This window comes from Alkalihalobacillus sp. FSL W8-0930 (assembly GCA_037965595.1).
GTDB lineage: Bacteria > Bacillota > Bacilli > Bacillales > Bacillaceae_D > Alkalicoccobacillus.
In genome coordinates, this window is record CP150183.1 from 1153432 (window position 1) to 2076177 (window position 922746).

Sequence of the window (922746 nt, forward strand, 5' to 3'; positions counted from 1 at the left end):
CAGGTTGCCAGTCAACAAGAGAGCTCATACAAGGAAGGTTCCTTATATGTCTCGATTCTTACGTACTGGAACGACGGTGATTTCTCAAACGCAGTAGCAGATCATAACTCCATATGGAAGCTGCAAAATGGAACAATCGGAAAGGCAACACGTTTATTAACGGCTGACGAAATAAATGAGTACAATGAAAAGCATTTTGAATAATGAAACGGAAGAGCTCACTTCATTAAGTGGCTCTTCTTTTTTAGTTAACGTTGTTCATTAAGTTAAAGGTTTAATAATACGGTCACAATACTGGTTGCCGCTGCAGCAACGGCAATGATAAAGGGGGCGGGGATTTCGATCATTGTTTCTTTTTTACGATTTGAACTACCATCCTCCTTTTTAATGTAAAACTTCATAAGAGTTCCTCCCTTCTTATGAAATACCTGCGTAGTTGTAGCTTTTCCAAAAGTGGGGTTGTCCTATGACGGAAAAGTAAAAATATTTATTTTCCCAACATAGATAACATCTCTTCCTTTTTCGTTATAATAAAAGGAGGAGATGTTAGGAAAGTGCGGTGACTTATGGAATCAAAAAAACCCTTAATTGTCTTTATCCATGGAGCTGGGGTAGGGGGTTGGATGTGGGAGAAGCAGGTGGAGTACTTCAAGGAGTCTTTTGACTGTTTTGTGCCTACCTATGCGTTTTCAAAACATCAGCTAGTGAATGAGTGGGCGGATCAATTTCTCGATGAATTACAGGAGCGTGTGCACCAAGATCAACGATTAATTCTTGTTGGGTTCTCGATGGGGGCACAAATTGCGCTTGAGATGTGTGCTCGTAAGCCAGAATGGTTTAACCTTGTCATGTTTAATAGTGGATATATGGAACCGAGACCTTTTCTTAGAAAAATGGTTGTACCGCTTATGCCATTATTTAATATCCTCCCTAAAAGTAGAGCGTTCTCGCAAAAGCAGGCGAAAGAGTTATATATTCCTGATGAACACTTTGAAGCGTATGTTGCCGGGGCTAAAAACGTAACAAATGCTGAGCTACAACTGATTATGAATGAAAATCTAAGCTATGATCTTCCGGGTGGATTAGATCGGTATAAGGGGAAATTCTTGATTACGATAGGAGAGAAGGAGAAGAAGCTTCTCGCAAGCTCTGTTCAAAAACTTCAGCACACAATATCTCAGTCTGAGCTTATGACAATTCCTAAAATCAGACACGGTTTTCCACTAGCAGAGCCAGATGCATTTAATACCCTTCTTGAGAAATGGATCCATAAATAAAAGCCAGCACATTTCACTCGTGTGCTGGCTTTTTGTTTTATTGCTTAATCTTTTTCCACACATCCCAGTTTCCTGAGTTATTGTGCGGACTTTGGTTCTGAGTCCACCATTTGGCTTCATACAGCTTTCCTTTATGTGTTACGCGGTCACCTTCTGTGTACACGGCTTCAGCATTCCACTCTTGCGGGCCTTCTGGCTCTGAATCGTTAATCTTCTTCCAAACATCCCACTGACCAGAGTGATCAACTGGATTTTGTCCTTGCGTCCACCATTTCGCTTCATACACTTGGCCATCTACAATCACTTGATCGCCAGTGTCGTAAATTGTTTTCGCATTCCATTCCTGTGGACCTTCTGGAATCTCGTAGCAGTCCACTACCTTCTGCCATACTTCCCAGTTTCCTGAGTTGTCTGCAGGGTTCTGGTTTTGAGTCCACCATTGTGCCACGTAGAAATCACCATTATGTTCTACTTTATCACCAGCTACATACGTTTTCGCTGCATCCCAAGCTGCGAACTCACACGCTGGAGCTTCAGGCTCTTCAGGAACCTCAGGCTCTTCTGGTACTTCCGGTTCTTCAGGAATTTCAGGTTCTGCCTCTTCTTCAAATGTAAATGTTGTTGGAGCTCTCATTCCTGGTGTTGCAAAGTATGCTTCTAGTGAACCTGTTACTGTAATGAGCTTTCCAAGGTTCTCTGGATGTGAAGGTAGATTTAATCCGTTTCGGACAGCCGTTCCATTCACAAGCTGTACAGGAAGCATTTTCGTACGATCTGTTTCGTCAGGTGAATCAGCTAATAGAAGGTTTGAAGGTGCGTGTGTACCTTCTCCAATAACAGGAGTAGAGTTCACAATTGATCCAACAATATAGCCTTTTACTTTTGCTGTTCCACTATTGTTTGCAATGGCTTGTGCCACGGTGCGTAATCCTGAAGGATCATCCTCGGAACCTTCGCCATCAATCGTTACACGACTGCCTTCTTCGTGGTTAATTGGTGCTTCTTGCGCTGCTACATAATCTACTACAGATGTCCATACAGGACCTAAATCCGATTCAATCGTTTCTGAATTCAGATTATAGAATGCAGCACCATGCATGTAATCGTTATAAGCTACTGTATAGGTAGCATTTACATCAAATGCATCGCCATTTTCAAGGGTAATCTCAACGTCTGTGATCGCTCCACTCTCATTGGTGATTAAGTTATAAGCGAGTCCAGAGACCTGAACATCTACACCACGACGGTATTTTGCTTGCTCTAAGATAACATCCTTAATTTTAGAACCAGTTGCTTCAACGGATACAATTACGTTACCAAATCCATCTAGGGATTCGATTTGTTGGTCAGTAATCGGACCTGGCTGAATTTCACCAGTAACAGACGAACCATTAAGTAGACCAATGTCTGTGCCTGCTTTTTCGCGAATAGAGTCAGTGTATAGATTTCCTAATCCTACGTCACTTCTATTTTTATTCGCAGAGTAGAGTCCAGTTTCCGTTGATCCAATGATCTCACCTGGTACAGGTGCAGTAGGGTCTACGGAAATCTTAATGCGACCTTCTCTAGAATAATCAAGCGTCTTTCCTTCTGCAGTAAGTTTGTAAGCAAAGTTTTTCATTGCTTCTGTCATTAGTCCAACTGTTTCAGAAAGAACAGTTCCTTCAAAGTTATATCCAGAACCACCCGTACCGATGTAATCGGCAACGGCTACTTTATACGTATCATCAAGGTTAAGTGGTTGATTATCTTTCGTAAGGGTAACATCTGCAAAGCTGCCTGTTGGACCAGTTAGAATGTTGTATTCTAAACCTGATACTTGCAGGTCAATGGCATTGCGGTTGTCTCGTGAATAAGAGAAATCAAGAACATTCTTAATCGCATGACCAGTCATTTCAATAACCATGATCTCATTTGCAAAAGGTTCAATTTGATAAATATCACCTAGTGTTACGTCACCAGCCTCAATACTTGCACGGATTCCACCGTTATTTGTAAAGGCAAAATCACTATCGGCCATATCACGCATGGCATCTGTCCAGAAGTTACCTAGTGGAGCATCTCCATTCGCTCGACCATCACGTGTTAGACCATTATTAGACGTACCAACTACTTCTCCAAGTAAGTCTTCCATCTCTGCATTATATCCATCAATGACAGCTTGTACTTCCGCGTCAATAGCTGCTAATGAGGAGACTGAGATAAGGCCACCTGTTGTATTTACAACGGAATCTGTTGCCTCGTCGTACGTTAATGTTACTTTACCGATATTGTTCAGGTTAGAGCCTGTTTGAACGATCGGTGTGCCATTCACAACATTTGGAGCATTTAATGAAGTATGTGAATGCCCTCCAACGATTAAATCGAAGTAATCGACTTGCTCGGCAAGACGTTTGTCATTGTCAAAGCCAATGTGAGTCATTGCAATGATAACATCCGCTTGCTCTTCAAGCTCATCTTGATAGCTTTTAGCGACCTCAGCATAGTTTCCATCAAACGACATTCCAACCGTGTTTGCTGGAGCAGTCGCAGGTGGTGCTTGTGTAACTGTAAAGACAGCCACAGAAAGTCCATCAACATCAAAAATTTCGTATGGTTTTGTTTGTTCAACCCCCGTATCACCAACATCAAGGTTAGCTGCTAACCAAGGGAACTCGGAAATTTCCATATTTTCAATTAATGCTTCTTGTCCAAAATCAAATTCGTGGTTTCCAATGGCTAGAGCGTCAACTCCGGCTAGATTAAATACTTCATAAATTGGTTTTCCTAGGTTCAAGTCAACAACAGGATTTCCACTAACGGCATCCCCGGCATCTAAAAATAGCAGATGATCAGATGCTGCACGTTGCTCCTTCACATAGGCTGAAACCTTTGCATATTCATCAAACGTTGCATGAATATCGTTGGTATGTAGAATGGTTAAATCAATTTCTTCGTTTGCCTGCGCTTGATTCAAAAAAGAAAAAAGAAGAAACAACACAGCAACTAGTGAAAAGACTCTTGGAACTCGCCAAGAAAATGCGCTATCCATAAACTACCTCCATTGGGTTTTATTATAGTAGACAAGTAGAAATTCTAATTGTCTCTCGTTTTATGGTATCAAAATTTGAAGTGATATCTACTAAAATTCTATAAAAATTATGTAAAGATTTCTGACTGGCTATATAAGCTTTGTTTTATCAATTAGTTTCTTTTTGATACCATGTTACATAAAGGTGCGTACTTTAAATGTTCGCCGAAGTATAGCAAACTAGCAGATATTATTGCTAGAAAGGAATGTGGAGGATGAAAACAGAAATAGGACTACTGATTTTGCGAGTGGTAGTAGGTATTACATTTTTAATTCATGGATTGGATAAGTTTAATGGTGGCATAGATGGAACAGTTGCTATGTTTGAAGGTATGGGATTTCCAGGATTCTTAGCGTACCTTGTAACATTTGCTGAAATTCTCGGAGGGCTTGCGTTAATCGTTGGTCTACTTACGCGTATTGTTAGCATCGTCTTTGCAGCTATTATGGTGACTGCCATTTTTCAAGTGAAAGCGGATGGAGGATTTTTAGGAGGATTTGAATTAGATCTTGTTTTACTTGCATGTTCAATTCTTCTCGCTTTATCAAGCAGCCGACTAGTTGCGTTAAACAGAGTATTACCAGGAGCACTAAAAAATATGTAATGAAGCTAAGACCAGTGGCTAATGCTGCTGGTTTTCTTTTTAATCCGAACTATTACACAATTTGGACAAATGAGCGATTTACCCCTATACTTGATAGATACATAATGTTAGAAACAATTAATCAATTGGAGTGAAGAACGTGACAGATTTAGCTTATCCTTACGCATCAAAACGAAATGTTGTATACGGAAAAAAAGAAATGGTAGCAACATCTCAGCCTTTAGCGGCTCAAGCAGGCCTAGATATCATTAAAGCAGGAGGAAATGCAATTGATGCAGCGATTGCGACTGCTGCATGTTTAACAGTGGTAGAGCCAACGTCAAATGGAATTGGCTCCGATGCGTTTGCACTTGTTTGGACAGACGGGAAGCTTCACGGGCTAAATGCCAGTGGACAAGCACCGATGGGGTTAACACCAGAGGCGGTGAAGGAAGCGGGTTATACGGAAGAGCTTCCAACCTACGGAGTATTACCTGTAACTGTTCCTGGAACGCCACGTGGCTGGGCAGAGCTTTCGAAGAAATTCGGTAAGCTATCTCTCAAAGAAGTGCTAAAGCCTGCGATTGATTACGCGGAAAATGGCTATCCTGTTTCACCAACACTTGCTAAGTATTGGGAAAAGGCGGCGAAAAGCTTCCGCACGAAACTAACAGGTGATGAATTTAAGCATTGGTTTGAAACCTTTACACCAGAAGGCCGCGCGCCTCGAGAAGGAGAGATTTGGAAGTCTCCAGGTCATGCCGAAACACTTCGTCAAATTGCGGAAACAGATGCGGAGTCGTTTTACACTGGGGAGATTGCCGATAAGATTGATGCGTTTTTCGCTAAGCATAACGGACACTTAACAAAAGAGGATCTCAAAGCCTACCAGCCGGAATGGGTTGAGCCGATCAAGTCAGAGTATAGAGGCTATGATGTGTGGGAGATTCCACCTAATGGGCAAGGTCTGATTGCGCTAGAAGCTCTCAACATTTTAAAAGGGTTTGATTTTGCAGTAAAAGACTCGGTCGATACGTATCATAAGCAAATTGAAGCAATGAAGCTTGCTTTTGTTGATGGAATGGCCTTTATTACTGATTCAAGAGAGATGAAGGTGTCGAAGGAAGAGCTTTTATCTGATGAATATGCGGCACAGAGAAGAGCGTTAATTGGTGAGGAAGCAATCATGCCTGAGCCAGGAACACCGCCTTCTGGAGGAACGGTTTATCTAGCTGCAGCTGATGGAGATGGCAATATGGTTTCATTTATCCAAAGTAACTATATGGGCTTTGGATCAGGGATTGTCATTCCTGGAACAGGAATTGCTATGCAAAATAGAGGACATAACTTCTCACTAGATGAGAAGCATCATAATTACTTAAAGCCAGGTCGGAGAACGTATCATACGATTATTCCTGGATTTTTAACGAAGGGCGATGAAGCGGTTGGTCCATTTGGTGTAATGGGTGGTTTCATGCAGCCTCAAGGACATGTTCAGGTCGTGATGAACACCATTGATTTTGGACTAAATCCTCAAGCGGCACTCGATGCTCCAAGATGGCTTTGGACGAAGGAGAAAACAGTACAAGTGGAGGCAAGCTTCCCTATTGAGATGACTAGAGCGCTTGCTGCCAAAGGACACCAAGTCGAGATTGCCATTGACGAAGGTGGCTTCGGACGTGGTCAAATCATCTGGCGTGACCCAGAAACGGGTGTGTTATCGGGAGGAACCGAGCATCGATCGGATGGAGAAGTTGCAGCCTGGTAAAGAATTAGAGTTTAAGACCCCTTACGTGGCGATTTAGCCTCATAAGGGGTTTTGTTTTATTTAACGATGTTTTAGGTTCCTCGTGAATGGTAATAGAAGACTAGTCAAACAAAAGGAGACCTGAATATGTCTATTCACGCACTATTTTTAAATTGCTCTTTAAAGAAGAGTAGCGAGGACGAGTCAAATACCGAAGCCCTAATCAAAGAAGTAACAAGTCGTCTTGAGGATAAGGACGTTTCAACTGAGGTGGTTCGTATAGCGGATTATCAGGTGGGCTATGGAATCGTTGATGATGCTGGAGATGGCGATCAGTGGCCAACGATTATTGAAAAAATTAAAGCTGCTGACATTCTAGTCATCGGGACACCGCTTTGGCTTGGGGAGAAATCGAGCATGGCAACAAAAGTCATGGAACGCCTATACGGAAGCACAGGTATTACAAATGAAAAAGGGCAACCCTTTTTATATAACAAGGTGGGAGGTGTCGTTGTGACTGGGAATGAAGATGGCGCCAAAAACGCCATTTCATCCATTGTCTTTGGTCTATCCCACATTGGTTTAACGATTCCACCGGCCACAGCCGCATACTGGCTAGGCGAAGCTGGTCCGGGTCCATCATTTATTGAAGCAGAAGGACACAAGCATGAATTCACGATGAATCAAGTTCAAACGATGGTGCACCACCTACACTATTTTGCAAGTCTGCACCAGCAGCATGAAATTCCAGTGCAAGAATAAAATGAAATGGCGAACGCTACCTGTTTGAAGGAGCGTTCGCCATTTTTTATTATAGTCCAAAAACAATTGGCATCCAGAAGTAAACGGCAAGTGTAATGACAATAATTGAAAAGAGATTCAGCCATACACCCGCTTTTGCCATGTCTGCTACATCTAATACACCTGCACTAAATACGGCTGTATTAGGTGGTGTCGCAACAGGCAACATATAACATGAGCCTGCAGAGAGCGCAGCTGCAGCCATCAACAGAAGTGGGTCCATGCCAACAGCGATTCCTAGTCCAACACAGAGTGGAAGGACAAGGTTAGCAACGGCCGTATTCGATAGAATTTCAGTAATAGATAGAACGATAACAACTAGAAGCAAGATAATAATGAATGGAGTAAAGGCCTCTAACAATTGTAACGTCTCACCAATCCAGTCATTTAAACCAGATGCTCCAAAGCTTGAGGCGAGGGCTAGGCCTCCACCAAACAAAATTAAGACGTTCCAAGGTAATTCTTTCAGATCACGCCATTCTAAGATTCGTTCTCCCTTTTTACTACTAGGAATAAAGAAGAGTGATACGGCTCCGAAAACAGAGATAGCCCCATCGTGCATATTTGCTGCAATATTTTCAGGGAACACGAGTGACTTAAAGACCCAGAGGAAGACAGTAATTCCGAATATAATCGCAACCCAAATCTCATCACGAGACATCTTCCCTAACTTTTTCTTATCTTCCTTGATGAAATTAATCGTTTGATCCTGATTTTCTGTCTCTACTTTAAATTTCATTTTTGTTAGATAGAAATATAGAAAAACTAGAATAAGAAGAGCTACAGGACCTGCAAATAATAGCCATTCGTAAAAGGCAACCGTTCGATCAAGCTGTGTTCTGGCAATTTCGGCAAAAACAGCATTTGGCACAGCAGCGACAAGCGTTGCGAGACCACCGATCGTCGCGGCATAGGCAACGGCTAGAAGGATACTTTTTGAAAAGTGACTTAAGCTTTTTCCCTTCAGGATTTCTTTTTCCTTTACTTCTGAAATTAAAGCAAGGGCCACTGGTAGCATCATTAAAGCGGTTGCAGCATTAGATACAAAGAGCGATAGAAATGCTGTTGATATAATAATTCCGAGTACAATCCGCTGACTTTCTGTTCCGATCATATCAATAATATTAAGTGCAATTCTTCTATGTAGGTTCCATTTCTGTAAGGCTATCGCAATGACAAATCCTCCACCATACATAAAAATAGTTGGACTACTGTATGATGCAGCGATCGTATCAATGTCAGCCGCCCCCACCAGTGGAATAACAACTAATGGAATAAGTGAAGTGACAGCCATGGGGATGGCTTCTGTTACCCAGAAGGTTGCAATTAAGAGGGTGATAGCAAGTACGAATCTTGGTGCATGGTCCAATTGGCTTGAAGGAATTAAAAAATAAGCCAATAAAAAAAGCAACGGACCTAATATAATCCCGACTACAGCTCTCTTAGGATAAGTAGGTTCAACCGTTTGTTCCTCAGTCATACGTTCACACCTTTCAAAGATTAATAGACAATCAAGACAATTTTCCCACACATCATTCATCAAATGCAAATATTGACGAATAATCGCAAACTTTCAAAATTGTTTTGACAGTTTACTTTTCTCGTGCTAAAGTAAATTCAATTCAACATAACATAATGAAATGCTCTTATAACGAGAAGCGGAGGGACTGGCCCGACGAAGCTTCAGCAACCATTCTGAATAGAAAAGGTGCTAAATCCAGCAAGGTGGAAACACTTTGAAAGATAAGGGGAACGTTTATTGAGATATTCAATGCCTCTTTCTTTTACTAGAAGGAGGCATTTTTTATTCCCTTGGAGTGATCTGCTTAGATGGTTTGTGATTAGAGTGTGTTAGGTTGAGAGACAAATAAGAGGAGTGAGCGAAGATGCCAAAGGTTAGAAGTTCAAACATTGGATATCCGAGAATTGGGGAAAAGAGAGAATGGAAAAAAAGTCTCGAAAGCTATTGGGCAAATAATTCTTCCCAAGAAGAACTATTAGCGTCTCTAAAAGACATTCGTCTGACAAATATTCAAAAGCAGAAGGACGCGGGAATTGATTTGGTTCCTGTGGGAGATTTCAGTTTATATGATCACGTTCTTGACACTGCAGTTTCATTTGGCTTGGTACCTGATCGTTTTGAGTATAATGGTGGTAAGGTAGATCTCGACACATACTTTGCAGTAGCTCGTGGAACGGATTCGGCTGTTGCCTCTGAAATGACAAAGTGGTACAACACCAATTATCATTACATCGTTCCCGAGATTACAAAAGCACCGACAACACTTGTACATAACCGCGTTTTAGAACTATATAACGAAGCGAAAGCAGAGCTTGATATTGAAACAAAACCAGTGATCTTAGGTCCTGTTAGCTTCGTAAAACTATCAAAAAATCAAACGGGACTATCTGAAAAAGATTTAATTCGTTCATTTGTTCCTTTGTATGCAGAATTACTGAAAGAATTAGAGGCAAGTCACGTTGCTTGGGTTCAAGTGGATGAGCCTTTCTTAAATGGTCAGGTGACAGAAGCTGACTTAGATCTTTTACAAGAGGTTTACGCTCAGCTTGATGTAGCGGCGCCTAAGGTAAACCTATTGCTGCAAACGTATTTTGAGGCAGTTGACGATTACGAAGCCATCGTTAACCTGCCAGTACAAGGAATTGGTTTAGACTTTGTACATGACGAAGGAAAATCTCTGCAGCAAGTCGCAAAGTACGGCTTACCATCTGGTAAAATTCTAGCTGCTGGTATTATTGATGGACGTAACATCTGGAAGGCGGATCTTAAAGAAGTGAAGCACGTTGTAGATCAGCTAAGTGTATTAGTTGGCGAAGGACAGCTTATTCTTCAGCCTTCATGTAGCTTACTTCATGTACCGGTAACTGTGAAGCTAGAAGAGGAGCTTCCAGAGTTCTTAAAAGCAGGGATTTCCTTTGCGGATGAAAAGCTTGAGGAGCTTGTTGCGCTTGCTGATGTAGCAAATGATGTACGAGATGAAAAGATTCTTGAGGCTAGTTCTGAAGCTGTAAGAACACTAAATGAGTCTTCAAGCCGTAACAATGAAGAAGTGCGCGCATTACTTAAAGAAATAGGGGAATCTGTTCCAACACGTGAAGTTGAAGCAACGGAACGTTTGCGCTTGCAGCAGGAGAAATATCAATTCCCGCTTCTACCAACAACAACGATTGGAAGCTTTCCACAAACAAAAGAAGTGCGTCAAAAGCGCTTGAAGTGGAGAAAAGGAGAGCTGGAATCAGCTGAGTACGAACAGTTCATTCGCGATGAAATTGATAAGTGGATTAAGATTCAAGAGGATATTGATATCGATGTTTTAGTTCATGGTGAATTTGAGCGAACAGATATGGTTGAGTTCTTTGGTGAGAAGCTAGCTGGTTTCCAATTTACGAAATTTGGTTGGGTTCAATCATACGGTTCTCGTTGCGTAAAGCCACCTGTTATTTTCGGGGATGTTGCATTTATTGAACCAATGACTGTTAAGGAAACAGCCTATGCACAAAGACAGACAGACCGTCCTGTTAAAGGAATGCTTACGGGTCCTGTAACCATCTTTAACTGGTCCTTCGCACGTACAGATATTTCTGAAGGTCAGGTTGTCAATCAGATTGCTTTGGCTCTTCGCAAAGAAGTAGAAGAGCTTGAGAAGGAAGGCATTAACTTAATTCAAGTGGATGAGCCAGCGATTCGTGAAGGACTTCCTTTGAAACAGGAGAAAACAGAAGCGTATCTTAAGCAATCAGTAGAGGCGTTTCGTTTGTCTACGATTACGGTTCAACCTGAAACGCAAATTCACACGCATATGTGCTACTCGGATTTCCAAGCTATCATTGAATCCATTGATGCATTGGATGCAGATGTTATCTCAATTGAAACATCAAGAAGTCATGGAGAGCTTATCTCTGCGTTTGAAGACTTTACGTATAATAAAGGAATTGGCCTAGGGGTCTATGATATTCATAGCCCACGTGTTCCGGCTCAGGAAGAAATCGACCGCAACATTAGTCGCGCCCTTTCTGTCCTTGATCCAACATTATTCTGGATTAATCCAGACTGCGGACTCAAAACACGTAAAGAAAAGGAAACAGTTGAAGCACTAAAAGTCATGGTAGCCGCTGCAAAACAAGCACGTAAGCAACTTGTAACATCACCAGAATAAGAAGGTTTTAGAATAGTCTAGGACAAAATGACAAATCAATTAAACAGGCAAATGATTCTTACGATGAATCATTTGCCTGTTTTTGTTATAAAACAAGCGGAAGGAGAACCCGAGACTCCTGTGGATAAGTGCGCGGTGAAGACACTGTAGCGGCGTCTTTTCCGCGTAAGGGGCTGAGGCCGTACCCCATAGCCGTCAAGTTAAGTAAAATCGGTTTAACTATAGACGATTCTTCGTTAGGATGGGGGTTTAACCAGTCCTAGGGAGGGATCGTTTGTGTCTTTAAAAGAGGAGTTCAGTACGTTTGCGAAAACCGTGTTGGACGTTTTATCTGTACCGAACCTTCGCCAATCTGCCCGAGATGTTGGGTTTGTACAGCGTCTAAAGAAATTAAAACCTGAGGATTTCCTAAGTATTTGTTCCTTTCTTCCTCAACCCGTCGGTGCGACAGAGTTAACACAGCTTTGCGGGGCTCTTTCACGTGAATCCAATACCCACCTTTCCAAACAAGCCTTACATCAACGCTTCGATGAAAAAGGAGCGGCTTTTTTGAAGCATGTGTTTTTTCAATTGGCGGCCAAACAAGAGTTGATGGCCATGCCACCTCTTCCTGAGACCCCGTTTTCTCGGATCCGCATCTTAGATGCGACTTCATTTGAACGACCAAAGAAAGATGGTACTTCTTCAGATGGAGCGAAAATTCATTTAGAGTATGAGCTATATGAGGGGAAATTTTTGCATACCTTACTTTCCGGTTCAAGAGAAAGTGACCATCACGCCGCCTATGCATTAGCCGATACGATTCAACCAGGTGATTTGATCATCCGTGATCTCGGCTACTTTTCTGGCGACCATTTGAAACAAATCGATCGTGCAGGCGCTTCTTATATCACGCGGACGCCGGCCAATATGACCTATTGGACTAGAGATGATCAAGGGGAACGAATCCAAATCAAACCAGAAGAAGATGCGAAGCAGCTAGAACCGGGAGCGATCAAAGATTATGGGGTCATCCAATTAGGGGTCAAAGGAAAGAACACCCTTCAAACCCGTGTCATCGTGCAACGATTGACAGAGGATCAACAAAACAAGAGGAAAGCCGGTTTACGAAAAAGAAGACGGAAAGGGGGTCATACCCAATCCGCCGACAAAAAGGATCATACCCAAATCCTTGCCACTAACCTAACACAGGAAGAAATGGATGTGCAAGCATTGTATCCGATGTATTCCTTACGCTGGCAAGTCGAGATTCTTTTCAAAACGTGGAAATCCCTTTTCGCCATTGATCACGTGCGCGCGATGAATCCAGATCGGTTTCTCTGCCACATGTATGGGAAACTTATACACATTCTGCTTTCCTCGATGGTGGCGTTTCAATGCCGGTTCTATCTTCATCAAAAGCACCACCTCGAAGGCAGTGAATACAAGTGTATCCATCATGCCAAAAGGGCTATAGAAGAGTCAAAAGGATACGCTCTCTATCATCGTTCTTCATTAGAAGACGTTCTAGAAAATATCTACGAGAGCATTTACCGACATGGACGAAAAGACCATCGCCACCGCCATCAAAGTCCCTATGACATCTTACAGATCGCCTATGAAACACATGCGCGTGTGGAGTAAAACGGTAGAATCCGGTGCAAAAAAAAATAGAAAAAGAGCCAATCTACCCATACGTACCCTGATGGAAAATACTAGATCCACTACAAGAGAAAGGATGAGCTCTTTCTTTTTCCTTTCTTAACTTGACGGCTATGGGCCGTACCCACGGAAAGCGAGGGATTCTCCTGTAGCGGAGGGATTGCTATCTTCGAGTTTTTAGAAGCGACTCGTCCTTTTTACCGAATTGATCCTATTCTATTTTAAAGTAATGCCCTTACCTCTTACCCGCATACACTTTTAAAAACACAAAAGTGTATGCATGAATACATCTGTTCTCCCTGCCCAAATCGTTACGCGTCACATGCTATCTAGTAGGCTGGATATCTATTATCCTGAAATTGTTCGATTACCATCACCGCTTGTGCAGCATGAGCTGAACCAAGCCGTTAATCAACAAGTGCATCAAATGATCCATGATTCAGGATATAACGATCCTCCACAAGATACGACACTGACAGGAGGATATGAAATCAAAAACAATCAACGCAACATTTTAAGCTTGATGAACCGGTTGTATTATTATAGCGGCGGGGCACATGGTATGACCGTGCAAGAAACGTTAACAATGAATACAACAACAGGACAGATTTATACCCTGAGTGACTTGTTTAAGCCGGGTTCTTCTTATGAGGCGACGTTAAACCGCATCATTGAAGCGCAGATTAAAGCAAGAGATCTTGATCTCCTAAATCCATTTACAGGAGTGACCCCGACTCAAAAGTGGTATCTCGCAGACAAATCACTTGTTCTGTATTTTGACTTATATGAGTTACAGGCCTATGTGTATGGATTCACTTATTTTCCAATATCTATTTATGACTTACAGTCCATCATTCAAGACGATGGACCACTTGGCGAAATGATCTATTAAACTTTGTTTAACTTCTCACTGAAACAGGAATAGTGAGGTAGTGCAGAACAAAGGAGGCAACATCAAATGAACTTTTATATAAACGGTGAATGGATCGGAGAAGAACTTGAAAAGACAGATGTCTATAACCCTGCTACAGGCGAGGTAGTAGATCAGGTGCCAAAGGGCGGAGAGCGTGAAGCAAAGGCAGCCGTTGATGCGGCGCATGGAGCGTTTCCGGAATGGGCTGCCAAAACAGCCTATGAACGAAGTGAGCTTTTAGAAAAATGGCATGCATTAATTGAGGAGCACCAGGATGAGCTTGCTCGTACGATGACTGAGGAGCAAGGAAAACCTTTAAAAGAAGCGACTGGAGAGATTGCGTACTCAAATTCCTTTATTAAATGGTATGCCGAGGAAGGCAAACGCGTATATGGAGAAACGATTCCTGCATCAGCAACAGACAAGCGCTTATTTGTGATCAAGCAGCCAGTTGGAGTGGTCGCAGCAATTACGCCATGGAACTTCCCGGCAGCAATGATCACTCGTAAGTTAGCTCCGGCTCTTGCAGTAGGGTGTACAACAGTCCTAAAGCCATCAAGTCAAACGCCACTTACTGCTTTAAAGCTTGTTGAATTAGCTGAGAAAGCAGGTATTCCTAAGGGTGTCATTAATGTTGTGACAGGTAGCTCCAGTGAAATTTCTGAAGCATGGCAGTCAGATAGCCGCGTTCGCAAGCTAACATTTACCGGTTCCACTGAGATTGGGAAGCAGCTGATGAGCGGTGCATCTGAAACGATGAAGAAGCTGTCACTTGAACTGGGTGGACATGCACCGTTAATCGTGACAAGTGATGCAGACTTGGACCTTGCTGCAGACCAGGCTGTTGCGTCTAAATTTAGAAATGGTGGACAAACATGCGTATGTGCCAATCGAATCTTTGTAGCCGAAGAAATTGAAGAAGCCTTTACGGAGAAATTTGCAGAAGCTGTTTCTAAGCTTGTTGTAGGTGAAGGATTAAACGAAGAGACAGATATCGGTCCTTTAATCGACGAAGACGCGGTCGAGAAGGTAATGGAGCATATTAAAGATGCAACTGAAAAAGGAGCAAAAGTTGTAGTTGGCGGAAATCGCAAAGATGGACAATTCATCGAGCCAACAGTGATTTCTGGTGTAACAGACAATATGGTTTGTATGAAGGAAGAAACGTTTGGACCACTTGCTCCAATTTCTACTTTCAAAACAGAAGAGGAAGCCGTTGAACGTGCCAATGCGACGCCATACGGACTTGCGGCTTACTTGTTTACTCAGAATCTAACACGTGCAATCAAGCTAGCTGAGAAGCTAGACTACGGAATTGTAGGCGTAAATGATGGCGGACCATCCGCAGCTCAAGCCCCATTTGGTGGCTGGAAAGAAAGTGGACTTGGACGCGAAGGCGGCCATCAAGGAATTGAAGAATACCTTGAAACAAAATATGTGTCTGTGAAATTATCGTAAGAAAGTGTGAGCCTGGGACATAATTAAATGTCAATACGAAAATGGCGAATGATTCGTACAATCGAATCATTCGCCATTTGTGATTTTAGTAAGACGAGCGGAGGGATTCTCCTGTAGTGGTTATTGTGCTATGTTCTTTTTTAGCTATCCACATCAATATTATGTCTTTGCCTTATTTTTTATCATAGTTGAAACTTCTTTTTTAAAGCGGTATCGTATACGTATGTAGACACAGGGGGTATGAAGATGACAGACGATCGCGTAACAGAAACAGTTGAGTTAATAAAAGAGCTTGTGCAGATTCCAAGCCCAACAGGGAATACATATGAAGTCATTCAATTTGTAAAATCATATCTAGATGAATTAGGGATTGAAAACAAACTCAATCGTAAGGGTGGACTGTTAGCTACGATTCCTGGAGAGGATACAAGCCAGCATCGAATGCTAACAGCGCATGTTGATACATTAGGGGCAATTGTAAAAGAGATTAAGCCTAGCGGGCGCCTACGCATGGATTTGATCGGTGGCTTTCGCTATAACGCCATTGAAGGGGAATACTGTCAAATTGAGACTTCATCAGGGGCAAAGTTTACTGGAACCATTCTTATGCACCAGACTTCTGTTCACGTGTATAAGGAGGCTGGCACAGCCGAACGTAATCAAAAGAATATGGAAATCCGTTTAGATGAGCGCGTTCACTCTACTGATGATGTTCGGAAACTGGGTATTGAAGTGGGAGACTTTATTTCATTTGATCCTCGAGTTGAGGAAACAGAAAGTGGCTATGTGAAATCAAGACATCTTGATGACAAAGCAAGTGTTGCATTGTTGCTTCAGTTAATGAAACGAGTGAAAGAGGAAGGTCTTACTCTTCCTTACACAACTCATTTCTTAATCTCGAACAATGAGGAGATCGGCTACGGAGGGAATGCGAGCATTTCGCCGGAAACAGTTGAATATCTTGCGGTGGATATGGGAGCAATGGGAGATGGCCAATCAACCGATGAGTACTCTGCTTCGATCTGTGTAAAGGATGCAAGTGGACCGTACCATTACTTGCTTCGTAAGCATCTCGTTAGCTTGGCTGAAACGCACGGAGTTGACTATAAGCTGGACATTTATCCGTACTACGGTTCAGATGCATCAGCGGCTATTCGTTCTGGTCATGATATCGTACATGGACTTGTGGGACCAGGTATTGATTCCTCGCATGCGTATGAGCGTACGCATCGTGATTCCCTAGATCACACAGGTACGTTGCTTTATCATTATGTTCAATCTAAATTAGTGATCTAAAAAAAGCTGACCCGCATAGGTGGGTCAGCTTTTGTATCGTTATTAACGTAGGAATGAACGAAGCATCCAGTTGTGCTTTTCAAGTGATTGGTGAATCGCAAGCAGCATATCAGCTGTTGTTTGGTCACCAAGGTTCTCAGCCGCTTCCATGCCTTCCTTCAGCTCATCAATTAAGATCGTAAAGTCATGGACGATATCCTCTACCATTGATTCTGCAGACAAATTATTTTCAGCTTCCTTCACGGTTGCTGTTTCTAGATGCTCTTTCATTGTTGCAAGTGGTTTACCCTTTAAAGCAAGTAAACGCTCAGCTAATTCATCAATATAGCCAGATGCTTCATTATATAATTCCTCAAATTTTTCATGGAGAGTAAAGAATTGAGGTCCTTTTACATACCAGTGATAGTTGTGAAGTTTGGTGAAAAGAACGCTCCAATTCGATACCTGATTGTTTAGAATGTGTCCGATTTTTTCTTGTGACATGGTTATGGCCTCCTATTATGATTTCTCTATAATATTTTCCCCAAAACCACTTTTTTAAACGTTTTGCTTACCGCTTTGAACAAGAGTCCACTCAGCTTCTCCTCCGTGAACCTGAGTAAACATCTGAGCGGCGCGGCTTAAAAGCTGACCCGCTTCATCCGAGGATAGAGCAGGATTTAAGTAGAAAATTTGGATAGCCTCAGTAGTGGTTGTTTGAACAGAAGAGCGAACAGAATCGACAATGGGACTTCCAAAAGGACCGTGCTGGTCGGCACTAATCAACTTTCCTTCAGCTTGGAACACTCGACCATTTAATCCTTCATAGGTTTCTCCTGCTTTCCCTATACGAAAGCTTATCGGTCCAGACAGCTTAGTCGTATCGTAGATGCCAACTGGAATTTGATATTCTAATGAAAAAAAGTTATTGAGGTCGATGGCGGAATGAGGTGCTTCAAGGAATTCTCCTTTTTTCACACGACGATAAAGAGCTTCATGTGAAGGACGATAACGCGAAGCTGGTATGCCAAATGTTTTAAATATTTCACGCCAAGCAGCAATGCCTTCTATGGTCGTTAGGTCCTTATCTTCTAAAGAAACAGAAAGTACCTCTTGAAAATACCTGATACGACCTTGTATCATTTGAGGGGAAGTACTTATGGCAATTGGTTTGTACGATATGAGTCCAAATGTTAAGGTTGGATAAGTAGTTGTTATAGATGAATCAATTGTAGCTTCTAGCACGGGACAAGCCCTCCTTTAAGGTCAAGCATAGCACGATTATAGGGTAAATATTAACTGAAATGCACTGTGAAAAAAGTGTAGGAAAAGGTGAGCAGGGCATGACGTACGCCCAGTTAAAAGAAGAACTGATCGCATACAGTAAAACAATCGGGATCGATAAAATTGGGTTCGCGTCAGCGGATGCATTTTTAACATTAAAGGATCGACTATTAGTTCAACAGGAGCTTGGGTACCAATCAGGCTTTGAAGAACCAGATATAGAAAAACGAGTGAACCCAAATCTTAGCTTACCCAAGGCACGATCAATTATCTCTATTGCTCTTGCCTACCCCTCGCGTATGAAGGATCCACCAAAAAGTACAAAAGGTGATCGAAGAGGCGTTTTCTGTCGGGCTTCATGGGGTAAAGATTATCACCACATTTTGCGAGATCGCTTAAAGAAGCTAGAGGACTTTTTAAATGAAAAAGTTCCTGAAGCAAAGACACTCTCAATGGTTGATACGGGCGCTCTATCAGACAGGGCTGTTGCCGAAAGAGCCGGCATTGGCTGGAGTGCAAAAAACTGTGCCATTATCACACCAGAATTCGGCAGTTATGTGTACTTGGGCGATTTGCTTACAACGCTGCCTTTTGAACCCGATACACCTATTACAGATCAATGCGGCACATGTAATAAATGCGTGGATGCCTGTCCAACTGGTGCCTTAATTCAAGGTGGTCAGCTTGATTCGAATAAGTGTATTGCTTTTTTGACGCAAACAAAAGGGTTTTTGCCTGAACAATATCGCAAGAAGCTTGGGAACCGTATATATGGCTGTGATACGTGCCAGCAGGTTTGTCCGAAGAATAAAGGGATCGATGTGCACAACCATCCTGAGATGGAGCCGGACCCGGATATTGCTAAACCACAGCTGATTCCTTTGCTAACAATGAGTAATCGTGAATTTAAAGAGCGATTCGGCGACATTTCTGGCTCTTGGCGTGGAAAGAAACCAATCCAACGAAATGCCATCATTGCACTGGCTCATTTTAAAGAAGAAAGTGCATTACCTGTTTTAAAAACACTGCTTACGTCTGATCCTCGTCCAGTCATTAGAGGAACAGCAGCATGGGCGATCGGCAAAATCGGTCGGACGGATGAAGAAGAAGTGACCCTCAAACATGCAGAAATGATCGAAAAAGATGAAGATGTGTTGAACGAGATCAAGAAAGGTCTGGATTTGTTGGAAACAAACGTAACAAGGAACTAGCTTGTCTAGTGAACCTGGGTTAGAATAATAGGGACCTAAGGAAAGTGAGAGGAGGAATCGGAAATGAACCAACGCTCAGCTTGTTTTGTAGATGAAATGACAAGTCCCATTGGCCCATTAACCATTGTTGCATCGGAGCAAGGAGTATGTCATCTCCACTTTGGAACCATTGAAAGTATCCACTCAACACTAAGAGCAAAGCTCTTGAAACTCGGAATGAGCGGAGAATGGCAGCAGTGTTCAGATACACTAGCATCCGCGATTGAACAATTGTCCGAGTATTTTTCCGGTAAACGTCAAACATTCGATCTGCCTCTTGACTTATGTGGCACACAATTCCAAAAGCGTGTGTGGAAAGAATTAAGTGTTATTGAATTTGGTCAAACTAAGTCCTATAAGGAGATTGCTGAAGCCATTGGAGCACCTAAAGCCGTACGGGCAATAGGAGGCGCAAATAACCGCAATCCAGTTCCTATTATTGTACCGTGTCATCGTGTGATCGGTAGTAACGGTTCAATGGTCGGTTATGGTGGAGGACTTGATAAAAAGGAAATGTTATTAATTCATGAAGGCTCAAGAGAAGAAGTTTTAGCTCTTTAAGTAGATTAGACAGCATCACCTCAGACAAAAGAGGCAATGCTCGTCTTTTTTTTGTCTACTTTTACAAGCTTTTTTTCTAGAAGAAAGACTGGCGTGGAATGTTGCTGTTCAGGGACAAACTGTTGATCAATCTGATACCCGTTTTTTTGATAAAAAGAAATGTTTTGATGGAGATTCTTTCTAACCTTACACGTTGTATGCGTGAAGCCTCTCTCAGTTGCGTAAGCTTCAAGCCTCTGAAGGAACACACTGCCAAGACCTGAGCCCTGCCTATCTGATTTCACCGCAAATCGAAAAAAGTATAGGTTGCCTTCACTTTCAATAAAACGGCACATGGCAAGTATCTGGTGATCCTGATCAAACAGCAAAGCCGCTTGTTCCCCTGACTGCAGTGCCTGTATTAAGGTATCTTCTGTTTCAAGCAAAGCGCTTGACGGTGGGTCGGTATAAATAGAGAACGCTTCATGCATGAGCTGGCACATTGCTTCTGTATTCTCGGTGGTTGCTAATTGAAAAGAAAAAGTCATCAAACGCACCTCTTTGTATATTTATAATATTGTATGTATAAATATATAGGATCTCTACTGAATGAGTCAAGCCTTTCTCGAATAGCCTGTATAAGACATAGGAGGAGGGTGCGAATGGACCAATCTATTGTTAACGTCATTCATCAGCTGGCAAAAAATCGAAATCAATCATTTGTTGATCTTGGCCAACACCAGCCCAAAGACCTAATGAGAGGTAAACACGCTCTCAACCGGCGTCAAGTCAACCTAGTTCATTCAAGGGCAGCGGGAGATATTGTAAAGGTACAACAAATAGCTGATTTGACCGTCGTTGATTATGTTGTACAGTACGAATGGTTAATAAAGCAGAAGGATCAGCTCTACGTAGAGGAAAGGCAGGAGCGAAGAAGAACTCAATTACGCGCAAACGACGTGGAATCAGACGAAGAGATGATGCTTGATGAACATGAGCTTGATCCAACAAGTCCACTCCTACCGAACGTCGTAGAGGAGATGGATGAGTCCAGACAAAAGAGTCGATATAACCGCCGCGGAGCCGTTCGTTATGCCGAGCGTTGGTGGAATGATTATAACCCTGAATACAACCGGTTCACAGATAATTGTACAAACTTCATTTCACAGTGCCTTTATGAAGGAGGAGCTCCTATGAACCGAACAGGCCAGAAGAGTAAGGGCTGGTGGACGGACGGGGCGAGCTGGAGTTTAAGCTGGACGGTCGCTCATTCTTTACGTTGGTATTTAAGTGGATCTACAAAAGGTCTAAAAGGGGAAGAGAAGCAGACCGCTTCAGAGCTTGAGCCCGGTGATGTGATTTGTTATGACTTCACGGGAGACGGCAGGTGGCAGCACACAACGATTGTTGTCGCTAAAGACGAAAACAACGAACCGCTGGTAAATGCGCAAACGGTTAATAGTCGGATGCGCTACTGGAGCTATGAGGACTCAACGGCTTGGACACCGGAGATTAAATATAAGTTTTTTAAGATTGTCGTTATTTAGGAAAACCGATGATTCGTGGTATACTACAATCTGAACTTATCAGAACGAGGTGTACCAATTGGGCTTAAATATTGTTTTATATCAACCGGAAATTCCTGCGAATACAGGGAATATTGCTAGAACATGTGCTGGTACGAATACATCCCTGCATTTAATTCGTCCGTTAGGCTTTTCAACCGATGATCGTATGTTAAAACGAGCAGGCTGTGACTACTGGCCAAATGTAAAGATTCATTATTATGACTCATTTCAAGAACTAACTGATCGCTTCCCAGAAGCATCTATGTACTTAATTGAAACAGTTGGCACAAAAAACTATTGCGATTATGACTACTCAAATATGGATGAAGAAATCTTCTTTGTATTTGGACGTGAAACAACAGGATTACCAGATGATATTATTGAAACGTACAAAGATACATGCTTGCGGATTCCGCAAACGGATAAAGTGAGATCATTAAACTTATCAAATACAGCAGCCATTGTTATCTATGAAGCGATTAGACAGCAAGGGTTTAAAGGGATTTAAATGCAGTAAAGTAAAAAGGCAGCGGACTCCTATGAGTCGTCGCTGCCTTTTTACAAATTATTTAGATCATTTAAACCAGGACTATGCTCGTTTGGCATGGTTCGAAGCTCAGGAACAGGGAATCCTTCTGGAGGTGGAGTGATAGATAAATCACCACCATTACGACTAGGTGTTTGACCTTTTACGACTTCAGCTATTTTAGTTGGATCGAGTCTAAAATTGAATTGGGTATTATGATATCCCATGTCCACAAACTTACGGCATTCTGGATATTTGTTGATATCATAATTAGGGACTGGAAACAGTTTGCCCCAATCAACACCTAACGTCTCGAGAGCTTTTGCAAAAACATTTTGGTGGGCATTGTCACGCACGATTAGAAAGGCCAATGTTTCACGGAACGTTGGATTACTACTCATTTCATAAATTCTTGTTTTTTGTAGCACACCTGTTGATTCTAACACTACATTATCTAAAAGATCTGCAACAAGATTGCCATGACTGTAGACCCAAGAACCGTTCCAAGGATTACCCGCAGCATCAACCGGTAGGGAAGCTTGAGCACCAATGATATAATGATGTGGATTTGCCTCTTGTTTAATTGCATCATCAAGTGGTGCCTGGTCACTCGCTTGTGCGCCTGCACCAGGAGCGCCAGATTCGTCTAATAGTGCATTTATTGTATTTTGAACTAGCTCTACATGAGCAATTTCCTCAAGGAATACGCCTCGTAACACATCTCGAAACTGCTTTTCTTTTCCTCTGAAATTAGAGCTTTGAAAGAAATATTGCATCATGGTTCGCATCTCACCATAATGACCACCTAAAATCTCTTGTAGTACCTTGGCAGCGGCCGGATCAGGTTCAGCGGGCTTGATAATGTTAATAAGCTCTTCTTTGTAATAATACATGGAATGCCTCATTTCTGTAGGAGATACAGATAGTATGGCTTTTTTTATTTAATGTATTCCTTTATTTGGATCTGTCTCTAAACGTAAAAAAGATGAATGACCGTTTAGTACGGATTCACCCATCTTTCTGAAGATATGTACTTGTATACGAATTAAAACAAGTGCTTCTACCGCCTAGAACGGTATACTTTGAATAAAACTATTGTATAGGCGTAAGCTTGTATAGCCTACTAGTAAAATAAAGGCCCCCCAGAATACAACGTGGAAAAAGATAAACCCGATTAAGCTTAATACGCTAAGAGAATCATAAATTTTGTAGATAAAGAACATAAAGTAAACGAGGCATGCTGCAATAAAGAGAACAGCTATAAAGAAGATCTCCTGCATCAGTAAAAGGGATAGTAAACTGGCCACAAGAAAAATCCATGATCCGGCCCGGACTTTATTTAATTCAGATCCATCTTCGTCCTTCGAGAAAAACAGCATAGAAAGCTGAACGGTAGTATCAGAAATAAGTTTAAGAGCAGAAAAAACCATAAAGAAAATCAGTAAAAAGACAAATAAAATAGCGAGTTTAATTCCACCTTCAGTAAAAAACTCAAGCATTCCTTCATACACACCTAAGTCCTCTAATTGATCTAAAACAAAGGATTGTGCATAAAAAGACAAAGATAAACTAAACAAAATGATAGAGATTAGTGCAAAGTGCCCTGTTAAATATCGGTTTGACATTAGTAAAAAACTCCTGTTCTATACGCTGTAAATCGAATCTTATCTAGTTTAGATTGTACAGAGATTGGTAGTATTAGGCAAGTTAATCTTTCCTTTGGCTGATGAGGAAGGAAGAGATTCATAGAGTAAGCCTTTTCAATCCGCGCGGAATTCAGTATAATAAATTGTAAGCAATGGGTTTTCCGTTAAGGAGGCAGAAAAACATGGGAACAGCATTAATTTTAGGTGTATGTGCCGTTTTTTTAGTGGCGATCTTCACAGCGGGCTACGATGGTAACCCTCACAAAAAGTAAAAGCATGAAAGCAAGTGGCGAGCGTTCCAATTGATTGGAGCGCTCGCCATTTTTTAATTCATAATATCATTAAAGATTCGTTGATGAGGATTCGACTGTGCAAAGCTTTCAATACTTTTTGGTCCTGCTTGACCCTGATCGCGGCCAATTAAGATACCAGCTGTGTATTGATCTGTAAGTCCTACAAACCAAATTTCATGGTAGCTGTTTGAAGTCCCTGTTTTTCCTCCGACATACGGGGCATCCACATTGATGGTACGTCCTGTTCCGCTTTTTACTACATTCGCAAGCATCTGTCTCATCTTATCATTTGTAGCTTGACTCCATACTTGAGTTTCTGACTCGTCCCAGCTGTATAACACGTTTCCACCACCATCTACGACTTCGGTGATACCATGTGCCGGAGAGTACGCTCCGTTATGTGCAAAAGTCGAGTAGGCGCGGGTTAACTCTAGAGGGGAGACACCCTTACTAAACCCTCCTAGAGCTGTAGGTAAGTAATTCCTATCTGATTCTTCAACTTTTTCAAACTGAAATGCATCTAAATACGAGTAAGCTTTTTCAAGTCCAACACTATTCAGTAATGCGACTGCGGTCGTATTATACGAGCTTGCCAGTGCTTGATTTAATGTGACAGACCCAACTTCTTTATCGTTATAATTTTTAGGGCAATATCCTTCACTCGTCCCATCAGGGTAACACTTATTCTTTGAATCAATTTTAGCAGATGGTCCAACACCAGTTGTATCAATATAAGGGGCGAAGGAGAGCAACGGCTTAATTGATGATCCTGGCTGTCTAAAATCTTGGTAGCCACGGTTAAAGTTGAATTTCTCATAGCCTTTTCCACCTGTTATGGCAATAAGCTTGTTAGACTCATTGTCAATGACTGCAAGCGAGCCTTGAATGTCTTCATTAGGAATTCGGCTAACTACAGATTGAACAGCTTTCTTTTGCATTAACGGCTTTAGGGCCGTATGAATGGCTATACCTTCTTCGTAAAGTCGTTGAATGCGAGCATCCAGCTCTTGATTAATATCTTCCTTTTGTTCAGGAGTTGTGGCGTTCTTCAGTTGATCAGCAAAGCCCTCTTTCTCGGCTACAAGATCTCTAAATTCATCTCGAACATACGTCACATAGTCCGGGAACATGTCAGTCCGGGTTTGGATGGCAAGCTCGATCGTCTCTTCTGTCGCTTCAATGTATTCTTCTTCTGTAATCGTTTCTTCTTCGAGCATCTTTTTTAATACCCATTGTTTTCGCTCTTCTGTCCGATCCTGATGATTAACTGGATCGTAGAAGCTTGGGTTGTTAGGAATGGCTGTGATAAAAGCAACCTGTGCAAGGGAGAGGTCATTGCTGCTTTTACTAAAATAATATTGGCTTGCTGCTTCAATGCCATAGGCCTGATGACCAAAAAAAATGGAATTTAAGTAGAGTTCAAGAATATCATCTTTCGTATAACGTTTTTCAAGCTCGCGCGAGTACAAGATCTCGCTTAATTTCCGTTGATACGTTTGTTCATGACTTAAGTAAATGTTACGAACCAGCTGCTGTGTAATCGTACTTCCACCTTGCTCTGTTTCGCTACTAGATGTGTTCGCTACAAATGCACGAGCGATCCCAGCCGTATCATACCCTTCGTGTTCATAAAAACGACGATCCTCGGTTGATACAAATGAATCAATAAATAACGGATTAATTTGGTCAAATGGTTTATAAACGCGGTTGGTATCCTTATAGATCTCAGACACTAAGCGACCCTCTGAATCAAGGATGTAGCTATTAGATGAAAGAAACAACTCACCTAATTCGATATTCGTATCAAACGCCTCTGATAATGTTTCTACTTCATTTACTTCTGCGCCAACACGTGTTAACAGCAGGACAAATGAAGCACACAGTACGACGATGATAATCCAGCCTGTACTTTGTCTCATACTAATCTCACTTTCTTTAAGTCTACTTTTGCTAAAGTATACCATTGATTTGATGGAATTTACAGTTCACTAGGCGAATTAACTGCGACTTTATATGGGTTCATTTCATATGTTGGATTATGAAAAAGGGGCATGTTCAACTGGGCTAATGCATAGAATACATTAATCTCGGATTCACGAGGATGGAGGGGTATTATGAGTATATTAAAGAAGATTGAGCGCTTTCGTGAAGAAGAAGAACGGTTGAAGTGGGAAGGAACATTTGAAGATTATTTAGAACTGATTAAAGAAAAACCTTATGTGACGCAGACCGCTCATTCCAGAGTGTTTAATATGATTGAAGATGCTGGGGTGGAGGAGAAAGACGGCAAAAAGACATTTTCCTTTTTTAAAGAGCAGATCTATGGATTAGAAGAGTCAATTGAACAGTTAGTAGAGGAATACTTCCACTCGGCAGCCAAACGATTGGACGTTCGTAAGCGAATTTTGTTACTTATGGGACCAGTAAGTGGAGGGAAATCAACTCTTGTTACGATGCTAAAACGAGGACTTGAGCAATACTCTCGCACAGATCGTGGTGCCGTGTACGCTATTAAGGGCTGCCCAATGCATGAAGATCCACTCCATTTGATTCCTCAACACCTTCGAGCCGAATTTCAAGAAGAGTACGGTGTAAAGGTTGAAGGTCACTTATCTCCATTGAATATGATGCGCCTTCAAGAGGAGTATGGAGGTAGAATTGAAGATGTACTCATTGAGCGTATTTTCTTCTCAGAGGATAAACGTACTGGAATTGGGACATTTAGTCCATCTGATCCGAAGTCACAGGATATCGCTGATTTGACTGGAAGCATCGACTTTTCAACGATTGCTGAATACGGCTCTGAATCGGATCCTCGTGCCTATCGATTTGATGGAGAACTAAACAAAGCAAACCGAGGGATGATGGAGTTCCAGGAGATGCTGAAGTGTGATGAGAAATTCTTGTGGCACCTTCTGTCTCTAACGCAGGAAGGAAACTTCAAAGCAGGACGATTCGCCCTGATTTCGGCGGATGAGCTGATCGTGGCCCATACCAACGAATCCGAGTACAAAACCTTTATATCCAATAAGAAAAATGAGGCGCTCCACTCACGAATTATCGTAATGAAGATACCGTATAATTTAAAGGTGAGTGAAGAAGAGCGCATTTATAAAAAGATGATCGATGACAGTGATCTCTCCCATGTCCATATCGCACCTCATGCTCTTAAAGTTGCAGCAATCTTTACGATCCTTACGAGATTAAAGGATACTACAAAGTCTGGTGTCGACTTAATTAAGAAGCTTCGCTTGTATGATGGAGAAAGTGTAGAGGGCTTTAACTCACAGGATTTGGCTGAACTGAAAAACGAGCACACGGATGAGGGAATGAGCGGGATTGATCCACGTTATGTCATTAACCGTATTTCTTCGGCCATTATTCGTAAGCAGTTAACGTCTATTAATGCATTAGATGTCCTGCGTTCTATTAAAGAAGGCTTGGATGCGCATGCATCGATCTCGAAGGAAGAACGAGAGCGCTATATGGACTTTATCTCAACTGCTCGTAAAGAATACGACACGATTGCGAAAAAAGAAGTACAAAAAGCATTTGTGTATTCATATGATGAGTCTGCCAAAACGCTTATGGATAATTATTTAGATAATGTGGAAGCATATTGCAACAAGAATAAGCTACGCGATCCATTGACTGGTGAAGAAATGACACCAGATGAGAAGCTTATGCGTTCGATTGAAGAACAGATCGGAATCTCGGAAAATGCAAAAAAAGCATTCAGGGAAGAGATCTTAATTCGCATCTCGGCATACGCAAGAAAAGGCAAAAAGTTTGATTACAACTCGCACGAACGCCTGCGTGAAGCGATCCAGAAAAAGCTATTTGCCGACCTAAAAGATATTGTTAAAATCACAACATCTGTAAAAACGCCGGATGAATCCCAGCTTAAGAAAGTAAACGAGGTCATCGCCCGTTTAATTGATGAGCATGGATACAATTCAACCTCGGCCAACGAACTTCTACGTTATGTAGGTAGCTTGTTGAATCGTTAAACGCTTGGAACCGATGAAGCCTGGCTCATCGGTTCTTTTTGGTGCAGAAAGTACGATAAAAAACGTTAATTTTACAAATGCACGAGTGAAGCCTGAATTAAGAAGGCTGATCACACTTTACCGTATAGATAATCATGAGTAAAGCAACGCGGCAAGGTTGTCGTCTTTGTTTAAAAGTGGTAAATTGAAAAGAAAAGAATGGCGGAGGAACAGTGTGAGTACAACGAAAAGTGAGATCTTTGGTTGGGTAAAGGCAATCATTATTGCAATTCTACTAGCAGTGATCATACGAGCCTTCTTATTCACGAGTTATGAAGTAAGAGGTGAGTCCATGCTTCCAACAGCTCATGAAGGAGAGCTGTTTATTGTGAATAAGCTAAATTATAAATTTGGTGAACCAAAGCATGATGATTTAATTGTCTTTCACGCGACAGAAGAGGAAGATTACATTAAGCGTGTGATTGGCTTGCCAGGTGATACGATTCAGGTGGACAATGACATTCTTTATATTAATGGCGAAGAAGTAGCGGAGCCTTATTTAGATGAAGTCAAACCAGGACCTGGAAAGTATACGGAAGACTTTGACGAGATTGTTGTACCTGAGGGACATGTTTTTGTAATGGGAGACAACCGCCCAAGCAGTCTTGATAGTCGCCGTATTGGGCCAGTAAGTGAAGACCAAATTGTAGGAAAAGTTGATTTGCGTTTTTGGCCGTTACCTGAGTTTTCATTTATGGGAAATAAATAAGCAAAAGCCGGAATCCACGTGTGATTCCGGCTTTTTTAATGGTGATGCTGGCAATGGGGAGAAGTAGATTCCTCTTCCTCGCCCGGAGGCATGTCAATTCCACCTGGATGAAAGGGATGACATTTAGCTAAACGTTTCAGTAGAAGCCAGGATCCTTTGGCTGCACCAAATCTTGTAACAACCGTTGCTCCGTATTGCGAGCAAGTTGGATAGAATCTGCATGTTGGAGGCGTGTAACGAGAGATAAACCGCCGATAAAACCGAATGATGGCTAAGATGAGCTGTTTCAAATGACCATCTCCTCCTAATAAGTAGAGGCCCGCATTAAGCGAGCCACACACATTATATTTCTTTCACCAAATCAAAGAATTCTTCAAGAGCTAGTTGATTCTCGTAAATCTCAATTGCTGCTTCCCCTACATAACGAAGATGCCATGGCTCATACCCGTATCCGGTGATATCTTCTTTATCCCTTTGGTATCGAATAATAAAGCCAAAATGATGCGCATTCTCCGAAAGCCATTGACCTTCTTTTGTATCCTCATATTCCTGTACAAGACTATAGTTCACACTTGCACTTGAAACATCCATCGCAAGCCCCGATTGATGTTCACTACTTCCAGGGTTTGCAACAAATTCTTGATCAGGGCCAGACTTCGATACTGCCTGATCATACAGCTCCTGCTGACGATCATATGAACGGTACCCTGAAACGGCAGCTAGTTCAATATCTTCCTCATTAGCCGCTGCAAATAATGCTTCTAGCGCTCCAGCCGCTTCTTCACGCATGTAACTTTTAGGAATATCCTGATGACCATAAGAGAATTTCACATCTGGAATCACAAGATCCTCTGGCTCATAGTCACTAGGTAATAAAAAGTCATGGTTCACAAAGGTTAAGATATTATCAGGATTTTGAATGATGGCTTGTCCATCAACTTCTTCAATGTCATTAAAATATTCAGTAGGAAGAGACATCGTTTCTTCGTCAAACACTTCTTCCTCTTCGTCAGCCGGTTCATCTTCATCCTCGGCTTGATTTGAATCATCAGGTGTTGGTTGATCTTCTGTTTGTTCTTGCTGTTCATTCGATGGATTTGAATCGTCAGGTGACGACTGCTGGTCATCCTGTTGGCACGCACTAACCATAATCGTACTGAGTGCGACAATGAATAACCATTTATTCTTCTTCATAAGTACATACCTGCCTAACGTAGTTTCTTTCATCTATATATGTGAGTATACCACACGGCTTATCTGTTCAAAAGCCAGCTACATAAGGATAGCCAGCTTTTCATTGAATTATCCGGACTTTGAGTATCGTTGTGTAACGGGAGCGTAGGAAAGAATTCGATCTAAAGAAAAACGTCTGATATGCTTCTTGTGATGGCAATACGCAGAGAGAATACCGTTCGAGATGGATTCCGGTGTGATGACTCGATGACTAATTTCATTTGACTTTGAAAGGTATATAAGCTCAATTGGTGTTCTGGATAAACAAATTTTTGTTAGCTGAGACGTATACACGTCATCACCTCCTATAAGAAAGTATATGCGAACGTAGGTTCTTATACAACAATATATATTTTCTGGTTATGTTATTTATTTCTATGGTAGGTGATGGTGGATTGGGGGTATTTACTTAATTGGTGGGAAGAAACAGCCTGTGGACTGAGTGAACGGGTTAAGGAATATGGAGGCGTAATTAATATCCTATACGTTCCTGAATAATTTTAACGAGTGAACGACTGACGAGGAGTTTAAGAGCGGAAAGAAAAGATAGACGTGAAAAAAAGCAGCTATTTGCTGCTTTAAATCTTCTTATGGTAGTTTTAATCCTTTAGGTAGCGGGGTGCATCAGGCTATGCCCTTACTTTAAGTATTTCAGTAAGGGTGAATCCATCAGTCACGCTATTTTTTCTTAGTAGTTATCATGAAATACTAACATTGAATTTTGCTTGTATAAGTTGATCTAGTTTATTTCTTCCTTCTAATGGTAAATCCTTAGGGTATTTTGGGAACATAGCTACTTTTTCATAATCATTAAAGTACATAAATACGTACAAATTGTCTGTATCCACTAAAGCACAATCAATCCATTTATATGGCTTTTCATTAATCTCGATAAATTCTTCATTTATAAGCGTATATTAACATTGAACTTTTCTTGAATAATTCGATTTAATTTATCTCTTTCTTCTAATGGGAGATCCTTGGGGAATTTCGGGAATAAAGTGACTTTATAACTATCCTTTAAGTACATAAAAACATATAAATCGTCTGTATCTACTATAGAATACTCATTCCACATATATTGCTTATCGTTGGATGTAATAAACTCATTATTGAAAGAAAAAGTAACTTTTTTTCCTAAGAATTGCTTATGTATCTCTTTTTTTATAAAGACTTTTTTAGTTTTCATTGCAAATACATTATCCATACGCCCATTTCCAAGGCTCACCATTAAAACTAATGCAATAATTACAAAAAATAGAATTAGATATGATACATCAAAATAAATATAGAAGATTAGAACACTAACTGCAATGAGAATATTTATTGCTAAACCAATGCGTTTACGTTTTTTATAAAATGGATGGTGATTTACGAAATTCTCCACATATCTTTCAAAAGCTTCGTAGTCTAATTCATAAGTAAAAATTCCTTTTCCCTCCTAATTTTCTAATGATCCCAGTGTAACATAAATCAATCATTTGAGATTGCTTAGAATGATGATTGCAAAAGACTTCTAGTCAGGTATCTGAAGCTAGGGTATATGCTTTAAGTAATACAAACCATTTAATCCTACAGAATAATTGAATATCCTTCCAATATAAGTTTTGTAAGATTATCCTGTTTATATAAACTGAGAGGAGAGAATTTTTATGGAAGGTAAGAGAGACAAGAACATCATTTTCTTCTTTAACAAACTTAACAGGATAAAAGAAGGTAGAAGAAAGGACAATAACAAATTATTATCTTATTCTTTACGACTATTAGATAATAATCAGCTAGAGTTACTTGAAATCGAGCAAATTGATGAACTTATATGTGTATCAGAATCTAGTAAATCTGATCATAGTCAACCAAGAATTAGTGTATTTTTATCTTCAATAGCCATTATTCTCGCAATATTTATCAGTATATTCAATATTCAAGAACTAGAGTCTATAGAAGAAACTTTATTTATATTAACAGGTCTTATGCTCGTTATAGTAACTTGTGTTATATTCGCAGTTAAGCTTGAGCAAAAAAGACTAAAAAGGTACAGTGATATCTGCTACTTTTCAGAAAAATTAAGACAAGCTAAAGAGAAATTAAAGACTTGATTACTTAGCGGCTTTTAACCAACCTAAAATGGGTTAATAATAGATTATCAACGTAGAGAAAACACCAATCGTAAGACTAAAAAGTTTTTTGTCTTTAAATATGTATTCCATTGTCCTTTTCAATATAGGAATTACTGTTAAATTTTAATATTATTTAATACTGAACAGTAATAATTTATATTTCTCATCATACCTGTATCGCAAACAACAAGTGCATAACCCATTCAAACCATTCCTTTGCTGAGTAAACTGATGTACTTCTAATTTTTATATTTCCCTTGTTGAACTGTTAGAAAGGATGGAATCAATGACTACTTTAATTGAAGCGTCCGATTGTTTGTTGTTATCTACAGATCAAAAGAAATCAGAAAGTGTTTGGCGAAACGATCCTTGCTATAAATTTATGTTTTCGCTAAAAGGTTCTATGACCTATCAAAGCAGACGAAACGATCTTTCAATAAATGAAAATGAGTTTATAATTTTTAATCCACATGACCAACATCGACAGATTGCCGTAGATGAACATAAATTTTTGGTTGAGCTAGAGCCGACATTTCTTAACGAAGCGGCAGCTGCCATTTCGGTCATAAGGGAAGATCTTTTCTTTGCGCAAACGACACAAAAAAATCTACTCGTTGAGCAATGGGTCCAATTTGTTCAACACTATATGCTGATGGAAGAACAAGACGGAAGTCGGTCTTCTGAAGTTTTTTTAGAGCATAGTTTTGCTCAACTTAGTTTATTGCTGGTCAAGTCAGCTATTGGGACACATAGTTCTGACCTAATTACTGAACCTTTTCGCTCGACCCACCCTGCAATTGTTTCCGTGATGGGGGCCTTAAAAGATGATTATCAGCATGACTGGAGCCTGGATGAAATGGCAGCGTTGCTGGATATCAGCAAATTTCAATTCGCTCATCTTTTTAAAGAAAGGGTCGGCGTTTCACCTTATTCTTGGCTTCAGCTTTATCGACTTATCAGAACTCAGGATTTACTAGTACATACGCGGCGAACGATTACGGACATCGCCATTAGCTGCGGGTTTTCTTCTGTTGCTGTTTACAATCAGTTATTTAAACGCCTCTATGGATTCCCGCCGAGCTTTTTCCGTCAAAGCCATTCGAATCAGGTAGAAGACTGAGCAACAGACCATCATTCCGCCGCTGAAGATAAAGAGGGAATTGATTTCGATGAACCTAGCGAGTGCGCCAAACAGCATTAAAGAAATTACATTCGAGCCATAGAGAATGACTGCATTGAAACTGAACGCCCGGCCCAATTTGTGGGTCGGAACTAATGTCTGAATCAAATAAACACGGGCAAGACTGGTGATTGGTAGTCCAACTGCAGCAATTAGGACACCAAGAAAGTATAGGGGCAGGTTGGTGGCGAATCCCAATACAAAAATTCCGATTCCCCATACGATGGAGCCATTTAGATAGATGGCGAAGGTTAGTTTCTTCCATAGAAACGGCATGACGATATTGACGACGATAACCCCTGCGCCGTACCACCCCAATAAGAGACTGTAAAATTCTTGGCCCTGACTCGGGTAGTTTTCTAGAAGTAACAAGAGCAAACCGATCTGCCACACCCATGTGTTGAAAAAGACCATTAAAAAAGTCGCCATAAATAATGTTTTAATCGTTATGTCTCCTTTTACCCACCGAAAGAAACCAAAAATCGCTTGGAAGATTCCTTGATTTTTCTGTTCTTGTGCACCCTCCTCATTGAACTGTTCAACCCAATGTATTTTTAAGATGAAAAAAGCACTCAAACCATACGTAAGCGCATCAATCGAATATAAATGAATGGTGTTTCCTGAACTCACTAAACCGATACTGCAAACAGGCGCGAGCACCTGGACGCCCCTAGTGACAGTATCCAATAGACTATTAACCGTTGTGCGGTGATTCACTGGCGTGACGAGAGGTAAAACAGCCCGATATGCTGGATTATAAAAACAGCCAAGACTCTGAATGACGAAACTTACGAATAGCAAATGCCAGAAAGCTAAAATCTCTAGTTGATAAATAACAACCAATGACAAAATGATGGGAACTCGAATGAGATCAATCCATAATAATAGCTTTTTTTTATTAACTCGATCAGCAATAGCACCGCCTATTAAACCGAACAACAGATAGGGGACGGCCTGTGACATGGCAATCACTGTGGTAAGGCTAGCAGATTGCGTTATTTCATAAGACAAAAAAAGAAAGGCTAGCCCTGCAAGAACATTTCCTAACTGTGAAATGCCGGCTCCTGCCAAATAATATAAAACGCTTTTATTCTTCAATGCAATTCGATACACACGTAACCACCTCACATACAGGATACGTGGTATATTTTTGCGCTTCTATATGAATCTTGCTGGTTTACATGACAATATTCTATAGAGGATGTGGTGAGAATGAACGGTTTTATGTATCCATCTCATTTGAAGTGCTTTTCTTTACACATTTCAACTTGGACAGCAAAAAGGTATTTGCCTTATAATGAGGGCTAAGTGAGGTGGATTGTATGGAAGCCATTGTTGTGTCTCAGAAAATCTTGTCAAAACATAAAAGCATTAAACAAGCAATCGAGCTTGTTGAAGAGGGTGGAACGATTCACCTTGATAAAGCTACCTATAAAGGAAAGTTTTTTATACATAAATCAATGACCATCTGCGGAACTCATTCGAAGGATTCTGTTGTTTTAGAAGGATCGTTTGTTATTAAAGACGGTGCTAAGGTGACGATTAAAAATATGACACTTCAGGATGATGAAGTAGGTATCTTTGTACAGGAAGGATCTCTTACTCTTGAAAACTGTGATATCAATCGGATGACGGAATCAGCGCTTATGGTGAAGAAGAGCTGCCAAGCTACATTACGTAATGTCATCATCCAAAATAATCAGCACGCTATTCTTACTCAAGGGAAGGTGCAGATGCATTTTTGTGCATTATCCAATCAACAAGCTACTCAAGTCGTTCTTTACCCAGGTGCTGTTTTAAAATCTAAGCATACGCATATTCTTCAAGGAAAAAAGGAAGCCATCCTATTAAAGGAGCAAACCAATGTAACTCTTGTAGACTGTTCGATCTTTGGGCATTCTGGGGAGGGCGCTCAAATTCGTGTACTAAAGGATGCGGAGCTCAGTGTAAAGTCCAGTCGAATCTATGAAGGGACCAATGGTGGGATTGATGTTCAAGGCGGACGGCTGCTTATAAATGATGTGGAATTGTACAGAAATGTAGGCACGCAAATTACTCTTGAAGACAGCACAGCATCGATTAGTCATTCTACAATTCATAGTTCAGATATCGGGTGTGTGATTAGAAACGGCTCATCGCTTACTCTTGAACATTCGCGACTGTCCGCTCATCTGCAAGCTCAGCTTCACGTGAGCGGTGGTGCACTTGACGCTAAACATTGCACCATTGTAAGTGGAAAAAGTAATGCTGTACTTGTGACCGAATGCGGCGAGGCACAAATTGCTGATAGTGAGATTGCGGATCATTTTTTACCACAGATCTGTGTATCCGAACAGGGACAAGCCAGGATTGAGCGCTCCTCCATCCACCATGGTGAGCATTATGGTGTTTGGTTAACCGAACAATCCTCAGCGAATATTGTTCAATCAAACATCTATGGCCACCAGCAAATTCAAGTAGTTGTAGCGGGAGAGAGCTATTTAGAGATGGATACTAGCTCAGTGTACGAAGGCTATGAGAATGGAATGCATTTTCTTGAAGAAAGCAAAGGAGTTATCTCTCATTGCGAAGTGTACCGCCATGGACCTGAATTCCCTCAAGTGATCGTCCGAGAGGGAGCAGATCCTCACTTTAAGCAGTGCACCATTTCAGAAAGTCCATCTAATGCGGTTTGGTTTTTAGAGCATGCAAAAGGACAAGTCGAACAGTGTACCATTATTGGACACGGACTGGCGCAAATTGAAATAACGGGAGAAAGCAGGCCTCATGTATCTCGTACAACGATCACAGAAGGAGGGGCGTGCGCGATTCACATTCACGAATCGGCTCCATATATTGAAGAATGCTTATTTCCAGATCATATTGAAACAATCATCTTAGAAGGAAATTGTGCAGCGGAAATTGTTGGACAAGGTGCAGAGATTTTAGCTGATTATGCAGCATTCCAGCGCCACGCAGAAGAGCGCCTTTCCAATCTCGATGAGAAGACTCTAGAACGTATTCAGAAGTCACAGGACCTCGCTGAAAAAGAAGCACGAACTGCTGAAATTGTTGGTTTAGTCGAAGAACTGGAGCGAAGACTCGGAACAAATTCATAAAACAACAAAAGGGACGATCCTCGAATAAGGGTCGTCCCTTTTGAATTTGTAGAAAGGAAGGATAAGTCTTTTTGAGTTTGATCAGAATTTTTTGGCAACTCTTTCACTTGTCTGCATAAGATAAGGTAATCACTAAAAAATGACCTACTTTTACATTTTGGACTGATTCCATCTTACTATATGCTGAAACGCCTGAATGTGTGCATAAAAAGGCAGATCTGTTTATTGATATATTTAAGGAGGGAAACATGTGAAAAAAGATGACTATCAAGGGTTCGCTGTGTCTCAGGAGAATTGGTCCCTCCACCGAAAAGGCTATCAGGATCAACGAAGACACCAGGAAAAGGTGCAGGAAGCCATTAAACGCAATCTGCCTGATCTAGTAAGTGAGGAAAGCATCGTGATGTCAAATGGCAAAGATGTGATTCGAATTCCGATTCGTTCATTAGATGAATATAAAATTCGTTATAACTATGATAAAAACAAACATGTGGGTCAAGGGCAAGGCGATTCAAAGGTTGGAGATGTTGTAGCAAGAGATCCAAATGCTCAAAAGCAACCAGGAGCCGGAAAAGGCCAAGGTGCAGGTGACAAGGCTGGTGAGGATTATTACGAGGCAGAAGTCTCCATAGCCGAGCTACAGGATCTTTTATTCTCTGAACTCGAACTACCTAACCTCCAGAAGAAGGAAGAAGACGAAATAATTATTGAAGACATTTCGTTTAATGATATCCGTAAAAAAGGACTAATGGGTAACGTCGATAAGCGCAGAACCATTTTATCAGCGATTAAACGAAATGCACTCAGTGGAAAACCAGGAATAAATCCGATCTCAAACGACGACCTCCGCTTTAAAACATGGACAGAAGTCACAAGACCAGAATCCAAAGCCGTTGTGATCGCAATGATGGATACGAGTGGGTCTATGGGGCGATTTGAAAAATACATGGCACGAAGCTTTTTCTTTTGGATGTCGAGATTTTTGCGTACTAAATACGAAACAGTAGATATTGAGTTTATTGCACATCATACCGAAGCGAAGCAAGTAACCGAAGAAGACTTTTTCTCAAAAGGAGAGAGTGGAGGAACGATTTGCTCCTCTGCCTACCGCAAAGCACTCGAAATCATTGATGCCAAATACGATCCAAGTCGTTATAACATTTACCCATTCCACTTTTCAGATGGAGACAATCTCACAAGCGACAATGCTCGATGCGTGAAGCTTGTGAATCAACTGATGGATGTATCTAGTATGTTCGGATATGGTGAGGTGAATCAATATTCTCGCCATTCGACACTCATGAGCGCCTACAAAAACATCGACGATCCACGCTTCAGACACTACATCTTAAAAGAACAAGGCGACGTGTATCATGCGATGAAAGAGTTTTTTAAGAAGGAATATGAAGAAGTGAACGTGTAGGAAAAAACCCGGCTAGGCCGGGTTTTTTGTGTTAGTTTCTTTGTCTTCTTTGCATGATCAAGTAAATATTGTAAACTACAAAACAAATGGTAAAAGTAATAGAAGAAACCCAGAGTAACATGAGCCAGAAAAGTTGATCTCCTATGAGCCAGACTAAGAACCAGACCAAATAAAGTCCAATTCCGAAAATAGACAATCTCTTAAAGAAAGACATACAGACCTCCTAGAAAATAGGTTGTGTGTAGTGTAACGTACATTTGATAAAAAAGTAGAAGGTGCAAGCATGTTCATACATAAACTAAAATCTTCCGTGGCTATAACCATCTTTTTAATGATTCTTTTATCACCACTCATCATCATAGACATGCTAGTCATTTATTTTCTCGGTGGTCCAATTATAAGCGTACCGCAGCTTTTTCTTTTGCTAATAATGTTTTATATTGTGAGTTTTGTTCTAAGTATCGTTGTTGATGGGTTTATGGGAGTGCTGGGAGATCTGTTTGATTTAAAGACTTCAAAATTAGTGTTATTTAGTTTGAATTATCTATTAAGTTTAGGGGTTTTAGCTGTTTTACAATCTTATTTTACTACGGTACATCTCTCGGTATCTCTTATGGTTTTAATTGTGAGTGTTCATGCTCTCGTAGAACATTTTGTTGAGAGATTACCTGAAAAAGAAGAGGCACAAGAAGAGATCGAACCAAGTATTGAGTATGAGATCAAGCACCTATTATATAAGACAACTATTGTAGAATGCATAGAGCAGGTAAGTGAGAATCATCCAGAGCTACCTAAGAAAACAGTCATTAAAGCAGTACGTACGATCTTTAGAGAAATGAAAAGGGGAGAGTAAAATGGATGATAACCGATTAGAACCTGATCCAATCACGAAGCAGTCTCGTTAAGAAATAAGCGATTAAAAAGATAAAAGGCAAGATAAAAAGATTTAACGGCGCTTCAAAGGTGAGTGGGATAAAAGAATTCCACAAATAATGAAAACTCGTTAGCAAAAAAAGCAAACAAAAGATATAGATTGCACTTTCAATCAGCCACTTCTTTACTTGTTTAAACAAACGGCCCACCCCTTCTCATGTCATTTCCTATTTTACTAGTTCTTTCTAAAAAAAGAATAAAGATTGTAGGGGTATGGCTTTTGTTTGTAGAAAGTATTAAGAAGGAGGTGCGTGACATGTCGAGAATTTTACCCTTTGGGCTAGGTTTAGCGGTTGTAATGCTTTCCGGTTGTGGTGGGGCAAGTCAAGGTAACGATCCATCGACTCTTGCGGCTAGTCCATCTAGAGACTCAGTAAGTGTAGATTCAGAGATTTCTTCCGCTCATTTTGCGACATCGGATGCGTTTTTTAAGGCAATCCTTCAAGAAGAGATGGATCAAAATGTGATGATCTCTCCATACAGTTTGCAGGTGCTTTTGTACATGTTAGCGAATGGACTTGGCGGGTCAGATCGAGAGGAGCTTCTTGAGGCACTACATGTTCATGAAACCGATCTAGAAACACTTAATCAATCTGTAAAACAAACCATTCAATCCTTTGATGACCTGCCTTTTTCTGATGTGAAAACCGCTAATTCAATTTGGCATAGAGATCATTTAGCCGTAGAGGATGAATTCAAAGAAATGATAGGCACCTATTATAACGGAGAAGCTCACGAACTAAAAGAAACAAACCCAGCTAAGGAATTAAACGATTGGGTTCACGAGAAAACAAATGGTTTGATTAAAAAGCTTGTAGATAAGGTACCACCTAATGTCGTTGCATACCTTGTAAATGCCGTGTACCTGGATGCAGATTGGGAGAAACCGTTTGAAAAGAATCTAACGAGTCCAGGTTCATTTTATTTGTTAGACTGCGAAGAAATCGAACATCCAATGATGAAGCAAACAGAGACTTTTGAGTACCTAGAGGGACCTTCGTTTGAAGCGGTTAAGCTGCCTTATCAAGATGAGGGCTTATCTATGGTTGTAGTGTTGCCGGATACGGACGCATATGAGGAAGTAGCATTAAATTTGGATTTTTCCATGTTTCTAGATGGAGATTGGAGCCATTCAGATACGGACCTTCAATTGCCGAATTTTACATTTAAAAGGGAGTATGATCTAGAAGATATCCTAACAGAGATGGGTATGAAAATGTTATTTAATCAAGGCTTAGACACCTCACCGCTATTTGGTGAAGGATCCTCTCACGAAATTGATGAAGTTATTCAAAAAACGTACATTAACGTAGATGAAGAAGGAACAGAAGCAGCGGCTGTTACAAGTGCTGCATTAATTGAATCAGCTACACTCGTTGAAAAGCGTTTTATTGTTGATCGGCCGTTTTTATTCTCGATTATGGACGAAGAAACAGAGACGATTCTGTTTATGGGTTCCGTGGTTCGACCTGTGATTGAGCCATGAAACTGAGAATTGCGAGGATTCTATTTGGAAGTGGTCTTCTATTATCTGCAATTGGTTTTGCGTTTTGTCATATGCTTGCGAGTCCTACACCACCTTATTCGTCTATGGGGAATGTCGCGATCTTTTTCGTTGGTATGCTTGTGCCCATTACAGGTGTGATTGTTTATGGATGGGTGAAACTTTTCGGGAGTACCTTTTTGCGTACATGGCGAAAATGGTTGCTTATTCTCTTACCACTTCATATAGTAGGGGCTATCATGTGGCAAGTTCATTTGCTAGATGACTACCGAAAAATGCTAGGTGATGATCTCGAGGATTTTTTTGGCTATAGAGATGATCAATATATCCTTGATATAACACAAGGATTTGCAGATCAGTTGAATAATCAATTCTTTAATGTAAACACATGGCTGGCGTACATCTCTATGACACTGTGGTTAGCATTGATGCTGGTTTCTTTAACCAAGAGAAAAACAACCCATGAAGTTACATAAACAATTTACATAAATGTAATGATCATTGTATATAATTTAAAATTGAGTGTTAAAGCAAGTGATAATAGGGTTGCCACTATAAATTCTTTTAGGAAGCTTTTTTTTAGAGAAAGAAAAGGAATGATTCATACATGCTTACAGAGTACATTATGGCTTTTGTCGAATTCTTAAAAGGGTTTTCCTATTTTGGTATTATGCTAGCGCTTTGTTTTGAATTTGTTCCTGCAGAAGTAGTGTTGCCTTTGGCAGGCTTCTGGGTGTATGAAGGAGATTTTAACTACTACCTTGTAGTGATAGCGGGAGCAGTAGGAGGAACGATTGGTCCGTTAACCCTTTATTATCTCGGGAAATGGGGTGGGCGCCCAATGGTTATAAAATATGGGAAGTACTTTCTCGTTTCAGAAAAACAAATAAATGCGTCTGACCGTTTTTTTGAAAAATACGGTGCAGGAGTCGCCTTTTTTGGTCGATTTTTGCCTGTTGTTCGTACAGCAATATCTGTTCCCTGTGGGATCAGTGAAATGAATGTAATAAAGTTTTGTGTGTATACATTTATCGCCATCCTACCTATCACTGCACTATATGTGTATATAGGTTTTACGTTGGGTGAGAACTGGGAACTGGCAGGTCCAATCTTCAAGCAATATACGATGCCTATTGTCTACGTGATTATATCTGGACTAGCCATCTATAGTATCTACAGAATTATAAAGAATAGAAGAATGAAAAAAGACAACATCTGAGATGAAGATGTTGTCTTTTTTTGATCTCATTTAGAAAAACCCTTGTGCGTCCTCACTATAGCTAACGAGTAGGTTCTTCGTTTGTTGATAGTGTTCAAGCATCATCTTGTGATTCTCACGGCCAATACCAGATTGCTTGTATCCGCCGAAGGCTGCATGTGCCGGATAGACATGGTAGCAGTTTGTCCAGACTCGTCCAGCTTGAATTTCTCTACCAAACTTATAGGCAGTGTTAATGTTACGAGACCAAATCCCGGCACCAAGTCCATAAAGTGTATCGTTTGCAATGGCTAGCGCTTCGTCTTCATCACTAAAGGTGGTGACGGATAAAACAGGGCCAAAGATCTCTTCTTGGAAAATTCTCATCTCATTATTGCCCTTAAAAATAGTTGGTTCAACGTAGAAGCCTTTTTCCATACCGTCAACTTGGCGTGTACCGCCCCCGATAAGACATTCGGCTCCTTCATTTTTCCCGATTTCAAGATAGGATGTTATTTTCTCGAGTTGCTCTTGAGAAGCTTGAGCCCCAATCATTGTGTTTGGGTCGAGTGGATTTCCGGAAGTGATTTCCTTCACTCGCTTAAGAGCTCTTTCTATAAATTGATCATATATGGATTCATGTATGAGTGTTCGTGATGGGCATGTACATACTTCCCCTTGATTTAGTGCAAACATAACAAATCCTTCGATTGCTTTATCAAGGTAAGCATCATCTTGATCCATGACATCTTTAAAGAAGATGTTTGGAGATTTACCACCAAGCTCTAAGGTGACTGGAATGAGGTTTTCTGATGCATATTGCATAATGAGACGTCCTGTAGTGGTTTCTCCAGTAAAAGCAATCTTAGCAATTCGCTTGTTAGAAGCGAGAGGTTTGCCTGCTTCTTCTCCAAAACCGTTTACAACGTTAACCACCCCGGCAGGAAGTAGATCTTCAATTAATTCCATTAACACTAAGATGGAAGCTGGGGTTTGTTCCGCTGGTTTTAAGACGACGCAGTTTCCAGCAGCAAGCGCCGGTGCGAGCTTCCAAACAGCCATAAGAATAGGGAAATTCCATGGAATAATTTGACCAACTACACCAAGAGGCTCATGAAAATGATAGGCGACCGTCTGCTCATCAATTTGGCTGAGAGACCCTTCTTGCGCACGAATGACCCCGGCAAAATATCGGAAATGATCAACTGCTAGAGGAATATCTGCATTTAACGTTTCTCGTACCGCTTTCCCGTTGTCCCACGTTTCAGCAACGGCCAGTTTTTCAAGATTTTCTTCAATTCGGTCGGCGATCTTATTTAAGATAATCGCACGTTCAGTTGGAGTGGTTTTCCCCCAGCTTGACTTCGCTTCATGTGCGGCATCGAGTGCGAGCTCAATGTCTTCAGAAGTAGACCTTGCGATTTTGCAGAAGACTTCACCGTTCACCGGAGAGACATTGTCAAAATAGCGACCATTCGCAGGGGCTGTCCACTTTCCGCCAATAAAATTGTCGTACTGTTCCTTAAATGTAACCACAGAGTCGGTCGTTCCAGGCTGTTTGTAAACCATAAGAAATCCCTCCAACGTCATTTATTTGAACCACCTCCATTGTATACCCTTTTAGAGAATTGTGTAAGCGCTTTATTTTGTTTAAGTAGGATTAATTTTTTGTAAAGAGATTTGGTGGGGGCGGTGGAATCGCCGTAGAGAAGACGGAATCGACGAAGATGGGACGGAATCGACGAAGAGGGGACGGAATCGACGAAGAGAGGACGGAATCGGCGAAGAGAGCGAAGAATCGACGAAGAGAGGATGGAATCGACGAAGAGAGAACGGAATCGGCGAAGAGAGCGAAGAATCGACGAAGAGAGGACGGAATCGACGAAGAGACGAAAGAATCGACGAAGAGAGCAAAGAATCGACGAAGAGAGGGCGGAATCAACAAAGAGAGCGAGAAATCAACGAAGAGAATGCGGAATCAACAAAGAGAGCGAAGAATCAACAAACAGAAGGCGGAATCAACGAAGAGCGAAGTACCAATAAAAAGAGCAGAGAATGATTTAAAGTTCACCATTTAAAAGATAGATTCAAATATAAATCGTAACAATTACGCTTTACATTCAGATAAACCGGGTGTATAATTCGTAATTGTTACGATTTGAGTTCGTGAGAGGGGGAATGCTTATGTCAACAATACCTGTTACTGTGTTGAGTGGTTATTTAGGTGCTGGGAAGACAACGTTGATGAACCATGTGTTATCGAATAGAGAGGGACTTCGGGTTGCAGTGATTGTAAATGACATGAGTGAGATCAATGTGGACGCTGATTTGATTGAACAGGGTGGCTTTAACCGTACGGAAGAGAAGCTGGTTGAGATGTCAAATGGCTGCATTTGCTGCACGTTAAGAGAGGATTTGTTAATTGAGGTTGAGCGATTAGCGAAGCAGGGAAACATTGATCATATTTTAATTGAGTCAACTGGAATTTCAGAGCCGGTGCCTGTTGCACAAACGTTCTCTTATATTGATGAGGAGACGGGCATTAACCTTGGGGAGTATTGCCATCTAGATACGATGGTGACTGTTGTGGATGCAAATCGGTTTTGGCACGATTTTCATTCGGGCGAGTCCTTGCTTGATCGCAAACAAGCGATAAGTGAAGCTGATGATCGAGATATTGTTGATTTACTTATCGATCAAATTGAGTTCTGTGATGTCCTTATTCTTAACAAAACAGACATGCTTGAGAAGAAGCAATTGAACCTCTTAAAAGGAGTACTAAAAAAGCTTCAACCCGAAGCCCGTTTGATAGAGACGAATTACGGTGTGGTTGATCCGAAACAGATTTTAAACACAGGTCTGTTTTCCTTTGAATCTGCGAGCACTGAGGTTGGTTGGATCAAGGAGCTTGAGGCAGAAGAGCATACACCTGAAACAGAGGAGTATGGAATTGGTTCGTTTGTGTATAAGCGTCGACGCCCATTTCATTCTGAACGATTTGAAGCATGGTCTGATTATTTTCCTAAAGAAGTAATTCGTGCAAAAGGAACGGTGTGGTGCGCGACTCGGAATGATCTTGCACTTATGCTTTCACAAGCTGGCCCGCAAGCAACACTTGAGCCTGTTGCCTACTGGGTGGCTTCCTTACCTAAGGCTGAACAGGTCTACTATAAACAGATGAATCCAGATACTCTTTCTGATTGGGACGACATATGGGGAGACCGGAAAACAGAGGTTGTCTTTATTGGGATTGAGCTAGATAAAGAACAGATCACTAACGAATTGGATGCTTGTCTTTTAACAGATGAAGAAATGAAGCAGGATTGGAGTCAATTTGTTGATCCCTATCCGTGGCACGTATCAAGAGCTGAACAAACCACTTAAAATTGGAGGAAATAACATGGCTAAAAAGTCTAAAATCGCAAAAGAACGGAAAAGACAGGAGCTTGTCGCAAAATATGCAGAGCTTCGTAAAGAGTTAAAGGCAAAAGGTGATTATGCGGCATTAAGAAAGCTACCACGTGATTCGGCGCCGACAAGATTAACAACTCGCTGCGAAGTAACAGGGCGCCCGCGTGGAGTGATTCGCAAGTTTAAATTATCGCGAATCAAGTTCCGTGAAATGGCTCATCAAGGTCAAATTCCTGGCGTGAAAAAAGCGAGCTGGTAGAAGAGGGTTATCCTTCTTCTATTTTTTTTATGTTTAACGTAGACTTTAATGTGGGTACCCAATAACTAGAGTTAAATTATTGGAGGCCAGTAACGATGAATATAAACGAACAATTAACAAATGGAATCCCGAAGCAGAAACAAGAGAAACAGCCAGGTAATGAGCATGAGATGAATCCACTTCCGATCTATGAATATGAAGACTATCAGGGATCAGGTAAGTTAAAGGATAAAGTCGCTCTTATTACTGGAGGGGACTCAGGTATTGGACGTGCTGTTGCGGTTGGTTATGCGAAGGAAGGTGCTCATGTAGCCATCGTATACTTAGATGAACATGAGGACGCGGAAGCAACAAAGCAACGAGTCGAGCAAGAAGGAGTTAAGTGCATTACCATTTCTGGGGATGTAGCAGACGAAACATTCTGTATTGAATCTGTACAACGTACGGTTAATGAGCTAGGTGGTTTAGATATTCTTGTAAATAACGCAGCTGAGCAACATCCTGTGAATAGCTTAAAGGAGCTTTCTGCTGAGCAGCTTCAACGCACATTTGCAACAAACTTCTATTCATATGTGTATTTTACAAAAGCAGCACTTGATTATCTAAAACCAGGAAGCTCGATTATTAATACGTCTTCTATTAACCCGTACCGTGGAAATCCACAGTTAATTGATTACACGAGTACAAAAGGGGCGATTAACGCGTTTACCCGTTCCATGTCGCAATCACTAGTAAAAGAGAACATTCGTGTAAATGGCGTAGCACCAGGTCCCATTTGGACACCGCTCATTCCAGCATCCTTTGAGGAAGATGTGGTAGCTGAATTTGGTCAAAGCAATCCAATGGGTCGTCCGGGGCAACCGGTTGAGCATGTTGGTGCGTATGTTCTTCTTGCTTCTCACGAGTCTTCGTATATGACTGGACAAACCATTCATATCAATGGTGGAGATTTTGTCAATACGTAAACTTTCTTGTATATAGAAAAACAGGATGCATCTTGCATCCTGTTTTTTTATTCTTATTTCTTAAGCTTTGGTAGCTGCAAATACGTGCCAGCACGCCAGAGCCATTCAAGTGGACCCATTCTAAAGTAAGTTAACCAAACCTTACTTAAAATAAGCTGAAGCACAAAGACGGCTATAGCAATAAGCGCACCTACAAATACACCCACAGAGTTAAATAATCCAAATCCATAATTATAGAAAATAGTCGTCATAATAAGTGATTGGAATAAATAATTGGTAAAAGCCATACGACCTGCGTAAGAGAGAGGCTGAAGTACCTTTCTTCCTCTATCGGTTGTAGCAGCTAATACAAAAGCAGAGATAAAGAACATGGTAAGGAAAGGACCACCTATAAAGGTTTGGAGAGCATCAAGTTGATTGCTATCTTTGTTAAACGCAACAGGCGTCTTTGCTAACAATCCAACCCCAAGGCCGATCCACATCATGATTTTCCATTTCCCCTTGTGATTATGTGGATCTGATATCCAGCCTTTTCTCATCACATAAGATCCGAGCAGGAATAACCCTAGCACCGCAAATATCGAATTAATAGTCATGAAAATGTTTCCGAAGACGCCAAACCCAAATGGATCTGCCGTTTGCCTGAATTCAACCGTATCGCCGTACGTACCTTCAGATAAAACAGATATTTCATCTTTATTAAACTGATATGTTGGGTCTGTTTCTTGTGACATTCCTTGTTCTGCAAATTCATAAAAAGATTCAGGTACTGCAGCACATGAGCCCATAAGTCCGACGAGGATCAAACCTGTAATGACAAGCCCTCTTGCAGGCATCATCAAAAAGAAAAATAAGAGAACAGAGGTCAAAGCATATGCAAATAGAATATCCCCATTCCAAAGATAAATTCCATGCAAATAACCGACGATTCCTAAGATAAGTGTGCGACGCCAGAAGACTGCATTAAAGCTTTGACCCCTATCAAGAAATCGTTGCTTCTGTAATGCCATACCATATCCAAATAAAAATGAGAATAATGGATAAAAGCTCGCTTGAACGAAGATTAAAATGGCGCTCTCAGCAAAACGATCTATGCCTCCATTAGAATATTGGTTAAAAAGACTAGTTTCATAAAATAACCCGTATTGAAAATGAAAACTATTAGCCAAAATAATCCCAAGTAAAGCAAACCCTCGTAGCATATCGAGCGTGATGATCCGATCCCCTTCCAAGGTCGGGTTGGAACGTTGGTTCATTTTTTCAACTCCTTTTTTCTATGTATAAATAAAGTGCTCACGGTTTCGATCTTCACTTTGGCATGATAAAGTAGAAGGTAGAAACCACCAAATACAAGTTTACACCAAAATCATCCAAATGTGTGATGATGTTCTACAAGATAAAGAGTTTGAATATTTCATGAAAGAGGATGATTAGGATGACAAACCAAGTGATTCAAACAATGGGCGCTCACCGCTCGATTCGAAAATTTACAAGTCAAGATGTAAGCACGGAACAAGTAGAGATGCTTACAGATACAGCCAGATGGGCACCAAGCTCGCACCATGTTCAAGCGTACAGTATGATTGTTATTCGCAATCAAGAGAAAAAAGACACACTAAAAACATTAACTGGAGGACAGCAATGGGTTGCAGATTGTCCTGTTTTTCTAGTGATATGTGCGGACTATCATCGTATTGGGGAAGCGACTAAGCGTCATGATCAGTCTCTAGAAATTGGAGGAGCAGAGCAATTACTTGTTGGTGCAGTCGATGCAGCGCTTGTTGCTCAAAATCTTTTAACAGCAGCAGAATCAATTGGGTTAGGTGGAGTCATGATTGGTGGCATTCGTAACAATCCAGTTGAAGTTGCCTCCTTATTAAAGCTACCAAAAGCCACGTTCCCAGTTATGGGTCTATGCTTAGGATATCCGGACCAAGAGATCGAGCAGAAACCTAGATTACCAAAACAAGCATCTGTATTTAATGAACAGTATGAAGAGGAAGTCGTTGATCAGGCTTTAACGGATTACAATGAAACGATGCATACGTACTATGGCTCAAGAGGGACAAATACCAAACAACAGACGTGGTCTGAACAAATGGCAAACTATATGGGGAAGCCGAATCGTCCTCACATGAATGGATTTTTAAAGAAACAAGGTTTTTTAACAGACTTATAAAAAAAAGCGAAATTTAAGGGGATAGGGGAATCTGTACATACGATGAAAAGTGATGCACTTAAACGTTTACCAGATCAATTTTTTGCTGAGTTAGTAAGAAAGACAATGGAAGTGAAACAAAATCATGATGATGTGATTAATCTGGGACAAGGGAATCCGGACCAACCGACGCCCACTCACATTGTTGAGAAATTGAAGGAAGCCGCATCAAATCCTCTTTATCACAAGTATGCGCCATTTTCAGGATTTCCTTTCTTGAAGGAAGCAGTCGCTAATTATTACATGCGTGAATGCAATGTTGAAATCGATCCTGAGACAGAGGTGGCGATTTTGTCCGGGACAAAAACAGGACTTGTTGAAGTGAGTCAATGCCTGTTGAATCCGGGAGATTCAGCACTTGTCCCAGATCCAGGTTACCCAGATTATTGGTCAGGCATCGCGCTCGCTGGAGCAGAAATGGTAGGAATGCCGCTCTTGCCTGAAAACAACTTTTTGCCTGACTTCACGGAAATCCCGGAGGAAGTCTTAACGAATGCAAAGCTTATGTTTTTAAACTATCCAAACAACCCGACTGGTGCTATAGCAAACGGTGAATTTTTTGAAGAAGTAGTGAAGCTTGGACGGGAATATGGCACGCACATTGTTCATGATTATGCGTATGGCGCCATTGGCTTTGATGGCGAACGTCCACTAAGCTTTCTTGAAACACCTGGAGCAAAAGATGTTGGAATTGAGATGATGACTCTCTCTAAAACGTACAATATGGCAGGTTGGAGAGTTGGATTTGCAGTCGGAAACAAAGAGATCATTAAAGCGATTAACTTAATTCAAGATCATTACTATTGCAGTTTGTTTGGAGGCATCCAGGAAGCCGCAGCTCATGCACTAACGGCGGATCAGACATGCGTCAGTGAGTTAGTCAAAACGTATGAGTCAAGGCGTAATGTGTTAGTGGAGGAAGCGTCTCGCATTGGATGGAAGGGGCAGGCACCCGCTGGTTCATTTTTTGCATGGTTTCCTGTTCCAGAGGGCTATTCGTCTGAAGCCTTCGCTGATCTTCTTTTATATGAAGCAAGGGTTGTTGTGGCACCTGGAAATGGGTTTGGTGAACATGGGGAAGGCTTTGTTAGGCTCGGCTTGTTATGTGGAGAGGATGAGCTTAGAGAAGCCATTCAACGGATTGAAAAGCTTAATGTTTTCTAAAATCGACTAAAGGGAGAGAGAATGATGACGTTACAAGATGTGCAGAATATTTTTTGTGTGGGGCGTAATTATGCAGAGCATGCCAAGGAGTTAGGGAATGAAGTACCAGATACACCACTCCTATTTACAAAACCATCCAATGCTCTTGCTACAGCAGATGGGCAGACATTAAGCTACCCAAGTGATCAAGGAGAAATTCATCACGAATTAGAAATTGTTCTAAAGATAGGGAAGACAACCGATTCATATTCAGTGAATGATCGAGTCATTGAAATGGCCTTAGGAATCGATCTGACGCTGCGCGACCTTCAATCAAAATTAAAGAAAAAGGGGCATCCGTGGGAGCGAGCAAAGGGATTCCGTAATTCGGCTATCCTGACGCCATTTTGGTCGTTTTCATCTGTTGAAGACATAGAGCACACGACCTTCACTCTTAAAAAAAATGGTGAAACGGTTCAGTACGGAAATAGCACGCAAATGCTGTTTAATTTTCAACAGCTAGTAGAAGAGTGTGAGCAGGCTTTTGGTTTATATGAGGGAGATATTATTTTCACGGGTACTCCAGAGGGCGTTGGTCCGATTTCAGAGGGCGATCATTTCACTCTATTCTGGGGCGAAGAGGAAAAAGGTAGCTTTACCGTAGCATTTAATAAGTAGGAGGTACCATATATGGTACAAACAAAGATTTTTGCCCATAGAGGGTTTTCGGGGAACTATCCTGAAAATACGATGTCTGCTTTTAAACAGGCTGTCAAAGCAGGCGCAGACGGGATTGAATTGGACATACAATTCACAAAGGATCATATTCCCGTTATTATTCATGATCGAACGGTGAATCGTATGACGAATGGAAAAGGATTTGTTTGTGAGTTTCCTCTTGCAGAGCTTCAGAAGCTTCAGATGAAAGAGGACCCATCTGAACGAATTCCTACCTTTGAAGAGTTTCTACAATGGGTCGAACCACATCCTGTTCTTTTAAATGTTGAACTGAAAACTGAACTAAAGGATCGGGGCAAAATTACAGAGCTTATGCTGCCTTTACTTACAAAATATGATGTGGAAGACAGGACCATTCTCTCTTCTTTTGATCATAAAGCACTGCAAGCGGCCAAACAAAAAAAGCCGCATATTGAGTCAGCGGCTCTGGTCCATCAAGCAATGGTGGACCCAGGTGAATATTTAGAGAAGCTTAGTGTAGAAGGGATTCATTTTAAGGCATCGACTTTGCTAATGGATGAAGCAACCGAGCTACAGGAGAAAGGCTATCGTCTCAGACCGTATACAGTTAACACAGCTGATCAGATGAACCAATTCTTTACGTGGGGCTGTGAGGGAATCTTTACTGATTACCCTGATCTTGCTTTAACTGTTCGCGGGAAGGTAGACCGTCTATAATTTCCAGATCTCTTTTGCATATTCGTAAATGGTTCGATCACTTGAAAAATAACCCGAGTGACTAATATTGATTAAGCATTTTTTCTGCCAGGTACGTGGGGTGAGGTATAGCTCCTGTACCTGGTTTTGTGCTTGAACATAGCTTCCAAAGTCTTTTAATAGGAAATACTCATCTCCATTTTCGACTAAAGAATAATAGATATCCTGAAACGCAACCTGATCCCCTTTAAGTGAACCATTTACTAATCGGTGCAGAACCTTCTGCAGCCTGCGATCCTGGTGGAATACCTCGCGAGGGTTGTATTGACCATTCTGTTCGTAAGCTAGAACCTCTTGGGCACGAAGCCCAAAATCAAAGAAATGATCTGTAGAAACTAAGTCGGTCATTTCTATATTTGCCCCGTCCATTGTGCCGATCGTTAATGCCCCGTTCATCATCATCTTCATATTTCCCGTACCAGACGCTTCTTTTGAAGCCGTTGAGATTTGTTCACTCAAATCAGCAGCAGGAATGATAAGCTCTGCCTGAGAAACGTTGTAATTCGGAAGAAACAGAACTTGAATTTTCCCTTTTGTTACAGGATCTTCGTTAATCTGACTTGCAACAGATGTAATTAAAGAGATGATTCGTTTTGCATAAAGATAACCAGGAGCTGCTTTTGCTCCAAAGATAAAGGTTCGTGGTACTTTGATGGCATCCGGCTTGTCATAACATAAATCCCAAAGGTACATGACATGTAATAAATTTAACAGCTGACGTTTATAGCCGTGAAGTCGTTTTATGTGTACATCATATAAGGAATGTTTCATAACCTGGTGTCCTGTTTTAGCAAAAATTTTGTCGGCTAGTCTTTGCTTATTGTGTTGTTTAATGGAGTGAAGTTCATCAAGAACCACATCATCATCCACATATTTGAGTAACTTCGTCAGTTCATCCGGTTTCTCTTTCCAAGAGTCTCCGATTAATTGGGTGATAAAAGCTGTTAATAAAGGGTTTGCATTTAAAAGCCATTGTCTGTGACTGATTCCGTTTGTTTTGTTTGTAAATCTCTCGGGTTGGCGAATCGAAAACGATTTTAACAGTTCATCTTTCAAAATCGTCGAATGGAGCTTTGCTACCCCATTAATGGTATGACTTCCTACAACAGCGAGTCTTGCCATATGGATAACATCATCTGTGATAATCGAAAGGTCACTGAGGCTTTCCCACTCAAAAAGCCCATGATATTCAACGTCTAAGCAATGTCTTCGATTGATTTCTTCAATAATTAAATAAATACGTGGTAGCTGCTCTTTCACTAAGAACACAGGCCATTTTTCTAATGCCTCATTCATCAGCGTATGATTCGTATAAGACACGGTTGATAACACGATGTTCCATGCTTCTTCCCATGAGAGATGGTGTTCATCCACTAGTAGTCTCATGAACTCTGGGATAATTAGTGTGGGGTGTGTATCATTTATTTGAATAGCAAGCTTTGTGGGAATCTCTTGTAAGGTGCCGCCACTTTGCAGAAAGTCCTGCAAGATGGATTGAATGCCAGCGGATACAAGAAAGTACTGCTGGCGTAATCTTAGAACTTTTCCATCGTAATGTGAGTCATCTGGATACAGAAATTCAGTAATTTCTTCAGCTTTCCGTTTAGTTAATGCGTGATCTTTAAACGATATCTCTGATGTGGCAGGGATAGATTCGGCTCGCCAAATGGTTAGATGATTGACTTGATCATTTTTGTAACCAAAAATAGGTATCTGATAAGGTACTGCTTTGATTTCTTCTGAATTGGTAAGCTGGAATGTGAGTCGGTTATTTAATTCGCTCATCTGAATGGATCCACCAAAACGAACACGTATTGTTTGATCAGCTTTCCGTTCTTCCCAGGCGTATCCAGAATCACCAACCCACTTGTCAGGTAGTTCAACTTGTTGCTGATGTTTAATTTTCTGCTTGAAAAGTCCATATTGGTATCGTAGTCCCATTCCGTGACCGGAGTAGCCGAGTGCAGCTAACGAATCTAGGAAGCATGCAGCAAGTCTTCCTAAACCACCGTTACCAAGGGCAGCATCCAACTCGCTTTGAAATACAACTATTGGATCATATTGAAATGTTTCTAAGACCTCCTTGCATGAATCAAGCAGGTCTAAGTTTAGAAGATTCGTTTCAATAAAACGACCAGGAAGAAATTCCATTGAAAAATAATATACTTGCTTCTTTTGAGGGAAATCGGATTCTCCCTCAGTTAAAGCAAATTCCTTGATCAAAGAAGCAATGGTATGAAGTACATGCTGGGACGTATGAGAATCTGCATTAACTAATTGCTTCGATAAGGCTTTCTTGAAACTGTTTTTGTTGATTGTCATCTTGATCAAACACTCCTTTTTGCTCACGAAGACCGTCATAAACACGTTGATACTCTAATGCTGATTTCCGCCATCCAAGTTCTGTTCGGGCGCATCCAGCTACTAGTTTGTTCCATTGTTGCTTATGGTGAAAGTGGGAGATAGCCCGTTGAATGGTCAAACGCAACTCACCAGGCGTCTGGTTATAGAATGTGAAGCCGTTACCCGTTCCTGTATGAGGCTGATAGGCTTGAATGGTATCTTTGAGCCCACCTGTTTCCCTGACAATCGGCACACACCCGTAACGTAAGGCGATCAGCTGACTTAATCCACATGGTTCAAATAAAGAAGGCATTAGAAGGAGATCGGAACCAGCGTAGATTCGACGTGCTTTTCCTTCGTCAAATCCTTGGAAGAAACAAAGCTTCGTTGGATAACGATGCTGCAAATCGTACAGTCCGTTTTCCAGCTCAGGTGTTCCATTTCCTAAAACAATGACTTGCATTCGTTCATGTGCAAGCATGTCATGTAAGGTTTCAATTAAAAGTTGAATACCTTTTTCAGGAACAAGTCTTGAAACAACGGCAAGCAGTGGAGTTGAAATAGAGAGTGACAGCCCAGCTTCTGCTTGTAAACTACGTTTGTTAATGTCTGATGCGCCAGACCGGTTCGTGTAAGGGGCGATTAGCTCCTTATCTGTTTGTGGATTATATTCTTCTAAATCAATTCCATTCACAATTCCGATCAGGTCATTCGCTCGTTCTTTAAGTAAACGATCCAGTTTATAGCCAAAAGCAGGTTCTTGAATTTCGAGAGAATAAGTAGGGCTCACAGTTGTAATTTTATCCGCTTCAGCGATCCCTGCTTTTAAGTAGTTGATTTGTCCATCCATTTCCAAAATCGAGAATGCCTGATCATCAAAATGAAGTAATTCTTTGAACACCGTAGCTGGGAACTGTCCTTGATAGGCAAGGTTGTGGATCGTAAATACCGTTTTTATTTGATCATTCCATTGCTTTGCTCGGATATAAGCGGGGAGTAAACCCGTTTGCCAATCATGACAATGCAGGACTTTCGGTTTTTGTTCTTGCGAGCCAATCCATTCTAAAACGGCATGGCAAAAAAACGCGTACCGTTCTCCATCATCATGACAACCGTACAAGAGTGGACGGTTAAAATAGTACTCATTTTCAAAGAATAAATAGCGGATTCCTTGATGCTCTAGCTCGAAGATGTGACACGCTTGCTCGCGCCAACGAACCCAAACAGAGAGAGTGGCGACCCAGTTTAATTTGTCCGCCCATTCACGCGCGAGCGATTGATGTTTTGGAAGAATCACAGTGACCGCTCCTCGAGGCATCAATAAGGCCTGCGGAAGTGAACCAATCACATCTGCTAACCCACCCGTTTTAAAAAAAGGTGTGCATTCTGTTGCAACGTGAACAATATCTATTTGATTTTCAGTCATACGGGAGTACTCCTTTTACTTAATATTCTTGAGCAGGTGGTTACTGATCATTGAGTCAGCTGATTTGGTTTTTGAAAGCCGATGCACAACAGAAGGCGTTATGAGCATGATCTCATTCTCTGAGACGAACGACATATGATCCGGGATATGAGTATTCTCAGCAACAATCACTCGATGCAAATAGACGTTCTTTCCAACGGATGCACCAGGTAGAATGACAGACTGATAGACTGCTACTCCTTCTGAAAGATAAGCAGTAGGAGAAATGACCGATTCAGCAATCCTGCGTTCCTTTGCTTCCTTTACTGATTGAATCGATATCGGAGCAAAGGCAGACGGAAGAGGTTTAGTAATCAATGGCCATTCTTGCTCGGTATGGAGAAATGGTGACTTTCCTTTAATTAGATCCATCTGCGTTTCCCAATAGGTTTGGATCGTACCTACGTCTCGCCAATATTGATCGTATGGAAACGCGAACAGCTTAGCCTGGTGCACAAGATTTGGGAGAATATCTTTGCCGAAATCATGACTTGACAAGGGATTCGTAGCGTCCTCTATTAGACATTCTTTTAAATAAGCCCAATTAAACAGATAAATGCCCATTGAGGCAGTCTGGCTTTTTGGATGCTCAGGCTTCTCTGCAAATTCGAGCACTCGATCAGTGTCATCTACACGCAAGATGCCAAAGCGACTTGCTTCTTCTTTTGGTACGGTTATTGTTGCAACTGTGACATCGGCATCTTTTTGTTGGTGAAATGTTAACAATTCTTCATAATTCATTTGGTAAATATGATCTCCAGAAAGAATAAGGACGTGGGTTGGAGCATGTTGTTCAAGATACTGCATATTTTTGCAGACGGCATCTGCTGTTCCCTCATATGTTGAATTGGTTGCTGGTAAACAATGAATAGAAAGTCCATGGGACTCACTATTCTCTAAGTGAGAATGGAGGGTTTCAGGCTTATACTGTGTTAACACACCTGCTTGTTTTATACCTGAATGGATGCAATTACTGATTGTGTAGTCAATAATACGATGATTGCCTCCAAAGGAGACGGCTGGTTTCGATTCATTTCTAGTTAAGGCACCTAGTCTTGTGCCTGCACCCCCTGCTAAAATCATAGCGACACAATTCACCATAGAGTTCACGTAATTCCCCCTTTTTTTCTCACGCACATTCATGTAGAAGTGATTATGTATTGATACGTATGTACATGTAAGCGTTTTCTATTCCTCGATATCTCAGCTTTCTAAAAAAACAACTTTGTTCATGCGTTAAATCCTTTAGATTTCACTTACAACAGTCGATAAATAGATAACAAAGCATTGTCAGTCTTGGATACTAAAATGTTAAAAATAAACAATGAAACACTAGGGGGAACTATGGACGCTAGATATGTAAATGCGATTGTAAGAGCAACAAAAGGAATATTAACCACACATTTAGGAGCTGAAGTAACATCCCTCACGCCGAAGGTAGGAACAGGAAGCGTCACCAGTAGTGAGATTTCTGTCATACTCGGTGTAAAGGGGCAGTTAGCAGGCCAGATCATATGCAGCTTTAAAAAAGACACAGCCTTACAGATTGTAGGTAAGATGATGGGAGGCATGTCTATTACGGAACTCGATGAAATGAGCTGGAGTGCTGTAAAGGAGTTTGGGAACTGGATTGCCGGCACAACAGCAACAGAGTTATCAAACGAAGACTGCATTATCGATGTAACGCCGCCAGTAACAAATGAAGGCTCATCAATCTTTCATTCTTCCGAAAAGTATTTAACGTTATCATTAGAAACAACAGTCGGTCCAATCGACATTCATATCTCGTTTCAAGTTGTTGAGGAACCCCTTAGCATTTGATGAGGAAAACGACATGTATAAACAAGGCAAATGATTCAGCAATGGGTCATTTGCCTTTCTTTCGTTATTTTTAGATTGATATCCCTCTTAACAATTAGGTGAAAATACTATTCAAAAGCGTCAAAAAAGGGTAAACTACCTATCGTAATCAGTGTGAGATCTGGAAGGAGTGAACGATTTGAAAGAAATTGATGTTTCAAAGTTTGAGAAGAAAATGATTATTCGAAACATCGAGGCGCGTGACTTCGATGATATTATAGCAATGTCGAAATTATGTTTTAAAAATATGGAGCCTTGGCGATATGACCAGCTTCGTAGCCATATAGAAATCTTTCCTGAAGGACAATTTTGCGTTGAATATGACGGTGAAATTATTGGGTCCTGTTCAAGCTTAATTATTAATTTTGATGAATACGACGACCAGCACACTTGGGATGAGATCACAGATGAAGGGTATATTACAAACCATGATTCGGAAGGGTACAATCTATATGGAATTGAAGTAATGGTTCATCCAAACTTCCGCAGAATGAAAATTGGTCGCAGATTATATGAAGCTCGTAAAGATTTAGCTCGTGAACTGAATCTAAAAAGCATTATTATCGGCGGACGTATTCCAAACTATTCAAAGCATGCGGCAGAATTGACGCCACGTCAGTATGTAGAAGAAGTGACCATGCACAATTTGTATGATCCGGTTCTGACCTTTCAGGTTGTAAATGGATTTACGTTAAAGCGAGTGAACTCCAATTATTTAGATGATGACAAAGCCTCCATGCGTTATGCGACGCTTATGGAGTGGAACAATATTGACTATAGACCAACGATTCCTAAACGCAAATTTAAGACATCATTCCCGGTTCGTATTACAACGATTCAGTATGAAATGAAGAAGATCGCATCCTTTGAGGATTTTGCTGTGCAATGTGAATATTATACGGATGTTGCAGCAGGATTTAATTCAGACTTTGCCATTTTCCCAGAGATCTTCACGTTGCAGCTTCTTTCCTTTTTACCAGAGAAAAGTCCGAGTCGAGCGATTCGTCGTTTAACGGAATTTACTGAGGATTATATTGAACTCTTCACAACACTTGCTGTTCGGTACAATATTAATATTGTGGGTGGCTCTCACTTTGTTGAAGAGGAAGGAAAAATATATAACATTTCGTATCTCTTTAGGCGTGATGGAACGATTGAAAAACAATACAAAATTCACGTTACACCAAATGAGCGTTTGTTCTGGGGTATTTCCGGAGGAGACGAAGTAAAGGTATTTGATACAGATTGTGGTAAAATTGCCATTCAGATCTGTTATGATATTGAATTCCCTGAGCTTGCACGAATTGCAGTGGACAAAGGGGCGAATATTATCTTCACTCCATTTTGTACAGATGATCGTCAAGGCTATCTGCGTGTGCGTTATTGTTCTCAAGCACGTGCCATTGAGAACCAGCTGTACACAGTAATCTCTGGTACAGTCGGAAATCTTCCTGATGTTGAAAACATGGACATTCAATATGCACAGTCTGGGATCTTTAGCCCGTCAGATTTCACGTTTGCACGTGATGGAATCGTCGGAGAATGTAACCCTAATATTGAAACGGTTGTTGTAGGAGATGTTGATCTTGAGATCCTACGTCGACACAGACGTTCAGGCAGTGTGAATCAGCTCCGCGACCGTCGCCATGATGTCTACCATATTTCTTATAAGCAGCCTTAATAAGGTAGAAAGAAGAACCGAAATGGTTCTTCTTTTTTTATGTTTGTGCCGGTTCATCTTAGGCGAAGCTGATAAGAAAAAGACTGGTAGGGATTTGTATGATCGAACGATTACAACCGAAAGTGTATGTATTATTAATCGGATTGGTGCTTCTTTTTGGCTCTCTCTTCTATGCGAGCATTGTGAATCCAATGTTCAAAATGGAAAAGGAAGAGCAGTGGAGCATACATGTTGTTCATGTTGCTGAAGGCTATCGACCTTTTAAAACAGAAGCCGTTCAGCTATTTCTACAAAATAGCCAAGGAGAACCTGCTGAGAGCGAACAAGTCAGAATAGAGCTTCAATCACAATCAGGTATCAATGAACGCCATTGGATGCATCACATAGAAGATGGTTTATATCAAGCAGAATGTTCTTTTAAAGAATCTGGAGAGTGGCAGGGAAGTGTAACCGTTTCAAATGGAAAAGATCAGGATGAATTCCCTTATACCATTTCTGTCCAGCCTAGAGCAGAAAAAATACAATTAGGTGAATATAGAAAATAGAATGAAAGACTTGTTTGATGTATACTACAAGAAAAGGAAACAAGGCTGAAACATCAACCTGTTGAATTCCGTATAGAACTGGCAATAGGGATGTAGGGGGGAGTGGACCCGGTGAGTAGAACGTTTTCAGGGGAGAATCGAACAAACCATATTGAAGAGCTTAAAGAAAAAGGGCTTGAAGTATTGGTGATTGGTGGGGGGATTACAGGCGCAGGGATTGCTCTTGATGCCAAAGTAAGAGGGTTCAATACAGGAATCATTGACCAACATGATTTTTCAGGGGGATCATCGAGTCGCTCAAATAAGTTAATCCAGGGTGGTTTAAGTGAGCTTAAACATCTGGATGTGAAGGCCTTTGCTGAGCTTGGAAGAGAGAGAGCGGTCATATTGGATAATGCTCCGCATCTTGTTTCTCCTATCAGTATGCTAATGCCAGTCTATAAAAAAGGAGCATTCGGTCGAATTCAAGCTTCATTAAGCTTGCGCATTTATGATCGTTGGGTTGAATTAAACAAAAAAGATAGAAGACATATGTTAAACAAGAAACAGATCCAAAAACAAGAGCCACTTTTAAGAACAGATAACTTAAAAGGAGGCGGCCTCTACACGGAGTATCAGTTAAATGATGCAAGGTTAACCATTGAAGTCTTAAAGGTTGCGACCTCAAGAGGGGTCGTTGCTGCTAATTACTTGAAGGCAGAGTCCTTCTTATATGAACAAGGCAAAGTGGTTGGGGTGATGGCAGTTGATCAGCTAACAGGTGAAGCGCACAAAATCTTTGCGAACTATATCGTGAATGCGGCTGGTTCTAATATGAATCACTTGAGAGAGCAAGATCGTTCGCTGGATGAGGAAGTTTCCAAAACAAATGATAAGCTCCATGTTGTGGTAGATCGAACATCATTACCCATTCAGCAAGGCATTTATTTTGAAAGTAAAGACGGTCAAATGCTTTATGCCATTCCATTTGGTGAAAAGATCTATGTCGGATCTGCTTATGTTGACCGTTCATCAAAAGACGGGTTACAGCAAGCCATCCAGATCCTATTGGATTCATTAAATCATACGTTTCAATCGACTCTGTTAACGCAAAAACACGTTGAGTCATTTTGGGTGGACTCAGAGCGTAGTATGACGAATCAAAAGATTAATAAAACAGAAGAGATTGTGATTTCCTCCTCAGGTCTTAGATCCGTGTATTGCCACCATGCAGCTGGTTATCGAGTGGTTGCAGAGCGAGTCATTGATTCCATAGAGAAGGAGCATAGTCGATCTTACGGAAGCCAAACAGATTCCATTACTTTATCAGGAGGACAAGTCGGTGGATTGGACCGGTTTGAGGACTTCCTGAAAACAAAGGCTGAAGAAGGTGAAGCGCTTGGGCTGACCTATGACGAAGCGTATGCACTATCGATCTTATATGGTTCTAATATTACAAATATATGGTCAAGAGTTCGGACGAGTAGAAGACGGGCGGCCGAATCTGGTTTACCTCCCATCTTATTTGCTCAATTAACGTATGCCATTGAAGAAGAAATGGTTGTATCACCATTGGACTTTTTAGTTCGTCGCACCCATGCTCTTTATTTTAATCGCCCTGTTATGGAGAAGTGGATGAATCCAATTTTCAGATATATGCAGGATCGCTTCCAATGGGATGAGCAAGAAAGTATGCATTGGCAAGACGAACTGGACAAAGAGTTAGCGAAACATAGCTTAACAGAATCAAAAAACTAACTATAGCCGTTATAGGTAAAAAGTAGTAAAATAGTAACGTTATAAACAGTGTGCAGATATACATTAGGAGGAGATTTTTTGAATTGGAACGATAGCTATACAAAATGGTCAACGTTTGCAACCCTTGAGCAGGATGTAAAATCGGAGCTGGATGCAATCAAAGAGGACGAAACCGCTCTTGAGGACTGCTTTTATAAAAATCTTGAATTTGGAACAGGTGGAATGCGTGGAGAAATCGGGCCTGGTCCAAATCGAATGAATACATATACAGTTCGTCGTGCAGCAAAAGGATTGGCTGATTATCTAGAAAGTAACGGAGAAGACGCAAAGAAGCGCGGCGTAGTTATTGCCTACGATTCTCGCCATAAGTCACCACAATTTGCAAGAGAGGCTGCCTTAACACTTGGAAAACAAGGAATTACGGCTTATGTTTTTAATGATCTTCGTCCGACACCTGAGCTATCTTTTGCAGTAAGACACTTAGGAGCCTATGCGGGAATTGTGATCACAGCAAGTCATAACCCTCCTGAATACAATGGATTTAAAGTCTATGGTCCAGACGGTGGTCAGCTTCCACCTGGTCCAGCTGACGAACTTGTAAGCTATGTTGATGCGATTGAAAACGAACTACTTATTGAAGTAGGCGAAGAAACTCAGTTGAAAAGTGAACTTCTTTATCAGATTGTTCCTCAAGATGTGGATGATGCTTACAATGAGCAGCTTAAAACGATCTTGGTTCAGCCTGAATTAGTACGTGAACAAGGTTCAACCGTTAATATTGTGTTTACACCACTACATGGTACGGCGAATGTTCCTGTTAGACGAGTACTTGCAGACGCTGGCTTTACAAATGTAACAGTAGTCCCAGAACAAGAGCTGCCAGATCCGAATTTTTCTACAGTGAAGTCTCCAAACCCTGAAGAGCATGCTGCATTTGAGTACGCGATGAAGCTTGGAGAAGAGAAAGAGGCTGATCTTCTTTTAGCTACAGACCCTGACGCTGACCGTGTTGGACTAGCTGTGAAGGATCATGAAGGAAACTATCAAGTGTTAACAGGAAATCAAACGGGTGCGTTGTTGCTTGATTACTTGTTAACGAAGCTAAAGGAAGAGGGAACGCTTCCTCAGAATGGCATTGTGTTAAAAACAATTGTTACTTCTGAGATCGGTGCAAAAATTGCAGAACAATTTGGCTTAAAATCCCTTGATACATTAACTGGATTTAAGTTCATTGGGGAAAAAATCAAGGAATACGAAGAATCTGGTGAGCATACGTTTTTATTTGGATATGAAGAAAGCTATGGCTATTTAATTGGTGACTTTGTACGAGATAAAGATGCGGTTCAGGCTTGTTTATTAGGAGCAGAACTAGCGCTATATTACAAAGAGCGTGGAATGACGATTTATGAAGGACTTCAGGAAGTGTTCTCGAAGTACGGATTCTATCGTGAGGGTCTTGAGTCACTTACGTTAAAAGGAAAAGCCGGTGCAGAGAAGATCAACAGTATCTTAGCATCATTCCGTATGGATCCACCAAAAGAAATGAATGGAATTCAGATTGATTCTGTTGAAGATTACCAATCAAGTGAACGCTCGTTGCTTGTAACAGGAGAGAGGGAAACGATTACTCTTCCAGTATCGAATGTTCTTAAGTATAAACTTACGGATGGCTCTTGGTTCTGTATTCGTCCATCTGGAACGGAGCCAAAGGTGAAATTCTACTTTGGTGTAAATGCGGCGAGTGATGAGGACAGTAAAGAAAAACTAGCGACCCTGCGTACAGCAGTTATGGATTACGTAAATCAATTTATTTAAGAAAGTGGGGAATGCATGATGACGATTTTAGTCACTGGTGGTGCTGGTTATATTGGTAGCCATACCGTTCTTTATCTGTTAGATAAGGGAGAAGACGTTGTTGTTGTTGATAATCTAACAAAAGGACATCTAGAAGCTTTGCAAGGTGCTACTTTATATGAAGGAAATCTTCTAGATGGAGAATTTCTTGATAAAGTATTCACAGAGCAGCAAATTGATGCAGTGATTCACTTTGCCGCTGATTCATTGGTAGGCGAAAGTGTTGCGGAGCCATTGAAGTATTACCATAATAACGTAATTGGTACACATTCGCTTCTTACAAAAATGGTAGAGCACAACGTGAAAAATATTGTGTTCTCCTCAACGGCAGCAACGTACGGAGAGCCTGAACAGGTTCCGATCGTTGAAACGCTGCCAACGAATCCAACCAATCCGTATGGTGAAACAAAGCTTGCTATTGAAAAGATGCTTAAGTGGTCTGATCAAGCGTATGGACTTAAATCTGTTTGTTTGCGTTACTTTAATGCAGCTGGTGCTGATCCAGAAGGACGAATTGGTGAAGATCATGATCCAGAATCTCATCTCATTCCGATTGTTCTTCAAACGGCTTTAGGTCAAAGAGAACAGGTTCAAGTGTTTGGTGATGACTATGACACAGAAGATGGATCTTGTATCCGTGACTATATCCACGTAATGGATCTTGCTGATGCTCATTTTTTAGCAGTGAAAAAGCTTATGAACGATCGAACAAGTTCCATTTATAATCTTGGAATTGGTCAAGGATTCTCTGTTAAACAAGTCATTGATGTATGTAGAGAAGTCACACAGCGTGACATACCGGCAGCTGTTGCACCTAGACGTGCGGGAGATCCTGCTGTATTAATTGCTTCTCCTGAAAAAGCAAAAACAGAGCTTTCTTGGGAACCGAAATATACAAAGTTACAAGACATTGTGAAACATGCATGGAGCTGGCATTCAGCTCACCCAAATGGATATAACGATTGATTCATCAAGAGCGAGTTTTCCTGAGTAGGAGAGCTCGCTCTTTTTTTTTGATCTTTCATGATGTGTACGAGAATTCGCTCATAATTTATAGCGAACACCTCATATAGTAAAAGAAGGAACAAGTGAGGGGGAGAACGTACGTGTCAAACGATTGGAAAGACTTAGAACGTGCCATTGCTGAGATTACGGAGATTGCAACTGGTTTTGGATTAGACTTTTACGACATGCGTTATGAGATCTGTCCTGCAGAAATTATATATACCATTGGAGCTTATGGCATGCCCACACGTTATAGTCACTGGTCCTTTGGAAAACAATTTCATAAAAGTAAGCTGCAATATGATTTAGGATTAAGTAAAATCTATGAGCTTGTTATTAACTCAGACCCTTGTTATGCATTTTTACTCGACAGTAATTCGCTGATTCAAAATAAACTCATTGTGGCGCATGTTCTAGCCCACTGTGATTTCTTCAAGAATAATGTCAGGTTTTCTAATACTAGACGAGATATGGTTGAAAGCATGAGCGCTACATCTGAACGTATTGCTCATTATGAACACTTGCATGGAAAAGAAGAGGTTGAAACCTTTCTGGATGCGGTACTAGCTATTCAAGAACATATTGATCCAAGTCTTTTGCGTCCAAAGTTATCTTGGTCTCTTAATGAAGAGGAAGAAAAGCAATTTAAAAGTAGAAGTGAGTACGATGACTTATGGGATTTAGACGGGACAAAGAAAGCAGAGCCAAATTCTCCTATAAAGAAGAAACTGCAATTCCCTCCTCAGCCAGAGAAGGATATTCTCTTATTCATTGAGGAGTACAGCCGTGAGCTTGAGGATTGGCAGCGTGATGTGCTCACGATGATGAGAGAAGAGATGCTTTATTTCTGGCCACAGCTTGAAACAAAAATTATGAATGAAGGCTGGGCTTCCTACTGGCATGCACGGATCTTAAGAGAAATGGATTTAACCACTGATGAGACCATAGAGTTTGCGAAGTTAAATGCAGGGGTGGTTCAACCTTCAAAAACCTCAATTAATCCCTATTATTTAGGATTAAAGATCTTCGAGAACATTGAACAAGAATACGATAACCCTAGTGAAGAGATGCAAAGGCGTCAAGGTGTAAAGCCGGGTAGTGGACGCGAGAAAATGTATGAAGTACGAGAAATTGAATCGGATATTTCCTTTATCCGAAATTATTTAACAAAAGATCTTGTGATGAGAGAGGATATGTATTTGTTTCAGAAGCAAGGAAGCGATTATAAAATAATTGATAAGCAGTGGGAAACGGTTCGCGATCAGCTTGCATCTTCCCGGGTAAACGGTGGGTTCCCTTATTTAAGCATTACAGACGGAGACTACTTAAAAAATGGGGAGCTGTATATTACACATAGTTTTGAAGACACAGAGCTTGATGTTTCATATTTAGAAAAAGTCATGCCTTATCTCTATCAGCTTTGGGGAAGACCTATTCATTTGCAGTCGCAAATTAACGATAAGCCGATTTGCTTCTTATTTGACGGGAAGAAAATGCAACGGAAATATATATAACTTAATCTAAACACGAAACGAAGGGCGACAAATCCTCTTTATAGGATTTTCGCCTTTTTTCATTTACATAACGTAACAACATATATGGACATACTAAGAAAAAAAGGAGATTTTCGTATGCGTACGGTTTTCACGTTTATTAGTCTGTTCATGATTGTTATGCCTCTCGTAAGCTGTCAAAAGCAAGAAAGTGAACAAACACCTCCTGCACAGGTTCAATCAGTGGGAGATTATGAAGAAGCGATCCAAGCACTCACCCTACAGGTAGTGTATGAAAATGGTGAAGAGGTACGAGTGCATTACGTGCAAAATGACAAAGAAGAGTGGGTGTATCATAATGATCTTGTAGCAGAGGTGAATGAAGAAGACTTACAAGAAAAAATCGATCAGCTGACGGTTGATCCACAAACATTCTCAGAAGTCGTGCTCCAACAAGTTCGATATGTGTTTGATTTTGGAGGCACATATGACGTGTTGGACTTAACCATTACCTTTACAGATGGAAAAGAAAAGAGATATGGGACAAACGATCAATGAGATCGTTTTTCTTTTTATACGAATAATGACGATATGACACACATAGAATGAAAGCGCTCTTTTAAAACGTCAGAAATGTAAAAATAATTAGGAAGAAACGATTGACTGTTTGGGGGGATCAAGGTAAGATTAACTTTGCTATTTTATTCTTCGTGGCTCTAAATAAATGAACAGGTTGAAATGGGGGGTTTTATGGATACGTTTAAAAGACTGTCTCGATTTTACTTACCAGATAAAAAGCTTTTTATTTGGTCATTGATCGCGTTAGCTGCTGTCTCGGGATTAACGGTGTTGTATCCAATTATTTTACAGTACACAATTGACACGGCTGTTGTTGGTGGGGAATATGGAATGATTCCATATCTTGCTTTAGGCTTTATAGGCATTATGGCTTTAAAAGGGGGAGCCGTCTATATTCATCAATATTTAGGAGATATGTTTGGCGTAAAGTCCGTCTATCGTCTCCGAAATTCGCTTTATGAGAAGCTTCAATTTTTACCTTTCCGATACTATGACAATGCAAAAACAGGAGATCTCATGTCCCGTTTAACGGCTGACGTGGAAGCGTTTCGTTTTTTCCTTTCGTTCGGCTGTGCGCAGCTTGTCAACCTCGTGCTATTGATTGGATTTAGTATGGCGGTAATGTTCTTCTATTCCGTTCCTCTAGCTTTAGCCACTATGGCGATGATGCCACTTCTTGTGTTTGTGGTCATTCGGTTTGACAAGCGTGTCCATCCAGCTTTTAGAGGGATTCGTAAATCGCTTGCTCAACTTAATACAAAGGTTCAAGAAAATGTGAGTGGAATGCAAACGGTAAAAGCGTTATCACAGGAAGACGAAGAAATTTCACGATTCTCTGGAAAGAACGAAGATTACCGCAGTAAGCATCTTCACGTCGCTAAAATTTGGGGAACCTATTTTCCGTTAATGGAGCTTGTTGGGAACCTGTCCGCTGTTATTCTGCTTGCTTTTGGTGGATATCTCACTATTACGGGATCTCTAACACCAGGTGAACTAGTCGCTTTCTTTAGTTTAGTTGCTTACATTACTGGTCCGATTATGGGACTTGGGTTTATTATCAATACATTTTCTCAATCAAAAGCTTCAGGTGAACGTTTACTTGAGGTGCTTGATGAAGCAGAAAGACCAGATGGTTCAGGAACTGAACAAACAAAACGTTTAGTTGGTGAAGTTGAATTCAAACACGTGACGGCTCAATATGATTCAAAGAATAAGCCAGCAGTCACCGACATTAATTTTAGTGCAACACAAGGAAAAACAATTGGATTGGTTGGAGCAACAGGCTCAGGGAAGTCAACAATCATTCAATTGCTGCTTCGTTTTTATGAGAAGCAATCTGGAGAGATCCTCATTGATGGACGCCCAATTGAACAATATACATTAAAAGAATTAAGACGAAATATCGGTGTGGTTCTTCAACAAACCTTCCTGTTCTCATCGACGATCCGAGATAATCTGTCTTATGGGAATCCAGATGCAACGATGGATGAAATTATTGAAGCAGCCAAACGAGCCGATGCTCATGACTTTATTGAAAACCTCCCTAATGGATATGAAACGGTGCTTGGTGAAAAAGGGCTCGGGCTATCCGGTGGACAAAAGCAACGGATTGCGATTGCACGTGCGATTATCATGAACCCAAGTATTCTCATTTTAGATGACGCAACAAGTGCGGTTGATATGCAAACGGAAGTGAAGATTCAAAAAGCCTTTAAAGAAGTAATGAAAGGTCGAACAACATTTATCATTGCGCACCGTATCTCATCCGTTAAACATGCAGATGAAATCATTGTGCTTGATAGTGGAGAAGTGAGTGAACGCGGGACGCATGAAGAACTTCTGCAAAACCGCGAAGGGATCTACCGTAGAATTTATGATATCCAAAATCAGGACCAGCAACATGTGTTGCAACGGGCGTAAGGAGGTAGGCACTTGGAACAAACAACCAAAAAATCGCGGTTTCATTATCCGGTAGAGCAAATCATTGAAAAACCATTTAACTGGATGCAGATGACAAGACTGTTCGGATATATGAAGCCTTATGCCAAAACCCTGCTCCCAAAAACGATTATTGCCATGTTCATTTCGACGCTTGTTCGACTTGCAATTCCGATTTTTATCGGCGTATATGCGCTTGATTACGGTATTTCAAGTAATGACGTTTCGTTTATGTTTGTGCTAGCAGGGATTGTTTTTGGGATGTACATTTTGTCATATGTCGCTAACTATTATCGGATTCGCTGGATGAACGAGCTTGGTCAGCATATTATCTATGACATTCGGTCAGACTTATTTAAGCATATCCAAAGGCTTTCACATCGCTTTTTTGATAAGCGTTCAGCAGGATCCATACTTGTACGTGTCATCAATGATATCAATTCGCTTCAGGATTTGTTTACAAACGGTGTAGTCAATTTATTAATGGATATTGTGATGCTGATAGGGATTGTCATTATCCTATTTACATTAAGTCCACAGCTGGCACTAGCCATCTTAATTGTGCTACCAATTATGTTCTTTATCTCAACTAAGCTTCGTCGGAAAATCCGTCGCGCCTGGCAAGTAGTGCGTATCCGTCAATCCAGGCTGAACTCTCATCTAAATGAGAGCATTCAAGGAATCCGTGTGACACAAGCGTATGCGCAAGAAAAAGAGAACATGGAATTCTTTGATACAGTTAACACAGATAACTATGAGAGCTGGAGACAGGCTTCACGAATGAATGCTATGTTTAGACCATTTGTTGAAATGGCAAGTGCACTTGGTGGCGCCATTCTTATATGGTACGGTGCTTATTTAATTCAAGGGAACGACCCTGCCATTACAATTGGTGTCTTCGTTTCATTTGCCTTCTACTTAGGAATGTTCTGGGAGCCGATCTCAAGACTTGGGCAAGTGTATAACCAGCTATTAGTTGGAATGGCTTCGTCTGAGCGAATCTTTGAATTTCTTGATGAAAAACCATCTGTACCTGAGAAGCCAGATGCAAAGCCACTTAAAGATGTAAAAGGTGAGCTTGTGTTTGAACATGTTGAATTTGCATATGATTCGAATCGAAAAGCACTAGACGACATCAATTTAACGTTTGAAGCAGGGAAAACGATTGCCTTAGTTGGGCATACGGGTTCAGGAAAATCAACGATTGTTAATTTAATGAGTCGTTTCTATGATCCAACGAAAGGAAGAATTTTCCTTGATGGAGTGGATCTTAAAGATCTAAAACTCAATGAGCTTCGTACAAACGTCAGTTATGTTCTTCAGGATACCTTTATCTTTGCAGGAACGATTATGGAGAATATCCGTTTCGGTAATGTGCGGGCGACAGATGAAGAAGTGATTGAAGCGGCAAAAGCAATTGGTGCAGACACCTTTATCTCGAAGCTTGAAAAAGGCTACCATACAGAGGTTGAGGAGCAAGGGAATGTGTTGTCAGTTGGGGAAAGACAGCTACTGTCATTTGCCAGAGCGCTTCTTGCAGACCCACGCATTTTAATTTTGGATGAAGCCACAGCGAGTATCGATACAGAAACTGAGTTAATCATTCAAAAAGGTCTGAAACGCCTGCTTCATAATCGAACAGCCATCATGATCGCCCATCGCTTATCAACCATCCGCGATTCCGATCAAATTATTGTCTTAGAGCAAGGAAATGTGATTGAACAAGGTACACACCAACAATTAATGAACCATGAAGGCAAGTACTACAACCTTGTTAAATCACAATACGCAGCATTAGAGAAGTAACTGCATAGTCGCTGAGATAATTTGATATTAATCAGAAATTGGAGTTCGGACATAACTAAAACTTAATGAGAGAAATAGCGAATGATTCTATAATCGAATCATTCGCTATTCTTGTTTTTAATAAATAAACAAGCGGAGGAGAACCCGAGACTCCTACGGAAAAGAACGCGGTGAAGACACTGTAGCGGCTAGTTTGCTAAATTCGTGTTTTGCTAACAGCATTAACGTGGTGTCTCGGTCTTCTTTATTTTTTCCTGGTTTTTTTCCCTTGCAACATTTTCTCCGCTCTCACGTATATGGTAGTAAGTAGCAATTAAAAAAGGTTGGATGTATAGTTAGTAAAAACGGGTATTCACTATATGAGAGAGGAGTGAGAGAACATGCTCACCATGACGTTTCAAATTGTAATCACATTAGTCGGAGCTGCACTTATTGTTTTGGTTGTTCAATCGTTCCTTCAAAGAAAGAAGAATCGTTACTTACAACAAGAAATCGAAGCATTATCTAGAAAGCATGATCAGCTGCTGGCCGAAGTCCTACAGCCCTATCATGATTCATCCGATAAATTAAAGCTTACACGCGGCAAAACGAAAAAGCGTTTTGAAGAACTAAGTGAAGGGTTCTTCAGCATTCTTCATGCAGTAAAGGAAGCTCAACAAAACTTAGATGGATTGCGTGTCACACGAGCTTCTTATGGAACAATTGTAGCTGTTTTGCCGAGAGCTGAATCTCAATTAGATGAAGAATTTGAGAAGCTGAATAAAATGAAAACAGAATTGGAACAGTTAGAAAAAGAAGATACAGATGTTACATTCCTGGAGAAAGAAGAAAGAGCGAAACTAGAAGAAATTGAAAAGCAGCTGCAAGCTCATGTTCGAAAAACAAGTTATTCTTTGAACAACCTCGTCCAAAAGTTAAATTATTTAAAAAGAGAGCTAAATGAAGTATCGGCTGAAGATTTAGATTCAATTACAGCTAAGCAAGATCTAGAGCATCTGCAAAATGATCGATTAGAGCTTGAGAAACGATTAACAAGACTCCAGGCACTTCTTAGAGAGCAGCGTCATTTGAGTGCTCAATTTGAAGGAACAGCCGCTGACCTGCCAGCATCGTATGAGCGATTTTTAGCCTCCTTACAAGCAGGAGAAGTGGACCGAGCAGAAACACATTTAAAAGCAGTACATGAAGACATGGTTAAGCGTGCATAAAGAAAAGCTGAGAACTCATATGAGCGCTCAGCTTTTTTAATTATTCGTTGGTTTGTTTCCCAGCCATTTTTGCTTTTAGCTGTTCTAATTCACTATCAACCTTACTTTTTGTGGTGAGAGCAGCAAGATCGTCATCCAGTGTTTTATTAATACTTCTTAGTTCTTCAGAAGACTCTGCCTCTGCTTCACTCCGCATCACTTTTTCCTCCATGCGGTCAAATCCACTTTTTGCACCAGAATTCATTCCAGAAAGAGAACGATTTACCTTAGCACGAGCTTGAGCACTTTCGTTACGTGCTTTTAAGGAGTCTTTCTTCATTGTCATTTCACGAAGCTCATCCTTCATTTCACGCAGTTTATCTTTAAGCTCTGATGACAGTTTTGTTGCTTCATTATGGGACATTTGTAGACTGTTAGCCTGTGTTTCCTGTTTTGATTTCTCCTCAAGTACTCTGCGTGCTAGATCTTCATCTCCAGATTCAAGTGCCACCATCGCTTGTTCTTCACGCTTAGTAACGGCTTCTAAGGATTCGTCTAATTGTTTTTTCAATAGCTTTTCACTTGCAATCTGTTTTGCGACCGCAGCTTCAACCTCTTGAATATCATTTTCCATGTCATAAATAAACTGATCGAGCATTTTGCCCGGGTCTTCTGCTTTATTTAATAAAGAATTTAGTTCTGATGAAACAATGGTACGAACGCGAGAAAAGAAACGAAACATACAAATCCCTCCTAATATTGTTAATAACCTAAGTTTATCACAGGCTATTTTATCTGTAATTCTTTCTTAACTGTATATACGACCCGGTGCAAAAAATGTTTCAGTTTCAATAAAAAAATCTAAAGATTGACTTTACTGATAAATCAGATAAAATAAAAACTATTACATTTGACTAAATAGAGAGAACATTCTGAGGTGTTGAGAGATGAGATACGCTTTTTCTAAACGGGTAAGACATTTACAATCGTCTGCAGTACGAGATATTTTAAAGGTCGTGGGAAATGGAGATGTGATTTCATTTGCTGGAGGTCTACCAGCTGATGATTTATTTCCAGTGGAAGCGATTGAGCAAGCATTTTCTCGTGCGTTTGCATCGGGGAGACAATCATTGCAGTATATAGAGACAGAGGGGTATCGCCCTTTACGTGAACTTGTTGTGGAACGGATGAGTCGAAAAGACATTACAGGATTCACAGCGAATGATGTGTTACTTACGACAGGATCCCAGCAGGCCATTGATTTGTTTTCAAGAGTCATGTTCAGTCCGGGAGATATCGTTTTAACAGAAGATCCAACCTATCTTGCAGCCCTTCAAGTGTTTCAGTCGTACGAAGCAGAAGCTGTTGCTGTTGAATCAGACGATGAGGGAATGATTGAGGAGGACCTAGAAGCAAAGCTCCGTAATTTAAGACCAAAGTGTATCTATGTGGTTCCTACATTTTCAAATCCTGCTGGAAAGGTTTGGTCGCTTGAACGCCGGAGAATGCTTGTTAGGCTAGCTCACAAATATAACTGTTTAATCTTAGAGGATGATCCTTATGGAGACATTCAATTTAATCAAAACGAAACGTATACTCCCATCGCCGCGTTAGACGATGGATCAAGAGTATTGTATACAAGTACCTTTTCAAAAACAGCGGTCCCTGCACTTCGAACAGGCTGGATTGTCGGTCCCTTCCAGGTCATTCGCATGATGGCACAAGCAAAGCAGGCGAATGACCTACATTCCAATTCACTGTCTCAGCAAGCGATCTATCAGCTATGTACACACTTTGACTTTGATGGTCACATTCAAGGTGTAACCAATCTCTATAGACAAAGAAGAGATGTGATGGTGGACTGTATTAGACAGTCGAACCTACCGAATGTCCATTTTGTTGAACCAAAAGGAGGCATGTTCCTTTGGATTGAGCTTGATGAACGAGTAAACACAACGTCCATGCTTACCGAAGCAGTTAAAAAAGGAGTGGCTTATGTTCCGGGAGCTCCTTTCTATGCAGGTGTCCCAAAAACAAATACAATGCGATTAAACTTTACACATGCAACAGACGAGGAAATAAAAAAAGGCATTCATCTACTATCAGATGTGTTTTCACACTCAGATGATCAAGTAAAAACGGTTATTTAATTTAGAGAGGAAATTGGAACATAAGAATTGAAGAAAAGAGCTTGAGACACAACTAAAAATTAATTGAAAAATGGCGAATGATTCTATTGCAGAATCATTCGCCATTCGTTTTTTTCTTATTTAAGTAAGACGAGTGGAAGGAGAACCCGAGACTCCTACGGAAATGAACGTGGTGAAGACACTGTAGCGGCGCTTTTCCCGCGAAAGGGGCTGAGGCCGTTCCCGGCGGGTGCGAGGGATTCTCCTGTAGCGGATTTAGTGCTATGTTCGTGCTTTGCTATCGTATGAATGTTATGTCCCAGACTCTATGCGTTTTTATGCAAATCAAGCGAAATTGAAAACGTTAGACTACATCGATTCTAATCGTTTTATTCGCGCCTCAGGCTGTGGGTGAGTAGAAAACAAACTTGCTGCTTTCTTTTTTAATGGATCCGCAAAATATAAGGAAGCAGATGTACTTGAAGCTTCTTTCACAGGAGCAGAGGAGTTTGTAATTTTTCTTAATGCATTTGCGAGTGCATGTGGGTTTCGTGTAAGCTCTGCAGCCGTTGCATCGGCCAGAAATTCACGATTCCTTGAAATGGCCAGTTGAATTAGTGTAGCCACAAGTGGCGAAATAATGATAAGGAGAAGAGATAAGATCATGATGATACCATTTTGTTTGTTGTCTCTATTTCCTCTAGCGCGCCCATAGTACATAGAACGTGCTCCGATATCGCTTAAAATAGCAATAACGGATACTAAAGCAATGGCAACAGTGGCTAACCGGATGTCATAGTTTCGTACATGAGCAATTTCATGCGCAATGACACCTTCAAGTTCTTCTCTGTTTAATTGATCGAGTAATCCTGTTGTCACAGCCACGGCTGCTTTTTTAGGGGAGGTTCCTGTCGCAAAAGCATTTGGACTTTGATCGTTAATAATGAATACTCTTGGTTTTGGAATTTGTGCAACCATAGAAAGACTGTCTACTGTATTCCACAAATACGCATGATCATCTGAATTTCGGATCTCTCTTGCATGATTCATCTTCATCACAACATTTGTACTACTAAGGAGCATGATAAGGGTGTATCCTCCGCCAAGCAGAGCAGCCAAAATGAGACCACTAATGTAATCGCCTATATAGAGGTAGGTAATGGCAGCCCCTACTGCAAGAACAAATAGCACAAATCCAGTTACGATAAAAATGGTTTTACGTTTATTATGACTGATCTGTTGATATAAATGCATTAGCGGCCCTCATCTCTTATTTAATCAAAATCAACGCGAACAGCTTGGCGTTCTTCATTTGATGCTTCTAAGTAACCATGCTTGCGGAAGTTGTGTACGGAAGCGATAAGGTTACTTGGAAATGATTCAACTTTGTTGTTATATTGCATGACGGTTTTGTTGTAAAGCTGTTTTGAATAGGCAACTTTGTTTTCAGTCGCAACCAAATCCTCATGAACTTTAGAGAATGTCTCATTCGCTTTTAAGTCAGGATAGGCTTCAGTTAAAGAGAAAAACTGTCTTAATGTTCCTGATAATTCATTATCCGCTTGAACCTGTTCTTCGCGACTTAGATCAGGAGAAACAATTTGATTTCGCATCTTTACAATTTCAGCTAATGTTTCTTTTTCATGCTTCATGTAGGTTTTGGCGGTATCAACCAAGTTAGGGATTAGATCATATCTTCTTTTTAGTTGCACATCGATTTGCGACCATGCCTCTTCTTTCCATCCTCTTAATTTGATTAATCCGTTGTAATTCATAATCCAAAACAGTCCAATGACTACAATAATAGCTCCTGCAATAATAAATCCCATCTTCTTCATCCTTTCGTATCAACGTCGGTTATTTAGTTACGTTTAAACAAGTCAGTCGGTTTCAACTTTTAGTGTAGCATGGAAAATTAAGAAGGATGAACAAAAACGATTGTCGCAAAAAAAATCTAAGTTTTACCAAATAATTTAGTACATACTTCAATCTAAAAAAACCTACACTATGATTACACAAGGAGGAGGTGAAACACACATGGCTAACAACAACAGCAATTCTAATGACCTTCTTGTACCTGGAGTACAACAGGCTCTAGATCAAATGAAATACGAAATCGCTTCTGAGTTTGGAGTAACTCTTGGAGCTGACACAACTGCTCGTGCAAACGGTTCAGTTGGTGGTGAAATCACTAAACGTTTAGTACAAGCTGCTGAACAACAACTTGGTGGATACCAACGTTAATAATGATGGATATAAGGGGATGGCCTAGCGCCATCCCTTTTTCATATGTAAAAAAGACGCTCCATATTGGAACGTCTTCCTTCACTCAACTTAACGAATACGTTGCTCGTTATCTGCATCAAAGAAATGACATTTGTTTAAGTCAAGAGCTAGATCAAGCTTTTGACCAGAAGAAATATCTGTTCTAGAATCAACTCTAGCTACAAGCTCTTGCCCGTTTACGCTTGAGTAAAGAACTGTTTCTGCACCAGTTAACTCAGCAACATCAATAACAGCATTTAGCTTTGTATCAGGTGAAGATTGTAAGAATAACAACTCATCATGTACATCCTCAGGTCTTACGCCAAGAATGATTTCTTTATCAGCATAGCCTTTTTCACGAAGTGTTTTTAGTTTGCCTTCAGGTACTTTAAGAGAGATATCTCCAACAACGAATTGATCTCCATTTAGACGACCAGTTAAGAAGTTCATAGAAGGGGAACCGATGAATCCGCCAACGAATACATTCTCAGGGTTATCGTATACTTCTTTTGGTGAACCGACCTGTTGAATCAATCCGTCCTTCATAATAACAATCCGTGTGGCCATTGTCATAGCCTCTGTTTGGTCATGCGTTACATAGATTGTTGTTGTTTGTAGGCGTTTGTGAAGCTTTGTGATCTCTGCTCTCATCTGAACACGAAGCTTTGCATCAAGGTTTGAAAGCGGCTCATCCATTAAGAATACTTGTGGATCACGTACAATGGCGCGTCCCAAGGCAACCCGCTGACGCTGACCACCTGACATAGCTTTTGGCTTACGGTCAAGCATTTCAGTTAGTCCTAGGATTTGAGCGGCATTTTTCACTCGCTTATCGATCTCATCCTTTTTAAACTTACGTAGCTTTAATCCAAAAGCCATATTATCGTATACATTCATATGTGGATATAAGGCATAGTTTTGGAATACCATCGCGATATCACGATCTTTTGGAGCGACATCATTCATACGTTTGTCTCCAATATGAAGGTCACCTTTTGAAATATCTTCAAGTCCAGCAATCATTCGAAGTGTTGTTGATTTCCCACAACCAGATGGACCAACAAATACGATAAATTCTTTATCTTCAATACTTAAGTTGAAATCCGTTACGGCTGTTACATCACCATCGTATATTTTATAGATATTTTCTAAGCTAATCTCTGCCATGCTTAACCCCTCCATATTGTAAGTATAAATGAATTGTAAGCCTTTTCATTGATTTAGAATATGGAAAAGGTGCACAAAGTTCATCCTTTTTTCTGGGCAGGGTGCACAAGCTTATTAACGGTCCTGTAACAAAAGCACAAAATGCATGTAAGCCGCATGCTGAAACTGTTTGATATCGATTCCCGTTTTCTCAATAAACTTATCAATTCGGTATTGCAAGCTATTTCGATGCATATGTAGACTCTTCGCAGCAGATGAAAGATTCATGTGGTGATGAAGATAGCTTGAGATACTTTTCATCATATCTGTATCCTGCAAAATCTCATCTGTTAGTACTTGAGCTTGGATATAGGTGTTTTCTGATTCAGGAATAAATTGAATTAAATAATAAGGAATGGCCTCATGTTCTTTAAAGATATGCTGTTTATTGACATGCGGTAGGGCCGCACGAAAACAGGCTTGTTCCCAGGTGAATGTTGACCTTGCTTGTTCAATGGTTCTGGTTGAGCCAATTAAAAGAGTGAGATCAACATAAAAATCAGTGGCAATGGCTTGGATGAAATGGGAGAATTCACTCGTTTCATCATCCACTCGATCAATCACAACGCCGTTTAAAGCATCCATCCAGATCATTGTATGTAATCCTGGTAGTTGGTTTTGCCAAGCTTCATGAAAGTCTGTATACGTATCAATACTTTCTGAGAGCGAGAAGTGTACAAAGCGAACCGATTCGTGTGTCGGCGCAGAAACAGGATGGGTTGGATCTTGAAAAAGCCATTCCTTCCATTGCTTTTCCGATACGGTCTCGGGCACCGGGTATGGTTTCCAAACAGGCAAGAGCAGCAGAAGCAACTGCTGCTCTCTTTGAGACAAATGCTCTTTATAGAAACCAATTGGCTTTGATTGTTCATCCTGTAGCCAGAGAACATCTAACCGATGGTAATCAGATGGGTTTGTTGTCATAGCTGATCCGAATTGTCTTTTTAACGATTCTGTGATCATACACAAGCGCTCCTTACTACTGTAGAATAGTTCCAGTATATCGCTTGCTCAACACTTCGGTAAAGAATTAATCCTGTACGGACGGGGGATCTTCTTTTTCAAGCTCTCGTGCTTGTTCAATTCGTCCAGCGTGATGACCAGCAACACGGCCTCCGCCGAGTCCTTCATTGATCATGCGATCGACATCCATAAAGTAATGCTCTTTTCCTTGATCAGACTCTTTTCTATGCTTAGATTCCTTCATTTTGGCATCTCCTTTCTTATGAATTGGTTCGTAGTATGCCTTCAACAAATTGGTGCTATTCCGTGCAGTTTGAACAACTGTTTTGCTCGGGGAAGAAAATCGATTATACTAGGTAGGTCAAAGTTTTTTTAGCAAGTGAAGGAGTGTACACAGTGGAACCATGGATGTTTATTAGTTTTATGGTGATTGTTGGAGCGGCATTAGGTGGAATCACCAATGCACTCGCGATACGGATGTTATTTAAACCACACCAGGCATATTACGTAGGGAAGTGGAAGGTTCCATTTACTCCTGGTCTGATTCCAAAACGACATAAAGAAATTGCTGTTCAATTAGGGGAAATGGTTGGAACCTACCTCCTTACAGCAGAAGGCCTTGAGAAGCAAATCAAACAGTCTGCCTTTAAACAGGGAGTGTCTGATTGGCTGGAAGCAGAAGTAACAAAAGCGATAAACAGCGAGCAATCGTTAGAAGCATATGTTGAACAAACCATTGGAGTTCAGAACCTAGAAGAGGTTTTATATAATCGAACAGATCGCATCATTGAAACAGGGATTAGCCGCTTCTTAGCTAATAATGAAGAGAAAATGATTGTTGAATTAATGCCCGAGGCGCTTGTTGATCGGGTGGAAGGCTATCTGCCGGAGCTTTCTCAAGCGGTGTTATCTAAGGCAAAAGATTATTTTGAAAGTGCAGAAGGAAAAGAAAAGCTAAGTGGAATGATTGAAGAGTTCCTAGATCATAAGGGTCGATTAGGTAGCATGATTTCGATGTTTATGGGGAATGAGAGACTCGTTGATAAGGTGCAGCCTGAGATTTTACGATTTTTACAAAACGAGCGAACAACCCAATTATTAAGTGAGTTGCTTGAAAAAGAATGGGGCAAATTGAAAGCACGTCCTCTGGGTGAGCTTCATGCATTTATTAATGAAGAAAAAGTCAGCCACTTTTTAAGTCAGCTTGTAAAAGATAAAACGCCAGTCCTTCGTTCCATAACTGCACCGTTAAATACTTGGATGCCAGGTTATGAGGATCGAATCACACAGACATGGATCCCTAACGTAACGGATGCGTTCATCGGTATTGCGAGCAAGCAGATTGGTCACTTCTTAAAAGCATTCCAAATTGAACAGGTGATTAGCAATCAAGTTCTTGCTTTTTCAACGAAATATCTAGAGGAACTTGTAATGTCTGTTGCTAGTAAGGAACTAAAATTAATTACGTATTTAGGCGCCCTAATTGGTGGTGTAGTAGGATTGTTCCAGGGATTATTTGTTCTACTTATCAATTCCTTATAAGTTTTTTTCAATGGATCGCATGTCTTTCCGTGAATTCTTACTCTGAACATGTTATAGTCGGGTAGACAATTAAGAGGGGGAATTAACCGTGGCACAACTTCAAGACAAAGCGCAAGAACTAAAGCAAGCACTAGCAGAGAGTGAAGAGTTCAAATCACTTCAATCCCTGCACAATCAAATCAACGAAGATGAGATTGCTAAAAAAATGTTGGACAACTTCCGTCAACTGCAGCTTGAGCTTCAACAGAAGCAAATGCAAGGTATTCAAATTTCGGAAGAAGAAGCACAACAAGCACAACAGCAGTTTGAACTTGTTCAACAGCACGAACTGATCTCTAAATTAATGGAAGCCGAGCAACAGCTTAGCGTAATCATTGGAGACATTAACAAAGTCATCACTGAGCCATTAGAAGAAATTTACGGTACACCAGAACAATAAGTTAGAAAAGATCCCTCCCGAGAAATCGGAGGGATTTTTTGTGCTTTCTAGACATTCGAGTTCTGATGGAGGACGGGACTACATATGCTAAATCAGATACGACGAGCCTCCTAAGAGACACCAATGGAGAATACAACTAGAGGGGAAGAAGGCATGTATGACGTATACTTTTTTAGCAGTAAACATTGATGGTGCTCTACTCAAATCAAACTCAAAACTAAGTAAATCCACCAGGCAGTCCATGGATTACTTAACGAAAAAAGGAGTAGACATCGCCTTAGTCACGTCTAGACCTTATCTATCTGCACAAAAAATTGCAAAGAGCTTAAAAATTGATGGCTATTTAATTGCACATGATGGAGCGTACGTGAGTGAGACGAAAAAGAAAAAGCTCATGTCTAAAGAAATCCCAGAAGCAAGTGTAATGAATATGATGGAAGCCCTTGAGCGCTTTCGCTGCCGAACTCATTTAATGTATGAGACACATGCGGTGACGAGCAAGGAAAAGCAAAAAAATCAGCTCATTGCAAAGATGACACTTGGTGCAACCGATCAATTATACTATCCGTTAACGTACGTCGATTCGTTATATAATTATGTAATGGATGAGGGGCAAGGTCCTCTAACAATGCAAATTCAATTTGAATCCTCAATCCAGCGAAAACAAGCACTCGACTTACTAACTGAACAAAACGCGGACGTTCGAGTGAAGCGCCTTGGTAAAGACCGCTTGTCCATTGTTTCTTCTGATGTGTCAAAGGCAAAAGCTCTTCAATGGCTTTGTCATCGCAAAGGTGTAAGCAACGACGAGTTAATTACAATTGGTGCCTTTGAAGAAGACATCGAAATGATGCAAATGGCAGGGCTCGGTGTGGCAATGGGAAATGCACCAAAACCACTAAAGGATAAAGCAAATTGGATCACGCGCTCTGTTGATGAGGACGGGGTTTCGTATATGATCCATGAAGTATTCAGAAAGCAGCTGCGTATCAATTTAGATCGACACAGTCTCAAATAGGAGGCTGTGTTTTTTTTCCGAGTATGTTCGAATGCACCAATTGGGCATGGGTGAATAGACTAAGAAAAAAGGAGGCGATTGCCATGGATCAGCAAGCTACTTATCAGCAGCAGATGAAGGAAATGTGTGAGCAACATATAAATCAAGCCGTGAGCATGCAAGCAAATGGAATGAATTATGAAGGTGTCGTAGAAATGGTTGATGACAACCACGTCTACATGATGATGCCAGTAGATGAACAAGGACAATTTATGAGCATGTATGAAGTAATGGCAGGAATGCAGCAAGAGCAACAGCCGCAACAACAGCAACAAATGATGAACGGTCAAGAACGGTATGGATATCCATATCAGCCGTACTATCCAGGATATTATCCATACTATCCACGCCCACGCCCATACGGCTGGAGACGCTTAGTATTCCCGCTTGCGGCATTAACGGCATTGGCTATTTTATAGAGAGAAAGGGGAAACCAGCCGGAGTGGGCTGGTTTTTTTGTGCGGTGCGGTGGGGATTGACGGAGAGTGTGGCGGAGTATCGACGGGGAGCAGGGTGGAATCGACGAAGAGAGGGCGGAATCGACGAAGAGAAGATGGAATCGACGAAGAGAAGGTGGAATCGACGAAGAGAGGATTGAATCGACGGAGAGAGAAGAGAAACAACGGAGAAAGGATGGATCCTAAAAGAGAGAAAGCCCATTAATTTTTATTACTCAATGTAAAGGGCAAAGGGATATGATACACATGTCCTCTGTTTTTACCAGTAGTATGCAGGTTAAGTTGATTAAGATGATACTTTGTAGCAGAAGGACTTTTTATGTTAAGAAAGAACCTTGCTTGCTCATTTGTAATCGTGGGGCCAAAGAGAAGGGCATAGTCCTGGAGGGTGGCAATATGTGCAGAGCTTGATTGATATGCACAATGTGCGCAGGTCCATTTACGGTAGCGAGGTTCGCGCGTCATAACGAGTTTGCTGCATTTGGGACAGTGAACGCCGGTCCGGATGGAAGGAGGGGCAACGTTATATTTTTGCAGAAGATTAAGCTGAGGTGGTTGATGAGATTGTTTGAGTACATTACCAATTTGGTTCATTTGATTAGTGGTCAAACATTCTTTCCTTGTACTTTGTACATACTGTCTGAGCTTAGAAGGCAAAGCCTCTGCATGAATCACTTTCTGAGAAGAGGTATTCAGAATGGTTTGAGGTGAGCTGTACACAACAAAGTAACTGATGGGGAGGGTCGGCCAGCCTTGCCTAATGAGAAATTGTTCTAGTTCGATCTTTTGACGCGAGGCCTGCAGGAGCGGATTGGGTATTCGCTCTTCCACTTGATGAAGAGTTCGCAACACTTGATGATTTTCATCGTTAAAAGTAATTCTTCCCTGATAATTTTTTACTTCTAATATGACTAATCCACACCTGGAAAGTAAAAGTGTATCAAGTTGAAAGTAAGTATAAGAGTCTGTAGATAACCTGAGATCATGCAGAATCAGAAAATCATCAAGCTGATTTAAATAATAATCAAGTGAGCGTTCTCCGCTATAACCACTTTTCCACTTTTTAAGGTCAGCCTCAACCATCTCATTTGAATTAACCACCCTTCGCACTAGGGCTTCAAGCCCCAATAACTGTAGGGGGATTCCTCGGGTTTTAATATTCATTTATCCAGTCATTCCTCCTTTCAACAAATTCTTCTGCAGAAACACCAGAGTTTCCTCCTAAACCACGCATGGTTCATGTAAATGTTGTGGTACAATTCGTAAAAAGTCATCGAAACTCGCGATCGGTGGGGGAATGGGTTAAAATAGGTAGATATAGCTATTATATGATTAAATGATATAAGGTTTGTTGAAAAAGGAGGACATACACATGGAACAATATTTAGTTTATCTTGTAGAAGATGAAGAAAACTTATCAGCTGTACTTCGAGCTTATTTAGAGAAAGAAAATTGGAACGTAAAGGTATTTGATAATGGAAATGATGCGCTTGAGGCGATTGAGGACAAGCCTCATTTGTGGATTTTAGATATTATGCTGCCTGGAACAGATGGGTATCAGCTACTTAAGGCCATTAAAGAAAAAGAAGATCGTCCGGTTATCTTCATTTCTGCTCGTGATCAGGATCTTGATCGTGTATTAGGACTTGAAATGGGTAGTGATGATTATCTATCTAAGCCATTCCTTCCACAGGAGTTAATTATCCGTGCGAAAAAGATTTTGAATCGCATCTATGGCACATCTACACAGGAACAGAAAAAGATTGAGCTTAATCAATATTTAATTGATCCGATTGGCCGTACGGTTACAGATACATTAGCGACTGGTGAAGAACTCGTAGATTTAACAACAAAAGAAATGGACTTAATTCTTCTTTTAACAGGGGATATTGGTAAAGCATTCTCTCGTGAGAAGATTATTGAGTTTGTTTGGGGCGAAAATTATTTCGGTTCTGAACGTGCGGTTGATGATGTTGTTCGCCGAGTTCGCAAAAAAATGAATCGAATTCATCTTGAAACACTTTATGGATATGGGTACAGGATCCTATCCTCATGATAAAGGTTAATCTGACACAGCGGATATGGCTTGCTTTCATATCGCTTATTCTGCTGGTTGGACTATCTATTGCGATTGTTTATCCGTTATCGATAAAAGGAACGTTAACGGAAGAAACCTATCGAATGATTGAGCAAATTCAGGCTCAAAACATTAATAGTCCTACGGATTTTAATCCTCCAGCGAATCAATATGAATTTATTGATGCACAGAATCAGTCAAGAGCTGTAAGTCATTTTGTTTATCCTGAGTCCATTAGTCAGCAATATGGCTCGCCACCACCAAATGAATTATACGTAGAAATGGTGACAAATGCTGTGAATCAAGAGCCGCAGCGAGGCAGGTACGAAATTCAATTTGGTGATGCTACCATTTTTTACGTGATTAGCCAGGTAAAGAACCCGGAAACAAATGAATCTGGTTATTTGATTTCCTATATGTTTGACGAATACCGTAATTCGATGGTGGATCGTTTGTGGGAACGTCTACTCTATTTGCTGATGCTTACGAGTGTGTTAGCCCTTTTACCAGCGATTTGGCTAAAGTACTATTTACAGCAGCCTTTAACGATTCTTGGAAATCACCTTGATCAAATTGCAAACAGGGACTGGCAGGAGCCTCTGCAATTGGAGGGCGATGAAGACTTTGAACGCTTGTCAACTCAGTTTGAACGAATGCGGTCAAACTTAAATAGCTACGACCGGGCACAGAAAACGTTCATCCAGCATACATCGCATGAATTAAAGACACCCATTATGGTGATCAAAAGCTATGCGCAATCTGTTAAGGATGGAATTATGCCTAAGGAAAGTCTTGAACAGACGATGGAAGTCATTACGGAAGAAGCAAATCGGATGGAGCGACGAGTCATTGAAATGCTCTACTTTACAAAGCTTGAGCAAATGAAACAGAACCAGCTCAACCGAAGCACCTTTGCGTTTGGTGGTCTCGCTTACCAGATTGAGGAGCGCTTCCGGTATCAGCGTGAGGATGTAACCATTCATGTTGTGTCTCCAGAGGTCGAAATTAATGGAGATTTAGATCAGCTTGAAGTCCTCCTTGAAAACTTAGTTGAAAATGCTTTACGTTATGCAGATAACAACATTTGGATTTCGGCAGAACCATATACAACAGGTGTGACCATTAGTGTCGAGAACGATGGTGAGCCGATCGATGACAATGAGATTAAAGAGTTGTTTAAGCCATTTTATAAAGGAAACAAAGGGAAGTTTGGTCTTGGTTTAGCGATTGTGAAGCAAATTGCAGAACTTCATCACGGATCACCTCGGGTCGAGAACACAGACAAGGGCGTACGCTTTGTGATCACCATCCCAAATGAGACCTATGAAGAGTTAGTAGATACGGCATCAAAGCCTAAAAAAAGAGATCGTAAAAAAGAGAAAAAGTCAGATCAATAAGAAGACCAGGGCATTGATGCTTTGGTCTTTTCTTGTATTTTTGGTGTAATGAGTAGTAGTTGGTATGGTATACTGACGTTGATGACAAGTTAAAGAGGTGACGGAATGAGCAAAGGAATACGAAATTATCAGGTCGGAGAAAAGGTTGAAAGTTATTTTCTAATTAAGTCTTCTACAAAAAGCATTGCAAGTAACAGCAAGCCTTTTTTGACGTTAATTCTGAGTGATAAGACCGGTGATATTGAAACAAAGCTCTGGGGTGCCTCGCCTGATGATGAAGCAGCCTACGCGAGTAAAGCTTTAATCTATGTGCAAGGAGATTTAATCGATTATCGTGGACGTAATCAGTTGAAGCTATCAAGCATTCGCCCAGTTTCAGCTCTTGATAATGTGAAAATTAGTGATTTTGTACGCTCCGCTCCTATTTCATCTGAGGAGATGCATGAAGAAATTACACAATTTATCTTTGAAATGAAAAATCCTAATATACAGCGTATTACAAGACATCTAGTTAAGAAGTACCAGCAAGAGTTCTTAGAATCACCGGCGGCTACCCGTAATCACCATGAATTTGTCTCGGGTCTCGCTTATCATGTGGTGTCTATGCTAAGACTAGCAAAAAATCTATCAGAGCTTTATCCGAGCTTAGATACAGATCTACTGTATGCGGGTGTTATTTTGCACGACTTAGGTAAGGTTCGCGAACTTTCCGGCCCGATTGATACAAGCTATACCTTAGAAGGTAAATTGCTTGGTCATATTTCTATCATTTCAAATGAGATTGATGCGGCGGCCAGAGAGCTTAAGATTGAAGGGGAAGAAGTAACTGTGCTTCAGCACCTGGTCTTAAGTCACCATGGTAAGGGCGAGTGGGGGAGTCCTAAGGTTCCAATCATTCGTGAGGCAGAAGTCTTACATCTGATTGATAATGTAGATGCGAAGATTAATATGATGGACCGGGCGCTTGATCGAGTGATGCCTGGAGCCTTCTCTGAACGTGTGATGCCACTTGAAAATCGTAGCTTTTACAAACCGAGCTTTCAAGCACCTCCACTAGACGAAAATAGCTAGTTCTATTCAATATCTCCCTCTCATAGAATCTAGTAAGTAGACAAGCGGGGGGAGAATTCGAATGAGTGAACAGTTAAAACAAAAACTAGCCATCGCTTTTTTAGTTGTTTTAATAATCGTATTTATCGCGACTCAAACAAATGTGTTGTCCGTTCTTGCACAAGAACCTTGGTGGGTATACGCTGTTATGCTTGGTGTTGTAATTAGTGGGTACTTTAGCCTTAAATATCTTCTTGAAGATAAACGACAAGAGCAAGCATGGATTGAGCAAGAGGGTCACGTGTACATGGAACGTTTAGAAGAAGCAAGACAAAAGAAAGAAAGTAAATCATAATGAAAAAAGGATGCCATCGCGGCATCCTTTTTTTCGTTATTAACCTTGTGCTTCTTCTTCCTCTTCTTCAACAGGCTCCTCATCTGTTTGCTCAAAAGGAACTAAAAGATCTTCATAACGCGAATCCTCAATTTTAATATCCGATTCTTTTACAAGATCTGAGAAGACTTCAGATGGTGATTTTGACTTTTGTTGAATTAACGTTTCTTCAATATCGTCCGCATAATCCTCATACGAATCACGGCGCTCCAACACTTGAATGATATGGTAACCAAATTCAGATTGTACAGGCTCACTGATTTCATCAATATCTAAAGAGAAGGCTACTTCGTCAAATTCAGGAACCATTTGACCTTCACCGAAAAATCCAAGGTCTCCACCATTTGCTGCAGATCCAGGGTCTGTTGAATTCTCTTCAGCCAGCTCAGCAAAGTCAGCACCATCGTCGAGTTGAGCTTTAAGATCATTTGCCTCATCCTCATCTTCTACTAAGATGTGACGCGCGTGAACTTGTGTAGGATAGCTCTCTGCTTGATCCTCGTACAATTGTTGCTTTTCTTCTTCAGTTACTTCTACACCTTCAGCCGTAAGCTTTTCAACAACAAGCTGAGGCTTAATGAACTCGTTAACGAGATCTTCTTTTGATTCAAGATTGACTTGGCCTTGGAGTTGAGCCGTAATCGCATTTAATAAATCTTCATCAGATTCTACGCCAAAGTTTTCTTTAAACTCATCGATCTCTTGGTCAATTTCCTCATCCGTTACACCAATGTCGTCTGCTTTATCATTTAATAGCTTTAGTTGAATTAGAGAAAGTAAATTTTGTTCGCCAGCTGTCTCTTTTAGTGATTCAACGAACTCTGCCTCAGTGATATCTGTACCATTCACCGTAACTACGGCATCTTCTGGGGCAGCTTCATTATTACAAGCTGAAAAAACCGCAATACTTGCTAATCCTGCAATCGCTACAATTGTTTTTTTCATTACGTACACTCCTCAAAGTTGTAATCTCATCACTATGGCTAACTTGTCCAACTTTATCAGCCATCAACACAACCCTTACTATACCATATTGAGGATATGAATAGAAAGTCATTCCAAAAAAACGATATTGGGCAAAAAAGGCTTTAGCCCAGTACCAATTATGTAGTAGTGCATAGTATACATTAACAAAGCGCATGAAGGTCATTTACTTCATGATGCTTTCTAAAGAATAAAGGAGGCGTTCATTATGTCTGGTTACAATAATGGTTTTGCGTTAATCGTGGTGCTATTTATTCTTTTAGTGATCATTGGAGCTTCATGGGTATACTAAGTTAGAAATCTAGAAAAGGTGAGGGGTTGCCCCCTCACCTTTTTAAGTGAAAAACAGTTTTACATACGTAGATGTCAAAAGAATCGTTAGACATATATTTGTTACGCGAAACACTTTCGCCTGTTTTTCGGTCGGAACTTCTCTTCTTGCACAGAACGCATCTGCCATCGTGTTAATGATGTAAAGAATAAAGACCGCAAACATAATAAGAGGGAAGAGCATAAGACTGCCTCCTGTTAACCTTGTATTATCTAAACTTTATCAAAAAAATAAAGAAAAAGATAGAAAAACGATCAAACTTCTCTAGTTTTCTATTACCCAATGCATTTGGACAAACCTTTACACGGAGTCCAAACTACCCGTATCATAAAAGGGGAAGGGTGGTTGAAGTGATGATTAGGAATAAATGGAAAGTAGCGTTTATCGTTTTAGCTGTAGTGGTTCTTCTTGCTATTATTGCATTGTTTGTTACGTTAAGAACCATTTTACCTGAGGCCGAAAACGTGCCTTATACTGAAAATGTGCTAACAAATGAGGAAGGTCTCGTGGAAATTCATTCGACGAAAGCACAACTAAATGAGTTCATATTAGAAGCAACAAGTGATCAAGACGAAACACCTTACACAGTTGAACTCTTATCAGACACCGTTGAATTCCAGTCAACATTTCGTTTTTTAGGACAATCAATCCCGATTACCATTAACTTTGATCCTGAGGTAGCAGAGAATGGTGATTTACTTCTTCAGGCAGAGTCGCTTTCATTTGGGTTCCTATCCATTCCAACAGAACAAGCCATGCAGCTGGTAAAAAATCACACAGAGTTACCTGAGTGGATTGTCGTGCATCCATCTGAGTCGTTCATTGAAGTTCAGCTAACAAATGCACGATTGGATGATCTGTATTCATTTAGAGTCATTGACTTTGATTTAGCTCGTGATGAAATTCAAGTAGAAATGTTTATAAACAGGGATTAGATAGAGGGGCTAGAAACAATCGAATCGTTTGTTTCTAGCCTATAGTTTGTTACGAAGATTTTGATATGTCCTCTTGATCATTATCTGATAATGATTTGATACAAAGATGCCCATCTTCTTCATTTAGGCAATCCTCAAACTTGAGGAGGGAACTCTCAAATCGATCAACAAAGTCACTTCCGTACACATGACGCACAATACTAAGAAGCTCAGAGAATTCAGGGAACTTCCCGTACAGCTCTTTAATGGGTAATGCGCCACCGTATACACTGTACGTATGTTCATCGTAGCTCCGAAAGGTTTCAAGCAATAATTCTTTTCCTTCATCCGTCAAATAAATATACGTATTTCTTTTATCATTTTCTTTTTTTGAAAAGGCGAGAAGACCACGAGCTTCAAGCTTTTTTGAAAAGTTAAAAGCAGTGGAGACGTGCATAACGCCGAAATTAGCTATGTCTGTAATGGAAGCCCCATCTAACTGATAAGAAATCCAAAGAATGTGGTGTTCGTTCAAGTTCAAGTTAAAAGGCTTAATCCATGCCTGCCAGTCCTTTTCAACTGACTTCCAAAGGGCTTTACTTAGTTGGGCTAGGCGATGACTAAACATAACTGATTGCTTTAAAGAGTGCGGCGTTTGGTGTTCCATGTAATCTCCTCCATCCATAATCCGTCACAATACTTCCCTGCGTATATCTCTCTATCATTATTTTTGAATACTTTTATTATGACAAGAAATGGGTAAGAAATAAAGTACTAATTTTCGGAATATACAAAAATCCTACCTAATCCTTTTTGACAAGCTTCTGTAATTCTTCTACGTTTTTCTGAACGTCTTCAACTTCCGACTTAATTCGTTCAATAGAAGGGGCTGTTTCTTCTTGCCATTGATCGATTGAATGCTTGATTTCACTACCAGCCGTTTTCAAGATGTCACCACTGATCTTGAAGGTTTCAACAGCCTGTTCTTTAATCTCGATGCCTTCTCTTGACAATTGTTTTGCGGATTGACGCAACGAATTCACTGAACTTTGACAGCTGTTTCTAAGCTCTTTACCCGAAGTAGGGGCTGTAAGTAAAACAGCCACTCCAGAAACAAGAGTTCCTGCGAGTAATCCAAATCCAATTGATTTCATGTTCATAATGGAACGCTCCTTTAAATGTAGTCTGATAATCAAGCCCTTGCATATACATCTTCAAAGGGGTGTTACGTATGATTGAAGGGATCATCATGTTGTTTATTGCCTTGGCCATCGTAGGACTTTACTGCATCCTGCAAGCGGAGCATGTAAGAAAACACCGCCCATTGCTTCTAACTTACAGTGTGGCGGTTGTTTTCTTTCTTGCTTGTGCCGTGGCCCTTATGCTCCGTTAATGTTTGCTTTTAAACTCGTTCATTAGATCTCGCAGAGCAATACAAGCTTCTATTGGAACGGCATTATAGATGGATGCTCTGCATCCTCCAATGGAGCGGTGTCCATTTAACCCGACAAATCCTCGTTCTTTTGCTAGAGATAAGAAGGACTGGCTAAGCTCTTCAGTCGGCAGGGTAAATGTTACGTTCATGGATGAGCGAGAAGATGGGTGGGCATGTCCTTTGTAGAAACCATCGCTTGAATCGATCGTGTCGTAAAGGATCTTTGCTTTTTCTTCATTCACCTGTTCAAGCTTTTCTAAACCTCCAATTGATTCAGCCCACTCTAGCACCTTGCCGAGTAAGTAAATACCAAAAGTCGGTGGAGTGTTATATAAAGAGTCATTATCTGCATACGTACGATAACGAAGCATTGTTGGAACATGATCAACTTTTGCTTGTTGAATGAGTTCTTTTCTGGCGATGACCACAGTAACTCCAGAAGGACCTAAATTCTTTTGAGCTCCGGCATAAATCACTCCAAATTGATTAATATCAATTTTTTTAGAGAGAATATCGCTGGACATATCTGCTACAAGCGGAGCATGTGAGATGTTCGGAAATTCCTTCCACTGAGTTCCGTAAATGGTGTTGTTTGATGTGATATGTACGTAAGCATCGTTCTCTGTAAACGCCGCATCACTTAAATTAGGGATTGTTGAGTACGTTGATTCTTTTGTGGAAGCAAGTACGTTGGTCTCTCCGATCAGTTTTGCTTCTTTCAGAGCTTTTTCAGACCAAGAGCCAGTGAGAACATATTGCCCCACCTTGTTTTGTGGTAACAGATTATATGGAAGCATCGCAAATTGGAGGCTTGCCCCACCCTGAAGAAACAGAATATCGTATGTGTCTGGAATTGAAAGGAGCTTCTTCAATAATAGCTTTGCTTGTTGATGAACGGCATCGTAATCCTTGCTACGGTGACTAAGCTCCATCACAGACATACCTGTGTTGTTGAAATTTAACAATTCACCCTCTGCGGCGCCAAGAGCAGCTTTTGGTAATGCTGCAGGGCCTGCATTAAAATTATAAACTGGACTCATCGTACGTACTCTCCCCTTTACCACTTTAGTGCGTGTCATTGTAACTCTATCCTACCATAGAAATGAGTTCTCGTTTCTTTTTTTTAGTTACCTAACAAAAATCCTTTAGTTTGATAACTTTTCTAATACGTTTACCCGCATTTCTTCCAACATTTCTTCGGAATACTCAGAACCGTGTTCTTCCCATTTCGCTCCAAATCCGTCTGTAACATCATATCTTGGGATCAAATGAACATGATAGTGAAATACTGTTTGACCTGCAGCTTGCCCATTGTTATTCACCAAATTTAATCCAGCAGGGGAAAACGCTTCTTTTAAGGCATAAGCAACCTTCTGTACGGATTGATAAACATTCGTTAACTCTGATTCGGGTAAGTCAAACAAATTCTCATGATGGTGTTTAGGGATCACAAGAGCATGTCCTTTTGTCACTTGACTAATATCAAAAAAAGCATATGTGTGCTCATCCTCATAGATTTTTTTAGAAGGAATATCTCCAGCTACAATGCTACAAAATATACATGATGACATGTCGGTTCATCCTTTCCGGTTTGTTAATTCGATTATTCAATTAGCTTACTCTCTAACTAGAGGATTTTCAATTAGAATTCGTTAGATTGTAAAAAGTGAGACAGTGAGCATATGATATACTTTTAACTGGATGGTTAGTTGAATGGAGTGGACATATGAAACGATTATTTTTAACTGGTTTAATGATGATTTGCGTATTGGTGGGTTGCCAGGCACAGCCTGAGCAGGTACAAGAAGAAGTGCACGAAGAAACAGCTTCTGCTGCGAATCTACCTAGTTTCTTGGAATACTATCCTGATAATATTGGAAATCTCTATAAAGGTATCCCTGACTTTCGAGAAGTATTAGAGCAACTCCCAAGCTATGGTGTGAACGGTGAGCCTAGTGATCTTGATCATTTGTATCAAGCTTTTGTTTATGAACACAAAGAGGACGGTAGTGTGACATGGAACGACCATGGAGCCAGATGTAACGCATGTATCGATTCCGCTGCCTATAGTATAGAAGCGTGGCAAAATGGAAGCTCCGTCGAGGAGATTCGTGAGATGGTTGTGAATCAATATGGCGAGGGAACCGATCCGGAGTCGGATGAGGAATAATATGACTTAGAGACTGTCTATGGGCAGTCTTTTTATCTTTTAAAAGATTACATGCGTTTGCTGGTTTTTCGTTAGGCAATTTTGGTAAGATAGATACACAAAGGAGTGTTCGCTATGGCAGAGCTTTTGAAAATCACTGGATTAACCGGTGGATATCACCCTAAAAAACCCGTACTACATGATGTCAATCTTTCTGTTAATAAACAGGAGATCGTTGGACTGATCGGCTTAAACGGTGCCGGTAAAAGTACAACGATTAAACACATATTAGGATTACTACAACCACAAAAAGGTGAAATTACAATAGATGGAGTCAGCTTTAAGCAAGATGCTGATCAATATAGAAAATCGTATGCTTACATACCAGAAACACCTGTTTTGTATGATGAATTAACGCTTTGGGAGCACCTTGAATTAACAAAGGTTGCATATGGACTTGATTCAAAGGATTTTGAGGAACGTGCAGAAAAGCTATTAAAAGAATTTAAGATGACTAAAATGAAAAAGTGGTATCCTAGTCATTTTTCTAAAGGGATGCGTCAGAAAGTCATGATCATGAGTGCCTTTTTAATTGAGCCACCCGTGTACATTGTAGATGAGCCAATTGTGGGTCTTGATCCATTAGGGATTCAATCGTTCCTAAACTTTATTTCTGACATGAAAAAAAGAGGCTCTGCCATTCTAATGTCTACACATATATTAGCTACGGCTGAGCGATATTGTGATCGGTTTATCATTTTACATCACGGACGCAAAGTATTAGAAGGAACGCTTTCGGAGATGCAGCAGCATATCGGAAAACCCAATGCGACGCTTGATGACATTTATATTGAAATGACCAAGGAAGAAGTCCTATGAATGCACAAAGCTTATGGCAAGAACGAGTGCAAACATACTGGAGGGAAGCTGGTCGTTATTTAAAATTAATAGGAAACAGCGGGTTCCTATTTACTGTTTACTTTCTATTTATTGTTGGTAGCTACTATTATCAACAAATTTTAGAGCAGCTTCCAGCAGAGTTTCCAACTGTAGAGTTATTTACGGTTGTATTCTTACTCATCCTGACGAGAAGTAGAGTACGAACCTTTGTTAAACAGGCAGACGTGGTTTTCTTATTACCATTTGAAGCAAAAATGGGCGACTATTTTCGTTCGGCCATCCGTTATTCTTTCTTTATGCAGGTAGGTATCATCTTCATTGTTCTATTGCTTTTAGGGCCATTATTTGTTCTTCGAATTGGAACAGGCATTGTTTTTTGGTCAACTCTAGTTGTACTTGTAGCGGCTAAGCTATGGAACATTCTTGCTAGCTGGGAAGAACAGCGATTGCAAAGCAAACAAGAAAGAATTTCACACATGCTCTTGCGTGGATTAATTAATGTGGTATTACTCTACTTGCTCTTTTCGCAGGCAGGAGTCACATTTGTCGGTATCCTCTTAGTGCTCATGCTAGGACTTTACATTTTCTATTGGAGAAAAATCGGTCAGGCATATTCAATTAAGTGGAATCATTTAATTGAAGTAGAGGAGAGCATGGTCATGTTCTTCTACCGCATTGCAAACGCGTTTACGGATGTACCGAAGCTTCGTAATCAAGTAAGGGAGCGTAGGTATTTAAGCTGGCTTATTCCGTTATTAGCTGGGAAAACTCAGTCTGTTTATTCGTTTTTAATGGCCAGGTCCTTTGTACGAGCTAATGATTACTTAGGTATTTATGTAAGACTCGTAGCAGTTGGAGCCTTTGTGTTAACAATCCTACCTAGTGGATGGATTCAAGTTCCTGTGTTTCTTGTGTTTATGCATATGGTTATGATGCAGCTTTCAACGATCTGGTACCACTACGATATGAATATGTGGGTTGATATTTACCCAATTGAGCCTAATGGAAGGCAAAAAGCGTTAACACACTTAAGCTTGAAGTTGTTATCGGTCATGGCTGTTGTTTTAACCATTGTACTTCTATTAACTGGAGATCCAATTGTAGCAGTGGTTGCTTTAGCGGTAGGACTTCTTTTTGCATATATCGGAAGTGCTTCGTTGATTCATCGCCGCAAAAAACAAGCTTTTTAGGAGGGGACTCTTATCGTATCTGTATATGAACAAGAGGCTAAGGAAGAGATGATCCGTTGGAAGCGAAAGCTAGGCAAAAGTCAATCAATGACTGGCCGTTTCGCAAAAAAGTGGCAGAAGAAAGCGAATGCTTTTATTCCGGAAAAGGTTCATTCTGTAGTCACAATGAGCGTTAAGCATATGGTGCAGGCGGCGCTCACTGGGTCAGAGTATGTTTCTAAAAGAGAATTAGATCTAACTACTACGTTTGAAGAACGAGAAGAAAAAGTTCTGGAGCTTTTTCGAACGTATAAGAACACCGCTGTTGCAGAAGGGATTGGAACAGGAGCTGGTGGTATTATGCTCGGCTTGGCTGATTTTCCTCTACTTCTTAGCATTAAAATGAAGTTTTTGTTTGATAATGCGATCACCTACGGCTATGATTGTAAGACGTTTAAAGAGAGACTTTTTATACTCACCATCTTTCAGTTAGCTTTTTCCGAAGGAGACGAGCGAGCTATGCTTTTGGAGAGGGTGGAGAACTGGGAAACGTATGCCGAAGACTTACCAGAAGATCCAAACGACCCGCTTGCGATGGATTGGAAGTCATTTCAGTTAAGTTATCGAGATTTTATTGACTTACCCAAAATGCTACAGCTTGTCCCGGGCTTTGGAGCCATTGTAGGTGCTGCAGCCAATTCTCACTTTCTTGAGATTCTCAAGACCACCGCAATGAATAGCTATCGTATGCGACTGCTTAACGAACCAAATGGATAAGCAAATAAATAAGCGAGTGATCCGCATAAGTGGATCACTCGCTTTTTTGGTGTTAAATAGAAAAAGGGACAAAGCGTGCAAAATACGCGGATAAGATTCGGAAATAGCCAGTAAAAAGCATGATCCCTAAGATAATCATTAACACACCACTTATTCGTTGAATCGTTGGTAACCAGCGGTTCATTACTTTTAGTTTTGAAAGAGACTTGGACCAAAAAAAGGCGACGATCAAAAACGGAACACCAAGTCCTGCAGAATAGATAAACAATAATAAGATTCCAAGCCCCATGGTTTCGCTACTTCCGGCAATGATTAAAATTGATCCAAGGACTAAGCCGATACAGGGCATCCACCCAGCACCAAATAAAAAACCAATCATTAATGAATTAGAGAAGCTCGCTGATTTCCGAGGTTTTATCGGTAGTTTTTTCTCTGTTAAAAGCGATCGTAAAGAGATAATGCCAGCCATCTGTAAACCAAACAAAACGATAAAGATTCCGCCAAGCTGCTCAATAAGTGTACGATTTGTTGAAAATAGCTGTCCTAGAAAAGACGATGATGCCCCCATTAGAACAAAGATAATCGTAAAGCCCAGGATGAATCCAACGCTTCTAGTTAAAATTAAATGTCTCTCAGCCTGTACTTGGCCATTTGATATGGAAGCTCCTGTTAACTGAGCTAGGTAAGCAGGTACCAATGGAAAAATACATGGAGACAAAAAAGAAATCATGCCAGCGAAAAACGCTAACCATATCGAGACCTCCATATGTTTCACTCCTTCTCTTCCTTGCCATTCTATCATTCTATGTAGGATACATTCCCCTTAGTATAACGAAATTCCTTGCAGATAACTATGACAAAATGAAGGCGGATACAGATAGAGGCGGATGAGAAGATCATCCTTCAGGCGGAGATAAAACCGTGCTCTAGCTCGGCGTAATGAAATCATTATTCTCCTACAATAAAGATAACAAAAAGAAAGGAGAGATTGCATGGGTAACCGTAAGAATTCAGGACTAGGCATTGTACTGATGACAATAGGAGTGATCATTCTACTTGGTTTAATAGGTGTGCATCTAGGTGGACTTGTTCCCTTAGCCTTAGGTCTAGCACTTATGTATTGGGGATTAAAAACGTATCAGCGAGTAGGAGGTTTATCCGCAGGCAGTATCGCTCTATTCATTATTGGTGGATTGTTCGCCTTAAGTGGAGTCGGTGCGCTGATCCCATTCTTCATTGCTAGCTTACTTGTGTATGTTGGTTATCGTTATATCAAATCAGATAACGATACAGACGATGACACAAGCTACTCAACTTACCAAATGAACGAAGTGAAAAGTAAGAAATCACTGGATGAAGAATTCAATAGCTTAATGAATAAACAATCATAAGGGAGGAATTAACATGAGTATTTTCACTCGAGTTGAACGACTAGTAAAGGCATCAATCCATGAAGGGTTAGAACGTATGGAAGAACCATTGGCTTTGCTTAAACAAGAAATTCGTGATACTAAACAATCCATTGCAAAGAAAAAAGAACAGGTAACGAAGCAGGAAAACATGTTCCAAACATTTGAACGTGCGATTGAAACGGCTGGAAAGTTAGCTGATAAAAGACAGCAACAAGCTGAGATTGCGATTGAAAAACAGGAGGAGGATTTTGCAAAGAGAGCGTTGATTGATAAGCGTCAGGCACTAAACGAACAACAAAAATTCCAAGCGTTGATAGAGCAGAATAAACAAAGTATTCTCGATTTAAAAGCTGAGATTCAAGAGCTTGAACATTCTCTGAAGGTTAAGGCGGAACAGAAACGCGAGCTTGAACAGCAAAAGGAAGCCGATAAGGCAGGAGCCGAACTTAAGAAAATGTTTGCTCAAACAAGTCATTTTGGTGCAAATGATTCAAAAGAATTGGATCAATGGAGCAAGGCAGCGCTTGAGATTGAAAACGACAATCTAAAAGCCGAGATTGAAGCAGAGCTAGCTCAGCTGAAAGCAGCTAAACAAGGGTAGAACACAGGCGTAAGAGCGGGGGAAACCTCGCTTTTGATCTTGTGGAAAATAAAGAAAACAGATATAGTGTCTAATAGATAAAGGCGGTGGCGGAATGAAAAAACTAATCGGTTTTGCTATGATTGTTCTTGGTTTGATATTGCTCGTTCTAACGACGTTTCCGCTATTCTTTTCGAACTTTGCAAATTCTCAAGTGGACAATGTAACGAAATCGCTTGATGGAATAAATACATTATCTTTAGAGAGTAAGGCGATTCATTGGACCATTGTTCCTGTTGAAGACGAAGAGCTTCGCATTGAATTAGCGAATGGTGAACAAGGAAAACCATTTAAAGTGGAGCAGGGCCGTAGCCAACTTAATGTTATAACGGAACATAAAAGATTTGGTTGGTTCCCTTCTTTTTCTAACTCATTTAAGAAAGGTGAAGCAACGGTATATCTTCCTAAGAGTTTCACACAGGGTCTGGATATTTCCACTGTTTCCGGCGATATTACATTTGATGGTGATATTACATTAGACGAGTTAAATGTTGAAATGGTCTCAGGTGAAGTCATGAATTCAGGGAATTTGCAAGCCGATGAAATCGATGTTGATTCCGTTTCAGGTCATGTTCATTTGGTGCAGGTAACTAGCTCTGATATCCATGCAGATACTGTTTCAGGAGATGTTTTGGTTCAGTATGATACAGAACAAGGAGACCTTTCTGTTGACACCGTTTCTGGTAAAGTTGAAGTAACGGTTCCTACTTGGGACGCAACATATGAGCTTGATACGTTGAGCGGTACAATTGTGGATCAGGGAACTCGAATAAAAGCAAGAGAGTTTAGCAGTTCATTAGGTAATGGAAACGCTGAGGTTGAAATTTCCACTCTATCTGGAGATATTACACTTAATTAAAAGTCAGTCAGCATAAAGGAGGGAAGATCTTGCGGAAAACCATTATAGGAAGTATTTTTGCAATTGTTGGTTTAATGATCTTGTTTAATATTCTTACTTTTTTTTCTAACTCCTTTATGGCGCCGTTGATCTTCCTCGCCTTAGGAGTATTTTTCGTTCGAGGTAAGAAACGAAAAATGGGCAAGTTGCTTATGATGATTGCATTAATTCTTTTTGTTAGCCAATTGCTGCATATTTCATTGGTTACCGTCGTCTTTGCACTTGTGTTTATCTATGTTGGTTTAAAGCTGGTGCGTTCTGATAAACAAGGTAAAAAAGAAAAGAAAGAAAAGAAAGAAAAGCGGAAAGTTGCACCCCCGGTTCCAGTTGATGATAATCAAAAATCGCGTAATCAAAATCTCGGTGATGAGCAAACATTTATTAAAAGAAGTCTGATTGGTGAAGTGCGCTTTACGTCAAATCCATTTGAGCTAACCGATATGCAGATCTGGAATGGAGTAGGTGATGTACGCATTGATTTAACAAATGCGATCATTCCTGAGGGAGAGACGCTCATCATTGTAGAAAATGTGATCGGCGACATTCAAATTTACATGCCGGAAGATCTTGAGTATACGATTCAATCTTATGTTTTAATTGGTGATAGTTCCATATTACAGTCGAAAAAAGGTGGATTTAATCAAACCACACTTTTACGTTCAACGGATTATCAAAGTGGTGTCCGAAAGGTGAAGTTTGTTCTCTCATGCGCAGTAGGGTCTGTGAAGGTGCGTGAGATATGAAGAAACAATTCTCAAGTTTTTTATGGCAGTTTGTTGGTCATGGTCTCGTGCATTCTTTGTTAGTAACCATTCTTGTAGTTTTACTTATCACGAATAACGAGAATCGTGGATTTCTTGTTATTTTTGATTACCAGCTACTCGGGATTCCTATTCTTGGTTGGCTCGCCCTTTTAATTATTGCTTCTGGATTTTTGAGTGGATTTCTTCAAGCTGACCCCCTAAAACGTAGGATGGAAACGGTTCTACATGGAGCTACATTATATGATCGTGGAACCTTTTCTCATCGAATTCGTATAGAAGGAGAGGACGAACTTACAGAACTCGTCACGAAAATGAATTCGATGGCTGAACATGTGGAAGAACAGGTGGCGTCCTTGCAACGTCTTTCCGCTCGGAATGCAACGATGCAGGACACGGTAAAGCGCGCTGCGATTACAGAGGAAAGACATCGTTTGGCAAGAGAGCTCCATGATGCAGTCAGTCAACAGCTTTTTGCAATTTCAATGATGACGGCAGCTGTGAAAGAAGGAGCGGAGTCAAACAAAGAAATGAATTTAACTCAGCTTCAAAGTGTAGAAAAAATGGCTAATTTGGCTCAGTCAGAAATGAGAAGCCTACTTTTACATTTAAGGCCAACTCAGTTAAAAGGAAGAAGGTTACAAGAAGGGCTTAATCAGCTTTTCCATGAGATGAAAGAAAAGCAAGGAATCCAAATCGTTCATGACATTGAACCAGATTTAGATATGCCTCAAGGGTTTGAAGATCAGCTTTTTCGAATGGTACAAGAAGCCTTTTCAAATATATTAAGACATGCTGAGGCCTCAAAAATCGAATGTAGATTAAAGGCTGGCAAAACCGAATGGAAGCTTTCTATTATTGATAATGGAAAGGGATTTGATCCATCACAAATCAATCAAGGGTCGTATGGACTTCAAACGATGAAGGAACGGATGAACGAAATTGGAGGCATCCTTCAAGTGAAATCTGCGATAGGTAAAGGCACTCAAATTGAGGCTAAAGTTCCATTCGCATGGAGGGAAGAAATCAATGATTAAGGTGCTATTAATTGATGATCATGAAATGGTGAGAATGGGTGTGAGTGCCTATCTTTCAACACAAAAAGACATTGAGGTGATTGGCGAAGCAAGCGATGGAGAAGCTGGTTCAAAACTAGCACTCGAACATGATGTTGATGTGATTCTAATGGATTTATTAATGGAAAAAATGAATGGAATTGAAGCAACTAAAAAGATTATGGCCAAAAAGCCAGAAAGTAAAATCATTGTTCTAACAAGCTTTATCGACGATGAGATGGTCATTCCGGTCATTGAAGCGGGTGCTTTTAGTTACCTATTGAAGACCACCTCTGCAGCTGATATCGCCAAAGCAATTCGTGCAGCAGCTAATGGAGAACCTGTTGTTGAATCAAAGGTCGCAACAAAGATGATGAATAAGATGAGATCTCATCAAGTGAAGCTTTTACATGAGGAATTAACGGCGAGAGAGCTCGACGTTCTTTTATTAATTGGTGATGGAAAAACAAATTCAGAGATTGCAGAGCACTTATATATTGGAATCAAGACGGTTAAAACGCATGTAAGTAATATTTTGCATAAGCTAGATCTTGACGATCGGACACAGCTTGCCATTTATGCACATCGTCACGGACTGGTAAAATAAATCATTACATGGAATAAGATCACATTGGGACATACTAATGGCATCTGCATCAGTGGGAGGGAAGAAAAGTGTTCAAGAGAATAGTAACCTATGTTGTACTGGCTATCTCTGCACTCTTAGCCGGTCTTCTTGTATATGCCTTTGTCATATTAGCAGGAAATTATGTTATTGATAACGAGAAGCTTGTGATGAATAATTCTAGCTCATTAGTTGATGAATCAGGCGAGTTGATCACTAGATTGTATGTAGAGAATCGTCAGCCTGTTTCTATTGATGAGATTCCAGATCATGTTCAAGAAGCATTTGTCGCCGTAGAGGATAATCGCTTTTATGAGCATTCTGGTATCGATTTTCGTGCGATTGGACGAGCCGTCTTCAGAAATATTGAGTCGGGCGGGAAGTCAGAAGGTGGAAGTACGATCACTCAACAATTAACAAAAAATGTATTCCTGACAAATGAAAAATCATGGCTTCGTAAAGTAAAGGAAGTCTTTATTTCTATAAATTTAGAACGACGTTACAGTAAAGATGAAATACTCGAAATGTATTTAAATCAAATCTATTTTGGACATGGTGCGTATGGTCTTCAAACAGCATCTAAGCTGTATTTTAATAAAGATGTGAGTGAGCTTACCATAGATGAAGGAGCTTTGCTCGCAGGACTACCCAAAGCACCAAATAGTTATTCGCCTATTAATGATCCAGATCGAAGCAAAGACCGTCGGGATCTTATCTTAACGTTAATGGAGAATCAAGGCTTTATTACAGCAGATGAGAGTGTGAGACTAAAAGGAAAAACGATCGCTCTAGACGTGCAAACGACTGTTGAAAACGAAGCATTGTATACGTATATCGATATGGTAATGGACGAAGCAGAAAACCGCTATCATTTATCTCAGGAAGAATTAATGACAGGTGGCTATCAAATTGTGGTGCCGATGAACAAATCGATGCAGCAGTCCACCTATGATAAACTACAAGACCCTATCTACTTTCCTGAAGAAAACGAAGATGCAGAGGCAACTGTAATGATGATGGATAGTGAGTCCGGTGGTGTGCTTGCTGTGCAAGGTGGAAGAGATTACGTCCGGCTAGGGTTAAATCGTGTAAATGTGATGCGGCAGCCCGGCTCAACTTTTAAACCGATTTCTGTATACACACCTGCGCTTGAATCCGGTGCATACAGCCCTTATTCGATGCTTCGTGATGAGAGACTTGCCTACAATGAGTTCATGCCAAAGAACTATAACGATCAATACAGTGGAGAAATGACGATGTATGATGCCTTGGTTCAATCAGCTAATGCTCCTGCTGTTTGGTTATTAAATGAAATTGGTGTAAACCGGTCTCTACAAAAGGTAGGCGAATTCGGATTTAAGATATCAGATAGAGGACTATCCATTGCCCTAGGTGGATTAAAAGAAGGTGTCACTCCATTTGAGCTTGTGAAGGCTTATCGAGCTTTTAACGAAGAGGGCCGTATTATTGAACCTTACTTTATAAAGGAATTATATGACCGAAGTGGCGAAAAAATAGGTGGCGCAAGCCCAGTCCAGACAGAGGTTATGTCAAAACAAAATGCCTGGAACATGACTCGGATGCTTCAATCGGTTGTCACTGATGGAACAGCTAGAGCAGGAACCGCACAAACGCCGATTGCTGGAAAAACAGGTACAACTACATTTCCAGGGGTACCAGGTGCGACGATGGATGCTTGGTTTGTTGGCTACACACCAACCGTAGTTGGTGCTGTATGGATGGGGTACGATTCTACAACAAAGACGCAGTACTTAAAAGAAGGAAGCTCCTACCCAACCGTGCTTTTTAAAAAGATCGTCAATGATTTGCCTGACGAGATGCGTAACGTTGCATTTGAGAAGCCGGATGATGTAGAGGATTTGGCACCGCCCATTCCACTACTCGCCATCGATGATTTAAAGGCTACGATGCGAGTAGGCGGAAAAGGGTTGCTTACCGTTGACTTGGAATGGACTCCATCTGATGATGAGCGCGTGCGCTACAACATTTATGAAGTGCACAAAGGTGAGAAAGAGCTTATTGCCTCCGATGTGCAAGGAGGTAGCTACGCTCACTCAAGATTAAATCCATTCTCTTCAAAAACATATGAGGTTGTACCATATGACGAAAACGCGGGTATCGAAGGAGATGCATCTAATATCGCTGAAGCTGATTTTGATATTGGCTTTTCATTTTAAACTGGGGAGTGCGCTCTCCAGTTTTTTTGTGGGGATTGGAGCTTCGGCCTCGCTCTACCCTATTTTCCTAAAGGAGTCGTCCTCTGGGGATAGCGCGTCATACTTTTTTACGGATGTAGAGAAAGGATTAATTATGAGCTTCGGCGGACGCTACCTGGATAGGGGCACGCTTTCCTAGGGAGGGCGTTGAACTAATCTGGCTGCGCCAGCTTATTTCAACCCTGCCCTTAAGTCCCTTAGGAGTCGGCCCCTATCCCGTCCGCTTGGGGTGGAGCGTTATACTATTTTGAAGGAGTAGAGTAGGGGACGATAGTGAAAATTCAACAATGAGAGCACGGAATCAACGGAGAGAGGACTGAATCAACAAAAAGAGCACGGAATCAACGAAGAGAGCGCGGAATCGACGAAGAGAGGACGGAATCAACAAAGAGAGCGCAGAATCGACGAAGAGAGGACGGAATCGACGAAGAGAGGGCGGAATCGACGGAGAGAGGACGGAATCAACAAAGAGAGCGCAGAATCGACGAAGAGAGGAGTCAAGTCCATATTCATGTGTAAATTCCAACCACAAGGTATTGTTTTCGTTTGGTTTTATCTTTTGTTTTTTGGAGAAGAGGGAAGGGCCCTTCCCCCTTCTCCAAAAAACGGCCGTTCTCATGATGATGGGTTTACACTATCCTTAAAGATTAACTGTCGCTTTTTCATGGAGTCGGCTTCATCCATCAAAACTGCTCCTATGAGTCGGAAAGCCGATTGGGTATTTGGAAATATGCGAATGACCCTTTCTCTTCTTCGTATTTCTTGATTCAATCTCTCGATTGAATTCGTTGTTCTTAAGAACACATGATAAGGATGAGGTTCATTCATGTATTGAATCGAATCATCAAATCCTTCTTCCAGCTTCACGATGGCCTTTTCTAATTTGGGATGATCTGCATATTTGGAAATAAATTGATCTTTAAATAGACGGGCATCTTTTGGGTTGATGGCTTGAAAAATTCGTTTAAGATCCAGCTTTACCTCATCCATATTATTCTTTGGAAGTGACTGAATGATGTTCTTCTTGAAATGAACCGTACAGCGTTGCCAGGCTGTACCGATGAACTCTTTCTGAATGGCTTTTCTTAATCCAGCGTGCGCATCTGAGATCACTAATTTTGGAGACTGTAGGCCTCTACCTTTTAACTGATCAAAGAACGCTTTCCACGCTTCAAAACTCTCTTCATGACTCACATTCAACCCTAGAATTTCCCGACTATGGTTTTCATTAATCGCTGTGGCTATGTAGACAGCTTTAGATACAACTTTATGGTGTTCACGCACCTTAATGTACATCGCATCTACAAACACATATGGATAATATTCGGTGTTAAGAGGACGTTCAGCCCACTCGCGAACGAGTGGATCTAGCTTCTTGGTCAACGAAGAAACAAAGGATTTTGAGACGGTTTCTCCACAAAGCTCCTGAACGATATGATTCACTCTGCGAGTAGAGACTCCGTTGACGAACATCTCAAGCATCGACATGATAAATGATTGATCACATCGTAAATACTTTTCAAAGATAGATGGCGAAAACTCTCCACTTCGAGTGCGAGGGACACGGAGTTTCACGCGCCCGATTTGATACATCATCTCTCTCTCATAGTAGCCATTTCGATGGTCTTTTCGAAGATCTGAACGTTCATAATGATCTACTTGGAGATAATCATCTCGTTCTTTTTCCATGTATTCATTTAAAATTAAAACAATCATAGACTTCATAACAGGTTCAATGGAAGAATTCATTACGGATTCTTTTAAGGTATCCATATTTAGGTTAAACTGAAATTGAGTCATCATCATTCTCCTTCACGTTTTGTTTTTATGGGTAAAAACATTGTGGTCGGAATGATGATGGCTTATTCTCTTTTACACAATTATATGGACTTAATCAAGAGAGGACGGAATCAACAAAGAGCTTGCACATAAACCATTCCATTAAGCACTAAATTGGGCCAACACTTTTCATCGAATTTATGACAGTTGAGTGGTGGGTGTATACATAGTATATTCAGGTTATTATAGTGAATGTTAGATAATGATTCGCGTGGAATGCTTTTCTTATTGAAATAAAGTAAACTAGAGAGTGGATAGTAGTTGGTTCGGCTTTTAGGAAGAGAGAAGGGTGGATATACACTATGGGAGAAACGCAATTTAATGATACGTTTTTAAAGGCATGTAGGGGAGAGGATCATTCGCACGTCCCGGTCTGGTACATGCGACAAGCAGGGCGGTCGCAGCCGGAATATCGTAAAATCAAAGAAAAGTATTCTTTGTTTGAGATCACGCATCAGCCTGAACTATGTGCTTATGTGACAAAGCTTCCGGTTGACCAGTACAACAATGATGCAGCTATTTTATATAAGGATATTATGACGCCGCTTCCGGCCATTGGAGTGGACGTTGAAATTAAGTCAGGAATTGGTCCTGTTATACATAACCCCATTACATCTATGCAGGACGTAGAGCGTCTAGGAATGATTGAGCCGGAGAAAGATGTAGACTACGTCTTAGATACAATTAAGCTGCTTAGAACACAACTTGATGTTCCGCTTATTAGCTTTGGTGGAGCGCCGTTCACTTTAGCTAGTTATATGATAGAGGGCGGTCCTTCTAAAAATTATCATCACACAAAGGCGTTTATGTACGCGAACCCTAAAGCTTGGTTTCTTTTAATGGACAAGCTTGGTGACGTTACCATTTCATATGTTAAGGCTCAAATTAAGGCCGGAGCCCAAGCCATTCAGCTGTTTGATTCGTGGGTTGGGGCGTTAAGTCGCGAGGATTATATAACCTATATCAAACCGGTTATGGAGCGTGTGTTCAACTCGCTTCGTTCGGAAAATGTTCCACTCATTATGCACGGAGTCGGAGCAAGTCATCTAGCAACAGAGTGGAACTCACTGCCTCTTGATGTTGTCGGGCTTGATTGGAGACTTTCCGTAAACGAGGCGAGAGCGCTAGGAGTAACAAAAACGGTTCAAGGAAACTTAGATCCTGCGATTCTTCTTGCGCCGTGGGAAGTAATTGAAGAGAAGGCAAAGGCTATCTTGGACCAAGGAATGAAGTCCAACAACTTTATCTTTAACTTAGGTCATGGAGTATTCCCTGAAGTGGATCCAGCCGTCCTGAGACGACTTACAGCTTTTGTACATGAATATTCAGCTCAATATAAGCAAACACATACATCGTAGGTAACGAGAAGGAGCGTTTTGTTATGGCTAAAAAGAAATTAGGAATTTTAATTATGGCTTACGGAACTCCACGTTCAAAAGAAGAGGTTGAGCCTTATTACACACATATTCGACGTGGGCGTAAGCCAAGTGAAGAAGCCTTACAAGATTTGATGGACCGATATGAGGCAATTGGTGGATTAAGCCCATTAGCTGTTATTACAGAAGATCAGGCCGAGGGAGTTGAACACATTTTAAATGAGACGCTTGATGAGTATGAAGTCAAAGCGTATCTCGGGTTAAAGCACATTGAACCATTTATTGAAGATGCTGTAGCAGAAATGGTACAGGACGAAGTAGAGGAAGCGGTAAGTTTAGTACTTGCGCCTCACTTCTCAACCTTTAGTGTGAAATCGTACAATCAGCGTGCGCAAACAGAGGCCGAGCGTTTGGGCGGGCTTACGATCCATAGTGTGGAAAGCTGGTATAAGGAGCCTGGATTCTTAAATTATTGGTCAAATCAAATTAAAGAAACGATGGCAAGCGTTTCAAATCCTGATGAGACTTGTGTTATCTTTTCAGCGCACAGTCTTCCAGAAAAAATTATTGCAGCTGGTGACCCTTATCCAGACCAATTAAAAGAAACAGCAGATCTTCTAGCGGAAATGACCGGGATTAAGCATTATGAGATTGGTTGGCAAAGTGAAGGAAATACACCAGATCCTTGGATTGGACCTGATGTTCAGGACTTAACACGAACGCTTTATCATGAGAAGGGGTATAAGGCATTTGTTTATTGCCCTGTTGGGTTTATAGCTGACCATTTAGAAGTTTTATTTGATAATGACTATGAATGTAAGGTCGTTACGGATGAGCTAGGTGTTGACTACTTTAGACCAAAGATGCCTAACACGGATCCTGAGTTCTTAGCTAGTTTAGCCAATGTCATTCGCAAAAAGCTGATAGAAGGAAGGGACTCTTTGTGAAAAAAAGAGTAGCAATCATAGGTGGCGGCATAACAGGTCTTGCCGCTGCCTTTGAGATTGAGAAGGCGAACCAACGTGGAGAAACCGAACTAGAATACCATGTGATTGAAGGGTCTAATCGATTAGGTGGGAAGATTCAAACACATAGACGAGACGGTTTTGTAATTGAGGCAGGCCCTGATTCTTACTTAAAGAGAAAAACAAGTATGACTACCTTAATTGAAGAAGTAGGGTTGCAGGATGACCTGACTACTAATGATACGGGACAATCCTATATCTTAAAGGGAACGAACTTATACCCAATTCCTGCAGGAGCCGTGATGGGTGTACCTACAGAAATTACACCGTTCGTCCAAACTGGTTTGTTTAGTCCACTCGGGAAGATTCGTGCGCTTGGTGACTTTGTTATTCCTAAGACTATGGGACCGAACGAAGATATCTCATTAGGTCACTTCTTTAGAAAGAGACTAGGAAATGAAGTGGTAGATCATCTCATTGAACCTCTCCTATCCGGAATTTATGGTGGAGATATGAATAAGCTTAGTTTAAAAGCTACATTTCCTCACTTTCAACAGATGGAAGAAGCGAATCGCAGCTTAATCAAAGGGATTAAGAAAAGTCGTCCTAAAACACCAAAGGTAAATGGCGCTCCAAAGAAAAAAGAAGGTATGTTCCAGACGTTAAAACATGGAATTGAATCGCTTGTTGAAGCAGTAGCTGATAAGCTTAATCCAGAAGCTATTCACTTAAATCAAAATGTGAAAAGCATCACAAAAGCAGAAGCTGGTTTTATTCTTCAATATGAAGAAGGTCAAAAAGAAGTGTTTGATTATGTAATCGTGACAACACCACCACCTGTCACTGCGAATATATTATCGAACTATCCATACTTTGATTATTTTAAGCAAATGGAAATGACCTCAATTGCCACAGTTGCCATGGTCTTTCCGGAGGATGCGGTGGTTCAAGCTGAAGAAGGAACGGGATTTGTTGTCTCTAGAAAAAGTGGATACACCATTACAGCTTGTACATGGACAAGCAAAAAATGGCGTCATACAACACCTCCAGGAAAAGTGATTCTTCGATGTTACGTCGGACGACCGGGACACAGCGAAATCGTTAGCAAGTCAGATGAGGAGATCATTCAAACGGTACTGGACGATTTATCGCGTGTCATTGAAATTAAGGAAGAGCCAGACTTCTATTATGTAAGTCGCTGGTCCAACCCACAGTATCAAGTCGGTCACACATTCAAGTTAGATAAAATGAAAGAGGACACTGAGGCATTTCTCCCGGGACTAGCTATAGCAGGAGCTGGACTCGAAGGCGTCGGCCTGCCAGATTGTATTGATCAAGGTAAGGCTTGTGCTAATGCGATTATTGATACAGAGCAATAGTAAAAGGCTAGGACGAATAGGTCCTAGCCTCTTACGTATATCGGATTTAGCGGATATACGTAAGATATTTTGTGCGTGTTGCTTCTAGTTCTTCAGAGAGTCTTTGCTGACGTTCAATTTCTTTTAATTCAGCTTCTGAAAAAACGCGCTTTTTAATCACAATTGTGAAAAAGATAAAGTGCAAATTCATGTTCATTTCCTCCTATCTAACCAAATTCCTTCAGGTTAAGCCTTTCACCTTTTTATACCAATCTAATACGAGTGAGCCTTTCATCATGGTCATCACATTTTATTCCTCCTAATCAAATTATTTCTATTAAAAAAGAGCACAAAAAATCCGCAGCATGCACCGCGGATTTTTACAAGATATAAAAAGCCGCAGGAATGATCTCATCCCTGCGACAATATCAAGATCCTAAACATTGGATTAGTGGTCTTTTAATAGCCAGTTTTCATCGAAAACAGATGGGCGTGAGTATATGAATATTCAGTTTGTGTAAGTTCGTCATCGGTGTATCAAGATGTAGGTTAAACATAGTACTCAGCTCCTTTCGATTTGTTAATACGTTTCCAAGTATAGCCAACAAATAATAAATTGTAAAGTCTTTTTGTGAAAATAAAACGACAATTAGCATAAAAGGGTTGACAAATATATGTATGAAACTATACAAGAATAGTGAAAATATGGATGAGAATTAAGTATTTCTTTCACTCCGTATGCAGAGATTCCGAACTTAGCTGTTTGTACGGGATATTCTGTGATAAAATGGTTTGTACACTTTATACACTCTGTTCATACAAGGTGAAAAACGAGGAGAGTTTGAATGACCCGACACGAGGAACTTTTATCGACACTTACACATACAAGACATGATTGGTTAAATATTCTACAATTGATAAAAGGAAATTTAGCTCTTGGGCATTATCACCGTATAGAAGAAATCATTGAGCAAACAACTCAAAAGTCAATTTCAGAAAGCAAACTTTGTAATATTGGAGTTCCTGAATTGAGCCTTTTTCTGATCGGTTATAATTGGGGTAGTCAAAAGGTTGATTTAAATTATGAGATGACTGGCGAGGAATGGTCACTTGAAAGCTGGGGAGAGCCACTTCTTTTAATGACTCGTTCAATTATGAATCAATTTGATCAATCGTCTTCTTTTACATCTGAGAACAGCGTCATGATAACGTTTGACTATTCGGAGCAAGATTGCTTACTAACATTCCGTTTTATTGGAGAAACAGAGTTAAAAGAAGCCGATTGGAAAGACTTATTAAACGTAGCGAACGATTCAAACTTAATATGTGCCCTGTTGCATCAAGATGAGTATGAATGCGTAATTACTATATTGATAAAGAAAGTGTAAGGAATAGCAAGACCGTTTGTTTGACGCGGTAAATACGTATTAGAGGTGAAAAACATGTTTGTAGATAAAGTAAAGATTTATGCCAAAGGAGGAGATGGCGGGAACGGTCAAGTCTCCTATCGTAGAGAAAAGTACGTTCCTGATGGCGGACCAGCTGGTGGAGATGGTGGCCGAGGTGCAAGTGTTGTGTTTGTAGTTGAGGAAGGCTTACGTACGTTAATGGATTTCCGTTACAACAGACATTTTAAAGCGCCTAAAGGAGAAAATGGTCGCCCTAAAAATCAGCATGGAAGAAATGCAGATGATATGATTGTTAAGGTTCCACCTGGTACAACCGTTGTGGATGAATTGACAGGTCAAATTATTGCTGACTTAACAGAAGCTGGTCAAAAGGCCGTCATTGCAAAAGGTGGACGAGGTGGACGTGGAAACACTCGTTTCGCGACACCAGCAAATCCTGCTCCTGATACTGCGGAGAACGGGGAGCCAGGACAAGAGCGAGAAGTTACGTTAGAACTTAAGTTACTCGCAGATGTAGGTTTGGTTGGATTCCCTAGTGTAGGTAAATCAACGTTATTATCCGTTGTATCAGCTGCAAAGCCTAAAATTGGAGATTATCATTTTACAACGCTTGCTCCTAACCTAGGTGTAGTTGAAACGGTAGACCACCGTAGCTTTGTTATGGCGGATTTGCCTGGACTAATTGAAGGAGCACATGAAGGAACTGGACTTGGGCATCAATTCCTTCGCCACATTGAACGTACAAGAGTGATCGTCCATGTTGTTGACATGGCGGCAATTGAGGGACGTGATCCTTATCAGGATTATCTAAGTATCCAGGATGAGTTAAAGCAGTATAACCTGCGTCTAACAGAACGTCCAAAGGTGATTGTTGCTAATAAAATGGACATGCCTGAAGCGGCTGATAACCTGGAGATGTTCCGTGAACAGCTAACAGAAGACACACCAATTTTCCCTGTATCCGCCCTGACAAAGGATGGATTAAAAGGGTTGCTATCAAAAGTTGCTGATGAACTTGAACAGGCACCAGAATTCCCTCTATATGAGGAAAGTGAAGAAGAAACACGTGTATTATACAAGCATGAAAAAAGAAAAGAACCATTTATTATTACGCGTGCTGATGACGGAGTGTATGACGTTGCCGGTGTGGAACTGGAGAGAATCTTTAAGATGACTGACTTCCAACGTGATGAATCGGTTCGTCGTTTCGCGCGTCAACTCCGTAAAATGGGTGTAGATGCTGCCTTACGTGAACGTGGAGCTCAACATGGAGAGCTAGTACGTATCTTAAATTACGAATTCGAATTTATCGAATAGCAGAAAGGGGGATGCTTGCATCTCCTTTTTTGGTTGTCAAATGAAGGTGTACCTCCTATAATAGGGGAGAGTACTTTTGTACACTCGTAGTGAACAGTGTATAAATCAGGGAGATGAAGTGGCATGTCAGCGAGACGGTTCTTCCTTATAAGAGAAGATATCTTAACAGATGCAATGATTAAAACATTAGAAGCTAAATCCATGCTACAGTCTGGAGAGGCGAAGAAAATTAACGAAGCGGCTCAGAAAGTCGGTTTAAGCCGGAGTGCATTTTACAAATATAAAGACGGAATTTTTCCCTTTCATGCAATGGCGAAGGAAAAAATCGTCACATTATCGATTAATCTATTGGACAAGTCTGGAACATTATCTGAATTGTTAATGATTGTAGCAAATACGGGTGCGAACATTTTAACGATTAATCAAACAATCCCACTGCAGGGAAGAGCTCATATTACATTATCTATTGATACGGCTCCCATTACGATGCAGCTCGATGAGTTATTCGAGCAAATGAAAAAACTGAAGGCTGTTGAGAAAGTAGAACTTGCTGGTTCAGGTTGAGAAAGGAAGAGTTTTTAAATGAAAGTCGGCTTTTTAGGACCAAAAGGAACATTTACAGAGATGGCAGCTACTGCTTTATTCCCGAATGAAGAATTAATTCCTTGTCAAACGATTCCTTTAAGTATGGACAAGGTAGCGCAGCACGACTTAGATTTAACTGTTGTTCCAATTGAGAATACGATTGAGGGATCCGTGAATATTACGCTCGATTACTTGATTCATAAGCAAAGACTGCCAATTATTGCAGGCGTGACGGTTACAATTGCCCAGCAATTTTTGATGCATCCCATCCAGCTTGAAAAAGGAAATCAACCCGAACGTGTTCTTTCACATCCTCATGCCCTTGCACAGTGTCATGATTTCTTAAAAGAAACATATCCTGCGGCAACCGTTGAATATACAAATTCTACCGGATCTGCTGCTGCGTGGCTTGCAGCAAACCCGGCTGAGCCTGTTGCTTGTATTGCCAATGAACTGGCCGCAAAAGAATACGGCTTAACGATGGTTCATCAAGACATTCAAGACTATAGTAGTAACCGGACACGCTTTCTCGTTCTTGGACGTAACAATGAGCAATATGATGTAAGTGGCCCATACAAAATAAGTGACAGAACCACTTTGATGATCACGTTACCTGAGGATTACACAGGGGCGCTTCATCAGGTATTGTCAGCTTTTGCGTGGCGCAAGCTTAACTTATCAAAGATTGAATCAAGACCAACAAAAACAGGGCTTGGGAATTATTATTTTATCATCGACATTGATCAAAAAATGGACGATGTCTTAATTCCGGGTGCGATCTCTGAGCTTGAAGTTCTTGGTTGTAAGGTAGAACTACTTGGGAGCTATACGTGTTATTCATTAAGTGATTTAAAAGAAAAATCGGCCGTAAATTAAAAAATGGAGGAGGTCCTAGATGACCTTCTCCATTTTTTAGTTGTCCTCAAGTAAGATATGATTTGCACGTAACGCTTCTTTTGCCTGCTCTATCTGCGATGCTTCTTCTGCTTCAACGGTATGTAAATGAACACCTTCTGTAAGTGTTGATAAAAGCTGCGAGCCTGATTGGCTTATCTGTTTGTAGAATAAATCCGCATCAGCACGCGTTTTAATCATGAGAGAGGCTGTTAACTCACCGTATAAAGAGTGTTCAACAATTACATCGCGTACAATAAGTCCGTGATCAACCATAATATATAATTCATCTTTTGTTTGTGTTAAATCGTGTTTGCATGCAAGCAATTGAGTTACCTTTGAGGTTTTTGGTTCTGGAAGTAACATATACCCTTGAGCTGTTGCAAAAATTTCATGATTTTTTGCTTTTAGTATAGAAATATCCTGAACGATAATTTGTCTACTCACATTTGAGCGTCTTGCAAGTTCACTACCGGTAATGGGCTTAGAATCCTCTGATAACCAATTTAAAATGGCTGTACGTCTAGTGTCGCCAACTAATTTATCACCTTTTGTCATGTTCACAACTCCCTTTAGCCTTCTTTTATTAGTATAACATGGTCTATTTTAAAAAAGGCTCACATACACTATTGGCGGTAGGAAATTAAGCGAATGTGTCAATATGCCCAAGTCCCGCATACACTAAACGGATGACTAAGAAAGGGTTGATCATGTGAAAATTCATATTGTACAAAAAGGAGATACGCTTTGGAAGCTTTCAAAAGCGTATGGTGTTGATTTCACGGAATTAAAGAAAGCTAACTCACAGCTTGCTAATCCGGATATGATCATGCCTGGAATGAAGATTAAGATTCCTTCAGGCAGTGTCGCTGTTAAGAAAGAAGCAGGGGTTGCAAAGGATTATTCCAAGGAAACAGTTAAACCTAAGGAAAGTAAAAAAGAACAAGTGAAGGTTGAGGCAACACCAAAAAAAGAAGTCAAAAAACCTTCAATGCCTAAAGCGCCACCTGTTATGATGCCGCATAAACCGGCAAAGGAAACAACTAAAAATTATCAAGCTAATATGAACATTTATATGCAGGAGAAACCGGCAAATACACCACCGCCTCCCCCTAAAAAGACAGCGGAAAAACCAACGGCTCAAAAGCCGGTACAAACAAAAGGAACATCAGAACCAAATGTAAAACCAACAGTACAAAAGGGTAGTCAACCAAATCAAAGTAAGCCTACTGCCCAACAAGGAGCAATGAAACCGAATCAAGGCATGCCTACTGCTCAAAAAGGGTCCGTGAACCCTAATCAAGCCTGGCCAACAGCCCAACAAGGAGCAATGAAACCAAACCAAGGTGCACCAGCTGCCCAACAAGGGTCCATGAACCCGAACCAAGGCATGCCAACTGCCCAGCAAGGAGCAATGAGCCCAAACCAAGGGTGGCCAACAGCCCAACAAGGAGCGATGAACCCAAACCAAGGCATGCCCATCGCTCAACAAGGGGCGATGAGTCCAAACCAAGGCTGGCCAACAGCCCAACAAGGAGCGATGAACCCGAATCAAGGATGGCCAATGGCGCAGCAAGGGTCTATGATCCCGAATCAACCAATGCCTATGGCACCACAACATATGCCTAATCAACCTTGGGGTGGCATGGAGTATGGTACAAAGCAGCATCACTCACCTTATACTCCAATTAGTCCGATGATGCCAGGCTGTGCTCCGTGCTCACCGCCTAGACCTCATCATTCAGGCCACCATCATGGTCAATGGCCAATGGGTTCTATGCCGATGTATGGCAATCAACCCAATCCTTACATGCAACCGAGTCCATATCAGCAGCCTGAGCCATATCAAAATGGATATCAACAGTCAGAAGGATTTGGTTATGCGCCTACTGAGCCAATGATGATGAATCCACAAGGTCAGATGATTCCGATGTCAAGATATCAGCAGCCTGAACAGATTAATCAATACAAGGAACAGGATGATTATGAGGATTAATTTTTAATCCTTACATTGTGCCCAAGAACTAACAGTGTAAGATAAGCCTCCTTTAGACAAAATAATGTCGAAAGGAGGCAAAAACAAATATGAAGAAACTAACGCTTACTGTAACAACAGCCGTACTTTTATCAACTGGACTTTTAGGTGCATGTGGAAATAACGACAATTCGGGTGCAAATTCTCAGGGGATGAATCACTCAAATCGTACGCATATGAATTCAGAGGGTCCAGTCACAGATATGATGACTCCAGATGATGGATACGCAGGAATGCGTGGAAATCGTTATGGGACAAACTATCAGGGTGGCACTTACGGACAAGGCAATTATAGTGGCATGAATGGTACAAATGATCAAGGTGGCATGCATGGTCAAAACGATCGTGGTGGCGCTTATGGTAAGAACCAAAATCGTGGCTTGAAAATGGACGGAACAAGCGTCAAACGCTCAAACTACGAGAACCGTAACCATATGAAGGGTCTTTCACGTGGAATTACAGGTAACGACCGTGTCGGTATGATTGACGATAACGGGATGATTTACCGTGGTGCTACACGTATGGAAACAGGTCACGGGAAAAAACTTCCTCGAGACAGTCGTTTTGGTGTAGAAAGCCGTGACAACATGCATAATCAAAACGCGCGTTCAAATGCCATGAACTATGCAGATGATTATGATGGCAAAACGGTTGAAAACGTTCGTTCACATGTTGCAAAAATGGACGGCATAAAAGATGCTCGTGTAGTATCATATGGCGACCAAGTTGTCATTGCAGTTATGGAAGATGGGAAACACAAAGAAGACGTAAGTGAGAAGATTAAAAATGAAGTAAAAGATTTAACGAACGGGAAAGATGTACGAGTTCTAACCGATTCAGAAGCCTTTAACAAAGTACAAAATGCTGACGACAAGCTACGAAATGGCGAAGCGTTTGATAATGTCCGCAACACAATGGACGATATGATGAAAGACTTGGGCGATGCTGCAAAACGTCCTTTTGAAGGAATGCGTCGTTAATAAGAAAAATCGATGAGGAAACTCATCGATTTTTTCTTTACCCTTTAATACCAGTAAAAGTAATCCCACGTATAAATGTTTTTTGCATGAAAAAGAACAAAATAATGATAGGAAGAGTCATTAACGTTGATACAGCCATCATCATATGCCATTGTGACCCTTGTTGATTTTGGAACTGTTGAAGTCCTAGTGAAAGTGTGTAAGACGTTTCATTTGTTAAATAGATGAGAGGTCCAAGAAAGTCAGTCCAGGAAGCCATAAATTGAAATAGGGCGATAGCTAACACTGCTGGCCTTGCGAGTGGGAACATGATTTGCCAATAGATTCGCCATTCACTGGCTCCATCAATCTTTGCAGCTTCGCGTAAAGTATCCGGTAGCCCCTTAAAAAATTGTCTTAATAAGAAGATCGAAAACGGAACTCCAAAGAAGGCCGGGACGATCAAAGGTAAATTTGTCCCCACCCATCCAAGCTGATTAAAAAGAAGGAAAAGGGGGATCATTGTTACTTGAGCAGGTATCATCATCACCCCAATAGTAATGACAAACAATACATTTCGTCCGCGCCATTTTAATTTTGCAAAGCTATAAGCAACGATAGGGCAACTAATCATGACACCAATCGTACTTAGAATGGTGATAACCGCCGTGTTAAACGTATATTTCCAGAATGGAATATACTTTGTCGCTTCAACATAATTCTCCCATTGAATAGGTCGCGGGATGAATTCTGGTGGGAAGCTAAACACTTGTGTGAGAGGTTTTAACGAAGTCGATACCATCCATATAAAAGGGACGAGGAATAGGACGGAAGCTAAGATCAACACGGAATGAGCATAAATTGTCTTCATTCTTTTTTGGGTGATAGCACTCATATTCTTGAACCTCCTTTAATCTCCTTGGTAATGTACCCAACGTTTTGATGTCCAGAAGACAAAAGCTGTTAATCCCATGATGATGATGAAGAGTATCCAGGCCATTGCTGAAGCATATCCCATCCGGAAATAATTAAAAGCGTTATCATATAAATACATAACGTAGAAAGTTAAAGAATCGGCGGGGCTACCCGAACCATTTGTCATTGTATAAGGCAGGGTAAACTGTTGGAATGCTCCTATGAATCCCATGACAAGATTAAAGAAAATAACTGGAGTTAAAAGTGGGAGTGTAATTTTGAAGGTTTTTTGTAGAAAGCTTGCACCATCAACATCTGCTGCTTCATAATATTCTTCAGAGATATCGCCAAGTCCGGCTAGGTAAATAATAATTGCTTGGCCCATGCCCCACAAAGACATAAGAATTAGGGAAGGTTTTGACCAGAATGTACTACCCAGCCATGCGGGTCCATCAATACCGATGAATTCAAGACCAGCATTTATGAGCCCAAACTCTGGGTTCAACAACCATATCCAGAGAATAGCTAGCGCAACATGTGGGACAAGTGTCGGTAGGAAAAAGATTGTCCGATACACCGACATTCCTTTTATTTTCATATTTAACACCATGGCTAAAGCAACGCCAAATATAATGCTTAGAGGAACAAAAAGGACTGCAAAATAAATGGTGTTACCTATAGATATCCAAAACAATTCATCAGTCATAAGCTCTTTATAGTTACTCATACCAACGAAATCTCCAGCCTGAAAAATACTATAATCCGTGAAGCTGTAGTAAATGGAGGAGATCAGCGGATATGCAAAAAACAATAAAAGCCCTATAACCCAGGGTGAGGCAAACAACCAACCTGTTAACGTCTCATTTGAACGTTTTGATTTAGGAGCACGAGCCATTTTTTTATTAACGGTAAGCTTTTGACCTGTTTTCATTTCAAATCCCTCCACTCAAAATTAGCGAGCGACGACTACTGTCTCTCGTTTACTCGTTTGTGGACCTTTTTAAGCAACTCTTCTGACTCTCCTCTGCCGTGAATTGCGTATTCTACCATTTTGTCAAGTTGGTTCCATAAAAATTGCCCGTTTGCAATAGGAGGACGCGCATTCGATTGAGGAAGGATATCAATAAATTCGCTCATAATAGGATCATCTCGATACAAATCCTCATTTACGGTATCGATCACAGACATTTGATTATCCATTTCATTAAATGTTCGTTGACCTTCCTCACTACCAAAGTACTTCATGAATTCCCAGGCCTCGTCTTGATTCTTCGCTCCTTTTGGCATAATTAATGACATACCTCCAGACCAAGTTGAGAATTGATCACCAGTTGGAGTAGGAATTGGAGTGACTCCGAAGTTTAAATCTGGATTGTATTGTTTAATGTTTGAGATAGCAAAGGGACCGTCAATTTTCATGCTGTATAATTCAAGGTTAAAAGGGTCCATTTCGTTGCTTCCTTGTGCAGTATCAAAACTAGTAATCGTAGCAGCATCATATTTTTCTGCAAAACTGACTAACCATTCAAGAGCTTCAACATTTTTAGGATCTGTAAGCGTTAATTCTCCTGTTTCTTCATCATAAAACTCGCCACCAAAGGCCCAACCCCATGTATAAAACCACCCTTGAGCAGTCCATGGAACCATGCCAATCTGTTTTATGTTACCGCTTTCAAAAGTCGTTAGACGTTCTATAGCATCTTCTAATTCATTAATTGAAGCTGGAGGATTTTCAGGATCTAGGCCAACTTCTTCAAAGCGATCCTTATTGTAGAACAACAATCGTGAATCGGTTGTTAGGGGAATGGCATAATATTCATCATCGTACATGGTTTCAAGTGAAGCATAATCGTAGTATTTCTCCATCTCAAATTGATCCCGTTCGATAAATGGTGTCAAGGATTCAAGTGAATTCTCGGAGGCATATTGTGCAACCTTAAACCGATCAAAATGAGCTAGATCAGGAGGGTTACCGCCGGCAATAGCCGTTAGTAACCGTTGATCGTCTCCTTCAGATGAAGCGCTGTATATAGCTTGGACGAAGATTTCACCCTGACTCCTATTAAAGTCCTCTACAACTTGTTCAAGAGCTTCTTGGCCTCTTCCTGTAAGGTTATGCCAGTAAGAAACCGTTGTTTTACCTTCGACAGAAATAGGTACTTCAATTTCTTCTGTAGCCTCTTGAGTTTGACAGCCGGCAGTGATTAAAATTGTACTGAATCCAATGCAATACAAGGAACGTTTATAAGCAGTTACGTTCATCATAGCCAAGCGGCATCACTCCTTAGATGGAAGTAGTGGATTCTTCTTTCTGATCAAAATAAATCGTTTTGCCCGTTTTGGATGACTCATAAATCGCCTCTAAGATTTCGCTGACAACGAGTGCCTGCTCCGGTTTTACAAATGGTTCTTTGTCTTCTAAAATGGCTTCAATCCAAAGTCTTGCCTCACGATCAGCCTGGCTTTCTGACCCACCATCGTAATAAGCTACGCCACCAGCATTCAAATCTGGTTTCGTCACATACAGTCTGCTAAGCTTTTCACCGTTAATGCGAAGACCATCGCGCATATCTGCACCTGCTTTTGTTCCGCAAAGCGTGGTTTTGGCTTCGTCCACATCCAATGTATTTAAAGCCCAACTAGCTTCAAGTGTAACAGTAGCTCCATTCTCCATTGTAATAAAGGCGAACGCAGAATCTTCTACTGTAAACTCTTTAGGGTCCCACGGCCCGAACGCATTTGCTGCATTTTCAGTTTGAGAAAGCTTGTAGTATACATTTCCAACGACACTTTTGACTTTGTAATTGTTCATCGTCCAAAGCGTCAGATCGATTGCATGAGTCCCAATATCAATAAGTGGACCGCCACCTTGTTCGTCTTCATTTAAGAACACCCCCCAGGTTGGAACGGCTCTTCGTCTAACAGCGTGAGCCTTTGCATAATACACTTCACCTAATTCATCCTGATCCACTAATTCTTTCAGGTAAAGAGAATCATTCCGGTAACGATTGTCGTAGCCAATGGTCAGTTTTTTACCCGTACGTTTTGATACTTCAACCATTTCACGAGCTTCTTCTGCTGATTTAGCCATCGGCTTCTCGCAGAGTACGTGCTTGTCAGCTTCCATCGCAGCAATACTAATGTAAGAGTGTGATTTATTTGGTGTGCAGACGTGAACAACGTCAATGGATGGATCTTTTAATAGTTCCGTATAGTCTGTGTATACCTTGGCGTCCTCTGTTCCGTATTCTTCTGCTGCTTTTTGCGCTTTATCATAAACGATGTCACAGAAAGCCACCATCTCAACTTCCTTCACCTTTGCAAGGCTTGGCATTTGTTTCCCATTTGCAATTCCACCGCAACCAATCATTCCAACACGTACAACTCTTTCCATTATGAACACTCTCCTTTTATTATAAAATTGTTTTTAAGTATGAAGCACTTTTAGTAATGGATTCTAATTGATCCATTGTAAATTCCTCTTGTTCGACGATAAACCAGTCAATATGATAGGGGCGTGCAGCGGCGACGATGGATTGAAAATCCATGATGCCCGATCCGATTTCTACATTACGTTTTTCAGTCAAATTGTTCATATCCTTTATATGCAGAGCTTGGATACGCTGCTGATAACGATTAATCCAATCCACCGTTTTTAGACCTGTGACTTCAAGCCAATACGTGTCAAGCTCCATTTGAACATGTTCCGACTCGCTATGTGAGAAGAGTAGGTCAAGGCCATAATGACCATCAAATGTTTGAAGCTCAATATCATGATTGTGATAGCCAAATGCTATGCCATGACGCTTGCATGACTCTCCGATACGCGAGAACAATTCAGCTGTTTTTTTGTAGGCATCCAAAGAATTCCGGTAATGAGCAGGTAAACCTGGACAAACGATGAAAGGGTTTTCAATTTCGAGCGAATCATGAATCACTTGATCAAGATTTGATTCAAGCTCATTAATGCCAACATGACTACCAGCTACCTGCAGCTGATTTGCATCAAGATGTTTTTTTAATTCTTTACTTGGGACACCGAAGTATCCAGCAAACTCAACACCGTCATACCCAGCCTTTGCAACATCTGCAAGCGTGCCGATAAAATTATCTGCGCAACGTTCTTTTAATGAATAAAGCTGTAATCCAATTTTACTCATTCAGACACACCTTTCTGATCTTTTCTTAAGTAAAAATGTATCATGAGGAGAACACAGGTGATATAGTGAAACTATTATAAAGTGTCAGATATTTGTCATTCTTATAAATGGAGTGGATACGTATGATTCAAAAAGAAGTGCAGCATGAGCCAGTTTTAAAGGAAAGTGCCTTAAAGCAGCCTATTCAATGTCATATGGAACATAGTTCTCCGCTACATCAAATTGCAAAACCACATTTTCATGAAGCGATTGAATTGTTGTATTCATTTTCAGGAAAGGCTCGTATCTTTGTTGGCGGTGAAACATTTTTTATGCAAGAAGGGGATTTAGTCATTATCAATTCAAACGAGGTTCATTCTATTTATGCAGATGAGGGAGAGGACACGCGATATTTAGTAATTAAACTGGAGCCAGAAGTATTGTATTCAACATCCCGCTCTATTTTTGAATCAAAATATGTGCTTCCATTCACCATGGCTAAGACGAGTCCACAAACATTACTTACTAAAAAAGAAACAATCGCGACACGCATTCCTATCATTATTGAAGAGATGATGAAAGAGTTCTACATGAAAGAATATGGCTATGATTTTGCGATACGTATTCATATTTGTTCCATTTTCTTAGAAGTTCTTCGTCACTGGAGAAATCAAGGAGTGGTCGTTCGTGAAACCGATCCTTATAGTGAGACCGAGTTTACACTGATGCGTGAAGTGTTTGATCTCATTGAAAAAAACTATGCATCTCCAATTACGGCGAGAGACGCTGCAAAGGAGTGCAAGCTAAGCTACAGTTACTTTTCCCGGAAAATAAAATCAATCACTGGACGTTCATTTACAGAGCTATTAAATTATGTGCGAATAACAGAAGCTGAGAAACTGTTATCGACAACAAGTGTAACCATCACAGAAATAGCTGTAACGGTTGGTTATTCAAGTACAAGCTATTTTATTCAACAATTTAAGCAGTTCAAAAAAAGCTCACCTTATCAATTCAGAAAAAAGCTAGAAGCAAACGATTTGAAATAAATATCAGATTTTTGTCTTGACACCAATTGTACATTCTCATTACGATAAGATTGAAAGCGATTACTTATTGGGAGTGATTCGATGGTGAAAGTAGCAATGTTGAGTAGGTGGCATGTTCACGCTAATGACTATGCAAGAGAAGCACTTGAACAGAACGATTTGGAGATCACTGCCGTTTGGGATGAAGACGCAAAAAGAGGTCAGGTTTGGGCTGATGAACTTAACGTACCTTTTTATGCTGATTTGGATAATCTCCTTGCACAAGATGAGATTGAAGGGGTCATCGTTGATACACCAACAGTCATGCATCGAGACGTTATCATGGCAGCTGTAGAGGCGAATAAACACGTATTTTCTGAGAAGGTGTTAGCTTTAACAACAGCTGAATGTGAAGAAATACTAGAAGCTGTTAATGGTCAGGGCGTGTCACTAATGCTTTCCTTACCACGATTAAACGATCCGACTTACCTTTATGCCGAAGAAGCTTTGAATCAGGGACTCTTAGGTACGTTAACATCCATCCGTTGCAGATTAGAGCATGGTGGTGCTGTATCAACGGAGGCAAATCCGAGTGGCTGGCTTCCCGAGCATTTTTTTAATAAAGAACAATGTGGTGGAGGAGCGTTAATCGACTTAGGTGCTCATCCGATTTACTTAACAAATCGCTTGGCTGGTAAGGTCGAATCGGTCATGTGTGAGATGGGGAGCTTTACGGGAAAGGAAGTTGATGACCATGCAACGGTCATTACTCGTCATAAATCAGGTGTTATTGGTGTGATCGAAGCTGGATTCGTTGCCGGTGGTAGTCCGTTTATCCTTGAACTACATGGGACGAAGGGAAGCATTCTAATTGAAGAGCAAAACCTACGAATTCGTTCGAGCGAGCTTGAACATGAAGGATGGCAGACCCCTAAGCTTCCCGAGAAAGAAAGTAGCGCAATGCAACAATGGGTCAACGAAATCCTGCACAAGCAGACTCCGCGAATCACGAGTGATGATATGATCCAATTAACGAGATTGAACGAAGCAGCAAAAAAATCGGCAGAAGAAGGCACGAGGGTTTTGCTAACTAAATAAGCTGTATAAAAAGAAAACCTGTGAACGGATCTTCACGGGTTTTTCATGATTACTATTTTGTCAGAAAATACGATAAATTTATAAAGGTGACAAACGATTGACTGTGAAACATGCTATACTCAAATTTGAAGAGTTCACTTACTGTTTATCTACTATTTTAAGCTTACTACGTGAGGAGACTACAAGTCTTGAGACACATATTACACACCTGGACAGGCATGATTGAACCTGAATTAAAGTGCTGGAGACGAGAGTTACATCAACATGCGGAAGTAGGATTTTGTGAATATGTGACAACCTACTTCATTTACAAAAAATTACTGTCACTTGATTTCACGTTACACATTGGTAAGGATGCAGTGGATACTGGATCTCGTTTTGGTGTGCCGAGAAAAGAGGAGTTAGAGGAGCATGAACAGCGCGCACTTAGGCAAGGAGTGCCTCGAGAATTTCTCAATCAAATTCAAAGTGGTCACACAGGTGTAGTAGCTACTCTTGATACCGGTCGAGCAGGAAACCATATCGTTTTACGTTTTGACATTGATGCACTTCCAATCGAGGAAGCGGAGGAACACGATCACATCCCAAGCAAAGAAGGGTTCCGTTCAAGAAACGCAGGGGTCATGCACGCATGTGGTCATGATGGTCATACAGCTATTGGCTTAGGAATTGCACGGTTCCTTCATCAACATAAGGAACAATTAAATGGGCGGTACACATTACTTTTTCAACCAGCTGAAGAAGGAAGTAGAGGCGCGAATGCAATGGTTGCTAAAGGCTGGCTAGAGGATGCCGACCTTTTTCTAAGTGGTCATTTAGGCATTCATTCATTGCCGGTAGGTACGATTGTTGCGCGGGCGACAGGGATATTGGCTACTTCAAAGCTGGATGTGAAGATAAAAGGAAAAACGGCACATGCTGGAATGAGTCCTCATGAAGGAAAAAATGCACTCTTAGCTGCTTCGTCTATGGTTTTAGCTCTTCATTCGATTGCTCCACATGGGGAAGGGGCTACTCGAATAAATGTTGGAACCTTGCAAGCAGGTACAGGCAGGAATATCGTTCCAGGAGAGGCGACGCTTCAGCTAGAAACAAGAGGAGCAACAACGCTTGAAAATCAGTATATGAAAGAAGAGGCCACACGTCGAATTCAAGGAGCAGCTTTAATGTATGGCGTCGATGCTGATATAGAGATTGTAGGAGAAGGGGTAACAGCAGAAACAGACTCGTATTGGGCCAAACAGATTCCGAGAGTTTTAGCACAGAGTACTGTGGTTACGGATATTCATCCTGAACTCGAATTAAATGGATCAGAGGATGTGACCTACATGATGAAAGCCACCCAGCAAGCAGGTGGAAAAGCAGCCTATATGATATATGGGACACCGCTCGCAGCAGGGCATCATCATCGTTTATTTGATTTTGATGAGGGAGCATTACCTGTGGCTGTAAATGCATTAGCATATTTAATTTGTGCGGAGAATGGTCAAGGAATTCTTGAAATTTAACGGAGAGGAACAAAAAAATGAAAGTACATATAACAGACCAATTGATTGTCGCACCATTCCGGGTAGGAGACGCAGACGCATTGTTTAGATTAACGGATCAGTCTCGAGAATCCTTGCGCGCATGGTTGCCATGGGTTGATCGAATCCAACGAGTGGAGGACACGAGGCAATTTATTGAGTTTGCTGAAATGGATAGAGAAGCCGAGAAGCGTTTAGTCTTAGCCATAAGGTACAATAACACGATTGTTGGAGTGGCTGGCTTTAATGAGATTGATCGAACAAATCAAATTGTTAAAATTGGCTATTGGTTAGGGGCTGAATACGAAGGTAGGGGATGGATGACAGCTGTTGTAAAAGGTCTTATTCATCATGCGTTTACCACGATGGAGCTAAACAAGGTCGAGATTCGCGTAGCAGTTCACAATGCTAAAAGCCAAAGGATACCGCAGCGCTTAGGTTTTGTGAATGAAGGGTGTATTCGCCAAGCAGAAAAACTCTACGATCGTTATGTTGATCATACAATATACGGGTTATTAAGAACTGAATGGAAACAGCCGACTGAAAAGGAATCACCTTAAGTGACAGTCGGCTCAAGAATGGTAATAAGGGAGTTTATCGCATCCATATTTACACTTGCTCCAATGGGAACACATGCTTTATAAATACCATGAGCAGTCGAGAGATTTGTGATTAGAGGCTTTCCAAGTGGGACTAGGAAGGACTGAATGAGTTCATTGTAACTAACTCCGTAAGCGTCCTGGCAATTTGTGCATTCACCCGTAATAATACCGGCTACATTATCAAAAACACCTGCCGCATTTAAATGACTCATATATCGATAAACGGTATTAATCGGTTCATGCGTTTCTTCAAGAACAAGTATTTTACCTCTTGCATCAATCTCAAATTCTGTTCCGAGTGTGTCTACAAAAGACGTTAAATTTCCACCAATTATTTCACCAGTTACATTGCCTGGCACTAGACTGACTAAAGGTATATCTGGGGGGTTCGTTAAGAGTTTTCTTGGAATGGGTGCAGAAACAGCCCCAAAAAACTGATTAAAATTATAACTAGGTGTGGTTGGGCGAAAATCAATCAGCAATAGACTCTGGAAGCTTAAGAGGTCTGCATATTGATACAGAACATTTTGTAAGACCGTAATGTCACTATATCCTGTTAAAATTTTTGGATTCTCTTTAATCACATCAAAATCAAGATAAGGCAGAATACCTGCCACCCCTACGCCACCCCGACTAGGTAAAATCATCTTAACATCTGGATTACTAAACATCTTCATAAGGTCAGAGGCTCGCTGCTCTGGTGTTCCTGCAAGGAATCCATCTTGTGCAAAAACGTAATCACCAAATATTACGTTAAATCCTAAAGTGCGCAGATAGTCGGCTCGTGTATTAATAACAGCTGGATCGAGCGGACTGCCAAGCGTCACAATGCCAATCGTATCACCAGACTGTAAGGGAGCTGGTTTATTTGCCATGGGGTACCTCCTTTTTATCTTCGTCAACATATATATGCATTGAGCTAGAAGGAAATCCTTATTTATGAAAAGAAGAGTATGATTATCCCTATGTTTATTCTAATCACTGAAAATCCTTTCTTGAGAAAAAGTGGAACCATTTGTTACTCTTATAGTAGATAAAAGGGAGGACGAAAAGTTGAAAAAACGATCGATTACTTTACTCGTCGCTGTTACTTGTCTATTAGCAGCATGTGGCGAGCAAAATGAGGAGTCTCTACCGGCTACTCATTCCGAATCAAAAACTCTTGCTCAGGATCAAAAAGAATCACTAGCTTTAGAGGAAAATGAAGAAGAACCTGAAGACAAAGAGACGAACGAAGAAAGCGAAGAAGAGTCTACAGGAGAAAGTTCATCAGAGACCGAAGAGAATGTTACTACAAAAAAGAAAGACGCGGAGGAAGAAATGGAAGTTGCTTCAACTTCAGATTCAGAGGTAACTGATGAATCAGATGAAGAAATAGAGCAAAAGGAAGAACAAGAAACAGAATCTGAGCCAGAAGCAGAACCGGAACAAGAAACAGAACCTGAGCCAGAAGCAGAACCGGAACAAGAACAGCAACCACAAAGCTATGAAGCCATTCACCATACTAGAGGTCCATTAACTGCTGATGGTTCGACTGGTGCAACTGTTCAAACAGAATCTGGAGCGTTCACAATTGAAGCATCTCTCAAAAATATTCAAACCCTTCAATCAGGCCCTGTTCAAGTTCAATTAAAGAGTGCAAGCAAAATTAGTGGAGAAATTACTGAGCCAAGTCTTGCAGGTGTAGCTGGTGAAAATGTGGAATACATTCAATTAGATGCAGTTGTGACAAACACAAGTGGCGATCCTATATTATTTTATTTAGATAATACCAGGTTAGATTCTGGAAGCCATTCTTTTTATGCGAATGAGATGTTTAGTGCATCGGGAAGAGGATATGGCGATCTTCAGCCTTATACTGAACATCATATTACGTTATTTTATATGTTAGATGGAGTAAGCATTGGAGACGTTTATTCAATTTATGGATTAACGGATGCACCAACCAATCAAGCTTCAGGAGCGGCAGTAGGAGAACCAATGAAGTTTCAATTTTCTTTTACAGGTGCTTAACTTAAAAATTTCACGTACCGAACTCGAAGCGAGGCTATCATATGCAAATCTTTGAACTAAAAACAGTAGATCAAACCATACTGAATCGAATGGTCCAAAACCATTCGATTCAGATTCAACGATTGGTACCTAATGCTGATATTCATCATGTTGGAAGTACGGCTGTATCTAATGCATTAACAAAGGGCGATCTTGATTTTCAAGTACGAGTAAAACAAGAGGATTTTCAACAAGCAAAACAATCATTATTAACCATCTACGGATTAAACACAGGTAGCTCTCAAACATCTTTTTTCAGCGCTTTTGAAATAGAAGACGAGTTACCGATTGGTATTCAATTAACAGTCATCCATTCTGAAATTGATCACTTTTGGAAAGTAACCAAATACCTCAAAGAGAACCCCACAGCACAAGAGCAGTATAATCAGCTCAAACTTACGTACAACGGTCAACCGATGGACTTATATCGCAAGAAAAAATCTACATTTATTGAGTCGTTACTTGAATCGGAAGCATATATACATTTTTCAAGAACCTTAACGTAGTAAAGTGAGATGATCATCATGTTTTTAAGGGAACCACTTTATCCAGAGATTCGCCCATTCTTTTGGGAAGTTGAAATCATGCAATCTTCCTATTTTCAAAGACTAAAACACTTAGCCCATTATGGAGGCGGATCCTTTGTTTCTCCTGTTACACATAGCCGTCTGGAGCACACGGTAGGTGTTTGGAAGCTTGCTGTACACTTTTTTCCAGAGTGGATTGAAATAAGGGCGGCCGCCTTATTACACGATATTGGACATTTACCATTTTCCCATGCGATTGAGCGTACACTGGGCTACAATCATCACCACCTCACAGAAACGTACATCCAAAGTGATGAACTAAAAACGATTTTACATAAGGCTGGTTTGACGCCAAAACACATCTGCGATTTGCTAAATCAACAGTCACCATTAACAGGAACTGATGCTATCTTAGGGTTGGATCACTTAGATAGTTTTATAAGAGATACATATATGATGGGTAGATTAAATGGAAGTACCCATGATTTGCTTTCAAGACTTTCATGTACTAATGAAGGAATCTCAACGGACGCTCAAACGGTAGATTGGCTGCTTGACCTTATCCTCAAAGATCATCAAACGATGCATGCTCCATTGTTAAAAGCGGTTGATCAGTTACTAAGCGAAACGGTTCGCTTGCATCAATTATCCGTTCAAGACGATATTTCGTTTTTAGTAGATGCTGAGTTAACTTCGCGCCTTTTGCAATCGTCGAATCTAAAAGTCCAGAATCTTATGAACACCCTGTTATTTGCGCCGCATCGCATACAAGTATCAGATAAACTCTCCACTCATGGTCTCCATGTTCCAAAAGGAAAAGTGTATCACCGTTTACCATTGCTTTTAGGTCAAGATATGTCTCACACACAACTTGCCAAAACGCATACGCAGCAATTAAATCAATTAAGAAAAGAATATGAAGTGACTTTATTATGAGGTGAAGAAATGGAGATTCGCACATTAGATGTAAATGACAAACAACTAATACTCTCCGTTATCAACGAATGGTGGGGAGGGAGAGAGATGGCACATATGCTGCCAGCGTTGTTCTTCCATCACTTTAATCAAACAAGTTTTATCATGGAAGAGAAGGGAGAAATGATAGGATTTCTAGTAGGATTTCTTTCGCAGACTCATCCACATGAAGCCTATATTCATTTTGTTGGCGTTCATCCAGACTATCGCAGGCAGAAAATAGGACAAACCTTGTATCGTCATTTTTTTCAGAAGGTTCAAAAAGAACAACGGAGCATCGTGCGTTGTATTACTTCTCCACAAAATAAAAGCTCAATCGCATACCATCAAAGGATGGGATTTGCGATTTGTTCGGGTGATACATTAGTAAATGGAATTGAAGTGCAAACGAATTATGATGGTACAGGTAATGACCGAGTTGTATTTGAGAAAAGACTATAGTCAAGGGAGAATGATCAATGGAAAATGCACAGAAGATTTTAGAAGTGAATAAAGCAGGGTGGGAACGGTCAGCTGAACGCTTTTTTGGAAGAACAGCCTTACCTGAATATGGACCTCATGCGTACCGTGAAGATCAATTACAGTTATTTGACTCAATTGAGGGTAAAAAAGTGTTGGATATCGGATGCGGAAGTGGTCACTCCTTGCATTATATGGCACAACAAGGAGCCGAGGAATTATGGGGTCTCGACCTGTCTGAAAAGCAAATTAGAACCTCTCATGAAGTGTTAAAGAATCAAAAGGTTCAACAATTATTTGTGTCTCCTATGGAAGAAAACCCGGGCTTACCAACAAATTATTTTGACATTGCCTATTCAATTTACGCATTAGGTTGGACGGTTGATTTAAAACAAACGCTTTCTAACATTTATACGTATCTAAAACCAAATGGCACATTCATCTTTAGCTGGGAACATCCCATGCACGACCGAATTACTTACAAAGAAGGCAACTACACCTTTCATAAATCATATCTCGAGGAAGGTCCTGAGTGGAACGAAGCATGGCCAGATCGTGTTATTACGCATCATATTAAACTAAGTACCTATGTAAATACTTTAGTTGAGTGCGGGTTTAGTATTGAAAAAATTCTTGATGATGTGTATATACCTGAGGAAAGTAACATGGGTGATCCAAGTAAATGGTATGCCACTCAAAAAGCAGCTCTGCTTCCTGCAACATTTATCGTGAAGGCTAGAAAAGGGTAGAAGCAATAAGGACTTAAAGGATAATGAATCCTTTAAGTCTTTAGATGATTAGGACGTTAACTCGACCTCCGAACGGGAAGAGTCGATCTTCTGTTTGTTGCCTACTCTTCTAAATTGGAAGACCGCCAGTAACGACAGGAGACCTAATCCAAAGAATATCCATCGTATATTAATGATCTCTGAGAGAAGGCCAGAGAAGAAACCAGCTAAAGGTAATGAGGCGAGTCCAATCATCATGACTAAACCATTAACTCTTCCTAACAGATTGGCAGGGACAATGTTTTGTCTAAATGTTTTATTTAGGACATTAAACATGATGACTGGTGCACTTTGTACGGAAATACAAATCATTAAACTAAACCAATTCCAACTGAAAGCTGTTAGGATAATGCCAATCGCACTTACAAAAAGAACAATCGTCATTGCATATAGCGTCTGTTTCGAAGCTTTTACTACATTTAACAATAAGATACCTATAAACTGTGCTACGCCGGCACCTGCGTAAATCCAACCCAACTCCGTAGAGGTCACACCAATTTCGTCGCGAGAATAAAAAACAAGCATACTAAGTAATGAACCATTTGCAATATTTACAATGAAAATGAGCCATGTTAACGACCTGAGAATAGGATGTGTCCATAGATAGCTTGCTCCTTCTTTAAGGGATTGCCAGCTTGTCTTTTTATGATTTGAGCTAAATGGGTGAAGCAATGTTAAGAGGAGCAACGAAACAACAATTGGGAGATAGGCTACGCCAAGCACAAAAAATAGTGAATATACACCCATGAAACTAATTAGAATACCTGCTGCCATACTACCGAATAAAACAGAACTCGTATCAATGATTTGAAAAAGAGAGTTTACACGCATCAACGATTCTTTTTTGAATAGCTGAGGGATGACGGTGCTATTAGTCACATTAAAACAAGCACCAGCGCTTGCGACTAGAAAGCCAATGAGATAAAGAAACCCGATCTGAAGTAAATTTAATTGATGCAAAACTGGAATAAGAAGGACTAAGCTCCCTTGAAGCATTGCACTAAAAATCATAAGCTTTTTTCGAGAAACCCGGTCAGCTAGAGTACCAGCAATAGGAGCAATAAAAATAAGTGGTAGTGTCTGCACAAAAAACATAAGTCCGGTGCTTATTGAAGATTGAGTAAGCTCATAAACTAACCATGGAATAGCGATAACATACATTTTGTCACTTAGTTTGAACAGAATTGTTACAAAGAAATAAAGAATATAGTTCTTATGAATCAATCAACATCTCCCCAATCAACTGTTTTTGTTTGATTTCATTATCAGTTTTTTGAAAAGAGGTAAAAAGAACAGAGATTAGTATTTGATGTCCCCTTTTAGGAAGGTGAAGAACGTGGAGGAGAAGTATTTAGAATTGAGAGCATTTTTGTATGAACGTGAGGAGCAGTTATCCGTGCCTTTTAATCACGATATGGTAGAAGGATTATGGTTTTGTACGAGGAGGAATGTCAAACGTATTCTTAAGCAAATGGAAGCTGAGGGTTACTTTCAATACGTGCCAGGAAAAGGTCGGGGACATTATTCTGTATTAACATTTCATCAACCATTTAGAGATGAAGTTGAACACTATGTTAAAAAGTACGTACAATCAAATAATCTGGATCAGCTTGCCTTCATTTTGAGATTGCCTATACCTAAGCCATGGATCATTGATGTTTCAGCAGATTTTCAAAGGTTATTAGGCTTCAAGCGAAGTGAAGAGTCCAAAGACATTCTATATACCTTCAAATCACGTGAAATAACCACTCTTGATCCAACGCTATCAGCCATTGCTCTGGAGGTACACCTAATTAGGCAGCTCGGAGACACACTCGTTCAGTTCGATACAGACCAGTCTCGGATCATCCCGCATCTAGCGCACCACTTTAAAGTAGATCAATCAGAACAAATCTATACCTTTTACCTTCGTAAAGATATTTACTTTCACAACATGGAAAAATTGAGTAGTACAGATGTTGTTTCTACCATTCATAGACTTAAAAAGAGTAAGCGGTATTCCTGGCTTGTTGACTCGATAAAAGAAGTTAAAGCGGAGTCGCCTTTTAAAGTGAGCTTTCATTTACGAAAGAAAAATGCTCTCTTTTTACATATGCTTTCTACACCCACGCTCGTTATATTACCTGAGTTTACCTCATTTAATGAGCATGAGTGGATTGGAACAGGACCATTTATGTTAAAGGAAAGAACAAGGACAAAGTTAGTATTGCAAGCATTCGAGCATTATTTTAAAGAACGAGCGTTAATAGATGAAGTGCATTTTCACACCATTTCTAAGGACGCAGAAGATAGTATGTACTTACAGCATGTGCCGGAACAGACGAGTCAGCCTGAAGAGTATTCAGTACATGATATGTGTGTGGTTAGTTTATTGTTTAATCAGCAGTCAAATCAGTTGCTTCAGAATACATATCTTAGAGAAGCCATTTTTCATTTATTAGACATTTCAAAATTAGCAGCGGACTTATCATTTGAAGTGAAAGAAGCAAGTACCTTTAGCGAAGAACGTTCGACACAGCTTTTAAAACAAAAACATCTCATACCAGATTTACTGAGTCGATCTAATTATAATGGTGAAGTACTAAAAGTAGGTTATCTTAAAAATGAATTAACTGAACGAGAAGCATTGTGGTTGATTCAGGAAGCAAGAGAATTTGGCATAAACCTGATTCTAAATCCAATTGCTCATGAGCAGTTTTATGAACCCATGATCATGAATGAGGTAGATCTCCTTTTCATGAAAGTAGTCTTTTCTCCTGATTGGCATTTATCGTTTTTAAGTATGTTTAAAAATGAGCAGCTCTATTTTCTGCCCTACTTACAAGAAACGGATAAACATAAATTATTAAATATGATTAGATCATTTGAAGAATCCACCTCTTATCAGAATAGAGAACAAATCATTAATGATGTTGAACTCTATTTAAAAGAAGGATACCACCTAGTTTTTTTATATCATCCAGTTATAAAAAGAAAATTAGATCCTATTATTCAGGATGCTAGCCATCATTCGTTTGGGCATTTGGATTTCAGTAAATTGTGGTTGTCATAAAAAGGGGAGTGAATAGTGTGGTTGAATCAGCACTTAGGGAGTACATTAGAGCAACCAATACCCATGATTTTAAAGAGGTCGCAAAATGCCTGCATCCAAGTGCGATGTATTGGTTTAGTGATGAAACATGTACTAGTTTAGAAGACATTAAAATGTACTTTGAACGTGCTTGGAAGGCCATGCCTGATGAAGTATATCGAGCAAATGAAATTGTATGGCTCTCTAAGGATATGAAGAGTGCAAGCTGTACGTACTCATACCACTACGAGGGGCACATCAATGGCATTTTAACAGTTGGTAATGGCAGAGCTACAAACGTATTCATTTTTGTTGAAGATCAATGGAAGCTCATTCACGAGCATTTAAGTCCGTCACCGAATGAGTAAGCACTTGATGGATTCTATCAACTATAGATGGCGGTAGTGGCTGCGTCAGTGCATTTTGTAAAAGGGTTGGCTTTAATACGCCATGCTTTTGAAAGTAATCTTCAATTAAAAGCGCTTTACTTTCTCTGTTCGGCATAAGCAGGTAAAGAACATACCAGTCTTCGAGCGAACTAAGTGGACATGGGAAGCGTTCTGATATTTCTACGTGTAGAGGACTGATATACATACCTATTTCATGCTTAACGCCAAAGTCAGCCATGACGTCTACGCCGATTCCATTTATACGAAACTGAGAAAAGTAAGTAGAAAAAAGGTGAGGATGACTAGACTTTGGTTGTTGCTTTTCACCTAATGTCTCTAGTACTTGAAGAAGTCTGGGTGCATCACTTTCTGTTACTAACAAATCAATATCATTTGGAGTCGTTTCAAGTCCTCGAATTGAAAGCATAAGTGATCCGCCTACTGCCCATGTTATGTTGTGGTTATTCAGTTGTTCGGTGATCTTCAGTAAAGTAGGTTCCATCATCATCCTCCTAAACAGGTAATACTCCATACTTTTGTAAAGCAAGCGTAATTCCGTCTTCAGTCGAGGACGTGGTCACAAAGTCAGCGATAGATTTTAGCTGATCGTTTCCATTCCCCATAGCAATGCCCGTTCCAACTGTTTTGATCATTTCTACATCATTTGAGCCATCTCCAAAAGCAATCGCCTCGGATGCTTTAATACCAAAGTAAGAAAGTACGTTCTTGATAGCAATTGATTTATCAACATCCTCTTGTAGAACATTACAAATAGAAGAGTGCCAGCGACTAAACATAAGCTCTGGGAATCTTTCTTCAAAATGCTTACTGCCAGCCTGATCTTCGTATAAACACATTAAGTATACATCTTTTTCGTGAATCAATGGATCATGCTCAGGATAGTCATCTAACAACAATGTTTCATACAGTGCCGTTTGAATTCTCTCATTTTTAACCCCGTTCATGCTGAGCCCTTCAGTAAAAAACAATAGCCCAGAATCATGGTGTTTTGCATAGTCATGAACATCTCTTAAGACATTTGAGTCTAATACATTTTTATGAATCACGGTTTCCTTATGTTTTACGTACGCACCATTTGCTGTAATAAAGGTTTGGATGCCCAAGTTTATCAATTGGTTACACATAGACAAAGGCCGTCCGGTAGCTGCAACAACATGAATTCCACGATTAATTAGTGCTCGCACAGTATGCTGTGTGTTTATAGGAATAGTGCCATCTCTATGGTCCGTTAACGTTCCATCTACATCAAAGAAAACAATCTTCTGCACGGCGAATCTCTCCTTTTTAGCGGTCACTCTATTTATACCACTTGTGATAAAATTAGGAAATGGAATTAAGAGAAAGGGAGAGATACAAATGAGACCTGAATTAACAAAAAATTGTCGAGTAGAAGAATTTAAACAATACTATTGGCTAAAGGAAGAGTTGCAAACGTTTTGTAGAGAGCATGGATTGAGTGCTTCTGGTTCAAAGCAAGAAATTTCAACCCGCATCCTACACTTTCTAGAGACAGGTGAAATTTTGAAGCCTCAAAGAAAGGCAAACGTTCGTAAAACGACTTTGAGTACTCATGCATTAAGCTTGGATACGGTAATTACACAGGATCATCGATGCAGTCAAGAGGTACGAGCTTTCTTTAAATCAGTGATTCCTTCTTTTCATTTTTCTACAGCTATTCAATCATACTTCAAAACAAACGTAGGAAAAACGTATCGTGATGTGGTGGAATATTGGTATGAGGAGGACAAGCGTAAGAAGGATCCATCTTATAAAAAAGAGATATCTCCGCAGTTTGAATACAACCAGTATATTCGCGATTATTTTGCTGATCCGGCAAACAAGGGGAAAAGCCGGGAAGAAGCAATCAAAGGCTGGAAGAGGATGAAGCAGACTCCAGGGAGTAATAAATATCTATTTAAAAAGTGAAACGCTCTCACTCCACAATACGTAAATACTCATAGAAGGTGATTCTTTGTAGGAATGAGACGAATGAAGGCAGAGTACTTTGGTGATACCGCAGAAAGCTTACAGAACACTACGTTCTCAAAAATGGTAGGTGGAAGGATTCATCCGAGCTATCGATTTCGGTTTAGTGGGTCAATTGAATTAAAAGAGGATCAATTATTGATTGAGAATTGGGATGACCTTAATCTAAAAGACATCAACTCAATTTCATGTACATTTGATAAGAATTTCACTAGGTTCACAACTAACTATGATATACGGTTAGGTGTCTTCACAAAGGGTGAGCCTTTAATCATCCAAACCGATCAGCAAACTTATTATCTAATGATCAATTGGAGCTTCTTTTCAGGATTTATAGATAACCAAGAATGGTTTCGTTGTCTAAATAAGAATATTGGGAAGTCATATTTATAGAAAATACTTTTCGATCAAACGGTTTCCTCTCTATCCTTCTTAAATTTATCCCTAAACAACTTAATAATCGCAAAGACTAAAAAGTATCCTGCAGCAGAAAGCAACCATTCAACAAGTTGAAAGGAAATACTTTGAAAAGTAAATAGCTCCCACCTGGCTGGCTCTTCACCTTCAAAACTATAATAATCCATAAACTGAACGGGGAATCCGTACGAAATGGTTGTCATATGTTCGGTTACATATCGACTGGGTGGAGCGATTAAGACTGAAATCAATGCTAGACCTAAACAAATTAAATAGATTCGACCTAAAGACATAGGATCACCCTTTTTGTTTTTTAACAAATTTGATCAAGGAGAGACAGAAAAATGAGTCAATGGCGTAAAAGAGATCTCATCATTCGACTAGTAATTGGCTTACCACTTATTACAATTTTACTCATCTATATGAGCATCGCCGGTGAACATTCATTTCCAGCTAGTAATTATATTGTTTCATTTGGACTTTTATTTTTATTTGTTGCATTAAGCATTAATTCATGGATGCATGAGAAATACGAACGTGCAATGTGGGGATTTATTTTAAGCGGTTTGTTTCTTATCTTCCTTCTGGTTACTATTTTTTCATTATAACAGACATTAAGGGATAATAAGCCAAAATGTGTGAATTGTAAGGGGGAGACCTGTTAAGCTAACAATAACTTATTGAAAAGAAGGGGATTACATGTCTAAACAAGATCTTGGTCATCACGTAGGCTGGAATTTCGACAATACGTATATTCAGTTGCCGCAGAATTTTTATAGCCTTTTGGAACCGAATGCTGTAAAAGAGCCTGATCTCGTTTTACTAAACGAGAGCCTTGCGAATTCGCTAGGACTTCAATTGAATCATCTCAAAGAGAAAGAGCAGGTAAACGTGTTAGCCGGAAATGAAATTCCTGAAGGAGGCCATGCATTAGCACAAGCGTATGCAGGACACCAATTCGGAAATTTCACCATGTTAGGTGATGGACGAGCTCTACTAATCGGTGAACACATCACACCTGAGGGAGAACGTTTTGATCTTCAGCTCAAAGGGTCCGGACGAACAGTTTTCTCAAGAGGCGGAGATGGACGGGCTGCCCTTGGACCCATGTTAAGAGAGTATGTGATCAGTGAAGCAATGCACTCCTTAGGCATACCTACGACCAGAAGTCTCGCTGTCGTAACAACTGGTGAACTCGTTCTTCGTGAGATTGGCTTACCAGGAGCTGTTATGACCCGAGTAGCCTCCAGTCACCTTAGAGTGGGTACCTTTCAATATGCAGCAGCTAAAGGAAACGTAGAAGAGTTAAAGAAATTAGCTGATTATGCGATCCAACGTCACAATCCAGCTCTTGCATCAGAAGACAATCCTTACCTTGCATTTTATCGGGACGTTTTGAAGCGTCAGGCAAAGCTCATTGCCAAGTGGCAGTTGGTTGGATTTATTCATGGGGTTATGAACACTGATAACATGACAATTAGTGGGGAAACAATTGATTATGGACCATGCGCGTTTATGAACACGTATAAGCCAGATACGGTCTTTAGCTCAATCGATGTTCAAGGAAGATACGCCTATGGAAATCAACCTTATATCGCAAATTGGAATTTGGCACGATTTGCAGAAACGCTACTGCCGCTTATTGAGGAAGACCAGGAAAAAGCAATTGAGCGTGTTCAGGAAGAGCTGGCTACGTTTAAAACAACGTATTTGAATTACTGGTATGAGGGGATGAGCAAGAAGCTTGGTCTATTTACCATTGAAGAGAGTGATCAAGAACGAATTGACCAGCTTCTCACCATAATGGAGTCTGTAGAGGCTGACTTTACAAATACATTCAGATCATTGACTCTAGATGATCTGAGAGAAGAATCTGCACTCTCGTGCTCAAAAGAATTCTCTGGATGGCATAAGCAGTGGAAACAAAGACTGACACGTCAACCACAATCAATAGAAGAAGTGCAACAGCTTATGAAGCAGCATAATCCGGCGGTCATTCCTAGGAATCATCGCGTGGAGGAAGCATTAGATGCTGCTGTGGAAAAAGGCGACTATTCAGTATTAAACAAGCTCTTACATGTTTTAAAGGAACCATTCGCTTATTCATCTGAACAAGAAGCGTACAAACAAGGGCCGGGAGATGAAGGAAAAGACTATCGGACGTTCTGTGGAACGTGAAGGGAAAGAGTCTGGAACAAAACTATAAATTAATTTGAAAAGGCGAATGATTCGATTGCAGAATCATTCGCCTTTCGTGATTAAATTTGAACAAGCGGAGGAAGAACCCGATACTCCTACGGAACAGAACGCGGTGAAGACACTGTAGCGGTGCCCTTTCCGCGAAAGGGGCTGAGGCCGTTCCCGTGGAAAGCGAGGGATTCTTCTGTAGCGAATTATTTGCTATATTCGTGTTTTATCCGCTACATTCAAGTTATGCCCCGACTTCTTTTTTGTTTTTCTATGCGATGGTGAATGGGTTAATATGTTAAAATGAGTGAACGATCTTGAAAAAAAGGAAGAGTGAAAATGAAGAAAAACATTTATGTTGTTGGAGCGGTCATTGTAAAAGAACAGCTTATTTTATGTGCACAGCGTGGAGACTCAAAAGCACTACCTTATATGTGGGAGTTTCCTGGAGGGAAAATAGAAGAGGGAGAAACTCCAGAAGAAGCGCTAGCGAGAGAAATTAAAGAAGAAATGAAGTGTGACATTAAAATAAACGATAAGATTGAAACGACTGTTTATGAATATGATTTTGGCGTAGTTCATTTAACGACCTTTTACTGCGAATTAGTAAAGGGAACTCCTGTGTTAACCGAACATAACGAAATCCGGTGGTTACCTGCTTCAAGACTGCATGATTTAGACTGGGCACCAGCAGACATTCCTGCAATTGATAAGATAACAAAACAAATGTCATGAACGTAAATACATAGTTAGGCAGGGTGCATATGTACAACTTCCTTGAGAACTTAGAAGCTTCTTTGCATAAAGGGTTTGTGAATCAGAATCATAAAAAAGCGACAACGTATCATCCTCAATTATTAGTTAATCATTCGAGTGTGAGCAGAAGTGTACTTGATACGTTAATCAACGAGCTCGAAACAAGTCAATCGTTTATATTTTCAGTAGCCTTTATTACCGAGAGTGGTCTTGCCACATTAAAGTCTGTTTTGTTGGACCTTAAAGAAAAAGGGGTAAAAGGCCGTATCTTAACATCAACGTATTTGACATTTAATCAGCCAAAGATTTTCAGGGAACTTATGAAAATTGAAAATGTAGAAGTGAGATTGACGAGTCTGAAAGGATTTCATGCAAAAGGATATATTTTTGAAAAAGAGTCTCACTATTCCTTAATTGTCGGGAGCTCTAACCTAACCGCCCATGCATTAAAAGTTAACTATGAATGGAATGTTAAACTTACGTCCCATGAAGATGGAGAAATTATTCATCATTTTAAAGATCAATTTGAACACGTATGGAGCGTTTCAGAGACATTAACCAAAACATGGATAGAAGCGTATGAAAAACATTATGCCCTAGAAAAACAACGTCAAGAAATTGAACAAGTAATAGAAATGCCAGTTCCCTATTTGAATACAATAGAAGAAGCTGTTCGAATTGAACCTAACAAAATGCAAGAAGCAGCCTTAGCGGAAATTCAAGCTCTTCGAGATGCAGGAAAACAGACGGGCCTTGTTATTTCCGCTACAGGAACGGGAAAAACTTTTCTCTCAGCTTTTGATGTGAGGAAATTTGCACCTAAGAGAATGCTATTTATCGTACATCGCGAACAGATCCTGCACAAAGCGAAAGAAGATTATAAACGAGTACTTGGTGGAATGGATGAAGAATTTGGTGTCTTGAGTGGAACCTCTAAAGATATAGAAAAGAAATATCTATTTGCCACAATCCAAACGATTTCAAAGCCTACTATCTTAAATCATTTTAATCCGGATACATTCGATTACGTATTAATAGATGAAGTACATAAAGCTGGAGCTTCTTCATATGCAAGGGTGATGGAGTATTTTAAGCCTTCTTTTTTAATGGGGATGACAGCTACTCCTGAGCGAAGTGATGATTATAACATCTATTCACTGTTTGATTATAATGTGGCGTACGAGATACGTCTTCAAGAGGCATTAGAAGAAGAGATGCTTTGTCCGTTTCATTACTTTGGAGTTACTGAGCTTGAGGTTAATGGTTTAGTCATTGATGACTCAACAGCGATTAATCAATTGGTAACCGAAGAGCGTGTGAAACATGTTATTGATAAAATAAATTATTATGGATATTCCGGGAAGCGCGTTCATGGTCTCATGTTCTGCAGTCGTAAAGAGGAAGCGCATTCTTTGTCCAATGCCTTAAATACATATGGGTACCGAACGGCTGCACTGACTGGTGAGCATTCTCAAAGTGAACGTGAACAAAGAGTAAAAGAACTTGAAGCAGGTGAACTGGATTACATTCTTACAGTGGATATTTTTAATGAGGGAATCGATATCCCCTGTGTCAATCAAGTCGTCATGCTGAGACAAACGGAGTCTAGCATCATTTTCATTCAACAACTGGGAAGAGGATTGAGAAAGCATCGTTCAAAAGAGTATGTGACCATAATTGATTTTATAGGTAATTACAAAACCAATTATCTTATACCCATTGCATTATCTGGAGATCAGTCCTTAAATAAAGATACAATTAGAAGAAAAACAAAAGATACAAGCTATATTAGAGGCGCATCTACAATTAATTTTGAGGCGATAGCCAAAAGCAGAATCTTTCAAGCGATTGATTCAACTAAATTATCCACTATGAAGGTGCTAAAGGAAGCATACATCGAGTTGAAGAACAGGTTAGGAAGAGTGCCATATCTTAAAGACTTTCTTGAGCATCATTCGGTAGATCCAGAGGTTTTAGTTGGTAAAGGTAACTATTATGAATTTCTTGTGAAGACGCGGGAAGAAGTACCCTTATTATCTAGTTATGAAAAGCAAGTTTTAACAATGCTTTCACAAGAAATCTTAAACGGAAAAAGGCTACACGAAGTCATTTTATTTGAGATGCTTTTAGAAAAAGAATATGTGTCTCACTCTGAACTTAAAGAAGCTCTGGCAAAAAATCAATTACGAACAGATGATAACACTTTACATTCTTTAAAAAGACATGTCGACTTGACGTTTCATGCTCAAGTGTACCGTAAAAAGTACGGGGAAGAACCGATTGTTATCTCATCAACGGAGGGCAATTCCTTTAGTAATAAGGTAAGCAATTGTTTATCGACAAATGCTTATTTTTATCGAATGGTAACCGATGTTCTGAGAAGCGCTAGAATAAAAAATCAAAGATATTCAAATCATTTACCACTAACACTATACGAGAAATATTCACGAAAGGATGCTTGTAAGCTATTAAACTGGGAAAACGATGAAAGTTCAACCATTTATGGCTATAAGACTAAACACCAGACTTGTCCGATCTTTGTGACATATCACAAACAAGAAGATCTTGATAAAAGTATTAGCTATCATGAAGAATTTTTAAATCAAGAAGTTTTAAGATGGAGTACAAGAAGTAAGCGTACAACGGCTTCAAAAGAAGTAATAGAGATTATGAATGCCGATGAAGAAAACATAGATTTGCATTTATTTGTTAAAAAAGATAACGATGAAGGAACAGACTTTTACTACTTAGGCAAGGCACGTTACGAAAAAGAAAGCGCCGTAAATACTAAAATGCCTGGCAAGGATGGTCAATTGCTTGACGTGGTTCATATGGATTTAGTCCTTGAACATAAAGTTGATGACAAACTCTATTCTTATTTAGTAGAAGGGACGTCAAACGGATGAAGCCTCTAACCTACACAAAAGGTCAATTTCTTATCACCACAGATAAAGACAAATTAGATATCAACGCTATTTATCAATTTCTATCAAATAAATCCTATTGGTGGCCAGATGATACCCCGAAGGAACTCATTACCGAGGCCATTCAGCACTCCATTCTTTGTTATGGTGTTTATGTAAAAGAGGAGGGTGAAGAGGGTCTTAAACTAGTTGGCTTCGCCCGAGTCATTTCAGATTTTGTTCGGTTTTCTTGGCTATGTGATGTCTTTATTCTTCCTGAATTTCGCGGAAATGGCTTAAGTAAGTGGTTACTTAGTGTGATTGTTGAGCACCCGAAGCTTAGTGGAACTCGCTTTAACCTAGGAACAAACGATGCTCATGGTTTGTATGAACAGTTTGGATTTCAGTCTTTACAAAAGCCTGAGAACAGAATGGAACGTGAGATGGATTGGGAGAAGATAAAGGTAGGGGACGAGAATTAGCCGTTTTATTATATAAAAATACCTAGGAGGTTAAAAAATGAAAACGTTTGAGGTAGGTATTTTACTTTTTAATGGTGTAGATGCATTGGATTTTGTTGGACCGTATGAGGTTTTTAACATGACGACATTCCATGAAAAAGACTTGAAGAAGCTCTTAACTAGTCATCTCGAACATAAACCGTTTAATGTAAGTAGTGTTTCGCTTGATGGAGAGAAAATTGTAGCGAATCATGGATTAGAAATATCTCCTCAATATAGTTTTAAAACAGCACCGACGTTCGATATTCTTATTATTCCTGGAGGGACTTTAAAGACTATACAAACGGTTGTGAATAATAACGAAATCCTAGAGTGGATCAAATCAAATCAACAAGCTTTAATTGGCTCAGTATGTACAGGAGCGATTGTATTAGCTGAGGCAGAGTTATTGAATACGAAAAAAGCAACAACAAATCGTGCCGCGTTTAAACTTATGGAGAGATCCTACCCTGAAATTTCGCTAGTGAAGGATGCTAAGTATGTAGACGCAGGCTCAATTATTACTTCCGCTGGGGTTTCTTCTGGAATAAATATGGCATTATATCTTGTTGAGAGGCTGTTTGATGTAGAAACAGCCACTAGGACAAGAGAAACTATTGAGTTTGATTAATATAGGATAAAGCACAACTTAATTGGAGGGTTCTTTGCCATGTATTATTTCTTTTGTAGGGCTGAATACACCATTAATCCAAATAGTCCAATAAGCGTTCCTCTAATAAATATACCTGTGAAATAAAGTGCGGTTCCACTCTCTTTGGGTAGATATTTTGCAGAATAATAGGAAACTGCACCTGCCAACCAAAAGAAAAAAAAGACTCCAATCCATTTTAGCCATTTGTTCCTTTTTGATTTGCTTTTAATACGATAGGTTTCTACTCTAGATAGAGTAAGAATTTCAGTATGTTGATCTTGATAACTAGTTATAGTAATGCACCTCAGTTTTTTTATGGCTTTCATTCTTAAACATTATACTAATATTAATAGATAATTAGTTAGTTTAATGTAAGTAAAAACCCGGGGACCTCAACACAATAAATCAACTCTTCTCTGAAATCTGAGTTAGTAATAACTGAAAGAGCTTCGGTGTAACTGAAAAAACGAATATCTAAGCTTTCAGAGTTTAAAGTTGGTTCTCCACTAATCACAATTCCTTTCCAAAAATAATTACAAACAGCTTTCGATTGTTCATGGGACATTCCACAGAAAGAATGAATTTCAACATTAAAGCCTGTTTCTTCTTTAACTTCCCTTATAGCAGCCCTTTTAAGGCTTTCATTATTATTAACGTGCCCACCAGGAAGTTCCCATCCTCGTTTAGGATCTTTCTTAAGTAGAATGTGTCCATCATCGTTATAAATAAATGCCGCTGAAGTGAAAATAAATAACATCGTTTATCACCTTAAGTTTAAATTAATTTTATTCCATCGGAGGTATGCATGAACAAAGTTTTAGTAATGGGTGGAACGGAATTCATAAGTAAAGCATTAGTCGTTGATTTAATAAAAAGTGGGTACAGTGTAGATTTTGTAACGAGAGGTCATAAGAAGGTAGATTTTCATGGTTTTAATAAACACCTTATTGCGGATCGAAAAGATAAACGTGCTCTAAGAAATATTTTTAAAGATAATGTATACAATTACATTTTTGATGTTTCAGGTTACACAAAAGAAGATGTAGAAAACGTAGTAGAAAGTGTTGATCAGAGTTGTCTGAAACGATACACCTTTATAAGTTCAGGAGCAGTCTATCTTTCATCAGAAACGTTACTAATAGAGACGAATGATCGAGGGTTTAATCCAAATTGGAAGGATTATGGTTACAATAAGAAAAAAGCTGAGGATTATCTATCAGAATTATACAATAAAACAGGCTTTCCTTGTGTGATCTTTAGACCTTCCTACGTATATGGAGAAGGCAATAATTTAAAAAGAGAAACTTTCTTATTTAGCAGAGCAGATCGATCAATTCCAATAGTTATCCCTTTGTCCGGAGCTGCGTTTGTACAATTTATACATATCCATGATGTAATAAAGGTTTTGTTAGCAACAATGGACGATGTGCAAGTGAACGGAGAAGCTTATAATTTAACTCATCCTGAAGAAGTTGATTGGCTAACGCTTGTGAAGACAGTTAAACAAGTAGTTAACAAGGATTTTAATGTAAAGGGAATCACAAAAGAGACAATGGATCATTTAAATATAACTTTAGGTTCGTTTTTTCCATTTAGAGACCTTACTTATTTACTTGATATTTGTAAATTGAGTGAGTCAGGCTTGCCGGTGCCATCCATTTCATTAGAAAAGGGACTTGCAAGGACCTACAAGTGGTATTTAGAGCAAAATCATTTAATTGACACTGTTTTTAAAAAGGAATACGACAAAGTAATCGCTGCTTCAAAAACAATAGATGATGAATAAAAGAGAACAATTCCTAGGGAAATCACTAGCCATGCTAACCTTACTTTTATTCTTAACTCATATCTTCATCCTATTAACCTACTGGCCTGAACTTCCGCATGAGATCCCAATTCAATCTAGTGAGACAGAAAGTAAGTGGCTGTTATGGTTATTACCTATGCTTGCAATTGGATTATGGTTGTTCATCCATATACTCACGCGACACCCTGAACGGCTCAACTATATTGGGCTTAATGAGGGGAACAGGCATATAATGTACGCAAAAGGTAGGCGTATGAGTTTGATCCTGAAGCATAGTGGGACTCTATGTCTTTTATTTGCTAATCAGGCGTTTTTACATTCTATCACAGATCAGAGTCAGCTCCTGCCGTTAACGATGACAATCGTACTCGGTATCATAACAACACTTTATCCGGTTTCTTTTCTTGTGTGGTCTGTTTCCGCACAAGCAAAGAATTAAGAGCCTGGGACAACACTAAAATCAATACGAAATTGGCGAATGATTTGATGATCTAATCATTCGCCATTCTTGTTATTGAGAAATCAAGCGAGGGATTCTCCTGTAGCGGATATTGTGCTCTGTTCGTGTTTTACTATCTACATTAAAGCTGACTCACTCTTTTTTTAATATTGAAATGTAACTGACATCACTTCGGATCGGCTGCCAATGCGAATTGCCGGTCCCCAGAAACCGAATCCAGATGTAGTAAATGAATGAAGCTGATCGCGCTGTAGGTAGCCCCAATCATTTTCATAAATCATGCTTGTAATCAGATTTGCAGGAAACACCTGGCCTCGATGCGTGTGCCCTGAAACAATCAGATCCACCCCCGATTCGTGAGCTTCACTAATCTCTTTTGGTTGATGGTCAATCATAATGACTGGCAGGGAATCATCGACTGCTTCCATTAAGGAGGAGATTGATTCTCTGTTTTCATCCGTTTCATCTTTTCGGCCAATAATCGTTAATTCATCATTAACTGTTACGGCTTCATCCATTAAAAAATGAAATCCGATGTCTTTAAACTCATCTCGTAATAAGAAGAGATCGCCACCATAGTAGTCATGATTTCCCGGAGATACATAAACCCCTAGTGGAGCTTCTAACTGTTTCATTGTTTCTGTTAAATTATTAGCCATATAAGGAGAAAAGCTATTCTCGATAATATCTCCTGCAAGGAGGATGAGATCGGGCTGTTCTTCTTGGACGAGCTGCACAAATCGTTCCAAGTGTCTCACGCCAATGACTTCACCAAGGTGGAGGTCTGCTGCGATTAAAAGCTTAACTTCTTCTCCCTGCATTGCTTTTGTAGGATTATTAAGCTCAATTGTATAGTTTCTTACGGTAGGGTTCCATGCGTTAAATGAACCGTAGATCATCACAAAAGTAAGAAACGCCAGCGTGACAACCCCACTCCATTTTTTCAAACCGGTGTTCTTTTTGCTTAAAAAATATACGAGATTAATGACTGGAAGCAGAACACACAAGTATCCAAAGATGATAAGCCAATAGCCACCTATCAATTCTAAAATTCTTGAGGTGAAAACCATTGCCAGCATATAAGCAGAAGATAAAAAGGCAAGTATCACGCAATAGGTTTTAAACCATTTAAAGCCTAGCGTTGATTTGGCCCATTTCCAACCATTGTATCCGATATAAAAGTTGATTGCTGCATACACAATTATGAAGATGATAAGTCCTAATGTAGTATTCATTCATATTCTCCTGACATGTACGATCTATGATTCTTTATTAGTATAACGAATGTTAGGTATGCAGGATAGAATGAACATGCAGTAAAAAGTGAAGATTTTCCAAAACTTAGTGATTGTCAATATGAAAATTTTACCGGTATAATAGATTTAGGGAGGTGGTTGTTTGAGAACGGCAATATCGGCGGCTATGGTTGGAGCAAAGTGCGCAGAATGGTATCGCTTCATGATTGCTAGAGAGATAGATCAATCCATTGCGATAAAAGAAGAAATTACAATGATGCTATCAGACATGGAACAAAGTGATAAAGTCTTGGCCTACTACTCATTGCTGGAATTCAGACATCAACTGCTACTTCAAGAGTCAAAGAGTGAATCACACTCACATTCTTCTGTCGGAACCCTACAACAATCCGATCCCTTCTTAGAGTTTTTGTATTATTTTATGAATGGCCAAAACGAATTCTACTGTAATCGTTTTAAATCAGCGATCCGATTGTACGTTAAGGCTGAGGCTTTGCTTGAGCACGTGACGGATGATTATGAACGAGCTGAGTTTTATCAACGGATTGGTGAAGGATATTATCGTATTAATCAATACACATTTGCGGTTTCCTATATAGAGATGGCATTGGCGATATTTATAAAAGACGAATCATATAAAGAAAAAGTTCTATACGCTGAGCTAGTATTAGCAGCGATTGATACGGAAATTGTTCGATATAATGAAGCCGAGGCAAGATATCAACGCATTGTGAAAGATTCTTTTGATTTTCCTTATGCGCATTCGCTTATTTTAAGAGGTCTTGGAATTAATCGGTTACGGCAAAACCTCCAAAACGAAGCAAAGGATTATATGGAAAGTGCGCTTGCTATTTCAGACCATGAAGATTCAATTATAGGTATAAAAACAAAGGCTGATTTGGCGTTTATTAAGTTACGTTTAAAAGAAAAAGGTGCGGAAAGATTACTTTTGGAAGCTGAGCAATTAGCATTTGAACAAGGAAACATTGAGTATCAGGCAAGGTGTTTGGTTTGTCGTCATCTTCATGTCACTCCTGATGAGGAAGCTGTAAGTAAAGGTGTTCAAATGCTAATTCATGAAGAATTATATTTTGATGCTTCAGAGGTTTGTGAAGAGATCTCCTGTTTTTATGAAAAAAGAGGAAATCTTGAATTGGCGTTGAATTATATGAAAATAGCTAGAGATATGAATGTTCTTCAATATACATTAGGGAGTGATTAACTATTAAGAAATGGACAAGCGCACTTTGTTTGACCATTTTGTTAATCGGTATTTCAACAGGATTCTCTCACCATGTGCATGCTACTGATAACAATTCGGTCCAAGAGGTAAGCATTACAGGTAAAGTAGATACCGGTAGAGAGAAGCCATAGTTGTATTTCCTTATTAACGTCCTTTCGCGAGGGCGCTTTTTATTTGCTTTTTTCTTCCTTTTCAAGTTCGAGTTGTGCTTTTGCTCTTGTGTAGTTAACAATTAAGCGCCATATAACAAATGCAATCATGATGGCAGAGACGATGATTTTCACGGGGAGGTTCCAGTTACCTCCTGGCACAATAAAGATAAGTGCAACTAGAATGAGAACAAATGGAACCAAGAGTAAAGTCCGATAAAAGCGTTCCTTAGGTTGGAGTGTCATTAAGGCGTTTTCCATATCCCTTCTAAACATGAGCAGTCTCCTTTCATTTCATCCATATGCTTCCATACCCGTTTCACTCAAGTTCACACCTGAATTCCGGTGTGACCGAACAAGGGGTATGTGCTAAAATAGAAATAAATGTTCGCATAGGAGAGGTTGTACTTTTGATTGATTACGTAAAAGGAACGCTTGAAGCAATTGACACGCAGTATGTGGTCATTGATCATCATGGGCTTGGCTATCAGTTATATTGTCCTAACCCATATATATATCAACATGAGCTACATAAGATGATTCAAATCTTTACACATCATTATGTGAGAGAAGACCAGATTCGTCTATTCGGCTTCCCTACTCGCAAGGATCGTGCGCTTTTCGAGAAGCTTCTAAACGTCTCGGGAATCGGACCAAAAGGTGCACTAGCCATTTGTGCATCAGGCCAGCCGGAACACGTTGTAGCGGCAATTGAGGAAGAGGATGAAGCATTACTCACCCGCTTCCCTGGTGTAGGTAAAAAGACGGCCAGACAAATTATATTAGACTTAAAAGGCAAGCTGATTGATTTTACCGATGACATGCCTTCCAAAGAGCCAAATTTATTCACACCATATACCGAGCCGAAAACAGATGCATTAGATGAAGCATTTGAGGCTCTTAAAGCACTCGGCTATGTAGATAGAGAATTAAAGAAAATTCGACCTAAGCTAGAAGAGGAAACGTTAGAAATTGATGAGTATATTAAAAAGGCGCTTCAACTTCTGCTTAAACGTTAATGAAAGGAGCGTGGGCACATGGAAGAACGCTTAGTTTCAGCTGAAAGCCAACCGCTGGAGGATTCAATTGAGGGCGGGATCCGGCCCCTAAGCTTTAGTCAATATATTGGCCAGGAAAAGGTCAAACGTAATCTTGAAGTCTATATTCAGGCGGCTAAGATGCGTGAAGAAAGTTTGGACCATGTATTGTTACACGGCCCACCTGGACTAGGTAAAACAACGCTGTCGGCTATTATTGCCTCGGAAATGGGCGTGCAAATGCGAACAACCTCCGGACCTGCCATAGAAAGACCTGGAGACTTAGCAGCAATTCTTACGGCTCTTGAACCGGGCGATGTGCTGTTCATTGATGAGATTCATCGATTAAATCGTTCTGTAGAAGAAGTGTTGTATCCAGCGATGGAAGATTTTTGTTTAGATATCGTGATTGGACAAGGACCAACGGCAAGGTCTGTCCGTCTGGATCTTCCTCCATTTACATTAGTTGGTGCAACCACTCGGGCAGGAATGATTTCTGCGCCGCTTCGTGATCGGTTCGGCGTTGTTGAACGATTAGAATACTATAATGAAAACGAGCTAGCAGACATCATTCGTCGTACAGCAGATATTTTTGTGACGGAGCTAGAAGAAGGTGCAGCAGAAGAACTGGCACGCCGGGCAAGAGGCACACCAAGAATCGCCAACCGTTTGCTAAAAAGAGTACGTGACTTTGCGCAGGTGGATGGCGAAGGAGTTATTACGTACGATTTGGCGACGGGTGCTCTTGAACGACTCCAAGTAGATAAGCTGGGCCTCGATCACATTGATGATAAATTGCTTCGAGGAATGATCGAAAAGTTCAGAGGCGGTCCAGTAGGGCTCGATACGATTGCTGCAACGATTGGAGAAGAGTCAGATACAATTGAAGATCTTTACGAACCGTATCTACTACAAATTGGGTTTATCCAGCGAACACCTAGAGGACGGGTTGTCACTCATTCGTGTTATGAGCATTTTAAACTTGAGGTGCCAGGTGAATGAATGAGGCTCCTAAGTTCCTGATTATAGCAGGAATCATTTTAGTTGTTGTTGGGGTGCTTTGGTATATAGGAGGTAAGTTCTTGCCTATTGGAAAGCTGCCTGGTGATATTGTGATCAAACGTGAGAATATGACATTCTATTTTCCATTAATGACCTCTATCATCGTGAGTGTTGTTCTTAGTTTACTGCTCTTTCTCTTTAGACGGTAAGAGCTTGATTTGACAAGATAAGTCCGTTATTCTAATGAAGGACTAACGAATGACTAGATAAAAAGGTGACATAGATATGAATGTAGAAGATTTTGATTTTGATTTACCAGAAGAACTCATTGCGCAGACGCCGCTTCTTGATCGAACGGCGTCTCGTTTGCTTGTGTTAAATAAGGAAACAGGACAAACAGAGGACCGATCCTTTTCTTCCATTGTTAAAGAGTTTAAGTCAGGTGACACGCTAGTTATTAATGATACCCGCGTGATGCCTGCACGACTCCGCGGCGCCAAGAAGGATACTGGTGCCGGGATTGAATTGCTTCTTCTTAAACAGGTAGAAGGTGATCGTTGGGAGACGTTAGCCAAACCTGCCAAGCGCGTGAAGGTTGGGACGGTTGTTGAGTTTGGAGATGGCTTGCTCAAAGCGACGTGTGTATCAGAGGGTGAGCAAGGCGGCAGGGATTTTGAGATGAGCTATGATGGAATCTTTCATGAAGTACTCGATCAGCTTGGTGAGATGCCACTGCCTCCTTACATTAAAGAGACTCTAGATGATCGTGAACGGTATCAAACGGTTTACTCCAAAAATATTGGCTCTGCTGCAGCACCTACGGCCGGCTTACATTTTACAGATGACTTATTGGATCAATTAAGACAAAAAGGAGTAAGTATTGCTCCGATTACATTACATGTAGGTCTGGGAACATTTCGCCCGGTGAGTGTTGATACCATTGAAACATATCAAATGCATTCTGAATTCTATCAAATGACTGCCGAAACGGCTGCGATTCTTCAAGCAACAAGGGAGCGTGGAGGCCGAATTATCGCCGTAGGAACAACATCTGCTCGTACCCTTGAAACCATTGCACAAGCTCAAACCGAGTTTAAGGAAGCGTCGGGGTGGACAGATATCTTTATTTATCCTGGGTATACCTTTAAGGCAGTTGATGCATTAATTACAAACTTCCATCTTCCAAAGTCTACACTCGTGATGCTTGTGAGTGCACTCGGAGGACGTGAAAACATATTACGTGCGTATGCTCACGCCGTACAAGAGAACTATCGCTTCTTCAGCTTTGGCGATGCCATGCTGATTAAGTAACAAGAGGGGACAAACGTATGACAGCTATTCGATATGAACACATCAAAACATGTAAACAATCGGGTGCAAGACTTGGAAGAGTCCACACCCCACACGGCACCTTTGAGACACCTATGTTTATGCCGGTTGGAACGCTTGCAACAGTAAAAACAATGAGTCCAGAGGATTTGCATCGCATGGATGCGCAAATTATTTTAAGTAACACCTATCATTTATGGCTTAGACCTGGTCATGAAATTATTCGTGAAGCAGGTGGCTTACACAAGTTTATGAACTGGGATCGTCCGATTTTAACGGATTCTGGCGGTTTTCAGGTATTTAGTTTAAGTAACTTGCGTAAGATTACTGAAGAGGGCGTTGAATTCCGTAACCACTTAAATGGTGCGAAGCTTTTCCTTAGTCCAGAAGGGGCTATGGAGATTCAGAATGCGTTAGGTTCTGATATTATGATGGCATTTGATGAATGTCCGCCATTCCCAGCTGAGCATGATTACATGAAAAAGTCTGTGGAACGGACAAGTCGTTGGGCAGAGCGTTGTTTAGAGGCGCATGCTAGACCACAGGATCAAGGACTATTCGGAATCGTTCAAGGTGGAGAATATGAGGATTTACGTAAACAAAGTGCTCGTGATCTCGTTTCTCTTGATTTTCCTGGATACGCCATAGGTGGATTATCTGTTGGGGAACCTAAAGACGTGATGAACCGTGCATTAGAATTTACAACACCATTACTTCCTTTTGATAAACCTCGTTATCTAATGGGAGTCGGTTCACCAGATTCATTAATTGACGGAGCGATCCGTGGAATTGATATGTTTGATTGCGTATTGCCGACACGTATTGCTCGTAATGGAACATGTATGACTAGTAATGGGCGTCTTGTTGTTCGTAATGCAAAGTATGCTCGTGATTTTGGGCCGCTTGATGAGAACTGTAGCTGCCATGTTTGCCAGAATTACTCAAGAGCCTACATCCGTCACCTCATTAAATGTGAAGAAACGTTCGGATTTAGACTTACTACTTATCATAACCTGCATTTCCTGTTAAACTTAATGGTGGACGTTCGCCAGGCAATTATGGAGGACAGGTTGCTCGACTTTAAGGAAGAATTTTTTGAGCAGTATGGGTTCAATAAGGCGGATGCTAAAAACTTCTAATTGAAATTTGTGAAACAGATGATAGCCTTTTCGATCTTTGTTTGGAACAGCTGACATCTTATACACCAGAAAGGGGGGAAATATAAATGGAACTAGCACCACTACTCTCCATCGTGCTGATGATTGTTGTTTTCTACTTTTTCTTAATTAGACCACAACAAAAACGTCAGAAACAAGTACGTGAAATGCACAGCGCATTGCAGCGTGGAGATAAGATTGTAACAATCGGAGGTCTTCACGGAACGATTGATGCGATTGACGAGGATACGGTTATCCTTCTAGTAAACGATAATCGTAAGCTAACGTTTGATCGCTCAGCTGTACGTGATGTAGCTAAAGATTAATAAAAAGTAAAAGCACAAGCTGAAATTAATCAGCTTGTGCTTTTTTATACTTAGGCCTTCATTAAGTTTACTCCGATCATTCCTCCTACAGCACCCGTCAATAGATATCCACCATGAAGCATAAACTGTGTACTCGTAAAGGCAACCTCGTACCCTAGAGTGGAAATGAGATAAGCAACTGCTGTAAAAAGTAGTGCGGTGAGTCCTCCAGCTAACCATCCTTTGGTTTTTGCTCTTGCACCAGATACAAATCCACCGATAAACAAACATAGAAAGGATAAAAATAGGATCAACCACTTTATGGATTGTTCGGTATAGCTTGTCAAACTCAAAAAGCTAGCAAGCAACAGACTGGCCATAATAGCGCCTGCCATAATGACAACTAATCCACTAAATACAGCTGGAAAAAATAGACGATTATTCATATAGTAGCCTCCTTCTTTTACATACCTATTGCTATGACTATATTCAGGCTTGGCTCAGCTTAGAATGATTTTGTCTAAATTAATCCGTTGGAAGATGCTACATCACATGCTTTCAAGTTTCTCAGGGGACAGTAGTGAATGTGAGGAGTGAGAAAAATGGTGCATCATCTTGCGCTAGCAGTTGCTACTTTTAGTACGCTTAGCTTATTTCAACTAATAAATCGATCAGAGCAGTTTCAACCGATGATCATTCTTAGTTTTACATTCATCTTATTGCTACTCAAACCAATTGTTAACACACCTAAAATGAGTGTGATTCTTCTTCTGTTAAGTTGTATTCCATTCATTTATTTAATCATGATGAAACACATTCACAAGCAAACCACGATGGAATTAAACGAACCAACCTTTACGAACCCCATTCCGATGCCTGTCATAATGGATGGACAAATTCAACACGCACAGCTCAAACAAATTGATCAAACCGAATTTTGGCTTCGTAGACAAGTCCGTGACCATGGATTTAAAGATATCAAACGCATCTCTTATTGCAGTGTCAGAGGGGATCAATTGTTTTATATTGATGTAAAGGATAAGAATTAGGTTAATGTCCGAGGGGATGAGCGTATACCGTTATACCCGTGCCTCCATATGCTACTCATGAACGCTGATAATGAGGAGGGAAACGTATGGGAGCTTCTTTGTATCAACAATGCTGTAGCTACAAAGGTCGTTATGTAAACATCCAACATAAGAACGGACAAAGCTACTACGGTCGCATTGTAGAAGTAGATGACAAACATGTTTATGTAGACATGGGTCGTAACGGTGGTGGACGTGGTTTCGGATATAATGGCGGATATGGCTATTATGGTGGGTACGGATCAAACGTCGTACCATTTGCATTCGGTGCCATTGCTGGATTAGCACTTGCTGGAGCCTTTTTCTTCTGGTAGACATTTGATAGTGAACCGTGAGAGTGTGATGCTCTCGCGGTTTTTTAGTGTAGTGAAGAAGGAATCGCGTATGTACGGTCTTTGTAAGTACCAGTTGAGGTAGGGCAGTGGTTTTTGAGGATGGAATAGGCAAGCTGTGGGGAAGTGAGATTAAGAAAATGGCGTAGATCGCGGTTCGTGAGAGTTGGATGGATGAGGAGGTAGTAGTCGGATAGGGCTTGGAGGGGGGCGGAGTCATTACGGGAGTTGCATTGCTTGCAAATCCAAGAACGTTTGAAGCGGACAACGGTGAATGCTTCGTACTGCGCGCAAAATATTCCTTTAATTAATTCTTGAGAAGAAAGACGATACTCTTGCATAATGGCTAGTTCACTTTCGGTGTGATGGTGATTAAAACTAGTTACGAGTTCTTGAAGCTTTGTTTGAGTCAAAACGGCTTGGGAGGACGTGGAGCTAATAAGTTTGCGAAGGATTTCAGGAAGTCTACCGGCATGAATTACTTGCGACATTAAATGCTGATTAGATGTATCAGCGATTAAGCGAGTTGTCGGATCACTTACGACAACAAAATCAAATATATGTAACAAAGGCCACTTTTGAGAAGTAATCCACTCTTTTAATTGGTGTTTTTGCATTTGAGTTTGCAGCAGTGGATAGGGAAGAACTTCTTCTGATGATTGAAAGGTCCGAATTAATTGTTGCGTGAGAGGGTTTAAGTAGAGGGAACCACTAAGATTTTTGATTTCTAAGATGATTAGAATTGATGGAGTCACGATGAGTGTATCGATTTGAAAGTAATGGCCATTATCGCCTTTTAACCTCAAGTCATGAATGACATACACATCTTTTAAAGAAGATAAGGAATCCAGATAAAAATCAATTGAGCGTTCTCCTCTATAACCAATCTGGCGCCTGTATAATTCTTGCTTAACGCTTTGGAGCTTGGGATGTTCCTTAGGTAGCCTTCTAGTTAAAGCTTCTAGGGCATTAATTTTAAGTGGTTTTTTCCGCGGTTTTAGAATGATCAAGTAAACTCCTCCTTTTAAATGATTTATTCAATATAAATTAGAAGAAATCCTCCTTTTGATTTATGCGTGTTAGGAGGCTTGAGGCAATACAACGGCTCAGTAGAAAATAAAACAAGAAAAGAGCGAATACAACGGCTCAGCAGAAAATACAACGAGAAAGGAGCGAATACAACGGCTCAGTAGAAAATACAACGAGAAAAGAGTCAATACAACGTCTCAGCGGAAAATACATCGAGCAGAAGACCAACAAATAGACCCCAGCTACATTCAAGCTAGAGTCCATCCCAAATTTATCTCTTCTGCAGCTTTCGAAACAACGGAAAATACCTGATTTCACTCGCTTTCAGTAGATTCAACATAAGCATCAAACCAAGATACAAAACGGCGGTGAGTGAGAGTTGGAGTAATAATTCAACTAAAGCACTGCTCACAACATGCACATACGTTTTAAGGAGTGTGCTGATATAAATCGTTCCTCCAATTAATACGATTAGCTTTAAGATCATACGTAGCTCGATGCTAAAGCCGGCGTTTTTCGCGATGGTTGCGAGGTGGAGCAAGGTGACTAATACGAAGCCAACAACAATCGCAAGTGCGGCACCCATAATACCGAATTCGGGCCGGGTGGCTAATGCGAAGATGGCAGCGGTTTTAACAACTGCTCCTACTAAGCTGTTATACATAGCGGGCTTGGCTAAGTCGAGTGCTTGAAGTGCTGCCTGCAGAGGGCCTTGGATATATAAAAAGAGACAGAAGGGAGCCATCACTTTTAGAAAGCCTGATGCTTCGGGAGCATGGTACATAAAGTTCATGATTTGCTCAGGATAAACGAGTAAGACGACCATGGCTAGTCCGCCGGCTACAAAGGAAAGACGCATGGCTTGCTCTAGTCTTGTGTGAATTAGATTCTGCTGGTTCTTTGCTGCGGCTTCGCTGATCGATGGCAACAAAGAGGTTGATAGTGAGAAGGTAATAAAGGTTGGTAATGTCAGTAAGGGAATAATAAACCCTGCTAGTTCCCCGTATTGTTTTGTGGCAACAACGGTCGCTACTCCCGCAATGGCTAGGCTTTGTGCGACGATAATCGGTTCAAAAAAAAGGGAGACGGTTCCTATCAGACGACTTCCAGTAGTCGGCAGAGCGATCTTAAGTAATTGCGACGATGTTTGTTTTCCTTCGCCTAAGTAAGAAAAAAACTTACGTCGTAGTTTAAAGCTTTTCTTTCGTTTGAATAAAAACAACATGTAAAGGAGAGAGGCAAATTCACCTGCAATGACTGAAAGCATGGCCCCGGCCGCAGCGTATTCGATACCGAGTGGTAAGAATGCGGTTGATAGAACCGCTACTAGTGTAATGCGCACAATTTGTTCAAGCATTTGCGAATAGGCAGTAGGCTTCATATTTTGTTTGCCTTGGAAATAACCTCGAAGTACGGCAGAAACGGCAACGATCGGAACAATGGGTGCAACGGCAATCAGTGAGTAGTAAGCTCTGGCATCTGTGAGCAGATGTGAGGCGACGTAAGGTGATAAAAGAATCATAGCTGTGGTAAAGATAGCGCCTAGACTAATTGTGATCGTTAGTGAGACAACAAGGATTTGTTTAATTTTACTTGTTTCCCCGCGCGCTTCCGCTTCTGCAACTAGTTTTGAGATGGCGACGGGTAACCCCATTTGCGTTAAAGTTAATATTAGTAGCATCGTTGGGACTGCCATCATGTAAAGTCCTACGCCTTCAGAACCCATAATGCGAGCCATCACCATGCGATTAATAAAGCCAAGGATTTTGGTGACAAACCCAGCCAAAATGAGGATAATTGTTCCCTTAAGAAATGTTTGCTTGGACATTGGTCACCCTGCTTTCAAAAAAATGATGGAAATTTGGTTTGTTTATTTATATGCTTAAGGAGTGGTCAAGCATGACAAGTCGTTTGAGATCAGATCTATTTTCCTGTCATGATAAGTAGAAAGGGCGAGATCAAATGGATGAGAAGCAGCAATTTGAGGTTTGGAAAGAGGACATGGAACCCGTTCTAACAAGTAAAGTGGAAGAGTTTCATATGCTTGGGTATAATAAAGCAACCAAAGAAGAGATTTGGCGCTGTGTAACAGAACGATTGCGTAAGAAAAAAACGTACGTCCCTTTTTATTCATTCACGGATGAACTGCTTAATTTAAAAGCGAGTGTGTACATGACTTGGTTGACTGTGAATTCGTATAAGGAGCCTGAAGATTGGTTTCGTGAGTTTGAAGAGACTGAGAAATAGCCAACTAGTTATTTTTTGATTTGCCATAAGTTGTGGTAGGATAGAAAGAGTGCTTTATACATAAGGAGGCAAAGAAAGACATGGTTAAAAAAGGCCGCATCTTTGCTTTTTTTCTCATTGTACTTGCTTTTGCTGTATTGATTTCAACAACAGTGATGAGTATAACGAAGGAAACTAAGCTAGGGCTTGATCTTCAAGGGGGCTTCGAGGTTTTATATGAAGTGACTCCGATTGACGATACTGATATTACTGAACAAACATTATCAGCAACTGTTACGGCACTAAATCAACGTGTCAACGTTCTTGGAGTATCTGAACCGGTTATTCAGATTGAAGGAGATGACCGCATCCGCGTCCAGCTTGCTGGTGTTGAGGACCAAGAAACCGCTAGACAGCTTCTTGCTACAGAGGCAGAGTTAACGTTTAGGGATGTAGACGATAACATTCTACTTGATGGAAGCGACCTTCAGCAAAATGGTGCAGCCGGTCAGTTTGATCAAACAAACCGACCAATTGTTACATTAAAGCTTAAGGATGCTGAACGCTTTGGTGAAGTAACAAGAGATCTTTCCGAGCGTCCAATTGGTGAAAATGTATTAGTCATCTGGTTGGATTTTGAAGAAGGAGATTCGTATGCGGAAGAGGCAAATAGTGCCGATCCTAAGTTTCTATCAGCTGCGAATGTGAGCGAAGTGATTAATAGTCAAGATGTACAAATTAGTGGTAATTTTACGCCAGAAGAAACAAAGCATATTTCAGAGATTTTAAATGCCGGCTCACTTCCTGTGAAGCTCGATGAGATGTTCTCCAATTCAGTTGGTGCATCACTTGGTGAAAAATCAATGGTGCAAACCGTTTATGCGGGGCTGATAGGGATTGCATTAATCTTTGTTTTCATGTTGTTTTATTATCGTTTACCAGGGTTCATTGCCGTTGTAACGCTTAGTGTGTATACGTATCTAGTTATCGTCATCTTAAATTTAATGAACGCTGTCATGACTTTACCAGGAATCGCTGCTTTGGTTCTAGGTGTTGGTATGGCTGTAGATGCGAACATTATTACGTATGAACGGATTAGAGAGGAACTGCGATCAGGTAAGTCTACAATGTCTGCGTTTAAAGCCGGAACAAGGCGTTCGTTTGCAACGATCTTGGATTCGAACTTGACGACAATACTTGCAGCAAGTGTGATGTTCTACTTTGGTACAAGCGCCGTTCGAGGCTTCTCAATCGTCTTGATTGTCAGTATTTTGACGAGCTTCTTAACAGCTGTTCTTGGCTCAAGATTGCTTCTTGGTATGTGGGTAAGCAGTAAATTCTTGAATAAAAGACCAGGCTGGTTTGGTGTGAAGGAGCGTGATATCGATGAGCTTTAATAATCGTAAATGGAATCTTGATTTTATTACGCACCGTAATAAATTTTTCGCCGCTTCTATCATTTTTGTCATTGCCGGTATTATTTCATTGTTTACACTTGGTTTAAATCTAGGTGTGGATTTTGAAAGTGGATCAAATATCACGATTGACACAAATGAAACACTTACTAACGAGCAAATCCAAGAGGACTTTGCAGCAATAAATGAAGACTATGCCCCGAATATTACGTTGGCTGGTGAAAATAATGAAATTGCTACCGCGCGTTTTATTGATGTATTAAATAATGATCAAGTCGCAGAGGTTCGAGCTTATTTCATTGAGAACTATGATGCAGAGCCTACCGTGAGTACAGTTTCCCCACAAGTAGGGAAGGAGCTAGCTCAAAATGCGATTTACGCGGTGTTAATTGCCTCGCTTGGAATTGTTATTTACTTAGCATTCCGTTACGAGTTTTTATATGGAGTGGCAGCGATTGTTGCTCTGCTCTATGATGCTTTCTTTATCATCGCATTATTTAGCTTTTTACAGGTTGAAGTGAACGTACCATTTATCGCTGCGGTGTTAACGGTTGTTGGGTATTCCATTAACGATACGATCGTTACATTTGATCGGATTAGGGAGAATGTGAAAAAAGCAAAAGTCATTGAAGGATTTGAGGACCTAGCGAAAATTGTAAACACGAGTTTAATTCAAACATTATCACGTTCGATCAATACGGTATTAACTGTCGTATTTGCGGCTCTGTCACTTTTGATTTTCGGTGGAGATGCCATCTTCTCGTTCTCACTTGCTCTTGTGATCGGGCTTGTTGCAGGAACGTATTCATCCATGTTCCTTGCCGCCCAGCTTTGGCTTGTGATGAAAGCCAGATATATTAAAAAGCAAAAATTAAAACCAGCTGATCCTAAAGAGGAAGAGCCAATCGTTTAATGATAAAAGGCTGGGATATAACTAAAAATCACTTTGAAAAGGCGAATGATTCAATTGCAGAATCATTCGCCTTTCGTGATTTTATCTGAACAAGCGGAGGGATTCTCCTGTAGCGGATTATTTGCAATATTTGTGTTTTACTCGCTACATTAATGTTATGTCCCGCCTTCTTTATTTATTTTTATGTGCGAGTTTTAAAATGATAAGATTGAGGGTATTTACTAAAGGTAGTAAGAATGTTTTTAAAAGGAGAGAATGAAATGAGAGGACAAAGTGCATTTATTATAGGTATCATTGCCGCTATTATTATTGCGATATTTGCTGTGATTAACGTAGATCCAGTTCCGGTGAACTACATGTTTGGTTCGTCTGAATGGCCGTTAATCCTTGTTATTTTAGGTTCTGTATTTTTAGGAGCTGCTGTTGCTGGTGCAATGGGGATGGTTCGCATACTCAGGTTACAATCAGAAATAAAAAAGCTTAAGACGACTCCTGTAAGTAAAAAGGAATCTCCATCAACAACAACACCGCCTTCAAACAGCCAACCTAAGGCGCCTGTAACAGATTCGACTAAGAGTTAGAATAGGTTCGCATTGTCACCCCTTGCTCCCTCTTGTATAATAGGAGGGTCGAGGGGTGAAGTTATGTTAAAGCCACGCGCAAGATGGCAGGTTCAAACTCAGGACCAAGCTGAAATTGACGCTCTGTGCGAGAGTTGTCAGCTACCGCCATTAGTAGCAAAGCTTCTGTTAAACCGTGGAATCAAAGAGCAAAAGGATGTACAACGGTTTTTAGATAAAGATGGGTTATCTTTTTATGACCCTTATTTAATGGACGGAATGAAAGAAACCGTCGATCGAATTCATCAAGCGATTAAGGAACAAGAACATATAGTAGTCTTTGGAGACTATGATGCAGACGGGGTAAGCAGCACGGCTGTGTTGATGCATGCGCTCAAAGAGCTAGGAGCGATCGTAGAATATTATGTGCCGAACCGGTTTACAGAGGGCTACGGTCCAAATGAGCCGGCAATACGCCTGGCAAAAGCAGAAGGCTGTTCACTTATGATTACAGTGGATACAGGGATTTCAGCTGTGCATGAAGCGAGTGTCGCCAAGGAAATAGGTCTTGATTTTATTATTACAGATCACCATGAGCCGCCACCAGTCTTGCCTGATGCGCTCTATATTCTTAATCCTAAGAAGCCGAACTGCACGTACCCTTTTAAGTCGCTAGCAGGAGTAGGAGTTGCCTTTAAACTGGCACATGCACTTTTGGACCGTATCCCTGTCGATTTGCTAGATATCGCTGTAATTGGTACAATAGCAGACTTGGTGCCTTTAGTGGATGAAAATCGATTAATCGCACGAATGGGGCTTTCTGCCTTACAACAAACGGAGAGAGCTGGGTTAATAGCCATTAAAAAGGTCTGTGGTCTTGGGGCTGACGTGATGGAAGCCGATCATGTTGGGTTTGCAATTGGACCAAGAATGAATGCTGCAGGCAGATTAGATTCAGCAGATCCGGCTGTTGATTTATTACTTACAGAGGACGCGGGAACGGCATCAGCTTTAGCCGAATCCATTGATCTTCTGAATAAAGAAAGGCAAGCCATTGTAAACGAGATGACCAAAGATGCAATAGACATGGTCGAAGAATCGTACCCGATTGCTGATAATAACGTTCTAATTATCGGTAAAGAGGGATGGAATGCCGGGGTCATCGGAATTGTAGCTTCAAGGCTTGTTGAACGCTATTATCGTCCGGTCATTGTCATGAGCTTTGATACAGAGCAAGGGAAAGCAAAGGGCTCAGCAAGAAGTATTGAAGGGTTCAACATGTTTATGGAGCTTTCAAAGAATCGGGACATTTTGCCACACTTTGGTGGGCATCCAATGGCAGCCGGTTTAACAATGGAGCTAGCGCTTGTAGATGAACTCAGATCACGTCTTCATAAACAAGCGGACGAGTCGTTAACGGAAGAAGATTATCAACCAATTGCAAAGGTTGATGTATTAGCCAGAGTCGACGAAGCAACATTATCTGTTGTGAAACAGGTAGAAAAATTAGCGCCGTTTGGTGTGGGGAATCCCAAACCTAAAATCATGTTTGAAAATGTCCAATTAGGACAAATTAGGCGTATCGGAAGTGATTCCTCTCATTTAAAATTAAGCATAACCGATCACGGCGCATCACTTGATGGGATCGGCTTTCGTATGGGTCACTTACATGAAGAAATTACTCGTTCTGCAGCGATAAAAGCGCTCGGTACCTTATCCGTTAATGAATGGAATGGGACTGTAAAGCCTCAGTTAATGATTGAGGACTTGGCAGTTGCCGAGTGGCAGTTGTTTGATTGGAGAAGCTTAAAACCGCCTCGTATTTCTGAGAAAGTGAGTGAGCTTTCAGCAGAGCAAACAGTATGCATTGCATTTCGTGGTGAACTAACTCAATCTTTAGTGCCTGATACTAACGTATATCACTTTGAGGATATCAAATGGGATACGGATTTCCTAACCGATAAGTACCTTGTATTACTTGATGTCCCAAGAGAAGAGAATCAATTACTGAAGCTGTTTCAATTGGCTGGACATCCGAGTCGCGTTTACTCTATTTTCTATCAAGAAGAAGACACATTTTTCTCATCGAGTCCAACTCGTAATGACTTTAAGTGGTTCTATGCATTTATTTTACAGCGTAAGCAAGTAGCCTATAAGAAACAGCAGAAACAAATTGAGCATCACAAAGGCTGGTCACAAGGGACAGTACAATTCATGGCTGAAGTATTTGAAGAGCTTGGATTTATTGAGTGTTCAGATGGTATAGCTATTCCGGTTGTACAGCCATCAAAAAAAGATTTAACTGAGTCCTTACTCTATCGTAGTAAGCTAAAGCAAGCAGACTTAGAAAATGAGTTTGTCTACTCATCGTATGATCAATTAAGAAATTGGTTTGAATCCGCATTTCTACATGCAGTCGATGCCAATCAAAATGTGAAGGAGCAAGTATAATGGATTTTAAACAATATGTTACGATTGTAGAGGATTACCCTAAAGAAGGAATTCGTTTTAAAGATATTACAACATTAATGCAGGATGGTCCTGCATATAAAGCGGCAATTAAGGCACTTGGAGACTATGCAGCAGATCTTGATGCTGATTTGATTGTTGGACCAGAAGCCAGAGGGTTTGTTGTTGGCTGTCCACTTGCTGTTGAAATGGAAAAAGGATTCATTCCTGTAAGAAAAGCTGGTAAGCTGCCACGTGAAGTCCTCTCTGTAGATTATGGATTGGAATACGGGAAGGATAGCTTAACGATTCATAAGGATTCCATTACAAAAGGACAAAAGGTTTTAATTACAGATGATTTACTTGCTACTGGTGGAACCATTGAAGCAACCATTAAAATGGTTGAAGAACTAGGTGGGATTGTCGTAGGAATTGCTTTCTTAATTGAACTATCATACCTCAACGGAAGAGATCGTTTAAAGGATTATAATACATTTAGCTTAATGACATATTAATTTATTAAAGAATGATCTGAACAGTGTGCAGGTCATTCTTTTTTACCCTTTTTTGCCTTACGAACCAAAAACAAGTGGGGATTCCAGTGGTACCTTAGGGAATCCGTCAAAATTCTTGTGTTTATGACTTTACAGGGGTGGTTAAAATCAAGGATAATAGTAGGAAATATTGTTTCGTGAATAAGGTGATGGAATGACCATAGAACAGGTGATTGAAAAGGCAAGTGAATATTTAGGTGACGAAGATATAGCCTTTTTGAAAAAGGCTTATGAATATGCTGAAAAGCACCATGGCGGGCAGTACAGAAAGTCTGGAGAGCCTTATATTCTTCATCCGATCCAAGTAGCTGGAATTATAGTCGGTTTGCAACTGGATCCGAATACCGTTGCAGCGGCTTTTTTACATGATGTTGTTGAAGATACAGACGTAACCATTGAAGACATTACTGCCGAGTTCAACGAAGAAGTGGCGATGCTTGTAGATGGTGTGACAAAACTAAAGAAATTTAAGTATAAGTCTAAGGAAGAACAGCAAGCGGAGAACCATCGAAAAATGCTTGTTGCTATGGCTAAAGATATTCGAGTGATTTTGATTAAACTAGCAGATCGCTTGCACAATATGCGTACACTGAAATTTATGCCTCCAGCTAAACAGAGGGTCACCTCAAATGAAACGCTGGAGATTTTTGCCCCCCTCGCTCATCGATTAGGAATTTCAGCGATTAAGTGGGAGCTTGAAGATATTGCCCTGCGTTATTTGGATCCACAACAATACTATCGAATTGTTAATTTGATGAAAAAGAAACGCGCAGAACGCGAGAGCTATCTTGAGGAAGTTATTGAACGAATCAACGAACAGCTTGTTGATATGGATGTAACGTGTGAGCTATCCGGACGTCCAAAGCATATCTATAGCATCTATCGAAAAATGGTTCTACAGAATAAACAATTTAATGAAATATACGATCTATTAGCCGTTCGTATTATCGTTAAGAATATTAAGGATTGTTATGCCGTTTTAGGGGTCATTCATACCTGTTGGCGGCCAATGCCTGGACGATTTAAGGATTATATTGCGATGCCTAAGGCAAACATGTATCAATCCCTACACACAACTGTTGTTGGTCCATACGGCGATCCACTAGAGGTGCAGATTCGTACAGAGGAAATGCACCGCGTAGCAGAGTTCGGGGTAGCCGCACATTGGGCTTATAAAGAAGGTAAAGTTCATTCCAACCAGCCGAATTCATTTGAGGACAAGCTTACTTGGTTCCGTGATGTCATTGAGTCTCAGGTCGATACAAACGACGCTCAAGAATTTATGGAATCCATGAAGATGGACCTCTTCTCTGATATGGTCTTTGTGTTTACTCCAAAAGGCGATGTCGTAGAATTACCTAGAGGATCAGTGCCACTTGATTTTGCCTATCGTATCCACAGTGAAATTGGTAATCGATGTATTGGAGCTAAAGTGAATAGTAAGATGGTGCCACTTGATCATCAGTTGAAAACCGGTGATATCGTTGAGGTCATGACTTCTAAGCACTCATATGGCCCAAGCCAGGATTGGTTAAAAATTACTCAATCTTCTCATGCGAAAAATAAAATCAAACAATGGTTTAAGAAAGAAAAACGAGAAGAGAACGTCCAAAAAGGTCGAGAAATGCTTGAAAAAGAAGTAAAGCTTCTTGAATTTGATCCTAAAGAAGTACTGACTGCTGAGAACATAGCAGAAGCTGCAACGAAGTTCAGTTTTGCTGGCGAAGAAGATATGTTTGCGGCAACGGGCTACGGCGGAATTAGTGCCAAACAAATTGTCAATAAACTAACTGAAAAAGCGCGTAAGAAGAAGGACCAAGAGCAAGAAGATCAGACTCTAGATAACGCGTTATCTGATATGAAGACTTTTACACCAAAGAAAAAGACGAACTCTGGCGTTCGCGTAAAAGGTGTAGAGAACTTGTTAATTCGTATTTCACGTTGCTGTACGCCTGTTCCAGGTGACGCCATTGTTGGGTTTATCACTAAGGGTAGAGGCGTTTCTATTCACCGAGCGGACTGTCCTAACATTCTCTCAGAAGATGAAAGTCGTTTCCTTGATGTGGAATGGGAAGGAACAGAACAAGAAAACAAAGCGTATCCAGTTGATATTGAGATCACCGGTTTTGATCGTAACGGTCTCTTAAATGAAGTCCTGCACACGATGACAGAATCACGGACATCGATTAATGCTGTAACAGGTCGTTCTGATCCAAAGAATAAAATGGCGACCATTCATATGAGTATCTCTATTCAAAATCTCGGTCATCTGCAAAAAGTTGTAGAGAAAATTAAGCAGTTAAAAGACATCTATTCTGTAAGACGTATGATGCATTAACGCAAGAGGTGTAAACGATGAGAGTCATTTTACAACGGTCAAAAGAAGCAAGTGTAACGATTGATAATGAAAAAGTGGGTCGTATTTCACACGGTCTAGTTCTCTTAGTTGGAGTAACACATGAGGATTCCTTAAAAGAAGTAGACTACTTGGTTGATAAAATTATAAACCTTCGTATTTTTGAAGATGATCAAGGGAAGATGAATCGCTCTCTATTAGACACAGAAGGCGCCATTCTGTCAGTTTCCCAATTTACATTGTATGGTGATACGCGTAAAGGCCGCCGTCCAAGCTTTACAGAAGCTGCAAAGCCTGATGTAGCCAGTGACCTTTACGATTCATTTAATGAACGTCTTAAAACAAAAGGTGTTCATGTGGAGACAGGCCGCTTTGGGGCAGATATGGATGTTCAATTGATTAACGATGGTCCAGTCACGTTAATCTTAGAGAAATAAAATCATGCAGTAGGCCGATGGGGGACCATCGGCCTTTTTTTCGTATATCTACCCTTTAAAAAAAGATTGATTTTTTGAAATCGACATAATAAACTGTATATGATGATAACGCTTACATATAGAGGGAGGGAGATTGCTTCGTTGTCAACAATTAAAGATGTGGCCAAGTTGTCGGGAATATCAAGATCAACGGTATCTCGTGTCATTAATAACCACCCATATGTGAATGAGGAAAAGCGAATTCGTGTAAAAGCTGCGATGAAAGAACTTGGATATGTTCCAAATTCTTCTGCGCAACGGCTAAGAGGCAGTAAAACAAAGACAATCGCTGTTTTGATTTCCCGAATTGTCAATCCGTTTTTTAGTGGGTTGGTGGATGCGATGGATTCAGTGGCTACAGAAGCTGGATTCCAGTTAATCTTATGTAATACTAGAGGTAGTAAAGAAAGAGAAATGACGTACCTAAATTTATTAAGAACAAAGCAGGTTGATGGTGTCATTTTTGCTTCAATTGAAAATAATTGGGATGATATTAAGCCTTATTTGGCATATGGCCCAATTGTTTTGTGTAATGAATATACCGATCAGACTGACATCCCTTCCTTCCGCATTAATCATTTTCAAGCAAGTTATGAAGCGACCCTTCACTTTATTAAGCAAGGTAAAAAAAGGATTGGCTTGTGTCGAGGGGATGAAACGCTTGGTTCTAATCTAGGAACCGACCGCGAAAAAGGATTTATCAAGGCGCTACAAGATCACCACCTTACGTTTAATGAACAATGGTTATTTCGAAATGCTACGAATTTTAATGATGGACGACATGTGTTTCAAAAGGTGGAACGAATGTCCGAGCGACCTGACGCTATCTTTACAGGAAGCGATGAAGTAGCCACAGGTATTATTTCTGAGTCAAGAGGCTCAAGCATTCATGTGCCGAATGATTTATCCGTTATTGGATTCGATGATCAGCAAATTGCGGATGTGATTACACCAGGATTAACAACGATTCGTCAGCCCATTCAAAAAATGGGAGAACAGACAATGCAGCACATGATTCACATTCTCACAAACCAATTATCACTTGTAGGACATACGGAACTGCTAAAAACAGAATTGATTGTGCGAGGCACATGAGGTTTTGTGCTTAGCACTATGTATGTGAGAACGATACCACAACTATAAAGGAGTCGATGATAATGAGAGTCACAGTATGGAATGAAAATCGTCACGAACAAACAAATGAGAAGGTACAAGAAGTCTATCCAAAAGGCATTCACTCAGCTATTGCAGAGTTTCTGATGAAGGCTGGAATAGATACAACCACAGCTACACTAGATGAACCAGAGCATGGTCTGACTGAAGAGGTTTTACAACAGACAGATGTATTGGTCTGGTGGGGACACGTTGCGCATGATGAGGTGTCTGATGACGTTGTTGCGCGCATTCAACAAAGGGTTTTAGGTGGTATGGGATTAATTGTTCTTCATTCAGGACACTTCTCCAAAATCTTTAAATCATTGATGGGAACGACTTGTGATTTAAAATGGAGGGAAGCAAATGAGAAAGAGAGATTATGGATCGTACAACCTAATCATCCAATTGCAGACGGTATAGGTGAATATATTGAGCTTGAAAAAGAAGAGATGTACGGAGAGCATTTTGATATTCCGACACCGGATGAGCTTGTGTTTGTAAGTTGGTTTCAAGGTGGAGAGGTCTTTAGAAGCGGTTGTACATTCCACCGTGGTATGGGGAAAATATTCTATTTCCGACCTGGACATGAAACCTATCCAACCTATTACAACAATGACATTCAACAGGTCATCATAAACGCTGTGAAGTGGGCTGCTCCATCTAATCGTTCGAAGCCTGTATATGGAAATGCTCAGCCGCTTGAAGAGGTACCTGGAGAATAAATGAATAATAATGTTTAATATGCGCTGAACCTGGTAACCCTATTATTATCATTTGTTAGGGAGCTGAGTGTATGCGCACCAACAGCAAGTTATCGCAGTTCTTTGAGGTAAGCAATCATCCTATTTTATCCATTGCAGATCTGTCTCATACCGAAGAGTCGACTTATGTTTCAGGTCGATGTCAAACCGAATTTGGATATAATCATAATGAGAAAAATCTTGCAAAGATTGATCGTATCTTAATTAAGTAGTTGACAGCATGTCTATTCATTCGTATGATAGATAGCATTAGTAATTCTATAAGAGTCCGATGAAAAGGCAGAGTAATTAAGAACAACAGATACCCAGAGAAGAGTGGCCAAGGCTGTAAGCCCTCCTGTCTGTCTTAATGAACGAACACCTTAGAGGAGCTATCTGAACGGTTTAATTGACTGAGTAGGAATAGCCGATTAGCAGACGATACCTGCTTTTAAAGCGAAGATGATGTTTTATACGTTGTCTTAACTAGGGTGGCACCACGGGAATCTAACTCTCGTCCCTGATGAATGCATGCATTCATCAGAGACGGGAGTTTTTTATTTGAAAAAAGCAGGGGGAGAAAAGGATGAACATACAAATTCCACGCGGAACCCAGGATATTTTGCCTGGAGAAAGTGAGATTTGGCAATTCATTGAAGCGAAAGCGCAGGAAGTGTGCCGTCGCTATAATTTTAGAGAGATCAGAACGCCAATCTTTGAACACACAGAAGTATTTACTCGAACCGTAGGAGATACAACAGATATCGTTCAAAAAGAAATGTACACGTTTAAGGATCGTGGCGACCGTGATTTAACACTCCGACCAGAAGGAACAGCATCTGTTGCTAGATCATACGTACAGCACAAGCTTTTTGGACAAGCTGCACAACCAACTAAATTGTTCTATCACGGACCGATGTTCAGATACGAGCGCCCGCAATCAGGGAGAATGCGTCAGTTTGTTCAATTTGGTGTAGAAGCAATGGGCAGTGCAGACCCAGCAATTGATGCTGAGGTGCTGGCACTTGTTATGGATATTTATAAAGAGGTTGGAATTACAAATACAAAGCTTGTATTAAATAGTTTAGGTGATAAAGAAAGTCGAGAGGCGCACCGCCAAGCGTTAATCAATCACTTTAAGCCAAGTATTCACGAGTTTTGTTCTGATTGCCAGATGCGATTAGAGAAGAATCCTTTGCGTATTCTTGATTGTAAAAAAGATCGCGAGCACCCTCTAATGAGTACGGCTCCTTCAATATTAGATTACTTAAACGAATATTCACGTGCGTATTTCGAACAAGTGAAGGCTCACCTTGATCGAATTGGACTTCCTTATGTCATCGATCCAACACTTGTACGTGGGCTCGATTACTACTATCATACAGCTTTTGAGGTTATGGCTGAGGGGGAAGGCTTTGGAGCAATCACAACGCTATGTGGTGGTGGTCGCTATGATGGCCTGGTTCAAGAATTAGGCGGACCAAGCACACCTGGAATTGGCTTTGCTTTTAGTATTGAACGTTTAATTATGGCACTTAAAGCGGAGAACCTAGTTAGCGTAGAAGAGCCTTCCATCGATTGTTATCTTGTTGCGTTAGGTGAGGAAGCAAAGTCTGCATCAGTTGAGCTTCTATACAAACTAAGACAAGCTGGCATTGTAGCTGATAAAGATTACCTTGATAAGAAAATGAAAGGCCAGTTTAAAGCGGCTGATCGTTTAAATGCTAAGTTTACTGCCGTGTTAGGTGAAAACGAATTAAATGAAAATCGAATTGAAGTGAAAAACATGGAGACTGGTGAACAAGTATCACAGCCATTAGCTGAATTCGTTGATTATATAAAGAAAGAACTTAAAGGAGGACAAGCAGGATGAGTGGAAGAACGCATCAATGCGGTGAATTAACTGCACAGCATGAAGGAGTACAGGTTGAACTAAAAGGGTGGGTGCAACGTCGCCGTGATCTAGGACAAGTTATTTTCCTCGATGTACGTGACCGTTCAGGTATTGTACAGGTTGTATTTAGTCCAGATATTAATCAAGAAGCTCTAGCTATCGCTGAGAAAATTAGAAATGAATACGTGGTTTCCGTAACTGGAACGGTTGTAAAACGTAATGAAAAAACGGTTAATGACAAACTAGCAACGGGTGAAATTGAAGTACATGTATCTCAAATTGAGATCTTAAATGCGTCAAAATCATTACCATTTCAAATTGAAGCTGATACGGATGCATCAGAGGATGTTCGCTTAAAGTATCGTTACTTAGACTTACGTCGTCCGGATATGCAAGATGTATTTAAATTACGTCATCAAACAACGAGATTTATTCGTAACTTCCTGGATGATCAAACATTCTATGAGATTGAAACGCCAATGCTTACAAAAAGTACTCCAGAGGGAGCGCGTGACTACTTAGTTCCAAGCCGCGTTCATCATGGTAGCTTTTACGCATTACCGCAATCTCCGCAAATCTTTAAGCAGCTTTTAATGGTTTCTGGATTTGAGCGTTATTATCAAGTTGTTCGTTGCTTCCGTGATGAAGACTTACGAGCAGATCGTCAGCCAGAGTTTACGCAAGTGGACATTGAGACTTCATTTATGAGCACGGAAGAATTAATTAAGATGATGGAAGACATGATGTCAAGCCTTCTTAAGAAGGTAAAGGGCATTGATATTCCTACACCTTTCAAACGTATTTCTTACGATGATGCAATGAATCGCTATGGTTCCGATAAACCTGACACACGTTTTGGAATGGAGTTAATCGACTTAAATGAAGTAGCAAAAACAACTGAATTTAAAGTTTTCCAAAATGCGCTTAACACTGGTGGCATGGTGAAGGGGCTTAACCTAAAAGGTGGCGCTACAAAGCTATCTCGTAAAGAAATTGACGCATTAGGAGAGTTTGTGAAGCCTTACGGTGCAAAAGGACTTGCTTGGTTAAAGGTTGAGGCTGATGGTTTAAAAGGACCAATTGCTAAGTTCTTTGACGAAGAGGGATCTGCAGCCCTTCAATCAGCTCTTGATGCAGAAGCAGGAGACTTACTATTCTTCGGAGCAGATAAAGCAACTGTTGTTCAAAATAGTCTAGGGGCTCTTCGTATGAAGTTCGGTAAAGAGTTTGATTTGATCGACAAAGATGCATTCAACTTCTTATGGGTGATGAACTTCCCGCTTCTTGAGTACGATGAAGACGCACACCGTTTTGTTGCTGCGCATCATCCATTCACTAGCCCATTAAAAGAAGATCTTCATCTTCTTGAAACAGAGCCTGAAAATGTGCGTGCTGAAGCCTATGACCTTGTTTTAAATGGATACGAGCTAGGTGGAGGATCTCAACGTATTTACAAGCGTGATGTTCAGGAGAAAATGTTTAAAGCTCTTGGTTTTACAGAGGAAGCAGCGCGTGAGGAATTTGGTTTCTTAATGGAAGCATTTGAATACGGCACGCCTCCACATGGTGGAATTGCACTTGGACTTGACCGCATGGTTATGCTGTTAGCAGGTAAGAGTAACCTACGCGATACAATCGCGTTCCCGAAAACAGCAAGCGCAAGCGACCTCTTAACAAATGCTCCATCCGAAGTAAGTGTAGAACAATTAATTGACTTGAACTTATCTGTTATTGGTAAGAAACGTACAGAAGAAGTGAAGCTGTAAGGCTAAACAAGATGCAAGGACAAAACTAAAAGGTCAACAATAAAATGGCGAATGATTCTACGATTGAATCATTCGCCATTCGTTTTTTCCGTTTTTTAGGTGAGACGAGCGGAAGGAGAACCCGAGACTCCTGTGGAAAAGTACGCGGTGAAGACACTGTAGCGGTGCTTTTTCCGCGAAAGGGGCTGAGGCCGTACCCCATAGCCGTCAAGTTAAGAAAGGAAAAAGAAAGAGCTCATCCTTTATCTTGTAGTGGATCTAGTATTTTCCATCAGGGTACGTATGGATAGATTGGCTCTTTTTATATTTTTTTGCACCGGATTCTACCGTTTTACTCCATACGCGCATGTGTTTCATAGGCGATCTGTAAGATGTCATAGGGACTTTGATGGCGGTGGCGATGGTCTTTTCGTCCATATCGGTAAATGTTCTCGTAGATATTTTCTAGAACGTCTTCTAATGAAGAACGATGATAGAGAGCGTATCCTTTTGACTCTTCTATAGCCCTTTTGGCATGATGGATACACTTGTATTCACTGCCTTCGAGGTGGTGTTTTTGATGAAGATAGAACCGGCATTGAAACGCCACCATCGAAGAAAGCAGAATGTGTATAAGTTTCCCATACATGTGGCAGAGAAACCGATCTGGATTCATCGCGCGCACGTGATCAATGGCGAAAAGGGATTTCCACGTTTTGAAAAGAATCTCGACTTGCCAGCGTAAGGAATACATCGGATACAATGCTTGCACATCCATTTCTTCCTGTGTTAGGTTAGTGGCAAGGATTTGGGTATGATCCTTTTTGTCGGCGGATTGGGTATGACCCCCTTTCCGTCTTCTTTTTCGTAAACCGGCTTTCCTCTTGTTTTGTTGATCCTCTGTCAATCGTTGCACGATGACACGGGTTTGAAGGGTGTTCTTTCCTTTGACCCCTAATTGGATGACCCCATAATCTTTGATCGCTCCCGGTTCTAGCTGCTTCGCATCTTCTTCTGGTTTGATTTGGATTCGTTCCCCTTGATCATCTCTAGTCCAATAGGTCATATTGGCCGGCGTCCGCGTGATATAAGAAGCGCCTGCACGATCAATTTGTTTCAAATGGTCGCCAGAAAAGTAGCCGAGATCACGGATGATCAAATCTCCTGGCTGGATCGTATCGGCTAATGCATAGGCGGCGTGATGGTCACTTTCTCTTGAACCGCAAAGTAAGGTATGCAAAAATTTCCCCTCATATAGCTCATACTCTAAATGAATTTTCGCTCCATCTGAAGAAGTACCTTCTTTCCTTGGTCGTTCAAATGAAGTCGCATCTAAGATGCGGATCCGAGAAAACGGGGTCTCCGGAAGAGGTGGCATGGCGATGACCTCTTGTTTGCCCGCCAATTGAAAAAACACATGCTTCAAAAAAGCGGCTCCTTTTTCATCGAAGCGTTGGTGTAAGGCTTGTTTGGAGAGCTGGGTATTCGATTCACGCGAAAGAGCTCCACAAAGCTGTGTTAACTCTGTAGAACCCACGGGTTGAGGCAGAAACGCACAAATACTCAAGAAATCCTCAGGTTTTAATTTCTTTAGACGCTGTACAAACCCAACGTCTCGGGCAGATTGGCGAAGGTTCGGTACAGATAAAACGTCCAACACGGTTTTCGCAAACGTACTGAACTCCTCTTTTAAAGACACAAACGATCCCTCCCTAGGACTGGTTAAACCCCCATCCTAACGAAGAATCGTCTATAATTAAACCGATTTTACTTAACTTGACGGCTATGGGCCGTACCCACGGAAAGGGAGGGATTCTCCTGTAGCGGGTAATGTGCTATGTTCGGGTTCGGGTTTGGCTATCCAAAACAATGTTAGTCCCGTCCTCAATCATTACATATTGTACTTAGTGGATGGCATAAGTACTTTAAATTCTTTAATTAAGTCCGTTGGTTCCTTCTTAATATAGTATGTTCGAATCCCACCCGTTGTATGAAGGTAAAGGAATCCCATTTTATTATCACGCTCATCTAAACGATACGAAATATCAAGTACTTGTTTAATAGGGTAGCTCGCATCCTTTACTTCAATTCGATCTTCATACAACAGTAAGTCAAAGGATGTTTCTACAGTGCGTTTTTCAATCCAACCAATTTCTTGTTTCACTTCAATACAGCGATGCACAGCAAGTGGTTCCATGGCGTTCCTCCATACGTTTTATAGTCTTATCTGTATCATAACGCATTTACCTATTGAACTAAACTAATCACGTTTATGTGATGCGTAATGATTGCGTGAGTAAAGCTTTCGTGATATACTCATTTCAACAAAAACATAATCCTGAGATGTTCGTATTCTCTTGTTCTTTTTTGAGCCAACACTTTTTGATAGGGAGCCTGCTCGTTATTTATAGGATTACAAGCCTTGTAAGATGAGAGGACGTAAGAGTATAAGTACATGGCACCCACCTGCTTCGCAGGTTCAAAAACCATAGACCTACGGCATATTCGGGATTTATGTTTTCTATATAATTATGTACATGGTTACGCCCTATCTAGAGGCGTTTTTTATTTGTCTATACATTCGATTTACCTAATGAAAAGCTCATGATATAGTTATTCGAGGATTATATACTTACATGTTGTGTAAGAGGAGAAGGGAGAAATACGCTTGTTACATCAATTTTCACGTAATGAATTAGCCATTGGACATGATGGACTTGATCGACTAAAGGGAAGCACTGTTGCTGTGCTCGGTATAGGAGGCGTTGGCTCGTTTTCAGCAGAAGCATTAGCACGTTCTGGAGTGGGGCGTTTAATATTAGTAGATAAGGATGATGTGGACATCACTAATGTGAATCGTCAAATTCATGCCTTACTCTCAACTGTGGGCAGACCTAAGGTAGAACTAATGGAAGAACGAATCAAAGATATTAACCCTGATTGTGAGGTTATTGCATTAAAAATGTTTTATACGGAGGAAACGTATGAACAATTTTTTGCGTATGGGCTTGATTATGTGATCGATGCCAGTGATACCATTTCGTATAAAGTTCATCTAATGAAAGAGTGTATTAGTCGTAAGATACCAATTATCTCGAGCATGGGTGTAGCAAATAAGATGGATCCGACAAAATTACGCATTACAGATATCTCTAAAACGTCCTATGATCCAATTGCTCGTGTCGTACGTCGTAAATTACGCGAGTCAAAGATCTATAAAGGTGTTGAAGTCGTTTTCTCTGATGAACAACCCATCCAAATTAGGGAAGACATTCGCAAAGAGATTGTCTCTGAACAAGCAGAGAATGGGTCGATTCGAAAAGCAAAAATGCCGCCTTCTTCAAATGCGTTTGTTCCCTCTGTCTGTGGACTAATCATGGCTGGCCATGTCATCACAAACCTTCTAGAAGGTATTGAAATGAATCGTTCATAATAAAAAGATGTTTGCTACACCTAAGGGGTATAAGCAAACATCTTTTTTTATTTCGCCACTTTTTCTAAATTTCCATTCTTGTCCATCTTGAATGCCGCACTTGAGAGGGCTTCCTCATCCTCTAAAATAGCCATACGACGTGCTCGATTCATAATTTGAATAAGAGACTGGTAATCTTCTTCAATAATGCTATTGTCTTGTTTAATCTTTTGTAGTTCCTGTTGCATTATATAATTCTGTCTTTTTAATTCTTCATTTTCAGCAAGAATCAATTGCAGTTCATTTGAACTTGATTTATGGCTGTCTTGATTTTCTGCATACTGATGAAGCGCTTGGATAATACCCTCTAAAGAATGATCCTCAACTGATGACGTTGAAGAAGTCGCGGACATCGGGCTTGGACTCGGATACATTAAGGAAGCAGGTGCCCAAACTGGTTTTTTAGAAGAGTAGTATGTGAAGCCTGCTGCTCTTTTTCGTTCCTTGCGCTCTCTCTTAGAGTCTTCAATCGCATTAAGATGTTTTTGCCTAACTACGGCATTCCATCTGAAGCCACAAGCGGCAGATGTTCGATTTAATTTATCTCCAACTTCATCAAAAGCTCTTAATTGTGTGCTCCCATCTGTAATGTGGGCCAATACGGTTTCTGCTAGTAACACATCGTCCTCGTGAGACCAAGCATCCTGTCTAATTTTCAAGTAGATCATCCTTTCATTCTACAACGGTGTAATGTGTGTGCTATAAGAATAGTGGTACTACTACTTTTTCCAAATGAAACAGATTGTATACCAGTGTGCTAGAAAAAAAGTCTGACTGATTTAATTCCTTTTAATTTGATCGGATTTGTTGGAGCCTTCCGTTTTTGTCGAAAAAAGTGTAAACTAAGACAATAGTCTTAGTCTTACAGATTTCATACATATGAGGTGCCTATGTTTAAAACATTACGATCAAAATTGATCCTGTTTTTTTCTTGTGTAACGTTTCTTCCTCTTTTACTAATAGGTGCGATTATGTTTCAATTTCAACGAGATGATCTATCATTACAGTTGGAAGATCAATTAGTGAGAGTGCTAGAAAATCGAGTCATTGCCTTGGAAGATTTTCTGACCGAGAGGCAATCTAATTTAGAACTTTTAGCGAGGAACCCGATCATACAAGATACAAGCTCTAGCATGACCGATATTCGAGATGAACTCATTTCTTACGAATCGGCTTATCCATATTTTCTTGATACGCTTTTTATAGATGACGATGAATTTATAACCGTACATAATCAAGGCGTTACTTCAAATCTAACGACTGAGGAATCTGCTTGGTATACTCAAGCTCAACAAAATGGAGTTGGCATGGAAGAGATCGATAGGGAATTTTATGAAGAGCCTTCATTTATCTTAAGTCAAGCCGTATACGATGAAGATGACAATGTGCTTGGAGTTGTTGCGTCAACCATTGATTTCACAAAGATTAAGGACAAATTGAATCAAGCGAATATTGAATACACAGAAAATAAACAAAGTGAGTACGCATTTATGTTTACTCAGGATGGAGAGTTACTTGCTCATCCAGACCACAATTTAATTATGAGTCAATTTAATTACTTTGATGCAAATCAATTTACGGAGCAGAGCTTTATTGATTTTGTGGAAAAAGGAGATCTCTATTTTAATGCTACTAATGAGATGATTCAAACCTATCAAGAGATCCAAACGCTTGGTGGAGAAGGAGATACGTGGTACGTTGCAATTTCTGTTCCTCAAAGCGATTTATACACTTCGCAGAACCATTTATTACTAAGCTACATCGGATTATTTAGCTGTATATTCATTATTACGTTGTTCGCCGTTTTAAAGCTGGCTAATTATATTGTAAAGCCTTTGGAACAATTGGTTGTAGCAACAAAAACCTTTACTTTTTATAATAAGATTGATCCAATTACTCAAGGCTTTTATCAAGAGGCTGATACATTAACTCGAGCATTCCGGTTAATGACAACGAAGCTGTTAAACCGAGAACGGAGTCATCAGAAATCAAGCTTAATTCTTGAAACAACCGAGAATGGAATACTGGCCTATAGGGTTGAGGATCAAGTCATTACAACCTTTAATGCAGCTTGTGAAGAGCTCTTTAATATCAAACGAGATCAGATAGTAGGCCTTAATTTAACGGAAGCATCCATCATCAATTCTAGGTTCAAAATCTTTTTGCATTCGGCAGAGTTGGAAGTGGATTCAGCCCCTAAAAATGATCAGAGCTACGAGTTTAATTGTCCTTTTCCAGATGATCATCATACGTTTTTCATTAGTATTTCTAAACTGGCTGAGGATAAGGAAATTATTGTAGATCAAGATGTATTAATTGTTTTTAATGATGTGACTGAAAAACGAGCTATGCAACAACAACTTGTTCGTTCTGAAAAATCTAAAGTTGTTGGGGAGCTGGCAGCTGGGTTTGCTCATGAAATACGTAATCCATTAAGTACGATAAAAGGGTTTCTACAAATTTTCCAGCGTGAGGAGCGTCAGGAAAGTAAAAAGAGTCAGTTTGAGTTAATGGTCCAAGAAATAGATCGTGTAAATAATATTATTAAGGATTTATTGAATATGGCTAGGCCGGAACCCCTACAAAAAGTAGAGACAAATGTATTGGAAATACTTAATCAAACAAGACAAATGTTCTTAGCTGAAGCAAATGAGCGTAATATCACCTTCACATTGACACATGCAGCGAATCTACCCGTTGCTTGGGTAGATGCTGATAAGGTGAAACAAGTGATGATGAATCTTGTGAAAAATGCGATGGATTCAATGATGGACCAAGGGGAGTTATCGATACAAGTAAAAGAAAGCGAATCAAATCAATTGCTCATTATTGTGCAGGATAATGGTATTGGCATGAGTGAGGAGACGCTTGCACGTATCGGTACACCGTTTTTTACAACTAAGTCAGATGGCACAGGGCTTGGGTTAATGACGTGCTTCCGAATTGCAGAGGAATTACAGGGTTCATTAACTGTTGAAAGTCAAGAAGGGGAAGGAACGTCATTCTTTTTTCAATTGCCGGTGTATCGAGAGAAATAAAAAAAGAAGAGCCTGGAACAAAACTAAAATTAATGAGAAAATGGCGAATGATTTGATTGCAGAATCATTCGCCATTCGTGTTTTTTTTATTTTTTTACTTGAACAAGCGAGGGATTCTCATGTAGCGGATTTGGTGCTATGTTTGTGTTTTGCTTGCTACATGAATATTATGTCCCGGTCTCTTGTCTAATTTATCGAGTGTTTTTCAAACGGCTATATAGTTGGGCTAAAGTTGCTTCGAATTTCCCAGTTTGTTTAGGAGAATAATACGAGCGATCCTTTAAAGGATTTGGTAAGTATTGTTGTTTGACCCACCCATTTTCGTAATCATGGGGATACTGATAGGTAACACCTCGTCCAAGATCTTTGGCCCCTTTATAATGAGCATCCTTTAAATGAGCCGGTACATCACCAACGCCACCTTTTCTTAAATCAGAAAGCGCATGGTCAATGGCTTGAATGGCACTATTTGACTTTGGTGAAAGACAAAGCTCAATGACTGCATTAGCAAGTGGAATTCGAGCTTCAGGAAAGCCTAATCGTTCTGCTGCTTCAATCGCAGATAAGGTTCGTTCGCCTGCTTGAGGACTGGCTAGACCAATGTCTTCGTAGGAAATGACAAGTAAGCGCCTAGCGATACTCACGAGATCACCCGCTTCAATTAAGCGAGCTAGATAGTGCAGGGCCGCATCAACATCACTACCACGAATGGATTTCTGAAAAGCTGAAAGAACATCGTAATAGGCATCGCCATCTTTATCATGCTGATAGCTTTTCTTTTGTATACTTTTTTCGGCTATTTGTTTAGTGATACGTTTTGGGCCGTCTTTTGGTTTTGGAGTAGAAAGAATCGCTACTTCCAGTCCGTTTAAAGCAGACCGCGCGTCACCACCACAGGCTGCTGCTAAGTGATCAAGTGCTTCGTCATCAACTTCAAGTTCTGCGTTACCATACCCATTCACTGGATCTTGAACCGCTCGAATGAGGGCTTTTTTTATCTCAACTGGTTCGAGTGGTGTTAATTCAAAGATATGACACCGGCTTCGAATGGCTGGGTTAATCGCATGGTAAGGGTTTGATGTCGTTGCACCAATCATGATAATTAATCCATTTTCTAAATGAGGTAACAAAAAATCTTGTTTTGTTTTGTCTAGTCGATGTACCTCGTCCATGATGGCGATCATTTGACCGTGCATTTTGGCCTCAGCCACAAGTGTTTCCATGTCTTTTTTGTTATGCATAACCGCATTCAGCAGCTTGAATGGAAGGTTCATTGTTCCGGCAATAGCTCTGGCGATTGATGTTTTACCAGTTCCAGGAGGACCGTATAAAATCATGGATCCTAACTGATTGGCATCTATCATTCTTCGTAAGAGCTCACCTTCTCCAAGTAATTGCTCTTGACCGATCACATCATGAATGGATTGTGGTCGTATTCGGTAAGCGAGTGGTTGCTTTTTCAACAAACTTCTCTCCTTTAAATTGTTACTCTATTAGTAGAGTAACATGTTAGACTAGGAACGAGAAACGTTTATGAATTGCCATCTTATGAGTATCATCTGTTAAGTGAATCATGATATAATAGCTAGGAATTATCGGGAAGAAGGGATTATTTGTTACATCTTCGAAACGGACTTCGGGTCCAAACATTAGGGCTCCGTTGGCTCTTTTTTCTTTTTGGCCTGATGGTGATGTCTTTTGGCATTGCATTAATGATTCGTGCAGAGCTCGGAATTGCTCCTTGGGAAGTGTTACATGTTGGACTGATGCAGCAATTTGGTTTAACTGTAGGCTCGTGGTCGATCCTAACCGGTGTTGCGATTTTAATTGGTTCGGGTTTATTGTTAAGAGAGTGGCCAAAAGTAGGAGCGGTCGTTAACATGATCTTAGTCGGTGTGTTTATCGACTTATTTTTGTTCATTCTGCCAACAGTTGATCAAACAACCATTCGCTGGATGATGTTAGTTGCAAGTATTTTCATTAACGGATATGGAATTGGATTATATATTGCACCGGGTCTTGGCGCTGGGCCTAGAGATAGTCTGATGCTTGCATTAAACAAGCGCACAGGCTGGAGTGTTCAGCGGGTCCGAATTGCACTTGAGATTACGGTGTTAACTGTAGGATGGCTTTTAGGTGGACCTGTATTCTTGGGTACACTATTATACTGTGTAGGAATTAGCTACGTGGTCGGAATTACATTACCACACGGAAAACGATTGGTTCAATCATTTTTAGAAAGAGGGATTCAATATGAAGATATCAACAAAGGGACGTTACGGGTTGACCATCATGATGGCACTGGCGAAGAAATCAGGTGATGGTCCAGTTTCATTAAAGTCCATTGCCAAGGAATACGATTTGTCTGAGCATTATCTAGAGCAGCTTATTGCTCCTCTCCGAAATGCAATGCTTGTGAAAAGCGTACGTGGAGCTTATGGCGGCTACATGCTAGCAAAAGAGGCTAAACAAATTACGGCAGGAGACATCATTCGTGTGTTAGAAGGACCAATTAGTCCTGTAGAAGTACTTGAAGACGAAGAGCCTGCAAAGCGTGATCTATGGATTAAAATTCGTGATGCTGTGAAAGACGTGCTTGATTCTACGACACTCGATGATTTAGCAACCTTTAAAACAGAGGGCGAACAAGAGTATTACATGTTCTATATTTAAATCAGTTTTTATAAAAAAGTAGGTGATTTTTTGGAACGAATTTATCTAGATCATGCTGCAACCTCGCCGATGCACCCGGATGTACTCGAGGCCATGATGCCTTATTTAACAGAGGTGTTTGGAAATGCTTCAAGCATCCACAGGACGGGAAGAAGAGCAAGGCAGGCATTAGATGAGGCACGGGCGCAAATTGCAACCGAACTACATGTGACGCCAAGCACGATTCTTTTTACAAGTGGTGGGACGGAAGCCGATAATGTTGCGTTAATTGGGTATGCAAAGGCGAATCAGCACAAAGGTCGCCATATTATTACAACGAAAATTGAACATCATGCGGTCTTGCACACATGTGCACAGCTAGAACGAGAAGGTTTTGAAGTAACCTATCTACCTGTTGATGAGACAGGGATGATTTCTATTGATGACTTTGACCAGGCGTTACGAGCTGACACAATCCTTGTTTCAATTATGTATGGAAATAATGAAGTAGGGACTATTCAGCCGATACCAGAGCTTGGTCTAAGATTAAAAGAGCATCAAGCTGTTCTTCACACGGACGCCATTCAAGCGGCAGGGAGTCTTGATCTATCTATCCACCAGCTCCATGTAGACCTTCTATCTGTCAGTGCTCATAAGCTTAACGGGCCAAAGGGAGTTGGTTTTCTTTATGTAGGAGAAGATATCACGATCGCTCCACCCTTCTATGGCGGCGAGCAAGAACGAAAGAGACGTGCAGGAACAGAGAACATTGCCGGTATCATTGGGCTTGCTGAGAGTTTCGTACGAGCTACCAAGGAACAAAAACAAAAAAACGAGCAATATCGTACCTATAAAGAGCTTTTTTCTGCTATTCTTAATCAGGAAGAAATTGATTTCTCGGTGAACGGCCATCCGAGTGATTCTCTTCCTCATATATTAAACATTAGTTTTCCCCGAGTGAACGTTGAATCAATGCTTGTAAATCTTGATTTGGCTGGGATTGAAGCTTCAAGCGGGTCTGCTTGTACAGCGGGCTCCATTGAACCATCTCATGTATTAACAGCTATGTTTGGCGAAAATAACGAACGGGCAAAAACAGCTATTCGATATAGTTTTGGGATCGGTAATTCCGAATTTGAAATAGAGACCGCTGCACGTGAAACGGCTAAAATCGTGAAACGATATCAAAAGCAGCAGCCTTTTATTGTGTAGCATAAAGAAATGGAGTGAGCAAGGTGACTAAACGCCCTGAAGATACCCGTGTGGTTGTTGGGATGTCTGGAGGAGTGGATTCGTCTGTCACAGCGCTATTGTTAAAAGAACAAGGCTATGACGTGATCGGCATGTTCATGAAAAACTGGGATGATACGGATGAGTCAGGATTCTGTACAGCGACAGAAGACTATAATGATGTAATTCGTGTATGTAACCAATTAGATATTCCGTATTATGCGGTAAATTTTGAAAAGGAATATTGGGACAAGGTATTTACCTACTTCCTTGAAGAATATAAAGCAGGTCGCACCCCTAACCCGGATGTGATGTGTAATAAAGAAATAAAGTTTAAAGCATTCCTTAATCATGCGATGACCCTTGGTGCAGATTATGTGGCGACAGGGCATTATGCGAGAGTGGAAGAAGTGGATGGTGTATTCCAATTAATCCGAGGTATGGATGATAATAAGGATCAAACTTACTTCTTAAATGCTCTAAGTCAACAACAACTGCAAAAGGTCATGTTCCCGATTGGAGATATGCCTAAATCAGAAGTGAGAGAGCGCGCGCATGCGGCCAATCTTGCAACAGCATCTAAAAAAGATAGTACAGGAATTTGTTTTATTGGAGAGCGTGACTTTAAGGAATTCTTAAGCACCTATCTTCCAGCTACACCAGGTGAAATTCGTACGCTTGAAACAGACGAAGTAAAAGGAACACATGACGGTTTAATGTATCATACATTAGGTCAACGTCAAGGCCTTGGCATTGGTGGGGCCGGTGAGCCATGGTTTGTAGTTGGCAAGGATTTGAATCGCAACGTTCTTTTAGTTGGACAAGGTTCAAACCATTACGGATTGTTCTCAACAGGTCTTGAAGCAATTGGTATGAATTGGATCATGGATACGGCACCAACCGAGCCGTTTACATGTACAGCCAAGTTCCGCTATCGTCAAGCTGACCAAGCGGTTACCGTGCATCCGCATGCCGATGGAACGGCAACGGTTACGTTTGATGAAGATCAACGAGCGGTTACGCCAGGTCAGGCTGTGGTCTTTTATCAAGGGGATCGTTGTCTAGGCGGCGGAACGATTGATGTAGTGAAAACAAATTGGGAAAATGCCTGAATGGTGTTTTCCCTTTTTTCAAGTGAGGAGAATGAATAATGAGTACATTAAATGAAAATGGTATTGAACACATGAGAAATCAGCGATATGAGGAAGCGGGCAAAGCATTTACAGAAGCGATTGAAACAGATCCTAAAGATCCTGCTGCTTATATTAACTTTGGGAACTTACTTTCATTATTAGATGATAATGAGCGTGCACTCGTTTTCTTTGACCGGGCCATAGGGCTTGATGAGAATGCGGCTACAGCTTATTACGGTGCAGGTACAATCTATTACAAGCAAGATCAATTCGAAGAGGCTGTTAAAATGTTTAAACAAGCATTAATGAAACAGCTTGATGAAGCAGACTTGTATTTTATGTTAGGAATGAGCTATTACCAGCTAGGTTCTCTCCCTCATGCATGTGCAAATTTCCAACGTGCTGTGGAATTAAATGACGCAGACGTAGATGCAAACTTCCAGCTTGGCTTAACATTTGCTCAGCTTGAGCAGCTTGATGAAGCGATGCCTTACTTACTCAAAACAGTTGAGCTTAATCCAAATCATGCGGATGCTTATTACAACTTAGGTGTTGCTTATGCTAGTAAGGATCAAGCAGAGGATGCCCTTGCTTCTTTTGATAAGGCGCTTCAAGTACAGCCAGATCATGTACTCGCGGGGAACGGGAAAAAGATTATTGAACAAGCCTTAAATTGAGGGTGAGGAACGTTGGAACAATCAGGAGAGCAAACAAATGACGTACAACGGGGATTTGTAAAAGGAGAGATTTCTCACGTTGTCTTTAGAAACGATGAAAACTTTTACACTGTGGCTGTTGTGCGTGTTCGAGAAACGAATGAAGATCTCGATGAAAAAAAACTAACCGTTGTCGGTGTACTGCCTCATGTTGAGCAGGATGAAACGTTTATCTTTTTCGGGAGCATTGCCGATCATCCGAAGTTTGGTATTCAATATAAAGTGGAACAGAGCCGAAGAGACATTCCACAAAGCAAGCAAGGAATCATTAAATATCTTGCCAGTGATCGGTTTCCGGGTATCGGTACAAAAACTGCTGAAGCGATTGTAGAAAAGCTTGGAGACAAAGCGATTTCTAGAATTGTTGAGAATCGAAAGGTCTTACTTGATATCCCCGGATTAAAAGAAGAAAAAGCGGCTCAGCTTTATGAAAATTTGTACGAACAGCAAGGCGTTGAGCAGGTCCTGATTGTCTTATCGGAACATGGATTTGGTGTAGATCTTGCCTTAAAGATTTTTCAAGTCTACAAAACACAAGCACTAGAGATTATTAAACACAATCCATACCAACTGATTCACGATGTAGATGGTATAGGCTTTAGACGAGCGGATCAATTGGGTGCTTCGATTGGTTTAACAGGTAATCATCCGGATCGCCTGCGAGCAGGGTGCTCTTTTCTAGTCCATGAGTTATGTATTCAGGAAGGTCATATGTATATCGAGTCTAATGTTTTAACAAATCAAGCTGTAGCACTTTTGTCGTCGCCAAACGACAAGATCACTCAAGAAGAAATTCAAGAACAGCTTGTCTTAATGAATGAAGAAGGCTTGCTTGTGGTTGAAGAAACAAGAGTGTATACAAAATCATTGTATGGTGCAGAAAAAGGCATTGCTTCAAACATTCGCCGATTGCTCTCAGCAGAGGTAAAAGATGAATTTCCTGAAGCGGAATTTTTAAAAACATTAGGCGAGCTTGAAGAAGAGTGGGGCATGGAATATGCTTCCTCACAAAAACAAGCCATTCAAGAAGCAATTGCTAAGCCTCTTATGCTTTTAACAGGCGGACCAGGTACAGGAAAAACGACGGTTATTCGCGGAATCGTAGAAGTCTATGCTCGTTTGCATGGGTTATCATTAGATCCCAGGGCGTACACGTCAAGTAATCCTTTTCCGATATTGCTGACCGCTCCAACAGGCCGTGCTGCTAAGCGTATGTCTGAAGCGACCGGTCTACCGTCAGCTACCATTCACAGTATGCTTGGGTGGAAAGGCGGAGCGGGAGGGTTTGATAAAGGGGAGCATGAACCACTTAATGGTGAACTACTCATCATTGATGAAATGTCGATGGTTGACAGTTGGGTAGCTAATTCGTTATTTAAAGCGATACCTAAGGGAATGCAGGTCGTTATTGTAGGAGACGAAAATCAATTACCATCTGTTGGTCCTGGTCAGGTATTAAGGGATTTAATTGATTCCAAAACGATGCCGCTTGTTGCATTAACGGATATTTACCGCCAAGCGGAGGGCTCTTCTATTATTGAGCTTGCACATGCGATGAAAGACGGCTATGCTCCACCTGATTTAACGAAAGCCCAATCGGATCGACGTTTTTTCCCTTGTAAAGTCGATCAGGTAAAAGATGTTGTTTGGCAGATCTGTGAAAATGCAGTGAAAAAAGGGTATGACGCCAGAGATATTCAAGTGCTTGCTCCAATGTACAAGGGAGGCGCAGGGATTACTGAATTAAATGCGATGCTGCAGGAACTTTTTAACCCCAAAAAAGAAAAGGTTCGTGAGCTTACATTCGGTGATCTTGTGTATCGAACGGGTGATGTTGTCCTTCAGCTTGTTAACAATCCTGAAGAACGCGTTTATAACGGAGACCGCGGTGAGATTGTAGCAATTTTTTATGCGAAAGAAAATGCAGAACGAAAAGATCAAATTGTCGTTTCGTTTGATGGAACCGAGGTTGTCTATAATAAAACAGAGTTAAATCAATTAACCCACGCGTATTGCTGTTCGATTCATAAAGCGCAAGGAAGTGAGTTCCCAATTGTAGTGCTTCCCGTTGTTCGTAGCTATAGTCGGATGCTACGTCGGAATCTTCTCTACACAGCAGTTACTCGTGCGAAGCAATTTTTGTTAATGTGTGGAGAACAGCGTACAGTTGAATATACGATTACAAGTGGAGAGGATCTTGAGCGTCACTCCCAGCTTGTAAACAGACTGCAGTTATTACTTGCAGAGCCAAAGTCGCAGAAAGCATAGTCTTTCAGCGGCTTTTTTTAATGTCATAAGGCAGCCTTTGAACTCGTCAGCATTTCTCATACAAGAACTGATTTTGGTTAAACTAAAAACGTTCGGAAGGAAGGTGACTCGTTGCGAACATTTGCATATGTTGAGGGTTTACCTGTGATTGAGATGGAGCAGGGAACGGAATGTGGGCGAATTGTCGACGTATTCATATCAAGTAACCGGATCACCGGATTGCTCGTTAATATGCGCGGATGGTTTAACCGTCATCGTCTTCTGGTACTCGATCAAGTATCAAGTATTGGGGATCAAGCCGTTATGATCCGAACAAAGGAAGTACTCACTGATTGCCATATTGGAAAAACAGACGATACGCCGCTAGCGCTTGGACGGTGTAAGTTAAAAGGGATGGAGCTCTTTTCAGATTCAGGAGAGATGCTTGGTTTAATTGAAGATGTATATTTCAGCGGAGAAATGGGCACGATTGTGGGGTATAAAGTGACGGACGGTTTGCTTGCCGATTTGACTACTGGACAAAAGATGTGCCGGGGTCAGCATTTAATTCTAGGTAAGGAGCGAGCCATCCTCTCTAATTAAAGGAGGCCCCGCAATGCGCTGCCCAAATTGTCGAAGTATAGATATCGGAAAGATTGGAACAAATCAATACTACTGCTGGAGCTGCTTTGTTGAAATGAGTATTGTCCAAGGCAGACTATCTCTTCATCAAGTGGAGGAGGATGGTTCATTAAGCTCGTTGGATGACTTATTTGAAGATGAACAGCTTCGAATGGAGAAGTAAAACGAGGAGATGAGTACATGCGTCGAACAATGAAACCATTACTATTAGTGGGGTTAGGTGCAGCAATCTATTCCATGAATCAGGCTAAGTCTACGTCAATGCGTGACGAGTGGCTTCATAAGATAGAAAAGTTCACTTCTGAACCGCTCATCTCAAAAAAACAATGGAAAAAAACGAGAAAAAAAGTCATGAAAGCATTTCGTTAAATAGACGTGCCGGAACAAGCTTTTGTTCCGGCTCTCTTTATATAAGGAGGAGAAATATGGGCGAGAAAAAACAATCTTTTTCATTCATCTTTCGCGCACTTCATTTATTTATTTGGCTCCTCATTCTTTATGCTTTCTTTTTGTTGTGGCCCTTTCTACAGCCAATCTTACATGTAATTCTGAAAATCCTAACCCCATTACTTTTAGCTGGTCTGTTTGCATATATCTTGCATCCTCTTATTGATGGACTTCATCAATGGCGCCTTCCTCGGATGGTAGCTATCTTGCTTGTGTTTGGGCTTTTTTTAACGGGATTAGTACTCGGTGTTATGTACGGAGTGCCTGTCTTTATACGGCAGGTGCAGGACGTCATGCAGGTGTTGCCGAGTCAAGTAGAGCGAGTGATGGATGTCGTACATACATGGGAAGACTCTGTTGAACGCATGCCATTCTTTTTAAGAGATCATTTGGATGATTGGTCTGATGAACTTATTATCGCTTCGGAAAAGTGGCTGGACCGACTGGAGACAGGCTTATTAGCTGCACTAAAATCAATACCATCCCTAGTAGTTATCCCGTTTTTAGTTTTTTACTTTTTAAAAGATATTTCATTGATCAAAAAAACAGTGTGGTATCTAACACCGACAAAGTGGAGAAAACCTTTAGCTTTATATGGTAAAGATGTGGACCATACGTTTGGAAGCTATATAAGAGGACAAATGCTGGTAGCAGCAGGAGTTGCAACATTATCAATCATCGGATTGTGGATAGTAGGTGTTCCTTATTCTGTATTGTTAGGCTTGTTTATTGGGGGAACCAATATCATTCCATACTTTGGTGCAATTATTGGAATGGTCCCTACCCTAATTGCTGCCCTACTTATCTCTTGGGAAAAGGCATTGTACACATTAATTATTCTTGCAGTCATTCAACAAATTGAAGGAAATGTACTTTCGCCGCTCATTGTTGGGAGAACCTTGCATCTTCATCCCTTATTTATCATTCTGGCGCTGCTCGTTGGAGTGGAGCTTGGAGGAATCATTGGACTTCTTCTTGCCGTTCCGCTTCTAGCTGTATTAAAAGTGACGCTACTCCATGTGCGTCAGCACTTTCAGAATGATTGACTTTTAGAAAAATGATTTTTATAATAACTAAGACAAGCCTATAACCAAAACAGTGATGGAACGAGTAAGCGACAGTCCGTTTTAAGAGAGAACCTCCTTTGGCTGGGAGAGGTTTAACGAAGGGTCGAAGAACGCTATTCCGGAGTGCAGTTGCTAAACAACTGCCGTTTGCCGCGTTAAGGTGCTTAAGCGATGAATCGTTTTTGATTCATAACTAGGGTGGTACCGCGTGATAATCTCGTCCCTTCTTATAGGGAGGAGTTTTTTTGTTATGTTGGAAGGTTAATTAGTAAAGGAGATGAGTAGAAGATGAAGCATTTGACCTCTGCTGAAGTAAGGCAGATGTTCTTGGATTTCTTCAAGGAAAAAGGACATGATGTGGAGCCTAGTGCACCACTTGTTCCATTTGAAGATCCTACCTTACTTTGGATTAATAGTGGAGTAGCCACACTAAAAAAATATTTTGATGGAAGTGTCATTCCAGACAATCCTCGTATCACAAATGCCCAAAAATCCATTCGTACGAATGATATTGAAAATGTAGGGAAAACAGCTAGACACCACACATTTTTTGAGATGCTAGGAAACTTTTCAATTGGTGATTATTTTAAAAAAGAAGCGATTGTGTGGGCATGGGAATTCCTAACGAGCGAAAAATGGATTGGATTTGATCCAGAGAAGCTATCTGTTACGATTCACCCTGAGGATGATGAGGCGTACGATCTATGGATAACGGAAATCGGCATTCCAAGTGAGCGAATCATCCGTCTTGAGGGAAACTTCTGGGACATTGGAGAAGGACCAAGTGGACCAAACTCTGAAATCTTCTTTGATAGAGGACCTGAGTATGGCAATGACCCTAAAGATCCTGAGCTATACCCGGGTGGTGAAAACGATCGATATCTAGAGATTTGGAACTTGGTATTTTCTCAATTTAACCATAATCCAGATGGCTCTTACACACCGCTTCCAAAGAAAAACATCGATACAGGTATGGGTCTTGAACGCATGGTATCTGTTATTCAAAATGTACCAACAAACTTCGAAACAGATCTGTTTATGCCGATCATCAAATCTGTTGAAAAGTTGACTTCGGTTAACTACTCAGATCGTGTGGAAACAGATGTTGCGTTTAAGGTCATTGCTGACCACATCCGCACGGTTGCTTTTGCGATAGGGGACGGAGCACTGCCATCAAATGAAGGGCGTGGCTATGTTCTAAGAAGACTTCTTCGTAGAGCTGTTCGTTTTGCTAAACAAATTCAGATTGAACGTCCATTTATGTATGAGCTTGTTCCGGTTGTTGGTGAAGTGATGAAGGACTTCTATCCGGATGTAAATGAAAAAGTTGACTTTATCCAACGTGTGATTCGAACGGAGGAAGAGCGTTTTCACGAAACGTTGAGTGAAGGACTTACGATTCTAGATAAGATTGTAGCTGAAACGAAAGCTGCTTCAAAAGGAATTGTAAGTGGGGAAGACGTGTTCCGTTTGTATGATACATACGGTTTCCCTGTTGACTTAACTGAGGAGTATGTAGAAGAAGCAGGACTTGCTATTGATCGTCCTGGATTTGAAGAAGAGATGAACAAACAACGTGAGCGTGCTCGTGCTGCAAGACAAGATACGGGTTCAATGAATGTTCAAAGTGACTTGTTAAGCAAAATCACGGAGCCAAGTGAGTTTGTGGGGTACGAGACACTTAAAGCAGACGCAACGATCCAAGCATTAATTGTGAATCAAGAGCTTGTGGAAGTAGCTAGCACAGGCCAAGAAGCTCAATTGATTCTTGACCGTACACCTTTCTATGCAGAAAGTGGTGGACAGGTTGCTGATGGTGGTTTGATCCGCACTGAGACGGGTGTAGCTGAAGTGATTGATGTAAAAAAAGCACCAAACGGACAGCACCTTCACACAGTTCAAGTCAAAGAAGGAACGCTGGCGAATAAAGCAAGCGCAAAAGCAAGCGTTACTCGTACAGAACGTAGTGGGACCATTAAAAACCACACAGCGACACATCTTTTGCACCAAGCTCTTAAAGATACGTTAGGAACACACGTGAATCAAGCAGGTTCTCTTGTGTCAGAGAATCGCTTACGTTTTGACTTTTCTCACTTTGGACAGGTGACTCAAGAAGAGCTTACTCAAATTGAGTCGATTGTAAACGAAAAAATTTGGTCCGCCTTATCCGTAGATATTTCTGAAAAGAAATTAGATGAAGCGAAGCAAATGGGCGCGATGGCTCTATTTGGAGAAAAATATGGTGACACTGTACGAGTTGTTCAAGTAGGAGACTACAGCTTAGAGCTATGCGGTGGGATTCATGTTCAAAATACTGCAGAAATTGGCCAGTTTAAGATTGTATCCGAAACGGGAATAGGTGCAGGAGTGAGACGGATTGAAGCTGTAACTGGAAAAGCCGCTTACTTATATGTCCAAGAGCAGTTGGATATACTGCAAGAAGCAGCGACTTTAGTAAAAGCTAAATCAGTGCGTGATGTTCCAACGCGTATTGATAGCATTCTTGGACAAATGAAAGCTGTTCAACGTGAAAATGAGTCATTGTCTGCTAAAGTTGGGAACATGGAAGCTTCAAATTTAACGGATTCTGTGGTGGAAGTGAACGGCGTATCTGTGCTTGCTAAAAAGGTGAATGCCCGTGATATGGACGCATTGCGTACGATTATGGATAAACTGAAGCAAGAAACAGAATCAGGAATTCTTGTTTTAGGAGCTGAAACAGGTGGGAAGGTATCCATTGTTGCAGCAGTTACAAAAGATTTGATTGATCAAGGTTTCCACGCTGGAAAGATCGTGAAAGAAGTAGCTACACGCTGTGGCGGAGGCGGCGGAGGCCGACCTGATATGGCACAAGCTGGCGGGAAGAATCCTGATCAACTTGATAGCGCGCTTGAATTTGTTGCTGAATATGTAAAATCAATTTCCTAATTCATTGATTTTGATGTACAATAAACGTAACAAGCTCCAATCGTGAGCTAAGTCCGGAACTTTCTAGAGAGAGGTGCATGTGATGAGCTCTATGGACAAAACAATGCAGTTTGATTTTCATGACGACTCTGTTAATGTAGATGTCCAGGAGGTGCTGCTGACGGTTTATGCTGCCCTTGAGGAAAAAGGGTACAACCCTATTAATCAGATTGTAGGCTACCTACTATCTGGTGATCCAGCGTACATTCCAAGACACCAAGAAGCCAGAACATTAATTCGGAAGTTAGAACGAGATGAATTAATTGAAGCGCTTGTGAAGTCTTATTTAACACATCACCGTAAGGAGAACGAATGAAATCATTAGGTCTTGATGTTGGTACAAAAACGATTGGTGTCGCTTTGAGCGATGCATTTGGCTGGACGGCGCAGGGTGTAGAAACGCTGCAACGAACAGAAGGACAAGCTGAGCAGGATTACGAAGCGATTGCCAAGCTTGTGAAAGAAAATGAAGTTAGTACGGTTGTCATCGGTCTTCCTAAAAATATGGATGGTTCCATCGGTGGCAACGGTGAGTATTGCCAAGCGTTTGCAAATGATTTATCATCGTACATTGACGCGAACATTGTCATGTGGGATGAAAGATTAACAACTATGGCTGCCAAGCGTGTCCTTGTTGATGCAGATGTGAGCCGGAAGAAACGTAAAAAAGTCATTGATAAAATGGCAGCAACCCTTATCCTGCAGGGTTATCTAGATCGCGCAGGAAAAACTTTGTAATAGAGAGGTGTCCAACCATGGCACAAGAAGAAAAAGAACGTATTATCATTCCAGACGAGCACGGAACAGAGCATTTATTTGATGAGCTATTCCGTTTTACAGTTGATACAACTGGAAACTCATATCTTCTCGTAGTACCTGTAGGGGAAAATGAAGAAGAAACAGATGAAGACGAAGATGAAGAGCAAGAAGTATTCGCGTTCCGTTACGAAGATCGTGAAGGCGAAGAAAATGACATCGCGCTTTTCCCTGTTGAAACAGATGAAGAGTGGGCTGTAATTGAAGAAATGCTTAATACGTTTTCTGAAGAGCAAGAGGACGAAGAAGAATAATAAAAGTAAGACGCTTGAGAGATAACTCAAGCGTCTTTTTCTTTCCGTTTTTCTGATAGATTAACAAAAATTAGATATAGCGCAATACCACCGAATGTGATCATCGTGCTCATAATGAGCTGTGTCTCATAGGCTAGTGTAGTAAATCTTATTAGATAATCAGGTAATGTTAAAAATGAAACAATGATTAGAGCAATCCATGTTTTTGCCCAGATGGAAAGCAGAAACAAAAAGAGTAAAGCAAATACACCAATTATTACTGAAGCAAACGTATTAAAGACAAAGATAGGGGATGTAATTAAATCATCAGTAAAAAGAACTGCTATAAATAGTAGAAGATGAATGATAGATAGTGTCAACAATAAAACGAGCTGTTTAAAAAAAGAAACGGTGTGTGTGGCTAAGTATCTAAAGCAATATGCCATAGCAATTAGAAAGAGTAACATTATCATTGTATTTGAAAGAATAAAGTATAAAGAATAAGATAAATTTCCTCGTAAAACATCCGGAATCACTTCCATGGATAAAACTCCAATTAAGATTATCGCAACGTATTTCATCCATCCACGCACATCAACGTTCATTTCCTTTGAAAGAGACTCCATGTACGCTTTAGGAGAGTCACCCACAATTCGTTCAATTGGTGTGCCAGATTTCTCAGCTTCAATAAGATGATCTTCTAATTCATTCACTATGTTATTGATTTCGTCCTCATGTTTCCCGCTAGAGAATAAGTAAATTCTTAAATTTTCTAAAAAGGTTTGGCTTTCTTTTGATAATGATGAATGCATCATCCTTTTATTCTCCCTCCTGTCCTTCTAATAAGTGATGAGTCAATACACGATTCACGTTGTCTTTAAGTGTGAGCCATCTTTCTTTAAATAATTGAAGTTCTGTTTCCCCTTTTGGTGTGAGAGAGTAGTACTTGCGTTTCGGCCCCGCTGTTGATTTACGCAGAGTGGAAGTAACAAGGTCCTCTTTTTGCATTCGTAAGAGTAAAGGGTAGATGGTGCCCTCGCTAAATGATTCAAAACCATACGCTTCAAGCTTTTTGGCTAGCTCATATCCATACACCTCGTTTTCATCGATGATGGATAGTAAGCATCCATCAATAATTCCTTTCATCATCTGTGTTGTAGACAAGCAAGCACCAACTTTCAGCTATCTTAATATCTTGTATTACAAGGTATAACCAAAGTATAAAATGAACTAACTTGTAATGCAAGGGTTATTTATCATGTTATGCAAGGTAGTGGTTCAGGTGTACTTTTTTCAAACGAGGAAATACTAAAAGATGTGTATGAACATTGAATTTCCGCAATTCAATACTGACATTTCTCACGTGTATTAGTATAATGGGAACGGCGGAGGGAGGAGAACGATGTCTGATTCCAAAGAAAAGCCACGAAACACGTTATACGAAGAACGCGTGTCGCAGGCAAAGGTTGTCCGTAAATGGGTATTTATCTCATTGATTGCGATTATCTTGATTGGTGCTATAATTGCTATAAGTGGATATATTTATTTAAAGGGTTCAATTGAACCGATGGACAAGGATAATGGTGAACAAATTGAAGTAAGTATTCCAATAGGCTCGACGCCAGGAGGGATAGGCGGGATCCTAGAGGATGCTGGGCTCATTTCAAATGGAACCATCTTCAAATATTATGTTCGATATTTAAACGAATCTGATTTCCAGGCTGGTGACTATGCGTTATCAACGGAGATGTCGATGGAGGAAATCATTCATGCATTAAAAGATGGTAAGGTGGAGCAGGAGTCTGTTTTTAATTTTACCATTCCTGAGGGCTTCTGGCTTGAAGATATTGTGAAACGAATAGCGGAAGCAACGCAGTACAACGAGGACGAAATTCTTGAGAAAATGCAAGATGATGAATACATAGAATCACTGGTTGATCGCTACCCGATTCTTGGAAAGCAAGTATTAGATGGTGAAATTCGTCATCCATTAGAGGGGTATTTATTCCCTGCAAGATATGACTTCGTAGATGAAAATGCATCAATTGAAACGATTATTGAAACGATGCTAGAACGTACTCAGTCTGTATTGGATCAATATTCGGATCAGATTGAAAGTAGTAATTACACTTTGCATGAAATTATGACGCTTGCTTCCATTATTGAACGCGAAGCGCAAACATCTGAAGACCGCTACCTAATCTCTGGGGTGTTATATAATCGTTTAGATGATAATATGAAGCTTCAGGTTGACCCGACGGTTGCCTATGCAGCGGGATCTCATCTTTACATGACTTCGCTCGATGATTTAGACGTTGATTCGCCTTATAACACATACATGTATGAAGGTATACCAATTGGCCCGATTGCAAGTCCTGGGGAGGATTCAATTAAAGCGGCGCTCGAACCAAGAGTGACGGATTATCTATTCTTCTATGCGCGCGTGACTGGTGAAGTTATCTATAACAGCTCGTATGAAGATCATCAACAGGTAGTAGAAGAGTATCGACAGGAATGGATCGATGCAGGAGAATAAGCAGTTGAAGAAATAGAATAGAGGATGGAAGGAATGGATTATTCATTCCTTCCTCTTTTTAATCATAAGGAGCAGAGCGTCATGTTTGATGAAGAAATACTTGATTATTTAGTTGCTCTTACACCTAAGCGATCTGACTTAATCGAGGAAATGGAACAGTATGCTAAAGAACACTCAGTTCCGATTATGGATCTGGTTGGGATAGAGAGTCTTCTCCAATTAATGCAGCTAAATCCGCCAAAGAGAATCTTAGAGATTGGTGCGGCTATTGGTTATTCAGCGATACGGATGGCTACAGCGCTTCCAAATACAGAAATAGTCACGATTGAGAGAGACCCTGAGCGTGCAGCAAAGGCGAAATCGTATATTGAGCAGGCGGGCTTGGGAAATCGCATTCACCTGATTGAAGGGGATGCGTTAGATGTAGTGGAAATACTTGAAAAAATGCCATTGTTTGATGTATTATTTATTGATGCAGCTAAGGGGCAATACAAACGCTTTTTTGAATTATATACGGAGCTAATAGCTTCTGGTGGTATTGTGTACTCAGATAATGTATTATTCAGGGGGCTAGTTGCAAAGAGTGATGTATCAAACAAGCGGCTATCTAAGCTTGCTGGTAAAATTCATTCGTATAATCAATACCTGATGGAACATCCTGCTTTCTTAACACGAGTGCTACCTATTGGGGATGGACTTGCTGTAAGTATAAAGAAATAAAGGATATTGAATGAACAATCTAGAAGAATAGATTTAATTATTGAAAAGAGGACAGTAACATGAATCATAAGCCTATTATTATCGGGGTTGCGGGCGGTACGGGCTCAGGCAAAACAACCGTAGCTAAAGAAATTTTTCGTCAGTTTAATGAACAGTCCATCGTATTAATTGAACAAGATGCATATTATAAGGATCAAAGTCATTTAAGTATGGAAGAGCGTTTACAAACAAACTACGATCATCCACTTGCTTTTGATAATGAATTGCTTCTTCATCAATTAGAACAATTGACTAGTCAACAGGCTGTGCAGAAACCTGTATATGATTATGCAAACCATACGCGTTCTGAGGAAATTATACCGATTGAGCCAAAGGATGTTATCATTCTTGAAGGCATTTTAATACTTGAAGATGAAAAGTTACGTAATATGATGGATATTAAGCTATTTGTTGATACAGACGCTGATATCCGTATTATCCGTAGATTGTCACGTGATATCAAAGATCGTGGACGATCCATTGATTCGGTGATTGACCAATATACAAATGTGGTAAGACCGATGCACCTACAATTTATTGAACCGACAAAACGGTATGCTGATTTAATTGTACCTGAGGGTGGCCAGAATAAAGTGGCAATTGACTTAATGGTTACAAAAATTCGTGCAATTATTGAAGCTAAATCATTGCTAACTTAATAAGTAAGACAATTGTCTTAGCTTATCTAGTATAGGAACTATTATAACTTGTATCTTATGAGGAGTGAGTCAAGTGGCAGAAGAGAAAAAGCACTATATGACATTGGATGGTAAGAAGAAACTTGAAGAGGAACTTGATTATCTAAAAACTGAACGACGTGCAGAAGTCGTTGAACGTATAAAGGTTGCTCGTAGTTTTGGAGATCTTTCTGAGAACTCTGAGTATGATTCTGCGAAGGAAGACCAGGCGTTTGTAGAAGGTCGTATCCTGCAAGTAGAAAAAATGATTCGTAATGCAATTATTATCGAGGAAGAAAGTTCTCCAGGAAACATTGTTTCTCTAGGTAAAACGGTACGCTTTGTTGAACTTCCTGATGGCGATGAAGAAGAGTACATCATCGTAGGAAGTGCAGAATCTAATCCATCTGAGGGTAAGATTTCTAACGATTCTCCACTCGCTCAAAGCTTGCTTGGAAAAACAATCAAAGATCGAGTGACAGTAAGTACTCCAGGTGGAGACATGGAAATCGAGATTAAAGAAATTAAGTAAGTACACACATGCGAAACCTATGAAATTGGGTTTCGCATTTTTAATTTGCAGCTAGTACTTCTTCACTAGTTTGTTTATCTAAGACCTCTTGAACTTCCAGATGAAGACGATATAATGAGAAGGAAGATTACTTTTCATTCATAGAATCCTATGTATAATAGAGAGAGAATGAGTATGAAGGGATGATTCAAGTATGGTAGGAAATCGTTACGAAACACGCAGGCGAAAGAAAATGAGTCGAATCTTAAATATAGCCATTGGTGTGGTTATTGCACTTATACTAATTGTAGGAGTCTCAATTTTCTTGAATGGGAATAACGATGAGACCGCTAATCAAGGCCAAGAAAATACTACGGGTAATGATTCAAACCAAACGGGAAGCGGCAGTGCTGGTATCAAGGATCCAGCCTCACCTGATAGCAACGACGACGCTACAGCAAGCGATGATGAAGAGGAAAACCAAGACAGCGTAGCGGATGGTCGTACAGAAGACGAAGATGATGATGCAAACGCTCAAGACGACGAGGATACAGAAGAGGCTACCGAGGATGAGGATCGTGAAGAGGACGGTCAAGAAGACGAGGAGCAAGAGCCACTTGGTACAGAACAAACAGGTGACTTTAAGCCCGACTTTACTCAAGGTAGTCAGAACTGGAACGAGATGGTAGCGGCAGTCGGATCACCACAAGGGCTATCCGGTGAAAGTGAAATGACTCTGTGGAGATTAGAAAATGGAGGTTCTCCAACCTCTGCAGTAGGGACGTTCAGTGATAAAAACGATCAGGGTAGCTACAGCAACCCTTACCGCGTTCGAATTGAATGGCAGGACGGCCAAGGCTGGCAGGTTGTTTCCACTGAGCAACTATCAAGCAATCCATACAGATAAACCAAAGCTTGTTTAAAGAGTATCACTCTTTAAGCAAGCTTTTTTAATTGTTTATTCGCTCTAGGACTTCACGAAACGGTTGGTTTACTCTTACATTATTAAATGAATGAAACGGGTCCTTCCTACGATCTAATCGTTCTAAGACCGTCCATATGGTGAATTTGGAAGGATGTAGTGAAGCGTCCTCGAGTTCTTCCCATTCCAATGGCGTAGCAACATAACCAGTATCTCCACGTGTTGAATATGGCGCAATGATTGTTTTGCCTGCGTCATGCTGCAGGTAATCAAGGTACAAGCGACCCTTTCTCTTCTTTTTTAGACGTTCCAATGTAAAAAGCTCTGAATGTTGTTCGCATAGAAAATTGCATAGAAAAAATAAAAAAGATCGTGTCTCTTCATATGTGAATTCATCAAGTGGTAAAGGGATATATAGCTGCAATCCTTTTCCACCTGATGTCTTAACATAGGCTTTCAGCTTAAAATAATCAAGTGCCTCTTTCGCCAATTTTGCCGCTGTAACAGCGAGATGAAATTCATTGATAGAGGGTGGGTCTAAGTCAATCACCATTTCACTAGGACGATCATCAGAATACGTTTGATATGGAATATGAAATTCAAGCGCTAACTGATTTCCGAGCCAAAGCAATGTATCATACCCGTTGCAGAGGATATAATCAATGTCTTCATACTTGATGGATGTAACAAAATCAGGTGCTGAGTCTGGACGATTTTTCTGATAGAATCGCTCATCGCCGCCTCCATGAGGAAACCGAATCACTGTCAGGACACGATTATGCAAAAAGGGTAGAAGGTGTGGAGCAATCTGTTGAAGATAAAAGAGATAGTCATCCTTTACGGCGTGGTCCCAAATAGGTTTATCAGGGTGCGTCATCTCCATATATTCTTTTGGTAAAGATAAATCTTTTCTCAATCGATTGTATGTACATCCATCAGGATCCATCGATAAATTAAAATCCAAGAATCTCGGTTCACGCATATTCTTATCATTCATGCTGATGCTTAAGATGTCTGCACAGATTCCAGGTGGTAAAATCCATCCGTTAGCTCCATGCTTTTTACCTTTTTGCTTAAACAATCCAATAAGCGTTTGACGTTGCTCCTCCGAAAAACCGTGTGTTACTTGTACAACAGGTGTTAGCGTTTCATTCTCATAGACCTGACCAGTAAAATATTGATTTGTTGATTGATAGTGGGTAAGAATGACTGTTCCTTGTTTAGGAAGCTTCCACTTTAACCAATCAGACGAACGCTTACCTTCAGTCCATTGACTTGTTGTTTTTTTAGCTAGAATCCCTTCTCCTGCCTCGAATGATAGCTGCCTAAGTAAGGGATCTACATGTGTAAAGCGTTGGATGGAGAGGAGACGGTTACTGGATAACTTTGAGAAAAAAGCGTCTAAATGCTTTATACGATCGCATAAAGGCAGATGAGAAAGTGATTCTTGATTTAATTGAATAAGATCAAACACGATTAGTGAGCAAGGAAATGTCTCAGCTTGGGTTTCGATGGTTCTCTTTGCGCGAAGCTTTGATCTAGTATGAACCTTTGAGAAATCACTGCATAATGGTGAGCGCAGATAAACGAGCTCAGAATCTAGAATAAAGGATGAATAAGGAAAGGAATGTTTTTTTATTTCATCTATAATTTCTGGGAACTGCGAAGTCATATCCCGACCATTTCGACTTTGCAAGCGAACAAGTGAGGGCGTCACAATAAGTAAACACCGGAACCCATCAAATTTTGGTTCATACAGCCAGTGGTTTCCATGAGGTAGCTCAATAGTACGCGTTGCAAGCATTGGTTTAATGGTCACATGATACTCCTCCGTTTCTCTTCAGTTAGTTTAAGTGTTTCACCTTAATCTATACATAAAAATAGAGCGACAATCAAACAGTAACAAAAAAGGGAGGCTACGATATGCATACGGTTTGGAAAGGAACGATCAGCTTTGGACTTGTCAGTATTCCAGTCAAGCTCCATACAGCGACAGAAAACAAAGATATTAAGCTTAGACAGCTTCATAAGAAATGTCACACACCGATCTCATATCAGAAGACATGTTCAAACTGCGAAGAGGAAGTGAAACAAGAGGATATTGTGAAGGCATATGAATACAGCAAAAACAAATTTGTCGTATTAGATGAAGAAGATTTAGAAGCACTAAGAAAAGAAAATGAAGAGAAAGCCGTAGAAATTCTTGATTTTGTAAAGCTTGAGGAAATTGACCCGATTTACTTTGAAAAGAGCTATTTTTTAGCTCCTGGTGATGGGGGATCTAAAGCGTACTCCCTTCTTCATAAAGCACTCGAGCAGTCTGGGAAAATTGGTGTGGCAAAAATCATCATTCGTTCAAAAGAACAATTAGCCATTGTACGTGTCTATCAGCAATGTTTACTAATGGAGACAATACATTTTCCTGATGAAGTAAGAAGCGTGGATGAAGTACCATCCATTACAGGAGAGAAGCAGGTTGATGAAAAGCAGTTAAAGACAGCACTACTTTTAATAGATCAATTAACAAAAACGTTTGATCCTGCTGCTTACCATGATGAGTATAGAGAAAATCTCATGAATCTCATCGAGCAAAAACAAGCTGGAGCAGAAACCGTAACACCTTCAGCCCAGAAGCAAACTGCAACAAATGTGACAGATCTAACAGAAGCACTGCAGCTATCGTTAGAACGCACGAAGCCAAAGCGCAAAGCAGCAGTGAAACGAAAGGCACCAGCGCGTAAAAAAGCCTAACCTATTTTTCGGTCATCAAAAATGGTGTATACTGGACGTATTACTCATGTTTTATGAAGGAAAGGACGTTCGGTTGTGGTTATTGGAATTATTGGTGCAATGGAAGAAGAAGTCGTATTACTAAGAAGCAAGCTTGAAAATAGAGAGGATCGCGTGATTGCGGGCTGCGAGTTCAACGCAGGAACAATTAACGATGTGAAAGTTGTATTATTAAAATCAGGCATTGGTAAAGTAAATGCAGCGATAGGGACCACTCTTTTAATTCAACTTTATTCACCTGATCGAATCATTAATACTGGTTCGGCAGGTGGATTTTATCCGTCTTTAACTGTTGGAGATATCGTTATTTCAACAGAGTTGCGCTATCACGATGTGGATGCGACTGTATTTGGCTATGAATATGGTCAGGTTCCTCAAATGCCGGCTTTTTATCAGCCGGATACACATTTAATGCAAGTAGCAGAGGAAGCAGCGCAGAAAGTAGGCATTCATTCAGAAAAAGGATTAATTGTATCAGGTGATTCATTTATGAGTGATGAAACACGTGTTGAAGAGATTAAGCAGCTCTTTAATGAACCGTATTGTGCTGAAATGGAAGCAGGAGCTATTGCACAGGTTTGTCAGCAATTTGAGGTTCCTTTTGTGATTATTCGGGCACTATCTGACATTGCTGGAAGTGATGCGAAGATGTCGTATGATCAATTTCTTGAAACAGCTTCTGTGAATTCTGCTAAACAAGTGCTTTTAATGGTTGAAGCACTAGCTAATTAATAGGTTAAACCTTCCTTTACTCCCTACTATTACATCATCTCTGGCATAAAAAGAATGATAGAATGATTGATAGATAAGAGGGAGGCGGTTTGAGTGGAAACGAAAAGAGAGAAGATTCTACTTGGCAAGCAAGAGGATTATAATCGATTTGGATATGTTCTTTGGTCACTGGCCGCTTTTTTATACGTGGGACTAGTTATCCCGGAAGACTTAGCACAAACAACAAGGCCTCCAGAACTAATGATACCTGCGATTTGCTTGTCGTTAGTAGGAGCAGTTATTTGTAATCGATTAGCTGTCCGAGCGAAGAAAAAATTACACGATGAATGAATAGAAGAAGATACAGGGACAAAACTAAAATTAATGAGAGAATGACGAATGATTCTAGATGTAATCATTCGTCATTTGTGTTTTCCGTATCTTTCAGTAAGACGAGCGGAAGGAGAACCCGACACTCCTGTGGAAAAGTACGCGGTGAAGACTCTGTAGCGGTGCTTTTTCCGCGAAAGGGGCTGAGGCCGTACCCCATAGCCGTCAAGTTAAGAAAGGAAAAAGAAAGAGCTCATCCTTTATCTTGTAGTGGATCTAGTATTTTCCATCAGGGTACGTATGGATAGATTGGCTCTTTTTATATTTTTTTGCACCGGATTCTACCGTTTTACTCCATACGCGCATGTGTTTCATAGGCGATCTGTAAGATGTCATAGGGACTTTGATGGCGGTGGCGATGGTCTTTTCGTCCATATCGGTAAATGTTCTCGTAGATATTTTCTAGAACGTCTTCTAATGAAGAACGATGATAGAGAGCGTATCCTTTTGACTCTTCTATAGCCCTTTTGGCATGATGGATACACTTGTATTCACTGCCTTCGAGGTGGTGTTTTTGATGAAGATAGAACCGGCATTGAAACGCCACCATCGAAGAAAGCAGAATGTGTATAAGTTTCCCATACATGTGGCAGAGAAACCGATCTGGATTCATCGCGCGCACGTGATCAATGGCGAAAAGGGATTTCCACGTTTTGAAAAGAATCTCGACTTGCCAGCGTAAGGAATACATCGGATACAATGCTTGCACATCCATTTCTTCCTGTGTTAGGTTAGTGGCAAGGATTTGGGTATGATCCTTTTTGTCGGCGGATTGGGTATGACCCCCTTTCCGTCTTCTTTTTCGTAAACCGGCTTTCCTCTTGTTTTGTTGATCCTCTGTCAATCGTTGCACGATGACACGGGTTTGAAGGGTGTTCTTTCCTTTGACCCCTAATTGGATGACCCCATAATCTTTGATCGCTCCCGGTTCTAGCTGCTTCGCATCTTCTTCTGGTTTGATTTGGATTCGTTCCCCTTGATCATCTCTAGTCCAATAGGTCATATTGGCCGGCGTCCGCGTGATATAAGAAGCGCCTGCACGATCAATTTGTTTCAAATGGTCGCCAGAAAAGTAGCCGAGATCACGGATGATCAAATCTCCTGGCTGGATCGTATCGGCTAATGCATAGGCGGCGTGATGGTCACTTTCTCTTGAACCGCAAAGTAAGGTATGCAAAAATTTCCCCTCATATAGCTCATACTCTAAATGAATTTTCGCTCCATCTGAAGAAGTACCTTCTTTCCTTGGTCGTTCAAATGAAGTCGCATCTAAGATGCGGATCCGAGAAAACGGGGTCTCCGGAAGAGGTGGCATGGCGATGACCTCTTGTTTGCCCGCCAATTGAAAAAACACATGCTTCAAAAAAGCGGCTCCTTTTTCATCGAAGCGTTGGTGTAAGGCTTGTTTGGAGAGCTGGGTATTCGATTCACGCGAAAGAGCTCCACAAAGCTGTGTTAACTCTGTAGAACCCACGGGTTGAGGCAGAAACGCACAAATACTCAAGAAATCCTCAGGTTTTAATTTCTTTAGACGCTGTACAAACCCAACGTCTCGGGCAGATTGGCGAAGGTTCGGTACAGATAAAACGTCCAACACGGTTTTCGCAAACGTACTGAACTCCTCTTTTAAAGACACAAACGATCCCTCCCTAGGACTGGTTAAACCCCCATCCTAACGAAGAATCGTCTATAATTAAACCGATTTTACTTAACTTGACGGCTATGGGCCGTACCCACGGAAAGGGAGGGATTCTCCTGAAGCGGATATTGTGCTAGGTTCGTGTTTTGCTATCCCCATTAATATTAACTCTCAGCTTTTTTTATATTTAATCTTGGTCTTCTTGTAAGATCGCAAGAAAAGCAACAAGTAACCTAGCTGTAAGGCCCCAGATCACATGACCATCGTATTCAAACACATACTCTGTCATTGTATGCTTTTGTCCCTTATAGGCAGATTGATTGGCGATCTTATGAAGCGGGAAATCCTCTGAGAATTCAAGGTGAAGCATGGTCTTGTGTTCATTCGGTGGATGCTCAAGTAGATAGGATAGCGGAACTCGAAACGTAGCAGATACTTCTGCTTGATTTGGGTTCACTGCACTTGGATCCTGGATATAACAAACATAAGGATAGATTTTCCCTCGTCTTGGGCTCATCACGGGTTCTAGAGCAGAAGACGTAAGAACGTCAAAATCATTGTGAGATAGTCCGAGCTCTTCACATAATTCGCGACATGCAGCAGCCAGCGGGTTCACATCATCTGGATCAATACGTCCTCCTGGAAAACAAATTTCACCTGGTTGACTTCGTAACGTCAAGGCACGAACCTCAAACAAAACTGATAAGCTTTGATCCTCCTCACGTACAAGAGGAATAACAATGGCAGCATCACGACTTTTATCAAGTTTATGGTTAGATAAAATCGACTGGATTAATTGAATATCATTCATATGAATCCTTTCTTCATTGTGAATGGGTTGTGAGGGTAGAAAATGTGTAAGGATATATGACAAAATTACTGTATCCTCATTCTAATTGCATTAAAGTAAGACGTAGGAAAGGTCATTGACCTAGCTTCCAAAATGTTCTCTCTACTCTCCCCCATTGGGCGGTTCGCTAAGCGAGCCGCCACTTTTTTAGTATAATAAGTCCAGAAATTCTTCTTTTGTGACCTTGCCAAAGAAGGAAGAAATGTCAACATCTTTGAGTGCTTTTGCTAGCTCCTCAGAATCATATCTTGTGCCTACAAGTAATTCTTCAAGCTCACTGACATCTCTTACACCAAAGAAATCCCCGTAAATCTTGCAGTCTTCAATATGACCGCGACGTACATTCAAGCGAACATCTACATTTCCACCTGTAAAGCGTTTTGTGCGCTGCATATCAAAGGCAGGAGACTTTCCGTAGTTCCAATCCCAATTTTGGTACCGTTCTTTAGAGAGCTTGTGGATGGCTTCCCAATCATCGTCAGTGAATGTGTACGTTGGAATCTCACCATCTGTATTAAAGATGTATTGAAGAAGCAGTTGTTTAAATTCATCCATTGAAATAGGGTGCTCTAGGAATTCACTCACATTGGCCACACGGCTTCGAATCGATTTAATTCCTTTTGAACGAATTTTCTCGTCCTTTACATTTAAGGCAGAAACGACGTTCTCAATTTCTGAATCAAGCATTAATGTTCCGTGACTAAACATACGTCCCTTTGTAGTAAATTGCGCATTACCAGAGATTTTCCGTTCTCCAACGTGAATATCGTTACGTCCGCTAAGCTCAGCTTGTACGCCTAATTTTGCAAGAGCCTGTACGACAGGTTCCGTAAACTTTTTGAAGTTATGAAAAGAGTGTCCATCATCTTCGGCGATAAAGCTGAAGTTTAAATTCCCTTCATCATGATATACTGCACCACCACCAGAGAGGCGTCTGACAACGTACAGATTTTTTTCCTTTACATAGTCAAGGTTGATTTCTTCGTATGTATTTTGATTTTTACCGATAATGATCGATGGGCGATTCACATAAAACAGTAAATACGTATCCTTTGGATCAAGTGTTTTTAGCGCATATTCTTCAATGGCTAGGTTAAGTTCTGGGTCTGTAATTCCCGAGTTATCAATAAATTTTAACATGTTGGATCGCTCCCTTAATTCATACATTCTTTCCTTATAGTATAGCCATAATTGCTCCTAGGGTCGAGTATACAGCTTGTTAATATGCATTTTGCATCTTTTTTAACAAAATACTGTAACTTTACCTAAAGATGTCCGTAATAGTAATAGGGGGGAGAGGCACTTGAAGGAAAACCTTGTGAGAGAAGCGGCTGTCAAGTACCAAGCACAGCTTGTAGAAAAGGCTGGTGGTGGATTTTCGGGTCAAGTGTATGTCGTTCGGCACCTAGAGAGAGAGTACATATTAAAAGTGTATCATTCAAAAGACATTTCACTTAGACAGCTTCAGTCTCAGTTAATTTGGATGAATGCGCTAAAAGAGGGTGGACTTGCAGTACCAGAAATACTAAAAACGATTGCAGGTCAGACCGTCTATAAACAAACGACAGATGGTGAAGAGACCTATTATTATGTCGTCACATCTAAAATTAATGGAAGAATTCTACCATATAAGGAGTGGAATGCGGACTTTTATCGTATCTGGGGAAGAACACTCGGACGTATGCACCGGGTAGCCTCGACATTTAATGAGCCAGATGAAGAGTTTGATCTCCCGCATTGGAGTACAACGTCTAGTTATTTAGCGATTCATGAAAGCTTTGATGATCAAATGCTTCAAAGGTTTCATGAAATGATTGACTACTCATCTGGTTTACCAACATCCAATCAAACCTTTGGAATTATTCATCATGACTTACATCATGAGAATTTATTGATTAATGATAGTCAAGGATATCCAATTGATTTTAGCGATGTTCAGTACAATTACTTCTTTTACGATATATCTATTTCGATTTATCATGCACTGCAATTTGTTCGAGAATCAGAAAGGCATGACTTTCTTAGAATCTTTATAACCGAATTGTTTAAAGGGTATGAACAAACGTTTCAACATGTCGATATGTTTGGAGACTGGATGAGCCAATTACCAATTTTTTTAGAATATCGTCGACTGTATTCGTATCGTTACTTGCAGCTTTATTTGCCAGATGAGAAAAAGAAAATAGTTCGTCATAAGCTCCAAGACATGCATAGGAGAATCCTTGATCGGACACCGGTAGTAAGCCTTTCTAAATCGTTAATTGAAGAGATTAACCAAATGCGGTAAGCATAGAAAAGCGGTCCCCATCAAGATTTGAAGGGACCGCTCTTTTAAACGTTAAGAAATGCCTAACCATACAGCAGCTAGGAGGCCAATGATGGCAATGACAATCCAAAGAACAACCAATTTCCAAATATACTTGATCCAACGAGTATATGGAATACCAGCTAAAGCAAGGCAGGCCATTAATACTCCGTTTGTCGGATTAATCATACTCATGACACCATCTCCGTACTGGTAAGCAAGCACTGCAACCTGACGTTGGATATCAAGTAAATCCGATAGAGGCGTCATAATTGGCATGGTTGTTGCTGCTTGTCCACTACCTGAAGGGATGAAGAAGTTAATAAATAACTGTACAAAGAACATACCCACTACGGCAAAGGTTCCTGGAATCTGACTGATCATTTCTGAAAGCTGATAGACAATGGTATCTAGAACTTGACCTTGCTCCATTACCACTAAAATCGCGCGAGCAAACCCAACAATTAACGCCCCATAGACAACTTCCTTCATGCCGTTTGTGAAGGCTTCGAACGTTCCGTTAATCCGTAAGCCACCAATGAGTCCAGCTACAAGGCCAATGGCTAAGAATGTACCTGTCATTTCAGTTAAGTACCAATCCCATTGGAAGATTCCAACTACATTCAGCGCAAAACCTGCGACAACCGAAATTAAAACAAAGGCATGCTTGCGTGTGAAGGCAATTTGTTCAGTATTATCAGAAGCAATGCTATCTTGCTTTGGTAGGTCAGCCAAGTAGCTTTTTGAAGGATCTTTTTTAACTTTCATCGCATAACTCATCACAAGTGTAATGGCTGTAATCAGGAAAATGAGATAGATAATAAACCGGAAGCCAATTCCACTAAATAAAGGAACCTCAGCAATCGTTTGCGCTACCCCGACTGTGAATGGATTCAGCATCCCGCCAACAAATCCACAGACAGCACCGAGACTAAGCATAGACATCCCGGTAATCGAATCATAGCCTAGTGCTCTTGCAACGGCTATACCGATTGGAACAAAGATGATAACCTCTTCAGATAAGCCAATTGTTGCACCTGGTATAGAGAAAGCAATCATAATGATGGGTAATAAAAGGACTCCATTATGCTTCAGTCGATTGACTAATGCATAAACAGCAGCATCTATAGCTCCTGTTTTAGTAATGACACCAAAAGTACCTCCGATTAAGAATATATAAAAGATAATTTGTGCCGAATCTTCCATCCCAAGTGGAATGGCTTGTAGAATTTCAAATGGTGTAATTGGACTTGATTCAACAGATTGATAGCTTCCTTCAACCAATATCGTTCGTCCATTTTCTTCTACTCTCTCAAAGGAGCCAGCCGTTAAGAAGTAAGTTGATAGAGCAGCTAATACAATCATAAAAGATAAAATTGCATAAGTATGTGGTAATTCCCATTTCCGCTTCTTGTTAGTTAGTTGTTTCTCTTGTTGTATCAATTTAAACACCTTACCAATCTAGAATAATTATACAGTGAAATGTATTTTGTCTTTTTATAGAATAAAGGATACAATAGAAAAGTCAAGTTAGTCTTTTGGAAACATGGAGGGATTTTTGTGAAAGAGAAATTAAAAGAAGTAATTGAGAGTAAGAGAGATAGCTATTTTCAGATCAGCCAATATATCGGAAACAACCCTGAGCTAGGTCATGAGGAATTCAAAGCATCGAAGGCATTAACAGATGAACTATCTAAAGAAGGATTCTCAGTAAGCCTTGGAACATGTGGATTACAAACAGCATTTGAAGCAGTATATGATAGTGGAAAGCCAGGACCAAAAATTGGGTACATGGCAGAATACGATGCTCTTCCTGATCTTGGTCACGCGTGCGGACATAATCTAATTGGGACAATGGCTGTTGCTGCAGGTATTGCATTAAGCAAGGTAATCGATGAGACAGGTGGTGCTGTTTATGTATATGGAACACCAGCTGAGGAAACAAAGGGTGGTAAAGTCAATATGTCTGATGAGGGAGTCTTATCTCATTTAGATGCTGCAATGATGGTTCACCCTTCTGCAGAGCATATGGCAAGTGGCTCGTCTCTTGCTATGGATGCGATTCAGTTTGAATTCTTTGGTCGTGCATCTCATGCTGCCAATTCACCTCATAGAGGTATTAATGCACTTGATGCTGTCATTCAAACGTTTAACAGTATTAATGCTCTACGTGAACATCTCACTTCGGATGTTCGAATTCACGGGATCATTACTGATGGCGGACAAGCGGCTAATATCGTGCCTGATTACGCAAAAGCTCAGTTTTATGTGCGTTCAGCAAAACGATCAGACCTGACACCAATACTTGAAAAGGTGAAAAATTGTGCAAAAGGAGCAGCACTTGCTACAGGCGCACGCTTAGAGTATTCGTTCTATGAATTTTCGTATGATGATATGAACACTAACGATGCGTTGTCATCACTCTATACAGCAAATGCGCTTGAGCTAGGTGTAAGCAAAGATCAAATTAAAGTAGAGGAAGATGGCGGTTCTCTAGACATGGGGAATGTCAGCCAAGTGGTTCCATCCATTCATCCATACGTAAAGATCACAGATAATGGTGCTGATTATCATACACATGAGTTTAGAGAAGCAGCATTAAGCGATGAAGGATTTGAAGGGCTGATACTCGGCGCGAAGTCTATGGCATTAACAGGCTATGACTTATTAACAAAGCCAGAACTGTTGCAAAAAGTGAAAGATGAATTTAATGAGTGGAAGAAGGATAACTAAGAGAGCCTTGGACAGAACGTTAATGTAGATATCCAAACACGAATATAGCAATATATCCGCTACAGGAGAATCCCTCGCTTTCCACGGGAACGGCCCCAGCCCCTTTCGCGGATAGGGCGCCGCGACAGTGTCTTCACCGCGTTCTGTTCCGTAGGAGTCTCGGGTTCTCCTTCCGCTTGTTCAAATAATCACGAAAGGCGAATGATTCTGCAATTGAATCATTCGCCTTTTCAAAGTGATTTTAAGTTATGTTCCGTGCTTTTTCTACCCATTTATTTTATATCGCGAGAAACGTTTCTCTACATAGTTTTGCGGAATGGCAACAATCGTGCACAGTCCCCAATAAATAAAGGCTAATAACACATACATGGTGAAATAATCAAATTCTCTTCCGCCAACGATTTTGGCCATTTGCATAAGCTCTGGGACCGTAATCATTGCGGCTAAAGAAGTGGCTTTAATTAAATCAAGAAACACATTAAAAAGGGGAGGCGTCGCAACGAGTGTCGCCTGTGGAATGATGATCCGTTTTAATGTGTGCCAGTAAGTGAAGCCAAGGGTTCGACTTGCTTCCCACTGTCCACGGTCAATGGAGGCAATGGCTGCACGGTTAATTTCAGCTGTATAACCTGCCACATTCATTGTAAAAGCAATAAGGGCAGCGGTAACCGCACTCAACTGAATGCCGATCGCTGGAAGGCCCTGATACAACAAGAACAGCATAACAAGAATAGGAACGCCTCGAATAAAGGAGATATACAGTCTGGCAGGATAACGAAGAAAAATAGACGATGAATTTCGTGCCAGTCCAATCAATAATCCGAGAATGAGTCCAATTCCCATACTTACAAATGCAATGAGCAGTGTATAGCCGAGCCCCCGTAAAACATAGGGGACTGAGCGAATAGCAAGATCTAAATCAAACATGATGTAACTCCCATACTCTATTCTTCTATGTCAATGTCAGGCTCTACTGACACATCTGCTCCACCGAAGAATTGCTGAGAAATGTCGGAAATGGTACCATCTTCAAGCATGTCCCCAATGACACCGTTAATTTGTTCTTGAAGCGCGTCTTCCCCTTTTTTCATAATGATGCCTTGACTATTTGGGAAATAGGCGAGTGTCGGGTGGACGACCACATCTATTTCAGGAAGAGCTTCAACGGCTAAGCTTTGTAGGTAATAATCATTTAAAATAACATCTAAGCGTCCGTTTTCTACATCACGTAGGTATGTATCATTTGTTACGTTATCATAAATCACTTCTTCAGCTCCGTGCTCAATTCCAATCTGTGTATAGATCGTTGTTGCAGCTCCACCAGCTTTTTTCCCATCTAAGTCATCAAGTGTTTCAATACCAGATAGATCTTCACTACGTACAATCGCAGAACCATAAGAATGTTTGTATGGATCAGAGAAATTGAATTTCTCTTTACGCTCATCTGTAATGTCAATATCATTTGCGGCAATATCTACTCGTCCATTGTCAACAGCGGTTAAGAGGTTGTCGATCCCCATTTCACTAAACTCAATGTCAAGATCTAACCGATTTGCGACCTCACGTAGGACCTCAACTTCATACCCTGTTAACTCATCACTATCCTCTGCGTGATAGGAAGTGGGATAAAGTGTACCTGAAGTGCCGACAACAATGGTCCCTTTTTCCTGAATGTCGCTCCAAAGTGAATTTCCTTCATCATCACTCGAGCAAGCTCCTAGTAATCCCAGTAGAGCTACACCGGTAAGTGCGGTTGTGCTTTTTAAAACGTGTGGCTTTTTGATTGATTCAAACATGCAATCTTCCTCCATAAACGTGTAGTTGTAGTATATGTTTAGTCTCCTTAGTGATTATGGCATGAATGATAGGGGATATCAATTGGGTGAGCTGTGTATTTAAGTGAAGTAGTGTTTTTTATTTGACTAAAAGCACGCATTACTCATAAACTAAGCAAGCGTGCATAGATTGAATTATCCCTACTTGACAGATATGAATAACGGGATTAGAATAACAAAGCTATCATCATTAGAGGAGTGAACAAAACTGGATACTTTGTATGTTGTCATTATTTTAGCTGTTCTTCTTGGATTCGTTGGGCTGCTTTTCTATATGCAGAAAAAGCACATCTCTTTCTCCAAGCGTGTATTTACAGGTCTAGGACTCGGAATTTTGTTTGGATTAGCCCTTCAATTCTTGTTTGATTCAGACTCATTTGTTATTGAAACATCAGCGGATTGGATGAGTATTATTGGAAGCGGGTATGTACGATTCTTACAAATGATTGTCATGCCACTTGTCTTTATTTCCATTCTTTCAGCTTTTACTCGCCTAACGTTCACGAGTAACTTAGGTAAAATTAGTGCACTTATCTTAGGAACGTTAATTGCGACAACTGCGATTGCAGCCACAATAGGAATTGCTTCTGCATCCCTATTTGATTTAAATGCAGATCAAATTACTCAGGGTGAAGCTGAAACAAGTCGTGGATCTTCGCTTGAGGAAACGTCTGCCGGTATACAAGCGGATACGTTGCCACAACAAATCATAGAGCTTATCCCGTCTAATCCATTCTTAGACTTCACGGGTCAGCGTGCAACATCTACGATTGCTGTCGTTATCTTTGCTGCTTTCCTTGGCTTGGCTTATCTTGGTATTAAGCGTAAGCAACCTGAGCAAGCAGAGCATTTTGCTAAGATTACAGAAACGGTCTATGCCATTGTGATGCGCGTTGTTACATTAATTCTTCGCTTAACTCCATATGGGGTACTTGCCATCATGACACGTACGGTGGCAACAAGTGATTTAAATGCTATAGTCAGTCTAGGTGAATTCGTGGCAGCTTCCTATGTTGCATTAATTGCGATGTTCTTAGTTCACCTACTGATTGTATCTGTAATTGGCTTAAGTCCAGTTACATATTTGAGAAAAGCATTTCCAGTGTTGGCCTTTGCATTCACATCAAGAACGAGTGCAGGTGCCTTGCCAATGAACATTCAAACGCAAAAACAATTAGGTGTACCTGAAGGGATTGCAAACTTTGCTGGTTCGTTTGGTCTTTCAATTGGACAGAATGGTTGTGCAGGAATCTATCCTGCAATGCTAGCTGTTATGATCGCACCAACTGTCGGTATTAATCCACTTGCACCAGACTTTTTGATTTTCTTAATCTTCGTTGTTGCGATTAGTTCATTTGGTGTAGCTGGAGTAGGGGGCGGAGCAACATTTGCAGCCATCCTTGTTCTTTCTGCACTTGACTTACCAATCGCTTTAGCAGGTGTCTTAATCTCTGTTGAACCATTAATTGATATGGGACGTACAGCACTTAATGTAAGCGGAAGTATGGTTTCTGGTTTGTTCACAAGTAAAGTAACTAAACAGATTGATCAGTCTGTCTATAATGATCCAAACAGACGTTTAGATACACAGGAACTAGAAGCTTAAATTCTATAAGACGAACACTTCATCAGTTGATGGGTGTTCGTCTTTTTTTGTGCTTGTGCATCATGAATGGTTTTTGCTGCATATACTAGGATGACAAGGGAAATGAAAGGGAGCGAATGCTGCATGCAACCTAGGACATTTTACAATCTCCATGATAAGGAGATGTTGTTTGAGGACGTATTTCGCAACATTAAATCATTCATGCAGACACAACCAATTGCAGATTATAAGCTAATGCTTGGAACCGATTCACAAGTTCATCCTAAACAAACTCGTTTTATCACTGGAATCGTCATTCAACGATTAGGTCGTGGTGTATGGGCATGTGCAACAAAAACGATTGTTGAGCGTAAAATGCTGCAGCTTCATGAACGAATCTCCTACGAAACCTCGCTAACAGAAGAAATCGCTTCACTCTTTTCTGAACGCCATAAGGATGAGTTAATTCAATTGATTCTTCCGCGTATCTATGATGGTGCAACATTCTCTATAGAAGGTCATATCGACATAGGCGCAGGCAAAAAAAATCGTACAAGGGAATTTGTACGGGAAATGACGGGACGTATTGAGTCGTCAGGCCTTGAACCAAAGATTAAACCAGATTCATTTGTTGCTAGTAGCTATGCGAACCGGTACACAAAGTAAAAAAGTCTTTGCGACTAGACAGAATGCATATCCTCACGTAGACTAACGTTTGTCTAGAAAATATATGAATGTTGTTTACAAGAGGAGAACGATGTATGACACATAACCCCACTGGGAAAGAACGATTGGCTCTTGCCCTTTTACTTAGTATGCTTGCGGTACTTGGCCCGCTGAATATTGATATGTACCTGCCAAGCTTTCCTGATATCGCAACAGATCTCAAAGCGCGAGAATCCCTTGTGCAGCTTAGCTTAACGGCTTGTTTGTTTGGACTTGCCGTTGGACAGGTTGTTGTTGGTCCCATAAGTGACTCGCAGGGTAGGCGTAAACCGCTTGTGATTTCTGTTATTCTTTTTGCGCTCGCTTCATTATTGTGCGCGCTTGCTCCAAACATTACCTGGCTCATTATTGGTCGCTTCCTTCAAGGCTTCACAGCTGCAGGTGGAGTCGTCATCTCACGAGCAGTGGTACGAGACGTCTTCAGTGGCACAGAGCTAACGAAATTCTTTGCCTTATTAATGGTGATTAATGCGGTAGCTCCACTTGTAGCACCGATTATTGGTGGAGCCATTCTGTGGTTCCCATTCTCGAACTGGAGTACAATTTTTTATTTTCTTTCTTTTGTTGGCGTACTGATTGTTGGGATGGTGTTGTGGAGGCTGAAAGAAAGTCATCCACCAGAAAGAAGGACACCAAGCTCGTTATCATTTACTTTAAAAACATTTGCCGAACTATTTAGAGACCGTTCATTTATCGGTTACGCGTTAACATTAGGTTTTGCTCATGGTGGAAGCTTTGCTTATGTATCCGGTACACCTTTTGTTTACCAAGGAATATACGGTGTCTCGCCTCAAACTTTTAGTATATTGTTTGGTATAAACGGCCTAGCTATCATTAGTGGAACGTGGATTGTCGGAAGGTTTGTAGGAAAAATCCAAGAGCGAATTCTTTTACGATCCGGTGTGATCCTAGCTACAAGTGCAACGATTTTTTTACTACTTATGACAATGATTGAAGCTCCACTCGTATGGATTGTGGTTCCGATCTTTATCTACATGATGAGTATGGGAACGATTTTAACCACTTCGTATACATTAGGCATTAAAAAACAAGCGCACCGTGCCGGAAGTGCAAGTGCCTTACTGGGCTTGTTTCCATTATTAATTGGCGCAATGGTCGCACCGCTTGTTGGACTTGCGGAAGCATCGGCGGTTCCAATGGGTTTGATTTTGTTTAGTACGTGTGTACTTGCGCTAGGCTGTTTTTTCTTTATCACAACAAAGGAAGAAGCTTAACATTGCAGCATGAAGTTTAGAGGTGTATCATTTTTACTGTAGAAAAACCACAATAGGAGGCGCTTATGACTCATATAGAGAAAGATATTAAACTGCACCTTATTCGTCACGGGCAAACCATCTTTAATTTCCAGGATAAAGTACAGGGGTGGTCAGATACGCCTTTAACTGAAACAGGACGCACGGTTGCAGCGCGCCTAGGACGGGGTTTAAAGGATCGAAGCATTGACGCAATCTATTCTAGTGACAGTGGTCGAGCCGTTGAAACAGCAACCCTGATTCGAGAGAATAGTGAAAAACATGATATCGAATTAAAAACGGTCAAGGGATTAAGAGAAATGTACTTTGGAAATTATGAGGGTGGACCGAACCCAGTGCTTTGGGACGAGGTTCGTGAAAAGCTTTCTAATGGACAAGCTGAAGATAAAGAAGAAATGTACAAAACAGCTGGCATTGATGAAATCTGCCAAGCAGTTTCACAGCTTGATCCGGAAGCAGAAGAGTGGGAAGCCTATACAACTAGACTACTTGATTCCTTACAAGTGATTGTCGACGATGCAGCGAAAAACGGGCATGAGAACATTTACATTGTCTCTCACGGACTAAGCATTCGCGTGATCCTACACATCTTAAATTATAAACAAGGTTACTTAAAAATTGAAAATACAAGTATCTCAGAGCTTATTTATAAAGCAGGTGCCTTCCATACATTTGGCTCCGTTAATAATACAGATTTACTTGTTGAAACGATTGTAGCTGAGTAATTACTTTAGAGCCTCGCCTTGATAAAAGGAAGGCTCTTTTTTTTACACAAATGTTTAATTTCTGTATATAAAAGGATTTACGTGAATGGAATCGAACTTATACATATATCTTACTTGAAAGGATGATATTGTATGAGTTTAGAGATGATTCCTGGATTTCGTCAATTTCAGCAGTTGGATACGAGTTTGGATAAGCTACCATTTTTTCGAGTGAATGAAGGAGTGGCAACAAACAAGATAAAAGTGAACGGCATAAGTAAAATAAACTATTCCACGTACAATTATCTAGGGTTAAATGGAACAAACGAAATCAACGAAGCTGTGATTCAAGCGATTCAGCAGTATGGGACGTCTGTTTCAAGTAGTCGATTATTAAGTGGTGAAATTCCGTTGCATCGATCTCTTGAGCGCAATATTGCTGACTTTTTAGGAGTTGAGGATAGTATTGTTCAAGTAGGCGGACACAGTACAAATGTAAATACAATTGCACAGTTAGTAGACTCATCAGATTTAGTAATTTGTGATGCACTTGTGCATAACAGTATTATGCAAGGGGTGCAGCTTTCAGGATCAAAAATGATCCGATTCAAGCATAACGACATGCTTCATCTCGACAAGCTGTTAAAGAGATTTAGACACAAGTATCGAAATGTTTTACTCATCGTTGAAGGCGTTTATAGCATGGATGGAGACCTCTGTAAGCTACCAGAGCTCATTTCTCTAAAACACCAATATGATTGTTTACTAATGGTGGACGAGGCTCATTCAATTGGGACAATCGGTCGGGGTGGCAGAGGCATAACGAGCTATTACGGAATTGATCCTACAAATGTTGACGTGCTTATGGGATCGATGAGTAAATCACTGAATAGTTGTGGGGGATATATTGCAGGAAACAAATCGCTCATTACCTTTTTACGCTATAACCTTCCTGGCTTTGTGTTCAGTGTAGGGATGACGCCGGCTAATGCGGCGGCGGCCCAAGCCTCACTTGATGAGATTCAGAGAAAACCAGAGCTTGTAGAGAAGCTCTTACAGAATGCCGACTATTTTTTAGGGAAACTCGTTGATTTAGGAGTAGACACAGGCCTAAGTAAGAATTCACCAGTTGTTCCTCTTATCGTTGGAGATTCAGAGAAAGCCTTATGGTTCGCAGAGAAGCTATACGAACAAGGAGTTAATGCAATGCCCATCATTTATCCCGCAGTAAAAGAAACAGAATCAAGAATTCGTTTTTTTATGAGTGCCATTCATACAAAAGAGGATCTAGATTACACTGTTGAAGTCATCAAGAACATTGTGGATGAGGAAAAGGGACTTTAAATTTAAATCGTTTATATTAGATAATCCATATTAAACATTTATGATCTTTAACGGTACAGACACGACCAAGCCCACTCCCGCATAAGCATAAGAAACAGATTTTTGGGGGTGACGTATGGGGATACTTGCAGCAATCTCCTTTTTCGTTAAAGAAGTGGTTGTGTTTGTATCATATGTAAAGAATAATGCTTTTCCTCAGCCATTAAAAAAAGAGGAGGAACGAAAATACTTAGCGTTAATGGCAGAAGGCGATCCGGAAGCCCGTAACTTACTTATTGAGCATAATTTAAGACTCGTTGCTCACATCGTCAAGAAATTTGAGAATACGCGTGAGGACACAGAGGATCTTATTTCAATTGGGACTATTGGTTTAATTAAAGCAATTGAAAGCTATTCAGAAGGAAAAGGCACAAAGCTCGCAACGTATGCGGCAAGATGTATAGAGAACGAAATACTCATGCATCTTCGTGCGCTTAAAAAGGTTCGTAAAGATGTCTCGCTGCACGATCCGATTGGGACAGATAAAGAGGGAAATGAAATCACTTTAATTGATGTACTCCAGGAGGATGCCGATGACATTGTCGATGTGATCCAAACGAAAATGGAGAAAAAGCAGATCTACGAGTTTATACATGTGTTGGATGATCGTGAAAAAGAAGTCATTGTCGGCCGGTTTGGGTTAAGTTTAGAAGAAGAACGGACTCAGCGAGAAATTGCTAAGGAATTAGGCATTTCCCGAAGTTACGTCTCACGAATTGAAAAGCGCGCTTTGATGAAGTTGTTTCATGAGTTTTATAAGCAGAGTAAAGGGAAAGGGTGAGGGCTAGGTCATAACTAGCCTTTCTTACGCAAAAGATTTTAAATACACTCTTTTGTGGGAGACTTATGTAGCGAGATGATGTATAGAGAACGAAATACTCATGCATCTGCGGCACTCAAAAAAATCCGTAAAGATGCCCCCTGTACGATCGGAGCGGTACAGATAAAGATGGAAATGAATTGAATCTTATCGATGTGCTTCAGGAAGATGCGAATGATATTGTCGAAGTGATTATAAAAAAACCCAACCATAGTAAAGAAGTGGTTGGGTTTTTTATTATTATTGCAATTCAGTTACCACGTTGACATTAAACGAGATCCAAAGAGCCTCAGCCCCTTACTCATTATGTACTTATGAATCTGTTAAAGGTGAGAAAAGCTTGGTACCTTCTTCGGGTAAATAATGATATTTCTCCTCATTGTAGTTAAAAGAAACGTCATGGTTAAGCATTTTAGGTTTCACTCTTATGTTTTGGATTTTATCCCGTTCAAATGCTTGGTGCTCCCTACCTTTTACAATGATTAAGCGATTTTCCGTAATCGCGAATATCCTATTCCCTTGAATGGATTGGGCGCCGATCGTAAGGATTGATTCATCTGGTTCTAAGAGATTTTGAAGTGTTTTTAAGTGCGTATGATATACGAGTACATAAGTCTTCCCAAGAGGAGCCACTTGCTCTTTAAATGTGGTCATATGGTCACATCCTTATAGGTAGTTAATTCCATTATACAATAAAATTTGCTTTTTTGGTTAATTGAATTAAGTTAGCTATAAAAGCTCAACGACCTTTTGTAGTTGTCTTATTTTCGTACAGATTTTCAATATCCTAACATGTACAGATGATTAGTCTTTTTGTACTACCGTGTTAGGAGGAGGGATCTATATCATTACATTTAAATCATGTCTAAATACCTATTTTTGAGTAGTTATTGCTTGATCATCTAATTATTTTTAGATAAAATACATAATATAGAAATAATATAGTGATAAGGGTGTATGTCATGAAGTATAACGTTGAAGCTTATTCATTTATTTTAATCATCCATCAGGGCATTATTAAAAAACATGCTGTACCTCCTCACATGCAGCATTCACTTAAAACCATCGTATCCCATTGTAGGGAATCAGTAGACACTACGTTGTATCGAAAGATGGTACATACTGCGGATATTCATCGTGATGTGTGTCAGTTTCGAAAAGTGACAAAACAAAATGTTGTTTTTTTAGATAAGTTTGCTCAAGAATTTAGTGTGAAAAAATAAAATGAGTTTAATGGTTGAATGGATAGGCTATAGAGAAGCAACCGACTTTTTTCATGACAAAAAGCCATAAGAATCGGGAAACCGAATGTTCTTATGGCTTTTTGTTATTTTAATTAGGAAGGGTCAGCTACTTTAACAAGCTGCTTGCCAATGTTTTGACCGCTGAATAAACCGTTAAAGGCTTCTGGAATTCGGTCAAACCCTTCAAGGATGGTTTCTTTGAAGACAATATCCTTGTTTTTAACATATTCACTCATCTCGCGGTAAGCAGTTTCGTATTGGTCTGCGTAATCGCCGTAAAGGAATCCTTGCATTCTTGCTCTTGTTTTAACTAGATACGTTTGAACTCGTGGTCCATGGTCCTGTTCACCTTTTTTCAGGTTGTAGCTTGCGATCGCTCCGCAAACAGGGATACGTGCAAGCGGATTTAGTAGCGGCCATACGTGATCAGATACCTCGCCACCGACGTTTTCAAAGTACACGTCTATGCCGTCTGGACACGCTTGTTTCAGTAGCTCAGCGTATTGATCGTCTTTGTAGTTTACAGCTGCATCGAATCCAAATTCGTTCACAAGAAGCTCTTCTTTTTCCTTGGAGCCAACGATTCCAACAACGCGGCAGCCTTTTAGGCGGGCCAATTGACCAGCAATAGAGCCAACTGCTCCAGCAGCACCAGAGATTACAACGGTTTCGCCTTCTTTAGGTTGTCCAATATCGTTTAATCCAAAATAAGCTGTTAATCCAGGCATACCTAATGCACCTAATGCAGCAGAAATGGGAGCTCCGTGCATGTCTAGAACGCGCACTTGGTCAGCTGGAACAACTGCGTATTCCTGGAAAGGAAGAAAACCTGTGACAATGGTTCCTTCTTTAATCGAATCATTTTTGGATTCGACTACTTGTGCAATGCCTCCACCTGCAATCGGTTTATCTATTTCAAAGGGGGCAATGTATGATTTAGCATCGGACATTCTTCCACGCATGTAAGGATCAACGGAAAGGTACAACGTTTTTACTAGAAGTTCATTTTCTTTAGGAGTTCCTTTATCAATTTCCTCAACTGAGAATGTGTTAGAGTCGGGTAATCCGTTTGGTCTTTCTTTAAAAAGTAGTTGTTTAGGCATAATAAATCCCTCCTGATTTGTGATTCAGTTCACTTTAACACAGGTAGGGTATAGAAAGAAAAGCGTATGCTTATGAATTAATGTAGGAGTTGGATAAGATGAAGAAATCGTATATTTTCATATTAATGTTTGTTGTCGTGGTTGTTGGTGGTGTTTGGTTTATGATGAATCTTGATGCAGATGAGGCTGGGATAAGAGAAGAGAGCAGTCCTGTAACGTCTAGTGACAATCTATTTATTCAAGCGCAATCAGAGGACTCCTTTCAAGATGAGTTAAGCGCCAGAAATGATCAGGATTCACCTGTTGAGATTGCGGTTATTGGGAGCAGTGTAGCGGAAGGGCAAGGCGCAAGCGAGTACAATCAAGCATGGCCATCACTGCTTGAAGCATCGTTAAACGACTCAGATCAAAACGTAAGAGTGACAAACTTCGCGGTGAGTGGATTTAAAGTCAGTGATTTAATTGACGAGGGAGATGTGGATGAACTCATTCAAGCGTCCCCAGATATCATTTTGTTTGAGACGAGTGTCATTAACAGCTATTATCATGATGAACCAATGGATGAAACAAAAGATTCAATCAAGTTGGCAGCTCAAAAGATTGAAGAAGAACTTCCAAATGCATACCTGGTATTCATGGCTCCGAATCCGATCAACGAATCGATGTATTCAGTTGCTACTTCTGACTTAGATTTTGAGGATTATGTTTACGAAACAGAAGAGTTCATCATTGAATCGGGATGGGACTATTTTGATAGTTATACGGCATGGAATAGACAAATGGAGGAGGAAGGGATGGACTTAGATTCTTTGTTAGATGATGGGACTCATCCAAACGATGAGGGCTATCAGATGTGGTTTGATTTATTAAATGAGTCAATGATTCAAGCATAGGCATTTTAAAAGCGAATGCTCGTTTTTCAGACGGGCATTCGCTTTATTAAATACTTCTAATTAATGGCTGACACATTAAATGTCGTTAAGTACGTCATCAGCTTATCTACATTTTGGTGTTCGTTAATAAAAGCTAAGTGCCCATCAGGTCGAACGAGATAAAGAGTATTTTCTTTGAATTTTGCTTTCTTGTATTCGGACTCCCAGTCCCAGCTCAACAAGGGAAGAGGGTAGTTCCGACAAAAACTCTCCAGTTCTTCTGTAGGTTTTCCATATACATGAATCTGCCAATCTGCGGTTTGAAGTGAATCGTAGTTATTGATGCTATTTGAATGAAGCCATGGCAGTCGATCTCCACCCTTTAATGAGCCTGCGCGTCCTTCGCTTAAAACGCTTTTTCGATAGCGTACGTGGATTTGAGAGAGGTAGCGGAATGCTAGCTTACGGCTGAATGAAAACCGACTTGCTACTGGGACCATACGCGGGAGAACAAATCTTCTAAGGAGAGATCCTCGAATGTTCCGACTAACCATCGCTTTAAATGCCTGATCCGTGGTTGCGACAAGCTGACGAGCGAATTTTCTTCTTTCCAGACCATATGTTTGTAAGATGGCAGGGTTTGCATTTTTCTTTAATACGGAAGCTAATTTCCAGGAGAGATTCACCGCATCACCTATTCCCGTATTCATCCCTTGTGCTCCTGTAGGGCTATGGATATGTGCAGCATCTCCTAACAAAAAGACGTGTCCTTTTCTAAAGGTTGCCGCAACTCGTTTGTGAACTTTAAAGGACGAAAACCAATTAACGTTTTTAACTCGAATATTCATTAACGATTGGAGGGAAGGCTCAATATCCCAAAAGCTTAAATCGGGCTTTTCTGCTATAAGACGTGGAACAATCCCTACGAGACGTTGAGTGCCTTTGCTTTTTACAGGTAAAACCATGCAAAATCCTTTTTTAGAAAGAGCTAAATTAATATCTGTAAAAGATGTCGCCTGTCCTTTAGCTTCTACATCAGCGATATAAAATAAATCTTTGTATGTACTTCCTTCAAACGAAATATCGAGCGTTTGGCGGATCATACTTCTTGCACCATCACATCCACAGAGATATGTGACATTTACGGTTTCCTCTTGATGATCACATGCAATAACGGCTTCAACTCCTTCTGACGTCTCTTTAAATGAAAGAAGCTCCGTTTGCCAATCAACCGTGATTCCAAGTCTTTTTAATTGGTGTACAAGTAATTCTTCATGTTCGTCTTGAGGGAGACTTAATACAAAAGGAAAGGGACTTATCCCCTTGCCAATGTTACCAAGATTCACGTAACCAACTTCTTTTGTATCTTTGTGTATGTGAGCGGCAGGCATCTTAATACCGAGGTTTACTGCATCATCTGCGACCTGTAATTGATCGTAGTGCTCAAGAGTTCGGGCATGAATACCGATGGCTCTAGATTTATGGTCTGGTCCAGGACGTTTATCAATAATTCGGAAGGGAATGTTGTAATGCGTCAGTCTATGCGCCAAAGCTAATCCGGTAGGACCGGCTCCAACTATTAATACGAAAGGTTGCTCCATTGTAATCACTCCAATCACTGACGGTTTATCTACTACAAATTCCCTCGATCGACTCATTTTAAACGAAAAAAGAGCCACTACTTAAGTGGCTCCGACCTACTGGGAATTAGTATACGTAGCTAGCTCCAATGATTACTAACAGAATGAATAAAACAATGATAAACGCGAAGCCGCCACCAGCGTAACCGCCGCCTTTTCCACATTCAAATTCTCCCATGTTGCCACCACCTTTCCAAGACATAACATAGACTATGCAGCAACAAGAGAAAGGGGTACTTATTTTATGTTAGAATCTGTTTGCCGATTTTACTCCCAATGTGACTGCTGATAAGACATGTCCCAAAACAAATATTCAAACCGGCTTGAAGTAAGGAAGATGTTTTCAAGTTGCTTTCGTTCAGCTTCTCCGAGAGCGTGTGCAAGTTCATCAAGCTTTGCGCATAACCAGTCAGCAATGGCCTTAAATTCATCGTCCTGATACATATGAATCCATTCTCCGTAATCAGGATGGTCAAGGGCTCCAGGCAATTTTGCTAGCCGTTTGCCAATCTCCGAATAACTCCATGCGCACGGAAGAATTGCTGCAATGACATGAGCTAAGGAGCCTTTTTGTGCTTCGCTGATCATGTAACTACTATAAGCAATCGTTGTGGGTGCGGGAATCGCATGTTCTAACTCTTCATTTGTTATGCCCAATCGCTTCGCATATGAACGGTGGAGGGACATCTCTTCATGCAGAGTAGATTGTAAGTAGTCAGCAAAGGTAGCCATTGTATCCAAATCTGGAGCCTTCACAACACCAAGTGCGAATACTCGCGCGTATTCAATGAGATACAAATAATCCTGTTTCATATAATACTTAAAGGCCTCAACATCTAACGTGCCTGATCCAATTTCTTGAACAAAGACATGCTCATGATTCGCTTTCCAGATTGAATCTGCTTTTTGTCGTAATTCCCTCGTAAAAGACATCGACTCACTCCTCACCATTGTTTTTATTCGCCAGGTAATCCTTTTAAACGGAATCCCCAATGATTTGTTGGTCCATTTCCAGATCCAAGCCCAAGAGTATAAGAAATCGCATCCGTAATGAATGCTTTTCCAATGGAGACGGCTTCCTCAATGGACTTGCCTTTTGCAAGCTCTGCAGTGATTGCCGCTGAAAAGGTACAGCCAGTGCCGTGTAGATGCTTTGTATTGGTTCTGTCTGCATGCAGATGTGTCATGGTTTGGTTTGTGAAGAGAACATCTGTAGAATGATCTGTTCGATAGCCGCCTTTAATGACAGCGGCTTTAGCACCAAGTTCATTCACAATGAGTTTAGCTGCTTTTTCCATATCAGCAACCGTTTCAATGTTCATTTCAATTAAATCACTAGCTTCTGGAATGTTCGGTGTGACAATGGTTGCTAGAGGTACTAAGGTTTCGCGTAATGATTTACGAGAATGCTCATCCATTAAGGGATCCCCGCTTTTAGCAATCATAACTGGATCGCAGATGTATGGCACTTGAATGGATTGTAAGTAACCGACAAGCGCCTCCATCATTTCTGGGGTCGCAATCATCCCTGTCTTCACCGCAGAAGGGGGAATATCCGTTAAAACCGATTCAAGCTGAGCTTGAATTAGGTCTATGGGCATATGTTTGATCATCTGAACGCCGGTTGTATTTTGAGCGAGAACAGATGTAATCACACTCATGCCAAAAACTTCTCGCTCTTGAAATGTTTTTAAATCAGCTTGTACTCCAGCACCACCAGTAGGATCTGTTCCGGCAATGGTTACTGCTGTATGGATAGCCATTTTCATTCCTCATTTCTTCGTTTAAACTTACACCGGGTATGATAGATTCAGCTCCTAAAAAAACACCGCTTCTCATAAGAAGCGGTGCACATAAACGAACAGATAAACCATACGATCTAATATGTATGGACAATTACGTGCCACTTTCCTACGCTAGTGTTAACTAGATCAGGTAATTAGGGTTAAGGCATCGCCTCTCTCAGCATCGTGCACCCCTAGTGGTTAGTCTGTCATTCAATTTTTATTAGTTTACAGCGTCTTTAAGCTGTTTACCTGGTTTGAACGCAGGGTTCTTTGTTGCTGGAATTTCAATTTCTTCACCAGTTTGAGGGTTACGGCCTTTACGAGCAGAACGCTCACGTACTTCAAAGCTACCAAAACCAACAAGTTGTACTTTTCCACCTTCTACTAGAGAAGAAGTAATGCTGTCAAATACAGCGTCTACTGCTTTAGAAGCGTCTTTCTTAGATAGATCCGCTTGTTCGGATACTGCGTTAATTAAATCAGTTTTGTTCATTGAGATAACTCCCTTTCATTCCTTTAAGATAGAAAAGATCATTACATAAAGTAGCGACATAACAATCTTTATTTACGACAAGTATTTAATAACCTGCCATTCAAATTTACTCATGAATCCTTGTTAAGTCAAGAGATATGGGGTAAATAAACGCTCAATAGAGACTTTTTTATCATTTTTAAGCAAAATATACGATATCGTAGAAAACGTGATTGCTATGCGTCCTCTCCTGGTAAACAATCAAAGATTCTGAGTTAAAATTTGCGGACACGGAATGGGCTGACCATAAGGAGAGAAAGAGCAACAATCACATACATAAATACATAATTAGGGATATAATTGACGAATAGAGTTAAAAATGTGAGAATACAACCAGCAGCCGTGATTGGTAATCCAACAAAATATTGATTAGATTCTGTGATATTGAAACGCGCCAGACGCAAAGCACCACACATAATATAAATAATCGCAAAAATAGCTCCAGGCATTCCAAACTCAACTAACGCTGCTTGGTACATAAGCATGGCAGGGGCTACACCAAAGGAAATAATATCACTCAGGGAATCAAGCTGTTTACCAAGCTCAGACGTTGCATTAAATTTGCGTGCCGCCGCTCCGTCTAAACGATCAAAGACAGCTGCAATGGCAATAAGAAGTAATCCAACTCTTAATTGATCATGGAATACATAGATAATAGCTAAAGCTCCAAAGCCTAAATTAATTAGTGTTAAGGCGTTTGCAATTTGGCCTTTAACCTTCTTTAAAGAAGAATCAAGCCTTTGTAATAAGAACACCTTCGTTCACTCTCCTTTTATAATACAGTTAATAAAACAGAACTGCTAAAAACTGTATGAATCTATAATTATATCATGAGAATAAGGCAAGAAACAGAGTAAATAAGAAAATAAGAATGAATGGAGACATGTAATGAAAGGTTTTCGCTGGTTTTTTTGTGCATGTGTGGAGCTTACAAATGGACCTTTTTTGTCCAAACGATTAAAGCAATTTTCCACTTCAAAAGTAAGTAAGCCCTTTATCCCATTATTTATACGGACGTTTAATATAAACAAAGAAGAAATTCATTTACCTATTAATGAGTTTGACAGCTTACATTCGTTTTTCATTCGCGAGCTAAAACAGAATATCAGGTCAATCGACCAAGGTTCTAACAGTATTATCAGTCCAGTTGACGGCGTGTTGGCTGAGCAGGGGAACCTTAATAGAGACGAGACATTCACTGTGAAAGGGCAAACCTATTCTCTTGCAACTATGCTTGGGTCAGAACAAGCAGCCAAAGCATATGAAAATGGTCAATATGCAGTGTTTTATCTAAGCCCTAGTCATTATCACCGGTTTCATGCACCGCTCTCTGGTTCCATTCTGAAGAGGTGGTCATTGGGATCACGCTCGTATCCTGTGAATCAATTAGGGATGACTTACGGAAAAAAGCCCCTTTCTGGTAACTTTCGTGTCATTTCAGAGCTTAAAACAGAGGATGGGCACAAAATGGCTATGGTAAAGGTAGGAGCCATGAACATCAATTCAATTGAATTAACTCATGCCTCAGAGCACGTTGAGAAGGGTGAGGAGGTTGGTTACTTTTCATTTGGGTCCACGGTTGTTTTAATATGGGATCAGCAGATGATACAGTTTACAAAATCACATCTGCCAATTGAAGTGAAAATGGGAGAAAAAGTAGCTAGTCGATAAATGAAAAAAGACGAACATCATTTAGAATGTTCGTCTTTTTTATAGGTTTCTTTAAGGTCATCTCGGCCGTTTTTGTCGCTAAATGGGACACCTACACGATGAGCAGAGCGTGCGATCATTAAGGCGGCCATCGGGGAGGTTATGAAAATAAAGAAAATCGTCAACATAATCTTTCCTACAAATTGCTGCTGTTCCAATAAGAAATACAGGAACGTTGCCAGTAAAAGAGAGGCAGTGCCAAGAGTGGAGCTTTTGCCAGCCGCATGAAGTCTTGAATAGACATCAGGAAGCCGGTTAATTCCAAACGCTGCAAGCAAGCATAAAAGGGCACCTACTAGTAGTATGATGGAGATGATCCATTCAATCGCGTTCAAACAAACCACCTCTTTCTAGAAACTTCGATAAGGCAACAGATCCAACAAAGGCTAAAATTCCAATAACGAGAAGTACTTCTGAGTAAGCAATGGTTTTCTGTTGAATCATCAAAGTACCAATTGTTCCAACTAATATTAGGCCAAACGTGTCCAGAGCAACAATCCGATCAGAAGTTGTCGGTCCAATAATGGCTCTTACAAAGCAAAGGCAAAGAGCTACAGATAAAATGCCTAAAACAATCATTAAAACCGTTGAAAACATTATCTGGTCACCTCCATAATGGCACGTTCAAATGTTTGCTGAATGTCTTTTATAAATTGCTCACGATCTGGAGCATCCAACGCATGTATATAGATGGTTTGACTATCGTCGGAGAAATCCATTGATAATGTTCCAGGTGTCAGTGTAATTAACACAGCTAGAAGTGTAATCTCTCCCTTCGTTTCAAGCTGTGTTGGAACAGCAATAATGCTGGAAGACACGTTTAACTTAGGGGAGAGAACAACTTTTAACACATCAATGTTTGCGACAACTAATTCCTTTAAGAAAAGTAAAAACAGCTTAATGGCAGCCACCACTCTACGCATGTAAAACGTATATCCTAGCAAAGGCCTAGCTAAAAACAAAGCAACAATTCCAATAATATATCCGATGACAAAATCAACAAAGGTGAAACTGTTTTGAAATAACATCCACGCTATTGCTGCGATAAGATTTAATACAATTTGTATAGCCATGGCTCACTCTCCTAAAACAGCATCGATATATGTACTAGGTGTAAGTAACTGATCTGCAACTTGAAGCGAAAACGTAAACATCGGTTCGGCTGCAAACCCTAGTACGATCGTTAATAATACAAGGGGAACAATTGGAAGTAATAAGCTGCCTACCTTAATGTTAGCTTGTACTTCAGAATGTTTTTGTTCGCCCCAGAACACATAGATAAAGATCTTTAACATGGAGAACAAGGTTAACAGTCCAACAATTAAAGCAACTGCCCCAATGATATAGTGGCCACTCGTTAAGCTGTCCAAAATCAGTGGGAATTTACTGAAGAAACCGCTAAGTGGTGGAATACCAGCAAGTGAAATGGCTGAAACAAAAAACATCCATCCAAGCAAAGGGTGTGTACCAAGAAGCCCTCCCATTTTCTTTAAGTCTGTCGTTCCCGTAATTCGTTGAGTGACACCGGCAAAAAGAAAGAGAGCTGCTTTTACGATAATGTGATGGGCGATATAATAAACAGCCCCAGCAATGGCAGTCTTTGTGAATAAGCCTAATCCCATCACCATGTAGCCAACTTGACTAATAATGTGGTAAGAAAGAATACGCTTGAAATCGAATTGTGACACAGCCCCAAGCACTCCGAAAAACATCGTTAATCCTGCCATTATTAAAATCAATGTGTGAGTGAATGCAATATCTTGATTAAAGACAAGTGTAAACATCCGAATGATTGCATAAATGCCAACTTTGGTTAAAAGTGCGCCAAATAAAGCAGCAATAGCTGAAGGTGGGCCGTAGTACGACTTAGGTAACCAGAAGTACAAAGGGAATAAGGCGCCTTTCATTGAGAAAACAATTAACAGAATAATAGCAGACACCTGGAGAGCACCAGATTGTCCAAGTTCAGCATTTCTCACTGCAAGATGAGCCATATTAACCGTTCCGGTAATTCCGTAGATATAAGCCATTGCTACAAGGAATAAAATAGAACCAAATACATTGATGACAACATATTTAAATGATTCACGAAGCTGATACTTTGTTCCACCGAACACAATTAAGATGTAAGAAGCGATGAGCATTACTTCAAAAAAGACAAATAAATTAAACAAGTCTCCAGTTAAAAACGCACCATTCACGCCTGTCATAAGGAAAAGATAGAAAGGATAATAGTAGAATTTCTCTCTTTCTTTTGAAAGGGTGAAAAAACCAAAAAATAAACAAATGGCGCCGATGAGTGATGACAGGATAACCATAAAAGCTGAGAAGAGATCAGCTACGAAGACAATACCAAACGGAGCAGGCCAGTCTCCGAATTCTAATGATACAATTCCATTTTGATAAACAAAGAGTAATAAGTACACAGAAAGAGCTAATAGCGCAAGAACAGTCAGTGAACTTAATACACGTTGTACCCTTGGCTGACGCTGAAAAAGAATCAGTAGGGCTCCCATCGCCATTGGAATTAAAATAGGTAAAATTAATAAATTATTCATCTGCAGAACCTCTTAATTCTTCTAAATCGTCTGTTTTATGAACCTTATACGTACGATACGCAAGTACTAAAAGAAAAGCAGTAATCCCAAAACTGATTACAATCGCCGTTAAAATCATGGCTTGAGGCAACGGATCTGTGAATGTATTCTCACCTAAATTAAGTAGGGGAGCCGCACCTCTCGTTAGCCCAGGCATTGTTAAGAGTAATAAGTGAGATCCATGTGATAAGAGTACAAGGGCCATAACCACACGCAACAGACTTTTAGAGAGTAGAAGGTACGTCCCTGTCATGAAGAGAACACCGGCAATGATAGACATTAAGATTTCCATTATTGATCATCCTCCGCAATCGCTAACGTGATGGTCACAGCTATTCCCACAACAATGAAATAAATTCCGAGGTCAAAAGGAAGGGCTGACGTTAGCTCAGTTTCTCCTAAAAAGGGTAAGTCAAAGTAATCAAAGTAGTGAGTGAGAAACGGATCACCATTAAAGAGCATGCTCCAAGCTCCTGTTCCAAGTGCAAGGAGCAACCCAATCGCAATAAATGAAGTAAAAGCAAAAGGTAACGCCTTTTTAATCTTCTCACGATCAAAGTTTAAAAATAATAGTAGAAACGTACAAGCCGTCATGAGGCCACCAATAAACCCGCCACCAGGCTGGTTGTGACCAGCGAAAAACAAGTAAATAGAGAAGATAAAGACGAAGAATACGGTGATACGCGTCAGGTAATGGAGTAAGATATCATTTGACTTGTTCATACATCTTCGCCTCCTTTAAACCTTAATTTAATCATGGCAATGACACTAAGTGCCGCTATAGCGAGTACCAATCCTTCAAGAATCGTATCGAGTCCACGGAAGTCAACGAGGATTACGTTTACCATGTTGTAACCGCCCCCAAGCTCCTTACTGTTTTCAATGAAATATTCGGAGATGGAAGTTAATCCACTATTTGAGCCCATGATAAATGAGCTAATTCCGATTAATGTAACCATTGCTCCAACACCTGCTGAGATCAAAATATTTCTTACTTTAACAGGTGTTTTTGCTGTTTCTTTTGGAAGCTCAGGTAAATGATAAAAAGCAAGCATGAACAATAACACCGAAACGGTTTCAACTAAAAGCTGAGTTAACGCTAAATCTGGTGCTCTAAAGACAACAAACAGAAGGGCCATTAAGAAACCAACAAAGCCAACAACAATAACAAGTGTCATGCGCTTTTTCACAAAAAGTGTACTAATCGTTGCTAGGATAAATACGATTGTCAACATCCACATGTAAAAAGGAACGGGTGCAGACTCGTTTATTGAAAACAAAAATGCATCTGAACGAAAAGCGGTGTATGCAACAATGCCTACGATAAACACACACATATAAGAGAAATAGTCTCTGAGCAATCCAGTCATTTGAGCTCTTGTAATAACCTGTGATCCTGAAATAAGGCCATCTAAACCACGATCGTACAATGTGTTAAGTGGATCCCGCTCGCGCTTGTACAAAGCAAGCTCTCCCCATTTTTTACTTAATAAAAACAAAGCGATCGCACCAATCGCAACACCGATGGTCATAAACAACTCCAAGTTCCATCCATGAAACATTGACAGCTTCACAGCAAATTCAGAGTTCGTTGCGAGTGTCGGTAATATGGCTGTAACAGCAGGTTGAATAAGTGGTTTTGCTACAAGACCAGGGAACAAGCCAATGATGATAACAAGACTAACTAGAATCAGCGGGCTGATGAGCATCCCGATAGGAGCCTCATGTGCTTTTTGTTCATGTTCATCTGGCTTGTATGTACCAAAGAATGTGCGTACAAACATAATAAGACAGTATAAAAAGGTGAAGATACTGGCAATCCAAGCGAAAATCGGAATAAGCATGCCTAAACTGCCAACCTCAGACAATTCTGTCACTCTTAAAGTACCCGTAAAGAACATTTCTTTTGATATGAAGCCATTAAACGGTGGAAGGCCAGCCATTGCAGCTAAACCAATTAAAGAAATGGTAAAGGTGACAGGCATGATACTCATTAAGCCACCTAGTTTTCTTATATCCCTTGTCCCTGTTTCGTGATCGATAATACCAGCAGCCATGAACAAGCCGCCTTTAAACGTAGCATGGTTTAAAAGGTGGAAGATCCCGGCAACTGTTGCTACTGCGAAGTAAGCCGTAGACTGATCTGAATCATAGAAATAAGAAGCTGAACCTATTCCTAAGAGGGCCATAATCATACCTAGCTGACTAATAGTAGAGAAGGCAAGAATTCCTTTTAGATCCTTTTGTCTTACGGCTGAAATGGAACCCCAGCACAACGTAATGAGTCCCACGATTGTAATAATCCAAAACCATTCCCATGAGCCACCAAATATCGGGGTCATTCTAGCGACAAGGTAGATCCCTGCCTTAACCATTGTTGCTGAGTGAAGATAAGCACTAACGGGTGTTGGAGCTTCCATCGCATCTGGAAGCCAGATATGGAAGGGGAATTGCGCTGATTTAGTAAACGCACCAAGCAAAATTAAGATCATTGCCGGTACAAACATGGTACTAGAAGAAATTAAATCTGCTTGCGCGATTAGCTCACGAATACTAAACGTATCTGCGATTCCATATAATAAACAAAAGCCCGCAAGCATTGAAAATCCACCAAACACTGTAATAAGCATTGATTTTTGAGCACCATAAATGGATTTATCTCGTTTGTACCAGTAGCTAATTAATAATGCAGAAGCTAAGCTTGTTAATTCCCAGAAAATGTACAAAACGATTAAATTATCTGATAAGACAATACCAAACATGGCTCCCATAAACATTAATAAATATACATAAAACTGGTTAAGCTGTTCCTTTGATTTATCGAGATAAAAGATGGAATAAAGAACGACTAAAGCACCGATACCAGAAATAAGTAAAGCAAACAATAAACTAAGTCCGTCAACATAAGCAGTGAATTGAACACCGAGTGAAGGTACCCAATCTACCGTTTTTGTGATGGCATTCCCATCCGATGTATCAGATAAAAACGAGATAAAGTACACAAACAAAGCAATTGGAACCAGTAAGACAAACCAGCCTGTATGAGCTTTTTTAATGTAGCGAAACAAAAACGGGATAAAAATAGCGGCTAAAAAGGGTGTAAGTATAGCCCAGTGTAAAATTGACAAGACGTTACCTCCTCGCTCGAAACATTCAACAAAACGTCTTTTCTCTATAACGACTCTAGCAAAGAATACTTTAAAAGAAAAGGAAGACATAAGGACAGAATGGCCCTTGAAATTAGACTTATAAATATGAAGAAAGGCGTATGAAACAGGATAATTTATTTGTTAAATGTATATTTTTAGTTTAATCAACCCACAATTTAGATAAGACAAACATAGGGTGTATGTGGGATGAAAACTAGAACGAAAGCAATCATTTGTGGGGGCATTTTCTTAACTCTTTTGGTAGCTGGCGGAATATCAGAATCCGTTAATCATGAGAGAAGATTAAATGAAAGAAATGGTCCTGCGATTCAAGGGGTGGATGAGGATTGGAACGAAGAGTTTGCTCCAAGAGAGTACATCAAAATCCGTCCTAAACAAACAAAAGAGGAGCTGCCTGAATAAGGCGCTCCTCTTTTGTTACTGTATATTCTTAAGATGTACGCTTGATCTTTGAATCAAGAGACCGCTTTACAATTTCAAGTTTAATGAGTTCTACAAACTCGTTGCTTAGTTCAAGTTCAATGGCTTTATAATACGTTTCAATGAGAAGATCATCCGATAAATGCTTCATCTTGTCCTGCTGCCTATGCGCTAGCAGGGTCACCTCCCTTTAAAGATGGTTTGTCCAAAATGGGTAAACGTTGAACCTCTCAACGAATCATGTTCTTGTTTTTTTTATCCTACCACGTTCTACAAAGGAGAACAATCGTTCGTTTGTCCACAAACAAGCGTGGATAACCTGTGTTCATAGTGTGTATAAAAGGGAATAGTGCTTATCTAATGAGGTTTTATATCGTGTATAAAGTTATCCACAATAAAATCGATTGACAAATATTGTCGAAAGAATTATTTGAATTCTACCTAGATCAAGTGAAGAAGTAGTGTTTTTAGTGGAAATCATTGATTTAAGGAGTGTTAGAAGGTATAGTTTTACATTGATAGAAAAGTCGATGAGAGCACATTTGAAAATAATGAGGTGTAGGGATGTTCAAAAACCTTTTACCTAATCAGTATGTTCAGAGCATTTATGAAATTAATTTAGATGAACTGCAGAAAAAAGGTATCCGAGCAATTATTACGGATTTAGATAATACATTGGTGGAGTGGGATCGACCAGAGGCTACCCCTGAAGTAAGAGAATGGGTAAAAAGGATAAAAGAACATGATATGGTTGTCACGATTGTATCAAATAATACAGAGAAGCGCGTGAAGGCATTTGCGGACCCTGAAGAAATGGTCTTCATTCATAGTGCCAGAAAACCAATGAGACGTTCTTTTATTCGGGCCTGCAAACAAATGGAGGTTACTCCTCAAGAGACAGTTGTAGTCGGTGATCAGATTTTCACTGATGTACTCGGAGGAAATCGTGCGGGTCTTCAAACCATTTTAGTGGTTCCGGTTGCGAAGTCGGATGGACTCGCTACCTTATTAAATCGACGCGCTGAGCGCTTTGTTTTAAGATGGATGAGAAAGAAAGGGTTGATCCAGTGGGAGAATCAGGATTAAACACAGAGCCGATTTATTGTACAGGCTGTGGAGTAGAAATTCAAACAGAAAAGAAAGGTGAGCTCGGTTATGCTCCACCTTCAGCATTAAAACGCGAGGTCGTTATTTGTCAGAGATGTTATCGTTTAACTCATTATAATGAAGTACAAGATGTTTCACTAACAGATGATGACTTTTATAAAATCTTAAATACAATTTCTGAGAAGAACGCTTTAATCGTAAAGGTTGTTGATGTATTTGACTTTACAGGTAGCTGGCTACCGGGTCTGCATCGATTTGCTGGTGGTAACGATGTTTTCCTTGTAGGGAATAAGGTTGATTTGCTACCAAAACTGATTAATCGTAATAAAGTAATCAATTGGATGAAATACTCTGCGAAGCAACTTGGGTTAACTCCAAAGGCTGTGTCGTTAATGAGTACAAAAACTGGCGAAGGTGTACTTGAAGTTGCAGCTCAAATCGATGAACTCCGCAAAGGAAAAGATGTATATATTGTTGGTTGTACGAATGTAGGGAAATCATCTTTTATTAATCAGTTGATTAAGCAATTTGCGGGTGATACGGACCAATTGATTACAACTTCGCACTTTCCAGGTACAACGCTGGATGTAATCGATATTCCGCTTGATGATGGACAAACAATGTTTGACACGCCAGGTATTATTAATCATCACCAAATGGCTCATTATGTCTCGGAAGCAGGTCTTAAGACGATTACACCTAAAAAAGAGTCTAAGCCAAGAGTGTATCAATTAAACAGTGAACAGACACTGTTCTTTGGTGGATTAGCAAGAATGGATTTTGTAGCAGGTGAACGATCATCATTTGTTTGTTATTTATCAAATGAATTAATGATTCATCGTACAAAGCTCGATAAGGCGGATGAACTATACAAACAGCATACAGGCACTCTCCTTGTGCCACCAGATCAAGAGGAACCTCTGGACTTAGTCAAGCATTCCTTTACGATTACTGATCAGCTAAGTGATATTGTTTTCTCCGGATTAGGTTGGGTTACGGTTAGAGGAGAAAATATAAAAATCGAAGCCTACGCTCCTAAAGGTGTTGGTGTATCCATTCGACCATCTATAACATCAGGCTGAGGAGTGGAATCATGAAAAAAGTATTTGGTCTTCTCGGGTCACCTGTTGGCCATTCAATGTCTCCCGTTATGCATAAGACGGCTTATAAAAGTATGAACCTAGAAGCTACCTATGAAGCGTTTGATGTAGTGCCAGATCAATTAGAGAATGCAGTCAATGGAATTCGAGCGCTCGGGATTAGCGGGTGTAATGTAACAATTCCTCATAAAGTGGAAGTGATGAAATACCTTGATGAAATTGACGAAGAGGCGCAACAAATTGGAGCGGTTAATACAATTGTGAACGTAGACGGATATCTTAAAGGGTTTAATACAGACGGAAGAGGATATATCCAATCTTTGCTTACGGTTGCTCAAAATCTTCTTGACCAATCTATTTTAGTTATTGGTGCCGGTGGAGCAGCCCGGGCAGTTATTGCAGCTTTAGCTGCTCATCAGCCTAGTAAGATTGTGATTGCTAATCGAACGGAAGAAAAGGCACAAACACTAGCTGATATGTTTTCCGATGCCAAAACCTCTGTTCAAGCTTCAACGATATCTAAAGTGGAAGAGCAGCTAGAAGATTTTTCAATTATTATTAACACAACGTCAGTAGGGATGAGTCCACATGTTTCGGATCAACCGATTTCGTTAGAGAATCTTGCGGCGGGGTCTATCGTTAGTGATTTAATCTATAACCCATTAGAGACCGCATTACTAAAAGAAGCCAAGGGAAAAAAAGCCCATACGCTAAACGGGGTAGGAATGTTTGTACAACAAGGTGCCCTATCCATTGAACATTGGACGGGTCATTATCCCGACGTCCTGCCAATGCAAGAAGTTGTGTTAGACCAATTAAATAAAAAGTAAATGATCTTGAAGGAGAAATTTCATGTTAACAGGTAAACAAAAACGATTTTTACGTTCGAAAGCACATCACTTAAACGCCATTTTTCAGGTTGGAAAAGGTGGAACGAATGAAAACATGATTGAGCAAATAAAAGAAGCGCTAGAAGCCCGAGAATTGATTAAGGTGAGCGTCTTACAAAATTGTGAATATGATAAAGATGAAGTGGCTGCAGAAATTACGAAAGGCACAAAAGCACACCTCGTTCAAGTGATTGGAAACACAATTGTCCTTTACAAAGAATCAAAAGAAAATGCTACCTTGGTATTACCAAGATAGCGAAAAGAGTGAATCAAATGTCAGGAAAGAAGATAGGTCTCTTTGGAGGGACCTTTGATCCCCCTCATTTCGGTCATATGCTTATTGCGCAGGAGGCGTTGCATGAATGCAAACTGGACGAGATCTGGTTCATTCCGGTATCGACACCTCCGCATAAGGAAAGAGATGTGACGCCAGGAGATGAGCGATTGGAGATGCTTGTAAGAGCGATAGAGGAAGAGCCGAAGTTCTTTGTCTCTGATGCTGAATTGAAGCGTTCTGGTCGATCCTATACGGTTGATACAGTCAAATACTTTGCCGAAACCTACCCATCTAATGAATTTTACTTTATCATTGGTGGAGATATGATTGAATCGCTTGGCGAGTGGAAGGACATTGAAACCATCCTAAACCTTGTTACGTTTATAGGGGTCGATCGAGGTGGTAAGGCGCATCCTTCTCCACGCTATAAAGATCAAATCCAACATTTAGATTTGATACAGGTCGACTTTTCGTCTACTAAGATAAGGGAAAGAGTCCAAGAGGCAAAACCCATTCGCTATATGGTGCCTGATAAAGTACATTCCTATATTCAAGAGGGAGGACTTTATGGATCAAAAACAAGCGTTAGAACTCGTTAAACCGCATTTAACGGAAAGTCGATATATACACACGATTGGTGTTATGGAGACAGCTGTTGTTCTTGCTCGACGTTTTGGTGCAGATGCTAAAAAAGCAGAAACGGCAGCGATCTTTCATGATTATGCCAAATACCGGGATAAGAAGGAAATGACAACTCTCGTCAAGGAAAAGCTTGAATGCACAGACATTCTTGACTATAGCGAAGAATTGCTTCATGCTCCATGTGGTGCTTATTTTGTAGAACATGAGATAGGGATTACAGATAAGGGGATATTAGAGGCTATTGCATCCCATACAACGGGTCATGCAAACATGAGTCTGCTTGAGAAGGTTATCTTTTTAGCAGATTATATTGAGCCAAATCGTAAGTTTCCTGGAGTTGAAGAAGTAAGGGAGCTTTCAAAAACAAGTCTTGATCTTGCGATACTGCAAATGCTTGAGAACACAATCACATTTTTAGTAAGCAAAAGACAGACACTATATCCATTAACACTTGAAACATATAATGAATTTGTTAGACATATTGAGGGGAGTTTTGATAAGTAGTGAGTAATGATCAATTGCTATCTTTAGCGATAAACACAGTGGATGATAAACGAGCGGAGCAAATTGTTGCAATGGATATGAGAGGGATTTCTCCAATTGCAGATTATGTAGTCGTTTGTCATGGTAATTCCGAAAAACAGGTTCAGGCTATTGCGTTTGAATTAAAAAAAGTAGTGCAAGAAAAAGGCATTGAAATTCAACGATTAGAAGGCTATGATCAGGCGCGTTGGGTGCTACTCGACTTAGGAGACGTAGTGGTTCATGTTTTCCATAAAGAGGATCGTTTGTATTATAACCTCGAGAAACTATGGGGAGATGCGCCAACCATTGAGATTGAGAAGGTACTTGGATAATGGAACTAAAACCAGGTCTAACAGCTACTTTAACGGTCGCCCGTAAAGCTGATTTTGGTTATTTCTTAACGGATGGCGAGACAGATGTCCTGCTTCATAAGCGTGAAGCGGGTGGAGAACATGAGATTGGATCATCTCTTGAGGTGTTCCTCTATCATGATCATCAAAATCGTCTTTCAGCAACGATGGAGAAACCTCTCGTTAAAAATGATGAGTTTGCTTGGCTTGAGTGTATCCAGGTAAAAAAAGGCCATGGTGTCTTTCTTTATAATGGTATTACACGTGATTTGTTTGTTTCGATGGATGAGCTTCCTGAGGATGATGATTATTGGCCAGCTCGTGGAGACAAAATGCCGGTATCCTTGAGCTGGGATAAGAAGGGTCGCTTAATGGGTGTTCTTGTCAGAGGACTCCCTTTAGAGAATGTATCTGTGAAAGCTGATCCGATTGTTCTCAATCAAGATGTCTCAGGTCATGTGTATCATTATGTTGATGAAGGTGCTCTCATTTTCACGGATAAAGGATATTTAGCATTTATGCATGATGATGAAATGACTGGTAAGCTTCGCATTGGAGAACGCGTGCGTGCCCGTGTTGTATATGTTAGAGAAGATGGCCGGATTAACGTAACAATGAAAGCATTAAGAAGTGAACGTCAAAAGGATGACGCTACTACCTTGCTGGATTATCTAAAAGCTCATGATGGCTCTATGCCTTTTGGGGACAAGTCTTCCCCTGAATCGATTCAGGGTGCATTTCAGATGAGTAAGGCTTCATTCAAACGAGCTCTAGGGAAACTGTTGAAAGATGGTCTAATCGAGCAACGCCATGGTTGGACTTATTTAAAGGATCAGTCATGACCTATACTGGCTTTGCCTCTCTTTACGATTATTTGATGGCAGATGCACCATACGCTGGATGGCTTGATTTTGTAAAAGAAAGCGTTCAGGATCAACCTTTACAAGGACTTAAATTCATAGACGTTGGATGTGGCACAGGGGAACTATTACTTTTAATGCTCAAACAAGGAATGAACGGGACGGGATTAGATCTTTCTCCGGAAATGCTAACAATTGCCCGCGCGAAATCGGAAGAAGAGGGATACTCTCCTCTTCTCATTGAAGCGGACATGACAACCTTACCTGAGCTTGATGAGTATGATCTTGTGACAGTTTTTTGCGATTCATTAAACTATTTACGTAGCGCAGAAGACGTTCAATTGGCGTTTGCAGGATTTGTTAAACAGTTGAAAAAGGGCGGTCTCCTTCTATTTGATGTGCATTCAGAGTATAAGGTTAATGAAGAGTTTGTTGGACAAACCTTCGCAGATGCTGATGAGGATGTGTCTTATATCTGGAACTCATTTAGTGGAGAGGAACCTAACAGTGTAGAGCACGAGTTAAGTTTTTTCGCTAAAACCGAATCTGGACTCTACGAGCGAACAGATGAGTTGCATATGCAAAAAACGTTCTCAGTTGATCAGTATTGCACATGGCTTGAACGTGCCGGTTTTAAAGTAGAATCAGTAACTGCTGATTTTACACAGAATGAGCCAAAGAGTACAAGTGAGCGAATTTTTTTTAAAGCGGTCAAATTGTAGCAGGAAGTAACTAACGTATGTTGAATAGTAAAGAGGAAGACTTCTATTTAGAAAGTCTTCCTTTTTTATAAAGTGAATCCTCTATATGGTTCTTTTCAATGTAATATTTACGATGGGTTCGCTGGAACAAATGATCAAACATCAATCCTGTTTCATTTCGCAACACGTCAATTCCTTCTCCAGTAATTCCTCCAGGAACACAAATCCTTTCTTGAAGACTTGTTAAAGTAAAACGCTTCTCCTCAAATAACTTTCCAAGACCAATTAACATGTTTGTAGCAAGTTCTGTTGCTTCACTTTCTGTAATATTCGTTTGTCTGACTGCGGCATCAATGAACCCTTGTGTTAAAAAGCTAAAGAATGCAGGACCACAGCTTGCAATGTCAGAAGAAACACGGGTGATGTCTTCACTAATTTCAAGAGGCTCTGAAATATGGCTAAGTAATTGAGTTAATATGTCTTTGTCGAGTGACGTACATCTGCTCCCAAAGCTTAATAAAGATGGTCCGGACAGTGTCTGGTTAATTAAGCTAGGTATGGCTCTTGCGACTTTAGAAGGGACATTAGCTTCAATGGCTTCCACTGTAATAGGGCTTGTTATGGAGACAAGTAGATGTGAAGGCTTTAAATGATCAGCAATATCCTCAAGTAAGGCAGGGATTTGCGGTGGCTTAACACAAACAAAAATGATTTCAGAACCATCTACAACATCTTTTGAAGAAGAAGCTACTTGTAATTGTGTATATGACTCTTTTAAACGTAACGCCTTTTGCTTACTCCGATTAAAAACGGTTATCTCGCTCTCCTGTAGGGCGTGTGATTCTAAAAATGCGTCGACAAGCATTGTCCCCATACTTCCTGTTCCAATAACTCCTATCTTGGTCATCGTATTCCCCCTTAACAAAAGATCCGTACAATGTCATTAACACAAAATATATGCATTAAAAAATAGAATATGCTGTTAATATAGCGAGAAGGTGAAGTGAATTGCATCCATTCATTAAGACTTACTGGATCCATGTCGTTGCAGGTTTCGCATCAGTGCTAACTCTTACACTTGCTTCAATTTTAGTATTTGTGAGCTTTTCACAACAAGATGATCAGCAGGACTCATTAGAGGAATGGTTAACAGGGGACATTGCGCCTGAGGATCCTGAAGAAGGAGAGGATCTACCTGAATCATCTATTATGGTGGATGTAAAGGGTGCAGTCATACAACCTGGAATCTATGAGCTGGAACCACAAAGCAGGGTGATTGATGCTATTAACGCTGCTGGGGGATTATCGGAGGATGGCGATGCAAATCAATTAAACTTTGCCATGATTCTGCAAGACGAAATGCAAATTTATGCTCCTGCTGAAGGAGAGGAGATGTCCGGGATGCTCTCTCAGAATATAGGGAGCGCTTCAACTCAACAAGATAGTCAATCAGCAGGACCGTTAGTAAATATTAACACGGCCTTGGAAGCTGAGCTTGAAACGTTAAATGGAGTTGGTCCTTCAAAATCAGCCAGTATTATCGCATATCGCGAAGAGAATGGTCCATTTACGACGATAGAAGATTTAATGAATGTAAGTGGAATTGGTGAAAAATCATTTGAAAAGCTTAAAGCAGAAATTACTGTTCAGTAACTAGGTGTTGACGGACTTGTATCACCTTCCTTACACTTATTAAGCAAGAGTTGATGGTTTAAGGAAAAAGGAGAGTCACAAAAATGGAACGTATCTCATGGGATCAATATTTCATGGCGCAAAGTCATTTATTAAGTTTACGTAGTACATGCCCAAGACTGATGGTAGGGGCAACAATTGTTCGTGATAAACGCATCATTGCAGGAGGTTATAACGGGTCTGTAAGCGGTGAGGCACACTGCTTAGATGACGGATGTATGGTTGTTGATAATCACTGCATCAGAACTGTTCACGCTGAAATTAATGCACTTCTTCAATGCTCGAAGTTTGGTGTTCCGACGGAAGGGGCAGAAATATATGTCACTCACTTTCCGTGTGTTCATTGCTCAAAATCCATTATTCAGGCTGGGATTCGCAGGGTTTACTACGCCACCGAATATAAAAATGATCCTTATGCTGAGCAGATCTTTAAGGCAGCAGGGGTTGAATGTATTGCAGTTGAGCTTGATGAAGCGATTATGGATCGCCGCTATCAAGAGAAATTAAACTTAACTGTATCCTTATTAAAAGAACTTGAAAAAGCGGATATTCCAACTGAACTTTTACAGGACTTCCTCTCTAAAAGTCGTGAGATCTATTCTAAAGTGTAATGTAGACAGGAGGGGGAACGGATAAGACTTTTGTTTATTGGGCTGATATCAGCCGTTCTAGGGTTATTAAGTGCTATTCGAGAGTTCGACTTAGCACTTGGTGGATCCATCGCACTTTTGTTTCTATATTGTTTCCTCCAAAAAGGACAAAGAGCGAAGGCATTACTGATTAGTTTGGTCATATTTTCGCTTTTCTTTTTACGGGGGGTGTTTGCTGAAGAAACAAATGTCACACTCTTTAATGAGGGACCGTTCATCACTCATGGAGTCGTTAAAGGAATTCCAAGAGTGAATGGAGATGCAATCTCTTTTCAAGTAAAACTAGAGCAAGGCGAGCGGTTTCAGGTTACGGGAATCCTGGCTCATGAGGATGAACAAAGAGCTTGGAATCAGCTCCGGCCTGGTGACCGTTGCTATTTTAAAGGAGAGCTTGAGATTCCAAACGAGCCTTCAAACTTTTTTGAATTCAATTATAAGAGATATCTCTATCAACAATCGATTCATTGGCTTTACCGAATAAGTCCTTCACAATCTACATGCGAAAGTGAACGTGGAAGCTGGTTAGATCAATTTAATGGCTGGCGGATGGACCGGATCCATTCGATTCAAGATACATATCATGAGAGTACGTCAGGATTGATTGTAGCGCTCACTTACGGGGATCGTTATTTCATTGATCAAGATGTCTTGTCAGCTTATGAAAAGCTTGGAGTCATTCATTTATTGGCTGTTTCTGGAATGCATGTGGGAATGCTTACCGCTTTTTTATTTTATTTATTTATTCGATTGGGCTTAACAAAGGAAAGAGCCATGGAGCTATTAATGATCGGATTGCCTTTTTATGCAATTCTTGCTGGAGCTGCCCCACCAGTAATTAGAGCTTCTTCCATGAGTTTTATTGTGCTTTTATGTTTGCGGTTAAAGAGAAAGGTTCACCCTTTATTTGGTATTGGTTTAGTGAGCTTTGTTTTCCTTATGGTAAATCCATATGCTTTGCTACAACTAGGTTTTCAGTTATCTTTTCTTATTTCCTTCTCTCTTCTAATCTCTGCCCCTACAATCCGTGCGTTGTATCCTTCGTATCTTAAACAAATGATGTCTGTGACGCTTATTGCGCAGCTCATTACACTTCCGCTCATTCTTTATCATTTTTATGAATGGAACGTCATAAGCCTTCCGTTAAATATGATCTATATTCCATTTATCACAATGGTTGCTCTCCCCTCGTCATTTCTAGCAAGTTTGTTTGACTTATTCCTTCCAAGTTTTTTAAATCTCCCGTACTATTTGCTTGAAACGATTGTGCCACCTGTTCATCACACCTTAATGTACATTAATCGCTTCTCACTTGGGTCATACAATCCAGGCAAGCCAAGTGATTGGCAGCTATCTTTAATGTATGTTGTCATTCTGTATGTGCTTTACATATGGGAAATTCAGCGCAAAAAGTGGATGATGCACTCTCTTTTATGGATACTTATTGTTCTGGTGAGTATGAAACTTACGCCATACCTTAAATTAGAGGCAACTGTTACGATGCTTGATGTAGGACAAGGAGATAGTTATGTCATTGAACTGCCACGACGAAAAGGAGTCGTTGTCATTGATACTGGAGGCGTCATCCGTTTTTCAAGTGAACCTTGGCAAAAACGAAAGAATCAGTTTGATACAGGAAAAGATGTTGTTGTTCCATATTTAAAAGCAAAAGGTATTTCTTCTATTGATCAACTGGTGTTAACACATGGAGATCACGATCATATAGGAGGAGCGGAAGGGATGATAAGCGAGATGGCAGTGAAAGAACTTTTATACGGTAGGGGTCCGCTTACGAAAGACGGGGAGAAACAGGTACTTCGTTCATTTGCCGATGAAGGTACAAAGATTTCACTTGTAGAGGCTGGCGATTCGTGGAGCTTTGATGACAATCATTTTGTTGTGCTTTCACCATTGCCCGACGAGAGGGAAGAAGATATTAATGAACGGTCCATTGTGATCGCAGCATCGATTGAAGGGACAAGGTGGTTGTTCACTGGAGATTTAGGAGAAAAAGGTGAGAAACGTCTTATAGAACATTATCCGAACTTACAAGTAGATATATTGAAAGCAGGGCATCATGGAAGTTTAACGTCTTCATCTGAGCAGCTACTCGATCATGTGGAGCCAAAGGTTGCACTCATTTCTGTTGGGCGAAACAATCGTCATGGTCATCCGCATCCTGAGGTTATATCGAGGTTTGAAGCGCGAAGAATGAGAATCTATCGCACGGATTTTGACGGAGCCGTGCAGATTACGTGGAAACTCGGGGATATCCGTGTAGAAACGGTACTGGAATCAGACAAAACAGGACCTTAAAATAAAGTCCTGTTCCCTGTGTTGAACGTATAGGGTCTAGTTTAGAACTGACTAAACACATCAACAAGTGACGCAATAATAAAGAGGGTGGCAAAGAAACCAAAGGATGCGACAAACCCAATACCAGAGTCAATGGCATCATTTCGTTTGCTTTGAACGTCTTCTTCAAACTTATTCATCATAATCCTCCTCTCTTAACACTTTTAAGTATAAGCGAAAGCGCTCTATTTTACTATGCTTGTTTCATCAAATGTCCTTTTCATAACAGGATTGGTTGCGCTGTTAAGAGTTGTCACCTATAAAGACAGAATGCATAGGATATCTTATAAAGAGACCGGTCTTCTACTACGTAAGGAGATAAACCACCCGGGATTTATTTCCTAGCGTTTATTATAAATGGAGGTGCCTATTTGGTTACCTCCTCTTTATCTTTGGTGCGACTTTTAGTACACTACATCTATCTAAGCTTTGGAGGGAACGGGATAGTAGATGGAGTACATAAAGCAATTAAAACACATTCGAAATGGGCAGATTAGCCCTGTTTATTTTATATACGGAACACAGGCTTTTATCATTGAGGAAATGATTCAAGAGATCCTCTCGAATGCGTTAAGTAAAGAAGACCAGGAAATGAACGTGCAACGATTTCGATTAGCAGACACCCCGTTACAATTTATTATAGAAGAGGCGGAGACATTGCCGTTTTTTGCTTCGAAAAAGGTAGTCATCGTATACGATTTCTACTTGGCGACCAGTCAAAAAAATGATTCAGCTATTGAACATCAGGTTGAAACATTAGAGCCTTATTTAAAACAACCTCTTCCAGAGACCATCTTACTTTTTATTGCTCCTTATGAGAAATTAGATGAACGTAAAAAAGTAACAAAGCAACTTAAAGCCAATGCGACGGTTGTTCAAGCGTCTGAGTTATCGGATCATGAAACGGTAAAATGGATTCAGGAGCAAGCAGACGAACTGGGCATTGATGTCCCTGACCCTGTAAAAAGACGACTTATTGATTTAGCAGGAACAAATTTATTGCAGCTTCGTTCCGAACTAGTGAAGTGTCAGCTCTATTCAGGAGTTGGAGGGGAAGTGACGATGGAAGCTGTAGATCAACTAGTGGCTAAAACGCTTGAGCAGTCGATCTTTGATTTAATTGAATGGTCAATGAAGGGTGATATCACAGCGGCAATCGGATTATATAAAGAGATGGTAAGGCGTAAAGAAGAGCCTTTAATGATTCTTGCCATGCTCGTTAGACAGCTTCGAATCTACCTGCATGTGAAAGAGTTAAAGCAGCGATCTTATTCCGAAAAACAAATGGCCGGCATGTTGAAATTACATCCGTACGTGGTTAAATTGGCTGCCAGGATGGTGGCGGGGTTTGAAGAGAAGAAATTAAAGTCGAGTATCATGGCGGCAGCTGATACAGATTACGCGATTAAAACCGGGAAACAGGATAAGGAACTTGCTGTAGAGCTGTTTATTATCAAGCTTGGTTCTCTTTCAACTAAATCATTTGCATAACAAAAAAAACGACTCATACGAGTCGTTTTTTTCTGTCTTACGCTGAAAGTCCGTTAAGCTGTTTAGCTAGACGAGACTTAGTACGTGCAGCGTTGTTTTTATGGATAAGGCCTTTACTTGAAGCTTTATCAATCTTTTTAGTCGCTTCAGCGAAAGCTACTTGAGCTCCTTCTGTTTCTCCAGCTTCAACTTTCTTCTCGAAGTTTTTGATGGCAGTACGTAGAGCTGACTTATATGCAACGTTTTGAGCACGACGCTTGTCATTTGTTTTCACACGTTTGATTGCGGATTTAATATTTGCCATTTGTTTCACCTCCTGAGCAAACAGCCCATTCTCAATTTGTAACTAGTTTGTTCAAAGAAGATTGTCCTTTTACATACCGTTAATAGCAATTGAAATGCTGTTTAGAATCACATGTATAACAACAAGCATTTTATCAAAATCGCTTAGTAAAAGCAATAGCTCGATTTGGAATAGTTGTGCATGAAAAAATAATATGAGAGGAACGATAAGAAAATCAATGGGATCAGGAGGATAACAATGGACAAACATTTGGATATGGAACCATTTGAAATTCGTACAGATTTAGCAATTGAAGCGAATGAATTATATAAGGAAAAACAACAAACATCGAAGTCATCATCTGGTGTAGAGGTTACCTCAAACGATATTGATGGCATCACCGTGACTAGAGTTACAATAGACGCGGAAGCCGCACCGAAGCTAGGGAAGAAGGCTGGTCATTACTTAACCTATGAGTCTCAAGGGATACGCGCAAAGGATACAGATCTTCAAGCTACTTTGGAAAAAGTATTTGCCACCTCGTTTAACGAATTCTTAAAAGAAACGGGAGTGGGAGATACAGATTCTTGTTTGGTGATCGGGCTTGGTAACTGGAATGTGACACCGGATGCACTTGGTCCAATTGCTGTGGAAGAAATTCTTGTCACGCGGCACTTATTTGAACTGGCCCCTGAAGAGGTACAAGATGGGTTTCGTTCAGTGAGTGCATTAACTCCAGGGGTTATGGGGTTAACTGGAATTGAAACAAGTGACATTTTATTTGGCGTGATTGATAAAGTGAAACCGGACTTTTTGATTGTGATTGATGCACTGGCTTCAAGATCAATTGAACGAGTGAATACGACCATTCAAATTACAGATACCGGGATTCATCCAGGAAGTGGTGTGGGGAACAAAAGGAAAGAAATTAGTAAAGACACGCTAGGGATACCAGTCATTGCGATTGGTATTCCAACGGTTGTCGATGCGGTAACGATTACAAGCGATACGATTGATTATGTGCTTAAACACTTTGGACGAGAAATGCGAACGGGCAAAGCACCTTCAAGATCATTAGTACCTGCGGGAATGAGCTTTGGAGAAAAACGAAAGCTGACAGAGGAGGACTTACCGGACGAGAAAAAGAGAGAAACCGTCCTCGGGATTGTCGGCAACCTGCCTGAGCATGAGAAACGCCAACTTATCTCAGAGGTTCTTTCGCCACTTGGTCATAATTTAATGGTGACCCCTAAGGAGATTGATGTCTTTATCGAAGATATGGCTCATGTTTTGGCTGGCGGATTAAATGCAGCACTCCATCATCAAGTAGATCAAGGGAATATCGGTGCGTATACGCGCTAATGGTAAAACTGTTCTTTGTCATCCGACAAGGAGCAGTTTTTTTTGGTCTAGATGCCCTTTTGTTTGAATAGGATGGCTGTAGGATGGTATTGGATGTGGGAGTGATCAAATGAAACGAGCGGGGTATCGAGGCATAACGATTAAAGTCAATCGGACAAGCATCAAGCAACTCATTATTTCGTGTGTACTTGGTGTCATTAGTTTGTTTATCCTAATTAGTCTGTTAACTTCAATTGGACAAGCGCGTGGCGTCACTTCAGATAACATACATGAATGGTCTGTAGGTTTAGTGGGCGAACAGTTATTACAAGTGATGGGGATGGAGAATAGTCACTTTACGGACATGCTGCCTGAAGGTGAGAAGCATATGCAGCTTGCTCCTTTAGCTTTTCATATTATGACCAGTTTAAATCCAGAGGACCCGCGAAGTTATTTAGGGAGAGAACTTCCTGGATTCACATTCTTTGATTCGCAAATTTATATTGCAGGTGAAGGGACGGATTATACAACGTTGTCTCATGAATCAAGTCCACCTATTGATGTACAGCTAGCTGAGCGGGATGCGAAAGAGGAGAGTTTGGAGAAAGTCATCCAGCTTGAGAAAGAAGCAGAGGATGCAAAGCGAAAGCAAGCTGAATCCGAGCAAAACACTGGAGATAAAAATGTTGTTTACTTAATTAACACACATGATACAGAGTCATTTCTTCCGGAATTAACATCGAAAGAGGCATTTAATAAAAAAGTGAATATTACACAAACAAGTGAAAAATTAAAACAGGAGCTTGAGAAACGTGGAATTGGCACGGTGAAGGAAGATCGAAGTGTGCAAGAAAGCCTTCATGAAAAAGGATGGAGCTATAATCGCTCGTATGATGCATCGAGACTTTTCATTGAAGAAGCGGTTAATGGTCCAGAGGACTTTGAATTGTTTTTTGATTTACATCGAGATTCATACGGCAGAGATCGAACAACAGCGACAATTAATGGTGTTGATTATGCAAGAGTATTCTTTGTAGTCGGTGGGAACAACCCAGGTTCAGACGTGAATGCAAAGATGGCTAAGGAGCTTAATGCACTGCTTGAAAAGAAATATCCTGGTTTAACTCGTGGGGTATTAAATAAAGAAGGTGCAAAAACAAATGGTGTGTTTAATCAGGATTTATCGCCTCAGATGATGTTAGTTGAGGTGGGAGGAGTCGAAAATACACTCGAGGAAACGTACCGTTCCGCTGAAGCGCTAGCAGATGTCATATCTGAATACTATTGGAATCAACAAGAGGAGGAGTAGCCATGATTCGAAGACTGTTTATTTATGGAGGAATTATTGGGATTGCCTTGTTACTTGGTGCGATGGGAGGCATCCAATATCTAAATGAACAGCTTGGACTTTCTTCTCCAACGCCTCTTGAGGTACAAGAAGTGAAGGAAGGGAAAACAAAGCCAGTAGAAAAACCAGTAGCTTCTGTTGATCTAGTGCACAAAGCAGAAGCGAAAAACACTGAGGCTCCCCAAAATTTCTTCTCGGAATCAGCCATGGCTGGTGCGAATAGTATCGAGAACTTAACGAGAAAAGGATTATCGAGTTTAGTAGGGGCAATTGAAGGATTAAATGGTCGGTCACATGAAAGTGAGCCTGAGTGACAAACCGTCCGGTGAAAAACATTTTAGACTCTGTATTGAACGTCTACCTACAGCTTGCTATAATAGAGGATAGTGTATTTGTACGTAAGCTGTAGGAGTGATTGTAGAATGAATAATGAAGAACGTATTGAAAGGCGAGATCGGATTCGTAACTTCTCGATTATCGCCCATATTGACCATGGAAAGTCTACGCTTGCCGACCGGATTCTTGAATTGACTGGAGCGCTAACACATCGTGAAATGAAGGAACAAACGCTTGATGCGATGGACTTAGAGCGTGAGCGAGGTATTACCATCAAGCTGAATGCGGTTCAATTAACATATAAAGCGAAGGATGGCGTAGAGTACATTTTTCACTTAATTGATACACCGGGACACGTCGACTTTACATACGAAGTTTCTCGTAGTCTTGCTGCCTGTGAGGGTGCTCTCTTAATTGTAGATGCTGCGCAAGGGATTGAAGCACAAACGCTTGCCAATGTGTATCTTGCCCTTGATAACGACCTTGAGATCCTGCCCGTTATTAATAAGATCGATTTACCGAGTGCGGAGCCAGACCGTGTGAAGCAGGAAGTTGAAGACGTGATTGGCCTTGATACGTCTGAGGCTGTCCATGCATCTGCGAAAAATGGAATAGGAATTGAGGAAATACTTGAGCAGGTTGTTGAAAAAGTGCCAGCGCCTACTGGAGATCCAAGTGCTCCATTTAAAGCATTAATCTTTGATTCCTTGTATGATGCGTACCGTGGAGTGATTGCTTACATTCGTGTGGTTGAAGGAACAATCAAACCAGGTGACCGGATTCGTATGATGGCAACTGGGAAAGAGTTCGAAGTAAGTGAAATCGGTGTATTCACTCCTAAAGCAACTAAAAAGGATGAATTAACGGTTGGTGATGTAGGATTCCTTACAGCCGCCATAAAAAATGTAGGGGATACACGAGTAGGGGATACCATTACAAGTGCTGACAACCCGACAGATGAACCACTTCCAGGATATCGTCGAATGAATCCAATGGTATACTGCGGATTGTATCCGGTTGATACGGGGGAATATAATGATTTACGTGAAGCGTTAGAGCGTCTTGAGTTAAATGATGCCTCGCTTCAATATGAGCCGGAGACTTCTCAAGCATTAGGATTTGGATTCCGTTGTGGATTCCTAGGTCTATTGCACATGGAGATCATTCAAGAGCGTATTGAACGTGAATTTGGGATTACTCTTATTACGACAGCTCCAAGTGTTATCTATACGGTTTCACTGACAAATGGTGATTCTGTACGAATTGATAACCCTTCAAACATGCCAGATGCTCAAAAAATTGAGCAAGTAGAAGAGCCATATGTACGTGCAAGTGTGATGGTTCCAAATGATTACGTAGGATCGGTAATGGAGCTTTGCCAAAAGAAACGTGGTATTTTCATTGATATGCAATATTTAGATGCAAACCGCGTTCAAATTGTGTACGAGATTCCATTGTCTGAAATTGTGTATGATTTCTTTGATCAATTAAAATCAAACACGAAGGGCTATGCGTCATTTGATTACGAGCTAATTGGATACAAAGCTTCAAAGCTTGTAAAAATGGATATTCTTCTTAACGGAGAAACAGTTGATGCATTATCGATTATTGTACACCGTGATTCTGCTTATGAGCGCGGGAAGATTATTGTTGAGAAGCTGAAGGAACTAATTCCGAGGCAGCAATTTGAAGTCCCTATCCAAGCAAGTATCGGTCAAAAAATTATTGCACGCTCAACGATCAAAGCAATGCGTAAAAACGTACTTGCAAAATGTTATGGTGGAGATATTTCACGTAAACGTAAGCTACTAGAGAAACAAAAAGAAGGTAAGAAACGAATGAAGTCTGTCGGTAACGTCGAGGTGCCTCAAGAGGCATTTATGGCTGTACTGCGGATGGATGAATAAATGAGTAGAGGCTGGCTTTTGCCGGCTTTTTACCATGTTTAAAGGGGTGTTACGAAGTTATGAGTCAACAAGCCATCTATGTCCACATTCCTTTTTGCGAGCATATTTGTCATTACTGTGATTTTAATAAAGTGTTTTTAAAGAATCAGCCTGTTCAAACGTACCTGGAGGCTCTTTTAGATGAAATGAAAAAGGCTCAACGGGAACATCAGGTAGACACTATACGAACCATTTACATCGGTGGAGGCACACCAACCGCGCTGACTGCCAAACAGCTCTCGTTCCTTGTCAAAGGGATGAAAGAGATTTTTCCTCTTGAGAATGTAGAAGAGTGGACGGTGGAAGTGAATCCAGATAGTGCGGAAAAGGAAAAGCTTCAAGCGTTGTTTAATGAAGGTGTGAACCGGTTAAGTATAGGTGTTCAAACGTTTGATCCACACTTACTCGAAGCGATTGGACGAACGCACCGAGCTGACAGTGTGTACGAAGCGGTCAAGACAGCAAGAGAGGTTGGATTTGAAAACCTATCGATTGACCTGATGTTTGGATTGCCACATCAAACCCCTGAATCATTTAGAGAAACACTGGAGCAAGCGACCACTTTAGATGTTGAACATATCTCAGCTTACTCTTTAAAGATTGAAGAAAAAACCGTGTTCTTTAATCGTCAGCGTAAAGGCTCATTGCACTTGCCGCCAGAGGAGCATGAGGTCGAAATGTATCACGACCTTCGTGCGATAACACATGCGGCGGGTTACACTCATTATGAAATTAGTAACTTCTCAAAACCAGGGCACGAAAGTAAGCACAATCTTGTTTATTGGGACAATTCGTCTTATTTTGGTTTTGGAGCAGGTGCGTCTGGTTATATAGAGGGTGTGAGATATCAAAACATTGGTCCTGTGAACCAATACATTGATGCAGTGGAAGCAGACAAGCTACCCAGGTTGAATACTCATGTGGTAACAAAGGTAGAGCAACTCGAGGAAGCAATGTTTTTAGGGTTACGCAAAAGAGATGGAGTACATCCTGATACTTTCTATGCTCAATATGGATTGCGATTTGAAGAAGTATATGAGAAGCAAATTTCAGAGAATCTTCAAAAAGGCCTTCTGGAATACAAAGAAGGAGCGCTCCGACTTACGGATGAAGGACTCCTTTTAGGCAACGAAGTTTTCGAGTCGTTTTTAGCTGTTTTGGATGAGGAAAACCTCGTTTGAAATTCAGGTTTTTTCTCGAAGCATTCATATTGACAAACTCTGACCTATTTGATAACTTATCAATAGAATTAGCACTCGTAATTAGAGAGTGCTAACAGGGGTGATTCGGGATGCTGACAGAAAGACAATTGTCCATTTTGAGTGCGATAGTTGATGAATATATTCGTTCTGCGGAGCCAGTTGGTTCTCGTAGCATCTCAAAGCGTCAAGATATTTCGTTTAGTCCTGCTACGATTAGGAATGATATGTCTGATTTAGAAGAGCTTGGTTTTCTTGAAAAGCCACATAGCTCAGCTGGGCGAATTCCTTCACAAAAGGGCTACCGCTTCTATGTTGATCACTTGTTAATGCCTCACCGGCTAACAGTGAAAGAAAAAGAAAGTATTCATACAGTCTTTTCATCTCAGGCTCAAGAGCTTGAAGAGATGTTTAGACAGTCTGCGCGTATTCTTTCAGAAATGACAAGTTATATTTCAATTGTGCTTGGTCCAGAAATGGAAGATGCAAGATTACGTAATGTGCAAATTGTGCCTTTGTCTTCTGAAAAGGCGATCTTAATTCTCGTTAGCACTACTGGTCATGTTGAGAACCAAATGCTTCATCTTTCTGAAAGAATTGATCCATCAGATTTGGAACGCTTGGTTAATATCATGAATCAACGACTTATGGGAATTCCACTTTACAAACTTCAGTCTGCTATTCAAACTGAAATGGCACAAGTCATGCGTGAACACGTAAAGGCTTATGACTCATTGCTTGAAAGTTTGCAGCTTTCCCTTTCGATGGAACGCCCACATAAGGTGTTTTATAGCGGGAAAACAAACATTTTGAACCAGCCTGAGTTTAGGGATGTAGATAAAGTTCGTTTGCTCTTTAATTTCTTAGAAGAAGATCAGAGCATGCATCAGCTCCTTCGAACACAGAATACTGGGCTACAAGTGAAAATTGGCCATGAAAATCAGCTTGAAGCATTTGATGATTGCAGTATGATTACGGCTGATTATTCAATTGGCAACCAACATGTTGGTACAATTGGGATTATTGGTCCCACTCGGATGGAATATCATCGGGCCATCAAGGTTGTTGATTACCTTTCAAAAGATTTAACAAGGTTATTGACAAAGCTGTATCAATAACACACGAATTGGTAATAGTGACTAGAGCGTACCTTTATTCGTTCTAGTCATCAATACATAGTTAATGGGTTATGGAGGTGAATGTTACGTGAGTAATGAAAACAAACAACAACATGAGCAAGAACAAGAAGAAGCTGAACAAAAAGAGCAAGATCAAGAGCAAGAAATGGCTGATGTGATGGAAGGGCAAGTCATTGAAGAGCAGGATGAAGCAGACGAAGAATCTGCGGAAGCAGCTCATCAAGCAAAAATTGCTGATCTAAACAACCGTTTATTGCGAGTACAAGCTGATTATGATAACTTCCGTAGACGTTCTCGTGAGGAGAAGGAAGCGGCTGCTAAATATAGAGCGCAGGGCTTTATTGAAGAATTGCTTCCTGCTTTAGATAATTTCGAGCGCGCCCTTTCTGTTAAGCCAGAGGGTGAGGAAGCAAAATCACTAGCTCAAGGGTTAAATATGGTTTACAACCAGCTTCAAGAAGCGCTTAAAAAAGAAGGCGTAACGGCTATCGAAACAGTTGGTCAACCGTTTGATCCTCATCTACATCAAGCAGTCATGCAAGTAGAAGAGGAAGGGTTTGAATCAAATCAAGTCGTTGAAGAGCTTCAAAAAGGCTATAAGCTAAAGGATCGTGTATTACGTCCTTCAATGGTAAAAGTAAACGCCTAACACCAAAAAAAATGAACAAATCAGGAGGAAGATCCGATATGAGTAAGATTATTGGAATTGACTTAGGAACAACGAATTCATGTGTTGCAGTAATGGAAGGTGGGGAAGCAACAGTCATCCCTAACCCAGAAGGTAACCGCACAACACCATCAGTTATCGCTTTTAAAGATGGTGAGCGTCTAGTAGGGGAAGTTGCAAAGCGTCAAGCAGTGACAAACCCTAACACAGTTATTTCGATTAAGCGTCACATGGGAACAGACTATAAAGAGACAATTGAAGGAACTGAGTTCACACCTCAAGAGCTTTCAGCTATTATTCTTCAAAAGCTTAAATCAGACGCAGAAGCGTACCTAGGTGAGACAGTTACAAACGCTGTTATCACAGTGCCTGCATACTTTAATGACTCTCAACGTCAAGCAACAAAAGATGCTGGTAAAATCGCTGGTCTTCAAGTAGATCGTATTGTCAACGAGCCAACAGCAGCTGCACTTGCTTACGGACTTGAAAAAGAAGAAGACCAAACAATCCTTGTTTATGACTTAGGTGGCGGTACGTTTGACGTATCTATTCTTGAACTAGGTGACGGATTCTTCGAAGTTAAAGCAACATCTGGTGACAACAAGCTTGGTGGAGATGACTTTGATGAAGTGATCATTAACTACCTTGTAGAACAATTCAAAAAAGACAATGGCATTGACCTTTCACAAGATAAGATGGCGATACAACGTTTGAAAGATGCTGCTGAAAAAGCGAAAAAGGATCTTTCTGGTGTAACACAAACTCAAATTTCACTTCCATTTATCACAGCTGATTCTACAGGTCCTAAGCACCTTGAAATCTCACTAAGCCGTGCTAAATTTGAAGAGATCTCTTCTGATCTTGTAGAACGTACACTTGCGCCAACACGCCGTGCGATGCAAGATGCAGGTCTTTCTGCAAGTGAAATTGATAAAATTGTTCTAGTTGGTGGATCAACTCGTATTCCTGCTGTGCAAGAAGCAATCAAACAACTTACTGGTAAAGACCCTCATAAAGGTGTAAACCCGGATGAAGTAGTAGCACTTGGAGCAGCGATTCAAGCTGGTGTCTTAACTGGAGACGTTAAAGATGTTGTTCTTCTTGACGTAACACCACTTTCACTTGGTATTGAAACAATGGGCGGAGTGTTCACGAAGTTAATCGATCGTAACACGACAATCCCTACATCAAAATCACAAGTGTTCTCTACAGCTGCTGATAATCAACCATCTGTTGATATCCATGTATTACAAGGTGAGCGCGAAATGGCTGCTCATAACAAAACGCTAGGTCGCTTCCAATTAGCGGACATCCCACCAGCACCACGTGGAGTTCCACAAATCGAAGTTGCTTTTGATATTGATGCCAATGGTATCGTAAATGTAAAAGCAAAAGATCTAGGAACAAATAAAGAGCAATCAATTACAATCACATCTTCTTCAGGTTTATCAGATGAAGAAGTAGAACAAATGGTTAAAGATGCTGAGGCAAATGCTGAAGAAGACAAAAAACGTCGTGAAGAAGTAGAACTTCGTAACGAAGCAGATCAGCTTGTATTCTCTACAGACAAAACGCTTAAAGATTTAGGCGATAATGTTGAGCAAGAAGAGAAGGAAAAAGCAGAAGCTGCAAAAGAGAAGCTTAAAGCGGCAATCGAAGCAGATAATCTTGAAGAGATCCGCACAGCGAAAGACGAGCTTCAAGAAATTGTTATGGCTCTAACAACAAAAATGTACGAGCAAGCGGCTCAAGCAGCACAAGCTAATCAAGAGGGCGGAGCAGAAAATGCCCAAGACGATTCAGTTGTAGATGCTGAGTACGAAGAAGTACAAGACGAAGATCAAGACAAAAAAGATAAGTAAGTAATGTGGAAAAGTCAAAGTCAGCATGTAGGACTTTGGCTTTTTCTTTGACTAGAGCGCATCTTGCGCCTTATTGCATAGAGATGGTATGATGAACGTTATGAGTAATTAGCGTATTTTTAATTGGTCGGGAGTGGATAACGTGAGTAAACGAGATTACTATGAAGTACTCGGAGTAGATAAAAATGCTTCTGTTGATGAGGTTAAAAAAGCCTATAGAAAGCTAGCACGTACCTATCATCCAGACGTGAATAAAGCAGATGATGCTGAAGCGAAATTTAAAGAAGTAAAAGAAGCCTATGATGTATTAAGTGATCCGCAGCAGAAATCTCAATATGATCAATTTGGACATACAGATCCGAACCAAGGTTTTGGTGGTGGAGCTGGAGGAGATTTCGGCGGTTTTAACGATATTTTTGATATGTTCTTCGGTGGTGGAGGCGGTGGCAGACGTAATCCAAACGGCCCTCGTCAAGGTGCAGACCTTCAGTACACAATGACTCTAGAGTTCAAAGAAGCTGTCTTCGGTAAAGACACGGAAATTGAAATTCCACGTGAAGAAAACTGTAATACATGTTCTGGTTCAGGGGCGAAGCCTGGAACGAAGCCTGAGACATGTTCACACTGTGGTGGATCTGGTCAATTAAATGTAGAACAGAATACACCATTCGGTCGTGTTGTGAACCGCAGAGTGTGTAACCACTGTGAAGGTACAGGTAAAACCATTAAAGATAAGTGTTCTACTTGTGGCGGTAAAGGAAAAGTGCGTAAGCGTAAGAAGATCAATGTGAAAGTCCCGGCAGGAATTGATCATGGTCAACAAATGCGTGTATCTGGACAAGGGGAACCAGGCACGAATGGTGGTCCAGCTGGAGATCTATATGTTGTATTCAACGTTAAGCCGCATGAATTTTTCGAGCGTGATGGGGAAGACATTCATTGTGAAATGCCTCTTACATTTACACAGGTAGCTTTAGGTGATGAAATTGAGGTGCCAACGTTAAATGGGAAAATCAAGCTGAAGATCCCTGCAGGTACTCAAACTGGAACAAACTTTAGACTACGTGGTAAAGGTGTGCCGAATGTACATGGTCGTGGACAAGGAGATCAGCATGTGATTGTCCGCGTAGTGACGCCGAAAAACCTAAGTGAGAAAGAGAAAGATATCATGAGAGAGTTTGCGGAAACAAACGGTAGTCATACCATTGAAGAACAGGATTCATTCTTTTCTAAAGTGAAACGAGCATTTAAAGGCGAATAACTAAGTACGAAACGAATTATGGGAGTGATTTTAGCTTGAAATGGGCAGAGTTCAGCATTCATACAACACAAGCGGCAGTAGAACCGGTATGTCATATCCTTCACCAATCAGGTGCAAGTGGAGTTGTCATTGAGGATCCAAGCGATTTAGTGAAAGATTGGGATTTAGAGTTTGGAAAGGTGTATGAGCTTTCACCAGATGATTATCCTGAAGAAGGAGTGATCGTTAAAGCTTATTTCCCTGTGAATAGCTTTCTAAATGAAACAATCGAAGAGACAAAAGGTGAGATTAACGGCCTAACTGCTCATCAGATTGACCTTGGTAAAAACAAGGTTACCGTATCTGAGGTGGATGAAGAGGATTGGGCTACTGCCTGGAAAAAGTATTATCATCCCATAAAAGTTTCTAATCAGATTACCATTATCCCGACATGGGAAGAATATACGCCAAATGAAGGTGAAATGATTATTGAGCTTGATCCGGGAATGGCGTTTGGAACAGGAACCCATCCAACAACCATTCTGTCAATTCAAGCGATCGAAAAAACAATCACTGCTGGAGACCGTGTCTTAGATGTAGGCACGGGCTCTGGTGTGCTTGCTATTGCTGCGGCAAAGCTTGCAGCTGAAAAAGTAGATGCTTACGATTTAGATGATGTAGCAGTTACAAGCGCGATTGGTAATGTAGAACTAAATCAAGCGACCTCTATCATTGATGTGAAGCAAAACGACTTAGTAAAAGGTGTGGAGCCTGAGTCATATGACTTAGTCGTCGCAAATATTTTAGCTGAAATCATTACTTCGTTTACAGATGATGTTTTTTCCATTCTACGTCCAGGTGGCACATACGTAACATCAGGTATCATTCAACGTAAAAAACAAGATGTAAAAGATGCATTAACTGCTTCTGGATTTCTGATTACTGAAATCACTGAGATGGAAGATTGGGTAGCAATGACAGCTATCAAACCAGAGGATTCTAAGTAATGCAACGGTACTTTGTAGAAAATGAGCAAATGTCGGACAAGCGTGTCACAATTGGTAGGGATGATGCAGCTCATATTACAAAAGTAATGCGTATGCAACCAGGGGATTTGATTGTTTGTATTAACCAAGATAAACGAGCTGTTTCATGTGAGCTGGAAACCGTTGCAATGACTGAAGTGACAGCTCTGATTAAAGAGGAGCTTCAAACAAATACAGAGCTTCCTATTTCGGTTACGATTGCTCAAGGCCTACCTAAAGGGGATAAGCTTGATCTCATTGTGCAAAAAGGGACGGAGCTTGGGGCAGTGGGATTTTTGCCTTTTTCTGCAGCTCGTTCGATTGTGAAATGGGACGCTAAGAAGGGTGCAAAGAAACAGGAGCGGTTGGAGAAAATTGCAAAAGAATCAGCTGAACAATCCTATCGATTAATCGTTCCAACGATACATTCTAGCTCTTCAATAAAACAACTGGCGGAATTGATTAACACATTTACAGCATGCGTTGTGTTGGCAGAAGAAGAGGCAAAGGCTAATGAAACTCAAGCTTTTGCAGCCCAGCTACAAGGACTGAATCCAGGTGATTCTTTGTTATTGATTATTGGTCCAGAAGGCGGAATAACAAAAGAAGAACAACTGGAATTTGAGCGTGCGGGTGCCAAAGCCTGTGGACTAGGACCCAGAATATTACGTACGGAAACAGCATCGCTTGCAGCGCTCGCAGCGATTTCGTACCATTATGAATTAATGAGGTGATTGTATGGCTACGGTCGCATTTCACACTTTAGGATGTAAAGTGAACCATTATGAAACAGAAGCGATTTGGCAATTATTTAAAAGTGAGAATTACGAAAAAGTAGAGTTTGAACAAGCTTCGGATGTTTATGTTATTAATACATGTACTGTAACAAATACAGGGGACAAGAAAAGTCGTCAGGTCATTCGTCGTGCCATTCGTAAGAATCCTGATGCGGTTATTTGTGTTACAGGCTGCTACGCCCAAACCTCACCAGCTGAGATTATGGCAATTCCGGGCGTTGATATTGTAGTTGGTACACAAGATCGTACGAAAATGATTAGTTACATCGAACAATTTAAGCAAGAACGTACACCAATTAATGGTGTTGGCAACATCATGAAATCTCGTGTATATGAAGAGTTAGATGTACCGGCTTTCACAGATCGTACAAGAGCTTCTTTAAAAATCCAAGAAGGCTGTAACAACTTCTGTACATTCTGCATTATTCCTTGGGCGCGAGGACTCATGAGATCAAGACAGCCAGAGGATGTCATCAAGCAAGCAACTCAGCTTGTTGAAGCTGGTTACAAAGAGATTGTCTTAACTGGTATTCATACAGGTGGCTATGGAGAGGACCTTAAAGACTACAGTTTAGCACGTCTATTAAAAGATCTTGAGAACGTACAAGGTCTGAAACGAATTCGTATTTCATCTATTGAAGCAAGTCAGCTGACAGATGAAGTAATCGCTGTTATTAATGATTCCGAGAAAGTAGTACGTCATCTGCATATTCCGCTACAATCGGGCTCTGACACTGTTCTAAAGAGAATGAGACGTAAGTACACAATGAGCTTCTTTGCAGAGCGATTGGATCGTCTAAAAGAAGCGTTGCCTGGTCTTGCGGTGACGTCTGATGTCATTGTTGGATTCCCTGGAGAAACGGAAGAAGAATTCCAGGAAACATATGACTTTATCGCAAAGCATAAATTTAGTGAGCTTCATGTCTTCCCATACTCTAAGCGTACAGGAACACCAGCTGCAAGAATGGACGAGCAAGTGGATGAGGCGATAAAGAATGAGCGTGTTCATAAGCTTATTCAATTATCTGATCAGCTTGCCAAGGAATATGCGTCTACATTCCACGATGAAGTGCTAGAAATGATTCCTGAGGAAGTAGATCAAGAACATCCTGACTTCTTAGTAGGCTACACAGATAATTATCTTCGTGTACGAGTGAAGCTAAGTGAAGATTTTATCGGGCATATTGTAAAAGTGAAGCTTACTAAGCCCGGTTACCCAGTTAATGACGCTGATTTTGTTCGTGTGATGCAAGATGAAGAAACCCAACAAAAAGTAGTGAACTATTAAATCGGAGGTCACATTATGACTAAACAAAGTTTAGCTGCATTGATTGATCATACTGCCCTAAAGCCAGATACATCAGAAGAACAAATTCGTACTCTTTGCGAGGAAGCGAGTACGTACCAATTTGCTTCTGTTTGTGTAAACCCTACATGGGTCCCACTTGCATCAGATCTTTTAAAAGGGTCTGATGAGGTAAAGGTATGTACAGTTATAGGGTTCCCACTCGGTGCAAATCAAACAGCTACAAAAGCATTTGAGACCACTCAGGCCATTAAAGACGGTGCAGATGAAGTAGACATGGTTATCAATATTGCGGCGCTTAAAGCAATGAACCATACGCTTGTCGAGGAAGACATTCGTGCGGTTGTAGATGCAGCAAAAGGTCAAGCATTAGTAAAAGTAATTATTGAGACCTGTCTGTTAACAGATGAGGAGAAAAAAGCAGCATGTGAACTTGCAGTTAAAGCAGGTGCAGATTTCGTAAAAACCTCAACTGGATTTTCAACGGGTGGTGCAACGGTAGCGGATATTGAGTTAATGCGCACAACAGTTGGACCAGAAGTAGGAGTAAAAGCCTCTGGCGGAGTAAGAAGCTTAGAGGACGCCGAACAAATGATTGAGGCAGGTGCAACCCGTATTGGAGCAAGCTCGGGTGTAGCGATCATGAAAGGGTTACAAGGCGAATCAGGATATTAAAAAAAGCAGGTATTTGAGCATTGCTCAAATACCTGTTTTTTTGTTAATGCTTGCGATGAATGAACTCAATAAATTTCGTAAATGGCTTAACAAGAGGTAAAAGTAGGATCGAACAAATGACATTAAACAACACACTCGCATGAGCAAGCTGTACACTAGGATGATCGGATAACAGCATCGAAATATTTGCTAGCCCATGAATAAATGGGAGAAAGCAAAGAGCTCCAAGCGTATTCACCCAAACGTTTGCAAAAGCAACTTTTTTAGCAGCTTGATTTGTTCCGATGCTTGCAAGAAGTGCAGTTAAGCAAGTACCAATGTTAGAACCAATCATAATCGCAATGGCTGTTGGCAGACTCATACTCATATCCTCTAAAAAGCCCATGGCAATGGCGATACATGCTGTACTGGATTGAATAATTGCAGCTAAAATGGCGCCCACAAGCATTCCGTTTACAGAGTAAGATGAGGCCCAATCAAAGAAGTTTACGGCAGCGGGGAAGGCTGCGACAGGCTCTGCTAAGGAAGAGAAACCACTCATTGATAAAAATAAGCAGGCAAGTCCAACGAATAAACTGCCTAGTGAATATGTCAGCCTATGACGAACAAGAAGAAGGATCATACCTATTGCTAGAATCCATAAGGCGTATGAATCAATCTGAAAGGTAATTAATTCAGCAGTGATTGTTGTACCGATATTCGCTCCTAAGATGACACCAATCGTATGAGTGAATGGGATCATCCTCGCTGCCACTAGCCCAACTAACATCACCATTACGGCTGTACTACTTTGGAGAATGGCCGTAATAATCATGCCAATTAGCATCCCTTTCCAAGCAGAATCAGTCAACGTGGTAAGCCATCCTTGTAATCTAGCTTGAGCTAGCTGGTAAAGGCCGTGTCTCATCACAATTAATCCAAATAAAAAAATAGCTAGATAGGCGATAAAGCGGGTACTGATTTCTGCGAACATGTCGTCACCTCTATACCATGCATATGGACAGGGTGTAGGTTTCATGTGCACTTTTTGCACGAAAAACGTAATGAAAACGCACAAATTAACAGTTTAGGGTTGCCGAAAGACGGTTGACCGATTATAATCAAATATATTATAATAGCTAAAGACGTGTATGAAGCATATCTGCGTCTTGAGCTTGGTTGTTTTCGGAGGGAGGGAAATATCATGGCAGAAACTCGCGTTCGCAAAAACGAATCGATTGATGCTGCACTTCGTCGCTTTAAGAAGTCTATCTCTAAAGAGGGAACGTTGGCTGAGGTTAAAAAACGTAAGCACTACGAAAAGCCTAGTGTGAAGCGTAAAAAGAAATCTGAAGCCGCTAGAAAACGTAAATTCTAATTTAGGCTTTCTTTGAAAGGGTGAATTCACCTGAGTCTTCTTGAACGGTTAAACCAGGATATGAAGCTAGCGATGAAGAGTAAAAATAAACTAGAACTAGCTGTAATACGGATGGTCAAAGCTTCCATTCAGAATGAGCAGATTAAACTAGGGCATGAATTATCTGAAGAAGATAGCCTAACGGTGCTGAATCGTGAGCTTAAACAGCGCAAGGATTCCCTCCACGAGTTTGAGCAGGCGGGTCGTGAAGATCTGGCGACGCGGCAACGTGAAGAAATTGCTGTCCTTCATAAGTACTTGCCCGAGCAGCTTACTGAGGATGAAGTGAGACAAATCGTAGCAGAAACGATTGCCGAAACCGGTGCCGAGAACAAATCGGACATGGGTAAGGTTATGGGTGCCATTATGCCTAAGGTTAAAGGTAAGGCAGATGGATCTGTGATTAATCGTCTCGTTCTAGAGTCGCTTTCATAAAAATGTATTCAAAGCCGGTCTCCTTGAGATCGGCTTTTTGTCATTTGAGCAAACCGTCATGAAAGCGTCACCGCCGAAAAGTGGAATGTCCTATGAACATCGTGCTACACTTAAAGTAACTGAGAAAAAAATCAAACGAGTGAAAAAAAGTGAAACCTTATTTTCGTTCATTCGTACATGATACTATACATCTCTGGAAGGGGGGAGGGTGTGAACCGAATGAGGAAAGCCATTCTCTTATTATCACTTTCAGCTCTGTTTCTTGGAATTCTATTAATACCTTTCCAATTGTACATGGTAGCAACAACGACGGAGGATAAACCGAGTGTCTATGTTATACCAATTGAGCAAACAGTTGAGCGAGGATTAGAGAAATTTCTTGAACGTGCACTTGCTGAAGCTGAAAGAGAGCAAGCGGATCACATTATCTTAGATATTGATACACCGGGTGGAGCAGTTGATGCGGCAGGAAACATTGCTCAGCTTCTTAACCAAACGGATATCACTACTACGGCCTATGTTAATCCAGATGCGATCTCAGCGGGGGCATACATTGCTTTAAATGCAGATCAAATTGTTATGCATCCACAAGGAAGCATGGGAGCGGCTGGAGTTATTGATGGAGCAGGGAATGCGGCAGAAGAAAAAGCGCAATCCTATTGGCTGAATCAAATGAAAAATGCCGCAGAGAAAAATAAAAGGGATCCTCAATTTGCATTGGCTATGGCAAGTACTAACCATGATCTCCCGCAATTTAACTCACCAGAAGGAAGCTATCTAACACTTGGTGCAGAGGATGCCATAGAGGTTAAGTATTCAGAAGGCACAGCTAGATCGATCGATGAGTTACTTGCGTTGGATATTGTGAATTTACCTGATGCAGAAGTAATTAACTCTGAAGTCAGTTTTGCTGAAAAGATTGCTCGGTTTGTGACAAACCCGATCGTCATTCCAATCCTATTATCAGTAGGTAGTTTGGGTCTGATTTTAGAGTTATATACTCCGGGATTTGGTATTCCAGGAATGATAGGGCTTGCGTCGTTAGGACTCTTCTTTTTTGGTCATTTGTTTGCGGGTTTTGCAGGATGGGAATCCATTATTCTCTTTTCTGTAGGTGTGATCCTCATTGTCATAGAGATTTTTATACCTGGCTTTGGGGTGTTTGGGGTGTTAGGTATTGCGTCCATTATCAGTGGTCTTTTCTTAGCATCCTTTTCGACCGCAACAATGCTTTTTGCAGTAGGAGTGGCTTTAATCGTATCATTATTAGCTGCGATCCTCTTATTCCGTTTCCTTGGAGGTCGCGGGCCGTGGAAGAAAATGGTCTTAAAAACATCAACAACAAGTGAAGAAGGATATCTTTCTAATGAGACGCGTGCGGAGCTTCTTTCCCAGCATGGTAAGGCTTTAACGAGACTAAGTCCTGCTGGATTTGCTCAGTTTGGTGAAGAACGCCTTGACGTGGTTTCAGAGGGTGGATATATTGAACAAGGTAGCTTATTGAAGGTCGTCTATACATCAGGGTCACGTATTGTGGTTCGAGAAGTGCAGATTGATCATAAACAAAAGGAGGAATAAGATATGCCATTTGATAATGATGGAACGATTTTCATTCTTATCGCTATAGCAGTAGTAATTATACTTCTTGCTGTACTATTTACATTTGTTCCAGTTGCACTATGGATCTCAGCCATTGCTGCAGGAGTGAAAATCAGTATTTTTGAGTTAATTGGGATGAGACTTCGTCGAGTTGTACCTGCTCGTGTTGTAAACCCGTTAATCAAAGCGGTAAAAGCAGGAATTGACTTAGATACGTCAAGACTAGAAGGACACTATTTAGCAGGTGGTAATGTGGACCGCGTAGTTAATGCTCTAATCGCAGCACAACGCGCAAACATTGAATTGCCATTTGAACGTGCGGCTGCTATCGACTTAGCAGGTCGTGACGTACTTGAAGCTGTTCAAATGAGTGTTAACCCTAAAGTAATTGAAACACCTTTCATCGCTGGTGTGGCAATGGATGGTATTGAAATCAAAGCAAAATCTAGAATTACGGTTCGTGCAAACATTGATCGCCTTGTCGGGGGTGCCGGTGAAGATACGGTTATCGCTCGTGTTGGTGAGGGGATTGTTTCTACAATTGGTTCGCAAAAAGACCATAAGAAAGTCCTTGAAAATCCTGATATGATTTCTCAAACCGTATTATCAAAAGGATTAGATTCAGGAACAGCATTCGAAATCCTTTCCATCGATATTGCCGATATTGATATTGGTAAAAACATTGGTGCAGAGCTACAAACAGATCAAGCGGAAGCTGATAAGAACATTGCACAAGCAAAAGCAGAGGAACGTCGTGCAATGGCTGTAGCACAAGAGCAGGAAATGAAAGCGCGTGTTGAAGAAATGCGTGCAAAAGTTGTGGAAGCCGAAGCAGAAGTACCACTTGCGTTATCTGAAGCACTACGCACAGGTCGCATGGGTGTAATGGATTACATGAATTATCAGAACGTAATGGCAGATACTGATATGAGAGATTCCATTAGTAAGTCAACGGATGATAATGATTCAACAAACAACGATAGTAACTAATTTGCCTTTCCTTTGAAAAGGAGGGATACACAGTGGAAGAGTTAATTTCGACTTTACTCGGAAGCCCCCTTTTAATCTTCTTTATCATAGCGATTATTAGCTTTTTAGGTCGTATGGTTAAAGGTGCGGGGCAAACGAATCAACAACAGGGTCAAAACCAACCTCAACAAAAGCAAGAGGAGTCAAAAGAAATCAATTGGCGCGATATCTTTACACAAGAAGAGGTAAAAGCAGAGCCCCAACCAAGGCAGCAACAAGAGCCGGATATGGTGACGGATCAATATGCCCCTTCTCAACATCGTGAACAAGAGACGACTCAAGCAACAAATGGTAGAAATGAATTATATGATAGGCTAGAAGAATATAAACGAAGAAAGCGTGAAACAGAGGAACAGGCTCCTAGGCAGGTTCAGCTGAGTGTCACGTCTGATAACCGTACACATTCTTCGGGTCACCTTGATATAAGTGTGAAAAACTTATCAAAACAAGAAGCGATGAAAGCTGTTGTGTGGGCAGAAGTTCTTGGCAAGCCTCGCTCAAGAAACCCACATAAAGCATTTGCACCAACGCGTCATAAGTAATTTAAACACACAGAACACAGATGGAGGTCTTTAGACTTTCATCTGTGTTCTTTTTTTGTTTTCACGTACGCTCCGATGTGGAATAAAGTGATATCCTGCTTCGTTTTAACATAAGCATACATGGAGGGGGAATGGTGCATGGGAAAACTGATGGGACCTGTACGAAAATGGATGATGCAGCATATGCAGCTTCCCGCAGATGTCATGATGGACCTGCCCAGGATTACGATGATTGGTCAGTTGCATATCTATATTGAAAATCATAAAGGAGTACTTAGGTTTTCAACTTCCGAATTACGGTTGTTATTAAAGCAAGGCCAAGTATTAATCAAAGGGGACCAATTTGTGATCAAAACCATTTATCCGGAAGAGTTATTGCTTGAAGGTAGAATTGATCAAGTAATCTACATCAATGACTCAGATGATCACTCCTAATATAGATTGTGTTGATAAAGGGGGATATTATGTTAAATCATTGGATGACACACTTAAAGGGCTACGTGTTTGTTGAATTAACAGGCGTTTACACAGAGCGTCTGTTAAACGCATGCTTGCATAATGGACTAGCCATTTGGTCGGTCCGAAAAATGGGTGAGGATCGAATTGGCTTTCATATTGCTTTAGGAGACATCGTGATGTTGAAGAGGTTACGTAAACAGTATGAATGTAAGCTGTACTTTAAGAGGCGATACGGTATCCCTTTCTTACTGATGAAGATGAAAAAACGTAGCGGATTTACTCTTGGTCTACTAAGTTTCTTTGTCTTAATGCTGGTATGTTCTCAGATGGTCTGGGGTATACAGGTAAAAGGGGGCTCACCAAAAATCGCAAATGAAGTTCAACAAGCTGCAACAGAACTTGGTATTAAAAGAGGGACGTTCCAAGCACAGCTGCCACCAGTAGAGAAAATCCAACAGGAGATTCAACAGAGAGTAACAGATGCAACCTGGATTGGGGTAAGGCAAAAAGGAACGATCTATGAGTTTGAGATTGTTGAGCATCAATTACCTGAAGAAGCCGAGTTATTGAGTCCTAGACATTTAGTTGCCTCAAAGAAGGCAGTTATTTATAAAATGTTTGTTGAACATGGTCACCCTGAAGTGAAAGTGAATGACTACGTGATGCCTGGAGATCTTTTAGTATCAGGAACAATCGGTACAAAAGAAGATCGTATGCAAACTGTGCCAGCAAAAGGACAAGTTTTAGGAGAAATATGGTACACTTCTAAAGTAAGCGTTCCATTAGAAGCTTCCTTTACAACGTTAACAGGAAAGCATTCATCAAGATATTCACTGACGTACAATGACTGGCGACTTCCAATTTGGGGATTTGGTAAACCGGATTATCCAGAAGTACAGGAGTTTGAAAAGGAGAAATCCCTTGATCTGTTCGGTTGGGAATTTCCTATCTCTCTAACCCATAAGGAAATTCATGAAACCTATTCGTTTAATCGCACGTACACTGAGGAAGAGGCCAAGCAGGTTGGTATGGAACAAGCAGAACATGAATTAAGAGAACAGCTACCAGACGATGCAGAGATTTTAAGTGGAAAACTTTTGCACGAAGCGGTTGACAATGGTAAAGTGAACCTATCGATACATTATCAGGTCATTGAAGATATTGCGAAGGAAAAACCGATAATTCAAGGAGATTGAGGCGATTTGTCAGAAACCAGAGTACTACATCTAGAACCAAAAAACACAAATGAAGTACAGCTCTTATTCGGTCCCAATGATTCACATATAAAAAGAGTGGAAGATAGCCTAAACGTACAGATTGTGACAAGAGGAGAAGAAATCTCTGTTACTGGTCCTAGCGTTGCGATCGAACATACGGCTGAGCTGTTCCAATCATTATTACACTTGTTAAGAGTAGGTATGAGTGTTAATGAGCGTGATGTTGTTTACGCTGCGGGTCTAGCGAAGAATGGACAATTAAGCGAACTATATGATTTATACGATGAAAAGATTGCGACTTCTGTTAAAGGAAAAGTGATTCGGGCAAAGACACTCGGACAAAAGCATTATGTAACCCAGATTCGCAAGAAAGATATGACGTTTGGAATTGGACCAGCGGGTACCGGAAAAACCTACTTAGCTGTTGTTATGGCTGTTAATGCACTAAAGGATGGTGCAGTGCATCGCATTGTATTAACAAGACCGGCAGTAGAAGCGGGTGAAAGTCTTGGTTTCTTGCCTGGAGACCTTAAGGAAAAGGTTGATCCATACTTACGACCACTTTACGACGCATTGCATGATGTACTTGGAGTTGAACAGACAGCACGCTTGATGGAACGCGGAACGATTGAAGTGGCTCCACTTGCTTATATGCGTGGTCGAACTTTAGATGATGCATTTGTCATCTTAGACGAAGCGCAGAACACAACAAAAGAACAAATGAAAATGTTCATCACACGATTGGGTTTCGGCTCAAAAATGGTGATTAACGGTGACTTAACTCAAATTGATTTGCCAAAAGGAAAACAATCCGGGCTTGAAACCGCTAGTGCGATCTTAAAAAATGTAGCGGGCATTGGAATGATTCATTTACAGCAATCAGATGTAGTGAGACATACGTTGGTTCAGCAAATTATCCAAGCATACGATCAAAACGATCCAGGCCAGTCTTAATCATGGCATGGATCGTTCATACATACCTTCTACAACTAGTAAGCAGACCAATTCTTTGGTCTGCTTCTCTTACAGAATAGTGTATAGTTAATTGATTTCTCGGATTAGAATTTGAGGTGAACAATATGGCTAAGAAGCCGAAATCAGTGAAAACATGGTGGAATGAGATTAAGCAGCACCGATACATAAAATCCATTCTCGTTTTTCTAACAGCTGTCTTTCTCTATTTTATGATGCTTGGGAATGTTATTCCGGAGCAATTGGATATTCATCTTTCTGATACTGCCGAAGAAGATATCAGGTCGCCCATTACGATTGAAAATAGACAAGCTACCGAACAACTACAAAGCGAGGCCGTTGAGAACGTTGAACCAAACTATGTGTTAAAGCAAAACTATGCTGAAACGCAAGGTGGACGTGTAAACGATATCTTCGAGTTAGTGATTCAGGTGAAAAAGGATCAAACTCCTGCTGAGTCAGATTCAGAGGAAACGGATGTGGAAGTGGATGAAGAAGAGGTTTTAGAGGAGCGCTTAAATAGCGTAAAGGATGCACTTTCCTCTGGGACGAGTAATCAACTTTCTGATGAAACAATTATTACATTGTTAGAAACCTCTGAATCTCAGCTTGTTCTAGCAAAAGAGGCCACATCAAACACTGTTTTCGAAGTAATGAGTGAGCAGATTGAAGCAAATGATCTACAAGAGGCAAAGGATCAGGTAGATGATTTGATTAATATCTCAACAGTTAGTAATCGCTTGCGTGATGCCATGGTTGAGGTCGGTCAATTTGCGATTATTCCAAACTATGTGTATGATCGAGACTCTACCGAACGTCTGCGGGAGGAAGCCTCCGAGAATATTGAGCCTGTAATGATTAGAGAAGGTCAATTATTAGTCCAGCAAGGAGATGTCATTAACAATGAAACCTATGCTCAACTTAGGTTAGTTGGGTTATTGGATGAATCTCTTAATGTTTATCCTTATGTTGGCCTTGGTATGTTTGTCATGATTATCATGGGCATGATGCTTTACTTTATTCAAGAATCAAATACCACTGTTAAGAATAACAATTCTCACTTTCTCATGTTCATCCTTGTTTTTGTCATTGTTACGTGTTTGATGAAGGTGACAAGTTATACTGAATTAATTAATATTGCGGGGGTCGGTTATGTAGTACCTGTTGCAGCCGGCACGATGCTCTTAACGCTATTATTGAATACACGAATTGCTCTATTTTCAAGTGTGCTTTATGCCATAGTAGGTACCGTTCTTTATAGCCAAGATGGAGCGTCTTCCTTTAATGTAACGTACGGCTTTTATCTTTTAGTTAGCTCGCTTGCAGGTGCATTATTTCTAGACACATCCAATCGAATCACAAGATTACTTAAAGCTGGATTTTTAGTGGCTTGTATTAACGTCATTGCTGTATTAACACTTCTTTTTATAAAGGGATTACAGCATAACTGGATTGAGGTGGGGTCCCATGTAGCCAGTGCTGCGTTCTCAGGGATCGCTGCGGCTATCTTAACCATTGGCTTGCTTCCTTTCTTTGAAACCGGTTTTTCAATTCTGTCTGTTTCAAGGCTCATTGAATTATCTAATCCGAATCACCCGTTGCTACGTAAGATTTTAACAGAAGCTCCTGGAACGTATCATCATAGCGTGGTTGTTGGAAATCTTGCAGAGGCTGCGTGCGAACGACTTGGAGAGAATGGGCTTCTAGCAAGAGTCGGGGCGTATTATCATGATGTAGGGAAAACCAAACGACCTCATTTCTTTATTGAAAATCAATTGAGGCAGGACAATCCTCATGATAAAATTTCACCACAGCTTAGTACGACCATTATTATCTCCCACCCTTATGATGGAGCAGACTTGCTCAGGGAATATAAGATGCCAAAAGAAATTGTAGATATAGCTGAACAGCACCATGGAACGAGCTTACTTAAATACTTTTACCATAAAGCGAATCAGGATGTTGAGCAGCCATTACCAGAATCTCAATTCCGCTACCCTGGACCAAAGCCTCAAAATAAGGTAGCATGTATTGTTGCGATTGCTGATAGTGTGGAGGCTGCTGTACGTGCAATGTCTAAGCCAACACCAGATAAGATTGAAGCAATGGTGAATAAGATTATTAAAGAAAAATTAGAAGACGGGCAGTTTGATGAATCAGAAATTACGTTAAGAGAGTTAAACGACATTGCGTTGTCCATGCTCGAGACGTTAAAAGGGACATTCCATCAACGAATTGAATACCCGGATGAAATTAAAAAAGGTGGGAAAGAACATGACGATACTCGTGGAAACCATGGATGAAACAAACACCCTAACAAATAAGCAGCTAGACCTTATACAAGACATCATTACGCATGCCTCAAAGGTTCAAGAACTTGTTGGGGATTACGAAGTGTCTGTTAGCTTTGTAGATGATGAAGAAATAAGAGAACTAAATAAAGAGCATAGAGGGAAGGATCAAGGAACCGATGTCTTATCGTTTGCATTAAATGAAGGGGAAGATGATGTGGTTGAACCGATCGATGGGATGCCAAACCTTCTTGGAGATATTATTGTATCGGTACCGAGAATTTCATCGCAGGCAGAAGATTACGGTCATTCCTTTGAACGTGAGCTCGGCTTTTTAGTGGTTCATGGTTTTCTTCATTTACTTGGCTATGACCATCTAACGGAGCAGGACGAGAAGGAGATGTTTGGCCGTCAGGAGGAGATCTTAACAAGTTATGGGCTTGTCAGATAGAAACCAAAAAGGATTCAGACGGTTACTTCGATCATTTGTGTTTGCAACCCATGGATTAAAGCATGTCGTCAAGTACGAGCAGAATATGCAAATCCATCTAGGTTGCTCTCTCTTAGTGATGGCCTTAGCGTGGTGGCTTCACTTTCCATTAATGCATTGGATGATTCTATTGCTCGTTATTGGTGGAATGTTTTCGCTTGAAATTATGAATACGGCAATTGAGCGAACAGTCGATCTTTACACAAAAGAGTTTCATCCGCTTGCAAAAAGAGCAAAAGATGTCGCGGCAGCTGCGGTGTTTGTATATGGAGTTTTTGCTGTGGTGATTGGGCTGCTTCTTTTTGGTCCACCACTATTGGAACTTTTATTTTAATACATGAGGAGCGATGTTGATGAATGAGCAGTTAATGAAAGAAGCAACAAAGGCTAGAGAAAATGCATACGTTCCTTACTCTTCATTTCCAGTGGGGGCTGCGCTTTTAATGGCTGATGGCACCATCTTTCATGGTGCCAATATTGAGAATGCCTCATTTGGGTTAACGAATTGCGCTGAGCGTACAGCACTGTATAAGGCCTATTCGGAAGGCAACCGTGAAGTGAAAGCTGTAGCTGTGATTGCCAATACTGACGAACCTGTTTCACCCTGTGGGGCTTGTCGTCAAGTCATGATGGAGTTATGTGGACCAGATGTTCATGTATACTTAGGTAGTACAAACGGAAAAATAGTAAAAACAACAGTGGCAGAATTACTGCCCGGAGCTTTTAAAGCGGGGGATATGAATGAGTAATCAACAAGAAAATGAACACAAATCAGGATTTGTCTGTTTAATCGGAAGACCAAATGTCGGAAAATCAACTTTACTAAACCGAGTGATTGGTCAGAAGGTTGCCATTATGTCAGACAAGCCTCAAACGACTCGTAACAAAATACAAGGTGTATACACGGATAATGATGCTCAAATCATTTTTATTGATACTCCAGGTATTCATAAGCCGAAGCATAAGCTTGGTGACTTTATGATGAAGGTCGCAAAAGATACCTTACGTGAAGTGGACATTATCTTATACTTAGTTGAAGCAAATGAAGGCTTTGGGCCAGGAGAGCAATATATTATTAATCGCCTAAAGGAAACAAACACACCGGCATTTCTTTTGATTAATAAAATTGACCTTGTGCATCCAGATGAACTGTTCGCTTTAATTGATACATATAGGCAAAAGCACGAGTTTAAAGAGATCATTCCAATCTCAGCATTAAGCGGGAACAATGTTCCTGTTCTGCTTGAACAAATTAAGGACAAGCTTGAAGAAGGTCCACAATATTATCCGGCAGATCAAGTCACGGATCATCCAGAACGTTTTATTGTGGCAGAGTTAGTCCGAGAGAAAGTTCTTCAACTTACACATGAGGAAGTGCCACATTCAATTGCAGTTGGAATTGAAAGTATGAAGCGTCGTGAGCATAAGGATATGATTGACATTCAAGCAACGATTGTTGTAGAACGCTCATCGCAAAAAGGAATTGTGATTGGAAAGCGTGGAGCACTGCTTAAGGAAGTTGGGCAACAAGCCAGAGCTGATATTGAAGCGTTGCTCGGTACAAAGGTCTTTCTTGAATTATGGGTAAAAGTTGAAAAGGATTGGCGGAATAAGCCTGCTCAATTAAGAGATTTTGGTTTTCGTTCTGACGAATATTAGTACATGTTTTTTTGCAATGGTTGGGTTTCTAACCATTGTTTTTTTGTTAGGAAAGCCTTATCATTAAAGAAAAGATACGGGGAAAATGGTTTGAGAACAGTCATTATCTTGTCAAGGTCATTTATTTAGTAATATTTCCTTATCATGATCTAACTTTATTAGGTGAAACTAGGAGTACAGATGGAACGAATTCTTTGACAAAGGAGTGAATTCTGACATGCTCGACTTATCTTGGAAGGTTTTTACCAACACAGGAAATCTTGATACGTATTTATTAATTAAGGAGCTTGAGCGCGACTCAGAAGCGGAGAATGGTCCTGACGATATTGGTACTAGCGATTTGACGTTTGATCCAAACCCTCAGTAACAGACAGCTAGGTGTGGTTATCATGTTAGACAAAGTAGAAGCAATTGTCATTCGAACCGTCGACTACGGTGAAACAAATAAAATTATTACTCTACTCACAAAAGAAAGAGGGAAGGTAGGCGTGATGGCTAGAGGTGCTAAAAAGCCCAGAAGCCAGCTTACCGCTATCTCACAGCCGTTTGTATACGGCTCTTTTGTGATTTATAAAGGGAGTGGTCTTGGAACATTAAACCAAGGCGACCCTATTAAATCGTTTCGAAACATTCGTGAAGATTTGACTCTGGCTTCATATGCGATGTATATGGCTGAGCTTGTTGATAAGCTAACGGAAGAAAATCAACGTTATTTATTTTTGTTTGATTGGTTGTATTTAAGCCTTCTTAAAATGGAAGAGGGGGCAGATCCAGAAGTTTTAACTCGAATCTTTGAGATGAAGATGATGGATGTGGCAGGGATCAGTCCGAATTTAACGCAATGTATCTCATGTGGATCGGTTGAGACTCCTGCTGCCTTTTCCATTCGATACGGTGGGTTTTTGTGTAGAGCTTGTTTGCATAAAGATGAGCACGCGTTCCCATGTTCAGCTCAAACAAGCCGCTTGTTACGGTTGTTTTACGAAATGGACCTTTACCGTCTTGGAGAAATCTCATTAAAGAATGAAACGAAACAAGAGCTTAAGCAGATCATTCGTGCGTATTATGATGAATATTCTGGGGTCACTTTAAAGTCTAGACGTTTTCTAGATCAGCTTGAACGAATGAATCTAGGAACAAATATTGACACGTAGTGTGAACTTATGTATGATTTTACTAATAGATTGGTGCAGTGATGAGAAGAAGTACCTGCTATCCACTGATTAAAGCGACTTGGGGACGGTGTGAGCCTGAGATTCAGTAAGCAGCGAAAGGCATTTCGGAGCACCTACAACGAAAGTGGTTCGTACAATATGTACGAATAAGTAGGGTGGAACCGCGGGAAAGCTCCCGTCCCTACGCTGATATCAGCGTAGGGACGGGAGCTTTTTGCATGGATCTCGTTCTTATGCGAATTAAAGACTGGGAGGCTGTACAATGAATGTACAACAAATGATTTTAACGTTACAAGAGTATTGGGCAAAACAAAATTGCATCATTATGCAGGCGTACGATACGGAAAAAGGTGCCGGTACAATGAGCCCTTTTACGTTACTAAAAACGATTGGTCCAGAGCCGTGGAATGTGGCTTATGTTGAGCCTTCAAGACGTCCGGCAGACGGTCGATATGGCGAAAACCCTAACCGTCTATACCAGCATCACCAATTCCAGGTGGTTATGAAGCCATCACCTTTAAATATTCAAGAGCTTTACTTAGACAGTTTAAAAGCGATTGGGATTAATCCGCTTGAGCATGATATTCGTTTTGTTGAAGACAACTGGGAAAACCCTACACTTGGTTGCGCTGGTCTAGGGTGGGAAGTTTGGTTAGATGGCATGGAAATCACTCAATTTACGTATTTCCAACAGGTTGGCGGGATGGAAGCAAGTCCTGTTTCAGCTGAAATTACGTATGGTCTGGAGCGTCTAGCTTCTTATATTCAAGACAAAGAAAATGTATTTGATCTTGAGTGGGTAGAAGGATTCACATACGGGGACATCTTTAGTCAAGCTGAGTATGAACACTCTAAATATACGTTTGAAGTGTCTGACACATCAATGCTGTTTTCTCTTTTCCAGACGTATGAAAAAGAAGCAGGGAGAGCATTAGATGAACAGCTTGTACTACCTGCTTATGATTACATTCTAAAATGTTCGCATAGCTTTAATCTTCTAGATGCGCGTGGAGCGATTTCTGTTACAGAACGTACAGGATATATCGGACGTGTACGTACATTAGCTCGTCGTGCAGCGAGACTTTATTATGAAGAACGGGAACGTCTTGGTTTCCCTCTGTTAAAAGAAAAGGAGGAGTCTAACCATGAGTAAACATGATTTTCTACTTGAAATTGGACTTGAAGAACTGCCAGCACGATTTGTCACATCTTCTATCAATCAACTCACACAATTAGTGGAAGAGTGGTTAAAAGAACAACGTTTAGCTTGTTCAGAAGTAAAAGGATTTGCGACTCCAAGACGATTGGCTATACAAATTACTGACTTAGAAGATAGCCAGCCAAACCTTGAAAGCGAGGCACGTGGTCCTGCCAAAAAAATTGCCTTAGCAGAAGATGGAAGCTGGTCAAAGGCTGCACTTGGTTTTGCTCGCGGTCAAGGGGTTACACCAGATAACTTGTTTACACAGGAAGTAAAAGGAACGGAATATGTGTTTGCAAAAACGTTCCAAGAAGGAAAGAAAACAATTGAATTACTTCCACAATTAAAAGAACTTATTACATCTCTACACTTCCCGAAAAATATGAGATGGCATCATTATACTATGCGTTTTGCTCGTCCCATTCAGTGGATCGTCGCTTTATATGACAAGCAGGTTGTTCCATTTTCGATCACTTCTATTGAAACAGGAAATACAAGCCGTGGTCATCGTTTCCTTGGAAAAGACATCACAATTTCAAACCCAAGTGATTACCAAGAGCTTCTAAGAGAGCAATTTGTATTAGTTGATGCAACTGAACGCAAGCAAGTGATTCGAGAGCAATTGAAGGAGCTAGCAGGACAAGAGGGATGGGTTATTCCAGTTAATGAAGACTTGCTAGAGGAAGTGACAAATCTCGTTGAGTGGCCAACTGCACTAAGTGGTCGATTCGAAGAAGAATTCTTGACTTTACCAAAAGAAGTTCTTTTAACAACGATGAAGGAACATCAACGTTACTTCCCAGTTGAGGATCAAGAAGGTAAACTTTTACCACATTTTATAACGGTTCGTAATGGAGACCGCAACCACTTGGAAAATGTAGCAAGAGGAAATGAAAAAGTATTACGTGCACGTTTTTCTGATTCTGCTTTCTTCTACAAAGAAGATCAAAAAATGGATATTGACGCGGCTGTAAAACAGCTTGATTCCATTGTGTATCATGAAGAGCTTGGATCTCTTGGTGACAAAGTGAAGCGTATCAAGAGTATTGCAGAGAAATTAACTGCACAACCTGGGTTCGAAAACGTATCGATTAATCTTGTTCAACGAGCAGCTGAAATTAGTAAATTCGATCTCGTTTCACAAATGGTAGGTGAATTCCCAGAGCTCCAAGGCTTAATGGGAGAAGTATATGCACAGCACCTTGGTGAAAACAAGGATGTAGCAAAAGCGATTCGTGAACATTATTACCCGCGTTTTGCCGGAGATAGCTTACCTGAATCAGACATCGGTCTTATTGTAAGTATGGCAGACAAACTAGATACCATCGTTTCGTGTTTTGCCATTGGATTAATTCCAACAGGGTCTCAAGATCCCTATGCCTTAAGACGCCAAGCGTTAGGTCTTGTACAAATGGCTCTTGAGAAGCAAATTGATCTTGGTTTTGATCAATTACTTGCACTTGCAGTTGAAACGGCTGAGGAAAAAGGATTAGACATAGCAAATAAAGAAGAAACACTAAACCAGCTTTATGAATTCTTTATGTTACGAATGAAACACGCATTGTCTGATAGAGGCATCGAGTATGATGTTATTGACGCTGTGTTAACAAGTGAGCAGGAGTCCATTCCTTGGGTATTCAAGAAAGCAGAGCTTCTGTCAAGTGTTCATAAGGAAGAGTCATTTAAAAAGGTTGTTGAAGCATTAAGTCGTGTCACAAACATTGCAAAGAAAGCAGAAGCGACTGTTACGATAGATCCTGACTTATTTGAGAAAGAGGAAGAAAACCAACTGTATGACCGATATGTTGAGCTTTCTGAACTCTTGAAGCAAGCAAAAGGTCAAGGCCAGGTAGACGCTGCCTATCAAGCACTAGAACAAACAGCTCCGGTTGTTCATGCATATTTTGAACACATTATGGTTATGTCCGACCAAAAAGAAGTAAAAGATAACAGACTTCAACTAATGAAACAACTGGCTCAAGAAATTGAAGACTTTGCGCAATTTAACAAGCTAGTTTTTTAAGGTAAAGGGCGGTGAAATCCCATCGAGCTATCTAGTAGGCAAGAACAAATCCTTAGTATCGTAAAAGAAAATGGCCCAATTACAGGTGAACATATTGCTGAAAGGCTTTCATTAACGAGAGCCACTCTTCGGCCAGATTTAGCCATTTTAACCATGTCAGGCTATTTAGATGCAAGACCACGAGTTGGATATTTTTATACTGGAAAGCAAAATGCCGAAATTCTATCTGATAAAGTAAAAACAATTACGGTAGATCATTATAAATCAAGGCCCGTGGTTGTGAATGAGTCTTCATCTGTTTACGAAGCCATTACAACGATGTTTTTAGAGGATGTTGGGACATTATTTGTAGTGGATAAGGATTCAACCCTTACAGGAGTGGTTTCAAGAAAAGACTTGCTTAGAGCAAGTCTTGGACAGAAGTCACTCGAAACCATTCCGGTGGGGATTATTATGACTAGAATGCCTAATGTAACAGTTTGTTATGAGGATGACTTTATTATAGACGTAGCAAAAAAGCTGATTTCAAAGCAAATTGATGGTTTGCCTATTGTAAGAAAAACAGATCATGGAAGTGGACTAGAAGTAACTGGTCGTATTACGAAAACCAATATAACTAGTTTGCTTGTTGACCTCGCGAATAACGAATCTATTTAAGTGCAACGTGTGCTTAAGTGAAGGAGAGTTCTGATGTGGAAATGACATACCGTCCGATTGTCTACGTAGTATCTGACTCTGTAGGGGAGACAGCAGAGCTTGTTGTGAAGGCTGCTGTCAGTCAGTTTAGTGGATCTGGAGTTGAACTAAGACGCATTCCTTACGTAGAAGACAAAGGTACAATTGAAGAGGTTATTTGTTTAGCGGCAGAAGCAAAAGCACTTATTGCTTTTACTTTGGTTGTGCCGGACATGAAGAACTATTTACTGCAAAGAGCCAAAGAAGAACAAGTCGAAACGGTGGATATCATTGGACCGATGCTACAAAAGGTTTCAGAGCTTACAAATGAGAAGCCTAGATACGAGCCTGGGGTGATTTACCGGTTAGATGAAGATTATTTCCGAAAGGTCGAAGCAATAGAATTTGCAGTTAAATATGATGATGGTCGAGATCCAAGAGGAATCATTCGTGCGGATGTTGTGTTAATTGGTGTATCTCGTACATCTAAAACACCGTTATCCCAATACTTAGCTCACAAGCGTCTAAAGGTTGCAAATGTACCACTTGTGCCTGAGGTTGAACCACCAGAGGAGCTCTTTAAAATCTCTCCAAACAAATGTATTGGACTTAAAATAAGTCCTGAGAAACTAAACAGTATTCGTACGGAACGATTAAAAGCCTTAGGTTTAAAATCAGAAGCCAACTACGCAAACATTAACCGAATTAAAGAAGAACTTGCTTATTCTGAAAAGGTTATGAGTCGCATAGGATGTCCTGTAGTCGATGTATCAAATAAGGCCGTAGAAGAAACCGCTAATTTAATCTCTAATATGTTTCAACGTAAATAATTTTAAAAAGGAAGCTCTTAATGTTTTTTTATGAACATTAAGAGCTTCCTTTATCACTCTATTTAACACAGTTAAGATAAAACTCTGTTCAAATGACTATTTATTACGTATAATAAAGAATTGTGATTTAAAGTTTATTTCATATTTAAATGGTCTATTTTTATATGAGAACAAATAAATTTGAAAAGTCAAGACTTTTTCCGGTTTTTTTGGTAATGATAGTAAGGGATACTTTAAAAAGAATACGCCAAAAAAGATGTCATTTATTCCAGGTTTCGACGAAATTCAACTTTTTCTGCTTATGTAGCAGGATTTTTTTAAGGGAGTGTGGAATGAACATACTATGGATCAAACAAAGAGGGCAATTCACCTTTATGTTGATGCAGATTCCTGTCCAGTAAAAGATGAGATCTTAACCTATCGATTCGAACCTGATATTAAGATTGTGTTTGTGATGTCTTATGCTCACATGATGATACTTCCTCCTGAAGTAGGCCAAGTCATGGTGGATTCAGACAAAGAAGCTGTAGACCTTTATATCATGAATCATGTGACGCGAGGCGATGTTTGTGTCACTCAGGATCATGCTTTAGCTTCACTTCTGCTTAAAAAAGGAGTGATCGCTTTGTCACCGCGTGGAGATAGATATCTTGAGGAAACCATTGAATTTCTTCTACAGGTTCGACATCAATCTGCAGAAAAACGTAGAAGAGGCATTCGAACGAAGGGTCCAAAACCTTTTACAGCAGAGGATCGTAACCATTTTGTAAAAGAATTAAAGATTATTTTGCAAAAATAGAAGGAAAACAGAAAAAAAACTCGAATCTTATTGTCTTGTGGTTGATTTTACTATGAACGGTGATGTATATGAGTACCCGAATACCTGAGGAAACAATTGAGCAGATTCGTAAATCAAGCGATATTGTAGATGTAATCAGTCAGTATGTACAACTAAAAAAGCAAGGAAAGCAATATACAGGATTGTGCCCGTTCCATGGCGAGAAATCACCATCTTTCTCGGTATCTCCCGAGAAGCAGGTGTATCATTGTTTTGGCTGCGGGGCAGGCGGCAATGTGTTTACCTTTCTTAGAGAGCATGAAGGATATTCATTTACTGATTCTGTGAAACATCTAGCGGACCTTGCAAGTATTTCACTTCCAGAGACTGTGTATCAAAGCAGTGGGTCAGCTTCAGAAAACCGATATACTCAGCTTTATAAAGGACACGAGGAAGCAGCCGTTTTTTATCACAGAGTCTTCACGCTTACTGATGAGGGAAAGCCAGGACGAGAGTATGCTGCAACGAGAGAATTTACGAAGAGTCAGATTGATCACTTCCAGATGGGGTTTGCACCAATAGGCTGGGAAAATCTTTCTACGTTCCTACAGAAAAAAGGGTTTAAACCGACCGACATGGTAGAAGCAGGACTGCTAGCTGAGCGAGAGCAATCCGACGGAGTATACGATCGGTTTAGAAGTAGGCTGATGTTTCCTATATGGGATGCGCAGGGTAGAGTTGTTGGATTTAGTGGAAGACAAGTAGGCGAAGGAAAGCCAAAGTACTTAAACAGTCCAGAAACACCTATCTTTCAAAAAAACAAGCTTCTGTATGGTCTGCATTTAGCAAGAGCAGAGATTCGAAAATCAAATGTAGCTGTTTTATTTGAAGGAGCAGCTGATGTGGTGGCTGCCTGGGGCGCAGGAGTAACCAACGGTGTAGCTACACTCGGTACGGCGCTTACGCCGGAACATGCTAAGCTCCTTAGGCGAAATGCTGAGACCGTATTAATTTGCTATGACTCAGACCAGGCAGGTCAAAGTGCTGCCTTCCGTTCTGCTAGCGTCTTAGAGCAGGCTGGATGTATGGTGAGTATAGCGAACATGCCAGTAGACCTTGATCCCGATGACTACATCAAAACATACGGTGCCGAACAGTTTCAAGCAGATGTAATAGGGAACGGTCAAACAGTGATGGCATTTAAGATGAAGTATCTTCGTCAGGAGAAAAATCTCCAAGATGAAGGAGAACGAATGGTCTATATCGAAGAAGTATTACAAGAGCTTGCAAAGCTTCCTCGAGCTATAGAGCGAGATCATTACTTAAGACAGATTGCTGACGAATTTTCTTTATCGCTAGATGTTCTTAAAGAAGAGCAATATCGGATGTATAAGGAATCTAAGACCACGTATACTGCTAATGAGAATCTTGAAAAACAAGTCGTTCGCAAGCCTAGACAGCTCAAACATAAGAAGTTATTACCGGCTTATCAAAATGCTGAGCGCATGTTACTTGTTCACATGATGAATGATGAGGAGCTTGCTTGGCGAATTCAAGAGCGTTTGGGTTCTGCATTTAATGTGGATGAACATCAAGCTCTTTACGCTTATTTACTTGCTTATTATGGAAAAGGAAATGAGGCAAGCCCAAGAGAGTTCTTGCAGAGTATCGAGGATCCTGGTATCGTGCGACTAGCATCGGAGCTTTCAGCTATGACTGTTAATGTTGATTGTTCTGATGAGGAATTGGAAGATTACGTCAAACAGATTGAGAACTATCCAAAAAGGGTATTAATAGAGCAGAAGGAAATTGAATCGAAGCTTGAACAAGATCCAATTTCACAAGCCAGGTTATTAATAGAAATCCAGCAGCTAAAGAGAGAGCTTTCTTAGAAAGCCAACAAATGATGTTACGTTTTGAACAATGGAAGGAGGGGATCGCATGGCAGATAAACCACTACGTCCAGTTACGGAAGGTGAATTATCCATCGATCAAGTGAAAGAACAATTAGTGGAGGTAGGCAAAAAGCGTGGAGTTTTAACGTATGCTGAAATCACAGAAAAGATGGCGAGCTTTGAGCAAGATGCTGAACAAATGGATGAGTTTTTCGAGTACCTTGGTGAGCAAGGTATTGATCTACAAAACGAGTCTGATGAAGGTCCAAGTTCTCCTGAAGCAGCCAAAGAAGAAGAGTTTGATCTAAACGATCTTAGCGTGCCTCCTGGCATTAAAATAAATGACCCTGTACGTATGTACTTGAAGGAAATTGGTCGTGTTCAACTCCTATCAGCAGCTGAAGAAATTGAACTCGCTAAACGAATCGAACAAGGTGACGAGGAAGCGAAAAGACGCCTTGCAGAAGCAAACCTTCGTTTAGTTGTTTCCATTGCCAAACGTTATGTTGGTCGAGGAATGCTGTTCTTAGATTTAATTCAAGAAGGAAATATGGGACTTATCAAGGCTGTTGAAAAGTTCGATTTCCAGAAAGGTTTTAAATTTAGTACGTATGCTACGTGGTGGATCCGTCAAGCGATCACTCGTGCAATTGCTGACCAAGCACGTACCATTCGGATTCCTGTTCACATGGTTGAAACCATCAACAAGCTAATCCGAGTTCAAAGACAGCTTTTACAGGACTTTGGTCGTGAACCAACTCCTGAAGAAGTAGCAGAAGAAATGGAGTTAACACCAGAGAAAGTACGTGAAATTCTTAAGATTGCTCAAGAGCCCGTTTCCCTTGAGACACCAATTGGTGAAGAAGATGATTCTCATTTAGGAGATTTCATCGAAGACCAAGAGGCGCTAGCTCCTTCTGATGCTGCTGCATATGAGTTATTAAAAGAGCAGTTGGAAGACGTTCTTGATACGTTAACAGATCGAGAAGAAAATGTTTTACGTCTACGTTTTGGACTTGATGACGGTCGTACAAGAACGCTTGAAGAAGTAGGAAAAGTCTTTGGTGTTACGCGTGAGCGTATCCGTCAAATTGAAGCAAAAGCCCTGCGTAAGCTTCGTCACCCAAGCAGAAGCAAACGTTTAAAGGACTTTTTAGAATAGGTTGTATCTAAAAAGGGTTTACTCCAATTGGGGTAGGCTCTTTTTTTAATGGTTGGAGGCAAAAATGGACAAACAGCGAAGAGAGATTATCATCAATGAAATTCACTATTGGCAAAAGACAAAACTTTTGCCAGAACAGCAGTGTCACTATTTGCTTGCCTTATATAGCGAAGGAGAAGATGAGCTGCCTGAACAGCATGAAACGAAACGAGCTAAGATGATCCCATTTATTTTATTTACTCAATTTTGTTTCTTAATCTCCGTCTTTATTCTATATTTTACTGATTTTGAAAGTGGTTTGCAAATAGGCCTTTTAACTTTACTAGTCCTTTTAACGTTTTTTACTTGGTTTAAAAGGCGGGACCATGCAATGGAATCGGCTATTCACTTGCTTATGCTTACAATGATTTTATTTGTTTTTTTTCTCTATTCCTCATTTACAACATGGACTGAGATTCCGACTCAAGCTGTAATTTTCTTATTTGTGGTTATCTGGCTAGGGCTTGGTCTGAAAATGAAGCAAAAAATCTTTTATTTGATCGCCGCTTTTATGACAGCAGTTGCCATACTTATTTTCTTTTTTTATCAATAACGACCAGATTTTAAAACTTGTCCTTTTCAGATATACGCTTTTCAAGTAAACTATAAGAGACGCACGTGAAAAGATTGTACATAAGGTTAACGAGAATTGTAAACGTCATCTTTTGGGAGGGTCCGCATTATGAAAGGAAGTCCACTTATACCTTTTGCACTTATTGCTTTAATCGGTATTGTTTTAATGGCAGTGATGTCGGCTTACGGAGTATTTGAACGAAACGCTCTTGAAGAGGAAGAGAACGGGACAGGTGAACAGGAAACGGTCGAAATCGATGATCCAATCGCTGCAGGGGAAGAACTTGCTCAGCAATCCTGTATCAACTGTCATGGTGGTGACTTAGCTGGTGGTTCTGTAGGACCTGCAATTAATGGTCTTGATGGTGACTATTCAGTAGAAGAAATTTCTGATATTATTCAAAACGGAATTGGCTCCATGCCACCACAAACGCAATATAGTCCAGAAGAAGCTGATGCGATTTCTGAGTACTTACTATCGATTTCTGAATAATTCTTTTGAAACTTCCTTTCGTGCGAATCATGCCACGTGAGGAAGTTTTTTCGTTAGAATGAAATATGGTATGATGAGTAACGGTAAACCAACAATGTAAAGGTGATATAAAAATGAATGAACATAACTTATCAAATCGATTAATGGCTGTTGCACGCTATGTGAACCATTTAAAAAGCTTTGCTGATATTGGATCAGATCATGCCTATCTTCCAAGTTATCTTTGTCTTACGAACCCATCTATTCGTGCTGTAGCTGGTGAGATTGTTGAGGGTCCGTTTCAAGCGGCTAGAAAACAAGTAAGAGAATCTAATCTAGAGAGCCGTATTGACGTACGCAAGGGCTCTGGACTTGAAGTGATCAATCCAAGTGAGGTAGAAGGTATAACAATTGCCGGAATGGGAGGAGCGCTAATTGCATCCATTCTTGAAGAAGGAAAAGAGAAGCTAGAGGGTGTTCATCGGCTTGTTCTTCAACCAAATAATTCAGCAAGATCCGTTCGAATTTGGTTGCTTGAGAACAACTGGAAACTAGTTGAGGAAGACATTTTAATAGAGAATGAGAAATTTTATGAAATATTAGTAGCTGAACCTGGTAATGATGAAGAGAGATATGAGGATAACCGTGAGAAGAAGCTTATGCTTGGTCCCCATCTGATTAAAGAACCTAGTAAGGTTTTTATAGAAAAGTGGGCGGGTGAACAACAAAATTGGGAACGCGTGTTAAACGCCCTAAAGCAGGGTAAAGAACAAGAGTCTCTTATTGAGAGAAAAAATCAAATTGAGATGAGAATCAAACATGTACAGGAGGTCTTAGAAAATGTCTAATGCTCCAACAGGCCATGAAGTGATACGGATTTTTGAAGAATGGTCCCCACCATCATTAGCTGTAGAAGGGGATCGCATCGGATTAATGGTAGGAAACCTTGATAATCAAGTAAACCGAATCTTAACGGCACTTGACGTAACAGAAGCTGTTCTTGACGAGGCCATCAAAGAGCGGGCTGACTTTATTCTTGCTCATCACCCGTTATTATTCCGCCCTCTAAAAACCATTGATTTGCAAACTTCTCATGGACGAATCATCCATAAAGCACTGTCACATGGGATCACTATTTACGCGGCTCACACGAATCTAGATATTGCTCGTGGGGGAGTGAATGACATGCTTAGTGATGCATTATCATTAACCAATCTAGAAGTGCTCGCAGAAACATACGCTGAGGAGCTTAAAAAGCTTGTTGTATACGTTCCGAGAACGCATGCAGATTCACTTCGGGAGGCTCTAGGAGAAGCTGGAGCTGGACATATAGGGGCGTATAGTCATTGCTCGTACAGCTCAGACGGAACCGGATCGTTTAAACCTCTTAAAGAATCGAATCCATACATAGGTCAAAGTAATGTACAAGAATATGTAGAGGAAACAAAGATTGAAACTATTGTTCGTGCGACTCAGCTTACAACCGTAGTTGATGCTATGAAAAAGGCACATCCTTATGAGGAGGTAGCCTACGATCTCTATGCACTTGAGCAAAAGGGAGAAACCTATGGTCTTGGACGTATTGGAGAGCTTTCTAAGCAAATGAAGCTAAGCGAGCTGGCTGAGGTAGTTAAAAAGGCGTTTGACGTACCGACCCTACGTTTGATAGGAGATCCTAATAAGAAAGTATCTCGTGTAGCTGTACTTGGTGGGGATGGGAATAAGTACGTCCAAACAGCAATGAGAAAGGGAGCAGATGTCTTTATCACTGGAGATATCTATTACCATACAGCGGTCGATGCAATAGAAGACGGTTTTTCACTTTTAGACCCAGGACATAATATCGAGAAGGTTATGAAAAAAGGCGTCGCACAGAAGCTCAATCAGCTTTTAGCGGAGTCGGGTTATACAATCGAATCCATGCCATCAGAAGTAAACACAGATCCATACCAATATATATAAATAAAAAACGATCGCCCCGATGTTGGAGCGATCGTTTTTTGATTCTTATTTGACTTTTACTTTAGGTAAAAGCTTCTCAAGATTCACTGTGCGTGTAAGCGGCCAAGTGGCTGGATCATTCTGATCAAATTGAGTAAGGTAATTGATGACCTCTTTTGTGATCGGTGTTGGTGTTGAAGCTCCAGATGTCACTCCAACCACTTCAACTCCTTTTAACCACTCTAGATCGAGCTCTGTAATGTCACCAATTCGATAAGCGGTTGTTCCTGCGATCTGCTCAGAAACTTGAGCCAATCGGTTAGAGTTATTACTTTTTGGATCTCCGACAACCACAACTAGGTCACATTCTTTTGCTTGTTCCGCAACGGCTTCTTGACGAACTTGAGTAGCTAGGCAAATTTCATTATGAATTTCTGCATGCGGATAAAGCTCCATTGCACGTTTCATAATATCTGAAACGTCCCACTGACTCATCGTTGTTTGATTCGTAATAATAATCTTCTCTGTTGTTAAGTTAAGGTTTTCAACGTCCTCAGTATTCTCAACAAGGTGTACAGCGTCTGGCGCTACACCAATAGCTCCCTCAGGTTCAGGGTGCCCCTTTTTACCGGCATAGATGAACTGATAGCCTTCGCTATGCTTGTCCCTAATTAAATCATGTGTTCTTGTCACGTCAGGGCATGTTGCATCAACAACGGTTAACCCTTTTTCTTTTGCAAGAGTACGAACCTCAGGTGAGACACCGTGTGCAGTAAAAATAACCGTTCCTTTATCAATATCTTTTAAGATATCAAGACGGTTAGGTCCATCTAAAGAGATAATGCCATCTGTTTCAAAGGCATCTGTAACGTGCTGATTATGAACAATTTGTCCAAGTATATAAACCGGACGTGGTAGATCTAGGTTCTGCGCTGCTTGTCTCGCTAAAACCATTGCGTCTACAACGCCATAGCAATAACCGCGTGGTGAGATCTTTTTTACATTCATGTAACTTGTCCTCCTAGAGAAATGCTTCCCAACCAAACAAAAGGTGAGAAGCAGTCTGATACCATCATTGTAATGGAGATGGAGGTCGTTGACAATCGTTGTGCTTATGACAATTCAAGCAAATTGTTATCAATAAACTCATATGCCTGTTCTTCAGACATATTATTTACGAGAACAAGTTCACTCGCAATCATCTGTTTTGCCTTTTGAAGGTGGTTTCGATCTTGTATATGAAGACCGTTTGAACGACCAGCCTGTTTCTTTGAAAGGGAAGAAATGAGATGAGCTGCATCAAAGATACTACCGCTCTTTAACAGATTTTCCGTTTCTTTCGAAAAGTGGCTAGTAGAAGGTGGAAGCTCAGGTCCGTTTTTCAATGCTTCAATTACATTGTCTAATTCATCTTGCTCAATAATCTTGCGCAAGCCTGAATTATCAATTTTACTCTCAGGGAGCATTAATTTCACATCTACTAGTGGGAAATGAAGAACAAAATAAGAGTGGGTTTCACCTAAAACGTCTTTCTCTTCAATGTCTCGTATTGTTCCAGCCCCATGATAAGGATAAACAACATGATCACCGACTTTAAACATGAGCATTCCTCCATTCGAGTTGTCAGTATTTAGTATAACACAAATGGAGCAAAATTTGAAATTATACTATTCCACTATAAAGCTTGTCAACTATTTAATTAAAAATCACGAGTATTTTCTCGTGATTTTAATCAAACATATAACTTAGGGCCTGGTGGGCCACTAATTGGTCTTGCAACAGACTGAATCGTTGCCAATTGGGGTTGGATGGGTACGCTAACCGGTGGCGCTGATGTCACAGGAGGCATCGTTTCTGGAGCGTCAAACGTCTCTTGTTCATTTTGAATGGGAATGGTTTGTGCAGTTGGTTCGCTTGTAAGCTCTTCCGCATCTGAGCTTGGTTGACTGCGCATAATCCTCCATAATGCTGGAGCATTGCGAATGATCGGTCCATATTGCTGTACCATTGGCATTACCTGTTGAGTAATTCCCATGATACGTTGTGTGTTTTGGAGGATTGAAGTGAAATTAATACCGGATAGAAAGCTCCCGCCACTGGCACCTGCTGTCGGGAATGCCGCTCCGCTCACTGCACTCGCCCCACCGCCACCACCAAATAGTCTAGCAAGTAAACCAACTCTTCCTCCTGCACCTTGCATGAAACCGGATGCTGCTTGGGCTCCTGGACCACCAAAAAAGGCAGATGGAGGAACCATCCCTGCACTAGGTCCGGGTCCTGGTCCAAACATAAAAGGACTTCTGGCTAACGGTTGAATTGGTGTTGGACCAGCTGGGGGTCCAAATATTCGTTGCATGGTCGTTCTCCCTTCAATATATGTCCATTTACTTGTTTATATGCAAAATGAATACGTGATGTGAGCCCGGTTTTCCGAAGTACGTCGTGTTTAGTGTCATTCTGTGGTAAAATAAGCTACTGTAAATACCTAAAGTTCAGAGAGTAGGAAATAAACATGATTTCAGAGAATTTCAAACGGTTTGGCCTTCAACCGTTTTTATTAGAAGCACTTGATGCACAAGGCTTAAAGAAGCCTACGGAAATACAGGAACGACTGATTCCTGCAATTATTAATGGCAAGGATGTCATTGGTCAATCGCAAACAGGAACAGGAAAAACATTGTCGTTCTTGCTTCCGATCTTACAAGTGATTAAACCAGAGCAACAGGAAGTACAAGCCATTATTACGGCACCAACTAGAGAACTTGCCACTCAATTATTTGATGAGCTTAAGTTGCTTCTTGAGCACGTCTCAGAGGAGCAGCCAATTGTAAGTCAATTACTTGTTGGTGGAACAGATAAAAGTCGTGCTGTTGATCGCTTGAAAAACCAGCCGCATATTGTTGTAGGTACAGCCGGAAGAATTGCGGATCTTATCAACGATCAAGCGTTAAAAGCATATACTGCAACCATTTTAGTTGTAGATGAAGCAGATCAAATGCTTGATATGGGCTTTATTGATGATGTGGACCGTACGGCGTCTCGAATGGCCGAGGAGCTTCAAATGCTTGTCTTTTCAGCGACCATTCCGGAGAAGCTGCAACCATTCTTAAAGAAATACATGAATGACCCAAGACATGTGAAGGTTGAGCCTGAGCAAGCAACGGCAACACTCATTGAACACAAGCTTCTTCCTCTAAAACACCGTGATCGTCTAAAGGTAGTAGTGGAAGTTGCCGAGTCCATTAATCCATTCCTTGCTGTTATTTTCACAAACACAAAAGATGAGGCAGATGAAGTTTCACAGGCCTTACTTGATGCTGGTTTAAACGCTGAGAGAATCCATGGTGGTCTTCAGCCGAGAGAACGTAAACAAATTATGAAGCAAGTGCGTGATATGAAGGTACAATATCTTGTAGCAACAGATCTTGCGGCAAGAGGAATTGACATTAAAGGAATTACTCATGTCATCAACTATAACCTGCCAAAGGACTTAGACTTCTACGTTCATCGTACAGGTCGTACAGCGCGCGCAGGGATGAGTGGTGACGCCATTACATTATATGCTCAAACGGATCAGCAAGCGATTGAGCGTTTAGTGAAAAAAGGAATTACCTTTACGTATGTTGACCTGAAAAAAGGTGAGTGGATTAAGCTTGAGAAGCCGCCACTTGGTCTTGGACGTTCACAACATCGTAAGTCAGATTCATCTGGATCAAAAAAAGCGGTAGCAAAACCGAAAAAAGTAAAGCCTGCATATAAGAAAAAAGCAAGATATCGTGCAGCAAAAGAAGAACAAAGACAACGCAGAATTAAGGGACGTTCAAAAGGATAATGATTGATTAACGAGGTGGAATGATGACATTAAAGATCGGTTCACATGTTTCAATGAGCGGAAGTAAAATGCTACTTGGAGCAAGTGAGGAAGCAGCTAGTTATGGTGCAAATACCTTTATGATCTACACAGGAGCGCCGCAGAACACAAGGCGTAAAGCGATTGAAGATCTAAATATTGAAGCGGGTCAGGAACACATGAAGGCTCACGGAATGTCTGATATTGTTGTCCATGCCCCTTATATCATTAATATTGGGAACACAGAAAAACCGGCAACATTTCAGTTAGGTGTTGATTTTCTTCAATCTGAAATTGCCCGCACGCAAGCATTAGGAGCAAAACAAATTGTTTTGCATCCTGGTGCACATGTAGGAGCAGGTGCAGAGAAGGGAATTGAGCAGATTATTAAGGGATTGAATGAAGTTCTAGAAGTTAAAAACGACGTCCAGATTGCTCTTGAGACAATGGCTGGTAAAGGGACAGAATGCGGTCGTAGCTTTGAAGAGCTTGCTGCAATCATTGATGGTGTGACGCATAATGAGCGGTTATCCGTCTGCTTTGACACGTGTCACACACATGATGCCGGTTATAATTTAATTGAGGACTTTGACGGTGTGCTTAACCAGTTTGATAAGATCGTAGGAATTGATCGTATTAAAGTCCTTCACATCAATGATAGTAAAAATGTACAAGGTGCACGGAAAGACAGACACGCTAACATTGGGTTTGGCCATATCGGTTTTGAGGCGCTTCATTACATTGTTACACATGAACAATTAACAGCTGTACCTAAAATCCTTGAAACCCCCTATGTAGGCGAGGATAAAAAAGATAAAAGACCTCCTTATAAGCATGAAATTTCTATGCTAAAAGAAGGCCAGTTTGATGAAGGATTGCTTAACAAGATCATGCAATAAATACGTTATGGAAGCAGATGGCTATATTGCTTAAGTAGTTGCTCAATGGTGTTTGCAACATGGCTGTCTGTTTCTGTTTGTAATTTATGAATGAGTCTTTCTACTTGAGCCGCATTCCCTACATCGATTTTTTCTGTTTTTAGAATGGAAATGACTTGCTCGGCTTGATGATTTGTAATGGAAATATTGTTTTTCTCAGCTTGTTTGATTAATTCCGCAACCGTTAATGAATTAATTTTTTGATTTATTAATTGTTGAATAAACACATTCATGTGTACCCCTCCCAAGACTTTTGCCTATCTATTTATAACTATGGAGAGCAGAAGATTTTGTGCAGAAAAAAAGGAAATACGTAGCAAATAACGAATACGTTTAGTATCTGTAAGTCCTGTATAAGACACATTTTAACTTTAGTTGTATGTTAGAGCACTCGTATAAATTAAAGGAGGGGCTACTATGTTTGATCATCAAGAAGGTAACAAATCAGCCTCTGAAAAAGGGAGCCGTAGTATGACGACTAATTCCAGCTCAGCACTTCATTCAGCATTCGCCCTGCCAACAGCGCATTATTCTCAGAACCTACCACATAGACCTTACATAGAAGATTTAGGATTCCCCTTCCTTAAAATGGATTCCCAGTATCATGTACTCAGTTGGAATCAAGCGTTTATCAAAACGTGTCAACTTGATGAAAGAGAACTTGAAAACGCCTCCTTTCTAGATTTAAGTGAACGCTATCATGTTTTAAAACTCGCTAAAGAAGTGATGGCTGTCACAACACTGACAATGAGGGTGGAGGAACAATTATATGAGGATGAAGATACATTAATACGGGTTTGTGTTTTTCCGTATTCGTACTTCAATTGCCAATATATTATCTTTGAAGACCTTTCATACCAAAAAAAATTCGAGCATTTGCTAACCTTTCACCACCAGATGGAGGCTGTTTCCCACATTGCGGCAGGAGTAGCGCATGAATTACGCAACCCTCTATCCGTTATTAAAGGGTTTCTTCAGCTAGCCAAGTTAACAGACGATTTTCATAAATATTACGATACGATCTTATCTGAATTAAACCGAATGAATTTAATTATTGAGGATTTTTTATCCGTATCACGCAAAAAGATGACTCGAAGCTGGCAATCCCCTAATCAAATCATTGAATCTCTCGTTCAAATTTTAAAGTCTGAGTGTTTGCTGCACGATGTAAATCTTGATCTTCAGTTAACAGCAACAAAATACAATGTAACCGTTCATGTAAATGAATCAATGATTAAGCAAGTGATTTTGAATTTGTTAAGAAATTCTGTAGAAGCATATGGCTCGTCTAATATAAATCGACGGTTTATTGTCAAAACTGAAATAGAAGATGAAAGGTTTCTTCTTACTCTAAAAGATAATGGAAAAGGGATGCCTGATGAGGTATTAAACCAATTAGGAAAACCATTTTTCACCACAAAGGAAAAAGGAAATGGTATTGGAATTCCGCTCTGTAAAAAGATTATTGAAGATCACGGTGGAAGCTTTATCATCACGAGTGAATACAACGTTGGAACCGAAGTAAGGATTTCATTACCGCTTTCATGTAGTGCGAATGGATAATATGTCCTTGGCAGGAAACAACATATAGTAGCTAGGCGAATTTGCTTCATGATACACTCATTAGCGCAAAACGCGTTTAAAAACAATAGCTTAGGGTATCCACTAGTTGGAACTATGTTATTAAAAAGGAGTGTTGACGAATGTTACAACGTTTTCTAGTTGGAAGTTTAGTCGCAATCATCATGCTTGCAGGTTATTTTGCATTTGAAGCCAACAGCTTAAGGCAAGCTGTTAAAGATACAGAGAATGAACTAACTCGTCTTGAGATTGAAAAGGATGGGTTAGAGCTTTCGAGTAATACAGAGCTCTCAGAATCAAGTGCACCTAGCTACTCACAATGGATTCAATCAAGTGAATTAGCTGAGCAATTATACAAAGAAAGTGAAGGTCGCTTTAAGCGAGAGTGGGGGTTATTTCTTGGTGAGTTAACTCAACAAAAGGGAATGGATCCTTATATCGTGTACGAGCTTCTTAAAGTTGAAACAGGAGGAAGCTTTGATCCGACCGCAGTAGGGCCTGAAACGAGATTTGGTGTGGCTTACGGCATGGGACAATTTATGACGAACACAGCGCCCTGGATTGCGGACAGAGCAAATCTTGAATATAAACAAGAGTATCTGTTTGAGCCTCTGTATTCAATCCAGTTATCTGTGGAATATTTAGACTTTCTATATGAAGAGTATGAAGATTGGGACTATGCGTTAACGGCTTATAACCGAGGAATGACAGGTTTAAAGAAATACGTTGAAAAGAATGGAAATGCTAAAAGCCAATATGCTGTGACGATTCAGCAAGGCGTTATGCAACATGATGCAATCGCATTTAACCAATAAGATGTTTGGAATGAGAAAACCGGGTGACTCTTACAAAAGTTTCATCCGGTTTTTTGTGCTTTCACACTACATAGAGTGCATGAAAGATTTTATTCCTTATGAATTAGTTTGCGTGGGTGGACAGATGAATAAAAAGCTTTATAATAGGGTAAGTCAAATAAATCGTAATCATTCTTAAAAAATGGTTGAATACACACGAAAAGGAGAGATCGTCTATGTCTAATCAGACGATTTTAGCGGAATTAAAAAACGTACATTTCTACTATGATCATCGACACGTATTAGAGAATGTGTCTCTTAAGCTTGAAAAAGGGTCTTTTCTTGGTTTGGTGGGACCAAATGGTTCTGGGAAATCCACACTCATCAGGTTACTACTCGGACTTATTAAACCTGTCCAAGGAGAGGTTGAGATCTTTGGGGAGCGTGTAAGTCAATTTCAAAGATGGGATAAAATCGGTTTTGTTTCACAGAAAGCGAGCAGCTTTAATTCGGGTTTTCCAGCAACTGTGTTTGAAGTTGTATCGATGGGCTTATGTGGAAAACTAGGTCTATTTCGCTTTATGACAAAGAAGGATAAGCAAAAGGTGCATGAAGCGATTGCACAAGTAGGTATGCAGGAATATACAAAACAAAACATAGGAGAACTGTCAGGTGGTCAGCAGCAGCGTGTGTTTATCGCTAGAGCATTAGTAAGTGAGCCTGAGCTTTTAATCCTAGATGAGCCAACTGTTGGAGTAGACGTAGCTAGTGTGCAGACATTCTATGAGCTCTTAAAGACATTGAATGAAGAAAAAGGATTAACCCTTTTATTGATCACGCACGATACAGGGGTCATGACTAAGTATGTAACAGAGGTAGCCTGCCTCAATCAGTCCATTCATTTTCACAAGCCAATCGACTTTGAAAAAAATCAAGATTTACTACACGTTTATCGAGTTAATGAGGAAGTGCACGTATGATTGAAACATTCTTAAGGTTTGATTTTCTTCAGTATGCATTATATACCGGCATGATGATTGGCTTATTAGCGCCGATACTTGGTGTGTTTCTTGTTGTGAGAAGAATGTCTTTAATTGCAGATGCTCTTTCTCATATCACATTATCCGGTATTGCTTTTAGCCTCCTGATGGGGAAGTACGTAGGTTTCTTTGCGGGATTGAACCCACTCTATATGGGAATGGTGTTCTCTGTAGGGGGATCGCTCCTTATCGAACAGCTACGCCGGGTGTACACGTTCTATAAAGAAATTGCTATCCCAATTATTCTCTCTGCCGGAATTGGTATCGGTGTAATCTTTATCTCCTTAGCCAATGGCTTTAACAATGATTTATTTAATTACTTGTTTGGTAGTGTAATTGCTGTTACACAGTCAGACTTTATTACGATAAGCATCATTACAGTTGTTATTATTGTTGTTCTTGTTCTTTTTTATAAAGAATTGTTTTTTCTTTCATTTGATGAGGAACAAGCGGTCATATCCGGTGTCAATCGAAAACTAGTGAATATGATCTTTGTTGTACTCGTAGCTCTAGTCATTGCGGCAGCCATGAGAGTAGTAGGGATTCTCCTTGTCTCAGCCTTAATGACCTTGCCAGTCGCTAGTGCGATGAGATTTGCAAAAGGATTTAAACAATTGTTTTTCTTTTCAGTTGTACTCGGAGAAATAGCAGTGGTCGGCGGTCTTATTGCCGCGTTCCAACTTGATTTAGCGCCAGGTGGAACGATTGTGATGATCTCAGTAGTGTTATTACTCCTATCCATTTTATTTGGTCGTAACCGAAAAATGAAATGGATGCGTAAGCCGAAGCCAAGTTCAGTGAGTGAACAGTAAGTGACGCAAGTGATGTGAATCGTTTATAATAAAAGGAACAATTTACTCGGGTGACGGAAGGGTGTCAGCAGATGAACGTATCTGATGCATTAGATGTATTAAAAAAAGAAGGGTACAAATATACAGGGAAACGAGAAATGATGATCCAATTGTTTGCCGATGAAGATCGCTATATCTCAGCCAAAGAAGTGCTGGAGCATATGCAAAAGGACTATCCAGGTTTAAGCTTTGATACGATCTATCGAAATCTTTCGCTCTTTCAAGAACTAACCATTCTTGAAGAAACAGAGCTTGAGGGAGAGAAGCGATACCGCATTACATGTCAAACTCACTCTCATCACCATCACCTTATTTGTTTAACGTGTGGGCGTACAGAGCATTTTCATACGTGCCCTGTGAGTGAGGAAGCGATCGCTAAGCAATTTCCAGCTTTCCAAGTAGAGGGTCATAAATTTGAAGTGTACGGAACATGTGAATCATGTTCTATGCAAAAAGCATGAGCTGCAGCTCATGCTTTTTTAACGAGGCTGGGACATAACTAAAAAACAATACAAAAATGGCGAATGATTCAATTGCAGAATCATTCGCCATTCGTGATTTTATATGAACAAGCGGAGGGATTTCCTGTAGCGGATTATTTGCTATATTCGTTTACTCGCATTATTAATCATATGTCTCTATCTCTTTTTTAATGCGCGCCTCTCAGCGTATTCAAGGCATTTCTCACAAACCTTTATGTGTTTGCCCTGATCCGAAATATATGATTGCATAAAAGAGGTTTTCTTATGACAGAAATGACAGCCTTTCTTCTTAAACCAACGGAACAACCGTGATCACCTCTTTTTATCTTGAATCCAATTCTCGACCCAGTGCTCAGCAGAAAGCCAGTCCTTTACACGAATGACGCCTTCTGGATCATGCCCTTGATTATATGGGGTATCAAGTAAAAGAACCGGTATGCCACAATGAGTGGCAATATCGACCGCGTTGTCGTGTTTATCTTCTAAAAAAAGATCAAGCTGATGCTCAGTAACCGAATCAATTTTATTATGCTGGCCTAGGAGTTCAATATGGTGATTAGGAACACTATTTGATTCAAACCACGCCCGAGTGACTTCCTCGAGATAAGAGCCCCGAGCGGTAACATAATAAAGCTCAAAAGATTGCTGCCATTTCTCTAAAACGACCTTGGCATGCTCTGCCATTTTTACGTTCGCATAGATTGTTGCTTCGTTCGTTTTCATCCATGTTGTAAACTCATCACGTGTAATTCCAAGCACTCCTGTTAAATCATAAGACGTTAAATCGTCTAGTGTTAAGTTTTTTCCGAATGATTGATTTAAAGCCGGCACAAATGCGGCTGGATCTGTAACAGTTCCATCAATATCTAATCCAATTCGAATGGTGTTCAATGTCATCATCCTCTCACCCCTATTGTAGCATCTAATGGAGATGGAGTTAAAACAAAGCCGAACTTCTAGAATGTACGGGTCAATAAAGGCTATTTGGGTACACTATTAAATGCTCTCTGCAAGAAGCGAATGGAGGAATTCAAATTGGCGATTGATAAACACCCAGAACAAGAACCCGTACGTTTAGTGGATTCTCGGGATCAAACCGTCTTAGATACAGACTTGGATCTTGCTGAACGTAAAGCTGATTATAAAGAAGAAGCAGCTGCTGAGTTTCATACAGCTGAGCCGATTTCCTTTTCAAATGACGATCGTAATACAGATGAGCCTGTTGAGCAGATCATGAATGGTCGAGCGATGGGAATTTTCTCACTCGTATTATCCATCTTATCTTTATTTATCTTACCGATCCTTTTGGGAGCGGCAGGAATCATTGTTGGCTTTGTAGCTAGAAAAGGATCTTCAAAAACGATCGGTAATTGGGCCATTGGTATTGGAGTCGTGTCCATTCTGACGTCATTGTTTTTCTCAGCGTTTATTTAACTAAATGTCATCTATCCATGCAGAGAGCATAAAAAAGGATCCCGTAGTCTATGTGACTAACGGGACCTTCTTTACATACTGCTTTCAAGCTCAGCAGCTTTTTGCTTCTTGTAGTGCTCCTCAGCAATGATATCAATTTCTTTTTTCAACTCTTCAACCATTGTTTCTTCAGGAACCTTACGAACAATTTCTCCGTGACGGAAGAGGAGACCTTCTCCACGAGCTCCGGCAATACCGATATCCGCTTCACGAGCTTCACCAGGTCCATTCACCGCACATCCAAGTACAGCGACTTTAATAGGAGCTTTTATGGAAGCGATGTATTCTTCTACTTCATTGGCAATACTAATCAAGTCAATCTCAATCCGACCGCATGTCGGACAAGAGATAAGCGTTGCAGCATTTGCTGCGAGACCAAAGGATTTAAGAAGCTCACGAGCAACCTTAACTTCCTCAACTGGATCTGCGCTTAACGAGATACGAACCGTATTTCCAATTCCCATATTAAGAATGGCACCTAGTCCTGCAGCACTTTTCACTGTTCCAGCAAAAAGAGTTCCGGACTCTGTAATGCCTAAGTGAAGAGGGTAATCAAACGCTTTAGCTGCTTTTTCATACGCTTCAATTGCTAGATTTACATCAGAAGCCTTCATCGAAACGATAATGTCATGGAAATCAAGGTCTTCTAAAATCTTAATGTGGTGAAGAGCACTTTCAACCATACCATCAGCAGTCGGGTATCCATATTTCTCTAGAATTTTACGTTCAAGTGAACCAGCATTTACACCAATACGAATAGGAATACCTTTAGCTTTAGCAGCTTTAACAACCGCCTCAACCTTTTCGCGACGCCCGATATTACCTGGGTTAATACGAATTTTGTCAGCTCCATTTTCAATGGCTTTTAGTGCCAGCTTGTAATCAAAATGAATATCAACAACTAATGGAATAGAAATTTGCGCTTTAATATCTTTAATTGCTTCTGCAGCTTTCATATCTGGACAAGCTACACGAACAATTTGACATCCTGCTTCAGCAAGTCGATTAATCTCAGCAACCGTCGCTTCGACATCGTGCGTTTTTGTTGTTGCCATACTTTGAATGACGACTTCATCATTGCCGCCAATCGTTAGATTACCGACCTTAACTGGACGGGTTTTTGTACGATGAGTAATTTCGGTCATTGACCAATCGCTCCTTTATTCAACGAGTAACGTTCACTAGTTGTCTAGTGTCTCATTTAGAGATACGACTTTATTTTATCAATGACATCGTCGATTTGGCAAGGAAATTCACTCTTTCTTATAAATCGGGAATAAATACGTCTCGCCCGTTTGGATCATATCAGGCTCAAGCGATTGGTTTAAGGATTTAAAGTCATCTATGATCTGCGCAATACTTACAGGAATAGGACCTTCGTTTAAATGTTCTACCACTGACAAAACCGTATGACCCGGTTCAACGATGACCTCTTGAGAGGCAAGTGATGGAGATGAGTCAGCAGGTACTTCTATCTTTTTAGATGGTGTGGATTGACTTTGTTGTTTAACCGATTGATCTGGCAAAGATCCTGTACGCAGATCAGAAACAATCCCCGCAATAACTAGGATAAGAGCAACACAAATAAACAAGCGCTTCATAGCTTGTCCTCCTAAGAAAAATCTAGATAGTAAAAGTGTATGCGAGACTAAACGAGTTTATGACTATTTTTTTTGAAATAAAAGGAGAGAAACGGATGAATTTGAAAAAGGGTTTAACGAAAGTAGGATTAGCAACCTTTACGATGATTATGGTCATAGGTAACGGTCTCTTTATCCCAATTATGCCTGCAATTCAAGAGGAGTTATCCTTATCAACAAATCAATCAAGTCTATTACTTAGTGTATTCTCTTATGCAGGAGCACTAATGATTCTATTGAGTGGGTGGCTCTCGGAAAAGTTTGGGCGTCGAGTCGTCCTAATTGCAAGTTTATCCGGATTGATACTTGGCTGCGTTCTTGCTTCATTAGCTGGTTTCACGACGGATGCCACTCAGGCGTATTACGTCATACTGATTGGCAGGGTCTTGCAGGGTATTGGGGCAGGGGCCACAGCTCCGATGGGAATGATTCTAGCCTCAGAGCGTTATCCAAAAGAACAACAAGCAAAGGTATTTAGCTTTTTAGAGATCATAAACGGAATAAGTAAAACGGCTGGGCCAATACTTGGCGGGTTCATTGTTGCTTACCACTGGCAAGCAGGTTTTGTTTGGTACCTGGCAATTGCGCTTGTGGCGCTTGCTGCAACATTCAGTTTGCTTGGTCAGGAAAAAATGGTTGTTTCCAATCATACAGAAGAAAAACTTCGTTGGCACATGAACGTATTTCTCCCTCTGTTATCAATTGGGTTCTTTGTGATGTTCTTTTTGTACGGTCTCTTATTTGTGATTTCGTCAATGATTGAACATTCGGTTTGGCGTTCTTTGTTCATATCATTGCCACTTGCTGTTCTTGTATTGACGTCCTACGTTTATGGCAGGTCTTCATTACAGTCTTTTAGACAAACACAGGGCTTATTAAAGGTGGGTGTACTTATTCTTTTGATAGTAGCGTTTTTTGTAAGCTTCTTTTACATACACGTTTTCTTTTTAGTCATTGCTGCTTGTGTGGTTGGGGCAGTATCAGGTGTGATGCTGCCGGCTTCAACAAGTGCTTTAGTGTTTCTTATACCAGAAGTAATAAGAGAAAAGGCGATCTCTTGGCTATCAATGATTCGCTTTATAGGTGTTGCGAGTGGTCCAATTATGTTCTCTGCTTGGATGGGAAATTGGCCAACCTATCGCTTTATATTTATCTGTGCAACATTGATCATTGGGCTTCTTGTATTTATTCTATGGAAAGAAAAGGGTGTAATGAAGACGAAAATGAGTTAAAATTAGGGCTAAAGTAACTTTTCATTTCTTTGTAAAAAAGGTTACCTAATGTGAAGGGTATTAGAAAAATAGAAGATACCTTACTTAAGCAATGTGGTTTTACAACCATAAAAGGGGTCGATAAAAATTGATAAATAAGCTTAAAAAGTCTATGTTACTTATGTTTATCCTTCTCTTGTTTGTTCCAACGATTGCAGAAGCAGATGCCGTTCCAGGTGATGTAATCGTTACACTAGGAGCTGATTTGTCTCCAGCACAAAGAGAAGATCTACTGAAGGAAATGGATGTAACAGATCAGGTTGAAACATTAGAAGTCACTAATGAAGAAGAACATGTGTATTTAGGAGATTATATAAGTAAAACGAACATAGGAAGCCGTGCGTTATCTTCTTCAAAAATCACGATGACAAAGTCCGGTGAAGGAATTAATGTTCAAACGAATAATATCACATGGGTATCAGATAAAATGTATGCCAACGCCCTTGTAACAGCTGGTGTTGAGGATGCCGACATTTATGTTACAGCTCCATTTGAAGTGTCTGGTACTGCTGGATTAACTGGATTAATCAAAGCATATGAAGTCGCCGCAGGTGTCGATATACCCGAAGAACAGAAACAAGTGGCAAACGAGGAAATGGTTCGCACAGCGGAATTGAGCGAGTCCATTGGCGTTGATGAAGCGACAGAATTAATTAACCGCATTAAAGAGGAAATTGGAGATCAACCTGTTGAATCAGAAGAAGATTTACGAGCGTTGATTCAACGAGTTGCGAATGAACTTGGCATTACCCTATCGGACGAAGAATTAAATGGTCTTGTTTCTCTGTTTATGCGCATGAAGGATCTAGACATAAACTGGGATCAAGTACAAGATCAGATTTCTAAAGTACGTGATAACTTAGGTGAATTTTTAAATAAAGAGGAAACACAATCATTTTTAAGTAGCTTTTTAGATTTTATTAACCAGATTATCGAATCGATTAAAGGCTGGTTTAAATAATCTTAAGAGAGAAGGAGTCCTATACTCCTTCTCTATCTTCGTTCATAAAATGATACCGTTTTATTTTAACAAAACTGAAACCGAATGGTATGATCATACGTATAGATTAGTGGAGAAAGGGGAGATGACGGAATGGATTGGCTTGATAGCGCAAGTATCGGCTTTATCGTGATCTTTTTAGGAACATTGTTTTTATTCGGTGAATTGCTCGTTAAAGCACGAGGACTATTCGCCTTGCTTGGAGTAGGACTAACGGCTGCCTATTTCTTATATCATTTAACTGGAGATACAGGATTCTGGGTAGTGATTCTTTATTTGATTGGGATTGCGCTCATCATTTTGGACGGGAAGCTCTTTTCTGATGGGACGGTTGGATTAATTGGTGTAATCCTTATGGTTGTGGGGCTAGCGATTCCAGCTCCGAGCTTAGTCTATGGTATTTTAGTTGGGATGGCCTTTATCCTAGGTGCACTTAGCTCATTGTTCTTCTTAAAGGTTTTTACACGCAGACAAATGTGGGCAAAGCTTACGTTTAAAGATCGATTAACCAGTGACCGCGGCTATAATTCTATTAATGAGGGCTATAAAGAGTTGGTTGGCAAAAAAGGGAAGACGTTAAGTTCACTCAGACCAACCGGTACAATTGTAATAGAAGGTCAGCCATATAGTGCAACAAGTGGAGGGCAATGGATCGAACAAGAAAAAGACATTGAAGTGTTATCAGTTGATGGAACAAGAATCTTAGTTGCAAAAATTGAAGGACTACAAGCAACGAAAGAAGAGTAGAAAAACGTTAATCCGTTTTTCTACTCTTCTTTTTTTGTGGAAGCTGAAGAATGAAATAACTGTACAAAGCAATAACAAGGCCGATCCATAAAAAGAGGGGAATAAAATCACCAATGACAATAATCCAAGCATAAAAAATAACTGGAAGTGTAATAGTATGAGCGGCGATTTTCCATAAATGTACGTATGTAATAGATGGGTTACTCCTTTGCAAGAATCGACCGACAAATGCAAGAAGTGAAATACCCATAAAGGCTACACCAATCATAACGCTTAGAATAATGATTGAAATGATTCCTAGCAGAATAGGTAGAAACGATTTAATGTCGGATAGTTGTTCCAGGATATCTGATGTTGTAAAAACGTCGTCTCCGAGTAACGTATAGGGGAGAGCTTGATTCACATTAGCCGTATGAAACACAACAGATTGTTCCTGCATGAGAATCGCTTGGGAATCCAACTGATCAACTGAAAGCTGATTATCAGGATCCATGATGAGTTGATTCGTTTGATGAAGTTCCACAACAGATGGAGTCGGTTCAATAGTAGTTTGAAGAAATCCTTCTCTAATCGTGAAATCAATATTTTGTTCGACTAATGCTTGTTCAATGTGTGTAATTCCTGACCAAATGGAGACACTTAAAACAAGACAATAGGGAATAAGAGCAATCAATATCGTGAAGCATACGTGTCCTAATATATGGATCGTCTGACGAAACCGAGAAGCAAGAATGGATTGCCTGTGATACATACTCTTTAAAAACCAAGTAAAAAAACGCATGAAGCCTCTCCTGTTTCATTTTTATTTTTTATGATAGCGGAAGCGGATTCATTCAGCAATAGCAACACACAACGTTCACAAAAAAAGGCTTGTGAAATAGATAACTTGTACTCTTTTGTAAATTGTGGTTTACAAATAATTAATATATGTTTAATAATAGACACGTATGTGCGTGATTCATGTCGAATAAACGTATGATGAAAGATGAAGGGATGAGATTGTGTGGATGTTCAATCGCTCGTATTTACGTTTCTTGGAGGCATAGGGATCTTTCTATTTGCTGTAAAGTTTATGGGAGATGGTCTTCAAAAAGCGGCAGGCGACCGTTTGCGGGATTTGTTAGATAAGTTTACGTCAAATCCATTCATGGGTGTGTTAACAGGTATTCTTGTTACAGCAGCCATTCAAAGCAGTACAGGAACAACGGTTCTAACGATTGGCCTTGTTAATGCAGGGTTCATGACACTTAGACAAGCGATTGGTGTAATAATGGGTGCCAACATTGGTACCACAACAACAGCATTTATCATTAGTATTAACTTATCCGAGTATGCATTGCCAGTCATTGCTTTGGGTGCCTTTATGCTGTTCTTCTTTAAATCACCAAAGGTTACTAATATCGGACAAGTAGTGTTTGGTATTGGAGCTTTATTCTATGGACTAAAATTAATGGGACAAGGATTAGCACCTTTAAGTGATATGCCAGCATTTGCTGAATGGACCGTAAGATTAAGTGAAAATCCATTGCTTGGGGTCCTAGTAGGAACTGTGTTAACAGTTATTATTCAAAGTTCATCTGCAGCCATTGGAATTATTCAGCAGTTATATGCTCAAGGAGCTATTGATCTGACAGCGGCTTTACCTGTTTTATTTGGAGATAATATTGGTACAACGATCACTGCAGTGATTTCAGCCATCGGTGCAACCGTAGCTGCCCGAAGAGCTGCACTGACTCATGTAATCTTTAACTTACTTGGTACGGCAATCGTTTTGATTGTATTACGATACTTCCAGCAATTTATTGAATATCTTGCTGTTACCTTTAATTTAAATCCAATGATGCAAATAGCAACCGCACATGGTGTATTCAACGTGGCCAACGTGATTATGCTATTCCCATTCATTGGAGTACTTGCTTGGATTGTAACGAAGCTTATTCCTGGTGAAGACGCGATCGTTGAATTCAAATCAAAACACCTTGATACTCGTTTCATTGGAAGCTCGCCTTCTATTGCACTAGGACAAGCACAACAGGAAGTATTGCGCATGGCGGAATACTCTTACGAAGGACTTGACCAGGCGGCACAGTATCTTGTATCAGGAGATAAAAAGCAAGCAGAGAAGACGGTTCAGTATGAAAATGCGATAAATAACTTAGACCGTGAAATTACGGATTACTTAATTCAAGTGTCATCTCAGTCCCTTTCTGACATGGATTCAAAAAAACACTCAACACTTCTAGATTCCATCCGTGATATTGAGCGAATCGGTGACCACATGGAAAACATTGTTGAATTAAAAGATTTCCAGAAATCAAATAAAGTATCGATGTCTGATACAGCAATATCTGATCTTAACGAAATGTTTGAACTTACAAAAGAAACATTAAAAGCAGCCATTGATGCACTTGAGCATCATGATGTTGAAAAAGCTAAAGGTGTACTTGATAAAGAAGAATTAATAGATAAGATGGAGAGACGTCTGAGAAAGCAACACATCGCTCGTATGAACGATGGAAGCTGTTCTGGTGGATCTGGAATCGTATTTGTTGATATCGTAAGTAACCTAGAGCGAATTGGTGATCACAGTGTGAACATCGCAGAAGCTGTAATTGGAGAATATTAATTTCACTTTGTGCTGAGTAGGGGATTCCTCATCTCAGCACTTTTTTCTAAGGATGTGCTTGTCCGTCAAATAGGCATGTGGTAAAGTATTTCTTGCAGGTTTTAACCCTCGCAAAAAAAATAAAAACTTTTTTATAAAAAGTATTGCGTGCTTTTAAATATCATGGTAAGATAGTTCTTGTCTTGAGGGACACAATGTTCCACAGTAGCTCAGTGGTAGAGCAATCGGCTGTTAACCGATCGGTCGTAGGTTCGAGTCCTACCTGTGGAGCCATAATATGGCGGTGTAGCTCAGCTGGCTAGAGCGTACGGTTCATACCCGTGAGGTCGGGGGTTCGATCCCCTCCGCCGCTACCATAATTACATAAGTTGGATTTGATGACTGACATGGCGGTTGTGGCGAAGTGGTTAACGCACCGGATTGTGATTCCGGCATTCGTGGGTTCAATTCCCATCAGCCGCCCCATCTTGGACCCTTAGCTCAGTTGGTTAGAGCACTCGGCTCATAACCGATCGGTCGTAGGTTCGAGTCCTACAGGGTCCACTCTTATCCGTACTTATCTTATATCCTGGAGGAATACCCAAGTCTGGCTGAAGGGATCGGTCTTGAAAACCGACAGGCGGGTCAAACCGCGCGGGGGTTCGAATCCCTCTTCCTCCTTCAAAAACGAAAAACTCCGAACGCATTCACGCGTTCGGAGTTTTTTTTGTGTGCAAAGGGAATTAAGAACAAAGGACGTGATATCCAGAACAATGAGATTTTTACTAAGAACAAAAGAGCTTTAACAAGAAGAGCGGACTGCGCATTCAGCTCGGGGCACATCCTACCAAGAAACAGGTGCTGATACCAAGAGAAAAGAAGCGGAAACCAAGCTTGAAGCCTTAATAGCAAGACCAAATTACCTGTTAACAAGAACATTGTGTGGAAAAGCAAGATCTCCAGCTCTGGCGAGGGATGGGTGAGGGAGACCAAGAATAAAGAGCTCCCAATCAAGAGCGATTAAATTTTTACCAAGAACCAAAGAGCCTTAACAAGAAAAACGGACTACTCATCAAGCCTGGGGCACATCCCACCAAGAAACAGGTGCTGATACCAAGGAGAAAGAAGCGGATACCAAGCACAAGGCCTCAATAGCAAGACCAAAATTCCTAATAACAAGAACCTTTAATAAGAGAACAAGAAGAACCTCAGCTCAAGCAAGAACTTCAACTTTAAAAATAGGAATTTGCGGAATATCATGAAGCCTTCTCAAAATAACGCCACACCCCTCCAATTTAATTTTCATCCCCAAACAAAGACCACTTTCACCTCCGATAAAAACAATTCAAATGAATTCCACGTTTAATCATCTAATCCAAGTGGAAACTATATGTTTAGAACCGCTTTGAGGCAGAGTCGTTTCATTTGCATATATCCATTTTATTTGATAACTTAAAATGGAAGACTTAAGAAACATTTATGTTTCAAAAGTTCTACTAATAGGTACTCATTTTAAGGAGGAGAATCAACATGGCATACGAATTACCACAATTACCTTACGCAGCAAACGCACTTGAACCTCACATCGATGAGCAAACAATGAACATTCACCATGACAAGCACCACAATACTTATGTAACAAAGCTAAACGCAGCTCTTGAAGGTCATTCTGATCTTGCAAGCAAATCAGTGGACGAGCTAATCAGCGATCTTGATGCTCTACCTGAATCTGTTCGTATAGCAGTACGTAACAACGGTGGCGGACACGCTAACCACACATTCTTCTGGGAGCTTCTAACTCCAGGTGGAAGCACTGCTCCAACTGGCGAGCTTGCTGACAAAATCACTGAAGAATTTGGCAGCTTTGACAAGTTCAAAGAAGAATTTGCTAATGCAGCAGCTAATCGTTTTGGATCTGGCTGGGCATGGCTAATCGTTGACGGTGGTAAGCTTGCTATTACAAGCACACCAAACCAAGATACACCTGTAATGGAAGGTAAGTCTCCTGTTATCGGTTTAGACGTTTGGGAGCACGCATACTACTTGAATTATCAAAACCGTCGTCCTGACTACATTAACGCTTTCTGGAATGTAGTAAACTGGGATGTTGCTGCAAAGAACTACGAAGCAGCTAAATAAGGTTAATTCGACCACCACACACTTGTTGTGTGGTGGTTTTTTTGTTGTAAGCAAAACTTCCTGCATAACCCGAACCGAGAGTGACAAACTATCTCGGAGGGGGTGACTTCATGCAGAGAAAAACCCTGAATCGTTTTATCGGTCAAATTGATCTTACACGGGACCTCGTCATGCTTCTAATTATTGGAGGATTGTATGCATTAAGCATTGCGCTCTCAAACACATTTGTGAATGTATACCTCTGGAAGCAGTCAGGTGAATTTCTCCATTTAGCTTTGTATAACTTAGCGGCTGTAATATGTCAGCCTATTGCTTTCTATTTGGCGGGTCGATTATCTAAGAAAATAGATCGAGTGTACGTGCTGCGTATTGGTGTGGCCGTCCTTTCACTATTTTATTTTTCTGTCCTCTTTATTGGAGGAGGATCCATTCCAGCCATTTTACTTCTTGGGGCTCTGGTTGGGTTTGGACTCGGCTGCTACTGGCTCGCATTTAATGTATTAACCTTTGAAGTGACCGAGCCTGAAACAAGAGATTTCTTTAATGGATTTTTAGGATTACTTACTTCTTTTGCTGGTATGGTTGGTCCGCTTTCAGCGGGTGTAATTATTACAGCGATGAACAAAACAACAGGATATCACGTGATTTTTAGCATCTCCTTATTTATTTTCATTATTGCCGTTTTCTTAAGCATGTCATTAAAAAAACGGCATGCTACGGGTCAGTTTAATGTTGGGCGCATCTTAAAAGAAAAGAAGCTTAACCATGCATGGAGCAGAATTCTTTATGCTCATTTTTTCCAAGGAATACGAGAAGGAACGTTTGTGTTTGTGATCGTAGTTTGGGTCTATACCGTAACCAGTAGTGAACTGGCATTAGGTACGTATGGTTTAGTGACATCAGCAACACAACTAGTGGTGTACTACGCTGCGGGTAGATTAATTAAAGAAAAGCTTAGAAAAAAAGCCATTCTGCTTGGAGGACTACTGTTATATGGAGCGATCTTTTTAATTCTGTTTAACGTAACGTTTCCTAAATTGATTACGTACGGAATCATCATTTCGATTGCTTATCCTATCCTGCTTGTTCCGTATGTATCTCTAACATATGATGTGATTGGGAAAGCGTGGAAGGCTGCAGAAATGCGGGTAGAATATATGGTAGTCCGTGAATTGTACTTAAACTGTGGCAGAATCGTATCGGTTCTTGCGTTTATTGCAGCCATTTCTTTTTTCCCTGAAGCTAAATCCATTCCTATCCTGTTATTAATACTCGGCGCGGGACATGCATGTATTTATTGGTTTGTTCGTACGATTTCATTCTCGAATCAGCCAACAAAACCAGCGCCAGGTCTTACCCCGCAAACAGAAGAAGAAGGGGGTACAGGAGGTTCAAACGCTTAAGAAAGAACTTTCTTTAACACCAAGACTGACTATGATATAATTATTGTATTCACCTGCCATGTCCGTGAGCTTCATTTTTGTTTTGAACCTTAATCAAGAAAAGGGAGCCTTACATCGAACTTTGGACAGTATGCCATTTATTGGACACTGAAAAAAGCTCTGCGGGCACCCACCTGCGAATAGTAGGTTCTTGAACGATGGGAGCAACGGCATCACGCGGGGAATCATCTTAATAATTGTGACTAACTTGTGAATGCAGACACCCTAACTAAGGTGTCTATTGGTGTGTATACATAGAATGTTGTTTTTAAAAAGGAGAGATACGATGGGGAAAAAGAATAAAAAGCGTAAACACGTCCCGGTTCGGTTAAATGTTTTATTTATCATTGTCTTTCTACTTTTCTCAGCCTTAATTCTTCGTCTGGGAGTTGTTCAGATAGTACAAGGGGAAGAGTATGAAAAGGAATTAACACAAACAGCGAATCAAACCGCTCGAATCGATGCACCACGTGGTGTGATGTATGACAGATTTGGCCATACTGTTGTTGATAACGAAATGGAGCTATCCGTTACGTATACAAACCCTAGTGAACAATCATCTTCAAAGAAAACAGAAGAAATGATTCGAATTGCTAATGAATTAGTAAAAATGATTGATGTCGATACAGAAAAAATTACGGAACGAGACAAAAAAGATTATTGGTACGAAACCACACCTGCGGATGAAAGACAAGAATTACTTAAAAACGTAGATGGTGAATTAAGTGGAGCGGAAGAATACCAAGCAATTATTGACCAAATTACAGATGAACAAATTAATTATAACGAAAATGAATTAAAGGTCATCGCAATTTACCGTGAAATGACCCGAGGATATGCAGGATCACCTCAACGCATTAAGCGTGCTATTACAGAAGAAGAAGCACATAAAGTGTCCGAGCATCTAGATAAGCTTCCGGGAGTGGACATTCTGCGTGACTCACGTCGTAGTTATGTGTATGGAGATACATTTAGAAACATTCTTGGGAATACAAGAACCATACCAGCTGAAAAAATTGATTCCTATTTAGCAAAGGGATACGATCGTTCAGACTTAGTTGGTAATAGTTATCTTGAAGCACAATATGAAGATGTACTACGAGGACAGAAGGCAGAAATTAATCGCAGCTCAACACGGAATGGTTCTCAAACTGAGAATACAGTAGACGAAAAACCAGGAAGTCGTGGCAATGACCTTGTGTTAACGATTGATATGGAGATGCAGCAAAAGTTAGAGGAAATTACTGAGAGTGCTGTGAAAGCTAATGCGGGTGCTTTTTTAGATAATCGTGAAGCTTATGCGGTCATGATGAACCCGAAGACTGGAGAAATCCTTTCTATGGTAGGTTTTAAAGATGATCCATCTAGACCAGATGATGTTAAAGTAAATGATTCTGGTGTGTTAAATGATCAATTTGAGATGGGATCATCTGTAAAAGCAGCATCTGTTTTGACTGGTTTCCATACAGGGGTAATGAGTCCAAGTACAGTTATTCAGGATAGAAAGTTAGAATTACCGGGTAATGTAACAAAGAGATCTGTAGGTGATTCAATGGGGCCGGTGAACTATTTGTCCGCTCTTGAAAGGTCTTCTAACGTTTACATGTTTTATATTGCAATGAGAATGGCCAACTATGAATATGCTCCTAAAAAAACGTTTACTGATTTGAATGCTGTAGACAATGCTTATGATGAAGCACGTTATTATTTTAGTCAGTTTGGTTTAGGAGCAAATCCCGGAATTGATTTACCTAGTGTAGCCACTGGATACATAGGTCCAAATGGAAATCCCGGAAACTTGCTGGATTTATTTATAGGTCAATACGATACTTATACTCCACTTCAAATGGTTCAATATATTTCCACTATTGCTAATGATGGTGCTCGTATGAGACCTCACCTTGTATCGGAAATACGTGAACCCTCTACAAATGGAGAAGAAGGCAATGTAGTTACACAAATGACGCCTGAAGTGTTGAATCAAATTGACATGAGTAAAGAGGATATACAACTTGTTAAGAATGGTTTAAAAAGAGTTGTGTATGGTTCAAGAGGTACCGCAAGTAGAATGGCACAGGGAAGAGACGGAGTTGAGAAAGTTAACTTTAATGCACAAATTCCTGATATGGCAGCTAAAACAGGTACTGCTCAGGTAAAAGTTAATGGTAGAGAAGCAAACAACCAAACTTTGGTTGGCTTTGCACCATTTGATGATCCAGAGGTTGCGTTTGCTGTTATTGTACCTGGTGTATATAAAACAACATCACCAAGTATTGCCCAAAAAATCGGTTCAAAGATGCTCAATGCTTACATCGACATCAACGAAAACCGCGAAGGACCAGAAGACGTAGAAACCGTCCTTGAAGACGTAGACACAGATCCAGAAGTAGAATAAGAATAAATCTTTTTAAAAGAAGCAGACACCCCGTCTGCTTCTTTTTTTCTGTCTGTTCTCTGGTGTTAATAACTTTTATGGTTTTTATCGGCGTAAATTGAAATGGGATTATGAAATCGGTTACAGTGATACAAAGATTAATAAAGCGCTTCCATTAAAGTGCATCTGAGAATGAGAGTAGGAGGGTTTTATATGTTAACTGTAATCGGACTTTTAATTATTATAACGATTGTTGGTTTATTGATGTGGGGAAAGATTAGCCCAATAGTAGGAATGGTGCTTGTTCCGATAGTTGGTGCGTTTGCAGCTGGGTTCAATCCATCTGAGATTATGGCGTTCACTGAATCAGGGATTGGAACGGTCATGAATGTTGTGATCATGTTTATCTTTGCTATTTTGTTTTTTGGAATCATGCAAGACACAGGCTTGTTTAATCCTCTAATTTCTGGATTAATTAAGGTGTCTAAAGGAAACGTTGTAACGGTTGCTACCTGTACAGCCATTGTTGGGGCGATTGCGCATCTAGACGGCGCTGGAGCCACAACATTCCTATTTACCATTCCAGCACTTCTACCGCTTTACAAGCAGCTGCATATGAGCCGCTACTTGCTGTTACTTATTATCGCAACAAGTGCGTCGGTTATGAATATGGTGCCTTGGGCGGGACCTACAGGACGGGTTGCCTCCATTTTGGGCGAGAGTCCAGCGGATGTATGGAGACCATTAATTCCTATTCAGATTATTGGATTGGTTATGGTTGTTATCTTAGCCTTCTTCTTAGGGATCCGTGAAAAGCGTCGAATTGCTCGGAAATTTGCGAACGGAGAAATCAAAGAGTCGGATCAAGCGTATTCAGGAAATCTAGCTCTTCAAGAGCAAGCAGCAACAATGAGTGAAGAAGACAAAAGCTTGTTGCGTCCGAAATTAATGATTGTTAACTTAATCATTATGCTGTCTACTGTAGCTGCTTTACTCGAAGCAACGTGGGAACCTGGTCTTATTTTCATGGTAGCATTAAGTGTTGCATTAGTTGTTAATTATCCTAATGTGAAATTACAGATGGAACGAATTAAAGTTCATGCACCAAGTGCTCTTTCAATGGCTTCAGTTATTTTAGCAGCAGGTGTATTTTTAGGAGTTATAAGAGAAACGGGAATGCTTGAAGCGATTGCTTTATCATTGGTTGATGTGTTACCTGCAGCCGTTGTACCTAATCTTCATATTATTATGGGCTTACTCGGTGTGCCTCTTGATCTTCTAACAAGTACAGATGCTTACTATTTTGCGCTTCTACCGATTGTTGATGGAATTACCTCTCAGTTTGGAGTAGAAACGGCATCAGCAGCATACGCGATGCTAATTGGAAATGTCATTGGAACCTTTGTCAGTCCGTTTGCACCGGCTCTATGGTTAGGAATTGGTCTGGCTGGAGCAGAAATGGGTAAACATATTCGCTACTCCTTCTTATGGATGTGGGGATTCAGTATCATTTTAGTATTAATCGCCGTTGTAATTGGTGTAGTATAATAACAAAAACCAGCGAATCTAAACATTCGCTGGTTTTTTTAAAATAATTTAAAGGGATTTTAAGAAGTTTGACGAATTATACGTAATAGAATCTAATCATGTAATTAAAGCAAAGATTTCAGCTGTAGACATACCACTTGTAATCTCATACGCACCTGGTTTTAAGAAACCTGCTAGATTTTGTTGTTCAGCTTGTCTTACAAAGTCCTGCTTGTTATCAATGATGTTTCCACGAATGAGTTCATCCGCTACTTGGAAGCTAGTCATTCCATTACGAATGATCAACAAGAATACTTCTTCAGATTCTTGTTCCTGCTCTTCTTCCTGTTCCTCTTCAGGTTCTTCTTCTGACTCCTCTTCTTCTCTAGCAGCATATTCTGCTTCAACTTCTAGTCGAGTCGTGTCAATCACCGTGTTCACTTCGTTTTCCCATTCTTCTGAGTTTCGAACCAGATAACCCTGTTCCTCTAATTGTCCGATCATTTCATCATCAGTAAGTAAGGTTTCAGCTTGTACTTCAGCATCGGTCTCATTAGAAGTGTTCGTAAAATAAACCGTTCCACACGCTACAGAGGCAACAATTAAGCCGATTGAGAAACTTCTTAATGAATTAGCCATGCGTGTACACCCTCTTGCCTTCTTCAGGGCGGTCTAAGAAGGGAGCAAGAACTTGATCGACTTCCATCGCATTTAAGCCAGTTTCAGACGCAATTCCTTCTGTTGAGTATCCTCTTTTATGCAGATCAAGAACATCCCTCATAATTTGAACCTGCGTTTCAGAGCGAGTGGCGAGAGGTGTGTGCTGTGCGACAATCTCAGCGTCTAGTTCTAATGTACGTATTTGCTTTTTTAACTGATAGATTTCCTGCATGAAGGAGATTGACATATTTTCAATCTGCTGTTCATACTTCGAATTTCTCTCTTTTCGAAAAAATGAAAGTAGTATAAGTAACACTGCTATACCAAGTAGGATCGCTAGTGTCCATTCCATTGTCATCAAACAAATGCCTCCTTAATTAACTTGATCGTTTTTTATTATACATGTGTTTTCGAGACATTTCGATCGAATCAACAATTTTTTTAAGGAAATGAGTGATATTTAGTTGAAATGTCACATATTTATAAGGCAAATTAGGTTGTTCATAAAAGTCTTTTTCTTTTTTTGTAGTCCTAGCTTTACTTACAACACGTAAGACAAATTAAGACAATTTACCCTTCTTGTACCGAATCCATGCAGGCGATATGATTTAGGAACTACCAATTAAAAAGGTTCGGTAATGAATAAGAAGGGGGATGAATCACTTGTCTGGCCAATCAAAACGCTCAATGTCTTTTTCTCTGCAATCAACTAGTAAACCCTTCCTATTTAAACGTAAAGGGACTGGCGATTCCACAAACAACAGACCGCTTATATGGATTCATTCAGACCAAGCTTTCTTATTAGTTCAAAGTCCAACAAGTATCGTAATGAATTGGGTTATTCAAAAAGAAACAAGGGATATGGTAGCCCTTCATTTTAATGAGTCCTGGAGACGCCTTCATAAAAAAATTCGTTTACATGATGTAACAAAGCTCATCTTCTCAAATGGATATTCAAATCGGTATCTTGAAGTGGAGGTGCCAGAGATGACAGATAACTGGCATTTTCACCAGTTAGATTCGGGATGCTCTTATTTAGCGGAATTTGGAGTGGGACAAGATAAGGATCAATTTCTGCCACTCTTTCGAACAAATACAATTGATACGCCAATCGTGAGCAGATTAGCCCAAAATGAGCCAAGCCAACTAGATTGGAAACAAGTGAACTTAGGGTCGTCAGGTCAATGGCAAGATCAATTTAGCGCTTATACGATTTATGATTGATATAGAGAGGAGAGCTGCAATGAAAAAAGGTTATTATTCGCTCATTCTTCATGCCCACCTACCTTATGTTAGGCATGAAGAGGATCATCGTTTAGAACAAAACTGGTTATTTGAAGCGATAACTGAATCGTATATCCCGCTCATTCATTCAATTGACCAAGCAAATCAAGCTCATGCTGTTACGCTCTCACTCTCGCCACCGCTTATGGAAATGCTTGCAGATCCACTTCTCCAAAAACGTTTTGTAAGCTACTTAAAGAATGTAGAGAGATTATTAAAGAAAGAAACTCGTTTTCAGAAACAGCATGAGGTTCCAGATGACTTATTAGCGTTTTACAAACGTAGATATTCCCTTATTCGAGACTTTATTAAGAAATGGAATGGTCAATTACTGTCAGCTTTTAAAGACCTTCACTTCAGAGGGTTGATCACTTGTATAACGTCCTCAGCGACGCATACATTCCTTCCTTATCTGTTAACAGAGGAAGGGGTTAGGCTACAGATTAAAGAAGGAATACGTTGCTTTGAAAAGCATTTTCAATTTACACCTAAAGGGTTTTGGGTTCCCGAGTGTGCCTTTAATGATCGAGTGGACAAGGTACTCGCGGAAGAGGGGATTCTGTATACGTTTGTTGATGAGCATGCATTGCTCCAATCAAATCCTCGTCCTGAGAAGGGAAGTGGTGCACCTGTTTTGAGTAAACAAGGTGTAGCGCTCTTTCCAAGGCATACAAGCTTATCTGCGCAAGTATGGAGCTCAACAGATGGCTATCCAGGGGATGAATGGTACAGAGAATTTTATCGAGACATTGCTTATGAGCGAGAGTGGTCATACATAAAGCCACATATGCACCCTGAGGGTATTCGCTTTGACACCGGTCTTAAATTTAGTCGAGTGACTGGTCAAAGTGAGACGAAGGCATTCTACTCCCCTAAGGTTGCGGACGAACGAGTAAGTGCTCATGCGAACCATTTTATTGAAAAGGTGACTGAGCAAGCTGATCGGCATAAAGCGCAGTGTTTCCCACCTTATATGATGGTCACTCCATTTGATGCCGAATTATTTGGGCATTGGTGGTTTGAGGGGCCGGCATGGATTGAGAGTTTGATTAAACAATCTTATGATCAGATCGAGTGGATTACACCAGAGCTTTATTTAGAGGCGCATAATAGAGATTTAGAGACAGTAGATGTCTCATTTACAACATGGGGAAGAGACGGCTATGGCAGTGTCTGGATCAATGAAAAGAATTCCTGGGTTTATCCCATTTTTCATAAGATGGAAAGTACATTGTGTACGTTAATCGATCAATATAACGAGGAAGCCACAGATCTTGAGAAGCGAGCTCTAAACCAGCTCATGCGTGATTGGATGTTAGCTACAAGTAGTGATTGGGCTTTCATTATGGATGGGGATACGGCTACTGAGTACGCAACCTCACGCGTAAGAGAGCACGAGAAACGCTTTAATCAATTACTTACAGCGTTAATAACAAAGACGGTTACTCCAGCTGACCTTACTCGATTTGAAAAAGCCTATCCGTTTTTGTTGAATCTAAAGGGAGATGCCTTTTTTAAAACCGAGCTTCGTGATATTCAAGACAGGATTCCAAACGCAAATCAATCAGCTGTTTTACTTTTAACGTGGGAGTATCCACCGATTACGGCTGGGGGGTTATCCATTCATGTATCAAACCTAGCTGTTGCTTTAGCAAAAAAAGACGTGATTGTACATGTCATAACTAGCTATGTAGACGGCTTACCTACTTATGAAAAGGTGGAAGGTGTACATGTACACCGAGTGCAAAGCCTGCAACCATACGCTCCGAGCTTTCATGATTGGATTGGAGGGTTGAACTTCGCCATGGTAAAGGCCGGGGAAGCGTTAGCCAAAAAGCATAAGATCGATTTGATTCACGCCCATGATTGGTTAGTCAGTGTAGCGGCTATTGGATTGAAACAAAAGCTGCAAATCCCAATGATTGCAACAATTCATGCAACGGAACAAGGAAGAATGAAAGGGAATTTGAATCAACGGCAAAGTATAATCCAAGCAAAAGAAGAGCGATTAATGTATGAAGCCAAGCGAGTAATTGTATGTAGTGAATCAATGAAACAGGAGCTGAATTCACAGTACCGAGTCGCAAAATCTAAAATATCGGTTATCCCAAACGCCTCCAGATTTACTAGAAAAATTGAGAGCAAAGCATTAAATCAAAAGGTTACTCTTTTTAGCTTCGGCAGATTTGTTCCAGAGAAAGGATTTCAGTTCTTGTTGGAAGCGATCCAATTGTTGAGACACGAAGGATTAGACTTTCATTTGCAGCTAGCAGGTGAAGGGCCTTACTATGACCGACTGCTGCAATTAACTGAGTCACTGAAGCTAAAAAAGCATGTAACTTTTACAGGATTTTTAAATGCTTCTGAGTGTCTGGCAAAGCTTGAAGAAGCAGATATAGTGGTTGTTCCAAGTCTATATGAGCCATTCGGCCTTTCGGCGCTTGAAGCAATGAGCGTAGGAAAACCCGTAGTTGCCTCAAACGTTGGTGGTCTAAAGGAACTAATTACACATGAAAAAAATGGCTTACTGTTTGAACCTGGTGATGTGAAAGAGTTAGTGAATCAGCTAGCCTTGTTGATTAAAGAACCGCTAGAAAGAGCTAGAATTGCACAACAGGCCGCACAGGTTGCAGATCAATATACGTGGCAGCGCACAGCAGATTACACGCTTGAACAAATAAAAGAAGTAATAAATGAACGAGTCATCTCAACTTACTAAAAAGGAGCGAAAGTCATGGACCCCATTCGATCTGAACAATTTTTATGGACTGAAGAAAAAAGATTGGTTTCTCGAAACTCAAGTCCTCAGTCTACATTTAGCATGGATGGCCAACTAAAGATTGGCTCGAATCGACAAGCGATGCTTACACATAAAGAGGATTTGTTAATGCCCAAAACCAGACTTGGCATTTGGACAGACAGAGGTACCTCTTGGTTTTCAACAAATGAATGGGATTTGTTCCCTGGGTATTATCAAAAGAATGAATTACTTGTTAGTCATGCTTATCATCGGGATATGCATCTTTTAATTACGGCATTTGATCGTACTAATAAGTATGATCACGGATTTGTACGAACGTTAAGTATAAAAAATCAATCAGAGCAGTCTATTGCCTTTAAGCTACTGATTCACCAACAGCCACTTATGCCTGATCATTCGGAGGCACTAACCTTTTACGTCCCTGAAGAAAGAGCGCTCATTCATCATCAAGAGCATATGAGTACTTTAGTCGCAGCGAGGTTCGATGATGACATTCAAGTCCGCTATGAAGCAGGCTCCTACAAAAAGAATTGGAATGATCAAACAGGGACGGCTTTGTTTTCGCCTCTTGCTAGTGGTTCTGCCGAGAGTTTAATCATAATGAATGCACATATGAAACCTCATCAAGAGATAAAAGGGAACATGTGGGTGCTCCATCATGAGACTTTAATGGGCCTTGAAGAAGCTCATCATAGTGTGCAAACAGATGTCTTAAGATAATCGGGATAAACTGTAAAGAAAAAACACTTGATTCCTGCGCTTTGATTTGCTATCATAATCAAGTATGAAAGAAAGTAAGGAATGTTTGGAGGGATAAATTTATGCGTGTACAAGTTACTCTTGCTTGCACGGAAACTGGTGATCGTACGTACATCACTTCTAAAAACAAGCGAACAAACCCTGAACGTATTGAGCTTAAAAAGTATAGCCCGCGCCTTAAGCGCCACACACTTCACCGCGAGACAAAATAAGCAGGCGATTTTCGCCGCTTATTTTTTTTTGACTTCATACGAAAGAGGCTTGAGGTTCATGAACCAAGATAAACGTGAGATTCGTCAGTCTGTTTTACATACCCTTTCATTGCTTACCGAATCTGTTTACAAGCTGCAGTCCAGTCAAATAGCGAATCACCTTTACAGTGCACCTTTTTGGCATGAAGCGAATTGCATCGCTCTAACGATATCTAGATTTCCTGAGGTTGATACCATACCCATCATTCAGGAGGCGTGGAAACAAGGGAAACAAGTTGTCCTGCCTCGAATTAAACAACAAACAAAGCAAATGGACTTTTATCATGTGAATCATTTTTCACAATTGGAAGAGACGATCTTTGGATTAAAAGAACCAAAGCCTTCTGAAGCAATGATGCGACCCGCAACAGACATTGATTTAATGATTGTCCCTGGTGTTGCCTATACAAGGGACGGCTACAGAATTGGATTTGGTGGAGGCTATTATGATCGGTACTTACCTCATTTCCAAGGAACAACTGTTTCTTTGCTCTTTCAAGAGCAATTGGTGTCTACTCTGCCGATCGAGAAACATGATCAAGCGATTTCTCATCTTCTTTATCCAGGAGGTGTATTAAGATGAATATAACCCTAGCAATTGTTGTTGTTTTTCTTGCTTGGTCAGCTTATAAACTGAAGAAATTAACTAAATCAGGAGCTGCTACTGCTGTTCTTGTAGGATTTTGTATTAGTTATGGACTTGGCATAAATGGATTAGTCGTGTTAGGTGCCTTTTTTATTAGTTCCTCTGCTTTAAGCTCTATTTTTAAACCGAAACGTGACGAGTTAATTGAGGAAAAGGGAAGTCAACGAGATGCCTATCAGGTTTTAGCAAATGGAGGAGTCGCAGCACTGATCTCGTTACTCTATGCGTTTTATCCTTCTGCCATTTATCAGGCAGCCTTTATAGCTAGTCTTGCTGCTGCCAACTCTGATACATGGGCTTCTGAGATTGGGAAGTTAAACAAGTCAAACCCTTTCCATGTCCTAAGCTTTAAACGTGTTCAAGCAGGCACGTCTGGTGCGGTGAGTCTATTAGGGACAATGGCTGCATTTGCTGGGAGTGCCTTTATAGCAGTTAGCGCTATGTTATTTACTTGGGATTCATTTACTTGGCAATTTCCGATCATTTGTGGGATTATTGTGGCAGGATTTGTTGGGAACCTTGCGGACACTATTTTCGGTGCAACGATACAGGTTACCTACACTTGTGAAGTTTGTGGAGAAACAACGGAACGTCTCGTTCATTGTCAGGAGGAAACAAAGCATAGAAGTGGTCTAAAGTGGGTCACAAATGATACGGTAAATGCTCTATGTACATTAATGGGGGCAGTAACTGGAGCTGGATTTGCTTATATGATTTTGTAGGAGTAGAGTGGGGTGAATGGATTGGATAAGACGTATGAACGGTATTCAAGACAAATGCTTTTTTCAGGTATAGGCGAAGAGGGCCAGAATAAGCTTTCTGAGACATCCATTCTTATTGTTGGGATGGGGGCACTTGGCACAGCCATTGCCAATCACCTTGTACGTGCGGGAATAGGACACGTACGAATGGTTGATCGTGATTACGTGGAAATGAGTAATTTGCAGAGACAAATGTTATTTGATGAACATGATGTAGAAATGCACGTACCTAAAGCGGAGGCAGCAAAACAAAAGCTTCATTCAATTAATTCATCTATTCAGCTTGAATCAATAGTAGCGGATGTAAATCCGACAAATGTAATGGAGTTTATGGATGGAATTGATATTGTTTTAGATGGTACGGATAACTTTCAAACACGTTTCCTTTTAAATGATGCTTGTTTTAAGATGGGTATTCCGTTTGCCTATGGCGGCGTTGTAGGAGCAAATGGTTTAACCAGCTTGTTTATCCCAGGTGAGACCGCTTGTTTGTCCTGCTTGATTCAATCTGACACCTCAAGTGGCGATACATGCGATACCATCGGTGTAATTAGTCCAATTGTAGATATTGTGGCTTCCATGCAATGCGTAGAAGTATTAAAGTGGGTAACGGGGGAACATGATAAACTTCGTCGTGCTTTGGTTTCAATCGATGTATGGAATAACCGTCAACATCAAATCTCGATTGCGAAGCCGAAAACCAATTGCCCGACTTGTCAGCAAAAGTCATTTGCTCATCTTGAACGTTCGTCTGATGAAGCAACAACCATGTGTGGAAGAGAAACGGTACAGATTAATCGTGGTATTCCGTTTGATTTAAAGGAATGGAGCAAACGCTTAGAACCGATTGCTAAAGACGTAAAGAAAACGCCTTTTCTCATACGAGTTTCTCTTCATGAGGGTGAACGATTTGTCATGTTTCCAGACGGTCGTGTACTTGTTCAAGGCACGGAAGAAATTAGCAGAGCAAAAAGCTTATTTAGTCGCTATATCGGCAACTAAATCATGGATTGGATTGGATAAAAAGCCTCTTTTCTTCACAACGTAAGAGAAAGGAGGAGATCCATATCCGAAATGCATTAACAGCTATAACTGTTGTGTTAGCGATCTATCTTACAGTTGCAAACCGATATCGTGTCATCAATCGCGTGTTTAAATACCCTTTCTTGCGCAGGTTGGTCATTCATTTTGCCCTTAAAATTCCGTTTGTTCGGAATAAGCTATCGGGCATTGTATTTCATCAAAATCAAATTCCATCCGTTGAATAGAAATAAAGTCCGACGCATTTGATGTCGGGCTTTTTTTAAGTGCTATGAGTGGGAGCTTATTATAAAAACTTGATATACTGAGTACATACTTAGTGTCGGAGTAGGGGGGCAGCTATGAATGTCATAAAGCAAGATGCTTATTTCTGGAAAGTGGCTTATACACTAGTAATTAAGCAACCATATCGAGTCATATCCCTGCAAACCAATGAGTTATGGCTAGCAGACGATTCAAGGAAAAAGGTCATACGTCTCGTTCGCGCTGATTTTGATTGGTCTAATCAGTTAAAAACAAATATGGAAATGGCATTTGCGAAGCTTGATGGATTAAGAACTCAGCTACGCTGGAAAACAATCGAGGCAGAGACTATCTACGTAGCGGTTTTACCACCAGTTGATGACTGGGAGTATCTCGTTAAACGTAAGATGAATCATCCAAATGGAAAAGTACAAATGAATAGTTACTTAATTGAACAAGTGTCAGAAGGATATAAGGTTACGCCTGATCAAATGCCTCTCGACTTACCTAATGAACATGAGGTAAAAGGAGAGGAAGAATATGAAAAAGATATTTCGTATTACAAACAAGCCGTTCGAGCTTCTGTTGAGAAGAAGCAGAATCAAGAGAAACAAACCTTTTCAAGAGGAAAGCCAATTGTTTCATATATCATGCTTACAGCGGTTATTCTCATGTATATCTGGCTGGAATATGCGGGTGGTAGCACAAATACCCTAAATCTCATTCAATGGGGAGCAAAATACAATCCACTCATTATAGAAGGTGAACGGTGGCGATTGTTCAGTGCAATGTTTTTACACATTGGCTTCTTTCATTTAATGATGAATGGGTTAGCTCTGTACTTCTTAGGAACGTTAGTTGAACGTATCTTTGGGTCCATACGATTTTTCTTTATTTATATGATTGCCGGTTTGATAGGTTCTCTGGCTAGCTTTGCTTTTATGGGGGCTGTATCTGCTGGGGCATCAGGGGCTATTTTTGGTTGTTTTGGTGCTTTATTATACTTTGGTTTGATTCATCGGGAACTCTTTTTTAGAACGATGGGTCAAAATGTCATTGTCATTCTCGTCATTAACCTAGTCTTTGGTTTTGTCGTACAAGGGATTGATATGGGGGCACACTTAGGTGGACTTGCAGGCGGCTTTTTAGCAGCGGCCCTTGTGAAGTTGCCATCTCAGAAGGGCTTTTGGATTCGTTATGCTGCGGGAATAGGAGTTGTTGTCGTGGCCTCAACGCTCTGGATCGCTGGAAATCAGTTCCCTTCTAATCATGCCCAAACTGATCTGCAAATTGCTGCAGAGTATATCGATCAAGGGAGCTTAGATGAGGCCGTACCTTTTCTAGAGCGCGCTCACGTTTCTGGAGAAGAGCTTCCTGAGGTACCATTTTATCTTGCGTACATTTATTTAAATCAAAATCAAAACGCGGAAGCTATTCCATTACTTGAAGAAGCAATACGTATACGGCCTGAGTTTCACGAAGCCATTTATAATTTAGCTCTTGCCTATGCTCTTGAAGGGAATACAGATGAAGCCAAAACGTTGGTTGAAGAAGCTATATCAATTGAACCTGATGAACAAATGTACCTTGATCTTCAATCTCAAATAGAAGAAAGTTCGTAAATTCTGTCCCTGCTCATACATGTTCTTTGCGACTGTTGCGAATAATGTGTAAGAACAGGGGTGAAGACATATGGAACGGAGCGGCACTACATTTTTTACAGACTATCAAGAAAATTTGACGTATTTAAAAAAAGAATTAGCGATTGATGAGAGCTTTGATTTAATTTGTCTAGAAATGAAGCATGCAAATCGGAGAATGGCTCTGATTCTTGTCGACGGATTCGGTAAGGATGCGGCCATCACAGAAATACAGAAACAGCTCCATTATTTAGATGGACACGGACAAGAGATTCATCAGTTTGAAGAAGTCCTAATGGAACAAGTAATTCCTTATGTTGAACTCTCTAAAGCAGAGGATTTAGATCAGGTTATTGAAGAAGTATTAGCGGGTCCGTGTGCATTAATTGTTGAGGGCTTCTCTTATGCCATTATTATGGATACACGCGAATATCCGGTTCGTTCACCTGAGGAACCAGATACAGAGCAGGTCATAAGAGGTTCAAAGGATGGGTTTGTTGAAACAATTGTCATGAATGCGGCGTTAATCCGCAGACGAGTTCGAGATAAAACATTCCGGGTTAAGTATGTAAAAGTCGGACGCCGCTCAAAGTCGGATCTTGCTATTTTATACATAGAAGACATCGCTGATCCTTCCTACGTTGAACACATTCACAGTGCACTGCAAGCTATAGAAACAGATGGCTTACCAATGGCAGATAAATCAATTGAAGAGTACGTTTTTGGCCAGCATTATAACCCGTATCCGCTTGTACGTTATACGGAACGGCCGGATGTTAGTGCGACGCATTTATACGAGGGGCACCTTATTGTTTTGGTAGATGGGTCACCAAGCGCCATTATTACCCCAACAAGCTTCTGGCATCATCTTCAGCATGCGGAAGAGTATAGACAAAAGCCAATTGTCGGAGCCATTCAGCGAATGGTCCGATTTACAGCTGTGTGGTCATCGTTGTTTCTCTTACCATTGTGGTATATTCTTGCAATTCAGCCCGAATTGCTTCCGCAAGCACTTAGTTTTATTGGGACGGAGTCAAATGGTCAAATTCCTTTAATTGTTCAATTCCTCATAGCAGAGGTTGGTATAGAAATGTTGCGCATGGCCTCGATACATACTCCCACGGCGCTCGCAACGGCACTTGGTTTAGTGGCTGCTCTTCTAATTGGACAAGTTGCTATAGATGTAGGCTTATTTTCTCCTGAAGTCGTCTTATATTTATCGATGGCAGCAATCGGCACATTTGCTACACCAAGCTACGAATTGAGTCTTGCAAACCGTATCATGCGTGTAGCCTTTTTGCTTTTAGCCTCTCTATTTGGAGTGAGTGGGTACATAGTGGGTATTACACTTTGGGTGATTCTTCTGTGTAATATGAAAGTCATGAATGTACCTTACATGTGGCCTTTCATTCCCTTTGATTATCGTGCGATGCGCGATGTCGTTTTGAGAGCTCCTATGCCATTAAAAAATAGACGCCCCACTGTTTTGCACCCACGTGATCCCGATCGTTAATCTTGATTAAATGGAGCCATGTCCTTTTCATATAAGGAGTCCTCAATAAAAACGGATGCCTTATGGGGGTGAATGGCTTGAGATGCATTAGCTACAACAAGGCCAATTGGAGTAGAGTCTGTTGGTGTAACGATGGTATAAGGAACATTTGCTTTTGAAGCAAGCTTTGTATAGCGTGAATAGAATTGATAAGACAGGTGTCCATTAATATACAAATGGACATCTTTTTTTGTGTTCATTGCATCAGCTACCTCGGTGTACTCGTTTCCTGATACCACCTGTTTTACAGTAAGCGCAACATGTACGCGCTCAAGAATGGTTGAAAGAAAAAGCTTTCTTTCATGGGGGCGAATTTCGGGCTTTCCGTATATGGCTTCTTCTAGAATATCATTCACTTTTTTCATGGTGATTTGCCTCCAATAAGATTGATTGTCCTCTTTTTACTTTCGTCTACATAAACATATCATATACGTTTGTACTTTGTGAAAGGAGACACATGCGATGTTAATCTTTTTTACCATTAGTTTATTTGTGTTTTCAATTGGTTTTGCGGTTGGAGGGTTGCTTGCGGGTCCGAGAGTCCTTCCGCCATTTGTACAATTGTTTCTGCTTACTGGCATTTTTCTTGTTTGTACGTATGTAGGCATGTTTGTTGGAGCAATCCTGCCCCCTGTATTTAGCTTTGGCTTTATCGATTTCTTTCTGGCTATATGCTGTATTCTTGTAGTGATTTCCATCATTACACGCTTTCATCCAATTTACGGATTTTTCCCTCCTAACGACAAAGTCATCGTGTTATTACTTGCAGCTTTATTTTGTTTAATAGGATTTCAATGGGGAGTCATTGGATACAAAACGTTCTTTACACTGGTTATGTCATTCTTTTTTCTATGCTCAATGACTATCGGTATTGTAGTTCAACAACTTATCCGTCAAAAATTATGGAGATTCGCCTATATTTCCTTTGTCCCACTAATCTGGTTACTATTCGTGACAGTCTTTAAGCTGTTATAATAAAATAGAGGTGGCTTATGAACACGTATTACGATTTATTACAGCAGATGAAAACATATGGAACCTTTATATACACAGGGGATCGGGAACTAGACCTTACCTTATTAACGGAGGAAGTTAAGTCTCTCAAGTTATCTGGATTGTTTTCAACTCAAGAATTTAGCCAGGCTATGGCCATAATTATCAAAGAAAAAAACAAGCTCAAATAAGGGGGATAAACGTGGATACTGAACAATGGTTAGCGGGGATTGATATTGGCGGAACAACGGTAAAGCTTGCTTTTATAAGTATGGAAGGAACGATTCTTGAAAAATGGGAGATTCCAACCAATACAGAGCAAGGTGGAGTGATGGTTGTACAGGATATCAGTGAATCCATTCAAGAAAAACTTCAAACACTCGGTAAAACCACCGAACAACTAGGAGCTGCTGGTGTAGGTGCACCTGGGTTTCTAGAGATGGAAACAGGTTTTGTCTATGAAGCGATTAACATTGGGTGGAAAGACTTTGCCCTAAAAGATGAATTAGAGAGCCAGCTTGGTATTCCAGTATCTGTAGATAACGATGCGAACTTGGCTGCCTTAGGTGAGATGTGGCAAGGAGCTGGAGATGGGGCTCAGGATGTGCTCTTCATTACACTCGGAACAGGTGTAGGTGGAGGTGTCATTTCAAATGGTCAAATTCTACATGGTGCCAATGGAATGGCTGGTGAATTAGGTCACATTACATCCATTCCTGAAGGGGGCAGACCGTGTAACTGCGGGAAAACAGGTTGCTTAGAGACGGTATCCTCTGCAACTGGGATTGTTCAGCTTGCCTTAGATTTTCTGCCGCATTATCCTGAAAGCGCACTCCGCTCACTTGAGCAAAAAGGGGCATTAACGGCGCGCGAAGTGATTGTTCAAGCTGAGGCAGGAGATGCTTGTGCCACGGCTGTTGTTGAAAAAAGTATGTACTATTTAGGGTTCGCGATCGCGAATTTAGCAAATACTTTAAATCCAAGTCGTATCGTGATCGGCGGCGGTGTTTCAAAAGGTGGACAAACATTACTCGAGCCGTTAAACGATACATATTCAAAGTTTGTTCTAAAACGAGTGAAGGAAGCTGCCGATATTAAGATCGCTGAACTTGGTAATGATGCTGGTATTGTTGGCGCAGCTTGGATTGCTAAAGAGGCAAAGCGGAAAGCATAGAAGCGTGTTACACATAGATTATGTTAAGAAGGTTATCGCAAATTAAAGGAGATTTATACAAATATGGAGTATCGTATTGAACGTGATTTATTAGGTGAGAAAGAAGTTCCAAAGCATGCCTACTACGGAATTCAATCAATGAGAGCAAAGGAGAATTTCCCGATTACAGGCTATCCACCACATCCGGAGCTCATTCGTGCATTTGGTTACGTGAAAAAAGCAGCGGCTATGGCCAACCGTGATGTTGGTGTCCTTCAACCGAAGATAGCAGAAGCGATCATTCAAGCGTCCGATGAGATCATTAATGGACAATGGGTTGATCAATTCATTGTTGATTCCATTCAGGGTGGGGCAGGTACTTCGTTTAACATGAATGCAAATGAAGTCATTGCAAATCGTGCGATTGAAATTATGGGTGGAGAAAAAGGCGAGTACATCAAAGTGAGTCCAAACACGCATGTGAATATGGCTCAATCAACAAATGATGCGTTTCCAACAGCCATTCATATTGCGAGCTTACACCTGGCTCATCAGCTTCAGGATTCGTTATCACGCTTAATTAGGGCCATGGAAACAAAGGAAAAGGAATTTGATTCTGTATTAAAAATGGGAAGAACTCACCTGCAGGACGCTGTACCCATTCGATTGGGACAAGAATTTGGTGCATACAAGCGTGTTCTCATGAGAGATTTGAGTCGTATTAAACGCTCTGTGGGTCATCTCTATGAAGTCAATATGGGAGCAACTGCTGTTGGAACAGGTTTAAATGCTCTACCTGAATATATTGATAAGGTCTCTAAGTATTTAGCTGATATAACAGGTCATCCATTTTGTAAGGCCGAGAATTTAGTAGATGCTACTCAAAATACAGATGCGTATACTGAAGTCTCAAGTGCACTAAAAATCCTTGCGATTAACCTTTCGAAGATGGCAAATGATATTCGTCTAATGAGCTCTGGTCCGCGAACGGGATTCAATGAAATTAATCTACCACCACGTCAGCCAGGTTCATCGATCATGCCGGGGAAAGTAAACCCTGTGATGTGTGAAGTCATCAATCAATTATCATTCCAAGTCATTGGAAATGATCATACGATTTCACTTGCTTCTGAAGCGGGACAGCTTGAGCTGAATGTAATGGAACCAGTACTAGTGTTTAACTTATTACAATCCTTCTCTATTCTTGATAATGGAATGCGTGTCTTCAGAGAATATGCCATTGAAGGAATAACGGCAAACGTTGAAAGATGCCTAGGTCTTGTGGAAGGCAGTGTCGGAATTGTAACAGCCATTAATCCGCACGTAGGGTATGAAGTAGCAACGAGAATTGCTAAAGAAGCGATTCAAACAGGACGTCCCGTTCGCGAGATTTGCCTTGAGCGAGGAATTTTATCAGAAGAAGAACTAAATGAAATTCTTAATCCAGAAGAAATGACTAATCCAGGGATTGCTGGATCTCGATTTATTTCGATGTAAGTCCGATATAAGCTGTAGAGAATACAATTTCTCTTCAGCTTTTTTTATTTGCTTATAAAAAGAAGTTGAGAGGAAGAAAGCAGACATGTCATAATAAGGATAGAGATAGATAAAAAGGTGGCACGTCATGAAAAAGGTATTTACTAGTATCGTATTACTACTGCTTGTAAGTGGCTGTCAAACAGATGAAGCCACAGTGTCTGCTAGTAAACCAGTTGCAAGCGATACAATTTATCCAATTGAGGGAGTAGGGGATCATCAATTGGAAATCATCGGCTGGTATGATGAACAATCACTGATATACCTTTTATCAGAAGAAAATTCATTTAATTTGTTTAGCCACGATGTATTGACTGGTGAAGATGAACTTTTTTATACAAGCGTTGATTCGGAGCAATACCATCGTCTAGATGTAAATAAAGACCAATCATTGTTCGCTCTGCAAACACTTAATGATCAAGGTAAAGCAGAACTCGTCATTTTAAACAAATCAGGAGACGTAGAGATTGATCCAGATCTTTCAGCTGACGACTATTCCATTTATTGGAGTCCTTATCATTCAACAGAGTTTATGGCCGTTGCCTTTCAACCAGACTGGAAGCAAGAGGTCTACCATGTTGATCTTGAAGAGATGAACGTTGAAAAAACGGGAATTCAAAGTAATTTCATACAATGGTCAACTGAAAACACGGTTACCTACTTAAATTGGAGCATGATTCCCTCTATTGAAGCGCCTCTTCAGCAGTATGATCTCACAACGAATCAAACAAAGGATGGAATAGGTTCGGCCCTTTATTTTTCAAATTTAGCTCAGGACCGTTCCTTATTAGTTAAGTACAAAGAAATTCATGCGGACGAAATCCTGTATGAATTTACTGATGGCATACATAAACTTGGTTCCGTAACCATTCCAATTTTAAATACGTTTTCGGAGCATTGGTGGATCACTTCCTATGCATTTGATGGGTTACTTGATCGCTTTTATTATTTAAGTCCAAGGTACACAGCAGATTATGTTACGTATAAGGATTCTTTTGATTTATTCATGTATGATTTAAATGAAGATTCGAATACAAAATTAGGTCAGCTTGATCAGCAAGAACCTCTTGAACTCTCATCAGATGGTAAATGGCTACTTGCAGGGAGTGTTAAAAAGAAGCTGATCTCTACAGAGGATGGTACTGTTTTTAAATTATACTAAGCGAATCCCTTTGCAAGAAGTCTTGTTTCTGTCATACTTAAATAAAATAGAACACGATAAAGACTAGGGGTGCCTTATTAGGCTGAGAATTAGGAGAAATCCTTTTACCCTTGTACCTGATCTGGGTGATGCCAGCGTAGGAAAGTCGACTAATGAGCACAAGTAACAGTTAGCCGTATTCCATCGTTGGATACGGTTTTTTATTGTGTATAGGAGGAAATGTACATGAAAGAGTTTCGTTTATATGCGATTACAGGAGAAGAATTTCACCAGGGCAGAGAGCTTGTAGATGTGATGGAACAAGCAATTCTAGGTGGAGTCGATATTATCCAACTTCGAGATAAGAAAAGCAGCAAGCTTGAGGTATTAAAAAAAGCAAAGAAGCTACGTGAGCTAACAAAAAAATACGATGTGCCATTTATCGTAAATGATCACATCGATGTTGCGTTAGCAGTAGAGGCTGATGGTATTCATGTTGGACAGGATGATTTACCTCTTGCCGATGTCAGAAAGATTGTTGGTCCTGATATGATTATCGGTATTTCCACACATCAGCTTGAAGATGCTAAGCAGGCAGAAGAAGGGGGAGCTGATTACATCGGTGTTGGCCCCATTTTCCCGACAAACAGCAAAGAAGATGTTGTTGATCCAGTAACCACCTCTTATATTCAACAAATCGAGGCAGATATAAAGATTCCTTATGTCGCGATTGGAGGAATCAAACGTCATAATCTTAAAGAGGTGATGGCTGCAGGGGCAAAGCGTGTGTGTATGATCACTGAAATAGTCGCAGCAGATGATGTGAGGGCGCGCTGTGAAGAAATTATCTCAATTATGGAGGAGCTATCATGACCATTGTTGTGAATGGACAGTCTATAAGCTTTGAGGAGCAGACACTTGAAGAACTAGTGAATCAATACAATTTAGAGCCAGAGCTTGTTGTAACAGAGGTAGATGGTGAGATCATTTCTAGAGAAGAACGAGCAAAAAAGCAGCTTCATGATGGCATGAAAATTGAGTTGGTTCACTTTGTAGGAGGCGGTTGAGTTGAAAAAAGACAAACTTGTTATAGCTGGTCGTGAATTTTCGTCCCGATTTCTACTCGGAACAGGCAGGTATCCAAATCCATTTGTTCAAAATGAAGCGATTCGAGCGGCTGAAGCGGAAATTCTGACATTTGCTATTCGTCGGGTGAATCTCGAAAATCCAGGAGAAGATGCGATCTTACAGCATTTAGATCAAACCTCCTTCACCTATCTACCGAATACATCCGGTGCGAGTAACGCAGAGGAAGCCATTCGAATTGCTAGACTTGCAAGAGCTTCAGGCATTAGTGACTGGATTAAGGTTGAGATCAGTGCAAATGAAAAAACATTGTTGCCAGATCCAATCGAAACGCTAAAAGCAACAGAAACCCTTGTAAAAGAAGGGTTCACGGTACTACCGTATACATCGGATGATCCAATACTTGCAAAGCATCTAGAAGAAGCAGGAGCGGCAGCTGTTATGCCAGGAGGCTCACCAATTGGAACAGGGCTCGGCATTCTTAATCCATATAACATTGGATTAATCGTTGAAGAATCGAGCGTTCCGATTATCGTTGATGCTGGACTTGGTTCTGCAAGTGATATTACTCAAGCGATGGAACTAGGTGTGGACGGAGTTTTAATGAACACACCGGTCGCGAAGGCCAAAGACCCTGTACGAATGGCAGAGGCGATGAAGCTTGCGATTCAGGCCGGCAGAATGTCATTTAAAGCAGGTCGCATTCCTAAAAAACCATATGCAACGGCAAGTAGTCAATTTGAGGAATATATCGTTAAATAGAGAGTGTGAAAATCCATGGCAGAACGCATCATTGTATTAGGTGGAGGCGTCATAGGGCTTGCAACAGCATTTGAGCTTCGTATGCGAGGATTAGATGTAACCGTTCTTGAAGTAAAAGGGTTTGGTGGTCAGGCTTCTGGTGCAGCTGCCGGAATGCTTGCGCCTTACTCGGAGATCGGGGAAGACCCGGATGACTTTTTTAAACTATGCCTTGCAAGCTTAAGAATGTTTCCAAAGTGGCAACAAGAGGTAAAGGACGCATCCGAATCTTCGTTTGAATATACAGAATCGGGTAGTCTGCATTGTGTGTACCATGAAGCCGACTTATTGTCATTATCAACTCGCAAAGGCTGGCAAAAAGAATTTGGAGCTGAGGCTCATATTCTAACCGGCTCTCAAACGAAAAAACTAGAGCCAGAGTTATCAGATGAAGTGATAGGAGCAATTCATTACCCAGAAGAAAGTCACGTGTATGCACCAGACTATGTGAAGGCACTAGAGAAAGCATGCGAACGAACAGGTGTGAAGCTCTACAATCACCTTATTGAGCTGACGCTTGAAGAGTGGGAAGCTGGAGTACGTGTCCGTTCTAAGGATGGTCAGGTGTTTGAGTCAGATCAACTGGTGATTTCATCAGGTGCTTGGGCTAAGGAATTTGAAGAGCTCTTGTCTTTAACGATTCCAATCTACCCAATCCGTGGTCAGATATGCGCCTACAAACTTGCACCCGAGCGTATTAGGCACATTATTTATTCAAGTCAAGGGTACTTAGTAGCCAAAGCAGATGGGACGCTTGTTAATGGTGCTTCAGAAGACATTGCAGGGTTTGTGACAAGTGTTACTGAAAAAGGGATTAATCGTTTAACAAACTGGAATCACCGTATGCTTCCATTCTTAAAAGAAGAAACACCGTTTCATAACTGGGCAGGTCTTAGACCAGCAACTCAGGATGGCTATCCATTAATAGGACGCTTGGAGCAAGCTAGCCGGATCATCTTTTCTGCTGGACATTATCGGAATGGTATCCTTCTCAGTGCGGTGACAGCCAAAGCGGTTGCAGACTTAGCTGTTAGACAGACACCGAATATCTCATTGGATCGCTTTACACCAGAACGTTTCTCATAAAGGAAGTGTTTTAATGACTTTACCAAAGGTATTAACGATTGCCGGTTCTGATAGTGGGGGTGGAGCCGGCATACAGGCGGATTTAAAAACATTTCAAGAGCTTGATACATACGGATTAAGTGTGATTACGGCAATCACGGCTCAAAACACAGAAGGCGTGCAAGCTGTGCATCCTGTCTCACTACAAGTCCTTAACGATCAATTGGAATCGGTTTTTAGTGATATCAGCGTAGATGCAGTGAAAACAGGAATGCTCGTATCCGCTGACTATATCCAATCCATCAGCAAGTATGTGAGTGACTACAATGTGAGGAATCTAGTAATTGATCCGGTGCTTGGATCAACAACTGGTTCTGAACTAACAAAAGACGAAGCAATTGAAGAGTTAAAGAATAGCTTATGGCCATTAGCAAGGGTCGTTACACCGAACTTAATTGAAGCGGCACGTATCCTTGGCTGGGCTTCCATTAACACTGTTCAGGAGATGGAGAGAGCGGTCTACGAGTTACATCATTTTGGAGCAGAAAGTATTTTATTAAAAGGTGGACATCTTCCAGGTGAACAATCCGTTGATATCTTATATGATGGTCATACACTTACCCATTTTCCAATGAAACGATTGGATCAACCTCATACTCATGGAACGGGTTGTACGCTGGCGTCGGCTATTGCAGCTGGACTTGCAAAAGGAGATTCAATTGCTGAAGCAGTAAGCACAGCAAAAGAATTTGTGACATGTGCTATTAAAGAGGGATTCTCGATTGGACGGGGTTCTGGTCCACTTAATCATTCAGCGTATCGCCGTCAGTAAGGCGGCGATTTTTTTCATCTTCTTCTTTCTCTTAACTATCCGTTCATGGTAACGTAGAAGAGATCACAACATTGGAGGAGAAAGATGAAAACGAAGAGTAATCATTTGATCGTTTTTCTATTACCTGTCGTATTAATGCTTGTTATGGCCATTGGAGGGTATGCTTTTCTTCAATCAGATGAAGCAAGTGAATGGACCAATGAAGAATTACAAGAAAATATGGAATGGACGGGTGCACAGAGTGGATCGACCGTAGAGTTATCGTGGGTATGGCCTGCTATGCCTGTGGATGGCATGTTTGGGGATGACTACTTTGGTGTAGTTGGACCTTTAGAGGGGCTTAAGGTAGAGCTTTATGCTTCTGATGGAGTGTTACTTGAGGAAGAAGGAACAGAAATAGAGAATGGTTGGATTGTCTCGTTTCCAACAGAGCTTGTTGAAAATAAAAGCTACGGAAATAGAGGGACACTATATATTGAGCTTGAATCTAATGAAGTGTCTCTTGACGAATTGAATGTACAATTACTACATACATGGACACAGCATGCGCCACTTGAGAAAGAGGATGCTACCTTCCGACATCCAACATTTGGTGAAGCAACAAATGTCCCATATTGGGTTGAATCGATCGAGGTAAATCAATATGTTCGTTAGGGGCATGTCTTTTCAATCTGGTGTGTTCTTTATGACAAGTCAGTATGTTGCCTGTGCTAGTCATCGAAAAGGAGATTTGCATAGTTGGGTTGAGCCCGTCTCTTTTCGTACAACCTTAAAGATGGCTAAAGAACTATTGATCAGCATACCTGCTCGTTTTATCGTACTGCCCATTCTACTTATGTTAGGCATCATGATTCCGCCCATTTTCTTAGATTTAAATGGGTTACCTGTCTATTCATTGTTGTACCTAGCCTTTGGCATGCATTTTTTGTTTCCTAAAAGTCTCCGTCAATACCACGGGGCGGAACATAAAGTATTTAGCTATAAAGGCCGTATTTCAAACGTTCGCATAAGAGCAATCAATCGGGCTTCAATCGTTAACAGAGGTTGCTCTACAAATGTTGTGGTTGTTTATTTTACAAGTGTTCTCCTTGGAGCACTGCTTTTTATTGCATTACAGGTGAACGGATCAACTGCCTTAATGATTTCTTCATATGTAAGTCTCATCCCTGCACTATTTACAGAGAAGTTAATGAAAGCTTGGCCTAAGAGCTATATTTCAAAGGTCTCAGCTTTCCTACAGCGAAGGATCACCACAACTGAACCAGATCGTCATCATTTGCTGGCAGCTATTGCGTCCTATAGGCAGCTAGCTGAAATAGAGTTTCCACACCGAATTAGACGAGTCCAAAAGGAGAGAACAAAAAACATGGCTATTGTTGACGTAACAATTATACCAATTGGAACAGAAGGACCAAGTGTAAGTGACTATGTAGTAAATATTCAACGGGTGCTGGAATCCTTTGGAGATCAGATTACATTTCAATTAACGCCAATGAGTACACTGATTGAAGGGGAGCTTCCTGTACTGTTTAAGGTTCTAGAAGCAATTCATGAAGTACCTTTTGAACATGGGATCAAGAGAGTTGCTACAAATATTCGAATTGATGATCGAAGAGACAAAAAGCAAACGATGGCAAGTAAGCTAGATTCCGTTCAAAGTAAATTGCAATCTTAAAGAGAAAACCCAGCTACAATTGAGCTGGGTTTTCTGTCTTAACTAGTTGTTTTTTCATCGTAACATGCGGAATGCCTGCATCCATGAATTCATCGGAACAAATTGTGTAACCAAGATGTTCGTAAAACCTGACTGCGTGTACTTGAGCATTTAGCTTTGCTGTTGGGATCTTCTGATTCATTAGTAATTCTCGCTCTATACAGTTCATTAGGGCAACACCTGCCCCTTGTCCTCTAAGATCTTTTGAGATACATACTCGTTCAACTTTAGCATACGTATCTATATGACGAGTTCTCGCAGCTCCAGCTGGTTGGCCCGATTGGTCGTACAAAACATAATGAGTAGCTGTTGCGTCCAGCGCATCCTTTTCAAGATCGTTTGAAACACCCTGCTCTTCTACAAAAACTTTTTCTCTCACAGAGAATGCATCATTAAGCTCAGATGCATTCGTAACAGTGAGAATGTTCCACGTACATTGGTTCATTTTGTTAATCTCCCTTTAAGTAAAACGTCTTCATGGTCTCCCATTTTTCGTCTTTTCCCTGTTTTATAAGATGAAACTCGTTTATCTCTTCAAGATGAGTAAAAGGATTCATTCGTAGTTGTCCTAACAAGTCATCGTGTTCAGCTTCAGGTAAATCCTGAGCAATCGTGATATGCGGAACATATGATTGAGTATCATCCTTTTTGACGTCGATAAGCTGACAGATTTTTTGGTTCAGATTATCCAATGTCTCATGCTTACGAACTTTAAAGAAAATTTTATGGGAAAGTGGTCTGAATGAATCAGCTTTGTAGATTTCAAGAACAACGGGTGATTGTTCAACTGCAAGTTGATCAAGTGACTCAATCAGTGATTGTAATTGATTGTCTTTCCAATCAAATGGACCCGTCAATTTAATATGAGGAGGAATAAGCGCATAGTGAGAGTCAAATCTTTTTCTGAACGAATTTGCTTCATCTTGAACAGATGGCGATGGAAAAAGGATCACATAATACATGGTTTCATTCCTCCTAAAGTTAGAAATTAAAAGGGTAGCATTGTCTTTAATGCAGTTGGTAAATCCTTCTGCCAATAGGTCCACGTATGATTTCCTTCGAAGATCCGAAAGCTGTAGGTCACAGGAGTTTCTTTTAGAATGTCTGATAACTCCAGATTAGGTGTAAGAAAATCAGCTTCTTCACCATTTGTCATCTGCACCACCGTTTCCTCGGAACCGATCACATGGTAAATTGATAAACTGTTCGTATACGAATGATTCCGAGCTGCTTTTATCACATGTTGATCCACATATGGTGAGTGCATCATCACTTGACCAAAAAGTGCAGGGTACTCTAAAGCAGTGAGAAATGAAATGGTTCCGGCTAGCGAATCACCAGCTAGTGTTCTGGCTGATGGTAAAGGGTGAGTAGGGTAATGCTCATCTAAGTAGGGAAGTAATTCAAAAGCCAGAAATCTTCGGTAAGCTTCTGAGCGTTTGCCTTCTGGATGGTAACGCTCTCTTCGTTCAAATACACTAGGATAAGGCACGCCGACGATAATTGTTTCTCGTACATCGTAATCTGCCATAAGCTTTTCCATTTGGCGAGGAATTCTTCCTAACTGAAAATAGTCCTTTCCATCCTGACAGATTAATACATCATATGATGAAAGAGGAGTATAGTTAGGTGGGAAATATAAAAGAAGCGGTACCTCATCGTCTAAGTAACGACTATGAATCACCGTGTCTTCTAAGGTTCCATGAAGTGTGGCCATGATGATATCACCTTTCTTTATCTAATAATAACCTTTATTCAGAATGTATTGTCATCATTAGTTTATCATAACTTCTCTAAAAAGCGATGATTCTGCCTATGTGGTAGAATAGAATATAAGGGAGGCGGTTACAATGTTAGAAAGAGTCCCGTGTCAAACGGTTGAAAAGGCTGCTAGACAAAAGCTTATAGAACGTGGTGTGACAATAGAAGCGATTGCCGAAATTGTCTTTGATCTTCAGAAGCCCTATGCTGAAAATTTAGATATGGCTTCATGTATTGAAAGTACAGATGCAGTTCTTAGAAAAAGAGAGATCCAACATGCGATATTAGTTGGAGTTGAACTAGATGTACTAGCTGAAAAAGGTCTATTGAGTGAACCGTTACTAAGCATGGTGAAGCAGGATGAAGGATTGTTTGGGGTTGATGAAACCATCGCTCTTGGATCTGTTTTTGGCTTTGGCAGTATCGCAGTAACAACGTTCGGTTATCTAGACAAACAAAAAGTAGGAATCATACAAGAATTGGACAAGAGAAAAGAGCACGTGAACACGTTTTTAGATGATCTTGTGGCAAGTATTGCTGCGAGTGCCTCCGCGAGGCTTGCACATCGCATTCGTGATTTAGAAGAAAATCGTCGATTAGTTGATATTAGAAAAAGAGAAGAAGAGGATTTAATCGGTTAAGTAGTAATAGAATGTAATGATTACTAATTGATTTAATTAAGATAAGGAGAAGTTGGGAAGATGAAATCAGAACTGCCTCGCTGGATTTATTATAAACAAGTGTTTTATTCGAAATTTCAAGCGGGTTGTCTAAAAGCAAAGATCGAGGATAATTGGCATAATGGCTATGAAGTTGGTCCGCTTGTAGAGGTAAAGAAACTGAAATCAAATAAATATGTGGTTCGCTACACATACGATGAAACGATTTAGTGTCGTTCATCTGTAAGCTGTCTGTATTTCCGGAAAACAGTTAAACTCTCTTTTAAGTATTCCATTTCTTCTAAACTGACAGCAAGCGTTTGTTCACTTTCTGTTGTAATCACCGCAATGTGATTGGGCTGACTGATATCTGTTCTTCCGAGTAGGTAGTCAACAGAGATATCAAACGTATCAGCGAATAAGTACAAAATGCTAATATCGGGTTTTCGGTTGCCATTTTCGTAACCTGATATGGTTGATGCGGCTAGATTCACTCTCACACCTAGTTGCTTCATCGTTAAACTGTGCTTTAATCGTTGTTCTCTAAGGCGAGATGAAAACATAGGCAAGGATCTCTCCATTTCATTGTTGTGTCACTTTATTATACTTTGCAAAACGCAAAGTGCCAATTATTATTAATTTACTATTCGTAATGAATTGACGATTATGCAAAATGAATTATAATCATGGAAGGTATATAACAATGATGTGAGGGTCAGGGTGTGAACGAAATGAGCTTAGTAAAAAAAGCTAGACAAAACCTTGGATATAGTTTGGAAGTTGCTGCTAGGGAAATAGGGATCTCGGCTGGATATTTGTCGCAGATTGAAAGTGGAAAACGACAAATTAGTGCTGAAAGAGCAAAACTAATTGCTAAAGTGTATAATGTACATCTGGAAGAGATCTTCACTCCAACAAGGTATGGTAGAAAAGAGTCGACGAGTCAAGAGGAAGTAGATACACAAAAGACAGGCGGGAATTAATCCTGCCTGTCTTTTTATACGTTAAAGCTTCTTATTTTGGATGGATCATGTTCTCAGGACGCACGGCCGCTTCGAATTCTTCATCTGTTAATAAACCTGAGCTGATGGCTGCTTCTTTAAGTGTTGTTCGCTCAGAGTGTGCTTTTTTAGCAATCTTAGCTGCATTTTCATACCCAATGTGAGGGTTTAAAGCCGTAACAAGCATGAGTGATTCATTTAGATATTGTGTCATCTTTTCTTCGTCCGGCTCAAGTCCAATTAAACATTTGTCATTAAAGTTTTGTAGACCGTCAGAAAGTAGACGAAGAGATTGAAGAACATTAAAGATAATAACCGGTTTGAATACATTTAATTGGAAATGACCTTGGCTTGCTGCAAACCCAACGGATGCATCATTTCCAAACACTTGAGTAGCTACCATCGTAAGTGCTTCACTTTGAGTAGGGTTCACTTTACCTGGCATAATGGAGCTTCCAGGCTCGTTAGCTGGAATAATCACTTCTCCAATACCGCAACGTGGACCACTTGCAAGCAGACGAATGTCGTTAGCAATCTTAAATGCATCTGCAGCTAGGGCTTTTAATGCACTGTGAAGGTGAACCAGCTCATCATGACTCGTTAATGCATGAAACTTGTTAGCTGCTGATTTAAACGTTGCTCCTGTTTGTTTAGAAATTTGGGCAGACACCTGCTCAGAGAATTCTGGGGGTGCGTTAAGTCCTGTTCCGACTGCAGTTCCGCCTATTGCGAGTTCTCTCACGTGGTCAGTGCTTTGCTCGATCATCACTTTACACTTCTCAAGCATACGCTTCCAGCCGCTAATTTCTTGACCGAATGTTAAAGGCGTCGCATCTTGAAGATGGGTTCGACCAATTTTAATGACGTGCTCAAATGCTTTTTCTTTTTCTGCAAGTGTTTCTGTAAATGTTTTAACTGCTGGTAGTAGATGTTGTTCTACATATAGAACGGTTGCTACGTGCATCGCCGTAGGGAATGTATCATTTGAGCTTTGTGAACGGTTTACGTCATCGTTAGGATGAACCTTTAGGTCGTGACCATTTTCCGTTAACCATTGATTTGCTATGTAGGCAATGACTTCGTTCACATTCATGTTGGACTGTGTTCCACTTCCTGTTTGCCAAACAACTAATGGGAAGTGATCATCATGTTTTCCATCAAGAATTTGGTCGGCAGCGTAAGTAATCGCGTCCACTTTTTCTTTTTCTAATCCTTTTAATGAACCGTTTACAATAGCAGCTGCTTTTTTTAGATGAACAAAGGCGTAGACTACTTCTAATGGAATTTTTTCTTCACCGATTTTAAAGTTTTCTAAACTACGTTGTGTTTGAGCTCCCCAAAAACGGTCTGCAGGTACTTGAATTTCACCAATCGTGTCTTTTTCTGTACGTGTTTGCAACATGCCTCACCCTTTTTCACTTATTTTCAACACTCATATCATACCAGAAAATTAAAATTCCTTAAATGAAAACGTTCTATTTAAACGATGTGAGGCTGATAAACTATTTGATAAAAAAAACGAATGCCTGATAAAAGGACATTCGTCATTAACAGCTATTACTTATTCATCAAAAAGCTTAAGATAAAGCTCGTACCCTTCGTTTTTTAATTCGCTTTTTGGAACAAAACGAAGAGCAGCAGAGTTAATGCAATATCTTAATCCGTTTGGTCCCGGGCCATCATTAAACACGTGGCCAAGGTGAGAATCGGCATCTTTACTACGGACTTCGGTTCGTACCATAAAATGGCTACGATCTTCTTTTTCAAGAATCTCTTCTTCTACGATTGGTTTAGTAAAGCTTGGCCAGCCACATCCAGCATCGTACTTGTCTGTTGAACTGAATAGTGGTTTTCCTGAGACAATATCAACGTAGATGCCGTCTTCCTCGTGATCGTAGTATTCATTACGGAAGGGCTGCTCTGTTCCATTATTTTGAGTGACCTCATATTGAATAGGTGTTAGCTTCGCTTTTAACTCTTCTTTTGAAGGTTTTTGTGACATTATTTATTCCCCCAGTTTGACTTAGTAAATGCTTCTCTCCCAGATCCTTTTTGGTACATTTTATATCGGATTGGGTTCTTTTTATAATAATCTTGGTGATACTCTTCAGCTGGATAAAAGGTACTCGCAGGGAGAATATCAGTCACTATCGGTTTATTAAAACGGCCACTTGCCTGAAGACGTTCTTTTGATGCGAGCGCTGCTTCCTTTTGAGCCTCTGTGTGATAAAAGATGGCTGTTTTGTATGAATGTCCTCGATCATAGAATTGACCGCCTGGATCAGTAGGATCAATTTGCTGCCAGAATACGTCTAGCAATGACTCATAAGAGAATTCATCTGGGTTAAACGTAATTTGAACAGCTTCATAGTGACCAGTTGATTCACTACAAACTTCCTCATACGTTGGATTTATCGTGGTTCCACCTGTATAGCCAGAAACGACAGACTCAATACCTTGGTACGAATCAAACGGTTTAACCATACACCAGAAGCAACCTCCGGCAAACGTAGCTTGTTGAAATGTGGATTCGGTCAATGGATACTCATCCCTTTCTTGAATCATCAAGTAGTGAAAGTCTACTATATCATATTGTGTACAAATCTCAGAAGAATACGCTTAAAACCCTCTCCCGGTTTCAGGGGAGAGGGTCAAACTCAGCTTGCGCTTACGATAGCTTTGTTGGTAAGGCTTCAACGGCTTCGGTTACTTTATCTAACTTTCTCTCTAATCGATTAAGTAGATAAAGGGTAACCATAATCGGGAATCCATATTCGCTAATGAGTGGCACCCAGAGTTCAACTCCACTCATAGTTAGCTGCCTAAAGGAATGGCCGTTACCTCATGATGAACCAATCTAGCCCCTTTAATCGTGGTAAGTTTTCCTCCAGAAGCTAGAAACACATCCTCCGTAAGAATAGTCTCCATCACTGATTGGACAAGCTGTGCATCCACTGGTTCAATTGGGTGATCAACGGATACAGTTACTTGCTTTCCCATCTGGTCTTCAAATAAAAGATCGAGTTTTTTGCTCATTGTCTTCCTCCTTATTGTTTGTTATGTCTTAGTCAAGAATGTACGTGTTCTGACGAGCGACTGTATAGATCTGGTATTGCTGCAAGCTAATCAGGGCATTGGCAGTGGTTGCAATTGCTGCATCACTGGCTTCCCCATCAATGTTTTGAAAAGACTTTGTTGCCATTAGGTCCTTTCCGTCATTCCCACGGCCAATTACAAACTGAAGAGTTAATCTTGTACGTTGATTCATCTTATCACCTCCTATATGTTATAAATCGAAGTTGATCACACATAAGGGGGAGGGGAAGGATAAATTATTTCGTAAGTAGTTTTATTCCATAGTTGAGAGGGGAAAGGAAGATAGATTAGATCTTTAAAAAAAGGAGGGGATTTGTACATATGGAAGATTCGAAACAATCCGTTGCATCTTCTAAAAGTGTGCTATACATCTCTACAAGTATTATTGCAGTATTAATATTATGGGGAGCTCTTTCCCCGGGATCACTAGGCAATGCCTCAGGTAAGGCACTTGATTGGATCATTGAAACCTTTGGATGGTTTTACATGCTCTTATTATCTGGTTTTGTTTTAGTTGGACTTGGCTTGGCTGTGTCACCTTTTGGAAGGATTCGTCTTGGAAAAGAAGGGGAAAAACCCGAGCATTCCTGGTTGTCCTGGGTTGGTATGCTATTTGCCTCCGGTCTTGGTGTTGGATTTGTGTTCTTTGGCGTGGCAGAACCACTTCTATATTATCTTGATACACCTGTTGGAATTGAGCCGGCAACAGTAGATTCAGCTGAGTCAGGTATCAGATATGGTGTATTCCACTGGGGCTTACATGCTTGGGGAGCATTTTCTATAGTTGGTTTAACCTTGGCATATGTTCAGTTTCGAAAAGGAAGACCAGCATTAATTAGTTCCGCTTTTTATCCCTTACTAGGTAATAAAGTAAATGGATGGGTAGGGAAGCTAATTGATGTGTTTGCAGTTATTGCAACGTGTGCAGGAGTAGCAACAACGTTTGGTTTAAGTGCTATGCAAATAACTGGTGGTCTTTCATATGTGACATCGTTACCTAACTCCATATACATACAACTAGCGGTCATTCTTGTGGTGACGATCTTATTTATCTTCTCAGCAGTTAAAGGAATCGATAAAGGAATAAAACGATTAAGCAACATTAATTTAGTTCTTGCTGCTTTGCTCTTATTGTTTGTTCTTTTCACAGGACCTACATTATTTGTGCTAGAGAACATGGTTAATACGTTTGGCGGTTATTTATCAAATGTGGTGTCCATGTCATTTACTATGACCCCTTACAGTGAAAGTGAGTGGTTGGGGACAAATACCATTTTCTTTTGGGCATGGCATGTCTCATGGTCTCCATTTGTTGGACTCTTTATTGCCCGTATTTCAAAGGGGAGAACAGTGCGAGAGTTTATGGCAGGAGTTTTAATTGTTCCGACGGTCTTGGCAGTGATTTGGTTTAGCGTATTTGGAGGATCTGGATTGTTCTTTGAGATGTACCAAGGAGCAGGACTCGCAGATATTGTTTCAACAGATGTAGAAAACGCGATGTTTGTTTTACTCGAACAACTTCCACTCACTACTCTTGTAAGCGGAATGGCTATTATTCTCATCCTCATCTTTTTTGTTACATCTGCTGATTCGGCTGCCTTTGTTTTAGGGTCGATGACTTCAAATGGCCGGTTGAATCCTGCGAATAAGCTAAAGGTTATGTGGGGGGTATTAATTGCCGCAACAGCTTCCGTATTATTAATAAGCGGGGACGGAGGGCTGGATGCCTTACAAACTGCTGCACTTACAGCAGCGTTACCATTTGCTTGTATCCTCATCTTGATGATTGTATCCGTGTTTATGATGATGGGACGGGATCTAGGCTATGAGAAACGAAAAAAACGTTCAGAACAGCTTGAGGTCATTAAGTCTGAGGTGAAGGAAGAGATTAAAGAGGATCTATACGAGGAATTAAAAGAGGAAGTGTACGATGAAGTAAGACAGGAATTACAAGAATCAGAACAAAAGAAGACAGATTAAATCGATCAGTCAACCATAAGCGAAGACGAACGATCCAGTAGAGGAGCGTTCGTCTTCGCTTAGTTTAAAGAACGTTGAGTAAGAGCAAAGCGTTTTACCTCACTAATTACGTCTTCCTTTTCTTTGTCTGAAGATAAAAGTTCTAATCCATACTCGTACCCAGCGGCAACGGGTTTCACCCACTGGACAGATCCCTTTAGACAAAGAGGTCGATTCTCCAAATAAAAACGAATTTCGAGCTTTATAGAATAAGTTGTTGGGTCCGGTAACTTATACTGAGTCTGAATGCGAATACCGCCTGGACTAAGGTTAAGAATAGATAGCTCGCCCTCTGCCATTTCAACCTTTTGTTCATTCAACATTAAAATGTGGAATGCTCCACTTATTGAAGGTTCAAACGCATAACGAAAGCTTTCATCACGCTTATAACGCACAGTGTGATTCCTCCTTCATCAACTATTTAGTTTTATTATCGGTAATGGGTACTAGGAAATCAAGTGATACAATTGAATCCCGAAGTGAAGTGAGAAGAAAGCTAGCATCGTTGCAGCAACAACATTTAACCCTTTTAACACCTTAGACTTCATTAGAAAAGAAGAGAAGTGTGTTAAGAAAGAAAGATTTAGATTCCACAGTAAAATTCCGATGAAAATAAGCAAACTATACCATAAAATGAACAAACCGCTTGATCTCTCTATGATCTCATTTAATACGGAGCCGTAGATACCGAACCAGAACATAATATTAATTGGATTAATAAGGGCGATTATTAAACCAGTATAAAAACATTTCCAGAAGATTGATTTTTTCGGTCGATATAGATGACGATCCTTCCATAAAGACTCAGGTGCTTTCTTAAAGGTTCGAATACTTAGATAAGCCAGAAACAAACAACCGCACAGATAAAGAATGGCTTGTGTTGTGACATGTGTAAGTAAAGATCCAAGACCAAAATAAATGGTCGTCATAAAGAGGGCGTCTGCTGTCATCCCGCCAATGCCAACAGCAATTCCTCCTAAAAACCCATTTCGAAGCGTTCGATTAATAATTTCTAAACAAATAGGGCCAACAGGAGCAGCAAGAGAAATCCCTAAGACGATAGCTGAAATCGCAGTGATCAAAGAACTCCTTCCTTTCCATCCGTTCATTTTGTCTTCTACTAATACATGTCCCAGTTTATGAAAATAGACATGTTATTTTTTGGGTACTTTGTAGAAATGTAAAGAGATCTATAAAATCGATGTGAAAGCGATTACGAATCAGTGAGGCGGGAAAGGAAGAATAAGCAACAGATCATAACAAAATCACTGAAGGAGGAAATCATAATGAGTAAAAAATTGATGTACAGTATGATGGCGGGTATCTTTTCAGTAGGGATGTTAGCGGCTTGCGGAGATGGTGAGACGGATGGTACTGATCCAATGGAACCGGCTGATCCGGGTCAAGATGAAATGCAAGATGATGGAATGAATGATGGTATGGGTGACGATTCAGATATGTAATATCAAGTCAAAACCATATCTTTTATATAAGAAGTGGGCAATCTCGTTAAGCGGGATGCCCTTTTTCTTTGTTCTAAGAAATCATAGGAATCAGTCTCGTTCTATGTTTATTTCATCTTCAGTCATGTTAAAATAAGACCGACGATAAGGAGATGAACGAACGTATGAGATTTAAAATTGGCTATCGCACGATTAAAACAGCGATTGGTGTTTTGCTTGCAACAGCCATTTCACAAGCCCTTCAGCTTGATTCATTTGGATCAGCTGCCGTTATCACGATATTATGTATTTCTGTCACAAGAAAAAATTCATTAAGAGTATCCTGGCACCGTTTTGCTGCCTGTCTCTTAGGGATGATTCTTAGTATGGCAATCTTTGAACTGATTGGTTATACACCAATTGTTCTTGGATTATTTATGTTATTATTTATTCCTTTTGTTGTGGCGCTTCGGTTAAGTTTAGGGATTGTTACAAGTTCGGTTATTGTGCTCCATATATATACTCATGCGAATGCAACCGTTGATCTGTTTGTAAATGAACTTCTTTTAGTCGTGATCGGAATCGGAACGGCCTTATTGATGAACTTATATATGCCAAGCAGTGAGCGTCAATTACGAGTATTTAAAAAACAAATTGAGCAGAACTTCAGCCTAATTCTTTATGAATTCTCTACTTATATTCGTAAGGGAGACAGTGAATGGACTGGAGCGGAAATTTCAGACACTGTGCGTTTGTTAGATGAGAGTAAGAACTTGGCGATTCGTGAGAGAAATAATCAAATTCTTAAAGAAGAAGATCAGTACTTTCACTATTTTCAGATGAGAGAAAAGCAATTTGAAATTCTTGAACGCTTAATGCCATTTATTACAACCATTCATGGGTCCGTCTCGCAAAGTGAGAACCTTGCAGACTTTCTAGAAGAGTTAAGCAAGGCAGTGAGTCCAACCAATCATGTGCCGTATTTTCTAGGACAATTAGAGAAGATGCGTGAAACCTTTAAAGAGATGGAGCTCCCTACAACAAGAGAAGAGTTTGAAGTTCGATCAGCTCTCGCATATATCATGCATGAACTTCAACAGTATTTATTAATTAAAGACTCCTTATGGAATGAAAAAAAGGATACAAACATTAAAAAAAGAGCATTCTAACACTAGAAAAGGAGGAGGTTTCTGGTGTTCAAAATGCTTGTTGCGATTCTCATGATGGTGGCTTCCCCTATTTGGCCTATTGGGGAAAATCCAATAAGTGGGGATCCTTTTTTAATTGTAAACGTTTCTACAAATCAACTCGCTTTTATCCATGACAATGAAGTAAAAGAAGTACTTCCAGTAGCAACGGGCAAAGAGAGTAGTCAAACGCCACTTGGTTTGTTTACGGTTACAGTTAAGGCGAATAATCCATATTATCGAAAGAAAAATATATCAGGTGGAGACAAAAATAATCCCTTAGGAAGTAGATGGATCGGTTTCGATGCATTAAATACAGAGGGAAGGACGTACGGGGTGCACGGGACAAATCGACCTCATTCGATCGGCTATCCTGTAACGGCTGGCTGCGTTCGTTTAACAAACGAAACGATTGAACAGCTATATGATCAGATCCCACTTGGGACGAAAATTCTCATCACGGATCAATCACATTCATTTGAGGAACTCGGATTACAGTATGGGGCGCTGACACATTAAAGATCAAAAAAAGAAACACCAGAATCGGCGTTTCTTTTTCCTTTATTTTTTATAAGCCACCTAAACCTGCAACTCCCATAAACATACCACTTAATATAATCGCAACAAGCATGATATAAATCACAACTTTTTGTAATCCTTTTCTTTGCATAGACCAACACACTCCTATAAACAAAATCTTCTACGTCCTATTTTACTTGCTCGAACGTAATTGGACAAGAGCATCAATTAAAAAAGGAGAAAGTTATGACAATCCATTGGCAAGATACTGGAGCTCATATAGCTATCGCCGTTCATTCTATACACCAGGCAAGGACGTTTTATGAACACACACTAGGCCTGAAATTCATTAAAGAAGAAACCGTTGTAGATCAACAAGTACATGTTGCATTCTACTCTACTGGGTCATTGATGATTGAATTAATTGAACCACTAACAAAAGAGAGTCCAGTTGCGGCATTTCTTAAAAAACGCGGCGAAGGCATTCATCATCTGGCGCTAGGAACAAAGCACATAGAGCAAACGATGCAAACACTTACTGGAAGAGGGATTCAATTTTTAAATGATACAAGCACTAAGGGAGCAGATGGGGCGCATATTGCCTTTATTTCTCCGTCTCAGACGCACGGTGTCTTGTTAGAAGTTTGTGAGAAGCAGTAGCTCACACGTGTAACAGAAATGATTTTCCTGTAGGATAAAAGGGAAACGGAGGCGTACATTACATATGATCAATGAAACAAGAATAAAAGAAGAATTTATTGAACTAGTAAAAATTGACTCAGAGACAGGCAATGAAGGTGAGATTGCTAAGCATTTAAAAAAATCATTCGCTGAACTTGGGCTAGAGGTATATGAGGATGATGCGGCTGCACAGACAGGACATGGTGCAGGCAATTTAATAGCTACTCTTCCTGCAACTGCGAAAGGAAGCAATCGTACACCTATTTACTTTACCTCACATATGGATACGGTGGTTCCGGGCAAACAAATTAAACCAGAAGAAAAAGATGGATATATTGTAACAGACGGAACGACCATTTTAGGAGCAGATGACAAAGCAGGACTAGCAGCGATGTTTGAAGCGATTCGTGTGTTAAAAGAAGAGAATCTGGAGCACGGAACGATTCAGTTTATCATTACGGTTGGTGAAGAATCTGGATTAGTTGGTGCAAGAGTCCTTGAGGCAGACCGAATTTCTGCTGAATTTGGATATGCACTTGATAGCGATGGACCTGTAGGCGATATTATTGTTGCTGCCCCGTCCCAAGCAAAAATACATGCCAAAATATTTGGACGTACTGCTCATGCAGGAGTAGAACCTGAAAAAGGGATTTCTGCTATTACTGTAGCAGCTAAAGCTGTATCTAAAATGCCTTTAGGAAGAATTGATCAAGAAACGACAGCTAACATCGGGCGTTTTGAAGGTGGTAGTCAAACAAATATTGTGTGTGATTACGTTGAGGTTCTAGCAGAAGCCCGTTCATTAGAAGAAAGGAAACTGCATAAGCAAGTAGAAAAAATGAAACAGGCGTTTGAAGAAGCGGCTGAAATGATGGGGACATCGGCAGAAGTGAACGTTGAAATTACGTATCCAGGCTATAAGAAATCTGATGCAGATCAAGTGGTACAAATCGCACAAGCTGCGATGCAGAAGATAGGCAGGGAATCAAGATTGCTTGAAAGTGGAGGCGGAAGTGATGCGAATATCATTGCTGGTCTAGGCATTCCTACTGTAAACCTTGCGATAGGATACGAGAATATCCACACAACCGATGAGAAAATGCCGCTCACAGAATTAGTGAAAGCAGCAGAGGCAATTATAGCCATTACTCAAGAAGTATAAGTATACAAAAAAGGACATTTGCCCAAAAAGCATGTCCTTTTTTTCGTGATATTAATGAAGGAAAGTCATAGAGAGATTGTTGGTTTGGCCAAATTCTAAACTCTCCAAAATCAATTCCTCAGAATCTCCAATTTGTTCAGATATTTCAGTAATGGTAGGCGTGAATCCTGTAGTCTGTTTGTGCAGGCGGAGATAAGTGAATACCTTTCGTAAAGTGATGTCGTACTCTGAAATCGTATGGTTCACGATAAAGGTCATGTTCTGCCGCACCTCCCTTATACATAGGGAAAATTTATTAATAACCTAGTATAATACCACCTTATACCATTCGTAATCAAGTTGCAAGTAAACTTTCTTTTAAAAACGAACATTCTTTCGTATAATAGAGAGTAGAAGGAGGGTTTTCCATGCGTATCTTATTTCATGTCGATATGAATAGCTTCTTTGCTTCGGTTGAACTATCGTTTAGACCGGAATTAAGAGGCAAACCAGTTGCAGTAGCTGGTAGTGTGGAGGATCGTCGTGGCATTATCGTGACTAGTACATATGAAGCTCGAGCAAAAGGTGTAAGAACCGCTATGCCTGTTTGGCAAGCAAAGAAAGCGTGTCCTGAGCTCATCCTACTTAAATCAAACTTTGATCGTTACCGCACGGCATCGAGAAACATGTTCGAAATCTTGCGCTCCTATACATCGTTAGTTGAACCTGTCTCAATTGATGAAGGATATATGGATGTGACGCAATATCATGGGCAGATACATCCATACGCATTGGCTGAGCAGATACAAGAACATCTACTTAGAGATATGAACCTACCATGTAGTATTGGAATTGCTCCGAATAAGTTTCTTGCTAAGATGGCAAGTGATATGAAAAAGCCAAATGGAATTACAATCTTACGCAAGAGAGAGTTGCCTCAAAAGCTTTGGCCTCTCTCCATTCATGAGATGCAAGGGATTGGGAAGAAGACGGTTAGTAAATGGGAAAAAGCAAATATTCTCACCATCGGAGATCTTGCTCAGGCAGATCCTCTTTTTATTGCCGAGAAGTTTGGGTCTACGGCGCTTAAGCTCCAAAAAAGAGCGCAGGGTAGTGATGAACGATCTGTTAATCCAGACTCGATTCACGACTTTAAAAGCATAGGTAACTCTACAACATTACCGAGAGATACATCAAACGAACAAAAGATTGATACCATCTTAAAGCAGCTATCAGATTCAGTCAGTGACCGATTAGCGAAAAAGAATGTGGTTGCGTATGGTATACAACTTACGATCAAATATCATGATTGGAAAATCACAAATAAAAGTGAGAAGGTCTCAGATGCGTTTCATACAACAGATGAGATCTACCTTCGCGCAAGAGCACTCTTTAAGAGAGCCTGGAACAATAAGCCTGTAAGGCTGCTAGGCATTAGTACGTATGATCTTGTTGATAAACAAGGTGCTTTCAAGCAATTAAACCTTTTCACCCAAGAAAAAGATCAAAAGGATTATCGAATTCAACAAACGATGCAAACCATCCAAGATAAGTTTGGTCAGCATTCCCTTATAAAAGGCGCAAACGGATACGAAGCAAGAAGAAAGTGGATTGAACAACGTTCGTTGCGCGGGACAAGTCTTGAAAAACCAGATCAGACGGAATAACCAAATACAAAATGTATTAACTAGAAGTATAAAATGACCGATATGATAGGTAACAGATTGCAGGGCGGGAGTGTATGTTATGCAGGTGAATCCACTACTTAGTGGGAATGTAGTTGCTACGGAAAAACCTTTAAAGCAGGGAGAAGTGTTGCGCGGGGCAACATTTCAACCGATATCGGATACAGAAGCAACAATAAACGTTCGTGGAAAAGAACTAACAGTCAAAGTAGACGGCAAGATGCCTACATCAAATCAGGCCAATTTTATTGTTACTTCAGTAGATGAAGACGGCATTCGTGTTCAAGAATGGAGCCCTAAAGAAGCAACCCACGCACCCAAGCTAGGAACTGGGTCACAAGCTCTTCTAGATGCTAATGATTCCTTATCAAATGAGGCTGTCCGTAATACGAGAGGCTCTCTAATGGAAGCAGCCATTAAGTCAGGCATAAGCCGACCGACTGGATTATTACTTGATGCTATGACACTTGTTCAAGAAAGTGGGAGACCTCTTTCAGAAGAAACCATACGTGAGCTTTCTAATTTCTTGAAGTCATCATCTGAAAAGCCAAAACTCCAAGCGGTTGAAGCGTTATTATCGAAAAACTTACCTATTCGCGAATCTCATCTGCAAGCCATACATGAGACCCGGACAGGCAAACCGCTAAATGACATTGTAAAAAGCCTTGAACAACAGGTCCAACCAAAGCAACAGGAAATAAATCATTTAAAACAGCAGGTATTAAAACAACTCGTTCAATCAACGTCGGGTAAACAGCTTTCAGATGTCCAACAGGCTTTAGTTAAGGAATTTCAGTCTCAACTTAGCCAAGCCATAACGGTAGACAAGATTGATCAGCTCTCTCAACTAATCTCTAAAACTCTTCAGGGGGATAAGGGAATTCAAGGTAAGGCAGAACAACCGAAGCTAGTTGAACCTCTTGACACACTTAACTTAAAGAAAGAGAGTTTAGTAGCATTACCAAAACAAAGAGAGAGTATAGAAGGTTCATCAAGACAGAAAGAGAGTGTAGAAGTTCTGCCAAAACAAAAAGAAAGTGCAGAACCTTCACTAAGTCAAAAAGAACGTGTACATACATCATTAAAACAGAAAGAGCCATCGCAGCAGGTAACTCGTTTAGTTGAGTTGGATGAACCGACTCAACTACGTGCGAAATCAAGCAAGGAAGACATATCAATGTTTGACCGCTCTAGAAATGGAATAGACAACCTCTCGAGTCCGATAAAAAAAGAAGTGGATCATCAAATTCCTAATCATCGTACTGAAGGTAACTCGTCTGAATCCGAGAAACATCCTTTACAACAAGTTGTTCGTTCATCTAATGTGGAGCTACCGTTACAAAAGGAGCTTCCTTTACAAGAACCTGAGGAAGCTAAAGTAGTTGTTCAGCGGCAAAGAGATCATTTAAACCAATTAGCTCAAACAATTGAACTGGAAGAGAATCCACATAAGGCATTGGAAGCCATTAAATCAGATTTGCAAGGACAACCAGTGTTAGAGCATGACCAAGTAAACCGACTTATGGATCAGCTTGAGGTTTCCGGCGCGCGTTTACAGGCCGGAAGAGAATTGGCTGCAAGAACGGTTCTGTCCACAGCAATTGAGGCGGAGCTTTCCATGCTGCCGAGTTCAACCGATTCACTTCCAGAAGAATTAAACAATCGATTGATGCAGAATGAATATATTGCACCAATACAAAGTAAACAAATTATTGTCACTACTGTTACGGACAAGATGGCTCAATTAACAAATGAATTTAAGGATTTCCAGCGAGAGACTGTCAGAACGCTTAGACAAATCCAAGTTGATTTAACTACGCCTCAGCGTTCAGATATGCACGTATCTAAAAATCAACTTGACTCAATTATACGTAAATTAGATCATTCCATACTGCGCGGTGAAGCAATGCAGTTTGCTGACATGAAAACAGAAAAGCATTTAATGCTTGCAAGTAGTAAGCTGGCAGAAGCAAGGCAGCATCTTGCTGCTGGAAGAAATCAGCAAGCAGCAGATATTGTTACCAAGGTACAAAAACAAGTTGAAGCCATTACATACAAGCCATCTGAGACTAAGGTGGTTGCGGAAAGCGCTCGTCAACAATTAAATCATGAACAGAAAAAGCCTCAAAGCACTCCGCTTTTCCATATGGAAGAGGCAGCTGCTAAAGCAAAATCGGGTACTGCAAGAGGTGCCTTTGAAGCATTAAAACAACTTGGTCTTAACCATGAGGCAGATTTTGCGCAGAAATTTAGTCAGAAAGAACCTCAGAAGGAAGTACCACTAGAACGAAATTTAAAACAATCGTTGATTCAGTTAGTGAATAGTCAGGATGAAGGAAGTAAAACAACACAACTGGCGAGTCAGGCTCTTCAACATGTAACGGGACAGCAGCTTTTAAGTAAACAGGATGCTCAACCCCTTCAAAGCTTATTCTTTCAGCTGCCATTAGTCCTTGAGCAAAAAGTAGAGCAGCTTCAGTGCTATATCCAATCAAAAAAAGAAGGCGAACAAGTAGATTGGCAAAATTGTAGTTTATATTTTTTAATGGAAACACCAAAGCTTGGGGAAGTTGGAATTTCGATTAAAGCAGTTCAAAGACAGTTATCCGTTACTCTCACAAACGATCAAAAGGATTTCAAATCTAAAATGGAGCCACTTGTAGAAAAGGCTATAGCCAAGGTAGAGGAAGTTGGTTATTCAATTTCTTCGGTTTCATTCTCACCTTTCACAAAGAATCAAGAGACGGAATCCATTCAAACGCCTAAAAACCAAGTTTATTCCAGTGATAAAGGATTTGATTATAAGATATGAATCAATTTCAATACGTGAACCTTAAGCAAAAAAAGCAAACAAGCGGTCCTTCAGCAGCTGTCATTCGTTACGAAGATGAAGGGTCAGCTCCAAAGGTTGTTGCACAAGGAAGAGGAAGAGTCGCCAAGCACATGATGGAGCTTGCCAAGGAACATAATATTCATTTACAAGAAGATTCATCCCTACTTACAAGCTTATTAGATATGGACCTAGGAGATAACATTCCTCCACAATTATATTCAGTTATGGCAGAGATCCTATTATTAATCGAAGAGATGGAAGAAAGCTATTAAGATTAAGTAGAGGATGCCGATATAATAGTTGAGATAAAGGAGTGATCTTGTGCCATTAATTTCTCAAGAGACCTTGCACAAAAAGACGTCTCAAGAGCTCACACTGCTTTTATATGAATCAGCTCTTAATAATCTTGAATCGGCAGTGAATCATATAGAGCGTGATAACTATGAACAAGCTAATAAAAACCTACAAAAAACAAACGATATTCTTGAACGTCTTGGTGTTGGAATTAACTACGAAGCAGGTATACTTGCTGATCAATTAGAACAGCTTTATAACTATTTAGCGGATGAAGTAATCACAGCAAACCTATTAAAAGACAGAATACGTATTCAACATGTACATGGAATTATATTGTCCTTATTTAGTGCGATGATAGAAGCAGTAAAAGATAAACGTGTGGCAAACGATCGGGTGAATCATAAGCAAACCAATGCATATGAAAAAATGGCCTCATACGAATAAGAAGAGGGAGCGAAACCAGTGAAAATTAACAATAATATTCAAGCCTTAAACGCATACCGAAACCTAAGTCAAAACCAAATTCACACATCAAAAAACCTTGAAAAGCTATCATCAGGCTTACGGATTAACCGTGCTGCAGACGATGCTGCTGGACTTGCCATCTCCGAAAAAATGCGTTCGCAAATTCGCGGACTCGATATGGCAGAACGCAATGCACTAGACGGCGTATCGCTCATGCAAACAGCAGAAGGGGCTATGCAGGAAGTACACTCTATGCTTCAGCGTATGCGAGAGCTTGCTGTGCAGGCGGCGAATGATACGAATGATTTAACTGATCGTAATCAAATACAAGATGAAATAAATGAATTAGTTAAAGAGATTGATTCTATATCAGAGAAAACTGAATTTAACTCTAAAAAGTTGTTAGACGGCTCTCTAACGGATATTAAATTTCAAATTGGACCGAGTTCAAATCAGGCAGTAACTTTCACAATTCCTGCAATAGATACTAAGGAACTTGGTATAGACGATTTGACTGTTAATAGTAACGCCAACGCTGAAGCTACAATTGATAGTCTAGATAGTGCCATTGCAAAAGTCTCTAGCAGCCGCTCCACTCTCGGCGCCATCCAAAACCGCCTTGAGCACACAATCAACAACCTTCAAGTCACTAAAGAGAACCTAACATCATCAGAATCTCGAATCCGAGATGCCGATATGGCTCTAGAAATGACTGAGTTCACCCGTAACAATATCTTAAACCAATCAGCGACAGCGATGCTGGCCCAAGCAAATCAGCTTCCACAAGGTGTCCTGCAGCTGTTACAATAATTAGTAGACGAGAAGGCGCTGTCCTTTTCGTCTTTTTCAAAATGAAATTGATTATAGAAAGGCGTGAACCGGATGGACGTAGAGCGGATCATGAGAACCGGAGTCCATAAAGTGGAACGGAAAAAGGCTGAAGTTCAACCTTCTACCACATTTTCTGAGGTGATGAACAAGCAGCGTGCTGATAAAGCAGTTGAGCAACTAACGAAGCTCATGCACAAAGTAGAAGAACAAGGTAAGGTCCTTGCTGAGACTAGAACGATTGACGAGTTACATACGTATAAAAAGCTTGTTAAGGAATTTATGGATGATGCGGTAAAGCACGGGTTAAGCTTAGAAGAACGTCGTGGCTTTAACAGACGTGGTCGCACCAAAATCTATAAGCTTGTTGAAGAGGTTGATCGTAAGTTAATCGATCTCACAAACGATGTGCTAGATAAGCAAAAAAGTAGCCTGGATATTTTAAGCAAGGTCGGAGAAATTAAGGGCCTTTTAGTTAATATCTACGCTTAATTTGTCGACTTATTGGCGCGAATGTGTGCGTCTTTTTGTTTATTTCCATGGATTCGTGATATACTTCGAAAAAAGGTCAGACAGATTAAAAGGGGCAAAGACTATGGATAGACTCATCTATACCTACAAAACAACAATCGATGCACCCATGAAACAGGTTTGGGACTTTTTTCAAGATCCGCGTAACCTCGCAAAAATTCAACGATTCCCAAAGGTTCAGATAAAAGAAGCTGAAGCAGAGTCAGTTGAAGGAAGCGAAATTAAGATGAAAATTGGCCTTTGGGGTGTTGGGGTAAGCTGGAAGGCGACGATTGAGACCGTGAAAAAGCCATATTACTTCGTAGATATTGCGGAGAAACCACCATTTCCATTCACATATTGGCGTCATACTCACCGTTTCTCGCGCGAGGATGGAAAAAGCGTCATGACCGATGAGCTTGAGTTTGCTGCTAACTTGCCGAGCGCTGTGTCCCATAAAATACTGACGTACATGTTTAAAACAAGAGAAAAACAAATACAACAAGCTTTTCAACAATTAAAAGAAGATGATCGCTAAAACGCGGTCATCTTCTTTTGTTACTTATGCAAGTATTTACTAACTAAAGCTAGGATGGAACGCCTTGTTAAGATACTAACAAACAGTCCGTTTTCGTCAACCACACACATAAATGGATGATTGATAGATAGGGTTAGAGCCCGTGCGAACGTAGCATCTTGTTGGATGGTTGGTACATCTGTTTCCATGATATCAGCTACAATTTTGTTTTGTAGTTTGTCGACCTCAATAAATTCTAGACCAAGCAGAGAATCAAGAATGATTGATTTGCTAATTAATCCATGGAGTTTATCTTTCGTATCTAAAACAGGTATTGCTGTATATCCCGACTTTACTAGTACAAGCAAAGCGTGTTCAAGTGGATTGTTTAACTGAACATGGGCGACTTTTTCTGCGGGAATTAATAATTCTTCAATCTCTTTATCCATGAGCTGTTGATTTTTTAAAATATCGAACAAGGAAATCACTTCTTTTTTAAGTATTTTTGAAAAACGGAATAATGGTTGGGGGTGGTTGAGGTTTGAGCTATGCGCATCATACCAGTTGTTTCTCTTATCGTACTAAGAGATTTAGCTTTTTGTCAAGAAAACTAAAACGCTTCCAACTTAGCCCAGTTTGCTGAATAATCCACGTGAACAACGGTCATCCTTAAAGGTGGAGGTGCGATGATGCATACAAAGCAGACCGTTAAATATATTTGTGAAATCTTTCCTTCAGGGAATTCATATTATTACAAACAAGAGATCATTACGCATGAATGTTGGGATAATCCTAAGTCACTTGCTTGGTCAACACCAAGACCTATTTCAAAACAAACATTTGAAAAACGCGTCAAAGAAAAATATCGTGTAGAATTTATTCAAAAGCAGTCAGCGGAAATTCTAGATTTTAACAACTTTCAAAGAAATCTTTAAACTGATTTTTTTGAAAGTTCATTGACAGCACTATTCTTAACCGATAGAATACTATTAAACTAATAAAACATATGAATTTACAAGGAATTATGTTTGGCTAAATGAAAAAGGAGGCCACATATGGATCCGTCAAGCAAACAAGTGTACGACAAGTTGTCAGATCTTTTAGAAAATCTTAAGTTCGGATCGGTGACTATCTTTGTTCAGGATGGCAAAGTGGTTCAAATGGAAAAGAACGAAAAAGTTAGAGTGGAAAAAGCAAAATAAAAGGAGGAGAAGATGTCTAAACTCGTACTCTATGAAAATACGGATGTAGAAGCATTTAAGCAGCTTAATCAATCATTAGCTTCTTTAGACACTTTAGACATACTACGTTGGGCATTTGATATGTACGGCGATGAGCTAGTGTATGCCTGTAGTTTCGGGGCAGAGAGTATGGTACTGATTGACCTCATAAGTAAAATACGTCCTAACGCTCACATCCTATTTTTAGACACAGATTTTCATTTCTTAGAGACTTATTCGCTTATTAAAGAAGTTCAACAGAAATACCCAGACCTGCGAATTGAATTAGAAAAACCAGGACTCACTCCTGATGAGCAAGCGGAGCTTCATGGAGAGAAGCTTTGGGAAACAAACCCTGATCTGTGCTGTAAGATCCGTAAGCTTGATCCATTAGATAGTAAACTAAGTCAAAAAGCTGCCTGGATTTCAGGTCTAAGAAGAGAACAATCACCTACAAGAGCAAACACAGAATTTGTTAACCAAGACAATCGATTTAAATCAGTCAAAGTCTGTCCTTTGATTCATTGGAAAGAAGATGAAATTTGGATGTACATCAAACTTCATAAGCTTCCTTATAATTCATTACATGATCATAATTATCCAAGTATTGGCTGTACTCATTGTACAAAGCCGGTTGCCGCGGGTGAGGACAGTCGTAGTGGAAGATGGTCAAGCACAGATAAAACAGAATGTGGATTACATCAATAAAGGAGAGAGTGTAGATGACGTCAATTTTAGCGCACGGGGGAGAACTGATTAATAGGTATCAACCAGAATACGATCTATCAAAGGCAAAAACGGAAATTGAGCTCGATTCATTTGCTTTATCTGATTTGGAATTAATTGCAATTGGCGGATTCAGTCCATTAACTGGTTTTATGAATCAAGCTGACTACGACTCAGTGGTCTCATCGATGAGGCTTGAGAGTGGAACGGTATGGAGTATTCCAATTACACTCCCCATTACAGAAGAAACGGCTGCTACGCTTACTGTTGGAGAAGAGGCAACATTAGTCTACAATGGAGATGTATATGGTGCGATTACGATTTCTGAATGGTATACACCTAATAAAGAGTTAGAAGCAGAACAGGTCTATCGTACAAGTGATCCAGCTCATCCAGGGGTGAAGAAGTTGTATGATCGTCCCTCTGTGTATGTTGCGGGATCAATCATTCTAACGAAACGATTAGATAAAGGGAGATTTGAGAGTTACCATGTAGATCCTGCAGATACGAGAGCTCATTTTCAAGAGAAAGGTTGGAGCACTATTGTTGGATTCCAAACCCGTAACCCTGTGCACCGGGCTCATGAGTATATTCAGAAATCAGCCCTAGAGATTGTCGATGGGCTGTTATTAAATCCTCTTGTTGGTGAAACGAAATCAGATGACATCCCAGCCGATGTACGGATGGAGAGCTATGAGGTTCTTTTGGATCATTATTACCCTAAAGACCGAGTATCCCTAGCTGTTTTTCCCGCTGCAATGAGGTATGCAGGACCTAGAGAAGCGATCTTCCATGCATTGGTTCGTAAAAATTACGGATGTACACATTTTATCGTAGGTAGAGACCATGCTGGTGTGGGTGATTATTATGGAACGTATGATGCGCAACGCATCTTTGATCAGTTTACAGAAGAAGATCTCGGCATTCGTCCGTTGTTCTTTGAGCATAGCTTCTATTGCAAAGCGTGTGGAAACATGGCTTCGACAAAAACATGCCCACATGGCGCAGATGACCGAGTGATTCTATCCGGTACAAAGGTTAGAGAAATGCTAACTAACGGGGAAGTTCCGCCTGTAGAGTTCAGTCGGAAAGAAGTGGTAGAAGTACTGATTCGAGGCATGCAAAAGGTGAGCGTATCATGACGAACCCCACGACAAACTTATACTGGCATCAAGCGGAAGTAACAAAAGAGAAGCGACAAGCACTTAAGGGACACAAGAGTGCAGTCATTTGGTTTACCGGTTTATCTGGAGCAGGAAAATCAACCATTGCTAATGCTTTAGAGCAGCGGTTACATCAAGAACAAAAACATTCGTACCTTCTAGATGGTGACAATATTCGTTTAGGTTTAAATAAAGGATTAGGATTCTCAGATGAGGATCGCAAAGAGAACATTCGACGGATTGGTGAGGTAGCCAAGCTATTTGTGGATGCGGGTGTGCTCGTTTCAACTGCATTCATTTCTCCATTTAAAGAAGACCGTCAAGTTGTACGATCCTTGCTTGGGGAACATGAATTCATTGAAGTGTACGTACGTTGTTCACTTGAAGAATGTGAGAAAAGAGATCCAAAGGGATTATATAAAAAAGCAAGAGAGGGCGTCATTCCTGAATTTACAGGAATCAGTTCGCCTTACGAAGAGCCAAGTCATCCAGAGCTTATTTTAGATTCAGACAAAGAACCTGTAGAAGACCTCGTTGAAAAGGTTATAGCGTATCTTAAGTCGAGTGATTTAATATAAAAAAGAGGAGAGTGTTTCTCTCCTCTTCTTTGCTATTGTTTTGCTTGCTTGATTGCGGCATTGGCGTTAATTTCACCATACCCGTAATATTGATCGACTCCAGGGGCACCTAAATCTGTTGCCGTATCCCGCACGATATCATAGACCTCATCGTTTGACAGGGAAGGGTTTACAGAGCGGATGAGTGCACATAACCCAGCAACGTGAGGACTTGCCATCGATGTACCTGACATGACCACGTATTGATCATCTAGGAACAAACTAGGGATGCTTGTACCGGGCGCTGCAATATCAACATGGTCGCCGTAGTTAGAATAAAAGGCTCGCTCTTTTGATTCATCTAAAGCAGCAACGGTAAGAACTTCAGGATAAGCAGCGGGATACATGGGATCTCCTACATTGTCATTCCCTGAAGCAGTCACAATGACCACATCATTTTCGTAAGCATAACGAATGGCATCATAAAGAACTTTGGAATCGTGATAATCACCGAGGCTCATATTCACCACGTCAGCTCCGTTATCTGTGGCCCAATAAAGCCCTTTGGCTACGGCGTAAGAAGAACCTTCGCCGTTTTCATCCAATACTTTAATTGGAAGGATTTTGCTGTTCCATGATACGCCGGCAATTCCGTCTTGATTATCTGTCACAGCTGCGGCGATTCCTGAAACATGTGTTCCATGCCCATGCTGATCGGTTGCATCTTCCGAGTCATCAATAGCGTTATAGCCAGTCTCTGATTTATTCTCCAGTTCGATATGCTCTGGATCAATGCCCGTATCAAGAATAGCGATCGTAATACCAGAACCATCTGTATCATTCCATGCTTTTTCAAGATCAAGCTGTTTTAAGTTCCATTGATACGGCTCAAAAAATTCATCATTTGGAATAGCGTCTTGTTTAGCAAAACGATAATCGGGCTCTGCGTAGCTTACATAAGGACTACCATCTAGCTGCTCTAACAATTGTTCGGAGCTTGTATCCTTTTTCTCAACCAAATAAAAGGGTTCGTTTGTTTCAATAATCGTAAGCTGATCATTTGCTGCAAAGAACTTCTTAGCATCATTCGCAGACTTTAGCTTAACAACGGCACGACTTTGATGAAAGTGTTCTGTTGTCTTTATAGGCTTTTGATCCTCTGAATGCACAACGATTTTCCAGCCAAGCTCGGAAACCGTCTCAATGTGTTGACCAGAAGGTACATCGTCCATCGTTTTCCATTCAACATCGGTGTCTTCGCTTGAAGCAAAGAAGGTTCCACCTGCATCTGCAACAGATGCGATATCTTTTATAAACGTTCGAACAAAGGTAAGATCAACTTCTCCGATGATAGTGGAGCCATCTTCAAGTGCTTTACCTAAAAGCATGTATTGGCTACCATCTCGTTCATATGGATCTGAATACTGGTGATCTCCTTTGGCATGATCCAGCTTACTTATGTTTGGTTCCTTTTGGAAACCAGCGCTCTCAAGTACCTGTTGATCTTTCATTCGTGCAAATCCTGTAATATGAGGGTGTTCTGACAGTTCGTTCTGAAAAGAAGCAGTTGACATGGACGAAGAATCGGCCCACGATTCAAGTTGTTGATTGATTTGTTGGATAAATAACGAGGTTGTTTGTTTTAAGTCACTGGCTAACAATCGATCCATTGAATGGACGTCGTATTGTTGCTTGATGGAGACCCCTTGATAATCAGCTGCATCGTCTGTAGGAAACGTATAACTTGCTGCAACAACGACTAGGGCGCATGCTGCGATCATTAGAAGAGGTTTGATAAAACGTTTAAGATTCATGTGAGTGCTTACTCCTTTGACTTGCCAAAAATGGATTAGACCTTAATACTTGGTAGTATGACTCGAAGAACCTATTCAAAACATGGAATAAAAATCCACACGAAAAAAACAGGAAGCTTTATGCTCCCTGCTTACAATGAACTCTTACTTACGGATATTAAATGCAGCATTAATTTGGCCTCGAAGCATCCGTTCTCGTACTTCTTGTTTCTTAATCGCCTTTTGTTCCATTTTTCTGATTTCGAACGTTTGCATCCCGTCTTCCATTTTGTTTGCAATATCAATTAAACGTTCAACGTCAAGAAAAGAGTATTTACGAGTACCGCCCTTTGATCGTTCAGGAAACAATAATTTTCGCTCTTCATAATAACGAATTTTACGTTCAGATAAACCAGTAAGTTCGCTTACTATCCCAATGGTGATGACTTTTTTATCTTTATAAGACAACTGTTCCACCTCACTAAAAATCACTGCAACCAGTTTCTTTGTAATAATATATCACAATCAATTTTAATTGTCTGACACTATGGAAGATAATCTTACATTTTATAATGGGAATACTTTCCCAATAGATAGAGCTGCTTAAAAAGGAGAGACTCTCATGCAAAATAAAGGTTTTGTTTCATTTGTTGGCGCAGGACCAGGAGATGCTGGTCTTTTAACAGTAAAGGCATTAAAGCGATTAAAAGAAGCTGATGTCATTTTATATGATCGGCTCGTGAATCCAATTCTGTTAGAGCATTGTCATCCCCATGCTCAATTAGTGTATTGCGGAAAGCTGCCAGATAGACATTTAATTAGACAGGAATCCATTAATGAACTACTTGTTACCTATGCAAGCGAAGGGAAACAGATTGTCAGATTAAAGGGCGGCGATCCTGGAGTGTTTGGACGAGTCGGGGAAGAGGCACAGGCACTCGAACCTCATCAAATTCCATATGAGATCATTCCGGGTATTACGTCGGGTATTGGAGCTCCATTATACGCTGGAATACCGGTTACATATCGTAATGTCAGTACATCATTTGCGGTCGTCACAGGACATAATCAAACAGGAACATTAACGATTGATTGGCAGGCTATAGCAAATGGAGTGGATACACTCGCCTTTTATATGGGAGTAAAGAAATTAGATGAAATTACAGCTAACTTAATGTTGCATGGACGAAGCCCTAATCAACCTGTAAAGGTCATTCAATGGGGGACGCTTGGGAAGCAGCGTTCAGTCACAGGTTCGCTCTCGACCATTGTACAAAAAGTAAGAGAAGCGCAGATTTCTAATCCAGCCATTACATTAGTTGGAGATGTAGCTGGGATTGGAGAAGGAACAACAAGCTGGTTTGAATCTCAACCGTTGTTTAATACACATGTCTTACTTGCTCGCAGTTCTCATCGTGAAAGCATAGGTGCCGACAAGTTACGGGCCCTTGGAGCAGATGTATTTGAATATCCGAGATGGCAGCTAAAACAAAACGAGTTTCCTGCTATAGTTAACTTTTCATCAATTGATCAAATTCAGTTTGATACTGAAGAAGCGGTGGAATGGTTTTTTAATTGGTTATTTAATCTTAGCGTTGACTTGAGAGATATTCAGGCTGACATATTCGCAAAAACGAAAGCCAGTGTAGAGGCATTAGCGAAACGAGGAGTTCAAACGAGTCATCTGGAATGGAATTCTGATCGCCCCTCTCTTATACTTGGTCAATCCAAGCCTGTTGAGGTAAAATCGAATGAACAGTTTATTTTTACACATCAATTACTGCCATACTCTCAGTCGAATCAAACGCTTCGTCGCTTATATGATGAAGAAAGAATTGAAGTGGTCGTTATACCTAACGCGAAATCGGTGGGTAGCCTCGTTCAAGGAGCCGTTGAACTTGGATTCACTCCGGAAGAGTGGAGTTCACACGTTCAAGTGATTTGCTTTGGACAAGCTTCGGAAGCAGCGGCTAAAAAGGCTGGTTTCTCGATTGCACATACATTAAACGAACCAAGCTGGGATGTGCTAACAGATTGGTTATTGGAACAAAAAAGGAGCTGGGTCATGTGAAAACGGCGATTTTATATGTAGGTCATGGAAGCAGAGTAGAAGCGGGAAATCAGGAGCTTTTATCCTTTATTGAAAAAACAAAAACTCAGTTTCCGGATGTGCCAATCCAAGAAACAGGGTTTATTGAGCTCACTTCTCCAACGATTGTTGAAGCTGCTACAGCCTGTGTGGAGCAGGGAGCCACACATATTGCTGTAGTCCCTGTTTTGTTACTTACAGCCATGCATGCGAAAGAAGACATTCCTGAAGAGATTGAAAAAGCACAAAAAAAGTTCCCGCATGTTCACTTCGCATATGGAAGACCATTTGGGATTGAACCAATTATTGTTGATTTAATTAAACAAAGAGCGGAAGAGGCTGGCTTAACATCCATTGCTCACCGTCCGAAGTTTGAAGATCGCCAACCCGTTACGCTTGTTCTTGTGGGAAGAGGAAGCAGTGACGTAGAACAAACAAGTGATCTTTTTAAAATTGCTCGTTTGGCTTGGGAACAAACACCAATCAAAGATGTAGAGGTTTGTTTCATTGCGGCTACACATCCTACTGTGGATGAAGGACTAGAAAAAGCAGCTCGTCTTGAATCCGACACGATTTACGTGATTCCTTATTTACTCTTTACAGGGGTATTAATGAAAGGTTTAGAGAAACAACTAGCGGAGTTAAACGAACGTTCCGATAAAACCTTTATTCTAGGCGATTACTTAGGATTTGATGATAAACTAATTGATGTACTTAAGAAACGTACAAATGAGGTATTGGCGAAACTGGGGTGAGCGATATGGCAGATCGAATTCCTTTAATGGTGAATGTAAATGAGAGGGCCGTTACGTGTATTGGTGGTGGGAAGGTAGCAGCCAAACGGATTCCCATCCTTATAAATGGTGGAGCGGTTGTCACGATCATTTCTCCAACTCTTGACGATGAACTACTTTGCTTCATTCCCGTCCTTAATTGGGAAAAGCGAAAAGTGAGTCGAGCGGAGACATTTACAAGCGATATTCTGTTTGTTTCAACAAATGATTCATTGTTGAATGATGAACTTATCGCTAGGGCGCCTAAAGGACAGTGGATTTACGCAGCGCATGATGCGATGAAGAGTGACTTTCACTTTCCGGCCGTGCTAGAAGAACCTCCTGTCTCACTAGCTATTCACACAGGAGGTACGTACCCGGCGTATCTTCCTAAGCTAAAGTCCATCCTCAGTCATGCGTTAAAAGAAGCAAATGTACATAATGAACTCAAGACGTTAGCTGAAGTTCGCCAAACCGTTTTAAACCATCCAACGCTCTCTAGAGAAAAACGAACAGAGCTGTTACGTGCATGTGCAACCGATACATTTTTACATCATCCAGATAAGGAAATGCTTCTAGAAAAATGGATCCATGAAAAAAGCGTTTAGGCAGGTAGCCTAAACGCTTTTTGTTATGCATCTTTATTATAGTGTAGCTTAGCCACAGCATCGTGCTGGTGGATGGACTCTTCATTTCTGCAATGAATCGTAAATTCACGCACTTCATCATGTTCATACAAATCAGCTGCTACAAGGCGCGCCAAATCTTCAACAAAACGAGGATTTTCATACGCGCGTTCGGTTACGGCCTTTTCATCTGGACGCTTTAGAACAGGGTAGAGAATCGAGCTGGCATTGGATTCAGCTGCTTCAACTAATGCCGTTTTCCAGTCTGTTTGTGAGTCTTCTGTTGTACGGATAGACATAGTCACAAAGCTGCGTTGGTTGTGAGCGCTATACTCACTAATTTCCTTAGAGCAAGGGCACAACGTTGTCACTGCTGCTTCAAGACTAATCTCCGTTTTGTAACCAGTGGCCTCATCGAATTCAACCTTATATGTCAACTCAGCATGTGCTAAGCCTTCTTTATCCGTCTCAGGAGCTTTTTTCACAAAGAACCACGGGAATGTTACTTCAATTTGCGCTCCTGTTTGATTCATTTCACGAGCCAAAATTGCTGCCAGCTCACGAAGGGTTTCAGGTGAAAGAAGATGAACCTGATAAAAAGCATGTAATTGCTCCGTTAAACGGCTCATGTTAATGCCTTTATAGTCGGCACCTAAATTCGTTGTTAAACGAAACTCAGCAGTAGCTGTTTGCGTTTCTGGAGCCCAACCCGATTCAACCATAACTGGGTATTTCACTTTCGAAATCCCTACCTGTTGAATAGGGAAAAAGTAATCGGAAGGCTTATTTTGTAAGTCAGGCATGTCTTCCTTTGTTTTTGGTTTCGTACCTTCTATTGGTTCAACTGAGCCAAACAAACGATGGCGTTCAGCTTTTGGTGGTAATACACGTGTCATCTGCGTTCACTCCGGTCTCTCTAGTATTCCAAGTGTGCTTGGTCTCTATTTAATGTACTTGTATTCTACAACATCTTAAGGAGGACTAACAACAAAATACGACTGAAAACGTTGGAATTCTAAGATTTTCCTGGGTGATAGGTGCAAACTATTCTTAGTATGGTTAAATGCTCTCAATCAATAATAACAAAACAAAAGGTAGATAATTTTCACTTACACTATTTCTCCTATTAACAACGGTAAGATATTTTTAAATAGTGTATGTTTAATGGTTTCATAATATTGTAATCAAAGTATATCCTTAGAAGAACGAGAATTACAGAAAAAACTAAACTCTATTATTAATTCATTTAAGATGAGATCAATCGTATGAATTTGTCCAAGTAGTTGGTATTTCATCATATTAAAATCATCACTGTTCAATTGATCAATTAGAATTCTTTTTTTAATTCTTAATCTATCTACATATCGATTAATTTTTTCAGCTCTATAAGTTGTAGCTATAACTATCTCCTCCTATAAAGTTCAGGCAGTGATTTGAGATTTTTAAAGTGGTTTTATAAGAAACTCTAATATTATTTACATAAAGTTATCAATTTAAACTCTCGATAGAAACTTTTACTACTATTCTTCAATTTGTGTCGAAGTTTACTTGGAAATTAGATATAATAAATTATAGGTAAAACAAACCAAATAAATAGTTCATAATGACTGATAAAAAAGAATTAATTTGAATATTTCTTAGTATTAGGGGGCTTTCAGCTTGGATATAGGTAAGGAAATAGATCAAACAATCAAGAAAAATCTAGAAAGTAAGCTAACTATATATTTAACAGAGATTGGTGAGGCAAGTACATTTTCTCAAAAAGATAAAAATGATTTCATTGAAGAAATTCTGAGTGGAAAAGTTTTAGATTTTAGTGGTGTAACGGCAATGAGGGGTTTTGTCTACCAGTATTATGTTGCAATTAACTATTTAATAGACATGATATCCAAAGAAGATGCATGGTGGGATAGAGTCATCTTAGAATTACTAGATGATGTAGCATTGTGTAGTAAAGAAAAATTAAGATTCGTTCAAGTTAAGACAAAGCGTGAGACGGATATAGAGACTAAATTAACATTAGGTGATTTACATTCAAGGGTTAAACAAAAAGGTAGCTGGCTAGATAAGCTATTTTTGTTAAATACACAAGTTCTTAAGAGTGATAATGGAGAGATAATTAAAGATGGTAGTCATTATAGCAAATATGAATTAGAGTTTGAGTTGGCTACTAATACTCCTTATCACAAAGATGTGGCTGTTTATGAAAAAGATGACAAGTATTTTTCCGAAGTTGATAAGGAATCTTATAAGAAATTAGAAGAAAAAATTAATTGTTCAAATCTTCAATGGGAAATAGAACATGGCTTAAAAACATTTAAATTCACTAATAAAAGCTATATGGAGAATTCTAGATCTATCAATTGGTATTTGGATAGTTTTAGAGTAAAGAGACATGGTAGCATGAGTGCACTTAAAACATCAGTTATTGATAAAATTACGAGTCATACTAATGGTTATAAAGATGAATATCATAAATATAAGTCTACACTTATTTTTAACATGATACTTAATGAAATAATTGAAAAGACTTGTCGTGATGACTCAGGAGTTAGTGAGGGAGACTTTGTTTTAGACAAAAGTGAATTTGAGAATCTCTTCGCAGGATTTATTGAGAGAGCAAATGCACAAGCAATTGAACAGAACAAGAGTAATAATCTACAAAACCTATTTGATGAATGTTTTAAAAAGATTCACCAAGATTTCAATTCAAACAATTGGAATAGCAGAATAGAACAAGAGCTATTAATAACCTTAGACGAGGTTGAAAAGTATTTTTTAGAAAATATCATGAACGATGATTTATTTATATATCAAAGGTTTCTAAATAGGTTCTATTATATTAAGAACTCATATAATCAAGTACCACTTAATGAATTTGATGATAAAGTAAGCATTAAGAACGCTTTAAAAGTATTTATATATATATTGACTTATTTTAAACATAAAGATTTCACTCCTAAAGCAGCTGAATTATTATTTTTTAAAGGTACAGATAAGGAAGGAAAAGATAAGGTTTTTACTGCTTACAATGTCAATAATAAAAGTGATTTAGAACTTTCTATTAAATTCGTTAGATCATCAGCTCAAAGATGTACAATATCTCAAGAATTCAATCATGATTATTATTGTTTAATGACAAATGTTAAAGAAGAAGAGTTTAAAAGGCCTCCAAAGAAAGATAGTGTCAATAAAACAATTATTGATTTAGATTCACCTGGTCATGATAATGAGATGAAAAAGCCTTTTGATCCGAAGGATATTACAGAAGTTCTTGAGAATATAAAATTTCTATCATTAGATAAAATGAATCGATATTTCGACTCGCTTAATAAAGAATTAGAAGATGAAATCTCTTTACAGTCTGATTATGAATTTTGGAGTGAAACTATATTATTCAATTTAGTTGATGAATGGTTAAAAGGAGAATGAAAAATGAATAAAAACTTAATTATTGAGAGACTTACTAAAAATTTTAATTACGAGGAATATAATATCGACGATCAAAAATTGAATGTTATGCTGAGAGATAGAGGGCTTGAAGTTTGGATAAATGATTCAAGATGTATGGTAACTAAAGAATTTAACAGTGCTATTCAATTAGAGGATTGGCACAATGACCAAATTATTATATCTTTTTTACATGATTTAATTCCCTCTAAATTTAAGAACAATTTATATTTCCTTTTGAGTATCAATCTTGATCAAACAGAATTTACCTCTTCAATGAGCACCATAAATGAAATTGAAAAAGACAGCAAGGTATGTAGAAAATATGTTCTAAAAACTTTAAGTGATCTTCAAAGAGTACCCTCTCTTAGTGAGTTTAGTAACACTGGTGAGTCATATGAATTATTCGATTTTGATAAGGCTTTTAAAGATCATTTATTTGGGGATGAAGATGACAATCCGATTTTAGAATTTAGTGATTTTATAGATCTTTATTTAAATTATTATAATGTAGAAGAAGAGACTATAGTGGAATCAAAGAACGAAATACTAAAAAAAATTATTAATGAAAGAGCTGGTTATTATGAAATTAGAAAAGTTAACAATTAATAATTTCAGAATTTTTAATGGGCAATATGAATTTGATTTTACAAATAAAAGTCTTATAGTTGTAAATGGTCCTAATGGTAACGGAAAAAGTACTATCTTCGATTCAATCCAATGGTGTTTAACAGGTAAAATACCAAGGTACGATGGTAGTACTGAAAGGCATAAATTTAATTATTTAATGAATGAACAAATATTTAGTTTAAATTATTCAGTTATGATGTTTGTAGAAATAATTTTTAGGTCTGAACAAGGTACATTATATAAAGTACGGCGTACGCAAGAGAAAAATAAAGAAGGTCGCATGCTGACACCTAAAATCACTATTAATGATGAATCATATAATGTGACAAATGGAGCTATAGAAATTAAAACTTTATTAAAAGACCCTGGATTTTTTGAAGATAACTCAGAAATTGATCAATCGGATATGATAGATTTATCATCTTTTTTTGCATCAACTCAATTGTTATCTCAAGATGCACTAGAAAATTTCATTAGATCTGACAAGCCAAACGAAAGGTATAGATTGATCGATAGTATATTAGGTATAAGAAAGTATGGAGTTGATTTTGAAGAATTTATTAGAACCATAAAAGAAACTGCAAAAAATCAATTGGATTCGTTAGAAGAAAAATTGGTGAAACCTAAAGAAGATTTAATGAAATTGAAATATGAAATTTTAGAAAAAGAGAAATTAATGATAGAGACTGGACAAATTTCTCCTAGAGAACTTTTACACTCTTTAAAAGTTTTAATATTCGAGGAAGAACTATCAAATCGTTTTGTAGGACTTGATCCTCAAGTGATTAATAATTTAGATGAAAAATTATTATTAAAACTAGTAGAAATCAGAAAAAAGTATTTGCAAGAGATAGACAAATATACTGATTTATATATAAAGCTCGAGAGGTCTAAGTCTATTTTTGAATTAGATAAAGACTATACTGAGAATGAAATCTTAATAAAAAGAGATGATATAAATAGAATAAATAAGAAATTAAGTAAGAGAGAAGAATATGAAAAAGTAGTTAAGAATAAATTATTGGATTTAAAGACTATTAAAAGTCGAAAAGCTGATTTTAATAAACTTGATGATGAGAAAAAAAACTTGTTACTTGAAAATGAAAAAATAAAATTAAGTATAAATCAAATTTCTCAAAGTGAAAAATTGATATTTGTGAAAAATAAGTATGATAATGAAGATAATTTCATTAGATATTATAATAGTATAGAATCAGAGTTATTCTTATTAAAAGTAAAGAGAAAATTTTTAAGTATAACTGATGAAATTAAAACAAAGAAGCTTAAAATTAAACATGCTGAAGAAATAGTCCTAAGTAAAACGAGAGAACAAACAAATCTTATTAATACTGAAGCACAGATAAAAGAGAAAATAGAAAAACTAAATGAGCACTTGCTAGAGAGTAAAGAGGGGACAGTTAATCAATTAGTACGTCAAGTTCAAGAGCATTTAATAGAAAGAAAAGATGATTTGAGTCACTGTTTGGTTTGTGGTGAAGATTTTGAAGTTAACTCTAGATTAAAAGAGAAAATACAATCTAAAATTGAAGAACTTAATGAAAGTCTATCGGTCACTGAACAAAAACTACTAACGTATAACACAACTCTGAATATAAATCTAACAAAGAGCAAAGAACTTTTCAATCAAATCGAAAGCACTTCAATGATGATATCTGATAATAAAAAAATATTAGAAGAATTAGAAGTAGAAAGAATAAAGATAAAAAGTAAGAATAATTTTGAAGATAGCTTAGATATATCAAAGGAAGTTATCATAGAAAATATAACAAGAGTTGAAAAGTATTTGGAGGAAAATAAATTAGCTTATAGTCTAATTAATGATTTAAACGAGCTTAAACAGGAATCATTAAACATTAATAAATCTTATAATGAAAAACTACTAAATATGGAGAAAATAGCAAACTATTCACCGGAGTATAAGAGATTTATTATATCATCAGAGTCCTTAATCAATAATAAATTAGAAAGTCTAAATAATTATCTAACAATGGTTGAAGAAGAAAAAACAATCTACAAACAAAGAATAAACAATATTCATGATGAAATTTCTAAATTTCAAATGGAGCTAAAGGAATATGAAAGCATTAATAATTATGTTAAATCAATAATAGAAGAATTTAAGACTGAAGATCATTTAAAATGGGTTACTGAAATTGAAAAAACAAAAAAGCAGTATGTTGATTTCGAATATAATTTAGGCTTAAAGATAAATCAAATAAATCAAATATTAAAAACAGATAATCTTCGAGAAAAACGTATACATTATAATAATATGAATAATCACGTTGAAGACAGCAATAAAGTAATTAGTGAATATAATAAGTTAATAGATACCGATACAGAGGTGTTAAAAAATCACCACATTAAGGTTAGTAGTACATTGGTATCTAATTATTTAAAAAATCACTCATATTATATAAACAAGTTATTTTCTCAAATCACTCCACATGCAATTTATAAATATGTAAATTTAGTCCCCAAAGGAAAAAATCTATATATTGTACTGACTAAAGAAGAAGGTGAAAATAGTAAGCTAAGAAAGATGTCAGAAGTTGAATTAAGACAACAATTTAATGCTAGTTTAAAATTCAGTTCAGGACAATCTAATGTTCTAGCTGTTTGCATTTTCTTAGCATTAAATTACTCTCAAAAGTGGACAAGTCTTAAATTTTTAGGTATAGATGATCCTTTTCAAAATTTAGATGATATTAATGTCTTCTCGTTTTTAGATGTGTTAAGTCAGATCGTACTGAACCAAAATAAACAAGTTATAATAAGCACTCATAACGATAAATTTGCTAGTCTGTTAAGAATGAAGATGGGTCTTAATAGTAGCGATATTGGTACAATAACTTTATCGGGATACAGTGAAGATGTGGTTAAAGTATCCGGGAATTGTATTAAAAGTGAAGTTGATGGCTTAAATTAGAATTACTATATACGTATTCAATAACTACAGTTAAGAATGATTAAAAACCTTCTTAAGTGTAGTTATTTATTTTTATAATTTTTCAAACTTAACTAGTATAAGGTTTGACTGTTAATCATTCTTCATTTTTTAAGAGTTGTCTAAACCCAAAATGAAGGCGATCATCTGTAAACTGTAGCAAGAACTCAGTGCCTTGCATGGTAATCGTGACAGCCCTATTGCTGACTGAACGGTGTGGAATCTCATTACCTTGGAATTCCACAGTAAGGATAGCGTCTTTTTCATAAACTTTAATCGCTAGACCCTCACTAGACTCGTATGTACCGATGATCGCCTGACGATCTGCCTCAGAGAGCACATAGTCTTCATACGTGAATGTGGCCTGATCCGGTTTAATATCCATTTCACATTGCATAGCCCCTTTTAGAAGAGCCTCAGCAGGAGCACCTGCAATATTTGTTAAACAAATAGCTGCTATATCACTATCAGGTAATACGGCAAATTGTGCTGATGCACCCTTAATACTCCCCCCATGAGTAATGAGCGTTTTACCGAAGTAATCAGGTATGATGAGTAGCCCATAACCGTAATACACACCACGCTCTACTTCAATATGTTTGGAGGTTAACATAGTAATGCTTTCTGACGTTAAAATGCCATTCCCTTCTTTTAGAAAAACATCCCCGAAACGGAGCATATCATGTACCGTTGACTTTGCGTAACCCGCTGGCCTCATAGGAGGGGCATCCCACCAAACAGGTGAGGGTTCAACCGTTGCGGTAAATGGATCCACACTGTACAAGCAAGCTGCCTGCTCATCAATACGATCAAGGTGAAAGAAACTATTTTTCATCCCTAATGGCTCAAAGATGTTTTTCTCTATATATACCTCGTATGATAACTCACTAACACGTTCGATGATCATACCCAGTAAAGCGTAGCCGTCGTTTGAATAGCTAAATGAATGTCCAGGCTGGTCAAGTGCAGAGAATTCAATTTTATTCAGATAGGCAATAAGATCCTCGTAATGATCAATGCTCTTTTGCTCACGGTCAAGGGGGACTCCCATCTTAATCTGTAACTCGAAGGAACCATCTTTCTCCATCGACTCCTTATTAGCATAAAATAGTGTATTTAAAGGTGGAATACCGGACGTATGGGTCAGTAAATGATGAAGTGTGATATCATCACTACCTTCAAAAGTGATTTCGGGTATGTATGTTTTAATGGTGTCATGCACAGAAACTTTACCAATTTCTTGTAGTTGAAGGATTGCTATACTTGTCATTGACTTTGTGATACTGCCAATACCGAAGATCGTGTCTGTTGTAACAGGCAACTGCTTTTCCTGATTACGAAAGCCAAAGCTTCCTTCGTAACGTTGGTTGTTTAAAGCAATGATTGCTGCTGGGGTTTGATGAGTGCTTATAAGTGATGTAGCAAACTCTTCGTAGAGATCTTTATTCATATTCATGCCTCTTCCTTTTATAGCTTTCATTTTGAACTGGAAACATACTGATTAGTATTTAAATACTGATTGGTATGTTAATGTAATATGATACTATTGTCAAGAGGAGGATGGACAATGAATAGAAAAAGAATGACTCATGAGGAGCGAAAAGTAGAAACGCGGAAGATGCTTCTGGAGGCAGCGGCGGAAGTTTTTGCTCAATTAGGATTTCATGGGGCATCAGTCGATAAAATTGCGGAATTTGCAGGATATAGCAAAGGAGCCGTCTACGCCAACTTTAATTCAAAAGAAGAACTGTTCCTAGCCTTATTAGAAGAGAAAATGAAAAGTGATGTAGATACGATTCATCAAGCTATGGAACAAGACCAATCCGTGGATCAATTCATTAAAAAAATAGATTATTTTTTTGACTTAGAGAGACAAACGAACAAAGTGTGGAGCATCCTTAACATGGAATTTCTTTTATATGCCATGCGTCAAGAATCTGTACGAGAAAAATGGACAGCCATGATAGTAGATTCGGTCGAACAACTTTCAGATGGAATTGAAGAAATGATGAAGACGGATGATCGTCTAAAAATACAATCTTCTGAAGAACTTGCATGGACCATTTTATCTTTAGGAAATGGAATGGCCACTCTTCATTATATTGCCGAAGATCGTGTCCCTCTTAACTTGTATGGTAAAGCATTGCAGAACATGTTTAAGCCTTTCTAGCGATTAATTACATTCCAAAAGATTGAAATAATTTATACTGGATGGTTTATAATATTAGCTTGTTTATCACTATGTATAATTACGAAAAAGCAGCTGCGGCTATAAATCCATAGCTGCTTTTTTTGTTTATCTATGAAACCTTAACTAGCTGTTCAGACTAATTCTAAAATTTTCCTAAATTAAAGCGGAAACCGCTATTTATTTTTAAAAGTCAATGTAAAATAAAGCTTAGATTGAGGAGGGATGTAAGAGTTGAAACATCAATTAATGATTGGCTGGGGCTTCTTGCTACTTGCGCTTACTGCATGCCAGGTTGGAGCCGCTGAAGTAGACCAAGATCTAATTAAACCAAAGCAACTTTCAGACAATGAGCATGAACTATTGGACGCCATTACAGACTATGGCGTATGGATCGATGTTGGTCAAATAAATCAGAGTAAACAAGTAATGATTGGCATGGACTATTATATAGATGGTGAACGTGTGGAAGAAGGATTTGAGATGAAACCAGATTTAAAAAGTGAAACCGAATCGATCCTCATTGCTCTTAACATTAATGGAGAAAATGATGACCAGTTAGATGGAATTGTTCAAGTGAATGATAAAGATGGAATGGCTCGTATTGATTTTAATCGATCATTAGAGACATTTGATTATGCTTCATCTGAAGGTACCGAGCTACAGGCAGACGGGGTATTACTTAAGGAAGAAGAAAAAAACTATATTGGTTCGTTTCAAATTGGAGATCAGATCACGCCGGTTGAACTGAAAGATATCGAATCGATGCAAAGCCCAGGACATTTACTTGCGTTTTACATTGAATATGAGTGAAGGAGTACACATTTGAAATCTATAAAAAAATTAGTTTATGTTATGAGTCTAGGTGCACTATTAGTTGGGTGTTCACAGTCAGATTTAACAATTAAAGAGGCAGAACTAACCGATAATGAAGAACTACTATTTGACTCGATCGGAAAAGAAACCTATTTATTTGATTTAGAAGGGGAACTACCAACGGGTAAGACGATGAGCATCGGTGTAGAAGAATATATCTATGGGGAATTGGAAGAGGATCGAGGCTATTTATCTGTTGGGGGATATGCAGATGAAGAGGAAGATCGTGATGAGGATTATAAAAAACTATTTATCATGATTAATGAAGATGACGAATCTGAAATGTCAGTGGATGTCCGAGTAACCTCTGAGAACGGTTTTGTCTCTTTAACTAAAGCGGAGATTGGAACAATTGACATTGAGGAAAAAGCCTATGCGTCTGATGAGATTATTGGAGAAGATGCAGTCAATCTACTGGATAGTAACGAAGAGGATAAAAGAACCTATATCGCACACCTGACCATTAGTCCTAATGGGAGCTTTAGAACCTTTGACGTTGAACATGCGACCCAACCTAATGACGATTATGAATTTCTATACCTTTTCTATATTGAAACGCATGATTTTGAAGAATAAGCGCCCTTTATGCAGGAACCCCTCATTCTCTTTAGCTAAACCCTTTTAAGGCTTCTAAATAGGCTATCTTTCCATTCTTTCTACCCTCAGCATCTTTGCGGAAAGTGCATAACTATGCTATATTTGGAATGTTAAGAATACGGAATAGAGAGATATAAGTTAGGAGCTGGAGAGGGAATATGAAGGTTGCAAAATTTGGGGGATCGTCTGTAGCGAGTGCGGTGCAAATCCGTAAAGTTGCAGCAATTATCGCAGAAGATACAGAAAGAAAAATTGTCGTCGTATCAGCTCCGGGAAAACGTGACAAACATGACTCAAAAGTAACGGATCTGTTAATTGAATTAGGTGAGCTAAGCCTTTCAACGGGTGAGGCTGAGGAGCAACTACAAGCCGTTATAGAACGCTATCGTTTGATTGCTGATGACTTAAAGGTCGATCGTGAAGTCATTAGTGTAATAGAAGCGGACTTACGCGAGCGTCTTGAAACGAACAGAGATAAGCCTGGTGTATTTATGGACGCAATCAAAGCAAGTGGAGAAGATAATAATGCGAAATTAATCGCAGCTTTCTTAAAGAGCGAAGGTATGAATGCGATTTATTTAAATCCTAAGGACGCGGGGCTGCTTGTGAGTGATGAGCCTGGAAATGCTCAAGTATTACCTGAAGCCTACGAGCATTTAATTAAATTGCGTGATCGTGAAGAAGTGATTGTGTTTCCTGGATTTTTTGGGTATTCACCAGAAGGCACTCTTGTGACATTCCCGCGCGGAGGCTCGGATATTACAGGTGCCATTTTAGCTGCTGGAACGCAAGCTGAGTTGTATGAAAACTTTACCGATGTCGATTCTGTCTACGCAGCCAATCCAACAGTTGTTGAAAATCCGGTAGAAATTAAGCGTATGACATATCGTGAAATGCGTGAGCTTTCTTATGCGGGATTCTCTGTTTTTCATGATGAAGCCTTGATTCCTGCCTTCCGAAATGGGATCCCTGTCTGTGTGAAAAACACAAACAATCCATCTTCTTCAGGAACGATGATTATTGCGGAGCGAGAATATTTCTTTAATCCAGTGATTGGTATTGCTGCAGATGACGGATTCTCTACTATTTATGTACGAAAATACTTAATGAACCGAGAAGTTGGATTCGGTCGTCGTCTTCTACAAATTCTTGAAGATGATGGCTTGTCATATGAACATATTCCTTCTGGTATTGATGATACGTCTGTTATTTTACGAGAACATCAATTAACGCCAGATATTGAAAAACGAATAATCGAACGGATTAAGAACGAGCTTCATGCTGATGATGTCTACATTGAGAAGGATTTTTCAATGGTCATGATCGTTGGAGAAGGGATGCACAACACAGTTGGTGTATCAGCGCGTGCAACCCAGGCGCTGGCTCGTGCACATGTGAATATTGAGATGATTAACCAAGGTTCATCTGAGGTTAGTTTAGTGTTAGGAGTTCATCAAGAGGACGCTGATCGTGCAGTGCAGGCACTCTACGAAGAGTTTTTCGGTGCATCAGACGGAACAATTCAATAAATAAGATGAAGTGGACCAACTAGTAAAGGCTAGTTGGTCTTTCATCAATCATAAACAAAACCCAGGTCCATAGATAGACCTGGGTTTTGTTTATGATCTTTCCTTCAACAAACGCTTAATCTCATCAAGCTCTTGCTTTAATTCAGACATTGTTGGCTGCTCTCCGTTTGCTTGCTTCTCATCATCTTCGTTAGCTTTTTCTACGTTGTTCACAATAACCCCAATGAATAAGTTAAAGATAATAAACGTACCGAGTAGCACAAATGAGATAAAGTAAATCCATGACCACTTATAAATTTCGAGAATAGATGACATAATCCCACTTGCCCAAGAATCTAATGTAACAATTTGGAACAAAGTCATTAATGAAACGGGCAGGCTTCCAAAGTAATCAGGGGCGACAGATGAGAACAGCATCGTTCCAATCACCGCGTAGATATAAAAGAAAATTGACATTAATACAAAGATGTTTCCCATCGACGGAATGGTTAAGATTAACGCGTCAACCAAGCGACGGAGGGAAGGGATTACGGATATAGCTCGAAGTATACGTAGCACTCGTAAAATCCTTAAGACCGTTACAAAATGTGCCCCCGCAAATAAATGTCCCATACCTACAATGATAAAATCAAACCAATTCCATCCTTTTGAAAAGAATGTTTTTGGAGGAACGGCTAAAAAACGCAAAATAATTTCAATAGTGAACAAATACAGCAATGTTTTATCAGCGAATGCAAAAAGTGGTTGATAGGTTTTATAAAGAGAGGGGGATGTTTCCATTCCTACAATAATGGCATTAATGATGATCAACGTGATGATTGTTCCAGTGAACCATTTGTTTTCAACGAACCGATCTAAACGAGATTGATAGAGTTTGAGTGTGGTCATATATGTAAAAGGCTCCTTCTTATCTGTTTCCCACCCTTATTTTACTAAAAGTTTGTGTATAAATATATGCTCAGTTCGTTTTTAATGAATGGAGACACAAAATATGCGAAGCTCATTTAGAGGCTTCGCATGTTTGTTAGGATGAATGGTTGGTTGGTGTGTATGCCGAACCAAGTTCTGTTGAACGCTTTACAGCTTTACCGATAGCATTCTGCAGGATTTCTTGTGTAGCGTGAGAGGATAATTCATTAATGCCTGCTTCGGTTGTGCCGCCAGGACTCATCACTTCTTTATATAATTCCTTAGGCGTTTTACTTGTTTGTTGAAGTCGCTTTCCTACTCCAACCACTGTTTGTGTAATTAACTCTCGTGCTTGTTGCTCCGAAAGCCCAGCCTCTTGGGCTGCTTTTTCCATGGCCTCAACCATGTAATAGAAGTAAGCAGGGCCACTACCAGCAACACCTGTCACGGCATCCATTTGTGCTTCATCAACAATTGAGACTGTACCGATCGCTTTAAATAACGCCTCGACGGTGAGTAAGTCAGCATCTGTTGCATACTCGCCAGGACAAATAGCAGAAGCAGATTCACCAACTTTTGCAGATGTGTTTGGCATCGTTCGAATCACTGGATTTGTTGATCCAAGCTCTTCTTCAATCAGGGTTGTAGGAATCCCTGCAATTACAGAAACAATGAGCTGTGAACTAGTCACATGCTCCCTAATGTGAGAGATCGCGTCGTGCACATTCTTCGGTTTCATCGCAAGCACGATGATGTCTGACCCTTTAATGGCCTGCAAGCGATCAGATTCTATTTCTACGGAGTATGTGTTTTTAATGTAATCAAGTCGGTCCTGGTCCTGCAAATTCGCTACAGTAATCATGCGAGGAGAGACAATTCGACGTGTAATTAAGCCGCCAATAATTGCTTCTGCCATCGAACCAGCACCTAGAAACGTAATAGACTTATTGATATTCATGAGGCAATCATTCCTTATGGTTTAATCTGACCTTCACCAAAGATCATAAATTTTGTTGATGTTAAAGCTTCCAGTCCCATTGGACCACGTGCGTGAAGCTTCTGAGTACTTATCCCGATTTCAGCACCGAACCCAAATTCAAAGCCATCAGTAAAACGAGTGGACGCGTTGTGATAGACAGCCGCTGCATCGACGCCGTTTAAGAACGTGAGCACATGCTCTTCTGTTTCACTTACAATCGCCTCGGAATGCTTTGTTCCATACGTACGAATGTGAGCCATTGCTTCTTCTGTTGAGTTAACGAGTTTAACCGCTACTTTTAAATCAAGGTATTCCTCAGCCCAATCATGTTCGCCTGCGATCGTTGCTTGAGAGTCCCATTTCAGAAGCTCTTCATCACCAAACAGTTCAACGCCATGTTCATGCAAATCAGAAAGAAGGGCAGGTAAATGGTTTTTGGCCCATGTGCGATGAATTAGCAACGTTTCGGCTGCATTACAAACGGAAGGACGTTGAGTTTTGGCGTTGATGGCGATAGAGCGAGCCATCTCTACATCGGCCGATTCATCAATAAATACGTGACAGTTTCCAACGCCTGTTTCGAGAACAGGAACAGATGCTTTTTCGACAACTGTTTTAATTAATGATGCGCCGCCCCGGGGGATTAGAACATCAAGATATTCATTTAATGTAAACAATTCAGATGCTGCTTCTCGGCTTGTATCTTCAATTAATTGAATCGCTTCCTTTGGTAGACCTGCATTAGCAAGTGCTGCTTGTAGACATTGAACAATTTGACGATTCGAATGAATTGCTGTACTGCTTCCCCGTAAAATGACCGCATTACCGGTTTTTAAGCAAAGACCTGCTGCATCAACGGTTACATTTGGGCGGGCTTCATAGATAATGCCGATTACACCAAGAGGAACTCGTTTTTTTTCAATACGTAATCCATTTGGACGATCGATTGTTTGAATGGTTTCTCCAATTGGATCTGTCAGCTCAGCGACTTGTCTTAGTCCGTCGGCCATATCTTTGATTCTGGAATCAGTTAACGTTAGTCGGTCAAGTAAGGTTTTGGTTTGACCGGCCGCCTGCCCGCTCTCTACATCAAGCGCATTCGCTGTTAGAATGGCATCGCTCTCAGCTTCAAGGGCTTGAGCCATCGTGTATAATGCTTCATTTTTTTGTGTTGTTGTTAAGCTTGCTAGGTGATACGTAATGTCCTTTGCACGTTTAGCTTTCCCTATGATTTCACTCATGATGACAGGACTCCTTCCAATTAGAAGCTACCCATTGATCTCGATGGATAATTTCTTTTCTTGTTTTTTTTGTAATTTGTTGTGCACGTGCGCTATCAAGTCCGAGTACTTGTGATAGCTCTTTTGATGATACGTTTGTTCGGCCTTTACCGACAATCGTGCCTTGCTGATTATAAACATGGATGACCTCGTCAGAAGAGAAGGTACCATGCACCGATAGGACGCCTGCTGGCAACAGACTTTTTCCTTTAATAAGAAGAGCTTGCTCGGCGCCCTGGTCAATCACAATAGAACCATTTGCATGAGAATGGAGGGAAATCCATTGCTTTGTTGTAGGCATGACGGTGTGATTGGAAAAACTCCCAAGATACGTTCCATCTCCGTTTCCATTAAGAATCGTCAACAGTTTTTCGTGACCCTCACCTTTTCCAATGAACGTGTTTACTCCTAGAGAGAGGGCGGTCTGTGCTGCTGTGATCTTAGATTTCATTCCACCAGTGCCAACCGTTGTTCCAGATTCACCCGACAAGTTCAATAATTCCTCGGTGACCTCAGGAAGATGATCAAAGCGCGTTGCATCTGGGTTCTTATTTGGATTGTCTGAATAAATGCCGTTCACATCCGTTAAAATGATCAGCATATCTGCGTGAACAAAACCAGCCACAAGGGCAGAAAGCATATCGTTGTCGCCAAAAGTCAGTTCCTCTACACTCGTTGAATCATTTTCATTAATGATCGGGATACAGCCTCTTTTTAATAATTCAGTGATGGTTCGATTGGCATTACCAAATCTGGCGTGATCTGAAAAATCATCTCGTGTGAGCAACAGCTGAGCGGGGGTCAAGCCGTATGGTGCAAATTGTTCCGTGTACCCTTGCATCAAGAGGCCTTGACCAACGGCTGCAGCTGCTTGTTTTCCTGATAGCGTCACGGGTCGGACCGGATAGCCAAGTGACGGGAACCCTGCTGCGACAGCACCTGATGAGATGAGAATCACATCATGGCCCTCACTTTTTAATGCAGCAAGTGCTCCTACATGCTCTGTCAGCTTCAGTGTACTAAGAGAGCCATTTGCTTCCGTTAATGAACTACTTCCAATCTTTACAACAATTCGTTGCCGACCCATGATTAATCCCTCTTTCTAAAAAATATAAATAAAAAACACTCCAGTCCTCATAAAAAGGACGGAGTGTTATCCGCGGTACCACCTTGTTTGACATATATCATGTCCACTTTAGCTCTTGTAACGTAAGAGTGACGTCCATCTTTTAATGGATGCTCAAAGGCAGGTTCTCCTAATGAAGCGGTGATGGGTCTTTCAGCCGGTGAACCCACTCTCTAATCACGTTCGTTAGAATACTAATCCTTCTCTATGCAATGTCATATAATGTGCTAAGTATAATTCGCCGCTTTAAAGAAGTCAAGTGGATAATGGTGTATTTTTTATTTAATTAGATTATTCAGATTAATAGATAAAAACACTTAAGATACGCCATGTATAAGGGTTCTGGGCGATTCAATCATATCTAGGTAAATTCAGATGACACTCTTGCCTAAGCCAATGAATAGCATAGGTTATGTACAAACGAAGTGCACAAGAGCGGAATGGTAATTAAAGAACCCAAAAGGGGCTGATTATGGATGTGCGGCATTACAGGGTGGATAGATTGGCGGAAAGATATGCGGAAAGAGACAGCTGCCCTTCATAAGATGGCAACAACTCTAAATCGCAGAGGTCCTGATGACTTGAATATATGGACTTCAACTCATGCTGGATTTGGTCATGCGCGGTTAGTTGTAGTTGATCCAGCAGGTGGTATTCAACCGATGACAAGAACCGTAAATAATAAAGAGTACACACTTGTTTATAATGGAGAGCTTTATAACACAGAAGAAATTCGCAGCGAGCTACTAAGACAGGGTCATACCTTTTTAGGGCATTCTGATACCGAAGTTCTCCTTAAATCGTATATTGAATGGGGAAGCGGATGTCTAGAGAAGTTTAACGGCATCTTTGCTTTTGCCATTTGGAATGAGCAAGATCAAAGCTTGTTTATGGCAAGAGATCGCTTAGGTGTGAAGCCATTATTTTATTCTGTCCTACATGGTGCGTTAATTTTTGGTTCAGAGCTAAAAGCCTTACTTGCTAATCCAAAGCTTGATGCAGTCGTTGATCGTGAGGGGCTTGCTGATGTGATGGGGCTTGCACCATCACGTACACCTGGGCAAGGCATTTACAAAAACATCTCCGAGCTCAGACCGGGTCATATGTTGATTTATGACCGGAACGGAGCAAAAGTGAGTCGTTATTGGTCTCTTAAAAGCACCGAGCACAAAGAGGATGCAGAAGAGACAGCCGCTCATATTCGTGAGCTTTTAACCGATACGGTAAAAAGACAATTGTTTGCTGATGTTCCTGTAGGGATGTTCCTTTCAGGAGGACTGGATTCAAGCGCACTAACAGCACTTGCTGCCGATATCTATAAACAAGAAGGAAGAGGATCAATCCGAAGCTATTCCATCGATTACGATGAAAATGATAAATACTTTAAGTCAAGTGCATTCCAACCGAATTCAGACGCCCCGTGGATTAAGAAAGTATCAGACGTCTTAAAAACGGATCATACAAATGCTATTATTTCCATTGATACATTAGCGGAGCAGTTAAAAGAAGCCGTAAAGGTTCGCGACCTGCCAGGAATGGCTGATGTCGATTCCTCCTTACTTTGGTTCTGTAAAGAAATTAAGAAGGATGTAACCGTTGGCCTATCAGGAGAATGTGCAGACGAAATCTTTGGCGGGTACCCGTGGTTTCATCAACCAGAAATTATGAATATCGATGGTTTCCCTTGGATGCGGTCGATTGACGAACGAGAAGATCTCCTTAATGATTCGTGGAAGTCTAAATTAAAGCTAAAAGATTATGTTCAAAGCCAATACCGCAAAACCATTAACGAAACACCACGGTTTGCTGGTGACTCAAAGGAAGAAGCAAGACGACGAGAAATCTCATACTTAAATATTATTTGGTTTATGACAAATTTATTAGATCGTAAAGATCGTATGAGCATGGGAGCAAGCCTTGAGGTACGTGTACCTTTCTCAGATCACCGACTCGTTGAATACGTCTGGAATATCCCTTGGGAAATGAAGCGTTACGGAGGCAAAGAAAAAGGAATACTCCGTAAAGCAATGGAAGGCGTTCTCCCGGATGAAGTTCTTTATCGGAAGAAAAGCCCTTACCCTAAAACACACCATCCAAAGTACGCAGAAACGGTTAAACACCTAATGGATGACGTTCTAAAGCAAAAAGACGCTCCATTGTTTGAGTTTGTAAACAAAGACAAACTCAAAGCCATTAACGAAACAGGTGGCTTTGATACAGGAACGCCATACTTCGGGCAACTCATGGCTGGACCACAGCTTCTCGCTCACTTCGTGCAGATGGATTATTGGTTGAATGAATACAATGTGAAAATAGAAGATAAGTAGGTTGGAGACCTTTCTGGTGAGTGTACTGGGAAGGTTTTTTTGTGTTTGTTGCGGGGGAAATTGATATTATTGCTAATAATGACTTTCACCAAAAGCTCCAGTTGAAAGAGTAAGAAAATAATTCAGTTAGATTCTAGAGGTATTTAGGTGATGCATAGATCTGAAAGGATTGGTTTAATAAGCAATAACTTTAAGGAGGGGTAAGTAGATGAAAAGATACTATGCTTTAATAATATGTGCATTTATCGGTTCTTTTTTAACATTTATTTCTCAAAATGACTTTTCAGCCTTAGTAATAACAAATGGTTTATTAGATGCAATTTTAGGGTGCTTGATTTATTTTTTGGATTTAAAAGAGAAAACATAGATTTCAGAAGTGGTGTGGTGCATCTTAAGCATAGTTTATGAATTGGTTATCAATTACAAAGCCATTACTAAACAAAAAAATAAGCGATTGATCTGACAGTGTAATAGGCAGCTAAGAAGATGAATAAAGGTCTTAAAAACCTCTTATTATCTTTTTTAAAAACAACGATGATAGAAATGGCATATACAAGTGGTAACCATATGAACCAAAATAGAAAATCGTCAAACAAGAATTCTAGGATTTTAATCATTCCCTTAACACATTGGATTATTTTTAGGCATCAAGTTTTTCGTCTTGTAAAAACATAAATTAGCTATGATAATAAGAATAAATGATATGGGTAATATAGTAAATTGTGATTTGTACATCAAGAATGAATCTAAGATAGTTTTATCGTATCTAGCTTGCAAAGCCATATATGCTCAAAATCATTATGTCAAACAGTACCTGAAAAGGGGCAACCCGATGGAGTATTTGTATGTATTTGTTATGATTTTTATAGTCGTTTTTATTTTGAATGGAGTACTTAACTTAATATTAAAGACAGGCACTACCATAAAGCATTGGCTCCTAATTTCTTTTATCATTTCTATTCTTTCTACGTTCTTTGCCTCGTTGATCTCGTAAGTTGCTTAAATGAAACACATTGCACTATCGAAGATGAACGCATTATCAAACAGGAGATGAATAATATGACTCATCAACAATATTTAGATCTTCAAAAACTAATAGATATTGGTGAAGAACTTAATTTTAAATATAAAGGAAATGAATATTGGATAAGTAATACTCCTGATAACAAACACCATTTAACGAGAGTAAGTGATGCTTATACTCAAACTTTTGATAATCCGAAGACTTTATTTAAAAAAGGCAAGATAGATGGTCATCATTTTGGTGATATTTATCACGATATCTCTTGGGATGATTAACATAGATTTATTTCATTTCACACCTCACCCTATCATTTACTTCTTCTTAAACAAAGTTGATAGGGTTAAAGCCAATGCTATAAAGATCAGAAAATATACCGGAGTCATCCAAATAAAATAGTAAGAGTCTGATGAGTTTTCCATAAAACCAGTATCAATTCGTATGCTATTCCAATCATGCTTTACTGGGTTTTCAGCGTGGAACGAAAATTTCTTTAAATATAGATTTTCTTGTGTCACTTTATGGATAACATAGATAAAGCTTGTGAGTAACAATATGATTGCTAGATATAATCTTTTCATTCTAATCCTCCTTTCGCTTTTTTAAAACGTTATTCCCCTTAAACATTATACCTGCTCTGAAACCGGCCTTCTCAATTCCTTCCACTCTTTATACGTTTGTACAATGGAAATGAGTAGAACGATAAGAAGCGCTGGAGATATAAATTCAGATTGAGATTGGATGCCTTGAAGAGCCATGCTTATACAGAAGATAATAATCAAAAGCAGCGCTATGATGTTGATATAAAAGTGTTCTTTGTTTGTATTTATCTTAGTCCATTTACTAATCGTTGCCTCGAGAACACCTAAAACAAGAATAGTCGTTAGAAATATAGGTGTTGTGAGTACGTTCAGTAAGGGCAGGTTTGGAAAAAAGTCTTTGATTATAAAGAGTAGAAAAGTGATATTAAAGCAGATTTGTAGTGTAATGATTAATTTTTTCATTTTAATGACTCCCGTCTGTTTTTGTTGCTAAATGCTCAATTCAACTGAATGAAATGGTATAATTCTCCTATATGATTATTAGAACCTTGAGGTGGAACATGGAGCTTAACAAATTTTTGAATACATATTACCCCGGTCTAACTCTTCGGCCGCCACTTTTCTACAATTGGTCAGTAGGCATTCGGTTTGAGGTTGGTGTAGCTATGGATGTTGATTATACCATTCCCAATAACCCTTATATACAGGGATGTTATAGACGAGCCATTACACTTTTTGAAGTGTTACATCAAGAGGATGATGATATCTTTGTTTTAATTGATGTACATACTATTTCTGGCTTTCGTCAATTAAAAAGAAGGCTAAAGAACTTTCATCCATATGTAGAAAAAAGTCTCTTGTATTCGTTAAAGCATGAGGTTCTTTCGCTTTATCCAGAAGAGGAAGAAGATTGTATAGAGACACATCGCTTTACTTTATCTTGTAAAGCTGGAGAGCTACGTCATGTTAACCTGTTAAAAGCGATTTGTAACCAAGACTTTGGGCTAACCCCAAATCAGTCTAATAGAGTATATTTTATTAACCAAAGAACTAAGACCATCTTCCACGTATATGACGATCGAGGCTGCGATCTAATTGCAGCATCTGCCCTGGATATAAAGGACATATACAAAAGATTTAATGACTGGATTTTAGATTATGACCGGGAAGAAATAGATGAAGTTTTTAATGGTGTTTAATTTTTATCTAATCTACGAATCGAGTGCCTAAAAGGGTGCTCTTTTTTGTAAATTCACTCTAACTTCACAAATAGATGGTAGAACCATTTGGTATACTACTATGTACAATGTACGTGAGTTTGGAGGTGCCATGTGAAACGTAAGTGGTTCGGTTTAACAATGATCTTTAGCGTACTTCTATTTGCAGGCTGTAACGATCAAGCCATTGACATACCTGATTCTGAGAAACCTGTTATGTATATTACACACGCGAAGGAAGCAACCCTTTCTTTTTTAAATACTGAGCAAAATATAGAGATTGGATCAACGGAACTTCCTTATGTTCTAACGGATCTAATCAAGCTTTCAGACGAATCATTTGTTGGGATTAACTCGAGTGACGCTCGAATTCAAGAGTTGGATCTGAAGTCGGGTAAGGCACGAACATTTATGGAGCTTGACGCAGGTATGAGTAAACTTGCGTATGACTCTTCATCGGACATCCTGTATATTTCAAACCTTAAGGAGAATCGCATCGATGTAGTTGATGTAAAGGCGGAAAGTAAGAAATCCACTTTTCAGCTGGATTCTGCTCCTAAAGAGCTAAAGCTAGGAGAAAACGGGCTCCTTTATGTGTTAACAACGGAAGAAGATGAGGTCATTATTTATGATCCCATTACGGATCAGATCCATTCTCATTTTTCTGTAAATGCGAGTCCGGCAGGCATGTATAAAAGCACAGAAGATGTTTGGCTGGGTGGACACGGTTCGAATGGTGAATTGAATCGAAATGTCTATGCGTATGATCCGAAGACTGGTGAACAAACAGCGGAAGTTGAGGTAGGGCTTATGCCAATAGCGATCACAGACGGCGAGCGACCAGACGAGCTTTTTGTTTTATGTCATGGCGACCATTCGCTATATAAGATCAATACAGAAACTCAAGAGGTTGTTGGTAAAGTAGAAGTGGGTCAGAACCCAAATGATGTGAAAAGGGTTGAAAACACGCTCTATGTTGCTAATTTTGATAGTGATAGCATTTCAATTATAGATGCGACTGATTTAACATTAATGAAGACTGTGCCTGTTGCCCAGGGGCCGTATTTTCTGTTATCGGAGGTAGATTCATAATGCAGCAGACACGTGTTTTGGTGGTTGATGATGAAAAGGAGCTTCTGCAGCTTGTCGCCACGTATTTAGTGAATGAATCGTACGAAGTGTTTATGGCAAGTGATGGGTATGAGGCGCTTCATCTACTTGAGACAGAACCCATCGATCTCGTTATTCTAGATATTATGATGGAGGGAATGGACGGGTTTGAATTATGTAAGCGAATCAGAGCAACATCCAGTATTCCTGTTGTGATGCTAACGGCTAAAAGTAGTGAAGAGGATCGCATTCGCGGGTTAAAGTTGGGCGCAGATGATTACGTGGTTAAGCCCTTTAGTCCGAGAGAGTTGATGGCTAGAGTAGAAGCTGTTTTAAGACGGATGAAAGTGGGGCAACCTGATGAACAGCGAATTCAAATCAGCGAACTCTTAATAGAAAAGAGCGGTCGCAAGGTCTTTGTCGAGGATGAACCAACCACGTTGACGAAAAAGGAATATGATCTTCTCGTTTTCTTATACGAATCAAGAGGCAAGGTGTTTACGCGTGATCATCTGTTAATGAGGCTTTGGGATGCGGACCATAATAAAACCGCACGAACCGTAGACACTCACATCAAAACATTGCGTTTAAAATTAAAATCAGCGGGACGCTTTATTCAGACTGTTTGGGGTGTAGGCTATAAATTTGAGGACCCATCATGAGTCGTTGGTCCATTAAGCGTAAGGTTTGGGTTACGATTTCTGCCATTATTTTAATTGTTGTGGCAGCTACAACGTCTTTAATTTACTTTTTATACAATGAACTATACGTAGATAAACAGATTGATACGTTAACCATGCAGGGTGAGAAGCTAACAACAGTCTACACGGAACATGGAAGTGATGACTACTTCTTGGAACGAGTTGACTGGGCCAATCAAAGTATGGAGGCTGATGTATTATTCACAGATGATCCGATGCTCCTAGCTAGTGGTGATCCAATTGATCCGAAATCTGAGTACAATTTGATCACATTTGAAGAGAGACAACTCTTATTAAATGGTGAGACCGTGATTATGCAACGTGCTCACCCGAGATTTAATCAAGAAATTGTAGGAGTTGTTATTCCTTTATTTGAAGGCACGAATCTAGCGGGAGCGGTCTTTCTTTCACAACCACTGGCAACGATTAATGAACCTTTTCAAGAGGTACAATGGTTATTGGTTATAGTCATTCTTTTACTTGTTGTCCTGATCTTATTTTTAGGCTCAAAAATGATTCGGGACGTAGTGAATCCATTGATTTCAATGAATGATGTGGCCACAAAGATGGAGCAGGGGGACTTTAAACAAACCATCACTCTACCAAAACGACACGATGAAATGAGTCAATTAGCAGACTCGTTTAACCGTCTGGCTAACTCACTTGATGAGGTGGAACAGAATCGCAAAGAATTTCTAGCAAACGTTGCACATGAGTTTCGCACCCCTTTAAGCTATATGAAGGGCTATGCTGAAGGGGTTGAAGAAGGCGTAATCTCAAAGGAAAAGGGTCTAGGCATTATTCAAAAGGAAGCCAACCGATTGGATCGTTTGGTAAACGACTTACTAGATCTTGCCCAGCTTGAAGGAGAGCAATATGAAATCCGTAGGGAGCCAATCGCATTTGCAGAGCTTATTGATGAAGTCATTAATCAATTTATCTTTATAGCCAATAAAAAGGACATTAAACTACTGCGTCACTTAAACGATGAATGCATTGTTTATGGTGATGCTGATCGACTTGAGCAAGTGGTAAGGAATCTTTTAGATAACGCCCTTACGTATACACCGGAAGGCAAACGAGTAGAGGTAAGGCTTGAGCAAAAAGGAGAGGACGTTACCTTACAAGTTCGTGATGAAGGCATCGGTATACCGAGTAAAGAGATTGATGCTGTGAAACAACGATTTTATCGTGTGAAAAAGGCCCGAGAGCGTAAGGATGGAGGCACGGGGCTTGGACTTTCAATCGTCTCACAGATTATTGCGAAGCATGGGGGTACTTTTTCATTGGAATCGATTGAGAATGAAGGTACGATTGCAAGCATCCATTTAAAAGGCGTTCATTAGCATTAGTGAACAATTTATGTCATATCAAAACTTCACGACAATTTCACTTTTATCTAGTACGATTCAGTTGAACAAAATAATGAACATTTAGTAGGAGAGATTCGGATGAAGAAGAAAGTTGTTAGTTTGGCATTATTAGTTAGTTTATTAGTAGGAGTTTCACCTAGTGTTACATATGCACACTCCCATTTTGAATCATCTGTTCCTGAGGAAGGACAAACGGTTGAAGAAGCAGTGGAAACAATTGAGTTGTCATTTGATGGGGGGATCGAGCAAGCGAGTACTGTTCAACTGTTTACTGCTGATGGTGAAGAAATTGACATAAGTGCTGTAAATGTGAATAGTCCAAACATTGAAGCGGAGCTAGCGGCGCCTCTTGCAAATGGAGACTACCGTGTTGCGTATAATGTGTTAAGCGCAGATACACACCCTGTTGAAGGGGAGTTCACTTTTACTGTCAATGCAGAAGAAGCTGTTGCTGAAGAAGATACGGAAGACGAAGCGAACGAAGAAGAAGTTGCTGAGACTGAAGAATCAGCTGAAGCCGAGGAACAAGAGACAAATGTAGCTGATGAGCAGCAGGAAGAAGAAACAGAAGAGAGCAGCAATACGATTATCTGGATTGTGGGAGCTGTACTTGTAGTAGGAGTCATTTTAGGAGCACTTGCAGGCTTTAGAAGAAAAAAATAAACGGTAAACTAGGCAGGCTTTCCACTTTGGATTAGCCTGCTTATTTTTTTGGAATTAATACTACCATACTTGTATGGTAGTATGGTAGTATAGAAACCATAAAGGAGGAACGCTCGTTGAACTCATCTGTGAATCGTCCATCATCTTCAACTTCATCAAGAGTGTTTGTGTATGAAACGTTACGACAAAGCATTACAACGTTAAATTTAAAGCCTGGTGTTGCGATATCAGAAAAAGAAATTGCAGCTGAATTAAATGTTAGCAGGACGCCAGTTAGAGAAGCATTCTTGCAATTAGCTCATGATCAGTTACTAGAAGTTAGACCACAGCGAGGATCATTTGTTACGTTAATTGACTTAGATCAAGTAGAAGACGCCCGGTTTATCAGGGAGCAGCTTGAAGTAGGAATTGTACGTTTAGCCTGTTCTACGTTTTCTGCAGATGATCAACAAAAGGTGGAAACCAATCTAATCCTTCAAGAGCAAATGATGAAGAATCAGAAGTATGATGAATTATTCCAACTAGATGGTGAATTTCATCGTTTGATAGCCTCAAGCTGTGGAAAAGCGAAGGTAGCTGAAATGATACAACATATGAATGTCCATTTTGATCGATTGCGGATGCTTAGCTTATCTTCCAATCTTAACTGGGAAGCCATATACAAGCATCACCAAAACATTTTAAATGCCATCGTTAATAAAGATGCGAATCAAGCTGAAAAAGTTATGAAAGAACATCTTTCACTCATCACAGTTGACCAAATCGCTTTAAAGGAGCAATTCCCGATTTACTTCAAATAGCGTGTCTATTTGAACATTAAATGTAAACGCATACGTGGCAAGGAGTGTTCGCAATGTTTAAGAAATGTATAATCTTAACGTCTTTTCTTTTATTAGCAGGATGTTCACAGCAAGCCGTTAGTGAGAATGATGTAACCCATTGGAAAATGACACATATCTCGGATGCTAGTCATTTGTGGCATAAGACGGCTTTGGAATTTTCAGACCGTGTAAAAGAGAAAACAGATGGAAAGGTTCAAATTGAAGTGTTTCCTAATAGTCAATTAGGAAATGAAGTAGATAGTATTAATAGCATAAAGTTTGGAGCAACAGACTTAACAATCACCGGAGAAACACTTGAAGTATGGACACCAAACGCAATATTGTTAGCGGTTCCATACGCATTTGAAGACGAAGAGCATATGAGAAATGTGATCGAAGGAGAAATTGGTCAAACAATTGAAAACGATATCAAAGATGATGTTGGGCTGACTCCTTTGTTCTACATGGAACGTGCTCCACGAAACCTGACATCAAATACGCCGATCTCTTCTCCAGACGATCTAAGAGGCTTTAGTATGAGGGTGCCAAATGTTCCGTTGTTTTTAGATACATGGGCTGAAGCAGGTGCAAAGCCACAGGTTATTAATTTAAATGAAGTCTTTACGGGTCTTCAACAAGGAGTCATTGCCGGTCAAGAAAATCCAAATGACTTAATTTATAGTAATGGATTTTACGAAGTGCAGGACTATTTAAATGTAACAGAGCATGTAAGGTCTTGGATCTACGTTGTCGTTGGAAATGAGCAGCTTGAGAGTTTACCAGAAGATCAACGTCTAGCTGTAGAAGAAGCCGCATTAGAAGCTCAGGAATATGCAAGAGATCTTCAAGAGGCTGAACAAGAAGCTCTTTCCGATTTACTAATTGAGCGTGGGATGACCTTTAATGAGGATGTTGATCAACAAGCGTTCCGTGAAGCGATGTTACCGGCTTTAGAAGAAAATCTTGGGGACGAGCAATACGAACTATATTTAGAAATGGTTGAACAAGGATCAGGAATAGAGGTGGATCGTTAATGAAAAAAGCAGCGAAGCTAGATCAACTATTAAACTATTTAACGATCATTTTATTCAGTAGTTTGCTCCTTGTTGTAGTTATTCAAATAATGAGTCGTTATCTTCCCTACAGTGCGATTTGGACGGAAGAGCTTTCAAGGTATTTGTTTGTTTATTCGATTACAGTTGCTGCTCCGCTTGCCATTAGAAAGAATGAGTTTATAAAAGTGGATATGCTTTTAACGATGTTACCTGCACATATAAGAAGAATTTATGAATGTGTAACATATGCAATCGTCGGCGTGTTTGGAATCATTTTATTTGTGACGGGGATTCGATTCTTTCAATTAGGAACAGAATTCTCATCGCCAACCATTGGCTTTCAGATGAGCTATGTTTATATTTCTGTTCCAATTCTTGCTTTCTTAATTGTTCTGTACTCGATCCTTTTTATCATTGATCAATTTACTTTGCAAAAGTCAGAAGGTGAACAACCATGATGTCGATTCTTTTAGTAGGTTCTTTCTTAGTTTTTATTATGATAGGTATTCCGATTGCCTTTAGTTTAGGGCTTGCTTCGCTATTATATCTATTATTAGCTGGTATTCCATTAACGATTATTCCGCAAACCATGTTCTCAGGAATTAATTCATTTGTCTTACTCGCCATTCCTGCCTTTATTCTAGCTGGTAATTTAATGAATGCAGGTGGCATTACCGAACGAATTATTAATTTCGCAAATGCAGTGGTTGGTCATATAAGAGGTGGATTAGCTCTTACGAATGTGGCGTCTTCACTTGGATTTGCAGGAATCTCGGGTACTGCCTTATCAGATACAGCGAGTATTGGGTCTGTAATGATTCCGGCTATGAAAAAGCAAGGGTATGGATCTGGGTTCTCGGCTGCGGTTACATCGATCTCATCAACTGTAGGTCCGATGCTTCCACCTTCATTACCGATGATTATTATTGGAACCCTTGCAAGCGTCTCCATCGGAGATCTCTTTTTAGCAGGTGCCATCCCAGGAATTTTGCTTGCTATTGGATTTTTAATTGTGACGTACATTATTTCTGTAAAAAGAGGTTATCCAAAAGGAGAACGTCAACCGTTATCCGTTGTAGGTAAATCATTCTTAGGTGCATTCTGGGCATTAATTATGGTTGTAATTATCCTTTGGGGAATCTTGGGAGGTTACTTCACACCTACGGAAGCTGCCGTTGTCTGTGTGATCTATGCTTTCATAATTGGTGGATTTGTCTATAGAGAGCTAAAGCTAAAAGATATTCCTGCATTGCTTACGAACACGCTTAGCTCAACAGCGTCTATCTTACTTTTAGTTGGATTTGCGAATCTATTTGGATGGATCTTGGTAAGTGAAGGTGTACCAATCTTAATTGCAGATGGAATTTTATCAATTACTGAAAATCCATTTTTCGTTATTCTACTTATCGTTATTTTGCTTCTAACGATTGGAATGTTTATGGAAACCATTGCTGCGTTAGTTATTTTGTTCCCAGTATTATTACCGGTTGCAACGAGTGTAGGGATGGATCCGGTTCACTTTGGTGTTGTTATGGTCTTAACATTAATGATCGGTTTATCCACTCCACCTGTGGGCGTCTGTCTGTTTGTTGCCTCTAGCTTTGCGAAAGTACCAATTGGCAAAACGGTAAAAGAATTAATTCCATACTTTGGAGTCGCTATCTTTATTCTTTTACTCGTGAGTTATATCCCATCATTGTCACTATTTTTACCAAGTTTATTTGAGTAAGGAGATGTTGTAAATGCAAGCAATAACCGTAAAAGAACCAGGAGATTTACTGATTGAAACAGTTAATAAACCTGAGCTTACAGAAACAACAGATGTATTAGTGAAAGTTAAAGCTGCTGGTATTTGTGGCTCAGATATGCACATCTACCATGGCAGTAATCCATTTACTGTATATCCACGAGTGATAGGTCACGAAGTAGCAGGTGTTGTTGAAGAGGTAGGCGAGAATGTTCATGATTTATCCATAGGGGACACGGTTGCGTTAGAACCCATCTCTTATTGTGGTGAATGTTATGCATGCAGAAAAGGACGTCAGAATGTTTGTGAGAAATTAGAAGTGTTTGGTGTTCATCAAGATGGAGGTATGCGAGAATGGATGGTAGCTCCAGTATCTAAATGGCACAAATTAAACAAATCGATCTCTTATGAAGCGGCTGCACTGGTTGAACCACTAACCATTGGCGCTCAGGCAACCTCTCGTGGAGGCGTTGAAGCTGGTGACACCGTCTTTATTATGGGAGCCGGACCTACAGGGTTAAGCTGTTTAATTCTGGCTAAGCAAAAAGGTGCCAAAGTCTTTATTTCAGATTTTAATCAATCGAGATTAGACTATGCAAAAGAGATTGGTGCTGATGTTCTAATCAATGCTGGAACGGCTGACGTTCATGAAATCATTACTAATGAAACGAATGGTGAATTGATTAATGTTGTCATTGATGCAGTAGGAACAGCTGAAACGTTTGCTCAGGCGGTAACCCTTGCATCGGTTGCCGGAACAGTTGTAGCTCTTGGTTTTAATGAGAAACCGTCACCAATTGCTTCATTATTTATAACGAAAAAGGAATTAACAATTGTTGGGTCTAGACTTCAAGCAAATAAGTTTAAAGACATGGTGCAATTGGTCAACGAAGGAGTATTAAAGCCGGAAGAAATGATATCTCATAGATATAAGATGGCCGATGTGCAGGTAGCCTTTGATACGCTTGAAAAAGAACCTGACCAAATCCGAAAAATCGTACTTACGTTTTAATTCTATGAAAGGGTGAAAAATCATGAGAATGACATTTAGATGGTATGGAGAAGGTAACGATTCTGTTACACTTGAGCAAATTAAGCAGATTCCTGGAGTTGAGGGGCTTGTCTGGGCATTACATGATTTGCCTGCAGGCGTTGTGTGGCCAGTAGAGAAAATCCAAGAAATTAAGGATCAAGCAGATAAATACGGCTTTCACCTCGATGTAGTAGAAAGCGTCAACGTTCACGAGGATATTAAATTAGGACTTCCTTCAAGAGATCAATATATTGAAAATTATAAAGAGACGATTAAAAATCTAGCTAAGTTTGATGTGAAGGTTATTTGCTATAACTTTATGCCGATTTTCGATTGGACAAGAACGGATCTCTTTAAAGAGATGGAGGATGGCTCAACTGCATTATTCTATGAAAAAGCCAAAGTAGATTCAATGAACCCACAAGACTTAATTAAACAAACAACAAGCTCAAACTTCACGATGCCAGGCTGGGAGCCAGAGAGATTAGCTGGAATTGAAAAGTCGTTTGAAGCGTACAAAGGGATGTCCGAGGATCAATTATGGGATAACCTGCAATACTTTCTAGAGCAGATTCTACCAATTTGTGAGCAGCATGATATTAAAATGGCGATCCATCCGGATGATCCACCATGGTCTGTATTTGGATTACCACGCATTATTACAAGTGAGGAGAACGTAGAGAGACTACTTTCTCTCTCTGATAGTCCGTCACACAACATTACATTATGTAGTGGATCACTTGGAGCCAATCCATCAAATGACATTCCTAAGATTATTCGTCGGTTCCACGACCGAATTCCATTTGCACATATTCGCAACGTGAAAATTTATGAGAACGGAGATTTTATTGAATCTTCTCATCGCTCGCAGGATGGATCGGTTGATATCGCTGATGTTGTAAAGGCTTATCATGAAAATGGTTTCACTGGATATGCACGTCCAGACCACGGAAGACACATTTGGAATGAAGAATGTCGACCTGGCTATGGCTTGTATGATCGTGCTCTTGGTATAATGCATTTGTGGGGATTATGGGACGCATATGAGAATGTAAAAAAAGGGGGCAACTCAAATGCTATCAACTCATAATTCGTTAGCTGGAAAAGTAGCAGTCATCACTGGTGGAAGCGGTGTCTTATGTAGTCAAATGGCTAATGAACTTGCTAGACAAGGGATGAAAGTCGCTATCTTAAATCGTTCAAAAGAAAAAGGGAAAGCGCTTGAAGAGGAAATCGTTCATGCTGGAGGAACAGCACTAGCTGTATCCTGCGATGTATTAAATGAAGAAAGTGTTCAACAAGCAAGTGAAGAAATCTTATCGAAGCTTGGACCATGTCATGTGTTAATAAATGGAGCAGGAGGAAATCACCCTGACGCCATTACATCGAAGGAGACATTCTCCGAATCAGACATATCGGATCCAGAGATTAAGAGCTTTTTTGACATGACGATGATGGGCTTTGATCATGTATTTAAATTAAACTTACTTGGAACCGTTTTACCGACTCAAGTTTTTGCAAAACAAATGATCAACCAAGAGGGAACGACAATTATTAATATCTCGTCAATGAGTGCGCCATCACCGATGACCAAAGTACCTGCATACAGTGCAGCTAAAGCAGGAATTGATAATTTCACCCAATGGTTAGCCGTTCATTTTGCAAGCGCAGGCATTCGTGTAAATGCGATTGCTCCTGGCTTTTTCCTAACAGATCAAAATCGTAATCTCTTAACAAATTTAGACGGAAGTTTAACAGAACGTGCTGAGAAGATCATTTCCCACACACCAGCTGGCCGTTTTGGTAAACCTGAGGATTTACTAGGTACTCTTTTATGGCTTGCCGATTCAGAGTACTCAAGATTTGTAACAGGAATCATTGTACCAGTTGATGGAGGATTTATGTCATATTCAGGTGTTTAGAAGGGAGAGAGACAAATGGGTGCAGACGTTGTAACGTTTGGAGAAACAATGGTTTTACTAGAAGCAGGCAGCAGTGGTCCTCTTCGTTACGTGGAATCATTCACAAAGCGATATGGCGGAGCAGAATCAAATGTGGCAATTGGATTGTCTAAGCTAGGACACCAGTCGCTATGGATGAGCAAGGTTGGGAAAGATGAATTTGGTGAATTCCTAATCCAAAAGATAAGAGGAGAAGGTGTTAACACCAATTTTGTAAAAACCTATCCGAGTGCACCAACTGGAATGTATTTAAAAGAGATGCGTAGACCGGGGGACCAGCGTGTGGTTTATTACCGTGCTGGTTCAGCGGCTAGTTTCTTTAATGAGAATGATTTAGACGGGGAACAGATCTCACAGGCACGCATTCTTCATTTAACAGGCATCACTGCGCTATTAAGTGAATCGTGTCGTCAGGCGATGTTCAAAGCGATTGATATTGCCAAAGAGAACAATGTATACGTTTCCTTTGATCCGAATCTTCGCTTCACGCTAATGGGTGAGCTTGGTGAAGATGGAGCTCGTCAAGTCATCCGACAAATAGCAGAGAAAGCAGACCTTGTAATGCCAGGCCTGGATGAAGCAGAATGGCTATTTGGCACATCTGACGAACAAGAAGTGGCTAATTTGTTATTTGAATCTGGTGTAAAACAAGTAGTTATCAAAAATGGAGGAGAGTATTCCTTCTATGCAGAAGCAGGCGGAGAATCGGGTCGAATTCCGAGCTTTAAAGTGAAACAAATCGTTGATGCCATTGGAGCAGGCGATGGATTTGCGGCAGGTGTCTTATCAGGACTACTTGATAAAAAAAGTCTAAGTGACGCTGTTCATTTTGCGGCAGCAGTTGGGGCGCTTGTTGTGAGCTCACCTGGTGACATCGAAGGATTACCAACACGTGATGAAGTACTTGATTACATTGAACAAAAAGAAGGAAATGCAGGGGGCGTATTACGATGAGTAGATTTGAAACATTAATTAGTTCAGGTGTAGTAGCCGTGATTCGGAAACAGCCTAGAGAGAATATTGTTCCTCTAGCAAAGGCACTTGTGAGTGGTGGAGTGTCCGGACTCGAAGTCACAATGGATTCAGAGGATGCACTAGGCGCCATTGCAGAACTTCGCACGCAGTTTGGTGATGAGGTTGTGATTGGAGCGGGAACCGTACTCGATGCAGAGCAAGCTGTAGCTGCGATTCAAGCCGGGGCTGAATTTATCTTTGCTCCGATCTTACACGAACCAACCATTCGTGCAGCTAAACGCCATGGAAAGATTATGATTCCAGGAATCTTTACACCAACAGAAGCTCAACAGGCAGTTGAATGGGGAGCAGATATGGTAAAAGCTTTCCCTGCAGACGTATTAGGGCCAGCATTCATCAAAGCAGTTAAAGGACCTCTGTCTCATATCAAAATTATGCCGACTGGTGGAGTGGACTTAGAAACGATTGATGGATTTATCAAAGCAGGTGCAACTGCTGTTGGAGCCGGTGGACCACTTCTACGTAAAGATTTAATTGAAGCCGAGGACTGGTCAGGACTAGAGCAGCATGCCGCTGCATTTGTCGGACAAGCGAAGAAAAGCTTAGCAGGAAGCTGATTACATTTGAATCTCTTATCTACTTTATGTGGGTAAGGGATTTTTTTATTGAAAAAAAGTGAACCATTTCCTGCTCCCATTTGTATATCAAGTATAAGCTGAAAAAGGAGTTGGACGAATATGCAAGTTCCATGGGGATACATTTTATCAGGAATCGTTTTAATCATTATTATGGGAATATTAATTAAAGCCAATCGAACGATCGAAAAACAGTATATTAAACGAAAATGGAATCATGAAGTTGATTTTAAGGAAACAACCATTTATCTTCGTTGGAATGTTCTAGATTCAATTAACGTAATTCTCGGAATCTATTCTTCCATTAATGTTTTTGCGCTTAGTTTTCTTATTATGGGAGGGCTCACAATTGAAAATTCTTTTGTACAGTTTTTTGCGACTCAATCAGTAGGGTTTGTTTTTGCTTCGATCTTTAATTTATCATTGCGCGTATCTAATACAATAAAATCTATACAATGTCGTTTGGAAGAGTAGGCTTATGTATGATGACAACGAATTGATGATTGCATACCAGAACGGTGACGAGCTGGCTCTTAAGCGTATCTTTGAGCGATACCGTGATTCGCTCTATCGCTTTTTGTACAGGTATTCAAGAGATGAACAGTTAAGTATTGATATAGTTCAAGGTACATTTGTCACATTACAAACGAAAAAAAGACAATTTGATCAGAGTAAAGGTCAATTAAAAGCCTACCTGTTTCAAATTGCGTATCGAGTGATGATTACGAAGGTAAATCGAAGAAAAAAATGGAGAAATATCTTGCCATTTCTTATTCCTCTAGATAAACAAGAAGTGTCTATCGCAGATCGATTAACGATCCAAGCAGCAATCGATTCATTACCAGAGTTGCAGAGAGCGGTTATTCTACTTGTCTATTATCATGTTCTAAAACAAGACGAGGTCGCTAACGTTTTAAAGATACCTGTGGGTACGGTGAAATCAAGATTACATACAGCAATAAAAGGTTTAAAAGAAAGATTGGAGGTAGATTACGATGGAGCAGGACCGTTTTAAAGAAATTAAGTCAAGGTTAGATGAATACCATGTCCAAGAACCAGACATCCATTTAAAATCAGGTAATTGGGATCGGTTTGTAAGGTATTTAGTCTCCCCGACTAAAGATCCGCAACTCTTTTTGATATCCCATTCTGGTGCAGCTGTAATAAGTGGATCCGTGATCCTTGTGCCATTTTCACTTTTTATTCTCCTACTTCTAATATAAAAAAGCTGCCCACTAAGGACAGCTTTCAATTAGCTATTTCTTTCGACACTCACATGAGTTGCCACAGAAATCGCGTTTTTCACAATGCTTAGGTTTCTCATCGTGTTTGTCACACTTTTTATGCTCATCTCTATTTCCCTTTTTATCATCGTGCTTGTCACATTTTTTATGCTCATCTTTGTGACCTTTTTTCTCATCGTGCTTGTCGCACTTCTTATGCTCGTCTTTGTGACCTTTTTTATCATCGTGTTTATCACACTTGTCATGCTTATCATGGTGCTTGCCACATGAGCATGAATCATGCTCTTTCTCTTCCTTGTCATGCTTTTTTTTCTTGTCCCACTTTTTGTTGTGGTCGTCGTGATGTTCTTTACGTTTAGGTTTACCAAACATAAAATGATCCCAGTTCATTTCTTTCACCCCTTTTAAAAAAACTATCTTGCACCATATTGTATGAAGAACTTTTCAAATGGTTTGGGGGAAGTGACTGATTGGGCTAGCGAGAGAGTTGAAATTGGTCGATTTCATTAAAATGAATGAGACCAATGCCCTCAATGGTTAGACGAACGGGGTAGAAAACAGCCTTTTTCTCTGAGAAGAACCAGACTCTATGTGTTTTCACAAGAATGAGTAACCCGTTAACGTCTCCTAGAGGGGAGAAAAACTCACTCCCTTCACGAGCATTAGGTATGTCGATTTCATTTAATCTGTTGGCAAGTGACCTAACTTGATTGGAGACGATACCAATTTCACTAATGTTGATAATACTTGTAGCATTAAAGGGTGCATTCGTTAGTTTAGTGGAGTCCTTGTTTCTAGCAATAAACTCTACAATATTGCCAGCTGGATCCGTGAAATAAAGAGCATGAGCATCCCAATTCTTAAAATAGACCTCATCACTTTCATCATGCTTATTTAAGGTAACAAGTGACTGGATCCATCGCTTAGCTTCGGGAAATTGATCTCGTGGAATATTCATTGCAAAATGGTAGAATGGCTTGCTTCTTTTAGTAGATGACTGATTAAACTCTAGGATTGTGTAGCCGATCTTTACTTGAAAGGATGAGGTATTTTCTTTAAGTAATGGGAATTGTAAAGTCTCTGAGTAGAATAATTTTAGCTGGTGCAAGTGGTCTGTTAGTAAAATTAAGTGGGTTATTTTCATATGTAAAAACTCCTTATGGTTGATAGCTCTTACTTTATACGTGAAATCGGATACAGCCATCGGTCATCCTAAGGAAAATATCTACAACTTTAGTCTTAAAAAAGGAAAGACCTTCCTCTGCATTTGTAGTAAAATGTAAGTCATACAGGCCTCTGTAGCTCTAGAAGGGAAGAGCGCCGGAAAACAATGTGCAACCGGGTCGCAAGGTAAGGGTTTCAGAAGCACCGAAAAGCAAATCAGCTGAGGCAGGTGAAATTCCTAGCCGGTGAAAGTCCGTAGGGAAGCGTGTTCCCCCTAGCCTATGCTTACGAAAGGAGTGCGGGTTCGAATCCCGCCAGAGGCATCGATATCTGTTAAGCAAAACTTTTAAAGCGCCTTTATATGTAATGATCTTTTTATTTTGAAAAACTCAAATGTATTAAATTAATGTTTTTTTCTTGTTTATATATCTGAAAAATGGAATAAAAAAAGAGCCATTAAAGGCTCTAATAAAATTAAAATTCAACTGCTACTTCAACATCTTCTACAGTTTCATATGTTTCCATATCAAATACATGTAGCAACATTTCGAAATCACTTTCAAATAATGGTAAGTCTCCACCTTCGTAATCTTGGATAGATAATTCTGCATCTGCAATTTTGCCACCAGATACGTCTTGGCTCATGGTTAACAGCGTTTCATCTACCATTTTTCCATCTACTGAAACCTCTCGAGCTTGGAAAGTAAGCGTGGAATCAGTTTTATTCTCAACTTCAAAGTTTACTGTAATAGTTTCTTCGTCCCAAAAATCATCATATGCCTTTTCAATACTAACTAAAGTAGCTTTGAAATTATCGTTATCAGTTACAGCTTCATTTAAATCTTTAACAAAACCATCTTCATTACCGTCTTCAGTTGATTCTTCATCAGTAGAAGAATCAATTGAAGTCTCAGTGGCTTCTGTTGTTTCTGTATTTTCAGTATCGTTAGTTGAATTTGAATTTGTATTTTCTGTCTCTCCACAAGCAGCTAATCCAAGCACGCTTATAATTCCAGCAGATAAAAATAATTTTTTCATAATAGTACCCCTTTTATTTATGTATTAATTACAGTAGTACATTATAACTAGGATAATACTTTAGTCATAGTCATTCGACAAAACTAGACAAAAAATATTTAGAAATTCAAAATTAATCTGAATGGGGAGAAAGTAAATAAGAAGCCACTTCTATAGTAAGCTTATTAAACTCTCACCACAAAAGTTCTCGTCAGGAGATCATAAATCGATTGCTTCTTCTTTGTGAATAGAGCGGTACCAATATAAAGAAACATTAGTGCATAGATCAGAATTCCCATTAGGGTATAAGGTACTGGTACTAAACCCTCCTCAAGATATACAAGTCGATACACAAGATAATGCGAAAGCTCCCATGGTAGGAACTTTAAGATTGTACGCATGGTTAGTCTTAAAACAGAGACGGATTTTCCGTGTTGATCCACCACACGAATGTTTGCTTTCTTTTTTCCAAATGATTGTCCAAAGAGGGTTGAATCACTTAGAATAAAGTAAAGTGAGATTGGTAGAGTCACCATTAGAAAACCAGTTACTTGCGCAACCACTAAAGAGCCTGCAAAAAAGGTTTGTAGCGAAGGGAAAACAAGTAGATTAACGAAAGCAAGTAGGGCGAGGTAGCAAATGATCAGAATATAATCGTACATAAATGCTTTAAGCCGAATGAGAAAAGAAGCATAGGTCACTCACACCACCACCATTCTATTTTCTAATTTTATCAATTAAGATTATTTGTTTATCATACCAAATGAATCCCCTAATGAATCTACTTAAAAATGCAGGAGGAACTATGTCTACACTGAAAGCTTATCTCTATACGATTTTGGGAGCTTCCTGCTGGGGGCTGATCGGACTATTTGTCGATCCGCTATACCAAGAAGGATTTACTCCTTGGGAAGTGGTAGCAATACGTGGAATCTTCACGTTTGTCATTCTGTTTCTTTTTATGAGCATATGGTTTAGAAATCAGTTAAGAACAAGAGCACGGGACCATTTAATCTTCGCTGCTTCAGGTATTTGCAGCATCGCGTTTTTTAATTACTTTTATTTTGAGGTCTTTGCACAATCAAATCTGTCACTCGCTGTAACGCTTTTATATACAGGACCTATGTTTGTAGCACTGCTATCAAGAGTTTTCTTTAAAGAGATGCTAACGCCTAACAAGGTGCTAGCTCTCATATTGTCATTAATCGGATGTGCGTTTGTTGTGCAGCTGCTGCCATTTGGTACATCAAGTATTCCTGGATCAGTCATTATCATGGGAGTCCTGTCAGGTTTTTTCTATGCGCTGTATAGTATTTTTACCAAACCGATCACGAGTAGGTACTCACCCTTAACGATTACGACGTACACTTTTTTATATACGAGTGTATTTATGCTCGTGGCCAGTCCCATTACTGAAAAGGCATCTTTGTTCACATCATCGTCTGTTTTAGTACCGGCTTTGTTATTGGCACTTGTTTCAACAGTAGGAGGCTATGTTTTCTATACTACAGGTTTAAAACATTTAGAGGCGAGTAAGGCCTCGATTCTTGCAACGATTGAACCCGTTGTTGCAGTGATATCCAGTGTATTGTTTTTAAATGATGCCTTAAATATCTGGCAGCTTATAGGTATTCTTGCTGTACTGTATTCTGCTGTGCTTGTATCAAAGCGAGGACGTATTAAAAGGCGAACAAGACATGTTGCCTAGAAAAAGGAAGGTTATTTAATATGAATGAATTGACAGATCTTCATGAACATATTTTGAGGGGGAATGTTTCGGAGGCTTTACAGTTCTATCGAAACATGGACTTTAAAACGTTTTATGATTCAATACTATTTGAAGCATTTGAACAACCGTCTCTCAGTTATTATACTTTTGTCTTGTGCTTACTTTCAGAAGACGAAACTGAATCCCTTCATTCCCTAGCTACTAAGCTTCTTATTCATCCGCTTTGTCATATAGAAGGGGCTTACTTTTCAGCTCTTTACCACGTTAGAAGAGCTCTAGAATTAACTTCTTATCAAAGTATCGAAGACTTAGAGATGTTGCTTTTCTTATCGGAAGTTCCAGATCAGGTTGTCTCTATTGAAGAAGCAACTGATGCTGCTTATAAGATCATAGCGCTCGAACCTACAAACCAAATTGCTAAAGAATTCATTAAAAAATCAAGAAGTGAATGAGGATCTCGCGTAAGGAAATGAATCTTTTGGATAAAGGAGCGATACCATGATTAAAACAGGAATGTGTTCGGTCACATTTCGAGAGGAATCAGTGGATCAGGTGATCAAATGGACAAAAGAGTCAGGTCTTAATGGAATTGAATGGGGAGCAGATATTCATGTGATTCCGAGAGACCTTGAACAGGCAGAAGACATTGCACTAAAAACTCAGAAGGCAGGTCTAGAAGTGTTGTCCTATGGATCTTATTATAGGGCAGGGGCTACGCAACATGACTATCCCTTTACTTCCATACTTCAAACTGCCAAAAAGCTCGGTGCACCTTCTATTCGAATTTGGGCTGGTGAAGCGGGGTCTGACGAAGTAACGAAGACTGAACGAAAGCAGGTAGTGGAAGACATTCAAGCCGTGGCAACACTTGCTAGTGAGGTTGGTATTGAGGTTCATCTTGAATATCATGGAGGTACGTTAACAGACACGAGCGACAGTGCAAAAAGGTTAATGGAAGAAATTAATCATTCCAATGTCGCGCTCTACTGGCAACCAGCAGTCGGTCTTACTGTAGAGGAACGTTTAGCAACCATTCAAGAAGTCAAACCTTTTATAAGACATGTGCATGTGTTCAACTGGCAGGAGTATAATCGATTGGCACTGGCTGAAGGTGTTGACGTTTGGCAACTTTATCTTGATCAGCTTTTACTAGTGGATCAACAGATTGATCAACATTTTTTACTGGAATTTGTGAAGGATGAGGATCCGGCGCAATTTAAAAAGGATGCTCAGGTTTTGATTGATCTAATTAAAGAATCAAAAAAGAAGTGAGCCTCGCTCACTTCTTTTTATTGTTCATATTGAATTTTCTCATCTATACTGCCATCCTGCTTATGAATGATAAGCTGTGTTCCTTTGTTTTTGGCGATTTCCTTTCCTCGCTTAACGGCTTCAGCTTTTGTATCCATCACATCAGAAGGTCGGTCTGCGCCCTCAGATTGAACGGCCCAACCACCATCTGGATGAGGAGTAACAAATTGTGGCTTTTCATTTAGTTCAGGTCGCGAGGAGCTCGATCGATTGTTTGAAGGTTTCACTTGTCCGTTTTCTAAAAACGATTGAATTTCTTTTTCACTTGAATTTGAATGCCATTCCTTTGCTTGTTTTGTTGCAATGGGGATGGCATCTTTTTCTTTATACCCATCATCAACCATACTGTTTGCAATCTCAATTGCTTTTTTTCTTGTCGCTTTGTTTAGATTCTTTAATGAATCCGGATAATCATTCAGTGTCCAAGGCATTGTGATCTCCTACTTTCATGTTTTAGATCTATTTCCACATTATCCATCATTCAAACCTCCTGACTCCCTTTATCCATGTAACGCACCAAAACAATACGATTATCGCAGATTTGGATAAAAACTATGTCACGTTTTATCACATAAATCACCAAGTATGAAAAAAGGCTCGTTATGATAATAGAAGATTAAATGAATTCTGAAAAATTAAGGGGTTTGTAGATGTCACAGGAGAAAAGAAGACAACGTCTCGTTTGGATAGGAAATGGTATGGCCGGGATGCGCTCAGTAGAAGATGTTCTTGCTCTTGAGCCTAATTCCTTTGAACTTACGATTATCGGGAGTGAGCCAGTTAGAAGTTATAACCGGATATTACTCTCGTCTGCTCTTCAAGGGGAGGCTACGGTCGACTCCATTTACTCACAGACCGAAACATGGTTTTCAGATCATCAGGTTACATTGTTTCTAGGTGAATCGGTTGAATGGATTGATTCAGATGAAAAAGTCATTCTAACGGATCATCATCGCACGATTCCTTATGATAAGTTAATTATCGCTACGGGCTCCAGTCCATTTGTGCTACCAATACCTGGTCATGATAAAGAAGGTGTGTATACATTTCGGACGATGGATGATTGTCACCAGTTACTTAAGGCATCAACTATGTTTAGGCGAGCAACGGTGATTGGCGGTGGTCTTCTTGGCCTTGAGGCTGCAAAAGGGTTTCTTCGTATGGGCATGAGCGTAGATGTTGTTCATCGGGCCAGTTCTTTAATGGAGCGTCAACTCGATGAGACAGCTGCAGGTCTGCTTCAGCAAGAACTTGAAGCCCAAGGAATGCGATTTCATCTTAATAAGGAAACGACAAGTATAACTGGTCGTGATCGCGTGGAAAGAGTGAACTTCTCTGATGGTGGCTTCATTGATACAGACATTGTAGTCATGTCGGCTGGTGTTAGACCAAACATCGCTCTTGCAGAAAAAAATGGGATCAAAACGAATCGTGGCATTGTTGTTGATGATCGGATGTGTACATCGACACCAGACATATACGCAGTTGGCGAATGTGTGGAACATCGAGAATTGATTTATGGCATGGTTAAACCTCTCTACGAACAAAGTAAAGTACTTGCGCAAGAGCTATGCGGGTTAGATGGTGCGCTTTTTAGGGGAACGATTCTCTCTACTCAGTTGAAGATTCCTGGTGTGGATCTTTTCTCAGTTGGTGAGGTTACATCTAGTGATACAACAAACTCGATCATGTATATGGATGAAGCCAACAACCATTATAAACGTTTATTTTTTAAGGGAGACTGCCTGTCAGGAGCCATTCTCTATGGACAGACACACGGTAGTACAGGACTTGTCGATTTGGTATCAAAACAAACAGAATTGTCTGCTACTGAAAAGAATCAGCTTTTATATACAGAAGGTGACCGTGACTCCCTTATTGCCGATATGTCTTCAAGTGAACTCGTTTGTCAATGCAATGCAGTTTCAAAAAAAGAAATTATCCAAGCGGTACAAAAAGAAGGCTTAGCGACAGTTGATGAGGTCAAATCCTGTACAAAAGCAGCAAGCTCATGTGGTGGATGTAAACCACTTGTTGGTACCCTTTTAACCTACATTCAAAGTGATCAGTTTGAAGAGATCGAGGAGAGTGTCCCTGTGTTATGTGGCTGCACAACATATACGGAATCCGAGATTGTAGAAGGAATGTATAAACACCAACTCACTTCTAAAGAAGCGATTCACACTTTTTATGCTTGGAGAAAAGCTGACGGCTGTGATACATGTGATGAAACACTCGCTTATCATTTAAGCATGTTGGAACCACTATACATTCCATCTCTTCTACAAGAAAATGTAGTGAAGCAAGCAGATGGACATTATGCGGTTTCCCTTCCTTTTAACCAAGGAACAAACGATGCAAAAAGGTTTCAGCAGGTCGCACAATTTCTTGAATTATACCCTCAAGTTCAAGCAAATCTAACTGGTTATTCTGAGTTACAGCTGACAGGTATAAAGAAGAGCGAGCTCCAAAACGTATGGAAAATCTTTTCGATTCCGAGTAAGGCTCCTTTAGAAAATCGATTGCTCATGGCTCACTCACATAATCAGTGCACATGTGATCAATCGGCTGCACGTACCATTTCAAAGCAGGTGAGTGACTCGTTTGCATGGATTCCAATGCCACGCGTAACAACATTGGCTGTGCAAAGCTGTTCACATGGAGTATTGCATGGTGATATTCAAATTTCAAAAACGGTTGTTGGCTGGGAGATTCAAGTTGGTGAAGGGGGAGAGAAGCAATTATTTTACGTTCTACAAACAGAAGCGGAAGTGATTGAATGTCTACCAGTCTTTATCCAGTATTATCGGCAAACCGCTTATTATGAGGAGTCAATTGGGAGCTGGATAAACAGAATAGGGCTGATTCATGTAAGGGAAATGCTTTATGACACAGGCTTTGCCATAGATCGAATGGATGACCTTAACAAAACACGAATGTATGTGAAAAATCATTTAAACCTCGATATGAAGGATATGAAGGAATTGGTTTAACCAAGATGGGTGGGAGTGTTTAGAGTGGCAGATATGCTATTAAGCTACTTTCGAGAGAAACAAAAGCAAACTCAAAAGGAAAAGGTGTATCCTACACAATGCCCCTTTTGTAGTGTTCAGTGCAAAATGCAATTAGTTGAACAAACAAGTGTGACGAGAAAGTCTTATCGTACGGTTGGTTTAATGAATCCCACGTCAAAAGGGAGACTTTGTATAAAAGGGTTACATGCTCATCAGCATACCTTACATGCGGATCGAATTACCCAGCCTTTACTTAAAAAAGATGGTGAGTTTGTTGAGGTAAGCTGGGATGAGGCACTTCACTATATTGCGCAAAACATCCAGGATATTCAAGACAACCATGGAAAGAACGCAATGTCTGTATATGGCAGTGCTTCAATCACAAATGAAGAAGCTTATTTAATGGGAAAGTTCGCAAGGGTGGCACTCCAGACAAAATACATTGATTACAACGGACGATTATGTATGTCTGCGGCTGCCTCAGCAGGTGCGCAAACATTTGGGATGGACCGAGGCTTAACCAATCGATTGGAAGAAATTATGTATGCAGAGTGTATCATCTTAGCTGGAACCAATATAGCTGAATGTCAGCCGACAATCATGCCGTATTTTGAGCAGGCAAAGGAAAATGGAGCCTTTATTATAGCCATTGATCCACGCGAAACAGCAACAACAAAACTCGCTGACCTACATTTAAAGCTTAAACCCGGAACAGACGCAGCTCTTGCAAATGGGTTACTAAAGATCATCGTTGAGGAGCAGATGATCGACGAGGCCTTTATTGAAAGTAGATCTAATGGATTTGCGGATGTGCAGCTACATTTAAAAAGCCTATCATTAGACGATATTTGTGAAAGGACAGGAATTGCACACAAAGATATTTATCGTGCCGCCGTAACATTTGCGCAAAAAACAACAGGTATGATTTTAACCGCAAGAGGAGTAGAGCAACAAACAGATGGATCTCTTGCAGTGCGTAATTTTCTTAACATTCTGATTGCGACAGGCAAGATTGGAAAACAAGGCTGTGGCTACGGTGCAGTAACAGGACAGAGCAATGGTCAGGGCGCAAGGGAGCATGGTCAAAAAGCTGATCAATTGCCAGGGTACCGCTCCATTGAAAATGATGAACACCGAGCCTATGTTGCGGACGTATGGGGAGTGGAAGCGCATGATCTTCCGAGAAAAGGAGTATCAGCCTTTGAGATGATTCAAAAGATGGATCAAGGCGAGATTAAAGGGTTATTTCTTTTATGCTCGAATCCAATTGTCTCCAACCCAAATGCCAGGTTCGTCAAAAAGGCATTAAAAAAACTAGACTTTCTTGTAGCGGTTGATCTGTTTATGTCGGAAACGGCTAAGCTTGCAGATGTGATCTTACCAACTACATCTTATCTTGAAGATGAAGGAACAATGACCAACCTAGAAGGAAGAGTTACGTTACGCGAAGCAGCAAAACCAGCACCTGGAGAAGCGAGGCATGATTGGCAGATCATCTGTGATGTAGCTAAAGCTTTGGGCAAGGAGCGTTTCTTCTCGTATTCCTGTGCCGAGGATATTTTTAATGAGCTAAGGCAAGCAAGCAAAGGAGGTATTGCGGATTACTTTGGAATTACGTATGACAAATTACGTGGTAACGAGGGAATTTTGTGGCCCTGCCCTTCTGAAGACCATCCTGGAACAGGTCGATTGTTTGAAGAGTCATTTGCTCACCCGGATGGAAAAGCCATGATGGTGGCTGTACCAAATGAACCGAAGATCGAGAAGGAGAAGCCTTGTAAAGAATATCCACTTTATTTAACCACGGGAAGAGTGATGGCTCATTATTTGACGGGTGTCCAGACAAGAAAAAGCTCGTCGCTTTCCGCAAGACATTTTGAATCGTTTATGGAAATTCACCCAGAAACGGCGAAGCAAATGGATATTACCGATCAGACGCTTGTACGAATCACTTCAAGGCGTGGCTCCATTGTCGTTAGAAGTAAATGGACCGCAACCATTCGTAAAGATACGGTCTTTGTTCCATTTCATTGGGATGAAAAGCAAAACGTCAATCGACTTGTAGAAGACAAGCTCGATCCTACATGCCGCATGCCAGGATTTAAAGTGAGTGCTGTTCAAGTCGAACCTCTAGATCGTTAAGGCTAACTATATTAGGAGTGGAGTGAGAGAGATGAAACTATCAGACTTAAAAAAGAGTGGCCATGCCCCATCATTGTTTTCTGCTTTTTTATACTTTGATGTCAGCTTTATGATTTGGGTTATGCTTGGCGCGTTGGGTGTGTACATTACAAATGACTTTGGGTTAAGTGCTTCTCAATTAGGATTAATCGTTGCTATTCCTATTCTTACAGGGTCTGTGTTCCGTATCGTAATGGGGGTATTAACTGACCGATTTGGTCCTAAAAAAACCAGCATCGGTGGAATGATTGTAACGATGATTCCCTTACTTTGGGGATGGCTACTTGGCACGTCCATTGCTGAGCTTTATCTCATTGGAATTCTATTAGGTGTAGCCGGTGCCAGTTTCTCAGCTTCACTACCAATGGCAAGTCGTTGGTACCCTCCAGAATTACAAGGGCTTGCCATGGGGATTGCTGGAGCAGGTAATAGTGGAACCTTACTTGCCACACTATTTGGTCCTAGACTTGCAGAGATTGTTGGATGGAATGGAGTAATGGGGCTGGCATTAATTCCACTCTCACTCGTTTTACTTTCATACACGCTTATGGCAAAGGAACCACCGAATCAACCAAAACCAAAGCCCTTAAAAGAATACTTTGTGGTCTTTAAGGAACGTGATACGTGGTTTTTCTGTTTACTCTATAGCGTCACCTTTGGTGGATTCGTTGGATTGTCGAGTTTTCTTAGCTACTTCTTTGTCAGTCAATACACTCTATCTCCTGTAAGAGCAGGTGAATTCGTGACCATTGTTGTCGCAGCAGGTAGTTTTCTAAGGCCAGTAGGAGGATTTATTGCGGACAAGATCGGCGGAGCAAAATTACTTTATTTCTTATTTGTTGGGATGACAATCTGTATGCTGACTGTCAGTACGTTGCCACCGCTTCTTTTTGTAACGATTGCTCTATTTATTGGCATGGGTTGCCTTGGTATGGGAAATGGGGCAGTGTTCCAGCTAGTCCCTCAACGCTTTCAAAAAGAGATCGGTATGGTCACGGGAATTGTTGGAGCAGCAGGAGGGATCGGTGGTTTCTTCCTTCCGAATATTCTTGGGATTTTAAGAGATTTGACGGGTACGTATGCAAGTGGATTTATCGTTTTTGCGATGGTCACTCTGCTAGCTGTAGGTATTTTAGCCTTTGCGCAGGCATCGTGGAGAAAGCAGTGGAAGGTTGCAAAGGCGAATAAGAAGGCGATTCAAGTATAACCAATAAGAGAGTCTAGAGTAAGGAATGGTGAAGAATGGTTGCCATTTAAAAGGGTTTAAGAGAGGTCTTGTAGAAGATCTTCTCTAAATCTAAGCTCTAGACTCATCTTTTAGTTATAGAAAGAAAGGTTGTTTCCTATGAAATACAAACCAAAAAAAATTTATGGTATGGTCTTATGTTATTACCGATAAGATAAAGGATATGTAAGGAGTGTCAGGATGAAGAGTTTTCTTTTAATGATTGCATTTATGTTTTTTGGCGTAGTAGGAGGATATTTAGTTCCTTTATTTTTGCATGATATTGTTGGTTTTCCTATTGAACTCCCAATATGTGTGTTACTTGGTCTAGTATTATCAATGCAAGTCTTAAATTACATGACTCAAACTGGCTTGTTAGAAAAGATAGCAAAGAGAATAACATGAACATAAAGATATTCTTATGTTATAGAAGTCGTTCATTCTTCTTTCTTTTACTCATAATAAAAAAGAAAATGCTCCAAACAAGTGTTGTTAATATAAGAGGAGAAATCAAAAAAGCAAATAGTAAAAGTGTAGAGCCATGCCCCGACATTGTATCTGGTACCTCACCATATCTTGATAACTCATCGGTATATTTAGCAAACTTGGACCTTCCATTTGCCTCCATCACAAAGTAAAGAACAAAAAGAATGACTGGAGGAGCAAAAAGATATATTTTGTCTTTAGCCATCTTATAAATAAGGTAGATTACCGGAAAAGAAATGGCTATATAAATGAAAAAATAAACTGTAATAACTCCATTAAATCCACTCTTTCCATAATGAATCATCACTTCTAGCATGAACTCATTTCTCCTCTACTAACAAAGTGTAATCCTTCAATTAATATCATCTGTGCTACTTCCCATAAGAGACTGTATAAATGGTAATATATAGATTATACATAATAGTTGTGGAGGAGATACAGATGAAGGTCATTTTTTTATTCGGCCCACAAGCTGTTGGTAAGATGACAATTGGTGAAATTCTATCAAAGGAACTGGATTTACCATTATTATTCAATCACATGACTTTAGATGCCATAGCTCCTTTTTTAGGATGGACGAAAAAAACATTTGAACTGTCCAATCAATTACGGAAAGATATCTTTCGTGAAATGGTTGCTCAGCAAGATAACAAGGGATTAATCTTCACATTTGTATGGGCGCTCGATCATAAGGAAGATTCTAAAGAAGTAGAGCGATTCAAACGTATTTTTACGGATTCTGGAGTTGACGTTTTGTTTGTAGAGCTTGAAACGACACTTGAGGAACGCTTACGACGAAACCAATCAGAGAACCGTCTGGCTAAAAAGCCTTCAAAAAGAGATCTGAAGCAAAGTGAAGAGGAGCTTTTAACAAGTAATCAAAAGCACCGGCTGAACTCATTACCGGGCGAAATAAAAGAACCCTATTATTTTCGCTTGGATGTGACAAATATTAGTGCGGAAGAGGCTGCTAGAAAGATCATTTCGGAGAATCAACTGTATTTAAAAACAGGGTGTTCCGAATGAACTGTTTAGGCTGTCGATTAGCAAATAAAAAAGAACCTATTCACTTAATTTATGAGAACGATTTAATTAGTTGTTTCTTAGATCATGACCCATTCAACGCAGGTCACACATTAATTCTTCCAAAAAATCATGTGGAAGATCTAGACGAACTAGATGAAGCGACTGCTCAATCGATTTTAAAAGCGTCTATGAACATTTCTAAGATTCTAAAATTGTTATACAAACCTGATGGAATAACTATTTGTCAAAATGGAGGCGTGTTTAGTGAATTAACACATTTTCATTTGCATGTTGTTCCGCGCTTTATAGATCAATCGTTTGCTACGTTTTATTCTGATGAGCCGTTTGATAATGAGCATCTTAAGCAGCAATTTGTAACGATTAAAAACCAATTAAAGAAAGCATTAAGTGAGATGTAAGTTTGGAGGTAAGAACATGAATATTGAAGAGCAACTTTATCATGCTGCGAATGAACTACTTAACACTCGTTATCCAACAGGTTGGGGAGGAGCTGCTGCTTTGGCACTGGAGGATGGAACGATCCTAACAAGTGTAGCCCCTGAAGTAATTAATGCAAGTACAGAATTATGTATAGAAACGGGTGCTATTCTTGAGGCTCATAAATGGAATAAGCGCGTAACACATTCTATTTGCTTAGCTCGAGAAGATGAGAGCGCGAAACCAAAGGTTCTAACTCCCTGTGGCGTCTGCCAGGAAAGACTCTTTTATTGGGGAGATGAGGTGCGAGTGGCGGTTACAAAGCCTGAGTTGGACTTAGAGTTTAAAGCTCTCTCCATCGTTCAACCTTATCACTGGAGAAAAGCTTATACAGGAGATCAGGTATGAATCTAGTAAATGGCTCAAATGACATGTTAGAAGAAATCCTATCTCGCCCTCTTTTTGCACATTTATCCACGGTAGAGAAGAACGAACCACGTGATTCACCAGTATGGTTTTTGTGGGAGAATGAAAGGATATGGATTCTGGGAAGCTACCAATCTAATTCATTTACAAGACGTATTGAAAAGGAACCTAATTGCGCAGTAGGTATTGTAGATTTTAATCGAGAGACTGGACTTGTTCATCACGTAGGGTTACGTGGAAAAGCCGAGCTCCAATCTCATCAAGAGGATAGAGCAAAGAGGTTATTTAAAAAATACATGGGACACGAAAAACACTGGGATCCTAGATTTAAAGCGGTTTTAGGTGACTCTGACTGGTTACTCATTTGTTTTACCCCAAATTCAGTTGTCGTAAGAGATCAGTCGTATCAACTTATTAAATAATTTCATGTACCGCATTTGAATCTTTCATCTGAGGAGGCCATATGAATTTAGGAAAACCGATCGCTAAAGGAAACACTGCAACCATGTATAAAGTTAATGGGCAAATGGTTAAGGTGTTTAATCAAAATCTGGATGCAAAATATGTTAAATATGAAGCGACTAAGCAAAGAATCGTTTTCCAGACAAGTCTCTATGTCCCTGAAGTAATCGAACTGAGTGAGGTAGAAGGAAAACAAGCGATAATCATGGAATACATAGAAGGGACGACACTCGGTGAGCTTTTTCAAGAGAATGATGAACAGGTAAGAAGTTATCTTGAACAATCTATAGACGTTCAAAGGGCTATTCACCAGATTACAAGCACTAAGTCGTTAGAAAAAATGAGTGATAAGTTAACAAGACAAATTTACGAGGCTCCTTTACTAAGTACAGCACAGAAAAAAGATTGTCTTTTACTCATGAACTCTGTTTTTAATGGAGATACGCTCTGTCATGGGGATTTTCATTTGTTTAATCTAATAAAAACCTCTACTAAAGAAATTGCAATTATTGATTGGATTGATGCTTCCATGGGAGATTCACGCGCCGATGTATGTCGTTCGTATCTTTTGTATACACAGCATTCAATAGAGCTAGCTGAGTTATACCTAGAGATTTATTGTGACCGAAGTGGTAAGACTAAAGAGGAAATTTTGCAATGGTTGCCAATCATTGCGGCAGCTCGCTTATCTGAACATGTTCAGACAGAGGATTCAAAGCGATTGGTGCAATATGTAGAGTCATTTCTTTCGTGAAAAGGAGAGCAAGTATATGTCAAGCGACCAACCAGGGATTTCATTCATCTATCCAAACGATTGTGGGAATTCACCTAAAACAGTAAGATTGAAGGAGATTTTTCAGTCGTTAATTGAGGGGAATCTGGAGATTTTTATTGAAAGCATCGAAGAAGAAGTACAATGGAATCTGATAGGCGATAGGCAGATAAAAGGAAAAGAAAACGTTGTACATAAGATTAAATCGTTCTCGTTAGAACAACTTAACACGCTGACTCTAAAAACAATTATTACACATGGGAAATTAGGATCTGTCAGTGGAACAGTTAAGCTGGAAGATACTAATGAAATCGATTTTTCAACAACCTTTCTCTTTAAAAGTGCTGGTTCAAAGTCAAAGATAATTGAAATCGACTCTTATATTATTGGAATAAACCGCTCTTAATCATTTGGCATGTAAAAAAAGTAGCTAGTCGATTGATTTGCTTCAATCATCCAGCTACTTTTTTGTGTGTTCTTATGTAAACAAATACGGCAAGAAGGAGTAAAAAGAAAGCCATTAGACTTGCACTAGCAAATAAGAAAGGGTAGGGGAAAAAGTGCCGATCAAATGCGTAGTGAATGTATTCCAGATGTGAAACGTCACTTGGGGCAATGATCTTGTCAAATCTTTGTAAACTAAAACGTAATTCCGTCCCTACATACCAAGTCATAATAAGCGAAAAAGTTGCGAGCATCAAACATAAGCCGATTGGTATGGAAAATTTATAAAAGATACGGTTCACCTCCATATACTATTCCATTTATTATAATGGAAGGATTGATGTAATGTTTGTCGAAAAGTGAGAAATAAGAAAAAATGCCAAAAGAGAGTAGGGTAGTGTAAATCTTTAGGAAGGATGTGGTTGAATGACACATGCTCTAAGCATTGGTGGAACTGGAATGCTAACAGTAGCAACGAGTTGGCTGGATGGGCATTTTGAACACTTGAGTGTTATTGGACGAGATAAAAGAAAGGCTCATGAATTAATTAAAAACCACAAGTCCCAATTTACTTTTCATGAAGTAGATTACCAAGACACGGAGAAACTTATAAATACCATTGAACAGATTCATACAAGAGCGCCCTTTGACTACATCATTGCCTGGGTACATAGTGGAACAGCTCCTGATGCACTTCCATCTGTTTTAACTACAATCGAACAACATCAGCATATTCCTTATCGTTTATTTCATATAAAAGGAAGCACTCATGCATTAAAAAATAACCCCTTGCCTGTGCCTGCAAATTGTTTATACCGCGAAGTCATCTTAGGTTTTCAATATAACGGGGCACACTCAAGATGGCTGACTCACTCAGAAATCTCTAAAGGAGTTATTGCAGCAATTCAAGAGGATGCAGAATCAACAATCATTGGAGTTCTATCCCCATGGGAAAAGCGTCCGCATTATAGAAAAAATCATTAAAGCAAATGCTTTAATGATTTAAAAATAGTCCGAGAACCAAGGCTCATTATTTGGAATAATCTGTTCTAAGAACTGAATGGCTTCCTCTGAAGCAGAAAGACGCCCAACCTCTTTTAAATGGGATGCTTTTTTATAGTTGAGTAGCATCGTACACAACGTTTGAATATCTGTCTTGATCACATGCTCCTGTTGCTCTTTTGATTCGGTTAGTTTGTTTTTGTTGTCCCACTCAAATGAGAACGTTCCATTGTTCCATTCAAGTATCGGATCGGTTAATTCAAGTGTGAAGCCGGATTTAGGTTGATTTGTAAACGGAAATTCCAATAAGAACTCCTTCGCATCAACGATTCTCGCCATATAGTAAGGAGAAATCTTTTCTTCTATCTCGCCATCCTCTAAAAAAAAGGACAATGGTTCATTTTGGAAGATTTTCCCTTCAACATAATAAACCATAGAGAAGTGCGCTCCAATAAAGTTCCACAATCCTCTTCTTGCATCTTCATTATTAAAGATCATTTCACGTACATAGAAGGTTTCATTCTCCACTTTGTAATACATGTATCCGGTCGGTTCATGATGTTCGTTGTAGTAGACACAAGCGGAGAGCTCCTCGCGTTCCCAACGGAAATGCTCATCCCAGGCTAAATCGTTCCGAATCATCGCTGCATTTTCTTTTCGCGAGAATTGATCATATGCTTGTTTGATATCTGGGTGATCCCACTTCACGCGTTCCATTCGCCCAGCGACTTCATAAGGCTTCGGAATTTGTGTATCTCTTACTTTATAGGTGATGACATCAGAGATAATTTCCCAGCCTTTTTTTCTGTAGTAAGGAATGGAGTAAGGGAAGAGATACGAAATGTGTTGCCCGGCATCTCTCATGTTTTTAAGACCTTGTTTCATTAAGTCATTCATGAGTCCAAGTCCTGCGTACTCAGGATACGTTCCAACTCCTGTTACGCCGCCCATCTTAAATGCTTTCCCATGAATATTCACATCGAAAGGATAAATAACTAATTGTGAGACTAGCTTCTCCCCAGCAAACCATCCAAGACCATCACACTGTTCAAGCACAGGTTTTTTCCATTGCATTGGATGTTGTCCTTGAATTTGAGCAAGATCCTGATTTGTTACTTGAAAAACATAGGTTAATAATTCGGCAGATTGGTCCACGTGTTGAACATTCAATGATCGAATATCCAACGAACGCTTTATCTCCTGCTTTGACATACATTTCACTGTCCTTTTTTATCCGTTTCATTTAATGTAACATAAAATGTAACAAAAATCCTTTTGAATGGATGGAATATAGAAACAACATTATGAGACGAGGTTCCAAGGACAAGAAGGAATAACAGAGAATTTGTCGAATGTTTAATACTGATGATCTCTCGACTAACTAGGAGATGAGAAGCCTATGATTCTTAGACCAATGGCTGTAGCCTTTCTTATAAATGAATATCAAGAGGTTTTGTTCTTAAGAAAAAAAGATAACGCCACATTTTTACCAGGCTACTTAGTACCTGTAGGAGGCCATATGGAACCGGTTGAAATAAATGAGCCTCTACGTAGCTGTTATCGTGAGATTGATGAAGAAACAGGCTTACATAAAGATCAAATTGAACATCTTCATTTGAGATATATCATTCATAGAATCAAAGGGTTACATGATGTAAGAGTTCAGTACGTCTTTTTTGGAAAAGTTTCTACCCATTCGCCTCTAGTAAGTAGCGAAGAGGGAACAGTGGAATGGGTGTCTTTTTCTAATCTCAATCTAAACGAGGTATCTGAGACTACAAGGGAGCTGATTGCTCATTACAAATCGCACCAGCAGTCAGAGTCTATTTACGTTGGATCTATGTGTAAGGAGAATGGTCAGCCTGCAATGAATTGGAGTATTCTAGAAGACTGGGAACATTAACATCATAAAAACATAACGTTAAAAGTAAGGTGATCTAATGTCAGACGTAAAGCTCTATACATTATGTATTGTTCAAAATGAAAAAAAGGAAATTCTTCTTATCAATCGCCCAGATAAGCTGGGCTTTCCGGGCTACATTGGTCCAGGTGGGAAAGTAGATTTCCCAGAAAGTTTAACCGAGGGAGCTATTCGTGAGGTTTGGGAAGAAACTGGGTTGCACGTTCGTGATTTAGAATACAAAGGTCTTGAGGAGCATTCAGATCCTGATAAAGGAACGCGGTATATGGTCTTTAATTATCTCTCCACATCCTTTGAAGGTGAGTTATTAGAAAATCCACCTGAAGGAGACTTGCACTGGGTTTCAATAGAAGAAGCCTTCAACTTACCGATGCAAGATTGGTTTAAGCGAAGGCTGGAATTGTTCTTTAAGCCCGGCACATTTGAAATCCATTCCATTTATAATGAAGAGAAGGATGAATTAATAAAAGAAACAATTAAAGCTCTATAAAAAATATACATTTAAAAACTACGAATGAGTTGATTCACCAGCATCCACATGTAGCACTTGAGCTGTCACAAGCCTTGAATCATCGGAGGCTAAGTAAACATAAGTGGGTGCAAGCTCAAACGGCTGGCCGACTCGATCAAACAGGTTTCCACCATGTAATGCGTTTTGATCTGCTGAGAAACTCGCGGGAATAAGAGGGGTCCATATTCTTCCTGGGGCTACGGCATTTACTCGAATGCGTTTATCAGCGAGATTCTTCGCAAGAGAACGAGTCCAGCCGACCATGGCTCCCTTTGTGGCAGTATAATCGATTAGCTGTGGCTGTCCCGCATACGTTACAACGGAGGCGGTACCAATAATAGAACTTCCCGCTTTCAGATGGGGGAGTGCTGCTCGTGTAGTGTAAAAATGAGAGTAGATATTTACTTTAAACGTATCATCAAACTGTTCATCCGTTATATCCATTAAGTCTAGTTGCTGAAACTGGATGCCTACATTATTCACCAGTATATCTAGCTGCCCAAACTTCGCTACGGTATCCTCAACGATTTTGGCACAGTGCGCCTTATCACGTACATCTCCAGGGAGCAAAAGACATTCTTGATTAAAGTGCTCAATTCGCTTCTTGGTTCTTTGGGCATCTTCCTCTTCATCTAAGTACGAAATGGCAACATTTGCGCCTTCCTTTGCAAAGGCAATCGCTGCTGCAGCGCCAATCCCACTGTCTCCACCAGTAATAAGCGCAACTTTTCCTTTCAACTTTCCACTTCCTACATAGTTAGGGTTTTCAATGATTGGCTTAGGAACCATTAGCCCCTCAAGCCCAGGCTGCCTGAGTTGACGCTGCTCTGGATTACTTAATGGAACCTCTTCGTAGCGCGTAATGGTTCCATACTGAGGATAGATGGGGTAAGGATCTGTTTGCTTATGCTCTTCAAACCAGTCTTGCATTCTTTTAATATAATCCAGCTCTTCTGGTGTTGGTTGTTCTGGCATTTCTCTTTTACTCATAGATAAACCTCCTACTCATTTTACTCCTTTCAGCGTATGTAAGGGCGGATGTACCCGTGCATTTTTTGTTTTGAAAAAAAGGACAGTCTCTGTTGTGACGATACATGAATAGGGTATTAAAAAGGGGGACATGTGATGAATCCAGTTGTCATCTATCCAGACATAACACTTTTACTCATTAACCAATCAGATGAGGAGGTTCAAGTACAATTTGCAGAATCGACATTCAGCTTACCGAAAATTGGCCCAAGACCTCCTTATTATGCAAATCCGCGTATTGAGCCTGAATATCCTGTTGTATGAGGGATAAGAGAAGAATGTCGAATAAGACATTCTTCTTTTTTTGTGAATTCACTGAACATTCATGTTTTAAGTGGGGAATAACGGGAAGAGGAGGAGAGATTCTATTTTATAGGAGGTTTTTATTTGTTTAAACGGATTGACAAACTTCAGATTGATTTACCGAAACTGGATCAGCCGGACCCAGAATCAGCAGGGGTTGTACAAGAACTGTTAGGTGGAAGATTTGGTGAGATGTCGACGCTGAACAATTACATGTTTCAATCGTTTAACTTTAGAAGTAAGAAGAAACTAAGACCTTTCTATGAATTAATTGCGAGTATCACGGCAGAGGAATTCGGCCATGTTGAGCTCGTATCCAATACGATCAATCTTTGTCTTGATGGGTCTGTTGGAAACGGAAGTACAAATCCTGACGATACCCCACTCGGAGCCGCACTTGGACTTGGAAACAAGTTTAACTTTGTACTCGGTGGACAGAATGCCATTCCAGCAGATTCTACTGGGAAGCCTTGGACAGGCGACAACGTTTTTTCAAGTGGAAACCTTGTAAATGATCTGTTGCACAATTTTTACTTAGAGTGTGGAGCACGAACACATAAGATGCGTGTCTATCAAATGACAGAGAATGAAACAGCAAGAGAACTAGTTGGATACTTATTGGTTCGAGGAAGTGTACATGCTGTAGCCTATGCGAGAGCCCTTGAAGAGGTCACAGGAGTCAACATGATGAAAATGCTCCCTGTCCCAAATCTGGATAATAGTAAGTTTGATCATGCAAGAAAATATGAGGCATTAGGTGAACACCGTAAGCTGTATCGCTTTAGTGACGATGATTATAAATTATTAGACCGAATTTGGACAGGTCCAACACCGATTGGTCCAGAGGGTCAATTGGAAGTTGTGGATGGAACTCCGGAAGGCGCTGAGATACCAGATCTGGATCAGGTACCCGAAGAGTTCGCACCAGGATTTGATGAAGAGCAATTCAGAGAATTATCAAAACGACTGCAATATGAAGCAGGCATCAGGTAAGGGTTTACATTGTTTTTGCTGAAAAATAAATAAAAAAAGATTCAACACACGAAACCCGTATGATTCTCACATGAGGACATCCGGGTTTCGTGTTTTTTGTGAGAGTTAGAAACGAACAATTCATGGTACGAGAGAGTTTATCGTAATTAGCTCCGTCACTCATTCATTTAAATGTTCGTGTTTAACTAGATCTAGATTTATTGTATAAAATCTTAAACTTGTTGGAAACTTTTTAAATGTAGCAATTAGTCTGAATTTCTTTTATACTGATTGGCGGACAAACTTACGAAGATTGTCGAATAGCATAAGATTAGGAGTTTTTTTGGTGTCTAATAAAGTTCCATTTTCATTTACGATTGTCATTGGTTTAATGTTATTTGCATTATTTTTCGGTGCAGGAAATTTGATTTTTCCAGCCATGCTTGGTCAGTCAGCTGGTGAGTCTTTATGGACGGCAAATGCAGGCTTTTTAGTTACAGGTGTAGGGTTGCCACTATTGGGTGTTTTAGCGTTTGGATTTTCTGGTAAGGAAGATCTTCAGGCTTTAGCAAGTCGAATTCATCCAACGTTTGCATTGATTTTTACGACCATTCTTTACTTATCCATAGGACCATTTTTTGCGATACCGAGAACCGGTGGGGTTTCATTTGAAGTGGGTGTCAAACCTTATTTGCCCGAGAGTATGGCAAGTGTTGGTTTAATCATCTTTACCCTGTTATTCTTTGCTTTAACTTGTTTGATTTCTCTGAATCCAGATAAAATTATTGATATAGTCGGAAAAATACTAACTCCTATTAAATTAGTTTTTATCGGAATCTTAGTGGTTGTTGCCATTGTTAATCCACTCGGAAGCTTTCAAGCTCCCGTAGGACCTTATATTACACAACCTTTCTTCAAAGGGTTCCAAGAAGGATATTTGACAATGGATACGCTCGCTTCATTCGTATTCGGAATTATGATTATCCAAGCGATTAAACAAAAAGGTGCAAGTACAAAGAAACAAATGATGGCTGTTTGTTTAAAAGCAGCAGGAATTGCGGCAGTGATCTTAATTGTACTCTATACTTCTTTTTCATTCCTTGGTGCTTCAAGCGTAGAGAGAATTGGATATGCGGATAATGGGGGAACTGTTTTAGCGCAGGTCTCAGCGATTTATTTTGGTGAATATGGAGCGATTCTACTTGGCTTGATGATAACTGTTGCTTGTTTGACAACAAGTGTTGGTCTGATCACGTCATGCTCCACCTATTTTAATAAGCTATTCCCATCTATTTCATATAAGAAATTTGCGGTGATTTTATCTGCTTTTAGTATGGTTGTAGCGAACGTAGGTCTAACGCAATTAATTGCGATCTCAGTACCGGTAATGACTGTGATTTATCCTGTTGCCATTGTGCTTATCTTTTTAACCTTTTTACATCCATTATTTAAAGGTAGTCGCTTGGTCTATCAAGGAACCATTCTCTTTACGTTAATTGTGAGTATATTTGACGGCTTAGAGCAGGCCGGATTATCGATCTCATTCATTCATCGATTTTTTGAGAGCTTCCTTCCATTTTATAGTCTAGGTTTAGGTTGGGTAATACCTGCTATTGTTGGAGGAATTGTTGGATACGTATTGAGCTTCCTTGCAGGTGGTAAAAGACAGTTTGTTGAAAATTAAGTTAGAGAAGAACCATTCCAGATAAGGAATGGTTCTTTTTTTATATAACTACTATACAAATAACCGAATAACCGCCATAGCTATCACACCTGTAAGTACGGTAAAAGATAAACTTTTTGTAGTAAGAGCAACAATAAGCGTAGGAACAATTGCCATAACTGCTGTTGCGTTGATATGGACAGCGCCAAATTCACTGTCTAAAAGGAGTTCATCCATAACTAATGCAGTTAAGATACATACAGGGATATAGGTAAGCCACCGTAAAAAAGGGTCAGGTAATTCAAACTGTCGCACGAAAATAAACGGAAGGATTCTAGGTAGTAGTGTGACGAGTGCACAACCGATAATGATCCAGAAAAAGTAAGCATTCATGATGGTTCAGTCACCACCCCAATTGTAGCTGCAATTACTGTCGATAAAAGCACAGCAATGTGTGAAGGAATAAACAGACTAAGCCCAATCATTAAAATCGCCACACATAGTACGATCTTTAAATAATGTGTGAACTTAGATTGTGTCACTGCGTTAAGTTGTAAAATAAGAAGCGCTACAAACATGGCAGCTAGTGCGAAATCTAATCCGAGCGCTTCGGGGTTTGTAATCCACTGGCCAAACAGCGCTCCGATAATCGTGACGAGCGTCCAGCATAAATAAGCTGTAATATTTAGTCCATTCATCCACTTATCTTGCAAAGAGTGATCTTTGGCAGCTTTTGTTGATGCAACTCCAAACGTTTCATCTGTAATTAATGCACCAATCCCAATATTTTTTAGCAATGAGTGCTTCCTGAATTGAGGAGCTAATGTTAAACATAATAGTAAGTGCCTTAAATTTACGATGAAGGTTGTAAGAATAATGGCGGAGATTGGAGCTTGCGCAACAATTAGAGCACAGATGATGAATTGGGCTGCCCCAGCATAAACAAAAATAGATAAAAGGGCGAGCTGCCAAACACTTAAGCCAGAAGCTGTGCCGACAATTCCAAAAGCCAGGCCAACACTCATGTAACCAAACAAAGTAGGAATACAGTCTTTAACACCTTGTACATACGTGTTTGACTCAAGTACATAAGGAGATGCTTTTTCAATAGCCATTTCTACTTCCTTTCCAACGATCTTAGGTGTGAAATTGAACATTCGTGTAGTATAATGATCATAAAGGGTAAGATAACGACCGTTCTATATATAATACACAATGAACGTTATATTGTATAGATTGAAAGGAGAAAAAATGGAGGAAATCCAATTCATTCTTGCTAGAAACTTAAAGACAATTAGGGAAAAAGAAAAATTAAGCCTAGAAAAACTCTCGCAGTTAAGTGGAGTTAGTAAAACAATGATTGGTCAAATTGAACGTGGAGATTCAAGTCCAACCATAACAACGATCTGGAAAATTGCGAACGGACTTAAAGTATCCTTTTCTTCATTAATTGATAATCCGCAGCCTGAAAGCAAAGTGATCCTACGAGAAGACGTAAGAGCTGCTACGGAGGATGAAGGACGATATCGTGTGTTTCCGATTTTTCCTTTTCATGAGGAAAAGCGATTTGAAGTGTATCGCCTAGAAATTGATAAAGGCGGGAAAAACGTATCCTCTGCTCACAAGGATGGAACAGAGGAATATATCACCGTTTATGAAGGCGAAACAACCATTACTGTGAATGAACAGACGTATGTTTTACGGACAGGTGATTCCATTCGTTTTAGAGCAGATCGCCCTCATACATATCTTAATACTGGTAAAGTGATGGCTAAATTAAGTGTAACGATCTATTATCCTAGTATGTAGGAAGAAAACTCTGCTCAAAGGATAAGCAGAGTTTTTTTGATTATATCTTAAAATACTACTTGCTCATCATTTCACAATGTGATAATCTATATACAGAAACACAGAGAAGAGCATAATAAAAACTCTTTTGTGAAATACTGAACAATTATATGCTCATTATTTCACATACTAATTTTATTGGAGGAATGGAACATGAGAGTACTTGTTATTGGATGCACACATGCTGGAACAGCAGCTGTTACAAATATGAAGAAGCTTCACCCGGACGCTGAGGTTATTGTATATGAACGAAATGATAATGTTTCATTTTTATCATGCGGAATTGCACTTCATGTTGGTGGTGTTGTAAAACAAGCGGACGATCTTTTCTATTCTTCACCGGAAGAGCTTGAAAAAATTGGAGTAACAATGAAAATGAAGCATGAGGTTCTCAGCATTGATACAGAGGCGAAGAAAGTAAGGGTTCGTGATATCGAATCGGATCGTATGGTAGAGGATCATTTTGATAAACTGGTCATGGCTACAGGCTCATCTCCAATTATCCCGCCTATCACTGGAGTAGGCCTACAAAATATTCAGCTTGCAAAAAATTATCATCAAGCAAAAGAAATCATAAAAAAAGCTGAAAATGCGACAAATATTGCAGTCATTGGTGCTGGATATATCGGTGTTGAATTAGTAGAAGCGTTTGAAGCATTCGGGAAACACGTAACTTTTATTGAAGGCGCAGATCGAGTACTAAATAAATATTTGGACGCCGAATTCACTGAGGTTATTGAGCAAGAACTTAGTGAACATGGAGTAAACCTAGCTCTTAATGAAACTGTAGAGCAATTTGTAGGAGACGCGGAAGGAAAAGTCCAGTCAGTCATTACCTCAGAAGGCACATACGAGGCAGATCTAGTGTTACTGTGTGTTGGATTTAAGCCGAAAACGGATCTATTAAAAGGTAAAGTAGATATGTTACCAAATGGCGCTTTAATTGTGAATGATTATATGCAAACAAGCCATCCGGATATCTATGGAGCAGGGGATAGTTGTGCCGTGTATTATAATCCTGCAAAGACACATGCTTACATTCCGCTTGCTACAAATGCCGTGCGGATGGGTACGTTAGTTGCACATAATATATCAGGTCCAACGATTAAGTATCGAGGAACGCAAGGAACTTCAGGGTTAAAGCTTTATGATTTGAATATGGCTTCAACGGGAGTGACTGAAGCTAATGCTTTCTTTTTCGGATTGAATGTGAAAACAATCACAATTGATGAAGCGTATCGCCCTGATTTTATGCCTACAGCTGAGGATGTAAAATTAAAATTAGTATATGGGGCTGAAACACTTCGTTTAGTGGGAGCGCAAATTATGTCCAAAGTGGATTTAACCCAAGCGATGAACACATTATCCGCTTGCATCCAGCAGAATATGACAATTGAAGACCTGGCCTTTGTTGATTTCTTTTTCCAGCCTCATTACAATCAGCCTTGGAATTATCTTAACAAAGCGGCTTTACAAGCACTAGATCAAGAGCGACAGGCAGCGGTTTTCGTTTAACTGCTCCATAAGAAACTGGGAGAAAGAAATAAACTAGAAATTGGCGAATGATTCGAGTGCAGAATCATTCGCCTTTCGTGATTTTAATTGAACGAGCGGAGGGATTCTCCTGTAGCGGATTATTTGCTATATTCGTGTTTTACTCGCTACATTAATAATATATCCCGCCCAATTTTTTATTTAAAGTATGTCAAAAGGAATTTAAATCATATTTATGATAGGATTAAATTTGTCTCATACTACCTAGTGTGATGATTGTTCTTAAGTGAAGGGTTGGATTGAAATGGATGTCATGTTTACGGTCTTATTGTTATTTTTTATTATTGGATTATCGAATGTTATTCAACGGTTTGTTCCGGCGGTTCCACTTCCTCTGGTTCAAATAGCAATTGGTGTCATCATATCGATTAGTCCTTCGGGATTGCATATACCGCTTGAGCCCGAATTATTTTTTGTATTATTTATTGCGCCATTATTATTTAACGATGGAAAAGTAACGCCACGAGATGAACTGTGGAAGTTAAGAAGACCCATTCTTTTGTTGGCTCTTGGACTGGTGTTTGCAACAGTTGTTGTTGGAGGAACCTTTATCCACTTTTTAATTCCTTCGATTCCGCTACCAGCTGCTTTTGCCCTTGCCGCAATTCTTTCACCAACAGATGTTGTAGCCGTTGGTTCAATTGCCAGTCGTATGCATATGCCTAAAGGAATTATGAGGCTGCTTGAAGGCGAAGGTCTTATGAATGATGCGTCTGGATTAGTTGCTTTTAAATTTGCAGTAGCAGCTACGGTGACAGGCTTCTTTTCTATTTACCAAGCTACAGGAAGCTTCCTTCTTATCTCGCTAGGAGGACTTGTCTCAGGTGCGGTTTTTGCGCTGTTTATCATTTGGATCAAAGTATTATTGCGGAGATTTGGTCTGGAGGATATTACAGTTCATATGCTCATCCAAATCATGACACCTTTTATTATTTATATTTTAGCTGAAGAGTTAGGCTTTTCAGGGATTTTAGCTGTTGTGGCAGCTGGTGTCATTCATGCCATTGAAAGAGAGAGGTCTGAATCACGTACGCTTGAACTTCAAAAGGTATCGGATAATACATGGTCCGTTATTCTGTATATTTTAAATGGGCTTGTCTTTGTTCTGCTTGGACTCCAGGTTCCTGATGCGAGCCGTGTGATAATTGAGGATCCGAATTTAGCAAATGGACAAGTTTTAGGTTACATATTCGCTATAACGGTTGTTCTGTTAGCTCTGCGATTTGTTTGGTTAACGGCTTTCTGGAAGAAGATTAAGCCACTACTCACGTTTAAAGAAAGTGATTTGCCGAAGTATCGTGCGATTGCCACACTTACCGTTTCAGGTGTTCGTGGTGCAGTTACATTAGCTGGTGCATTTTCTATACCTTTTGTGATTTCAGGTGGGGCACCTTTTCCAGAAAGAGATCTCATTATCTTTTTAGCTGCAGGAACCATTTTACTTACGCTAATCATTGCAAGTGTTTTTCTACCGATACTTTCCAAGCAAACATCAGGAAATAATGTAGATCAAAAACAATTAAGCTTCGAGGATGCTGCTAACCGTGCATGGGAAGAAGGAAAAGCATACCTTCAAAAGCTTCGTACAAGTGAAAATCGTTTAGCTGTCCGTAGATTATCTAAGGAATACTCAGTGACTTCTGGTGATATGATGTATGGCGGATTAGGGGCTAGAGAATTTAGCCGAAATAAAAAAGAGCATCAAATTCGCTTAAAAGCTTTCCAAATTGAGCGTAATTTGCTTGTAAAAGAACTTAAGAAAAATGAAGAGTTAAGCGAACCAGTAGTAGAGTACCTGCAACTGCGCCTGCAAATGGTTGAAGAACTACTTCGAAACAAGTCAGGACTCTCATTATTTGCGATTCGGTTGAAGGGCTTGGCTCAGCGAGTATTTCCTGGAACAAAACGAAATAATTTAGGTCAGAATGATACGAAACAAGTTCGAGCGATTATGAGTGAGATCTATGCGGAAATCATATTTGAATTACAAAAAGGATTAAAATCTGATGATAGTTATATCGCTTCATCAAGGTTGATCCCCCTTTACGAAAAAGTGTTAATTCGAATGAGTGAGACGGATCTTGATCCAGTCTTAGAACATCAAGTATTAGACCTTCATTATCAAGTGATGGAAGAGATGCGTCGCTTCACACAAGAGTTATTTCAAGAAAACAGCACATCTAGGGAAACCACACAACAGCTAAGAAAATACTTGAATTACGTAGAAGCTGCTGTTGCTGAAAACGCACAGACACCAGCCAATCATTAAACACATGCTTGATTTTAAATGAATCGGGAATAGTATACGTAGTTCGTTTGTTAAAGGAGTGTTTTCATTTATGAAAGCTGTTGTCATTAATGAGTATGGAAGTAAGGACAAGCTCGTTGAACAGGAAGTACAAAAGCCTATTCCTGAAGGGAATCAAGTGGTGGTCGAACTAAAAGCTACATCCATTAATCCAATTGATTGGAAGCTTAGAGAAGGTTATTTAAAAGAAATGTTTGATTGGGAGTTCCCAATCATTTTAGGCTGGGATGCAGCAGGCGTTATCACAGAGGTAGGAGAACACGTAACAAAATGGAAGGCTGGAGACAAGGTCTTTGCTAGACCGGATACAACGCGTTTTGGTACCTATGCCGAGTACACTGCTGTGGATGAACATCTACTTGCAGCCATTCCGGATTCCATCTCTTTTGAGGAGGCTGCGGCCGTCCCTTTAGCAGGATTAACCGCGTGGCAAGCGTTGTTTACGCATGGTTCGTTGTCAGAGGGTGAAACGGTCCTAATTCATGCTGGTGCCGGTGGGGTAGGGATTTACGCCATTCAACTAGCTAAACAAGCTGGAGCAAAAGTAATCACGACTGCAAGTGAGAAGAATCATGAGCTCCTTTACTCATTAGGTGCCGATCAAGTCATTGATTACAAAAAAGAAAATTTTGAAGAAGTCGTGTCAGATGTAGACCTTGTTTTTGATACAATGGGCGGAGAAGTAGCTGATAAAAGCTACAAAGTCCTTAAACCAAACACGGGGAAACTCATTACGATTGTAGGAGAACCAGATCATGACGCAGCTTCAGCTCATAACGTAACAGCAAAGGGCATTTGGCTTCAGCCGGACGGAGAGCAGCTGCAAAAAATAGCTGACTTACTAGATGAGAAAAAAGTGAAGTCTATTGTAGGATCTACATTCCTGTTTGGTAGACAAGGTATATACGATGCCCATGCATTAAGCGAAACGCACCATGCTGTCGGTAAGATTGTCATTACGTTTTAACTAAGAAAAAAGGTAGAGCGCAACGATGCGCTCTACCTTTTTTAATGTGCAAACGATTCTTCATGCTGCTTTGATCTTTTTTTATCGTAGGAGTTCCAGATACGAGAAATCGCAATGGTTAACACTAATGCTGCAGTTAATCGAATCACAAGAAGCGGCCAAACAGGGATACCTAAAATTAGAAAGACTAATGTATCCTCTACAACCGCATGACAAGCGACTAAAAAGATAAAGACAATATAAAGGTCCTTTTTCTTCACTTTATCTTCTTTCACCGCGTCAATCATCACACCAGCACCGTACGCAAGACCGATAGACAAACCGGATGCTAACGTAACAGATGTGTTCTTATCAACTCCAATTAGTTTAGTAAGAGGAGCAAGACCGTTCGCAATCAACTTCAGCCAATTTTTCTCGCGCATAATTTGAACAATAAGCATAAGTGGGATCACAATGAGCGCAAGCTGTGCAATTCCAGTTACACCAGCAAGAATACCTTCGCCCAGGATCGCAAGCCAGCCGGATGGTTCAGCTGCTACAGATGCTTCAGTTGCCCCAGTGGAACCAAATCCATAGACAGCCTGTTCACCACCACCTTGCCAGACAAGATTGATAACAAAAGCTGACACTAAGGCAAGCCCAACTCTGACGGCGAGAATGATTGGAATTCTTAACCCAACCTTTGCAGCTACTGCGGATTCCACAAATAAATTGTGAGAAAATGAAAGCATAATGGCTAAAATAAACACTTCTTTTACAGTTAAATCTAAACTAAGAATGGCACCGATCCCAGCATAGAGATTGAGGGCGTTCCCGATCACTAAAGGAATGGCAGCTTCACCAGTTAGTCCAATCAAGCTCATGAGTGGGGAGATAAGAGAAGCAAGCCAATGGAGAACTGGTGTGTAACTTAGAATTGTAATAAATAAAGTGATCGGAAAAATAACCTTACTCAATGTCCAAGTAGTCGACAGGCCAGACATAAGCCCTCTTTTTAACATAAAAATCCTATCCTTCCGTACGTTAATTTACCAAACTCATTATACATGATATAAGTTAAATAAATCACAAAATAATCACTTTTCTTTTTAGGACAAACCTGTTTATAGTTAAGGTAGTAAAAGTTGAAAGGGTGAGTCAGGATGTACGTTGTTATGAATGAGCTACATGTCCCAAGTGAACGAAAAGCGATGCTGACAGAACGATTTGGTAAGTCTGCAGAAAATATGAAGCGTGTACCAGGGTGTTTGGAATTTCTGTTCTTAGACAATGAAAAGGATGATGGAAAACAAGTAGTCTTTACAAAATGGGAATCAAAAAAAGACTACGAAAATTGGCTAGAGAGTGACGCATTTAAACGAGCCCATCAGCAAAAGGGAAGTAGCGACAAGCCTGCTGCACCTTCAAATGAACTACAAGCCTATACGGTGGCTCACTCAAGTCATTCTGAAAATGAATCATGAAATAAATCCAGAAGCTATCAAGCTTCTGGATTTTTGCTTATATGCATGCTATAATAAATGGTTGTTACGATGATATGTAGTGATCCTTTAAATAAATGTGTAAATGAGAACTGAAATGAGGGTATAAAATGAATAAACCATCCATCTATGGATTAACATTAGATCAATTAACGGCTTGGTTACTGGAACATGGTCACAAGAAATTCCGTGCGTCTCAAGTGTGGGATTGGTTATACAGAAAGCGTGTCACTCAATTTTCTGAGATGAACAATGTCAATAAAGAGTGTATTGATGTTCTTGAAGAGAACTTCTCCATCCAAACACTTACAGAACACGTGCGTCAAGAATCCAAAGACGGCACAATCAAGTTCTTATTCCGTTTACAGGACGGAAATTTAATTGAAACAGTCTTAATGAGACACAAATACGGTCTGTCTGTTTGTGTAACAACTCAAGTAGGCTGTAACATTGGATGTAGCTTCTGTGCAAGTGGACTTCTAACGAAAAACCGTGATTTAACAAGTGGGGAAATCGTAGAACAAATTATGAATGTACAGCTGCACCTTGATACGAAAGGGCAGGATGAACGTGTAAGCCATATCGTTGTAATGGGAATTGGTGAGCCATTCGATAACTTCCAAAACACGGTAGACTTCCTTGAAGTAGTAAAAGACCATAAAGGACTTGCGATCGGTGCTCGTCACATTACGGTTTCAACTAGTGGACTTGCAAACAAGATTTATGAATTTGCAGATCTTAAACTTCAAGTGAATTTAGCTGTATCACTTCATGCACCGAACAATGAACTACGTACAAAAATCATGAAGATCAATAAAGCCTTCCCAATTGAGAAGCTTATGGATTCGATTGATTACTACCTTGAAAAAACAAATCGTCGCGTCACCTATGAGTATATCTTAATTCGTGATGTGAACGACCATAAAGCAGAGGCTCTTCAATTAGCTGAGTTGATTGGTGATAAGCGTCACCTGTCCTATGTGAATTTGATTCCTTACAACCCAGTAGATGAGCATGGAGATTATCAACGCAGTACTCCAGAAGCGATCTCTGAATTCTTTGATACATTAAAGAAAAAAGGAATCAACTGTGGTGTTCGTCTTGAACAAGGGGCAGATATTGACGCTGCATGTGGTCAGTTAAGAAGTAAGCAAGAAAAGAAAAAAGAAAAAGTAAAGTAAGTATATAGAAAATGAGCCTGAAACAAAACTAATAATTAACAAAAAATGGCGAATGATTAGACGGTCTAATCATTCGCCATTCGTGTTTTTATGAAAAAATGAGCGGAAGGAGAACCCGAGACTCCTACGGAACAGAACGCGGTGAAGACACTGTAGCGGTGCCCTTTCCGCGGAAGTGGCTGAGGCCGTTCCCGCAGGTGCGAGGGATTCTCCTGTAGCGGATTTGTTGCTATGTTCTTGTTTTAATCCTCAATTTAAAGTGATGTTCCGCTCTCATTTTGTATTAATGTACACCTTGCATGAATTTACGAATAAATGGAGTAAGAAGATAAAGGATAACACCAAGCACAATGGCTAGGCCCCCAATGACCCCAAAATAAACAACCTCTGTTTCAATGCGATAGAACTGAACAATTTGTGCATTTACTGCTTGTCCTGCCGCGTTTGATAGAAACCATAGGCTCATTGTTTGAGCAGAGAATGCAGCTGGTGCAAGCTTTGTTGTGGCAGATAGTCCTACTGGAGATAAGCATAACTCACCTAAAACAACGATAAAGTAGCTGAGTACAAGCCAAAGTGGGCTTACAAGTCCTGTTCCACCGGATAGGTAGGCTGGAATGAGCATCACGAGAAAAGAGAGACCTGCAAAGAAAAGTCCAAATGAAAACTTTCTTGGAATGGATGGCTGTTTCGCTCCAAGCTTAACCCATAGCCAAGCAAATACAGGTGCCAGCAAAATAACAAAGAGTGGATTTAAAGATTGGAATAGGGCTGGCGAAAGCGATATTCCAGCAATACTTAACTCTGTTCGTTTGTCTGCATAGCTTGCAAGTATCGTTGAGCCCTGCTCCTGAATCGCCCAGAACATCACTGCCGCAAGGAATAATGGAATATATGCCAGAATTCTTGATTTCTCTTTTGATGATGTTTTATTGCTGCGATACATCACAACAAAGTAAATAGTCGGAATCATAAATCCGAGGATTCCAATAAGTCCAATGAAAACGGGTAGCGTAAGAATATTTGTATAGAGACCAAATGCTACGAATAGTGCAATAATTATAGCCGCAATAGTAAAGATGACACTAACACGTTTCTTCTCATTTGGATTTAAGGGATTAAGTGGATACGTCCCAGCGAGCCCAAGATTCTTTTTACGAGTCAGTAAAAATGTAACAAGACCAATAAACATCCCGATAGCTGCTAAAGAGAACCCAAGATGAAAGTCTACTTCAGTACCGACAGTACCAACTATTAATGGTGAAATTAGACCACCAAGGTTAATTCCCATATAGAAAATACTGAATCCAGCATCGCGACGGTTGTCTGTTTCGCTATATAGATCACCAACTACACTGGACACGTTTGGTTTAAGAAGACCCGTACCGAGGACAATCAAAACCATGGAAATAAAGAACAATGGAACATTACCTGGAATGGCAAGTACAATATGTCCCAGCATGATAAAGACCCCGCCGTAGAAAACAGCTTTTGACGTACCGAAAACCCGGTCAGCTAGCCAGCCTCCGATGATCCCTGACATATAAACAAGTGACCCATAGATAGACATTATCGCAAGCGCTAAATTTTCAGGTAAGCCTAAACCGCCTTTGGAAACCTCATAATACATATAAAATAAAAGAATAGCTCGCATTCCATAATATGAGAACCGTTCCCAAAATTCGGTGAAGAATAAGGTGAATAATCCTTTAGGATGACCAAAGAAACCTCTTTGAGGTACACTTTCGATCACTTTTTGTTTATCCAATTGTGACATGTTACACACTCCTTTAGTATTTTGAAATAATACTCCTTTTAAGAGCAGTTTGTCAAAAGTAATAATAGTCAGTAAAAAGCAAACGCAATCATTATGTAAAAGATATACCTGAATAATAAAATTTTATGAAATAAACGCTAATAAATGACTTTAAATGTAGAAAAGATAAGGTATAATAATATGAAAACGCTTTCTTATAAAAGGGGGAGCTGTCTTGCTACGAACGAGGTTTCTCAACTGGATGAATCATCTGAAGTTAAGAGAGAAACTCATGCTAACCTTTATCGTTGTTGTCTTGATCCCCATAACATTGGTTGGGGTCTTATTAACGCAAGAACTGCGCTCCATTGCCTTAGACGATATGATGGAGCAATCAAAGTCAAACTCAGAGCGTGTAAAAGAACGAACCTACGAGCTACTAAAAATCCCGACCTTTATCTCAAATAGTCTTGAGCTTGATAGGGAATTAGAAGAGCTTGTCACAACAAACTACACATCAACGTTTGATGTATTTTCTCGTTATTATCAGTATCAGAATTTTCAATCATACCTTTATACTCAACGTGAAATTAAATCAGTCCGGTTTTATTATGACAATCCAACATTAATTAATAACTGGGAGTTCATTCCTGTAGATCAGAAAATTCGTAATGAAGAGTGGTACCAGCAAGTAGAAGCGGATGTTGGATACAATCGATGGAGACTATTACCTGATGAAACAAATAACGAACAAATTTTTTTAAGTCTAGTCAAACGAATTAACTTTATAGAGGATCAAACATTTGGAGTTGTTGTCATTACCATTGAACCAAGTCAGTTGGATGCGATTTTAAAGCAGGAATCCTTGCTGACGTTTCTAACAGATGAAGAAGGTCAGGTGATCTCATCAAATCAGCCTGAATATAAGGGGGTTTCATTAACGGAGCAAGTTGATCGTGAGTTACTATGGTCGCCTGGTACCTATGAACTCTCTTTAAATGGTGAGCCTGCCCAAGTAACTGTGGACTTGCTTAATCCAATGATGAGCCAAAGTGATTTATCAATTGTAACCGTTACATTAAACAATCAAGTCATTAAACGAGCGAACCGCCTGGGGTTAACAGGTATCTTCATTACATGTATTGGTGTGACATTGGCTGTTATTCTCATTACAATCTTTTCAAAAATGTTATCAAATAGACTATCGAATTTAAGTCGAAAAATTGAAAGAGTTGCAGCAGGAGATTTAACAACAAAAGTTAATATTGATGGGACGGACGAAATTGGTCAGCTTTCCAATCAATTTAATGAAATGGTTGATAATTTAAGAGGAATGATTGATCAGGTAATTGAAACCAATCGACAAAAAAATCAAATTGAAGTCAATCAAAATGAAATGAAATTTAAAATGCTAGCTAGTCAGATCAATCCTCACTTTTTATTTAATACGCTTGAATCGATTCGGATGAAAGCACATATAGAAGGAGAGAAAGAGATTGCAAATGTAGTGAAGCAGCTTGGGCAAATTATACGTAAAAGTCTTGATACACAAGGAAAGCCTGTCCCATTGAAAGATGAAATGGAGCTTGTTCGGACGTATCTCGATATTCAGACTTTTCGTTATGGCGATCGACTTAACTACCAGTTAAATATAGCTCCTGACACAAAAGAGATGCTCATCCAGCCATTAACCATACAGCCTATCGTCGAAAATGCTGTGTATCATGGTCTAGAAGCCAAGGATACCGGAGGGGAAGTTATTATTTCATCTTATCTTGAACATAATCGAGTGATTCTTTCAGTCCTTGACAATGGAGTCGGAATAACTGATGAACGATTAAAGCAGATTGACGCAATGCTTGAAGAAAAGGAAACGAATGGACAAAACAGGATCGGATTGAGGAACGTACATCAACGTTTGAAACTTATGTATGGCGCGGATGCAGGACTCAATATTAGCAGTCAGGAAGGGAAGGGGACACATATCCAATTTAGTATACCTTGGGAGGGGAAATGATGTATCAGGTTTTAATAGCAGATGATGAGCCAATGATTCGGGAGGGGTTATGTTCATTAATACCTTGGCATCAATATGGATTTCATGTTTTGGGGACCGCGCAAAATGGGAAAGAAGCACTTCACATGTATCAGCGATTGAAACCGGATGTCATGGTTGTAGATGTTCGGATGCCGGAGATGGGCGGGTTAGAATTAATTCATACGATCAGACAAACGGACTCTACCACACGATTTATTATCTTAACGGGTCACGCTGACTTTACGTATGCAAAGGAAGCATTGACTTATAGAGTTGACGGGTACTTATTAAAACCGTTAGATGAGGAAGAGCTCATTCCGTTGCTTAAGCAAATACAAGCAGAGCTGCTTCAACAACATACGTTAAACGAGATGTTAGAAAAAGACTTTCTGAAAAAGAAAGATCATTTCCTTGCACAAACTCTCACGCGTCCCGAAGACATAAATAAGGATCAATTCCATGAGCAATGTAAGCAGTTTGGTTTGTTGGCTAAAAGCTACCGTGTTTTACTTCTTAAACTGCACCAACGGAACGAATCTACCGAAAGAGAATTAAAGCATATAGAACGAACAGTAACGAGTAATCTTGTTTTCTCAAGCCCTAAAGTAGGAGTAATACTATTAGATGAAGCAAGGGACGCGGAGAAACATCTGACCTCCTATATCCAAGTGAAATCGGGCTACGCAGCCATCGGAGAAGCTGTGACAGACCCACTTGACCTGATGCGATCATATTCAAATGCAAAGGAGTTACTTTCCTATTCATTTTTATTTAGAGAATCAACTTGTTTGACAAATGATCATTTAAATAAAACCCACTGTGCACAAACGGATAAAGATTTTAATCTAGATGATTACGTTAAAAACCTTTCCATCATGATTACACTTGGACTAGCAGCTTCATGCAGAGATCTGATCCAAGAATTAACAGATGAGTTGATAGAACGGAGATCTCAGCCAGAGAGTGTCCAAAAAACAATGATACATCTGTATTCACTGGTGGTGAACCGATTAGTGCTCCATGACTCTAAAAAGTTAACACTGATTGAATCGTTACCTTTTAACCCCTCCATCATTTATGAACAATTTAATATTTATGAGGTTGAGGATATTATGGCAAACCGATTTATCGAGATCATGAATCTAGTGTATGCGGAAAGTAAAACGAGTACAGTGGAACGAATGATGGAGTTAATTGAGAAGCAATTTGCTGATAATTTAAAACTCGAAGGAATCGCTGAATTGCTTAATTATAATGCGGCTTATTTAGGAAAGGTCTTTCGTGAACAAACAGGAGAGTACTTTAACACCTATCTTGATAAAAGTCGGATCAAGTATGGAAAAATGTATCTGGAGCAAGGATTTAAAGTCTATGAAGTATCTGAAAAAATTGGCTATAAAGATGTTGACTATTTTCACCGCAAATTCAAAAAGTATGTGGGTATTTCGCCAAGAGTGTATCAAAAACAACAGCTAACTCTCGAAAATCTAAAGCAAAGTAGGATTCAATAAAGCGATAGGTCCATTATTGACCTATCGCTTTTCTTTGTACATTTGTACCACTAATTTTTATCTGATTTTCGGTGAAATGTATCATGTATTTTCCTCTTCACATTCCGTATATGATAATTCATAGGAAGGAGAGAAAAGATGAAAACAAAAATGAAAACGCATTCAAAACCAGGCGTTTCTTTGCAGAAAAAAAGTTTCTGGACTATATTCAAGCAACAAAAAATCCTTTATTTAATGTCGCTTCCGTTTGTCGCTTGGGTGTTTGTTTTTAATTACCTACCTCTTGGAGGCTGGGTGATGGCATTCCAAAATTACCGACCGGGTCTTGGTTTTTTTGAACAAGAATGGGTAGGCTTTCAGCAATTTATCGAACTCTTTCAAGATGAACGATTTTATCTTGTGTTACGAAACACTATAGTAATGAGCGTTATGGGTTTAACTGTAGGATTTACCGTTCCCATTATGTTTGCGGTACTCCTAAATGAAATTCGGTTAAAAGCATTTAAACGTACGGTGCAAACCGTTTCTTACCTTCCCCATTTTGTGTCGTGGGTAATCGTGGCAGGTATTGTGACAAAGATGCTCTCTGTCGATGGTGGAGTTATTAATGATTTACTTGTAGCTGTTGGTCTTCTTGATCAACCCGTTCAATTTATGACGAAAGGCGAATATTTCTGGGTAATCGTTACGTTAGCTGATTTGTGGAAGGAAATGGGTTGGAACTCTATTATCTTTTTAGCAGCGATTGCCGGAATTGATCCGCAATTGTATGAAGCGGCAAAAGTAGATGGGGCCAGTCGTTTTAGACAAATTTGGCATATTACCTTAACCGGTATTCGTCCAACTATTTTAGTTGTGTTAATTCTTTCAATTGGAAACTTAATCACGATTGGGTTTGAGAAGCAATTCCTTTTGGGGAATCCAACTGTTGTTAACTTTTCTGAAGTGTTAGAGCTATATGCCTTGAATTATGGGATTGGACTTGGACGATTCTCTTATGGAACGGCCATTGGAATCTTTAATTCACTTGTAAGTATTATGCTTTTATTTATAGCCAATGGCATCTTTAAGCGTTATGCGAATCAAAGTGTCATGTAGAGGGGAGGGCAGGATGTATGAGTAAGTTAGGCCGAAACCGGTTAACAAAAGGCGATCGGATCTTTGATTTTGTAAACTATACGTTTCTTATCCTAGTATTTGTTGTCACCTTGTATCCTTTTTTAAATGTATTAGCGATTTCGTTGAATGACTCTACAGATACCGTACGTGGAGGCATTCATATTTGGCCAAGAGAATTCACATTAGAAAACTATAAGACTATTTTTGAGTATGACAATCTCGTAACGGGGTTAATTAACTCTATTCTTCGAACGGTGCTTGGCACAGTACTAGGTGTGTTCTCGTCAGCAATGGTTGCATTTACATTGAGCCGATCTGATTTTCAGGGGAGAAAATTTGTTTCCATCTTTATCGTCCTTACGTTGTACTTTTCAGGTGGTTTGATTCCTGGCTACATGCTAATGAGAGAACTTAACCTTATTAACACGTTCTGGGTCTATATCTTACCTGGAATGGTGAATGCGTTTAATATCATTATCGTTCGTTCCTTTATGGACGGTCTACCATATGCGCTTCAAGAATCTGCAAAAATGGATGGGGCGAGTGATTTTACGATATTCTGGAGAATTGTTATGCCTCTTTGTATGCCAGTACTTGCAACCATTGCCTTGTTTGTTGCTGTAGGGCAGTGGAATGCTTGGTTTGACACGTATTTATACAACAGCTCAAATCCATCACTGACGACGTTGCAATATGAGCTAATGAAAATCCTACAAAATACAAACATGGGGGCATCGGATGCAAACTCTTTTAGAGGGGTTGCTGGAGAAGAAGCTGCCAAGCAGGTATCACCAGAGTCGATTAAGATGGCGATATCAATGGTCACCATTATTCCGATCCTATTAGTTTATCCATTTCTTCAAAAATACTTTGTACAGGGAATGACGTTAGGCGCAGTGAAAAGTTAAGGGGGGATTGATCAAGAGATGCAGAACTTTTTAAAGAAAAGCCTTTTTACTCTTTCGTTGGTAAGTGTTAGTGGATTAATTGCGTGCAGTAATGATCCAGCGAGCATGGAAGACGCGGATCCTGAAGCAGAAATTACGTTAAGTCTATTTGGGGCAGATATGCATTCTCAGTGGGACAATATGCAGAGCCCTGTGAGTGAAGTAGTGAAGGAAGAAACGGGTGTAACCATTAATGCAGAATTTGATGTAAATGGAGGAGATCAGAAAATCTCATTGATGGCAGCGAGTGGCGACTACCCGGATCTCATTATGCCAAAAGGAAATGCAAGTACACTTGTTGACTCAGGTGCACTGCTTGACTTAACGGATTTAATTGAAGAGCATGCTCCCAATCTTAAGAAGATCTATGGAGATTATTTTGATCGGCTTAAGTGGAGCAATGAAGATGAAGCCATTTACATTCTCGCAACACCTCCTGTGGACCAAACATATTGGCAGCCAGCTACGGGATTTATGCTGCAGCACGATGTCGTACAGGAGCTCGGTTATCCTGATATTCGGACAGTAGACGATTTTGAAGAGGCCATTCGCTCGTATAAGGAAATGTATCCTGAGATTGATGGTCAACCGACAATTGGGTTATCGTTACTGGCAGATGATTGGAGAATTTTGATATCGACAACAGACCCTGCTGCTTTTGCTACAGGATCAACTGGGGACGGAGAGTTTTATGTAGATCCAGATACGTATGAAGCCAAGCTCCATTATCGGAGAGGTGAGGAAAAAGACTATTTCCGCTGGTTGAATCACATGAATGACGAAGGCTTACTTGATCCCGAGAGTTTTGTACAAAAATATGATCAATATTTGGCTAAGATTTCTTCTGGACGAATTTTGGGGCTGATTGATTCTGACTGGCAGGTAGGAGAAGCGCAGCGGGCGCTCCGTGAAGCCGGGATGCAAGAGCGGATGCATGGAATGTATCCTGTGACACTAAACGAAGACTTTAAACACCCCAACTTTCAGGAAACTGGTTATCTAGGTGGATGGGGAATTGGTATCTCTGTTGATTGTGAGAACCCGGTTCGAGCGATTAAATTTCTAGATTTTCTCGCATCGGATGAAGGGCAAATCCTGCAAAATTGGGGGATCGAAGGAGAGCATTTTACGATTGAAGATGGAAAACGAGTCATTAGTGAGGAAGAGATGGCGGAACGAGATAATAATGCTAATTACCAGAAGGATACGGGCATTGGTGTAATGAAGGGATTTGCGCCAGCGTATGGAGATGGCGTAGAGGATTCAACAGGACAGACTTACACGATCGCAAGTCCAGAACAAATTAAGGATTCGTATACGGATACAGAACGAGATGTTCTTGCAGCTTATGATGCAGAACTATGGAAGGACTTGTATCCACAAGAAGATGAGTTTACGCCAAAACCTTGGGGCGCTGCTTATAACATTTCAGTTCCATCTGGATCGAATCTTGAGTTGATTCTGCAACGATGCCTAGATATAACGAAACGAAAAGTACCAGAGGCTATTTTAGCGAATCCCGAAGACTTTGATCGTGTGTGGGATGAATTTATGAGTGAGCTAGAAAGTGCTGGTGTCGAAGAAGCGGAGACAGAATACACAGAGCTAATCAAAAATAGAGTAGAGCTTTGGGGCGGAAGTTAAACGCTACACATTAAAACACGTTAAGGGGGATGTTAAATGAGTAAGCATTGGAAAACAGGAATGTTTTTAACCTCAGTTGTTTTGGTAAGCGGTTTAATTGGATGTAGTAAAGATACAGCGAACTTGGAAGATGAAGATCCAGAAGGTGATATTACGCTCTCGCTATTTAGTGGAGATTTGCACTCTCAATGGGATAACATGGAAAGTCCAGTCAGTCAGGTTGTGAAAGAAAAAACTGGTGTTACGATTAATGGTGAATTTGATGTAAACGGAGGCGATCAGAAAATCGCTTTAATGGCTGCTAGCGGAGACTATCCCGACTTAATTTGGCCAAAAGGAAACGCAGGTACACTTGTTGATGCAGGAGCGTTTCTTGATCTAACTGATTTAATAGAAGAACACGCTCCAAATTTAAAAGAGATTTATGGAGATTATTTTGATCGACTCAAATGGAGTAATGAGGATGAATCCATTTATATCCTACCAACCTCAGAAGTGGATCATACGTATTGGGAGCCAGGAACTGGTTTCATGTTGCAGCATGCTGTTGTAGAGGAACTAGGTTATCCGGAAATTCGAACGGTAGATGATTTTGAGAACGCAATCAGAGAGTACAAAGAAAAGAATCCAACTATTGATGGTCAGCCTACCGTTGGGTTATCTTTACTAGCGGATGATTGGCGCATCATGATTTCAACAACAAATCCGGCCTTTTTTGCGACAGGTGCACCAGATGATGGTGAATTTTATATTGATCCAGATACGTATGAGGCGAAGTTCCATTACAGACGTGCTGAGGAAAAGGAGTATTTCCGTTGGTTGAACCACATGAATGATGAAGGGTTACTTGATCCAGAGAGCTTTGTACAGAAGTACGATCAATATCTAGCTAAGATCTCATCTGGTCGTGTGCTCGGTTTGATTGATGCAGATTGGCAAGTGGATCAGGCACAAAATGCATTAAGAGAAGCAGGGAAAACGGAACGCATGCACGGAATGTACCCAGTTACCTTAACGGACGAATTTAAGCATCCAAACTTCCAGCAAACCGGTTATTTAGGTGGATGGGGAATTGGAATCTCAGTAGATTGTGAGAATCCTGTTCGTGCCATTAAATTCCTTGATTTTCTCGCTTCAGAGGAAGGACAGATTCTTCAAAACTGGGGAATCGAGGGAGAACATTATACAATGGAAGATGGCAAGCGAGTGATCAGTGAAGAACAGATGGAAGAGCGTAATAATAACGCAAACTTCTCTAAGCAGACAGGTATTGGCGTATTAAAAGGATTTAGCCCGGTTTATGGTAATGGTGCCGAAGACTCAACAGGTCAAACATATACAATCGCAAGTCCTGAACAAATTAAGGATTCGTATACGGATAAAGAAAAAGAAGTGCTCGAAGCGTATGATGCTGAACTTTGGAAGGATCTCTATCCTCAAGAGGATGAGTTCCCGGTAAAGCCTTGGGGAGCCGCTTATAACATGGCTGTACCTGCTGGATCAAATCTAGAACTTGTCATGCAAAGATGCCTTGACATTATGAAACGTAAGATACCAGAGGCCATCCTCGCCGATCCTGAGAAATTTGATGCAGTTTGGGATGAGTTCCAAGATGAATTACTCGCAGCAGGTGCAGAAGAAGCAGAGAAGGAATATACAGAATTGATTAAAAACCGCATCGAGCTCTGGGGAGAATAAGGTTAAAGAGATGGTAGGACATCACTCAAAATAAACGAGAAAATGGCGAATGATTCAATGAGTGAATCATTCGCCATTCGTGTTTTTATGAAACGAGCGGAAGGAGAACCTGAGACTCCTACGGAACAGAACGCGGTGAAGACACTGTAGCGGCGGTTTTACCGCGGAAGGGGCTGAGGCCGTTCCCGTGGAAAGCGAGGGATTCTCCTGTAGCGGATATATTGCTAAGTTCGTGTTTTCGTGAGTCATTTACTGTTATGTCCCAGTCCCTTATTACTTTAATATTTTGGTGTAATGGTAATGAAGTTAGAACTCTTTGTTACAGTCCAACTACCTTGAATGAGTTCATGCAATAGTATCTCTTCTGATGAAGAGAGATGAATTCCAACTAATTTATGATCTTGTTGACTATAATCAACTCCATCGCTTTTGTTAAAGCGGAGCGCAAGAAGTTTCTTTAAGCCATTAAGATGTAAAAATTTAAAACTGTATCCTTCTTTGATCGCTTCTTCCCAGGGTTCGCTAAGCTCTTCTGCCGTTTGAATTCGTTCATCGAAATTCATCGTGGAATCAACAACTTGATCTACAATGAACTTGAACTCAAGGTTCTTTATGATCTGAATCAGCTTATCATCAGACACACCGCTTGTTCGAAGGTTTTCAATTAAAAAAGCAATCGGCATTGAAAGTCTCACTGGTTTTGTCATTGTTGTACCACTTCAACATCTTTTAGTAACACGATACCAGATGGTAGAGTTTTTACGCCACTAATTTGATTAGAAACACCTAGTAGATCCACAGGGTAATATAGAAAATCAAACGGGACATCATTCGCTACGATTTGTTGCGCTTCTTCAAACAAATCGTTACGCTCATCCTCATCCGTGGTCTGTATGGATTGATCAACAAGCTCATCAAATGACGGATTCGCGTACGTATATCTTAATTGATTACTGCTTTGTTTATTAGAATGAAGAATGGTAAACAGTGCATTATATCCATCGCCTGTTGGGCTTGAACGGCCAAGTAGGAACAAATCTGCTTCACCCTGTCCGGTATATTCTACGAAAGATGCAAACTCCATTTGACTGATTGTAACGTTCACGCCTATGTCTTGTAGGGCTTGTTGGATATAAGTAGCAATGTCTACACGTGTCCGATCATCATTCACGGATAATTCTAGTGATAAATCGCTTTGACCTGCTTCATTAAGTAACTCTTTTGCTTCATCTGGATCATATGGCAATGCCTCAACGTCAGCAAATCCAAAGTCATAAGGTGAAAGTGGGCTGTTTGCTATTGTACCAACGCCATTTAAAATAGAATCAACAATCACTTCCTTATCGATTGCCATGCTAATGGCCTGTCTAACACGCACATCATCAAACGGTTCTTTATTAGTGTTAAATCCAAGGAAATTCACGTAAGTTGAGTCTGTTTCTACGATCTCGGCAGCATCACTATTTTCGATTTGTTCCATGCTATTAGGATTTACTGAATCAATAATATCTGATGCCTGTGTTTCAAGATCTGCCACTCGTGTTAATTCTTCTGGAACAATTTTGTACGTAACCCCTTCGATATTAGGTGCTCCGCCCCAATAATCCTCGTTTCGAACCAATTTAATTTCTGAACCTGGATTCCATGATTCAAACTTAAAAGGACCTGTACCAATTGGTTTATTTGCGACAACACTACCAGGATCCTCTCCATTTGCTACTGCTTCGTTATCTTCTTCAATAACGGCAGGACTCAGCATAGAACCACCATATTGAGCAAGGTGTGCAGGTAAAGAGGCAAACGGTTCAGATAAATGAAACCGAACCGTATAAGGATCTACAACTTCTATATCTTCAATGCGATCGTATAAGTAAGCAGTAGGTGAGATCGTTTCCTCGGCAAGACTGCGATCTAGATTTGCTTTTACTGCTTCAGCATTAAATTTAGTACCATCGTGAAAGGTTACATCCTCTTTTAACTTAAATTCCCATGTAGTAGGATCAATTGATTCCCACTCAGTAGCAAGTCCAGGCTCCAGGTCCATCGATTCATTTTGGGTAACTAGCCGATCATATACATTAAAGCCAACTTTCCAATTAACAACTACATTTTCTGTATGTGGATCAAGCTTCTGAATATCTGTGGCTAGTGAGTAAGTTATCTCCCTTCCAACTTCATCAATCGTGGATGTATCGTTTGAAGGCTCGGTTAAATCACTTGAGCATGCTGTAAGCAAAAGTACTCCAGCAAGTAAAGAAACAGTAAATAGGTTTTTCAATATAATTCCTTCTTTCCTCTTATGTCTCATCGTTGGTGATGGAATGTTTCGAAAATTGATTAGAAATAGCTTTAGTGCTCCCTTTTATATGATTAAACATCATTTCTTTCGTAAGGTTTGAGTTTCTCTCATGAAGAGCGGCAAGCAAATGCTTGTGGTCGGTGATTGTTTTCGTTTTAACCTCATGGCTATATGGCATCAAGTCAAGGGCTGGATTAATGCGTGTGCGTATTTTACGAATGGCGCCATCAAGAAAAGGATTACCTGAAGCTCTACCTAATAAAAGGTGAAACTTTACATCAAGAGATCGAAACTCTTCACGTTCAATCAACTGATGTTGACTTTGATCCAGTATAAGTTGAAGGGAATCTAATTCTTCGTCCGTTATTCTCAAAGCAGCGAGTCTTGCTGCTTCAGGCTCAATAATGGAACGATATTCAAAAACGTCTATTAAATCTTTCCATGAAGATTCAATGTCTGAACTCGAACGATGATTTGATCGTTTTGTGGTGGGGAGGACAAATGTTCCACCTTTAGCACCTAATCTTTTTTCGATTAATCCTTGTTTTTCAAGTGCAGCCAATGCTTCTCTTAGTGCTAGGCGACTACAGTTAAATAATGTAGAAAGCTCTCTCTCAGAGGGTAGCTGCTCATTTGAAAGGAATTCTTTTAAAATAATGGCTTCTTCAAGCTGTTCATAGATGAAATCGCTCACTTTTTTTGATTGCACTTGTTTTAGAGAACGTTTGTAAATAAAGATTCCCCCTTTTTAGTGGAATAAGGTTTAAACCTTATACCATTAACAATATCATTTCAATAATTCGTACAGGAATACACGGCTTTAATAAGAAGATCCTAGCACAGAGAGATTTTGCTGTCAATTTTAAGTTTTTGTTTCTCTCCCTCAATATATTGACAAATCTATCTTAAGCAAATTCATGATTTCTTAATTAAAATTTACTATAATAGATTGAGAATGTTGGATATTCCATCCAACCACTAGTTCTTGAGCAATGGTTAGAAGGGAGTTAACCATGAAAAAATATCAAATCAAATTACAAGAGAAGATCGTAAAAACTTTAGATAATTGGGAGGCCCAACACACCGTCTCCTATGATGAGTTGTATCGATTTCTACATTCAATAGCAGGTACAGGCTCTTCCATTGGATTACCACAACATTCAGCAGAAGCGAGAGGTAAGCTTGAATTGCTTCCCTCTGATAAAGAAAGCTGGTCCTACGCTGAAATTGTCGACTATTTAAATGAGACCGTATTAATGGAACGAGAGAACAAAGAAGCTCTGAGTACGCATGTAGAACCTTCTTTAGTTCTAATTATCTCTGAAGATGGACGATATCTTGCACAACTTAAAGGAAATCTGGAAGAGCAGGGATTTATGGTGTCCGGAGCAATCAGTCTGGAAAAAGGAAATCAATTCTTAAACGACCAGAATCCTGAGTGTGTGATATTAGTTGAACCGAGAAAGTTATCCATTACATCTTCAGATTTACGTTCTCTATCTCAAAAATTATGGTCTGAGATTGTTCCCGTAATGGTTTTAAGTGATGAAAGCTCTTTAGAGGCTCAAAACCAAGCCTATCAAAATGGAGTAACTGATTATTTTGTAAGGCCAGTCCATATGTCTGAATTAACAGTTCGTATCCAAAATAGAATAAAGCTGAGAAGTAATTTTGAGCGGTCTTTGATGTATGATGACCTAACTGGTGTGTTTAACAGAAGATACTTAAGACTTGAAGGGACAAGACAGCTTGAATTGTTCCATCGATATGACACAACCTTCACCCTTGTGCTGCTTGATTTAGATTTCTTTAAGAAAATTAATGATACTTATGGACACCTAGCAGGAGACGACGTGTTAAAAGGATTTGCGGACTTCTTAACTAGCAAAAAAAGAGAAGGTGACCTCGTCATTCGTCTCGGTGGGGAAGAGTTTGTGCTCTTGCTTCCAAATACAAATAAATATCAAGCACTTCAAATGGTTGATCGTTTCAGAGTGGAATTTCAAGAATTATTATTTACAAGCAATGATAGTACATTCCATGTAACGACCTCAGCAGGGATCTCTGAAGTAGGTAAGGACATCCGTAAAATTGAAGAATTAAGCGATCAGTCCGATAAAGCCCTGTATGCAGCAAAACGCGCTGGTCGTAACAGAGCATTAATTTATAATCCAAATGAAGTATATGAAGCAGAACAAGTTGTAACAATTTGTATCGTTGATGATGATCATGTTCTTAGAGAAGTTGTAGAAGAACAGCTTCAAATGATTGTTGTTCCAGGTTCCATCTTTAGGATTTTAACATTTAAAAGCGGGGAAGATTTTATCAAATCGGACTGGTATCAGCCTAGACAGAAATTTCTTATTGTCTTAGATCGAATGATGCCTGAATTGGATGGGTTAGACGTACTTACTTACATTCGCACACATTATCCTGAGTTAGATATTCTTGTTGTTATGTTAACAGGAAAAACAAATGAAGAGGAAATTGTACAAGCATTAAACGCAGGAGCCGATGATTATATTACAAAGCCGTTTCTGGCAGATGAGCTACGTGCGCGTATTCAACGGTTGCTGCAGCGGACATTATTATAGTGAAAAGGAAAGAGGAATTCATATGAAAAAAGTGTTGGTTGCTGATGATGAAGAAGTACTAAGAATGTTAATTACCGATACACTAGAGGATTTAGAGCTTGATGTACATGAGGCGAGTGATGGTCAAGAAGCGTTAGATTTAATCTATCAACATGACTTTGACCTTCTCGTATTAGATTATATGATGCCAGAACTAACTGGACTTGAGGTTATTGAACACGTTCGATCACTGGAAGACAAAAAGGATGTATTAATTCTAATGTTGACTGCCAAAAGTCAGCAGGCCGATCAAGATACAATTATGAAAAAAGGGGCTAATTTCTTCTTAGCCAAGCCATTTAGTCCTAATGCATTAGTTGATCGTGTACAGGAGATTTTAGGATGAACGACTATTTCAAAAAGAGTTTAAATCGTCAACTTGTTTCATTTATGGCGATCATTATGCTGATTATCACCATTATTGGGTCGGCTTTTGTTTATTATGTTAGCGTGATTCAAAGTAACTATATTGCAGAAAGAGAAGTTCTTGTTCACAAGCAGGGACTCGCGTTTCAAATTGATAACAATGCAAATCAGATGTTTATTCACTTGAGAGGTTATTTTGCCTTTCAATCAACGTCAGAATATTCCTCATTACTGGCACGAATTGAATCCGTTAATGAAACAATAGATGAGTATAACCAGCTAACACTCGAACCTGATGAATCTCAATTTATAAATTCTGTTGACGAGTTAATAAGTCAGGTTGAAGCCTATATACCACAAGCAGTTGAGTTAATTGATAATGGTAATGTTGGCGAAGTTCAAGAGACAGGTGTAGCTGATGGAGGAGCGCTTGTTAATGAATTAACAAGTCTAACTGCGTCCAATCTAGAGCAGACAAATGACAAACTTGCTAACCTCAGTTCAGACTATACAGTAGCAAACAGTACGATTCTTTGGTTAATCTTTGGGTTAATCATTGCTTTTATCGCTACTTTGTTTCTGATTCTAAGACGGATTTTCACTAAGATTGGGAATCCTCTTCAGGATCTCACATTAGCGAGTGAACAATTAGCTGCCGGGAAGGAAGTCCATTTAATTGAGTCCAATCGAAACGATGAGGTTGGAATCCTTTCACGAACGTTTAATGGAATGGTCTTAACCTTACAGGAAAAAGAAGAAGAGCTTGTTGCGCAAAATGAAGAATTAATTAGTCAGCAGGAAGAACTAGAAGAGCAACAAGATAAACTGAGGTCTGCTTTTGAGGAAACACAGATGGTTCGTCTTGTACTTGAAAAATACAATCGGTTTAATCATACCATTTCCGTTACATTAAATGAGCAAGAACTTTTTGATCAAATTATTGACCATATGGGCGAACTGTACCCAGTTGAACGAATGGGATTTGTCTCCTTACAAGGCAGAAAACGATCTGCAAAACGGGGGATTAGTGACAAAGTAGTAGAGGATTTATCGGCGAATTTCCAAGATGGACTCGGAGTTTTGTTAAAAGAGAAAAAGTCTTGCCATCAGGTAAAACGGAAATCCTCAAAATATGAGCAAGGCATCGCCGAAGAACCTGTTGACGTTTTTGACTTATATGTGCCAGTTTTTTCATCCACAAAGGAGCTCATGGCTGTGTTCTGTTGTACCCGCATTGGTTCTGGTTTTTCATTGGTAGAACGCGAAGAACTTGAAGGAGTGATGGGGCATATCTCCATTGCGATTGAGCGAGTCATGTTATATGAACAAACTGAAAATGATCGACAATTGAATCAAGATATGATTGATAATGTAAATGAAGGCATTCAATTTATTGATCGAGACGGCTCTTTGTTACGATCAAATAAGTTGTTCCGTAAAATGTTTCAATTTAATCTAGATGTAGAAGCAACATGTTATAGCTATGATCTATGGAAAGAAGAATGTCTGAAAAATGTTGACCAAACAGAGGAACTGGCCTCCTTCTTTGACCAAGTATTGTGTGCAAAAACAAATGAGAGCTTAACTACTAGATACAAGTTATCAGACGGTGTCACAATGATTGAAGTCTATGCAGAACCTGTATATAAAGATGATACAAGAAAAGGAACCATCATTGTTCATCGTGACATTACAAAAGAGTATGAAGTGGATCAAATGAAGTCTGAATTGGTGAGTACAGTAAGCCACGAACTTCGTACACCACTTTCTAGTATCTTAGGCTTCACTGAACTAATGATTGATCGAGAGTTAAAACCAGCAAGACAAGAAAAATACTTACGCACGATTCATAAAGAGACCAATCGTTTAACGAATTTGATTAACGATTTCCTTGATCTGCAGCGGATGGAATCAAATGTACAATCCTATAACAAATCTTCCTTTAATGTTAAAGAATTAGTGATTGAAGTCATTGCTAAATACGAACCAATGTATAAAGAACATCAGTTTATGATTCGCGATTTAGCCAATCAAACGTTTGTATGGGCAGATCCAAATCGAATTGAGCAAGTTCTAGTTAACTTAGTAAGTAATGCAGTTAAATTTTCTCCGAATGGTGGCCATGTTGAAGTGGTCATGGTCAATAAAGGAACAGAGCTTCACATTCACATTAATGACGAAGGACTTGGCATACCTGAATCTGAGATTGATAAATTGTTTACAAAGTTTCACCGGATTGACAACAGTGATCGAAGAAAGATCGGCGGCACAGGCTTAGGTCTACCAATTGTTAAAGAAATTATGGAAGCTCATGGTGGAAGTGTGTCTGTTAAATCTACATTAGGCGCGGGGAGTACATTTATTCTGTCTTTTCCTTACGACAGTCAGGAGTCACTTTTACCTATATCCTCAATAAATGATGATCAGGAAGACCGATACAGAGTAGCTATTTTAGAGGATGATCAAAGTCTTGCTTTATTATTAGCGGAAGAACTTAAGCAAAGTGGTTTTGAAGTTCATCATTATTTGAGTCCAACCGTTGCTCTAGAGAGAATAAGAGTACAGCAAATAGATGCGGTTGTTGTTGATTTGATGCTCGGTGAAGGAATGGATGGGTGGGACTTTATTAAAGCCCTAAAGCAATTTGATGAAACCCAAAATGTGCCTGTATTTATTTCATCTGCATTGAATGAAGTAAGGGAAAAAGCAAAAGAATTTGGAGTAAGTAAATACCTCACAAAGCCTTATCCACCGCAGGAATTGTCACATATCATTAAAAAAACCTTATCAAGTGATAAAAAAATAGGCCAAATTGTTATGCCAGAGGAGTAAAAAGGTTTATTATATAGAATAAGAGGGAATTTTGAAGGCATGCTCTTGCATGTCTTTTTATATAACTAAATCTAAATCACTAATCAATGGACAGGGTGAACTCTAAATGGCAAAACATATAGCAATAGTCGGCGCAGGTCCAGGTGGATTAGCTTGTGCCATGCTTCTCTCTGGTAGAGGATACAAAGTAGATGTGTATGAGAAACATCCTTACGTGGGTGGGCGTACATCTGCATTAAAGAAAGATGGCTTTACTTTCGACCGGGGACCAACATTTTTAAGCATGCCTTACATACTTGAAGAGTTGTTTGATTTTGTCGGACGCAAGCTGGATGATTACCTTGATTTGCTAAAGGTTGAGCCGATGTATGAGTTACAATTTGAAGATTTGGTCTTCAGTCCCTCTCAAGATCCTAAGGAGACATTTAATCAAATTAAAAAACTCTTCCCAGGAGATGAAGAAGGCTATGAGCGGTTTATGACAGATACGAGAAGAAAGATGGCAGCACTTCTCCCTGTTTTACAGAACCGACACGGATCGCTCCTTGACTATGCGAGGTGGCGTACATTAAAAGCACTTCCTGAGTTATCTCTTAATCAATCATTATACGAAGTACTAGATTCATATTTTAACGATGAGCGGTTAAAGCTATCCTTTACGTTTCAGTCTAAGTATCTAGGGATGTCTCCATGGGAATGCCCAGGTGCTTTTAGTATTCTTTCGTTTATGGAGCATGAATATGGTGTTTGGCATCCACGTGGTGGTTTAAATCAAATCTCTGAAGCGATGGCGACAGTGATTAGGGAGCACGGAGGGACGATCCATTTGGATACTCCGATTCAGCAAATACTTACGAAGAATAAAAAGGTCTACGGACTTCAATTACCTAACGGAGAAGAACGTCACTATGATGAAGTTGTGATTAATGCGGATTTTGCCTATGCAATGACTGAACTATTAAATAAATCTAATCTTAAATCGTACTCAAAAGAAAAACTAGATAAAAAGAAATACTCTTGTTCATCCTTTATGATTTATGTGGGATTAGACAAACAATACGATCAGGCGCACCATACAATTGTGTTCTCAAAGGATTATAAGAAGAATGTAGAAGAAATTACAAAAACAAAGACTTTGTCGGCTGACCCTTCGATTTATATTCAGAATCCAGTTGTGACGGATTCAAGCTTAGCTCCTGAGGGGCAGTCCGGTCTCTACATCCTGGCACCCGTACCAAATAACTTTAGTTTATTAGACTGGGAAAACCACAAGATTGAATTTAGAGATTTAATCTATTCAATTATCGAAGAACGTACGGAATTTAAAAACCTTCGTGATCATATTGTGTTTGAAGAACTCTTAACTCCGGATGATTGGCAGAAAGAGCATCACATCTACCAGGGAGCTACGTTTAATTTGGCTCATAACTTAGGTCAGATGATGTACTTTAGACCACATAACAAGTTCCAGAGTTTAAAGAACTGCTGGTTAGTTGGTGGAGGTACTCACCCCGGAAGTGGGCTGCCGACTATTTTTGAGTCTGCTAGAATTACAGCCAACTCAATTATGGAACATGATAAAAAGGGGTTGGTTCAACGATGAAAACCATCATTGTTGGAGGAGGTATTGGTGGTCTAATCACAGCTCTTTACTTATCTAATCGTGGTGAAGAGGTCGTCATCCTTGAAAAGGATACGAAGCTTGGAGGACGTCTAGCGCTAATTGAACGAGATGGATTTAAAGTTGATAAGGGTCCCACCATTGTGTTATTACCAGATATTATTCGTACAATTTTAGAGGAAGTGGGAGTGGATCCTAATCAAGTTGAAATGGTCCGCGTTGATCCTCTCTACTCGTTAACTTATTCAGACAACACGACTTTCTTAAAGTGGAGTGACAAGCAAAAACAATTAGCTGAGATTAACCGCGTATTTCCAGGTGAGGAACAATCGTTTATCCATTACCTTGAAACGATGAATGATCGATTTAATTTAGGTAAATCCGTCTTTTTGGATCGACATTTTATGAATAAACGTGAATTTTTTAGTCTTACGTCCCTATCTGCTTTACTGAAATTAAAAGCGTATCAGTCAGTAGAGAAGCAAACGGCCCAGTTTTTTAAGGATAAAAGATTGCAAGAGGCATTTTCTTTACAAACCCTGTATATAGGAGGAGCACCTTCCACATCACCAGCACTGTATTCACTTGTTTCATTTAGTGAGCATTATCATGGCATCTGGTACATTAAAGGTGGATATGGCAGTCTTGTTCCGATTCTTGAACAGGAACTTCGAAAACGTGGAGTGGAAATTCATCTGAATACTGCGGTAGATCGAATAGAAGAAAGTAACAATCACGTTCAAGCAGTTTATTCAAAGGATACACGCTATAATGCTGACCGGTTTGTCTTGAACGGGGAAGTACCACTGATGCAAACATTGTTTCCTGAAAAGAAAGCAAAAAAACAGTCCTATGTATCATCTTCTTCATGCCTTTTGCTTTATTTTGGCTTAGATACGATTTATGACGATGCAAATGTACATCAGTTTTACATGTCTCGGGATTTTAATCAGAACATGAAAGAGATTTTTGTTGATAAAAAGATCCCTTCAAATCCATCTTTGTATGCCTTTCACCCATCTAAAATTGATGAGTCTCTAGCGCCTGCAGGGAAAGGTGTACTGTATGTGTTGGTACCCGTTCCATCTGGCTCATCTGTTAATTGGGAGCAGATTGATGAATTTGTGGACATGTGCGTTGATACGCTGGAATCATGGCATTTCCCGAACTTGCGAGAACATATTGAGTGGATGGACGTGCGTACACCAAAACACGCTGAAGCAGAGGGGCTTTACCTTGGTGGTAGCTTTGGCTTAGCTCCTGTTCTAAAGCAGTCTGGAGTCTTCAGGCCACAGATTAAACCTTTTGGTCGACACAATGTTTACGCCGTTGGTGCTTCCATTCATCCTGGGGGAGGAATCCCTATTGTGATGCAAGGAGCAAAACTGTTATCTGATTATCTGGAGGAAGAAACAGATTCAGTTACTAGGAAGGAGAATTCAATTTGAGAAAGCTAGAAGAAGCCTATGAGGATTGTCATCGTATCATTAATCGCCACTCTAAAACCTTTGCAAAGGCATTTAGCTTACTGCCTGCTTCTAAGAGAAAAGCGGTCTGGGCCATCTATGCTTATTGTCGCAGTGTAGATGATATTGTAGACGAGGGAGCTAATCCTCACATGGAATTAGCACAATTCGAGGACCATTTTCACTTATTCTTACGCAATGAATTACCACTTCAGGATTCAATGTGGTTAGCTCTAGATGATGTGTTTAAACGGTTTGAGATCAATCAACAAGCATTTGAAGATATGATTAAAGGTCAAAAGATGGATCTTTTTAAAAATCGTTATCAAACGATGGACGAAGTAGAAGAATACTCCTATTATGTTGCTGGAACGGTTGGTCTTATGCTGCTTCCTGTATTAGCTCCGAACAACCATACACGTCTTGTAGAAGGTGGAAAAGCTTTGGGAACGGCTATGCAAATCACGAACATTTTACGTGACATTGGAGAGGATATCGAGCGGAATCGAATCTATCTACCGAGTGATCTAATGATGCAATACGGAGTAACAGTAGAACAAATTAAAATGGGTCACGTAACGGAAGGATTTATTCAGCTATGGGAGCATATGGCGACACGCGCTGAAGAGTTATACAGTATTGCCCTTGAAAGTATTGAGCATTATCCTTTAGACTCCAGGCTACCAGTTAAAGGTGCGGCGTTTATGTACCGAGCCATCTTAAATTCAGTTAGACGCAATCATTATCAGGTTTTTACTACTCGGTCTTTTATTACTCAAGAAGAGAAAAAAGAAATATTAGCGCAATTATAAAGGAAAAACGATTGAGCGGAGGCGCTCAATCGTTTTTTAGTCGTTGGGAGATAAAGAATCGATATTCAATACAATTTGCCGGATATATCTCATTGTTGTTTCCGTCGCTTCATTCATTGTCAGTTCCTGTCTCTTATTTAAAAGGTTTGTGAGCATTCCTTGCCAGACGAGTGTTGTTAATTCATTAATCGTTTCGATTTGGTGTTCCAAGATTAATCCTTCATCTGTTGCCATTTCTAATAAGGAGACTCCTCGTTTTACCATACTTCTTTGGAATAACACCGGCTTTAAATCTTCTGGAAAATCAATGATATCGCTAGAATACATTGAATAGTATTCCTCAAAAAGAGTATCAGGCTTATTGCCAATATCCATTAAGAAAATGGCGTGAAAGAGTTGGGGTTGATTGTAAGAATGCTTGCATAAGCATTCCCAAGCTAAAATATATTTCTCAATGGATGTATCACCTTTTTCTAGATAGTTCACGACGTCATTCGTATATGGTTTGAGGAATCTCATAGATGCAAAGAAAATAACATGAGATAACTCGTTAAAATAATTATAGAGCGTTGCGCTATTATAACCTGCCTTATCCGCAATTTTACGAATTGTAATTGAATCGAATCCTTCTTCATTAATAATGTCTGCGGCCGCTTCAATAAAGTATTTCCACATTCGCTGACGTTTAATTGTACGCTTCTCCATCATTTGTCTCCTTTCCTTCAAAGAGCATGTTTATCTATTATAGTACTGATTTAGTGAAAGATAAACGCTGATCCCGTTTGTCACACTATACATAGTATGATAACATAATCACGTTCATAAAATAATCATGATTACTTTATAATCATGATCACAAGAAAGGTGATTATATGAAAAACGCAAAAGTAGACCCTTATATCTTTTGGTCTTCCATTCTTGTCATTGCTGTGTCGTCCGTTTTACTCGTTGTAAATCGCGAAATTGCAGAACCCTTTTTAGATGGAGTCATGACAGGGATTACCTTTAACCTTGATTGGTTGTTTCAAGCTTTAACATTTGGATTGTTTATCCTTTTAGCTTGGCTGGCATTCGGTCGATTCGGCAAAATTAAACTAGGTGAAGGTCGGCCGGAGTTTTCTACATTCAGTTGGGGAGCTATGTTATTTTGTGCTGGTATGGGTACTAGTATCATGTTTTGGTCAATACTCGAACCTATTTATTATTATATGGATCCGCCCTTTGGTTTAGAGTCAAGTGGAAATGATGCGGCAGATTGGGCAGTGACGTATGGGTTATTTCACTGGGGGCTCTCTGCATGGGCGTTATATGCACTTCCCACTGTAGTTATTGCCTACTCCTTTTTTATAAAGAAACAAAAATCGCTTAAAATTAGTTCAGCTTGCCGTGGAGTTCTAGGTAAGCACGCTGATGGTTTTCTTGGTAAGGCCATTGATGTGTTAGTTATTTGGAGCCTTGTTGGTGGATTAGGTACATCTCTTGGATTAGGTGTTCCAATGGTATCAGCTGTTATAAGTGAGTTATTAACAATAGAAGAGTCGATCGGTTTAAGTATTAGTATTATTTTAATTTGGACAGTGATTTATTGTACAAGTGCTTATTTTGGGTTATATAAAGGAATTAAAAAGCTTAGTGATATCAACGTATATATGGCGTTAGCACTAGCAATATTTGTTCTGGTGTGTGGTCCTACTTTATATATCCTTTCAAACTTTACAAATAGCTTTGGACTAATGATGCAAAACTTTTTACAGATGAGTTTCTATACTGATCCAAATGGGAAAAGTGGATTTCCTCAAACATGGACTGTATTTTATTGGGCATGGTTTGCAGCAACTGCTCCATTTATTGGGCTTTTTGTTGCAAGAATTTCAAAAGGACGTACGATAAGAGAATTAATATGTTCTATTTTATTATGGGGCTCCGTTGGAAGCTGGTTATATTTTGCTGTATTTGGAGGATACGCTCTTCATTTAGAGACGAACGGGCTCATCTCCTTAACGAATGTATTAACTGATAGTGATGAGACAGCTGTTATTGTAGAAGTCTTAAGATCATTACCTTTCAGTACAATTGTTCTGGTCTTTTTCTTAATTTTGGCTTTCATTTTTTTATCTACTTCTCTTGATTCAGCCACATATGTTCTCTCATCTATCGCCACAAAAGAACTAAAGGATGGGGAAGAACCAGCACGCTGGCATCGACTGGTTTGGGGCTTCACGCTTGCTGCTTTGGCCATATCCTTAATTAGTGTTGGAGGCTTAAAAGTGGTTCAGACTTCAGCTGTTATAGCAGCAGTGCCTATAGTTATTATCTATCTTCTATTAACTTTGTCTCTTGTAAAGTGGCTAAAAGAAGATTTTCCTAAACAATAAGAAACGATTACTTGGAGGGATTACATTGGTTTTTAACGTACGTGATTCGAAGTTACACATCAAAAAGGATTTTCCGAATAATGTTCATGAAATAGAGAATATATGGATTCCAATGAAAGATGGTACTAAATTATCGGCAAAGATTTGGTTACCTAAAGGAGCAGAAGAAACTCCAGTACCAGCGATTCTTGAATATTTACCCTATCGAAAAAATGATTTTACGTTCCTAAGAGATTCAATTAGACATCCCTACTTTGCAGGTCATGGGTATGCAAGTATTCGAGTTGACATGAGGGGAAGTGGAGATTCGGATGGGATTTTGTATGATGAGTACTTGCCTCAAGAACAAGAAGACGCATTAGAGATACTAGAGTGGATCGAAGCTCAACCTTGGTCAACCGGAAAAGTGGGAATGATCGGAAAATCTTGGGGAGGATTTAACGGATTACAAGTTGCTTCTCATCAACCAAAGCAATTAAAAGCAGTGATTACATTATGCTCCACCGATGATCGTTATGCTGATGATGTGCATTATATGGGCGGCAATATTCTGGCTTCCGATATGCTGTGGTGGTCATCAACTATGCTAGCATACAATGCAAGACCAGCAGACCCAGCATACGTCGGCGATGAGTGGAAGGACAAGTGGCTTGATCGACTTGAAAAAACACCTCCTTTTGTAGAAGAATGGTTAAGTCATCAACGACGAGATCATTACTGGAAACAGGGGTCTGTGTGTGAAGATTATAGCGCAATGACCGTTCCAGTGTTTGCAGTAGGTGGCTGGGCTGATGGGTATACCAACGCAATTTTTCGTTTACTAGAGAATCTTAAAGGACCTAAAAAAGGATTAATTGGTCCATGGGCACATGAATATCCTGAGGTGGCTGTGCCTGGTCCGGCCATTGGGTTTCTACAGGAGTGCTTACGCTGGTGGGATCATTGGTTAAAGGATAAAGACACTGGAATGATGGATGAACCCGTTTTGCGTGCTTGGATGCAGGATTATGCACCTCCAGAGGTGGATTATGAAGAGCGGCCTGGAAGATGGATTGAAGAACAGTCTTGGCCTGCTACATCCATTGAAACCAGAAGATACTTTCTAGATAAAGCGAATCTACTAGATCATTATAATGAAGAAACTGAAGTGAACATTTCAAGCGTACAGCAACATGGCTTATATAGTGGAGTTTGGTGTCCTTTTGGTCAACCAGGAGACCTTGCGTCAGATCAGCGAATGGAAGATGGACTAGCTGTTACTTTTACCTCAGAAGCGTTGAAAGAAGAGATGGAGATTCTAGGATTTCCAGAAATGAAGGTTACGGTTTCCTCTGATCAAAAAGAAGCGATGATAGCTGTTCGTTTATGTGATATCGCACCAGATGGGGCGTCCACGCTAATTAGCTGGGGAATGATGAATTTAAATCATCTTAAAGGACACGAGCATCCAGAAGATTTAGTTCCTGGTGAAAAGTTTGAAGTGGATGTACAGTTAAATGCAGTGGGACAAAAAATCCCGTCGGGTCATAAGCTGCAGGTATGTGTATCACCTACGTATTGGCCGCATGCGTGGCCATCCAAAAAACCAGTCACTCTTACACTCTTTACTGATGAGAATACAAAACTCGAATTACCTACCCGAACTAGAGCAGACAATGAAGAGGAGAGCTGGCCATTTCAGGCACCAGAAGCAGCTGCTGTTGCAAAAAAAGAGGTCTTACGCAAAGAGAAAAGAGAGCGTGTGATTCAGTATAACTTGCTCAGTAAAGAATGGGTACTGGATGACTTTTCTGATGAGGGCGCTAGAAAGATTATTGAAAATGGAGTTGAATATGGTAGCACGAATCGTAATGTTTATACCATAAAAGAAGGCGATCCATTATCGGCTAAGGCGACATGTGAGTGGAGTTTAACTGTAGGAAGAGGAGAGTGGCAAACAAGACTTGAGACATTCAGTCAAATGGAATCAGACCAAGAGTATTTTTATCTGAAGAATGTTGTCACAGCATTTGAATCTGATCAAGAAATTTTCACTAAAACGTGGAACAAAAAAATACGAAGAGACTATCAATAGTACATTTGTAAAAATGGCGGGGATTCTTTATCGAATCTCTCGCCATTTTTACATTACGTTTCATTAATCAAATCAGCCACATTTAACCCACTTAACACAACCATCGGCGACCCTCCACCGGGGTGAGTAGACCCACCAACAAAATACAGATTAATTACATCTTTCGCACGGTTAGCAGGGCGTAAGAATGCATTCTTTTTTGTGTTAGCAGAGACCCCATATAATGCACCTTTGTAGGCATTGTAATCCCCTTGAATGTGCTTGGGTGATATAACTTGATCCTGGGCAATATGGGGGGCAAGATCAAGACCATATACGGTTTTTAACACATGATATATATGCTGCTTGTACTCTTCTACATCTCTCGCTGTTCCATGACTTTGTAGGGCAGGTGCATTCACAAGGATAAATAAGTTATCTCCATCAGGGGAGGCACTGTGGTCCGTATAAGATGAGTTACAGATATAAATAGTAGGTTGATCACTATACATTCGTTTCTCAAACAAATCCTTAAACTCTTGTTGATAATCTTCACTAAAATATACTTGATGATGGATCAGGCTCGGTAATCGTTTGTTTAAGGCAGCTAAAATGACAAATGCAGAAATGGAAGGTTCAAGCTTGTCTCGTTTTTGATTAGAGAACGACGGGCGATCTTTTTCAGCAACTAGCTCAGGATATACTTGTAGCAAATCGCCATTCATAATCAATTGATCACATGAAACATGCGAGCCGTTTGCCAATTCTACACCCGTTGCTTTCTTGTTAGATACTTGAATGCGGACCACTTCTGTGTTGGTGTAAAGCTCTACACCTAATTCTTTTGCCCTTGTTACAAATCCCTCGGCAATACCTGGATTTCCACCTTTAACATAGTAGACCCCTTGAATCAACTCCAGATACGCAATCATTGAGAAGGTTGCTGGTGATAAGTAAGGAGAGGAACCAATATACGTTGCATAACGATTAAACATTTGCACAACCTTCTCATTTGTAAAATACCGGCGATGAAACGTATCTAATGAAGTGAATGGATGCACCTGTAATAGAGCCTTTGTTAAGGAAGGTGAAAGATAATCCTTCCAGCTTGCAAATGTACGTGGAAAGAAATGCTCTTTTGACAGTGCATAAAGGGTTGAAATGTCTTTTAAATAACGATCATACGATTCTCTAGGGATGCTGAATGAAGCTAGATTTTGTTTCATCACATCTTGATCTGCCGTCATATCAAGATATGTGCCATCAGTAAAATAATTGCGAGTATGAGTATCAAGACGCTTGAACGTGAAATAATCTTTAGGCTCAGCCCCTGATTCCCGAATGACTCGATTAAATACTTCGGGCATCGTGATCGTATTTGGTCCGAAATCAAAAGAAGCGGTTCCTAGTTGATATCTTCTCATTTTTCCACCAAAGTGCGCATTTTTCTCAAAAAGCTTCACCTGAAAGCCCTTATGAGCAAGTGAAATTGCTGAGCTTAATCCTGCCAATCCTCCGCCAATAATGACAACTGTTTTCATGAATATGTACGTCCTTTCCAAGTGAAACCTGACTTACTCCAAGCGAGTGCCATAGACCTTATAAGGATAAGAATAAAAGCGAGCGCCGAAAAAGGCATAAGCAGCCAAATCCAATTTCTTTGATTGGCTAACTGATCTATCAAAAGTCGAATGCCAAGACTAATGAGTAAAGGGAGAGCATAGTACCATGCGGAAGTAAATGCGAACCCTGCAAGAAACAATGGGAAAATAAATAGAGCACTATATAAACAAATGATACAAATAGCTAACAAGTAAGAGCGCCCGATCCCCGGAAATGCATTTTTAGAAAAGCCTTGCCATACATCGCGGTTCTGATGATACATATAACAGGTTACATGGTCTGTCACATTGGCTAAGCACGCTTTAGCTCCCGACTTTTTAATGGCTCTTGCTAGATGAACATCTTCTACTAGAGATTGTTTGACAGATGTGTGTCCGCCGATTGAGCGGTAGGTCATGGTTTCAAACAGCATAAAGCTACCATGAGCCGCGCTCGCCGCCACATAAGACGTTCGGTTTGCGAGATACAATGGCAGGTGCAAGTAGATCAGCACGTGCTGCATAGGAACAAGAAGCTTAGCGAGAAGTCCAGTAACCGGGAATTTCGGGAAGCCCGTTAATAGGCCAGATCCTTGACTTTTCATTAGCGAAACGGCTTGTTCAATGGTATTAGGCGCAAGTCTTACATCGGCATCTAAAAAGAGTAAATAAGCACCAGTAGCTTGCTGACTGAGCTGGTGACAGGCGTGTACCTTGCCAACCCAATCTGATGGAAGGTTCTTACCACTTATCAAGCTGGCATTTGCTAAACGATGTGCTTCTTGGCGGATAAGCTTGTTTGTTGAATCGGTAGACTGATCGTCTAAGAAGAGAAACTCAAGATTTGGGTATGTTAAGGCTGACAAATTCCGAATGAGCTCTACTACATTTGATTCTTCGTCTCTCATTGGGACTAAGATGCTAACCAATGGTTTCTCTTCTATCACTGATTGGTGTGAGAGCTTTGGCATAAAGAACTGGTTACAAAGAACCCAAATAAAGAGCAAGCTTAAAAGCGCGATGAAAATTAAGACAACTATAGTCATGATTTTGAACCTGACAATGTATTAAACCAATCACTAACGGAGCGATTACCTGAAAGGAGCACAGTATAATCGGACGCATCCTCACAGGAAATCTGATCTCGTTGTTGATTTAGTTGAGTAGTCATAGTTGTCTCGAGCAATGCTGTCACTTCCTGACGCGATTGATTATTGAATTGAATGGACTGGATTGGTGAACTGATCTCGATATAAAGACGTGGTTTTTGTTCATGTAACATCGTGTAATAATAGGTGACGGTATAAATCGTCACCTTTTTGTCCCCTGTAGCTAAATGCGCTGAACCTGTTTTAAACTCAAGTGGTCTTTTTTCCAAAGGTTGCTCGGCTCCTTGTGGAAACATCCAAACAGCCTTTTGATCTTGCAAAAGCCCCTTTGCGTAGGCAAGTGTTTCTACAATGGCACGGGGCTTTTCTACATCAACGGAGAACGCACCAATTCGTTTGAAGAAGGGGAATTCCTTCATCCCTTTTTCACTCATCATCGCATAGCTATGATACGGACAAACCGTTTGAGTTAAATAAAAGGTGATTAAGCCATCCCACCAGCTCGAGTGATTGGCTAAGATGAGTACACCCGTATCTTCTTTATGAAATGCTCCCTTAATTAATACGCTAGAAAAAGAGCGTTTTAGCAGCCAATATGTGTTATACAAATGCAGTGCACGACTAAACCATGCACTTTTTTGTGCTTTGATCATGAGATTATGATTCCTTCCACTTGATGTATCCAAATACTAACGGAACGCTTAGAACCATGGAAATAAGAACAGCTAACCATAGCTGATGAGTGATGGCTAAAATAACGAACATCACCACGACCATTAGATAGAGCCAAACCATTCGAGGCTCCCAATATGTATCTTTGTAACCTGTCCATTTACCGGCCAATTGGAGTGTAAGATAAACAACCGAATGTAAAATGAAGGCTAGTACAAACCAACCAAAGAAATTAGAGAAAGGAATATTGTAATAAAATCCCCCGGCTGTCCAGATCCAATACTCTTTCACCTGAAAAGCAACAGGGTCCAGCACAATATCCATAATGACAGCGGCTGTCGAGCCAAGTAATGTGTATGTCAACCATTCCAACCATTTATTCGAGATTCTCCATGTATAGGCACGAGCGATCACATGAGTTGTAGCAATAACCATTAACCATGCTGCTCCAATCGTGAAGGGCACCTCGAACAAAATCAAACCAAAATCAGGATTATAAAAATAATCTCCAAAAAGGATACCGTAGTGTACACCAACACCCTCAACAATAAAGGTGATAATGACAATTAAAATGGATAAGACCGTTCCGAGCATTCTTCCGTATTGCTTAATAAGAAAGATTGCACCGAGCACTCCGGTTAATACTAGAAATACGGTATTTGCCCATTCTAAGCTTGGTGGAAGGATATCAAACGTAAGAAGAATCACACCACATATGTACCAAAAAACAAAAAAACGAAAAATGAACCGATCAAAGTTCTCTAACATGACAACCTCCCAGAAATTCTCTAAACTATATGTAGACACTATGCTCATTGTACAATGAGCGGAGGAGGAATGGCTATGAATAAGCGTGTTGTACTCGTGACGGGTGCCGGAAATGGCATCGGTGCCGAAGTAGCTCTTGCTTTTGCAGAACAAGGTGATCAAGTCATTGTTTCAGATGTGATTGCGGAAGATGCAGATCGTACTGTAAGTAAAATTCGTGAAGCTGGTGGGGAAGCGATTGCAATTGCCTGTGATGTCTCGAATAGTGACCAAGTGAAGGCAATGATCAATCAAATTGATCACACGTATGGACGTTTAGATGTATGCATTAACAATGCAGGCATTTCAAAGTGGAAGTCACCACTTGAGTTAGAGGAAGACGAATGGGATAAAGTGATGAATACAAATGCAAAAGGAACATTCTTATGTAGTAAAGAATCCGCTAAGCTGATGGTGAAGGGCGCTCATGGTGGGTCGATTATTAATATGGCTTCAACAAGAGCAACGATGAGTGAGCCAAATTCCGAAGCATATGCTGCTTCAAAAGGAGCCATTGTCTCGCTTACGCACGCACTTGCTGCTTCCTTACAAGATCAGCATATCCAAGTGAACAGTATTAGTCCTGGTTGGATTCATACAGGTGACGTAAATGAATTAAGAGATGTAGATCATACACAGCATTTCTCAAAAAGAGTTGGTGAGCCATCAGATATTGCACGTGTATGTTTATTTTTATCAGATCCGAGAAATACATTTATAACAGGTGAAAATGTAACAATTGATGGTGGAATGACGAAAAAAATGATTTATGAGCACTAAAAAGAGGTTTCTTCTTACCTGCTAAGGGTATAGTAAAAGAGATGAGGTGTAAGGATGAGTACAGAGCAAGAAAAGCAACAAACAAAAGATCAAGTAATGGGGCAGTTAGAACAAGTCATTGATCCAGAACTCGGGATCGATATTGTGAATTTGGGGCTTGTATATGAGATTAAACTTGATGAAGATAATAATGTTACAGTTGTCATGACACTAACAGCGATGGGCTGTCCATTAGCTGGAGAAATTCATCGTTCAGTGAAGGAAGCACTAAATGAATTAACGGAAATTGGAGATATTGGAGAGGTAGAGGTGGACATCGTTTGGAATCCACCTTGGTCTAAAAGTATGATGTCACGATACGCCAAGATTGCACTAGGAGTACATGAATCATAGGATAGAGAAAACCCCTACCAGTCTCAAGGTAGGGGTTTCTTATGATCTATTCTGGTTTAGGGACGTGTTTAAAGATTTCGCCGCTTTCAAAGAAATCAATTAATTCGTCAAGCCATTGGTAATAATTCATCCACTGCTTTGTTTCGTTTAACCATAGGTTTAATTCATTTTCGGTTTCCTCGGTTAACTGATCATTTTCAAGTTCCTTGTTTAATTGATTAGCCAATCGTTTGCCAATCATTTTATTTTTTTGTATAACCTTCTGCCAATTAGAGGTGAAAAGTGAGATGAAGGTTTGATAATAATCTTCTTCGACATTATACAAATCTTTTCTTACGCCTTTTTCATATACCTTGCTGGCGATATTTAAGTCAATCATTTCGCGTACAACTTGACTCATTCTTGTTTTGCTCATTCCAGTTTCCATAGATAACTGTTCAAGCGTCATTGGTTTACGGTTTGTATAGATTACTCCAAGTACCCTGCCAACCGTAGCAGACACACCGTATGTCCGCATGTTATCAGCAATACCCTCAATATACTGTTCTTCGATTTTTTGTAAGAATTCAGAAGAAGCCCCTTTCATGTCCTGCGCACCTCATTCACTTATTATCAGAGATAATGTACCATATTTTTTTCTCTAAAAGAAGTCTCAATTTAAAATGTTGCAAATTAATCCTTTATAAACTTTTTGTAAACTTTTTATTGCATATAGTTTATAATAGAACCTGTTAATTTATTCGGAGGTGCAGAAAATGTTACGAATGGAAAATGTGACCAAAACCTATAAAGGTGGAAAAAAAGCTGTAAACAATGTATCACTCAATATTCAAAAAGGAGAGTTCATTTGTATTATTGGCCCGAGTGGCTGTGGTAAAACAACTACTATGAAAATGATTAACCGATTAATCGAACCTTCAAACGGCAAAATTTATATTAACGATGAAGATTTGTTGACACAGGATGCTGTAAAGCTTCGAAGGAAGATTGGATATGTCATTCAGCAGATTGGGTTATTCCCCCATATGACAATTGAAGAGAACATCACTTTGGTTCCTCGATTATTAAAATGGACTTCGAGTAAGAAATCAAAAAGAGCTGAGGAATTATTATCATTAGTTGATATGCCTAAAGATTATTTAAATAGATATCCGCATGAACTAAGTGGAGGTCAACAGCAACGGATTGGGGTATTACGTGCTTTGGCCGCAAATCCGCCACTTATTTTAATGGACGAGCCATTTGGAGCGCTTGATCCGATTACCAGGGATTCCTTGCAGGAAGAATTTAAGCGACTGCAGCGATCATTGGATAAAACCATCGTATTTGTCACACATGATATGGATGAAGCAATTAAGCTAGCTGACCGAATCGTTATCATGAAAGATGGAGAAATTGTTCAGGTGGATTCTCCCGAAGAAATTTTACGTAATCCAGCGAACGAATTTGTAGAAGATTTTATTGGTAGAGAACGTCTATTACAAGGACGACCAAATGTACAGACGATCGCCCAGGTCATGAGTAAAAAACCAATTTCTATTAGCGGGGAACAAACACCGGCGAATGCCTTAAAGCTAATGAAGCAGTCACGAGTAGACTCGCTCCTTGTAACGGATGAAGCTGGTATCTTAAAGGGATACATTGATCTTGAGTCTATTGACCGCAATCGATCATTGGAATCCATCGACTCCTTAGTTAAACCAAGTGTTCATAAAGTGCAAGAAGATGCCTTAATTAGAGACACGATTCACCGGTTGTTAAAACGTGGAGTGAGCTATTCTCCCGTCGTCAACAGCGAAGATAAGCTAGTTGGGATAGTGACTCGAGCTAGTTTGGTTGATATGGTGTATGACTCCATTTGGGGAGAAGATGAAAGTGTTGCAGTTGGGGGAGTAAACCATGAATGAGTTGACGGAGTTTTTACAAGCAAACGGAAGCGAACTTCTTCTTAAAACCTGGGAACATATTTATATTTCTTACTTGGCTGTTTTACTTGGGATCTTAGTCGCTATTCCTTTAGGTATTGCATTAACTCGTGTCCCAAAACTTGCGCAATGGGTGATAGGTACAGTGAGTGTTTTGCAAACCATTCCGAGTCTTGCTATTTTAGCCTTTTTTATTCCTTTTCTAGGAGTGGGAACTGTACCCGCGGTTGTTGCCTTATTCTTATATTCCGTTTTACCAATTCTACGTAATACGTACACAAGTGTAAAAGAGGTTGATTCAAACTTAATAGAGGCTGGCAAAGGAATGGGGATGACCACATGGGAGCGAATTAAGGGGATTGAATTACCTCTTGCGTCTCCGGTCATAATGTCTGGCATTCGTGTGTCCTCGGTGTATTTAATTGGTTGGGCTGCTCTTGCATCTTTTATTGGAGCTGGAGGCTTAGGTGATTTTATTTTTAGTGGGTTAAACCTTTACGATCCATCGTTTATCATAGCGGGAGCCGTGCCTGTAACAATCTTAGCTCTATTAACTGATGTGATTTTTGGAAAAATAGAAAAGACTGTTACACCTAAAGGCATTCAAACACATGAGAAAACCGTGTAACAGAAGGAGATGTTCATCATGCTAAAAATAAAATCAATGGTTGCTATATCAGTACTAGCAACTGTTTTAACTGGTTGTTCGTTACCTGGTTTAAGTGGACCGGCAAGCGGAACTGTAAAGATCGGTGCGGTTAATACATCAGAGTCAATGATCATTGGAAATATGATAAAGGAGCTGATTGAAGAGGAAACGGATTTAAAAGTTGAGATGATCAATAACTTAGGTTCTTCCATCGTCATGCATCAAGCCATGTTGAATGGGGATGTAGACATTGCAGCTACTCGTTATACGGGAACTGATATAGCAGGTGCCTTAAATTTGGAACCAGTGATGGATCCGGAAGAAGCCCTTAAGGTCGTACAAGAAGAGTTTCCGGAAAGATATGATCAAGTATGGTTTGATTCGTATGGGTTTGCGAATTCATATGCCATTACAGTAACGAATGACATGGCGGACCAGGAGAATTTAGAAAAAGTTAGTGATTTGGAGGAGCAAGCTGATAAGCTTCGTGTTGGCGTAGATGGATCATGGATCAATCGAGCCGGAGATGGATATGAAGGATTCCAAGAAACGTATTTTGGATTTGAAAATATATCTCCTATGCAAATCGGTCTTGTGTATGACGCGGTTGAAAGCGGACGTATGGATGCAGTTCTTGCTTATACCACAGACGGACGAATTGCTGCATATGATTTGAAAATCCTTGAAGACGATCGTCAGTTCTTTCCGCCATATGATGCGTCTATGGTTGTAGATAACGAACTATTAAGAGAGCACCCGGAGCTTGAAGCCATTTTAAATCGATTAGTTGGAACGATCGATACAGAGAAAATGCAGGAATTGAATTACGAAGCGGATTTCTTTATGAAAGAACCAGCCGTTGTGGCAAGAGAGTTTTTAGATGAGAATCAGTTTTTTGCTGAAGGGGTTGAGTAAATGGACATCATACAAGATTTAATTCTATATTACTCTCAGAATGGGGGGTATGTATGGACAGAATTTTATCGGCATTTTCTAATGTCGGCGTATGGAGTATTCTTTGCTGCTCTTGTTGCCATACCTCTTGGTATTCTTATTGCTCGTTATAGCAGGCTAAGTGGTGTGGTCTTAACCATTACAAATGTGATTCAAACGATCCCGGCCCTTGCGATGCTAGCTGTTTTGATGCTTGTATTAGGTTTAGGTGCTAATACGGTTGTGTTAGCGTTGTTTCTCTACTCGTTGCTACCCATTCTACGAAATACGTATATCGGTATTAAAAATGTCGATCGTTCACTCGTGGAATCGGGGAGGGCGATGGGTATGACAAGATGGCAGCTATTGTATATGCTTGAACTGCCTCTTGCGTTGTCAGTCATTACCGCGGGCTTGCGCACGGCTTTAGTATTTTCAATTGGAATTACGACGATTGGAACGTTTATAGGAGCTGGTGGACTTGGCGATATTGTAATCAGAGGAACAAACGCCACCGATGGAGCGGCCATTATTTTAGCTGGTGCGATTCCAACTGCCTTGATGGCCATCTTAGCTGACGTTGTAATGGGGTGGATCGAGCGGATACTTTCCCCATCTTCTAAACAACAAAAGCAAACGAATCCAGTTTAATAGAAAAAGACCTCAACTGACATCAACATCAATCAGTGAGGTCTTTTTAAACACAAAGATAGGTTGACTTAGTAGCTGTAAGCTGAGCCAACGATCACTAGAAGAATGAATAAAACAACGATAAACGCAAAACCATTTTCATATCCGCCCACTGTCAACACTCCTTTATTGTAGCCTACTGTATACTATGTAGCAGGATGAAAAAAGCGTGGGCACTAACGCCCATTTATCACAAACCGCGTTTTATTAGGCAAGGGCTGATTGATATAGTAAACTAAAGTAGTGAGTTATTCTATTAACAAGTCAATTGAAGGGGAGTGTTCTTAATGTTAAAAAAATTGTTTGGGTTAGACAAAAATGAAAATCAACAATCAACAACGGAAGAAACTCCAACGGAAGAAACGGTTTTTGCAGTGGCGAATGGAACGTTGGTTGCACTTGAAGATGTACCAGATCCAACATTTTCACAAAAAATGATTGGGGACGGGGCGGCAATTGAGCCAACGGATGGCAGAGTGGTCGCACCGATAGCGGGAGAAGTTATTCAAGTATTCCCAACTGGTCATGCGGTTGGCATACGTACAAAGGGTGGAGCAGAGCTTCTCATTCATATTGGTCTTGAGACTGTAAATATGGATGGGGAAGGATTCACTGCCCACGTAAAAGAAGGAGACAGTGTAGATGTTGGATCACTTCTTGTGGAATATGATCTTGAGCTTGTAAAAGAAAAGGCATCAAGCACGCTTATTCCAGTTGTTGTAACCAATCATGAGGATCTAGGCGGAATTCAGGCCGAAACGTCAGGCGCTTCAGAGGCGGGCTCCACTGCGCATTTAACTGTTAAATACAAGCGTTAAAATCGTCACGGAGAATCCATAAATACATGCTAGTTTTTCTCCATCTTTCCTGTTACACTACGATAGTTGTATGTATTAAGAAAGGGTGTTGGCATGTCAGCTTTACTCGTATTTGTTGTGCAGCTTCTATATGTTCCTATTCTAACCATTAGAACAATTATGATGGTTAAAGGAATGAAGGAACGTGCGGCAGCAATGGGCGCTTTGGAAGGTATTATTTACGTTGTGGCCTTGGGAATAGTATTCAGTGATTTAAGTAACTATTATAATATGATTGCCTATGCTTTAGGCTTCGCTGTAGGTCTTTATATCGGAGCGATCATTGAAGAAAAGCTGGCAATTGGATATCTAACATTTGAAGTAAATATTCCGACAAGAAATCAAGAGTTAATTGATAGGTTAAGAGAAGTAGGTTTTAGTGTTTCCTCTTCAGCTGTAGAAGGTATGACATCTACTCGTTATCAGCTAGACTGTACAGCGAGACGAGATCGAGAGAAGGAATTTATTCGCGTGGTGACTGAATACGAACCAGCAGCGTTTATCGTTTCCTTTGAACCGAGAAGCTTTAAAGGTGGATATATTACAAAAGCAATGAAGCGTCGTCGAGAAAAGTATTTAAAAAAGAAAAAGAATGCAGAACAATCATAAGCAAAAACCCCGTTCCATATGGAGCGGGGTTTTCTTTCACTTAAAACTGGCTAGGGTCAACATCTCCGAGATAGAAATACACAAACAATGCTAGGATAAAGCAGTAAGCTGCAAAATACACAAGCTTGCTTTTCTTTAAGAAGTTAATAAACCAAACAATTCCAAGTAAAGATGAGATAAACGTAACGATAAACGCAACAATTAATGGGAATGCCCCTGCAACAGCAAGCAGTTCACCGTTTAGTAAATCTTTAATGGCAAGTACGGTTGATCCAAGAATAACTGGAATGGATAACATGAAGGAATAACGTACAGCAGTTTCTTTAGTTAATCCAGCAAACATTCCAACAACAAGTGTTGTTCCTGACCGAGAAAGTCCAGGGATTAAAGCAATAGATTGTCCGATTCCAATAAGGACTGAATCAAACAGAGTCATATCCTTCTCAGTACGGTTCCCTGTTCGAACCACACGCTCAATGATAATGAGAAAAATCCCTGTGATGGCAAGTGAGATGGCAATCATTGTTGGACCTTTTAGTGCAGTAGAAATGTAATCTTCAAATAGAATACCTGCTACACCAGTGATCACTGTAGCTACTAGTATGTAAATTGAAAACCAGAAGCTCGTTTTATTTTCCTCTGAACGATTCTTAATGTAACCAAAAAAGCCAATAATTAATTCAATTAAATCTTTTCGGTAATAAATGATAACCGCTAAAACAGAGCCTAGATGCAGTAAGATTTCAAACCCAAAACCAGGGAAAGAAATATCAAATAGCAATTGGGTAATTACAAGGTGGGCGGAGCTTGAGATTGGAAGGAATTCAGTAAGTCCTTGTACCAATCCTAGCACAATGGCCTCAAGTATTGTCATAGTCATATTCCTTTCTTTCGCTGTTCATCTCTTTACTATGTATATGTTCTACTAGCTGCTTCATTCTAGCAAATATTTACTCGTTCGTGAAGGCTTTTTCAAATTTATACATGTTCTTACCATCTTGCCGAACGAAACAGCTGACTATATACTGAATATACTATTAATCATTTGGAGCGGACTGTCTATGAAACGTAAATTAACAATATTCATATTCATTATTGCAATTTGTATTGGAGCGGGTTTGCTCGTTAATCAACTTGTTAATGGCTCAAAACAGGTTGGTACTCAAGAAGGAATGCAAACGGAATCGATTCATTTAAAAACGGCGGATGGGCAAACAGCTGATGTGTTTGAACCGAAAAATCGTGTAACCGTATTAAATGTTTGGGCAACATGGTGTGAACCTTGTGTACGTGAGCTTCCAGCATTAATGGAGCTAGAATCAGATTACAATCAAAAAGGCGTTGACGTTGTTACGTTAAATGCTCAAAAGTTTGAACGAGTACCTGAGCATACGTTTGAATTTATGGAAGAGCAACAGCTGACATTACCTGTGTTTTTAGACTCTGAAGGTGAATTTTTTGATACATACAGCGTGCAAGGGTTACCGACAACATTTATAGTGGATGCAGACCAAACCATCGTGAAGCGTATTGAAGGAGAGGTTCATTACGAAATGATTCAAGAAATGATTGAACCGCTCCTACCTCCTAGCTAGAGAATAACAGAAGATCCTTGTATTAGGGATCTTCTTTTTTATGCGTATGATACATAAGATGAAGCGATACGTGAGGGGAGGGATAACGTGGAACAGGAATGCTGGACAGTGACTGATTCCATTCTATTTGAGGATGAAACCATTCAAATTATACGTACTGCGGATACTTCCTATCCTGCCGTCCTTTACAAGCGGTTTTTTCCCGCTGTCTCAATAGGCACGAGACTTTTAATTAATCAAACAGCTACAGCACTTAAACTCGGATCGGGGGGGTATGATTTTGTAAAGCATGTGATGGCAAGTAAAAGACAGCCCACTAAAAGCAACAACCATATTATGAAGCTGCGATATACCTCTTTGCAGCATGTCGGAAACAGTGTAGAAGAAATGAAAGAACTATCTTCCTTGTTTGAAAACCACCTTTCCTTACAAAACAAAAAAATCATTCTTGCGGAATTACACAGTATGGTTCCTCTTATCTACGATGTAGCCACTGAAATTGATGCTGCTACATCCTGCTGTTTTATTTTCGATGACAGTGCTTCATTAACGATTGAGATCAGTTCGCATATTCGTAGACTTCAATTGTTGAGCAATTTTCATTCAATTACAGTTGGTCAATGTGTAGGGGGAGAGTACGATGCGGTTAGTCTAGCTACAGCTCTTCAATTTGCTCATGGCTATCTTCAGGCAGATCTAATTATTATTTCCGTTGGACCGGGTGTGGTAGGAACTGGGACTAAATACGGTCACTCAGCAATGGATATCGCGAATTGGGCTAATACGGTTGGTTCGTTAAGTGGTTGTCCGGTATGGATACCTAGACTTTCTTTTGCAGATAAAAGAGAACGGCATTATGGACTAAGTCATCATACCATTACTCCATTACTTGATTTCACCTATTGTCCATGTGTGCTTGTCTTTCCTCCGTTACAAAGCGAACAAAAGCAGCTGATTGCATCACAATTGACTGGAGCTGGCAAGGCTAATCATCGTATGATTTATTCGTCAAAACTATCTAATGAGGAAGCTGTAAAACGTGCCTTAGCAGTGGGGAAGGTTAAAACAATGGGACGTGAATACAATGATGACCCAGTGTTTTTTGAAGCTGTATCTGAGGCCGTTTCTTTTTGCCTTGAAGGATAAACATCTTGAATCCATTCTGACACATATACTTGTTTCTTAAGTTGCTGTTTTAATCTAGCTTTAATTTCCCATGCTTTTCCGACCATTAAAATACCATCTTCATGAATGTGAATATTCATACTATCACTCCTCTTTGTTACGTATGGTACACTCTTATGAGAGAATTCATACTGATAGACCAAAGGAGTTTGAGTCATGACACACTTAACGGAAAAAACCATCTCAACAGAATCAATTTTTAAGGGAAAGGTTATCTCTCTTCAGGTTGACACGGTTACCCTTCCAAACGGAAATGAAAGCAAAAGAGAGCTCGTAAAGCACCCAGGAGCGGTGGCTGTTATTGCAGTAACAGATGAAGGGAAGATCGTGCTTGTGAATCAATACCGCAAGCCGCTTGAAAAGGCCATTCTAGAAATTCCTGCAGGCAAAATTGACCCAGGTGAAGCACCAATTAAAACAGCTGCTCGTGAACTAAAAGAAGAGACAGGGTACGAAGCAAAAGAATTAGAGCTTGTTACATCCTTTTATACATCTCCTGGATTTGCAGATGAGATTATCTATTTATATGAAGCAAAAGAATTAATTCAAGGTGTGGCGAACCCGGATGCAGATGAATTTGTAGAGGTTACAGAAGTAACGCTTGAGCAGGCTCAAGCTTTAGTTGATGATCAAACCATTCATGATGCCAAAACGGCTTATGCCATCATGTACCTTCTATTAAAACAAGCCCAAGCGAAGTAGTCATAGTCATATCTGATGGCCTGTCCTCATATCCTAAAATAGGTTAATGAGGGGGCCATTTGATGAAAAAGCGGACTATTCAGGAAGTCATCCTGACACATGTTGAAGAAAATCGTACAATCTATTTGTTTACAACCGTCTTGTTTCTAATTGGTATCGTCTTTGGTGCAATCATCGTCAATAGTTTACATCTAAATCAGAAGAATGACTTATATATGTATCTAAATCAATTTTTTGTACAAGTTCAAGATGGGAACATAGCAGGTTCAAAAGAAATCTTTAGTCAGAGTTATATTCATTATGGTAAGTATTTTGCTTTGATGTGGATTTTAGGTTTATCTCTCATTGGACTTCCAGTCATTTTAATTCTCCTATTTTTAAAAGGAGTTGTCGTTGGATTTACAGTTGGGTTTCTAGTCAATCAAATGGGATTTCAAGGCTTTCTATTAGCGGCTGTCTCAATTCTACCGCAGAATCTTTTGCTTGTTCCTGCCTTTATTATTGTTGGAACGGTGAGTGTATCTTTTTGTTTGAAGATGATCCGTCAGCAATTTGGTAAAAAAGTTCATCAGCCTGTTTTTCCTCAATTTCTCCGTTATTCATTACTACTTTTGTGTATAGGAGGGGCCTTGTCAGTTGCTGCTGCTCTTGAGGCGTACGTTTCTCCTTATCTCATGAAACTAGTTGTTGGATAAGTGATACTCATTTTCATATAATAATGATTATTAGTTAATAGATAATAATCATTATCAATTGACACTGTTTTTCAATAAGATTATAATAAACGTATTGAAATGGAAGTCGGGTTAGGAGGAGTACTGATGGAAAATCGTCTTGAGCGAATAAAAAAGCACCTTCATTCTCAAAGCTATAAGCTGACCCCTCAACGAGAAGCAACAGTGATGGTATTACTTGAACATGAAGAAGACCACTTGAGTGCTGAGGATGTATACCTCCTCGTAAAGGACAAAGCTCCGGAGATTGGTTTGGCAACAGTGTATCGGACATTAGAACTTTTAGCAGAGCTAAAAATTGTTGATAAAATTAACTTTGGTGATGGGGTATCCCGCTTTGATCTTCGAAAAGAAGGAGCGGCTCATTTTCACCATCATTTAGTATGTATTGAATGTGGAGCAGTAGATGAGATTGAAGAGGATTTACTAGGAGACGTTGAGAAAGTAGTAGAACGAGATTACAACTTTAAAATAAAGGATCATCGTTTAACGTTTCATGGAATCTGCTATCGTTGCAAGGATCAATACGCAGATGAGTCAGAAGAAGAGACAAAAGAAATGCAAAACCAAGCTTAATAAGGCTATAAGAAAGACGTTATGATTATTCATAGCGTCTTTTTTGTATGTTTTCATATAGAAGGTATATTCCTCTTAGAAAATGGCATACCTTAAACTAGAGATGCTTGTTTTAAAGAGGAGGAAGGTTAGAATGAAAGACTGGGTTATCGCTGGATTACAAACATTTAAAGTCATGCTTTTATTTATTGGATGCACGTTATTCTTTTATTATGGTATTCTATGGGTAAGTCAAGAATATGAGAGTTACTATCGCTATGATTCTCCGAGTGGAAATGCGGTGAAAGTAACAACGGAAACGGATTCAGAACCCGATCACCCGTCTCTTTTAACTAGACTTGGCTGGTTTTATCAATTGGGAGAATAAATGCTTAGAAGATGGATGTGACTCAGCGATGGTTGATGATGTAGAAGACTATATCCATTATTTGCAGGTTGAAAGAGGATATTCAGAGAATACGATTTCTTCTTATCGAAATGATTTAAAGTCCTACCTCGCTTATCTAAAAAATGTGGAGACGATCTCTCGTCTTTCAGATGTGGATCGTTCTTTCATTGTTCAATACCTTTTTTTCTTAATGGAAAAGGGACGTGCTGAAACAACGATTGCGAGAAGTATTGCTTCGATACGAGGACTTCATCAATTTCTGTTACGTGAAGGAAGGGTCGGTCATGACCCTAGCGTTCATGTTGAAATTCCAAAGGCACCTAAACGATTACCAAAGGTTCTATCCCCTGAGGAAGTTGAAGCGTTACTTGAGGCACCAGGTAAAGGAGATTCAATTGCCTTGCGTAATCAAGCGATGCTTGAAGTCATGTATGCAACGGGCATAAGGGTTAGTGAATTAATTGGGTTAACAACGTCTGATTGCCATTTAACAATGGGTTTTTTGCGTTGTATTGGAAAAGGAAACAAAGAACGCATTATTCCTCTAGGATCAAAAGCAACAGAGGCTGTACATACATACTTAGAAAAAGCACGTCCACATTTACTGAAGGGTCTGCGACACGATACATTGTTTGTTAATCACCGTGGGGGTGAATTGTCCAGACAAGGGTTTTGGAAGATCTTGAAACAGCTTGCGCTAAAGGCACATATTGATAAGCCTTTAACCCCTCATACGTTACGCCATTCATTTGCAACGCATTTATTAGAAAATGGTGCAGATTTAAGGGCGGTTCAGGAAATGCTAGGACATGTAGATATTTCAACAACTCAAATTTATACTCATGTAACGAAAAGTCGGATGAGAGATGTTTATTCTATGTATCATCCAAGAGCATAGGTCAATCTCAATGTTGTCTGACATCAGACATTGAGAAGTGAAAGGGGTCATAAGATGAACGAACAATCGTATAAACGAGTCTTTTTAATTGTTATGGATTCAGTAGGAATAGGAGAAGCACCAGATGCCGCCGCGTTTGATGATGTGGGGGCAGACACCCTTGGTCATATTGCTCAAGCAATGGGAAGCATACAGCTACCTACGCTTGAAAAGCTTGGTTTAGCTAATATTAAGGAAATAAAAGGCCTTCAGGCTGCTGACAAACCAAAAGCGCATTATGGAAAAATGCAAGAAGCTTCAAATGGAAAGGATACGATGACTGGTCATTGGGAGATTATGGGACTTAACATTACTGAACCCTTTCAAGTGTTTCCTGATGGGTTTCCTGATGCATTATTAAATGAGTTAGAAAAGCAGATTGGTCGAGGATTTCTTGGGAATAAGGTAGCCTCTGGTACAGAGATTCTTGATGAGCTTGCAGAAGAGCATGTGAAAACAGGCAAGTTGATTGTGTATACATCTGCTGACTCTGTTCTTCAAATTGCTGCTCATGAGGACATTGTTCCGATCAATGAGCTTTATGACATTTGCGAAAAGGCACGTGCACTCACATTGCAGCCTGAATACATGGTGGGCCGTGTGATTGCCAGACCATTTGTAGGCGAAAAAGGAGATTGGAAGCGAACACCTAATCGCCATGATTATGCATTAAAGCCATTCGGTCGGACAGTCATGAATGAATTAAAGGATGGTGGGTTTGATTCCATCGCCATTGGCAAGATCTCTGACATATATGATGGTGAAGGAATTACTCAAACCATTCGTACCACATCTAATGATGACGGAATGGATAAGTTTTTTGAAAGTATGGAACAGGACTTTACGGGCTTAAGCTTTTTAAACCTTGTTGATTTCGATGCGTTATTCGGTCATCGTAGAGATCCAATCGGTTATGGCAAGGCACTTGAGGAGTTTGATCTTAGATTAAAGGATGTCATTAAACAGCTTCGTAGCGGAGATCTTTTAATGATTACGGCCGACCATGGAAATGATCCTATACATAAAGGAACGGATCATACACGTGAGTACGTACCATTATTAGTATTTGATCCAGATCAAACGGATACTGTGGACTTGGGTATTCGTTCAACATTCGCGGATGTAGGTGCGACAGTTGCTGATAATTTTGGTGTAACAGCACCTGAGTATGGGACAAGCTTTTTAAATCAATTAAAAAAGTAACACAAATGGGAGAGGTTAAGCGTGAAAAAAGAATTAAATCAAACGGCAGACTATATCAAAGGTAAGCTTTCAGCCACACCTAAAATCGGATTAATTCTTGGCTCAGGACTGGGTGTCCTAGCAGATGAAATCGAAAATCCAACAAGCTTGCCTTACGAAGATATTCCGAATTTCCCTGTTTCAACAGTTGAAGGACATGCGGGACAATTGGTGGTAGGAACGATTGAAGGGAAACAAGTCATAGCGATGCAAGGCCGTTTTCACTACTATGAAGGCTATTCTATGGAAGAGGTTGTGTTCCCAGTAAGAGTCATGAAAGAGCTTGGTGTGGAACAGTTAATCGTGACAAATGCGGCAGGAGCGGTTAATGAAAGCTTTTCCGTTGGAGACCTTATGATTATTCGTGATCATATTAACAATCAAAGTGCTAACCCGTTAATTGGACCGAATGATCCTTCACTTGGATTGCGTTTTACAGATATGTCTAACGCATATTCGAAGGAACTACGCACTCTAGCTCATGAACAAGCTTCCAAGTTTGGTTTAGCTCTTCAGGAAGGAGTATATGTGGCCAATACAGGACCTTGCTATGAAACACCTGCTGAAGTTCGTATGGCACGTGCTCTCGGTGGAGATGCAGTGGGAATGTCTACAGTACCTGAAGTCATAGCTGCTAGACATGCTGGACTCGAGGTTCTAGGTATTTCTTGCTTATCTAATATGGCAGCAGGAATACTAGCGCAACCTTTAAATCACGAGGAAGTAATTGAAGTAACTGAGCGAGTTCGCTCGTCTTTCCTAGGTTTAGTAAAATCAATTTTAAAAGAAATGTAAAAAAGGGGATAGTTAAATGAGTAACTTTGTTGAGAAAATTAAAGAATCGGCATCATATTTACAATCTTTTATTGAGAATAAGCCTGAAATTGGATTAATTTTAGGATCAGGTCTCGGAGAGCTTGCTGACGAGATTGAAGGAGCGGCTAAAGTTCCTTATGCAGATATTCCGAATTTCCCTGTTTCTACAGTAGAAGGACACGCAGGCCAGCTAGTTATCGGTAAGCTTCAGGGAAAAACAGTGATCGCGATGCAAGGTCGTTTTCATTACTATGAAGGATACCCACTTGAACAAGTAACGTTTCCTGTACGAGTGATGAAAGAACTTGGTGTGAATCTATTGTTTGTGACAAATGCATGTGGAGGGATGAACAAATCTTTCCAACCTGGTGATCTAATGATTATTACAGATCATTTAAATATGACAGGAGTGAACCCGCTAATCGGTCCTAATGCACCTGAGCTTGGTCCTCGCTTCCCTGATATGAGTCAAGCATATACAAAAAAATATGTTGATCTAGCACTTCAAACAGCTAAATCATTAGATATTAAGGTTCAACAGGGTGTGTATGCTGGTGTAAGTGGTCCTACATACATGACAGGTGCAGAGTTAATTATGCTCCGTAATCTTGGTGGAGATGTTGTCGGCATGTCAACAGTTCCAGAAGTCATTGTTGCAAGCCATGCAGGGATGGACGTCCTTGGTATCTCTTGCGTAACAGATATGGCAATTGGTGAAGAGATTGCAGGAATTACGCATGAAGAAGTGATGGAAGTAGCTACACGTACAAAACCATTATTTATTAAGCTCGTTAAAGAATTAGTCGCGCAAGCAAAACCTGAATAAAAGGGGACATGTTGGCATGAGAATGGTTGATTTAATTGAAAAAAAGCGCAATGGTGAAGTCCTAACAGATCAGGAAATTCAATTTATTATTGAAGGATATACAAAAGATCAAATTCCTGATTACCAAATGTCAGCGTGGGCTATGGCTGTGTTCTTCCAAGATATGAATGACCAAGAACGTGCTGCATTAACAATGGCTATGGTTAAATCAGGTGAAGAGATTAATCTGTCAGCTGTTGAAGGAATAAAAGTAGATAAGCATTCCACCGGAGGCGTTGGTGATAAAACAACCATTGCACTAGCCCCTCTAGTTGCATCTGTAGGTGTACCTGTTGCTAAAATGTCCGGTAGAGGACTGGGGCATACTGGTGGGACCTTAGATAAGCTGGAGTCCATTCCTGGTTTTCATATTGAACTCACAACAGAAGAGTTCATTCAAAAGGTAAATGAAAACAAACTGGCGGTTATCGGACAAACAGGCAACTTAACACCTGCTGACAAAAAGCTTTATGGGCTCCGAGATGTAACGGGTACGGTCAATTCGATCCCGCTTATTGCGAGCTCTATCATGAGTAAGAAGCTAGCATCTGGTGCGGATGGTATTGTACTTGATGTGAAAACGGGAACAGGCGCTTTTATGAAAGAGCTCTCTGATTCAAAACAGTTAGCACAAGCAATGGTGAAGATTGGTACTAAGCTTGGAAAGAAAACAATGGCAGTTATCTCTGATATGAATCAGCCGTTAGGTCTTGCTGTTGGGAATGCTCTTGAAGTAAAAGAAGCCATTGCAATGCTTAAAGGCGAAGGTCCAGAGGACGTACTTGAGTTATGTTTGACGCTTGGAAGTCATATGGTCGTTATGGCTAAAAAAGCAGAATCCGTAGACGAAGCGCGTAAGGCACTTGAAGAAGCAATATCTTCTGGAAAAGCAATCGAGACGTTAAAAACATTCATCGAAGCACAAGGTGGAGATGCATCTGTTGTTGATGATGTGACTAAATTCCCTGAAGCACCTTATAAGATTGAAGTAAAGGCTCATTCAGAAGGAATGGTTAAATCAATTGAAGCAAATCGTATTGGAACAGCTGCGATGATGCTTGGAGCAGGCCGTGCAACGAAAGAGGATGATATTCTTCTCGACGTTGGCCTCGTTCTTCATAAGAAGATTGGAGATGTAGTGAGAGTGGGCGATCCGATCGTTACGTTACATAGCCGCGAAGAACAAGCAGAAGAAGTCGTATCAATTGTTCAAAAAGCCTACGATATCGCTCATGAGCACATTGAAGCTCCTACGTTGATTTACGAAGAAATCACAGCGTCACAAGGGACTGGATTTGTTTTATAATATCAATCAAGAAGCAATGAGCCTGAGACAAAAATAAAAATCAATGAGAAAATGGCGAATGATTCTATGGTTGAATCATTCGCCATTCGTATGTTCTGTATTTTTAGTAACACGAGCGGAAGGAGAACCCTACACTCCTGTGGATAAGTACGCGGTGAAGACTCTGTAGCGGTGGGTTTCCGCGCAAGAGGCTGAGGCCGTACCCACGGAAAGGGAGGGATTCTCCTGTAGCGGATATTGTGCTATGTTCGTGTTTTGCTAACCACATTAAAGTATTGTGACAGCCTCATTAATCATTCTACCAACTTTTATAAATCAAGCGACAACGGTGGCTCACCTGTTTTATTCATTAAACGGATGTTTGTTGGTGTTAGCTCTAGGAAAACTAGCTTTGGATCGTCTGGACCTTCAAAATATTTCTCTAGATGATCATTCCAAAGCTCATGCTTTGTCTCTTTATCCTCTTTGATCTTTGCTTTTCCTTCAAACTCGATAAATGTATCACCAAAGCCTTCTCCTTCGTAGCCAAGTAATACATGAACATTTGGATTCGCTTCAATTTCGTCCGTTTTGTGTGTATCAATACTTGTAGGCGTATAAAGAGTTAATCCCTCATGGAAAAACGTCATATAACGTGTTAGTGGCTGGTCACGTACAACCGTTGCCAATGTTCCTGTATAGTGCTCGTCCATAATCTTTTCAATCTTTCCTCTTAGTTCTTCTTGATTCATTTTCTTTCTACCTCCTCAAGGTTTAACTAGAAGTAGTATTCCTGAAAAGATATAAAATGAAACATGTTGATTTTGATGTTTAAAAGAAAGATGAAAGGTGAATACATATCTGTGTGAACGATTTTATTGATAAAGGGAGAGATAAAAGATGGCAGATGTTTTATACACTTCAAAAGCAACAGCAGTAGGTGGAAGAGAAGGTCACGTGAAATCGAGTGATTCCAATATTGATATGGATCTAGTGAAACCAGGAACATCTGGCGGAACAAATCCCGAACAATTATTTGCAGCAGGGTACTCTTCATGCTTTGATGGAGCCCTTAATCTAATTGCTTCAAAAGAAAACAAAGAAATTGATTCTGAAATTACAGCGGCTGTTAGTCTTGTTAAAGACACATCAGATGATGGATTCAAAATTGCTGTAGAATTAAAAGCGCTAATCGGAGGCGTTTCACAGAGTGAAGCTGAAGATTTAGTTGAAAAAGCACACGCGTTTTGCCCATATTCAAAAGCAACACGAGGAAATGTTGATGTAAAGCTAACTGTAGACACAAAATAATTTATCTAAAACTTGTCAGATCTCCACGTTGAGTCTGACAAGTTTTTTTATACATTTCCCTCATTATAAGAATTATGGGTTTAGTGAAAGCGCCAAGAAGGAATGCAAATGGTGTAAGGCAGTTTGAGATCAACAATTTAAGGAGGACTACCCATGATTGAATCAGAAGAACTCCAACAATTGAGAGACCAAAGATGCGAAAACGGTTGCTTGACGATTTACTTAAGCACAGACCAAGGTCAGATGGATCAGAAGAAAGGCGAATGGAAAATTCGTTTAAAGAATGGATTAAAGAAACTAGAAGAGTACTTAGAAAGTAGCTCGACGGATGAAATAAGTTCATATCAATCCATTCGGAAAATCGCAGAAGAAGAGATTTTAAACAACCAAACAAGCTTAACCAAGTCACTTGTATTTATTGGGTCATCCGATGGTGACTGGCAGCTTAAGAAGCTGCAAGTGCCACTTGAGAATGATTTTAGGTGGGAAAAACAGCCTGTACTTGACCAATTAGAACAAAAGCTTGAGGCGTACCCGAAAACAGGCATCCTTTTAATTCAAAAACAAGATGTTGTTGCAGTTGAAACGGTTCTCGGTGAAGTTGAAGCAGAGAATGTTTACTCGTGGGATGCCGAAAGTGAAGATTGGAAGATGTACCAAGGGTCCAGCTCCAGTAATGTAGCTGGAGCAGCCATTCATAAAGATCAATTTGATCAACGATTCGAAGCCAATCAGCAAAGGTGGTTTAAGCAATTAGCCGCAAAAATTCAGAAAAAAGCAAAGAAAAATGGCTGGAATGGCGTATATCTTGTGGGATCTCCTGATCAAACAAGTGATTTTGAAAAGCAACTGACAATGAATAACGTTGAAGTTGTAAAGAAAAATTTAACGAAACTAAAATCAAATGAAATCATCAATGAATTGTTTGCTTCTTAGATAAACAAAGAGGTTTTAACAGAACGGTCCCAAGCGATCGTTCTTTTTTTGGTTTTCAAAAACAGAAATCAAACAGATACTTTTTCATTGACTATATTTCGTGAGTCTAATATAATCTCTAAAGTGGAAACTGGATAGTTTTTTTGTGACCGATGAGTTTTAAGGGAAAGAAGGACAAGCATTCATGAAAGAAACAATCATTCGTCAAGCTCTGCAATTGTTCTCAAAAGAAGGGTATACAACAACGTCTATGCAAAGCATTGCAGAGGAGTGTGGAATTTCCAAAGCCTCTCTCTATAAATATTTTGATTCTAAAGAAGAGCTCTTAATTCAAGTTTTTGAACAAAGTCTTACTAGTATGTTTCAACAAGCGCAAGAAATTACTGTAAATGACTCTCTCTCTAGAAGAGAGCGATTTGTTCAGAAGATTATTCTTGAGCTTGAGGTCAATCAAGAACAACGAGCATTTGTGAATTTAATCATACGAGCGATGCCTGTTCATCAAAATCAAAAAGTAAGAGATCTGATGAGCCGTACCAAATCAGCATTAATGAATTGGCATAAAAGAAGTTTGCTTGAAGCTTATGGAGAAGAGATCAGCCCATTTGTTTGGGATCTTGTTGTTGTTTTTCAAGGAACCATCCGTGAATATATTGTATTGATGATGGATGATTACAAGGTATTAGATAAGAATAATATTGCAGAGCTATTAGTTTCGCACTTTGATGCCATTGTAGCGAGCTTCAACAAAAAACATACGGTCCTGTCGACCTCACTTATGAGCGAATATGAGACATTTAATCTTTTTGACAAACAGCGCTCAGAGGAAGAGATTTTTATGGATATTGTTAGTCATATCTCACATAAAGCGGAGTCACTATCACCTGAAAAAAAGAATGAAGTTCAGAATGCAATCCAACAGCTTTTGTATTACTTGAAACGCGATGAAGACAACTTTTTATTAATTGAGGCTCTTTGTCTTTATATTGATGCCAGAGTTTCAATTAAAGACGAAATCGAACGCATCACACAGCTTTTGAAAAATCGACAATGCAAAGAAGGTTATAGTACATGAGTACCGAACAAAATGATGTATTAAAAAATGTGAATAAACTACCAATCATTGCGGTTTTGTTAGTAGGGGCATTTGTAGCGATCTTGAATCAGACCCTTTTAACAACCGCTTTGCCTGTTCTTATGGCAGATTTGGATATTGACGCTAACTTAGGCCAGTGGGTTACCACGGCTTTTATGCTTGTGAATGGGGTAATGATCCCAATTACAGCCTTTTTAATTGAGAAATTTACTACACGTAAGCTGTTTCTGACAGCAATGATTCTTTTTGGTATTGGAACATTCATATGCGCCATTGCCCCAACCTTTACATTCCTTATAACTGGTAGAATGATTCAGGCAGCTGGGGCTGGAATAGCCATGCCTCTTATGCAAACCGTTTTGCTTTTAATCTTTCCAGTTGAAAAACGAGGATCGGCAATGGGTATGGTTGGTCTGGTTATTTCGTTTGCTCCGGCTATTGGACCGACATTATCAGGCTGGCTTGTTCAAAGCTATCATTGGACGGTTTTATTCTGGATCTTACTTCCGATTATTGTGATTGATATTATTGCGGCATACATCGTATTACGAAATGTAACAACGCTTCGTTCACCGAAGCTTGACACATTATCAATCATATTATCCTCACTCGGATTTGGAGGTTTGCTCTTTGGATTCAGTAATGCAGGGGCAAACGGATGGTTATCTACAAATGTACTACTTCCAACTGTAATAGGTGCAGTTACCCTTACGTGGTTCATTCTAAGACAGTTACGATTAGCTCAGCCAATTTTAGAGTTCCGAGTATTTAAATACTGGGTGTTTACATTAACAACAGCGATTGGAATGATCGTATTTATGTCGATGATTGGAGCAGCAACGATCTTTCCAATCTATATGCAAACCATGCATAATTTCACCGCTCTAGAATCAGGTTTAATGCTTTTACCTGGTGCGATTGTGATGGGGGTTATGTCGCCAATTACGGGTCGTATCTTTGATAAAGTAGGAGCTAGATATTTAGGAATTATAGGTCTTGGTATGATTTTTGTCACAACAGCGATGTTCACGAATCTGACGGATTCAACCTCTATGCTCTACGTGACGATCGTCTACTCATTCCGGATGTTAGGTGTAGCTCTTGTCATGATGCCTGTAACAACTGCAGGTATTAACGTATTGCCAAGACATTTGATCCCACATGGTACAGCAATGAATAATACGATGCGCCAAATTGCTGGTTCAATTGGTACAGCCGTGTTAGTGTCTGTCATGACAACCGCAGCACTAAACGAAGCAGAGAGTGGGAATGTAGGAATGATTGATGCTCAGATTTCTGGAGTGAACACTGCGTTTATGGTTGCAGCGGGTATTGCTCTTGTTGGATTTATTCTCGCCTTCTTCATCAAGTCCAACAACAAAAAACCAATGCAAAAACAAACGTATGGAACAAGTTCAACTCAAAAGCCTGCAACAGATCATTCATAAGAAATAGTATGTTTTAGACTCCTCGTATGCGGGAACCAATGAAGTAGACAACGTATTAAAGGGGAGTTCTAAACATGAAAGAATTTAGCGTAGTAGCAAACAAAGATGCAACAACTTGGATGGTAAAGGCGGAAGACGTTGCGCCAATTCACGAATTTGATAAGCGTGATGACGCTGTTGAGAAGGCTAAGGAATTAGCTGCCTCTGATCAACCAAGTAAAGTTGATGTATATGATGCATCCAATGAGTTAGTTGAATCTCAAGTATTTGAATAATGGTAAGAATAGGCAGGAATATAACTTAAAATCACTTTTTGAAGGCGAATGATTCGATTGCAGAATCATTCGCCTTTCGTGATTTTATTTGAACTAGCGGAGGGAGAACCTGAGACTACTACGGAACAGAACGAGGTGAAGACACTGTAGCGGCGCTTTTCCCGCGGAAGGGGCTGAGGCCGTTCTTGTGGGTGCGAGGGATTCTCCTGTAGCGGATTATTTGCGAAATTAGTGTTTTATTCGCTACATTAATGTTATGTCGCGCCCTCTTCTATACAACTATATACAGAACAAATGTTCCGTGTTATACTTGTTCCTTATCTTTAATAGAACGGAGTTTAAGGAATGAACGGAAAAACCCATTTAATGGGAGGTCTTGCGGCTTGTGCTGTCGTTGAAACAGTGATAGACGGCAATGACTTTAGTCCATTGTTTTATATTGGAGGGATGGTTGGCGCTTTTCTTCCTGATATTTGTCATGTGCATTCAACAATTGGAAGAAGACTACCGCTGATATCAAGACTCGTTTCGTTTGCGTTTGGTCATCGTACGTTTACACACAGTCTTCTCTTTCTGTTTCTCGTACATGTGTTGCTTGATGTGGTCTTACCAGACGCATCAAATGTACATGTCGGTCTTTTCGCCGGAATGATTAGCCATATCCTATTAGATATGGCCACAGTAAGAGGGGTTAAATTGTTTTTTCCTTTCTCGATGAGGGTTCGATTGCCATTATACATACGTACAGGCGGTAAGATTGAAGGCGTTGTCCAGCTGGTATTACTCGGATGGTTGATCATTTGGAGCTACCAGTTTATACAATCCTGGCTTTAAAACATAAAGAGGAACAATCCATTTGGATTGTTCCTCTTTTATTTAATGTTTAGCAGGAATCTTTGTCTTGGCTAACTGTGTAAACGTTTTTTCAAAAAGCTGATCTTCCCATGTGCTTGATGCAAATGTGTGGGATGCATGATCGATATAAATAGGGGGCTCCATAAGATGTGCAGAGTGTTCTGCATACAAATTGGCATGACTGACTGCCACGTCTTCATCTTTTTCTGCATGAACGATCAACACAGGGCTTTTTACAGATGAGATAGCAGCTAAAGGATCATGAATCTTTAAATCTTCAAAGAAAGCATGACTTAGCTCAAATCCATGATAATCATAAAAGCCATTTCTTTGGGCGGCTTTAACAGCTGACGCACCTGTAATCTGAACAATATCTTGATAAGGCTTGGCTACAGCTGACCAAAGAACAAGCTGATGAACCGGAATTTGGCTTACAGCGAGTGCAGATGTTGCTCCTCCAAGACTATGACCAACAACCGTAATCTTCTCTGAATCAATCATAGATTGGCTCTTCATGTATTGAATGATTGCAAGTAATTCTTCTATTTGTTTACTGACTGTTAGGTTACGATACTCTCCGCTACTTTCTCCACATCCGCTAAAATCAAACCGGAAGCAAGCATAGCCCTTTTCCGCAAAATAGCGTGAGGCTTTAACAAATAACCGATGCTCACCCACTTTACTTCCGATAAATCCGTGTACAAACACAATGGCAGGTAGCTGCTCTGATATCGTTTGTTGTGGGAGATGAATGGCGCCGGAAAGCGTCTCATCATGTATTTGAAGCGAAAGAAGAGAATGGTCCATTTGTAAAACCTCCTTTTGATTATTCCTATAAGTTTACTATGTATTAAGTATAGCACATGTGATTTGATCTGGCAATTCAGTGTCCCTTTTCGTATAAGAGTTTCCCTATACGTGAATAGTACGGATAGACTGAACAAATTGAGGAGGTAAAGAAGAGTTGAACCTACGAAAACCAATTTTTATGGCATGGCTTATTTTTTTGATAACAGTTAATGGCTTAAGTAGTGTTGAATCTGCAACCGTTGATAACAAGGAGCCTACACCAAATTCAATTCTTGCTAAGCGATATCCGGATACAGTGTTCTTCTCAGGACCCCAGAACGACAAACAGATTGCACTAACCTTTGACGATGGGCCAGATCCACGTGTTACGAGTGACCTTTTAGATGTCTTAAAGGAAGAGGAAGTACCTGCAACCTTCTTTTTACTTGGAGCGAGAGCTAAAGCCTATCCAGATCTGGTGCTACGCACGCATAAGGAAGGGCACCTTATAGGAAATCATGGTTACTGGCATAACCCAATCATTCAGTTATCTGATCAGCAAGCGACATTTGAAATTGAGCAAACCCAGCAAGTAATTGAACAAATTATTGGCGTGAAAACGACGTTACATAGACCTCCATTTGGCCTTTTAAACGAGCAAAAGGTAGAAGTGATTAAGGAACTGGACTATTCAATTATCTTGTGGTCAGTTGACTCAGAAGATTGGAAAGCTTCTCCGCCTGATCAAATTGTTGAAACAGTACTCGAAACCGTCAAGCCAGGATCAATTATTCTTCACCATGATGGATCAAACTGGGATACAGATCTAACAGGCACTGTAACTGCTGTGAAAAAGGAAATAAAAGAGCTGAAGAAGCAAGGGTATACTTTTGTGACAGTTAACGATCTACTCGGATTAAGTGAGTAGAATCTTTTTTTGACGTATAAGAAGAACTTGATGTGGGAAAAATGGCTGATAGTTTAAAGACTTGGATGGAGGAAAGAGATATGAGAAAAGTGATAGCTGTATTAATCAGTTTCATATTAGTCACAGGTATGATGGTGCCAACTACGTGGGCAGCGGAGAAAGAGGAACAAAAAGCAGAGGTTCAATTCGCAGAAAATGCTTCATCTGCCATCATTATGGAAAGAGATACTGGAGAAGTACTTTACGAGAAAAATAGTGAAGAGTCCTTACCTCCTGCAAGCATGACTAAAATAATGACCATGCTTTTAATTATGGAAGCCATTGATAAAAAACAACTTAAATATGAAGATATGATCCGAGCAAGTGAGAATGCAGCTTCAATGGGAGGCTCACAAATTTTCTTAGAACCTGGCGAAGAAATGTCTGTACAAGATATGTTAAAAGGTATTGCTGTTGCATCTGGAAATGATGCGTCTGTTGCAATGGCTGAGCATTTGGGCGGGACCGAAGCAGGTTTTGCAGACATGATGAATGAAAAAGCGAAGGAGCTTGGGCTAGAAAAAACGCATTTCTCAAATTCAAATGGGTTACCAATTGAAAATCATTACACCTCAGCTCATGATCTGGCCGTTATTGCAAAAGAGCTTTTAAAGTATGAAGACATCACAAAGTTTACGGGAATCTATGAAGATTATTTGCGTCAAGATACGGACAATCCGTTCTGGCTCGTTAATACGAATAAATTGGTTCGTTTTTATCCTGGAGTAGATGGATTGAAAACAGGCTTTACAAAAGAAGCAAAATACGGGTTAACCGCAACAGCAGAGAAGGATGGCATGCGTATTATTGCTGTAGTCATGGGTTCACCAACACCTAAAGAACGTAATGCGGATGTGACAACCATGCTCGACTTTGCATTTAGCCAATACAAAACACATAAGCTACACGAGCGTAATGAAGCTGTGGGTGAAGTGAAAATCAGTAAAGGCCAACAGAAAAACGTAAAGGCTGTAACGGGTGAATCTATTTCGATCTTAACGAAGAAAACGGAATCGATTGATCAAGTAGTAGAAAAGATTGAATTAAACGAGAATATGAAGGCTCCTATTTTAAAAGGCGATGAGATTGGCACGCTTATTGTCGAAAACGGCGGGAAGGTTGTTAGCGAAACCCCTCTGGTTGCTGAGGATGAGGTATTAGAGGCATCTTGGTGGACATTATTTAAACGTGTACTTGGCGGTTTCGGAGGGAATTAAGCGGATTGACACCAATTAACAAGGATGATGACTAGTTTTGTCACGGTGCAGGAGGAGAACCTGTAAAAGGCGAATGTTCTAAACTAGGAAAAACAGGATAGCCTGTTCACCATGTTAAGGAGGGGTCTTGCTTTGAGCTTACTAATCAATATGGAACGAAAAGACCGTGTGTTACTTGTACGTTTAGAAGGAGAATTAGATCATCACTCTGCTGCCAAACTACGAGCTGATATTGAGGAACAAATTGAGACAGGTAAAGTGACTCATCTTGTTCTAAATCTTGAATTCCTTTCTTTTATGGATAGCTCGGGTCTTGGAGTGATTCTAGGACGATTTAAGCAAATTAGAGCGAATGGGGGAGAAATGGTCGTTTGTGCGATTTCTCCAGCTGTTCGCAGGTTATTTGAGATGTCTGGTCTCTTTAAAATTGTACGTCTTGAAGCAAACGAACAGTTTGCTTTAGAAACATTGGGGGTGGCCTAACATGCAAAATCGGATGGATTTAAGCTTTTCTGCGATTAGTTCAAATGAATCCTTCGCGCGAGTAACGGTCGCAGCGTTTATCGCACAAATTGATCCAAGCATGGAAGAAGTTACAGAGATTAAAACGGTGGTCTCTGAAGCTGTCACGAATTCGATTATTCATGGCTATCAAAATCAGCCTGAGGGGAAAGTGTATATTTCCGCATCGATCGAAGAAGAGTGTCTTGAATTAATTATTCGTGATGAAGGCATGGGAATCGCAGACCTTGATGAAGCCCGGCAGCCGTTATTTACAACAAAACCTGAGCTTGAACGATCTGGGATGGGTTTTACGATTATGGAGAATTTTTGTGACGAGATGAAAGTAACTTCTGAGCCATTACTCGGAACAACGATTTATTTAAAGAAGCAACTATCAACTAAAAAAGCCATATACAATTAAGGAGTTTTGCCTATGGATGTGGAGGTAAAACGTAAAAAAAATCAGTCAGGTCAGCTTACAGACGCGGAAGTGAAACGATTAATTAAAGAAAGCCAAGATGGTAATGCGAGCTCTCGTGATGAGATTGTCAGCCGGAACACAAGGCTTGTCTGGTCAGTCGTGCAACGATTTATGAATCGAGGGTACGAGGCCGACGATCTCTTTCAAATTGGGTGTATTGGATTAATTAAATCTGTTGATAAGTTTGATTTAAGTTATGATGTAAAATTTTCTACGTATGCCGTACCAATGATAATAGGTGAAATTCAACGATTTTTACGCGATGATGGAACGGTGAAAGTTAGTCGGTCCATTAAGGAGCTTGGAAATCGAGTTCGTAAAATGAAAGATGAATTAACAAAAACACTCGGACGCACACCAACAGTCAATGAGATGGCTAAACAACTCGAGGTGACCCCTGAAGAAATTGTGTTTGCTGGTGAGGCAAGCAGGCCGCTCACGTCTATTCATGAAACGGTGTATGAAAATGACGGAGATCCAATTACAGTTCTTGATCAAATGGCCGATCATTCAGAGAGTCGCTGGTTTGATAAGATTGCTTTAAAAGAAGTCATCAAAGAACTTGAGGATCGGGAAAGACTTATTGTGTATTTAAGGTATTACAAGGATCAGACCCAATCTGAAGTGGCTGAACGGCTTGGTATTTCCCAAGTGCAGGTATCAAGACTTGAGAAAAAGATTTTAGAGCACATGAAAATGGAAATGGACGGGTATGAATAAGGGGATGAAGTAGTTCTAAGCTTTTAGAACTACTTTTTTTGTTGTAAGAAAAATGTTTAGAATTGATTGATTCGGTGAATTAGCTTATCATGTGATAAGTGAGGGATGCTAATCATGAAAAAGAAAAAGAAATCTGAAACGAAAACAAAACTAAATACCTCAATCAATATTATACAAACGGCGCATCAGCTGTTTATGGATAAGGGGTATGCAAACGTATCAACACGTATGATTGCCAAGGAATGCGGTCTGACTCAACCAGCGCTATATCATCATTATCCAAACAAAGTAAGCATTTATTTGGCTGTCCTGCAAACCGATCTTAAGAAAACAGAAGAAGCAATCCAGTCCATTTTTGCGCGTAATGAATCGATTCGTGACGCTCTTTTAGAAATGACCATTTATATTTTATTAAATCGTCCGAAGAATTTAGGGCAAATTAATAGTGATATGAGGTTACACATGGATAAAGAGCAGCAGTTGTTGATTCGAAAGTATTGGACAGATGCTTATCTATCACCAATTGAACAGTTGTTGAAGGAGTCATCCCTTCATACACATTTAACAGAAGATCCATATCATTTAACGAAACTCGCGCACGTATATCTTGGAATGGTGCATCAGCAATTACCTGAGATGGATCGGCTAATAAATGTGGATGAACACGTCGCTCGTGACCGGGCCGAATTTCTGGTCACTGTCTACTTAGATGGCATTTTAAATAAAAAAGACTAATTTCTTTGTTTTTCTCTCCTTATCACATGAACGATACATCTAAAGGAGGAAACTCAACATGAAACAACTTCGTACGCTCGCCATCATTAACATAGCAGCATTTATTGTGGCTTTAGGAATGAACTATCTCTTTCCTTCTTCACAAAATGTAGGAAATGTGGCAGATGCACTAGGATCCATCATACAGCCAGCAGGGTACACGTTTTCAATATGGGGATTCATTTACTTATTGATTACGATTTGGCTCATTCGTATGTTTTTCGCGAAAGGTCATGAAGCGGAAAGCTATAAAAAGATTGGTGGCTGGTTTGCTGCAAATATCTTGTTAAATAGTTTGTGGATTCTTGTTTTTGAAAGTGAACTAATTGGTCCGTCAGTCTTTGTGATTGCAGGTGTCTTTTTAACCGTATTAATCATTTATCTAAAGATCGAATCAACACCTGGAACACCTTGGTGGCATCGATTACCATTCTCAGCCTATCTGGGTTGGATTACAGTAGCGGTTATAGTGAATGTGTTTGCTTGGACAAATGCATCTGGTATTGATTCATTATTTGGTTTAGATGAACTTGCTTGGACCGTGATTTTGTTAGTCGTTGCGACAGCTATTACTTTGTTTGTCACACTTCGGCATCGTGATATCATGTATCCAGCCATCGTCATCTGGGCTTTCATTGGGATTATTGTAAAAGAACAAGACAGAACGCAGCTTGTCACTTTATTATGGATTCTTATTGCAGTTATTGCAGTAGCAATGATCTATCAAGTGGTCCGTTTCTTTAAACATAAAGCTGCATAAGGAGAACATAGAACGTATGAAAAAGATCGTAGTAAGGCTACTACTTGTAGTAGCGGCAATCATTGTGATTGCATTAGCGGGTGGCTTGATTTGGGCCTCCAATTCATTTGAAGCGATGGATGAGGCAAAGGCAATGGCAGGTGAGGAGACGGAACTTGGTCTAGTGTTTGGAGATAGTGATGCCAAACAAGGGATCATCTTCTATCAAGGAGCCAAGGTAGAACCAGATGCCTATAATTACTTAGGCGATCAACTAAGCGCGGAAGGGTATTTCGTTGTAATCCCTCAAATGCCTTTAAACTTAGCCGTATTAAGTCCTTCAAAAGCGAATGATGTCATAGAGGAATACCCTGAGATATCCGAATGGTATATTGGGGGTCATTCACTTGGAGGAGCCATGGCCTCATCTTTTGTTGCCGACCGTGCGGATACCATCTCAGGACTATTTTTACTTGGTTCGTTCTCAGCAAGTGATTTATCACAAGAAGATGTAAGAGTGTTGGATATCTCTGGTGGGTTAGATGGGTTAGCTACACCTGAGAAAAACGCTGAATACGATGAAAATCTTCCTGAGGAAACGACAAAAGTAGTGATTGAAAAAGGAAACCATGCGAATTTTGGAGATTATGGTCCGCAAAAAGGCGACCTCGTTAGCCCACTAACGCCAGAGGAGCAACATGACATTGTTGTAAACGAGCTAGAGGAATGGATTTTCGCTAGTGATGAATAAAGAGTGAAGCGTATTGCATTTTCGCAATACGCTTTTTTTGTGCGCATGAACATAGTCAATATTTAGCATACTACGAAGGAAGCTCTTAGAAGGGCGTGATAAGTTTGGAGGATACTACACTCTTTGTACGTATGAAACCAAGAATTGATGCGGCGCTGCATCAGGTTCTGACATTACATCAACTGGCTAATTTATCAGGTGACCAAGCGATCATCAAACGAATTGGTCATTTAGCTATTTATCAAATTCAGCCGACTGATGGTTCACGCGTTCAGATTGATATTATGAAGGTGATCACATCGATACATTCAATCTATCCGAATCTTGATATACAGGTTGTTGGTAGTGTGAATTCGGTCGTGTATGTAAGACAACCTCAAAAACGATTAAGACCGCTTTACATCGCTTTAGTATGGTTACTGTTGTTTGTTGGTTCGGGTCTTGCGGTCATGAACTTCCATGAAGATGTTAGTATGCGAGCCGTTCATATCAGATTGTATTACTTAGTAACAGGTGAGGAAACCTTTTACCCTTTATGGTTGCAGATTCCTTATTCACTAGGACTCGGCATCGGAATGGTGTTGTTTTTTAATCATTTCTTTAAAAAGCGATTTAATGATGAACCTAGCCCGCTGGATGTAGAAATGTTTAATTATCAGCAAAACCTAGACCAGTATGTAGTCCAAAAAGATAAACATGATCATTAGTCGCTTAACATTGGTGCTTCTTGGACTCGGTGGAGGACTTGCTGTTGGAGGAGGACTGGTCGCATTTATTACCGTCCTCGGGGTTATACCAAGGCTTGCACAGCTATCAAGGTCAGAAGCGATGATTCGTTTTTATGAGTGGGCTGGGATTATTGGGATCCAGATTGGAACGTGGGCCAGCTTCTATCATTTCCATGTGAGCTCGTTCAAGATTATTGCCGCATTCACTGGGCTGTTAGCTGGTATCTTTGTCGGTATGCTTGCCGCCGCCTTAACAGAGGTATTAAATGTATGGCCGATCCTTGTAAAACGAATGGGCATGAGTTCAAAAATTATCATCTTCCTAATGGCCATCGCACTTGGAAAAATCGCCGGCTCCCTATTTCAATGGATTTGGTTTATTAGATAGAAGGGACACTTAACGAATGCCAACAAAAAAACAAGAAAACTATGCTAAAAACAGCAAGCTCTATGAGCATAAACCATCGATTTGGATTTCAGGAGGTAAGGCCTTTATTTTAGGAGGGCTCATTTGTTTAATTGGACAGATCATTATTAATTTCTATGATAAGTTTCTTGTTCAGACACGTGAGGATGCTATTCAATGGATGCTTGTCACACTAATCTTTGTTTCTTCATTTATGACCGGTTTAGGCTGGTATCGAAAAGTGGCTCAATCATTTGGTGCAGGTATTCTAGTGCCAATTACAGGACTAACAAATCTAATGACAAGCTCTGCGATGGAGCACCGGAATGAAGGTATCATCGAAGGAGTCGCTGGACATGTATTAAAGCTAGCTGGTGCGGTTGTTGTAGTAGGAGTAGTGATGGCATACGTAGTAAGTGCAGTTCGGTTAATCATTCATGCAATCTTAAGTGGATGATCTTAAATAGAGAGGAACCGGTTTATGAACAAGCTTGGCAAACATACATGGGAGTATACAACCCCCGTTTACATTCAAGCTTCCGGTACGGCCGTTGGCCCAGATGAGAAAAAAGGGCCTCTTGGTGAATGGTTTGATTCATCATTTCAAACCTTATACTGTGGTGAATCATCATTCATACAGGCCGAACGAAAGTTAATGAAAACCGCTTTTCAAACCTGTCTTGATAAAAGTGGCGTAAGAGAAAATCAAATAGATTACTTACTTGCAGGAGACCTTGATCATCAGTTAACTGCTTCAAATTTTACGTCAAGAGACCTATCGATTCCTCTGTTTGGGATGTATAGTGCCTGCGCGACGATTGCGCAAACGTTATTAACTGCTGCATTACTGATTGATACGAGGCTGGCTAATTATGTTGTCGCTTGTGCGAGCAGCCATCACGGAATTGCTGAACGTCAGTTTCGCTATCCTACAGAGGCAGCGGTTCAGAGAAGACAAACCGCGCAATATACTGTGACCGGTGCGGGTGCGGTTCTACTAGGTAAGCAGAAAAGCCCAGTGCAAATTACATCAGCAACAGTGGGTGAAACAATAGATATGGGTTTAAAGGATCCAACAAATTTAGGGGCGGTTATGGCACCCGCTGCTGGTCATACACTTCTTACCCACTTACGCGAAACCAATCGAACGATTAGTGACTACGACTTGATCTTAACTGGTGATTTAGGGCGAGTAGGAAGTGGGATATTCAGAAAGTGGACAAGAGAGCACGGAGTTTTATTGGATGAACGACATGAGGATGGTGGAGCTCGCATTTTTCGTTCAACGAATGTGTTTCTAGCAGGAGGAAGTGGAGCTGGCTGTGCAGCAGTTGTGACCTTTAGCAATGTATTAGAACGATTAAAAAAAGGAAAGTTAAAACGAGTCTTACTTATCGCAACAGGAGCGTTGTTTAGCCGTGAAACGGTCAAACTTGGGGAGACAATTCCAGCAGTTGCTCATGCGATTGCGTTAGAAGGAGTTGAATCATAATAAATGGACTATCTATTGGCCTTTTTGATTGGCGGATGTATTTGTTTTATCGGACAGTGTTTACTTGATTTAACAAGGGCCACTCCGGTTCAATGCTTAGTGATTCTAGTTACACTTGGCGCATGCTTAGATGGCTTTCATCTTTATGACTCGCTGCTAGAGCTATCGGAAGCGGGTGCCATCATTCCTGTTACTAGTATTGGACACGCTCTTGTGCACGGTGCGATGAGTGAAGGAGGAGGACATGGATTTCTTGGAATAGGAGCCGGGTTATTTACGCTAGCTTCAACAAGTATATCCGTATCAATCGTCATGAGTTTCGGAGTTGCATTATTATGTAAACCGCGTGGGTGAAGAAAGGTGGAACGTATGAGAGACGTCATTTTTATTACAGATGGAGATGAAGCTGCGCGAAAGACCGTTGAGTTTGTAGCGCGTGAGCTTGGATGCAGGGCGATTAGTGCGTCAGCAGGCAATCCTTCTACTTTAACTGGAGAGGAATTAGCTTCTCTCGTTTTACGTACACCGCATTCTCCTGTTTTAGTCATGTTTGATGACTGTGGATACCGCGATGAGGGACCAGGTGAGCAATTAATGCGGTATCTATGGGCACGAGAGGATATTCATGTTCTTGGTGCTGTAGCAGTGGCTTCGCAAACCCATTCAAGTGAATGGTCTAACGTTCACTTTAGCATAGACAGGTATGGAGAAGTAACTCATCTTGGAGTAGACAAAGAGGGTTTGGCAGATCTGGAAGTGAATCGAATCAATGGAGATACGGTTTATATTTTAGACGAGTTAAAGCTTCCCGTCGTCATTGGTATTGGAGATATTGGAAAGATGAGAGGACAGGACCAAACAAAAAAAGGATGCCCTATTACAAAAAAAGCAGTAGAAATGATTCTAGAAAGGAGTGGATATCGTGGGACAAATGTATAAGAAGAAGGAAGAGGCATTTACAGAGTCTTATACAGAAAATGTTGAACGATTAAAAGAGCGGTTGGCGTTAGATATATCATTTGATGTCGGCGTACGAAATTTAAAGATCCTTGACCGAGAAGTAGGGATTTATTATGTCACGGGGTTAACCGATAATGAGTACATCATTGAGATCCTAAAGGAATTAATGGAACTTGATGCAAGAGGGAAAAAAACGGGTGACGTACATACAGCGATTAAAAACCATCTAACACATGTTCAAGTGGAAGAAACCGATTCAATGGATGATGCGATTACTCAGATGCTGTCTGGATTAATTTTTATTATCCACGAAGGGTCCAAACAAGCATTTGTTGTAGACGTACGTGCCTATCCAAGCCGCGGACCAGAAGAGCCAGACACTGAACGAGTCGTTCGAGGAGCTAGAGATGGCTACACAGAAAATATCATCTTAAACACCGGTTTAACCCGTAGACGTATTCGAGATGAACGGTTGCGAAATGAAATTCTACAAGTAGGAGTTCGTTCAAAAACTGATATTTGTGTGTCTTATATTGATGGTGTGGCAGACCCAGAGCTCGTAAAGATTGTGAAGAAGGAACTTAAAAACATCACAATTGATGGAATTACGATGGCTGACAAAGTGATAGAAGAATATATCGTAAAACAAGGATACAATCCCTTCCCACTTGTTCGTTATACCGAAAGACCAGACGTTGCAGCCACTCATTTGTTGGAAGGACATATTGTCATCATTGTTGACACTACACCAAGCGTAATCATTACACCAACCACACTGTTTCACCATGTCCAACACGCAGAGGAATACCGACAGTCCGCGGCGGTTGGAAGCTTCTTACGATTTATGCGTTTTACGGGCATTATGTTCTCGTTGTTTATATTGCCGTTTTGGCTTTTGCTCGCAACAAACCAGGATTTGCTTCCACAAGCGCTAGAATTTATTGGGCCAGAAGAGAACAAAAACATTCCCATTGTTCTTCAAATCGTCTTTGGAGAAATGGGGATTGAATTACTCCGAATGGCAGCCATTCATACGCCTTCACCGCTCGCAACCGCACTTGGACTAGTTGCAGCACTACTAATAGGAGATATGGCTGTTCAAGTAGGTTATTTGACACCTGAGGTCATTTTATACGTATCACTTGGAGCAATTGGGATGTTTGCCACACCTAGTTATGAATTAGGTGTTGCTCTTCGAATGGTTCGTTACCTCTTTTTATTTGCGGTAGCGCTTTTTGATTCCTCGGGTTTTGTCATTGCTTTTCTTGTCTTTGTTCTTGCTCTTACAGCTACAAAACCTTTTAATAAACCTTACTTGTGGCCGTTACTACCGTTTTCTCCTCCGGAAATGTGGCAGATTCTTATTAGAGCATCCGTTCCATCATTAAAATGGAGACCGTCCATTGTGAACCCGCAAGATAAAATCCGTCAGCAACCTTCTGATTCGTAAGAAAACTCTTAATAGCCGTAAAGAGTAAATTATGATAAAGTGATAGAAAAATGGATACTTGCACAATCGGGAATTGACTGAAGAACAGTTGGTGATTTTGCATCAACTGTTTTTCGTTTGGCAAGAGGAGAGAGGTCAGCATGTATTTACACGGAACAAGTCAGATTAACGTTCAGGGACACTTAGAAATCGGAGGAGTGGATACAGTCGCCCTAGCAAAGGAACAGGGAACCCCTTTGTTTGTATATGACGTCGCTCTTATTCGAAAGAAAGCAGCAGAATTCAAGGAAGCTTTTGAAAAAGAACAAGTCCCTTATCAAGTAGCCTATGCCAGTAAAGCATTTAGCTGTATCGCCATGTATCAACTGGCGAATGAACTTGGGTTAAGCTTCGACGTGGTATCGGGTGGAGAACTCTACACAGCGATTAAAGCAGAAGTACCGATGAACAAAATACACTTCCATGGAAATAACAAAAGTCCCGAGGAGCTTGATCTTGCGGTGAAATCAGGTATCGGATGTGTCGTTGTAGATAACTTCTATGAAATGACATTACTTGAAGAGACATGCGTTCGTTACAATACAACGATGGATGTATTGCTTAGAATCACACCTGGTGTAGAAGCACACACTCATGACTATATTTCAACAGGACAAGAAGATTCAAAATTCGGATTTGATCTTACGAATGGCCAAGTAGACCAGGCCATTAAACAAGCACTACAGAGTCCGCATATGAACCTTTTAGGCGTACATAGTCATATCGGCTCACAAATATTTGAAACAAAAGGATTTGTAATGGCTGTTGAGAAGATCTTTGAATACATTGAGCACTGGAGAACAGAGCTTAAATTCATTCCAAGTGTCTTAAACCTTGGTGGAGGATTTGGAATCCGCTATGTCGAAGGAGACGAACCGCTTCCTGGTGGAGAATATGTATATCAAATGATTAAAGTCATGAAGCAATATGCCGAGAAAGCGGAAATGGCCTTACCGGAAATTTGGATTGAACCTGGTCGCTCCCTTGTTGGAGATGCAGGAACGACGTTGTATACAGTCGGATCTCAAAAAGACATTCCGAATGTTCGTCACTACTTAGCAGTTGATGGGGGCATGAGTGATAACCTAAGACCTTCCCTTTATCAAGCAGAGTACGAGGGCATTCTTGCGAACCGAGCAAATGAAGAAGCAACAGACACCTTCTCCATTGCAGGCAAATGCTGTGAAAGTGGAGACATGTTAATCTGGGATTTACCTTTGCCAAAAGCAAACCATGAAGACATCTTAGCTGTTTTCTGTACAGGGGCCTATGGATACTCTATGGCAAACAACTACAACCGTATCCCACGTCCACCCGTTGTCTTTGTCGAAAACGGTGACGTTCAGCTCGTAGTTAAAAGAGAAGACTATGAAGACCTTGTTCGCTTAGATCTTCCTCTATCCCGATAAGTAGTAAGGGATAGTCACTATCATTTTCTATTTGAAAGAAGATGGTGTACAATAGAATCTGGCTGTCTAAACAGCAAATAAAAGATAAGACAAACCTTTAAAGAAATGAGGATGATTCATATGAAAAAAGGACACATCGCATTCGAAAACGGCGAAAAATTAGTCATTGAATTTTACCCAGAAGCAGCACCAGGACATGTTGAAAACTTCGAGAAACTAGCAAACAGCGGTTTCTACAACGGATTAACATTCCACCGTGTAATCCCGGGCTTCGTAGCACAAGGCGGAGACCCAGCTGGTAACGGTACAGGCGGCCCTGGCTACACAATCAAATGTGAAACAGAAGGCAACCCACACAAACACGTAAAAGGTGCTCTATCTATGGCGCACGCTGGTAAAGACACAGGCGGTAGCCAATTCTTCGTTGTTCACGAAGCACAACCACACCTTGATGGCGTGCACACTGTGTTCGGACAAGTTATTGAAGGTGAAGACCTAATCACTCGCATCAAGCAAGGCGATGTTATGAGTGAAGTGAAGGTTTGGGAAGAGTAATAGCATAAAATGAGAGCTGTCCATTGTGGGCAGCTTTTTTTGTTATAATTGAATTAGATTAAACGTGGACGAGAACGAATTTTAACACTAAAAAAGAAGGCTACCTACATGATAGCCTTCTTTTTTAGTGTTATGGGACTATAGCCGTTATAAGAAAAAATGCAAGTATCGTAAATACAAAGATCTTTCCGAATAATTTTTGTCTCAAACTAAACCGGACTAACATTCCTAATCCTAAAACAAATATTCCTATCAAAACTAAATTAATTATTAAGAATGGAAATAAAAGCGCAAAGTAATAATCCCAAAATGGGAAAAAGAAAGCAGATACAAAAACAACAAAGTAAACGCAAGCTAAAAACAAATCATATTTATTAGCAATGAGAGCCACACACTCTTTACTGACTTCAAGTTTTGTTTCTTCATTCAATTCTTTATCTTCGTACTTTATTAGTATTTCGGTGAGCTCTCTTTGCTTGTTGGTGTAAATCTTTTGCCCTTTTAATTTTTGGTTAACAGTAAGATGTTTTAATTCAGCTATAGATTCACTAATATTACGGAATGTTTTTTCTTTATTTACTTTTTTATGGTGCTTAAGTTCGCTGATGGAGAGCATTAATATGGACTGAAAACAAATAAATATATGTTCATAATTATTTTTCTCATGATGCGTTATACAATCCTTTCAAAAAACGAATGACAAAATTATACTATAATAACTGATTTATTCCTCTCCCATTTTAACTGGGAATGATCACTAGATGTGGAATGCTTTAAAATAGAATAATGCGCTAAATAAATATTCCTAAAAAGCCGCGGTGAATAACTCTATATTTGGTTCGATTCCGAAAAGTTGAACGATGAAATATTGAGCAAGTCCACCAATAAAAGCTATGACTACAGCAAGAAGCCATCAGGCGTTATACATGTGCATGGATTGACCCTCCATTTTATATTTTTAAGATGATAATAGGGAATCTAAAGACGCCTTCTCAATAAAAGTTTAAAAAATGTTATAAACAACACAAATCCTATGGCTATAGGGAGAGTGTCGCGAAGAATAGAGATAAAATTTCCCCCGTCAAAAAGAAGCCTCAAGAGAGCGCTTAAAAACCAAAAAACTGTAAACGAAAGTAATGCATCAATAAACATATTTTTATGTAGCATAACGACCTCCTCGTTATTGTTCTTGTACCCTGAGAGGGGCTTACAAAACATTGGATGAGAAATGCTCTGTACAGTAAGAAAAACAACGTGAGTACTAAGACCCGTCTACATAGCAAGAAAAAAGAACCGGGCATTAAGAACATTTTAGAATGTAATAAGAAAAGAGCAACGTTAGCAAGAGGAAAGGGAGGTTAATCAAGCTCAGAGGATGATCCATCAAGAACAGGGAGCCAATAGCAAGGAGAAAAAGTGAAATACCAAGATTGCATAGCTAATAGTAAGGAGTTCGGAAGCAACACTAAGAGAAGTGCACCGTTCAGCAAGAACTATGACCTGACCACCAAGAAGGAGCTGCTTAACAAGAGAAAAGCAACGGGAACCAAGGACTTTGCACATTTAAGTAAGAAGAGAGGAGCGTTAGCAAGAAGAATGGAAGTTTAATCAAGTTCAGAGAATGTTCCATCAAGAACGAGAGGCTATCAGCAAGGAAAACGGTAGATTTACCAAGAAGAGAAGACTGTTAGCAAGAACTCAGTGTAACTCACAAAGGAGGAGGCTCCGTTCAGCAAGAAGCACAATGCATTTATCAAGAACAACCGATCCTCCCCCAGAAGTCTAAGACACGCACTCTTAAATCAGTGCTCAAACCAATTCCGCCCACCGCAAACAGTCTACTGTTATGTACATCACTTCACCATTCTCAAGCTCAAGTTTTACTTGCTTCTGATCCTTACTCACCTGAGCAATAATGCCAATCGCTTCGTGATAAGCCCACTGCTCCCAATAGGTAACTTTAACCCACTTCGTGTAATGCAAGGAATCCATCACAACTTGCCCGATTCGCTCAAGCTCATCAGGATCAAGCTCATGTTTTTCCACACGGAAATCTCGTTCATTAGATAGACGGATCCGTTCCTTATGCTCAGGAAGCATCATCCGACTGCCTTCCCACGTTAAGTTTCCTCGACGTAAAAACGTCTTATATTCTTCAAGCTCTTCGAAAGATGGCATGATACACACTCCCACATTGGTTCGCTGTTTTTATTATATGCGAATATATGTTCGGTATTCAATGAAAAAGAAAAACCAATTTTATCCTCCTTTTTTCATTAAATTTCCTTTGAAGTATTTACCTTTTTAGACTATTTCGTTTATACTAGAGTTGCATTTAATACATAGGAATTCATCATTTTATCTTTTACATATCATTCATTCTTTTTATTGTTAAACTAGGAGGGTATTTTTTGTTACTTTTTTATTGATTCATCCACTGCCTATACGTCTAATAGTTCAATAAAAAACGACGAGGAGTGTTGATGAATGATTCAATTTATTTATGATACAAGTGGAATTACACCTAGCATGGTAGAAGGTTTTTTTGTTGATTGGCCAAGTCATCCAGATCCCGCTGCACACATTCAGCTTCTGCAGCAAAGCAGTTATATTGTTTTAGCAATTGACGAGGACGCGAGCCAAGTCGTGGGCTTTATTACAGCGATTAGTGATGGAGTTCTGTCTGCTTATATCCCGTTACTAGAGGTACTACCTGCTTATAAAAACAGAGGTATTGGTAACGAATTAGTCGAGCGAATGAAAAAGCAGCTCAGTCATCTTTACATGGTTGATCTTGGATGTGATGATGATCTCGTTCCTTATTATGAGAAGCATGGCATGTTTAAAACAAACGCGATGATTTTACGTAATTACGGAGCTCAAGCAGGACATTCCACATCATAAAAAAGTAAGAGCGCTCAAGTCTACTTGTGCGCTCTTACCTTTTAACAGAAATCTGGAGGGTTCAAATTGTTAGCGAAACTTGCACGATGGTGGCCGTTCTTTGCTGTCATCAGTTTACTTTTAATCATCATACATTTCACGATGGACATTCCCTATGTAAGAGGGATTTCAAGAATCTTAATCGCTTTTACGTACGGACTAATTCTTTTGAATACGTATTATACGAATGAAATTAAGTTTGCTCGCTGGCGCTACGTACTTGGCATTCTTTTCATTCTGATATTATTCGTCACTGGAGTAATTAGTCTATTCTCCAATTAAGATTCTTTCTTTAGCTCATCTTTCTCTTGTTTTCGATCTAGTACGCCTGAAATGATAAAGCATAATGCCGCGCCAAAGGTTGGAATAGAAAATAACGAATTAGAATCTGAGAAAATAGTGAGTAAACCACTAGTTATCAGTAAGGCAGAGCCAATAATATAAAAAAAATCATTATATACCTCCTTACGTCCTTACATATTTTCTCAACGCTTTAATCGCCAAAAATCCACTATAGATAAGCGCAATCAAAAAGACAAAACCGAGTATCTGGAAAAAGATTGAGCCAAATGGGATGTCGATTCTTGTATATTCCATCTTCAGTCTCCTCATCAATCATTATTAGTAAGATTATACCATATTTTTGTCTGATAAAAGGTTATTTTTACATTAAAACAAGCCCTCCGTTCAAGAAGGGCCCGCGAGTTATCATTTATGATTCGTCTTTAATCTCGTTACGCAAGCTTTCAATACTTGTTTCTCTTCGTTTGTTTTTATCAATAATGTCTTGTCTGTCATGCTCATCTAATTGATGATCATGAGCGGCCATGTAATCTTCTGTTTCATGAATTTTTTGTTCTGTATTGCTAATGATTTCACCAATTCGCTTTGCATTATCTGCTCGATTATCTGGATTTGCCATATACAATCCCTCCTTTTTGAGTGATTAGTATGTCTCAAAAACAGAAGAAGTATGAGGATGTGTGTTAGGAATTCTAACAAACCTAAACATACACTCGGGGCTTTCAGGTAACTTAGGCGATATAGATAAAAAGGATGTGAGGAGGCTTTTCATGAGTACATCGAACGCATATGTAGATCCATCTGTTTGTTTCCAACCAACTTCAACTGGTCCATTGGACTCGTTCACGTTTGCGGTGAAGGACGTCTTTGCCCTAAAGGGTGTGACTTCTAGTGCAGGTAATCCTGATTGGCTCCGAACACACGATGCAGCTACAAGTCATGCAACTTCAATTGAATTGCTTTTAAAAGCAGGTGCCACACTTAAGGGCACAACACATACAGATGAGCTGATGTATAGCTTAAATGGGGAAAATGCTCATTACGGTACGCCAGTAAATTCGAAAAAGCCAGGTCATATTCCGGGAGGCTCATCAAGTGGCTCAGCATCTGCGGCAGCTTCAGGAGATGTTGATTTTGCGATTGGAACGGATACGGGAGGCTCTGTTCGAATTCCGTCTGCGTACTGCGGACTATATGGATTCAGACCTACACATGGCGCTGTTCCAATTGATGGGGTCATTCCACTTGCTCAACGCTTTGATACGGTTGGATGGATGGCACAAGAGATACAAACCATGGTTAAAGTAGGAGAGGTTTTGCTCCAAAAGCATGATGAGAGCACAGAATCGTTTACAACTGTTCTGCTTCCGGACGAAGCCTGGGCTCTAATTGAAGAAGAAAGTACTGATGCGTTACAAGAGGCCCTGCAAACGTTAAAAAATAATACAGAGTGTTCCAAAACGCTCTCCATTACTAAAAATGGACTAAATGAATGGAAGGAAACATTCCGAATTGCACAAGCTTATGAAGCATGGCAGGCCCATGGTGAATGGATTACTAATACAAATCCAGCTTTTGGTCCGGGGATCGCTGAGCGGTTCTGCATGGCAAAATCAATTACCGAGGAAGAGTATCAAAAAGCGGTACATGAGCAGGCAAAAATAACGGAGCATCTAGTATCACTTTTACCGGCCGATACGATATTTGCCATCCCAACTGTGCCGGGTTCTGCACATTTAGTGAACCTGGCACCAGAACAGGTTGAACAACGTCGCAACAGCACGCTGCAATTAAGCTGTATTGCAGGGTTGGCAGGACTACCTCAGTTGACCATTCCTATTCAATCGCAAAGTGGTCCGATTGGATTATCATTTATTGCAGGAGCCCATCAGGATAAAAAGTTACTCACGTTTGCTCAAAAACTAATGCATACATAATTTATACTAGCCAATATAGAAGCCGTTTCGTTTCTCCTTTTTGAGCATGTACTGTTAAAAAGGAGGGTTTACGATTGGAGATTATTCTTATCTTGGCTACAATTATTAGTCCAATTGTATTGGCTTTAATCGAGCTAGTTAAACGAACCATTCAAATTCCAAAGCGTTTTATTCCACTACTTGCTGTGGTGGTTGGATTGGTTGTTGGAGCATTATCCTACCCTTTTTCTGACCTTGCTCTTTCTATGCGATTGTGGGCAGGAACACTCGCAGGCTTATCAGCGACAGGTTTATTTGAGATTAGTAAAAGTCGTGAAGGCTTGTCGTTTACAAAAAAAGATGAAAACAACGGGTAAGCAACGAGAATGTTCTCGTTGTTTACTCTTCATAAAGGAGTAAATATGATTCCCCTTGTCTATGATCAATTAAATCAAAGCACGCTTGATTCGATGTTTTTTTGTACCCTTTTAAAGAAGTCAAATGCAAAAATGATAGCAGATCTGGGCTGTGGAACAGGTCGTATCACTGAACAATTTGTTAAAGAAGGATATCATGTAACAGCGATTGATACGAACCAAGAAGCGCTCAATTTGGCGACCCAAAAAGAATTCAAAGGCAATGTTGAATGGATTCTTGGGGACAGTAAAGATCTTAAAAATAATACATATGATGCAGTCGTGATGACCGCAAATGTGGCACAGGTATTCTTAACAAGTGAGAGCTGGAAGCAAATGCTCTCAGATGTTTATAGGGCACTGAAGCCAGGAGGTCACATGATCTTTGACGTAAGAAATCCACTTGCTAAGGTATGGGAGGAGTGGGAGCAGGATTTGAGTCCTGATTATGCAAAACATCCAGAGACAGGGGAGGCTCTTGAAATTCTTACGGACTACGAAGGCTTTACAGAAGATGTGTATACATTTTTTGAGTCAGTGAGACAGGTTTCTACTGGTAAGATTTTGCAAAAGGAGCGTCTGCAACTACGGTTCCAAGCTAAAGAAGAGATTGACCTCTCCTTAAAGCAAACAGGGTTTAACGAGATCCATACATACGGTGATTGGCAGCTTAAACAAGCTTCGTCTCGGTCAAAATCGTTTATCTACATGGGTAAAAAATAGTGAAACGAAGAAGATTTTGGGACATAACTAAAACAAGCGGAGGGAGAACCCGAGAATCCTACGGAACAGGACGCGGTGAAGCTAATGTAGCGGCGCCCTTTCCGCGAAAAAGGCTGAGGCCGTCCCCCATAGCCGTCAAGTTAAGTAAAATCGGTTTAACTATAGACGATTCTTCGTTAGGATGGGGGTTTAACCAGTCCTAGGGAGGGATCGTTTGTGTCTTTAAAAGAGGAGTTCAGTACGTTTGCGAAAACCGTGTTGGACGTTTTATCTGTACCGAACCTTCGCCAATCTGCCCGAGATGTTGGGTTTGTACAGCGTCTAAAGAAATTAAAACCTGAGGATTTCCTAAGTATTTGTTCCTTTCTTCCTCAACCCGTCGGTGCGACAGAGTTAACACAGCTTTGCGGGGCTCTTTCACGTGAATCCAATACCCACCTTTCCAAACAAGCCTTACATCAACGCTTCGATGAAAAAGGAGCGGCTTTTTTGAAGCATGTGTTTTTTCAATTGGCGGCCAAACAAGAGTTGATGGCCATGCCACCTCTTCCTGAGACCCCGTTTTCTCGGATCCGCATCTTAGATGCGACTTCATTTGAACGACCAAAGAAAGATGGTACTTCTTCAGATGGAGCGAAAATTCATTTAGAGTATGAGCTATATGAGGGGAAATTTTTGCATACCTTACTTTCCGGTTCAAGAGAAAGTGACCATCACGCCGCCTATGCATTAGCCGATACGATTCAACCAGGTGATTTGATCATCCGTGATCTCGGCTACTTTTCTGGCGACCATTTGAAACAAATCGATCGTGCAGGCGCTTCTTATATCACGCGGACGCCGGCCAATATGACCTATTGGACTAGAGATGATCAAGGGGAACGAATCCAAATCAAACCAGAAGAAGATGCGAAGCAGCTAGAACCGGGAGCGATCAAAGATTATGGGGTCATCCAATTAGGGGTCAAAGGAAAGAACACCCTTCAAACCCGTGTCATCGTGCAACGATTGACAGAGGATCAACAAAACAAGAGGAAAGCCGGTTTACGAAAAAGAAGACGGAAAGGGGGTCATACCCAATCCGCCGACAAAAAGGATCATACCCAAATCCTTGCCACTAACCTAACACAGGAAGAAATGGATGTGCAAGCATTGTATCCGATGTATTCCTTACGCTGGCAAGTCGAGATTCTTTTCAAAACGTGGAAATCCCTTTTCGCCATTGATCACGTGCGCGCGATGAATCCAGATCGGTTTCTCTGCCACATGTATGGGAAACTTATACACATTCTGCTTTCCTCGATGGTGGCGTTTCAATGCCGGTTCTATCTTCATCAAAAGCACCACCTCGAAGGCAGTGAATACAAGTGTATCCATCATGCCAAAAGGGCTATAGAAGAGTCAAAAGGATACGCTCTCTATCATCGTTCTTCATTAGAAGACGTTCTAGAAAATATCTACGAGAGCATTTACCGACATGGACGAAAAGACCATCGCCACCGCCATCAAAGTCCCTATGACATCTTACAGATCGCCTATGAAACACATGCGCGTGTGGAGTAAAACGGTAGAATCCGGTGCAAAAAAAAATAGAAAAAGAGCCAATCTACCCATACGTACCCTGATGGAAAATACTAGATCCACTACAAGAGAAAGGATGAGCTCTTTCTTTTTCCTTTCTTAACTTGACGGCTATGGGCCGTCCCCGCAGGTGCGAGGGCTTCTCCTGCATTTTTGCTATATTTGTGTTTTGTTATCTGCATTAATGTTATGTGTCACACTCTTTTTATATTGAGCTAACACCTCACCTATGGTAAAGTATGGTTAGAAAGTAATGAAAGCGCTTTATTTAATTTGGTATTCACTAAAATCTGGGTTTTGACAACGTGAGGAGGAATTATATGCCGGCCGAACCATTGTCTAAAGCAGGACTGCAGGACGTCATTGCGCTTGATACCACTATTTCTTATCTTGATACAGATCGAGAACAGATCTTAATCAAAGGCTTTGATTTAATGGAGTTAACCCAACACATTGGATATGTAGAGATGATTCATTTACTTTTTGAACATCAGCTCCCAGATCAGAAACAAATAAACGCTTTAGAACAAAAGCTAAAGGACCAATGCAGCATTCCAACACCACTTTGGTCCATCCTCAAAGAGCTACCTCAAGAAACTCATCCTATGGATGCACAACGTACGGCACTTTCTGTATTAGCTGGATTTGATCACTCACTTCATGATTGTTCACCTCAAGCTAACACAAACAGGGCGTATCGCCTTCTCGCCACACTTCCTATGATTACAGCAAACTCGTATCATCTATTAAATGGTCAGCCGACAATCGTAACGGATTCGAGCTTATCGTACAGTGCTAACTTCTTATACTTACTCACCCGTCGCGTCCCGTCAAAGCTTGAGGAACGTATTTTTGATTTGTCCTTATTGCTTTACTCTGAGCACGAGTTGCCAAACTCAACTTTTGCAGCAAGAGTCATTGCCTCAACGTTGTCTGATATGTACGGGGCATTAACGGGCGCCGTTGCTTCGTTAAAAGGTCCTTTACACGGGGGAGCGAATGAGGAGGTAATGAAGCTTTTATTACAAGTGGAAACACCAGAGGCGTTCGAAACGTTACTCCAAGAAAAACTCCGTCAAAAAGAAAAGATCATGGGGTTTGGTCACCGGGTCTACGCAAAGAAAATGGATCCACGTGCATTAATTATGAAGCGGGCACTGATCGACTTAAGCGATCAGCGCGGGGATGATCGCTTTTTACGAATGTGCGAGGCAGGGGAAGAACTGATGGAACGAGAGAAAGGGTTGTTCCCGAATCTCGATTATTATGCTGCTCCTGTTTATTACATGTTAGGCATCCCCATTGCCTTATTCACACCGATTTTTTTCTGTTCGAGAACCGCGGGATTATGTGCTCATATTACTGAGCAACATCAAAACAACCGTTTGTTCAGGCCGCGAGTTCAGTATAAAGGGACACCTTATCAATCGATCTAATACTAGGAGGTTCTTGCATGACGACATTAAATCAAACAGAGAAAACCGACGTGCTTCTGGAGAAAATTGCTGATTATGCTTGCTCCAAACGAACATTTAGTGAAGAAGCCTATACTACGGCAAGATATGTATTAGCTGATACATTGGGCTGCGGCATCCTAGCTCTGAGGTACCCGGAATGTGTGAAGCTTCTTGGTCCGATTGTCCCTGGGACCGTTGTTCCGAGAGGGTCAAGAGTTCCAGGGACCCCATATGTGCTTGATCCGGTTCAGGCTGCTTTTAATATCGGTACAATGGTTAGGTGGCTTGATTATAACGATACGTGGTTAGCTGCGGAATGGGGGCATCCTTCTGATAACTTAGGTGGCATTCTCGCGGTTAGTGACTACATAAGCCAGGCTTGTGTAGCAGAGGGAAAGAAGCCATTACGGGTAAAGGACGTGCTTGATTACATGATCAAAGCACATGAAATTCAAGGAGTTCTTGCACTCGAGAATAGCTTAAACCGAGTTGGATTAGATCATGTCTTGTTTGTAAAAGTCGCTACTACAGCTGTGACATGCGCGATGATGGGTGGAACGAAGCAAGAGGTCGCAAACGCCGTATCTCATGCATGGATTGATAATTCAAGTCTCAGAACGTATCGACACACGCCTAATACAGGATCGAGAAAATCATGGGCGGCAGGGGATGCAACGAGTAGAGGTGTCTTTCTTGCAATGACTGCTCTAAAGGGAGAAATGGGTTATCAAACAGCCCTAAGTGCAAAAGGTTGGGGATTTCAAGATGTTCTTTTCAAAGGCAAAGAGCTAGTACTCACAAGAGAGCTCGATGACTATGTCATGAAGAATGTGTTATTTAAAGTGTCGTTCCCAGCGGAGTTTCATGCGCAAACAGCAGCTGAATGTGCGATTGATTTGCACCCCGATGTAGCCGGACGCTTTGACGAGATTGATACCATTACGATTTCGACACACGAATCAGCCATACGAATCATTGATAAAAAAGGACCACTGACAAATCCAGCTGACAGGGATCATTGTTTGCAGTACATTACGGCTATAGCTTTATTAAAAGGGTCAATCACTGCAGACGATTATGAACAAAAGCAAGCAGATGACGAGAGGGTAGATGAACTTAGAAGCAAGATGCATGTTGTTGAAAACAAAGACTATACATTGGATTATTTAAATCCCGACAAACGTTCAATTGCGAATGCCGTACAAGTTATTTTTAAGGATGGAACGGAAACAGATCAAATTGTACGTGAATATCCTCTCGGTCATCGTTTTAGAAGGAAGGAAGCCATTCCACATATTGAACGGAAATTTGAACAAAATCTCCAGGTACATTATGTAGAGAAGCAATATGAGAGTATTTTAGAGGCATTTTCTACTCAATCAAATGTGGAAAAATTAACGGTTCCGGCTCTGATGCAATTGTTTATACCGTCTTAACGAAAGGAATGTGACATATGGCTTGGATTGTCGACCCACCACTCACGCAAAAAGAACTAGCTCATGAGTTTGCGCGTCTTGTTTCAGCAGATCCCATTCTGCAAATTCCGGGTGCGCATGATCCGCTGGCAGGACTCGTAGCAAAGGAAGCAGGTTTTCTCTCTTTATACTTATCTGGTGCGGCCTACACAGCGAGCCGTGGACTGCCGGACCTCGGTCTCATTACATCAAATGAGGTTGCAGCACGGGCTAGAGAGATTATTCGAGCGACAAATCTACCTCTTTTAGTGGATATTGATACTGGATTTGGAGGAGTGTTAAACGTAGCTAGAACAGCCGCAGAGATGGTTGAAGCAGATGTGGCAGCTGTTCAAATTGAAGATCAGCAGCTTCCAAAGAAATGTGGTCATCTTAACGGGAAACGACTGGTTTCAACGGAAGAAATGGTACAAAAGATTAGAGCGATTAAGAAAGTCGCCCCGACACTTTACGTTGTGGCTAGAACGGATGCTAGAGGTGTAGAAGGGAAGCAAGAAGCAAGAGATCGAAGTATTGCTTATATGAAAGCTGGTGCAGATGCGATCTTTCCAGAAGCGTTAGAGGGAGCAGAGGAATTTGAATGGTTCGCAGAGCAACTCGATATCCCGTTACTTGCAAATATGACCGAGTTTGGGAAAACCCCATACTTTACAGCTGATGAGTTTAAGCAATGGGGATTTGCTATGGTCATCTATCCGGTAACGTCGATACGTGTCGCTGCGAAAGCATACGAATTGATCTTTTCTGAAATCAAAGAACAAGGTACGCAAAAAGGAAGTCTGGAGAAAATGCAAAAACGAAGTGAGCTATACTCGACCATTTCCTATGACCAATTTGAAGAGCTTGATCAGCATATGGCAAAAACGTTTCTTTCAGAAGATCAATAGAATCATAAGTGATTAATCTTGAGTGGTTTACTTGCATTTTTAGAATGCTAGTGCTATTATTCAAATCAACTTCATATCTTTTTGCTTCGGGGCCGGGTGAAAATCCCGACCGGCGGTGATGAGGCGTTAGTCTCTTAGTCCGTGACCCGTTACACGTTGTGTAGCGGTGGATCTGGTGAAACTCCAGGGCCGACAGTGACAGTCTGGATGGGAGAAGGAAAAAGCAAACGAGTGGTTTCCTAAACACAAAAATGTGTAGAGAAATCGCTTGTTCGAGCAGCACATTTTTAACAATCGATGTTAAGAGTGTCTATTTGCTGTACGATTCTATGCTTATTCATTCAAACCTTGAAGCGATGCCTTCAAGGTTTTTTCTATATTTTACGAACGAGGTGTTATGTGGATGGATCAAGAATTTATGAAACTTGCTTTAACCTTAGCCCAATCAGCAAAAGGGCAAACATCACCAAATCCAATGGTTGGTGCGGTTGTGGTGAATGATGGACGGATTGTTGGAACAGGCGCGCATCTTAAGGCAGGGGAAGCACATGCAGAGGTTCATGCCTTACATATGGCACAAGATCAGGCAGAGGGAGCGACGATTTATGTCACACTCGAACCTTGCAGTCATTACGGGCGAACACCTCCTTGTGCAAAGCGAATTATTGAATCAGGCATTAAACGCGTAGTGGTTGCTTGTGTTGATTCAAATCCCGAAGTAGGTGGAAAGGGAGTCAAGATGCTTGAGGAAGCTGGCATCGAGGTTGAAGTAGGAGTCTGTGAGAAGAAAGCTCTTGAACTAAATCGTGCCTTTTTTCACTTTATTAAGACCCATCGCCCTTATGTCACACTAAAGTCGGCTTCAACGCTCGATGGGAAAACGGCAACGGTATCAGGTGAAAGTAAATGGATTACCGGCGCAGAGGCTCGGATGGATGGGCATCGGTTAAGGCATGATCATGATGCCATTTTAGTGGGTGTTGGAACGGTGCTCGCGGATAACCCATCGCTTACCACACGCTTGGAAGGAGCTGTTAGTCGCCATCCTATGCGTGTGGTGCTTGATTCAAAGCTACGCACACCACTTAATGCCCAGATTGTCACGGATCACTTAATACAAACGGTCATTTTCACATTGGAAACGGCTTCTGAAGAACGAGAGAAACACCTGACAAATCAAGGTGTTCAAGTGATTCGACTTAAAACACTAACAATTGGTGATGTACTTCTTGAATTAGGAAAACGTGAGGTTCAAACCATTTTGATCGAGGGTGGAGCAGAAACCCATGGCAGCTTCATTAAAGAGGGCTATGTAAATGAAGTGGTTCAATACCTCGCGCCAAAGCTTGTTGGAGGAAGACTTGCTTCTCCTGTAGTAGGTGGAGAAGGGATCAATCATTTAAATGATGCACTACAATTGCAGATTCAATCTGTTACACAGCTTGGAGAAGACATAAGGATCCTATCTAGAGTAAGGAGTGACTAACATGTTTACTGGAATTATTGAGGAAGTTGGAACCATTAAAGCAATGAAGGAAACAGGCGAAGCCATCGTGATGACCATCGCAGCTAAAGAAGTGTTAACAGATGTGCATGAAGGAGATAGCATTGCCGTTAACGGTGTCTGTTTAACCGTTACCTCATACTCGGATCATGAGTTTGTGGTAGATGTTATGCCGGAAACGGTTCGAGCGTCAAGTCTTCAAGCACTAAAAACAAACTCTAAAGTGAATTTGGAACGAGCGATGCATGCAAATGGACGCTTTGGCGGACACTTTGTGTCAGGTCATGTTGACGGGATCGGAACCATTGTAAGGAAAACGGCTGAGCAAAATGCTATTTATTATACGATTCAAGTTTCAAAGGAACTCAGACGGTACATGATACATAAAGGTTCCGTCACAGTGGATGGTACGAGTTTAACGATATTTGGCGTAGAAGAATCAAGCTTTACGATCTCCATTATTCCTCACACCGTTGAACAAACCATTATTGGAAATAAAGAAGTCGGAGATATCGTGAATATAGAATGTGATCTCGTCGGAAAATACATTGAGCAATTTTTAGAGAACCCGCGGCAAGGTCCGATCACTTCTGGATTCTTAAAAAAACATGGATTTACATCATAGGAACAGAGGGAAGGAAGTGAACATATGGAGAAATCACCGTTTGATCGAATAGAAGAAGCGATTAACGAATTAAAACAAGGAAAGGTCATCATTGTTTGTGATGATGAGGATCGGGAAAATGAGGGTGATTTTGTAGCGATTGCAGATCAGGCAACTCCTGAGGTAATCAACTTTATGGCTGTTCATGGACGTGGACTGATCTGTGCACCTGTAAGTTCAGAGATTGCTTCTCAATTAAATTTAAGCCCGATGGTTCAGGATAGCACAGATCCTCATGAAACGGCTTTTACCGTATCCATTGATCATCAGACAAGTACTACAGGTATATCGGCACACGAGCGTTCAGATACGGTTCGCGCTTTGGCTGATGCGGCAACTGTGTCAGGTGACTTTAAACGACCGGGCCATATCTTTCCGTTAATTGCAAAAGACGGAGGAGTTCTAAGAAGAGTTGGTCATACCGAAGCGGCTGTTGACCTTGCAAGACTTGCTGGTTCGAGACCGGCGGGTGTGATTTGTGAGATTATGAACGAAGACGGGTCAATGGCTAGAGTACCTGAGCTTCGAAAAATTGCGGATGAGCATCAGTTAAAAATGATAACGATTAAAGATCTTGTTCGGTACTGGCACCAAAAAGAGTCACTCATTACTAGAGAAATTGAGACAGTTTTACCAACAGAATACGGTGAATTTAAGATTGTAGGTTTTTCCGATACGCTGGAGGGAAAAGAAAGTGTCGCATTAGTAAAAGGAGACATTACAACAGAAGAACCCGTTCTAGTGCGAGTTCACTCTGAGTGTCTGACGGGTGATGTATTTGGGTCTCACCGATGTGACTGTGGTCCTCAACTGCATGCTGCTCTAAAGCAAATTGAAGAAGAAGGCCAGGGGGTATTACTGTATTTAAGACAGGAAGGTAGAGGTATTGGCTTATTAAATAAGCTTCGGGCCTACAAGCTTCAAGAAGAAGGCTACGATACAGTTGAAGCAAATGAGAAATTAGGCTTTCCGGCAGACCTTAGAGAGTATGGTATTGGTGCTCAAATTCTACGAGAGCTTGGTGTTCGTAAAATGAGGCTGTTAACCAATAACCCACGCAAAATTACGGGTCTTGCTGGCTATGATTTAGAAGTTGCTGAACGTGTGCCGATTCAGCTTCCACATGTTCAAGAAAACAAGAACTATCTGAAAACAAAATCAGATAAACTAGGTCATTTATTAAAATTTTAAACAGAGATAGGAGAGAGTAAAATGGGAACGATTTATGAAGGTAAGTTAACAGGAGAAGGATTAAAGATTGGGATTGTTGTCGCGAGGTTTAACGAATTTATTACAAGTAAGCTGCTATCTGGAGCAGAGGACGTACTAAAAAGACATGGCGTTAACGCCGCTGATGTTGAAGTAGCGTGGGTGCCTGGAGCATTTGAAATTCCATTTGCGGCTAAAAAGCTTGCTGACACTGGCAAATACGATGCCATCTTAACACTCGGTACAGTAATTAGAGGATCGACTCCACACTTTGATTATGTTTGTAATGAAGCTGCTAAAGGCGTGGGATCGCTGGCTTTATCTACAGGTATTCCGGTCATCTTCGGCGTATTAACAACAAACACGATTGAGCAGGCGATTGAACGAGCTGGGACAAAAGCTGGAAACAAAGGGGCAGAAACAGCGATTGCTGCCATTGAGATGGCTAATCTTAGTCGAGCAATTGACGCTTAAGAAAAGGTAAGAGGCTGAGGCATAACATTAATGTGGGTAGCTAAATACAACATAGCAATAAATCCGCACAGGAGAATCCTCGCACCCACAAGAACGGCCTCAGCCCCTTTTACGGAAAGGACGTCGCTACAGTGTCTTCACCGCGTTCTGTTCCGTAGGAGTCTCGGGTTCACACCCGCTCGTCTTACTAAAATACGAAAGACACAAATGGCGAATGATTCGATTGTAGAATCATTCGCCATTTTCTAGTTGATTTATAGTTTTTTCTCAGCCTCTTTGTTTTAATTCTCTTCGTTTCTTTAGTTGAAGCGCACGTTCGGCAATGACTTCGCTTCGATCTCTTCGCGAGTGTTTATGAACAAGTTCTTCTCGATCAAGCATACTCGGTGCACACCAAACCAGTTCCTTTGCTTCACAAGCGCTACGGCACTCTAAAAGTAAACGAGGGTCATCGATGGGTAAGTTCATATCTGAAAATGATTCAGTATGTTCCATTTGGTTCAGACGATCATTGATCATTTCTAGAAGCTGATGGGAATCTAAACCAAGCTTTTTAATAGCATGCGGATCGTTTTGAATGATTCGTCGCGAGCTAGTGAACATTCTCTTTGCCCCTTCAAGATTCTGGCGCCGCTCGTGATAAAGCCCGACGGCTAGTTGGATGAGAGCGACCCAATAATGATCTCCCTTTTTGCGTGGCGTAGTCTTCCAATGTTCTTCTAGTACCTCGTGACATTCAAAATAGTCTCGATCTGTATGAAAATAGATAAGAAAATCAATATAAGCTTTTGGATAGTGCATGATCAAACCTCCACGTCAAACAACCTTAATGGATACAATATACCAACTGTAGCTCTTAAATAGCAAGCGTTCCACCGTAATCATAAGTATGGTATACTCCAATTGAACGTATGCAAAAGGCCGTGATATAAATGAATTCCTATAGTGTAAAAGTGGATGCATTTGAAGGACCACTAGACCTTCTTCTCCATTTAATCAATCAAGAAGAATTAGATATTTATGATATTCCCGTTGCGCGAATTACTGATCAATACTTACATTATATTCATACAATGAATGATCTTGAACTCGATATAGCAAGCGAATATTTGGTGATGGCAGCAACGCTACTTGCGATAAAAAGTAAAATGCTCCTACCTAAAGAATCAACAGAGCTGTTTGAAGACGAATGGTCTATGGAAGAAGATGACGATCCTCGAGATGAATTAATGTATCAGCTCATTGAGTATCGTAAATACAAAGAAGCAGCTGAGACGCTTAAAGATAAGGAACAAGAGCGCAGTTTAATTCATACAAAACCACCTGAGGATCTTGATCCATACATAACGGAACAGGAACGCAGGGATCTTGCCATTCAAGGCGTTTCATTGTTTGATATGCTATCTGCTTATCAAAAGCTGATGAAACGAAAAACATTTAGTACACCACAAACACGAACAATTAAAAGTCAAGAATATTCAATTGAAGAAAAGATGGATGAAGTGATGAACCTGATTTTTCAAACTCAGGGTCCCAAGCGATTTGAAGATTTATTTGAATCAGGTGAAAAAAGCCAGCTGGTCGTGACGTTCTTAGCGGTACTTGAGCTTATGAAAACAAACGTTATTCGCTGTGAACAGCACGATCACTTTTCGGATATTTTGATTTACCAGGCTGGCGGAGGGATTAGTGCATGAAGAAAGAAGAGTTACATGCAGTGATAGAAGGACTGCTATTTGTGACAGGCGATGAGGGTTTAACCTATCAACAGCTGTCGGACGTACTAGAATTAGAGGAAAGTGATGTGAACGCGGCAGTTACAAGCTTAAAGCAATCGTTTTCTGACATGAATCGAGGGTTGCAGCTCATTGAAACAGCTGGTGTTTTAAAGCTTGCAACTCTTCCTGAACATACATCTTATTTTAAGAAGCTTGCATCTTCACCTATCCATTCAGGCTTATCACGTGCAGCACTGGAGACTCTCGCAATCGTTGCATATAAGCAGCCCATTACTAGAGTTGAGATTGATGAAGTGAGAGGAGTAAAGTCTGAGAAATCACTCCAATCACTTGTCTCAAAGCTCCTTGTCACGGACGTCGGAAGGGTCTCCGGTACTGGACGGGCCATTCTTTACGGAACAACGGATTATTTTTTAGACCATTTTGGACTAACAGATCTCTCGGAACTTCCTCCATTACCTGAAGGAGATAATGATGAATTCTCTGAAGATGAAGCTGACCTCTTCTTTCAAAAAATGAATGAATCAGAAGATCAATGAATGGAAGGGAAAAAGCAACGAACGATTTATACCCATGAATCGTTCGTTTTTTTATGCACTTTATCCTGTTAAAATCCTAATCACAATCTAGGCATTAACACATACAATAACCCAAACGAAAAATTAGGGGGCTTTGTTTTGAGTGAATACATTCAGTCCATTGTAAATTGGGCGCAGCATTTGGAACAGAAATGGCTTGAGAATATAGTGTCACTAAAGCGCAACCAAATTGTTACAGACCCATTTGAACAAGCACTTTTTCATTTACGTGAAGGACTCACTTATCGTTCTCATGATGAAGCGTTTATCGTACAATTAGCGGATGAAGCGTACCGACAATGGAATCTATTGCAAAATTTTAGTCAGCAAAACGGTGTGGTTGATGAGAACCCTGTACCCATTGGCGGACATACTCTTCCACCACTGCCTTATGAAGCAAATGCATTAGAACCTTATATAGACGCAGAAACGATGCGTATTCATCATGACATTCTCCACAAAAAATATGTAGATGATTTAAATAAAGCTGAACTTGAGCTTCAGCAGGCAAGAAGAACAGGTGACTTTGATTTGGTGAAGCACTGGGAAAGAGAGCTTGCGTTTAACGGGGCAGGTCATTATTTACACACCTTGTTTTGGATGGTGATGTCTCCTAATGGCGGAGGAGCACCTATGGGGGAGCTTGCCACTCAGATCCAAAAGGATTTTGGAAACTTCCAGCAGTTTAAAGCTCATTTCTCAGCTGCTGCAGAAAAGGTCGAAGGGGGAGGCTGGGCAATACTCGTTTGGAGCCCACGATCACATCGTCTAGAAATCCTTCAGGCAGAGAAGCATCAAAACCTATCGCAGCAGGACCAAGTCCCATTACTCGTGCTAGATGTCTGGGAACACTCCTATTATTTAAAATACAAAAATGTACGTAAGGATTACATTGAGCAGTGGTGGAATGTTGTAAATTGGCAAGAGGTTTCAAAACGATTTGCTGAAGCCAAGAAATTACGCTGGCAGCCCTATTAAGTCTAAGAATTCAAACTAGCCTAAGACAAAACTAAAAATCAATAAGAAAATGGCGAATGATTTAACGGTCTAATCATTCGCCATTTGTGTTTTTGAGAAACCGAGCGTAAGGAGAATCCGAGACTCCTACGGAACAGAACGAGGTGAAGACACTGTAGCGGCGCTTTATCCGCGAAAGGGGCTGAGGCCGTTCTTGTGGGTGCGAGGAATTCTCCTGTGGCGGATTTATTGCTATATTTGTGTTAAAATCTTTAATTTAAAATGATGTCCCGGCCTCTTTCACTCTTTTATTTTTCTATGACGCTTTCTGATTGAACAAGATCTTTTTGGTATTCTTATAGGTGAGGTACGCGTGTAGGAGTAATCCAGCAATAATGATAACAATACCAAACAAGGCAATCCCTTTTGGTGGGGCAATGGATAATAAAAGCATTTCTCCAATAATAACAAAGAGAATTTGCATGGATTGTGTAGCCTCCACCGAAGCAAGACGAGCTTGGTCGTGCCTCACTTGGTTTGTAGCATAGAACAATAGTGTTGTGGCAATGACTCCTGAGCTTAACCCAACAATGCTTGACTGCGTAACTTGTGAGGCTGATGGCAAGCCTGTTTGCACAAAACCGATACATGCAATAATGAACCAAAACGGCAAACTTGCAAGGGTCATGCCAAAGACGCGCTCAATGGTTTCAAGTCGGCCGCCACAAACCTCCATCATTTTGCGATTACCGAGCGGGAAGGCGAAAGCAGCAATAACAACCGGACCAATACCGAGTACAATTTCTGTTGTTGATAGCGATCGTGCATTTGGAATTTGAATGAGTATGACCCCAAGTAAGATAAAGATTGAAACAGCTAACGTTGATAATGGAATGGTAGATCGTTTTGTGATTGATCCATGTTTCATTAAGAATAACGGAGCAAGTAAAGCACCACATATGATGGTTAGCTGCCAAGTTCCAGCGAGCAGCCAGCCTGGTCCATAGGATGCGGCGAATGTAATCGGTACATAAAACAAAACAAAGCCTACAAAACTCCAGATAAGCCATTGTATCGGCTGTTTTTTCATTTCTTGAAGTAAGAGCATCAGTTTACGTCGAAACAATACAAGAATGAAAAGAAACGGTACCATGGAAAAGAAGCGTAGAGAAGAGGACCACATCCAACTTCCACCATCCAGCTCCATTGAACGGTTTAAGATGAATGTAACAGCAAAGAATGCAGAAGCAAGTAAGCCAATCAATAATTCTTTCATAATAGCCTCATTTCATATACTATAATATATATTTTGTATATTATAGTATCATAAGTGTAAAAAGAAAAGGAGTGTTTATACCCTTTGAATCGATATGAAAATGAAAAGCAATTCACCACTCAAATAGGAAGTACGCTACGAAAGGTCCGATTGGAGAAGCAATTAAGCATTCAAGAGCTAGCTGACCGCTCCTCGGTAAGTGCGTTAACGCTTGGTAAAATTGAAAGAGGGGAAGCAAATCCATCCTTAGCTGTCATATGGAAAATCGCAAATGCACTAAGTATACCGATATCCGCTCTGTTAAAAGAAACAGAAGATGTACAAATTTCGCGTAGTCATGATGGGAACAAAGTATATAGTGTAGATGGCGTTTGTCTTCTCGAGCCAATGTTTGATGACCGAGTATATGGACCAGTGGAGGTTCACCGAGCGTTCTTAAAACCGAATAGCACATATCGTCCTGGAAAACATCAAGAAGGCGTTGTTGAATATGTAACGGTCATGAGGGGAGAGGTCACGGTCTGGATTGAAGAGCGGCCAACTGAATTGTCTACATATGATGCCGTTAAGTTTGAAGCAGATGTGGAGCATGCGTATGAAAATCGCTCCAACGAAGAAGCAGTTCTCCATTTTGTCATGACGTATTCAACATGAAGGGTTTGGGTGGTAGAATATATAAAAAATGTGGTTAAGACAAAACTATAAATCAACTAGAAAATGACGAATGATTCTAAGATTGAATCATTCGTCATTCGTGTTTATCTTATTTTAGTAAGACGAGCGGAAGGAGAACCCGAGACTCCTACGGAACAGAACGCGGTGAAGACACTGTAGCGGCGCTTTCCCCGTGGAAGGGGCTGAGGCCGTTCCCGTGGAAAGCGAGGGATTCTCCTGTAGCGGATTTATTCCTATGTTTGTGTTTTGCTACCCAGATTCATGTTATGTCCCAGTCTCGTGTTTATCTTTTATAAGATAGGCGAAAGTAATCTTGAAATGGACTCTTTAAATCGAATCCATTTTGGTCGTTGCTCATAGATCTCCAACGTGTAAAGCTTAGAAAGCTTTAAGTCCTCATCAAACTTCGCTAAAAGCTTTTCAGCCAACTCTTTTTCATAAATAAATGCATTGACTTCAAAGTTTAGCTTAAAGCTTCTCATATCAATATTTGCTGTACCAACTGAGCTTATTTTACGATCGACAATTAAGGTTTTCGCATGAATAAACCCATTTTCATATGTGTAAACCTTTGCTCCCACTTTTAATAATTCGCCTACATGGGAAAGTGTGGCCCAGTAAACAAACATGTGGTCAGGTTTATTTGGAATAATGATTTGAACATTAATTCCACTTAAGCAAGCGACCTTTAGCGCATCAAGCAGTGTTTGGTCTGGAATAAAGTATGGAGTCTGAATATAAATGGAATCTTCAGCCTTCATGATCATTTTTAGGTAGCCACTTTTAATTTGCTCCCACTCTGAGTCAGGCCCACTTGATACCATTTGAATCGGAGTGGATCCAGTTGATTCAATCGTTGGAAAGTAGCGATCCTCATAAGAGATATGATAATTTTTGGCGGCTTGGTTCCAATCGAGAATAAACCGAGTTTGAATCGAATGGACGGCAGGACCTTTTAATCGCAAATGCGTATCGCGCCAGTAACCGAACTTTTTACTTTTTCCTAAGTATTCGTCTCCAACATTAAATCCACCCACATATCCTAAAGATCCATCAATATTAATTAATTTGCGATGGTTCCGGTAATTAAGACGAAGATTCACAGGTGAAAGCTTTGAGGGGAAAAACACACCAATCTCACCGCCCGCTTGCTCAAGCTCAGAAAGGTGCTTTCTTTTTAAACTTCGCGATCCCAAATCATCATATAAGAAACGAACCTTAACGCCTTCACGAGCTCTGGCTGTGAGTGCTCGAATGATCTTCTTACCAATTTCATCGTTCCGGAATATATAATACTGCATGTGAATGAATGATTTTGCGTTTTTGATATCTAAAAGCAACTGCTCAAATTTCTCATGACCATCCGTAAATAGACGAACCTCATTATTCTTCGTTAAAATCGCGTCGTTATTAATCAGCATCATATAGATTAAGTCACGACTCTCATCAACAACCGGTTCATTAAAGGCAAAATCAGGGTCCTTAATATGTTCTTTTTGCTCTTCAATCACACTTTCAATGCCAATCTTTTGAATACCTTCCCACTCAAACATCTTTCTCCGCGATAAGGTCTGACCAATTAATAAATAAATGATAAAGCCTAAAAACGGAATAAAGTAGAGAACAAGTAACCATGCCCATGTTGATGTGGCATCTTTTCTTTCGATAAAGATGAGCACTGTGGCTAGGAGGAGATTCACAATAAACAAGATAATTGCGAGTGTGTTAATAATGTCGAATTCAATTGTCATATACATACCTGCCAACTTTGTATTTTCTTGCTAAAATCGTCCCGATCGAATAATAGAAAAGATGATCCACAGGAACATTAAAATGGCGATCACAAATCCAATTTCAATAGCGGGAAGCTGTAGTAGGATCGTCGGTTCACTTGTTAAAGAAGCCCCAACAATGATTCCCACCATTATGACGCTAAAGGACATTAATACAATGGCAAATGACACTTTGTTGCTTACTTTATCAATTTTGTTAATTAAGCGATCTACCTCAGGTACAGAAATTTCGACTTTAATTTTCCCATGCTGAACGGACTTTGATAAAGCGCGTAATTCTCTAGGGAGATCTCTCACAAGATCAATGGAATCAATCACTTCATCTTTTAAAAGTGAAGTTAGCCGCCGTGGATCGTACCGTTCTTTGATCAGTGTTTTCCCAAAAGGTTCAATTAAATCCATGATTCTAAGCTCTGGATCTAAAGTTGAAACAATTCGTTCAACTGATAATAATGATTTCCCGAGTATCGTGAGATCGGAGGGGATCTTACAATTGTGTTTGTTTGCAACAGTAAACAAATCCTGTACAGCCTCTCCAAGACTGATTTCACTAATCGGCACGTCATAGTATCTAAGACGGAGCGCGTCTAAGTCATCCTTTAAAAGAACTTGATTCACTTCGTCGTGCACAATTTTCATGTTTTTTAATGCCTTTAATACTTTATCTGTATGTCTGCTTTTTAGTCCGATGACTAATAACGCTAAGTTTTGACGCATCTCCATCGAAAGTCTTCCAACCATCCCAAAATCAATCAGTGCAATGGTTCCGTCTTTTTTAACAAATACATTACCCGGATGGGGGTCTCCATGAAAGAACCCAAAGACAAAGATTTGTTGGAACAGCCCTTTGGCGAAGTTCTCAGCCACTTTGCTTAAGTTGTAGCCTGCTTCTTCTGTGATAGACGTAATCTTTTCTCCTTCAACAAAACCTATGGTTAAGATTCGTTTGCTTGAGAATTCATTAAAGATGTTAGGAACTTCAACAAACGGGTCCTCTTCAGATTGACGGAGTATTCTTTCCGTGTTCTGCGCTTCTTCCCGGTAATTCATTTCTAACTTTAAAGCTTCCGAGAACTCATGGAACACATCTAAAAGGTTAAACTGTTTCACCCAGATTAGGCGCTCCTCGGCTAAGCTGAGTAAATCTTCAAGAATGGCTAAATCCGTTAAGACAATCTTCTCAATGTTTGGGCGTCTTACCTTAACTACAACTTGCTCGCCTGATGGAAGGAGAGCTTTATGTACTTGACCTATAGAGGCTGCTGCTATAGGCTCCTCATCAAAATCGTGATAGATCTCATGTAGAGGGGCGTGAAGGTCCTCTTCAATGATGGACTTTACTTCTTGATAGGAGAATGGTGGGACATGGTCTTGAAGTCTGCTCAATTCACTAATTAAATAATCCGGAAAAATGTCAGATCGAGTGCTTGCCACTTGCCCAAGTTTAATGAACGTAGGTCCTAGCTCTTCTAAGAGTAAGCGAAGTCGTTCTGCAGTAGAGCGATAGTAATTTGGGTCTTTCTTTTTTTTCGGTGTTCTCACAAAGTCTAGAAGTCCAAGATCACGAACTAAGTGACCGAACCCATAATGAAAAAGAGCTGTCAGTATGTCTTGGTATCGTTGAATATAGCGAATGCGTTTTTTAATCAATGCTTGGTCACCTCCAACTCTATAAAAAGAGACAAAAAACGCAAAGCGGCGGATCTTTAAAAAGAACCGCCATTTTTGTTTCTGGTCTGAGTATCTGTTTTACTGTTTTGGAATGGATTGTTCTAATTCTCTAATTCTGCGCTCTAATGCTTCCACTTCTTCTTTTGTTGCGATATTCATAGAACGAAGCATTTGTTGAACACGTTCTTGAACAATGCCATCAATTTGTTTTTGAGTTTGACTTCCTTTTTCAATTAAATCTTCCACAAGATTTTCTGATTCAGAACGTTTGATCTCGCCCTTTTTGACTAAATCATCTACCGCTTTTTCAATTTGTTCCTTACTAGCTACGGCAGCACCTAAACCAAGTGAATACACATTATTCAATATACTTCTGACCATGATCACATTCCTCCTGGTTAATCTCAAACGCCTGACGAGATTATTCTGTTATCTAACCCTAATACTACCTTACTTTATCGAAAATGAAAATCAATAGCCTTGTGAACGTTTATGAAGATGATTCTTCATAAGCTTGGAGATACAAGGCGTCGCCCTCAATCCATTCCCCGTATAAGATCTCTTCACACTTCTTATAACCTTGTTTATGAATTTCTTTTTGGAGCCAGGTTTCTGTAAGGTTTGCTGTTTCTAGGTTTTTCTTTGATATCTCTCCATCAAGGATCACTAACAATGGAAGAGGGACAGGAGAAGGCTTGATATTAAGCTCTTGGTTCTTTGGCGTGTCAAATGGGTGTTTCTTTAAAACCGTAATGGTCCCATCGGTTTCGAGGACTCCGTGTTCTACTTCATTAATAGAGAAAGCTCCTTTATCCCTTAACAGATGCTGCAGCTGATTAATGTCTAATTTATTTTTCTTTAACGCTTTAAAATCAACCTTTCCTTTATAGATCACAATGGAAGGGCTGCCTTCAAGCCATGAGCGGGATCTTCTAATTTTCTGTGTAATGATTTCAATCAAATAAATCAACGTTCCCCAGATTGCAATGGCAACAAGCACCCTAAAAATACTCACCTCGTCATCATAGATCGCATTACCAACGAGTTCCCCAACAACTAAGGCTGAGACAAAGTCAAAGGGAGAAAGCTGTGATAGCTGATTTTTCCCGAGAATTTTTGTTAATAATAATAAAGCAAAAAAGCCAACAATTAATTCAACAGTCAGAGAACCATAAGTAGAATCAAGCATATAACAATTCCTTTCATTTAACGTGTTTCTTAGTTTGAACGAAAAGCCGATTGTTATCCGAGAAAAAAACATGCGTTTGTTGTTATAAAATAACGCACTAACTCAAATGCTAAGTGAAATGATCGACGCAAATAAGTGAAGGATGGATGTTATGTATAAGAGGGTTATAAGCATTTGGGTGATGAGCCTACTTGTTCTCACGGCTTGTGGTGGGGCAAAGAATATAAAGTCTCTTTCAGGCGAAGATATGAATCCTGTCGTAAGCCAAAGTGACATAAATCAAGCAAAAGAGCTCGTGCTTCAAATGGAAGAAGTGACTGATGTTAAAGGAATTCAATATGAACATTTATTATTCCTTGATCCAAAAGTGAAGCAACTGGATCGTCTTAAGCTAAAGCATATCCGACAGGAGGCTTTTAAACGAGTAAAGGATGAGTTTCCTGAATCAAAAGTCCATGTGTCCACAGATCGAAAAATTTACATGGAGCTTGAAAAACTGGAACAACAATTAGCAGATGAAAAGATCGCGGCAGATGAATTAAAGAAGAAACTAGAGAAACTAGAAGAAGATATGAAGGGGTAGTGTAGATGGCAACAAATAAATTAAACCCAGAACAAAAGCAATATCAGCAACTTGCCAAAAAGCATGAGAAAAAAAGACCTGTTCTTAAGAATTGTATACGAGCATTTCTAGTTGGAGGTCTTATTTGTGTAATAGGTCAAGGGATCTCTATTTTCTTTTATACCTTTTTTGATTTCACTGAAAAAACAGCAGGTAATCCAACCGTCGCAGTTCTTATCTTACTATCTACCTTACTAACAGGTTTTGGCGTTTACGATCGAATTGCTCAATTCTCTGGTGCGGGAACGGCTGTACCTGTCACGGGGTTTGCAAATTCGGTTGCATCTGCGGCGATCGAACATCGTACAGAAGGATATGTGCTGGGTGTAGGTGGAAATATGTTCAAACTTGCAGGTTCAGTTATTGTATTTGGGACAGTTGCAGCATTTTTTGTGGCCATTATTAAAACCATCGTTCAAGGAGGGTTTTAAATGCTAGTAGGAAAACAAAGCTGGGTATTCGAAAGCAAACCGGTTATTCGTTCAACCGGGACAATAGGTGGACCTTTTGAAGCGAATGGTCGTTTGGCGGATGAATTTGATCTGTTGCATGATAACCTTTGGATGGGCCAGGGTTCATATGAAAAAGCACAAACCGTTTTAATTGAACAAGCATGTGAAAAGGCGATTGAGAAAGGTGGGCTGACAAAGGATCAAATACAGTTTATGTTGTCTGGCGATCTGGTTAATCAACTAACTCCTTCGACATTTGCAGGAAGAAGTCTTAAGATTCCTTATCTCGGACTTTTTGGTGCTTGTTCTACTTCAATGGAAGGTCTTGCAATGGCTGCGTACCTCATTCAAACAAGGGGAGCAAAACATGCTGTTGCTGTAGCATCCAGTCATAACGCAGCCACAGAAAAGCAATTTCGCTATCCAACTGAGTACGGTGGGCAAAAACCGCCAACCGCACAATGGACGGTAACAGCAGCAGGTGCAGCTGTTGTATCACATGAAGGTAATGGTCCACGAGTGACGGCCGCAACGATTGGGCGAATTATTGATATGGGATTGTCTGATCCATTTAATATGGGCGGAGCGATGGCACCTGCTGCGGTTGATACGCTAGAAGCACATTTTCGTGATACTGGAAAAAGCCCTGAGGATTACGATCTGATTGTGAGTGGTGATCTAGGTGAGATTGGACTCGCCATTGCCAAAGAATTGTGTGAGCAAAGAGGAATCGTGTTAAAGGAAAACCAGTTTAAAGACTGTGGCCTCATGATTTATAAGGAAGATCAACCTGTACTTGCTGGAGCGAGTGGCCCGGGATGCTCCGCTGTTGTTACATATGGTCATCTGTTAAACCGAATGAAAAAAGGTGAGTTAAATCGCATTCTTGTGATTGCAACAGGTGCTCTTTTATCGCCACTTTCATTTCAACAAAAGGAATCCATCCCTTGTATTGCACATGCTGTATCAATCGAAGCAGAGGGGGTGAGAGCTTGATCTTTCTTTGGGCTTTCCTCGTTGGAGGGTTAATCTGTGTCATTGGACAACTTTTAATGGATGTAGGTGGTCTAACGCCAGCTCACACCATGTCTACACTTGTTGTAAGCGGCGCCGTCTTAAATGGAATTGGCGTTTACGATCGACTCATTGATTTTGCTGGAGCAGGTGTAACGGTTCCGATTACCAGCTTCGGTAACTCCCTTGTTCAAGGGGCGATGGATGAAGTGGCTCGAAACGGTATCATTGGTGTATTAACAGGGATATTCGAGGTGACAAGTGCCGGGATTTCTGCCGCGATTATCTTTGGTTTCTTAGCTTCTCTTATCTTTAAACCAAAAGGCTAATGCTGAATGGCTTCGTATTTAATATCATGGTTTGTGTAAGCAAGCTGAATCTCACCATTTGAATTAATGGTACAAAGAAAAATGGAATCGTACGTCTGAATACCCTTCTGGTTTAATTTATCCAGGAGGTTTTTTTTGTTTATTTTGAGTCTCTTTAATATTTCTTCTTGAATTTCACCTTCAATAATGACAGGGTAGGCGATCCCTCCAGGCGTTTTTTGAATCCCTAGATCCTCAATTGAAGGAGATTGTTTCTCTGCTTTCTTATATATGCTGAGCTCACCACTCGCTTCAATAATACCAAGTTCTATTTCATCTAGATCAAATACGCTTTTGCTTCGTGCCATTTCTAAAATGTTATCTAAAGAGTACCGAATACTTTTTATATTTTGGACTAGAATTTTCCCATTTCGAATGACAACTGTTGGCTCAAATGAAATCCATTTTCCAAAGGTACGATTTCGGATAGCTAGCTTTGACACAAAGACTTGAAGTAAACAGATGCAGATGATAGCAAAGGCTGTTGGCAGGTGTTTTACACTAGGATCAGCAATGTCTGCTCCAACAACAGAAGCAAGAGAAATAATGATTAGAAAATCAAAGATGGGGAGCTCCCCGATCGAACGTTTTCCCATATACATCGTCATAACGAGAAGTAAAGGGAAAATGGTAATGATTCTTAAAATTATGAGTCCTAAATCTTTTAGTTCTTCTACCACCCGAATCACTCTTTCATTTTTTAGCTAGTCTGCTCACTTCTCTTTTTTCTAAACCCTATAACCCGTCATAAAAAAGGTTGTCCGGCATAGACATGTTGGTAAGAAGTCAGGGGACAATCCTTGAAGACAGGAACGAGGCGAGGAGCAGATGATAAAAAAGATCAGTTTATTAGTACTATCCGTATTGCTGTTAACGATGGGATGGACAACCGGGCTTGTAAAAGCAGAAGCAAACATTGGGGTCTCTGCGCAAGCTGCTGTCTTAATGGAGCAGTCTACCGGCAGAGTGTTATATGGGAAAAACGAACACGAACCGATGCGGATCGCAAGCATAACAAAGATCATGACAGCCATTCTCGCCATTGAGTCCGGTAAACTAAATGAGACTGTTACCGTGTCTGATCGAGCATTTGGAACAGAAGGATCTTCACTCTACCTACAAGCTGGGGAGAAGGTGTTACTCGAAGACTTGGTGTATGGATTAATGATGAGAAGTGGCAATGATGCGGCAATGGCTATTGCTGAACATGTAGGAGGAAGCGTCGAGGGCTTTGTTCTACTTATGAATCAGAAAGCAGAAGAGATAGGGATGGAGCACACAACGTTTCAAAATCCACATGGCTTAGATGATCTTGAAAATCATCGCTCCAGCGCATATGACATGGCTCTTCTAACTCAGTATGCGATGACCAATGAGACGTATAAAACGATCTCAAGTACAAGTGATTATCGGACAAAAGAAGGAACGACTCGAGTATTTCACAACAAGAACAAGCTACTTACCCAGCTTTATAAGTATTCAACTGGTGGAAAAACAGGATATACGAAGCTGGCCCATCGGACGCTTGTGTCAACAGCAACTAAAAACGATCTTGATTTGATCGTTGTCACACTTGATGCGCCAAGTGATTGGGATGATCATATGAATCTCTTTAATTGGGCATTTGATCAAGTAAAGCTTCAGGAGGTTGTTCAAGAGGGGCCTATTTCACTTGTTAAGGACGAGTACTATAAAGGAAGAGTCTATTCAAAGCAATCGTATTTTTACCCGATTAAGAAAAACGAGTTGAACAAGTTAAATCAAGAAGTAACACTCGTTACACCTCCCGTAGCTGAGGAAAAATTGACTGAACCTGTTGGCAAGCTAACTGTGAAAATGGATCAAGAAGTTCTGACAAGTATTCCACTTTATTATGATCCTCCAACCGTAGAAGAAAAGCGCTCCTTTTGGAATCGGTTGTTTGGAGTGATCCAGGTCGTAGTGGGGGTCCAAGCAAATGATCAATAAAATTTGGATGTCGATGTTTGTGATTGGCGTTCTTTTTGCAGCCTGGAATGGGACGATGGACCAAGTGAATGCAGCCATATTTTCAGGTGCAAAGGAGGGTGTTGCCATCTGTCTCGGTCTAATCAGTGTACTCGCATTTTGGTTAGGTTTAATGAAAATTGCCGAGGTATCTGGTCTTCTCGCAACATTTGCTAAAATGTTACGTCCTCTTGCTACAAAGATTTTTCCGGAGGTTCCTGCTAACCATCCGGCAATGGGGTATATCCTAAGTAATATCACGGCTAATATGTTTGGTCTTGGGAATGCTGCTACACCAATGGGAATTAAAGCAATGGAGCAATTAAAACAACTTAACCATAATCGAGATTCAGCCAGTCGCTCCATGGTGACGCTACTCGCTTTGAATACGGCATGTATTACGTTTATTCCAACAACCGTTATATCAATTCGGATGAGTTACGGCTCTGCTTCTCCAACAGATATTGTCGGACCAACGATTATGGCATCTGCTTGTGCATTCATTGGAGCCATAATCATTGATCGCATCTTTTATATGAGAAAGATGAGAAAGCAGCGAACAATATGAGTTGGTTAACGGAACTCTCAATCTGGTTTATTCCCTTTTTAATTGGCGGCATTTTAGTGTATGGAACGATTAAAAAAGTTCCAACCTATGAAACGTTTGTAGAAGGTGCTAAGGAAGGGTTTGGGATGTCGATCTCCATTATTCCATATTTAGTGGGAATGATGGTGGCAATCTCTGTATTCAGAGCCTCGGGTGCCCTTGATTTTATAATGAACGCGATGTCACCTCTGTTTCATTTAATAGGTGTTCCCGGTGAGATCGTGCCACTAGCATTGTTGCGTCCTGTTTCAGGAACAGGAGCGCTTGCCTTAATGAGTGATTTAATTGCCACTCACGGGCCGGACTCATTTATCGGGCGACTGGCAGCGACGATGCAAGGTAGTACCGATACTACCTTTTATATCTTAACCGTTTACTTCGGAGCTGTCGGTGTAAAGAAGATGGGAGATGCGCTTAAAGTAGGCTTGCTCGCTGATTTAGTTGGTATTGTGGCTTCTATCGTTATTATTACGATTTTATTCCATGGAGTATGAGTTCGCATAGGACTAATGATCACTAGGTGATGTCATTAGTCTTTTTTTTATTTTGAATGTTGCCTAACTATGTAATCACCCATGCTTGATCTACGTTAATTTTTTGTCTAATCTTGTGTAATGACGCTTCTGGGGGTATGATGGTACGTGAGGTGAATGATAATGGAACGGTTACAAAAAGTGATTGCCCACGCAGGCGTTGCATCCAGACGAAAAGCAGAGGAATTAATCCTCCAGGGACGGGTGTCAGTGAACGGAAAACCCGTGACTGAATTAGGTGTAAAAGTACAAGCAAATCGAGATAAAATTGAAGTGGATGGTGTTCCGATCGATAAGGAAGAACCTGTTTACTTTCTTTTATATAAACCGAGTGGAGTCATTTCAAGTGTAAGTGATGATCGCGACCGAAAAGTAGTCACTGATTATGTTCAAGTGGAACAGCGGGTCTTTCCTGTAGGACGCTTAGATTATGAAACATCCGGTTTAATTTTACTGACAAACGATGGAGAATTTGCCAATCTTCTCATGCATCCTCGACACACCATTAACAAGGTGTATGTAGCTAAGGTAGAAGGTATCCCAACAAAAGAAAACTTAAGACGACTTGAAAAGGGGATCATGCTAGAAGATGGGAAGACAGCCCCAGCTCAAGTTAAGCTTATGACCGTGGACAAGAAAAAAAATACAGCGATTGTGAGATTAAGCATTCACGAAGGTCGCAATCGTCAAGTTCGTCGCATGTTTGAAGCAGTTGGCCATGGAGTTCAGAAGCTAAAACGTGAGGAATACAGCTTCCTGACGCTAAAAGGGATGAACCCAGGTGACGTGCGTCCGCTTAAACCAATTGAGGTTAAGCATCTTCGTGAGCTTGCTGTCACGAAACCGTCATAAAACAAAAAGACAAGTAGTACAAGATAACGCTATACTAGAAACAGGCTGGCATCAGCCTGTTTTTAACTCATTCTTTCATGCAGTATGTGAGAACTTTGTACGTATAGGAGGTAGCTACGATGAAAAGAAAACGGTTAATTATGAGGTCGTCTATCTTATTTGCCATAGTTGTAGCAGTAGGAGCAACCATTTACTTTAACTTTATGAAAGATCATAGTATTGCCCAAGCAGGAAATGCGACAATTGACTTCTCCCTTAAGGATTTAGATGATGAAACTCACCAACTATCAGACTATGAAGGAAAAGGCGTAATGTTAAATTTCTGGGGAACGTACTGTCCTCCATGTGAACGTGAGATGCCTTATATGGAATCTCAATATCAAGAATACAAGGAAAAGGGTGTTGAGATTCTAGCAGTCAATGTAAATGAAGCGCCACTTGCAGTAAACACATTTGTAAACCGCTATGATCTTAGTTTTCCTATCTTACTAGATAAAAATATGCAAGTATCAGAAGCGTATGGGGTTCGGCCGCTTCCAACGACAATTTTAATAAATGAAAGCGGTATGATTACGAAGGTTCATCAAGGTGAAATGAACGAGGCCATGATTAATGAATTCTTAGATTCAATTGTGCCTAACGAGTAAGCGAGGTGTTAGAAGTTGAGTAACGTACAGTGTGAATGTGGTCAAGCCAACTCCGAAGGTACGCTAATTTGTCAAAAGTGTGGAAAACCTCTTGAGAAAACGGAGACCGAAGCACCATTGCTTAATATGCGATATGAAGGAGCTGCTCGTCGATCAAAAACATACACGAGCACAATCATAGATAAAATCTGGATGTTCTTTTCATCAGTTAAGGTTGGAATTTGGATTTTAGTAATCCTACTATTTGCTTCTGCATTAGGGAGTATTTTTCCACAGGAGGTTTTTATCCCTGCGGACCAGAATGCATCAATCTATTATAAAGAAGAGTATGGATTCTTAGGTCAGCTGTATTATGATGTTGGCTTTCATAACTTATATGGCTCGTGGTGGTATATGCTGCTATTGGCATCACTTGGGGTGTCATTAATTATTGCAAGCTTGGATCGTGTGGTTCCTCTTTATAAATCCTTATCAAAGCAGCGAATTACACGCCATCCGATGTTTTTAAAAAAGCAACGACTCTTTTCAAAAACAGAAGAAAGTAATGTCGATCAAGAGCAAATGATCAACGCCGTAAAATCAAATTTATCAAAAAAGCATTACAAAATTAGAGAGGAAAATGGAAATCTACTAGCCGAGAAAAACCGCTTTGCTAGATGGGGCCCTTATGTGAATCATGTAGGGATTATCATTTTTCTAATTGGGTGTATGCTGCGGTATTTTCCTGGTATGTATGTTGATGAATCAATGTGGGTTCGTGAGGGGGAGGAAGCAAGAGTCCCAGGAACGGATTCAACCCTGTTTGTACATAATGAACGATTTTTTGTTGAGTACTACGATGAATCAGATCCAACGTTTCAAGAAGCGCTTGAGCGAAATGGTGATCCCGTTGTTAAAACGTTTCAAACCGATGCCGTTTTGCTAGCGACCGAAGAAACGGGAGTGATCGGTGAATCAAGTGAGAAAAAGGAAGTAGCCAGACAAGAAATTCGTGTAAATGAACCCTTATCATATGAAGGTCTTTCCTTATATCAGACACAGTATAAGTTAAATGAACTTAATGAATTGTCCTTTACATTAGAAAATAAAGAGACAGGCGAAACGTATGGTCGAATGGATATCGATCTGTTTGATCCTGAAGAAGTGTATGAACTTGAAGAAGGATATAAAGTCGAAGTATTAGGGTATTTCCCTGATTACTTTATGAACGATCAAAACCAGCCGTCAACTCGTTCGCGTGTGCCCGATAATCCTTATTTCTTCTTTAAAATGTACACGCCTGATACACCAGAGGGTGAAGTAAGCTTCGTAGGAATCCAAGATAACCGGGAACCACTAGGTGAAACGGAATACAAGATGACGTTTGTGGATGTTGTAATGAAAAATGTAAGTATTTTGACTGTGCGTAAGGATTATACGATTCCATTCCTTATTGTAGGTGGAGCAATCTTTATGATTGGTTTAGTCCAAGGAGCTTATTGGACGCATCGTCGAATTTGGTTACAAAAGGTTGACAATGAATGGTGGATCGCTGGCCATACAAATAAAAGCTGGCTTGCCTTGCAACGTGATATCGGATTTGTTGCAGAGGGTACGGGCCTGAACGAGACAGTCGATCAGTCAGAAGATAAACAGAAAAAGAAAGAAGCTCAGGAGGGTTCATAATGGCTGCAGCAAGTGGAACACTTATGCTTATTGCGTTTTTTCTTTATTTGGCTTCAACGATTGCATTTGCAGTTGCTGTTACAGGGAAGAAGTGGAGAAATAAACAAGGAGAAATGAAGGGGAATCGCTGGGGAACATTTGGCTTTATTTTTAGTATACTTGCTGCCGTTTGTTCTTTAAGCTATTTTATTCTAAGGTGGTCTGTTGCTGGACATCCACCTGTAAGTAATATGTTCGAGTATATGACGTTTTTAGGCATTGCTATGGGGCTTGCATTCATTTTAATCTATAGTCTCTATCGTAACAACGTAATCGGTATGTTTACCATGCCAACAGTTATGCTCTTAATAGCTTATGCGTCTCTCTTTCCAAGAGAGGTTGCACCACTTATTCCGGCCCTACAAAGTAACTGGTTAAAGATTCACGTCATTACAACGGCTCTTGGTCAAGGAATTTTATCAATCGGATTTGCAGCCGGACTTGTTTATTTAATTCGAACATTGGATTACTCCAAGCCTGGATTAAAAACAGCAGCTCTTGAGTGGATTATGTATGCAATCACAAGTTTAGTTGGTTATATTGGGATTGGATATTTATTTAGATTATTTAATTATGAAGCTGTCTTTCAATACATAAATGAATTTGATGCAGAAGCTCAAATGACATACACCTTACCTGCGATTGTTGGACCAAACGAAGGGGAACTGTTAACGGATGGACGTATGCAGCCCTTGTTTCATGTGTGGGCTGATATTCGTAGTGATGACTTAAATACAGTTATCTGGTCGTTTATTGCCGGGATTGTGATATATGTACTTTTACGCCTTGTGTTACGAAAAAGAATTGGACATGCCATTCAACCTCTATTAAAATCAGTGAACCCTGAGCAGGTGGATGAAGTGAGTTACCGCGCCATCGCCATTGGTTTTCCGATCTTTGCATTAGGCGGGCTTGTCTTTGCGATGATTTGGGCTCAAATTGCCTGGACACGTTTTTGGGGTTGGGATCCAAAAGAAGTATGGGCGCTTATTACCTTTTTATTTTATGCTGTATACTTACATTTACGTTTATCAAATGGATGGCATGGAGAAAAGTCAGCCTGGTTATGTGTTATCGGGTTCGCCATCATTATGTTTAATCTAGTATTTGTTAATTTAGTCATTGCTGGTCTGCATTCGTATGCATAAGATCACTTCATGTGACTGAAATAATGAAGACATGGTACACTACAAGTATTAGAGCTTGTAAGTACTTGAAGGAGGCCCTAGCCTTATGGATCAACAAGAAGCAAGAATATTGGTTGTAGATGACGAGGAAAGAATTCGTCGCTTACTCCGGATGTATTTAGAGAGAGAAAATTACTCAATTGAAGAAGCAACAAATGGCCAAAAAGCGTTAGAAATGGCCCTTGAGACTGAATACGATTTAATCCTGCTTGACGTGATGATGCCTGAAATGGATGGCGTTGAGATGTGCCAGGAACTAAGAAAAACAAAAGCAACTCCTGTTATGATGTTAACGGCAAAAGGGGAAGAAGGAAACCGCGTACAAGGTTTTGAGGTAGGCGCGGATGACTATATTGTTAAACCGTTTAGCCCGAGAGAAGTTGTGCTTAGAGTAAAAGCTTTACTCAGACGTTCTTCAACAACAAAGTTTCTGCAAACGGACGTTCAGACAAAGGATCTCCTTGTTTTTAATCAATTAACCATCGACAATGATGCGCATCGAGTCAGTGTAGATGGACAAGATATAGGACTTACTCCTAAAGAATATGAGCTATTGTATTATTTGGCTCAATCACCGGACAAGGTATTTTCACGTGAACAACTGTTAAAAGATGTATGGAACTATGAGTTCTTTGGGGACCTACGAACGGTTGATACACACGTTAAAAGATTAAGAGAAAAGTTAAACAGAGTATCAGAAGAGACAGCCTCGATGATTGCAACAGTCTGGGGCGTTGGGTATAAGTTTGAGGCTGCGAAGTAATGCTTTGGCAAAGTGTTGTTGGTAAGCTATGGTTTACGATTTTACTATTAGTATCAGCAGTTCTGGCTATCTTAATGGTTTTATTGCTCCAATCTTTGGAGCAATTTAATCTTAAGGAAGCGGAAACACAGCTGCAAAAACACACAACGATGGTTGCCTCCATATACGAGGAACATGGGAACGAGCCAAGTAGAAATGAAATGATCCGTCAGTATGGCGAAAATTTTAATATTAATATTGCTATTTTTGAAGAGGGTCAAAAAAGCTGGGGATCAGAGAATCATTTGGATGTTACCCTGCCTGCGAGTTTTTTCTTAAGTGATGAAGAGCTCTTAACTGTGATTGAAAACAATCAAGTGGTTGTCAAAGAAGGTGATTTCTCTGGATCAGGAACGGGTCAAGATGAAATCATGGTTGTAGGAGTTCCACTGGCTGGTCAACCGGGCGGTGGTGTTTTTATGTATCAGACCTTATCAGCTTTTGAACAAACCTCAACTGAAACAAGAAGATTAGTGTACTTGTCTGCAGGAATTGCCATCGTTCTCACAACCATCTTTGCTTTTTTCCTTTCGTCAAGGGTTACTGCCCCATTACGTAAGATGCGCCAAGCAGCTCTTGAGGTAGCAGAAGGTAATTTTCAGACAAAGGTACCTATCCTCACTCATGATGAGATTGGACAATTAGCCATTGCTTTCAACCGAATGAGAAGAGAGCTCAACCGAAATATTGCTGCCCTCAATCAAGAAAAGGAGCAGCTTGCCAGAATATTAAGTAGTATGGCTGATGGTGTCATGACCTTTAACCGTAAAGGTGAGGTTGTAGTAATGAACCCACCTGCTGAGCGATTCTTTGAGGATTGGCGCTATGAAGTGGAAGATCAGTCACTAGTAGCATCTAATCTACCGGAGGAAATGAGTCAGCTCTACTTAAATGTCATTGGTGAAGAAGAAGAAGAACTCATAGAGATCGTGATACAAGGTAGAAGCTGGGCCATTCTTATGGCTCCGTTATATGATCAAAAGGACGTGCGTGGTGCGGTTGCTGTGATCCGTGATATGACAGAAGAAAGACAGCATGACAAATTAAGAAAAGACTTTATCGCGAATGTTTCACACGAGCTAAGAACGCCAATTTCCTTACTTCAAGGATATAGTGAAGCGATTGTAGATGATCTCGCTGGAACCGTAGAGGATCAAAAAGAACTGGCAAAAATTATTTACGATGAGTCCTTGCGTATGGGAAGGCTAGTAAATGAACTCCTCGATTTAGCACGAATGGAAGCAGATCATACAGAGCTTAACAAGGACTTCATTAATATTAAAGAGTTCTCTGGACGAGTGATTCGGAAGTTTCAAGGGTATGCGAATGATGATGGAATTACCCTCACGACTCATATCGAAGGGGAGCATCCTGAAGTAGAAATGGATCCGGATCGAATGGAACAGGTATTAACCAATCTGCTTCATAATGCCATAAGACATACAGAAGAAGGTGGAACGGTTGCATTAAATGTTCGCTTGTTTGAAAACACGGTTGAACTAGATGTAACGGACACAGGAAGTGGCATTCCAGAAGAGGATTTACCATTTGTATTTGAGCGGTTTTATAAAGGTGATAAATCCAGAACGAGAGGTCGTTCCGGCACAGGCCTGGGACTAGCCATTGCAAAAAATATCATTTCAGCTCATAAGGGTGAAGTAACGGTTCACAGTCGAATGAACAAAGGAACCACATTTTCTATCGTTCTTCCACGAAAACCTGACCATCCTAGCGAAAAATAAAGAAAAATCTTGTTCCATACGAAACAAGTGGAGGGTGTTAAACGGTGAAATACAGGTTTGGAATCGCGATTGTTCTTGCTGTGACTTTCGTTGCGGGCTGTACGAATCAAACAGATGAAGAACAGATTGAGGACACATCGGAATCAGAGGAGACGCTTGATACAAGCTATCCATTAGAGCTTACAGATGCATTAGAACGCGACGTTATAATCGATGCGGAACCGCAGTCGATCGTTTCTCTCATTCCTAGTAATACAGAAATTCTTTACGCGTTGGAAGCGGGAGAAGGGCTTGTCGGCCGTTCGGAATTTGATGATTACCCTGCTGAAGTGCTTGATGTCGAGAGTATTGGTGGGATGGAATTCGATATAGAAAAGATTATTGATCTTGATCCAGATTTAGTTCTGGCTCATCAATCAGGTGCAGCTCAAGCAGAACATGCATTTGAACAATTAAATCAAGCTGGATACCCTGTGTATGTTGTAGAAGACGCTCAAACAATTGAGGCTGTCTATGAAACCATTGAACAAATTGGTGAACTGCTTAATAAACAATCGGATGCACAAGAAGTAGTTGAAGAAATGGCTAGTCAATTTCAGGAGTTAGCGGAACGAACCCAAAAACAGCAGGATGATCAACGCTCTGTTTGGGTTGAAATATCACCTCAACCGATATTTGTTGCTGGAACAGATACCTTTCTTGATGAATTATTAAGTGTAGGTCATGCCAAAAATGCAGCAGACGATCAAGAGGGGTGGGTAGAGTTAAGTGAAGAAGTAGGGATTACCTATGATCCTGATGTCATTATCTCTACATATGATGGAGCAGAAACGATTAAAGAACGACCAGCCTGGAATAGGGTAAAAGCAGTAGAACAGGATCGAGTTTTCAATATTGATACCAATCTTGTTAGCCGTCCGGGTCCTCGTTTAGCAGAAGGAGCCCGAGAGCTAGCGGAGCTTGTATATCCAGAGGATTTTGAATAATAGCAGCGAAGAACCTTCTGACTAATTTAAGTCTTAAGGTTCTTTTCAAATGAAAGGAGTTATGAACACATGAAGATTTATACAAAACAAGGTGATAAAGGTGAAACATCCCTCATTGGAGGAAGGCTTCCAAAGCATGATAGTCAAATTGAATTACTTGGAACCCTTGATGAATTAAACAGTTTTGTAGGACTGGCTCGTGCTGAGTTAGCTTATCCGGAACTCGAACATGAATTGTTAAAAATTCAGCATGAACTCTTTGACTGTGGAAGTGACCTTTCTTATAAACAACTTGAAAATGACCAAGAAAAAAAGCTTACAGATACAGAAACAGCTTGGCTCGAACAACGCGTTGATTATTGGATGAATGTTACGCCATCAATAAAGCGGTTTATATTACCTGGTGGAACAAAAGCGGCCTCGACCTTGCATGTTTGTCGTACAATGGCTCGCAAAGCAGAGAGGCAATTAACAAAATGTCTGGTTGAGAAGGACGCAGCCAACCCAGCTATCCAACAATATTTAAATCGCTTATCTGACTATTTTTTTGTTGTGGCAAGAGTAGCAAATGTTCATCAATCAACTTCCGACATTGAATACAAACGAGGTACCGATGTCTTTCGTTTTTTTGAAAAAGAAGAATAGGTAATAAGTGTCATGGTTTGGCTCCCCCAGGCATAGATATACGTTTGGGGGGGAGAAATCAATGAGGAAATGGTCTTTTCTGATCGGTGTGAGTGTAGCATCAGTCAGTTTGCTCATCGCTTGTCAAACTGAACCAACTCACATTGTTTCAAAACAGCTTCCTTTAAAAGAGGAATCCAATCGCTTTCACAAAGAACGGATTGTATGGGATGAACTGGAGTTAATCGATCACCAAGAAAATAAGATCACCATTTCATTAGCCGATTTTGGCTTTTCTAACACTGATTTAACGAGTGATCTTAATGAAGAAGCAATGATAGAGTTTGCAAGTGAATTAGCATCTACGATTGATACACCCATGAAAAACCCTACTATTGATGAGTTTGGAACTATAACTGAAGGAGAGAATCGAGTCATCTTATCTGAAGAAGAACTGATTCAAGACTTGCATGCTCTTTCCCCACGTATAAAAACCTTAAAGCTCCCGATTTATGTAACTAAACCAACTGTTACAAGTGAACAGCTTGAAGGAATTGATGAATACGAAGTGGCAAGCTTTCGTACATATTTTGATTCAAGCGTAGAGGGTAGAACAAAGAATATACAAATATCAGCTGATGCAATCAATCAATATGTACTTGGTCCAGGAGATCAATTCTCATTTAATAAGGTTGTTGGTGAACGAACAATAGAACGTGGCTATCAAGAAGCGATGGAAATTGTGAATAAAGAATTTGTTCTTGGAATCGGTGGAGGCATTTGCCAAACCTCATCAACCTTATTTAATGCCATTGACGCTGCGGGCTTAGAGGTCGTACATCGGTATACTCATTCCAGAGAAGTGGGCTATGTCGCGTCCGGACGAGATGCAACGGTTTCATGGGGCGGACCTGATTTTATTTTTCAAAACTCATTTGAGCAGCCAGTGATGATTCAAACAGAGGTTAATCAAGGAGAACTTATTGTACGGGTGGTATCAAACGCACCTTAAATGAGAGAAGGGGTAGCTAAACGTTATGGTTGATTATACAAGAAGAGTATGTATTGCTTTAGTATTGGCATTAGTGATCGGGTTTTTGTTTATCGGGGCTCAAACGTTGCAAAATCAAGACCAAACATTTCTTTTTAACCTGAAGAATGATACGTCCAAAGCTAGTGAGACAGCTAGCTTTTTCTTATGATAAAATAAAAGAAAAGAATGTGTTCATAGAAAGGTTCTACTCCATGACTGACCCACGCTTAAAAGCTGAATTGCTATCTTGGTTTAATCAAAGAATGGATTTATCAAGTACACAAATCGATATTGTTGATGGTTTTGTATTTATGTTAAAGAAAGTAAATGCACAAACAAACCTCCGTACAGTAGGTTCAAAAGAGTTTCACCCACGCTTTTGGAGAGCTCATCATCGTGCATTTGGTTACCGTATCCGTACAAAAAGAGATGTGGAAGCGGCCAAACAGATGCATGAATTTTACCTCCGTATTGCTTTTCATGAAGAATTCCTCATGCATGATCAAAATCAAATGATTCTCTCGCCTAAAGGAAAAATGTATTTAACTTTATCAAAGGAAGATCAACTCGAACAAATCCTTACCCACATCTGGTCATGAATATGAGCGAGTGAAACGCACAAACTAATCCAATCAGATTACAACCAAACATCATCTTGTTTAGGTTGTACTTATTGGAGGTCATCACGAATGGATACCACGGTATGGCTTGAATATGCTTGGGTACTTGTTGTTCTTATTGGGCTAGAAGGTGTGCTTGCTGCTGATAATGCGGTTGTTTTAGCCATGGTTATCAGGCACCTACCTGATGATGAGCGGAAGAAAGCATTATTTTATGGCCTTGCAGGTGCGTTTGTTTTCCGTTTTGCATCGTTATTTTTAATCTCTTATTTAGTTGATGTCTGGCAAATTCAAGCGATCGGTGCAATTTACCTGCTTTATTTAGCGCTGCATTATATCTGGAGAAAATTTATTCTTCATAAAACGAAATCGGCTAAATCTGTAAAGGCTCCTGCGAGTTTTTGGAAAACCGTTTTAAAGGTAGAACTCGCTGATTTTGCTTTTGCGGTAGATTCGATCCTTGCTGCAGTAGCACTTGCCATGACATTGCCTGAGACTCCATTACCGAGAATTGGTCAAATGGATGGTGGGCAATTTTTTGTTGTGTTACTTGGGGGGATTGTTGGAATTGTCATCATGAGGTTTGCTGCGAGTAAATTCGTGGGCTTATTAGAGAAAAGGCCAAATCTTGAAACAGGTGCGTATGTTATTGTTGGCTGGGTTGGAGTGAAGCTTGCTGTGTTTACGTTAAGCCATCCTGATCTAGGCGTACTGCCCGTGCATTTTCCCGAATCAACGACATGGAAGCTTATTTTCTGGGGAGTGCTCGTTCTCATTATTATTATAAGTTGGGTTACATCCGGTAAAAAAGGAATCAAAGAAAAAGAGGCCGTGACATAACTAATAAATAATGAAAAAACGGCGAATGATTCTACGATTGAATCATTCGCCATTTGTGTTTTTGAGAAAACAAGCGGAGGGAGAACCCGAGACTCCTACGGAACAGAACGCGGTGAAGACACTGTAGCGGCGCTTTTCCCGCGGAGGGGGCTGAGGCCGTTCTTGTGGGTGCGAGGGATTCTCCTGTAGCGGATTTGTTGCGATATTCGTGCTTTATCTCGCTACATAATGTTATGTCCGAGCCTCTTCGTAGTTAACATTCGATCGTTTCTGCAAATTGAATCTCATCGATCTCTTGTAGGTGATCAATAACAATTTGATCAACAAGCTTATCTACGGTTACAAGCATGATGGCTTGACCACCTGCTTCTTGTCTACCTACTTGCATCGTTGCGATATTTACATCGTGCTCGGCAAGAAGTTGACCCATCTTTCCGATTACACCTGGTTTATCGTTGTGTTGAATGTAGAGAATATGTCCCTCAGGAATGAAATCAACAGAGAATCCATTCATATTGACGATTCGTGCGCCATATTCTTTTACATACGTTCCTTGAATAGAGAAAGAGCGTTCTTCTCCTTTAACAACGGCGTGAATGAGGTTTGAGTAACCAAACGTATCTGACACTTGTTTTTCTCCAAAGCTGATGCCACGTTCTTTTGCAATTAATGAAGCATTTACATCATTCACTGCAGCATCTACTCTAGGCTGCAGGAATCCAGCAATTAAGCTTCTTGTCGTAATGGTTGTTTCAAAATTTGCGACATTGCCGCTATAATGTACATCGATTTCTTGAACAGGCGTACGAAGAACCTGAGACAGAATATTCCCCATTTTTTTCGTTAGTTGATAATATGGTTTTACTTTTTCATAAACCTCTTTTGAGAGTGTAGGTAAGTTAATTGAGTTTGTAGCTGGTGAACCTTGTAGAAAATGAAGAACTTCTTCAGATACTTGTGATGCTACATTTAATTGAGCCTCTTTTGTAGATGCTGCGATATGAGGTGTAGCAATCACATTATCAAAATCCAAGAGCTCACGGTCTGTTGCAGGTTCCTCAACAAATACATCTAGTGCAGCTCCGGCGACATGACCATTCGCTAAGTAATGCTTTAATGCTTGCTCATCTATAATTCCACCGCGTGCACAGTTGATAAGGAATACACCAGGTTTTGTTTTCGCGATGTTTTTCATACCTAAAAGACCTTTAGTCTCTTTTGTTAGTGGAGTATGGACAGTAATGATATCAGCGGCAGCTAACACTTCGTCAACAGAACCAAGCTCAACGCCAAGTTTCTCGGCACGATCCTTTGTTAAAAATGGATCAAATACGATAAGCTTCATCTCGAATGCTTTTGCACGTTGGGCAATCTGTGAGCCAATTCGACCAAAACCAATGATTCCAAGTGTTTTTAAACGAAGCTCAGATCCTTGATATTTGCTACGATTCCATTGACCAGCTTTAATCGAAGCGTTCGCTTGTGGAATATTTCGTAACAACGAGCTCATCATGGCAAAGGTATGTTCAGCTGTTGAAATGGTGTTACCGTCTGGTGCGTTAACGACAACAACTCCGTGCTTGGTTGCTGCATCAAGGTCAACGTTATCTACACCGACACCAGCTCTTGCAACAATTTTTAAATTAGGCATTTTTGACAACAATTCATCTGTTACCGTTGTTGCACTGCGAATAAGTAGCGCATCAAACACAGATAAGTCCTCTACATCATTCACATTTTGCTGTACACATGTGACAAGATCACTTTCAAGTAAAGGTTGAAGTCCTTCTTTACTCATTGCATCAGATACAAGGATCTGAAACACACCTGTTTTCACGTTTTGTTCTTCTGTCTCTGCTACCATTTGATGTTCCATTCTCCAACCACTCCTTTGAGTACTATATTACTTTGTCGCGGCACTGTGAAAGCGTTAATCTATAAAAAAACTTCGCTCCTCACAACAAAATGTCGTGAGGGGCGAAGTCCGCGGTACCACCCTCATCATCTGAACACAAAAAACGTTCAGCTCTCATAGAGATCTCAATAACGATAACGGGTAAACCCGAATACACCTACTAAAGGTTCAATGTATTAACTCGGAAGGGCTATCCAAAAAGATTCTTACTGACTTTCACCACCCGTCAGCTCTCTAAAAAGAAACCTTTTTTTCATTCTTCCTCAATGTTTTTATTCATATGATAATTTGAAAGTTCTAATTGTAAGATAATTTATCATAATGAATGAACCCTGTCAACAGACCATTTTAATGAGTTAATTAGAGTAGAACGTACAAAAAGGAGGGGGATTTTTGAGGACGTACCTTGCCACTATTGGAGATACCGTTTCAATCATTGCGTTTAAACATGGCATCAGACCCATTGATATTCTTTTACTTAATCCATCCATTCGCTTTGAACAGGATTATATTTATCCAGGGATGAGAGTACAAATTCCTGAACATGCATCGCTTCAACTCACCAGCAGTGAAGAAGATGATTTGTTGTGTGAATATGGTCACGCTCAGCTCGAAGACGACCGACTCATACTTCAGAAACTAGGTCTTAAGTCAACCATCATTGGCCATTCCGTAATGGGTCAGCCGATTTATGCATGGAGAATTGGGGTGGGCAAACGGTCATGCTTTTACTCTGGAGGTTGGCATGCAAATGAATGGCATACGTCAAAATTTTTAAGTCGATTCCTTCTTAACGCAGTTAAACATCTTAAACAAGATAAAAAATGGCAAGGATATTCATTAACCGATTTATTTGCAAGCATTCAGCTTCACATTGTACCTATGGTGAATCCTGATGGAATTGATTTAGTGTTGCAGGGAATATATGATGGTCATCCACATCAACGCAATGTACTTGAGATTAATCAAGGAATCAAGCGTTTTAATCATTGGTCAGCAAATATTCGTGGGGTCGATCTAAATCATCAATGGCCAGCAGGATGGGATGAAGAAGCAAAAGGAAGCCCGCAGAAGCCCTGGCCACGTCACTACGGAGGACCACATCCATTATCTGAGCCTGAAGCCATGGCTGTTTATCAGTATGTTCAACGAATAGAACCAGATTATGTGTTAGCCTTCCACTCACAGGGTCAGGTTATTTATTGGGGCTACCGGAACTTAGAATCAAAACAAAGCAAAGAGATGGTTGATAAGCTGTGTCAGGTTAGCTCCTACACGGCGGTGCATACAGCAGATAGCGATGCAGGCTTTAAAGATTGGTTTATTAAAGAAACTAACCGATCAGGCTTTACGATTGAGGTAGGCACCGGAATAAATCCACTCCCACCACAGTCTTTCTCAGAGATCTGGACAAATAATGTGCCTCTTGCTTTAAAAGGACTAGAGCTATAAAAAAAGGCTTTCCTCTAAAAAGAGGTAAGCCTTTTTTCTATTCATACTTAAGTGCGTCGCCATCAAATGATTCATCAGCCACTTTAATTGAATCCGTTGGACAGCCTTCATGTGCATCGATCATGTCTTCTTCCAGCTCTTCTGGAATCGCAGCAGTTCCTGCATTGTCATCTAAGATAACAAACGCAATGCCTTCATCATCATAATCGTAAATATCTGGAGCTGCAGCACCACAGGCGCCACAAGCGATACAGGTATCTTTATCTACAATTGTATATTTAGCCATTTATGTATACCTCCATTCAAGCGAACTTTCCCACTAAGACAGTATGTCGATCATAGGGAGTGCATTATCTTTACCTATTGTAAAGTGTACCCGTTTTTTTTTCAACTGAATCGTACAATCATTTGGTAGAATCCTATGCAATAGGATGAAATTACTTGAAAAACAAGCCTAATCGAACAATATCAGCAAGAATTTTGGTACAATATGTAGAAGAAGAACGGATGGTAAGGGGTTAAGAATATGAAGGAAGAGATACTTCTGACAATGTTATCGGCCTATAAGGGTGAGCGTACGATTTACGGAGCCCAGCATATATTACAAGGAAAAAAGTCCGCGCAGTCGATCCAGGACGGTCATTTCTTTTCTCTTCTTCCTTATTTTCGTTTATTCCCTCAGATAACGAGAGAAGAAGTAGAACAACTCGTTACCTCACTTGAATCTAAACAATTGATCGTTTTAGGTGAGGAGCACCGTGCGACGTTAACGGATAAAGGAAAGGCTAAAGTAAAGTCATTTAAACAAGAACATGCATTTGTTCATCAATTAGATGGCTGGAAGTACCTTAAGCTTACCGAATCTTTTTGGTTAAGATTAACTCTTTGCATTCAATCACTTACTCAACTTCACTTAAATCAATCATCGTTTATTCCCATTACATCTAACCGAGATATTCAGAAATGGGTAAAACGACAACTACTAAAAAATAAAGTTCAACAGCAAGAGGAATTAGATTCTCTCTATCGGGATCTGTTAGCGTTTCTTGACACTTGTTCAGACCTTGAAGCAAAAATCTTTGTAGGTCAGCTTTCTTCTCCTTCACAAATAGGGTTAACAATCTTTCAACTAGCAGAACAGCTTCATGTTAATGAAGATTACGTCTATGTTTTACATCGAGCAACCCTACATAAGTTATTTCGAACATTACTAAACGGTCAATATCCATCGTTGCGGCCTTTTATTGGGGAGCTTCAAGAGCATCATTTTTCAACTGAAACAGCAAACAAAACAGCAGAGTTGTTAAAACGAGGGTTAACCATTGATGAGATTGTCGAAAAAAGAAGATTAAAGAGGAATACGATCGAAGACCATGTAGTAGAACTGGCTTTATATGATCCATCATTTTCTATTCGTCCTTACATTACCGAAGCGGACTATCGACAAATCATTGCAGCTGCAGAAAAGCTAAACACTTTAAAGCTCAAGCAATTAAGAGAACACGTAGGTCATTCAATCAGTTATTTTATGATTCGGATTGCGTTAACAAGAAAGGATTCTTCATATGAATCTGCACAAAGCACTTTATGAATGGTTTGGGTATTCCGAATTTAGAATGGGACAAGAAGAAATTATTCACTCCCTGTTAAAGGGTAAGGATGTTCTTGCAATGCTTCCAACTGGTACGGGAAAGTCAATGTGTTATCAGCTTCCTGCTTTGATGTCAGATGGATTAACACTCGTCATTTCACCATTGTTATCTCTTATGCAGGACCAGGTTCAAGAGTTAAAAAGTAATGGAATTAAGCGGGTGGCCGCACTAAATAGTATGACTCAATCAGATGAACGAGATGAGATTTTCAATCAGCTTGATCGCTACCAATTGCTGTACTTGTCACCAGAAATGCTGCAATCAGATTGGGTTATTGCAAGGATTAATCGAGTGAAGGTTACATACATTGTTGTAGATGAAGCGCATTGTATTTCGCACTGGGGGAAATCATTCCGGACGGATTACCGAAAACTTGCACCTGTTCGTAAGAAATTAGGAAATCCGCCATGTCTGGCTATTACGGCAACAGCGACTAAATTAGTTCAAGTTGATATCATTCAACAATTGGAGCTTCAATCTGTAGAGACTTATCTTTATAGTGTGGATCGGCCGACGATTGCTCAGCACGTGCAGGAAGCGTCTTCTAATCAACATAAACTTGAACAACTAAGTGAATATGTCGGGTCGTTGTCAGGCCCGGGTGTTATTTATTTTCAAACTCGAAAATGGGCAGAGTCAGCATCTGATTATTTAAGACAGCAGGGACATAATGGAGTGAGCTATTATCATGGTGGAATGGTTCATGAAGACCGTTTATTGATTCAACAACAATTTATGAGTGGTAAGCTTCAGTTAATTTGCTGTACAAGTGCTTTTGGCATGGGTGTGAACAAATCTGATATTCGGTACGTCATTCATTTTCAACCGCCACTGGACCTTGAATCCTATTTGCAAGAGAGTGGACGAGCGGGTCGAGATGGGGAAAAGAGTATATCGATTGTTATGTACAGTCATGAAGACCTTATGTTATCGCATTCTATGATTCAAAAGGATACGCTGGATGAATTTCAGCTAAAAACAATCTTAACAGAGGTATCGAGGGGCAAAGTTTTAAGTGAACCTGAGGAGAGATCAATTTGTGCAGCTGTACATTGTTCAGATACAGCCTATCAGATCGTGAAACATGAGTTAGAAAACGCGGGGTATGTGTATAAAAACGATTGGAAAGCGTTTGTAGTGGAAGAGGTATATCCATTGATAAAAAGTAAACTTGATGAACATGTAAAAGTGATGGAAGAACGACTACAATCGATGTGGAAATGGATAAAAACAGAAGACTGCAAACGAGAAACGATCCTTCATTATTTTAGTGAAGAGTTGGAACATAAGCCGGACGCTTGTTGTACGTCGTGTGGGTTACGAATCAAGGATTCCTTTAAGCAGGAACCTATAGAGGAAACTACAAATGATGAAGCAATGAATTGGCGAGACCAGCTTGATCTCCTATTTTTAAAAGGCGTGAAACAATGAAAGAAGAGAATGTTAAAAATATAAAATATATGTCGACGAGAATTCTCTATCTTAACGCGTATCTGACGCAGGTCGTTCTTTTGCTACTTGCTGGAGCATTGATATGGGTTTTTAACATTCCTCTAGAACAAATGATTCGTTTACAGTCCGAAGTTCTGTTTTCAATGATAGGAATAGGTCTGCTTGTTGCAGGTATCGTCTTACTTTGCGAGTGGGTATTAACGAAAATTGTCTCTAAAGAGGCCCTGGATGACGGGGGCATCAATAAACTAATTTTTGGACGAATGTCCGTTATTCATATCTTGATTTTTTGTTTATTAGTAAGTGTAGTTGAAGAATTGTTATTCCGGGCGGTCATTCAAACGCTGATTGGTTTAGTGGGGGCAAGCTTGCTCTTTGCTATTATTCATGTGCGTTACTTAAGAAAACCTGTACTCTTCGGAGTAATGGTTACCGTTAGTTTTAGCTTGGGTTTGCTTTTTCAATGGACAAATCATTTAGTGGCACCAATCACCGCGCATTTTTTTATTAACTTTATTGCTGCGTTGTTTATTCGTTTTCCCTTAAAGAAATCAACAAGGAGTGAGATTCATTGAGTGCTGAGAGAAAAACGCGATCTGAAGAAGTGAATGAACAAATGTCAGAAACATTGCCTCCGCGAGCTGAAAGAAGAGAGCAGAGGCAACGCCAGAGAAAGAGTGCGACCTTTCCGTTAGCAAGGGTATTACTTGTTTTATTTTTAGGATTAGTTGGAATGGCAATCTTTTTAGGTTCGAGATAGTTCTAAAGCATGGCATTCATTTATATAGTAGATAGAAAAAGGGAGCTACTTGAATGAATGTTCAGCCTAACCTAAAGGACAACCCTGTAGCTAAACAAATTGTTGATGAGCTAATCAAACGAAAAACAAAACTTGATCAGTTTGAAAAAAGAAAAAATAAAGCAAGCCTTATTGTTTTACTACTAAGTCTTGTATTTGCTCTGTTTGGCGTGAGCTGGGGAGGGCATGGAATGCTGGGACTACCAGTATCCTTAAATGGATTCTTCGGCATCTTCCTAGCTATGTCAATGGGTATAGGATTATTCCGCATGGTTCATTTTAATAAGAAAACGGAAAAAGCAGATAAAGAATTCGAGGAATTACGGGAAGAATTTATTTCTCGGCAAGAAGAATTTTGGCAGGACGATCGAAATTGGAAAGAACGCCACAAGGTGTTTACACAGCTTCAGAATACGCATGATATTAATGTATTCTACCGTTAAAAGGGTGTTCATGAGAAATGCTTTTGACAAAAACTTCATTTATCAGCTAAACTAGAGATAGATGAGGTTAGGGAGTGATCAATCATGTCAATGAGTCAATTTTTGGCAGTCCTTGGGTTCGGTGGACTAGCCGTTTTACTTGCACTATTTATGGCAATTGGTTTACTGAAACTATCACAGAAATCAGATTAACCAGGTTGATACTCTTATGCAGGGTATCAGCTTTTTTTTAATCAGTTCTATACTTTGAAGGAGGCATACATATATGAGTACATTATTTGATCGTTTAGAAACGTTATATCCCGAGATGGTGGATATTAGAAGAAAACTACATGCTGAACCAGAGCTTTCCTTCCATGAAGTTAACACGCCTGCATTCATTGCAGACTATTTAGAAGAGCTTGGAGTTGAAGTAAAACGGAATGTTGGAGGACGTGGAGTTGTTGGTTATATTAAAGGCGAACTGCCAGGGAAAACAGTTGCACTGAGAGCCGATTTTGATGCGCTTCCGATTCAAGAAGATACAGGGTTGGACTTTTCATCTAAAACTCCTGGTGTGATGCATGCTTGTGGACATGATGGACATACGGCTACTTTACTTATTTGTGCAAAGGTGTTAATGGAAAACCGTGATCAATTAAAGGGAACGATTGTGCTGATCCATCAATTCGCTGAAGAGTTAGCTCCAGGTGGGGCCATTGCAATGATTAAAGATGGTTGCTTAGATGGTGTTGATGTGATTTATGGTACGCATCTATGGAATCCGATTCCCGTAGGTGAAGTAGGATATCTTGGTGGCCCAATCATGGCAGCGGCCGACCGCTTTGAAGTAACGATTCAAGGAAAAGGTGGCCATGGTGCATCACCACATGAAACGGTGGACGCGGTGGCTGTTGGATCCTCAGTTGTTCAAAATCTACAACATGTTGTTAGCAGACAGGTTGACCCTCTAAAGTCTGCTGTTGTCACAACCGCTTCTTTCCAAGCTGGTGGGCCTTTTAATGTGATCGCGGATACAGCAGAATTAATTGGAACTGTAAGAAGTTTTGATGAAGATGTTCAAGATTTAGTCATTGAGAAGATGGAACAAATGATTAAAGGCACGTGTGAAGCGATGGGAGCAACGTATTCATTTAAATATGTGAAGGGCTATCCAGCAGTTGTGAATGATGCAACAGAAACTGAACGATTTGCAGAGGTGGCCAAAGCCATTCATGATCCCAAAAAGGTTGTGGAGACGGCACCTGTTATGGGCGGCGAAGACTTCGCTTATTATTTGCGTGAAGTACCTGGTACATTCTTCTTTACGGGTTCTGGAAATCCTGATGTTGGAGCGGATTATCCACACCATCATCCAAAATTCACTTTTGATGAACAAGCTATGCTAACAGCAGGAAAGTTACTAATTCAAGCAGCGCTTACGTACCAAGAATAGACGTACATAAGCGGATGATTGGGCAAATAATCATCTGTAGTGTATATTGGTTATGAAAGAAAAGAGGCGAGACTAGTGGGTTGGTTTCCTTTCATAAGCGCAGCCGGATTACTCTCCATTCCGGTCTTAAAACAGATGCACGCAACGGCGCTTAGACATCGATTGATCAAACAGACCATTTATATGGATCGCTTACCAGAAGCATTTAATGATAGTAAGCTGTTTTTTATATCAGACATTCATCGACGAATCGTATCTCCTGATTTGCTTAAAGAAGTAGGGACGTGTGATTTCGTTATTATAGGAGGAGACTTACTTGAGAAAGGAGTCTCCTTAGAACAAGTGAAATCAAATCTACAAGCGTTAACTGCATGTGGACCCACCTATTTTGTGTGGGGAAATAATGATGTTGAGGTAGATGAAGAGACGTTTCGGTCCTTGCTCCAAGAAGTTGGTGTAACTGAATTAATGAACGAAGGCGTTGTGGTTGAAAGAGAGAATCAACGTCTTTTTCTTGCAGGTGGAGTAGAACCATTACGTAAAGGTCTGCATCAAAAGTTAATTGAACAGGCAGCAACATACTCATGCTCATTTTTTGTCTGTCATTTTCCTGAAGCTTTTAAGGAATTACCACCGGATCATCCATTCTCATTTTTATTAAGTGGGCATACGCATGGTGGTCAAATTCGTTTCATTGGATTAAGTCCAGCTCCAAAAGGTTATATAAAAAAAGTAAATGATGTTATTCAGTTGGTTAGTAACGGATACGGTACAAGCAAGTTGCCTTTGCGCTTAGGTGCATTACCAGAGACGCATTTATATACTTTGAAGGCTGGACCGACTACAATTGAACATCCGACTGTTTATGACGTTTGAGTCTATCACACAATGACTAAAGAGCTTGGGGGGTGTGAATATGACACCACGAGATGGGAAATATAATATAAAGGCAATCTCCACCAGATTAGGCATCCAACCAGGAACTCTACGTGCATGGGAACGTAGGTATAAGGTGATACAGCCTACTCGAAATGCTGCTGGTCATAGACTTTATTCGGAGCAACAATTACATGTTTTACACTGGCTCATCGAGAAAGTAAATCAAGGATTTACAATTGGACAAGCAGTTGAATGGTTTGAAATGGATAAAAAACAATCGAACCCAATGACTGTGCAAAAAGAAGAGGATTTCACCTATCAATTAGCTTGTGAAATGAAACAGGCCCTCTTACAATTTAATGAATATGAAGCGTCCCAATTGTTAAATAAAGCATTCAGTCTCTATAGCATTGAGAAAGTCGCACAAGACATTTTGGGTGTCATTTACCAAGATGTAAGAGCCTTAAAGGAAACAAATCAAATAACAGCCGCTCATGAATACGTAACGTCATCATTTGTTGAAACAAAAATTAAACATTTATTTCTTACATTACCGATTGATGGTCGTTTTCCAAAGGTTGTCACTTGGTTATATGGTAAAGAGAAGCAGAATAGCTTACAGTGGTTACTTTTCGCATTATTTTTAAGACAAAAAGGGATGGATGTTATTAACTTAGGAGAAGGAATCTCTTTTAATGACGTCGAAACAATGATACGTGAAGTGAAACCGGCAATGTGTGTGACGTTTTATCAAAGTCATGATCAAATCGAAAGTGTTTCTTCACTTAATCGTACACTAGAGAAATTGTTTCCTCAAATGGGGCTTGCTATAGGAGGAGAAAAGAGCTTACAGGATGTTGATTCTGATCTATCAATCGGATCGAGTCAAGTTGAATGGGAAGAATGGCTCAACCATTGGGTAAGCTCCCTATAATTCGGAAAAGAAGGGCTTCTGTATAAGCACCATATGACGCTTTATAACATACCGTATGTTAGAAGAAACGGTTTTGCGGGTATGAGGAATGGTTTCGTGATAAGGGAGGGACCAAGATGCGTCTAGAGCGATTAGCTGTTGATAAATTTAAAGTGTTTTTAACTTTTGATGATATGCAAGATCGAGGGATAACGAAAGAAGATTTATGGCAGGATGTTCCAAAAGTACATGATCTTTTTCGTGACATGATGTTAGAAGCAGATGATGAGCTAGGGTTTAAAGTGGACGGTCCAATCGCTGTTGAGGTATTTGCCATGCCAGCGCAAGGAATGGTCTTTATTGTAAGCAAGGGTCAAGCAGATGATGACTTTGATGATGAAGGATTTGAAGAAGGCTTTATCGAGATGCAAGTAACCCTCGATGAGACAGATGAGATCTTTTATGAACTTGATCACTTTGAAGCAGCAATCGGTTTGGCTTCTAGATTATATTCATTTGGCGTTAAAGGTGGAAGACTGTATTCCTTCCAGAATCGCTATTTTATGAAGTTTGATGAATACGATATTGAGGATGTCAACGAGTCAGCTCTTATTGCTTTACTTGCTGAATTTGGGAATCCTTCTACGATTTCCTCATTTAGGGTGAATGAGTACGGGAAGCAATTGATGGAAACAAACGCAGTTGAACAACTATATGATTACTTTATTAGGAAATAGTGAATGGCTTTAAGTCATTTACTATTTCTTTATTTTGGATTTTTATCAGATAACTTTCAAAAAAATACAGTCTATTGATCTATAATTTGCTAAAATGGAAATGAGGTGAGCTTAAAATTGGAAAACTCTATTTTAATCATAGAAGATGATCAGGAAATTGCGAAAATCATACAAGACTATCTAGAAAGAGAAGGATATGCAACGGTTTGGCAGGATGCAGGAGATAAAGGATTGATCGCCTTTCATGAACAACCTTTTTCCTTAGTATTGGTTGACTTAATGCTACCTGGAAAAAATGGATTTGAAGTTTGCCAGGAGATTCGAGAAACGAGCGAAGTTCCAATTATTGTTGTAAGTGCAAAACAAAGTGATCTTGATAAAATACATAGCCTTGGTATTGGGGCAGATGATTATGTAACTAAACCATTTAGTCCACTTGAGCTTGTGGCGAGAATCAGAGCGCAAATTCGGCGTCATCATAGCTACCAATCTAAACTCCTCCAACAAACACAAAGAGAATTAAGCTTTCAAGAGGTTAGCGTCGATCAAAGTGGAAGAACCGTCTCACTTAATGGCCAATATATTCCGCTAACAGCTAAAGAATACGAGCTATTTATCTTTTTGGCAAAAAATCCTGGTCAAGTATTTACAAAAGAGCAACTCTATAGGCAGATTTGGCACCAAGCAGATTATGAGGACATTCGAACCGTCACGGTCCACATTAAAAATATCCGTCACAAACTAAAGGATGGAAAGAAGTTTCCTAAATATATTGAAACGGTGTGGGGAGTAGGCTACAAGTTTATAGGTCATCAACATGAGTATTCGTCTTAATTTATACATTATTTTAATTTTTACAGCTATTACTCCATTTATTGTTACATTTTTATTTTATGTTCAGTTAACAGGCTGGTATGAGGTAGAGAAGTCTGACTCGGAGATGCGTGCCCTACTACGCGCGTCGGAAATCAGTGCGTTAATGAAGAATAATAGTGATAAAGTTCACCAAGGCGGTGCACTGAAAAAGGCAATTGAAGACGAACTGGAACCAGATGAATCAATTACTGTGTATTCATCAAATTTCAACCCATTGTTCACGACTAGCGAACAAGGTGTCTCTAGTCAAGGAAGAACGTCAAACCAAGTAATGAGGGGTTTGTTTGAGCTAAAAACAACCATACGTGGTCATACATATAAAGAACCGATTTTTGGCAGCAATAACGGGTCCATCGTCGCTTACTTTGTACTAGAAACAGAGCGAACGGCTGTTCAAGAAAAAACAATTGAAACGTATTGGATTGCCATCCTTGTGTTTTTATTTGCTGTACTAGGCACTCTTACATTAGTTCATTATTGGTTAAAGCGTCGAATGATCTCACCTATTAATTATTTGCTCGGTGAAATGCGAGGCATTGGCGAAGGAAACTTAAATGAAGATGTACAATTTGTCAAAAAGCAAAAAGGTGAGATGGGGCAATTAATCTCAGGATTCGAGGATATGAACCATCGTCTAATCGAGGCGAAGAAGAACGAGGAAGAGGAAGTGGCAAATCAGCAACGGCTAATTGCTGCGATTTCCCATGATTTACGCACACCTCTAACATCTATTAGGGCCTATGCAGAAGGAATGAATGTACACCGCGATAAACAGGAAGATTATGCAAAAGTTATTTTAACTAAAACAGCCTTTATGCAAAAATTGATTGATGATTTACTGGCCTATTCCGCAATTCAAGCATCAAGCTTTACACTTGATTTAGCTGAGGTGGAAGCAGAAGAATTAGCTGAATTAATGGTTGATGGGTACGAGGAACAGGACCGTTCCGTTACGTTTTCACTCACAACAGCTGTGGAGCAATCAACGGTTCGTTGTGACGTAAACCGGCTGATTCAAGTAATGGATAATTTAGTGACAAATGCAATCCGTTACTCAGATAAGGATGGAAAGGTTTCCATATTGATTACAAATCAAAGCTCTTACTTGCCGACGTTTGTTGCTTATCAGCCTGACCGTTTATATTTTCTGGTGTCAGATCGTGGCAGGGGAATACCTAAAGAAGAGCAGGAGCGAATTTTTTCGTCATTTTATCAAATTGAACATGCGAGAAAACAAAACCATTCAACAGGAGTCGGCTTAGGCTTATCAATCTGTCAGGAGCTTGTTACAAAGCACGGTGGCTCCATGAATGTATATTCTAAGGGCACAGGAAGTACGTTCTATTTTTCTATTCCATGCCTATCAGACACCCCGAACAGAAAGGACGATGAAGAATGATTAAACGAATAATTCCGATCATTGCAGGAAGTGCTTTGTTAACAGGATGCTTCCAACAAATGCAAGCGGAGGATATTATCTTTGAAACATTTGAAAACGGAGAAAATCAACAAGCTTATCATCTTGAACTTGCTTCAAAAACAAACGGAGAGGAAAACGCCGAAACATTAGTTGAATGGCGTGATGAAGATGGTAATTATCGTACAGAGAAATATAGCAATAATGCGTTAGTAGATGTTATTGTGCGTTATGATGATCAAACGAGCTATAAAGACTATGAAGATGAAACGATTGTCTATACGGATTTTGCAGCAACAAATATGAATGCCTCACCAACCCCAAATGAAGAGATGCATGAGATTATATCGTATTATAGTGGTGATTTTGATATTAAACTAGAAGGCACTGAGGATGTTCTTGATCGAAAAACCTATCACTTGCGTTTTGAAGTTCAAGAGGAAAGTGATATTGGTATGATCGAAGAAATTGATTTATGGGTAGATTCAAAAACATGGGTCATCTTAAAAGATCGTATTAAAGATGGAGAAGACGTGTATGAACGGGAGGCTACTCTCTTTGAAATTGTTGCGGCATTTCCAGAAGGAACGTTTGTCATGGATAATGAAGAAAATTTTCCTGAAGAATCGTTTGAGGACATATTTACTCCAGAGCCTGTGACGCTTAGTGAAGCGAATGAGGCGTTTGAAATTCCTTTTCTTATAGTAGAGGATGAGATGCAACTTGATTCAAGCTCTATGGTAGAAGATCTTATGTTTGAGGATTACTATACATTAACACTTAACTATGTGGATGAACGTGGGGACCTAGAGCTTTATATTGAGCACGAGTATGGATTACAGACTGTTTACGGAATTGAAGAAGAGATTTCTGTGCGGGATGAACGCGCATTACTGATTAATGATGCAAATCGTTTATCGGTCAATTGGATTGAAGATGGGTTACAGTATTTAGCGACTTTTGATGGAGATTTTACAGCAGAAGACGCGACTGAAATCGTCGAAAAGATGGATTTTTATCAACCTTAGAAGATAATAGTTGATTTTTTGCCTGACAAGTTTCACTATTAGGATTGGCGAATAGAGTAAAAAAGAACAGCATAGCAGGAGAGTGGATGAAATGAAAGTTGCCGTTTTATATGGTGGAATATCAGCAGAGCGTGAAGTATCGCTATCTTCTGGAAAAGGAATAATGGAAGCCCTAAAAAATAAGGGACATGATGTAACAGGAATTGATTTTCACCCTGATCGACTACAAGAAGTCATTCAATTAGATGTAGATATCGTTTATATCGCTCTTCATGGCCGTTTTGGAGAAGATGGAAAGGTTCAAGCGTTATTGGATCTTTTAGGCATTCCTTACGTAGGATCAGGTGTTCAAGGATCAGCACTTGCTCTTGATAAGGCTAAATCAAAAATGTTCTTTGAAAAAGAAGGCACACGTGTTGCAAAAGAGCAGCTTTTAATGAAGCATACGTTTAACGAAGAAACATTTACGGCTGAGCTTGATTTTCCAATCGTTGTAAAACCTAACTTAGAAGGGTCAACCATTGGATTAACGATAGCTGAGGATGAGGCCACGCTTATGGCTGGCATTAAACAGGCCTTTGAGTTCGATGATACGATTATGCTTGAGGAATTTATTAGTGGGATCGAAGTGACGGTTGCTGTTCTTGGTGATAAAGGCGAAGAAAAAGCTCTGCCTGTTATCGAGATCGTGCCTAAAAACAAATACTATGACTATGAAGCGAAATATGCGGCAGGTGGTAGTGAACATATTATTCCTGCAAGACTAAGTGCTGAGCAAACGGCGTATGTACAAAAGCATGCTGTTCGTGCTCATCAGACTCTTGGTTGTGAGGTTTACTCTCGAGTTGACTTTATTGTACCTAAAGATGAAACGCAACTGCCTTGTATTCTTGAAGTGAATACATTACCTGGAATGACGCCAACGAGTCTTTTCCCGGACGCTTGCAAAGAAATTGATTTACCTTATGAAGAAATGGTTGAAACTCTATTACAGTTATCATTAAAAAAATAACGGTTAATCAATTTAAGCCTGTGAGACTTTAAATCTTGCAGGCTTATTTGCGTTTAATGAAACTGTCGAACATTCTTTTGATAGATTATCTAGAAAAAAACCTTAAAATGGTGGAAATCTAACACATTGTTCATTATAGTTAAGGGGAGAGGCTTGCTTGGTAGAAAGATACGCAAGCGATACACAGCTCAGAGGTGAAAGAAATGGATGATTATGACAAACAGATTGATCAGCTTGATGTACTAGGATCGACTCAAACGGTAATTAAACAAGCACTTACGAAGCTAGGATACCCTACTGAAATGTATGAGTTATTAAGTGAACCTTTACGTATGCTTACGGTTCGTATTCCAATCCGTATGGATGATGGTTCTACCAAAATCTTTACTGGATATAGAGCTCAGCATAATGACTCGGTGGGTCCAACAAAAGGTGGCGTACGGTTTCATCCTGACGTGACCGAGCGTGAAGTAAAAGCACTTTCGATTTGGATGAGTTTAAAGTCTGGGATTGTTGATCTTCCGTATGGTGGCGGTAAAGGCGGGATTGTTTGTGATCCGCGTGAAATGTCTTTCCGTGAGCTTGAACGGTTAAGTCGAGGGTATGTACGAGCAATTAGTCAAGTTGTAGGTCCAACAAAAGACATACCAGCTCCAGATGTGTTCACTAATTCGCAGATTATGGCGTGGATGTTAGACGAGTACAGTAAAATACGCGAATTTGATTCACCTAATTTTATTACTGGTAAACCACTTGTTCTTGGTGGTTCGCATGGTAGAGAATCAGCAACAGCAAGAGGAGTCACTATTTGTATCAATGAAGCCTGTAAAAAAGCAGGAATTGAGTTAACAGATGCTAGAATCGTTATTCAAGGATTCGGTAACGCAGGTAGCTTCCTTGCTAAGTTTTTGCATGACGCTGGTGCAAAAATCGTTGGGATTGGTGATGCATACGGTGCTCTGTACGAACCTGATGGATTAGATGTTGATTATTTATTAGATCGCAGGGACAGCTTTGGTACAGTGACAAAGCTATTTAAAAACACCATTACAAACGAAGAGCTTCTTGAACTTGATTGTGATATTCTTGTTCCTGCGGCTATTGAAAATCAAATTACAAAAGAGAATGCAGATCAAATAAAAGCGTCTATTATTGTTGAAGCAGCAAACGGACCAACGACAATGGAAGCTACAGAGATTCTGGCTGAACGAGGCGTTCTGTTAGTTCCAGACGTGCTAGCTAGCTCTGGAGGCGTAACTGTTTCTTATTTTGAATGGGTCCAAAATAATCAAGGGTATTACTGGACTGATGATGAAGTAGAAAGAAAGCTTGAGGTCATGATTAAAGGCGCATTTAATAATATCTATCAGCTTTCCAGATCACGGAAGGTGAATATGAGATTAGCAGCCTACATGATTGGTGTACGAAAGATGGCCGAAGCCTCAAGATTTAGAGGTTGGGTATAGAGTGATAGAGTTAGCAGTGAAATCAATGATTTCACTGCTTTTTTATATGGTTCGTGAAACCTGCATGAGAGTGGGCTAATATGCTATACTTTTTCTGTCTAAAATGCGGCATCATAAGGAAGTAAATGCAGGATTGGAGTGTGAACGGTTTGAGTATGAAGGAAGAAGTCATCATTATAGGTGGAGGACCATGCGGATTAGCGGCAGCCATTGCTTGTCAGGACAAAGGCATTGAACCGCTTATTATAGAAAAGGATCACATTGTGAGTTCAATTTACAAGTACCCTACTCATCAAACCTTCTTTAGTACAAGCGAAAAGCTTGAAATTGGTGATGTGGCTTTTGTAACAGAAGAACGAAAACCTCATCGAAATCAGGCACTTGTTTATTATCGAAGTGTAGCAGAGCGCAAAAATTTACGGATTCAATCGCGTGAGGCTGTCTTAAATGTTGATAAACAGGAGGACGGTACATTTGTTGTGAAAACGGAGAAACAAACGTACGAGGCGTCGTTTGTGGTTATTGCAACAGGTTACTACAACTCGCCTAACTACATGAATATCGAAGGTGAGGATCTTCCTCATGTGTATCATTATTTTAAAGAAGCTCATCCTTATTACAGACAAAACGTTGTTGTGATAGGTGGGAAGAACTCAGCAATTGATGCAGCATTAGAATTAGAAAAAGCAGGAGCCTATGTAACAGCTCTTTATCGAGGTGAGGATTATTCGCCAAGTGTTAAGCCTTGGATTTTACCGGAGTACATTTCACTCGTAAAGCACCGGAAGATCCATCTTGAGTTTAAAGCGGACGTTCATAAAATAACAAAAGATCTGGTTCAATATTCCGTTGCTGGAGAGACAAAATCGATTAAGGCAGATTATGTGTTCGCAATGACAGGGTATCACCCTGATCATCAGTTTATTAAAAGTATGGGTGTAATCGTGGATGATGAAACGGGTAGACCGACTTTCGATCGAGATACGTATGAAACGAATGTGGACGGTCTATTTATTGCGGGCGTGATTGCTGCAGGAAATAATGCAAATGAAATTTTTATAGAGAATGGTCGGTGGCATGGTAAAGGTATTGCCACAAGAATTGACGAAATTCGTACCAATCAAAAGGAGATGACTGAATGAAAAAGGTTGTGTTACTAACAACAGGTGGAACCATTGCAAGTACAGAGAACGAAGCAGGGAAATTAGTAGCAGGTGAACTAACAGGTGAGGAGCTCGCTAATTTGTGTAATCTGCCAAACGATATTCATGTCACCGTTCGCTCTATGCTACAAAAGCCAAGCGTCCACATTACATTAGATGATTGGCTTGAGCTAAAAAAAGAGGTGGAAGATGCCTTTCTTGATGAAGAAGTGTCGGGTGTTGTAGTTACTCATGGAACGGATACATTAGAGGAGACGGCATATTTTCTGGATTTAGTGATACAAGACGTGCGTCCGGTTATTGTAACAGGCTCACAACGTGGTCCAGAACAGTTAGGAAGCGACGCGTTTATTAATTTGCGTCATGCCATCTATGCTGCTTGTCATGAATCACTTAGAGATGTGGGTACAGTTGTGGTGTTTAATGAACGCCTATTCGCAGCGCGATATGTAAAAAAAGAACATGCATCAAACATTCAAGGGTTTAATGCCTTTGGATTCGGTTATTTAGGTATTATCGATAATGATACAATCTTTATGTACCAAAAGCCGTTAAACCGCCGTACATATTCAATTGAGCATGCATTGCCTAAGGTCGCTATTCTAAAAATATATTTAGGAATGGACTCATCCATTTTAGAAAGTGTCGTTACTCATTCTGATGCAATTGTACTTGAAGGTGTTGGCCGGGGTCAGGTTCCACCTAACCTCGTACCTATGTTAAGTAAAGCATTACAACAAGATAAACATATCATCATGACAACGTCCTCTGAAGAAGGAAAGGTATATCCAACCTATGAATATGCGGGCAGTGCCCATGATTTAGAGCAACGAGGCGTAATTTTAGGGTCGGATTATGATAGTAAGAAAGCACGTATTAAAACAATGGTGCTAATGGCCTCAAAACAGGATGTCGCACAAGGTTTCTTGAATTAATGGCTTTTTCTTGTCAAGTATGGGATAGAGGAATATAATGGATTTACTGAATGCGATGAACAGCACCTTTCTTGATGAAGACTTGGCAAGTGGGTAATCTGTACGTCGGAAAGGCAGGTCGTAGATGTTTTCGTTGCTAACGGCTGCAATAGCACCTGCAATCGGACTGCTAACTTACTTTTATCTTAAAACGGATTATCGTCGTGCGATATATGGAACCATTATCCGAACCTTTTTAATGGGATTCTTGTTAGTGTTTCCTGTTATGGTTTTACAGTTTGCGTTTATTGAAGAGAATGTTTTTCCTTTCGAATGGCAACAGGCTCTTATTCTGTACGGTTTTACTGAGGAGTTCTTTAAATGGTTTGTTCTCTATATTTTTGCTTACCAATTAGGAACGATTAACAGACGGAATGATGGCATTGTATACGGAGTATCACTGTCGCTTGGTTTTGCAACCATGGAAAATATCCTTTATTTGATTGCGCACGGTATTGAGACGGCGATCGGACGAGCATTGTTACCAGTCTCGAGTCATGCACTTTTTGGAATAATCATGGGGTATTATTTAAGTCATGCAAAGCTTTCACCAAGCCATAAAAAAAAGTATCTGAGCTATTCATTATGGATCCCAGTGTTCTTACATAGTTTGTATGACTACATTGTGTATTTGTTTAATCATTATGTGTTTTTTGGATTAATTCCTTTTATGCTGATGCTATGGGCTTTCGCCATCTATAAAATGAAACTCGCTCGAAGGCTTGATCAACAATCACCACGAATAAGGAGGAATTAAATCATGCAAGGCGAACGATATAGAGTTGTTATTAGATGCCCACTTTGTCGGGAAAAATATATTCTTCGAGGTCATAAAAATGAGTTTGGAGAATATGAAACGGGTTTTAAACGCTGTGTTTGTGGTAATGAAGATCAACTTCAGATTGAAGCCACACTAGAAACATAGAATTAAGGCTTGCGTTTTAAACAGTTATCATGTATGTTTAAGTGAATATTCATAATTTAACATGTATTCTTATCAAGAGAGATGGAGGGAAAGGCCCTGCGAAGTCTCAGCAACCAGCCTGCTTGGGCAAGGTGCTAAATCCGGCAGTGTATACTGCTAAGATAAGAGAAAGCTTATATGGAATTAATAAGCGCCTTTCTCTTATCTTTGAGAAAGGCGCTTTTTTCTATTTAAATGATATCTAGGGGGAACGATCAAAAATGAGTGATAAAACGTTAGAAACAAAGTTAGTTCAAATTGGAAATCGAAAAGACAATCGAACAGGAGCTGTGAACGCACCTGTCTACTTTTCCACAGCTTACAGGCATACAGGAATAGGTGAATCAACCGGATATGATTATGCAAGAACAGGAAACCCAACAAGAGAGATCTTAGAACAAGCTATCGCTGAGCTAGAGGTAGGGGACCAAGGGTTTGCGTGTAGCTCGGGAATGGCTGCTGTTCAAACAGTCTTGTCTATCTTTAAAAGTGGGGATGAAATTGTCGCTTCAAAAGATCTGTACGGAGGAACCTATCGATTGTTTGAAGAGGGGTGGAATCATTGGGGCATCACATTCCACTATTCTGATCCTCGTGATATAAAGACCTTTGAAGAAGCAATCACACCTGGAACAAAAGCGTTATTCATTGAAACACCAACAAACCCACTTATGCAAGAAGCTTCAATTCCTGAGCTAGCTAAGCTTGCAGAGAAATATAATCTGCTGCTTATCGTGGATAATACGTTTTACACACCAATCATACAACAACCTATTAAACTCGGAGCCGATATCGTCATTCACAGTGCTTCAAAGTACATAAGTGGTCACAATGACGTGATTGCAGGTTTAATTGTATCAAAAGGCAAAGAGCTTTCAGCGAAAATCGGATATTTTCATAATGGAATTGGTGCAACATTATCAGCGTTTGATTCCTGGCTTGTGATTCGCGGCATGAAAACTTTAGCATTACGTATGGAAAAGCATGAACAAAATGCAAAAGAGTTAGTGCAGTTCTTAGAAGAATCAAGTGTTGTAGAAGACGTGTTATACCCTGGAAGAGGTGGAATGATTTCCTTTAGAGTTGGTAGTGAGGATTGGATTAATCCGATTCTTCAAAATCTTACACTTATTTCATTTGCAGAAAGCTTAGGTGGCGTTGAAAGCTTAATGACCTATCCGGCTACACAAACTCACGCTGATATTCCAGAAGAAATAAGAATGGCAAATGGCGTAGATAATCGTTTACTTCGTTTTTCAGTTGGAATTGAACGAGCTGAGGATTTAATAGAGGACTTAAACCAAGCATTTTCCAAGTTGTAGGATGATTCACTATTAAAGTGGGGGGAGATTTAAGTGGAGTTGTTAGAGCGCCTTAAAAAGGATGTATTAGTAGGTGACGGAGCGATGGGAACGCTCTTGTACGAACGCGGAATCGAACAACAATGCTTTGAAGAGGTGAACCTCAGCCACCCGGAGGAGATTATCTCCATTCATACAGAGTATCTTCTAGCAGGTGCAGATGTCATTCAAACAAACACATATGCTGCAAATAGACTGAAGCTTGGAAAATATGGACTCGAGGATAAAACAGCAGAAATTAATCGCCGTGCCGTTGCTTTAGCAAAGCAAGCGGCGGAGAATCGAGCATTTGTGGTTGGCACGGTTGGTGGGGTCCGGAGATTTCAAATGGAAGAATCTACGATCCGTGAAATTGAGCAAGCACTAACTGAACAAATCATTGTCTTAATTGATGAAGGGGTAGATGGTCTTTTATTTGAGACATTTTATGATTTAGAAGAAGCGCTACTTGTTACATCAATTGCTAAAAAGCATAGCTCATTGCCGGTTATCATGAACATTAGTTTAGGAGATATTGGTGTGATGAGTGGAGGGATTCATGCTGCCACAGCTTTTGAACAGTTGACGTCGGCAGGTGCGGACATTGTTGGCCTCAATTGCCGAATGGGTCCCGCACATATGCTCAGATCCTTTGAAGAAATTCCAATTCCAATCGACCATGTTTTGGCTGTATATCCAAATGCCAGTTTACCCGACTACCGCGATGGGCGTTTTTTCTATTCATCAAATCCTGATTACTTTGCTGCGATGACTGACAAATTTATTGATCAAGGCGTACGCCTGATCGGTGGATGCTGTGGAACAACGCCTGAACACATTAAAGCAATCGCCGAATCTGCACGCTCACGAGTTCCGGTTTATGAGAAAAAGCTTAAAGTTGCTATTCGCAAGCCGCTCGTATCAGATCGTCCAGCCAGAAAAGAAGAGAAGTTAACAGAGATCGTAAAGAATCGTTCTTCCATTATTGTTGAATTAGATCCTCCTAAAAAATTAAATGTCTCAAAATTTATGCAAGGTGCAAAAGCATTAAAAGAAGCAGGCATTGATGCATTAACTCTTGCAGATAACTCACTTGCGTCACCAAGAGTTGATAATTTAGCGCTTGGCACAATGGTAAAAGAACAGATTAGAGCAAGACCTCTAGTTCATCTAACATGCCGCGACCGGAACTTGATCGGCCTCCAATCGCACCTTATGGGCTTACATACATTAGGGTTGCATGATGTATTAACGATTACGGGCGATCCAACAAAAATTGGTGACTTCCCTGGAGCTAGTTCCGTTTACGATTTAGCGTCTTATCAATTAATATCGATGATCAAGCAGTTAAATGAAGGGATATCTTTCTCAGGAAAAGAATTGGGAGAGAAAGCGGACTTCACTGTAGGTGCGGCCTTTAATCCAAATGTAAAATACATTGATAAAGCTGTTAAACGATTAGAAAAGAAAATCGAAAGTGGTGCTGATTACTTTATGAGTCAGCCCGTCTATGATATCAATCAGCTTAAAGCGATTTATGATGAAACAAAACATCTAGATCAACCGATCTATATAGGCATTATGCCGATTGTTAGTTCGAGAAATGCTGAGTTTCTTCATAATGAAGTGCCTGGTATTAAACTTACATCAGGTATTCGAGAAGTCATGGCAAGACACGAAGGAGATTCAGAATCTTCAAAACGCGAAGGGCTTGCTATAGCAAAAGAACTTGTTGATGCAGCATGTGAATATTTTAATGGAATTTATTTAATCACTCCATTCATGCATTACGACTTAACCGTTACCTTATCTGAGTATATTAAAGAACGGACAGATGTGATCAAACAATCTAATTAATTGAGTAAGACGGATGTTCCATCATTGGAGCATCCGTTTTTTTCATGTTTAAAACATTTGTCTTTTAAAAACAAATGAATAAAACCATTTTTCCAACAAAGACTAAACTCACGCAGAAATATTTAGCGGATAAATGTAATAGGAGGGAAAAAACAAATGAGCAAGTTTAAGCAGTCAATGTGTTCAAGATGTATTTTATTCACTCTCATAGCAGCACTTTGCTTACCTTTCGTCATAAGTGAAGAAGCTTTAGCCTTCTCAGAACGAGTGATTCAAAAAGGATCAACTGGGGATGATGTGGTAGAGCTTCAAGCACGGTTACAGTACAACGGTTTTTATACAGGGAAAATTGATGGAGTTTATGGATGGGGAACGTATTGGGCCGTTCGTAACTTCCAAGAGGATTTTGGAATGGATGTCGATGGACTAGTCGGCGACAAAATGAAAACGAGACTAGCAAAAGCAACAAAATATGATGAAGGCTTTGTCCAAAACGCCTTAAAAGAAGGAAGAAAATTCTCGCATTATGGTGGAACACCAAAAGAAAAGCAGCAAGGCCCTAAGGGAAGTGCAAAGGGTGGAGCTAAGAATGGTGCTTCCAAAGGTGGATCAGGCAGTAATGGTTCAGGTGGTAACGTAAGTCAACCACAAGCTCCGTCAAATCAAGGAGGAGGCGGAACAAATGAAGGGACTGGCGGAGATGAACAACCTCAAAAGCCTGAGAACGACCAGCCGACAATTGAAAAAGCGAATAATGTTCCATCAGGATATTCAGACAATGACATTCGCCTAATGGCTCAAGCCGTTTATGGTGAAGCACGTGGAGAACCATATGTCGGTCAAGTAGCTGTTGCTGCTGTTATCGTAAACCGGATAAACAGTGCAACTTTTCCGAACACAGTCTCAGAAGTTATTTTCGAACCAAGAGCCTTTACAGCAGTAGCTGACGGTCAAATTTACAATGAACCTAATGAACAAGCCAGAAAAGCGGTAATTGATGCATTAAATGGTCAAGATCCGACCGGAAATGCCATTTATTACTTTAATCCGGAAACCGCTACTTCTGATTGGATCTGGTCACGTGAACAAATTAAACAAATAGGTAAGCATATCTTTTGTTATTAGTTAATGGAGGTGTGAGGATTTGATACGGAATATACTTATTGGAATAGCTGTCGCGGCCGTCATTGGAACAGGCGTGTGGGGCTATCAACAGAAATCAGAAGGCGACGAACTTAGAATTCAGGCAGAAAATAACTACCAACGAGCATTTCATGATCTAACCTTTAACCTAGATCAGATTGAGGATGAACTAGGTAAAACACTTGCTATGAATACAAGAAGGCAGTTAACACCATCTCTTGCTGAAGTATGGCGTATAACAAGCTTAGCACAGAAAAACCTAGCACAATTACCTATGCAAAATGTAAAGACAAGTGATACGGAAGAATTCCTTTACAAAATTGGTGACTTTAGCTACCGTACATCTGTGCGTGATTTAGACAAAGAGCCATTAACAGAAAAGGAATATCAGACGTTAACCGATCTGCACAAGCATGCAGGTGAAATCCGCCAAAGTATGCGTAGCTTGCAGGCGCAAGCGATGAATAACAAGCATCGTTGGGTGGATGAGAGTGCGAATGAAAATGCTCCACAAGGAGAGGAAAGTGTTCCGGGTCAATTTGAACTGATGAATAAGTCAGTTGAAGGATTTAGTGAAGTCGATTGGGGAGCGAGTAAAGACTCCATTCGTAATATCAACGGTGAGCTTAAAAAGGCACTAACAGGAAAAGAAGTGAGTGAAAAAGAAGCTCAGGACATTGGTAGAAGCTATGCTGGTGTTGGAAAAGAATCAAACGTTGATATTACTGAGACAGGGAAAGGGTTAGAGTATCCGGCTTATACTCTCGTCATCGATGATCCAGATCATAAAGCGAATTATTATATGGACATAAGTATAAATGGTGGAGAGCCCATTTGGTTTATGCAGGAACGTGAGATTGGTGAACAAACGATTGGACTAAACGAGGCTACTGAGAAAGCAAGCAATTTCTTAGAGCAACACGGAAAAGAAAACATGGAGTTAATTGATAGTACACAGTACGATTCTGTTGGAGTCTTTGAATATGTGTATAAACAAGATGATGTTAGAATTTATCCGGACTCTATATTGATTGGCGTAGCGTTAGATAACGGGGATGTTGTCAGCTACGAATCAAAAGGATACATTATCAATCATCAGAAGAATCGTGATATCGCAGAGCCAAAGTTAAGTCGTGAGGAAGCCCAGACAAAAGTAAATCCCAAAGTGAAGATTATGGAAGAACACATTGGAGTCATTAAGAACAATATTAATGAAGAAGTACTTTGTTATGAATTTCTTGGTGTACTAGATGATGATACGTATCGTATTTTCATCAACGCTGAAGATGGGCAGGAAGAAAAAGTAGAACGTCTGATTCAATCAGAGCCTGTTTTCCAATAAAGCACGTAGGACCTAAAAGCGAAAACATTGCTTTTAGGTCCTTCATTTTTGCATTGGGATATTCGTTTCATACCTTGCCATTTTGTCAGATCATGCGATAATAAAAGGAAAAAGATAGAGAGAGGATGGCGAACGTGTGGAAGTAGGAATGACGTTATATCTTGAGGCAAAACATCAAGAAATGGAAAAACCGGTACCGGTTTATCGCTGTCGAGTGGTTGATCTGGAAGAAGGACGGATTATGATTGATTATCCTATCAATGAGACAACAAAGAAACCGGCATTTTTCTATGATGGTACGCAATTTAAAGCGTGGTGGGTAGCCAAAGAAAATGCAGTGTATTCGTTTGAAGCGACAATTTTAGGACGTAAGAAATCAGAGATCCCTATTTTAATTCTGAATCAGCCGCTGCCAGATCAAGTGATTAAATTACAGAGAAGGGAATATGTCAGAATCTCTGCAAGAGCAGATGTTGCTGTTCATCCATTCCATACAGATTATTATCCGTTTGCCTCAACTACAATTGACATTAGCGGTGGCGGTTGTGCCATCACGCTGCCACGTAATTACCAATGCCCACCTATAGGTGAAATGGTTATGCTCTATTTAGTGTTACATCGCCCTTCTGGTACAGTTGATTATCTTCAAGTGAAGGCTGATATTGTTCGAGTCATACAGCCGTCTGAACATTCACAGGAACGTCTTTCGTTTGAATTTCTTCAACTTGCTAAGCGGGATCGAGAAAAAATAATGACGTATATTTTTGAAAAACAACTAATGGAAAAAAAGAAAATGAAGCTTTAGGGACTGGATTTTCATTAGACCACTATCTTCATCTATGCTACACTTAAAGGGAAGATATCCGTTTAAATAGCGGTTTTTAGAAAGTACGAACAGATGATATGTGTTGTGAAATAATATGAGGTGTAAGAAATGAGTGATTCGGTGAATATTGCCATTGATGGGCCTGCTGGTGCTGGAAAGAGTACAGTAGCAAAGTTAGTTTCAGAAGAATTAGGGTTTCTGTATATTGATACAGGAGCTATGTATCGAGCGTTAACGTTTGCTGCATTAAGAGAAGATGTTAATATGAACAGTGAGAGCGAACTTAGCCATTTACTTAGTAACTGCCACATACAATTAGTTGTAAATGCTGAGGGCGCAAGTGTTCTTCTTAACGATCAAGATGTGACAAAAGACATCAGATCTCCTGAAGTCAATCAGAATGTTTCTCTCGTTTCAAGCTGGGAAGCTGTACGTGTTGAAATGGTAGAGCGTCAACGCCAACTTGCTCAAAAAACGCATAGCGTATTAGATGGCAGAGATATTGGAACCTATGTTCTTCCAAATGCTCAATTAAAAGTGTTTTTAACTGCGTCTGTATCAGAACGAGCACGTAGACGTCACGAAGAACAGCTTAAAAAAGGGATGCCTTCTGATTACGAACAACTTAAAATCGACATTGCCAGACGTGATGAGCTTGATTCAACAAGAGCATTTGCCCCGCTAAAAAAAGCGGAGGATGCAATTGAGATTGATACGACCACTTTATCCATTTCAGAAGTTGCCCAAGCTATTACTGATTTAGCGAAGGAGCGAACAAGCTAAATGGGATTATACCAATTTGGTCAGTTTGTTTGTCGAACGTATTTATCGACACTTTATAAAATTGAAATTGAAGGTAAAGAGAACATTCCTGAGCAGGGTGGAGTGTTACTATGTTGTAATCATATTAGTAATTTTGATCCACCGTTTCTTGGAGCTTACATTAAACGCCCTACACGATATATGGCTAAGCAGGAGCTTTTTGAAAAACCAATCCTAAAGCAATTATTACCTAAGCTTGGTGCATTTCCGGTTAAGCGTGGTGGAGCTGATAAGCAAACATTACGCAAAGGAATGAACTACTTAAATGATCAAGAAATTTTAGGATTATTTCCTGAAGGAACAAGAAGTAAAGATGGCAAGCTTGGAAAAGGTTTGGCTGGTGCAGGTTTCTTTGCATTAAAAACGGATGCGGTTGTGATTCCATGTGCAATTATTGGAACGTACAAGCGCGGGAAACGTTTAAAGCTTGTTTATGGAAAACCGTTAGACCTAACCCAACAACGAGAAACCAAAGCAAGCTCAGGAGAAGTCACAGAACTGATTATGAGTGAAATTCAAGCATTATTAGATACGCATAACCAACCTCACGATTAAAATGCTTTCACTTTAGCTGAAAGTTTTTTATAAATATAGTTTCATTACCACTGTTAGTTGGTGGGTACTGAAGGAGGCAAATGTCAATGATTGAAGATATGAATAATGAAGTATCAGAACTGAAATCATTTTCTGTAGGAGACATTGTGACTGGTAAGGTAACAAAGGTTGAAGAGAAACAAGCCTTTGTTGATGTTGGCTTTAAAGTAGATGGGATTTTACCGATTAGTGAACTATCTAGCCTACACATTGAAACCGTAAGTGATGTTCTAGCAGTTGATGATGAACTGGAGCTCAAAATTCAAAAAGTCACTGATGAAGAGTTGGTCCTTTCTAAGCGAGCTGTACAGGCTGAAAAGGCATGGGAACGACTTCAAGACGCCTATTCTTCAGGGGAAATTATTGAGGCTGAAGTAGCTGATGTTGTAAAGGGTGGACTTGTAGTAGATGTAGGCGTTCGTGGATTCATTCCAGCATCTCTTGTCGAACGTCACTTTGTTGAAGATTTCTCTGACTACAAAGGTCAGACACTTCGATTAAAAGTTGTGGAGCTTGATCGTGAGCACAATAAACTCATTCTTTCACAACGTGCTGTTCTTGATGAAGAAGTTGAAACAAATAAACGCCAGGTTCTTGATTCATTAAAGGCGGGAGACACAGTTGAGGGAACCGTTCAACGCTTAACAAACTTCGGTGCCTTTGTTGATGTAGGAGGCGTAGATGGCCTTGTACACATTTCTCAATTAGCGCATCATCGTGTGGAGAGCCCATCTGAGATTGTCTCTGAAGGTCAGAGTGTCAGGGTGAAAATTCTTTCTGTTGATACAAACAGTGAGCGTGTCTCTTTATCTATTAAAGATACAGAACCGGGACCGTGGGAAAAAGTAGCCGAGCAATTTTCTGTAGGTGACGTGGTAGATGGAACAGTCAAACGACTTGTATCCTTTGGTGCCTTTGTTGAAATTGCTGCAGGAATCGAAGGTCTGGTTCATATTTCACAAATTGCAAACCGTCACATCGGTACGCCAAGTGAAGTATTATCTGAAGGAGAAACCGTACAAGTAAAAGTACTTGAAGTAAGTGCTCAGGACAAACGTGTTTCTTTAAGTATCAGAGAATTGCTTGAAGATGAAGATGGTAGTCAGCATTATGCTCAATATGAAAAATCTCGAGAAGAAGATTCTGGTGGGTTTTCATTAGGAGATATGATTGGCGATCAGTTAAAAAAGTATAAATAAGTGTTAGTAGGGAGTAGCGCACATATTATTTAATATGTGCGCTACTTTTCTATGCTTTTCCTCTCTTAGATAGGTTTAGTGTCTACCATTTCTGCCCATACTAGCTTATGAAACTAGGGGGGAGAAACCAAATGGAAGGTTTAGGTATGTTTTGGTTAAGCTGGGTTGCGTGGATTATCGTCACGTTTTTAATGCCAAAGTCACAAAAAAGAACGATGATTGCGGGTTTTATTCTACTTTTTATTATCATGTATGCCATTCAGGTTCCCCTACCCAAAGGGATCATTAATCTAGGCTTTGTTTGGCTAGCCTTAGGGTGTTACTGGATGTTTCATACACAAGTTAGAAAACGGTTATTTCTTTCATTTATGTTTGGATGGTTTATTGCGGCAGTCTATGCAGGGTTTTCGTTATGGGCTATGTTTGATCCAATCATTGTTATTGTCCAAAAGGAATGGATGATGGCTAGTATTCTTTTTCTTTTATCGATATTATTGATGAAAAACGCCTTGTTACGGGTGACGATTGTTACACTAGGTATGATTCATGGTGAAGTGTTGACACACCTTGTAACAGCAAATATATGGGGGCTTTTTGAGATTGGAAGTGGTTTATTTTTTGATGGTTTGGCTTTAAGTCTGATCATACTTGGCGTTCATATTCTTCTGCAACAAATCCTTGGAGTTTTGCAAGATGCGACAGAGAAATGGCGAAGTGCAACAGAGAGCCTATAAAACCTTTTCTGATAGGGTCGACAAGCACCGTTAGATTTAGTAAGATGAGTAAGTTAGAAACGGCAAAGAATGCACTTATAAAGGTGTGAGCTCGTGTCGTTTTTTCGTATGAACAATGACTGTCTCCTTTTATTGTGAAAGGATCAGCATTTTAGAGAAAGGTTGTGGCGCTATGACTAAACCAGTTGTGGCCATTGTAGGGCGTCCTAACGTCGGAAAATCTACAATTTTTAATCGTATTGTTGGAGAAAGAGTTGCGATTGTGGAAGACATTCCTGGTGTAACTCGTGATCGTATCTATAGTCAAGGTGAATGGCTAGATACAGAGTTCCAGGTGATCGATACAGGCGGAATTGAAATTGGAGACGAGCCATTGCTTGTGCAAATGCGTGCTCAGGCAGAGCTTGCTATTAAAGAATCCGACGTCATTATCTTTATGGTAAATGGACGTGAAGGCATTACTAATGCAGATCAGGAAGTAGCCAAGCTATTGTTCCGATCTAAAAAACCAGTTGTTCTTGCAGTGAATAAAATTGATAACGTGGACATGCAACAGCATCTGTATGAATTTTATTCATTAGGAATGGGAGAACCGTTTGGTATTTCTGGCTCACACGGACTTGGTCTTGGTGACTTATTAGATGAGGTAAAAAGCCATTTCCCAGATCAGGAAGAGGAAGAGTATGATCCTGATACGATCCGTATTGCATTAATTGGTCGTCCGAATGTAGGTAAATCTTCATTAGTAAATGGAATGCTTGGAGAAGACCGAGTGATTGTAAGTGACATTGCCGGTACAACTCGTGATGCGATTGATACACCGTTCACTAAAGATGACCAGGATTATGTGGTTATTGATACAGCGGGTATGCGTAAACGTGGAAAGGTGTACGAGACGACAGAAAAGTACAGTGTCCTTCGAGCACTTAAGGCAATTGAGAGAGCGGATGTTGTCTTAGTCGTATTAAATGCAGAAGAAGGCATCATTGAGCAAGATAAAAAGATTGCTGGGTATGCGCATGAAGCGGGACGAGCGATTTTGTTTGTCGTGAATAAATGGGATGCGGTTCCTGGTAAAGACGATAAAACAATGCAGAACTTCGAGCGTAAGATTCGCGAAGAATTCCTGTTCTTAACGTATGCCCCTATTTTATTCCTATCTGCTTTAACTCGTCAACGGATGCAGCATTTGTTGCCGCTTGTTAACAAAGTAGCAGAGAATCATACACTTCGAGTGGCTACTCATGTATTAAATGACATGGTAATGGATGCCGTTGTTATGAATCCAACACCAACAGACAAAGGAAAACGCTTGAAGATTAATTATGTGACTCAAGTAGCTGTAGGACCACCAACATTTGTTTTCTTTGTGAACGAACCAGAATTAATGCACTTTTCGTATCAACGTTTCTTAGAGAATCGTTTGCGTGCAACGTTTGAATTAGAGGGCACACCTGTGAAAATCATTGCCCGTAAAAAGAATGATTAACATTTTGACAATGGGAGGAGAACATTTATGGAAATAGGCCTTTTGGTTTCCATACTTATTGGTTATTTACTTGGGTCTATTAGCTTTAGCTATCTCATTGGTCGTAAGTTACTAAAGCTAGATATTCGCACAATGGGGAGTGGGAATGCAGGGGCTACAAACACACTAAGAGTGATGGGGAAAGGCCCAGCCATCTCTGTTTTAGTGTTAGATATTGCAAAGGGTATTGCTGCTGTTTGGATCGGCGTATGGCTGGGCGCTGGCAATGCGTGGGTACCTGCATTAGCAGGTCTCGCCGCAATTCTTGGTCATAATTGGCCCATTTACTTTGGATTTCGAGGTGGAAAGGGTGTAGCAACCACAATAGGTGTCATTGCCACCCTTGTATTAATTCCTGCACTAACTGCAGGAGTCATTGCGATTCTAAGTATTGTGTTTACGCGTTATGTATCACTTGGGTCTTTGTTATTTGTTGGACTAACTCCACTTACTACATGGATATTTATGGATGTATTTTCGATACCGATTGAATTCTTTTATTTAACATTAGCAGTAGCACTTTTATCTTTTTGGAAGCATCGTACAAATATAAAACGATTAACAACAGGTACAGAGAACAAACTAGGTTCAAAAAAAGGTGCATAAAACGCGTGGGATAAGGGGTTGATTCATATGACTACGATTGCTGTGGTAGGATCCGGTAGCTGGGGTACAGCACTTGGAATGGTTTTGGCTGATAACGGACACGAAGTTCGTATGTGGGCTAGACGTGCTGAACAGATTGAAGAGATGAATACTAAAAAAACAAATCATAAATATTTGCCAGACGTTGCACTTCCAGAGCGTATGGTTGGCTTTACAAGTTTAGAGGAAGCTGTTCAACCTGTAGAAGTCGTTGTGCTGGCTGTACCGGTAAAAGCGATTCGTGAAGAAACAAAAAGACTACTTGCAATCGCAACCCGACCGCTTACGATTATTCACGTAAGTAAGGGGATTGAACCAGGAACACAAAAAAGGGTCTCAGAAATGATTGAAGAAGAGGCCGATGGTCATACTAATCTTCACTCTGTTGTTGTCTTATCCGGTCCTAGTCACGCGGAAGAGGTAAGCCGTCGTCAGCCTACAACGGTTACGGTTTCTTCAACGAATCTTGAGGCAGCTCAATATGCACAGGATTTATTTATGAACCAGCATTTTCGAGTGTATACTCACTCAGACTTAGTTGGCGTTGAGCTTGGAGGCGCGTTAAAGAATATTATTGCGCTTGTATGTGGTGTAACAAATGGACTAGGCTACGGTGACAATACAAAAGCTGCTATTATGACGAGAGGACTCGCTGAGATTACTCGTATGGGAGTAAAACTTGGTGCAGATCCATTAACGTTCTCGGGATTATCAGGACTTGGTGATTTAATTGTTACATGTACTAGTGTACATTCAAGAAACTTCCGTGCAGGCAGACTTATTGGACAAGGTCTATCACTTGATGATGTGTTAGAACAAATGGGTATGGCTGTTGAAGGAGTTAGAACCACACAAGCCGCATTTGAAATGGCTAATCGTTTTGAAGTGGAGATGCCAATTACAAGTGCGATTTATCATGTTCTCTTTAATGGAGTAAAGCCAGAAGATGCAGCTGGTGAGTTAATGGGCCGTGTGAAAAAACACGAGGAAGAAAAATTAACGGACTAACATGTTCTAGGCATTTAACATGCACCATCTTTCTCCGTACGCATACGATATGTTGATACTACGTACGGAGGAGGAGAGAGCACATGACTCAAAACCGAGATTCATCGTTCTTTGACCAGATTCAAAAGAATACGAAGGTTCGACCTGATGAACTATTAAAACTAGCAAACTCTGTAAGCAAATCAAACTTAAAAGATGAAGCAACTGTTCGTCAATTAATTCATCAAGTGTCTCAGCTAGCAGGTAAACCCGTTTCAAAAGAAAAAGAAGATCAGCTTGTTCAGGCCATTATTAAAAACAACGTACCTGCTGATTTTGCTTCCCTTTCAAAAATGTTTAATAAAAAATAGCACTCCGTTAGGCATATGCTCGAGCACAACCATGAGTCGTGCATATACTTGTAAGGAACACAAATATAGGGCTAACACATTAGGGTTTTGTCATGAGTCGGAGAAAGGCCCCACTTTCTCCGATTTAATTAATAACGTGGACAAGCTTAAGTGAAGTCTACCTAGGAGGAAAAGAATGTCTCAAGCCATGCTTCATATGTACATCTCTTTTGCTGGAATGATTTTGATGTTTGTTTCTGCTGGACTCGCTCTTTTTAGTCGAACGAAATTAAAGGGAATCATTCAAAAGCTTGTTTTGTCCATTTCATTTATTTGTTTAATGGTTTCCGGAATTATTGTTTTTTATATTGTAGTAGGGGGACCAACTTCAAGCTAAGGAGGAGGTACATGATGAAACAACTTTTGAAAGCGTTGTTTTTGGGGAGTCTCCTTTTACTTACAGGGTGCTTTTATCCCCAAAATGAGCGACAAGCTTCTAAAGCAGCTTATTTGGATCAATTGGCTTCGGTTCAATCAGCTGTTGACTCGTTTCAAGAGGATACGGCTGTCCTGCCAATCCAAACCTTTGATGAACATACACCTACATATCAACGCTACGTCATTGACTTTAGACAACTAGTGCCAAGGTATATGCAGGAGCCACCAGGTACTGCCTTTGAAAATGGGGGAATGTATCAATACACACTTGTTAATGTTGAAGAGAATCCAACCGTTAAACTAATTGATTTAAACTCGTTGAAGACCATTCAAGAACTAACAAGTCGATTGAATAACTATCGGTCACAGCATACATATGCACCTGTTAAAGACATTGCGGCAGATGGACTATTCGAAATTGACTTTGAAAAGCTATCATACAAAGAAGAACCGGTGATTATAAGCCCTTATTCTGGTAACAGTCTTCCTTTTCTTTACTCAAATACAGGTGAGCTTGTCATTGATTATGCCAGTGATATTAATATACGCCTTAATGATCTGGATGAAGTGAATACAGATGAGGATTTGCGTCCGTTGTTATATGAGGAAGCTCCGTTTGTTCCATTTCATTCGGTACCTTATACATTGTCTGAATCAGGAGAACCTGAGCTAAATCCATCGTTTGAAGCCGAAGAAAATAATTAAATAGAAAATGTTCTATTTCGCCCCTCCATTAGATATATATACGGTAATGGAAGGGGCATTTTTTTGTTGGTCGGGCTCCCCTTCCCGAAAAAGAGTGGACCGTTTAAGTGGAAATCCAAAAAGTAGATCATATTTTTGGGACAACGCTCATAGCATGAACTATGTGAGGATTTCAAGCGCAAATGGGAGCACTCTTATATTGAAATGATCGGGAGGGGATCACGTGGAAAAAGTCGACATCTTTAAGGATATTGCAGAACGCACAGGCGGAGACATTTATCTAGGTGTAGTTGGTGCCGTTCGTACAGGTAAATCGACGTTTATTAAGAAATTTATGGAGCTTGTTGTTTTGCCGAATATTGAAAATGAGTCAGAGAAAGTAAGGGCTCAGGATGAACTGCCACAATCGGCAGCAGGAAAGACCATCATGACTACAGAACCGAAGTTTGTCCCAAATCAAGCGGTCTCCATCCATGTTGGTGATGGATTAGATGTAAATATTCGCTTAGTGGATTGTGTTGGATACGCTGTACCCGGTGCCAAGGGATACGAGGATGAGAATGGCCCTAGAATGATTAACACGCCTTGGTATGAAGAACCGATTCCTTTTCAAGAGGCTGCTGAAATTGGAACGCGTAAAGTCATTCAAGAACACTCAACACTTGGTGTAGTCATTACGAGTGACGGAACCATTGGAGACATTCCACGTTACGATTATGTTGAATCCGAAACTAGAGTGATTGAAGAGTTAAAAGAAGTTGGTAAACCATTTATCATGGTTGTAAACAGTGTGAGACCTTACCACCCGGAAACGGAAAAGCTTCGCGCTCAATTAGCCGAAGAACATGACATTCCAGTCTTATCAATGAGTATTGAAAGCATGACTGATCAGGATATTCAGAATGTGCTGCGTGAAGTGTTGTTTGAATTCCCAGTTCATGAGGTAAATGTCAATCTTCCAAGCTGGGTCATGGTTCTTCATCAAGACCATTGGCTGCGCCAAAGCTATGAGGAATCCGTTCGTGAAACAGTTAAAGACATAAAGAGATTACGAGATGTAGACCGGGTGGTTGGTCATTTTACGGAATTTGACTTTATTGATGACGCTAGACTTGCGGGTATTGAAATGGGTCATGGTATAGCAGAAATTGATCTTTATGCACCAGATACTCTTTATGATGAAGTGCTAAAAGAGGTTGTCGGTGTAGAAATTCGTGGAAAAGACCATTTGCTATCATTGATGCAGGAATTTGCACATGCGAAGTCAGAGTATGATCAAGTTTCAGATGCGCTTCAAATGGTCAAACAAACAGGATATGGGATTGCCGCTCCGGCATTATCTGATATGAGCCTCGATGAGCCAGAAATCATCCGTCAGGGCGCACGATTTGGCGTCAGGTTAAAAGCTGTTGCCCCCTCTATTCATATGATTAAGGTTGACGTTGAATCTGAATTTGCCCCGATTATCGGTACAGAAAAGCAAAGTGAGGAGCTCGTCAGATATTTAATGCAGGATTTTGAAGAAAATCCACTGTCTATCTGGAATTCAGACATTTTTGGTCGCTCCTTAAATTCAATCGTTCGAGAAGGGATTTCTGCGAAGCTATCACTCATGCCTGAGAATGCTCGTTACAAATTAAAAGAAACACTTGAACGAATTATTAACGAAGGTTCAGGTGGACTGATTGCGATCATCCTATAACGTTGAAAAGGAACTCTTTAAAGAGTTCCTTTTTGCTTTTGTTAAGCCAAATATGCTAAGATTTACAGCAGAATAGCGTTTAAACGGGCGTCGTTTAAGCAGAGTCAGGAGCGATTAAGATGGGTAACGAAAAAGATTATATTGTCATTAAAGCAAAAGAGAACGGAGTAACAGTGATTGGTCTTACACGTGGAACAGATACAAGGTTTCATCACTCCGAAAAGCTAGATAAAGGGGAAGTATTAGTAGCTCAGTTTACTGATCATACGTCTGCCATTAAAGTACGAGGCAAAGCGGAGATTCAAACCACTCATGGCGATGTTACCTCAGGGCAAGAAGACTAATAGAAAAGCTCGATAGGTAAAGTCGGGTCATGCATGGTTGGGACATAAAGACTATGCTATACTGAAATTATGAATTTGTTATACACTGGAGGATATATACATGGTGAATCCCAGCCACCTAGCCAAAGAAGTAACAGCAATTATAGAGAAATTTAACCAACTCACTTATCATCCCTATATAGAGAAATACATTCCATCTGTAGGCATTGATGATGAGAAATGTCGTTTGTTTTATGCATCTTTGTCGAAAAAAACGTCTAAAGAGGATGCGTTTGTCATTACGTTATGCGCGATGCTTGTTCAAGCAGCGCTTGATGTACATGAAGAAGTTACACTTCATCCGGTCCACTCAGACGATGCTAGAAAAAACCGTCAATTACACGTGCTAATTGGAGATTATTATAGTAGTTTATATTATTACTTACTTGCCGGTGCTGATCATGTGCCATTAACGCGTCTCTTTAGTCACACGCTTCAAGAGATTAATGAACAAAAAATGAACGTGTACGAGGTTCATCATGCTGATTACGTGGAAATGGCTGATCATGTGAGATTCATTGAATCCGGGTTATATGGGAAGCTTCTTGAGCAATTCGAGCTATCAGAGGATAAAGAGATTTTTGAAAAACTCTTTTTCTACAAACGGTTTATGGACGAATGGAATAAATGGACCGGTGACCAAGACTCAAGCTTAATTCGAACATTCCTTAAGCATACAGACGTCTCGCGGCAACAGGATGCGTTACTTCAAAAGCAGGACGAGCTACGTTCTTCTATTCAAGAATTATACGTAAGCCATTCTGACTTTACTGATCATATTGATCAATTTCTAAGTGAGGCCATTCCGTCTGCTCCTATAGAGGAAATGGAAAGAAAGGTGAGATAGATGGGGCAACAAACAAAGGAAGAACGAGTTCACGAAGTTTTTGAATCGATCTCCACTCAATACGACCGAATGAATTCAGTCATTAGTCTCCAGCTTCATAAGGTGTGGCGCAAGGATGTCATGAAATTAATGAACGTAAAACCAGGAGATGCTTCACTTGATGTATGCTGCGGAACAGCCGACTGGACGATTGCTCTTGGACAAGCAGCAGGTGCGAATGGGAGAACGGAAGGGTTAGATTTTAGTCAGAATATGCTTGATGTCGGTCAAAAAAAGCTAGAAGACAACGATCTTACGTACATAAAGCTTCACCACGGAAATGCAATGGAACTCCCATTTGAAGATAATCAGTTTGATTATGTAACAATCGGTTTTGGACTACGTAATGTACCAGACTATCTTCAAGTGTTAAAAGAAATGGAGCGAGTTGTTAAACCTGGTGGAATGGTTGTTTGTCTGGAGACTTCAAATCCAACAATGCCTGTATACAAACAAGTCTATCAATTATATTTTAGACATCTGATGCCTCTTGCCGGTCGAATTTTTGCAAAAAGTCATAAGGAGTATTCATGGCTACAAGAATCCACTCAAACATTTCCATCAAAGCAAGAATTAGCTGGGTTGTTTCAAGAAGCAGGATTAGCGAATGTAACGTATAAGAGCTACTCAGGTGGAGCGGCAGCGGTGCATTATGGAAGAAAGAGTAAGTGATTAGTAGAGTATAGATAAACGTGGTCGTTGTTGTCCGCGCAAGAAGAGTTAGGAGCAGATATTGTGATACGAAAGTTAAAGATCATTCTTGAAATGATCAAGTTTGAGCATACGGTGTTTGCACTGCCGTTTGCATTTATGGGTACGATTCTAGGGAGTTTAATCATTAATGATCGCTTTCCACTTTGGACGGATTGGATCTGGATTATTGTCGCTATGTTTGGGGCAAGAAGTGCAGCGATGTCTCTTAATCGTTTAATTGACGAAAAGATTGATCGGCATAATCCGCGGACTGCCGATCGTGCCATTCCAGCAGGGTTAGTGTCAAAGGTTGAAGTATTGGTCTTTATTGTAGCATCATTCGCTTTACTTATTATAGCTGCCTTCCAGTTAAATCCGTTAGCAGTTATCTTTTTACCATTAGCGGTTTTTCTATTAGTATTCTATTCTTATACAAAACGATTCACTTGGGCTTGTCATATCGTACTTGGTTTAACGATCGGATTTGCGCCACTTGGTGGTTGGATTGCTGTAACTGGTGAGATTACTTGGGTAGCGATCGTCTTATACTTTGCTGTAGCCTTTTGGCTTGCAGGCTTTGACACCGTGTATGCAACACAAGATGCTGATTATGACCGAGAGCGAGGGTTATACTCAATTCCTAGTCGATTTGGTGTAGCTAAGGCTTTAATCATTGCTAGAGGCTTTCACGTGGTAAGCTTTTTCCTGTTTCTAGCCCTGTTTTTTATGACAGGTTTACTAGGATGGCTTTATTTAGTTGGTGTGGTCATAGCTGGTGGGATGATGATTTATCAGCATGCACTCGTATCCAAGGATGATTTATCAAGAGTGATGTTTGCCTTCTTTCCAATGAACGGAACATTAAGTGTTGTCATGTTTCTCTTTACGCTAGGAGACATCTTCTTATGAGTTCCCAGGGTCCGTACATCGTTGGAATGACAGGTGCAAGCGGAGCTATTTATGGAATCAGACTGGTTCAAGAGCTACTCCGAACGCAACATGATGTTCACCTTGTGTTAACAGAAGCAACCTGGCAAGTGTTTCAAGCAGAGATGAAGTTGGATATAACGGACCGAGATCAAGTGATAAACGAATTATTTAATAAACATCAAGAGAACTTACATGTGTATGATCTTCATAATTATGCCGCTCCGATTGCTAGCGGCTCTTTCCGAACAAAAGGAATGGTTGTTATTCCATGTTCCATGGGGTCTCTTTCTGGAATGGCAATTGGAGCTTCAGGTAATCTCATTGAACGGGCCGCTGACGTAATGCTAAAAGAAAGGCGTCCATTGGTGATTGTTCCTAGAGAAACACCTCTTCACCAAATTCAACTTGAGAATATGCTGACGCTTTCAAAAGCAGGAGCAACGATATTACCAGCCATGCCTGGATTTTATCACAACCCAACGACAATGGATGAACTCATTGATTTTGTGGTAGGTAAAGCGTTAGACGTGTTGGGCGTAGAGCATGAATTGTTTAAAAGGTGGGGAAGTGAATCATGACACTTCGCATTGGTGAAATTGAGTATGCGAATATTCAACCTTTTTTTGATAAGCTCGACCGAAAGGGACTCTCAGAAAAGGGATTTCAATTAATAACAGATGTGCCAAGCCAAGTGAACCGTCGTCTTGCAGAAGGCGCCGTTGATCTTGCTGGAATTTCTTCGTTTTCTTTTGCTCAGCATGCAGATGAATACACGATGCTTCCGGACTTATCCGTTTCTTCAAAAGGCGAAGTTCGTTCATTATATTTGTTCTCGAAAGTTCCAATTGAACAGCTTGACGCAAAACGAGTTGCTTTAACAGCGAGTTCAGCGACAACTGTTCATCTTCTAAAAATCATTTTACGTTCGTTTTATGAGCTTCATGTACAATATGAGACAATGAAGCCGGATCTATCTGTTATGCTCACAACGCATGATGCAGCCTTACTTATTGGTGATGATGCGATACGAGCGGCGCGAACGAACACAACTCTTTATCAATATGATCTTGGAACGTTATGGTATGAGCATACTGGCTTACCAATGTCCTATGCAGTGTTTGCTGTGAGAAATGAGGTCTTATCAACTCATTCAGATGAGCTAGACACCATTTATCAAGCATTCGTACAAAGTAAAATCTTGAGTCATCATAACGACTACAAGGACTTATCGAATCGATTTGTCTTAAAACAAGGTGGAACCTTTGACTTTTGGCAATCATATTTTCAGAATTTGTGGTATCATTTTAATGAAGAAAATAAACGTGGATTATTATATTATTATAAGCTTGCTTATGAGTATGGATTCTTGTCAAAGTCAATTCACTCAATCAGTGTGTGGAGTAAGGTCCACTCCTGATATGGCGGGTAGGATAAGGTGAAAGAATGAAACTAGCAGATATCTATGGACATTTTCAAACAGATATTAAAGTCATTGAAAAAGAATTAGAAGAAACCATCCAAGCAAGGCATGACGTGTTACGAAAAGCCTCAACAGACTTGCTTCATGCAGGTGGAAAGCGTATTCGACCAGTATTTGTGTTACTTGCCGCTAGATTCGGAAATTATGATATTCATGCATTAAAGCATATTGCGGTATCACTCGAGCTTATCCATATGGCTTCACTTGTACATGATGATGTCATTGATGATGCTGAGCTCCGTCGTGGACGCAAAACGATTAAGTCGCAGTGGGACAATCGTGTGGCTATGTATGCAGGGGATTATATTTTTGCAAAAGCTGTTCAAACGGCAGCTTATTTTGACCACCGTTCGATTCATCTCATCATTTCTGATGCTATTATGGAAATGTGTATTGGTGAAGTAGAACAAATTCGTGATCAATTTAATTGGGATCAAAACATACGAACGTATTTCCGTAGAATAAAACGAAAGACTGCACTCTTAATTGCTGTTAGCTGCAAGCTAGGAGCCATTGCTGCAGAAACCTCAGATGATATTCAACGCAGGTTATATCTTTTTGGATATTATGTGGGAATGTCATTTCAAATTACCGATGACATCTTAGACTTTGTTGGTACAATGGAACAGATTGGAAAACCAGCAGGCGGTGATTTAAGACAAGGGAATGTTACGCTTCCTGCGTTATATGCCATGCATCACGACCCAGAATTAAAATCAGAGATTGTTCAGACGTTATCTAAAGATCAGCATCATGCAGACATGGATTCAATCATTAACCGGATTAAAGAATCAGGTGGAATTGAATATGCCGTCTCTGTTAGTGATCAATATCTAGCTAAAGCGTTTAAGCAATTAGAAGCACTACCTGATGTAGAAGCAAAAACCTATTTCTTGCAACTAGCTGCATACATTGGAAGACGTAAATTCTAATACTTTGTGAAGAGCCTGTTACTGATATTGTCAATAGCTGGCTCTTTTGCTATACTAATCTATGTAAGCGGATGCAAGATACTTTTTCACAGAGAAGAGAGGGTATACATATGGAGCGTACATACTTAATGGTTAAACCAGATGGTGTACAAAGAGGTTTAATCGGAGAAATCATTTCGCGTTTTGAATCAAAAGGTTTTACATTAGTGGGCGGAAAATTCAAACAAATTTCAAGAGAACTAGCCGAGACTCATTATGGTGAGCACAAAGAACGTCCTTTTTTTGGAGAACTTGTTGATTTTATTACCTCAGGACCAGTATTTGCGATGGTATGGGAAGGTGACAACGTCATCAAATCCTCACGTACATTAGTAGGCGCAACCAACCCAACTGAAGCCGCACCTGGAACAATCAGAGGAGATTTTGGTGTTCATGTTGGAATGAACATCATTCATGGCTCTGATTCAGAAGAAAGTGCAAAAAGAGAGATCGATCTCTTTTTCACAAGTGATGAACTCATTACATATGAAAAAACATTAAAGCAGTGGATTTAATCTGATCGCACAAAACCTGTTCTGAAGTAGAACAGGTTTTTTTATTGTTTAGACTAGTTGAGCCATTCATAGAGATAAGGTATGATGAGCAAAAGATCAAGAAAAGGGAGACATCATGAGCAGCAACGACTACGAGCGATTTATTCATGCAATGAAACAAATGACCGGGATTGATTTAGCCTCTTATAAAGAAGCTCAGATGAAGCGAAGATTAACTTCGTTTAGAGAGAAAAAAGGATATGCTGATTTTGATTCTTATGTAAAAGCGATGAAAGGCAATCAGGCGTTACTTGAGGAATGTCTTGAGAGAATGACCATTAATGTGTCTGAGTTTTTCCGAAATCGTTCGCGTTGGGACGTATTAGATCAAACGATTATTCCATCGTTGCTACAATCGACGCGATCACTTAAAACGTGGAGTGCAGCCTGTTCATCTGGGGAAGAACCTTATACGCTTGCAATGACTTTACAAAAACACCTCTCTCCAAATCAATTCACTGTTCTAGCATCAGACTTAGACCGAGTGATTCTTGAGCGAGCAAAATTAGGTTTATACGGAGAGCGTTCGATAAAAGAAGTCCCAGAAGAGATGCTACATACATATTTCACTAAAAAAGAATCCATTTATGAAGTGGATCCTACCCTCAAAAAATATATTACGTTTAAGCAACAGAACCTATTAACCGATTCGTTTGATTCAAACTATGATTTAATCATTTGCCGGAATGTCATGATTTATTTTACAGAAGAAACAAAGCATACGCTTTATCAAAAATTTAGTCGTGCGCTGCGTCCAGGTGGGATATTGTTTGTTGGGAGTACCGAACAAATTTTTAATCCTGATACATACGGTTTTAAAAGTAAGGAAACCTTTTTCTATGAGAAGGTATAGTTTGAATGTAAGAAAAAGCATAGGGACAAGACAGACATCTAAATCTATGTTATAATTTAACGCATAAAAGCGATAAAGAATTTAGTGTTGGTTATTCGAATAGGAGGAAGTACAAATGAGATACTTAACAGCAGGTGAATCGCACGGACCACAACTTACAACCATAATAGAAGGCCTTCCAGCTCAACTGGAGCTTTTGGCTGAAGATATTAATACAGAGCTTGCAAGACGTCAAGGAGGATATGGACGCGGTCGTAGAATGCAAATTGAAAAGGACCAGGCTCAAATTACAAGCGGAGTGCGTCACGGGAAAACAACGGGAGCGCCGATCGCTTTAGTTGTTGAAAACAAAGATTGGACGCATTGGACAAAAGTAATGGGTGCAGAACCGATTTCTGAAGATGAAGAAAAGGAAGTAAAACGTAAGCTGACTCGTCCAAGACCTGGACACGCAGACTTAAATGGAGCGATTAAATACGGTCACCGTGATATGAGAAATGTACTTGAGCGTTCCTCAGCACGTGAAACGACTGTTCGTGTTGCAGCAGGAGCAGTCGCAAAAAAAATTCTAAAGACATTCGGAATTGAAGTAGCTGGTCATGTGCTTGAAATCGGTGGAGTTCGTGCAGTTGATACGGATTACACGTCTGTAGAAGATCTAAAAGAACGTTCGGAGGCTTCTCAAGTACGTTGCTTGGATGAACAAGCTTCAGAACAAATGATTGCAGCCATTGATCAAGCAAAACAAGACGGGGATTCAATAGGCGGAGTGGTTGAAGTTGTTGTTCAAGGAGTACCAATTGGACTAGGAAGCCATGTTCAATATGATCGTAAGCTTGATGCAAAAATTGCGGGTGCCGTGATGAGCATTAATGCCTTTAAAGGTGTTGAAATCGGGATTGGTTTCGAGGCAGCTAGGTTACCAGGAAGTCGTGTTCACGACGAAATTCTTTGGAACCAAGAAGACGGGTACACTCGTAAAACAAATAATCTTGGCGGTTTTGAAGGTGGAATGACGAATGGTATGCCAATTGTCGTTAAGGGTGTGATGAAACCTATCCCAACGTTATACAAACCACTTCAAAGTGTTGATATTGATTCAAAAGAGCCATTCCAGGCAAGCATTGAGCGTTCTGATAGCTGTGCAGTTCCAGCAGCATCCGTTGTAGCTGAAGCGGTCGTTGCCTGGGAAGTAGCCAATGCACTTCTTGAAACATTTGGAGCTGACCGAGTTGACTCAATTGCTGAAAACATTCGTCGCCATAATGAAGAAGCAAAGGACTTTTAATGATGAAAACAGTGCCAGTAGACATTGAACACCATGCTTACAAGGTTTATCTTGATAAGGGACTCAGGTTTCGTGTTGGTGAGTTATTAAAAGAAAGCTTAGGTGAACAGCCATCTTCACTCTTTATCGTGACTGATTCTACGGTAGCTCCTTTATACTTAGAGGATGTTCTTAGTGGATTACCAAAAGAGTTAAACGTTACGAGTGTTACGATTGATAGTGGCGAGCAGTCTAAATCATTTAAAGAATATGAGTACCTTTTAACAGAAGCGTTAAAAGCTGGTCTTGATCGTAAATCTGTTTTGATTGCTTTAGGTGGAGGAGTGGTTGGCGACATCGCTGGATTTGTCGCTGCCACTTACATGCGAGGCATTCGCTTTATTCAGATGCCTACCACATTGCTTGCACAGGATAGTAGTGTAGGTGGAAAAGTGGCGATTAATCATCCGCTTGGGAAAAACATGATTGGTGCGTTCCATCAACCTGAAGCTGTGTATTATGATACTGAGATGTTAGCCACTCTTCCTGATAAAGAGTGGAGATCTGGATTTGCTGAAGTCTTTAAGCATGGTTTAATCCTTGATGGACCGTTTTATCAATGGTTAGGTGATCACGTTCAACAGCTACCGATTCAGGATCATTATATGAGTGAATTATTGGCTCGTTCCATTGCAATTAAAGCAGAAGTGGTTTCAAAGGATGAACGAGAACAAGGAATACGTGCATATCTTAATTTAGGTCATACGCTAGGTCATGCGATTGAATCAGTCTCTGGGTATGGCGCAATCACACATGGTGAAGCTGTCGTCATTGGGATTGTATTTGCAATGAAGATTAGTGAAAAGCATTATCAAACGGATCTTAAGATCTCAGACTTTACCAAGTGGGTAGAAGGTTTAGGGTATGAAACCAAGATTCCAAGCCAATTAGATCGTCAAATGCTTTTAGAAGCGATGAAAAAAGATAAAAAAACAGAAGCAGGCTCAATCCGAATGGTTTTACTCAAGAAAATTGGAGAAGCCTCAGTTGAAAAAATAGACGAAAATCTCATTCTATCATTCTTAAACGAGCAGTAAGGAGGCACGTAATGGTTAGAGGAATACGTGGCGCAACAACCGTGAAGGTTAATCAAGAAGACGATATCTTAAATGAAACAGAGCGTTTATTTGTAGCGATTGCAGAACACAATGAAATTGATCCAGAGGACGTAGCGCAAGTCCTAATTACAGTTACAGACGACTTAAATGCGACATTTCCTGCAAAAGCAATGCGCAGACTGCCTGGCTGGGATTTTGTTCCGGTAACGTGTGCAAAAGAAATTAATGTTCCAGGAAGCCTGCCACAATGTGTACGCATTTTAATGACGGTTAATACATCTAAGACTCAACAAGAGATTCATCATGTGTATTTAAATGAAGCCACTAAGCTTAGACCTGATTTAATAAAAACAAGTATGAATAGTTGACGAATAAAAGTGTTCAAGGTACAATTTACAAAAGTGTACGGACCAGAGGGTCTGTAGCTTCAGTTGAGAGTTTAGTTGAGATTTACCCATTAATGAGAAGAGCTGAGATGAGAAGAGCAGAGCTTGAGCAGAGACGAGATTCTTTTACCAATGACACGTCCCTGAGCTAGCCTCAGTGGGCGTTTTTTTATAATATCTGCCTCATTCCTCCTTCGTTTTTTCCACTTCAGCCCTCATAATTTGAGGAGCGAGAGACATGAAACACACTTCCTATGAAACATTCAAAGAAGCTTTTCAGACGTACAAAACGGTTGTCTATTCCGCACGTTATTTCGTTGACGGCTTAACACCAATCCATATTACTCAGCAGCTTCATGATCAAGTTGCTTTTTTACTTGAAAGTAGAGATGACGAGTCTTCATGGTCACGCTACTCGTTCATCGGTTTAAACCCACTTTACCAGTTAAAAGAATTATATGGAAAATATTATACATTTAATCAAAGTGGTCATCCAATTATAGAAGAAGACTCGTTTAAGGAAGCGTTGGACGTCACGATGAGTTATCTACATGTAGAGCCAGTTGATTTGCCAATTCCTTTTCGAGGAGGCGCAGTTGGGTACATGAGCTATGATGCCATTGAAACAATTGAACCCAAGTTAAAAAGAGATAGCGAGAATGCAGTCCCTCATTACCACTTCTTATTTTGTGAAACCATGCTTGCCTATGATCATGTGCAAAAAGAGTTAATTATTATGGTGCATTTGCCAGTAGAGGAGCAAACAGATTCAAAGTCTCTTTATAAAGAAGGAGAACAAAAAGTAGCAACCGTTCTTGGGCAACTTGAGAAATCTGTTTCACATTTTTCTCCAACGGGTGTTCCTGAAAACCATACAGACGTATCGTTCGATGGCGTTGAATCAAATTACACGAAGCAGTCGTTTATGAGAGATGTTCAGATTATTCAGGATTATATAAAAGCGGGGGATGTGTTTCAAGCCGTCTTATCGCAGCAATTTACAATGCCCGTAACCGTTTCTGCGTTAGATATTTACCGAGTGTTACGTTTAATTAATCCTTCACCTTATTTGTTTTATCTTCGGTATGATCAGCTTGAAATTGTTGGAAGCTCGCCGGAACGACTTGTTCAGGTTCAAGATCGTCATGTTGAAATTCATCCAATAGCAGGTACAAGGCCGAGAGGAAATACACCTGAAGAAGATAAACGATTAGCAGAGGAGCTTCTTGCAGATGAGAAAGAGCGAGCAGAGCATTACATGCTTGTAGACCTTGCGAGAAATGATGTTGGCCGTATTGCCACCTATGGCTCCGTTAAAACACCTAAATTAGTAGAAATCGGATTGTTTTCACATGTAATGCATATTGTCTCAAAAGTAACTGGAGAACTGCATGCGGATACACAACCATTAGAAGCACTCATGGCTTCATTTCCTGCAGGTACCGTTTCAGGAGCTCCTAAAATCCGAGCGATGGAAATTCTTCAAGAGCTTGAGCCTACAAAACGAGGCATCTACGCTGGTGCCATTGGCTACCTAGGATATGACGGCAATATTGATTCATGTATCGCTATTCGAACAATGACCATTCAAAATGGAAAAGCAATGATTCAAGCAGGGGCTGGTGTAGTGGCGGATTCGGATCCGGAATCTGAGTACAAGGAAACGCAAAACAAAGCGAAAGCGTTAATCCGTGCCGTTCAAGTAGCTGAGTCCATGTTTCAAAAAAAGGAGGCATCTCATCATGTTTAAACAATTCCTTGAAAAATGTGCAGAGGGTCAATTCTTAGATGAACATGAAGCTTATGCGGCGATGGACCTAATTATGAAAAATAAGGCTGAAGTTAGTCAGATTGCTAGTTTAATTAGTATGATGAGACTTAGAGGTGAATCAGTAGACGAATTAGTTGGATTTGCACGAGCGATGAGAGCACACGCCATTTCCATACCTCACCAGGTAAAAGGTGTTCTTGATACATGTGGCACGGGGGGAGATCGCCTTGGAACTTTTAACATTTCAACAGCAGTCTCATTTGTTGCAGCAGCTGCAAGCGTCCCTGTTGCAAAGCATGGGAATCGAGCCGTAACCTCTAAGAGTGGTAGTGCTGATGTGCTTGAGTATTTAGGGATTAACATTCAACAGACGCCAGTAGAGGCGGCGAATGCACTTAGTGAGAAGGGCTTAAGCTTTCTATTTGCTCCCCTTTACCATTCTTCTATGAAATATGCCGCACCTGCAAGAAAACAGATTGGCTTTCGGACCATTTTTAACTTGTTAGGTCCACTTACGAATCCTGCTGGAGCGCCTCATCAGTTAATTGGGGTTTCAGGTAGAGAACATGCATTAAAAATGGGTGAAGCGATTCGAAGATTAGGAACCACTCATACCGTCCTTGTAACAGGCAAAGATAATCTAGATGAGTGCTCTGTCTATGGGACCACTCAAATTGTCGACGTGATTGGAGACACAATCCAGGTGTATGAGCTTGATCCACAGGAAGTGGGATTAGACGCGGGTGAGCTATCAGATATACAAGTGGAAAGTGTTGAACAAAGTGCGGTATTGATTCAACAAGTGTTTGAAGGATGTGCAAATCAATCAGCTACATCCACTGTGTTATTAAATGCAGGAGTTGCCTTATATGCGGCAAATCACGTTTCATGCATTCAAGAAGGTGTTCATAGGGCTCGAGGTCTACTTGAGTCAAAAAAGGTGTTAGCTTTTATGTCAGCTTTAAACACACAGCAGCAGGGGGATTTTAAACATGCTTGAGACTATATTGGAAACAAAAAAACAAGAGTTATTATCACTTGAGTTACCACCGACACAACAGGTGACAAAAAGATCTCTGTACAGGGCATTAAGAGAGCCAAACCGACAAGTAGGGTTGATAGCAGAAGTGAAAAAAGCTTCACCATCAAAGGGATTAATTCGAGAAGATTTTCAACCTGTGGAGATTGCTCAAGCATATGAAGCGTCTGGAGCAGATGCGATCTCGGTTTTAACTGATCAACAATACTTTCAAGGACATCGTGATTATTTAACAGCCATTAAGAAAGAAACAACCATTCCAGTTATGCGCAAAGATTTTATTATTGATGAACAGCAAGTAGAAGAAAGTGCACGCATCGGGGCAGACGCCATTTTACTCATAGCTGGAACAGTGACGGATGAAGCCTTACACGAGCTGTATCAATCTGCTCATCATAAAGGGATGGAGTGTTTGGTTGAGGTTCATGCTGCTGATGAGCTTACACGGTTACTTGAGGTTTTTACTCCACAACTAATCGGTATTAATAATCGTAACTTAAAAACATTTGTCACATCTCTCAAGCAAACAGAGGAGATTGCTAAAGGAGTACCAGCGGGCACAATGTTTGTAAGTGAAAGTGGTATTCATACTCCAAAAGATCTTAATCAAGTGAGCCTTGCGGGAGCTTCCGCAGTACTCGTAGGAGAGTCTCTTATGCGCGCAGAATCTCCGAATCTTGGAATCAAGTATCTTTTTGGAGAAAAATAGATGAACCCTTTACTCAAATATTGTGGGAATCGTAGTGAGGACGACCTTGCTCTTACAAAGAAAAGTAAAGCCGACTATTTAGGATTTGTTTTCGTTCCAGGTACAAAACGATTTGTACGGGCAGAAGAAGTCAACAAGTGGTTAACGAAACATCCTGATACAAAGCAGAAGGTAGTCGCATTATTTGTGAATGAATCAACTGAGACGATTACATCGGTTTGCAACACCTGTCCGATTGATATTATTCAATGCCACGGTACAGAATCAAGTACAACAATTGCTGAAATTAAACAAGCAACTCAGAAAGATGTTTGGAAAGTGATTCATCATCACGATCACGGCGTATCACAGATGAAAGAATATGAGGGGATTGCAGACGGTTATATTATTGACACGAAAGTATCAGGAAGTTGGGGAGGAACCGGTCAAACCTTTGATTGGGAGAGTATACCTGACTATTTGAATGAAGGAAAACGTCAGTCTGTTCCTGTTTTTATTGCGGGTGGAGTGAATGCAGAGAATATAGCCATACTCGCTCGCTATAAGCCCGATGGCATTGATCTATCAAGTGGATTAGAGAGAGACCATAAAAAGTCACAAGAAGTGATTAGAGAGATAGAGAGGAAGTTGTTCAGAGATGACGAACTATAATCCGGATGAAAATGGACGCTTTGGAGAATTTGGTGGTAAATATGTGCCTGAAACGCTAATGAGTGTCATTGAAGAGCTTGAACAAGCCTTAGCAGAAGCCATGGATGATCAAGCGTTTATTGATGAGTACCATGAACATTTACGTGAATACGCAGGGCGCCCTACAGCCCTTTCCTATGCTAAAAATATAAGTGAACAGATTGGCGGGGCGAAAATATATTTAAAACGTGAAGATCTGCTTCACACAGGTGCTCACAAATTAAATAATGCAATGGGTCAAGCACTGCTTGCAAAGCGGATGGGGAAAACAAAGATTGTCGCAGAAACAGGTGCAGGTCAACATGGCGTGGCAACGGCAACGATTGCGGCTCGTTTTGGTTTAGAGTGCAAAGTGTTTATGGGAACAGAAGATATTGAACGCCAGGCACTTAATGTATTTCGAATGGAATTACTTGGAGCAGAGGTGGTTCCCGCTGAGTCTGGAAGCCGTACGTTAAAGGATGCTACAAATGAAGCCATCCGCTACTGGGTTGCCAATGCGGAAGATACTTTTTACTTAATTGGTTCGGTTGTTGGTCCACATCCGTATCCAAAAATGGTCCGTGATTTTCAACGAATTATTGGAGATGAAGCAAAACGTCAGCTTCTTGAAGCAGAAGGGTGTTTGCCTTCTGAAATTATTGCCTGTGTGGGTGGCGGAAGCAATGCAATCGGTACGTTTTACCCTTACTTAGAAGACGATGTTGTCCTTACTGGCGTTGAAGCGGCAGGCCTAGGTGTCAACACCGATAAGCATGCTGCGACGATTACCAAAGGAACGCCTGGAGTGATTCACGGCTCATTAACCTATTTAATACAAGATGCGGCCGGCCAAATTATTGAGCCTTATTCCATTTCTGCCGGACTTGATTATCCAGGAGTAGGTCCCGAGCATGCGTTTCTTGCCAGCGAGGGGCGTGTGAACTATAAATCAGTAACGGACCAGCAGGCTCTTGATGCCTTAAGCCGACTTGCAAAAGAGGAAGGTATCATCCCAGCGATTGAATCCTCCCATGCATTAGCGATTGCCTTTGAACATGCTGCAAATCGTTCAAACGATGAGATTATTCTTGTTTGTTTGTCAGGTAGAGGAGACAAGGATGTTCATACCATTCGCAAACATTTACAAGGAGGGGACGATCATGAGCAGTGAGCGTTTGCAAAATCAATTAAATCAAGATAAAGAACTATTTATTCCATTTATTACAGCCGGTGATCCAACTCCCGAGGTTACGATTGATCTCGCGCTTACATTGCAGGAAGCTGGAGCCTCCATTCTTGAGCTTGGCATTCCTTACTCTGATCCATTAGCCGATGGTCCAACGATTCAAGCTGCGTCCAAACGAGCGCTTTCAAATGGTATGAGTTTAACGGATGCTCTAAAACTTGTTCCAGAGATGCGAGATAGAGGGCTAACAATTCCTGTCATCATTTTCACGTATGTGAACCCTCTATTCCAATATGGCATAAAGCGTTTTACGGAAGAAGCAGCCGCATTTGGAGTAGACGGAATCTTAGTCCCTGACCTTCCTTACGAGGAAAGCGATCAACTTAGTCAGTATTGTGAAAACGAAAATTTGTCGTTAATCTCGCTTGTAGCCCCGACATCTAAAGAACGGATCAAAAAAATTGCTAGTCGTGCTCAAGGGTTTTTGTATTGTGTATCTTCCTTGGGAGTAACAGGTGCACGAACGGACCTTGATCCACGTATTGAATCATTTTTAAAAACAGTAAAAGAGGCAAGTGAGGTACCAATAGCTGTTGGTTTTGGCATTTCAACAAGGGAACAGGTACAAACCATTCAAGGGCTAGCAGACGGAGTGGTCGTAGGAAGCGCGCTTGTTGAACAAATAGAGAAACAAGGGGAGAGTCTAAAGAATTCTGATGAAAAAGAATTAGCGCTTCAACGTATTAAATCATTTGTCAAAGCACTCATTTCAGAGTAACATAGTCTAAGTAGATACTTAGACGATAAAGAGGTGCAATGATGCAGGCTAAACCACAGCTCTACGGACTGCCCGCTTATAAGCCGGGTAAGCCAATTAGTGAAGTAAAAGAAGAATTAGGACTTGAGAAAGTGATCAAACTCGCATCAAATGAGAATCCTTATGGTTCGTCTGAACATGCGAAACAAGCGATTATCGATGCTGTTAATCATTCCGCGATATACCCAGACGGTTATTCCGGTGAGTTACGAAATAAGGTTGCGAATCATTTAAATGTGAACGTAGACCAATTAATTTTTGGAAATGGAACCGATGAGGTCATTCAGTTTCTTTGTCGTGCTTTCTTAACACCAAACGATAATACGATCACGGCAGATCCGACTTTTTCTCAATATAAACTAAATGCGGCCATCGAAGGAGCAGAGATTCGTGAAGTTCCTTTAACGAAGACTGGAGAGCATAATCTAAATGAGATGCTGAATCAAATTGATGAGCATACTAAAATTGTTTGGGTGTGTAATCCAAACAATCCATCTGGAAATTATATTGGAAAAGAAGAATTTGAACACTTTTTAAGTCAAGTACCTGAGCACGTAATTGTGGCAAGTGATGAAGCGTATATTGAATACACAGTGGCAGAGGACTATCCTAATACAATTCCATTATTAAACAAATATAAAAACCTAGTGATCCTACGTACATTTTCTAAAGCGTATGGACTTGCATCACTTCGAATTGGATACGGGGTTGCGCACCCTGAGTTAATTCAAGTGATGGAACCTCTTCGCCCTGCTTTTAATACAACGGCTTATGCTCATGCAGCAGCTATTGCAGCACTTGAAGACCAAGAATTTGTTCAACAGTCAGCTAAGAAAAATCGAGTAGAACTTGAAAAATTCGAGGCATTTTGTCAAAAACATGACTTGTTCTATTATCCTTCACAAACCAATTTTATCTTAATTGATTTAGAGATGCCTGGGGATGATATTTTTGCGTATCTTTTGTCGAAAGGATATATTACACGTTCGGGACAAGCACTCGGCTTCCCAACATGCATCCGTATCTCAATCGGTTCTGCAGAAGAAAACGCGGGTGTATTACAGGCACTAGAAGATCTAATACAAGATCACAAACAAGGATCTGAATCATAGGAACAAAGATGTTGGAGTGAAATGGATGAAGCGTGAAGTAGTAGTGATTGGGCTTGGATTAATCGGAGGATCCATTGCCCTTGGAATTAGAAAAGAACATGATGTAAAAATGGTCGGCTTTGATATCAATGATGATCAAGTCAGAATGGCCGTGTCGCTCGGAATTATTGACGAAAAAGCCGATTCTCTTGAATCAGCTGTAGCTACAGCTGATTTAATTGTACTTGCTGTACCTGTAGCAGCCTCAGAAAAGCTTTTAACAGATATGTTAGACTTTACATTTAAAGAGGGTGCCATTATTACAGATGTAGGAAGCACCAAACAAACCATCTGTACAAAGGCAAAGGAACTACAAAATAAAGTATCCTTTGTTGGCGGTCATCCAATGGCAGGCTCTCATAAAAGTGGTGTGAGCGCAGCGAAAGTACATTTATTTGAAAATGCGTTTTATGTGTTCACACCTGATGAGGCGACTTCTCCACAGGTATTAGATATGTTGAAGGATTGGCTTAAGGGGACTAAAGCCACGTTTCTTGAAATGTCACCCGAAAAACATGATGAAATTACAGGAGCAATCAGTCACTTCCCACACATCATCGCAGCTAGTTTAGTGCATCATGTTGAAACAGAAGAAGATCGGAATCCAAATGTGACAAGACTTGCAGCTGGAGGATTTCGTGATATTACACGAATTGCTTCCTCAAGTCCTGAAATGTGGCGTGATATCTTACTTCAAAATCAGTCGGGTTTACTAAGACTTCTTAATACGTGGGAACTGGAAATGCAAAAAGTCCGGACTCTGCTCGAGTCACGCGACAGCGAAGGTATTTTTACTTATTTTGAGCGGGCTAAACACTTTCGTGAAAAGCTTCCAGAGCGAAAAAAAGGGGCGATCCCTGCTTTTTACGATTTATTTGTTGATGTACCTGACCATCCAGGTGCCATTTCTGATGTGACGAGCATACTTGCTCAGTCTGACATCAGCTTAACAAACATTCGAATTTTAGAGACACGTGAAGATATCATGGGCGTACTGCGCTTAAGCTTCCGTTCTGAAGAAGACCGTGAGCAAGCAAGAGAACAGCTGGGACTTCATACATTTGAAAGTTATACATTATAACATTTTGCCTCTAGGGATAATTTCCTTAGAGGCTTTTCTGCATAAAAAAAGCCCTGTTATTATAGGCGATAGCGCTTACAATAACAGGGTCAGCAAATGTGCTGATTCAATAGTATGGATAGGAGTGGAGAGAAACCATACGCTTAACCTTTATTATATAGAAAACGCTTACATTGTCAATACATCTTTAAAAAAAGTCTTTAATAATTTTTGTTCTCTTCTTTCTTCCGCAAACATAGCTTGTCTTAATAACGATTTTATCGTAAGGAGGCAGGCCAATGTATTTGTTAAACGAAGCAGTAAGAATTAAACATGGTCAAGTTTGCAAGCTTTCTTACGTAATCAAAGAGGGCAAGGTTGATTATATTAAAGAAAGAATGCCTTACTGGAACAAATGGCGAGTAGACTCATCCTCTTTTGTACTTGCGCCTAGCAAAGTAGGATTTGAATCCTCGTTTTTAACATCGGATCAAACGATGAATAGAGCTCAGATGGAGCGTCAGTGGCTAAAACGTGGAGTGACAACGCTAGCATTGACTAAGGACGCTCACAGTGAGAGATCTCTTCCAGAGGCTTTTTACAGGGCACACGAGCAAATGCTCGGAAGCACTCTCGATTATGTAATTGGTATGATGATCCCCTTACGACTGTTAAAACCGTCTCTTCTATATCAATGTCGTCGTTTAAAGATCCCATTTTTACAAATCATGATAGAGGAAGATACGTTAAGTCAACTACCTTGGAGTCATTTGGCAGATGCGTTAGTGAGTTATCAAACCATGCTTTTACCGCATTTTAGTGGACAGGCTTCTAAAAACCGAGGAATAGAGCGAAAGTGGAAGGATTATTGTACTCAATATGGAATATCTACAACAGGCATAGATGAGGTCTGGACAAAGGAAACGCTACAAAAAAGTGGATTATATCCAACAAAAGGCGAGCTTTTAATCGGAAGCGATGCCGATTATCTATTGTTCCATCAGCATGTAGAACATTATCCGACTAGGCGAGCCCGAATGGTTGCGGCAAGCGATAATCTTGATTATGATAGGGATGAGCCAGCAATCGTTGTTCGTCGTGGACACGTATTAAAGGCTGGTCCATCCTGTTTCCTAAATAATCAGGGGAACCCAATGAGTATCGCTAAGCCTAGACGTTTATTGTCGATTGAATATGCGACGTCCACAATAGGCATACAGCACGTGCAGGATGAGTTGAATCGAGTAATATAAATGGAGGATATGATTAGTACATGACTATAATTAAAGAGGCGATTCGCGCAATTGAAGCAGGACAGACCGAAGAAGGGTTAAAAAAGCTTGAACGCGCTAGTCAAACCGATAATCATGAAGATAAATTTACAGTAGCTGAGCTTTTTTATGAGTTAGGTCATACACAAAAAGCACAAGCCCTACTTGAAGAATTACTGGTTTTATATCCTGACGAGGGGAGCTTGTCTGTTTTTTCGGCTGAGATGATGATTGATGATGATCGAGAAGATGAAGCGATTGAAATGCTTCTTGATATCGCGCCTTCAGATGAATCTTACTTGCAGGCACAAATCTTATTAGCTGATTTGTACCAAATGCAATCGTTAGATGAGGTAGCTGAGCAGAAGCTTCTTGCGGCTAGTGAGCATGCACCTGATGAGGTCATTATCACATACGGTCTTGGTGAGTTTTACCTGGAAAGAGGAGATTACGCAAAGAGCATACCGTACTTGAAAAAAGCGGTTCATCATAAAGAAGACTTAAAAGGAGTGCCCGTTGAACTCAAGCTTGCTGAAGCTTTTAGTGCAACAGGAGAATTTGAGGATGCATTACACTACTATCAACGGGGTATAGATGAATCAATGACACCTGACGCTCTCTTTGGGTTTGGCTTTACGGCGTATCAAGCGGGAGATATGACAGTTGCTATTGAACAACTTGAAGCTCTAAAATCACTGGATTCTGATTTTACAAGCTTGTACCCTTATTTAGCAAAAGCGTATGAGTCTGAGAACCGATTAACAGAAGCACTTGAGGTTTTAAAAGATGGAATGTCTGCGGATGAATTTAATGATCAACTTTACTTGCTGGCAGGTAAGATTAACTTTAAACAGCAGGATCCCATTCAAGGGGAGACAAATCTTCGTCAATCTCTTGCATTAAATCCATCTAATATGGAAGCTCTTCAAACACTGGCAGCGTTCCTTCGCCATGATGAACAATTTGAGGAATTACTTGAGCTTTGTACCCATGCCAGGTCATACGGTGAGGAAGACGCGATGCTCGACTGGTATGAGGCCTTTGCCTTACGTTCATTAGACGAGTATGAGAAAGCTTATCCATTGTATGAAGAAGCGTTACAGGCATTTAGCGACGATGTAGATTTTCTTGAAGAATACGCTCACTTTCTTATGGAATATGGGAAGAGAGACTTGGCTTACATGTACTTTAAAAAGCTTCTTGAACAAAAGCCTGAAAGAACGGATATCATTGAACTGCTTGAGGAATTCTAAATTATCGTAACAAAAAAGAGGATTTTCTTTGATTCGCACAGAAATGTAGAGTATACCTAGTAACTTGTTTCAAGTGTAAAATGAGCTGTTAGGTTGATCTTAAAGGAGGGGACGGAATGGGAAATACGATTCCAGTTGTTGAAAAGAAGGACTTTCTAAAAAGCTTCTTAAAACAGTATGAGCTTAAGCGTCGGGAATGCGCATGGCTGTTAAACTACCTCATGAGTGATGATAACTTAATGGAACGAGTTCATTTTATTGAACAAGCTGAGCAAACACCAAAAGCTCTTGTTATATCAGCTCAAGGTGTAAGCACCATACCCTTTTCATTTAGAAAAAATCAGCATGTCACCACCGATGCTGAGAAAGCATTTCACGATATTCGTTTAAATCAAACGGAAGAAATCTATATTGAACTTCATTTCAAAGGGGCAAAAAGCTACTCGTTATACCTTGCCGTGCTAGAAGATAATCCATATTTACCTGAGAATCAAAAACGGGCGGAAGTGATGGAGAATGAAGCAGAGCAGCTGCTTTCTCATTCATTATACATGTTTAACCGCTCAAAGCTCCTAGAGCAGATTGATCAAGCTCTTGATACGCGAGACCAGACATTGTTCAATCAATTCACGGAAGCGTTGCGTCTGTTGGATGCTGAGCATAAAGGCACGTAGAAGGCTCTCAACTGAGAGCCTTTTGTTTTATATAGAAAAAGGAGTGAATAAAGATGAAATGGTCATCAAAAGACATTCAAGTTTATCAGAAAGAAAAAACGTACATTGATACGGTATTAATTCCACTTATGCCTCTAGCTTTTCAAAAGGAACAAACCAAAGCTGTACTAGCTAGTGAATATATTGAAAGCATCTCTATGGAGCTAGAGCGCATGTATCAGGGAAGAATACTTCTTAGCTTACCCTTTACCTATTATTCTGGTGAAAAAAAAGAAGAGAAAGTGAATCGATTAGAATCGTGGATAGAGGCTTGGAGAGAAGATGGAGCAAAACATATATTATTATTAACGAGTGATTCAAATTGGCGTGATGTTGATGTATCGGAGCGGATTGAGTGGGTACCAGCTATTCAGCTACATGGACTAAGCGCCAAGGACAGAGCAAATCTTAGCGCAGATGTGGCTCAAGATTTGTCTTCAATTTTAACAAAAAAGTGGTTATAAAGTCACATTTATATGAAAACGGAACCAAACCTCTCGTGATGAGATATTGCGCTATGAAACCGGTTGTAGTATCATTACATTGTCCTAGTATTATTTCGTTTTATGTCCAATGATTGGGCTTACAATCTGTTGGTAGGAGGGAGAACCGTGAGCGAGAAAGAGCACAAAGTGTCAAGACGACAATTTTTGACGTATACGCTTACAGGTGTTGGTGGATTTATGGCAGCAGGAATGCTAATGCCAATGGCAAGATTTGCCCTTGATCCGGCTCTAAAAGCAAGTGCTGAATCAGACATGCACTATGTGTGTGATCTAGATGACTTGACTGAAGAACCACAACGATTTGTTTTTTCGTATGATCAAGTAGACGCCTGGTATGAGTCAGAAGTGCAACATGAAGCGTACATATTTAGACAAGGTGATGATGTAATCGCCTTATCCTCTTCCTGTACTCATTTAGGCTGTACAGTAGCGTATCAGGAAGATCAAGGAGAATTTGCTTGTCCATGTCATGGTGGAAGATTTGAGAAAAATGGTAAAAACGTACCGAATTTACCTCCACAGCGTCCACTGGACAGGTTTGAAGTGTTAGTTGAGGATGGACGAGTATCAGTAGGACAAGTGAATCAGCAAACTTAGTGGGAGGCGTAGTGGATGCTTCAAAAAATTTATGATTACGTTGATGAACGTCTAGATATTACGCCTATGTGGCGAGATATCGCTGACCATGAAGTGCCTGAGCATGTCAATCCTGCTCATCATTTCTCAGCATTTGTTTATTGTTTTGGTGGATTGACATTTTTTGTAACAGTTATTCAGATCTTATCTGGTATGTTTTTAACCATGTATTATGTTCCTGATATTATTAATGCCCACGCTTCCGTTTATTATTTACAAAACGAGGTAGCATTTGGTGTCATTGTACGAGGAATGCATCACTGGGGAGCTAGTTTAGTCATAGTTATGATGTTCTTACATACATTACGTGTCTTTTTCACAGGTTCATATAAAAAACCGCGTGAATTAAACTGGGTTGTAGGTGTATTAATTTTCTTCGTAATGTTAGGTCTTGGTTTCACCGGTTACCTACTGCCATGGGATAACAAAGCGTACTTCGCAACGGTCGTTGGACTGCAAATTGCTGAAAGTGTGCCAATTATCGGTGACTTTACAAAAACATTGCTTGCAGGTGGAAATATTATTGGCGCGGCTACGTTAACTCGTTTCTTTGCCATACACGTATTCTTTTTACCGGCAGCACTTCTTGGGTTACTTGGAGCTCACTTCTTTATGATTCGTAAACAAGGGATCTCTGGACCGTTGTAAGAACAAAACATGTGATTCCAGGCTAAAGGAGGGAACAAGATGCATCGAGGAAAAGGAATGAAATTTGTTGGAGATTCCAGGGTAAAAGTGAATGGCAGAAAACCAAACATTCCAAAGGATTACTCAGAATATCCTGGTAAAACAGAGGCATTCTGGCCAAACTTCTTATTACGTGAATGGATGGTAGGTGCGGTGTTTTTAATGGGGTACTTGTGTTTAACCGTAGCACACCCTGCACCACTTGAAGGATTAGCTGATCCAACAAACTCTGCTTATATTCCGTTACCTGACTGGTACTTCTTATTTTTGTATCAATTATTAAAGTATACGTATGCTTCCGGAGATTACAATGTCCTTGGAACGGTTATTATTCCAGGGGTTGCGTTCGGTGCGCTTTTACTTGCCCCATGGCTTGATACAGGCAAGGAACGTCGTCCGCAAAGAAGACCAATTGCTTCGTCTATGATGCTGCTTGGTGTGATTGCAACGATTTTCCTAACATGGGAAGCGGTTGACCAACATGACTGGGTAGCTGCTGCCGAGCAAGGTCAATTAGTTGAAGAAGGTGACGTTGACATCAATATGGAAGCCCAGGGCTATGAGATTTATCAAAGCCAAGCGACTTGTTTAAATTGTCACGGGGAAACATTATCGGGGACGGCAATGGGACCAAATCTTCTTGAAACAGAGAAGTCTGTAGAAGAAATTATTGATGTGATTCATAATGGTCAAGGTGCGATGCCTGCTGATCAGTTTGAAGGCTCAGAAGAAGAGCTTGAGATTTTGGCAGATTACATTGCAAATCATGGCGATGTAGAAGAATAAGGGTATAATAAGGATGTCTGCATAATCCAAATTAGGTTGCTGGTTCAAGCTAGCGTCTACCTTGTGATTGTAGTAGGCATCTTTTTTATTTTACCTGAACATGAAAGAAGGGTATCCTATGTTTCTTCCGATTTTAGCTTATTTCAGAAAGCCGTATGTCCTTATTTTACTTCTATTGATTAACGTTCCTGGTACCATCTATGGTTATGTATGGTACTGGAATCAGTTAAAAGCGACACCGTGGTATTTCACGCCTTTTGTACCAGATAGTCCAACAGCCAGTTTGTTTTTTGTCTTTGTCCTTGTTGCTTTTCTCTTGAAAAAAAATTGGCCTATATTTGAAGCGTTAGCTGGTGTCACTTTAATAAAATACGGGATTTGGGCAGTGGTGATGAATAGTTCATCTGTTATAGCTGGTGCACCACTTACGTCAGACATCATTATGTTGAATCTTTCTCACGCTGGAATGGCCATTCAAGCACTGATCTATGCTCCGTATTTTCGTATAAAGCCATGGCACTTAATCGTAGCTTTAATTTGGACTGTACATAATGACATCATCGACTATGTATTTGGAATGTTCCCGTGGTTGTCATCTGGTCTTATGCCGTACCTTTCACAAATCGGATATTTTACGTTCTGGCTTGGTTTGTTTTCCGTTGGATGTATCTATTGGTTATGCATTCGTAAGGACCGGTTGCAATTGACGATCTAGTGCGGTTGGGTATAGAATTCCTGGTCTACTCTTGTCCTACCATTCATAGGATGTAAGGAATGGGGGAGGGATACTGTGCGACACTTGAAGGGAATCTTACTTTTTCTTATTTTCTTTGGATGGTTAGGGGGACAGAGCGTACAAGCAAGTTCTGAAAACCATTGGACCGATGTAAGTAAAACAGCCGATCTAGTTTTACAATTAACAAAGCAAGAAAATTTATCTGAGGCCAATCAAATACTTGAATCATTTAATCATACATGGCAAAGCGTTAATCATGAGCAGTCTCCTTTTTTTGATACAGAGAGTGAACAAGCCATCTCTCTAACGTTGCAACAAGCACAAGTGGCATTACAATCAACAGATATGGAACAAGTAGAGCGAGTGGACCGAGTCACAACGTTTAGACTGGCTGTTGACGCTGTTTCAAATAATAGTCAACCCCTATGGCTTTTGAGTGAAACATCGCTACTCAGAGCAGCAGAGGAACTTAAAGTAGTTGCGGAGGATCAAACAGCTGACGTTTTTTATCAACAATTAAATGAAATTAATCGTCAATATCAAGTGATTCGTCCAGCTTTATCAATTCAAGCAGCTAGTGATTTATATTTCATTGATACTCAATTGGATACATTTTTATCTTCAAAAAAGCAGCTGGATGTAAGTGCTAGAACGGCATATGCCGCACAACTGCAAGAAGATATTCAAACAATGTATGAAGAATATGATCAAGAAGAAGCAGACCCATCCTTATGGTGGATGATCTTTACGATTGGTGGAATGATTATAGTATCTCTTTCTTATGTAGGTTGGAGAAAGTACGCGGCCTCTCATGTGAAACAGGAAGAGAAAGAAAAGGAAAAAGAGAAAGAAAAAGAGAAAATGTAACTCGTAGTATGTAGAAGTCTTATACTTTGACTTTCCCTGACGTTTTGCGTACACTATAATCATATAGTAATTCCAGGTAAAAGGATGAGGTGAGTGTACGGTGTCAATTACTTTTCTTGTTTATTTTGCTTTAGTGCTCATTATTCCGATATGGGCAAGCGGTAGAGTGAAAAAAGCGTATAACAAATACTCTCAGGTTCGTAATTCAGCTGATATGACGGGAGCAGAGGTTGCTCGTAAGATCCTTGATGATAATGGATTATACGATGTGCGAATTGAAGAAGTAAAAGGTCAGCTTTCAGATCACTATGATCCTCGAGCTAAAACCGTTCGTTTGTCCTCTGAGAACTATCACAGACCATCTGTGGCAGGGGCGGCAGTGGCAGCACACGAGGTAGGACATGCGATTCAGGATGCTGAGAATTATTCGTTTCTAAACTTTAGAAGCGCGCTTGCACCAGTTGCAAGCTTAGGATCAAATGCTTCCTTTTTCTTCTTAATTGCAGGCTTGATCTTCTCCATATCAAATCTCGTTTTTGTAGGGATCATCTTTATGGCGGCTGCAGTATTATTCCAGCTCGTCACCCTACCAGTTGAATTTAATGCAAGTAATCGTGCGATGGAGCAAATGGTTTCATCCGGTATCATTCGAAACAACGAAGAACGCGAAACGAAAAAAGTACTAAATGCAGCCGCTATGACCTATGTAGCTGGTGCGCTAGTCGCTTTACTTGAACTTGTACGTTTTGTTCTTATGTTTATGAATATGAACGACGATTAATTGTGAAAGATTCTGGGACCAAACAATTAATTGCTTATGAAAAACGAACATAGCATCTAATGCGCTTCAGGAGAATCCCTCGCTTTCAGCGGATACGGCATCAGCCCCTTTCGCGGAAAATACGCCGCTCCAGTGTCTTCACCACGTATTTTACTGCAGGAGTCTCGGGTTCTCCTTCCGCTCGTTTTCATAAAAAAAATGGCGAATGATTCGATCATAGAATCATTCGCCATTTTTAAATTGAATTTTAGTTAGGTATCAATCGCATTTTTATCATTAAATCGATAGTCAAATTTTAAAAATGATTATAAATGCAGTGGCTGCTTGTTCTCATCCAAGGTAAAGCCTTCTCCGCTCACATCTGTTACATTACTAATGGTGACAAAGGCATGTGGGTCTATCCGTTGAACAAGGTTCTTAAAACGTGCTAGCTCGTTTCTTGCGACAACGCAATACAATACATCTTTTTCAGAGCCCGTAAAGCTTCCAGTCCCTTTTAAAGAGGTCGCACCCCGTCCCATTTCTCGTAAAATAGCCTCAGAAATATCAGGAATTTGCTCAGAAATAATAAAGGCCGCTTTGGCGGAATACGCTCCTTCTTGAATAAAATCAATCACTCGTGCAGCGATGAATACAAGAACTAATGTGTACATCACCTCACGATAGTTAATGTAAAGAAGTGAAGTAGCAATGACACATGCGTCAAACACAAACATCGTACGTCCAATACTCCATCCAAAGTAACGCAGACAAAGCTTAGCGATAATGTCTACGCCTCCAGTTGTCCCGCCGTATCTAAAAACAAGTCCTAATCCAACACCGATAAAGGCTCCAGCAAATAATGCTGCTAATGTTAAGTCATCGTGAAGCGGTATGTAAACCAATTGAAACCGTTGAAATAAGTCCAAAAAAACAGAGACTGCAACGGTCCCTACAATCGTATATACAAACGTTGTTCGACCGAGTAATTTCCAACCGATAAAAAATAATGGGATGTTTAAGACTAAATTTGAAATGGCCGGATTAAGATTAAAAGCATAAAACAAAATAAGAGTAACTCCAGTAAATCCACCATCAGCTAATGAATTTTCCATATTAAAATAGACAAGACCAAAAGACATAAGTGCGGATCCAACAATCACAAAAAAGAGATTGCGGATATGTTGATAGATCATGATTCTCCTCCTTTACCTTTCATTACTCTATATAACATTTTAAAAAAAAGCTAGCTTTCATGTGAAATGATCTCGTTTTACATCCATTCGTTTCATCATATAGATCATTTATGAGAGCGAGGTGGTCACTCTTGAAACAGTACTTTTCATTATTTTTTATTTTATGCTTAAACAGTCTTACCTTTACAGGTGTTATTTGTATAATTATAGCAAAATGGACAGTGATCGATCGAAATACTGGAATAGTAGTGATAATTATATGCTTTGTACTTGGTTTGTGGAATGTGGTAGCGCTAATCGACCTCATATATGGTCGACGAAAGAACTGAAATTATTTCAGATTGATGTCAAATTAATTTCATTTTTATTATTTTCTATTAATTAGGTTTTAAGTCATGTTAAGTTGGGAAAAGAGACAGTATAAATTTTTGTAGAAAAGAGGTTAGACCGTGGACAAATTTTTATCCGTCGAAGTGTTAAGGGCTGCGTATCGGCAGGCTATATTAAACGATCATGATCAAGATTTTATTCAATTAATCCGTGAAGAACTAATGAAAAAGGAAGCGGATTCATCTGATATAACGCTCATTCAGTTTGAACATGTTATGGAAAAAGAATAATCATACCCCTACGTACATAAACCTATTTAATCGCCTGCTTTGCTCCTAATTTAATGGAGCGGGTGGGTTTTTTAGTATATTCAGTGCGTTCGGCATGTTTATATAGCTATACAATTGCGAAATGGCACGTAATTCGCTAACATGGTAAATGAACAAACAATACATAATTGATTGATGTGAAAGTTGTAAAAGAAGGGTGATACAGATGAACGATATAAAACTTGTCATAGCAGGACCTAGAGGAAATATGGGGCGTGAAGCCGTTAAATTAGCCGAGGAAACGGAACATTTTACGTTGGTTGCAGTTGTTGATTCTAAACATAATGGAAGTCGTCTATCTGAAGTAGAAGGAATGCCTGAATTAGACATTCCTGTTTATACGGATATTAAGCAATGCTTTACGGAACAACAACCAGACGTACTCATTGATTTAACCTCACCTGAAATTGGGAAAATTCATCTTGAAGCTGCGTTAGATCATGGTGTTCGTCCGGTGATTGGAACTACAGGTTTTACGCAAGAAGAAATTGATCGTTTGCGTACAAAGGCGGAAGAGAAAGGGATTGGCGCGATCATCGCTCCTAATTTTGCGATTGGCGCCATTTTAATGATGAAATTTGCTCAAACAGCAGCTCGTTACATGCCTGATGTCGAAATCCTTGAGATGCATCACGATAGAAAGCTTGATGCTCCATCAGGAACCGCTCATAAAACGGCTCAATTGATCTCTGAAGTAAGAGAAGCGAAAAAGCAAGGCCATGAAAATGAAACAGAAGATATGCAAGGAGCGCGCGGTGCAGAGATGGAAGGCATGCGTATTCACAGCATTCGCTTACCAGGGTTAGTTGCACATCAAGAAGTTATTTTTGGTGGACCTGGTCAAACTTTAACGATTCGTCATGATTCCATTAATCGAGCGTCCTTTATGCCAGGTGTACGTTTGTCTGTGGAAACAGTACTTTCATTAGATACATTGGTATACGGATTAGAACACATTATTGAGTAGAGGGGATAAAACATGAGAATCGCACTTATTGCTCACGATAAGAAAAAGGATGATATGGTGGAGTTTACACTTGCATATAAAGATATTTTAGCTGAACATGAATTGTATGCGACGGGAACCACAGGTACTCGTATTTCAGAAGCCACGGGTTTATCTGTTACATTATTCAAGTCCGGCCCTTTAGGCGGAGATCAGCAAATTGGTGCACGCGTTGCTGAAAACTTATTTGACTTGATCATTTTTTTGCGCGATCCATTAACGGCACAACCGCATGAACCAGATGTTACAGCCCTTGTTAGACTTTGTGATCTGCAGTCGGTCCCACTTGCAACGAACTTAGGGACAGCAGACATTTTAATAATAGGTCTTAAGAATGGTGATTTTAAATGGCGGGAAGTTTTGTAAAAGAAGGAATGAGACGATGGATTCACTTGATATCCTAGCATTCGGTGCACATCCGGATGATGTTGAGATTGGAATGGCAGGCACACTTGCGAAATATGCAAGCTTGGGGAAAAAGGTAGGAATATGTAATTTAACAAAGGCTGAATTGTCTTCAAATGGTACAGTAGATATCAGGCAACAAGAAGCAGAGGAAGCGGCTAAGCATATAGGTCTGACAACACGTTTACAGCTTGAACTGGCGGACCGAGGATTAAGTCTAAATGAAGCAGAAAGTTTAGCTGAAATTACGTCTGTCATCCGTACATATAAGCCTAAAATTGTGTTTGCGCCAGGAAGTCCTGACCGGCACCCTGACCACGTTCATGCTGGACGATTAGTTCAAGAAGCTGTTTTTAATGCACGTATTTACAAATATCAATGTAGCGAGAACTTGCCAGCGCACAAAGTTCGAGACGTGTTCACTTATTTTATTAATGGGTTAGCGCAGCCGGACTTTGTGGTGGATATTGCTGAATGGACTGAGCATAAGAGAAACGCACTTGGCGCGTATAAGAGTCAGTTTGAACACTCCGCAACCTCAGTGGAAACACCACTTAATACAGAGTATATTCAAAGCGTGGAAGCAAGAGACAAAGTGTTTGGCAGCCAAGCGGGTCTTCAGGTAGCTGAAGGGTTCCAAACGGTTAAACCCTTGGTTGTCTCAAATTTACTGGAAGGGAATCAGTAACAGATGAAGTATCGCATCGGAATTAGCTGTTATCCTACGGTCGGCGGATCAGGAGTTGTAGCCACGGAGCTTGGGAAACAGCTTGCAAGCAAGGGTCATGATGTTCATTTTATCACTTCGAGTATTCCCTTTCGGTTAGACCGGGTGTATCCAAACGTCTATTATCATGAGGTGCAAGTGAATCAATATGCAGTTTTCCAGCACCCTCCTTATGATTTAACGTTAGCAAGTAAAATGGCAGAAGTGATAGACCGAGAAAAGCTCGACATTTTACATGTTCATTATGCTGTGCCTCATGCCATTTGTGCGATTTTGGCGAGGCAGATGGCTACGCATCCTGTAAAGATTGTTACCACATTGCATGGAACAGACATTACAATCTTAGGTGTCGATCAATCATTAAAACCGTTAATTAAGTATGGAATTGACGCATCTGATGCTGTCACAGCGGTATCAGATGATTTAATCAAACAAACCTATGAATTAGTTCAATCATCTAAGGATATTCAAACCGTTTACAACTTTATAGATGAGTCGCAGTATCATCCGGTAGAAACAGGTGACTTAAAGAAACGGTATGGAATTGAAACGGATGAGGCTGTATTTATTCACATCTCTAATTTCCGACCGGTGAAACGAATTCAGGATGTGATTAAAAGCTTCTCGCTTATCCACCAATCCATTCGAGCCAAATTGCTCTTAATTGGGGACGGTCAAGAGCTTCCAGCTGCAAGAGAATTGATTAGCGAGCTCGGTTTGGAAGAGCAGGTGCTTGTTCTTGGAAGTCAAAAGCATTTAGCTGAGCTTCTATCCATTAGTGATGTAATGTTGTTGCTTAGTGAAAAAGAGAGCTTTGGCTTAGTTGCACTAGAAGCGATGGCTTGTGGTGTACCTGTGATCGGCACAAGGATCGGAGGAATACCTGAAGTCATTAAAGACGGTGAAACCGGTTTTTTATGTGAAGTTGGAGATGTTGACGATGTCATGAGGCGAGCGATTCAGCTAGTAGAGGATCCAAGTACACTTCAACAATTTAGAGAAGCTGCGATGCAGGATGTGATTAAACGATTTAATGCAGATAAAATCGTAGCTGAGTATGAAGACATTTACCGAGTTGTATTAGCGGAAAGGAATGAGTAACTCTTGAATCCTTTGGCTAAACAAGCGGCAGAACAAGTTATCCTAACGCTTCATGAGCATGGGTATCGTGCTCATATCGTTGGTGGAGCTGTTCGTGATAAATTATTGCAACGGACCGTATCTGATATCGATATTACGACATCTGCTAGACCAGAAGAGGTTAGCGTTCTGTTCAAAAAAGCGCATCAAATGAACACGGCTCATCAAACGGTTTTAGTTCGTATAGGCGGTTCGCACATCGAGGTCACAACCGAACGAGGGCAATCATTAGAAAAAGATCTCGCTTGTCGAGATTTTACAATCAATTCGTTGGCTCAAACTTTTGACGGAGAAATCATTGATCCATGCAACGGACAAGAGGATTTGTCGAAAAAAGTTATTCGTTCCTATCAACCGAACGAACGAATGGAAGAGGACCCTCTTCGCATGCTCAGAGCGATACGGTTTTGTAGCGAATTATCCTTTTCGATTGATGCAAATCTCTTGGAAGTGATAAAGCATCAGAGTCCGTTGATTCAACATGTGGCGGGGGAGCGAATTGTTGCTGAGTGGTACAAGTTGTTAAAAGGTAGCAACCTGCAACAAGCGTTTCACTACCTACAACAAACTGAGCTCTATGCTTACCTTCCTGGACTAAACTTATCCATAGACGAGGTGGAGCGACTTGTTCGCATACCAAAGCTAGTAAAATTAACTTCTGTTAATCGGTGGGTATTATATTTCATTTGGATTCAAAAGAAATCACAAGAAGCGGCACAAGGCTTACCTTTGTCTAATGAAACAAAGAAACAGATTAAATCACGCCTCACTCTTTTTGAGTATCGCGAAAAGCACCCATTAACGGATTGGATTCTGTATCAGTTTGGTTTATCCGTTATTCAGGACGTTGAACAGCTGCGAAGCGTATTGCAAATGTCTTCGATTGAGAATCAACTAATTCTGGAAAAGTGGGAGTATCTTCCGATTCATTCAAGCAAGGATTTACTAATATCAGGAAGAGACCTCATGGAGAGTCGTAAGATCCCCTCTGGTCCATGGATTAAACAAGAACTTGAATGGCTTGAACAGCAAGTGATCAATAAATCAATCACACATTCGAAGGCGGCTCTTTTTGAAGCGATTGAAAGGAGGAGACAGGATGAGAAGTGAACTCGTTAAAAAGCTTGTAGAACATCAGGGTGAATATGTATCAGGTGAACGTCTTAGTGAATCCTTAGGTGTATCAAGAACGGCTATTTGGAAACAAATTGAGGTTCTCAAAAAAAATGGGTATCAGATTGAATCAGCACCTAAAAAAGGATATCAATTAATAGGACGCCCTGATGGCTTACAAGAGCATGATATTCATTTATACTTACAGACAAAGCGACTTGGTCAAAAGGTGTCGTACTTTGCTTCTGTTCCGAGCACCCAGGCCATTGCACATGAGTTAGCACAAGCAGGAGAGCCAGAGGGACATGTTGTAGTAGCAGATGAGCAAACGAGTGGACGTGGTCGACTTGGACGAAACTGGAGTTCGGCAGCGGGCACAAGCATATCGATGAGCTTGTTACTTAGACCAACACTCGCACCTGAAAATGTTCCTCCACTCACACTAGTGGCAGCAGTTGCTGTAACAAGAGCCATAGAAAAAGTAACGGGTCTTGATGCTGATATAAAATGGCCTAACGATATCCTATTGAATGGAAAAAAGATTGTTGGGATCCTAACAGAAATGCAGTCTGAACCGGGACTTGCAAATGTGGTCATCCTTGGAATAGGGATCAATGCAAACCAAACAGACGAAGAACTTATTCATGATAATCGTAACCAATCAACCTCTCTCGCTACTGAGAAAGGGCAATTAATTAATCGTGCAGAGCTGTTAGCGAACATACTTGAAGAATTTGAATGGTTATATGAGACCTATCTTACACACGGGTTTGGAGAAATTAAATTGCTTTGGGAAGCAAGGTCGATCAGTATCGGTTTGGATATCGAAGCAAAAAGTATTCATGGCACGGTTTCTGGACGGTCTGTTGGGATCTCTGAAGAGGGAGCGCTCTTACTTGAGGATACGCAGGGCACCATACATAAGGTGTATTCTGCTGATGTGAAATCAAAGAAGTAGTCGTCACTTTAACCATTTGTTATAATGAATGATGTGGGTTGTATTACAGTTGTAAACAATACCAAGTTTCTTATGTTTAAGAATAATGCTGCCTTGATCCAATTGGACAGGGACAGAAAGAATTGAATCAAGTTGAAGCTTGTTAACCATACAAGTATTTTTGACTTGCTCACACCTTTCTTTCTTTAGGCAGAGAAGGTTTTTTTGCGTATATGCAGAAAGGGGAAGTGTGATGAAAACAACAGCAGACTTTAAGAAAAGAAAACGTGAAAACGAACCGATCACCATGGTCACAGCCTATGATGCACCTTCTGCGAAATTCGCAGAAACAGCAGGAATTGATGCTATTTTAGTAGGAGACTCTTTAGGTATGGTTGTTCTAGGATATACTTCTACGATTCCAGTGACGATGGACGATATGGTAATGCATACAAAGGCAGTTAAACGTGGGGCTTCGTCAACGTTTATAGTTGCAGACTTACCTCATTTAAGCTATCACGGAAGCATTGATTTAACACTAGCTAATGTGCGCCGCCTTGTTCAAGAGGCAGGAGCTGATGCTGTGAAGCTTGAAGGAGGAGCAACCGTTATAAATGAAATCCGTGCATTAACAGACGCGGGAGTCCCGGTCATGGCACATCTTGGCTTAACTCCTCAATCAGTTGCTGTGATGGGTGGGTATCGTATTCAGGGAAAAGATCGAAAAAGCGCCGAAGCCTTGTTAAAGGATGCATTGGCTGTTGAAAAAGCTGGTGCATTTAGTCTCGTTCTTGAGTGTGTACCTACAGAGGTAGCAGCACTCATTTCAGAAAGACTTTCTATACCTGTTATTGGAATAGGTGCAGGTCCTAAAACTGATGGTCAGGTTCTGGTGTATCACGATCTGATTGGATATGGCGATGTACATGTTCCGAAATTTGTAAAGGCCTATTTAAACGTGAGTGAATCCATTGTAGCAGCATTAAAAGAGTATCATGATGAAGTGAAGCAAGGTGCATTCCCGTCAGCTGAACATAGTTTTACGGTAAGTGAAGACGTCATCTCCGGCTTATACGGAGGAGGTCATGATGAAGATCATTAAAACAGTACAATCATTACGAAGCGAGATCCATTCAGTGAGAACTGATGACAAAAGTGTAGGATTTGTTCCGACGATGGGAGCATTGCACGAAGGTCATCTCTCGCTCATTCACCAGGCACGCGAGAATCATGATGTAGTGGTTGTTAGTATTTTTGTGAATCCATTACAGTTTGGTGAAGGAGAGGATTTTGAATCGTATCCTCGTAATCTTGAGCGTGATCAACAACTATGCTCCGAAGCGGGCGTTGATTTTCTCTTTTATCCATCTGTTAAAGAGATGTACCCAACAGAAGCTTCTGTACAAATTAAAGTGGTTCAGGGTGTCGATGTGCTGTGCGGTAAAAGTAGACCAGGACACTTTGACGGGGTAGCAACCGTTGTCTTAAAATTACTCCATATGGTTGAACCGGATGCTGCCTATTTTGGACAGAAGGATGCTCAACAGGTGGCGGTTATCAAACAAATGGTTCAAACCTTGTCCATGTCTACTCAAATTATGGCTTGTCCAACTGTTCGTGAAGAGGATGGTCTCGCAAAGAGCTCAAGAAATGTAAACTTAAATGAGAGCGAGCGAAATCTTGCTCCTGCCCTATATACAACTCTTAAACAGGCGAGTGAGTTAGCGAAGTCAGGTTACAGCAGGACTGATTTAATAAGGTATGTAATTGAAGATCTTAATCAACTTGAACTAGGATCCATTGATTATGTTGATGTATTAACGTATCCAGAACTTGCGGCAAGCGAAAAGTTAACGGGAACGATCATAATCGCTGTTGCTTATCAATTTAGCCGAGCGCGGTTAATTGATCACATCTTAGTTGAGTTATAAAGGAGACGAACCAAATGTTTGTTACAATGATGAAATCAAAGATTCATCGTGCCACCGTTACTGAATCTGATTTGAATTATGTTGGAAGTATCACAATTGATGAAGAAATTATGAAGGCTGTAAACGTTCTGGAGAATGAAAAGGTCCAGATTGTGAATAACAATAACGGAGCCAGATTTGAAACGTATGTAATTAAAGGGGAACCAGGCAGCGGACAGATGTGTGTGAACGGGGCTGCTGCAAGGTTAGTTCAACCCGGTGATACAATCATTGTCATTGCTTATGCGATGATGGATGCTAAGGAAGCTGCTGATTTCAAACCAAATGTCGCAATTATGAACGAAGACAATACAGTTAAACAATTGCTTGGTACAGAACCAGCTTATACCGTCTTATAAAGCGCATAAAACCCTTCTCCCGATGCAAACTGAGTAAAACAAGAGGAGAGGGGTTTTCTTATGGATAAATGGATGACCGATTGGCAGGATGCCTACAAAGAAATTTGTACCTTGATTGAAAAAGGTGAAACGAACCATGTATGGATTGAACTAGATAAATTAGAGCAAAAGTCGGCAAAGGTATTGGACTTGTGGTCAGTCATGGATGAAAAACTTGCGCTTATTAAAGAACAGTTAGCACTTGAACCAAGTTCTGAAGGATATCAGTCCATGGGTACGGTTTATCTTGAGCAGAATCAATTAAAACGAGCCGTATTATCATTAGAACAAGAGCAGGCAGAAGGATTAAATGAAGAGTGGAGACGTTTGTTTCTTGCTTATGCTCATTTAATGAATGGTTCTTCGAACAAAACGATTGAACAGTTTATGTATTTGATTCAATCAGCCAAGGATGAGAGTGTTCGTCATTTTAGTTTTGCGGGATTAGGATGCTATTACACAGTTAATGATCAGGTTGACCGTGCCGCGGGGTTGTTTGAGCAGGCAAAATCACTCACTCCTACTTCTGATGTCGTGTATAATTTAGGTGTATGTTATTATTTAATAGGTGCATTGGATGCCTCAGCAGAACACTTTGAACAATATACGAAGCACGTAAAGCAAGATGCTGAAGCTCTATGCTTTCATGGATTGGTTCGTGCTCGTTTAAGTCAATATGAACATGCCAAACAGTTGTGGGAAAGTGCGCTCAGCATGTACACCACATCGGAGGAAATCATTCGACTTGCGTTAATGAGTGAGTGGTACGGTTTCTTTGAGATCGCAATTAAATGCTATCAGAAGGCGATTGACTTAGGGGCAAAAGAAGCGTTTGCATTACATGGGCTTGCGTGGAACTTGGCATTAAATGATCAGCTCAGGTTAGCCTGGCCAATTTTTGAACGACTTTTAAAGGAACATCCCAATGACCCGCATGTAAGAAGATCCTTACAGCATCTTGGCAAATTAGCTGAAGAAAAGAAACAGTTTTAATTGAGATGTGTACGGTAAGATAGAGGTGTAAAGATGAGTAAGCAATATGTGGTACTTGATCTAGAAACAACAGGTCATTCTCCGAATAGAGGAGATCGGATCATTCAGATTGGTGCAGTGAAAATAATAAACGATCAAATCGTGGACAGGTATATGACACTTGTGAATCCTGAACAATCAATCAGTCCATTTATTCAAGAACTAACAGGGATCAGTGATGAGGATGTGTATGATGCTCCTTTATTTCGAGATGTAGCCTCTGACCTTCTTGATTTTATGAAGGATTGTTCATTTGTAGCTCATAATGTGCAATTTGATTGGGGTTTTCTTTCTGCTCAATTAAAGCTAGAGGGATATGTGGTTCCGAATGTGCCGATTTACGATACAGTTGAGCTTGCCCGCATCCTTCTGCCAAAAGAAGAGAGTTACAAGCTAGGTATGCTTGCTGATGGAATGGGATTCACGCATGATCGCCCACATCAGGCGGATAGTGATGCAGAGGCAACAGCGATGATTTTTCTTCATATTCTTAATAAGTTACGACAATTACCTTTACTAACGCTACAGCAATTATTGCCTTTAAGTAAGCGATATAAAAGTCACATTGAGTCAACGATCCAAGAGATGATTGCAGAGAAGTTAAAGGTAGGAACCACTGGAGAAAAAGAGTTCGATTGTTTTCGTGGGCTTGCCTTAAAAAAACAGTCAGAACAAATGATAGAAGAAACTCAAGATGATAACGAGGAAATTCAACAGTTTCGAGAAGCCCTTTTTACAGAGCAAGAGTCACTTCAACATGTGTTTGAGCACTATGAGCAACGCCCAGGACAAAAAGAAATGATTCAAACAGTTTATCAATCATTTAAAGATAACACTCATGCGATGATTGAAGCAGGAACCGGTACTGGGAAAAGCTTAGGTTATCTCATTCCTGCTGCCATCCACTCATTAGAGGATCAAAAGCCTGTTATTATTAGTACTCAAACCATTCCATTACAGGACCAATTATTATCTAGAGATGTTCCGCTCTTAAAGCAACTACTTCCATTCCCAATTCGAGTAGCCTTATTAAAGGGGCGAAGTCATTATTTAGATTTGCGTAAATTCGAATTAAGCTTAGAGTCTACTCAAGAGTGTTCGTATGATGTGATCCTCATGAAATCACAAATCTTAATATGGTTAACAGAAACGGAGTCTGGTGATGTTGAGGAATTAAACATTCCATCAGGTGGTAGGAGTTTTTGGTTTGAGATCCAAAGCGATGCAGCTTCTGATTTAGGAAGGTTTAGTCCATGGTTCTCAAGATGCTTTTATCATCGTGCTAGAAGACAAGCTCATGATGCTCATGTGATTATTACAAATCATTCATTACTCCTTACTGATGTTGTTCATAAGCAATCCTTGCTTCCATCATATAGTCATGTTGTTTTAGATGAAGCTCATCATTTAGAGGACACGGCTAGCGAGCGTTTAGGACTCAGAACAGATTACCTTTCATTTGCATTTCTGATGCAACGATTAGGTGATACAAGTGAGGACGGTATGCTCGTAAAGATGGCGGAACTTGCGAAGAAAGCAGGCGTACAGTCCGATATTTGGTTGGAATCTGCTGTTGAGTTAGGTGAAACAAAAGAAGAGTTGGATGATTTGTTTCGAATGATCCATGCTTATGCGCTAAAAGCGAAGAAAAAAGCTTCGTCAGACACAGGACGAACTCGTTATACGTATAAATCCTTTAATGAGGCTGGAGAACTTTGGTCAGCGATTTTAGAGATTACGATGCGGGTGCATTCATCTTTGTCCCATGTTTGTCTGCAACTAGAATCCATCTCACGCAGTATTGACGCAAACGATGAAACATTCACGTACCGTGAACGTGCACTTTGGTCAGATGGTATGCGTTTGATCGCTTCGCTTTTGGAGGAAGATGAGCAGCTGTATGAGCTTCTACTTGAGTATGATCCAAACCAAGTGTATTGGATTGAAGCAGAGCCAAAGGGTGCAAGAAACGCGACGTTTCTTTATAGTAAGCCAATCGACGTATCGGAGCGCTTAGCGGATGATTTATTTGGACGAAAGAAGAGTGTGATATTAACTTCCGCTACATTAACGGTAAACGGGTCATTTAATTATCAAAAGAACCGGCTTGGCTTACAGGATTTTGGTATTGAGACCTCATTAATTGAATCTCCATTTTCATATGTTAATCAAGCCAAGGTTCTTATTCCTTCTGACCTGCCAGCGATTAAGGATGTAACGGAAGAAGAATTTGCGGTGGAAGTTGCGATTAAGATCTGGCGAATTGCTGAAGCAAGTAAAAGTAAGCTAATGGTTTTATTTACCTCTTATGAGATGCTACGAACAGTCTATCAACATGTGAAAGACTTTAATGAACATGAAAGCTTTCAACTAGTTGGTCAAGGAATGACAAGTGGTAGCAGGTCTAAGCTCATGAAACTATTTAAACAATCAGATGTAGGTATTCTGTTTGGCACAAGCAGTTTCTGGGAGGGCATTGATTTGCCAGGTGATGAGTTAAAACACGTTATCATTGTTCGCTTGCCTTTTTCACCCCCTGATGAGCCGTTACTAAAGGCACAGCTTGAACAGGCAAAAGAGCTTGGTAAAAATCCTTTTATGGATGTTTCACTGCCACAAGCTATTATTCGGTTTAAGCAAGGGTTTGGTCGCTTGATTCGGACTCAACATGATAAGGGCTGTGTGTTTATTTTTGATCGAAGAATCACAACAACTAGGTATGGCTCTTTGTTTATTAATTCCTTACCAAACGTCCCAGTACATGAAGGCAAATTAGAGGATTTACTAGAAGAACATCAATCGTATCTATAAGCATCAAATAAAGGTGGCATGGTAATGAATACCCTATTAACAAATGCACGTATTGCGACGATGAATGACTCATTTCAAACGATTGAATCGGGTTATGTATTAATCTCTGATAAAACATTCAAACAAATTGGCGAAGGTCAGCCACCTGAAGAGGTATTGCAACAAGCAGATGTTACAACAGATTTAAACGGGAAGTGGGTCGTACCTGGGCTTTATAATACGCATGGACATGCAGCGATGACATTGATGCGTGGCTATGAGGATGATCTTCCTTTAGACAGGTGGCTAAAGGAACGAATTTGGCCTTTTGAAGGAAAACTGTCAAAAGAAGCTGTGGCTGCTGGACGAGACTTAGCCATGGTTGAAATGATCAAGTCTGGAACAATTGGCTTCTTAGAAATGTATCATCTAAACATGGATGATTTTGCAGCTAGAATTGAACAGGTTGGAATGAGAGCCTTACTAACACGTTCTGTGATTGGATTATGCCCTAGAGAAGAACAGGATGCAAAATTAAACGAGTCAGCCAATTTTGCAGCAAGTTGGGACGGCGCGGCACAAAATCGGATTCACACGATGCTTGCTCCGCACGCACCATATACTTGTCCAATCGATTATATCGAGCGTATCGTGGACAAGGCACGTGACCTTTCTTTGCCTGTACATATGCATTTGGCTGAAACACAAAAAGAAGTGGATGATTATTATACTTCGTTTGGGAAGCATCCATTAGATCACTTGGCAGAATATAAGTTACTTGAAGATACGGAGTGGCTCTTCGCGCACGCTGTTCACTTAGATTCGCCGCAAATAGCTTTACTTGCCCAGTCCAAATCGAGTATAAGTCATAACCCAATGAGCAATTTAAAGCTTGGATCTGGTATCGCTCCAGTCATAGACTTTTTAGAGGCAGGGATCCCTATCTCAATCGGTACAGACGGGGTATCTGCTAATAATAACCTGGATATGTGGCAAGAATTACGCACTGCTGTCCTACTACAAAAAGGACTGGTTCAGAGGGCGGATGCTATCTCAACACAGCAGGCGCTTCGAATGGTTATGAGTGAAGGTGCTAGTGCACTCCAAACGGGTCAAAAAGGGATGATTCAGGTTGGTGAAGAAGCAGACTTTATCGTGATTGATCACACGTCACCACATCTTCAGCCCGAAGCTCAATTACATTCGCATCTTGTTTACGCGGCAGTAGGCTCAGATGTGAGCGATGTCTATGTACAAGGACAGTGTTTAATGAAAAATCGTGAATTGCTTACATTAGATGAAGAGAAGGTTCGCTACGAGGTAAACAACCAATATCTATCAACGGTTCGTTCATTATAAAAGGGCGCGCATTACTCAAGTAACGCGCACCCGCCTGAGGTATGGGTGAAGGTTTTTAGATTGGTTCAGCCATTATGGTTTAATTGTTTGATGATCAGTCTGAAAATAAGAGTACGGAAACTCCGTTTGACGGATAGTCACTGGCCATATCGTCTCAAGCGTTTCACCTTGACGACTTAAGAGTGACATGGAATGTTTGTTTAGCTGATACCAATCGGCTGTTTGCAGGCCGCCTTTGCCTTGATCCATACTCGCGCCCCCCTTCACTGGCGTACACTTAGTATGGGTTAACTCTCAAGAGATATAACAGGCAATACCTGCATTGTATAGAATGAAATGTCCACATTTAGGAGGAAAAAGTATGGGTTCAAAGAAAGAAGTCCTATCAACAGTTAAGATTCAAAAAGCTCCAGACGTCTATAAGATGGTCGATTCATTAAATCGAACGTTAAAGGATCGCGATTTGCTTTTCGGTCTCGCATTAGATGAGGAGAACGAAGAGAAAATGGTGTTCACGATTTATAAAACGTAATGGAGGCAGCATCATGAAAAAATGGATCATCACGAGTTCTGTAGGACTGGTAATTGTTGTCTTAGCACTTTTTATATACGCATATACAACTGTTCGGGGACCGCTTGCAGATGGGTATGACATGGCCCGTGAAAAGGTTATAAATGAAGAAGTGCTTGAGTCTGTTCGTGACGTATCCTATTATCACGGGGAAGATGCTTTTTATGTGATATATGGAACCGATACGGATGGAGATGATGCGATCGCTTGGGTACCTCAGGATGAAGAAAATGACACGGTCTCTGTCTTTAAAGAAGCAGACGGTATTTCGGCAGAAGACGCACAAAACCTAACCGAATCTGCAGTCAATCCGTCTAAAATTCAGTCCATTAAATTAGGAAAAGAAGGCAATACTCCTCTATATGAAGTAAAATATCGTACAGAATCAAATCAGCAAGGGTATTACTATGTAGCCTTTCAAGATGGTTCATTTATTAAACGGTTTAGTTTAAATAATGACTAACACTTGAATGTCGAACGTAGTCAACTTATAGTAAAAGAGGATACTGAGAGGAGAGGGAATCATGAAATTAGCAAAACGAGTAGACGCACTAACACCATCAAGCACTTTAGCCATCACAGCCAAAGCAAAAGAATTAAAAGCGCAAGGCCATGATGTGATTGGACTTGGGGCTGGAGAGCCAGATTTTAATACTCCACAATACATTATAGACGCGGCTATTAAATCGATGGAAGAGGGTCATACAAAGTATACCCCTGCTGCCGGTCTTCCTTCTTTAAAAAAAGCGGTTATCGATAAATTGAAACAGGATCAGCAGCTTGATTATGCGCCTGAACAGATTTTTGTGGGAACAGGTGCCAAGCATGTTTTGTATACATTGTTTCAAGCCCTACTAGATGAGGGAGATGAAGTAATCATTCCAACTCCTTATTGGGTAAGCTATCCGGAACAAGTGAAATTGGCTTTTGGTGAACCCGTTTATGTGACAGGACATGAAGAATCTGGATTTAAGCTAACACCAGAACAGTTGGACGCAGCGATCACATCAAAAACACGAGCGTTGATTTTAAACTCACCTAGTAATCCAACAGGAGCGATGTATTCTAAAGAGGAACTACAAGCTCTTGGAGAGGTTGCTTTGAAGCATGATCTTCTAATTGTGTCCGATGAAATTTATGAAAAATTGATTTATGATGGCGCCACACATACATCGATTGCAGAAGTAAGCCCTGAGCTTTGTGCACAAACGATTATTATTAATGGTGTATCTAAGTCTCATTCCATGACTGGTTGGAGAATTGGTTATGCTGCGGGCGATGCCACACTCATTAAAGCAATGACGAATTTAGCAAGTCATAGTACGTCAAACCCAACGACAAGTGCGCAGTATGGTGCCATTGCTGCTTACACGGAAGATGATGGTTCCGTTGAAACGATGCGCCAGGCATTTGAAGAACGATTGGATGCAGCGTATGAAAAGCTCATCCAAATCCCTGGTGTTACATGCGTGAAGCCAAAGGGAGCATTTTACCTTTTCCCAAATGTTCGTAAAACCGTTGAAGCATGCGGCTATGCAGATGTAGATGCATGGGTTGAAGCATTACTAGAAGAGGAGAAAGTAGCGCTTGTCCCTGGATCAGGATTTGGTGCACCGGATAACGTTCGTTTATCCTATGCAACATCACTTGATCAATTTTTAGCGGCACTTGATCGAATTGAGCGATTTGTTCAAACGAAAACAAAAGGATAACAACCTTTGTTTTCCTACATAGAAAGTAATTAGATATCGGAGGATTTGAAATGAAAACAACAATTTCAAAAATTGGAGCGCACGCAGATCAAGAAGTAACGATTGGTGCGTGGTTAGCAAATAAGCGTTCAAGCGGAAAGATTGCCTTTCTTCAACTTCGTGACGGAACTGGATTTATTCAAGGTGTTGTTGTAAAAGCGGATGTTGGAGAAGAATTATTTGCCCAAGCCAAAAACATCACGCAAGAGAGTGCTTTATATGTTACGGGTACTGTTCGTGCCGAGGAGCGTTCTCCATCAGGCTATGAATTAACGGTTACTGGTTTTACTGTAATCAGTGAGTCTAAAGATTATCCGATTACGCCTAAAGAGCACGGTACGGACTTTTTGATGGATCACCGCCACTTATGGCTGCGATCTAAACGTCAACAAGCCGTTATGAAGATTCGTAATCAAATCATCCATGCAACATACGAGTTTTTCCATGAGCATGGCTTCTCTAAGCTAGATTCACCCATCTTAACAGGAAGCTCTCCAGAGGGAACATCTGAACTATTTGCAACAAAATATTTTGACGAAGATGCTTACCTTTCACAAAGTGGTCAATTGTATGCAGAAGCAGGAGCAATGGCACTAGGTCGAGTCTTTACCTTTGGTCCTACCTTCCGTGCGGAGAAGTCGAAAACTCGTCGTCACTTAATTGAGTTCTGGATGATTGAACCGGAGATGGCTTTTGTTGAATTTGATGAGAACTTAGAATGGCAAGAAAAGTATGTATCTCATTTAGCCGCCTCTGTTTTAAAGCATAATCAAATTGAATTAAAAACACTTGGAAGAGATTTGTCTAAGCTTGAAGCGATCCAAGCGCCATTTCCACGCATCACTTATGATGAAGCGTTAAAGCTTTTACACGAAAAAGGCTTTGATGATATTAGCTGGGGCGATGATTTTGGCTCACCACATGAAACGGCTATTGCCGAGCATTATGACAAGCCGGTATTTATTACGCATTATCCAACGTCATTGAAGCCATTTTATATGCAGCCAGATCCTAATCGTGATGATGTGGTATTATGTGCAGATTTAATTGCGCCAGAAGGCTACGGAGAAGTAATTGGTGGGTCTGAACGAATTCATGATTATGAGTTGCTTAAACAACGAATTGCCGAGCACAATTTATCTGAGGAAACATACGAATGGTATCTAGATCTACGTAAGTATGGATCTGTTCCTCATTCTGGATTTGGTCTTGGATTAGAACGCACAGTTGCCTGGTTATCAGGTGTTGAGCATGTTCGTGAGACAATTCCATTCCCACGTTTGTTAAATCGTTTATATCCTTAATGGAAAATAGCATGGAGGTCGGTGGTAACTCTTACCGATCTCTTTTTTCATTTTCTCTATGGTCAAGCCTGTTCCACTCCATGTTATAATAGCTTGTGAGGTGTTAAAAATGAACAAGAATCAGTTTGCAAAGTGGATGGCTCAAAAGCATATAACCATCCCTGCATTATTACTCGAAAAGTATACAGCACTCGGATTAAACGAACAGGAGCTAATGGCACTCCTTCATATACAATCCTATCTAGATCATGGAGAAAAATTTGTGACCCCGATGCAGTTATGTGAACGAATGACACTCAGTCATGAGGACTGTACAAAGCTTTTAAGTAAATTAATCCGCTCTCAAATGCTTTCGCTTGAAAAGAGTTCTGACGAGACTGGTATGTTTTATGAAACCTATTCATTAGAGCCTTTATGGCTACGCTTGATTGAATGTATGGATGAAGAAAGTCAGCGTTCAACTGAACTTCAATCTAACGAGCTTGAAGGAAAGCTCTACAAGCAAGTAGAACAAGAATTTGGACGACCATTATCACCAATCGAAGGTGAAACGTTATCCATGTGGATTGATCAGGATAAGCACCAGCCTGAATTAATCTTTGCTGCTTTAAAGGAAGCCGTTATTTCTGGTAAATTAAACTTTAGATACATTGATCGAATTCTATTTGAATGGAAGAAAAATGGAATAAGAACACCAGAGCAAGCTCGAACGCATAGTGAAAAATTTAGAAACCATACACAGACTAGAAAAACACAAAAAGAACCTGTTCAAACCAATTCTGTGCCTGGGTTCAACTGGCTCGAGCAACCTTAATAAAAGGAGAACCACTCGCATGTTAAGTAAAAAAGCAACGATACATGCCATCGATGTGATGGGTGAACTTTTTCCCGAAGCGGAATGCGAATTAGTTCACAAAAACCCGTTCGAATTATTAATCGCCGTTGTGTTATCTGCCCAATGCACGGATGCACTTGTAAACCGAGTGACACCGGCACTGTTTGAAAAATATCAAACGCCGGCTCACTACGTAAGTGTACCTGTAGAAGAGCTTGAAAATGACATCCGGTCGATCGGGTTGTTTCGAAGTAAAGCGAAAAACATTCAAAAGCTCTCACACTCTTTACTTGATCAGTACGGCGGCGAAGTCCCAAAAACAAGAGATGAGTTAGTGGGGCTCGCTGGTGTTGGTCGTAAAACAGCCAACGTAGTCACTTCTGTTGCATTTGGCGTACCAGCAATAGCCGTTGATACACATGTAGAACGGGTAAGCAAACGACTTGGAATCTGTCGTTGGAAGGACAACGTAAAAGTTGTGGAAGAGACGCTAATGAAAAAGCTTCCAGAAGAGATATGGTCTGATGCGCACCACCGAATGATCTTTTTTGGTCGCTACCACTGCAAAGCACAATCACCTAAATGCTCAACCTGCCCATTGCTAGATGAGTGTCGTGAGGGTAAGAAGAGAATGAAAGAGAGGCTTACCGAAGTATGACCAGTGTACCTGAAGCATTTTGGCGTTCTCCTTTTTATGAGCCTCATTCAAAAATCAATTGTGACTCCTTTAAAGCAGATCAACCCAATCAATGGCCTCTTTTCTTTTTTGATATAAATCTATGTGATCAAGCGAGTTCCTGGACTAGAGATGTCTATCTACCGCTGTTATTCACGCGGTGGCATGAGCTTGATCAAATATTATCTGTTTACCATGAGCAAGAAGACAAAGCTAAGGTGGCAAGTATCACACCGGAATTTACAGCTTTAGTACTCGAGGCACTCTTTTGGATTAACAACCAACTAGTGCCTTCACTCATACATATTGAAGACGAGGTTGATCAACTATCATATACTCCGCCTAACAGTCGAGAGCGGATTGCCTTTGTACTACTAGCACCTCAGCGTTATCGTAGTTTTGTTCAAATGAAATCGTTTATGGAAGAGCTTGAGAAGTTATATGCTCGAGTAAAACTGCTCGAAGCAAAAAGCACAAATTGAGAGGGGCTACCTTTTAAATGCAGACATCTGAGATCCAGTGGACGAACGCGGAACAGAAACGGTTTAATGTCATCACAGACAAACAAACAAATAAGCGATTCCAAATGGCCTTCTGTGGTCATTTTTCAGCAGGGAAATCAACCCTGCTTAATGAGTTTATCGGTTCAAAGGTTTTGCCGACAAGCCCTATTCCGACAAGTGCAAATATCATATCGATTCAATATGGCGACCTAGGAGTCGTTGTTAAATCGAGAGAAAAACAAGAACAAAAGTGGGAAGGTCATATCCCATGGGAAAAGGTAGCCGAGTGGGGTAGAGACGGAGTTGCGATTGAAGAAGTGGCAATCCATGCGCCTCTTTCGTTCCTTGAGAATGATGCGGCTGTATTTGATACTCCAGGAGTAGATTCTACAGATCCGACGCATCAATCAATTACAATGGAAGCGCTCTACTCAATGGATATGATTGTCTATGTAATGGATTATAACCATGTACAATCAGAAACGAACCTTTATTTCTTAAAGCAATTAAGCCAAGAAAAGAAACCACTATACATAGTGATTAATCAGGTAGACAAGCATGATGATTCGGAGCTATCATTTCATACCTTCCAAACAAGTGTTAAAACCGTCTTTGATCAATGGAACATTCAAACATCACGAATTTTTTATACAACTATGAAAAAAAGAAATCATCCTCTTAACCAATTTACAGAGCTAGAACGTGAGCTTAAATCAATTTTGTATCAGGGTAGACAGCTGGCTGAGCATTCCGTTACCCGACTGAAACAAGGTTTTTATTTAAGTCAAGCTGCAAGGGCACGAGAAGAAGGCGAAGCTGAGACTGAAGAGGTACTCTCTGATATGCAAGAAAGGGGATTTCAACAGTCAGACTTAGAGCGACAAGAGGAACTGCTCCAACAAAAAGCGTGGCTTCAATCGGCAAAAAAGAACTTTATAGAGGAGTTTGAAGCGGGTTGGGAGCCGTTATTTAAACAAGTCACGATCTTTCCTGCTACCACAACAGATCTAGTGAGAGAATGGTTGGAGTCAATGGAGTCATCGTTTAAAATGGGTCTATTGTTCTCAAAGAAAAAAACAGAGCAGGAGCGTGAGCAACGACTCGATGCGTTAATACAAGAAACTCAGGATAAAGTAAATAGTCAGCTCATTTTTCATTTGCAGCAGTTGTTTGAAGGATTGGATCGATCAAAGCTCACTAATAAAGAAACGATTGACGAATCCATTCAATCATTCTCATATCATGTAACTCCTGAGTTCTTTTTGCCTCATGTTAAAGCAGGAACGAAAAATAGAGAATATGTGTATACATTTACAAGAGAACGAACAGCTGCAATCGTTCGAGAGGTTCGTGAAAAGGCTAGACAATTAATCGAACAAATGGCAGATGAACAACACAACTATTGGCAGCATGAGCTTAAAGAGGTAGAGAGAGAACTGAGCCGGTTAGAACAAGTAGAAGAATTCGCACGCAAAGTTCATTCAATTAAAGCTGAAACGACTCTCTTGATTAAACAATGTGAACAAGAAGCAGCACAGTTCGATGATTCAGGGTTACTTGAACGAAAAATTGATGAAGCAAAAAATAAGGGAGTTCCAGATCAGTCCGAAGCTCCGATTGTTTGGACGGAGGTAAACGAGGGAGCAGAATGGCTTGATACATCTGAGGAAGTGGCAGTAGAGTTAAATGTTTCATCATCAAGCTATGATGCTAGCTGGTTGGAACAAGTAAAAGCGACTTTTTTGTCCTATCAAGATACGAAAGCGTTACAATTTGAGAGAGATCAACTTCGTTTACGGATCGAACGTGCACAAAAACAATCATTTGTTATTTCTTTGTTTGGTGCATTTAGTGCTGGCAAATCTAGCTTTGCGAATGCGTTATTAGGAGAGTCTGTATTACCAGTATCACCACATCCGACAACAGCCACAGTTAGTACCGTTAAACAATCTGACGTAAATCATCCAAATGGTACGGCAACCGTTCAGGTGAAATCAAGGGAAGAACTGGCCGAAGAAATACGAATGGTTGCTTCAAAGCTTGATGTTGAACTAACAGTTGAAACGATAACGAGCTGGGTTCAAACGGATGTAGGTCAATTAACTAGCTGGCAAAAAACGTACGCAGAGTACTTAACCGTTTTAAAGAAAAGCTTAGCTCTTACGGAGTGGACATTAGGGGAAGCTTTTTCTGTTAGTCATGATGAACTTGGTGAGCTAGTAGCGGATGAGCGTTATGCTTGCTTATTACACTCTGTTACGGTGTTTCATGATTGCGAGTTTACGAAGAAGGGACTTGTTTTAGTTGACACGCCTGGTGTGAATTCCATCCATGGACGACATACGAATGTAGCCTTTAATCAATTAAGACAATCAGATGCTATTTTTTACGTGACTTATTATAATCATGCCTTTTCTAAATCTGATCAACTCTTTTTAGAACAAATGGGTAAAATCAACGAATCTTTTCAAACAGATAAATTATATTTCATTGTAAATGCCGCTGATTTGGCGAGTGATGAACGTGAATTAAACGGAGTAAAGCAGCACGTCGTAGTTCAGCTTCAAACATTAGGAATTAAGGAGCCGAGACTTTTTGCCGTTTCAAGTAAGCAAGGTCTAAAAGCAAAGCTTGAACAAACAAACATAGAGACTGATTTTGCAAAGTTTGAAGCATATTTCTATCAGCAAATCGTTCAAGAATTACAATCCTTAAGTTATCGCTTAGTAGAAGATGAATTAAGTCGATATTTGAAGAAAGTAGAAGAGAGCATTCAGTTTGCTCGCTCTGAGAAAACTCAACAAGCTCAAATGAAAGAGAAGCTTGCAGAAGACATCGCACAGTGGAAACAGGAGATAGACGATTCATCTGTTCAGTCCATTCAAAACAAAATAAAACAAGAAGCGATGCAACTATTTTTGTATTTACGAGATCGAGTCGGATACAGGCTAAGAGACGAGTTCTCAGAGCATATAAATGTGGCAACCATTCGCGGACGAAACCGTAAAGAAAAAAGACAGGTACTAAAACAAATGATTGCAGAGTGGACTCAAGAAGCTACTTATTTCTTAGAACAGGAGACAAGTGCGACTCATATGCGTCTAAATGTGGCCATGTCAAAAGCGGCTTCTACATGGTTAAAAGAATGGGAAGTTCAATTACAAAAAAAGCGGCCGAGTTTTTACGTGGGGGATTCACTTAATGAGTTTGATCCATCTTTTCAAAAACCCGAGTTCACTTTATACGTTCACCCAGACCAATATGTAACGATTTATACAACGGACAAGGCATTTTTTGAAGGACAACAAATACGAGTTCTAAAGGAACAGCTAGTAAAAGAAGCATCTGCTTCTGCTTCAACGCTGTTACTTACTGAAGAGGAGAGAACAACGGAGCAACTTGGAGTAAGTCTTGCAGAGGAAGAGCAAAACATAAAGGCACTCCTAAAAGAAGCATTAAATCGAGAATTAAGTCAACTGGATGCACTAACAAATGAAAAGGAAATTGTGGCGCTGGAAGCCGAGTATCAAGAGATTCAAACGAAGCAGCCGGTTCACTAAGATACGACTATGAAAAAAATAAAAAAGAAAACGGTGGATCTTCCTTAAAGGAAATCCACCGTTTTGCATGTTTTTATCTTATTATTGATCCGATTCATCATCTGACGGGGCATCTGGTTCGGGTTCAGGCTCAGGCTCAGGTTCAGCTGGTGTCTCATTGCCACCATCCGAGTCGCCGCCACCGGTGTCATCATTTCCGCCACCGTTTTGGTTGCCATTACCATTGCCATTACCATTACCATTGCCGGAATCGCCACCACCGTTGTTTCCATTGCCATTACCGCTTCCATTACCATTTGATCCATCTTCACTATCTCCAGGAGTAGTACCAGGTGTATCTTCACCATTATCCCCGTTATCCTCATCTGGAGTACCTTCATTACTTTCATCCGGTGTATCCTCAGGCTGATCTTCTTCCTCAGGTGGTTCCTCTTCAACCGGTTCTTCTTCCTCATCCTCTTCCTCAGTGCCAGGTACAGTTACGGTTGTTGTTGCTGGACTACTCCGCAAGCTTGAATCTTCTGTAGACACAGCTGTTACGGAAATAGAATATGACATACCAGGTTCAACATTTGAGAAGATTGCTTGTTGATTCGAACCAGCATCAATGGATTGACCACTACCGCCGTCAGCTGTTACTTGAACATCATACGTAACATCAACATCTACAGAACCTGGGTAGTTCCAAGTTGCAATAATTTGATCAGCTGATTCTTCATAAGAGGCTTGTAAGCCAGTTGGGCTTGGAAGCTCTTCAATTTCTTCTTCTTCCTCTTCTTCTTCGTACGTTTCCGATTCCTGAGTTGGTTCAGCACCACGTACAAACAGCTCAGTTACAATTTCACTTTGTGGTGTGCCAGAGCTAGGGAGTTTTTCCGTTCCTCGCTCTACTCGACGTTCGATAACCGAATCAGGTTTAACGAAATCAGGGTTTTCAATTCCTGTTGAAACATCTTGCATGACTGCTTTGAAAATATTTTGAGCGATGCGGTTCTCATTATTGTCACGGTTGATATAATTACCTTCACCATTTCTCGCGTATCCTGTCCAAACAGCTGCAGTATAGTTGGTTGTATAACCTGCAAACCAAGAATCAGGGGAGCCGCTACTTGGGATATTATACTTATCTCGGACTGGTTTATCAAAGTTTGTAGTACCTGTCTTACCAGCAACAGGTACACCAGGGATACTAGCTAATTGCCCAGTACCAGATGATACGACTGTTTTTAACATATCAGTGATCATGTAGGCTGTATAATCTTCCATTGCTTTTACCGAATCTGGCTCAAGATTAATTTCACGATCATCAGCAAAAACAATTTTGCGAATGGTATGTGGTTCAGTGAAGGTACCACCATTACCAAATGCAGCATATGCACCGGCCATGTCTTTTGTTGAGACACCTGTATTAAATCCACCTAACGCATAGGATTCGTGAAAAGGTTCATCTTTAGCCAGAGTTAACAATTGCTTAGCAAAAGGTTCTGCACGATCAAGTCCAACTTCCTGAAGAGCCTTTACAGCTGGAACGTTCTGAGAACTAGACATCGCCTGTCGCATAGTCATCGCGCCTCGATACGTTCCTCCATAGTTTCCAAATTCTTTTCCATTAGAATACGTATGAGGTTCGTCCACAAGAATATGTGCAGTAGACCACTGTAAGTATTCAATGGCAGGACCATAATCTAAAATAGGCTTGATTGTTGAACCTGGCTGACGCTCAATATCCGTTGCGTAGTTAAAATCATTCCGATTATCTGATTGTTGTCGGCCACTACCAATGGCTTTGATCTGACCTGTTTTCGTATCAATAAGTGTGACTCCAGCTTGAAAATCTGGGTTGTCTGGGTAGTTTGTGATATATTCATCACTTTCTAACACATTTTCAACGTGGTCTTGAGCCGATTGATCAAGGCTTGTATACACTTTTAAGCCTGAGTTATAAATATCGTTAACAGTAAACTCATCATTTTCTTCAAGTTCTTTTAAGACTTCACTATAGAAAGCAGCATATGGAGAAGTTGTTTCCGTTTCTTGATAATTTATTTGATCTTCAATTGGTGTATTTCTAGCTTCTTCTGCTTCTTCTGCTGTAATTTTTCCTTGTTGCTCCATTAAACCGATAACTAAATTGCGTCGTGATTCAGCGTTATCTGGATTTTGAATGGGATCATAATAGCTTGGGCGACGTGGAATCCCAGCAAGCAGAGCAGAGTCAGCGATCGTTAATTCTTCAAGTGATTTATCAAAATAAGATTCTGCGGCAATCTTCACTCCATATCCTGCACGCCCTAAATAAATTTGATTTAAATACATCGTTAAAATTTGTTCTTTAGAATATTGCTGTTCAAGTTTTATCGCTAAATACTGTTCTTGCACTTTACGAGTTAACGCTTTTTCTTGGTTTAAGAATAAATTCTTAACTAACTGCTGAGTAATGGTACTGGCACCCTCAGCACCAAATCCTTCTGTGATGTTTGCACGTACAGCTCCAGCGAGGCGACGTAAGTCAATCCCAAAGTGATCGTAGTAACGCATGTCCTCTACAGAAACAATGGCGTCCTTAAGTGAATCTGGTAACTCATCATAAGATGCATTAATTCGGCGTTCCCCTGTATCAAGAAGAGAGACTAGCTCATCATCCTGGTCATATATTTGAATAGGTTGCGCAAGCATTAATTTATCTTCATCGAGATCAGGTGCGCCAGCGATAATAACGCCTGCCGTTACGCCTCCTGCAATAATAGCAACTGCTAGTAAGACAACAAGTGTCATAAATATTTTCTTAAATAAACCTCGTTTAGGTTTTCCACTAGTGTTCTTCTTTTTATTTTTAACAGACTCTTGCATTCGTGCCTGCCTACGACCTTGTCTTGTATTTTGATCAGACATAAATGGTTCTTCCTTTCAATTGTTAATTATTAGAAATATACCTCTCGTACGATACGCAGATAATCAAGGCGTGGAGCAACACCGAGAGCAACCTTATAACCAAACGATTCAATTTCATGTTTAGGAATAGATTTGCGTACTGATTGATCTTCGTATCGAGCAATTAAATGCGTCGCATCTACTAAATACACTTCATCAGTGTGTGAAAAACGTAATAAAACAAAACAGATGCCTTTTTGTGCGACAACTTGCTTCATATGTGTAATTTGATGTAGGTGAAAATTCTGAAGTGGGAAGGACGTCTTATTTTTTGTTTCCTTTGCTTCAAAATCAATGTAATGCCCATTATATACGCCATTGTAATCAGTTGTAGACGCTTGTTTAAAATAAGCCTCCTTAATGACTGCAGCACTTCGTTTAGGATAATGTACATCAACGATTTGAACGGGGGTAGGTTTCTTATGAATAACAGCGATTCCCGCTTCTACATAAAAGGCATTTGACTGATTAATATCGTCCTCTAGTGTCATTCCACGGTTACTGTATGTATTAATTCGATTAGCATTCCTAGGTTTCGTTGATTTCGTTTGACTAGTTACAAATTTCTTTCCATTTGGGTAACGGATTGCCATACCGTCAATCACCCTTCCCAAGCATCTATAGTATGTTTTCACCTAAAAGCGTAGAACCTATGCCAAAAAGGCTCAAACCGTATCATACCACATTCAACAATGAAGTGTGTGTAATGAAAACATAAGTTCGTGAAAAATTAAGAAATGGAGAGGGTAGGCTTTGAATGATCAATCACAACAATATTCTTCTCTTTTTGAAACGATTCATGTACAACGAAAGCGATTCAATTTGGACAACCTGACTCGAACAAGCTATTATGAACGCTTTTACAATCAGCATCCTGAAATAAGGTGGGCACTGCTAGCAGGTCTGGTTTCCCGAAATGCAGGATGGAACATGACAGATCTGGTTAATGAGTGGTTCCGAACACTTTTAAAACAAGAAGATCGAGAGCAACTGTTTGCTATATATGAGGTAAGTAATTGGACAATATTCCAAGATGTCTGTCCACAGCTCATGATCTATGAACAATCAAAACGCCTTGGAAAACCATTGTTTTTTCTATTAAAAGAATTTGGTGTATCAAGTTTTATCATTAATGAATGGCACATGTTTTGGGAAAAACATAGTGAAGAGAGATTATGCACAGCATTAATTATTAACGAACAATTTGTTCTTGAAGAAGCGGTGCTGCAAAAACCTTTGTTCAAACAAATTGTCTCTAAAAAAATTTTCTTTCATCTAGAACAGCATACACATCTTAGTTATGTGTTATTGCCGAGTGTGGATGGATGCCTCTATACATTATACGTTCGTCCATTCCAGAAGGTTTCAAATCGAATTAAACTTGGAAAACAATTAGCTTACTTATTGTTTCATCCAGATACGTATCATTCCATTCATTCATTTATGATGCATCGTCCGCATACAGGATCAAGACATGATTATGATGAGCTCATGAGCTGGGCTCCACGCGTAAATAGTTTACCATTGCGCCTCGTTTATCCAGTTATTGATCATCAAATGACAAAAAGAGATGATTGGTCCTACAAGTATACGAAGGTGGCTAAATACCTTACTCCTGTGAAGCCTTGGAAACCAATTCCGCGAGATCAATGGGTACAGCATAAGTGGATGATGATCTATATGGCTAAGACGCTAAAAAAGTGGATGAGTTAATGGATGAAAGTACAGAGGCTGAGACAAAGCTAAAAATTTTTAAAAATGGCGAATGATTCTACATTTGAATCATTCGCCATTCGAATTTTTCCATAACGAGTGGAGAATTCTCCCGCAGCGGATAATGTGCTATCTTCGTGTTTTGCTATCCACGTTCATGTTATGTCTCAACGTCTTTTAATTACTCAGCAGGTTTATTTGGGCCGCCAAGCTTTTTATCTGTGATAGAAGCACGGTTCGCAGTATTTTTCTCTTGCTTTTCCGTTTGTCTTGTCGTGTTTTGTTTTGATTTCACACTGATCACTCTCCTTTCATGAACATATCGTTAGTATGGCGAACCGCATGTAAAACATGTAGAAAAAGTCGAATGAAACACGAGATTTACTTTGTTTGCCGAATGAAAACTAGTTTTGTCACTCATGAAGGTTTGAGGAAGGGAGAGAGAGAATGAAGAGGACAAGTGCCGGTGACTCGGCTAGTTCGTGAATTTAAAAGGAGGAAGGCAGATGGACGGATATATCAAAACGAAGGACATTTCAGAGAGATTAGGTGTGAACCCTACCACTGTGCAAAGATGGACGAAGTTTTTTAACATCCCATGTGAACAAAATGAACTCGGTCACTATTTTTATACTGAAGAACAGGTTTTAGTGCTAAGCGAGATTAATCAGGAATTAAAAGCAGGAAAAAAAATGAAAGACATTCAGATTGATGTTGGACAGCTGATGGCCACACAAGAACCTAGTCGTTCGGTAAAACAAGCCGTTCCATCTGCCGAATACGAAGAAAAGTTGCAGGAAATGATGACACATATCCAAGACATTGAGCAAAAATTAACACAAAAAGCGGATGAAGTTGTTAGTTATCAACTGTTAAAGCACCGCTCGGAACTAGACGACATGTCAGCGATGCTAAGAAGACTTGAGAACCGTTTAATCCGTATGGAAGCGAAACAATCAAATGAGGAAGAGGTACTTCCAATGGCATCAGGTGGGACAAGTAGAAAAGGGTGGAAAACGTTGCTTCAATTCTTTTCCTTTTAGAAAACAAATTCCTTTGCTACACTTGTAGCTGGAGGGATCATATTGGACACGCACACATTAAAACACTTAACGGAACTTAACAAGCGCTTGCTTGAGATGAATCAATTTGCAGAAGCTACGTATCTTAATGAAGTGAGAACAGAGTCGTACTCTGTTGACTTCTTTGGAATGGTTAAACCGTTTGCTGATGAAGTGAAAGAAAAAACAGAGCATTGGTTACCACTTGCTATCGAACGGGTTCAAGAAAAACAACCGAAAGATCTGCATGAAAATCAGCTTATACAAACCGTTGATAACTTTGAGGTTGTAGCGATTAAATCCTTTTATCCGGAAACAAGTCGGAAAAAACAAATAGAGACATTTAAAGCCGTAGAATATGTGCTTAAGCAAGTAGAGGAGCTTCTATAAAAAAACACGTACATTCCACATGTTGGAGTGTACGTGTTTTTAGTATTAGCCATTATCCCGAACACAGTAAAACATCATAAGTGCTAGTGTTGCAAAAGAGAAGATTGCGAGTACAGTAACAAATGTGCCCATTGTTTCAGTTTCAGCAGCTGCTTCTGAAGCCGCGTTAACCGCTTTCAATGGAACGAGTGTAAGTAGAAGTGCAATACATGCCATCCAGATAGATTTCATTCGCAAAGCTTATCCCTCCATTTCTTTGTCTAATCATAGTATATAAAAAGAATGATCTGTATGGCAACGACAATTCATTTAATCTTAATAAGTTGTACAAACACTCAGACTACACTTACCAAACCCTGCTCAGTGTGTTAAAATAGTCATATTTAAATGAATCGCCTGAAAAATTAGATCAGTCACTGTCAGTAACTTTACGGGCAAGCGAAGAAAGGATTTAAAACATGAATTCCGTTCACCTAGAAGATATAATGATTGCGCATCAACGCATTAAAGATGTTGTGACGCATACGCCCCTGCAATTAGATCAGGTTCTATCAGAGCGCTATAACTGTAATGTGTATTTAAAAAGAGAAGATTTACAAGTGGTACGATCCTTTAAAATTAGAGGCGCTTTCTACCAAATTTCCAGCTTGCCACATGATGAATTAAGTAAAGGAGTTGTATGTGCAAGTGCAGGAAATCATGCACAAGGTGTTGCTTATTCTTGTCAGGCACTGAAGATTAAAGGGACGATTTTCATGCCAACTACAACGCCCAGACAAAAGGTTGATCAAGTGAACTTTTTTGGTAAGGAATATGTTGACGTTGTGTTAGTTGGAGATACGTTTGATGACTCCTATAACGAAGCCATGGTGTATTGCGATGAACATGGCATGTCTTTCATCCATCCATTTAACCAAGAGAAAATTATTGCGGGTCAAGGGACAGTTGGAATGGAAATATTAAACGACACTGAGTGTCCGATTGATTTTATCTTCTCATCGATTGGTGGGGGAGGACTGATCAGCGGCGTAAGTACATATATAAAAAGTGTAAGCCCAAGTACTCGTATGATTGGATGTGAACCACTTGGGGCAGCTTCCATGAAAGAATCCCTAAAACAGGGACAAGTAGTTGAGCTTGAGCATATCGACAAATTTGTTGATGGTGCTGCGGTTAAAAAAGTTGGCGATCTAGCATTTGATATTTGTAAAGAAACGCTTGATGACATTATTTTGGTACCTGAAGGGAAGATCTGTACAACAATTCTTGAACTGTACAATCAAAATGCAATCGTGGCAGAACCAGCTGGTGCGATGCCAATTGCGGCGCTGGATTTTTATCGTGAGCAGATCAAGGGGAAAACCGTGGTTTGTATTGTAAGTGGAGGAAACAACGATATTGGAAGAATGGAAGAAATGCGAGAGCGTTCACTCATTTATGAAGGACTACAGCACTATTTTATGATTCAGTTCCCTCAAAGAGCTGGTGCGCTTCGAGAATTCATCCAAGAAGTACTCGGACCTGAGGATGATATTACTCGCTTTGAGTATACAAAAAAGAATAACCGGTCAAATGGACCTGTTTTAATCGGTATTGAACTGGCTTATAACAAGGACTATGGTCGTTTAATTGATCGTTTAAAAGAAAAGAATTTTGACTATCAAGAAATCAATAAAGACGAGCATTTATTTCACCTATTAATTTAATTTGTAAGAGTAGAGCAGCGCGGTCATTTCATTCATGCCGTGCTGCTTTTGTTTATAAGAGGCTTCATTTGGGGTTAAACTTGACACATGCTATACTGAGAGGAAACGGCAACAAAGGAGTTTGGTAGAATGCGTTTAGAAAACAAAAAGATTTTAGCTGTTGTAGATGAAGAATTCGAAGACTTAGAATTATGGTATCCCATTTTGCGTATGCAGGAAGAGGGAGCTACGGTTGATTTAGTTGGTGAAAAAGCTAGCTATACGTATACAGGAAAATATGGTGTCCCTGCTACAACGAAGTTCTCGTACGACCAAGTAGAGGCAGCCGATTATGATGCTATCCTTGTTCCAGGAGGCTGGGCACCTGATAAGTTAAGACGTTTCCCTAAATTACTTCAAATGGTTCGCGAAATGGATCAAGATCAAAAAGCCATTGGTCAAATTTGTCATGCGGGTTGGGTCCTTATTTCAGCTGACATTTTGAAAGGTAAAAAGGTAACAAGTACACCTGGAATTAAAGATGATATGGAAAATGCAGGCGCAACCTGGTACGACGAGGCTGTGGTTATTGATGGTCATATTATTTCAAGTCGTCGTCCACCAGATTTACCGGCATACGCTAAAGCATTTGCCGATTATGTATCACAAAATTAATGAATGAAAGTGGAGAATACGAATCATGGAGTTTCATTTTCTTGGCACCGGAGCAGGAGTCCCATCGCTTCAGCGAAATGTTAGCAGTTTAGCGATTCGTTTCTTGCAAGAAAGAGGCGTTCAATGGTTAATTGATTGCGGAGAAGCGACTCAGCATCAAATGATGAAATCGGCCATCTCTCCTTCAAAAATTGATCGCGTTTTTATTACTCATTTGCATGGGGATCATATTTACGGATTACCTGGTTTTCTTGGCACTCGGTCTTTTCAAGGAGCAACAACCCCTCTAACCATTTATGGTCCTGAAGGGCTTGAATCGTTTATTCAGACAGCTTTAATGATATCAGGTACGTATCTTAGATATGATCTTCACTTTGTTGAAATCTATCATGGCCAAACCATTGACACAGGTTTTGCAACGGTTTCGGTATGTGAATTAAAGCATACAATGAAAAGCTTTGGCTTTCGAATCGAAGAAAAGGATAAGCCGGGTGAGTTAGATGTAAGTAAGCTTCAAGCATTACACATTCCACCTGGTCCTATCTATCAAAAGATTAAGCTTGGAGAGACGGTTGTTCTTAAAGATGGTCGAACAATTGATGGAACAGAATTCATTGGACCTAAACGTAATGGCCGAGTCGTTGTCATTGCAGGAGATACACAACCAACTGATGGTATGGTTAAGTTTGCGGCTGAAGCAGATGTATTAATTCATGAAGCTACCTTTAGAAGTGGATTAGAGGAGAATGCTCATGAATTTGGACATTCAACGATACAAGATGCAGCGGAAGTGGCGACTGAGGCAAAAGTAAAACAACTTATTTTAACACATATTAGTTCTCGCTACTTAAATGAAGAAGATGCATTTACAGAAGAAGCGATGACTTATTTTAAACAAACATGGATTGCGACCGATTTGTCCATTTTTCATTTAGAAAGATTCCACAGGTGAGGATTGCAAGCTTGTAGGAGGAGTAAGAATGATTGAACGCAGTTTAGAGGAAATAACTAGCCGCATCGAGAGCAAGGAAGACGTCATTGTATTTATTCATACGCCTTTATGCGGAACATGTAAGTATGTAGCAAATATGCTTCAAATTCTTGAAGAATCATACGAAGCACTTACGATTGACCAACTAAATATCAATCAATATCCTACGTTTGCGCAAACATGGCAGATAAAAAGTGTTCCATGCTTGCTCGTCTTTCAAAAGGGGCTTGGGGTTTGTAGACAATATTCATTTCCGTCTATAGCGGATGTATACAAAATCCTTCAACCTTATCTTTCATCAACTCAGAAGACTAAAATTAAAGGAGAGTGACAACATGTCAATGCATTATGATGAATATATGAGACAAGTCGTTATACCAATGAGAAAAGAATTAACAGAGAATGGGTTCAAAGAGCTTCTTACGGATGAAGATGTTGACTCGTATATGGAGCAAGCCGAAGGAACAACACTTGTTGTAATTAACTCTGTTTGTGGATGTGCTGCTGGACTTGCGCGACCATCTGCGGTTACGTCGCTTTTACATGACCATACTCCGGATCATTTGGTTACAGTATTTGCAGGTCAGGACCGAGAAGCGACTGCAAAAATGCGCTCGTATTTAACTGATGTCCCGCCCTCATCTCCATCGATGGCGTTACTTAAAGGAAAAGAACTCGTTCATTTCATTCCTAGAGAACAGATTGAAGGACAGGAGCCTGAGACAATTATTCGTAATTTAGCCCTAGCTTACAACGAACATTGTCAAGAAGCTTAATCATGAAGCAAGCTTCAAACTTTTCATTACGTCACGCAATTACAGAGGATGAATATACATTATCGTCCTACTTGGGTAAGGCGGTCATGCTAACGTTTTGGACAAGCTGGTGTCCGGATTCTCGGGTAGATCTTTCCCTTAAGCAAAGATTGTATCAATCTATGGATTATTCCAAACTTGAAATGCTTATGATTAATGTGACAGGGAGAGAACGAATTAATAACGTAGGAGACTTCGTTAAGGAGCAGGGGTATACGTTTCCTGTTTTGCTTGACGATGGACGAACCGTTTACGATCAATTTAAATGTGCAGGAGTCCCAACTACGGTCTGCATTGATGCAGATGGTCAAATTGTTGCTACATTAGGCGAACAAGCTTCATTTCAAGATGTAACAAATGCACTTGCTACCTTGTTAACTTAATAGCAATAAAAAAGTTTTGGACCTAACTAAATTAATGAGAAAATGGCGAATGATTCTATAACTGAATCATTCGCCATTTGTGCTTTCAATATTTTTTGTTGTAAAACGAGCGGAAGGAGAACCCGAGACTCCTACAGAACAGAACGTGGTGAAGACACTGTAGCGGCGATTTTACCGCAAAGGGGCTGAGGCCGTTCCCGCAGGTGCGAGGGATTCTCCTGTAGCGGATTTGGTGCTATGTTCGTGTTTGGCTATCCACATTAAATTTCTGTCCCAGCCTATTTTTTTGTACTCAATCTCATGTTTTATCCGAATTTTCTTTTAAACTAGGCTTAACACACTAGCAACCTAAGGACGAACCCCGTAAAAGATAACCGTTCCAAGCTGCTTTAGGTTAGGGTATGCGCTTTGGCGATAGAGTTCCACTACATGCTCGCGGTTATAAGGAACCCGGTTTAAGTGGAAACGGTGTCTGCCTTCCTCTACATCCACAACAAGGTAGGAGGCAAGTGGGTGACCATCAAATGGAAGACCTACACTCCCTGTATTAACAACACTCTTACCATGTAATGATCGAACATATGGAATATGAGTGTGTCCATAAATATAAATATCGGCTTCATCTTTTTGCATGATCTCATTTTCAATCGCTTCAGTGTCATCCACATTAACAACATCATACAAACTACTAGGAGTAGCGTGAAATGCATGAATAATAGAATCAAGTTCATCCAAAACAAACTCTTCTGGCAGATTCTTTAGATACGAAAGGTCTTCTTCAGACAATCGTTGTAACGTCCAATTACGTTCTTCGTTTAATAGCTCCTTGGCTTCTTCCGGGAAATCACCGTCTCGGAATCCGTCAGTTAACCATTCATCAGCGTTTCCTTTGATCACTTCTGCATTGTCCAACCCTTGTATTAATTCAAGTACGCGTTTGGGCTCCGGACCTCTAAAGCAGAGATCACCCAGTATGTAGATTTTGTCGATTTCTTGTTGATTTAATTCATTTAAAACGGCCTCAAGTGCGGTCGCGTTTCCATGAATATCTGATAAAAAAGCAAGTCTCATCATATTACCTCCTTTTTTTTATAGTGTAACAGAGTTTCCAAAAAAAAGCGTGTACAAACCTGTTGCTTGAGGGGCTTCATTGTTCGACTACATAAATATATGTTAAAATCAGGCTGTAAAGCGTGTAAAAGGAGGAAGCAGTTATGAAAATTATTTCTATTGAACCAACACCTAGTCCAAATACAATGAAGCTAATTGTAAGTGAGCACTTGAGAGGTGGGTCTAAGAATACATACAACAAGTCCAATTACGAGGATGCACCTGAAATCATTAAAGCGATGTTTGAAATAGAAGGTGTTAAATCTGTTTATCATGTTGCAGATTTCCTAGCAATTGATCGTCATCCAAAGGTAGATTGGAAATCAATTTTGCCTAAAGTACGTGAAGTATTTGGAGAAGAAGGACAAGCTGACTCAAACCAACAAGCTTCTCTTGATGGGTTTGGCGAGGTAACGGTTCAGCTTCAATTGTTTAAAGGAATTCCGATGCAAATTAAGTTAACAGATGGAGAACAAGAAGTAAGGCATGGACTCCCTGATCGGTTTGCTCAGGCTGTAGCAGCTGCACAAAAACCAGAGGATAATGTGGTTATGGAGAGAAAATGGCAGGACCATGGCGTTCGTTACGGCGAATTACAGACGATCGCTTCAGATGTGGCGGAAGAAGTAGCTGCGGCTTATTCAGAAAAACGTCTAGATGCATTAGTGAAACAAGCAACATCTACAGATGAGACGGAGTCAAAAGCGCTTCTAGACCGTTACACGGTTACACTTGATATGCTAGATGTAGAGGATTGGCGAGAACGCTATGCGGCGCTTGATCAAATGGATCCGAAACCATCTGATTTACCAGTACTTGAAAAAGCGCTTCGTGATGAAAAGGCATCAATTCGCAGATTAGCTGTCGTTTATATTGGAATGCTAGAAGAGGAGAACATTCTTCCTTATTTAGTGGAAGCATTAAACGATCCATCGATTACTGTAAGACGAACGGCTGGAGATTGCGTGTCTGATCTAGGAGATCCAGCTGCTATTCCTGCAATGATTGAGTCCCTTCAAGATAAAAGTAAGCTGGTTCGATGGAGAGCAGCGATGTTTTTATACGAAGAGGGAGATGAAACAGCCATAGAAGCATTAAAAGGAGCAGAATCTGATCCGGAATTCGAAGTCGCCCTACAAGCTAAAATGGCCTTAGAACGTATTGAAGGCGGAGAAGAAGCAAAAGGCTCCGTTTGGAAGCAAATGACGGAAGCGCGTAACCAATAGGAGGAACAAACATGTCAATTGAAGAGCAGCTATTAAAGGAATTTGAAGAGAAACAAATGAAAGATTTAATTGAAATGATGGAGGACGCAAAATCAGGTCATTTAAAGGAAGTAGAGCTGGTTGAATCGATTGGACTGCTCTATGATCAAGAATTAAATCAACTACTTCTTACATGGTTAAAGGAACAAGGAGTTGAGTTGATTTACGTTACAGATGATGAAGAGGAAGAAGAGTAATGAGGGAGGAACCCACACAGCGTCTTTCAAAACAATCTATTACCATTTGGCGAATCCAACGCAGCTTGGAAGGGTTCATTCTTGTTCTTTTGCCAATTATCTATGGTGTGGTTCTGCAATATGTAGATTGGCCTGTTTGGATATTAACGATCCTTCTCGTAATCTTAGTTCTTTATTTTATCGCTTTTGTCTTAATTTGGCCTCCTATTCAATGGAGACGATTTCGCTATCAGGTGCTTGAGCAAGAAATAGACATCGTTCAAGGAGTGCTCATTGTCAGACGTACGCTCGTTCCAATGACACGCATTCAGCATGTGGAAACAGAACAAGGTCCAATTTTAAGACGATACAAAATGGCTTCTGTCGAAATCCAAACCGCAGCTACCACTCATCGGATTCCAGTGTTACCAATCGAAGAAGCTGATCAATTGCGTGATCAAATTGCGCGATTAGCGGCGGTGGCTATAGATGAATGACCTAAAGCGACTACATCCTGCAGCGATGCTTATTTCGTTAATCGCTGCAGTTAAAAGCTCTATTATACCTATCATCGGATCCGTCGTCATTGGATTTGCAAATTCAAATCCATTTTTAAAATATGTATGGATCGCTATATTGGCATTTGCAATCATAAGCTCATTTTTAAGTTGGGTAACGTTTTATTACAAATTAGATAACGGGGAACTTTATGTTCAAAAAGGAATCTTTGTAAAAAAGAAACGGTATATTCAACGGCAACGCGTCCAAAGTATTGATGTAAAAGCGGGGGTCCTCCAACGTTTGTTTGGAATGGTTGGCGTAGACATTGAAACGGCTGGAGGATCGTCTGAAGCTGAGGCGCATTTGAGTGCCATTACAAAAGAAGAGGCAGAAGCAATCCGTAAAGAGCTATTAGGTAAAGAGTCTAGCCGCATGAGAATGAACGAGGAGCTTGAAGGTTATGAGGAATCAGGAGAAGAAGAGATTGTAGAAGAAGGTCCAACATTTACTTGGAAGTTAGGTACAGAACGGCTTGTCGCAGCGGCCATGACCTCCAGTGGGGTAGGGTTAATCTTTTCGGCGGTTGGTGCGTTATTTACTCAATTTTATCAATTTATACCTGATGTATGGTTAGATCAATCATTAGGGTTTGTGACAAGTGTGGGACTTTCATCGATATTAGCAATTACAGGCATTGTTTTTCTGGCTTTGCTTGTTTCATGGGCGATATCCTGTGTGATTACCATCTTAAAGTATGGTGGGTTTCAAATTGAACAGTATGAGAAAGAACTTGTTATCACAAGAGGATTGCTTGAGAGACGCCAATTAACCTTACAAGTCAATCGAATCACAAGTGTACGACTTGTTCGAAACCTCTTGCGTCAGCCACTAGGCTTTGTGTCTGTATATGTAGAAAGCGCAGGTGGGGGATCAAAGGATGAACAAGCATCCACACTTCTGATTCCGATCCTAAAAGACTCAGATTTAAAGGACGTTTTGGCTGACATATTACCAGAGTATTCGTTTGAACGAGAGTATCGTCCTTTGCCTATTCGAGCGCTTTGGAAGATGATCACCCAAGCATTTATTGTTCCAGTTGTTGTAACTGCAATCGCTTCGTATTTTTTCTTTCCATACGGACTGTTTGGACTGATGTTTCTAATCGTTACCATTCCGTTTGCCTGGTTCACATTTAAAGCAGGGGGATCAGGAGCTGGGGATCATTATGTCTGGTTAAGATATCGTGAAATCAGCCTAATTGAAGTGATTGCGCCTAGGTGGAAAGTTCAAGCAGCAGAGAAGCAAGTATCTGTTATACAGAAATTCCAAGGACTTTCTACCTTTAAAATCACCGTTCAATCTAGCTTGTCAGGAAAATCATTTCATTTAGCAAACTTGACTGATAAACAAGCAGATCACCTTCTAGCTTGGTATTCTCGCATACACAAAAAGGATGAGCACTAAGCTCATCCTTTTTATGTAGTTCTTCCTTATTTTGAGAATGCGTTTGAGTAAAAGACAACGGAGCGTTTACCGGCGTCTGTCGTAAATTCAAAGCGATCATATATCTCATCTTCTTTGTCTTTAAATAAAGTCCGTTCAAAATGATGTTGGACAAGGACATATTGGTCAGGTGCGGTAAATGTTAAAAAACTAACTCCTTTAAATGAAGTTGTATCCTGACTACCAAGTAATTGATGGAGAAGAGCATTGTGACAATGAACTAAGTCATCTTCTGACATATCGAATGAAGATAAGCTATGCTTAAATGCTTGTAAGGCTGCTGGTTCTAGCTCATGCTTCCAGATATAAAATGGATTAAATTGCTGTTCATCCATATAAAAAATGTCGCCTTCCTTAGCTGTAAAACGCTGTCCTTCGTGACTCACAAAAATTCCATTAGCCTCATACGTTCCTTTGTACCAAGAGGAATGGTGGTTCCATGTAAATTCAAAGGTTGATCCGGATAGCGGCAAAATTTCCCCTTGCTCATTCACAAAATAAAAGGAAGATTCATTTGATTGAAGCGTGTATTTAGCTAAAGATTCTGAAGGAGCTTCTACTGGCTTCTGACTTCGATCAGCTCGTTGCTTCATGGGTTTTAATTTGTTCATATACTGCTCAAGTGTAAGCAATAGTTTTTCCTTGCCGTTCGGATTCTGTTTAAGCTGTTGATACAATGTACGTAATCCTGAAGCGATAGATTGAGAAAATGTCTCCTGTTCCATACTCGATGGAGCCAGTTCAATTCTTGAACCAGGAATGACAGTTACTTGTGATTCTTTAAATTTCATTCTATTTACATTAATTTGGCCTTCACTAAACATACTTTCTGGCAAAGAGAGAACTGAATCAATTCGAACTTCTCCTTTCCAAGGTCGTTTTGGTTCAGTAATCACATTAAGTAATTCACCAATGTACGTTCCATCTAATCCTTCATCTACAATCACTGTTTTTCCAATTGCTTTGTGTGCCTGTATTCGATCCATGGCCACCCTCACCTTTTCAACACGTTAATACGTACGTTTTTTCCGTTTCTAAGTATAATCTATTATGACAACTGCAAGCCAAATTCGCAAGAGAGAACAAAAAAAACACGATAAAGCCGTAAAGGTTTAATCGTGTTTTTTCGTTAGTTTTTTGGCGCACTATATCGTTTTGACTGAAGTCGTATTAAATGGTTCATATGTTCAAGTCGAACTTCCTCAAGAGACTGAGTATAGGTAATCAAAGTCAATTCCATTTTAGAAAGAGAAACAAAGACATTCTCTTTTTGCTCAAGCTGATGTTTTAACGAAAGGCTTAGATACATGTTAAGTAGTTTTGGAATGTCCTCACGCAGCATTCTTCTTACAGTATGCCGTTCTTCAAAATCGAGAAAATGAAAATCGTCTTGAAGCTTTTGAGTATGCTGGATAATACGAATTAATCGATTTTCGATAAGACCGTCAATGGAAAATTGTTTGACCGTCTCCACATACCGTTTTCCTTCTTCAACAAGTAAGCGAATATCATCTGTGTACGATGCGCTTAGTTGTTTTTCCTGATTTGATAACAGTTCAAGAGAGGTCTTTACCTGTTTGCCGCCATGAACATAAGCATGGTCCAATCGAAATAATTGGTAAAAGACACCTCTAAATTGAGGGGAATCTTTTAAACTACGCACATGGGACCTGCCATCCTTTAAAAAGTATATTTTGGCTTCCTTAATGGCCGCAACCCCATTTTCAGCTTTAATATACTTCCGATGAATGGTGATTGTTGCTCGCTTATGAACGGGGGAGCTTGAATACTTTGAGTCATTAATCTGAAGTTTAATGAACTTATATTGGATCCGAAGCTTGATCGTCCACTCTTTTTGCTTGCGTCGCAAATTCCGTTTTTGGTTCCGGCCATCTGCTTTATCAACCAGTTTTGCAAGAAAACGTTCTGTATCGGCAATGACTCGAGATGTCGTATCATCACTTAGCAGGTGAGCGTCTATTGTTTTTTTATGTGAGGGTGTGAAAAAACGCATAAACGCAGAGTCTTGAATCGATTTAAGCATGATTATTCCTCCTTAAGCCATGGCCAAGTGCGATAGACGTCATTACTTGCCAATCAGTTTTGTTTTCATTTCTGTATTAAGCTCTTCCATTTCCTCAATAAACTGTTTCCCGGTTGTTACAATCCGTTCATTTGACTGCTCTGTTAGTTCAATGGCATCAAATACATCCTGATAGGCTTTACGGAAGGCTTCAAGTGCGATAGCAGGTTCCTCAAGTGTTTTAAGCGTTTGTTCGGTGTTTTGCTTTAATAGAGCAGCATTCGATAAAAGCATCGATTCAGTAGCTTCATTCACATTTCGAACCGCTTTTATCACTTTTTGTTGGTTGTTTAATGCCAATTGAATAGAAGCTGTAACGGTAATAATGTTTTTGGTCATTGTGATCGCATTAAAGATCGCTTCTTCCAGCTTTTCGTTATTTTCAATAATTAAATCAACGGAAGCAAGAGATTGTTGAAGGACCATGACAGCTTGAGACATATTTTTCACACGTGTAGTAATTTTAAGCTGGCCTTTTTTCAACTCATTCGGATTGTCCTTCCACTGCTCAGAAACCATTTCTTGATCTAACAGCTCATGTAGTTCCTTGCCATGCTGAATTTGAACATTAAGTTTCTCGATTCTTTCTCTGGCAATTCCTTTTAACTGCACAAGCATGACATTATCTTCTTCAAGTTTATCTTTTCCTGTTAAAAGCCCTTCAATAATATGATCAACCTGAGATTCAACAGTTTGGTACTTTTTAGCGTATTGCTCAACTGGATTTCTTCTTAATACCTTATTCATCCATTTTTTTACTTGCCCATCTTTTAAGTGATCAGGCTCAAGCATAGAAACCATCTCTCTAAGCTCATGTAGCTGATTTGGAAGAGCATTTGAGTTATCACCCATCATTTCACGAACAGGGCGCTTTAAGGCTTCTAATGATTCACCGGCTTCGCGTTGTTCATCCTCACCTAATGACTGTAAGGACTGAAGTAAGCTATCAAGATCTTCATCCTGCTTATATTTTTGTATAACTTCGCTTGAAACGGAGTTGGACCCGTTGTCGCTCATTTATAAAACCCCCTAATTTAAAATAACAGTATGAATGGTTTACTAGTCATACGATTTGAAACGCAAAATGTTTCAAATACGGCCATCTCTTTGTTATTTATTATGAAGCAATCGCCCTTGCTTTACAATCATTCTGCAGGCGGAGAAAGGTTCTTCATATTTATTAAGGGATATCACTACACGAAAGAGAATATATTTGATAAAATATTCTCTAACTTAATAGAGACAAGTAGATTAAACGATCAAAAATAAAAATCTTGTAGAATGTGAATGATTTTTATATAATATCGATAATTGTTCGTGTTAACACAATTGTCTACTGTGAAAGAACAAATAATGCCAATGAATGAAAAACCGTTTTTGTATATAAATATGCAGTTTCATTCTTGGCTTTTTGTTTATCTAAATAGAAGCAATTAAAAGAAACCTATAATTGGAGCACGAATGATAAGTACTCATATAAAAATGTGAGTTTGCCGAAATGTCAGAAAAATGATAGGATACTTGTATATTAACTCGAAGTTAAACGGGGAGAGTTGATGACATAACTTTTTGGAGAGAGGTGGGTGCCTATGCGGAATGCAGGATATCCGAAGAAACAAGGGCTTTATGATCCGCAATTTGAACACGATAATTGTGGCATTGGCTTTTTGGCGCACATGAAAGGGAAAAAGTCTCATCAGATCATTATGGATGCACTTCATGTGCTCCGAAACCTTGAACACCGTGGTGGTCAGGGCGATGAGGTAAATACAGGAGATGGAGCGGGTATTTTACTTCAAATTCCTCATCGTTTCTTTGAAAGTATTAGTGAAACGATGGACATGCAACTTCCTGAAGCTGGCGATTACGGTGTGGGTATGCTATTTCTGCCTCAAGATAAAAAGAAAAGAGGCGTCTGTGTATCACGTGTCAATGAGATCGCAGAAGAAGAATCTCTTGAAATTATTGGTTGGAGAAACGTACCAACTAATTATAAGATGCTTGGGAATGCGGCCAGGTTATCGATGCCATCCATTCAACAAGTATTCATTAAAAAGCCTCATCATATACAATCCGAACTTGAATTTGAGCGCAAATTATATACGCTGAGAAAACGAGCGGAGAATGAACTGACAACTCTAGTAACTAGTGATGAATCGTTCTATTTTGCTAGTCTCTCAAGTAGAACAATTGTTTATAAGGGAATGCTGACTACGGAGCAAGTAGGTCAATTTTATCTAGATATTAATGACCCTAGTTTTGAATCAGCGATTGCTCTTGTGCATTCACGTTTTAGTACAAATACATTCCCAAGCTGGGAACGAGCCCATCCTAACCGTTACATGATTCATAATGGTGAAATTAACACGGTACGCGGAAATGTTAACTGGATGCATGCTCGTGAAGCGAAGTTCGCATCTAGCTTGTTCGGTGATTCGTTTGACTCATTAAAACCAATCATTGATAAAAACGGTAGTGATTCGTCCATGTTTGATAATGCACTTGAATTTTTGTCGTTATCTGGTCGAACGCTTGCTCATTCTGCCATGATGATGATTCCAGAACCTTGGCAAAACAATTCTGAAATGAGCGAGAAGAAAAAAGCATTTTACCAATACCATAGTACCTTAATGGAACCATGGGATGGACCTACATCTATCGTATTTACAGACGGTCGCCAAATAGGGGCCTGTTTAGACAGAAATGGTCTTCGTCCGTCGCGTTATTATGTAACAAAAGATGACATGATCATCCTCTCATCCGAGGTTGGAGTCGTTGATGTTGCTCCAGAAAATGTTTTATATAAGGAACGTTTACACCCGGGTCAAATGCTTCTTGTTGATACTGAGCTTGGAAAGATTATTCCAGATGAAGAAATCAAAGAGCAAATTATAAATGAGCATCCATACGAAGAGTGGATTCAAGAAAACTATATCCAGCTTGAAGACATGCTGGAGTCTTCTGAGGTTCATCAAACAGATTTCGCAAAAGCTAGAGTGAGACAACAAGCTTTTGGTTATACGTATGAAGAGCTTTCAAAGGTTATTCTGCCAATGGCAAGAGACGCAGTCGATCCAGTCAGCTCAATGGGGTATGATTCACCACTAGCGGTTTTATCACAGAAGCCTCAATTATTATATAGCTATTTTAAGCAATTGTTTGCGCAGGTAACGAATCCACCAATCGATGCGATTCGTGAAGAAATTGTAACGGCACTTGGAACAACAATTGGAGCAGAAGGTAACTTAATTGAGCCGAACGCACAAAGCGCCCGCCATATTCATTTACCATATCCAATTATTAATAATGAAGAATTAGCTAAGCTAAGAGATAACAAATTAGATGGCTTCAAATCAAAAGTTCTTCCAATTTTATTTGATGCAAGTCTTGCGCCAGGTACTTTAGAAAAGGCCATGCAAGATTTGTTTGATCAAGCAGAACTAGCCATTCAAGAAGGTCACACATTACTCATTTTAAGTGATCGAAACGTCGATGAAACAAAAGCAGCGATTCCAGGTTTATTAGCTGTTGCTGGTTTACATCATGAATTAATTCGAAAAGGGACGCGAACAGAAGTAAGCATCCTACTTGAATCTGGTGAGCCGCGAGAAGTTCATCATCATGCTGTATTATTAGGTTATGGAGCAGAAGCGATTAATCCATACTTGGTTTTTGATTCCATTGACGAAATGATTCAAGACCAATTAATGGAATCTGTTTCTTACGTGGAAGCCGTTAATCGATACATCAAAACCGCTTCAAAAGCTGTGATGAAAGTCCTTTCAAAAATGGGAATCTCTACTATCCAAAGTTACAGAGGCGCACAGATTTTTGAGGCAGTTGGAATATCAAATGAAGTGATTGACAAGTATTTTACGTGGACTACATCTAGAATTGGTGGAGTGACACTTGATTTAATCGCAGAAGAAGTATTAGTTCGTCACAACTTGGCATTTGCGCCATCTGAAGGAAAAGAGGATACGCTTGAGCCCGGTGACGACTTACAATGGAGAAGAAATGGAGAACCGCACCAATACAATCCACATTCCATCCATATGCTTCAAAACGCATGTCGAAATGAAAAATATGATCTCTTTAAAAAATATTCAGCATCCATAAATGAGCAAACAGAACAGCAAACAACGTTGAGAGGACTCTTTGCATTTAAGAAAGCCGATCAGCCTATTCCAGTTCATGCAGTTGAACCGGTTGAAGATATTGTGAAACGATTTAGAACAGGTGCGATGTCATTTGGATCTATCTCAGCTGAAGCTCATGAGACACTTGCTATTGCGATGAACCGTCTAGGTGGTAAAAGTAATACGGGAGAAGGTGGAGAAGACCCGAATCGTTTTACACCTGATGAGAATGGCGATTTAAGAAGAAGTTCTATTAAACAGGTAGCGTCTGGACGTTTTGGTGTAACTAGTCACTATCTTGTAAATGCAGATGAAATTCAAATTAAAGTCGCACAAGGAGCAAAGCCGGGTGAAGGCGGACAGCTTCCAGGGAACAAAGTATATCCATGGGTTGCTGAAGTCCGAGGATCTACACCTGGTGTGGGATTAATTTCACCACCTCCGCATCATGACATTTATTCAATTGAAGATTTGGCTGAATTGATTCATGACCTTAAAAATGCGAATCCAAATGCTAAGGTGAGCGTTAAGCTTGTTGCAGGTACTGGGGTTGGAACGATTGCAGCTGGTGTTGCAAAAGGTCGTGCTGATGGAATCATCATCAGTGGTTATGACGGGGGAACTGGTGCCGCAGCTAGAACAAGCTTAAAGCATACTGGTTTGCCTTGGGAAATGGGACTTGCTGAAACCCATCAAACTCTTGTTTTAAATAACTTACGAGACCGAGTGACAATTGAAACAGATGGGAAGCTAATGACTGGTAAAGATGTCATTGTTGCCGCATTACTAGGTGCGGAAGAATATGCATTTTCAACGGCGCCGTTAGTTGTGCTAGGTTGTATTGTCATGCGTGTTTGTCACTTAGATACATGTCCGGTCGGAATTGCAACGCAAAATCCTGAGCTACGCAAAAAATACATGGGTCAACCTGAGCATGTAGAAACGTTTATGCGTTATATTGCTGAAGAAATGCGCGAGATCATGGCAGAGCTAGGAATAACGAAATTAGATGACTTAATTGGTCGTGCTGATTTATTAAAAGTGAGAGAAAATGTTCAAAACAAAAAGGTTCGTAATCTTGATCTTTCGACACTTTTATACCAGCCTGATCCGGCTAATCATAAGAAAAACTTTAAAACAAAAGAACAAGATCATCAGCTTGAGCTATCTCTAGATATGCGTGAACTTCTTGAACCGAGTTTACCAGCTATAAATGAAGGGAAATCAGTTCGTTTATCTGCAACTGTGCGAAATGTAGATCGAGTCGTTGGAACAATACTTGGCTCTAAAATCACTGAAAAATACGGGAAAGTAGGACTTCCTGATGATACAATCCACATTGATTTAAAAGGATCTGCTGGACAAAGTCTTGGGGCGTTTCTTCCTTCTGGTGTAACCATCTCACTTGAGGGTGATGCCAATGATTATACGGGTAAAGGTCTCTCTGGTGGTAAGATAGCGATCTTCCCGCCGAAGGAAAGCACGTATATTGCCGAGAACAGCATTATCGTTGGAAATACATCCTTTTACGGGGCCACTTCAGGTGAAGCTTATATTAGAGGGATAGCTGGTGAGCGTTTTGCCGTGCGTAACTCTGGAGCAAAAGTAGTGGTTGAGGGAGTAGGAGATCACGGACTTGAGTATATGACTGGTGGAGTCGTTGTAAACATCGGTTCATTTGGGCGAAACTTTGCAGCTGGTATGTCCGGTGGAGTCGCTTATGTATTAAACGAAAAAGGAACGTTCCATAGTCGTTGCAATCAAGAAATGGTGCTACTTGAAGACGTTGTTCAAAAAGATGATCAACTCGAGCTTAAGAGCTTACTTGAAGAGCACGCGCGCTTAACGGGCAGCTACCAAGCGCAACGTATCTTGGGCGATTGGGAAGAGTTTGTAACGCGATTTGTTAAAGTCATTCCAAAAGATTATAAACGAATGCTTGCAGCCATTGATCGTGTTAAACAAGATGGTGTACCTGAAAATGATGCAATTATGGTCGCCTTTGAAGAAAACAAAAGTGATAAGTCTAGAGTAGGTGGAAAATAAGCAAAGGGGCGCGTATGCGTCCCATTTTGCTAAACATACGTTATACTTAATGGGATTTGGAGTTGAGAGCGATGGGGAAGCCAACAGGTTTCATAGAATATAAAAGAGAGAATCCGATAAAAAAAGATCCTTTTCAACGCACTAAAAATTGGAAAGAGTTCACCATTTTAACGCCTGATCCCGTTCTTCAAGAGCAAGCGTCAAGATGTATGGATTGTGGAATCCCATTTTGCCAGGCGGGGACCTCTATGGTTGGCTCAGGTGAAATTGGCTGTCCGGTGTACAATTTAATTCCAGAGTGGAATGATCTTGTTTATCGTGGAAAATGGAAAGAGGCGCTCACGCGTTTGCATAAAACAAACAATTTTCCTGAATTTACAGGAAGAGTCTGTCCGGCTCCGTGCGAAGGTTCCTGTACGGTTGCAATTAGTGATGAAGCTGTTACAATTAAAAACATAGAGTTTAGTATAGTTGAAAAAGGGTTCCAAGAAGGCTGGATCATTCCAGAACCACCTGCAAAACGTACAGGTAAAAGAGTAGCTGTTGTAGGATCAGGTCCAGCGGGACTAGCAGCAGCGGCTCAATTAAATAAAGCGGGTCACTTAGTGACTGTGTTTGAGCGTGAAGACCGAATTGGAGGCTTATTAACGTACGGAATACCGGATGTTAAGCTAGCAAACCATATTGTTGAACGACGCGTAGATATTCTTCGTAAAGAAGGTATTGAGTTTAAAACAAATATTGAAATTGGTAAAGATCTTACAACAAAGGAAATGGAACAGCAGTTTGATGCTACCATCCTTTGTACTGGTGCAACAAAACCAAGAAATGTAGGGATTGAAGGACGCGAGCTTAAAGGAATTGAATATGCGATGGACTTTTTAACGAGCAATACAAAAAGTCTCTTAAACTCAAATCTAGAAGATGGTAACTATATTTCTGCTAAAGACAAGCATGTCATTGTCATCGGTGGTGGAGATACAGGTGCTGATTGTATTACTACTTCTGTAAGACATGGTGCTAAATCGATTACACAATTTGACATTAATAAAATGAAGTCAGAAGTACGTACGGATGATAACCAATGGCCAATGTTTCCGATTGTTCATCAAAGTGAAGATGCCCATAAAGAAGCAAAAGCCGTTTATGGTGAGGATCCACGTGCTTATCAAGTAAATACAACAAGATTTGAAGGTGACGAAAACGGTCATGTGACAGCATTACACACGATTTCTGTTACTACTTCAATCGATGAGAATGGTGTGAAAACACGTCATCCAATTGAAGGAACTGAGAAAGTATGGAAAGCTGATCTTATTTTATTGGCTGTTGGTTTTACAGGACCTGAAGAAGAAATCATTCAATCTATGAAACTTAAAACAACCAAACAATCTAATATTGATGCTGAATACGGTCATTATGAAACAAGTAAAAAAGGAGTCTTTGCAGCAGGCGATAATCGTCGAGGGCAAAGTCTTGTTGTATGGGCAATACATGAAGGAAGAGAAGCAGCTAGGGAATGTGACCGTTACCTGATGGGTTCGTCTAACCTTCCGTAAACTCAAATGAACCTTAAGGAGGAACGATTGTGCTGGGATGGATGAAGCATTTTTTTCTCGTAGCGTCTGCGTTAATGACTTTTGGACTCTCGGATTATGAACAAACGTCACACACACTTCCTCTTTTTTCATCTGAGAAAAGTGATACGGGTCCTCAAGCTGCAAAGTCATTTGTTTACAAAATTAACGAGCATGATTATAGTTTATTTCACTCCGTATTCCCTTCAGATGTGCATGATTATATCCATCGGGATGAGGAACATGCAAAACAATTAGCTAAACAATTTACTGAGCAAGCGAAACAGCAAAGTTACCTGAAATTCGGTTCAACGATAGAGGGTAGAATCAGCCCTCTGTTTGAAGGAACTGTGTTAACTGCCTTTGAAGAAGCTTTGTCTCAACGTATGGCGTCATTATCAGTTGAGGAGCAAGAGCATCTACAAGTGACCAATCATCCCTCTTCGGGCCGTGGAGAAAAGATTGTACATGTATTTTCGTTAAAGACAGGCGAAGACCTTATACGTTTTCATGTTAGGCGGGATCAGCCACCTAAACAAGGACATTGGTTTAATTTTCATTATCATGTAGCATCAGATAATTATGAGCATCACTATCCTCTGGCTTCGATATATTGGGGAAAAGACGTTCCTCCATTATGGAAAGCATAAAACACTAAACCGTTTCTCGTATGATCAATTGATGATCTAGGGGGACGGTTTATTCTGTTCATGGATTAGACAAAAATAATAATGTTTTTTCCCTATCCGTTTTGGTACGATAGAAAGAGACGTGTGATGGAGGGGTTAAAGTGGAAGCAAAAGCAACAAAAGAAGAAAAGCATGCCAAGCGACCAAAGCCAATGTGGTTAAAATGGTTAATCCGTATCGTATTAGCTTATGTATTGCTGCTTGCTACGATCTTATCAATTACTATTATTGTATTACTCGGAACGTTTATTCTTGTTATTATTGATACGTTTTCAAGTACATCTAATTTAAATGAATTTACTGAATCTAATTTGGTTCCTCTTACAAATGCTCTTTGGAATCTCTTTACTTGGCTTATTCCTGGACTTTAATGTACTAAATGAATGTAGAGGAGAGAGATAAATGTCACTCGAGCGCACGGTATACAAAACAGGGAAATATGTCTGTGAACGTTTAGAAACGGACGAGTCTAACCGTAAAGCATTAGTAAAAGTACGTGCCGTATTAAAGCACCCTACACAAGGGGATTTACACAACCCGAAACAAGTGGATGTTCCTTTGTTTCATGAACGCAAGGCACTAGCAGAGTTTGAAAAAACGTGGGTGCCGCTTTCCACCTTACGTCCGTATGAAGAAGAGTGTCCCGCATATCTTGCTTCATTAAAACAAGCTTGGAATGCACAATATGAACAGTTAGAAGAGGACGGCTCTGATTGGGCGAAAAAGAGTCAACGAAATTTAATCGAATTACGAAACGAGTACCGCTTTTCCTAAAAAGCGACTCGTTTTTTTAAGTGAGGAAAAAAGATGAAAGAAACAGGGAAGCAAGGACTTTTGATCCATTATCTGTTGGTGATGGTTGCCACCTTATTATGGGGTGTAAACATCGTTTGTTTGAAAATTCTCGTTACATCATTTACGCCTGTAACCATGACAGCATTTCGAATAGGCACAGCTGGGTTGGTCTTGTTCGTAGCGCTTGTTTTTATAAGAAAAGCTAAGAAATTAAGTCGGCTTGAGTGGGGATATGTGATAGCTGGTGGTGGCTTAGGTGTTTTTGCACACCATTTATTTTTAGCCTTTGGACTTCAGAGCGTACAAGCTTCGACTGCTGTATTATTGTTAGGCCTTGTACCAGTCGCTACAGCCATTTGTAGCATTCTCTTTTTAAAAGAGTCATTTACCAAATGGACGTTCCTTGGGATTGGGTTAGCCTTTTTAGGTGTGCTATTTGTCCAAGGAGGAATTGGTCAGTTTGGAACTGGATCGGTATATATTTTAATTGCTGTTCTCGTTCAAGCGGTCAGTTTTCTTTTTATCCGTAAGGCTTCAGAAACCATGAACCCACTTCAAGTTACTACATTTACATTGTTAATTGGAGCGATCGTTCTCTTTATTTGTAGCTTTACATTAGAGCCAAGTGGCTTTGACCGTTTTACTTCGGGCTCACCAGCCTTATATGCCATCTTCTTCTTCTCAGCCATTTGTTCAACGGCTGCTGGTCAACTTCTGTTTAATGCATCCATTAGTCGAATCGGAGCTAGTAAAAGCGCGATCTTCTTAAATTTTGTCCCGTTCTTTGGCGTCGTTTGTTCAGCGATTTTTTTAAATGAATCCATCTTCTGGTATCAGTGGTGTGGCTTTGTTCTCATTGTAGCAGGAGTATTTTTCGGTACAGGTTACATAGAGCAATTAAAGTACACAACAAAAAAAGATAGACAGGCAAAAAGTCGATCATCTTTATCATAAAAAAAGGAAGAGGAACTATAAAAAGTTCCTCTTCCTTTTAACTAGATCTAGTGAGTTAGCTTACAATGGTTGCACTCCAGATAGGCTCAAGCGTATCGCGTAACGATTGTTCTTGTTCTGCTGTAAGTGGCAATAGTGGTAGTCGCACAGACCCAGTTTTAATGTGGTACATTTGAAGCGCTGCTTTAACAGGCACTGGGTTCGGTGCAGCAAATAAAGCTTTCATTCCCGGGAGGAGCTGACGATGCATTCTCGCAGCAGCTTGTACTTTTCCAGCCTCAAATAGAGTAGCCATTTGCTGCATTTCTTTCCCGAAAATGTGGGAAGCGACAGATACAACTCCCGCTCCTCCAATTGCAAGAACAGGGAGCGTTAAACTATCATCTCCACTATACACCGTAAAACCTGCTGGTGCTTGATCAATTAATAAGGCCATTGCATCTAAATCTTCACTTGCTTCTTTCATAGAAACAATATTTGGGATTTGTGCAAGTCTTAATGTTGTTTCAACATCAATGGTAATAGCTGAACGTCCAGGCACGTTATAAAGCATAACTGGTAAGTTGGTTGATTCAGCAATTGTTTTAAAATGCTGGTACAACCCTTCTTGACTTGGGCGGTTATAATAAGGTGCTACAAGCATCACGGCATCTACACCAATTGTAGCTGCTTCGTTCGTTAAATCAATGGAAGCTTGTGTGTTATTTGAACCGGTACCTGCTATGACCGGAACTCGTCCATTTACTGCCTTCACAGTTGTTTTAAAGACAAGTTTCTTTTCTTCAGTTGTTAACGTTGGAGATTCTCCAGTTGTGCCACCAACAACAAGCGCATCTGAACCATTTTCAATCAAATGCTCTATTAAACGTTCAGTCGCTTCAACGTCTACTTGTCCAAACTCATTAAACGGTGTAATCATTGCTGTTATTACTTTTCCAAAATTCATTTCGATCACCCTCGATTCTGTGTTGTGTTGACTATACTAGTGGGCAGAATCTAAAATCACAAAAAAACAACAATGACAGGGACTCATTGCTGCATGGTGATACGTAAACCCATACCAATTTCAAGATAGCCCCCCATATAGTCAATCAATAACCATATGACAGTTCTGTATCTATTAAATACAGACCCAGCGCGGGGCTATGAGTAGCCTGACGCTTCGGCAAATTCCCCTTTCATTTTGTATCAACAGAGCCCATTCTCCTCCACAAAAATACTGATGGTTTTTGCACCTCTACCCTCACTTCAAATTTGAAGTAAAGATTTATTTTATTAAGTTCACCATACCAAATAGAAGCCCTGAATGCAAACATTTTCAGCGGACGGAGGTGGGACCATCTGGTGAGAGTCTATGTTGGATATCGTTTAAGAGTAAATCCAACTCCTGACTACATCGTATCGTACGTTCCGACGACATGCCATATTTTTCAGCTAATATAAACATTTGACGACGTTTTAATTCAATCTCTTGATACTTCATATATTCACCTCAACTAACGTAAAGAATAGTAGCAAAATTGAATAAATGATACCTCGAATTAAGTATACCCAATTTTCCCAACAGTGGAAGGGATTCTACGAAGAATGTCAGAAGTCCCTAGAAAAAGTTAGATTTCGACACGCTTATTTGTCTGATATTTGAACTTAGTCGGCAAGAGCGATAAGATAGAGGAAGTGAGACAAGGAGGATGTCATGATTCAATTAATTGCGACTGATATGGATGGCACGTTATTAAATGATAAAAAAAAGGTATCACCAGAAAATATCAAAGCCATTAAGGCGGCACAAGAACAGGGAATCGAAGTCATTGTTGCTACAGGAAGAAGTAAGGAGGAAGCTCAGGAACCATTGGATGAGGCGGGCTTATCATGTCCCATCATTAGTATTAATGGTGCCGAGACATGGGATGCCGAAGGAAACGTAGCTGATGTAAAGCCACTATCTTATGAAGAAGCAGTTAAGGCAATGGATCTTCTTCGTGAACATGCCATTTACTTTGAATTGTATCTGCAGTCAGGCACTTATAGTGAAAGCAAAGAACAAGCGATGGATGTCATCGTACAGCTTATGGAATCAATTAAAGGAGCTGTTGGCACTCAAATTGAAATGCAGCGAATGGCTAATAAACGAATCCAAAATGGATCAATCTCGTTTGTTGATCAATTTGAAACTGTACTAACCGATTCATCTGATGCCATTTTAAAATTATTAGCTTTTTCAACGAATCTTGTGATTTTAGACCAAGTAGAAGAACAATTAAAAGAAAACCCACATTTGGCCGTAACAGCATCAGCAAGAGGGAATTTGGAAATCAACGCGATCGACGCACAAAAAGGAATTGCCTTACAAGCTTATGCAAAACAAGCAGGTATTCCGATGGAGTCAGTTATGGCACTTGGAGACAATCTAAATGATCTTTCAATGATGAAAGTGGCTGGATATCCTGTTGCCATGGGGAATGCTGCTTATGAAGTAAAGCAGCTGTGTACGTATCAAACAGAGACCAATGATGAACACGGCGTGGCTCATGCGATATATACATACACAGATATAGAGAAAGCTTAATTGTTAAAGAAACAGGCATTTCCCAACAGGGATGCCTGTTTCTTTATTTTATGGCTGAATAAGTATACGGTTACGTTGTTTACAACATGAATATTAGGGGTATGTAATAAAAGTAAGCATGAAAATACATAAATACAGCTTGTATCTTGTGCGGTCCTATGGTAAGATAAAGAGTAACGGTTTGAAATCTTCCGGAACATTAGGCGTCTTACATTCAGCTGGCGCGGTCTTCGGAGCCGCAAGGATGAAAGAGAGGTAGGGCTTTCATTGTTTGGAAGGAAAAACTGGATCTTAAATAGTGACGGTGGTTCTAAACTCATGTAGAATACACAGTCAAGTATAGCTTAAAAAGCATAACCCAACTTTTAAAGATGAAAAGGGATCAAAAGTGTGACTTGGTCCAATATCGAAATATATGTATAGTAGATTCGGTTTTGATTGAAGAGAAACACGAACTTTCTATTCTTCAACGCACTGATTAAATGAAGAATTCAAATCTGCCCGGCCTTAGTGAGCCGGGCCTCTTTATACGAACTTAAATAATTTCACGTACCATATTGAGTGTATTTTAGGTTTGAAAACTATCTAAAAAGGTTACAGATAGACAAACAAACGTAAAGGAGAGAATATAATGGCGGAACATGTACCGAATATCGAGGAGTATCAAAAGAAAATTGCTTTAATGAAACGAGATCAACGCGAATATAAAGCAGAAGCATTTATTGAGATTTATGAAGAATATATTGAAAGACTCGAAAAAGAAATTGGTGTTCATCAAACGTAACGGGTATAAAGTGAATAGAAGGTTTATTTAATGGCGAACTCCTAACGTTACGGGATGTTCGTTTTTTTTGAGTCCGATAGGGTCTTTTATTGCTATATTGACTGAATTCACGTAGGATAGTATTGAAAACGCTAACATAATATCATAGACATTTTATGGATGAGGTGATTGAATGAAAAAAGCATTCATTTTTCAAGGAGGCTGGGAAGGTCACGAGCCGGCCGAGGTAGCTGTGATTTTAAAGGGCATTCTGGAGGAAGAAGGTTTCGCAGTAACGGTCAGTGATACACTCACTTTTTTAGAGGAAGAGGACCTTAAGCAATTTGATTTAATCGTTCCGAATTGGACCCAAGGAGAAATCAAACAGGAACAACTTAAGCCGCTAATGGAAGCAGTGGAAGCTGGGACAGGACTTGCAGGTCTACACGGTGGAATGGGAGATTCATTTAGGAAGGAAACGGACTATCAATTTATGGTTGGTGGACAATGGGTTGCCCATCCAGGTAATGATGGAGTAAATTACACGGTTCACATTCATGACTCATCACATGAATTAACTAAAGGACTAAAGGACTTTGATGTTGTGAGTGAACAGTATTATATGCACATAGATCCGGCTGTAAACGTACATGCTACAACTCAATTTCCAATTGCAGATGGGCCGCATTCCGTAAATGGGCCAGTTTCAATGCCAGTTGTCTGGTCGAAAAAATGGGGGAAAGGCAACGTTTATTATTGTTCACTGGGCCACGTAGCTGAAGTTGTAAACCAACCAGAGATTATCAGCTTGATGCGTATGGGAATGAAGTGGGCAGCACGATCTTGAAAAATAACTAAGTCAAATACCTTGAGAGGAGAATATACGAATGAACATAAGAATCGGAATGATTGGATATCAATTTATGGGGAAAGCTCATAGCCATGCATATCGAGATATTCCCTTTTTCTTCTCTACTAAGGCTAAACCTGTACTTAAGGCGTTATGTGGACGAAATATAGAAGCAGTCAGAGAAGCAGCAGATCGAATGGGCTGGGAGTCTGTTGAATCGGACTGGCGTGAGTTAATTAAAAGGGATGATATTGATGTCATTGATATTGTCACGCCAAATCATACTCATGCAGAGATAGCGATTGCGGCGGCAGAAGCGGGAAAACACATTATCACGGAGAAGCCGCTTGCTTTGACAGTAGAGGAAGCCAAAAAAATGAAGGACGCAGTGGAAAAACACAATGTCATTCATATGGTTTGTCATAACTATCGATTTGTACCTGCCATTCAATACACAAAAAAACTGATTGATGAGGGTAAGCTTGGTAAGATCTTTCATTTTCGCGCCCATTACTTACAAGACTTTATTATAGACCCTGGGTTTCCGCTTATCTGGCGTTTAAAAAGAGAAGTGTCCGGTTCGGGAGCGTTAGGTGATATTGGGGCACATAGCATTGATCTAGGTAGATATCTAGTAGGAGAGATGGATGAGGTTGTGGCCATGTCGCAGACCTTTATTAAAGAACGTCCATTAGGTGAAATGTCGGGTGGCTTAAGCGCTTCGGCAAGTAGCAATGAAATGGGTGAAGTCACTGTAGATGATGCGGTGGCCTTTATGGTGCGGTTTAACTCTGGAACATTTGGGACGTTTGAAGCAAGTAGGTTTGCTACAGGTAATCGTAATCGAAATACAATTGAGATAAATGGAGAAAAAGGTTCAATTCGTTGGGACATGGAACAAATGAATAACCTAGAACTCTATTTAACTGATGATCAGGAAGGGATGCAAGGATTCCGCAATGTAAATTGCACAGAAGAGGTGCATCCTTATGCAGGGGCTTACTGGCCAGCGGGTCACATTATTGGCTACGAGCATACATTTATTCATTTGCTTTATGAGTTTTGTGAAGCCGTTTTAAATAACAGGCAGGCCAAACCAGATTTTCACGATGGGTATCAAAATCAACTTATACTGCAAGCGATTGAGCAATCAGCAGAGACAAAACAGTGGGTAGATATTCAAAAAGCATAACACTACAAAAATAGAGGTGACCTTTTTGTCAGCATCAATCAATGAAACAACCTATCAGGGCATGCAAGCTATTAAGATGGAAACAAGTAAAATGGAAGTTACGATTGTACCTGAATGGGGATCAAATGCGATCTCAATGAAATGGAAAAAGGAAAATGAATTTGTTGAATTACTAAGAGGTCCGAGCTCCATTGAAGAATATGAGCAAGCACCCGTTCAATTTGGTGTACCTATCTTGTTCCCACCAAATCGGATCAGTGACGGTGAATTTACGTTTAATGAACAAACCTATTCTTTTGACTTGTCCGAGCCAGATAAAAACAATCATATTCATGGTTTTGTGTATCAGAAGCCTTGGAAGGTTACGCAAACAGAAGTAGAAGGGGATCGGGCTAGAATAGTAACAACGATTGAATCAAAGGACCATCCAGATATCACTGCACAATTTCCCCATTCGTTTCGAATTGACATGGTCTATATTTTAGAAGGATCATTATTGAAAAAACATGCGATGATTACGAATCTAGGCGATCAAGAGTTTCCGTGGGGCATTGGATATCATACAACCTTTCTATTCCCTGAAGAAACAAGTCAGTTTTCATTAGCTGCTGAAAAACAATGGGAGCTTAACGAACGTTTGCTACCGACAGAAAAACTCGTTCCAACACCCTACACAAACATTAAAGAGGGTATGTCCCTGCAACAAGTTGAATTAGATGATGCCTTTTTAGCGCAAGAAAATGAGTTAGAAACCAACCAAGCAGTCATCACACTTGAAGACGAACGGATTCAGATTCGTTATAAAGCTGACGAGTTCTTTAAACACTGGGTTGTGTATAATGCGGATGGCACAAAAGGGTATGTCTGTCCTGAACCGTACACATGGATAACAAATGCACCAAAATTATCATTAGAGAAAGAATTGACCGGGGTGCAAACGCTTGGTGGAAACCAATCAATTGTCGTAAAAACTGAAATTGACGTTTCTAGTTTATGATTAGAACAAAGGTCTGAGACATCATGCTAATGAATAAAAATGGCGAATGATTCGGTTTTAGAAGTCATTCGCCTTTTTTTCATTTATGATTAATTAATTCTCAGCCACTTTTTTATGTGCAGTGTCATTTTGGAAAAACTGATCTATGGCAAATGAAGTAGCACCAATGGCTGTTGCGTTTGTATGTACTGTTGAAAAGATTATGGGAGTATGCTGTTGATCCGTAACTAGTCTGCTTGAAATTGTATCTTGTACTTCTTCAATTAAAAAGTCTGACGCCAGTGCTAATCGGTTCCCAATTATAATTTGATCGGGACTGAAAATATGGATAAGTGATACAATTCCAATTCCTAAATAAGTAGCAACATCTTTTAGTGCTGCCAGTGTTTTCACATCTCCATTTTTTGCTGAAGTTATAAGCTCCTCAAGTGTATATTCAAAACCAGTGTAAGAAAGTAATGCTTGTTCTGAAGCAAACATCTCCCAGCAGCCAAAATTTCCACATCTGCACAATGGACCATTCCCATCGATTGTCATATGACCTACCTCCCCGGCAAAGCCATGTGTGCCTTTGTACAGTTGCCCATTTAATACGAATCCAGCTCCTATACCTATTCCTGCACTAATGTAAAGTGATGAGTGAGCTGGTTCAACTCGATCGGCTGATTGTTGACCGAGAGCTCCAAAGTTTGCTTCATTATCTACCCAAATGGGTACGTGGAACTCGTTTAACTCAATCGTTAAGTCAATATGTCTCCAGTTTAAATTTGGTGCATGAATGATTTCACCTTTCATTGAAACAATTGCCGGAACACCAATTGCAATCCCTACCAAGCCATAAGGCGAATCTGGAATCTTAGATATCAAGCTACGTACCATTGAAGTGATGACATCTATCACATAAGGATAAGAGGTTTGAGCAAGCGGTTGCCTGACTGATACGATTGGTTCACCATTTAAATCTGTTAATATTCCAAGAATATGTTGTACACCTAAATCGATTCCGATGGAGTAACCAGCATGTTTGTTTACTTGAAGTAGTACAGGCTTTCTGCCACCACTTGATATTCCGGTTCCGATCTCTAGCAGAAGATTCTCCTCGATTAATTCTGTAACTAAGGTAGAAATGGTCCCTTTATTTAAGCCTGTAACCTGAGCAATCCTTGCTCTGGATACAGGTTCATGTTGTCTTATAAAATGGAGGACAAGCTGTTTATTTTCTTTTTTAATCGTCGTTTGATTTTGAGGTGTCGCCATTTGTATCTCCTTTGTAACTAGAATATATAAACTTAGTTTATTCAATAGACAAAGTTAAATCAAGCTGTTATACTCACCTTATAATGAAAACGCTAACAAAAACTAAAGATAAGGGTGTGTTGATCGATGTCAGTATTCAAAGATGTGCAGTCCATCCAATATGAAGGCCCGGGTTCAAAGAATTCACTTGCATTTAAGTATTATAATCCAAGCGAACAAGTAAATGGACAATCGATGGAAGAAATTTTGAGGTTCTCCGTTGCTTATTGGCATACGTTTACCGCAGGCGGAGAAGATCCATTTGGAGCAGCAGTAATGGAAAGACCTTGGCTTCATTTAAAAGGGATGGATCTAGCAAAAGCTCGAGTAGAAGCTGCATTTGAGTTGTTTGAGAAACTAAATGTCCCTTACTTTTGTTTTCATGATGTTGATATTGCGCCATCGGGATCATCGTTAAAGGAAACAAACCAAAATCTTGATGTGATTACAGCGATGATTAAAGAGTATTCAAAAACAAGTAAAACCAAATTATTATGGAACACGGCGAATTTGTTTAACCACCCTAGATATGTACATGGAGCGGCTACGTCAAACCTTGCTGACTCATTTGCCTATGCTGCAGCTCAAGTGAAAAAAGGGTTGGAAATGGGAAAAGAGCTCGGATCCGAAAACTACGTATTCTGGGGTGGGCGTGAAGGGTATGAATCTCTACTAAACACCGATTTGAAATTAGAACAGGATAACATGGCCCGCTTTTTCCACATGGCGATTGATTACGCCAAGGAGATTGGATATACAGGACAATTTTTAATTGAACCAAAGCCTAAAGAACCAACTAAGCATCAATATGATTTTGATGTCGCAACAAGTCTTGCATTCTTGCAAAATTATGGACTAAATAATCATTTTAAATTTAATATAGAGGCAAATCATGCCACACTTGCAGGACATACGTTTGAACATGAGCTACGCACAGCTCGAATACATGGGATGCTCGGATCCGTTGATGCAAACCAAGGGGATCCGTTACTTGGATGGGATACAGATGAATTTCCTACAGATCTCTATTCAAGTACCTTGGCTATGTATGAAATTTTAAAGAATGGTGGGTTAGGAACTGGAGGGTTAAACTTTGATGCGAAGGTTCGTCGTACTTCTTTTGAACCAATTGATTTATTTGAAGCACACGTAGCTGGAATGGACAGCTTTGCAGTTGGCTTGAAAGTAGCAGCGAAACTACTAGAGGATGGAGTACTTGAGGACTTTATAGAAGACCGTTATTCAAGCTTCAAAGAAGGAATTGGCTTAGATATTGTTGAAGGTAGAAGCAGCTTGCGATTATTAGAAGAACATGCGCTTAGCTTAACAGAAATCAGACCGCGCTCTGGTAAGCAAGAAAAGTTAAAAGGTATCATCAATCAGTATCTACTTGAAACGATGCATTCGATGGCAAAAAGATAACACCAATAGATAACGGAGGTGGAAGTATAACATGTCACATGTAATTGGAATTGACTTAGGAACAAGTGCTGTTAAGCTTCTACTTGTTTCTAAAACAGGGGAAGTGGAGGTAGAAGTAAGTAAACCTTATCCTCTAATACAGGAAAAGTCAGGCTATAGCGAGCAGGATCCAGCACAATGGGTCATCCAGACAACTGAAGGAATAGCGGAATTGATGGAGCAATTTCAAGGGAACCCTGAACAAATCGAAGGCATTAGTTTCTCAGGACAAATGCATGGGTTGGTATTGCTTGATGAATCGAACGAGGTACTTAGACCGGCGATCCTCTGGAATGATACACGGACCACAGATGAGTGCAGGGAGATAGAACAGCTTGTTGGAGCAGATAAACTGTTAGAGATTACACGAAACCCATCACTAGAAGGATTTACTTTACCGAAAATACTTTGGGTTAAAAAAAATGAACCAGAGATTTTTTCTAAAGCCGCAATGTTTCTACTTCCAAAAGATTATCTCCGGTTTGCCATGACTGGGAAATTGCATAGTGAATACTCTGATGCTGGCGCTACTTTGTTACTTGATATCAAAAACCAGTGTTGGAGCAAAGAAATTTGTGAAAAAGTTGGAGTCGACATCAACATATGCCCGCCTCTTATTGAGTCCCATGCATCAGTCGGACGGCTTACCAAGGATGTTGCCGAGCAAACAGGTTTGTCTGTTAAAACAAATGTGTTTGCAGGAGGAGCAGATAATGCCTGTGGAGCAATTGGAGCAGGCATTCTTTCTGAAAAAGATACGTTAGTAAGCATTGGAACGTCGGGTGTCGTTCTTGCGTTTGAGGACACAAATGATGTACAGGTTGATGGAAAGGTTCATTTTTTTCATCACGCAAAACCAAATGCTTTTTATAAGATGGGGGTTACGTTGTCTGCGGGTTACAGTTTAAGCTGGTTTAAGCAGACATTTGCTCCCGATGTTCCCTTTGATCAAATGGTTAATGAAGCAGGAGCACGAAAGCCCGGTGCAAATGGGTTACTCTTTACGCCTTATTTAACTGGAGAACGCACGCCGCACGGAGACTCCGCGATACGAGCAAGTTTTATTGGTGTCAGTTCAACTCACACTCGTGCTGATTTTGTTCGAGCGGTTCTTGAAGGGATCACGTTCTCTTTAAGAGATTCTCTAGATTTGTTTCGAGAACAAAAAACGCCTGTCCATCGAATTGTTTCTATAGGCGGGGGGGCTCTAAGTAAAGTCTGGTTACAAATGCAGGCCAATATCTTTAATGTACCTGTTGTTAAGCATGCGAATGACCAGGGGCCAGGGATGGGAGCAGCAATGCTTGCGGCTTATGGAGTAGGTTGGTTTAAGAGTTTAGACGAGTGTGCAGCATTATTTATAAAAGAAGAAACAATATATGAGCCTGAACAGACTCAAGTAGAGCAATACGAAGCATTGTATCAGCTTTACCGACGAGTGTATGCTCAGACAAAAGAATTAAATCAATCACTTGCAGCATATAGATAGCATTAAACAAAAGAAGAAGCTGACCACACGATCTGTGTGGAACAGCTTCTTCTTTTAATCTATTAGACAAAATAAAACCCCCTCAGAGAGGGGGTTGGTTAATTATGCTTTTTCAACGTTAGCTGCTTGCTCGCCACGGTTACCTTCAACGATATCAAAACGAACTGCTTGACCTTCTTCAAGAGTCTTGAAGCCTTCGCTTTGGATAGCTGAGAAATGTACGAATACATCGTCACCATCTTCGCGCTCGATGAAACCAAAACCTTTTTCTGCATTAAACCATTTTACTGTACCTTCTAACATGTGTGTTTCCTCCTTGTAAATGAATTACTATTTACGTTAACCATCAAGCTTCAAGAGGAAACAACATTAGGTATTCCATCTATCCACGTTAATAAAACAATAAGTAGCATAGATAAAGAATAGCATAAGCTACAGCAATATGCAAGTCATTATCTATAAATCCGATTTGAATTCAACATCATTTATTTATTCACTAGATGAATGATCTTTCGTTTTTTCAGGCTTACGTTCTTCTTTCTCTTCATGAGAAATCTCCTCTAAAGGCAATTCATCAATGGGCATAGAAGACTGGTCGTGGTGGCTTTGTTCATCTTTATTGTTCTTAAATTTATCCTGATCGATCTTTTCTTTTTTTGAATCATAGTCTTTTTTATCCGTCATCAAAATCCCTCCTTACTTACTCAATAACCTAAAACAAATAAATAAAACATATTGTTGACTTTTATCAGTTTAGTGCTAAACTGATAGTAAGAAAGGGGGCTGTTCTAATGGATCAACCAGGTGGAGAGCGTCTTAGCTTACTTTTATGGTTTCGATTGGCTCGGTTCTATCATCAAAGTAACCGATTATCCAATGAGAATGTTGGTCAGTTTGATCTGACAATTAGTCAATTTGATTTACTTGTACAAACACAGGCCAATCAGCCAATTTCACAAATGGATCTGGCCGAAAAGCTCCTGGTCACAAAGGGTAGCATCACGCAAATGCTTGCTAAGCTTGAACAACGAAATTTAATTAAACGCGAACAGGACTGGCGAATTAAACGAATTTCATTAACAGAAGAGGGAGAAGCTTTAATGAAAGAAGCACGTCCTGATCAATCAGCCTTTCAGTCATCATTATTTAATCCATTAACACAGGATGAACAGAAACAACTCAATACATTATTAAAAAAACTTCAAAAAGGGATTGAATTCCGCAATAACTAGGAGGAATACACATGAATATCATGCCGCTTAAAGGAATTCACCATGTATCGGCCATAACTGCAAACGCAAAAGAGAATTTACACTTTTATACCGAAATTCTAGGTATGAGGTTAGTGAAGAAAACAGTAAACCAAGATGATACTTCTGTTTATCATTTGTTTTATGCGGACGAACGAGGAAATCCTGGTACAGACTTAACATTTTTTGAGATCCCGCATGCAGGTACAACCTATGAAGGAACAAACAGTATTAGTATGACATCATTGCGAGTTGCAACAGACGAAGCGCTTGATTATTGGGTAGAGCGCCTTGAACAGTTTGATGTACGACACGAAGGAATTAATGAAGAATCTGGACGAAAAACGTTAGCTTTCCGTGACTTTGAAGGCCAACGCCTGCAATTTGTATCAGATGAACATAACGAAGGAGTAGCTGGAGGGAAGCCTTGGGATAAGAGTCCAGTTCCAGTTCAACAAGGAGTTGTAGGACTAGGTCCGGTCAGGTTAACAGTTAGTCGTCCTGATGTGACAGCAAGAATCTTAGTTGACGTCATGGGCTTCCGCGAAGTACGTTCGTACGAAGAAAAAGGAATCACTCCTGCTATTCGTGTTTTTGAAACGGGAGAAGGCGGTACAGGTGCAGAGATTCATTTGTTAGAACGAAATGATCTTCAACGTGAGAGACCTGGAAGAGGAAGTGTTCATCACGTGGCTTTCCGTGTTGAAAATCAAGATGAACTAAATAAATGGGTTGAGCACATTAGTGCATCAGGATTACCAAACTCTGGTTTTGTAGAGAGATATTATTTCCGTAGCTTATATTTCAGAGAAGCAAATGGTATCTTATTTGAACTCGCAACGGACGGTCCAGGATTTGAAGGAGATGAACCATTTGAAACACTTGGTGAGAATCTTGCTTTGCCTCCTTACCTTGAAAACCAACGTGAGCAAATCGAAGCAACTATTAAGCCGCTTAATACAACAAAAGCGTAACAGAAAAGGGGTTTTGTCTTATGCATCATGAGCATATCTTTAAAAAAGGTAATGATTCAAGCTTACCAACACTTATTTTGTTACACGGTACAGGTGGAGATGAAAATGACTTACTTCCTATTGCAGACATGATTGCACCGGATGCCTCGATTTTAAGTATTCGTGGAAACGTCTCTGAAAATGGTATGCCACGATTTTTCAAGAGACTGGCAATGGGCGTATTTGATAAAGAGGATTTGGCAAAAAGAACGGAAGAACTGCACGCATTCATCGTAGATGCTGCCAAAACCTATCAGTTTGATGTCGCGCGTACAGTTGCGATTGGCTATTCAAATGGGGCAAACATCGCCGCAAATGCTTTATATACCATTCCAGACTCATTTTCAGGTGCCGTTCTTCTTCATGCCATGCAACCGCAAGAAGCCGTTCAACTGAGTTCACAAATCCATTCATCTGTCTTTGTAAGCTCAGGGAAAAGAGATCAAATGATTCCTTCTATAGAATCCGAGAAACTAATCTCTACTTTAAGAGAAGCTGGAGCAGAGGTAACAGAGTATTGGACAGAGGGTGGACATGAGTTAAGACGAGAAGAAATTGAAGAAGCCAAAAAATGGTTTGATTCATTTAGTAAAGCTTAAAAAGAAGAGCAATTGATTCTTAACGGAATCAGTTGCTCTTCTATTTTTAAATTACTGTTGATCGATGGTCGTAGTATTTGACTAACTCTACGCTCTTACGCACATCTGTGTAAGAACGTGCGAAATTCCTGAAAGTAGTTGACTTTCTTTAAAAGGATTTATAGTATTAAGGGGCTTCAAAGACTTATTTCCTGCTAGAAAAGAGGGTCTATTATGCGAGAAAACAATGAAAACGAAGAGCAATTATCTAAGCGGAAAAATTGGATTTTATTTAGTGTCATTGGAATTATAACGTTAGCTGTTATTTATTTAGCCATTTTTCAGGATGTATGGTACAGAGTTGTTGTTTTGACTGTGTTAATCACTGGTGGCATTCTACTGTATCGACAGCTTGCAGCGATTCAAGTGCTCCTGCAGCAAAAAGAAACAGTCGCAGAGACGACAAGTTTAGCTGAAGAAGCGCCCCTTTCAGATCCTGAGTTGTTAGAAAAAGAATCAGAATTGCAGCAGTTAGATCTGGAACGCACACAAATGTTTGAAGAGTTATTAAGCCGATCATCCATTGAAGAACATGAAAAAACGCAGTATCGAGAAAATATGGCGTATAAAACGTCTGAGACTTCTCGAATAAGAGAAGAACTTGGTCATGCTCCTAGCAAGCTACAATTAGTGTATGAAGGAACAAAAAAGTACTTTGTTAAAGATAACCCAATGAAAGAAATTGCTGCATCACTTGATTCAGAAGTGATTGAAAATGGGACATTGTCTGAGTTGAATGATGAAATCCAGCGAATGATCCCAAGGCTGTCTAGAGAAAGCTTACAATCACTTGAGAAATCAAGCTATATGGACGAGTCGTATAAGCTTACTCGCTCTGGCTACAAAGAATTGGTGCAGGCTGCAGAACAAATTAAATCATAATGAATAGGCGAGCACTCCGTTTTCGGAAGCTCGCCTTTTTGTTACGAATCCATAAATTCTAATAAAAATAAGAAAACACACCATTCAATTTCTATTTTCATTCTCCGAGTAACGCCTGACGAATGCCATGAAATACATCTGTATTATCAATATGGCCATTAAAGAGAGAAGCCTTTGGCCCATATGCATAGATTGGTACATCTATAGCCGTATGGTCAGTACTAGTCCAAGCCATCCCTGCTTTTTCACTAACTAATGTATTGATTGCAAGCTTTGGATCTTTAGAATCTTTAATGTGATCTAATTCCTCTGTTGTAAAGCTCATAGAGGTTTGTTCAGTCAATACGTCTTCAAGATTTGAGTAACTACGATCAACTAAAGAAAGCATGTCTGCTCCAGTCATGTTCACTTGCTGTAAATTTGCTGGGTTGAACTCGTCATTTGGTTGAATAGACAAACCACCAGTATCATGGTCACCAGCCATCACAATTAGCGTTTCTTGGTCTTCTTCTGCAAACTCAAGTGCCACTTTTACAGCTTCTTCAAAGGCTTCTGAATCTTTCATGGCATATGTCGCATCATTATCATGGCCAGCCCAGTCAATCTGACTTCCTTCAACCATTAAGAAAAATCCTTCTTCTGATTGCGACAAATGATCGATCGCGAACGATGTCATTTCCGCGAGAGAGGGCTCGGTTGGAAGTGGACCAAAATCAGGCTCAAGCGCTTCATCTGCAAATAATCCAATATACTTTTTTGATGGATCTGCCTCTGTTGAAAGAAGGTTTCGTTTTGTTTCCATATATGTAAATCCATTTTGCTCAGCTTCTTGAATTAAATCTACACCGTCTTCTCTGATGCCACCTTGTTCAGGTGCCAAGAATTGCTCTCGTCCACCACCTAAAAGAACGTCAAGGTGATCATGATGAACAAGCTGCTTTGCGATCCCTTCATAATCGTTACGACCATCAACACTTGTTGCAAAGGCAGCAGGGGTCGCGTGAGTAATTGTAGATGTAGCAACTAATCCATTTTTCTTGCCGGCTTGTCCTGCTAGATCAACAATGGTTTGAAGCTTTTGTCCATCAGGTGATAAGCCTATTACACCATTATTCGTTTTCACTCCAGTGGCAAAGGCTGTTCCGGCCGCGGCTGAATCGGTAATCATTGAATCAGCAGAGTGAGTGGAAATCATCCCAGTAAGCATTTTGTGTTCTTCCCAAACTGGTACACCATCTTCTTTATACAGACGATAGCTGTCTGCATAAGCTGTAGAGAATCCATCAGGAATTAAAAAAATCGCATTTTTTACAACGGTATTTTCTGAACTCTCTGACCCACCTGAGTCTGATCCATACGCGTGGTACAAAGGAAAAATAGAAGCCGTGACAAGTGTTGCAGCAGCAAGTGCGATACTCATTTTCTTTTTCAACGAAAGAATCCTCCTTTTTGAATGGGGTACAAGTTCATTCTAACAGGAGGTTGTGTAGTGCATATTTGGTTGGTGTTAACAACTATTGAACCAATGTAAAGGTCAGGTGCGTATCTTTACAAAAAAAGTCGAAAGCTTAAGCAGCTTTGTTTTAGCGAAGACACTGTTCCAATAGCAGCAAGTCCATAGCAAACACCCATTAAGATGCCTAACACAGAGCTTTGACGATAGGTCATACATTTTGATAAATATAACCCTGCTGCAAGCCACCATGACGGGAGGAACGGAAGCTTAACATAAGAGATTCGGTTTAATAATTGTCCAAGTAAGCAAAGAAGAGGGGCGAAGAATTCAATGTCAATAACGGCAGTTTGAACGAACGTAGTGATCACCCTGCTCGCTCCTTTTTTGTGTTTTTTTGTAGTATGCTCAAAATAAAATGACTTATCCGAAAAAAGTAAAAATACCTATGATATACTACAAAAAAAGATAAGGGTTGGAGGGAGAGCAATGTCTGATATCGTCATTAAACTGAATGGAGTAAGCTTTCGGCGGCAATCAAAATCAATTCTTGAGCAAGTTAATTGGCACGTACATAAAGGAGAGCACTGGGCTATCTTAGGAGCAAATGGATCGGGGAAAACTTCGCTACTGAAATTAATAACTGGCTACGAGTGGGCAACAACCGGGTCAATCGATGTATTAGGTGAGAGATTTGGTCATACTGCAGTGCATGAACTGCGAAAACGAATTGGCTGGCTAAGCGCATCACTTGATGAGAAATACCGAAATTACGAAGGTCTTTCTTGTGTGGACGTGATTATAAGTGGAAAATATGCATCTGTTGGCATACATGAATCAGTTGGAGAACAAGAGATTGAAGAAGCGTTTAAGTTAGCTGATGAAATGGGCCTTAATGCAGTTACCCATTCACCGCTCAGGACTCTTTCGCAAGGGGAACGGAAAAAAACGTTTTTCGCTCGGGCATTGATGTCAGCACCAGAAATTGTGATTGTGGATGAACCAACCAGTGGGTTAGATTTAGCTGCTAGAGAGCATTTTCTATCGAAGCTAGAATCTATACATACCAAACAGATTAGTCCAACGCTCTTATACGTAACCCATTATCCAGAAGAGATTATTCCAGCTGTTACTCATGTGCTACTACTAAAGAATGGACAGATTGTAGCAGCCGATAAAAAAGAACAGGTACTCACGGATGAGCTTTTGTCGTATGCTTTTGGCATGCCGATTTATGTAAACTGGAGAGACGAGCGCCCGTGGATTCAAATTGGTTCAACTGCAAAACAGGAACTGAAGCAATGAAGGGAGCTTGCGTAACCTTACGTCCACTTAAACAAGAAGATGCGGAAGATCTACTCAATGTTCATATTCAGAACAAACGTTTTTTTGAACGATTTTCGATGGAACGACCACAGAATTACTATACATTAGCTTTTCAAGAGCACGTGATTTCTCAATTTAATGAGCTTGCTAAACAAGGCCAGGAATACCACTATGCGATTTGTTCAAACCAATCAAACCAACTTGTAGGAGTAGTGGACCTTTTTCAAGTATACAGAGGACCGTTACAACGAGCGATGATCGGCTATTCTGTCAGTCAAGCTGAAAATGGAAAAGGCTATGCAACAGAAGCTTGCCGTTTACTCTCTGAATATGCTTTTACAAACCTGATGCTACATCGTCTCGAAGCTGCTGTATTGCCATCAAATCAGGCGTCCATTCGTGTCCTAGAAAAATCAGGTTTTATTAAGGAAGGAACAGCTAAAAAGAGCGTACGGATTCATGGCACGTGGGAGGACCATTACATATTTGCTTGTATTAATCCGATTCATTAAGGAGTGTGATAACAAATGTCAAACCAACCACAAACGGTTCTTATTTTCCTATTTAATGAAGTGGAAGTGTTAGATTTTGCGGGTCCCTTTGAAGTCTTATCGCTAGCTCAAAAAAATAACCAGCCATTCTTTAACGTAAAAACCATCTCTGAAACAGGGGAGGCCGTTCGAGCTCGAAATGGATTAACTGTTCAACCGGATTACAGTTTTGAAACATGGGAGGGTGATCCTGATCTTGTTATCATACCTGGGGGATACGGGGCCAGAGAAATCGAAATTCATAATCAACAGGTTCTGACGTGGATTAAAGAGATGAATGAACGTACCAATATTCTCGCATCTGTCTGTACTGGAGCCTTACTTCTTGCAGAGGCAGGACTTTTAACCGGAAAACGAGCAACTACGCATTGGGCGAGTCTTGACCGGTTTGAAACAGACTTTCCTGATGTATCTGTTTGGCGTGATGTGAAATTCGTAGATGAGGGGAAAATTGTCACCTCTGCTGGCATTTCTGCAGGGATTAACATGGCTTTTCATCTCGTAAAAAAGCTAGTAGGAGTTGAAAGTGCTAGAGAAACCGCAAAACGTATGGAGTATGACATTCTACTATAATTAGAAAAAAGGCGACCCTTTAGTAATAGAGGTCGCCTTTAAGTGTTATTCTGCGTAGCTTTCTTCAAGCTGAGTAATAAGGTCGCCGACATAGTTTACAGCTGTTCGAATCGTATCTGGATTACTCATATCTACTCCTGCATCAGCAAACAGATCTAGAGGAGATTTCGTTCCACCAGCTTTTAACATGTCTAACCAACGGTCAATAGCAGGCTGTCCTTCTGCTTCAAACTGTTTGTAAGCAGCTGTGGAAGCCGTTAACCCTGCGGAATAAGTATATGGATAAAGGCCCATATAATAATGAGGCTGCCTCATCCAAGTGCGTCCTGCTCCTTCATCTAATTGAACAGAATCACCCCAGAAACCTTCAAGTACTTGGTTTTTAGTCAGACGAAGAGTAGTAGCCGTTAACGGTTCTCCTGCAGCAGCCAATTCATAAACGCGTCTTTGGAATTCTCCTTCAAGTAAATGTGTAACAAAATTATGATAATACGTTCCTAGGAATTGCAGGATGACCCAACGTTTCATTTGGGGATCATTTGTCTCATTTAATAAATGATTACCGAGAATTAATTCATTCATCGTAGAGGGTCCTTCAATGTTATATAGAGAAGGGCGTACAGATGACAAAGGCTGATGCTGATTCGCTAAGTAGAAATGACCAGCGTGGCCAAGTTCATGAGCAAGCATAAACGCTCCGCGCATGTTTCCAGTCCAAGTCATTAAAATATAAGGGTGAGCCCCATATGGACTTGAACAAAATGCACCCGTTCGTTTTCCGATGTTACTCGAGCGATCAACCCAGCGTTCATTTAATGACTTTTCTAACATATCTGAGTATTCAGGTCCCATCACTTTCAAGGCTTCCTGAATCAAATCAGATACTTGTTGGTAGGTTGTCTCTGGTTGAAAGTCAGGATCAAGTGGTGCTTTTAAGTCACAGAATTTTAATTCGTCTAAGCCTAGGACACGTTTTTTTAATTTCGCAAATCGCTGCATGTGAGGAGCGAGCTCATTATAGATAATATCAAGCTGATTAGTGTACATCTCTGTACTCACTTTTTGTTCATGAAGTAGCATCTCAGTAGCAGACTCATAGGATCTAAGTCTAGCAAGCGTCACATGTTTACCTACTTCTGTGGCATATGTTTGTGCGTACGTATTTTCATAGCTTGCTAATGTTTGATCAAATGCGAGATATGCATTTCTACGTTCTTCCGTATCAGGTGACAGTTCATATTGATCCTCAAATAAAGCAAAAGAAAGAGATTTTTCCTCGCCGTCTTTTCCTTTAAATGTAGGGAAGCTCATGTCAGCTGACTTACTAGCAGAATAGATTGCATACGGAGAAGAAAGCGTTGGGTAAAGTGCTTGTAATGCTTTCTCAGTTTCGGCATTAAGAGCATAAGGCTTCTTTGATAGAATCGTGTCCAATAAAACCCGATATTTTGATAAACTAGCTTGTTCTTCTCTAAACTGTGTAAGTGTAGAGTCAGGAATAGCCATAATTTCTGATTCAATAAATGATAAAGAAGCAGAGATGTCGGCTAGAATGTCTGTGGCTACTGCGTAGTCTGCTTGAGCAGACGCGTTCGTCCCATCAACTGATAGTTTTAAGTTTGCGTATGTAGAAATAAGAACGACTTGCTCCATAATGGATTCTCTTGCTTCTAAGCAGTTTAGAAGATTTTCAGAGCGCTCCGCGAGCTTTCCTGCAAAGCTTTTCACACCTGCAACGGCTGGTGCTAACGAGTGCAGTGCTTGCTCCCATAATTCTCTAGTTTCAAAAAGATCAGTTAAGTCCCATGTTTCAGAATAATCAATCTCTGAACGGTGTTTTAATGTACTCAATTCTTCATTCCTCCTTTTTATTCGCAAAGCGAATTAAATGTAGTATACACTAATTTTCTGTATAAGTTTAGCGTGAAGTACTAGGTCTGCCTATAGAAAAACAAACAAACATTCGCTACAATAGAGTGAGAAGATGATTAGGGGTGCATGTATGTTTAAGGAAAGTTTACAGCAAATAGTACGTGACCTTAAAGAAAATCCTTCTTTTAGGGAACAAATTGTACATTGGCATGAACTCGAAGCAGTGGAAGCGAAGACAAAGGCATTTCCACCGGATATGAATACGAAGCTTGTTCAGGCATTGCAACGAAGAGGAATTGGAGAATTATATACACACCAGGAAGCGGCATATAGAGCTACTCAAGAAGGCGAGAATATTGTAGCAGTCACACCTACAGCTTCAGGGAAAACCTTGTGTTATAATTTACCTGTATTACAAAAAATCTCTGAAAAACATGAGAGTAGAGCGTTATATATTTTTCCAACAAAGGCATTGGCTCAAGATCAGATGAGTGAATTAAACGAACTGATTGAAGAGATGGAGGTGCCAATACGCTGTTTTACATACGATGGAGATACAGCTCCATCTATTAGACAGGCTGTTAGAAAAGCAGGGCATGTTGTCATAACAAACCCAGATATGCTTCATTCCGCTATATTACCGCATCATACAAAGTGGGTTTCTTTTTTTGAGAACCTTGAATATGTAGTCATAGACGAATTACATACGTATCGTGGTGTGTTTGGTAGTCATGTAGCAAATGTCATTAGACGTTTAAAACGAATCGCTGCGTATTATGGAGCGAATCCGACGTTTATCTGTACTTCAGCGACGATTGCGAACCCTAAAGAACTAGCTTCAGAGTTAACTGGGAAGCAAATGCGTTTAATTGATAATAACGGGGCACCTAGAGGAAAAAAGCATTTTATCTTTTATAATCCACCGATTGTGAATGAACCTTTAAATATCCGCCGAAGCGCGACGGTGGAAGTAAATGAATTGGCCAAGCGTTTCTTAACAAACGGCATTCAAACGATTGTATTTGCCCGTAGCAGAGTCCGAGTTGAAGTTATCTTAAGCCACTTACAAGAATTAATTAAAAAGCGGTTTGGACCGGATACCATTCGAGGCTACCGGGGTGGATACTTACCTAAGCAGCGTAGAGAGATTGAAAAAGGGTTACGTAATGGTGAGATTCTTGGTGTAGTAAGTACAAATGCATTAGAGCTTGGTGTAGATATTGGGCAATTACAAGTGTGCTTAATGACAGGATACCCTGGTTCTATTGCATCAGCTTGGCAGCAGGCAGGAAGAGCGGGAAGAAGGAAAAACGAATCCGTCATCATTATGGTGGCAGGTTCCACGCCAATTGACCAATACATAATCGGCCATCCAGAAGCGTTTTTTGAACGCTCTCCTGAGTCTGCGAGGTTAAATCCTGACAACTTAATGATACTGATTGATCACCTTAAGTGCGCAGCATACGAGCTTCCATTTAAACAAGGCGAATCGTTTGATGGCGTTGAAATCGAAGAAATTCTTGAATATCTTGCAGAGCATCATGTCCTACATGAACGTGCCGAGAAATGGTATTGGATGAATGATGCCTTTCCGGCGCATGGAATTAGTCTTCGTTCTGCTTCTCAGGAAAATGTGGTCATCATCGATCAAAGTGATGTAACAAACCATACGGTGATTGGTGAGATGGACCGATTTAGTGCGATGACCTTATTGCATGATGAAGCGATCTACTTACATCAAGGAGTTCAGTATCAGGTTGAATATCTTGATTGGGACGAACGAAAAGCCTTTGTAAGAGAGGTATCTGTTGAATACTATACCGATGCTAATCTGGCTGTGAAGTTAACGGTATTAGAAGAGGATGAGCGAAAGTCACATGATACAACAAGTCTCTCGCTTGGAGATGTTATGGTTAATGCCAAAGCAACAATATTCAAAAAGATTCGAATGAGTACATTTGAAAATATCGGATCTGGTCCCATTCATCTTCCTGAAGAAGAACTGCATTCACAAGGAATGTGGATTAGCTTTGCCCCTACCTTAGTTAATCAATTTGGTGAGGCTGCTCTTGAAGCAGCACTTATGGGACTAGCTCATGTATTGGGAGCGGTTTGTCCAGTTTTTGCGATGTGTGACCGAGCGGATATACATGTGGTTCCGCAGATTAAAGCGGATCATTCTGAACAGCCTACTGTATTTATCTACGATCGATATCCGGGAGGGATTGGGCTTTCAAAAGAAATCTACCAAAAGATTGATTCAGTCCTACAGCATGTTGACGAATTGATTTCATCTTGTTCGTGCCAATCAGGCTGTCCATCATGTGTAGGCGCAGAAAACCAAGTTCCTCCATTAAACACTAAACAGTTAGTCAAACAATTACTAAAGGAATGGCTGACAGATCCTTATTAAGTCCACTATTAACAATCAGGAGAGATGAGTATGAAAAACCTGCAAATTAATGTTTTTGAAACGAGTGATGTTCATGGTCACATCATGCCCCACAGGTACCGCACGGAAGATGACCTTCCACTTGGTTTAGCGAAAATCAATACGTTAATAAAAAAAGAGCGTGAGAAACATCCTCATGTTTTTGTCATAGATAATGGTGATTTGATTCAAGGCACACCACTTACAACCTATGTATCTAAAAAGGATTCAAGCAATCAGCACCCTTTAATTCGTGCAGCTAACATAGTAGGGTATGATGCAGCGATCATGGGTAATCATGAATTTAACTTCGGGATGCACACATTAAATCAAGCTGTAAGTGATTCTGCTTTCCCTTGGCTTGCAGCAAATATAGTAAATGAAGAAACAGGCGGGTGCTACTTTGGCACCCCTTATGTACTAAAAGAATTTGAGGGTGCTAAGGTTGCTTTATTAGGACTGACAACTCAATATATTCCGAATTGGGAGGATCCCAACCATATTCAAGGACTTGTTTTTAAAGACTGTGTAGAAACGGCCAAACAATGGGTTTCTTATATTCATGAACATGAACAGCCTGATGTGTTAATTGTTTCATATCACGGAGGATTTGAACGAAATCCAGTTACTGGTGAGCCTGAGGAAAAAGAAACGGGAGAGAACCAAGGTTATGCCCTGTGTCATGAAGTAGATGGAATTGATTTATTGTTAACAGGTCATCAGCACCGTTTACTTACTGGTACGTGTGGTGATGTTCCGATACTGCAACCGGGAAACTTCGGTTCAACTGTAGGAAAAGCGACCATTCAGTTAGAAAAGAAAGAGGATCAATGGACCATTAGCAGCATTGATACCGAGTTAGTAGAATTATCAGATACAAAAGCTGACTCAGAAATTGTAGAAGCTACAAAAGAAATTGAACAAGAAGTACAGAACTGGCTTGATGAACCAATTGGGTTTGTTGAGGGAAGCCTGCGAATAGAAGATGCTTTTCACGTTCGTATACAAGAGCATCCTTTTACTGAGTTTATTAATAAAGTGCAAATGGAAGCCTCGCAAACGGCTATTTCAAGCACAGCACTCTTTGACAATACGTCAAAAGGATTCCCTGATACGATAACCATTCGTGATGTGATGTCTAATTATATCTATCCTAATACATTAAAGGTTCTAGAAGTTTCAGGGGACGATTTAAAAGCAGCTCTAGAACGAAGTGCAAATTACTTTATGTTAACGGAAGGGGAGCCAGAAATTAATCCTGACTTCTTATACCCTAAACCGCAGCATTATAATTATGATATGTGGGAAGGGATTAATTACACAATTGATCTTAGGAACCCTGAGGGCGAACGAGTCGTTCAATTAGAGGAAGCGAATGGCAACCCAATTAAAGGTGATCAAACCTACGAAGTTGTCATGAGTAACTACCGTGCAAGCGGTGGTGGGGAATACAGTATGTTTAAAGACAAACCGGTTGTACGAGAAATGCAGGATGATATGACGGACTTAATTATTCAATACGTTCAAAAGCATAAGACCATTTCTTCTGAAGTGAATCAAAACTGGAAAGTTATTTGGAAGTAAAAAAAAGCAGATCCGCGAAATGGATCTGCTTTTTTGGTTAAACGAGCCTAGCTCGTATTTTACCTGAAATAAAGTCAACTAAGGTAATCATGACAATAATACCAAGTAAGATAATTCCCACTCGTTCCCAGTCTCGTACTTGTAAGGCAAAAATTAGAGGCGTACCAATTCCCCCGGCACCTATTATCCCTAAGATAGAGGCTGCACGAATATTTACTTCAAATCGATACATAACGAAATTCAAATAACTTGGTAAAATTTGAGGGACAACCGCGAACCATAAGGTTTTTATCGGGTTGGCACCTGTTGCAATTAATGCTTCAGTTGTACTTAGATTCACACTTTCCACATCATCAGAGAATAGCTTACCTAGCATCCCAATTGATCCGATTCCAAGAGCTAATACCCCGGAGAAAGAACCAGGACCTACAGCTTTAATAAAGATTAAAGCGAAGATAATGTCAGGGAACACGCGAATAAAACTAAGAATGAATTTACCAAATTGTGAAATCACTCGAGACTTTACAATATTACGAGCAGCTAAAAAGGCAAGTGGAATACAGAATACAGCTGCGATGAATGTACCAAGAATGGCGATTGCTAATGTTTCAAGTAGTTTATTCAACAGTCCTTCGCCATCAGGATCGTACACATAGCCCCAATCAGGACTAAATAACCCTTGGAATATTGCACTAACAATTTGGCCTGATGTTTCTTTTACTTCAATCGTAGGTAAACCTGCAAATGCCCAAATATAAATGAGCATCAGAATAATCACAACAACAAAACGTGTAAAGATCTTTTTCTTTTGTGGGTTCATGATAATTTCTCCCTTAGAGACGTACTGATAAAATCAATAATCAGTACAACAATCAAGGTATATAGAATAATGGTTGACACTCTAGCATAATCAAAGAATCCGAGTGCTTGGTCATAATACAAACCAATCCCACCTGCTCCTACAAGACCGAGTACAGCAGCTGCACGTACATTTACCTCAAATGAGTAGAGGCTGAATGATAAAAATTGAGCTGTTACTTGAGGTATAACACCAAACATGACTAATTTAACCTGATTTGCACCTACTGCGCGCATGGCTTCAAGTGGACCTTCATCAATTCCTTCAATCGATTCGTAGATTAGCTTTCCGATAATTCCGAGTGAGAATCCAATTAAAGCAAGAACACCAGAAAAGGCTCCAATTCCAAAGATTGCAACAAAGATCGCAGCTAGTAGTAAATCAGGAATCGTCCGAATTAAATTCAGTAACCAACGTGCAGGCACATTAATAAACGGCGTTTTCAAAACATTTCTTGCCGCAAGGAGTGCAAGTGGCAACGCAAGAATTGCACCAAATGTCGTTCCGAGAACGGCCATACGTATCGTCTCTAAAATTGGTTCGGTTATCCGAGTGAAGTACGCCCAATCTGGAGGGACCATCTCCTTGACGAGGTCCCACATATTTGGAGCACCTTTTTGAAGATCAGAGAATGAGAATCCAACATTGTATCCGCTGTACCAAAGAATTACTACGATAGCCAATGCAGAGAAGGCTTGTTTGGTTTTTTTCTGCCGATAACGTGAAGTAGATTTAGTTTTTGGAGAAGATGGACTCATGCATTTACACCTAGCATTTCTTTGTCGTCAATTGGACGTCCATAGATTTCAGCAAAGGCTTCGTCTGTTGCTTCTTCTACTGGTCCGTCAAAAACAATTTCACCAGCTCTTAAACCAATAATACGTGTTGCATACGCTCTAGCTAAATCAATAAAGTGTAAATTAACAATCGTTGTAATCCCTAAATCTTCATTAATACGTTTTAAGTCATCCATTACTTGCTTTGTCGTTAATGGGTCAAGAGAAGCGACAGGCTCGTCCGCTAGAATAATTTTTGCTTCTTGGGCCAAGGCTCTTGCAATGGATACCCGTTGCTGTTGTCCTCCGGATAATTCATCTGCTCTTGAGAAGGCTTTATCAGGTATATTCACACGCTCTAACGCTTTCATTGCAAGATCCTTGTCTTCTTTAGGGAAAAGACCGAAAATCATTTTTAAAGTAGAGTGATAGCCAACACGCCCTGATAAAACATTACGAAAAACAGAAGATCTCCTTACTAGGTTAAAGTTTTGAAAGATCATACCAATATCACGTCTAATTCGATATAATCCTTTGCCTTTTGCCTTCGTAATAGACTCTCCATCAATTAAGATTTCACCTTCACTAATCTCATGTAATCGATTAATTGAACGAAGCATCGTCGACTTTCCTGCACCGGATAAACCAACAATTACTACAAATTCGCCCTTTTCAATTGTTACATTCATATTATTAAGGCCTTTTGTTCCATTTGGGTACACTTTTGAAACATTTTTAAATTCGATCATTGATACATCCTACCTTCTATTAGGAATCGTAAAAGGCCGGTGATTCCGCATGGTACGGAACCACCAGCCACAAACATACAGTTACACTTCTTGACGACTCAGTACAGACTACTCTGTTTTAACTTTTTCGTTATACTCACGAACGGTTTCGAAATTGCTATCATCAGATTCTACATAACCTTCGTGTGTATATACGTCCTTGATAATTTCACGACCTTCTTCATCTTTACCAATGGCAATAAATGCTTGTTGGATTTTATCTTTCCACTCTTGATCCATGTCTGGAAGAACAGCGATTGTGTCGTTCGGAATTGGCTCTGTGAATTCAAGGATTTCAGTGTCTTCAAAAACAGTAGGGTAGTCACCCTCAACAACATTACGTGCATCTTGGAATGTTGCAGCTGCATCAACATCACCATTAAGCAGGGAAATAATCGCTTGGTCATGGCCTTTTAATGTAACAGGCTCTACATCTGTAAGTGGGTCAAGACCAGCGTCAATTAATACAGCTGCCGGCCAAACATAACCGGCTGATGATGTTACACTTTGGTAACCCATCTTTTTACCTTTTAGATCTTCAATACTTTCAATACCAGAATCTTTTTTCACGACAATTTGAGACTTATAGAAGTCTACTAATTCATCTGTAGGAGAACCATCTTCATCATTTACACCGTAACGTTGAGATTGAAGAATAACTTCAGCAGCTCCACGTTCTTCTGCTAAAACGTATGCAGTTGGAGGAAGAAAGCCTACATCAACTTGCTCAGAAGCCATAGCTTCTACAATGGTGTTGTAGTCAGTTGACACACTTACTGAAACTGGAATATCAAGCTCTGCTTCTAGTAAATCTTCAAGCGGCTTTGCTTTTGCTTCAAGTGAGTCAGCATTCTGAGAAGGGACAAATTGAACTCGTAATTCTTCAGGAACGTAGCCTGTTGCTTCTTCTGTACCTTCTGTACCTTCATCATTACCACCAGTTGTTGTTTCATCATTGTCAGAATCGCCACTACCACAGCCAGCAAGTAGTGCTGCAGCTAATGTAAATGTTAATCCAGTACCATACAAATGTTTTTTCATTAAAAAAGACCCCCTAATAATATGTATAAGATTAGCAAACAAACATCATTATAACAGAGCATTATTAAAAACATGTAAAATTTTTGTAAATGATAGAGTGATCATTAGATTATAGACTCAGGATCCTACTTTACCCTCCTATAGATCTACATTCTCCTGAAAAAGTATAGATTCATTAAATGGATTCTCTTAGTAAAGGTCTAACAACACTTACCAGTTTATTATACAATTTCTCAATTATAAGACAATAACTTTTGTAATAAAATTTATCAATCTCTATCATTATTGAAAAATGTGTGAAAGAGAAAACGTGGATAAGCAAACAAACATTCGCTATAATAGAAGGATATAAACGGTTAGCGAGGTTTTACTATGAATATTCGCTCAAAACTAAGTCGCTTAAAAGTCCATACGGGTATTGAAGAGAAAAGTAATCCATCTCAAAAAGAGAAAAGTAGGGGAGACTCTACACCTTTAACCGAGGTAGAACAGCAGTGGCAAACGTTTGGTGCCATGATAAAAAAACTTGATGAACAATATGTGATTGCTCGGGAAGTCGTTTACCCCTTATCGCAGCAGCACGGGGAGTATACGTTTCAACAGCTCTTTGAAGCTTGTTCACGTTGGAGCCAAGGTAATAGCAATCATCCACTTTCAGCAAGACACGTGGAACCGGATAAATTGATTTTCTTTGATACGGAAACAACCGGGCTATACACTGGAGCCGGTCATCATATTTTTTTATTGGGCTATGCACAGGTGAAATCAGACGGGGTTCATATTAAGCAATATTTATTACCGGGCCCTGAATCCGAAGCTGCTATGTATTACTATTTTTTAACTGAGGTTGATAACTTAAGTCATCTCGTTACTTATAATGGTAAAGCGTTTGATTGGCCCCAGGTAAAAACTCGCCATACGTTTGTCCGAGATCAGGTACCTAAGCTGCCTGCTTTTGGTCATTTTGATTTGCTACATGCTGCTAGACGATTGTGGAGTAATGAACTGCCCTCTTGCAAGCTGCCTATAGTAGAGGAACATAAATTAAACTTCATTCGTAAACATGATACGCCTAGTTATCTTGTACCAATGCTTTACTTTGATTTCGTGAAAGAGCAAGATCCATCTTTAATGGAAGGTGTTCTAAAGCATCATGAATGGGATCTGTTATCCTTAATTACTCTCTATTGTAAGCTTTCGTTTAAACTTACTGATCATCCTGAAGAGCAGTCTAATGAATCGGAATACTATGAGCTAGGACGTTGGTATGCGTCGATTGGTGAAGCAGAGCATGCGACCAAATTTTTAAAAAGAGGAATAAAGAGTTCGCGTGATGATATTGCGTCTAAGAGTATATATGAGTACGCTGATCTGTTAAAAAAGCAAAAGAACCTTCGTGAGGCCTTTACCTATTATCATAAATCCATTCACTTGAAATACCGAGTCACTGAAGCTGCTCTTGAGTGTGCAAAAATCATGGAGCACTCAGAAAAAGATCTATCAAGCGCCATTGATTTTACTCAAATTGCTATTGATGGATTAATTTCAGTTCCGATTAAGAAAAGAATAAGGCTTCAAACTGACCTGGAAAAGCGAATAGACCGTCTCGAATCTAAGCAAAGAAAATATTGAATCATTTCCTGGGGAAGCGCATAAACACTCATATTTCAGCATCTTTTGTGAGGATTAAATAAGAAATCTGTTTAAAGCTGTAGAATTTTGATTGATTAGGTAGTGGATTAAAGCCTTCTAAAGAGATTCACCTAAAATAGGTCATACAACTAGTACACAAATAGTGACATGAACATAGGTTATTAGTGATTCTAAATATAAAGGAGGCACTAATCCTATGTATGGAAAGAAAAAACACTGTAAACCTTGTCAATCATTTAACCCTTGCCCAACGTTACCTGCTTACACGCAAAAGCCTACAACAACAAAAATGATGCCTGCGGTCATCCATCCTACAAAGCATAGTGTAGTAGAAAAAACATGTGAGTATATTGTTCCTGAGGTTCACCCAACTCACACGGATTACGTAACAAATCATGTGTATAAGCACGTACACAGCTGCCCGCACACAGAAGCTAACCATCAAAATGTTAGCAACCAACAATTCATGGGTAACAACCCTGTAATGGGAGCACAAAGCAACATGCCTGTAATGGGAGCACAAAGCAACATGCCTGTAATGGGAGCGCAAAGCAACATGCCTGTAATGGGAGCACAAAGCAACATGCCTGTAATGGGAGCGCAAAGCAACATGCCTGTAATGGGAGCGCAAAGCAACATGCCTGTAATGGGAGCACAAAGCAACATGCCTGTAATGGGAGCACAGAACAACATGCCTAACTGGCCAGTAATGGGTGCACAATCTGGTAAAAAACGATAAACTAATGAGATAGAGTAAACTGTATCGGGTCCTATTCTGGGCCCGGTCTTTTTTAGGAGGATGCTATGAAAACTTTACTCGTTACTGGATACAAACCTCATGAATTAGGGATTTTTGATCAGAAACACATTGGGATTACATACATAAAAAAAGCATTACAGAAACGATACATCCCATTAATCGAAGAAGGGATTGAATGGATTATTATTAGTGGACAGCCTGGCGTAGAATTATGGGCTGCTGAATGTGCATACGAGTTAAAGGGATTATACCCTGAATTAAAAGTTGCCGTCTTACCACCATTTTTAGAGCAAGAAGGTCAATGGAAGGAAGAGTCCAAGGAAAGATATCGTGATGTGTTAAATCAAGCTGATTTTGTAAAACCTATTACGAATCGCGTATATGACAATCCGTCACAGTTACGGCTGAAAAATGATTTCTTAATTGAAAAATCAGATGCATTACTCCTTCTTTATGACCATGATCAACCAGGAACTCCGAAATTCTATTTGGAACCAGCACTAAAAAAACAAAACAGTGCATCAGACTATCCCATTTTTTATTTAACACCGGAGGATATTGAGGATGCTAGAAGAGAAGAAGAAATGGACTGGTAATTCTGAAACAGAAACAAAATTGACTTTTGACGGGACTTTTGAAAAAATATAAGTGAGATATTACAGTAAAGAAAAAGCAGGGGTGATTTGAATGAGCAATCAAGAGATTAAACATTCAGCAAAAGAAATTTTGAATAAAGACTTTAAAACAAGCATGAGAGGGTACAACCCAGACGAGGTAGACAAATTCTTGGATTCAATTATTCAAGACTATGAGCTCTATGAGAAAAAAGTTGAAGCGCTTGAGCTTGAGCTTCAACAGCTTCGTCAAGAAAATAAGAAGCTACAGGAAAGACCTGTAAGACAAGCATCAAGTCCAGCTCCTTCTTCAAATAATACGAACTACGATATTCTGCAACGTCTTTCAAATTTAGAGAAAAAAGTATTTGGAAGTAAAATGTACGAATAACCGAGGAGGGCTCCATAATGGTAGATGTTTATTTTGATGGAGCTAGCGCTGGTAATCCTGGTTTATCTGGAGCTGGGATTTTTATTAATTTTAAAAATGGAAAAGTTGAAGAGCATGCCATTCCGCTCTTATCTATGTCTAACCACGAAGCGGAATATGAAGCGTTTCTTTTTGCACTGAAACGATGCAGGGAGTTAAATCTATCAAATGTTTCGTTTCGAACAGATTCTCAATTAATTGATGATGCTGTTGAAAGAAAGCATGTAAAAAATGCCCTTTATAAACCTTATCTTGAAGAAGCTCTTGCGTTAATTGACCAATTTGACCTTTTTTATCTAAAATGGGTACCAAGTAAGGCTAATGGAAATGCTGATCGATTAGCCAAGCAAGGGATTGCAATCCAAAAGAAGAAACGATGAAATCAAAACTTGCTTTTCATCTCAAAACAAGCTATATTAGATAAGCGCGTTTGCGTATCAGGTTTAAGTTAAGCATTCAGGTGGCCGCTGTGCAGCAATGCATAGAGGAAAGTCCATGCTCGCACGGGCTGTGATTGCCCGTAGTGTTCGTGCCTAGCCAATTCATAAGCTAGGGTAGTCAGGTAACTGGCTAACGGCAGGAGAATTGCCTAAGTCCTTTTGGATATGGTAAACACTCCTTGAAAGTGCCACAGTGACGGAGTCCATTTGGAAACAAATGGAGTGGAACGAGGTAAACCCCTCGAGCGAGAAACCCAAAAATAGGTAGGGGCATTTTCTGATTTGGAACCAAACAAAATCAGAAGGACAGGAGCAACTCCTGTAGATAGATGGTCACCACCAGCGTACGAGGCTCATCACCGCTTGCAGTACAACGGTACAGAACATGGCTTATCGAGTGCTTAACGATGTTTGACTGATTAACTATTCATACGTGTAAAAATCCCTTTTAGGGATTTTTTTTGTTTATCTAGCTCCTTTATTGCATAAACACGTTTATGTATGTAAATTTTTGTTTACTTGTTCTGAAAATTCAATTAACATAAAAGGGACTTACATAGATATAGAGGGGGAAATCATTATGCTAAAAAAATGGGGTGCTGGCTTAACTGCATCTACTGTTATTCTAGCTCTAACTGCCTGTGGTAACGGAAATGAAGAAGGGACGGGAGGAGCTGACGATACGGAAGAAGCGTCATTTACAATTGGCGCCACTCAAATCTTAGAGCACCCATCCTTAGATGCAGCTTATAAAGGGTTTCAGGATGCACTTGAAGATGCAGGAATTAATGCAGAGTACTCGTTTCAGTCTGCTCAAGGGGATCCGAATAATACATCAACGATTGCAACAAATTTTGTTTCAGATGGAGTAGACTTAATTTTTGCTAATTCAACACCAAGTGCGATCAGTGCCTTGCAAGCTACGCAAGATATTCCAATCGTTTTTACTTCTGTTACAGATCCAGTTGAAGCCGGCCTTGTTACTGCACTTGACGAACCTGGTGATTTAATTACTGGAGTAAGAGATCTTCACCCAGAAGCGATTAGCGATACGGTTGCTTTTATAGAAGAGAATTTCCCTGATTCCACCATTGGTCTTGTTTATAATGCAGGAGAATCGAATTCGGTTGTTCAGATTGATGCGATCAAAGATGAAGTAGATAGTACTTCTTTAAGTACAACAGAACGAACGGTCGCAACGTCTGCAGATGTTCAATCCGCAGCAACGGCTCTCGCCGATGATGCAGATCTTATTTATCTTGTTACTGATAATACGGTGATTTCCGCATTGGAATCCATCGTTGGGATTGCTAACGATCGTGATCTTCCTTTAATTGCAAGCGATCCTGAATCACTTGATTCTGGAGCATTTGCTGCGTTTGGTGTGAATTTCCACACACTTGGTTACCAGGCTGGCGAAATGGCTGTAGATATCTTAAATGGAGATAAATCACCAAGTGAGCTACCTGTCCAATCTCCAGCTGATATCAACCTAGTAATCAATCGTGAGGCTGCAGAGGCACAAGGGATTGAGTGGAAGGAAGAATGGGAAGACGCAGCAAGCACATACGAATCAAATTGATAAGAATAGACCGACCTCTTTATTAGGTCGGTTTTACGTTTAAAGGAGAAGTGGTACTATGCTTGCATTCTACGGGGCATTAGAGCTCGGATTTATCTATGCCATTATGGCACTTGGAGTCTATTTAACCTTTCGAATTCTTGACTTTCCTGACTTAACAGTAGACGGAAGTTTTGTTACAGGTGCTGCAGTTGCGGCTATTTCGATAGTGAACGGCGTTGACCCTTTTGTTTCAACCATCCTTGCCGTTTTAGCAGGTTTTGTTGCTGGTTGTATGACAGGGATTCTTCACACAAAAGGAAGTATTAATCCGCTTTTAGCAGGAATTTTAATGATGATCGCTCTTTATTCGATTAATCTACGAATTATGGGTATGCCTCGAGTGTCTTTATTAAATGAACCGACTGTGTTTGCTTGGGTTCGTGAAAGATGGGACGCACTTGGATTAGATCAACCATTCCGCTCATTTTTTGAAGGATTGGGACTGACAACCTTGCCTTCAACATGGTCACTTATGTTCATCATGCTCTTATTAATTATTGTCATTAAAGGTATAACAGACTATTTTCTTAAAACAGAAGTCGGTCTTGCTATTCGCGCAACCGGAGACAACAAACGAATGATTCGCAGCTTTTCAGCCAATACAGACCACTATATTATTCTTGGGCTTGGACTATCAAATGGATTAGTCGCGTTATCAGGTTCACTCATCGCTCAGCAAGGTGGATTTGCTGATGCGGGTATGGGGATAGGAATGATTATTATTGGACTCGCTTCAGTCATTATTGGGGAAGCGTTATTCGGTACAAAGTCCATTTTTCGGACAACCTTAGCTGTTATTTTTGGTGCCATTATTTATCGAATTGTTGTTGCGTTTGCACTTAAAGTTGATTTTCTGGAAGCTGGAGACATGAAGTTAATTACAGCTATTTTAGTTATTGTTGCATTAATCTCTCCTAAAATGATCGAGAAACAGCGAGAGCGAATGAAGCGAAAACAAAAGCATCGACTGGCTAAAAAGGAAGGGGGCGCAAATCATGCTAAATCTGCGTAATGTGTCTCTTACATTTAACGAAGGCACGTCTGACGAAAAAAAGGCTCTACAAACAATAGAACTACACCTGAAAAAAGGAGACTTTGTTACGATTATTGGCAGTAACGGAGCTGGTAAGTCTACATTAATGAATGTCATTTCTGGTGCTCTTCTACCAGATGAAGGTGATGTACAAATTGATGGCCAGACAGTAATAAAGCATCAAGAGTATAAACGATCCGCGTTAATTGGCAGGGTTTTTCAAGACCCAATGGCTGGAACAGCACCCACGATGACAATTGAGGAGAATTTAGCGATTGCTTACTCAAGAAACCGAAAACGATCGTTAAAGCCAGGTGTGAATAAACAAAGAAAGTCTTTTTTTAAAGAGTCGCTTGAAACCCTTCACCTTGGACTTGAAAATCGTTTGTCGGCAAAAGTCGGTATGCTATCAGGTGGGGAAAGACAAGCATTGTCTCTTCTAATGGCTACATTTACAGAACCGAGCATTCTTTTACTCGATGAGCATACTGCTGCCTTAGATCCATCCAAACAAGAGTTGATCACGAACCTAACGCGTGAAATTGTTGATCGGCATCATTTAACAACATTAATGGTGACACATAATATGCAGCAAGCCATTGATTTAGGAAATCGTCTCATTATGATGGACCAAGGAAAGATCATCTTAGATGTTCCTGAATCTAAAAAGCAGCATATGACAGTTGAAGGGTTGTTATCTGAATTCAAACGTATACGAGGGACGCAAATTGAAAGTGATCGAGCTGTGCTGGGATAATGAATTAAAACTCATTCGTTTTGCGGATGAGTTTTTTTATTTGATTTTAAACTGGTCTAAAATGACACTTGTGTTCCTCAAAAAAACACTTTATAATTACACCTGTTGAATACAGATGTCTTTTTATAGAGGACGTATTTAGTACATATAACAGATACTTTACATCGAGAGTGGAGCAGATATGAAAAAATTCTTATTATCTTGGAACAAGCTTGGCTTAGTCAAACAAATAGTAATTGGACTTCTTGTTGGGATCGTTCTTGCGATAACAATCCCTGATATTGCATCTCCTGTTAGCATTCTAGGAACGTTATTTGTAGGTGTTCTTAAAGCGATTGCCCCCATTTTGGTGCTATTCTTAGTTATCTCATCTATTGCACAGCATCAAAAAAATAAGAAAACAAACATGAAATCAATCATTGTTTTATATTTGGTTGGCACGTTTTCTGCTGCGGTTATCGCGGTCATTGCAAGTTTCATGTTTCCGGTGCGTTTGGATTTAGTAGATAGTCCAGAAGGGTTCGTAGCTCCAGAAGGAATCGTTGACGTTCTACAAACCATTCTTTTAAGCATCGTGGATAATCCGATTAAAGCAGTAACAGAAGCTAATTTTATCGGGATTCTCGCATGGGCCATTGTGTTTGGACTAGCCTTTCGCCGTGCTGGCGAGTCAACAAAAGTATTATTGCAAGATACATCAAACGTCATGCTTAAAGTAGTTGAGTGGATTATCCGATTTGCCCCAATAGGGATATTAGGTTTAGTGTTTGAATCTATATCAGCAAATGGGCTCGGTTCGCTTCTTTCATATGGAAAACTATTAGCCTTATTACTGGGCTGTATGTTTATTGTTGCATTAGTCGTTAATCCATTATTCGTCTATAGTTTTACAAGAAAAAATCCATATCCACTTGTGTTAACTTGCTTACGGGAAAGCGGAATAACAGCCTTCTTCACTCGTAGTTCAGCAGCTAATATTCCTGTAAACTTAAAACTAAGTGAGAAGCTTGGACTTAATAAAGACACGTACTCAATCGCCATTCCGCTTGGAGCAACAATTAATATGGCGGGTGCAGCCGTAACGATTACGGTCTTGACGCTCGCAACCGTCCATTCATTGGATATACAGGTGAATTTGTTAACAGCGTTACTACTATCCTTTATAGCGACAATTAGTGCATGTGGAGCCTCAGGTGTGTCGGGCGGATCTTTATTGTTGATCCCACTCGCTGCAAGTTTGTTTGGGATTCCAGCTGATATTGCCATGCAGGTTGTAGGAATTGGGTTTATCATTGGTGTAGTTCAAGATTCCGCAGAGACTGCCTTAAATTCGTCAACTGATGTGATGTTTACTGCTGCAGCTGAAGCAAGAGAAAACCGACTAGCAGGAAAATAACCATTTTTAAAAGAGCGAGAGTTCCTTATGAAAGGAACTCGCTTTTTTTGTTGCAATCGAAGCAAATCAATGGGTTCCTTGTCAGCAACCCGCTCAACCCGTATAATGAGGAAAGCTTAAGACATAAGGGAGTTAGAATAAATGAATAAAGTGAAATTACTAGCCACAGCTACAATGGGACTAGAATCAATTGTTGCAAAAGAAGTGAAAGACTTAGGATATGAAGATGTTACTGTTGAAAATGGAAAAGTTACCTTTATGGCAGATATACAAGCAATACCTCGTGCTAACCTATGGTTACGTACTTCTGATCGTGTGAAATTGGTTGTTGGAGAATTTAAAGCCTTTACGTTTGATGAATTATTTGAAAAAACAAAAGCACTACCATGGGCTGATTTGATTCCTGCTAATGCAGAGTTTCCGGTTATTGGACGTTCCGTAAAATCGACTTTATTTAGCGTTCCAGACTGTCAGGCGATTGTGAAAAAAGCAGTTGTTGAGAGCCTGAAATTAAAACACAATATTAGCTGGTTTGATGAAGATGGTCCGCTTTATCGAATTGAAGTAGCCTTACACAAGGATGTAGCAACACTTACCCTGGATACAAGTGGTGAAGGACTTCATAAGCGTGGTTACCGTTACTTCCATAACGAAGCACCCCTTAAAGAAACATTGGCTGCCGCTCTTATAAAGCTGACAACCTGGAATCCAGATCGTCCATTTGCTGACCCATTCTGTGGATCAGGCACACTTCCAATTGAAGCAGCAATGATTGGCCAGAACTTAGCACCAGGTTTTAATCGTGATTTTGCCTCAGATGAATGGGATTGGATCGGTAAGGATCGCTGGAACCTTGCAAGACAAGAAGTAGAGGATTTAGCAAACTACGATCAAAAGCTGGACATTTTAGGTTCTGACATTGATCATCGAAGCGTAGAGCTCGCTCAAAATAATGCAGCAGAAGCTGGGTTTGCAGACTTAATTACCTTTAAACAAATGCAAGTACGTGACTTCAGCCATAAAGGCAGCTATGGGATTATCGTCGGAAACCCTCCATATGGTGAGCGGATCGGGGAAAGAGACGAGGTTGAATTCATGTATAAGCAAATGGGTGAAGCCTTACGTAATCATGATACATGGTCTGTTTATATGTTAACGTCAAACGAACAGTTTGAGGAATTCTACGGGAAAAAAGCCTCTAAGAAGCGTAAATTATATAACGGTAATTTAAAAACCGATTACTATCAGTACTTTGGCCCGAGACCGCCGAGGAAAGCCTAAGTAAGAAAGGTCTACCAGCTAAGAACACATTATTTTTATAAGCTATTCATTGAATGAGTAGGTATATATAAGGATAATGTGTTCTTTTCTTATTAACCAATTAGGTTTAGGTAAAGGGGTGTTAATTTGAACAAAAAAATGTATCTCATCTTAGCGATTGCTTATGCCGTCGTAGGTTTGATTTTAAATAATGTGCTACAAACTACTGTCGGAGGATATATGATGACGTTAAGCTTTATAGCATTTGTAGTAGCCGTTATAGGAACACTTTTTTATATCGTAAAATTTAATATTGAGTTTATTAAATATAAGCATAAAAATTAGTTAAAGAGGTTGCTATGATTAAAGTGAAACCTTTTGGAGCATCAAACGTATATACTTTGTGTAAAGATAATAAAATCATTGTCACTCTTAGATCCTCATCATGACCAGCGTTTAGTTTCTCACATTAAGGTTATACAGGTTATGGTACTAAATAATGTTGCTAAAAAGGAGTTAATAATCATGCCAAACAATGAAATTATTGATTACTACGAGGAACCGTCATCAGATGACCGTGTGCTCGCAATGCTAATTTATGTATCAAGCTTCTTTACAACAATTATTGGACCATTAATTATATGGTTAGTAAAAAAAGAAAATTCGTCTTTTGTTGATAAACACGGGAAAGAGTATTTCAACTTTATTATTTCTTATACCATTTATTCAATTATTGGAGCTATAACCATCGTGCTTTTTATCGGGTTAATTATTTTACCTGTGGTTGGTCTATTGTGGTTTATCTTCACAATCGTTGGTGCTGTAAAAGCATTTAACGGTGAGGTGTACCGCATCCCCCTTACGATTCCTTTCATTAAATAAACGATTTTAGCGACGAGCCTAGGTTCGTCGTTTTTCTTTGGGTTAAAACTGGTCTCATCTTTTGATGGATGCTAAGATGGGGGAGTAAAGGTGGTTGGTCATGATGAATACACTTATTATTACGAGTTACGTAGTAGGCAAAAACCATGAAAAATCAATACTGTTTAAGAGTACGGAGAGTAAGGATATTCATCAGCTAATGTTTGATGGATTAAAGGCTCTTTTAGCGGAAGAAGATGTAGATGATTCTTTTAAAACTGCTGAACAATTAAGCGTTAACATGATTGAGCAGGAATCAGGTCAGTCTCTCCCACGTATTCAACATTTTTCTCTATCGGGAAAGCTTGAAGATCGATTACTTGACCGACTTGAAGACATTCAAGATTGGATGGACCAGCATCATAGTAAAGAAGTCTTCGATCATTCATCGAACCTCTCCAGATTAATCAGTGATCTTTCATAATTTCATTTACCATATTTAGTTAGGAGCGATTTTTTGAGTCAAGATCTATTAATGCTAGGAATTGATGTCGGGACAACAAGCGCAAAAACAATGATCTTTAATACACAAGGAGTGGTTGCGGGGTCGAGTGAGATTAGTTACCCAACACTTTCGCCACAGCCTGCTTGGTCAGAGCAAGATCCTGAGGTAATCCTCCAAGCGGTAAAGGGATCCATTAAACAAGCCATCGCATCCTCAGGTCTTGCGCCTCGAGAAATTGCTGCAGCAGGTTTTTCTACAGCGATGCATTCTTTAGTTGCTGTTACTAAAGAAGGTAAGGCCATGACAAATAGTATCATCTGGTCTGATAACCGAAGCGCTGAGCAAGTGAGGAAGCTTAAAGAAACAAATGAAGCATTAGCCTTTTATATGCGAACTGGAACACCCATCCATACCATGTCTCCTTTATCGAAGTTAATATGGATGAGAGAGCATACGCCTGTCGTATTTAATGAAGCCTACAAATTCGTTTCCATTAAAGAATATATTTGGTTTCATTTATTTGGTGAATTTGTTGTTGACTATTCAATTGCTTCAGCTACAGGTCTCTTTAACCTTAAAATGAATGAATGGGACCAAGACATCTTGTCGTCTATTGGACTATCTACAGATAAATTGTCACCTCTTGTTCCAGTTACATACAAAAAAGAATTACCTCACGCTAGTCTTGCAAATGAATTAGGTGTAAGCGCAACAATGCCATTTGTTATTGGCGCAAGTGATGGTGTATTAGCCAATGTTGGCGCTGGGGCTGGTGCGAGTGATAAAACAATCATAACAATTGGAACAAGTGGCGCCATCAGGAGAACCGTTGATAAGCCAATGACGGATCCTCTACAACGCACATTTTGTTACGCATTAACAGAAAATAAATGGGTCATTGGTGGCGCAACAAATAATGGTGGAAATGCATTTAGATGGTTCCGCGATGAGTGGTCAAAAGGAAAGTCCTCTATGGGTGAAGAACCCATGGCAGAGGGCCTTTATGAGTATTTATTGCAGCTAGCTTCTACTTCACCAGCTGGAGCCAAAGGATTAATCTTTATGCCATTTTTAAATGGAGAACGGGCCCCGTATTGGAATCCGGATGCTCGTGCAGGATACATTGGGATAGCTAATCACCATACACAAGCAGACTTTGTTCGTTCATTGCTCGAGGGTGTCATCTTTAGCATCTATTCAGTTGGTACTGCTTTGCAGGAGTTAGGTGGGCCCATTCAAGAGATCCGCGCATCTGGCGGCTTTGCTAGATCAGAGCTATGGCTGCAAATACTAGCAGATGTCTTTGGTCAAACGATTGAAATCCCAACAAGCTATCATGCATCAGCCTTTGGTGCCGGCATAATAGCTCTAATCGGATCAGGGCACTTGCGTAATTTAGAAGAATCGGACCGCTGGACGGAAGTGATACAATCAGTTGAGCCAGATCATCACACACACGAGTCGTACGCACATATCTTCGAGATCTATCAATCTCTTTACCAAGCATTAGAAACCCCATTTCAGCAGCTTGCAGGGATTCAAAAAAACTATATCAATCAACCTTATGAATAAGTGGATGATAATCCGATTATGTAAACCTAAGTGATTAGCCGTTTCCGTATAAATCTCACCCCCGTATGATAGATTGCACCACGATTTATGATATAGGAGGGGATTTAATGGTTAAGATCTTTTTAGATCCAGGTCATGGTGGTACGGATCCAGGAGCAGTGGGAAATGGATTACAGGAAAAAGCGCTTGTGCTTACAATTGCAAGTCTTACTAGGGACATGCTCCTAGAAGAATATCAAAATGTTGAAGTTCGGATGAGTCGCTCAACGGATACGTTTGTTTCACTTTCAGAACGTAGTCGTTTAGCTAATCAGTGGGGCGCAGATTATTTTGTATCAATCCACATTAATGCTGGTGGTGGAACGGGCTTTGAATCCTTTGTTCATTCAAGTCGTGCCACTAGAACTGTACAACTGCAAAACACGGTGCATGATGCGATTATGGAGCAATTGTCAGTCACAGATCGTGGCAAAAAATCGGCTGATTTCGCTGTATTACGAGGTAGTAGTATGCCAGCGATTTTAACAGAGAATCTTTTTATTGATCGAGTAAGTGACGCGAACTTATTAAAAGATGCTGCTTTTCTACGTTCTGTTGCACGTGGTCATGTTAACGGAATTGTTCGTGCGTTCCAGTTGCAGCGAAAGCCGGGTTCTGGTGGAGGGAGTGTGTATCGGGTCCAAAGTGGCGCCTTTAGTAGTGAACAAAATGCTACTCTATTAAAAACGAGACTAGAACAAGCAGGGTACCAACCATTTATTCGGTTAGAAGGTGGTCTGTATAAGGTCCAAGTTGGGGCATTTTCGAATCAAGCGAATGCTGAAGCGTTTGCAGTAGAACTTCGCGGTAAAGGATTTGAGGCTCAAGTCATTCTTTCATAATTCATCAGATGTATGCATACCTTCATAGATGGGAAGATTATTAGCAGTTTCTGAATGATATGGGGGAATGACAATGGATGTAATGAAAAACGATGCGTACGCACAATCCGTTCTAAAAAGATTAGAAAAAGCATTAAGAACGGCTGAAGCAAACATCGCTGCCGAGCTTAGTGAGATGAACGGCGAACAGGTTCAACAAGCAAACGCATTTATTGAAGAAGCTCGCTCTGACTATTTAGATACACAGCAATATGTAACAAAGCAATCGTATTTGTAAGAAAAAAGAAGCGGAAGACAATGAGCTTACGCTTCTTTTTTTGTATGTTCCTCAGGATGAGCTGCATCCTCAAATCGAGGTTGTATAAATTCTACTCGGTCAAGATCTGTTTGATAGTCAATTGTCATTCCGTCCACATACCAAAAGTCATCTGGAGTAACAAAGAAAGAAATACCTTGCTTTTCAATAATAAATGATTGTGGAGTGGGAACATCTCTCATTACACCAACTGAAAATCCTCCTGAACCAACGCCTCCAACTCTTACATATAGACGAACGGATTCGCCATCACTCAATTCCATTTCTTTTTTATATAATGAAACGACTGAATCTGACAATGTTAATTGCATAACTAACGCCTCCTTACATAAGTAAGTGTATCATATTAAGCAGAAAAGTTTCGAAAATGAGAAGGAACATCTTTTTCGAATGTCGAAATAAGTAAAGGTTCCATTTAGTACATAAAAGATTGGTGGTTTTCAAAATGAAAGCAGAAGAAAAATATTTAGGCCTTGTCCAAAAACAAAATCATTATAATCAAGCACTTTCACTCCTTGCTTGGGATGCTCGCACCGGGGCACCTAAAAAAGGAGCAGCACAACGTTCAGAAGTAATAGGGACACTTTCTTCAGATGTGTTTGCTTTATCTACATCAACAGAGATGAATGAATTGCTTACTGAGCTAGAAGGTGAAAAGGAGTCTCTATCCGAAATTACAGCAAAAAGTATAGAGGAATCGCGTAAGGATTACGATCGTAATACAAAAATACCTGCTGAAGAATTTAAAGAATACGTTACACTTCAATCTCAAACAGAAACACTTTGGGAAGATGCTAAGGATCAGTCTGATTTTGACATGTTCCGTCCGAATTTAGAAAAACTAATTGAATTTAAAAAACGTTTTATTGGCTACTATGGTGAGGATACAGGCCATGTGTATAACACTCTACTTGATGATTACGAGCCTGGTGTGTTTGTAGATACCATTGATGAGGTCTTTGCTGAGTTGAGAAACAATCTAGTTCCCCTAGTTCAAGCGGTAACAGAGTCTTCTCACCAACCAAAAATGGATAGCTTATTCGCTCATTTCCCTAAAGCCAACCAACAAGCATTAAGTAAAGACATCTTAAAGGAAATCGGGTTTGATTTCTCGGCAGGACGTATGGATGAGACAGTCCACCCATTTGCGATGGGTATTAACCCTTACGACGTGCGTGTGACAACTAAATACAATGAGTCGGATTTCCGTGTCTCACTGTTTGGTACGATACACGAAGGAGGCCATGCGTTATATGAGCAAAATATCTCTCCAACATTAATGGGTACACCGCTTTGCGGGGGTACGTCTATGGGCATCCATGAATCTCAATCCTTGTTCTGGGAGAAGTTTGTTGGGCAGAATATGGCGTTCTGGGAACGTAATTATCCATTACTAAAAAAGCATGCGAACGGACAGTTTGATCAGTTAAGTCTTGAAGACTTCTATTTTGCCGTAAATCAGGCGAAGCCATCTCTAATTCGTATTGAGGCTGATGAGTTAACATATTGCTTACACATCATCCTTCGTTATGAATTAGAAAAAGCACTGATTGAAGGAAGCCTTACTGCAAAAGACTTACCACATGTGTGGAATGAGAAAATGGTTGAGTACCTTGGTGTGAAGCCTAGCAACGATGGTGAAGGCGTGCTTCAAGATGTACATTGGTCTTTTGGATCCTTTGGATATTTTCCTTCATACGCTTTAGGTTACATTTATGCTGCTCAACTTAAAGAGTCATTCACTAAAACAAATCCTGGATTTGATGATTTAATCCGAGAAGGAAATTATGCGCCAATTCGTCAGTACATGACGGAAAATGTACATCAGTTCGGTCGAGGCAAAAAGCCAGCTGACATCTTAAAAGATACAACGGGTTCTGGAATCGATGCTAAGCCGCTGATTCATTACTTAAATGATAAATATACAACGTTATACAAGCTTTAATGTTAAGGCGGGCATATTGCCCGTTTTTTCTTTGTGTATTAATCCTAGTTGACTGCTATGAATAATGGGTATATAATAAATATTAATAGAGGGAAAGGAGCAATTCTGTATGGCACATTTAACAATGTTAACGGAAAATCCGCTAATGAATAAACAAGATAAAGAGTTTAAAGCACAGCTAGAAACGTGGGTCCTGCAACAAGGTCATGAGCTTTCAGAAGTTTCTATATCTACTTTCACTCAAGAGCAGCTCAAAACAAATGTTTTTATCTTAGCGATTCCTGTAGAACAAAATGCATATCAAGCGTTTAAGCGCTTCTTGCAGACGCTACCGGAGCAAACATTTAAGGATGAACAGGTATTTCCTTTTATTCTTGGAGGGACAATGGCTCATGTAAGTGTGATGGAGTTGTATCTTCAACCCTTACTTAATCGCTTAGGTATTACAGAATCATTGACAGTTGTTCCAAAATTGACGAAGTCCCAGAAACAACGATATGTAAAACAACTGTTTTCTCAAACAAGATTTAATCAATTCCTACAACCATACATTGCGATATAATTATTTAAGCTGAGAGCCTAGAGATTGGTTCTCAGCTTTTTAGTTTAAATTAAAGTGTTAGAACTTCTTTTAACCCGCTAACAATCATTTCCACGGCCATTACAGTTAAGATAAGCCCCATTAAACGTGTAATGATTGAGAGCTCTGTCGCATTCAGTTTGCTATGAATCCAGTGTGAGTAATAAAAGATTAAGTAGGTCACTAAGAGAATGATTGTAAAAGCAATAAACACTCCAATCGTATGACTTAATCGGTCGGTGTGAGCGGTCGTTAAACTCATAACCGTCGCAATGGTTCCGGGGCCAGCGATTAACGGAATACCAAGAGGTGTAATTGAAATATCGTTTTTTTCGATCCCTTCTTGATGCTCATCTTCATGAAGAGAATGACTGTGCCTTGACTTTGCACTGACTAAATTGTAACCAATCCCAAAGATAATAATGCCACCTGCGATACGAAGTGCATCAACGGTGATGCCAAATGCACGGAATAGAAAGGGCCCAAGAATGAGAAAGGCAGTAAGAATGATAAATGCTGTGAGAATCGCTTTAAACGCAATTGCCCGTGTTTCTCGCACGGTATTTGTTTGTGTCATTGCAATAAAAATGGGAACATTCCCTATGGGGTTCATGATTGCAAAGATTGAAACAATCGCTTGAAGTGTAAAAGAAAGCATCACTGGACCTCCATCATCAATGTTTACGTTAGCTTCCCTCACTTTTTTCGTTCAATTCATATAAAGAGGACTTAAATCAACTGGTTTAGGGTATAGATGAGGTGAACTTATTTAAAGATAGATAAAATAGAGAGGTTGTGCAGGATTGATAACGTTTGAAGGGGTCACGAAAACATTTGCTGATGGGACTAAAGGTGTTGATCATCTATCGTTAACCATCAACAGTGGTGAGTTTTTTGTATTAATTGGACCGAGCGGCTGTGGAAAAACAACCACAATGAAAATGATCAACCGGTTGATTGATCCGACGGAAGGAACAATCAAGATAGACGATGACCGTGTACAAGATGTCAACATACATAAATTGCGTTGGAATATTGGATATGTCCTTCAACAAATCGCGTTGTTTCCAAATATGACGATTGCAGAAAACATTGCAGTTGTTCCGGAAATGATGAAATGGAGTAAACAAGATGTTAAAACAAGAGTGGATGAACTACTCCAAATGGTTGGACTTGATCCAAACCAGTTCCGAGACAGGATGCCAGATGAACTTTCCGGAGGACAACAACAGCGCATTGGAGTGGCGCGAGCGCTCGCGGGTAACCCAAACATTATCTTAATGGACGAGCCTTTCAGTGCACTTGATCCAATTAGTCGTGAACAATTACAACATGACATTAAAAATCTGCAAAAAGACATCAAGAAAACAATCGTTTTTGTTACGCATGATATGGATGAAGCATTGGCATTAGGGGAGAAAATTTGTGTGATGAGAGATGGAGCAGCAGTTCAGATTGGAACGCCAGAGGAGCTGGTGACAAACCCGAAAAATGAATTTGTGCAGCAATTCATTGGAAATCGAGGTCCCAAAAAAGCGCAATCAATTGAAGCCTTTATTCAAACAGATAGTCCTTATGTACAAACACATGATACAAACGAGACGGAGCTTGAGTTTATATTAGATGAAAATGGCTCGTTAGCAGAAACCAAATACCAAAAAATGACTCAACCGAATGTAGAAATGGTATCGGTTAATGATTCTGTTAAAGATGTGTACGCTTCTCTCCAAAAAAGCAATCTTCCTGCTCTCCCTGTTGAGCGAGATAACCGCATTGTCGGAACGATCTCTTATGAGGATTTAGCTCGTATGGCAGCAGAAGGGAGCGAGAGTAAATGAACGGATTCTTAAACGATTTTTATAACCTTTTTTTACAAAGACAGGACATGCTTTGGACGGCGCTCTGGGAGCACTTGCAGCTATCAATCATTTCATTATTAATTGCTGTGGTTATCGCAGTTCCTGTGGGAATTCTCCTATCTAGAAAAGACAGTATTGCCGAAGTGATTATTGGCATTGCTGCTGTTCTTCAAACGATACCAAGTCTTGCGTTACTTGGATTCATGATCTTATTTGTTGGAATTGGCACAACACCAGCTATTATTGCGCTAACTGCTTATGCCCTTTTACCAATTCTTCGTAATACGTATACAGGCATTAAGGAAGTTAACCCTGCCATTCGCGAGGCAGCAAGAGGAATGGGGATGAACTCGTTTCGCAGCCTGATAAAGGTGGAACTACCTATTGCCCTACCAACAGTGATGGCAGGTATTCGAACATCAATGGTTTTAATTGTTGGAACTGCAACGCTTGCTGCATTAATTGGAGCTGGGGGTCTTGGAGATTTAATCATGACAGGCATTCAGCGTTCAAATAACGAGTACATTTTACTTGGTGCGATTCCAGCAGCTCTTCTAGCGTTATTATTTGATGGGATTTTACGTTTAACGGAAAAGATGAGCAAACGGAATTCATATAAACCGGTTGTTGTAGTGATCGGATTGTCACTTGCCATTATCTTTGTTCCGATACTTGCTGGTAGAGGAGCGGTTGGCCCGGATCTTGTTGTTGGTGGGAAAATGGGTGCTGAGCCTGAGATTGTTGGAAACATGTATAAGCATTTGATTGAAGAGCAGACTGAACTTACAGTACAAGTTCAAGGAAACCTAGGTGCGACTGATTTTGTATTTAATGCATTAAGAGTTGGCGACATTGACGTGTATCCAGAATTCTCTGGTACGATCGTTGGTGAACTACTTGCATTAGAAGACTTTAGTTATGATCCAGACGAAGCGTATCAACAAGCAAAAGAAGGAATTTATGATGAATATCAATTCCGCTTCTTAGAGCCCATGTTATACAACAATACGTATGCAATTGCTGTACCTAGAGATAAGGCTGAGGAAGAGGGAATTGAGACCATCTCCGATTTAAACTCAGTAAAAGATGATTGGTCCTTTGGCTTTTCATTTGAATTTATCGATCGTCAAGATGGATATGCAGGCTTCCCGGAACGATATGGATTTGAACTTAGTAACGTATCTTCTTTAGATGTTTCTGCAGGATTTCGTGCGATTGAAAGTGAAGACATTGAAGGAACCGATGTCTTTTCAACAGATCCACAAATTGTGGAGAACGATCTACTTGTATTAGAAGATGATCAAAATCTGTTTCCGCCATATCAAGGCGCTCCATTAATTCGAGAGGAAACGTTAGAGCAGTACCCTGAAGTTGAAGATATTCTCAATCAGCTTGCTGGAAAAATTTCAGAAGAGGATATTCAAGAATTAAATTACCTGGTCGATATTGAAGACGAGAACCCTAGTGATGTAGCAAAAGAGTATCTAGTTGAACTCGGTTTATTAGATGAGTAATGAGTGCAAAACGACATTTTAGGGTATGATGGTTGTACACGTGATACGAAAGGAATGATACAATGTCTATTGAAAACCCATCAAATCAAGCGATCACAAATATTCTTCATACTAGTAAGCGGATTGCAGTAGTAGGGCTTTCAGACAATCCTGAGAGAACTTCTTATATGGTTTCAGAGGCCATGCAAAAAGCAGGCTATGAGATTATCCCAGTGAACCCTACGATTAAAGAGGCATTAGGTGTAAAGGCCGTTTCTTCGCTTCATGAGATTGACGGTGACATTGATATTGTGAATGTCTTCAGAAGAAGCGAGTTTCTCCCTGATATCGCAAAAGAAACAGTTGAAGTTGGAGCGAATGTCTTTTGGTCACAGCTTGGTGTGGTTAACCAAGAAGCCTATGATTACTTAAGAGAACATAACATCGCAACGGTGATGGATCGTTGTATTAAAGTAGAACACGCTAAATTCAAGTAAGTGATTGGGGAGGGTGCCATTATGGTATCCTCCCTCACTAACCTCTTTTCATTTGATGTGACAAACCCTAGTATGTGGAAGAAATAATATAATAAAAATATAAAAGAACCTTGATATAACTGAAATAACCTTTAGAATGAACTTATAACTATAGCAAGAAACGTATGTTCGGTTTTTGTGCTACAATAGTAGCAGCACGTTGAAAGGGGTTCAAACTTTGGCAAAATCACAAATAGAATATAACGATGATGCGATACAAGTACTCGAAGGGTTAGAAGCTGTTCGTAAACGTCCGGGAATGTATATCGGAAGTACGGATGCACGCGGCTTACACCATTTGATCTATGAAATTTTAGATAACGCTGTTGACGAAGCAATGGCGGGATTCGGTGATTACATAAAAGTAACACTTCATTCAGACGGAAGTGTGTCAGTACTAGATAACGGGCGTGGAATGCCTGTTGGAATGCATAAAATGGGGAAGCCAACACCTGAGGTGATCTTAACTGTCCTCCATGCGGGAGGTAAATTCGGTCAAGGTGGATATGCAACAAGTGGAGGCTTACATGGTGTAGGGGCCTCTGTTGTTAATGCGCTTTCAGAATGGCTAATTGTTGATATTAGACGAGATGGAGAACATTATCAGCAACAGTTTGAAAATGGTGGGAAACCAGCCACTACACTTGAGAAAAAAGGCAATACACGCAAGTCGGGAACAGTTGTTCGCTTTAAACCTGATCCGGTGATTTTCTCAACAACTACATTTAATACAGAGACTCTTTCAGAGCGTTTACGTGAGGCGGCATTTTTATTAAAAGGCCTTACGATTGCACTTGCAGATGAACGGGGTTCAGAAACGATCGAAGAAACCTTCTTCTTTGAAACTGGAATTGAAGCTTTTGTTCAATACTTGAATGAAGGAAAAGAGACTTTGCATCCAGTGATCACATTTAACGGTGAGCAAAACGGAATTGAAATGGAGATGTCCTTCCAGTTCCATGATGCCTATACGGAGAATGTACTAAGCTTTGTGAACCATGTACGTACGAGAGATGGCGGAACACATGAGCTTGGTGCTAAGTCAGCAATGACTCGAAGCTTTAATGAACATGCAAGAAAATTAAAGCTTCTTAAAGAAAAAGATAAGAATTTAGAAGGTGCAGATATACGTGAGGGGTTTACAGCCATTATTTCTGTGCGTGTACCTGAAGCAAAGCTCCAGTTTGAAGGTCAAACCAAAAGTAAGCTTGGAACACCAGAAGCACGATCCGTATTAGATAGCGTTGTGTCTGAGAAGCTAGCTTATTTCTTTGAAGAGAATCCTGATATTGGGACAAGTTTGATTCGAAAAGCGATTAAAGCCTCCCAAGCACGTGAGGCAGCAAGAAAAGCACGTGAGGATTCTCGTAACGGCAAGCGTAAAAAACGAGATGTGCTATTAAGTGGGAAGTTAACACCTGCTCAATCACGTAACCCAAAACGGAATGAATTATATCTGGTTGAGGGTGATTCAGCTGGTGGTTCAGCTAAACAAGGACGCGATCGTAAATTCCAGGCCGTTCTGCCACTTCGGGGAAAAGTCATCAACACGGAAAAAGCAAAACTCGACGATATTATGAAAAACGAAGAAATTCGAACCATTATCCATACAATTGGTGCGGGGGTCGGTGCTGACTTCTCGATTGAAGATGTGAACTACGACAAAGTCGTCATCATGACAGATGCTGATACAGATGGAGCACACATTCAAGTGCTTCTCCTTACATTCTTTTATCGCTATATGAAAGAATTATTTGATGCGGGTAAGATTTATATTGCGCTACCACCTTTATATAAAGTCAGTAGAGGTTCAGGCAAAAAAGAAATCGTTGAATATGCTTGGGATGAGCGTGAATTGGATAATGCAACAAAGAAAGTCGGAAAAGGCTATGCCCTGCAGCGTTATAAAGGTCTAGGTGAGATGAATCCTGTTCAATTATGGGAGACTACAATGGATCCAGAGACACGAACGCTTATCCGTGTAACGCTTGATGATGCGGCAAGGGCTGAAAAGCGTGTGACGACACTAATGGGTGACAAAGTAGAGCCACGTCGTAAGTGGATTGAATCACATGTTGCGTTCGGTCTTGAGGAAGAAACAAATATTTTGGAAAATGAGAACTTAGGTGTAACGGAGGGCGAGCAAAATGTCTAAAAGTGAACGTTATCTTGATCTTCCGTTAGAAGAAGTCATCGGTGATCGATTTGGACGCTATAGTAAATACATTATCCAAGAACGTGCATTACCAGATGCACGAGATGGATTAAAGCCCGTTCAACGTCGTATTCTTTACGCGATGTACAAAGAAGGGAATACGGCTGAAAAGGCGTATCGTAAGTCAGCAAAAACAGTCGGTAACGTGATCGGTAATTATCATCCACATGGTGACTCATCTGTGTATGAAGCAATGCTTCGTATGAGCCAAACATGGAAGGTGCGTCAATTACTTGTTGATATGCATGGGAACAATGGGTCTATTGATGCAGATCCACCAGCTGCTATGCGTTATACAGAAGCTAGACTCTCCTCTATTAGTTCTGAATTACTTCGAGATTTAGATAAAGATACGGTTGAATTTATTGATAACTTTGATGATACCGAACAGGAACCCGTCGTATTACCAGCAGGGTTTCCAAACTTACTGGTTAACGGATCTACGGGAATTTCTGCAGGATATGCTACAGACATACCACCCCATAACCTGCGTGAGATCATTGATGGTGTCATTATGCAGATGGAAAAGCCAGATACGACACTTGATGATCTTTTACAAGTGGTAACCGGTCCTGATTTCCCTACAGGGGGCATCGTTCAAGGTCTTGATGGAATCAGACAAGCCTACAAAACAGGTAAAGGTAAAGTCGTTGTTCGTGCAAAAACAGAATTAGAGGATATGCGTGGCGGCCGTCAGCAAATAGTGATTACTGAGATTCCGTTTGAAGTGGTAAAAGCGAACCTCGTAAAAAAAATGGATGAAATTCGTTTTGATAAAAAAGTAGATGGTATTACAGAGGTTCGAGATGATACGGATCGAACAGGGCTGCGAATCGTGGTTGAATTAAAGAAAGATGCAGATCCGAATGCCATTCTACATTATTTATTTAAGAATACGGATTTACAAACAACGTTCCACTTTAACATGGTTGCGATTTATCATAAGGCACCGCAATTAATGGGACTTCAAGCATTGATCCAAGCGTACATAGATCATCAGAAATCAGTGATTAAGCGTCGCTCTGAATATGAACTTAGAAAAGCGAAAGCGCGGGAGCATATTGTAGAGGGACTCATTAAAGCTGTTTCGATTCTTGATGAGGTAATCAAGGTTATTCGTGCGTCTCAAGACAAACGAGATGCTAAGAATAATTTAATTGATTCTTTCTCGTTTACTGAAGAACAGGCAGAAGCTATCGTTAACCTTCAACTTTATCGTTTAACGAATACGGATGTGACTACACTTCAAAAAGAAGCAGAAGAATTAAAGAAGCGCATTGAAGAATTAGAAGCGATTTTATCAAGTGAGAAAAAGCTGATCCAAGTGATTAAAAAGAATCTAAAACGAGTACAAAAAGAATTTGGAGAAGATAGACGAACTCAAATTACCGCTCAGATTGAAGAATTAAAGATTAATATGGATGTACTGATTGCAGCCGAGGACGTACGCGTAACGGTTACGGATTCTGGTTATGTGAAACGGACAAGCCTGCGGTCATTCTCTGCATCAAGCAAAGAGCCACCTGGCATGAAGGAAGGGGACCGCATCCTCTTTAATCAGGAGTTAAATACAACGGATACCTTGCTTCTATTCACCAAGCAAGGGAACTATCTATTTATTCCTGTTCACCAGCTACCAGATATACGCTGGAAGGACAATGGACAGCATGTTGCGAACCTGGTGACGCTTGATCGAGACGACGAATTTCTCTGTGCCATGGGTGTCAGGGAATTTGCAGAAGAGGATTCCCTTCTGTTCCTAACGAAGGATGGCATGGTAAAACGATCTCAGCTCTCATTATATCAGGCAGCTAGACACTCAAAAGCACTAGTTGCACTAAAAGTGAAAGATGGAGATCAGCTTATTGCTGTTATGAGAACAAAAGGAACAAGTGAAATTTTATTAGCTACAAATCAAGGATACGGATTATGGTTTGGCGAAGAGGAAGTTGGCTTAGTTGGTCAGCGTGCAGCCGGCGTGAAGGCCATCAATTTAAAAGATGATGATATCGTTGTTGGGGCAGAAACCTTCTCATTAGACGAAAAGGTTGAATTTATTCTTGCAACGCAACGGGGGTCCGTTAAGAAGATGGCTATTACTGAGATGGAAAAAAGCTCAAGAGCCAAACGCGGGCTAGTGATGTTACGTGAGTTAAAAAGTAACCCACATCGTTTAGTAGGCTGTAACCGAATTTTAGCTCCAACCGATGAATTTTTACTACGTACCGAAAAAGGAACAGAAACGACCATCCAAGCAAAGTCTTATCGACCGAGTGATCGATATAGCAATGGCTCCTATGCTGTTGATACGCAAAAGGAAGGGTCACTTGTAGAAATGAAACGACTTCATAAAGATGTGATAGATGATAAAGAGTAGGCCCATTCGGCTTACTCTTTTTTTATAAAGGGTTACAAGGTTTACAACTACTTTAGAGGGGAATAGAAGGAGAAAGGAGGCGCTACATATGCCATTAACAGACAAACAACTTCAATCCTTAAAAGAGGAATTGCTTACACTTAAAAAGAACCTTGAAGGAGAAGAGGGCTTCGAGGAGGACTATACGGAAACAACAGGTGAATTATCTAGTGGAGTAGATAACCACATGGCAGATCAAGCAGCCGAATACGAGGACCGGATGAAGGAACAAACGTTTCAGCGTGCAGATCAAGAAAAGCTACAAGAAGTAGAAGAGGCTTTGGAACGGATGGAAGAAGGGACTTATGGGATATGCGTGGATACGGGAGAAGAGATTCCGTATGAGCGATTAGAGATCGTACCTTATACAAAGAGAACGATCGAAGCACAGCAAAAAGTAGATCAAGAAGGCTCAGATCAGATGGCAGATCAACAATTTGCTGAAGCCATGGACAACGTGGCAGATCAAGACACTCTACGTGAGGATACCTTAACTACTAAGAAACTTGATAAAGAGCAAGACGCATATAGATAAAATGAAAAAAGCATTTCTCATCGGGAGAAATGCTTTTTTGCTTATTCTTCTTGCTTCCATCCATCCCGGATAAAAAGACCAATGGATGTCGTTAAACCGATATCATGGAAGATCATAATTAACACTAAAACTAACGGACCGACGATAATACCGGCGGCACCCAAAAGTTGAAGGCCAGCAAACATAGAGATTAATACGGCAACAGGATTCAAATTCAAGCTACTTGATAAAACCTTTGGTTCAATCATTTGACGAATAACTACAATAATTCCGTACAAAATCAGAATACCAAAAGCTAATGAAAAGTCACCACTAACTAATAAGTAAATGGCCCATGGAAGCAAGATTGTACCAGTTCCTAAGTAAGGCAATAGCTCTGCAAGTCCAACGATAATCGCTAACGTAAAAGCGCCATCCACACGAATGATTAAAAGCCCGATATAAACGATAATCGCCGTAATAAACATAAGAATGAGCTGAGCTCTAATAAATCCGAACAAGCGAATCCTTACACCTTGAACAAACTCCTGGAACTTACTTGTGACTCGTTGTGGGATCACTTTTCTAAAGGCAGCTTGATAGCTGTGCCAGCTTTTACCCATAAAGTAGATACTAATGACACCGAATAAGAAAGCAACAAGAAAAGCTGGAAGACCCAATATAAGCTGATAGGTCCAATCAAGCAACGATTGACCAGTTTGCCCGATAAGAGAGCCTAATTGTCCACCCAATTGCGAGATGCTTTGCTTCAGTGCTTCTTGTTGGGTACCATCAAGACTATTAAATAATCCGAGTCCTTGCTGCCAGAAGGGAAGAATCGTTTCATTAAAAAAGCTTTGAAATTTAAGGGACCCTGTTTCAATCCAAATAGGAACCTGATCAAAAAATCGTCTTAAACTAATGTAAATAAGAAACACTATTCCGGCTAGTAGCGAAGAAATGACTACAATTCCGCAAAGTAAGCTAATGATGCTAGCAAAGCCTGAATTTAGTTTCACTTTTTTCATGAGAAGCCTGATAAAAGGCTGCATGGTCCATGCAAAGAAAGCAGCAAACCAAAAAGGATAAGTGACTTTAAATAATTTAATAAAAAGCCAGCTAGCTAAGATGAGAGCGAGCGTAAACAAAATGGCTCGTAGTACCATGTAGGCTTGAGCTTTGGTCATAGGATGTATCCTTTCTGATAATCTGAAAATATAACTGTGAAATGAGTATGAACCAAGTATTTCCTTATATATTAATTCCCTTAAAATGACCTGTCAAACATGAAGCAAATGAAAAAAGAAACACTCTAAAAAGAGTGTTTCAAACACTTTATTCAGCATATTCGGTTTCTAGTCGTTCTCTCTCAACGTTAAATGGGAGAATTAAGATTTCTACACGGCGGTTTTGTTGACGACCTTCTTCTGTGTCATTTGAAGCAATTGGCTTGTACTCACCATGACCAGCTACAATAAATTGATTTGGGTTCAGGCGATCATTCATTAAGAAAAAGCCTAATACATTTTCAGCACGTGCAATGCTTAATGACCAGTTTGATTGGAACTGGGGTGTGCTAATAGGATTATCATCGGTGTGACCCGAAATTTGAATATACCTTGGTGGATCTGTTGCTAGCATATCTGAAATCTCAAACACGATGTCTCGTGCTTCATCTTTTAGTCCATCACTACCTGAATCAAACAAAATGTTGTCATTAATTGTGATGAGGAGACCATCCATACCGATTTCCGTTGTAAGGCGATCGCTTAATCCTTGTTCCTCAATGTAACGGTTTAACTCTCGTTGTAGCTCCCACAGATCTTCAGAGGGACCTTCCTGATTCGTTCCATCTTGATCGGTTTGCTGATCATTTTCATTTACTTCATCTAGGTCAGTGACTTCTGTAGCATCTTCAGGAGGGGATGTGCCCTCACCCTCTAATGAATCAGAATGCTCTAGAATACTCGTTCCACCTAAGGCTTCATTTAGAGCTGATTTTAATGATTCATAGCGTGTATTGTCTACTTGACCCATCGCAAACAAAATTATAAAAAGAGCGAGTAGTAACGTAAGCATGTCGGCATAAGGTAATAACCAACTTTCGTCAACATGCTCTTCATCATGTTTCTTACGTCTAGCTGACATTTTCCTGCTCAGCTCCTTCTATATACGAAAGCTGTTCTTTTTCTCCCATATATACACTTAAATATTCTTCGATGGCTCGTGGAGAGCTTCCATTTAAAATTGCAATCGTGCCCTCAACAATCATATGGTTATGTAAAACTTCGGCTCTTGACTTACGCTTTAATTTGTTTGCAAACGGATGGAAGAGTACATATCCTAAGAAAATCCCAAAAAGGGTTGCAACAAACGCAGCAGCGATTGAATGTCCTAAGGCTTCCGTATCATCAAGATTTCCAAGTGCAGCAATTAATCCAAGTACAGCACCTAACACTCCTAAACTAGGTGAATACGTCCCAGCTTGAGTGAAGATAGAGGCACCAGAAGCGTGTCGGTCTTGCATCGCATCAATTCGTTCATTTAACGTGTGTCGGATAAATTCAGGTTCTTGACCATCAATCATCATTCGAACAGCTTGTTTAAAGAACGGATCATTGATTTCATCAACCTTCGTTTCGAGTGCAAGCATACCCTCACGGCGTGAGATGGTTGCATATTCAACAAATTGCTTAACTAGTTCTTCCTGGGACACTTGTTTTTTCTCGGTAAATAATACTTTAAACAAACTAGGAACTCGCTTTACCTCAGCAAAAGGGAAGGCGATCATAATTGCAGCGGCTGTTCCCGCAAAAATGATCAGGATAGCAGCAGGGTTTACAAGAACGGCCAAGCTGGTACCTTTTGCCACCATCCCAAATAGCACGGCTGCAACACCCAAGGCAATTCCGATATATGACGTTTTATCCATTATGATTCTCCTTAAAAATAAAATGATTTCATTCAGTATACTATACTTAAGTCCTAGTAAGTAAGAATGGTTTAACATTCTTATAAAATGCTTGCTTCGACTTATAATTTTACCAATTTTTGCGTGAAAATAGGGGATAATGACGTATAAACAATCAGAAGAAGCTGCCGATATCGCTAGAGAATATAGAAAGATAAATGTTCGAAAACATAAATGTTTGTCAGTTTATTAGGTCTATATGCTTATATAAAGGTTAAATAAACTAATTTTACACCTTTTTGCTTAGATTCTACTTATGAACTTAAACTTTATACTTAGATGGTCTAAACATCTAGGTATATTGAAGCGAAAAAAGAGGACTTTACGATTTAAACGTTTTAATATTAATGAATATGGTACACTGTGTATTAATGTGAAATTAGAGTGCGTCTTTAATTCATTTAAATAAAGGGAGTACATGTTAATGAATAAAGAAGCGATATCTACATGTATCATGATAATGTGCATGTGTATTCTACTATCTTGTGTGAATAAGGATTATCCTACAGAGGAAGTCAAAGAGACAAACCAATTTACAGTAGAAGATGTGATTCAAGAATTAGAAGAAGAACTAAATGGGCTGCAAAGTATAAGTATTGAGGCTACTCATAATCAAATCATAAAAAAGGGCGATAACCAAGAGGATAAAATTATACAAAATCGTTTAGCACAATATAATGATTCACCATTTGTTATGTACCAACAAATTGATACAACACACTCATCGGCCAATAATGGTGACAAACAAACTCAAGTTGCTCAATATATAACAGATGATTTAGCATACGTCTTTAATTATCAATCAGAGGTATGGATGAACGTGCCAATTGAACTGCGTGAAGATCTACATTTGCATCAGGATCCGAAAGCGGAGCTGCAGCAATATCTCACGATCGCAGACGAATATAGTCAAAATATGACGTTGAAGGAATCAGAAGATGAGTATGAGCTATGGTTTAAAGGAGAAGGGATGGAGGCAAGATCTGCAGTCATTCAATCCTTGGAATTAAGTAGTCTCATAAATGAACAACAATCCAATGATTTAGTCAATCACATGGAAATTAAGGATTTACAATTTATTGTCAGTGTTGTGAAAGAAACAAATAGTATAAATCAATTAGATGTGAACATCCAGCTTGCTATGAAGCATAACGGAGAGCGAATTGATATGGAGCTTGAAACAACTTTAACTGTGCATGACTTTAATAAAACAGAATTGGATGGTATCCCTGATGATATTACAGAAGGTGCCGAAGAATATAAAATGGAACTTGGAAACATTGAATAAACGAACAAAAAATCGCCTTAAGGAGCATAAATCTTAATGGCGATTTTTTTTATGGATGATGAAATCACTTATTAAATTTTTCTTTCGTCTCAAAATAACAAGAATACTTAGTTTATGAGATATGAAATCAATAATCTCTTTTGGTTCCGATAATATATATTATGTAAACCTAAAAAATGATTAATTTAAACTTTGTCTTTTATCTGTCCTTCCCTTGTCTATCTTTCACAAAAAACCACCACCAATCCATATGGCAGTTTTTTGTGAAAGATTATAAGAAACTAAAACTAATCACTATTAAAATGATATACAAGGCTAACTATCCCTTAAGTACTTGTCTCTTTATGAGCTTTTTCCACCAAGTCATCTTCATATAATTAGAATGGTGTATTTAACTAGTAATTTCTTTACACTAACTAATGAACTTAACAAACTCCATAATAAGTGTTAAAGGTAACAAGATTGCAATGATTCCTCGTGTAATTAAACTAATCCCACCTCCCCATTTTACAAGTTTTCGATTGTACTCTCTTTGTCGCCTTGCTTTAGCTGCGAGTATAATACCAACTATTCCTAAAATACCACCAAGTACCGGTAAGAAAATAAACCAAAATACCGAGAAGATCCCTACGACTAACGTTAAGATAGATAGAACATCGTATGGTTGTTTTTTAGTATGCACATCACTCATACCATCCCTCTCCCTTCAGCTTCAGTTAAAACAAAACCTTCTCATTCATCCAAGTCGCAAGCTCTACACTCCCTTGAACCGATAACAACCGATATAAGAATCTGTAAGGCATCCTTACGAGTTCTAGCTGCGGAAGCTCTAATACAGTTTGATATCCTTCTTTGAAGGCTGCGGCCGATTGTTCGTCTAACACATACTCAAGACCAATAAAATCGAGTTCTCTTGGAGCGATGACATACGCTTCTGTATCGACAAGACCTGTGATGACGTTTCCGTCTGTTAAAAATTGAGTTGGATCCATGTCGATTAACACGAATGTTGAGGATTCTGGATGAGAGATATGCTTGAGTTGCTGTTGTGCTATCTGGAGTGTTCCTATAAAATCAATTTGATCTTTATAGAAATTTGAAACAAGTTGACTCATTGTTTCAGTGACGTGCGAGTGAAAACGATCTAATGGAAAGGTGAAGGATCTAGATGGAGACCCTGAATAATCTCTTTTAAGAGCATGAATCTCTGCTAATCCAACACCTAAGCTCTTCAGCACTGATAAGGGTTGATCTAGAAACGAGTGAATCATTTGACCGTTCATTTTTTCTAAAATAGCGTATTCTCTATCCCCCACTCTTTTCATATCAATGAATGCTGGGATAGGCATTGTTGTCTGTTGACTTAATGTGTGATGAGTCATTTTTAAATCTGTTAATCTTCTCGGATCAATGCCAAATAACGTATAGCACCCCCACCAAAACGCGTTATTTTAGATGAGCGAACGATCCATTCTTTTTCGTTTGTCTTCATCAACCACACGTCACTGGCATGCTCATCATAGCTAGGGCTCAGTTCGTGGACTTCAATCATTTGTTCGTTTGGAAATAATTCTTCGCAAATCATGAGTCCCCTTTCCTCCTACCCTTTTAACTCTTATGTACTGTCTTTCCCAATTAATTGAAGATTGAATCTACAATGTTTTAAGATTTTTTAAATATCTTTTCCTTTTCATCTATGAAACTTTTTACTATAATGATTACATAATAACGATTATTATCTAATAGTCGTTTTCGTGTTATTTCTACAAAATCATACAAAGAAATGGGGAGTTTGCATGAGCCGTAATAACATTATTTCACGCGCAAATCATGGTCCGGATGAGTCTGGTGGGAAATGTCCTTTTTTACACGGAAGTACAACAAGTGCACAGTCTAGTGGTACAACAAATAAGGATTGGTGGCCGAATCAACTTAATTTGAACATCCTCCATCAGCATGATCGTAAATCTAACCCATTTGGTGATGAGTTTGATTACGCCGCTGAATTTGAATCGTTAGATTACACTGCATTAAAAAAAGATCTTGAAGCTCTCATGACAGATAGTCAAGACTTTTGGCCAGCTGATTATGGTCATTACGGTCCCCTTTTCATTCGGATGGCATGGCATGCTGCAGGTACATATCGTACAGGTGATGGCCGCGGTGGTGGGAATACAGGTAACCAGCGCTTTGCCCCTCTTAACAGCTGGGCGGATAATGCAAACGTAGATAAAGCACGTCGCCTTCTCTGGCCAATTAAACAAAAGTATGGAAACAAAATCTCATGGGCTGACCTCCTTCTTCTGACTGGGAATGTAGCCATTGAATCAATGGGTGGAAAAACGTTTGGGTTTGGTGGCGGACGTGAAGATATTTGGCAACCAGAAGAAGATGTCTACTGGGGAAATGAAACAGAAATGCTTGGTGACAATCGTTACACAGGAGATCGCCAGTTAGAAGATCCCCTTGCTGCTGTGCAGATGGGGCTAATCTATGTGAATCCCGAAGGACCAAACGGAAAGCCAGATCCAGTTGGTAGTGGTCGAGATATACGCGAAACGTTTGCTCGTATGGGAATGAATGACGAGGAAACAGTGGCTCTTATCGCAGGCGGACATACGTTCGGCAAGGCGCATGGTGCCGGAGATGCCAAACAAGTGGGACCTGAACCAGAAGCTGCACCACTAGAAGCGCAAGGTTTAGGTTGGGTTAGCTCTCATAACAGTGGTAAGGGTCGTGACACGATTACAAGTGGGATTGAAGGTGCATGGACCGCCAACCCTACACAGTGGGACAATGGATTCTTTGATTTGCTATTTGGTTATGAGTGGGAATTAACAAAAAGTCCAGCTGGTGCTTATCAATGGGTTGCGGTTGACCAGGACGAGGGTCATCTTGCTCCTGATGCAGAAGATTCATCTATCCGAGTTAAAACGATCATGACGACGGCTGACATGGCGCTACGAATGGATTCGGCATATGAAAAAATTGCACGTCACTTCCATCAAAATCCTGATGAGTTTGCAAATGCGTTTGCTCGTGCCTGGTTTAAGCTTCTCCATCGTGATATGGGACCAAGCTCTCGTTATCTAGGTCCTGAAGTACCCCAAGAAGAACTTATTTGGCAGGATCCCGTGCCGTCTGTTGATTATGTGTTAACTGAGGATGAAATTTCTTCTTTAAAAGAGACTATTTTGCAATCAGGTTTATCGGTAAGTGAACTCGTTTCTACTGCCTGGGCATCAGCTGCGACATTCCGCCAATCTGATAACCGTGGTGGTGCAAATGGCGCCCGTATTCGTCTTGAGCCGCAAAAGAATTGGGAAGTAAATGAACCGGAACAGCTTGAAAAAGTGCTTCAAGTGCTTGAAAAGATTAAAGCTGATCTTGAAACAGACATTAGTTTGGCAGATCTAATCGTGTTAGGTGGAACGGCTGCAATCGAAAAAGCTGCACAGGATGCCGGCTTTAGTGTGAATGTACCTTTTGCCCCGGGTCGTGGAGATGCCACTGACGAACAAACAGATGCAGATAGCTTTGATGTATTAGAGCCTTTTGCAGACGGGTTCCGTAACTACCAAAAGAATCAGTATAGTGTTACTGCTGAAGAACTGCTAGTTGATAAAGCTCAGCTTCTCGGTTTAACCGCACCTGAAATGACCGTTCTTGTTGGCGGATTACGAGTACTTGGAGCAAATCATGGTGGTTCGGATAAAGGCGTCTTTACCGATCAGGTGGGAGTGCTCTCCAATGATTTCTTTGTTCACTTGTTAGATAATCATGTAGCATGGAAGCCAGTTGATGAAAGTACGTATGAAGGATATGACCTTAAGTCAAAACAAGTTGTTCGTAGAGCATCCCGTGTTGACCTTGTATTTGGTTCAAATTCTGTGTTACGTGCCATCTCAGAAGTGTACGCACAGGACGATAACAAAGGAAAGTTTGTGAACGACTTTGTTAAAGCTTGGGTTAAAGTAATGAATGCAGATCGCTTTGACCTTTCGTCAAAGAAAACGCAGCTTACGTAAATCTATAATAAAACGTTAAGACACAGTGTATGAGAGCTGTGTCTTTTTCTTTTGTATAACAGGAACGTATCATTTATGAGTTCTTTAAAGTTAATAAAGTGCCGATTTTAGGACTTGCGAACAGGTGTTCTTTATTCTGTTTCCACTCTAAGGTCATTTATAGCCTTCTCAAGAATAGCATGAGACCTAACCATTTCATCTAATGCTTCTTGTTTGATTCTATGAGCTTTAGCGCTATCTCGAAAGTAATAAACGTTTACCTCTTGGAAAGAGTCCTCGCGCAATTTTCGCTTAGTAGAGCGCAGTACACCTTCTTCTATCAATTCATAGAGAGCTCGATATAACTCTGCGTGATTTGGGGAAAATCCATAAGGCTTATATTGTTCTTTTAATTCCTCTAGCATTTGGGTTCCATATGGTCTGCCATCTTCTATAAAAGATATTAGATACGCTTTTAAAAATAATCGTTGCTTAATTAAAAAGCCAGTTGACACTCTTTTAGAATTCATTTTAAGTCCCCTCCCCTTATTATACTAATTGTATAATAGTGACGAATAAAGAGATACGACATTTTCTAAAAAAAGCCCTCTTGCGCGTTAATTCGTCAAGAAGGCCCCTACTTTGCTATTTTTTGTTTTTATATAAATACATGGTTAGTGGTGCAAAGATCACTAAAATGATCGCCGAAGCTAGCAACACCCACCCAACTTCAGAAGCCGTGATCGTTCCGTACATGCACCCTCTTACAGCATCCACTAATAAAGAGATAGGATTCACATCAACAAAGCCCTGGAGCCAATTTGGGAGCGTTTCGGGATCAACAAACACATTACTAACAAATGTTAATGGAAACAATACAGTCATACTGACCATCATCAGAGATTTCTCTGAACGCATAATAATTCCAAGCGTTGTCCAGATCCAAGAAAGACTAAAGCAAAAAATAAGAATGAATCCAAGTGAGGCGAACACACCTATAAGTCCTCCCTCAGGTCTAAATCCAAGCAGTAATCCTAATAGGATCATAATCGTTGAAGCGATTAAATATCGAACAGCATCTACTAGTAAAGCTCCAACTAAAGCTGAAGGCAGCCAGATCGGTAAGGTTCTAAAGCGGTCAAATACACCTTTACGAATGTCATTGTTTAAATCAACACCTGTATACATCGTAATTTGAGCAACGGTCATTACGAGTATCCCTGGTAACAGGAATTGTAAGTACTCACCAGTTGACCCTGCAATCGCCCCTCCAAACAAGTAAGTAAACATTAAAAGGAAAATGATCGGAAATACCGTCACATCAAACATTTGTTCTGGTACGTGCTTGATCCTTAATAATGCTCTGGAAGAAAAGGTTAAAGAAGATGAAAGTGGACTTGGATGTGGCGGTCTGACACTTGATGCAATCGCATCCTGGAGTTTTTGATCTACATCAGTTTTATGGCTCAATACTTTCACCCTCCTCTGAAGAAGTAATTTGGCCTGTTAATGTAAGAAAAACCTCATCCAGACTTGGCTGACCTAGAGAGAAATCGACTAGAGATATGCCTGCTTCATCGAGTGTATGAAGAGCCTTCATGACAATGGATGAGTGAGAAACCTGACAAGAAAGCGTGGTGGAATCTGATCCGATATGTATCGGCCCTTCAATGATGGTCTCTAACAAGGATACCGCCCTCGTGCTCTCTTCACTGCCTGATAAACGTACTTGGAAGGTTCCTGATCCGACAGATGCTTTTAGTTCATCACTTGTTCCCTCTGCAATAATCTTCCCTTGATTTATCACTGCAATTCGATCTGCAAGCTGATCGGCTTCTTCTAAGTATTGAGTAGTCAATAGAACCGTTGTACCGGCTTTTACCAACGCACGAACAATGTCCCAGACTTGATTGCGACTTCTTGGATCAAGTCCTGTTGTTGGTTCATCAAGAAAAAGGAGTTCTGGTGTTACTACGATGCTTGCAGCGATATCTATTCGTCGTCTCATACCACCCGAATACTTTTTCACTTGTCTTTTAGCTGCAACTTCAAGGCTAAAGGCATGCAATAACTCTGTCGCACGTTGTTTCGCTTGCTTACGTGAAAATCCCATTAAGCGAGCAATGAGTACTAAATTCTCTATTCCTGTTAAGTCTTCATCAATGGAAGCATATTGACCCGTTAGGCTGATTCGACTTCGTACTTCTGCAGAATCTGAAGCTAAATTGTAGCCAAATATCTTCGCCTCACCACCGTCTAAAGGTAATAACGTTGATAACATTCGAATGGTTGTTGTTTTCCCTGCACCATTGGGACCTAAAAAGCCGTAAACCGTTCCCTTTTTGATTGATAAATCAACGCCATCTACTGCGCGGTGATCTCCAAAAACTTTTATTAATCCTTTTGCCTCAATCGCCAATTTTGAGTGTCCTACATCATTCAATGCTTTGCACCACCCTTTTTTACGTTGATTAACCCTTGTATAGGCCATTATTCTTAGTAAACCACAACTTTATTCATATTGTTGGGATTTATGATAAAGAACATATAATTACTTAGACACTCTAGTTTTTGAGATGTGATCTCGACAAAAAACCACCCTATCATATGATTAAGGGTGGTTTCGAGAAACTCTATTCTTTTACAGCACCACTTGCAATTCCTGCGATAAAGTATCGTTGCAAGAATAAAAACATAATAAAGATTGGGAGTACAGAAATCGCTGCTGCGAGCATCAGTTGTCCGTAATCAAGATTATCTTGACCAGCAAGGATGGATAAAACGATCGGTAAGGTGTACATATCCTCTGTTACGATCGCAACGAGTGGCCATAAGAAATTATTCCACTGATGTGTGAAAAGGAAGATTGACACAGCCCCGATAGCAGGCAGCATCATAGGCAGCGAAATTTGAAAAAAGATCCGGTATTCCCCGCATCCATCAATTCGAGCAGATTCAAGTAATGAATCTGGGATTGACTTCATGCTCTGCCTCATTAAGAAGATAGCAAATGGATAGGCAAGCTGCGGCAAGATAATCGCACTATATGAATTTAAGATTCCGATGTTTGCGAACAATTCAAACTGTGGAATGATTAACGCCTGATATGGAATCATCATAGACACAAGCAGCATCGCAAATAATGTTTTACGCCCCTTAAATTCGTACTTTGCAAAGGCATATCCAGCCGCAGCGCTGAACAGACCAGCAACAATAGTAAATGTTACTGTAATGACTGTTGAGTTCCATAGTGCTTAGAATATATCAATGTTATCGATCAAGTTACGAAAGTTTGTTGCGAGTTGATCGCCTGGGATTAAATTAGGTGGCACAGATAATAGGGAACCGGATGAATTCGTAGCCCCAACCACCATCCAATAAAATGGCCCAAGTGTGATGAATAAGCCGATTGCAATAACAAGGTATTTAGCTGTGACTCTAAGTACTCTCATTAATCATCACCTGCCAGTTTAAATTGGATAAAGGATAATACAGCTATAATCAGTACAACCACGTAAGCAATGGATGAAGCGTACCCAAAGTCAAAGTACTCAAATCCATTCTCATACAAGTACATTGTAACCGTAGTCGTTGCATTAATTGGCCCACCATCGGTTAAGTTGAAGGCTTCATCAAATAACTGGAATGTACCAATCGTCGACATAACAAAGGCAAATAGGAGAACAGGCTTTAGCTGAGGAAGAGTAATAGAGAAGAACTTCCTTAAAGGCGTCGCTCCATCAATACTTGCAGCTTCATACAAGTCTTTCGGAATAACTTGAAGTCCTGCAAGAATAATAATCATGTTATACCCTGTCCATCTCCAAATGGTGACCATAATAAGTGAGACCTTTGCCCAGAATGGGTCATTTAACCAAGGGATGCGATCGATCCCCATGGATTGCAGGATGAAATTCAAAATTCCAAAGTCTTGATTCAAGATTAATAGAAAGATCACAGCAGCCGCTACAAGGGATGTGACCGTTGGTGTGAAGAATGCGACACGCAGCACACCTTTAAATCGGTGGATCCCACTATGTAGAACATTGGCTAATATCACGGCCAGCATGATCATAATTGGAACTTGGAAAATGAGAATGATAAACGTGTTAAACAATGATTCGTAAAATAAACTATCCTTAAACAATCGAATGTAGTTTTCAAATCCAGAAAATGTGTTTACACCTTCTACATTTGTCGTAAAACTTAAAACAAGAGAATACACAATGGGATAGCCAGTAAAAAGTAAAAAGAGTATAATCGCAGGCGCTATAAATACATAAGGGGCCAGGCCTGCTTTGTTTTTGGTGGATTTTCCTTTAGACGTTTGAGGTGCTTTTGTTTTAGGGGTTACAGTGTTACTCATCGCTTACCTCCCGTCCGGTTGCCGCTTCCAATCGATTTGCCGCCGTTTCAAGCGCTTCATCTATCGGGACATCCTGTAAGATCACTCGTCCAATCGCATCATTAAACGTATTTTGTGCGCGTAGGTAATCATCTGTAAAGTTAACAACAGGCAGGTCTATTGCTTCTTCACCAAACAGAGTAAACACTTCCTGATCGCCAAAAAAGGCATCACCCTCTTTAAATTCTGGTCGATCGATCGCTTCGATTAATGCAGGATACGCTCCGTACGATAAGGCACCATGAACTTGATTATCTACATTAACTGATGCGAATTCACCAAAGAGATACGCTGCTTCCTTGTTTGATGAAACGGAAGTAATCGCAAGGTTTGAGCCACCGTCGTTTGCGGCAGTTAAGCCTCCCTCCTCAAAAGCAGGTAGCTTCATCACTCTCCATAACCCTTCTTGCTCAGGCATTTGATCTTCTATAATTCCTTTTTGCCATGAACCACTAATCACTGTAGCTACAGCATCATTCTTAATAGCTGCATTCACTTCTTCTCCATTTGAAGCGTATAAGAATAAGCCTGCTTCATCCATTTCTTTTAATTTCTCCATTGCATTAAGGGCTGCATATGTATTGGCTGTGATCCGCCCATCTAGATCAAAATAAAACAAGTCTTGTTGTTGAAGCATCGCTCGATAAAATTGGGTATCGCCAGTTAGTTGAATCCCTGTCATCAATGTACCAGTCCGTTCTAACATTTGTTCACCTGCTTCAATGTAATCATCCCAGGTAACAATGTCATTGGCATCGATTCCAGCGTCTTCAAATAAATCTGCTCGGTAAAACACCGCCATGGGTCCCGTGTCTCTCGGGAAAGCCATAACGCCGCCCTCGTCATTAATAAGAGGTGAGATCTTTCCTTCTACGAACTTATCACGGTGCTCATCAAAACCCATATCTGATAGGTTAACGAAGCTCTCTTGAAAATTATCCATATATAAATCAATTCGTTGATTCTCTACCTGAACAAGGTCAGGTAGCTGACTTTCTACTCCTGCTGCTAGACCGGTAGTTAAGCGTTGATACACCTGATCCCCACTTAACTTTAAAATATTTACTTTAATGTCGGGATACAAATCTTCAAATTCTGGCACAAGATCAATTAAATAATCGGCTTCTAAATTCCAAGCCCAAACCGTAATTTCACCAGCTGCCTCCTCTGTTTCAATTGTACTTTCATTTTCGCTACAACCTGCAGTTAGAACTAAGACTACCGCTGCACTTAAAGGCCATTTAAGACGCATAATCTCCCTCCCTTATGATCGTGAAACGAGTTAAAATACTATTTGATAACGCTTCCATTATTAGCATATGCGTTTTCATTCGTCAACGAACAACCCTTTTCGAGGTTCATATTTTAGAAAGAATTAAGTGTAACGAATAGAAAAAAAAGCGAATCCACCAATGGGAAATCGCTTTGATTTAAAATTAAAAATAATGTAACATCATTGCTTCACGTACTTCATTCATCGTTCCTTTAGCAAGTAATTGTGCTCGCTTTGTTCCTGCCTGCACAATCTCTTTTACATCGTTAGGTTTTTGTAAATACATGGCTCTTCGTTCGTGCATTGGTTCAAGCAATGCATGAATATTTGCTGAAATCGTCGCTTTACACTCAACGCAACCTAGCTGACCTTTTTGACACCCTTCATAAATGACATCTGACTCATCTTTTCGAAAAACAGTATGATAAGTATAGATTGGACAAATGTCTGGATGTCCTAGATCAGATTTACGGACTCGGGCAGGATCCGTCCGTGCTTTTTTTATTTGATCATACACTTCTTGCTTGGATGAATCCAAATTAATTGTGTTTCCTTTACTCTTGCTCATCTTACTATCACCATCGAGTCCGATCAATCTTGCACAATCCCCAACAATTGCTTTAGGTTCAGTAAAGACTGGTGCATAAAGCTGATTAAAACGTCTCATGATTTTTCGTGTTTGTTCCATATGCGGGAGTTGATCTTCTCCTACTGGCACAACTGTAGCTTTACAAAATGCTATATCAGCCGTTTGACTAATAGGATAACCTAGAAACCCGTAATATAAGTCTCTGTACCCTTTATCCTTGGCTTCAGCTTTTATGGTTGGGTTATGTTTTAATGATTGAACCGTTACAAACATCGAGAAATAAGCTGTTAGTTCCGCAATTTCTGGTACAAGTGATTGAATAAAAATAGTAGACCGGTTTGGATCAATACCTGCTGATAAATAGTCTAGCGTGACTTGTTCCACGTGTTTTTTTAAGGTTTCAGGATGTTTGTAATGAGTAGTTAGTGCTTGAACATCAGCAAGCATAAATAAGGAGTCATAGGTTCCTTGAAGCTCCACACGGTTCTTTAAACTTCCCACATAATGTCCAAGATGCAGCTTACCAGTGACACGATCTCCTGACAATAAACGTTCCTTCATGATATTGCCTCCTATATTATATTTTATTTGATACACAACCCACCAATCATCATCCAATCGCATCACCTCCTTAAAAACACAAAAAACCCCGCCCTATAAAAGGACGAGGTTCCCGTGGTACCACCTTATTTAATGACAAATAGCCATTCACTACCGTACGGAAAAATCAAATGAGTTCTCGATACGATTCAAATTGATAACGGGTCGAAACACCCGGCTACATCTACTAACTGTTCAACATAGCAACTAAGAAGCCCATTCTACACAAGGAGGAGATTGGTTTACACCAGCCACCAACTCTCTAAACACCTCATCTCATGTATACTTACTCTTCATCAACGTTTGTTATATGGATTATTCGCTTAAATCAACATTATGGTACACTTGCTGAACATCTTCTAGGTCTTCAAGCGCATCGATTAGTTTCTCAAATTGATCTTTTGATTCGTCTGGGATAGCCACATCGTTTTGTGCAAGCATCGTTAACTCAGCTACAGAGAATTCGCTAACTCCTGCGTTTTTAAAGACTTCTTGTACGGCGTGAAATTGTTCTGGTTCTGCATAAACGATCACCGTCTCATCCTCGGCTACGATGTCTTTTACATCAACATCTTCTTCCATCATTAGCTCAAGCACGTCATCCTCGGTTTTACCTTCAACACCGATTACCGATGCGGCGTCAAACATGTAAGCTACAGAACCACTCACACCCATGTTCCCACCGTTTTTACCAAAAGCCGCACGAACATCAGATGCTGTACGATTCACATTGTTTGTTAATGTATCTACAATGATCATTGAACCATTTGGCCCAAACCCTTCATAACGAAGTTCATCATAATTCTCATCTGAACCGCCTTTTGCTTTTTCAATTGCACGATCAATAATTGCTTTTGGTACGTTATATGTTTTCGCACGCTCTAAAACGACCTTTAAGGCTTGGTTTGATTCTGGATCGGGTTCCCCTTGTTTGGCAGCTACATAAATTTCTCGACCAAACTTAGCGTAAATTCGACTTGTATTTGCATCCTTTGAAGCTTTTTTCTCTTTTATATTATTCCATTTGCGTCCCATATTGAACACTCGCTTTCCCTTAAACTCACTTTTAATCATATCCTAATTCTTAGGGTTCTGACAAGGTTTTAACGAGTCATCATAAAGTTCATTGTAAAATGCTGTTTTTCATTGGAATGATCAGGGTATAGTCGGTAGAGAATTGAGTGATGTTTATGAGGAGTGGTCCATAATGAAAAAAGTAGAAATTAAGAAATTCGGCATCGGTAGTGTTCTTAAGAGTACAATCTATTTATATTTCATTCCAATCGTTTTAATTGTTATTGTATTTGCATTTGCCATAATCATTGGTGCACTTCAAGAAGGTGCAGCAGCCTTTATATCGATCCCCATTATGCTATTTATGCTGCTTTTGTATACCGCTTTATATGCGGGTGTCATTGCACTAATGACGCTTATCTACAACTGGCTAGCTGGTAAGTTCGGAGGGTTGGTTGTAACCATTGAAGAAAGAGAAGAATGTTAAAAAGGAACGCTCCAGTGTGTCGGAGCGTTCCTTTCATACATTTAACCCGTAATTCTACCGAGCTTCTTATCGTCCTCAAGCACAAGGTCTGCAGTCAGTTGTCCGGAAAGCGTGACCATTGGTACTCCTCCACCTGGATGCGTTGACCCTCCTACAAAGTACAGGTTTTTAAGAAGCTGACTACGACTTGGAATTTTAAAGCCTCCATTTGTCTTCTTATTGGCTGCAACGCCGTAGATAGAGCCTCCATTCGAGCCATATAGCTGTTGAAGATCATCTGGAGTGAATGTATATTCAAACTCAATATGATCTCGGATGTTTGTAAGTCCGTTGCGCTCGAGCTTAGATAAGACAACTTCTCTATATTCATCTTTAAACGTAGACCAATCATCACCCGGTTTGAGTGGTGGTACATGCGTTAAAATGAAATGGTTTTCCTTACCCTCTGGTGCGTGTGTTGCATCTGATTTAGACGATATCCCAATGTAGATGGTTGGATCATCTGCCGGTCTTTTTTCTTCAAAGATTTGTTTAAACTCGAGCTTTGGATCTTTTGAGAAAAAGAAATTGTGATGAGCAAGCTGCGGATATGTTTGATCCATCCCAAGTAATAGAACCAAACCTGAGACACTCGGTTCAAATGACTGTAGTTTTTTCACTTCTTGTTTCGCTTGATTTGAATCTGGTACAAGGGTTTCATATGCTGGAATGACTTCAAGGTTGGAAATAATCATATCGCCATAGATGACATCTCCATTTTCAATTTGTACACCTTTTGCCACACCATTTGACTCAACCACTTGAGTCACTCGTGTATTTGTTTGCACCCGAACATTAAGCTCTTCAAGAACGTTTTGCATCGCTCGGATAATATTATACATTCCGCCTTCAACATAATGAACACCAAGGCCAAATTGAACGTATGCAAGCTGTGAAAGAACAGCCGGCGCTTGATAAGGCGAAGAGCCAACATACATAACTAGGAAATCAAGAATTTGTTGAAGGTGAGGCTCACGAATGAACTTCTTTGTTGCCTGATTCATACTTTTCATCGGATCCATCGCCAGTAAGTCTTTGAAGCTATGACTTGTACGCAGATCCTTTAGACCAGACAAGCTTCGTTGGTAAAAGCTTTTTGTACACAGCTCATAAATCTGACTACTATAGTGGAGATAATCAAGAAATCCTGACTTATCTTCAGGAGAGATGCGTTCAATCTCTTCTAGCATGTTCGGTAAATCTCCATCTAAGTCGATTGTAACGCCGTCTTCAAAAAATGTACGCCACTGCGGCTCTACTCGTTTGACTGTCAGATAATCAGAAAGATTTTTCCCTGCGCGTGTAAAAAGCTGTTCGAGTGTCCATGGCATCGTTAAAATAGACGGACCTGTGTCAAAAGTGAATCCTGAACCACTTCGGATGTTACATTTTCCACCTAGTCGTTCATTTGCTTCAAATAATCGAACATCATAGCCTTCTGCTGCAAGTGATATAGCTGATGATAATCCACCGATGCCTCCGCCAATTACAATGACTTTTTTCTTCACTCTTCCCTACCCCTTTTTCATTAGTAGATCCAAGGCAAAAGTATCCACCGCTTATTTTTCCAATGAACATACGAACTGCCAAGCACTTGCTCAAGCATCTTTTCTTCAAGCTTGATCCGGTAAAGAATGGACGGAAAAACTAGAACAATGGTTGCTGCTAATCCGATCCATAATGCAAGGTAGAACGAGATACCTATCATACATAGCATTAACCCACTATATAATGGATGACGTATGAATCGATAGGGTCCATGGCCAACAAGCGTTTTGCTAGATGATACGTGGACATGCCTTGTAAATTCTTGCTTTAACACAAGCATTGACCAGTATCTGAGAAAAATACCTGACCCGTAGAGAAATAAACTGATCCAAGTGAGGATTAAAGATGGTAAAGGCACCGCTTGCCCTTCACGTAAACTTATACAAAAGACTATCGTCACGAGGATGGAGAAAAGGATAAAGTAAAAGCTTTTTCGCTCTTGGCGAGGTGATTTATCCTTTGTTCGAGGATTTTTGAAAAGGATAAACTCTAATAACCAAATGACATTCAACAGTAGAAAAATCCATTCGTCCGTCGTCATGGTATTCCTTTCATCATTTAGTTTGACGTTACTCTTTTAAACGTTGCACGTGAGTAAAATTGAACAATAATTGCTACAAGAAGTACGGTTGAAATAATGAGGACTGCTTGATAGGAAGGAATGATGATCGCTCCAATGACGATCAACAAACCACATATGAAAAAAGCTTTTCCAGCAAACCGATTAACAATCGCCCATACTTTATCGTTTTTAAGCGTATATTGGTTTTTGGCTCCAAATACCGTATTACGTTTGAGTTGAGGCATAATATTCCCAAGAATCATCAATAGTAATCCAAGTGCAATGCCAAAAATAAGTTCTGTTTCTAAGGAGATACCCTGCCCTGTTAGAATAATAACCAAGTGACACACAAATAGAATACTCATTAATCCCCCTAGTAAAGCTATCTTCACATGAGAAACCGTTCTTACATTGTTGGTCTGCTTGGTCGTTAGATATGCAAGTCCTTTTGTGAGAATAAAAAGAACAATCATCATCATTGGCATGACAGATAATGCTGTCTCAGTAGGTAAGCTTCCGGTAACGGCTTCACCTGACCAATGAACGGCTAGCTGGTCTGGAAGTCTTGGATACGTAACGATACTTAAAATGACTGCAGATAAAGTTAGTAGAATTCCAATCATGTTCGCTTTCACATTACTCATCTCCCTTAGGTTTAAATTGATAAAACCAGGTAAATACATCCTGTAGCACCGTTGTGTTTAACGTGTGATAAATGAATTGACCCTGCTTATCTGCCGTCACTAAGTTTGCTTGCTTTAAAATCTGCAAGTGATGAGAAATACTTGGTTTACTCATCTTAAAATGATCGGCAATTTGTGTCGCGGTTAAACATCCCTCTCTACTTAATACACTCATAATCTCCCTTCTTGTCTCATCATTTAATGCTTTAAATAAATCATTCACATGTCTATCTCCTCTGATTAGATAATTAAACAACTGTCTAAATATAGTGTATCTTAATTAGATAATTAAACAATCATCTAATTACAGTTTCATCCTTTTTTATATAAAAAGAGACGTCCTTGCATCAGGACGTCCCTCGCTACTATCGATTAAACCATGACCTTACACATATCTTTTGTAAATTCCACTGGATCTTCGAGTGGTAAACCTTCAATAAGAAGAGCTTGGCTAAATAAAAGGTTCGTATAAAGCTTTAGCTTTTCTTGATCTGTTTGTTTAGCGTTTTGCAAAGCCTTGAATACATCGTGATTCGGGTTAATTTCAAGTACTTTTTCTGCTTTTACATGTTGATTATCTGGCATCGCTTGAAGGACTTTTTCCATTTCAATCGTCACTTCACCCTCTGCAGCTAAAATAACTGGGTGTGTTTTTAAGCGTTTGGATAAACGAACATCTTTTACCTTACCTACTAAGATGGATTTCATCTCTTCAAATAGGTCTTTATTGGCATCTTGGGCTTCCTTTGATTCTTCCGTTTCGTCTTCATCAAGCTTTAGATCTGCACTTGAAACGGACTGGAACTCTTTTTCTTGATAGCTTTGTAGCATTTTAATGGCAAACTCATCTACATCCTCAGTAAAGTATAGAATTTCGTAGCCTTTGTCAGCCACTAACTCTGTTTGAGGCAGCTTTGCAATACGCTCTATGGATTCACCTGTAGCGTAGTAAATGACGCTTTGATCTTCTTTCATACGAGACACGTATTCTGAAAGAGAAACTAAGCCTTTTTCAGTTGAAGAGTGGAATAATAACAAGTCTTCCAATACTTTTTTATGAGCACCAAACTCATTATAGACACCAAACTTAAGCTGACGTCCAAATGATTTGTAGAACGTCTCATATGCTTCACGGTTGTTTTTAAGTAGTGATTGAAGCTGGGACTTAATTTTGGATTGAATGTTTTTTGCAATTAGTTTTAATTGACGATCATGCTGTAGCATTTCACGTGAGATATTTAATGACAAATCTTCAGAATCAACCATTCCTTTAACAAAGCTAAAGAAATCTGGTAGAAGATCTGCGCACTTCTCCATAATCAAGACACCATTGGCATAGAGCTCAAGTCCTTTTTCATATTCCTTTGAGTAAAAATCAAATGGTGTACTTTCAGGAATGAATAAGATGGATTGATAACGAACTGCACCATCGACACTAAGATGAATATGCTCAAGTGGTTTATCAAACCCGTATCGCTTGTCCTGATAAAATTGCTCATAGTCTTCTTTTGTGAGCTCGCTTTTATTCTTACGCCAAATTGGCACCATGCTATTAATTACTTGTTCTTCTTGAACCTCTTCGGTTTCTCCCTCATTGCCATTTTCTTTTGGCTTGTAGGTTGTTACGTTCATTTTAATTGGATAGCGTATAAAGTCAGAATACTTTTTAACGATGGACTTTATACGATGTTCTTCTAGAAACTCATCAAAGGATTCATCCTCTGTGTTTTCTTTAATATGTAGGGTAATCTCTGTTCCAGCTACATCCTTCGTTGCTTCTTCAATCGTATAGCCATCACTTCCGTCAGACTGCCATTTGTAAGCTTGGTCTGCGTCTACAGATTTACTAACGACACTTACTTGATCAGCCACCATAAATGCTGCATAGAATCCAACGCCAAACTGCCCGATAATGTCATGACCGTCTTTCATTTCATTTGTCTTTTTAAAACCTAGTGAACCACTTTTAGCGATTGTTCCTAGATTTGTTTCTAGCTCGTCCTTCGTCATACCAATTCCCGTGTCGGTTAACGTCAAAGTGCGAGATTCTTTATCTGCTGAGATATGAATCGCATACCGGTCCTGCTCAAAGGAAATGGCTTCATCTGTTAAGGCGCGATAGTACAACTTATCAATGGCGTCACTTGAATTAGAAATTAATTCACGTAGAAAAATTTCTTTCTGCGTGTAGATCGAATTGATCATCATCTCTAATAGACGTTTGGATTCAGCTTGAAATTGCTTCTTCTCCATCTTTTAAACACATCCTTATTTGAAATGATTTTTCTTTTAGCACTCGACAATAACGAGTGCTAATCTACTATCATTTTACACATTTAACGTGTATCGTCAACCGTTTCAAATCAATAAGTATAAAACTGTTTAACGAGAACAAACTACTATCACCTACGTTAACTGAGAGGAGCGAAAAACATGGATCAGACGATTCATTTTAGTACAGATACAGACTATAACAAAAAAGTTCTCCACACGTTTTTCGCTAACCAATCAGATTTTGGCGAACGACATTTTTATATGATCGAGTTAAATAAAACCTGTTCATTCTATTTTCTAAAGTCTAGAACGAACTTCACAACACTTATGACCTTTATACAAAAGCTCGAAAAAGTAACACCTTCTCTATTCCAGGATCTATCTCAAGATGATGTACTTCTAAAATCCTTAGATACCTATTCCTATCAAACAACGTACAACCTTACAGATTGCATAAAGTTTATTTTTGAAGGTAAATCGATATTAGTTGTTGAAAACTCAGCTGAAGTTTATGTGTTTGATACGGCAAACAATATAAAAAGAAGTGTTCAAGATTCTGCAAGTGAAAAAGTCATTCGTGGACCAAAGCTATCATTTATAGAGAGCATCACTGACAATGTAGGTTTGATTCGTCAGCTTACACGAGATCAAAACATCATCGTAGTAGATCATCAAATTGACGTACAAAACAATGAGAAGCTGGTTCAATATTTATACAACCAAAAGCAAGTAAGTGATGAATTATTAAAAGAAGTTAAGAAACGTTTGTCTTCTATTAAAACGAGTAATTTAGAGGATTCGGGAATGTTAGAGGAGTTGCTTGAGGACAATACATTATCTCCTTTTCCACAAATGCAAAACACTGAGCGACCAGACCGTGTAATTGCAGCAATAAATGAAGGAAGAGTCGCCATGTTTATCGATGGCTCTCCGTTTGCTTTAATTATGCCAACGACCTTTGATTTGCTTCTTCAATCTCCAGATGATTATTATGAACGCTGGCTTGCAGCCAGTTTTGTGCGAGTTCTTAGGTATTTATCTATTTTTATTACATTATTTCTCTCTGCATTTTATATCTCTCTTGTATCGTTTAATCAGGGACTTTTGCCAACAGAACTTGCAATTACTATCGCTGGCACAAGACAAAACATCCCCTTCCCTCCGTTTATTGAGGCAATCATTATGGAGATTACAATTGAGCTATTAAGAGAAGCAGGAATTAGACTTCCAACGCCCTTAGGACAAACAATAGGACTTGTTGGAGGAGTTATTATTGGTCAAGCAGCGGTTGAAGCTAATATAGTGAGTTCTCTTATGGTTATTATTATAGCCATTACGACGATTACTTCCTTCACTGTACCTCAATACAGTTTTGGCCTCTCTTTCAGGATGCTACGATTTGGTGCGATGATTTCAGCTGCGATCTTTGGATTATTTGGAACAGTTTGCTTCTTTATTTGGTTAACAATCCACTTATCTAGTTTAAAAAGCTTCGGAACGCATTACTTCTCTTTACAGTTTTCTATTTCAAGGAAAAAATTCTTAGACTTGTTTTTACGTTTACCTAAAAAGATTAGATCTGCTCAATAAAGGAGGAATAGCCTGTGGAAAAACAAGAGACCGAATCACTAACAACTATTCAATTAACCGTTCTTTTAATCAATTGTATGTTAGGTGTTGGGTTTCTTGTTATTCCCAGGCATCTTACAGCAGTGATCAATTCTCCTGATGGATGGATATCTCTTCTTGTGTCAGGTTTTGTTGTGTTAATAGCCGTGTATCTTTTATTTTATTTTTTTTATAAGCATGAGGTCAAAGATATTATCGAATACAGTGAGCTTGCATTTGGCTCTTTCATTAGTAAAGTAATCTGTATCTTATTAGTTTTATATTTTGCTTCACTGATTGGGTATGAAGCTGTAGCAATGAGTGAAATGGTTCGTTTCTTTTTACTTGAAAAAACACCACAAATGCTTGTTGTTTTTATCATTATCTTTCTTGCTGCATATCTAGCAACCAAGGAATTCTCAACACTTATAAGGGTGTGTGTCTTTTTTCTGCCTTTCTGTATCACTGTAGTGATCTTTATATTCTTTTCTGGATTTGAAGAAGTGAATATAAATAATTTACGACCTGTGCTTCACCATGGATTGACACCGTTATATGAAGGTTTCTTTAATACGACTTTAACGTATTTAGGTCTTGAATCTTTGTTAGTGCTAACAGCATTTACCACAGCTAAAACGAAAAAAGTGCGAGCGGCTACAATCGCCATTGGTAGCACATCTCTTCTTTACTCCATTACATATATCATTGTTGTTGGAGCCTTAAGTTATCAAGAGGTGATGACATTAACTTGGCCAACTATTTCTTTTATCCAAACGTTTAGTATACATGGAATATTTATTGAGCGATTGGACTCGTTATTATTGTCTACGTGGATCCTTCAATTTTTCACACTATGCGCGATAAATATGTTTAACTGCTGCTATGTAGCTAAAAAACGCTTTTCGATTCGGCCATTTTATACGTGTATTGCTGTTGTTATCTTGGCGCTTTTCATAGCGTATATTCCAGAGGACACCTCCCAAATTGTTCTTTTATCAAACATTGTAGATCGAACGGGTTTAGCTTTTTTAATTGGATTACCCTTGGTTTGTTTTTTAACAGTTAGTATTAAAAAGAAGGTGACTTCATGAACAAATTTAGAGGTACATTTACCTTATTGGTCATTGTTACCCTTCTAACAGGCTGTTGGGATAGCAGAAGTATAGAGGATATTTCAATTGTTATAGGGGTAGGCATTGATTTAGAAGAAGATAGCGACAATATTGCACTAGCTCATCAAATCATTGTTCCACCTAGTAATGGTGGAGACAGTTCTCAAGGATCCCCTTTTAAAAACATCTATACATCCGGAAAAACGGTACATAGTGCAATTCGAAATTTAGCTCTACGTGATGACCCTGTTTACAGTGACCATCAGCGAATTTTGCTTATTCGTAAAGAAGTGTTAAGGAAGTATTCTCTAGATGAAGTGATTAATCAATTAGTGAAGGATGACAAAACGCGTAGGAGCTTATATGTGTTTATTACAGATGAATCGATAAAGGACATATTCTCTACTTCTGACACTGATGAAATACCTTCGAATCAGTTATACAGTTTAATCGAAAATCGTTCGCGTTCCACTAAGATCTTACCTGCTGTCTCACTGGGGAAAGTCTCTTCAAATTTACAAAAGAATGCAACTTTCGTTTTACAGGATGTACAGGTCATTAATCAACAGCTTGCTCTCTCAGGAGGTGGAGTGATAGTTGATGGTCAGATTCTGAAACAAGAATTGACGTTGGATGACATTGCCACGTTAAATTGGTTTACTGGAGACATTGAAGGAGGGGTTGTGTCAACTGAAAAGGATGGAATGCCTCTTGCTTTTGAAATTCTAGATAAGGTTAAAGTAAAGATCCAGTCCGAGTATAAAGAGGATCAGATCTTCATATCAGTTCATTCAGAGACCGTTGGAAGAATCTCAGAGGATTGGAATGAGCAAGAGGATTCGTTCACTGAATCTTACAGCAGAAACCGAGAAAAAGCGATTGAAGATGAAATCGAGGATCGCGTCCTTGATTTTATTCATAAGTTACAAACGGAGATAAAAGCTGATGCGACAACTCTTTCAGAATACATGCGTGTGCAGCAGCCAGATTTCTGGGAGAAACATAAAAAGGATTGGAATCGTTATTTCAGTGAGGCGGATATCTCTTTTTCTGTTTCAGTCACTGTTGAGGATTTTGGTACCAAGGGTTCTACTAAAAAAATGAAAAATGAAATGTGATATGATAAAGGCGACATTGCTTGAGGAGTTGATTCCATTTGAATCCATCAGAACGTGAAGCCTTTATCATTGAAAAGTATAAAAAAGAAGAAAAGCTCATGATTCTTTTATATGCACAATGGTGTGTGAATCATGAGCTTGATCCAATTACGATCTATGAAAAAGCATATCCACACCAACCGAAAAATCAACAGCTTTTAGATGCCATTGATCAAACCTTACCTAAGGCCAGTGCGGAACCGGTTCCTCTTTCTTCACTATTAGACGTTCTATCTTGGTTTGAACAAAATGAATTAGCTTATTATGTGTCTGAGGTGGCCAATCACTTAGACTTACGTTAACTCAAAGATAGACGCAAGGCGCTGATATGAAGCCATTCGCTCATGGAATGAATGAACATTCGTTAATACTAAACACTCATTTGTTTGAAACGTGTCAGCTACTGCTTCAAGCTGCTCACGAACGGTCTTAGTATCTCCTATAATTTGTTGTTCTCGTGATTGGGTTAGCATTTCTTTTTCACCGTCATCTAAGGGATACTGTTTAGCATAATCAACTGAAGGTAATCCAACGCTTCCTCTACCCGATGTGCGTTCAATTGACCATATGTGTCCACTTCGTGCTAAGTCTTCTGCTTGTTCATTCGTCTCTGCACAAATAACTGAAACAGCGAGAATCACTTCAGGCTCATCTAAATACTTGGAAGCTTGAAAGTGATCACGATATGTTTTTACAGCGTCCATACTTGATGCTTTGTTCATGAAATGACCAACTGCATAAGGGAGACCCAGGGATCCTGCAAGCTCAGCACTCTTTTTACTAGTCCCAAGTATCCATGGGATTGGCGAAACGTCCGGAACAGGTGCTGCTTGTAAAGTAGAATACATATGGTCCTCATGAAAATCATTAGAGAGGAAATGTAAGAGCTCCTCTACTTTTGCTGGCATTTGATAAATTGCTTCAAGCATGTTACCAGTTAGTGCTACGGAAGCCTCAGCTGAACCGCCTGGGGAACGACTCATTCCAAGGTCCACTCTTCCTGGGTAGAGGGTTGCAAGAAGGTGATAACGTTCGGCAATCGTATACGGTTTATAATTCGGTAATAAAACGGCACCTGATCCGATACGAATCCGGTCCGTCTTAGAACCAATCAAACTAAGTATAAGATCTGGTGCGGGACAGCTTAGCCCTGGTAGGTCGTGATGTTCAGCTACCCAATAACGATGATACCCCCATTTTTCAGCAAATTGTGCGAGCTGAATAGTCTCTTTGATTGTCTCTTGCGGAGATTGACCTCTTGATTGAACAACTTGATCTAAGATACTTAATTTCAAGCTACGTACCTCCTTTCATAGAAAAAGCCATGGTCATCACCATGGCTTTTTTTCTTTATGATAATAGTTCTGCAACAATCTCGTGTGAACGAATACGTGCATCATGATCATACGTGTCAGAAGAAATGATGATTTCATCTACTTTCGTTTCATCGATAAAATCACTTAGATTTTGTTTAATCGTGTCAGGTGATCCTGTCATATAAGAGCTTGCACCACGGTTTCTCTCAAGTGCAGCAATTTCGCCAGGAGAATAATGATCAGCAAGATTTTTCACCGGTGGTTTGAATTGGCCTGGTGTTCCTCGCATTAAATCAAGCATTTGTTGTTTGCGAGAAGTTGAAAGATATTCTGCTTCTTCATCTGTGTCTGCTGCAACTAGACTTACTCCAAGCATGACATGTGGTTTTGACAAGGCTTCTGAAGGTTCAAAGCGGCTGCGATAAAGATCAATCGCCTGATGCATATAATCAGGTGCAAAGTGTGAAGCAAACGAAAATGGCAGTCCTTTCGCTGCGGCGAGTCTTGCACTAAAGCCGCTTGAACCTAGCAACCAAATCGGTACATCTTGTCCCACTCCCGGATAAGCCTTTACTCCTGTTTGAGCCTCCACGCTCATGTAGCCTTGCAGCTCTTCAACTAGCTCTGGGAAGTCATCTCCATTACTAAATAACGTTCGACGCAGGGCACGAGCCGTTAACTGATCACTTCCCGGCGCTCTACCCAGACCTAAATCAATTCGTCCTGGATGAAGTGCATCAAGCGTTCCGAACTGTTCAGCGATCATAAGTGGCGCATGGTTAGGAAGCATAATACCCCCAGAACCAACTCGTATCTGATTCGTCCCTTGTGCAATATGATTAATGATAATGGATGTAGCTGAAGAACCAATACCAGGCATATTGTGATGCTCTGCTAACCAATAACGGTTAAAGCCCCACTCATCTACCTTTTGAGCCAAATCAAGACTTCGTTTAAATGTTTCTGACGCATTTGATCCTTGTGTGATAGGTGCTAAATCAAGCACCGATATCAATGTATCTTTATATCGTTTTGCATGAGGGTGTGTTAAGTTCATTTTGTTCATCTACCTTTCTTGAATCCATGCACCTATTGTAAGGACTCAACAGACCAGGTGTCTACTTTCCTGCTTGCGAGCTTTGAAACCCGTGACGAGATTGCAGATAGGCTTCAATTTCTTCCTCTGAATATGATAATTCAGAAAGCCCTTTGGCAATGGTTTTTGCATACGGCTTTGCTGGTTTATGAAATGCCTCAGTACCCATATCATTGGGATTTGTGAACGTAAGCTTAGGATATCCATCCTCTGTGCCGAGATATACAACTCGACCGTACCATCCATCATCTAACGTTTGCGATCCTTTCTCCATTAACTCATCAAAAGATAAACGAGAGGCATCAGCTGCATTTTCTTGTTCCACGACATCAACAAATTGTTCAAAGGTAATAAGATATTGCCTCGCAATTGTTTTCTCTGAAGGGTCCTCCCTATGTCCGATAAAGGCAACACCACCCGTTCCCCACTTACTTGTATCCTTTGCAAAATAAAGAGGATAAGGTAACTCACAGCCTTTATTATCGACTGGAAGTGTGTGATCACGACACCCTTTTTCGGCTTCGTTTGATCCTTCAGGGATACCACCTTTTATATAACAATGGAAACGTTCCTCCATTAAGTTTGATCCATAACTCACATACCATACTAAATTCATGTTACCGCCTCTTTCTTCTTTAAACTCGTTTCTAGAGATAAAATGTCTCTACATAATCGTTAAAATGCATCTCATATTCCATATTGTTTCATCTTTTCTTAGCCATTAAAATAGTAAAAAAGCCTTGAGGTGATAAATATGAAGGAACTCCGCTACTTTTATGCTGTCATTTTAGTTGGTTTAGTAACAGCTCTCATCATGAGCTTTATTTAAAGTGTAAGCTCAAGCTTCACTGGACAATGATCACTACCGTAAATATGTGAATCAATGTCTGCGTGTTTTACGGTAGATGCAAGTTTATTTGAAACAATAAAGTAATCAATCCGCCATCCAATGTTTCGTTCTCGGACATTAGCCATATAAGACCACCAGGTAAAGGCATCATCCGTTTCAGGATAAAGCATTCGATACGTATCCAGGTATCCTGAATCAAGTAGTTTCGTAAACTTACCTCGCTCCTGGTCCGTAAATCCGGCATTTCCAATATTAGCTCGATCATTTTTTACGTCGTTTCGTTGGTGAGCTACATTTAAATCTCCACATAAAATAACCGGCTTTTGTTCTTCAAGTGTTTGAATATAACGACGGGCTGCCTCTTCCCAAAGCATACGATATCCTAGACGCGTTAAATCACGCTTTGCATTAGGTGTGTACATGGTTATGAGATAAAATCCTTCATATTCTAATGTGATAACTCGTCCCTCTAGATCCTCTATTTCATCTCCAAGACCAAACGTCACACTCATTGGTTCATGTCTAGTAAAAATAGCCGTTCCGGAATATCCTTTTCTCTCTGCACTATTCCAGTACTGCTTGTACCCTTTTAGATCAAGATCAATTTGCTCAGGCTGGCACTTTGTCTCTTGTAAGCAGAAAAAATCCGCATCTTCAATGTTAAAGTAATCTAAGAACCCTTTTTTTACACAGGCACGAATGCCATTTACATTCCACGAAATAAATTTCATTATATCCCCCAATAATCATAAGCTAATCATTTGACCAATTTGACCTATCTTATCATAATAGACGTTACACCTCAGATCCACTATTCTGTATTGATCAAAAAAGATCAAACAAAATACTTGAAAGGTCAAAATAGGTCAGTTATTATGTATGTAGAATCAAAAAATACCCAAGCAGTTCATTTGACGATGAATTGTTCCTGATTTAAAATAAAGGTCAGACTTAGTCAAAGAACTTGACTTTCTTTTTAATCATAAAGGTCAAAGTTAATCAAAGTCTAATTCATTCTTACTTAGGAGGAATGTTTAACATGAAATGTCAACATTGTCAGCAACGCGATGCATCAGTAGATGTGAAACTAATGATTAATAATCAAGCTCGTAACATACAACTTTGTGGTGAATGCTTTCAAATGATGCAGCAACCACTGAATAGTCAAGGCGGATCGTTTGATGATCTTTTTAAACAACACTTTATGAATCAAAATCCCGAAAACGGTCAAGGCACGCGCCAAAAAGTAAAACAAGATAAAGGCGCTGGTGATGGTTTCTTAGATCAATACGGTCGGAACCTGACTGCGATTGCTAAAAATGGAGAGATTGATCCAGTAATTGGTCGAGATGAAGAAGTTGAACGTGTGATACAAGTTCTAAGTCGTAGAACAAAAAACAACCCAGTTTTAATTGGTGAAGCGGGTGTTGGTAAAACAGCAATTGCTGAAGGACTGGCAAGACGAATTGCTGAAGGTTCTGTTCCATTTAAGATTCGTGATAAACAAATCTATAGCCTTGATCTTACCTCTCTTGTAGCAGGTACAAGCTATCGTGGTCAGTTTGAAGAAAACATTCAAAAGCTGATTGCAGAAGTCGAAGAACGTCAAGATGTTATACTCTTTATGGATGAAATTCATATGATGGTTGGTGCTGGTTCTTCAAATGATGGCAGCATGGACGCATCAAATATTTTAAAACCTGCACTTGCTCGCGGTAAATTCCAGTTAATCGGTGCAACAACATTAAAAGAGTTCCGCCAAATTGAAAAGGATGCCGCACTTGAGCGTCGATTCCAACCAGTAAATGTAGCTGAACCGACACTTGAACAGACATTTGAAATCTTAAAAGGTCTACGTCCCATTTATGAAGCGTATCATCATGTGGCCTATTCGGATGAAGTATTACGTGCTAGTGTAACGCTGTCTGATCGCTACATTCAGGATCGCTTCTTACCGGATAAAGCGATCGATCTTCTCGATGAAGTTGGTTCAAAGCTTTCATTAACAGATGAGAATCAAGATAAAGAGCAAATGAAAGAACGCTTAACCAAGATTCGTGAAGACAAACAAAAAGCATCTGAAGTAGAAGATTACGAAAAAGCAGCGAAACTTCGCCAAGAGGAGCTTCTTCTTCAAGAACAAATGCAAAAATCAACAGGTGCAGCTGTTGAAGTGACAGTTGATTTAATTCAAGAAGTCATTGAAAAACGCACAGGCATCCCAGTGAAAAAGCTACAAAAAGCAGAACAGAAAAAAATGAAAGACCTAGCTGCTCGTCTTGCGGGTCAAGTGATTGGTCAAGAAGAAGCTGTTGAAAAAGTAGCAAAAGCGGTAAAAAGAAGCCGTGCTGGCCTAAAAGCAGCTAACCGTCCGATCAGTTTTATGTTTGTTGGTCCAACGGGTGTTGGTAAAACAGAGCTTAGCAAAACGCTTGCTGAAGAGGTATTCGGTAGTCGAGATGCAATGATTCGTTTAGACATGAGTGAGTTCATGGAAAAACACTCTGTTTCTAAATTAATCGGTTCTCCTCCAGGCTATGTTGGTCACGATGATGGAGGCCAATTAACGGAACAAGTTCGTCGCAAGCCTTACAGCATCATCTTATTAGATGAAATTGAAAAGGCACACCCAGATGTACAACACAGCTTCCTGCAAATACTTGAGGATGGTCGTTTAACTGATAGTCAAGGACGTGTGGTTTCATTCCAAGACACCATAATCATTATGACCTCTAACGCAGGAGCAGGAATTCAGAAGGCCTCTGTAGGTTTTAATCATTCCCAAAGTAAAACTCTCGGTATTTTGGAATCATTAAATGATTACTTTAAACCTGAATTCCTTAACCGTTTCGACGGGATCATTGAGTTTAATCAGTTATCTGAGGAGAACTTGGTAGCTATTGTTGATGTGATGCTAGGCGAGCTTCAAGATCGCCTTAACGCACAGGATATTCAAATGACCGTTTCAGATGAAGCAAAACGTAAGCTATCTGAGCTTGGGTATCACCCTGCATTTGGTGCACGTCCACTTCGTCGTGTGATCCAAGAAACAATTGAAGATGAAATCACTGAATTAATTATTGACGAAGAAGTTGTCTCAGCTGTTGAAGTAACAGTTCAAGATAACGAGCTTGTTGTTCAAAAAGCATAAAATTGGATTAAATCATAAAAAGAGTACATTCCTTCGCTGGAATGTACTCTTTTTTGCATAATGATCATTAGAGTAGTGATTGTGCTCCGTCTACATATAACTCCATCCCTGAAACATGATTGGAATGATCCGAGCATAAAAACCCAACAACATTTGCAACCTGTTGAGGTTTACCACGTTCTCCTAAAGGAATTTCACCTTTTGGATATTCCACAGGAATGCGAATCTCATCAACTTCTTTTTGAATATGAGTGTTATCTCCAATGTTCGTATCGATGGCTCCAGGACAGATTGCGTTTACTCGAATGTTAAATGGTCCAAGTTCAACGGCAGCCATCTTCATAAAAGCAACCTGACCTGCTTTTGAAGCACTATATGCACTCATTCCCGCTCCTGAGAACTTTCGATTGCCGTTAATTGAGCTTGTTATGACGATGCTTCCCCCACCCGCCTCTTTTAAATAAGGAATCGCATGTTTAGTCGTTAGAAACGTACTTCGAAGATTTGTTGCTTGTGTGGTATCCCAATCATCAGCTTTCATATGCTCGATTGCTTGAAACACTCCATTTATTCCTGCATTTGCAACTACCGCCTGTAATGGTCCCTTCAAAGTTGATACCACTTTCTCGAAAGCTTTTTTTATATCTTCTTCCTTTTGCACATCGACCTCTACAAACATGGCTTCAGCACCTTGGGACTTCATTTCCTTTACAGTTTCAGCCGCCGAATCTTCATCTACTTCAAGAACGGCTACCGAATAGCCTTGTTTAGCTAGTTGAATGGCAGATTGTTTTCCGATACCTGAACCCCCACCCGTTACAACAGCTATAGGCTTAATATGTTTATCCATATCATTTTCCTCCTATCAATCTATTAAATGATGTATGTATTACGTACCCAGATCTGCTTTTCTCGTAAACATCTTGCATTTTCATAGCGTTTTTCATAGAATTTATATGGCATTCTATTCTTATTCCAATTTTTTTTCGTTTTTAAACGATAAATTTCAAATTGTAATCTAATTGTAATGTTCTTAAAACCTCACTGTTATTTAAATGAGTTAAATTAATAATTGTTAAAGAAAAACTAAATAAACACGTACATATTCGTTTAATTATAATCTTTCGGAGGTATATTATATGTTTAAAACTAATTCAAATGTTAAAGGTCTTGTTATTAAAACTAGTTTCGTAGTAGGTCTTGCTTCTGCTGCTACTCTAGCAGCTAACTCAAATGCTTATGCAAATGTAGACATGAGCAAAGTCGTTGAAGAAAACAGAGCTGCAGAGGTTCAACAAGCAGAACAAACTCAAGCTGCTACAGAAAATGCGGTAGCTCAAGAAGAAACGCAAGTAGTTTCAACTTCTACTTTACGTCAAGGACAAACTGGACAAGCTGTTAAAGATCTTCAATCTAAACTTGTTAACCACGGCTATAACACAAACGGAGTAGACGGAGTTTTCGGAGCTGGCACTGAAGCGGCAGTACGTTCTTTCCAAGCGGATAAAGGTCTTGCTGTTGACGGACTTGCTGGTCGTCAAACAATCTCTGCTCTAGGTGGCGAAATAGCAGCTGCTTCTACTCCTGCAAGCTCAAACACTGCACAAGCTTCATCATCTAATGAGAGCGCATCTGAAACTGCAACTGCTAGTGCATCAGAATCTGCTTCTGCTACAGAGTCAGTATCTGAAGAAACGACTGTAAGTGCTCAAACTCAAGTAGCTGGAACTCAAGTTTCTGCAAGCTATGGCTCTGTTATTGCAGCAGCTGAAGCTCAAATTGGCGCACCGTACAAATGGGGTGGCACAACTCCAGCCGGATTTGACTGCAGTGGTTTCATTAACTACGCATTTAAGCAAGAAGGAATCAGCCTTCCTCGTACAGCACAAGGAATCTATGATTCTTCTGCTAAGAAGTCTAAATCAGACCTACAAGCTGGTGATCTAGTATTCTTCACTGGTACGTATAGCGGAGCACCTACTGTATCTCACGCTGGAATCTATGTTGGCGGCGGACAATTTGTTCATGCAAGCAGCAGCGGCGTTCAAAAAAGCAGCCTTAATGCTGGATACTGGAGCAACCACTACTACGGTGCAGGTTCAGTAAACTAATTAAATAAAAATATAAATAAAAAGCTAGAAGAGGTCAACTCTTCTAGCTTTTTTTATGATCCCATTTTCACGATGGTACGTCCTCTTACCTTTCCTTCTAAGATATCCTTAAATACTTGATCAAGATCTTCAAGTTTCACTTCAATGACTAACTCATCCTCAAGGCATGTTGGCTTTAAGTCAGTCGCTAGTCGTTGCCAAACGTTTGTACGAATATCCATTGGACAACGGACCGAATCAATTCCTAACCAATTGATCCCTCTGCTGATAAACGGAAAAACTTGAGTTGAGACATCCACGCCCCCTGCTAGTCCACTTGTTGCGACAGAAGCCCCGTACGATAAAGTAGAGAGGATATATTGTGTAGTCTTGCCTCCCACTGGGTCGATGGCTCCTGCCCATTTTGACCGACGCGTTGACTTCTGATCATGATCTACCAAGTCATCTCTGTTTAGGACTTCTTTAGCACCTAGCTTCTTTAGATATTCTACTTCATTCCCTTTACCAGTGCTTGCAGATACATCGTAGCCTAAGTTGGCTAACATAATGACTGCTAAGCTTCCTACTCCACCACTTGCGCCAGCTACTAAAACGGGTCCCTGTTTCGGATTAAGTCCATTTTTCTCAAGCTGTCCAACTGATAAAGCGGCTGTAAATCCAGCCGTACCAAGAATCATTGACTCGCGTAAGGTTAGTCCTTCAGGTTTAGGAACAACCCATTCAGCTGGAACTTTCGCATATTCACTAAATCCCCCATGATGACCTGTACCTAAGCGGTAGCTTGTTACGATTACCTCATCACCCTCGTTAAATGAATGATCCCCAGACTCTACGACTACACCAGCTAAATCAATGCCAGGAATCAAAGGAGTAAACTCTGCAATTCTTCCTGTGCTGCCAACCATACCATCCTTATAGTTAACACTTGAATATGAAACCTTTATGAGCACATCTCCATCTAGCTGATCAGTTGACCATTCTTCAACCCCTGTTTGTACAGGTTCTGTTGATTGTAATACAAATGCTTTAAATGTTGCCATATTATATCCCGCTCCTTACGTTTAAACTAGTATTTACTATTACCTGCTTTTCGTTCTGTAAAACATTTGAGTTTACATAATCATATTATAAATAACTTGCAGACAACTTACTCTATTCTAGCTTGAATTAATGAAAAAAGGGTAATGATAGGTATTATAACCTTATTATTAATAAAGGGGTGCCAATCATGTACAATCGTGCCATATTACTATACAACATTAAAGCAGGACAAGACGAAATAACCGTCCAATTAGCAGATGTTACAGAGCAACTAGCCCCGCATGTTCATGAGTTTACATTTATTCAAACACTTAAAAAAGGTGAAGCGGAAGACGTTTGCGCAAAAATGGGAGCAGATGTAGATCTAGTACTTATATTTGGTGGAGATGGAACGGTTCATGAATGTATAAATGGACTAATGAAGGTAAATGAAGAGAAACGTCCTAAGGTCGCTATTCTTCCTGGTGGAACATGTAATGATTTTGCCCGGTCCTTACATATTCGCACGGTAAAAGAAGCGATCTCAGCTATCTTGGCAAATAACAGCAAAAAGCTTGATATGGGTCAGGTCAATGACCGATATTTCTCTAATTTTGTAGGAGTTGGCTTAATTACTGAAGCCTCACAAGCGAAAGAAGGACACCTTAAAGAAAAATGGGGTAAATTAGGCTACATAATGAGTGCAGTACAGTCCTTAAAGGATCCATCGTCTTTCAAATATTCCCTAGAAACAGATTCTGAGCAACTAGAAGGCGAAGCGGTGATGATCTTGGCAATGAATGGTCATTATCTCGGTACGGCCGGATTATTTGTTCAAGACAATGTAATGGATGATGGTAAGCTTGATTTATATATTCTAAAAGAAGCGGGCTTTTCTTTGTTAAAGAATGTATACAATAAATCAAGATCCGATACTGCGAAGGAATGGCTGTCACAGGCAGAAGACATTGAGGTGTACCGAACCAATTCATTAAAGCTAAGAACAGATCACTCGCAACTAGCCGATTCAGATGGCGAGTTATACCTCGAGACCCCGCTTGATGTCGAAGTTCATCAGAAAGCTATTGAATGGATCTACTTAGCAGAGGAATAGAAAAACCCTAGGAGAAAGATTTCTCCTAGGGTTTTTCCTTATCTAGAGACGTACTTGTTATTGGATATCCAAAAACGATATGGATAGTCTTTAGCGGGACCACTATTATCAATACCGATTCGGGGGCCAACCTGGATATCGGTTGGCGCAGGACCATCTACAATATAGATGGGTGACTCTGTAATGCTACGGCCATATGCAGCCATCGTAATCCCCATTGCTTTTGTTAGCTTACCTGGACCATTCGTTAAAAGAACACCTTCTTTACCTCTTCTTGTTTTCATGAGCTCTACGCCCTCTACAGGTTCAACTGCACGAATAAGGACAGCTTCAGGTATATCTATATCATTTGAAACAATGTTAAACAAACAATGAGTATGCATCACATATGTATATATGATGCCTGCTGGTCCAAACATTACCTCCGTGCGTTTCGTCCGCCTTCCATTAAAGCTGTGTGCAGCTTGATCAATTGCACCTAGATAGGCTTCTGTCTCTACAATTCGACCAATGGTCCTTCCTTCAGGACTCTCATGCACTAAAAGCTTTCCAAGTAAACTTTTTGATAATGAAAGTGTAGATTGCTCATAAAACGATCTTGGTAGCACTTGCGACATATCTTAATCCACCTTATGAATCCAATTCCATAGCCATAGTATACCCTCATACTAGGACTATCAACCGTTATTCGTATTCCGCACCTGTTTCTTTCATTAATCGATCTAACTCAATATTAAACTCATCTTCCAATTGATCATATTCATCAAATAAGTCATCGGCTTCTGCTAGCAGATCTTCGTCTTGGCGATAATGGCCTTCTACCTCTTTTTCACCAGCTTCATAGAATACATCATTTGCTTCAAGGTAAAAGGAGTGAAGTTCTTGTACATCCTCGGTTTCAGGGCTAAGCGCTTGTAGCTCATCGTAATATTCATCAAGCTCTGGCTTTAAATCAGTTTCATATACCTCATAAAATTCTTCATCTGATAAGGCCTCTGTTTCGTTGTAGAACTCTTCCCACGCTTCATCAATATCCGTTTGAATGGGTAAGATATGATCGTTGTAATACACTTCAAGGTCATCGCCTACTTTGTTGTTGCTATTACAGCCTGTAAGAATAAGTGCGACACCTATTGAAACGATGGTTCCATGCATACTCCATTTCTTCATCTTCTGAGTCTCCTATTCTATTGTTTTCTACGTTATTCTTTAAAAAGTCTACCACGTTTCAACAATTCTTTGCAAAGATATCCACGTATTCAAAAAAAGAGGGAAGCTCTTAAGCCTCCCTCTCTTCGATTTAAATACTGAATTCTTCAGGTGAAAATACATGCACCTGATTTGGTCTGCTGTACACCAAATCCCCTACTTTTAGTCCCAGTGGGGTAAATTCATTTTTAGGTAGCTCAATATCGATGAGTTCTCCTTCATTCACTTTCTCCGCTTCAATAAAGACAATCGGCCCCACAGGTTGAATATGCGAAATCTTAATTGGAAAAGCTCCTTCAACATGGGTCTGGTGAAGCTGCATCTGGTGTGGCCGTATGTATCCAACCACCTCTTTGTTTTCATGCTTGGGACTACCAGATGTTCTGAGTGTAATGGTACCCGATGTTAAGTTGCCTTCTTGAACACGTCCTTTAAATAAGTTTACATTCCCTAAAAAGTCAAAGACAAAAGGCGAATTAGGATGTTCATACACTTCGTCTGGTGTACCAATTTGCTCAATTCGTCCTTTATTCATAACAACGATGCGATCAGCCACATCCATGGCTTCCTCCTGATCATGTGTCACAAAGATACTCGTCACATCAAACTGATTGTGCAAATTCCGAAGCCAGCGTCTTAGCTCTTTACGAACCTTTGCATCAAGTGCTCCAAACGGCTCATCCAATAAAAGAACTTCTGGTTGAACGGCTAAAGCACGAGCTAAAGCCACTCTTTGTCGTTGTCCACCTGACAGCTGTGATGGATACCGTTTTTGTAAGCCATCTAGTTTTACAAGATTTAAGAGCTCATCTACTTTCGCATTCATGTCTTTTTTAGATGGACGAACGCGGCGAGGGCGCACTCGAAGTCCATATGAAATGTTATCTGCAACAGTCATATGTGAGAATAACGCATAATGTTGAAAAACAAAGCCAACATGCCTTGAAACAGCATCGACATCCGTCATATCTTGTTCATTAAAAAAAATAGATCCTTCCGATGCACTTTCTAAGCCTGCAATGATACGTAATAAAGAGGTTTTACCAGAGCCCGACGGTCCAAGTAATGCAATCAGTTCCCCTTTTTTGATCGATAAGCGGATTTGTTCAAGGGCTTTAAAATCTCCAAAGTACTTTGAGACATTATTAATTTCAATTGACATACATAACACTCCTTACAATTGTGGACTCTTCTTCTCTACTATGTTCTTAATAACCAGTGTAATGATTGCCAGAATCGACATGAGTGAAGCGACAGCAAAAGCAGCTGTAAACATATATTCGTTATATAAAATTTCAACGTGAAGTGGCATCGTATTTGTTAACCCGCGGATTTTTCCAGAGACTACGGAAACAGCTCCAAACTCTCCAATTACTCGTGCATTACACAAGATGACCCCATATAATAGTCCCCATTTTATATTTGGTAAGGTTACATGCCAGAATGTACGCCATCCATTTGCCCCAAGAGAAAGTGAAGCTTCTTCTTCAGCAGTACCTTGAGCTTGCATGAGAGGAATTAATTGTCTAGCCACAAATGGAACGGTTACGAACATACTTGCAAGTACAATACCCGGCACCGCAAAGATAATTTGTATGTTGTTGGCTAAAAGCCATTCACCGAGTAACCCGTGAACACCAAATAATAAAACAAATACAAGACCAGCAATAACTGGTGATACGGCAAAGGGCAAGTCAATTAATGTAATCAAAAAGCTTCTACCCTTAAATTGAAACTTTGATAAGGCCCAAGCGGCAGTTACTCCAAAAATCGTGTTAAGTGGGACGACAATCGCCACCGTAAGTAGAGTTAATTTAATAGCTGAGAGTGCTGCAGGATCAGTTATTGACTGAACGTAGACAGACCATCCACCGGCAAATGCTCGAACAAAAATCGCTGTTAACGGTAGAATTAAGACAAGTGAGAGAAATAACAAAGCGATGGATAGAAGTACCCATTTCACCCATGTCTTTTTTTTCTTAGGTTTTGAGTATACAGATTTATGATTAATCGGGGTCTCAGTATTCAACTTGTACCTCCTTTATGTATGACGTTTGGATGCCCACCATTGTATAAGATTCATTAAAAACAATAGTAAAAACGAGAATAACAGCATCACAGAAGCAATGGCGGTAGCTCCTTCATAGTTAAATTGTTCAAGCTGATTCATGATGAGTAATGGAGTAATCTCCGTCTTCATTGGCATATTTCCTGAAATGAACACGACAGAACCATACTCACCTAGTGCTCTTGCAAACGCTAAAGACATACCAGATAACAAAGCTGGAAACAAAACAGGCATGATTACTTTTGTAAAAGTGTGGAAACCGTTTGCTCCAAGCGATGATGAAGCCTCCTCTAGTTCTTTGTTAAGATCTTTTAATACAGGCTCAACCATGCGTACGACAAATGGAAGTCCAATAAAGATTAATGCGGTCATTACACCAAGTGGAGTAAAGGCAATTTTAATCCCTAATAGATCAAAATATTTACCTACCCAGCCATCTGATGTGTAAATCGTAGTTAATGCAATCCCTGCGACAGCAGTCGGTAGTGCAAAAGGAAGATCAATGATCCCATCGATGATCTTTTTTCCTGGAAAGGAGTAGCGTACTAAAATCCATGCCAGCAGTAATCCAAATACACCATTGATGAGAGCTGCAGCGAGTGCAGCTCCTATACTTAGCTTATACGATGCAACCACTCGTGGAGAGGTAACGGTATTCCAATAATCGGAGAAACTCATATTTGACGTTTGGATAAAAATCATTGAGATGGGAATTAAAACGATTAATCCTAGATACATTAATGTCATACCTAGCGTTAGTGAAAACCCAGGGATGATACTTTCTTCTTTAAAGCGTAATGTTCTCATACGATCCTCCCTTAGTAATCTTATTGCTCGTAGATTTGATCAAAAACTCCTCCATCACTGAAATGCTTCTCCTGAGCTTCTTGCCAGCCTCCAAATGTATCATCAATCGTAACGAGTTGAATTTCTGGGAAGTACTCACTAAATTCGTTTAAGATCTCTTCATTTCTTGGACGATAATAATGTTCTGCTGCTAGGCGCTGACCTTCATCTGTATACAGATATTCAAGATAGGCCTCTGCCACTTCGCGCGTTCCTTTTTTATCAACGTTTTCATCAACAACAGCAACAGGCGGTTCTGTCAGGATGCTAATGGAAGGTGCGACGATATCAAATTCGTTCTCACCCAGTTCTTCAGTAGAGAGAATGGCTTCATTTTCCCACGCAAGTAAAACGTCTCCAATTCCTCGTTCAACAAACGAAGTTGTAGCGCCTCGTGCACCAGAATCTAAAACAGAAACGTTTTGATATAGATCAGAGATGTACTGTTTAGCCGCATCTTCAGAACCAAATTCTTCTTCTGCCCAGGCCCAACCAGCAAGGTAGTTCCACCTGGCTCCTCCAGATGTTTTAGGGTTTGGTGTAACAACCTCTACATCATCTCGAATTAAATCATCCCAATCCTGAATGTTTTTAGGGTTGCCTTCACGAACTAAAAAAGTAATCGTAGATGTATAAGGTGTCGAATTATCTGGCAATCTCGATTGCCAATCTTCTGGAATTAGATCACGAGAGTCGTGTAAGACATCGATGTCATAAGCAAGCGCTAATGTAACCACATCTGCCTGTAAACCATCGATAACCGACCTTGCCTGGCTACCTGAACCACCATGAGATTGGTTAAATGTAATCGTTTGACCAGTTTCTCCTTTCCAATGTTCAGCAAATGCTTTATTGAAATCCTCATATAATTCTCGTGTCGGATCATATGAAACGTTTAGAAGATCAATTGTATCTCCATCGCCCGCTGCTTGATCACTTGAACCACATGCACTTAAAGCAATGAGTAAAGCTGGAATGGAGGTAAATTTGACAAATGATCGTGTTCTGTTTGGTTTGATTTTCAATGGGTTCCTCTCCTTTTTACACTCTTTTTATATACATTTAAGTATAGTGGTTTAGTTGGCTTTAAGAACAAAAAAAGAAGCCCTCCACTAATAAACGGTATTAGCAAAGGCCTTCGGTTGTCCGATCAGCAACTATTTTATTGTACTCATATCTTATCCATGCTTTTCCGATGTGTCAAGTATATTTTAAAACATATGCTTTAACTCCGATTAACTTGTAAAGTATCGTACATCCGTTCGATCGAACAACGGAATTGCTTCTGCTAGATAAAATGTAAGGAGAGGTGCTAACAGAATAACAACAAAAAAGAGAAAGTCCCACGAGCGAACATTTGTTTCATAATAGAATGTTCTTTCAGTTGCTTGAGTAAAACGCTTTGCCTCCATTGCAACGGCTATTCGTTGGGCACGCCTGATACTCTGGGCCAGGAGTGGGATTGAGAAAAATTGGAGCTTTTTATAAAATCCCTTCAGTCCTTTTTCTGGTACAGCTTGTCTAATGATCAATGCATATCGGAGTGTTTGAAATTCCTCAAACATAATTGGAATCATCCGTATGGATGCTAGAAAACTATAAGCATACTTTGAAGGGATTCTTAGCTGCTGCATCATAGAATAAAACAATAATACGGGTTTTGTTGTTAATGCAAAAATCATTCCGAGTATGGCAAAAGCAAGCGCTCGAAAGCCTAGATGAATGCCTCGATAAAAGCTTTCCTCACTTATTTGGATAAGCCCCCATGTATACCAAATCGTATCTCCTCTCCCAAAAAAGATCATCGAGCTAGCTGAGGAGATAAACACTAAAATAAAAGGTAGTGAGTAAAGTAGCAGATAGCGCAATGGGTGACCTGAGAACACATATAAAATAACACTAAGTACAATGGTTAAATACACTAGATGCGAAGGATTATGAATAAAGATCATATAGAAAAACAGAAAAATAGAAAGAACTAATTTTATGCTCGGATTTACTCGTGTTAACCACGTCTCATGAACATTGTATAAAGAATTCATCTGCTCTCCACTCTCTTCACCCTGTTTTCTAATGGTTCTGTTTCAAACACTTCACCGTCTTTGACGTTCCAGACGCGGGTTGCAAACGAGTGAACGATTTCTTCATCGTGTGTCACCATCATGATGGTTACCCCTTGATTTTTTAAAGATTCCATCATTTCAAGCAGAGCAAAGGTATTTTTTGCATCCTGCCCGAAAGTAGGTTCGTCGAGCAGTAAGACCTTTTGCTGACCAACTAGTGCTGTAGCAACACTTAATCTTCGTTTTTGTCCCACAGATAGTTGATAAGGGTGCTGCTGCTTATGTTGAGTAAGCATAAATGCAGATAATGTTTGTTCTACTGTCTTTTCTATTTCAACCGAAGAACGTCCCTCTTGCCTTAAGGTAAAAGCAATCTCTTCACTAACGTGGTTTGTAATAAATTGATATTCAGGATTTTGGAAGACAAATCCAAGAAGATGACTAATTCGATCCTTTTTCTTAATTAGAGCTTGGTTCACCTTATAACTTCCGCGTGTGCGTAGAACATTCATTAATCCTAGAAGTAGTGTGCTTTTACCCGCTCCATTTTTACCAGTAATACAAATCCATTCTCCAGGATAAACACGTAACGACGGAACAGTTAATTTTATCTCTTTCCGCCTTACTACTTGAAAATCCTCTAACTCAATAATAGGATGTTGATTTTGATTAATCCATTCTGGCAACCATTCACGCTCTGAAACATATTCCTCCCAAACGCCTGGATACCAAATGCCATAGTTACGTAGGGTTTGTTTATAAGTTCTAAATATATCATCTGTCTGACCATCTGCAATCACTTGACCCGAATCATCTAGAACAATCACTCTCTCTACAAAATCAAGAATATGATCAATCTTATGTTCAACGATAATAACAGTTTGATCTTTCGTAACGGATTGAATGAGGTTCCACATATGTTCAGTACCTTTTGGATCAAGCATGGCTGTTGGCTCGTCAAAAAAGAACGTAGATGGCTCGAGAGCGAGTACTGACGCGATGGCTAGCCTTTGCTTCATTCCTTGAGACAACTGAGAAATTGGAGTATGAAGTTCGTCAAGCTCTAATCCCACCAATTCAAGAACGCTTTTAATTTGTTGATCCATCTTTTCTCTTGGTACACCTAAGTTTTCTAATACAAACGCAATCTCCTCATCTACGTAAGGCATACAAAATTGACTATCAGGGTCTTGAAAGACATAGCCCCATGATTTTGGATGAGTGAGTTTATCATATTTGAGTGGAAGATTAATAGCGGATGGTACTAATCCTGTTAATACTTGAAGCAAGGTTGATTTTCCACTTCCGCTTGGTCCGAGGATGAGAACCTTCTCCCCTTCAGATATTTTAATACTCAGATCTTTGAATAAAAGCTTCCCGCTCCCAGGAAAGGTGAGCCTTAGTTTATCTACAGTTGCTGCCATCTTTAAAATATCTCTCCTTTCTTTACGAATCTAATGTGTCAAAATCTTTTTTAGAAGAAGGTCTTAATAAATCCGTCACACCTGTTTTCTCAAGAGCTCGAACGAGATAGTAAGCAAATACGCCTGCAATTAGAATACCGCTAATGGTTCGTAAAATAATGACTAATGTGACATTCCAACCAACTAGATCAGCCATATAACCACGGTTCCAGTCCATGACAAACGATCCGCCTGCGGATGCTGCGCCAGCAAGTGACGTAGTAAGAACGGAGTAGCTTTTGTACATGAACAAAGCAAAAACAAGTTCGGCGCCAAGCCCCTGCATGACTCCATAAATTAGTACCTCTAAGCCGTATTGTGATCCAACAATAAATTCACCAGAGGCCGCTGCTGTTTCAGCAACAAGTGCCACACCAGGCTTTCTAATAATCAAAAAAGCTACAGTAGCCGCGATAAACCACATGCCATACATCAATTCATTTACTTGAAGTGGGAATAGTTTCAAACTGTCATTTACTGGTCCCCATAATCGGTACACGATTCCAAAAACAACGGCAATAATGACTGTGACCAAAATATCTGTTAAGGTTAAGCGCTTTTTCATCCGTTTCCTCCAGTCCTCTATTCCCCTAGTTAGCCGAAAAAAAGAAGCCACTCCATGAATGGAGTGGCTTCTTCATTACATATATACACTTGTCCTAGAAAACAAGTCATCATAGTAAAAAGAGTCGACTCCACTTTCCTACGCTAGTATTATCTAGATCAGGTCAAGGGTCAAGGCAAAGTCGCCTCTCTCAGCTTACGCGCCCCTAGTGGAAATAAAAGTTTATAATGTTGTACATGTACATTTAACCATATTAAGATGATGTCGACAATCTTTTTTTAAGAATGCTTTTCTAAGACGGTTTCTACTTCTAAAAGTGATGTGATTTCATATGTTGGTTCAACATCAGCTGTCGTTTGATCTTTGCGATTTACCCAAATTGAAGAAATGCCAGCTCGTTGCGCTCCAAGAATATCAGTCATTAAGTTGTCTCCAACCATAATCACTTCTTCTTTCTCCAGCTCCATTAAAGATAAGGCATGCTCAAAAATACCTTTATCAGGCTTCCCCTTACCATAAGCTCCAGAAATAACAATATGGTCAAAATAAGGAACTAACTCGGGAGTAAGTTCTAGTTTAATATTTTGCAGATCAGGAGAGCCGTTCGTTAACAAAAGAAGTTTATAGTCTTCTTTTAGACGATCCAATACTTTAAAGGTTTCTTCATAAACAATTGGATTTTTTCGGCGTTCTAGCGGAAATTTCTCAGAAAGCTCTTTTGCAAGCTCTCTATTTTCCACTCCACACTTTTTTAGGCCGAGATCCCAAGAAGCTAATCTATACCCAGGAGCAAGCTCCTTTAACTTCTGAAATTCTTCTTCCCGATCCTGGAAATTCGCCCATAGTCCTTCAAATGGGTTAATCCCAATCATTTGTGTAAAAGGAAACGTTTCATACGATGCATATAATTGCCTAGCTTCTTCTCTCACGGCATGCTCAAGCTCTTCTGCTTTAATACGTTCATCTTGTTCAGCTGCATAATCACATGTTGCATCAAATGCTTTCTGAACACTTTGTTGATCCCATAAAAGGGTATCGTCTAAGTCAAAAAAAACAGCTTTTATCATCAATGATTCCCTTTCTTTAAACCAATTTTAATACATTCTGTACAATTATTTTACTTCGTAAGTCCAATTAAACGGGTCTTCTATTCTACCTTTTTGTATGCCTGTTAACGTTTCATAGAGTCTCGCAGCCAAAGGACCTGTTTCGCGATTATTAATGAGCGACTGCTCACCTTTCCAGCTAAGCTCTCCAATAGGTGAAATGACGGCTGCCGTTCCCGTTCCAAAAGCTTCTTCTAAGCGATTTTCCTTGATTGCATGTAATACTTCGTCAATCGAAATTTTCCGTTCTGAAACAGGTAAATCCCAGCTTTTCAGAAGTTCGATAATCGATTTACGTGTAATTCCTTCAAGGATACTACCACTTAGTGCAGGTGTTACAACTTCTCCATCAATTTTAAAGAAAACATTCATACTTCCTACTTCTTCAATATACTTTTTCTCGGAACTATCAAGCCAAAGTACTTGAGCTTGGCCATGTGCAGTCGCTTTATCCTGAGCTTTATAGGCAGCAGAATAGTTTCCAGCTGTTTTAGCCATTCCGGTGCCACCGAGTGCGGCTCTTGTATATTCATCTTCTACGTAAATACCTACAGGTGCTATACCTTCTTTATAATAGGAGCCTACTGGCGAAAGAATAATCATAAATTTATAAGACGAGGACGGTGCCACACTTAAATTAGGTTCTGTTGCTATAATAAATGGGCGAATATACAATGAGGTACCTTCATATGTAGGAATCCAATCCTTGTCTAGCTTTACCAGTTCATTCAAATACTCTAAAACAATGTCTGTATCAATATCCGGAATACTTAAGCGGTCACTGGATAAGTTAAGTCGCTTAAAATTTTGTTCGGGTCTAAATAATAACACTCTGTCATCATCTGTACGATATGCTTTGAGACCTTCAAATACAGTTTGTCCATAATGATAAATCATTGCTGCTGGATCGAGTGTTAGAGGTTGATAAGGTATAATTCGTGGACTATGCCAGCCATTTTCATTTGTATAATCCATGATGAACATATGATCAGTAAACGTTTTACCGAACTCAAGGGTCTCAGGATCTGGCTTTGTTTTATGGTGTGTTGCGGTCATAATTTCTAAAGTTTGATCAGACATATTAAGAAACTCCCCTTTTTATCCCACGATAGTAACATTGTAACGTACCTATTATAACATGATTAAGCAAATTTTGAATGAGCCTTATCCCTTAGTCTGTTTCATATAATTTCCAAGTTCAACAAACATGGCACCCATTCGTTCAATTTCAGGAGCAATTACTCTTTTGACTCCTTGACTATGAAGCTCTTCAGTTGTTACTTTCCCAACTGATACTGCTAGTACATTCTCTTCAAACAATGTTAAAAGGCTTTCTTTTTTATCATATTTGTTAGCAACTGTGAACAATTCTCTCGCCTGGATTGCTGTTGTAAAGGCTATGGCATTGTATCTTTCGTTTAAAAGTTCGTCTAATAGGACAAGAACATCACCTTCATTAACAGAGATATGCTGATAAGGTAAAATCTCTTTTATGCTTGCCCCTTTTTCTTCAAGAAACGAATGAAGAACCGGCGCATTCATCCCGTGAAGTTGAACCATAACCAGCTTACCCTCTAAAGAAACGTTTTCCATTACTTTTATTAGTCCCAAGGTTGTTCCATCTTCGTCTCGCAAATCAGGAGTAAAACCATATTTTTTTAGAACAGCATGAGTTTTATATCCTCTTGCTGCAATCGTTGATTGGTTTAATGCATCAAAAAGCTCGGTATCAAACTTCCCCTTTTCAGCCAGTCTAAATAAGGTCTCGGTCCCAATCCCTGTTGTAAAGATAAACACTTCTGGTTTTTTTAATATTAACTCTTTGAAATCCTCCGCAACCTCGAGTTCAGCTAAAAAAACTGTACCCTGCAAAGATCTAACTTCGCTTGTTCCGCCTTGTTTTCGAATAATGGTTTGCATTTCTTCTGTTTTTCTGGACGCAGTTAATGCAATATGACAATTTGTAAGACTTTTCATTGAAGGTACATCCTTCCTCTTCGTAAATAAACATAAGTGTTTACGTTTGAATAAACTGAATATATCATGTTTTTGTTTTTTAGTTAAGTTTTTCGTAATAGTTAAAAATATGGTACGTGAAATTATTATGTTGAGCAAAGGAAAGATACTTTTCTTTACCCTAGAATACTGACTTTGGCTAATCATCTTGCTATAGACCCACTCGGTATCAGGTTGTTACGATACATGGAGTACAACTTTACTGTTGAAAGAGAGGCTTAAAATGGAACGTTATAGCCAGTTAAAAAAAGGTGAAAAAGGTGCATGGCTGAGCATTATTGTCTATCTTGTGTTATCAGCGGTAAAGCTTGTGATAGGTACTCTTTTCTTCTCCGATGCATTGCGTGCAGATGGCCTAAACAATGTCACAGATATTGTGGCATCGATAGCTGTTTTAATTGGGTTGCGTATCTCACAAAAGCCACCTGATGCCAATCATCCTTATGGTCATTTTCGAGCTGAACATATCGCATCGCTTTTTGCAGCGTTTATTATGGCTGCCATCGGTTTACAAGTATTGGTGGAGGCTGTACGATCCTTTATGGCTGAACAACCGCCACCAGATCCTATAGCTGGTTGGGTTGGAGCTGCGTGCGCTCTCATTATGTTTGGGGTTTATCGATACAATAAAAACCTTGCATCAGAAGTAAACAGTCAGGCGCTTTATGCCATTGCCGCTGATAACCGCTCTGATGCACTTGTTAGCGTCGGTGCAACGATTAGTATTCTTGCCTCTCAGTGGAACATCGCATGGTTAGATACGGCTACTGCTTTGATTATTGGCTTATTAATTTGTTATACAGCTTTTGATATTTTTCAAAAGGCTACACTTTCATTAACCGATGGATTTAATGAACAAGATTTAAATATGTACCGGGAAACAATAGAAGTGATTCACCATGTTGAGGCCTTAAAACATGTAAAAGCTAGACAGGTCGGTTCCAGCATTTACGCTGATGTTGTCATTGAAGTCCATCCTGATCTTAATGTACAAGAAAGTCATCAAATTGCTGACCGGGTTGAAGCAATAATGAGAGAGAAACATAATATTTCGTATACACATGTTCATGTAGAGCCTTCAAACCAAGCAAAAAAAGACTAATATTGATGTGGATAGTAAAATAGCAATATATCTTCTACAGGAGAATGCTTTCTGCTTGTTTAAATCACAAATGGCGAATGATTCTGTAATCGAATCATTCGCCATTTGTGTATTGATTTTAATAACGTTCCAGAATCTGTTTTTGATTTTAAAACATTCTGAAAAAATAGTTTATAAGGTTTGCGAGCGGGTAAATATTAATAAAGAAGACGAGGTCAAAGACCCCGCCTTTCTTCCATTAATCTAGAATGGTTACATTGATTGTTTTGCGACCAAATGATACAGCATCACCGTGCGACTGCATATAAAGGTCTACTTTGTTTCCATTAATTGCCCCACCGGTATCACCAGCGATTGCTTCTCCGTACCCTTCAACATATACACGAGAACCGAGAGGGATCACGCTTGGATCAACAGCAATGACTTTTTGATTTGGATTTGCATTTAAGTCAATACCTGTAGCTGTTACACCACTGCATCCAGCACAGTTCGCTGTATAAGCTGTAGCTTCAACTTGAATGGTTTGACCAGTTGCTTCACTTGATTGATTACTAGTTTGTGTTTCTTCAACAGATTCCTCAGCTTGAGTTGATTCTTCTGTGACAGATTCTTCTTGTACAGGTTGTTCTTGTGCAGGTTCCTCTGCAGCTGTTTCTTCTTGTACTTCTGCAGGTGCCTCTTCTGTGGCTGGCTCTGATTCTTGTACAGGCTCAGCTTGCTCTGCAACTTCTTCTTGTTGTTGTGGCTGTTCCGTCTCAGTAGTGGTTTCCTGAGTTTCTGGTTCAGCGGTTACTTCTTCGGCTTTTGTTTCCGTTTTTTGCTCAATCACTTTTTCTGATGCTGTATAGTAAAGCTCTTTAAATGTATTTGGTCCAGCAATTCCGTCTACAGAAAGATTATGCTGCGACTGGAATGATTTAACGGCTTCTTTCGTATTTGGTCCAAAAATCCCGTCTTGACCACCGTTTAGAAAACCAAGCACATTTAACTGGCCTTGTAGTTCTTCAACAATCTCTCCAGTATCACCTTCAGATAGTACATGAAGTGCACCTACTGTTTGAGCTCCGGCTACTCCGTCAGATTCTAACTGATATTTCTCTTGAAATGCTTTTACTGCATTTTGAGTTTCAATTGTGAACGTGCCATTTATTTCATCAGTGAAGAATCCTCTATCGGATAACAACTCTTGTAGTTGTTCAACGTTCTTACCTTCATCTCCCTTATTTAGGGTATCAAAACTGCTCGCTTCCGAGATACTCGGTGAAGCAAACAAGACAAATCCAGCTGTCGCTACTGGTAACGTTACATAACGAAGTGTTTTAAATGGAATTTTAGCATTCATATTGCCAACCTCCTTTGATTTCAACCACTGCCACATACAGTACCAGTCCGTCAGAAATCTATCAATCCTTTGGTGACCTAATTAAACGAATTGAAATCTTAATGTAATAAAAGTCAAAGGAGGGACATTTTCATTCCAATATTTGGTCTATTGACAAGCCTTTAATTTGAGATTTACACACAATTACAGAGATTTATACCGCATTTTATGTAGTGCAATAATATTTAACCTATTATCCTAGTGAAAATGAGCTAAAAATAAGGATTTCAACAGATTTCGCCTCATTTTAACCCGCTTAACATGTCACACCTGTAACGATCCTGTTATATAAGCATGATTCGACAGCCTTATTTTATACACGTTCTCTCCAACAACCTGATTTGATTAAGGATAAATGTGCGGTTTTCATCGCCGGGAATACATACACCAGTGCTTGACTCACGCCTACCTTCCGATACACATTAAGTTCAACTCGATTGTAATCATTCTTTAGTTCGTCTCCTATATACCCTTCTAATGCATCAATTTTAAGAAGGATTTCGTCTGTTACTTCATATAATTCTCCCCAAACGGTATGGCTCGTCTCATCCACGCACACAGCTGGGTACCCTAAACTCGTGTCATATAGTTCCCCATAAATAAAGCAACTGGAATCAATACAAGCTGCTCCAACTAGCAAATGACTATTTGATTCATATTTTAAAAGGGTTCCATATACAAAAAGCATTGGCACTTGTCATCATCCTTCGATTATTCTGTTTTTATTTAAAGTATCAGATTTTCTGAATATTGCATAGGCTGTATAAAAAAAGAGGTGTATGATGCGTCACACGTATATGGATCTTTTGGCTGAGTATGGAATCGGAAGTGCTCATCCTGGAGGTTTTCTATTAACAAAAAACCTTTTACATCAACTTAAAATAAATCCGGCTCATCATGTTTTAGATGCAGGCTGTGGAACTGGACAAACTTCTTCTTACCTTTATTCTACCTTTAAATGTCACGTAAGTGCAGTAGACAATCATCCATTAATGGTTGAAAAAGCCCGAAATCGATTTAATATGCTGGATCAGGATGTTACGTTAAAGGAAGCATCAGTTGAACAATTGCCGTTTTCAAACGACTGTTTTGAGTATGTGCTGTCTGAATCGGTTACTGCGTTCACAAATATCCCTGCTACTCTAACTGAGTTTAATCGAGTTTTGCACCCTGGTGGACGACTCATTCTTAATGAAATGGTTCAGCATAAACCGACAACTAAAACAGAACGCATATCTTTCCAGGAATTTTATCAGACGAAAGATCTGCTCACCGCCGGTCAATGGAGGGAACAGTTAATAAATGCTGGCTTCTCACACATTGAACAATGGAAGGTTGAACCAATCTCAAATTTAATGCAGCAACAAACAGATAACGAAAATGATTTCTTCCCATCGGATGTTTTAGACTCTTCTCTACAAGAAGTCTGGCAGCAACATCATAAAGTCAATCAACTTTTTGCATCAAAATTAGCGTTTTTACTTGTTATAGCTGTTAAGTCTTAAGCACTGGACCAAGACAGGCAATCGCAGATTCTGTTTTGGTTCGTCTCACTTAATAATAATCTTGTTTATTTGAGCGCTCACAAGGGTTGTGGTATATTCTTAAGGATAGATATTTTGCTGTAGGAAGGAAGACTGGATTCATGGAAAAACAAAACATTGGTATTATTGGTGTTGGCGTAATGGGTAAAAGCCTTGCACTAAACCTTGAAAGTCACGGGTATTCCGTTTCAATGTACGATGTTTCAACTGAGCGTGTAAAACGCATCGTGGAACTCGAAAAAAAGGAACGACTTGTTGGTACATTTAGCCTTCAGGAATTTGTTTCTTCATTAGAGAGCCCTAAGAAAATTTTATTAATGGTACAAGCTGGTGCCGTTACCGATTCTGTCATTAATGAATTAGTTCCTCTATTGGAGCCTAATGATATTGTTATGGATGGTGGAAATACATATTATACTGATACCATTCGTCGAAATGAAACACTCGCAAAATCAGGCATCCACTTTATCGGAACTGGCGTTTCAGGTGGTGAAGAAGGAGCGTTAAAAGGACCTTCAATCATGCCTGGTGGACAAAAAGAAGCATACGAGCTTGTTCGCCCTATGTTTGAAAAGATTTCTGCAAAAGTAAACGGCGAACCTTGTACCACTTATATCGGACCAGATGGCGCAGGTCATTATGTGAAAATGGTTCATAATGGTATTGAATATGGAGACATGCAACTCATTTGTGAAGCCTACTGGTTAATGAGAGAGCATCTAGGCATGTCATCCGAAGAGTTACACCAAACATTCAAGGAATGGAACGATGGTGAACTGAATAGCTATCTAATTGAGATTACAGCTGATATCTTCACGAAGATTGATGAGAAAACAGGAAAACCTCTTGTTGATGTTATTCTTGATACGGCTGCTCAAAAAGGAACAGGAAAATGGACAAGTCAAAATTCACTTGATCTAGGTGTTCCACTTCCAATTATCACAGAATCTGTGTTTGCGCGTTTTGTCTCTGCCATGAAGGACGAACGTAAAAAAGCAAGTACAATTCTACCAAAAGCCGCGGGTAGCCCTGCTGAAGCAACACGTGAAGAGTGGATTGAGTCCATTCGCCAAGCGTTATATTTCAGTAAGGTTATCTCATACGCTCAAGGCTTCTCTCAGCTACGCTTTGCCTCTGAGGAATTTAATTGGGATCTTCAATATGGCCAAATCGCAAGTATTTTCCGTGGTGGTTGCATTATCCGTGCTGGCTTCCTACAAAACATCATGGATGCATACGAAAAAGAGCCTCAATTAAACAATCTGCTTCTAGACTCTTATTTCGTGGACATTGCGAAGAACTATCAGCAATCATTACGTGACATCGTATCACTTGCTGCTCAGACTGGTTTGCCTACTCCAGGCTTCGCTAGCGCCCTGTCATACTATGATAGCTATCGTTCAGAAACATTGCCTGCAAACCTTCTACAAGCTCAACGTGATTACTTTGGAGCCCATACGTACAAACGTATTGACGAAGATGGCGTATTCCACACAAACTGGTTAGAGTCTTAAGCACAAGATTCTTACCTAAAAATAAAAGGTAAATGATTCGTCACTGAATCATTTACCTTTTTTATTATCATTTAAAAAAAAGCAAAACACGAATATAGCACATAATCCGTTCCAGGAGAATCGGGTTCTCCCTCCGCTTGTTCAATTAAAATCACAAATGGCGAATGATTCTTCAATCGAATCATTCGCCATTTACTAGTTCATTTTTAGTTTTGTCCCAAACTCATTGCTACGTTTACTACATGTCCTCAATAGGCCACCATTTGAATCCGTCGCCCTCAAGTAGCTCGTCCGCTTCTTTTGGTCCCATGGATCCAGATGGATAGGATGGAAGCTTGGTTTGGTCTTCATCCCATGCTTCACTAATTGCGTCAATATAGGCCCATGAAAGATTAACCTCATCCCAATGCGCAAAGTTTGTCGCGTCACCAATCATGCAATCATAAAGTAAACGTTCGTAGGCTTCCGGCGTATTAATTCCGTCTATGCCATTGTTCGAATAATTTAAGTTAACTGGACTAGTATCACCTGTTGTACCGATTTTCTTCCCGTTAAGCATTAAGCTCATGCCTTCATCCGGTTGAATGTGAATAACAAGCAGGTTGGCACCATTGTTCTCAACTTTGTCATGATATAGATTATGTGGTTGTGGCTTGAATTCAATCACAATCTTTGTTGATTTAGCTGCCATACGTTTTCCTGTTCGAATGTAGAAAGGCACACCTGCCCAGCGGTAGTTATCAATTAATAATTTTCCTGCTACATATGTTTCAGTTTGAGATTCTGGCGATACATTGTTTTCTTTTAAGTATCCTTGAACAGACTCCCCTTTATATGTTCCTTGGCCGTATTGTGCTCGAACAAAGGATTCAATGACCTTTTGGTTTCTGATCGGTCTTAATGCACGTAACACCTTAATTTTTTCACTACGAATTTCTTCCGTGCTAAGACGTAATGGTGGCTCCATTGCAAGAAGTGTGACCATTTGCATTAAGTGGTTTTGTACCATGTCTCTAAGAGCACCAGAATTCTCATAATACCCACCACGATCCTCAACACCAAGCTGTTCACTTGACGTTACTTGAATGTTCGCAATGTGCTGATTGTTCCATAAAGGTTCAAACACTGCATTTGCAAAACGAATCACCTGAATATTTTGAACCATCTCTTTACCTAAGTAATGATCAATCCGATAAATTTCGTCTTCATGGAAGGCTTCACGGATTTCACTGTTTAATTTCTCAGCTGAAGGTAGATCGTGACCAAACGGCTTTTCGATCACAAGCCTTGTCCATCCTTCAGTATCGGTAACACCTTCAGATTTCAGGTATTGAGCAATTGTTCCAAAGAACTCTGGGGCCATCGCCATGTAGAAAATACGGTTTCCACCAATTTGATAACGCTCATCGAGTGTTTCAAGCATGTTTTTCAAATCTGTATATGATTCCTGGCTCGTTACATTAAATGGCTTGTAATAGAATTGATTACAAAACTCATCTAAGTTTGTATGATCGCCCTTGATTTCTGATTGGATGGACTCTCTTACTTGATTTCTGAGTGTCTCATCTGACCATTCTCTTCTTCCTATCCCAACAACGGCAAATTGCTCGCTAATGCTACCTTGCTGAAATAAACGAAAAAGTGAAGGAAATAGCTTTCTTTTAGCCAGATCTCCTGTTGCTCCAAAAATAACAATAATTGATTTAGGCTGCTCACTGTTTTGCATAAGATACCTCTTTTCTGACTAAAGTTGTTCAATCTTTACTTTTGGTTATGTAAGGAAGTAATATTACTACCAAACTTCAATTAGTATACAGCAAAATCTCATTTTTAGAAATTTCTCTGCTTATTAATTTTAAAAAAAGTAAATCAGCTTGCCAAGATGAGGGCAAGCTGACAGATGTAAACGTCATCTTATATAGTTGTAACTCTAGATCGCTTAAACTATTCGTATGACGGTGTTGTTCCTGATTTTTTCATCCGCGGTCTTAACCTACGAATGGCAGTAAACAACAGGAGTGAGATAAGCAACAGATAAAAGCTCACAAAAAACCACCACGGACTAAAGCTCCAACCGGAGTACTCCTGAAGAAGGATTAGTGGGGATTGATCAAATAATCCGTAGAGCATAATTGGAATGTTAATGGATGCAAGGATAAAAGGCCATGGAAAGCCTGCCCCATCTACTGTATAGGCATCTCCAAAAATACTCATCATCAACGTAATTAACGCAAATCCTCCCGTTAGAAAGAAAGCTATCCCATATGAAGAGACCATCGAAACAATCGTTTTTTGAAAAAAGGTCGATGTCCAAATACCAATAGCTGCGATTGTTATCATAGTAAGAACAAATATACCGATTGCTGATAGTAAAAGTGAAGGTGAAACTCCACCATAAAGAAAGACCATTGTATATAACGGCAAAGATGCAATGAGATAAACCAATAAATAAGCAAGCGAAGCGATCATTTTACTAATAATAATAACTGAAGAAGATTGAGCGGTCGTTAATAGAATAGGGAGTGTTTGACGCTCTCTCTCGGAACTAATAACACCTGCTGTTAATCCTGGTGTCACAAAAATAAATAAAGCGAGTTGAAACAAACAAAGAACTAGAAAGATCCCCCTACTTTCCGCAGGCTGAAAGGCATGATTTGCATCAAAGCTCATATACGCACCCATATACCCAAGGACGAGTAAACCAAGCACTGTTAAGTAGATTGCGATACCTAGATAGCTTTTAAACGAGCGGAATCTTAACTTTATTTCTTTCATTAACACGGGATTGTTTATCCATTTATTCATCGGTTGTCCACTCCTTTTGTGATATCCATAAAGATATCCTCTAAATCAGTGTCAACCTGGTTGAAGCTCAATAATGGTAAGTTTGCTTCAATCGCTCGCTTTAGCAGGTCCTTCTGATCAAAGTCAGAGCCCTTATATTCAAATTCAATTTCGCCTTCCTTCAAGGTATGAATACTCAATACATCCTCTTCCCTCTCTAGAAAGGATATGACCTCAACATGCGCACCAAATGTCCGAATTTGTATCACTTTTTGTTGTTGAAGTTTATCATGAATATCACTTACACTACCATTCGCGACTAACGTTCCTTGGTCTACAACACCTATTTGATCACACATCTCTGCAAGCTCGGGTAAAATATGAGAAGAAATGATAATGGTTTTATTCATTGACTTTAAGCTGCGTAGAATGTCGCGCATTTCAACTCGCGCCCGTGGGTCTAAGCCCGATGCTGGTTCATCTAAGATAAGTACCTCAGGATTATGAATGAGACATCTTGCTAAACATAACCTCTGCTTCATTCCTCGAGACAGCACATCAACGTAATCATTTATTTTATGAGATAGTTGAACAAGTTCTAGTAATTCTGGAATCAGTTTCTTACGCTCTGAAATCGACAATCCATAACTTGCACCATAAAAATCTAAATACTCGGATGTTCGTAATTGATCATATACCCCAAAGAAATCTGGCATGTAACCAATTTTACGTCTAACTTCTGAAGGGTTTGCACTCACATCAATTCCATCGATTAAGGCCGTACCAGAAGTCGGAACCATTAACGTTGCTAGAATTTGGAACGTAGTTGATTTGCCTGCCCCGTTCTGTCCAACTAGCCCGTAAACCGTCCCTTTTTTCACATGAATATTTAGCCCGTTAAGTGCCGTATTCGATCCGTAACGCTTTGTCAGATCTATGGTTTCAATCATTCTTAAATTCACCTTTCAAGTTAATCTGAGGTATATTTAAAGTGTCTCTTGAATCGTTTTTATTCAATTTAAGTTGAATATCTCCCCAATCATCGATATAGAGTGTTGGATCATCGAATGTCACTTGACCAGAAATGTCCTCATAGGTTTCGTCCTTCACATTATACAGTTGAACAATCGAGTCTGAGCTACTGATAACGGAAAGGCTCAATTCATTAAAAACAAATGAATCCTCCATTAAATCAGTAGGAACTGAAAACATCAGCTCGTATTGTCCATTTTCAGCAAAAATCGTTCGTTCACCCAAAGCAACTTCCTCTTCAAAGTAAATATCACCTGTATAACTATATCCTGAGGGCATGAGATCTTTATTATCTAATGAAAGCTGACCCTGTTGTTCTGATTGAACATTCACTGGTTGAATGATTAAGTTGTTAACTTTAAGAATGCCCTCGCTTCCATTTAATAATGGATGTAGAATTGAATCCTTTGATAAGCCAGCAATAGCAGGTAATCCTTTTGAATAGATCTCATCTGAGAAAGAAGCCTCAAACAGCCTATTTTCAACAAGCTCTGGCAATGTTAAATCTTCTTCATAATCATAAGCATAACTGTTATTAGTAGGTGTAAATAATGTCTTTCCAGCTAGCGTAAATGAAACCTGCTTTGATTCTCCTGTGTTAAGTGGTCCAAGTGTGACTTTCTCAGTACCTGCCATGAAGTAGATGGCTTCATAATCGAATTTGGTCTGATTTGTGATTGTCCCTTCAATTTCATTGTTCTTAAACGTTAAATCTGTTTCAAACATTCCAGCCTCTACATTTGAAATTGATCCAACTGCATTAGAGATAGACCAAAATTCTCGATTTTCAAAAGTAAGTATCTGTTCTTTATCCGAGTGGACTACACTAGAGTTTCTTTTCTTATCTAATGTGTTAAAAAATAGATTATCAATTAAAGGAACAGGTGTGTAATCTTGATCTTTAAATGCTAACGAATAGCTCCCTTTTTTATTATTTAAAAATGATACGCTGCCGGTTCCGTATCCGACACCAGTATGGTCTACACTCATAACTACATTTTCATTTAGTTGATGATCTTTAATTCGGTCCCTCCCGCCTACGATAAATATCATAAGGCATAAAATGATGGAAATCCCAGGGAGGATCCACCATGCATGCTCGCGTTTGTCTGCTCTTCTTAAGATAAAGTAAAGTAAAGGACACAAGATAAGAACATATCCAGCAAACACCATCACAAGATTTTTAATTGGGATAAAGGAGGACGGGAATAAGCTTGAAATACTCGTAAAGGTGTAACCGTAATTGTCATATTCTGATCCACCATAAAACGTTGGACCATTTTTAACAAAGGGGTTAAACCATTGACTCCATGCCTTCTCTGACCCTTCCCATTCTTCGAAATCACTATTAAGTGGACTTAGTAGTAATTGTGCCAACTCGCCCTTACCACTTTTAATACTAATTAAAACAGGTTCTTCTTCTTCTGTTTGTGAGTGAATCATGGATCCCTCACGAAGAGTACCTTTTTGTAATTGAATAGTCTCTTCACTGTAATCAACATTCGTAAGTTTCTTTAGAAAATTCGTATTTACCTCCACTTCTTCCCCAAGTTCTTGTAAAGGAAGCTCAGAGGCAAACATAGATTGTTCACTACCCTTAACATCTCCAGTTAATAATAAGGTTCCTCCTTCGTTCACCCACGAGTGAATAACCCTTTGTTGCTTTTCATTTAAAAGATTCAGTTCATAATCAGAAATAAGTAAAACAGACAACATATTTAAGCCCGTTCCAATTTCCGGAATTTGTTCGGGTTTGACTTCAACTACATCATATCGATGATCGGCTGTTAGCTTCATTGATTTTAACGTTTCTACCTGCTCTATAGATGAAGAAAGAACTCCAATCACTAAATCTTCACTATGAATACCTGTAGCTGTTAGAAGGCTTTTCCCTTCAAACAGCAATTCCTCTCCATCATCCCAGCCACCTTCATAAAAACGAATCGTTTTGACTGTCGTCGTCCCGGTCATAGCCGTGTAATCAAAACTCGGAATACTTACAGTAAAAGATGTATCTGATTGCGCAGGTATATCAACAGAATGTAAGAAATCTGTTGGTTCTGTTGAACTTGAAGGACTGATACTAAAAGCTAAATCTCCTGAAATATCCCGGTCACTTACATTGATTATTGTGACAACAACGGGGAATCCAGTATAAGGGTTTGCTTTGTTCTCGAAGCCTATATCCATCTGAATTGATAAGTCTCTTTCATGATCAGCTTTAACTGTGACCGGAAACATGATAAGTGCTAGCATCACAATAATGATACAAATTAAGCTTTTTTTACTCATTACAATTCCCGCTTTCCGCTCAAAATCTTTCCTCACTCTTCTTTTAAGATAGCATAATTGTTTTTGTTTTTTTCTCAAGTTTTTCTAAATTCTTTTAATCAAATGTCAGAATCCGTCGAAACAACCGAAGTTTTTTGCAGATAAGTGTCGTAAGAAATGTAGAGGAAATAGAAGGAATTAATAGAATATTTGTTAATGAGGGAATAAATGAACGTGGAGGATTAGAGAATGAGCTCGATCTTAAGAAAAAAAGAGACTATAAAAAGACATGTTTATTCAAATAGCGAGTTAGGGAAAACGACAACTCTGCATGATTTTTTAATAGAACATTCATTGGAACGCGAGGAACTCTACAGGATATTAGATGTATTAGTTGAAGAAGAAGCTATTCAATGGACAAGTGAGGAACAAGTCGTTTCATTTCCTTTACCTGAATGGTATGAGAAGCAATTACAGCAAATGACGTCCTGTCATTTGCTGGCTTTAGGCCAGCGCCAATTAAACAAACGACAAACTCGTTACGAATGAACGTGAAGTTTGCCGTTTGTTTGATTATGTATAGAGGATGACGTCATACGCTATTTAAATCTTTAACGAATTTTTCAAATCGCTTATTTTGTTCGTTTAATGATTCTATATTTTCCATAAATGTGGCAACCAATTGCGCCTGATCAGATGAAGCACTCGAAATGTCACTAATTTCTTCTTGCATTCGTTTAACCGAGTTTTGTACATTTGATACATTTTCATCAATCTGATTGGCCGCTTTTTTTGTTTCATCAGAAAGCTTACGAACTTCTGTTGCTACGACGCCGAAGCCTGCACCCGCTTGACCCACACGTGCGGCCTCAATCGCTGCATTTAACCCAATTAAGTTTGTCTGTCTGGATATATCACCAATAAAGTTTGTAATCTCAGCAACACTGCCTGATTCATCTACTGTTTTTACAGCATTTTTCAATAACTGATCAGATGTAGCTGAAAGTTGTTCAGAATGTGCAGCTACTTGTTGGATCCCGCTCAACAAATTATCTGAAATCGCTGACGTCTGGCTCATTAATTCATTTAACTTCTTTTTGTTTTTGTGACTAAAGTTCGCTGTTAAAATAGCAACAATCTGTCCTGTCTCATCTTTTATTGGAACAAATACCACATCAAAGGCCACTCCAAATAATTCCTCTGGAATCTCCCCATACGTTACATCGTTATTTTTAATATCTTTAAAATTTGTATGTGGTTCAACTAGAGGATCCCCTGGTTTTTGGCCAATTTTTAAAGAATCACTGTCACACCAGTATAATACTTTTTCATGATCATATACAGATAATGCGACATCCCCTTTAAGCATTTGCTTTATAAATGGCATACTCGCAACTAATCCATCAACGATAGTCATTTTCATCTACCCCTTTCTAGAAATACTTTTTTTATATCGGCTATTCCATTCATTTACTTAACAACATCTTACAAATTAAAAAGAAGCCCTCCTAATGATTTCTCACTAAGAAGGCTAATTACGTTATAAATCATTTAATGACTGAACATATTTTTTAAATTCTTGATTTTGTTGGTTAAGTGTCTCTATGTTTTTCATGAAATCTGTCACTAACTGGGCTTGATCATTTGATGCATCTGTAATATCACTGATTTCCTGTTGCATTTGTTTAATGGACCCTTGAATGTTCGACAACGTCTGATCAATTTGATTGGCTGCTTTTTTTGTTTCATCTGAAAGTTTGCGGACTTCTGTTGCAACTACTCCAAAGCCTGCACCCGCTTGACCTACTCTTGCCGCCTCTATTGCTGCATTTAAGCCAATCAGGTTTGTCTGTCTTGATATATCGCCAATAAAATTCGTCACTTCAGCCACTGCGTTTGATTGATCTACCGTTTTTACTGCATTTTTTAATAGCTGGTCTGAGGTTGCAGATAGCTGCTGTGAATGCGCAGCAACCTGCTGAATTCCACTTAGAAGCTGATCTGAAATCTCCGAGGTTTCCCCCATCAATTCTTCAATTCGATCGAGTTCCCGACGACTGATGTTTATACTTAGTACGGCCAAGATTTGATTATCATTATCTAAAAAGGGGATATACGTAATATCATACGCATGTCCATAGAGTTCTTCTGGTATCACAGTATAGGTTACATCATTATTATTAATGCAACTAAAATTTTCAAAGCCTTTTTCAAGCGGATCCCCTGCTTTCGCATTAATATCAAGGGTGGCACTTCCACTAAAAAATATGATCTTTTCTTTGTCAAATAGGCTCAAAGCCACATCACCTTTGAACGCTTTTTTTAACAATGGCATATTTTTCGTTAAACCTTCAACAAACTCCATTCCCATACTTCCTCTCTATCTATCAACATATGAAGAATATATCGGAAGAAGGGTTTCATTCGTGTAGATAAGTCTCAACAAAAAGTACAGAAAACCCGTGTAAAACTATGTTTAGAGAATAAAAGGAATTATTGTAGGATTAAATCAATCTCCTTTAATTCTTCAGTCGAGAATGACAGATTCTTTAGAGCTTGAACATTCTCCTTAATTTGACTGACTCTGCTTGCCCCGATTAGTGCTGATGTGATTTGCCCTTCTCTAAGCACCCAGGCTAATGACATTTGTGCAAGCGTTTGACCTCGTTCATGTGCAATCTCGTTTAATCGGTTTAAGCGATTGACCACATCTTGATTGATTTGTTCTTGACTAAGGAAACGACTTGCTCCACCCGCCCGTGAATCAAGAGGCACAGATCCGTCTAAGTATTTGTTCGTTAAAAGCCCCTGTGCTAACGCACAAAATGCAATAGAGCCTACTCCATTTTCGTTTAATACTCCTAGTAACTCATCTTCTATTCCGCGATTTAGCATGGAATAGTTCGGTTGATGGATGAGGAGTGGTGTTCCTAGATCAGCAAGAATGCGAGCGGCTTCTTTCGTTTCGGCAGGACTATAACTTGATATGCCAACATAGAGGGCTTTCCCCTGACGAACGATTTGATGCAAGGCACCCATCGTTTCTTCTAATGGCGTATCCGGATCTGGTCGATGAGAATAAAAAATATCAACATAATCTAATTTCATCCGCTGTAAGCTTTGGTCAAGACTTGCAATGAGGTTTTTCTTAGAGCCCCACTCTCCGTAAGGACCTGGCCACATATAATAGCCTGCTTTTGAAGAGATAATAAGCTCATCCCGATACGGTGCAAAGTCCGTTTGAAGAATTCGCCCAAACATTTCCTCTGCTGAACCTGCAGGAGGTCCATAATTATTCGCTAAATCAAAATGAGTAATCCCATGATCAAATGCACTCCTTACCATCGCACGACCATTCTCATATGAATCTACACCACCAAAGTTGTGCCATAGCCCAAGTGACAAGGCAGGTAGTTTTAAACCGGAATTGCCCGTTCGACGGTAAGGCATAGTACTGTATCTTTGTTCAGCAGCAACGTAACTCAAATAACCATCTCCTCGTAAGCGTTATCATTATTTTATAGAGTATCACAATAAGACATAAGAGTCTCCTGTGAACTCGTGTTTTTATAAATCTCGTTCCTTATCTCCATCACGGATTTGGATGTTAAAAGAGTTGGTATATCCACTCATATCTACGTCATCGGATGATGTTTGATTTATTTCAATCATGTGAGTTGATCTCGGTTTTAATTGAATGTGTTCCCACTCGTATAAAAGAAATCCATCTGTCTGATAATTATCATATATATTTAATTGGAAGTTCACTTCATCTGAAGAATGATTTTTAAGCTCCACCTCACACATGGTGTCCCTTCCATCATACGTACAAGTGGATTCCTCGTCATTATAAGACAAAGCATCCACCCCTGTGGCCAAGGTATATTGATATAAATGAACGACTTTCATTGGCAACCAACCAACAACGATAACCATCAAGACGGTGAGAACAGCACGATGATTAGAGAGCGAGCGAACAAAAAGAACAATAGCTAAGATAAAAAGAATGAAGGACACCCACTCTAAAAGCTGTACTCCCGTGCGACTGCTTAGATTAAAAAGAAATAGATCACTTGATCCAGAGCCTACAAACCGAACATTCGGAGAAGGAAGCCGATATAAAACCAGTAAAATAAAAATAAAAATGGACCCTAAAAGTAACCATTTGTTACGAATCATATGTCACCCCGATATTGGATTATTTTATCAATCATAGCACAATACGGCACTCATGAATAAAAAAAGCTGCAAAACATTTTATGTTTTGCAGCTCAGGATTAATAGATTAATCCAACAACTGTAGCAGTTAGGAAGCTAACTAAGGTGGCTCCAAATAATAACTTTAAACCAAACCTGGCAACCATATTCCCCTTCTCTTCATTTAATCCTTTTACTGCACCGGATATAATTCCGATAGACGAAAAGTTAGCGAAGGATACTAGGAAAACAGATACAATGGCTTCTGATCGATCACTTAATGAACCAGCACCTTCAGAGAGAATTTGCATGGCGACAAACTCATTTGAGACAAGCTTTGTTGCCATAATGCTGCCTGAGTACACAGCCTCATTCCAAGGTACACCCATTAAGAACGCAAATGGAGCAAAAATATAACCAAGTAAGTCTTGGAATGAAATGCCGAGGATTGCATTAAAGATTCCGTTAATCATCGCGATTAATGCGACAAAACCAAGAAGCATGGCGGCGACCACAACGGCTACTTTAAAACCATCCATGATGTATTCGCCTAGCATTTCGAAGAAGGATTGTCTCTCTTCTTCTTCCACGACGATTAAATCCTCCTCCTCAGTTACGTGATACGGATTAATAATAGATGCGATAATAAAGCCACCAAATAAGTTTAAGACAATAGCTGTCACAACATAAGCCGGATTAATTAAGGTCATATATGCTCCAACAATTGACATAGATACGGTAGACATCGCAGATGCACATAATGTATACATACGGTGTTTAGGTAGTAGATGTAGCTGTTTTTTTAATGAAATAAATACCTCAGATTGTCCCAATATAGCTGAGGCCACCGCATTGTAGGATTCTAATTTACCCATTCCATTTATTTTACTTAAGGCAAATCCAATGTATTTAACAATGAAGGGTAGAATTCTCCAATGCTGTAGAATACCGATTAAGGCAGAGATAAATACAATAGGCAATAACACATTCATAAAAAAAGGAGATTCCCCTGGATTCATCAAACCTCCAAACACAAATTGAATCCCTTCAGCAGCATAGTTCAGCAACCGTTCAAATCCGTTCGCTATCCCACTAATGATAAATTGTCCAACACTCGTAACGAGTAGTATGTATCCTAAAATAAATTGCAAGACAATCATAACAATGATTGGACGTAGTTTTACCTGCTTTTTATTACTACTTGCAAGCCAGGCAATGACCAAAAAGAGGAGTAATCCAAGTCCTCCAATAATATACTTCAAATCCATCAATCCTTCCGTTTCAAACATAACTGGTTCTAAGCAAATGACTCTCAGACCCTTTGTTAGTATGACATAATTAGTCCCCCTACATACAAGAGAAAACGTGCGTAAAATAAAATGTTTTAATACTAAAATTCTTCTTACTCTTTGCCCTTTTTTGAATTTCTGCAAACAAAAAAGCAAACACCAAGTTTCAGTGCTTGCTCTAAACATTAGCTAGAGAATTTTTGATAACAATCGTTCAAAATGAATTCTCCACTTCTCTGCTAAATCCTTTTCTTGTAAAAGCAACTCAATTTGATTTTTATCTTTTACTTGTTGAAAGAATAAACGATTTGCTTGAAGGACAGAAATTCTTTGTTTACCTTTATCAATCAGCCTAATCACTGAGTTTGAAGTAATTACTCCCTCTTCTACTACTTTTGCAAAGTAGCCAGTGTAGCCTGTTTCAATCATCTGTTTGAACAGCCCATCTAGTCCAGTCCTGCGATCAATTGTGTTACACGGGACGCGCCCCTGTGTAATGACTACAATTGCCTCACCAATTTGATAGACATCGCCGATACAAACCTCGTCTTCAAGCATTCCACTAACCGTTATATTTTCACCAAAGGCTGCTGTATCAAGAGAATCTTGATAGATGTCATTCCAGTATTTATAACGTTCATCCGCATAAAAACAAACCGCGCGTTCTACCCCACCATGATGTTTTAAATCAGCTACTCCGTCTCCCTCAAAACCGTCTACCTTAAGTAACACCCGATCTGTTGTCTGTTTTTTTATTGCCGTACTCATTTCTTTGTTTCCAGCGTATTGCATAACTTTTGGCTTTCCGACTGCAACATGTACTAATTGATAATTTTCCATGAAAACTCCTTAAATGCTTTTTATTTTATCTTATCAGATGATTTAAAGAATGGGCATACAATTTCGAAATAGATAGACAGGTCGTATTACATGTAAACGTAAAAAAGCTCTGAAACCCTAAATCTTAAAATTAAGTTTACATAATAATATTATAATAATCTTATCATTCACTTCCAAAAGATGGTTGCGCTTTGTTTTGTTTCGGTGTACTATTCAAGTAATACACCAAGTCATTCAACTATACTTTTCTGCTTTACATAATTTCTTGATTAAAACTTTAGAAAAGCTTGAGAAATAACCACCTTTTTTTGTGCTATCTTATTAATCATGGTTTGATTTCACGCATACACATCTTACATGCTTGTAAGACTTTTGAAAGATAAATGGATTTGAGCTTCTACTCGATTATCGTATTCTATATCTACTTATATCAACATTACATCTATTAACTGTTCTAAAAAAGGGGTTTATTAACCATGAGAATTGCATTATTTACAGATACGTACCATCCACAAATTAATGGTGTCGCTACCTCTATTATGGTTCTTGAAAAATATCTTCAACAAAGAGGTCACGATGTGTACGTTTTTACTTCTTCAGATTCCCATGCTGACCTTACAGAAGAAAATGGAAAGGTTTTTCGTTTCCCAAGCTTAGGAGCTTTATTTGTACCAGAACGTCGCTTAGCCGTTGCAGGACTGTCAAGAGCTTCTCAGCTCATTGAAAACTTAGACATTGACCTTATTCATACGCACACTGAATTTTCAATGGGTGTAATGGGGAAAATACTAGCGAAGAAATATCATCTTCCTTGTATTCATACGTATCATACGATGTACAAGGATTATCTCCATTACATTGCAAAGGGAAAATTAATCCCCCCTTCTCTTGTTGGAGTCTTATCACGTCTATATTGTAAAAAGACATATGCTGTTATTGCTCCTACAGAAAAGGTAAAAAAACAGTTAGAACTATACAACATACGTGGATCCATTCGCACAATCCCTACAGGCATTGATTTTGGAACGTTTAAGCGAGATTTTAAACGAATTGAAGCAGTCCAACATATAAAAGAAAAGCTACAGCTTCAGCCTAACGATACGATTTTATTAAGTGTAGGAAGAATTGCTCAAGAAAAAAATATGCGCGCATTAATAGAGTCTCTTCCTGTCATTCTACGCAAGCAACCGTCAGTCAAGCTGGTGATGGTAGGTGATGGGCCTGAAAAGAAAGAACTCATGCAATTAACCAAAAAATTTGGCCTAACTGAATATGTAAGGTTTACAGGTGCCATCCCTTGGTCTGATATTCCAGCCTACTATCATATGGCCGACTTATTCTTAAGTGCCTCTACCTCTGAAACACAAGGCCTGACCTATATTGAAGCTATGGCTTCCGGATTGCCGGTCGTAGCAAAAAAAGATCCTAGTATTGAAGAGCTTATAATTGATCAAAAAACAGGATTCTTATTTAAAGACGACCATGAGCTCGCTGAAACACTTATCCTAATTTTAAATCAACCAGAACGATTTCGTTCCATTAAACAACAAGCAAAAAGGCATATTGAGCGCTTATCTGCTGAACATTTTGCCAATCAAATGGAGCAAGTTTATGAAGAAGCTGTGTATTCCTACGCAACATCGCATCACTTATTCCGAACACTTAACAAGAAAGAGAGACTCTCATGATTCGATTAACCATGTTTTCATCCGCTGAAAAAGTAAAAGGGCAAGGCGTTGCTTCTGCATATCGAGAATTAATCAATTTATTATTTAATCAAACAGAACTGTATGATATGAAAATTAATACGTATCGATCTACAGATATATCTCATTATCATACAGTTGACCTGCCCTTTTATGTTTCAACATTTTCAAAAAAACGCGGGGTTAAAGTTGGCTATGTTCACTTTATTCCAGAGACGGTTGATGATAGTCTTCAACTACCTAAATGGTTTAGGCGATTTTTCTATGCGTATTTGATTTCTTTTTACAAACGGATGGACAAACTTGTTGTTGTGAATCCCGCATTCATTTCGAAGCTCGAAGCGTATGGTATTGCGAAAAATAAAATTGAGTACATTCCAAACTTTGTTTCAAATCAAACGTTTTATCCTATGGATCCAATTAAACGAAACCAACTCAAGGAACAGCATGTGCCCTCAAAAGCATTCACAGTACTTGGAGCAGGACAAATACAGCAACGTAAAGGTGTACTTGATTTTATCGAAGTGGCTAAAAAGCTTCCTGATGTTCAATTCATCTGGGTTGGAGGATTTTCATTTGGAAAAATAACATCTGGTTATAAAGAACTTAAGTTAATCGTAGACAACCCACCGAAAAATGTTCTCTTTACTGGTATTGTTGATCGTGAACAAATGAACATGTATTTTAACCTAGCCGATGTCATGTTCCTTCCATCGTTTCACGAGCTTTTTCCGATGACCATTTTAGAAGGGATGAGCTGCGAGCGACCAATATTACTTAGAGACCTAGAGTTATATGAAGACATCTTGTTTGATTACTATTTAAAAGCATCGTCTATTGAAGGATTTGTAGAGGCGATTACTCAATTACAGAACGATTCAAAGTATTATGAAGCGGCAAGGATGTCTGCAGCTAAAGGAGCATACCATTACTCTGAAGAACGATTAACAGAGATTTGGCAAGACTTTTACCATGGTCTAGAGGGTATAACAAGATGAAGTCGGTCCGAAGTCATCTACTAAACATATCCTTACTCTTGCTCATTACTGGTGGGGTTCTTTTTTTTATTTTCCGTGAGTTAAGCTGGTATGATGTAAAAGAGGATCTTGCAACCATGCATTTTGGCTGGTTCATCGCTGGTGCTGGTGCGATTATCTTAAGCTGGTTCTTTGAAGCAATTGTTCTACATAACATGACGAATACTGATCAAACCAACGTACGCTTCGGCTCTACTTTAAAAATTACAATGGTCGGTTTGTTGTTTAACAATATTACCCCCTCCTCCAGTGGTGGACAGCCTGCACAGTTGTTTATGTTGTTTAAACGTGGAGTAGATGTAAGTAAAGCAAGCTCCGTTCTACTGATCAAATTCATTTTGTTTCAGACCATTTTAGTGTTACTCTTTCTTGGGATCCTTGTATTTGGATATCAAGATTTAGCTGCCATCGTACCAAACATGAAGTACTTTATCTTAATAGGATTTATCATTAATTTAAGTGTGATCACTTGTTTACTTCTGATTTGCTTTAGCAAGAAATCTATTCTGATTCTCATACGCTTAGTTTTATACCCTATCTCTTTAGTTAAAAAAGAACTAGCTGAAAAATGGAGAGATTCATTGCATGAAAAGGTTCTTACGTTCCATGAAGAAAGCAGAAGACTTATTCATGAACGGACTCTTCTTCTTCAATGTTCAATGTACACGATCCTACAGCTGATGTTCTTTTTAATCGTTCCTTACTTTGTTTTTTTAAGTTTAGGATATAGTGAGTTGAGTTTATTTAGTGCCATCGCTTTTCACGCATTCATTATGATGTTTGCATCAGTCATACCTACTCCAGGTGGTAGTGGCGCGGGGGAATATAGTTTTACATTACTGTTTGGCACAATCGTAGCTCAAACAGACTTATTAGTCGGTCTTTTAATCTGGAGAATTCTCACAGCGTACAGTCCTGCTATCATTGGTGCATTAAGTTTCGCTATCCGTTTGAACAAACCAAAAAAAGAACCAACCAAAGGAGTGTCCTAACTGGATGCTTCTTTTTTTGGTCTAGTCGCCATATTGATTTCATACAGATAGATGGAACCCTCGCAAGAAAGGAGGCTTTTATGATTACGATTGCTGGAAAGTTGATTTCAGATGCTCAGTTAAATACAATCCCGTTGTCTTCGAAACGTCGAGCCGTGCTAAGTAGTATTGCAACAAACCAAACGATGTATGTCTTTCAATCCATGGAGGAATTACTTTTTGAAGTAAAAGTAAGAGCAAATACGACGCAAGCATCTTATGACTTAGCCACAAGTGGAGTTGGCTTTGCTGATTTTGATCATTCAACCTGTAATCAGGCGCTTTGGACACTAACAAGAGAGGGCGGATTCCTTCTAAAACCATCGATTACTCCTCAAAGAGGAATAGACGATATCTTTAATAATGGTCGCTTGTATTCCTTTGAATGTGCCGTAGCAATTATTATTATCTTTTACAAAGCAACCTTAGACTCAATTGGTGCCACAGCATTTAATCAGCTATTTAGAGGGCTATATTTATTTTCATGGAGATATGATGAGGATCTTCATTTAATTAGTCATTCAGGCTCTGATTTCTTACCAGGAGATTGTGTATACTTTAACAACCCCGATTTTAATCCAGCAACCCCTGAATGGCGCGGGGAAAATACAATTGTTATGGACTACGATTTGTATTTCGGTCATGGAATCGGAATTTCCTCAGGTGCGGATATTATCAAATCACTTAATGAAGAACGTTTCCCAGGAGCTAGGCAATCCGCATACCTTGAAAACCGAATTACTCACCCCGAGTATAGATACCTCGGGGGGTAAAGGAGTTGGAGATACGACAGATGTCTCCAACTCCTTGTTGTATTACTGCGTTGAATGGAGCTCTATTTGTTCCACTACATCGTTCGTTACATAAAACGAAAGCTCAACTTCATGATCACGATATATCATTTTTTGTATATGTGTTTCTACTTCCTTTTGTTCAGTTACCTCTCCGTACTGGTCAATCACATCTTCAAGCGAATCTCCAAGCGATATCCCTTTACTTGTCTCGACTTCAGGATGTAATGAAGTTAAATGAACAACTTGATTTGAAGAATCAAAAGAAATCAGCATCTGTTCATATTCAAACGTGTGAGCATAGTTTGAGATTGTATCATCATTTACGATCATAAGCTTAGATGGTTCAAACTCAGTAATTGGTGTGTTTAAACGAATTTGATTGAGCGATTCATTCGAAAGGTCTAATACCTCTTCCTTTGATTCCGCTTGAAAGTAAAGTTGTAATGAAAATAATCCAAGTATACTTATTAAGCATGCAATACATGCGATCCATCTTCTTTTCAAACCATTCACTCCATCTATTTGTCCTACCATTAGAATGAACCATGATTCTAAAGAAACTCTAAACTACGTATCAATATTTTGTGAAGTTGTGATAAATTTTAAATAAGACGTAAATATAAAGATGTCTTAACTGACGTGGTTTAGGGTAAAGTAGGAAAAAAGTGAAGATTCGAAGGAGGACTAGATGTTTTTAATTAGTTTTATTGTAAGCATTATTGTATCAACGGCTATGTATCTTATTCAAAGAAAGTGGACCATGTTTCGCTCCATTTTTGATATCATAGCCCTCCTCTGTCTGCTTGTATTCAGCAGTATTGCAGCAAGTGCGATTTACGAGGTTTTGATAAACCATACTGTATTTATGACAAACATTCATGCACTGTTTTTGAATGGGTATTTCCTAGTTTCTGGAGCATATGTCTTGATGTATAGCATGTACAAGCTAATCAAAATGGTTGTTCGCCCTACTTAACGCTCTTCTCGAGTGAACACAGCCAAATTCCCATCTGTTCCTCCCATTGCAGATTGAGGCGCAAAACTAAGTAATTGCCATCCCTCACTTGCTATTTCATTTATTAAAGATTCGACTTTAGCCGCTTGTTTCTTTGTTACAGCAGCAGGTAATAACACCGTTTTATATTCCACATTCATCACTCCTAACTAAATGTACCTCCACTGTAACATATCGAAATTCATGAATGAACCCTAAATAAGTAGAGGAGCCATTCGCTCCCCTACCAGGTAACACATCCCTATAGAATGTCTAGTCTTACAAGTAATGCAAGAAGGATTTGCAGAAGAAGCTGAATGTTGATAGCGATTTGTGTATCAACAGTTGTTACTTCTACGTTTTTAGAATTTTCAACAACTGTTTTCTGGTAGCTTAGTTGCTTGATTTTAGAGCTTTGAAGAAGTTCTTGCGTAATCTTCTCTGCTTTTTCACTATCTGCAATTGAAATACTGATGACTAAAGCGATAGCTGTTTGAAGCGATGCTTGAAGAGAAAGTGCGGCTTTGGTATCAGTAGAGTTTACTGTTACATCACAAGAATCCTTAATCAGGATATACTCTTCAGATAATTGAAGGGTTTTGTTTTCTTGAGTTGCGCCTTGAGTTTCTTTTCCTCCACGATCCATTGGATGACATGCATCTGGATCTAGTGCAGACCATCTTCTTTCAGAGCCCTCTTTTCTTTCTTCTACTTCGTGTTTATCACTCATGTTCATTCCCCTTTCATTCGGATTTAATTTAAAGTATGTCTAAAAGTGTAGATTGCTTGGACGAACGAATCAGGCCATTTGACTAAAACTTTCTACGATTCACAAAACGCCCAGAATTCTTAGATTGTTTGATCTTAGCAACTGGTTCACCATAAGCTGTACTAGGATCTCTCTCAACCACATAACTTTCCTCAACTTCAGTCTCTTTTGAAGTAAGCTTGTCGGTTAAGCTTTTTGTCATGAGCGTTGTATCAAGCGTTGGAAGACTTGGCATATCCATATCTAAATTACTTAGAAACTTCTCTACTTCTGCTTGAATGTCTAAAACAGTTCCTTTTACTTTCACTTTTTCTGTAGACGTTAATGTTTGATCCACATTCACATCATATTTGTCCAAAATTTTACCAACTACAACTTCAATTAAATGTTGGTGATTGTTCATCCAGCATCCCTCCATATTTTTTGCTCCAGATGGTAGCACCTGAAATCTCTGACCAATATCAGAATTTCTTAATAGTATATGTTAGCCACAATGGAGTGATTGGGCTGACGCTGGACTACACTCTTTCCAAACTTAAACCCTATGTCAATCTCAAAAAAGCCTATCCGCAATGGATAGGCTTTTAAACAATATAAAATAAGGACCCGAAGCGTGCCCTTTAAAACAAGTAAGAGGTTCGAGTGTGAGGAAGCTTTCTCATCACTAGAATACCTAAAGTTGCTTTAATAAACTCTTCATTCGGTTTATCTTTTGTTTTTTCTTTGAAATTGATTGAATATAAATACGGTACGTGAAATTAATTAACTTTACTCATGCTCAATCGGAATAACGATGGTTTCTTTAAATTTGTTAAAATGGTCAGTATGTTCATCTTCCCATACGAGTAAGATTTCCAAAGCAGACTCTTTCTTTGATACAGGAAAATTGGTAAAGCTTGTTAACACCTCATGACTTTTGAGCAACGGTTTAGTTTCCCGGAAGAAACCTCCCTCTTTTTTAAAACCAGATGGCGAAGCTTCGCTGCGGTACGTATGAAGGGTCATAACATTTGTTTTTTCTCTACCCTTGTTAATTGTCACAACATGAAAATTAGAACAACCTTCATCGCACTTCGCTTGCTGTTGATCACGAGTAAAGTCTGTCTTATACACTTCAACTACCCAATCAGGTGTTTCAACCTTAGAAACCAGCTCTTCCGCCTGTGCAAAATGAAATGGTATAAATAAGGTAATCAACACACCTACAATAAAAATGATGCTCTTCACATGCATACCTCCCAGATTAATCTACTGGTATGGTTTGCCAAAATGAAAAAAGCTATGTATTCATTGCGAAATAAAGTTATTCAGGATGAACATGAATGATTTTCTTTTCACCATTTCCATCAAAAATGGTTAATGTGAAGGAATCCATTCGGTTAAGCAATTCAACTGGAAATGTATCATTAAACGTAACACTATACGTTTGTTCAAGATCAGATTCGATGATGACAGGCCCAGTGGAAAGCTCTCCAATTTGACCTGGCAACATATACTCTTGAAAATAAGCATCAACTTCATCATCATGAAACCGAATATCGTATGTTATTTCAATCGATGAAGATCCTTCATTCGTTAAAACTAAACTAAAGACTTTGACAGGCTCGCTCATTGTAAAGCTTTCCATAAATTTAACATCCGCTATATTGGCCTGACAAGCAACAAGAATAGAGATGAGTGTTATTGGTATTAGCTTAAAAGATAAATTTCTCAACAGGTTCATTTAATCAACACCTACTTTGATCTACCGCGTTATCTTTTTTGTAACTCCTCAACAAATGTCGGCATTACATGTTGTCATTCATTCCTAGTTGATGATTTTTTACATTCATTTTAAGAGCCAGTTTTGAAAAATAAAGCGCTTTTGAAAATTGTTCACGTTCCTGATAATAATTAACGAGTTCGAGTGCAATTTCTTCGGCATCAAAGTACAATTGATGTTGTATTAACTCCTCAAATCCTTTCTGCATTCCATTTTCATATGAACCAATAAAAACATCTTGATAAATAAGCATCTTAGCATGATATTCATTGTCTTGCTGTGTCCATTCCTCAATTTCTTTTAATAAAGCCTGTCCAGACTCCACTTCTCCTAATCGTAAATGTATAAAAGCAAGGTCTGCTTTCGTCTTATTTCCTGTCTTTGCTAGCAAATGTTCTTTAATACTTAGAGCTTGAATAAAGATAGACTTTGCTTCCTCATATTTGTGTTGTCTTAATCGATTTAATCCCAAACTTCGTAGAATAAGTGATTTTACTTTTGGTAAATCTTCTGCTTGATATAACGCTTTATAGTAGCGTACTTCAGCTTGATCATACTTTCCTAACTCAGAATCAATAGCAGCTAATAACAAATGACCATTTAACACTTTATTTTGATAGTTAGGATTCTGCTCAAACAATTCCATAGCTTGTTCCACGTACGTTACTGCAAACAAATATTGATTGATTCGATAGTACCCATCAGCTAGACGAAGAAAAAACTCTGCCCGCTCATATTGGTCTTCTACAAATTCTAATAGCGCCTCTGCTTTATTGTACAAACGTACCGCAGATGTATACTTGCCATCGTAGTACTGCTGTTGTCCACTTATGAAATTATACATATACTTTAAATAGGACTCATTTTTACCTTCAAAAGATATAACTAATGAATGACCTGATATCTGATTTACTAGTAGGTTGTGACGCAACGATAACAGCTCATAAAAGCCAGTGACATTGGGATCAGATTCCATATTATGAATCATCTCTGTCACTTCATTTTTTAGTCTAGTCGATGCTTCAAAATCACTTTGAATCATGACATGATACCAATCCAAACATCTCGAACCTACAATAACAGATGGTATTCCCTGACTCATGGTAGTGACCCCTTTTATTGAATGGATAATTAGAATTATTTATTTTGTCTTTATTTAGTCTATCAATCTCATCATAAAAAACACTTAAAATAAATCATTTGAACCATCTTAACACAGGTTTAGCTCCCTCCGAATGTATATATGTAATAAAGGCTAATCTTCCAATGTTTTTTCATTAATTCTTAGGGTAAAGAGTTATAATAATAATAATGGAGGGCCTATGATACAGAAAAACTTCTTTATTAATGCTTTGATTACGTTTGCAATCATTTTAGCTGTTTCAATACTATTTGGCTTGATTTTTAGCAATGCAAGCGTTGGAGAAATACTCGCAGACCGTGTCGTTTTTGCAGCAATCTTTGCTATCGTTTGGACTATCCTTCAATTTGCAATTAATAAAACGTAAGTATTAATCACCAATTCAATTCACTCTTTCTTTTAAAAACAAAAACCAACAAGAGATGACATTGTATGTATCAATTTAATTTCTTTCTATGGCAGAATGCTCACCAAAGCTCAATTTCATTACTCCCTTCATCTAATCCCTTACTCTTTATCTCCCTTATCAAAAATGGAAACAATCGCAAATACGATTCCAAAAATAAAGATACCGTATTGAATGACTGACTCTCTATATGAGTTACCTGAACCAGTTATCAACAACACAATGTAGAACACTAATATAAGTAACAGTATACAAATAGAAGTTAATCTAATGAATCTTAATATATTAAATACTCCTTTTTATTCCACTTTAGCATCTTACTAGGTGTCTTTAAATATTCTTTTCTCTTTGTTATAAATAAGTTAAAATTTATGAAACTATATATCATTTGATCCGTATTACTATCGAGGTGATCTAGATGAAAAAAATGAACATTTATTACATAATTGCTTTACTAATGCTTGTCATAGGAGGTTTAAACTTTGTTACCGACTCTAGTAATAATCTATTTTTGATCTACTTGCCATTGACAGCGAGTTTCTTCTTATTAGGGTTGGCTGAAGAAAAGAAGAAATCAAAGGAGCAATAGAACTGGAATCATTGAGCTAAACTGGAATATTAGTTTACTAAATAGATGGGAGATCCTATGAGAAATCCAAAGATTTATTTAACGATATCTATTCTTTTATATGTAATATTAGCATCTGCATTTCTACTCTTTGAATTTGCTGCCGCTAGCTACGATTGGAGTTCGTTTATATTCTTTAGCTTTGTTTACTGGATGATCCTAAGTTTGGATTACCAAAGAAAATTTAAAATAAACGAAGTAAGTAACTAATCGGCGCACATGCGTCGATTTTTTTACCTATTACATTTCACCTCACCACCCCTCCTCACATAGGCTACTGTACCGAATGTTAAGGAGGGGGATCGTTATGGTTGAGCTGACGTTTGCTCACTGGCTGTATCTTGCGGGTACGGTTTTAATTATTTTAACGATGTTATTCCGGCAAAATGTGTTGGTACCTTCGTTGTTTATGACCTTTTTTGTTGGGTGGGTGTATACAGGTTCGTTTGTGGAAGGGTTGCAGACGACGTTTAGTGCGAGTTTGGTTGCAGCTGCGGAATTGTTTAATATTTTCTTAATTATTACGGTGATGACGGCTCTTCTTCATGCGTTACGGTCTCTTCAGGCTGACGAGCGAATGGTGCGCCCGTTTGGGTACGTGATGAAGTCCGGTCATTCGTCTTTCTGGGTATTGGCTTTTATTACGTACGGGATCTCGTTGTTCTTTTGGCCGACGCCTGCTGTACCTTATGTTGTGAAAGGTACAAAAACAGAAATCAAAACATGTATTTACGTATGCTTTGATATATAGTCCTTGAAGAATTTACTAATATTTTCATCTGTCGTTAAGTCATAGTAAAATAGATGACCTTGGCGATTAAACTTCGCAATTTTAGTTAGATTTAATTTACATAAACGGATGATACGCTTTTTTATTTTACTTTTAGCCGTTGAATCGATTGTATTTAGGAAATCTAATCTATTAAAGATCGTCTCATATCTTGCAATACAGGCAAACATGTAACTAAACGGTATTAATAATATAGATAGAATAACCGAAATTAACACTTCATATAGTATTAAAGATAAGTCAGCAAAATTATTTATTAATTGAATTACGGAATAAGTGAACAAGATTAACCCTGTCAATTTAAGCAAACATCCAGCTCCATCTCCAGCTGCTTTATATTCAGCCTTTTTATCATAACTATAAATAGCCACTATAAACGTTGATAATATAATTAATACTATTAAAGCTAATTCAATAGCAATTGAAAAAGTATAAAAATTAATCATACATTCCAAAAACACTACTATTGAAATTGCTTTCAAAAAGGTCCTTTTAAAATAAGAATTGTCCTCTGCATCTGATATGCTTTGAAATGTTACATAATATGGAACAGTTATTATCCATACTAAAACTGTTTTAAGATTACTTTCATCAACCAATCCTATAAAGTAGATTAAAGATATAATCATACTACTGTATAGAGTTGTAAATATTCCTGCTATAACAATTCTATTATGCATTATTTTACTAAAGAAATTTTTTAATGATGCTCTACCTTCTGAAGTTGAAATTAGTAGAATAATAAAAAATAACACAATAAGTACATAAGCCCATTCTCTCGTATTTAAAAAGTTTAAAATTGTAATATCCTCCTTATAAGGTATCCCAAAGTTAAAATCCAATTTACTAATAAAACAATCTATTACGACTTTATCACATAATTAAAAATATTAAATATAGCTTTAATAAAACACAAAAAAACTCGGCCAATTAAGACCGAGTCTAAATCTAGATACTATTATCCTAGAAGTTGAAGAACTTGTTGTGGAGCTTGGTTTGCTTGAGCAAGCATAGATTGAGAAGCTTGAGAAAGAATGTTGTTCTTAGTGAACTCCATGATTTCTTTAGCCATATCAACGTCACGAATACGAGACTCAGCAGCTTGAAGGTTCTCAGAAGAGTTGTTCAAGTTAGAGATTGTATGCTCTAAACGGTTTTGGTTTGCACCTAGTTTAGAACGCTCAGCGGATACTTGATCAATAGCTGATTGAATCGTAGTGATTGCAGCGGCAGCACTATCGTGAGTTGATACATTAAGAGCTTGTTCAGTAACAGTATTGTTTGTACCATTAGTTACACCTAAATCTGCATCAGTAGTACCAACTGAACTGATCCCTAAAGCAACTGCTCTCATATCAGCAATATCAAGTGTTAAGCTTTGGTTTTCGTTAGCACCAATTTGAAATTTCAAGCTATTAGTTGGATCAGCAACAGCATCTTCCTGAGCTATACCAGCAGTAGTTACTGTGTGAGTAGCTCCTGTTGGTGCTGTGTCAGTTTCTGCACCTTCAAGTTGAGTTAATACCAAGTTAGTTCCATCTTTAGTCGCAGTATACTTAACGTTAAGATCGGTATTTTGATTAATCGCGTCAACTAATTCATCTAAGTTATCAAAATCAGTTTCAAAAGTGAAAGCTTCGTCATCAATTGTAATAGTAGCTCCGCCAGCAGCAGCATATGTATATACACCTTGAACTGCTTTTGCAGAAGTACCATCTTTGTCACCGTTAAGAAGCTTCTGAGTATTAAACTCAGTAGTGTTACCGATGCGGTTGATTTCAGAGGTTAAAGAGTTCATTTCTTTTTGAATTTCGTTACGGTCTGAATCTGTGTTAGTATCATTTGATGCTTGTGTAGCAAGTTCGCGCATACGTTGAAGAATAGAATGAGTCTCACTAAGAGCTCCTTCAGCTGTTTGGATTAAAGAGATACCATCTTGTGCGTTAGTGCTAGCTTGATCCAAGCCACGAACTTGAGCACGCATTTTTTCAGAGATTGCAAGGCCAGCAGCGTCATCTCCTGCACGGTTAATGCGAAGACCTGAAGATAGTTTTTCTTGAGCTTTTGCTCCGTTTGCTTGGTTCGCACCAAGTTGACGGTGAGCGTTCATTGCAGATAAATTGTGATTAATAATCATTTAAGATTACCTCCATGTTTTGTTTTTAGGGTCACATCCGTATGGCCCTTAATTTATATACAAAACTTCCTAAGAAGTGATGTAACTAACTTATTTGATGTGCTTGCGATGTTCTTCTGCAAGAGCTTGAAGTGCTTCCCCGTGATCGGTTCTCTCTTCATAAATCTCTTCTCTTAGAATATCCACACCAATTGGTGCATCAATTTTCAATCTGACAAGACCGTCTTCTGTTTTAAGAACTTGGACTTTAATAATGTCAGCGATAATAATCGATTGACCGTCTTTTCTTCCTAGTGTTAGTGCCATTTTCAATCCTCCCTGATCTCCATCATTAATCATCTTCCATGATGTTCTACTTTTTATATCGGAACTTTAATCAAGATGTTTAGCATTTCTTTAAAATAATTTTCATTGAAACTAAAACTGTTTTATTGCGTATAATTGGAATACTGAAAAAAGATTGGAGAGACAGGTAAATTGATTAAAAACAAAAGTATACTTTTGATGTTTAGCACTTTTTCCTTCTTAGGAATTGTTGGTTGCTCTGACACATCAGCTGAAGATTTAAGTGGCAATGAATTAATCGAGCTATTATCAAGTGAGAATACCCCTCAGTTTTATGACGATGAGGAGGTTATGGAAGAATATATAAAAAGTAATGGCCTATCATCTCTTGTTGAAGTTGACCCACACAATCTTAAAGAAAGTACTTTTTGGTCAATGGACACCCTTAATCAAGATGATAAAATACAAAACTTCTCCTTCTATCTGGATCGTATTGATGCAACGTTAAATGAATTAGAGGCTTTAGATTTCTTACATTCGTTCTTCAATAATAATTTTTTGTCCAATTATGATGTTGAAAAGTATAAATATCTACATTCTTCAGGCCGAGACGTATATGTCATAGAGTACAAGCAAAAAAATCTTGAGCAACCTATTGAAGAGATACCCAATGTATTCACCGTCAGTTTAGGAGTTGAAGAAGATCAAGTCGTTAGCTTACGAACAAGTAACAAATCTCCACGTGTAGCTGATATCGTAGAAACATACGACTGGGATTTACCATTTTAATATAATCTCTTAAAAACACGTACTAGGCTATACTTAGAATTTATTAACATTGATCACGAACATACATTCCCATATAATTAGATCTATGATCTATTTAGGGAGTGTTTGTCATGCCATCGTTTGAGGAGTTAGAAGAGTATAAAACATATCTAAGACGCGGTAATCTAACGTGGGAAGGCAGCAGAATGATGTTGCCAGAACACAAGGTGCGGATACTCGATAGCAATGAGCGTGACAAGCGAGTCGAAAAACATGAGCTGGATCCAGATGAACTGCAGGAAATTGGATACGTGGTAATGGATGCGCTGAACTACACTAAAAAGGTACAAATAAATTATTGGGATGATTGGGCTTACCATGAAATTTTGTGTTTTATCTTAAGTGTAAGTAGGGATCAAAAACAAATTAAAGTGGAAAACGAGAATGGGGACATTGATTATATTCAGGTGGAGTGTCTTCGTACTGTGTTGCTGTTATGAAGGTTAAGAGCGTGGATATTAATTTAAATTCACTTTCGTTTATAGGTTCAAAGTGGGCTACCTTGTTTCTAATTCGAATTGAATCTTTGAGTAATTTTAAAACATAAGGGGTATACATATCTGAGTATCGGTTATTAACTTTCCTGACGTTCAAAGCATAATCAAACTCAATTAGATTGTGTCTTTGAATAAGTAATTGATTGATATTGAATAATTTCACATAGGTTTTTGAGTTTAAAGACAATTGACACCTCCCTTTATATGGTTTCAATGTCATCAGCCAAATACCTTTATTTTTTTGATTTATTACTGACATTTAAATGAGTTTCTTTTCACATATCTTTCATAAATTATTTATACAATGTAGCCGATCTATATTGTAAACAGTATTCTATTATGAAATACTACAAATAACAGGGGGTGTTTTAAATTGACTACAATTATGGAAGTTGCAAATTTCTTTCTACAAAAAACAAATCATGAGACAGAAACAGTGATCTCACCTTTAAAATTGCAAAAAGTTTGTTACTATGCTCAAGCGTGGTGTCTAGCTTTAAATGGTGTAAGACTGTTTGATGACGAATTTGTTGCATGGCCACATGGACCTGTAAACGAGGATCTTTACCATAAGTACAAAGATTACAAATGGAGACCGATTGACTTTCCAGAGGATTTTGATGACAGTGTTCTTTCTCTTCAGGAAAGAAACTACTTGAACGATGTTTGGGAGTTATACGGAAAGTATGACGCAAAGTACTTAGAGGACCTTACACATCAGGAGTTACCTTGGCAAGAAGCTAGAGAGGGTTATCCAGAAGGTCATCATTGTAGCGTTGTAATTAGAGAAGAAACAATGCGCAACTATTATAGAGAGTTGCTTGCTGATGGCTAAAAGGATCAAAGTAAGCAACCCAAAAAATCAAAACAAAATATCTGGAAAAACAATTTCTGATAAAGCGTTAGAAGTGAGGAATCCAGGACATAACACAAACGATTTGGCTCCTCACTTCTCATTCAAACATGCTTGTAATCATCATTTCCAACTATCAGATTGGCAATCTATTGAATTAGCTGAGCTAATAGAGTGCTTTAGAAAGCTCGAAAGTCAGAGTTGGACAAACATAATGAAACAAAGTAAAAGAGGTCTTGGATACTGCAAGGTGGATCCTAAAACTTTCAGTAAATCTTTACCTGAATACATATCGCCGGAACATACAATAATTGAATTAAGAGTAAACAAAAAAGCTAGATTGTTTGGTTATAGATGGGAAAATGTTTTTCATATTATCTGGTTCGACCGAAATCATGATGTATATCCTATGTAAATAAAAACGGCCCACCTTATTAAAAGGTTGGGCCGTTTTACTTTAGTTTATTACTTTATCTAGTTCTCTATAAGTGTTAGGTCCTGCGACCCCATCCACTTCACGAGGCAAATATACTTTTTGGAAACGTGTCACAGCATCTTCAGTCTTTTTACCAAAGTCATTATCAACGGAACTGACTTTGAAGTTAGCTGCATTTAAAGCTGTCTGAAGCAAACCTACGTCATTTCCTTTACTGCCACGTCTAAGCGTAGCAGACGGCAAAGAATATTTTTTCTTAGAGGGCTTTGGTGCAGGAGTAGACTCTACCTTCCCATCAAACTCAACAAATTGTGTGTTGGCTGTGATGTAGAGACCTGAGATCAGCTGATACATTTTTGAACCGTTTACCGTAAGCTCACGAGCAACCGTGAAGGCTTCACCTTTAGACACTTGGAATGACTTTGAATTCCAATCAGCCTTGTCGTATACCCATAGCTTGTCTGCTTTTACACGTAATAGTGATTTACCGACATCATCTGATTTAACCGGTGCAGATGGTTGTACCGGCGTACTTGGTACATTTCCGTTTGATTTAGGAACAGTAACGCTGTAGAAATTACAAATACCTACCAGCAATGCCTGAGCATATGCTTCATCAAACGCAGGTGTAAGCATCCATTTACGTGCTTCCGGATTCGAAAAGAAATCACCTTCCGTAAGAATGGCCAGCATGTTTTTGTATGTGGCTCTCAACACACCAAAGTTAGCTCGTTTTACGCCACGGTTTGGTTTCTTTAATCCTGCAACCAGGGCAGATTGTACAGCTTGTGCAATGGCCAGTGATGCATGACTATCCGTATGGATAAAGGTTTCCGTACCAGTAACGCTGGTGTCGCTGTGTGCATTTGAATGGATAGAACAGAATAAATCCGCCTTCGCCCTTACCGCATTCGCTCCACGTTGAGACAAGCTTAAGTCATTTGGACTGTTGATATCGCAAGAGTACATGGTACGAAAGCCAGCATCCTTCAGCTTTTTATCTAACAGTCTGGCCACGTTACGGTTGCTTAAATACTCGTAGTAAGTAGGATTACTCCCAGCACGTTTACCTGGTGTATTCTTTGCGTGACCTGGATCGATACAAATTAATTTACTCATGTTAATTTACCTCCTTAGATTGTCCATCGCGATGTTTAAATAATTCAAATAAACCTGTACCTGACAACCCTGCAAAACCACCGGCCCATAACCTTAAGACCAAATCCATTTCAGTGAATGGTGTAGCAAGAGCTCCTACAAATAAGCCGATCCCAAATGAAATTAGAGGTAGTAGATTTACCTTGATATTGACTGCCTTTTTAAGTACCTGGATAAGCGCCAGAACCACCGGTGCAAGAACCGAGGCAAACAACAAAACTTCTTCCACATCATCATCTCCCTAATAAAAATAGCCACCCTGAGTCTCACAGGATGGCTTAACTTGATAATAATTCAATTAATGCGGCTACAGCACCGCCACTACCAACAGCTATTCCGACAATCTTCCATACCTGTTGCTGTGTAAAAGCATTTCTTTCTCTTTGCGCCTTTCGTGAAACAACGTCATTCTGCAGTACGTGGTCAATCAATTTTTGGGATAGGTCCTGTTGCTTACCGCTCTCTTTCAAAACGGTATTTTCAGTATCTGTTAATTTATTTCGAATTTCTCCATTCAAGCGTTCTTGTTGAATTCTATAATCCTCAAGCGATTGTAATCGCAATTCGTGGTTGTCCAAAGTTTCTTGCACACCCATCGCCTCCTCTGGCATGTTCCCCCTCCTCTGTGAAATTATTAGCGGGAGCATGTACTCATGTATGATCCCGTTTTTTCGATTAAGCTAGAATAACACCCGCCCTCTGTCGGGTGTAGGGGAGCCATACACTCCCCGTTTTTTTATCTATGAAAATGTCTTTGAATGGCAGCGAAATCCTTGCCTGACGTAAAATCAATAATTCGAATACCTTGCGCAAATCTGTGCTGCAGCTTCTCATCATACGTTTTCTTGTAATAAGCTAATTTTGAGTCGATGTTCATAGTTGGATTAATGATGATTTCCGGTTCAGGGAAACCATCCATTTCAACAAGTACTGCAACACAATTGCCTGCCTTTTTAGCTTCTAAGAAGCACTTTTCCATTTCTGTTACGTGTATATCCATCTCTTTATCACCTCCAACTCAAAATAAAAGAAGCCTATTTCTAGGCTTCGGTTTCGGACTCTTCAGGATCTCCGTCTTCAATTGGATCTTCACCCGGAGCCGGTTCTTGTTCTTGGACTGGATCAGGCTGCGACGGATTCAGTTCATCCTCACGCCCTAACATTGTAGCAACCTGTACACGGCAGTGTTCGGGTACATCCATTAGGTCATAACGACCAATAGATACCATAATGCTGTAAAAACTATTCATTCGTTTCTCCTCCAATTTTAGCCTCTAAATCAGCTAGTTTAGTTTCTAATTCTGTAATTCGTTTTTGGTCTTCACTACTTTGGATCACCAAATACCCAACAGCTTCACCTAATGCATCGTTATCGAGAACCACTCCTCCGAGAGTTGCTCCCAGTCCTTCTGTATCAAGTATCACAGCACCAAGTGCAACTCCAACATTTTCTGCATCGATTAAAAAAGGAAGGCGTTCGCCCTCCTCCGTTTCTGTGCTTATTCCCTTTTGATTAAGTAATTCAATGATGACTTCTAAGCCTAACGAAGGTTGGTTGCTCATATTATACTCCTTTCAACTGACGAACGAGTTTTACGACCTCTGCCAGCATTAGTTCATGTGCAGTTACCTGTTGCTTAGTATCTGTATTTCTTTCAACCTCTTTTTCGAAAGCAGACTTAAAGCTTGATTGATAAGTTACACTGGCTTTAGATAAAGTAGTTGTAAGTGTATGCTTATCTAAAACAATATAGGTAACAGTGTAAGTGGATTGTTCGTCATATTCAGATACAGGTATTCTTGCTAATTGTGTACCCGCTGAGTTCACATGATTATTACTGATGTTCCACTTCTTATCTAAAACACCGTCTCTATAGACCCCTACAATATATTTGTCTCGATACTTCAACTTAGAAGCACCATCGCTCACACTTTTTTGATTGATTAAAAATTCTCCGCTAGCGCGAACAGGATTAACGATTTCCTTAGTAATTATTCCTTCTTCTATCTCAATTAAGTTACTACCTCCATGTAAGCTTATTTCGCCTTCTTCACTTAATGAACGTTCAATTGGAACTGCGAGTTCATAATGAACGAGAAATGGGTTATCTCTAAAGAAGTTATTCACTTGTTCATTAGTTGGAGTAACACCATCAACAAAGCCTGTACGTTCATTAGGAATAGTTATAGAAAAACTACTATCATTATGAAACAAGGCTGAAAATGGTTTATTTTGATCTTTGTCGCTGTACACAGAACCACTATTAGTATCATGGGCGAATACATTGGGTGTACTACCCTTTGCCTCTTGGAAAAGAGAGAAGTCTACAGGTTTTATTCTTTTAAAACCGATCCCTTCTTCCATAACTCTCATAGATTTAGAACCATCAATCATCCCACTTTTCATCCTTTGAATTGAAACATAATTCCCATTCTTTTTATAAATACTATCGCGAACCGTTCCGTCTGAAGATGAGCCTAGAAGAGTGTCCGAAAAGTAAAGATAATCATTATTTTGTGGTTGGAAAGAAATCATCCTAGAACCAATTGTTAAACTGAAGTTTGTAAATGAATACGTACCTGGAGTCGATAAACTAGAAAGCCTAATTTCAAGATATTTTGTACCAGGTAAAGTCTTAAACGTTCCTCTACTCGCTCCAGTGCTCACATAAGCACTTTCATCATTGGATGCTGCATTTTTATGATAAGCTATTACTCCATTATTAGTACCATCAGTCTCAACATCGCATTGCAATGTGTATACCTGATTAGGTACAGCTGGTATATGAAATCTAGCAAACTGATCGGTGCCATTGGAAATGAATTTCAGTTCATAAGGCATCAAACTGATGATATCTTTAGTTTCTAGCCGCGAAGTAAAACTATCAGGAAAAGCAGGGAGTAGATTTTTTCCTTTTTTCACTACCACCGGATTGCGTACATGTTGAACACCTTCAATAAACGGATACCTTTCACCTAATTTTGATTCTGTAAGTAACAGAGCTTCAGAATACTCAGATTGAGTGAGCTCAAAAAGTGTTATTTTTTCAAAGCTTATAAGTTCTTTAAGTTGAGCAGTATCAATCCTTAAATATAATTCATTCTCACCATTACTAATGAATAAAATTTTGCTTTGAACCGGTATCCCACCTCTTACAGTTGGTGTTGCTTCGTGAATGGTAGTTCCATTAAACCCATCTTTACGAATCTGTACTCTACCATTTGTTAAACAATTTAGAAGATACGGTTTGTTAGCTTTCAATTTCAATTTAAAGTACTGCATTTGCCAATCGCCTTCTGGCATAATTTTTATTGAATGAGCAGTGGTTTCCCATTTACCTGAATGTCTCACCCATCTTTCTGATAAAAAGTTAGGTAACAGGTTTACTCTCGTCTGTCCTGTGATCAAAAAATCAACTGGCCCCGGTTGCTCACTCTCTACAAGATTTAATCCATGCTTTAAAGGTGCGGTGATCGCATCCTGAGAACGAAGCTGATCGGCAATCTTTTCGTCGCGTTCCTTTAACTCATTTTGTCGCTTATTGAAGTCATCTGCATAAGCTGCAGTATCAGTTGTAAATGGCGTAACCTCAGGTAGTTTCATAGCTTTTCATCTCCTTTCTTAGTACATATCATCGATCTCAAAACCAAACTGCATGTCTCCATCTTTGCGTTTGCTGTACATGGTACGAATAGCTGTAAACTTTCCATCTTCATCAACTAAAGCCATTTCATTAATGTTCCGGCCAACAAGTTCTGACTCGCCAAGTGTAATTACATACCGCATGGTAGCCGGAGCGATGAAACTGGCACTCTCAATAGCTTTGCGAACTAATTGATTTTTAAGCGCTTGCTCATTTCCTGTTGGAGCGACAGGATTACCAGCTGAATCAACGCCCCCATCACCTAAAGCAATGTGTGTATTCTTCGTAATACGTGATCCTGATGCGCGAGCTTTCGCCATTTGTTCTCGAGCATAAACCGTTGTTTTTGTTGTACTCATGTTCTGATCTCCTTTATAGTGCGATTTTTTCAGAGGTTGCGTTCAAACGTCTACTTCCATCAAGTTTTACCGAGCCGTCCAACGTCCACCAATCCTTGCGTACAGTAAGTACCCCTTTACTAGTAGTGGGCATTCGTACCACGCTTTTAAAGGTCACCTTTTGTCTGAATAGAAGCGGATGCAAATTGTTGAATCCGTTTAAATACCAACTGCCATCAAGGTTGTCTACACCATTCAGATAAATGGGTAAGACACCAAAGAAACCTAGACATGTACGGAAGACCTGCTTTTGTTTTTGATCTTTCTTTTCAAGTGAATCAACCTTTGCTCTAACAGCTGCGGCAATTTTCGTTTGTTGTTTTTTAGGAACCTTAAATCTCGTTTTTAACTTTTTAGCAAACACCTGGCGCGGATATTTATCGTTTGTACCATTGAGGTACCAGCTGCCATCTAAATAGTGACGGCCGTTTAAAGACACCGGCACAAAACCAAAAAAGCCAATAGCAGCTCGAATGATCATCTTGCGCCATTGGATATCCTTATTTTGATACGAATGATTCTGAGATCGAACCTTTTGCTTAGCTCTTGATTGCATCGATTGTTCACTAATCATCTTCATTAACAATTTGTGACCAAACAACTGCCTTCTGTACCGGTTGTCATAGCCATCAAGAGAGAAAGTACCGTCCAGGTTGTATACACCATCCAAATAGACCGGCAACATATCAAAGAAGCCTACTCGAGTACGAAAGCGACTTTTCTTACCATAGTCTTTAAGTTCAAACGGAGCAGTGATAGCGCGAAAGATCATCTTTTCATGATGCGATAACTCAGCTTCAATCTTGCTTCTAAACTTAATAAAAAACTGATAATACTCATGAATTTTTTTCTCCGAGAAACCATTTAAGCTCCATGAACCATCTAATTTATGATTACCGTCTAAATAAACACGTGATACTTTATCCCAATAAGGATGAACCGTCTTGATTTTTAATTTCTGTTTGTACTGAATTGAGTTATCTGTATGCTCCTTAAACAGTGCTCTGAATGTGTAAGCCAAATGTGCTGGCTTCATACGCTCTAGTTGCTGAATGATTTGTGTCCCGTACTGCAAGTCATATCCATCTATGTTCACCATGAAATGAGGTCGACCTGGTGTGCTCCTTACAACGGTTGAAGGATTCATCAAGTATCGATTAATGGTCCGTTCCAACGTTTTGTATGTTGTAGAAGGGAAGTTACTAATCTGTGAAATGATGCGGTTCCTTCTAACGTAAATATCGTCTGAACTATCTCTATCACTTGAAAGAAGATCCTCCCATCGATCCAGCCCCCATGTAGCGGTGGGAATGAATAGTTGATCGGTCATATCAAAAAGGAGATCGTTGAGCTGCTGAAACTCTTCTGCTTCAGTACCAACGATCTCCTTCATCTCAACTAAACGATTCAACATAGGTGGTAAATAGGCTTCCATTTCCTCTCGCTTACTCATACAGGTTCACCTCTGCTAGCCTCGGAATCTCAATTTCATCAAGTTCAAGGTTTCCGCTTTGGCCATCGATCAAAACCTCAGCATAGTCAAAAACAGAAGGTGAGCGTTGAAGGATCTGGTTGATCTGACTCACACGAATGAATGGGTCCTCAAATGCCAATGTCCTGAACAGTGCTTGAACACCCTCCCGAACTTCTCTCTCACAGTCTTCAAGCGTTCTTCCGGATGAAAGAACAATCTTTGCACTGATGGCTATATCTTTCCATTCTGCGCTAACAACAGTAGCTTTGGCTCCAATTGGTGCCTCACCCTCTCCGTGACCTTCTTCCGGATCAATGAACGTTTGAACGTCATTAATTAACCTGGTAGTAGCAGGCTCAATGTTTGCATCAGTAATAACAATTCTCACTGTCCCTTCACCATAAGCTAACGGGAAAATTTTCGCCTTCCCTACTCCTTCAACAGATTCAGCCCACTGCTTATAATGTGCCGCGTTTCCTGAAACAGCTTCTCTCCTTACACGGACTTGATATCGTGCAAAAAGAGCTTGATCTGTTTCCTCCTCCGCACCTGGTACGAGTAAACTGACTAATTGCGCTGTCTCAAGACCTGGTATTGTTTCGACAGGTTGGAGCGGGAGATCCTTCATACTTGAAACGTTCCCCGCTTCACCAGCTGTTTCAGCTCTCAATTGTGAATTCCCAAGCGATTGAAAATATATAGAATGTGATTCAAGAAAGAACCGCATACCTGCAGGTACAGACACATTAAAACGAGCATCCCAAACGGCTCTAGTTGCAGGTACACGCTCAATTCCAGCTTCAACTACACGCTTATCAAGAAACTCCCCAGTTGCTGTATCAGCGAAAACTAGATCAAATGAAGCCTCTAACCATGCATAAGACTGAGTTACTTCTGCCGCTGCCGGTGCAAGTGCATTCCAGATGATACTTCCCTCTCGTTTATCAATATCATTTGGTACCCTATCCAACATACGCTCCATGATGGCTTCAAACGTGTAACTCTGAAGCAAATCAACGACTTCTTGATATCTTTTATTCGCTAAGGTTTCCCGCATCGCCTACCACCTCCTGAACGTCAAATAAGCCCTCCACACTTTCAACGGTAAAGGACACAAAGAAGGAATCTCCTCGTTTTTCAACTTCCATATTCGATATCGCCTCGATACGTTCATCGTAAAGAAGGGCTTCCTCAATTACTCGAGGGATCTCCATTTCTTTATACGCGTCAGAAGCCTCCTCATCAGCACACACGGCCTTTAGTTCACTGCCAATGTCATGGCTATAGATTGCATAAGCAAATCGCTCAGTACGTATAGAGAGAATGACAAATTGCTTAATTGCATCAATGCCATCGATTAAACGAGTAGATATTCTTCCGGTGTCGAAATCAATTGCGTACGTGGCTGATGTTTCAATTTCTTCTGAATCTACATCTTCCACAAAATTTAATCCTGGTGTAATCGTCATCTGAACCTCCTAAATGGCATCCAGTACATAAAACGACTGACCACCTTGTAATTTAATCGTCATCACTTTGTCCCCTACTCTCAAAGCATAATCACCAGACCGAAGTCTACGGGGTACCGTTACAAGGTCACCTGGTATGACTAATTTTGCATTAGACTGCAATCTAATTGAGATGGGTGAGACTGTGGCAACCGTTGCACTAATGAGCTCTGTTAATTCCTGAGCTTCACCAGCTTTTTGTAATAGTGACATTAACTCCGTTTCGAAGCTCACTAACTCACCTCCGGTATACGATTATGCTCCACAAGATCAAGAGTCATTGTGTGTTTATTACCATGGAACGAATGTGAGTCTGAATCAACCCAATGCGTTTTATTTAAACCGATCTCATCTATCTTCACACTAACCGGCAAACCGCTTGTTACATCAGGTATGCCGACAGCAATCAGACCTTGTAACTTCTTTTTAACGCCTTTCAATTCTTTCTGTTTATTATCCGCTCGCCGTTGTAGCTGAGCCTTATTCATTTCCTCTGTTACATTTTCGCTATACTGCAGCACACCGAATTTAGAAGCACCGGAATTATCTCGAGCAGTCACAGTGGTTGTTTTTCCATCAACCTCATGTGTCATTTTTACTCGAGTCGCTGATTCCTCAATACTTGTACTGTATTCCCAGCTGATGATATTTCCTGTCTTTCCAGTCTCTAATACCCATATGTCAGAGGGATCCGGCCAAGCTCGCAATCCTAACTTACCTTCAGACGAATACAACTGATAATTACGGCCATTCTGTTCCCTCGTTTGTTTGAGAGCCTTTAAGATGATGTCATACAAACTGGTTTGCTGAGTGATAAGCAGGGATTTAATGACATGGCCCGTATTAATGATTGAAGTCATAGGGATATCAAAGTCATTGCAAATGCGTCGAACAATTTGATCTGCGCGTTGATTTGTAAAAACATAGACATCATCGTTACGTACGATGTACGTAAGCATATCAAGCGCTTCAAAAAAGAGCGTATTGCCACGAGGGATACGACTAAACACCACGCCTCTAAATAACTCTTTACCTTTCCATTTCAAAAGAATGGTGTCGCCCTCTTCAACGCTAAAATATTTGTCATTACCCTGCTTCGTCACGATAGTTGCTTGAACCTTACGTGGCGCTTGAAACCTCTTGCCTTCCCACTTCACTTCACCCTCAACAACAAGCTCAAGACGCTCGGTTGACTTCACATTCCAAATTTCAATACTCATATGTCACCTCCTAATTGATGTATTGGAACGGCAAAGACCTTGTTTATGGCATTGCATACAATTCTTAAATTCATTCCATGAAGTAACTTTCTATAACTAAATCACTCCTAAAAACTCCTAAAAACATGTGATTTTCTTATTAATGCGGGTATGGTAAAAATGTAACCACATTTTTTATAAAGGAGGAGTTAGCAATCGAAACTTTCCTATTTTTCGGTATTATGATATTGACGCCTGTTATATTAATAGGTGGGGGCTTAGCAGCAACTATCTATGGAATTAAAAACATTCGCGAAAATTAAGAAAAAACCAGGCATTATGCCTGGTTTTTTCTTAGAGATAATCATTATATAAAAACATCAACTATATCAAGTCAAAAAGAAGCCTAATGCTTCTTAATTGGTTCTTCAATTATTCTATTTACCTCCCAACCACGATAGTATCTGTTTCTAAGTGCACCTTCGCGAACACCGAGGAGTGCTGCCCATTCATCAATATGTTTTGTTTCACCTTTGTAGGTGAGCATTAAAGATCCTTGATATTTTCTAGGTTCAGTTAGTTGTGCTCCATAATGACCTTGTTTTAACCTACTTCTTAACGTGGCAACAGAGAGGTTTAATCTCTTTGCAAGATCTAACAATCGAAGTTTTTCTCCTTGATAATCAATGTATGAAGTATTCCTCTTATTCATTTGCTGATCCTGCATGGTAATCCATTTACAGTTGTTAAAAGAATAATCATCATCTACGTTTATTCTTTCAATTGTAAGATTGTTAGAATAACTTCCCCCCATGTCACTATAGAAGTTTGAGAAATCATGCCATCTCGAAACAACCTTTATGCCTCGTCCTCCGTAATTCTTAAAATCTTTCGCCTTAGGTTCGTGACATCTTTCAATCATGTGTGACCAAATACGATAAATTCTAGTATTCGATTTACCATGTTTGAGATTTGAATCACCCATTTGTTTGGCTTTCTGTGAATCTATAATTACTTTCCAACAGCCGCAGCTTTTAATTCTCTTTTTCCTAATCCCATCCCCATGAACTAACTTTTCATTACCACATTCACATAAGCACATATAATAGCGTTGTTTGGCTTTGCCTGGAGTAACTCTTTGATATACTTTTTTAACAGTTAACCAGTGAGATACTGAACCTATCCATTTTTTTGAAATAACATTATCTTCATCTAATTCTTCAAACAAATCACCGTTGAATTGAAGCATGGACATTGAATTCACCCCTCATGATAATTGTATCATTATTACTGGGGAATTCGTAAAGTTTGATTCGGGTATATCCAATGGCCAGGTTGCCGGTTGTTACGCTTATCACGTTTGATCATCATTGCCTTGTTTGCATTCCAGATCTTTCGCCAATCAGTATTTTTACCGTACTGCCTCCCTGCAATCGCCCAAAGAGTGTCACCTTTTTTTACTTTATACGTTTTATCAGGCTTCTTAGCAGGCCGTTTTGCTGCAGCTGGTTTTTTCGGTGCTGCTTTGACTTTAATCTTTCGTGGAGTAGCGACCTTATATTCTTTAAGAGAAATTGAGTAATCTCGATCGCCTACTGCACTCTCACCCTCTGACCAATCAAATGCCTCAAGACTACAATTAAAATTGATCTTGGTACCAGTAACGATAAGACGGATTGGTTCGTTTTTATTCCTCCACTTTTCAAGTGTCTGAATGCAGTTTTCAGGTGATGGGAATCCCTTGTATTCACATATAGGTGAATGTCGCAATGGAAAAAAAGAATCCAAGCTAATTTGCTTGGATCCTTGTTCTTTAATAAATGTTAATTCGCCGAGCTTGTCTACCTCTACTGAATCAGACTGCATGTTGCTTGTTAATTTAATGGCTTCCGGAAGAACAGGGAGCCTAAGCTTTTCCTTCCCTTGCGAAAGCCAAATTTCATACTTCGATTTAGCCATTACTTAGCACCCCCACGGTTCCATTTAAACGCATATTTCTAAACACTGCGGCAAGATCATTTTTAATGATTGCAGCCAATTTCTCCATATCGGCTTCATTATGATAATGATTGTCCCCAGTGATGTTGATATGAACTGTCACATCACCTTCTTGAACGGTAGAGCTTGAGTTATCAATCTGACTTGATGAATCGATAGAAGGACAACTGGTTAAACCAATCTCCTGTGCCACGGATTCAGGCAGATCGTAGTCACTATCTCCTTGATCGATGACTTGCATACCAAGATCGGCAGCTGCCTGATTTAGAAGATAACGACCTCTAATTCCTCGTTCAGTTGGAATGATCCACTCACGACGACCACCCTCACCGACACGAGCGATCTGTTCATTCGTAATCAAGCCACCGTTAGCATAACCACGGTACGCTCCACCGTTACGCATAGAACGGATACCAGGAACATTAGAGATATCGCCGTAACGAGACTGAATGTAGCGAATAGCTGCGGCTGTGTTATGAACAGGATTATAGATATCATCCATGCCAGCAAGCTTATGAGCATTGAATGTTGGATCTATTGTCTGCATGAGACCTTTTGATGGGGTACCACGTTTAGCGTTACTATCCCAGTTGTTGATCGCTCGAGCATTTCCACCACTTTCTTTCATAGCAATGGTCACGAGAGGATCAATCCAGTCCTTGCCTACACCTGTTGCTAACGCTGCTTGAGCCACCGCACTTCTGGTCGATATATCCGCACCAGAACCGCCAAATAAAGCATTTCCTCCACCCATTGGGTTAAATGCCACACCATTTCTCCGTGTCTCATAGTGGACGTGTGGACCGGTACTGTTTCCTGTTGAACCAACAAGTCCAATGATCTGACCTCCAGTAACCATGTCGCCCTGCTTAACAAGGTTTTTGGAGTTATGGCCATACATATACTCAATGCCGTCCGCTCCTTGAATCTTAACCAGATTTCCGTAACCGCCTTGCCATCCACTGAATGTGACCATACCAGGCGCTTGTGAAGGAATAGGCGTGCCCATAGGAGCAGCAAAATCGACACCCTTATGATTGGTTGTACCAATTCCACCTGGAGATTTACGCATTCCAAATCCAGATGTCATTGTGAAAGGAGATCCGAAGTCTGGGGCCATACCTGTATACGCACTAATTAAGCCATCTACCTGCTTATTAGCGAACTTTTTAAGGTCTACCGCATCTAACCCTTTCAAGATTCCGAGTGATGTCCATTCACCTAAGCCAAACATGACACGTGAAGGCGAATGAATACCTAGTCGCTCTTTAAAAGTGGATTCAACGGTATCAGCCAAGAACTGTGCAGCCTCTTTGACCTGTGAACTATGTGATCGCATACCTGAAACAAATTCAGATATTGTACCAGTTCCCCAGCTGCTCCCTTTCGCTTGTGTATCATTGAAAGGAGTATGGACCTGTGTTTGCAGATAAGAATCCGTTCCGGTTTGTGAAGCATCTTGACCTGATCTAAATGCAGTCACCGTATTTCTACCGTGTGAAGGAGCCTCTGATTCAATTGCATTGAATGGTCTAGTCACCTGTGATGCTAAGTAAGTGCTAGTGCCTGTTTGTGATGAATCTTGACCACTACGGAATCCCTGTACAGTACCCGAACCATGCGCAGATGCTCCACCTTGAATGACTTCAAACGGTCGTTTCACTTGATTGTGCAAGTGAGATTGAGTACCTGTTGCTGTGCCATTCTGACCGGCACTGAAAGATTGCACCGTTCCGGATCCAAAGCCAACAGCATCTTGCACAATACCTTGCATCGGGTTACTGATGTTACGCTGTTTCCAAGCTGATAACGAGATTGTGTTCCCGTTCACACCTGCAGATACAGCTTCACTAAACTGCTGACCATAAGCATTCGCTTCACTTTGCATGTTTGCTGTACGAACAGCATCCAACGAAACGACCGCAGATACGGCAGCAGGTTGAGTACCAGTCGAAGGTGAGCTAGCGTTAATTGATCCACCAACTAAACCACCGTTCGCATAAGGTCTTACACCAAGCGCAGATCCTGTTTGCTCGTAAAGATCAAGAGCACGACTTCTACGGTTTGCCGATAAAGGAATAATAGCCTCTGGTCCCGCTTCACCAACTAAACCAACATGAGGACGATTAATGAATCCACCGTTTGCATAAGCTGGCGTGTGACCACTAGAAGCAGAATGCCTTGTCGGGGATGTTTTCTGTTGGCTTGCTGTGGTCGATGCGTTACCAGTAGCTTGGCCACTCTCTCGACCTTCCTTAAACGGTTGCGTTACATTCTTATCAAACCAAGAACCAACATTGCCAAGAATACCTTTACCCCAATCTAGAACGTTGCTCCATTTATCTCCCCACCAGTCTTTACTAAACAAGGAATCAGAGATTGAAGTACGTACACTGTCCCAGATCGATTGAGCACTATCCCATTTATCCTGAGACCATCCTTTTACGGATTCCCATTTGTTGTTCCACCAATCTCCGCTAAAGATGGTTTCTCCTATCTTAGTGGTTACGGAATCCCAAATGGATTGAGCGCTATTCCATTTGTCTTGTGTCCAGGATTTTACTGACTCCCAATGTCCTGACCACCATTCGCTGTTAAAAACAGTATCGGAAATGTTAGTGGCAATAGAAGTCCAAATACCTTTTGCGCTGTCCCACTTGCTTTGCGTCCAGGACTTAACATTCTCCCACTTCTCTAGCCACCATTCAGAACTAAAAACGGTCTCTTCAATGCCAGTCTTAATCTTATATCCAAGTCCACCGATCTGGATGGCTTTCTCTGCAGACCAAGCCTTAACGTCTTCCCATTTTTGATTCCACCACTCACCATTAAAAACGGTGTCATTAATAGCGTTAAGTGTTCCCTGCAACCAGGAGCCTTCGTATAGCTTTTTGGTACCCTCAACTGTTGAATCCCAGTTCCCTGACCACCATTCCGCATTAAAAACGGTGTTATCTAATGCCGAAACAGTCTTATCTAGCCAAGAACCTTCATACAGTTGTCGAGACCACTGAGCTGCTTCAGCCCATTTAGCACTCCACCACTCTCCACTAAAGAGAGTCGTTTCAAGTAGTCCGAATAACTCCCCGATCTGATTAGACCACCAACTAAGATCCGTTAATTTAGAAGCGTACTCAGTAATCTCGGCCCATTGACCGCTCCACCAATCGCCGTTAAACAACGTATCTCCAATTGCAGTGATGCCTTTGTCCAACCACGAGCCCTCGTAAAGAGCGGATGTTCCTTCAGTAATAGAAGACCATTTGCTTGACCACCAAGAGCCACTAAAAACCGTATCTCCTATTGCGTTAACGGTTTTCTGCATCCAAGAGTCTTCATAAAGGACTTTTGCGCCTACTTTAGTCGCGCTCCACTGTTCGGACCACCAATCTTTATTGAACATGGTATTTTTAATGCTATCGATCACGCCAATGTCCTGCAGATATTGACCAAGTTTGGATCCACCAATCGAACCGGCAATCCCTCCAAGAATTCCTCCAACAATAGTTCCCACACCGGGGAAAACGGAACCGACTAGCGCACCTGTTGCAGCACCACCAGCCATTCCTCCAAGAGCTCCACCTGCAACAGATGCTTTTTCTTCATCAGGTGCTCCCACAATTGCTGCAGCTGATAAACTGGTCCCTAATAGAGGAATCCCTTTCAAACCACTTGTCATCCATTTAGGTAGGAATGAACGTTTAGGCATCTCGATTGTAGTGTTTTTTGGTCCACCCGTTGGTAGTGTCGGCTGCTTAGGATTTATAGGACCCGTACCTTTACCATGAGGTGCAAATGCAGAGAACAGACCGAATAGTGAAGCCCATTTACCTCCACCCTTTGGTGCTCCTGGTCCTTTAGGTGGTTTTGGTCCATTTTTGCCGAACGTCTTACTCCATACAGTGGAAACACCATCTTTAAGGTGTTTCGCGCCTCTCCCTAGCCCTACTGCTATATCTTTAAAAGGTTTTAGAGCCATTAAAATCTTTCCAACAATTACACCAGCAATTAAATTACCTAGTAATGCTGATGTATTTGCACCATCTTGTACCCACTCTTCTTTCCCTATAACATTTCCTACATTGGATTTAATTGCAGTTACGTTAACATCCCATAATTTTTGAGCTAACCTCATTGATAAGTCAGCAGGGTCAATAGAATCTATGAAACTATCAACAAATGAACGACTTGCCATAGCGCCAGCAGTAACAAATTCATTATTTGACTCGTCTTCCACTCCAAGTAGTCCACGAATTAGACCGCCCATGACACTTCCATAAGTGGAACCAACTGATTCTGCGCCGGCTATTAAACCAGGAGCTCCTTTGTCACCCCACCATGCAGCAAATTCTTCCTGAATGTTTGGCCAAACAATATCCCATCGAGCCTTGAGTGATAGATCACGATATTGATCAAGTTCTTCAAAGCGCTTTGATGCCTCGGGATCGTCTTTAAATTGCTCTCTAAGCTCAGTCGTCGTTTCACCTGGGAAAAGGATACGCAATTGATCTCCCACAAAACCAAAGGTTTTACTCATTGGATTCATGACAGCTTCTGCGAAATTCTCCCCTGCTACTTGCATTTGTTTGGTCATATCAGCGATAACATATGCATTCTCGCCACGCCATGAACGGAAGCTTTCTAAAGCAGGTTGAACTACACTTGCAAGACCTGCTCCCCAAGGCATGATGATCGCATTATTCATGAATGACTTAACGCCAAGAAACAAGTTAGCAAGGTTGTCTGACATCTTGATCATCATGTCATCAAAGCGTCCGAATTCCTTCGTCGCTTCTGGCCAGATCTCGGAAATGTCTTTACCGCTTTCAGCAAGACCCTCTAATTTTGCTCTTGAAGCACCAGAAATAGCCCCCATCTCTTGGAGTGCTGCAGTAGCATCTCCAATAGGACGACCATTTTGTAATCCATCATATAAACGACCAACCCATAAGGAGACATCCGCAAATGGCTTTTGTGTTCCAGCTGCTATATCCCCAACCAATTTCATTCCATCTCCTGCAGCTAAGGCTCCATCCGTAAAAATTTGAAGCACTCGAGACGCTTCAAATATTTCATCACGGGCAAATGGGGTCTGTCCTGCGAATGAAATTAAATCATCTAGTCGTTGATCAGCTGCTTCCCTACTACCTAACAACGTTTCAAATGCTGTAGTCATATTCTGACGATCAGCGGTAGCTCTTAACGGAGCAACCACACCTCCGTAAGCACCGGCTCCTACACCTAACATAGCCCCAGTACTTGAAGCCATTCCACTCAGCTTACGCAGCGGTCGTGTAGCATAGTCAGCAATCTTAACGGTCATTGTAAAAGTTCGATTTAGATGAGAATTTGCATATCCGTAAATTTTACGTGCGCCTGGTGTGGCACGATCTATTAAAGATGCTGTCATTGCATAAGATCGCGCCAAGGTACTTCGAGCATGAGAGGACATTCGGTTAACTTGCGCTGTTAAGCGATCAAGTACACCAATGGTCGCTGTGTATCCTCTACCCAACGTCCGCTTAGCAAAGCTATTCACTCGATTGATTACTTTAGTAGATTCATCTTTTGCTTGAATATTAAACTCGTAATTTCTTCCGATCAGACTACGCTTAATACGAGCTGAAATACTTTCAGTAACAGCAGTGATACGATCACGTGCCGTAAAATTAACATCAACGGTTTTTGGTATCGCACGATTAACCTTCGCTCGAGTCTGATTGATTTTTCGATTGAGCTTTCTATCATCTGCATCCAGGATAGTGACTCTGTTCTTGGGAAGAGCGCGCTCAATCTTCTTATTAACAGAATCAACAGTCTTTACAAGCCCTTTCCCTTCGCCCAAAAGCATTGTGGTATGCTGCTTTGGCGTGGCTTTAAGTCGCTTATTCGCCTGCTCTACAACTCGTTTAGTAGAGTCCTTTGCATTAAGATGCATCGTATGGTTATTGGACCGATCTAATTGTTTATTGATCTTCGCCATTGCAGGAGTGATGCGATCAACCGCTCCAAGTTTTATACGATCTAATTTTTGCGCTAACGCCTCAGCCTTCTCCAAACCCCGTGTCATACGCTCAAGCTTCTTGGAGATGCGATCCTCTAGATCAAATTTAGCTGTAAACTTCGCCATTGTTTGTCCTCCTTTCTCCTAGCTTCTAGCCATTTCTTTTCTCTCTTTTTCCTTTTGTTCCATTTCAATAGACAATGAAGCGAAAACAAATGCCTTTCTTTTCTTGTCACCAGTCAATACATTGAAGACCTCAGAGGGATCCCATCCTTTCACCATTAACATGTAATGTGAAAAGACGGCATCTTTATCCCCTGACTTAATTAGTTTTTTGCTGCTTCTTCATCCTGTACATCCTCAGACTCTTCGCCATAACCGTTAACTAACATTGCCCGGTCAATCCAGTTGCTGTACTCCCCACCGATTGAAAGCATTTTTTTAGCTGCAGTAATCGCATCTTGAGTACCATAGGATTTTAGAATTTTAGCATCTGAAAATTTAGGATAGATAGTGGATTCGACCGCAATTGCTGCTGAAAAACGTTCGTTATCAAAGTCTTTTTGGCCACGACGTTTACCTTTTGTAATTGTTTTCGTATGGAACTTTTGTAAATCCTCAATCCGCTCGGTAGAGATCGCTTGAAAAACAAAAGGAATCGGTTCTCCATTTTGATCTTTGAAACGACGTGTGATAATTGCTTTTTCTTTCGGTGCCTTAGCTTCATTCCCTGATAAGAAGAAAGACATATCATATAGTTCTGCTTCCTCTTCTTTTGCTTCTACCTCTTCGTTTACTTTGTAACCTTGATCTTCAGTCATATTCAATCATGCTCCTTTTATTTGAGTTTAGTTTTAATATAAAAAAGGGCCGAAGCCCTTTTGATTAACGGAAATTATTTGATAAGCCTTGTGGCATGTCAAAGTCATCGAATGTGAATGGCACTTCTTCCTCAAGACCCTCTGAATCAACATCGAGTGCAGCAATTCGCACAGAATCAATGTTCACATCAAACAGGGTCACACGTTGAGTACCTCGGCGCGCCCCTTTATCGTCATTGACGACTTCAACAGTGAAGTACTCGTCAATACCAGTACGCTTGTAATCAACCATCATTTTTACGAATTGAGAAGTAACCTTGTGCAGTGTCATAGTACCTGAACCACTGGCACCAAGTGTCTTATTTCCCGACATGACACGTCCTAAGATCTTCTTTTGAGTTTTTTCTTTCTCGACGTTCGCTTCAATGTTGGTTACTTGAGCAAGTTCTTGTCCATTCCAAAATACTCGCCCCTCTTTACCACTAACAATATTTTGCGCTTTAAATGTCAATTAGCTCACCTCCACATCAAGATATACTTTTTCAACAGAGTCTACAGGTTGTACAGCGATTTTCACCATCACACTATCACCTGACATTAGTGAAACAACCACATCCTCTTCAGGATCGAAGTTTTGAATTGCTCCAGCTGCTTGCAACTCATTCATATACTGAACAATCCCTGTACGGATGATAGACTCTCCATCTTCATTACCAGGGATATCCGCTCCACCTTGCTTAGCCTGAAGGATGATCGCTTTAATACCAGAACGTAAATCATTGTTAATCGCATCAATGATACGGACGATTTTATTCTTAGCGAATTTCCCTTTTGCAGCAGAGTTCAAATCTTGCTCGACACTAACAGTGCGATCCGCAGGATCAAACGTGAAGATGAACTCGCCATTCTTCAAGCGCTTGACGATTTCAGCATTATCTAAACGTACTGATACATCTGCTGCGCCTTCGTATACAACAGATGTGAGAGCTTGTAGAGTGCTCGCTCCTGCCGTTGCTCCAGCGACCCATGCAGTAGCTTCCGGATTAGTTAAAACTCGTCCAGCGTCCAATTGAACACTGCTAGTGACGTTGATAATACCTTCATATGAACCGTTATAGTCGGCGATAACGCCCTGAACCTTAATACCAACCTCTTCGCGCATACGACGGATGAATGATGCTGCAGTAACTTTCAACGCTTCATCAGCCACAGGGAAAGCGACTGTGTTAAAGCTCTCTGTCTCGAGTGCAGATAGAAAACCTGCATAAGCCTGAGGTGTCACAGCTCCATCAGAACCACCTTGCAGGTAGACACCAACAGTTGGATCTAATGAACCGGTACCACGAAACTCAACGTAGGCATTTGATTGTAAATCGGCAGCAGAAGCAACCGTTTGACGTTCCACCTGAGCCTCATCAAAGAATGTCTCTACATCAAATAATTCGCTATCCAATACGTTTGGAGATACACGAATCATGATGCTTTCACCCTTTTTCCCTCCGTAGATTGCAGATACAGAAGAATCAGGACCAATTGAACCAGTAGCTTTCTGTCCATCATTCAAACGATATACAAGTACGGTATTGCTGCGTTTCTTTGCTTCACGCACTAAAAGCATACTCGGATCAGATAACCCTACTCCTAGCTTATTGATCGCATCAGCATCGCTAGAAATTTCAATGATCTTGTTAGGGACACCCCACGATAAGATCACTGGCAGTGCAGCACGACCTCGATCGCTACCACTAATGCGCGTTTGGGCCTTCTCTGTAAAACGTGTGTAAATCCCTGGACGCGTCTTTTCGACACCAGGTTGAAATGTTCCACCATTCATTACGCTTTCGCCTCCTTGCTAAGATCACGAGCTAGAAACTCATCAACTCGTTTTCTCGCATCAGTTTTTGTAATCTGTAAATCTTTGCAATCAAAAAGAGCACCATCGAAAACCTCTGGATTGACTCCAAATGCTTCTCGACAATGCTCTCTTAATTGAATGATGTGGTACTTTGGTTCATTCGGTTGAACCGGTTCCGGTTCAGTTTGAATTACTGCCTTTGCCTCAACCAAATCTTCCTTGGTCAGGGCTTTATTTTTGCTTGATGCTCTATTACTCACTTTTCATACCTCCTTCTAGGGTAAAATTCTCAATGTTCACGTAATCTGGACGTACATATTGGTAAGGACTCGACCATTGAAAAACCATTGTTGCTGATGCACCGTCACCTGGCCGTACATCGATACGGCTAATTCGAACGAAATTGTCTATTTCTTCACCGTTATCGTCAATCATAGGCATATACATCCTTTTTCGTTCGCATTCGTCATGGAGCGATTCTGCGACACTCACAGCTAAAGGCTGATTTGAGTGAAACAGTTTGAGATTAAGCGTATATGACTTTGAGTAGGTACTGAGCGAAGATGCCCCACCACCAAATGAGGCCAAGGGAGGTACATAAAAAGACGGCACCTTAAAATCTTGTGGTACCTCATTCACATAAACGGTTGATGGGAAGTGTTCCAGAAGGAACCGGACAATTGCTGCAACTTCTGGGTGTAATGCGTTCTCATTCATGCTCTACCCTCAAATGTGCTGTCGATCCATCCTTGCAGCTTCTTTTCCAAAGACCGTTCAAACATTTTCTGAAAGATGAAATTTGCATTATCCCAGTAACCGGTACCGTCCACCCATTTGATCTTAAGCAGCATTCCATCTTTACTAGAAGGATCGTAAATGAAACGACCGTTGGTCCAGCGGCCTGGTACCCACCGTCGATCTTTACCGCTACTTGGATCAACTGTAAAGTGGCCATCGTTAACAAAAGAAGCATACTCCACGTTGGTTCCAACCTCTAACGTCAGTCCGCCTTTACTGACAGACCACACGTTATCAGAATCACCTTTACCAAAGCTATTTAACAAGCGCCTGGTATCAACCGTCTTTGTACGGATGATTTCATTCTGAATCTCATCTAAGAATTGAAATGCAGATGCTTCACCCCAAAGCTTTATCTCCTCTTTCACACCGCTCTTTGCTGCCTTATTTGCGCTTTTAATAAACTTGTCTAACCCTGCAAACCCCTTCTTACTCATAACGTATCACTCCTTGTTGCCGTTACAATGATATGATGCCCCCTAACATCTTTAGGTTGTTGCAGCTTATAGGAAGCACCAGACCACTTAACTGTATCGTTTAGCTTAATGTCGGTACCTGCAGGGAACGTAACTCTCATACGTTGTAAAAAGGTTGCCTGCGGCTGCCCTTGCACAACATCTTGAGTAAGCTCTTGAAAATGACAAGGAACACCGCTACTAATTGGCTCCTCTGAGAACTGGTTAGGCTGCTCAATTTCAATACCGTAACTCTTTTTCGGAGTTACGGCGGCTAACCTATACACATCGCATGTATGAACAAGAAAATTCTCTAAGCTCATAATGGACGCATCCTGAATCTAGGTTTATTCTCTACTGGAATAGGTAGAACGATATAATCGCGCAGCAAGATTGATAGATCCGGCTTTCTGATAGTTTCCCCATCCGCTAGCGTGTACGAATAGTTTTCGAATCTCTCAGATTTATAGCCTTTTGTGAGAGATTCATCAGAATTATACAGCGCATAAAACTGAGCCAACTTACAAAGAGCAAGCTTCACCTTATGAGGAAGCGGATCATACAACTCTTTATCTGAGAAATCATGGCCAACAATGTTCTCCACCTCAACGGTTGCTTCAAGAATATCGTTACTAAGCTGCTCATCTGCTCTTTTCTTAACCTTCGCAAACACTGAGTATGCTCGAACGTCCTCTGGAGTAACCAACATTACTCAAGACCCGCTTCTTGTGCGATCTCCTGCAACTTGAGGATTAAAGCAACACGCTCTTGAGCGTTTTTCGCTTGACCAGGATCACCGTTCAGAGATTGAATGATTCCCTCTTGTTCAGCTTGTTTTAACTTCAATAAGTCTTTCTCGGTATACGATCCAGGAGGATTGTTTTCTCCATTCTCACCAGAAGGAGTTTGATTACCCTCATTCTTGGTGTGCGTTCCATGATCCTTAAAATTATCAGAATCTGAACGCGAGACCAGAAAGAACTCGTTCCCTTTAAGATACTCCCCTAAATCATCTGAGACAGAACGAGGGACACCAGCTTTAAAGATAGTCCCCCCCACGTCAAATGACTTACCCTTTTTAGGATCTAACGTGACTTCAAACATGTATTACATCTCCTTCACGTTAACAATTTTTGAAACAGCATCCTCTTCCTCGAATACACTGTCCAATTTAGCAGTAAGCACAATGATAAATTTACGAGCACGGATGTCTTTATCTACTTCAATACGAATGTTACGAGAGAACCCAGTGATGATGTTTTTCGGATGTGTCAAGATAATATCTGAAATATCCGCTTCTCCATCATTGATCTCGTAAGGTTGCATAGTTGCGATACCTTGAACAGGAACACCAAATGCAGTTGAACGTCCACCTTGTACTGCAGAATCTCCTAAATTAGTTTGACGGTCAGCGACTCTATCCATCCACTCAATAGAATTACTTGGAGAAGTATAGAATCGGAACTCTTGAGGAACGCGAATGTACTTAGCTGGGATAGCTTTGTAACCACGCTTGAAAATCCCTCTACTAATTGGCTCTAACTGAGCATCAACGATATGGGACACCGCATTTTTTCGGATGCCATTAATTTGAGCTAGGAAAGGGTCGCTAGAACTTTTATCTCCATTTACCAATAACTCTTCAATATCAACGGCAGCACGTTCAACGATTTGCTGCATGAGAGTATCTTTTAAACTCTCTTTCTCAATGTTATTTTCTAGCGTGTCATAGGTAATATTAATCTCAGCAATAACTTCTTTTGCGTTAAGATTTACTGTACTGGTGGTTGGCACTGCCTTTTGATCTTCAGATAGTGGCACTCCTTCAGCACCAGGACGAAGGATCCGCTGTCCAAACCCAATCTTCTCAATCTTTTGTGTGTCATGATCCATAGGGATAACACGTGAGTCTTTTAGAATTGTTGGTGTGTCTTGGATCATTCTAATGAATTTACTCGCTTGAGTCGGATTCATTAGTCCACCCGTTTGGAGAGAACTCAGCGTCATAGCCGCTTTCTCAATAATTTGTTGATTAGTCATTCTTGACATGAAAATGCTCCCTTCTTCGGCTTAGAACAAGCCATCCCACATTGATTTTTGAACTGGTTCTTTTGGATTGTTGTTATCTGAATCATCTTGCTTGGAAATACCACGGGCTTTTTCAAGCTTCGTGATACGGTCAGATACAGGCTCGATCGCTTTAGCAACGGCTTTTGTCACAACTTCGCTCAAATCCTCGTTGGTATCGCCTGTACCACCTTCAGGATCAGTTGGATTGTTCTCTTCTTGTTGCTTCTCTATTTCGTCAATACGAGCAGTCACAGGCTCCAACGCCTTCGCTACTGCTGCGGTAATATCTTCTGGTTTCAAATCGTTTTCCTCCTTCTGGACCTTATCGGCCAAAGCTTTTTGAATATCTTCCTGTGTCTCAATTTCATTGATTAACTCTGCAAATTCACTTGCAGCATCTTTAATTCTTTGAAAGTCTGCGATATCCGGAGTGCGGTTATCCCAGCGCGATTGGTCAAATTCTAACTCAAGAGCACCCCACGCAGCCCATAAATTGCGTTGTTTCTGATTTTCTTTATATTTCTCACGTACTGCGCCTTTTTGGATCAATTCTCCAGTAAAGAATTCTTTCAAAACTTTAAACAGACTCTTCTCGGATTTGTCTGATGTTCCTGTCGTACCATCACTTTTCTCAATGGTTTCAGCAAGACCAGCCATACTAAATCCTGTTACGTCACCCTTTTTAATAGATTCCCAGCTGTCTGCATCTGAGACCTTAACGGTCATAACCCACGTGCCGGCTGAGATGTCCTCATCACCTAGCTTCATTTCAGTCTTAGCAATCCAAGACTCGACGACCTCACCGACGTTTGAAGTGAAGTCATGCTGCTTATCAATTTGACGATAATCAGAAAGAAATTGATGAGCTGCTTTTTCAATCTCGCTTGCTGTCATGTAATCCTCATGAGCGTCCAACACATCAGGTTCATAAACAACACCAGTAACAAGCTGTTGTTCCTCATTGGACTTTACAATTTTGACTTCTTTATTAAAGTCAGGTTGCTTGTCCGATTTCATAATGGCGAACTTCTTACCATTTGCCCCTTTGTTTACCAAAGACACATGAGTGATCTGAGCATTTGTTAACTCTCTCGGCATTTTTGTTTCACCTCCTTTCAAAATTAAGAGACGCCAAGCTCTTCGAGAGCCTGACGTCGTATCTCTTCTTTTTCTTCTTTGCTCAATCCAAAAATGTCCTCATCCACTTCGGGACCAAGGACACAATGACAACTTATACGTTCTTTAGCACTCAGCCTAGTATCTCTAGGATGCTGAGCAAACTCACCGCTATCAGGAATCTCAAAATCCTCGTCTACTCCTACAACTGTTCCATCGAGGGCCATATGATTCTGTCTTGGCGTAATGCTTTTCACACCGCTATGCTTCCAACGCTTGCCTGTAACTGCAGGAGATTGACTGAAACTCTCTTGATGAGCAACCGATGAGGCCGTTAGGACTTCTGTTATAGCTGTTTTCCTTGCCCTATCACGACTGAAATCAGGAAGCTCCGCAAGTTCAGACTCAATTTTGCCAATTCCATGACCCTCTTTTATTCCCTCTACAAAGATCTTTTCGACTGATTTCTGACTGGAGGTCTGCATTAATTCTCCTAATTGTTCCGACCATTCCTCAATCCATGTGGTTGATCGGGAAGAAAGCACTTCAAACTGTATGTCTTGATCAATGGCATCCATAATTACACCAGCGAACTCCTCTATAGTCATCTGAAGGAAACGAGAAGCCTCTTCTGCTAGTTCTGCAGCAAACAAATCTGCATCAAAAAATTCACTCTGCAGGTACGAGAGTATGGCTTGAAGCGTTTCCCCATCATCTTTAGCAACAAATGAGCTCAGTAAATCTAAATACCTTTTACGCTGCCTTCTCAGAAGACGCGCCACAGTGGTTTCGAAATCCTCAACTAATTCCTCAACCTTGTCCTTACCCGGGAAGACAGGCAGATCATCACCAAGCGATTGGTCATCCTCTGTCTCTTTACGAATAAATGAGTTAATGTTTTTTAGAAGCCTTATGACATTAGCCATTTTTGACATCCTCAAGAAGGTCCCTTACATCCTTCAATATGGAGACCAACTCATTCTGCTGCTGAGATCCATTAGATTTTTGCAATGGCAGCAGACTTGGTGTGACAGACCCTTGACTATTCCTAGCCACCGGACGATTGTATAACTCCTCTGGAAACTCTTCTAATGTTTTTCCAAGCACTTTGCCTAAAATGTCTCTTAAGTCGTTCGGTGCAATTGCAAGTGCATTAACAAAAGGCATGAGCACCTTTGCAATTTCAAGCGGATCACGAAAATCAGGGCCTTTAAGCGTAATTTTTGCTAAATTTATCTCTATTGCAGGTAAAAAGAGTGTGTTCAATTTACCTGCAATAGCATTTCGCTCAGGTTGAAACACCTGTTCTTCAGTAATTTTCCGAGCGGTATCAGCTGTCGCTTTATTGTATTCATCTGCCTCACCGGTGTAGAGAGGAGGCAAGCGAAAGGATGAACGAAACTTGCTACGATGAGTTGCATCATATTCAAGAAATAAAGCATCTTTCTGTACCATCTCAGCCAGACTTTTTATCTCAACTTTCACATTTGATTTTTTGTCACCATCAGATTTCAGACTATCATCCTCTGTTACTCCATCAACTTCTAACAATAAAAACTTATGTGCGTTATCACTGCCTTGCAGATCATTCATATAATCTTGAAGATTCTTATATGCCTCATCCGTTAACTGTCCATTTTCAACAAGGATTGCAGCAGGAATGTGTCGCCCGTTCTTAAAGTAAAGGTAATTTAATTCCTCTGCCTTACGAGCTCCATATGCACTTAATAGATGACCGATCCATCTCGGCACACCATAAGTGCCGCTTCCTATTTTAAAATGTATAACTTCAGTTGCTCTGAACGTTTCAGGAGTGTTCTCATCAAATTCTCCAGTGCGCATATCCATCACTCGTTCATCGCCAAATTCTTTAAAATACACTGTTTTACCATTGATCATTTGAGCATATTTTCTAAATGTACGCCACCTTGTTACAGTAACCGGTTTGCCATTTTGCATAATCTGCGTCTGAACTTGAGTCCGAATGGTTTTCTTACAGACTCTCGTATACTTAACATCCATATAGGCGACCTCTGCAGGTACATTCAATCCATCTCGAATCACTTCGAGAAATCCATTTCCGGTCTTTTCTCGATCTTCTAGCATGTATCCGTATTCTATTTCGGAGCTCTCATCTAAATTTTGATATTTGATGAACTCCTCAAGTCTCACCCACTCATCCTCAGCTTGTTTTTTCTTTTCGGATGAAACATCATCGGCGTTAAAGTCAAAAGTATATGCTGGTTGGAAACCAAATCCAACTATATTTGTCTTATACGCATCGATGCACTGCTGCAGGATTGAAGAATACTCCGCTATATTCTTTAATTCTTTAAAACTGTAAGGTGGTTCAATGATGCCTAGATCGTATAGACCCTCGAATTCATCCTCGTACATCTGCTTTGACGAACCACTGACCGTTGATTTAATTACTCTTGCACCAACTTTACTCAATGGGCTTTACCTCCTCTCTCTACGTCCGGAAGGACGTGGTCTGCTAGGTCTGCCTTTCGGTTTATCCTGAACCTTGATTCTGCGCTGCAGTACTTCTGCAATGCCTGTTGTAGTATCCGGTGCATCATCATGATTGTTTTTACCATGACGTTGATATTCATTCATCGCTTTGTAATACTCCGGCCAACGGTTCTTCCAGTCAGACGGGAACAGCACACGTTGCATTACATAAGTTGCGTTACTCAAGATACGAGCTTGTTTGTTCTTGCTTTGGTGGAATGAGTGAAAGATTGTTGGAGATATCAAATACCTCTCTTTAGTGATTCGATTCACACTACGAACAAATCCAGCTCCACCACTGTTCGATTCCATGTAAGCATTATTTACTCTGTGTTCATACAGCTGATCTGCTGTCTCTTCCTCTGTTACCTCCATGCCCTCTTGTGTATATAGGACATCGACAACGTAGGCGTAACCTTGGTATTCCTGCGCCACAATTGAGCACAGATAATCGTCCCCGCCATCAGCTGTATCGGTGTAATTAAATACTTGCTCAGCAAGACTGCTGCCATCTTCTGCAGCAGGAAGTCGATCGTAGGTTTTAAAGCTGGTGTACAGCTTCCCTTTTTGATCAAGCGGACATTGATGGTAGTTAGCCCAAAATACAGCCTCGTCCATTTCTTTTTTAAAATACTCGTATCTGTGCTTAGAGAGAAGGTCTTCACAAAGCATCTCTCCGCTCTTACTCTGTACCTCAATACGCAGCACAAACCATTCGTTCCGACCGTTACCATCAAGGATACGACCGCAAATGTCTTTCTTAGCCCACCTCGTCATATTGACGATCTCGATTGGTCGTCCTCCATCTTCCTCTAAACGAGATAAGAAGGTACCCGTATACCAACGCCACTGCTTATCTAATTCACGCTCGTTGTAGGCTTCCTCGGCATTCTTAACTGGATCATCAACAATAAGGATGTTTCCACCTTTACCTGTCACCGATCCACCGAGACCAGCTCCCTTATACGAGAAATGCGAGCCTTCAAGGGACCACTGTCGGTAAGATGAATCTCCTCGTTTAATCTTGGTATCCGGAAAGATATCGGAGTACACAATTTCAGCTGCAGAATTCTTCTCTTCTGCTATACCATCACGTGTATATCTAGAAAAATCAGTTGCCATATCTTCATTGTAAGAAGCTGTGATAATTTTGTTCGAACGATCTCGACCGAACGACCACTCACAAAACAAAATAAGCGTCCGGGACTTCCCGTGACGCGGTGGCATATTGATTATTAACTTGGTAAAGGGTTCATCGCTATCGGGAATTGCGCCCCAATCAAACTCATGCATGAACCACTTCGGTGCTATATCAGCCGCTAACGAATAAAAGTAAGCCTTAGTTAGCTTTCTATCATATAAGGCCTGCAGCGTCTCAGAATAAAGTCGCAGATACCAACGCTCATCCTTATAAAAGTCAGGAGCTCTCGTCTTGCAATACTCCCAAAAGCTCTCTTTCGAATTGAGGACACGACGCTCCAGTACACGCCGAAGCTTTTCCTCATAAAGAGCTCTAACCCTCATAACTCTTCAACGCCTTCTCAAGGTCCTCATCACTTAGACCACTAAAATCGTAATTATGTGTGGTCACGCTGCCTTTGATCTCAACGTGATCAGTCGCTTTATATCCTGCGCGATCAAGGATATCCTGCAGCAAGTGGGAACGAAGTTCCTGAGCCTTGAGCCAATTGTGCTGCTTCAATCGATAAGGGAACCATTCCTGCATCTCGGCGGTGGCAGTTTTCATTGCCTGAATAGGATTTCGATACTCTTCAGGAGCTGCCTCGAGATGAGTCATCTTTTTATTTAAACGATCTAGTTCAGCAGCTGCTTCCTGATCACGGTGCAAGAGCTCCTCTACATCACGTAGTTGCTCCCAAAGCATCGCGTACGCTTTATTTGCATCTTCGGCCATACGCTCACGGAGGCGGGACATCTCGAAGTCAATTTTTTTCTTTACGTCAACATTTGTCAACAGTCGTTGCCCTTGTGATCGTGCTGTTTTTTGGCTATACCCAGCTGCTATTGCTGATTTTGTCGCATTAAAGCATTGGAGGTATTCTTTTATGAACAACTCCTGCTTTGTATTTAATTCTTTCATGTCACATACACCCGCCTCCTTAATATAATCCGCTAGAGAAATCAGAACAAAGAGCCACCCATTTGGATGACTCTTTGTTTGTGCATTAAGCTCTTTCTATTTCTTTAATATCGTCTTCAGATAGATTCCCAAATTTATTACGAGCTAATTTCCCCCTGTAAACTTCTAGCATGTTTTTATAAGTCTCTAACATCGGGAAATGACTATTAAAAGAGTTCTCATTCTCCAAATTTTCCTCTATTTCTTTGAACCTACTTAGATCCCTAACATAGTAATCCGCGTAAATTAACATATCGTTTTCAGAAGCCTCGTTTCCATCAAAACCAGAAAACTTGACATCACTCTTTCCATTGTTCAATTTCTGGGATGAGAAAATTAAGTTTCTATACATATTTAAGATCTCAATTACTAAATCACATCTTTCCAAGGACATTTCCTCATGTAAGCTTGCATTCGGTGGTTCTGCATAATGCCTTGAATAACCCATTTCTAAAGCCTCTCTATAACGCGCCAAATCACCAGCGTTAGAAGGATCTAGCTTCTCCAAAATTAGATATTGATTTATTAATATTAACCTTTCCTGCTTGTTTAATTTCATAAATAACACCTCCGCTCCCTTTATTCGACAGCAAAATACGTTATCCTGCTTTTATAAGTTCCAAATATATTAATATTGAGACATTTAATCTCGAATTGTACTCTTACCTATAGCGGGCAACCGTACCACAAGAAAGCAGCCTTTTATACCGCGAAGGCAAAAAGGCTGCATGAAGTCTGTTCTTTTATTTTCTTTTTTGACCGCTCTAACTGGTTTTGAACCGACGTTTTTTTCACGTTCCTGTACTGAGCAATCTGCTCCATAGATAATTGCTGCACGTGATACATGAGAAATACATCTTTTTCGATCTCGGTTAATACTGACAAGGCATCCTCTATACGCAGCTTGTCCCCTTCAGATAACTCCTGAACTGGTTCTTCCTCCAACGGCTCAACCGTTCTTGCATAGTTCTCAAGAATGCTAGGATCCATATGATACGTCAATTCGTAAACCGATCTTCTATCAATGTCCCTCTTGGCCCCCGGCCTGCGTCCGTAATCTTTCAGTGTCCTCCAGTTGGCTGGTAGAACATTTATTCAATTATGATGTATTCTTTAATAACATCGAGCATATAATCAGCGGTCTTTGGGGTATAATTTGGAGATTGGCAAAATACAACGAAATCTGGCTTATCTTCTGCGCAGTAATCATCCCCTTCAGTATATTTAAAAGGTATTAATGGATCTTTTGTAGTGGGTAAGAGTGCTTCTGCTCGATCAATTATCTCCATAGAAGAATACTCTTTACCATAATGTTTGAATTCAAAAAAACCAGTATGTTCATTTAAATCTTTCGCATAGAGTACAAAGAAGTCTTCAAAATTAAAGTCAGGAGGGGTAATGAAATCAACTTCAGAGACCCATCCTAGTGCCAATAAGTAAGCGACGTAATTTGAGTATTTAACTTCAGAAAGTTTAAGATTATTTATTCTCTCTGCAATAGGATATTTAGTAAGATCTTGTGATATGTATACCCAACCAGAGTCGCCTAACCCTAAATCTGAATGACCATCAATATGAGTTAACCGAAATGGCTTAGCTAACTGACCCAGTTCTATTTTTTCTTTAAAGAGATGAAAGGCTTCGTCATGATGTTTAATTATTTTCCCTCGCGTAGGTTTCTCCTTTGATAAAAGACAATTCTCTTCGAGGAAATTTCTAAAATCTTTTTCTTCCCAAGGAGGATAATACTCATCATCAACCCTTTTTTCACCCGCTGGAATTGAATAAGGTATCTCTTTCAAAAAGAAATCCATATCAATGTCTAATACATTCCTCAAAACTCCTCACCCTCATCCCATCTAACACGCTTCACCTTGCCCTGGTGTGTAACCACTGTTGTATCCCCGTGAGGGGGGAGCTCAGTCATCCGAACTCTCCCGCCAGAGACAACGATAATGCAAGGCTTGTCTAGTTCTAAAGTATTTAATTCTATTTTACCAGATTGTAAATTTATCTCAACCTCTTTTAACCGCATGTACGTCCCTCCATCTTAATCTAGTTGTCATCCGTACTGCAGCTCCTGTTCAATTAATGCAATCTTACCTCTGCGCTCTAAAATACGATGGATGAAAAGTCTGCCAGATTGCGTCCATTGAGTATTCATAACGACCTCGTCACGACCATCTGAGCGCTGTATGTCAACAGTCCTAGACTTTGTATATCCTTTGTTATGGTATTTAGCATAAAGCAGCCATTGGCCCTTCTGTTTAAATTGAATACGCTCTTCTTTGAGTATTCTGTTCAGCTGCATAGCCGACATGCCATAATCCTTGGCTATCTGCGTTGTTGTAACAGTGGCTTTGGACTTGAGGATGTCATCAACATAATTAGCCTTTTCCTCATAGAGTGCTGCCCTCTGTTCAATCTCTCGCTTTTCCTCTTGTTCCTGGATCCAGCGCTTTGCTCTTTCAATAGGATCCTCAATCATATAGGACCCAACATTTGCTTGTTGCAGCTGGCCACGCATTCTATTAAACTCAGCAATGTATCTTTCTTTAAATGCAGCTGCCGCACTCCCGGTATATCCGAATACTAGGAAGGAGAACCCATCTTGCGTGATGAGGTATCTCTTATACGTGCGGCCTCTTTCATTTTCATAAGTTGACTCTCCAAAATTGGCGAGTGAGAATCCGGGACTGCATTCAAGGTTACGAATATCCCTCATAACCTTGTCATGCGATTTACCAAATGACTCTGCTATGGTCAAGCTGTCCGTAACCACTCGATTGCTTTCAATAAACACTAACTGAGTCATCTCAATTCCTCCTCTTTGTTTAGTACAACCTCCAATGTTTTATAAGCACCTCGCAGGGTAGAGAGTTCTAACAATAAACTGGAGGGTTAATCATGTATCGATTCGGTAAATGGGTAGACAACACGATACTTGCTTTAATAACCGCTGCTGTATTTGTTATAATGCCGTTAATCACGAACAGAGATATCAATTGGTACAGCGTAATTGGTGTGTTTATAGCAACAATAATTGTGTGGGTATTTATTGCGCCCAAGATGTATAGCAGACGATAATTTTACACTAAGGTGTAAGTCGGTTAAATATTAGATATAAACGATTATCCATATATGTCCACATTTATTGCATTTAGCGTGAAGTTTATCGTTATCCCCTTCAATTGAGCCATCATCTTGATCAATAAGCCTTGGTAAGGTTCCAACATCTGTGACATTACATTTGTCACAAGTATCTGCATCTATCGTCTACCTCTCCTATAAAAATCATTTTTTTGAAACTTGATCCGATTTAATCCGTATCACTTATTGAGGTGAAAATATGAAAATGAACACATATTACATAATCGCTATAATTATGCTTATAATCGGTGCACTAAATTATTTTATGGGTTCAAGTCCCGGTCTCTTTTGGATCTACCTAGCATTACCTGCTACCTTCTTCTTGCTCGGTGCTGATGAAGAAGAAAAAAAGAAAAAGAAGGAGGAGGAGGGCTAATACATTGCCCTCCTATACAGTCGTAGTCAACTGGCGTAAAAAGCCAACTTCTCTGGCCAGTACTATAATCTCGTCCATTTCGTGATCTGCATAACCCCATCCAGAAGCGAGAAGACCTCCGTAACCGTGTTTACCGTTCGTATGACCCCCGAGTAATATAAAGTCTTTGAAATCATGAACTAAGGCCCATAAAGTCCCTCCGCCCTGAAAGTTATAATCTCTTCGCAAATCATAAGGGTTCACATTAGTACCATCTGCATTTCTGAAATGAAGCCTTTTACGTTGACCACCTACTAAAATGAAATGAGCTACGTTGCCCTTCTTGTCTGAGAAGAACCCTCTGCCTCGTTCTCCAATGGCTTTAATAATTTTATTGATTGCTTCTAACCGTTGTTGCTTGTCCATCCATGTATCCTCCTCATAAAATAAGTCGCTTATAATACCTATATAATTCAACTGGTGTCATTGTGTAATCCTGTTGGGTGCCATCCCATGAATACTCGTAATGAATGTATCCATCAAGATCCTCATACTTTACGTAGATAAGCTCGTCCTCTGTTTTGCTTTCGAAAATACAGTCAAATTTTTTCTTACTTTGAATTTCATCATTCACCCTATAATTAGTTGCTTGGCATAGTCGAACTGGTCTCTCGTAACCACAATGTTTACTGGATCGTAGTATTTCAGCCAATTTTCTACATCGAAGCTTACAGCTGAATCTGACCCATATCGATCTCGAACATGTTTTTTCAGAGCCTCTGATCCCGCCCTCAAACTCTCTACATCAGATTGATCTGGAGGAGTTTGTAAATCAGGTCTCCACAACATGAATCCTGATTGTATGTTATCGAGGGAGATGTCCAAGTTTTCATCATTACAATCACCTTCATCCATTGAAGAAGCCAGATAACGGTCATCCCTACTTTTATTCTTAAACACAATCACTGGCACGTTTCTGTAATACTCATTAAGAGCCTGCAAAACATCTTTATATAGCTGAGATTCTTCGGAAAGATCTTTCTCCGATATCTCTCCTTCTTTATTTACAAAAAAAGAAGTGTCTAGCTGCAGCTTTCCATCGATTAAATCAAAACGGAAGAAAGTGTCCTTTAAATTGTTAATCTGAAGAATGCCCCACTCATCGATCTTCTCAGATTTTTCAATATTGGTAATTTTACATTTACTCAAATTTTACGCCTCCCTAATTCGTTTTGTACCGCGTCTATAATTGACTGCTGCCTTTGCACGTACTCCGGTTGATGAAACCCGCCAACAGCATGGCTTGAGATACGGCTTTCAGCATCATCCGCAATGATTTTTAATTGATCTTCTGTGTACGAAGATAGTTGGGACTTAATCCACTCACTCATTGGCTTTCTCCAGTAGGTGCGGATGCTGATGGACGTTACCAATCACTTCTCCACGTTCAGGCTCTGCTACATATTCATCCGAGCAACAACCGCATCCATCGTCCGTAGCAAATGGATGGAAACCCACTCTGTCTAAATCAAATTTCACGTGATAAACACGACCGAGAGAGTCTTTATAAATGTCATCTGAAAAAATCTCTTTTTCATTTTTATCGTGAACTCCGGATCCGTACATGAAGACTGGCTCATCACACTCAAAGTGCTCAAAACGAATGCTTAAGCTGTCATCCATAAGCTCTTCTTTCCCGTACATCATGCCATCTCCATACATTTCTTCACGATCTGGATCGAATGCTTTAATATTCATTTTTTAGCTCCTTATTTAGAATGGTGGCAAGTGTCTACCTAATGGGCTCTGGCTTACCTGAATTACTGTTGATCGACTTTCCATAAACTGATAAATATCACTATCTATCAATTGCCCGATTATCCATTCAACCTTTTGATTTTCGTTTAAACCAGATTTACCTTCATGCATATGAGGATGAATACCTTCCCCAGCTGCTAAAGCCTGCGCTTCTTTTAACTTACCTGGTTGCTCCGTGAGCTCTAACACCTTCTCCAAAAGATCAACCCTCTTCATGTTCAAACCTCACCTTGTCGGGATTATCTAAGGTTTCAAGAAGCAAGAGGACCACATCTGCTCTGTGATACCCTTTGCCGGCTAATAGCTTGCCGGTCATCATAATGAATTCTTTATCGCTTTTACTAATGTTCATATATTGCTTGGCCATATATCCTCCTAGAACAAACTCATTTGTTCCCAATCTTCTTCAGGAAAGGCATCCGGTTCAACTTCAGCTTCCTCATTTTTTGACTCAATAAGCTCATAATCTATGAAATAATATTTCTGAAAAGTACCTCGGCCAATTATGCATTCAGGATCATCGTATATATGGACTTGGGTACTTTGAGTTTTATGTTGTCTAACGTAATAGTGTTTTCCTTCTAAGTCCCGATGGCCCTTCATGCGCACCCACACAAGAAACGCTTTATAAACCGCACCCATTGTTAGATCAATTTTAATCCTGGGTGGTTCAGGCGGACGTTGAGGGGCTTCTTCCTCTATCACTTGGAAGAGGTATTTTTGATAACAACCAAAATGAGCTTTAGGATTATCGAATTTACATACATAGAAATGAGCGGGACCACTGGGGAAAAGGAAATACTCTTTACCCTGGGTTAAAGTAGTTGTCCCTCCTGGATCGATACAAAGTCCTTTCATGACTTATCACCTTCCAAAATGTCCTCATGCTCTTTCACTGCCTTTAAAAATAGCCGGCCAATGATCAAGAATAAAATCCACCCTACATACTTCATGACGATTCACTCTCCTGCAGCTGATCCACCACAGCAAGATAGTCTAATGACACGCGACCCCGATCCACTTCAAAAGCGTAAATATCAAAATCAGCTATAGGGATACTTTTATGGCCACCTTCTTTTGACTTGATGTAATAGTGATTTATAAAAGAAACCGGACAATAAAAGTATTTACGCACTTTGCTAAATTCAATAAAGACGAATGATACAGCACCGTGTTTTTCAGCATTGAGCAAGTACTTCATTTGATGATCTTTTAAAAGCTTTAAAGGAAAACGAGTTTCAATGGTACTTTTTGCTTCAAAAACGATTGATTTCCCCTTATATACGCCGTCATAATCAACCGTGGATTTCTCAGCAAAGAACGCACTAAGGATTTTAAATCCCTTTGCTTTCACAACTGTAACTGGGGTAGGGCGTTTGTTTATGAGTGCAATTTGTTGATTTGTGTATTGAGTGTTAATGATGTTCACCAGGTTTTCAAAAGCTTGACCTGTTTGCGATTTTAAGTGCTTAAAATGGGTCATTGGATACTTCCTCTCGTAGTAGTTGGTCAGAACGGTAGATCGTCATCTGAGATATTGATTGTTCCGCTGTCATTTGCAAATGGATCGTCACTATACCCTCTTCTGGTGTTGTTACTGGGTTGATTTGAATTTGTCGCAGGCGATTGTGATTCAGATCGAGAGCTTTTTGACTCTAAGTAAGAAATCCTCTCTGCAACAACCTCTGTAACATACACGCGTCTGCCCTCGTTATTATCGTAAGACCTGGTTTGAATTCTGCCGTTAACAGCGATAAGAGAACCTTTCCCCAAGTAATTAGCTGCATTTTCAGCTGGTTTCTTCCAGACGACACACTGCACAAAATCCGCTTCACGATCCCCTTGCTGATTTTGGAAAGGACGATTGATGGCCAATGTAAAAGTAGCGACAGCTACACCGCTTGGCGTATACTTCAACTCCGGATCTCTAGTTAAACGACCAACCAACGACACTGAATTCATCATGATGTACTCACCTGCTCACGTATGTAATTAGTGGCCTGCGAGAAGCTGTTACAAAGCTCATCTGTGCCATTGACCTTCGCAATAAAACTAGCTCCCAACGGAATGATAAAACCTGCTTCCTTGTCATTTACAAGTACAATAACGCCAGTGGACGTATGATTTACCTGGATCATCAGATCGCCTCTTTTCTTGTTAGTTCATCCATGAAGTTCCCATCACTCAACCAGGCTTTACGATCTTGCTCTTGCTGCAGTAAATCGATTAAATCCGGCTCTTCTTGCTGTTTCTTTAAACATTCAGGACCATATCCAATGATCTGACTACGTCTGGACCTAAGAGGATGATTGCACCTTAAGCATTTGTAATGCAGCGTTCCTTCGTCATCCACAACACCTTTGACAAGTAGATCATCAGCTGACTGAAATTGATCCACCATGATTCCGGCAGCTGCTAGGATGGCTTGTACTAGAGCATAGCTTGCTGTTGGACCTTCGCCGGTTCCCAGCTGATCTGCTCCAATTCTCTGATAAGGTTCGACAATTGCTTGGTGTAAAAAGCCTGGCTTAAATTCTAGTCGAACCTCTCCCATATTTTCTGCTGCTTCAATCGCTTGGTTAAGATCCTCTACAGGGTTGAACTGAGCCATTCGGCTTACTGATTCACCGTTCTTCCTAAACCAACTCACAGCTGAAGTACTTCCGGTCTTTGTGACGTTTGTCCAACCATGAATCTTCGTTGCAATAAGTGCATTAATCAGTTGTTTTTGTTTGAAATCCACGATCTCATTCCTTTCTTAGTGGCTATATTGGCGGTTTTCCTTACTCTTTCTAAGCTCTTCCAACATGTTTTCAAATGCCTTTTTGTTATCGTCAGGTGACATTGGCGAGGATTGCCTTTGGTTTGTTTTATCTTGCTTATCTTCTCTAAACCATTTAGGCATTTCGTCCTTGCGCTCATTGGCTTTTCTTGGTTCTGCATTCTTACTTGCTAAACCGGCCATTTTCTCAAACTTCGCATCCAATTCGCGTGGAGTCATAATCGTCGTACTCCAAAAGTGATTGTTTCGAGCAGCTGTCATGACTTCCCTTATCCGCTCTGGTGATTTGCCCTTATCAAGTATCTTTTGCATATCTGCAGCCCAGGCGTTCATGTTGGGCTCTGAGTGATCCGGTACGATCCGTTTAACACCCTCCAGAAACTCTTGCGCTAGCTCCATAGCTTCTCGTCCTGTAGTTGAGCTCTCTTGATGATGTCGATCTAGTATGTAGCCCACGCAGTAGGAAAGTGAATTGATTCGAGCACTTCCGTGTTTTGGCTTGTATGTGTCGAAGCATTCCTGCATATATTGCTTAATTTTAAGCAAGCTCATATTTGCTTTAACAATTTCATCTGCAGCTTTTGAATCAACAGGTGACGTTTGAAGACCATGAGCACGTAATCGAATGAATTCATTCAAGATTTCTTGTTTCATAGATTCAAAGGAATAAGAATTTGAAGTAGCAGCTTTTACTTCTTCTTTTTCTTTTTTCTCTTTGTAATTTATGTTTTTATTTATATTGTTTATAATGGAGTGTTCATTTTCGGCACGATTTGATTCAAAAACGGCACGCTTTGTACCATTTTCGGCACGATTTGAATTTTCACGCGTGCCATTTTCGGCACGATCCGGTTCATTTTCGGCACACTTTGCTTCTACAACCGTGCCATTTTCGGCACGATCTGAAACGTTTCTGGCACGATTGGGATCGGGATCTTTCCACTTTTTCGAACGTTTCACATTAAAAATGCTACCTCTTGTTGTTGTTTGCATCGTGATGTAATCCGCCTCTAAAAGTGCCTCGCATTGTCTTCGAACAGTTGATTTTGAAAGTCCAAGTTCTTCTCCAATATGGTCATAAGAAACAGGACGACCATACAGAACCCTGCCCGACCTCTCACCGTCATGCTCAGGTTCGTCAGTTATGCGGTGTAGTAGCCACAAATACGTCCATATGGCCTTACCTATGCGCTCTCGGTGTTCTTGTGTCAGTAGCCCTGAAAACACTCTGAAATAAGTGTCGGACATCCATAGACCCCCTTACTTTTTAATCTTCAGCCATCTTGCATACCACATAAGGTCGGGAGCCTGCTTTGACAGGCTCTAACCTCACAAGCTCTAGCTTAGGATGGTATTTCTTTAAAAACGACACCACGTAGCTTCTATAAAGCTCTGCACGATTCTCCGAGTCTTTACAAAAAGAGTAATAACAAGTTGGGATAGCAACCCTTTGATTACTCATTTGGTCCCTCTGGTGGCGGCTCAGCGTTATGTTCATAATTAATGAAAGGATCATCTGTTACTGTATTTTGCGGTGTTTCCTCGTTTTTCTTGGCTAATTCAGCACGCAAATGCTTTTCAACTTTTTTGATATCAGCTAAGTTCCAATTGCGTGGATTAGCGTCAATTGCTAGGTCAAACAAAACAATGGAATGCATCTTCCCTTCATCTAACCCCAACTGCTCTTTCAATTGTTTTATAGCTTGGGATGCTTGTTTCCACTCTTCATCAACAACTTTTTGATCATTCTTTTGATCGTTTTGTTGCGGATCGATAGCGGAATCCTTGTGAGGATGGTTATCAGAAAGTCTTTTAAGGTTCGGATCATCGTAATCCAACGAATACTCACGTGGCATCTCTTCTTCTGTCACTAAACCGCTGATGTTAAATAGACGTTTTAAAACAATGACCTCAGCAACCTTGGTAATCATCCTTGAAGGATAGTTGTCCCATACGGGGTTTTTACCTACCGCTTTTCTATATTCAGCAAAGTCCACTACAGCGACGGCAGGCTCTTTACCCTTTTTCTTGCAAATGGCCCATGCCCCGGTAATTAGTCCTCTTTCTGATGAAATTTCATGCTGGATCTCTTTTGTCATTGGATTGAATGAGAATTTATCTTTCAGGCGTATTTCACAGCTGTTTAGTTCTAGAAATTCGGGATCCTTTTGTGCAATTTTTGTATATCCATCTCTACTGGCCATTATGATTGGATCAATACCTGAATAATCAATCTCCCCGTTAGCCAACCTTGGAAAATCCCACTTACCCTTACTAAGTTCAACTTTCTTTGGTCGTTTTATGAACCAAATTTCTTTAGCGAGCGGGTCCAGTTGATAACGATGTGATAGATGTAAGAACATCTCTAATTCTGCATTGGATGCCCCTTTTGCAACTGTTTTACGGATATTTTCAACTTGGTCTTGCGAGAAATTAAGTAGGCCTCCTGTTGTTTGAGATAATTCTTTTTGTTCTCCAGGGTTAGCCGTAGTTTCTTTTGATTCTTTTGTTTCTGTCGTTTCTTCTGCCAATTTAAGGACCTCCTGTTAACGTATTTGCAATCTTGATCAGGAAAGCCTATACTATTAGTAGTTATAAGTCGTATAGGCATTACCCCAAGAGTCCTCAGACCGCTATCTGATGGGCTCTTTTTTCTTTGTGCATGATAAAGAAAATACGCTCAGCTTCAATCGGAGTGATATCAAGCTGAAATGCCACCTGAGTGCACCCCTTATCGATTCCTAACACAGCAACGTGATTGTAAAGGTAAAATGTTTCACCTTTCCCCAGTACCTTGTGACGACCTCCTGGCGTTAAGCAATTCATCCTTTTGGTCCCTCCATTTCCTGTTCGTTGAATTGATCTAAAATGACTAAGCAAGCATCCTGTAACTCCTGATCAGTTGTCTGATTAATATGCGATAACTGCAACATTGCTAATGAGAGCGACAGTACTTTTGCTGTTTTACGATTCTTAGATAGCTCTCTCATCGTTTACCTCCTGTATAAGAAAGATCATCTAAAAGCGACTCAAGAATGTTGCTAGCTTCTTCCACTTTCTTTTCTTTTGGACCGCCTTTAAGCAGTTCAACAACGTCCTGTACAGTCGATTTCGTTTCGCTTATTGAAACAACGCGTCCTAAAGTAACTGGTTGCATAAGAACAACTCCTTTTTAATTTTCAAAGAACTGGTGCAGCTGCACCGTGAGACTCACAACAGGGGGATTATGAGCCTCACGGCAAAGCTGAGCTTGCCGTCTTAACCATTATTTGCTATGATCAAGTTATCCAAATGAAGAATTACCTCGCGAAAGCATGAACTGTTCCAGCAGTTTGTGCTTTTTTTAATGGAGAATTCTTCTGTTGAAACCTATAAAATCTGATAAACACTTTTAACGAGAGATTGTATAATTCTTTTCTTTGCAAGTCGTGTACATTTGGTCCATACATTGATAAATTGATATTCGCCACTCGGTTTAAACAAGTGTAAATTTGCTTCATTCCACTACCATCTAATTCAACTGCTTGAAGATCCCTCTTCACCTTCTCGTAGTCCAAGTCGAACTGACGCTTGTCCCATCCTTTTAATTCGTGAGATCGGTTATCCATTGCATCCAGGATGATCTTCATTTCTCTTTCGTTCATTGCTTTAAGTGCTCTAGACTTCATTTACACTCACTCCTTATTAAATTAGTGCTGTTAGAAACGCTCCAGCCAAAACAATAATTGCAGCGACAACAATAAATCTGTTTACAAATTGTTCATGCCTCTTTTCACTACGATTCTTTACTTCTGTTAGCTTGTTTGACTTTTCCAAATTTCGTCCTCCTCTTACGGAATTAAAGACTTTGAATGCGATTATGATGAAATTCAGTTAGCTTAATCTCTTCGTAGGCTGATACAGAAGCAATTACCACCTTGTCTGCTAAGGCTTCCTGAATCCAACTTCCTCTTAATCTCTGTCTATCTAACTCCCAATTTATAGACATGCTTTGCAAAGTGGATTCGGTCGCTTGTTTCATATCAAGGATTTCCTCAGCATGCTTGTACATTTCACTTGTGAAGCGTTCGCTTGCCGGTTCCCCTGGACGTATCTGAGTACCCATAATGAGTAGATCCTTTGCTGAATCAATGGCTTGTTGCGCTTGTCTCATAAAGTTAACAAGTTGATCAGTTACCGATTCAAGCAAACGTGGATCAGTTGCCGGAAGGTCTAACCCGTAAATATGCTTTATCTTTGCCTTTGCCGTGTAATCCTCGCATATATCACACCACTCTAATGCCATTTCAAAGGGTATCTGCGATTGCCCATCCTCAAATCGAGTTAAGCGAGGAAGCGATATGCCAAGAGAATCCGCCATAAACTGTTTGGTACGGCGTTCGTCTTTATGCGCTCGCTCTCTCGCAATTTTTAAGATGGTTCCTATCGCTGAGGGTGAGTACAACCGGTTTTTTTGCAAAGTGTTCGTCATTATGTTCGCCTCCGAATATTCAGTTTTTGAATGTACAATGAGTCTAAGCAAGTACAATTGTTCTCAAGGGCAAAATTAAGCCCTTTTCTGTGAACCGTTGTTTTTTAATTGCTCCCTATTTTTTTGAATAAGCCTAGGAACAGAAGTCTTAAGAAAAAACTTTGCTAATTCACGAAGTGCTTTTTCAGATGGTTCCTTGCGGATAGTCTCTTCATCTTTCAAATCATCACCCCTTTCTTTTACAGGTGTATGTGATATGGACGGTGGGACGGTCCTAGAATTTTTATTTAATGGTCATCACCTCTTTCATTCAGATATTTGATAACTACTGGTTAACTCCTTAGGCAAAAAAATATCATCAGGTTTCATATTGAAAATTGCAGCAATTGAAACGGCTAAATCGTAATATAAACGCCTCTCGCCATTCTCAATCTGCCAGTAATAAGGTTTACTCACACCTAACTGATCAGCCATTTCTTGTAGAGTCATACGGTTATTTAGCCTAACTTCCTTTAATCGTTCTCTCAAAATATTCACCTACTCTCTTGCTGTTAACTTGTTGTTAACCTGAGTATAAGTTAACTAATAGGTAACTGTCAATATAAAAATTCCTATTTAGTTAACTTTATTTACGTTAGCTGTTAGTTAACTTATACTTAGTACATATATTGATTTAGATAGGAGCAAGCCTAATGGCATTAGCACCCGATAGACTTAAAAAATTAAGAAAAGAACGCAAGTTATCTCAAGAAGCTCTAGGCAATCATATTAACGTCACAAAAGTCTCTATATCAGGTTATGAACGCGGGGAAAGAACTCCAGATGTTGATACACTAAATAAATTAGCTGATTTTTTCGGGGTTACAACCGACTACCTACTTGGAAGAGTGGAAGAACCAGATGATATAATGAATGTTGCCTACAGCAGAGGTGGTCATAATTTCACTAAAGAAGAAAAAGAAGAACTTGATTCAATCCTTGAAAACGAAGTTGAGAAATTCTTAAGGTTAAGAAAACAATTCTTAAGAAGTAAAGATGATAATAAATAATAGATCCGACAATTTATTTAATCGGATCTATATTTTTAAGTTATAGATAGGTATTTAGTATTAATATTCTTATATATAAAGGGATTAAGGGAGGGATAATTTCTTGATTTTTCAAAGAAGATTCATGATTTCTGTCATTGTATTAGTTTTATTATCAGTACTGAACACAAACCTTGTCCATGCTAATACGCTATCCAATAGCTATTTCAATGATGCTTTGGATGAAGATATCCAGAAAAGAACAAATGAAATTAATGAACAATGGGAAATCTTTTGGACTAAAAATCTAAAATCATACATACGACAAGATATTAAAAAGAAAGAAGTAAGAGAAAAATTAGATGAACTTGAAGAGTATTTATTAGAGGAGATTGAATCAATTAAGGCTGAAGATATCCCTGAAGAATTAGATAGAAAAGACAAACGTAGTATTAAAAAAATTCACAAAGCTGAACTAAAAAACTACAGAAATCTCTTGAAACAAACTCGAAAGGTTGATAAAGATATCAAGAGAGATAAATTTGTTGATTCGGAACAATACGATAAAAAGTTAAAAACTTCTCAAAAAAATGAAGAGCGTATTAACAAAGAAATTGAAAAAATTAACTCTAAAAATGATGTTAGTATAAAAACAATCTCTTTTAATCTATCAGATGAAATAGATAAAGAAACTGTTTTAAATGAATTAGAAGAAGAAATAAAGTTAGAGAAAGAAGCACAAGAAAAAGCTGCTGCACTTGCTGAAGAAGAGCGAAATGCTCAGGGAGAGGAAAACAGTAAGGAGCTAATTGAGGCATCATCCACCGATACTAATCAAAAAGAAATTGAATTTCAAAATTGGGTTAACGATTTGATCGTAACAGGAGAAGGTCTTATTGTTGATGTTAAGCCTTTTATGCCTGATGACTGGTCAAATACAGATATTTATTTGAGTTCAGAGTATTTCTTGTTAACGCCTGAACAACAAAAGTATCTGGCAGAAACTATAGGACCCACTGTAAAAAATCAAGTTTTAGCTGCAAACTTAGAGTCTTACACAAGTATTAGATTCCGATACTATGAAGACAACAGAGTCTTAGCTGAAGAAAAATTTTGGGGTAGTGGCTACAACATGAAATAAAGAAAGCCTACGGGCTTTTCTTTTCACCAAATAACCGAACGTATATTCCCTGTCAGGAGTGAAACAGCATGAGATTTTCAGCTCATACATTCAGAGATAAAGAGGTCAGCAAATTATTAAGCAACAAAGGTATTAATTCAGTCAATGATCTATCGACTGATCACCTCAGTACCCTCTTAGACACAATGGTTATTTATGAGCCAAGCGCTTCCCATGTAAGGTCCGTTGAAGACTTCACTCTAATCACACTAGACAGCCGTCTAAATAGGCTAGAACAAAGACGCGAATTCTTTCATGAGCTTACTCACGCCCTTTTCCATCCAGGGGATCAACAACATATGTCCCCTGAACTTTCACGCTTCCAGGAAGAACAGGCGAATTACTTAATGCTCTATTTAGCAATGCCCCTTCATTTATTCGAACCAGTCCTATTAAAATACCAATCGCTTGTAAGTTTACAAGAAATGTTCGATCTACCCCAGGATATGATCAGTTCAAGGATTGAATCATTACGACGTGAACGCTCGAGATCATCATATCAGACTAAGCTTCAACGTATTGAGTGGCAATATAGGAAAAAGAGTCTCCGACCTGGAGAGATACACGGCGGCACCGTTCAGATTCTTCAGCAATTAAAGAATCAGGTTGGCGAGGAAAGGATGAGTTCAGATGTTACGCGTTTATTATGAGGAGTTAGATGGCGCATTACTCCCTCAAAAGGTTTTAGTTAGACCAGGAATTGAATATGGAACATCAAAACATGATGTATTTACCCCATTCGAAAGATTTTACGATGATGAATTCCATGACGACCTGAAAATCATTACTATTACACAGGCTGCACTAACTCGAGATATTTTTAATGCAACAACCATCAGTGTTGACTTAGACCAAGTAAAAAAAGATTTGTATGCTTACAGTATTCATCCTAATCAACTATTGGAAGCCGATTATTTTCTAATGTTAATGTCAGATATAGAAGAAGTCCTTCAGATGACTTTACATCAATTTTTCAAAGCAGAGGTGTAAATAATGAAATGCGCGATTTATACAAGGGTTTCAACTGAAGAGCAAGCAAAAGATGGTTTTTCAATTAGAGCTCAGAAAGAAAGATTAGACATGTTTGCACAATCGCAAGACTGGGATATCTACGACTACTATATAGATGAAGGACGTTCAGCTAAAGATACTGATCGAGAAGAACTCCAACGAATGCTGAATGATATTGCTGAGAATAAAATTGAAGTTGTTCTTGTTTACAAGTTAGATAGATTAACAAGGTCTGTAATGGACCTCTATAAATTACTTGAAAGATTCGAAGCACATGGCTGCATGTTCAAATCAGCCACTGAGGTATTTGATACCACCACCCCGACAGGAAGACTTTTTATCACACTTGTAGCTGCTGTTGCTCAATGGGAAAGAGAAAACCTTGGCGAGCGCGTTAAATTTGGGATGGAACAAATGGTTGAGGAAGGAAGATGGCCAGGTGGCCCTACTCCATTTGGATTCAGATTAAACGACGAAGAAAAGTTAGTTATTGATGAAGCAGAAGCGGAAGTATATAGATATATGTATGAACTTTATGAAACATTTCACGGCGATGTGAAAATATCGAATATATTGAATCATGATTTACAAGCCAAAACCAGAAAAGGCAACGATTTTAGTTCTAAGACGGTCAGGGATATTATGAAGAACCCTATAGCATACGGAGCTTTAAGATGGGCAGGTAAAATAAATGAAAATTTTGCTCCTGCTATTGTACCAAAAGAAAGATATGAAAATGCTATGAACTTAAGACAGACTAGAAATAATCATCACCCTCAAAATGTGGCATCTGATTATATATTTACTGGTGTCATAAAATGTGCAAGGTGTGGAGCTCCATTAAAAGGAACACTTAGAAACATTGGAGGAACAAAATATCGATACGTAATATGCACTAACCAACGTGAAAAAAAGTGTGATCTCCCCTTAATTCGTGAATTAAGCATTGAGCTTTATTTCTTAAATGAAATTCAGAATCAACTTAAAAAATTTCATCAGATTGCTTTTGAAGTTGGAAATGAACCTGATCAAGCTGCATTAAAAACAAAAACACATATTGATCAATTAGAAAAACAACTCAAAACAATAAGAGACCGAAGAAAGAAATGGCAAGTTGCCTATGCTAACGATGTTATCGATCTAATAGAGTTAAGAGAACATACCACCAGTGATCGCAAACGACAAGAAGAGTTAGAGAAAGAAATATCTGAACTAATCGTAGATAACCCTCAAAATACTTCTGAAGAGATTGTTAGAGCATTAACTGATTTTCTTGGTAATTGGGATTTATTAGAACCGATTGAAAAAAAACATAGTTTGATGCTTTTCCTAAAAAGATTTGATATTGATTGTGATGATGGGGCTAGGCTGAATTATAAGAAAAGGAAGCTATACCTTTCAAACTTTCAGTACAACTAGCACTTTTTTGTACCTTACACTACATGAGCTGTTCCTTTGGTCGGAGCAATCCTTATTCCGGTTGCTGTAAGAGCTGGACTTCCTCCAGTGGCTACTGGGGTAGCGATAGCGATTGCCGGGCAAGGAATGGCGTTATCTTCTGATTATATGATAAAGATTGCACCTATGCTAACTGCAACGGCTGCCAATGTTGAGGTCTCTGCTGTGGCTGATAAGGCGCTCATCTTATCGCTTATTACTGGAATCACGGCTCTCGGTCTTGCGTATTTCCGGATTCGCAAGTTGATTCAGTTACCATCTTCTGCACATTTAGAGGCTTGGAACGCGACTACTAGTGAGCCATCAGCTCCTGTCCCGCGGGCTCAATCACCTCGTGATAAGACATCTAGTCTGTTCTTTGCGATTGCTGTTCCTCTAACCTTTTTAGCAATTATGATTTATATGCTGTATGCCACGTTTACTGATGGAGTAACGCTTGAAGGTGGTGCTGGAGCGGCTTTAATTGGAGGCGTAGCTGTTCTACTTATGATTGCAGCAACGGTTGTTTATAACTGGCGCCAGTCCTTAAATCAAGTGAGTGATCATCTTGTTGAAGGGTTTGTCTTTGCGTTTCGCGCGATGGGTCCTGTCATTCCAATCGCTGGCTTTTTCTTTTTAGGGAGCGGTGAAATATCGGCAAAAATTTTTGCATTAGAGGAAGGGTTACAGGCCCCCTCCTTTCTCTTTCAATTAGTTGAAGCCGGGCAGCAATTCATTCCTGAGAGTCCAATATTCGCTGGGTTTGGCTTGTTACTTGTCGGAATGATTACGGGGTTAGATGGATCTGGTTTTTCTGGATTACCACTTGTTGGAGCCCTATCTGGTGCTCTGGCGCCTTCTGTTGGTGTTAATGCCGCTACGCTTGGTGCGATTGGACAAATGGGCGCCGTTTGGGTTGGAGGCGGAACGTTAATTGCCTGGTCGTCTATTGTGGCTGTTGCGGGGTTTGCAAGGGTATCTGTTGTTGAGCTCGTCAGGCAGTGTTTTATCCCTGTTATGTCCGGTTTAATTCTTTCAACCATTGTAGCGATTCTATTCTTCTAACGTACAGAGGCCCTTTGCCATTAACGACAAAGGGCCTCCTACATCATTTCTAGTTATCTTTCTTGTCTTCCGTGTCTTTTTCTTTCTTACGGTCTACTGTACCGTCCTCAAGACTTTTATCAAATAAATCTTTTGTTTCTTCTTCACCAGATTTGTTTTCGTTTTTTTCTTTATCGCTCATTCCTACACTTCCTTTCTCTCTATACCATACTATACCCGGCATATATAGAAGTTAATCATCTGCCTCTGCCAGGAATGCATGAACCCGATCAATTGGTATCGCAAGCCCCACTGAGTCTTGATCACTTGAGAACCCTGGAATGGTTTTTGCATAGATCACACCTACAACTTTTCCAGATTCTGAAATCACCGGACTTCCACTATGCCCTTGGAAGATACTAGCATCAATTTGAATGGCATCATACTGTTCTTCATGTTCTGTAATATGTCCTGTAATGGCTATGTGATCATAAAGAAGTGGATTACCAATGATATAGACGGATTGTTGATCACTCGTTCCTTCAACACTTAAAGGCAACGTTTCATGAGATTGATCGGATTCAATCGTAAGTAAAGCAAGATCCAAGTCCTCGTCTTCATGCACGATATCTGCTTGGTACTTCTCACCATCCACCGTTGTGACAATCAGAGGTCCCTCCCCTTCAGCCACATGATGATTGGTTAAAATTTGACCATCATCACCATAGAAAAAGCCCGTTCCCTTTGACCCGGTCCTTTGAACATGAACGATGCTTTCTTTGTACGTTTGAATATCCGGTTGTGTAGAAAGCTCTTCGGATTGATCCATCAATCCTCTCCCATCCGCCCCGTAATACTCCAGTAAGAATGCACCCGCATTACCAAGTAAAATAAGAGCAAGAAAAACAGCAGCTAGCTTCACCCACCATCTTGAAGGCTTTTTTCGTTCAGGTTCATTTGGCAAAAAATCTTCGGGTTCTGGCTCCCCTTCCATGATTTCATCTTCACGGCGGTCATCCTTCATAAAACTCACCTCCTGCAAAAAAAGACCTGAATCACTCAGGCCTCATCTTCTTTCGTATCCTCTTTTTGTGCTAGCTTTGTTAGTTCTGCAAGTAAGATATGCTGTGGCATATGCACTAAGTGTTCAACAGGGACCTTTAAATGCGCCGCCAGTTTTACTGCACTCTCCGGGGAAAGCTGTAATGGTCTCATGAGGTGTGACCTCCTTTTTCGGCAAAGTCTAAATCGCGCAACACGCGTTTAACAGAACTCGCTGTCTTTATAGATTGTAAGCCTTGTCGATTAAACTGGATGGATTTCATCGCCAGGTCTGGTCTCATACCACAAACAATCAATTCCGTTCCAATTAGCGTTAATACATCACGTAAACTATAAATGCCATCAACCACTTCATCATCAAAGGTTTGTAAGCCTGATACATCTAAAACCAATGTCTCGATTTTTTCGTTTACAGTCTCCGTTGTGATTTGACTAAACATTTCCGTGAACCGTTCTCCATCTACTTGACCAATAAGTGGTAGTACAGCTAACCCATCTAGTAATGGTACAATTGGTGTAGAAATCGAACGAATTTGTTCAAGTGATTGCTTATATTCATTTTCGGTTAATTTGTGATCAGAAATATCCTTCTGAATTCCAACAAAATAATGCTTATCTTCTTTTTCCAAATAAACAGGATCAATCGTTAATTCGTTCCAAAAAGGTTGTCCATTCTTTTTATAATTTAAGATTTCAATTGTAATTGATTTCTTATTCTTTATCGCTTCACGTAAAAGGCGGACAGCGTCTGGATCTGTATCCTTACCTTGTAGGAACCGGCAATTGGTGTTTAGTGTCTCTTCAACTGTATAACCGGTCATCGATGTGAACCCCTTGCTCACATAGATAATTTCATTATCAGGCATATCCGGATCTGTTACAAGAATTCCTACTCTCGTATAATCTAGAATTTTCACTAATAATTCTGCTTGTTCAATGATCGCCTTCAACTAGCAACCCTCCATTTTGATAAGAATGCCCTCTCTCTATATAGTTAAAAAAGTCGCGTTCATTGCCTGTATCATATGTTTGAAATATAATAAGATACATTCTATTGTAACTTTATTTCATTAGTAGGGTCAATTTATAAATTTATTTCACTTGGAGGATAACAATCGAATGAAACCTATACATGTAGAAGATGTACAAAAACGTATTCAAGCGTTCTCGAATCAAACTGTTTACGTGCACTTAGAAACAACGAATGGAGCCTATGCGACGCATAACAATGCCGATTTCTTTTCTGCGAGTGCATACATCCGTAATGCAAAAGTTCACGTAGAGCATGGCAAAATTCTTGGAGATGGGCCTTATCGAGTTGGTCTTAAGATCGATATAGGCTGGGTTTATGCAGAAGGAATTACGCATTACGAGGACGAGCAAGAAGGTCGCTTACTTCTAGCTGGTCACGGAGCCGAAGGAAAACTTGCTGTTGCGTTACAAATTAGTGAAACCCCATTTGAATAATTAGGTAGGAGATGAATGTCATGAAACAAGAATCACACGTACTCGTAATTTTCCCACATCCCGATGATGAGGCATTCGGTGTCTCGGGCACAATCTCAGCTCACCGTGCAGCTGGAACTCCCGTCACATATGCTTGTCTTACACTTGGAGAAATGGGGCGCAACTTAGGCAATCCCCCATTTGCAACTCGAGAATCACTCCCGGGCATCCGTAAAAATGAACTACTTCAAGCGGCTAAAGCAATGGATATTCAAGATTTGCGTATGATGGGCTTTAGAGACAAAACGATTGAATTTGAAGACGATGAGAAAATGAAACAGCTTGTTCTTGATTTAGTGGAGGAATTAAATCCTTCTCTCGTGATTACATTTTATCCGGGATACTCTGTGCATCCAGATCACGAAGCAACTGGTCGCGCAGTCGTTTCAGCACTCTCTGACCTACCTAAAGAAACCCGTCCTACCTTGTATTGCCTCGCATTTTCAAACGGTCACGAGGACGAGGTTGGAGCACCTGATGTAATCCATGATGTAAGTGATTTTGCTGAACAGAAAAAGGATGCCATGCGCGCTCACCTCTCACAAACGGTTTGGATGCTTGCAGACATGGAACCGAAATGGGATGCAGGAAATCCTGAAGCATTAGCTTGGTTACACCGTGAACGCTTTTGGACGTATTCATTTAACGATTAATAATAGAGGTGCATGATATATGATGCAAGAACGCTCGTTACTTTTAATAGACGGCTTTAACTTACTCAGTCGTGGCTATTTTGCCACTGCTTATGGAAAAGAAGAACAAGATCTTCCTAAAACAGAAGATGGCCTTTACACAAATGGGCTCAGAGTCTTTTGGCAGAAGCTTTTTCAGCTTGTAACAAAACATCAAATTACCCACCTTGCTGTTGCTTGGGATGTGAAACGCGAGGATTCCATTCGTCGCAAGAACTTTCCAGACTACAAGGCGACTCGTGGTGAACTACCTTCTCCACTTATTCAGCAGTATGAAACGTGTTTAACTTTAATTGAAGCTCTAGGTATTAAAGAATTAACAACTCCCCCTTATGAAGCCGATGACGCCATTGGAGCCATCGCTGGATTATGGGAGCTTGAAGAAACGGGACCATGCTACATTTATAGCAATGATAAAGATCTTCTTCAGCTTTTGAGTCCACAGACTTCACAAATTATTGCAAGCAAAAAAGGGGAAGAAACGTATACGATACAGCATTTTCGCGATGAGTATGGTATTGAGCCGGTTCAATGGCCTGATGTAAAAGCTCTACTAGGAGATAAAAGCGATAATATCCCTGGTTGTGCTGGTATCGGACCTAAAACGGGCTTGCCATTAATCCAACGTTACGGAACAATCGAAGGAATCTATGAAAATATTGAAAACCTTGATCCCGAATTCGCGCGTTGCTTAAAAAAGCTGCATAATGGCAAAGAAGCCACTCACGTAAGTAAGGAGCTGGCAACAATTATTTGTGAAATTGAAAGCTTGGTTGGGACAAATTTTGAGGAATATGAATTAAATGTTGATGCAGAAACGGTTGCATCCACTCTTAAGCCTTTTTCTATACGAACTAGCTTTCAGCAGCCTCTCTTTTAATGAGGCTGCTTTTCTTTTAGAGGTTCAAGCTTTTTGAAGGGTTCGAAGATGAATAACTGACTAAGTATAAGAGCAAGTACCAAATAGCTAATAAAAAAGCTTCTAATAAAATTAAAATTAATCATCATAAAAATCATACACAATACAAAGAAAAGATATTGAATGAGTAATACCTTAAATCCTACCTGTTGCTCCGTTTTACACGATGGGCAAATCAGTCTCCGATTTGCAATCCCTTTAAAATATACTTTCCGATGCGGAACCAAAGCATGACAACGTACACATTTAAGATTCGATTTGGCCATAACTCTCTCTACCACTTTCTGGTTTTTTCTTCTATTATACCAGAATACTTGATTTCATAGTATTCGCCTTTTATAATAGTAAACTTGTGAGTAGAATGCGGTAAAGGAGTGATTGCGTGCCTACAGAACACCTGACGAAAGAGGCAGCCTATGAATGGCCTGAGCAATCAATCAGTGATGAAGAATTTGAACTGATTCGAATGCAACAGAACTTAAAAGAAATTGCCAAAGATCATAAGGTGCTCGGGATAGAGCAGACAAAGGAAGAAAAATGGGTGATTGTATCTCAAATCGATGACGGTCATACATGCCAAATTATGATTAACACGTGTACCTCGTCCTACCCAGGGCACTGGGAATTTGCCATTCAAGCAGAATATTATAATTCCTTTAATCTTCATATTGATGACATTAAAGGGGAAGAAAACCGTGGGTTTGGTAGCATTTGTATGAATTATTTAAAGGAACACGCCAGCCGTCAAAACATCCAGAAAATCACAGGAGATTTAGTGAAACGTGATTGGGATCATCGAGATAGACTCATCCATTTTTATGAAAAACATGATTTTGAAGTGGAGATTGATGAAGAGAATCTGAATGGTTCCATTGTAACAAATTTATGAATACTATTCAGTTAAAAGCTATGTGTATGCAAGTCATACGTGTAGCTTTTTTATGTATGGTGCTTTTTCCGGTCTGCAAACCAATTTACTATAAATACGAGAAGCCCCAATGGCAAGGTGAACAATAATGCCATTATGCTAAATGGATAAGCCCAAAATAATCCATTAAATTGAGTGTTCTTACTCGAAACATAATGATACACATCAACTGCTAGTGTCATTAAAATGATTGGTAAGATTGTCAGAATGATCGTATATATCGTTGTTTTTGTAAAACCTTTTAAAAATGAAATCAGCATAATAAACCTCTTTTAAACCTTATTAAACGTTTGTTTCTCCTTACCATTGTACATTCTTACTAACCAAATTAAAGTACTTTCCCATTCGCTCCCTTCATACAATTCATTAAGGAGGCTCATTATTATGTCCAAAATCCCTTTTAGTGAAGAGTATTTGCAAAGTCAGCTTTCAAAATTAAATGAATTAAATAGGTTATCGGTGCAAGTGAAAAATGTTTCAAGCAATAAGGAGTTCGAACATCTCAGCCTAGCGCTTGATAGCGTCTATGCAAGCTACGGGCAATTAATCGATACGCTGCTTCAACATAAGCGAAACCGTGTATACACATCTGATGCTAACACGTATATTAAAGAACAACTCGACTACTCAGCAAGTCAGTTAAATCGATACTGTGATCAGATCGAGACGCCTAATTAGGGGTCTTTTTTCTTGGAATTAAACGATCCATGCCGTCGCAAACATACCAATTAATACTAAGCATCCAGCCACCAACATCCACTTCTCATCCGTCGCAATACGCATCATCGAACCTCTCCTTGTCCATTTGTTTACTTCCACATTACGTAGCTACTATTAAGAATAGAACTCAAAATGGATAAATGAACCTGAATTGGACATTCTATAGATGAGAATAAAGAGTGACTTGGAGGGAACGATGGACTGGTTTCGATTACTGCAGCACACATGTTCAATCTTAGCCTTTGTTTGTTTATTTTTGGTTTATGTAAAAATGCTCAAGGAATCTAGACGGAAACACGCACAAAAAAAAAGCAGCTGAGACTCAGCTGCTTTTTTTATTATGCTTGAAGTGCACCTTCAATACTTTCCTGGGTGATATTCCAATGGGACTCTGTCCATTTCACTTCACTGTTTTTAAGAAGAAAGATTTGCGGTGATTTGTGAACCACATCTAGATCTTCAGCAATTTTGTTAGAAACCGGACGGGATTCAATTACTTTAACATAAGCCGTAGCAACCTCTTGTCCGTTAGCAGATTCAACAAAAGTATTAAATTGTTTGAATGCATCTGCGCTAATGGGGCAAGACGTGCTATGTTTGAATACCAATACTGGCTTGTCTGCATCAGCCTTTGCTTTTACCTCTTGCCAGTCTTGTTCACTTGTTAGTTCATGTACATTTGTCATGGAATAGCCTCCTATCATCTGTAAGGTTGACTATAACTTTTTTTAAAGGAAGAATCAATGAAACAGGTTTGTATTATTCCGTGTAATACATTAACGCAATGGCTCCCGGCCCCGTATGAGTGCTAATAATCGGTGAAGTTGTTGTAACAAAATAAGGAACATTCGGAGCAATCGCTTTCAAAGCGTTCACTAGTCGCGTTGAAAGATCCTCTGCTTCTATATGAGTAATAGTCACTTTCTTTACGACTTTACCAAGTGCTGCTTCAGAAAATTGATTGGTAAGATAGTCGATAACTTGTTTGTAGGTTCGCATGTTTTTAATTGGTGTATATTCTCCATCTACAATGGCAGCTAAAGGTTTCACCTTTAATAGAGATCCAATTAAAGCTTTTCCTTTCCCAATACGTCCACCCTTTTGTAAATACTCTAATGTATCGACCATAATAAATAAGTGAGATTGGTCGCGAATGTCTTGAAGCTTAGTCAGGATTGGCCCCATTTGTATTCCGTTAGATGCCATCTCCGCAGCTTGTTCCACTTGAAACGCAAGTGCGCCAGATATAAACGATGAATCGAGAACTGTTACATCAGCTTTTGAATCAGATGCAGCAAGTTCGGCCGAATGAACGGTGCCGCTCAACTTTTCAGTCATATGAATAGACAGAATTTGAACTCCAGGGTATTTATCTTCTAATTGATCATATACGGTAAGAAATGTTCCAACGGATGGTTGAGAGCTTTTTGGAATCTCAGTAGAAACCTCTAACAAATCAATAAATTCTGTCGGATCAAGATCGATACCATCCAGAAATGTTTGACCGTTTGCTTGGATCGTTAAAGGCACAACCTGTATATCTAGCTTCTTAATAAGATCAGCAGGCAGGTCACAAGTTGAATCTGTTACAATTTTTATCATTCATTTTCTCCTAAAGAAAGACATATAAAAGCCTGAACATCAGGCAGATACGCTGCACATCTGACATTCAGGCTTCTCACATTATATCACATCATAACATCAGGATTGATTCTAACAATGACGAAATAATGAATTTATTTACCGATAACTAGACGGATTTCTTCAAATGTATAGTTTTCCGGTAGCTCATCCTTAATCGGTCTTAAGAACTCTGCACCCACTCGCTCGGCTGTTTGCAGGATTTGCTCTCTTTTATCTTCTGGAACAAGGCTAGCTAAGTTAAGTTCCATCCCTTCAGATTCCGCACGTATTAAATGATTAAGAATGGTTCTTTCTGATAATTCACGTTCATTTACAAGCTCTTGAATGGTTAAGCCGTTTAAAAATTGGGTTGCCGTCTCTAAATGATTCCCTTTCTTCCCAGATCCATTTGATGATGTCTTAGCAGGACGTAATGTGATATCCATCTCTGGCTTTTTATCTTTAAACGGAGCCAGTGCCTGGATAAACGCTTCTGCATACTTTGTTTTCTTCTGCTCACCCACTCCGCTAATGGAACCAAATTCCTCTTCTGTTTGCGGGATGTACTTACTCATTTCTTTTAACGTCTTATCTGAAAATACCAAATATGGCGGTATGCCACTTGCCGAGGCAAGCTCTTTCCGTAATTCTCGAAGTACAGCAAACACTTCATCTAACTCTTCAGGCTCTTTAGTTTCGGGTTCGATTCGCCTCATGACTTGCTCGTTGCCGAGTAATACGTTTACTGCACGCTCTGTCAGTTCAATTGTCGGATACTCAGAATTTGTCCGTTGCAAATACTCTTCAGCTACAAGATAATCAATAAACGATTGAACAGACTTAGCTGTTTGTTGTTTCATTAGGCCATAGGTTGGAAGTTTGTCTAAACCAAATTGTTTGATTTTCTGATTAGTAGAACCTGTTAAAATTTGTGCAATCATCATCGTTCCAAAGCGCTCTCGTGTTCGCTTTATACATGAAAACACCATTTGAGCTTCCTTCGTACATTCTTGTTTTTCACCTTGCTGTAAACAATTACTGCAGCGTCCACATGGCTCGTCCGAATCATCCCCAAAGTATCGTAGGATTGTCTGTTGAAGACAGCTTTCTGTATGACAATACGAAATCATCTTTTGGAGCTTATAAAATTCATTTTGTTTATATGTTGCGTCTGCATCCGATTGTTCGATGAAAAATTGTTGGGTTCTGATATCCTGTCCACCAAATAATAAGATACAATCTCCTTTTTCTCCGTCTCGACCCGCTCGACCTGCTTCCTGGTAATATGCTTCAATGTTTTTTGGTAGATTATAGTGAATGACATATCGTACATTCGACTTGTTAATTCCCATACCAAATGCATTTGTTGCAACCATCATCTCCACCCTGTCATACAGAAAATCCTCTTGACTCGTGGCCCTTTCAACATCGCTCATACCTCCATGATAGATTCCACATGTAAAGGACTTCTTTTCAAGGTGACTAGCGATCTGCTCCGCTTCTTTACGTGTTGACACATAGATAATTCCAGGCTCACCCTTACGCTGGTTCACAAAACGGGTCACAAATGCGCGTTTGTCGACCCCTTTCATCACCTGAAAAGATAAATTCGTCCGCGCAAAGCCTGTCACAACCGCATGATCCTCTGAAATCGCTAAATGTGCTTTTAAGTCATTTTGTACATCCTTTGTTGCGGTAGCCGTTAGAGCCAGCACATTTGGGCGAGGCTGTAGCTGTTCAATCCACTGCGGAATTTTCATATAGCTTGGTCTAAAGTCATGGCCCCACTGTGACATACAGTGTGCCTCATCAATCGCTACTAAAGAGATGTCGATAGAAGATAACAGCCTCTGAAACGCGAAATTCTCTAATCGTTCAGGAGCAACGTAAACAAGTTTATATTGACCGTCTTTTATTCGTTCTGTACGAGCAAATTCTTCTTGGGCAGACAAGGTACTATTTAAATAGGTTGAAGCAATACCGAGTTCATTTAAAGCATCCACTTGGTCTTTCATTAATGAGATTAAGGGCGAGATCACAATCGTTAACCCTTGAAGTAACATTGCGGGGATTTGATAACAGATTGACTTTCCTCCACCTGTAGGCATGATCGCTAGTGTATCCTGTCCATTTAATACATGAGAAATCACTCGTTGTTGTCCAGATCGAAAGGATTCATATCCAAACGTTTGCTGAAGTAGACGACGGGCATCCTCTTCTAGATTCGTACGTGACAAAACCAATGCCCCCTTTAAGAAGTGTAATAAGTAAAAAAGTTCGCAGCGTGGCGAACTTTAGTTTAATTCGACTTCTATTAGTTTATCATCTGTGTCGTCAGGATTGCCACGGCCATCTGTGTTATTTGTTAAAAAGTATAATTGATTATCTTGCACAAGAACATCTCGAATGCGACCATATCCTTCAATGAAAGGACTAATCTCACCTTCATCAATGTTCACCTCATACACAGCCTCCCCACGCAAACCTGCCATGTAAAGCTGATCTTCCATGGCAACAAGACCAGACGGAGCCCAGGTGTCGTCACCAGAATGAATGAATGGTGCCTCGATATCATCTGATGTATCGTCGCCTTCATAATCTGGCCAGCCATAATTATTTCCGGGTTCAATTTGGTTTATTTCATCTAATGCTGTTTGCCCGTGCTCAGAGCTATACATCGTTCCATCCTCTGACCAAGCAAGTCCTTGTGGATTACGATGGCCATAGGACCATACATATGAATCTTCCATTGGCATAGCATCTGGAATCGAACCATCAAACGTCATTTTTAGGATCTTCCCAGCTAATGAATCAACATCCTGAGATAATGGGGGATCCTCTGCATCGCCAGTTGTCACATACAATTCATCTTCAAAAATAGCTAATCTACCTCCGTTATGAGTAGGCGCCCCTGGAATGTTCCCTAGTAGCTCTGCTTCTTCTTCCCATACATCTTCGTTTCTTACCACTTGAATCACTCGATTTTTAATCCCTTCACTATCCTGATACGAATGATATAAGAACGCTTGTTGATTGGATTCAAAGTCAGGATGTAAAACAAATCCGAGCAGTCCCGATTCACCTTGCTGCACGATCTCCTCTGATACATTTAATGTTTGATCTGACACTTCTCCATCCTGTACCATTAAAAGGTTTCCATCACGGTCGGTAATAAACCAGCTTTCCTCATGCACTTGCATAGCCCACGGCGAATTCAATGAGTCAGCAACTATATTCTCGTCCAATTCAGATTCGTTTGTGTCCGTGCTGTTGTTAGCGTCTCCTTGGTTTTGCCCATTTGTCTCACTCGACTCCTCATCAGCCGGTTCCACTCCACAAGCAGTTAAAACACTTGCTGCTAGCCCCATCATCAATGTCTTTTTCATCTTATCCCCTCCAAAAACTCTATTACCTTTAAGGATATGAAATAAACCGCATTCTTTTTTAGATCAGTCGCGCGAAAAGCCTCTTTGCCGTTTACATCAGGCTTTTAAGGTTGTAGAATGGACAAGATGGACACAATTGCATAAATAAAAGCGTATAGCGCTTGTACCGATAATTGGAGGAAACAACACATGATTACTGTTCATAATGTAGGTTTGCAGTACGGAGACCGCAAATTATTTGATGAAGTGAATATTAAATTTAGCCCAGGGAATTGTTACGGATTGATTGGGGCTAATGGAGCTGGAAAATCAACGTTTATTAAAATTCTATCTGGAGAAATTGAACCTCAATCAGGTGATGTGAGCTTAAAGCCAGGACAACGTTTAGCTGTTTTAAAGCAAAACCACTTTGAATATGAGGAAGAAGAAGTACTTAACACTGTTATGATGGGTCACCCACGTTTGTATCAAGTGATGCAAGAGAAAAACGCCATCTATATGAAGGAAGATTTCACGGATGAAGATGGCATGAAAGCAGCTGAGCTGGAAGGCGAATTCGCTGAACTTAACGGGTGGGAAGCAGAATCAGAAGCTGCTGTTCTCCTAAAAGGACTAGGCATTGATGAGTCGCTTCACTACAAAAAACTAGCTGACCTAACAGGTTCAGAGCGTGTAAAAACATTGCTTGCTCAAGCTCTATTTGGTCAACCTGATGTTCTTCTTTTGGATGAGCCTACCAACCACTTGGACTTAAAAGCGATCCAATGGTTAGAGGACTTCTTAATTAATTTTGAAAACACCGTTATTGTTGTGTCGCATGACAGACATTTCTTAAACAACGTATGTACTCACATTGCTGACCTTGATTTCGGTAAAATCCAAGTGTATGTTGGGAACTACGATTTCTGGTATGAGTCAAGCCAGCTTGCCCAAAGAATGGCACAAGATAATAACAAGAAAAAAGAAGAAAAGATTAAAGAATTACAAGGCTTTATTGCTCGCTTTAGTGCTAATGCCTCGAAATCAAAGCAAGCAACTTCACGTAAAAAATTGCTAGACAAGATTGAGTTAGATGATATTAAACCTTCTTCTCGTAAATATCCATACGTTCACTTCGCTCCAGAGCGTGAGGTTGGAAACGATTTGTTACGTGTTGAAAACCTTAGTAAAACAATTGATGGCGTAAAAGTCTTAAACAATGTTAGTTTCACTATGAACAAGGATGATAAGATTGCGTTAGTTGGTACGCATGAAACAGCTAAAACAACACTTTTCAAAATCCTTACTGGTGAGATGGAACCAGACTCCGGAAGCTACAAATGGGGAATCACAACATCTCAATCGTACTTTCCTAAGGATAACTCCAGCTTCTTTGAAGGAAATGAAACATCAATCCTTGAATGGTTAAGACAGTATTCTCCTGAGGATGATAGTGATACATTCCTACGCGGTTTCTTAGGTCGTATGCTTTTCTCTGGTGAAGAAGTGCACAAAAAAGCAAACGTCCTATCTGGAGGAGAGAAAGTTCGTTGCATGCTTTCTAAAATGATGTTAAGTGGTGCAAACGTTCTTCTTTTAGATGAGCCTACCAACCACCTTGACTTAGAATCTATTACAGCAGTCAACAATGGTTTAATTAACTACAAAGGGTCGATGATCTTTGCATCACATGACCAACAGTTTATTCACACGATTGCTAACCGTATTATTGAGCTTACAGACGAGGGCTTAATTGACAAAGAGCTTTCTTATGAGGAGTTTCTTAAGGAAAGAGCTTAATTAACTTAGTTAGCAAAACATGAACATAGCAATATATCCGCTACAGGAGAAACCCTCGCTTGTTCAAATAAAATAAGGAATGGCGAATGATTCTGCAATTGAATCATTCGCCATTTTTGTATTGGTTTTTAGTTATGTCCCAACCTTCTTCTTTTTTACAAATTACTCCTTCACTGCCCCTTCTGCTACTCCTGCCATAAATTGTCTGCTAAAGATGATAAACAAAATAATCAGAGGTAACGTGGCCATCAGTGTGCCAGCCATGATCATGGCATAGTCTGTATCATACACACCATTTAATTGTGACAGCATGACTTGTAGAGTATATTTTTGCGGATCATTGATCGTAACAAGTGGCCATAGATAGTCATTCCACACATTAATAAATGTAAAGATCCCAAGGAAGGTTAAAGCTGGTCTTAATGTTGGTAATGCGACATTCCAATACAATCGGAACATCCCACACCCATCTAATCTACCTGCATCAAGTAAGTCATTCGGGACGGATTCCTGACAAAACTGTCTGATCCAAAAGATCCCAAATGCACTTGCAAGACTCGGAATAATTAAGGCTTTATACGAGTCTACCCAACCAAACTGAGCAATTAACAAGAAGGAAGGAACAAAACTCATTTGAGCAGGAATCATCATTGTAAGGAGCAGCGCTACAAACAACATATTTTTACCTGGAAAATTGAATTTTGCAAAAGCAAATCCGGCTAGTGAACAAAAGAACAAGACACCTATTGACGTTACAGTAGAAACAAAAACGGTATTAAATAAGGCTTGAAAAAAGTTAATATTGTCAAAAACATCATTGATATTGTTCCAGAGCTCGCCACCAAACGTAAGACGAGGCGGAAATTGTAGAATTTCACTTGTAGTATTGGTTGCCATCACAATCAGCCAATAAAACGGAAAGATTGAGATAAAGACTCCGATTAATAGCAAAAGATGCACGATAAGCTTCATATACCAGCGATCATTTGTCATTCCATTCCCTCCTCCTTATGCTCGTTGAACAAGCTTCCAATTGATAAATGAGAACGCTCCTATAATAATAAACATCATCCATGAAACAGCTGAAGCATAACCATAGTTACTATTTATAAAGCCTTCATTATACATATAAAGAGTCATCGTCATTCCTGCTCCTCCTACACCACCTGATAGTCCGAGTAAGACTTCTGGCTCTGTAAAGATTTGCATTGATCCAATCGTAGTCATAATGACTGTAAATAAAATGATTGGACGAAGCAATGGAATCGTGATACGAAAGAAAATCTGAATTTTATTCGCTCCATCAATCACCGCTGCTTCATATAAAGATTTAGGAATACTTTGCAACCCTGCTAGATAAATGATCGCATTATACCCAACAAATCGCCAAACGACCATGGAAGCAATAACAACTTTAATTAAAAACGAAGAGTTCATCCATTCAAGCGAGCCAATTCCTATGAGAGATAGAACATAATTTAATAATCCATATTGATTACTAAAAATCGTTTCAAAAATGATCGCTACAGCAACGATCGAAGTGACGTTTGTAATAAAAAACATTGTTCGATACGCCCCCCTCATTCGTAGCCTAGGGAGATTTAACAAGAAGGCGATCACTAAGGCAAAAAACAGCATTGGTACACTGGACAGGAACCAGATTGCAAATGTGTTCCCTACCGATTGCCAAAAAACGGGTTCTGTTAACAGGTAGTTAAATTGAGAAAATCCCACAAACGTCATGTCACCTAACCCCGACCAACTATGAAAAGACAAATACAGAGAAAATAAAATCGGAAACAATCCAAAGATTAAAAACAAGAGAAAGAAAGGTGAAATAAAAAGATACAGGATTCGATGCTTCCATATTTCACTCCATAAGGAAGGCTTACTCATTGCTTCTACACGGTCACTTGATGAATTCGGAACTGGACGACTCATTCATATCCCTCCTACTCATTTGTTTGTCTAGATAACTCTCGACTAATCTTCGTCTGCACATCTTGCCATGCAGTGTCTGGATCTTTATTTCCTCTCTCCACTAATGTGAGTTCATCCTCAAAATAACTTCTTAGCGGTCCGTAAAGATTTCCGTAATATGTTAGAGGTACATCCTTTGCTGCTTCTGCATACACCTCCATTACCACTTGATCACCAAAGAATGGGTCGGGTTGATACAGATCCTCTGACTCAATGGTTTCAATGGTAGAAGGGAAAAGCTCTACGCCTAAATAATGTTCCTTTTGTGATTCTGTTGATACTAATGCTTTTGTTATCTCAACTGCCAAATCCTTTTCCTCTGAAGATTCTAAAACCCCTAAAAATGAACCTCCATTATTTCCTGCTCCACCAGGTGCTGCTGTAATCCTCCATTCACCTGCTGTATCAGGAGCAGCGTCCTTTAAGATATTCGCTTCCCATACTGCCCCAATAAATGAAGCGATCGATCCGTTATTTAGTGCTGCATTCCGTTCTCCATCCGCAATTCTCGGTGTTAGCTGCAGTTCATTTACCTTCATCGCCATATCCCAAGCTTCTCGAACCGATCCGCCATCGCCAATATATTCTTCATCTGTTGTAAAGTATTTATCTGATTGTTGTTCAATATTTTGTAAATACGTTCTTTGCAGGTTATCAAACATAAAGACCCCTGTACGTTCCTTCATCTGCTCCCCTGCTTTAACATAGGCATCCCAACTATTAATTTGTTCTGCAACTTCATCTGGTTCAGAAGGCAGACCAGCCTCTTCAAATAAGTCCGCTCGATAATATAAGACGGTTGGACCTGTATCAATCGGTAGGGCAATCATTGTGTCTGTTTCCGGGTCAATCGCTAAATTCCATTTCCAATCTAAGTAGTCTTCTTTTATTTCCTCTACTCCGTAATCATTTAAGTTTACGAACTTATCACTATACTGAAGATACTCAGAGGCCCAGTCATTCATCGCCACGATATCTGGTCCATTCCCTGCAATTAAAGCGGTATGCAGCTTTGTTTTGTATTCTCCGCCCACTTTCTGAGCATTAATAGTGACACCAGGGAACTCTGCCTCAACATCTTTAATCACTTGATCATCTAACGCACGATGCCAATACCACAGAGTAATGGTTGTATCGCCTTCTGCTCCTTCTGAATTCGCACAACTAACTAGCATCCCTGTACAAAATGCACCTAGTAAAAGACGGTTTAGTCGTTTCATAACATCCTCCTCAGAATATGATAACGCTTACATTTAAACTTTTACGTAAAATAGTTGGACGTACAACTTATAATATATTAAAATGAAATCGATTACAACAAGTTTACTAGGAGGCTTATTTTATGAATCATATAAACATTTCAGCTGTTAAAAAGCCAATCAGTTCATTAATCTTAGGCTCTGATTATTTTACACCTCAAAATCAAGAGAAAGTAAACGAGATGATTGAGGCGTTTGTTGAAGTTGGTGGGAACACAATTGATACCGCATACATTTATGCAGGTGGTGAGAGTGAAAAAGCAATTGGACAGTGGATTGATCAAGCCTCTAATCGAGATATATTAAATATATGGACAAAAGGTGGTCACCCAAATCAACATGGACATACGATTAATCAAGTTGAATTGTATGATCAGCTTCAAACAAGTCTTGAACGCCTAAAAACAGACCATGTTGAATTATATGCACTCCACCGAGATGACTTGACAGTACGCGTAGAAGATATACTTGAGTGGTTAAATGAGCATGTTCAAGCTGGGAGAATTCAAGCATTTGGTGCATCAAATTGGAGTGTAGAAAGGCTTCAAGAAGCGAATCAGTATGCAGCTAAAAACGGTATGCAGGGCTTTTCGTTTTCAAGTCCAAACCTGAGTTTAGCTAAAGCAAAAGAGCCTTATTGGCCAGGATGCGTTAGCGCAGATCAGCAGATGATCGAATGGCATGAGCAAAGCAAGCTTCCATTATTCTCTTGGTCTTCACAAGCGAGAGGATTCTTCACGGGTCGATTCACTCGCGATAATTTGGAGAATGAAGATTTAGTTCGTGTGTTTTATAATGATGAGAACTGGGAACGTTACGACAGAGCAGAGAAGCTATCGAAGGAGAAACAGTGCAGTTTGATTGAAGTTGCTTTAGCGTATGTATTAAATCAAAGCTTCCCGACAGGTGCTATTATTGGACCACAAAACCGTCAAGAATTACAATCTTGTGGGCGAGGAGCAAGTCTTACTTTATCAGCCGATGAAATTGCTTATCTTGATTTACAAAAATAAATGAAGTTAAAAAGGCGAGTTGCTCAAGTGATGAGCTCCTCGCCTATTTTATTGATTATATTTTTTGTATCATTTTATCCACATCATTCTTTTTGAACTTTCGATATACAAAAAATCCAAGAGCAACACAAGCGACAATAACAAGATATGTGACTTGCTCTAGTATGGATTGAACCTGCCCTATCATCTGGCCGAAGAAGTAACCCATGGAGAAATAGGCTGCAACCCAAATGGAAGCAGATAAGAAAGCGTACGTGGCAAAGGTTACATATCGAATGGACGAAGCCCCTACTCCAAGTGGAACAGCATGGCGAACAAACGGAAGATAATAGCTAAATAATAGCGCACGCTTACCATGTCGATTAATAAGCTTTGTACTTTCCTCAGCTCGTTTTTTCCACTTTGCACCAAAACGAGTTTGTTTAGTCATCGTCTGATTCATCCTTGCTCCAATTGTATACCATATAGAGCCATGACAAATGACTGCTGCAAAAATAGTTAAAAACGTTGGAATCGGTTCTACATACGTTAATGTAACCATCCAACCACCTGTCATTAATAGAACTTCATTTGGGACTGGAAAAATAAACAATCCGATGGCAAAACAAATAAATAATGCTGTATAACCATATGGTAAGACGTGATTGATCATTTCATTGATCCAGTCCATTGTATTCATCTCCTCAGGAAATAGATACCCTCATTTCCCTCATAGAAAACAAAAAAAGTGCGAAACATAACTTTAAATTGATGATTAAAACACGAACGTAGCACCACATCCACTACAGGAGAATCCCTCTGCTCGTTTTAATAAAACAACAAATGGGCGAATGATTCTGCTATCAAATCATTCGCCCTTTGTGTATTCATTTTTAGATATGACTCAAGCTCTTTTGGTTACCCTTTAAAATACTCTTTGTAATATCCACCGATCTTACCTGTGTTATCAATCACAAAATAAAATTCCTCAGTCTCATTTTTTAATGGATAGGTGTTTCCTACTGTTAAAGCACGGTTAACCATATACTTTTTGGCATCCGTATGAACGCATGTCAGTTCACGGATGGTTTCGTTTGTTTCCCACTGTTGATGAATCATTTTCATTACCTGCCTTTAATTCGTGATAAAAAAGAGAAGCTGACGAGTCAGCTTCTCTAAGCATACAATACTTATCCTTCTAACAACAAGTTTTCTGGGTCCTCAAGCATTTCCTTCACTTTCACAAGGAAGCTTACTGCTTCTTTCCCATCTACGATTCTATGATCATATGAAAGAGCAATGTACATCATCGGACGATTTTCAAAGGTTTCCTCGTCAATAGCAACTGGTCTCCATTGAACTTTATGCATGCCCAAGATACCAACCTGAGGTGCATTAAGAATAGGTGTAGACCATAGAGAACCGAATACTCCACCGTTTGTAATTGTGAAGCTACCGCCTTGTAGATCAGATAAAGCAAGCTTATTATCACGCGCTTTTAGACCTAGATTACGGATTTCACTTTCAATTCCTGCAAATCCTAAGCGATCTGCATCACGAACAACTGGTACAACTAGACCATCATCCGTTGAAACAGCGATCCCAATGTCATAGTATTTCTTCATTAGGATTTCGTCTCCTTGAATCTCTGCGTTTAATAATGGGAATTGTTTTAATGCCCCGATTACCGCTTTTGTAAAGAATGACATGAACCCAAGTTTTACTCCTGTTTTTTCTTGGAATGCATCCTTACGACGCTTACGAAGATCCATCACATTTGTCATATCAATCTCGTTAAAAGTCGTTAGCATCGCAGCTGTTTGCTGAGATTCAACCAAACGTTTAGCGATCGTTTGACGACGTCTTGACATCTTAATACGCTCTACAGGTTTAGCAGGATTATCTGCTTGTGCAGGTGCTTTTGTTTCTTTTTTTGTTTCCTTTTTTGGCTCTTCTTTTTGAGTTGAATGGGAATCAACATCTTGCTTACGGATCGTTCCGTTTGAGTTAATATCTTTTAACGAGATCCCTTTTTCTCTTGCGCGTTTGCGTGCAGAAGGAGTTGCTAGTCTACGCTCATCTTCTGTTAATTCTTCAGAAGACGTTGATTGAGGAGCTTCTTCCTTCGACTCTTCTTTTGATTCAGGAGCAGCATCTTTTTTCTCTTCGGCTGGTTCAGAGCTTTGCTCATCGCTTCCTTGATCGCCCGATCCATCAGCGCTCTCATCAATAATGGCAATTACTTCTCCGACTTCAACTGTATCACCCGGTTCACGCTTTAGCTCCTTAATCACCCCAGAATATTCTGATGTGATTTCAATGTTGACCTTATCTGTTTCCAGTTCTGCAATATACTCTCCTTGATTAACGTGATCGCCTACTTTTTTTAACCACTCGGCAATCGTTCCTTCAGTAATCGATTCAGCTAGTTCTGGTACTTTAATTTCAGTCATGATGGATGCGCCTCCTTAGTTTTTACGAGTAAAAGTCTCGTTTACAATGCGGGATTGTTCTGTTTTATGAGCAGATGATACACCTTCAGCTGGACTTGAACGATACGTGCGTCCAATATAGCTAAGTTCAACCTCTTCAGGAAGAATCTCCAGAATACGAGACTCCATAAAAGTCCAAGCTCCCATGTTTTTAGGTTCTTCTTGCACCCATTTAACCTCTTTGAGATTCGGGAATTTTTGCAGAAGCTCACGAATCACACGACGAGGGAATGGATATAGCTCTTCCACTCTTGCAATATGAATCCAGCTTGTATCTTCATCTTGGTTTTTCGCTAAATGATCATTTAACTCTACACCAATTTTTCCACTGCATAGTACAACTCGCTCTACTTTTTCAACTTCTGATCCTGTTGTTGTATGCTCAAGTACTGGAAGGAATTCACCATCCGTGAACTCAGCTGGTTTTGATGAAGCAGCCTTGTTACGCAATAAGCTTTTAGGCGTCATGATAATTAAAGGTCTTACAGCATTCTTTTGGAGAATGGCAGCTTGACGACGCAAAATATGGAAGTATTGAGCTGCAGACGTACAGTTTGCAACAGTCCAGTTATTTTCCGCAGCCATTTGAAGGAAGCGCTCAAGTCTTGCACTTGAATGCTCTGGTCCCATCCCCTCATAACCATGAGGAAGGAGTAAAACAAGTCCAGATTTTTGGCCCCATTTAGCGCGAGCCGCAGATACCCACTGGTCAAGCATCACTTGTGCTCCATTACTAAAGTCACCAAATTGAGCTTCCCAAAGCACGAGTGTTTCTGGTGAAAAGACATTATAGCCATACTCGTACCCAACAGCTGCTTGCTCTGACAACGGTGAATTATAAATGGAGAACGATGCAGCTCCGTCTTCAAATTCATGAAGTGGTGTAATTGTTTTATTTGTTTCTCGATCATGCAACACCGCATGTCTATGAGCAAACGTTCCACGCTCAGTATCCTGACCAGTTAAACGAATTGGTGTACCGTCCGCTAGAATGGTTGCAAACGCTAAATACTCACCTAAGCCCCAATCAAGCGCACCATTTTCTTTAAAAGCATCCAATCTACGATGTAAAATCTTTTCAAGCTTTTGATTTGGTTTAAATCCATCTGGCCACTGCAAAAGCTGTTCATTAATTGACTCTAAACGTTCTCTTTCCACTTGCGTTTTCACTTTTGGCAAGCCGTTTACAATAAAACCTGGAGGACTAAGCTCTTGCTTGTTCTCAGATTTCTTATTGGAAATGGAATCGTATTCCTCTTGCAAAAGATTTGCTTGCTCTTCATCTAGTTGTTTGCCATAATTGGCTTTTACCGTCCCGGCTTCTTCAAGCTGACGAGCATATAGTTCACGTACAGTTGGATGCTTACGAATTTCATCGTATAGTACCGGCTGAGTGACAGCTGGTTCATCCCCTTCATTGTGGCCATATCGACGATAACCAATTAAATCAATTAAGAAGTCTTTTTTGAAGCGCTTGCGGTATTCAACCGCTAATTTCGTTACTTTTACACAGGCCTCTGCATCGTCTGCATTTACATGAACTATTGGAATTTCGAATCCTTTTGCAGGATCACTTGCATATGTAGTTGAACGTGAATCAAATATTTCAGTTGTGTACCCAATGTTATTGTTGGCAATCACATGCAGACTTCCACCGATTTGATAACCATTTAAACGACTTAAGTTTAATGTCTCTGTTACAACACCTTGGCCAGGAAATGCAGCATCTCCATGAATTAAAATCGCCAAAGCTTTGCTAACGTCTTGTTGAGGTTGACCTTTTTCTGAGCGATCTTCTTGTGCTGCACGAGCGTAGCCTTCTACAATCGGGCTAACAAATTCTAGATGACTCGGATTATTTGCAAGGGTAACTCTAGCAGAATGTTGTTCTTTTTCAATGATTCGATTTTCACCCAAGTGATACTTTACATCACCTGTCCAACCGTCATTGTATTCTTCTCCGCCTTCTGTAGGAGCTGTGTTCTCCTTAGGTGCTTGCAGGAACTCTGAGAAAATGCGATTGTAAGGCTTTCCAAGTGTGTGAGCCAATACATTTAATCTTCCTCTGTGAGCCATACCAATCATTACATTTTTTGTCCCTTTACTCATAGACAAATCAATTGATTCATCAAGCATTGGAACAAGCGTATCTAATCCTTCTATTGAAAATCGTTTTTGACCTACAAACGTACGGTGAATAAATTTTTCAAATCCTTCTACTTCCGTTAAACGTTTTAATAGATCTTTCTTTTTATCAGTAGTCAGATCCTCAAAAAAGTCACCCGACTCAACAGCATTTCGTAACCATATTCTTTCTTCTTCATCTTGAACATGCTCAAATTCAAACGCCGTTGTTTTTGTGTAGCGTTTCTTAAGATGTTCAATTACATCAAAACCATTTCGCAAATGGGCTGGAGCATTGTTCATCAAAAGTCCTGCTGGGATATTTAGAAGGTCTTCCTTCGTTAATTGAAAACGCTCTAAACTAATAAATTCATCGCTTAGCTCTGAACGTAGAATTGGATTGATGTTAGAGACCAAATGACCTTTGGCCCGAATCATATCAGCAAGCTTAACTGCACTTACTACTTTCGTCATCATGTCCGGGTTGAGCGTATTTGTTGTTCCTTTTACTCCATCTGTGTCTATTTGAGTTGGAGGTGGACCCCATAATTCAAATTTCTCACGTAGATCAGGATCAACAGCATTCGCATCCTTTAAAAACTCATCATACAGTTCAATCACAACGCCAAGGTTGGGACCATGAAATCCTTGCCACGGCGCTTCTTGGTTATTCTCCTTGCTGGACATGTGATAATAACCCCCTAAGAAACTTTTCTACTCTCAATAGTTACCGTTAATTTTTGTAACGCTTACACAGATAGTTTACCACGATTCTGTCTTGCACTCAAAGGAATCTGGTGTTTTCACGAAAATTCGCTAAGAATCTTTCAACAACCATTAAAATTGTACGCCTTTTCATTGAGAAAATCTAGCATTTATTTGGCTTTTTCAGAAAAAAATGTAGTCTTTTAAAAGAATGATGTCGAACGTAAAAAATCCTCACTTACAGCTAAATTCTGTAGTTATAAATGATTAGGTGTTAAGCTCGCCAACTTCTTCTATTCTATTATACGTTAAAGGAACAAACCAAGTAAATCACTTGGTTAAATTCCAGCATAACTTTTTTCATTTTGGTAAAACTGAACCATAACTAAAGGAGGAATCCCTATGGAGAAAACAATTTGGACAACAGAATCAAATGTGCCCAGTTTGGTGATTGTTGATAACGTGAACGGTCGATATGCGATACGAAAGGCCGATACAAGCGGACAAGTGTTTACAAACGGTACTGAATTAAAACAGTGGATTGAGCAAAATTGGAATCCTTCGCTTTTCACTAATAACGCACAATATGATCAACTTTTAAAAGAGATTCAAGATGAACTTACTTCTTTTTGAACAAGAGAACATACCATCCACCTTCTCGAATGACAGGAGTACAGGAAACTTGTGTAAATCCAGTCTTTTTAGCATAAGACTGCAATTCCTTCTCATTCGGCACTGGATACATTTCTTCATGAGCGGACATAAAACTGTTAAAACCTGAGGCAAATCTTTGACCGTGCTTTGAACTGACAAGCGGAGACATGATGAACAAATGACCTTTCTTACTAAGAAGCTTTGACGCTCTCTTAAACAGTTTTAGGCGGTCCTGATATGAAAAATAGTAGAATAAATTATTCATCATAACTAAGTCATACTGATTCTGATCAATGTAGTTCATGAAGTCAGCATGAATAACTGTGATATCTGTTCCCTTCGCCTGTTGAGCCGCTTCTTTTTGCACTTTAGCGTCCGCTTCAATCCCTGTTAACTGCACATGAGGAAATTTTTGATGTAAACGATGCAAATATCCTCCATGTCCACACCCTACATCTAACACTCGTTTCACTTTTTCTTTTTTCACAACAGAGGTCATTTTAGGGAACATTACGGATTCAAGGAGGCCTGATGTTTCTGCAACGGTGTGTCCTATATCCTCTTCTAACAGAGATACTTCATCGCCCTTCATTAAATGCCGATAAGAAAGCATTGTTGGTATATGTAGTTCCATCATTTCTTTTAGAAGGATCCCAACTGATTGATGACTCGTTTTTGACAAGTAAGTAACCATTCGTTTCTTTGATTGAATTTTCTTCCCTTGTTTTCCTTTTAAATAACCTAGTGCCAAGCCGACTTCAACCCAGCGCTCTAATAAATCCTCTTTATATGAATATCTCTCTGCGATCAACTTTGCTGTAACAGGTTTCTCAAATGCCTTAAATAAATCAAGACTATATCCTAAATGAGCATGCCAAGCTTGTAGAAACGGTTCATTTTTCTTCATCCATTTACGTGCTTGCCATAATCTTTGGTATTCTGCTATCACATTTCTCTCCCCCATCACAATTAACTTAGCATCTTGTGCTTAATGTTACATTCCCATCCATTAGACAAATGAAACCGTCGCTGAATTGTCGCTTTCCTTCTATCAACTGAAACGATATAATGAGATTTCAAATTGACAATGAAGAATTCTAGAGGATGACTGTATATGAGAAAAATGTTGATGTTTTTGCTAGTGGGTTTTGTTGCCATTATTGCTCTGTTTGTGTATCTCTTTCAGTCTAACAATCAAGTCAGACAAATTACGTACAAAACGGTCATTGGACAACATCAAATCCCAGAGAAATTTGTACCCGTGTACCAAGAGGCAGCTGATGAATATGAGATTCCATGGGAGTTACTCGCCTCCGTACATCGCGTTGAAACCATTTTCTCTACGATGAAACCTATGGAAAGTCCTGTTGGTGCGCTTGGGCCTTTTCAATTTATGCCTAGAACGTGGGTAGGCTGGTCTCACCCTGGTGGTGACATTGGGGAGCTTGATGATGATGTTGATTTTACAGATCCAGAACTAATCGAGGAACATAACGGGTATGGAATGGATGTATCAGGAAAAGGAGAAGCTGACCCTTTTAACATAGAAGACTCAGCCTATGCCGCAGCTGCATTTCTATCTGATCATGGGGCATCTGATGGGGATTTAGAAGGTGCATTATTTTCTTATAATAGAAGTGAAGAGTATGTAGAAGAAGTTATGGGATATTATCATGCGTATCAAGAAAACTATGAGTTAATTACTCTCCCGCTAGATCAGGATTGATTTGTATAAACGGGTTGTTCCGTTTGCTCTTCTACTTCTACAGGTTCGATATATGAAGGTTCATGTTTTAATTGCATCTGTTTCCCCTCGGACTTTGTCTGACCTAGGTCTGGTAAGCTACAGCCCATTAAAAGAAATAACCAAATGAACAAACTAACGTATCGAAATTGTCTCAATGAAACCACTCTTTCTTTCGCGTTTTAATATGAGCTCTATACCTTTAATTTTATCACTCTTTTAACGTCATGCATATCATTCGATAACCGTAGTAACTCATGATATGCTTGATATGCATGACACATTTATGAGAGGGAGCTGAATGAAATGGAATTTGTAACGTTAAACAACGGTTTAAAGATGCCTCAACTTGGATTTGGAGTTTGGCAGGTTCCTGATGAAGAAGCAACACCTGCTGTAAAAAAAGCACTTGAAGTTGGCTATCGCTCCATTGATACGGCCATGATCTATAAGAATGAAAAAGGTGTAGGAAAAGCTCTCAAAGATACGTCGATTGATCGATCTGATTTGTTTATTACAACAAAAGTATGGAATGGTGATCAGGGTTATGATTCAACTATTAAAGCGTTTAATGAAAGTTTAGAGCGCCTTGGTTTAGATTATGTTGATTTGTACCTTATCCACTGGCCTACTCCAATGTATGATACGTATGTTGATACATACAAAGCAATGGAAACGCTCTATAAAGAAGGCAAAGTAAAAGCCATTGGAGTATGTAACTTTGAAGTAGAGCATCTGCAAAGATTGCTTGACGAGTGCGAGGTCGTACCAGTACTAAACCAGATTGAGTGTCATCCTTATTTAGTTCAAGATGAACTTAAAGAGTTCTGTGCTAAACATAACATCTTTGTAGAAGCATGGAGTCCGCTTATGCAGGGTGGAGAGGTTTTAACGAACGATAAAGTCGTTGAGATTGCGAAAGCTCACGATAAAACGCCTGCTCAAGTTGTATTGCGTTGGCACTTACAAAATAACACAATTGTGATTCCTAAGTCGGTCACTCCTTCAAGAATTGAAGAGAATTTTGATGTTTTTGATTTTGAACTATCTGAGGATGAAATGAAAACCATTCACTCTCTTAACCAAAATAGCAGAAATGGATCCCATCCAAACGACATGGATAAACGTTAACTTAACTTACGACTCAAAGCTCTTGCTTTGGGTCGTCTTTTCTTTTTTCTCTAATTAGTTGCTTTTGATAATGAATATCATTATTATATAGAGGGTATACTAAATGATTGATAAGAAACGTGGAGGTTTATAAACGATGAGAAATATACATAAAGTAAAGAAATCAACATACATGCTAGCATTAGCTAGTGCAAGTATTCTAGCATTGTCAGCGTGCGGCTCTGATTCTGAGGACGAATCAACTGATTCCACTGGCACTACTGACTCAGCAAACGTCATGACGGATGCAATGGGTCATGACGTAAACATTCCAGAAAATCCAGAGCGTGTTCTTGGAACGTATTTAGAGGATTATCTTGTTACGCTTGGAGTAACACCTGTTGCCCAGTGGTCTACACCAAACGGCACACAAGTGTATCTTGAAGATCAATTGGAAGGCGTACCTCCTATTTCTTCTGAATTACCACTAGAAGAAGTAACAAGTATAGATCCTGACTTTATTTTAATTAATGATGAAACGCAAATTGAATCTGGGTTATATGAGCAATACAATTCCATAGCGCCAACCTTTGTGTTAGGAGACGAAGTCACAAATGATTGGCGTAAAACACTAACTGAGCTGGGGAACATTCTCGGAAAGTCGGAAGAGGCGGAACAAGCCTTAGCTGATTACGATACCCTTGTTGAAGATTCAAAAGATGCCATTCAGCAGTCGATTGGTGATGAGAAAGTAGCGGCCATTTGGTATGTAGCAGATACGTATTACACCGTTTCTCCTACACAATCAAGCGGGGCGACATTATTTGAAGACTTGGAGCTTGAACCAGCTAATGTGATTGCGGACTTGCCAGATGACAACATTGCACAATGGAATCCAGTAACGCTTGAATCTCTAGCAGAATTAGACGCGGATCATCTCATCTTTATAAATAGTTCTGAGGAAGCAGCTGATGACTTATTAGATGATCCAGTATGGGCAAACGTGCCCGCCGTCTCAAAAGGTCAGGTTTATCCTGAAGATAGAGAATCTTCATGGTTGTACAATGGTTTGCAAGCTCATACACAAACGATTGAGTCTGCAAAAGAGCTTTTGACAAAGTAGTAAAAGGAAACAGCAAAAATATAAATAATAAGGCTAGTGATTCTATACTAAAGATCACTAGCCTTTTTTTGTAAGATCATTGGGACTACCTTAACATCGCAATAATCGGAATGGAGAGAGCCATGATAGGAACGAGCACCCAATACCATTGGCTTGATTTTTCTTCTACGTATCCAGTTGTCTGTAGTTCTTCCACTTCTTTTCTTAGTTCATCAATTTCACGTTGCATTTGTACAAGTCTTTCCTCATTGTCAGCCATTTTCAGCCTCCTCGATGATTCTTTTACTTTAGTATAGCTTCCATTATTTACATCTACAACACTATACGAAAAAAAGCCTGCTCAAGTTTCACTAGAGCAGACTTCATCATTAAATAGCAATTTCCATTTGTACCTTATCTCCAAACTGATAATGAAGTAACTGGAAATCCTCAATCGTAAAATCATAAAAAGACGTGACGTCAGGATTTATAACGAGCTCTGGTGCTTGGAATGCCTCCCGACTCACTTGCTGCTGTAACGGCTCCGTATGTCGCTCGTAAATATGAGCATCACCAATATGAAAATGATACTCGCCAAGCTCATACCCAGTTACTTGAGCGATCATTCGCTGGAGCACGTTATATTGAAAGACATTAAATGGATTACCAAGACCCATATCATTAGAGCGGCATCGTACTTCAAGGTGGAGCTTGTTCCCTTTCACGTGCCACTGCGTTTCATATACACATGGCGTCAGAGACATTTCATCCAGTTCATCAGGGTTCCAGAGCATCGTTATATGTCTTCGTGATGAAGGGTTTGACTTAAGCTCTTGTATTAAGTAATCCACTTGATCAAGTAAGATTGTTTCTCCTTCAATGGTTTCATGTCTAGGATCCAGAAGGGCTACGTCCACGTTTTTAACTTGATATGTGCGATTTCTTTTCCCTAACTGATATCCGTATGCTTTCCCTATCGTCCCGTCCTCTTGCTCCCATTCATTCCAGATCTGTACATTCATTTGACGTAGCTCTTCTACGTTATTTGATTTCTTTTGCCAAATCCAAAGAAGTTCGCGTATCGCTGTTTTCCAAGCCACTTTTTTTGTTGTTAGAATTGGGACCTCTTTATTTGAAAAATGCATGGACTGTGCCACAATGGATTTCGTATAGGCCGGCTCCCCGTCCTTCCAAACCGTTCGTACGTGTTCTCCTTGATTGCTATATCCATCAGTTATAATTTTGTTAATGATTTGTTTATACTGTACATCTGCTTCGCTCATTGCCCTCACTCCTAAATTGCTGTTCAATCCTTATATGGGTCAAACTCATTCGCTCCTGCCATGCACACGCCAATTGGACGTAACACATGCTTCACATCAATTGTTTCCTGGTGAGCTTTTAGCACACTTCTAAGCTTTTTATATACAAACGGACTTTCATCCGTCCCACCACCACGTAATTCAACACCATATTCACTTATGGCATCATTCATTTGTTTTGGAGAAATCTCTCCACCCTTGCGTTGTTTTGTTTTCCAATTCATTTTGCCAGCTGCTTGCGTTCGGCTCATAATACGTCCGGCTCCGTGAACCGTACTAAAGTAAGCCGCTTGGTTTTCCTCAGAGTCCTTACCTTGAATAATAACCGACTCATCACCCATGCTACCACCAATAAAACCCCACTGACCTGGTGCGTTGGGAGTAGCTCCCTTTCTGACAACCACGACTTCTTTGTTATCGTGAACTTCTCTCCAAGCAAAGTTGTGATGATTGTGGACGGTGAACGTTGCATGTGCCTTAATGATTCCAAGCACCTTATCAATCACATAGTCTCTTCCTGCGTAAGCATAACGTCCAGCCAAGGTCATTGCATTAAGATACATCTGTCCAACATCAGAATGGATATCAAACAAAGTCGGAACGTCCTCCATCTTTTCGCCGCCAACTTTGTCATGAAACGCTTTTCCTTTTGCTAAATTTAAGAATCCACTTGCTGTTTTATGACCAAACCCACGACTACCAAAGTGATTGGCAATCCAAATGTCACCTGTTTTCTCTTCCACAAACAAATCAACAAAGTGATTACCACTTCCCACTGTTCCTAGCTGTTTTCTAGCAAGTTCCTTAAACGTATGTTTTGTTTGATGATCAATCTCGTCAAAGACATCCCACGCTGGATCATCAAATACGTCATGATCAACAGGCTCCTGATTCACTCTGCCAATTCCAAACGAGATGGTACGTGCGATTTCATCCATAATTTTAGGGATGTGCCGTTTGATCTCTTTGTATGTACAATTTGTACGAACCGCTTTGTTGCCACAAGCAATATCATACCCTACTCCTGAAGGGGATATTTGACCATCGTACACCATGACTCCACCTACAGGCTGACTATATCCCTTGTGATGATCGGCCATTAATAAACTTTGTACAACATTCCCGTGACTCGCACAAAGAACCGCTTGTTCAACCGCGCTATCTAATGGGCGCCCCCAGACTCGGACGGATTTTATCTCTTGATACATACGTTCACCTCTATCTAATCTTTTACATATCATACGTTTTTTTAAGAAGAAGATAAAGAGGATCTCACAAAAAAATCCAGCAGCAGCCACAATGTGCCTTTGCTGGATTTAAGCTCTTATCGATTCGTAATTGTTTCTGGATACAAATCATGATTCATCATACGGTAGTTTGCCATCTCTTCAAACTTAGTTCCAGGCTTACCATAATTACAATATGGATCAATACTAATCCCACCACGTGGGGTAAATTTACCCCATACCTCAATGTAACGCGGATCCATTAGCTCTATCAGATCGTTCATGATTTTGTTCATGCAGTCCTCATGGAAATCTCCGTGATTTCTAAAGCTAAATAAATACAGCTTTAACGATTTACTTTCTACCATTTTCACATCTGGTACATAACTAATGTAGATTGCTGCGAAATCAGGCTGACCCGTAATGGGGCATAGAGAAGTAAATTCAGGGCAGTTAAATTTCACAAAGTAGTCTCGATTTGGGTGTTGGTTTTCAAAGACTTCAAGGATCCCTGGATTGTATTCTACCTCATATTTTGTGCCTTGGTTCCCAAGTAATGTGACACCTTCAAGCTCTTCCTTTTGTCGTCCACTCATTTTAAACTCTCCTTATACGCCTCGTTTATTACCCCAAACCAAAGTATGGAGCTGAGGTAATACTCGAGCATTGTTCATCGATGTTGCTGCAACGGCTTTGTCAATTAGCCATTCGTATCTAGTTAATAGATCTGATATTAATGCTTGATCGTTTGTTGTTGATGCGTCTGGGTTCCCGACTTGTAAATAAAACGGAATATCCGGATAACGCGTATGAACATCTTCTGCATATGCAAAATCGACATCATCAAAAACAACAACCTTTAAGCTTGCCTGCTCTTTTGTAAGATGCTTAAAAAAGACATCTAATTTCTCAAAGTCTGTTTCCATTCCTGAGCTAGGTGGTTTAGGGGAGATGGTTACATCAGTAATCTGTGTTAACCAATCCTGCCAGATCGTCCCTTGCGTTTCAATAGCTGTTTCCAGCCCTAGTTCAGTAAGTTGAGTAACAAGCTCACCAATACCTTTATGCAGAGCAGGGTTTCCCCCAGAAATCGTAACGTGAGAGAATTGCTCTCCCCCGATTTCTTTTAATTTCGAAATAATATCTTCTGCTGTCATTGATGTGCTTTTGCCTGTTCCATCCCACGTAAAGCTTGAATCACACCATGAACATTTATAATCACAGCCACCTGTTCGCACAAACATCGTTTTCTTGCCAATAACCATGCCTTCACCTTGAATGGTTGGTCCAAAAATCTCCATTACCGGTATCTTACGCATGGAAATCACCTTGCTTCGGTCGAAAAACAACATAGCTTGTTGGCGTTTCTCGTACAACTACTTGCAAACAAACCGGTTTATTCGCTAGTGTATTTAGTTCAGCTTGAACGGCCTGCCCTATCTGACGAGAAACCTCCTCCGTCGTAGGTGGGCGATGACTAAATTCTGAGTGCTGGTTTAATAATGTATGATCATAGCGTTTATGAACAATTTGTTTTAAACGTTTAAAATCCACTAAAAAACCTAGCTCGTCTAGCTCGTCCCCTGCAATAGTTATATTAATAAAATACGTATGACCATGCATGTTTTGGCAGTTTCCCGCTCTTTCGTCGTCAATATAATGAGCAGCCGCCAAATGCATATCCTTATTTAATTCAAATGAATACGAATGCGGCACCTGCGGATAAAATTGCTGTAGCATTACACTTGCCCCCCTTTCTTAGAAAGATAAGCATCTAAGCCATTCTTTCTGAGGATACAAGAAGGACACTCGCCACAACCATCACCGCGTACGCCATGATAACAAGTTAATGTTTTTTCACGAACAAAAGAAAGCGCGCCTAGTTCATCCGCTAGCTCCCATGTTTGTTCCTTATTCAGCCACATTAAAGGTGTATGGATAACAAATTGTTCATCCATCGCTAAATTTAGTGTGACATTTAATGATTTAATAAATACATCACGACAATCCGGATACCCGCTAAAGTCTGTTTCACAAACTCCGGTAATCAGATGTCGTGCACCCATTTCACGAGCATACACAGCTGCAAACGATAAGAATAAGTGATTACGCCCCGCAACAAAGGTTGACGGTAGCTCTCCTTCTTCCCCATCTTTCACATCGATGTCATCACGCGTTAAGGCATTTGCAGACAATTGATTAATGAGTGTCATATCTAATACATGCAAAGATACGCCTAACTCGTCCGCAATTTCTTTTGCACACTCAATTTCAGCCGAATGTCTTTGACCATAATCGAAGGTTACGGTATAGACTTCTTTAAATTCTTTTAATGCCCAAAATAAACATGTTGTACTGTCTTGTCCACCGCTAAACACCACAACGGCTTTTTCGTCTTTCATCATACACTCTTAACTCCTTTTTTAAGGAAAAAGAGCGTTCGTAACCCCAAACACAGGAAAAAAAACTGGTCCAGTTCAAAACAGAACACAGCTTACTGTTAGTTTTTTATAGAGGGAGTTTGCGAACCTCTTATACCTATTCAATCCGTTAGTCTTAGTGTAACATAACTGTTCGCAGTCAGCTATTCTTTTCACTTTGCGTAAAAGTTGGTAATATAGGAGAGAATAGAAATTCAGTTTGCTTAATTTGAGGAGGCTTTTTATGTCTTTTGTTGAACAAGTAGAAAAATATGCAGAGCTCGCTGTAAAAGTTGGAGTGAACATTCAACCAGGTCAAACACTGGTTATTCGCACACCCCTTTTTGCCGCAGAATTTGTTCGTGTAGTAGCTAAAAAAGCGTACGAAGCTGGAGCAGGTCATGTAGAAGTAGAATGGTCTGACGAAGAAATATCAAAGCTAAAGTATCACCTTGCACCTGACGAATCTTTTCATACATATCCAGAGTGGCGTGCAAAAGGGTTAGAAGAGGAAGCTGAAAAAGGTTCTGCCTTCTTAAGCATTACTGGATCTGATCCTGATTTACTAAAGGGTGTGGATCCTACTCGCATTGCCAATGCTAACAAAGCAGCTGGAGCCGCATTAAATGGATTTAGACGCTACATCACTTCTGACAAGGTTAGCTGGTCAATCGTTGCAGTGCCGTCTGTAGGTTGGGCTGAAACGGTTTTCCCTGAAGAAAAAGGGGAAAAAGCGGTTGAAAAGCTTTGGAATGCAATCTTCGCCGCAACAAGAATTGACCAAGCAAACCCTGTAGCAGCATGGAAAGAACACCTTGCTACATTGGATGAAAAGATGGACATCTTAAATCAACAGCATTTCCACGCACTTCATTACACAGCAGAAGGAACAGACTTAACAATTGAATTACCAGAAACACATCTATGGGTATCTGGAGGCAGTATTAGCAAAAGTGGCGTAGACTTTGTTGCAAACATGCCGACGGAAGAAGTCTTTACAGCTGCAAAGAAAACGGGTGTAAATGGCCATGTAACAAGCACTAAGCCATTAAGCTATGGTGGCTCACTGATTGAGAACTTCACTCTTACTTTTGAAGAAGGTAAAATTACTAAAGCCACGGCAGAAAAAGGTCAAGAAACATTAGAACGATTACTTGAGAATGATGAAAACTCTCGCTATATTGGTGAGGTTGCACTTGTTCCACACAAATCACCGATCTCTGATACAAACATCATCTTCTTTAATACACTATTCGATGAGAATGCATCAAACCACTTAGCGATTGGAAGTGCTTATGCCTTTAATATTGAAGGTGGTAAAGAAATGACAAATGAAGAGCTTGAAGCAAACGGAATCAATACAAGTCAAACCCATGTTGACTTCATGGTCGGTTCTGCTTCAATGGACATAGATGGTATTCAAAAAGATGGCAGCCGTGTTCCTGTATTCCGTAACGGAAACTGGGCGATCTAATCAAACAAAAAAAGCACCTATAGTAGGTGCTTTTTTTTTATGGCTCTAGTCTTTCTCCTCTTCTAAATTCTTGGAATCTCTTTGTTTCATGTACAACAACCCCAGATAAGAAGATCAAACCAATTAAGTTTGGAATAGCCATTAATGCATTAAAAATATCAGCAATGTTCCAAACAATCTCAAGATGAGAGACAGCTCCGACAAAGACGACTAGTACATAAATGGTACGATAGATGTACGCATTTCGATCGCCGAACAAGTAGCCAAAACACTTTTCTCCGTAGTAAGACCAGCCAAGAACGGTTGTGTAGGCAAAAAAGATAATACCTATTGTTACGATCAAACCGCCGTATCCCGGTAAGAAGGATTCAAATGCTGCTCCTGTTAAAATGTCTTGGTTTGTGTCTCCAAGACCAAACTGCATAATACTCATTACAATGACTAAACCAGTGATCGTACATACAATCATTGTATCTAAAAACGTTCCAGTCATGGATACTAATGCTTGACGACCAGGATAATCTGTTTTAGCAGCCGCTGCTGCAATCGGTGCAGATCCTAGTCCAGCCTCATTCGAGAATACCCCTCTGGCAACTCCATATCGAATCGCTGTACCAATCGCTCCACCCGCTACGGATTCCCCAGTAAAGGCAGCCTTAAAAATCATCGCAAACGCTTCAGGTACTAGATTAATATTTAAAAGAATAATAATTAAGCCGCCAACTATGTAAAAAATGGCCATAAACGGTACAATAACAGAAGCAAATTTACCTATACTTTTTATTCCACCAAGCAAGACTAAACCAGTTAGAACAGCAAGTGCCACTCCTGTAATCCAAGGTGTTATACCAAAATTGGAACTAAGAGCTCCAGCTACTGTATTAACCTGCGTCATATTACCGATCCCAAATGAAGCTAGAAAGCCAAATAATGCAAATAGTACAGCCAACCATTTCCAGCCTAAACCTTTTTCTATGTAATACATCGGACCACCGGATATCTCACCTTTTTCGTTGACTACCCGATATTTTACTGCAAGAATTGCTTCTGCATATTTCGTTGCCATTCCGAAGAAAGCTGCGGCCCACATCCAAAAGATTGCGCCAACCCCTCCGAGTAGGACGGCCGAAGCGACCCCAGCCATGTTACCAATCCCAAGTGTAGCTGCCATTGCAGTCATTAGTGATTGGAAATGAGAGATATCTCCCTCTTCTTCACTATTTTTATCTGATTTTGTAAAAACAAGCTTTAACGCATAAGGTAATTGAAAAACCTGTAAAAGTCCTAATCTCACCGTAAGGAGAACACCAGTTCCCACAATTAAAATAAGAGTGGCAGGACCCCAAACAATGTCACCTATTGCACCTACTAAATTACTGAACCAGTCCATCCAATTCTCCTCTCGTCACTAAACTGTAACATCTATAAGACTAAATTCTACGTATTTCGTACCTCCCCGTCAATCTATTTGTTAAATTATTCGACAAGAAACCTCAATCTCCTTTTAAAAATTGAGAAAAAATCAAATTTTTGGATAGAAATCTTAAAAAGAAACTTTATCTTTCATAAAAAAAGACTAGTGATTCTATTTAAGAATCACTAGTCTAGTTTGTGTTAATGAATAACCTTAAATGATTTTTCTGATTTCAATTCATTCAGTTGTTGTTGATGGACTTGATTAACTTTAGCAAATCGATTTCCTGTTTTGATCGATTTTAAGAAAGAATCAATTTGTTGTTCATCCCCTTCAACCTCAGCTTCAACCGAACCGTTTGATTTGTTCTTTACCCATCCAACTAGGTCATACTCAATTGCCTGCTGCTGAGTAAAGAAACGAAAACCCACGCCTTGAACCTTCCCTTCAATGTTTAAATGATATCGTTGAATCATATAGCACACTCCTCGTTCCTTTTGTATGTCCGCTTAGACATCTTTTTAAACATCTTTTTAAACATCTTTTTTCTTTAAAAGGTGAAGCGAATTTTCAATATTAACCTGCCCGATTGATCCTACATGTGAGGTTGAAGCCCCATCAATCAGTAGTCTTTTAATTATAGCAGGTGTGAGTTGATTATTGGCTTGTAGAAACAGGGCACAAACACCTGCACAATATGGAGTGGACATCGAGGTTCCAGACATTCTCGTGTAGTACTTTCCCACTCGATGTGCTTTTTGTGATCGATCAATAGAAGAGCCTGGCACTCTTAAAGATACAAGATCAACACCTGGTGCAAGTAAGTCAGGTTTTGGTTTTCCATATATCGTAGGGCCTCTACTTGAAAAGGATGCTGTATTTGATTCTTTCTGTTCGAAGTAATGAGTTGAGTCCATTGCACCTACCGTAATAATTTGTTCACTAACTCCTGGACTTGAGATAGTATAAGGATCGGGTCCACTATTACCTGCAGCTGTTACAACAGTCATTCCGGCTCTCCATGCTTCCTCTACAATCTTTACAATTGGATCATCAAGTTCTGTCTGATATTTTGTTGCATGAATACCTAGAGAAATCGATAGAATATGAATCGGTCTATTTGGATTTTCTCGGTTGTAGTTAATACACCATTCAATCCCTTGAATAATTGTTTCAATTGTTCCAGTTCCCTTATGATCGAGCACCTTCACTCCAATAATATTAGCCTCAGGAGCAACACCCCGATAATCCCCATAAGAGTGGTGTCCGTTACCAGCTGCGATACCTGCACAATGTGTACCATGACCATTGTCATCATAAGCTTCCGTTCGGTGATTAATGAAATCAACAAAGCCACTGATTCTACCTTTTAAGTCATCATGTTTAAATACTCCCGTGTCTACAATTGCTATGGTTACACCTTTACCTGTAAATGTGTGCTGTGGATGCTTATAGGACACACTTGACTTGGTATACACTTCACTTTTGGGAAGGGCTATAATTTTTCTATTTAAGTAAACTTTTTTAATAGTAGAGAAAACCGATAACAGTTCGTACAAACGATCTGGGGTAACATCAGCACTATAACAGAAAATACTAGAAAATCGATTTCGGACAGAACATTTGTTGTGAGCTGATAACAAATGGTCCATGACAATTACTTGAGATAAAAAGTTCGTTTTCTCGAATTCGATAATAACGGATAATTTCTGATGATGCCACATTGTTTTATCAATTGAAGAATGAACAAAACGTGGTGTGAGTCGTAAGGGTTTATAAAGCCTGAGTATTTTGTCTCGTAATGGTTTATCCAGTTTGTTTGAATAACACCTTACTAGTCTAACCAATGAATAATGAAACATAAAATCCCCCCATCCCTTTTCACCCCTCACTACAAGTTATGAACACTTGGAAGATTCGATCGGATGATTGTCCACATAAAAAGATAAAGGGCTTTTAAAAAAATAAAATGTAAGGGTTTTCAAAAACGGAACTATAGGGTATACTACAAATATCACAAAATAGACACAACTTAGACACGGAACGTTCATATATTAGCTATAACCAATTTGCTTAGGAGTTGATGACGATGGGTATCTTTTTCTTCTACATGTTTGTTGCTAGTGCTACTCCTTTATTTCTATGGCTTGAGTATCGCAAACTTGCTATTGCAAGTATTCCAGGAATCTTTGCATTGTGGATTCTCGGAGCGATCTATATAATCAATCCAACATGGTGGATTGAAGCTTGGTTTATCTTTACGTTTTCAGTTAACGTTGTATTAGCTCACTATGCTGCGATTGTGCTTTACGGGATGCCATTCATTAAAGCAAAACGTCTTGAGCGTCAGCCAAAACGACTTGTATAATTAAACAACAAAAAAGCCACTTAATCCAAAGATTAAGTGGCTTTTTCTTATTGATGCTGAGGTAAATGAATACCAAATTCTAATACAAAGTAAGAACCGATAACAATGACTACAGCAATAAAAATGGCGAAGATCGTATGACCTGCTTGTGTCACGCCATCTTTACCCTCACGAATATGCATGAACATAAACAATTGAACGCCAGCTTGAACAAAAGCAAACAGAAAGATCACAATGATTTTAGCAAGTGTAGATAAATCTGTATACAATGCAATCCATACTGCAAAAAGCGTTAATAGGATGGATCCAAGAAATCCAATAATATGCGACCAAGGAGTATGTGATTTATTTTGACTCATCTTACAATCCCCCCAGACCCATCAGGTAAACACCTGTGAAGATAAAGATCCAGATTACGTCAAGGAAATGCCAGTAAAGACTCGCAATAAAAACTTTTGACGTTGTACGTGGTGTTAACCCACGACGTTTTACCTGAATCAGAAGCAGTATAATCCAGCCGATACCAATGGATACGTGTAGTCCATGTGTCCCAAGTAAAACAAAGAATGCAGACCAGAATGCACTTGTTGATAATGTAGCTCCTTCATGAGCATAATGCCAGAACTCATAAATTTCAAAGCCAACAAATCCTAAACCAAGTACTAGCGTAATAGCCATCCAAGTAATTAACTGCTTTACTTTTCCTGCACGCATGGCGTGAATGGCAAGGCCACATGTAAAACTACTAGTCAAAAGAAGGAATGTCATAATCAAAACAAGCGGTAAGTCAAACAAATGATCAGCCGTTATTCCACCAGCTGTTCGATTCACTAGTACAAAGTATGTCGCAAACAGCGTCGAGAAAAGGGCGAACTCTGCTCCGATAAAAATCCAGAAGCCAAGAATATTATTCCGACCTTCAGCTGATTGGAATTCAAGCGGTTCATTGGCGTATTCTGCGTCTTGGGCATGTGCCATTTACTTCGCCTCCCTTGCACGTTTTTCAGTTTCTTCAATTTCCTCTACACTTACATAGTACCCATCGTTATAATCAAATGAACGGTAAGCCATGCAAGCGAAGATTCCAATTGCACCTACAATACCCATCCAGAACCATTCAAAGACAAGTCCAAATCCTGCGAGGAACATGAAACATCCCATAACGAATGGAACAGCTGTATTACTAGGCATGTGAATCTTTTCGTATTTGTCGATCTTATTAGGATCAATTCCTTTTTCTTTCATATCCCAGTAAGGATCCATTGCTGTAACTTCTGGAACCTTAGCAAAGTTATAATGTGGCGGAATCGCAGAAGAAGTTGCCCACTCCAATGTACGTCCACCCCATGCATCTCCTGTAGTCTCTCTTGGAGAGTAACGGAAGCTGTAGTAGATATTATAAACAAGGATAATAAAGGCAAGACCCATAATAAAGGCTCCGACCGTTGAAATAAAGTTCAGTGCAAACCAACCGTCTTCCACACCATAGATGTGAATACGACGAGGCATTCCATCTAGTCCTAAGAAATATTGTGGGAAGAAACAAATATTAAATCCAGCCACAAAGATCCAGAAGAACCATTTACCAATACGCTCGTTTAATTTATAACCAAACATCTTCGGATACCAATAAATGAACCCAGCGAAGCAGGCAAATACAGTAGCCGCGATTAGTACATAGTGAAAATGTGAAACTAGGAAATACGTATTGTGATATTGATAGTCAGCAGCAGCCATTGCAAGCATAACTCCTGTTACCCCACCAATAACAAAGTTCGGAATAAACGCAACTGACCAAAGCATAGGTGTCGAGAATGTAATCCGTCCTTTATGCATGGTAAGAAGCCAGTTAAAGATTTTAACCCCTGTTGGAATGGAGATCGCCATCGTTGTAATCGAGAAGAATGAGTTAACAACGGCGCCTGAGCCCATTGTAAAGAAGTGATGCACCCAAACAAGGAAACTTAATACTGAAATCGCAACGATAGAATAAACCATTGCGTTATATCCAAACAAACGCTTCTTAGAGAATGTTGTAATAATCTCTGAGAAGATACCAAACGCAGGCAATGCAACGATATATACTTCAGGGTGTCCCCAAATCCAGAATAGGTTGGCCCAAAGCATAGGCATACCACCGTTGGTTAAGTTAAAGAAATGTGTTCCGAATAGACGGTCAAACGTCATTTCGGCTAAAGCAATTGTTAATACCGGGAAGGCAAGAACAATAATCATTGAAGTGATTAATGTTGTCCACGTAAACATTGGCATCATCATAAGTTTCATGCCTTTGGCACGCATCTTAAAGATTGTAACCATCATGTTAATACCAGTTGCTAGTGTACCAATTCCTGAGATTTGCAGTCCTAGTAAGTAGTAGTTCTGTCCAGGACCAGGGTTCAGTTCATTTGAAGCGAGTGGCATGTAACTGGTCCAACCCGCAGATGGAGATCCACCAATGATAAAGGAGATATTGAATAATCCCATACCAATGACAAATGTCCAGAAGCTCAAGTTATTCAAGAACGGGAATGCAACGTCTCGTGCTCCAATTTGAAGTGGAATCACAACGTTCATTAAACCGATCAAGAAAGGCATCGCCATGAAAATAATCATGATCGTACCGTGTGTGGTAAAGATTTCATTGTAGTGCAGAGAATCTAAAAATGTCATGTTTGGTGCAGCTAATTGCGTACGCATCATTAATGCGTCAATTCCTCCACGGAAAAACATTAAGATCGCAATTAAGATATACATAATCCCTAATTTTTTGTGATCAACACTCGTAATCCACTCATCCCAAAGCCATTTCCACTTTTTAAAGTATGTGAGCACAAACACGGCTCCAATGGCAGAAATCAGGATGGAGATTTGGGCGCCTAAAATTAGCGGATCTCCAGTTATAATAAATTCATCCCATTTCAAAAGTAGCGTCCCCTTTCATTTGAAAGTACTTCACTTGCTATTCGTTAGCAGCTTGACTTTCAAACCCTTCTATCTCTCCAGAATCTGATTGTGTTAACGCAGGCATCTCATACGCTTTACCGGCACGAGAGTGTGGATTAAGTGGTTCATATCCCATACGCTCCCAAGCGTTAATTGCATATTCTGCATCAGTTGAATGATCCACCCAGTCCAAATGTGTTGAACTAAATGTCATTTCTGAAGAAGAACCTGGCACCATCAGTTTGTCATACTCTTCTTGAGTTAACTCAGGGGCATCTGATTGTGTTTCTTCCACCCAAGCATCAAAATCGCCTTGCTCTAATGCAACCACATCAAACTTTTGTTCAGAGAACCCTTCACCTGTGTAGTTTGCATTTCGTCCTGCATACGTTCCTACTTCATTTGCTTGTAAGTACAGTTGTGTTTCCATTCCGGCCATATTATATTTTTGACCACCTAACTGTGGAATCCATAATGCTGCCATGGAATCAGCAGATGTCAATTTAAATAAGATTGGACGGTCAGTAGGGATGTTCAAGTAATTAACTGTTTCAATCCCTACCTCTGGATAACTAAAAATCCATTTCCAGTTTACACTTGTGGCATGTACGACAACGGGTTCTTTATGAGCTGTCGCAGCAGGAGCTTCCTCAAGCTCGAAGATTGTCATGATTGTCGGTACAGAAAGAATAATAACGATAATGACAGGTATGATCGTCCAAATAATTTCTAACTTGTGACTTCCTTCAATCTCGGGTTGATAACCCTTATGATCTTCTCGTTCTCTATATTTGACTAGTATAACTGTTAGTAGAATAAAGACTACAAGAACAATTAATAGCATGAATCCAATAGAGAACCAAATGAGCCAAGCTTGCGATTCTGCAACTGGGCCTTTTGGATCCAGCACTGTCATATTTCCACATCCGCTCAAAAATAGGCTCAACGCAAGAAACGCTAGCCACTTTAGAGACTTACCATTTTTCAGCAAAGGTATCACCCTTCTTCCTAAGACGTAATTGCATTAACTTTTGTGAACCCTTGAACATACCTTTCATTGCTTTTATCCTACCATAAATCATGACACGTAAGGGTAGCATTTACACAAACTCTCACAAAAATATCACAAATTTTGTGGTGTGTTTTACTGACTTTGCCACATAATTGGAAATAAATGACTCATAATAAAACACTACCCGAAATTCACCATAATTATGTAATGAGTCAGAAAGTAAATATGCAAAAGACTTTATGATTGTGACATATTTCGAGTGAAAAGTACAATTTTTTATCCTTAAAAAGCCTTATCTTATTTCCCTACATTAAAAGGGAACATCGATAAGGCCTGTTTACTAATTAAATAACTTCCAATCGTGTATGCTTCAAGTTCATCTCGAAGCGAGGATGTTAAATTTCCTTGATTAAAGTAAGTGAGCTGATATGGCTTATTCACTCTCTCGTCGGCAAATGCTTCATTTAGAAATGCCGCCGTATCATTTAAGGCGTAGTTACCACTTTGCATCACCTCAAAGAAAGAAACAAATCCATGCATCGTGCCATTGTACCGAGTGGCTTCTACCGGTACTCCAGCAGCCGCCAACTTATTTGCATACGCCTCACCCTCATCACGTAATGGGTCAAATTCCGCCGTAATAATAAATGTCTGAGGCATGTTGCTTACATCCGCTTCAAGTGGTGAGCTGTATGGCGACGTCCACATTTCTTCATCTGGTGTATAGGTTGATCTTGCAAGTTCCATCACATTTCTTGATAGCAGATAATAACCACTTGAGTAGTGATCACGCGAATAGAAATCATCATCAAGAAATGTTGTTAGTGGATATAATAAGGCCTCTGCTTTCACAGATGGTCCATTAAGGTCCCTTGCCATCATAGCGACGGATGTCGCGACATTTCCACCAGAGCTATCTCCTACAACCGCAATATTGTTTACATCTGCATCATATGTGTCCGCGTGGCTTACAACCCAATTTAAGGCATCATATCCATCCTGAATAGCTGTTGGAAAGGGAAACTCAGGTGCTAATCGATACTCCACTGCAACAACAATACTGTTTGTTCTAGATGCAAGTGAGCGTACAATATTATCGTGAGTATCAATATTGCCATAACCTTTCATGAATGCTCCTCCATGAAAATAAAGGATGACAGGATGTGGGCCAGGCTCTTTCGGTTGATACATTCGAGCTGTCACTGTACTTGAATCAGAAGTTGGTATATCAACAAGCGCTCGATCAAACCGAGAGGACCCTTTTGCTGCCAAAAAAGATGGAGCTTTAAGATCAGTTGGCAAAAGGTTATTCGCAACAGCATGCAGGATAACAGCTGTTTTGACCGGAACTTTGCCAGCCTCTGTATTAGTCCATGCTTGTACTGTAATCGTCATTGTAAGCAAAATCATAATGAGTCCTAGAGTCATTGAGGCAACAAGGATCAACCCTTTACGGAAAAAAGCCTTCAACAAACATCTCCTCCATTAAACAATAGATTATGCTACTCAGTATAGCAGAATGAATGTATTGTGGAAGAGATTACAAGAGATTTATTTAGAATGTCACATATTTTAGTGTTAATTGTTCCAATTCTCCTCGATAAATTCATCTCTACCCGATTGTTTACGATCCTCTTTATACGCTTTCCGTTCTTTCTTGTAAAAATCCTGATGTTCTTCTTCTGCAGGATAGAATGTATCTGCTGGTAGTATTTCTGTCACGATTGGTTTCGCAAATCGCTGACTGTCTTCAAGTTGCTGCTTTGATTGCTCTGCTAGTTGTCTTTGCTCTTCCGTATGATAAAATATAGCGGTTCGATATTGATCGCCGCGGTCTTGGAACTGTCCACCAGCATCCGTTGGATCAATTTGAACCCAAAACAAGTCTAATAGCTTTTGATATGAAAACACATCGGGTTCAAACACAATTTCAACAGCCTCGTAATGTCCAGTTTCGCCCGTTTTTACTTGTTTGTACGTTGGATTTTGTACAGATCCACCTGTGTAACCCGAAACGATTGAGTGAATTCCTGGCTGTTCATCAAATGGTTGAACCATACACCAGAAACATCCTCCTGCAAATGTCGCTCTCTCCATGTTCTCTCTCCTTAACTATGCAAGCTCTTCTCTTAACGAAAACAGCGCTTTTTCTTTTAATTTTGCTTCTAACATACAATCGATTACCGTATCTTGAACGACTTCCATCAGCCTCTCAAATTCCTCTATACGAATAAGATCCGCGTGCGCAGGATCTGTCTCTGATCGCTTACCAGAACTGATGTGAACCTTTGGATGATATGACGTGTGCTCCCACGTTTGTTTGACCGATGTAAAAAGCTCTTTTAATTCATCAGTCGTGCGACCAAAACACATCTCATGATGAATATCGAAGCAAATCGTCACTCCGCACACGGCAGAAATATCTAGAACATCTTGAGTATGAAAGACTTTGTCATCGTTCTCAAGTCTAATCAATTCCTTTACGGAGTCAGGTAACGTTTTAAATACGTTACTAAACGTCTCTTTCGCTTTTTCCTTATCTCCGTATGCGCCACCTGTATGAATGATCATATCAATTCCGCCCACAGCTCGTAGAAAGTCATGATGATACTGTAAGTCTTTTTTAGCATTATCAACGACGTGTTCTCTAGGGGAATTTAATACCGAGTATTGCCCTGGGTGCATGGAAAGTCTTAAGTCATGCTTTTTCTGTAACGCTTGAATCTCATCGAGCTTTGTATTTACGTCTTGATCGGTTTGCCACTCCCAAGTCATTTCAGGAAGAGTCGCAAATGGAATCATATCGCTCGAAATCCGGAAAAAGAAAATGTCATGGTCGATATTCCACTCGAGAACTTTCTTGAGTTGGTCAATATTATGTAACGTAAGCTCTTTAATGATTGACATCCCTTTATCCTGCATCGTTTTTAAACGACATGTTTTAAAAACGGTCGGTATACTTAAGTTTTGACATGGATATCCAAGACGCATGGTAAAACTCCCTCTTTAACAATTATGACGTAATCTCTTGAGATTCAAATTCAATTTCATCTTTTGTACGACTATATTTCACCTTAAGGTTATGTTGCCCAAAATACCAAGCATCCTGCTCTTCAACATAAAAAATACAATCGTCTATTTTATATTCAGCCAATGGACGCTCTGGCTGCTCCTGACTAATTCCTAGTGAAAAGCCACTTTGAAATGAACCGCATCCTCCATATCGAGCAAAGAAACGGATGTACTGATTCTCCTCTGTATCAAATTGTTCTTTGAACCAGCGTACGGCTGGTTTGGTTACTTCTATCTTCATGGTAATCCTCTCCTATCACTATCGTTATCCTATCATATCAATTTATAGGCCAAAAAACCATGAAAGCGTACAAGCAATACCCCAATTAACTTTCCCTAAGGAAACTTTTTAGCCTGATTGCATATTTTGAAGTAAATAATAAGTTTAAGGAGTGACGGGTCATGAACTATAAAAAAGCTGTCGGATACGCAACGATTCTTCATTCGTTCGGTGGATTAACTAAGGAACAAAAAAATCAATGGCTATCCACCCTATCTACTCAGAACCCTAAGAAAAAAGCGTAAAATAAAAAGCGAGGCTAAGATAAAACCTTAAGGTAGATAGTAATACACGAACATAGCACCAAATCCGCTACAGGAGAATCCCTCGCACCCACAAGAACGGCCTCAGCCCCTTTCGCGGGAAAAGCGCCGCTACAGTGTCTTCACCGCGTTCTGTTCCGTAGGAGTCTCGGGTTCTCCCTCCGCTCGTTTTGTTATAACACAAATGGCGAATGATTCTGCAATTGAATCATTCGCCATTTCTAATTGATTTTTTAGTTATGTCTCAACGTCTATTTATGGAATTTACCCTAACTTAATTGTAGCGTAGTATCAAGTAATTCGATCAGCTTAACGATGTCGGGTTTACTGATTTGGCCATCCGCTCCAACTGCTTTTCCTTTGTGATACAAATCTTCAGAAATAATAGAAGAGAAAATGACAACAGGTGTGTGTTCATAAGATGGATGGTCTTTAATACGCTTGGTAAGATGATGTCCATCCATTTGTGGCATTTCAATATCGGTAATGATTAAATCAATCTTACTGCTAATTGCCCCTTGGTCACTAAGAGCATCCCATGCAAGTTGTCCATTTTCAAACGTCGTTAGTTTGGTATAGCCGGCTTCAGTAAGTGTATCTTGCAACAACTGGCGTAGTACTCCAGAGTCCTCAACAATGACAATATGCTTGCCTCCACGGTCACGAGGAGTTATGGAATGAATAGATGATCGATTCATTCCCGCATCTGGATGGATTTCAACGACAATTTTTTCGTAATCAAGCATAAAGGCTACATAGTCTTCCATTTTTACAATCCCGGTAACATGACTATGTGCCCCTTGAGACAATTCATTAGGTTTTTCAACCTGTCCCCAAGAGACGCGGTGAATTCTTGACACATTATGTACGCGGAATGCTACCTTTAATTTATTTAGTTCGGCCACGATAAATTTGTGAGTACTTGCTTCTCCAGCATCTTTCACGTCCAATACTACGGACAAATCAATTAATGGAATAATTTCATCCCGGATGCGAATAACTCCTTCTACATACGGATGACGATTTGGTGTTGCAGTTACATCAACAGGCTGAACGATTTCTCTTACCTTTAATACGTTAATCCCGTACGTCTCTTTACCAATCTCGAACATAACAAGCTCGAGTTCATTGGTACCACTCTCTAACAATATATTTGACTGTGACATTTGGGTCATTTCGTTTCCCCCGTTTTTATAGGCTCTTGTATAGTCAGATTCCAGCAGACTATCCTCTTCTCTATCTTCGGCAGAAAGACGCGCGAAGTTAAGCAAAAGCACAAAAAAACATCCACTGAATGAGGTTCAGTGGATGCGTGGTCCATCTTCTTAAACAAAAATCTCAACATCACCTTGTTCTCTTAACTCTTCAAGAATATCACTTGCTGCTTCAGACGTCTTTTGAGCTTTCAACTGTTCAGCAATCGTATCTTCAACATCTTCAAGAGCTGGTGGTTCTTCTTCTCCATCTGCCGCGGCAATGATTTCATCATAGGTCGATTGAATTTCTTCATCTGTTGGATCTTCAATTTGAGCCTTCTGCTCGATGTATTTTTGTGGCTTCATGCCTTCTCTAATATTCTCTCTGAATTCATCAATTGTTACATTATTATCACCGAAAAGTTCTTCCAACTCTTCGTCTGATTCAACCTGATACATCGCTTTAAATTGATCAAGCTGTGCGTTTACTTCCTCATCTGTCACTTCAACATCTTCCTCATTAGAAGCTTGCATTAGAAGTTCAGAATCTACTAAGAAATTAACAGATTGGTCTTTTAGCTGATCATCCACTTCTGTTGAAGATGGATCAACCTGACCGCCCATCATTAATTGTTCTTCTTTTGCTTGATTGTATTCAACCACAAAGTCGTCTTTTAATAGATCTACACCATTAATTGTAGCTACGACATCAGGTATGTCTTCAAAGTTTGTTTCAGCTATAGTCGGTTCCTCTGTTTGTGATTCATTTTGCTCGTTCTGACTCTCAGCATTTTCATCTGTCTCACCAGAACAAGCTGCTAATCCTACAGCTAGAGCAAAAGCAGAAATTCCAAGTATAAATTTGTTTTGCATTTTTTAAAGGCCCCTTTCATTACGTGCATCTAGAGGCAGTGTACCACAGGTTGAACAAGGCGATAAACTCATAATGAATGGAAGGATTAAAATGTGTAATCGTATCAAAAACAAGCATGCTAAAATCCCTGACACACCACGCTTCAACGACTAAACTTCCTTAATTATCAAAAATAGTGTGAAATAACAAACTGCCTAATTGGGTAGAGACCTTAGAAAATTTCCGCTGCAAAATCGCTTAATTTGGGCATCGGAGTAGTACTTTGATAGCCTTTCAATAAAAGCTGGATATCGGCCCGGGTGTTCAAGCCCATCCACGTAAGTTGAGATTCCATCAAAGTCTGAACCGAAGCCAATTGACTTTTCTCCACCTAGTGCGCATAAATGTTCAATATGCCGAATTACATCGTCTATCGTTGCTTCTTCGGTGTCTGATAGAAACTTCGGTAAAAAAACTAGACCCATGTATCGGTCGTTCTTGAATAACGCTCTTGCCTGCTCATCATTTAAATTTCGTTTATGCCCACAAATAGCTGATGCATTTGAATGACTTGCAATGACATATTGAGATAACTCTACCGTGTCCCAGAAGCTTTTCTCGCTTAAATGAGAAACATCCGTTAGCACCTTATGTTTATTATGATTCTCAATGACTCGTTTCCCGAAATCAGTAATGCCTGCTCCTCTAGACTCTTCAATACCATCGGCAACAAGATTTGCTTCATTCCATGTTAATCCTACCGATAAAATCCCTTGTTCAATTAGAAAATGATGTTTCCACTCGTCTGAACCAACTGCATCCATCCCCTCCAGTGTAAGAATGGCACCAATTTCTCCTTCCTTTAATAAAGAAAGATCTGACCACTTTTTCACATGTTTCATTTGATGATAGGGTTGAATCACTTTTTGATGAAAAAGCTGGATTTGTTCAAGAACTGCTTGAAATTTCAGTTCTTGTTTAACAAATGGTTCAATGAAAATGGCGAAACATTGAAGTGTGACTCCTCCGTCCATTAGTCTTGTTAATGTCACGTCCAACTGCTCGCTGTCTTTAAAGGATTGATTTGGATTCATCCATAACTTTAGTAATACATCACAATGTGTATCCGTTACGTTAAAAGAAGAGGAATTTTGGTTCATTCCATCAGCACCTTTCAAAGTCTTATTACATAGACATAATTAGAATGTTTTATTGGAGGAGTTTACATGAGTGAGCATAATACAAATGATGCTAAGAATTCACGAGGGTATCAAGATGTAATGCGATCGATTGATGACTTTTTTCATCAAACGTATCGACGATTTCAAGCTCCGCCATTATTTGCACAATCCATTCCTGTACGTACTGAGGAAACACTTGAAGCCTTTATTATTTTTGCCGAATTACCTGGAGTAGATAAGCAATTAATTCGCCTAGAAGCTTTGCCGCACGCACTTGCTATCCGAGTGATGTCGAGCGAATATTCTGAACAATCAGTCGAAAAAGAGCGACTTGTATCAATCCCATTTGTTTACGGAGAAAAAGATATTAAGGCAAATTATAAGGACGGATTACTACGAATTACGATAAAACGCCACAGACAATCCATATCCATCGATTAAGGAGGTTAAACCATGCTTCATAACAATCAAAGCCGACGTCACCCATACCCAAACTTCCCTACTCAAGGAAGACATCCCTCTTATTACCCAAATCAAGGGAGAAGAATGCGGGCAGGTGTACGTCAGCAGACAACTGGCATGTATTCACCGAATCAAACCGTATCACGTACCGGGTTTATCAAAAAAGCTTTCACATCAGACGACGGTCAATTTGATGTATCCAGAACCGCTCAAACGGTGGACCAAGTCATTAAAACGGTACAGCAGGTTTCCCCATATGTTCGTAAGGTTGGCTCATACTTTCTTAGATAGCCTTACTTTAGGGTTAAACCATATGCTAGCGTTTGATTTGGATTCACCATTTTTAATCCCTGTGTAGGCTTATAATCAATGGTTACTCGCGAGCCAATTTCATCGCTCGCTTTTTTGTTGTAAATAAACTGTTGGCCCGCTTGCCGGACAGTTGTATCTTCTGATTCAACAGGATCATCAAGCTGCAAGTAAAATTCAATCATGGTACTGCATTCAAATGTATCTCGTGCTACAACTCGTATCGCTTTGTCCGACTGAATGGATTGAAAAGAAGATGCTGCCGCATCAGTAACAGTAATGTCCATAGTAAAACACCTCTCTTAAAAAGCTTAAATTAAATCATTTTGCTCAAATAAAAACTCATAAGGAATATCCATAAACATATACAACGAATCAGAGATAGGGTATGCAAATGTGCGTATTTGCTCATCTCGCTCAATATCAGTGTATAAATCAGACAATATTCCTTTTTTCTCAACATTCATGCGAACGATGTTTTCAAGAAAATACGGTCGCCAGCTCCAGTTTTTATACAGACCCTCTTTTTTTAGCTGCCATGCACCTTCCAGATCCTTTTCCACATTAGAGGATTGCTGAAGCCCTTCTTCATTGCAGATGTAAATTCGAAAAACATACTCACTTAACTCTTTTGCGACAGTTAAGATGAGGTCATCTAATGTTCCCGTGCTTTTTGTTTGTTTTAATGTAGCACGTAGTGAATGTCCTAATTCGTTTGAAAGTTCAAGTTGTGCTTGCATCTTCTTACGTTCATACGTAATGAAGTGCTGGAAGTCTTTTTGCATCCGCTCTCTGCATACATCCTCTAACACTAAATCTTTTGAGGCAGGTAGAAGGTAAGGGCCTTGATAGTAACGGGCTCCATTTCGCCAAGCATAGTTTAATTGATTAAAGGTTGAGATTCCATCAAATAATAGTGTTGCTCCAATCTTACGAGAAAGCATTGTAAGAGATTGGTGAACATCCCCATATAAATGTGGAAGCGAATCCTGATTTAAAAAAGAAACGTTCACACGAATGACATTAGGATGAAGCATGGCAACTTGATCCATATGACTACTGCTTTGCCCTACATTATCAATTCCAATTCGAATCCCTAAGCTTTGAAGATAGGAAAGAACATGCTTAATCTCTGCATAATAAGAGTGAATATCTTTTTCATCTAATCCCAAAATAATTTGATTATAACTAATCGTTTGATCTTCAATATACGGTTGAATCCGTTCTAAAAAGCTTTCTCCAGAATCCTTTATAAGTTGTCTAGCATCGTAGTTAAAGTACATAGCTCCTTTAAAGTTCGAAGCAGCGTAATGCTCTAGTGCTAGCCTTTGCAAGTGATCGTCGAGTTCATTTCGGTATTCAGAGGGAATGGTTTTATCGCCAAAAAACCATCCTATTCTTTTAACCCCATCTGGTGCATTAAGTCTTGCTACAACCTCGTACCCCACAACAATTTGCTTCTCAGCGTTAAAGATGGGAAGAAAATAAGGTACGACATTATCTTTTTCCATCATGACATCTAAAGGATCCATTCAACCCCTCCTCACACACAACATAACCACTTAAGTATAGCATAGGAGGTAGCTTCATTACGTTAGGAAATGCTTGATAAGCTGAGCCGTTTTTTTCGGTTGTTCTTCTGGCACTAAATGACCTGTTTCAGGAAGGACCATGAGCTTGGCATCGTGCAAATCGTGCGATAACTTCTTCCCAACGGATAAAGGAATGAGAGGATCACTTTCCCCCCATATAATTAAACACCTTTGTTTAATTGATTGAAGATCCGTACTAGACATATCCCCTTCGCGTTGCCTCATTAAACAAGTAATAGAATGATAAAACCCTCTATCCTTTAAAGGTCTACCGTACTCTTTGACCATTTCACTTGTCACAGCATTTTTTTTGAACATTAATTGGCCGATAAACGGTTTACAATCCCTATTCTTCCCCAATGAATAGAGTAAAGAGGAGAAGAATGGTATATAAGAGGAACACACCACCACTTTTTTCACTCGATGAAAATATGCAGAAGCTGAAAGAAGGATTAATGAATCGATCCGTTCAGGCGTTTGCTTAGCTGTATACAAGGCCACTTGACCTCCCATTGAATGGCCAATTAATGTGACATGGTTTAGCTCATACAACTCCATTATTTCAGTTAACAAAGCTGCATAATTTTTAAATTCATAGCAAAACGTTTTATCCTTCCCACTTTTTCCGAATCCAGGTAAGTCAAAGCATAATAAATCATAGTCATTTGGCATCGATGGCAGCAGTTGTCTGAAACTGAAACTTGATGAAAGAAATCCATGTATAAAAAGCAATGTTCCCCTACACTTTTTAGCCGTGTGAAACCACCTTTCCACATATACATGTGTTCCTTGCATATATAATGTTGCCTGTTCACCCTTTCGTTTCAATGCATACCACCTCCCGATAACACGTAATATAACTAGGCTTACCCAAAACAGAACTCCTTATGAACGAAAAAATCCGAATGCTTCCACTTGGGAGTCATTCGGATCTAAATGTTACGTTAAATCATAAGGCGTCTCTTGGTATACATAATAATTCAACCAGTTTGTAAACAGCAGGTTTGAATGGGCTCTCCAGCGAAGCGCGGGAGGAACACTTTGATCATTATCTGGAAAGTAGTTCACTGGTGGTTGGATCGCCACCCCTTTACTTAAGTCCCTTTGATATTCTTCATCTAAAGTCGTTACATCATATTCTGAATGTCCCGTCACAAAAATGTGTTTTCCATCCTTTGAAGCTGCAAGATACAAGCCCGCATCCTTAGATGTACTTAAAATGTCTAGTTCCGAGACCTTATCTATGTCTTCAATTCTTGTCTCTGTATGTCTGGAGTGTGGTGCCAAGAATACATCATCAAACCCACGAAGTAATTTAATTGGATCTGGATTCACCTTATGCTCAAAAATTCCAAATAATTTTTCACTCATCGGATATTTCTGAATTCCGTAATGATGATACAATCCAGCTTGTGCCCCCCAACAAATATGTAAAGTTGAAGTGACATTGTCTTTACTCCAATCCATGATCCATTTTAATTCTTCCCAGTAGTCCACTTCTTCAAATTCAAGCTGTTCAACAGGAGCGCCAGTAATAATCATTCCATCAAATTTGCGCTTTTTAATCTCATCTATTGTTTTATAAAAAAGCTTAAGATGATCTTGTTTCGTATTTTTTGAAACATGAGACGAAGGGTACAAGAAGGATACATCAAGCTGCAATGGCGAATTACTTAACAGCCGCAAAATTTGAGTTTCTGTCGTTTCCTTTATAGGCATTAGATTTAAAATCACAATGGATAGTGGCCTGATGTCCTGACTATATGCTCTCGATTCGTCCATAATAAAAATGTTCTCAGCGTTTAAGATTTCCCTAGCTGGAAGATGATCTGGTATTTTAATTGGCATGTCTGGCTCTCCCCTCAAAATCAATCTTGCTTCTTTCTCTAACGTTTCCTTGTCTATTTATCTTGATAAACGTATCATGAAACGAAGCAATCTGCAATAAAGGATGAAAGGAATGAGATCGAATGAATTTACGGTTAGAATGGGTTTATAAGCATCCAAAACGAACGGCTCGCTATCAAATGACAACAGATTATATGAGTATTAATGAGGCTCTTCTATTGGAAGAAGATCTTATAAAAACAGGTCGCTCTGTTAGTTGTCAGTTTTTTGATGAAGATGATGCGAGCTGGACTAGGAAGGATTTACTTAGATTCTTAAAAGCAATGGAAACAGAACCGCATCAAGTAAAGGCTTATATCGACGGAGGCTACCGCAAGGAATCAAACGAGGCTGGGCTTGGTTTGGCGATTTATTATCAGCAAAACGGTCAGCATTGGCGATATAGAGTAAACGAACGGATAGACGAAATTGACGATAATAATGAGGCAGAATACGCAGCTCTCGCATATTTATTTACGATCGCCGAGGAATTAGGAATTCACCATCAGGCACTAACTATTTATACAGACTCCAAGACGCTTTATCATCAAATGACGGGGGAATGGCCTTGTTATGAAGAAACACTTATTCGATGGAATGAACGGATTGAAGAAAAGGTGGCAAAACTCGGACTCAAACCCACGTACTCTTTTCTTGGCAGACATTTAAATAAAGAAGCAGACCAACTCGCATCTCAAGCACTCGACGGTATTTTTATTGAAGGGAAAAAAGAACAGACAAAAAAAGAGGACGTGACCTAACGTTAATGTAGCGAGAAAAACAAAAATATTGCAAAAAAATCCGCTACAGGAGAATCCCTCGCTTTCCACGGGAACGGCCTCAGCACCTTTAGCGGGAAAAGCGCCGCTAAAGTGTCTTCACCGCGTTCTGTTCCGTAGGAGTCTCGGGTTCTCCTTACGCTTGTTTGGAGAAAAAACAAATGGCGAATGATTCGATGTAGAACCATTCGCCATTTTTCGTATTGATCTTTAGTTATATTTCAGCCACTTTTTCTTACTTTAATGCTTGAAACACTTGATCTGCATAGTTGTTTTGAAGTCGAGTGACCCCAAGCGGCTCTTGTTTTCGTCCATATGTCTCATGATGAAAATCAGATCCGCCTGTCCGGTAGATAGGATATCCTGTTTTCTGCTCTGCTTCGGTGCAAAGCGCCTCATATCGTTGTCTTTCTTCATCAGTATGATCACGATGATATACTTCAATTCCATCCATTTGATAATCGGTAATCCAATCGATCAATACATGATCAAGCCCATAGTATCCAGGGTGAGCAACAATTGAAAGTCCACCGACTTGATGAGTCCAGCTGATCGCTTCCTGAATCGTCATTTCTTTTTCTTTTTCAACGTAACAGGGCTTGCCTTCTGCTAAATATTGATCAAAAGCCTCAGCGACCGTTGCTACAATCCCATGGCGTACGAGCACCTTTGCTATGTGCGGACGGCCAATGCTTCCACCATCTGCTTCAGCCAATACTTCATCGGCTGAGACATGCACTCCAACTGATGCTAGCTTAGAGATCATTTTTGTCATTCTTCGTTCGCGCATCTCGCGTTGTTTTTTGAGCATAGCTTGGAATTCTGAGTGTGTAGGATCAACACCTAATCCCAGCATATGAACACTTTTTCCTTCATACACACACGAAAACTCTATTCCAGCCAACACTCGAACTCCAAACTCTCGACCCGCCTCCATTGCTTCTTGAACTCCATCAATGGTATCGTGATCGGTTAATGCGATTTGAGTTAGCCCTACCGCATGGCACTTTTCTACTAATTGACGAGGGGAATACCCTCCGTCAGATGCTGTTGAATGCATATGGAAGTCACTTGTTGCGTTCTCTGTCTCTGTCATGGCTACTCTTCCCCTCGCAAAGCGGTTTACTTTTTCCACCAAGTATCATAAATGGTTGCTGGTAGCTGACGCTTATGTTCCGTTTTCTTATATCGTTCCTCTAAAGCTGCTGCAATTTGTGTATCAATTTTCTTACCTTCCAAATAATCGTCAATTTGGTCGTACGTCATCCCTAGTGCTTGTTCATCAGGAAGTCCTGGTTGATCATCCTCAAGGTCCGCTGTCGGCTCCTTCGTATAAAGATGTTCCGGAGCACCTAGTTCTTTTAGAATTTGCTTACCTTGACGTTTCGTTAATCCAAATAAAGGAGTTAAATCAGCTGCGCCATCACCAAATTTAGTATAGAAACCAGTAACAGCCTCAGCAGAATGATCCGTTCCGATCACAAGAAGACCAAAGTGCGCTCCTAAATCGTATTGTGCTTTCATACGCTCACGTGCTTTTGTGTTTCCTTTTAAAAAGTCAGAGATCGGTTCACCAACAACTTGTTTGAACGTTTCGGATGATGCATCCACTGCCGGCTTGATGTTTACCGTATGTGTTTTTGTTGGATTAATAAATTGAACGGCGTCACGCGCATCCGCCTCATCCTTCTGTTCTCCGTGTGGAAGTCTTACTGCGTGAAATTCAAAGGCATTAGATGTTTGCTCAGCGTTCAGCTCATCAATCGCTAATTGTGCAAGTTTACCTGCTAATGTGGAATCTTGACCTCCAGAAATCCCTAAAATATACCCTTTAGCGCCACTTTTCACTAGATAATCTTTCAAAAATTGCGTTCTTGTTCTAATCTCTTCTTTTGAGTCTACTGCTGGTTGTGTATGTAGAGCTTCAATAATAGATAGTTGCGTTTCATTCATGGGTAAACCCTCCTAAAAGTGTATAGTTTGTCTTTTCCCTAAAAAGAGATTCAATATGCTTCTATTTTCGCAGTAGCGTAATTAGTTGATCAAGCTGACCCTCTTGCTTTAAGATTTGTTCCTGCCACTCTCCAAATAAATCAAAATGCGGGAACTCGTCCCGAACGTGGATCCATTCCTTTTTCAGACCATATTTAGAGCCCCATTCAATCAATCGGTCTACATCGCAGCATGCCACTTTCGTAACCGTTGTACAATTAGGAAAGCGATCATCTAACCAATAATGAGTTAAAAAAGCAATTTCACCTGACTTTGCAGCTTGCTTCCAACGATTAAGCTGCGGTCGCTTAATTCCAAAGGCCATTACGAGTCCTCGTTCCATTTAATAGCTTCATATTTAGCAAACCATTCTGGAAATACCTTTTTAAATGCCGCTGGCTTAAACGTTTTCTTACTAACAATAATGTGAGTGGTTGATCCTTCTACACAGATGTCTCCATGTTGGTTTGTGATTACGTATTTGTACTCTGTACGGAGCCCGTCATTTTTTGAAACCCACGTTGTCACTGTGGCCTCATCTCCATAACGCACCGGTTTCTTATAGGTAGCTTGAACATCATACACAGGTGCATAATAGCCATGCTCTTCCATTTCTACATAACTATAACCGATATCTTCAATCAAGCCTTGTCTTCCGAGCTCAAAATACTTTAGGTAATTGGCATGATACACAACTCCCATCATATCCGTGTCGGCATATAAGAGTTGAATCGTACGTTTGCTTTTAAATTCCACAAAAATGTCTCCTTTGTTCCTTCTACATCAGCATTTGTTTGGTTAATTATAACATAATCCGTTTTGTGCACAACGAATAGTGATTAGACTGACCTTCTCACATCTTCACTAATTATGGTTTGTAGCGTTTCAATATCAAGGTTCTTATGGTCAGAGAGTCTGAGCGCTTGCTGTTGCACAATTTGTTCAAACAACTGGTCAACATACCTTCCGTTCGCAGGATGTCCCTCATCAGGTATCACGTCTCGCAATGCTTCTTTTGCATCAGGTACGAATTCGTATCCAACTGTAATTGCTTGATTTATAATCATCTCCACAAGTTCTTCCTTACTATAGTTTTCAAAGGCAATATGTTTTCGAAAGCGTGAACGAAGCCCCGGATTTGCGGATAACAATCGATCAATCTCTTTTTCATACCCTGATAAAATGACAACCAGATTCTCATCGTGAACAGTCATCGCTTCGACAAGAGCAGTGATTGCTTCTTGTCCGTAATCTGTTGATGAACCTTGGATAAGCGAATAAGCCTCGTCAATAAATAACACTCCTCCGAGCGCATCCTTGATCACTTCTTTTGTTTTTAATGCTGTTTGACCCGCATAACCAGACACAAGATCTGCACGTCCTACTTGCAGCAGATGGCCTCGTTTTAACAAACCTAATTCTTTTAATGCTCGCGAATATATCGCCGCAACGGTTGTTTTGCCAGTACCAGGCGAACCACTGAACGTTGTATGAAGCTGAACTGGCATTGAATAGAGCCCTCGTTCTCGTCTTACTTGTTGAACCTCGGCATAGGCAGTTAATTGCTTTATTTCATTTTTTACGTTCTTCATTCCAATTAATTGATCCAACTGATTTAAAGCCGATAGCCCATCTTCATTCTTTTGTTTTTTAAAATGCTCTGCCTTGAGCTGAGTAAAATCCGGGGCTGTTCCTTGTTCTTCTACCGTCGCCCCTTTTTCAAAAATAGCCTTGTAAACTAAGTTTTGAACGGTTCGTGCGTTCCCAAATGTTGCATCTACTTTTGCTTCTTCTATTTGTTCTTTAAGAGAAACAAGAGCCGATTCCGTTAGAATAAAATCATTATCTATTGCCATACGTTCTGCAATATCCAGTAGCTCACTGGATGTATAATCCCTTAAGTGTAGATGGTTTTGTTCAGGAAACCTACTTCTGAGCCCAGGATTTGAGCGTAGAAACGTACGCATTTCTTCTGGATAACCAGCTAAGACAACCGCAAAGGTACCTGCATATTGACCGCTCGTCATTGCAGATACAAGTGTGTCTATAACCGTTTGACCATAATCATTTCCTGATGTATCTGCTCTTTTTAAACTATAGGCTTCGTCTATAAAAAGAACACCACCAGATGCACGTTCAATGGCTTTTAATGTCAGCTCTTCAGTTTGACCTACATAACCCGCGACTAATTGTGAGCGGTCTACCTCATATACACTTTCTTGCTTTAGTAAACCGAGTTCATAGTAAATACGAGCGAGTAGACGCGCAATGGTTGTTTTGCCTGTACCTGGGTTTCCGGTTAGAATCATATTCAAATTGATTCCTTCCTTCATTCGGTATCCTTCTATTTCACGCTTTTTCTGATAGGATAAAAATTGATAAAGCTTATGTACACGTTCTTTAATCTCAGACAGACCAATCATTTTTGAAAGTTTACGTAGGGCCGTATCCTCTTGTTCTTCACCTGTAATATTCTTTAATACGTCTTGCCACTGTTTTTGAATTGACTTTATTTCCTCAACGGCTTGTTTTAATTCTTTAAATTGCGAAGCAGAATAATACACTCCATCTAATGAATGAGCATACGCCTCGGTTGCTTTGGATATACGTAAAAAAGGCTCTTCAAACTGTTTAAATGTATCCCATAGCAAATCAATATGCTGATAATGTGAGCTATTTGCTTCTTCCTTTAATTCTGTTAATGAATGGATCTGCTCTTCTAATGGCTCTTTTGCACGAAAATACTGTTCAGCTAGTTGATAGTAACGCTTTGCTGATTCCTTTTTAGCTGTCCCATGATCTGTTTCACGTATAGCAGGAAATTCTAAAGGAATGGCCGCATGAACAAATTGATCAATAATCAATTCCGCTTGTAGAAATTGAGCCATATGACTAGATTGATCATAAGATTTTGCTTCTTTCACCCATGTGGCTAGTAAGGAATCCACCATATTCAGCCGCTTATATCTAGCAAGAGCTAACAGGATCAAACCATCCGCATAAGACGTTGGAGATTGTTCCTTTAATTCTTTCTCCCACTGAGTGAGATGACGCCAAAGTTTTGTTTCATCTACTTCATGTTTTCCTGATTTAATGTCTTCAACCCAGTCCTTTAATTCTTCTAGCGATTCAATGGATTGTTGCATCTGATCCTCTCCTCGAACGATAACTCGTGTGTCTACCTATCTATTCAAACTATATCAGAACTGTTTTTATTCCAAAAGAAAAAGGAGCTCCCCCGTGTGTTAAATGGAAAACATCCACCCCGAATAATGGGATGGATGTCGCATACCTAGCCTTTTGGAGGTATATAGTCAGGTTTTTGATTTGATTTTGTATTCATTTTCTTCCCGTTATTTGAACTTGACTCACGGGGCTGAGTACCTAAATGATCTGGGCGAAATTGTCTGCCTTCTTGATTTGGTTTGGTCATCTATCTGACACCTCCTATTGGTCTAACCATAGGATTTCCTAGACGTCTCCTTTTATCCAAAACAAAAATTAATCATCAGAGTCTTTTCGTCTATTTTTAAGAAGATCTTCAAGTGCATCTAAAATTTCATCTTTTGAGAGATTAGATGCTTCGTTTGATTTTTTCTTATCTTTATTTGGTGTCTGATTCAGATCCTCAGACTCGTTAGAAGATACGTAGTTAGTTAAATCCTCTTCCTTTTTTACTTCCGGTAATATAGGCGTCTCTTGTTCACTCTGAGTTAAGTGCTTAGGCTCAGGTACTTCATAATAGTCACCCTCAACCGTTGTTACATAATTCTGCCTGCGTCTTGTTTCTTTATCAAGCAAGCTATAGACAACTGGGATGACAAATAGCGTTAACAACGTTCCACTAATTAATCCTCCAATAATCGCAATCGCCATTGGTTGTTGGAATTCGGACCCTTCACCAATCGCAAGAGATAAAGGAACCATTCCAAGGATCGTCGTGGCAGATGTCATAACAATTGGCCTCGTACGAAGCTGAACAGATTCAATTAAAGCCTGGTACGTAGACATTCCCTTTTCCTTCATTTGGTTTACAAAGTCAAGCATGACAATACCGTTGTTTACAACAATACCAAGCAAAATAATCAATCCGATAAACGTTGTGATCCCGATTGCCGTTTGAGTGACCACTAGGGCAATGGATAACCCAATGACAACAAGCGGCACTGTAAACATAATGATAAATGGAAGCTTTAATGATTCAAACTGTGCAGCCATAATTAAATAGATAAAGATGGCAGCTAGGACAATCGCTAAAATCATACTATTGATTGAATCATCCAGTATTTCCTGTTCCCCGCCATACGTAAATGTTGTTGCTTCATCAAGTTCAATGTCATCTACGATCGTATCCACTGCAGAGCGGATGGCGCTAAGATTACTTGCTTCTGTATATGTGACAGTAAATTCAACTGCACCTTCTTGATTTAATCGTTGTATAGATGCAGGACTCATACCCTCTTCAATAGAAGCCACTTCATTTAGAGTAATGAATTCACCTTCAGCATTACGAATGGTAAGATTTTCGAGTTCCTCTGTGCTTTCTGTTGATTCAGGTGCTAGGCGAACCAGGACTTCAAGGAATTGATCTTGCTCTTCAATAACTGTGGCTATTTCTCCTCTTGTTGCTGTGTTTACCTGCTGTGCGATTTCAGATGGCGTTAATCCATTTGTACGAGCTGCTTCTTCATCAATCGTAAGAAGAATTTCAGGTACTTGTTCTTCAATACTTAGTTCAATATCACGAACCAATCGTTCATCATTTAATTCAGCTTGTAATTCATCAGCCTGTTCATAAAGTCTTTCTTGATTTGAATCGGTTAACGTAAACTGTAGCGTGTTTGCTTCTCCTCCAAATGCAGCAGAAGCTGTATATGCTCTAATTTCAGCATTGGAATCCGCACGCTCTATTTCACGTTCTATAGACTCTAAAAAGGCAGCCGTGCTTTGATTTCGATCATCTGGATCGACCATAGATACCGTAATCTCAGCCGTATAGCTTGAATTACTTCCGCCCATCATCTGATTGTCACCAGACCCGGCAGTACTTACATAATTATCAATCTCTCGATACCCATCTAAAATCTCTTCTATTGATTCAACCGTTTCTTGCGTTCGTTCTAAACTCGTACCAGGTTCTAACTCAATATCTACAAAAAACGTACCTTGGTCACTATCAGGGATAAGCTCCGTTCCAACCGTGGTTAAACCAAATATTCCTGCAACTAAAAGAATAAACGTGATAGCAAGCACTGTGAATCGATGTTTTAGCGACCAAATCGTTGACTGTCTCAACCCTTCCATCACTCTAGATGTTCGGCGCTTAGACTCTGTTTCTTCATTTGGTTTCTTAAGTAATCGGCTTGCAAGCATCGGTACAACCGTTAATGCGACAAGAAGAGAGGCTATTAAACTAAACGAAACCGTGTACGCTAGCTCTTTGAATAAATCACCTACAATTCCACTGATAAACACAATCGGTAAGAAAACAGAAACAGTTGTTAGCGTAGAGGCGATAATTGCTCCACTTACTTCTTTTGTACCGTCGAACGCTGCTTGCCTTGGTTCCTTTTTCATAGAAAGATGACGGTAAATGTTTTCAATAACAACGATCGCATTATCGACTAACATCCCGATCCCAAGCGCAAGACCGCCTAAGCTCATAATGTTAAGTCCGATATCAGCGAAAAACATGAATCCAAACGTAACGATAACCGAAAAAGGTATGGCGATTCCTACAATAAAAGGAGTTTTAAGGTTGCGCAAGAAGAATAACAAAACAACCATAGCCAATAATCCACCATAGATCATAGCACTCGTCACACTATTAATAGAGGCAGATATAAAATCTCCTTCATCATAGAGAATTGCTGCTTCAAGATCCTCATATTCTGAGTCAAGTAACAATTCTTCTAGCTGCTCATTCACAGCATTTGAAATCTGTACGGTGTTTGCTCCAGATTCTGGCATGATACTTAGTTGAATCGCTTCCTGTTGATTGGATCGTGTAAGCACTTCTTGATCTTCAAGTGCTACTCTAACCTCTGCAACGTCCGTTAATGTCAGTTCGTCACCTGTAGGGTTCACTCCAACAACTAGTTCTTCTAATTCTTCGACGTTTGAGAGCTCTTTTACAACTCTTGTTGTTAAACTCAAATCATCTCGTTTCACCGTTCCACCAGGAAGTGAAATATCACTGCCTTGAATAGCTGAGACGATCTCACCTTGACTCAATCCTGCTTCTTCTAATGATTCGGGATCAAGGTCCACTTGTATTTCTTCTGACAAGCTACCACTTTCTCCAACACTTGCTACACCTGGAATTCGAATAAGTTCATCTTCAAGATCAGATACCTTATCTTGAAAATCAACCAGATCCTGATTTGATGTAACAGCCATTTGAATTAAGGGCATCATGGATGGATCAAATTTTACAAAACTTGGTTCATTTGCGTCAGAGGGGAGATTCGCACCCCGTAAAGTATTAATAATATCAAGTTCTACATCTTCAATATTAGTTGACCAGTCAAACTCTAGAATAATCATGGAAGTGCCTTCCATGGAATTAGAGGTCATGTTTTTTAAACCTGAGGTTGTTGATAACTGTTGTTCGAGGGGGATTGTCACCGTATCTTCTATTTCGTTCGGGTTCACATCGCTGTAACTCGTAATAACGGCGGCTACAGGAGGGTTAATTTCCGGAAATAATTGAAGCGGCAACCTCGTTAATGCCACTATACCGATGATAATAAACAGGACCATTCCTACTAATGTAAAAATAGGCCTTCGGATCGAGAAATTGATCATATAAGCTTAGCCTCCATCTTCCATTTTTATGTATTCTCTATGTACCTAGTCCAACTATACATACATTCCCTTCTTTTTAAAACTAAAAACCCCTCTATACCATATGAATAAAGATAAACAAAAAAAGAACAGTCCGATAACCAGACTGTTCTTACATTCAATTTAATTAAGCTAGCTTACTGCGAAGTACCATCGGAAGAATACCACCATGACGATAGTAGTCTACGTCAACTTCACTATCAAAACGAACAAGTGCTTCAAACGTTGTTACAGCACCATCTTCAGCAGTAGCTGTTACAGTTACATGCTCACGTGGCTTCACATCGTTTGTAATATCAACACTAATTGCTTCTCTTCCAGTTAACCCTAGAGATTCAGCGTTGTCTCCATCTTTAAATTGCAATGGAAGCACACCCATTAACACAAGGTTACTACGGTGGATACGCTCATAGCTCTCTGCGATTACAGTTTTAATTCCAAGAAGGTTTGTTCCTTTTGCTGCCCAGTCTCGTGAGCTTCCCATCCCGTAGTCTTTTCCTGCAAGGATAGCAAGTCCAGTTTGAGATTCTTTATATTTCATTGCTGCATCGTAAATTGGCATCACTTCTTCAGTTGGCCAGAAAGTTGTAAATCCACCTTCAGTACCAGGTGCTACTTCGTTACGAATACGAATGTTAGCGAACGTTCCACGCATCATTACTTCGTGGTGACCGCGTCTTGAACCGTATGAGTTGAAATCACGCGGTTCAACGCCTTTATCCATTAGGTATTTACCTGCTGGTGTTGTTTTACCAATGGCTCCCGCTGGTGAAATGTGGTCGGTTGTTACAGAGTCACCAAACTTACAGATTACACGAAGATCAGAAAGAGAGTGAATATCTTGAGGCTCTTGTGTTAATCCTTCAAAGTAAGGAGGATCTGCAATATAAGTTGAATCCTCATCCCATTTGTATAGAGAGTCATCCGTTGTTTCGATTTCATTCCAACGCTGGTTCGCAGTAAATACATCCGCGTATTGTTGTTTAAATAGCTCTGGAGTTACTGTTTGAGCTACAACTTGCTTCACTTCTTCTGTAGAAGGCCAAATATCTTTGAAGAATACATCATTTCCATCTTGGTCTTTTCCAAGTGGATCATTCTTCAAGTCAACATCAACCGTACCTGCTAATGCATAAGCTACAACTAGAGGCGGAGAAGCAAGATAGTTTGCTTTCACAAGTGGGTGAATACGTCCTTCAAAGTTACGGTTACCCGAAAGAACAGATGTAACAGTTAAGTCATTTGAAGAAATAGCCTCTTCCACTTCAAGTTCAAGTGGTCCAGAGTTACCAATACATGTTGTACAGCCGTATCCAACATTATTGAATCCAAGAGTGTCCATATACGATTGAAGTCCTGCTTTTGCAAGATATCCTGTTACAACCTTTGAACCTGGTGCAAGAGATGTTTTCACATACTCAGGAACTGTTAATCCAAGTTCTACAGCCTTTTTCGCAACAAGACCAGCACCAAGCATTACATATGGGTTGGAAGTGTTTGTACAACTTGTAATCGCTGCAATGGCAATTGCACCCGTTTTCATCGTTGCTTGACGTCCATCCTTATACTGTACATCAACGACTTTATCGAATTCTTTTTTGTCGAGACCAAGTCCTTGTGTACCAGACGGAGCAACAACTGCTTTTTTAAATTGTGACTGCATATCTGTCAGTTTAATCAAATCTTGAGGACGCTTTGGACCTGAAAGATTTGCTTCAATTTCAGAAAGATCAATCTCCACAATATCTGTGTATGTTGGGTCAGCTGTTTCACCCGGTACATAAAATAGGCCGTTTGCTTTGTTATAATCTTCAACAAGTTGAATTTGTTTCTCATCACGACCTGTAAGTCTCATATAGCTAAGAGCTTCCGTATCAACTGGGAAGAACCCACATGTTGCACCGTACTCAGGAGCCATATTTGAAATCGTTGCGCGATCAGCTAGAGGCATTTCAGAAAGTCCCGGTCCAAAGAATTCAACAAACTTTCCTACAACCTTTTTCTCACGAAGAACCTGAGTAACCTTCAACGCAATATCAGTAGCTGTCGTACCGCTTGGAAGATTTCCAACAAATTTAACCCCTACAACTTCAGGCACAGGGAAGTATGATGGCTGTCCAAGCATTCCTGCTTCAGCCTCAATTCCACCTACACCCCAACCTAGTACGCCGATACCATTAATCATTGTTGTGTGGGAGTCTGTTCCAACAAGAGTATCTGGGAACGCAATCGTATCTTCGCCTTGCTTAACAGCTTGTACAACGTTTGCAAGATATTCTAAGTTCACTTGGTGAACAATTCCCGTTGCAGGTGGAACCGCTTGATAATTATCAAACGCTTTTTTCGCCCAATTTAAGAATTCGTAACGTTCTTCGTTACGTTCAAATTCAAGATTCATATTAAATGCTAATGAGTCATCTGTTCCAAATTTATCAACTTGAACAGAGTGGTCAATGACTAGATCAACTGGAATTTCCGGGTTAATCACTGCTGGATCCCCGCCCAGTTTCGACATAGCTTGTCTAAGTGCAGCTAAGTCTACAACTGCAGGTACTCCCGTGAAATCCTGAAGAATCACTCGAGCAGGTTTAAATGGAACATCAATTTCTTTTTGACCTGACGATCCCCATTGCGCTAAGTTTTCAACATGCTCTTTTTTAATCACATAGTCGTCATATTGACGTAGTACGGATTCAAGGAGCACTCTCACTGAAAAAGGTAGCTTGCTAATTTCTCCAAGACCAGCCTTCTCTAGGGCTTCAAGTGCATAATAGTGGTAGGTTTCTCCCCCGCTTTGAAAGGAAGAACGTGCATTAAAAACATCGTTACTTTTTGACATGTTAAACCCTCCTTCTCCAAACTATCTTACCTTAGATCGACAATATTGTCTAAATGTGTGACTTTTTTAGAAAGCGCTTTAATATGTATTCGTTCGCTCCCCCTAAATAGAATAGCAAAAAAAGGTCAGATTAGAAACCATTTTTCGCGTAAATACTAAAATGAAAACATTAAACATTTAAACTTTAGGAGGGTTATGATGACAGAGCGCCATAATGCGAAAGACATTCGAAGCAATGCAGTTAAGGGACAACGAGGTGGACAGCCCGAGCCATTAAGTGGATCGAAAAAAGTTAAGAAAGCGAATCATGTGAACCAAACGAATGGCGAAGGGTAAAAAGCACCTTAATTAGGCGCTAGATACAGTCCGTTTTTTATGGCATTGCATATACTGTACTATCCATGTAAGAAGGAGGTGCTTTATATGGGTTATGAAAACGGAAGTGGTTTCGCGCTAATCGTTGTGCTTTTTATTCTTCTAGTGATTGTTGGTGCTAGCTGGTTATAAAATGCTCACATACGTAAATAGATGCAGAGGGTACGCGAATCGCGCACCCTCTGTTTGACGTTATGACCAATTAGGTTCATATGTATAAATGGTAATACCGTGATGCTTCGCTTTCCCACGAAAATTCGACAGATCCTGAGCTTTCATTAATTCTTGTCTAAATGTGAGGAAATCCTCTTTCTCAATTTTTAGTTCTTGAATTGTACCAGTCCTTAGTTCCTCTAAATGTGAGGCGGCTTGCTCATTTGTCATTGTCTCCACCTGTTTCTATGTTATTCTAATAGTAACTTTATCTTAGTAGAGGAAGTGAGCCTATGCAACTATCATATTATGTAAACGCTTCTGTTTCAGCGAAAGAGGTAGCTGAGGTATTTGAATCATCTGGCATTAAGCGGCCGACCTCAGATCTTGCAAGAATCCAGCAAATGATTGAAGCAGCCCCCCTCCTCATTTCTGTTCGAGATGGTGATAAACTTGTGGGTATTGCTCGTTCTTTAACTGACTTTTGTTACTGTTGTTATCTCTCGGATCTAGCCGTACATAAAGAGTATCAATCTGCAGGAATTGGTCGTGAGCTTATCGAACTAACTAAAAAAGAGATTGGTGAATTGTGTAGTCTCGTTTTATTATCAGCACCCGAAGCGATGGAGTATTATCCTAGAGTCGGATTAACGTCTGCTCATCACGCATTTTATTCTCCACGTCAGAAGTAATTAAATTTGCAAAGAAAGGTTGATGGACCAGCATGTCAGATTGGTTTATGTGGTTTATAATCTTTTGGACTCTTTTTCTTATAACAATTATGTTTATCGGTGGATACTTCATGTTTCGTAAATTCCTGAAGCGTTTACCTAAGGAAGACGGTAAATCAATCCTCGATTGGCAAGATTACTATATTGATAAAGCGCTTCCTCTGTGGGATGAGCCACAAAAACAGTTGTTAAATGAGCTTGTTGAGCCTGTACCTGAGTTATTTAGGGATATTGCAAAAGGAAAAATTGCCGGGAAGATTAGTCAACTTGCTTTAGAAGAAAATGCCACTTCCATTACGGAACCGCATATGATTCGAGGATATATACTAGCCACACCAAAGCGGGATCACAAATTCCTTATTAAAACATTACAAAAAAAACAAATTGATATGACGCCGTATCAACATTTACTGGAGCAGTCCTCATAACACTCTAAAACAGCTAACAATTTTACACGGTTTGTTCGTTATTTATTCATTGTCAAATCGGTTGATTATTAGTACCCTTAATTGTAGTTTAGTAGAGAAGGGACGTCTGACATGGTGAAGCATTCCTTACATGAAATTATAGAAATGAAACGCCAACAGCTACTCGTGGCGTCTCGATCGAATGGCTTAAGTTCATCAAATGTGTTGAAAATTAGTCAAGAACTAGACAAGCTTCTTAACCAATATGATAAAGAAAGCAAACGCACCCCATTCCATTCAAGATGAGGTGCGTTTGTTTATGTTACGATAGGCCCGTACCCTTTTGAAGCTCATACATTTTTTTGTAGAGGCCATTCATTTGTAGAAGCTGATGATGAGTACCTTGTTCAACACATTCTCCTTGATGAAGAACAAGGATGTGATTGGCGTCTTTAATGGTTGATAGACGATGAGCAATTGCAATGGTTGTTCGATTTTCTTGCATCTTTCGAAGTGCGGCTTGTATGACTTCTTCAGTCTCTGTATCAATATTCGCGGTTGCTTCATCCATAATTAGAATACTTGGATTGTGCGCCATTGTCCTCGCAAAGGAAATAAGCTGCCTTTGTCCACCTGACAGTGTTGACCCTCTTTCGGCCACTTCAGTTTCCCATGTGTCAGGCAAAGCCTCAATAAACTCTCTAGCCCCAACAAGTTCTGCCGCACCTATTGCTGCCTCTTTAGATACGTTTGGACGATTCAAGGTAATATTTGATGAAATTGTTCCGCTATATAGATATGAATCTTGCAAAACTAATCCTAGTTTTGATCTAAGTTCTTGGTTCGAATAGGAAGACAAGGGCTGACCATCTATATAGATTGATCCTTTTTCAAGCTCATAAAATCTCATAAGAAGATTAACAATTGAACTTTTACCACTCCCGCTATGCCCCACCAAGGCTAACGTTTCTCCCATGTTTACCTTAAACGAAATATTCTTTAATACATCGGTTTCCTTATCATATGAGAATGTCACATCTCTAAACTCAATGCTTGCATGGCTCTCCTCACTTCCACTGATTGTTTGTCTTTTAGAGGGTGCGTATTCGTTGTGATCCATTAACGTGAAAACACGTCCAGCAGAAACGATTGCCTGCTGATACATTGAAAGACGCATCATGATTTGATTAACTGGTTCAAAAAAACGATCCAGATAGTTAACAAATGCATAAACCACTCCAATCTCAACGGTTGTCTGGAACGATTGAACACCAAAGAATCCAAGCACAATGACTAATGCTAAAATGGCCAGAATGTCCACCATTGGTCGAAGAAGAAGTCCATCTACCTTCATTGCTTTTAGCCCAGCTGAGGCATGCTTCTCATTCACATCGTTAAATTCTTTTCTTAGCCTGCTCTCTTGCCTAAACATCTGAACAATCGCCATACCCTGGATTGATTCATTCATCTTCCCATTTAATTGACTAAGCCTGCCGCTTAACTCAGCATAGAACTTTGCACTCATTGAACGGTATAACTTCATCAGTAATAAGATCAACGGTAAAAAAATGAGGCAGTAGAAAGCCAGTGTTGCATTTAAATAAAACATAGCAATAAATGTGCCAATTAAAAATAAAAAATTTTGAACAAAAACAGCTAGTACGCTCATATAAAGTTCTTTAATAGACTCTGTGTCATTAGTGATTCGCGATATAAGTCCTCCTGCGGGCGTACGATCAAAAAAGGATAACCCTAATTTTTGAACATTTTCAAAGACATCCAGTCTCAGTCTTTGAATAATCGTTAAGGCCACTTCTTGGAACATTAATCCTTGGATGTAGGAAGCAATAACTCCTCCAATATGTAAGACAATATAAACGATGGCTAGTGTTAATAAGGGTGTAACAGGAAAATCACCAACTGTTAAGTAATCATCAATAAATATTTTAACAAGGATTGGACCAAGCAACTCAGCGGCTGTCCCTATTCCAAGTAAGGTTAATGCACAAATGATTTTCACACGATGCGGTTTCGTATAGCGTAGCAACCTGTATAAAAGCTGTTTCTGATCTCTACTACTCAGAACTCGGTCTTCGTGTTTCATGCATCCCTCCCTCCTTTCTCCACCACGTACTCAAGCTGCTGTTGATTGTACATGTTAAAGTACCATCCGGAGACATTCATTAGCTCTTGGTGTGTCCCACACTCAACAACTTCCCCATTATTTAATACTAAGATTAAGTCTGCATGATGGATGGCACTTAATCGGTGAGCCGTAATAATATTTGTACTATTTTTACGATGAGACTTTAATTGTTTTAAGATTTCTTCCTCTGTAGCTGCATCAACCGCTGATAAAGCGTCATCCATCATCAGAACATTCGGGTCAGAAAGGAGCGCCCGGGCAATAGAAATTCGTTGTTTCTGCCCACCTGACAATGTGACTCCGCGCTCTCCAACTAATGTGTCATATCCATCTTTGAATCCAAGAATATCTTTATGTACATCAGCTAACTGACAGGCTTTTATTACTTCACTTATAGATGCCTTCGGATTAGCAAAAGCGACATTGTCTGCAATGCTTGCTGAAAATAAAAAGTGATCCTGTGGAACCGTTCCATACATCTCTTTCACTCGTTTGATCCGCCACTTAGGTAGTGGAACACCCTCAATATTGATCTGACCTTCTGTCACATCGTATTCCCTTTGTAGCAAACGTAGTAAGGTTGTCTTCCCACTACCCGTTTTTCCAACAATACCAATAGTTTGGCCTTTCTTGATATGTAAATAAATGTTTTTTAACGCAGCAGAGGACGAACCTGGATATTGAAAATGTTTAATCTGAACATCAATGTCGCCATTGGCTGGATAGTCCTGTGCATCTGGTTCTTCATGAAAGGTTTCTTTTTCGGCAAGCAATAAACGAATACGATCGTACGAAGCTCGACCACGTTCAACTGTATTAAAAAACATCCCTAAAGCAAGCATTGGCCAAATTAACAGAGATAAGTAAACAGTAAAGCTTGTTAGTTCACCAATCGTTAATGTTCCATTAACAACAGCCCTCGCACCAAATACGATGGCGAGAAAATAACAAACCCCTACGATTAATGAAATCGTTGGTGAAAATAATGCGTCAATTCTTGCTACCTTTATGTTTTTAACGACGACATCCATTGACTTGTCTTTAAATACGTTCGTTTCTGCCTGTTCTTGCCCAAATGCTTTTGTTACTCTCACACCACTTATTGCACCTTGCACATTATCATTTAATTCAGAAAACGATTGTTGTGCAGCGCGGAATCGTTTATGTAATAACCCACCATAATAATTTGTAAGTAGAGCCATAAAAGGCATAGGAGCTAATGTAATCAGTGTTAGCTTCCAATCAATTGCAATAGCCATCGTTAAAACAACCACCCCACCCATTGTGAGCGAGTCAACAATTGTCAAAACACCTTGGCCAGCTGTCATTTGCACAGCTCTGACGTCATTTGTTGCATGTGCCATTAAGTCTCCCGTTTTGAATCGTTGATAAAATCGACTTGACATATTGGTAAAGTGTTCGTATAACTGATTGCGAATGGTTCTAGCAAGCCGAATGGAAGCACCAAAAATCATAATTCGCCAAACGTATCTTAGTCCGTAGGTAATGACTCCCACAGAAACTAACAGTACAATCCATTGCGTAAGAGAAGACCGAGTTAGCGTTGATTCATTCACCCCATCAACAATTTGACCAATAATATAAGGAGGAACAAGAACAAATAAAGACACAACGATTAAGACAAAAATCCCAAGTACATATGCTCTTTTCTCTTCTTTAAAGAACCACCATAAATCTTTGTAAACCCGCACGTAATCCTCCCTACTAACGCAGAAAACACCTCATTAAGAGGTGCTTGCATCATTTATTTGGTTTGCTGCTTCTGCATAGCTTTCATCATTTGATTAATCTTTTTCTGTGATGGGTTTTGTCCCATTTGCATCATCATTACACGTAGCATTTGTTCATTGATAGGCGGGTTCTTTTTCAAGTAAGACATCATTGTTTTACGAGCAACAAAGAATCCGATAGCTAGTCCAGCAAGAACAGCTACTGTATAACCAATAATATGAATCCACATTTCGGTGAACGTCCTCCTTCAAACTAAATCAAACGACGGAATCGCTCCGTACATCCTCATCTATTATATCTCAAGTTGGAACGCTTTTAAAGGAAAGGTTTTCAAATAGAATGGCTATTTTGGAAGGCCTGTACTTTTTTTATCGGACCTAGCCATCCGAACCGCTTTTGACCTACGTTCACGGCAAAAAAATACGTATTTAACTCCTTCAGTCTCTCAAACAAACGTGTCTCTATCTCCATTTTACCAAAAGCTAAAAGAAGGAGGTGTTGATCTCTTACTTTCACATCGATCCAGCTTCCCGATGAACGATGCTCCATCCGAAAGGTGGATAAATCCAAACGTTCACTATTCAAATAATAGTCTTCTTGCATGAGGATCGTTGATACATCCTTTATGGGAACTGGTTTCGTAATAAACTCTACTTGTTTTGTAAGCAAGGGCTTTAACGTGTGATCTGCCGTAAAACGTTCACAAAATAAATTAAAAAGCTTAATTTCCTGCCCATAGTACCGATTCACGATCGCTTCATCTAGCAGATATAATTGATAGCTTCTCAACTTGTCCCCTCCTCTTTTATACAGTATGTGAGCTTAGTATACATAACTCGTATTAAAAAGGCTGTTTCTTACTGTCGAAGATTTGGTCGATGCTTGTCATATAAAAAAGAGGCAGTCATCAATGACTACCTCTTTACTATTATTGAAGCAGAGCTTTCGCCTTAGCTACAACATTTTCTACAGTGAAACCATATTCAGCAAGAATTTCGGATCCTTTACCAGATGCACCAAAACGATCAATGGCAAGAATATCCCCTTCATCACCTACATAACGATCCCAACCAAGTGAAGCTCCAACTTCAATACCTAAGCGTGCTTTGATATGTTTAGGAATAACACTTTGTTTGTACTCTTTAGATTGGGCTTCAAAACGATCCCAACTTGGCATACTTACAACACTTACACGGATGCCATCTTTCTCAAGCTCTTTTTTCGCTTCAACAGCAAGACCTACCTCAGAACCTGACGCAAGAAGAAGAACTTGTGCTTCACCTTCAGCTTGATCAACCACATACGCACCCTTTTTCGTACCTTCGTACGCAAGCTCAGCTGTTCCTTCTAGTGTAGGAAGGTTTTGACGACTAAGCACAAGAGCTGTAGGCTGATCTTTTGATTCAAGAGCTAGTTTCCATGCAGCAGTTGCTTCATTTCCATCAGCAGGACGAATGATTGACAGATTCGGCATTGCTCTAAGTGCAGCCAGCTGTTCAACTGGTTCATGAGTCGGACCATCTTCTCCAACAGCAATACTGTCATGAGTGAACACATACGTCACAGGAAGACCCATTAAAGCAGCTAAACGAATAGCCGGACGTAGATAATCAGAGAACACAAAGAATGTTCCGCCAAATACTTTTAGCCCACCGTGTAGTGCCATACCATTTAAAGCAGCACCCATAGCAAATTCACGAACGCCAAACCAGATGTTACGGCCATCATATTGATCACGGCTGAAGTTATCTTGTCCTTTTAAAGTCGTGTTGTTTGATCCAGCTAAGTCAGCTGATCCACCAAATAATTGAGGAATGTGTTTAGCAAAAGCATTTAATGCTTGGCCGGCAGAAGCACGGCTTGCCACACTTGTACCAACTTCATGAACCGGAGCCTCTTGATCCCAGCCTTCAGGAAGTTCTCCAGCCATTGCAAGCTTAAATTCTTTAGCAAGCTCTGGATACGCAGCTTCATATTGATCAAACAGTTGATTCCATTCTTTCTCTTTATCAGCGCCCTCTTCTACTACACGAGCAAACAGTTCTGCTGCTTCACTCGGAATATAGAAGTCACCTTCGTAATCCCAAGCATACGCCTCTTTTGTTAATTTAACTTCATCCGCACCAAGTGGTGAACCGTGAGAAGCTGATTTACCAGATTTGTTAGGTGAACCAAAACCAATTGTTGTTTTCACTTCAATTAATGTTGGACGGTCATCTGTTTTAGCAAGCTCAATTGCATTTGAGATTTCTGTTACATCGTTACCATCTTCTACACGAATGACTTGCCAACCGTATGCTTTATAACGATCTTCAACACTTTCTGAGAAAGAATGGTGCAGATCGCCATCTAATGAAATATCATTTGAATCATAAAGCACAACTAAACGTCCTAATTTAAGGTGTCCAGCTAGTGAAGCTGCCTCAGCAGAAATACCTTCCATTAAATCTCCATCTCCACAAATACTATATGTGAAATGGTCTACAACTGAAAAGTTATCTTTGTTATATGTAGCTGCAAGATGTCTTTCAGCCATTGCCATACCAACAGCCATTGCCACACCTTGTCCAAGTGGACCAGTAGTCGCTTCAACGCCAGGTGTGTGACCGAATTCAGGGTGTCCAGGTGTACGGCTTCCTAATTGTCTAAACTGTTGAAGGTCATCAAGACTTAAATCGTATCCTGTTAGATGTAACAAGCTATATAAGAGCATAGAACCATGACCTGCGGAAAGCACAAAACGGTCGCGGTTGCTCCACTCTGGGTTACTAGGATTATGATTCATAAACTTAGTCCATAAGGCAAAAGCCATTGGTGCAGCACCCATTGGCATTCCCGGGTGGCCAGAGTTCGCTTTTTCTACACTATCAATCGACAATGTACGAATGGTGTTAATTGCAACTATTTCTGCATTTGTAGACATATGTATGTTCATCCTCCTGTAAAACTTCAATTTTATTTCTCACTCATCATATACAATTCCCGACAATTTCACAAGGTCAGACGACTATGATTATTTGTAAAAAAGACTACTTTTTAAAGTAGTCTTTAATGAGTATGACCATTAAAACGTTTTTTACTTTCTTTTAGTGCATCTGGTGTTACATCTGTTCCTTCTTCGTCAACAACCTTGACGGAATGAAGTTGATTTTTAAACGATGCACGGAACCCTTTAAGATATTGTGCCCGTAGTTCTTTTTGTTCTTTCGCTTCAGATAGTGTCAAGCCGCTATCTTTGGCTTTTTTAGCAAGTTGATTAATCCGATTCAATTTATCTTGATGTAGCATGATAAACACTCACTTTCTAGAAAACAGTTCGTTTGATCAAAATGTTATCATGTAAGATAAAAACCTTCAACTTGACTGCTCAGAGTTTAGCTCTTAGCATTTGCTTCTATATTTTTTTCTTTCATATACTCTTGATACCGACGATGCACAGTTGCTTTCGATAAATTATAGCCAAGCCCTTTTAATGTTGCAGAAATATCATAAAAAGCTAGCCCTCTTTCTCTTAAACGAATAATTTCTTGTAACGGAACATCCAATCGATCTCTTCCGCCTCCGCCTAAGCTCGAAAAATTCTGTTCAGGATGGTAGCCATCTGCCATCGCTCTCTTCATCCCTCTTCGAATCTTTAAATTATGAAGCTTTCTTTGATATTCCTCAACAATTGAAACAATACTAAGTACCATTTCATCAGCCTCAGATAATTGTAGTTGTTCGTGATCCTGCAAGGTGAAGATGTGTATGCCAAATTTCTTTAATTGATACAAAAGCGCCATTCGGGCATGACCTCTAGCAAGTCTTGTTTCATCTTGTATTAATAAAATATCAAACGCTTTTTCTTTCGCTAGATCAAGAATCGTTAACATTTCTTCTCGATCAATTTCGTATCCACTTGCTTTCTCTTTAATCGAATGAACAAGTGTCCATCTTTTTTCTTCTACCATCGCCGTAAGCTCTTGCTCTTGTCTTTCAAGTGATGTTTGCTGTTCTTCCTTTTCTGTACTTACTCTACTATAAATAATGACCCTATTTGTCGGTTTTTCCATCACTTTTTACTCCATTACTAAATTTATATGCATAATCGACATTTGCTGGTGGTACTGTCTCTACAACATTATCATATTGTTCTTCAACGCGATCAACAATTTGCTGATCAACCTGTTCGTTTGGAAGTAAAATGGTTATATACATAAGGCCCAATGTAATGATGGCTGCTCCAAGTAAAAAGAATTCCTGTCCTGTCCATTTCTTACTCATATCGCTCACCTCTAATAGAATGTTTGTTCGCCTTTTATAATAAAGGGAACATTCGTTTGTGTCAACTGTATTTTCAGAACTTATGTTTGCGTTACATATGTTCGTATGGTAGGATTTAAATACAAAGGAAACGTAAGAGGAGTGTAATAGAATGACAAAGCTTTCTAAACGTCAAGAAGAAATTCTTGGATTTATAAAAGTAGAAGTCCGTAAAAAAGGATACCCACCTTCTGTACGTGAAATTGGCGAAGCAGTCGGTCTTGCATCAAGTTCTACAGTTCATGGACACTTATCAAGACTTGAGAAAAAAGGCTATATCCGTCGTGACCCTACTAAACCTAGAGCAATCGAAGTGCTAGATTTAGAAGATATTGTAGGAGCTAGTGAAAATCCTAAGCGTCAAGCAAGCTATGCACCTATTATTGGTAAAGTAACCGCAGGTCTTCCTATTACAGCGATTGAAAGTATTGAAGATTATTTACCTCTTCCAGAGCACATGACAGCGGATGACAATACATATGTGCTAGTTATTGAAGGGGAAAGTATGATAGAAGCTGGGATTTATGATGGTGACATGGTTATTGTCAGACAACAGCAGACAGCTAATAACGGAGATATTATTGTTGCGATGACAGATGAAAACGAAGCAACGGTTAAGCGATTCTTTAAGGAGAAAGACCGAATTCGACTTCAACCAGAAAATGCATCAATGGAACCGATTATTCTATCCTCCGTTACGATTTTAGGTAAAGTTATTGGTGTCTTTCGGACGATTCATTAATTTTTCTTTACACACGCTGACCTTTTCGTCAGCGTGTTTTTTTATATTTGACTCTTTTTTAAACCTTACCAAATTCGGTACGTGAAATTTTAATGTTGTTTATCCCTTCTAAAAGAACAATTTATCGTCTTAAATGATTCTTTTAAAAACAAGTAGCCAGATTCTCCATTTGGAGAACCTGGCTACTTGTTTAGTATTGCACACCTTACCCTTTTACACCTGTTAATGCAATTCCCTCTATGATTTGTCGTTGGGCGAATACGTAAATGACGAGAACCGGAATAACCGAAATCGTTGCTCCAGCCATCATAAGTGGCCAGTTTGTTACGTAAAGTCCTTTAAACGTTGCTAGTAGTAACGGTACCGTATATAAATCCTGGTCACTTAAAAAGACTAGCGGCTGGATAAAGTTATTCCAAATCCCGATAAACGAGAAAATTCCGAATGCTGCTAGAGCTGGTCTTACAAGTGGCAGAATGATTTTCCAATAGATATATAGCGGGTTTGCTCCATCCATAACCGCCGCTTCTTCCATTTCTTTTGGAATACCCATAATAAATTGTCTGAGCAAGAACACGCCAAATGCATTAAATAGAGCGTTCGGTACTAAGATTGATAGGTGGCTGTTTACCCAGCCGATGTTATCCATAATGATATATAAAGGAATCAGTGTTACTTGCATCGGAACCATCATAGTTGCTAGAAATGCGACAAACAAAAAGCGTGAGCCAGGAAATTTAATCTTTGCGAATGCATATGCAGCCATTGAACATGTGAGCAACTGGCTAAAAACAACAACAAATGAAATATAGAAACTATTAAAATAAGCCCGGCCAAACGGCATAGCACTTAATGAATCTGTAATATTGCTCCACATGAATGGATCTGGAATCCAAACTGGTGGTACGGCAAAGATTTGTTCAAATGACTTCAAACTACTCAGTGCCATCCAAATAAATGGGCCGGCCATCACAAGTGATCCGATAATTAAGGCAAAGTGAAGGGCGATTTGAGATGGTCGTATCTTTGATTTATTATGATGACGCACTTGTTTAGGTGGTTGTTGTTCGATTGTTGTTTTACCTTCCTCCATCTTCATAGTGCACCCACTTTCTTGAAACTGAGAATTGAATCAACGTGAACATTAAAATAATCGCAAATAATACCATGGCTGATGCTGTACTTGGACCAAAGGCCGTTCGTCCAAAGGCCGTTTCATAAATATGATAAACAAGTGTATAACTAGCTTTACCTGGCCCACCTTGAGTCATGACATAGGCTTGGTCGAATACTTGAAAGGAGCCAATCACAGACATAATGGCGACAAAAAATGTTGTTGGTGAGAGTAGTGGAAACGTAATATGCAAGAACTTTTGAATAGAAGAAGCTCCATCAATATCAGCTGCTTCGTAATAACTTCGTGAGATTCCTTGCAGCCCTGCTAAGAAAATGACCATATTTGTTCCAAGGCCCCACCAAATACTCAAACCGGCAATTGATGGTAGAACTAAATTCCGGTCTGTAAGCCAATTTGGGCCATCAATGCCGATCATCGCGAGCAGCTGATTAATGAGTCCGATGTCTCCATTTAATAACCACATCCAGATCACACCGATTGAAACGGAGCTTGTCACTACTGGCATAAAGAAAAAGACACGGTAAACGGTTTTCCCTTTTACTTTATTTAAGGCAAGCGCAACTAAAAGAGCCGCCGCTATTCCAACTGGTATGACTAGGACTGAATAATAGGCTGTATTTACAAGTGCCGTAATAAAGTTATCATCTTTGAATTGACTGATATAGTTGGCAAAGCCTACAAACTCTCGCTCTCCGAATCCATCCCATTTCATAAAGCTTAAACCAAAGGCAAACCCTAAAGGAAGAATCGAAAAGGCAAGCATTCCAATGAGCTGTGGAGCAATAAAGAAATAACCCCACCATTTGCGTTTAGAATCATTCATCAGTGGTTCCTCCTTATCTATGAATCATGCAAAAAGGAGTCAGAGTACCTACTGACTCCTCCACTTCAACTTAAGATTCGCCTAACATGTCTCTTGCTACATCTGCCGCCTGATCAACTGCCTCTTTTGGAGACAAATCTCCAAGTAGCATCACTTCGTAAATATCTTCAAGCTCTTTGTTTAAGCCAGGAGAAGTAAATTCTAAGCCAACCACTCGACCAGTTTCACGTGCATCTAACAAATAAGAACCGTGTTCTGGTTTCTCTTGATTTACAACAACCTCATCAATACCACTAACAGATGGTACCGCGTTACCCTCTCCATCTAGTCTTGTTTCCTGACCTACCTGAGATGTATAGAAAGAAACAAACTCCATCGCTTCTTCTACATGATCACCTTTTGCATTCGCGCTCATGTAAGCGGTTGCAATATTAACGCTTGGAATTTCTTCCTCGGTGTTGGTTGGCCAAGGAATATAATCAAAGTCGATGCTTGTTTCAAGGAACATTGGTGTTAACCATCTTCCTGCCCCTACCATACCCACTTGGTTCGACATAAACATGGCATCCATTCCTTGCCCTTCTGGAAGGGTACCTGAGAAGATAAAGTTATCCTCTGCAACCATTCGCTCAACGAATTCAAACGCTTCAAGCGTTAAATCATTTTCATCGGCAACGATTTGATCGTCTTCAGCAAATAGTCCGCCGTTTGACCAGACCCAGTTAATAATGTTGCCATGACCACCCTCTTGAACGAAGCCGTACTTTCCGGCATCTCTTAATTGAGAGGTCACTTCCTCCATTGCTTCCCAGTTCCAGTTTCCTTCATCGAAATATTCTTGAGGTGTCTTTATTCCTGCCTCTTCAAACATTCCTTTGTTGTAATACATTAGGAACGGGTTACAGTCTACAGGCAAACCGTAAATTTCATCGTCTTTTTGTGAGGCTCCCCATAATCCATCTGCAAATTCATCCGCTTTTACAAAAGAAGCATCCGTATTTAAAAATTCACTAAGTGGCTCAATCGTTCCATTAGAAATGAGTGTGGAAATGTCTTCTGCTCCTACATAAAATAAATCAGGCGCTTGCCCACCTTGAAGTCTAGTGGTTAATGTTTGAAAATAGTTGTCGTTTGGTATCCCCGTAAGTTCCACTTCTACGGAGTCACTCTGCTCATTAAATGCATCTACTGCTCTTTGGTATACTTTTAACTCTGCTGGGTTTCCCCAGGCAGAGAATGTTAATTCCACTTTCCCATCACCTGAGGAACCAGAGCTACTACAACCAGCAAGAGCTACAAGTCCTATCGCCATTCCACCAAGTACAAATACACCAGATCGTTTTTTCATCCCTTACTCCCCCAATTCATATTGTTTTTAATCATTGGTACGTCGGTAAGTAATCGCCATGAGCTTCAATTAACTCGTCACACATTGCAACAATATCATCAATTGATAGTTCCGCTTTTGTGTGCGGATCAAGTAAGGCCGCCTGATAGATATATTCTTTCTTTTTTGTAACCGCCGCTTCAATCGTCAGAAGCTGAGAGTGAATATTCGTATGGTTTAAACCCGCTAACTGTATAGGAAGCTCGCCTACAAACGTTGGTGTAATTCCATTACGATCTGCAATACATGGAACCTCTACCGTTGCTTTTGTTGGCAGGTTAGTAATCAGATTTCCTGTGTTTAAGAGATTTCCACCGAATTTAAATGGTTGATTGGTTTCAATCGCTTCAACGATTCGTGAACCATATTCTTTAGATCTCGTGTGCTGCACGCCCTCTGACATCAACGTTTTTTGAACCTTTTGCCAGTTTGCGATTTGCTCTTCACATCGTCTTGGATACTCATCAAGCGGAATGTTTAATTGTTCAATTAGTTCAGGATACTTTGATTTGATAAAGTAAGGATGATACTCTGCATTATGCTCGGATGATTCCGTTACATAATAACCAAAGTGCTCCATTAATTTAAAACGAACCATATCATGGTGACGTTCTTTTTCCTGCTTCATTTTCGCTCGCCTTTTAATTTCCGGATAGAGATCGATACCATCCTGCTTCACTTCAAGAAGCCATGCCATATGATTTATCCCTGCGATCTTTTCTTCAATCCGATCGTGTTCCATCCCCAAGCTTTTAAAGAGATCCTTTGTACAAATTTGAACACTATGACATAGCCCAACCGATTTTACACCTGAGTTTTGTTGAATTGCTCCCATCAGCGTAGCCATTGGATTTGTATAATTCATAAATAGCGCATCAGGTGCAACTTCTTCAATATCTCGAGTAAAATCAAGCATGACTGGTATCGTTCTCAACGCACGGAAAATACCACCAATTCCAACCGTGTCGGCAATCGTTTGACGTAATCCATATTTCTTCGGAATCTCAAAATCAATAACCGTACTTGGCTTGTATCCACCCACTTGAATCGCATTAAATACATACTTAGCACCCTTTAATGCTTCTTTTCGATCGCTGTATGATTTAATGTGAACATCCGCTTTAAGTGTGCTTGCTAGTTGGGAAAGTAAGTTGTGCGATTCCTCCATTCGTTTTGCGTCAATATCATATAATGCAAATTCAAAACCAGATAATGCTGGTACCATCATGCAATCGCCTAATACATTTTTCACAAAAACTGTACTGCCTGCACCGATAAACGTAATTTTAGACATAGAAATAAACCTCCATCATGAAATCAAACTATTAACAATGTGTGTAAGTTGCTATACTATCTATAGATAATCATATTATGAAAACGCTTTCTTTTAAACGGTAATTAATTTTGTTTTTAGGGTAAATTTGTTGCAACCCACATACATATCTTCTGGGAGGTTTTTAAGATGCTTTTAAAAAATCTATCGCTCATGAATCACATGTATGAATTTGACTTTAATCATCTTAACCATAAGCCTGCGGTTCTTTTAACCAACGTGGGCTGGGAAACGCGTTCAGAACAAAGCTACGATTATCATGGATTAACTCGAAAACACGATCATGGATTCTTAATTTTTCAATACACACTCTCTGGAGCTGGATGTCTTGAATACGAGGGAACAACCTATGAACTAAAAGCAGGAGATGCCTTCTTTGTTTCGGTTCCTAGTGATCATCGTTATTATGTACCGGAACAAGGTAAACCGTGGGAGTTTGTCTTTTTAACACTTGGGGGGCAAGAGGCTGAAGATATCTGGAGAAATATCGTTGAAGCAAAGGGCCCTGTGACAACTATAAATCGTAATGAAGCCATTATTAAACAATTGTTTTCTATTATAGAAGAGACCATGTCAGATCGTCTCGATGATCCATTTCAAGCCTCTTTGCATGGATATCATTTCTTGCTTGCCTGCATTAAGCATTTTTTAGTAGAGAATCAGCCGGATACCGAGCCACATAGTTATAAGCAAGCGCTTCGCTTCATTGAAGAAAATTATCATTTACCCATTTCACTTGAAGATATTGCTGAAGAAGTGCACCTTTCGAGGTACTCCCTTCTAAGACAATTTAAACAATATGCAAAAACCACACCGATTCAACATCTAAACCAAATCAGGCTTCAACATGCATGCAGATTACTTATCTATACGAACAAACCGATTAAGCACATTGCTGTAGAGGTTGGCTACGCAAATGCTAACTACTTTAGTAAGGTTTTCAGAAAGGCTATGGGTATGTCTATTGGCACCTATCGAACCAATCACCAGTAACGCACATAAAAAGACGAACAGTCTTCAATTGAATGAACTGCTCGTCTTTTTAAATCTATCTATATGTAATGTTGATCTCATCTACATACGTTGCCGTTCCTCTAATTGCTACCTCAAGATCGGCCCCTTGTCTCTCGACTTCAACGATCACTCGTCCATCCTTACCTATTTCAATCCCTTGCTCAACGCTTAGCTTATATTTGTCTTCGTCAGGCTTAATGTACGTCGCATAATAGCCTCCCATTACACCGGATGCTGTTCCAGTAACCGCATCTTCAATGGTACCAGAATATGGGGAAGAAAAATGTCTCGCATGCATATCAGCCTCTGAATGGATCGTCTCCATACAAAATGGATGTATGGAGACTCGAGGCATCTCACGAAGAGCATCAGGAAATTTATCTTGGAATGGTTTCATTCTTGAAAAAGCTTCAAGCCCTCGAATAGGAACCAACAATGTCCAGATACCCGTGCTTCCATACACAATTGGGAACGAATCATGAAGATCATCTATCGTTAGTCCAATCGATTCCATCAGTCGTTCCTTATCACCTCTAAAAGCTTGAAAGGATGGATTCATTTGCTGCATTTTACAACTTGATTCATCAATCGAAATGGAAAGAATCCCAGCTTCCGTTTCAACCGACCATTCTTTTTTTGTAGGGAGTTTCTTCATTTTCTGGAGGGCAAAACTGACGGCCATTGTTGCATGACCGCACATATTCATTTCATGACCAGGTGTGAAATAACGGATTTTAAAGTCTGCTACGTTTGATTCATCGACAAATGATGTTTCGTTAAATCCCACTTTTTTTGCAATCAATTGCATTTGTTCCACAGTTAAGAAATCAGCATCTAACACAACTCCAGCTGGATTCCCTTTATGTTTTTCTTTACTAAACACATCCCAGTGCATCACTTGAACAGATTGCTCCATAGGTCACCTACTTAGACGTTAAATTTGGTCCAGGTAAATCCAGTTGATAAAATGCAAGATCGAGCCATTTATCAAACTTATATCCAGCTCTCGTTATTGTCCCTACATGTGTAAATCCAAATCGAGTATGCACAGCTATACTGTTTGTATTCACCGCATCTATTCCAGCAATTAATGTAGCGTATCCATCAGCCTTGGCCCGCTCAATTAATTTGGTTAACAGCTTTGTCCCAATTCCTTTTTTACGATAGTCACTATGAACATAGATCGAATGTTCTACTGTGTACAGGAATGCGGCATGCGGTCTAAATGCTCCAAATGTCGCAAATCCATAGATCACTCCATCCTCATCTCCTTCAAAGACTAAAATGGGGTAACCTGCTTCTGCCTTATCATCAAACCATTGCTTCATCATCTCGAACGTGTACGCTTCATAATGATAAACAGCAGTTGAGTATAGGATTGCTTCATTATAAATAGTTAAAATATGTTGGATATCTTTTTCGGTTGCCGCTCTAATCATGATGTTGGTGTCCCCTCTTTGTTCAGTTCAACTTTCGTTAATTCATGAGTTCCGTTAGTACCGATTTAACGGAGTTAGCCGTGCGAATATCGCTCGTTAACATACCATCGAGATCAACCGCTTTGGTCGCCATATCTCCAGACACCCCACTCAAAATAAGTTCAGTTCCGAGAAGCTTTAATACATCTCGAAGTTTTATTAAGTCGCGTAATACAAGATCATTAAATGTAGTTAAACCGGAAAGATCAACAATAATCGTCTTAATCTTTTGCTTTACCACTTCAGTTGTTGAAATATCAAATACACGATTAAAACGGTCATCGTTCATCTCACCGATTAAAGGTAGTACCGCAATTTGGTTTACAAGTGGAACGATTGGGCAAGCCAAGGATTTAATCTCTTTAAGTGACCGCTCGTAGCTCTCCTCAACTTCTCGACGATACGTTACATCCTTTTGCACTCCAATAAAATATGTTTTACCATCTTCTTCACTATCGATAAAATCAACAGATAAATTATTCCAAAAAGCTCGTCCGTTCTTTTTATAATTTAATAATTCAACCGTCACTGACTCGCGCGCTTGAATGGCCTTTTTAAGCTTAGCTACTTCATTTGGGTCCGTTTCTGTTCCTTGCAAAAAGCGACAGTTACGACCAATAATTTCCTCTGGTGTATACCCTGTCATCTCATAGAAACCATGGTTCGCATAAATAATTGGATTATCTTCTTGATTTGGATCCGTAATAATTATTCCAGCACGTGTGTGATTTAATGCCTTAATCAGTAATTTCTGATTTGCAAAGATCCTTTCCATCTGAACCCTCCGACAACATGAATTAAATTTCCTTCTTATCATACCAAAAACCCAACCAATTGAGAATGGTCAGGCTCTTCCAGCACATTTAAAGGTGAGAACAGTCGTTAGGATGTTAGGTTTTGGATAGATAAGATAAATGCTAGGAGTGGAAGAATTATCAGAAATGCACTTAAGACTAGAACTTTACCTCTTTCTTTTTTATCCTTGTCTTCTTTGAATGCAGCAACTGAAACTACAGAAAAAAACAAAAATATAGATAGGTAAAAGATTGGTTCAGCTAATCCTGTGAGTGAAACAAAAAAACGTTCAATAATAAACCAGATTATAAGAACGATAAATATGATACTGACTCGATTGTACATATTACATTCCTCCCTTTCAGAGGACGTTGATGTTTTTAAAAAAGGAAAAAGAGGCTGGGACATAACTAAAAATCACTTTGAAAAGGCGAATGATTCAATTGCAGAATCATTCGCCTTCAGTGCTTTTACTTGAACAAGCGGAGGGAGAACTCGAGACTCCTGCGGAACAGAACGCAGTGAAGACACTGTAGCGGCGCTTTTTCCCGCGAAAAGGGCTGAAGCCGTTCCCGCAGGTGCGAGGGATTCTCCTGTAGCGGATTATTTGCAACATTCGTGTTTTACTCACTACATTTTAGTTATGTCCCGTCCTCTTTATTTTGTAGCACTTAGTAGCTGCTTTTCACCTCACTAGGTCTAATAAAAATGGCTAAACAAAAAAAGAAAAGAGCTACACTAAATCCTATTAGATAATGATCAAATCCGATTCCTGAAATTAAAATGCTTGGTCCCATTAATACAAATGACATCTTACTTATTAGATTTCTCATGAGAATATGCTATCATTTTATAGCTTGAAGGTAAACCATATTTTGGTTGTAACCCAAAAAATTTAGGGACGTTACAGGGGCACTTTTCTCTCCTCTGCTTCTTTTATGAATTATATTTCTAAACAAAAAAACCCTCAACACCAATAGTGTCAAGGGTTCCACATATTAATATGTTTCTAAATATTGATCTCTCTCCCACGGATGCACTTGCGTCCGGAACATATCCCACTCAATCTCTTTTGCTTCGATAAAGTGTTCAATTGCATGTTCGCCAAGCGCATTTACGATCACTTCATCGTTTACAAGCTTGTTAAGTGCGTCTTTAAGTGTAGCTGGAAGATCATTGATTCCTTCTTCAATACGCTCTTCTTTGCTCATCACATAAATGTTGCGGTCCGTTGCTTCAGGTGGAGTCATTTTGTTTTTGATTCCATCAAGACCTGCTGCAAGCATCGCTGCAATGGCAAGGTATGGGTTAGCTGCTGGATCTGGACTACGAACCTCAACACGTGTGCTGATACCGCGTGATGATGGAATACGGATCAGTGGTGAACGGTTACGCATAGACCAAGCTACGTATACAGGTGCCTCGTATCCAGGAACTAAACGTTTGTAAGAGTTCACGATTGGGTTTGTTAGCGCAGTAAATGCTTCAGCATGCTTTAAGATACCTGCTAAGAATTGCATCGCTGTACGGCTTAGTTGAGACTCTGTATTTTGATCGTAGAATACATTTCCATTCTCGTTAAATAGTGACATGTTACAATGCATTCCAGATCCGTTTACACCAAATAAAGGTTTCGGCATGAAGGTTGCATGCAATCCGTGCTTACGAGCAATGGTTTTAACAACAAGCTTAAACGTTTGAATGTTATCACACGTTGTGATCGCATCTGCATATTTAAAGTCAATTTCGTGTTGTCCTGGAGCTACTTCATGGTGAGACGCTTCAATTTCAAAGCCCATGTCCTCTAGCTCAAGTACGATATCACGACGGCAGTTTTCACCTAGATCCGTTGGAGCTAAGTCAAAGTATCCACCTTTATCATTTAGTTCAAGTGTTGGCTCGCCTTTTTCATCATTTTTAAAAAGGAAGAATTCAGGCTCTGGTCCAATGTTAAAATCAGTGAATCCTAGCTCTTCCGCTTGCTTTAATACACGTTTTAGAATACCGCGTGGATCTCCTTCAAACGGAACAGGCTCCTCGCCCGGCTTACTTGGCTGATAAATGTCGCAAATTAAGCGTGCCACTTTCCCTTTCTCTGGTGTCCAAGGGAACACAACCCATGTATCTAGATCCGGATACAGATACATATCAGATTCTTCAATACGAACGAAGCCTTCAATCGATGAACCATCAAACATCATCTTGTTGTCTAGTGCTTTTGGTAATTGATCAATTGGAATCTCAACGTTTTTAATTGTTCCTTGCAGATCAGTAAACTGCAAACGAATAAAACGAACGTTGTCCTCTTGAGCAATGCGTGTAATGTCTTCTTTTGAATATGATGACATAGTATGTACCTCTCCTTTTATCCTTTTTATATAGGAAGAACTATGCACTAGGCATCGTTCGACTTATTCATATGTTTCCATCATTTTTGATTCCCTTTCTATTATCCTACTAAACCCCTGTTTAATCGTCAAATTCTGAATCTTCTAGATTTTAGACGATCCTATGGCGTCAAGTGCCTGTGTGACGGCAATCTTCACGTGCTCGTAGGTTAGCCCTCCTTGAACATAGGCTGTATAAGGTGGACGAATAGGACCATCAGCTGTTAGTTCAATACTTGCTCCTTGAATAAACGTTCCAGCAGCCATAATGACATCATCACTATACCCTGGCATAAACCCTGGCTGTGGAGTAACATGCGCATTTATAGGTGATGCGGACTGAATCGCTTGGCAGAACGTGATCATAGCTTCGGCATTTGGAAAGTGTACGGCTTGAATTAGATCCGTACGCTTTTGATCCCAGGCTGGGGTGGATTCGTACCCAGCTAACTCCAGAAGAGCTGCGGTGAAGGTTGCCCCTTTAACCGCTTGTGCGACAACATGTGGAGCAAGAAAGAAGCCTTGATACATTTCGAGAAGACTATAAAGACTGGCTCCACCTTCCGCTCCAATGCCCGGTGCTGCTAATCGGTAAGAAGCAAGTTCAATATATTCTTCTTTACCTGCTAAGTATCCTCCTGTTTTGACAATACCGCCACCAGGATTTTTAATTAAAGATCCTGCCATCAAGTCCGCTCCAACATGGCACGGTTCCTGTGTCTCCACAAATTCTCCGTAGCAATTGTCAACAAATACAACAACATCTTCTTTCACTTGTCGTACGTCTTGAATCATTTCTTTGATTTCATGGATATGAAACGATGGCCGGTTTGCATAACCGCAAGAACGCTGAATACCAATCATTTTCGTTTGTGGACCGATTGCTTCTTTAACCGCCTCTGTGTCTACTTGTCCATTGTCAAGAAGAGGAATCGAACGATACGTTATGCCAAACTCTTTAAGCGAGCCCTTTCCATTTCCACGAATCCCGACAATTTCTTCTAATGTATCATAAGGGGCACCTGTGATGTAGAGTAGCTCGTCCCCAGGGCGTAGCACACCAAATAGTGCTGTTGCAATGGCATGCGTACCTGAAACGATCTGAGGTCTAACAAGCGCTTTTTCCGCACCAAAGACATCCGCATAGATGTCTTCTAACGTATCTCTACCAGCGTCATCGTAGCCATAGCCAGTAGACGGTGTAAAATGAAAATCTGAGACTTGATGACTTTTAAACGATTCCATCACCCTTGACTGATTAACAAGCGCAACCTCGTCTATGTCCTGATGTAAGTCTTTAATCTGTTCTTCAGCCTTTTTGACTAAAGGCAGCATATAGGTTGGGTTCTTTACATTCACGTTTTTATTACTCCTGTTCTTTCTTTATTGCTTTTAAGATCGTTGATAGTGGGCTATCTTCCTTTACATAGCCCGATGCTGCATACATATTTGTATCTTCATTCCAATCAAGTGACGTAACAATCGTATTTGTTTTAATCGAGGAGAGCAGCTTTCCATTTACAGGCTCAATATCCACTTGGTAGGGTAACATTTGTTTTATTAATTCTCGTTCAATTTGTGCTGCCAATTGTTCCACATCATCCGGACGATACGCGCTCATCTCAACAGAAGGATAACGATGGTCCGGATAAAAGGCACCTGAACGTTTTTCTTCTTTGTTATAAATGAGTAACTGTGGAATATGATCCACATCTAATTCTTTGATTAACTCTTGTACCGTCTGTTGATGCTGTTCATA

984 protein-coding genes, 5 tRNA genes, 3 other RNA genes, 1 pseudogene, 8 riboswitches and 4 other annotated features (2 of these 1005 cut by a window edge) are annotated in these 922746 nt (G+C 40.0%); of the genes and pseudogenes, 622 read left to right on the plus strand and 371 right to left on the minus strand.

The features are described 5' to 3' along the window. On the plus strand, positions 1–204 hold the 3' portion of the coding sequence (locus tag NSQ54_06150; GenBank protein ID WYP27668.1) for a DUF6241 domain-containing protein. 342 nt of this gene lie to the left of the window's left edge; the window shows 204 of its 546 coding nt (coding positions 343–546); the start codon falls outside the window, past its left edge; its stop codon occupies positions 202–204. Between the two features lie 62 nt (positions 205–266). Here the strand turns inward: NSQ54_06150 and NSQ54_06155 are convergent, their stop codons facing one another. Then, positions 267–401, minus strand: a complete 135-nt coding sequence (locus tag NSQ54_06155; GenBank protein ID WYP27669.1) for a hypothetical protein — start codon at positions 399–401, stop codon at positions 267–269. A 165-nt stretch (positions 402–566) separates the two neighbouring features. Here NSQ54_06155 and NSQ54_06160 point away from each other — a divergent pair, with 165 nt between their 5' ends. Further along, positions 567–1277, plus strand: a complete 711-nt coding sequence (locus NSQ54_06160; GenBank protein ID WYP27670.1) for an alpha/beta hydrolase — start codon at positions 567–569, stop codon at positions 1275–1277. Positions 1278–1314: 37 nt separating this feature from the next. Here NSQ54_06160 and NSQ54_06165 read toward each other — a convergent pair whose 3' ends face one another. Next, the gene (locus NSQ54_06165; GenBank protein WYP27671.1) at positions 1315–4308 is read right to left on the minus strand and encodes a 5'-nucleotidase C-terminal domain-containing protein; all 2994 of its coding nucleotides are present in this window, start codon (positions 4306–4308) and stop codon (positions 1315–1317) included. Between the two features lie 245 nt (positions 4309–4553). Here NSQ54_06165 and NSQ54_06170 point away from each other — a divergent pair, with 245 nt between their 5' ends. The 3 genes from NSQ54_06170 to NSQ54_06180 all read left to right on the plus strand — a co-directional run bounded on the left by NSQ54_06170 (position 4554) and on the right by NSQ54_06180 (position 7440). Continuing rightward, positions 4554–4952, plus strand: a complete 399-nt coding sequence (locus NSQ54_06170) for a DoxX family protein (protein WYP27672.1) — start codon at positions 4554–4556, stop codon at positions 4950–4952. A 199-nt stretch (positions 4953–5151) separates the two neighbouring features. Continuing rightward, positions 5152–6699, plus strand: a complete 1548-nt coding sequence (gene ggt, locus NSQ54_06175; protein WYP28508.1) for a gamma-glutamyltransferase — start codon at positions 5152–5154, stop codon at positions 6697–6699. Between the two features lie 126 nt (positions 6700–6825). Then, the gene (locus NSQ54_06180; protein WYP27673.1) at positions 6826–7440 is read left to right on the plus strand and encodes a flavodoxin family protein; all 615 of its coding nucleotides are present in this window, start codon (positions 6826–6828) and stop codon (positions 7438–7440) included. Between the two features lie 49 nt (positions 7441–7489). Here NSQ54_06180 and NSQ54_06185 read toward each other — a convergent pair whose 3' ends face one another. Then, the gene (locus tag NSQ54_06185) at positions 7490–8959 is read right to left on the minus strand and encodes an SLC13 family permease (protein WYP27674.1); all 1470 of its coding nucleotides are present in this window, start codon (positions 8957–8959) and stop codon (positions 7490–7492) included. A 163-nt stretch (positions 8960–9122) separates the two neighbouring features. Beyond that, positions 9123–9229: riboswitch (SAM riboswitch) on the plus strand. Between the two features lie 136 nt (positions 9230–9365). Between NSQ54_06185 and metE the strand changes: the two genes are divergently transcribed. The 5 genes from metE to NSQ54_06210 all read left to right on the plus strand — a co-directional run bounded on the left by metE (position 9366) and on the right by NSQ54_06210 (position 16965). Beyond that, positions 9366–11657, plus strand: a complete 2292-nt coding sequence (gene metE / locus NSQ54_06190; GenBank protein WYP27675.1) for a 5-methyltetrahydropteroyltriglutamate--homocysteine S-methyltransferase — start codon at positions 9366–9368, stop codon at positions 11655–11657. Between the two features lie 276 nt (positions 11658–11933). Further along, positions 11934–13280 carry an IS4 family transposase gene (locus NSQ54_06195; GenBank protein WYP27676.1) on the plus strand — a complete coding sequence of 449 codons (1347 nt, stop codon included), beginning with the start codon at positions 11934–11936 and terminating at the stop codon, positions 13278–13280. A 298-nt stretch (positions 13281–13578) separates the two neighbouring features. Beyond that, complete coding sequence (locus tag NSQ54_06200; protein ID WYP27677.1) at positions 13579–14190, plus strand: DUF3298 and DUF4163 domain-containing protein; 612 nt, start codon at positions 13579–13581, stop codon at positions 14188–14190. 66 nt (positions 14191–14256) lie between these two features. Continuing rightward, positions 14257–15669 (plus strand): NAD-dependent succinate-semialdehyde dehydrogenase, encoded by a 1413-nt coding sequence (locus tag NSQ54_06205; protein ID WYP27678.1) that lies wholly within the window; start codon positions 14257–14259, stop codon positions 15667–15669. Between the two features lie 246 nt (positions 15670–15915). Continuing rightward, positions 15916–16965 (plus strand): M42 family metallopeptidase, encoded by a 1050-nt coding sequence (locus NSQ54_06210; protein WYP27679.1) that lies wholly within the window; start codon positions 15916–15918, stop codon positions 16963–16965. Between the two features lie 42 nt (positions 16966–17007). Here NSQ54_06210 and NSQ54_06215 read toward each other — a convergent pair whose 3' ends face one another. Next, positions 17008–17448, minus strand: a complete 441-nt coding sequence (locus NSQ54_06215) for a Dps family protein (protein WYP27680.1) — start codon at positions 17446–17448, stop codon at positions 17008–17010. A gap of 54 nt (positions 17449–17502) precedes the next feature. Beyond that, positions 17503–18189 (minus strand): phenylalanine--tRNA ligase beta subunit-related protein, encoded by a 687-nt coding sequence (locus tag NSQ54_06220; protein ID WYP27681.1) that lies wholly within the window; start codon positions 18187–18189, stop codon positions 17503–17505. Positions 18190–18287: 98 nt separating this feature from the next. Between NSQ54_06220 and queG the strand changes: the two genes are divergently transcribed. Then, on the plus strand, positions 18288–19439 hold the full coding sequence (gene queG, locus NSQ54_06225; GenBank protein WYP27682.1) for a tRNA epoxyqueuosine(34) reductase QueG: 1152 nt from the start codon (positions 18288–18290) through the stop codon (positions 19437–19439). Between the two features lie 63 nt (positions 19440–19502). Continuing rightward, positions 19503–20039, plus strand: coding sequence for a methylated-DNA--[protein]-cysteine S-methyltransferase (locus NSQ54_06230; protein ID WYP27683.1), 537 nt, complete (start codon positions 19503–19505; stop codon positions 20037–20039). Positions 20040–20059: 20 nt separating this feature from the next. Here NSQ54_06230 and NSQ54_06235 read toward each other — a convergent pair whose 3' ends face one another. Further along, positions 20060–20566: a GNAT family N-acetyltransferase gene (locus tag NSQ54_06235; protein ID WYP27684.1), complete on the minus strand. Its 507-nt coding sequence runs from the start codon at positions 20564–20566 to the stop codon at positions 20060–20062. A gap of 114 nt (positions 20567–20680) precedes the next feature. On the opposite strand from NSQ54_06235, the gene NSQ54_06240 reads away from it, so the two are divergent. Both NSQ54_06240 and trmL read left to right on the plus strand, forming a co-directional pair. Next, a complete protein-coding gene (locus NSQ54_06240; GenBank protein WYP27685.1) occupies positions 20681–21565 on the plus strand; it encodes an amidase domain-containing protein in 885 nt (294 codons plus the stop codon). Positions 21566–21623: 58 nt separating this feature from the next. Continuing rightward, a complete protein-coding gene (gene trmL / locus NSQ54_06245) occupies positions 21624–22094 on the plus strand; it encodes a tRNA (uridine(34)/cytosine(34)/5-carboxymethylaminomethyluridine(34)-2'-O)-methyltransferase TrmL (GenBank protein WYP27686.1) in 471 nt (156 codons plus the stop codon). A 50-nt stretch (positions 22095–22144) separates the two neighbouring features. Here trmL and NSQ54_06250 read toward each other — a convergent pair whose 3' ends face one another. From NSQ54_06250 to NSQ54_06260, 3 genes are all read right to left on the minus strand, one after another. Next, positions 22145–23005 (minus strand): manganese catalase family protein, encoded by an 861-nt coding sequence (locus NSQ54_06250; GenBank protein WYP27687.1) that lies wholly within the window; start codon positions 23003–23005, stop codon positions 22145–22147. A 174-nt stretch (positions 23006–23179) separates the two neighbouring features. Beyond that, complete coding sequence (locus NSQ54_06255; protein WYP27688.1) at positions 23180–23737, minus strand: DUF5366 family protein; 558 nt, start codon at positions 23735–23737, stop codon at positions 23180–23182. Between the two features lie 346 nt (positions 23738–24083). Beyond that, complete coding sequence (locus NSQ54_06260; GenBank protein WYP27689.1) at positions 24084–25970, minus strand: transglycosylase domain-containing protein; 1887 nt, start codon at positions 25968–25970, stop codon at positions 24084–24086. A 195-nt stretch (positions 25971–26165) separates the two neighbouring features. On the opposite strand from NSQ54_06260, the gene NSQ54_06265 reads away from it, so the two are divergent. Together NSQ54_06265 and lepB are read left to right on the plus strand one after the other, a co-directional pair. Beyond that, complete coding sequence (locus tag NSQ54_06265; protein WYP27690.1) at positions 26166–28061, plus strand: PrkA family serine protein kinase; 1896 nt, start codon at positions 26166–26168, stop codon at positions 28059–28061. 214 nt (positions 28062–28275) lie between these two features. Continuing rightward, a complete protein-coding gene (lepB, locus tag NSQ54_06270; GenBank protein WYP27691.1) occupies positions 28276–28809 on the plus strand; it encodes a signal peptidase I in 534 nt (177 codons plus the stop codon). A 35-nt stretch (positions 28810–28844) separates the two neighbouring features. Here lepB and yidD read toward each other — a convergent pair whose 3' ends face one another. The 4 genes from yidD to NSQ54_06290 all read right to left on the minus strand — a co-directional run bounded on the left by yidD (position 28845) and on the right by NSQ54_06290 (position 31249). Then, a complete protein-coding gene (yidD, locus tag NSQ54_06275; GenBank protein ID WYP27692.1) occupies positions 28845–29099 on the minus strand; it encodes a membrane protein insertion efficiency factor YidD in 255 nt (84 codons plus the stop codon). 52 nt (positions 29100–29151) lie between these two features. Further along, positions 29152–30003: a M15 family metallopeptidase gene (locus tag NSQ54_06280; protein WYP27693.1), complete on the minus strand. Its 852-nt coding sequence runs from the start codon at positions 30001–30003 to the stop codon at positions 29152–29154. A 108-nt stretch (positions 30004–30111) separates the two neighbouring features. Further along, positions 30112–30336: a hypothetical protein gene (locus NSQ54_06285; protein ID WYP27694.1), complete on the minus strand. Its 225-nt coding sequence runs from the start codon at positions 30334–30336 to the stop codon at positions 30112–30114. A 610-nt stretch (positions 30337–30946) separates the two neighbouring features. Further along, entirely contained in the window at positions 30947–31249 is a 303-nt protein-coding gene (locus NSQ54_06290) for a hypothetical protein (GenBank protein WYP27695.1), read from the minus strand. A 445-nt stretch (positions 31250–31694) separates the two neighbouring features. Between NSQ54_06290 and NSQ54_06295 the strand changes: the two genes are divergently transcribed. Together NSQ54_06295 and NSQ54_06300 are read left to right on the plus strand one after the other, a co-directional pair. Beyond that, positions 31695–32138: a hypothetical protein gene (locus tag NSQ54_06295; protein ID WYP27696.1), complete on the plus strand. Its 444-nt coding sequence runs from the start codon at positions 31695–31697 to the stop codon at positions 32136–32138. Positions 32139–32445: 307 nt separating this feature from the next. Next, positions 32446–33279, plus strand: a complete 834-nt coding sequence (locus NSQ54_06300) for an AraC family transcriptional regulator (GenBank protein WYP27697.1) — start codon at positions 32446–32448, stop codon at positions 33277–33279. Here the strand turns inward: NSQ54_06300 and NSQ54_06305 are convergent. Beyond that, entirely contained in the window at positions 33208–34452 is a 1245-nt protein-coding gene (locus NSQ54_06305; GenBank protein ID WYP27698.1) for an MFS transporter, read from the minus strand. The genes NSQ54_06300 and NSQ54_06305 overlap by 72 nt on opposite strands. Before the next feature lie 209 nt (positions 34453–34661). Here NSQ54_06305 and NSQ54_06310 point away from each other — a divergent pair, with 209 nt between their 5' ends. The 3 genes from NSQ54_06310 to NSQ54_06320 all read left to right on the plus strand — a co-directional run bounded on the left by NSQ54_06310 (position 34662) and on the right by NSQ54_06320 (position 38713). Next, on the plus strand, positions 34662–36437 hold the full coding sequence (locus tag NSQ54_06310) for a right-handed parallel beta-helix repeat-containing protein (GenBank protein WYP27699.1): 1776 nt from the start codon (positions 34662–34664) through the stop codon (positions 36435–36437). A 250-nt stretch (positions 36438–36687) separates the two neighbouring features. Beyond that, positions 36688–37860, plus strand: a complete 1173-nt coding sequence (gene yhbH / locus NSQ54_06315) for a sporulation protein YhbH (GenBank protein ID WYP27700.1) — start codon at positions 36688–36690, stop codon at positions 37858–37860. Positions 37861–38143: 283 nt separating this feature from the next. After that, positions 38144–38713, plus strand: a complete 570-nt coding sequence (locus NSQ54_06320; GenBank protein ID WYP27701.1) for a hypothetical protein — start codon at positions 38144–38146, stop codon at positions 38711–38713. Between the two features lie 16 nt (positions 38714–38729). On the opposite strand, the gene NSQ54_06325 is transcribed toward NSQ54_06320, so the two are convergent. Then, a complete protein-coding gene (locus NSQ54_06325) occupies positions 38730–38933 on the minus strand; it encodes a hypothetical protein (protein ID WYP27702.1) in 204 nt (67 codons plus the stop codon). A 116-nt stretch (positions 38934–39049) separates the two neighbouring features. Between NSQ54_06325 and NSQ54_06330 the strand changes: the two genes are divergently transcribed. From NSQ54_06330 to NSQ54_06340, 3 genes are all read left to right on the plus strand, one after another. Next, positions 39050–40279 carry a serpin family protein gene (locus tag NSQ54_06330; protein ID WYP27703.1) on the plus strand — a complete coding sequence of 410 codons (1230 nt, stop codon included), beginning with the start codon at positions 39050–39052 and terminating at the stop codon, positions 40277–40279. Further along, a complete protein-coding gene (locus NSQ54_06335; protein ID WYP27704.1) occupies positions 40276–40773 on the plus strand; it encodes a hypothetical protein in 498 nt (165 codons plus the stop codon). Before NSQ54_06330 ends, NSQ54_06335 begins: the two co-directional genes overlap by 4 nt. A gap of 131 nt (positions 40774–40904) precedes the next feature. Further along, positions 40905–41516: a DedA family protein gene (locus NSQ54_06340; GenBank protein WYP27705.1), complete on the plus strand. Its 612-nt coding sequence runs from the start codon at positions 40905–40907 to the stop codon at positions 41514–41516. 30 nt (positions 41517–41546) lie between these two features. On the opposite strand, the gene NSQ54_06345 is transcribed toward NSQ54_06340, so the two are convergent. Further along, entirely contained in the window at positions 41547–43064 is a 1518-nt protein-coding gene (locus NSQ54_06345) for an aldehyde dehydrogenase family protein (protein ID WYP27706.1), read from the minus strand. A 158-nt stretch (positions 43065–43222) separates the two neighbouring features. Here NSQ54_06345 and NSQ54_06350 point away from each other — a divergent pair, with 158 nt between their 5' ends. The 4 genes from NSQ54_06350 to NSQ54_06365 all read left to right on the plus strand — a co-directional run bounded on the left by NSQ54_06350 (position 43223) and on the right by NSQ54_06365 (position 46130). After that, the gene (locus NSQ54_06350; GenBank protein WYP27707.1) at positions 43223–43573 is read left to right on the plus strand and encodes a hypothetical protein; all 351 of its coding nucleotides are present in this window, start codon (positions 43223–43225) and stop codon (positions 43571–43573) included. A 106-nt stretch (positions 43574–43679) separates the two neighbouring features. After that, on the plus strand, positions 43680–44879 hold the full coding sequence (locus tag NSQ54_06355) for a GTP-binding protein (protein ID WYP27708.1): 1200 nt from the start codon (positions 43680–43682) through the stop codon (positions 44877–44879). Positions 44880–44895: 16 nt separating this feature from the next. Then, positions 44896–45165 carry a 30S ribosomal protein S14 gene (gene rpsN, locus NSQ54_06360; protein ID WYP27709.1) on the plus strand — a complete coding sequence of 90 codons (270 nt, stop codon included), beginning with the start codon at positions 44896–44898 and terminating at the stop codon, positions 45163–45165. Positions 45166–45260: 95 nt separating this feature from the next. Next, positions 45261–46130 carry an SDR family oxidoreductase gene (locus NSQ54_06365; GenBank protein ID WYP27710.1) on the plus strand — a complete coding sequence of 290 codons (870 nt, stop codon included), beginning with the start codon at positions 45261–45263 and terminating at the stop codon, positions 46128–46130. Positions 46131–46183: 53 nt separating this feature from the next. On the opposite strand, the gene NSQ54_06370 is transcribed toward NSQ54_06365, so the two are convergent. Further along, a complete protein-coding gene (locus NSQ54_06370; protein ID WYP27711.1) occupies positions 46184–47386 on the minus strand; it encodes a DUF418 domain-containing protein in 1203 nt (400 codons plus the stop codon). A gap of 179 nt (positions 47387–47565) precedes the next feature. Here NSQ54_06370 and nfsA point away from each other — a divergent pair, with 179 nt between their 5' ends. The 4 genes from nfsA to NSQ54_06390 are packed head-to-tail and all read left to right on the plus strand — an operon-like array spanning position 47566 to position 50907. Then, the gene (nfsA, locus tag NSQ54_06375; GenBank protein WYP27712.1) at positions 47566–48309 is read left to right on the plus strand and encodes an oxygen-insensitive NADPH nitroreductase; all 744 of its coding nucleotides are present in this window, start codon (positions 47566–47568) and stop codon (positions 48307–48309) included. 42 nt (positions 48310–48351) lie between these two features. Continuing rightward, positions 48352–49512 carry a pyridoxal phosphate-dependent aminotransferase gene (locus NSQ54_06380; protein ID WYP27713.1) on the plus strand — a complete coding sequence of 387 codons (1161 nt, stop codon included), beginning with the start codon at positions 48352–48354 and terminating at the stop codon, positions 49510–49512. A 24-nt stretch (positions 49513–49536) separates the two neighbouring features. Continuing rightward, the gene (locus tag NSQ54_06385; GenBank protein ID WYP27714.1) at positions 49537–50169 is read left to right on the plus strand and encodes a fumarylacetoacetate hydrolase family protein; all 633 of its coding nucleotides are present in this window, start codon (positions 49537–49539) and stop codon (positions 50167–50169) included. 12 nt (positions 50170–50181) lie between these two features. After that, positions 50182–50907 (plus strand): glycerophosphodiester phosphodiesterase family protein, encoded by a 726-nt coding sequence (locus NSQ54_06390; GenBank protein WYP27715.1) that lies wholly within the window; start codon positions 50182–50184, stop codon positions 50905–50907. On the opposite strand, the gene NSQ54_06395 is transcribed toward NSQ54_06390, so the two are convergent. Genes NSQ54_06395 through NSQ54_06405 form a run of 3 tightly spaced genes read right to left on the minus strand, consistent with a single transcriptional unit; the run spans position 50902 to position 55855 of the window. Then, positions 50902–53268 carry a glycogen/starch/alpha-glucan phosphorylase gene (locus NSQ54_06395; GenBank protein ID WYP27716.1) on the minus strand — a complete coding sequence of 789 codons (2367 nt, stop codon included), beginning with the start codon at positions 53266–53268 and terminating at the stop codon, positions 50902–50904. The two genes, NSQ54_06390 and NSQ54_06395, sit on opposite strands and share 6 nt — an antisense overlap. Beyond that, positions 53216–54715, minus strand: coding sequence for a glycogen synthase (locus NSQ54_06400; protein ID WYP27717.1), 1500 nt, complete (start codon positions 54713–54715; stop codon positions 53216–53218). The genes NSQ54_06395 and NSQ54_06400 overlap by 53 nt, the downstream gene beginning before the upstream one ends. A 15-nt stretch (positions 54716–54730) precedes the next feature. Beyond that, entirely contained in the window at positions 54731–55855 is a 1125-nt protein-coding gene (locus tag NSQ54_06405) for a sugar phosphate nucleotidyltransferase (protein ID WYP28509.1), read from the minus strand. Between the two features lie 243 nt (positions 55856–56098). Here NSQ54_06405 and NSQ54_06410 point away from each other — a divergent pair, with 243 nt between their 5' ends. From NSQ54_06410 to NSQ54_06460, 11 genes are all read left to right on the plus strand, one after another. Further along, the gene (locus NSQ54_06410; GenBank protein WYP27718.1) at positions 56099–56575 is read left to right on the plus strand and encodes a chemotaxis protein CheC; all 477 of its coding nucleotides are present in this window, start codon (positions 56099–56101) and stop codon (positions 56573–56575) included. Between the two features lie 214 nt (positions 56576–56789). Beyond that, the gene (locus NSQ54_06415; protein ID WYP28510.1) at positions 56790–58295 is read left to right on the plus strand and encodes a bifunctional GNAT family N-acetyltransferase/carbon-nitrogen hydrolase family protein; all 1506 of its coding nucleotides are present in this window, start codon (positions 56790–56792) and stop codon (positions 58293–58295) included. Positions 58296–58393: 98 nt separating this feature from the next. Further along, positions 58394–58840, plus strand: coding sequence for a hypothetical protein (locus NSQ54_06420; protein WYP27719.1), 447 nt, complete (start codon positions 58394–58396; stop codon positions 58838–58840). A gap of 111 nt (positions 58841–58951) precedes the next feature. Then, positions 58952–60577, plus strand: a complete 1626-nt coding sequence (locus NSQ54_06425) for an FAD-dependent oxidoreductase (protein WYP27720.1) — start codon at positions 58952–58954, stop codon at positions 60575–60577. 78 nt (positions 60578–60655) lie between these two features. Then, a complete protein-coding gene (locus tag NSQ54_06430) occupies positions 60656–62392 on the plus strand; it encodes a phospho-sugar mutase (protein WYP27721.1) in 1737 nt (578 codons plus the stop codon). Positions 62393–62410: 18 nt separating this feature from the next. Then, complete coding sequence (gene galE / locus NSQ54_06435; protein ID WYP28511.1) at positions 62411–63397, plus strand: UDP-glucose 4-epimerase GalE; 987 nt, start codon at positions 62411–62413, stop codon at positions 63395–63397. A 140-nt stretch (positions 63398–63537) separates the two neighbouring features. Beyond that, positions 63538–64950, plus strand: coding sequence for a SpoVR family protein (locus NSQ54_06440; protein ID WYP27722.1), 1413 nt, complete (start codon positions 63538–63540; stop codon positions 64948–64950). A 117-nt stretch (positions 64951–65067) separates the two neighbouring features. Further along, the gene (locus tag NSQ54_06445; GenBank protein WYP27723.1) at positions 65068–65487 is read left to right on the plus strand and encodes a hypothetical protein; all 420 of its coding nucleotides are present in this window, start codon (positions 65068–65070) and stop codon (positions 65485–65487) included. A 192-nt stretch (positions 65488–65679) separates the two neighbouring features. Then, on the plus strand, positions 65680–67428 hold the full coding sequence (locus tag NSQ54_06450; GenBank protein ID WYP27724.1) for an ABC transporter ATP-binding protein: 1749 nt from the start codon (positions 65680–65682) through the stop codon (positions 67426–67428). A gap of 12 nt (positions 67429–67440) precedes the next feature. Then, positions 67441–69252 (plus strand): ABC transporter ATP-binding protein, encoded by a 1812-nt coding sequence (locus NSQ54_06455; protein ID WYP27725.1) that lies wholly within the window; start codon positions 67441–67443, stop codon positions 69250–69252. Positions 69253–69632: 380 nt separating this feature from the next. After that, positions 69633–70460, plus strand: a complete 828-nt coding sequence (locus NSQ54_06460; protein WYP27726.1) for a hypothetical protein — start codon at positions 69633–69635, stop codon at positions 70458–70460. Positions 70461–70500: 40 nt separating this feature from the next. On the opposite strand, the gene NSQ54_06465 is transcribed toward NSQ54_06460, so the two are convergent. After that, positions 70501–71181, minus strand: coding sequence for a PspA/IM30 family protein (locus NSQ54_06465; GenBank protein ID WYP27727.1), 681 nt, complete (start codon positions 71179–71181; stop codon positions 70501–70503). A gap of 205 nt (positions 71182–71386) precedes the next feature. Here NSQ54_06465 and NSQ54_06470 point away from each other — a divergent pair, with 205 nt between their 5' ends. Then, positions 71387–72589, plus strand: coding sequence for a PLP-dependent aminotransferase family protein (locus tag NSQ54_06470; protein ID WYP27728.1), 1203 nt, complete (start codon positions 71387–71389; stop codon positions 72587–72589). A 348-nt stretch (positions 72590–72937) separates the two neighbouring features. Here the strand turns inward: NSQ54_06470 and htpX are convergent, their stop codons facing one another. Both htpX and NSQ54_06480 read right to left on the minus strand, forming a co-directional pair. Beyond that, on the minus strand, positions 72938–73822 hold the full coding sequence (gene htpX, locus NSQ54_06475; GenBank protein WYP27729.1) for a zinc metalloprotease HtpX: 885 nt from the start codon (positions 73820–73822) through the stop codon (positions 72938–72940). Between the two features lie 20 nt (positions 73823–73842). Next, complete coding sequence (locus tag NSQ54_06480) at positions 73843–74397, minus strand: LemA family protein (GenBank protein ID WYP27730.1); 555 nt, start codon at positions 74395–74397, stop codon at positions 73843–73845. 208 nt (positions 74398–74605) lie between these two features. On the opposite strand from NSQ54_06480, the gene NSQ54_06485 reads away from it, so the two are divergent. Beyond that, entirely contained in the window at positions 74606–74812 is a 207-nt protein-coding gene (locus tag NSQ54_06485; GenBank protein WYP27731.1) for an alpha/beta-type small acid-soluble spore protein, read from the plus strand. A gap of 90 nt (positions 74813–74902) precedes the next feature. On the opposite strand, the gene ugpC is transcribed toward NSQ54_06485, so the two are convergent. From ugpC to NSQ54_06500, 3 genes are all read right to left on the minus strand, one after another. Beyond that, entirely contained in the window at positions 74903–76000 is a 1098-nt protein-coding gene (ugpC, locus tag NSQ54_06490) for a sn-glycerol-3-phosphate ABC transporter ATP-binding protein UgpC (protein WYP27732.1), read from the minus strand. A gap of 114 nt (positions 76001–76114) precedes the next feature. Continuing rightward, a complete protein-coding gene (locus NSQ54_06495; protein ID WYP27733.1) occupies positions 76115–77002 on the minus strand; it encodes a helix-turn-helix domain-containing protein in 888 nt (295 codons plus the stop codon). Between the two features lie 67 nt (positions 77003–77069). Then, positions 77070–77246, minus strand: a complete 177-nt coding sequence (locus NSQ54_06500; protein ID WYP27734.1) for a hypothetical protein — start codon at positions 77244–77246, stop codon at positions 77070–77072. A 152-nt stretch (positions 77247–77398) separates the two neighbouring features. Here NSQ54_06500 and NSQ54_06505 point away from each other — a divergent pair, with 152 nt between their 5' ends. From NSQ54_06505 to NSQ54_06525, 5 genes are all read left to right on the plus strand, one after another. After that, positions 77399–78544 (plus strand): DUF445 family protein, encoded by a 1146-nt coding sequence (locus tag NSQ54_06505; protein WYP27735.1) that lies wholly within the window; start codon positions 77399–77401, stop codon positions 78542–78544. A gap of 88 nt (positions 78545–78632) precedes the next feature. After that, on the plus strand, positions 78633–78983 hold the full coding sequence (locus NSQ54_06510; protein WYP27736.1) for a YlbF family regulator: 351 nt from the start codon (positions 78633–78635) through the stop codon (positions 78981–78983). Between the two features lie 157 nt (positions 78984–79140). Next, on the plus strand, positions 79141–80001 hold the full coding sequence (locus NSQ54_06515) for a Cof-type HAD-IIB family hydrolase (protein WYP27737.1): 861 nt from the start codon (positions 79141–79143) through the stop codon (positions 79999–80001). Between the two features lie 83 nt (positions 80002–80084). Continuing rightward, positions 80085–80459 (plus strand): hypothetical protein, encoded by a 375-nt coding sequence (locus NSQ54_06520; protein ID WYP27738.1) that lies wholly within the window; start codon positions 80085–80087, stop codon positions 80457–80459. Between the two features lie 66 nt (positions 80460–80525). After that, entirely contained in the window at positions 80526–80684 is a 159-nt protein-coding gene (locus NSQ54_06525; protein WYP27739.1) for a hypothetical protein, read from the plus strand. 15 nt (positions 80685–80699) lie between these two features. Here the strand turns inward: NSQ54_06525 and NSQ54_06530 are convergent, their stop codons facing one another. Beyond that, complete coding sequence (locus tag NSQ54_06530) at positions 80700–81662, minus strand: nuclease-related domain-containing protein (GenBank protein WYP27740.1); 963 nt, start codon at positions 81660–81662, stop codon at positions 80700–80702. A gap of 208 nt (positions 81663–81870) precedes the next feature. Between NSQ54_06530 and NSQ54_06535 the strand changes: the two genes are divergently transcribed. The 4 genes from NSQ54_06535 (at position 81871) to NSQ54_06550 (ending at position 85377) form a co-directional block, all read left to right on the plus strand. Further along, a complete protein-coding gene (locus NSQ54_06535; GenBank protein WYP27741.1) occupies positions 81871–82554 on the plus strand; it encodes a response regulator transcription factor in 684 nt (227 codons plus the stop codon). Further along, the gene (locus NSQ54_06540) at positions 82551–83972 is read left to right on the plus strand and encodes an ATP-binding protein (protein WYP27742.1); all 1422 of its coding nucleotides are present in this window, start codon (positions 82551–82553) and stop codon (positions 83970–83972) included. The genes NSQ54_06535 and NSQ54_06540 overlap by 4 nt, the downstream gene beginning before the upstream one ends. Positions 83973–84077: 105 nt before the next feature. Beyond that, complete coding sequence (gene yhaM, locus NSQ54_06545; GenBank protein ID WYP27743.1) at positions 84078–85043, plus strand: 3'-5' exoribonuclease YhaM; 966 nt, start codon at positions 84078–84080, stop codon at positions 85041–85043. A gap of 61 nt (positions 85044–85104) precedes the next feature. Further along, positions 85105–85377 carry a sporulation YhaL family protein gene (locus tag NSQ54_06550; GenBank protein WYP27744.1) on the plus strand — a complete coding sequence of 91 codons (273 nt, stop codon included), beginning with the start codon at positions 85105–85107 and terminating at the stop codon, positions 85375–85377. A gap of 39 nt (positions 85378–85416) precedes the next feature. Here NSQ54_06550 and NSQ54_06555 read toward each other — a convergent pair whose 3' ends face one another. Then, on the minus strand, positions 85417–86361 hold the full coding sequence (locus tag NSQ54_06555) for a peptidylprolyl isomerase (protein WYP27745.1): 945 nt from the start codon (positions 86359–86361) through the stop codon (positions 85417–85419). Between the two features lie 247 nt (positions 86362–86608). On the opposite strand from NSQ54_06555, the gene NSQ54_06560 reads away from it, so the two are divergent. Continuing rightward, positions 86609–86692, plus strand: a complete 84-nt coding sequence (locus tag NSQ54_06560) for a YjcZ family sporulation protein (protein WYP28512.1) — start codon at positions 86609–86611, stop codon at positions 86690–86692. Between the two features lie 42 nt (positions 86693–86734). On the opposite strand, the gene NSQ54_06565 is transcribed toward NSQ54_06560, so the two are convergent. Beyond that, positions 86735–86914, minus strand: coding sequence for a hypothetical protein (locus tag NSQ54_06565; GenBank protein ID WYP27746.1), 180 nt, complete (start codon positions 86912–86914; stop codon positions 86735–86737). Between the two features lie 170 nt (positions 86915–87084). Here NSQ54_06565 and NSQ54_06570 point away from each other — a divergent pair, with 170 nt between their 5' ends. Continuing rightward, complete coding sequence (locus NSQ54_06570) at positions 87085–87666, plus strand: YpmS family protein (GenBank protein ID WYP27747.1); 582 nt, start codon at positions 87085–87087, stop codon at positions 87664–87666. A 49-nt stretch (positions 87667–87715) separates the two neighbouring features. On the opposite strand, the gene NSQ54_06575 is transcribed toward NSQ54_06570, so the two are convergent. After that, positions 87716–88312 (minus strand): HTH-type transcriptional regulator Hpr, encoded by a 597-nt coding sequence (locus NSQ54_06575; protein WYP27748.1) that lies wholly within the window; start codon positions 88310–88312, stop codon positions 87716–87718. Positions 88313–88448: 136 nt separating this feature from the next. Further along, entirely contained in the window at positions 88449–88805 is a 357-nt protein-coding gene (locus NSQ54_06580) for a YtxH domain-containing protein (protein WYP27749.1), read from the minus strand. Between the two features lie 71 nt (positions 88806–88876). Between NSQ54_06580 and NSQ54_06585 the strand changes: the two genes are divergently transcribed. Continuing rightward, on the plus strand, positions 88877–89038 hold the full coding sequence (locus tag NSQ54_06585) for a hypothetical protein (GenBank protein ID WYP27750.1): 162 nt from the start codon (positions 88877–88879) through the stop codon (positions 89036–89038). On the opposite strand, the gene serC is transcribed toward NSQ54_06585, so the two are convergent. Beyond that, positions 89035–90120 (minus strand): 3-phosphoserine/phosphohydroxythreonine transaminase, encoded by a 1086-nt coding sequence (gene serC / locus NSQ54_06590; protein ID WYP27751.1) that lies wholly within the window; start codon positions 90118–90120, stop codon positions 89035–89037. The two genes, NSQ54_06585 and serC, sit on opposite strands and share 4 nt — an antisense overlap. A gap of 105 nt (positions 90121–90225) precedes the next feature. Beyond that, the gene (locus NSQ54_06595) at positions 90226–90651 is read right to left on the minus strand and encodes an HIT family protein (GenBank protein ID WYP27752.1); all 426 of its coding nucleotides are present in this window, start codon (positions 90649–90651) and stop codon (positions 90226–90228) included. 155 nt (positions 90652–90806) lie between these two features. Between NSQ54_06595 and NSQ54_06600 the strand changes: the two genes are divergently transcribed. The 4 genes from NSQ54_06600 to NSQ54_06615 all read left to right on the plus strand — a co-directional run bounded on the left by NSQ54_06600 (position 90807) and on the right by NSQ54_06615 (position 94075). Continuing rightward, positions 90807–91250 (plus strand): PCYCGC motif-containing (lipo)protein, encoded by a 444-nt coding sequence (locus tag NSQ54_06600; GenBank protein WYP27753.1) that lies wholly within the window; start codon positions 90807–90809, stop codon positions 91248–91250. Between the two features lie 114 nt (positions 91251–91364). Then, complete coding sequence (locus NSQ54_06605; protein WYP27754.1) at positions 91365–92108, plus strand: ABC transporter ATP-binding protein; 744 nt, start codon at positions 91365–91367, stop codon at positions 92106–92108. Further along, positions 92105–93319, plus strand: a complete 1215-nt coding sequence (locus NSQ54_06610) for an ABC transporter permease (GenBank protein ID WYP27755.1) — start codon at positions 92105–92107, stop codon at positions 93317–93319. Before NSQ54_06605 ends, NSQ54_06610 begins: the two co-directional genes overlap by 4 nt. A 48-nt stretch (positions 93320–93367) precedes the next feature. Beyond that, complete coding sequence (locus tag NSQ54_06615; GenBank protein ID WYP27756.1) at positions 93368–94075, plus strand: EcsC family protein; 708 nt, start codon at positions 93368–93370, stop codon at positions 94073–94075. Between the two features lie 52 nt (positions 94076–94127). On the opposite strand, the gene NSQ54_06620 is transcribed toward NSQ54_06615, so the two are convergent. Continuing rightward, positions 94128–94841, minus strand: coding sequence for a cytochrome c biogenesis CcdA family protein (locus NSQ54_06620; protein WYP27757.1), 714 nt, complete (start codon positions 94839–94841; stop codon positions 94128–94130). Positions 94842–95067: 226 nt separating this feature from the next. Here NSQ54_06620 and NSQ54_06625 point away from each other — a divergent pair, with 226 nt between their 5' ends. The 7 genes from NSQ54_06625 (at position 95068) to NSQ54_06655 (ending at position 101664) form a co-directional block, all read left to right on the plus strand. Further along, a complete protein-coding gene (locus tag NSQ54_06625; GenBank protein ID WYP27758.1) occupies positions 95068–95466 on the plus strand; it encodes a hypothetical protein in 399 nt (132 codons plus the stop codon). Positions 95467–95479: 13 nt separating this feature from the next. Beyond that, positions 95480–96088 carry a PspA/IM30 family protein gene (locus NSQ54_06630; GenBank protein ID WYP27759.1) on the plus strand — a complete coding sequence of 203 codons (609 nt, stop codon included), beginning with the start codon at positions 95480–95482 and terminating at the stop codon, positions 96086–96088. Positions 96089–96182: 94 nt separating this feature from the next. After that, entirely contained in the window at positions 96183–96986 is an 804-nt protein-coding gene (locus NSQ54_06635) for a DUF4097 family beta strand repeat-containing protein (protein ID WYP27760.1), read from the plus strand. A 29-nt stretch (positions 96987–97015) separates the two neighbouring features. Continuing rightward, on the plus strand, positions 97016–97768 hold the full coding sequence (gene liaF, locus NSQ54_06640; protein WYP27761.1) for a cell wall-active antibiotics response protein LiaF: 753 nt from the start codon (positions 97016–97018) through the stop codon (positions 97766–97768). Then, positions 97765–98823: a sensor histidine kinase gene (locus NSQ54_06645; GenBank protein WYP27762.1), complete on the plus strand. Its 1059-nt coding sequence runs from the start codon at positions 97765–97767 to the stop codon at positions 98821–98823. Before liaF ends, NSQ54_06645 begins: the two co-directional genes overlap by 4 nt. Beyond that, positions 98816–99448 carry a response regulator transcription factor gene (locus NSQ54_06650; protein WYP27763.1) on the plus strand — a complete coding sequence of 211 codons (633 nt, stop codon included), beginning with the start codon at positions 98816–98818 and terminating at the stop codon, positions 99446–99448. The genes NSQ54_06645 and NSQ54_06650 overlap by 8 nt, the downstream gene beginning before the upstream one ends. A 68-nt stretch (positions 99449–99516) precedes the next feature. Beyond that, positions 99517–101664, plus strand: a complete 2148-nt coding sequence (locus NSQ54_06655) for a PBP1A family penicillin-binding protein (GenBank protein ID WYP27764.1) — start codon at positions 99517–99519, stop codon at positions 101662–101664. 654 nt (positions 101665–102318) lie between these two features. On the opposite strand, the gene NSQ54_06660 is transcribed toward NSQ54_06655, so the two are convergent. After that, a complete protein-coding gene (locus tag NSQ54_06660; GenBank protein ID WYP27765.1) occupies positions 102319–103503 on the minus strand; it encodes an IS256 family transposase in 1185 nt (394 codons plus the stop codon). A 341-nt stretch (positions 103504–103844) separates the two neighbouring features. Here NSQ54_06660 and hemE point away from each other — a divergent pair, with 341 nt between their 5' ends. From hemE to hemY, 3 genes are read left to right on the plus strand one after another with little or no spacing between them, the layout of a single operon-like run. Further along, entirely contained in the window at positions 103845–104900 is a 1056-nt protein-coding gene (gene hemE / locus NSQ54_06665; GenBank protein ID WYP27766.1) for a uroporphyrinogen decarboxylase, read from the plus strand. Between the two features lie 23 nt (positions 104901–104923). Then, positions 104924–105865 (plus strand): ferrochelatase, encoded by a 942-nt coding sequence (gene hemH / locus NSQ54_06670; protein ID WYP27767.1) that lies wholly within the window; start codon positions 104924–104926, stop codon positions 105863–105865. After that, positions 105862–107262: a protoporphyrinogen oxidase gene (gene hemY / locus NSQ54_06675; protein ID WYP27768.1), complete on the plus strand. Its 1401-nt coding sequence runs from the start codon at positions 105862–105864 to the stop codon at positions 107260–107262. The genes hemH and hemY overlap by 4 nt, the downstream gene beginning before the upstream one ends. 46 nt (positions 107263–107308) lie before the next feature. On the opposite strand, the gene NSQ54_06680 is transcribed toward hemY, so the two are convergent. Then, positions 107309–107452 (minus strand): YrzI family small protein, encoded by a 144-nt coding sequence (locus NSQ54_06680; GenBank protein WYP27769.1) that lies wholly within the window; start codon positions 107450–107452, stop codon positions 107309–107311. 634 nt (positions 107453–108086) lie between these two features. Here NSQ54_06680 and NSQ54_06685 point away from each other — a divergent pair. The 4 genes from NSQ54_06685 (at position 108087) to pheA (ending at position 111428) form a co-directional block, all read left to right on the plus strand. Then, on the plus strand, positions 108087–108629 hold the full coding sequence (locus NSQ54_06685; GenBank protein ID WYP27770.1) for a Spo0B domain-containing protein: 543 nt from the start codon (positions 108087–108089) through the stop codon (positions 108627–108629). 54 nt (positions 108630–108683) lie between these two features. Then, positions 108684–109967: a GTPase ObgE gene (obgE, locus tag NSQ54_06690; protein ID WYP27771.1), complete on the plus strand. Its 1284-nt coding sequence runs from the start codon at positions 108684–108686 to the stop codon at positions 109965–109967. Positions 109968–110090: 123 nt separating this feature from the next. Continuing rightward, entirely contained in the window at positions 110091–110531 is a 441-nt protein-coding gene (locus tag NSQ54_06695; GenBank protein WYP27772.1) for an ACT domain-containing protein, read from the plus strand. A gap of 18 nt (positions 110532–110549) precedes the next feature. Continuing rightward, positions 110550–111428, plus strand: a complete 879-nt coding sequence (pheA, locus tag NSQ54_06700; protein ID WYP27773.1) for a prephenate dehydratase — start codon at positions 110550–110552, stop codon at positions 111426–111428. Positions 111429–111464: 36 nt separating this feature from the next. On the opposite strand, the gene NSQ54_06705 is transcribed toward pheA, so the two are convergent. Further along, the gene (locus tag NSQ54_06705) at positions 111465–112004 is read right to left on the minus strand and encodes a transcription repressor NadR (protein WYP27774.1); all 540 of its coding nucleotides are present in this window, start codon (positions 112002–112004) and stop codon (positions 111465–111467) included. A 154-nt stretch (positions 112005–112158) separates the two neighbouring features. On the opposite strand from NSQ54_06705, the gene safA reads away from it, so the two are divergent. Next, a complete protein-coding gene (safA, locus tag NSQ54_06710) occupies positions 112159–113442 on the plus strand; it encodes a SafA/ExsA family spore coat assembly protein (GenBank protein WYP27775.1) in 1284 nt (427 codons plus the stop codon). Between the two features lie 89 nt (positions 113443–113531). Beyond that, entirely contained in the window at positions 113532–114461 is a 930-nt protein-coding gene (locus NSQ54_06715) for a YhcN/YlaJ family sporulation lipoprotein (GenBank protein WYP27776.1), read from the plus strand. 37 nt (positions 114462–114498) lie between these two features. Here the strand turns inward: NSQ54_06715 and NSQ54_06720 are convergent, their stop codons facing one another. From NSQ54_06720 to NSQ54_06740, 5 genes are read right to left on the minus strand one after another with little or no spacing between them, the layout of a single operon-like run. After that, positions 114499–115335 (minus strand): carbohydrate ABC transporter permease, encoded by an 837-nt coding sequence (locus tag NSQ54_06720; GenBank protein WYP27777.1) that lies wholly within the window; start codon positions 115333–115335, stop codon positions 114499–114501. A 15-nt stretch (positions 115336–115350) separates the two neighbouring features. Next, positions 115351–116286, minus strand: a complete 936-nt coding sequence (locus NSQ54_06725; protein WYP27778.1) for a sugar ABC transporter permease — start codon at positions 116284–116286, stop codon at positions 115351–115353. Between the two features lie 35 nt (positions 116287–116321). Next, positions 116322–117620: an ABC transporter substrate-binding protein gene (locus tag NSQ54_06730; protein ID WYP28513.1), complete on the minus strand. Its 1299-nt coding sequence runs from the start codon at positions 117618–117620 to the stop codon at positions 116322–116324. Positions 117621–117639: 19 nt separating this feature from the next. Continuing rightward, complete coding sequence (locus NSQ54_06735) at positions 117640–118749, minus strand: Gfo/Idh/MocA family oxidoreductase (GenBank protein WYP27779.1); 1110 nt, start codon at positions 118747–118749, stop codon at positions 117640–117642. A gap of 19 nt (positions 118750–118768) precedes the next feature. Continuing rightward, positions 118769–119515, minus strand: coding sequence for a sugar phosphate isomerase/epimerase (locus NSQ54_06740; protein ID WYP27780.1), 747 nt, complete (start codon positions 119513–119515; stop codon positions 118769–118771). 122 nt (positions 119516–119637) lie between these two features. Here NSQ54_06740 and NSQ54_06745 point away from each other — a divergent pair, with 122 nt between their 5' ends. The 4 genes from NSQ54_06745 to NSQ54_06760 all read left to right on the plus strand — a co-directional run bounded on the left by NSQ54_06745 (position 119638) and on the right by NSQ54_06760 (position 123706). Continuing rightward, positions 119638–120543: an AraC family transcriptional regulator gene (locus NSQ54_06745; GenBank protein WYP27781.1), complete on the plus strand. Its 906-nt coding sequence runs from the start codon at positions 119638–119640 to the stop codon at positions 120541–120543. Between the two features lie 81 nt (positions 120544–120624). Beyond that, the gene (locus NSQ54_06750) at positions 120625–121620 is read left to right on the plus strand and encodes a Gfo/Idh/MocA family oxidoreductase (protein WYP27782.1); all 996 of its coding nucleotides are present in this window, start codon (positions 120625–120627) and stop codon (positions 121618–121620) included. 188 nt (positions 121621–121808) lie between these two features. Further along, entirely contained in the window at positions 121809–123128 is a 1320-nt protein-coding gene (locus tag NSQ54_06755) for an amidohydrolase (GenBank protein WYP27783.1), read from the plus strand. Between the two features lie 17 nt (positions 123129–123145). Continuing rightward, positions 123146–123706: a GNAT family protein gene (locus NSQ54_06760; protein ID WYP27784.1), complete on the plus strand. Its 561-nt coding sequence runs from the start codon at positions 123146–123148 to the stop codon at positions 123704–123706. Here the strand turns inward: NSQ54_06760 and NSQ54_06765 are convergent. Continuing rightward, positions 123703–124623: an LD-carboxypeptidase gene (locus NSQ54_06765; protein WYP27785.1), complete on the minus strand. Its 921-nt coding sequence runs from the start codon at positions 124621–124623 to the stop codon at positions 123703–123705. The genes NSQ54_06760 and NSQ54_06765 overlap by 4 nt on opposite strands. A 178-nt stretch (positions 124624–124801) precedes the next feature. On the opposite strand from NSQ54_06765, the gene NSQ54_06770 reads away from it, so the two are divergent. From NSQ54_06770 to NSQ54_06790, 5 genes are read left to right on the plus strand one after another with little or no spacing between them, the layout of a single operon-like run. Further along, entirely contained in the window at positions 124802–125761 is a 960-nt protein-coding gene (locus tag NSQ54_06770) for a hypothetical protein (GenBank protein ID WYP27786.1), read from the plus strand. Between the two features lie 41 nt (positions 125762–125802). Then, positions 125803–126306: a GrpB family protein gene (locus tag NSQ54_06775; GenBank protein WYP27787.1), complete on the plus strand. Its 504-nt coding sequence runs from the start codon at positions 125803–125805 to the stop codon at positions 126304–126306. 18 nt (positions 126307–126324) lie between these two features. Then, positions 126325–127263, plus strand: coding sequence for an HD domain-containing protein (locus tag NSQ54_06780; protein WYP27788.1), 939 nt, complete (start codon positions 126325–126327; stop codon positions 127261–127263). 9 nt (positions 127264–127272) lie between these two features. After that, positions 127273–127743, plus strand: a complete 471-nt coding sequence (locus NSQ54_06785; protein WYP27789.1) for a GNAT family N-acetyltransferase — start codon at positions 127273–127275, stop codon at positions 127741–127743. 17 nt (positions 127744–127760) lie between these two features. Beyond that, positions 127761–128510 (plus strand): methyltransferase domain-containing protein, encoded by a 750-nt coding sequence (locus NSQ54_06790; GenBank protein ID WYP27790.1) that lies wholly within the window; start codon positions 127761–127763, stop codon positions 128508–128510. Between the two features lie 48 nt (positions 128511–128558). Here the strand turns inward: NSQ54_06790 and NSQ54_06795 are convergent, their stop codons facing one another. Continuing rightward, positions 128559–129773: an MFS transporter gene (locus tag NSQ54_06795; GenBank protein WYP27791.1), complete on the minus strand. Its 1215-nt coding sequence runs from the start codon at positions 129771–129773 to the stop codon at positions 128559–128561. A 133-nt stretch (positions 129774–129906) separates the two neighbouring features. On the opposite strand from NSQ54_06795, the gene NSQ54_06800 reads away from it, so the two are divergent. Together NSQ54_06800 and NSQ54_06805 are read left to right on the plus strand one after the other, a co-directional pair. After that, a complete protein-coding gene (locus NSQ54_06800) occupies positions 129907–131601 on the plus strand; it encodes an ABC transporter substrate-binding protein (protein WYP27792.1) in 1695 nt (564 codons plus the stop codon). Positions 131602–131618: 17 nt separating this feature from the next. Next, positions 131619–131987, plus strand: a complete 369-nt coding sequence (locus NSQ54_06805) for a nuclear transport factor 2 family protein (protein ID WYP27793.1) — start codon at positions 131619–131621, stop codon at positions 131985–131987. Here NSQ54_06805 and NSQ54_06810 read toward each other — a convergent pair. Continuing rightward, positions 131950–132510, minus strand: coding sequence for a hypothetical protein (locus tag NSQ54_06810; GenBank protein ID WYP27794.1), 561 nt, complete (start codon positions 132508–132510; stop codon positions 131950–131952). The two genes, NSQ54_06805 and NSQ54_06810, sit on opposite strands and share 38 nt — an antisense overlap. A gap of 10 nt (positions 132511–132520) precedes the next feature. Then, positions 132521–133297, minus strand: a complete 777-nt coding sequence (locus NSQ54_06815) for a Cof-type HAD-IIB family hydrolase (protein ID WYP27795.1) — start codon at positions 133295–133297, stop codon at positions 132521–132523. Positions 133298–133385: 88 nt separating this feature from the next. Here NSQ54_06815 and NSQ54_06820 point away from each other — a divergent pair, with 88 nt between their 5' ends. Next, positions 133386–133955: a DUF6434 domain-containing protein gene (locus tag NSQ54_06820; protein WYP27796.1), complete on the plus strand. Its 570-nt coding sequence runs from the start codon at positions 133386–133388 to the stop codon at positions 133953–133955. Positions 133956–134009: 54 nt separating this feature from the next. Continuing rightward, positions 134010–134408, plus strand: coding sequence for a hypothetical protein (locus tag NSQ54_06825; GenBank protein WYP27797.1), 399 nt, complete (start codon positions 134010–134012; stop codon positions 134406–134408). Between the two features lie 14 nt (positions 134409–134422). On the opposite strand, the gene NSQ54_06830 is transcribed toward NSQ54_06825, so the two are convergent. Next, on the minus strand, positions 134423–134725 hold the full coding sequence (locus NSQ54_06830) for a hypothetical protein (protein WYP27798.1): 303 nt from the start codon (positions 134723–134725) through the stop codon (positions 134423–134425). 51 nt (positions 134726–134776) lie between these two features. On the opposite strand from NSQ54_06830, the gene NSQ54_06835 reads away from it, so the two are divergent. From NSQ54_06835 to NSQ54_06860, 6 genes are all read left to right on the plus strand, one after another. Beyond that, positions 134777–135040 (plus strand): hypothetical protein, encoded by a 264-nt coding sequence (locus NSQ54_06835; protein WYP27799.1) that lies wholly within the window; start codon positions 134777–134779, stop codon positions 135038–135040. 91 nt (positions 135041–135131) lie between these two features. Continuing rightward, positions 135132–136610 carry a YdiU family protein gene (locus tag NSQ54_06840; protein ID WYP27800.1) on the plus strand — a complete coding sequence of 493 codons (1479 nt, stop codon included), beginning with the start codon at positions 135132–135134 and terminating at the stop codon, positions 136608–136610. A gap of 348 nt (positions 136611–136958) precedes the next feature. Continuing rightward, positions 136959–137354 carry a (deoxy)nucleoside triphosphate pyrophosphohydrolase gene (locus NSQ54_06845; protein WYP27801.1) on the plus strand — a complete coding sequence of 132 codons (396 nt, stop codon included), beginning with the start codon at positions 136959–136961 and terminating at the stop codon, positions 137352–137354. A gap of 29 nt (positions 137355–137383) precedes the next feature. Further along, on the plus strand, positions 137384–140281 hold the full coding sequence (locus NSQ54_06850; GenBank protein ID WYP27802.1) for a DEAD/DEAH box helicase: 2898 nt from the start codon (positions 137384–137386) through the stop codon (positions 140279–140281). Continuing rightward, entirely contained in the window at positions 140278–140760 is a 483-nt protein-coding gene (locus NSQ54_06855) for a GNAT family N-acetyltransferase (protein ID WYP27803.1), read from the plus strand. Before NSQ54_06850 ends, NSQ54_06855 begins: the two co-directional genes overlap by 4 nt. Positions 140761–140797: 37 nt before the next feature. Then, entirely contained in the window at positions 140798–141409 is a 612-nt protein-coding gene (locus tag NSQ54_06860; protein WYP27804.1) for a DJ-1/PfpI family protein, read from the plus strand. A gap of 382 nt (positions 141410–141791) precedes the next feature. Here NSQ54_06860 and NSQ54_06865 read toward each other — a convergent pair whose 3' ends face one another. Next, positions 141792–142187: an NUDIX hydrolase gene (locus tag NSQ54_06865; protein WYP27805.1), complete on the minus strand. Its 396-nt coding sequence runs from the start codon at positions 142185–142187 to the stop codon at positions 141792–141794. A 48-nt stretch (positions 142188–142235) separates the two neighbouring features. On the opposite strand from NSQ54_06865, the gene NSQ54_06870 reads away from it, so the two are divergent. Both NSQ54_06870 and NSQ54_06875 read left to right on the plus strand, forming a co-directional pair. Further along, a complete protein-coding gene (locus NSQ54_06870) occupies positions 142236–143216 on the plus strand; it encodes an NAD-dependent epimerase/dehydratase family protein (GenBank protein ID WYP27806.1) in 981 nt (326 codons plus the stop codon). A gap of 31 nt (positions 143217–143247) precedes the next feature. Beyond that, a complete protein-coding gene (locus tag NSQ54_06875) occupies positions 143248–143676 on the plus strand; it encodes a hypothetical protein (protein ID WYP27807.1) in 429 nt (142 codons plus the stop codon). Between the two features lie 164 nt (positions 143677–143840). Here the strand turns inward: NSQ54_06875 and NSQ54_06880 are convergent, their stop codons facing one another. After that, positions 143841–144932, minus strand: a complete 1092-nt coding sequence (locus NSQ54_06880) for a metallophosphoesterase (GenBank protein WYP27808.1) — start codon at positions 144930–144932, stop codon at positions 143841–143843. Positions 144933–145095: 163 nt separating this feature from the next. On the opposite strand from NSQ54_06880, the gene NSQ54_06885 reads away from it, so the two are divergent. Beyond that, on the plus strand, positions 145096–146175 hold the full coding sequence (locus NSQ54_06885; protein ID WYP27809.1) for a modification methylase CeqI: 1080 nt from the start codon (positions 145096–145098) through the stop codon (positions 146173–146175). Between the two features lie 191 nt (positions 146176–146366). Here the strand turns inward: NSQ54_06885 and NSQ54_06890 are convergent, their stop codons facing one another. After that, entirely contained in the window at positions 146367–146621 is a 255-nt protein-coding gene (locus tag NSQ54_06890; GenBank protein WYP27810.1) for a hypothetical protein, read from the minus strand. A 134-nt stretch (positions 146622–146755) separates the two neighbouring features. Here NSQ54_06890 and ruvA point away from each other — a divergent pair, with 134 nt between their 5' ends. The 6 genes from ruvA (at position 146756) to yajC (ending at position 151196) form a co-directional block, all read left to right on the plus strand. Continuing rightward, complete coding sequence (gene ruvA / locus NSQ54_06895; GenBank protein ID WYP27811.1) at positions 146756–147364, plus strand: Holliday junction branch migration protein RuvA; 609 nt, start codon at positions 146756–146758, stop codon at positions 147362–147364. Between the two features lie 18 nt (positions 147365–147382). After that, positions 147383–148384: a Holliday junction branch migration DNA helicase RuvB gene (gene ruvB / locus NSQ54_06900; protein ID WYP27812.1), complete on the plus strand. Its 1002-nt coding sequence runs from the start codon at positions 147383–147385 to the stop codon at positions 148382–148384. Beyond that, positions 148381–148593: a DUF2905 domain-containing protein gene (locus tag NSQ54_06905; GenBank protein WYP27813.1), complete on the plus strand. Its 213-nt coding sequence runs from the start codon at positions 148381–148383 to the stop codon at positions 148591–148593. The genes ruvB and NSQ54_06905 overlap by 4 nt, the downstream gene beginning before the upstream one ends. A gap of 76 nt (positions 148594–148669) precedes the next feature. Beyond that, entirely contained in the window at positions 148670–149695 is a 1026-nt protein-coding gene (gene queA / locus NSQ54_06910) for a tRNA preQ1(34) S-adenosylmethionine ribosyltransferase-isomerase QueA (GenBank protein WYP27814.1), read from the plus strand. Positions 149696–149712: 17 nt separating this feature from the next. Further along, positions 149713–150852 (plus strand): tRNA guanosine(34) transglycosylase Tgt, encoded by a 1140-nt coding sequence (tgt, locus tag NSQ54_06915; GenBank protein ID WYP27815.1) that lies wholly within the window; start codon positions 149713–149715, stop codon positions 150850–150852. A gap of 86 nt (positions 150853–150938) precedes the next feature. Further along, positions 150939–151196: a preprotein translocase subunit YajC gene (gene yajC, locus NSQ54_06920; GenBank protein WYP27816.1), complete on the plus strand. Its 258-nt coding sequence runs from the start codon at positions 150939–150941 to the stop codon at positions 151194–151196. Between the two features lie 50 nt (positions 151197–151246). Here yajC and NSQ54_06925 read toward each other — a convergent pair whose 3' ends face one another. After that, a complete protein-coding gene (locus NSQ54_06925; protein ID WYP27817.1) occupies positions 151247–151621 on the minus strand; it encodes a TIGR04086 family membrane protein in 375 nt (124 codons plus the stop codon). A 156-nt stretch (positions 151622–151777) separates the two neighbouring features. On the opposite strand from NSQ54_06925, the gene NSQ54_06930 reads away from it, so the two are divergent. Together NSQ54_06930 and NSQ54_06935 are read left to right on the plus strand one after the other, a co-directional pair. Next, entirely contained in the window at positions 151778–152224 is a 447-nt protein-coding gene (locus NSQ54_06930; GenBank protein WYP27818.1) for a YetF domain-containing protein, read from the plus strand. Between the two features lie 86 nt (positions 152225–152310). Continuing rightward, positions 152311–152577 (plus strand): hypothetical protein, encoded by a 267-nt coding sequence (locus NSQ54_06935; GenBank protein ID WYP27819.1) that lies wholly within the window; start codon positions 152311–152313, stop codon positions 152575–152577. Positions 152578–152621: 44 nt separating this feature from the next. Here NSQ54_06935 and NSQ54_06940 read toward each other — a convergent pair whose 3' ends face one another. Together NSQ54_06940 and spoVB are read right to left on the minus strand one after the other, a co-directional pair. Next, entirely contained in the window at positions 152622–153605 is a 984-nt protein-coding gene (locus NSQ54_06940; GenBank protein WYP27820.1) for a nuclease-related domain-containing protein, read from the minus strand. 290 nt (positions 153606–153895) lie between these two features. Beyond that, on the minus strand, positions 153896–155452 hold the full coding sequence (gene spoVB, locus NSQ54_06945; GenBank protein ID WYP27821.1) for a stage V sporulation protein B: 1557 nt from the start codon (positions 155450–155452) through the stop codon (positions 153896–153898). A 134-nt stretch (positions 155453–155586) separates the two neighbouring features. Here spoVB and NSQ54_06950 point away from each other — a divergent pair, with 134 nt between their 5' ends. The 13 genes from NSQ54_06950 (at position 155587) to aspS (ending at position 170127) form a co-directional block, all read left to right on the plus strand. Then, complete coding sequence (locus tag NSQ54_06950) at positions 155587–155871, plus strand: post-transcriptional regulator (protein WYP27822.1); 285 nt, start codon at positions 155587–155589, stop codon at positions 155869–155871. Between the two features lie 80 nt (positions 155872–155951). Further along, positions 155952–157247 carry a protein translocase subunit SecD gene (secD, locus tag NSQ54_06955; protein WYP27823.1) on the plus strand — a complete coding sequence of 432 codons (1296 nt, stop codon included), beginning with the start codon at positions 155952–155954 and terminating at the stop codon, positions 157245–157247. After that, positions 157237–158178, plus strand: coding sequence for a protein translocase subunit SecF (gene secF / locus NSQ54_06960; GenBank protein ID WYP27824.1), 942 nt, complete (start codon positions 157237–157239; stop codon positions 158176–158178). Before secD ends, secF begins: the two co-directional genes overlap by 11 nt. A gap of 260 nt (positions 158179–158438) precedes the next feature. After that, a complete protein-coding gene (locus tag NSQ54_06965; GenBank protein ID WYP27825.1) occupies positions 158439–158759 on the plus strand; it encodes a LapA family protein in 321 nt (106 codons plus the stop codon). 63 nt (positions 158760–158822) lie between these two features. Next, positions 158823–161189 carry a single-stranded-DNA-specific exonuclease RecJ gene (recJ, locus tag NSQ54_06970; GenBank protein WYP27826.1) on the plus strand — a complete coding sequence of 789 codons (2367 nt, stop codon included), beginning with the start codon at positions 158823–158825 and terminating at the stop codon, positions 161187–161189. Continuing rightward, positions 161189–161701, plus strand: a complete 513-nt coding sequence (locus tag NSQ54_06975) for an adenine phosphoribosyltransferase (GenBank protein ID WYP27827.1) — start codon at positions 161189–161191, stop codon at positions 161699–161701. Before recJ ends, NSQ54_06975 begins: the two co-directional genes overlap by 1 nt. Positions 161702–161894: 193 nt before the next feature. Further along, positions 161895–164078: a bifunctional (p)ppGpp synthetase/guanosine-3',5'-bis(diphosphate) 3'-pyrophosphohydrolase gene (locus tag NSQ54_06980; protein WYP27828.1), complete on the plus strand. Its 2184-nt coding sequence runs from the start codon at positions 161895–161897 to the stop codon at positions 164076–164078. Positions 164079–164095: 17 nt separating this feature from the next. Beyond that, the gene (gene dtd / locus NSQ54_06985) at positions 164096–164533 is read left to right on the plus strand and encodes a D-aminoacyl-tRNA deacylase (GenBank protein ID WYP27829.1); all 438 of its coding nucleotides are present in this window, start codon (positions 164096–164098) and stop codon (positions 164531–164533) included. 141 nt (positions 164534–164674) lie between these two features. Further along, entirely contained in the window at positions 164675–165667 is a 993-nt protein-coding gene (locus tag NSQ54_06990; GenBank protein ID WYP27830.1) for a LacI family DNA-binding transcriptional regulator, read from the plus strand. A 59-nt stretch (positions 165668–165726) separates the two neighbouring features. Next, the gene (locus NSQ54_06995) at positions 165727–166449 is read left to right on the plus strand and encodes a ThuA domain-containing protein (GenBank protein WYP28514.1); all 723 of its coding nucleotides are present in this window, start codon (positions 165727–165729) and stop codon (positions 166447–166449) included. A 71-nt stretch (positions 166450–166520) separates the two neighbouring features. Continuing rightward, on the plus strand, positions 166521–166700 hold the full coding sequence (locus NSQ54_07000; protein ID WYP27831.1) for a hypothetical protein: 180 nt from the start codon (positions 166521–166523) through the stop codon (positions 166698–166700). 353 nt (positions 166701–167053) lie between these two features. Next, positions 167054–168340: a histidine--tRNA ligase gene (hisS, locus tag NSQ54_07005; GenBank protein WYP27832.1), complete on the plus strand. Its 1287-nt coding sequence runs from the start codon at positions 167054–167056 to the stop codon at positions 168338–168340. Further along, a complete protein-coding gene (aspS, locus tag NSQ54_07010) occupies positions 168337–170127 on the plus strand; it encodes an aspartate--tRNA ligase (protein ID WYP27833.1) in 1791 nt (596 codons plus the stop codon). The genes hisS and aspS overlap by 4 nt, the downstream gene beginning before the upstream one ends. A 331-nt stretch (positions 170128–170458) precedes the next feature. Here aspS and NSQ54_07015 read toward each other — a convergent pair whose 3' ends face one another. Then, positions 170459–171805 carry an IS4 family transposase gene (locus NSQ54_07015; GenBank protein WYP27834.1) on the minus strand — a complete coding sequence of 449 codons (1347 nt, stop codon included), beginning with the start codon at positions 171803–171805 and terminating at the stop codon, positions 170459–170461. 192 nt (positions 171806–171997) lie between these two features. After that, positions 171998–172303 (minus strand): hypothetical protein, encoded by a 306-nt coding sequence (locus tag NSQ54_07020; protein WYP27835.1) that lies wholly within the window; start codon positions 172301–172303, stop codon positions 171998–172000. Between the two features lie 135 nt (positions 172304–172438). On the opposite strand from NSQ54_07020, the gene ssrS (NSQ54_07025) reads away from it, so the two are divergent. After that, positions 172439–172622, plus strand: a non-coding RNA gene (gene ssrS / locus NSQ54_07025) — 6S RNA. A gap of 152 nt (positions 172623–172774) precedes the next feature. Next, on the plus strand, positions 172775–173539 hold the full coding sequence (locus tag NSQ54_07030) for a tRNA threonylcarbamoyladenosine dehydratase (protein ID WYP27836.1): 765 nt from the start codon (positions 172775–172777) through the stop codon (positions 173537–173539). Positions 173540–173586: 47 nt separating this feature from the next. On the opposite strand, the gene NSQ54_07035 is transcribed toward NSQ54_07030, so the two are convergent. Next, positions 173587–174237, minus strand: coding sequence for an RsfA family transcriptional regulator (locus NSQ54_07035; protein WYP27837.1), 651 nt, complete (start codon positions 174235–174237; stop codon positions 173587–173589). Positions 174238–174468: 231 nt separating this feature from the next. Between NSQ54_07035 and NSQ54_07040 the strand changes: the two genes are divergently transcribed. Further along, entirely contained in the window at positions 174469–176616 is a 2148-nt protein-coding gene (locus NSQ54_07040) for an ATP-binding protein (protein WYP27838.1), read from the plus strand. Positions 176617–176807: 191 nt separating this feature from the next. Here the strand turns inward: NSQ54_07040 and NSQ54_07045 are convergent, their stop codons facing one another. Continuing rightward, a complete protein-coding gene (locus NSQ54_07045; GenBank protein ID WYP27839.1) occupies positions 176808–178079 on the minus strand; it encodes a replication-associated recombination protein A in 1272 nt (423 codons plus the stop codon). A gap of 222 nt (positions 178080–178301) precedes the next feature. Between NSQ54_07045 and NSQ54_07050 the strand changes: the two genes are divergently transcribed. The 14 genes from NSQ54_07050 to NSQ54_07115 all read left to right on the plus strand — a co-directional run bounded on the left by NSQ54_07050 (position 178302) and on the right by NSQ54_07115 (position 190787). After that, positions 178302–178937: a YitT family protein gene (locus NSQ54_07050; protein ID WYP28515.1), complete on the plus strand. Its 636-nt coding sequence runs from the start codon at positions 178302–178304 to the stop codon at positions 178935–178937. Further along, positions 178870–179289 carry an Rrf2 family transcriptional regulator gene (locus tag NSQ54_07055; protein ID WYP27840.1) on the plus strand — a complete coding sequence of 140 codons (420 nt, stop codon included), beginning with the start codon at positions 178870–178872 and terminating at the stop codon, positions 179287–179289. The genes NSQ54_07050 and NSQ54_07055 overlap by 68 nt, the downstream gene beginning before the upstream one ends. A 30-nt stretch (positions 179290–179319) precedes the next feature. After that, entirely contained in the window at positions 179320–180480 is a 1161-nt protein-coding gene (locus NSQ54_07060; GenBank protein ID WYP27841.1) for a cysteine desulfurase family protein, read from the plus strand. A gap of 23 nt (positions 180481–180503) precedes the next feature. Continuing rightward, positions 180504–181610, plus strand: a complete 1107-nt coding sequence (gene mnmA, locus NSQ54_07065; protein WYP27842.1) for a tRNA 2-thiouridine(34) synthase MnmA — start codon at positions 180504–180506, stop codon at positions 181608–181610. A gap of 38 nt (positions 181611–181648) precedes the next feature. After that, the gene (locus tag NSQ54_07070; protein ID WYP27843.1) at positions 181649–182308 is read left to right on the plus strand and encodes a tetratricopeptide repeat protein; all 660 of its coding nucleotides are present in this window, start codon (positions 181649–181651) and stop codon (positions 182306–182308) included. 12 nt (positions 182309–182320) lie between these two features. Continuing rightward, positions 182321–184615, plus strand: coding sequence for an ATP-dependent RecD-like DNA helicase (locus NSQ54_07075; GenBank protein ID WYP27844.1), 2295 nt, complete (start codon positions 182321–182323; stop codon positions 184613–184615). A 111-nt stretch (positions 184616–184726) separates the two neighbouring features. Next, positions 184727–185197: a PRC-barrel domain-containing protein gene (locus tag NSQ54_07080; GenBank protein WYP27845.1), complete on the plus strand. Its 471-nt coding sequence runs from the start codon at positions 184727–184729 to the stop codon at positions 185195–185197. Positions 185198–185210: 13 nt separating this feature from the next. Beyond that, positions 185211–185399, plus strand: coding sequence for a hypothetical protein (locus tag NSQ54_07085; protein ID WYP27846.1), 189 nt, complete (start codon positions 185211–185213; stop codon positions 185397–185399). Positions 185400–185416: 17 nt separating this feature from the next. Next, positions 185417–185605: a DUF3918 domain-containing protein gene (locus NSQ54_07090; protein WYP27847.1), complete on the plus strand. Its 189-nt coding sequence runs from the start codon at positions 185417–185419 to the stop codon at positions 185603–185605. 56 nt (positions 185606–185661) lie between these two features. Continuing rightward, the gene (locus NSQ54_07095; protein WYP27848.1) at positions 185662–186729 is read left to right on the plus strand and encodes an AI-2E family transporter; all 1068 of its coding nucleotides are present in this window, start codon (positions 185662–185664) and stop codon (positions 186727–186729) included. Between the two features lie 43 nt (positions 186730–186772). Beyond that, positions 186773–186978, plus strand: a binding site (T-box leader). A 60-nt stretch (positions 186979–187038) separates the two neighbouring features. After that, positions 187039–189678: an alanine--tRNA ligase gene (gene alaS / locus NSQ54_07100; GenBank protein ID WYP27849.1), complete on the plus strand. Its 2640-nt coding sequence runs from the start codon at positions 187039–187041 to the stop codon at positions 189676–189678. Positions 189679–189760: 82 nt separating this feature from the next. Then, positions 189761–190033 carry an IreB family regulatory phosphoprotein gene (locus NSQ54_07105; GenBank protein WYP27850.1) on the plus strand — a complete coding sequence of 91 codons (273 nt, stop codon included), beginning with the start codon at positions 189761–189763 and terminating at the stop codon, positions 190031–190033. After that, positions 190030–190455 (plus strand): Holliday junction resolvase RuvX, encoded by a 426-nt coding sequence (ruvX, locus tag NSQ54_07110; protein WYP27851.1) that lies wholly within the window; start codon positions 190030–190032, stop codon positions 190453–190455. The genes NSQ54_07105 and ruvX overlap by 4 nt, the downstream gene beginning before the upstream one ends. Before the next feature lie 17 nt (positions 190456–190472). Next, entirely contained in the window at positions 190473–190787 is a 315-nt protein-coding gene (locus tag NSQ54_07115; GenBank protein ID WYP27852.1) for a DUF1292 domain-containing protein, read from the plus strand. Positions 190788–190813: 26 nt separating this feature from the next. On the opposite strand, the gene NSQ54_07120 is transcribed toward NSQ54_07115, so the two are convergent. Continuing rightward, positions 190814–191581: a hypothetical protein gene (locus NSQ54_07120; protein ID WYP27853.1), complete on the minus strand. Its 768-nt coding sequence runs from the start codon at positions 191579–191581 to the stop codon at positions 190814–190816. Positions 191582–191585: 4 nt separating this feature from the next. Then, positions 191586–191915, minus strand: coding sequence for a PadR family transcriptional regulator (locus NSQ54_07125; protein WYP28516.1), 330 nt, complete (start codon positions 191913–191915; stop codon positions 191586–191588). 253 nt (positions 191916–192168) lie between these two features. Between NSQ54_07125 and mltG the strand changes: the two genes are divergently transcribed. The 5 genes from mltG to NSQ54_07150 all read left to right on the plus strand — a co-directional run bounded on the left by mltG (position 192169) and on the right by NSQ54_07150 (position 196156). Next, positions 192169–193302: an endolytic transglycosylase MltG gene (gene mltG, locus NSQ54_07130; GenBank protein WYP27854.1), complete on the plus strand. Its 1134-nt coding sequence runs from the start codon at positions 192169–192171 to the stop codon at positions 193300–193302. A gap of 33 nt (positions 193303–193335) precedes the next feature. Then, entirely contained in the window at positions 193336–194022 is a 687-nt protein-coding gene (locus NSQ54_07135; protein ID WYP27855.1) for an O-methyltransferase, read from the plus strand. Positions 194023–194081: 59 nt separating this feature from the next. Then, entirely contained in the window at positions 194082–194720 is a 639-nt protein-coding gene (gene udk / locus NSQ54_07140; GenBank protein WYP27856.1) for a uridine kinase, read from the plus strand. A 73-nt stretch (positions 194721–194793) separates the two neighbouring features. Beyond that, positions 194794–195270: a transcription elongation factor GreA gene (greA, locus tag NSQ54_07145; protein WYP27857.1), complete on the plus strand. Its 477-nt coding sequence runs from the start codon at positions 194794–194796 to the stop codon at positions 195268–195270. Between the two features lie 193 nt (positions 195271–195463). Beyond that, entirely contained in the window at positions 195464–196156 is a 693-nt protein-coding gene (locus tag NSQ54_07150) for a DUF1510 family protein (protein WYP27858.1), read from the plus strand. 43 nt (positions 196157–196199) lie between these two features. Here the strand turns inward: NSQ54_07150 and ligD are convergent, their stop codons facing one another. Beyond that, on the minus strand, positions 196200–197990 hold the full coding sequence (gene ligD, locus NSQ54_07155; protein WYP27859.1) for a DNA ligase D: 1791 nt from the start codon (positions 197988–197990) through the stop codon (positions 196200–196202). 104 nt (positions 197991–198094) lie between these two features. Here ligD and NSQ54_07160 point away from each other — a divergent pair, with 104 nt between their 5' ends. From NSQ54_07160 to NSQ54_07170, 3 genes are all read left to right on the plus strand, one after another. Continuing rightward, entirely contained in the window at positions 198095–198922 is an 828-nt protein-coding gene (locus NSQ54_07160; protein WYP27860.1) for a Ku protein, read from the plus strand. A gap of 75 nt (positions 198923–198997) precedes the next feature. Next, positions 198998–199693, plus strand: a complete 696-nt coding sequence (mtnN, locus tag NSQ54_07165; protein WYP27861.1) for a 5'-methylthioadenosine/S-adenosylhomocysteine nucleosidase — start codon at positions 198998–199000, stop codon at positions 199691–199693. A 93-nt stretch (positions 199694–199786) separates the two neighbouring features. Further along, positions 199787–200023: a YrhC family protein gene (locus NSQ54_07170; GenBank protein WYP27862.1), complete on the plus strand. Its 237-nt coding sequence runs from the start codon at positions 199787–199789 to the stop codon at positions 200021–200023. Positions 200024–200351: 328 nt separating this feature from the next. Here NSQ54_07170 and NSQ54_07175 read toward each other — a convergent pair whose 3' ends face one another. The 3 genes from NSQ54_07175 to NSQ54_07185 form a co-directional block, all read right to left on the minus strand. Then, positions 200352–201698: an IS4 family transposase gene (locus NSQ54_07175; protein ID WYP27863.1), complete on the minus strand. Its 1347-nt coding sequence runs from the start codon at positions 201696–201698 to the stop codon at positions 200352–200354. Positions 201699–201888: 190 nt separating this feature from the next. Then, complete coding sequence (locus NSQ54_07180) at positions 201889–202512, minus strand: CoA pyrophosphatase (GenBank protein WYP27864.1); 624 nt, start codon at positions 202510–202512, stop codon at positions 201889–201891. A gap of 186 nt (positions 202513–202698) precedes the next feature. Continuing rightward, complete coding sequence (locus NSQ54_07185) at positions 202699–203691, minus strand: lipoate--protein ligase (GenBank protein WYP27865.1); 993 nt, start codon at positions 203689–203691, stop codon at positions 202699–202701. Positions 203692–203854: 163 nt separating this feature from the next. Here NSQ54_07185 and NSQ54_07190 point away from each other — a divergent pair, with 163 nt between their 5' ends. Next, positions 203855–204838, plus strand: coding sequence for a phosphotransferase (locus NSQ54_07190; protein ID WYP27866.1), 984 nt, complete (start codon positions 203855–203857; stop codon positions 204836–204838). Between the two features lie 51 nt (positions 204839–204889). Here NSQ54_07190 and NSQ54_07195 read toward each other — a convergent pair whose 3' ends face one another. Continuing rightward, positions 204890–206221, minus strand: coding sequence for a Na+/H+ antiporter NhaC family protein (locus NSQ54_07195; protein ID WYP28517.1), 1332 nt, complete (start codon positions 206219–206221; stop codon positions 204890–204892). A 195-nt stretch (positions 206222–206416) separates the two neighbouring features. Here NSQ54_07195 and NSQ54_07200 point away from each other — a divergent pair, with 195 nt between their 5' ends. Further along, entirely contained in the window at positions 206417–207589 is a 1173-nt protein-coding gene (locus NSQ54_07200; protein WYP27867.1) for a M20 family metallopeptidase, read from the plus strand. Between the two features lie 264 nt (positions 207590–207853). Here the strand turns inward: NSQ54_07200 and NSQ54_07205 are convergent, their stop codons facing one another. Next, entirely contained in the window at positions 207854–208516 is a 663-nt protein-coding gene (locus tag NSQ54_07205; protein WYP27868.1) for an ABC transporter permease subunit, read from the minus strand. 17 nt (positions 208517–208533) lie between these two features. Continuing rightward, positions 208534–209385 carry a transporter substrate-binding domain-containing protein gene (locus tag NSQ54_07210; protein ID WYP27869.1) on the minus strand — a complete coding sequence of 284 codons (852 nt, stop codon included), beginning with the start codon at positions 209383–209385 and terminating at the stop codon, positions 208534–208536. A 247-nt stretch (positions 209386–209632) separates the two neighbouring features. On the opposite strand from NSQ54_07210, the gene NSQ54_07215 reads away from it, so the two are divergent. The 6 genes from NSQ54_07215 to sigK all read left to right on the plus strand — a co-directional run bounded on the left by NSQ54_07215 (position 209633) and on the right by sigK (position 215877). Beyond that, positions 209633–211030, plus strand: a complete 1398-nt coding sequence (locus tag NSQ54_07215) for an L-cystine transporter (protein WYP28518.1) — start codon at positions 209633–209635, stop codon at positions 211028–211030. Positions 211031–211153: 123 nt separating this feature from the next. Further along, entirely contained in the window at positions 211154–211675 is a 522-nt protein-coding gene (locus NSQ54_07220) for a ribonuclease H-like YkuK family protein (GenBank protein ID WYP27870.1), read from the plus strand. A gap of 95 nt (positions 211676–211770) precedes the next feature. Further along, the gene (locus tag NSQ54_07225; GenBank protein ID WYP27871.1) at positions 211771–212970 is read left to right on the plus strand and encodes a Bcr/CflA family multidrug efflux MFS transporter; all 1200 of its coding nucleotides are present in this window, start codon (positions 211771–211773) and stop codon (positions 212968–212970) included. Between the two features lie 65 nt (positions 212971–213035). After that, a complete protein-coding gene (locus NSQ54_07230; GenBank protein WYP27872.1) occupies positions 213036–213734 on the plus strand; it encodes a histidine phosphatase family protein in 699 nt (232 codons plus the stop codon). Between the two features lie 132 nt (positions 213735–213866). After that, the gene (locus tag NSQ54_07235) at positions 213867–215057 is read left to right on the plus strand and encodes an aminotransferase class I/II-fold pyridoxal phosphate-dependent enzyme (GenBank protein ID WYP27873.1); all 1191 of its coding nucleotides are present in this window, start codon (positions 213867–213869) and stop codon (positions 215055–215057) included. Positions 215058–215172: 115 nt separating this feature from the next. Continuing rightward, a complete protein-coding gene (gene sigK / locus NSQ54_07240; protein ID WYP27874.1) occupies positions 215173–215877 on the plus strand; it encodes an RNA polymerase sporulation sigma factor SigK in 705 nt (234 codons plus the stop codon). A 351-nt stretch (positions 215878–216228) separates the two neighbouring features. Here the strand turns inward: sigK and NSQ54_07245 are convergent, their stop codons facing one another. After that, entirely contained in the window at positions 216229–216570 is a 342-nt protein-coding gene (locus NSQ54_07245; GenBank protein WYP27875.1) for a PH domain-containing protein, read from the minus strand. A 308-nt stretch (positions 216571–216878) separates the two neighbouring features. Between NSQ54_07245 and NSQ54_07250 the strand changes: the two genes are divergently transcribed. Continuing rightward, complete coding sequence (locus tag NSQ54_07250; GenBank protein WYP27876.1) at positions 216879–217139, plus strand: hypothetical protein; 261 nt, start codon at positions 216879–216881, stop codon at positions 217137–217139. 113 nt (positions 217140–217252) lie between these two features. On the opposite strand, the gene NSQ54_07255 is transcribed toward NSQ54_07250, so the two are convergent. Further along, positions 217253–218263: an NADP-dependent oxidoreductase gene (locus tag NSQ54_07255; GenBank protein ID WYP27877.1), complete on the minus strand. Its 1011-nt coding sequence runs from the start codon at positions 218261–218263 to the stop codon at positions 217253–217255. Positions 218264–218361: 98 nt separating this feature from the next. Between NSQ54_07255 and NSQ54_07260 the strand changes: the two genes are divergently transcribed. After that, a complete protein-coding gene (locus NSQ54_07260) occupies positions 218362–219156 on the plus strand; it encodes an SGNH/GDSL hydrolase family protein (GenBank protein ID WYP27878.1) in 795 nt (264 codons plus the stop codon). Positions 219157–219212: 56 nt separating this feature from the next. Here NSQ54_07260 and NSQ54_07265 read toward each other — a convergent pair whose 3' ends face one another. The 6 genes from NSQ54_07265 to pssA form a co-directional block, all read right to left on the minus strand. Then, positions 219213–220736 carry an FAD-dependent monooxygenase gene (locus NSQ54_07265; GenBank protein WYP27879.1) on the minus strand — a complete coding sequence of 508 codons (1524 nt, stop codon included), beginning with the start codon at positions 220734–220736 and terminating at the stop codon, positions 219213–219215. 106 nt (positions 220737–220842) lie between these two features. Continuing rightward, positions 220843–220977 (minus strand): YjcZ family sporulation protein, encoded by a 135-nt coding sequence (locus NSQ54_07270; protein ID WYP27880.1) that lies wholly within the window; start codon positions 220975–220977, stop codon positions 220843–220845. Between the two features lie 65 nt (positions 220978–221042). Further along, entirely contained in the window at positions 221043–221708 is a 666-nt protein-coding gene (gene tenA, locus NSQ54_07275) for a thiaminase II (GenBank protein WYP27881.1), read from the minus strand. A gap of 23 nt (positions 221709–221731) precedes the next feature. After that, positions 221732–222538, minus strand: a complete 807-nt coding sequence (gene thiD / locus NSQ54_07280; protein ID WYP27882.1) for a bifunctional hydroxymethylpyrimidine kinase/phosphomethylpyrimidine kinase — start codon at positions 222536–222538, stop codon at positions 221732–221734. A gap of 128 nt (positions 222539–222666) precedes the next feature. After that, positions 222667–222765, minus strand: a riboswitch (TPP riboswitch). A gap of 17 nt (positions 222766–222782) precedes the next feature. Then, complete coding sequence (locus tag NSQ54_07285) at positions 222783–223055, minus strand: HU family DNA-binding protein (protein WYP27883.1); 273 nt, start codon at positions 223053–223055, stop codon at positions 222783–222785. A gap of 254 nt (positions 223056–223309) precedes the next feature. Next, positions 223310–223849 carry a CDP-diacylglycerol--serine O-phosphatidyltransferase gene (gene pssA, locus NSQ54_07290; protein WYP27884.1) on the minus strand — a complete coding sequence of 180 codons (540 nt, stop codon included), beginning with the start codon at positions 223847–223849 and terminating at the stop codon, positions 223310–223312. Between the two features lie 133 nt (positions 223850–223982). On the opposite strand from pssA, the gene NSQ54_07295 reads away from it, so the two are divergent. Further along, complete coding sequence (locus NSQ54_07295; protein WYP27885.1) at positions 223983–224765, plus strand: phosphatidylserine decarboxylase; 783 nt, start codon at positions 223983–223985, stop codon at positions 224763–224765. A 17-nt stretch (positions 224766–224782) separates the two neighbouring features. Here NSQ54_07295 and mnhG read toward each other — a convergent pair whose 3' ends face one another. The 7 genes from mnhG to NSQ54_07330 are packed head-to-tail and all read right to left on the minus strand — an operon-like array spanning position 224783 to position 230529. After that, positions 224783–225139 (minus strand): monovalent cation/H(+) antiporter subunit G, encoded by a 357-nt coding sequence (gene mnhG / locus NSQ54_07300; GenBank protein WYP27886.1) that lies wholly within the window; start codon positions 225137–225139, stop codon positions 224783–224785. Then, entirely contained in the window at positions 225126–225401 is a 276-nt protein-coding gene (locus NSQ54_07305; GenBank protein WYP27887.1) for a Na(+)/H(+) antiporter subunit F1, read from the minus strand. Before NSQ54_07305 ends, mnhG begins: the two co-directional genes overlap by 14 nt. Continuing rightward, positions 225401–225877 carry a Na+/H+ antiporter subunit E gene (locus tag NSQ54_07310; GenBank protein ID WYP27888.1) on the minus strand — a complete coding sequence of 159 codons (477 nt, stop codon included), beginning with the start codon at positions 225875–225877 and terminating at the stop codon, positions 225401–225403. The genes NSQ54_07305 and NSQ54_07310 overlap by 1 nt, the downstream gene beginning before the upstream one ends. 3 nt (positions 225878–225880) lie before the next feature. After that, positions 225881–227362 (minus strand): Na+/H+ antiporter subunit D, encoded by a 1482-nt coding sequence (locus NSQ54_07315; protein WYP27889.1) that lies wholly within the window; start codon positions 227360–227362, stop codon positions 225881–225883. Then, on the minus strand, positions 227355–227693 hold the full coding sequence (locus NSQ54_07320) for a Na(+)/H(+) antiporter subunit C (GenBank protein WYP27890.1): 339 nt from the start codon (positions 227691–227693) through the stop codon (positions 227355–227357). The genes NSQ54_07315 and NSQ54_07320 overlap by 8 nt, the downstream gene beginning before the upstream one ends. Then, a complete protein-coding gene (locus tag NSQ54_07325; GenBank protein ID WYP27891.1) occupies positions 227693–228124 on the minus strand; it encodes a Na(+)/H(+) antiporter subunit B in 432 nt (143 codons plus the stop codon). Before NSQ54_07325 ends, NSQ54_07320 begins: the two co-directional genes overlap by 1 nt. Then, positions 228121–230529: a Na+/H+ antiporter subunit A gene (locus NSQ54_07330; protein ID WYP27892.1), complete on the minus strand. Its 2409-nt coding sequence runs from the start codon at positions 230527–230529 to the stop codon at positions 228121–228123. Before NSQ54_07330 ends, NSQ54_07325 begins: the two co-directional genes overlap by 4 nt. A 228-nt stretch (positions 230530–230757) precedes the next feature. On the opposite strand from NSQ54_07330, the gene NSQ54_07335 reads away from it, so the two are divergent. Continuing rightward, on the plus strand, positions 230758–230973 hold the full coding sequence (locus NSQ54_07335; GenBank protein WYP27893.1) for a hypothetical protein: 216 nt from the start codon (positions 230758–230760) through the stop codon (positions 230971–230973). Positions 230974–231001: 28 nt separating this feature from the next. On the opposite strand, the gene NSQ54_07340 is transcribed toward NSQ54_07335, so the two are convergent. Further along, a complete protein-coding gene (locus NSQ54_07340) occupies positions 231002–231142 on the minus strand; it encodes a sporulation histidine kinase inhibitor Sda (GenBank protein WYP27894.1) in 141 nt (46 codons plus the stop codon). A 413-nt stretch (positions 231143–231555) separates the two neighbouring features. Here NSQ54_07340 and NSQ54_07345 point away from each other — a divergent pair, with 413 nt between their 5' ends. Genes NSQ54_07345 through NSQ54_07385 form a run of 9 tightly spaced genes read left to right on the plus strand, consistent with a single transcriptional unit; the run spans position 231556 to position 237464 of the window. Beyond that, entirely contained in the window at positions 231556–232077 is a 522-nt protein-coding gene (locus NSQ54_07345; GenBank protein ID WYP27895.1) for a YqeG family HAD IIIA-type phosphatase, read from the plus strand. Then, positions 232059–233180, plus strand: coding sequence for a ribosome biogenesis GTPase YqeH (yqeH, locus tag NSQ54_07350; protein ID WYP27896.1), 1122 nt, complete (start codon positions 232059–232061; stop codon positions 233178–233180). Before NSQ54_07345 ends, yqeH begins: the two co-directional genes overlap by 19 nt. 11 nt (positions 233181–233191) lie before the next feature. Then, positions 233192–234028, plus strand: coding sequence for a shikimate dehydrogenase (gene aroE, locus NSQ54_07355; GenBank protein ID WYP27897.1), 837 nt, complete (start codon positions 233192–233194; stop codon positions 234026–234028). A 22-nt stretch (positions 234029–234050) separates the two neighbouring features. Then, positions 234051–234344, plus strand: a complete 294-nt coding sequence (gene yhbY, locus NSQ54_07360) for a ribosome assembly RNA-binding protein YhbY (GenBank protein WYP27898.1) — start codon at positions 234051–234053, stop codon at positions 234342–234344. A 17-nt stretch (positions 234345–234361) separates the two neighbouring features. Further along, on the plus strand, positions 234362–234964 hold the full coding sequence (gene nadD / locus NSQ54_07365; GenBank protein WYP27899.1) for a nicotinate-nucleotide adenylyltransferase: 603 nt from the start codon (positions 234362–234364) through the stop codon (positions 234962–234964). Next, a complete protein-coding gene (yqeK, locus tag NSQ54_07370) occupies positions 234933–235511 on the plus strand; it encodes a bis(5'-nucleosyl)-tetraphosphatase (symmetrical) YqeK (GenBank protein WYP27900.1) in 579 nt (192 codons plus the stop codon). The genes nadD and yqeK overlap by 32 nt, the downstream gene beginning before the upstream one ends. Further along, the gene (gene rsfS / locus NSQ54_07375) at positions 235511–235864 is read left to right on the plus strand and encodes a ribosome silencing factor (protein WYP27901.1); all 354 of its coding nucleotides are present in this window, start codon (positions 235511–235513) and stop codon (positions 235862–235864) included. The genes yqeK and rsfS overlap by 1 nt, the downstream gene beginning before the upstream one ends. Beyond that, positions 235864–236724: a S1-like domain-containing RNA-binding protein gene (locus tag NSQ54_07380; GenBank protein WYP27902.1), complete on the plus strand. Its 861-nt coding sequence runs from the start codon at positions 235864–235866 to the stop codon at positions 236722–236724. Before rsfS ends, NSQ54_07380 begins: the two co-directional genes overlap by 1 nt. Continuing rightward, entirely contained in the window at positions 236697–237464 is a 768-nt protein-coding gene (locus NSQ54_07385; GenBank protein ID WYP27903.1) for a methyltransferase domain-containing protein, read from the plus strand. The genes NSQ54_07380 and NSQ54_07385 overlap by 28 nt, the downstream gene beginning before the upstream one ends. 43 nt (positions 237465–237507) lie before the next feature. On the opposite strand, the gene comER is transcribed toward NSQ54_07385, so the two are convergent. After that, positions 237508–238350 (minus strand): late competence protein ComER, encoded by an 843-nt coding sequence (gene comER, locus NSQ54_07390; protein WYP27904.1) that lies wholly within the window; start codon positions 238348–238350, stop codon positions 237508–237510. A 101-nt stretch (positions 238351–238451) separates the two neighbouring features. Here comER and NSQ54_07395 point away from each other — a divergent pair, with 101 nt between their 5' ends. From NSQ54_07395 to NSQ54_07405, 3 genes are all read left to right on the plus strand, one after another. Next, the gene (locus NSQ54_07395) at positions 238452–239096 is read left to right on the plus strand and encodes a helix-hairpin-helix domain-containing protein (GenBank protein ID WYP27905.1); all 645 of its coding nucleotides are present in this window, start codon (positions 238452–238454) and stop codon (positions 239094–239096) included. An 83-nt stretch (positions 239097–239179) separates the two neighbouring features. Further along, entirely contained in the window at positions 239180–239746 is a 567-nt protein-coding gene (locus NSQ54_07400) for a ComE operon protein 2 (GenBank protein ID WYP27906.1), read from the plus strand. Positions 239747–239776: 30 nt separating this feature from the next. Beyond that, positions 239777–242098, plus strand: a complete 2322-nt coding sequence (locus NSQ54_07405) for a DNA internalization-related competence protein ComEC/Rec2 (protein WYP27907.1) — start codon at positions 239777–239779, stop codon at positions 242096–242098. A 41-nt stretch (positions 242099–242139) separates the two neighbouring features. On the opposite strand, the gene NSQ54_07410 is transcribed toward NSQ54_07405, so the two are convergent. Next, on the minus strand, positions 242140–242277 hold the full coding sequence (locus tag NSQ54_07410) for a YqzM family protein (protein ID WYP27908.1): 138 nt from the start codon (positions 242275–242277) through the stop codon (positions 242140–242142). Positions 242278–242587: 310 nt separating this feature from the next. Here NSQ54_07410 and holA point away from each other — a divergent pair, with 310 nt between their 5' ends. After that, complete coding sequence (holA, locus tag NSQ54_07415) at positions 242588–243628, plus strand: DNA polymerase III subunit delta (protein ID WYP27909.1); 1041 nt, start codon at positions 242588–242590, stop codon at positions 243626–243628. Between the two features lie 37 nt (positions 243629–243665). Here holA and rpsT read toward each other — a convergent pair whose 3' ends face one another. Further along, positions 243666–243932 carry a 30S ribosomal protein S20 gene (gene rpsT, locus NSQ54_07420; protein ID WYP27910.1) on the minus strand — a complete coding sequence of 89 codons (267 nt, stop codon included), beginning with the start codon at positions 243930–243932 and terminating at the stop codon, positions 243666–243668. Between the two features lie 237 nt (positions 243933–244169). Here rpsT and gpr point away from each other — a divergent pair, with 237 nt between their 5' ends. From gpr to deoC, 13 genes are all read left to right on the plus strand, one after another. Further along, positions 244170–245273, plus strand: coding sequence for a GPR endopeptidase (gene gpr, locus NSQ54_07425; protein ID WYP27911.1), 1104 nt, complete (start codon positions 244170–244172; stop codon positions 245271–245273). A 109-nt stretch (positions 245274–245382) separates the two neighbouring features. Beyond that, positions 245383–246561 (plus strand): stage II sporulation protein P, encoded by a 1179-nt coding sequence (locus NSQ54_07430; protein ID WYP27912.1) that lies wholly within the window; start codon positions 245383–245385, stop codon positions 246559–246561. 2 nt (positions 246562–246563) lie between these two features. After that, positions 246564–246914 carry a hypothetical protein gene (locus NSQ54_07435; protein ID WYP27913.1) on the plus strand — a complete coding sequence of 117 codons (351 nt, stop codon included), beginning with the start codon at positions 246564–246566 and terminating at the stop codon, positions 246912–246914. Positions 246915–247022: 108 nt separating this feature from the next. Beyond that, entirely contained in the window at positions 247023–248843 is a 1821-nt protein-coding gene (gene lepA, locus NSQ54_07440; GenBank protein ID WYP27914.1) for a translation elongation factor 4, read from the plus strand. A 59-nt stretch (positions 248844–248902) separates the two neighbouring features. After that, positions 248903–250063, plus strand: a complete 1161-nt coding sequence (hemW, locus tag NSQ54_07445) for a radical SAM family heme chaperone HemW (GenBank protein WYP27915.1) — start codon at positions 248903–248905, stop codon at positions 250061–250063. Positions 250064–250173: 110 nt separating this feature from the next. Then, entirely contained in the window at positions 250174–251199 is a 1026-nt protein-coding gene (hrcA, locus tag NSQ54_07450; protein ID WYP27916.1) for a heat-inducible transcriptional repressor HrcA, read from the plus strand. Positions 251200–251287: 88 nt separating this feature from the next. Next, positions 251288–251869 carry a nucleotide exchange factor GrpE gene (gene grpE, locus NSQ54_07455; GenBank protein WYP27917.1) on the plus strand — a complete coding sequence of 194 codons (582 nt, stop codon included), beginning with the start codon at positions 251288–251290 and terminating at the stop codon, positions 251867–251869. A gap of 38 nt (positions 251870–251907) precedes the next feature. Next, positions 251908–253749: a molecular chaperone DnaK gene (dnaK, locus tag NSQ54_07460; protein ID WYP27918.1), complete on the plus strand. Its 1842-nt coding sequence runs from the start codon at positions 251908–251910 to the stop codon at positions 253747–253749. 142 nt (positions 253750–253891) lie between these two features. Continuing rightward, positions 253892–255010 carry a molecular chaperone DnaJ gene (gene dnaJ / locus NSQ54_07465; protein WYP27919.1) on the plus strand — a complete coding sequence of 373 codons (1119 nt, stop codon included), beginning with the start codon at positions 253892–253894 and terminating at the stop codon, positions 255008–255010. Between the two features lie 35 nt (positions 255011–255045). Further along, on the plus strand, positions 255046–255996 hold the full coding sequence (gene prmA, locus NSQ54_07470; GenBank protein ID WYP27920.1) for a 50S ribosomal protein L11 methyltransferase: 951 nt from the start codon (positions 255046–255048) through the stop codon (positions 255994–255996). Next, positions 255996–256748: a 16S rRNA (uracil(1498)-N(3))-methyltransferase gene (locus NSQ54_07475; protein ID WYP27921.1), complete on the plus strand. Its 753-nt coding sequence runs from the start codon at positions 255996–255998 to the stop codon at positions 256746–256748. Before prmA ends, NSQ54_07475 begins: the two co-directional genes overlap by 1 nt. Positions 256749–256752: 4 nt before the next feature. Continuing rightward, positions 256753–258099 (plus strand): tRNA (N(6)-L-threonylcarbamoyladenosine(37)-C(2))-methylthiotransferase MtaB, encoded by a 1347-nt coding sequence (gene mtaB, locus NSQ54_07480; GenBank protein WYP27922.1) that lies wholly within the window; start codon positions 256753–256755, stop codon positions 258097–258099. A gap of 15 nt (positions 258100–258114) precedes the next feature. Further along, positions 258115–258792, plus strand: a complete 678-nt coding sequence (deoC, locus tag NSQ54_07485; protein ID WYP27923.1) for a deoxyribose-phosphate aldolase — start codon at positions 258115–258117, stop codon at positions 258790–258792. Positions 258793–258835: 43 nt separating this feature from the next. Here deoC and NSQ54_07490 read toward each other — a convergent pair whose 3' ends face one another. Then, positions 258836–259765, minus strand: coding sequence for a Na/Pi symporter (locus NSQ54_07490; protein WYP27924.1), 930 nt, complete (start codon positions 259763–259765; stop codon positions 258836–258838). A gap of 210 nt (positions 259766–259975) precedes the next feature. Here NSQ54_07490 and rpsU point away from each other — a divergent pair, with 210 nt between their 5' ends. The 26 genes from rpsU (at position 259976) to NSQ54_07620 (ending at position 283666) form a co-directional block, all read left to right on the plus strand. Then, positions 259976–260149, plus strand: a complete 174-nt coding sequence (gene rpsU, locus NSQ54_07495; protein WYP27925.1) for a 30S ribosomal protein S21 — start codon at positions 259976–259978, stop codon at positions 260147–260149. 30 nt (positions 260150–260179) lie between these two features. After that, positions 260180–260623: a GatB/YqeY domain-containing protein gene (locus tag NSQ54_07500; protein WYP28519.1), complete on the plus strand. Its 444-nt coding sequence runs from the start codon at positions 260180–260182 to the stop codon at positions 260621–260623. Positions 260624–260842: 219 nt separating this feature from the next. Further along, positions 260843–262201, plus strand: a complete 1359-nt coding sequence (locus tag NSQ54_07505; GenBank protein ID WYP28520.1) for a nodulation protein NfeD — start codon at positions 260843–260845, stop codon at positions 262199–262201. 3 nt (positions 262202–262204) lie between these two features. Beyond that, positions 262205–263212, plus strand: a complete 1008-nt coding sequence (gene floA / locus NSQ54_07510; GenBank protein WYP27926.1) for a flotillin-like protein FloA — start codon at positions 262205–262207, stop codon at positions 263210–263212. 32 nt (positions 263213–263244) lie between these two features. Continuing rightward, the gene (locus NSQ54_07515) at positions 263245–263793 is read left to right on the plus strand and encodes a hypothetical protein (protein WYP27927.1); all 549 of its coding nucleotides are present in this window, start codon (positions 263245–263247) and stop codon (positions 263791–263793) included. A gap of 138 nt (positions 263794–263931) precedes the next feature. Next, positions 263932–264228, plus strand: a complete 297-nt coding sequence (yqfC, locus tag NSQ54_07520) for a sporulation protein YqfC (protein WYP27928.1) — start codon at positions 263932–263934, stop codon at positions 264226–264228. Positions 264229–264257: 29 nt separating this feature from the next. Beyond that, positions 264258–265448, plus strand: coding sequence for a sporulation protein YqfD (yqfD, locus tag NSQ54_07525; protein WYP27929.1), 1191 nt, complete (start codon positions 264258–264260; stop codon positions 265446–265448). A 6-nt stretch (positions 265449–265454) separates the two neighbouring features. Further along, on the plus strand, positions 265455–266423 hold the full coding sequence (locus NSQ54_07530; GenBank protein WYP27930.1) for a PhoH family protein: 969 nt from the start codon (positions 265455–265457) through the stop codon (positions 266421–266423). A 125-nt stretch (positions 266424–266548) separates the two neighbouring features. Further along, complete coding sequence (locus tag NSQ54_07535; GenBank protein ID WYP27931.1) at positions 266549–268744, plus strand: HD family phosphohydrolase; 2196 nt, start codon at positions 266549–266551, stop codon at positions 268742–268744. Continuing rightward, positions 268716–269183, plus strand: coding sequence for an rRNA maturation RNase YbeY (ybeY, locus tag NSQ54_07540; GenBank protein ID WYP27932.1), 468 nt, complete (start codon positions 268716–268718; stop codon positions 269181–269183). Before NSQ54_07535 ends, ybeY begins: the two co-directional genes overlap by 29 nt. Continuing rightward, the gene (locus NSQ54_07545) at positions 269167–269556 is read left to right on the plus strand and encodes a diacylglycerol kinase family protein (protein WYP27933.1); all 390 of its coding nucleotides are present in this window, start codon (positions 269167–269169) and stop codon (positions 269554–269556) included. The genes ybeY and NSQ54_07545 overlap by 17 nt, the downstream gene beginning before the upstream one ends. Positions 269557–269575: 19 nt before the next feature. After that, entirely contained in the window at positions 269576–269971 is a 396-nt protein-coding gene (locus NSQ54_07550; protein ID WYP27934.1) for a cytidine deaminase, read from the plus strand. Beyond that, positions 269964–270881, plus strand: a complete 918-nt coding sequence (gene era, locus NSQ54_07555; protein ID WYP27935.1) for a GTPase Era — start codon at positions 269964–269966, stop codon at positions 270879–270881. The genes NSQ54_07550 and era overlap by 8 nt, the downstream gene beginning before the upstream one ends. Positions 270882–271098: 217 nt before the next feature. Further along, positions 271099–271248 carry a YqzL family protein gene (locus tag NSQ54_07560; protein ID WYP27936.1) on the plus strand — a complete coding sequence of 50 codons (150 nt, stop codon included), beginning with the start codon at positions 271099–271101 and terminating at the stop codon, positions 271246–271248. 22 nt (positions 271249–271270) lie between these two features. Further along, the gene (recO, locus tag NSQ54_07565) at positions 271271–272035 is read left to right on the plus strand and encodes a DNA repair protein RecO (GenBank protein WYP27937.1); all 765 of its coding nucleotides are present in this window, start codon (positions 271271–271273) and stop codon (positions 272033–272035) included. Between the two features lie 283 nt (positions 272036–272318). Continuing rightward, complete coding sequence (gene glyQ / locus NSQ54_07570) at positions 272319–273209, plus strand: glycine--tRNA ligase subunit alpha (protein WYP27938.1); 891 nt, start codon at positions 272319–272321, stop codon at positions 273207–273209. After that, complete coding sequence (gene glyS, locus NSQ54_07575) at positions 273202–275280, plus strand: glycine--tRNA ligase subunit beta (protein ID WYP27939.1); 2079 nt, start codon at positions 273202–273204, stop codon at positions 275278–275280. The genes glyQ and glyS overlap by 8 nt, the downstream gene beginning before the upstream one ends. A gap of 21 nt (positions 275281–275301) precedes the next feature. Continuing rightward, positions 275302–275937, plus strand: a complete 636-nt coding sequence (locus NSQ54_07580) for a helix-turn-helix transcriptional regulator (protein WYP28521.1) — start codon at positions 275302–275304, stop codon at positions 275935–275937. 41 nt (positions 275938–275978) lie between these two features. Next, positions 275979–276785, plus strand: coding sequence for a pyruvate, water dikinase regulatory protein (locus NSQ54_07585; protein ID WYP28522.1), 807 nt, complete (start codon positions 275979–275981; stop codon positions 276783–276785). 343 nt (positions 276786–277128) lie between these two features. Continuing rightward, positions 277129–277584: a DUF188 domain-containing protein gene (locus NSQ54_07590; GenBank protein WYP27940.1), complete on the plus strand. Its 456-nt coding sequence runs from the start codon at positions 277129–277131 to the stop codon at positions 277582–277584. 68 nt (positions 277585–277652) lie between these two features. Further along, entirely contained in the window at positions 277653–279455 is a 1803-nt protein-coding gene (gene dnaG / locus NSQ54_07595; protein ID WYP27941.1) for a DNA primase, read from the plus strand. Positions 279456–279504: 49 nt separating this feature from the next. Then, on the plus strand, positions 279505–280620 hold the full coding sequence (rpoD, locus tag NSQ54_07600) for an RNA polymerase sigma factor RpoD (GenBank protein WYP27942.1): 1116 nt from the start codon (positions 279505–279507) through the stop codon (positions 280618–280620). A 64-nt stretch (positions 280621–280684) separates the two neighbouring features. Further along, positions 280685–281212 (plus strand): hypothetical protein, encoded by a 528-nt coding sequence (locus tag NSQ54_07605; GenBank protein ID WYP27943.1) that lies wholly within the window; start codon positions 280685–280687, stop codon positions 281210–281212. A gap of 129 nt (positions 281213–281341) precedes the next feature. Continuing rightward, positions 281342–281725 (plus strand): cytochrome c, encoded by a 384-nt coding sequence (locus NSQ54_07610; protein ID WYP27944.1) that lies wholly within the window; start codon positions 281342–281344, stop codon positions 281723–281725. A gap of 113 nt (positions 281726–281838) precedes the next feature. Beyond that, entirely contained in the window at positions 281839–282552 is a 714-nt protein-coding gene (locus NSQ54_07615; protein ID WYP27945.1) for a tRNA (adenine(22)-N(1))-methyltransferase TrmK, read from the plus strand. Next, a complete protein-coding gene (locus NSQ54_07620; protein ID WYP27946.1) occupies positions 282545–283666 on the plus strand; it encodes a Nif3-like dinuclear metal center hexameric protein in 1122 nt (373 codons plus the stop codon). Before NSQ54_07615 ends, NSQ54_07620 begins: the two co-directional genes overlap by 8 nt. 45 nt (positions 283667–283711) lie before the next feature. On the opposite strand, the gene NSQ54_07625 is transcribed toward NSQ54_07620, so the two are convergent. The 3 genes from NSQ54_07625 to vrrA all read right to left on the minus strand — a co-directional run bounded on the left by NSQ54_07625 (position 283712) and on the right by vrrA (position 286001). Then, on the minus strand, positions 283712–284653 hold the full coding sequence (locus NSQ54_07625; protein WYP27947.1) for a 4-hydroxy-3-methylbut-2-enyl diphosphate reductase: 942 nt from the start codon (positions 284651–284653) through the stop codon (positions 283712–283714). Between the two features lie 104 nt (positions 284654–284757). Next, positions 284758–285246: a CarD family transcriptional regulator gene (locus NSQ54_07630; GenBank protein WYP27948.1), complete on the minus strand. Its 489-nt coding sequence runs from the start codon at positions 285244–285246 to the stop codon at positions 284758–284760. Positions 285247–285377: 131 nt separating this feature from the next. Beyond that, positions 285378–286001 (minus strand): VrrA/YqfQ family protein, encoded by a 624-nt coding sequence (gene vrrA, locus NSQ54_07635; protein WYP27949.1) that lies wholly within the window; start codon positions 285999–286001, stop codon positions 285378–285380. Positions 286002–286157: 156 nt separating this feature from the next. Here vrrA and NSQ54_07640 point away from each other — a divergent pair, with 156 nt between their 5' ends. Both NSQ54_07640 and NSQ54_07645 read left to right on the plus strand, forming a co-directional pair. After that, entirely contained in the window at positions 286158–287477 is a 1320-nt protein-coding gene (locus tag NSQ54_07640) for a DEAD/DEAH box helicase (protein WYP27950.1), read from the plus strand. A 23-nt stretch (positions 287478–287500) separates the two neighbouring features. Beyond that, the gene (locus tag NSQ54_07645; protein ID WYP27951.1) at positions 287501–288394 is read left to right on the plus strand and encodes a deoxyribonuclease IV; all 894 of its coding nucleotides are present in this window, start codon (positions 287501–287503) and stop codon (positions 288392–288394) included. A gap of 5 nt (positions 288395–288399) precedes the next feature. On the opposite strand, the gene NSQ54_07650 is transcribed toward NSQ54_07645, so the two are convergent. Further along, positions 288400–288666 carry a DUF2624 family protein gene (locus tag NSQ54_07650; protein ID WYP27952.1) on the minus strand — a complete coding sequence of 89 codons (267 nt, stop codon included), beginning with the start codon at positions 288664–288666 and terminating at the stop codon, positions 288400–288402. A 184-nt stretch (positions 288667–288850) separates the two neighbouring features. Between NSQ54_07650 and NSQ54_07655 the strand changes: the two genes are divergently transcribed. The 5 genes from NSQ54_07655 (at position 288851) to NSQ54_07675 (ending at position 293160) form a co-directional block, all read left to right on the plus strand. Beyond that, complete coding sequence (locus NSQ54_07655; protein WYP27953.1) at positions 288851–289996, plus strand: HAMP domain-containing sensor histidine kinase; 1146 nt, start codon at positions 288851–288853, stop codon at positions 289994–289996. A gap of 140 nt (positions 289997–290136) precedes the next feature. Next, positions 290137–290829 (plus strand): transglycosylase SLT domain-containing protein, encoded by a 693-nt coding sequence (locus NSQ54_07660; protein ID WYP27954.1) that lies wholly within the window; start codon positions 290137–290139, stop codon positions 290827–290829. Positions 290830–291044: 215 nt separating this feature from the next. Further along, the gene (locus NSQ54_07665) at positions 291045–291788 is read left to right on the plus strand and encodes a metal ABC transporter ATP-binding protein (protein WYP27955.1); all 744 of its coding nucleotides are present in this window, start codon (positions 291045–291047) and stop codon (positions 291786–291788) included. Beyond that, a complete protein-coding gene (locus NSQ54_07670; GenBank protein WYP27956.1) occupies positions 291785–292660 on the plus strand; it encodes a metal ABC transporter permease in 876 nt (291 codons plus the stop codon). The genes NSQ54_07665 and NSQ54_07670 overlap by 4 nt, the downstream gene beginning before the upstream one ends. Positions 292661–292731: 71 nt before the next feature. After that, the gene (locus NSQ54_07675) at positions 292732–293160 is read left to right on the plus strand and encodes a Fur family transcriptional regulator (protein WYP27957.1); all 429 of its coding nucleotides are present in this window, start codon (positions 292732–292734) and stop codon (positions 293158–293160) included. 333 nt (positions 293161–293493) lie between these two features. Here NSQ54_07675 and NSQ54_07680 read toward each other — a convergent pair whose 3' ends face one another. Next, a complete protein-coding gene (locus NSQ54_07680; GenBank protein ID WYP27958.1) occupies positions 293494–294081 on the minus strand; it encodes a hypothetical protein in 588 nt (195 codons plus the stop codon). A gap of 135 nt (positions 294082–294216) precedes the next feature. Between NSQ54_07680 and NSQ54_07685 the strand changes: the two genes are divergently transcribed. Next, positions 294217–294615 (plus strand): DUF4190 domain-containing protein, encoded by a 399-nt coding sequence (locus NSQ54_07685; GenBank protein WYP27959.1) that lies wholly within the window; start codon positions 294217–294219, stop codon positions 294613–294615. Positions 294616–294686: 71 nt separating this feature from the next. On the opposite strand, the gene ispG is transcribed toward NSQ54_07685, so the two are convergent. Next, a complete protein-coding gene (gene ispG / locus NSQ54_07690; GenBank protein ID WYP27960.1) occupies positions 294687–295799 on the minus strand; it encodes a flavodoxin-dependent (E)-4-hydroxy-3-methylbut-2-enyl-diphosphate synthase in 1113 nt (370 codons plus the stop codon). 108 nt (positions 295800–295907) lie between these two features. Then, the gene (locus tag NSQ54_07695; protein WYP27961.1) at positions 295908–296255 is read right to left on the minus strand and encodes a hypothetical protein; all 348 of its coding nucleotides are present in this window, start codon (positions 296253–296255) and stop codon (positions 295908–295910) included. A gap of 95 nt (positions 296256–296350) precedes the next feature. On the opposite strand from NSQ54_07695, the gene NSQ54_07700 reads away from it, so the two are divergent. The 3 genes from NSQ54_07700 to NSQ54_07710 all read left to right on the plus strand — a co-directional run bounded on the left by NSQ54_07700 (position 296351) and on the right by NSQ54_07710 (position 299312). Continuing rightward, positions 296351–297526, plus strand: a complete 1176-nt coding sequence (locus tag NSQ54_07700; protein WYP27962.1) for an MFS transporter — start codon at positions 296351–296353, stop codon at positions 297524–297526. A 127-nt stretch (positions 297527–297653) separates the two neighbouring features. Further along, positions 297654–298526, plus strand: coding sequence for a DUF1002 domain-containing protein (locus NSQ54_07705; protein ID WYP27963.1), 873 nt, complete (start codon positions 297654–297656; stop codon positions 298524–298526). A 132-nt stretch (positions 298527–298658) separates the two neighbouring features. After that, positions 298659–299312, plus strand: a complete 654-nt coding sequence (locus NSQ54_07710) for an NfeD family protein (protein ID WYP27964.1) — start codon at positions 298659–298661, stop codon at positions 299310–299312. A gap of 7 nt (positions 299313–299319) precedes the next feature. Here NSQ54_07710 and NSQ54_07715 read toward each other — a convergent pair whose 3' ends face one another. Further along, a complete protein-coding gene (locus NSQ54_07715) occupies positions 299320–300093 on the minus strand; it encodes a DUF1189 family protein (protein ID WYP27965.1) in 774 nt (257 codons plus the stop codon). Between the two features lie 222 nt (positions 300094–300315). Here NSQ54_07715 and NSQ54_07720 point away from each other — a divergent pair, with 222 nt between their 5' ends. The 11 genes from NSQ54_07720 (at position 300316) to NSQ54_07770 (ending at position 309420) form a co-directional block, all read left to right on the plus strand. Continuing rightward, positions 300316–301938, plus strand: a complete 1623-nt coding sequence (locus NSQ54_07720; protein WYP27966.1) for a Na/Pi cotransporter family protein — start codon at positions 300316–300318, stop codon at positions 301936–301938. Positions 301939–302136: 198 nt separating this feature from the next. Beyond that, positions 302137–302211: transfer RNA gene (locus NSQ54_07725), tRNA-Asn, on the plus strand. A gap of 6 nt (positions 302212–302217) precedes the next feature. After that, positions 302218–302294 (plus strand) — tRNA-Met (locus tag NSQ54_07730). A 33-nt stretch (positions 302295–302327) separates the two neighbouring features. Next, a tRNA-His gene (locus tag NSQ54_07735) sits at positions 302328–302403 on the plus strand. 4 nt (positions 302404–302407) lie between these two features. Next, positions 302408–302481, plus strand: a tRNA-Ile gene (locus NSQ54_07740). A 27-nt stretch (positions 302482–302508) separates the two neighbouring features. Beyond that, positions 302509–302598, plus strand: a tRNA-Ser gene (locus tag NSQ54_07745). An 849-nt stretch (positions 302599–303447) separates the two neighbouring features. Beyond that, the gene (locus tag NSQ54_07750; protein WYP27967.1) at positions 303448–304056 is read left to right on the plus strand and encodes a superoxide dismutase; all 609 of its coding nucleotides are present in this window, start codon (positions 303448–303450) and stop codon (positions 304054–304056) included. Positions 304057–304166: 110 nt separating this feature from the next. Beyond that, a complete protein-coding gene (locus tag NSQ54_07755) occupies positions 304167–305459 on the plus strand; it encodes an MFS transporter (protein ID WYP27968.1) in 1293 nt (430 codons plus the stop codon). 47 nt (positions 305460–305506) lie between these two features. Then, positions 305507–305686, plus strand: a non-coding RNA gene (ssrS, locus tag NSQ54_07760) — 6S RNA. Between the two features lie 98 nt (positions 305687–305784). Further along, entirely contained in the window at positions 305785–307893 is a 2109-nt protein-coding gene (locus NSQ54_07765) for a penicillin-binding protein 2 (GenBank protein WYP27969.1), read from the plus strand. 192 nt (positions 307894–308085) lie between these two features. Next, on the plus strand, positions 308086–309420 hold the full coding sequence (locus NSQ54_07770; protein WYP27970.1) for a citrate:proton symporter: 1335 nt from the start codon (positions 308086–308088) through the stop codon (positions 309418–309420). 96 nt (positions 309421–309516) lie between these two features. On the opposite strand, the gene NSQ54_07775 is transcribed toward NSQ54_07770, so the two are convergent. Both NSQ54_07775 and NSQ54_07780 read right to left on the minus strand, forming a co-directional pair. Then, complete coding sequence (locus tag NSQ54_07775) at positions 309517–310038, minus strand: hypothetical protein (protein ID WYP27971.1); 522 nt, start codon at positions 310036–310038, stop codon at positions 309517–309519. Beyond that, positions 310031–310417, minus strand: coding sequence for a hypothetical protein (locus NSQ54_07780; GenBank protein WYP28523.1), 387 nt, complete (start codon positions 310415–310417; stop codon positions 310031–310033). The genes NSQ54_07775 and NSQ54_07780 overlap by 8 nt, the downstream gene beginning before the upstream one ends. Positions 310418–310722: 305 nt before the next feature. On the opposite strand from NSQ54_07780, the gene NSQ54_07785 reads away from it, so the two are divergent. The 9 genes from NSQ54_07785 to NSQ54_07825 all read left to right on the plus strand — a co-directional run bounded on the left by NSQ54_07785 (position 310723) and on the right by NSQ54_07825 (position 320958). Continuing rightward, positions 310723–311283, plus strand: a complete 561-nt coding sequence (locus tag NSQ54_07785) for a DUF4912 domain-containing protein (GenBank protein WYP27972.1) — start codon at positions 310723–310725, stop codon at positions 311281–311283. Between the two features lie 19 nt (positions 311284–311302). Then, the gene (locus tag NSQ54_07790) at positions 311303–314062 is read left to right on the plus strand and encodes a 1,4-alpha-glucan branching protein domain-containing protein (protein WYP27973.1); all 2760 of its coding nucleotides are present in this window, start codon (positions 311303–311305) and stop codon (positions 314060–314062) included. Positions 314063–314077: 15 nt separating this feature from the next. Continuing rightward, positions 314078–314824, plus strand: a complete 747-nt coding sequence (locus tag NSQ54_07795; GenBank protein ID WYP27974.1) for a hypothetical protein — start codon at positions 314078–314080, stop codon at positions 314822–314824. A 101-nt stretch (positions 314825–314925) separates the two neighbouring features. After that, on the plus strand, positions 314926–315075 hold the full coding sequence (gene rpmG / locus NSQ54_07800) for a 50S ribosomal protein L33 (GenBank protein ID WYP27975.1): 150 nt from the start codon (positions 314926–314928) through the stop codon (positions 315073–315075). 58 nt (positions 315076–315133) lie between these two features. Then, the gene (locus NSQ54_07805; GenBank protein WYP27976.1) at positions 315134–315697 is read left to right on the plus strand and encodes a 5-formyltetrahydrofolate cyclo-ligase; all 564 of its coding nucleotides are present in this window, start codon (positions 315134–315136) and stop codon (positions 315695–315697) included. Next, positions 315694–316482, plus strand: a complete 789-nt coding sequence (locus NSQ54_07810; GenBank protein ID WYP27977.1) for a DUF92 domain-containing protein — start codon at positions 315694–315696, stop codon at positions 316480–316482. The genes NSQ54_07805 and NSQ54_07810 overlap by 4 nt, the downstream gene beginning before the upstream one ends. Before the next feature lie 12 nt (positions 316483–316494). Then, positions 316495–317523, plus strand: a complete 1029-nt coding sequence (locus tag NSQ54_07815) for a ThiF family adenylyltransferase (protein ID WYP27978.1) — start codon at positions 316495–316497, stop codon at positions 317521–317523. Between the two features lie 380 nt (positions 317524–317903). Next, complete coding sequence (locus NSQ54_07820) at positions 317904–319427, plus strand: rhomboid family intramembrane serine protease (GenBank protein WYP27979.1); 1524 nt, start codon at positions 317904–317906, stop codon at positions 319425–319427. A 70-nt stretch (positions 319428–319497) separates the two neighbouring features. Beyond that, positions 319498–320958, plus strand: a complete 1461-nt coding sequence (locus NSQ54_07825; GenBank protein WYP27980.1) for a spore germination protein — start codon at positions 319498–319500, stop codon at positions 320956–320958. On the opposite strand, the gene NSQ54_07830 is transcribed toward NSQ54_07825, so the two are convergent. Beyond that, positions 320955–321362 carry a YueI family protein gene (locus NSQ54_07830; GenBank protein WYP27981.1) on the minus strand — a complete coding sequence of 136 codons (408 nt, stop codon included), beginning with the start codon at positions 321360–321362 and terminating at the stop codon, positions 320955–320957. The genes NSQ54_07825 and NSQ54_07830 overlap by 4 nt on opposite strands. 97 nt (positions 321363–321459) lie before the next feature. Here NSQ54_07830 and NSQ54_07835 point away from each other — a divergent pair, with 97 nt between their 5' ends. The 12 genes from NSQ54_07835 to NSQ54_07890 all read left to right on the plus strand — a co-directional run bounded on the left by NSQ54_07835 (position 321460) and on the right by NSQ54_07890 (position 331279). Further along, entirely contained in the window at positions 321460–321972 is a 513-nt protein-coding gene (locus NSQ54_07835; GenBank protein ID WYP27982.1) for a hypothetical protein, read from the plus strand. Positions 321973–321989: 17 nt separating this feature from the next. Continuing rightward, complete coding sequence (locus NSQ54_07840; GenBank protein WYP27983.1) at positions 321990–322181, plus strand: YqgQ family protein; 192 nt, start codon at positions 321990–321992, stop codon at positions 322179–322181. 5 nt (positions 322182–322186) lie between these two features. Beyond that, complete coding sequence (locus NSQ54_07845; GenBank protein ID WYP28524.1) at positions 322187–323164, plus strand: ROK family glucokinase; 978 nt, start codon at positions 322187–322189, stop codon at positions 323162–323164. A gap of 63 nt (positions 323165–323227) precedes the next feature. Then, the gene (aspA, locus tag NSQ54_07850) at positions 323228–324640 is read left to right on the plus strand and encodes an aspartate ammonia-lyase (GenBank protein ID WYP27984.1); all 1413 of its coding nucleotides are present in this window, start codon (positions 323228–323230) and stop codon (positions 324638–324640) included. A gap of 127 nt (positions 324641–324767) precedes the next feature. Further along, positions 324768–325841: a hypothetical protein gene (locus NSQ54_07855; GenBank protein WYP27985.1), complete on the plus strand. Its 1074-nt coding sequence runs from the start codon at positions 324768–324770 to the stop codon at positions 325839–325841. A gap of 55 nt (positions 325842–325896) precedes the next feature. Further along, a riboswitch (TPP riboswitch) is annotated at positions 325897–326001 on the plus strand. Between the two features lie 65 nt (positions 326002–326066). Further along, on the plus strand, positions 326067–326693 hold the full coding sequence (gene thiE / locus NSQ54_07860; protein WYP27986.1) for a thiamine phosphate synthase: 627 nt from the start codon (positions 326067–326069) through the stop codon (positions 326691–326693). Then, positions 326690–326887: a sulfur carrier protein ThiS gene (thiS, locus tag NSQ54_07865; protein WYP27987.1), complete on the plus strand. Its 198-nt coding sequence runs from the start codon at positions 326690–326692 to the stop codon at positions 326885–326887. The genes thiE and thiS overlap by 4 nt, the downstream gene beginning before the upstream one ends. Before the next feature lies 1 nt (position 326888). Continuing rightward, positions 326889–327668, plus strand: a complete 780-nt coding sequence (locus NSQ54_07870) for a thiazole synthase (protein WYP27988.1) — start codon at positions 326889–326891, stop codon at positions 327666–327668. A gap of 15 nt (positions 327669–327683) precedes the next feature. Continuing rightward, entirely contained in the window at positions 327684–328793 is a 1110-nt protein-coding gene (gene thiO, locus NSQ54_07875; GenBank protein WYP27989.1) for a glycine oxidase ThiO, read from the plus strand. Positions 328794–328806: 13 nt separating this feature from the next. Beyond that, positions 328807–329604: a bifunctional hydroxymethylpyrimidine kinase/phosphomethylpyrimidine kinase gene (gene thiD / locus NSQ54_07880; GenBank protein WYP27990.1), complete on the plus strand. Its 798-nt coding sequence runs from the start codon at positions 328807–328809 to the stop codon at positions 329602–329604. Between the two features lie 84 nt (positions 329605–329688). Then, a complete protein-coding gene (locus NSQ54_07885; GenBank protein ID WYP27991.1) occupies positions 329689–330258 on the plus strand; it encodes a hypothetical protein in 570 nt (189 codons plus the stop codon). 4 nt (positions 330259–330262) lie between these two features. After that, complete coding sequence (locus NSQ54_07890; GenBank protein ID WYP27992.1) at positions 330263–331279, plus strand: MTH1187 family thiamine-binding protein; 1017 nt, start codon at positions 330263–330265, stop codon at positions 331277–331279. 13 nt (positions 331280–331292) lie between these two features. Here the strand turns inward: NSQ54_07890 and NSQ54_07895 are convergent, their stop codons facing one another. Genes NSQ54_07895 through NSQ54_07905 form a run of 3 tightly spaced genes read right to left on the minus strand, consistent with a single transcriptional unit; the run spans position 331293 to position 333035 of the window. Then, complete coding sequence (locus NSQ54_07895; GenBank protein WYP27993.1) at positions 331293–331763, minus strand: GNAT family N-acetyltransferase; 471 nt, start codon at positions 331761–331763, stop codon at positions 331293–331295. 4 nt (positions 331764–331767) lie between these two features. Further along, positions 331768–332280 (minus strand): 2'-5' RNA ligase family protein, encoded by a 513-nt coding sequence (locus NSQ54_07900; GenBank protein ID WYP27994.1) that lies wholly within the window; start codon positions 332278–332280, stop codon positions 331768–331770. Positions 332281–332306: 26 nt separating this feature from the next. After that, on the minus strand, positions 332307–333035 hold the full coding sequence (locus NSQ54_07905) for an alpha/beta hydrolase-fold protein (GenBank protein ID WYP27995.1): 729 nt from the start codon (positions 333033–333035) through the stop codon (positions 332307–332309). A 133-nt stretch (positions 333036–333168) separates the two neighbouring features. On the opposite strand from NSQ54_07905, the gene NSQ54_07910 reads away from it, so the two are divergent. Then, positions 333169–333720: a phosphatidylglycerophosphatase A gene (locus NSQ54_07910; protein WYP27996.1), complete on the plus strand. Its 552-nt coding sequence runs from the start codon at positions 333169–333171 to the stop codon at positions 333718–333720. 60 nt (positions 333721–333780) lie between these two features. Continuing rightward, on the plus strand, positions 333781–333969 hold the full coding sequence (locus tag NSQ54_07915) for a hypothetical protein (protein WYP27997.1): 189 nt from the start codon (positions 333781–333783) through the stop codon (positions 333967–333969). Here NSQ54_07915 and NSQ54_07920 read toward each other — a convergent pair. After that, the gene (locus tag NSQ54_07920) at positions 333966–334301 is read right to left on the minus strand and encodes a helix-turn-helix transcriptional regulator (protein ID WYP27998.1); all 336 of its coding nucleotides are present in this window, start codon (positions 334299–334301) and stop codon (positions 333966–333968) included. The two genes, NSQ54_07915 and NSQ54_07920, sit on opposite strands and share 4 nt — an antisense overlap. A 168-nt stretch (positions 334302–334469) precedes the next feature. On the opposite strand from NSQ54_07920, the gene NSQ54_07925 reads away from it, so the two are divergent. Then, a complete protein-coding gene (locus NSQ54_07925) occupies positions 334470–334721 on the plus strand; it encodes a helix-turn-helix transcriptional regulator (protein ID WYP27999.1) in 252 nt (83 codons plus the stop codon). Positions 334722–334752: 31 nt separating this feature from the next. Here the strand turns inward: NSQ54_07925 and fumC are convergent, their stop codons facing one another. The 6 genes from fumC to NSQ54_07955 form a co-directional block, all read right to left on the minus strand. Then, the gene (gene fumC, locus NSQ54_07930) at positions 334753–336138 is read right to left on the minus strand and encodes a class II fumarate hydratase (GenBank protein ID WYP28000.1); all 1386 of its coding nucleotides are present in this window, start codon (positions 336136–336138) and stop codon (positions 334753–334755) included. Between the two features lie 162 nt (positions 336139–336300). After that, a complete protein-coding gene (gene msrB / locus NSQ54_07935; GenBank protein ID WYP28001.1) occupies positions 336301–336741 on the minus strand; it encodes a peptide-methionine (R)-S-oxide reductase MsrB in 441 nt (146 codons plus the stop codon). Then, complete coding sequence (msrA, locus tag NSQ54_07940) at positions 336741–337277, minus strand: peptide-methionine (S)-S-oxide reductase MsrA (GenBank protein WYP28002.1); 537 nt, start codon at positions 337275–337277, stop codon at positions 336741–336743. The genes msrB and msrA (NSQ54_07940) overlap by 1 nt, the downstream gene beginning before the upstream one ends. A gap of 130 nt (positions 337278–337407) precedes the next feature. After that, complete coding sequence (locus NSQ54_07945) at positions 337408–337551, minus strand: YvrJ family protein (GenBank protein WYP28003.1); 144 nt, start codon at positions 337549–337551, stop codon at positions 337408–337410. A gap of 2 nt (positions 337552–337553) precedes the next feature. Next, positions 337554–337775 carry a DUF2922 domain-containing protein gene (locus tag NSQ54_07950; GenBank protein WYP28004.1) on the minus strand — a complete coding sequence of 74 codons (222 nt, stop codon included), beginning with the start codon at positions 337773–337775 and terminating at the stop codon, positions 337554–337556. 28 nt (positions 337776–337803) lie between these two features. Then, positions 337804–338007 (minus strand): DUF1659 domain-containing protein, encoded by a 204-nt coding sequence (locus NSQ54_07955; GenBank protein ID WYP28005.1) that lies wholly within the window; start codon positions 338005–338007, stop codon positions 337804–337806. A gap of 149 nt (positions 338008–338156) precedes the next feature. Between NSQ54_07955 and NSQ54_07960 the strand changes: the two genes are divergently transcribed. Continuing rightward, positions 338157–339815 (plus strand): BCCT family transporter, encoded by a 1659-nt coding sequence (locus tag NSQ54_07960; protein WYP28006.1) that lies wholly within the window; start codon positions 338157–338159, stop codon positions 339813–339815. Positions 339816–339874: 59 nt separating this feature from the next. Here the strand turns inward: NSQ54_07960 and NSQ54_07965 are convergent, their stop codons facing one another. Together NSQ54_07965 and NSQ54_07970 are read right to left on the minus strand one after the other, a co-directional pair. After that, the gene (locus NSQ54_07965; protein WYP28007.1) at positions 339875–340249 is read right to left on the minus strand and encodes a PilZ domain-containing protein; all 375 of its coding nucleotides are present in this window, start codon (positions 340247–340249) and stop codon (positions 339875–339877) included. Positions 340250–340300: 51 nt separating this feature from the next. Beyond that, complete coding sequence (locus NSQ54_07970; protein ID WYP28008.1) at positions 340301–340936, minus strand: LysE family transporter; 636 nt, start codon at positions 340934–340936, stop codon at positions 340301–340303. Between the two features lie 204 nt (positions 340937–341140). Between NSQ54_07970 and NSQ54_07975 the strand changes: the two genes are divergently transcribed. The 3 genes from NSQ54_07975 (at position 341141) to NSQ54_07985 (ending at position 343002) form a co-directional block, all read left to right on the plus strand. Then, positions 341141–341317 carry a hypothetical protein gene (locus tag NSQ54_07975; GenBank protein ID WYP28009.1) on the plus strand — a complete coding sequence of 59 codons (177 nt, stop codon included), beginning with the start codon at positions 341141–341143 and terminating at the stop codon, positions 341315–341317. Between the two features lie 164 nt (positions 341318–341481). Continuing rightward, positions 341482–342465: an aromatic acid exporter family protein gene (locus tag NSQ54_07980; protein WYP28010.1), complete on the plus strand. Its 984-nt coding sequence runs from the start codon at positions 341482–341484 to the stop codon at positions 342463–342465. 33 nt (positions 342466–342498) lie between these two features. Next, entirely contained in the window at positions 342499–343002 is a 504-nt protein-coding gene (locus NSQ54_07985) for a L,D-transpeptidase (GenBank protein ID WYP28525.1), read from the plus strand. A gap of 49 nt (positions 343003–343051) precedes the next feature. Here the strand turns inward: NSQ54_07985 and prli42 are convergent, their stop codons facing one another. Further along, positions 343052–343153: a stressosome-associated protein Prli42 gene (gene prli42, locus NSQ54_07990; GenBank protein ID WYP28011.1), complete on the minus strand. Its 102-nt coding sequence runs from the start codon at positions 343151–343153 to the stop codon at positions 343052–343054. A gap of 95 nt (positions 343154–343248) precedes the next feature. Between prli42 and mce the strand changes: the two genes are divergently transcribed. Continuing rightward, on the plus strand, positions 343249–343662 hold the full coding sequence (mce, locus tag NSQ54_07995) for a methylmalonyl-CoA epimerase (protein WYP28012.1): 414 nt from the start codon (positions 343249–343251) through the stop codon (positions 343660–343662). Between the two features lie 64 nt (positions 343663–343726). Then, positions 343727–344845, plus strand: a complete 1119-nt coding sequence (locus NSQ54_08000) for a M20/M25/M40 family metallo-hydrolase (protein WYP28013.1) — start codon at positions 343727–343729, stop codon at positions 344843–344845. A 51-nt stretch (positions 344846–344896) separates the two neighbouring features. Here NSQ54_08000 and NSQ54_08005 read toward each other — a convergent pair whose 3' ends face one another. Further along, positions 344897–345103, minus strand: coding sequence for a hypothetical protein (locus tag NSQ54_08005; GenBank protein ID WYP28014.1), 207 nt, complete (start codon positions 345101–345103; stop codon positions 344897–344899). Between the two features lie 149 nt (positions 345104–345252). On the opposite strand from NSQ54_08005, the gene NSQ54_08010 reads away from it, so the two are divergent. From NSQ54_08010 to NSQ54_08040, 7 genes are all read left to right on the plus strand, one after another. Beyond that, positions 345253–346491 (plus strand): DNA polymerase IV, encoded by a 1239-nt coding sequence (locus NSQ54_08010; protein WYP28015.1) that lies wholly within the window; start codon positions 345253–345255, stop codon positions 346489–346491. 79 nt (positions 346492–346570) lie between these two features. Continuing rightward, positions 346571–349321 (plus strand): hypothetical protein, encoded by a 2751-nt coding sequence (locus NSQ54_08015; GenBank protein WYP28016.1) that lies wholly within the window; start codon positions 346571–346573, stop codon positions 349319–349321. Next, positions 349318–349614: an EscU/YscU/HrcU family type III secretion system export apparatus switch protein gene (locus NSQ54_08020; protein ID WYP28017.1), complete on the plus strand. Its 297-nt coding sequence runs from the start codon at positions 349318–349320 to the stop codon at positions 349612–349614. Before NSQ54_08015 ends, NSQ54_08020 begins: the two co-directional genes overlap by 4 nt. A 49-nt stretch (positions 349615–349663) precedes the next feature. Further along, complete coding sequence (locus NSQ54_08025; protein WYP28018.1) at positions 349664–350083, plus strand: flagellar protein FliS; 420 nt, start codon at positions 349664–349666, stop codon at positions 350081–350083. 18 nt (positions 350084–350101) lie between these two features. After that, the gene (locus NSQ54_08030) at positions 350102–350914 is read left to right on the plus strand and encodes a flagellin (GenBank protein ID WYP28019.1); all 813 of its coding nucleotides are present in this window, start codon (positions 350102–350104) and stop codon (positions 350912–350914) included. Between the two features lie 72 nt (positions 350915–350986). Then, entirely contained in the window at positions 350987–351424 is a 438-nt protein-coding gene (locus NSQ54_08035; protein WYP28020.1) for a YaaR family protein, read from the plus strand. A 103-nt stretch (positions 351425–351527) separates the two neighbouring features. Beyond that, on the plus strand, positions 351528–351980 hold the full coding sequence (locus tag NSQ54_08040) for a hypothetical protein (protein WYP28021.1): 453 nt from the start codon (positions 351528–351530) through the stop codon (positions 351978–351980). Positions 351981–352000: 20 nt separating this feature from the next. Here the strand turns inward: NSQ54_08040 and cbpB are convergent, their stop codons facing one another. Continuing rightward, the gene (cbpB, locus tag NSQ54_08045; GenBank protein WYP28022.1) at positions 352001–352438 is read right to left on the minus strand and encodes a cyclic-di-AMP-binding protein CbpB; all 438 of its coding nucleotides are present in this window, start codon (positions 352436–352438) and stop codon (positions 352001–352003) included. A gap of 210 nt (positions 352439–352648) precedes the next feature. Between cbpB and NSQ54_08050 the strand changes: the two genes are divergently transcribed. The 5 genes from NSQ54_08050 to cysC all read left to right on the plus strand — a co-directional run bounded on the left by NSQ54_08050 (position 352649) and on the right by cysC (position 355646). After that, positions 352649–352894 (plus strand): hypothetical protein, encoded by a 246-nt coding sequence (locus NSQ54_08050; protein ID WYP28023.1) that lies wholly within the window; start codon positions 352649–352651, stop codon positions 352892–352894. Positions 352895–353014: 120 nt separating this feature from the next. Continuing rightward, a complete protein-coding gene (locus tag NSQ54_08055; protein WYP28024.1) occupies positions 353015–353161 on the plus strand; it encodes a YezD family protein in 147 nt (48 codons plus the stop codon). A 12-nt stretch (positions 353162–353173) separates the two neighbouring features. Beyond that, entirely contained in the window at positions 353174–353887 is a 714-nt protein-coding gene (locus NSQ54_08060; GenBank protein ID WYP28025.1) for a phosphoadenylyl-sulfate reductase, read from the plus strand. Between the two features lie 14 nt (positions 353888–353901). Then, on the plus strand, positions 353902–355047 hold the full coding sequence (gene sat / locus NSQ54_08065; GenBank protein WYP28026.1) for a sulfate adenylyltransferase: 1146 nt from the start codon (positions 353902–353904) through the stop codon (positions 355045–355047). Next, positions 355044–355646 carry an adenylyl-sulfate kinase gene (gene cysC / locus NSQ54_08070; GenBank protein WYP28027.1) on the plus strand — a complete coding sequence of 201 codons (603 nt, stop codon included), beginning with the start codon at positions 355044–355046 and terminating at the stop codon, positions 355644–355646. The genes sat and cysC overlap by 4 nt, the downstream gene beginning before the upstream one ends. Before the next feature lie 32 nt (positions 355647–355678). Here cysC and NSQ54_08075 read toward each other — a convergent pair whose 3' ends face one another. Together NSQ54_08075 and NSQ54_08080 are read right to left on the minus strand one after the other, a co-directional pair. Next, on the minus strand, positions 355679–357439 hold the full coding sequence (locus NSQ54_08075) for a S8 family peptidase (protein WYP28028.1): 1761 nt from the start codon (positions 357437–357439) through the stop codon (positions 355679–355681). Between the two features lie 144 nt (positions 357440–357583). After that, on the minus strand, positions 357584–357886 hold the full coding sequence (locus NSQ54_08080; GenBank protein ID WYP28029.1) for a MerR family transcriptional regulator: 303 nt from the start codon (positions 357884–357886) through the stop codon (positions 357584–357586). Between the two features lie 154 nt (positions 357887–358040). Between NSQ54_08080 and cobA the strand changes: the two genes are divergently transcribed. From cobA to NSQ54_08095, 3 genes are read left to right on the plus strand one after another with little or no spacing between them, the layout of a single operon-like run. Then, positions 358041–359489 carry a uroporphyrinogen-III C-methyltransferase gene (cobA, locus tag NSQ54_08085; GenBank protein WYP28030.1) on the plus strand — a complete coding sequence of 483 codons (1449 nt, stop codon included), beginning with the start codon at positions 358041–358043 and terminating at the stop codon, positions 359487–359489. After that, the gene (locus NSQ54_08090) at positions 359486–360262 is read left to right on the plus strand and encodes a sirohydrochlorin chelatase (protein ID WYP28031.1); all 777 of its coding nucleotides are present in this window, start codon (positions 359486–359488) and stop codon (positions 360260–360262) included. The genes cobA and NSQ54_08090 overlap by 4 nt, the downstream gene beginning before the upstream one ends. Positions 360263–360267: 5 nt before the next feature. Further along, on the plus strand, positions 360268–360888 hold the full coding sequence (locus tag NSQ54_08095) for an NAD(P)-dependent oxidoreductase (protein WYP28032.1): 621 nt from the start codon (positions 360268–360270) through the stop codon (positions 360886–360888). A gap of 23 nt (positions 360889–360911) precedes the next feature. Here the strand turns inward: NSQ54_08095 and folE2 are convergent, their stop codons facing one another. Next, positions 360912–361802: a GTP cyclohydrolase FolE2 gene (gene folE2 / locus NSQ54_08100; GenBank protein WYP28033.1), complete on the minus strand. Its 891-nt coding sequence runs from the start codon at positions 361800–361802 to the stop codon at positions 360912–360914. 763 nt (positions 361803–362565) lie between these two features. Between folE2 and NSQ54_08105 the strand changes: the two genes are divergently transcribed. From NSQ54_08105 to NSQ54_08115, 3 genes are read left to right on the plus strand one after another with little or no spacing between them, the layout of a single operon-like run. Next, positions 362566–364338 carry a dsDNA nuclease domain-containing protein gene (locus tag NSQ54_08105; GenBank protein ID WYP28034.1) on the plus strand — a complete coding sequence of 591 codons (1773 nt, stop codon included), beginning with the start codon at positions 362566–362568 and terminating at the stop codon, positions 364336–364338. Between the two features lie 3 nt (positions 364339–364341). Next, a complete protein-coding gene (locus NSQ54_08110) occupies positions 364342–364965 on the plus strand; it encodes an ABC-three component system middle component 1 (protein WYP28035.1) in 624 nt (207 codons plus the stop codon). Then, positions 364940–367936 (plus strand): SMC family ATPase, encoded by a 2997-nt coding sequence (locus NSQ54_08115; GenBank protein ID WYP28036.1) that lies wholly within the window; start codon positions 364940–364942, stop codon positions 367934–367936. The genes NSQ54_08110 and NSQ54_08115 overlap by 26 nt, the downstream gene beginning before the upstream one ends. Positions 367937–368051: 115 nt before the next feature. Here NSQ54_08115 and NSQ54_08120 read toward each other — a convergent pair whose 3' ends face one another. Then, on the minus strand, positions 368052–369404 hold the full coding sequence (locus tag NSQ54_08120; protein WYP28037.1) for a serine hydrolase domain-containing protein: 1353 nt from the start codon (positions 369402–369404) through the stop codon (positions 368052–368054). Positions 369405–369521: 117 nt separating this feature from the next. Between NSQ54_08120 and NSQ54_08125 the strand changes: the two genes are divergently transcribed. From NSQ54_08125 to NSQ54_08140, 4 genes are all read left to right on the plus strand, one after another. Beyond that, positions 369522–370124 (plus strand): helix-turn-helix domain-containing protein, encoded by a 603-nt coding sequence (locus NSQ54_08125; protein WYP28038.1) that lies wholly within the window; start codon positions 369522–369524, stop codon positions 370122–370124. Between the two features lie 252 nt (positions 370125–370376). Further along, on the plus strand, positions 370377–370955 hold the full coding sequence (locus tag NSQ54_08130; protein ID WYP28039.1) for a hypothetical protein: 579 nt from the start codon (positions 370377–370379) through the stop codon (positions 370953–370955). 12 nt (positions 370956–370967) lie between these two features. After that, complete coding sequence (locus NSQ54_08135) at positions 370968–371594, plus strand: hypothetical protein (GenBank protein ID WYP28040.1); 627 nt, start codon at positions 370968–370970, stop codon at positions 371592–371594. A gap of 179 nt (positions 371595–371773) precedes the next feature. Then, positions 371774–373144: an aspartate kinase gene (locus NSQ54_08140; GenBank protein ID WYP28041.1), complete on the plus strand. Its 1371-nt coding sequence runs from the start codon at positions 371774–371776 to the stop codon at positions 373142–373144. Positions 373145–373234: 90 nt separating this feature from the next. On the opposite strand, the gene NSQ54_08145 is transcribed toward NSQ54_08140, so the two are convergent. The 4 genes from NSQ54_08145 to proB form a co-directional block, all read right to left on the minus strand. Further along, positions 373235–374032, minus strand: coding sequence for an ion transporter (locus NSQ54_08145; protein ID WYP28042.1), 798 nt, complete (start codon positions 374030–374032; stop codon positions 373235–373237). Between the two features lie 136 nt (positions 374033–374168). Then, positions 374169–375011, minus strand: coding sequence for a pyrroline-5-carboxylate reductase (gene proC, locus NSQ54_08150; protein WYP28043.1), 843 nt, complete (start codon positions 375009–375011; stop codon positions 374169–374171). 14 nt (positions 375012–375025) lie between these two features. Then, positions 375026–376273: a glutamate-5-semialdehyde dehydrogenase gene (locus tag NSQ54_08155; protein WYP28044.1), complete on the minus strand. Its 1248-nt coding sequence runs from the start codon at positions 376271–376273 to the stop codon at positions 375026–375028. Continuing rightward, entirely contained in the window at positions 376266–377399 is a 1134-nt protein-coding gene (gene proB, locus NSQ54_08160; GenBank protein WYP28045.1) for a glutamate 5-kinase, read from the minus strand. Before proB ends, NSQ54_08155 begins: the two co-directional genes overlap by 8 nt. A 51-nt stretch (positions 377400–377450) precedes the next feature. Next, positions 377451–377655: a binding site (T-box leader), on the minus strand. Between the two features lie 259 nt (positions 377656–377914). Here proB and asnB point away from each other — a divergent pair. The 3 genes from asnB (at position 377915) to NSQ54_08175 (ending at position 381064) form a co-directional block, all read left to right on the plus strand. Further along, positions 377915–379765, plus strand: coding sequence for an asparagine synthase (glutamine-hydrolyzing) (gene asnB, locus NSQ54_08165; GenBank protein ID WYP28046.1), 1851 nt, complete (start codon positions 377915–377917; stop codon positions 379763–379765). A 208-nt stretch (positions 379766–379973) separates the two neighbouring features. Beyond that, a complete protein-coding gene (locus NSQ54_08170; GenBank protein ID WYP28047.1) occupies positions 379974–380132 on the plus strand; it encodes a hypothetical protein in 159 nt (52 codons plus the stop codon). Between the two features lie 692 nt (positions 380133–380824). Then, on the plus strand, positions 380825–381064 hold the full coding sequence (locus tag NSQ54_08175; GenBank protein ID WYP28048.1) for a hypothetical protein: 240 nt from the start codon (positions 380825–380827) through the stop codon (positions 381062–381064). Positions 381065–381100: 36 nt separating this feature from the next. On the opposite strand, the gene NSQ54_08180 is transcribed toward NSQ54_08175, so the two are convergent. Together NSQ54_08180 and NSQ54_08185 are read right to left on the minus strand one after the other, a co-directional pair. Next, positions 381101–381367 (minus strand): hypothetical protein, encoded by a 267-nt coding sequence (locus tag NSQ54_08180; protein ID WYP28049.1) that lies wholly within the window; start codon positions 381365–381367, stop codon positions 381101–381103. A gap of 45 nt (positions 381368–381412) precedes the next feature. Next, the gene (locus tag NSQ54_08185; GenBank protein ID WYP28050.1) at positions 381413–381790 is read right to left on the minus strand and encodes a hypothetical protein; all 378 of its coding nucleotides are present in this window, start codon (positions 381788–381790) and stop codon (positions 381413–381415) included. Positions 381791–381993: 203 nt separating this feature from the next. Here NSQ54_08185 and NSQ54_08190 point away from each other — a divergent pair, with 203 nt between their 5' ends. The 16 genes from NSQ54_08190 to NSQ54_08265 all read left to right on the plus strand — a co-directional run bounded on the left by NSQ54_08190 (position 381994) and on the right by NSQ54_08265 (position 395634). After that, the gene (locus NSQ54_08190) at positions 381994–382527 is read left to right on the plus strand and encodes a DUF3885 domain-containing protein (GenBank protein WYP28051.1); all 534 of its coding nucleotides are present in this window, start codon (positions 381994–381996) and stop codon (positions 382525–382527) included. 132 nt (positions 382528–382659) lie between these two features. After that, positions 382660–383637, plus strand: a complete 978-nt coding sequence (locus NSQ54_08195; GenBank protein WYP28052.1) for a YncE family protein — start codon at positions 382660–382662, stop codon at positions 383635–383637. After that, on the plus strand, positions 383637–384317 hold the full coding sequence (locus NSQ54_08200; GenBank protein WYP28053.1) for a response regulator transcription factor: 681 nt from the start codon (positions 383637–383639) through the stop codon (positions 384315–384317). The genes NSQ54_08195 and NSQ54_08200 overlap by 1 nt, the downstream gene beginning before the upstream one ends. After that, positions 384314–385702, plus strand: coding sequence for a HAMP domain-containing sensor histidine kinase (locus NSQ54_08205; protein ID WYP28054.1), 1389 nt, complete (start codon positions 384314–384316; stop codon positions 385700–385702). Before NSQ54_08200 ends, NSQ54_08205 begins: the two co-directional genes overlap by 4 nt. 105 nt (positions 385703–385807) lie before the next feature. Next, complete coding sequence (locus tag NSQ54_08210; GenBank protein ID WYP28055.1) at positions 385808–386392, plus strand: copper resistance protein CopC; 585 nt, start codon at positions 385808–385810, stop codon at positions 386390–386392. A gap of 116 nt (positions 386393–386508) precedes the next feature. Beyond that, entirely contained in the window at positions 386509–387192 is a 684-nt protein-coding gene (locus tag NSQ54_08215) for a GntR family transcriptional regulator (GenBank protein ID WYP28056.1), read from the plus strand. A gap of 53 nt (positions 387193–387245) precedes the next feature. Then, on the plus strand, positions 387246–388247 hold the full coding sequence (locus NSQ54_08220; GenBank protein ID WYP28057.1) for a TRAP transporter substrate-binding protein: 1002 nt from the start codon (positions 387246–387248) through the stop codon (positions 388245–388247). Then, positions 388247–388726, plus strand: coding sequence for a TRAP transporter small permease (locus tag NSQ54_08225; GenBank protein ID WYP28058.1), 480 nt, complete (start codon positions 388247–388249; stop codon positions 388724–388726). The genes NSQ54_08220 and NSQ54_08225 overlap by 1 nt, the downstream gene beginning before the upstream one ends. Beyond that, positions 388723–389997, plus strand: coding sequence for a TRAP transporter large permease (locus NSQ54_08230; GenBank protein ID WYP28059.1), 1275 nt, complete (start codon positions 388723–388725; stop codon positions 389995–389997). The genes NSQ54_08225 and NSQ54_08230 overlap by 4 nt, the downstream gene beginning before the upstream one ends. 13 nt (positions 389998–390010) lie before the next feature. Next, entirely contained in the window at positions 390011–391027 is a 1017-nt protein-coding gene (locus NSQ54_08235; protein ID WYP28060.1) for a zinc-binding alcohol dehydrogenase family protein, read from the plus strand. A 22-nt stretch (positions 391028–391049) separates the two neighbouring features. Continuing rightward, positions 391050–392138, plus strand: a complete 1089-nt coding sequence (gene uxuA / locus NSQ54_08240; protein WYP28061.1) for a mannonate dehydratase — start codon at positions 391050–391052, stop codon at positions 392136–392138. Then, a complete protein-coding gene (locus NSQ54_08245; GenBank protein ID WYP28062.1) occupies positions 392122–392970 on the plus strand; it encodes an SDR family oxidoreductase in 849 nt (282 codons plus the stop codon). Before uxuA ends, NSQ54_08245 begins: the two co-directional genes overlap by 17 nt. 15 nt (positions 392971–392985) lie before the next feature. Beyond that, positions 392986–393963 (plus strand): sugar kinase, encoded by a 978-nt coding sequence (locus tag NSQ54_08250; GenBank protein ID WYP28063.1) that lies wholly within the window; start codon positions 392986–392988, stop codon positions 393961–393963. Further along, positions 393960–394601 carry a bifunctional 4-hydroxy-2-oxoglutarate aldolase/2-dehydro-3-deoxy-phosphogluconate aldolase gene (locus NSQ54_08255; GenBank protein ID WYP28064.1) on the plus strand — a complete coding sequence of 214 codons (642 nt, stop codon included), beginning with the start codon at positions 393960–393962 and terminating at the stop codon, positions 394599–394601. Before NSQ54_08250 ends, NSQ54_08255 begins: the two co-directional genes overlap by 4 nt. A 120-nt stretch (positions 394602–394721) precedes the next feature. Then, a complete protein-coding gene (locus NSQ54_08260; GenBank protein ID WYP28065.1) occupies positions 394722–395093 on the plus strand; it encodes a hypothetical protein in 372 nt (123 codons plus the stop codon). A 25-nt stretch (positions 395094–395118) separates the two neighbouring features. Further along, the gene (locus NSQ54_08265; protein ID WYP28526.1) at positions 395119–395634 is read left to right on the plus strand and encodes an RNA polymerase sigma factor; all 516 of its coding nucleotides are present in this window, start codon (positions 395119–395121) and stop codon (positions 395632–395634) included. 241 nt (positions 395635–395875) lie between these two features. Here NSQ54_08265 and NSQ54_08270 read toward each other — a convergent pair whose 3' ends face one another. The 4 genes from NSQ54_08270 to NSQ54_08285 all read right to left on the minus strand — a co-directional run bounded on the left by NSQ54_08270 (position 395876) and on the right by NSQ54_08285 (position 398745). After that, positions 395876–396253 (minus strand): hypothetical protein, encoded by a 378-nt coding sequence (locus NSQ54_08270; GenBank protein WYP28066.1) that lies wholly within the window; start codon positions 396251–396253, stop codon positions 395876–395878. A gap of 85 nt (positions 396254–396338) precedes the next feature. Continuing rightward, positions 396339–397007 carry a ring-cleaving dioxygenase gene (locus NSQ54_08275; protein ID WYP28067.1) on the minus strand — a complete coding sequence of 223 codons (669 nt, stop codon included), beginning with the start codon at positions 397005–397007 and terminating at the stop codon, positions 396339–396341. A gap of 494 nt (positions 397008–397501) precedes the next feature. Further along, on the minus strand, positions 397502–398065 hold the full coding sequence (locus NSQ54_08280) for a hypothetical protein (GenBank protein ID WYP28068.1): 564 nt from the start codon (positions 398063–398065) through the stop codon (positions 397502–397504). A 164-nt stretch (positions 398066–398229) separates the two neighbouring features. Then, positions 398230–398745, minus strand: coding sequence for an RDD family protein (locus NSQ54_08285; protein ID WYP28069.1), 516 nt, complete (start codon positions 398743–398745; stop codon positions 398230–398232). A gap of 104 nt (positions 398746–398849) precedes the next feature. Between NSQ54_08285 and NSQ54_08290 the strand changes: the two genes are divergently transcribed. The 3 genes from NSQ54_08290 to NSQ54_08300 are packed head-to-tail and all read left to right on the plus strand — an operon-like array spanning position 398850 to position 401045. Next, on the plus strand, positions 398850–399752 hold the full coding sequence (locus tag NSQ54_08290; protein WYP28070.1) for an EamA family transporter: 903 nt from the start codon (positions 398850–398852) through the stop codon (positions 399750–399752). Between the two features lie 20 nt (positions 399753–399772). Next, entirely contained in the window at positions 399773–400225 is a 453-nt protein-coding gene (locus NSQ54_08295; protein ID WYP28071.1) for a hypothetical protein, read from the plus strand. A 46-nt stretch (positions 400226–400271) separates the two neighbouring features. Beyond that, positions 400272–401045, plus strand: coding sequence for a sugar phosphate isomerase/epimerase (locus tag NSQ54_08300; GenBank protein WYP28072.1), 774 nt, complete (start codon positions 400272–400274; stop codon positions 401043–401045). A 17-nt stretch (positions 401046–401062) separates the two neighbouring features. Here the strand turns inward: NSQ54_08300 and NSQ54_08305 are convergent, their stop codons facing one another. Further along, a complete protein-coding gene (locus NSQ54_08305) occupies positions 401063–401515 on the minus strand; it encodes a DUF2188 domain-containing protein (protein ID WYP28073.1) in 453 nt (150 codons plus the stop codon). Positions 401516–401734: 219 nt separating this feature from the next. Between NSQ54_08305 and nirB the strand changes: the two genes are divergently transcribed. From nirB to NSQ54_08325, 4 genes are all read left to right on the plus strand, one after another. Continuing rightward, positions 401735–404077 (plus strand): nitrite reductase large subunit NirB, encoded by a 2343-nt coding sequence (nirB, locus tag NSQ54_08310; protein WYP28074.1) that lies wholly within the window; start codon positions 401735–401737, stop codon positions 404075–404077. 24 nt (positions 404078–404101) lie between these two features. Next, a complete protein-coding gene (locus tag NSQ54_08315; protein ID WYP28075.1) occupies positions 404102–406240 on the plus strand; it encodes a nitrate reductase in 2139 nt (712 codons plus the stop codon). Positions 406241–406271: 31 nt separating this feature from the next. Continuing rightward, the gene (locus NSQ54_08320; protein WYP28076.1) at positions 406272–407486 is read left to right on the plus strand and encodes a nitrate/nitrite transporter; all 1215 of its coding nucleotides are present in this window, start codon (positions 406272–406274) and stop codon (positions 407484–407486) included. A gap of 219 nt (positions 407487–407705) precedes the next feature. After that, positions 407706–407909 (plus strand): hypothetical protein, encoded by a 204-nt coding sequence (locus tag NSQ54_08325; protein WYP28077.1) that lies wholly within the window; start codon positions 407706–407708, stop codon positions 407907–407909. Between the two features lie 19 nt (positions 407910–407928). On the opposite strand, the gene NSQ54_08330 is transcribed toward NSQ54_08325, so the two are convergent. Further along, positions 407929–408306 (minus strand): hypothetical protein, encoded by a 378-nt coding sequence (locus NSQ54_08330; GenBank protein ID WYP28078.1) that lies wholly within the window; start codon positions 408304–408306, stop codon positions 407929–407931. Positions 408307–408431: 125 nt separating this feature from the next. Here NSQ54_08330 and NSQ54_08335 point away from each other — a divergent pair, with 125 nt between their 5' ends. From NSQ54_08335 to NSQ54_08365, 7 genes are all read left to right on the plus strand, one after another. Further along, a complete protein-coding gene (locus NSQ54_08335; GenBank protein WYP28079.1) occupies positions 408432–409016 on the plus strand; it encodes an AAA family ATPase in 585 nt (194 codons plus the stop codon). Beyond that, on the plus strand, positions 409013–409435 hold the full coding sequence (locus NSQ54_08340) for an HIT family protein (protein ID WYP28080.1): 423 nt from the start codon (positions 409013–409015) through the stop codon (positions 409433–409435). Before NSQ54_08335 ends, NSQ54_08340 begins: the two co-directional genes overlap by 4 nt. 16 nt (positions 409436–409451) lie before the next feature. Next, the gene (locus NSQ54_08345; GenBank protein ID WYP28081.1) at positions 409452–409862 is read left to right on the plus strand and encodes a cytidine deaminase; all 411 of its coding nucleotides are present in this window, start codon (positions 409452–409454) and stop codon (positions 409860–409862) included. Continuing rightward, the gene (locus tag NSQ54_08350; GenBank protein ID WYP28082.1) at positions 409859–410302 is read left to right on the plus strand and encodes a pyridoxamine 5'-phosphate oxidase family protein; all 444 of its coding nucleotides are present in this window, start codon (positions 409859–409861) and stop codon (positions 410300–410302) included. Before NSQ54_08345 ends, NSQ54_08350 begins: the two co-directional genes overlap by 4 nt. Before the next feature lie 41 nt (positions 410303–410343). Beyond that, entirely contained in the window at positions 410344–411096 is a 753-nt protein-coding gene (locus NSQ54_08355) for a phosphotransferase (protein ID WYP28083.1), read from the plus strand. Between the two features lie 16 nt (positions 411097–411112). Further along, positions 411113–411520, plus strand: a complete 408-nt coding sequence (locus NSQ54_08360; GenBank protein ID WYP28084.1) for a hypothetical protein — start codon at positions 411113–411115, stop codon at positions 411518–411520. A 464-nt stretch (positions 411521–411984) separates the two neighbouring features. After that, positions 411985–412542: a short-chain dehydrogenase gene (locus tag NSQ54_08365; GenBank protein ID WYP28085.1), complete on the plus strand. Its 558-nt coding sequence runs from the start codon at positions 411985–411987 to the stop codon at positions 412540–412542. Between the two features lie 18 nt (positions 412543–412560). On the opposite strand, the gene NSQ54_08370 is transcribed toward NSQ54_08365, so the two are convergent. Next, positions 412561–413772, minus strand: coding sequence for a GNAT family N-acetyltransferase (locus tag NSQ54_08370; GenBank protein ID WYP28086.1), 1212 nt, complete (start codon positions 413770–413772; stop codon positions 412561–412563). 187 nt (positions 413773–413959) lie between these two features. Here NSQ54_08370 and NSQ54_08375 point away from each other — a divergent pair, with 187 nt between their 5' ends. Both NSQ54_08375 and NSQ54_08380 read left to right on the plus strand, forming a co-directional pair. Next, positions 413960–414463, plus strand: a complete 504-nt coding sequence (locus NSQ54_08375; protein WYP28087.1) for an NUDIX domain-containing protein — start codon at positions 413960–413962, stop codon at positions 414461–414463. Positions 414464–414500: 37 nt separating this feature from the next. Continuing rightward, entirely contained in the window at positions 414501–414971 is a 471-nt protein-coding gene (locus NSQ54_08380; protein WYP28088.1) for an 8-oxo-dGTP diphosphatase, read from the plus strand. Between the two features lie 18 nt (positions 414972–414989). Here the strand turns inward: NSQ54_08380 and NSQ54_08385 are convergent, their stop codons facing one another. Then, positions 414990–415982 carry an SDR family oxidoreductase gene (locus NSQ54_08385; protein WYP28089.1) on the minus strand — a complete coding sequence of 331 codons (993 nt, stop codon included), beginning with the start codon at positions 415980–415982 and terminating at the stop codon, positions 414990–414992. Positions 415983–416117: 135 nt separating this feature from the next. Here NSQ54_08385 and NSQ54_08390 point away from each other — a divergent pair, with 135 nt between their 5' ends. The 3 genes from NSQ54_08390 to brnQ all read left to right on the plus strand — a co-directional run bounded on the left by NSQ54_08390 (position 416118) and on the right by brnQ (position 418980). Continuing rightward, the gene (locus NSQ54_08390; GenBank protein ID WYP28090.1) at positions 416118–416285 is read left to right on the plus strand and encodes a hypothetical protein; all 168 of its coding nucleotides are present in this window, start codon (positions 416118–416120) and stop codon (positions 416283–416285) included. Between the two features lie 123 nt (positions 416286–416408). Continuing rightward, entirely contained in the window at positions 416409–417317 is a 909-nt protein-coding gene (locus NSQ54_08395; protein ID WYP28091.1) for a manganese catalase family protein, read from the plus strand. A 325-nt stretch (positions 417318–417642) separates the two neighbouring features. Continuing rightward, positions 417643–418980, plus strand: coding sequence for a branched-chain amino acid transport system II carrier protein (gene brnQ / locus NSQ54_08400; GenBank protein WYP28092.1), 1338 nt, complete (start codon positions 417643–417645; stop codon positions 418978–418980). A gap of 51 nt (positions 418981–419031) precedes the next feature. Here brnQ and NSQ54_08405 read toward each other — a convergent pair whose 3' ends face one another. Next, positions 419032–419352, minus strand: coding sequence for an AzlD domain-containing protein (locus tag NSQ54_08405; protein WYP28093.1), 321 nt, complete (start codon positions 419350–419352; stop codon positions 419032–419034). Continuing rightward, positions 419349–420074: an AzlC family ABC transporter permease gene (locus NSQ54_08410; GenBank protein WYP28094.1), complete on the minus strand. Its 726-nt coding sequence runs from the start codon at positions 420072–420074 to the stop codon at positions 419349–419351. Before NSQ54_08410 ends, NSQ54_08405 begins: the two co-directional genes overlap by 4 nt. A gap of 136 nt (positions 420075–420210) precedes the next feature. Between NSQ54_08410 and NSQ54_08415 the strand changes: the two genes are divergently transcribed. From NSQ54_08415 to NSQ54_08430, 4 genes are all read left to right on the plus strand, one after another. Then, a complete protein-coding gene (locus tag NSQ54_08415; GenBank protein WYP28095.1) occupies positions 420211–420768 on the plus strand; it encodes an XRE family transcriptional regulator in 558 nt (185 codons plus the stop codon). Between the two features lie 192 nt (positions 420769–420960). Beyond that, positions 420961–422322: an FAD-dependent oxidoreductase gene (locus NSQ54_08420; protein ID WYP28096.1), complete on the plus strand. Its 1362-nt coding sequence runs from the start codon at positions 420961–420963 to the stop codon at positions 422320–422322. 283 nt (positions 422323–422605) lie between these two features. Next, positions 422606–424630: a Na+/H+ antiporter gene (locus tag NSQ54_08425; GenBank protein WYP28097.1), complete on the plus strand. Its 2025-nt coding sequence runs from the start codon at positions 422606–422608 to the stop codon at positions 424628–424630. Positions 424631–424700: 70 nt separating this feature from the next. After that, entirely contained in the window at positions 424701–425636 is a 936-nt protein-coding gene (locus NSQ54_08430; protein WYP28098.1) for an NADP-dependent oxidoreductase, read from the plus strand. Positions 425637–425677: 41 nt separating this feature from the next. Here the strand turns inward: NSQ54_08430 and NSQ54_08435 are convergent, their stop codons facing one another. Continuing rightward, the gene (locus NSQ54_08435; protein ID WYP28099.1) at positions 425678–426637 is read right to left on the minus strand and encodes a nucleoside recognition domain-containing protein; all 960 of its coding nucleotides are present in this window, start codon (positions 426635–426637) and stop codon (positions 425678–425680) included. A gap of 153 nt (positions 426638–426790) precedes the next feature. Between NSQ54_08435 and NSQ54_08440 the strand changes: the two genes are divergently transcribed. After that, a complete protein-coding gene (locus NSQ54_08440; protein WYP28100.1) occupies positions 426791–427099 on the plus strand; it encodes an antibiotic biosynthesis monooxygenase family protein in 309 nt (102 codons plus the stop codon). Positions 427100–427227: 128 nt separating this feature from the next. Then, positions 427228–428298: a 23S rRNA (adenine(2503)-C(2))-methyltransferase RlmN gene (gene rlmN / locus NSQ54_08445; protein ID WYP28101.1), complete on the plus strand. Its 1071-nt coding sequence runs from the start codon at positions 427228–427230 to the stop codon at positions 428296–428298. 283 nt (positions 428299–428581) lie between these two features. Here the strand turns inward: rlmN and NSQ54_08450 are convergent, their stop codons facing one another. Beyond that, positions 428582–430075: a peptide MFS transporter gene (locus tag NSQ54_08450; protein WYP28102.1), complete on the minus strand. Its 1494-nt coding sequence runs from the start codon at positions 430073–430075 to the stop codon at positions 428582–428584. Positions 430076–430289: 214 nt separating this feature from the next. On the opposite strand from NSQ54_08450, the gene NSQ54_08455 reads away from it, so the two are divergent. The 6 genes from NSQ54_08455 (at position 430290) to NSQ54_08480 (ending at position 439011) form a co-directional block, all read left to right on the plus strand. Beyond that, a complete protein-coding gene (locus tag NSQ54_08455; protein WYP28103.1) occupies positions 430290–432071 on the plus strand; it encodes a sensor histidine kinase in 1782 nt (593 codons plus the stop codon). Next, positions 432071–433603 carry a response regulator transcription factor gene (locus NSQ54_08460; GenBank protein ID WYP28104.1) on the plus strand — a complete coding sequence of 511 codons (1533 nt, stop codon included), beginning with the start codon at positions 432071–432073 and terminating at the stop codon, positions 433601–433603. The genes NSQ54_08455 and NSQ54_08460 overlap by 1 nt, the downstream gene beginning before the upstream one ends. Positions 433604–433741: 138 nt before the next feature. Then, the gene (locus tag NSQ54_08465) at positions 433742–434701 is read left to right on the plus strand and encodes a sugar ABC transporter permease (GenBank protein ID WYP28105.1); all 960 of its coding nucleotides are present in this window, start codon (positions 433742–433744) and stop codon (positions 434699–434701) included. A gap of 17 nt (positions 434702–434718) precedes the next feature. Further along, entirely contained in the window at positions 434719–435630 is a 912-nt protein-coding gene (locus tag NSQ54_08470; protein WYP28106.1) for a carbohydrate ABC transporter permease, read from the plus strand. 18 nt (positions 435631–435648) lie between these two features. Further along, positions 435649–437313, plus strand: a complete 1665-nt coding sequence (locus NSQ54_08475; protein WYP28107.1) for an ABC transporter substrate-binding protein — start codon at positions 435649–435651, stop codon at positions 437311–437313. A gap of 36 nt (positions 437314–437349) precedes the next feature. Further along, positions 437350–439011, plus strand: a complete 1662-nt coding sequence (locus NSQ54_08480; GenBank protein WYP28108.1) for an ABC transporter substrate-binding protein — start codon at positions 437350–437352, stop codon at positions 439009–439011. Between the two features lie 278 nt (positions 439012–439289). On the opposite strand, the gene NSQ54_08485 is transcribed toward NSQ54_08480, so the two are convergent. Genes NSQ54_08485 through NSQ54_08495 form a run of 3 tightly spaced genes read right to left on the minus strand, consistent with a single transcriptional unit; the run spans position 439290 to position 442004 of the window. Next, positions 439290–439718, minus strand: coding sequence for a hypothetical protein (locus NSQ54_08485; GenBank protein WYP28109.1), 429 nt, complete (start codon positions 439716–439718; stop codon positions 439290–439292). Further along, positions 439715–441289 (minus strand): glutathione ABC transporter substrate-binding protein, encoded by a 1575-nt coding sequence (locus NSQ54_08490; protein WYP28110.1) that lies wholly within the window; start codon positions 441287–441289, stop codon positions 439715–439717. The genes NSQ54_08485 and NSQ54_08490 overlap by 4 nt, the downstream gene beginning before the upstream one ends. 19 nt (positions 441290–441308) lie before the next feature. Then, positions 441309–442004 carry an FCD domain-containing protein gene (locus tag NSQ54_08495; GenBank protein WYP28111.1) on the minus strand — a complete coding sequence of 232 codons (696 nt, stop codon included), beginning with the start codon at positions 442002–442004 and terminating at the stop codon, positions 441309–441311. A 319-nt stretch (positions 442005–442323) separates the two neighbouring features. Between NSQ54_08495 and NSQ54_08500 the strand changes: the two genes are divergently transcribed. The 6 genes from NSQ54_08500 to NSQ54_08525 all read left to right on the plus strand — a co-directional run bounded on the left by NSQ54_08500 (position 442324) and on the right by NSQ54_08525 (position 451040). Beyond that, entirely contained in the window at positions 442324–443904 is a 1581-nt protein-coding gene (locus NSQ54_08500) for a diguanylate cyclase (protein WYP28112.1), read from the plus strand. A gap of 22 nt (positions 443905–443926) precedes the next feature. Further along, positions 443927–444289, plus strand: coding sequence for a response regulator (locus NSQ54_08505; protein ID WYP28113.1), 363 nt, complete (start codon positions 443927–443929; stop codon positions 444287–444289). Continuing rightward, positions 444286–447141: an ATP-binding protein gene (locus NSQ54_08510; GenBank protein WYP28114.1), complete on the plus strand. Its 2856-nt coding sequence runs from the start codon at positions 444286–444288 to the stop codon at positions 447139–447141. Before NSQ54_08505 ends, NSQ54_08510 begins: the two co-directional genes overlap by 4 nt. Positions 447142–447247: 106 nt before the next feature. After that, complete coding sequence (crtI, locus tag NSQ54_08515) at positions 447248–448744, plus strand: phytoene desaturase family protein (protein WYP28115.1); 1497 nt, start codon at positions 447248–447250, stop codon at positions 448742–448744. Beyond that, positions 448741–450210 carry a phytoene desaturase family protein gene (gene crtI, locus NSQ54_08520; GenBank protein ID WYP28116.1) on the plus strand — a complete coding sequence of 490 codons (1470 nt, stop codon included), beginning with the start codon at positions 448741–448743 and terminating at the stop codon, positions 450208–450210. The genes crtI (NSQ54_08515) and crtI (NSQ54_08520) overlap by 4 nt, the downstream gene beginning before the upstream one ends. Then, complete coding sequence (locus tag NSQ54_08525; protein ID WYP28117.1) at positions 450207–451040, plus strand: phytoene/squalene synthase family protein; 834 nt, start codon at positions 450207–450209, stop codon at positions 451038–451040. The genes crtI (NSQ54_08520) and NSQ54_08525 overlap by 4 nt, the downstream gene beginning before the upstream one ends. A 36-nt stretch (positions 451041–451076) precedes the next feature. Here the strand turns inward: NSQ54_08525 and NSQ54_08530 are convergent, their stop codons facing one another. After that, positions 451077–451745: a TetR/AcrR family transcriptional regulator gene (locus NSQ54_08530; protein ID WYP28118.1), complete on the minus strand. Its 669-nt coding sequence runs from the start codon at positions 451743–451745 to the stop codon at positions 451077–451079. A 167-nt stretch (positions 451746–451912) separates the two neighbouring features. Here NSQ54_08530 and NSQ54_08535 point away from each other — a divergent pair, with 167 nt between their 5' ends. Both NSQ54_08535 and NSQ54_08540 read left to right on the plus strand, forming a co-directional pair. Continuing rightward, entirely contained in the window at positions 451913–453415 is a 1503-nt protein-coding gene (locus tag NSQ54_08535; GenBank protein WYP28119.1) for a BCCT family transporter, read from the plus strand. Positions 453416–453440: 25 nt separating this feature from the next. Continuing rightward, positions 453441–455489, plus strand: a complete 2049-nt coding sequence (locus NSQ54_08540; GenBank protein ID WYP28120.1) for a CocE/NonD family hydrolase — start codon at positions 453441–453443, stop codon at positions 455487–455489. A 53-nt stretch (positions 455490–455542) separates the two neighbouring features. On the opposite strand, the gene crtI (NSQ54_08545) is transcribed toward NSQ54_08540, so the two are convergent. The 4 genes from crtI (NSQ54_08545) to NSQ54_08560 are packed head-to-tail and all read right to left on the minus strand — an operon-like array spanning position 455543 to position 459618. Beyond that, a complete protein-coding gene (crtI, locus tag NSQ54_08545) occupies positions 455543–457009 on the minus strand; it encodes a phytoene desaturase family protein (protein WYP28121.1) in 1467 nt (488 codons plus the stop codon). Beyond that, positions 457006–458115: a glycosyltransferase gene (locus NSQ54_08550; GenBank protein ID WYP28122.1), complete on the minus strand. Its 1110-nt coding sequence runs from the start codon at positions 458113–458115 to the stop codon at positions 457006–457008. The genes crtI (NSQ54_08545) and NSQ54_08550 overlap by 4 nt, the downstream gene beginning before the upstream one ends. Continuing rightward, positions 458112–458831, minus strand: coding sequence for a lysophospholipid acyltransferase family protein (locus tag NSQ54_08555; GenBank protein WYP28123.1), 720 nt, complete (start codon positions 458829–458831; stop codon positions 458112–458114). Before NSQ54_08555 ends, NSQ54_08550 begins: the two co-directional genes overlap by 4 nt. Positions 458832–458835: 4 nt before the next feature. Next, complete coding sequence (locus NSQ54_08560; GenBank protein ID WYP28124.1) at positions 458836–459618, minus strand: carotenoid biosynthesis protein; 783 nt, start codon at positions 459616–459618, stop codon at positions 458836–458838. 69 nt (positions 459619–459687) lie between these two features. Here NSQ54_08560 and NSQ54_08565 point away from each other — a divergent pair, with 69 nt between their 5' ends. Continuing rightward, positions 459688–460437, plus strand: a complete 750-nt coding sequence (locus tag NSQ54_08565; protein ID WYP28125.1) for an SDR family oxidoreductase — start codon at positions 459688–459690, stop codon at positions 460435–460437. 54 nt (positions 460438–460491) lie between these two features. Then, complete coding sequence (locus NSQ54_08570) at positions 460492–460830, plus strand: metal-sulfur cluster assembly factor (GenBank protein WYP28126.1); 339 nt, start codon at positions 460492–460494, stop codon at positions 460828–460830. Positions 460831–460876: 46 nt separating this feature from the next. Here the strand turns inward: NSQ54_08570 and NSQ54_08575 are convergent, their stop codons facing one another. Next, positions 460877–461416: a GbsR/MarR family transcriptional regulator gene (locus NSQ54_08575; GenBank protein WYP28127.1), complete on the minus strand. Its 540-nt coding sequence runs from the start codon at positions 461414–461416 to the stop codon at positions 460877–460879. A 169-nt stretch (positions 461417–461585) separates the two neighbouring features. Here NSQ54_08575 and NSQ54_08580 point away from each other — a divergent pair, with 169 nt between their 5' ends. The 4 genes from NSQ54_08580 to NSQ54_08595 are packed head-to-tail and all read left to right on the plus strand — an operon-like array spanning position 461586 to position 464988. Beyond that, a complete protein-coding gene (locus tag NSQ54_08580; protein ID WYP28128.1) occupies positions 461586–462737 on the plus strand; it encodes a betaine/proline/choline family ABC transporter ATP-binding protein in 1152 nt (383 codons plus the stop codon). Continuing rightward, positions 462730–463383 (plus strand): ABC transporter permease, encoded by a 654-nt coding sequence (locus NSQ54_08585; GenBank protein ID WYP28129.1) that lies wholly within the window; start codon positions 462730–462732, stop codon positions 463381–463383. The genes NSQ54_08580 and NSQ54_08585 overlap by 8 nt, the downstream gene beginning before the upstream one ends. An 18-nt stretch (positions 463384–463401) precedes the next feature. Continuing rightward, positions 463402–464319 carry an osmoprotectant ABC transporter substrate-binding protein gene (locus NSQ54_08590; protein ID WYP28130.1) on the plus strand — a complete coding sequence of 306 codons (918 nt, stop codon included), beginning with the start codon at positions 463402–463404 and terminating at the stop codon, positions 464317–464319. After that, positions 464320–464988, plus strand: coding sequence for an ABC transporter permease (locus NSQ54_08595; protein WYP28131.1), 669 nt, complete (start codon positions 464320–464322; stop codon positions 464986–464988). A gap of 68 nt (positions 464989–465056) precedes the next feature. On the opposite strand, the gene NSQ54_08600 is transcribed toward NSQ54_08595, so the two are convergent. Beyond that, positions 465057–465149: a YjcZ family sporulation protein gene (locus NSQ54_08600; GenBank protein WYP28132.1), complete on the minus strand. Its 93-nt coding sequence runs from the start codon at positions 465147–465149 to the stop codon at positions 465057–465059. 165 nt (positions 465150–465314) lie between these two features. On the opposite strand from NSQ54_08600, the gene NSQ54_08605 reads away from it, so the two are divergent. Both NSQ54_08605 and NSQ54_08610 read left to right on the plus strand, forming a co-directional pair. Then, positions 465315–465845: a PTS glucose transporter subunit IIA gene (locus NSQ54_08605; protein ID WYP28133.1), complete on the plus strand. Its 531-nt coding sequence runs from the start codon at positions 465315–465317 to the stop codon at positions 465843–465845. Between the two features lie 93 nt (positions 465846–465938). After that, entirely contained in the window at positions 465939–466493 is a 555-nt protein-coding gene (locus NSQ54_08610; GenBank protein WYP28134.1) for a DUF2179 domain-containing protein, read from the plus strand. Between the two features lie 40 nt (positions 466494–466533). Here the strand turns inward: NSQ54_08610 and uppP are convergent, their stop codons facing one another. Next, positions 466534–467367: an undecaprenyl-diphosphatase UppP gene (gene uppP, locus NSQ54_08615; protein ID WYP28135.1), complete on the minus strand. Its 834-nt coding sequence runs from the start codon at positions 467365–467367 to the stop codon at positions 466534–466536. Between the two features lie 187 nt (positions 467368–467554). Between uppP and NSQ54_08620 the strand changes: the two genes are divergently transcribed. The 11 genes from NSQ54_08620 (at position 467555) to NSQ54_08670 (ending at position 476839) form a co-directional block, all read left to right on the plus strand. Beyond that, positions 467555–468088 carry a TlpA disulfide reductase family protein gene (locus tag NSQ54_08620; protein ID WYP28136.1) on the plus strand — a complete coding sequence of 178 codons (534 nt, stop codon included), beginning with the start codon at positions 467555–467557 and terminating at the stop codon, positions 468086–468088. A gap of 87 nt (positions 468089–468175) precedes the next feature. Continuing rightward, complete coding sequence (locus tag NSQ54_08625; GenBank protein WYP28137.1) at positions 468176–469234, plus strand: DUF3866 family protein; 1059 nt, start codon at positions 468176–468178, stop codon at positions 469232–469234. 195 nt (positions 469235–469429) lie between these two features. Then, positions 469430–469975 carry an NUDIX hydrolase gene (locus NSQ54_08630; protein WYP28138.1) on the plus strand — a complete coding sequence of 182 codons (546 nt, stop codon included), beginning with the start codon at positions 469430–469432 and terminating at the stop codon, positions 469973–469975. A 62-nt stretch (positions 469976–470037) separates the two neighbouring features. Next, positions 470038–470670, plus strand: a complete 633-nt coding sequence (gene spoIIM, locus NSQ54_08635) for a stage II sporulation protein M (GenBank protein ID WYP28139.1) — start codon at positions 470038–470040, stop codon at positions 470668–470670. A 126-nt stretch (positions 470671–470796) separates the two neighbouring features. Then, a complete protein-coding gene (locus NSQ54_08640) occupies positions 470797–471285 on the plus strand; it encodes a Fur family transcriptional regulator (GenBank protein ID WYP28140.1) in 489 nt (162 codons plus the stop codon). 133 nt (positions 471286–471418) lie between these two features. After that, positions 471419–471652, plus strand: coding sequence for a YqzK family protein (locus tag NSQ54_08645; GenBank protein ID WYP28141.1), 234 nt, complete (start codon positions 471419–471421; stop codon positions 471650–471652). Between the two features lie 28 nt (positions 471653–471680). Beyond that, entirely contained in the window at positions 471681–472571 is an 891-nt protein-coding gene (gene xerD / locus NSQ54_08650) for a site-specific tyrosine recombinase XerD (protein WYP28142.1), read from the plus strand. A gap of 54 nt (positions 472572–472625) precedes the next feature. Beyond that, positions 472626–473813 (plus strand): phosphopentomutase, encoded by a 1188-nt coding sequence (deoB, locus tag NSQ54_08655; protein WYP28143.1) that lies wholly within the window; start codon positions 472626–472628, stop codon positions 473811–473813. A 21-nt stretch (positions 473814–473834) separates the two neighbouring features. Further along, on the plus strand, positions 473835–474647 hold the full coding sequence (locus NSQ54_08660) for a purine-nucleoside phosphorylase (GenBank protein WYP28144.1): 813 nt from the start codon (positions 473835–473837) through the stop codon (positions 474645–474647). 16 nt (positions 474648–474663) lie between these two features. Continuing rightward, the gene (locus tag NSQ54_08665) at positions 474664–475494 is read left to right on the plus strand and encodes a purine-nucleoside phosphorylase (GenBank protein WYP28145.1); all 831 of its coding nucleotides are present in this window, start codon (positions 474664–474666) and stop codon (positions 475492–475494) included. Positions 475495–475510: 16 nt separating this feature from the next. Then, a complete protein-coding gene (locus NSQ54_08670; protein ID WYP28146.1) occupies positions 475511–476839 on the plus strand; it encodes a pyrimidine-nucleoside phosphorylase in 1329 nt (442 codons plus the stop codon). Positions 476840–477147: 308 nt separating this feature from the next. Here NSQ54_08670 and NSQ54_08675 read toward each other — a convergent pair whose 3' ends face one another. After that, on the minus strand, positions 477148–477570 hold the full coding sequence (locus tag NSQ54_08675; GenBank protein ID WYP28147.1) for a pyridoxamine 5'-phosphate oxidase family protein: 423 nt from the start codon (positions 477568–477570) through the stop codon (positions 477148–477150). Positions 477571–477718: 148 nt separating this feature from the next. On the opposite strand from NSQ54_08675, the gene NSQ54_08680 reads away from it, so the two are divergent. The 6 genes from NSQ54_08680 to NSQ54_08705 all read left to right on the plus strand — a co-directional run bounded on the left by NSQ54_08680 (position 477719) and on the right by NSQ54_08705 (position 482718). After that, a complete protein-coding gene (locus tag NSQ54_08680; GenBank protein ID WYP28148.1) occupies positions 477719–478129 on the plus strand; it encodes an organic hydroperoxide resistance protein in 411 nt (136 codons plus the stop codon). 153 nt (positions 478130–478282) lie between these two features. Beyond that, positions 478283–479065 (plus strand): VLRF1 family aeRF1-type release factor, encoded by a 783-nt coding sequence (locus NSQ54_08685; protein ID WYP28149.1) that lies wholly within the window; start codon positions 478283–478285, stop codon positions 479063–479065. A gap of 184 nt (positions 479066–479249) precedes the next feature. After that, entirely contained in the window at positions 479250–480140 is an 891-nt protein-coding gene (locus NSQ54_08690) for a TetR/AcrR family transcriptional regulator (protein ID WYP28150.1), read from the plus strand. Continuing rightward, the gene (locus NSQ54_08695; GenBank protein ID WYP28151.1) at positions 480137–481609 is read left to right on the plus strand and encodes an MDR family MFS transporter; all 1473 of its coding nucleotides are present in this window, start codon (positions 480137–480139) and stop codon (positions 481607–481609) included. The genes NSQ54_08690 and NSQ54_08695 overlap by 4 nt, the downstream gene beginning before the upstream one ends. A 74-nt stretch (positions 481610–481683) precedes the next feature. Beyond that, positions 481684–481884, plus strand: a complete 201-nt coding sequence (locus tag NSQ54_08700) for a DUF2188 domain-containing protein (GenBank protein WYP28152.1) — start codon at positions 481684–481686, stop codon at positions 481882–481884. Positions 481885–482229: 345 nt separating this feature from the next. Further along, positions 482230–482718, plus strand: coding sequence for a metal-dependent hydrolase (locus NSQ54_08705; protein ID WYP28153.1), 489 nt, complete (start codon positions 482230–482232; stop codon positions 482716–482718). 42 nt (positions 482719–482760) lie between these two features. Here the strand turns inward: NSQ54_08705 and NSQ54_08710 are convergent, their stop codons facing one another. Then, positions 482761–483546, minus strand: coding sequence for an alpha/beta fold hydrolase (locus NSQ54_08710; protein ID WYP28154.1), 786 nt, complete (start codon positions 483544–483546; stop codon positions 482761–482763). Positions 483547–483703: 157 nt separating this feature from the next. Between NSQ54_08710 and NSQ54_08715 the strand changes: the two genes are divergently transcribed. The 17 genes from NSQ54_08715 (at position 483704) to NSQ54_08795 (ending at position 496720) form a co-directional block, all read left to right on the plus strand. Further along, complete coding sequence (locus tag NSQ54_08715; GenBank protein WYP28155.1) at positions 483704–484456, plus strand: polysaccharide deacetylase family protein; 753 nt, start codon at positions 483704–483706, stop codon at positions 484454–484456. 80 nt (positions 484457–484536) lie between these two features. Continuing rightward, on the plus strand, positions 484537–485712 hold the full coding sequence (locus NSQ54_08720; protein WYP28156.1) for a D-alanyl-D-alanine carboxypeptidase family protein: 1176 nt from the start codon (positions 484537–484539) through the stop codon (positions 485710–485712). Between the two features lie 132 nt (positions 485713–485844). Continuing rightward, entirely contained in the window at positions 485845–486195 is a 351-nt protein-coding gene (gene spoIIAA / locus NSQ54_08725; GenBank protein ID WYP28157.1) for an anti-sigma F factor antagonist, read from the plus strand. 1 nt (position 486196) lies between these two features. Next, positions 486197–486637, plus strand: a complete 441-nt coding sequence (gene spoIIAB, locus NSQ54_08730) for an anti-sigma F factor (GenBank protein ID WYP28158.1) — start codon at positions 486197–486199, stop codon at positions 486635–486637. Positions 486638–486649: 12 nt separating this feature from the next. After that, on the plus strand, positions 486650–487417 hold the full coding sequence (sigF, locus tag NSQ54_08735) for an RNA polymerase sporulation sigma factor SigF (protein ID WYP28159.1): 768 nt from the start codon (positions 486650–486652) through the stop codon (positions 487415–487417). Positions 487418–487531: 114 nt separating this feature from the next. After that, positions 487532–488152 carry a helix-turn-helix domain-containing protein gene (locus NSQ54_08740; GenBank protein ID WYP28160.1) on the plus strand — a complete coding sequence of 207 codons (621 nt, stop codon included), beginning with the start codon at positions 487532–487534 and terminating at the stop codon, positions 488150–488152. Between the two features lie 58 nt (positions 488153–488210). After that, complete coding sequence (locus tag NSQ54_08745) at positions 488211–488951, plus strand: tryptophan-rich sensory protein (protein ID WYP28161.1); 741 nt, start codon at positions 488211–488213, stop codon at positions 488949–488951. A gap of 16 nt (positions 488952–488967) precedes the next feature. Next, positions 488968–489681, plus strand: a complete 714-nt coding sequence (locus NSQ54_08750) for an alpha/beta hydrolase (GenBank protein ID WYP28162.1) — start codon at positions 488968–488970, stop codon at positions 489679–489681. Between the two features lie 104 nt (positions 489682–489785). Beyond that, positions 489786–490388 carry a stage V sporulation protein AA gene (locus NSQ54_08755; protein WYP28163.1) on the plus strand — a complete coding sequence of 201 codons (603 nt, stop codon included), beginning with the start codon at positions 489786–489788 and terminating at the stop codon, positions 490386–490388. After that, positions 490378–490797 (plus strand): stage V sporulation protein AB, encoded by a 420-nt coding sequence (locus NSQ54_08760; GenBank protein WYP28164.1) that lies wholly within the window; start codon positions 490378–490380, stop codon positions 490795–490797. The genes NSQ54_08755 and NSQ54_08760 overlap by 11 nt, the downstream gene beginning before the upstream one ends. A gap of 16 nt (positions 490798–490813) precedes the next feature. Further along, entirely contained in the window at positions 490814–491272 is a 459-nt protein-coding gene (locus tag NSQ54_08765) for a SpoVA/SpoVAEb family sporulation membrane protein (GenBank protein WYP28165.1), read from the plus strand. Positions 491273–491296: 24 nt separating this feature from the next. Then, entirely contained in the window at positions 491297–492307 is a 1011-nt protein-coding gene (gene spoVAD, locus NSQ54_08770) for a stage V sporulation protein AD (protein WYP28166.1), read from the plus strand. A gap of 3 nt (positions 492308–492310) precedes the next feature. Continuing rightward, on the plus strand, positions 492311–492661 hold the full coding sequence (gene spoVAE / locus NSQ54_08775) for a stage V sporulation protein AE (protein WYP28167.1): 351 nt from the start codon (positions 492311–492313) through the stop codon (positions 492659–492661). 6 nt (positions 492662–492667) lie between these two features. Further along, the gene (locus tag NSQ54_08780) at positions 492668–493246 is read left to right on the plus strand and encodes a stage V sporulation protein AE (GenBank protein WYP28168.1); all 579 of its coding nucleotides are present in this window, start codon (positions 492668–492670) and stop codon (positions 493244–493246) included. Continuing rightward, on the plus strand, positions 493239–494717 hold the full coding sequence (locus NSQ54_08785) for a spore germination protein (protein WYP28527.1): 1479 nt from the start codon (positions 493239–493241) through the stop codon (positions 494715–494717). The genes NSQ54_08780 and NSQ54_08785 overlap by 8 nt, the downstream gene beginning before the upstream one ends. Before the next feature lie 140 nt (positions 494718–494857). Next, positions 494858–496165, plus strand: coding sequence for a diaminopimelate decarboxylase (lysA, locus tag NSQ54_08790; GenBank protein ID WYP28169.1), 1308 nt, complete (start codon positions 494858–494860; stop codon positions 496163–496165). Positions 496166–496285: 120 nt separating this feature from the next. Next, positions 496286–496720: a peptidylprolyl isomerase gene (locus NSQ54_08795; GenBank protein WYP28170.1), complete on the plus strand. Its 435-nt coding sequence runs from the start codon at positions 496286–496288 to the stop codon at positions 496718–496720. 130 nt (positions 496721–496850) lie between these two features. Here the strand turns inward: NSQ54_08795 and NSQ54_08800 are convergent, their stop codons facing one another. Then, positions 496851–497336, minus strand: a complete 486-nt coding sequence (locus tag NSQ54_08800) for a hypothetical protein (GenBank protein ID WYP28171.1) — start codon at positions 497334–497336, stop codon at positions 496851–496853. An 800-nt stretch (positions 497337–498136) separates the two neighbouring features. Here NSQ54_08800 and NSQ54_08805 point away from each other — a divergent pair. Further along, on the plus strand, positions 498137–498328 hold the full coding sequence (locus NSQ54_08805) for a hypothetical protein (protein WYP28172.1): 192 nt from the start codon (positions 498137–498139) through the stop codon (positions 498326–498328). Between the two features lie 201 nt (positions 498329–498529). Here NSQ54_08805 and NSQ54_08810 read toward each other — a convergent pair whose 3' ends face one another. After that, positions 498530–498898, minus strand: coding sequence for a YolD-like family protein (locus NSQ54_08810; GenBank protein ID WYP28173.1), 369 nt, complete (start codon positions 498896–498898; stop codon positions 498530–498532). 309 nt (positions 498899–499207) lie between these two features. On the opposite strand from NSQ54_08810, the gene NSQ54_08815 reads away from it, so the two are divergent. After that, on the plus strand, positions 499208–499624 hold the full coding sequence (locus NSQ54_08815; GenBank protein ID WYP28174.1) for a GNAT family N-acetyltransferase: 417 nt from the start codon (positions 499208–499210) through the stop codon (positions 499622–499624). 66 nt (positions 499625–499690) lie between these two features. Then, on the plus strand, positions 499691–499945 hold the full coding sequence (locus tag NSQ54_08820; GenBank protein ID WYP28175.1) for a hypothetical protein: 255 nt from the start codon (positions 499691–499693) through the stop codon (positions 499943–499945). A 183-nt stretch (positions 499946–500128) separates the two neighbouring features. On the opposite strand, the gene NSQ54_08825 is transcribed toward NSQ54_08820, so the two are convergent. Both NSQ54_08825 and tlp read right to left on the minus strand, forming a co-directional pair. Then, entirely contained in the window at positions 500129–500260 is a 132-nt protein-coding gene (locus NSQ54_08825; protein ID WYP28176.1) for a hypothetical protein, read from the minus strand. A gap of 115 nt (positions 500261–500375) precedes the next feature. After that, positions 500376–500585: a small acid-soluble spore protein Tlp gene (gene tlp, locus NSQ54_08830; protein WYP28177.1), complete on the minus strand. Its 210-nt coding sequence runs from the start codon at positions 500583–500585 to the stop codon at positions 500376–500378. Between the two features lie 151 nt (positions 500586–500736). Between tlp and NSQ54_08835 the strand changes: the two genes are divergently transcribed. The 11 genes from NSQ54_08835 to ribE (NSQ54_08885) all read left to right on the plus strand — a co-directional run bounded on the left by NSQ54_08835 (position 500737) and on the right by ribE (NSQ54_08885) (position 512272). Next, positions 500737–501903 (plus strand): amidase, encoded by a 1167-nt coding sequence (locus tag NSQ54_08835; GenBank protein WYP28178.1) that lies wholly within the window; start codon positions 500737–500739, stop codon positions 501901–501903. A 74-nt stretch (positions 501904–501977) separates the two neighbouring features. Then, positions 501978–502259, plus strand: coding sequence for a holin (locus tag NSQ54_08840; GenBank protein WYP28179.1), 282 nt, complete (start codon positions 501978–501980; stop codon positions 502257–502259). An 18-nt stretch (positions 502260–502277) separates the two neighbouring features. After that, on the plus strand, positions 502278–503021 hold the full coding sequence (locus tag NSQ54_08845; protein ID WYP28180.1) for a class I SAM-dependent methyltransferase: 744 nt from the start codon (positions 502278–502280) through the stop codon (positions 503019–503021). A gap of 216 nt (positions 503022–503237) precedes the next feature. Further along, on the plus strand, positions 503238–504584 hold the full coding sequence (locus NSQ54_08850) for an IS4 family transposase (protein WYP28181.1): 1347 nt from the start codon (positions 503238–503240) through the stop codon (positions 504582–504584). Positions 504585–504922: 338 nt separating this feature from the next. Then, entirely contained in the window at positions 504923–506038 is a 1116-nt protein-coding gene (gene mmgD, locus NSQ54_08855; GenBank protein ID WYP28182.1) for a citrate synthase, read from the plus strand. Between the two features lie 17 nt (positions 506039–506055). Beyond that, entirely contained in the window at positions 506056–507495 is a 1440-nt protein-coding gene (locus NSQ54_08860) for a bifunctional 2-methylcitrate dehydratase/aconitate hydratase (protein WYP28183.1), read from the plus strand. 17 nt (positions 507496–507512) lie between these two features. Continuing rightward, a complete protein-coding gene (gene prpB, locus NSQ54_08865) occupies positions 507513–508421 on the plus strand; it encodes a methylisocitrate lyase (protein ID WYP28184.1) in 909 nt (302 codons plus the stop codon). 78 nt (positions 508422–508499) lie between these two features. Further along, positions 508500–508644, plus strand: a riboswitch (FMN riboswitch). A gap of 180 nt (positions 508645–508824) precedes the next feature. Continuing rightward, positions 508825–509907 (plus strand): bifunctional diaminohydroxyphosphoribosylaminopyrimidine deaminase/5-amino-6-(5-phosphoribosylamino)uracil reductase RibD, encoded by a 1083-nt coding sequence (gene ribD, locus NSQ54_08870; GenBank protein WYP28185.1) that lies wholly within the window; start codon positions 508825–508827, stop codon positions 509905–509907. A 1-nt stretch (position 509908) separates the two neighbouring features. Further along, the gene (ribE, locus tag NSQ54_08875) at positions 509909–510550 is read left to right on the plus strand and encodes a riboflavin synthase (protein ID WYP28186.1); all 642 of its coding nucleotides are present in this window, start codon (positions 509909–509911) and stop codon (positions 510548–510550) included. A 24-nt stretch (positions 510551–510574) separates the two neighbouring features. Further along, entirely contained in the window at positions 510575–511780 is a 1206-nt protein-coding gene (locus tag NSQ54_08880; protein ID WYP28187.1) for a bifunctional 3,4-dihydroxy-2-butanone-4-phosphate synthase/GTP cyclohydrolase II, read from the plus strand. Positions 511781–511801: 21 nt separating this feature from the next. Then, entirely contained in the window at positions 511802–512272 is a 471-nt protein-coding gene (gene ribE / locus NSQ54_08885; GenBank protein WYP28188.1) for a 6,7-dimethyl-8-ribityllumazine synthase, read from the plus strand. A gap of 267 nt (positions 512273–512539) precedes the next feature. Here the strand turns inward: ribE (NSQ54_08885) and NSQ54_08890 are convergent, their stop codons facing one another. Next, positions 512540–513073, minus strand: a complete 534-nt coding sequence (locus NSQ54_08890; GenBank protein ID WYP28189.1) for a DUF309 domain-containing protein — start codon at positions 513071–513073, stop codon at positions 512540–512542. A 131-nt stretch (positions 513074–513204) separates the two neighbouring features. Here NSQ54_08890 and NSQ54_08895 point away from each other — a divergent pair, with 131 nt between their 5' ends. From NSQ54_08895 to NSQ54_08905, 3 genes are all read left to right on the plus strand, one after another. Continuing rightward, entirely contained in the window at positions 513205–513969 is a 765-nt protein-coding gene (locus NSQ54_08895; GenBank protein WYP28190.1) for a segregation/condensation protein A, read from the plus strand. Beyond that, positions 513966–514550, plus strand: a complete 585-nt coding sequence (gene scpB, locus NSQ54_08900) for an SMC-Scp complex subunit ScpB (GenBank protein WYP28191.1) — start codon at positions 513966–513968, stop codon at positions 514548–514550. Before NSQ54_08895 ends, scpB begins: the two co-directional genes overlap by 4 nt. A 138-nt stretch (positions 514551–514688) precedes the next feature. Next, positions 514689–515567, plus strand: a complete 879-nt coding sequence (locus NSQ54_08905; GenBank protein WYP28192.1) for a superoxide dismutase — start codon at positions 514689–514691, stop codon at positions 515565–515567. Between the two features lie 295 nt (positions 515568–515862). Here the strand turns inward: NSQ54_08905 and NSQ54_08910 are convergent, their stop codons facing one another. Then, a complete protein-coding gene (locus tag NSQ54_08910; protein ID WYP28193.1) occupies positions 515863–516822 on the minus strand; it encodes a multidrug resistance efflux transporter family protein in 960 nt (319 codons plus the stop codon). An 84-nt stretch (positions 516823–516906) separates the two neighbouring features. Between NSQ54_08910 and NSQ54_08915 the strand changes: the two genes are divergently transcribed. Then, positions 516907–517476, plus strand: coding sequence for an XRE family transcriptional regulator (locus tag NSQ54_08915; protein WYP28194.1), 570 nt, complete (start codon positions 516907–516909; stop codon positions 517474–517476). Positions 517477–517787: 311 nt separating this feature from the next. On the opposite strand, the gene cls is transcribed toward NSQ54_08915, so the two are convergent. The 4 genes from cls to NSQ54_08935 all read right to left on the minus strand — a co-directional run bounded on the left by cls (position 517788) and on the right by NSQ54_08935 (position 522150). Continuing rightward, positions 517788–519248 carry a cardiolipin synthase gene (gene cls, locus NSQ54_08920; GenBank protein WYP28195.1) on the minus strand — a complete coding sequence of 487 codons (1461 nt, stop codon included), beginning with the start codon at positions 519246–519248 and terminating at the stop codon, positions 517788–517790. Between the two features lie 30 nt (positions 519249–519278). After that, complete coding sequence (locus tag NSQ54_08925) at positions 519279–520940, minus strand: AarF/ABC1/UbiB kinase family protein (protein WYP28196.1); 1662 nt, start codon at positions 520938–520940, stop codon at positions 519279–519281. A gap of 99 nt (positions 520941–521039) precedes the next feature. Beyond that, positions 521040–521342 (minus strand): phasin family protein, encoded by a 303-nt coding sequence (locus NSQ54_08930; protein ID WYP28197.1) that lies wholly within the window; start codon positions 521340–521342, stop codon positions 521040–521042. A 109-nt stretch (positions 521343–521451) separates the two neighbouring features. Continuing rightward, entirely contained in the window at positions 521452–522150 is a 699-nt protein-coding gene (locus tag NSQ54_08935; protein ID WYP28198.1) for a DUF421 domain-containing protein, read from the minus strand. A gap of 151 nt (positions 522151–522301) precedes the next feature. Here NSQ54_08935 and NSQ54_08940 point away from each other — a divergent pair, with 151 nt between their 5' ends. From NSQ54_08940 to spoVAE (NSQ54_08955), 4 genes are read left to right on the plus strand one after another with little or no spacing between them, the layout of a single operon-like run. Further along, a complete protein-coding gene (locus NSQ54_08940) occupies positions 522302–522733 on the plus strand; it encodes a hypothetical protein (protein WYP28199.1) in 432 nt (143 codons plus the stop codon). 5 nt (positions 522734–522738) lie between these two features. Next, positions 522739–523203 carry a stage V sporulation protein AC gene (gene spoVAC, locus NSQ54_08945; protein WYP28200.1) on the plus strand — a complete coding sequence of 155 codons (465 nt, stop codon included), beginning with the start codon at positions 522739–522741 and terminating at the stop codon, positions 523201–523203. Then, positions 523204–524220, plus strand: coding sequence for a stage V sporulation protein AD (gene spoVAD, locus NSQ54_08950; protein WYP28201.1), 1017 nt, complete (start codon positions 523204–523206; stop codon positions 524218–524220). Beyond that, positions 524217–524567: a stage V sporulation protein AE gene (gene spoVAE / locus NSQ54_08955; GenBank protein WYP28202.1), complete on the plus strand. Its 351-nt coding sequence runs from the start codon at positions 524217–524219 to the stop codon at positions 524565–524567. Before spoVAD (NSQ54_08950) ends, spoVAE (NSQ54_08955) begins: the two co-directional genes overlap by 4 nt. Here the strand turns inward: spoVAE (NSQ54_08955) and NSQ54_08960 are convergent. Then, positions 524564–525286: a DUF421 domain-containing protein gene (locus NSQ54_08960; GenBank protein WYP28203.1), complete on the minus strand. Its 723-nt coding sequence runs from the start codon at positions 525284–525286 to the stop codon at positions 524564–524566. The genes spoVAE (NSQ54_08955) and NSQ54_08960 overlap by 4 nt on opposite strands. Before the next feature lie 148 nt (positions 525287–525434). Between NSQ54_08960 and NSQ54_08965 the strand changes: the two genes are divergently transcribed. The 15 genes from NSQ54_08965 to NSQ54_09035 all read left to right on the plus strand — a co-directional run bounded on the left by NSQ54_08965 (position 525435) and on the right by NSQ54_09035 (position 538769). Beyond that, positions 525435–526574: a D-alanyl-D-alanine carboxypeptidase family protein gene (locus NSQ54_08965; protein WYP28204.1), complete on the plus strand. Its 1140-nt coding sequence runs from the start codon at positions 525435–525437 to the stop codon at positions 526572–526574. Then, positions 526564–527160: a nucleoside recognition domain-containing protein gene (locus NSQ54_08970; protein ID WYP28205.1), complete on the plus strand. Its 597-nt coding sequence runs from the start codon at positions 526564–526566 to the stop codon at positions 527158–527160. Before NSQ54_08965 ends, NSQ54_08970 begins: the two co-directional genes overlap by 11 nt. After that, positions 527157–527693: a spore maturation protein gene (locus NSQ54_08975; GenBank protein ID WYP28206.1), complete on the plus strand. Its 537-nt coding sequence runs from the start codon at positions 527157–527159 to the stop codon at positions 527691–527693. The genes NSQ54_08970 and NSQ54_08975 overlap by 4 nt, the downstream gene beginning before the upstream one ends. A 162-nt stretch (positions 527694–527855) precedes the next feature. Next, positions 527856–528584, plus strand: a complete 729-nt coding sequence (locus NSQ54_08980) for a pseudouridine synthase (GenBank protein WYP28207.1) — start codon at positions 527856–527858, stop codon at positions 528582–528584. Positions 528585–528703: 119 nt separating this feature from the next. Then, positions 528704–529231, plus strand: a complete 528-nt coding sequence (locus tag NSQ54_08985; protein WYP28208.1) for a thiol-disulfide oxidoreductase ResA — start codon at positions 528704–528706, stop codon at positions 529229–529231. 15 nt (positions 529232–529246) lie between these two features. Beyond that, on the plus strand, positions 529247–530896 hold the full coding sequence (locus tag NSQ54_08990) for a cytochrome c biogenesis protein ResB (protein WYP28209.1): 1650 nt from the start codon (positions 529247–529249) through the stop codon (positions 530894–530896). Continuing rightward, a complete protein-coding gene (gene ccsB, locus NSQ54_08995; protein ID WYP28210.1) occupies positions 530896–532083 on the plus strand; it encodes a c-type cytochrome biogenesis protein CcsB in 1188 nt (395 codons plus the stop codon). The genes NSQ54_08990 and ccsB overlap by 1 nt, the downstream gene beginning before the upstream one ends. Before the next feature lie 85 nt (positions 532084–532168). After that, on the plus strand, positions 532169–532885 hold the full coding sequence (locus NSQ54_09000; protein ID WYP28211.1) for a response regulator transcription factor: 717 nt from the start codon (positions 532169–532171) through the stop codon (positions 532883–532885). Continuing rightward, positions 532885–534666, plus strand: a complete 1782-nt coding sequence (locus tag NSQ54_09005; protein WYP28212.1) for an ATP-binding protein — start codon at positions 532885–532887, stop codon at positions 534664–534666. The genes NSQ54_09000 and NSQ54_09005 overlap by 1 nt, the downstream gene beginning before the upstream one ends. Positions 534667–534710: 44 nt before the next feature. After that, entirely contained in the window at positions 534711–535652 is a 942-nt protein-coding gene (locus NSQ54_09010) for an ABC transporter substrate-binding protein (GenBank protein ID WYP28213.1), read from the plus strand. 69 nt (positions 535653–535721) lie between these two features. Further along, on the plus strand, positions 535722–536297 hold the full coding sequence (locus NSQ54_09015; protein WYP28214.1) for a cob(I)yrinic acid a,c-diamide adenosyltransferase: 576 nt from the start codon (positions 535722–535724) through the stop codon (positions 536295–536297). A gap of 61 nt (positions 536298–536358) precedes the next feature. Continuing rightward, positions 536359–537288: a VanW family protein gene (locus tag NSQ54_09020; protein WYP28215.1), complete on the plus strand. Its 930-nt coding sequence runs from the start codon at positions 536359–536361 to the stop codon at positions 537286–537288. A gap of 25 nt (positions 537289–537313) precedes the next feature. Beyond that, entirely contained in the window at positions 537314–537478 is a 165-nt protein-coding gene (locus NSQ54_09025; protein ID WYP28216.1) for a hypothetical protein, read from the plus strand. Positions 537479–537521: 43 nt separating this feature from the next. Further along, complete coding sequence (locus NSQ54_09030) at positions 537522–537908, plus strand: hypothetical protein (GenBank protein WYP28217.1); 387 nt, start codon at positions 537522–537524, stop codon at positions 537906–537908. A gap of 90 nt (positions 537909–537998) precedes the next feature. Further along, positions 537999–538769, plus strand: a complete 771-nt coding sequence (locus tag NSQ54_09035) for a TerC family protein (GenBank protein WYP28218.1) — start codon at positions 537999–538001, stop codon at positions 538767–538769. 253 nt (positions 538770–539022) lie between these two features. Here NSQ54_09035 and serA read toward each other — a convergent pair whose 3' ends face one another. Next, positions 539023–540645 carry a phosphoglycerate dehydrogenase gene (gene serA, locus NSQ54_09040; protein WYP28219.1) on the minus strand — a complete coding sequence of 541 codons (1623 nt, stop codon included), beginning with the start codon at positions 540643–540645 and terminating at the stop codon, positions 539023–539025. 94 nt (positions 540646–540739) lie between these two features. Then, positions 540740–540960 (minus strand) — a binding site (T-box leader). A 117-nt stretch (positions 540961–541077) separates the two neighbouring features. Here serA and NSQ54_09045 point away from each other — a divergent pair. Continuing rightward, positions 541078–542136 carry a M14 family metallopeptidase gene (locus NSQ54_09045; protein ID WYP28220.1) on the plus strand — a complete coding sequence of 353 codons (1059 nt, stop codon included), beginning with the start codon at positions 541078–541080 and terminating at the stop codon, positions 542134–542136. 37 nt (positions 542137–542173) lie between these two features. On the opposite strand, the gene NSQ54_09050 is transcribed toward NSQ54_09045, so the two are convergent. After that, complete coding sequence (locus tag NSQ54_09050) at positions 542174–542422, minus strand: ferredoxin (GenBank protein WYP28221.1); 249 nt, start codon at positions 542420–542422, stop codon at positions 542174–542176. A gap of 240 nt (positions 542423–542662) precedes the next feature. On the opposite strand from NSQ54_09050, the gene NSQ54_09055 reads away from it, so the two are divergent. The 64 genes from NSQ54_09055 (at position 542663) to NSQ54_09370 (ending at position 601720) form a co-directional block, all read left to right on the plus strand. Then, positions 542663–543727 (plus strand): helix-turn-helix domain-containing protein, encoded by a 1065-nt coding sequence (locus NSQ54_09055; protein WYP28222.1) that lies wholly within the window; start codon positions 542663–542665, stop codon positions 543725–543727. After that, a complete protein-coding gene (locus NSQ54_09060; protein WYP28223.1) occupies positions 543702–545219 on the plus strand; it encodes an ATP-dependent DNA helicase RecQ in 1518 nt (505 codons plus the stop codon). The genes NSQ54_09055 and NSQ54_09060 overlap by 26 nt, the downstream gene beginning before the upstream one ends. Beyond that, positions 545216–545815 carry a CPBP family intramembrane glutamic endopeptidase gene (locus NSQ54_09065; protein WYP28224.1) on the plus strand — a complete coding sequence of 200 codons (600 nt, stop codon included), beginning with the start codon at positions 545216–545218 and terminating at the stop codon, positions 545813–545815. Before NSQ54_09060 ends, NSQ54_09065 begins: the two co-directional genes overlap by 4 nt. Further along, complete coding sequence (locus NSQ54_09070; GenBank protein ID WYP28225.1) at positions 545812–546000, plus strand: hypothetical protein; 189 nt, start codon at positions 545812–545814, stop codon at positions 545998–546000. The genes NSQ54_09065 and NSQ54_09070 overlap by 4 nt, the downstream gene beginning before the upstream one ends. Positions 546001–546053: 53 nt before the next feature. Further along, the gene (locus tag NSQ54_09075; protein WYP28226.1) at positions 546054–546482 is read left to right on the plus strand and encodes a DUF2663 family protein; all 429 of its coding nucleotides are present in this window, start codon (positions 546054–546056) and stop codon (positions 546480–546482) included. Positions 546483–546747: 265 nt separating this feature from the next. Next, positions 546748–547917, plus strand: a complete 1170-nt coding sequence (locus tag NSQ54_09080; GenBank protein WYP28227.1) for a M20 family metallopeptidase — start codon at positions 546748–546750, stop codon at positions 547915–547917. 75 nt (positions 547918–547992) lie between these two features. Next, positions 547993–548793 (plus strand): metallophosphoesterase, encoded by an 801-nt coding sequence (locus tag NSQ54_09085; protein ID WYP28228.1) that lies wholly within the window; start codon positions 547993–547995, stop codon positions 548791–548793. Positions 548794–548833: 40 nt separating this feature from the next. Beyond that, the gene (locus NSQ54_09090; protein ID WYP28229.1) at positions 548834–549730 is read left to right on the plus strand and encodes a MerR family transcriptional regulator; all 897 of its coding nucleotides are present in this window, start codon (positions 548834–548836) and stop codon (positions 549728–549730) included. A 116-nt stretch (positions 549731–549846) separates the two neighbouring features. Continuing rightward, entirely contained in the window at positions 549847–550446 is a 600-nt protein-coding gene (locus tag NSQ54_09095) for a genetic competence negative regulator (protein ID WYP28230.1), read from the plus strand. Positions 550447–550563: 117 nt separating this feature from the next. Next, entirely contained in the window at positions 550564–551280 is a 717-nt protein-coding gene (locus NSQ54_09100; GenBank protein ID WYP28231.1) for a response regulator transcription factor, read from the plus strand. Beyond that, positions 551264–552721 (plus strand): HAMP domain-containing sensor histidine kinase, encoded by a 1458-nt coding sequence (locus NSQ54_09105; GenBank protein ID WYP28232.1) that lies wholly within the window; start codon positions 551264–551266, stop codon positions 552719–552721. Before NSQ54_09100 ends, NSQ54_09105 begins: the two co-directional genes overlap by 17 nt. Then, positions 552718–553767 (plus strand): hypothetical protein, encoded by a 1050-nt coding sequence (locus NSQ54_09110; GenBank protein ID WYP28233.1) that lies wholly within the window; start codon positions 552718–552720, stop codon positions 553765–553767. Before NSQ54_09105 ends, NSQ54_09110 begins: the two co-directional genes overlap by 4 nt. 91 nt (positions 553768–553858) lie before the next feature. Further along, positions 553859–554779 carry a D-alanine--D-alanine ligase gene (locus NSQ54_09115; protein WYP28234.1) on the plus strand — a complete coding sequence of 307 codons (921 nt, stop codon included), beginning with the start codon at positions 553859–553861 and terminating at the stop codon, positions 554777–554779. A 203-nt stretch (positions 554780–554982) separates the two neighbouring features. Continuing rightward, positions 554983–556245, plus strand: coding sequence for a Glu/Leu/Phe/Val dehydrogenase (locus tag NSQ54_09120; protein ID WYP28235.1), 1263 nt, complete (start codon positions 554983–554985; stop codon positions 556243–556245). A gap of 155 nt (positions 556246–556400) precedes the next feature. Further along, positions 556401–557387, plus strand: coding sequence for a YpdA family putative bacillithiol disulfide reductase (locus tag NSQ54_09125; GenBank protein WYP28528.1), 987 nt, complete (start codon positions 556401–556403; stop codon positions 557385–557387). Beyond that, on the plus strand, positions 557384–558343 hold the full coding sequence (locus tag NSQ54_09130; protein ID WYP28236.1) for an asparaginase: 960 nt from the start codon (positions 557384–557386) through the stop codon (positions 558341–558343). Before NSQ54_09125 ends, NSQ54_09130 begins: the two co-directional genes overlap by 4 nt. A gap of 124 nt (positions 558344–558467) precedes the next feature. After that, on the plus strand, positions 558468–559139 hold the full coding sequence (gene prsW, locus NSQ54_09135; GenBank protein ID WYP28237.1) for a glutamic-type intramembrane protease PrsW: 672 nt from the start codon (positions 558468–558470) through the stop codon (positions 559137–559139). Positions 559140–559142: 3 nt separating this feature from the next. Further along, positions 559143–559307: a hypothetical protein gene (locus NSQ54_09140; protein ID WYP28238.1), complete on the plus strand. Its 165-nt coding sequence runs from the start codon at positions 559143–559145 to the stop codon at positions 559305–559307. Positions 559308–559373: 66 nt separating this feature from the next. After that, a riboswitch (SAM riboswitch) is annotated at positions 559374–559475 on the plus strand. Between the two features lie 92 nt (positions 559476–559567). Beyond that, a complete protein-coding gene (locus NSQ54_09145; GenBank protein ID WYP28239.1) occupies positions 559568–560668 on the plus strand; it encodes a methionine biosynthesis PLP-dependent protein in 1101 nt (366 codons plus the stop codon). Positions 560669–560701: 33 nt separating this feature from the next. Beyond that, entirely contained in the window at positions 560702–562543 is a 1842-nt protein-coding gene (locus tag NSQ54_09150; GenBank protein ID WYP28240.1) for a bifunctional homocysteine S-methyltransferase/methylenetetrahydrofolate reductase, read from the plus strand. A 156-nt stretch (positions 562544–562699) separates the two neighbouring features. Continuing rightward, positions 562700–563668, plus strand: coding sequence for a spore cortex-lytic enzyme (gene sleB / locus NSQ54_09155; GenBank protein WYP28241.1), 969 nt, complete (start codon positions 562700–562702; stop codon positions 563666–563668). 19 nt (positions 563669–563687) lie between these two features. Then, on the plus strand, positions 563688–565028 hold the full coding sequence (gene ypeB, locus NSQ54_09160) for a germination protein YpeB (GenBank protein ID WYP28242.1): 1341 nt from the start codon (positions 563688–563690) through the stop codon (positions 565026–565028). A 136-nt stretch (positions 565029–565164) separates the two neighbouring features. Continuing rightward, entirely contained in the window at positions 565165–565833 is a 669-nt protein-coding gene (locus NSQ54_09165; protein ID WYP28243.1) for a flagellar brake domain-containing protein, read from the plus strand. A gap of 129 nt (positions 565834–565962) precedes the next feature. Then, positions 565963–566637: a (d)CMP kinase gene (gene cmk / locus NSQ54_09170; GenBank protein ID WYP28244.1), complete on the plus strand. Its 675-nt coding sequence runs from the start codon at positions 565963–565965 to the stop codon at positions 566635–566637. Continuing rightward, positions 566638–567231 (plus strand): lysophospholipid acyltransferase family protein, encoded by a 594-nt coding sequence (locus NSQ54_09175; GenBank protein ID WYP28245.1) that lies wholly within the window; start codon positions 566638–566640, stop codon positions 567229–567231. Between the two features lie 86 nt (positions 567232–567317). Beyond that, positions 567318–568469 carry a 30S ribosomal protein S1 gene (gene rpsA / locus NSQ54_09180; protein ID WYP28246.1) on the plus strand — a complete coding sequence of 384 codons (1152 nt, stop codon included), beginning with the start codon at positions 567318–567320 and terminating at the stop codon, positions 568467–568469. Positions 568470–568600: 131 nt separating this feature from the next. Then, a complete protein-coding gene (locus NSQ54_09185) occupies positions 568601–569203 on the plus strand; it encodes a hypothetical protein (GenBank protein ID WYP28247.1) in 603 nt (200 codons plus the stop codon). A 172-nt stretch (positions 569204–569375) separates the two neighbouring features. Continuing rightward, complete coding sequence (gene der, locus NSQ54_09190) at positions 569376–570692, plus strand: ribosome biogenesis GTPase Der (protein WYP28248.1); 1317 nt, start codon at positions 569376–569378, stop codon at positions 570690–570692. 27 nt (positions 570693–570719) lie between these two features. Then, a complete protein-coding gene (gene plsY / locus NSQ54_09195) occupies positions 570720–571337 on the plus strand; it encodes a glycerol-3-phosphate 1-O-acyltransferase PlsY (protein ID WYP28249.1) in 618 nt (205 codons plus the stop codon). A 27-nt stretch (positions 571338–571364) separates the two neighbouring features. After that, entirely contained in the window at positions 571365–572384 is a 1020-nt protein-coding gene (locus NSQ54_09200) for an NAD(P)H-dependent glycerol-3-phosphate dehydrogenase (GenBank protein WYP28250.1), read from the plus strand. Between the two features lie 83 nt (positions 572385–572467). Further along, positions 572468–572734 (plus strand): stage VI sporulation protein F, encoded by a 267-nt coding sequence (locus NSQ54_09205; protein ID WYP28251.1) that lies wholly within the window; start codon positions 572468–572470, stop codon positions 572732–572734. Between the two features lie 175 nt (positions 572735–572909). Next, complete coding sequence (locus NSQ54_09210; GenBank protein ID WYP28252.1) at positions 572910–573110, plus strand: DUF2768 domain-containing protein; 201 nt, start codon at positions 572910–572912, stop codon at positions 573108–573110. A gap of 11 nt (positions 573111–573121) precedes the next feature. After that, positions 573122–573856, plus strand: coding sequence for a hypothetical protein (locus tag NSQ54_09215; protein ID WYP28253.1), 735 nt, complete (start codon positions 573122–573124; stop codon positions 573854–573856). A 223-nt stretch (positions 573857–574079) separates the two neighbouring features. Further along, positions 574080–575558: a stage IV sporulation protein A gene (spoIVA, locus tag NSQ54_09220; GenBank protein WYP28254.1), complete on the plus strand. Its 1479-nt coding sequence runs from the start codon at positions 574080–574082 to the stop codon at positions 575556–575558. A 119-nt stretch (positions 575559–575677) separates the two neighbouring features. Beyond that, positions 575678–575902, plus strand: coding sequence for a trp RNA-binding attenuation protein MtrB (gene mtrB / locus NSQ54_09225; GenBank protein ID WYP28255.1), 225 nt, complete (start codon positions 575678–575680; stop codon positions 575900–575902). Between the two features lie 100 nt (positions 575903–576002). Next, positions 576003–576788, plus strand: coding sequence for a heptaprenyl diphosphate synthase component 1 (locus NSQ54_09230; GenBank protein WYP28256.1), 786 nt, complete (start codon positions 576003–576005; stop codon positions 576786–576788). Next, on the plus strand, positions 576789–577499 hold the full coding sequence (locus NSQ54_09235) for a demethylmenaquinone methyltransferase (protein ID WYP28257.1): 711 nt from the start codon (positions 576789–576791) through the stop codon (positions 577497–577499). A gap of 60 nt (positions 577500–577559) precedes the next feature. Next, positions 577560–578429: a UbiA-like polyprenyltransferase gene (locus NSQ54_09240; protein WYP28529.1), complete on the plus strand. Its 870-nt coding sequence runs from the start codon at positions 577560–577562 to the stop codon at positions 578427–578429. Continuing rightward, a complete protein-coding gene (locus NSQ54_09245; protein WYP28258.1) occupies positions 578426–579028 on the plus strand; it encodes a flavin prenyltransferase UbiX in 603 nt (200 codons plus the stop codon). The genes NSQ54_09240 and NSQ54_09245 overlap by 4 nt, the downstream gene beginning before the upstream one ends. Next, a complete protein-coding gene (locus NSQ54_09250) occupies positions 579025–579867 on the plus strand; it encodes a menaquinone biosynthesis protein (GenBank protein ID WYP28259.1) in 843 nt (280 codons plus the stop codon). Before NSQ54_09245 ends, NSQ54_09250 begins: the two co-directional genes overlap by 4 nt. Before the next feature lie 26 nt (positions 579868–579893). Beyond that, entirely contained in the window at positions 579894–580862 is a 969-nt protein-coding gene (gene hepT, locus NSQ54_09255) for a heptaprenyl diphosphate synthase component II (protein WYP28260.1), read from the plus strand. Positions 580863–580972: 110 nt separating this feature from the next. Next, positions 580973–581416 (plus strand): nucleoside-diphosphate kinase, encoded by a 444-nt coding sequence (ndk, locus tag NSQ54_09260; GenBank protein ID WYP28261.1) that lies wholly within the window; start codon positions 580973–580975, stop codon positions 581414–581416. A 115-nt stretch (positions 581417–581531) separates the two neighbouring features. Next, positions 581532–582308 carry a protein-glutamate O-methyltransferase CheR gene (locus tag NSQ54_09265; GenBank protein WYP28262.1) on the plus strand — a complete coding sequence of 259 codons (777 nt, stop codon included), beginning with the start codon at positions 581532–581534 and terminating at the stop codon, positions 582306–582308. A 115-nt stretch (positions 582309–582423) separates the two neighbouring features. Further along, complete coding sequence (gene aroC, locus NSQ54_09270; protein ID WYP28263.1) at positions 582424–583596, plus strand: chorismate synthase; 1173 nt, start codon at positions 582424–582426, stop codon at positions 583594–583596. Between the two features lie 2 nt (positions 583597–583598). Then, the gene (aroB, locus tag NSQ54_09275) at positions 583599–584672 is read left to right on the plus strand and encodes a 3-dehydroquinate synthase (GenBank protein WYP28264.1); all 1074 of its coding nucleotides are present in this window, start codon (positions 583599–583601) and stop codon (positions 584670–584672) included. A gap of 11 nt (positions 584673–584683) precedes the next feature. Further along, a complete protein-coding gene (gene aroH / locus NSQ54_09280) occupies positions 584684–585061 on the plus strand; it encodes a chorismate mutase (protein ID WYP28265.1) in 378 nt (125 codons plus the stop codon). A gap of 256 nt (positions 585062–585317) precedes the next feature. Continuing rightward, positions 585318–586829, plus strand: coding sequence for an anthranilate synthase component I (trpE, locus tag NSQ54_09285; protein WYP28266.1), 1512 nt, complete (start codon positions 585318–585320; stop codon positions 586827–586829). Continuing rightward, positions 586822–587850 carry an anthranilate phosphoribosyltransferase gene (gene trpD / locus NSQ54_09290; GenBank protein ID WYP28267.1) on the plus strand — a complete coding sequence of 343 codons (1029 nt, stop codon included), beginning with the start codon at positions 586822–586824 and terminating at the stop codon, positions 587848–587850. The genes trpE and trpD overlap by 8 nt, the downstream gene beginning before the upstream one ends. Further along, positions 587843–588598 (plus strand): indole-3-glycerol phosphate synthase TrpC, encoded by a 756-nt coding sequence (gene trpC, locus NSQ54_09295; protein WYP28268.1) that lies wholly within the window; start codon positions 587843–587845, stop codon positions 588596–588598. Before trpD ends, trpC begins: the two co-directional genes overlap by 8 nt. Continuing rightward, the gene (locus NSQ54_09300) at positions 588599–589249 is read left to right on the plus strand and encodes a phosphoribosylanthranilate isomerase (protein WYP28269.1); all 651 of its coding nucleotides are present in this window, start codon (positions 588599–588601) and stop codon (positions 589247–589249) included. Continuing rightward, positions 589236–590441, plus strand: coding sequence for a tryptophan synthase subunit beta (trpB, locus tag NSQ54_09305; GenBank protein WYP28270.1), 1206 nt, complete (start codon positions 589236–589238; stop codon positions 590439–590441). Before NSQ54_09300 ends, trpB begins: the two co-directional genes overlap by 14 nt. Next, on the plus strand, positions 590431–591234 hold the full coding sequence (gene trpA / locus NSQ54_09310) for a tryptophan synthase subunit alpha (GenBank protein ID WYP28271.1): 804 nt from the start codon (positions 590431–590433) through the stop codon (positions 591232–591234). Before trpB ends, trpA begins: the two co-directional genes overlap by 11 nt. A gap of 41 nt (positions 591235–591275) precedes the next feature. After that, complete coding sequence (hisC, locus tag NSQ54_09315; protein ID WYP28272.1) at positions 591276–592385, plus strand: histidinol-phosphate transaminase; 1110 nt, start codon at positions 591276–591278, stop codon at positions 592383–592385. A gap of 25 nt (positions 592386–592410) precedes the next feature. Continuing rightward, positions 592411–593505 carry a prephenate dehydrogenase gene (locus NSQ54_09320; protein ID WYP28273.1) on the plus strand — a complete coding sequence of 365 codons (1095 nt, stop codon included), beginning with the start codon at positions 592411–592413 and terminating at the stop codon, positions 593503–593505. Positions 593506–593783: 278 nt separating this feature from the next. Beyond that, positions 593784–594737, plus strand: a complete 954-nt coding sequence (locus tag NSQ54_09325; protein WYP28274.1) for a hypothetical protein — start codon at positions 593784–593786, stop codon at positions 594735–594737. A gap of 20 nt (positions 594738–594757) precedes the next feature. Next, complete coding sequence (locus NSQ54_09330) at positions 594758–596008, plus strand: tetratricopeptide repeat protein (protein WYP28275.1); 1251 nt, start codon at positions 594758–594760, stop codon at positions 596006–596008. A gap of 116 nt (positions 596009–596124) precedes the next feature. Further along, complete coding sequence (locus tag NSQ54_09335; GenBank protein ID WYP28276.1) at positions 596125–596682, plus strand: ReoY family proteolytic degradation factor; 558 nt, start codon at positions 596125–596127, stop codon at positions 596680–596682. Between the two features lie 53 nt (positions 596683–596735). After that, on the plus strand, positions 596736–597185 hold the full coding sequence (locus tag NSQ54_09340) for a DUF2487 family protein (protein WYP28277.1): 450 nt from the start codon (positions 596736–596738) through the stop codon (positions 597183–597185). Between the two features lie 147 nt (positions 597186–597332). Then, the gene (locus tag NSQ54_09345; protein ID WYP28278.1) at positions 597333–597824 is read left to right on the plus strand and encodes a ubiquinol-cytochrome c reductase iron-sulfur subunit; all 492 of its coding nucleotides are present in this window, start codon (positions 597333–597335) and stop codon (positions 597822–597824) included. A gap of 15 nt (positions 597825–597839) precedes the next feature. After that, positions 597840–598511 carry a cytochrome b6 gene (locus NSQ54_09350; protein ID WYP28279.1) on the plus strand — a complete coding sequence of 224 codons (672 nt, stop codon included), beginning with the start codon at positions 597840–597842 and terminating at the stop codon, positions 598509–598511. Positions 598512–598550: 39 nt separating this feature from the next. Continuing rightward, positions 598551–599336, plus strand: coding sequence for a c-type cytochrome (locus tag NSQ54_09355; protein ID WYP28280.1), 786 nt, complete (start codon positions 598551–598553; stop codon positions 599334–599336). Positions 599337–599454: 118 nt separating this feature from the next. Next, a complete protein-coding gene (locus NSQ54_09360) occupies positions 599455–600051 on the plus strand; it encodes a DUF1405 domain-containing protein (protein WYP28281.1) in 597 nt (198 codons plus the stop codon). A 75-nt stretch (positions 600052–600126) separates the two neighbouring features. Beyond that, positions 600127–600939 (plus strand): sporulation protein YpjB, encoded by an 813-nt coding sequence (locus NSQ54_09365; protein WYP28282.1) that lies wholly within the window; start codon positions 600127–600129, stop codon positions 600937–600939. A gap of 106 nt (positions 600940–601045) precedes the next feature. Next, on the plus strand, positions 601046–601720 hold the full coding sequence (locus NSQ54_09370) for a zinc metallopeptidase (protein WYP28530.1): 675 nt from the start codon (positions 601046–601048) through the stop codon (positions 601718–601720). Positions 601721–602025: 305 nt separating this feature from the next. Here NSQ54_09370 and NSQ54_09375 read toward each other — a convergent pair whose 3' ends face one another. Beyond that, positions 602026–602895 carry a YitT family protein gene (locus NSQ54_09375; protein WYP28283.1) on the minus strand — a complete coding sequence of 290 codons (870 nt, stop codon included), beginning with the start codon at positions 602893–602895 and terminating at the stop codon, positions 602026–602028. A gap of 449 nt (positions 602896–603344) precedes the next feature. On the opposite strand from NSQ54_09375, the gene sda reads away from it, so the two are divergent. The 13 genes from sda (at position 603345) to NSQ54_09440 (ending at position 616431) form a co-directional block, all read left to right on the plus strand. Further along, positions 603345–603515 (plus strand): sporulation histidine kinase inhibitor Sda, encoded by a 171-nt coding sequence (sda, locus tag NSQ54_09380; GenBank protein ID WYP28284.1) that lies wholly within the window; start codon positions 603345–603347, stop codon positions 603513–603515. Between the two features lie 205 nt (positions 603516–603720). Next, on the plus strand, positions 603721–604521 hold the full coding sequence (gene dapB, locus NSQ54_09385) for a 4-hydroxy-tetrahydrodipicolinate reductase (protein ID WYP28285.1): 801 nt from the start codon (positions 603721–603723) through the stop codon (positions 604519–604521). Between the two features lie 12 nt (positions 604522–604533). Beyond that, entirely contained in the window at positions 604534–604926 is a 393-nt protein-coding gene (mgsA, locus tag NSQ54_09390; protein WYP28286.1) for a methylglyoxal synthase, read from the plus strand. Between the two features lie 16 nt (positions 604927–604942). Continuing rightward, positions 604943–605653: a bacillithiol biosynthesis deacetylase BshB1 gene (gene bshB1, locus NSQ54_09395; protein WYP28287.1), complete on the plus strand. Its 711-nt coding sequence runs from the start codon at positions 604943–604945 to the stop codon at positions 605651–605653. Positions 605654–605656: 3 nt separating this feature from the next. Beyond that, the gene (gene bshA, locus NSQ54_09400) at positions 605657–606793 is read left to right on the plus strand and encodes an N-acetyl-alpha-D-glucosaminyl L-malate synthase BshA (protein WYP28288.1); all 1137 of its coding nucleotides are present in this window, start codon (positions 605657–605659) and stop codon (positions 606791–606793) included. 3 nt (positions 606794–606796) lie between these two features. After that, positions 606797–607942 carry a CCA tRNA nucleotidyltransferase gene (locus NSQ54_09405; protein WYP28289.1) on the plus strand — a complete coding sequence of 382 codons (1146 nt, stop codon included), beginning with the start codon at positions 606797–606799 and terminating at the stop codon, positions 607940–607942. Beyond that, positions 607932–608903, plus strand: coding sequence for a biotin--[acetyl-CoA-carboxylase] ligase (locus tag NSQ54_09410; GenBank protein ID WYP28290.1), 972 nt, complete (start codon positions 607932–607934; stop codon positions 608901–608903). Before NSQ54_09405 ends, NSQ54_09410 begins: the two co-directional genes overlap by 11 nt. Before the next feature lie 232 nt (positions 608904–609135). Further along, entirely contained in the window at positions 609136–609984 is an 849-nt protein-coding gene (panB, locus tag NSQ54_09415; protein WYP28291.1) for a 3-methyl-2-oxobutanoate hydroxymethyltransferase, read from the plus strand. Next, positions 609971–610813, plus strand: a complete 843-nt coding sequence (gene panC, locus NSQ54_09420; GenBank protein ID WYP28292.1) for a pantoate--beta-alanine ligase — start codon at positions 609971–609973, stop codon at positions 610811–610813. The genes panB and panC overlap by 14 nt, the downstream gene beginning before the upstream one ends. 14 nt (positions 610814–610827) lie before the next feature. Next, positions 610828–611211, plus strand: coding sequence for an aspartate 1-decarboxylase (gene panD / locus NSQ54_09425; GenBank protein WYP28293.1), 384 nt, complete (start codon positions 610828–610830; stop codon positions 611209–611211). A gap of 60 nt (positions 611212–611271) precedes the next feature. Next, the gene (locus NSQ54_09430) at positions 611272–612243 is read left to right on the plus strand and encodes a tetratricopeptide repeat protein (protein WYP28294.1); all 972 of its coding nucleotides are present in this window, start codon (positions 611272–611274) and stop codon (positions 612241–612243) included. Between the two features lie 33 nt (positions 612244–612276). Then, a complete protein-coding gene (gene dinG, locus NSQ54_09435) occupies positions 612277–615093 on the plus strand; it encodes an ATP-dependent DNA helicase DinG (protein ID WYP28295.1) in 2817 nt (938 codons plus the stop codon). 24 nt (positions 615094–615117) lie between these two features. Further along, positions 615118–616431, plus strand: a complete 1314-nt coding sequence (locus NSQ54_09440) for an amidohydrolase (GenBank protein ID WYP28296.1) — start codon at positions 615118–615120, stop codon at positions 616429–616431. 72 nt (positions 616432–616503) lie between these two features. Here NSQ54_09440 and NSQ54_09445 read toward each other — a convergent pair whose 3' ends face one another. Beyond that, on the minus strand, positions 616504–616680 hold the full coding sequence (locus tag NSQ54_09445) for a hypothetical protein (protein WYP28297.1): 177 nt from the start codon (positions 616678–616680) through the stop codon (positions 616504–616506). 112 nt (positions 616681–616792) lie between these two features. On the opposite strand from NSQ54_09445, the gene NSQ54_09450 reads away from it, so the two are divergent. From NSQ54_09450 to NSQ54_09485, 8 genes are all read left to right on the plus strand, one after another. Continuing rightward, the gene (locus NSQ54_09450; GenBank protein WYP28298.1) at positions 616793–616963 is read left to right on the plus strand and encodes a YpmA family protein; all 171 of its coding nucleotides are present in this window, start codon (positions 616793–616795) and stop codon (positions 616961–616963) included. A gap of 13 nt (positions 616964–616976) precedes the next feature. Then, complete coding sequence (locus tag NSQ54_09455) at positions 616977–617465, plus strand: DUF5590 domain-containing protein (protein ID WYP28299.1); 489 nt, start codon at positions 616977–616979, stop codon at positions 617463–617465. A gap of 61 nt (positions 617466–617526) precedes the next feature. Then, positions 617527–618714 carry a pyridoxal phosphate-dependent aminotransferase gene (locus tag NSQ54_09460; protein WYP28300.1) on the plus strand — a complete coding sequence of 396 codons (1188 nt, stop codon included), beginning with the start codon at positions 617527–617529 and terminating at the stop codon, positions 618712–618714. 50 nt (positions 618715–618764) lie between these two features. Continuing rightward, positions 618765–620057, plus strand: coding sequence for an asparagine--tRNA ligase (gene asnS / locus NSQ54_09465; protein WYP28301.1), 1293 nt, complete (start codon positions 618765–618767; stop codon positions 620055–620057). A gap of 109 nt (positions 620058–620166) precedes the next feature. Next, entirely contained in the window at positions 620167–620871 is a 705-nt protein-coding gene (locus NSQ54_09470) for a DnaD domain-containing protein (GenBank protein WYP28302.1), read from the plus strand. 19 nt (positions 620872–620890) lie between these two features. After that, positions 620891–621550 (plus strand): endonuclease III, encoded by a 660-nt coding sequence (nth, locus tag NSQ54_09475; GenBank protein WYP28303.1) that lies wholly within the window; start codon positions 620891–620893, stop codon positions 621548–621550. Next, positions 621547–622050 (plus strand): YpoC family protein, encoded by a 504-nt coding sequence (locus NSQ54_09480; GenBank protein ID WYP28304.1) that lies wholly within the window; start codon positions 621547–621549, stop codon positions 622048–622050. The genes nth and NSQ54_09480 overlap by 4 nt, the downstream gene beginning before the upstream one ends. A 17-nt stretch (positions 622051–622067) precedes the next feature. After that, positions 622068–625631 (plus strand): dynamin family protein, encoded by a 3564-nt coding sequence (locus NSQ54_09485; GenBank protein WYP28305.1) that lies wholly within the window; start codon positions 622068–622070, stop codon positions 625629–625631. 81 nt (positions 625632–625712) lie between these two features. Here NSQ54_09485 and NSQ54_09490 read toward each other — a convergent pair whose 3' ends face one another. Together NSQ54_09490 and recU are read right to left on the minus strand one after the other, a co-directional pair. Next, the gene (locus tag NSQ54_09490) at positions 625713–628523 is read right to left on the minus strand and encodes a PBP1A family penicillin-binding protein (GenBank protein ID WYP28306.1); all 2811 of its coding nucleotides are present in this window, start codon (positions 628521–628523) and stop codon (positions 625713–625715) included. Between the two features lie 29 nt (positions 628524–628552). Continuing rightward, positions 628553–629155, minus strand: coding sequence for a Holliday junction resolvase RecU (gene recU / locus NSQ54_09495; GenBank protein WYP28307.1), 603 nt, complete (start codon positions 629153–629155; stop codon positions 628553–628555). A 160-nt stretch (positions 629156–629315) separates the two neighbouring features. On the opposite strand from recU, the gene NSQ54_09500 reads away from it, so the two are divergent. The 3 genes from NSQ54_09500 (at position 629316) to NSQ54_09510 (ending at position 631726) form a co-directional block, all read left to right on the plus strand. Next, positions 629316–630275, plus strand: coding sequence for a DUF2515 family protein (locus NSQ54_09500; GenBank protein WYP28308.1), 960 nt, complete (start codon positions 629316–629318; stop codon positions 630273–630275). Between the two features lie 506 nt (positions 630276–630781). Further along, complete coding sequence (gene racA, locus NSQ54_09505) at positions 630782–631318, plus strand: chromosome-anchoring protein RacA (GenBank protein WYP28309.1); 537 nt, start codon at positions 630782–630784, stop codon at positions 631316–631318. A 42-nt stretch (positions 631319–631360) separates the two neighbouring features. Continuing rightward, positions 631361–631726 (plus strand): YppE family protein, encoded by a 366-nt coding sequence (locus tag NSQ54_09510; GenBank protein ID WYP28310.1) that lies wholly within the window; start codon positions 631361–631363, stop codon positions 631724–631726. A gap of 45 nt (positions 631727–631771) precedes the next feature. Here the strand turns inward: NSQ54_09510 and NSQ54_09515 are convergent, their stop codons facing one another. Next, positions 631772–631963, minus strand: coding sequence for a hypothetical protein (locus NSQ54_09515; protein WYP28311.1), 192 nt, complete (start codon positions 631961–631963; stop codon positions 631772–631774). A gap of 221 nt (positions 631964–632184) precedes the next feature. Here NSQ54_09515 and ilvA point away from each other — a divergent pair, with 221 nt between their 5' ends. The 6 genes from ilvA to NSQ54_09545 all read left to right on the plus strand — a co-directional run bounded on the left by ilvA (position 632185) and on the right by NSQ54_09545 (position 636275). After that, positions 632185–633432, plus strand: a complete 1248-nt coding sequence (ilvA, locus tag NSQ54_09520; GenBank protein ID WYP28312.1) for a threonine ammonia-lyase IlvA — start codon at positions 632185–632187, stop codon at positions 633430–633432. A gap of 129 nt (positions 633433–633561) precedes the next feature. Further along, entirely contained in the window at positions 633562–634086 is a 525-nt protein-coding gene (locus tag NSQ54_09525) for a type 1 glutamine amidotransferase domain-containing protein (GenBank protein WYP28313.1), read from the plus strand. Positions 634087–634111: 25 nt separating this feature from the next. Then, positions 634112–635038, plus strand: a complete 927-nt coding sequence (gene rnz, locus NSQ54_09530; GenBank protein WYP28314.1) for a ribonuclease Z — start codon at positions 634112–634114, stop codon at positions 635036–635038. Positions 635039–635066: 28 nt separating this feature from the next. Next, the gene (locus NSQ54_09535; GenBank protein ID WYP28315.1) at positions 635067–635408 is read left to right on the plus strand and encodes a thioredoxin family protein; all 342 of its coding nucleotides are present in this window, start codon (positions 635067–635069) and stop codon (positions 635406–635408) included. 4 nt (positions 635409–635412) lie between these two features. Then, a complete protein-coding gene (locus tag NSQ54_09540) occupies positions 635413–635853 on the plus strand; it encodes a BrxA/BrxB family bacilliredoxin (protein WYP28316.1) in 441 nt (146 codons plus the stop codon). A 2-nt stretch (positions 635854–635855) separates the two neighbouring features. Further along, positions 635856–636275: a TlpA disulfide reductase family protein gene (locus NSQ54_09545; protein WYP28317.1), complete on the plus strand. Its 420-nt coding sequence runs from the start codon at positions 635856–635858 to the stop codon at positions 636273–636275. A 348-nt stretch (positions 636276–636623) separates the two neighbouring features. Here NSQ54_09545 and NSQ54_09550 read toward each other — a convergent pair whose 3' ends face one another. Beyond that, the gene (locus tag NSQ54_09550; protein ID WYP28318.1) at positions 636624–637346 is read right to left on the minus strand and encodes a YfcE family phosphodiesterase; all 723 of its coding nucleotides are present in this window, start codon (positions 637344–637346) and stop codon (positions 636624–636626) included. A gap of 143 nt (positions 637347–637489) precedes the next feature. On the opposite strand from NSQ54_09550, the gene NSQ54_09555 reads away from it, so the two are divergent. From NSQ54_09555 to NSQ54_09570, 4 genes are read left to right on the plus strand one after another with little or no spacing between them, the layout of a single operon-like run. Beyond that, on the plus strand, positions 637490–638611 hold the full coding sequence (locus NSQ54_09555) for a conserved virulence factor C family protein (protein WYP28319.1): 1122 nt from the start codon (positions 637490–637492) through the stop codon (positions 638609–638611). Positions 638612–638622: 11 nt separating this feature from the next. Further along, positions 638623–638847 carry a hypothetical protein gene (locus NSQ54_09560; protein ID WYP28320.1) on the plus strand — a complete coding sequence of 75 codons (225 nt, stop codon included), beginning with the start codon at positions 638623–638625 and terminating at the stop codon, positions 638845–638847. Next, positions 638847–639323: a PH domain-containing protein gene (locus tag NSQ54_09565; GenBank protein WYP28321.1), complete on the plus strand. Its 477-nt coding sequence runs from the start codon at positions 638847–638849 to the stop codon at positions 639321–639323. Before NSQ54_09560 ends, NSQ54_09565 begins: the two co-directional genes overlap by 1 nt. Then, complete coding sequence (locus NSQ54_09570; GenBank protein ID WYP28322.1) at positions 639316–640791, plus strand: PH domain-containing protein; 1476 nt, start codon at positions 639316–639318, stop codon at positions 640789–640791. The genes NSQ54_09565 and NSQ54_09570 overlap by 8 nt, the downstream gene beginning before the upstream one ends. Positions 640792–640817: 26 nt before the next feature. On the opposite strand, the gene NSQ54_09575 is transcribed toward NSQ54_09570, so the two are convergent. The 3 genes from NSQ54_09575 to NSQ54_09585 form a co-directional block, all read right to left on the minus strand. After that, positions 640818–641816, minus strand: coding sequence for a DUF2777 family protein (locus NSQ54_09575; protein ID WYP28323.1), 999 nt, complete (start codon positions 641814–641816; stop codon positions 640818–640820). A 143-nt stretch (positions 641817–641959) separates the two neighbouring features. Further along, positions 641960–642874 carry a hypothetical protein gene (locus NSQ54_09580; protein ID WYP28324.1) on the minus strand — a complete coding sequence of 305 codons (915 nt, stop codon included), beginning with the start codon at positions 642872–642874 and terminating at the stop codon, positions 641960–641962. A gap of 42 nt (positions 642875–642916) precedes the next feature. After that, positions 642917–643930, minus strand: coding sequence for a toxic anion resistance protein (locus tag NSQ54_09585; protein ID WYP28325.1), 1014 nt, complete (start codon positions 643928–643930; stop codon positions 642917–642919). A 572-nt stretch (positions 643931–644502) separates the two neighbouring features. On the opposite strand from NSQ54_09585, the gene gltB reads away from it, so the two are divergent. From gltB to NSQ54_09615, 6 genes are all read left to right on the plus strand, one after another. After that, positions 644503–649098 (plus strand): glutamate synthase large subunit, encoded by a 4596-nt coding sequence (gene gltB, locus NSQ54_09590; GenBank protein ID WYP28326.1) that lies wholly within the window; start codon positions 644503–644505, stop codon positions 649096–649098. Positions 649099–649169: 71 nt separating this feature from the next. After that, positions 649170–650657, plus strand: a complete 1488-nt coding sequence (locus NSQ54_09595) for a glutamate synthase subunit beta (GenBank protein WYP28327.1) — start codon at positions 649170–649172, stop codon at positions 650655–650657. A gap of 29 nt (positions 650658–650686) precedes the next feature. Next, entirely contained in the window at positions 650687–651325 is a 639-nt protein-coding gene (locus NSQ54_09600; protein WYP28328.1) for a YpjP family protein, read from the plus strand. A 140-nt stretch (positions 651326–651465) separates the two neighbouring features. Next, entirely contained in the window at positions 651466–651735 is a 270-nt protein-coding gene (locus NSQ54_09605; protein ID WYP28329.1) for a hypothetical protein, read from the plus strand. Positions 651736–651766: 31 nt separating this feature from the next. Next, positions 651767–652138, plus strand: a complete 372-nt coding sequence (locus tag NSQ54_09610; GenBank protein ID WYP28330.1) for a kinase-associated lipoprotein B — start codon at positions 651767–651769, stop codon at positions 652136–652138. A 33-nt stretch (positions 652139–652171) separates the two neighbouring features. Beyond that, on the plus strand, positions 652172–653113 hold the full coding sequence (locus NSQ54_09615; GenBank protein ID WYP28331.1) for a DMT family transporter: 942 nt from the start codon (positions 652172–652174) through the stop codon (positions 653111–653113). 55 nt (positions 653114–653168) lie between these two features. Here the strand turns inward: NSQ54_09615 and dapA are convergent, their stop codons facing one another. Both dapA and NSQ54_09625 read right to left on the minus strand, forming a co-directional pair. Further along, positions 653169–654059, minus strand: coding sequence for a 4-hydroxy-tetrahydrodipicolinate synthase (gene dapA, locus NSQ54_09620; GenBank protein ID WYP28332.1), 891 nt, complete (start codon positions 654057–654059; stop codon positions 653169–653171). Positions 654060–654177: 118 nt separating this feature from the next. Continuing rightward, a riboswitch (Lysine riboswitch) is annotated at positions 654178–654361 on the minus strand. A gap of 70 nt (positions 654362–654431) precedes the next feature. Further along, the gene (locus tag NSQ54_09625; protein ID WYP28333.1) at positions 654432–654596 is read right to left on the minus strand and encodes an aspartyl-phosphate phosphatase Spo0E family protein; all 165 of its coding nucleotides are present in this window, start codon (positions 654594–654596) and stop codon (positions 654432–654434) included. 213 nt (positions 654597–654809) lie between these two features. Between NSQ54_09625 and NSQ54_09630 the strand changes: the two genes are divergently transcribed. The 5 genes from NSQ54_09630 (at position 654810) to NSQ54_09650 (ending at position 659484) form a co-directional block, all read left to right on the plus strand. Further along, positions 654810–655682 (plus strand): Cof-type HAD-IIB family hydrolase, encoded by an 873-nt coding sequence (locus NSQ54_09630; protein WYP28334.1) that lies wholly within the window; start codon positions 654810–654812, stop codon positions 655680–655682. Between the two features lie 631 nt (positions 655683–656313). Further along, the gene (locus NSQ54_09635) at positions 656314–656466 is read left to right on the plus strand and encodes a hypothetical protein (GenBank protein ID WYP28335.1); all 153 of its coding nucleotides are present in this window, start codon (positions 656314–656316) and stop codon (positions 656464–656466) included. A 172-nt stretch (positions 656467–656638) separates the two neighbouring features. Beyond that, positions 656639–657292 (plus strand): ThuA domain-containing protein, encoded by a 654-nt coding sequence (locus NSQ54_09640; GenBank protein WYP28336.1) that lies wholly within the window; start codon positions 656639–656641, stop codon positions 657290–657292. A gap of 40 nt (positions 657293–657332) precedes the next feature. After that, complete coding sequence (locus NSQ54_09645) at positions 657333–658487, plus strand: Gfo/Idh/MocA family oxidoreductase (GenBank protein WYP28337.1); 1155 nt, start codon at positions 657333–657335, stop codon at positions 658485–658487. A 25-nt stretch (positions 658488–658512) separates the two neighbouring features. After that, positions 658513–659484 carry an aldose 1-epimerase gene (locus tag NSQ54_09650; GenBank protein ID WYP28338.1) on the plus strand — a complete coding sequence of 324 codons (972 nt, stop codon included), beginning with the start codon at positions 658513–658515 and terminating at the stop codon, positions 659482–659484. A 93-nt stretch (positions 659485–659577) separates the two neighbouring features. Here the strand turns inward: NSQ54_09650 and NSQ54_09655 are convergent, their stop codons facing one another. Further along, positions 659578–660741, minus strand: a complete 1164-nt coding sequence (locus NSQ54_09655; protein WYP28339.1) for an ROK family transcriptional regulator — start codon at positions 660739–660741, stop codon at positions 659578–659580. A gap of 126 nt (positions 660742–660867) precedes the next feature. On the opposite strand from NSQ54_09655, the gene xylA reads away from it, so the two are divergent. Together xylA and xylB are read left to right on the plus strand one after the other, a co-directional pair. Then, positions 660868–662202, plus strand: a complete 1335-nt coding sequence (gene xylA / locus NSQ54_09660) for a xylose isomerase (protein WYP28340.1) — start codon at positions 660868–660870, stop codon at positions 662200–662202. Positions 662203–662233: 31 nt separating this feature from the next. Then, the gene (xylB, locus tag NSQ54_09665) at positions 662234–663730 is read left to right on the plus strand and encodes a xylulokinase (protein ID WYP28341.1); all 1497 of its coding nucleotides are present in this window, start codon (positions 662234–662236) and stop codon (positions 663728–663730) included. A 102-nt stretch (positions 663731–663832) separates the two neighbouring features. Here xylB and NSQ54_09670 read toward each other — a convergent pair whose 3' ends face one another. Beyond that, entirely contained in the window at positions 663833–664033 is a 201-nt protein-coding gene (locus NSQ54_09670; protein ID WYP28342.1) for a cold-shock protein, read from the minus strand. A gap of 186 nt (positions 664034–664219) precedes the next feature. After that, a complete protein-coding gene (locus NSQ54_09675) occupies positions 664220–664414 on the minus strand; it encodes a hypothetical protein (GenBank protein ID WYP28343.1) in 195 nt (64 codons plus the stop codon). Positions 664415–664521: 107 nt separating this feature from the next. On the opposite strand from NSQ54_09675, the gene NSQ54_09680 reads away from it, so the two are divergent. The 4 genes from NSQ54_09680 to NSQ54_09695 all read left to right on the plus strand — a co-directional run bounded on the left by NSQ54_09680 (position 664522) and on the right by NSQ54_09695 (position 667513). Further along, positions 664522–664962 (plus strand): MarR family transcriptional regulator, encoded by a 441-nt coding sequence (locus NSQ54_09680; GenBank protein WYP28344.1) that lies wholly within the window; start codon positions 664522–664524, stop codon positions 664960–664962. 11 nt (positions 664963–664973) lie between these two features. Further along, positions 664974–665954, plus strand: coding sequence for a ring-cleaving dioxygenase (locus NSQ54_09685; protein WYP28345.1), 981 nt, complete (start codon positions 664974–664976; stop codon positions 665952–665954). A 20-nt stretch (positions 665955–665974) separates the two neighbouring features. After that, complete coding sequence (locus NSQ54_09690) at positions 665975–666592, plus strand: alpha/beta hydrolase (protein ID WYP28346.1); 618 nt, start codon at positions 665975–665977, stop codon at positions 666590–666592. A gap of 213 nt (positions 666593–666805) precedes the next feature. Continuing rightward, positions 666806–667513: a hypothetical protein gene (locus NSQ54_09695; GenBank protein ID WYP28347.1), complete on the plus strand. Its 708-nt coding sequence runs from the start codon at positions 666806–666808 to the stop codon at positions 667511–667513. Positions 667514–667610: 97 nt separating this feature from the next. On the opposite strand, the gene NSQ54_09700 is transcribed toward NSQ54_09695, so the two are convergent. Next, positions 667611–668945 (minus strand): alkaline phosphatase, encoded by a 1335-nt coding sequence (locus NSQ54_09700; protein ID WYP28348.1) that lies wholly within the window; start codon positions 668943–668945, stop codon positions 667611–667613. A gap of 116 nt (positions 668946–669061) precedes the next feature. Beyond that, a complete protein-coding gene (locus NSQ54_09705) occupies positions 669062–669337 on the minus strand; it encodes a hypothetical protein (protein ID WYP28349.1) in 276 nt (91 codons plus the stop codon). A 118-nt stretch (positions 669338–669455) separates the two neighbouring features. Here NSQ54_09705 and NSQ54_09710 point away from each other — a divergent pair, with 118 nt between their 5' ends. The 3 genes from NSQ54_09710 to NSQ54_09720 are packed head-to-tail and all read left to right on the plus strand — an operon-like array spanning position 669456 to position 671416. Next, on the plus strand, positions 669456–670271 hold the full coding sequence (locus tag NSQ54_09710; GenBank protein ID WYP28350.1) for an ABC transporter ATP-binding protein: 816 nt from the start codon (positions 669456–669458) through the stop codon (positions 670269–670271). Beyond that, positions 670268–670804 (plus strand): GNAT family protein, encoded by a 537-nt coding sequence (locus NSQ54_09715; GenBank protein ID WYP28351.1) that lies wholly within the window; start codon positions 670268–670270, stop codon positions 670802–670804. The genes NSQ54_09710 and NSQ54_09715 overlap by 4 nt, the downstream gene beginning before the upstream one ends. A 15-nt stretch (positions 670805–670819) precedes the next feature. Next, positions 670820–671416 carry a DJ-1/PfpI family protein gene (locus NSQ54_09720; protein WYP28352.1) on the plus strand — a complete coding sequence of 199 codons (597 nt, stop codon included), beginning with the start codon at positions 670820–670822 and terminating at the stop codon, positions 671414–671416. 45 nt (positions 671417–671461) lie between these two features. On the opposite strand, the gene pepF is transcribed toward NSQ54_09720, so the two are convergent. Continuing rightward, positions 671462–673267 carry an oligoendopeptidase F gene (gene pepF, locus NSQ54_09725; GenBank protein WYP28353.1) on the minus strand — a complete coding sequence of 602 codons (1806 nt, stop codon included), beginning with the start codon at positions 673265–673267 and terminating at the stop codon, positions 671462–671464. Between the two features lie 151 nt (positions 673268–673418). On the opposite strand from pepF, the gene NSQ54_09730 reads away from it, so the two are divergent. Together NSQ54_09730 and NSQ54_09735 are read left to right on the plus strand one after the other, a co-directional pair. Further along, entirely contained in the window at positions 673419–675701 is a 2283-nt protein-coding gene (locus NSQ54_09730; protein ID WYP28354.1) for a DEAD/DEAH box helicase, read from the plus strand. Between the two features lie 30 nt (positions 675702–675731). Beyond that, positions 675732–677303 carry a bifunctional UDP-sugar hydrolase/5'-nucleotidase gene (locus NSQ54_09735; GenBank protein ID WYP28355.1) on the plus strand — a complete coding sequence of 524 codons (1572 nt, stop codon included), beginning with the start codon at positions 675732–675734 and terminating at the stop codon, positions 677301–677303. A 37-nt stretch (positions 677304–677340) separates the two neighbouring features. Here NSQ54_09735 and phnE (NSQ54_09740) read toward each other — a convergent pair whose 3' ends face one another. The 4 genes from phnE (NSQ54_09740) to NSQ54_09755 form a co-directional block, all read right to left on the minus strand. Then, on the minus strand, positions 677341–678123 hold the full coding sequence (gene phnE / locus NSQ54_09740) for a phosphonate ABC transporter, permease protein PhnE (protein ID WYP28356.1): 783 nt from the start codon (positions 678121–678123) through the stop codon (positions 677341–677343). Then, entirely contained in the window at positions 678120–678920 is an 801-nt protein-coding gene (phnE, locus tag NSQ54_09745; GenBank protein ID WYP28357.1) for a phosphonate ABC transporter, permease protein PhnE, read from the minus strand. Before phnE (NSQ54_09745) ends, phnE (NSQ54_09740) begins: the two co-directional genes overlap by 4 nt. Next, positions 678917–679687 (minus strand): phosphonate ABC transporter ATP-binding protein, encoded by a 771-nt coding sequence (phnC, locus tag NSQ54_09750; protein WYP28358.1) that lies wholly within the window; start codon positions 679685–679687, stop codon positions 678917–678919. Before phnC ends, phnE (NSQ54_09745) begins: the two co-directional genes overlap by 4 nt. A 108-nt stretch (positions 679688–679795) precedes the next feature. Then, a complete protein-coding gene (locus NSQ54_09755) occupies positions 679796–680767 on the minus strand; it encodes a phosphate/phosphite/phosphonate ABC transporter substrate-binding protein (protein WYP28359.1) in 972 nt (323 codons plus the stop codon). A 372-nt stretch (positions 680768–681139) separates the two neighbouring features. Between NSQ54_09755 and NSQ54_09760 the strand changes: the two genes are divergently transcribed. From NSQ54_09760 to NSQ54_09840, 17 genes are all read left to right on the plus strand, one after another. Further along, positions 681140–682399, plus strand: a complete 1260-nt coding sequence (locus NSQ54_09760) for a ribonuclease H-like domain-containing protein (GenBank protein ID WYP28360.1) — start codon at positions 681140–681142, stop codon at positions 682397–682399. A 217-nt stretch (positions 682400–682616) separates the two neighbouring features. Further along, on the plus strand, positions 682617–683159 hold the full coding sequence (locus tag NSQ54_09765) for a spore coat protein (GenBank protein WYP28361.1): 543 nt from the start codon (positions 682617–682619) through the stop codon (positions 683157–683159). A 65-nt stretch (positions 683160–683224) separates the two neighbouring features. Then, positions 683225–683776: an SLOG family protein gene (locus tag NSQ54_09770; protein ID WYP28362.1), complete on the plus strand. Its 552-nt coding sequence runs from the start codon at positions 683225–683227 to the stop codon at positions 683774–683776. Between the two features lie 91 nt (positions 683777–683867). Beyond that, on the plus strand, positions 683868–684185 hold the full coding sequence (gene gpsB, locus NSQ54_09775) for a cell division regulator GpsB (GenBank protein WYP28363.1): 318 nt from the start codon (positions 683868–683870) through the stop codon (positions 684183–684185). Positions 684186–684202: 17 nt separating this feature from the next. Then, positions 684203–684604 (plus strand): reverse transcriptase-like protein, encoded by a 402-nt coding sequence (locus NSQ54_09780; GenBank protein ID WYP28364.1) that lies wholly within the window; start codon positions 684203–684205, stop codon positions 684602–684604. A 72-nt stretch (positions 684605–684676) separates the two neighbouring features. Beyond that, an RNA gene (gene rnpB, locus NSQ54_09785) (RNase P RNA component class B) lies at positions 684677–685062 on the plus strand. A gap of 182 nt (positions 685063–685244) precedes the next feature. Beyond that, complete coding sequence (locus tag NSQ54_09790; protein WYP28365.1) at positions 685245–686246, plus strand: ABC transporter substrate-binding protein; 1002 nt, start codon at positions 685245–685247, stop codon at positions 686244–686246. Between the two features lie 58 nt (positions 686247–686304). Next, positions 686305–687300: an ABC transporter permease gene (locus tag NSQ54_09795; protein WYP28366.1), complete on the plus strand. Its 996-nt coding sequence runs from the start codon at positions 686305–686307 to the stop codon at positions 687298–687300. Next, positions 687284–688078 (plus strand): ATP-binding cassette domain-containing protein, encoded by a 795-nt coding sequence (locus NSQ54_09800; protein ID WYP28367.1) that lies wholly within the window; start codon positions 687284–687286, stop codon positions 688076–688078. Before NSQ54_09795 ends, NSQ54_09800 begins: the two co-directional genes overlap by 17 nt. A 181-nt stretch (positions 688079–688259) precedes the next feature. After that, positions 688260–689474, plus strand: coding sequence for a serine/threonine transporter SstT (gene sstT, locus NSQ54_09805; protein WYP28368.1), 1215 nt, complete (start codon positions 688260–688262; stop codon positions 689472–689474). A 141-nt stretch (positions 689475–689615) separates the two neighbouring features. Continuing rightward, positions 689616–690755 (plus strand): class I SAM-dependent RNA methyltransferase, encoded by a 1140-nt coding sequence (locus tag NSQ54_09810; protein ID WYP28369.1) that lies wholly within the window; start codon positions 689616–689618, stop codon positions 690753–690755. Between the two features lie 126 nt (positions 690756–690881). Then, the gene (locus NSQ54_09815; GenBank protein ID WYP28370.1) at positions 690882–691079 is read left to right on the plus strand and encodes a hypothetical protein; all 198 of its coding nucleotides are present in this window, start codon (positions 690882–690884) and stop codon (positions 691077–691079) included. 180 nt (positions 691080–691259) lie between these two features. Beyond that, positions 691260–691616, plus strand: coding sequence for a DUF4870 domain-containing protein (locus NSQ54_09820; GenBank protein ID WYP28371.1), 357 nt, complete (start codon positions 691260–691262; stop codon positions 691614–691616). Positions 691617–691716: 100 nt separating this feature from the next. Next, complete coding sequence (locus tag NSQ54_09825; protein ID WYP28372.1) at positions 691717–692079, plus strand: hypothetical protein; 363 nt, start codon at positions 691717–691719, stop codon at positions 692077–692079. A gap of 33 nt (positions 692080–692112) precedes the next feature. Beyond that, positions 692113–693672, plus strand: coding sequence for a gluconokinase (locus NSQ54_09830; GenBank protein WYP28373.1), 1560 nt, complete (start codon positions 692113–692115; stop codon positions 693670–693672). A gap of 107 nt (positions 693673–693779) precedes the next feature. Then, positions 693780–694553, plus strand: coding sequence for an N-acetylmuramoyl-L-alanine amidase (locus NSQ54_09835; GenBank protein ID WYP28374.1), 774 nt, complete (start codon positions 693780–693782; stop codon positions 694551–694553). A 73-nt stretch (positions 694554–694626) separates the two neighbouring features. Continuing rightward, the gene (locus NSQ54_09840; protein WYP28375.1) at positions 694627–694830 is read left to right on the plus strand and encodes a hypothetical protein; all 204 of its coding nucleotides are present in this window, start codon (positions 694627–694629) and stop codon (positions 694828–694830) included. A 26-nt stretch (positions 694831–694856) separates the two neighbouring features. Here the strand turns inward: NSQ54_09840 and NSQ54_09845 are convergent, their stop codons facing one another. Next, positions 694857–695180, minus strand: a complete 324-nt coding sequence (locus NSQ54_09845; protein ID WYP28376.1) for an iron-sulfur cluster biosynthesis family protein — start codon at positions 695178–695180, stop codon at positions 694857–694859. A 134-nt stretch (positions 695181–695314) separates the two neighbouring features. Here NSQ54_09845 and NSQ54_09850 point away from each other — a divergent pair, with 134 nt between their 5' ends. Together NSQ54_09850 and NSQ54_09855 are read left to right on the plus strand one after the other, a co-directional pair. Continuing rightward, entirely contained in the window at positions 695315–696814 is a 1500-nt protein-coding gene (locus NSQ54_09850; protein ID WYP28377.1) for a carboxypeptidase M32, read from the plus strand. Between the two features lie 109 nt (positions 696815–696923). After that, positions 696924–697376, plus strand: a complete 453-nt coding sequence (locus tag NSQ54_09855; GenBank protein WYP28378.1) for a hypothetical protein — start codon at positions 696924–696926, stop codon at positions 697374–697376. A gap of 49 nt (positions 697377–697425) precedes the next feature. Here the strand turns inward: NSQ54_09855 and NSQ54_09860 are convergent, their stop codons facing one another. Then, entirely contained in the window at positions 697426–698052 is a 627-nt protein-coding gene (locus tag NSQ54_09860) for a MarC family protein (protein WYP28379.1), read from the minus strand. A gap of 145 nt (positions 698053–698197) precedes the next feature. Between NSQ54_09860 and NSQ54_09865 the strand changes: the two genes are divergently transcribed. The 6 genes from NSQ54_09865 (at position 698198) to NSQ54_09890 (ending at position 706448) form a co-directional block, all read left to right on the plus strand. After that, positions 698198–699232 carry an ABC transporter ATP-binding protein gene (locus NSQ54_09865; GenBank protein WYP28380.1) on the plus strand — a complete coding sequence of 345 codons (1035 nt, stop codon included), beginning with the start codon at positions 698198–698200 and terminating at the stop codon, positions 699230–699232. Next, positions 699229–700767 carry an ABC transporter permease/substrate-binding protein gene (locus NSQ54_09870; GenBank protein ID WYP28381.1) on the plus strand — a complete coding sequence of 513 codons (1539 nt, stop codon included), beginning with the start codon at positions 699229–699231 and terminating at the stop codon, positions 700765–700767. The genes NSQ54_09865 and NSQ54_09870 overlap by 4 nt, the downstream gene beginning before the upstream one ends. Positions 700768–700829: 62 nt before the next feature. After that, the gene (locus NSQ54_09875; protein WYP28382.1) at positions 700830–701243 is read left to right on the plus strand and encodes a CoA-binding protein; all 414 of its coding nucleotides are present in this window, start codon (positions 700830–700832) and stop codon (positions 701241–701243) included. Between the two features lie 217 nt (positions 701244–701460). After that, positions 701461–703437: a DNA topoisomerase IV subunit B gene (parE, locus tag NSQ54_09880; GenBank protein WYP28383.1), complete on the plus strand. Its 1977-nt coding sequence runs from the start codon at positions 701461–701463 to the stop codon at positions 703435–703437. Next, the gene (parC, locus tag NSQ54_09885; protein ID WYP28384.1) at positions 703430–705874 is read left to right on the plus strand and encodes a DNA topoisomerase IV subunit A; all 2445 of its coding nucleotides are present in this window, start codon (positions 703430–703432) and stop codon (positions 705872–705874) included. Before parE ends, parC begins: the two co-directional genes overlap by 8 nt. An 88-nt stretch (positions 705875–705962) precedes the next feature. Continuing rightward, a complete protein-coding gene (locus NSQ54_09890; protein ID WYP28385.1) occupies positions 705963–706448 on the plus strand; it encodes a TraR/DksA C4-type zinc finger protein in 486 nt (161 codons plus the stop codon). Between the two features lie 41 nt (positions 706449–706489). Here the strand turns inward: NSQ54_09890 and ytvI are convergent, their stop codons facing one another. The 3 genes from ytvI to motA all read right to left on the minus strand — a co-directional run bounded on the left by ytvI (position 706490) and on the right by motA (position 709359). Then, the gene (gene ytvI, locus NSQ54_09895) at positions 706490–707614 is read right to left on the minus strand and encodes a sporulation integral membrane protein YtvI (protein WYP28386.1); all 1125 of its coding nucleotides are present in this window, start codon (positions 707612–707614) and stop codon (positions 706490–706492) included. Positions 707615–707762: 148 nt separating this feature from the next. Further along, positions 707763–708575 carry a flagellar motor protein MotB gene (locus tag NSQ54_09900; protein ID WYP28387.1) on the minus strand — a complete coding sequence of 271 codons (813 nt, stop codon included), beginning with the start codon at positions 708573–708575 and terminating at the stop codon, positions 707763–707765. After that, positions 708565–709359 carry a flagellar motor stator protein MotA gene (gene motA / locus NSQ54_09905; protein ID WYP28388.1) on the minus strand — a complete coding sequence of 265 codons (795 nt, stop codon included), beginning with the start codon at positions 709357–709359 and terminating at the stop codon, positions 708565–708567. The genes NSQ54_09900 and motA overlap by 11 nt, the downstream gene beginning before the upstream one ends. Positions 709360–709822: 463 nt before the next feature. Here motA and NSQ54_09910 point away from each other — a divergent pair, with 463 nt between their 5' ends. Continuing rightward, positions 709823–710686, plus strand: coding sequence for a DUF6612 family protein (locus NSQ54_09910; protein WYP28389.1), 864 nt, complete (start codon positions 709823–709825; stop codon positions 710684–710686). A gap of 412 nt (positions 710687–711098) precedes the next feature. Here NSQ54_09910 and NSQ54_09915 read toward each other — a convergent pair whose 3' ends face one another. Next, positions 711099–711377, minus strand: coding sequence for a hypothetical protein (locus NSQ54_09915; protein ID WYP28390.1), 279 nt, complete (start codon positions 711375–711377; stop codon positions 711099–711101). Positions 711378–711402: 25 nt separating this feature from the next. Further along, positions 711403–712268, minus strand: a pseudogene (locus NSQ54_09920) (nitrate reductase). 214 nt (positions 712269–712482) lie between these two features. Here NSQ54_09920 and katG point away from each other — a divergent pair. Continuing rightward, a complete protein-coding gene (katG, locus tag NSQ54_09925) occupies positions 712483–714714 on the plus strand; it encodes a catalase/peroxidase HPI (protein ID WYP28391.1) in 2232 nt (743 codons plus the stop codon). A 131-nt stretch (positions 714715–714845) separates the two neighbouring features. Here the strand turns inward: katG and NSQ54_09930 are convergent, their stop codons facing one another. The 9 genes from NSQ54_09930 to NSQ54_09970 form a co-directional block, all read right to left on the minus strand. After that, positions 714846–715223: a Replication termination protein gene (locus NSQ54_09930; protein ID WYP28392.1), complete on the minus strand. Its 378-nt coding sequence runs from the start codon at positions 715221–715223 to the stop codon at positions 714846–714848. Between the two features lie 115 nt (positions 715224–715338). Beyond that, positions 715339–716163: an ABC transporter permease gene (locus tag NSQ54_09935; protein ID WYP28393.1), complete on the minus strand. Its 825-nt coding sequence runs from the start codon at positions 716161–716163 to the stop codon at positions 715339–715341. Further along, complete coding sequence (locus tag NSQ54_09940) at positions 716153–717136, minus strand: ATP-binding cassette domain-containing protein (protein WYP28394.1); 984 nt, start codon at positions 717134–717136, stop codon at positions 716153–716155. The genes NSQ54_09935 and NSQ54_09940 overlap by 11 nt, the downstream gene beginning before the upstream one ends. A 190-nt stretch (positions 717137–717326) precedes the next feature. Next, positions 717327–717926 carry a carbohydrate ABC transporter permease gene (locus tag NSQ54_09945; protein WYP28531.1) on the minus strand — a complete coding sequence of 200 codons (600 nt, stop codon included), beginning with the start codon at positions 717924–717926 and terminating at the stop codon, positions 717327–717329. Between the two features lie 21 nt (positions 717927–717947). Further along, on the minus strand, positions 717948–718145 hold the full coding sequence (locus NSQ54_09950) for a hypothetical protein (GenBank protein ID WYP28395.1): 198 nt from the start codon (positions 718143–718145) through the stop codon (positions 717948–717950). After that, on the minus strand, positions 718145–719059 hold the full coding sequence (locus tag NSQ54_09955; GenBank protein ID WYP28396.1) for a sugar ABC transporter permease: 915 nt from the start codon (positions 719057–719059) through the stop codon (positions 718145–718147). The genes NSQ54_09950 and NSQ54_09955 overlap by 1 nt, the downstream gene beginning before the upstream one ends. Further along, the gene (locus NSQ54_09960; protein WYP28397.1) at positions 719052–720350 is read right to left on the minus strand and encodes an extracellular solute-binding protein; all 1299 of its coding nucleotides are present in this window, start codon (positions 720348–720350) and stop codon (positions 719052–719054) included. Before NSQ54_09960 ends, NSQ54_09955 begins: the two co-directional genes overlap by 8 nt. A 184-nt stretch (positions 720351–720534) precedes the next feature. Further along, positions 720535–721521 (minus strand): tryptophan--tRNA ligase, encoded by a 987-nt coding sequence (trpS, locus tag NSQ54_09965; protein WYP28398.1) that lies wholly within the window; start codon positions 721519–721521, stop codon positions 720535–720537. Positions 721522–721617: 96 nt separating this feature from the next. Then, positions 721618–721869 (minus strand) — a binding site (T-box leader). Positions 721870–721875: 6 nt separating this feature from the next. Then, positions 721876–722595, minus strand: coding sequence for a YebC/PmpR family DNA-binding transcriptional regulator (locus NSQ54_09970; GenBank protein WYP28399.1), 720 nt, complete (start codon positions 722593–722595; stop codon positions 721876–721878). Between the two features lie 172 nt (positions 722596–722767). On the opposite strand from NSQ54_09970, the gene NSQ54_09975 reads away from it, so the two are divergent. Continuing rightward, positions 722768–723061, plus strand: coding sequence for a hypothetical protein (locus NSQ54_09975; protein ID WYP28400.1), 294 nt, complete (start codon positions 722768–722770; stop codon positions 723059–723061). 41 nt (positions 723062–723102) lie between these two features. Here NSQ54_09975 and crtI (NSQ54_09980) read toward each other — a convergent pair whose 3' ends face one another. The 5 genes from crtI (NSQ54_09980) to htpG form a co-directional block, all read right to left on the minus strand. Next, entirely contained in the window at positions 723103–724608 is a 1506-nt protein-coding gene (crtI, locus tag NSQ54_09980; protein ID WYP28401.1) for a phytoene desaturase family protein, read from the minus strand. Between the two features lie 20 nt (positions 724609–724628). After that, complete coding sequence (locus NSQ54_09985; protein WYP28402.1) at positions 724629–725006, minus strand: isoprenylcysteine carboxylmethyltransferase family protein; 378 nt, start codon at positions 725004–725006, stop codon at positions 724629–724631. A 200-nt stretch (positions 725007–725206) separates the two neighbouring features. Next, positions 725207–725845 (minus strand): SdpI family protein, encoded by a 639-nt coding sequence (locus NSQ54_09990; GenBank protein ID WYP28403.1) that lies wholly within the window; start codon positions 725843–725845, stop codon positions 725207–725209. Position 725846: 1 nt separating this feature from the next. Continuing rightward, positions 725847–726116, minus strand: a complete 270-nt coding sequence (locus tag NSQ54_09995; GenBank protein ID WYP28404.1) for an autorepressor SdpR family transcription factor — start codon at positions 726114–726116, stop codon at positions 725847–725849. 149 nt (positions 726117–726265) lie between these two features. Next, positions 726266–728146 (minus strand): molecular chaperone HtpG, encoded by a 1881-nt coding sequence (htpG, locus tag NSQ54_10000; GenBank protein ID WYP28405.1) that lies wholly within the window; start codon positions 728144–728146, stop codon positions 726266–726268. Between the two features lie 180 nt (positions 728147–728326). Here htpG and NSQ54_10005 point away from each other — a divergent pair, with 180 nt between their 5' ends. The 4 genes from NSQ54_10005 to NSQ54_10020 are packed head-to-tail and all read left to right on the plus strand — an operon-like array spanning position 728327 to position 732346. Further along, positions 728327–729757 (plus strand): spore germination protein, encoded by a 1431-nt coding sequence (locus tag NSQ54_10005; GenBank protein ID WYP28406.1) that lies wholly within the window; start codon positions 728327–728329, stop codon positions 729755–729757. 14 nt (positions 729758–729771) lie between these two features. Next, positions 729772–730866, plus strand: coding sequence for a GerAB/ArcD/ProY family transporter (locus NSQ54_10010; GenBank protein ID WYP28407.1), 1095 nt, complete (start codon positions 729772–729774; stop codon positions 730864–730866). Beyond that, complete coding sequence (locus NSQ54_10015) at positions 730863–732005, plus strand: Ger(x)C family spore germination protein (protein ID WYP28408.1); 1143 nt, start codon at positions 730863–730865, stop codon at positions 732003–732005. Before NSQ54_10010 ends, NSQ54_10015 begins: the two co-directional genes overlap by 4 nt. A 38-nt stretch (positions 732006–732043) precedes the next feature. Beyond that, positions 732044–732346 (plus strand): hypothetical protein, encoded by a 303-nt coding sequence (locus NSQ54_10020; protein ID WYP28409.1) that lies wholly within the window; start codon positions 732044–732046, stop codon positions 732344–732346. Here NSQ54_10020 and NSQ54_10025 read toward each other — a convergent pair. From NSQ54_10025 to NSQ54_10040, 4 genes are all read right to left on the minus strand, one after another. Continuing rightward, entirely contained in the window at positions 732338–733339 is a 1002-nt protein-coding gene (locus NSQ54_10025; GenBank protein ID WYP28410.1) for an LLM class flavin-dependent oxidoreductase, read from the minus strand. The genes NSQ54_10020 and NSQ54_10025 overlap by 9 nt on opposite strands. A 55-nt stretch (positions 733340–733394) precedes the next feature. Then, positions 733395–734426: an LLM class flavin-dependent oxidoreductase gene (locus tag NSQ54_10030; GenBank protein ID WYP28411.1), complete on the minus strand. Its 1032-nt coding sequence runs from the start codon at positions 734424–734426 to the stop codon at positions 733395–733397. A gap of 52 nt (positions 734427–734478) precedes the next feature. Continuing rightward, positions 734479–735072 carry a hypothetical protein gene (locus NSQ54_10035; protein WYP28412.1) on the minus strand — a complete coding sequence of 198 codons (594 nt, stop codon included), beginning with the start codon at positions 735070–735072 and terminating at the stop codon, positions 734479–734481. A 209-nt stretch (positions 735073–735281) separates the two neighbouring features. Beyond that, the gene (locus NSQ54_10040; protein ID WYP28413.1) at positions 735282–736037 is read right to left on the minus strand and encodes an exodeoxyribonuclease III; all 756 of its coding nucleotides are present in this window, start codon (positions 736035–736037) and stop codon (positions 735282–735284) included. 308 nt (positions 736038–736345) lie between these two features. Between NSQ54_10040 and NSQ54_10045 the strand changes: the two genes are divergently transcribed. Next, the gene (locus tag NSQ54_10045) at positions 736346–738457 is read left to right on the plus strand and encodes an AAA family ATPase (protein ID WYP28414.1); all 2112 of its coding nucleotides are present in this window, start codon (positions 736346–736348) and stop codon (positions 738455–738457) included. 67 nt (positions 738458–738524) lie between these two features. On the opposite strand, the gene NSQ54_10050 is transcribed toward NSQ54_10045, so the two are convergent. Beyond that, positions 738525–739307 (minus strand): SDR family NAD(P)-dependent oxidoreductase, encoded by a 783-nt coding sequence (locus NSQ54_10050; GenBank protein ID WYP28415.1) that lies wholly within the window; start codon positions 739305–739307, stop codon positions 738525–738527. 289 nt (positions 739308–739596) lie between these two features. Here NSQ54_10050 and NSQ54_10055 point away from each other — a divergent pair, with 289 nt between their 5' ends. Next, on the plus strand, positions 739597–740568 hold the full coding sequence (locus tag NSQ54_10055) for an NlpC/P60 family protein (GenBank protein ID WYP28416.1): 972 nt from the start codon (positions 739597–739599) through the stop codon (positions 740566–740568). 53 nt (positions 740569–740621) lie between these two features. Here NSQ54_10055 and NSQ54_10060 read toward each other — a convergent pair whose 3' ends face one another. Continuing rightward, complete coding sequence (locus NSQ54_10060; protein WYP28417.1) at positions 740622–741608, minus strand: acryloyl-CoA reductase; 987 nt, start codon at positions 741606–741608, stop codon at positions 740622–740624. 188 nt (positions 741609–741796) lie between these two features. On the opposite strand from NSQ54_10060, the gene NSQ54_10065 reads away from it, so the two are divergent. Continuing rightward, a complete protein-coding gene (locus tag NSQ54_10065) occupies positions 741797–742702 on the plus strand; it encodes a diacylglycerol kinase family protein (protein WYP28418.1) in 906 nt (301 codons plus the stop codon). Between the two features lie 38 nt (positions 742703–742740). Here the strand turns inward: NSQ54_10065 and NSQ54_10070 are convergent, their stop codons facing one another. The 12 genes from NSQ54_10070 to NSQ54_10125 all read right to left on the minus strand — a co-directional run bounded on the left by NSQ54_10070 (position 742741) and on the right by NSQ54_10125 (position 753999). Then, complete coding sequence (locus NSQ54_10070) at positions 742741–743319, minus strand: DNA-3-methyladenine glycosylase (GenBank protein ID WYP28419.1); 579 nt, start codon at positions 743317–743319, stop codon at positions 742741–742743. 67 nt (positions 743320–743386) lie between these two features. Next, positions 743387–743872: a hypothetical protein gene (locus NSQ54_10075; protein ID WYP28420.1), complete on the minus strand. Its 486-nt coding sequence runs from the start codon at positions 743870–743872 to the stop codon at positions 743387–743389. A 130-nt stretch (positions 743873–744002) separates the two neighbouring features. Then, complete coding sequence (locus tag NSQ54_10080) at positions 744003–745073, minus strand: sulfate/molybdate ABC transporter ATP-binding protein (GenBank protein WYP28421.1); 1071 nt, start codon at positions 745071–745073, stop codon at positions 744003–744005. Between the two features lie 12 nt (positions 745074–745085). Further along, complete coding sequence (gene cysW / locus NSQ54_10085; GenBank protein WYP28532.1) at positions 745086–745922, minus strand: sulfate ABC transporter permease subunit CysW; 837 nt, start codon at positions 745920–745922, stop codon at positions 745086–745088. 30 nt (positions 745923–745952) lie between these two features. Beyond that, positions 745953–746786, minus strand: coding sequence for a sulfate ABC transporter permease subunit CysT (gene cysT / locus NSQ54_10090; protein ID WYP28422.1), 834 nt, complete (start codon positions 746784–746786; stop codon positions 745953–745955). A 20-nt stretch (positions 746787–746806) separates the two neighbouring features. Further along, entirely contained in the window at positions 746807–747844 is a 1038-nt protein-coding gene (locus NSQ54_10095; GenBank protein ID WYP28533.1) for a sulfate ABC transporter substrate-binding protein, read from the minus strand. A 216-nt stretch (positions 747845–748060) separates the two neighbouring features. Then, entirely contained in the window at positions 748061–748867 is an 807-nt protein-coding gene (locus tag NSQ54_10100) for an energy-coupling factor transporter transmembrane component T (GenBank protein ID WYP28423.1), read from the minus strand. Next, a complete protein-coding gene (locus tag NSQ54_10105) occupies positions 748864–750312 on the minus strand; it encodes an ABC transporter ATP-binding protein (protein WYP28424.1) in 1449 nt (482 codons plus the stop codon). The genes NSQ54_10100 and NSQ54_10105 overlap by 4 nt, the downstream gene beginning before the upstream one ends. Positions 750313–750334: 22 nt before the next feature. Further along, positions 750335–750916, minus strand: a complete 582-nt coding sequence (locus NSQ54_10110; GenBank protein WYP28425.1) for an ECF transporter S component — start codon at positions 750914–750916, stop codon at positions 750335–750337. 118 nt (positions 750917–751034) lie between these two features. Then, positions 751035–751133: riboswitch (TPP riboswitch) on the minus strand. A gap of 61 nt (positions 751134–751194) precedes the next feature. Continuing rightward, positions 751195–751983: an HAD family hydrolase gene (locus NSQ54_10115; GenBank protein WYP28426.1), complete on the minus strand. Its 789-nt coding sequence runs from the start codon at positions 751981–751983 to the stop codon at positions 751195–751197. A gap of 45 nt (positions 751984–752028) precedes the next feature. Next, positions 752029–753102 carry a branched-chain amino acid aminotransferase gene (locus NSQ54_10120; GenBank protein WYP28427.1) on the minus strand — a complete coding sequence of 358 codons (1074 nt, stop codon included), beginning with the start codon at positions 753100–753102 and terminating at the stop codon, positions 752029–752031. 84 nt (positions 753103–753186) lie between these two features. Then, the gene (locus NSQ54_10125) at positions 753187–753999 is read right to left on the minus strand and encodes a uroporphyrinogen-III synthase (GenBank protein ID WYP28428.1); all 813 of its coding nucleotides are present in this window, start codon (positions 753997–753999) and stop codon (positions 753187–753189) included. Positions 754000–754261: 262 nt separating this feature from the next. Here NSQ54_10125 and NSQ54_10130 point away from each other — a divergent pair, with 262 nt between their 5' ends. After that, complete coding sequence (locus tag NSQ54_10130; GenBank protein WYP28429.1) at positions 754262–755140, plus strand: cation diffusion facilitator family transporter; 879 nt, start codon at positions 754262–754264, stop codon at positions 755138–755140. Between the two features lie 238 nt (positions 755141–755378). Here the strand turns inward: NSQ54_10130 and NSQ54_10135 are convergent, their stop codons facing one another. Both NSQ54_10135 and NSQ54_10140 read right to left on the minus strand, forming a co-directional pair. Next, on the minus strand, positions 755379–756482 hold the full coding sequence (locus NSQ54_10135) for a peptidoglycan-binding protein (protein ID WYP28430.1): 1104 nt from the start codon (positions 756480–756482) through the stop codon (positions 755379–755381). A gap of 352 nt (positions 756483–756834) precedes the next feature. Beyond that, a complete protein-coding gene (locus tag NSQ54_10140; protein WYP28534.1) occupies positions 756835–757209 on the minus strand; it encodes a gamma-glutamylcyclotransferase in 375 nt (124 codons plus the stop codon). Between the two features lie 94 nt (positions 757210–757303). Between NSQ54_10140 and NSQ54_10145 the strand changes: the two genes are divergently transcribed. Together NSQ54_10145 and gndA are read left to right on the plus strand one after the other, a co-directional pair. After that, complete coding sequence (locus tag NSQ54_10145) at positions 757304–758026, plus strand: class I SAM-dependent methyltransferase (GenBank protein ID WYP28431.1); 723 nt, start codon at positions 757304–757306, stop codon at positions 758024–758026. Between the two features lie 140 nt (positions 758027–758166). After that, positions 758167–759579, plus strand: coding sequence for an NADP-dependent phosphogluconate dehydrogenase (gene gndA / locus NSQ54_10150; protein ID WYP28432.1), 1413 nt, complete (start codon positions 758167–758169; stop codon positions 759577–759579). A gap of 238 nt (positions 759580–759817) precedes the next feature. Here gndA and zwf read toward each other — a convergent pair whose 3' ends face one another. The 4 genes from zwf to NSQ54_10170 all read right to left on the minus strand — a co-directional run bounded on the left by zwf (position 759818) and on the right by NSQ54_10170 (position 765687). Further along, a complete protein-coding gene (gene zwf, locus NSQ54_10155) occupies positions 759818–761305 on the minus strand; it encodes a glucose-6-phosphate dehydrogenase (GenBank protein WYP28433.1) in 1488 nt (495 codons plus the stop codon). Positions 761306–761523: 218 nt separating this feature from the next. Beyond that, complete coding sequence (locus NSQ54_10160; GenBank protein WYP28434.1) at positions 761524–762384, minus strand: ABC transporter permease subunit; 861 nt, start codon at positions 762382–762384, stop codon at positions 761524–761526. After that, positions 762381–763313 carry an ABC transporter ATP-binding protein gene (locus NSQ54_10165; protein ID WYP28435.1) on the minus strand — a complete coding sequence of 311 codons (933 nt, stop codon included), beginning with the start codon at positions 763311–763313 and terminating at the stop codon, positions 762381–762383. The genes NSQ54_10160 and NSQ54_10165 overlap by 4 nt, the downstream gene beginning before the upstream one ends. After that, complete coding sequence (locus NSQ54_10170) at positions 763306–765687, minus strand: hypothetical protein (protein ID WYP28436.1); 2382 nt, start codon at positions 765685–765687, stop codon at positions 763306–763308. Before NSQ54_10170 ends, NSQ54_10165 begins: the two co-directional genes overlap by 8 nt. Before the next feature lie 228 nt (positions 765688–765915). On the opposite strand from NSQ54_10170, the gene NSQ54_10175 reads away from it, so the two are divergent. Next, on the plus strand, positions 765916–766215 hold the full coding sequence (locus NSQ54_10175; GenBank protein ID WYP28437.1) for a hypothetical protein: 300 nt from the start codon (positions 765916–765918) through the stop codon (positions 766213–766215). A gap of 43 nt (positions 766216–766258) precedes the next feature. On the opposite strand, the gene NSQ54_10180 is transcribed toward NSQ54_10175, so the two are convergent. From NSQ54_10180 to NSQ54_10205, 6 genes are all read right to left on the minus strand, one after another. Next, positions 766259–767083, minus strand: a complete 825-nt coding sequence (locus NSQ54_10180; protein ID WYP28438.1) for a methyl-accepting chemotaxis protein — start codon at positions 767081–767083, stop codon at positions 766259–766261. A gap of 123 nt (positions 767084–767206) precedes the next feature. Further along, on the minus strand, positions 767207–768031 hold the full coding sequence (locus tag NSQ54_10185; GenBank protein WYP28439.1) for a methyl-accepting chemotaxis protein: 825 nt from the start codon (positions 768029–768031) through the stop codon (positions 767207–767209). Between the two features lie 128 nt (positions 768032–768159). Further along, positions 768160–769152 carry an L-glyceraldehyde 3-phosphate reductase gene (gene mgrA, locus NSQ54_10190; GenBank protein ID WYP28440.1) on the minus strand — a complete coding sequence of 331 codons (993 nt, stop codon included), beginning with the start codon at positions 769150–769152 and terminating at the stop codon, positions 768160–768162. Positions 769153–769233: 81 nt separating this feature from the next. Further along, entirely contained in the window at positions 769234–769845 is a 612-nt protein-coding gene (locus NSQ54_10195) for a hypothetical protein (protein WYP28441.1), read from the minus strand. Between the two features lie 98 nt (positions 769846–769943). Beyond that, positions 769944–771125 (minus strand): NupC/NupG family nucleoside CNT transporter, encoded by a 1182-nt coding sequence (locus tag NSQ54_10200; protein WYP28442.1) that lies wholly within the window; start codon positions 771123–771125, stop codon positions 769944–769946. A 216-nt stretch (positions 771126–771341) separates the two neighbouring features. Beyond that, positions 771342–771992 carry an MOSC domain-containing protein gene (locus tag NSQ54_10205; protein WYP28443.1) on the minus strand — a complete coding sequence of 217 codons (651 nt, stop codon included), beginning with the start codon at positions 771990–771992 and terminating at the stop codon, positions 771342–771344. 476 nt (positions 771993–772468) lie between these two features. On the opposite strand from NSQ54_10205, the gene NSQ54_10210 reads away from it, so the two are divergent. The 4 genes from NSQ54_10210 (at position 772469) to NSQ54_10225 (ending at position 776539) form a co-directional block, all read left to right on the plus strand. Next, the gene (locus NSQ54_10210; GenBank protein WYP28444.1) at positions 772469–773680 is read left to right on the plus strand and encodes a glycosyltransferase family 4 protein; all 1212 of its coding nucleotides are present in this window, start codon (positions 772469–772471) and stop codon (positions 773678–773680) included. Continuing rightward, positions 773677–774696 (plus strand): glycosyltransferase family 4 protein, encoded by a 1020-nt coding sequence (locus NSQ54_10215; GenBank protein ID WYP28445.1) that lies wholly within the window; start codon positions 773677–773679, stop codon positions 774694–774696. The genes NSQ54_10210 and NSQ54_10215 overlap by 4 nt, the downstream gene beginning before the upstream one ends. Next, positions 774693–775727 carry a lysylphosphatidylglycerol synthase transmembrane domain-containing protein gene (locus NSQ54_10220; GenBank protein WYP28446.1) on the plus strand — a complete coding sequence of 345 codons (1035 nt, stop codon included), beginning with the start codon at positions 774693–774695 and terminating at the stop codon, positions 775725–775727. Before NSQ54_10215 ends, NSQ54_10220 begins: the two co-directional genes overlap by 4 nt. A gap of 80 nt (positions 775728–775807) precedes the next feature. After that, entirely contained in the window at positions 775808–776539 is a 732-nt protein-coding gene (locus tag NSQ54_10225; GenBank protein ID WYP28447.1) for a protein-glutamine gamma-glutamyltransferase, read from the plus strand. A gap of 42 nt (positions 776540–776581) precedes the next feature. On the opposite strand, the gene NSQ54_10230 is transcribed toward NSQ54_10225, so the two are convergent. After that, the gene (locus NSQ54_10230) at positions 776582–777064 is read right to left on the minus strand and encodes a hypothetical protein (GenBank protein ID WYP28448.1); all 483 of its coding nucleotides are present in this window, start codon (positions 777062–777064) and stop codon (positions 776582–776584) included. Between the two features lie 184 nt (positions 777065–777248). Here NSQ54_10230 and NSQ54_10235 point away from each other — a divergent pair, with 184 nt between their 5' ends. Continuing rightward, positions 777249–777536: a transposase gene (locus NSQ54_10235; GenBank protein ID WYP28449.1), complete on the plus strand. Its 288-nt coding sequence runs from the start codon at positions 777249–777251 to the stop codon at positions 777534–777536. Here the strand turns inward: NSQ54_10235 and NSQ54_10240 are convergent. The 6 genes from NSQ54_10240 to NSQ54_10265 form a co-directional block, all read right to left on the minus strand. Further along, entirely contained in the window at positions 777533–777709 is a 177-nt protein-coding gene (locus NSQ54_10240) for a DUF4177 domain-containing protein (GenBank protein WYP28450.1), read from the minus strand. The two genes, NSQ54_10235 and NSQ54_10240, sit on opposite strands and share 4 nt — an antisense overlap. 107 nt (positions 777710–777816) lie before the next feature. After that, on the minus strand, positions 777817–778284 hold the full coding sequence (locus tag NSQ54_10245; protein ID WYP28451.1) for a spore coat protein: 468 nt from the start codon (positions 778282–778284) through the stop codon (positions 777817–777819). A gap of 82 nt (positions 778285–778366) precedes the next feature. Beyond that, the gene (locus NSQ54_10250) at positions 778367–778726 is read right to left on the minus strand and encodes a hypothetical protein (protein ID WYP28452.1); all 360 of its coding nucleotides are present in this window, start codon (positions 778724–778726) and stop codon (positions 778367–778369) included. A gap of 365 nt (positions 778727–779091) precedes the next feature. Next, the gene (locus NSQ54_10255; GenBank protein WYP28453.1) at positions 779092–779550 is read right to left on the minus strand and encodes a hypothetical protein; all 459 of its coding nucleotides are present in this window, start codon (positions 779548–779550) and stop codon (positions 779092–779094) included. Between the two features lie 76 nt (positions 779551–779626). Next, positions 779627–780046, minus strand: coding sequence for a hypothetical protein (locus NSQ54_10260; GenBank protein WYP28454.1), 420 nt, complete (start codon positions 780044–780046; stop codon positions 779627–779629). A gap of 64 nt (positions 780047–780110) precedes the next feature. Continuing rightward, the gene (locus tag NSQ54_10265) at positions 780111–781187 is read right to left on the minus strand and encodes a tetratricopeptide repeat protein (protein WYP28455.1); all 1077 of its coding nucleotides are present in this window, start codon (positions 781185–781187) and stop codon (positions 780111–780113) included. Between the two features lie 220 nt (positions 781188–781407). On the opposite strand from NSQ54_10265, the gene NSQ54_10270 reads away from it, so the two are divergent. Further along, a complete protein-coding gene (locus NSQ54_10270; GenBank protein ID WYP28456.1) occupies positions 781408–781593 on the plus strand; it encodes a hypothetical protein in 186 nt (61 codons plus the stop codon). Between the two features lie 974 nt (positions 781594–782567). Next, complete coding sequence (locus tag NSQ54_10275) at positions 782568–783011, plus strand: hypothetical protein (protein WYP28457.1); 444 nt, start codon at positions 782568–782570, stop codon at positions 783009–783011. On the opposite strand, the gene NSQ54_10280 is transcribed toward NSQ54_10275, so the two are convergent. The 3 genes from NSQ54_10280 to NSQ54_10290 form a co-directional block, all read right to left on the minus strand. Further along, positions 782990–783892: a hypothetical protein gene (locus NSQ54_10280; protein ID WYP28458.1), complete on the minus strand. Its 903-nt coding sequence runs from the start codon at positions 783890–783892 to the stop codon at positions 782990–782992. The genes NSQ54_10275 and NSQ54_10280 overlap by 22 nt on opposite strands. Before the next feature lie 116 nt (positions 783893–784008). After that, a complete protein-coding gene (locus tag NSQ54_10285) occupies positions 784009–785187 on the minus strand; it encodes a flagellin (GenBank protein WYP28459.1) in 1179 nt (392 codons plus the stop codon). A 90-nt stretch (positions 785188–785277) separates the two neighbouring features. Continuing rightward, a complete protein-coding gene (locus NSQ54_10290) occupies positions 785278–785493 on the minus strand; it encodes a carbon storage regulator (GenBank protein ID WYP28460.1) in 216 nt (71 codons plus the stop codon). A 171-nt stretch (positions 785494–785664) separates the two neighbouring features. Between NSQ54_10290 and NSQ54_10295 the strand changes: the two genes are divergently transcribed. From NSQ54_10295 to NSQ54_10310, 4 genes are all read left to right on the plus strand, one after another. Beyond that, a complete protein-coding gene (locus NSQ54_10295; protein WYP28461.1) occupies positions 785665–786261 on the plus strand; it encodes a hypothetical protein in 597 nt (198 codons plus the stop codon). Between the two features lie 110 nt (positions 786262–786371). Continuing rightward, complete coding sequence (locus NSQ54_10300; GenBank protein WYP28462.1) at positions 786372–786740, plus strand: YolD-like family protein; 369 nt, start codon at positions 786372–786374, stop codon at positions 786738–786740. Positions 786741–787170: 430 nt separating this feature from the next. Continuing rightward, a complete protein-coding gene (locus NSQ54_10305; GenBank protein WYP28463.1) occupies positions 787171–787632 on the plus strand; it encodes a type II toxin-antitoxin system antitoxin SocA domain-containing protein in 462 nt (153 codons plus the stop codon). Beyond that, on the plus strand, positions 787625–788065 hold the full coding sequence (locus NSQ54_10310; protein ID WYP28464.1) for a hypothetical protein: 441 nt from the start codon (positions 787625–787627) through the stop codon (positions 788063–788065). Before NSQ54_10305 ends, NSQ54_10310 begins: the two co-directional genes overlap by 8 nt. A gap of 42 nt (positions 788066–788107) precedes the next feature. On the opposite strand, the gene NSQ54_10315 is transcribed toward NSQ54_10310, so the two are convergent. The 36 genes from NSQ54_10315 to NSQ54_10490 form a co-directional block, all read right to left on the minus strand. Continuing rightward, positions 788108–789205: an N-acetylmuramoyl-L-alanine amidase gene (locus NSQ54_10315; GenBank protein ID WYP28465.1), complete on the minus strand. Its 1098-nt coding sequence runs from the start codon at positions 789203–789205 to the stop codon at positions 788108–788110. Between the two features lies 1 nt (position 789206). Next, positions 789207–789473 (minus strand): holin, encoded by a 267-nt coding sequence (locus NSQ54_10320; protein ID WYP24733.1) that lies wholly within the window; start codon positions 789471–789473, stop codon positions 789207–789209. 49 nt (positions 789474–789522) lie between these two features. Next, a complete protein-coding gene (locus tag NSQ54_10325) occupies positions 789523–789855 on the minus strand; it encodes a hypothetical protein (GenBank protein ID WYP24734.1) in 333 nt (110 codons plus the stop codon). Positions 789856–789980: 125 nt separating this feature from the next. After that, a complete protein-coding gene (locus NSQ54_10330) occupies positions 789981–790244 on the minus strand; it encodes a hypothetical protein (protein ID WYP24735.1) in 264 nt (87 codons plus the stop codon). A 40-nt stretch (positions 790245–790284) separates the two neighbouring features. After that, on the minus strand, positions 790285–790494 hold the full coding sequence (locus NSQ54_10335) for a hypothetical protein (protein ID WYP24736.1): 210 nt from the start codon (positions 790492–790494) through the stop codon (positions 790285–790287). Beyond that, positions 790487–790807 carry a hypothetical protein gene (locus NSQ54_10340; GenBank protein ID WYP24737.1) on the minus strand — a complete coding sequence of 107 codons (321 nt, stop codon included), beginning with the start codon at positions 790805–790807 and terminating at the stop codon, positions 790487–790489. Before NSQ54_10340 ends, NSQ54_10335 begins: the two co-directional genes overlap by 8 nt. Position 790808: 1 nt before the next feature. After that, positions 790809–792848 carry a hypothetical protein gene (locus NSQ54_10345; protein WYP24738.1) on the minus strand — a complete coding sequence of 680 codons (2040 nt, stop codon included), beginning with the start codon at positions 792846–792848 and terminating at the stop codon, positions 790809–790811. 18 nt (positions 792849–792866) lie between these two features. Beyond that, positions 792867–793247, minus strand: coding sequence for a phage tail protein (locus NSQ54_10350; protein ID WYP24739.1), 381 nt, complete (start codon positions 793245–793247; stop codon positions 792867–792869). A 13-nt stretch (positions 793248–793260) separates the two neighbouring features. Further along, positions 793261–794739, minus strand: a complete 1479-nt coding sequence (locus tag NSQ54_10355) for a putative phage tail protein (protein WYP24740.1) — start codon at positions 794737–794739, stop codon at positions 793261–793263. Next, positions 794732–795772, minus strand: coding sequence for a baseplate J/gp47 family protein (locus NSQ54_10360; protein WYP28535.1), 1041 nt, complete (start codon positions 795770–795772; stop codon positions 794732–794734). The genes NSQ54_10355 and NSQ54_10360 overlap by 8 nt, the downstream gene beginning before the upstream one ends. Positions 795773–795794: 22 nt before the next feature. After that, a complete protein-coding gene (locus NSQ54_10365) occupies positions 795795–796229 on the minus strand; it encodes a DUF2634 domain-containing protein (GenBank protein WYP24741.1) in 435 nt (144 codons plus the stop codon). 9 nt (positions 796230–796238) lie between these two features. Next, positions 796239–796502 (minus strand): phage portal protein, encoded by a 264-nt coding sequence (locus tag NSQ54_10370; protein ID WYP24742.1) that lies wholly within the window; start codon positions 796500–796502, stop codon positions 796239–796241. Further along, entirely contained in the window at positions 796502–797488 is a 987-nt protein-coding gene (locus tag NSQ54_10375) for a phage portal protein (GenBank protein WYP24743.1), read from the minus strand. Before NSQ54_10375 ends, NSQ54_10370 begins: the two co-directional genes overlap by 1 nt. 385 nt (positions 797489–797873) lie before the next feature. Next, positions 797874–798722 carry a hypothetical protein gene (locus NSQ54_10380; protein WYP24744.1) on the minus strand — a complete coding sequence of 283 codons (849 nt, stop codon included), beginning with the start codon at positions 798720–798722 and terminating at the stop codon, positions 797874–797876. A gap of 32 nt (positions 798723–798754) precedes the next feature. After that, on the minus strand, positions 798755–799426 hold the full coding sequence (locus tag NSQ54_10385) for a LysM peptidoglycan-binding domain-containing protein (protein WYP24745.1): 672 nt from the start codon (positions 799424–799426) through the stop codon (positions 798755–798757). Beyond that, a complete protein-coding gene (locus tag NSQ54_10390; GenBank protein WYP24746.1) occupies positions 799419–805595 on the minus strand; it encodes a peptidoglycan DD-metalloendopeptidase family protein in 6177 nt (2058 codons plus the stop codon). The genes NSQ54_10385 and NSQ54_10390 overlap by 8 nt, the downstream gene beginning before the upstream one ends. A 200-nt stretch (positions 805596–805795) precedes the next feature. Then, positions 805796–806290 (minus strand): phage portal protein, encoded by a 495-nt coding sequence (locus NSQ54_10395; GenBank protein WYP24747.1) that lies wholly within the window; start codon positions 806288–806290, stop codon positions 805796–805798. Between the two features lie 64 nt (positions 806291–806354). After that, positions 806355–806801, minus strand: coding sequence for a phage tail tube protein (locus NSQ54_10400; protein ID WYP24748.1), 447 nt, complete (start codon positions 806799–806801; stop codon positions 806355–806357). Continuing rightward, the gene (locus NSQ54_10405) at positions 806802–808124 is read right to left on the minus strand and encodes a phage tail sheath family protein (protein ID WYP24749.1); all 1323 of its coding nucleotides are present in this window, start codon (positions 808122–808124) and stop codon (positions 806802–806804) included. After that, a complete protein-coding gene (locus NSQ54_10410; protein ID WYP24750.1) occupies positions 808124–808405 on the minus strand; it encodes a hypothetical protein in 282 nt (93 codons plus the stop codon). Before NSQ54_10410 ends, NSQ54_10405 begins: the two co-directional genes overlap by 1 nt. Beyond that, positions 808398–808862: a DUF6838 family protein gene (locus NSQ54_10415; protein WYP24751.1), complete on the minus strand. Its 465-nt coding sequence runs from the start codon at positions 808860–808862 to the stop codon at positions 808398–808400. Before NSQ54_10415 ends, NSQ54_10410 begins: the two co-directional genes overlap by 8 nt. After that, positions 808859–809380 (minus strand): HK97 gp10 family phage protein, encoded by a 522-nt coding sequence (locus tag NSQ54_10420; protein ID WYP24752.1) that lies wholly within the window; start codon positions 809378–809380, stop codon positions 808859–808861. The genes NSQ54_10415 and NSQ54_10420 overlap by 4 nt, the downstream gene beginning before the upstream one ends. Beyond that, complete coding sequence (locus NSQ54_10425) at positions 809377–809721, minus strand: DUF3599 family protein (GenBank protein ID WYP24753.1); 345 nt, start codon at positions 809719–809721, stop codon at positions 809377–809379. The genes NSQ54_10420 and NSQ54_10425 overlap by 4 nt, the downstream gene beginning before the upstream one ends. Continuing rightward, entirely contained in the window at positions 809718–810107 is a 390-nt protein-coding gene (locus NSQ54_10430) for a DUF3199 family protein (GenBank protein WYP24754.1), read from the minus strand. The genes NSQ54_10425 and NSQ54_10430 overlap by 4 nt, the downstream gene beginning before the upstream one ends. Then, positions 810107–810502 carry a YqbF domain-containing protein gene (locus NSQ54_10435; GenBank protein WYP24755.1) on the minus strand — a complete coding sequence of 132 codons (396 nt, stop codon included), beginning with the start codon at positions 810500–810502 and terminating at the stop codon, positions 810107–810109. Before NSQ54_10435 ends, NSQ54_10430 begins: the two co-directional genes overlap by 1 nt. Positions 810503–810505: 3 nt before the next feature. After that, positions 810506–811438: a phage major capsid protein gene (locus NSQ54_10440; GenBank protein WYP28536.1), complete on the minus strand. Its 933-nt coding sequence runs from the start codon at positions 811436–811438 to the stop codon at positions 810506–810508. 30 nt (positions 811439–811468) lie between these two features. After that, a complete protein-coding gene (locus tag NSQ54_10445) occupies positions 811469–812566 on the minus strand; it encodes an XkdF-like putative serine protease domain-containing protein (protein ID WYP24756.1) in 1098 nt (365 codons plus the stop codon). Between the two features lie 23 nt (positions 812567–812589). Beyond that, the gene (locus NSQ54_10450) at positions 812590–813510 is read right to left on the minus strand and encodes a phage minor head protein (protein WYP24757.1); all 921 of its coding nucleotides are present in this window, start codon (positions 813508–813510) and stop codon (positions 812590–812592) included. Further along, positions 813503–815038 carry a phage portal protein gene (locus NSQ54_10455; protein WYP24758.1) on the minus strand — a complete coding sequence of 512 codons (1536 nt, stop codon included), beginning with the start codon at positions 815036–815038 and terminating at the stop codon, positions 813503–813505. The genes NSQ54_10450 and NSQ54_10455 overlap by 8 nt, the downstream gene beginning before the upstream one ends. A gap of 6 nt (positions 815039–815044) precedes the next feature. Continuing rightward, a complete protein-coding gene (gene terL / locus NSQ54_10460; GenBank protein ID WYP24759.1) occupies positions 815045–816622 on the minus strand; it encodes a phage terminase large subunit in 1578 nt (525 codons plus the stop codon). Beyond that, positions 816612–817199 (minus strand): terminase small subunit, encoded by a 588-nt coding sequence (locus NSQ54_10465; GenBank protein WYP24760.1) that lies wholly within the window; start codon positions 817197–817199, stop codon positions 816612–816614. The genes terL and NSQ54_10465 overlap by 11 nt, the downstream gene beginning before the upstream one ends. An 85-nt stretch (positions 817200–817284) precedes the next feature. Beyond that, a complete protein-coding gene (locus tag NSQ54_10470) occupies positions 817285–817797 on the minus strand; it encodes a YfbU family protein (protein WYP24761.1) in 513 nt (170 codons plus the stop codon). Between the two features lie 143 nt (positions 817798–817940). Further along, on the minus strand, positions 817941–818228 hold the full coding sequence (locus tag NSQ54_10475; GenBank protein WYP24762.1) for a sigma factor-like helix-turn-helix DNA-binding protein: 288 nt from the start codon (positions 818226–818228) through the stop codon (positions 817941–817943). 101 nt (positions 818229–818329) lie between these two features. Next, positions 818330–819076, minus strand: coding sequence for a UPF0489 family protein (locus tag NSQ54_10480; GenBank protein ID WYP24763.1), 747 nt, complete (start codon positions 819074–819076; stop codon positions 818330–818332). Continuing rightward, a complete protein-coding gene (locus NSQ54_10485) occupies positions 819073–819273 on the minus strand; it encodes an XtrA/YqaO family protein (protein ID WYP24764.1) in 201 nt (66 codons plus the stop codon). The genes NSQ54_10480 and NSQ54_10485 overlap by 4 nt, the downstream gene beginning before the upstream one ends. 27 nt (positions 819274–819300) lie before the next feature. Further along, a complete protein-coding gene (locus NSQ54_10490; protein WYP24765.1) occupies positions 819301–820053 on the minus strand; it encodes a phage regulatory protein/antirepressor Ant in 753 nt (250 codons plus the stop codon). 534 nt (positions 820054–820587) lie between these two features. Here NSQ54_10490 and NSQ54_10495 point away from each other — a divergent pair. Next, positions 820588–820764, plus strand: a complete 177-nt coding sequence (locus NSQ54_10495; GenBank protein WYP24766.1) for a hypothetical protein — start codon at positions 820588–820590, stop codon at positions 820762–820764. 12 nt (positions 820765–820776) lie between these two features. Here the strand turns inward: NSQ54_10495 and NSQ54_10500 are convergent, their stop codons facing one another. From NSQ54_10500 to NSQ54_10605, 22 genes are all read right to left on the minus strand, one after another. Further along, positions 820777–821169, minus strand: coding sequence for a hypothetical protein (locus NSQ54_10500; GenBank protein ID WYP24767.1), 393 nt, complete (start codon positions 821167–821169; stop codon positions 820777–820779). A 13-nt stretch (positions 821170–821182) separates the two neighbouring features. Further along, a complete protein-coding gene (locus NSQ54_10505; protein WYP24768.1) occupies positions 821183–821377 on the minus strand; it encodes a hypothetical protein in 195 nt (64 codons plus the stop codon). Next, positions 821374–821952, minus strand: coding sequence for a hypothetical protein (locus NSQ54_10510; protein WYP24769.1), 579 nt, complete (start codon positions 821950–821952; stop codon positions 821374–821376). The genes NSQ54_10505 and NSQ54_10510 overlap by 4 nt, the downstream gene beginning before the upstream one ends. Further along, a complete protein-coding gene (locus NSQ54_10515; GenBank protein ID WYP24770.1) occupies positions 821949–822134 on the minus strand; it encodes a hypothetical protein in 186 nt (61 codons plus the stop codon). Before NSQ54_10515 ends, NSQ54_10510 begins: the two co-directional genes overlap by 4 nt. Next, a complete protein-coding gene (locus tag NSQ54_10520; protein ID WYP24771.1) occupies positions 822127–822501 on the minus strand; it encodes a YopX family protein in 375 nt (124 codons plus the stop codon). Before NSQ54_10520 ends, NSQ54_10515 begins: the two co-directional genes overlap by 8 nt. Positions 822502–822516: 15 nt before the next feature. Continuing rightward, on the minus strand, positions 822517–822759 hold the full coding sequence (locus NSQ54_10525) for a hypothetical protein (protein ID WYP24772.1): 243 nt from the start codon (positions 822757–822759) through the stop codon (positions 822517–822519). 4 nt (positions 822760–822763) lie between these two features. Continuing rightward, positions 822764–822928 (minus strand): hypothetical protein, encoded by a 165-nt coding sequence (locus NSQ54_10530; protein ID WYP24773.1) that lies wholly within the window; start codon positions 822926–822928, stop codon positions 822764–822766. Between the two features lie 8 nt (positions 822929–822936). After that, on the minus strand, positions 822937–823419 hold the full coding sequence (locus NSQ54_10535; GenBank protein WYP24774.1) for a hypothetical protein: 483 nt from the start codon (positions 823417–823419) through the stop codon (positions 822937–822939). 91 nt (positions 823420–823510) lie between these two features. Then, entirely contained in the window at positions 823511–824044 is a 534-nt protein-coding gene (locus NSQ54_10540; protein ID WYP24775.1) for a Holliday junction resolvase RecU, read from the minus strand. A 26-nt stretch (positions 824045–824070) separates the two neighbouring features. Continuing rightward, complete coding sequence (ssb, locus tag NSQ54_10545) at positions 824071–824526, minus strand: single-stranded DNA-binding protein (GenBank protein WYP24776.1); 456 nt, start codon at positions 824524–824526, stop codon at positions 824071–824073. Further along, entirely contained in the window at positions 824523–824699 is a 177-nt protein-coding gene (locus tag NSQ54_10550; protein ID WYP24777.1) for a hypothetical protein, read from the minus strand. Before NSQ54_10550 ends, ssb begins: the two co-directional genes overlap by 4 nt. Next, complete coding sequence (locus tag NSQ54_10555) at positions 824699–825304, minus strand: DUF6011 domain-containing protein (protein WYP24778.1); 606 nt, start codon at positions 825302–825304, stop codon at positions 824699–824701. The genes NSQ54_10550 and NSQ54_10555 overlap by 1 nt, the downstream gene beginning before the upstream one ends. Positions 825305–825319: 15 nt before the next feature. Next, the gene (locus NSQ54_10560) at positions 825320–826591 is read right to left on the minus strand and encodes a hypothetical protein (GenBank protein ID WYP24779.1); all 1272 of its coding nucleotides are present in this window, start codon (positions 826589–826591) and stop codon (positions 825320–825322) included. Between the two features lie 206 nt (positions 826592–826797). Next, a complete protein-coding gene (locus tag NSQ54_10565) occupies positions 826798–827874 on the minus strand; it encodes a RecT family recombinase (GenBank protein WYP24780.1) in 1077 nt (358 codons plus the stop codon). Between the two features lie 94 nt (positions 827875–827968). Further along, a complete protein-coding gene (locus tag NSQ54_10570) occupies positions 827969–828169 on the minus strand; it encodes a hypothetical protein (GenBank protein WYP24781.1) in 201 nt (66 codons plus the stop codon). Beyond that, positions 828166–828333, minus strand: coding sequence for a hypothetical protein (locus NSQ54_10575; protein ID WYP24782.1), 168 nt, complete (start codon positions 828331–828333; stop codon positions 828166–828168). Before NSQ54_10575 ends, NSQ54_10570 begins: the two co-directional genes overlap by 4 nt. Further along, entirely contained in the window at positions 828330–828500 is a 171-nt protein-coding gene (locus NSQ54_10580; GenBank protein ID WYP24783.1) for a hypothetical protein, read from the minus strand. Before NSQ54_10580 ends, NSQ54_10575 begins: the two co-directional genes overlap by 4 nt. Before the next feature lie 142 nt (positions 828501–828642). Continuing rightward, positions 828643–829011, minus strand: a complete 369-nt coding sequence (locus tag NSQ54_10585) for a hypothetical protein (GenBank protein WYP24784.1) — start codon at positions 829009–829011, stop codon at positions 828643–828645. 16 nt (positions 829012–829027) lie between these two features. After that, positions 829028–829159: a hypothetical protein gene (locus NSQ54_10590; GenBank protein ID WYP24785.1), complete on the minus strand. Its 132-nt coding sequence runs from the start codon at positions 829157–829159 to the stop codon at positions 829028–829030. Positions 829160–829181: 22 nt separating this feature from the next. Continuing rightward, positions 829182–829814 carry a sporulation sigma factor-processing peptidase gene (locus tag NSQ54_10595; protein WYP24786.1) on the minus strand — a complete coding sequence of 211 codons (633 nt, stop codon included), beginning with the start codon at positions 829812–829814 and terminating at the stop codon, positions 829182–829184. Positions 829815–829889: 75 nt separating this feature from the next. Next, complete coding sequence (locus tag NSQ54_10600; protein WYP24787.1) at positions 829890–830036, minus strand: hypothetical protein; 147 nt, start codon at positions 830034–830036, stop codon at positions 829890–829892. Positions 830037–830120: 84 nt separating this feature from the next. Continuing rightward, the gene (locus NSQ54_10605; protein WYP24788.1) at positions 830121–830351 is read right to left on the minus strand and encodes a helix-turn-helix transcriptional regulator; all 231 of its coding nucleotides are present in this window, start codon (positions 830349–830351) and stop codon (positions 830121–830123) included. Positions 830352–830506: 155 nt separating this feature from the next. On the opposite strand from NSQ54_10605, the gene NSQ54_10610 reads away from it, so the two are divergent. The 6 genes from NSQ54_10610 to NSQ54_10635 all read left to right on the plus strand — a co-directional run bounded on the left by NSQ54_10610 (position 830507) and on the right by NSQ54_10635 (position 835535). After that, positions 830507–830863, plus strand: a complete 357-nt coding sequence (locus NSQ54_10610) for a helix-turn-helix transcriptional regulator (protein WYP24789.1) — start codon at positions 830507–830509, stop codon at positions 830861–830863. 103 nt (positions 830864–830966) lie between these two features. Beyond that, on the plus strand, positions 830967–831983 hold the full coding sequence (locus NSQ54_10615) for a hypothetical protein (protein ID WYP24790.1): 1017 nt from the start codon (positions 830967–830969) through the stop codon (positions 831981–831983). A 68-nt stretch (positions 831984–832051) separates the two neighbouring features. After that, a complete protein-coding gene (locus NSQ54_10620) occupies positions 832052–832672 on the plus strand; it encodes an ImmA/IrrE family metallo-endopeptidase (protein WYP24791.1) in 621 nt (206 codons plus the stop codon). Continuing rightward, positions 832653–833012, plus strand: coding sequence for a hypothetical protein (locus NSQ54_10625; protein WYP24792.1), 360 nt, complete (start codon positions 832653–832655; stop codon positions 833010–833012). The genes NSQ54_10620 and NSQ54_10625 overlap by 20 nt, the downstream gene beginning before the upstream one ends. 3 nt (positions 833013–833015) lie before the next feature. Further along, positions 833016–834452, plus strand: a complete 1437-nt coding sequence (locus NSQ54_10630) for a recombinase family protein (protein WYP24793.1) — start codon at positions 833016–833018, stop codon at positions 834450–834452. Positions 834453–834488: 36 nt separating this feature from the next. Beyond that, entirely contained in the window at positions 834489–835535 is a 1047-nt protein-coding gene (locus tag NSQ54_10635) for a hypothetical protein (GenBank protein WYP24794.1), read from the plus strand. A 49-nt stretch (positions 835536–835584) separates the two neighbouring features. Here NSQ54_10635 and NSQ54_10640 read toward each other — a convergent pair whose 3' ends face one another. Genes NSQ54_10640 through NSQ54_10655 form a run of 4 tightly spaced genes read right to left on the minus strand, consistent with a single transcriptional unit; the run spans position 835585 to position 837526 of the window. Further along, positions 835585–835716, minus strand: a complete 132-nt coding sequence (locus NSQ54_10640; protein WYP24795.1) for a hypothetical protein — start codon at positions 835714–835716, stop codon at positions 835585–835587. Between the two features lie 51 nt (positions 835717–835767). Continuing rightward, positions 835768–836538: a trypsin-like peptidase domain-containing protein gene (locus NSQ54_10645; GenBank protein ID WYP24796.1), complete on the minus strand. Its 771-nt coding sequence runs from the start codon at positions 836536–836538 to the stop codon at positions 835768–835770. A gap of 35 nt (positions 836539–836573) precedes the next feature. Next, a complete protein-coding gene (locus tag NSQ54_10650) occupies positions 836574–836729 on the minus strand; it encodes a YycC family protein (GenBank protein WYP24797.1) in 156 nt (51 codons plus the stop codon). Continuing rightward, complete coding sequence (locus tag NSQ54_10655) at positions 836726–837526, minus strand: PAS domain-containing protein (protein WYP24798.1); 801 nt, start codon at positions 837524–837526, stop codon at positions 836726–836728. Before NSQ54_10655 ends, NSQ54_10650 begins: the two co-directional genes overlap by 4 nt. Positions 837527–837695: 169 nt before the next feature. Here NSQ54_10655 and NSQ54_10660 point away from each other — a divergent pair, with 169 nt between their 5' ends. The 4 genes from NSQ54_10660 (at position 837696) to NSQ54_10675 (ending at position 840582) form a co-directional block, all read left to right on the plus strand. Further along, positions 837696–838043: a YojF family protein gene (locus NSQ54_10660; GenBank protein WYP24799.1), complete on the plus strand. Its 348-nt coding sequence runs from the start codon at positions 837696–837698 to the stop codon at positions 838041–838043. Positions 838044–838063: 20 nt separating this feature from the next. Next, a complete protein-coding gene (gene bshB2 / locus NSQ54_10665) occupies positions 838064–838735 on the plus strand; it encodes a bacillithiol biosynthesis deacetylase BshB2 (GenBank protein ID WYP24800.1) in 672 nt (223 codons plus the stop codon). Positions 838736–838754: 19 nt separating this feature from the next. Further along, a complete protein-coding gene (locus NSQ54_10670; GenBank protein WYP24801.1) occupies positions 838755–839654 on the plus strand; it encodes a 5'-3' exonuclease in 900 nt (299 codons plus the stop codon). A 421-nt stretch (positions 839655–840075) separates the two neighbouring features. After that, positions 840076–840582, plus strand: coding sequence for a hypothetical protein (locus NSQ54_10675; protein ID WYP24802.1), 507 nt, complete (start codon positions 840076–840078; stop codon positions 840580–840582). A 50-nt stretch (positions 840583–840632) separates the two neighbouring features. On the opposite strand, the gene NSQ54_10680 is transcribed toward NSQ54_10675, so the two are convergent. Further along, positions 840633–840881: a hypothetical protein gene (locus NSQ54_10680; GenBank protein WYP24803.1), complete on the minus strand. Its 249-nt coding sequence runs from the start codon at positions 840879–840881 to the stop codon at positions 840633–840635. 124 nt (positions 840882–841005) lie between these two features. On the opposite strand from NSQ54_10680, the gene NSQ54_10685 reads away from it, so the two are divergent. Beyond that, complete coding sequence (locus tag NSQ54_10685) at positions 841006–841299, plus strand: hypothetical protein (protein WYP24804.1); 294 nt, start codon at positions 841006–841008, stop codon at positions 841297–841299. 380 nt (positions 841300–841679) lie between these two features. On the opposite strand, the gene ytxJ is transcribed toward NSQ54_10685, so the two are convergent. The 4 genes from ytxJ to NSQ54_10705 form a co-directional block, all read right to left on the minus strand. After that, positions 841680–842027 (minus strand): bacillithiol system redox-active protein YtxJ, encoded by a 348-nt coding sequence (ytxJ, locus tag NSQ54_10690; protein ID WYP24805.1) that lies wholly within the window; start codon positions 842025–842027, stop codon positions 841680–841682. 73 nt (positions 842028–842100) lie between these two features. Then, complete coding sequence (locus NSQ54_10695) at positions 842101–842943, minus strand: DegV family protein (protein ID WYP24806.1); 843 nt, start codon at positions 842941–842943, stop codon at positions 842101–842103. 134 nt (positions 842944–843077) lie between these two features. Further along, entirely contained in the window at positions 843078–845201 is a 2124-nt protein-coding gene (gene recQ / locus NSQ54_10700) for a DNA helicase RecQ (GenBank protein WYP24807.1), read from the minus strand. A 57-nt stretch (positions 845202–845258) separates the two neighbouring features. After that, a complete protein-coding gene (locus tag NSQ54_10705; protein ID WYP24808.1) occupies positions 845259–846350 on the minus strand; it encodes a PQQ-dependent sugar dehydrogenase in 1092 nt (363 codons plus the stop codon). Between the two features lie 189 nt (positions 846351–846539). On the opposite strand from NSQ54_10705, the gene NSQ54_10710 reads away from it, so the two are divergent. Beyond that, a complete protein-coding gene (locus NSQ54_10710; protein WYP24809.1) occupies positions 846540–848129 on the plus strand; it encodes an ATP-binding cassette domain-containing protein in 1590 nt (529 codons plus the stop codon). Between the two features lie 162 nt (positions 848130–848291). On the opposite strand, the gene NSQ54_10715 is transcribed toward NSQ54_10710, so the two are convergent. From NSQ54_10715 to NSQ54_10725, 3 genes are read right to left on the minus strand one after another with little or no spacing between them, the layout of a single operon-like run. After that, the gene (locus NSQ54_10715) at positions 848292–849122 is read right to left on the minus strand and encodes a carbohydrate ABC transporter permease (GenBank protein WYP24810.1); all 831 of its coding nucleotides are present in this window, start codon (positions 849120–849122) and stop codon (positions 848292–848294) included. Between the two features lie 15 nt (positions 849123–849137). After that, a complete protein-coding gene (locus NSQ54_10720; GenBank protein WYP24811.1) occupies positions 849138–850070 on the minus strand; it encodes a sugar ABC transporter permease in 933 nt (310 codons plus the stop codon). Between the two features lie 11 nt (positions 850071–850081). Further along, a complete protein-coding gene (locus tag NSQ54_10725; protein WYP24812.1) occupies positions 850082–851329 on the minus strand; it encodes an ABC transporter substrate-binding protein in 1248 nt (415 codons plus the stop codon). Positions 851330–851451: 122 nt separating this feature from the next. On the opposite strand from NSQ54_10725, the gene NSQ54_10730 reads away from it, so the two are divergent. Further along, positions 851452–852381 carry an aldo/keto reductase gene (locus NSQ54_10730; GenBank protein ID WYP24813.1) on the plus strand — a complete coding sequence of 310 codons (930 nt, stop codon included), beginning with the start codon at positions 851452–851454 and terminating at the stop codon, positions 852379–852381. Between the two features lie 55 nt (positions 852382–852436). Here the strand turns inward: NSQ54_10730 and NSQ54_10735 are convergent, their stop codons facing one another. The 4 genes from NSQ54_10735 to NSQ54_10750 form a co-directional block, all read right to left on the minus strand. Continuing rightward, a complete protein-coding gene (locus NSQ54_10735; GenBank protein WYP24814.1) occupies positions 852437–853051 on the minus strand; it encodes a DedA family protein in 615 nt (204 codons plus the stop codon). Positions 853052–853278: 227 nt separating this feature from the next. Next, entirely contained in the window at positions 853279–853479 is a 201-nt protein-coding gene (locus NSQ54_10740) for a DUF6501 family protein (protein ID WYP24815.1), read from the minus strand. A gap of 71 nt (positions 853480–853550) precedes the next feature. Further along, positions 853551–854813: a dihydrolipoyllysine-residue succinyltransferase gene (gene sucB / locus NSQ54_10745; GenBank protein ID WYP24816.1), complete on the minus strand. Its 1263-nt coding sequence runs from the start codon at positions 854811–854813 to the stop codon at positions 853551–853553. A 15-nt stretch (positions 854814–854828) separates the two neighbouring features. Beyond that, positions 854829–857663, minus strand: a complete 2835-nt coding sequence (locus NSQ54_10750; GenBank protein ID WYP24817.1) for a 2-oxoglutarate dehydrogenase E1 component — start codon at positions 857661–857663, stop codon at positions 854829–854831. Between the two features lie 420 nt (positions 857664–858083). Between NSQ54_10750 and NSQ54_10755 the strand changes: the two genes are divergently transcribed. Next, positions 858084–858314: a hypothetical protein gene (locus NSQ54_10755; protein ID WYP24818.1), complete on the plus strand. Its 231-nt coding sequence runs from the start codon at positions 858084–858086 to the stop codon at positions 858312–858314. Here the strand turns inward: NSQ54_10755 and NSQ54_10760 are convergent. After that, on the minus strand, positions 858301–859284 hold the full coding sequence (locus NSQ54_10760) for a class I SAM-dependent methyltransferase (GenBank protein ID WYP24819.1): 984 nt from the start codon (positions 859282–859284) through the stop codon (positions 858301–858303). The two genes, NSQ54_10755 and NSQ54_10760, sit on opposite strands and share 14 nt — an antisense overlap. 165 nt (positions 859285–859449) lie before the next feature. On the opposite strand from NSQ54_10760, the gene NSQ54_10765 reads away from it, so the two are divergent. Further along, entirely contained in the window at positions 859450–860061 is a 612-nt protein-coding gene (locus tag NSQ54_10765) for a lytic transglycosylase domain-containing protein (protein WYP24820.1), read from the plus strand. Here NSQ54_10765 and NSQ54_10770 read toward each other — a convergent pair. Beyond that, positions 860052–860237, minus strand: a complete 186-nt coding sequence (locus tag NSQ54_10770; protein WYP24821.1) for a hypothetical protein — start codon at positions 860235–860237, stop codon at positions 860052–860054. The two genes, NSQ54_10765 and NSQ54_10770, sit on opposite strands and share 10 nt — an antisense overlap. Positions 860238–860385: 148 nt before the next feature. On the opposite strand from NSQ54_10770, the gene NSQ54_10775 reads away from it, so the two are divergent. After that, positions 860386–861210, plus strand: coding sequence for an aldo/keto reductase (locus NSQ54_10775; GenBank protein WYP24822.1), 825 nt, complete (start codon positions 860386–860388; stop codon positions 861208–861210). A 136-nt stretch (positions 861211–861346) separates the two neighbouring features. Further along, positions 861347–862312 carry an ABC transporter substrate-binding protein gene (locus NSQ54_10780; protein WYP24823.1) on the plus strand — a complete coding sequence of 322 codons (966 nt, stop codon included), beginning with the start codon at positions 861347–861349 and terminating at the stop codon, positions 862310–862312. Positions 862313–862397: 85 nt separating this feature from the next. On the opposite strand, the gene NSQ54_10785 is transcribed toward NSQ54_10780, so the two are convergent. The 7 genes from NSQ54_10785 to queC all read right to left on the minus strand — a co-directional run bounded on the left by NSQ54_10785 (position 862398) and on the right by queC (position 867241). Then, positions 862398–862571 carry a hypothetical protein gene (locus tag NSQ54_10785; GenBank protein WYP24824.1) on the minus strand — a complete coding sequence of 58 codons (174 nt, stop codon included), beginning with the start codon at positions 862569–862571 and terminating at the stop codon, positions 862398–862400. A gap of 109 nt (positions 862572–862680) precedes the next feature. Beyond that, positions 862681–863574, minus strand: coding sequence for a thymidylate synthase (gene thyA, locus NSQ54_10790; protein WYP24825.1), 894 nt, complete (start codon positions 863572–863574; stop codon positions 862681–862683). Positions 863575–863597: 23 nt separating this feature from the next. Next, on the minus strand, positions 863598–864821 hold the full coding sequence (locus NSQ54_10795) for an RtcB family protein (GenBank protein ID WYP24826.1): 1224 nt from the start codon (positions 864819–864821) through the stop codon (positions 863598–863600). Positions 864822–864937: 116 nt separating this feature from the next. Continuing rightward, positions 864938–865435, minus strand: coding sequence for a preQ(1) synthase (queF, locus tag NSQ54_10800; GenBank protein WYP24827.1), 498 nt, complete (start codon positions 865433–865435; stop codon positions 864938–864940). A 12-nt stretch (positions 865436–865447) separates the two neighbouring features. After that, the gene (gene queE / locus NSQ54_10805; protein WYP24828.1) at positions 865448–866158 is read right to left on the minus strand and encodes a 7-carboxy-7-deazaguanine synthase QueE; all 711 of its coding nucleotides are present in this window, start codon (positions 866156–866158) and stop codon (positions 865448–865450) included. Then, a complete protein-coding gene (queD, locus tag NSQ54_10810) occupies positions 866151–866579 on the minus strand; it encodes a 6-carboxytetrahydropterin synthase QueD (protein ID WYP24829.1) in 429 nt (142 codons plus the stop codon). The genes queE and queD overlap by 8 nt, the downstream gene beginning before the upstream one ends. Beyond that, positions 866579–867241, minus strand: a complete 663-nt coding sequence (queC, locus tag NSQ54_10815; GenBank protein ID WYP28537.1) for a 7-cyano-7-deazaguanine synthase QueC — start codon at positions 867239–867241, stop codon at positions 866579–866581. The genes queD and queC overlap by 1 nt, the downstream gene beginning before the upstream one ends. Before the next feature lie 92 nt (positions 867242–867333). Beyond that, a riboswitch (PreQ1 riboswitch) is annotated at positions 867334–867377 on the minus strand. Positions 867378–867503: 126 nt separating this feature from the next. Between queC and NSQ54_10820 the strand changes: the two genes are divergently transcribed. Beyond that, positions 867504–868733, plus strand: coding sequence for an aminopeptidase (locus NSQ54_10820; GenBank protein ID WYP24830.1), 1230 nt, complete (start codon positions 867504–867506; stop codon positions 868731–868733). 37 nt (positions 868734–868770) lie between these two features. Here NSQ54_10820 and NSQ54_10825 read toward each other — a convergent pair whose 3' ends face one another. From NSQ54_10825 to NSQ54_10835, 3 genes are all read right to left on the minus strand, one after another. Next, positions 868771–870123 carry a sodium:alanine symporter family protein gene (locus tag NSQ54_10825; protein ID WYP24831.1) on the minus strand — a complete coding sequence of 451 codons (1353 nt, stop codon included), beginning with the start codon at positions 870121–870123 and terminating at the stop codon, positions 868771–868773. A 224-nt stretch (positions 870124–870347) separates the two neighbouring features. Then, entirely contained in the window at positions 870348–870623 is a 276-nt protein-coding gene (locus tag NSQ54_10830; protein WYP24832.1) for an acylphosphatase, read from the minus strand. Positions 870624–870680: 57 nt separating this feature from the next. Further along, positions 870681–872009: a S8 family peptidase gene (locus tag NSQ54_10835; protein WYP24833.1), complete on the minus strand. Its 1329-nt coding sequence runs from the start codon at positions 872007–872009 to the stop codon at positions 870681–870683. 227 nt (positions 872010–872236) lie between these two features. Here NSQ54_10835 and NSQ54_10840 point away from each other — a divergent pair, with 227 nt between their 5' ends. Then, positions 872237–872515, plus strand: a complete 279-nt coding sequence (locus tag NSQ54_10840; GenBank protein ID WYP24834.1) for a spore morphogenesis/germination protein YwcE — start codon at positions 872237–872239, stop codon at positions 872513–872515. A gap of 47 nt (positions 872516–872562) precedes the next feature. On the opposite strand, the gene qoxD is transcribed toward NSQ54_10840, so the two are convergent. From qoxD to NSQ54_10880, 8 genes are all read right to left on the minus strand, one after another. Further along, complete coding sequence (qoxD, locus tag NSQ54_10845; GenBank protein WYP24835.1) at positions 872563–872874, minus strand: cytochrome aa3 quinol oxidase subunit IV; 312 nt, start codon at positions 872872–872874, stop codon at positions 872563–872565. A 1-nt stretch (position 872875) separates the two neighbouring features. Next, positions 872876–873493, minus strand: coding sequence for a cytochrome aa3 quinol oxidase subunit III (gene qoxC / locus NSQ54_10850; protein ID WYP24836.1), 618 nt, complete (start codon positions 873491–873493; stop codon positions 872876–872878). Continuing rightward, on the minus strand, positions 873494–875440 hold the full coding sequence (gene qoxB, locus NSQ54_10855; GenBank protein ID WYP24837.1) for a cytochrome aa3 quinol oxidase subunit I: 1947 nt from the start codon (positions 875438–875440) through the stop codon (positions 873494–873496). A gap of 37 nt (positions 875441–875477) precedes the next feature. After that, entirely contained in the window at positions 875478–876452 is a 975-nt protein-coding gene (qoxA, locus tag NSQ54_10860; GenBank protein WYP24838.1) for a cytochrome aa3 quinol oxidase subunit II, read from the minus strand. 318 nt (positions 876453–876770) lie between these two features. Next, complete coding sequence (locus NSQ54_10865) at positions 876771–877946, minus strand: alpha/beta hydrolase (GenBank protein ID WYP24839.1); 1176 nt, start codon at positions 877944–877946, stop codon at positions 876771–876773. A 105-nt stretch (positions 877947–878051) separates the two neighbouring features. Continuing rightward, on the minus strand, positions 878052–878570 hold the full coding sequence (msrA, locus tag NSQ54_10870) for a peptide-methionine (S)-S-oxide reductase MsrA (protein WYP24840.1): 519 nt from the start codon (positions 878568–878570) through the stop codon (positions 878052–878054). 15 nt (positions 878571–878585) lie between these two features. Then, the gene (gene uvsE / locus NSQ54_10875; protein ID WYP24841.1) at positions 878586–879464 is read right to left on the minus strand and encodes a UV DNA damage repair endonuclease UvsE; all 879 of its coding nucleotides are present in this window, start codon (positions 879462–879464) and stop codon (positions 878586–878588) included. 22 nt (positions 879465–879486) lie between these two features. Beyond that, positions 879487–879786, minus strand: a complete 300-nt coding sequence (locus tag NSQ54_10880; GenBank protein ID WYP24842.1) for a HesB/YadR/YfhF family protein — start codon at positions 879784–879786, stop codon at positions 879487–879489. Between the two features lie 161 nt (positions 879787–879947). On the opposite strand from NSQ54_10880, the gene NSQ54_10885 reads away from it, so the two are divergent. Beyond that, entirely contained in the window at positions 879948–880070 is a 123-nt protein-coding gene (locus tag NSQ54_10885; GenBank protein WYP24843.1) for a hypothetical protein, read from the plus strand. A gap of 287 nt (positions 880071–880357) precedes the next feature. Here NSQ54_10885 and NSQ54_10890 read toward each other — a convergent pair whose 3' ends face one another. From NSQ54_10890 to NSQ54_10900, 3 genes are all read right to left on the minus strand, one after another. Beyond that, positions 880358–881263: a chemotaxis protein gene (locus NSQ54_10890; protein ID WYP24844.1), complete on the minus strand. Its 906-nt coding sequence runs from the start codon at positions 881261–881263 to the stop codon at positions 880358–880360. 150 nt (positions 881264–881413) lie between these two features. Next, the gene (locus NSQ54_10895) at positions 881414–882157 is read right to left on the minus strand and encodes a SurA N-terminal domain-containing protein (protein ID WYP24845.1); all 744 of its coding nucleotides are present in this window, start codon (positions 882155–882157) and stop codon (positions 881414–881416) included. 195 nt (positions 882158–882352) lie between these two features. Then, positions 882353–883297: a dipeptidase gene (locus tag NSQ54_10900; GenBank protein WYP24846.1), complete on the minus strand. Its 945-nt coding sequence runs from the start codon at positions 883295–883297 to the stop codon at positions 882353–882355. 66 nt (positions 883298–883363) lie between these two features. Here NSQ54_10900 and NSQ54_10905 point away from each other — a divergent pair, with 66 nt between their 5' ends. Both NSQ54_10905 and NSQ54_10910 read left to right on the plus strand, forming a co-directional pair. Then, positions 883364–883759, plus strand: a complete 396-nt coding sequence (locus NSQ54_10905; protein ID WYP24847.1) for a hypothetical protein — start codon at positions 883364–883366, stop codon at positions 883757–883759. A 12-nt stretch (positions 883760–883771) separates the two neighbouring features. Next, positions 883772–884071, plus strand: coding sequence for a YppG family protein (locus NSQ54_10910; GenBank protein WYP24848.1), 300 nt, complete (start codon positions 883772–883774; stop codon positions 884069–884071). A 2-nt stretch (positions 884072–884073) separates the two neighbouring features. On the opposite strand, the gene NSQ54_10915 is transcribed toward NSQ54_10910, so the two are convergent. The 4 genes from NSQ54_10915 to metA all read right to left on the minus strand — a co-directional run bounded on the left by NSQ54_10915 (position 884074) and on the right by metA (position 887529). Continuing rightward, complete coding sequence (locus tag NSQ54_10915; GenBank protein ID WYP24849.1) at positions 884074–884376, minus strand: iron-sulfur cluster biosynthesis family protein; 303 nt, start codon at positions 884374–884376, stop codon at positions 884074–884076. Between the two features lie 24 nt (positions 884377–884400). After that, the gene (locus NSQ54_10920) at positions 884401–885621 is read right to left on the minus strand and encodes an EAL-associated domain-containing protein (GenBank protein WYP24850.1); all 1221 of its coding nucleotides are present in this window, start codon (positions 885619–885621) and stop codon (positions 884401–884403) included. 57 nt (positions 885622–885678) lie between these two features. Further along, the gene (locus NSQ54_10925) at positions 885679–886509 is read right to left on the minus strand and encodes an alpha/beta hydrolase (protein ID WYP24851.1); all 831 of its coding nucleotides are present in this window, start codon (positions 886507–886509) and stop codon (positions 885679–885681) included. A 111-nt stretch (positions 886510–886620) separates the two neighbouring features. Next, on the minus strand, positions 886621–887529 hold the full coding sequence (metA, locus tag NSQ54_10930; GenBank protein ID WYP24852.1) for a homoserine O-succinyltransferase: 909 nt from the start codon (positions 887527–887529) through the stop codon (positions 886621–886623). 122 nt (positions 887530–887651) lie between these two features. Here metA and NSQ54_10935 point away from each other — a divergent pair, with 122 nt between their 5' ends. Continuing rightward, positions 887652–888329, plus strand: a complete 678-nt coding sequence (locus tag NSQ54_10935; protein ID WYP24853.1) for a reverse transcriptase-like protein — start codon at positions 887652–887654, stop codon at positions 888327–888329. 253 nt (positions 888330–888582) lie between these two features. Here the strand turns inward: NSQ54_10935 and NSQ54_10940 are convergent, their stop codons facing one another. The 8 genes from NSQ54_10940 to acnA form a co-directional block, all read right to left on the minus strand. Further along, entirely contained in the window at positions 888583–889443 is an 861-nt protein-coding gene (locus NSQ54_10940) for a PHP domain-containing protein (protein ID WYP24854.1), read from the minus strand. Between the two features lie 26 nt (positions 889444–889469). Then, positions 889470–890300: an ammonia-dependent NAD(+) synthetase gene (nadE, locus tag NSQ54_10945; protein WYP24855.1), complete on the minus strand. Its 831-nt coding sequence runs from the start codon at positions 890298–890300 to the stop codon at positions 889470–889472. A gap of 61 nt (positions 890301–890361) precedes the next feature. Beyond that, a complete protein-coding gene (locus NSQ54_10950; GenBank protein ID WYP24856.1) occupies positions 890362–890664 on the minus strand; it encodes a hypothetical protein in 303 nt (100 codons plus the stop codon). Continuing rightward, positions 890664–891044 carry a thioesterase family protein gene (locus tag NSQ54_10955; protein ID WYP28538.1) on the minus strand — a complete coding sequence of 127 codons (381 nt, stop codon included), beginning with the start codon at positions 891042–891044 and terminating at the stop codon, positions 890664–890666. The genes NSQ54_10950 and NSQ54_10955 overlap by 1 nt, the downstream gene beginning before the upstream one ends. 134 nt (positions 891045–891178) lie before the next feature. Then, a complete protein-coding gene (locus NSQ54_10960; GenBank protein WYP24857.1) occupies positions 891179–893485 on the minus strand; it encodes an AAA family ATPase in 2307 nt (768 codons plus the stop codon). A 146-nt stretch (positions 893486–893631) separates the two neighbouring features. Beyond that, a complete protein-coding gene (locus NSQ54_10965; GenBank protein ID WYP24858.1) occupies positions 893632–893772 on the minus strand; it encodes an acid-soluble spore protein N in 141 nt (46 codons plus the stop codon). A gap of 68 nt (positions 893773–893840) precedes the next feature. After that, positions 893841–897146 (minus strand): efflux RND transporter permease subunit, encoded by a 3306-nt coding sequence (locus NSQ54_10970; GenBank protein WYP24859.1) that lies wholly within the window; start codon positions 897144–897146, stop codon positions 893841–893843. A 166-nt stretch (positions 897147–897312) separates the two neighbouring features. Next, the gene (acnA, locus tag NSQ54_10975; GenBank protein WYP24860.1) at positions 897313–900024 is read right to left on the minus strand and encodes an aconitate hydratase AcnA; all 2712 of its coding nucleotides are present in this window, start codon (positions 900022–900024) and stop codon (positions 897313–897315) included. A 198-nt stretch (positions 900025–900222) separates the two neighbouring features. Between acnA and NSQ54_10980 the strand changes: the two genes are divergently transcribed. Together NSQ54_10980 and NSQ54_10985 are read left to right on the plus strand one after the other, a co-directional pair. Then, complete coding sequence (locus tag NSQ54_10980) at positions 900223–900360, plus strand: small acid-soluble spore protein P (GenBank protein ID WYP24861.1); 138 nt, start codon at positions 900223–900225, stop codon at positions 900358–900360. Positions 900361–900447: 87 nt separating this feature from the next. Continuing rightward, positions 900448–900531 (plus strand): YjcZ family sporulation protein, encoded by an 84-nt coding sequence (locus NSQ54_10985; GenBank protein ID WYP28539.1) that lies wholly within the window; start codon positions 900448–900450, stop codon positions 900529–900531. Positions 900532–900591: 60 nt separating this feature from the next. On the opposite strand, the gene NSQ54_10990 is transcribed toward NSQ54_10985, so the two are convergent. Further along, positions 900592–900783, minus strand: coding sequence for a hypothetical protein (locus NSQ54_10990; GenBank protein WYP24862.1), 192 nt, complete (start codon positions 900781–900783; stop codon positions 900592–900594). 62 nt (positions 900784–900845) lie between these two features. Here NSQ54_10990 and NSQ54_10995 point away from each other — a divergent pair, with 62 nt between their 5' ends. The 3 genes from NSQ54_10995 (at position 900846) to NSQ54_11005 (ending at position 901996) form a co-directional block, all read left to right on the plus strand. Beyond that, complete coding sequence (locus NSQ54_10995) at positions 900846–901244, plus strand: GNAT family N-acetyltransferase (protein ID WYP24863.1); 399 nt, start codon at positions 900846–900848, stop codon at positions 901242–901244. Positions 901245–901276: 32 nt separating this feature from the next. Further along, positions 901277–901711, plus strand: coding sequence for a DUF2621 domain-containing protein (locus NSQ54_11000; GenBank protein WYP24864.1), 435 nt, complete (start codon positions 901277–901279; stop codon positions 901709–901711). A 111-nt stretch (positions 901712–901822) separates the two neighbouring features. Next, on the plus strand, positions 901823–901996 hold the full coding sequence (locus tag NSQ54_11005; GenBank protein ID WYP24865.1) for an aspartyl-phosphate phosphatase Spo0E family protein: 174 nt from the start codon (positions 901823–901825) through the stop codon (positions 901994–901996). 16 nt (positions 901997–902012) lie between these two features. On the opposite strand, the gene NSQ54_11010 is transcribed toward NSQ54_11005, so the two are convergent. The 8 genes from NSQ54_11010 to NSQ54_11045 form a co-directional block, all read right to left on the minus strand. Continuing rightward, positions 902013–903794 (minus strand): ABC transporter transmembrane domain-containing protein, encoded by a 1782-nt coding sequence (locus tag NSQ54_11010; protein ID WYP24866.1) that lies wholly within the window; start codon positions 903792–903794, stop codon positions 902013–902015. After that, positions 903791–905548 (minus strand): ABC transporter transmembrane domain-containing protein, encoded by a 1758-nt coding sequence (locus NSQ54_11015; protein ID WYP24867.1) that lies wholly within the window; start codon positions 905546–905548, stop codon positions 903791–903793. Before NSQ54_11015 ends, NSQ54_11010 begins: the two co-directional genes overlap by 4 nt. Before the next feature lie 53 nt (positions 905549–905601). Continuing rightward, complete coding sequence (locus NSQ54_11020; GenBank protein ID WYP24868.1) at positions 905602–905817, minus strand: YneF family protein; 216 nt, start codon at positions 905815–905817, stop codon at positions 905602–905604. Positions 905818–905918: 101 nt separating this feature from the next. After that, the gene (sirA, locus tag NSQ54_11025; protein ID WYP24869.1) at positions 905919–906377 is read right to left on the minus strand and encodes a sporulation inhibitor of replication protein SirA; all 459 of its coding nucleotides are present in this window, start codon (positions 906375–906377) and stop codon (positions 905919–905921) included. 139 nt (positions 906378–906516) lie between these two features. Next, positions 906517–908511: a transketolase gene (gene tkt, locus NSQ54_11030; GenBank protein WYP24870.1), complete on the minus strand. Its 1995-nt coding sequence runs from the start codon at positions 908509–908511 to the stop codon at positions 906517–906519. 125 nt (positions 908512–908636) lie between these two features. Then, positions 908637–908876, minus strand: coding sequence for a DUF896 domain-containing protein (locus tag NSQ54_11035; protein ID WYP24871.1), 240 nt, complete (start codon positions 908874–908876; stop codon positions 908637–908639). Positions 908877–908962: 86 nt separating this feature from the next. Beyond that, the gene (locus NSQ54_11040; protein ID WYP24872.1) at positions 908963–909640 is read right to left on the minus strand and encodes a recombinase family protein; all 678 of its coding nucleotides are present in this window, start codon (positions 909638–909640) and stop codon (positions 908963–908965) included. Beyond that, positions 909621–909851, minus strand: coding sequence for a hypothetical protein (locus NSQ54_11045; GenBank protein WYP24873.1), 231 nt, complete (start codon positions 909849–909851; stop codon positions 909621–909623). The genes NSQ54_11040 and NSQ54_11045 overlap by 20 nt, the downstream gene beginning before the upstream one ends. Before the next feature lie 151 nt (positions 909852–910002). Between NSQ54_11045 and lexA the strand changes: the two genes are divergently transcribed. Next, entirely contained in the window at positions 910003–910632 is a 630-nt protein-coding gene (lexA, locus tag NSQ54_11050; GenBank protein ID WYP24874.1) for a transcriptional repressor LexA, read from the plus strand. Positions 910633–910837: 205 nt separating this feature from the next. Here lexA and NSQ54_11055 read toward each other — a convergent pair whose 3' ends face one another. The 4 genes from NSQ54_11055 to NSQ54_11070 form a co-directional block, all read right to left on the minus strand. Continuing rightward, positions 910838–911725 carry a carbohydrate ABC transporter permease gene (locus NSQ54_11055; protein ID WYP28540.1) on the minus strand — a complete coding sequence of 296 codons (888 nt, stop codon included), beginning with the start codon at positions 911723–911725 and terminating at the stop codon, positions 910838–910840. Next, positions 911712–912593, minus strand: coding sequence for a sugar ABC transporter permease (locus tag NSQ54_11060; GenBank protein ID WYP24875.1), 882 nt, complete (start codon positions 912591–912593; stop codon positions 911712–911714). Before NSQ54_11060 ends, NSQ54_11055 begins: the two co-directional genes overlap by 14 nt. 70 nt (positions 912594–912663) lie before the next feature. Then, on the minus strand, positions 912664–913941 hold the full coding sequence (locus NSQ54_11065) for a sugar ABC transporter substrate-binding protein (GenBank protein WYP24876.1): 1278 nt from the start codon (positions 913939–913941) through the stop codon (positions 912664–912666). A gap of 31 nt (positions 913942–913972) precedes the next feature. Beyond that, a complete protein-coding gene (locus NSQ54_11070; GenBank protein WYP24877.1) occupies positions 913973–915274 on the minus strand; it encodes an alpha-glucosidase/alpha-galactosidase in 1302 nt (433 codons plus the stop codon). Positions 915275–915442: 168 nt separating this feature from the next. Between NSQ54_11070 and NSQ54_11075 the strand changes: the two genes are divergently transcribed. After that, on the plus strand, positions 915443–916306 hold the full coding sequence (locus NSQ54_11075) for an AraC family transcriptional regulator (protein ID WYP24878.1): 864 nt from the start codon (positions 915443–915445) through the stop codon (positions 916304–916306). Positions 916307–916361: 55 nt separating this feature from the next. On the opposite strand, the gene NSQ54_11080 is transcribed toward NSQ54_11075, so the two are convergent. The 7 genes from NSQ54_11080 to hflX all read right to left on the minus strand — a co-directional run. Then, entirely contained in the window at positions 916362–917243 is an 882-nt protein-coding gene (locus NSQ54_11080; GenBank protein ID WYP24879.1) for a PhzF family phenazine biosynthesis isomerase, read from the minus strand. 7 nt (positions 917244–917250) lie between these two features. Beyond that, positions 917251–917766 (minus strand): N-acetyltransferase family protein, encoded by a 516-nt coding sequence (locus NSQ54_11085; protein WYP24880.1) that lies wholly within the window; start codon positions 917764–917766, stop codon positions 917251–917253. A gap of 37 nt (positions 917767–917803) precedes the next feature. Continuing rightward, positions 917804–918580, minus strand: a complete 777-nt coding sequence (locus NSQ54_11090) for a PAS domain-containing protein (protein WYP24881.1) — start codon at positions 918578–918580, stop codon at positions 917804–917806. A gap of 107 nt (positions 918581–918687) precedes the next feature. Continuing rightward, positions 918688–918945, minus strand: coding sequence for a hypothetical protein (locus NSQ54_11095; GenBank protein ID WYP24882.1), 258 nt, complete (start codon positions 918943–918945; stop codon positions 918688–918690). A 653-nt stretch (positions 918946–919598) separates the two neighbouring features. Then, positions 919599–920948 (minus strand): type I glutamate--ammonia ligase, encoded by a 1350-nt coding sequence (gene glnA, locus NSQ54_11100; GenBank protein ID WYP24883.1) that lies wholly within the window; start codon positions 920946–920948, stop codon positions 919599–919601. Positions 920949–921092: 144 nt separating this feature from the next. Next, positions 921093–922322, minus strand: coding sequence for a methionine gamma-lyase family protein (locus NSQ54_11105; GenBank protein ID WYP28541.1), 1230 nt, complete (start codon positions 922320–922322; stop codon positions 921093–921095). Positions 922323–922353: 31 nt separating this feature from the next. Then, positions 922354–922746, minus strand: partial view of a GTPase HflX gene (gene hflX / locus NSQ54_11110; protein WYP24884.1) — the 3' end only. Its footprint extends 873 nt past the window's final position; 393 of the gene's 1266 nt are visible here — the last part of the coding sequence; its start codon lies off the right edge, out of view — the gene reads right to left on this strand; the stop codon is at positions 922354–922356.

Coding starts and splice junctions, on each gene's coding strand:
- NSQ54_09565 (WYP28321.1), top strand. CDS start 638,847: ATGAGGGAGGAACCCACACAGCGTCTTTCAAAACAATCTATTACCATT.
- NSQ54_07790 (WYP27973.1), top strand. CDS start 311,303: ATGAAAAAAGGTTATTATTCGCTCATTCTTCATGCCCACCTACCTTAT.
- NSQ54_07185 (WYP27865.1), bottom strand. CDS start 203,691: ATGTTAAAATTTATTGATAACTCGGGAATTACAGACCCAGAACTTAAC.
- NSQ54_09060 (WYP28223.1), top strand. CDS start 543,702: ATGAATCTGCACAAAGCACTTTATGAATGGTTTGGGTATTCCGAATTT.
- NSQ54_06850 (WYP27802.1), top strand. CDS start 137,384: ATGTACAACTTCCTTGAGAACTTAGAAGCTTCTTTGCATAAAGGGTTT.
- NSQ54_08145 (WYP28042.1), bottom strand. CDS start 374,032: ATGACCACACTCAAACTCTATCAATCTCGTTTAGATCGGTTCGTTGAA.
- NSQ54_08835 (WYP28178.1), top strand. CDS start 500,737: ATGAGTACATCGAACGCATATGTAGATCCATCTGTTTGTTTCCAACCA.
- NSQ54_06260 (WYP27689.1), bottom strand. CDS start 25,970: ATGAGACAAAGTACAGGCTGGATTATCATCGTCGTACTGTGTGCTTCA.
- lysA (WYP28169.1), top strand. CDS start 494,858: ATGTATTTACACGGAACAAGTCAGATTAACGTTCAGGGACACTTAGAA.
- yhaM (WYP27743.1), top strand. CDS start 84,078: ATGAGCAAAGGAATACGAAATTATCAGGTCGGAGAAAAGGTTGAAAGT.
- NSQ54_07780 (WYP28523.1), bottom strand. CDS start 310,417: ATGACAATGGAATGGACACTAGCGATCCTACTTGGTATAGCAGTGTTA.
- NSQ54_09300 (WYP28269.1), top strand. CDS start 588,599: ATGAACCCTTTACTCAAATATTGTGGGAATCGTAGTGAGGACGACCTT.
- glyS (WYP27939.1), top strand. CDS start 273,202: ATGAGTAAACATGATTTTCTACTTGAAATTGGACTTGAAGAACTGCCA.
- trpB (WYP28270.1), top strand. CDS start 589,236: ATGACGAACTATAATCCGGATGAAAATGGACGCTTTGGAGAATTTGGT.
- queE (WYP24828.1), bottom strand. CDS start 866,158: ATGCGTAAGATACCGGTAATGGAGATTTTTGGACCAACCATTCAAGGT.
- NSQ54_08580 (WYP28128.1), top strand. CDS start 461,586: ATGTTACGAATGGAAAATGTGACCAAAACCTATAAAGGTGGAAAAAAA.
- NSQ54_07820 (WYP27979.1), top strand. CDS start 317,904: ATGAATGTCATAAAGCAAGATGCTTATTTCTGGAAAGTGGCTTATACA.
- NSQ54_10485 (WYP24764.1), bottom strand. CDS start 819,273: ATGCGGTTAAAAGAGGTTGAGATAAATTTACAATCTGGTAAAATAGAA.
- NSQ54_10740 (WYP24815.1), bottom strand. CDS start 853,479: ATGATTCATCAACAGTGGGAAACAAACGAAACCATCCGTGAACTGACA.
- NSQ54_09840 (WYP28375.1), top strand. CDS start 694,627: ATGGATGTAATGAAAAACGATGCGTACGCACAATCCGTTCTAAAAAGA.
- NSQ54_08355 (WYP28083.1), top strand. CDS start 410,344: ATGAATTTAGGAAAACCGATCGCTAAAGGAAACACTGCAACCATGTAT.
- NSQ54_10495 (WYP24766.1), top strand. CDS start 820,588: ATGAAAATGAACACATATTACATAATCGCTATAATTATGCTTATAATC.
- NSQ54_06555 (WYP27745.1), bottom strand. CDS start 86,361: ATGAAAAAAACAATTGTAGCGATTGCAGGATTAGCAAGTATTGCGGTT.
- NSQ54_07505 (WYP28520.1), top strand. CDS start 260,843: ATGAGGAAAGCCATTCTCTTATTATCACTTTCAGCTCTGTTTCTTGGA.
- NSQ54_09585 (WYP28325.1), bottom strand. CDS start 643,930: ATGAGCGACAACGGGTCCAACTCCGTTTCAAGCGAAGTTATACAAAAA.
- NSQ54_10120 (WYP28427.1), bottom strand. CDS start 753,102: ATGTCTGATCAAACTTTAGAAATTATGACCGCAACACACCATAAAACA.
- NSQ54_08055 (WYP28024.1), top strand. CDS start 353,015: ATGGATCCGTCAAGCAAACAAGTGTACGACAAGTTGTCAGATCTTTTA.
- NSQ54_08175 (WYP28048.1), top strand. CDS start 380,825: ATGACTCATCAACAATATTTAGATCTTCAAAAACTAATAGATATTGGT.
- NSQ54_07260 (WYP27878.1), top strand. CDS start 218,362: ATGAAGAAATCGTATATTTTCATATTAATGTTTGTTGTCGTGGTTGTT.
- qoxC (WYP24836.1), bottom strand. CDS start 873,493: ATGGCACATGCCCAAGACGCAGAATACGCCAATGAACCGCTTGAATTC.
- NSQ54_10135 (WYP28430.1), bottom strand. CDS start 756,482: ATGAATGCTAAAATTCCATTTAAAACACTTCGTTATGTAACGTTACCA.
- mgsA (WYP28286.1), top strand. CDS start 604,534: ATGAGAATCGCACTTATTGCTCACGATAAGAAAAAGGATGATATGGTG.
- NSQ54_06415 (WYP28510.1), top strand. CDS start 56,790: ATGATTATTCGAAACATCGAGGCGCGTGACTTCGATGATATTATAGCA.
- NSQ54_08415 (WYP28095.1), top strand. CDS start 420,211: ATGGAGGAAATCCAATTCATTCTTGCTAGAAACTTAAAGACAATTAGG.
- NSQ54_07615 (WYP27945.1), top strand. CDS start 281,839: ATGAATGAACATAACTTATCAAATCGATTAATGGCTGTTGCACGCTAT.
- NSQ54_10220 (WYP28446.1), top strand. CDS start 774,693: ATGAAGTCGGTCCGAAGTCATCTACTAAACATATCCTTACTCTTGCTC.
- NSQ54_09835 (WYP28374.1), top strand. CDS start 693,780: ATGGTTAAGATCTTTTTAGATCCAGGTCATGGTGGTACGGATCCAGGA.
- NSQ54_06630 (WYP27759.1), top strand. CDS start 95,480: ATGAGTATTTTCACTCGAGTTGAACGACTAGTAAAGGCATCAATCCAT.
- NSQ54_08695 (WYP28151.1), top strand. CDS start 480,137: ATGAGTACCGAACAAAATGATGTATTAAAAAATGTGAATAAACTACCA.
- NSQ54_10640 (WYP24795.1), bottom strand. CDS start 835,716: ATGAGCGATAAAGAAAAAAACGAAAACAAATCTGGTGAAGAAGAAACA.
- recO (WYP27937.1), top strand. CDS start 271,271: ATGTTAGACAAAGTAGAAGCAATTGTCATTCGAACCGTCGACTACGGT.
- NSQ54_08745 (WYP28161.1), top strand. CDS start 488,211: ATGAAACAACTTCGTACGCTCGCCATCATTAACATAGCAGCATTTATT.
- NSQ54_06980 (WYP27828.1), top strand. CDS start 161,895: ATGACCATAGAACAGGTGATTGAAAAGGCAAGTGAATATTTAGGTGAC.
- NSQ54_07840 (WYP27983.1), top strand. CDS start 321,990: ATGAACACGTATTACGATTTATTACAGCAGATGAAAACATATGGAACC.
- NSQ54_11060 (WYP24875.1), bottom strand. CDS start 912,593: ATGAATGATTCTAAACGCAAATGGTGGGGTTATTTCTTTATTGCTCCA.
- NSQ54_10960 (WYP24857.1), bottom strand. CDS start 893,485: ATGCAACAATCCATTGAATCGCTAGAAGAATTAAAGGACTGGGTTGAA.
- NSQ54_06650 (WYP27763.1), top strand. CDS start 98,816: ATGATTAAGGTGCTATTAATTGATGATCATGAAATGGTGAGAATGGGT.
- phnE (WYP28356.1), bottom strand. CDS start 678,123: ATGAACCCACAAAAGAAAAAGATCTTTACACGTTTTGTTGTTGTGATT.
- NSQ54_10290 (WYP28460.1), bottom strand. CDS start 785,493: ATGGCACTAACACTAGGAAGAAAAGACGGTCAATCGATTATTATCGCT.
- hemW (WYP27915.1), top strand. CDS start 248,903: ATGAGTCAACAAGCCATCTATGTCCACATTCCTTTTTGCGAGCATATT.
- NSQ54_10175 (WYP28437.1), top strand. CDS start 765,916: ATGAGCTCGATCTTAAGAAAAAAAGAGACTATAAAAAGACATGTTTAT.
- NSQ54_08200 (WYP28053.1), top strand. CDS start 383,637: ATGCAGCAGACACGTGTTTTGGTGGTTGATGATGAAAAGGAGCTTCTG.
- NSQ54_08225 (WYP28058.1), top strand. CDS start 388,247: ATGAAAAAAGCAGCGAAGCTAGATCAACTATTAAACTATTTAACGATC.
- NSQ54_07590 (WYP27940.1), top strand. CDS start 277,129: ATGGATCAAACAAAGAGGGCAATTCACCTTTATGTTGATGCAGATTCC.
- NSQ54_06540 (WYP27742.1), top strand. CDS start 82,551: ATGATAAAGGTTAATCTGACACAGCGGATATGGCTTGCTTTCATATCG.
- NSQ54_07105 (WYP27850.1), top strand. CDS start 189,761: ATGAGCTCTATGGACAAAACAATGCAGTTTGATTTTCATGACGACTCT.
- holA (WYP27909.1), top strand. CDS start 242,588: ATGGAGTACATAAAGCAATTAAAACACATTCGAAATGGGCAGATTAGC.
- rpsU (WYP27925.1), top strand. CDS start 259,976: ATGGCAGAAACTCGCGTTCGCAAAAACGAATCGATTGATGCTGCACTT.
- yqeK (WYP27900.1), top strand. CDS start 234,933: ATGGATCAAAAACAAGCGTTAGAACTCGTTAAACCGCATTTAACGGAA.
- parC (WYP28384.1), top strand. CDS start 703,430: ATGTCTAAAAGTGAACGTTATCTTGATCTTCCGTTAGAAGAAGTCATC.
- NSQ54_07985 (WYP28525.1), top strand. CDS start 342,499: ATGCTTGTTGCGATTCTCATGATGGTGGCTTCCCCTATTTGGCCTATT.
- NSQ54_11040 (WYP24872.1), bottom strand. CDS start 909,640: ATGGAAAAACCGACAAATAGGGTCATTATTTATAGTAGAGTAAGTACA.
- NSQ54_06400 (WYP27717.1), bottom strand. CDS start 54,715: ATGACTGAAAATCAAATAGATATTGTTCACGTTGCAACAGAATGCACA.
- NSQ54_10055 (WYP28416.1), top strand. CDS start 739,597: ATGTTTAAAACTAATTCAAATGTTAAAGGTCTTGTTATTAAAACTAGT.
- NSQ54_08595 (WYP28131.1), top strand. CDS start 464,320: ATGGACATCATACAAGATTTAATTCTATATTACTCTCAGAATGGGGGG.
- pheA (WYP27773.1), top strand. CDS start 110,550: ATGAAAGTCGGCTTTTTAGGACCAAAAGGAACATTTACAGAGATGGCA.
- NSQ54_10950 (WYP24856.1), bottom strand. CDS start 890,664: ATGGCCTTTGGAATTAAGCGACCGCAGCTTAATCGTTGGAAGCAAGCT.
- spoVAD (WYP28201.1), top strand. CDS start 523,204: ATGCTAGTAGGAAAACAAAGCTGGGTATTCGAAAGCAAACCGGTTATT.
- NSQ54_08185 (WYP28050.1), bottom strand. CDS start 381,790: ATGAAAAAATTAATCATTACACTACAAATCTGCTTTAATATCACTTTT.
- NSQ54_09000 (WYP28211.1), top strand. CDS start 532,169: ATGGATCAACAAGAAGCAAGAATATTGGTTGTAGATGACGAGGAAAGA.
- NSQ54_09860 (WYP28379.1), bottom strand. CDS start 698,052: ATGCTTTCTTTTACACTTCAAGCGATTGTTTCAATCTTTGCAATCATG.
- ggt (WYP28508.1), top strand. CDS start 5,152: ATGGTAGCAACATCTCAGCCTTTAGCGGCTCAAGCAGGCCTAGATATC.
- NSQ54_06835 (WYP27799.1), top strand. CDS start 134,777: ATGAGTCAATGGCGTAAAAGAGATCTCATCATTCGACTAGTAATTGGC.
- NSQ54_10985 (WYP28539.1), top strand. CDS start 900,448: ATGGGTTATGAAAACGGAAGTGGTTTCGCGCTAATCGTTGTGCTTTTT.
- NSQ54_08685 (WYP28149.1), top strand. CDS start 478,283: ATGATTGAATCAGAAGAACTCCAACAATTGAGAGACCAAAGATGCGAA.
- NSQ54_09930 (WYP28392.1), bottom strand. CDS start 715,223: ATGAATTCTAAAAGAGTGTCAACTGGCTTTTTAATTAAGCAACGATTA.
- NSQ54_06615 (WYP27756.1), top strand. CDS start 93,368: ATGATCCGTTGGAAGCGAAAGCTAGGCAAAAGTCAATCAATGACTGGC.
- NSQ54_06875 (WYP27807.1), top strand. CDS start 143,248: ATGCTAACCTTACTTTTATTCTTAACTCATATCTTCATCCTATTAACC.
- rpmG (WYP27975.1), top strand. CDS start 314,926: ATGCGTGTACAAGTTACTCTTGCTTGCACGGAAACTGGTGATCGTACG.
- NSQ54_07115 (WYP27852.1), top strand. CDS start 190,473: ATGGCACAAGAAGAAAAAGAACGTATTATCATTCCAGACGAGCACGGA.
- NSQ54_08940 (WYP28199.1), top strand. CDS start 522,302: ATGTATAAGAGGGTTATAAGCATTTGGGTGATGAGCCTACTTGTTCTC.
- NSQ54_06570 (WYP27747.1), top strand. CDS start 87,085: ATGATTAGGAATAAATGGAAAGTAGCGTTTATCGTTTTAGCTGTAGTG.
- NSQ54_09790 (WYP28365.1), top strand. CDS start 685,245: ATGCTAAAAAAATGGGGTGCTGGCTTAACTGCATCTACTGTTATTCTA.
- nadE (WYP24855.1), bottom strand. CDS start 890,300: ATGAATGAAACGCAACTATCTATTATTGAAGCTCTACATACACAACCA.
- NSQ54_07070 (WYP27843.1), top strand. CDS start 181,649: ATGAGTACATTAAATGAAAATGGTATTGAACACATGAGAAATCAGCGA.
- NSQ54_10580 (WYP24783.1), bottom strand. CDS start 828,500: ATGCAACCAGTTACTTTAGGACGCGTTGTTTCAATAAGCGAAACGAAA.
- NSQ54_09810 (WYP28369.1), top strand. CDS start 689,616: ATGAATAAAGTGAAATTACTAGCCACAGCTACAATGGGACTAGAATCA.
- NSQ54_08590 (WYP28130.1), top strand. CDS start 463,402: ATGCTAAAAATAAAATCAATGGTTGCTATATCAGTACTAGCAACTGTT.
- NSQ54_08230 (WYP28059.1), top strand. CDS start 388,723: ATGATGTCGATTCTTTTAGTAGGTTCTTTCTTAGTTTTTATTATGATA.
- katG (WYP28391.1), top strand. CDS start 712,483: ATGAGCCGTAATAACATTATTTCACGCGCAAATCATGGTCCGGATGAG.
- NSQ54_06450 (WYP27724.1), top strand. CDS start 65,680: ATGGATACGTTTAAAAGACTGTCTCGATTTTACTTACCAGATAAAAAG.
- trpA (WYP28271.1), top strand. CDS start 590,431: ATGAGCAGTGAGCGTTTGCAAAATCAATTAAATCAAGATAAAGAACTA.
- hemH (WYP27767.1), top strand. CDS start 104,924: ATGGCTAAAAAGAAATTAGGAATTTTAATTATGGCTTACGGAACTCCA.
- NSQ54_10170 (WYP28436.1), bottom strand. CDS start 765,687: ATGAGTAAAAAAAGCTTAATTTGTATCATTATTGTGATGCTAGCACTT.
- NSQ54_08575 (WYP28127.1), bottom strand. CDS start 461,416: ATGAAAGGGGCTTCTTCTGAATTCTTACAAAAAATCGAAGAACAGTAT.
- NSQ54_08440 (WYP28100.1), top strand. CDS start 426,791: ATGAATGAGCTACATGTCCCAAGTGAACGAAAAGCGATGCTGACAGAA.
- NSQ54_07160 (WYP27860.1), top strand. CDS start 198,095: ATGCATACGGTTTGGAAAGGAACGATCAGCTTTGGACTTGTCAGTATT.
- NSQ54_07325 (WYP27891.1), bottom strand. CDS start 228,124: ATGAACAAGTCAAATGATATCTTACTCCATTACCTGACGCGTATCACC.
- cls (WYP28195.1), bottom strand. CDS start 519,248: ATGACAATTGAATTCGACATTATTAACACACTCGCAATTATCTTGTTT.
- NSQ54_06855 (WYP27803.1), top strand. CDS start 140,278: ATGAAGCCTCTAACCTACACAAAAGGTCAATTTCTTATCACCACAGAT.
- ribE (WYP28186.1), top strand. CDS start 509,909: ATGTTTACTGGAATTATTGAGGAAGTTGGAACCATTAAAGCAATGAAG.
- NSQ54_06725 (WYP27778.1), bottom strand. CDS start 116,286: ATGAAAACAGGTCAAAAGCTTACCGTTAATAAAAAAATGGCTCGTGCT.
- NSQ54_10610 (WYP24789.1), top strand. CDS start 830,507: ATGGCATTAGCACCCGATAGACTTAAAAAATTAAGAAAAGAACGCAAG.
- sucB (WYP24816.1), bottom strand. CDS start 854,813: ATGACTGAAATTAAAGTACCAGAACTAGCTGAATCGATTACTGAAGGA.
- NSQ54_09755 (WYP28359.1), bottom strand. CDS start 680,767: ATGAAAAAACATTTGTATGGTACTGGATTAACATTTACATTAGCTGCA.
- NSQ54_08280 (WYP28068.1), bottom strand. CDS start 398,065: ATGAAAAAATTATTTTTATCTGCTGGAATTATAAGCGTGCTTGGATTA.
- NSQ54_07835 (WYP27982.1), top strand. CDS start 321,460: ATGTTAATCTTTTTTACCATTAGTTTATTTGTGTTTTCAATTGGTTTT.
- NSQ54_06205 (WYP27678.1), top strand. CDS start 14,257: ATGAACTTTTATATAAACGGTGAATGGATCGGAGAAGAACTTGAAAAG.
- NSQ54_10890 (WYP24844.1), bottom strand. CDS start 881,263: ATGACCCAAATGTCACAGTCAAATATATTGTTAGAGAGTGGTACCAAT.
- gpr (WYP27911.1), top strand. CDS start 244,170: ATGGACAAACATTTGGATATGGAACCATTTGAAATTCGTACAGATTTA.
- NSQ54_10350 (WYP24739.1), bottom strand. CDS start 793,247: ATGAGTACAACAAAAACAACGGTTTATGCTCGAGAACAAATGGCGAAA.
- NSQ54_10470 (WYP24761.1), bottom strand. CDS start 817,797: ATGAAATTAAACAAGCAGGAAAGGTTAATATTAATAAATCAATATCTA.
- NSQ54_07775 (WYP27971.1), bottom strand. CDS start 310,038: ATGGCTAATTCATTAAGAAGTTTCTCAATCGGCTTAATTGTTGCCTCT.
- NSQ54_07755 (WYP27968.1), top strand. CDS start 304,167: ATGCAGAGAAAAACCCTGAATCGTTTTATCGGTCAAATTGATCTTACA.
- NSQ54_09440 (WYP28296.1), top strand. CDS start 615,118: ATGAATACCCTATTAACAAATGCACGTATTGCGACGATGAATGACTCA.
- NSQ54_07700 (WYP27962.1), top strand. CDS start 296,351: ATGAATTTGAAAAAGGGTTTAACGAAAGTAGGATTAGCAACCTTTACG.
- NSQ54_09630 (WYP28334.1), top strand. CDS start 654,810: ATGATTCAATTAATTGCGACTGATATGGATGGCACGTTATTAAATGAT.
- acnA (WYP24860.1), bottom strand. CDS start 900,024: ATGTCAAAAAGTAACGATGTTTTTAATGCACGTTCTTCCTTTCAAAGC.
- NSQ54_07585 (WYP28522.1), top strand. CDS start 275,979: ATGACATACCGTCCGATTGTCTACGTAGTATCTGACTCTGTAGGGGAG.
- NSQ54_06935 (WYP27819.1), top strand. CDS start 152,311: ATGGGAGCTTCTTTGTATCAACAATGCTGTAGCTACAAAGGTCGTTAT.
- metE (WYP27675.1), top strand. CDS start 9,366: ATGCCAAAGGTTAGAAGTTCAAACATTGGATATCCGAGAATTGGGGAA.
- NSQ54_10940 (WYP24854.1), bottom strand. CDS start 889,443: ATGACAGAGACAGAGAACGCAACAAGTGACTTCCATATGCATTCAACA.
- NSQ54_08475 (WYP28107.1), top strand. CDS start 435,649: ATGCAGAACTTTTTAAAGAAAAGCCTTTTTACTCTTTCGTTGGTAAGT.
- queD (WYP24829.1), bottom strand. CDS start 866,579: ATGCTACAGCAATTTTATCCGCAGGTGCCGCATTCGTATTCATTTGAA.
- dapB (WYP28285.1), top strand. CDS start 603,721: ATGAACGATATAAAACTTGTCATAGCAGGACCTAGAGGAAATATGGGG.
- NSQ54_07625 (WYP27947.1), bottom strand. CDS start 284,653: ATGAATGTAAAAAAGATCTCACCACGCGGTTATTGCTATGGCGTTGTA.
- NSQ54_10340 (WYP24737.1), bottom strand. CDS start 790,807: ATGAGCAACCAACCTTCGTTAGGCTTAGAAGTCATCATTGAATTACTT.
- NSQ54_09480 (WYP28304.1), top strand. CDS start 621,547: ATGACCAGTGTACCTGAAGCATTTTGGCGTTCTCCTTTTTATGAGCCT.
- spoIIM (WYP28139.1), top strand. CDS start 470,038: ATGAAAAAGCGGACTATTCAGGAAGTCATCCTGACACATGTTGAAGAA.
- NSQ54_07475 (WYP27921.1), top strand. CDS start 255,996: ATGCAACGGTACTTTGTAGAAAATGAGCAAATGTCGGACAAGCGTGTC.
- NSQ54_10595 (WYP24786.1), bottom strand. CDS start 829,814: ATGACGAACACTTTGCAAAAAAACCGGTTGTACTCACCCTCAGCGATA.
- spoVAC (WYP28200.1), top strand. CDS start 522,739: ATGGCAACAAATAAATTAAACCCAGAACAAAAGCAATATCAGCAACTT.
- sigF (WYP28159.1), top strand. CDS start 486,650: ATGGATGTGGAGGTAAAACGTAAAAAAAATCAGTCAGGTCAGCTTACA.
- NSQ54_10560 (WYP24779.1), bottom strand. CDS start 826,591: ATGTCCGACACTTATTTCAGAGTGTTTTCAGGGCTACTGACACAAGAA.
- ssb (WYP24776.1), bottom strand. CDS start 824,526: ATGATGAATTCAGTGTCGTTGGTTGGTCGTTTAACTAGAGATCCGGAG.
- NSQ54_07665 (WYP27955.1), top strand. CDS start 291,045: ATGTCTAATCAGACGATTTTAGCGGAATTAAAAAACGTACATTTCTAC.
- NSQ54_09115 (WYP28234.1), top strand. CDS start 553,859: ATGAAAGTTGCCGTTTTATATGGTGGAATATCAGCAGAGCGTGAAGTA.
- NSQ54_08380 (WYP28088.1), top strand. CDS start 414,501: ATGTCAGACGTAAAGCTCTATACATTATGTATTGTTCAAAATGAAAAA.
- NSQ54_07410 (WYP27908.1), bottom strand. CDS start 242,277: ATGAATAAGTTTGAAGAAGACGTTCAAAGCAAACGAAATGATGCCATT.
- NSQ54_09445 (WYP28297.1), bottom strand. CDS start 616,680: ATGGATCAAGGCAAAGGCGGCCTGCAAACAGCCGATTGGTATCAGCTA.
- NSQ54_10065 (WYP28418.1), top strand. CDS start 741,797: ATGTACAATCGTGCCATATTACTATACAACATTAAAGCAGGACAAGAC.
- NSQ54_07605 (WYP27943.1), top strand. CDS start 280,685: ATGGACAAACAGCGAAGAGAGATTATCATCAATGAAATTCACTATTGG.
- NSQ54_08640 (WYP28140.1), top strand. CDS start 470,797: ATGGAAAATCGTCTTGAGCGAATAAAAAAGCACCTTCATTCTCAAAGC.
- ispG (WYP27960.1), bottom strand. CDS start 295,799: ATGACCGAAATTACTCATCGTACAAAAACCCGTCCAGTTAAGGTCGGT.
- NSQ54_08155 (WYP28044.1), bottom strand. CDS start 376,273: ATGAGTGAAATCATAGGGAAAGCTAAACGTGCAAAGGACATTACGTAT.
- NSQ54_07265 (WYP27879.1), bottom strand. CDS start 220,736: ATGGAGCAACCTTTCGTATTAATAGTTGGAGCCGGTCCTACCGGATTA.
- NSQ54_07255 (WYP27877.1), bottom strand. CDS start 218,263: ATGCCTAAACAACTACTTTTTAAAGAAAGACCAAACGGATTACCCGAC.
- NSQ54_09720 (WYP28352.1), top strand. CDS start 670,820: ATGTCAAACCAACCACAAACGGTTCTTATTTTCCTATTTAATGAAGTG.
- NSQ54_07650 (WYP27952.1), bottom strand. CDS start 288,666: ATGAATGTGTTTATTCAACAATTAATAAATCAAAAAATTAATTCATTA.
- rpsA (WYP28246.1), top strand. CDS start 567,318: ATGATTGAAGATATGAATAATGAAGTATCAGAACTGAAATCATTTTCT.
- NSQ54_07085 (WYP27846.1), top strand. CDS start 185,211: ATGCGCTGCCCAAATTGTCGAAGTATAGATATCGGAAAGATTGGAACA.
- ruvX (WYP27851.1), top strand. CDS start 190,030: ATGAAATCATTAGGTCTTGATGTTGGTACAAAAACGATTGGTGTCGCT.
- floA (WYP27926.1), top strand. CDS start 262,205: ATGCCATTTGATAATGATGGAACGATTTTCATTCTTATCGCTATAGCA.
- NSQ54_08645 (WYP28141.1), top strand. CDS start 471,419: ATGAAAGACTGGGTTATCGCTGGATTACAAACATTTAAAGTCATGCTT.
- nirB (WYP28074.1), top strand. CDS start 401,735: ATGTCACAGGAGAAAAGAAGACAACGTCTCGTTTGGATAGGAAATGGT.
- NSQ54_06820 (WYP27796.1), top strand. CDS start 133,386: ATGAGACCTGAATTAACAAAAAATTGTCGAGTAGAAGAATTTAAACAA.
- NSQ54_08375 (WYP28087.1), top strand. CDS start 413,960: ATGATTCTTAGACCAATGGCTGTAGCCTTTCTTATAAATGAATATCAA.
- NSQ54_09025 (WYP28216.1), top strand. CDS start 537,314: ATGGTTGATTATACAAGAAGAGTATGTATTGCTTTAGTATTGGCATTA.
- NSQ54_06760 (WYP27784.1), top strand. CDS start 123,146: ATGAAAGTACATATAACAGACCAATTGATTGTCGCACCATTCCGGGTA.
- NSQ54_08270 (WYP28066.1), bottom strand. CDS start 396,253: ATGAACTGGGATCATTTTATGTTTGGTAAACCTAAACGTAAAGAACAT.
- NSQ54_08140 (WYP28041.1), top strand. CDS start 371,774: ATGAAGGTTGCAAAATTTGGGGGATCGTCTGTAGCGAGTGCGGTGCAA.
- NSQ54_08675 (WYP28147.1), bottom strand. CDS start 477,570: ATGAATCAAGAAGAACTAAGAGGAAAGATTGAAAAGATTATGGACGAG.
- scpB (WYP28191.1), top strand. CDS start 513,966: ATGAAGAAAGAAGAGTTACATGCAGTGATAGAAGGACTGCTATTTGTG.
- NSQ54_06480 (WYP27730.1), bottom strand. CDS start 74,397: ATGGGATTTATTATTGCAGGAGCTATTATTGTAGTCATTGGACTGTTT.
- NSQ54_09560 (WYP28320.1), top strand. CDS start 638,623: ATGTCAATTGAAGAGCAGCTATTAAAGGAATTTGAAGAGAAACAAATG.
- NSQ54_11065 (WYP24876.1), bottom strand. CDS start 913,941: ATGAAAAAACGATCTGGTGTATTTGTACTTGGTGGAATGGCGATAGGA.
- NSQ54_10735 (WYP24814.1), bottom strand. CDS start 853,051: ATGGACTGGATCAATGAAATGATCAATCACGTCTTACCATATGGTTAT.
- recU (WYP28307.1), bottom strand. CDS start 629,155: ATGGCAATCCGTTACCCAAATGGAAAGAAATTTGTAACTAGTCAAACG.
- NSQ54_06530 (WYP27740.1), bottom strand. CDS start 81,662: ATGAATATTAAAACCCGAGGAATCCCCCTACAGTTATTGGGGCTTGAA.
- NSQ54_09095 (WYP28230.1), top strand. CDS start 549,847: ATGCGTCTAGAGCGATTAGCTGTTGATAAATTTAAAGTGTTTTTAACT.
- NSQ54_06495 (WYP27733.1), bottom strand. CDS start 77,002: ATGATCACAGAATCGTTAAAAAGACAATTCGGATCAGCTATGACAACA.
- NSQ54_08260 (WYP28065.1), top strand. CDS start 394,722: ATGCAAGTTCCATGGGGATACATTTTATCAGGAATCGTTTTAATCATT.
- NSQ54_07120 (WYP27853.1), bottom strand. CDS start 191,581: ATGATGCATTCATCATTATCAAAAGAAAGCCAAACCTTTTTAGAAAAT.
- NSQ54_09175 (WYP28245.1), top strand. CDS start 566,638: ATGGGATTATACCAATTTGGTCAGTTTGTTTGTCGAACGTATTTATCG.
- NSQ54_07150 (WYP27858.1), top strand. CDS start 195,464: ATGGTAGGAAATCGTTACGAAACACGCAGGCGAAAGAAAATGAGTCGA.
- NSQ54_09760 (WYP28360.1), top strand. CDS start 681,140: ATGAATATTCGCTCAAAACTAAGTCGCTTAAAAGTCCATACGGGTATT.
- recJ (WYP27826.1), top strand. CDS start 158,823: ATGTTAAAGCCACGCGCAAGATGGCAGGTTCAAACTCAGGACCAAGCT.
- NSQ54_10905 (WYP24847.1), top strand. CDS start 883,364: ATGAGTGAGCATAATACAAATGATGCTAAGAATTCACGAGGGTATCAA.
- NSQ54_06685 (WYP27770.1), top strand. CDS start 108,087: ATGACCCGACACGAGGAACTTTTATCGACACTTACACATACAAGACAT.
- NSQ54_08060 (WYP28025.1), top strand. CDS start 353,174: ATGTCTAAACTCGTACTCTATGAAAATACGGATGTAGAAGCATTTAAG.
- bshB2 (WYP24800.1), top strand. CDS start 838,064: ATGAAACAAGAATCACACGTACTCGTAATTTTCCCACATCCCGATGAT.
- NSQ54_06310 (WYP27699.1), top strand. CDS start 34,662: ATGGAAGCCATTGTTGTGTCTCAGAAAATCTTGTCAAAACATAAAAGC.
- NSQ54_10285 (WYP28459.1), bottom strand. CDS start 785,187: ATGATTATTAATCACAATTTATCTGCAATGAACGCTCACCGTCAACTT.
- NSQ54_07980 (WYP28010.1), top strand. CDS start 341,482: ATGAGATTTAAAATTGGCTATCGCACGATTAAAACAGCGATTGGTGTT.
- NSQ54_10830 (WYP24832.1), bottom strand. CDS start 870,623: ATGATTCAACGATATCATTTAAACATTGAAGGGAAGGTTCAAGGCGTG.
- ribE (WYP28188.1), top strand. CDS start 511,802: ATGGGAACGATTTATGAAGGTAAGTTAACAGGAGAAGGATTAAAGATT.
- trpD (WYP28267.1), top strand. CDS start 586,822: ATGTTTAAACAATTCCTTGAAAAATGTGCAGAGGGTCAATTCTTAGAT.
- phnE (WYP28357.1), bottom strand. CDS start 678,920: ATGAGTCCATCTTCTCCAAAAACTAAATCTACTTCACGTTATCGGCAG.
- NSQ54_07645 (WYP27951.1), top strand. CDS start 287,501: ATGACATTAAAGATCGGTTCACATGTTTCAATGAGCGGAAGTAAAATG.
- NSQ54_08125 (WYP28038.1), top strand. CDS start 369,522: ATGAATAGAAAAAGAATGACTCATGAGGAGCGAAAAGTAGAAACGCGG.
- prsW (WYP28237.1), top strand. CDS start 558,468: ATGTTTTCGTTGCTAACGGCTGCAATAGCACCTGCAATCGGACTGCTA.
- motA (WYP28388.1), bottom strand. CDS start 709,359: ATGGATAAAACGTCATATATCGGAATTGCCTTGGGTGTTGCAGCCGTG.
- NSQ54_10070 (WYP28419.1), bottom strand. CDS start 743,319: ATGTCGCAAGTGCTACCAAGATCGTTTTATGAGCAATCTACACTTTCA.
- NSQ54_09845 (WYP28376.1), bottom strand. CDS start 695,180: ATGCAATTAACATTGTCAGATTCAGTCGTTTCATTATATAAAAAAGAA.
- qoxD (WYP24835.1), bottom strand. CDS start 872,874: ATGAGTCAAAATAAATCACATACTCCTTGGTCGCATATTATTGGATTT.
- NSQ54_10755 (WYP24818.1), top strand. CDS start 858,084: ATGGAGAAAACAATTTGGACAACAGAATCAAATGTGCCCAGTTTGGTG.
- panD (WYP28293.1), top strand. CDS start 610,828: ATGTTTGTTACAATGATGAAATCAAAGATTCATCGTGCCACCGTTACT.
- NSQ54_10330 (WYP24735.1), bottom strand. CDS start 790,244: ATGGATATACACGTAACAGAAATGGAAAAGTGCTTCTTAGAAGCTAAA.
- NSQ54_09555 (WYP28319.1), top strand. CDS start 637,490: ATGAAAATTATTTCTATTGAACCAACACCTAGTCCAAATACAATGAAG.
- NSQ54_06500 (WYP27734.1), bottom strand. CDS start 77,246: ATGAAGGAATCTAAGCATAGAAAAGAGTCTGATCAAGGAAAAGAGCAT.
- NSQ54_07920 (WYP27998.1), bottom strand. CDS start 334,301: ATGTTTTCATCTCGCCTTAGAGAACAACGATTAAAGCACAGTTTAACG.
- NSQ54_08480 (WYP28108.1), top strand. CDS start 437,350: ATGAGTAAGCATTGGAAAACAGGAATGTTTTTAACCTCAGTTGTTTTG.
- hisC (WYP28272.1), top strand. CDS start 591,276: ATGCAGGCTAAACCACAGCTCTACGGACTGCCCGCTTATAAGCCGGGT.
- NSQ54_08250 (WYP28063.1), top strand. CDS start 392,986: ATGGGTGCAGACGTTGTAACGTTTGGAGAAACAATGGTTTTACTAGAA.
- NSQ54_08710 (WYP28154.1), bottom strand. CDS start 483,546: ATGGACCATTCTCTTCTTTCGCTTCAAATACATGATGAGACGCTTTCC.
- thiO (WYP27989.1), top strand. CDS start 327,684: ATGGCAGAACGCATCATTGTATTAGGTGGAGGCGTCATAGGGCTTGCA.
- NSQ54_06565 (WYP27746.1), bottom strand. CDS start 86,914: ATGCTCTTCCCTCTTATTATGTTTGCGGTCTTTATTCTTTACATCATT.
- NSQ54_07340 (WYP27894.1), bottom strand. CDS start 231,142: ATGAAGCATTTATCGGATGATCTTCTCATTGAAACGTATTATAAAGCC.
- NSQ54_09410 (WYP28290.1), top strand. CDS start 607,932: ATGAGAAGTGAACTCGTTAAAAAGCTTGTAGAACATCAGGGTGAATAT.
- xerD (WYP28142.1), top strand. CDS start 471,681: ATGGTTGATGATGTAGAAGACTATATCCATTATTTGCAGGTTGAAAGA.
- folE2 (WYP28033.1), bottom strand. CDS start 361,802: ATGACACGTGTATTACCACCAAAAGCTGAACGCCATCGTTTGTTTGGC.
- NSQ54_07750 (WYP27967.1), top strand. CDS start 303,448: ATGGCATACGAATTACCACAATTACCTTACGCAGCAAACGCACTTGAA.
- NSQ54_10195 (WYP28441.1), bottom strand. CDS start 769,845: ATGATTCGTAACAAATGGTTACTTTTAGGGTCCATTTTTATTTTTATT.
- NSQ54_07020 (WYP27835.1), bottom strand. CDS start 172,303: ATGGAACCACTTGCTGTGCATCGCTGTATTGAAGTGAAACAAGAAATT.
- NSQ54_11045 (WYP24873.1), bottom strand. CDS start 909,851: ATGAGTAAGAAATGGACAGGACAGGAATTCTTTTTACTTGGAGCAGCC.
- NSQ54_06340 (WYP27705.1), top strand. CDS start 40,905: ATGCTTACAGAGTACATTATGGCTTTTGTCGAATTCTTAAAAGGGTTT.
- NSQ54_10030 (WYP28411.1), bottom strand. CDS start 734,426: ATGAACAAAATGAACTTAACACACCCTCATGCAAAACGATATAAAGAT.
- NSQ54_10620 (WYP24791.1), top strand. CDS start 832,052: ATGAGATTTTCAGCTCATACATTCAGAGATAAAGAGGTCAGCAAATTA.
- NSQ54_09685 (WYP28345.1), top strand. CDS start 664,974: ATGAATATCATGCCGCTTAAAGGAATTCACCATGTATCGGCCATAACT.
- NSQ54_09430 (WYP28294.1), top strand. CDS start 611,272: ATGGATAAATGGATGACCGATTGGCAGGATGCCTACAAAGAAATTTGT.
- lexA (WYP24874.1), top strand. CDS start 910,003: ATGACAAAGCTTTCTAAACGTCAAGAAGAAATTCTTGGATTTATAAAA.
- NSQ54_10780 (WYP24823.1), top strand. CDS start 861,347: ATGAGAAATATACATAAAGTAAAGAAATCAACATACATGCTAGCATTA.
- NSQ54_10435 (WYP24755.1), bottom strand. CDS start 810,502: ATGTTTGAAGTCACGTTAGATCCTAAAAAGGGTAAGTCATTTGACGTG.
- prpB (WYP28184.1), top strand. CDS start 507,513: ATGGCTTGGATTGTCGACCCACCACTCACGCAAAAAGAACTAGCTCAT.
- uvsE (WYP24841.1), bottom strand. CDS start 879,464: ATGCGTCTTGGATATCCATGTCAAAACTTAAGTATACCGACCGTTTTT.
- NSQ54_08970 (WYP28205.1), top strand. CDS start 526,564: ATGATCAATAAAATTTGGATGTCGATGTTTGTGATTGGCGTTCTTTTT.
- spoVAE (WYP28167.1), top strand. CDS start 492,311: ATGGACTATCTATTGGCCTTTTTGATTGGCGGATGTATTTGTTTTATC.
- NSQ54_11085 (WYP24880.1), bottom strand. CDS start 917,766: ATGATTAGAGCGGCAACCGAAAAAGATATCCAACATATTTTAACTATT.
- NSQ54_10365 (WYP24741.1), bottom strand. CDS start 796,229: ATGACGATTACACCAGGATTAAATTTTGTGGAAGATGTAGATTCAGAA.
- crtI (WYP28121.1), bottom strand. CDS start 457,009: ATGAAAACAGTTGTCATTATTGGCGGAGGATTGGCAGGATTAAGCTCA.
- NSQ54_06680 (WYP27769.1), bottom strand. CDS start 107,452: ATGAATTTGCACTTTATCTTTTTCACAATTGTGATTAAAAAGCGCGTT.
- NSQ54_10420 (WYP24752.1), bottom strand. CDS start 809,380: ATGAGTAAGAAGGGGTTTGCAGGGTTAGACAAGTTTATTAAAAGCGCA.
- NSQ54_06715 (WYP27776.1), top strand. CDS start 113,532: ATGAAGAAACTAACGCTTACTGTAACAACAGCCGTACTTTTATCAACT.
- NSQ54_09690 (WYP28346.1), top strand. CDS start 665,975: ATGCATCATGAGCATATCTTTAAAAAAGGTAATGATTCAAGCTTACCA.
- NSQ54_08205 (WYP28054.1), top strand. CDS start 384,314: ATGAGTCGTTGGTCCATTAAGCGTAAGGTTTGGGTTACGATTTCTGCC.
- NSQ54_09695 (WYP28347.1), top strand. CDS start 666,806: ATGCGAGAAAACAATGAAAACGAAGAGCAATTATCTAAGCGGAAAAAT.
- NSQ54_06210 (WYP27679.1), top strand. CDS start 15,916: ATGACAGACGATCGCGTAACAGAAACAGTTGAGTTAATAAAAGAGCTT.
- NSQ54_06295 (WYP27696.1), top strand. CDS start 31,695: ATGGAAGGTAAGAGAGACAAGAACATCATTTTCTTCTTTAACAAACTT.
- NSQ54_10965 (WYP24858.1), bottom strand. CDS start 893,772: ATGACCAAACCAAATCAAGAAGGCAGACAATTTCGCCCAGATCATTTA.
- NSQ54_11010 (WYP24866.1), bottom strand. CDS start 903,794: ATGAAACACGAAGACCGAGTTCTGAGTAGTAGAGATCAGAAACAGCTT.
- NSQ54_08510 (WYP28114.1), top strand. CDS start 444,286: ATGAACGACTATTTCAAAAAGAGTTTAAATCGTCAACTTGTTTCATTT.
- sigK (WYP27874.1), top strand. CDS start 215,173: ATGGGGATACTTGCAGCAATCTCCTTTTTCGTTAAAGAAGTGGTTGTG.
- NSQ54_10885 (WYP24843.1), top strand. CDS start 879,948: ATGAACTATAAAAAAGCTGTCGGATACGCAACGATTCTTCATTCGTTC.
- asnB (WYP28046.1), top strand. CDS start 377,915: ATGTGCGGCATTACAGGGTGGATAGATTGGCGGAAAGATATGCGGAAA.
- NSQ54_07655 (WYP27953.1), top strand. CDS start 288,851: ATGTTTGATCATCAAGAAGGTAACAAATCAGCCTCTGAAAAAGGGAGC.
- NSQ54_06515 (WYP27737.1), top strand. CDS start 79,141: ATGACGTATACTTTTTTAGCAGTAAACATTGATGGTGCTCTACTCAAA.
- msrB (WYP28001.1), bottom strand. CDS start 336,741: ATGTCACAAAAACCTTCAAAAGAAGAGTTAAAAGCGAAGCTAACACCT.
- NSQ54_07945 (WYP28003.1), bottom strand. CDS start 337,551: ATGAGTGGAGTTGAACTCTGGGTGCCACTCATTAGCGAATATGGATTC.
- NSQ54_09320 (WYP28273.1), top strand. CDS start 592,411: ATGAAGCGTGAAGTAGTAGTGATTGGGCTTGGATTAATCGGAGGATCC.
- NSQ54_06645 (WYP27762.1), top strand. CDS start 97,765: ATGAAGAAACAATTCTCAAGTTTTTTATGGCAGTTTGTTGGTCATGGT.
- NSQ54_08935 (WYP28198.1), bottom strand. CDS start 522,150: ATGCTTGATTCTACTTATGGTTCTCTGACTGTTGAATTAATTGTTGGC.
- NSQ54_06520 (WYP27738.1), top strand. CDS start 80,085: ATGGATCAGCAAGCTACTTATCAGCAGCAGATGAAGGAAATGTGTGAG.
- terL (WYP24759.1), bottom strand. CDS start 816,622: ATGAGGGTTAGAGCTCTTTATGAGGAAAAGCTTCGGCGTGTACTGGAG.
- NSQ54_09795 (WYP28366.1), top strand. CDS start 686,305: ATGCTTGCATTCTACGGGGCATTAGAGCTCGGATTTATCTATGCCATT.
- NSQ54_10270 (WYP28456.1), top strand. CDS start 781,408: ATGATACAGAAAAACTTCTTTATTAATGCTTTGATTACGTTTGCAATC.
- NSQ54_08975 (WYP28206.1), top strand. CDS start 527,157: ATGAGTTGGTTAACGGAACTCTCAATCTGGTTTATTCCCTTTTTAATT.
- NSQ54_10145 (WYP28431.1), top strand. CDS start 757,304: ATGCGTCACACGTATATGGATCTTTTGGCTGAGTATGGAATCGGAAGT.
- thyA (WYP24825.1), bottom strand. CDS start 863,574: ATGAGCGAAGCAGATGTACAGTATAAACAAATCATTAACAAAATTATA.
- NSQ54_06235 (WYP27684.1), bottom strand. CDS start 20,566: ATGACTTTTTCTTTTCAATTAGCAACCACCGAGAATACAGAAGCAATG.
- gpsB (WYP28363.1), top strand. CDS start 683,868: ATGAGCAATCAAGAGATTAAACATTCAGCAAAAGAAATTTTGAATAAA.
- NSQ54_06870 (WYP27806.1), top strand. CDS start 142,236: ATGAACAAAGTTTTAGTAATGGGTGGAACGGAATTCATAAGTAAAGCA.
- NSQ54_07620 (WYP27946.1), top strand. CDS start 282,545: ATGTCTAATGCTCCAACAGGCCATGAAGTGATACGGATTTTTGAAGAA.
- panC (WYP28292.1), top strand. CDS start 609,971: ATGAAGATCATTAAAACAGTACAATCATTACGAAGCGAGATCCATTCA.
- NSQ54_10835 (WYP24833.1), bottom strand. CDS start 872,009: ATGTTTCATTATTCATTGGTTAGACTAGTAAGGTGTTATTCAAACAAA.
- NSQ54_10935 (WYP24853.1), top strand. CDS start 887,652: ATGAATTTACGGTTAGAATGGGTTTATAAGCATCCAAAACGAACGGCT.
- sleB (WYP28241.1), top strand. CDS start 562,700: ATGAGCAAGTTTAAGCAGTCAATGTGTTCAAGATGTATTTTATTCACT.
- NSQ54_09230 (WYP28256.1), top strand. CDS start 576,003: ATGGTGAATCCCAGCCACCTAGCCAAAGAAGTAACAGCAATTATAGAG.
- NSQ54_09005 (WYP28212.1), top strand. CDS start 532,885: ATGCTTTGGCAAAGTGTTGTTGGTAAGCTATGGTTTACGATTTTACTA.
- NSQ54_10105 (WYP28424.1), bottom strand. CDS start 750,312: ATGGCAGCAACTGTAGATAAACTAAGGCTCACCTTTCCTGGGAGCGGG.
- NSQ54_10045 (WYP28414.1), top strand. CDS start 736,346: ATGAAATGTCAACATTGTCAGCAACGCGATGCATCAGTAGATGTGAAA.
- NSQ54_08335 (WYP28079.1), top strand. CDS start 408,432: ATGAAGGTCATTTTTTTATTCGGCCCACAAGCTGTTGGTAAGATGACA.
- NSQ54_11020 (WYP24868.1), bottom strand. CDS start 905,817: ATGTGGATTCATATTATTGGTTATACAGTAGCTGTTCTTGCTGGACTA.
- NSQ54_10750 (WYP24817.1), bottom strand. CDS start 857,663: ATGTCCAGCAAGGAGAATAACCAAGAAGCGCCGTGGCAAGGATTTCAT.
- NSQ54_06365 (WYP27710.1), top strand. CDS start 45,261: ATGAATATAAACGAACAATTAACAAATGGAATCCCGAAGCAGAAACAA.
- NSQ54_07055 (WYP27840.1), top strand. CDS start 178,870: ATGAAGATATCAACAAAGGGACGTTACGGGTTGACCATCATGATGGCA.
- NSQ54_06215 (WYP27680.1), bottom strand. CDS start 17,448: ATGTCACAAGAAAAAATCGGACACATTCTAAACAATCAGGTATCGAAT.
- NSQ54_10245 (WYP28451.1), bottom strand. CDS start 778,284: ATGAGTGATAAACACGAAGTAGAAGAAAGAAAAGAGGGCTCTGAAAGA.
- sstT (WYP28368.1), top strand. CDS start 688,260: ATGAAAAAATTCTTATTATCTTGGAACAAGCTTGGCTTAGTCAAACAA.
- NSQ54_09770 (WYP28362.1), top strand. CDS start 683,225: ATGAAAACTTTACTCGTTACTGGATACAAACCTCATGAATTAGGGATT.
- NSQ54_06720 (WYP27777.1), bottom strand. CDS start 115,335: ATGAGTGCTATCACCCAAAAAAGAATGAAGACAATTTATGCTCATTCC.
- NSQ54_10235 (WYP28449.1), top strand. CDS start 777,249: ATGTTTTTAATTAGTTTTATTGTAAGCATTATTGTATCAACGGCTATG.
- NSQ54_06580 (WYP27749.1), bottom strand. CDS start 88,805: ATGAACATGAAATCAATTGGATTTGGATTACTCGCAGGAACTCTTGTT.
- NSQ54_08910 (WYP28193.1), bottom strand. CDS start 516,822: ATGAAAGAATTATTGATTGGCTTACTTGCTTCTGCATTCTTTGCTGTT.
- NSQ54_10355 (WYP24740.1), bottom strand. CDS start 794,739: ATGAGTAAGCGAGAGGAAATGGAAGCCTATTTACCACCTATGTTGAAT.
- NSQ54_06395 (WYP27716.1), bottom strand. CDS start 53,268: ATGACAATCAACAAAAACAGTTTCAAGAAAGCCTTATCGAAGCAATTA.
- NSQ54_08095 (WYP28032.1), top strand. CDS start 360,268: ATGGCAGATCGAATTCCTTTAATGGTGAATGTAAATGAGAGGGCCGTT.
- NSQ54_07765 (WYP27969.1), top strand. CDS start 305,785: ATGGGGAAAAAGAATAAAAAGCGTAAACACGTCCCGGTTCGGTTAAAT.
- NSQ54_07915 (WYP27997.1), top strand. CDS start 333,781: ATGAAATCAGAACTGCCTCGCTGGATTTATTATAAACAAGTGTTTTAT.
- NSQ54_10900 (WYP24846.1), bottom strand. CDS start 883,297: ATGAACCAAAATTCCTCTTCTTTTAACGTAACGGATACACATTGTGAT.
- NSQ54_10515 (WYP24770.1), bottom strand. CDS start 822,134: ATGAGTGAGTGGATTAAGTCCCAACTATCTTCGTACACAGAAGATCAA.
- NSQ54_08985 (WYP28208.1), top strand. CDS start 528,704: ATGAAAAGAAAACGGTTAATTATGAGGTCGTCTATCTTATTTGCCATA.
- spoIIAB (WYP28158.1), top strand. CDS start 486,197: ATGCAAAATCGGATGGATTTAAGCTTTTCTGCGATTAGTTCAAATGAA.
- deoC (WYP27923.1), top strand. CDS start 258,115: ATGACTAAACAAAGTTTAGCTGCATTGATTGATCATACTGCCCTAAAG.
- NSQ54_10685 (WYP24804.1), top strand. CDS start 841,006: ATGTCCAAAATCCCTTTTAGTGAAGAGTATTTGCAAAGTCAGCTTTCA.
- NSQ54_10765 (WYP24820.1), top strand. CDS start 859,450: ATGAGAAAAATGTTGATGTTTTTGCTAGTGGGTTTTGTTGCCATTATT.
- NSQ54_07430 (WYP27912.1), top strand. CDS start 245,383: ATGAAACGAGCGGGGTATCGAGGCATAACGATTAAAGTCAATCGGACA.
- secD (WYP27823.1), top strand. CDS start 155,952: ATGGTTAAAAAAGGCCGCATCTTTGCTTTTTTTCTCATTGTACTTGCT.
- NSQ54_07335 (WYP27893.1), top strand. CDS start 230,758: ATGAAAACTAGAACGAAAGCAATCATTTGTGGGGGCATTTTCTTAACT.
- NSQ54_07315 (WYP27889.1), bottom strand. CDS start 227,362: ATGAATAATTTATTAATTTTACCTATTTTAATTCCAATGGCGATGGGA.
- NSQ54_09450 (WYP28298.1), top strand. CDS start 616,793: ATGGGTTCAAAGAAAGAAGTCCTATCAACAGTTAAGATTCAAAAAGCT.
- NSQ54_10980 (WYP24861.1), top strand. CDS start 900,223: ATGACAGAGCGCCATAATGCGAAAGACATTCGAAGCAATGCAGTTAAG.
- proC (WYP28043.1), bottom strand. CDS start 375,011: ATGAATATCAATAAGTCTATTACGTTTCTAGGTGCTGGTTCGATGGCA.
- NSQ54_07680 (WYP27958.1), bottom strand. CDS start 294,081: ATGATGACATTGAACACCATTCGAATTGGATTAGATATTGATGGAACT.
- NSQ54_09355 (WYP28280.1), top strand. CDS start 598,551: ATGCATCGAGGAAAAGGAATGAAATTTGTTGGAGATTCCAGGGTAAAA.
- NSQ54_10260 (WYP28454.1), bottom strand. CDS start 780,046: ATGAACCTGTTGAGAAATTTATCTTTTAAGCTAATACCAATAACACTC.
- NSQ54_07230 (WYP27872.1), top strand. CDS start 213,036: ATGACTCATATAGAGAAAGATATTAAACTGCACCTTATTCGTCACGGG.
- aroE (WYP27897.1), top strand. CDS start 233,192: ATGAAAAAAGTATTTGGTCTTCTCGGGTCACCTGTTGGCCATTCAATG.
- NSQ54_09715 (WYP28351.1), top strand. CDS start 670,268: ATGAAGGGAGCTTGCGTAACCTTACGTCCACTTAAACAAGAAGATGCG.
- NSQ54_10530 (WYP24773.1), bottom strand. CDS start 822,928: ATGGCCAAGCAATATATGAACATTAGTAAAAGCGATAAAGAATTCATT.
- nfsA (WYP27712.1), top strand. CDS start 47,566: ATGACAAACCAAGTGATTCAAACAATGGGCGCTCACCGCTCGATTCGA.
- NSQ54_08460 (WYP28104.1), top strand. CDS start 432,071: ATGTATCAGGTTTTAATAGCAGATGATGAGCCAATGATTCGGGAGGGG.
- NSQ54_08485 (WYP28109.1), bottom strand. CDS start 439,718: ATGACAAAACCAGTGAGACTTTCAATGCCGATTGCTTTTTTAATTGAA.
- NSQ54_09550 (WYP28318.1), bottom strand. CDS start 637,346: ATGAGACTTGCTTTTTTATCAGATATTCATGGAAACGCGACCGCACTT.
- NSQ54_09670 (WYP28342.1), bottom strand. CDS start 664,033: ATGTTAGAAGGTACAGTAAAATGGTTTAATGCAGAAAAAGGTTTTGGT.
- NSQ54_08365 (WYP28085.1), top strand. CDS start 411,985: ATGACACATGCTCTAAGCATTGGTGGAACTGGAATGCTAACAGTAGCA.
- thiD (WYP27990.1), top strand. CDS start 328,807: ATGACTTTACCAAAGGTATTAACGATTGCCGGTTCTGATAGTGGGGGT.
- cysT (WYP28422.1), bottom strand. CDS start 746,786: ATGAGAACATTACGCTTTAAAGAAGAAAGTATCATCCCTGGGTTTTCA.
- NSQ54_07205 (WYP27868.1), bottom strand. CDS start 208,516: ATGTTTGATTTAGATCTTGCTATTCGCTCAGTCCCCTATGTTTTACGG.
- NSQ54_07550 (WYP27934.1), top strand. CDS start 269,576: ATGAATGAGCAGTTAATGAAAGAAGCAACAAAGGCTAGAGAAAATGCA.
- NSQ54_06470 (WYP27728.1), top strand. CDS start 71,387: ATGAGATACGCTTTTTCTAAACGGGTAAGACATTTACAATCGTCTGCA.
- NSQ54_07710 (WYP27964.1), top strand. CDS start 298,659: ATGGATTGGCTTGATAGCGCAAGTATCGGCTTTATCGTGATCTTTTTA.
- NSQ54_10820 (WYP24830.1), top strand. CDS start 867,504: ATGTCTTTTGTTGAACAAGTAGAAAAATATGCAGAGCTCGCTGTAAAA.
- NSQ54_07285 (WYP27883.1), bottom strand. CDS start 223,055: ATGAACAAAACTGATTTAATTAACGCAGTATCCGAACAAGCGGATCTA.
- NSQ54_11055 (WYP28540.1), bottom strand. CDS start 911,725: ATGGAGGAAGGTAAAACAACAATCGAACAACAACCACCTAAACAAGTG.
- NSQ54_08550 (WYP28122.1), bottom strand. CDS start 458,115: ATGACTATAGTTGTCTTAATTTTCATCGCGCTTTTAAGCTTGCTCTTT.
- NSQ54_09765 (WYP28361.1), top strand. CDS start 682,617: ATGTATGGAAAGAAAAAACACTGTAAACCTTGTCAATCATTTAACCCT.
- bshA (WYP28288.1), top strand. CDS start 605,657: ATGAAGTATCGCATCGGAATTAGCTGTTATCCTACGGTCGGCGGATCA.
- NSQ54_09960 (WYP28397.1), bottom strand. CDS start 720,350: ATGCGTCTTAAATGGCCTTTAAGTGCAGCGGTAGTCTTAGTTCTAACT.
- udk (WYP27856.1), top strand. CDS start 194,082: ATGAATCATAAGCCTATTATTATCGGGGTTGCGGGCGGTACGGGCTCA.
- zwf (WYP28433.1), bottom strand. CDS start 761,305: ATGCAAAACAGTGAGCAGCCTAAATCAATTATTGTTATTTTTGGAGCA.
- NSQ54_08760 (WYP28164.1), top strand. CDS start 490,378: ATGATCATTAGTCGCTTAACATTGGTGCTTCTTGGACTCGGTGGAGGA.
- NSQ54_08220 (WYP28057.1), top strand. CDS start 387,246: ATGTTTAAGAAATGTATAATCTTAACGTCTTTTCTTTTATTAGCAGGA.
- NSQ54_10080 (WYP28421.1), bottom strand. CDS start 745,073: ATGTCAATTGAAATTAATAATGTCTCAAAGTACTTTGGAGATTTTAAA.
- NSQ54_11105 (WYP28541.1), bottom strand. CDS start 922,322: ATGCTGCCTTTAGTCAAAAAGGCTGAAGAACAGATTAAAGACTTACAT.
- NSQ54_09710 (WYP28350.1), top strand. CDS start 669,456: ATGTCTGATATCGTCATTAAACTGAATGGAGTAAGCTTTCGGCGGCAA.
- NSQ54_08750 (WYP28162.1), top strand. CDS start 488,968: ATGAAAAAGATCGTAGTAAGGCTACTACTTGTAGTAGCGGCAATCATT.
- NSQ54_08180 (WYP28049.1), bottom strand. CDS start 381,367: ATGAAAAGATTATATCTAGCAATCATATTGTTACTCACAAGCTTTATC.
- NSQ54_06155 (WYP27669.1), bottom strand. CDS start 401: ATGAAGTTTTACATTAAAAAGGAGGATGGTAGTTCAAATCGTAAAAAA.
- NSQ54_10475 (WYP24762.1), bottom strand. CDS start 818,228: ATGGATCCTAGCATTCTTGAGAACTATGCAAGAACGGTTGAGCCGTTG.
- NSQ54_08430 (WYP28098.1), top strand. CDS start 424,701: ATGAAAGCTGTTGTCATTAATGAGTATGGAAGTAAGGACAAGCTCGTT.
- NSQ54_10225 (WYP28447.1), top strand. CDS start 775,808: ATGATTACGATTGCTGGAAAGTTGATTTCAGATGCTCAGTTAAATACA.
- NSQ54_07250 (WYP27876.1), top strand. CDS start 216,879: ATGAAGTATAACGTTGAAGCTTATTCATTTATTTTAATCATCCATCAG.
- NSQ54_07380 (WYP27902.1), top strand. CDS start 235,864: ATGGAACTAAAACCAGGTCTAACAGCTACTTTAACGGTCGCCCGTAAA.
- NSQ54_06160 (WYP27670.1), top strand. CDS start 567: ATGGAATCAAAAAAACCCTTAATTGTCTTTATCCATGGAGCTGGGGTA.
- NSQ54_06825 (WYP27797.1), top strand. CDS start 134,010: ATGAGACGAATGAAGGCAGAGTACTTTGGTGATACCGCAGAAAGCTTA.
- rpsT (WYP27910.1), bottom strand. CDS start 243,932: ATGGCAAATATTAAATCCGCAATCAAACGTGTGAAAACAAATGACAAG.
- NSQ54_08570 (WYP28126.1), top strand. CDS start 460,492: ATGAGTACAGAGCAAGAAAAGCAACAAACAAAAGATCAAGTAATGGGG.
- NSQ54_06605 (WYP27754.1), top strand. CDS start 91,365: ATGGCAGAGCTTTTGAAAATCACTGGATTAACCGGTGGATATCACCCT.
- NSQ54_08670 (WYP28146.1), top strand. CDS start 475,511: ATGAGAATGGTTGATTTAATTGAAAAAAAGCGCAATGGTGAAGTCCTA.
- NSQ54_09640 (WYP28336.1), top strand. CDS start 656,639: ATGAAAAAAGCATTCATTTTTCAAGGAGGCTGGGAAGGTCACGAGCCG.
- NSQ54_08050 (WYP28023.1), top strand. CDS start 352,649: ATGCATACAAAGCAGACCGTTAAATATATTTGTGAAATCTTTCCTTCA.
- NSQ54_06465 (WYP27727.1), bottom strand. CDS start 71,181: ATGTTTCGTTTCTTTTCTCGCGTTCGTACCATTGTTTCATCAGAACTA.
- NSQ54_10550 (WYP24777.1), bottom strand. CDS start 824,699: ATGATCCAGGTAAATCATACGTCCACTGGCGTTATTGTACTTGTAAAT.
- NSQ54_08305 (WYP28073.1), bottom strand. CDS start 401,515: ATGCCTTGGACACTGAATGATTATCCGGATTCATTAAAGAATCTAAAC.
- NSQ54_09080 (WYP28227.1), top strand. CDS start 546,748: ATGAGTACATTATTTGATCGTTTAGAAACGTTATATCCCGAGATGGTG.
- racA (WYP28309.1), top strand. CDS start 630,782: ATGGACGGATATATCAAAACGAAGGACATTTCAGAGAGATTAGGTGTG.
- ilvA (WYP28312.1), top strand. CDS start 632,185: ATGAATTCCGTTCACCTAGAAGATATAATGATTGCGCATCAACGCATT.
- NSQ54_06865 (WYP27805.1), bottom strand. CDS start 142,187: ATGTTATTTATTTTCACTTCAGCGGCATTTATTTATAACGATGATGGA.
- NSQ54_09055 (WYP28222.1), top strand. CDS start 542,663: ATGAAGGAAGAGATACTTCTGACAATGTTATCGGCCTATAAGGGTGAG.
- NSQ54_10650 (WYP24797.1), bottom strand. CDS start 836,729: ATGAGACCATTACAGCTTTCCCCGGAGAGTGCAGTAAAACTGGCGGCG.
- NSQ54_09075 (WYP28226.1), top strand. CDS start 546,054: ATGAATGTTCAGCCTAACCTAAAGGACAACCCTGTAGCTAAACAAATT.
- thiE (WYP27986.1), top strand. CDS start 326,067: ATGAAAGAGTTTCGTTTATATGCGATTACAGGAGAAGAATTTCACCAG.
- NSQ54_08680 (WYP28148.1), top strand. CDS start 477,719: ATGGCAGATGTTTTATACACTTCAAAAGCAACAGCAGTAGGTGGAAGA.
- NSQ54_09140 (WYP28238.1), top strand. CDS start 559,143: ATGCAAGGCGAACGATATAGAGTTGTTATTAGATGCCCACTTTGTCGG.
- nadD (WYP27899.1), top strand. CDS start 234,362: ATGTCAGGAAAGAAGATAGGTCTCTTTGGAGGGACCTTTGATCCCCCT.
- NSQ54_08465 (WYP28105.1), top strand. CDS start 433,742: ATGAAAACAAAAATGAAAACGCATTCAAAACCAGGCGTTTCTTTGCAG.
- NSQ54_08930 (WYP28197.1), bottom strand. CDS start 521,342: ATGGTCAGAAGTATATTGAATAATGTGTATTCACTTGGTTTAGGTGCT.
- trpS (WYP28398.1), bottom strand. CDS start 721,521: ATGAAGGAACGTTTATTGTCAGGAGATCGTGTCACTGGTAAGCTGCAT.
- NSQ54_11005 (WYP24865.1), top strand. CDS start 901,823: ATGGTGAAGCATTCCTTACATGAAATTATAGAAATGAAACGCCAACAG.
- NSQ54_06625 (WYP27758.1), top strand. CDS start 95,068: ATGGGTAACCGTAAGAATTCAGGACTAGGCATTGTACTGATGACAATA.
- NSQ54_09210 (WYP28252.1), top strand. CDS start 572,910: ATGTCTCAAGCCATGCTTCATATGTACATCTCTTTTGCTGGAATGATT.
- lepA (WYP27914.1), top strand. CDS start 247,023: ATGAATAATGAAGAACGTATTGAAAGGCGAGATCGGATTCGTAACTTC.
- NSQ54_07125 (WYP28516.1), bottom strand. CDS start 191,915: ATGATGAAAGGAATTATTGATGGATGCTTACTATCCATCATCGATGAA.
- NSQ54_08010 (WYP28015.1), top strand. CDS start 345,253: ATGCGTATCTTATTTCATGTCGATATGAATAGCTTCTTTGCTTCGGTT.
- NSQ54_08075 (WYP28028.1), bottom strand. CDS start 357,439: ATGAATCTTAAACGTTTTATCAAACCTCTTCTAATGATCGCAGCATGC.
- NSQ54_09235 (WYP28257.1), top strand. CDS start 576,789: ATGGGGCAACAAACAAAGGAAGAACGAGTTCACGAAGTTTTTGAATCG.
- NSQ54_06355 (WYP27708.1), top strand. CDS start 43,680: ATGTCAACAATACCTGTTACTGTGTTGAGTGGTTATTTAGGTGCTGGG.
- NSQ54_08810 (WYP28173.1), bottom strand. CDS start 498,898: ATGCCATCTTTCGAAGAGCTTGAAGAATATAAGACGTTTTTACGTCGA.
- NSQ54_11070 (WYP24877.1), bottom strand. CDS start 915,274: ATGTCTAAAATTACGTTTATCGGTGCAGGCAGTACAGTTTTTGTGAAA.
- NSQ54_09900 (WYP28387.1), bottom strand. CDS start 708,575: ATGTCAGCTAGACGTAAGAAACATGATGAAGAGCATGTTGACGAAAGT.
- NSQ54_10110 (WYP28425.1), bottom strand. CDS start 750,916: ATGAAAAAGCGCTTAACCTTAACAGATATTTTGGTCACAGTCATTATT.
- NSQ54_09910 (WYP28389.1), top strand. CDS start 709,823: ATGAATAAAGAAGCGATATCTACATGTATCATGATAATGTGCATGTGT.
- NSQ54_06370 (WYP27711.1), bottom strand. CDS start 47,386: ATGAACCAACGTTCCAACCCGACCTTGGAAGGGGATCGGATCATCACG.
- aroC (WYP28263.1), top strand. CDS start 582,424: ATGAGATACTTAACAGCAGGTGAATCGCACGGACCACAACTTACAACC.
- NSQ54_07345 (WYP27895.1), top strand. CDS start 231,556: ATGTTCAAAAACCTTTTACCTAATCAGTATGTTCAGAGCATTTATGAA.
- NSQ54_08170 (WYP28047.1), top strand. CDS start 379,974: ATGAAAAGATACTATGCTTTAATAATATGTGCATTTATCGGTTCTTTT.
- hepT (WYP28260.1), top strand. CDS start 579,894: ATGAAACTAGCAGATATCTATGGACATTTTCAAACAGATATTAAAGTC.
- NSQ54_10585 (WYP24784.1), bottom strand. CDS start 829,011: ATGAAGTCTAGAGCACTTAAAGCAATGAACGAAAGAGAAATGAAGATC.
- ytxJ (WYP24805.1), bottom strand. CDS start 842,027: ATGACAAATGTACATGAACTAACAAGTGAACAAGACTGGCAAGAGGTA.
- rnz (WYP28314.1), top strand. CDS start 634,112: ATGGAGTTTCATTTTCTTGGCACCGGAGCAGGAGTCCCATCGCTTCAG.
- NSQ54_06385 (WYP27714.1), top strand. CDS start 49,537: ATGACGTTACAAGATGTGCAGAATATTTTTTGTGTGGGGCGTAATTAT.
- NSQ54_07670 (WYP27956.1), top strand. CDS start 291,785: ATGATTGAAACATTCTTAAGGTTTGATTTTCTTCAGTATGCATTATAT.
- cysC (WYP28027.1), top strand. CDS start 355,044: ATGACGAACCCCACGACAAACTTATACTGGCATCAAGCGGAAGTAACA.
- NSQ54_07225 (WYP27871.1), top strand. CDS start 211,771: ATGACACATAACCCCACTGGGAAAGAACGATTGGCTCTTGCCCTTTTA.
- NSQ54_11090 (WYP24881.1), bottom strand. CDS start 918,580: ATGGAAAGGATCTTTGCAAATCAGAAATTACTGATTAAGGCATTAAAT.
- NSQ54_10680 (WYP24803.1), bottom strand. CDS start 840,881: ATGCTGATTTCATTTTTAAAAGGTTTTACAAAAACAACGATATATACG.
- NSQ54_06200 (WYP27677.1), top strand. CDS start 13,579: ATGAATACATCTGTTCTCCCTGCCCAAATCGTTACGCGTCACATGCTA.
- NSQ54_09470 (WYP28302.1), top strand. CDS start 620,167: ATGAACAAGAATCAGTTTGCAAAGTGGATGGCTCAAAAGCATATAACC.
- NSQ54_08320 (WYP28076.1), top strand. CDS start 406,272: ATGAAACTATCAGACTTAAAAAAGAGTGGCCATGCCCCATCATTGTTT.
- NSQ54_06445 (WYP27723.1), top strand. CDS start 65,068: ATGCGTACGGTTTTCACGTTTATTAGTCTGTTCATGATTGTTATGCCT.
- NSQ54_09130 (WYP28236.1), top strand. CDS start 557,384: ATGAAAAAGGTTGTGTTACTAACAACAGGTGGAACCATTGCAAGTACA.
- NSQ54_09050 (WYP28221.1), bottom strand. CDS start 542,422: ATGGCTAAATATACAATTGTAGATAAAGATACCTGTATCGCTTGTGGC.
- NSQ54_08000 (WYP28013.1), top strand. CDS start 343,727: ATGATCAATGAAACAAGAATAAAAGAAGAATTTATTGAACTAGTAAAA.
- ndk (WYP28261.1), top strand. CDS start 580,973: ATGGAGCGTACATACTTAATGGTTAAACCAGATGGTGTACAAAGAGGT.
- cobA (WYP28030.1), top strand. CDS start 358,041: ATGCAAAATAAAGGTTTTGTTTCATTTGTTGGCGCAGGACCAGGAGAT.
- NSQ54_07400 (WYP27906.1), top strand. CDS start 239,180: ATGGAACGTATCTCATGGGATCAATATTTCATGGCGCAAAGTCATTTA.
- NSQ54_08350 (WYP28082.1), top strand. CDS start 409,859: ATGAATCTAGTAAATGGCTCAAATGACATGTTAGAAGAAATCCTATCT.
- NSQ54_09570 (WYP28322.1), top strand. CDS start 639,316: ATGAATGACCTAAAGCGACTACATCCTGCAGCGATGCTTATTTCGTTA.
- NSQ54_10380 (WYP24744.1), bottom strand. CDS start 798,722: ATGTCCATGCTTCAATTCAACGGTGATTTGTTTGAAGAATTAGATGAA.
- NSQ54_09955 (WYP28396.1), bottom strand. CDS start 719,059: ATGAGTAACACTGTAACCCCTAAAACAAAAGCACCTCAAACGTCTAAA.
- mltG (WYP27854.1), top strand. CDS start 192,169: ATGTCTGATTCCAAAGAAAAGCCACGAAACACGTTATACGAAGAACGC.
- yqfC (WYP27928.1), top strand. CDS start 263,932: ATGGGAAAACTGATGGGACCTGTACGAAAATGGATGATGCAGCATATG.
- NSQ54_06255 (WYP27688.1), bottom strand. CDS start 23,737: ATGTCAAACCGATATTTAACAGGGCACTTTGCACTAATCTCTATCATT.
- uppP (WYP28135.1), bottom strand. CDS start 467,367: ATGACAATACTTGAGGCCATTGTGCTAGGATTGGTACAAGGACTTACT.
- queF (WYP24827.1), bottom strand. CDS start 865,435: ATGAGTGGACGACAAAAGGAAGAGCTTGAAGGTGTCACATTACTTGGG.
- NSQ54_11000 (WYP24864.1), top strand. CDS start 901,277: ATGTCAGATTGGTTTATGTGGTTTATAATCTTTTGGACTCTTTTTCTT.
- NSQ54_10395 (WYP24747.1), bottom strand. CDS start 806,290: ATGACTGAAGATCAAGGTTACAAAGTAAACGAAGAGGTAGAAGCAAAA.
- NSQ54_07195 (WYP28517.1), bottom strand. CDS start 206,221: ATGATTGTATTAGCTGCTCTATCAACTTACTTCTTAACGGCTGGCTCC.
- NSQ54_08275 (WYP28067.1), bottom strand. CDS start 397,007: ATGAAAATAACCCACTTAATTTTACTAACAGACCACTTGCACCAGCTA.
- NSQ54_10315 (WYP28465.1), bottom strand. CDS start 789,205: ATGAGTAAATTAATTTGTATCGATCCAGGTCACGCAAAGAATACACCA.
- mce (WYP28012.1), top strand. CDS start 343,249: ATGACAATCCATTGGCAAGATACTGGAGCTCATATAGCTATCGCCGTT.
- NSQ54_06460 (WYP27726.1), top strand. CDS start 69,633: ATGCTCACCATGACGTTTCAAATTGTAATCACATTAGTCGGAGCTGCA.
- NSQ54_06185 (WYP27674.1), bottom strand. CDS start 8,959: ATGACTGAGGAACAAACGGTTGAACCTACTTATCCTAAGAGAGCTGTA.
- NSQ54_10570 (WYP24781.1), bottom strand. CDS start 828,169: ATGAATTGCTTAACGCCAGGAGGTCGTCACAAGGTACTGGGGAAAGGT.
- NSQ54_09245 (WYP28258.1), top strand. CDS start 578,426: ATGAGTTCCCAGGGTCCGTACATCGTTGGAATGACAGGTGCAAGCGGA.
- NSQ54_10730 (WYP24813.1), top strand. CDS start 851,452: ATGAATCATATAAACATTTCAGCTGTTAAAAAGCCAATCAGTTCATTA.
- NSQ54_08450 (WYP28102.1), bottom strand. CDS start 430,075: ATGTCACAATTGGATAAACAAAAAGTGATCGAAAGTGTACCTCAAAGA.
- era (WYP27935.1), top strand. CDS start 269,964: ATGAGTAATCAACAAGAAAATGAACACAAATCAGGATTTGTCTGTTTA.
- NSQ54_06975 (WYP27827.1), top strand. CDS start 161,189: ATGGATTTTAAACAATATGTTACGATTGTAGAGGATTACCCTAAAGAA.
- NSQ54_07695 (WYP27961.1), bottom strand. CDS start 296,255: ATGAAGCGCTTGTTTATTTGTGTTGCTCTTATCCTAGTTATTGCGGGG.
- NSQ54_06330 (WYP27703.1), top strand. CDS start 39,050: ATGTCGAGAATTTTACCCTTTGGGCTAGGTTTAGCGGTTGTAATGCTT.
- spoVAD (WYP28166.1), top strand. CDS start 491,297: ATGAACAAGCTTGGCAAACATACATGGGAGTATACAACCCCCGTTTAC.
- aspA (WYP27984.1), top strand. CDS start 323,228: ATGGAGTATCGTATTGAACGTGATTTATTAGGTGAGAAAGAAGTTCCA.
- NSQ54_10265 (WYP28455.1), bottom strand. CDS start 781,187: ATGAGTCAGGGAATACCATCTGTTATTGTAGGTTCGAGATGTTTGGAT.
- NSQ54_10325 (WYP24734.1), bottom strand. CDS start 789,855: ATGCCAGAGGAGGCGATGGGTGTGCAAGAAACTTTGGACAACCACGAA.
- NSQ54_11035 (WYP24871.1), bottom strand. CDS start 908,876: ATGCTACATCAAGATAAATTGAATCGGATTAATCAACTTGCTAAAAAA.
- NSQ54_07535 (WYP27931.1), top strand. CDS start 266,549: ATGGCTAAGAAGCCGAAATCAGTGAAAACATGGTGGAATGAGATTAAG.
- NSQ54_06890 (WYP27810.1), bottom strand. CDS start 146,621: ATGTTTAGAAGGGATATGGAAAACGCCTTAATGACACTCCAACCTAAG.
- dapA (WYP28332.1), bottom strand. CDS start 654,059: ATGAATTTTGGAAAAGTAATAACAGCAATGATTACACCGTTTAATGAG.
- secF (WYP27824.1), top strand. CDS start 157,237: ATGAGCTTTAATAATCGTAAATGGAATCTTGATTTTATTACGCACCGT.
- NSQ54_08385 (WYP28089.1), bottom strand. CDS start 415,982: ATGAGTAAAAGAGAAATGCCAGAACAACCAACACCAGAAGAGCTGGAT.
- NSQ54_10115 (WYP28426.1), bottom strand. CDS start 751,983: ATGATAAAAGCTGTTTTTTTTGACTTAGACGATACCCTTTTATGGGAT.
- ruvB (WYP27812.1), top strand. CDS start 147,383: ATGGAAGAACGCTTAGTTTCAGCTGAAAGCCAACCGCTGGAGGATTCA.
- ccsB (WYP28210.1), top strand. CDS start 530,896: ATGGCTGCAGCAAGTGGAACACTTATGCTTATTGCGTTTTTTCTTTAT.
- ybeY (WYP27932.1), top strand. CDS start 268,716: ATGACGATACTCGTGGAAACCATGGATGAAACAAACACCCTAACAAAT.
- serC (WYP27751.1), bottom strand. CDS start 90,120: ATGAGTCCAGTTTATAATTTTAATGCAGGCCCTGCAGCATTACCAAAA.
- NSQ54_07305 (WYP27887.1), bottom strand. CDS start 225,401: ATGTTTTCAACGGTTTTAATGATTGTTTTAGGCATTTTATCTGTAGCT.
- NSQ54_09575 (WYP28323.1), bottom strand. CDS start 641,816: ATGGATCGAATACAGGCACACAAAGCAATTGGAAAAACAGTGATTGTA.
- mmgD (WYP28182.1), top strand. CDS start 504,923: ATGCCGGCCGAACCATTGTCTAAAGCAGGACTGCAGGACGTCATTGCG.
- NSQ54_10075 (WYP28420.1), bottom strand. CDS start 743,872: ATGAAGAAATGGAGTATGCATGGAACCATCGTTTCAATAGGTGTCGCA.
- NSQ54_08295 (WYP28071.1), top strand. CDS start 399,773: ATGAATGAATTGACAGATCTTCATGAACATATTTTGAGGGGGAATGTT.
- NSQ54_10335 (WYP24736.1), bottom strand. CDS start 790,494: ATGAATAGTTTTTACAGCATTATGGTATCTATTGGTCGTTATGACCTA.
- NSQ54_09205 (WYP28251.1), top strand. CDS start 572,468: ATGACTCAAAACCGAGATTCATCGTTCTTTGACCAGATTCAAAAGAAT.
- NSQ54_06925 (WYP27817.1), bottom strand. CDS start 151,621: ATGAATAATCGTCTATTTTTTCCAGCTGTATTTAGTGGATTAGTTGTC.
- NSQ54_10390 (WYP24746.1), bottom strand. CDS start 805,595: ATGGCGAAGTTTACAGCTAAATTTGATCTAGAGGATCGCATCTCCAAG.
- NSQ54_09145 (WYP28239.1), top strand. CDS start 559,568: ATGAGTGATAAAACGTTAGAAACAAAGTTAGTTCAAATTGGAAATCGA.
- NSQ54_09030 (WYP28217.1), top strand. CDS start 537,522: ATGACTGACCCACGCTTAAAAGCTGAATTGCTATCTTGGTTTAATCAA.
- NSQ54_08765 (WYP28165.1), top strand. CDS start 490,814: ATGCCAACAAAAAAACAAGAAAACTATGCTAAAAACAGCAAGCTCTAT.
- NSQ54_10785 (WYP24824.1), bottom strand. CDS start 862,571: ATGGCTGACAATGAGGAAAGACTTGTACAAATGCAACGTGAAATTGAT.
- NSQ54_09875 (WYP28382.1), top strand. CDS start 700,830: ATGTCTATTGAAAACCCATCAAATCAAGCGATCACAAATATTCTTCAT.
- NSQ54_07180 (WYP27864.1), bottom strand. CDS start 202,512: ATGAATGATATTCAATTAATCCAGTCGATTTTATCTAACCATAAACTT.
- NSQ54_08245 (WYP28062.1), top strand. CDS start 392,122: ATGCTATCAACTCATAATTCGTTAGCTGGAAAAGTAGCAGTCATCACT.
- NSQ54_10130 (WYP28429.1), top strand. CDS start 754,262: ATGGAACGTTATAGCCAGTTAAAAAAAGGTGAAAAAGGTGCATGGCTG.
- htpX (WYP27729.1), bottom strand. CDS start 73,822: ATGCATTTATATCAACAGATCAGTCATAATAAACGTAAAACCATTTTT.
- NSQ54_10210 (WYP28444.1), top strand. CDS start 772,469: ATGAGAATTGCATTATTTACAGATACGTACCATCCACAAATTAATGGT.
- NSQ54_08980 (WYP28207.1), top strand. CDS start 527,856: ATGGAACGGTTACAAAAAGTGATTGCCCACGCAGGCGTTGCATCCAGA.
- tlp (WYP28177.1), bottom strand. CDS start 500,585: ATGGCAAATCCAGATAATCGAGCAGATAATGCAAAGCGAATTGGTGAA.
- NSQ54_10165 (WYP28435.1), bottom strand. CDS start 763,313: ATGATTGAAACCATAGATCTGACAAAGCGTTACGGATCGAATACGGCA.
- NSQ54_06965 (WYP27825.1), top strand. CDS start 158,439: ATGAGAGGACAAAGTGCATTTATTATAGGTATCATTGCCGCTATTATT.
- NSQ54_06240 (WYP27685.1), top strand. CDS start 20,681: ATGGACCAATCTATTGTTAACGTCATTCATCAGCTGGCAAAAAATCGA.
- NSQ54_09485 (WYP28305.1), top strand. CDS start 622,068: ATGCAGACATCTGAGATCCAGTGGACGAACGCGGAACAGAAACGGTTT.
- NSQ54_06635 (WYP27760.1), top strand. CDS start 96,183: ATGAAAAAACTAATCGGTTTTGCTATGATTGTTCTTGGTTTGATATTG.
- NSQ54_09535 (WYP28315.1), top strand. CDS start 635,067: ATGATTGAACGCAGTTTAGAGGAAATAACTAGCCGCATCGAGAGCAAG.
- NSQ54_08325 (WYP28077.1), top strand. CDS start 407,706: ATGAAGAGTTTTCTTTTAATGATTGCATTTATGTTTTTTGGCGTAGTA.
- NSQ54_07975 (WYP28009.1), top strand. CDS start 341,141: ATGAGTAAAAAATTGATGTACAGTATGATGGCGGGTATCTTTTCAGTA.
- NSQ54_06660 (WYP27765.1), bottom strand. CDS start 103,503: ATGACTCAATTTCAGTTTAACCTAAATATGGATACCTTAAAAGAATCC.
- gndA (WYP28432.1), top strand. CDS start 758,167: ATGGAAAAACAAAACATTGGTATTATTGGTGTTGGCGTAATGGGTAAA.
- NSQ54_09035 (WYP28218.1), top strand. CDS start 537,999: ATGGATACCACGGTATGGCTTGAATATGCTTGGGTACTTGTTGTTCTT.
- NSQ54_09110 (WYP28233.1), top strand. CDS start 552,718: ATGATTAAACGAATAATTCCGATCATTGCAGGAAGTGCTTTGTTAACA.
- NSQ54_09970 (WYP28399.1), bottom strand. CDS start 722,595: ATGGGACGCAAATGGAATAATATAAAAGAGAAAAAAGCTTCAAAGGAT.
- bshB1 (WYP28287.1), top strand. CDS start 604,943: ATGGATTCACTTGATATCCTAGCATTCGGTGCACATCCGGATGATGTT.
- NSQ54_07630 (WYP27948.1), bottom strand. CDS start 285,246: ATGTTTAAAGTCGGTGATCATGTTGTTTATCCTTATCATGGGGCTGGA.
- NSQ54_09915 (WYP28390.1), bottom strand. CDS start 711,377: ATGAGTGATGTGCATACTAAAAAACAACCATACGATGTTCTATCTATC.
- NSQ54_07040 (WYP27838.1), top strand. CDS start 174,469: ATGTTTAAAACATTACGATCAAAATTGATCCTGTTTTTTTCTTGTGTA.
- NSQ54_09200 (WYP28250.1), top strand. CDS start 571,365: ATGACTACGATTGCTGTGGTAGGATCCGGTAGCTGGGGTACAGCACTT.
- prli42 (WYP28011.1), bottom strand. CDS start 343,153: ATGCAAAGAAAAGGATTACAAAAAGTTGTGATTTATATCATGCTTGTT.
- NSQ54_10050 (WYP28415.1), bottom strand. CDS start 739,307: ATGGATAAACATATTAAGCCTATAGCTGTTGTAACGGGTGGGGGTTCA.
- NSQ54_08555 (WYP28123.1), bottom strand. CDS start 458,831: ATGATCAAAGCACAAAAAAGTGCATGGTTTAGTCGTGCACTGCATTTG.
- tgt (WYP27815.1), top strand. CDS start 149,713: ATGACAGCTATTCGATATGAACACATCAAAACATGTAAACAATCGGGT.
- NSQ54_10490 (WYP24765.1), bottom strand. CDS start 820,053: ATGACTCAGTTAGTGTTTATTGAAAGCAATCGAGTGGTTACGGACAGC.
- ribD (WYP28185.1), top strand. CDS start 508,825: ATGGATCAAGAATTTATGAAACTTGCTTTAACCTTAGCCCAATCAGCA.
- NSQ54_08560 (WYP28124.1), bottom strand. CDS start 459,618: ATGTTAGAGAACTTTGATCGGTTCATTTTTCGTTTTTTTGTTTTTTGG.
- aroB (WYP28264.1), top strand. CDS start 583,599: ATGAAAACAGTGCCAGTAGACATTGAACACCATGCTTACAAGGTTTAT.
- NSQ54_10695 (WYP24806.1), bottom strand. CDS start 842,943: ATGATAAAAATTGTAACAGATTCAACTTGTGACCTGCCTGCTGATCTT.
- NSQ54_08690 (WYP28150.1), top strand. CDS start 479,250: ATGAAAGAAACAATCATTCGTCAAGCTCTGCAATTGTTCTCAAAAGAA.
- NSQ54_08040 (WYP28021.1), top strand. CDS start 351,528: ATGGATAGACTCATCTATACCTACAAAACAACAATCGATGCACCCATG.
- NSQ54_10995 (WYP24863.1), top strand. CDS start 900,846: ATGCAACTATCATATTATGTAAACGCTTCTGTTTCAGCGAAAGAGGTA.
- NSQ54_10185 (WYP28439.1), bottom strand. CDS start 768,031: ATGGAGTTTGTTGAAGGTTTAACGAAAAATATGCCATTGTTAAAAAAA.
- NSQ54_07220 (WYP27870.1), top strand. CDS start 211,154: ATGCAACCTAGGACATTTTACAATCTCCATGATAAGGAGATGTTGTTT.
- NSQ54_10275 (WYP28457.1), top strand. CDS start 782,568: ATGGTTGAGCTGACGTTTGCTCACTGGCTGTATCTTGCGGGTACGGTT.
- NSQ54_10540 (WYP24775.1), bottom strand. CDS start 824,044: ATGACCCATTTTAAGCACTTAAAATCGCAAACAGGTCAAGCTTTTGAA.
- NSQ54_07050 (WYP28515.1), top strand. CDS start 178,302: ATGGTGATGTCTTTTGGCATTGCATTAATGATTCGTGCAGAGCTCGGA.
- NSQ54_10180 (WYP28438.1), bottom strand. CDS start 767,083: ATGACTATCGTTGATGGATTAGTTGCGAGTATGCCATTTATAAAGCAA.
- NSQ54_07210 (WYP27869.1), bottom strand. CDS start 209,385: ATGTTTGAATCAATCAAAAAGCCACACGTTTTAAAAAGCACAACCGCA.
- NSQ54_08360 (WYP28084.1), top strand. CDS start 411,113: ATGTCAAGCGACCAACCAGGGATTTCATTCATCTATCCAAACGATTGT.
- NSQ54_06695 (WYP27772.1), top strand. CDS start 110,091: ATGTCAGCGAGACGGTTCTTCCTTATAAGAGAAGATATCTTAACAGAT.
- NSQ54_06600 (WYP27753.1), top strand. CDS start 90,807: ATGAAACGATTATTTTTAACTGGTTTAATGATGATTTGCGTATTGGTG.
- NSQ54_09870 (WYP28381.1), top strand. CDS start 699,229: ATGAACGGATTCTTAAACGATTTTTATAACCTTTTTTTACAAAGACAG.
- gltB (WYP28326.1), top strand. CDS start 644,503: ATGCGGAATGCAGGATATCCGAAGAAACAAGGGCTTTATGATCCGCAA.
- dtd (WYP27829.1), top strand. CDS start 164,096: ATGAGAGTCATTTTACAACGGTCAAAAGAAGCAAGTGTAACGATTGAT.
- NSQ54_10405 (WYP24749.1), bottom strand. CDS start 808,124: ATGAATGGTGGAACATTTCAACCTGGTGTCGAAAAGACGCGTCCAGGG.
- NSQ54_09250 (WYP28259.1), top strand. CDS start 579,025: ATGACACTTCGCATTGGTGAAATTGAGTATGCGAATATTCAACCTTTT.
- NSQ54_10575 (WYP24782.1), bottom strand. CDS start 828,333: ATGAGAGAGCTATCTAAGAATCGTAAAACAGCAAAAGTACTGTCGCTC.
- NSQ54_07095 (WYP27848.1), top strand. CDS start 185,662: ATGGGCGAGAAAAAACAATCTTTTTCATTCATCTTTCGCGCACTTCAT.
- NSQ54_06265 (WYP27690.1), top strand. CDS start 26,166: ATGAGTATATTAAAGAAGATTGAGCGCTTTCGTGAAGAAGAAGAACGG.
- NSQ54_06170 (WYP27672.1), top strand. CDS start 4,554: ATGTGGAGGATGAAAACAGAAATAGGACTACTGATTTTGCGAGTGGTA.
- NSQ54_08800 (WYP28171.1), bottom strand. CDS start 497,336: ATGCTCTCCATCAGCGAACTTAAGCACCATAAAAAAGTAAATAAAGAA.
- msrA (WYP24840.1), bottom strand. CDS start 878,570: ATGGAGAGAGCGACATTTGCAGGAGGATGTTTCTGGTGTATGGTTCAA.
- NSQ54_09675 (WYP28343.1), bottom strand. CDS start 664,414: ATGACGGATAAAAAAGACTATGATTCAAAAAAAGAAAAGATCGATCAG.
- queA (WYP27814.1), top strand. CDS start 148,670: ATGAATGTAGAAGATTTTGATTTTGATTTACCAGAAGAACTCATTGCG.
- NSQ54_09625 (WYP28333.1), bottom strand. CDS start 654,596: ATGAAGTATCAAGAGATTGAATTAAAACGTCGTCAAATGTTTATATTA.
- NSQ54_08720 (WYP28156.1), top strand. CDS start 484,537: ATGAGAAAAGTGATAGCTGTATTAATCAGTTTCATATTAGTCACAGGT.
- NSQ54_10310 (WYP28464.1), top strand. CDS start 787,625: ATGGCTAAAAGGATCAAAGTAAGCAACCCAAAAAATCAAAACAAAATA.
- NSQ54_10125 (WYP28428.1), bottom strand. CDS start 753,999: ATGAAAAGTCTTACAAATTGTCATATTGCATTAACTGCGTCCAGAAAA.
- NSQ54_09730 (WYP28354.1), top strand. CDS start 673,419: ATGTTTAAGGAAAGTTTACAGCAAATAGTACGTGACCTTAAAGAAAAT.
- NSQ54_07310 (WYP27888.1), bottom strand. CDS start 225,877: ATGGCTATACAAATTGTATTAAATCTTATCGCAGCAATAGCGTGGATG.
- NSQ54_07715 (WYP27965.1), bottom strand. CDS start 300,093: ATGCGTTTTTTTACTTGGTTTTTAAAGAGTATGTATCACAGGCAATCC.
- NSQ54_09540 (WYP28316.1), top strand. CDS start 635,413: ATGTCAATGCATTATGATGAATATATGAGACAAGTCGTTATACCAATG.
- NSQ54_10920 (WYP24850.1), bottom strand. CDS start 885,621: ATGGATCCTTTAGATGTCATGATGGAAAAAGATAATGTCGTACCTTAT.
- NSQ54_08410 (WYP28094.1), bottom strand. CDS start 420,074: ATGGCTATTGAAAAAGCATCTCCTTATGTACTTGAGTCAAACACGTAT.
- NSQ54_07910 (WYP27996.1), top strand. CDS start 333,169: ATGTTAGAAAGAGTCCCGTGTCAAACGGTTGAAAAGGCTGCTAGACAA.
- NSQ54_06575 (WYP27748.1), bottom strand. CDS start 88,312: ATGGAACACCAAACGCCGCACTCTTTAAAGCAATCAGTTATGTTTAGT.
- NSQ54_08705 (WYP28153.1), top strand. CDS start 482,230: ATGAACGGAAAAACCCATTTAATGGGAGGTCTTGCGGCTTGTGCTGTC.
- hrcA (WYP27916.1), top strand. CDS start 250,174: ATGCTGACAGAAAGACAATTGTCCATTTTGAGTGCGATAGTTGATGAA.
- NSQ54_09890 (WYP28385.1), top strand. CDS start 705,963: ATGCCATTAACAGACAAACAACTTCAATCCTTAAAAGAGGAATTGCTT.
- NSQ54_07640 (WYP27950.1), top strand. CDS start 286,158: ATGATTTCAGAGAATTTCAAACGGTTTGGCCTTCAACCGTTTTTATTA.
- NSQ54_10660 (WYP24799.1), top strand. CDS start 837,696: ATGAAACCTATACATGTAGAAGATGTACAAAAACGTATTCAAGCGTTC.
- yajC (WYP27816.1), top strand. CDS start 150,939: ATGGAACTAGCACCACTACTCTCCATCGTGCTGATGATTGTTGTTTTC.
- NSQ54_10880 (WYP24842.1), bottom strand. CDS start 879,786: ATGAAGATAGAAGTAACCAAACCAGCCGTACGCTGGTTCAAAGAACAA.
- NSQ54_10970 (WYP24859.1), bottom strand. CDS start 897,146: ATGATCAATTTCTCGATCCGAAGGCCTATTTTTACATTAGTAGGAATG.
- NSQ54_07090 (WYP27847.1), top strand. CDS start 185,417: ATGCGTCGAACAATGAAACCATTACTATTAGTGGGGTTAGGTGCAGCA.
- NSQ54_08370 (WYP28086.1), bottom strand. CDS start 413,772: ATGTCAAAGCAGGAGATAAAGCGTTCGTTGGATATTCGATCATTGAAT.
- NSQ54_08565 (WYP28125.1), top strand. CDS start 459,688: ATGGCTATGAATAAGCGTGTTGTACTCGTGACGGGTGCCGGAAATGGC.
- obgE (WYP27771.1), top strand. CDS start 108,684: ATGTTTGTAGATAAAGTAAAGATTTATGCCAAAGGAGGAGATGGCGGG.
- NSQ54_09360 (WYP28281.1), top strand. CDS start 599,455: ATGTTTCTTCCGATTTTAGCTTATTTCAGAAAGCCGTATGTCCTTATT.
- NSQ54_07950 (WYP28004.1), bottom strand. CDS start 337,775: ATGAGCAAAAAACTCGATCTTTTATTTGAAGACCAGATGGGAAAGCAA.
- NSQ54_10520 (WYP24771.1), bottom strand. CDS start 822,501: ATGAATATTAAAGCATTCGATCCAGATCGTGAAGAAATGTATGGAGAT.
- NSQ54_09065 (WYP28224.1), top strand. CDS start 545,216: ATGAAAGAAGAGAATGTTAAAAATATAAAATATATGTCGACGAGAATT.
- NSQ54_09325 (WYP28274.1), top strand. CDS start 593,784: ATGTATTTGTTAAACGAAGCAGTAAGAATTAAACATGGTCAAGTTTGC.
- NSQ54_10040 (WYP28413.1), bottom strand. CDS start 736,037: ATGAAATTTATTTCGTGGAATGTAAATGGCATTCGTGCCTGTGTAAAA.
- aspS (WYP27833.1), top strand. CDS start 168,337: ATGAGTGGAAGAACGCATCAATGCGGTGAATTAACTGCACAGCATGAA.
- NSQ54_07810 (WYP27977.1), top strand. CDS start 315,694: ATGAATATAACCCTAGCAATTGTTGTTGTTTTTCTTGCTTGGTCAGCT.
- NSQ54_08390 (WYP28090.1), top strand. CDS start 416,118: ATGAATCCAGTTGTCATCTATCCAGACATAACACTTTTACTCATTAAC.
- ugpC (WYP27732.1), bottom strand. CDS start 76,000: ATGGCAGAGATTAGCTTAGAAAATATCTATAAAATATACGATGGTGAT.
- NSQ54_09330 (WYP28275.1), top strand. CDS start 594,758: ATGACTATAATTAAAGAGGCGATTCGCGCAATTGAAGCAGGACAGACC.
- NSQ54_06730 (WYP28513.1), bottom strand. CDS start 117,620: ATGATGAACGTAACTGCTTATAAACGTTCCTTGTATTGCATTGGATTC.
- NSQ54_07830 (WYP27981.1), bottom strand. CDS start 321,362: ATGAAAAAAGTGAATGATATTCTAGAAGAAGCCATATACGGAAAGCCC.
- NSQ54_06550 (WYP27744.1), top strand. CDS start 85,105: ATGAGTGAACAGTTAAAACAAAAACTAGCCATCGCTTTTTTAGTTGTT.
- NSQ54_07000 (WYP27831.1), top strand. CDS start 166,521: ATGCGCACCAACAGCAAGTTATCGCAGTTCTTTGAGGTAAGCAATCAT.
- serA (WYP28219.1), bottom strand. CDS start 540,645: ATGGAACATCAAATGGTAGCAGAGACAGAAGAACAAAACGTGAAAACA.
- dnaG (WYP27941.1), top strand. CDS start 277,653: ATGAGTACCCGAATACCTGAGGAAACAATTGAGCAGATTCGTAAATCA.
- glnA (WYP24883.1), bottom strand. CDS start 920,948: ATGTCATCATATTCAAAAGAAGACATTACACGCATTGCTCAAGAGGAC.
- proB (WYP28045.1), bottom strand. CDS start 377,399: ATGGGTCGGCAACGAATTGTTGTAAAGATTGGAAGTAGTTCATTAACG.
- NSQ54_08860 (WYP28183.1), top strand. CDS start 506,056: ATGACGACATTAAATCAAACAGAGAAAACCGACGTGCTTCTGGAGAAA.
- NSQ54_08630 (WYP28138.1), top strand. CDS start 469,430: ATGACACACTTAACGGAAAAAACCATCTCAACAGAATCAATTTTTAAG.
- NSQ54_06320 (WYP27701.1), top strand. CDS start 38,144: ATGTTCATACATAAACTAAAATCTTCCGTGGCTATAACCATCTTTTTA.
- NSQ54_10415 (WYP24751.1), bottom strand. CDS start 808,862: ATGAATGAGAACGCATTACACCCAGAAGTTGCAGCAATTGTCCGGTTC.
- NSQ54_06840 (WYP27800.1), top strand. CDS start 135,132: ATGTCTAAACAAGATCTTGGTCATCACGTAGGCTGGAATTTCGACAAT.
- NSQ54_07235 (WYP27873.1), top strand. CDS start 213,867: ATGAGTTTAGAGATGATTCCTGGATTTCGTCAATTTCAGCAGTTGGAT.
- galE (WYP28511.1), top strand. CDS start 62,411: ATGACGATTTTAGTCACTGGTGGTGCTGGTTATATTGGTAGCCATACC.
- NSQ54_10445 (WYP24756.1), bottom strand. CDS start 812,566: ATGCCGAGAGAGTTAACAAATGCTCAGATCACTCATGTGTCTTTGGTA.
- rlmN (WYP28101.1), top strand. CDS start 427,228: ATGAATAAACCATCCATCTATGGATTAACATTAGATCAATTAACGGCT.
- NSQ54_09735 (WYP28355.1), top strand. CDS start 675,732: ATGAAAAACCTGCAAATTAATGTTTTTGAAACGAGTGATGTTCATGGT.
- NSQ54_08265 (WYP28526.1), top strand. CDS start 395,119: ATGATTGCATACCAGAACGGTGACGAGCTGGCTCTTAAGCGTATCTTT.
- NSQ54_10035 (WYP28412.1), bottom strand. CDS start 735,072: ATGAATTTAGTATGGTATGTGAGTTATGGATCAAACTTAATGGAGGAA.
- NSQ54_10630 (WYP24793.1), top strand. CDS start 833,016: ATGAAATGCGCGATTTATACAAGGGTTTCAACTGAAGAGCAAGCAAAA.
- NSQ54_06180 (WYP27673.1), top strand. CDS start 6,826: ATGTCTATTCACGCACTATTTTTAAATTGCTCTTTAAAGAAGAGTAGC.
- NSQ54_09680 (WYP28344.1), top strand. CDS start 664,522: ATGGATCAACCAGGTGGAGAGCGTCTTAGCTTACTTTTATGGTTTCGA.
- NSQ54_06705 (WYP27774.1), bottom strand. CDS start 112,004: ATGACAAAAGGTGATAAATTAGTTGGCGACACTAGACGTACAGCCATT.
- NSQ54_10915 (WYP24849.1), bottom strand. CDS start 884,376: ATGGACATTACTGTTACTGATGCGGCAGCATCTTCTTTTCAATCCATT.
- NSQ54_10955 (WYP28538.1), bottom strand. CDS start 891,044: ATGATGGGAGTTGTGTATCATGCCAATTACCTAAAGTATTTTGAGCTC.
- NSQ54_08210 (WYP28055.1), top strand. CDS start 385,808: ATGAAGAAGAAAGTTGTTAGTTTGGCATTATTAGTTAGTTTATTAGTA.
- NSQ54_11095 (WYP24882.1), bottom strand. CDS start 918,945: ATGTACAATCGAGTCAGTATCATATTTATCGTTCTTATAATCTGGTTT.
- rpsN (WYP27709.1), top strand. CDS start 44,896: ATGGCTAAAAAGTCTAAAATCGCAAAAGAACGGAAAAGACAGGAGCTT.
- NSQ54_10625 (WYP24792.1), top strand. CDS start 832,653: ATGTTACGCGTTTATTATGAGGAGTTAGATGGCGCATTACTCCCTCAA.
- thiD (WYP27882.1), bottom strand. CDS start 222,538: ATGGCTATCCATACAGCAGTAACCATTGCCGGAACAGATCCTACTGGT.
- NSQ54_07905 (WYP27995.1), bottom strand. CDS start 333,035: ATGGCCACACTTCATGGAACCTTAGAAGACACGGTGATTCATAGTCGT.
- yhbY (WYP27898.1), top strand. CDS start 234,051: ATGTTAACAGGTAAACAAAAACGATTTTTACGTTCGAAAGCACATCAC.
- vrrA (WYP27949.1), bottom strand. CDS start 286,001: ATGCAACGAATATTTGGACCCCCAGCTGGTCCAACACCAATTCAACCG.
- NSQ54_08300 (WYP28072.1), top strand. CDS start 400,272: ATGATTAAAACAGGAATGTGTTCGGTCACATTTCGAGAGGAATCAGTG.
- NSQ54_06585 (WYP27750.1), top strand. CDS start 88,877: ATGATTGAAGGGATCATCATGTTGTTTATTGCCTTGGCCATCGTAGGA.
- NSQ54_06345 (WYP27706.1), bottom strand. CDS start 43,064: ATGGTTTACAAACAGCCTGGAACGACCGACTCTGTGGTTACATTTAAG.
- metA (WYP24852.1), bottom strand. CDS start 887,529: ATGCCAATTAAAATACCAGATCATCTTCCAGCTAGGGAAATCTTAAAC.
- NSQ54_07675 (WYP27957.1), top strand. CDS start 292,732: ATGAACGTATCTGATGCATTAGATGTATTAAAAAAAGAAGGGTACAAA.
- NSQ54_09580 (WYP28324.1), bottom strand. CDS start 642,874: ATGCTTAAATCGATTCAAGACTCTGCGTTTATGCGTTTTTTCACACCC.
- NSQ54_09265 (WYP28262.1), top strand. CDS start 581,532: ATGAGCAGCAACGACTACGAGCGATTTATTCATGCAATGAAACAAATG.
- htpG (WYP28405.1), bottom strand. CDS start 728,146: ATGGAGAAGAAGCAATTTCAAGCTGAATCCAAACGTCTATTAGAGATG.
- NSQ54_10015 (WYP28408.1), top strand. CDS start 730,863: ATGAACAAATTTAGAGGTACATTTACCTTATTGGTCATTGTTACCCTT.
- mtaB (WYP27922.1), top strand. CDS start 256,753: ATGGCTACGGTCGCATTTCACACTTTAGGATGTAAAGTGAACCATTAT.
- NSQ54_09780 (WYP28364.1), top strand. CDS start 684,203: ATGGTAGATGTTTATTTTGATGGAGCTAGCGCTGGTAATCCTGGTTTA.
- plsY (WYP28249.1), top strand. CDS start 570,720: ATGGAAATAGGCCTTTTGGTTTCCATACTTATTGGTTATTTACTTGGG.
- spoVB (WYP27821.1), bottom strand. CDS start 155,452: ATGTCCAAGCAAACATTTCTTAAGGGAACAATTATCCTCATTTTGGCT.
- NSQ54_09455 (WYP28299.1), top strand. CDS start 616,977: ATGAAAAAATGGATCATCACGAGTTCTGTAGGACTGGTAATTGTTGTC.
- NSQ54_07660 (WYP27954.1), top strand. CDS start 290,137: ATGTTACAACGTTTTCTAGTTGGAAGTTTAGTCGCAATCATCATGCTT.
- comER (WYP27904.1), bottom strand. CDS start 238,350: ATGACCAAGATAGGAGTTATTGGAACAGGAAGTATGGGGACAATGCTT.
- NSQ54_09490 (WYP28306.1), bottom strand. CDS start 628,523: ATGTCTGATCAAAATACAAGACAAGGTCGTAGGCAGGCACGAATGCAA.
- NSQ54_09655 (WYP28339.1), bottom strand. CDS start 660,741: ATGGCGACACCTCAAAATCAAACGACGATTAAAAAAGAAAATAAACAG.
- crtI (WYP28116.1), top strand. CDS start 448,741: ATGAAAACCATCATTGTTGGAGGAGGTATTGGTGGTCTAATCACAGCT.
- NSQ54_08120 (WYP28037.1), bottom strand. CDS start 369,404: ATGAATAAAGATCTCTACGAAGAGTTTGCTACATCACTTATAAGCACT.
- NSQ54_10500 (WYP24767.1), bottom strand. CDS start 821,169: ATGGACAAGCAACAACGGTTAGAAGCAATCAATAAAATTATTAAAGCC.
- NSQ54_09340 (WYP28277.1), top strand. CDS start 596,736: ATGAAATGGTCATCAAAAGACATTCAAGTTTATCAGAAAGAAAAAACG.
- NSQ54_08665 (WYP28145.1), top strand. CDS start 474,664: ATGAGTAACTTTGTTGAGAAAATTAAAGAATCGGCATCATATTTACAA.
- NSQ54_10300 (WYP28462.1), top strand. CDS start 786,372: ATGCCATCGTTTGAGGAGTTAGAAGAGTATAAAACATATCTAAGACGC.
- NSQ54_06845 (WYP27801.1), top strand. CDS start 136,959: ATGAAGAAAAACATTTATGTTGTTGGAGCGGTCATTGTAAAAGAACAG.
- NSQ54_06780 (WYP27788.1), top strand. CDS start 126,325: ATGTTTTTAAGGGAACCACTTTATCCAGAGATTCGCCCATTCTTTTGG.
- NSQ54_06790 (WYP27790.1), top strand. CDS start 127,761: ATGGAAAATGCACAGAAGATTTTAGAAGTGAATAAAGCAGGGTGGGAA.
- NSQ54_10465 (WYP24760.1), bottom strand. CDS start 817,199: ATGAAAGAATTAAATACAAAGCAGGAGTTGTTCATAAAAGAATACCTC.
- NSQ54_08825 (WYP28176.1), bottom strand. CDS start 500,260: ATGGAATATACAAGAATCGACATCCCATTTGGCTCAATCTTTTTCCAG.
- tkt (WYP24870.1), bottom strand. CDS start 908,511: ATGTCTACAAATGCAGAAATAGTTGCAATTAACACCATTCGTACATTG.
- NSQ54_09635 (WYP28335.1), top strand. CDS start 656,314: ATGGCGGAACATGTACCGAATATCGAGGAGTATCAAAAGAAAATTGCT.
- NSQ54_06830 (WYP27798.1), bottom strand. CDS start 134,725: ATGTCTTTAGGTCGAATCTATTTAATTTGTTTAGGTCTAGCATTGATT.
- NSQ54_10060 (WYP28417.1), bottom strand. CDS start 741,608: ATGGCAACATTTAAAGCATTTGTATTACAATCAACAGAACCTGTACAA.
- NSQ54_07855 (WYP27985.1), top strand. CDS start 324,768: ATGAAAAAGGTATTTACTAGTATCGTATTACTACTGCTTGTAAGTGGC.
- NSQ54_07560 (WYP27936.1), top strand. CDS start 271,099: ATGCTCGACTTATCTTGGAAGGTTTTTACCAACACAGGAAATCTTGAT.
- NSQ54_10160 (WYP28434.1), bottom strand. CDS start 762,384: ATGAATAAATGGATAAACAATCCCGTGTTAATGAAAGAAATAAAGTTA.
- NSQ54_06350 (WYP27707.1), top strand. CDS start 43,223: ATGGGACGGAATCGACGAAGAGGGGACGGAATCGACGAAGAGAGGACG.
- deoB (WYP28143.1), top strand. CDS start 472,626: ATGAACGAACAATCGTATAAACGAGTCTTTTTAATTGTTATGGATTCA.
- nth (WYP28303.1), top strand. CDS start 620,891: ATGTTAAGTAAAAAAGCAACGATACATGCCATCGATGTGATGGGTGAA.
- NSQ54_10385 (WYP24745.1), bottom strand. CDS start 799,426: ATGGCTAAATCGAAGTATGAAATTTGGCTTTCGCAAGGGAAGGAAAAG.
- NSQ54_08785 (WYP28527.1), top strand. CDS start 493,239: ATGTATAAGAAGAAGGAAGAGGCATTTACAGAGTCTTATACAGAAAAT.
- NSQ54_06740 (WYP27780.1), bottom strand. CDS start 119,515: ATGAGTAAAATTGGATTACAGCTTTATTCATTAAAAGAACGTTGCGCA.
- queC (WYP28537.1), bottom strand. CDS start 867,241: ATGAAAGACGAAAAAGCCGTTGTGGTGTTTAGCGGTGGACAAGACAGT.
- NSQ54_10140 (WYP28534.1), bottom strand. CDS start 757,209: ATGCTTTTTGTATATGGAACCCTTTTAAAATATGAATCAAATAGTCAT.
- NSQ54_07900 (WYP27994.1), bottom strand. CDS start 332,280: ATGTATTATGTGATCCTTTTTCCATCGCCATCTGTTCAAGATGAAGCA.
- NSQ54_10910 (WYP24848.1), top strand. CDS start 883,772: ATGCTTCATAACAATCAAAGCCGACGTCACCCATACCCAAACTTCCCT.
- NSQ54_09950 (WYP28395.1), bottom strand. CDS start 718,145: ATGAGAGTACTTAGAGTCACAGCTAAATACCTTGTTATTGCAATCGGC.
- NSQ54_10430 (WYP24754.1), bottom strand. CDS start 810,107: ATGTTGGTTACTCCAGAGGACGTTCGAGCATACTCAGTGTTTGCGAAG.
- NSQ54_06535 (WYP27741.1), top strand. CDS start 81,871: ATGGAACAATATTTAGTTTATCTTGTAGAAGATGAAGAAAACTTATCA.
- NSQ54_07895 (WYP27993.1), bottom strand. CDS start 331,763: ATGAACCAATGTACGTGGAACATTCTCACTGTTACGAATGCATCTGAG.
- xylA (WYP28340.1), top strand. CDS start 660,868: ATGTCAGTATTCAAAGATGTGCAGTCCATCCAATATGAAGGCCCGGGT.
- NSQ54_10720 (WYP24811.1), bottom strand. CDS start 850,070: ATGAGTCGTCCAGTTCCGAATTCATCAAGTGACCGTGTAGAAGCAATG.
- NSQ54_09645 (WYP28337.1), top strand. CDS start 657,333: ATGAACATAAGAATCGGAATGATTGGATATCAATTTATGGGGAAAGCT.
- NSQ54_10710 (WYP24809.1), top strand. CDS start 846,540: ATGATTACTGTTCATAATGTAGGTTTGCAGTACGGAGACCGCAAATTA.
- NSQ54_09185 (WYP28247.1), top strand. CDS start 568,601: ATGGAAGGTTTAGGTATGTTTTGGTTAAGCTGGGTTGCGTGGATTATC.
- NSQ54_06405 (WYP28509.1), bottom strand. CDS start 55,855: ATGGTGAATTGTGTCGCTATGATTTTAGCAGGGGGTGCAGGCACAAGA.
- NSQ54_06560 (WYP28512.1), top strand. CDS start 86,609: ATGTCTGGTTACAATAATGGTTTTGCGTTAATCGTGGTGCTATTTATT.
- NSQ54_08505 (WYP28113.1), top strand. CDS start 443,927: ATGAAAAAAGTGTTGGTTGCTGATGATGAAGAAGTACTAAGAATGTTA.
- NSQ54_08500 (WYP28112.1), top strand. CDS start 442,324: ATGAAAAAATATCAAATCAAATTACAAGAGAAGATCGTAAAAACTTTA.
- NSQ54_06485 (WYP27731.1), top strand. CDS start 74,606: ATGGCTAACAACAACAGCAATTCTAATGACCTTCTTGTACCTGGAGTA.
- NSQ54_08530 (WYP28118.1), bottom strand. CDS start 451,745: ATGGAGAAGCGTACAATTAAACGTCAGCGAATGTGGAAATACTTTATT.
- NSQ54_06595 (WYP27752.1), bottom strand. CDS start 90,651: ATGTCATCATGTATATTTTGTAGCATTGTAGCTGGAGATATTCCTTCT.
- sat (WYP28026.1), top strand. CDS start 353,902: ATGACGTCAATTTTAGCGCACGGGGGAGAACTGATTAATAGGTATCAA.
- NSQ54_08405 (WYP28093.1), bottom strand. CDS start 419,352: ATGAATGCTTACTTTTTCTGGATCATTATCGGTTGTGCACTCGTCACA.
- NSQ54_09350 (WYP28279.1), top strand. CDS start 597,840: ATGCTTCAAAAAATTTATGATTACGTTGATGAACGTCTAGATATTACG.
- NSQ54_06620 (WYP27757.1), bottom strand. CDS start 94,841: ATGGAGGTCTCGATATGGTTAGCGTTTTTCGCTGGCATGATTTCTTTT.
- NSQ54_09015 (WYP28214.1), top strand. CDS start 535,722: ATGAAGATTTATACAAAACAAGGTGATAAAGGTGAAACATCCCTCATT.
- NSQ54_08535 (WYP28119.1), top strand. CDS start 451,913: ATGAAAAACGCAAAAGTAGACCCTTATATCTTTTGGTCTTCCATTCTT.
- NSQ54_09855 (WYP28378.1), top strand. CDS start 696,924: ATGGCACATTTAACAATGTTAACGGAAAATCCGCTAATGAATAAACAA.
- NSQ54_08435 (WYP28099.1), bottom strand. CDS start 426,637: ATGTTAAAAAGAGGGCTTATGTCTGGCCTGTCGACTACTTGGACATTG.
- NSQ54_09975 (WYP28400.1), top strand. CDS start 722,768: ATGAAAAAAGTAGAAATTAAGAAATTCGGCATCGGTAGTGTTCTTAAG.
- NSQ54_07795 (WYP27974.1), top strand. CDS start 314,078: ATGGACCCCATTCGATCTGAACAATTTTTATGGACTGAAGAAAAAAGA.
- NSQ54_08420 (WYP28096.1), top strand. CDS start 420,961: ATGAGAGTACTTGTTATTGGATGCACACATGCTGGAACAGCAGCTGTT.
- NSQ54_08890 (WYP28189.1), bottom strand. CDS start 513,073: ATGCACTATCCAAAAGCTTATATTGATTTTCTTATCTATTTTCATACA.
- trpE (WYP28266.1), top strand. CDS start 585,318: ATGAAACACACTTCCTATGAAACATTCAAAGAAGCTTTTCAGACGTAC.
- NSQ54_08740 (WYP28160.1), top strand. CDS start 487,532: ATGAAAAAGAAAAAGAAATCTGAAACGAAAACAAAACTAAATACCTCA.
- NSQ54_08425 (WYP28097.1), top strand. CDS start 422,606: ATGGATGTCATGTTTACGGTCTTATTGTTATTTTTTATTATTGGATTA.
- NSQ54_10205 (WYP28443.1), bottom strand. CDS start 771,992: ATGGAAAATTATCAATTAGTACATGTTGCAGTCGGAAAGCCAAAAGTT.
- NSQ54_07320 (WYP27890.1), bottom strand. CDS start 227,693: ATGGAAATCTTAATGTCTATCATTGCCGGTGTTCTCTTCATGACAGGG.
- NSQ54_10990 (WYP24862.1), bottom strand. CDS start 900,783: ATGACAAATGAGCAAGCCGCCTCACATTTAGAGGAACTAAGGACTGGT.
- hisS (WYP27832.1), top strand. CDS start 167,054: ATGAACATACAAATTCCACGCGGAACCCAGGATATTTTGCCTGGAGAA.
- dnaK (WYP27918.1), top strand. CDS start 251,908: ATGAGTAAGATTATTGGAATTGACTTAGGAACAACGAATTCATGTGTT.
- NSQ54_08795 (WYP28170.1), top strand. CDS start 496,286: ATGAAAAAAGGACACATCGCATTCGAAAACGGCGAAAAATTAGTCATT.
- aroH (WYP28265.1), top strand. CDS start 584,684: ATGGTTAGAGGAATACGTGGCGCAACAACCGTGAAGGTTAATCAAGAA.
- NSQ54_06250 (WYP27687.1), bottom strand. CDS start 23,005: ATGTATTATTACAAAGAAGAGCTTATTAACATTATCAAGCCCGCTGAA.
- NSQ54_10840 (WYP24834.1), top strand. CDS start 872,237: ATGGGTATCTTTTTCTTCTACATGTTTGTTGCTAGTGCTACTCCTTTA.
- NSQ54_09615 (WYP28331.1), top strand. CDS start 652,172: ATGAAAGAAACAGGGAAGCAAGGACTTTTGATCCATTATCTGTTGGTG.
- NSQ54_07245 (WYP27875.1), bottom strand. CDS start 216,570: ATGACCACATTTAAAGAGCAAGTGGCTCCTCTTGGGAAGACTTATGTA.
- uxuA (WYP28061.1), top strand. CDS start 391,050: ATGAGAATGACATTTAGATGGTATGGAGAAGGTAACGATTCTGTTACA.
- NSQ54_06880 (WYP27808.1), bottom strand. CDS start 144,932: ATGAATACTACATTAGGACTTATCATCTTCATAATTGTGTATGCAGCA.
- trpC (WYP28268.1), top strand. CDS start 587,843: ATGCTTGAGACTATATTGGAAACAAAAAAACAAGAGTTATTATCACTT.
- NSQ54_10825 (WYP24831.1), bottom strand. CDS start 870,123: ATGGACTGGTTCAGTAATTTAGTAGGTGCAATAGGTGACATTGTTTGG.
- tenA (WYP27881.1), bottom strand. CDS start 221,708: ATGTCTTTTACGAGGGAATTACGACAAAAAGCAGATTCAATCTGGAAA.
- NSQ54_08605 (WYP28133.1), top strand. CDS start 465,315: ATGTTAAAAAAATTGTTTGGGTTAGACAAAAATGAAAATCAACAATCA.
- NSQ54_07295 (WYP27885.1), top strand. CDS start 223,983: ATGAAAGGTTTTCGCTGGTTTTTTTGTGCATGTGTGGAGCTTACAAAT.
- NSQ54_08815 (WYP28174.1), top strand. CDS start 499,208: ATGATTCAATTTATTTATGATACAAGTGGAATTACACCTAGCATGGTA.
- NSQ54_09090 (WYP28229.1), top strand. CDS start 548,834: ATGACACCACGAGATGGGAAATATAATATAAAGGCAATCTCCACCAGA.
- xylB (WYP28341.1), top strand. CDS start 662,234: ATGTCACATGTAATTGGAATTGACTTAGGAACAAGTGCTGTTAAGCTT.
- der (WYP28248.1), top strand. CDS start 569,376: ATGACTAAACCAGTTGTGGCCATTGTAGGGCGTCCTAACGTCGGAAAA.
- NSQ54_09125 (WYP28528.1), top strand. CDS start 556,401: ATGAAGGAAGAAGTCATCATTATAGGTGGAGGACCATGCGGATTAGCG.
- panB (WYP28291.1), top strand. CDS start 609,136: ATGAAAACAACAGCAGACTTTAAGAAAAGAAAACGTGAAAACGAACCG.
- mtrB (WYP28255.1), top strand. CDS start 575,678: ATGGGTAACGAAAAAGATTATATTGTCATTAAAGCAAAAGAGAACGGA.
- NSQ54_07825 (WYP27980.1), top strand. CDS start 319,498: ATGGAACGGAGCGGCACTACATTTTTTACAGACTATCAAGAAAATTTG.
- hemE (WYP27766.1), top strand. CDS start 103,845: ATGGGAGAAACGCAATTTAATGATACGTTTTTAAAGGCATGTAGGGGA.
- NSQ54_07270 (WYP27880.1), bottom strand. CDS start 220,977: ATGTCTTGGAAAGGTGGTGGCAACATGGGAGAATTTGAATGTGGAAAA.
- NSQ54_06785 (WYP27789.1), top strand. CDS start 127,273: ATGGAGATTCGCACATTAGATGTAAATGACAAACAACTAATACTCTCC.
- asnS (WYP28301.1), top strand. CDS start 618,765: ATGAAAACAACAATTTCAAAAATTGGAGCGCACGCAGATCAAGAAGTA.
- NSQ54_08620 (WYP28136.1), top strand. CDS start 467,555: ATGAAACGTAAATTAACAATATTCATATTCATTATTGCAATTTGTATT.
- NSQ54_10440 (WYP28536.1), bottom strand. CDS start 811,438: ATGACTAATCAACAAATTATTGAGAAAGCGGCTATGACGCTGAGTTCT.
- NSQ54_06950 (WYP27822.1), top strand. CDS start 155,587: ATGGATGAGAAGCAGCAATTTGAGGTTTGGAAAGAGGACATGGAACCC.
- NSQ54_09375 (WYP28283.1), bottom strand. CDS start 602,895: ATGATCTATCAACATATCCGCAATCTCTTTTTTGTGATTGTTGGATCC.
- NSQ54_06380 (WYP27713.1), top strand. CDS start 48,352: ATGAAAAGTGATGCACTTAAACGTTTACCAGATCAATTTTTTGCTGAG.
- NSQ54_07925 (WYP27999.1), top strand. CDS start 334,470: ATGAGCTTAGTAAAAAAAGCTAGACAAAACCTTGGATATAGTTTGGAA.
- NSQ54_06335 (WYP27704.1), top strand. CDS start 40,276: ATGAAACTGAGAATTGCGAGGATTCTATTTGGAAGTGGTCTTCTATTA.
- NSQ54_07435 (WYP27913.1), top strand. CDS start 246,564: ATGATTCGAAGACTGTTTATTTATGGAGGAATTATTGGGATTGCCTTG.
- NSQ54_07610 (WYP27944.1), top strand. CDS start 281,342: ATGAAAGGAAGTCCACTTATACCTTTTGCACTTATTGCTTTAATCGGT.
- NSQ54_07805 (WYP27976.1), top strand. CDS start 315,134: ATGAACCAAGATAAACGTGAGATTCGTCAGTCTGTTTTACATACCCTT.
- NSQ54_08005 (WYP28014.1), bottom strand. CDS start 345,103: ATGACCTTTATCGTGAACCATACGATTTCAGAGTACGACATCACTTTA.
- NSQ54_11080 (WYP24879.1), bottom strand. CDS start 917,243: ATGGAGCAATCTGTTCAAGTGATGCACTGGGATGTGTTTAGTAAAGAA.
- NSQ54_10100 (WYP28423.1), bottom strand. CDS start 748,867: ATGAATTCTTTATACAATGTTCATGAGACGTGGTTAACACGAGTAAAT.
- NSQ54_08115 (WYP28036.1), top strand. CDS start 364,940: ATGAAATTAGAAAAGTTAACAATTAATAATTTCAGAATTTTTAATGGG.
- NSQ54_06420 (WYP27719.1), top strand. CDS start 58,394: ATGATCGAACGATTACAACCGAAAGTGTATGTATTATTAATCGGATTG.
- NSQ54_09820 (WYP28371.1), top strand. CDS start 691,260: ATGCCAAACAATGAAATTATTGATTACTACGAGGAACCGTCATCAGAT.
- NSQ54_06765 (WYP27785.1), bottom strand. CDS start 124,623: ATGGCAAATAAACCAGCTCCCTTACAGTCTGGTGATACGATTGGCATT.
- NSQ54_09850 (WYP28377.1), top strand. CDS start 695,315: ATGAAAGCAGAAGAAAAATATTTAGGCCTTGTCCAAAAACAAAATCAT.
- NSQ54_09105 (WYP28232.1), top strand. CDS start 551,264: ATGAGTATTCGTCTTAATTTATACATTATTTTAATTTTTACAGCTATT.
- NSQ54_08895 (WYP28190.1), top strand. CDS start 513,205: ATGAATTCCTATAGTGTAAAAGTGGATGCATTTGAAGGACCACTAGAC.
- NSQ54_06410 (WYP27718.1), top strand. CDS start 56,099: ATGGACGCTAGATATGTAAATGCGATTGTAAGAGCAACAAAAGGAATA.
- NSQ54_08700 (WYP28152.1), top strand. CDS start 481,684: ATGAAAGAATTTAGCGTAGTAGCAAACAAAGATGCAACAACTTGGATG.
- dinG (WYP28295.1), top strand. CDS start 612,277: ATGAGTAAGCAATATGTGGTACTTGATCTAGAAACAACAGGTCATTCT.
- NSQ54_08015 (WYP28016.1), top strand. CDS start 346,571: ATGCAGGTGAATCCACTACTTAGTGGGAATGTAGTTGCTACGGAAAAA.
- NSQ54_08610 (WYP28134.1), top strand. CDS start 465,939: ATGTCAGCTTTACTCGTATTTGTTGTGCAGCTTCTATATGTTCCTATT.
- NSQ54_06745 (WYP27781.1), top strand. CDS start 119,638: ATGATTCAAAAAGAAGTGCAGCATGAGCCAGTTTTAAAGGAAAGTGCC.
- NSQ54_08340 (WYP28080.1), top strand. CDS start 409,013: ATGAACTGTTTAGGCTGTCGATTAGCAAATAAAAAAGAACCTATTCAC.
- NSQ54_08585 (WYP28129.1), top strand. CDS start 462,730: ATGAATGAGTTGACGGAGTTTTTACAAGCAAACGGAAGCGAACTTCTT.
- NSQ54_09610 (WYP28330.1), top strand. CDS start 651,767: ATGTCACTCGAGCGCACGGTATACAAAACAGGGAAATATGTCTGTGAA.
- NSQ54_07135 (WYP27855.1), top strand. CDS start 193,336: ATGGATTATTCATTCCTTCCTCTTTTTAATCATAAGGAGCAGAGCGTC.
- NSQ54_06290 (WYP27695.1), bottom strand. CDS start 31,249: ATGGATAATGTATTTGCAATGAAAACTAAAAAAGTCTTTATAAAAAAA.
- NSQ54_10645 (WYP24796.1), bottom strand. CDS start 836,538: ATGAAGGATGACCGCCGTGAAGATGAAATCATGGAAGGGGAGCCAGAA.
- NSQ54_08965 (WYP28204.1), top strand. CDS start 525,435: ATGATAAAAAAGATCAGTTTATTAGTACTATCCGTATTGCTGTTAACG.
- NSQ54_09120 (WYP28235.1), top strand. CDS start 554,983: ATGGATGATTATGACAAACAGATTGATCAGCTTGATGTACTAGGATCG.
- NSQ54_06300 (WYP27697.1), top strand. CDS start 32,446: ATGACTACTTTAATTGAAGCGTCCGATTGTTTGTTGTTATCTACAGAT.
- NSQ54_06905 (WYP27813.1), top strand. CDS start 148,381: ATGAATGAGGCTCCTAAGTTCCTGATTATAGCAGGAATCATTTTAGTT.
- NSQ54_08035 (WYP28020.1), top strand. CDS start 350,987: ATGGACGTAGAGCGGATCATGAGAACCGGAGTCCATAAAGTGGAACGG.
- NSQ54_06775 (WYP27787.1), top strand. CDS start 125,803: ATGCAAATCTTTGAACTAAAAACAGTAGATCAAACCATACTGAATCGA.
- NSQ54_10775 (WYP24822.1), top strand. CDS start 860,386: ATGGAATTTGTAACGTTAAACAACGGTTTAAAGATGCCTCAACTTGGA.
- NSQ54_09825 (WYP28372.1), top strand. CDS start 691,717: ATGATGAATACACTTATTATTACGAGTTACGTAGTAGGCAAAAACCAT.
- NSQ54_09800 (WYP28367.1), top strand. CDS start 687,284: ATGCTAAATCTGCGTAATGTGTCTCTTACATTTAACGAAGGCACGTCT.
- NSQ54_06610 (WYP27755.1), top strand. CDS start 92,105: ATGAATGCACAAAGCTTATGGCAAGAACGAGTGCAAACATACTGGAGG.
- NSQ54_07955 (WYP28005.1), bottom strand. CDS start 338,007: ATGAATCAACGTACAAGATTAACTCTTCAGTTTGTAATTGGCCGTGGG.
- NSQ54_07960 (WYP28006.1), top strand. CDS start 338,157: ATGGAAGATTCGAAACAATCCGTTGCATCTTCTAAAAGTGTGCTATAC.
- NSQ54_06230 (WYP27683.1), top strand. CDS start 19,503: ATGAACCAACGCTCAGCTTGTTTTGTAGATGAAATGACAAGTCCCATT.
- alaS (WYP27849.1), top strand. CDS start 187,039: ATGAAGCATTTGACCTCTGCTGAAGTAAGGCAGATGTTCTTGGATTTC.
- NSQ54_06735 (WYP27779.1), bottom strand. CDS start 118,749: ATGGAAAGAGTTGTACGTGTTGGAATGATTGGTTGCGGTGGAATTGCA.
- NSQ54_08110 (WYP28035.1), top strand. CDS start 364,342: ATGAATAAAAACTTAATTATTGAGAGACTTACTAAAAATTTTAATTAC.
- NSQ54_08330 (WYP28078.1), bottom strand. CDS start 408,306: ATGCTAGAAGTGATGATTCATTATGGAAAGAGTGGATTTAATGGAGTT.
- NSQ54_07885 (WYP27991.1), top strand. CDS start 329,689: ATGAAAACGAAGAGTAATCATTTGATCGTTTTTCTATTACCTGTCGTA.
- NSQ54_06810 (WYP27794.1), bottom strand. CDS start 132,510: ATGGAACCTACTTTACTGAAGATCACCGAACAACTGAATAACCACAAC.
- NSQ54_07490 (WYP27924.1), bottom strand. CDS start 259,765: ATGTTCGCAGAAATCAGTACCCGCTTTATCGCCTATCTAGCTATTTTT.
- NSQ54_10345 (WYP24738.1), bottom strand. CDS start 792,848: ATGAAACTACCTGAGGTTACGCCATTTACAACTGATACTGCAGCTTAT.
- NSQ54_10715 (WYP24810.1), bottom strand. CDS start 849,122: ATGACAAATGATCGCTGGTATATGAAGCTTATCGTGCATCTTTTGCTA.
- NSQ54_08470 (WYP28106.1), top strand. CDS start 434,719: ATGAGTAAGTTAGGCCGAAACCGGTTAACAAAAGGCGATCGGATCTTT.
- NSQ54_07545 (WYP27933.1), top strand. CDS start 269,167: ATGGGCTTGTCAGATAGAAACCAAAAAGGATTCAGACGGTTACTTCGA.
- NSQ54_09215 (WYP28253.1), top strand. CDS start 573,122: ATGATGAAACAACTTTTGAAAGCGTTGTTTTTGGGGAGTCTCCTTTTA.
- NSQ54_10375 (WYP24743.1), bottom strand. CDS start 797,488: ATGAGTATTGAAATTTGGAATGTGAAGTCAACCGAGCGTCTTGAGCTT.
- NSQ54_07770 (WYP27970.1), top strand. CDS start 308,086: ATGTTAACTGTAATCGGACTTTTAATTATTATAACGATTGTTGGTTTA.
- NSQ54_10215 (WYP28445.1), top strand. CDS start 773,677: ATGATTCGATTAACCATGTTTTCATCCGCTGAAAAAGTAAAAGGGCAA.
- NSQ54_10005 (WYP28406.1), top strand. CDS start 728,327: ATGGATCAGACGATTCATTTTAGTACAGATACAGACTATAACAAAAAA.
- NSQ54_08345 (WYP28081.1), top strand. CDS start 409,452: ATGAATATTGAAGAGCAACTTTATCATGCTGCGAATGAACTACTTAAC.
- NSQ54_10250 (WYP28452.1), bottom strand. CDS start 778,726: ATGAACAATCACCAACATTTAATTGAAGTTGTAGTTGGTAAAATTTTG.
- NSQ54_09545 (WYP28317.1), top strand. CDS start 635,856: ATGAAGCAAGCTTCAAACTTTTCATTACGTCACGCAATTACAGAGGAT.
- NSQ54_08235 (WYP28060.1), top strand. CDS start 390,011: ATGCAAGCAATAACCGTAAAAGAACCAGGAGATTTACTGATTGAAACA.
- NSQ54_06390 (WYP27715.1), top strand. CDS start 50,182: ATGGTACAAACAAAGATTTTTGCCCATAGAGGGTTTTCGGGGAACTAT.
- NSQ54_06930 (WYP27818.1), top strand. CDS start 151,778: ATGGTGCATCATCTTGCGCTAGCAGTTGCTACTTTTAGTACGCTTAGC.
- NSQ54_10705 (WYP24808.1), bottom strand. CDS start 846,350: ATGAAAAAGACATTGATGATGGGGCTAGCAGCAAGTGTTTTAACTGCT.
- NSQ54_10895 (WYP24845.1), bottom strand. CDS start 882,157: ATGCAAAACAAATTTATACTTGGAATTTCTGCTTTTGCTCTAGCTGTA.
- NSQ54_07890 (WYP27992.1), top strand. CDS start 330,263: ATGTCTTTTCAATCTGGTGTGTTCTTTATGACAAGTCAGTATGTTGCC.
- yqfD (WYP27929.1), top strand. CDS start 264,258: ATGTTAAATCATTGGATGACACACTTAAAGGGCTACGTGTTTGTTGAA.
- NSQ54_10425 (WYP24753.1), bottom strand. CDS start 809,721: ATGAGCTTAGAGAATTTTCTTGTTCATACATGCGATGTGTATAGGTTA.
- NSQ54_06860 (WYP27804.1), top strand. CDS start 140,798: ATGAAAACGTTTGAGGTAGGTATTTTACTTTTTAATGGTGTAGATGCA.
- rpoD (WYP27942.1), top strand. CDS start 279,505: ATGGCAGATAAACCACTACGTCCAGTTACGGAAGGTGAATTATCCATC.
- NSQ54_10725 (WYP24812.1), bottom strand. CDS start 851,329: ATGAAACGACTAAACCGTCTTTTACTAGGTGCATTTTGTACAGGGATG.
- NSQ54_09335 (WYP28276.1), top strand. CDS start 596,125: ATGGGAAATACGATTCCAGTTGTTGAAAAGAAGGACTTTCTAAAAAGC.
- NSQ54_08880 (WYP28187.1), top strand. CDS start 510,575: ATGGAGAAATCACCGTTTGATCGAATAGAAGAAGCGATTAACGAATTA.
- NSQ54_09595 (WYP28327.1), top strand. CDS start 649,170: ATGGGGAAGCCAACAGGTTTCATAGAATATAAAAGAGAGAATCCGATA.
- NSQ54_08190 (WYP28051.1), top strand. CDS start 381,994: ATGGATGTTGATTATACCATTCCCAATAACCCTTATATACAGGGATGT.
- NSQ54_06165 (WYP27671.1), bottom strand. CDS start 4,308: ATGGATAGCGCATTTTCTTGGCGAGTTCCAAGAGTCTTTTCACTAGTT.
- queG (WYP27682.1), top strand. CDS start 18,288: ATGACGTACGCCCAGTTAAAAGAAGAACTGATCGCATACAGTAAAACA.
- NSQ54_08290 (WYP28070.1), top strand. CDS start 398,850: ATGTCTACACTGAAAGCTTATCTCTATACGATTTTGGGAGCTTCCTGC.
- NSQ54_08020 (WYP28017.1), top strand. CDS start 349,318: ATGAATCAATTTCAATACGTGAACCTTAAGCAAAAAAAGCAAACAAGC.
- NSQ54_08255 (WYP28064.1), top strand. CDS start 393,960: ATGAGTAGATTTGAAACATTAATTAGTTCAGGTGTAGTAGCCGTGATT.
- phnC (WYP28358.1), bottom strand. CDS start 679,687: ATGATCGAATTTAAAAATGTTTCAAAAGTGTACCCAAATGGAACAAAA.
- NSQ54_11075 (WYP24878.1), top strand. CDS start 915,443: ATGCTTTTAAAAAATCTATCGCTCATGAATCACATGTATGAATTTGAC.
- NSQ54_06280 (WYP27693.1), bottom strand. CDS start 30,003: ATGAAGAAGAATAAATGGTTATTCATTGTCGCACTCAGTACGATTATG.
- NSQ54_06750 (WYP27782.1), top strand. CDS start 120,625: ATGGTGAAAGTAGCAATGTTGAGTAGGTGGCATGTTCACGCTAATGAC.
- crtI (WYP28115.1), top strand. CDS start 447,248: ATGGCAAAACATATAGCAATAGTCGGCGCAGGTCCAGGTGGATTAGCT.
- NSQ54_10670 (WYP24801.1), top strand. CDS start 838,755: ATGATGCAAGAACGCTCGTTACTTTTAATAGACGGCTTTAACTTACTC.
- NSQ54_09020 (WYP28215.1), top strand. CDS start 536,359: ATGAGGAAATGGTCTTTTCTGATCGGTGTGAGTGTAGCATCAGTCAGT.
- thiS (WYP27987.1), top strand. CDS start 326,690: ATGACCATTGTTGTGAATGGACAGTCTATAAGCTTTGAGGAGCAGACA.
- NSQ54_09525 (WYP28313.1), top strand. CDS start 633,562: ATGCGTTTAGAAAACAAAAAGATTTTAGCTGTTGTAGATGAAGAATTC.
- ytvI (WYP28386.1), bottom strand. CDS start 707,614: ATGACCAAAGCTCAAGCCTACATGGTACTACGAGCCATTTTGTTTACG.
- NSQ54_10450 (WYP24757.1), bottom strand. CDS start 813,510: ATGGCTAATGTCATAAGGCTTCTAAAAAACATTAACTCATTTATTCGT.
- NSQ54_10795 (WYP24826.1), bottom strand. CDS start 864,821: ATGTATCAAGAGATAAAATCCGTCCGAGTCTGGGGGCGCCCATTAGAT.
- glyQ (WYP27938.1), top strand. CDS start 272,319: ATGAATGTACAACAAATGATTTTAACGTTACAAGAGTATTGGGCAAAA.
- NSQ54_10535 (WYP24774.1), bottom strand. CDS start 823,419: ATGAAAGGACTTTGTATCGATCCAGGAGGGACAACTACTTTAACCCAG.
- cmk (WYP28244.1), top strand. CDS start 565,963: ATGAGTGATTCGGTGAATATTGCCATTGATGGGCCTGCTGGTGCTGGA.
- NSQ54_09460 (WYP28300.1), top strand. CDS start 617,527: ATGAAATTAGCAAAACGAGTAGACGCACTAACACCATCAAGCACTTTA.